We start from the raw sequence: 922,746 nt of genomic DNA on the forward strand, positions 1-922,746 counted from the left end.
AAGGCACGATCGAGGCGGGCGCGGGCCTGCAGGTAGCGGGCTTCTTCAGCCACGCGCAAGGGCACACGTCCGCTTTTCAGGCGATCGCGTTCGGCGCTGTCGGCATGCGCGACGAGCTCTTCCAGGGCATTGTCGGGCAAACCGGGGAACTGGCGGCCCAAGGTCTTCGCTTCGTCGCCAAGCGGTACCCGATGGCTTTTCAACATGCTCGCGAAGACTTCGCGACGGCGTGCTGACAGGCGGTTGGCCAACAGCTCGTCAAGGGCGCTCGGACGCTGCTCTGCTGGCGTATCGGGTAGTAACTGCTCTATGACATCTTCATCCATCCCCGCCAGGACAACCTTGCTCAGTTCGCCATTGTCAAGCTCTTCGCGGCCGATCTCTATCTGCAACGTGTCGGCTTTTGGCTCCGCTCCGAAGTAGACCGCCTCTCCCCATTTTTCGGCACCGGTGAAGACCTTCAGCCTGTAATGCGCAGGCCAACCAGGCATCTGTACCAGTTCGGGCAGCGCGAAGTTCATATGCGCAGCCAACGGCAGCCCGTGACGTACTCGGGTGATGATGGTCTGCACGTCGTTGGTCAGTCGCAGGCGCAGCAAGGCATCGGCCAACAGAGCCGGGGGCCGCGAGCCGTTGACCTGGCTGTGACGCAAGGTGTCTGCATCGACCTCGGTTATACGCAAGGCGGCAAGTTGCTCCGATGCATCCAGCCCCTGGCTGAATTGGCCCAGTCCTTCGAGCAACTGCGCATCGTCCCATTCGAGCGGGTTGTCATGCGCCAATTGCCAACGCTGGTCGCCGAGGTAGCGCAAGGCCGGTGCGTAGGCATCGGGGGCGTTCGGGTGACGCACATGCCACTGCCCGCCGGTTTCGAACACCTCATACAGTTTGCCTTGCAGCCAGACGTGGCTTTTGCCATCGAAGAGGTAGAGCCCTTCGGAATTTGTCGGCACTCCGACTGGCAAGGAGTCCGAGGTGCTGTAAGGGCCCATGTCTGGGTGCCAAAGCCGTTCGCGGCCACCTTTCAATACACTTTCCAGCGCATCGACGAACCCCGATGCCTTGAGCGCGCTGCTGCCGGCGGCGAAGCCGGCAACAACGGCGGCATTGATGGCCAGCGACTCGAGTTGTTGCAGCGCTTCCTGGGTATCGCCTTCTTCCCAGGCTTCGAACCCGGTGAACACCGAATCCATGAGGTCGTAGGCGAATACTCCAAGCATCGCGGCATCCAGCCCAGGCACGAAGAAGGCGGCCACGTTCAGAACGTTCATGCCTGCGTCCAGCCAGTGTTGCAGCCGTTCCTTGCGTGCCTTGGCATCGGCATCGGCGGTTGGTACCGCGATCGTTCTGGCAGTTGCCATGAGGCGACGCTTGTGGTCTTTGTAAAGCACCTGCCAGATGGGAAGCGCCAGGCGGGTTCGCTTGAAGTGCAGTTCAGGCTTGTCCTTGGGTCTGCGCGTGGAGGTACCCTGCTCGAACAGGGCATGTTCGAGCTTGCGGCTGAACTCGACCTGGTGGTCCTTGTCAGCGAAGCTGATCAAGTGCTGTCGAAACGTGGTTTGCAGCAGGCGTTGACGTATGTGAGCACCGGCCTTTTGCAAAGAAGCGAACTCCCTCAGCGGGTGTTGTGCATCCTGGGGAATGTAGAGCATGCAGGGGTTGGTCTGGTCGGCTTCATCAGGGCCCAGCAGCAGTACGCCATGAATCGGGATGCCGAGCAGGCTGAAGCGCCAGCAGCGAAGCCTGTGTTCGCCATAGCGAGGCGTGCTTTCGTTGTCGCATAGCTGTACAAGGGCATCGCGACCTTTGAGCGTCAGCAGGCTCTTGAGGTAAGCGATCATCGCCTCGGTTTTCAGTGCCTGCTGGCTTGCATCGATCCACTGCTGCTCGATTGCGGCTTTTCTGGGGCCTTCATAGATACTCTGCAGGTGGTCTTGATACTGCCGGCCCAGGTCCAGGCTTCGGCAAAGGTTCACGAACGCTTCGGGCTCCAGCCCAGGAAGTGAGGCGTCGTCGTCCGGGCCAAGGGTCAGGGTGTCGAACGGGCCCACTTCGTCGGTGCCTTCGAAATTGTGCAGGGCGGCCTCCAGCAGCGTGCGCTTCTGTGGTGGCCCTTCGGGGCGATTGATGTACGTATCGTCACCGCCGAGTGAGAAATCGAGGCCGGGGACATTCACCAGCGTGGTGTACACCTTGAACGGCTGGTGCAGGTACTGGGCCTTGTCCGCTTTGACATCCGGGCCCAACCGGCTCTCGAGCAAAGGGTTGCAGAATTCGCTGATCTGCCTGAAGTCCTCGAGCAAGGCCCGCAGAGCTTTGAACTCGGCATCGCGGGCGCTGATCAGCTGCCGTAAACGCGCCTGGTCTTCATCGCTGGCTGCGGCGTACCAGGCGTAAGGCGAACCGTTTTCGTCGAGGTAGTCCTTGCGGATGCTCTGAACGACGCGGCGGGTATGGTCAGGGTACATCGTTCGGCACCAGTCAGGCAGGTTACGGACAATCTGGGCCTGATGGAAAGGCATGGGTGTGCTGGACATGCTGAAGTCTCCGTTGTCGATGGAGGGGCCAGTCGACAGGTTTCGCCTCGGCATGCGGTGGTATTTAGTTGAATGCACAGGTCGGTCCTGTGCACGAGAGCGTCGGTAGGGGAGCAGCGCGGGCAGGGTTGTTGGGAGATGGTGGGGCAAGGCATGGGGTAGGCATGTCGTGTGGATGACGCCGGCACGTGGGGTATGGGCCGGCGTCATGTGATGCCTGGCCATAGGCCGGCGTTCTATCAGGGAGAACTACGATGCATTCGCTGTGCAGTCCCAAGGATCACCTGCTGGACCTCGACGGTATTGAAATAGCGGTACGCACCTGGGGGGCGGAGGACGGCATCCCGGTGCTGGCTCTGCACGGGTGGCTGGACAACGCCGCCTCGTTCGAACGCCTGGCACCGATGCTCGACGGCTGCTTCGTGGTCGCCCCCGACCTGGTTGGCCATGGCCGCTCGGACCATCGCCGCCACGACAGTGGTTACTACCTGTGGGAACATGCCGAGGACATGCTGGCAGTGACCGACAGCCTGGGCCTGTCGCAATTCCATGTGCTGGCCCATGGCATGGGTACCGGGGTGGCATCGCTGCTGGCGGCCATGACCAGCGGTATTGCCAGCATGACCTTCCTCGACGGCATGGGCGCACCGTTCACGGTGGCCGAGGACGACCGCGTGCAGCACCTGGCCCGGGCCTACCGGCTCAAGCGCATGGTGCAGCGCAGCCAGTTGCAGGGTTTTGCCGAGCCGGACGTCGGCCGTTTCGAGGACCTGGACACGGCCCTGGAACAACGCCGCGAGCGCCTGGACACCGGGCTGTCGGAAGAGGCGGCACGGCTGCTGGCGCTGCGCGACCTGCTGCAGCTGGGCGAGGGCTATTGCTGGCGCCACGACCCACGCCTGGTGCTGCCCGAACCCATGCCGCTGACCGAGCGCGAAGCCTGCGACCTGCTCAGCCAGATCCGTTGCCCGTTGTACCTGCTGTTCGGCCGCCAGGGGGCATTCACCGGTGAGGCCTTTACCAGGCGCCAGGCGGCCTTGCCCAGCCAGGCGAAAATCTCCTGGCATCCGGGCGGGCACCACTTCCACCTGGATGCGCCGGACCGGGCGCTGGTCGATCAACTGCTGCGCATCCTCGCCCGCCATGAAGGGGGCGTGCTGCAACGGTTGGTAAACGAGTAACTGGATATGGTCATGCCATGCGCACGTGGGCTATGGTGGTGAATCTCATCGGGCTTGCGTGATCCCTTGTGGGAGCGGGCGAAGCCCGTGCCATTCACCGCAACGCCTGATTCGCGGGCACGCCCGCTCCCACAGGAATCCAGCGGCCACAAGGAGCCTTGGCATGCGACCATTCGTCATCAAGCACATCGACCACCTCGTCCTGCGGGTCAGCGACCTGGAGCGCAGCGTCGCTTTCTACACCCAACTGCTCGGCTGCACGGTCAGCCGCGTGCGCGAAGACCTGGGAATGGTCCACCTGGCCACAGGCACGGCGATGATCGACCTGGTGACCCTGGACGGTCCCTTGGGCCAGCCTGGTGGGGCGGCGCCGGGTGCCGAGGGGCGCAACCTGCACCATTTCTGCCTGCGCATCGAGCCGTTCGACGAGGCTGCACTTACGGCCTACCTGCAAGCTGCGGGGGTTGAAGTCGAACCTGCGGAAAAACGCTATGGCGCCGAAGGCGAGGGGCTGTCGCTGTACTGTTACGACCCCGATGGCAACCAGGTCGAGCTGAAAGGGCCGGTACCGGCAACGGAGGCTCCATGAGCAACCTGCATACCCGCGAACACTGGATCGACACCGCACAAGGCAAGCTGTTCGCCCAGGAGTGGGCGCCGCTGCAGGCGCAGGGTGCGCCGATCGTCCTGCTGCACGATTCACTGGGTTGCGTTGCCTTGTGGCGCGAGTTCCCGGCGCAGCTTGCGCAAACCACCGGGCACCGGGTAATCGCCTACGATCGCCTGGGCTTTGGCCGCTCCGACGCCCACCCCGGCAGCTTGCGCCTGGGCTTTGTCGAGGACGAGGCGCAGCAGGGGTTCACGGCGCTGCGAGAGCATTTTGGCATTGGCGATTTCATTGTCTTCGGCCACAGCGTTGGCGGCGGCATGGCCGTGGCCTGTGCGGCGGCCTTCGCCAGCCAGTGTGTGGGGCTGATTACCGAGTCGGCGCAGGCGTTTGTCGAGGCCCGTACCCTTGAGGGCATTCGCGTGGCCGACCAGCAGTTTGCCGAACCTGGGCAGTTGCAACGGCTGGAGCGCTACCACGGCGGCAAGGCCGAGTGGGTATTGCGTGCCTGGGTGGACAACTGGTTGTCCGAGCACTTTGCCGATTGGAGCCTGGATGCGCTGCTGCCGCAGGTACGCTGCCCGCTGTTGAGCCTGCATGGCGACAACGATGAGTTCGGCTCGCCGGCGCACCCCGAGCGGTTGGTGGAACTGGCTGGCGGCCCGGGGTTGATGCGCCTGCTGCAAGGTTGTGGCCATGTGCCGCATCGGGAGCAGGCCGAGCGAGTACTGGCGGAAGTCCTGCAGTTCTTGCGCTGACCTTCCCCAGGCTGACGCGGTCCCTGTAGGAGCGGCCTTGTGTCGCGAAAGGGCTGCAAAGCAGTCCCGACAATCTGTGCAGGTACGCTGAAATCCTGGGGCTGCTTCGCACCCCATTCGCGACACAAGGCCGCTCCTACACGGATCGCGCAAGGCTCAAGTGGATATCCCGGCAAAGCCTATTATGCTTCAGTTACCTTGCTGCGATCCGAGGCGGCCTGCCTCGTCGTGCTTCGCATATCCAAAGCAAGCCCCCCAGGGCCTGGGTGCGATGGTGAAAAAGATTTGAGGTGCTCCCGGCCTGCATGACGACAAGACGGAGGCACCCCATGGCGGTTCTCGACAGCACATCCACGGGCAGCGCGCCCCAACGCGGTATCACCCGGGAGGAGCGCAAGGTCATCTTCGCCTCATCCCTGGGCACGGTATTCGAATGGTACGACTTCTACCTGTACGGCTCCCTGGCGGCGATCATCGCCAAGCACTTCTTTGCCGGGGTCAATGAAACCACCTCGTTCATCTTCGCCTTGCTGGCCTTTGCCGCCGGCTTTGCCGTGCGGCCATTCGGCGCCATCGTGTTCGGTCGCCTGGGCGACATGATCGGGCGCAAGTACACCTTCCTCATCACCATCGTCATCATGGGCCTGTCCACCGCTGTGGTGGGCCTGCTACCCAGCTATGCCACGATCGGCGTGGCCGCGCCGATCATCCTCATCAGCCTGCGCCTGCTGCAGGGCCTGGCATTGGGTGGCGAGTACGGCGGCGCGGCCACCTATGTGGCCGAGCATGCACCCAAGGGCCGGCGCGGCTTCTTCACTGCCTGGATCCAGACCACGGCCACCCTGGGGCTGTTCCTCTCGCTGCTGGTGATCATGGCCTGCCGCACGGCCATGGGTAACGAGGTGTTCGAGGCCTGGGGGTGGCGGGTGCCGTTCCTGCTGTCGATATTGCTGCTGGCGATTTCGGTGTACATCCGCATGCAGCTCAACGAGTCGCCGGTGTTCATGAAGATGAAGGCCGAGGGCAAGGCGTCCAAGGCGCCACTGACCGAATCGTTCGCCCGCTGGGACAACCTCAAGGTGGTGATCATGTCGCTGCTCGGCGGCACCGCCGGCCAGGCCGTGGTGTGGTACACCGGGCAGTTCTATGCGCTGTTCTTCCTGTTGCAGATGCTCAAGATCGAGCCGCAGACCGCCAACTTGCTGATTGCCGGTTCGCTGCTGATCGGCACACCGTTCTTCATCTTCTTCGGCAGCCTGTCCGACCGCATCGGCCGCAAGAAAATCATCATGGCCGGTTGCATCATCGCCGCGCTGACCTACTTCCCGATCTTCAAGGCACTGACCCAGTACGGCAACCCGGATGTGTTCGTCGCCCAGGAGCAGAACCCGGTGGTGGTGATGGCAGACCCTGCCCAGTGCGCGTTCCAGTTCGACCCGGTGGGCAAGGCCAAATTCACCAGCTCGTGCGATATCGCCAAGAGCCTGCTGGCCAAGCGGGCCATCCCCTATACCAACGAAGCGGCCGAGCCTGGCAAAAAGGCGCAGATCCGCATTGGTGAACGGGTGCTGCCAAGCTTTGATGGCAGTGGCCTGGCGGCAGCGGACTTCAAGGCACAGAGCGACGCCTTTACCGCGACCTTGACCGGAGCGTTGAAGGAAGCCGGCTACCCGGAAAAGGCCGACCCGGCGAAGATCCACTACCCGATGGTGCTGTTGCTGCTGACCATTCTGGTGATCTACGTGACCATGGTCTACGGGCCGATCGCGGCCTGGCTGGTGGAGCTGTTCCCGGCGCGTATCCGCTACACCTCGATGTCGCTGCCTTACCACATCGGCAACGGCTGGTTCGGCGGCTTCCTGCCGACCGTGGCGTTTGCCATGGTGGCGGCGACCGGGGATATCTATTACGGCTTGTGGTACCCCATCGTGATTGCGGTGATGACGGCGGTGCTGGGGATCTTCTTCCTGCCGGAGACCAAGGACCGCGATATCAACCACACTTGAAGGTTGAGGCTGCCTGTACCGGCCTCTTCGCGGGCTTGCCCGCTCCCACAGGGATACCACTGTGCCCTGTGGGAGCGGGCAAGCCCGCGAAGGGGCCGGCACAGTCAACCCATCAGTCGAAATAGCCCCGCAAGCCAAAGGCATACCCGGTATCCACGGCAGCCTCGCCCCGGCTCCAGCGTTTCTTCAACACGAACTCGAACGCCGGCTCGTACAGCCCGTCCCGCACCAGCGCACCCGCCAGCACCTCCACGTCATACCAGCCATTGTCCAGCTCGATGATCGGCCGCCCCGGCACCTGGTAGCGCGCCATCAGGTCACCCAGTGTCTTGGGCGTGAAGTGCTGCAGGATGCGCCAGGTGTACAGCATCAGCGCACCGTGCTCGACCTGCAGCACATAGCCATTGCGGCGGTGCTTGAGGCGGCTGCCGGGTTCGCGCAGAGCCGGGGTGCGGTTGTCCAGGGTGAACAGGATGCGGTAGGGCAGGTTATCGACCCCGGCCAGTGGCAGCACAATCCCTTCGCGCACGGCCTGGTCGCCGCTGTCGCCGTGGGTGAACGCATGGGCCAGGTCGTCGGGCAATTCATGTTGTTGCTTGAAGCGCTCGAGCAGCTGGATATCGCCGAGCAGAAAGTAGTCGACCAGGTCGTTGAGCACTTCGCTGAATTCGTGGCGCATCTGTTTTCCTTGTTGGTGCGCATGGGGGCAATGGCAAATGTAGCACTTCAGATTGGCTTCAGATTGCCCCCTGATACTGCCCCCGAGACCTGACTTGAAAGGGGGACAGCCATGACCCAGGCAGACAGCGCCAGCCTGTTTCCACTGGCTATCGGCAACCACGGCGATCGCCTTGCCCACATGACACTGAAACACCCGGGGGAGCCGGGGCGCGACGAGCTGGAACAGTTCATCCACGCCCGCTTTGCCTGCGCGCACCACGCCGACGTGCAGCACTACCTGCCCGAACTGCTCGGCCTGCATGACAGCCACGGGCGCCTGATGGCCGCCGCCGGCATACGCCTGGCCAGCAGTGGCCCGACCTTCATCGAGCGTTACCTGGATGAACCGCTGGAAGTGGCCGTGACCCGGCTGTCGGCCAGCCCGGTCAGCCGTACGCAGTTGGTCGAAGTGGGCAACCTGGCCGCGCTCAGCGCCGGCAGCGCGCGGATCATGATCATTGCCGTGACCTGGTTGCTGGCCGCCCGCGGCTTGCAGTGGGTGGCCTTCACCGGTGCCACGACCCTGGTCAACAGCTTTCATCGCCTGGGCCTGGTGCCCACGGCGCTGGCCGTGGCCGACCCTGGCCGGCTGAACGGCGATGCCGACAGTTGGGGCAGTTACTACGCACAGCACCCGCAAGTGTTCGTCGGCAACATCGACTACGGCCATGCAGCCCTGGCCCGCGGCGGCGTGTTCGAGCGGCTGGGCTTGCCCGCGAGCGTGCAGGAGGCCGGCCATGCCGCGTGAATGCCAGCTGTTCAGGGAAGTGTTGCAACTGCACGCCCGTCACCGAGGGGCGCAACCGGCGTTGCTGGGCCTTGGCGGGCCATTTACCTATCAACAGTTGCTGGACGAGGTCGAGCAACGCCAGGCCTGGTTGAGCGCGCAGCCATCGGGCACCTTCGCCCTGGCCCTGGAAAACGGCCCCGAGGCGCTGTTCTGGGACCTGGCAGCACTGTTCGCGGCGCGCCCCATCGTCATCCTGCCGGCGTTCTTCAGCAGCGCCCAACGCCGCCACTGCCTGGCACAGAGCGGGGCGGTGCTGGCGCTGGCCGACGAGGCCTTCGCTGACGACCTGCACGCCAGCGGCTTCATTGCCGGTGAGCGCTTCTGGAGCCGGCAGCCGCCAGCGGCCGTACCCTTGCCACCGGGTACCGCGAAGATTACCTACACCTCCGGTAGCACCGGTGCACCCAAGGGCGTATGCCTGAGCGCCGATGCCATGCTGCGGGTAGCGCGTGAACTGGAGGCCGCCAGCCGGCCCACGGCGCCAGGCAAGTACCTGGCGGTATTGCCCCTGGCGGTGCTGCTGGAGAACCTGGGCCTGTACGCGGCCCTGCTGGCCGGGGCGAGCATTGCCCTGTACCCGCAGGCGCAACTGGGCTTTCGCGGTGCCAGCCAGGTCGACTTCAAGCAATTGCTGGGCACCATCTCCTTGAGTGGGGCCGAAAGCCTGATCCTGGTGCCGCAACTGCTGCTCGGGCTGGTCACTGCCATCGAGCGCGGCCTGATGCGGGTCGGCCCGTTGCGCTTCGTGGCGGTGGGCGGCGCGCGGGTGGCGCCGAGCCTGCTGGCCCGGGCCGAGGGCGTCGGGCTGCCGGTGTTCGAGGGCTATGGCTTGTCCGAATGCGCCTCGGTGGTATGCCTCAATCGCCCCGGGGCGCACCGCCCGGGCAGTGTCGGGCGGCCGCTGCCGCATGTGCAGGTGCGCATTGCCGAAGACGGCGAAGTGCAGGTGGCCGGTTCGGCGTTGCTCGGCTACCTGGGCGAGCCACCGTTCAGCGAGCCGTGGTTGCCGACCGGTGACCTGGGCCACTTCGACAGCGACGGCTTCCTGTACCTGGCCGGGCGCAAGAAGCACCAGTACAGCACCAGCTTCGGGCGCAACGTCAACCCCGAGTGGGTCGAGGCCGAACTGACCCAGGGCGGGGTGATCGCCCAGGCATTCGTCCACGGCGAAGGCCTGGCACACAACTTGGCGCTGATCTGGCCGCTGGACCCGCAGGCTGACGACCACACCCTCGAACAGGCCATTCGTCAGGCCAATGCCGGCCTGCCGGACTATGCCCGGGTGCATGCCTGGCGGCGCCTGCCCGAACCCTTGAGTGCCGCCGGGCAAACCCTTACCGCCAACGGCCGGCCACGCCGCGAACAGATCCTGCGGTGTTACCAGTCCCTGTTATCCGACCTTCAATGACCCACGAGGTTTGCCATGCTTTTCTTCGATACGCTGCAGCAGGAAACCGCCGACGAGCGTACGGCATTGTTCAGCGTCCCGGTCATCCGCGACGCGCTGGCCGGCAAGGCCAGCCTCGAGGCCTATGTGGCCTTTCTGACCCAGGCTTACCACCACGTGCGGCACACCGTACCCTTGATGATGGCCTGCGGGGCCCGTTTGCCCGCGCGGCTGGAGTGGCTGCGCGGCGCAGTGTGCGAGTACATCGAGGAGGAGTACGGCCATGAGCGCTGGATTCTCGATGACATCGCCGCCTGCGGTGGTGACCCCCACCAGGTGGCGGGCGGCCGCCCGGCATTGCCTGTCGAGCTGATGGTGGCCTTTCTCTACGACCAGATTGCCCGTGGCAACCCGGTCGGGCTGTTCGGCATGGTCAACGTGCTCGAAGGCACCAGCATTGCCCTGGCCACCCAGGCTGCCGGTACCCTGCAGGGCAGCCTCGGCCTGCCGGACCAGGCGTTCAGCTACCTGAGTTCCCATGGCGCCCTGGACCAGGACCACATGGCCACCTACCGTGGCCTGATGAACCGCCTGGACCAGCCCGAGGACCAGCAGGCGGTAATCCACGCTGCCAAAGTGGTGTACCGCCTGTACACCGCCATGTTCGAAGGGCTGCCGCGTAACGCGCAGCAGGAGGTACAGCATGCGCTTGCCTGATTGCGTGGCAGTGCTCACCGGCGCCAGCGGTGGCATCGGCCTGGAGCTGGCGGACCAGCTTTGCAGCGCCGGGGCCCGCGTACTGGCGGTCAGCCGGCAGCAGGGCAAGCTGGCCGAACTGATGGCGCGCTACCCCGGCCAACTGCGTTGGCAGCAGGCCGACCTGCGCTGCGCCGAAGGCCGCCGTGACGTGCTGGAGGCGGCGCGGGCGATGGGCAGTTGCAACCTGTTGATCAACGCCGCCGGGGTCAACCGCTTCGCCTTGCTCGAACAGATGGACGAGGCCGCCCTGGACGAGTTGTTCGACCTCAACATCAAGGCCGCCGTGCAGCTCACCCGCCTGTGCCTGCCGTTGCTGCGCGCGCAGCCCAGTGCGCTGGTGGTGAACGTGGGGTCGATCTACGGCTCGATCGGCTACCCCGGCTATGCCACCTACTGCGCCAGCAAGTTTGCCTTGCGCGGGTTCTCCGAGGCATTGCGCCGCGAGCTTGCCGACACCTCGGTGAACGTGCTGTATGCCGCACCGCGCACCACCCGCACGACTATGAACAGCAGCGCCGCGCAGGCCCTGAACCAGGCGTTGAAGGTGGGCGTCGATGACCCGCAGGATGTCGCCCGGGCAGTGCTCGACGCGGTGCAGGCCGAGCGCAGCGAACTGTACCTGGGCTGGCCGGAAAAACTCTTCGTGCGCCTTAACGGCATGCTGCCGGGCGTGGTCGACCGCGCCCTGCGCAAGCAACTGCCGCTGATCCGCCGCTACAGCACCTGGCACAGCAAGGAGTCGAGCAAATGAAACGTCTGATACTGGCCGGCCTGCTGGCCATCGCCCCGTTCACCTGGGCCCTCGACCAGAACGGTACCCAGCAACTCAATGCCATCCAGCAGCGCTGGGCGGTGATTCGCTACAACCTGCCCGAAGCCCAGCGTGCCGGGGCGTTCGAGGCCCTGGCGGTACAGTCGGCGGCGTTGGTGCGCCAGCACCCGGGCTCGGCCGAGCCGCTGATCTGGGACGGCATCGTCAACAGCAGCTGGGCCGGTGCCACCGGCGGGTTGGGCGCGCTGGGCAAGGTCAAGGCCGCCCGCGCCAGCCTGGAAAAGGCCCTGGCCATGGACCCCAAGGCCCTGCAGGGCTCGGCCTACACCAGCCTGGGCGCGCTGTACGACCAGGTGCCCGGCTGGCCGCTGAGCTTCGGCGACCAAGCCAAGGCCGAGGCCATGCTGCGCCAGGCGCTGGCGATCAACCCCGACGGTATCGACAGCAACTACTTCTGGGCTGACCACCTGTACCGGCAAAACCGTTACGACGAAGCCCGCGCCGCCCTGCAAAAGGCGTTGCAGGCACCGCCCCGGCCCGGGCGGGAGCTGGCCGACCAGGGCCGGCGCGGTGAAATCGATGCTTTACTCAAAGCGATCAAGGACAAACAGGATTAAGCATGCGCCTGCTGCTGGTAGAAGACGACGCCGCGTTGGGGGAGGGGATCTGTGACGGCCTGCGCCGCGAGGGCTACACCCTCGACTGGTTGCAGGATGGCACCAGCGCCTTGCATGCCCTGTGCCACGAGGAGTTCGACCTGGCCATTCTCGACCTGGGCTTGCCGCGCCTGGATGGCATCGAGTTGTTGCGGCGCCTGCGTGCGGCCGGGAAGAGCCTGCCGGTGCTGGTGCTGACCGCCCGCGACGCCACCGAGGACCGCATCGCCGGGCTGGACGCCGGCGCCGACGACTACCTGGTCAAACCCTTCGACCTCAACGAACTCAAGGCCCGCTTGCGGGCCTTGCTGCGGCGCAGCAGTGGCCGCGCCCGGGTGCTGATAGAGCATGCCGGTGTGTGCCTGGACCCGGTCAGCCAACAGGTGCACTACCTGGGCCAGCCGGTGGTGCTCACGCCCAAGGAATACCTGCTGTTGCACGAATTGCTGGCCCAGCCGGGCAAGGTGTTCACCCGCGAACGCTTGACCCAGTTGCTGTATGGCTGGGATGAAGAGCCGGAGAGCAATACCCTGGAAGTGAACATCTACCACCTGCGCAAGAAGCTGTTCAACGGCCTGATCCGCACCGTGCGCGGGATTGGCTACCTGGTGGAACGCAAGACATGAGCTCGCTGCGCCAACGCACCTTGTGGCGGGTGATGCTGCTGTTGCTGGTCGGCAGCGGGTTGCTGGCGCTGTACAACTACCACGACAGCCGCCACGAAATTAACGAGGTGTACGACGCCCACCTGGCGCAGAACGCCCGGCTGCTGCAGGGCATCATGAGCCTGCCGGTGCAGGAGCAGAGCCGTGACGAGTTGTACCGTGCCTTCGACGAGGCCTTGAGCAAGGCCGGGCACCACAAGGTGGGGCACCGCTACGAGAGCAAGCTGGCCTTCCAGGTGTGGGCCGACGACAACGGGCTGCTGGTGCACACGCCCAGCGCCCCGCAGCTGGGGCAGGCGCCGCGGGTGCCAGGGTTTGCCGACGTGGTGGTGGACGGGCGCCGTTGGCGCAGTTTCGTCTTGCCGGTGCCGGAAAAACACTGGGTGATCTGGGTGGGCGAGCGCAACGACGTGCGTGACGACCTGATCGAACGCATCGTGCGGCACACGCTGTTGCCATTCCTGTTCGGCAGCCTGGCCCTGGCCTTGCTGGTGTGGGCGGCCATTGGCTGGGGGCTGCGGCCGCTGCAGAACATGGCCAGGGTGATCCGCGCCCGCCACGCCGAGTCGCTCGAGCCGTTGCAGCTGGTGCCGTTGCCGAAGGAGCTGGAACCGATGCAGGCGGCGATCAACCGCCTGCTCGGGCAGATCGATGACCTGCTGCGCCGCGAGCACCGTTTCATTGCCGACGCTGCCCACGAGATGCGCACGCCCTTGGCCATCCTGCGCCTGCATGCGCAGAACGCCCTCAATGCAGACAGCGCTGCCGAGCGGGACAAGGCCCTGCAGTTCCTGATGGGCGGTGTCGACCGCCTTGCCCGGGTGGTCAACCAGCTGTTGACCCTGGCCCGCCTGGAGCCGCGGCCAGGCCGGCGTGACTGGCCGCGGGTGGACCTGGAGGGCGTGGTGGCCGAGACCCTGGCCGAGCTGACCCCATGGATTCTGGAGCGCGGGCTGGAGCCTTCGCTGGACATCGCCGCCGGCGACTACCACTTGCACACCGACGCTGGCGCGTTGGGTATCGCCTTGCAGAACCTGGTGGCCAATGCCGTGGACCATTCGCCGGCAGGCGGTCGGGTCACCGTGACACTGCAGCGCGAAGGCCAGGCCTTGCTGGTCAGTGTCGACGACGAAGGGCCGGGCATCGCCGAAGTCGACCAGCAGCGGGTGTTCGAGCGCTTCTACAGCAAGGGCTCGACCAATGGCGCCGGGCTGGGGTTGTCGATTGTCAGCACCATCATGACCCGCCTGGGTGGCAGCGTGCAGTTGCGCAACCAGGCGCCACACGGGTTGCGCGCGACTTTGCGCCTGCCCGTGGGGCCCTGAACATCGCTAGTGTTTCTGGGCGATCTGGATCAGGTTGCCGCAAGTGTCATCGAACACCGCTACGGTGACCGGCCCCATGGCAGTGGGCGGTTGGGTGAACTGCACGCCTGCCGCGCACAGCCGGGTGTATTCGGCCTGGATGTCCCGCACGCCGAACGAGGTGGCGGGGATACGGTCCTGCTTGAGCGCGGCCTTGTAGACCTTGGCGGCCGGGTGCGCGTCGGGCTCGAGCAGCAGCTCGACGCCGTTGGGGTCGTTGGGGGAGGTGAGCGTCAGCCAGCGGTGTCGGCCCATGGGGATGTCGTGCTTGGGCTCGAAACCGAGTACGTAGTGGTAGAAAGCCAGGGCTTTGGCCTGGTCGTCGACGAGGATGCTGGTGACCACGATCTTCATGAACGCACGCCCTATGCCTGGAACCGTTGAGTATCAGTAAAGACAATCAGGGGCATTTGGCCAAGGCTCCGGGTTCACCCGCGAACAACGCAACGCGATCCGACAGCATTTCTCTTCACGGTCAAGGTTCCAGATGGGTTGGTGGCAATGGGGGTTGTAGCGTTGATCGGGCAATACCACCCAAACCAAGGAGTGAACCCCATGCAAGAAGAACCCATGAACGAGCCAGACGACACTCTCGACCACGAACAGCTGGAAAATGCAGAACCGCAGGTATTGTCCCGGCGCAAGCGCGGTATAGGGCCAGTAGTCGGCATGCCCTGCAGGCCAGGGTACAAACTGATTGGTGATGACTGTGTAATCGCCAATATCGATTTCGAGTGAAGCAAAGGGGGGCGCCCCGCGCCCCTCGTAAAAACCTGCTCAAGCCATAGGTAAATCCTTCATCACCCGGCCCCCACCCAGCCGCTGCCAGGGGTAAAGTGACAGGCATGATCCCAGCGCGCCCAGACCGGCGTCAGAGAGGTGCCCGTGGCGGCCTACACATTGCGACAACTCAAGTACTTCGTCACCACCGTCGAGGCCGGCAGCGTGGCCGAGGCTTCACGCCAGCTGTACATTGCCCAGCCGTCCATCTCCACGGCCATCAAGAGCCTGGAGGAAAGCTTCGGCGTGCAGCTGTTCATCCGTCACCACGCCCAGGGCGTGTCACTGACGCCCAGCGGCAAGCGCTTCTATGCCAAGACCAAGTCGCTGCTGCAGATGGCCCACGAATTCGAGCAGAACGCCCTGGCCGACAACGACACCGTGGCCGGGCAAATCGACATCGGCTGCTTCGAGACCGTGGCACCGCTGTACCTGCCGCGGCTGATCGCCGGCTTTCGCCAGCGTTACCCGGGGGTGGATATCCGCCTGCGCGACGGCGAGCAGCAGGACCTGATCCAGGGCCTGACCGCGGGTACCTTCGACCTGGCGTTCCTCTACGACCATGATCTGGACGGCACCATCGAGGCCGAGCCGCTGATGCCGCCGCAGAAACCCTATGTGCTGCTGCCCGAAAACCACCGCTTCGCCGGCCAGGCCCAGGTGTCGCTGCGTGACCTGTGCCCGGAGCCGATGATCCTGCTGGACGTGGCCCCCAGCCGTACCTACTTCGTCAGCCTGTTCAACGAAATGGGCCTCACGCCCAACATCGTCTTCAGCTCGCCGTCGATCGAGATGGTGCGCGGCATGGTCGGGCAGGGCTTCGGTTTTTCGCTGCTGGTGACGCGGCCGCACTCGGAGTACACCTACGACGGGCAACGTCTGGCCATGCTGGATATCGCCGAGCCAGTGGCGCTGTCAGGGCTGGCGGCGGCCTGGTTGAAGCGGGTGCAGCTGACCAAGCCGGCGCAGTTGTTCGTGGAGTTCTGCCGGGAGCAGTTGGCGAAGTTCTGAAACGGGCACGCCTTGCAGGAGCATGGCGTGCCCGTTGGTCAGGGGTTGACCTGATAGCCGCGCCCTTGCAGGCACCCGGCATAAGCACTGGCATGAGCCTGGGCTTTCGCTTCGTCCTGGCCGCGCCGGTCCTGACGGCGGTCCTGACGCTGGCGCATGCCACCGACCGCAGCACCGGCGGCGGCCACTTCGCCGGCGCGGTTCTGCCGGTATTGCTCCTTGGCATCGTCACCGACCCGGTCATACAGCTCGTCGTGCTGGTTGCCGCGCACCTGCGCGCCTGCCGCACCGGCAACCGCGCCGGCAGCGGCACCGCGTACCCGGCCACCGACATGGGGGTCGCTGGAGGTCGCGGCACTGTTCGCGGCATTGGTCGCGACGGTATTGCAATCATTGATATCCAGTTGCATCTGCTGGCTGCTCTGGCCCTTGAGCGGCACCACCGACTGCGCCTGGGTTGCCGATGCCGCGCACAGCAGCACCAGTAGGCAACTCCACGTCATCGTACGCATGGCAAACCTCCAGCGGGTGGGGATCCCGTTTCACAGAATAGTTCGCCTTTGCTGCCGATGATGGCAGTTTTGCCGGGATGGTCTAAACCGGATATCAAACGTGGTTCGCCTGCGTATCACGGCGTGAATCCGGGCTACCTGTGGAAACCCCATGAGCCAGACCCAGCACCTGATCATCTGTGAGTACTGTGACACGGTGTACCACCGTGCGCCGCTGCTCAAGCACCAGCGCGCCGTTTGCCAGCGCTGTGGCGGCGTGCTGTACCGGCACACCTCGCTGACCGTACAGCAGCGGCTTGCCCTGAGCGTGACGGGTGGCATCCTGCTGGTGTTCGCCAATTTCTACCCGGTGATGACCATCGGCATGCAGGGGCTCACCCATTCCGCGACATTATGGGACTCGGTGCAGATACTCAGCCACGGCAGTATCACCTTCATCGCCCTGGTCATGGCCTTGTCGATCATCTTTGCGCCGGTGCTGCAGATTACCCTGTTGTGCTGGCTACTGAGTTTCGCCCTGGCCGGCCAGCGCGCCCCCGGCTTTGCCCTGTGCATGCGCAGCCTGGAGAGCCTGCGGCCGTGGAGCATGCTGGAGGTGTGCCTGCTGGGGGCGATGGTGGCGGTGATCAAGCTGGCGGGGTTGCTCGATGTGATACCCGGCATCGGCCTGCTGGCCCTGGCCGCCCTGAGCATGCTGATCATCCATATCGCCGGCAAGGACATCCGCGACCTTTGGGAGCAGGTATGAATAGCCCGGCCAACGCCGACGACCTGGGCCTGTGCCTGTGCCATGGCTGCGGCCAGGCCTGCGAACTGGGCAGCGGCAAGCACACCTGCGAGCGCTGTGGTGCCGCCATCCACCGGCGCAAGGCCAATGCCATCAGCCGCGGCTGGGCGTTTCTGCTGGCGGCGCTGGTTTTCTACATCCCCGCCAACCTGCTGCCGGTGATGCACACCGAAATGCTCGGCAGTGGCAGCGCAAGCACCATTGGCGGTGGTGTGCTGGAGTTCTGGGAGGCAGGGGCCTGGGACATCGCACTGATCATCTTCATTGCCAGCGTGGGCGTGCCGGCGATCAAGTTCTTTTCGCTCGGCCTGTTGCTGTTCACCGCCCAGCGCGGCTCTACCTGGGCCTGCCGACAGCGCTCGCAGCTGTACCGTTTCGTCGAGCTGATCGGCTACTGGTCGATGCTCGATGTGATGGTGGTGGCGCTGGTGGCGGCGCTGGTGCAACTGCGCGGGCTGGGCACCATCGAGCCGCGGGTGGGCATCCTGTTTTTCGGCATGGTGGTGGTACTGACCATGTTTTCTGCGATGAGCTTCGATCCACGCCTGATCTGGGATAGCCGTGCCAACGAGGGAGGCCGCATTGATGGTGCAACAGACTGACAAGCGCGAGGGCGCGGGGCAGGTTGAAGTGCACACCCGGCGCTGGAGTGTGTCGCTGGTATGGATCGTGCCGATACTGGCGATCCTGATCGGCGCTTCGCTGGTGGTGCGCAACTGGATGCAGCAGGGCCCGGTCATCGCCATTTCCTTCCACACCGGGGAAGGGCTGGTGGCGCACAAGACCCAGGTCAAGTACCGCAGCGTGGTGATCGGCGAAGTCACCACGGTGGACCTGGCCGACGACAAGAAGAGCGTGGTTGCCAAGGTCCAGCTATCCAACGACGCCCGCGCGTTCGCCACCCAGGGGGCGCGCTTCTGGGTGGTGCGGCCACGCATTGGCGTGGGCGGCGTGTCCGGTGTGGACACGCTGCTGTCGGGCAGTTTCATCGGGGCGGATGCCGGCGCATCGAAAGTGCCGGAGAAGTCCTTTGTCGGCCTGGAGCTGCCACCGCCGATCACCTACGACGAAAAGGGCAAGCGCTTTGTCCTGACCGCCAGCGACCTGGGGTCGCTGGATATTGGCTCGTCGATCTACTACCGCAAGATCCCGGTGGGCGAGGTGGTGTCCTTTGCCCTGCAGGGCGATGGCAAGGGCGTGGAGATCGGCGTGTTCGTGCAGGCCCCCTACGACAGCTTCGTCACCGCCGATACCCGCTTCTGGAACGCCAGTGGCGTGGACATGCAGATCGGTGCCAACGGCCTGAAGATCGATACCGAATCACTGTCGTCGATTCTGGTGGGCGGGCTGGCCTTTGGCTCGCCCGACTTCGCCCCGCAAGCCGAGCCCGCTGCCGACCAGGCGCGCTTCCAGCTGTTTGCCGACCGCGACACCGCCCTGGCACCGCCCAGTGGCCAGGCGCAGTACCTGCAATTGCGCTTCGACCAGGCCATGCGCGGCCTGTCGGTGGGAGCGCCGGTGGAGTTCAAGGGGGTGGAGTTTGGCCGGGTCACTTCGGTCAAGCTCGACTACGATGCCACCCGGCAGACCTTCCCGGTGGTGGTCGATGCGGTGATCTACCCGCAGCGGCTGGGGCCGGTGCACCGCAAGATGCTGTCCGTGTTCAAGCATGCCGAAGGCGACATGGACGGCGCGCGCCGGCTGATCGGCACCTTCGTCGAGCACGGGCTGCGGGCCCAGGCGCGCAGCGGCAACCTGATCACCGGGCAGATGTTCATTTCCCTGGACTTCTACCCCGATGCCCCCAAGGTGGCCTTCGACAAGACCGCAGACCCTATCACCATCCCCACCTTGCCCGGCAGCCTGGAGCAGTTGCAGGAACAGCTGCAGCGGGTGGTGGAGCGCATCAGCAAACTGCCGCTGGAGAGCATCGCCAACAACCTGGACGGCAGCCTGCGAGAGTTGCGCGCCAGCCTCAAGCAGTTCAATGGCCAAACGCTACCGGACGTGAAGGTGGCGCTGGACGAAGTGCACAAGACCCTGCGCACCGCCAATTCGGCCATTTCCGAAGACTCGCCGCAGCGCGAGCGGATGGGCGAAACCCTGGACGAACTGGAGCGCATGTCGCGTTCGCTGCGTGACCTTGCCGATTACCTGGGCCGGCACCCCGAGTCGCTGATACGCGGCCGGCCGAAAGCGGCCGCTGCCGCCGATCTTGAACCCTGAGGAGACAGCCGATGCATCGACTGCGCAATGTGTGTGGCGCCGGCCTGCTGGCCGTGCTGTGGGGCTGCAGCAGTACCCCGAACAACTATCACACGCTGGTACCGAGCGAACCGGTGCGCGACGGTGGCCAGCGCATCCAGGTGGCGAGGGTGGCCGTGCCGCCGCAGGTGGACCGCCCGCAGTTGGTGGTGCGGCAAGGGCAGAGCGGCCTGGCCATCCTCGAGACGGAGTGGTGGGGGGCCAACCTGGTGGATGAGTTCCGCAGCGCCTTGCAGGACCAGTTGGGCGGGCCGGTGGGTGGCGGCAAGGCGTTGCTGCGGGTGGACGTGCAGCGCTTCGATAGCGTGCCGGGGCGCTATGCTTCGCTGGAGGCGGTATGGCGCCTGACGCGCTCGGGTGAGGCCGAACTGACCTGCCGTACCTCGCTGCAGACGCCCGCGGACAACAGCATCGCCAGCCTGGTCAATGCCCACCAGGCCAACCTGCGCAAACTGGCCGAGGCGGTGCGGGGGAGTGCCCGGCAGGGCAGCTGTTCTGCATCTGCCTGAGCATCTCGCCGACCGTTGTAGGAGCGGCCTTGTGTCGCGATAGGGCCGCAAAGCGGCCCCAGCAATTGTTGCTGTAACGCTGAAAGCCGGGGGCCGCTTCGCGGCCCTATCGCGACACAAGGCCGCTCCTACACAGAGCGCGCTTCTGCGAATTTCCCGAATTTCCTTCATACATTTGTACAGGCCAGCGCCTGCGCACCTGTTTTTTTGCGATAGGCCACGCTCTGGCCCCTGCATACCCTTGCGAAGCGGCAATGTTGATTACTAATAATAAAAGGAGACAACCAATGCCGATTCAGTCGGAGCATGACCCGCGTCTCAAGCGTGCCCTCAAGACCCGGCACATCAGCATGCTGGCCCTGGGCGGTGTGATCGGGGCCGGTCTGTTCGTAGGGTCCAGCGCGGTTATCGCATCAACCGGCCCGGGTGCCTTCATCACCTATGCCATCACCGGCCTGATCGTCGCGCTGGTGATGCGCATGCTCGGCGAAATGGCCGCCGCGCACCCGGCCAAAGGTTCGTTCGTCGACTACGCCCGGTTGGCCTTCGGGCGCCCGGCCGGGTACATGACCGGTTGGCTGTACTGGTACTTCTGGGTGATCGTGGTCGGCTTCGAGGCCGTGGTCGGCGGGCAGATCATCAATGCCTGGCTGCCCGATATCCCGGTGTGGGCCATTGCCCTTGGCCTGATGGTCGGCATGACCTTGCTCAACCTGATGTCGGTGCACTCGTTTGGCGAGGCCGAATACTGGTTCGCCGGCATCAAGGTCGCGGCCATCGTGGTGTTTCTGGTCGTGGCCGGGTTGTACGTGTTCAACCTGTGGCCTGGCTCCAGCGCCAGTTTTGCCAACCTCACCCAGCATGGCGGCTTCCTGCCCCGTGGGGTAGGCGCGTTGTTCACCGGGGTGGTGGTGGTGATTTTCTCCATGACCGGTGTGGAAGTCGCCACCCTCGCGGCGGCCGAATCGGAAGACCCGTCGCGCAACATCCGCAAGGCAGTGAACACGGTGATGCTGCGCATCCTGGTGTTCTTCGTGCTGGCGACGTTCTTCATCGTGGTGGCACAGCCATGGACCTCAATCACCCCCGGCAAGTCGCCGTTCGTGACCACCCTGGAGCATATCGGCATTCCCGGCGCAGGCGACATGCTCACCGTGGTCATCCTGGTGGCGGTGCTGTCGGTACTCAATGCCGGGCTGTATACCTCGTCGCGGTTGCTCTATGTGCTGGCCTCCAACGGTGAGGCGCCACGCTGGGTGGCCAAGGTCAGCGGCAATGGCGTACCCGTACGCGGGGTGATTGCCTCGACCCTGGTGGGTTATGGCTGCGTGGTGATTGCGGCGCTGTGGCCGGATACCGTGTTCCAGTTCCTGATCAACTCGTCCGGCACGGTGTTCCTGTTCGTCTACCTGGTGATCTGCCTGTCGCAGATCAGGCTGCGGCGCAAATGGGTTGCGGAAGGTACGCTGAAGTTCGCCATGTGGGGGCATCCGTGGTTGCCGTTGCTGGTGACCGGGTCGATCGTGGCAGTGCTGGTGAGCATGGCCTTCGACCCGAGCATGCGGGTGAGCCTGGGGCAATGCGTGGTTGCGATTGTGGTGATTGCGGTTTCGTATGTGATGGTGCGGGGGCCGCGGGGGCAGCAGCCTGGTGCAGAGGTTGGGTTGAACTAAGGTGTATTTGGGGCCGCTTTGCGGCCCTATTGCGACACAAGGCCGCTCCTACAAGGGATCGCACCAGGTCGGACCTGTATGCGATCTCCTTATAGGAGCGGCCTTGTGTCGCGACAGGGGCGCAAAGCGCCCCCAAGGGCCTAGACCAGATGCTAGAACAGGTCGGTATTCTTCCCCGCCTGAATCGCAATCCAGAACCGCGCAATCCCGCCGGTAGTGGTCGGCTTGATCCCGGTAAGCTGCTCCACCAGCTTCAGCCGGTACACCAGCGTCTGCCGGTGAATCCCCAAATCATACGCCGTGGCCTTCCAGTTGCCGTCGTTGTGCAGGAAGGTGACCAACGTCTGCAGCAGCGCCGCACCCTGGGTGCGGTCATGCTCGATCAGCGGCCCCAGGTAACGCCCCACCAGCGCCCGCGCCTCGGCCAGCGACTTGGGCGCCATGATCAGGCCGGTTTCCGCCTCGCCATAGCGCAGTTGCTGCGCGCCACTTTCCTCGGCCTGGGTCAGCGCCAGGCGGGCTTGGCGCACGCTCTCGCGAAAGCCGGTGGCCGCCGCGATCGGCCCGCTGATACCAATTACCGTACCCTCGCCGAGGTTGTGGCACAGCGCCATCAGGCTTGGCGCGTCGTCACGGCTGATCGCCAGCAGCAGGCCTTTGTCGTCGAGCAGTAGCGGCGTGGAGTGATGCAGGGCAGGGGCCTGGTGGATGTCGGCGCTGCTCCATGGGCCGTGGCTACCCGGCCTGATCGCCAGGCTCACCAGGGTGCCGACCAGGCCACGACGCTCCAGCATCGGCCGCGCCAGGCTGAACTCCGTCTCGCTATCGAGCAGGCTGCGCAACAGCGCTGCGCCTTCTTCGCGCTGCTGGTCGCGGTGGATCATCAGGCGTTCCAGTTCCACCCCCAGCAAGCCGACCAGCGAGCGCACCAGGATGGCGTCATCCTGCGTGCGGGTGCCTTTGCGCGCCATCAGCAGGTTGGCGCGGGCGCGGCCGCCGATCGGGATGCGTTCCACCCGCTCGGCAGCCTGCGCGGCCCGGCGGGTTTCGACCACGGTGGTGCCGCTGGGGGCATCTTCGATGGCCAGGTCGAGGCCGAGGGTGTCGGCCAGGATCGCCAGGCGCCCAGCCATGTCGGGGGCTTTGCGCAAGGCGTCGGCGTAGGTCTGGAACAGCCGCTCGCTGGCGTTGAAACGCTCGCGCTGGGCCTGCAGCACGCTCTCGATCACGTAGTGCGACAGCTTGACGAACTCCAGTTCGAAGCTGCCATGCAGCACCGGGAACAACAGGCGGTCGGCGGCGGCCAGCAGTTCGCCGGACAGCGCTGGCGCATCGGCCCGCGGCGCCACCACCAGGGCACTGGGGTTGCTCTGCACCAGTTGCTCCAGCCAGCTCACCTGGTCTGCCGGAGCGCTGGGCAGGCCGACGCCGGTGGTCATCACCAGGTCGCCTGGCGATACCCAGCGCCAGGGGTCTGGCAAGTCGACGGTGTGGGCCCAGGTGATCAGCCTGCCGGTGCCGGCCGCGCCAGCCACGGCCTGCAACTTGAGCAGTTCGATATCGATCAGGTCCTGCACCGTGAGCATGGGCATCACTCATTCCAAAGATGCGCCAAGCATGGCGTTTTACGCTGGGGCGGTAAACCTTTGTTCGCGGTGCAGGGCCAGTGGGGCTGCTTTGCAGCCCATCGCGACACAAGGCCGCTCCTACAAGGCAATCAGTTCAGGCGTCCAGCGTTCTGTGTCTTGCCACTACTGACCGTCTCCTGCCCCCGCTCGGCCTTGTCCTGCGGCAGGTGGTCGAACTCGCGCAGGCCATCCTTGCGGTACGGGTCGCCGATCCAGCGTGGTGCCACCACGAACTGCGGGCTCACCAGGCTCTTGGCCGGTTCGTAACGGTCATAGCTCAGCCCGGCCAGGTCGGACAGGGTATGGATCAGGTGCGAGCTGCTGTAGGGGCGGTCGGCCATCGCCTGCAAGTCGCGCGGGTGCTCGGCCTGCCAGCTGGGCGAAGTCCACAGCAAGAACGGGATGGTGTACATCGGCCGGGTCGGCGCGCCTTCGTTGCGCCCCAGGCGGTCGTGGTTGCCAGAGCTGTACACATCTTCGCCATGGTCGGACAGGTACAGCAGGAAGCCATTGGAGGTACTGGCCGAGTAACGCTTGATCAGGCTCGACACCACGTAGTCGTTGTAGCGCACCGCGTTGTCGTAGAAGTTGTAGGTTTCCACCTGGTCATCGGTCAGCTTGCCGGGCACCCCCTGGCGGTCGTTGAAGTGCGCGTAGTCGTTCGGGTAGCGGTAGCGATAGTCCATGTGCGTACCCAGCAGGTGCACGATGATGAACTTGTTCGGCGCCGGGTCCTGCAGGGCCTTCTCGAACGGCGTCAGCACCACGTCGTCGTACTGGCTGGCATTCTGGTTGCGCTGGTTGTTCAGGTACACCGGCGCGTCCGTCTGCTGCGAGAAGGTGGTCAGCATGGTGTTGCGCTTGGTCATGGTCTGCTGGTTGGTGATCCAGAAGGTCTTGTAGCCGGCCTGTTTCATCAGGTTGATCAGCGACGGGTCGGTGAGGAAGCGGTCCGGGTTCTGCTCGTCGCCGAAGGTGAGGATCTGCTGCATCACTTCGATGGTGTACGGGCGTGGCGACACCACGTTGCGGAACACCGTCAGGCTCTTGTCGCTGGCGGCCAGCGCATCGAGGTTGGGCGTGGTGTCACGGTTGTAGCCGTACAGGTGCATGTGCTCGCGGGTGGTGGATTCGCCCAGCACCAGCACCAGCGTGCGTGGCGCTGCACCGCTGCTGTCACGCAGGTTTTGCAGGGGCGGCAGCGCGGCGTTCTTGGCCAGCAGCTCCTGCATGTTGTCCAGCTGCTGGCGGTACTGGCGGTAGCCGACCAGCAGTTGCCAGGGCACGGCGGGTTCCATGCGCTGCTGCACCTTTTCCGCCGCGTCGGCGAAGCTGCGTTCCTGGGTGACCATCTGCTTGTAGAACGGGTACACCAGGTTGGCCAGCAGCAACAGGGCGACCACCGGCAGGCGGCTGCGCAGCGGCAGGCTGACCGGGCGTACGCGCTTCCACAGCAGCACCGCCACCAGCGTGTACAGCAGCAGTGCCAGGCCCAGCCAGGCGCTGAAGTACTGGCTGAAGTACTCACCGGCCTCGGCGGTGTTGGACTCGAACATCACGAAGATGACGCTTTGCGAGAACTCCTGGCGATAGATGCCGAAGTAGCTCAGGCCCACCAGCGAAGCAGCCCACAACACCAGGCCGATGACCGCTGCCGTGGCGCGAGTGAAGCGCGGCAGCAGCAGTACCGGGGCCAGCCACAGGCTGCTGAGGAAGAATGCATCGCGAAAACCGGCGAACCCGGTGGTACCACTGAACAGCAGCAACGCCTGGGTCACGCCCGAGAAGTACCAGAAGAACAGCAAAAGCCAGCCCAGGCCGGCCCAGTCCACGCGCTTGGGCGAGGAGGGGGATGGAGTGTGTGACACGTATGCCTCGTCGTACTTGGCGGCCAGCGGATGTGCCCGTGGCCGGAAAGGGCGTGACGCTAATCTGCCGAGCGTGAAAATAACGTCAACGAGACGTTGGCCCAGGCAAGGTATGATGTGTTCAGCCAAACCAGACTGACAGGTCGAGTGAGAATGAACCGTCGCAAGAAGATCAAGCAGCTACTGCAGGCGCATGCCAAGAAGGCCAGCGCCAAGCTGGCGCCGCGCAAGCCCAAGTACATTTGCAAGGCCGACCGTTTGAAGATGGAGGCCGAGGCGGCGGGGGATACCCCCACCTGACTGACTGGCGCGGACCTTGTAGGAGCGGCCTTGTGTCGCGATCGGGCCGCAGAGCGGCCCCACGATTTCAGCATTGAAGCAGATATTGCCGGGGCCGCTTTGCGGCCCGATCGCGGCACAAGGCCGCTCCTACAGGGGCGCGTTGGCTGCTTGCGATCAACGGCGATAGTAGCGGTGGTCATCATTGTAGCGGTGGTGCATGGCCCGCTCATGGCGGTGCTCCCAGTCGCGGCGCCGTTCCCAGTCGCGTCGGCGTTCCCAGTCTCGCCGGCGCTCCCAATCACGGCGGGCCTGCTCGCGGCGCCATTGTTCGCGGCGCCAGTCGCTGCGGTGGTCATGCCAGCGGTCGTCATCGTGGGCCAGCAGCGTGGCTGGCTGTTCATCGGCCACACTGGCCACCCTGGACCAGGGGTTGCCGGCAGGCTGCAACGGTGATTGAACCGCCGGGGCTGCCACTACGGGCGCCTTCATTTGTGTTGCCGATGCCGTGCCCATCGCCGCGAACGAGAACAGGCCGAGCAGCATCAACCTTGCGACATGTATTTTCATGAGCGAAGCCAACCTCTGATAACAATTGAGCCATCTGGCCAGCAGGTGGTCGGGGAAGCTCGTCTCGCGTTCCGCTACCTTTCTGTGCCTCCCACATAGACCGGTAAACGGGAAAAAGTTCGCAGCGGCAACAACTTGTACAACTTGTGGCCCCCCAACCCTGTGACCGTTTGCCGAGGGACGCTCACTTGGCGCGTGCTTTCTGCAGCATTTCCTCAAGCAAGGCAATCAGCGCGTCCGGGTCCATCTCGGTAAAGGTTTCATGGGAGGTCTCAATGATCATCCGGGCGAAGGCGGGGCTGTACTCGAGCGCTTCCTCCTGACCTGCCGCCGGGGTTGTCGGCTTGTCGTCGCCTGCCTGTTCCTGGTCGTCCATGTCACGCCCCAAGGTCGTAGCCGATCATGAACAGGCTGGCTTCCAGTGCACGCAGAGGTGCGTGGTCGCCCGTTCGATGATTGAAAGGGCTGGTAGCCGCCTGTGGATGGGCCAGTACTGCGCTCAGCAGCCAGCTGGCCTGGAGGTTCCACTTCAAATGGTGGCTACCCGGGCGCAGGCGCTTGAACTTGAGCTCAGCGGCGCCAGGGTCGCGGCGCTTCGGGGCGTTGGCATTCTCACCCTCTTTTGCTGCAGCCCACGGAAAGCAAAGGGCATCGGGCACCTTTGCAATGCCGTGAGCCTCGCAATACTTGACCACCAGCCAGCCGAGAGCGGCAGCGACGCGCGAGTCGTAGATCAGGAAGTCTTCACAGATCAGTGCATATACCTTGGTCATGCCGGCATTGAACCGCAGGTGTTTCGAGCGCAACACAGGATGCCCCAGGTCACCGGTGTCGATCGCCAACCGCACGGTCTGGATCAGTTTGCTCAAGCCAGAACGATTGGTGTCGAGCCATTTGCCGTTGCCAGCAGTGACGCCGCCCCATGCCATCACATCGCGGGCAGCCTGCAGCATCAACGTATCGTTGCCAGCTGCAGCGAACAGGTCTTTGCGCAGCGCCGAAAGTGCAAGGCCGTTGCTGGTCGAGCAGTCTCCCGCGACGAAGCCCAGGCGGTCATTGCCAGGATGGTTCCACTTGTAGGCTTGAAAGGCGTTGTACAACGACTGGCACTGCCATTTCTTACCCGAGCGACGCTCGACATACTGGTGGCGGAACAGCACTTGCGAATCGAGTTCGCTGGCCAGCCAATTGATGAAGGCAGCAACTTGGGGACGATTGAGGTAGTCTTGGCGCTTCATGTAATGCTCCTGTGAATTGGCTTTTTCGCATGTTTGCCCTGCCAACCAGGAGATCATCCCAGCCGATAGACCCATTTCTTGTCCTCATCTCATCCATGACCCATTTTTTTTATCGCCGTGATTATCTGCGGCAGATTCTCATGCAGGCGAACGCCACCCTGTCTACTGCAAAACTGCACAAGGCACTTCTGTCATGGCTCGAGAAGAGCAGTGATGAAACCCAGCATCACCTGAAGGTTACGCGGCGTGATCTACAGGCGCTTGAACAGACAGGGTACGTGGTCTCCGAAGAGGACCCAGACGACAAACGGGGCCTGGTTTGGCGTGCAGTAGGGCGGAGCCACGCAATGACACTGCCGCCAGCGGATGCGATGACTCTGACTGCCATTTTTCAGCACGCCGAGCGATTCGGCCTGCAGTCGGGGACGGAAGCGCTCGTGAACTTGCGCAATTATGCCGAGCAGGTGATGCAGGACCGTGCCCGATGCAACATCGATTTTGCCAAGCGAATTACCACGGGCACGCGGTTTACCGTTTTGCTGCCGGGCAAGGTCGACGAGAATCATCTTGAAAAGCTCCAACTCGCAATCCTCGACAACACGCCAATGGAGGTCGGCTACCTGCCGCGTGATGCTGGAGGGGTCGAGTGTATCTACCAGCTCAAACCCTTGGCTCTTTCGCATCAAGACTCGAACATCTATCTCTCGGCATATGTCCTCGAAGAAGCGTGGCCGCCGGGCACTGAGCCCATGCCAGGCAGCAAGCGTGGGAAGTACAGCAGTAACGGCCCCGGTACGATGTGCGCGCTCATGCTGCATCGGGTGACCCGCGTTGAGCCCGGCAAGCGGGTTATCGACGGGCCGGACGATTACGATGTCCACTCGTATGCGGCGCAAAAGGATCTGATGACCATTCATACCGCGCAGCCAGAGACCATCAGGCTGCGCCTGAGCCCCAACCTCCACAACAGGCTCAGCGAAAACCCGCTTGCTCATGATCAGCAGATGGTCGCTGACGGTGAGGGCTGGCTGTTGACCTGCAGGCTTCATGATACGCAAGGGCTTCGGCTGTTTCTGATGGCCAATGCGGCGGATATCGAGGTGCTTGAGCCTTCGGCACTGAGAACGCACATTTGCCAGACACTGCGTGCGGCAGTCGGGTTGTATGCATGAAACGAGGGGGCAAGAACCGCAGGTTGTTTCTTCATCGTGACCTGTATCTCGTCTGCCCCCCCTTCTGCATGCCAAAAGCCCGCCCTCCACGCCGGTGGTCTTCCTTCGAACACCGGCGAAGCCGGTGCCATGTACCGTTAGCCCAGGGCGGCCGCCTGCTGCAGGTTCAGCGAACGGGTTTCCGGGGCCAGGGCCCAGGACAGCAGCAGCCCGAAGAACGTGATGGCAGCGGCCACGTACATGGTTTGCGCAATACCCAGCACGTCTAACGAAACCGGCACCAGGTAGGTACCCACTGCCGCGCCGATGCGCGAGACGGAGGTGCCCATGCCGACCGCGAAGGCGCGGATCTCCGTGGGGAAGATTTCGTTCGGGTAGACCAGCGTCAGCACCTGCGCACCACCAATGAACAACGCATACAGGGCGAAGAACACCAGGATCCAGATACCCGCGCTGCTGTGGAACGCGCCCAGGCACAGCAAGGCCAGGCCCGACACCAGGAAGCTGTAGAGCAACAGGTTGCGGCGGCCGATGACGTTGATCAGGCGGGTGGCGACCATGCAGCCGACCACGAAGAACAGCGTGATCAGTACCGAACCGATCGAGGCGCTGTCACCTTTCACATTCAGCGCCGCCAGCACCTTGGGCGCAAACGCATAGACCGAGAACAGCGGGATGATGCAGCAGGTCCAGAACACGATGACGAACAGCATGCGCTTGCCGTAACCGGCATACAGCAGGCTCCAGATGTTCACTTTGTGCGCGGTGCCCTGCTCGGGCAGGTTGCGCAGGGAAAAGTCATTGCCATATACCGCCTTGATCACCTGTTCTGCCTCGGCGCTGCGGCCTTTGCTCAGCAGCCAGCGCGGTGATTCGGGGGTGCCGATACGGACCATGAAAAGGGCCAGGCCAATGGTCGCGGAGCTGGCCAGTACCAGGCGCCAGGCATCCTCGGCACCGGTGCGCAGCAGCAGTTCGCCGACGATGTAGGCAGCCGCCGCACCGGCAAACCAGAGGATGGTGAGCATGGCCAGGCGTGGGCCGCGGTACTTGCGGGGCATGAACTCGACCAGCAGCGAGGTGGCAACCGGGTATTCGATGCCGACCGCAATGCCGATGACCAGCCGCAGCAGGAAGATGGTCAAGGCCGAGTCGGCCCAGAACTGCCCGAGCGAGGCGACGATGAACAAGGTTGGCCCGACGAAGAACAGGCGCTTGCGGCCAAGGCGATCGGTCAGCCAGCCGCCGAGGAAGCCGCCAAAGAAAATGCCGATCAGCGCCGAGGCGGCGATCAGGCCTTCCCAGAAGCTGTTCAATGACAACGCAGTGCTGATGTGCGCCAGGGCGACGCCGATAATGCTCAAGACATAGCCATCGACGAACGAGCCACCGCCAGAGCGCAGCGTGAGAAGTTTGTGGAACCTGTTCAGCGGTACATCTTCGACTGAGATATTTGGACTTGTCATTCTTGTCTCCCGATATGGTTTTTCGAGTAAAAGGGCAGCGCGGCCTCCAAAGCGGGGCCGTGAAGCCATCTCGAAAATTCAGTGATCGATGGCTATACGATTGTTTTTATTGTCAGTGCCGGGGACGGCCTGTTCAGAAACCTTCCTTGCGCGCTCCTTGTATTTCAAATTTCATAGCGCACTTCTTTTGAAGGTGGGTGGCCGAAGAACGCACTGTAGGACCTGCTGAAGTGGGTGCACGACACAAAGCCGCAGGCGATGGACACATCGAAGATCGATGCATTGGAGTTCTGGATCAGGCGCCGCGCTTCGGTAATGCGCAACTGGAAGTAGTATTTCTGCGGGGTGGTATCGAGCTGGTCCTTGAACAGGCGCTGCACCTGGCGTACGGACAAACCGATAGCCTGGGACAACTGGCCGGGTGACAGCGGCTCCTCGAGGTTGGCCTCCATCAGCTTGATGATTTCGCGCAGGGGTCGGCTGACCTTGGGCTGCAGGGGCTTTTGCACGCTGCGGAACTTGCTTTGGTCGTGGTCCAGCGTGTCGAGCACCGCATCGGCGAGCGCGTGGCTGCAGCCAATGTTCAGCCACTGCAGCATCATTTCGAAGGCGCCCGCCGGCGAGGCGGCGGTCAGCCGGTCGCGGTCGAGCACCAGGGCATCGTGGGTGACCAATGCGTGCGGCACCCGCTCGGCCAGGGCAATGCGCTGCTCGGGGTGGATGGCGCAGCGGTAGCCGTCGAGCAGGCCGGCGCTGCCCAGGTACCAGGCGCCGTTCCACAAGCCGCCCAGCACCACCGGGAACCTGGCCAGCCGCTTCAGCAGGGCGGTCAGCCAGCCGGGTACCGTGCGCGCGGCCCGCAAGCCACCGCAGACCACCATGATGTCCAGGTCGCACAGGCGCACATCGGTCAGCGGCGTGTCTGGGCGAATGGGGATGGCCAGGTCGCTCATCACTTCGTTGTGGTTGTGGCTGAAGGTATGCACCCTGATCGAGCCAGGGGCGATCAGGTTGGCGGTGACCAGCACATCCAGCGCCTGGGTGAAACTGGGCAGGGAAAAGTTCTCCAGCAGCAGAAAACCGACCCGCGACGGCTTGGGGCGCGTGATGGGTTGTGCCATGAACCCCAGGTTGCGCTCTTTGAAGGTGTGGCTGAATGTTCTTGTAGTTATTGTCATGTGTCACCCAGATGCCGAGGCCCGAGGTTCGGCTGACTAATAGAGTGAAAGCCATTCCAGGCGGGTGGATCTGGCATACAGGTCGGCGAATAATGTATGGGTGCAGCAAGGATGAAGTCCAACGACATTTTGTGCGGTTTCTTTGATAACCCAGTGTTATTGGTGAGTTCGGCGATTCTTCGCATAACCCAAGGTTATGCGTAAAGTAATTTAAGTGCCGATGTGTTTTTTTACCTGCTGTGTACGATTCAAGTGTCCTGTACGCGGAATGAGGAGAACACACCAGGATGTCACAGCGGCAAGTTGATCCCGATACCCTGTTACTTCGCATGCCTTCGTTACGTGCTGTCAAAGCGTTTGTCGCGGCAGCCAAGTACCAGAGTTTCACCCGGGCCGCAGAGGCGCTGTGTGTGTCGCAGGCGGCGATCAGCCGGCAGATTCGTGAATTGGAAACTTACCTGAGCGCGCAGTTGTTCGAGCGTGTGGGCCGTGCGGTTGAGCTTACCCCGGCAGGTTCGGTGTTTTTCGAGGCGTCGCAGTTGTCGTTCGTCAATATTGCCCAGGCGGCGGAGCGGATACGCCATACACCGCTGGAAAAGCACGTGCTGACGATTTGTTGCTCCCCGGCGTTTTCCGCGTTCTGGTTGTCGCATCACATCAACGAGTTTCGCGCAAACAACCCGGATATCGAGCTCAACCTGATCACCACGCAAAACTTTCTGACGCGGGAGCCCGGTGTGGAGCCGGATGTGATCATCTCCAAGTTTGCCAATGTGGGTGATGCCTACACCATCTACCCGCTGTGCCATGACGTGATTTACCCGGTGTGCACGCCGCAGTACCTCGCGCGTCACCCCGAGATCGGCACGCTGCAAGGCCTGTGCAACAGCGCGCTGCTGGACTTGAGCCCGTACGGCCGGGCTGGTGTGGCCGAGCATGTGGACTGGAGTGTGTGGCTGGCATTCCACAACGTGGACATCGATGAGCGTGGCGCCGACAGCCCGCCACTGTTCCACGCCAATGACTACAGCCTGATCATCAACATGGTGCTGGCCCACCAAGGGGTTGCCCTGGGCTGGAACCAGCTGGTGGCCAGCCTGGTCGAGCAGGGCCGGTTGACCAGGCCGGTGCGTGAACAAGTCACGTTGCGCAACAGCCTGCATTACCTGGCCTGCAAGGAAAATACCGATTACGACGCCTGCGGGCGGGTACGCGACTGGGTATTGTCAAAGTTTACCTGGTGGAAAGTCTGAAACCGTCAATACATAACAACGCATCATGAATTGTGCTTTGAAAATGTCGTTTGAAGCGGGCGGGGCTGAAGTTTAACTTGCGAGAAAGTTTCAGTTGGCTGGTTACAAGAAAAATGGTTCGGTAATTGTCAGCGGTTGTCGTGAACACCGTGTGGCTGGAGGATAATAATGAATAGCAATGAATCCGTCATTGGCCTGATCAAACAGCGCAAACCGCGGCATGTATTGCCCCGGGAACTGTATCTGGACCCGGAAGTGTATCGTCAGGACCTTGAGCAAATCTGGCACAAGGACTGGGTCTTCGCCGGCCATACATTCGAGATTCCCAAGGCCGGCCAGTATTTCACCCTGCAGATCGGCGACTACCCGGTGGCTGTCGTGCGTGGCAAGGACGGCGAAGTGCGCGCGTTCCACAATGCCTGCCGCCACCGCGGTGCCAAGGTGTGCGAACACGCTGCGGGTAAAGTCGCCAAGCTGGTGTGCCCTTACCACAAGTGGACATTCGAGCTGGATGGCAACCTGATCTATGCCGGCAACATGGGCGCGGATTTCGACAAGTCGCAATACAACCTCAAGCCGGTGCATGTGGAGGTCGTCCACACCTACATCTACGTGTGCGTGGCGCAACAGGCGCCGGACTTCAGCAGCTTCCGCGCGGCGGTCAGCCCCTTCATCGCCCCGCACGGCCTGGAAAACTGCAAGGTCGCCTTCGAGTCCAACCTAATCGAGAAGGGCAACTGGAAGCTGGTGTTCGAAAACAACCGCGAGTGCTACCACTGCGACGGCACCCACCCCGAGTTGCTCAACTCGTTCGTCGAGAACCTGTCGGTGGCCGGTGTGGGCGGTGACGACGACCCGGAACTGGTGGCCCACTGGACCCGCTGCGAAACGGCGGGCATGCCCAGCCGCCTGGTCATGGACCCACTGGGGCGCTTCCGCATGACCCGCATCCCGCTCTCGGCCGGCGCCGTCAGCTACACCATGGACGGCAAGCCCGCCGTCAACGGGCGGTTGGACAGCAGTGGCGAGGCGGATATCGGTGCTTTGCTGTACTTCAACTATCCCTCTACCTGGAACCATTTCCTTGGCGACCACGCGCTGAGTTTCCGCGTGCTGCCGATTGGCCCGGGGGAAACCTTGGTGACCACCAAGTGGCTGGTGCCGGAGTCGGCGGTGGAAGGGGTCGACTATGACCTCGACCGGTTGACCAAGGTATGGCTGGCGACCAACGACCAGGACCGCCGCTTGGTGGAAGGGACCCATGCGGGCGTTTCTTCGCCCAGCTATGAACCCGGACCGTTCTCGGAGAATGCCGAGAACGGGGTGTGCCAGTTCGATGACTGGTACTGCGCGACCATGCTCGAGCGGCTGAGTGGGCGTGTGCCGTTGAAATCGGTGGGCTGAACATCCGGGCATGCTCGCGAAGCAGGTGTTGTGATGGATGGCACCGGCTTCGCCGGTGTTCGCGGCTAAAGCCGCTCCTACAGGTACGGCGTGAGCCCGAAGCCTGCGGAGTACCTGTGGGAGCGGGCATGCCCGCGAAGCAGGCGACGCGGTGGATGGCACCGGCTACGCCGGTGTTCGCGGCCACGGCCGCTCCCACAGGTACAGCGCGAGCCCGAAGCCTGCGCCGTACCTGTGGGAGCGGGCATGCCCGCGAAGCAGGCGGCGCGGTGGATGGCACCGGCTGCGCCGGTGTTCGCGGCCACGGCCGCTCCCACAGGTACAGCGTGAGCCCGAAGCCTGCGCCGTACCTGTGGGAGCGGGCATGCCCGCGAAGCAGGCGACGCGGTGGATGGCACCGGCTGCGCCGGTGTTCGCGGCCACGGCCGCTCCCACAGGTACAGTGTGATCCCGAAGCCTGCGCCGTACCTGTGGGAGCGGGCATGCCCGCGAAGCAGGCGGCGCGGTGGATGTGTTCGGTTACTGCGCAGGTTTCGGGTACAAGCTGTACCTGTGGCAGCGGCGCTCATTTACCATGGCGGCTGTTTTTAGCCATTACCAAGGAATCCCTCCATGAGCGCCCCTCAGTTCCGCACCCCCACAGCCGCCGACGCCGAACGCTGCTACGCCATCGAAATCGGTGCCTATGAAGGCGATGAGGCGGCCACGCTGGAGAAGATCCGCACTCGCATCGCGCAGTATCCGCAGGGCTTCCTGGTGCTGGAAAACGCGGGCGAGATCGTTGGTTTCATCAACAGCGGCTGTGCCCACGAAGTGGTGATGTCCGACGAGGCATTCAAGGAGCTGGTCGGGCATGACCCGGCGGCGCCAAACGTGGTGATCATGTCGGTGGTGGTGGACCCGGCGCACCAGGGCAAAGGCTACGCCAAGCAGTTGATGGTTGAATTCATCGCACGCATGAAAGCGGCGGGCAAGCTGACCATTCACCTGATGTGCAAGGAACAGCATGTGGCGTTGTACCAGAAGCTGGGGTATCAGTACGTGAAACCGTCGCCGTCGGACCACGGCGGCATGGCCTGGCATGAGATGCTCATGGTCCTCTGATTTCGCAAGACACGGCAGCGTTGCCGGCGATGGGCCGCCAAGGCGGCCCCGAATGGCTGCTTATTCGCCGCTGACCAGCTGGCGTGCCAACTGGTTGTGGCGCTCCAGCACCCGTGGCAGGTCGACCGTGGCCAGCTGGCCATCCTTCACCACCACACGGCCATTGATGACACTGGTGTGCACCTGGGTCGGGGTGCAGAACACCAGCGCCGCCAACGGGTCGTGATGGCCACCGGCATAGGCCACGTGGCCGAGGTCGAAGGCGACGAAGTCGGCCACCATGCCTGGGGCCAGGGCGCCGATGTCGTTGCGGTTGAGCACCTTGGCACCGCCGAGCGTTGCAATTTCCAGCGCCTCGCGTGCAGTCATCGCGTCGGGGCCGAAGCCCACCCGTTGCAGCAGCAAGGCCTGGCGCACTTCACCGATCATGCTGGCGCCGTCGTTGGATGCCGAACCGTCGACCCCCAGGCCCACCGGCACCCCGTGGTCGCGCATCTTGCGCACCGGGGCGATGCCCGAGGCCAGGCGCATGTTCGAGCATGGGCAGTGGGCGACACCCGTGCCGGTGCGGGCGAACAGCTCGATGCCATGCTGGTCGAGTTGCACGCAATGGGCGTGCCACACGTCGTGGCCGACCCAGCCGAGGTCCTCGGCATATTCGGCGGGGGTCATGCCGAACTTCTCGCGGCTGTAGGCGATGTCGTTGACGTTCTCGGCCAGGTGGGTGTGCAACGACACCCCGTACTGGCGCGCCAGCACGGCTGCTTCGCGCATCAGGTCGCGGCTGACCGAGAACGGCGAGCAGGGCGCCACTACGATGCGGCGCATCGAGCCGTGGCTGGCGTCGTGATAATCCTCGATCAGGCGCTGGGATTCCTTGAGGATGTCGGCTTCCTTCTCCACCACCGAATCAGGCGGCAGGCCGCCCTGGCTACGGCCCACGCTCATGCTGCCGCGCGCGGCGTGGAAGCGCATGCCGATCTCGTCGGCGGCATGGATGCTGTCGTCGAGCTTGCAGCCGTTGGGGTAGATGTACAGGTGGTCGCTGGAGGTGGTGCAGCCGGACAGGATCAGTTCGGCCATGGCGGTCTGGGTCGACACCGCGATCATCTCGGGGGTCAGGCGTGCCCAGATCGGGTAGAGGTTGGTCAACCAGTTGAACAGCTCGCCGTCCTGGGCTGCCGGCACCACGCGGGTGAGGCTCTGGTACATGTGGTGGTGGGTGTTGACTAGGCCAGGGATGACCACCTTGCCGGCCATGTCCAGCACCACATCGGCGTGCTGTGGCAGGGTATCGCTGGGGCCGACCTGGCGGATCAGGTTGCCTTCGATGAACATTCCGCCGTTCCTGATTTCGCGGCGTTCGCCGTCCATGGTGACCAGAAGTTCGGCATTTTTGACCAGTAGCGTTCTTGGAGCATTTGTAGATGACATGGCTTAAGCCTGTCGCAATACGCATCGGCGATTACCGATGTCATAGGCGCATGGCATTGTAAGCAAGGTTTTTGCGGATTGTATACAGGGCTGATAGTCCTGTGCCGGCCTCTTCGCGGGTAAACCCGCTCCCACATCTATGGTCCTCCCAGTTTCTGCAATACTGAATCTGGATGCGTAGTTGGCTTGCCGCAATCTATTCGGCGTCGAAGGGTTAAGGTTCGCGCCTTGATGAAAGTCGCGCCTGACGATCCTGATTAGGTAAATCGGCTTTAGAGCCGCGTGGGAGCCCAGGTTTTTCGTCAGGTCGGTTGGCCGTTTACGTCATCTGTTATCCAGCATCGCAAAAACCGTTGGGTGGTGCTTGGTAGCGCAGGGTCAAGCGTTCTGTGCGCTTGGCCCTGCTTCATAAATGCCATGGCTGTGTGCGATTGCCCAAGCTATCCGTGCTAGCCGGTTCGCCAAGGCGCACACAACCACATTCGGGTGATGGCGAGTCAGCAACACTCTCACCCAATCAGCCAATCGCCCAGATTGCTTATCCAGGTGGTTGATGAAGGTATGGCTGCACTGCACCAGTAGCCGTCGCTGATTGCGATCACCGCGTTTGCTGATACCCAGCAAGCGCGGTTTCCCGCCGGTGGTCAGCTGCTTGGGCACCAGGCCTATCGAGGCCGAATAGTCACGTCCTCGTTTGAACTGCTTACCGTCACCTAATTCTGCAGCCAGGGCGCTGGAGGTGATCGGTCCAATACACGGTATGGTCATCAAACGGGTTGCCAGATCATCTCCAGCGACCTGGCTCTCCAGCTCTTTGGTGAGTACCTTGACCTGTTCGTCAAGGTAGTTGAAGTGCGCATGAAACTGTTGGAAAAGGCGAATTACCGAGCCAGGAGCATGAAGTTTTTCCAACGTTTCCGGTAACTCTCTGACCGACTTGAAGGTTGGCGCCAGGCTAACGCCCCACTCAAGCAGGAAAGCATGGATTCGATTGACCGTCGCTGTGCGGTCCCGAATGAAAGCTTCACGGGTCATGTTGAGCATGCTCAGCGCTTGCTGGGCTTCGCTTTTGATTGCAACAAATCGCATTGCCGAACGACTGGCTGCTTCACCAATGGCCTCGGCGTCGGTGTAGTCGTTTTTGTTACTTTTGACATAAGGTCGTACATGCTGCGCGGCAATCAATTTGGGTTGATGACCACAGCTGGCTGCGAATCGAGCCATGAAATGAGCGCCTCCACAGGCCTCCATGGCCAAGGTGCAGGGTGGTAGTTGAGCGATGTAGGAAAAAACCTTGCTGCGAGAAATTTTGCTACGGAACAGGTACTGGCCACGGCTATCCTGGCCGTGGAAATGGAAACAATTTTTGCCTAGATCCAAGCTGGTAAGAGCAAGATTCTGAGTATTCATAACGGCGATCTCCAGTTAGATCCCCCAGTGAAAGCTTAGGCTTTCACTGGGGAGTCCTGGGAGGACCATTTCATTAGGTACTGCACAGAATTCATGAGCTGTGTAGTACCTGTGGGAGCGGGTTTACCCGCGAAGAGGCCGGCACAGGCTACCTCAATGTCAGATCAAACCGCGCCACGGCTGGCGACCCCATCCACCAACCGCGCAATCCCCAGCGGGTTGGCACTTTTCAGCGCATCCGGCAGCAGCGCATCCGGGTAGTTCTGGAAGCACACCGGGCGCAGAAAGCGGTCGATGGCCAAGGTACCGACCGAAGTGCCACGGGCATCGGAGGTGGCCGGGTATGGCCCGCCATGCACCATCGCGTCCGATACCTCTACGCCGGTCGGGTAGCCGTTCAGCAGCAGGCGCCCGGCCTTGCGCTCCAGCAGCGGCACCAGCGCAGCAAAGGCACGCAGGTCGTCCGGTTCGGCAATCAGGGTGGCCGTCAGCTGGCCTTGCAGGTGGCGCAGTGCTTCGGCCAGTTGCTGGGCATCGGCCACTTCCACCACCACGGTGGTCGGGCCGAACACTTCTTCCTGCAGCAGAGGGTCGCTGTCCAGCAGCAGGCTCACGTCCGCCTTGAACAGCTGCGGCTGGGCCTGCGTGCCGGCTTGTGGCTGCCCGGCCAGGTGCTGGATGCCAGGGTGCGCCAGCAGGTGCTGCACACCGTTCTGATAGCTGCGCAGGGTGCCAGCGTTGAGCATGGTCTGCGGCGCCTGGTCGGCCATGCTCGCCACCAGCGTGTGCACGAAGCGTTCGAACTGCGGCGACTTGATGCCCACCACCAGGCCCGGGTTGGTGCAGAACTGCCCGCAACCCAGCACTACCGAGGCGGCCAGTTCGCCGGCTACCTGCTCGCCACGGGCCTGCAGGGCCTGGGGCAGGACAATTACCGGGTTGATGCTGCTCATTTCGGCGAACACCGGGATCGGCTGCGGGCGCGCAGCCGCCATGTCGCACAGGGCGCGGCCGCCACGCAGCGAACCGGTGAAGCCGACCGCCTGGATGGCCGGGTGCTTGACCAGCGCTTCACCCACGCCGGCGCCATAGATCATGTTGAACACGCCTGCAGGCATGCCGCTACCGGCCACCGCGCGGTCAATGGCCGCGGCCACGTGGGCAGCGGTCAGCATGTGCCCGCTGTGGGCCTTGAACACCACCGGGCAGCCGGCCGCCAGCGCCGAGGCGGTATCACCGCCGGCGGTGGAGAAGGCCAGCGGGAAGTTGCTGGCACCGAATACAGCCACCGGGCCGACGCCGATGCGGTACTGGCGCAGGTCCGGGCGTGGCAGTGGGGTGCGCTCGGGCAGCGCACGGTCGATGCGCGCACCGAGGAAGTCGCCACGGCGCACCACATCGGCAAACAGGCGCAGCTGGTTGCTGGTGCGGGCGCGCTCACCGCGGATGCGTGCCTCGGGCAGCGCGGTTTCGCGCATCACATGCTGGACGAAGTCATCGCCCAGTGCGTCCAGTTCGTTGGCGATGGCGTCGAGGAAGGCGGCGCGCTGTGCCGGGCTGGTGCTGCGGTAGGCCGGGTAGGCAGCCTCGGCGGCCAGCACGGCGGCTTCGACTTCGTCGCCGGTCGCCTGGTGGAAGGCGTATGGCAGTGGCTCGCCGGAGTGGGCGTCGACGCTGTTCAGCAGCACGTCACCGTTGCCGCTGAGCTGGCCGGCGATGTGGTTCAGGCGATGTTCGATGGACATTTCGTTTCCCGTTGGCAATGACAGTCGTTGGGCTGGGACTGTAGGGGGCGAAATGCGTGCTGAATAATGATTAATGCGGATCAGGTGATAACAGATTGTTATCACAACGGCCTTCTCCAAAAGTTTCGATCGTATGCACGGCCCCCCTGTGGGAGCGGGTTCACCCGCGAACACCGGCGAAGCCGGTGCCATCCACCGAGTCGCCTGCTTCGCGGGTAAACCCGCTCCCACAGGGACCGCGCAAATGCTTGAAAGCGCGTGGGTCACTCGGCCATCTGCAACTCCGGCAGCTTCACCCGGAACGCCCGGGTAAGCCCCAGCAGCACCACCAGGCCCATGCCCATCCAGCATAAACCGATGGTGAACGACAGGCTGGTCAGGCTACTCCACAGCCACAGCGTGCTGAGGAAGCCCAGGCCGGGAATGGCGCCATACAGCAGGTAGTTGCGGCCACCACGCAGCTTGTGGTCGATCAGGTAGTGCTTGACCACGGCCAGGTTCACCGCCGAGAAGGCGAACAGCGCGCCAAAGCTGATCATGTTGGCCACCGTGTCGAGGCTGATCACCAAGGCAATCAGCGACAGCAGGCTGACTAGCAGGATGGCCGTGGCCGGTACGCGCTTTTTCGTCACCAGCTGGCCGAACGCACGCGGCAACGCACCGTCGCGGCCCATGGCGAACAGCACCCGCGACACGCTGGCCTGGGACACCATGGCCGAGGCGAAGCAGCCGGCCACGTAAGTGGCGGTGAAGGCGGTCACCAGCAGTTCGCCGCCGACCCGGCGCATCACGTCCACCGACGCCGAGTCCGGGTCGGCGAAGCTGCCCCAGTCAGGGAACACCATCTGTGCGCAGTACGACACCACCAGGAACAACATGCCGCCGATCAGCGACACGGCGAGGATCGCCACGGGAATGCGGTAGGTGGGGTTGCTGGTTTCCTCGGCCATGGTCGAGACCGCATCGAAGCCCAGGAACGATAGGCACAGCACGGCGGCGCCGGTCATGATCAACGGCACGCTGAAGCCTTCGTGGTGGAACGGCGCCAGCAGCGACACCGGCTGCGCCTGCCCGCTGAGGTTGTGGATGGACAGGGCGACGAACACGACGATGAACACCAGTTGCACCACCACCAGGATCCAGTTCACCCGGGTGATCGACTCGATGCCGATCAGGTTGAGGAAGGTGACCAGGGCAATGGAGCCCGCCACCCACACCCAGGCGTGGATGGCCGGGAAGTACTCCGACATGTAGATGCCGATCAGCAGGTAGCTGAGCAGCGGCAGGAAGATGTAGTCGAGCAGCAGGGTCCAGCCGGCGATGAAGCCGATGTGGCTGCCGAAGGCCTTGCGGGTGTAGGTGTAGACCGAGCCGGAGTAGGGGTGGGCCTGGACCATGCGGCCGTAGCTGTAGGCGGTCAGCAGCATGGCGGCGAGGGTCAGCAGGTAGGCGGTGGGCAGGTGCCCCTTGGTCATCTGGGTGACCAGCCCGTAGGTGGTGAACACTGCCAGGGGGACCATATAGGCCAGGCCGAACAGCACCAGGGCGGGCAGCCCCATGGACTTGCGGAAACGGCCGTTGCTGGCGGTGGGTTGCGACGGGCTATGTGCAGGGCTATGGGCTGTACTTGTTGTTGTATGCATTGCTAACTCCTGGAAAGGGATGCAGGACGCCGCGGTATGCGAGCGGGCTCGATACCGGTGGGTGTTGTGCAAGGAGGTCGAGCGGCTGGCTCGCAGCGCTGGGGCGGGTTGATGCTCCCACACCCCGCTGGTACCCGGAATCACCCTTTGGGGTGAGCCAGCAGGGGGCTTTGCCTGCTCACCCCAAAGGGTGATTTCGGTGTTTGCAGTGCCATGGGAGTATCTGGCCAACGACGCACCGCACTGGCGGCGGTGCCTTTACTTGAGACGGCAGGCCCAAAGTGACTGATCAATTGCTTTCGCAACAGTGGTTCGAGCACCTGGCCAAGGTCACCGAGGCGATCGGCCGACCGGGCTTTGCCGCCACCCTGTTTGCTGCGCTTGGCGTGATTCGGCCGATCCAGGCGACCACGGTGTACCTGTACCCGCACGACGGCATGCCCTGCGCGCTGTTCGAGCAGGACGACAAGGCGCCCTGGCAGCCCGAGGGCAATGTCAGCCGCTACCTGTCCGGCTTCTATCTGCTCGACCCGTTCTACGGGGCCTGTGTGGAGCAGGTCGAGTCCGGTTGCTACGGCCTGTTCGAAGTGGCGCCCGACCACTTCGAGGTCAGCGAGTACTACCAGTCGTTCTACCGGCACTCGCACCTGGAGGATGAGCTCAACTACATCCTGCAGGTCGCGCCCGGGCAGAGCCTGGCGGTATCGCTGGCGTTCACCGACAAGCTCGATGGGCAAACCCGTGCGCTGTTCGGGCGTATCACGCCCTGGGTACTGGCGGTGCTCGGCAAGCACTTCGCCGGGCTGGACAGCCGCACCGGGCGCTTCGAGAACATCCTCGAGCAGCGCATCCACGTGGCGTTGAACAACTTCGGCAGCTCGCTGCTGACCGAGCGTGAGTGCCGTATCGCCCAGCTGATCCTGCGAGGCCACTCGACCAAGTCGCTGGCCGAGCGCCTGGGGGTGTCGGAGGACACCATCAAGTCACACCGCAAGAACGTCTACGCCAAGCTCGACATCGGTACCCAGTCCGAGCTGTTCTCCCTGTTCATCGACGCGCTGGCCAATGCCCAGGGCGTGCTGGGCAAGGACCCGCTGGAAAGCTACATGGGCAAGCTGCGCTGAGCGCAAGCCACCCTGCAACCCCACCGCAAAGGAAAACCAACAATGAATGCGCCTTTCGCCCCGCAACGCCAGACCCGTGACTACCAGGCAGCCGATGCCGCGCACCACATCCATGCCTTCCTCGACCAGAAGGCGCTGAACGCCGAAGGGCCGCGAGTGATCGTCGGTGGCGAACGCCTGCACCTGTGGGACAGCGAGGGCAAGCGCTACCTGGACGGCATGTCCGGCCTGTGGTGCACCCAGCTCGGCTACGGCCGCCGCGACCTGACCGCCGCCGCAGCCACGCAGATGGACCAGCTGGCCTACTACAACATGTTCTTCCACACCACCCACCCGGCGGTGATCGAACTGTCCGAGCTGCTGTTCAGCCTGTTGCCGGGGCACTACAGCCACGCGATCTACACCAACTCCGGCTCCGAGGCCAACGAGGTGCTGATCCGTACCGTGCGCCGCTACTGGCAGGTGGTCGGCCAGCCGAACAAGAAGATCATGATCGGCCGCTGGAACGGTTACCACGGCTCCACCCTGGCCGCCACGGCGCTGGGTGGCATGAAGTTCATGCACGAAATGGGCGGGTTGATCCCGGATGTGGCGCACATCGATGAACCGTACTGGTACGCCGAGGGCGGCGAGCTGACCCCGGCCGAGTTCGGCCGCCGCTGCGCCCTGCAGCTGGAGGAGAAAATCCTCGAACTGGGTGCCGAGAACGTCGCCGGCTTTATCGCCGAGCCGTTCCAGGGCGCGGGCGGCATGATCTTCCCGCCGGAAAGCTACTGGCCCGAGATCCAGCGCATCTGCCGCCAGTACGACGTGCTGCTGTGCGCCGATGAAGTGATCGGCGGCTTTGGCCGCACTGGCGAATGGTTCGCCCACGAGTACTTCGGCTTCGAGCCCGACACCCTGTCGATCGCCAAGGGCCTGACCAGCGGCTATGTGCCCATGGGCGGCCTGGTGCTGAGCAAGCGCATTGCCGAGGCGCTGGTGGAGCGGGGCGGGGTGTTCGCCCACGGCCTGACCTATTCCGGCCACCCGGTGGCGGCGGCGGTGGCCATCGCCAACCTGAAGGCGCTGCGTGACGAAGGCATCGTGCGCCAGGTGAAGGACGACACCGGGCCGTACCTGCAGCGCATCCTGCGCGAGGTGTTTGCCGACCACCCGTTGATCGGCCAGGTGCAGGGCGCCGGGTTGGTGGCGGCGCTGCAGTTCGCCGAGCACAAGCCGACGCGCAAGCGCTTCGCCAACGAGAATGACCTGGCCTGGCAGTGCCGCACCTTCGGTTTCGAGGAAGGGGTGATCATTCGCTCCACCCTGGGCCGGATGATCATGGCGCCGGCGCTGATCGCCAACCACAGCGAGCTGGATGAGCTGGTGGAGAAGACCCGCATCGCCGTGGACCGCACGGCGCGCCTGGTCGGCAAGCTCTAAAAACCTGCGAGCGCTCCGCAGCCCCTGTGGGAGCGGGTTCACCCGCGAAGAATGCGACGCGGTGCATGGCACCGGCTTCGCCGGTGTTCGCGGCGGTTCGACGCCTCTATGAACCCGCTCCCCCGGTGCTGTATCGACACTGCACCTTACGAGCAACAGAGACCGCCACGACGGTCGCCTGGAGTACAAATGTACACCCTCCAATTCTGGCAACAACGTGCCTCGGACCTCTACCTCCCGGCCAATGCACTGATCGACGGCAAGCCCGTCAACGCACAGGACGGCGCCACCTTCGCCGCCATCAACCCCGCTACCAACAAGGTGCTGGCCCAGGTCACCGCCTGCGGCCAGGCCGAGGTCGACCTGGCCGTCGCCAGCGCCCGCAGGGCTTTCGAACAAGGCCCATGGCCGCGCATGGCCCCGGGCGAGCGCAAGAAAGTGCTGCTGCGCCTGGCCGAGCTGATCATGGCCCATCGCGAAGAACTGGCCCTGCTCGACTCGCTGAACATGGGCAAGCCGGTCATGGACGCCTACAACATCGATGTGCCGGGCTCGGCGCAGGTGTTCGCCTGGTACGGCGAGGCGCTGGACAAGCTGTACGACCAGGTGGCACCCACCGCGCCCAACGCGCTGGCCACCATCACCCGCGAAGCCCTCGGCGTGGTCGCCGCCGTGGTGCCGTGGAACTTCCCGCTCGACATGGCCGCCTGGAAGCTCGCCCCGGCGCTGGCTGCCGGCAACAGCGTGGTGCTCAAGCCCGCCGAGCAATCACCGTTCTCGGCCTTGCGTCTGGCCCAGTTGGCGCTGCAGGCCGGTGTGCCGGAAGGCGTGCTGAACGTGGTGCCGGGCCTGGGCGAGCAGGCCGGGCAGGCGCTGGGCCTGCACCCGGACGTGGATTGCCTGGTGTTTACCGGCTCCACCCAGGTGGGCAAGTACTTCATGCAGTACTCGGCACAGTCCAACCTCAAGCAGGTATGGCTGGAGTGCGGCGGCAAGAGCCCCAACCTGGTGTTCGAAAACTGCCAGGACCTGGACCTGGCTGCGGAAAAGGCGGCATTCGGTATCTTCTTCAACCAGGGTGAGGTGTGCTCGGCCAACTCGCGGCTGTACGTGCAGCGCTCCATCCATGACGAGTTCATCGAGCGCCTGCAGGCCAAGGCCCGCCAGTGGCTGCCAGGCAACCCGCTGGACCCGGCGAGCCGTGCCGGTGCCATTGTGGATGCCGGGCAGACCGGCCGGATCGAAGCCGCCATCGCCCGTGCCGGGCAGGACGGGGCGCGGTTGGTGTGTGGTGGCCGGCGCCTGACCATCGACGGCTCGGACAATTACATCGAGCCGACCATTTTTGCCGGTGTCGATGGTCGTATGAGCCTGGCGCGGGAAGAGGTATTCGGGCCGGTGCTGGCGGTCAGTGCCTTCGACAGTGAAGAGCAGGCCGTGCGCCTGGCCAACGACAGCATCTATGGGCTGGCGGCGTCGGTGTGGAGCGATGACTTCAACCAGGTGCACCGCGTGGCGCGGGCGTTGAAGGCCGGCACCGTGTCGGTGAACACGGTCGATGCGCTGGACGTGACGGTGCCGTTCGGCGGCGGCAAGCAGTCCGGGTTTGGCCGCGACCTGTCGCTGCACTCGTTCGACAAGTATTCGCAGCTCAAGACCACCTGGTACCAGTTGCGCGCCTGATACCCTGAAGGCATACCCAGGACCTGTAGGAGCGGCCTTGTGTCGCGATAGGGCTGCAAAGCAGCCCCAGGGTTTCAGCACAGATGCACAAATTGCCGGGGCTGCTTTGCAGCCCTGTCGCGACACAAGGCCGCTCCTACAAGGGCCAGTGCTGGCTAGAGGAGCCATGCAAGACTAAATTTCTTCTCTAGCCCGGCAAAAAGCCCGTCCGCCCTCTACACTGCTGCGGGTATCAGCCAAGGCAATGTGCCATACATGGAGTACCTGAGATGGGCTGCGTGTCGAATGGTCGTGCTGCTGGCAACGCCGGACGTGGCATTTCACTGCAGTGGCTGGTGGCACTCGCCATCGTGCTGGGCATGTTGCTGCTCGGCGCCGCCCTGGCCTGGCAGGGCTATCACGGCATTCGCCAGACCTTGGTGGCCGCAGCGGGTGATTCTGCCCAGCAAATTGGCAAGACCATCGACGAGCGCGCCCGGCGCCTGATCGACCCGGTGCACAGCAGTATCCGCCTGCTCGCCCACAACCCGGCCGCGCAAACCCCGGCGCAGCGCCTGGAACGCTTGCCGCAACTGGTCGAGACGCTGGACGCCAACCGCATGCTCAGTGCTGCCTACATGGGTTACCCCAGTGGTGAGTTCCTGCTGGTGCGCCGCTTGCGCGACCCGCAGTTGTTGCAGCGTTTCGCCGCGCCGCCGGGCACCGTGTTCCTGGTGCAGAGCGTCAGCCGTGAGGGTGGGGCGGTGCAGGGTGAATGGCGCTTCTACGACCACGCGCTGAACCTGCTGCAGGCCCAGGCCAAGCCCGAATACCGCTACGACCCGCGCACGCGCCCGTGGTTTGTCGAAGCCAGCGCCCAACCCACCACGGTGCTGACCCACCCCTATGTGTTCTTCACCACCCGCGAGATCGGCCTGACCATGGCCCAGCGCAGCGTCGACGGCGGGGCGGTGATCGGCATGGACGTTTCGGTCGACGACCTGGCCAGCGAGACCCAGGGCCTGCGCATGACCCCCGGCACCGAGATCGTCGTGGTCGACGACCAGGGCAGCGTGGTGGCCTACCCGGACCTGCAGCGGGTAATCGTGCACGAAGGGCAGGCCGTGCGCTTGTCGCGCATCGGCGAACTGGGCATCCCCAGCCTGGAGCACCTTTACGCCGACCTGCCGCAAGGCACCCGCCCGCAGCCTTATCAGGTGGACGGCCAGACCTGGTATGGCATGCGCGTGCAACTGACCAACCTGGCCGGGCAGGACCTGCAGGTGCTGATTGCCGTGCCAGGCCATGAGTTGCTGGCCGGTGCGCGCAAGGTACTGCTCGAACAGTTACTCTGGACCGCCGCCCTGATAACCGTGCTGCTGGTGCTTGGTGGTGTGCTCGGCCGGCGCATCGGCCGCCCGTTGCGGCTGCTGACTGAACAGCTGCAAGGCGTGGCGGGTTTTGATTTCAGCCGCGAAGTCGGGGTGCGCTCGCGGGTGTCCGAGGTGCGTGAACTGAGCCGCGTGCTCAGCCGCATGTCCGGCACCATCCGCAGCTTCCAGGCGATTACCCTCACGCTCAGCCGCGAGCGCGACCTGGAGCGCATGCTCGACGGTGTGTTGACCCATCTGGTGGAAGCCGCCGGGGTCAATGCCGGCGTGGTGTACCTGTTCGATGCCGAACATGCCTTGCTGCGCCTGGCCGCCGCCTGCCGTGGCGAGCAGTACCCTGGCGAGCTGGCCGTGGATGAGGCTGCCCAGCAGCACCTGGCCACGGCGGTGACCCAGGCCCTCGGCCTGCATGAGGGCAGCATGGCCTTGGTGTTGAATGACCGTAGCCAGGCGTTGCTGGGCATTCTGGTCCTGCAACTGGGCGATGGGCCTGTACACGAGCAGACAGGCCAGCCGTTCCGCAGCTTTGTTGCCGAACTGTCCGGGGTGGTGGCGGTGGCCATCGAGACACGCCAGCTGGTCGAAGCCCAGCAACGCCTGCTGGATGCCATGATCAAGCTGCTGGCCGATGCCATCGATGCCAAGAGCCCCTATACCGGCGGCCACTGCGAACGGGTGCCACAACTGGCGCAGATGCTGCTGGACCAGGCGGTGGCGGCCGAAACCGGCCCGTACGCCAGCTTCAGCATGACCGCGGCTGAACGCTACGAATTCCACGTGGCGGCCTGGCTGCACGACTGCGGCAAGGTCACCAGCCCCGAGTATGTGGTGGACAAGGCGACCAAGCTGGAAACCTTGTACAACCGTATCCACGAGGTACGCATGCGTTTCGAGGTGCTCTGGCGGGATGCCGATCTGGCCTATTGGCAAGGCCTGGCCAGCGGTGGCGACCAGCAGGCGCTGCAAGCCACCCTGGCGCGCAGCCAGGCCCAGCTGCAGGACGACTTCGCCTTCGTCGCCCAGGCCAACATCGGCGGCGAGTTCATGCAGGACGCCGACATCGAGCGCCTGCAGCAGATTGGCCAGCGCCGCTGGCAGCGCCATTTCGACAACCGCCTGGGCATCTCCCGTGATGAGGTGGAGCGCTTTGCCGACGTGCCTGCGCCTGCGCTACCGGTTGACGAACCACTGCTGGCCGACCGCCCTGAGCATTGCGTGCCTTGGGGCCCCCGCAAGCCCCCGGTGGCCAAGGGCGACCCGCGCAACCGCTGGGGCTTCGACATGCGCTTGCCGGCCTACGCCAGCAATCATGGCGAGTTGTACAACCTGGCGATCCGCCGCGGCACGCTGAATGATGAGGAACGCTTCAAGATCAACGAACACATCGTGCAGACCATCATCATGCTCAGTTCCTTGCCGTTCCCCCGCCAGCTCAAGCGGGTGCCGGACATCGCCGGCAACCACCACGAGAAAATGGACGGCAGCGGCTACCCGCGCCGGCTGGGCGAGCAGGACCTGGGCATTGCCGAGCGGGTGATGGCGATTGCCGACATCTTCGAGGCGCTGACCGCGGCCGACCGGCCCTACAAGGCGCCGAAGACCCTGTCCGAGTCGGTGAAGATCCTGGTGGGCATGGCCCGTGGCGGGCACATCGACGGCCAGTTGCTGGAGCTGTTCCTCAGCAGCGGGGTGTACCGCCAGTATGCCGAGCGGTTCCTGCGTGCCGAGCAGATCGATGAGGTGGATGTGGCGTACTGGTTGGGGCAGATGCGTTGCCCGGCTTGAACGAAAAATCAGATTTAGCCCCTTCCTTGTAGGCCATTTCCCAAAGATACTCACGCCGCCTGTTTCCCGTTGCGGCCGCTTTGGCAGCGCTCTAGTCTCGGCGGGTCGCTGCACATCAGCGATCGGCTTTGACAGGCCGCTTCGGGTTGATCGCATGGCTGAGGTTTCAATGGCAGCTGTGCGTAGGGCACGTTCGCGTGCGCCGGTAACTGATCAACTCCGCCGGTCTGTCAACCTACGTACAGTTGCCGCCCTCCCGTTTGACAGCAGGTGTGTGGTAGCTCCATCAAGGAGTTGATTCATGCTGAAAGTTGTCCCCGATCCACCCCACACCCCCCCATTCCTTCGAAGACAGCAGATGCCCGATGGGCGCAGCACTTCGCATTAAGGCTTTATTGATGTGTCGCCAGGGCTGGCCTCTTCGCGGGTGAACCCGCTCCCACAGGATCACCACAGACTTCAAGACTTGCACAGTACCTGTGGGAGCGGGTTTACCCGCGATAGGGCCGGCTCAGGCAGTCGAGATATTTCAGGGGGATTCACCAATGACCACAGAAGACACCCAATTCACCGTCGGCAAGACCACCTTCTACCAAGGCGAAAACGGCACCCATCCACTGTTCCGCATCGAGCCCGGCATCCCCTGCCGCGATGCCCGCGAGCAGTCCTCGGAATTGATGGGCTATGTCCGCGAACTGACAATCACCGGCCTGATGGATGAGAAACCGATGATGATCTGGGCCGCCCATTACCTGAGCGCAATGGCCAAGGCGCTGATGGATGATGCCGAGCTGGGCATGAAGCACTGAGGTATCGCAGATCTGCGTGATTACTTTGTAGGAGCGGCCTTGTGTCGCGAAAGGGGTGCGAAGCGCCCCCAACGATCTGTGCACCACCGCAAAAACGCCGGGGCCGCTTTGCGGCCCTTTCGCGACACAAGGCCGCTCCTACAGGAATCGCGCCGTTCATGAGGAACAGGGCAGGCCGGCGCAGGTCAATGCATCAGCTCATCCACCCCGACCCACCCACCATCGAACTCATCCATGGCATCCAGCACCGCTTCACGGAAATACGCCAGCGACGCCCGATCAAACAGCAACTGCAACGCCGGCCTCTCATCGCTCCCCACATTCAGCACGATCACGTTGCCGCGCCGCCGAGGTCTCCCACAGGATCACCACAGACTTCAAGACTTGCACAGTACCTGTGGGAGCGGGTTTACCCGCGAAAGGGCCGGCTCAGGCAGTCGAGATATTTCAGTGGGATTCACCAATGACCACAGAAGACACCCAATTCACCGTCGGCAAGACCACCTTCTACCAAGGCGAAAACGGCACCCATCCACTGTTCCGCATCGAGCCCGGCATCCCCTGTCGCGATGCCCGCGAGCAGTCCTCGGAATTGATGGGCTATGTCCGCGAACTGACCATCACCGGCCTGATGGATGAGAAACCGATGATGATCTGGGCCGCCCATTACCTGAGCGCAATGGCCAAGGCGCTGATGGATGATGCCGAGCTGGGCATGAAGCACTGAGGTATCGCAGGGCTGCGAGATTACTTTGCAGGAGCGGCCTTGTGTCGCGAAAGGGGGGCGAAGCGCCCCCAACGATCTGTGCATCACCGCAAAAACGCCGGGGCCGCTTTGCGGCCCTTTCGCGACACAAGGCCGCTCCTACAGGAATCGCGCCGTTAATGAGGAACAGGGCAGGCCGGCGCAGGTCAATGCATCAGCTCATCCACCCCGACCCACCCACCATCGAACTCATCCATGGCATCCAGTACCGCTTCACGGAAATACGCCAGCGACGCCCGATCAAACAGCAACTGCAACGCCGGCCTCTCATCGCTCCCCACATTCAGCACGATCACGTTGATCCGCGCCGCCGAGGTCTGCGCCACCGCCCCAACGGGAAACGCCTGGGCGCGCAAGTCCACCCCGCACAACTTGGCCATCACCGCGCTGCAATACTCCCCCGACAGCTGCAGCCAGGCATGGCTATCCTGGCGCGGCAGCAGGTAGTTGCGCCGGGCATCCTGCAACCACCCGGCCTCTTCGGCAGCCACCCGTGCACCGCCGTCCGCCAGGCTGCCCAACAGCAGGTACTCGGTCTGCGACAAGCGCGCTACCCAGCCACCGTCTTGCTGGCGCACGGCCTGGTTGGGTAGCGACGGCAAGCGGTAGCCACGCGCCTGCAGGCAAGCGGCACTGTCGCCCCCTCGAAACCCGACCCGTGCCAGATCGGTCAGGTCAGTCAACGCGCAGTTGTGCAACAGCTCGGCCCGCGGGCTGCGTGGAATAAAAGCTTCGGCTTGCAAACTGGTCATGGCTCAGAGCTCCTGGCGCAGGTTGTCGGGATCGTGGAACGGCAGGGGCACCACCTTGGCATTGACCATCACGCCGCCCTCCACGCGGATCGGGATGTGCATGCCAGGCGTGGCCTGATGGGCACCGGCGTAAGCCAGGCCGATGATCTGCCCCAGGGTTTGCGAGTATTCGCAGGATGTGACGTTGCCGCTGATATCCGCCCCATCCAGCACCAGATGCCCCTCCAGCGGCTGTGGGCTGCCCTTGGGCAGGGTGAAGCCGACCAGTTTGCGCTTGAGCGGCTGCGCTTCGAGGATCTCGATCGAGCGCTTGCCGACGAAGAATGGCTTCTTGCGGCCGATCGCCCACTGCATGTCGATCTCCGCCGGGTGGGTCATGCCGTCGGTGTCCTGGCTGATGATCACGTGGCCTTTTTCCAGGCGCAGCAGGCGCTGGGTCTCGACGCCGAACGGGCGAATGCCCAACCCCGCGCCGGCCTGCATCAAGGCATCCCACAGGCGCTCGGCGTGGCGCGCCGGCACGTGCACTTCGTAGCCCAGTTCACCCACAAAGCCCACCCGCAGGATGCGCGCGGCAATACCGGCCACGGTGCCCTGGCGTACGCCGAGGTAAGGGAAGGCCTCGGCCGACAGGTCCACATCGTCACATACCTTGGCCAGCACCTGGCGTGACAGCGGCCCGGCCAGGTTGACCGCGGCCAGGGCGGCGGTGACGTTGGTGACGTCCACATCCAGGCGCCATTGCGCGTTCCACTTCAGCATCTGCTGGTAGATGCGGTCGACGCCGCTGGTGGTGGCGGTGACGTAGAAGTGCTGCTCGCCCAGCCGGGCGCACACGCCATCATCGATCACCACGCCGTGCTCGTTGGTCATCAGCGCGTAGCGGGTGCGGCCGATGGCCAGCTTGGCGAAGCCGAAGGTGTAGAGGCGCTCCAGCAGTTCGGCGGCGTCGGGGCCGCGCACATCCAGGCCACCGAGGGTGGAAACGTCGATCAGGCCGACCTTCTCGCGCACATGGCGGGCTTCCTCCTGCATGCAGCGTTCGCGTTCCTCAGGCTTGCCATAATAGGCCGGGCGCTGCCAGATACCGGCCGGCATCATCTTCGCCCCGGCTTCCAGATGGCGGCGATGCATTGGTGTTTGCCGGTACGGGTCGAAGGCGCGGCCGGCGACGTGGGCCAGTTTTTCCGCCTGGAACGGTGGCCGGGCGGTGGTCACCCCGGTTTCGCTGATGCTGCGCCCGGTGGCGTGGGCCACCAGGCGGGCGGTCGGCAGCGCCGAGTGGCGGCCCTGGGACGGGCCCATGCCGACCGTGGAGAAACGCTTGACCAGCTGCACGTCGCGGTAGCCGCTGCGGGTGGCGTTGACGATGTCGCGCACTTGCAGGTCTTCGTCGAAGTCGACGAAATCCTTGCCCTTGGGGTGGGGGAAGATTGGCCAGGGGAAGTTGACCTTGGCTTCGGCACTGAACACTGGCTGCACCGGCGCTTCCAGGCCCAGCGCTGCCAGCGCATCGGCAGCCCCGCGAGTGGCGTCGGCCAGCACATTGCCCAGTGCGTGACGGCCGTTCACCGAGCCGGCGATATCCAGCCCGGCCGGCAGGTTGGTGATGGCGAATTCGTCGCGGTTCACATCGTAGGACAGCTTGCCGCCAGCCTGGCACAGCAACTGGTACACCGGCATGTAGCCTGCCGACATGCACAGCAGGTCGCAGGCCAGGCGCAGGCCGTGCGGGCCGACCTTGCCCTGGCCGGTGATCGGGCGAATATCCACGCCACTCACGTGGCGCATGCCCGCTTCGTGCAGGGCTTCGTACACGGTGCTGCCCAGGTGCACGGGTATATCGCGGCGCTTCAGTTCGGCGGCCAATGCGGCATCGGCTGGCGCGGCGCGCATGTCGACCACCGCGGCCACCGCCACGCCTTGCTCCTGCAGGTCGAGGGCGGCGAGGTAGCCGTCATCGTGGCCGGTGAGGATTACCGCGCGCTGGCCCGGCTTGACCGCGTACAGCTTCATCAGCCGCTGCGCGGCGCTGGTCAGCATGACCCCCGGCAGGTCGTTGTTGCGGAACACCACCGGCTGGTCGAACGCACCGGCTGCCACCAGGCAGCGGCTGGCGCGCACCTTGTACAGGCGTTTGTGCTGGATCACCGGCAGGTAGTTGTCGGTGAACCAGCCGTTGCAGGTGGCTTCCAGCAGTACCTGGATGTTCGGGTGGCCGTCGACGGCAGCCAGCAGTTCCTGGCGCAGGCCGGTGGCGCGGGTGCCGGCAATGTCGAAGCGGGCGTAGGTGAGCGAGCCGCCAAGCACCGGCTGTTGCTCGATCAGCAACACCTTGGCCCCGGCATTGGCCGCGTCCAGTGCCGCACGCAGGCCCGCCGGGCCAGCGCCGATGACGGCCAGATCGACGAACAGATAGGCCTTGTCGTAGTACTGCGGCTTGAATCCGAGGTCGAGCACGCCGAGGCCAGCCTTCTTGCGGATCAGCGGCTCCCACACCTTCCACATGCCCTTGGGCTTGTAGAACGAGCGGTAATAGAAACCGACTGGCATGAAGCGCGAAAACTTGCCCAGGTAGGCATCGCGGTCGTGCGCCAGGCTACCGTTGAAGTTCTGCCCTTCGACCACCTGGCCATCGCGGGCGGCTTCCAGGTCGGCCAGCACATTGGGCTCGTCCGGCAGCTGCACCAGGGTGTTGGCATCCTGCCCGGCCATGCTCAGCGGGCCGCGCGGGCGGTGGTACTTGAACGAGCGCGACAGCAACCAGCGGCCGCTGCCGAGCAAGGCGCTGGCGATGCTGTCACCGGCAAAGCCCTGGCAGGCCTGGCCGTCGAACTGGAAGTGCAGGGGCCGCTCGCGGTCGATCAGCAGGCCCATGGGCGCGGGGAGGCGAGAGTGGCTGTTCATCCAGCAATCTCCGGGGTGGCGGCGGGGTTGAAGTCGACGCGGCGGTCGAACAGTTCTTTCGGGTCGAAGGTGCGCAGCACCTGGTCGCTCACCGTGTGGCGTTCGGCCAGGAACCAGTAGCTGGAGGCGTTGTGCAGCCACCACTCGGTCACTACCCCGGCCAGGTTGTCGCTGTTGAACACATAGTCGGCCCATTCGGCGTCGCTGCAGCTGGCCGGGTCGGGCATGTGCCTGAATTCGCCGCCGTAGGTGAACTCGCTGATATTGCGCGGGCCGTTCAAGGGGCAGGTCAGGATCTTCATCGTCGTCGCTCCTTAGTGGCTGGCCGCGGTGGCGCCCATTTCGTTGACTTGCTGGAAGCGGCTGAAGCGCTCCAGGGTAAAGGGTGCGATCAGTTCCGGTACCTTGCCGCCACTGGCGACCAGTTCGGCCATGGTCTTGCCGCAGATCGGCGTGGCCTTGAAACCCCAGGTGCCCCAGCCGGCGTCCAGGTAATAGTTGTGCACCGGCGACAGGCCCATGATCGGGCTGTAGTCCGGTGTCATGTCGGTGATCCCGGCCCATTGGCGCATCAGCTTGGCGTTGGCCATGAACGGGAACATCTCGAGGGCGTGGGCCAGCAGGCTTTCCTTGAGGTCGAGGGTGGAGCGGGTGTTGTACAGCGGGTAGGGGTCGGAGCCGCCGCCAAAGACGATCTCGCCACGGCTGGTCTGCTGCACGTAGCAGTGCAGCGCCGACGAGCTGACCAGCGGATCGAGGAACGGCTTGAACGGCTGGGTGACCATGGCCTGCAGCGGGTAGGTATGGATCGGCGCACGGATGCCGGCCTTGGCCATCAGCAGCGAACTGGCCCCGGCCACGGCCTGTACCACGCAACCGCACTGCACGGTGCCACGGTTGGTCTTCACCGCCTCGATGCGGCCATTGCGGATCAGCAGGTCCTGCACTTCGGTCAGCTGGTGGATCTCGACACCGCGCTTGGCCGCCTGCCTGGCGTAGCCCCAGGCCACTGCGTCGTGGCGCGCGGTGGCGCCGTCGATGTGCCACAGGCCAGCCAGCACCGGCAGGTGGCCCGGGTCCAGGTTCAGGCTGGGCACCAGTTCGCGGATCTGCTGGCGGTCGATCATTTCCGTGCGGCCACCGAAGTGCTTGTTGACCTCGGCGCGCTGGCGGAAGGCGCGCACGGTGGCGTCGGTGTGCGCGAGGGTGAGCTGGCCGCGCTCGGAATACATGATGTTGAAGTCGAACTCGTTCGACAGGTTCTGGAACATGCGCACCGATTCTGCGTAAAAGCGCACACCCTCACTGGTGAGGTAGTTGGAGCGGATTACCGCAGTGTTGCGCGCAGTATTGCCGCCGCCCAGGTAGGCCTTTTCCAGCACGGCGACATTGGTGATGCCGTGGTACTTGGCCAGGTAGTAGGCGATGGCCACGCCGTGGCCGCCGCCGCCGATGATCACCACGTCATAGCGTGGCTTGAGTTCGCACGGTGGTGGCAGGTCGACCTCCACCGGGTAGTCGGCGCTCAGGCCATATTTCAGCAGGGCGAAAGGCATGGGGTGCGCTCCTGGTGGGCGGCCTGTTGTTGCAGGTCGAGGGCGAGCAGGGTGTTTTTCATCAGGTAGGCGATGGTCATCGGGCCGACGCCGCCGGGCACCGGGGTGATGCCGGCCACCTGGGGCAGTGCGGCGGCGAAGTCGACATCGCCGACCAGGCGGCTGTGGCCGCCTTCGTCGATGCGGTTGATACCGACGTCGATCACCACCGCGCCAGGCTTGAGCCAGTCGGCACCGATCAGCCGTGGTTTGCCCACTGCGGCCACCAGGATGTCTGCCTGACGACACAACGCCGGCAGGTCGCGGCTGCGCGAGTGCACCACGGTCACCGTGCAGTCGGCCTGCAGCAGCAGGGCGGCCATGGGCTTGCCGACGATGTTCGAGCGGCCGACCACCACCGCATGCTTGCCGCGCAGCTCGCCACAGGCATCGCGCAGCAGGCGCATGCAGCCGCTGGGCGTGCACGGGGTGAGCACATCGCGGCCCTGGGCCAGGCCGCCGACGTTCTCGCTGTGGAAACCGTCCACATCCTTCAGTGGGCTGATCGCCTGGAGAATGCGGTGTTCGTCGATATGGGCCGGCAACGGCAGTTGCACGAGGATGCCGTTGACCTCGGGGGCGCGGTTGAGGCGCTCGATCAGGGCCAGCAGCTCGGCCTGGCTGGTGTTGGCGGGCAGGCGATGCTCCAGCGAGCGGATGCCCACCTCTTCGGCACGCAGCACCTTGTTGCGCACGTACACCTGGCTGGCAGCGTCGGCGCCCACCAGCACCACCGCCAGGCCCGGCTGCACGCCGCCCTGGCGCAGTTCCTGCACCTGCTCGCGTACCTCGGCCAGCACCCGCGCCGCGGTGGCCTTGCCGTCGATCAGCTTGATACCGGGAATGGCGTTCATTTGAAGATCACCGTGCGGTCGTGGTTCAGGAACACCCGGTGCTCCAGGTGGTATTTCACGGCGCGGGACAGGGCGATGGTCTCGGTGTCGCGGCCGATGGCCACCAGGTCATCCGGTGCGTAGGCATGGTCCACGCGCTGCACTTCCTGCTCGATGATCGGGCCTTCGTCGAGGTCGCTGGTGACGTAGTGGGCGGTGGCGCCGATCAGCTTCACCCCGCGCTGGTAGGCCTGGTGGTAGGGCTTGGCGCCTTTGAAACCGGGCAGGAACGAATGGTGGATGTTGATCGCCCGGCCCGACAGCTGGCGGCACAGGTCGTCGGAGAGGATCTGCATGTAGCGCGCCAGCACCACCAGTTCGGTGCCGGTGTCCTCGACGATGCGCAGCAGCGCGGCTTCCTGTTCGGCCTTGGTGTCCTTGCTGACCGGCAGGTAGACGAAACGGATGCCTTGGCGCTCGGCCATCGGGCGCAGGTCCAGGTGATTGGAGACCACGGCGGTGATCTGCATGTCCAGCTCGCCCTTGGCATGGCGGTACAGCAGGTCGGACAGACAGTGGTCGAATTTGCTCACCATCAGCAGCACGCGCATCGGCCGGGCACTGCTGTGCAGGCTCCACTGCATGTCGAAGCGCTGGGCGACATCGGCAAAGCCGGCTTCCAGCTGCGGTGTGTCACCCGTGACACCGGTGTTGTAGCGGAACACCGCGCGCATGAAGAAGCGCCCGTTGTCCTCGTCGTCGAACTGCGCCATCTCGCTGATGTAGCAACCGTGCTCGGCCAGGTAGGTGGTCACCGCGGCGACGATGCCGGACACGGCCGGGCAGCTGACGCGCAGGATGAAGTGATCGGGAGCGGGGTGCATGTCGGATAGGCCTCGTGATGGAGTGGGGCAGGTCGGGCACAAGGGCAAAAGAGGCTTCGCGAGAGGCGAAGTGATGTTTCTTGATAGGAATATAAATTTCCTTTTGGCGATTTATAGGCGAAGTGAGGGGTGGCGGTCTAGAGATTTGTGAAATTTTTTATCCTGACAGGAAAGTTTTTTAACGCCATCGTGGCTCCTGTGGGAGCCGGCTTGCCGGCAATAGGGCCCGCACAGGCGGCACAAAAACTGGCTATGCTTGCCCCATGACCAGTTCTCCATCCCTGCGCCAACCCTGCCCACCTGGCGCCTGCATTTGTGGCCGCGAACACCTGGCCGACCACCCGCAGACAGCCCAGCGCATCCTCCTGCTGACCCGCCAGGAAGAAAAGCGCCTGCTCGACCGCCTGGAAAACCTCAAGGACCTGGAAGACCTGCAACGCCTGCAGCAACGGATGTACGAAAACCTGGGCATCCGCGTGCACATCGCCCCTGGTTTCAACGAAGTGCGGACCATGCGTGGCATCGTCATCGAACTGGACGACCAGCCCGGGCTGTGCCGCAAGACCCGGCAGTCGATCCCGGCGGCGATCCGCCGTGGGCTGGAACGCAACCCGCAGGTTGCCTTCCGCTTGCTCGATACCCACGACCTGTTGCGGGATACCTGAAGGCCTGCCCGGCGCGGTCTTTGTAGGAGCGGCCTTGTGTCGCGATCGGGCGCGCAGCGGCCGCAAAGCCTGCAACCTCGGTCTTCCTGGCAGGTCTGGGTCGCCTGGATTACGGCCGCTGCGCGCCCGATCGCGACACAAGGCCGCTCCTACAAGGACCGCGTCAGCCCCACTAATTTTTTCGCCGCACGCTACGTCTACTTGAAAGCCCCCCTGCGCCAGGCGCGCAGCGGCATTCATCACTCAAGGAGACAGGCAATGACTTCCGTTTTCGACCGCGACGATATCCAGTTCCAGGTAGTGGTCAACCACGAAGAGCAATACTCGATCTGGCCCGACTACAAAGCCATCCCCAACGGCTGGCGTGCCGTAGGCAAGAGCGGCCTGAAGAAGGAATGCCTGGCCTATATCGATGAAGTCTGGACCGACATGCGCCCGCTGAGCTTGCGCCAGAAAATGGCCGAAGCCGCCGCCCAGTGACTGCATTGAACCTGCTGTGCCTGCCGTATTCCGGGGCCAGCGCCATGGTCTACAGCCGCTGGCGGCGCAAGCTGCCGACGTGGCTGCAGGTACGCCCGGTGGAACTGCCCGGGCGTGGTGCGCGCATGGCCGAGCCACTGCACACCGACATGCAGGCCCTGGCCCGGCAACTGGCCGCCGAACAGCGCCTGGCGGCCAGCACCCCCTACGCGCTGCTCGGCCATAGCCTGGGCGCCTTGCTGGCATTTGAACTTGCCCATGAGTTGCAAGCGCTGGGCTGCCCGGCGCCACTGGCCCTGTTTGCCTGCGGTACCGCAGCGCCGACCCGCCGAGAGGACTACGATGGCAAGAACTGGCGCGAGCCCAAGAGCGACGCCGAGTTGATCGGCGAGTTGCGCGAGCTTCAGGGCACGCCCGAGGAAGTGCTGGCCAACGCCGAGCTGATGAGCCTGACCTTGCCCACCCTGCGCGCCGACTTCCTGCTGTGTGGTACCTACGCCTACCGCCAGCGGCCGGCGTTGCAGTGCCCGCTGCACGTGTTGGGCGGCATGCAGGACCGCGCCAGTGACGAGCAGTTGCAGGCCTGGCGCAAGGAAACCCTCGGGGCGTTCTCGCTGCAGATGTTCCCAGGCGGCCACTTCTTCATCCATGAGCATGAGGACCGGGTGCTCGCTGCGCTGACCGCGTCGCTGCAACCGCTTCGGCTGTCCGCCTGATTGACGGCACCGCTTGCCTTGGGGGAGGCTAGGGCTTTTCCCAGGCAAGAGGCAGACAATGCTGATCGATCCCCACAAGGCCACGCTGCTGGTCGTCGACATCCAGGAAAAACTCATCGGCGCCATGAGCGACCCTGAAGGCACCCGCGCGCGGGCCCGCTGGTTGTTGGCGGCGACCAACGAGCTGGAACTGCCGACGGTGATTTCCGAGCAGTACCCCAAGGGCCTGGGCCATACCCTGGCCGAACTGCTGGCCGCAGCGCCGGCCGCCGAGGTGGTGGAGAAAAGCCATTTTTCCTGCGTGGCCGCCGAGTGCCTGCCAGCGAGTTTGATGGCGCGCGAGCAAGTGATTGTCTGTGGCATGGAAACCCACGTGTGTGTGCTGCAGACCGTGCTCGGCCTGCTGGCGCTGGGCAAGCAGGTGTTCGTGGTCGAGGATGCCTGTGACAGCCGTACCCCGGCGAGCAAGGCTGCAGGGCTGGCGCGCATGCGGGCTGCGGGGGCGCAGGTGGTGACCCGCGAAATGGTGTTGTTCGAGCTTATGGGCAGTGCCGGCCACCCGCTGTTCCGGCACATCAGCAAGACCTACCTGGTCGGTGAACAGCCCTGAACGGCCGGTTACTGGCTGCCGGGTTGATGGCCCTGGCGCTGCTGCAAGGCTGCGCCGGGCGCCGTGAGGAAGCACCCGAGGCGGACCCGGCCAAGGTCCGCGCCCAACTGCTGCGGCTGTTACCCGCCCAGGCCAAGGACCGCGAGGGCTGGGCCCGGGACATTCAGGTGGCGTTCGAGGCCCAGCGTATTGCCCCCAGCAAGAGCAACCTGTGCGCGGTGCTGGCGGTGACCGAACAGGAATCGACCTTCAATGCCGACCCGCAGGTGCCCAACCTGGGGCGTATCGCCCGGGAGGAAATCGACCGCCGCGCCGCGCGCCTGCATATCCCCAAGCTGCTGGTCGATGGTGCACTGAAGACGCCGTCGGGTAATGGCAAGAGCTACCAGCAACGTTTGCAGGCGGTGCGCAGCGAGAAGCAGTTGAGCGAACTGTACGACGAAGTCATCGCTCGCGTGCCGCTGGGCAAGACCTTGCTGGGCGGGCTGAACCCGGTGCATACCGGTGGGCCGATGCAGGTCAGCATCGACTTTGCCGAAAAGCATGCGCGGGATTACCCCTACAGCCACGACGGCAGCATTCGCCAGGAAGTATTCACCCGGCGCGGCGGCATGTATTTCGGTATCGCCCATTTGCTGGGCTATTCGGCCAACTACGATCGCCAGCTGTACCGCTTTGCCGATTTCAACGCGGGCTGGTACGCCAGCCGCAATGCGGCATTTCAGGCGGCACTGAGCAAGGTGACGGGGGTAACGCTGGCGCTGGATGGCGACCTGGTGGCGCCGGGCTCGATCATGCCCGGGACCACGGAAAAGGCGGCGCGCAAACTGGGAGGGAAGCTGGGCCTGCGCAACCCGCAGATCCGCAGCCAGCTGGAGGAGGGCGATAGCTTGGCCTTCGAGGACAGCAAGCTGTACAGCGGGGTGTTTGCCCTGGCGGATGCCGCGGCCGGCAAGCCGGTGCCACGGGCGGTGCTGCCGGGGATTCAGCTGAAAAGCCCGAAGATCACCCGCAAGCTGACCACGGCGTGGTTTGCCGGGCGGGTGGATGAGCGTTATCAGCGGTGCATGAAGCGTTAATGGTGGCCTGGCTGTCGAGCGCGGTCCTGTAGGAGCGGCCTTGTGTCGCGATGGGCTGCGCAGCAGCCCCAAGATTGTGCATCACCGCTGAACCCTTGGGGCTGCTGCGCAGCCCATCGCGACACAAGGCCGCTCCTACACAGGGACCGTGCAGGCCTGTGGGACTGCGAGGAGAACATCAGCTTTCGCCCAAGGCGGCAACTACCTGATCCACACTGGCCTTCAACCCGGCAAACGCATCCTCAGGGTCACTTTCCACCACCACCAGCTTCGCCCCGGACGCCTTGATCACCTCGGCCACAGCCGCCTCCGGCTGCCGATGGTCCAGCACCAGCGCCACATCCTGCGCCTTCAGGTTGTCCCCCAGCGCCTTCAGCGCAGCCGCATCCCACTCGGCTGGCAGCGGCTGCTCGACCACGTCCAGGTTCAACCCGCTGGCCAGATAACCCAGTCGCTCCGACAGGCTCACCACCGTCAGGTTGTCGACCTTGGCCAAGCGTGTCTGGCTGCTGGCCGAGAGCTCCAGCAACTGGCGTTTGAGCCCGGCCAGGTTGCCCTGGATCTTCGCCTTGTCGCCCGGCGCCAACCGCTCCAGGTCATTGGCTACCACGTCGGCCATGCGCCCGAAGTTGGTCGGGTTGAGCCAGGGGTAGGCGCCATAGGCCTCGTCGCCGCTCACCGCAATACCCGGCAGCGCGCCATCCACCGGCCGTGCGGCGTCGATCTCGACGATCCGGATATTGCTGCGCCGGGCCATCGGATACAGCGGGTCGTCACGCCAGATCGAGCGTACGCCGATCACCGCGTCGGCCTGCTGTGCGGCCTTGTGCAGGCTGGCGCCACCGCGCCCGCTGAAATAGGAAGGTTGGCGGCTGGCAGGCAAGTTGGCGGGTGCTGCACGCGTGAGCTGCACCGTGGTGCCGTCGAGCAGGGCGCTGGCCAGGCTGTGGGTGACGGGCAGGGTGGTCAGCACTTGCGTGGCGAGAGACAGCGACGGCAGGCCGGCCAGGGCCAGCGCCAGGGTCAGGCGTTTCAGGTTCATGCCGGGTTTCCTTGCAGGCGGGGGACGAGGGCGCGGGCCAGCGCCGCCAGGGCGAAGCAGATGCCGGCGACCAGGATGATCGCGGCGCCGGACGGCACCGGCAGGTCGAAAACGATCGGCAGCAGGATGCCGAGCAACGTGCTCAGCGTGGCGATCAGCACCGACAGGAAGAAAAAGCCCTTCAGCGACTGGCTGACCAGGCGTGCGGCGGCAGCGGGAATCACCAGCAGCGCCCCGACCAGGATCGCCCCGATCACCTTCACCGAGGCCACGGTGACCAGGGTCACCAGCACCACGAACAGGTAGTCCAGGGTTTTCACCGCCACCCCGCGCACGGCCGCCAGCTGTGGGTTGAAACTGGCCAGCATGATGCGGTTGTACAGCGGCACGGCCAATGCCAGCACCAGCACCGCGACGATGCCCAGCACCACCAGGTCCTGGCCGCTGACGGTCAGCACCGAGCCAAACAGCACGTTCTCGAGGATGTGCACATTGATCTTGCCCGCCAGCATCAGCAGCAGGCTGGCGCCCAGCGCCAGCGACACCGACAGGAACACGCCGATCAGCGTGTCCGGCGACAGCCCGGTGCGGTTGCGCAGGAAGTTGAGCAAGATGCCGAACAGCAGGCAGTAGCCGAACAGGCTGCCGTAGGGGCCGGTGTAGGGCTCGCCCAGCAGGATGCCGATGGCCACGCCGGTCAGCGCGGCATGGCCGACCGCCTCGGAGAAGAAGGCAAAACGCTTGACCACCACCAGGGTGCCCAGGCCGCCCAGCACCGGGCCGATCATCAAACCGGCCAGCAGAGCGTTGACCACGAAGCCGTAGGCCAGCGCCTCGGGCAGGTAGCCGGCAGTGGCCCAGTCCTGGACCGTTTGCCGAAAGATTTCAAAACTCATCAGGCAAGGCTCTCGCTACGCGGGTGAACGGAGAACAGGCCGAGCAGGCGCTCCGGGGTCAGGGCCTGGGCGGGCGGGGCGTCGAACAGTACCTGGCGGCTCAGGCCGGTAACCCGGTCGGCCAGGCGCAGCACGGCTTCCAGGTCGTGTTCGATCCACAGCACGGTGGTGCCGGCCTGGCGCCAACCCTGCAGCAGTTGTTCGAACACCTGGATACCAGCTTCATCCAGGGCCGACATCGGCTCGTCCAGCACCAGCAGTTGCGGCTCGGGAATCAGGCCCTGGGCCAGCAGCACGCGTTGGCGTTCGCCACCGGAAAGCGCGCCCATGCGCCGTTTGCGCTTGTCGAGCATGCCGACCCGCGCCAAGGCTGCGTCGATGGCCGGCTGCACACGGCGCGACAGGCCGAGGAAGGCGGGGCGGCGCTGGCACATGGCAGCCATGAAATCGTCCACGGTCATCGGCAGGCCACGGTCGAACTCCAGCGCCTGCGGCACATAGCCGATCACTTCGCGTTCGCCGGGCCAGTGCAGGGTCAGCCGGCCCTGGTGCGGCATCTGCCCGAGCAGGGTCTTGATCAGCGAACTCTTGCCGCCGCCGTTGGGGCCGACGATGGCATGCACGCTGCCGGCGGCGACGTTGAAGCTGACCTGTTCGAGGATGCGGGTGCGGCCCAGGGTCAGGTCGATGCCGGCAAACTCGATGCGCGGCCCGCAGGCTGTCACCAGGTTGGCGGCGGCGGTCATGCGCGGTTCTCCTGGATGGCGCGGACCACGGTGTCGAGGTTGCGCTTCATCTCCACTTCGTACTTGTCCTTGGTGTATTCGCCGTAGGAGATGTGCGTAAGCGGGTACAGGCGCACGCCGGATTCACGCTGGATGGTTTCGACATAGGCCGACGGGAAGTCCATTTCCGAGAAGATCACCCGCACGTCCAGCGCCTTGAGCTGGTCGATGGTCTTCTTCAGCTGGGCCGGGCTGGGTTCGATGCCATGGGCTGGCTCGACCACCGCAGTCACCTCCAGGCCGAAGTCACGTACCAGGTAGTCGTAGGCGGCATGGATGGTGGCGACCCGGAAGGTGGCGCTGGGCGCCTCGGTGACCTTGGCCAGTGCGTCGGCACGCAGCGTGCGCAGGCGCTTGGCATAGGCGCGGGCGTTTTGCGTGTACAGCTTGGCGTTGTCCGGGTCGAGCTTGCCCAGTTCGCGGGCGATGTTGTTGACCTGGGCGATGGTGGTGCTGATCGACAGGAAGGTGTGCGGGTTGACCACCTTGCCGGCGCCACGGGCGGCAATGCCGGTGGCCGCCAGCAAGGGTACGTTCTGGTTGGCCTCGATGGTGTTGATGCCGGGCTTTTCGCTGGCGGCGATCATGCGGTCGGCGAAATCGTCATGGCCAACGCCGTTGAGCACCACCACGTCCAGGGTGCCGATGCGCTTGATGTCCTCGGCCCGTGGCTCGTAGGCATGGGGGTTGAACCCCGCCGGAATCAGCGGCACCACTTCGGCCTTGTCGCCGACGATGTTGCTCACATAGCTGTAGTAGGGGTGCAGGGTAATGCCGATACGCAGGGGCTTGCCGTTATCGGCCAGGGCCTGTGCCGGCAGGGCAAGGGCCAGGAGCAGGGCGAGGGCGGAGCGGAGCATGGGGGAGTCCTTGGGTTCAGTGACGGTGTTCGCGGGTGACCCCGGCGTCGTAATGGCTGACCACCTGCTGCCAGCCGGCGGCGATCAGGGCGGCCTGGCCAAGGTCGTCAGGGGGCACGGCGGCGCTGTCGCGGCGCAGCCAGACATCGGCCTGGCCGGTGCTGTCGGCCGGCAGGATCAGCAGCAGGCTGCCGGCCACTTCCGGGGCTTGGCTGCGGCCGAGGTAGGCCCCGGTCTCCAGCCACGACCATTGGTGGCTGCCGCGGCTCTGGCTGCCGGCATCGACCACGAACGGCGGCAGGCCTTCCTCGGCCAGGGCCTGCACGCTGGGCGCGGCGGCGTTTTCTTCACGCAGCAGCTGGATTTCGTCGAAGGCCACCCGCAGGTCGGTGTACAGGCCTTGCTCGGCGGCGGTGAGGTCGCGACGGGCGTCGATCTGGTGGCTGGCGATGGCTTGCTCATCCTCGCGTTCGCCGCGCAGCAGCACCACGCAGGTGGCGAGTACCACGATCAGCAGGCTGACCAGCAGCACGTACAGGGTTTCGTGCCCGGCACCGGCCGGGCGAATCACTTGGGCGCGGCTCATGGCTGGGCGATATCGGCGTGGTCGACTTCCACCACGTGCCCGGGGCCGGCATCGAACAGCACGTAGAATTCGCCGTCCGGGCGCTTGAAGGTCAGGGTCGAATCGTCACCGAGCTTGCCGCCGACCAGCACCTGTTCGTCGTAGGCGATCACGTCCAGGGTTACCCCGGGGGCACCGCTGCCATCCGAGAAACCGCCGGTGCACTTGACCTGGCCGCCAGGCAGTTCTTCGCACTCGCACATCGGGTTGTGCGCCAGGGCCGGGCCGGCGGCCAGCACCAGCAAGGGCAGGGCGAGGGTGCGCATCAGGTGTTTCATTTATTGCCTCCTTGTTTCTCGAGCCAGGCCACGGTGGCTGGCGATGCCTTGGCCAGGGGGACCGACGCCTGGTGCATGCTGCCGTCCCAGCCTTCCAGGGTGATCCAGATCTGCGCGTCGGGCTTGGTGCGTGGCGGGATCGGCAACGAGGTGCCCATGTTGTACGGTGCACCGAAGAAAATCGTGCCGGCGGCGCGCAGGCTGCGCGGTTTGCCGATGCGCAGGTAGGCCGCCTTGACGCCGTTGACGCAGGCCTTGCACAGCGATGCATTGAAGACTTTGAAGTGGCCGGCAGGGCCGTCGGCGCGGGGGGCCTCGTCACGCATCTCGGCCAGGTCCAGGGTATAGGGGCCGACCTGGATGTCGTTGATCACATTGGCGCCGAGCCCCGCTTCGCCGCGGAACAGCTTGGCGTCGGCGAAGTACTTGGGCATGAAGCCCAGCGGGATGAGGATCAGCAGGATGTTCAGGTGAAAACGCCACTTCAGCCACAGTTGCTTCAGCGGGCTGACGGGCACGGCTTGGGCCTGGCTCATGGGCGGATCTCCGCGGTGGGTTCATGGCGCGCCATGCGCGGTGCGCGCTCGCTGCGCTTGAGGGCGGCGGCGGTGGCCTGGGCGGTGCGTTTGGTCCAGATCAGCAAGCCGCTGAACACCATCAGGGTGAGGACCAGGCCGAAGAAGAACCACACCAGCTTGATCGGCAGGCCGCCGAAATCGCCGGTGTGCAGCGGGCGCATGGACTCGGTGACGAACTCCAGGGCGGAGCGGTCGCTGACCAGGAACTGGCTGTCGACATTACGCGTGTACGGGTTTACCGAGGCGCTCTGGAACATCAGCGGGTACCAGCCTGGCCCCGCCAGGGTGATGTGGCTGTAGGCGGTGGCCGGCAGCGAGATGAAGCTGATGTCCAGCCCCGGGACCGCCAGGCCGGCGATGCGTGCCGCTTCATCCAGGTCGATGCGCGTTGCCGGGCTGCCATTCGGGGTTTGTGGCACGTCCTCACGGGCGATGACCGGCACGATGGGCCGGCTGGAAATGGTGATGTGGTTGTCGGCCAGGATCGCCTGGATCAGGAACCAGGTGCCGGTGATGGAAATGACCGCAATGAACCAGATCGACCAGACCCCGGCCAGGCGGTGCAGGTCGCCCCAGAAAATCCGCGAACCATGGCCGGTGCGCACCGGCTTGAAGAAGCCCTTCCAGAACTTCTTGTACACCACCAGGCCGGTGACCAGCGAAGCCAGCATGGGCAGGCCGAGCAGCGACACCAGGTACCAGCCCCAGCTGAAACCGCTGGTGAACGGTACCAGCCACCAGCCGTGCAGGGCGCGGGTGAAGGCTTCGAAGTTGAAGTCCGGGGTCTTGCCCTGGATGGCCCCGGTGTAGGGGTTTACATACAGCGTCGGGCTGGTGCCGTCAGGCAGGGTGACATTGGCTTTGACCGCAAAGTGCGAACCGTCGGGCTGGATCAACCGCTCCACCACCATGTCCGGCTCGGCCTTGTGCAGGGCGTCCAGTACCTGCTGGAAGCTCAGGCGTTCGGCGTCGGCGTCGGGCTTGTTGGCGCGCACGGCCGGGTCGGCCAGCCAGACGATTTCCTGGCTGACCACGGCGAGCATGCCGGTGAAGCAGACGATCAGGACAAAGAACCAGATCGGCAAGGCGAGCCAGCTGTGGACCAGGAACCACAGCCTGGATTTGGATTTTTTCGGTGATTTGGCCATCTGACGGTCTTCTGCAATGGGGAGTCGAGCGTGTGCCCAGCCAAAGAGGGGCTGTATTGATAAGGACGAATGAGAATCGAAAACCTGCCGTTTTAAATGCAAGCAAATGTTTCAGGCAGAGAAACCTGAAAGCTGGCGCGACCCTGTAGGAGCGGCCTTGTGTCGCGAAAGGGCTGCGCAGCAGCCCCAGGGTTTCAGCGCAGACGCACAAATTGCCGGGGCTGCTTTGCAGCCCTTTCGCGACACAAGGCCGCTCCTACAGGACCTGTACATGCCTTGAGGGCAGTGCTGGTGTTGCAGGGGATCAGGCGCGGGTCAGGGCCACTGCCGGTTGCGGCTTGCCGTGCAGCTGCGCCAGGTCCTGGTACAGCGCGCGGCCAATTTCCGCTGCGCGCGCCGGCAGCACCGAGAGCAAGGTGTCACTCAGGCCGTGGCTGTTTTCGCAGAAGCCCTGCAGGTACACCGAGGCCTGCAGGTCGGGGCTGGCCAGCACGCGGTAGTTGCGGTCGACGCTGAAATCTTCCAGGTACCCGGCCAGGGGCGCCAGCAGGTCACGGTGCGAGCGGCGCTCGTAGCCGGTTGCGAGTATCACCGCGTCGTAGCGGTGGGTCTGCTGCTGGCCGGTGGCGAGGTCGCGCAGGGTCAGTTCCAGGCCTTCGCGGGTGGCCACCACGGCTTCGACCTGTCGCCGGCACAGCACGTTGTGGCGGTACTGGTGGGCGACCTTCTGCCGGTAGAGGATGCCGTAGATGCGTTCGATCAGGTTGAGGTCGACCACCGAATAGTTGGTATTGTGGTATTCGCCCAGCAGCTTGCTGCGCTGGTCGGCCGGTTCGTTGTAGACCAGGTCGGTGTAGTCCGGCGAGAAGATCTCGTTGACGAACGGGCTGTCATCGGCAGGCTTGAGCGCCGAACCGCGCAGGATCATGTCAACCTTGACCGACGGGTAGCTGTCGTTGAGGTCGATGAACGCCTCGGCGGCGCTCTGGCCCGAACCGATCACGGCAATGCGCATCGGCTTGCCGGCGGTGCACGGCAGCTTGTTCAGGCTGCTCAGGTACTGGGAGTGATGGAATACCCGCGGGTCGTCCTTGAAGGCGCCGAACTTTTCCGGGATTTTCGGCGTGCCGCCGCTGCCGACCACCACCGAACGGGTGCGGCGGCTGTATTCGCGGCCTTGGGCGTCGCGCGAGACCAGGCGCAGGTGCTCGACCCGGCCCGCCTGCACGTCCGGCTCGATGCGCAGCACTTCCTCGCCATATACCGCCTGGGTGGCGAAGTGCTCGGCGGCCCAGCGCAGGTAGTCGTTGTACTCGAGGCGGCAGGGGTAGAAGGTGCCGAGGTTGATGAAGTCGGCCAGGCGCTGCTTCTGGTGCAGGTAGTTGACGAAGCTGTAGGGGCTGGTGGGGTTGCGCAGCGACACCAGGTCCTTGAGGAACGAGATCTGCAGCTCGCTCTGGGTGGCCAGGGTTTCGCCGTGCCAGCGATAGTCCTGCTGTTTGTCGATGAACAGCGCGTCGAGGGCATGGCCCTGGGACTCGGCGAGTTCTTCCAGGGCGATGGCCAGGGCCAGGTTGGAAGGGCCGAAGCCCACGCCGATCAGATCTTTGATGGTTTCCTGCTGTGAGGGCTGGCTCATGGCTGCGATTCCCTGAATGGTCGGATTTTGACGCCCGCCGGAGCTCCGGCTCCTGCGCAAGTACATGTGTTGGAACGAGCCAGCCGGGGGGGAATTTAAGCGGGCTAAAGAACTGTGAGGGGGGGCCGATAGGGGTACGACAAGGAGCCGACTTGAGGCAAGGAACCGAGATGAGCGGGATAACAGCAAGCAATTTGATGATCAACGGCGTTTCAGCCCAGACGCTGAGCGCGAACGCAACTGCCGAACGCGAGCAGGCGAAACAGGCTGGTGAGGCACTGGGGCCCTTGAGCATCAGTAGCGACAGCATGAAGGTTGGCGGGGCTGGCCAGGCGCAATCCACGGACAGTGAAGGCAGTGGGGAGTCGCAGGCCGTGTCCGAGCTGCGTCAGTTGATCAAGGATTTGCAAAAGCAGCTGGCCGAGGAGCAGAAGCAGCTTGCTGCATTGATGGACAGCAAAATGGACGAGGCTGCCAAGGCGGCTGCGGTGGGCGCCAAGCAGGCGAGCATTGCCACCATCAACGGGCAGATCATGGCGGCCACGGCGCAGTTGCTGGAGTTGTTGCAGCAAGAGGGCGGCAGCAGCGCGGGCGGGATGGTCAGCGCCACGGCCTGACAGCGGATATGGTCCCCTGTAGGAGCGGCCTTGTGTCGCGATGGGCTGCGAAGCGGCCCCGGGATGTTGGCATCAATGCACAAATCGTCGGGGCTGCGTTGCAGCCCATCGCGACACAAGGCCGCTCCTACAAGGGCCGGGTAGCATCAGGTGGCGGTCATTCGGCCGCCAGGCGCCCCTTGTTCTGCCGCTCCGCCTTGTACTGCATGGCCACCGCCGGCGCCGGCTTGGCAGCACCGGTTTCCAGCCACTGACGCATGCGGCTGGCATCGGCGAAGTGGGTGTACTTGCCAAAGGCGTCGAGGATCACCATGGCCACCGGGCGGTTGTCCATGCGGGTCAGCAGCACCAGGCAGTGCCCGGCTTCATTAGTGAAGCCGGTCTTGGTCAGCTTGATGTCCCAGTTGCTCTTGTTCACCAGGTGGTCGGTGTTGCGGAAGCCCAGGGTGTAGTTGGGCTTGCGGAAGGCCACGGTCTTCTCGCGGGTGGTCGACAGCTCGCTCAGCATCGGGTACTTGCGCGACGCCATCAGCAGCTTGGCCAGGTCACGGGCCGTGGACACGTTCTGCGTCGACAGGCCGGTCGGCTCGACGTAGCGGGTGTGCGCCATGCCCAGGCTGCGGGCCTTGGCGTTCATCGCCTTGATGAACGCCGGGTAGCCGCCGGGGTAATGGTTGGCCAGGGTGTTGGCCGCCCGGTTTTCCGATGACATCAGGGTAATCAGCAAGGTTTCGCGGCGGTCGAGCTGGCTGCCCAGCCGCACACGCGAATACACGCCTTTCATTTCCGGGTTGTTGGCAATGGTCATGGTGAGCATCTCATCCATGGGCTGCTTGGCATCCAGCACTACCATCGCCGTCATCAGTTTGGTCACCGACGCAATCGGTACCACGCGGTCGGGGTGGCTTGAATACAGCTCCTGGTTGGTGTTCAAGTCGATCAGCAGGGCGCTGCCCGAGGCGAGGTGCAGCTTGGAAGGGTCACGTTGAACCTGGGCCGGGGGTTGTGCAGCAGCGGTCGACGGAAGGGTCGCAGTACCTGTGAGCAACAGCAGCAGGCTGAGGATGGACAGGGATGTTTTCACGTTGAGGCTCACTAAAAGTTGGTATGTCGTTGGCTGTGCAAGGGTTTTCCCCCAAAAACCGCTGCATTCTGGAGTATGGCTGATTTGCTGTCGAATGCCTTATGACTAAAGGGCGCAACGTGAACGAAATTTAATCCGGTACTTGTCCTGTACCCATCATCATTCTGCCGAAGACAGCAGAACAACCTCGAAGGTCGTCCCTTCCTCTTCGGTCGACTCCACCTCAATTCTGCCACCGTGGTTCGCCACGATCTCCGATGCGATGAACAGGCCGAGGCCGAGCCCCGCTGCGGAGCCCCGCTCTCCGGATGAGTAGCTCGAGTATCGCCCTTCCGGCTTGAAGATGTAGGGCATCACCTCGGGTGGAATAGGCTCTCCGGAATTCTGGACGCTGACCCGTGGAACACCATCCACCCTGGCCACCGTGACCTTGATCGGGGCCGTCGCATCGCCATGGCGCAGGGCATTGCCTATCAGGTTGGAGAAAACCTGAGAGATGCGGTCAGGGTCGAATTGCCCGGTGATGTGCGCCTGCTCATCCAGGATGATCCGCGCGTGCGGGAACGCCGTGCGCAGTTCGTCAATGACAGCCTGGCAGATAGAGTTCAGATCCATTTTCCGCAAATCCACTGGAATGCCAGTCCCCAGGTTGCAGCGGGCCAGATCCAGCAGATCGTTGATCATGACATTTGCCCGATGTGCACTGGTACAAACCTGGGTCGCCAGTAACTTTCCCTTTTCATCCAGCCCCGTCTGCCGCTGGATCAGCCCGCCAGCCATGAGTATCGCGCCCAAGGGCGAACGCAAATCATGACCGAGCACCGCGAGCACCATTTTCCGGGTCGCCTCGACTGCCGTTCCGTAGGCCGCGATCGACTCTACGAGCGCCTGGTCAATCGCTTCATTGAACCGGATCATGTCCTGAACATGATGCGCGTCTGCGAACGATTCCTGGGTAAGCCAGAGTGACAGAACGCTTGCGCGCAATGCCCGGTATTCGGACACCATCTGATCCATCGAGAACCCAGCTATCAAGCGAGCAACCGCGTGGGTCTGCGCTGCGGTTTCGCTGGAACTACTGGGGCCTCTCCCTTGTGCTTTCTCGGACTGTTGTTGCCTGCTCTGGGGCGTTTTCATGTCTGCGGCCACGGTGCGGAGCATCTTCTCGGCATGATTGCGCAAGCCGATTGAGTCCTGCTTCGGCAGCTCTGTTTCAACCGAGCGGGCGTAATTTTCCCAAGCCTGGAGAATGGGTTCCATACTGCCATCAATGAAATCGAACAGTCTCATGGGGGCCTAACCCTGATCTGGAAAAAAGACATCCGAATAGCTTAGTTCATCTGAGAAGCAGGAAGTTTGAGCGGCAGCCATGAGCGGCCCACCTGGAGTTCAGCCAAAGGCGATCCCGATGCAACCTGCGTCGGGGGGCAGGGGCATCGGGATGTCTTGCCGGCTGCCCGGGTTCAGGCATGGATCAGCGAGAGGTCGCTGATGATGCAGATCGAGCCGTCATCGGCTGGCGTGGTATCGGTGTAGTCCACCTGGTTGTAGACCCCGCCGTGGAACTCGAATAGCTGTGTAGCCCAGGTGCTGTCGAACTGTAGATCGCCGGACGTACCGCTCACGCCATTGCACTTGGCCGTAACGTTGACCACGCCTGCTGCGGTGGCGTGGATGCTCACCTCGAACTTCGCCCCCAGCGGTACCCCCTTGAGCACCGTCGAGTTGATCGGGTCAGTCTGGTTGTAGGTCCGCCGAAAACCCAGGGTGATGTCGCCCTTTTTCCAGAACACCTTCACGGGCGGGCTGTCGTCCCCGTAGACATGCATCTGCGCGATGACCACCTTCTGCGCCCAGTTGACCTTGGTCAGCGTCATTTCCTGGCGATTCCAGTGATGTGGGGCACCGCCCAGGCTCCAGTATTCCGGCTCCGACCACTCGCAGCGGGTCCTGCGGGTGCTTTTGCTCGAAGCACCTTTGGTGGGGGCAGACAACTGGACCGAACCATCGCTGAGCACTGTCACATAGTTCGGGTAAAGGGCAATCGCTTCGCTGCCGGTGAGTTCGACCGCTACGGTGCTGATCGACGATTCGGCTACCGGAACGGCGATGGTGAGGTTGCTGATATCTACGCTCATGGGGGGAACTCCTGAATGGAAATGACGGTTGGTGCCGCAGCAGCACGGTGGGGGCTGCTGGAATGAATTTAGCCTTGCGCTAAATCATCGTCAATAGCTCATGGCTAAAATTATTTCGCCGGGCGACAAATTACCTGTTGGCGAAAATTTTCCGCAGCGGGGCTTTACGGTTGATTTGGCGGTGAGATAAGCTTTCCTTGAATACTGTACGAATATACAGCTGTCAGGATAAGAATATGTCTAAGCCCTTGAAGTCGACGCCCCATCAGCGCCAGGAAATGACCGGAATAGAGCGGCTGAGCTTGCGGGTATCAGCGATGATCAACCACCCGCTCGCGCAGACGCAGCGCTGGGTGACGGTGCATCGCCTGGATACCGACGGTGATGCCGAGTGGGAGGAGGTGATGGGCCTGCTGGCCGAGACGCCCGAGTTGGAACTGACCTTCAACGACGACGAGAGCGTGACGGTGCGCTGGGAGCGCGGCAGCGTGGAGGAGCGCGACGACTTTATCGTCGAGCAGGACAGCGAGCAGCAGGTCGAGGAGGCGGCACCTTTCTGAGCATCGGGAAAATGCCCACTTTGTAGGAGCAGCCTTGTGCTGCGAAGAGGCCGGGACAGACAACAGATCTGCATTGTCAGTACTGGCCTCTTCGCAGCACAAGGCTGCTCCTACAGTGCCCTGCTAGGTCAATGACGCTTACACAAGGTGCGCATTCCACACCAGCAGCACCCTGGCCTGGATGTAGGTCTCTTCCCGGCGAATCATGCGGTCCTTGTGCCGCGAGTTGTCGGAAATCATCTCGAAATGGTCTTCGTCGGCAATCTGCAGCCGTTTGATGTAGATGTGGTCGCCCCAGGAGAAGAAGTAGATTCCATCGCCGACGAACTCGCGAATGCTGACGTCCACGATCAGCGGGTCGCGGTGCTTGATGGTCGGTTCCATCGACTGGCCCCAGCCGGTCACCATCTTCAGGTGGTGGTGCTCGCTGAACTCTACGCCCAGCTCGCGCAGGTGGCTTGGGCTGACGCGAACATCCTTGAACATCTCGGGGTAGTCGTGGGGGATCTGCCCGCCGCCCATGGCCGCACGGACGTCGTAGTGGGCAATCCACACTTCGTCGCCCACCAGGCCTGGCCGAACAAGTTCAGCCGCCACCAGCGTCGAGTCTGCCGGCTCCTCGGCGGCGGCCAGCAGCCTTTGCCGGGTTTCTTCGGGGATGCCTCTGCCGCTTCTGGCAAGCATCTGCTTGACCAGATCGGCCGCGGAAAGCTTGCTGTCGCCAGCCTCGACCGGCGACTGCGCCTGGTCGCCCGCTGCCATCGCGTCGAACCACCCCCGCGGCAAGCCTTCGATGCCCTCGATCCTGCGGGCCACGTCATCGCCCAGGTTCTTCGCTGTCTTGTCCGAGAGGATCTGGCTCAGGTGCGCAGGCGCCATCCCCCAGCGCTCTGCGCAGGATCCCTTCCTCTGGTTGCCGATCAGCTTGACCAGGTTGTGCTTGCGAATTTCGTAGATGTCCATGGGGCGAAGCATGCCAGTGTTTAGCTTGCTGCTAAATATGCTCAAGGCTAAATTTCTCTTGTCATGATATTAGCTGTAGGCTAAATTAAATGTGCAAGCAAGGAAAGCCACCGAGAAGCTGTTCTCCAGGCTTACGACATCACCATCCGTTATGAGGTTTTCATGGACCCGACTGACCTCGGCCCAGGCACCATCACCTGGCTGGGCGGAACAGGCACCGTGTTGCTGGGTGCATTCCTCTGGCTGCGCAAGTGGCTGTCCAGGGATGCGGCTGACCGTGCCATGGACAACGCTGATATTGGCGTGGTCCGGCGCCTGAACGAGCTGCTCGATATCGAGCGTGATGCCCGAAGAGAAGCGCAGGCCAGGGCCGATCAGTTTGCAAAGGAACGCAATGAACTGGTGATCACTGTAGGGCGCCTGGAAGGCAAGATCGAAGCGCTGACCAGTCGGGGCGGCCATCCTCCCCGGCAGGTCACCGTCCAGGGCGAGGGGATCGCCCGCCTGCGCGGGAAGCGGGGTGAGTGAGGCGGCCCGCAAGACAAATTCTGTTCATGCCCATGCGTATGGGCCCTTTTCTGTATGGAGACAACATGGCTCGATTGGATTCTGCCGCTGCCGGCGGCGCGAACGTGCTCGCATTCCTGGACATGCTGGCCTGGTCCGAGGGTACCTCGACCATCGCCGCCAGTGACGATGGCTACAACGTCCTGGTCGGCGGCCAACTGTTCAATGACTACCGCGGGCACCCGAGGCAGAAGGTGTGGTTGCCCAGCTACGGCATCCACAGCTCCGCGGCAGGGCGGTACCAGATTCTGGCCGGTACTTGGGATGCCATCGTGAGCACTTATGGCTTCAATGGCCGCTTTACCCCTGAGGCCCAGGACCTGGCGGCCATCAAGTTGCTGAGCGAGTGCGGCGCACTGGCACTGATCAAGGCCGGCCGCATTGCCCAGGCGATCGCCAAGGCCGCGCCGATCTGGGCCAGCCTGCCTGGCGCGGGCTACGGTCAGCGCGAGCACCAGTTGGCCGCGTTGTTGGCAATGTTCATAGCCTGCAGCGGGGAGGTTCAGGCGTAACGCCCAGGCAAAAAAAGACCCGCCAGGTAGGCGGGCCAGAAGGGCGTAGGGAGCAACGCACAACAAATACGGGTCAGGCGACCAGGGTGCCTGGTTGCAACTGTTCGACCAGGGCCTGGGCCGAGGCGAGGGTCGGCATCGGGCCGCTTACGGCTTCGCCGTTGCGCACCAGGTACCAGCATGCCAGCAGGCCCTGCTGACGCAGCGAAGCGGGGACGGCACTGCCGACGACGGACATGATCTGGATAGTGGCCATGTGGACCTCCTGTAAAACATGGCCCTACCTTACGCAGCAGCCGGGGCGGTTTGAAATTAACTTCCTCGATAGTGGTCATTGGTTCTATCAACATTTACCACCGCGGCGGGCCGTAATACACCGGTGGCGGGCCGTAGTAGGTGCGGTAGCCCGGGGGCGGTGGTGCTGGCACGTAGTACGGCTGGTAGTACACCGGCGGTGGCGGTGGTTGCACGTACACCGGTGGCGGCCCGTAGTAGACCGGTTGGCGCTCGACGTACACGGTACGGTCACGCCCGCCATAAACCGTCGCCCCGACCACGGCGCCAACCACGGCCGCACCCAGCAGCGGGCCGGGGCCATACCAACCGCCATGGCCATGGCCGCCATGGGCGACAGCGGGCGCGCTGATGGCCAGGGCACCGACCAGCAGGGCGATTCCGGGAATGTGACGGTTCATGAAGAAACCCTCGCAAGGACACCCCAGGTGTGGGGTCCTATTACTATGACTCCACTCTTCGTCAGCTGAGCACGGGGGAACGGTAAAGGTTGTGTAAGGGACGACCAGCGGTTACCTCTGTTACGCTGAACAAACGTTTCAGTTATGACAAAGGAGCAGGTTATGTCGACAACTCCCAGCAGAGACACCGTGCTGTGCATCTCCCTGGCGGGCCGCCCCGGCACCTTCGGGGTACGGTTCCACAACCACCTGTACCAGCAGCTGGGCCTGGACTTCTACTACAAGGCCATGCGCACCGATGACCTGCCGGCGGCGGTGGCGGGCATCCGTGCTTTAGGTATCCGCGGTTGCGGGGTCTCGATGCCGTACAAGGAGGCCTGCATGGCCCTGGTCGACGAGATCGACCCATCGGCGGCGGCCATCGAGTCGGTCAATACCCTGGTCAATAGCAATGGTCACCTGAAGGCCTACAACACCGATTACCTGGCCGTGCGCCAGTTGCTGGAGCAACACCAGGTCGACCCGACCACGGCGTTTGCCCTGCGCGGCAGTGGCGGCATGGCCAAGGCGGTAGCCAGTGCCTTGCGCGATGCCGGGTTCGCCGAAGGCATCATCGTTGCGCGCAACGAGCAGGCCGGGCGGCAGCTGGCAGATGTGTGCGGTTATCGCTGGGTGGCGGAGCTGGGCGACCTGTGCCCACCCATGCTGGTGAACGTGACGCCGATCGGCATGGCGGGCGGGCCCGAGGCCGAGCAGCTGGCGTTTTCCGAGAACGCCATCGCCGCGGCGGCGCGGGTGTTCGACGTGGTGGCGATGCCGGAGAGCACACCGTTGATCCGACGGGCGCGGGCGTTGGGCAAGCCGGTGATCACCGGGCTGGAGGTGATTGCGCTGCAGGCGCTGGAGCAGTTCGTGCTTTACACCGGGGTGCGACCCACCTTGGCGCAGGTGGAGGCGGCGGTGGCGTACGCCCGGGATATCTGATTATTCCTGTGCCGGCCCTTTCGCGGGTAAACCCGCTCCCACAGGGATAGCGCACGCATGTAGCAGCTGCGCTACCCCTGTGGGAGCGGGTTTACCCGCGAAGAGGCCGGCACTGGCATCGACAAGGTCAGAACACCTTGTGCCCTTCATCCAGCTGCTGGTCGACCAGCGCCCGGCCATGGGCCAGCGACACATGCTGTGCGTTCTCGAGGTCGGAGAAGAACTTCATCGGCATCGACATGCGCCTGCTGGTGTGTCCGTCGGGGTCGGTGATCAGGCACCCGGCGGCATAGGGCAGGGGGGAATCGGGGTGGGGCATCACGCTGGCGGTGATGGTGTGCTTGCGATATTCACAGTGAAGAGATTGCATCGTCCTTACCTCGCTGTGGCATGTGAAGCAGTTACCTTCATATACCACAGCAAGGGGCCGGGAGTTCCCGGCCCGACGAGCGAGCCGCGATGAACGCTCAGCCTTTGAGTTCGGTCGGCTGGATGACTTCGACCCAGTAACCATCCGGGTCCTTGACGAAGGCCAGGTGGTTCATGCGCCCGTCCTGCAGGCGCTTCTGGAACGGTACGTCCAGTGCCTCGAAGCGTGCGCAGGCGGCGCGTACGTCCGGTACCGAGATGCAGATGTGGCCAAAGCCGCGTGGGTCGGTGTTGCCGTTGTGGTAGGCAAACTCGGCATCGTTTTCGGTGCCGTGGTTGTGGGTCAGCTCCAGCACGCCCGGGATCGACTTCATCCACTGGTGGCGTTCGCTGTCATCGGCCGGGATCTGTGCCGGGTCTACCAGGGCCAGGAAGTACAGGCTGAAGGCGGCTTCGGGGAAGTCGCGCTTGTCCACCAGGCGGAAGCCCAGCACGCGGGTGTAGAAGTCCAGGGACTTCTCGATGTCCTTGACCCGCAGCATGGTGTGGTTGAAGACGAACTGGGCGGTGGCGGCGTCCGGTTGGGCGGTGACGCCAGGCAGGGTTTGCAGATCATGCAGGCTCATGGGAACTCCTGAGACGGGGCCGGGCGCAGGGCGCCGGCAAAACAGACAGGCCGGCCATGATACGGCAGTGTGCCGATTGCGCAAATGAAAGCGCCCTGCACGAGGCAGGGCGCTGGAATTAGAGGCCCGCATGTGCGGGCGCGTGATGGGGTCGCTAGTCCTTTAGCTGTCTCGATACTGAGCCAGCCCTTGTGAAAAAAGTGTGAAGCACGTGTGGACGTTTCATCAGCGTACCCAGCTTTCTACCGTGGCGGCTCCGTATTGTTCTTTCCAGGCCTTGAGCCCACGGTGGTTGCCGCCTTTGGTCTCGATCCGCTCGCCGGTGTGCGGGTTGGTGTAAACCTTCACCACGCGCGCGCGGCGCTGTTGCTTGGGTGCTGCACTGGAAACCCGGGCCACTGCCTTCGGGTCGAGGATGGCGATGATATCGCGCAGGCTCTTGTCGTAGCTTTTCATCAGGCCGACTAGTTTCTGCTCGAATTCGATTTCGCGTTTGAGGCCGGCATCCTTTTTCAACGCTTCCAGTTGCGCCATCTGTTCCTGGAGCGCTTTTTCGGCAGCACGAAACTCTGCAAGTCTGGACACTGTAATCACTCCTGTACGTCGGTCGTGGCAGGGCGTGACGAACATTGAAGAAGAATAAAAACGCCGGCCACGCGGGTGGGTTCCGCTGTTCGCTGATATCGAGTGTAGTCATTCATGGGTACTGGGTAAACTGCAAACTTTTTGTAAGTAAGCCGGGAACTTTCCTAGTTTTGCGCGCGGTATTGTCAGGTTTTTTCGCGGTTGCCTTGCGGTGCGCTTAGACCATGGTCCAATGGCCCGTGCCAGAGCCTTCGCGCGATAATTTCAGATGATGGCCGGCTATTGTTCGGCCCCCTCGCAGTACCGTGGCCAGCACGTGCCACAGGTTGTTTACTCGCCTTGATTCTGGATGTTTTCTCCCATGTTTGCCCCTTTCCCCCTCGCCCCCGGGCGTCGTGTTGCCGGCTTGTTCCTGTTGTGTGCCGGCGTCAATGCCCAGGCCGCCGGTTTTCTTGAAGACAGCAGTGCTAAGGTCGAAGCACGCAATGTCTATTTCAACCGGGATTTCCGTGACGGCCACAGCAGTTCCAGCCAGGGTGCGTCCAAACGCGAAGAATGGGCACAAGGTTTCATCCTCAATGTGCAGTCGGGTTACACGCAGGGGCCGGTAGGTTTTGGCGTGGATGCGCTGGGCATGTTCGGCTTCAAACTTGACTCCAGCCCGGCAGACAGCAACAGCGGCCTGTTGCCGTCTTCCGGCCATGACCCACGGCACTCGGCGGACCAGTACGCGAAGATGGGCCTGGCGGCCAAGGTCAAGGTTTCCAATACCGTGCTCAAGTACGGTTCGATGATGCCGGATGTGCCGCTGCTCAAGTACAACGATGGCCGCCTGCTGCCGACCATGTTCCATGGCGCCATGCTCACCTCTGAAGAAGTGCGCGACCTGAAGTTCACCCTGGCCCGCCTGGACAAGTACACCGCACGGGATTCCACCGACCGCCAGGACATTCGCGTGCATTGCAAGAACAAGCGCTATGCCTGCGATATCGAGGCTGACCACTTTGACCTGGCCGGTGTCGATTACCGTTTCAACGAGCGCTTCAGCGCCCAGTACCAGGTGGCCAAGCTGGAGAACATCTACCGCCAGCACTTCCTCGGCCTGGTGGCCAGCCAGCCATTGGCGGTGGGCAGCCTGTCGGCAGACCTGCGCTTGATCAAGAGTGACGACATCGGCAATGCCCGCGCCGGCGAAATCGACCATCGCGCGTTCAGCGGCATGCTCGGCTACAGCCTGGGTGGCCACAAGCTCAGTGCCGGCTGGCAACGCATGTATGGCGACAGTGCCATGCCATACCTGGATGGCACCAACCCGTACCTGGTCAACTATGCCCAGGTCAACGACTTCGCCGCCGCCCAGGAACGTTCCTGGCAGGTGCGTTATGACTATGACTTCAAGGCCCTGGGCGTGCCCGGCCTGACCTTCTTCACCCGTTACATCAACGGTGACAATATCAAGGTGCCGGGCAGCACGGCCGAAGGCAAAGAGTGGGAACGCGACACCGAGTTCAAGTACCAGGTGCAAAGTGGCACGTTCAAGGATGTCAGTGTGCGCCTGCGTAATTCCACTTACCGCAGCAACTATGAAAAGTGGGCGCGTGACATGGACGAGACACGGGTCATTGTCAGCTACAACTTCTCCATCTTCTGACGGGGCGCTTTGCCAAATATCGGCAGCCACCTGACAATGGCTGCTGGTTCCCGCAAAGGGCAGGGCAATGAAAGACCTGTTGTTGATCGGCATCGGCCCGGGCGACCCGCGCCAGGTCACCTACGAGGCGGTCGATGCGCTGCGCCAGGCCAGCGTGTTCTTCGTGCTCGACAAGGGCGGCGACAAGGACGAACTGGTGCGCCTGCGCAAGGCCATCGTGCAACGCTACCGGCCCGAGGGCGGCTACCGCCTGGTGCAGGTGGCCGACCCTGCACGCGATGGCCAGGCCGATGACTACCTGGGCGCGGTGCAGGACTGGCACCGGCAGCGTGCGGCGCTGTATGCCCAACTGATCGAACAGGAGATAGGCATTGGCGAAACCGGCGCCTTTCTGCTGTGGGGCGAGCCGACGCTGTACGACAGCACCCTGCGCATCCTTGGCATGGTCCGCGAGCGTGGTGTGGCGCTGCGCCTGCAGGTCATTCCGGGCATCAGCAGCGTGCAGGCGTTGGCAGCGCGCCATCAGGTGCCGCTCAACCGCATCGGTGAGCCATTGACCGTATTGCCGGGGCGGCGCCTGGCCGGGCAGGGGCAGATCGACAATGTGCTGGTGATGCTCGACGGGCAGTGCGCGTTTGCCCGGCTCGATGACCCGGCGCTGATGATCTACTGGGGCGCGTACCTGGGGACCGCGGATGAGGTGCTGATTGCCGGGCCGTTGCAGGCGGTGAAGGCGCAGATAATGGAAGTGCGTGAGCGGGAGCGGGCGCGCAAGGGGTGGATCATGGATAGCTACCTGTTGCGCAGGGAGCTGTGAGGTGTACTGCCTGTTCCGGCCCCTTCGCGGGTGAACCCGCTCCCACAGGTACAGCGCCAGCTTGGGGGCCGCGCGTTCCCTGTGGGAGCGGGTTCACCCGCGAAGCAGGCGACACCTTGCTCACGGTGTACCCAGAATGGCCTGCACCTTCTCCCGCAACTGGTCGATGCTGAACGGCTTGCCGATGAGGTGCATGCCCTCCGGTACATCGACGCTTTCGGCATAGCCACTGGCGAACAGCACCGGCAACAGCGGGCGCAGTTCGCGCGCCTTGACCGCCAACTCTTCGCCACGCATGTCCGGCAGCCCCACATCGGTCATCATCAGCGCCAGTGCCTGATTCTGGTCCTCGAGAATGCGCAGCGCCGCGTTGGCATGCTCCGCTTCGATGACGGTGTAGCCCAACTCGTCGAGCACTTCGACCATCAGCATGCGTACGATGTCGTCGTCTTCGACTACCAGAAGGTGCATGGTTGCGATCCTGTGCAGAATGAATGTCTTTAATCTGTGCTCCGGATGGCAGCAGAAGTTCCCCGAGGATACCGGTCCGTGCAATCAGATGGAACGATTGGCGCACATCACCTTCAAATACTGGCTAAATGCCCTGCCAGACCCGCCAAAGCTGGTTAGACTCGCTTTACGGGACAGAGCAGTGGCAGACAACTACAACGATCGATTTGCCACACTTTCAATGGACTTTACTTGCTCGGGCGTTTTCACATGATTCAAGCAGCCTCGATGGACCAGCGGAGCTTCCGCAAGCTGTTGAGCCGCAACGTCGGCCTACCCCTGGGGGTTGGCCTGCTGGGGGCCGTTGCCTTCGTCGCGGTGATCAACTACCTGCTTTCGGCCTTGCAGTGGGTCGAGCACACCGACCGGGTGATCGGCAATGCCAACGAAACGGTCAAACTGTCGATCGACATGGAAACCGGCATGCGTGGCTTCCTGATCACCGGCGACGAGCGTTTCCTCGACCCCTACGAGGTGGCCAAGCCGCGCATCTTCGGTAGCCTGCAGAGCCTGCGCGGCATGGTCGAGGACAACCCGCAACAGGTCGAACGCATCGACCGGCTGATCGCCCTGCAGCAGGCGTGGAACACCTTCGGCAGCGAGATGATCAACTTGCGCCGCAGCCAGGGTGATTACCGCGCCTTGATCGGCAACGGCCGCGGCAAGCGCCTGACCGACGAGATCCGCAAGGAGTTCGACAACCTGATCGCCAGCGAACAACAGTTGCGCATGGCGCGCAACGAGCGGGTCAACAGTGTGACCGTCACGGTCATGTCGTCCTTCGTGCTGTTCATCGTCGGCCTCAGTGCCTTGCTGGCCTACCTCGGGCGGCGCGACCTATTGGCGCTGTCGGGTACCTATGACGAAAACTTCAAGGCCCAGCAGCGCGCGGCCGAGCGCCTGGAACACCAGGCCTGGCTGCGCAACGGGCAGACGCAACTGGCCGAACAGGTGCTCGGCCAGCTGACCCTGCCCATGCTCGGTGACAACATCCTGCGTTTCTTCGCCAGCTACCTGGGCAGCGTGGTCGGCGCGCTGTACGTGCGTGACGAGCATGGCCGCCTGGTGCGTGTGGCCAGCTATGGCCTGGATGCCGAGGAGCAGGCCCGCGAGCAGGTGCTAGGCGATCACGAAGGCCTGCTGGCCCAGGCCGTGCGCGAAGCGCGGCTGCTGCGCCTGGACGACTTGCCCGACGACTATTTCCACCTCAGTTCCGGCCTGGGCCGGGGCCTGCCGCGCAGTGCCATGCTGATGCCCTGCAGTGATGACGGGCAGATCAACGGTGTGCTGGAGCTGGGCTTCCTGCGGCCACTGCAGGAGCGTGACGAAGAGATGCTGCAGCGGGTCCGTGGCAACCTCGGTATCTCCATCGAAAGCGCCCGCTACCGGCAGCGCCTGCAGGAAGTGCTGGCCGAGACCCAGCAACTGAACGAAGAGCTGCAAGTGCAGCAGGAAGAGCTGAAAACCGCCAACGAAGAGCTCGAAGAGCAGTCCCGCGTGCTCAAGGAGTCCCAGGCCCACCTGGAAACCCAGCAGGCGGAACTGGAGCAGACCAACGAGCAATTGTCCGAGCGCACCGAGGCCCTGGACCGCAAGAACGACGAACTGCTCCAGGCCCAGGATGAGCTGCAGGCGCGCGCCGAGGAGCTGCAGCGTTCGAGCAAGTACAAGTCCGAGTTCCTCGCCAACATGTCCCACGAGCTGCGCACGCCGCTGAACAGTTCGCTGATCCTGGCCAAGCTGCTGGCGGAGAACGGCGAGGGCAACCTCAGCGACGAGCAGGTCAAGTTCGCCGAATCCATCTATTCGGCCGGCAACGACCTGCTCAACCTGATCAACGACATTCTCGACATCGCCAAGGTGGAAGCCGGCAAGCTCGAAGTGCGCCCCGAAAGCACCCAGGTGGAGCGCCTGGTCGAAGGCCTGCGTGGCATGTTCGAGCCGTTGGCCGGTCACAAGGGCCTGGCCTTCGAGGTTACCGCCGAGGCGCAGGTGCCGGCCACGCTGTTCACCGACCGCCAACGCCTGGAGCAGATCCTCAAGAACCTGCTGTCCAACGCCATCAAGTTCACCGAGCGCGGCCAGGTCAGCCTGAACATCGGTTACCAGCCTGGCACCGGCATCGTCTTTGCCGTGCGCGATACCGGCATCGGCATCGCCGCCGACCAGCAGCAGGCGATCTTCGGCGCCTTCCACCAGGTCGATGGCACCAGCAACCGCCGTTATGGCGGCACCGGCCTGGGCCTGTCCATTTCCCGCGACCTGGCGCACCTGCTGGGTGGGCAGATCAGTGTCGACAGCAGCCCCGGCCAGGGCAGCGTGTTCAGCCTGATCCTGCCGGAGCGCTATGAGCGCGTGGCGCAGGATATCGAGCCGCTCAGCCTGCGCCCGGCGGTCGACAGCCTGCCACCCGCGCCGCAGGCACCGGCGGTGGCGGCGCCGAAACGCCAGGCACCGGCATTCGCCGACGACCGCGAGCGCGCGCCGTTCGGCAACCGCTGCATCCTGGTGATCGAGGACGAACCGAACTTCGCCCGCATCCTCTTCGACCTGGCCCACGAGCTGGGTTACAGCTGCCTGGTGGCGCAGGGCGCCGACGAGGGCTTCGAGCTGGCCGCCCAGTACATCCCCGATGCCATCCTGCTGGACATGCGTTTGCCCGACCATTCCGGCCTGACCGTGCTGCAACGCCTGAAGGAGCAGGCGAGCACCCGGCACATTCCGGTGCATATCATTTCCGTGGAGGACCGCGTCGAGGCTGCCATGCACATGGGCGCCGTCGGCTACGCGGTCAAGCCCACCAGCCGCGAACAACTCAAGGAAGTGTTCGCCCGCTTGGAGGCCAAGCTGACCCAGAAGCTCAAGCACATCCTGCTGGTGGAAGACGACGACCTGCAGCGCGAGAGCATTGCCCGCCTGATCGGCGACGACGATGTCGAGATCACCGCCGTGGCCATGGCCCAGGATGCCCTGGCGTTGCTGCGCGAGAATATCTACGACTGCATGATCATCGACCTCAAGCTGCCGGACATGCTCGGCAACGAGTTGCTCAAGCGCATGACCGCCGAAGACATCCGTGCCTTCCCGCCGGTGATCGTGTATACCGGGCGCAACCTGACCCGCGAAGAAGAAGCCGACCTGCTCAAGTATTCGCGCTCGATCATCATCAAGGGCGCCCGCTCGCCGGAGCGCCTGCTCGACGAAGTGACGCTGTTCCTGCACAAGGTCGAGTCGCAGCTGTCCAACGAACGCCAGCGCATGCTCAAGACCGCGCGCAGCCGCGACAAGGTATTCGAAGGCCGCAAGGTGCTGCTGGTGGACGACGACGTGCGCAACATCTTCGCCCTGACCAGCGCGCTGGAACACAAGGGCGCGATCGTCGAAATCGGCCGCAACGGCCGCGAGGCCATCGAGCGCCTGGAGCAGCATGACGACATCGACCTGGTGTTGATGGATGTGATGATGCCGGAAATGGACGGCTTCGAGGCTACCCGGCTGATCCGCCAGCAACCACGCTGGCGCAAGCTGCCGATCATTGCCGTGACCGCCAAGGCGATGAAGGATGACCAGCAGCGTTGCCTGCAGGCCGGCGCCAACGATTACCTGGCCAAACCGATCGACCTGGACCGCTTGTTCTCGCTGATCCGTGTGTGGCTGCCGCAACTGGAGCGAATTTGACTAGCGAACGTAACACCGATATCGAAATCCGCTTGCTGATCGAGGCCATCTACCTCAAGTACAGCTACGATTTCCGCAACTATTCCGGCGCGTCGATCAAGCGCCGGATCCTGCATGCGCTGCGCCAGTTCGACTGCCTCACGGTGTCGGCGCTGCAGGAGCGCGTGCTGCACGACCCTGGCATGTTCATGCAGTTGCTGCAGTACCTGACGATCCCGGTCAGCGAGATGTTCCGCGACCCGGGGCACTACCTGGCGCTGCGCAACGAAGTGGTGCCGCTGCTGCGCACCTGGCCGTCGATCAAGGTGTGGATTGCCGGCTGCAGCACGGGCGAGGAGGTGTATTCGATGGCCATTCTGCTACGCGAGGAGGGCCTGCTGGAGCGCACCATCATCTACGCCACCGACATCAACCCGCATTCGCTGGACAAGGCCAAGCAGGGCATCTACTCGATGCAGAGCATGCGCGAGTACGCCGAAAACTATCGCATCGCCGGCGGCCGGCGGGACTTTGCCGAGTACTACACGGCAGCCTACGGCAACGCCATCATGGACAGCACCCTGCGTGACAACGTGACCTTCGCCGACCACAGCCTGGCCACCGACAGCGTGTTTTCCGAAACCCAGCTGGTGTCGTGCCGCAACGTGCTCATCTACTTCAACAAGGAACTGCAGGACCGCGCCCTGGGCCTGTTCCATGAGTCCTTGTGCCACCGCGGCTTCCTGGTGCTGGGCAGCAAGGAATCGGTGGATTTTTCCGCCTACAGCGAGCGCTTCGAGCCGCTGGTCAAGCCCGAACGGATCTACCGCAAGTCATGAAAGGCGTACACGCGATGGTGGTCGGCGCCTCGGCGGGCGGCGTGACGGCGCTGTTCAGCGTGCTGGGCGCGTTGCCGGCCGGCTTCGCCATCCCGGTAATTTGCGTGCTGCACCTGCCCGATGACCGCCACAGCCAGCTGGCCGAGGTGCTGCAGCGCCGCCTGCGGCGGCCAGTGTGCGAGGCCCGCGACAAGCAGCCGCTGCGCGCCGGGCAGATCTACGTGGCCGGGCCGGGTTACCACCTGTCGGTGGAGCGTGACCTGACCCTGTCGTTGAGCCAGGAGCCGCCGGTGCATTTCTCCCGGCCGGCGATCGACTACCTGTTCATGTCGGCGGCCGATGCCTATGGTGCCGGCCTGCTGGGCATGCTGCTCACCGGGGCCAATGAAGATGGCGCCGAAGGCCTGGCCTATATCAAGCACAACGGGGGCCGGACCGTGGTCCAGGACCCTTGCGACGCACAGGTGGCGCTGATGCCGGAGGCCGCACTGGCCCTGCACCAGCCCGACCATATTCTTTCTCTGAGTGGCATCGAGCGATTGCTCGCCGCCCTGGAACCCAGCGCATGCTAAGCCACACCATCGCCAAACTGCTGATCGTCGACGACCTGCCAGAAAACCTGCTGGCCCTCGACGCCCTGATCCAGGGCCAAGACCGCGAGGTGCACCAGGCCCAGTCGGCCGAAGCAGCGTTGTCGCTGTTGCTCGAGCACGAGTTCGCCCTGGCCATCCTCGACGTGCAGATGCCGGGCATGAACGGTTTCGAGCTGGCCGAGCTGATGCGCGGCACGGAAAAGACCCGCAACATCCCCATCGTGTTCGTCACTGCCGCCGGGCGCGAGATGAACTACGCGTTCAAGGGTTATGAAAGCGGCGCGGTGGACTTTCTGTACAAGCCGCTCGACACCTTGGCGGTGAAGAGCAAGGTGTCGGTCTTCGTCGACCTGTACCGCCAGCGCAAGGTGCTCGACCGCCAGTTGCAGGCCCTGGAACGCAGCCGCCAGGAGCAGGAGCTGCTGCTGGCCCAGCTGCAAACGGCGCGGGGTGAACTGGAGCATGCCGTGCGCATGCGCGATGACTTCATGTCGATCGTGTCCCACGAGGTGCGCACCCCGCTCAATGGCCTGATCCTGGAAACCCAACTGCGCAAGCTGCACCTGGCACGCGGCAACCTTGCCGCCTTCAGCGGCGACAAGCTGCAGGCCATGGTCGAGCGCGACGAGCGGCAGATCAACAGCCTGATCCGCCTGGTCGAAGACATGCTCGATGTATCGCGCATCCGCACCGGCAAACTGTCGCTGCGGCCCAAGGCGTTCGACCTGGGCCAGCTGGTGCGCGGCCTGGTGGAGAACTTTGCTGCCCAGGCCAGCGCACTGGATACCCATTTCGAGTTGCAACGCTGCGAGCCGCTGCGGGGCGAGTGGGACGAGTTTCGCATCGAGCAGGTGCTGGCCAACCTGTTGTCCAATGCCTTGCGTTATGGTGAGCGCAAACCGGTGCAGGTGCGGGTGTTCGAGCAGGACGGCCTGGCCTGCGTGCAGGTGCAGGACCATGGCATCGGCATCTGCGTGGCCAACCAGCAGCGCATCTTCCAGCAGTTCGAGCGGGTCGCCACCCAGCAGGCCAGTGGTGGGTTGGGCCTGGGGCTGTACATATCGGAGCAGATCGTCCAGGCACACGGCGGGCGCATACTGGTGGAGAGTGAAGAGGGCAAAGGCGCCACCTTTACCTTGCAGTTGCCACTGGCAACTTACGAACAACAAAACGACCAGGCACGGGCAACCTCTGCCTGAGCCTGGGGTCTGATGGCCAGCTGTAAGTATTTCAAGGCGTTGACATGAGTGAAGATGCACAAGATGTAGTACTGGTGGTCGAGGACGAACCGGCGATTCGCATGATCCTGCGTGATTACCTGGCAGGTGAGGGCTACCACGTGCTGGTGGCCGAGGATGGCGAGCAGGCGTTCGCGATCCTGGCGAGCAAGCCGCACCTCGACCTGATGGTGACGGACTTCCGCTTGCCGGGCGGGATTTCCGGGGTGGACATTGCCGAGCCGGCGGTGAAATTGCGGCCGGACCTGAAGGTGATCTTCATCAGCGGCTACCCGGCAGAGATTCTCGAATCCGGCAGCCCGATCACCCGCAAGGCACCGATCCTGGCCAAGCCGTTCGACCTGGATACCTTGCACGAACAGATTCAGTCGCTCCTGCGCTAGCCTGCACTGGCCCTTTCGCGGGTAAACCCGCTCCCACAGGAGCTGTGCAAGTCTCAAGGTTTGCACAGTTCCTGTGGGAGCGGGTTTACCCGCGAAAGGGCCGGAACAGGCTAGCGCAGTGTCCGCTCCAGCCCACCCACCAGCATGCTTTCCATCAACCCCAGCCCCTGTTCTTCGGGCAAGGCCTTCAACAACCCCGGCAACTGGTTCAGCAGCGTCGCCACCACATGCGCCGTGGCCACCAGGGCCTGCCCCTGCAACCTCGCCTGCGGTGCGATCAACCTCAGCAACCCCGCCTCATAGCGCTTGCGCAGCAAGGCCAGGCGCGCCTGTTGGTCTTCGTTCAGGCAACAGAAGTCGCGCTCTGCCAGGCGAAACTGCATGGGCCGCTCGGCATGCAGCTGCCAGTGCGCGGCAATCAGGCAGCTCAACGCCGACGCCCCGCGCGCCATGGCCCTGCGCCCCTGGTCCAGGGTTGCCTGCAACTCTTCGTACAACTCCTCGATCAGGTCGTACAACAAGTCCTGCTTGCTGGGAAAGTGGTGGTACAGCGAGCCTGCGGTAAGCCCCACATGGGCCGCCAGCTCGCGCATGCTGACCTGGCCGAAGCCCTTTTCGGCAAACAGCGCCATGGCCCGATCACGTCGCTCTTCAAAGTTGGCACAGCGCATCGCGGCATTGACCGGGGGCATGGCGTTCGCTCCTCAGTAGGTGAAGAAACCGCGGCCGCTCTTGCGCCCCAGCCAACCGGCCGCGACCATTTCCTTGAGCAACGGGGCAGGGCGGTACTTGCTGTCGTTGAAGCCTTCATGGAAGGCCTCCATGATCGCCAGCAGGGTGTCCAGGCCGATCAGGTCGGCCAGGGCCAGCGGGCCGATCGGCTGGTTGCAGCCCAGGCGCATGCCGGTGTCGATGTCCTCGGCACTGGCCAGGCCTTCCTGGCGCACGAAGATCGCTTCGTTGATCATCGGCACCAGGATGCGGTTGACCACGAAGCCCGGGCGGTTGCCGGCGGTGATCGGGGTCTTGCCGACCTTTTCGGTCACCACCAGCGCCTGGGCGTAGGTGCTGTCGCTGGTCTGCAGGCCGCGAATGATCTCGACCAGCGCCATCATCGGCACCGGGTTGAAGAAGTGCACGCCAATGAAACGCTCGGGGTGCTCGATGCTGGCCGCCAGCTGGGTGACCGACAGCGACGAGGTGTTGGTGGCGATCAGGCAGTCGGCGGCGACGTTGGCCGCCACCTGCTGCAGGATGCGCTGCTTGAGCTGCAGGTTCTCGGTGGCGGCCTCGATCACCAGCTGCGCGCCGCTCAACTGGGTGTAGTCGGTGCTGGTGCGAATGCGCGTGCGGGCGGCTGCCGCCTTGTCGGCGTCGAGGGTGCCTTTGCCGACCTGGCGCTCGAGGTTCTTGCTCAAGGTGGCCACGCCGCGCTCCAGCGCAGCGTCGGAAACATCCACCAGCAGTACCTGGTAGCCGGCCACGGCACACACCTGGGCAATGCCGTTGCCCATGGTGCCGGCGCCGATCACGGCAATCTGTTCAATGCTCATGTGTCAGGCCCCCTCAGACGCGCTCGAAGACCACGGCGATGCCTTGGCCACCGCCGATGCACATGGTGGCCAGGGCGTAGCGGCCCTGGATGCGCTGCAGCTCATGGATGGCCTTGGTGGCGATGATCGCGCCGGTGGCGCCCACCGGGTGGCCCAGGGAAATGCCCGAGCCGTTGGGGTTGACCTTTTCCGGGTCGAAGCCCAGTTCGCGAGCCACGGCGCAGGCCTGGGCGGCGAAGGCTTCGTTGGACTCGATCACATCCAGGTCCTGCACCTTCAGGCCGGTCTTTTCCAGCACCTTGCGGGTGGCCGGGATCGGGCCCAGGCCCATCAGTTCAGGCTCGACGCCAGCATGGGCGTAGCCCACCAGGCGTGCCAGCGGCTTCAGGCCCAGGCGGCGCACCGCATCACCACTGGCCAGCACCAGGCCGCCAGCGCCGTCGTTGATGCCACTGGCGTTGCCGGCGGTAACGGTGCCGTCTTTCTTGAACACGGTCTTCATCCCCGCCAGTTGCTCGGCGGTCACCTCGCCACGCACATGCTCGTCGGTGCTGAACTGCACGCTGCCCTTGCGGGTTTTCAGTTCCAGCGGGACGATCTGGCTGGCGAAGCGGCCTTCGGCAATGGCGCGGGCGGCGCGGCGCTGGCTGGTCAGGGCCAGTTCGTCCTGCATTTCGCGGGTAATGCCGTGCTTGGCCGCAACGTTCTCGGCAGTGATGCCCATATGGAAGTGTTCGAACGGGTCCTGCAGCACGCCGACGGTGTAGTCGATGCCTTGCAGGTCACCCATGCGAGCGCCCCAGCGTGCCTGCGGCAGCAGGTACGGGCCACGGCTCATGGATTCGGCACCGGCCGCCACGGCCACATCGGTGTCGCCGAGCAGCAGGCATTGGGCTGCCGAGACGATGGCCTGCAGGCCCGAGCCGCACAGGCGGTTGACGTTGAATGCCGGGGTTTCCTTGGGGATGCCGGCGTTCATTGCCGCTACGCGGGCCAGGTAGGCGTCACGCGGTTCGGTGGGGATCACCGTGCCCATCACCAGGTGGCCGACTTGCTCGGCGGCCACGCCCGAGCGCTCGATGGCGGCGCGGGTGATGGCGCTGGCCAGGTCGGCCAGCGGCAGGTCCTTGAGGGAACCGCCAAAGCCACCAATGGCTGAACGGACGGCACTGACGACGTAGATTTCTGCGCTGCTCATAGGGGCTCCGATTGCGAAGGCATGGCGGGACCGTGCCAGCCTCTGAGAGAATGGCCGGCGATCCCGGAGTGGGTCCGAGTCTAGGCAAAGGCTCTGTTGCAGCCTATGCCGGAACTGTTCAGACAACCTGGCACTTTTTGCCACTCAGCATAGACAGCGAAAACCGCCATGCGCGATAGCGATTCGGTCGCCGTGTACTTCCTCAATGCCATGCTCCACGCCCTGCGCGACTGCCCCGCCGAACGCGATGCGCAGCTGCGTGCGGTGGGCATCGACCCGCAACTGCTCGAGCAGCCCCAGGCCCGTGTACCGGCCAAGGCCTTCGCCCAGTTGTGGTTGGCGCTGATCCAGCGCCTGGACGACGAGTTCTTCCGCCTCGACAGCCATGGCATGCCTCCGGGCAGTTTCGCCCTGATCTGCCGGGGCCTGATCCTGGAGCCGAACCTGGAAAAGGCCTTGCGCCAGTGCATGGGCGGTTTTGGCCTGTTCCTGCGCGATTTGCGCGGCAGCCTGACGCTGCGTGGCGGGCGGGCGCTGATCAGCGTGCAGTCGAGCATCGCCGACCCGCTGACCCGGGTGTATGCCGAGGAAACCTACCTGGTGCTGATGATCGGCATGCTGTGCTGGCTGGCCGGGCGGCGGATCGCCATCGACCGCACCGAGTTGGCGGTATCGCGCCCGGCCCAGGAGGACGACCTGCTGTTGTGGGGGCCGGACTTGCGCCTGGGCAGCGGGCGCACCGAGGTGGAGTTCGACAGCGCCTACCTGCGCCTGCCGGTGGTGCAGGACGTGGCGGCCCTGAAAACCTTCCTGCGCAGCGCGCCGCAGGGGCTGGTGATTCGCTTTCGCAACCAGAACGGGCTGGTGGCCGAGGTGTACCGGCACCTGCGGGCGCGGCGCTATGGGCAGTGGCCGACGCTGGCGGCGCTGGCGCAGCAGCAGGGGGTCAGTGCCAGTACTTTCCGTCGGCAGCTGGAGCGGGAGGGGCGTTCGTACCAGCAGATCAAGGATGAGGTGCGCCGGGCAATGGCCTTCGAGCGGTTGCGCGAAGGGGAACTGAGCATTGCCGAGATTGCCGAGCAGACCGGGTTCCAGGAGCCCAGTGCGTTTCACCGGGCGTTCAAGAAATGGACCGGGCAGAGCCCCGGCAGCTATCGGGCGCGGTTGGCCGGGCGGTAGCGTTCACCTGCACCGGCCCTTTCGCGGGCTTGCCCGCTCCCACAGGTGCAGCACAGCTTTCAGGCCCTGTGCGATCCCTGTGGGAGAGCCCCGGGAGCTACCGGGCGCGGTTGGCCGGGCGGTAGCGTTCACCTGCACCGGCCCTTTCGCGGGCTTGCCCGCTCCCACAGGTGCAGCACAGCTTTCAGGCCCTGTGCGATCCCTGTGGGAGAGCCCCGGGAGCTACCGGGCGCGGTTGGCCGGGCGGTAGCGTTCACCTGCACCGGCCCTTTCGCGGGCCTGCCCGCTCCCACAGGTGCAGCACAGCTTTCAGGCCCTGTGCGATCCCTGTGGGAGCGGGCAAGCCCGCGAAGAGGCCGGTACAGGCTACCGATCAATGATCAGGCCGGCACCATGGCAAACCCGACGCCGAAGCGGTTCCAGGCATTGATGGTGGCAATTGCCAGGGTCAGGTTGGCCACCTCGGCCGGCTCGAAGTGTTCCTGCAAGGCTTCATATTCGCCCTGCGGCGCGCCGTGTTCGGGCAGCCGGGTCAGGCTCTCCACCCAGGCCAGCGCAGCACGCTCGCGCGGGGTGAAGTAGGCGGTTTCCTGCCAGACGCACAAGGTCTGCAGGCGTGCCTCGGTCTCACCGGCCTTGCGCGCATCGTTGGCGTGCAGGTTGACGCAGTAGGCGCAGCCGTTGATCTGCGAGGCCCGCAGGCGCACCAGTTCCAGCAGGGAATTCTCCAGGCCGCTCTTGGCCAGGGCCTGCTCCAGGCCGACCATGGCTTTGTAGGCCTCGGGGGCGTGCTTGGCCCATTCGATACGGTTGTGCATGGTTGTCTCCAAAGGGTGTGGGGTGGGGATGGCGCTACTGTAGCGCCGCACGTTGGCCTCCCCGATAGCCAATCGCGCGCATCAGCGGGAGGCCAATCGGCCATTCGGGAGGCCACTGACAGGCATCCAATCTCTTCATTTCTGCCAGGCCGCCCGAGCCCGGATAATGACCAGGTCTTGCAACAGGAGAACCGATTCATGTCCGAAGAACGCTACATGCGCGAAGCGCTCGACCTGGCCCGCGCCAACATCAAGGCCGGTGGCCGGCCCTTCGGCGCCGTGCTGGTGTACCAGGGGCAGGTGCTGGCACGTGCGGTCAACGAGATCCACAGCACCCAGGACCCGACCGCCCACGCCGAGATGCAGGCCATCCGCAAGGCCAGCCACGCCCTGGGCCAGGCGCGCCTGGATGGCGCCGAAATCTACGCCAGCGGCCACCCGTGCCCGATGTGCCTGGCGGCCATGCACCTGTGCGGCATCGAGCGGGCCTGGTTTGCCTACGACAACGCCGAGGGCGAACCCTATGGCTTGTCCACCGCGGCGGTGTACGCGCAGATGGCTCGCCCGCCCCAGCAGCAGAGCCTGCCGCTGCGCGCACTGAAGCCCAGCGGCGAAGCCGGTCTGTACCTTGAATGGAAACAGGCCAACGCACAATGAGAGCGGCATTGAACCTGTTGCTGGTCATGCTGCTGGCACTGAACCTGCGGCCGATCCTGACCAGTATCGGCCCGTTGCTCGAACCCATGCGCGCCAGTACCGGCCTGGGTTACCAGCAGGCGGCCTTGCTGACGGCGTTGCCGGTGCTGTGCATGGGCCTGGTGCCCCTGCTGCAGCCCTGGTTGCGGCGCTGGATCAGCGAACATGGCGGCATGCTCGCTGGCCTGTCTGCCATCGCCCTGGCCTGCCTGTGGCGCCTGCAACTGGACAGTGCCTGGGCGCTGATTGCCAGTGCGGTGGTCGCCGGCCTGGGGGTGGCGGTAGTGCAGGGCATGATGCCGGGGCTGGTCAACCGCTGGTTCCCCGGCCGCCTGGCGGGGGCGATGGGCCTGTATTCGGCAGCGCTGATGAGCGGCGGCGGCCTGGCTGCCGTGCTCGGGCCGCACATCAGTGGCTACTTCGGCCACTGGCAGGTGGGCTTGGGCGTGTGGGCGATCCCGGCTGTGCTGGCGGTGCTGGCCTGGGCCGTGCTGCGGCCACGCCAGCAGGCGCCGAAGCTGGCCGGTGCCACCGGCGGCCACTGGTTCGGCACGCGCCGGGCCTGGTTGCTGGCGCTGTACTTCGGCTTGATCAACGGCGGCTACACCAGCATGGTGGCCTGGTTGCCGGCCTATCACATCGAGCATGGCGGCAGCGCTCAAGGCGGTGCCGACCTGGTGGGCCTGATGACCATCTTCCAGGTGGCCGGCGCACTGGGCCTGCCGCTGTTGCTGCGGCGCTGGGCAGACCGGCGCCCGGGCCTGTGGCTGGCCTTGGCGATCCAGCTGGTGGGTTTCCTCGGCCTGCTGCTGGCACCCACGCTGGCCTCGGGGCTGTGGGTGGCGATGATCGGTTTCGGCCTGGGCGCCTGCTTCAGCCAGAGCCTGACGCTGACCCTGGAGCACCTGAAGACGCCTGCCGAGGCTGGCAGCCTGGCGGCGTTCGTGCAGGGCATCGGCTTCATCATCACTGGCATCGTGCCGTACGTCACCGGCTGGTTGCGGGACATGAGCGGTGACTTCCAGGCCTCGTGGACGCTGCTGACCGTGACCGTGGTGGCAATGCTGCTGGTTACCGCCTGCTTCAACCCACGCGGTTATGCCGCGGCCATTGCCCGCCCGGTAGTGGCGGGCAAGGCCGCACCGGTCAACTGAGGCGCTGCAGGGTGTCGCGCACCCGGTCCAGCGCCGGGTCGATGTCCAGCAGCTCGATGGCGCCGAAGCCCAGCAACAGCCCCGGGCGCACTGGCGCTTCGCTGAAGAACGGCGCCAGCGAGTACAGGCCGACTTCCACCTTGCGTGCGAGGTTGGCCAGCAGCTCGACATCGACCCCAGGTTTGGCCAGGGCGCTGAGGTGGAACCCGGCGCTGGCGGGGATGGCGCTGAACCACGGTGACAGGTCGCCGCCCAGCCGTGCGAGGATGCGTTCGCGACGGGCGCTGTAGACCTCGTGGCAACGGCGGATGTGCTTGTTCAGGTGGCCTTCGCCGAGAAACCGCGCCAGTGCCCACTGCAACAGGGTCGGGCTGTGCCAGTCGCTGAGGTGCTTGGCCACGCAGGCGGCCTTCAACACGGCGGGCGGCAGTACGGCGTAGCCCAGGCGCAACTCGGGCAGCAAGGTTTTGGAAAAGGTCCCCACATAGGCCACCAGGCCATGGCGGTCGAGGCGCTGCAACGCCTCCGCGGCTGGGCCGTGGTAGCGGAACTCGCAGTCGTAGTCGTCTTCGATGATCAACGCACCCAGCTCGGCGGCCCGTGCCAGCAGGGCGTGCCGGCGTGCCTCGCTCATCGGCATGCCCAGCGGGAACTGGTGCGAGGGCGTCACATAGATCAGCCGAGTGCCGTCGGCGATCTGTTCCACGCACAGCCCTTCATCGTCCACCGGTACCGATTGCAGGCGCGCGCCCAGGGCCAGGAACAGTTGCCGCGCTGGCGGGTAGCCCGGGTCTTCCATGGCCACCTGGCAACCCGGCTCCACCAATACCCGGGCGATCAGGTCCAGTGCCTGCTGGGCGCCGTTGCACACCAGCAGGTCGGCGGCGCTGCAGTGCACGCCGCGGGCGTAGGCGACGTGATGGGCAATGGCCTCGCGCAGCTCTGGCAGGCCCTGGGCCGGGAACTGTCGCTCGGGGTGGCGCTGGCTGCGGCGCAGGGCATAGTTCAGGCAACTGCGCCACTGGTCGAACGGGAACTGCGCCTTGCTCGAGGCCCCGCCGATGAAGTCGTAACGCGAGGGAGCGTCCAGCTGACGTTGGCTCAGCACGGTGGCGCGCTGCTGCCAGCGTTCGAGGGACGCGGCAGCGGCCAGGGGAATGGCGTTCGATTCGCTGCTGCGCAGCGGCTGGCGCGGGGTGATGAAGGTGCCCCGGCCGACCACGCCGCTCAGCAGGTTGTCGTAGGTCAGCCGGGAATAGGCCTCGGCCACGGTCTTGCGCGACACGCCTAGTTGCTCTGCCAGCAGGCGGCTTGGCGGTAGTTGGGTGCCGGCGGCCAGGTGGCCGCTATCGATGCCGGCGCGCAGTTGCTGATAAAGCTGGTCGGCCAGGCCTTTGCGGCCTTCCAGGCGAATGTGCAGTTCCATGGAGCGGTCCGGAGCGGAGAAGTGCTCAGGATAGCGGATTGGCTGTGTAGGAGCGGCCTTGTGTCGCGAAAGGGCTGCGCAGCAGCCCCGGCGATATCTGCGTTGAGGCTGAATTCCCGGGGCTGCTGCGCAGCCCTTTCGCGACACAAGGCCGCTCCTACAAGAGCTAGACCGCTAGCTGATGCTCAGATCCGGGCAGTACTCACCGTGATGTAGCCCTTGTCCGCCAGCGCGATACGTATCACCGTCTCGTCCGCCGGCGCCTTGCGGTTGCGCTTGATGCGCACGCCTTCCACCGCCGCCGCTTTCATATGCTCGGTAATGGCCCGCCCGTTCTGGTCGAAGAACAACTCGCTGGCCAGCAACTCGATACGTTCGATCAGTTGGCGGGAGCGTTCATCGGTGGCGCAGAAGAACATCACCCCCGACAGGTGGGGGTCTTCGTCCGGGTTGTTCATGTCATGGGCCAGCAGTTCGCGCAGGGTGCTGCGCAATTCGGCAGTGGGGCGGGCGTACAGGTGCATGCGGAACCTCCTCTGGGTCGCGACCTTGCGTCATCCAGTGCCGATCATGTTTTCAGTGAGCAGGGGGCAACAAGTAGGACGCATCCGAGCAATGCGTAGGAGTTTTCTGAAGATGCAGAAGTGACACCCCAAGCTGGCGGGAGGACGGCGCCTGCGGCACAATTTGCCGCCCGCTACCCGCCTTGCCGAGGATTGCCATGAACAGCCATTTCCAAGCCGTCGACCTGAAAAAGGCCTATCGCCTGCTGAACCACGGCCCGACGGTGCTGGTGTCGGCCAGCCACGAAGGGGTGGACAATGTGATGGCGGCCGCCTGGGCCTGTGCGCTGGATTTCGACCCACCCAAGGTGACCGTGGTACTCGACAAGACCGCCCGCACCCGGCAGTTGGTGGAGGGCAGTGGCTGGTTCGTGATCCAGGTGCCAACCGCGGCGCAGGCGCAGCTGACCCACCAGGTGGGTACCCGCAGCCTGTTCGACCAGCCCGACAAGCTCGCCAGCATTGGTGTGCAGCTGGCGCGGGTCGAGGGGCATGCGGCGCCGTTGGTGGAGGGCTGTTCGGCCTGGTTGATGTGCCGGGTGATCGACGAGCCGCACAACCAGAACACTTACGACCTGTTCATTGGCGAGGTGGTGGCGGCCTGGGCCGATGACCGGGTGTTCCGCGCTGGCCACTGGGCCTACGAAAATGCCGACCCGCAGTGGCGCAGTTTGCACTACGTGGCGGGTGGGCATTTTTATGCGATAGGCGAGCCGGTGGTGGTCGATTCGCAAAGTTGATTACACCTGTCCCGGCCTCATCGCCGGCAAGCCAGCTCCCACAGGTATCACACCAGGCCTGAAGCCTGTGCAGTACCTGTGGGAGCTGGCTTGCCGGCGATAGGGCCGCATGGCGGCCCTGTCAGCATCAGCGCCCGACCTCCTGCTTGAAGCGCAAGCGCCAGCCATGCAGCAACGGTTCGGTATAGCCACTGGGCTGCTGCCGGCCCTTGAACACCAGCTCCCGTGCAGCGCGGAAGGCATGCGATGCCTCGAAACCGGCGGCCATCGGCCGGTACGCCGGGTCCCCGGCATTCTGCTGGTCGACCACGCCGGCCATACGTTGCAAAGTCGCTTCGACCTGCTCGGCATCGACCACCCCGTGGTGCAGCCAGTTGGCAATGTGCTGCGCCGAAATCCGCAGGGTCGCGCGGTCTTCCATCAGGCCCACATCATGGATATCCGGCACCTTGGAACAGCCGACCCCTTGCTCGACCCAGCGCACCACGTAACCGAGGATACCCTGGCAGTTGTTGTCCAGTTCGGCCTGGATGTCAGCTGCGCTCCAGGGCCGCTCGGGGCTGACCGGAACACTGAGCAGGTCATGCAGCAACTCGGCGCGCTGGGCATTCAGGTCAACCTGTTCCAGCGTTTGCTGCACGGCCGCCACATCCACCTGGTGGTAGTGCAGCGCATGCAGCGTCGCGGCTGTGGGCGAGGGCACCCAGGCGGTGTTGGCGCCGGCCCTGGGCTGGGCGACTTTCTGTTCGAGCATGGCCGCCATCAGGTCGGGCATGGCCCACATGCCCTTGCCGATCTGCGCCTTGCCGCGCAGGCCACAGGCCAGCCCCACCAGTACGTTGCTGCGCTCGTAGGCCTGGATCCAGGCACTGCCTTTCATGTCACCCTTGCGCAGCATGGCGCCGGCTTCCATGGCCGTGTGCATCTCGTCACCGGTGCGGTCGAGGAAGCCGGTGTTGATGAACACCACCCGTGACGCGGCGCTGGCGATGCAGGCCTTGAGGTTGACGCTGGTACGCCGCTCCTCGTCCATGATGCCCATCTTCAGCGTATGTGCGGGCAGGCCCAACAGGGCTTCGACGCGGCCGAACAGCTGGTTGGCAAAGGCCACCTCGGCCGGCCCGTGCATCTTCGGCTTGACGATGTACAGGCTGCCCTCGCGGGAATTGCCGCGGCGCTTGAGGTCATGCAGGCCGATCAGGCTGGTGACCACGGCATCGAGGATGCCTTCCGGGATTTCCCGGCCATCACGGTCGTGGATGGCCGGGTTGGTCATCAGGTGGCCGACGTTGCGGATGAACAGCAGCGAGCGGCCCGGCAGGGTCAGTGGCTGGCCGTCTGCGCCGTGGTAGTGGCGGTCTTCGGCCAGGGTGCGTGCGAAGGTTTTGCCGCCCTTGCTGACCTGTTCGCTGAGGTCGCCCTTCATCAGGCCCAGCCAGTTGCGGTAGACGTTGACCTTGTCGTCGGCATCCACGGCGGCTACCGAGTCTTCGCAGTCGATGATGGTGGTGAGCGCGGCCTCCAGCAGGATGTCCTTGACCCCGGCCGGGTCCTGCTGGCCGATGGCGTTGGCCGGGTCGACCTGGATTTCGAAATGCAGCTGGTGATGCTGCAACAGGATCGCTGTTGGCGTGTTCGGCTCACCTTGGTAGCCACGCAGTTGCGCGGGGTGCATGAGGCCCACCTGGCGGCCATCGGCCAGGGTTGCCTGCAGCATGCCCTGGCTGATCGCGTAGGCCTTGGCGTCGTTGTGCGACGCATCGTCGAGCGGGGCAGCGGTGTCGAGGAACTGCCGGCCATAGGCGATCACCTTGGCGCCGCGTCGCGGGTTGTAGCCTTGGCCACGTTCGGCGCCATCGGTTTCGGCGATGGCATCGGTGCCGTACAGGGCATCGTACAGCGAGCCCCAGCGGGCGTTGGCGGCGTTGAGGGCGTAGCGGGCGTTGCTCAGTGGCACCACCAGTTGCGGGCCGGCCTGCACGGCGATCTCGCGGTCGACGTTGCGGGTACTGACCTGCACGCTTGCCGGGGGCTCCACAAGGTAGCCGATGCCTTGCAGGAAGTGCTGGTAGGCGGCCATGTCACGGATCGGGCCGGGGTGCTCGCGGTGCCAGTTGTCCAGTTCTGCTTGCAGGCGCTCGCGTTCGGCGAGCAGGGCGCGGTTTTGCGGTGCGAGGTCGTGGACCAGGGTGCTGAAGCCTTGCCAGAAGGTGCGGGCTTCGATGCCGGTGCCGGGGAGGGCTTCGTCTTCGATGAAGCGCTGCAGGGTGGGGGCGATCTGGAGTGGATGGTTTGGCATTGTCTGTTCGCTCGATGTTCAGGCTTCTGGAAAGTTTTTGCTTGTGCCGGCCTCTTCGCGGGCTTGCCCGCTCCCACAGGTACTGCACAGGTCTCAGGTCTTGTGAAGGCCCTGTGGGAGCGGGCAAGCCCGCGAAGAGGCCGGCACAGGATTCAGAGGGCAGCCGCCCCGGCCTTGGCCACTTGGGCATCCTGCTCGGCCTTGACCCCGGACACGCCGATCGCCCCCACCACCTGCCCATCCACCCGCAGCGGCACGCCACCTTCCAGGCTGGTCAGCAGCGGCGCGGTAACGAAAGCGGTACGGCCACCATTGACCATCTCCTCGTAATCCCGCGTCTCCTTGCGCCCCAGCGCGGCAGTGCGGGCCTTTTCCATCGCGATGTAGGCGCTGGCCGGCGCGCAGCCGTCCAGGCGCTCCAGGGCCAGCGGGTGGCCACCGTCGTCGACCACGGCGATGGTCACGTTCCATTGTTGCGCCTGGGCTTGCTGGCGGGCGGCGGTCAGCACGAGGGCGACTTCGGCCTGGCCGATCACGGACTTGCTATGCATGGTGGTTCTCCGGGTTCAAGGCTGCTTCGACGATTTCGATCCAGTGCCGCACCGGTGTGCGCCCAGCCCCGTCGAGGTGGGCCTGGCAGCCGATGTTGGCGGTGGCGATGACTTGCGGTTTGCCGCTTTCCAGGGCGTTGAGGCGGTTGTCGCGCAGTTGTAGCGACAGCTCTGGCTGGGTCAGCGAATAGGTGCCGGCCGAGCCGCAGCACAGGTGGCCGTCAGGTACCGGGGTCAAGGTAAAGCCCAGGCGTGTCAGCAACGCCTCCACCGCCCCCCCCAGCTTCAGCGCGTGCTGCAGGGTGCATGGGCAATGGAAGGCCAGGCGCTGTTCGGCGCACAGGCCCAGTTGCTCGACCGGCTCGTCGCGCAGCACCTCCACCAGGTCGCGGGACAAGGCGCTGACCCGTGCGGCCTTGGCGGCGTAGCGCGGGTCCTTTTCCAGCAGGTGGCCGTAGTCACGCACGAACGCGCCGCAGCCGCTGGCGGTTTGCACGATGGCCTCGGCGCCGGCTTCGATGGCTGGCCACCAGGCATCGATATTGCGCCGCGCCCGTTGCAGGCCTTGTTCCTGGGCATTGAGGTGATAGTCCACCGCGCCACAGCAGCCGGCCTGCCGGATCGGCACCACGCTGATGCCCAGGCGGTCCAGCAGGCGTGCGGCGGCGGCATTGGTGTTGGGCGACAGGGCCGGTTGCACGCAGCCTTCCAGCATCAGCACCCGCCGCGCATGGCGCGGTGCGGGGCGTTGGCCGGGGGCGGTGACCCGCGCCGGCAGCTTGCGCTTGAGCGTGGCCGGCAACAGTGGGCGCAGGGCCTGGCCACTGCGGGTCAGGGCCTTGAACAGCGCCGGGCGTGGCACCACTGCGCGCAGGCCCTGGCGCAGCAGGCGCTGGCCGAGCGGGCGTGGCACCTGCTGTTCGACCACGGCGCGGCCGATGTCCAGCAGGTCGTGGTACTTCACCCCGGAAGGGCAGGTGGTTTCACAGTTGCGGCAGGTCAGGCAGCGATCCAGGTGCAACTGGGTGCTAGCGGTGATCGGCGCGCCTTCGAGCATCTGCTTGATCAGGTAGATGCGCCCGCGTGGGCCGTCCAGTTCATCGCCCAGCAGCTGGTAGGTGGGGCACGTGGCGGTGCAGAAACCACAGTGCACGCAGGAGCGCAGGATGCTTTCGGCTTCGTCGGCGCGGGCCAGTTGCCGGGCGGTTTCGCTCAGGTTGGTTTGCATGGTCTGGCCTCACAGGTCCGGGTACAGGCGGCCAGGGTTGAACACCCCCTGGGGGTCGAGTTGCTGCTTGAGCACACGGTGGTAGCGCATCAGCGCGGCGGGCAGCGGTGGGCTGCTGGCAGCGCCAGGGGCATGGCAGGTGGCGTGGCCGCCGACCTTGGCGACCTGCTCGCGGATCTCTTGCGCCGGTGCCGTGGACTTGAGCCAGCGCTGCGCGCCACCCCAGTCGATCAGCTGCTGCCCGGGCAGCTCCAGCTCGCCGGTGGCGTTGGGCACGGACAGGCGCCACAGCGGCGCAGGGCCGGCGAAGAACGCCAGGCGCTGCTCGCGCAGGTCGCTCCAGAAGCTGCTGTCCAGTGCCTCGCCGCCCAGGCGCTGGCGTGCCGACTGCACCGAGCCTTCGCCGCCTTCCAGGCGCAGGTACAGCGCGTCGCCGTCATGGCAGGCCGCGCTGATCGGCAGCGGCTGCTGGCCCCATTCAGCCAGCTCCGCCAGCGCCTGGTGGCGGCCCATCGGCAGGCGCAGGCTGAGGCACTGGCGCGGGCGTGGCAGCACTTTCAGCGACACCTCGGTCAGCAGCCCGAGGCAGCCGAAGCTGCCCGCCATCAGCCGCGACACGTCGTAGCCGGCAACGTTTTTCATCACTTCGCCACCAAAGCGCAACAGCTTGCCGTGGCCGGTGATCACCCGCGTGCCCAGCACATAGTCACGCACCGACCCGGCCCACGGCCGCCTTGGGCCTGACAGCCCGGCCGCGACCATGCCACCCAGGGTGGCGTCGGGGCCCAGGTGCGGTGGTTCGCAGGGCAGCATCTGGCCAGCTTCGTGCAATGCCGCCTCGATCTCGCGCAGCGGCGTGCCGGCGCGGGCAGTCAGCACCAGTTCGGTCGGGTCGTAGCTGACGATGCCGCGGTGGCTGCGGGTGTCCAGCACATCGCCGGTCACCGGGCAGCCGAGCATGGCCTTGCTGTTGCTGCCCTGGATACGCAGCGGCGTGGCCTGGTTCAGCGCCTGGTTGACCTGCTCCAGCAGGGCCTGGCTGATGTCGCGGTCCATGCTCATCAGAAACGCTCCAGTTCGGGGAAGGGCAATTGCCCATGGTGCACATGCATGGCGCCGAATTCGGCGCAGCGGTGCAGGGTGGGGATGTTCTTGCCGGGGTTGAGCAGGCCCTGTGGGTCGAAAGCGGCCTTGACCGCATGGAACAGGGTGATTTCGTCGCTGTTGAACTGTGCGCACATCTGGTTGATCTTCTCGCGCCCCACACCGTGCTCGCCGGTGATGCTGCCGCCCACGGCCACGCACAGTTCGAGGATCTTGCCGCCGATGGCTTCGGCACGTTCCAGCTCGCCTGGCAGGTTGGCATCGAACAGGATCAGCGGGTGCATGTTGCCGTCGCCGGCGTGGAACACGTTGGCCACGCGCAGGCCGTATTCGTCGGACAGTTCGCTGATGCCCTTGAGCACCCGTGGCAGTTCGCGGCGCGGGATGGTGCCGTCCATGCAGTAGTAGTCCGGGGAGATGCGCCCCACCGCCGGGAAGGCGTTCTTGCGCCCGGCCCAGAAGCGCACGCGCTCGGCCTCGTCGCAGGCCAGCCGCACTTCACGCGCGCCGGCCTGGGCCAGCACGGCGGCGACCCGTTCGCAGTCGTCATGCACATCGGCTTCGACGCCATCCAGCTCGCACAGCAGGATGGCCGCCGCGTCCACCGGGTAGCCGGCGTGGATGAAGTCTTCGGCGGCGCGGATCGCCAGGTTGTCCATCATCTCCAGGCCGCCGGGGATGATCCCGGCAGCGATGATCTCGGCCACTGCCCGGCCGGCGTCCTCGACGCTGTCGAAGCTGGCCAGCAGCACTCGCGCCACCTGTGGCTTGGGCAGCAGCTTGACGGTAACTTCGGTGACGATGCCGAGCATGCCTTCAGAGCCGGTGAACAGTGCCAGCAGGTCGAAACCGGGGCTGTCCAGGGCATCGCTGCCGAGGGTCAGGCGTTCGCCCTCGACCGTGAGGATTTCCACCTTGAGCAGGTTGTGCACGGTCAGGCCGTACTTCAGGCAGTGCACGCCACCGGCGTTCTCCGCGACATTGCCGCCGATGGAGCAGGCTATCTGCGAGGATGGGTCCGGCGCGTAGTACAGGCCGTGGGGCGCGGCAGCCTGGGAGATGGCCAGGTTGCGCACGCCGGGCTGCACACGGGCGAAGCGGCCTTGCGGGTTGACCTCGAGAATGCGGTTGAAACGCGCCATCACCAGCAGGATGCCTTTTGCCAGCGGCAGGGCGCCACCCGACAGGCCGGTACCGGCGCCGCGTGCCACCACCGGCACACCACGCTGGTGGCAGAGCCTGAGCAGGGCCTGCACCTGCTCCAGGCGCTCGGGCAGCACCACGAGCAGCGGCACCGTGCGATAGGCCGAGAGGCCGTCGCATTCATAGGGCTTGAGGTCTTCCTCGCGGTGCAGGATTTCGAGGTCCGGCAGGGCAGCGCGCAGCGCCTGCAGCAGCGCCGCCCGGTCCACGTCAGGCAGCGCGCCATCGACGCGTTCGTCGTACAGGATATTCATCGGCTCACTCGGCAACGGTTTTTGTTGTTGTTGGCAAAGCGCTCACCCTTGCAGCCTGCGCGTGGCCGCCGCCCGGGTCGAGCACGGGGTGAACTGGTCCTACCAGTTTTTGCGACGGGTACTGGTTATTGACGGCTTTGCCTGGCTAGATTGAGGCAGGTGGTCGAAGTGGTCCTACCAGCAGGAGGGTACGCAGTGGGTACTGAAGTCAAGGCCAAGGTCGCCGACCAGGTGGCCGAACGGGTCGAGCGGCTGATCGTCGAAGGCGTGCTCAAGGTGGGCCAGGCCCTGCCGTCGGAGCGGCGCCTGGTGGACAAGCTGGGCTGCTCGCGCTCGGCGCTGCGTGAAGGCCTGCGCATCCTGCGCGGGCGCGGCATCATCGACACCGAGCAGGGGCGGGGCTCGTTCGTTGCCGACCTGACCGGCCATGCGGGCGCCACGCCGTTGATGCACCTGTTCGGCTCGCAGCCGCGTACGCTGTTCGACCTGCTGGAAGTGCGGGCGTTGCTGGAAGCCGAATCGGCGCGCCTGGCGGCACTGCGCGCCACCGAGGTCGACCGTTTGCTGATCCGCCGGCGCTATGAAGAGATGCTGGCTGCGCACGAAGCCCCCGAAGCGATCGATGCCCGTGAACATGCCCGCCGCGACCATGCCTTTCACCGGGCGATCAGCGAGGCGTCGCACAACCCGGTGCTGGTGCATACCTTGCAATCGCTCAGTGACCTGACCTTGAGCACGGTGTTCGCCTCGGTCAACAACCTGTATTGCCGACCGGCGCAGAAGCGCCAGATCGATCGCCAGCATGCGCGGTTGTATCACGCGGTGATGGAGCAGCTGCCCGAGCAGGCGCAGCGCGCGGCGCGCGAACATATCAACGGGATCCGCGACAGTTTGCGGGAGATCGAGCAGGAGGAGCAGCGGCTGGTAAGGGCTACCATGCGCATGGATGGCTGGGGGTGAATGTATGCCTGTGCCGGCCCTTTCGCGGGCTTGCCCGCTCCCACAGGGGCTGCACCGGGTCTGATGCCTGTGCAGTACTTGTGGGAGCGGGCAAGCCCGCGAAGAGGCCGATGCAGGATTACCTCAATCAATGATCGGCTATGCGGTCATCCTGCGAGAGGAGGGCCCGGGCCAGCTCTTCATCATTGGCCTGCAAGCCAGGGTTGTCCTTGCGGGCTTGTTCCAGCGCCGACTCCACATAGGCGCCACGGATTGCACCACCGCTGGCGACGTAGGCCGAAAGCTCGTCACGCGCCGGGATGATCCGTTTGTCGTCCTTGAAGGTCGAGTAAAGCGAGGCGGAAACACCGGCCGAGGTTGCGACGTCGCCTGCGTCGACGTCAGCCAGGGCAGCACCGGCAGGCAGCAGGAGCAGCAGCGCAGGGGCGAGGAGTAGGTGGCGCATGGTGTGATCTCCAGTAGCATGAAGCCCAAGTAATTGAACCACTCAGTGTTTAAGAAAGCGCAGGTGGGGTGGTAGTTCCCTTGTTCGTTCTGGAGATCGCGGTCCCTTGTAGGAGCGGCCTTGTGTCGCGATGGGCCGCAAAGCGGCCCCCAGGGCCCGCTCAGGCCAACTGGTAAGTAGTCTTCACCCGGGTAAAGAACTGCCGCGCATGCGTGCCTTGCTCCCGCGAGCCCAGGCTCGATGCCCCATTCCCACCAAACGGCACGTGGTAATCCACCCCGGCCGTAGGCAGGTTGACCATCACCATCCCCGCCGAACTGTGGCGCTTGAAATGCTCGGCATGGCGCAGCGAGGTGGTGACGATCCCGGCAGACAGGCCAAAGGCGGTGTCCTCGGCGGCGGTGAAGGCTTCCTCGTAATCACGCACCTTGAGCACGCTCAGCACCGGCCCGAAAATCTCCTCGCGGTAGATGCGCATGCCCGCGGTCACTTCGGTGAACAGCGCCGGGGTGAAGAAATACGCCCCCGCCGGGCTGTCGATGCGTTCGCCACCGCACTCCAGCTTCGCGCCCTGTTCAAGGCCGGCGGCCACGTACGACAGGTTCTGCTCCAGTTGCCGGCTGTCGACCACCGGGCCGATGTCGGTGCCGGCTTGCAGCGCATCGCCCACCTGCAGCGCGCGGGTACGCTCGGCCAGGCGCGCGACGAAGGCGTCATGAATGCCGGCGGTCACGATTACCCGCGAGCTGGCCGTGCAGCGCTGGCCGGTACTGTAGAACGAGCCGTTCAGCGCCACCTCCACCGCCTGCTCCAGGTCGGCGTCATCCAGCACGATCAGCGGGTTCTTGCCGCCCATCTCCAGTTGCACCTTCTTCATGCCTTCGGCCGCCAGCCGGGCGATCTGCCGGCCGGTGTGCTCGGAGCCGGTGAAGCTGATGCCATCGACCAGTGGCGAGCGGATGATCGTGTCGCCCACGCTGCGCCCCGGGCCGATCAGCATGTTGAACACGCCCGCCGGCAACCCGGCGCGGGAAATGATTTCGGCCAGGGCCCAGGCCGAGGACGGCACCAGTTCGGCCGGCTTGAACACCACGCAGTTGCCAAAGCACAGCGCCGGGGCGATCTTCCACGCCGGGATGGCGATGGGGAAGTTCCACGGCGCGATGATGCCGACCACGCCCAGCGGTTGGCTGAACACATCGATGGCCACGTCCTGGCGCACCGACTGGTACTTCTCGCCTTCGGCGCGTAGGGCTTCCTGGGCGTAGAACTTGAACGAGCGCCCGGCCCGGTCCACTTCGCCCAGGGCTTCGCGCACCACCTTGCCTTCTTCGCGGGCCAGCAGCGTGGCCAGCTCCTCGCGGCGGGCGAGGATTTCCGTGCCGATGAAGTCCAGCGCGTCAGCGCGCTGCTGCGGGTTGCTGCGCGCCCAGGCTGGCTGCGCCCGGCGGGCAGCGGCGATGGCCTGTTCGGTCAGCACCTGGCCGGCGCGTTCGAAGCGTTCGACCACTTCACCCGGGTGGGACGGGTTGCGGTTCTCCAGGATGTCGGCGCTGCTGCCCAGGGGGATGAAGGCGCCATCGACGTAGCTACTCTTGGTCACGAGGGTCATGCGGTGCGAATCCTTTTTTCAGAAACCTGGCGGGCAACAAAGTCGCTGATGTTGTCCACGGCGCTGTCCATCAACTGTTGCATGGCGTCTTCGCTGCTCCAGGCGATGTGCGGGTTGAGCAGGAAGTCATCGCGGTCGATCAGCTGGAACAACGGGTTGCTCGGGTGCAGCGGCTCTACCTCGACCACATCCAGTGCCACGCCGCCCAGGCGACCTTGCTGCAGTGCCTGGATCAGCGCCGCTTCGTTGACCACACCACCACGGCCAGTGTTGATCACCAAGGCATCGGGCTTCATCAACGCCAGTTGCCCGGCGTCGATCAGGTTGTAGGTTTCGGGCGTGAGCGGGCAGTTGATCGACAGCACATCGCAGCTTTTCAGCAGTTCGGCCAGCGGCCGGCAGTCGGGGCCCTTGCGCTTGCCGCCACGGTCCTCGAACAGCACCTGCATGCCGAACGCCCGCGCCAGGTGCGCCAGGCGCAGGGCGATCGGGCCGCTGCCGATGATCGCCAGCTGCTTGTCGCGCACATCGCGGATGCGGTGGTTGAAGTAGATGTTCTGGTGCGGCTTGTCGCCGGCATGCACCTGGCGCATCAGGCGGGTGAACGCGGCCGGGCGGCGGAACAGTTCGAGGATCATCGCCAGGCTGTGTTCGGCCACCGTGTTGGCGGCATAGCCCGGCACGCTCGACACCTCGATGCCGTGGGCCTCGCAGTAGGCGACATCGACGATGTCGCGGCCGGTGAGGGCCAGCGAGATCATCTTCAGCCTGGGCAGCTGGCGCAGGTGCTCTTCACGCAGCGGCACGCTGCAGGTCAGCGCCACGGTGGCGTCCTGCAGGTGCTCCAGCACCTGGTCGGGGTGGGTGTAGGCAAACTGCTGCCAGCTGTGCTCGCAGTCAGGGCGCTTGAGGCGGGTGGAAGGCGCCAGGCCTTCGTCGTCGAGGAAGACGATATGTTCGCTCACGGTATTGTCCTTATTTTTTCTGCGCGGGCACGTAGCCGGCGGGCGCCATGCCGACCAGCTGGCGGGTGATGAAGCCGGCGTCCTGGTCGTGGTCTTCCAGCGACTCCTTGCGCACCAGCGCATCGCGCACCAGGTGTGCGCCAAAGAAGCGGAACGGCTCTGGCGGCAGCAGTTTCATCTTCTGGTTGACCAGGCCACAGTTGGCCCATTCGTCGTTGGCATGGGTGGCCAGCGACTTGATGATGCGGCTGGCGAACACCGTGGTGGCCACACCGTTGCCGGAAAAACCGATGCCGTAGCTGACAGTCTGGTGATGGTCGAGGTAGCCGAAGTTCGGCAAGCCTTTCATGGCCCGGTCGATCGGCCCGGTCCAGCTGCTGACCACTGGCACGTCCTGCAGTTGCGGGTACAGGCGGCGCAGTTCGGCGGCAACCTTGTCGGCGGCCGGCGACGGCTTTTCATACAGGTTGCCGATGCGCCCGGCATAGGCGAACTGGCCCAGCGGTTTGCCGAACACCACGCGCCCGTCCGGGGTGTTGCGCCAGTAGTTGAGCACGGTGCGCGAGTCGGTCATGCATTCGCCGCCGCTGAAGCCGATGGCGTCGAGCTTGGCCTTGACCGGCGCGGTGGCGACCATGTCGCTGGACATGATCGCAATCATCCGGCGCAGCTCGGGGAACTGCGCGCCCCAGGCGTTGAGTGCCAGTACCACGTGGTTGGCCTTCACATGGCCTTTGGCGGTGTGTACCACCGGGCTCTTGCCGCGTTCCAGGTGGGTGAACGGCGACTTCTCGAAAATCTGCACGCCCAGCTTCAGCGCCACGCGGCGCAGGCCGCGGGCCAGCATGGCCGGCTGCACGGTGGCGGCGTTGGGGTCGTAGATGCCACCCAGCACCAGCGGCGAGCCGACCCGGCCACGGATGGTCTGGCGGTCCAGCTCCTGGAACGGGTTGACGTCGAGCTTCTGCAGGCCGTCGGTGAGCACGCGCCAGGAGTTCATCTGCCGCTGGTTGGTCGCGGTCCACAGCCAGCCGTCCTTGCGGTACTGGGCGTCGATACCGTGTTCCTGGCAGAAGCTGCCGATCTCGTCGATGGCCGACTCGGCGGCCTGGCAGATGCGCCGTGCCTCGACGTCGCCGCAGATGGTGCGCACCGACAGGTACTTGCCCCACCAGTTGGTCGCCACGCCCCCGTTGCGCCCGCTGGCACCGGAGCCGCAGCGGTCGCGCTCGACGATGACGATGGTTTTTTCCGGGTGGGCCGTTTTCAGGCGGATGGCCGACCACAGGCCAAGGAAGCCACCGCCGACGATGCACACGTCGGCTTGAATCGAGTCCTGCAGGGCAGGGGCGAGGTCGCTGTCCAGGTCAAGCGCCTGGGCATACCAGAATCCACGGTACATGAGGGGTGCCTCTGAGCATGTTTGTCTTGTGGGCACATGATGCTCAGCCGGGCCGGCGGGCCGATATTACAGTCATGACAATTGATAGAACGGTGCCGCCTTTTGTCACGGATTTCCTATTTGTGGGGATGCATATGATATGACGGACGCAGGGCGCACTTTAGAATGGCGCTATTGCGAATGTCATGAGGCTTGCGTCCATGGTTGCTCAACAACAAATAGAACAACGGGAAGAACCGGCGCATGCCCCTGTCATCGCTGCGCAGGTAAAGCCGGAACTGCGGGTGGGTTTCGTGCTGATGAACCACTTCACCCTGGTGCCGGTGGCCGGGCTGGTGGACTCGCTGCGCTTTGCCGCCGACAAGTCGTTCCGCAGCCAGCAGGTGTTTTGCCAGTGGGACTGGATGACCCTCGACGACCAGCCGATCACCGCCAGCTGCGGCATGCCCATTTCGCCGACCAAGCCGCTGAACCTGTTCGCCCAGTACGACTACATCGTGCTGGCCGGCGGCCTGCTGGACGAAACCCGCAACCCGCCGGCCTGGTTGCTGGATGCGCTGCGCGAGGTGCATGCCGCGAATATCCCGATCATCGCCCTGTGTTCGGGCTCGTTCGTGCTGGGCAAGGCCGGGCTGCTGGATGGCCGGCGCTGCGCCCTGCATTTCACCTTGCGCGATGAGTTCAGGGAGCGCTTCCCGCTGTCCACGGCGGTGATCGACAAGAGCTATGTGGACGACCGCGGCATCATCACCTGCCCGGGTGGCACCGCCATCGACCTGGCAGCCAACCTGATCCGCCGGCATTGCGGCGCGGTACGGGCGCAGAAGGGGCTGGAATACCTGCTGGTGGACGAGCGTGCCGACGAGCAGGAGGGCAAGGCGGCCAGCGAATGCGTGTACCAGAACGACAGGGTGCAGCGGGCGATCAGCTTCATGCGGGCCAACCTGGATGCCTCGATGACGCTAAAGGCCGTGGCCGAAGCGGTGGGCACCCACCCCCGGCAGTTGCACCGCGAGTTCGTTGCCAATACCCAGGAACCGCCGGCCAACTACTGGCGCAAGCTGCGCCTGGACCATGCCCGGCGGTTGCTGGTGAATACCAGCCAGAACATCACCACCATTGCCTTGGCGTGCGGGTTTTCCGATGCGTCGCACTTCATCCTGTGGTTCCGCAAGCAGTATGGCGAGACGCCGTACAGCTTCCGCAAGCGGCGGCATGAGGTGGAGCGGTTTGACTGGCACGGTGACAAGGTGGGGCTGGACCCGGAGTTGTGAGCGGTTGGCGCTCTTCCTGCTGTGGATCGCTGTAGGAGCGGCCTTGTGTCGCGAAAGGGCTGCGCAGCAGCCCCGGCAATTTATGCATTTGCGCTGAAACCCTGGGGCTGCTGCGCAGCCCTTTCGCGACACAAGGCCGCTCCTACAACGGACCGCGTTAACCAGTCAGGTAGCACAAGGCAGTTGTTTCCCCAAAAGGTCGCGCAGGATCAGAGCTGGCCGAAGGCCTGGATCTCGATGCGGTAATCCGCTGTCGCCAGGGCCGCGCCTACACAAGCCCGCACTGGCGGCTGATCGCCAACCCAGGCGTCATACACCTCGTTCATCGCCGCAAACTCGCCCATGTCGGCCAGCCAGATCTGCACGCGGGTCAGGTTGCCCTTGCCTGCGCCGACCTGCGCCAGCCACTGCTCCAGTTGCGCCAGTACGCAGCGGGTCTGCGCGGCGATGTCGCCCGGTTGCAGGGCGACGATGCCCGAGGTTTCGATGCGGCCATCCACCAGCACCATCTGGCTGGCCCGTGGGCCGGGGTTGATACGTTCGATCATCGACAGTTTCCTTAGAACAGCACGTAGGTCTTGCGCAGGGTTTCGCGAATGTCCCACACACCCTCGCAGTTTTCCGGGAACAGCACCGCGTCGCCCGCGCGCAGCTCCACCGGCTCGCCACCGTCGGGGGTGAAGGTGCACCAGCCGCTGACGATGTGGCTGAATTCACGGTTTTTCAGGTGACGGCGGAACACCCCCGGGCTGCTTTCCCATACACCGATGCTGGCGCCGACGGCCTGGTCGGTCTGGTCCTGGGCGGTGGCAGCCTGGGCGATGGGTTCGCCGATCGGCAGGCGGGCAGGGGCCGGGGTGCCCAGGGGGGAGGCGGGGGCGTTGCGGACTACGGTCAGGACTTGGCTCACGTATGGGTTCCTTTGGTTCATGCAGGGACTGCGCAGCACTATCGCACTGGCCTGATGGCGGGCCATATAACGGCTGGGACGGGTCGTGGGATGCTGCTGTCGGGCGGGTAGAACACTTCCGTTTCTTTACTGGGGCTGCTGGCCCTTTCGCGGGTAAACCCGCTCCCACAGGTAATTGCATTATCTTCAGCAGCACTGATCAACCTGTGGGAGCGGGTTTACCCGCGAAGAGGCCGGTGCAGGAAAACCTATCGGTCAGCCAACCGCGACCGGGTCAACAACCCATCCAGCACCACCTCGCACGCCGCGCCCCAGGTGGCACTCACCGGCTGATGCATCAGCACCTCCAGCCCATCGGCGGTAAAGGTCCCGGGGGTGGCAATGGCCTGCCCCAGTGCCTTGAGCGTGTATCCTGGCTGCTGCCCGGCACTGGCCACGCAGTCCTGCAGGTTGCCCAGCACCAGCGCGCGTGCCTCGGCCGCCGGCAGGCCTTTGTCCATCAGCCACTGTTGCAGGTCGTGCAGCAGGAAGTAGAACCAGCCATTCATGCAGGCTGCCACCGTGGCCAGTTCGAACTCGGGCTCACCCCGCAGGACTACCAGCTTGCCCAGTGGCCCGAGGTATTGCGTGGTCAGCGCATCCGGCGGGCAGACCACCACCGTGGACTGGTTGTACTGCGCGGCATACGACAACATCGCACGCACACAGAGGGCGCCGGGGAAGGCGCTTGCCAGTTGCCCAAGGCTCACCCCGGCAGCCAGTGACACCAGGCGCTGGCCGGGGCGCAGGCGTACTTCGCCTGCCAGTTCGCCCAGCGAATGCGGGCGCACGCCAAGGATCACCAGCTCGGCCTGGTCGACCACCGCCTGGTTGCTCGCCAGTACTTCGCAAGCGTGCTCCCGGGCCAGCAGGGCGGCCCGTTGCGCATTGCGCGGTGACAGCAGGATGGGCCCGTCGAAGCCACTGCGGCGCAGGCCGATGACCACTTTTTCGGTCAGCTCGCCGACCCCGAGAATGCCCAGGCTATGCATAGTGCCTCCTTGTCAGCTTTCCAGGCCGGCGCGGCGCTGGCCCCAGTGCAGGTTGAGGTTGACGCCCACGCTCAGTAGCGGCTCCGGCGGGTTGCGGTTGGGGCCTGCCGAGCCGAGCAGAAAGTCGATCAGTTCGTCGCGCTCGCCGCTCAGCCAGTCGGCCAGCAGGGTGCCGGTGGCGGTGCCACGGGTAATACCCAGGCCGTTGCAGCACAGCGCCGCATGCACGTTGGGGGCAAGGGTGCCGAAGTGCGACAGGTGGTTGCGCGACAGGCACATCGAGCCGCCCCAGGTGTATTCGAATGGCATGCCCGACAACATCGGGAAGCGCCGTTCGAACGACTCGCGATGCTGGCGCCCGGCGCGGGCAATGTGGCGCGGGTTGGCACGGCCGTCGGCGTTGAAGCTGAAGCTGTTGCGTACCAGCAGGCGCTGGTCCGGGGTACGTCGCAGGGTGCTGCCGAACGGGTCGGCGGGGATGATGCCCCAGCTGGCCTTGCCGCCCAGGCGCGCCTGTTCTTCCTCGGTCAGCGGGCGGGTCATGCTGGCGTAGGTGAAGATCGGCAGCAGGCGGCCGGGCAGGAAGCCGAAGTGCGAGGCGAAGGCGTTGTTGGTCAGCAGCAGCTGGTCGGCGACGATCTCGCCGTTGGCATGCTTGAGGGTGATGCGCCGGCCCTGCTCGATGTGGGTGATGGTGGTGCGCTCGTGCAGGGTCACGTTACCCGGCAGGCTGTCGGCCAGGCCTTTGGCCAGGGCGGCCGGTTGCAGCAGCTGGGTGCCCGGGGTGTACAGCGCCTTGCGGTAGAACGCGGTGCCGAAGTGCTCGGGCAGGTCGCGGGCGTCGATCATCTGGTAGGGCTGGCCGAGTTTTTCCAGGCCGCTGCGGTAGGCCTCGAGCACGGCCAGGCCTTTGTCTTCGACCGCCGCCTGGTACTTGCCGTCCGGGCGGATCTGGCAGTCGATGCCGTGCTGGTTGATCAGCCCGCGCAGGATCGCCTGCGCGCGCAGGTTGAGCTTGAGGTTCATCCGCGCGGTGGGCAGGTCGCCGATGTAGTCGGCGGCACCGATGTCGTGGGGCAGGTCGATGGCAAAGCCGGAGTTGCGCCCCGAGGCGCCGAAGCCAACCTCCTGGGCTTCGACCAGGACCACCTCATCGTCAGGGTGATGCAGCGCCAGTTGCCGCGCGGCGGCAAGGCCGGTGAAGCCTGCCCCGAGCACCACCCAGCGCGCCTCGCTCCGCCCCCGGTGCGCGGCGCGAGGCTGGCGCCCGGGGCTGAGGTGGAACCAGCCGCAACCGTTGTCGTCCGCGGGGGTAGAGGTGTTTCTGTACATGGGATTTTATCCGTGTTGTTTTCTCCACTATGGCATTGGCGTCCGGGTGGGGACTATGACGGGAGGGACGGGGAATAAGATGTTCTGGCTGCCGGCATTGACCCTGTCGGGCCAGGCGTGATCTGCTCGGCCCGATGGCCCAATCATTCAATGGATACTGAAGGTTCTCACCCATGCCCGACTACAAGCTGCATTGTTTCGCCGAATCCGGTAACGCCTACAAGGCCGCCTTGATGCTTGAACTCACAGGCCAGGACTGGCAGCCGGTGTTCGTCGATTTCTTCAATGGCCAGACTCGTGAACAAGCCTGGCGCGACGAAGTGAACGAGCAGGGCGAGGTGCCGGTGCTGGAGCACGCCGGCAAATCCTTCACCCAGTCTGCGCTGATCCTTGACTACCTTGCGGAGAAAACCGGGCAGTTCGGCCCCCGCGACGAAGACGAAAAGCGCGAGATCTGGCGCTGGATGCTGTTCGACAACCACAAGTTCACCAGTTACTACGCGGCGCTGCGCTTTCTTTTCTGCCTGAAGAAAACCGGCGAAACGGACGTGACCCGGTTCCTGCGTGAACGTGCCGTGGCAGCCTACCGTATTGTCGACGCGCACTTGGCGAAGACGCCATTCATGGTCGGTGGCCGGCTGACGATCGCTGACCTGTCGTTGGCCGGGTATGTGTTCATGCCGGAGGACACTGGCATTGCGTTGGCACAGTTCACCCACATCGAGGCATGGAAGGCGCGAATTCAGGCGTTGCCAGGGTGGAAGCACCCGTATGATCTGATGCCCCGCGCGGCCTCCTGAGCAACCCGGCTCGCCAGGCCATGGTGCAGCGGCCTTTGGCGAGCCAGCCATTCTGATGACCGGTCGGTGACAAGCGCAGCGGCGTGGCTACGCTCAAAAATCAAGAAACATCCTGAAATATTTGGCCGGCAGGCCCTGAAGGATCTCGTTCAACCGCTGCAGATGGAAGGCCGCGCTGGTTTGCAGGTTGCCCCAAGGGGGGCCGGAAATCACAGGGTGCGTCGTGCAACCCGGTGCTACTCCAAGCGGAGGCTCATCATGCTCAGGAAATGCTTGTTGGCTTTGGCTATCGGTGCAGTGTTGTCGGCTTCGGCCATGTTGGTGCCTGACACCATTGGCGGTACCTCCAGCGCGTATGCGAAGGATGGTGGCGGTGGCGGTCACGGTGGTGGTGGCGGAGGCAGCGGCGGCGGTGGTGGCCATGGCGGCGGAGGTGGTGGTAGTGGCGGCGGCGGTGGTCATGGCGGTGGAGGTGGTGGTAGCGGCGGCGGTGGCTCGGGTGGTGGCCACGGCGGCAGTGGCAGCGGACACAGTGGCGATAGTGGTGGGCATGGCGGCCCAGGGCATGATGGTCGCGGGCGCAATGGTGCTGATGATGGCGCCGACCACGAGGCCAACCACGAAGCAAATCATGAAGCCAATCACGAAGCCAACCATGAGGCGAATCACGAAGCGAATCACGACGTGGGCGAGCCCCACGGTGTAGGGCATGGCGCTGATGATGGGGCTGACCATGATGTTGGGGATGATCGCGGAGGCGACCGGAACTAGCAATTTGGGTGTCTGTGCCGGCCCTTTCGCGGGTAAACCCGCTCCCACAGGTACTGTGCCGATCTCAAGCTTGGCGCGGCCCCTGTGGGAGCGGGTTTACCCGCGAAGGGGCCGGCACAGGTTTACAAGCATTCAGATCGACAACCGCACCACCCGGTTATCCAGCACCTGCTGCTCCTGCCCCCGCCGTTTGTTCACCACCAACTCGCCGATCGCAATCAGCCGGGTGCGGGTGATGTTGCGCGACAACCCCAGCAACTGCGCGGTATGCACCTGGTTGTAATGGCAGAACCGATACGCCGACCGCAGCAGGGCATTTTCCACCTTCTCGTACAGGTCACCCGACTGCTCTTCGAACAAGCGGCTGAACGCGCGCTGCAGCAGATCCTCAACACCATTGCCCGCAGGCTCTTCCTCCTGCCGTTCGATACGCAGGTTGGACAAGCGCAGGTCCTGCGCCTGCACCGTACCGTCGCCACAGGTCAGCAAGCTGTGGTGAATCACGTTCTCCAGCTCGCGGATGTTGCCCGGCCAACTGTATTCCACCAGCTTGGCCTGGGCCTTGGCGCTCAGCTCCACCGGCCCGTAGCCCAGCCGGTCGCTGTAGCTGCGGATGAAGTGCCGGGCCAGCGGCAGGATGTCACCCGGGCGGTCGCGCAACGGGTGCAACTGCAAGGTCACCACGTTCAGCCGGTAGTACAGGTCTTCGCGAAAATGCCCGGCGTTGATGGCCTTCTCCAGCTGCACGTTGGTCGCCGCCAGTACCCGCACATTGATCGGGATGCTCTTGCGCGACCCCAGCCGCACCACTTCGCGCTCCTGCAGCACGCGCAGCAGCTTGACCTGGATCGGCAACGGCAGGTCGCCGATTTCGTCGAGGAACAGCGTGCCGCCGTTGGCCTCCTCGAACCAGCCGGCCTTGGCCGCCAGGGCACCGGTGAAGGCGCCTTTTTCATGGCCGAACAGCTCCGCCTCGACCAGCGATTCGGAAAAGGCACCGCAGTTGACCGCGACGAACGGGCCGTTGCGCCGGCCGCTGAGGTTGTGGATGTGGCGTGCGACCAGCTCCTTGCCCGTGCCGGTTTCGCCGATGATCAGCACGCTGGCCTCGCTGGGGGCGACCTGTTGCAGGTGGGCGAGCAGCGCCTGCGACCTGGGGTCTTCGAAAACCTGTGCGGTGGCCCGGATCGAGGTGGCCAGTGTCGGGGACGGGGGGAGGGTCAGCAGTTGCATGGGCAATCCTCAGGAATAGAAGGATGGGGCAGGGCGCTTGTCGTTGAGGGCCCACTCGCCGAGTTCGTGGATGCGGTAGTCCACCGGGTCGTGCAGGGTTTGCGTGCGCAGGTTGCGCCAGTGTCGGTCGAAGCGTAGCGAAGCATGGGTGGCGCGGGCGCCGGTGACCTCGAACAGGCGGTTGCAGATGTCCAGGCCATGGCGGCTGGCGGCAACCTTGGCGGTGCCGATGGCCAGGGCCAGGTCGCCGCGCTCTTGCGCCGTGAGGGCGTGCTCCCTGGCCCAGGCGGCATCGAGCTGGCGTGCGGCCCGTTCGATCAGCAGGCGCACGCTCTCCAGGCCGACCCAGAACTCACCGTAATGGCGCAGCACGTAAGGGTCTTCGGCGCTGCTGGCGGCGCTGGAGCGGAACCACGGCCGGCTTTCCTTGAGCGTGTACTGGCGGGCCTCCTCGAACGCCCCCTCGGCGATGCCGAGGAACAGGTTGGCGAAGTGCAACTGGGCAATCAGCGGGCGCAGGGCGGCGAACGGCGTGCTCAGGGGGCCTGGGTCGAGCAGCAGTTCGTTGTGCTCCACCCGTACCCGCTCGAAGGTGGCGCTGCCGCTGTCGGTCTGGCGCTGGCCGATGTTGTTCCAGTCACTGTGCAGGCTGATGCCGGTACGGCCACTGGGGATGGCAGCGATCAGCAGCTTGCCGCCGGCACGTTCGTCCACCGCCGAGGCGATGAGCATTTCCGAATCGCTGGCGCCGGAGCAGAAGCTTTTCTTGCCGGAAAACTCGCACCAGCCATCGAAGTGCTTGACCACGGTGCGGGTGTCCAGCGGGTTCAGGGCATTGCCCCAGAACCACTGCTTGCGGGCGGTCTGCTCGAACCACGGTTGCCATTGGTCCGGGCGCGAGAACAAGCGCACGGTGGCCAGCATCAGGTGATGGAAGCCGAACACGTGGGCGATGGAGCTGTCGACCCGGGCGAACTCGCGCACCACCGCGAAGGTGTCGTGCCAGTTGGCGCCCTGGCCGCCGAAGGCCTGCGGGATCACCAGCGACAGCAGGCCGCTGTCACGCAGGGCGTCGCGCTCGGCTTTTGGCGTGCCGCCGCGTTCATCGCGCTCGACGGCGGTCTGGGCAAACTGCCCGGCCAGTTCGCGGGCGATGGCCAGGGCAGGGTGCCGGGGGGTATTCACAGGTGCATTCATGGCCGCTCCTCAGGCGCTCTTGCGCAGCGCATGATGGGCGCCGAACAGCGGCACGGCGCGCTCGGCGGCCAGGCGGATACGGGCGGCAAGGGCTGCGCTGGACACCCGGTAGTCGGCCATTTCCGCCTGGCTGGCGAACACGCCGATGGGCAGGGTCAGGGCTTGCAGGAAGCTGAACAGTGGGCGCAGCTGGTGGTCGAGCACCAGCGCGTGGCGCTCGCTGCCGCCGGTGGCGGCGAGCAGCACCGGGGTGTCGACCAGGGCGTCCTGACCGATCAGGTCGAACAGGTGCTTGAAGTGGCCGGTGAAGCTGCCGCGGTACACCGGCGTGGTTACCACCAGCAGGTCGGCTTTTTCCACCAGGCGCAGTTGCTGTTCGACGGCCTCGGGCAGTTCGCTGCGCCACAGGGCGCTGCCCAGCGGGCGGGCGATCTCGCCCAGTTCGATCAGGTGCGGCTTGATGTGCAGGTGCTGGGCCAGTTCGGCGAGGATCGCCTCGGTCAGTGCCAGGGTGCGCGAAGGGCGGGCAGTGCCGCCGGACAGGGCTACGACGTTCAGTGGGGTGCTCATGGGCAGGTCTCCGGTTCTGGTTGAGCGGGGGACTTTGCTTGAGCAATCGTCGTGCCGAGTTTGAATGTGCTTTTATTTCAACTGGTTAGCGCTTTTCTGATGGATGCGGCGCTGTTGCCGTGCGGGCGTTGCCTGTTGATCGTGTGTTGCGCTGCAGACAGTTGGCCAAGTGTTGGCGGCTGTGCAGTTGGGGGATTTATAGAGGATTACGGAATGATGAAAAAGGAATAAGATTTTATATTCTTATTCCTTTATGTTTTTTATGTGCTGGGGCCGCTTCGCAGCCCATCGCGACACAAGGCCGCTCCTACAGGCGGACGCGGTCTCTTGTAGGAGCGGCCTTGTGTCGCGATGGGGCGCGAAGCGGCCCCAAAGACCCTAAGTGTGCGGCACGCTGCGAGGCACTACCCCACCCGCATACTCCGGCTTCAGATGCCCCTGCTCATCCAGCAGATAGGCATCCATCACCTCCCGCACCACCGGCCCTGCCACCCGGCCACCGGCTTCACCGTTCTCGATCATCACCGCCACCACCACACTCGGGTGATCAGCCGGGGCAAAGCCGACGAACAGGGCATTGTCGCGGTGCCGCTCCAGGGTCTTGTCGCGGTTGTAGCGTTCGCCCTGCTTGATCGCCACCACCTGCGCGGTGCCGCTCTTGCCGGCAATCCGGTATTGCGCACCGGCCGCGGCAGCGCGGGCGATGCCGCGCGGGTCGTGCATGACCATCTGCATGCCCTGGCTGACCTGGTCCCAGGCGTGCCTGTCGTGCAGCACGATATTGGGCATCGGGTTGGGGTCTACCGGCGCATCGCCGCCCACGGTCATGGCCAGGTGCGGGCGGTGCCACACGCCCTTGCTCGCCAGCAGGCTGGTGGCCTGGGCCAGCTGCAGCGGGGTGACCTGCATGTAGCCCTGGCCGATGCCAAGGATCAGCGTCTCGCCCGGGAACCAGGCCTGGCGCCGGGTGGCGCGCTTCCACTCGGCCGACGGCATCAGCCCGGACGCTTCCTCGAACATGTCCAGCGACACCTTCTGGCCCAGGCCGAACTCGGCCATGTAGTCGTGCAGGCGGTCGATGCCCAGCTTGTGCGCCAGGTCATAGAAGTAAGTGTCGTTGGAACGCATGATGGCGGTGTACATATCCACCCAGCCATCGCCGCTGCGGTTCCAGTTGCGGTACTTGTGGTCGTAGTTGGGCAGCTCGTAGTAGCCCGGGTCGAACACCCGGCTGCCCGGGGTGATCACGCCACTGTCGAGGCCGGCGATGGCCACCTCCGGCTTTACCGTCGAACCGGGGGCATACAGGCCGCGCAGCACGCGGTTGAACAGCGGGCGGTCGATGGAGTCGCGCAGGGCGGCGTACTGTTTGAAGCTGATGCCTTTGACGAACAGGTTGGGGTCGAAGCTGGGGTTGCTGACCATCGCCAGCACGTCGCCATTGGCCGGGTCGAGCACCACCACCGAGCCGCGGCGGTCACCCAGGGCCTTTTCCGCGGCCAGTTGCAGGTGGGCGTCCAGGGTCAGGACGATGTCCTGGCCCGGGGTCGGGGCCTTGTGGTTGAGCACACGCATCACCCGGCCCTGGGCGTTGGTCTCGACCTCCTCGTAGCCCACATGACCGTGCAGCTGGCTTTCGTAGAAGTGCTCGATGCCGGTCTTGCCGATCGACTGGGTGCCCCGGTATTCGGTGCTGTCGAGGGTCTTGGCCTCTTTCTCGTTGATGCGCCCCACATAGCCCACCGAGTGGGCGAAATGCTCGGCCAGCGGGTACTCGCGGATGAACTGTGGTTCCACCTCCAGGCCTGGCAGGCGGAACTGGTTCACCGCCACCAGGGCGATCTGCTCTTCGCTCAGGCCGACCATCAGGGTCACCGGTTCGAACGGCTTGCGGCCACGGCGCAGGTCCTTGTCGAACTGCTTGCGGTCGTCGTCGGTCAGGCTCAGCACCTGGGCCAGGGTATCGAGCACCTTGGCCGTGTCGCCGCCGGCCCGCTCGCGGGTCATGGTCAGGTCGAAGCTGGGCTTGTTGTCGGCCAGCACCACGCCGTTGCGGTCGTAGATCAGCCCGCGCTCGGGGGCGATGGGCAGCACGTGCACGCGGTTGTTTTCCGATACGGCGGTCTGCTGGTCGTGCTGCAGCACCTGCAGCACATAGAGCCGGCCCACCAGGACGGCGACCAGGCTGAAGACCAGGGCGGCGCAGGCCAGAAGCCGGCGGTTGACCAGGTGCTTTTCCTTTTCGTGGTCCTTGAGGGGTATGGGTTGCGGCATCGGTGTTCTGTCTGCTGATGGTGTGGCTGGGTGAGGTGTGAGCGCTGTGGGCACGCGCCTGTGGGAGCGGGCGTGCCCGCGAATGGGCCGCGCAGCGGCCCCGGGGGGCGGTGATGCTACGCAAGGTAGTGAGCCCCCTCAAGGTGAAGGCCTGCGGCTGCAGAAGCGAAGAGGGCTGCCACGCCCGCAATCAGGGCGCTCGCCAGCAAAATGAAGATTTGTTCATGGCGGCAGTGCGTTGGTGGGGGAGGGCTGAAAGCCAGGCGTGATTGAACGGAGGTATTGGTCAAGCGCTAGAAAGCTTGTGCGTGCCTCTGCGGGAGAAACTGTCGGGCGCAATGTGGGAGATTGTCCAGCCCTTTTGGGCTGCGCTGTCGCGCAGAGAACAAATATCGCTCTTTGTAGGAGCAGCCTTGTGCTGCGAAGAGGCCGGTACTGACAAAGCCTGTCTATTGTCTGTACCGGCCTCTTCGCAGCACAAGGCTGCTCCTACAGAACCTCACTAAACCGACGAGTCATGTGTTGTTCTACGAGAGCGGGCGATCCCGCGAACACGGACACAGCCCGTGCCATCTACCGCGATGTGGTTTCATGAGGCCGACTCCTTTAACCTTGCGCCCTGTGCTTGGATACGTTCTCTGTTTTTGCTAACCCGAATGGCTCTAGCCACAGTATGGGCTGTAAACGTTGGTAGATAAGCTTTGAACGTCCGCGTATCCAACCGGATCCCTCCTGATAAACCAACCTACCAGCGGATCATAGTGCCGATTTCGGGCGTAATTCAGCTCGTCTAATCACTCTTTGTTTCAGGTGCGCTGCAGAAGATCAGATCACCATGATCGTTTTCAGCTATCATCCAGCTTAATTGCTTATCAACTATGTAGTATTCGAAGTGTCTACAATCATCAAGTATTGAAATTATATTTTTAAATGGCAGGCTAAAGAGGAGCTTTTCTTCGTTGTCTTCGTCCGCTATCAGCCATACATCTTCCAGTGGTTTTGGGGCTAACTCGCATAAGTGAAGATATCCGGTGTTGTCATCGAAATTTTGTATATTGGGCTTTGGTCGCAATGATGTCCACCAAGCGCGTGGGTTGCCTTTTATAAAGGTGGATTGAATCTTTGATAAGATTTCTTTTTTATGCGTGGGCTCTACGCGTGAAAGCTGTTGCTTGTCGAGCGCTTGAGAAATTTCTTCAGCGAATGTTAAAAAATTCAAGTGCATTGTAACCTCACTTTTCATCGGGGCGATTCAGACGCTGCAGATCTGAGTAGATGGGAGACAAAGGTCCCGGACTCGAAAAATAGTGGGTGGCGTGGCTTTGCCTTCCAGTTTCCGCACTCGTCGTAGTGTTATATGTCCCATGCCGGGCCGTCTTGCCGGGTGAGTCAGTTCTCGAATAATTTACGTTAGAATAGACTGGGTGTTTAATCCGGGGATTACTATCTCGACTAGGTTTGTAGTCGAGGCTTCATGGCGCAAAAAACTATCGGACAAGCTTGCTATTATTTGAGTTGCTTCATCTCTGCTGCATAGCCTCGCAACCAAGCAGAAAAATGGGAAGGCTGTATAGCCTTCTAATACTTCATGTGAGAACTCTTGGATTGCGTCTTCTACTCCATCGAATAGTCTCGGATCCTGCAATTTTGTAAGCCAGCCGCTTGTGTTATTGCTAAATGAGTCCTCTATCAGCGAGCCAATGTTCTGATGGGAGGAAAATATGTTTTCGGAATGAAGTTTTTGTACGGCATCGCAAAGAGTTATGCTGGGTTGTAGGACGTCAAGTGCGAGTAATCGATCAATGTGACTGCCCAAGGTTAAGCTAATTATTTTCCGCTCTGCTGTATCGTGGTCAAATAAGCTCCAAAGATATGAAATGTAGTCTATTCCCGGATTTGGCAAACCCTGGTTCCTAAGCGAAGTAAGTAAGCTGGATTTGGAGTTGGCTATTCTGGCCATGCTCATATCCCTCTCATAATAGCCGGCTTTGCTTCTGAGTATCTTGGATGCCTCATTCTGTGCGCATTTGCAAATTATGTGTAAGGCTGATTGGTTGCCTAAAGGGAAAAAACAGGTCGCAAAGCAATCTAGACTTAAGAACAACAAAAATTTATCGATCATCTTGTTATCGTCCATCTGGCTTTTGGGGAATTGGTGCGGACGAAACCTGCAGAACAGTTATTTCGGCGCAACCCTTGCCGGGAATCACACCTCTTTTTTTATTATTGCTGGAAATAGTTTGGCTTGCTTTAGTCTGTGCACTTCTTCTCTGTCTCCATAATTGCGGGCGAAAAGTATCATGGATTCTAATGCGGTGAAGATTATTTTCTCTGTTGCTATAGCATCGTAATTAGATGCAGCTGCATCAATTTCAGCTTGCGTAATGGGGCTGTTGGGAACGTTTTCTGCTCTAAAGTCTACATGGGTTGGGAATTGAGTGGGTTGGTTGTTGTAGGCTGAAACTGGAGAGTGCTCTAGATCACTACTTGAAAGCAGATCTGTGTAGCTTATCCCGCCATTGATGTAAAAACTGCGGTTGCCGGAAGCTTTTTGGAAATTAACTATTAAGTAAGCATTGCCATGTTTCATGAAAAAGGTTGTATCTCTCCCGCAAAGGCCTAGTTTGGAGGCTACTCGCTGAAAGATTTTTTTTGTAAATTCTTTCCTCATAACTTATTTATGACCTTTCGGATGGTTCGCACGACGGTTAGCGCCATTTAATTAAGTACTCATAGTAGGTAGGGTAGTGGTTGTGAATGTAATCTATTGATGCAAATGTAGAGAGGTCTGCAGAAATAAATCTAATTTCATCGCTTTCGTTTTCGTCGAAATTGAATTTTTATTTAATTCGCAGTTATCCTTTGCAAGTATTGCTCCGCAATATCTCCAATCATCATCAATTAGTATGTGGTATTCCTGTTGTTTTAATTTGTTTTCGATATAATTAAAGAAATCTGCGATGGATGGAAAGGCTACACTGGTGAACGAAGACCAGTGTATTGCCCCGACTGTTTGGATTAGTTTATCGGTTTCTTGTAGATTAAGTTGCGTGGCGCAATTTTTTGCGTTTGAAATCAAGTTCTCTTTTTTTGACTCAAATTTGTTCAGGCGCTTATTCCCCTGTGTTTTTCGGTAAAGTAATTCCTTTTTATAATGGTTGGCTTTCATTGGCAGCGCTCTTTTTCATAAAATGTTTTGCCTTTTCCAGATGGCGTACTCGTCATAGCGGCAATACGTGCTGCAGCTAATTTAAAATCGCATAAACTCTGACAATGTCCTCATTGCAGGTCGGGTCAAGAAAGCGGCTTTCATAAAATGTGAATAACGGGCTAAGTCCACACGACTCGAACTGCTCTCGAACCAATTTTGTTTCCAATGATGCGTCTGATTTCTGCTTTGACTTCAATTTGTTTGAAAAGTCATCCATTGTGGAGTTTGAGTTTACAAAAAAATTAGGTATTGGAGGTTCGGTTTTGCTTGAAAAATTAAAATTCGTGTAGGAAATTGCCAGAAAACGCCCCTTGAGGTCGTGACCTTTGCTCTGCATGTGTAGTAATGCAGAGTTGAGTACAAAAAACGCAGTACTCAGAAGGATGTTTGAGATTTCGACTTCTTTTAAGTTGGGCGCTAGCTTTGCTAGTTTTCTGTATCTTGAGATCAAGGGGAACTCTTCGAATGTTTCGTATGTGTCCAGAAATACATCGAGATCAATGTAGGGCTCATTCTTTACTAGGGTGTCAAATGTTTTTCGTATGTTCATTTTTTAATGCTCCATCCGTGATCGTTCAACCAGTCTATGGTCTTTTTTGAAAAAGTTACACTGCCTTTGCCTTTGTCGTGAATGGAACCGTCCAAGTTGTATCCTGAGCCGCATGGACAGTGTGCATGCCATTGGCTCTTAGGTACATCCTCTTCCGGTGCGTCAATTCTGGTTATTTCTTTTGGAGCTTGTCCACGCTCTACTTTTCTCTGCGCCTGTTTAGGTACTCCGGTCGGCTTATTTTTAGCGAGTCCTAGTGGGTCGATCCATTGCGTTGGATTTTGAACATAGAGGTAGACGTTCAATCCACCATCAAATCCTATAGGGTCTTCCGCGATAAACCGCCCGATATGCGGGTCATAGTACCGGTAACGGTTATAATGCAGCTCCGTCTCAACATCCCAATACTGCCCCTGAAAGCGTAGCGGATTACGAATCTCCGCCCACTTCGCCCCGTCACTCCGCTGCTCCTCCGCCAAACCCCAGGCCTTGTACCTCCCGCTCCAGGCAATCTCCCCATCTTCACCGGTCAACTCCATCGGCGTCCCCAGCTGATCGCACTGGTACCACGCCATCGCATCAAACGCTTTCGGTATCGGCTTATGCAGCCACACCGGATCCTTGTCGATGTCATACGGGAACACATACACCGGCTGGCGCAACAACTCGACAACTTGGTTGGACACCGCCTGCGCCACCGGCACAAAGGTCCCGGGCTCGAACACATAGTGAGTGGTGTGGCCTTTGCCTTCCCGGTCCCGGCACTCGAATGCAAGCGTGTCGCCTTCCCACACATACCAGGTGTACCCACAACCCAACTCTTCATCCCGCTGCCGTCGGGCATTCTGGTTCCACACCGGGCCGGCCTGCGGTCGGTCGCGGTACTTGGCGCGTGAGTGCTTGTACAACCGCCGCCCGAGCGCGTCGTAGGCAAAGGTGACAATCAGTCGGTCATCCTCGTACCGCCGCAGGCGGTTGTAGAGGTCCCAGTCAAAGTGGCCTTTCTTGCTGCCCGTGGTGCGCTCCGCCAGGTTGCCGCGTTCGTCATAGCGGTACTGCGTGCCGCAGTAGCTGCGCAGTACGTTGTCGTTGATCCGGCGGGGTGAGTGTGGGTTGGGGCCGGGCGGGGCTTGTGGGTCGAGCAGGTTGCTCGCAGGGTCAAAGGCGAAGAGCTCTTTCTTGTAGAAGTCGCCCGCTTCCAGCAGGCGGCCGACCGGGTCGTAGCGGTAGTAGGTGTCACCACGGGTCAGGTCATCGACGCGGGTTAGCTGGCCGCTGAGGTCGTACTCGTAGTCGCGCACCGCGATGCGCCGGGTGGCGCCGCGTCGGGCCAGGGTCTGCTGCTGCAACTGGCCATTCGGGGTCCAGGTCTGGCGCTGAACCAGGCCGTTGCCTTGCTCGCGGCCAATTTCCCGATGCAGGTCGTCGCGCTGGTAGCTGAGCAGTTCGTGCTCGTCGAGCTTGAGGCTGAGCAGGTGGCCGCTGCCATAGGTGAGCCAGCTGACCCGGTGGCCATCAGGGCGGGTGGTCGCGATACGCAGGTTGAGGGCGTCGTACTCATGCTTGAAGACAGCGACCTTCGCTTCCTTCATGTACTTGAAGTGCTGGTGCTCGCGGGTGTTGTTGCCCGCCAGGTCGTAGAACCACTGCAGCTTGCAGGCCTTGTTCTCGGCGAGTAGCAGGTTGCCGTTGCCGTCGTAGGCGAAGGTTTCGCTTTCCCACTCCTTGCCACCGCGCTGGCCGGCATGGCTTTTCACCAGGCGGCCCATGGCGTCGTATTCGAAGCGGGTGATGCGGTCGCCATCGATGCGGCGGGTGGGCTGGTTGCTGCTTTGATCGTAGAGGTAAGCGGTGACCTGCTTGTCGAAGCCGGTCTCCATGATCAATCGCCCGGCCGGGTCGTACTTGAAGCTGGCCTCGCTGTTGTTCTCGTTGCGCAACCGCAGCAACTGGCCGAGCTTGTTCCAGTGGTAGGTGAGGGTGCTGTCGTCGGGGTTGTGGCGTTGGTGAATCAGGCCGGCCTCGTTGTAGGCCCAGGCGGTACGACGGTTCAACGCGTCGGTATAGCTGAGCAGGCGGCCTTCGGCATCGTGTTCGAAGCGGTCCTGGGTCTTGTCGGGGTATACCAGGCGGGTCAGTTGACCGGCCTGGTAGTGATACTCGGTGGTTTCCCCCGCTGCGTTGATCGCTTTGCTCAGTTGCCCGAGCCCGTCGTACTTCCACAGCGTGGTCTTGCCGGAGCAATCGGTGTAGCTGGCCAGCTGGCCGTCGCGGGTGTAGCCGAGCTTCTTCTCGCCACCGTTGGCGTCGATGATGGCGATGGGCAGGTTATCGCTGTTGTAGGTGTACTGGGTCTTGTTCTCCAGCGGGTCGAGCGTTTCGATGATGTTGCCGCGCTGGTCGTAGTCGTACTTCCACAGGCCGCCCTCGGCGTCGCGGGTCTTGAAGCGCTGGTCGAGGTCGTCGTAGGCGTGGTGCACCGCGGAGCCATCGGGGCGGGTGTGCTGCAGCAAGTTGCTGCGCTCGTCGTAGACATAGCGGTCGATACTGCCGTCGGTATGCACATGCTGGATGACGTTCTTGCCATCGTCGCGGAACAGCCACTCTTCGTTGCCGTCCGGGTAGATGATGCGGTAGGTGTAGCCGAGGTAGTCGTAGTAGTGGCGGGTTTCCTGGCCAAGCGCATCTGTGACGGTGGTCAGGCGGATATGCTTGTTCCATTTCAGGCGCGTATCGAAGCTGCCGTCATCGGCCCATTCGCGCACGGCTTTCGCGTCCGGGCCTTCGCCCTGCCATTCAAGGCTGGTGCCCCGCCCGGTGCGGTCGGTGTAGCGCGTGACCAGGTGGTGCTGGTACTGGTAGGTCCACTGCGCCCCATGTTCATCGCGTGCCGCGCGAAGGTCGCCCTGGTCGTCGTGGTCGTAGCTGGCCAGCTGTCGCGTTTGCCGGCCGTCCTGCATCAGCCAGAGTGCCTTGATGCGCCCATGCTCATCGAGCTGGGTATGCACATGCTGGTGCTGGTCTTCATCCTGGTAGGTGACCAGGTCGGAGAGCACTGCCTTGCCGGCGTGCTGGTGCTCGTAATGCAACGCGATGCGGGCGCCGCCGCGCTGGATGATGCCGACCAGGCGGAAGTGATCGCCGACGCGCTGGTAGTGTTCCTGGCGCTGGTGGCCGTGGGCCAGGCTCAGGTGGTTGTCGTCGACCCGGATGAGTACCGTCTTCTCTACCGGGTCGTAATGGGGCTTGCCAACCTTGGGCAGGGCGTAGCTGTGGGTGCGGCCATCGTCGGCGTGGTACAGCACACCCTCGTCAACCACATCGAAGCGCATCGAGAATGGCGTGATCCAGCGGGCACCGAACTCGCTGTCATCGTAGGCGTCCAGGCTGGAACGGTAGGTGCGTGCCCAGGCGACAGGAAACACGCCTGGCAGGTGGAAGTCGACATGCACCAGGGTTTCGGTACCGCGTGCATAGCTGATGCTCTTGCTGGTGCCGGGGCAGGTGCCGTTCAGGTCGCAGCGTGGGTCGTTTTTAGGTCGGGCCTCGTTGCGGGTGGCTTCCACGCGGCTTTCGGTGCCCTTGTCCTTTGCCACACCCGAGCCGTGCGCCGGGGTATTGGCCGACACCCGGCGCGCGGGTTTGCGCTTGCGCAGGCCTGCGTTGAGCTGGGCGAGGAGCCAGGCAATGCTGTTTTGCGTGGCGGGGTCGGCCAGGGCGGTCAGCATCTGGCGGATCAGCTGGGCCAGGCCCCTGAGCACATTGGTGTGTGGCTGGACGAGCTTCAGGACCCAGCCAGTGTTGCTCGCTGCAGCTTTGTACCCCTCGGTCGCGCCGTACTGGACCGCACCAGCGGTGGTGCTGATGACCGCTTCGGCCCGTGTCAGCAGGTCCCAGAGGGACGGCTCTTCGATGGGGGCGTAGATTGCCTGGGCGCTGTTGATGATCGCCTTGCGCTGCTGGGTGGTGTCGATCTCGCCCTTGGCGATGCGCTCGATGGCATCCGCCAGGCTGTTGAGTGTCTGGAAGCCGGTGTTGGCGGCATTGTTCAAGATGCCAGGCAGTTCGGTTTCGGCCCGCTCGACGAAGGTTTCGATTTCGCCCATCAGCGTGGCACTGAGGTGGCCGACCATGATGTTCATGACGGCTTGGGCGAAGTCACCTTTGTTTTTCTTCAGTTGCTGTCGGGCCAGGAACAGCACCGGGCGCAACGTCATCCGTGCGGCGGCCATGGTCGGCGGGACGGGTACTACACCGATCAGGTTGATGCCCAGGCTGACCCAGTCCAGCGGGTCATTCGAGCCGGTCTTGGCCAGATGGATGATGTCGCCCAAGGCGTCGAACAAGGCGACGATGTTGCCCACCACCGGCACTGCACCGGCCCAGGCCTTGACGGTGGCCAGGTCGATGGTGTTGCCGCTGAGTTCCAGCAGCCAGGCGTTTACCGTGGCTTCACCCTGGCCGATATCCTGGGCGACCAGGTTGTTCAACGGGACCAGTGCGATTTCGCGTTCTTCGATTTCTTTCTTTTCTTGTGGGGTCATCGTTTCAATTCCCTTCCCGGATGAGTGAGGTAGCCAAGGCACTGGCAGTGCCGAGCCGGGAAGGGGGAGGTGCCGAGGGGGCGATGGCGTCGAGCGGGGCCTTGAACGCTTGTGCCGCATGCTTCGCGAGGTTTTCGGTGCCCTGCAGGGCGGAAGGTAGCGTCAGCGCTGCAGCCGGGCCTGAAAAGTCCTTTCTCAGGTTGCCGAAGTAGCTGCCGGCTACCCATGGGTCGGCTGGGTCTTTCTCGAAATCAACGGCTGTGGGGCCCGGGCTTACAGCTGCTACCGCCGCAAACCCTTGTTCGTCCAGCGTGCCTTTGAGCATCTGGCCCAGCGCGTCCTCTACCTGGTACCCGGAGCCTTTCAAGGGGCGGTTGTTGGCGTAGTTGCGGAATAGGTCGAGGTTGCCTTTGTCCGTTTTGGGCGCGTCCGGGAACGTGGCCGTCTGGCTTTGTGCACCTTTGTAGATGAAGTCAGTCGCGTGCGCGGTGTACTGGCCAGCGGTGGCATGCAGGATTCCCCCTGCGGTGTAGGTGGTACTGCTGCCGCCCCCCTGGATGACCAGTTCTTCCTTGGCGCTGAGGGTGATGCGTTCGGCGGTGACGCTGACCTTGAGCTTGGCCAGCAGGTTGATGTTGTCCTTGAGCGCCTTCAGGTCGATGTCGCCGGTGGCCGCGACCAGTCGCCAGCCCATGCTCTGGACGAACTGGCGTACCCCTCGGCTGGCACTGATCAGCAGGCGCTTGCCGATGGCCAGGCTGGTGTGGCCACCCGTGCTCAGGCCCAGATGTTCGCCGCTGGCGATGTGGGTGGATTCCGGGGTGGTGGTCGCAATGCCGGTCGGGCTGGCGAGCACCAGCTGCGGGTCGGCCAGTTCCGGAAACCGGTTGGCTTCAGGGTTGCCGCCGTAGCCGCAGATGGCATCGTGCTGTGCCTTGAGCGCTTCACCGACCTCATCCTGATCGCCACCTTCCTGGGCCAGGTGGTCGCGGGCGACCCTGGCGAAAGTGGTGTGGTACTGCTGTGCGGTCTGCAGGCGTTCGGCGGTTTCGGCCAGGTCGGTGTGGTGCTGGACGGCGCGGGCGCGCAGCTCGGTGGTCAGCAGCAGGCCGCCGCCTGCGCGGATCACCCCGTGGGTATCGGTGCGCAGCTCGAAACCTTGCCCACGGGGCTGGCCACCGAAGTGACGCGGATGGGTCAGGTAACCCAGGTGCAGCGCGGTGTGGTCGTGGTCACTCATCAGCGCCGCGCTGATCTGCCCGGTGGTGTCGTCCAGGCGTAGTTCGTTGTGCCGCTTGCCGTGGTGCTCCTTGCTGCGGATCGGGCTCAACGCCTTGAACTCGGGCAGGCGATACGGCGGGCGGTTGACGATGTGGTAGCTACGCCCGGTGATCATCGGTTGGTCAGGGTCGCCGTCGAGGAAACTGACCACCACTTCCTGGCCAATGCGGGGTATGGCCATATGGCCCCAGGTGGCACCGGCCCAGGCCTGGGTCACCCGCACCCAGCACGAGCTCTTGTCGTCGTCCTGGCCCAGGCGGTCCCAGGGGAACTGCACGCGCACGCGGCCGTGCTCGTCGCAGTAGATTTCCTCGCCGGGCGGGCCGACCACCTTGGCCATCTGCGGGCCGTCGATCACGGGCTTGGGGCAAGCAGGTGCATGCCATTCGACCCGGGCTGGAATCAAGGTGGCGGTGAGGGTGTAGGACGTGCCGACTTCGGCTTCGGCAGCATCCTCTTCCAGCGCTGTGAACTGCTGCCCCTTGTGCGTGATCTGCATCGGCCGCCAGAGGATGTTCAGGTCCTCGCGGGCATGGCCGGCCAGCTGGAAGGCAATACCCGGCTGCAGGCGCGCATCGTCGCCTTTGACCTGGGCCACCCGGGCATCGCCGAACAAGGCGTTGATACGGGTCTGGGTAAACGGCTTGCCGGCGTTGTCGTGCTTGTAGCGGCCGGGGTAGTCGTAGCGCTCGTACTCGTTGCCCTGGTTGCCCATGTCCCTGGGGTACAGGGTGTGTTCCAGGTTGTAGCGCGGGTGGGTGAAGGTGTAGTCGCGCTGGACCTGGATACTGGTGCGTACCTGCTCGCGATAGCGGAAGTCATGCAGGCAGGGCTGGCGCGCCGTGCCACCCCGGTTGGCCACGTACAACACCGGGTCGCCTTCCAGGCTGCCGAACTGGCTGATCTGGTCCGCCTGGACCACGCCATGGCTGCCTTGGCTGTGCTCGAAGATCGAGATCAGGCCTTCTTCTGCCGATAGCCGCCAGAAGAACTCCAGGTCCAGATCACCGGCCTGTACGCAGAACTCACGCGTCTGGTGCGGGTTGACCAGGTACTGGGTCAGCGCTCCCCACCGGCGCTCGCGGAACAGCTCCTCGAGCAACTGCGGCACGGGGCGGTGCTGGAAGATGCGCCAGTCCGACTGCAGGCCGGCGCGGGCCAGCTGCGGTTCGACAATGGCGCGGTAGCGGGTGCGGCGGTGGCCGGTCTTGCCCTGTTCGAAGCTGCTGATCAGGCCATGCACGTGACGCACCGGTTGCTCCTGCTGCCAGATGGTCAGCAGCGCGGGGTGGTCGAGCAGAGTGGCGAAGTCGGCATCGTCGGCGAAACTCACCAGTTCGACTTCCAGGCGATACAACTGGCTGACGCCTTCGGTCAGCTCGAATGACACGACATCAAACTGAATGGCTTCGTCGGCTGGGGTACTGAAGGTAAAGCGCACATCATTCAGGTTGCTCATGCGTACTCCTGCGGTTCGTCCCATCGGGCAGGTTCATGAAACCGGACGCGTCATAGGACGCCAGGCATTAGTTGTGCTCACGACCGTAATGAGGAATCCGTTCCTGGTCGTGAAAGTTGCTTCCTAAAAATTTGTAGGAAGTTTCGCTAAATGCAGGATCTATCTTGTTTCGGGCAAAGTTTTACTTGTTGCGCCCATCGGCACAGTGACTGTTGCGTCATGTCAGTTCTATGTTGTCGAATTCATGGCTGCAGCATCGCCTGCAGTGATGCCAGTACTTGCTGGGTAATGCCGTCAAGTTTGGTGGCGAAGTAGAAATACAGGCCTGTGCAGAACACGCCCATCACGGCCCAGGGCGTCCACCAGGGCAGCTGGCGGTTCATGCGGTAATGCCGGGGCGCGACATTGGCCAGCGGGTCGGTCAGGGGTTGCGATTCGGCTTCGGGGCCATGCAGTTCAACGATCCGGTCATGGACCCGCTTGAGCCAGGCGGCCAGTTGCTCATCGCCATTGGTCTGGTTGGCGTACTTGCCGCGGTAGCCCAGTGCCAGGCACCAGAACAGGAACACAAACAGGTCGTAGCGCTGTTCGGGGGCGTCCAGCAAGCGTTCGAGCACGCTGAAGAATTTCTCGCCGCCCCAGGTTTCCTGATGGATGGCGCTGAGCAAGGACTGGGCTTTCCAGGACGAGTCGCGCCCCCAGGAGGTGGTCATGACGGCTTCATCGACCACGCAACACAAGCAGTAGGAAAACACCACGCGGTCGCCTTCGTCACAGTGTTCAAGCTGGCGTACCTGCTCGACCATGCCGTGGATCATGTTCTTGACGTGGGCATGCAACTGCTCGACGTGGTCATAGTGTTCGGTGCCTTCCAGGCGGATGACCAGGCCGAACAGGGGAGAGGCGATGTCGAAGAGGGGGAATGTGGTGTTCGAGCGGGTGTCGAACCCCAGCGCGTCGACATGAGGGAACAGTTCGCTGAGTGGGGGAGCGGCGCGGGCGTCTACCCGGGTGTTCTCGAAGTCTTTCTCGGGCGCGTTGTTCATGAGCGGACCTCCTGGTCACATCACCGGCTGCCGCCCGGTCCGGGCGGGCCATAGCTGGCGGGTTGCGTTGGCGGTGTTGATGATCTGCAGTTGATGGAATGAGTTGCTGTTGGCGTACAACGTCATGAAGTGGGAAAGCACGTTGCCAAACAGCTGCACCTCACCCTCGCATTCGAAGCCGGCAGGGTCGATGTGCAGGGTGGTGCGCATGCCCCGAACCGGCACGCCCTTGACCAGCCAATCGCAGGGCTCGTTGTCCACCTGTCTGATGGCGTCGAGGCGCTGGGTGGTATTGCGCTCCTGCTGCAGGTCATGGGCGGCGACAAAGTCGTAAACCCGCAGTACCGCGGCAAGGGTTGCAGGAGAAGACAGCGACAGGTTGTTCAGCGCAAGGTTGGAGACCAGCGCCCAGTGGCGCTCACCTTGGCCACCGCTCTGCAGCATCGGCGGGTAGCTGCGGGTGGGGCGGGTGAGGTTGCGATAGGTGACGAACGAGGGGGTGTCCTGGGTGGTCACATCGACTTCGCCAACCCTGAGCTGCTGCGCAAGGGGCCCGTTGCTGCAGGTAAGGTCGATGTTCAGTTCTTCGTGCAGGCCAAGGTAGGGCGCAAGGTTGTGATGCACCAGGCTAATTCTGTGTTGCACCTTGTCATTGACGGGTTCCTGCTCGATGTCCAGCTTGTAGTAGCGGGCGGGCGTCGGCTCGGCCAACGGGAAGTCGCGGTCCAGGGCCTCGAAGGGTTTGAAATCCTGTACATGATCGCTGGATTTCTGGCGTTGGCTGCTGACCCGATCAATGCTGAAAATTTCACCTTTCTTGCCGCCCTGGCGCCCCATTCGCACGCTTTCACACAGTGCCTGCCCATTCAACGGGATGGGCTCTGCCGTACAACTGAACAGGTTGATGGCAGGGATGCAGTTGAGCAGGATCGTTGTCTGGTCGATCTGTATGTCGGGCGGGAGGGGCGCACTGAAACCGAACTCCAGCTGGATATGAACGGCGGCCTCGTCAGGCCAGTAGCTGCCTAGCCCGTCGATGCGAAACCCATGAAAGCGCTCCGGGAAGCAGAAGAATTCGTGCAGGATGCGGTAGCCATCCATCTGCTCGCCGGGGCTGGGCAGCAGCGCTTCATTTGCCTCGAAACCGACGAAGGCCACTGAGGGGGGGAGCGCAAAGCGGTGCTGGCCGATATGCAGATCAAGCTTGTTCAGGTGCTGCGCCAGCCACTGGTAGAGGGTGAGTGCATTGCGTTTACTGCCAGCCAGATGAAACCGCAGCTGGTCGCACTTCATCTGCCGCAGCGGCTGCTCGGACAAGGCGCCCAGGTCGATGCGCACTACCGGTGCTTCGGCACTGGGTTGCGTGGTGATGCTGCGAATTTCCAGCGGCGCGATAGCCAGGTCCGCGCAGGTGCGGAACTCGCAGCTCACGCCGTCAACGGCTCGGGAGAACACAGGGGTGCCCTTGGGCAGCACCTGGGTCTCGCTCAGCGCGTGGTCGACAGGCTGGAACTGCATCAGTGTCATGCTCGGCAGCGGGCGCAGAAAATTGGGGTAGAGCAGCTGCAGCAACGGGTGGGTCAGCTCGGGCAGATGGTCTTCGATCTTCATGACCAGGCGAGCGGTCAGGAAGGCGAAGTGTTCCATCAGGTACTCGCTGGCCGGGTCCGAGGCGGTGCGACCAAGGACAGGCGCCAGACGCGGGTCGTCCTCGACAAAGTCGTCACCCAATTCCCTTAGGGTCTGCTGCTCCTGCATGAACCAGTCTTTGAACTTCATGTTTATCGCGTTGGACGCTCTATCTGGTGGCATGTGCCAGGGTTGATGAAAAGTGCGCATGGCTTATTTGTAGGAAAGTTCCCACAAGTTGCTGGGTTGTTAACTTTCCTGAAGCAAGTGCTTTTTATTTCATAATTCAGGAAAGTCACCGGCGTCTGCAAGAAAAGTGTTAGCTGGTATTTCTTGCTTGATATCATTGAATAGTGTTTTTCAATGCTGCTACTGTTTTTGCCAGTGTGCACTGTGAGGTGCCTTAAATCATTCGGAAATGCAGTCGGTAAGGTTTGCCGCTATGAAAGTGAACAAGGACAGTCTGCTGCGCGGTGTATTGCTGGTGCAGCGTCAGGCAATGCCGGTAGTTGTTGGTGTGGTACTGCTCGGCGTTGCTGCCGCAGTGGTCTGGCTATGGTGGTTGGGGCCTGAATGGCGGTGGCGTGAGCAGCAACCGTTGGTTGACCTGCCGGTGCGGATTGCGGCAACCGTGCTGCTGGTGATGCTGCCATTGCTGGCATGGAGCGCGTGGGTGCATCGGCGCAACCGCTCGATCGTACGCGAACAGCAACGGCAGCGGCGCGAGGTGGAAGACCCGTGCCTGGTGTATCTGCAGGCCCAGCAGCGCTCCCTCGACAGCAGCCTGGCCCGCTTGCGCGACAGCCAAGGTGGCCGCGGGCACCGTTACGATGTGCCGTGGTACCTCATCCTTGGCGAACAGAATGCGGGCAAGTCGAGCTTCGTCAGCCGTTCGGATCAGCGTTTTGCACTCGCCCGCACCGATGGCGCCACCCAGCGGGCCAGGACGGATCCGGACCTGGCTTTTGGCATCGACTGGTGGGTAGGTGACGACGCGGTGCTGATCGATCCGCCGGGCGAGTTCATCAGCCAGCCTGAGCGCCCGGCGCGTGTGGTCAAGCCCATCAATGAGGAGGGGGGCGATAACAACACGCTGCCAGCAGTGCAGGAGGCTGCACTGACGGCGAGAGCACCGGCCGAGCCCACAGGCCTGCCGGCGGGCGTCGAGCGACGCCTGTGGCGGCACATGATTGGCTGGCTTGCCCAGAACCGCAGCCGACGGCCACTCAATGGCGTGGTCTTGCTGGTGGATATGGTCAACCTGTTCGGGCGATCGGCGAAGGCGCGACGTGACCTGGCCTTGATGCTGCGCGCGCGCCTGACGGAGCTGGGCGGTGAGTTAGGTACGCGCTTGCCGCTGTACGTGGTGATGAGCAAGTTCGACTTGCTGGACGGTTTCGAGGAACTGTTCGCCGCGCTCCCGGCCCGTGAGCGGGAAGAGGTGCAGGGCTTTACCTTCACGTTGGGTTCGGTAAAGGACTTCGATGCCTGGCTGCAGGAGCTGGAGGGAGCCTATCAGGGCTTCCTGGGGCGCCTCGGCAGGCAACTGATGAGCGCTACCGTGGGCGCACCTGGCACCACGGGCAAGAGCGCCTGCTCGCTGCTTCGGGAACTGAGCGGGGCGCAGGAGATGTTGCTGAATTTCCTCGCTGATGTACTGGTCAGTGACCGCTACAGCACCCCACCCCTGGTGCGTGGCCTGTACTTTTCCTCGGTCTACCAGCGAGGCGAAGTGCGCAACCTGCTCGCGGATGCTTCTGCCCGCGCCTTTGCCTTCGCTACCCCGGCGTTGTCGACCAAGCCGCAAGGCACCTCCGTGGTGTATTTCGCGCAGCGGCTGTTGCAACGCGTGGTCTACCCCGAGGCCGGCCTGGCGGGCGACAACCGCAAGGTCGCCCGGCGCAAGGGCCGCCTGTTGAAGGGCGGCGCCGTGGCGGCGAGTGTGTGCGGGTTGGCCATGGCCGGTGGTTGGGCGTACTTCTACAGCGTCAACCGTGACAAGGCGGAGCAGGTGCTGGAGAAAAGCCTTGCGTTCAGCAACACCAGCACGGACGCCAAGGATGATTTGACCGGGCGCAGCCTGCTGCTGCCGTTGAATGAGATCCGTGATGCCGTGAGCCTGTACGGCGATTATCGCTCTGGTTGGAGCGTGTTCACGGATATGGGGCTGTACCAGGGCAAAGCCATTGGCCCGCAAGTGGACCAAGCGTACCTGAATGCCCTGGCTCAGCGTTTTCTACCGGTGATTGCGGGCGGCGTGGCAGCGTCTGTAAAGCAAGCTGCCCCCGGTAGCGACGCGCAGTTGGCGGCATTGCGCGTGTATCGCATGATCGAGGATCGCGGTAATCGTCGGGCAGAGATGGTCGAGCAATGGATGGCTCGCGAGTGGCAAAGGGCGTATCCGGGCCAGGGCCAGCTGCAGGCCGCGCTGATGCGCCACCTCAGGTACGCTTTGGCCTACGCAGATGTCGAGCTGCCGGAGTATCGGAAAGTCGTTGCCCAAGCGCAGCAGCAGTTGCGCAAGCTGCCGCTGGCCGAGCGTGTCTACATCGGCTTGAGGCAGCAGGCTCGGGAGCAATTGCACGGTGAGCTGGATTTGCGCAACGAGATCGGCCCCGCGTTCGATATCGTCTACAGGCCACTGGCCGCACGCGATCACCAAGCGGCCGTCGACGCCAATTTGTCCCTGCCACCTTTACTGACGGCGACGGGCTTTCGCGACTATTTCGACCAGCATAGCCAGAACGCGGCCGACCTCGCCCTGGTCGACCAGTGGGTGCTAGGGGAGCGGCGTAGCCTCGACTACTCCGACATGGACCGCCAGGCCCTGGCGGAGCGCCTGCGAGCCCTGTACAGCGCCGACTACATCGACAGTTGGCGGCGTGTGCTGAACCAGTTTTCGGTTGCCGAATTCAGCGATCTTGCGCATGCCTTGGGTGTTCTGGAACAAGTCAGCGGCCCGGCAGCGCCGATACGCCGGCTGCTGGAAACCGTGCGCAGCAATACGCTGATCTATCCGCAGGCCGCGGACAGCGAGAAGGAACCGAAAGCCGATCCGCAGGTTCGCATGCAGGCCATGGGCATCTATCGGTCTTTCGCGGGGCTTTCGGGGATGCTCGACGTGCGTGGTGACAAACCGTCCTACCATGACGAAACACTCCAGGCGATCAGCGCTGTACACGACTACCTGAAGGCGGTGCAGGACAGCCCTGACCGGGGCAAGGCCGCCCTGGCGCTAGTGTTGAGCCGTTTTTCGGAAACGGCGCCCGACCCCATTCGCAACCTTCAGCGCATTGCCACGGGCCTGCCGGAACCCCTCAATCGGCATGTTCGCCAGCTGGCGGAGCAGACTTCGCAGGTGCTGATGGTCATGGCGTTACGGGAGCTGGAGCAGCGTTGGGATGCCGAGGTTTACAGCGTCTACCAGGAGCGACTGGCCTCACGCTATCCCATCGACCCGGCCGGGCCGGATGTGTCGCTCAAGGATTTTGAAGCCTTCTTTGGCCCGCAAGGCCAGCTCAAGCGCTTCCAGGACCAGTACCTTGCGGTGTTTCTCGAAGACAACCTCGATGCGCTGTACTCCCGTGCGGATGAAGGTTACCTGGTCCGCCCCGAAGTCATGGTGCAGCTCAAGCAGGCTGAAGCCATACGCAACGCGTTTTTCGACAATCGCGGGGAGCTGAGCGTGAGCTTTGGCCTGGAGCCTCTGGCGATCAGCGGTGGCTTGCGTGGCAGCGTCTTCGACCTGGATGGGCAGCTGCATGCGTTTGCGGACCGGGGCAAGGAGCCGATCGGCATGACCTGGCCGGGCCCTGCCGGGGAGAGTGGGCATAGCCGTGTCACCCTCGTGCAGGTTGCGGGTACCACTGTCAGCCTGGGCTATCACGGCCCCTGGTCGCTCTACCGCCTGCTCAGCCGCGGTGGGCTGAATGCCCGTACATCCACCAGTATCGATCTCGGTTTCATGATTGCCGGCGATACGGCGCGCTACAAGGTTCACACCACGGGCGCAAACAACCCCTTCACCCGCCAGCTCTTTGCAGGGTTCGCCCTGCCGCAGCGGTTGTTGCGTGACGGCACGGCCAGCGAAGTGGCCGGGCGATAGGGCACGGCGCAGGCCACCCAAGCATCCCGATACCAGTGGCCTGGGTCGGGATTCGTTGTCTGTTTGTTCCGGTGCCTGGTCCGGCCTTCACAGGATGCTCATTTTTTTATTGGACGGATCATTTGTCACGGCGGTATTCACTGTCTTGCCTGAGTTCAACGGCGTTGTTCTCGAAGTGAACGTGTACGGTATGGTTGTAACCGCGTGCCTGGATGCGTACTGCATCTTTCCAGCGGCCCTCGGGGTTATCGCCCAGGCGAGCAACGACGGCGATGTAGCGGGTGCGCTCGTTGATTTCTTCGTGTTCGATGAACTTGAACTGGCCAGGGGTCAGACGGTAGTCATCGACGCTGATCAGCGTGGTGCCCAGCGCTTTATCCAGGTCTTCTTCGACTTGCTCATAAGTGGCATCCAGCAACAACGAATCGTCCCGGAGCTGAAGTACCTTGAAAACGATGGATGACGGGGCCTGGTGTTGTGGTTGCAGGTCGAGTTCCTCAGGCAAAGCAGTTTGGGGCGTTGCGTAACTGGCCAATGGCGCAGGCGCCTTCGGCCCGACGATGGCTTGCTCGCCCTCGACAGAAGCGGGGTAGTTGCGGTGCAGCTGCTCTGCCAGTGAGCTCAGCTTGTCAGTCAGCTCGACAGGACTTGTGGCGCTGAGGTTAGCCGCCAGCTGTTCCGGGTGGCCATGCAGCGGTATTTGTTCGCCTGAATCTGTCGGTTCGAGGCTGACAGGCGCAGGCGGGTCTGCGGCGTAGAGGCTCAGCGCCAGGTGGCTGATGTCATTGTTGGGGCCACCGACAGGCAGAGCCGGATCCATCGCCACCTGGTAGATCTTGCTGATCGAAGTACAGCCACTGATCGCCAGGCAGGCCAGTAGCAAACCTACAGGCTTGTTCATTGCACCTCCTTGCCGAAGATTTCGACTATGGCCGGGTCAACCCGGGCTTGCGCGGCCCTGTCCAGATAGGCCAACGGATCAAGCTCATCCACAGGCCCAGGCATTGAGGCCTGGAAAAATCCGGCGATATCCGTAATCGGTACGCCAAGTACCTGCAGCGGGCACATCAGCTGATCAACCCCCAGCTCTGAGAGTGGGTCCCTGCGGGTATGCGGCTGCGGCTCTTCCTCGTCCTCGCCCAGGTGTATGGCAATCTGATAGTCACCCATCTGCAGTCTGTCGTTGTGCCTGAGGCGGACAGGCGTACCCGAAAGCAACTGGGTGTCACTGCCATTCATGAAACTCTTGCCGCTGTGGTCAATGATGCAGAAATGGCCTTCATGCCAGCCGATTTCGCAGTGCACCGGCAGGATGCGAACGCCCCGATCATGCAGGCGCCAAGCACCTTGACTGCCGATGGAGCCGCCAGCCCGATCGAAGCGATGCCGCGGTTCGCTGCCGTGCAAGAGTTTTTCCGGATTGAGGACGGTGAGCGTGACGCTGGGGGAGAGAACATTTGTACTCATGTGCGTACCGTGATGCGAACAGGGGGAGGTGTGGGGTCATTGCGGTTGGCGATGAAGCTTGTCCAACCGAGGTGGGTGCCTTGCTCGGCCCGTAGGCTGAAGGGTGGGGCTTGCTCGGCGCACATGCGTAACTCCAGGTCATAGGCCCCGACATCACGGAGCAGAAAATCCACCAGCCGCGCCAGCCTCTGGTAGTTGTCACCGCTGGGCAGGAATTCGCGGAACTGCTGCTGATTCAGGCCTGCGATCACAATGGTGAACTTGCTGCTGCGTGACTCGATGCTGTCGCCAACCAGGAAGTTGTTGCCGAGTTGGTAGTTTCTGGCCCCCAGGCAGTTGCGTTGGGAAGTGGGAATCGACACGGTGCGCTTTTCGAATTCGCGGATGGCAACCTGCTGGAGGTCGAAGCAATGCGCGATCATGCCGGCTACCATGCCGGGGGAGCGGCTGCGGCTGGCGATCATTCCCACGAAACTGAGCAAGCGGCTCCAGGGTAGCGGCGTAGCGCCGCGTAGTGCTGAGTCGTCCAGGCCGATCAGGGCGAAGACATAGCGGGAGAAACCGTCCTTCGCGCCCGGTTGAAAGCGCACGTAGTAGCGGTACTTGCGCCACGCTTGATGGAGCAGGGTATGAAGGCGATGGTTGAAGAAATTGAGGAAAGCCGGGCGTAAACCGATGCCGTGTGCGTTTTCGTAGGCGATTTCGTCAAGGTAGTAAGTGGGCAGTGGCGAGTCTGTGCCATGCAGGCCCAGAAAACTTGCCTGGATGCGGTAGCGGTCGTCCTTCAAGCGATCGGCGCGCAACACGTCGGCAACAGGGAAAGACAGGCTGGGCGACACTTCCAGCCGTAATCGGCGTCTCGTCTCTCGAGCAAGTGGGCGTTGTTCCAGATCGTCGTCGTGTAGGTGATACAGCAATTCCAGTAGCTGGAAATAGGCGTACTGGTGGGCGCTTTCCAAAGCGATATCGACCTGGCCAGCGGCGTGCAGAACTACTGGTTTTTCCATGGTTGAGTCTCTTGCCGTAACTAACGGATGCGAAGTGAATGCTGATCGTAGTCGATGGTTTCTGATTCAGGTCATTGTTTTCTCGTCTGAAAGTGGATATCGACCAATAAAAAGAAATTTCTGTAGGAAGTGTCTTTTTTTATTGGTGCGGGGCTGTTTATGTTGACTTTTTGGTAAGGCTTTCAGGGGCGTGGAATTAATAAGTTCATCGAGGGTTGAAGTTGGAAGCCGCTTTTCGAATAGAGCCGGAAATTGCTTTATCGAGGAAAACGACGAGTGTTCGTTCACGCCGCGATGAACCTGCTATTCCTAAAAAGACCCCTGAACCCACCAAGGCCCGTCGATGCTGGTCATCGAGCAACTGCACAAATCATTCCCCACCCCCCAGGGCCCGCTCCCCGTGCTGCAGGGCGTCGACCTACGCCTGGCGCGCGGCAGCAGCCTGGCGCTGATGGGCGAGTCGGGCAGCGGCAAGAGTACCTTGCTGCACCTGGTGGCCGGCCTGGACCGTGCCGACAGTGGCCGTATCCTGATCGACGACATCCCGCTCGACAGCCGTTCCGAGGCGTCGCTGGCGTTGTGGCGGCGGGAAGGCATCGGCCTGGTGTTCCAGCAGTACAACCTGATCAGCAGCCTGGACGTGGGGGCCAATCTTGCGTTCCAGGCCCGGCTGGCCGGTCGGCATGATCCCGATTGGCTGACCTACCTGGCGCAGCGCCTGGGTTTGGCGGATTTGCTGGCGCGTTACCCGGAGCAATTGTCTGGCGGCCAGCAACAGCGGGTTGCCATCGGCCGCGCCCTGGCCGGGCGCCCGGCCTGGTTGCTGGCCGACGAACCCACCGGCAGCCTCGATGAAACCAGCAGCGATGAGGTGTTGAGCCTGCTGTTGCAACTGGTCGCCGAGGCTGGCAGTGGGGTGCTGATGGTGACCCACAGCCCGCGGCTGGCGGCGCGCTTGCAGCAGCGTTGTTACCTGCAGGCCGGCCGCGTGCGGCCCGAGCAGGGCGGATGAGGCTTCTATCGCTGGCCCTGCTGGCGCTGCTCAGCCACTGGCGGCGCCATCGCGTGCAGTTTTTCAGCATCTTCACCGGCCTGTGGCTGGCCACGGCGCTGTGGACCGGCGTGCAGGCGCTGAACAGCCAGGCACGCAGCGACTATGCCCGGGCCAGCGCGGTGCTGGCCGGGCCGTTGCAGGCGCAACTGGTGCCGCGCCGTGGCGAGCGCTTCGACCAGGCACTGTACGTGCAGTTGCGCAGGCTGGGCTGGGCGGTGACGCCGGTACTGGAAGGGCGCTTGCGCTTTGCGGGTGAGCCGGCGCGCAGCGTGCGATTGATCGGCATCGAGCCGTTGAGCCTGCCGCCGGCCAGCAGCATCGCCGGTGTGCAGCCCGGGGCGTTCGATCTGCAGGCCTTTGTCGGCATGCCCGGGCAAGCCTGGGTCGGGCCGGACACCTTGCGCCAGCTGCATGCCGGCCCCGGGGCCTCAGCACGCGACAGCGAAGGGCAGCTGCTGCCGCCGTTGGTTCTACAGCCAGCGCTGGCCCCAGGGGTGATCGTGGTCGATATCGGCCACGCCCAGGCGTTGCTGCATGCACCCGGGCAGTTGTCGCGCTTGCTGGTGGCTGCCACGCCGGGGCCGTTGCCGGCGGATATCGCGCCTTACCTTGAGCTGCAACCCCGGCAGGACGATGGCGGCTTGCAGCGGCTGACCGACAGCTTCCACCTCAACCTGACCGCCCTTGGCCTGCTGGCGTTCGTCGTCGGCCTGTTCATTGCCCATGCCGCAATCGGTTTGGCACTGGAACAGCGGCGCGGCCTGATTCGCAACCTGCGCGCCTGTGGCATCAGCCTGCAAACCTTGCTGTGCGCCTTGGTGCTGGAGCTGGGGCTGTTCGCGGTGCTGGGCGGCCTGGCCGGCGTGGCCAGTGGTTACGGGCTGGCCGCGTGGTTGCTGCCCGATGTGGCCGCCAGCTTGCGCGGCCTGTATGGCGCCCAGGTCGCCGGGGCGCTGAGCCTGCCCGCCGGGTGGTGGCTGATGGGCGTGCTGGTGAGCGTGCTGGGGGCGCTGCTGGCGGGTTTGGGCAGTGTACTGCATGCGGCGCGCTTGCCGTTGCTGGCGCTGGCGCAACCTCAGGCTTGGCGGTTGGCCCAGGGGCCTTGGTTGCGGCGCCAGGCCATGGTGGCCGGCCTGTTGCTTTTGCTGGCCCTGGGCTGTGGCGTGCTGGGCGACAGCCTGCCCAGCGCGTTCGGCCTGCTGGCAGGCTTGCTGCTGGCGGCGGCGCTGCTGCTGCCGGCCTTGCTCGACCGGGTGCTGGCCTGGCTGGCGCGCCATTGTCGACGGCCCTTGTCGCAATGGTTCGTCGCCGACAGCCGCCAGCAATTGCCGGCCCTGAGCCTGGCGTTGATGGCACTGTTGCTGGCGCTGGCGGCCAGTGTCGGGGTGGGCAGCATGACCGAGGGCTTTCGCAAGACCTTTGTCGGCTGGCTTGACCTGCGCCTGTCCGCCGACCTGTATGTCACCCCGAGGGACACCGCCCAGGGCTTGCAGATAGCCGAGTGGCTCGGGCAGCAACCTTCGGTGGAGGTGGTATTGCCCGGCTGGCGTGTGGAAACACAGCTGCAGGGCTGGCCGGTGCAGGTCCAGGGCATCGTCGATCATCCTGTCTATCGCACACGCTGGCCATTGCTGGCGCAGCAAAAGCAGGCCTGGCAACAACTGGCCGCCGGGCAGGCCGTGATGCTCAGTGAACAGCTGGCCAGGCGACTGAAGCTGCAGCTGGGTGATCGCCTGAGGCTGCCCGCAGACACTTCGCCAGCCCTGAGCGTTGTGGGCATCTATGCCGATTACGGCAACCCCAAAGGACATATGCTGGTCAATGCCGGCTGGCTGCGCGGGCACTGGCCACAGGCAACCCTGACCGGGTTGAGTGTCGATCTGGTGGGCGATCAGGTGTCGGCACTCGAGGCCGAACTGCAACAGCGCTTCGCCCTGGACGACAGCCGCGTGGTCGAGCAGACGCGGCTCAAACGTTGGTCGACCGACGTGTTCAACCGCACCTTCGCCGCCACCGCCGCGCTCAACAGCCTCACCCTTGGCGTGGCAGGCGTGGCGCTGTTCATCAACCTGCTGACCCTGGGCCAGACCCGCCTGGGCCAGTTGGCGCCGCTGTGGGCACTGGGTGTGCGGCGCACGCACCTGGTGTGGCTGAGCCTTGGGCAGACACTGTTGCTGAGCAGCCTTACCGTGCTGCTGGCGATTCCGCTGGGCATCCTGCTGGCCTGGTGCCTGGTCGCGGTGGTGAACGTGCAGGCATTCGGCTGGCGTTTGCCGCTCTACGTGTTCCCTGCGCAACTGCTGCACCTGGCCGTGCTGGGCATGCTTACCAGCCTGTTGGCCAGTGCCTGGCCACTGTGGCAGCTGGCGCGTCGCCAGCCGCGTGAACTGTTGAGGCCGTTTGCCGATGAAACGTAGCGCCTGGCTGTTGCTGTGTGGGTTGCTGGGCGGCTGTGATCAGCCGGCCGAGCAAAGCTATGCCGGGCTCGGGCAGCAGGCGGGCGAGTTCAGCCAGGTAAGCCGCGGCCATCGCCTGGAATTTCCGCGTGACCACGGGGCACATGATGGCTTCCGCATCGAATGGTGGTATGTCACCGCCAACCTTCAGGACCTCCAGGGGCGGGACTGGGGCGCGCAGTGGACGCTGTTTCGCTCGGCCCTGCGCCCAGGCCCCGAGACTGCCGGCTGGAACAGCCCGAACCTGTGGATGGGGCACGCGGCGTTGACCGGTCCCGGTGGTCATCAGTCTGGCGAAACCTTGGCGCGCGGGGGTATCGGCCAGGCTGGCGTGCAAGCCCAGCCGTTCCGGGCGTGGATCAATGACTGGTCGTTGCAGGGCAGCAGTGGCATCGAGCATCTGCAAATGGTCGCCGGTGGTGACGGCTTTCGCTATGACCTGCAACTGCACAGCGATCGGCCCTTGGTGCTGCACGGGGACCAGGGCTACAGCGAGAAGTCCGGCAAGGGGCAGGCTTCGTACTATTACAGTCAGCCGTTCTATCGAGTGAGTGGGGAAGTGCAGCGTGACGGCCAGTGCATTGCAGTCACCGGCCAGGCCTGGCTGGACCGGGAATGGAGCAGCCAGCCGCTGGCTGCCGGGCAGACGGGGTGGGACTGGTTTTCCCTGCACTTGGATAGTGGCGCCAGGCTGATGCTGTTCCAGGTGCGCGAGGTGCAGGGGGAGGCGTATCGCGCCGGGACCTGGGTCGGCCCGCAGGGTGAGGTAGTGGCACTGCAGGGTGCGCAGATCCAGCTGCAGGCGCTGGCCTGGGCCCGGCAGAAGAACGGCAAGCAGGTGCCGACGCGATGGCGGGTGCAGGTGCCGGGGCATGGCGTGGATGTGCAGGTCGAGGCTGTGGAGTCGCAGGCCTGGATGGAGACGCGGTTCCCGTATTGGGAGGGGCCAGTGCGCTTGACCGGGAGTGCGGGTGGGCGAGGGTATCTGGAGATGACCGGCTATTAGCACCTCATATCCCGGCCATGAGCCCAGCCCTTTGGGCTGCGCTGTTGCACAGGGAGCTATGTTCGAGAGCGTGTCATATTACCTGTGGGAGCGGGCGTGCCCGCGAAGAGCCCAGCACGGTGCATGGCACTGTCTGCTGGCCGGCTTGTTCATATATCGGGCATGACGCGGTCCCGTGTAGGAGCGGCCTCGTGTCGCGAAAGGGCGGCAAAGCGGCCCCGGCAATGTTGTGGTGATGCGAAGATCCTGGGGGCGCTTCGCACCCCTTTCGCGACACAAGGCCGCTCCTACAAGGGACCGTGTCAGCCTGTTCAATTCTTGATTAGCCCCGCAACATTGCCTGCTGGCCGACATTTAGCATTTGCTTGCTCATATCTCGTGTAGGAGCGGCCTTGTGTCGCGAAAGGGGCGCAAAGCGGCCCCGGCAATGTTGTGGTGATGCGAAGATCCTGGGGGCGCTTCGCACCCCTTTCGCGACACAAGGCCGCTCCTACAAGGAATCGCGCCAACTTTTGGAATTTGAACAAGACAGTTGCTCCCACAGGTACTGCACAAGGCTTGAGGCCGATGCAGTCGAGGTGGGGTGGGCTTGCCGGCGATGGGCCGCAACGCGGCCCCAGGTTTTCAATCTTTGATCAACCCTCGCAACACCGCTCGTGCTTCTTCAGTGCGCAAGCACTCAATGAACAACCGGCTTTCCCGCATTACTGTCACCTCAAGCTCGGCCCGTTGGCCGTCCTTGAGCAGCCGCTTGCTGATGCGCAGCGCCGCCTGCGGGTAGCCTTGCAACTGCCGCGCCAGGCGCCGGGCAGCTGCAAGGCACTGCTCACCGTCTTCATGCAGTTCATTGGCCAGCCCCCAGGCCACCATCCGTTCGCCATCAAGCAACTCGTTTGCCAGCAGCAGGCGAGCCGCCCGGGCATGGCCAAGCAAGCGCGGCAGCAGCAGGCTGGAACCAAACTCCGGGCACACGCCCAACGGCGCGAAAGGGATGCGCAGCTTGGTCGTACGGCTGACCAGCACCTGGTCGCAATGCAACAGCAAGGTGGCACCAATACCGATCGCCGCACCACTGACCGCGGCAATCAGCGGTTTGTCCAGGCCCATCACCACCCGCATCAGGCGGAACACCGGGCTGTCCAGGTCGGCGGGCGGGTTGTCGAGGAAGTCGCGCAAGTCATTGCCGGCGCTGAAGCAGAGCGGCCCACCGGTGATGATGATGGCTTCGACATCAGGGTCTTCACCTGCCGCCAGCAGCAGGTCGCCCAGCTGTTGGTACATGGCGGTGTTCAAGGCGTTGAGCTTGTCGGGGCGGTTGAAGGCCAGGGTCAGCAGGCCCTGGTCCAGGTCACGTGTGATCAGGTCGTTCATGGCAGCCGCTTTTGTTGTTGTGGGCATGGGTGCCAAGGGTTTATCACGCAGTCCGGCTTGTTGTACAGTCGTTCAGTCCAGCCCCTAGCCCGAGAGCCGCCGATGAACCAGGAAGCCCGCTACCATCGCATGCTGCCGGAATTGCGCAAAGCCAACCTGGTCGAGGCGACCCTGGTATGCCTCAAGCGCCATGGCTTCCAGGGCGCGTCGATCCGCAAGATTTCGGCCGAGGCCGGGGTCTCGGTCGGGTTGATCAGCCATCACTACGCCGGCAAGGATGAGCTGGTGGCCGAAGCCTACATGGCGGTCACCGGCCGGGTGATGGGCCTGCTGCGCGAGGCCATGGCCCAGGCCGCGCCCAATGCCCGCGAGCGGTTGTCGGCGTTCTTCCGCGCCTCGTTCTGCGCCGAGCTGCTCGACCCGCAATTGCTCGACGCCTGGCTGGCGTTCTGGGGCGCGGTGAAGACCGCCGATGCGATCAACCAGGTGCATGACCATTCCTATGGCGAATACCGCAATGAACTGAGCGGGCTGCTGGCCACGCTGGCCGGGGAGGAGGGCTGGCAGGGCTTCGATGCCGACCTCGCGGCCATCAGCCTGAGCGCCTTGCTCGATGGCCTGTGGCTGGAGTCGGGGCTCAACCCCGGTACCTTCACCCCCGAGCAGGGCGTGCTGATCTGCGAGGCCTGGGTCGATGGCCTGCAGGCCGGTGGCCGGCGTCGCTTCAGCCTGCCGGAGGGCTGTTGATCGCCTGTTCAGTAACGAGTAGGCTGCTGTCGCGAGTGTGTAGAACAAACCAATAAAAAAAAGAGACGACACGCAATGACGCCTCGGGTATTGATCGTCGATGACGATCCGCTTATTCGTGACTTGCTGCAGGCCTATCTGTCCCAGGAAGGCTATGACGTGCACTGCGCCGACACCGCGGAAAAGGCCGAAGCCCTGCTCGGCAGCCAGGATGTCGACCTGGTGCTGCTGGACATCCGGCTGCCCGGCAAGGACGGCCTCACCCTGACCCGCGAGCTGCGGGTACGCTCGGAGGTCGGCATCATCCTCATCACCGGCCGCAACGACGACATCGACCGTATCGTCGGCCTGGAATGCGGCGCCGACGACTACGTGATCAAGCCGCTCAACCCCCGCGAACTGGTATCCCGCGCCAAGAACCTGATCCGCCGCGTGCGCCATGCCCGCGAGGTGCACCCGGCGCCGGCCTGCGCGCAATCGCTGAAGCAGTTCGCCGACTGGGCACTGGACACCGACCGCCGGCGCCTGATCGACGCCCGTGGCGGGCAAACCCTGCTGACCCATGGCGAGTTCCAGTTGCTCAGCGTGTTCCTGCGCAACAGCGGCCACACCCTCAGCCGCGACCAGTTGATGGACCAGATCCGCAACCGCGAGTGGGTGCCCAACGACCGCTCCATCGACGTGCTGGTCGGCCGCCTGCGGCGCAAGCTGCACGACGACCCGGCCGAGCCCCAGCTGATCATCACCATTCACGGCACCGGCTACCTGTTCACCGCCAGCGTGGCGGCATGACCCGCAGCGCCTGGGTGCTGGCCTTGGCATTGTTCGCCGTGCAAGCCAGTGCAAAGCAGCCGGTGCGCTATTGCGACTACCCGGTGTACCCGCCGATTTCCTGGAGTGACGGCCACCAGGTGCGTGGCCTGGCCCCCACCGTGGTGCGAGAGCTGTTCGCGCGCATGGGCTACGAAGTGCAGACCGTGGTGCTGGGCAACTGGAAGCGCTGCCTGATGGACGCCGCCGCCGGGCGGGTGGACGTGGTGCTGGCCTACAACAGCGACCAGCGTGACCAACGCATGCGCTTTTCCACGGTGCCGGTAGTGCGTGAGGAAGTGGCGGTGTTCTACAACCGCCTGCGGCCAGTGCAGTTCCAGCGCCTGGAGGACCTGGCCAGCTACCGCGGCGGCCTGCTGTACGGCGAAAGCTACGGCGCCGATTTCGACCGCTTTGTCGCCCGCCACCAGAACATCGAACGGGTGTCGTCCAGCCAGCAGAACTTCGGAAAGCTGATCCGTGGGCGCATCGACTACGTGATCCAGGAGCGGCGCACCGGCCAGCTGTTCATCGAAAACCTGCCCGGGGCGCAGGACATCCGCGTATTGCCCACGGCCCTGAGCGTGGACTACCTGCGCGTTGCGATATCACGGCAATCGCCCTTGAGCCAGCATATGGACGAAATCGACGCGCAGTTGCTGCGCATGAACCAGGCCGGCGAGATCGAGCGCTGGCTGGAGCAAAGCGAAGTGACCTACCGCGACATGGTCAACCTGCCGGCGGACTCCCGATGATCCGCCTGCGCACCGATGGCTTGCTGCGCCGCCTGCTGCTGTTCATCCTGCTGTTCAGCCTGTGCTTCACCGTGCTGGCCAGCTCGGTGCAGCTGTATTTCGAGTACCGCCGCGAGATGCGCGATATCGAGGCGCGCATGGCGTTGATCCGCGCCGGTTACCTGGCCAGCCTGGAGCGCAGCCTGTGGGACCTGGACGAGGCACAGCTGGACACACAACTGCGCGGCCTGGTGGATTTTTCCGATGTCGCCCGGGTGCGCCTGGTCAGCGACGATTTCCAGCTGCTGCGCGGCGCCGCCGAGCCCAAGGGGCCGCTGCGCATCGAACGCTTCCCCCTCGATTACCAGCCGCCCTCGGGGCCGGCCAGGCACCTGGGCGAGCTGGAAGTGAGCATCGACCTGGGCGCGGTGCACAGGCGGCTGTATGCCACTGGCCTTGCCAGCCTGCTGTGGATGGGCGTGTTCCTGTGTGGCCTGGCGGTGGCGCTGTCGGGGCTGTTCTACCGCCTGGTCACCCGCCACCTGCAAGTGATGGCCGAGTTCGCCCGGCGTATTGGCGCCGGCCAGTGGCAGGAACCGTTGCGCCTGGGGCGCCGCACCTCGACGCGCCCGGACGAGATCGACACTGTGGCCAATGCCCTGGATGACATGCGCCGCGCCATCCTCAGTGACATCGAGCGCCGCGAGCGTGACCGCCTGGCGCTGCAGGACAAGCGCGACGAACTGCAGGCCATGGTCGAGCGGCGCACCGCCAGCCTGGCCCGGGCCAAGGACGAGGCCGAAGCCGCCAACCTGGCCAAGTCACGCTTCCTGGCGACCATGAGTCATGAGCTGCGCACACCGCTCAACGGCATTCTCGGCATGGCCGAGCTGCTGCGCGGAAGCCGGCTGGAGGCGGCCGACCGCCAGCGCGTCGAGGCCTTGTACAAGGCCGGCGAGGGGCTGCTGGCGATTCTCAACGAGGTGCTGTATTTTGCCCGCCTCGAGGAGGGCGAGAGCCGCGCCGAGCTGGTCGGTTTTTCGCTACGCCAGTTGTGCCAGGAAGTGCTGGCGCTGCTCGAACCCATGGCCCGGGACAATGGCGACGCCCTGCAGCTGGACATCGACGAGCAATTGGCCGAGTGCCAGCACGGTGCCGAACAGTACCTGCGCCAGGTGCTCAGCAACCTGCTGGCCAACGCCATCAAGTTCACCGAACACGGCCAGGTGCAGCTTGCGGTGCAGGTACTGGCCAGTGACCAGGGATCGCAGCGCGTGCGGGTGTCGGTCAGCGACAATGGCATCGGCATCGAGCCGGCTGTGCAGGCCAGGGTCTTCGACCGCTTCGTCCAGGCCAGCGAGGCGGTGGCCCGGCGCTACGGCGGCACCGGCCTGGGCCTGGCGATCTGCAAGCACCTGGTGGAAAAGCTGGGGGGCTGCATTGGCCTGGACAGCGTGCAGGGGCAGGGCAGTCGCTTCTGGTTCGAACTCGACATGGCCCGCGGGCAGCCAGTGCAGGCCAGTTCACCAGCCCCTTCGCCCCTGGCCAGCCTGGATATCCTGGTAGTCGAGGATGTGGCATTGAACCGCGAGGTGGCCGGTGGGTTGCTGCTGCGCGATGGCCACCGGGTGAGCTTTGCCGAGGACGCCGGGCAAGCCCTGCAGGCCTGCGCACAGCGGCGCTTCGACCTGATCCTGCTCGACGTGCACCTGCCCGGCATGAGCGGGGTGGAACTGTGCCGGCAACTGCGTGCCACCCCCGGGCCGAACCGCCACAGCCGGATCCTGGCACTGACGGCTGGCGTGCAACCGGGGCAAGTGCCAGGGTACCTGGATGCCGGCATGCAGGGAGTGCTGGCCAAGCCCCTGCGGCTGGACAACCTGCGCCAGGCGCTGGCCGAAGCGGCGCCCGCTGAAGTGGTGGGCGTCGACGCGAGAATGGACTGGTCATTGCTGGACACCCACCGCTCGCTGCTGGGTGAACAGAAGCTGCAAGGCCTGTTGAAGGTGCTGCGCCAGTCGCTGGAGCAGCACGCCACCGCATTGGCCGAGGCGCTGCCGGCCCAGGACTTTACCGAAGTGCTGCACCTGGCCCACCGCCTGGCCGGCAGTTGCGACTCCCTGGGTTTTTCTGGCCTGGCCGCGCTGTTGCGACGCCTTGAGGACGCTGCCCGGCAGCATGACGAACAGGCGTTGAAAGCGCTCGGTGCGCCGCTGGCCACCGAGCTTGCCCAGGCCCGCGCCACCCTGGAACAGCTGATCCAGAGCTGACGTACAAAAAACTTACGACTTTTTACATCTTCGATCCGTTCGTACAACGGCACCTTACATCCGTTTCCAATAATCCATGGCAACCGTGTTGCACGCGGTCCATGAGGCTTATTGGAGACAAGAATAATGACATGCCGTAGCGCTCAGCCCCTCCTTCCTACCACACCGCGCGGCACCCCCGCGCGGCCTGGCACCAGCCGCAAAGGCGAGGTGCGCCATGACTGACAACCGCGAAAAGATCCAGCTCACCCGCGCGCTGAAAAGCCGGCACATCTTCATGCTGTCGCTGGGCGGGGTGATCGGCACCGGGCTGTTCATGGGCTCGGGCGTGACCATCAACCAGGGCGGCCCGGTCGGTGCGATCCTGGCCTACCTGGTCGCGGGTTTGCTGATGTACCTGGTGATGGTCTGCCTGGGCGAGCTGTCGGTGCAGATGCCGGTGTCCGGTTCGTTCCAAGCCCACGCCACCAAGTTCATCGGCCCGGCCACCGGCTTCATGATCGGCTGGGTGTACTGGATGAGCTGGGCCACCACTGTGGGCCTGGAGTTCACCGCCGCCGGCATGCTGATGACCCGCTGGTTCCCGGAGGTGCCGATCTGGTATTGGTCGGCGCTGTTCGTGGTCGTGCTGTTCGGCCTCAACGCCCTGGCCACCCGTGCCTTCGGCGAGGCGGAGTACTGGTTCTCGGGGATCAAGGTGGCGACCATCCTCGGCTTCATCATCATCGGTTTGCTGGTGATCTTCGGCGCCATCCCGCTGAGCAGCGGGGCGCCGGCACCGATGCTGGACAACCTGATGGGCGAGTCGCTGTTCCCCCATGGCCTGTCGGCGGTGTTCGCGGTGATGATGACCGTGGTCTATGCCTTCCAGGGCTGTGAAATCATGGGGGTGGCGGCCGGCGAGACCGAGCACCCGGAAAAGAGCATCCCACGGGCCGTGCGCAACGTGGTGTTCCGCGTGCTGATCTTCTACGTGCTGGCGATTGCCGTGCTCTCGGCCATCGTGCCGTTCGAGCAGGCCGGGCTGATGGAAAGCCCGTTCGTGCAGGTGTTCGACATGGTCGGCATTCCCTTTGCCGCCGACCTGATGAACTTCGTCATCCTCACCGCCATCCTCTCGGTGGGCAACTCCGGGCTGTATGCCTCCACGCGCATCCTCTGGGCCATGTCGAAGAGCGGCATGGCGCCGAAAAGCCTGTCGCCGCTGAGCAAGCGTGGCGTGCCGTTGCGGGCGCTGAGCATCACCCTGTGCTTTGCGCTGATCTCGCTGATGACCAGTTTCATTGCCGCCGACACCCTGTTCATGGTGTTGATGGCGGTGAGTGGCATGTCCGGCACCGTGACCTGGATCGTCATCGCCCTGGCGCAGTACCGCTTCCGCAAGGTCTACCTGCGTGACGGTGGGCAGCTGCAGGACCTGAAGTACAAGGCGCCGCTGTACCCGCTGGTGCCGCTGCTGTGCATCACCCTGTGCAGCTCGCTGTTCGTGTTCCTGGCGCTGGATGAAACCCAGCGGCCGTCGTTGTACTGGGGCTTTGGCTTCATTGCCCTGTGCTACGCGGCGTACTTCTTCGTCAACCGCCGCCGGCAGGGGGCCTTCGAGCCGAGCGTGCCAGGGGTTTGATTCGGGTGTTGGGCTGAAGATTGCCGGGGCCGCTTTGCGGCCCATCGCGACACAAGGCCGCTCCTACAGGGGAATCGCGCTCAGGCCCGGCCTGGCGCGATCTCTTGTAGGAGCGGCCTTGTGTCGCGAAAGGGGCGCAAAGCGCCCCCAGCAATCCGTCAGTTGTACAAAGTTGTAACAACCACCTCCTATCTCAACCTTGAGACAACAAATAAAACTAATAAAAACAACGACATATATCGTTTCCAAGTGTTGTTACAGCCCAATCCCCGCCCAATTGCCGCCTTGTTGAACACTCGTTTAGTATCTCCCTCATCAAGCCCTCTCAAACCATCACAACAACACCGAGGCCCCCCATGACCACCCCGTCGTCGTCACTGTTGAGCAAGGTCGAAGCCGGCGTTGCCTGGATCACCCTCAACCGCCCCGAGCAGCGCAACGCGCTGGACATCCCCACCCTCAAGCAACTGCACGCCCTGCTGGAAACCTGCAACAGCGACCCGGCCGTGCGCGTGGTGGTGCTGACCGGCAGCGGGCGCAGCTTCTGCGCCGGAGCCGACCTGGCCGAATGGGCCGCGGCCGAGGCCCAGGGCACCCTGGAAAGCTACGGCTGGACCGAAACCGCCCACGCCCTGATGTTGCGCCTGCACAGCCTCGACAAGCCCACCATCGCTGCCATCAACGGCACTGCCGTGGGCGGTGGCATGGACCTCAGCCTGTGCTGCGACCTGCGCATCGCCGCGGCCTCGGCGCGCTTCAAGGCCGGCTACACCAGCATGGGCTACAGCCCCGATGCTGGTGCCAGCTGGCACCTGCCACGGCTGATCGGCAGCGAGCAGGCCAAGCGCCTGTTGTTCCTCGATGAGCTGTGGGGTGCCGAACGTGCCCTGGTGGCCGGGCTGGTCAGCGAAGTCTGTGCCGACGAGCAACTGCCCGCCGTGGCCGCCGAGCTGGCCGGGCGCCTGGCCAACGGCCCTACCTTCGCCTACGCGCAGACCAAGCGGCTGATCCGCGATGGCGCCCGGCGCACCTTGGCCGAGCAGCTGGAAGCCGAGCGCCAGGCCGGCCTGCTGTGCGGCCGCAGCCAGGACGGTGCCGAGGCGCTGCAAGCCTCGGTGGAGCGCCGCGCCCCCCGTTTCACCGGCCAGTAACCCGATAACCGACCCTCACCAGGACCTTCGCAGATGAATTTCCAACTGACCCAAGAACAAGAAATGTTGGTGGAAGCGGTACGCAGCTTTGTTGCCAAGGAGCTGCTGCCCCATGAGGAGGCGGTGGACCGCGCCGATGCCGTGTCGCCCGAGCTGGCTGCGCAGATCCGCGGCAAGGCCATCGCCGCCGGGTTCTATGCCTTCAACATGCCCGAGGAGGTCGGCGGCGGTGGCCTGGACTATCTGTCCCAGGCGCTGATCGAGCGCGAACTGTCCAAGGTGTCCTGGGCCCTGCACGTGTTCGTCGCGCGGCCATCGAAAATCCTCATGGCCTGCAAGGACGAGCAGATCAACGACTACCTGTTGCCCTGCGTGCAGGGCGAGAAGATCGACTGCTTCGCTCTCACCGAGCCGGGCGCCGGCTCCGATGCCAACGCCATCAAGACCCGTGCCGTGCGCCAGGGTGACGACTTCGTCATCAACGGCAGCAAGCACTTCATCAGCCATGCCGGCCACGCCGATTTCGCCATCGTCTTCGCCGTCACCGACACCTACGAGCACAACGGGCGCAAGCGCAACGCGGTAACGGCCTTCCTGGTCGACCGGGGCACGCCGGGCATGACCATCCGCCGTGGCCCCAAGTGCGTGAGCAACCGTGGCTACCACACCTACGAGCTGTTCTTCGACGACTGCCGGGTGCCGGCCAGCAAGGTGCTGGGCGAGGTCGGCAAGGGCTGGGAGGTGGCCAACGCCTGGCTCACCGCCGGCCGGGTGATGGTCGCCGCCAACTGCGTGGGCCAGGCCCAGCGTGCCCTCGACCTGTCGCTGCAATGGGCCGCCGACCGCAAGCAGTTCGGCCAGGCCATCGGCAGCTACCAGGGGGTTTCGTTCAAGCTGGCCGACATGGCCACGCAGATTCGCGCTGCGGAAATGCTCACCCTGCACACCGCCTGGAAGATGGACCAGGGCAGCATGACCGACGGCGAGGCCGGCATGGCCAAGCTGTTCGCCAGCGAGGTGCTGGGCAAGGTTGCCGACGAAGCCGTGCAGATCTTCGGTGGCATGGGCCTGATGGATGAAGGGCCGGTCGAGCGCATCTGGCGCAACGCACGCATCGAGCGCATCTGGGAAGGCACCTCGGAAATCCAGCGGCACATCATCGCCCGCGAACTGCTGCGCCCGCTGCTGCGCTAAACGCCAGGAGAACACTCATGTCGCATTCGATTCGTGACAACCTCAAGCGCCTGCTGGCCCCCCGGCACCTGGCCTTCGTCGGCGGGCGCAGCATGGCGCGGGCGCTCAAGCGCTGCGCCGAAGGTGGCTTTGGCGGCGAGCTGTGGCTGGTCAACCCGCAGCATGACAGCCTCGAAGGTATCCCCTGTGTGGCACGGGTGGCCGACTTGCCCCATGCCCCGGACGCGGTGTTCATCGCCACCAACCGCGAACTGACCCTGCAGTGCGTTGCCGAGCTGGCCGCACGCGGCGCCGGTGGCGCCATCTGCTATGCCTCGGGCTTTGCCGAAAGCGGTGAAGAGGGCCGCCAGCTGCAGCAGCGCTTGCTCGCCGCCGCCGGCAACATGGCCTTGCTCGGCCCCAACTGCTACGGCCTGCTCGACTACCTGCACGGCGCTGCGTTGTGGCCGGTGGCCCATGGTGGCCAGCAGGTGGAGAAGGGCGTGGCGATCCTCACCCAGAGCGGCAACTTCGCCTACAACCTGTCGATGAGCGACCGCTCGCTGCCGGTGGCCTACATGGCCTCGGTCGGCAACCAGGCGCAACTGGGCGTGGCCGAGCTGATGGACGTGCTGCTCGACGACCCACGGGTAACCGCCATCGGCCTGCACCTGGAAGGCCTGAAGAACGTGCCGGGCTTCGCCCGTGCTGCCTGCAAGGCATTGCAGCAGGGCACGCCGATCATTGCGTTGAAGACCGGCGTGTCGCAGATCGGCGCCGAACTGGCGCTCAGCCACACCAGCTCGCTGTCCGGCTCCGATGCCTTGTACGACAGCCTGTTCCAGCGCCTGGGTGTGATCCGCGTCAGTGGCCCGGTGAGCTTCGTTGAAACGCTCAAGGCCGCCGCCTGTGGCCGCCTGCCGGTGAATGGCGAGCTGATCGCCCTGGCTTGTTCCGGTGGCGATGCCGGCTTGATCGCCGACTATGCCGAGCGCAACCAGCTGGTCCTGCCGAAGCTTGCACAAGGGCAGGTGGCGCAGTTGGCCGAGGTGCTGCCGGCCTATGCCAACCTGGTCAACCCGCTGGATTTCACCACTGCCATCTGGGGTGATGCAGCGGCCCTGCAACGCATGCTCGACAGCACCCTGAGCGGCGCAGCCGACGCGGCCATGCTGGTGCTGGACTACCCGGCGGCGTTCACCGGCGAACGCAAGGAATGCGACCTGCTGCTGGCGCTGTACTGCGATGCACTGGAGCGCCACGGCAAGATCGGCTTCGTCACCTCGGCATTCCCGGAGCTGTTGCCCGCCTGCGCGCGCGAGCGTTTGCACGCGCGTGGCATCGCCGCCCTGCAGGGCGTGGAGGATGGCCTGGCAGCCTGGGGGCGCATCGTCGCCTACCAGCGCAACCGCCAGCGGCTGCTGGAACAGGGTGAGGCCGCCCGGGTGCCGCTGTGCCCGCAGGCCCTTGGGGGCGAGAGCCACCTGCTGGACGAATGGCAATCCAAACAAGCCCTGCGTGCCTTCGGCCTGCCGGTACCGGCAGGGGTGCTGAGCACACCCGAGCGCGCTGTGGCAGATGCTGCCCGCGTCGGCTACCCGTTGGTATTGAAGGCGGTCAGCGCGCAACTGCCGCACAAGACCGAAGCCGGTGCGGTGGCGCTGAACCTGCGCGATGCCGCCGCCCTCGAGGTTGCGCTGGTGCAGATGCGCCAGCGCATCGCCGCCTACGCCCCGCAGGTAGCGTTCGACCAGGTGCTGCTCGAACCGATGGCCGAGCCGCCGCTGGCCGAACTGATCGTCGGCATCAAGCGCGAGCACGACTTCGCCCTGGCCCTGGTGATCGGTGCCGGTGGCGTGCTGGTCGAGCTGCTCAAGGACAGCGTCAGCCTGTTGCTGCCGACCACCGACGATGCCATCCGCAGCGCGCTGCTCGGCCTGCGCAGCGCCAGCCTGCTGCAAGGCTTCCGTGGCCGCCCGGCCGCCGACCTCGACGCACTGGTTGCGGCTATCCGCGCGGTGGCCGACTACGCCTGCGAAAACGCCGGGCAACTGCTGGAGCTGGATGTGAACCCATTGATGGTCGGTGCCCACGGCACCACCGCGGTCGACGCGCTGATCCGTCTCGGCCAGGCGCAAGGAGAACGACATGAATAAGCACACCCCGACCGCCGGCCAGGCGTTGGTGCGCCTGCTGGCCAACTACGGCGTGGAGACGGTATTCGGCATCCCCGGCGTGCACACCCTGGAGCTGTACCGCGGCCTGCCGGGCAGCGGCATCCGCCATGTGCTGACCCGCCACGAGCAGGGCGCCGGCTTCATGGCCGACGGCTATGCACGGGTAAGCGGCAAACCGGGGGTGTGCTTCGTCATCACCGGCCCGGGCGTGACCAATGCCGCCACCGCCATCGGCCAGGCCTATGCCGACTCCATCCCGATGCTGGTGATTTCCAGCGTCAACCACACTGCCAGCCTGGGCAAGGGCTGGGGCTGCCTGCACGAAACCCAGGACCAGCGCGCCATGACCGCGCCGATTACCGCGTTCTCTGCCGTGGCCCTGCGCGGCGACGACCTGCCCGAGCTGATCGCTCGTGCCTGGGCCGTGTTCGACAGCGAACGGCCGCGCCCGGTGCACATCTCGGTGCCGCTGGACGTACTGGCCGCGCCGGTCAGCCGTGACTGGAGCGCTGAGGTGGTGCGCCGCCCCGGGCGTGGCCAGCCGTGCCGCGACATCCTCGACCAGGCAGCCGTGAAGCTGGCCGCCGCCAAGCGGCCGATGATCATTGCCGGTGGTGGGGCATTGCACGCGGCCGAGCAGCTGCAGCAGCTGAGCACGCGGCTGGCAGCGCCATTGTTCACCAGCGTGGCCGGCAAGGGCCTGCTGCCAGCGGACGCGCCACTGAATGCCGGCGCCAGCCTGTGCGTCGAGCCCGGCTGGCAGCTGATCAGCCAGGCCGACGTGGTGCTGGCAGTGGGTACCGAAATGGCCGACACCGACTTCTGGCGCGAGCGCCTGCCGATCAGCGGCGAGCTGCTGCGCGTGGACATCGACCCGCGCAAGTTCAACGACTTCTACCCCTGTGCCATAGCCCTGCACGGTGATGCCCGGCAAACCCTGGTCGGCCTGCTCGAGCACCTGCCAGCGCTGGACCGTGACCCGGCCCAGGCCAGCGAAGCGGTGGCCAACCTGCGCCAGGCCATTCGCAGCGGGCATGCGCCGCTGCAGGCCGTGCACCAGGCAATCCTCGACCGCATTGCCGCCGTGCTGCCCGACGATGCCTTCATCAGCAGCGACATGACCCAGCTGGCCTACACCGGCAACTACGCCTTCGCCAGCCGGGCGCCGCGCAGCTGGCTGCACCCCACCGGCTACGGCACCCTCGGCTACGGCCTGCCGGCCGGCATCGGCGGCATGTTCGCCAGCGACCACCGCCCCGGCCTGGTGCTGGTGGGCGACGGCGGCTTCCTCTACACCGCCCAGGAACTGGCCACGGCAGTCGAGGAACTGGACCGGCCGCTGGTCGTGCTGTTGTGGAACAATGACGCCCTCGGCCAGATCCGCGACGACATGCTCGGCCTGGACATCGAGCCGGTCGGCGTACTGCCGCGCAACCCGGACTTCATCGGCCTGGCCCGCGCCTTCGGTTGCGCGGTGCGCCAGCCGCGTGACCTGGACGCGCTGCAGGCCGATCTGGCCAGCGGTTTCGCCACCCCCGGCGTCACCTTTATCGAACTCAAACACACCTGCGTCTGCTAAGCGGCAGACACCACGAACAACAAGAGAAACCACCATGCCATTTCGCCGTACCCTCCTGGCTGCATCCCTCGCTCTGCTGATCACCGGCCAGGCCCCGCTGTACGCCGCACCACCCCTGTCGATGGACAACGGCACCACGGCCCTGACCGTGCAGAACAGCAACGCCTGGGTCGAAATCAGTGCCGGCGCGCTGCAACACAACATCCGTACCTTGCAGGCCGAGCTGGGCGGCAAGTCCAAGCTGTGCGCCGTGCTCAAGGCCGACGCCTATGGCCACGGTATCGGCCTGGTGATGCCGTCGATCATCGCCCAGGGCGTGCCTTGCGTGGCGGTGGCCAGCAACGAGGAGGCCCGCGTGGTTCGCGCCAGCGGCTTCACCGGGCAACTGGTGCGGGTACGCCTGGCCAGCCTCAGCGAAGTGGAAGATGCCTTGCAGTACGACATGGAAGAACTGGTCGGCAGCGCCGAGTTCGCCCGCCAGCTCGATGCCATCGCCGAACGCCACGGCAAGACCCTGCGCATTCACATGGCGCTCAATTCCAGTGGCATGAGCCGCAACGGCGTGGAAATGACCACCTGGTCCGGCCGGGGTGAAGCGCTGCAGATCACCGACCAGAAGCACCTCGAGCTGGTCGCGCTGATGACCCACTTCGCCGTGGAAGACAAGGACGATGTGCGCAAAGGCCTGGCAGCGTTCAACGAGCAGACCGACTGGCTGATCAAGCACGCGAAACTTGATCGCAGCAAGCTCACCCTGCACGCCGCCAACTCCTTCGCTACGCTGGAAGTGCCGGAAGCGCGCCTGGACATGGTGCGCACCGGCGGCGCGCTGTTCGGCGACACCGTGCCGACGCACACCGAATACCAACGTGCCATGCAGTTCAAGTCGCACGTGGCAGCGGTGCACAGCTACCCGGCAGGCAACACCGTCGGCTATGACCGCACCTTCACCCTGGCGCGTGATTCGCGCCTGGCGAACATCACCGTCGGCTACTCCGATGGCTACCGCCGGGTGTTCACCAACAAGGGCCATGTGCTGATCAACGGCCACCGTGTGCCGGTGGTGGGCAAGGTGTCGATGAACACGTTGATGGTCGATGTCACCGACTTCCCCGATGTGAAGGGTGGCAACGAAGTGGTGCTGTTCGGCAAACAGGCCGGGGGTGAAATCACCCAGGCCGAAATGGAAGAAATCAACGGCGCGCTGCTCGCCGACCTGTACACCGTATGGGGCAGTTCCAACCCGAAGATTCTCGTCGACTGAAACCGCCAATGAAGGGAGATTGCCATGCGCTACGCCAAGCTCACTCAACGCATCGCCGGCGACGGGGCTGCGGCCTGGGACATCCACTACCGCGCCCTGGCGCTGCAGGCCGAGGGCAAGGATATCCTGCTGCTGTCGGTGGGGGACCCGGACTTCGACACCCCCGCGCCGATCGTCGAGGCGGCCATCGACAGCCTGCGGGCGGGTCACACCCATTACGCCGATGTGCGCGGCAAGCTGGCGCTGCGCCAGGCCATCGCCAACCGCCACCGCCAGCGCAGCGGCCAGGCCGTCGATGCTGACCAGGTGACGGTGCTGGCGGGTGCCCAGTGCGCGCTGTACTGCGTGGCCCAGTGCGTGCTCGACCCGGGTGACGAGGTGATTGTCGCCGAGCCCATGTACGTGACCTACGAGGCGGTGTTCGGGGCCTGTGGCGCCAAGGTGGTGCCGGTGCCGGTCAAGCCGGAGAACGGCTTTCGCGTGTGCCCGCGTGACGTGGCCGCGCGCATCACCCCGCGCACCCGCGCCCTGGCCCTGAACAGCCCGCACAACCCCTCGGGGGCGAGCCTGCCGCGCGCCACCTGGGAAGCGCTGGCCGAGCTGTGCATCGCCCACGATCTGTGGCTGATTTCCGATGAGGTGTACAGCGAGCTGTTGTACGACGGCGAGCATGTCAGCCCTGGCAGCCTGCCGGGCATGGCCGAGCGCACCGCCACCCTCAACAGCCTGTCGAAGTCGCATGCCATGACCGGTTGGCGGATGGGCTGGGTGGTCGGTTCGACCGAGCTTGCCACCCACCTGGAAAACCTCGCCCTGTGCATGCTGTACGGCTCGCCGGACTTCATCCAGGACGCCGCCGTGGTGGCGCTGGAGCAACAACTCCCGGAACTGGATGTCATGCGCGAAGCCTATCGCCAGCGTCGCGACCTGGTGTGCGAGCAGTTGGCCGACTGCCCGGGCATCAAGGTGCTCAAGCCCGATGGCGGTATGTTCGTGATGGTCGACATCCGTGAGACCGGCCTCAGCGCCCAGGCCTTCGCCGATCGCCTGCTCGACAGCCAGGGCGTGTCGGTGCTCGCTGGCGAAGCCTTCGGCCCCAGCGCTGCCGGGCATATCCGCCTGGGCCTGGTATTGGGTGACGAGGCCTTGGCCGACGCTTGCCGGCGCATCGCCCGCTGCGCCGCCGCACTGATGCAGGGGCAGGCCCATGCGTGAGTATGCGCGGCTTTACATCGACGGCGCCTGGCAGGTACCGAGCGGGCAGGGCATGGCCGAGGTGATCGACCCGGCCACCGAACAGGCCATCGGCCGCGTGCCGCTGGGCGCCGAGGCCGATGTCGAACGGGCAGTGATGGCTGCGCGGCGGGCCTTCGATGGCTGGTCGCGCACGCCGTCCAGCGTACGTGCCGGGTTCATAACGGCGCTGGCCGCACAGCTGAAAAGCCGTGCGGCGGAAATGGCCTCGCTCATCACCGATGAGCTGGGCATGCCGGTGCAGTGGTGCCAGGCGGTACAGGTCGAGGGCCCGATTGCCGGGCTGGAGCAGTACGCCGAACTGGCCGGGCTGATGGATGAAGTGCGCGAAGTCGGCAACTCGCTGGTGTACCGCGAGGCCGTTGGCGTGTGCGCGTTCATCAACCCGTGGAACTACCCGCTGCACCAGATGATCGGCAAGCTGGCGCCGGCCCTGGCTGCCGGCTGCACGGTGGTGGTCAAGCCCAGCCAGGAAACACCGCTGCATGCGTTCCTGCTGGCCGAGATGATCGAGGCCATCGGCCTGCCGGCCGGGGTATTCAACCTGGTCAGCGGGCCGGGGGCCAAGGTCGGCGAGGCCCTGGCCCGGCACCCGCAGGTGGACATGGTGTCGTTCACCGGCTCCACCGGCGCCGGGGTGCGCGTGGCCCAGGCGGCCGCGCCGACGGTGAAGCGGGTGTGCCTTGAGCTGGGCGGCAAGTCGCCGCTGCTGATCACCGCCGACACCGACTTACACGCGGCGGTGCGCCATGGCGTGCAGGATGTGATGATCAACTCGGGGCAGACCTGCACGGCCTTGACCCGCATGCTGCTGCCGGCCAGCCGCTACGCCGAGGCGCTGGAGATTGCCGAGGCCGAGACCCGTGCGCTGGTCATGGGCGACCCGCGTGACCCTGCCAGCTTCCTCGGGCCGATGTGTTCGGCAGGCCAGCGGCGCACCGTGCTCGACTACATTCGCCTGGGGCAGGAAGAGGGCGCGCGCCTGCTGTGCGGCGGTGATACGCCGGCCGGCTTCGAGCGCGGCTTCTACGTGGCGCCGACGTTGTTCGCCGATGTCGACAACCGCATGCGCATCGCCCAGGAGGAAATCTTCGGCCCGGTGCTGTGCCTGATCCCCTATGCCGACGAGGCCCAGGCGCTGGCCCTGGCCAACGATTCGCCGTTCGGCCTGTCCAGCGCGGTGTGGGCCGGTAGCCGCGAGCACGGCCTGGCCCTTGCGCGGCAGATACGCGCCGGGCAGTGCTTCATCAACGGTGGCGGGTTCAACTACCAGGCACCGTTTGGTGGCTACAAGCAGTCGGGCAACGGGCGCGAGTGGGGCGAGGAGGGCCTGGCCGAGTTTGTCGAGGTGAAAGCGGTGCAGTGCTGAGCCACAGCTGGAAGACAACCTGTTTTGTGTGAGGAGAATGTTTGTGAATGTACTGATCGTCCACGCTCACCCCGAGCCGCAATCGTTCACGGCTGCCCTGCGTGACCAGGCCGTGGAAACCTTCCGCGCCCAGGGCCACCAGGTGCAGGTCAGCGACCTGTACGCCATGGGCTGGAACCCGGTGGCCAGTGCCGATGACTTCAGCCAGCGCGAGAACCCCGAGTACCTGGTGTATGCCCTGGAGCAGCGCCAGGGGGTGAAGCGTGGTGCCATTGCCGCGGATATCCAGCAGGAGCTGGACAAGCTGCTGTGGGCCGACTTGCTGGTGCTGAACTTCCCGATCTTCTGGTTCTCGGCGCCGGCCATGCTCAAGGGCTGGATCGACCGGGTGCTGGTGTCGGGGGTGTGCTATGGCGGCAAGCGCTTCTACGACCAGGGCGGGTTGGCGGGCAAGAAAGCGCTGGTGACCGTGACCCTGGGCGGGCGCGAGCACATGTTTGGCGACGGGGCGATTCATGGGCCGCTGGAAGACATGCTGCGGCCGATCTTGCGCGGCACGCTGGCCTACGTGGGGTTCGAGGTGCTGCCGCCGTTCGTGGCCTGGCATGTGCCGTACATCAGTGACGAGGCGCGGCAGGCGTTTTTGCAGCAGTACCGGCAGCGCCTGGAGCAGCTCTCGGACGACCAGCCACTGGTTTTCCCGCGTCTTGAGCAGTTTGATGAGGCGTTGTATCCGCTGGCGTGACCTTTTGCTCGAACCACTGGGGCCGCGTTGCGGCCCATCGCGACACAAGGCCGCTCCTACAGGATCCGCGTACCCTGTAGGAGCGGCCTTGTGTCGCGAAAGGGCTGCAAAGCAGCCCCAGAATTCTGTCGGCATACGACATTCTGCCAAAAAACGACCACCCACACATTCGGGGTATGTCCCCCTTCGGCAAATCCCTCGATAGTGCCCCCATCGGCTCGATCCCGAGCACTCACACGATGGAGTTGCCATGCGCAAGGTACTGAAGGTGATTGGCGGTCTGCTGCTGGCGTCTGGCGCCAGCCTGGCCCAGGCGGCAGAGGTGGACAGCGGTAACACGTTGCGGTTGTACAACTGGACCGACTATATCGGCGAAACCACCCTGGCCGACTTCGAGAAGGCCACCGGCATCAAGGTCATCTACGACACCTTCGACGGCTACGAAACGGTACAGACCAAACTGCTCACCGGCCGCTCCGGCTACGACCTGGTCATGCTCAACGCTTCCCTGGTTCCCCCGCTGATCAGCGCCGGGGTATTCCAGGCGCTGGACAAGCAGCAACTGCCCAGCTGGCACAACCTCGACCAGCAGGTGGTGAACAACCTGCAAGGCTACGACCCCGGCCTGAAATACTCGGCGCCCTACACCTGGGGCAGCTCGGGGGTAACCTACAACGTCGACAAGATCACCGCGCGCATGCCCGATGCCCCCATCGGCTCGCTGGCCATGCTGTTCGACCCCAGTATCGTCTCGCGCTTCGCCGACTGTGGCGTCACCCTGATGGACGCGCCGACCGAAGTCATCCCGCTGGCCCTGCAGTACCTGGGCAAGGACCCACGCAGCGCATCGCCGGCCGACCTCAAGGCGGCCGAACAACTGCTGCTGGGCATTCGCCCGTACATTCGCAAGTTCGACTCGGTCAATTACCTCACCAGCCTGCCCAACGGCGATGTCTGCCTGGCCCTGACCTGGTCCGGCGACTACGCCACCGCCCAGGCCCGCGCGGTGGAAGCGAAGAAGGACATCAAGCTGTCGTTCTTCATCCCCCAGGAAGGCTCGCTGATCTGGTTCGACAACCTGTACATCCCCAAGGATGCGCCGCACGCGGCCAATGCCCACCGCTTCATCGAGTTCCTGCTGCAGCCGCAGACCATGGCCAAGGTCACCGACTACATCCACTACGCCAACAGCAACGCCGCCGCCACCGCGCTGGTGCGCGACGAGATCCGCCAGGACCCGGCCATCTACCCCGACGCGCAAACCCGCGAGCGCCTGTTCGCGCAGAAAACCCAGAGCCCGAAGGACATGCGCGCCATCACCCGGGTCTGGAGCACGGTCAAGACCGGTTTCTGAACACTGCCCAACGATCACTGCCAAGGAGATGCCCATGGCCACCCCAAGCAAAGCATTCGCCATTGCCCACGACCCGCTGGTGGAAGCCGACAAGGCCCACTACATGCACGGCTACCACGTGTTCGACGAGCACCGCGAGCAAGGCGCGCTGAACATCGTTGCCGGCGAGGGCGCCTACATCCGCGATACCCACGGCAACCGCTTCCTCGATGCCGTCGGCGGCATGTGGTGCACCAACATTGGCCTGGGGCGCGAGGAAATGGCCCTGGCCATCGCTGACCAGGTACGCCAGCTGGCCTATTCCAACCCGTTCTCCGACATGGCCAACGATGTGGCCATCGAGCTGTGCCAGAAACTTGCGCAGCTGGCGCCGGGTGACCTGAACCGCGTGTTCCTCACCACCGGCGGCTCGACCGCGGTCGACACTGCCTACCGGCTGATCCAGTACTACCAGAACTGCCGTGGCAAGCCGCACAAGAAGCACATCATCGCCCGCTACAACGCCTACCACGGCTCCACCACGCTGACCATGTCGATCGGCAACAAGGCCGCTGACCGGGTGGCGGAGTTCGATTATCACCACGACCTGATCCACCACGTGTCCAGCCCCAACCCGTACCGCGCCCCGCACGACATGGACGAGGCCGAGTTCCTCGACTTCCTGGTGGCCGAGTTCGAGGACAAGATCCTCTCGCTGGGGGCCGATAACGTGGCGGCGTTCTTCGCCGAGCCGATCATGGGCTCGGGCGGGGTGATCATTCCGCCCAAGGGCTACTTCCAGCGCATGTGGCAGCTGTGCCAGACCTACGACATCCTGTTCGTCGCCGACGAAGTGGTGACCTCGTTCGGGCGCCTGGGCACCTTCTTCGCCAGCGAGGAACTGTTCGGCGTAACCCCCGACATCATCACTACCGCCAAGGGCCTGACCTCGGCCTACCTGCCGCTGGGGGCGTGCATCTTCTCCGAGCGCATCTGGCAGGTGATCGCCGAGCCGGGCAAGGGCCGCTGCTTCACCCACGGCTTCACCTACAGCGGCCACCCGGTGTGCTGCACCGCGGCGCTGAAGAACATCGAGATCATCGAGCGCGAGCATTTGCTGGCGCACGTCAAGGACGTTGGCGGCTACCTGGAGCAGCGCCTGCAAAGCCTGCGCGAGCTGCCGCTGGTGGGGGATGTACGCTGCATGAAGCTGATGGCCTGTGTCGAGTTCGTTGCCGACAAGGCCAGCAAGGCGCTGTTCGCCGACGAGGTGAACATCGGCGAACGCATCCATAGCAAGGCCCAGGCCAAAGGGCTGCTGGTGCGGCCGATCATGCACCTGAACGTGATGTCGCCGCCGTTGATCGTCACCCATGCGCAGGTGGACGAGATCGTCGAAACCCTGCGCCAGTGCATCATCGAAACCGCGCGCGAACTCACGGCGCTTGGCCTGTACCAGGGCCGATGAACCTGGCGCAAAGGGCTGTGCGCGGGCGTGCCTGGCAGGCTAGACTGCCGGGCATGACCCAGGCCTCTCCCGACACCCCGCTTACCCTTTCACTGGGCGCGCTGCAGCAATGGCATGCGGCGCTGCAGCGCGCACTGGCCCACAGCGAAACGCCCGAGGCGCTGGCGCATGTGGCGGCCGCCATCGGCCAGCTGGTGCAGGTGGAATCGATGATGATCAGCCTCGAGTGCCAGGGGCGGGCACCGCAACTGCTGTACCAGCAAGGCATCCCCGACCTGCACCGCGCTGCCGTGCTGGAGCGCTACTTCACTGCCGGCTACCTGCTCGATCCGTTCTGCCTGGCCGTGCAGAGCGGCCTGGCCGAGGGCTTCTACCACCTGCAGGAAATCGCCCCGGACAATTTCTTCGACAGCGACTACTACAAGGCCTATTACCTGGGTACCGGCTGCAGTGAAGACAGCTACTACATCGTCGACCTCAGCGCTGGCCGCAAGTTGTCGCTGAGCCTGTTCCAGGGCTGCAGCGGCACGCGCCTGAGTACAGGGCAGATCGACCTGCTGCGTGCGCTGGAGCCGATGGTACGCGAGCTGCTGGGGCGCTACGCCCGGCACCATCTGGAGCCCGGCCCCGCATCGGTGGAGCGTGGCAGCCTGCAGGCGGCGTTCGACAGTTTCGGCTGCCAGGTGCTGACCGACCGTGAACGGGAGGTGGCGCACATGATTCTGCGTGGGCATTCGGTGAAGTCCACCGCGCTGGAGCTGGGCATCTCGCCGGAAACCGTGCGCATGCACCGCAAGAATCTGTACCTGAAGCTGGAGATCAATTCGCAGTCGGAGTTGTTTGCGCGGTTTATCGACTGGCTGCGCGGCGATCGCCTGCCGGCCTGGCAGCAAAGGAGCAACTGCCTTACTCAAATCTGAAAGCTGGCGCGGTCCCTGTGGGAGCGGGTTCACCCGCGAAGCAGGCACCGCGGTGGATGGCACGGGCTTCGCCCGTGTTCGCGGGTGAACCCGCTCCCACACGGATCGCGACAGACTTGGGTTTTCGGGTAAGCCTTGTCACGAAGCAGCCAGGCGGGCCTCCAGCGCGGCAATATGCGCCTGCAGCCGTTCATGTTCCTGGCGCTCGGCGCTGATGTCTTCGAACACGCTGATCAGGTGCTCCGGCTCGCCGTTGTCGCGACGTTGCAGCGAGGTGCGGGCGCGTACCCAGATGTACTCGCCGTTCTTGTGGCGTACGCGTTTTTCCACTTCGTAACGCTCGGTTTCGCCGGCCAGCATGCGCTGCAGCAATTGCAGGTTCTGCGCCAGGTCATCGGCGTGGGTGATCTGCTGGAAGGTCATGCCGTACAGCTCCTCGGCACGGTAGCCCAGCAGCTCGCACAGGCTGTTGTTGACCCGTTGCCAGGTGCCGTCGGGGTCGATGTAGGCGAGGGCCCCCCAGGCCAGCTCGAAGATCGTGCGAAAGCGTTCCTCGCTTTGGCTCAAGGCCTGCTGGGCCATCTGGCGCTCGGTGTTGTCCATGCTGATGCCGACCATCTTCACCGATCGCCCGGCGCTGTCGCGTACCACCGTGGCGCGGGAGGAGATCCAGCGTACTTCACCGTCGGGGCGGGTGATGCGGAAGTCGCACTCGCAGCCGCTGCCCTTGGCCACTGCCTCGGCATACATCGCCTGCATGCGCTGCACGTCTTCGCCCGGCAGGTGTTTCCAGAAGTCTTCGTTGTGGTGCACCGGCCAGCCATACACCTGTTCGACATTGGGCGAGTAGGTGACTTCGTCGCTGATCAGGTTCCATTCCCAGGTGACGATGCGTGCGCCTTCCTGGGCCAGCTTCATGCGCGTTTCGCTTTCCATGATCTCGGCAGTCAGGCGCCGGCGCAGGTCGGTCATCGGCAGCTCGACCACCTGTGGTTGCTGGATGTTCTGCAGCGCCTCGTCGCCATAGCGCAGCCAGATCCAGTTGACCTTGAGAAAGTCGGCCAGCTTGCGCAGGTTGTCGTAGTCGATCTCGCCGCCACGGGTCCACTTGTGCACCGCGGTGCGCGAAATGCCCAAGGCCGTGCCCACGGCTTGCAGGGTCAGCTTGTGATGCTCGAGCAGTTCCTTGAGGCGGAAGGCGAAGCTGTTTTCCAACATCGGCAGGGTGTCCTGATCTGGGCCAAGAGCCTGCCAGTATACCCAAGCTGTCAACTTTTGGTTGACGGTACTGAGAGAGTTGCGAATCCCTGTAGGAGCGGCCTTGTGTCGCGATGGGGCGCGCAGCGGCCCCGGCGATCTGTGCCATGGCAGAGATCCTGGGGCCGCTGCGCGCCCCATCGCGACACAAGGCCGCTCCTACAGAGGGCGCGTCAACTGCGGGTAATTACAAGTCGAGTACCAAGCGGGCAGTACGAGCACGCGAGACGCACAGCATGATGCTCTGCTGGGCAGCCTTTTCTTCGTCGCTCAGGTACTGGTCGTAATGCTCGGCTTCACCCTCGAGGATGGCCGTCTCGCAGGTGCCGCACACGCCTTCGCGGCACAGGCACTCGACCTTGGCGGCTTTGGACTTCTCGATGGCCTGCAGGATGGTCATGCCTTCTTCCACCTGCAGCTCCACACCCGACTGCGCCAGCACCACGGTAAAGGCACTGCCGGTGACCGGAGTGGCGGCAAACTGTTCCCAATGCACGCGGTGCTCGGCAATGCCGGCCTGGGCGGCGCAGGCGATGACCGCGTCGATCAGTGGTTTGGGGCCGCACACGTACAGGTGCGCCTGCTCGTCCAGCCCCGCGCACAGGGCGGCCAGGTCGAGCTTGCGGTCGAGGCTGTCGATGTAGAAACGGGTGTTGGCGGCGTGCGGGCCGTTGGCCAGCTGGTCCTGGAACGCCCCGTGCTCCGGCGCGCGGAAGGCATAGTGCAGTTCGTAGTCGGCACTGGCGCCTTCCAGTTCATGCAGTTGCGCCAGGAACGGGGTAATGCCGATGCCGCCGGCAATCAGCACATGGCGGCCGGCGGTCGGGTCCAGCGCGAACAGGTTGTTGGGCGAGGAAATGGTCAGGCGGGTGCCCACTTCCACCTGCTGGTGCATGAACGCCGAGCCGCCCTTGGACTGCTCCTCCAGGCGCACGCCAATCTGGTAGCTGCGGGTGTCGCGCGGGTCGCTCATCAACGAGTAGGCGTTGCTGAACTGGCTGCCGTCGGTGCCGTGCATCTGCACGATGACGTGGCTGCCACCGGTGAAGGCGGGCATCGCCATGCCGTCTTCGCGGGCCAGGGTAAAGCGCTTGATCAGCGGCGTGGCTTGTTCCACTGCAGTAACGTGCACGCTGAACATTTCATATGTGTTGGCCATGGTTCACCTCGACTGCCTGGGTGCGCGGCAGGCCCTGCCGCGCACCTTTACGTGCAAAAAACGTGGAGCGGTTGCCATCAATCGTCGAGGTGGGCCACGGCGATCAGGTTGTGGAAGTGGGCAATGCCGTGTTCGCTCATGCCGCTGCGCTCGCGGTCGGCCATGATCCGGCCCTGGCCACGGTAGCCACGGGACTTCAGGCCCTTCTGCACGCTTTCGACCAGGCGCAGGTCTTCCGGGCGGAACACTTCGCGGTACCAGTCGATCAGCTTCTGCTGCTCCTCGCTGATGTCCTTGTTGAGGAAGTAGATGTCGTAGTGCTGCAGGGTGGTTTCGGCATCGACCGGGAACTCGTAGATCACGGTCATGAAGTTGGCTCCTGGCGGCACGTTGAACATGGTGCAAGGCCAGGCCCAGAAACCGGCGAACGATGGGTCTTTCACATTCTCGTCGAACTTGAACGACTGCTCCGAAGGCTTGGCCAGGCCGTATTGCAGGGTCCAGTTGCCGTGCAGGCTGTGGCTGTACTGGCCAACGTCCACCGAGTCGGAGAAGCCCGGGTGGGCAGGGGCGCAGTGGTAGCACTCCAGGTAGTTGTCGACGATCGACTTCCAGTTGGCCGGGGTGTCGCTGACGAAGCGCGCGGCCAGGTGCAGGTCGTCGATCACCGCGCAGGCTTCACGCATGCGTGCCTGCATGCCTGGCAACTGGTCTTCTACCGAGCCTGCGTCCATGTCCATGTTGATGAAGATGAAACCGGCGTATTCCTCTACGCGCAGCTGCACCAGGGTGGAGTTTTCCTTGTCGAAGTTGACCACGTTGTCGCAGTTGCGGGCGTGGGCGAGTTCGCCGTCGAGCTTGAAGGTCCAGGCGTGGTACGGGCAGGTGATGACGTTCTTGGCCTTGCCGCTGCCGCTGAGCAGCTGGTGGCCGCGGTGCGGGCAGACGTTGTAGAACGCGCGCAGCACGCTGTCACGGCCACGTACGACGATGATGCTTTCGCCAATCACTTCGCGGGTGATGTAAGCGTTGTTCTCTTCCACTTCACTACGGTGGCCCACGCAGATCCAGCTGCGAGCGAAGATCGCTTCCTTCTCGTGCTCGAACACCGCGGCCTGGGTGTAGAAATTGGCGGGGATGGTGAAGGCCTCGTCGGCGTTCGCGCAGAAATCGGCGGGCAGGCGTTTGAAGTCGTTCATGACAGGTTTCTCACAAGCTCGGTTTGTATTTATTGGTTAACGCGTATCTGTTGGTTAACAGATCAGGCAAAAAAATTTGCAGCTATCCTGGGGCTGCCTGGCAGCCCCATCGCGAGCAAGCTCGCTTCTACAGCATCGGTCAGTGCACCGCAGCGGCGCTGCGCGGGGCCTGCTCGGTTGGCTCTTCGCCAGCCATGCGGGCCGCTTCTTCGTCGATCAGGTGGGCCGATACCTGGCCGTAGTCGGCGATCATCCACTTGAAGAAGCCGTAGATCTTCACCAGCAGGATCACCATGAACGGGATGGCGGTCAGCACCACGGCGGTCTTCATGGTCGACAGCGAGGCCTTGGCGAACAGCATGGCCAGTGGCACCAGGGTCAGTACCACGCACCAGAACAGGCGGTGGGTCGGTGTCGGGTCGTCGCCTTCACGCAGGTTGCGGGTGCTGGTGGCGGCTACCGCATAGGCTGCGGCATCCATGTGCGAGGCACAGAAGATGGCCATGATGAACAGGTACACACCGAGGAACACCTGGCCCCATGGCAACGCCAGCAGCAGGTGGGTCACGGCCGATTCGCCGCCTTGTTCGGCGAGCATCTTCGGTACATCCACCGCACCGGTGATGAACTGGTGCATGCTGTAGCTTTCCAGTGCGCCGAAGAAGAACCAGCAACCGAAGCTGCCACCCAGCAGCAGGGCCAGCACCACTTCCTTGATCTGCCGGCCGCGCGAAACGCGGGTCACGAACATGGCCACGCCTGGTGCGTACGACACCCACCACAGCCAGTAGAACACCGTCCAGTTGCGGGTGAAGGCACCGTCGCCGGCCGGGTCGGTGAACAGGCTCATGTGCACGTAGTTCTGGATCATCAGGCCAATCGAGTTGGCGGTGTTGTTGATGGTGAACTGGGTCGGGCCGACCAGCAGGATCACCGCGGCGAACACCAGCGCGCCGATGCACACCATCTTGCTCAGGCGCTGCAGGCCGCCATCGATGCCGATGTAGGAACTGAGCGAGAACATCACTGCCACGCCACCGATCACCAGCAACTGCACGGTGAAGGTGTCCGGGGTGCCGGCCAGGTCGTGCAGGCCGCGGGTGAGGGTGGAGGCGGTGAGGGCCAGCGACACGGTCAGCGCGCCCATCATGGTCAGCAGGAAGATCAGGTCGACGCTACGGCCTACCGGCCCGGTAGCCTTGAAGCCGGTCACCGCTTCGACGATCGAGGCCAGGTTCAGGCCGCTCTTCTTGCGCACATGGAAGTGGTAGGCCATGGCCAGCGAGGCCAGGGCATAGATCGACCAGGCGCTGATGCCCCAGTGGAAGAACGAGTAGCCAACGCTGTACTCGAGCGCCTTGGGGCTGGCCGCGGCGATGTTCAGGCCTGGGGTCTGGTAGTAGTAGGCCCATTCCATCACGCCCCAGTACAGGGTCGACGAGCCCATGCCGGCGCAGATGAACATGAACACCCAGGTAGCGGTGGCGTATTCGGGCTTGCCGCTGCCCAGGCGGATGTTGCCGTACTTGCTGAAGGCCAGGTACAGCACGGCCAGGGTACTGCCGAACACCAGCACCTGCACGCTGGTACCGAAGGTGCGGGTGGACAGTTCGAACAACTGGTTGGCGGCGCTTTCCGCCTGGGCGGGGAAGGCTGCAAGGCCGATCACGGTGAGCAGCACGGCAATCAGGCTCACGGTAATCAGGAACACATCAATCTTTTTATTCTTGTGCGACATCATCGTCTCCTGGGACGTTGGCGTACTTGTTTTACCCGGCAGGCATCCGGGGTGTTGCAGTACCACTCCTTCCTTGGTCGTTAACCTATGGTTTACGAATATCTAATGGTTAACAGATTTTGCATACAATCCACGCCGCTCGCAAGAGCCAAAGGGCCGATTGTCAGACACTTCTGACAATCGGCCCTGGTGGATCAGGCCTCGACCAGCGCGGTAATTGCCTGGCCCACTTGCTGGGTGGATTGCTGCCCGCCCATGTCGCGGGTCACGTCACCGGCGGCGATGACCTGCTCGATGGCCTTGAGGATGTCGTCGTGGGCGGCGCGATAGCGCGGGTCGGCGCCGTCGTTGCCGAGGAAGTCGAGCATCAGCGCACCGGACCAGATCATCGCGATCGGGTTGGCGATGTTCTTGCCGTAGATGTCCGGCGCCGAACCGTGCACCGGTTCGAACAGCGACGGGAACTTGCGCTCGGGGTTGAGGTTGGCCGATGGCGCGATGCCGATGGTGCCGGCGCAGGCTGGGCCGAGGTCGGAGAGGATGTCGCCGAACAGGTTCGAGGCCACCACCACGTCGAAACGGTCCGGTTGCAGCACGAAGCGCGCGCAGAGGATATCGATGTGCTGCTTGTCCCAGCTGATTTCCGGATAATTGGCAGCCATCGCCGCCGTGCGCTCGTCCCAGTACGGCATGCTCACGGCCATGCCGTTGGACTTGGTGGCCGAGGTGACATGCTTGCGCTGGCGGGTCTGGGCCACATCGAAGGCGTACTTGAGGATGCGGTCGACGCCGCGGCGGGTGAACACCGACTCCTGCAGCACGAACTCGTTCTCGGTGCCTTCGAACATGCGCCCGCCCAGCGACGAGTACTCGCCCTCGGTGTTCTCGCGAATGACCACGAAGTCGATGTCACCTGGCTCACGGCCAGCCAGTGGGCAAGGTACGCCGGGGAACAGGCGCACCGGGCGGATGTTCACGTACTGGTCGAAGTCGCGGCGGAACTTGAGCAGTGAACCCCACAGGGAGATGTGGTCCGGTACCTTGTCAGGCCAGCCCACTGCGCCGAAGTACAGGGCGTCGAAACCTTTGAGCTGTTCGAACCAGTCGTCCGGCATCATCTTGCCGTGGGCCAGGTAGTAATCGCAGCTGGCCCACTCGAAGAACTCGAAGCTGATGTCCAGGCCGTGCTTGCGCGCAGCGGCCTCGACCACGCGAATGCCTTCAGGCAGTACTTCGTTGCCGATGCCATCGCCGGGGATTGCCGCAATTCTGAAAGTCTTGCTCATGGGGTGCACTCGTTGTCTAGGGAACAGGTGCTGGCCATGCTATAAGGGCTTGATCCGGAGATAATCTAGCCATTCATGGATTCTTGGAACACGCTACGTGAATAATCTGCCTAACCTCGACGACCTCAACATCTTCCTGCAAGTGGCCAGGCGCGCCAGCTTCGCGGCCGTGGCCGATGAGCTGGGCATGTCGGCGGCGTACATCAGCAAGCGCATTCGCATGCTCGAGCAAACCCTGGAAGTACGCCTGTTGCACCGCACCACCCGGCGGGTGACGGTGAGCGAGGAGGGCGAGCGGGTGTACCAGTGGGCGTTGCAGATTTTCGATGCGGTGCAGCGCATGGGTGATGACATCAGCGCCCAGCACCGCGAGCCGGCCGGGCAACTGCGCATCGCCAGCAGCCTGGGCCTGGGCCGGCGCTTCGTGGCGCCAGCCTTGTCGGAGCTGGCCGAGCGCTACCCGCGGCTGGACATTCGCCTGGACGTGCATGACCGCCTGGTGGACCTGATCGCCGAAGGCGTCGACCTGGATATCCGCGTGGGCAACGCCATCGCCCCCAACCTGATTGCCAAGCCGCTGGCGCGCAACCGCCGGGTGCTGTGCGCCGCGCCGGCGTACCTGGCCCGGCGCGGCACGCCCAAGGTGCTGGGCGACCTGGCCAGTCATGACTGCCTGGTGATCAAGGAGCGCGACCACCCGTTTGGCGTGTGGCAGCTGATGGGCCCGGAGGGTGAGGAGGGGGTGCGGGTGACCGGCGGTTTGTCAAGCAACCATGGCGAAGTGGCGCACCAGTGGTGCCTGGACGGGCGCGGGATATTGCTGCGGTCCTGGTGGGATGTGCACGACAGCCTGCAGGACGGGCGCCTGGTGCAGGTGCTGGAGGACTATCACCAGCCGGCGGATATCTGGGCGGTGTACACCACGCCGCTGGCCAGCTCGGCCAAGGTGCGGGTGGCGGTGGACTTTTTCCGGCAGTACTTTGCCGAGCGTTATAGCCTGCCGGGGTAGAGCCTACCTGCAACACCCGCTTTGTGTAGGAGCGGCCTTGTGTCGCGAAAGGGCTGCAAAGCAGCCCTGGCGAAATTAGCGGCGAAGCTGAAAATGTGGGGCTGCTGCGCGCCCCATCGCGACACAAGGCCGCTCCTACAGACATCAAAAGCAGAGACGATTCCTCAGCCCCTTCCTTTGGCCAGATAGGCCGCGAACTCTGCCTCCGGCACCATGCTGCCACCGGTCCCCCACACCAGGTGCGTGGCCCGCTCCATGCGCCCAGCCGACAGGCCCATGCGCGTCAGGTACTCAGGCGCTTCAAGCACCTTGACCATGCCCGGCATCCCCGCCAGCGCCGAAGGCTCCAGCCGCGCGTTCTCCTGGTCATGGGCCAGCACCAACAGCCGGTACAGCGCCTCGTCGCTGACCGTGTAATAACCATCGAGCAAACGCTGCATCGACTTGCCGACAAAGCCGGAAGGGCGGCCCACCGCCAGGCCGTCGGCGGCGGTCAGGTTGTCGATGCCGAAATCCTGCACGCTGGTGGCGTCATGCAAACCGCTATACACCCCCAGGAACATGCAGGGCGAGTGGGTGGGCTCGGCGAAGATGCAGTGCACATGGTCGCCCCAGATCAGCTTCAGGCCGAACGCCACGCCACCCGGGCCGCCGCCGACCCCGCAGGGCAGGTAGACGAACAGCGGGTGCTCGGCATCCACCTTGATGCCCGCGGCCTCGAACTGGACGGCCAGCCGCTCGGCCGCCACGGCATAGCCGAGGAACAGGTGTGGCGAGTTCTCGTCGTCGACGAAGTAGCAGCTCGGGTCCGCCGCCGCCTGCTGGCGCCCTTGCTCCACTGCCACGCTGTAGTCGCTTTCGTACTCGACCACCTTCACGCCATGGGCGCGCAGTTTGTCCTTCTTCCACTGGCGGGCATCGGCCGACATGTGCACGGTGGCCTGAAAGCCCAGCCTGGCGCTCATGATGCCGATCGACAGCCCGAGGTTGCCGGTCGAGCCGACCGCAACCTTGTACTGGCTGAAGAATTGCCGGGCCTGGTCGCTGGCCAGTTCCCGGTAATCGCTGTCGAGGCTGATCAGGCCGGCTGCCAGGGCAAGGTCTTCGGCATGCTTGAGCACTTCATGAATGCCACCGCGGGCCTTGATCGAACCGGAGATCGGCAGCTCGCTGTCGGCCTTGAGCCAGAGTGAGCCGCTGGCTGGCAGGCCCGCTGCCTGCAGCAAGGTGGCGTGCAGGGTGGGCAGCGGGCGCAGTGGCGACTCGATGATGCCGCCGGTGGCAGCGGTATCCGGGAACACGCTGGCCAGGTAGGGGGCAAAGCGTGCCAGGCGGGCACTGGCGGCACTGACATCGGCGGCGCTGAGGCCGACATCGGCCAGGGCCTGGGCGGCAGGAGCGATGTGCGGGTTGAACCAACGGGTTTCGCGCAGGGCCACCAGGTCTTCGATCAGGGGGTGGGAGCTGCACCATGCTTGCAGTGTCTTGCCGTGAATCATGCTGGTTTTCCTGTTGGTTGATGATGACCCGGGGGGCGCATTCTTCTGGCCTGCGCAGGCCCTTGTAGGAGCGGCCTTGTGTCGCGAAAGGGCTGCAAAGCAGCCCCGGCAATTTGTGCATCTGCGCTGAAACCCTGGGGCTGCTTTGCAGCCCTTTCGCGACACAAGGCCGCTCCTACAACCGACCGCGTGAGGTCAGGGAGCGCCCTCATTCGGCCTGTTGTGCAATCAATGCCAGGCAGCGCTGTACGATCGGGCTCACATCGCCCTTGCGCCGGCTGAGGATGATCGGGCTGACGGCGCCGCTGTCGAGCAGGCTTACATATTCGATATCGGTGCGGTGCTGCTGCTGCACCGACGCCGGCACCAGGGTGACGCCTACGCCGACGGCCACCAGGCCGATGGCGGTCTGCAGTTCGTTGGCCCACTGGCTGACGCGGATGCTCATGCCGTGGTGGGCGAACAGTGCCAGCACATGGTCGGCATAGCTGGGCCGCGGGTTGGCCGGGTAGAGGATGAACGCCTCGTCAGCCAGCTGGGCAAGGGTAAGCGGGCTGCTCGCCAGCGGGTGGCCCTTGGGCAATACAGCCACCAGCGGGTCCTCGCACAGTACTTGCTGGTGAATGGCCGGGTCATCGATGCGAATGCGCCCGAAGGCGATGTCGATGCGCCCGCTTTTCAGCGCCTCCACCTGCTGCAGCGTGGTCATCTCGTTCAGGCCCAGCTCCAGCTCGCTGTCCTGGCGCAGCTCGCGGATCAGCTCCGGCAGCACCTTGTACAGGGTCGAGGGGGCAAAGCCGATCCCCAGCCACTGGCGCTGGCCCTGGCCGATGCGGCGGGTGTTGTCGCTGATGTTCTCCAACTGCTGCAGCACGGTGCAGCTCTGCTCGTAGAAGAAGCGGCCCGCCTCGGTCAGCCGCAGCGGGCGCTCGCGCACCACCAGCAAGGTACCGAGCTGGTCCTCGAGTTGGCTGATCTGCCGGCTCAGCGGTGGCTGGGCAATGTGCAGCAGCTCGGCGGCGCGAGTGAAGTTCAGGGTTTCGGCCAGGACCTTGAAGTAACGCAGGTGGCGCAGCTCCATCAGACCTCCAGGGTATGGTGGGAGATTCATTCGATATTGGACGGCTATCAGGGTCTCGCGCAATCCTTGAACAAGCAAGTAAATGCACCACTCGGGCCTGCGGCTGGCAGCCCGAAACAACGGGACCTGGCAACAATGACAAGCGCGCTGATTGAACGTATAGAGGCAATTATCGTCGACCTGCCGACCATTCGCCCGCACAAGCTGGCGATGCACACCATGCAGCAGCAGACCCTGGTGGTATTGCGTGTTCGCTGCAGTGATGGCGTGGAAGGCATCGGCGAGGCCACCACCATCGGCGGCCTGGCCTATGGCTACGAAAGCCCCGAGGGCATCAAGGCCAACATCGATGCGCACCTGGCGCCGGCGCTGATCGGCCTGCCGGCAGACAACATCAACGCCGCCATGCTCAAGCTGGACAAGCTGGCCAAGGGCAACACCTTTGCCAAGTCGGGTATCGAGAGCGCCTTGCTCGATGCCCAGGGCAAGCGCCTGGGCCTGCCGGTCAGCGAACTGCTGGGTGGCCGCGTGCGCGACAGCCTGGAAGTGGCCTGGACCCTGGCCAGCGGCGACACCGCCCGCGACATCGCCGAAGCCCTGCACATGCTGGAGATTCGCCGGCATCGGGTGTTCAAGCTGAAGATCGGCGCCAACCCGTTGGCCCAGGACCTCAAGCACGTGGTGGCGATCAAGCGCGAGCTGGGCGACAGTGCCAGCGTGCGGGTCGACGTCAACCAGTACTGGGACGAATCCCAGGCCATCCGTGCCTGCCAGGTGCTTGGCGACAACGGCATCGACCTGATCGAGCAACCGATTTCGCGCATCAACCGCAGCGGCCAGGTGCGCCTGAACCAGCGCAGCCCGGCGCCGATCATGGCCGACGAGTCGATCGAAAGCGTCGAGGACGCCTTCAGCCTGGCCGCCGACGGCGCGGCCAGCATCTACGCCTTGAAAATAGCCAAGAACGGTGGCCCGCGCGCCGTGCTGCGCACCGCGCAAATCGCCGAGGCTGCCGGCATCGCCCTGTATGGCGGGACCATGCTCGAAGGCTCGATCGGCACCCTGGCTTCGGCTCACGCCTTCCTGACCCTGCGCCAGCTCACCTGGGGCACCGAGCTGTTCGGGCCGCTGCTGCTGACCGAAGAAATCGTCAACGAGCCGCCGCAGTACCGCGACTTCCAGCTGCACATTCCAAGTACCCCGGGCCTGGGCCTGACCCTGGACGAACAGCGCCTGGCGCGCTTCGCCCGCCGCTGAGTCACGCTGGCTGAAAGAACACACAACCCCTGTGGGAGCGGCTTTAGCCGCGAAGCAGGCGACGCGGTGGATGGCACGGGCTCGCCCGCTCCCACAGTGTTCGCGCCAAATCAGAGAAAGGAGATACCAGCATGCTGTTCCACGTGAAGATGACCGTGAAACTGCCGGTCGACATGGACCCGACCAAGGCCGCCCGGCTCAAGGCCGACGAAAAGGAACTGGCCCAGCGCCTGCAGCGCGAGGGCACCTGGCGCCACTTGTGGCGCATTGCCGGGCACTACGCCAACTACAGCGTGTTCGACGTGCCCAGTGTCGAGGCGCTGCACGACACCCTGATGCAGCTGCCGCTGTTCCCGTACATGGACATCGAGGTCGACGGCCTGTGCCGGCACCCCTCGTCGATTCACAGCGACGACCGCTGAGTCGCACCTGTCTACCTGACAAGAACAAGATGAGGCAAGCACGATGACCGTGAAAATCTCCCACACTGCCGATGTTCAGGCGTTCTTCAAGGAAGTGGCCGGCCTGGGCCATGCCGAAGGCAACCCACGCTTCAAGCAGATCATCCTGCGTGTGCTGCAGGACACTGCACGCCTGGTCGAAGACCTGGAAATCACCGAAGACGAGTTCTGGCATGCCGTCGACTACCTCAACCGCCTGGGTGGCCGTAACGAAGCCGGCCTGCTGGCGGCGGGGCTGGGCATCGAACATTTCCTCGACCTGCTGCAGGATGCCAAGGACGCCGAGGCCGGCCTGACTGGCGGCACCCCGCGCACCATCGAAGGCCCGCTGTATGTGGCGGGGGCGCCGTTGGCGCAGGGCGAAGCGCGCATGGACGACGGCAGCGACCCGGGCGTGGTGATGTTCCTCCAGGGCCAGGTGTTCGATACTGAAGGCAAGCCGTTGGCCGGCGCCACCGTTGACCTGTGGCACGCCAACACCCAGGGCACCTATTCGTACTTCGACTCGACCCAGTCCGAGTACAACCTGCGCCGGCGCATCATCACCGATGCCGAAGGGCGCTACCGTGCGCGCTCCATCGTGCCGTCGGGGTACGGCTGCGACCCGCAGGGGCCAACCCAGGAATGCCTGGACCTGCTTGGTCGTCACGGCCAGCGCCCGGCGCACGTGCACTTCTTCATCTCGGCGCCGGGGCACCGCCATCTGACCACGCAGATAAACCTGGCCGGGGACAAGTACCTGTGGGATGACTTTGCCTATGCCACCCGTGACGGGCTGGTCGGCGAGCTGCGCTTTGTCGAGGATGCTGCGGCGGCGCGTGATCGCGGCGTAGAGGGCGAACGCTTTGCCGAGCTGGCGTTCGACTTCCACCTGCAGGCGGCCAAGGCGCCGGACGCCGAGGCGCGCAGCCACCGCCCGCGTGCGTTGCAGGGAGCCTGAGTGGTGTTATCGCTCCGGTTGTAGAGGGTCGTTGTGGGAGCGGGTTTACCCGCGAAGAATGCAACACGGTGTATGGCACCGGCTGTGCCGGTGTTCGCGGGTGAACCCGCTCCCACAGGGGCCTGCTAAATCAATGAGTGATGTGCTTGTGATGGTTTTGGCCTGGGCCTTTCCGTGCGGGGAGGGCCTGGGCTTTTTGCTGCCAGGGGCTGTTGATCTAGAATCCGCCTTTTTACCCGAGCCCTCGCACCATGCTGCCCATCGAACTGCTGGCAACCACTGCCGACCAGGCCCCGCTGATTCGCAACCTCTACCAGTTCTACGCCTACGAGTCCTCGGACTGGGAGCAGGAAGACGTCGAAGTGGACGGCCGCTTCTATATCCATGACGAGCACCTGCAACGTTACTGGCAGGCCGATGGCTGGGGCGCGTACCTGGTGCTGGCAGATGGTTTCATCGCCGGTTTCGTGCTGGTCGAACGCAGCGAGCTGCCGGGCATCGACGCGTTCGAACTGGCCGACCTGTTCATCCTGAAAAAGTACCGCCGACAGGGCATCGGCCGGGCGGTGGCATTGCAACTGCTGGGCGGCGAGGGCGACTGGCTGATGCGCTGTTACGCACAGGACATGCCTGCCGTGGCCTTCTGCAATGCCGTGCTGGCCGAGCTGTCGCGCCCGGCGCAGCCCATAGCCCTGGATGACGAACCGGGCTTGCTCAATTTCCTGGTGACGGGCGCCCGCCATTGAGGGGTTGCCAGCCTTCGTTCGCAAATTGAAGGGATCGTGGCTTTTTGTGAGCTACTTCACAAAATCGTCATCGGAGGCATAATGCCACCAACCTTTTCACGCCTTTCGAAGGCCCAGGTAAAGTTCATGTCGCTAGTCGCAAGCCCCGACATCATGTACCGGCTGTTGATCCAGAGTGTGGTGGACTATGCCTTCTACCTGCTCACCCCCGAAGGAATCGTCGCCAACTGGAACCCCGGCGCCCAGCGCGCCAAGGGCTACCTGGCCGAGGAAATCGTCGGCCAGCACTACTCGTTGTTCTACACCGATGCCGAGCGCGCCGCCGGGCTGCCCGCGCTCAACCTTGAGCAGGCGCGCAGCACCGGGCGCTTCGAAGAGACCGGTTCGCGCCTGCGCAAGGACGGCACGACCTTCCATGCCCATGTGGTGATCGACGCGGTGTACGACGATGCCGGGCAACTGGTGGGCTTCGCCAAGGTCACCCGCGACATTTCCGAGCACCACCGGCAAGAGCTGGAACTGCTGCAGGCCAAGGAACTGGCCGAGCAGTACAGCCAGGAAATGACCAAGCTGTCGCAGTTCCTTGATTCGGTGATTGCCAACATCCCCGCCAGCGTCATTGTCCAGGACCTGGAAAGCCAGCGCATCCTGCTGGCCAACCAGCAGGCCGAGCGCCTGTTCGGCGGGCCGCAGCGCAGCATGACCGGGCAGTTGCCCGGCGAATGCCTGGCACCGGGTGCTGCCGGTTACCTGGAACAGCAACTGGCCCGTGGCGCCCGCAGCACCAAGGGCCATGCCGCCGAAACCCGGGTCGACACGGCCTGCGGCCCACGCACCCTGCGCAGCCGCACCTTGCTCAGCCAGAACCGTGAAGGCCAGGCCGACTACGTGCTGTTCGTTGCCGAAGACGCCACCGAAGAGCTGGCCGCCCACGCGCAGATCCACCACATGGCGCACCACGATGCGCTGACCGGGCTGCCCAACCGCACCCTGTTCAACGAACGCCTGCGCCAGGCGCTGGTGCGTGACAGCGAGCACGCCAAGCTGACCGCCGCCCTGTGCCTGGACCTGGACAACTTCAAGAACATCAACGATTCGCTGGGCCACGCCTTTGGCGACAAGCTGCTGCGCGCGCTGGGCAAGCGCCTGCGCCGCGAGCTGCGCGAACACGACACCCTGGCCCGCCTGGGCGGCGACGAGTTTGCTGTGGTGCTGACCGGCCTGGAGGGCCGGGAGGCCGCATGCAACACGGCGCAGCGCCTGATCAACGCGATCTGCCCGCCGTTCCAGATCGAGGGGCACCAGTTCACGGTGGGGGTGAGCATCGGTATTGCCATTGCGCCTGATGACAGCGACCAGGCCGAGCAACTGCTGGGCTACGCCGACATGGCGCTGTACGAGGCCAAGCGCAATGGCCGCAACCGCTACGAGTGCTTCAACGTCGAACTGGACGTCGCCGCGCGCCAGCGCCGCCTGGTGGAAACCGACCTGCGCACCGCGCTGCACCTGGGCCAGTTGCAGCTGCACTACCAGCCGGTGGTCGACCAGCAGACCAGCAGCGTTACCGGCTATGAGGCGTTGTTGCGCTGGGAGCACCCGACCCGCGGCATGGTCATGCCCATGGACTTCATCCCCATCGCCGAGGAAACCGGGCTGATCCACGAACTGGGCAACCGGGCGCTGAACCTGGCCTGCCAGGAGGCGGCCAGCTGGGACAGCGAGCAGACGGTGTCGGTCAACCTGTCGGCGGTGCAGTTCAAGAATGCCAACCTGGTGCACACCGTGGCCCTGGCGCTGGCCGACTCAGGCCTGCCGCCGCAGCGGCTGGAGCTGGAGGTCACCGAGTCGGTGCTGTTGGGCAACAGCGAGGAGAACGTGCGCACCCTGCGTGCACTGAAGGACCTGGGCGTGTCCATTTCGCTGGACGATTTCGGCACCGGGTATTCCTCGCTGGGCTACCTGCGTTCGTTCCCGTTCGACCGGATCAAGATCGACAAGTCGTTCGTACATGACATGTGCGACAGCCGCGAGGCGATGTCGATCATCCGCGCCATTACCGACCTGTCCAACAGCCTGATGATCAAGACCACGGCCGAGGGGGTTGAGTCGGAGGAGCAGATGCGCCGGTTGGCGGCGGAGGGTTGCTCGCACTTCCAGGGTTACCTGTACGGGCGACCGGCACCGGCGAACGAGCGGTTGAAGCAGGTGATGACGCCGGCGTAGTGCCCATTGGCCTGCCTCGCCCCATGTAGGAGCGGCCTTGTGTCGCGAAAGGGCCGCAAAGCGGCCCCGGCGAGATCTGCGGCGAAGCTGAAAAATTTGGGGCCGCTGCGCGCCCCTTCGCGACACAAGGCCGCTCCTACAGGTTCCAGTCCGGCGCAAACGCCGGGCTCACCACTCGCTGGTCCTTCGGCAACCCGGCAATCGCCGCGCGGTCCTCGTCATCCAGTTGCACGTTCGACGCCGCCAGGTTGGCCAGCTGGTTCTCGCGGCTGCCGGCCTTGGGGATCACCGCCACGCCGTCCTGGTCCAGCAACCACTTCAGCGCCACCTGGCTGGGCAGTACGCCATGCTTGCGGGCGATCGCCTGGATCACCGGCTGCGCCGCCGCCTGTCCACGGGCCAGCGGGGTGTAGGCGGTGAGCAGCAGGTCGTGGCGGCGGGCGTAGTCCAGCAGCGGTTGCTGGCCGAGCAGCACGTGGTATTCCACCTGGATCGCCGACAATGGCGCGCCCAGGGTTTCCACCACCTGGCGCAGCAGCCCCAGCGGGAAGTTGGCCACGCCGATGCTGCGCGCCTTGCCCTCGTCACGCAGGGCCACCAGGGTTTCGATGCTGCGGGCCAGGTCCCAGTCCTGGCCGGGCCAGTGGATGTGGAACAGGTCGACCTGCTCGGTACCCAGCGCGCGCAGGCTGTCCTCCAGCGACTGGCGCATGGCCTTGGGCGCCAGGCGATCCCACCATACCTTGGTGGTCAGGTGAATCTGCTCGCGCGGTACATCGCTGTCGCGCAGGGCCTGGCCGACGGCGGCTTCGTTGTCATAGGCAGTGGCGGTGTCGATGTGCCGGTAACCCACTTCAAGCGCCTGGCGCACGGCCTGGGTGCACTCGCTTCCGGTCATTGGCCAGGTGCCCAGGCCGATCGCGGGCAGGTCCAGGCCGTTTCGGGTGGTGAGCCTTTGCATGTAAATTCCTTGTAGGGTGGGCAGGGTTCGCATTCGATGGTCGGCGATCAGCACGGCACGGGCCATGCGCACGGGGCGGAAAGTGGTCGATCAGCGAACAGAAATTGCAGTCGGCCTTGGCTGGCGGCAATTGAACTTCCTTATTCTTTGGCATCTCTTCTAGAATCCGAGCTGTTGCATCCGCCAGGCAACGCCTGCGCGGCCTTCCCTGGGCGCCGCATCCAGCCGCGCCGTCATCGAGAGTGCCATGAGTTCCAGCACACCGCTGTCCGGAGTCAACCAACCCCTGCGCGGCATCGCCCTGGTGGTGGTGGCGACGTTCCTGTTCGCCAGTCACGATGCCCTGTCCAAGTTCCTCGGCGGCCTGTACCCGATCATCATGGTGGTGTGGGCGCGGTATGTGGTGCACACGCTGCTGATGGCCGGCATCTTCCTGCCCAAGGCCGGCCTCAACGTGCTGCGCACCCGCCGCCCGCTGTTGCAGACGTTACGTGCCCTGAGCCTGTTGAGCACCAGCCTGCTGTTCACCACCGGCCTGCAGTACCTGCCGCTGGCCGAGGCCACGGCGGTCAACTTCCTGGCCCCGGTGCTGGTCACCGCGCTGTCGGCGCCGTTGCTTAAGGAGCGGGTGACGGTGGGGCAGTGGGTGGCGGTGGTGATGGGTTTCATCGGTGTGCTGGTGGTGGTGCACCCGGGCGGGGCGATGTTCACCCCGGCCATCCTGTATCCTTTCGGTTCGGCGCTGGGCTTCTGCTTCTATCAGTTGCTGACGCGCATCCTGGCCGCGCATGACAGCCCGACCACCAGCAACTTCTATGCGGGGTTGTGCAACACCCTGGCGATGAGTGCGCTGGTGCCGTTCTTCTGGGAGATGCCGCGTTGGGACCATGCGCTGCTGATGCTGGCGCTGGGTGGCTTTGGCATGACTGCGCACCTGCTGCTGACCCAGGCCTTCCGCCATGCGGCACCGGCCTTGCTGGCGCCGTTCAGTTATTGCCAGATCGTGTTTGCCGGGTTGCTTGGGTTGGTTGTCTATAGCCAGGTGCCGGATACCCTGAGCCTGGTGGGCATCTCGGTGATTTGCCTCAGTGGGCTGGGGGCGGCGTGGATGCAGCGGGGTAAGTAGCAGCCTGTACCGGTCCTGTGCCCACCTGATCGATGAACGCTGGGCCTTGTAGGAGCGGCCTTGTGTCGCGAAAGGGCTGCGAAGCAGCCCCAGGGTTTCAGCGCAAATGCATATATTGCCGGGGCTGCTTCGCAGCCCTTTCGCGACACAAGGCCGCTCCTACAAGGGGCCCAGGTTTTCGTGGCCCTCAAACGCGCCCCTTCAACAACGCCTGCAACGAATCGTCAAAGTCGCGCAAGGCATCCGCCTGCACCGCCCGCTCATCCTCGGCCACCCGCGCCACATCGCCCAGGCGCTTGCTGGCCCGCCCTTCAGCACGGCCGATATAGGTCAGCTGGTCATCGAAAAAGCGCGCTACTACCCGGCTTTCGATATCCGCGCTGGCCAAACGGCTTTCGGTGTCCAGCAGCACGATCACATCCGGGTGGTCGCCCAGCAGCGTGTCCAGGTCGTCATAGAAGGTCACTTCGGCAAACTGCTGCGCCAGTGACCGCGCCAGCCAGTCATACGCCTGGCTCTCGCCGCCCAGGGTCGCAACAGGAGCACGCTGGCCCTGGGCCGGCTCGGCTGCCTGGGTGCGATGGCTGCCGAGGTATTCGAGGGTTGCTTCGGCGTCTCGCCCCAGCAGCACCGCCACCCGTTGGCCGGGGGCCAGGGCGACACTGGAAATGGCTGTGGCCGAATAGAAGTGCCCGTAGGGCTGCGCGTCGGTAGCGGCAGGGCTGGCACAACCGCCAAGGGCGGCCAGCAAGGCGAGCAGGGCAGCGATCATGCCGGTTTTCATGGGAGGCCTCATCAATCAGTGAATGCCGCCATCTTCCGCCCGGGCTGGCCGCAGCGGAACTTGATGGCATTCATGGTGGCTATCGATGAGGTCGATGCATCACTGCGTGGCCATGAACTGCAGGATGCGCTCGCGCAGCCAGCGCTCGGCCGGGTCATTGTCCTGGGCGCCGCTCCAGACCATCGACAGTTCGGCCTCGGTGATGTCGAACGGCGCCGGGTCGGCGCGCAGGCTGCCGTCGTCGGCCAGGGCGCAGGCGGCATAGTCCGGCACCGTGGCGATCAGCTCGGTGTTGCGCAGCAGGGCGCGCAGGCTGCCGAACTGCGGCACCGCCAGCACCACCTTGCGGCAGCGGCCGATGCGCGCCAGGTCGAGGTCGATATTGCCGCTCATGTCGCCGGAGAACGACACCATCACATGCGGGCGGGCGCAGTATTCGTCGAGGGTCAGCGGGCCCGGGCGGTCATCGGCGCGCAGCACTCGCACGCCGATGTTGCGCAGCTTGCGGCGCTTGGCGGTGGCCGGCAGGTCCGTGGTGTAACTTACGCCCACCGAGATCTCGCCGCTGGCCAGCAGCCCTGGCATCAGCAGGAAGTTGGCCCGGCGCACCACCACGCTGATGTTCGGGGCCTCTTCGCGCAGGGCCTGCAGCAGGGCCGGGAACAGGCCGAACTCGGCATCGTCCGACAGGCCCAGGCGGAACACGTTGCAGCTGTTGACCGGGTCGAACTCGCGGGCGCGGCTGATGGCGGCGGAAATCACATCCATGGCCGGCCCCAGCTCGGCGAAGATCTGCATGGCCCGTGGCGTGGGCTCCATGGCCCGGCCGTTGCGGATCAGCAGCGGGTCGTCGAACAGCTCGCGCAGGCGGGCGAGGGCGGCGCTGACGGTGGGCTGGGTGATGAACAGCTTTTCGCCGACCCGGGTCAGGTTGCGTTCGATCATCAGGGCTTCGAACAGTACCAGCAGGTTCATGTCGACGCGGCGCAGGTCGTTGCGGTTCATGAGGGGGCGGGTTCCGGAGTAGAAGGGGTGGCGGTGTATTGAAGCATGTGGCCAGCCTGATTGCCTTGTATGGATGTGCCGGCCTCTTCGCGGGCATGCCCGCTCCCACAGGTATTGCACAGTTCTCGAGACCTGCGCAGGTCCTGTGGGAGCGGGCGCGCCCGCGAAGAGGCCAGTACAGGCATGACCCTGACAGAGCCAACCTATCACCCCTCAATAGCCACTCTATTAGAACTCTGTCCAAGCTCGGCTAGTCTTTCCCCTGGCCCCGCGAATTCCGCGAGCGGGCGGTGTGTCAGCACTTGCGTGCAAGACCGCACCAACCCCGTCGTGACAGCTTCGCAAGCCCCGTGTAGACCTGACGAGGGGTAGCACGAGCCCACGCGCTCGGCTGAAAGAACACCTGGCAAAGACCGGAAATCTGGATAACCGACCCAAAGGTACCCGCAGATGTCGAACGAATCGAAATGCCCGTTCCATCAAACCGCAGGTGGCGGCACCACCAACCGTGACTGGTGGCCTGACCAGCTCAACCTGAGAATTCTTCACCAACATTCCTCCAAGTCCGACCCGATGGACCCGGGTTTCGACTATGCCAAGGCGTTCAAGAGCCTCGACTTCCAGGCCCTGAAGAAAGACCTGACCGCCTTGATGACCGACTCCCAGGACTGGTGGCCCGCCGACTTCGGCCACTACGGCCCGCTGTTCATCCGCATGGCCTGGCACAGCGCCGGTACCTACCGCATCGGCGATGGCCGGGGTGGTGCAGGCTCTGGCCAGCAGCGCTTCGCCCCGCTCAACAGTTGGCCGGACAACGTCAGCCTGGACAAGGCCCGGCGCCTGCTGTGGCCGATCAAGCAGAAGTACGGCAACAAGATTTCCTGGGCCGACCTGATCGTGCTCACCGGCAACGTCGCCCTCGAATCCATGGGCTTCAAGACCTTCGGCTTCTCCGGCGGGCGTGCCGACGTGTGGGAGCCGGACGAAGATGTGTACTGGGGTTCGGAAAAGGTCTGGCTGGGCGGAGACATTCGTTATGGCAATGAGCAGGTCAAGGCCCAGCCGCCAGGCCAGGGTGACCTGGTAGCAGAGCCAGCCAAGCACCCAGAGGAGCAAAGCCGGGACCTGTCCGGCGAGCGTAACCTGGAAAACCCCCTGGCTGCTGTGCAGATGGGCCTGATCTACGTGAACCCGGAAGGCCCGGACGGCAACCCCGACCCGGTAGCCTCGGGCAAGGACATCCGTGACACCTTCGGCCGCATGGCCATGAACGATGAAGAAACCGTGGCGCTGATCGCCGGTGGCCACGCCTTCGGCAAGACCCACGGTGCCGGCCCTGCCGACAACGTTGGCCCGGAGCCGGAAGCTGCAGCCCTGGAGCTGCAGGGGTTGGGTTGGGCCAACAAGTTCGGCAGCGGCAAGGGTGGCGATACCATCACCAGCGGCCTGGAAGTGACCTGGACTTCGACCCCCACCCGATGGAGCAACGAATACCTCAACAACCTGTTCAACTTCGACTGGGAACTGACCAAGAGCCCGGCCGGTGCCCACCAGTGGCGGCCGAAGGAGGGCAAGGGGGCAGGCACCGTGCCGGATGCCCATGACCCGGCCAAGCGCCACGCGCCTTCCATGCTCACCTCCGACCTGGCGCTGCGCTTCGACCCGATCTACGAGCCGATCGCCCGCCGCTTCAAGGACAACCCTGAGCAGCTGGCAGACGCCTTCGCCCGTGCCTGGTACAAGCTGATTCACCGCGACATGGGCCCATTGGCGCGCTATCTGGGCCCGGAAATGCCCAACGAAGAGCTGCTGTGGCAGGACCCGCTGCCAAAAGTCGACCACCCGCTGGTGGGTGAGCAGAACATTGCCGCGCTCAAGGCCAAGGTGCTGGCGGCGGGCCTGAGCGTTGGCGAGCTGGTGGCCACAGCCTGGGCGGCGGCGTCGACCTTCCGCGGTTCGGACAAGCGTGGCGGGGCCAATGGTGGCCGCCTGCGCCTGGCGCCGCAGAAGGACTGGCCGGCGAACCAGGGCACAGGCAAGGTGCTGGCGGCGCTGGAGAAGATCCAGGCCGAGTTCAATGCCGGTGGCAAGAAAATCTCCCTGGCCGACCTGATCGTTCTGGCTGGCGCCGCCGCAGTGGAAAAGGCTGCCAAGGACGCCGGGCACAACGTCAGCGTGGCGTTCCGCCCGGGGCGTACCGATGCCTCCCAGGCGCAGACCGACGTCGAGTCGTTCGCCGTGCTGGAGCCGCTGGCCGATGGTTTCCGCAACTTCACCAAGGCCCGCTACAGCGTCAAGGCCGAGAAGCTGCTGCTGGACAAGGCCCAGTTGTTGACCCTGACCGCGCCGGAAATGACCGTGCTGATCGGCGGCCTGCGCGTGCTCGGCGCCAACCATGGCGGCAGCCAGCAGGGCGTGTTCACCGACAAGGTCGGTACCCTGAGCAACGACTTCTTCCGCAACCTGCTGGACATGGGCGTTGAGTGGAAGCCGACCTCGGCGGATAACGAAACCTTCGAAGGGCGCGACCGCAAGACCGGGCAGGTGAAGTGGACCGGTAGCCGGGTTGACCTGGTGTTCGGTTCCCATGCCCAGTTGCGGGCGTTGAGCGAGGTGTATGGCAGCAGTGATGGCCGGGACAAGTTCGTGCGGGACTTTGTGGCGGCCTGGGAGAAAGTGATGGAGCTGGATCGCTTTGACCTGAAATAGCTGCGTCGGAAATGGGGGCGCTTTGCGCCCCTATCGCGACACAAGGCCGCTCCTACAAGCCACCGCCGAATGCGGCGCCGAACCTGTAGGAGCGGCCTTGTGTCGCGACAGGGCTGCAAAGCAGCCCCATGCTCTCCGGGGGCTGGACCATTTCAATCTTCCTGTGCAAGCTGATGCACGACAGTGATTGCACACAGAAGGTGATCGTTCGTGAACCCCGAAACCATGCTGGCGGCATTGCCAGGCTACGCCATGTCGGCCGAGTCGATACAGGTGCTGCCCGATGCCAAGGCCTACCGCGCCTGCCTGCTCGAGCGCATCCGCGCCGCAACCCGGCGTATCGTCATCGTTGCGCTGTATCTGCAGGAAGACGAGGCCGGCCAGGAAGTGCTGGATGCCTTGTACCAGGCCAAGGCCGCGCGGCCGGGGCTGGAAATCACCATCGTGGTCGACTGGTTCCGTGCCCGCCGCGGCCTGCTGGGCGCCGGGCGCCAGCCGGGTAACGCCGCCTGGTACCAGGCCCAGCGCCAGCACCATGGGCTGGACATCGTCATCCATGGCGTACCGGTGCAGACCCGCGAGCTGTTTGGCGTGTTGCACCTGAAGGGCAGCATCATCGACGACTGCGTGATCTACACCGGCGCCAGCCTTAACAACGTGTACCTGCACCGTTTCGACCGTTACCGCCTGGACCGCTACCACCTGTTCCAATCACCAGAGCTGGCCGACGCGATGGTCGGGCTGGTGCGGCGCCTGCTGCACCACACCGCCACGCCGCGCCTCGACCTGCCAGAGCCACCCTCCACCCGCAGCCTGCGCGGCGACATCCGGCGCTTGCGCGCGCGGCTGCGGCGCATGGCCTATGAGGCACCGGCCAGCGCAGCGGGGCAGGGCCTGCGGGTTATTCCGCTGTTGGGTGTGGGCCGTGGCAACCCGCTGAACCGGGCACTGTGCGCCTTGCTGGCGGCGGCGCGCACACAGGTCATCATCAGCACGCCGTATTTCAACCCGCCCCGGGTGCTGATGCGCGAGCTCGACCATGCCCTGGCGCGTGGCGTGCGGGTGGAGCTGATCGTTGGTGACCGCACGGCCAACGACTTCTATATCGCCCCCGGCGAGCCGTTCAGTGCCAGCGGCGCGTTGCCCTACCTGTACGAAGACAACCTGCGCGCCTTCACCCGACGTCGCCACGCTGCGATTGCCAGCGGCCAGCTGCAGGTGCGGATCTGGAATGACCCCGGGCATACCTTTCATGCCAAGGGCGTGTGGGTAGACCAGCGCTATTCGTTGCTGACCGGTAACAACCTGAACCCGCGCGGCTTCAACCTGGACCTGGAGAACGGCCTGCTGATCGATGACCCGCAAGGGCAATGGCTGGGGCCACGGGAGGCAGAGTTGACCGAGTTGCGCCGGCATGCGCCGAAGATCGGCTCGGCAGAGGAGTTGGGGGTCAAGGCCGAGCACCCCAAGGAAGTGCGCAAGTTCCTGCGGCGGCTGCGCTATAGCCGGCTGGAGCCGCTGATCAAGCGGGTGCTCTGAGGGAATTCAAGCGTTTTTGTGGGAGCGGCCTGGTGTCGCGAAAGGGCCGCAAAGCGGCCCCTCGATTTCAGCGTCACCGCTGCTATTGCTGGGGCTGCTTTGCAGCCCTTTCGCGACACAAGGCCGCTCCTACAGAGTCCGCGCCAGGCTGTGCCACCTTTGTTTCCTGTTTGCCCCGCGGCTTGAGCCGCGACACCGCAAACAGCACCACCGCCAACCCGACGACCTGATACAGCGAAATCTCTTCGCTCAGGATCGCCCACGATGCCAGCACCGTCAGCACCGGCCCCAGGTTGCCCACCGCGGCAGTATGGGTCGGCCCCAGGCGCTGTATCGCCAGCGCCACCCAGTAGATCGGCAACACCGTGGAAAACACCGCCATCAACCCGGCATTGGCCCACACTGCGCCTGGCAACTCCCACAACTGCCCGACCGGTGCCACCACCAGGTAATGCGCCAGCACCATCAGCGAGGACGCAGTACCGCACAACCCGGCCAGGCGCATCGAGCCCATGCGCTTGAGCATCATTCCGGTGCCGGAGTAATACAGCGCGTAGGTCACCGCACTGGCGAACACCCACAGCGAGCCCAGCACTACCTGCTGGCCAGTCCCGGCCACACTGACATCGTGGACAAAGGCAATGCCCAGCCCCAGGTAGCACAGGCCCATGGCGGACAAGGTGCGCAGGCTTGGCCGCTCACGCAGGGCGATGGCCTGGAACACCAGCACCAGGGTCGGGTAGGTGAACAGGATCAGCCGCTCCAGCCCGGCGCTGATGTACTGCAGGCCATAGAAGTCGAACAGGCTGGCCAGGTAGTAGCCCAGCAGCCCGAGCAACGCGACACGCAGCCCATCGCCCAGGTTGAGCGGTGCGCTGCCCTGACCACGGCTGGCCCATACCAGCCAGGCGAACATCGGCAGCGACAGCCCCATGCGCAATGCCAGCAGGCTGATGGCGTCCACCGGCCCTGCGGCATAGGCGAGCTTGACGAAGATGGCCTTGAAGCTGAAACCCAGGGCCGCCAGCACGGCGTACAGGGCGCCGCTTTGCAGTTGGCGCTGGATCAGGCTGCGTAATGCGTTCATGGGGTACCCGCGGCAGAAGAAAGACAGGGTTATTCTGAACAGAAGGCAGCCTTACTAGCAGCGCTTTATCGAGGAATTGGCGATGAACCTGGCCATGCTGCCCGCACAGCCGCCGTGCGCGCCGAGCAGGAGCTGCCGGTGCGTCGGGTGGCCCTGGCGGAAAGCTGGGCCACCCTGGAGCTACGTTTGTGTTTCCGCGACTGGGAGCGCCTGAGCTCACATGGGCGGCAACTGGTGAGCTTTTTGTCCGGGCAATGGCTTACTGCGCCGGGGCCAGGCGAATACCACTCACCTGCACCTGATCACCGGGCTTGAAGCGGGCATTGGGCGAGCGATAACGCTGGGTACTGCCGTCGTCATGGCGTACCACGTAGGCCGCGTCGCTGTGCCCGCTGCCTTGTTGCACGGCGGCGCCGCCAAATGCACCCAGGGCTGCACCGGCGATGGCGCCGAACGGGCCACCGAGCGCGGCGCCGACCATCAGGCCGCTGACGCCGCCGGCGCCATAGCCCACCGTGTTGTCGGGGCTTTCCGAGAGTACCTCGTCGGCGCAGGCGGGCAGGGCGATGGACAGGGACATCACCAGAGGGAGGAGGATATTTTTCATGATGGTTATTTCCGCAAGGCAGGTAGTGGCGAAAGAGAATGGTTCAGCTTTCGTGCCAGCTGGGCAGCCCTTGCAGATGGGCGTGTTGCGCTGGTGTGTTGTCATAACGACAGCGGTTTTTGTGGTGCAAATGACAGGCTGATGTCAATATGACATTCACTCGCACGGGTATTGGCCAGGGCTGGGCTATCATTTGCAGGCTGGTGGTGTAAGGCTCCTCTGAAAAGTCATCACGAGCGCATACAATCGGGCCTTTTCCTCGTCAACCAGATAGGCCAAACCGTTCATGGCGCTTGATCCACCCACGATGCTCACTATCTCGATCGCTCTGGCTGCCGCGGCTGCGTTGTACCTGGCGATCGAGTGGCGCAGCGTACGCGAGCCGTCGCTGCTGTTCTGGAGCGCAGGCTTTGCCACCATCACGATTGGTTCCACCCTGGCCTTGCTGCGTGGCATCGGTTTGTTGCTGATCGGTATCTGGTTCGCCAACGGCTTGCTGGTGGTGGCGCACTGGTTCTTCCTGGTGGGGGTGTTGCGCTTCACCCAGGTGCGGCTGTCGCGTATCTGGTTATCGGTCGTGCTGGTGTGGTTTGCCTTGCTGCTGTTGCCTGTTGGGCCGCAGTGGTCGAAGGTGATGCTGATGGTCAACTCGTTGCTGGTGGCGCTGTTGACGCTCAAGGCCAGCTGGCTGTTGCGGCCGCATGGCAAGTCGCTGAGTGTTGGCGCGGTGCAGTTGCGCTATGTGTTGCTGGTTCATGGGTTGTTCTATGTGGCCAAGGCGATCATTGCGATCACACCGGGTACGCTGATTGACCTGGCCACCTTCGGCGGGCTGATCATTCAGGTTTCGTTGGTCGAAGGTGCGATGGCGATCATGCTGATTGCCTTGTCGATGACCGGCACCGTGCGCTACCGGCGCGAGGAGCGGATTGCCCGCCTGGCAGCCCGTGATCCGTTGACGGCGCTGTACAACCGACGCGCACTGGAGGTGCGGGCGGGGCCTTTTTTCAAGGCAGTGGACTCGGCGCAGCCCGGGGCCTTGCTACTGATCGACATCGACAACTTCAAGCTGGTCAACGACCTGCACGGGCATGTTGCAGGGGACCGCTTGCTGATTGCCCTGAGCGAGATGATTCGCACGGTGTTGCCCGAGCGTTCGCTGGCGGCGCGGCTGGGCGGTGATGAGTTCGTCATTCTGCTGTGTGGTGCGAGCAGCGAGCGGGTCATGGAGCTGGGTGGACTGCTGCGCGAGCAGTTCCAGCAGTATGCCAGCAAGACGGTACCTACGCCGCAGCCGGTCACCTTGAGCATCGGCGCCAACCTGTTCGACCAACCGCCGACGAGCCTGGCAGCCTTGATCGAGCAGGGAGATGTCGCCTTGTACCAGTCCAAGCGCGGTGGGCGCGACAGCATCCGCTTCGTCGAACGACCGATGGCCGACCTCAGTCAGTAGCAGTTTTGCCTTTGCGTCTGCCTTTGCCTTTGCCTTTGCCTTTGCTTCTAAGCGCGCGATAGTTCAGGCGCCGCCGATTGCGACTTCAGGAGGCCGAGCGAAGGGACTGCGGAGGGAGGTGACGGGCATGGATGCCCGTCAAGCGCTGAGGCCCCATGGATGGGGCCTGCAGCGCGTACTCCCGGGAGCAGGCCGTAGCGAGGGAACCCCGGAGCGCAGCGGAGGGGCCGGATGATGGGAGCCGACGGTTTTTGGTTCCTTTTTGCCACGACAAAAAGGGACCCGCCGTAAGGGCGGAAAGGTGACTTGGCGCCACCATCGCGAATGAATGTCTACTCGATGCAAATGCCCACATCCAAAAAGCCAAATAGCTGCAGGCCCCATCCATGGGGCCTCAGCAAGTCAGCAAGAATGGCGAATCAGGTCACCACCTGGTAGCACGGTACATACGCCGCGCCGCCAGGCAACTTCATCCGATGCTGGTCGACGAACGCCTGCAACAACCGGCCCAGTGGGTCAAGCACGGCGCTGTCGCCACGGATCTGATACGGCCCGTGTTCCTCGATCAGGCGGATGCCCTTGTCCTTCACGTTGCCGGCGACGATACCGGAAAACGCCCGGCGCAAGTTGGCAGCCAGTTCGTGGGCCGGCAGCTCGCGCCGCAGGTCGAGGTCGGCCATGGCCTGGTGAGTCGGGTCGAACGGCCGCTGGAAGCTCTCCTCGATCTTCAGCAGCCAGTTGAAGTGGAAGGCATCGTTGCGCTCGCGGCGGAACTGCTTGACCGCCTTGAGCCCTTCGACCATGTGTCGGGCAACTTCCGCCGGGTCATCAATGATGATCTCGTACAAGCGATGTGCCGCCTCACCCAGGGTAGCGCCGACGAACGCGTGCAACTGTTGCAGGTACGGCTCGGCACTGCGCGGGCCGGTGAGTACCACCGGGAACGGCAGGTTCTGGTTGTCCGGGTGCATGAGGATGCCCAGCAGGTAGAGGAACTCCTCGGCCGTGCCGGCACCGCCCGGGAAGATGATGATGCCGTGGCCGACACGGACGAAGGCTTCCAGGCGCTTCTCGATGTCCGGCAGGATCACCAGTTCGTTGACGATCGGGTTGGGCGCTTCGGCGGCGATGATGCCCGGCTCGGTCAGGCCCAGGTAGCGGCTGCCGTGCATGCGTTGCTTGGCGTGGGCAATGGTGGCGCCCTTCATCGGGCCCTTCATCACGCCCGGGCCGCAGCCGGTGCACACGTCCAGCTTGCGCAGGCCCAGCTCGTGGCCGACCTTCTTGGTGTACTGGTATTCCTCGCTGCTGATCGAATGGCCACCCCAGCACACCACCATCTTCGGCTCCACGCCCGGGCGCAGGGTGCGGGCGTTGCGCAGCAGGTGGAAGACATAGTCGGTGATGCCCTGGGAGCTTTCCAGGTCGATGCGCTGGCTGGCCAGCTCGCTTTCGGTATAGACGATGTCGCGCAGGGCGCTGAACAGCATTTCACGGGTACTGGCGATCATTTCGCCATCGACGAAGGCGTCGGCCGGGGCATTCAGCAGCTCCAGGCGCACACCGCGGTCCTGTTGATGAATACGCACCTCGAAGTCCTGATAGGCCTCGAGGATGGTCTTGGCATTGTCGACATGGGCGCCGGTGTTGAGGATAGCCAGGGCGCACTGGCGGAACAGGGTGTAAAGGCTACCGGTACCGACTTCACTCAGTTGCTGCACTTCACGTTGTGACAGCGTCTCCAGGCTGCCTTTGGGGCTGACGGATGCATTGATGACATTGCGTTGAGGCATCTAAGTCTTTCCTGTGCGGGTAAAACATCCTTCTTTGACAACACCATACCGAGAAATGTGGACGGCAACGAGGGGGGAGTGGAAAAAGCTTGAGACCAGGCTGGCTTCTTCGCGGGCTTGCCCGCTCCCACAGGGGCCGCGCTGCTTTCAGGCTTGCGCTGGACCTGTGGGAGCGGGCAAGCCCGCGAAGCAGGCGACTCGGTCTCAAGTCAGCTCAACAGCTTCTGCACGCCAAGGGTAATCGCCACGCCACCAAACACCAGCCAGAGGTTGAGAATCGCCCCGGTGGCCAGCGCCCGCGGCCCGGCCTGGCGAATCTGGCTGAGGCGCGTCTCCATCCCCAGCGCGGTCATGGCCATGGTCAGGGCGAAGGTATCCAGGCTGTTAACCGCTTGCGTCACGCTGCCCGGCAACACCTGCAGCGAATTCACCAGCACCAGCGCGAGGAAGCCGAAGGCGAACCAGGGCATGGCGATGCGCCCGTTGCCCTGTGCCTGGCCCGGCTGGCGCGCGCGGCTGATCCAAAGGCCCACCACCAGCAGTACCGGTACCAGCAGCATCACCCGGGTCATCTTGACGATGGTGGCGATATGCGTGGCCTCGGGGCTGACGTTGCTGGCCGCACCGACCACCTGGGCCACTTCGTGAATGGTGCCGCCCAGGAACAGCCCGGCGCCCATGGCGTCCAGGTGCAGCCAGCCGGCATTGATCGCCAATGGGTAGAGGAACATCGACAGGGTGCCGAACAGCACCACGCTACCAACCGCCATGGCGCTTTTGTGCGGTGCACTGCGCAGCGCCGACTCGAAGGCCAGAACCGCGGCGGCGCCGCAGATGGCGCTGCCGGCCGCGGTCAGCAAGGCGGTATCGCGGTCCAGCTTGAACAGCTTCATGCCGCACCACAGGCCGATCAGCAGGGTGCTGGACACCACCAGCAACGACACGATGAGCCCGGACCAGCCGACTTCGGCAATTTCCTGCAGGCTTACCCGCAGGCCGAAGAAGGCCACGGCAATGCGCAGCAGGCCGCGGGCGGAAAAGTTGATACCCGCCGCCCAGCTTGCCGGTACACCGTCACGCAGTGCATTGCCGTAAAGCGCACCGGCGACGATACCGACGATCAGTGGGCTGATACCCAGGTTGGCGATGGCGGGCAGGGCGGCCAACTGGGTGACCGCAAGTGCGAACAGCGCGACGAACAGGATGCCATTGAGCCGCCCTCGGGTAGAGAGGGTAGGTGCAAAGGCGGGGTTGGACGGAGCCGTGGCCATGTGAGTCCTCCGGAAAGGTGTTTCGACATGGCTTACGTTAATCTGGTTATAAGCTTATAAAAAATCGTAATTTAGGATGGCAAATATCCGTTTAACTGATATTTTTCATTCATGACCCCAGAACAACTGATAACGTTCGCCACCGTCGCCGAGCACGGCAACATCAGCCATGCGGCCCAGGCCCTGCACTTGTCGCAGCCGGCGGTGTCTGGCCAGCTCAAGCTGCTGCAGGAGGCCTTTGGCGAGCCGCTGTATCAGCGCGCCGGCCGTGGTGTGCGGCTGACAGCAGCCGGCGAGCAATTGCTGGCCCATGCCGAGCGCCTGCGCGAAACCTTCCGTCAGGCCCAGGCATTGCGCGAGGCCATGCGCGGGCTGGAGCGAGGTACCTTGCGCATCGGCGCCAGTACCACGCCGGCCAGCTACCTGCTGCCTTACCTGATTGCCGATTTCCATGCCCGCTACCCGGAGGTGCTGGTGAGCACTTCCAACGGCAATACGGCAGAAATCGTCGCTGCGCTGGACAGCGTCGATATCGCCCTGATCGAAGGGCCGCCTGGGCAGGAACTGCCATTGGGCACGGCGGTGACGGCGTGGCGGGAAGACGAGATCGTGGCCATCGTGCCACGTGGTCATCCGCTGGCTGGCAGTGACCGACAGACGCTGGCGTCGCTGGGGGCTTACCCGTTGGTGCTGCGCGAGAGCGGCTCGGGTGTGCGACAGATCGTCGAGCGGGCATTTGCCCGCAGTGGCGTGGCGATGCGCGTGGCGCTGGAGATTGCCGGGGTGGAAGGGGTGAAGGAGGCAGTGCGGGCCGGGATGGGTATTGGTTTTGTGTCGGCGATGTCGATCCGGCATGAGGATGGGGCGTTGCAGCGGTTGCAGGTTGTGCCGCAGGCGTTGGTGCGGCGGTTTTCCATTCTGGTGCCGCATGCAGCCACCCCGTCGCGGGCTGCGGCGCGGTTCCTGGAGTTGTGTGTTGGCCTGCAAGAGGTGGGGTGACTGTGCTGGCCTCTTCGCGGGCTTGCCCGCTCCCTCAGGTTTCTCACGGTTCTTGAATGCGGTGCGGTACCCCGCCGTTCGGCTCTCAAAGCGTGTTTATCCGTAACGGGAATCCGTACGATTCGAAAAGATCCCATACGTCCTCGCGATCGAAGAGCCGCCACCCCAGTGCCGTGAACCGCGTCAGGTCATCCTCGCTGGGAAAGGAGTAGTAGGCCCCGGCAGATGGATCTTGAGACGTTCCCGTCATAGGCTCATCGCGCTCCAAGCGCCTGATTGCGTTCATGATGAGACGCGCGCCTGGTTGATAAAGTGAAAGGATGTGCCACAGCAAGGAGCGCTCCTTTTCGACTGCCACCCTGGCAGTCTCAATGATGCGACCAACATCAATGCCGGGACTGTCGATCCAATGGAGAGTACAGCCGATCTCCGGGTCCCCGTTCAGCAGCGCCCGGAAGGTCGCCAGAACACCTCGATACTGAGGCAAGAGGCCAGAGTGAAGATTGAGGACGCCGCGTGACGGAATTGCCAGCGCTTCATTCTTCAGGATTTGACCAAAGCGGATTGAGATGAACAGATCCGCCCCCGCGTCCTGCAGCATTTGCAGGCCCGCAGGATCACTCAAGTTGGGCAATACCCGTACAGGAACCCCAAAGCGTTGCTGCAGTTCTGCAAAACCGAATCGATGCCCGCTGCTGACCTGGTCGCTCGATCCGATTAATCCAGGGGCCAAGGCATTGAAGAAGTCCTGCTCGATCAATGCCAGTTGCCCGAGCATGCGTGGAACCTTCCTGCCCGATCCCACTCTTTCCGAGAGGAATATTCCCACTGTGCTCTCGTGAATCTCGGGCAACAGGAAATTGAGAGTGAGGTTGCTCTCAACGTCCCGGTTCACCAGAAAAGCGATTCGCAACTTTAGACCTCCGGCAGACCTGCCTTTCAATCAGTTCCGGTAATCAGACCTAGCATAGTTGCATTTTCGTCATTCAAGTTGACTCTGCCGTTTGCTCCCGGGCCTCACGCCCGGGAGCGGCTATCAGGCGTCTGCTCAGTGGTGAGCGGCCAGCGCTTCCAATTCACGGATGACATCCCAAGGTTTGAGCACCAGCACATCACTTTCCATGGCATCCAGTACTAATTCGGCGGTGTTACCTAGCAGTACGCCACTCAGGCCTCTGCGCGCCACGCTGCCGAGTACGGTGAGGGCGGCGCCTAGCTGATGGGCGACATGCGGAATCAGCTGGTCGGCAGGGCCTTCCGCAAGGTGCAGGTGTTCGTCGTCGATATCGAACTCGTCCTGATAGCCCTGGCACTGCTCATGGTAGAAGGTCACGATGCTTTCCTTGAGCTGGAATATGGGGTCGGCTGCCGACAGCATCGGGTAAGGGTAGGCGCTCATCATGTGCAGGCTGGCATGACTGAGGTGGGCGAGGTCGTGGCCGTGGCTGAGGATGCCAACCTGCAGCACACGATGCTTGAGGTCGTCGCTGCCAGCGTCAATGGCCGTAAGGATGGGGCGCTCTGTCCAAGGATTGGCATGCTTGACCATCAGCACCGGGCTCGGGCACTGGCGCAGCAAGTGCCAGTCTTCAGGAGTGAGTAGGGCCTTTTTTAGTGCGCTGTCCGCTCGGTGCTGCTTGATCACCAGGTCGCAACCTTCAGCCTGCTGTACGGCGAACACCGTCTTGCAGGGGTTGTCGTGCCAAGCCTGCTGAGCACTGACATCGTATCCCTCCTGGGCCAGTTGCTCCTGCATCAGCTTCAGATACATCGAATGCCCATTTGGTTTGGCACAGAGCAGTAGATGCAAGTGGGCGTGGGTAAGGTCGGCAATCTGCTTGGCCTTGGTCAGGGCCAGGTCATCGTGCTGGTGTTGGGCCAACACCACCAGGGCGTTACGGGTGGTATGCATGGCGCCTCCCTGTACATTGAGTACGTTTTGGGGATGGCGCGGACGCTTCTCTAGTTGTCCCTGCGATAGGCATACGCGTCGATTATCGCGACTACATTCGGTCCACCGGATGCGGGAGCCGAATCTGCCTCTGCCAAGCATTGTCTCGCGTCGTGGTTGGGCATAACGCTAGTGCGCTGAACACGCCACGACTGGCAAGGTCATGAATGGACGGTATGTCCGGTAGTAGCGCCCGGTACTTTGGGGCCGCCACTTGCTCGGCCCGCCAATGGGGGGATCGCTGACCGGCCATATGACCAGTGAGTTTGACGCGTACAGAACGATTGGGCAATGCAATCCGTCGCCCGTGTTATTCCAAATGGAAGTAGTACCATATGCGGTAGATATCGAGGCAAGTACAGCAAGCCTTGAGCTTTTGTGATGTGCAACCAGCTCTGATTTATCGCAGTACAAAGAGCGAGGAATGGACAACAGGCCAACGCCTGCTCGGCCAATACTGGTTTAAGTTCTATGGCCAGGCCACACCCTGTAAATGTTATTAGCGCTACTTTGGGCACGGGCTGAGGGTGCGACCCTTCAGCAGTTGAAAACATGTTTGAGGTACGCCACGAAATTTTCATCCCGGCACTGTGTCTTGCCCGGGCTGTCGGAAATCTTGGCCACTGGAGCCCCATTGCACGCCGTCATCTTGATCACGATGTTCATCGGCTCCACCCCCGGGACATCGCAGGTCAGCCTGGTACCAATGCCAAAGCTCACATTGATCCGCTCGTGCAACGCCCGGTACAGCCCCAGCGCCTTGGCAAGGTCCAGCCCGTCGGAAAAGATCAGGGTCTTGCTCTTCGGGTCGATCCCCAGCCGCTCATAGTGGGCAATGGCCTTTTCCGCCCAGGCCAGCGGATCGCCCGAATCGTGCCGCAGGCCATCGAACAGCTTGGCGAAGTACAGGTCGAAATCGCCGAGGAACGCGTCCATGGTGATGCAGTCGGTCAGGGCGATGCCCAGCAGCCCCCGGTATTCCCGCACCCAGCATTCCAGCGCGGCAGCCTGGCTGTCGACCAGGCGCGGGCCGAGTTGCTGGTGGGCCATGAACCACTCGTGGGCCATGGTGCCGATCGGCTTGAGCTGGTATTCGCGGGCCAGGTGCACGTTGCTGGTACCGACAAAGCGGCCCGGGAAGTCACGCTTCAGAATGTGCACCACCTCTTCCTGCACCCGGTAGGAGAAGCGCCGCCGGGTGCCGAAGTCGGCCAGTTGGAAACCGGCCAGTTCTTCGGCGCTGGCCTCGGCCTTCAGCCAGTCGAGGTTCTGATACAGGCGCTCGCGGACCTGCTCGATCACCACCTCGCGATAGCGGTAGCGGTTGCGCACCTCGCTGATGATCGCCAGCAGCGGGATCTCGTAGAGAATCACGTGCAACCACGGCCCGCGCACGCGAATCGCCAGTTGCCCGGCATCATCCAGGCCTACCTGTACATAGCGCAGGTTGAAGCGGAACAGGCTGAGAAAGCGGATGAAGTCCGGTTTGATGAACGGGATCTTCTCCAGGTAGGCGAGCTGGTCATGCGTGATGCTGACATCGGCCAGTTGTTCGACCTGGTAACGGATTTCCGCCAGGTAAGGTGCGAGGTTCTCGCCGTTACGGCAGCGGAACTCCCATTCCACCTCGGCGTTGGGGTAGTTGTGCAGCACCGCCTGCATCATGGTGATCTTGTAGAAGTCGGTGTCCAGCAGGTTCTGGATGATGCGTGGGCCGAAAACGCTGTCGCTCATGGGCGGTCTTCCTTGATCAGAGAGAGCTGGTGGTCGAGCGCGGCTTCGTCGCCGCAGAGGATCACGCCGTCGGCGGCCAGGGCGCCACACGCCTCGATGGCGCCTGCCTGGGTGAGGGCGCGGCAAGCCGGCAGGTACAACAGCACCTGGAAGCCGGCCTGGCGCAATTGGCGGGCGGTGGTCCTGACGCAATAGTCCAGGGCCAGGCCACCGACGATCACCGCGCCCACCTGCTGCACCTTGAGGTACTCGATCACCCCGGTGGAGCGGCGTTCGGCCAGGTCGTGGTAGCAGGCGCCGTAGGGGTGCAGGTCGGGCTCGACGCCTTTCCACACGAAATAGTCGTAGTCGATGGGGGCCGGCAGGCCGGGCAGCAACTCGAAGCCGGGTGTGCCGGGGACGCAGTGGCTGACCCAGGTCAGGTCGGCGTTGGCCAGCTGCAGGGGCTGCAGCATGTGCGCGGGGTCGGCGACCACCCAGGCGGCGTTGGCCGGGTGGGCGTCCTTGCTGCCCAGGCGCAGGTCGGCGCGCAAGGCCATGGTATTAAGATCTACCGCGATTTCATCGCCTTCGGGAACCGGCAGCTCTTGCGGCACGTTGCTGGTGAAGCCGTTCTGGGCGTCGACATCGAAACTGGCGATCTTCATGGCGGTTCTCCTCGCTGGAATGGATACATAATTCACTTGGTGTATTAAGTGTGTCAAGCAACTTTTGAAACGGGCTTTCTGCTTGCCTTACTTAGATGCTCTGGTGGATTATGGTGAGCTTGAACAAGGAGTCGCCCGGTGAATGCAGTCGAAGTCCTGGCCAGCGTCGATATCGTCGCCCTGCGCATGGCCCCCGAAGCTCAGCATCTGCAGGTGCTGTTGCACCGTCGTGAGCGTGAACCGCATGCCGGCCAGTGGGCCTTGCCCGGGGTGATCGTCAATGGCCGCACCCCCGACACCAGCCTGGAAGCTGCTGCCGAACGCGCGCTGCGCGAGAAAACCCAGGTCGTACCGTGCTACATGGAACAGGTGGGCACCGAGGGCAATGCTTTCCGCGACCCGCGTGGATGGTCACTCAGCACCTATTACCTGGCATTGCTCGAACCCGGGCAGGTCGTCGAGGGCGAGCAACTGGCGTTTTTCGACTTGGACAGCGTATTGGCGCGCAAGGTGCTGTTGCCCTTTGATCACAACCTGTTGGTGGAGCGCGCCCGTGAGCGGCTGGCGGCGAAGACGGTGTACAGCAGCCTGCCGCTTTACCTGCTGGCGGAGAAGTTCACTGTGCTGGATGCGCTAGGTGCGGTGCAGGCGTGCCTGGGGCAGGCGGTGAACAACACCTCGCTGCGCAAACGCCTGGAGCGCTTGCGCGAGCTGGGGTGGGTGAGGGACACCGGGGAGAAGAACCAGCCCAGGCTGGGCCGGCCGCAGCAGTTGTATCAGTACACACCACAGGGGGAGCGGGCGTTCATGTTTGACCGCAGTCTGCTGCCTGAGGGCGCTTAGTCGCCTGTACCGACCTCATCGCCGGCAAGCCAGCTCCCACAGGTAAAGCATCAGGCTAGAGCCCTGTGATTACCCTGTGGGAGTAACTGTCTTGTGCTGCCTGTTCTGGCCTCATCGCCGGCAAGCCAGCTCCCACAGGTACTGCACAATGCTTGAGGCCTAAGCGGTCGGGTGGGAGCCGGCTTGCCGGCGATGAGGGCCGTTCAGGCAAGCTCATACATCAATGCGCGCAGCGGCTGGTATCGCCTTGTTCCGCTGGTGCCTTGCGCGCCGCCGCCAGGATGGTCGCCAGCACGATCAGCGCAGCGCCAGCGGCCATGCGCAGGCTTGGCTGCTCACCGAACAGCCACCAAGCGCCGATGATCGCGTACACCGGCTCCAGCGCGATGATCATGCCGGCCGTGCGCGCTTCCAGGCCTTCCAGGCTCTTGACGAACAGGAACTGCGACAGCCCGGTGCAGAACACGCCCAACAGCGCCAGGTTGACCCAGTCACTGCCAGCCAGGCTGGTGTTGCCCAGGTGAGTGAAGGCAAACGGCGCCACCAGCGCAGCCACCACCACGTTCTGCCAGAACGCCACCTGCATCGCGTTCATGCTCGAGCCGTTGCGGCGGTTGGCCACGGTCAGCAGGGCGAACGCCAGGCCCGAGCCCAGGCCCCAGAGCAGGCCGACGGTGCCTTTGTCGAGCAGGTCGAAGGTCGGTACCACCAACACCAGACCGGCCGTGACCATCAGCAGCAGCAAACCTTGCACGGCACCGATACGCTGGCCGAACACGCCGCGCTCGATCATGGCGATGAACGCCGGGAAGCTGGCGAAGCCCAGGGTGGCCACGGCCACGCCGCCAACCTTCACGGCGATGAAGAAGGTTACCCAGTGGGCAGCCAGCAGGGCGCCGGTCAGGCCCAGCACCGGCAGGTTGCGCAGGGTGAGGGCGTCGAGCAGGCGCGTGCCCTTGAGCCCGGCGACGAAGCCCAGGGCGATGAAGGCGAAGGTGGCGCGGCCGAAGGTGATGATGCTGGCGTCGGCCTCGATCAGGTGACCGAGGATGCCGGTCAGGCCGAACAGCACAGCGGCGATATGGGCAACGCACAGGGCGTTACGGTGGCCGGTGGCAGCACCGGCTACGGGGATTGAAGTCGCGATCATGGCAGTCAAGTCTTCACAATGTGGCGCGCGCAAACACTCCCGGCTGGCGCGGCGCGGGTCTCTAATACTGGGAGTTTTATCGTTATGAGCCCGGACGAACTGCCCGGTGCAAAAAGGCGCCACAGCGTTGGAATTGTGAAGCGAGGCTGTTTTACTCGCGAATACCGCACCGATCAGCCCACGGCGCGGGGCTGGTCGATGTGTGTATTATTTTTGTAGACACAGTTCTGAAGCCGATCGCGGGCGACGTGTGCTTGTCTGATCGCGACATCGGTTGTTGCCTTGCTGCGCCGCGTCACTCGTCGCCGTAGTTCATGATCGACAACAGGCGGATGGGTACCTGCACCAGCTGCTCGGGGCCGTGCGGGGTCTCGCCGTCGAAGGTCAGGCTGTCGCCGGCCTGCATGTGATAGAGCTGGTTGCCGTGGCGGTACACCAGTTCACCCTCCAGCAAGTGGAGAAACTCGGTGCCGGGGTGGGCGAAGGTCGGGAACTCTTCGCTGGCGTCGTCCATGGTCACCATGTACGCCTCGAAGTTCTTCTTCGGCCCCCTGGCGTGATTGAGCAAATGGTAGGTGTGGCCTTTCTCGGTACCGCGGCGCACCACCTCCAGCCCTTCACCGGCTTTCACCAACAAGGCATTGCCGTCGGGCTGGTCATATTGGCTGAACAGCTTGGCCATCGGCATGCCCAGCACATCGCACAGGCGGCTGAGGGTGTCGAGGCTGGTGGACACCTGGGCGTTCTCGATCTTGCTCAGCATGCCTTGGCTGATGCCGGCGATGCGCGCCACGTCGGCGAGCTTGAGGGACTGGGCCTGGCGCTGGCGCTTGATCTGCAGGCCCAGGTACTGCTCCAGGCGAAGGCGCGGTTCGGTTTCGGTTGGCATCGAATGTCCTGCACGGTTTCAGTTCAAGAATAAAGTTTTCGCACTGGGAAAGTGCGAAATGCAGCTGCGGTGGCTGCATCTTTCCTCGGGTGAAAACAAGTTTCCCATAAATGGAGCGTGGAAATCTGCTTGGGTTTTGGGTTGCCCGTACCGGCCTCTTCGCGGGCACGCCCGCTCCCACAGGCCCGCGAAGAGGCCCGAACAGGCAACAAAAGGTTGCACCCTGAACAAAGTTGGCAAGCACATTGCATTCCTGAGAGGAAAGTAAGTTTCCCATGCGGAATCATTGCCCCTTACCCAGGAGTGTTCAACCCATGTTGCCAGCAGAAACCCAGCGCACCCTCGATCAGCACGGCATCAAGTACGTGCTGGCGCAGTTCGTCGATATCCATGGCTCGGCGAAGACCAAATCGGTGCCGGTCTCGGGCCTGAAGATGGTGGCCGAGGAGGGCGCCGGCTTTGCCGGGTTCGCCATCTGCGGCATGGGCATGGAACCGCACGGCCCCGACTTCATGGCCCGCGGCGACCTTTCCACCTTGATCCCGGTACCGTGGCAGCCGGGTTACGGCCGGGTGGTGTGTGTAGGCCACGTAAACGGCCAACCCTGGCCCTACGACAGCCGCTACGTGTTGCAGCAGCAGGTGCAGCGCCTGGCCGACAAAGGCTGGACCCTGAACACCGGCCTTGAGCCCGAGTTCAGCCTGTTCCGCCGCGACGAGGATGGCAAGCTGCAACTGGTGGACGCTTCCGACAACCTCGACAAGCCGTGCTACGACTACAAGGGCCTGTCGCGCTCGCGGCTGTTCCTCGAGCGCCTGACCGAGGCGTTGCAGCCGGTGGGTTTCGACATCTACCAGATCGACCACGAGGACGCCAACGGCCAGTTCGAGATCAACTACACCTACAGCGACGCCATGGAGTCGGCCGACCGCTTCACCTTCTTCCGCATGGCCGCCGGCGAGATCGCCAACGACCTGGGCATGATCTGCTCGTTCATGCCCAAGCCCGACCCCAAGCGCGCCGGCAATGGCATGCACTTCCACCTGTCGCTGGCCAGCAGCACCAACAAGAACCTGTTCCATGACCCGTCCGACAGCAGCGGCATGGGCCTGTCGAAGCTGGCCTACCACTTTGCCGCAGGCCTGTTGGCCCATGGCCCGGCGCTGTGCGCCTTCGCCGCGCCCACGGTCAACTCGTACAAGCGCCTGGTGGTCGGCCGCTCGCTATCCGGCGCCACCTGGGCCCCGGCGTTTGTCGCCTACGGCGCCAACAACCGCTCGGCGATGGTGCGCATCCCCTATGGCCGCCTGGAGTTCCGCCTGCCGGACGCTGGCTGCAACCCATACCTGGTCACCGCCGCGATCATCGCTGCCGGCCTCGATGGCATCGACCGTCAGCTGGAGCCGGGCGAGATGTGCAACGAGAACCTCTACAACCTGAGCCTGGAAGAGATTGCCGCACGCGGCATCAAGACCTTGCCGCAGTCGTTGAAGGAAGCCGCCGACGCCCTGGAGGCCGACCCGCTGTTCCGCGAAGTGCTGGGCGCCGAGATCGTCGACGAGTTCATCAAGCTCAAGCGCATGGAGTGGGTGGAGTACTGCCGCCACGTCTCCGACTGGGAAATCCAGCGTTACACCGAATTCTTCTGACCGCCCCCAATCCCTTGGGCGGCCAGCACGAACGCGGTCGCCCACTGCCTAGTAAGGAGCATCACCATGTGTGGAATCGTAGGTCTGTACCTGAAAAAACCCGAGCTGGAAGCCCAGCTCGGCAAGCTCTTCGAACCCATGCTCGAAGCCATGACCGACCGTGGCCCGGACAGCGCCGGCTTTGCCATCTACGGCGACGAAGTGGCCGATGGCTGGGTCAAGCTGACCCTGCAGGCCACTGACATCAACTACCCCTGGGCGGCGCTGATGGGCCAGCTGGAAGGGCGCCTGGGCTGCTCGCTGGACTGGTTCCAGAACGCCAGCGCCGCCGTGCTCAAGGTGCACACCAACGAGGCATCGGCCCGCCAGGCTTTGAGCGAACTGGCCCCTGACGTGCGCATCATGAGCGCCGGGCAGAGCATCGAGATCCTCAAGGGCATGGGCCTGCCGGCGGAAATCTCCAGCCGCTTCGGCCTGGCCGGCATGAAAGGCAGCCACATCATCGGCCATACCCGCATGGCCACCGAAAGCGCCGTGACCATGGAAGGCAGCCACCCGTTCTCCACCGGCGCCGACCTGTGCCTGGTGCACAACGGCTCGCTGTCTAACCACTTCCGCCTGCGCCAGGAGCTCAAGCGCGAAGGCATCAGTTTCGAGACTGACAACGACACCGAAGTGGCCGCCGGCTACCTGACCTGGCGCCTGCAGCAGGGCGACAGCCTGGCCCAGGCCCTGGATGGCGCCCTGGAAGACCTGGACGGCTTCTTCACCTTCGCCATCGGCACCCGCAACGGCTTTGCCGTGATCCGCGACCCGATCGCCTGCAAGCCCGCCGTGCTGGCCGAGACCGACGACTACGTGGCCATGGCCTCGGAGTACCAGGCGCTGGCCAGCCTGCCGGGCATCGAGAACGCCAAGGTCTGGGAACCGGCCCCGGCCACCCTGTACGTCTGGGAACGCGAAAGCGCCTGACCTGCCACCGAACCTCTGGAGAACCACATGAAGACGATCGACCTTTCCAGCACCTCGGTGCGTGTCCTCAACCAGTCCTTGCACGGTGAGGTGCAGGACCACGAATGGCGGGTGACCCACCCCGACGGCAAGCACAACCTGGCCGTGGGCATCAACGCCGCCGTGGCCGTGGATATCGAAGGCCACGCCGGCTACTACTGCGCCGGCATGAACCAGCAGGCCAGCGTCACCGTGCATGGCAACGTCGGTGTCGGCGTGGCCGAGAACATGATGTCCGGCTCGGTGCGGGTCAAGGGCAGCGCCTCCCAGGCCGCCGGCGCCACCGCCCATGGCGGGCTGCTGGTGATCGAGGGCGACGCCGGCGCGCGTTGCGGTATTTCCATGAAGGGCGTGGATATCGTCGTCGGCGGCAGCATCGGCCACATGAGCTGCTTCATGGGCCAGGCCGGGCGTTTGGTGGTGTGTGGCGATGCCGGCGATGCGCTGGGCGATTCGCTGTACGAGGTGCGCATCTACGTCAAGGGTGCGGTGCAGTCGCTGGGCTCGGACTGCATCGAGAAAGAGATGCGCGCCGAGCACCTGCAAGAGCTGCAGGAACTGCTGAACAAGGCCGGCCTGGACCACAAGGCTGCCGATTTCAAACGCTACGGCTCGGCTCGCCAGCTGTACAACTTCAAAGTCGACAACGCCAGCGCGTACTGATCCAGGAGCATTCCCATGAGCGAGCAATTCCCACCAGTACTGCGTGAGTCGGCCACCTTCGACCGCCTGACCATCCAGGAAATCCAGCGTGCCGCCGAAACCGGCATCTACGACATCCGCGGCGGCGGCACCAAGCGCCGCGTGCCGCACTTCGACGACCTGCTGCTGCTGGGTGCCAGCGTGTCGCGCTACCCGCTGGAAGGCTACCGCGAAAAATGCGGCACCGATGTGCTGCTGGGCACCCGCTTCGCCAAGAAGCCGATCCACCTGAAAATTCCGGTAACCATCGCCGGCATGAGTTTCGGCGCGCTGTCGGCCAACGCCAAAGAGGCGCTTGGCCGTGGTGCGACCATCGCCGGCACCAGCACCACCACAGGCGACGGCGGCATGACCCCGGAAGAACGCGGCCAGTCGCAGCACCTGGTGTACCAGTACCTGCCGTCGCGCTACGGCATGAACCCCGACGACCTGCGCAAGGCCGATGCCATCGAGATCGTCCTCGGCCAGGGTGCCAAGCCGGGCGGTGGCGGCATGCTGCTGGGCATGAAGGTGACCGAGCGCGTGGCCGGCATGCGCACCTTGCCGATCGGCGTCGACCAGCGCAGCGCCTGCCGCCACCCGGACTGGACCGGCCCGGATGACCTGGCGATCAAGATTGCCGAGATCCGCGAGATCACCGACTGGGAAAAACCCATCTACGTGAAGATCGGCGCCAGCCGCCCGTACTACGACGTAAAGCTGGCGGTGAAGGCCGGTGCCGATGTGATCGTGCTCGACGGCATGCAGGGCGGTACCGCCGCGACTCAGGAAGTGTTCATCGAGCACGTCGGCATCCCGATCCTGCCGGCCATTCCGCAGGCAGTGCAGGCGCTGCAGGAAATGGGCATGCACCGCAAGGTGCAGCTGATCGTCTCCGGTGGTATTCGCAACGGTGCCGACGTGGCCAAGGCCATGGCCCTCGGGGCTGATGCGGTGGCCATTGGCACTGCGGCGTTGATCGCGCTGGGTGACAACCACCCGCGGCTGGATGCCGAACTGAAGAAGATCGGCTCGGCGGCCGGTTTCTATGACGACTGGCAGAACGGCCGCGACCCGGCCGGCATTACCACCCAGGACCCGGAACTGGCCAGGCGCCTGAACCCGGAGGAGGCCGGGCGCCGCCTGGCCAACTACCTGCGGGTGCTGGTGCTGGAGGCGCAGACCATGGCGCGGGCGTGTGGCAAGTCGCACTTGCACAACCTCGACCCGGAGGACCTGGTGGCGTTGACCGTGGAGGCTGCGGCGATGGCGCGGGTTCCGTTGGCGGGGACCGCCTGGGTGCCGGGGCAGGCGCAGTACTGAGTTATTGGTAATTGGGGCCGCTTTGCGGCCCATTCGCGGCACAAGGCCGCTCCTACAGGGGACCGCGTCTCTGAGCCTGCGCGGCCCCCTGTAGGAGCGGCCTTGTGTCGCGATGGGCTGCAAGGCAGCCCCAGGGCACCCCCACCATTCACACAGGAGTGACTCCATGAAGCACCTCACCCTCGCTGTAATGTTGTTAGCCCTGACCACCCGGGCCCACGCCGCCGACCCCACCCTGGACACCGGCAACACCGCCTGGATGATCTGCGCCGCGATGTTCGTGCTGATGATGTGCATCCCGGGCCTGGCACTGTTCTACGGTGGCATGGTGCGGGCCAAGAACTTCCTCTCGGTATTCACCCAGCTGTTCGCCGTTGCCGGGGTGATCGGCATTCTCTGGGTGCTGTTCGGCTACAGCCTGGTGGTAGACACCACCGGCATGGTCGAGGGGCAGTTGACCGTCAACAGCTTCATCGGCGGGCTGGACAAGGCGCTGATGCTGGACATCGGCCATGACAGCCTGGTCGGTAGCATCCCCGAAGGCGTGTTCGCGGTGTTCCAGCTGACCTTCGCCATCATCACCCCGGCGCTGATTGCCGGTGGTTTTGCCGAGCGCATGAAGTTCAGTGCTTCGTTGCTGTTCATGGCCGCCTGGTTCGTGCTGGTGTACGCGCCGATCGCGCATATGGTCTGGGGCGGGCCGGGGGCGTTGATGGTCAACTGGGGCGTGCTGGACTTTGCCGGTGGTACCGCCGTGCATATCAACTCCGGTGTGGCAGCGCTGGCTGCGGCGTTGATGCTGGGCAAGCGCAAGGGCTACCCGCAGGTGGCCATGCCGCCGCACAACCTCGGTTTCACCCTGGTGGGCGCCGGGTTGCTTTGGGTGGGCTGGTTCGGCTTCAACGTCGGCTCGGGGCTGGCGGCCAACCAGGCGGCGGGGGTGGTGATGCTGGCGACCATGGTGGCGGCCTGTGCGGGGATTGTCGGCTGGTTGCTGACCGAGAAGGTGGCGCATGGTCGGCCGACGGCCTTGGGTGCGGCTTCAGGGGCTTTGGCAGGGTTGGTCGGGATTACCCCGGCCTGTGCATTTGTCGGGCCGCTGGGCGCGCTGGTGATCGGGCTGTTGACCGGGGCGATCTGTTTCTTTGCCGTGACCCGGTTGAAGCAGGCGCTGGGCTACGACGACAGCCTGGATGTGTTCGGCCTGCATGGCGTGGGCGGAATGGTCGGCGCGATCCTTACCGGGGTCTTTGCCGCGCCTGCGTTGGGCGGTTATGTGGAGGGTGCGTCACCGGTCGGGCAGGCATTGGTGCAGTTGAAGGGGGTGGCGTTCACCTTCGTGTATTGCTTTGTGGTGAGTTGGGCGATTCTGGGGGCGATCAAGCTGACCATCGGGCTGCGGGCCAGCCGGGAAGAGGAAGAACAGGGGCTGGACCTGGCTGAGCACAATGAGCGGGCCTACAACCTCTGATTGATGTGTTGCCTGTACCGGCCTCTTCGCGGGCTTGCCCGCTCCCACCGGGACACCACAGCCTTCGAGGCCGGTGACATCCTGTGGGAGCGGGCAAGCCCGCGAAGAGGCCGGCACTGGTTGAATCAGTGCCCCATGGCCACCTTGGCACTCATCTGCCGGCGACGGTAGGCGCTGTCACGGCTGGCCAGCCACCAGTACAGCGGCGAAGTAACTGCCAGCCCCACCAGCCACGACAGGTCCGCTCCGTTGATATGCTCGGAAATCGGCCCGACATACAGTGGCGTGTTCATGAACGGGATCTGCACCACGATGCCCACGGCATAGGCAATCAGCGCCTGCGGGTTGTAGCGCCCGTAGATGCCGCCATCGACCTGGAAGATCGACTGGATATCGTAGTCACCCTTGTGGATGGCATAGAAGTCGATCAGGTTGATCGCTGTCCACGGCACCAGCACCACCAGCAGCACCAGCACCATGTCGACGAAGTGGCCGATGAAGTCCGCCGAGGCGAACACTGCCACCACGCAGCAGGCCGTCAGCACTACCAGCGACAGCACGGCGCGGCTCTTGGCGGTGGGGATCCAGCGGTGGGCGAAGGTTTGCACCAGGGTGATGATCGACAGCACTGCGCCATACAGGTTGAGGGCGTTGTGGCTGATCACGCTGAGCAGGAACAGCACCAGCATGATCGGGCCGAGGGTACCGGTGGCCAGCTTGACCGCGTCCATGGTGTCCATGCCGGCCGGGATCGCCAGCACTGCCACGGCGCCGAAGATGAACGACAGGCTCGAACCCAGGGCCGAGCCCAGGTAGGTAGTCCAGAACGTCGAGCTGACCTTCACGTCCGCCGGCAGGTAGCGCGAGTAGTCCGACACGTAGGGTGCAAAGGCGATCTGCCACAGTGCCGCCAGCGACACGGTGGCCAGCCAGCCGGCCAGGTTGAAGCCGCCGCGGGTGAGGAAGTCGTCGCTCTGCACGTGGCTGAAGATGTAGCCGAAGCCGACCACGATGCCGATACCCAGCACCCAGGTGCCGATGCGGTTGAGCACGTGGATGAAGCGGTAGCCGATGATGCCGATGATGCCTGAGCCCAGCGCACCGATGACGATGCCCACCGGTACCGGCACGGCATCGACCACGCCGTGCAGCGACTTGCCGGCGAGAACGATGTTGGAGGCGAAGAAGCCGATGTACATGACCCCGGCGATCACCACCACCAGCAGCGCGCCGAGCGAGCCGAACTGGGCGCGGCTCTGGATCATCTGCGGGATGCCCATCTGCGGGCCCTGGGCCGAGTGCAGCGCCATCAGTACGCCACCGACCAGGTGGCCGACCAGGATGGCGACGATGCCCCAGACCAGGTTCAGGTGGAACAATTGCACGCCCAGGGCGCCGGTGACGATGGGCAGCGGCGCGATGTTGCCGCCGAACCACAGTGTGAACAGATCCCTTACCTTTCCATGGCGGTCTTGCGGGGGCACGTAGCCGATCGTGTGTTTTTCTATGAGGGGTGCCGAATTGGCTGCACTGGTCATGACTGACTCCAAGGCAAGGTAGGGCATCGGGAGCTGCCCGGGGGCGTGCCGGCGAAGGGCGACGCGTTCTTGTTGGAGCGATGATGCGGGGCGCGGGGATAACGAGAAATTAGTAAATATGTGCCCATAAACCTTAAAAAACCTAAGGCTGACAAAAGGTTAAGCGGGGGACGGTAGCAAGGAGGGTGCCAGGGGGCGGGAGGGCTTGGGCTAGAGGGGCTGGCGGGGTGGCAGGTAGTTTGTGGTGGGCGGTGGTGGTGCGGTGTGCGCATTTTCAGGGCAGCTGAATGGTTGCCTGTGCTGGCCCTTTCGCGGGCTTGCCCGCTCCCACAGGTACGGCGCAGCTTTCAGATTCTGTGGTGCACCTGTGGGAGCGGGCGTGCCCGCGAAAGGGCCGGTACAGGCAACAACGCTACATGGGCAACAACCGATCCTGTATCACCTCTTTCATCACCAGGGTCGAACTCAACCGCTTCACATTGGGAATGCTGGTCAGCTGCTCGTCATACAGCTTCTGGAACGCCGGCAAATCCTTGGCCACCACATGCAGCAGGTAATCCGGGTCGCCAAACAGCCGCTGCGCCTCGACGATCTGCGGGATTTCGGCCAGCGCCGCTTCAAAGTCCGCTACCGGCTGGCGAGTGACTTCGCGCAGGGTCACGAACACCAGCGCGGCAAAGTTCAGCCCCAGGGCGCTCGGCGCCAAGCGGGCGTGATAGCCAAGAATCGCCCCTGATTCCTCCAGCGCCTTCAAGCGCCGATGGCAGGGCGACAGGCTGAGCCCCACACGGTCTGCCAACTCGGTCACCGATAGCCGACCGTCTTTTTGCAGTTCGGCAAGGATTTTTCGATCAGTCCTGTCCATCGAGAAGGATCTTCCAGTAATTGAGGGCTGTTGGGGAATATACGAAAGAAAATCCCTCGGCGGAATCCGTAATCTTTCGTCATCCCAAAGCAGTGGAAAAAGGAAGATTCAAGTGGCTCTCAGTGTTCTGACGGCGTTCTGGGCCGTGTCGATGCTGTTCGTGATTACCCCGGGCGCGGACTGGGCCTACGCCATTTCGGCCGGCATGCGCGGGCGCTGGGTGATGCCCGCGGTGGCGGGGATGTTGTCGGGGCATTTCCTTGCGACCCTGGTGGTGGCGGCCGGGGTCGGCAGCCTGCTGGCCGGCCACCCGCTGGCGCTGACCTTGCTGACCCTGGCGGGGTGCAGCTACCTGCTGTGGCTGGGTGGCAACCTGCTGCTGAGCCCGGCATTGCCGGCGGCCGGGCAGGATGGTGCGGGGGAGTCGGGGTCCCGCTGGGCATTGAAAGGTTTTTGCGTCAGTGGCCTGAACCCGAAAGTGTTTTTGCTGTTCCTGGCGTTGTTGCCGCAGTTCACCGACCCGCAGTCGAGCTGGCCGGTGCCGTTGCAGATCTTGCTGCTGGGCCTGGTGCACCTGTGCAGCTCGCTGGTGATCTACTCGCTGGTCGGTTATGGCGCCAAAGCCGTGCTGAGCACCCGGCCGGGGGCGGCGAAGCTGGTTGGCCGGGTGTCGGGGGTGGCGATGATCACGGTGGCCCTGGGCTTGATAGCCGGCCAGATCAGCTGACTCACTGGCCTGCGCTGGCCCTTGTAGGAGCGGCCTTGTGTCGCGATAGGGCTGCAAAGCAGCCCCAGGATTTCAGCGCAGGTGCACAAATCGCCGGGGCTGCTTTGCAGCCCATCGCGACACAAGGCCGCTCCTATGTATGGACTCGCCCACACTGTCTAGCTGCTTTTGAAATAGGAACCCGGTTGCATCTATGTATCAGGCCAGTTCGAGGAAGCTTTTTGCTTCTGGCCAACATCGTGGTGAGCTCGCAGCGTGCCGTTTACATTGAGGCCACTGCATCGGGCCTGTAGGAGCGGAGGCATCAGTCTGCGACGGTCTTACCAGGGGTCAATGTTCACTAGCAGGGGTTGGAGCGCTTAGCGCCCCGGTGGCATTACTCGGTTGGTCAGAGGCTCATGGCAGCCTCCGGGTTGCTGTTCGGTTTGTGTTGATAGACCTGGTCGTTCTGTAACAGGGCCCAGATAATGCGCAGATTTCGATTAGCCAGTCTGATCGCCGCTTCCTTGCGCCCAAGGCGGGATAGCCAGCGCAAGAGGCGGCGATCGTCTGGCTGATCGGAATCAGGCCTTAGCTGACTCAAGACAGCATGTGCGCCCTGGATCATCAGGCTACGTATGTAGCCGTCACCTCGCTTGCTCATCCTGCCCAATCTGACTTTGTTTCCACTGCTGTGCTGATCGGGCACGATACCGAAGAAGGCGGAATACATTCGGCCACTGGCGAAGCGGCTGGGCTCGGTCTGTTTCGCCACGATCGCCGTGGCGATGATAGGGCCTACGCCACGAATGGTGATCAGTCGCTGTGCGACTTTATCCTCCCGGGCTGTCGCTTCGAGCCGTCTACTGAGCCCCGCAATGCGCTCACCCAGAGACAGCCAGTCCGTCAACAGCCCATCGAGCAACTCACGCAACAGGTCGGGCAAAGGTAAAGAGGCATCCTCAAGAGACCGCGGCACATGCTTACTAATCGCAGCGTCGCCCTGAGGCATGGATACGCCATGCTCAAGCAGCAAACCACGCATCTGGTTACCCAGCGCGGTATGCCGCTTGATGTTGCCGCGGCGGATACGGTGCAGTGCTTGAATAGCCAGTGCTGTAGTGCTCTTGATCGGTATCGAGGCAATACTGGTATCGCGACCGGCGCGCAAAATGGCATGGGTGTCGTTACGGTCATTCTTCGCGCCGCTGCGGTGTTCGGCGACTCGTTGCGCAGGCAGGATGCGAACTGCATTACCTTTGGCCTGCAGCAGCCTTGCCCAGGCTTGTGCCCCTGGACCGCACTCCATCAAGACGGTCACTGTCGCTGGCAACCTGAGCAGGAAATCATGAAAGGCCTGACGGGATTTGATGCGATCTTCGTAGATCACCCGACCGGTAGCATCCTCGCCTGCTAACTGAAAGACCTGCTTGGCCAGGTCTACACAGATGGTTGTGCAAAGCTCCACATCAGTGGAAGACAGGGAACCTTGCTTGGAACTATGCTTTTTCATGGTCTCGCCCTCGCTGCCGTTGGCTTCTTAGAACGCCACCGTGGCACTGTGATGCCTCGGCGGGGGCGAGTCCATCGATTACAGGTTGCCGCGTTAACCTGGCTGGCGAGAGCCAAGGGTAAAGACGACATGCATGGCCTCGGATAAACTCGCAGCACTTCAACGCACAACCAGGAAGTGCCCCATGCCCGAAACCACGCAACTGCTCACCTTCGCCCTGATCTGCCTCGGCATGGTCCTGACCCCAGGGCCGAACATGATCTACCTGATCTCCCGCTCGATCTGCCAGGGCCGCAAGGCCGGGCTGATTTCGTTGGGTGGTGTGGCCCTGGGCTTCGTCATCTACATGTTCTGCGCCGCGCTGGGCATCACCGCCCTGGTGATGGCCGTGCCTTTTGCCTACGACGCGCTGCGCATCGGTGGCGCGCTGTACCTGTTGTACCTGGCCTGGCAGGCGCTGCGCCCTGGTGGCCGTTCGCCGTTCCAGGTTCGTGACCTGCCTGCCGACAGCCCGCGGCGGCTGTTCACCATGGGCTTTGCCACCAGCCTGCTAAACCCCAAGATCGCCGTCATGTACCTGTCGTTGATGCCGCAGTTCATCGAGCCGGGGCATGGCAGCGTGCTGCTGCAGTCGCTGGTGCTGGGGTCGACGCAGATCGCCATCAGCGTTTCGGTCAATGCACTGATCGCGATCATGGCCGGGTCGATCGCCGTATTCCTCGCCGGTCGCCCGCTGTGGCAGCAGGTTCAGCGCTGGCTGATGGGTACGGTGCTGGCGGGCCTGGCCGTGCGCATGCTGGCCGAAGGGCGGCGTTGACCGCTAGGCCTCAGGCGGTGGCTCCTGGGGCAGGTACAAGGTAAAGGTGGTGCCCTGGCCCAGGACACTGTTCACCTGCACATCGCCCCCGGACTGCTTGGCAAAACCGAACACCTGCGACAGCCCGAGCCCGGTGCCTTCACCCGGTGCCTTGGTGGTGAAGAACGGGTCGAAGATGCGCTCCAGCAGTTCGGCGGCAATGCCGACACCGCTGTCGCTCACCGAAATCGCCGCGAACTGGCCCGGTTGTGGCGCCTGGCCGCGCAGGGCGGGCAGGCGCTGGTCGGCCTGCAGGCGCAGCTGCAAGGTGCCTTCGCCGGCCATGGCATCGCGGCCGTTGAGCATCAGGTTGATTACCGCGGTTTCCAGCTGGTTGAGGTCGGCGCGGATATGACAAGGCGCCTGCGGCAACTGCAGCTCGACCTGGATCCGCGCACCGGTGGCCGTGTCGAGCATGTCGGCCATGGCTTCCAGCCGTGGCCCGGCCTCGAACACTTGCGGGCTCAGGGCCTGGCGGCGGGCGAAGGCCAGCAACTGGCCGGTCAGCCTGGTACCGCGGTCGACAGTGTCGGACATGGTCTTGAGGTAGCGCTCGCGGCGCTGTGCATCGAGGTTGGGGCGCTGCAGAAAATGCAGCGACGTGCGAATGATGGTCAGCAGGTTGTTGAAGTCATGGGCCACGCCGCCGGTCAGTTGGCCGATGGCTTCGAGCTTCTGGGTCTGGCGCAGCACGGCTTCGGTATGCAGCAGCTGGCTGGTGCGTTCGTCGACGCGCTGTTCGAGGGTAGCATTCAGAGCCTCCAGTGCCGCCATGGCTTCGCGTACTTCGGCGTGGGCCTGTACCCGCTGGACATGCGCCCAGGAGCGCTCGGTGACTTCGCTGATCAGCGCCTGTTCATAGTGGGTCCATTCCCGTGGCGCCTTGTCGTGGATGGCCATCAGCGCGGTCAGCCGGCCGCCTTTGATCAGGGGCATGCAAATGGTCGCGGTAATGCCGATGGCCTGGAAGGTGGCAGCTTCCTCCGGGGACAGCTCGCTCAGGTTGTCCTGGATGACCAACGGCAGGCCACTGCGCAGGCGGCCGAGCGCCAGCTTGCCGAAATCGTGCAACTGGTAGCGGCCCAAGAGATGCGGCGAGCCGGGCGCCACGGCGTCACCGCAGATGGTGAAACCGTCTTCGTCGGGCTCCATCACCGCATAGGCGCAACTCGACAGTTGCAGGTGCTCGACCAGCATGCGCGTGGTAGTAGCAAGGATCTGGTCCGGGTCGGTGGCGTCGGCCACGGCACGGCCCAGGTCGTCGAGGAATTTCAGGCGCTGGTTGGCGAGCACGCTGGCGGTGGTTTCGGTGACTGTATCGAGCATGCCCAGCACCTTGCCGTCGTGGTCGCGGATGGGGCTGTAGCAGAAGGTGAAATAGGCCCGTTCGGGGCCGCCGTTGCGGTCGATGACGAGCGGGAAGTCTTCGATGTACACCGCCTCGCCGGCCAGGGCGCGGTTGGCCATGTGGCCGATGTCGGCCCAGGCTTCCTGCCACACGGCGCGGAAGGGGATGCCCAATGCCGAGGGCTTTTGCCCGAGAATCTGCGAGAAAGCGTCGTTGTGCAGGGTGAGCAGGTCAGGGCCCCAGAGCACGGCTTGCGGGAAGCGCGAGGCCAGGCACAGGGCCAGGCTGGTTTTCAGCGAGTCGGGCCAGTGCTGCAGCGGGCCCAGTGTGGTGGCGGCCCAATCGTGGTTGCGGATGCGCTCGGCCATCAGCCCGCCGCCGTCTAGCCATTTTGCCATGTGCTCTGCTGGTCCTTTTGCGTAAGGCCTTTAGGGTGCACCGAGAATAGACGCTTGGCGAGGGATTTGTGTTACGTGTACCGGCCTCTTCGCGGGCTTGCCCGCTCCCACAGGGATAGCACATTGCTCAAGCTTTGCGCCGTACAGGTGGGAGCGGGCAGGCCCGCGAAGAGGCCGGTACAGGCTAGCGAATGAAGTGCACCTTGCCAGTGTCGTCATTGCCCATGTAGATGCCATAAACCCCGGCCTGCCGCTCGAGGATATAGCGCTCGAGAATCTGCCGGATTGCCGGGTAGTAGATTTCGTCCCACGGGATCTCGTCCGGCTCGAAGAACCTGTACGCCAGCGTTTCCGCCCCGTACTGCCCGGTTTCCTCGGTGGCGATGGCGCGGAAGATGATGTAGACCTCGCTGATCTTCGGGACGCTGAAGATCGAGTACGGCGAGACGATTTCGGCGCGTACGCCGCTTTCTTCCCAGACCTCGCGCAGGGCTGCCTGCTCGGTGGTTTCGCCGGCCTCCATGAACCCGGCCGGCAAGGTCCAGGTGCCGGGGCGCGGCGGGATGGCGCGCTGGCACAGCAGGTACCTGCCATCACGCTCGATGATGCAGCCGGCGATGATCTTCGGGTTGATGTAGTGGATGTAGCCGCAGCCGGTGCAGTGCAGGCGTTCGTGGGTGTCGCCTGTGGGAACGCCCCGGGCCAGTTCCGTGGTGCAGTGCGGGCAGTAGCGCGGGGCGTTGGGCATGATCGGTGGCCTGTGGGTGGCTTATATGCGTGGGTCCTTCAAGGCCAGGGGCTCGACCATCTCGCGCACCTTGACGTTGTCATCCTGCTTCTGGCGCAGGTAGTCCAGGGCCACCTTGGCGGCGGCGCGGACGTGGTCGACCGAGGCCTGGTGGGCAACCAGCGGGTCGCCGCTCTTGATCGCCTCGACGATCTTTTCCATTTCGCGGTTGCTGGCACCGCGGCGGTTCTCCTGCGACACCGAGGTGGCGCGCAGGTAGCTGATGCGCGCCTGCAACTGGCGCAGCTGCTGGGCCGCCACCTGGTTGCCGGAGCCTTCCAGCAGCACATCGTAGAAACCTTGTACCGAATCCAGCACCTGTTGCAGTTCGCCTTCCTCGAGGGCTTCGCGGTTGACCTCCAGCGCGCGTTCCAGGGCGCGGATGTCCTTGGCCTTGGCGTTGAGGGTGAACAGCTGCACGATCAGGCCTTCGAGCACGCAGCGCAGCTCGTAGATGTCGCGGGCGTCTTCCAGGGTGATGATGGCCACGCGCGGGCCCTTGGCGTCGGCGAATTCCACCAGGCCTTCGGACTCCAGGTGGCGCAGGGCTTCACGCACCGAGGTGCGGCTGACGCCGAGGCGGTCGCAGAGGTCGCGCTCGACCAGGCGGTCGCCTGGCAGCAGGTGGAAGTTCATGATCGCGGCGCGCAGCTTGTCGAGCACGATTTCGCGCAGGGTAACGGGGTTGCGGTTGACCTTGAAGCTGTCGTCGAGTGGCTGGCGTTTCATCAAGTGCGCTCTTAAAGAGGCTGCCCGGCCGCAACCGCAACAGCACCACGAACCTTGGGTGCTCCTTGCGTGGGTTCGAACAGCCCGGTGTTAACGGGTTGACTCCGCATCGGCTTCAGCGAACGCTTCGCGGGCCAGGCGGAAACTGTCCACCGCCGCGGGCACGCCGCAATAAATGCCGACCTGGAGCAGGATCTCGCGAATCTGTTCACGGCTCAGGCCATTACGCAAGGCGCCGCGAATGTGCAGCTTGAGCTCGTGGGGCCGGTTGAGCGCGGAAATCATGGCCAAGTTTATCATGCTGCGCTCTTTGAGCGACAAGCCTTCGCGGCCCCAGACGTGGCCCCAGCAGTATTCGGTGACCAGCTCCTGCAACGGCTTGGTGAAGTCGTCGGCGTTCTGGATCGAGCGGTTGACGTAGTCCTCGCCCAGCACCTGGGTGCGGATCTGCAGGCCTTTTTCGTACTTTTCATTGCTCATGTGCAGTACTCCGGAATAAAACAGGGGACGCAACCGAGGGTGAGACGATAACGCGGCCCCTAAAAACAGGGTCATCGGTGTTGGCTTCTTCGCGGGCTTGCCCGCTCCCACAGGGATTGCACAGGTGCTGAAACCTGCGCACTACCTGTGGGAGCGGGCAAGCCCGCGAAGAAGCCAACGCGGTCTATCAACCCAAGGGGGGCAGGGCGCCCAGCTTGCCCTTGTGGTAGACCATCGGGGTCACCGGCTCGGCCGGCAGCACCAGGTTCTTCACCGCGCCGACGATGATCGCGTGGTCACCGCCGTCGTACTCGCGCCACAGTTCGCACTCGATGATCGCCGTGGCCTTGGCCAGCAGCGGGTTGCCCAGCTCGCTCAGGTGCCAGTCGATGCCTTTGGCCTTGTCCTTGCCCTTGCCGGCAAAGGCATAGGCCTCGGCGGTCTGGTCGGCGGACAGCATGTGAATCGCGAACTGCTTGCTGTCACGCAGGATGGGGTAGGTGTCGGAGGCGTAGTTGGGGCAGAACAGCACCAGCGCCGGGTCGATCGACAGCGCGCTGAACGCGCTGGCGGTGATGCCGACGATGCCACCGTCGGCGTCGAGGGTGGTGACCACCGTGACGCCGGACGGGAAGGAGCCCATCACGTCTTTGTAGATGCCTGGTTCGATCATCTTGTGCTACCTCTTAGCGCATCACAAACGGGTCGGGCATCGGCGCGGTGGACAGGTTGATCCACACCGTCTTCAGCTCGGTATAGGCCAGCACCGAATCGATGCCGCTCTCACGGCCGTAGCCGCTGTTCTTGAACCCGCCGATCGGCGCCATGGCCGACACGGCACGGTAGGTGTTGACCCAGATGATCCCCGAACGCACGTCGCGGGCCAGGCGGTGGGCACGGCCCAGGTCGCGGGTCCAGATGCCGGCGGCCAGGCCGAACTGCGAGTCGTTGGCGATGGCCAGGGCCTCTTCCTCGGTCTTGAAGCGGATTACCGCGGCAACCGGGCCGAACACCTCTTCCTGCATGATGGTCATCGAGTTGCTGTCGCACTCGAACAGGGTCGGCTCGTAGAACCAGCCGTCACCCTCGACTTCGGCGCGCTTGCCGCCCATGTGCAGCTTGGCGCCTTCGGCCTTGGCAGCGGCCACCAGGCCTTCGACCACGGCCAGCTGTTGCGCGGTGGCCATGGGGCCCATTTCGCTGGCATCGTCCTGCGGGTTGCCGATGCGGATGCGCTTGGCGCGAGCGATCAGGCGTTCGACGAACTCGTCGAAGATCTCGTCCTGCACCAGCAGGCGTGAGCCGGCCACGCAGCTTTGCCCGGAGGCGGCATAGATGCCGGCCACGGCGCCGTTGATCGCGCTGTCCAGGTCGGCGTCGGCGAAGATGATGTTCGGCGACTTGCCGCCCAGCTCCAGCGACAGCTTGGCGAAGTTCTCGGCGCTGCTGCGCACCACGTGGCGGGCGGTGGCGGCGCCGCCGGTGAAGGCGATCTTGCGCACCAGCGGGTGGCGGGTCAGCGCCGCGCCGGTGCTGGGGCCGTAGCCGGTGACCACGTTGACCACACCGGCCGGGAAGCCGGCCTCGAGGGCCAGGCGGGCCAGCTCGAGGATGGTCGCCGAGGCGTGCTCGGACGGCTTGAGCACGATGGTGTTGCCGGCGGCCAGGGCCGGGGCCAGCTTGATTGCGGTGAGGTACAGCGGGCTGTTCCACGGGATGATCCCGGCCACCACGCCGATCGGCTCGTGCACGGTGTAGGCGAACAGGTCGGGCTTGTCCAGCGGCAGGGTGCCGCCTTCAAGTTTGTCGGCAAGGCCTGCGGTGTAGTGGAAGAACTCTGGCAGGTAGCCGACCTGGCCGCGGGTTTCGCGGATCAGCTTGCCGTTGTCACGGCTTTCCAGCTGGGCCAGGTGTTCCTTGTTTTCGGCAATCAGGTCACCCAGGCGACGCAGCAGCTTGCCGCGCGCGGTGGCGGTGATGCTGCGCCACTCCTTGCTGTCGAAGGCACGCTGGGCGGCCTGCACGGCCAGCTCCACATCGGCCTCGTCGGCGTCGGGCAGTTGCGCCCAGGCCTGGGCGGTGGCCGGGTTGAGGCTGTCGAAGGTCTTGCCGCTCTGGGCATCGCGCCATTGGCCGTCGATGCACATCTGGAAACGAACGAGGGTCATGCAACAATCCCCTTGGCGGATTCGGTGAGGGTGCGGGCCTGCGCGAGGAAGTCCAGCAGCATCTTGTTGACTTCACGCGGTGCTTCCACCGGCATCATATGCCGTTGCTCGGCGAGGACCACGCTGTGCGCGCCAGGAATGCTGGCGGCAAGCTGGCGGGTCATGGCCGGGGTGGAGCCCGAGTCGAGTTCGCCGGTGGCGATCAGCGTCGGCACCTGGATGCTGGCCAGGTCGGCGGCGCGGTACATGTCCTGGGTGGCGAACAGCGAGTAAGTGGTGTGGTAGCCCTGCGGGTCGTTGCTCGCCAGCACCTGGCGAATGGCGGCGACCTGCGCCGGGTTGGCAGCCTTGTATTCACGGCTGAACCAGCGGTCGAGCGCGGCGTCGACGTTGGCGTCGGGGCCCAGCTGCGCAGCCTGGGCGGCGCGGGCGATAACGCCGGCACTCTGCTCGGGGGTGCGGTTGAACACGCTGTTGAGCACTACCAGTGCGGCCAGGCGCTGCGGGTAGCCGAGGGCGAACGCCCGGGCGACCAGGCCGCCCATGGAGAAGCCGATCACGGTGGCTTGCGCGATCTGCAGGTGGTCGAGCAGTTCGGCGAGCTGGGCGGCATAGCCTTCCAGGCCGATGTCCGCGGCCGGCAGTGCGCTCTGGCCGTGGCCGAGCATGTCGTAGGCGATGACGCGGTAGTCGTTGGCCAGGCCAACGAACTGACCGCCCCACATTTCCTTGTTCAGGCCCACGCCGTGGATCAGTACCACGGGTTGGCCCTGGCCGACGGACAGGTAGCTGGTGCCGGCGGGTGTGCGTTCAGCGACAGGCTGAATCATGGAGGGCGCTCCTTGAAGGTCGGGCGCGGCGGGTAAGCACGCCACGCCCCGGCCCGTCTTGGTTGTTGTTATTGAGCGTTGGCTTTTTCGGCAGCCAGTTCTTCCAGGTCGATGTAGCGGTTGCCGATGCGCGGGTGCAGGCGGCCGCCGTCGGAGGCGCCCAGGACCACGACGATTTCATCGGCGCGCGGGGCATCTTCGATCTGCATTTCCAGGGTGATGTAGTGCGAGCGCAGGCCTTCGTCGTCCTTCTGCATCATCGGGATCTGGATCGAGGTGCCCGGGCCGCCGCGCTTGTTAGTGAAGCTCAGGTAGCTCTTGGCCTGTACCGCTTCGCGGTAGTGGTTGCCGAAGCGCAGGGTGTGGATCACCGCCGAGGCGTGTTCGATTTCGCCGTCGGCGCCGACGACTGCGGCCTTGCCGTAGGCTTCGATCTTGTCGGCGCCGCCGATGGCTGCAGTCAGGCGCTCGACCATCAGGGCACCCAGGTCCGAGCAGTTGGCACGGATTTCCGGCTTCAGATCTTCAACGAAACCGCGACCGGCCCATGGGTTCTTGATCACGACGGCCAGGCCGACCATGGTCACCGGCTTGTCGGTGGCCTTGCCGCCTTCGATGCGGGTCTCTTCGGAGTAGGTGACGATCTTGCGGATTTCGAAACTCATGGGTGGCTCCTGGTGAGGGTTATCAGCTCTTGTTGTCTGATGGTATACCATAATATTTGTTGTGCAAGAGGTGGCTGGAAATTTCTCTTGCGAGGGGACGAAAGGTGGCCTGATGCCTTGATTCCTGTGGTTTCTGTGCTGGCCTTTTCGCGGGCTCGCCCGCTCCCACAGGGATCGCACGGCATTCATGGCCTGTGCTGTCCCTGTGGGAGCGGGCAAGCCCGCGAAAAGGCCGGTGCAGGCTTCAAAAAAAAGCCCGCTCACGCGGGCCACAGGGCCCACGGGAGCGGGCGCGTCCCGCAATGTTTCAGGTAATGGGAAATCAGGCGAACGCCGGCACCACTTCCTTGATGAACAGCTCCAGCGATTTCTTCTTCTCGGCATGGGGCAGGCTGTTGTCGCACCAGAAGCTGAACTCGTCGACGCCGAGTTCCTGGTAGTACTTGATACGCGCGATGATCTCTTCCGGCGTGCCGATCATGGTGTTCTTGCGGATGTTTTCCAGCTCGAACGCCGGCACTTCGGCGAACTTCGATTCCGGGCTCGGCTCAAGGAAACCGTTGACCGGGGTGGTCTTGTTGCCGAACCAGGCATCGAAGGTGCGGTAGAAGCGCGAGATGGCCTGGGCGCCGACTTTCCAGCCTTCCGGCTCGGCCGGGCTGTGCACGTGGGTGTGGCGCAGCACCATCAGTTGCGGGCGCGGCACGCCCGGGTTGTTGTCCAGGGCAGCCTGGAACTTGTTCTTCAGGTCCAGCACTTCCTCGTCACCCTTCATCAGCGGGGTGACCATGACGTTGCAGCCATTGGCCACGGCGAAGTTGTGCGAGTCCGGGTCGCGGGCGGCGATCCACATCGGTGGGGTGGCGTTGAACGGCTTCGGCACGCTGGTGGATGTGGGGAATTTGTAGACTTCGCCGTCATGGGCGTAGTCGCCTTCCCACAGCTTGCGCACCACCGGCACCATTTCGCGCAGGGCCTTGCCGCCGTCGGTGGCCGGCATACCGCCTGCCATGCGGTCGAATTCGAACTGGTAGGCGCCACGCGCCAGGCCCACTTCCATGCGGCCATTGCTGATCACGTCGAGCAGGGCGCATTCCCCCGCCACGCGGATCGGGTTCCAGAACGGCGCGATGATGGTGCCGGCGCCCAGGCGGATCTTGTCGGTGCGCGCAGCCAGGTAGGCCAGCAGCGGCATCGGGCTTGGCGAAATGGTGTATTCCATGGCGTGGTGTTCGCCGATCCACACGGTGCTGAAACCGCCGTTCTCGGCCATCAGGGTCAGTTCGGTCAGGTCTTCGAACAGCTGGCGGTGGCTGACCTGTTCATCCCAACGTTCCATGTGCACGAACAACGAAAATTTCATGGGGCTTTCCTCAACGCTTGAAAGGGGCTGGCGCCAGGCAGGGTTGGCACCAGCGGTCTCGATTCAGAATAGGCTTCAGGCAAAGGCCGGCAGGCTGGCCATTTTGCCGCGGCAGTACACCATCGGCCGTGGCGCCTCTTCAGGGACGATCAGGTTGTGCACCTTGCCGACCATGATGGCGTGGTCGCCACCTTCGTATTCGCGCCACAGTTCGCATTCGATGACCGCGGTGGCACCGGCCAGGATCGGGTTGCCCAGTTCGCTCAGGGACCACTCGATGCCACTGGCCTTGTCCTTGCCCTTCTTGGCGAACGCATAGGCTTCGGCCTGCTGTTCACCGGACAACAGATGAATGGCGAAGCGCTTCTGCCGGATCAGCACGGGGTAGGAGTCGGAGGTGTAGTTGGGGCAGAACAGCACCAGCGGCGGGTCCATCGACAGGGAGGAGAAGGCGCTGGCGGTCAGGCCGACGACCGAGCCATCGTCGTCCAGGGTGGTGATGACGGTAACGCCGGACGGGAAGGAGCCCAGGACATGCTTGTAGACGGTTGCGTCGATCATCTGGTGTACCTCTATAGGGCTGCGGTGGTCCGCGGTTTTTATCGTTGATGTGTCTGATGGTATACCGTAATACCTATTTTGCAAGCGGAATTTTCAAGCGAGGATATTGCGCGATGAACGGCTCAAGCCCGCGTATACCGTGGCTTTGAGCGGTGAGGCGGTTTGCCGCAGGGGTTGCGCGAGCGGATCAGTGGGCGTTTTTTCCTACGGATCAGTGTTGTCAAAAGTTTGGAATACCATAATATGGTCCGCAGCTGAGAGGCCGCCTAGATGCGGTTTCCTTACAAAGATAAAAACGACCTTTCGAGCTGAATCCTATGTCCCAACCGTCGTCGCAACACCAGTTTGTCGAGAATCACACGGTCGATTACGTTCCACCTGCCGAGCGCCACGGGAAGGCGCGCGACCTGTTCACCCTCTGGTTCAGTACCAACATCGCGCCACTGCCCATCGTCACCGGCGCCATGGTGGTCCAGGTGTTCCACCTGAACCTGTTGTGGGGCCTGGTCGCCATCGTGCTGGGCCATCTGGTCGGGGGCGTGGTCATTGCCCTTGCTTCTGCGCAGGGACCGCAGCTGGGCATTCCGCAAATGGTGCAGAGCCGTGGCCAGTTCGGCCGCTACGGCGCCTTGCTGATCGTGTTCTTCACCGCGCTGATCTATGTCGGTTTCTTCATTTCCAACATCGTCCTGGCGGGCAAGACCATCCACGGCATCACCCCGAGCGTGCCGATGCCGGGCGCGATCGTGATCGGGGCGCTGAGTGCCACCGCCATTGGCGTGATTGGTTACCGCTTCATCCACATCCTCAACCGCATCGGTACCTGGGTGATGGGTTCGGCGTTGCTGGCCGGTTTCATCATGATGTTCGCCCAGGAACTGCCGGCCGACTTCTTCAGCCGTGGCGCTTTCAACCTGTCGGGCTTCATCGCCACCGTGTCGCTGGGCACCATCTGGCAGATCAGCTTCTCGCCGTATACCTCCGACTACTCGCGCTACCTGCCGCGTGAAGTGGGCATTGCCAAGCCGTTCTGGGCCACCTACTTCGGCGCTACCCTGGGCACCATCCTGTGCTTCAGCTTTGGTGCGGTGGCGGTGCTGTGCGTGCCGGAAGGTACCGATGCGATGGACGCGGTCAAGCAGGCCACCGGCTGGCTGGGCCCGATCCTGATGGTGCTGTTCCTGCTCAACATCATCAGCCACAACGCCCTCAACCTGTATGGCGCGGTGCTGTCGATCGTGACCGCGATCCAGACCTTCATCGCCGAGTGGACGCCGAGCATCAAGGTGCGGGTGGTGCTGGCTGCGGTGATTCTGGTGGGCTGCGGCATGGTCGCGCTGAATGCCTCGGCGGACTTCATCGGCCAGTTCATCGGCCTGATCCTGGCACTGCTGCTGGTACTGGTGCCGTGGGCGTCGATCAACCTGATCGACTTCTACCTGATCAAGAAGGGCCAGTACGACATCGCCTCGATCTTCAGTGCCGACGGCGGCATCTATGGCCGCTTCAACCACCACGCGATCATTGCCTATGCCTGCGGCATCCTGGTGCAGCTGCCGTTTGCCAATACGTCGCTGTATGTGGGGCCGTATTCCAATATCGTCGAAGGGGCTGACCTGTCGTGGCTGTTTGGCCTGCTGGTGACGGTGCCGCTGTATTACTGCCTGGCGACCCGGGGCAAGGCTGCCGAGAAGGCGGGGCGTGTTGTGAGTGTCAATGACTGATAGAGCGTTGTTGCTGTAACAGGGGCTGCTTTGCAGCCCATTCGCAGCGCAAGGCTGCTCCTACAAAGGAATCGCGTTGCATGTAGGAGCAGCCTTGTGCTGCGAATGGGCCGCAACGCGGCCCCGGCTATTTCGGCTCAAACCTTGAACTGCGCCACCAGGCCATTCAGGTCCACCGCCAACCGCGACAGATCCTGCGCCGCCGCACTGGTCTGGTTGGCCCCCGCCGATGTCTGCATCGCCAGGTCGCGAATGTTCACCAGGTTGCGGTCCACCTCCCGCGCCACCTGCGCCTGTTCCTCCGAGGCGCTGGCAATGACCAAGTTGCGCTGGTTGATCGAGGCAATCGCCTCGGCAATCACCTCCAGCGCCTGACCGGCGCCTTGCGCCACCTCCAGCGTGCCGCTGGCGCGGCCCTGGCTGCTGTGCATCGCCGTCACCGCCCGCTCGGTACCATTCTGGATCCCGGCAATCATCTGCTCGATCTCGGCGGTCGACTGCTGGGTACGGTGGGCGAGGGCGCGCACCTCATCGGCCACCACGGCAAAGCCACGGCCCGCCTCGCCGGCGCGGGCCGCTTCGATGGCGGCATTCAGCGCCAGCAGGTTGGTCTGCCCGGCAATCGCGCCAATCACGTCCAACACGCGGCTGATCTCGTTGGCATTGTTGGCCAGCTGTTCGATCTCGGTCGAGGTGCCGGTCACATCAGCCACCAGATGCTGGATGGAAGCCAGCGCCTGGTTGACCCGGTCGCGGCCATCCCGGGTGGTCTGGTCGGCGCCCTTCGAGGCGTCGGCGGTGCTGACGGCATTGTTCGCCACTTCCTCGACCGCCGCAGTCATCTGGTTGACGGCGGTGGCCGCCTGGTCGATCTCCGCGCTTTGCTGGTGCAGGCCGCGGCTGGTGTCTTCGGTGACGGTGTGCAGTTCTTCCGAAGCCGAGGCCAACTGGTCGGACGAGGCGGCGATCTTGCGGATGGTGTCGCGCAGGCTGCCCTGCATGCGGCCCAGGGCGCGCAGCAGCAAGGCTGGCTCGTCGCGGCCGATTACACGGATGTCCTGGGTCAGGTCGCCGGTCGCCACGCGCTCGGCCACGCTCACCGCATCGGCCAGCGGCACGACGATACTGCGAGTGAGCACGGTGGCAATGGCGACCAGGGCCAGCATGATCACCAGCAGCGAGACAATGATCGCGGTGAACGCTTCGTCAGCCACGTCGCTGCTGCGCTGCGAGGCCTGTTCGGCACCTTTGCCGTTGTAGGCAATCAGCGCCGCCATGGCCTGCATCATGCTGTCGGCGCGCTGGGTCAGGGGACCGTTGATCTGCTGCCTGGCGTCTTCCATGCGGCCAGCAACTATGTCCTGCAGTACGCGTGCTTGCAGCTCGAGATATTGCTGGTGCGCGCTATTGAAGGAGTCGAACAGGGCGCGGTCATCGGCGGCGGTGATGGTACCTTCGTATGCCTTCAGGCCATCCTTCATCTTGGCATTGGTGTCGTCGAGCAACTGCAGGTTGCGGCTGCGTTCGCTGGGGTTGTCGTCCAGTGCGGTACGCAGGGTGAGGGCGCGGGCGCGGCCAAGGTTGCTGCTGATTTCGCTCAGGGCCACCACGGCGGGCATCCAGTTGACCCGGATTTCGTCCGTGGCCTTGTCCATCTGCCGGGTTTCATAAAGTGCGGTAAGGCCCATGAACAGGACCAGGATACCCAACAGGGCGAACACGCAGGCAGCGCGAATGCCGATCTTCAAATTCCTTAATTGCATGACATGCTCCTTGACGGTGGCGTGCAGGCCCTCAGGAGCTTGGGCGGATGGCCGGGTCACCGGGTGTGGCGCCAGGCTCTGGAAGCGCTGCGGATTCAGTTGTGTGCCTCACCCTCTTGAATTCTTTTTGATTTGAATGATGCCATATGGCCATCATTTTCGAACAGTCATTTCATGTCATGACATCAAATGACAAAACCGCCAGCAGGCGGCGGTTTTGTCGGATTGCTGCGGTCAGACGATCGCGATCAGCGGGTCGGCAGCGGCCAGCGCCAGGGCGCGATCAGCCGCTGGCGGGTAGATCCACACCGAGTTGATCTGGCGCTTGAGGTCTTTGCCTTCCTGGCCGTGCAGCTTCAGTTCGCGCTCCCAACCCTCGCTGAACGTCGCGCCCCATTCGCCCAGGTCCAGGCAGGTGACGTACTTGGGCTGGCGGTACACCACCGGCTGCAGGCCGAGCAGGTCGGCCGCGGCGTTGTTGCCGGAGTGGCGGCCCATGGGGATGGCGTGCTGGCAGGTCATCAGGGCGTGGTTGCCCAGCTCGTCCACAGCGGCCCAAGCGGTGTCGCCCGTGGCGTACACATGGTCCTGGCCCAGCACCTTCAGGTGGCCGTCCACTTTCAGCCGGCCGAAGTTGTCGCGCTCGCCGGCAACCTGTGCGGTCAACGGGCTGGCCTTCACGCCAACGGTCCAGATCACGGTGTTGCTGGCGATATGCTCGCCATTGTCCAGGGTAACGCCACCGGCATCGACAGCCACCACCGAAGCCCCGGCCTTCCACTCGACCCCGGCCTGTTCGCAGGCGGCGATGATCGACGGCGTGATACCGGCGCCCAGCGCCGCACCAACTTGCGCACCGCGGTCGACCACCACCACCCGCACCGCTGCACTGGCGCCGAGGATGGCACGCAGGCGGGCAGGCATTTCCGTGGCGGTTTCAATACCTGTGAAGCCACCACCGCAGACCACCACGGTGTTGCGTGCAGGCGAAGCGGGCAGGGCGGCCAGGCCGACCAGGTGCTGCTCCAGGCGCATGGCCGACTCCATCTGGTCGACATCGAATGCATGTTCGGCCAGGCCAGGCACTGCCGGGCGTGCGACCTGGCTGCCGGCGGCGAGGATCAGGCGGTCGTAGGCGATCTGTTGCCGGTGCCCCTGGGCGTCGGTGTAGCTGACGCTGCGCCCTTCGGTATCGATGCTGTCGGCGTTGCCCGGAATGAAGTGAATGCCCACGGCTTCGAACAGCTCGCCCAGCGGGGCCTTCATGCCGTGCACGTCGGCCTCGTAGAAGCGCGGGCGGATGCGCAGTTCAGGCTGCGGAGCGAGGACGCTGATGTTGATGTCGGCACGCTGGGCCTGATCGAGCAGGCGCGCAGCGCTCAGGGCGCTCCATACTCCGGCAAAGCCGGCACCGATGATGAGGATGTTCGATTTCATGAAGGTGCTCCGCAAGGTTCGAAAGGGGCTTCGAGGGCGGGTTGTGTGCCTCTCGAATAACTACGACTGTATTGATCGTAGTTTGTGGGCGCAAGTCTTTTTTCCAGCAGGCCGACACCCTGCAGCACCATTTCGTGGCTCGAATAGCTGTATTTACTGGGCTTAAGGGGAAAACAAGGCCGACAGACGGCAGCTTTGCGCTTTGCGGTGCGGATGCTATCGGCGTATTATTTGCGACAAGATTGGTCGGAGATAGATATGTCGCTCTACAGTGCTGGCGTCGAATACGGTATCCATTGCCTGCTGTTCCTGGTGGACGAGCGGGGCGACTCGCGCGAGTCCAGCGTGCGCGACCTGGCGGAGTTGCAGGGTGTACCCCAGGAGTACCTGGCCAAGGTCTTTACCAAGCTGGCCCGTGCCGGTCTGGTGGCCGCCACCGAGGGCGTGCGTGGCGGCTTCCGGCTGGCGCGGCCGTCGGATGAAATCACCGTGCTGGATATCGTCAATGCCATCGACGGGCCAAAGAAGATCTTCGACTGCCGCGAAGTTCGCGAGCGTTGCAGCCTGTTCGAGGGTTCGCCGCCGGGTTGGGCGACCGAGGGCACCTGCGCGATCCATGCGGTGATGCTGGGTGCGCAGAAGCGCATGGAAGAGGCCCTGGCGCAGCAGACCATCCTAGATCTGGCGCGGCGGTTCGGGCGCAAGGCGCCGGCCGAGTTCGGGCAGAAGGTCAATACCTGGATGGGTGAGCGGCGGGAGGGCAAAGGGGCAGGGGATATTCCGGTCAGTCAGGTCTGAATCTGCTGCCTGCACTCTTCGCGGGCTTGCCCGCTCCCACAGGAATCGCACAATTGCTGAAATCTGTGGGGTACCTGTGGGAGCGGGCGAGCCCGCGAAGAGGCCGGCACAGAAATAACCCGCTCAGCGCCCCTCATGCTGCCGCCGATACGCCCCCGGCTGCACCCCCACCGCCTTGGCAAACGCCCGGGTAAACGCCGCCACCGACTGATATCCCACCTGTGCCCCTACCTGCTCCACGGTATGCCCTGCCCGCAGCAACTGGCTGGCATGGCGCATGCGCAACGCCAGCAGTACTTGCCCCGGCGACTGTCCCGCCAGTTCATTGAAACGCTTGAAAAACGCCGACCGCGACAACCCGGTGCAGGCGGCCATGCTTTCCAGCGTCCACGCTTGCCCCGGTTGCTCGATCAGCTGCTCCAGCAACCCGGCAAACGCCGGTTGCCGGGCGAGGGCGACCAGCCCGCCCAGCGATTGCCCGGCATGCACCTGCTGGCGCAGCACATACAGGAACAACAAGTGCGTCAGCCGCTCCAGCAACGCCTGTGACGGCCCGGCGGCGCGCCGGCATTCCTCCAGGATCAGCTCGAACAACGCCCGCGCCGCATGCCCGGCCGGTTCATCGGCGCGCAGCAATATCCAGTCGGCCAGGCCGTCGACGATCAGCGCCGACAAGCCCGGCTTGAAGTGGAAGAAACCACATACCAGCCCCACGCCATCGACCGCATCGGCGTCCATGGGCTGCATGTGTTGGCGTGGCTGGGCGCAGGCACTGGCCGGGTCCTGGTCGCTGGCCAGGCGATAGCCGAGGTCGCGTAGCAGGAACACCGCATCGCCAGCCTCCAGGCGCAGTGCCTCGGGCTGGCCGTCGATGTGCAGCCAGCAATGCCCTTGCACCACCAGGTGGAAGCTGGCCCGGCCCATGCCTTGGGTGCTGGCGTGCCAGCCGCCGCAGTAGCGGCCCACATGGAACAGGCTGGCATCGAGCTCCAGGCCTTCTAATAACCAATCGACAAGGTGGCTGGACGAAATCATCTAATGCAAAGACTCAAGAGCAAGGAAAGGCGACTGATGAATATGGAGGGTAGTTCTTATAACCAACAGACTGTAGTGACACCCATCAAAGGAGACCACTCCATGTCCTCGCGCATTACTTTACACACGCTGCAGAGTGCCCCGGAAGCGGCCCGTCCGTTCCTCGAGAACGCCCAGAAGAATTCCGGCTTCATCCCCAACCTGCTGGGCGTGCTGGCCAATGCCCCGGCGGCGCTGGAAACCTACGTGACCGTTTCGGCACTCAACGGCAAAGCCGAACTGAGCCTGGCCGAGCGTGAAGTGGTGCAGCTGATTGCCGCCACCCAGCATGGCTGTGACTTCTGCGTGGCCGGCCACACGGCCGTGGCCCTGAACAAGGCCAAGCTGCCGCAGGAGGTGGTCGATGCCCTGCGTGCCCGTGGCGAGCTGCCCGATGCCCGGTATGAAACCCTGGCCGCGTTCGCCCGCGAAGTCATCGCCACCCGTGGCAATGTCAGCGAGGCCACTTACCAGGCCTTCCGCGCAGCCGGTTTCAGCGAAGGCAACGCCCTGGAGGTGATTCTGGGCGTGAGCCTCGCAACCCTGTGCAACTTTGCTAATGTGTTCGCCCAGACGCCGCTCAATGACGAGCTCGGCAAGTACCGCTGGCAGCCTTCTGCATGATCCGCGCGTGACACCGGTCGTACCGCGATCGTTGTAGGAGCGGCCTTGTGCCGCGAATGGGCCGCCAAGCGGCCCCGGCGTTTTCAAAGGAGCAAGACCATGCAAGATTGTGCATTTCGACACTGGCTGGATGCCAATGCCGAGGCCATTGACCGGGGCCAGTGCGAGCCGCAGCTGGTGCTGGCGCAAATCGCCGAATCGCAGCTGCTGCGGGTCGGTGTCGACCCGGCCCTGGGCGGCACGGGCGGGCAGGTGACCGACGCGGTCGAGGCCATCGCCGCGATCGCCAGCCGCTCGCTGGCAGCGGCGTTCGTCTGCTGGGGCCAGCGCGCCTTCATCGAATACCTGTTGCACAGCCCCAACCAGCCCCTGCGCGAGCACCTGTTGCCGCGCCTGCTGACTGGCGAACTGGCCGGTGCCACCGGGCTGTCCAATGCCATGAAGTTCCTGTCCGGCATCGAAGCGCTGCAGGTGCGCGGGTGCCCGCAAGCCGATGGCTGGCAGCTGGAAGGTCGCCTGCACTGGGTGACCAACCTGCGCAAAAGCGGCTTCGTGGTGGCTGCGGCTATCGAAGACGAAGCCGGTGGCGCACCGTTCGTGCTGGCCATTCCGTCCGACGCGCAGGGCCTGGAGCGCTCCGACGACCTGCAACTGATGGGCCTGCAGTCGAGCAACACCGCGGCACTGGCCTTCCACCAGGTGCAATTGCAGCGTGGCTGGTTGCTGCACGAAAATGCCCGTGAGTTCCTGCCCCGGGTACGCCCGGCGTTCCTGGCGCTGCAGTGCGGCATGGCCATTGGCCTGGCGCGGCGGGCGCTGGCGGAAGTGCAGGCACACCTGCATGGCCGTGCCTCGTTCCTCGACGAAGCACGCCAGGTGCTCGGCGAGCGCCTGGAAAACACCGTGAGCGAGCTCAAGCAGGGCCTGCTCGATGGGCGCTTCCAGCAGCAGCCGGCAGCCTTGTTCAAGCTGCGCATCACCCTGGCCGAAAGCGCTGCCGACGCCGTGCAACTGGAGTTGCAGGCCAGTGGTGGCAAGGCCTACCTCAGCGAGTATGGCGAAGGCTTTGCCCGCCGCTGGCGCGAGTCGGCCTTCGTGCCGATCGTCACGCCCAGCCTGGTGCAACTGCGCGCCGAACTGCAACGCCAGGCGGGCGCGGCATGAGCCAAGTGTTGCTCGAAGCCCGCGACATCAGCCTGGGCTACCCGCGCGAGGGTGGCTGGCAGGCGGTGCTGGCGCAGTTCGACCTGCAGCTGGCCCCTGGCGAAGTGGTGACCATCCTCGGCCCCAGCGGGGTCGGCAAGTCCAGCCTGCTGCGGGTACTGGCCGGCCTGCAGCAGCCCCGCGGTGGCAGCGTGACCCTGCACGGCCAGCCGCTGCAGGGCCCGCACCCACGCCTGGCGGTGGCCTTCCAGGACCCGAGCCTGTTGCCCTGGTTGAGCCTGGAGAAGAACGTTGCCTTCGGCCTGGACTTCGCCCGCCAGCCAAAACTTGCCGCCGCCGAACGCCGCGCACGCATCGACCATGCGATTGCCGCGGTGGGCCTGGCCCATGCTCGCGGCCAGTACCCGGCGCAGTTGTCCGGCGGCATGGCCCAGCGCACCGCGCTGGCCCGCTGCCTGGCTCGCCAGCCCGAAGTGCTGTTGCTCGACGAGCCGTTCGGCGCGTTGGATGAAGTGACCCGGGCCGACATGCAGCAACTGCTGCTGCAACTGATCGCGACCCACAACACGGCGGCGGTGCTGATCACCCACGATATCGACGAAGCCCTGCTGCTGTCCGACCGGGTCCTGCTACTGGGCAACCACCCAGCGCATACCCTCGGCCAGTGGCGCATCGACCTGCCGCAACCACGGACGCAGCGGGTCGAGGAACTGGGCGCCTTGCGCATCGAAATTCTCAAAACCCTTCGGCGGGCAAGCCGCACAGTCGAACCTACCCCAACCCCGTTGCCCTCGGAGGCTGTCCATGTGCATGGATGACTGCTGTTCCTCTTCTTCGCGTCGCGATTTCCTCAAGCTCGGCGCCATGCTCACGGCCGCCGGAGCACTGCCGTTGCTGTCGAGCCTGCAGGCCCGTGCCGCCGCCGAGCCGGACGCGCCAGTGCGTATCGGCTACCTGCCGATCACTGACGCCACGCCGCTGCTGGTGGCGCACAACAACGGCCTGTTCGAGGCCGAAGGCATCAAGGCCGAGCGCCCGGTACTGCTGCGCAGCTGGGCGCAGGTGATCGAGGCGTTCATCTCCGGCCAGGTCAACGTCATCCACCTGCTGTCGCCGATGACCGTATGGGCCCGCTACGGCAGCAAGGTGCCGGCCAAGGTGGTGGCCTGGAACCACGTGGGCGGTTCAGGCCTGACCGTGGCCCCGGACATCAGCGACATGAAACAGCTGGGCGGCAAGACCGTGGCCATCCCGTTCTGGTACTCGATCCACAACGTGGTGCTGCAACAGATGCTCAACGACAACGGCCTGACCCCGGTGTCGAAGCCGGCCAATGCGCCACTGGCCGGCAACGAAGTCAACCTGCTGGTATTGCCGCCGTCCGACATGCCGCCGGCGCTGGCCAGCAAACGCATCGCTGGCTATATCGTCGCCGAGCCATTCAACGCCCTGGCCGAGAACCTCAAGGTTGGCCGCGTGCAGCGCTTTACCGGCGATGTGTGGCGCAATCACGCCTGCTGCGTGGTGTTCATGCACGAGCACGACCTGAACAACCGCCCGGAGTGGTCGCAGAAGGTGGTCAACGCCATCGTCAAGGCCCAGCACTGGACCCGTGACCACCGCGCCGAGGCCGCCGCATTGTTGTCCAAGGCCGGCCCCAACAGGTACACCCCGCATGAACCAGCGGTGCTCGGCAAAGTGCTGGCCCCGGCCGCCGAGGACCGTGCCGGTTACATTGCCAGTGGCGCCATTCGCCACCAGCAGTGGGACGAAAAGCGCATCGATTTCCAGCCTTACCCGTTCCCCAGCTACACCGAAGAGCTGGTCAAGCGCCTGAAAACCACCCTGATCGAGGGCGACAGCGCGTTCCTGGCCGGCCTGGACCCGGCACAGACCGCCCGCGACCTGGTCGACGACCGCTTCGTGCGCAACGCCATCGCCAGCGTTGGCGGGCCGTCGGTGTTCGGCATTGCCGATAACTTCGAGCGTAGCGAGGAGTTCGCGGTCTGATGCGCACGCATGTCGTTCATGCCGGCCTGGGGCTGGCCGGGTTGCTGGGATTGTTGCTGTTGTGGTGGGCCGGTGTCGCGCTGTTCGGCCAGGCCGATGGCCTGTCGGCGCGCTTTTCGCCGGCAGCGACCCTGGCCAGCCTGATCGAGTTGCTGGGGCAGGGCGAGGTGTACGGGCATATCTGGGTCAGCCTCAAACGTATCCTGGTCGGGCTGCTGCTGGCGTTGCTGATCGGCGTGCCGCTGGGCTTGCTGGTGGGCAGCTACCGGCACCTGGAGGCTGCGACCACACCGGCGTTCCAGTTCCTGCGCATGATCTCGCCGCTGTCGTGGATGCCGGTGGTGGTGATGCTGATGGGCGTGGGGGACCAGCCTATCTACTTCCTGCTGGCGTTTGCCGCGTTGTGGCCGATCTTGCTGAACACGGCGGCCGGGGTAAGGCAGCTGGACCCACGCTGGTTGCAGTTGAGCCGCAGTTTGAGTGCCACGCGCCGGGAGACCTTGTGCAAGGTGATCGTGCCCGGGGTGATCGGCCATGTGCTGACCGGCGTGCGACTGGCCATCGGCATCCTGTGGATCGTTCTGGTGCCGTGCGAAATGCTTGGGGTGAGTGCGGGGCTGGGGTACTTCATTCTCGATACCCGTGACCGGCTGGCGTATTCCGAGCTGATGGCGATGGTGCTGCTGATCGGGGTGCTGGGGTTTGTGCTGGATGCCCTGGCGCGTGGGCTGCATCGGCGTTGGGTGCATGGCTGAGGGGCCAGTGGGGCTTCTTCGCGGGCTTGCCCGCTCCCACAGTTTGGCCTTGTGAAATCCCTGTGGGAGCGGGCGAGCCCGCGAACAGGCCCTTGGGTCAATGCACGGTCTTGCGCTGCCGTACACACTCCTGGGCCTGAGCGGTCAGTTCGTCCAGCCGCTCATCCCGCATCTGTTCCGCTTCGATCATCGCATCCTCACCCTGCTGGTTGAGCAGGTAGGTATGGATCTGCATCACTTCCGCCGTCTGGTAGATCGGCGCAATATCCAGTCGCCCGATCAGCGCGCCGCTAGCCCGCCCGGTACTGCTCATCAGTACCTGGGGCCCATTGGCGGCCACCACCTGCATGCCCATCGCCTCGAACCACGGCACCTGGCTGGCAAAGGCATTCAGCTCGACGCAGGCGTGGCGTGCCTGCAGGTCGCCCAGCAGGGCGCGGGCGATGCCCTGGCGACGATGGCTGGCGCGCACGGCGAGGAATGCCAGGGCGCAGGCCTGTTCATCGTCCTCGGCCGGCAGCGACAGGGCAAACCCCAGCAATTGGTCCGGTGCCTCGGCATCCAGCGCCAGGGTCAGCGTCACGGCCAGGCCGCGGGTGCCGTCCAGTGCTTGCAGGTACTGGTGCACCTCCATGCCGACGCCGTACTGGTAAAGCGGGTACAGCGGGTTGTCGGCACTGATGGCGACACTGCTCAGTTCGCCGACGTGGTGGATCACCAGTTCGCGGATCTGGTTCTGGAAAGATTCAGGCGGCACGCTGTCGAGGCGGCTCAGGATGAACATCGGGGGGCGGGCTCCGGCGGGTAGATGGGCGGCCCGCGCCATGCGGGCGCGGGCTGTACAGTCTAACCGGTTTTGCCGATCAGCCTTGTACCTGCAATGCACCGAGCATCAGGTCGAGGTTTTGCACCGCCGCACCGGAGGCACCTTTGCCGAGGTTGTCGAACACTGCGGTCAGCAGCACCTGGCCATGCTCAGGGTTGGCGTAAAGCGCCAGGCGCAGGTCGTTGCTGTCGTTCAACGCCTCGGGGTCGAGGTTCGGCGCTGCGCCGTGCTGGTGCAGGGGCATCAGCTGGACGTGACGGGCACCCTGGTAGTGCTGCTGCAGGCAGGCCTGCAGCTGTTCGGCACTGACCTGGCCGGGCAGCAGGCGCAACTGCAGCGGGATGCTCAGCACGATGCCTTGGCGATAGGCACCGTAGCCGGGCATGAACATCGGCCGCGCCGACAGCCCGGCGTGCTGCTGGATTTCCGGCACGTGCTTGTGCGCCAGTTCCAGGCCGTACAGTTGCAGGGCTGGGGTTTTGCCGGCGGCGGGCTGTTCATGCCGTTCGACTGCGGCGCGGCCACCACCGGAATAGCCGGAGATGGCGTGGATGTTCAGCGGGTAATCCGCTGGCAGCAGGCCGGCCTTGACCAGTGGGCGCAGCAGGGCGATGGCGCCGGTGGGGTAGCAGCCGGGGTTGCTGACGCGCTTGCTGTGCGCGATGCGCTCGGCTTGCTGCTCGTCGAGCTCCGGCAGGCCATAGACCCAGCCTGGGCTGGTGCGGTGCGCGGAGCTTGCGTCGATCACCCGCACCTGCGGGTTGTGGATCGCCGCCACGGCCTCGCGGGCGGCATCGTCGGGCAGGCACAGCAGGGCGATGTCGGCGCTGTTGATTGCCTCGCGGCGCCGTTGCGGGTCTTTGCGCTCGGCTTCGGGCAGGGTCAGCAGGCGCAGATCGCTGCGGCCTTGCAGGCGGGCATGGATCTGCAGGCCGGTGGTGCCTTGGTCACCGTCGATGAAGACAACAGGGGTGTGCATGGTCGAAGTCCGGTCGGGGAGGGATGGCCTATGCTCGCTTGTGGCTCTGGTAAAGAAAATTTGAATATGATGATCGATATGTTCATCTTTTCTGAATGAGTATGGCCCATGCGCGAAATCAGCCTCGATCGCCTCCGCACCCTGGTGGTCATCTCCGACCTGGGCTCCTTTGCCGAAGCCGCCCGCCAGCTCAACCTGGCACCGCCCACCATCAGCCTGCACGTGGCCGAGCTGGAGGCGCGCATCGGCGCCCCGTTGCTTACCCGCACCCGTGGCCAGGTGCGGCCCACGGTCATCGGCGAAACCCTGCTGGCCCGTGCCCGCCGCCTGCTGGCCGACGCCGACCTGGCGCTGGATGAAGTGCGCCGACAGGTAGAGGGCCTGACCGGCCGGGTGCGCCTGGGCGCTTCCACCGGTGCCATCGCCCACCTGCTGCCGCAGGCGCTGGAGCACTTGCGTACGGTGCACCCGGGGATCGATGTGCAGGTACAGGTGCTGACCTCCCAGGCCTCGTTGGCGCGCTTGCGCGAGGGCACGCTGGATATCGGCCTGGTGGCCTTGCCACAGGTGGCCGGCAAAGGGCTTGCGGTTACGCCCTGGCGGCGCGACCCGATCCTGGCCTACGTGCCGGCCGACTGGCAACCACCGGCCAAGGTCACGCCGGCCTGGCTGGCGCAGCGGGCGTTGATCCTCAACGACAGCAGCACCCAGCTTTCGCGGGTGACCGGCGAGTGGTTCGCGGCAGCGGGGTTGTATCCCGAGCCGCGAATCGAGCTGAACTACAACGATGCGATCAAGAGCCTGGTCGGGGCCGGGTATGGGGCGACGCTGCTGCCGCAGGAGGGGGAGTCGGCCGAGCTGGACCGGCGCATCGCCCGCCGGCCGCTGCGGCCGGGGTTGTGGCGTCAACTGGGCATTGCCTGCCGGGAAGGGCAGGTGGAGCGGGCCACGGGGTATGTGTTGCAGGCGTTGGAGCGGTTGCGCCAGTGAGGGCCCTGGGGCTGCTTTGCAGCCCTTTCGCGACACAAGGCCGCTCCTACAAGGGAACGCGACCTCTTGTAGGAGCGGCCTTGTGTCGCGAAAGGGCCGCACAGCGGCCCCAGGCTTCAACCCCGCTCTCGGGCCCGCAGCGCGGTCACTGTCTCCCCGCCAACCCCCCAGTTATCGGTCGGCACCTCCTCGATCACCACAAAGGTACTGGCCGGCGGCTTGCCCAGCACCTGCTGCAGCATGCGGGTCGTCTGTTCGATCAGCTGGCGCTTGTGCTCAGCGCTCACGCCTTCATCGGTTACGCGAATATGGACATAGGGCATGGTTCTCGCTCCTCTGTCAGTGCCAGGTGCCAGCGGTGCTACCGCCATCCACCGGTAGGATCACGCCGCTGACGAAGCGTGAGTCGGCCAGGTACAACACTGCATCCACGACATCCTGTGGCAAGCCGGTGCGGCCACTGGGTGACAGCGCGCCCATGCCTTGTGTGTTGCCGCCATGCAGCGGTGTTTCGATGATCCCCGGCGCCACCGCGTTCACCTGCACGCCGCTGGCTGCCAGTTCCAGCGCCAGGCCTTTCACCGCCTGGTTCAGGCCACCCTTGACCAGTACCGGCAGCAGGGCTGGCACGCGGGTGTCCGGTTGCAAGGCGATGGAGGCGGTGATGGCGATGATCTGCCCATGCCCTTGCCTGGTCATGATCCGCGCCGCTTCCTGGGCCGGGTAGAAGAACCCCTTGAGGTTGGTGCCGACCAGGGCGTCGACATCCGCTTCGCTGTACTCGGCAAATGGCTTGGCAATGAAGATGCCGGCGTTGTTGATCAGCAGGTCGACCCCGCCAAAGGCTTGCTCGGCGCTGGCGAACAGGCGCTGCGCCGTGCCCGGCTCGGCGATGTCGCCAGCCACGCCGATGAAGCGCGATGGGTTGCCGAGGCGGGCGGCGGCTTGCTCAAGGCGGGCTTGGCTGCGGGCGTTGCCGACCACGTTGTCGCCGCGTTCGAGGAAGGCCTCGGCCAGGGCGAAACCCAGGCCGCTCGAGGCCCCGGTAATGATGACGGTGCGTGGCGTGTTCATGTGCATGATCTCCAGTGAAGTGAGCCATGGGCTCGGTGTGAAGCCACTGTAGGTTGCAATCAGCACTTGAAAAATGAGGCGCGGGGCATTTCAATCGATACATCATGTAATCAATCGAGCCGTCATGACCCGCCATTTCGACGATCTGCAACTGGGCAGCCTGGAGCTGTTCTGCCTGGCCGCCGACAGCGGCAGCTTCACTGCCGCGGCCACGGAGGCCGGCGTTACACCGGCGGCGGTCAGCCGCAGCGTGGCGCGCCTGGAAGAGCGCCTGGGTGTGCGCCTGTTCGTCCGCACCACCCGGCAGATGCGCCTGTCCGCAGCCGGCCAGGCCTATTACCAGCAATGTCGGCAGGCACTGGGGCAGCTGGTCGAGGCCGAGCGCCAGGTCACGGGCGGGCAGGTCGAGCCGAGCGGTCGCCTGCGTATCAGTGCCCCCACGCCCTATGCTCATCACCGGCTGTTGCCGCTGCTGCCGCGGTTTCGCCAGCGTTACCCAAAGGTGCAGGTGGATGTGCATGTCAGCAACCGCAACGTCGACTTTGCCGAGGAACCGTTCGACCTGGCCATTCGTGGTCGCGAGCCGGCCGATTCGCGGCTGGTGGCGCGTCGCCTGGAAGATGCCGAACTGGTGGTGGTGGCCACGCCGGGCTACCTGGCCCGTGCCGGCACGCCACGAACACCGCACGACTTGCTGCAACATGAGTGCATCCAGTTCGAACTGCCCAGCAGTGGCCGCCGCCCGCCGTGGAGCTTCCTTCAGGATGGCCAGCAGGTGGAGATCGAAACCCAGGGTGGGTTCACCTGCTTGGGCGACTTCCTCGCCACCGCCACGCTGGTGCGCCATGGCGGTGGGCTGATGCAGGCTTACCGCTTTACCGTGCAGGACGCACTGGCCAGTGGCGAACTGGTGGAAGTGCTCGCCGAGTTTGGCGGCACCTCGCGGCCGTTCATGCTGATCTACCCCCAGGCCCGGCACATGCCGCTGCGGGTGCGGGTGTTCATCGATTTCCTGTTTGCCGAGGGGGCATAGCCCCCGGGCTGAGCCGAGGCGCCGGGGCGTATGGCCGACTATGCTGTTTGCTGCGTCGAGCCAATGTCATCTCGACGACCCTTCAGGTTTTCCAGGAGAACGCTCCATGAAATCCACGAAATGCATACCTTTGCTGGTGATTGCCTCGGTCCTCAGTTTTGCCGCACACGCAGACCCGGCGAGCAACTGTGCGGCCAAGATCAAGGAGCTTGAGGATTTCGACAAGGCCAGTGGCCAGGCAATGCATGGCGGCATGGCCCATGACTTCAAAGTCCACCTGCAAAATGCCAAGGATGCTCAGAGCAAGGGTGATATGAAGCAGTGTCAGGCCTCGGCCGACCAGGCCAAGACTATCTACAACAAGGCACGTAGCAGATAAGCGCTTCCTGGCCCTTTCGCGGGTAAACCCGCTCCCACAGCATCTCCAACAGGCTCAAGGCCAGCGCGGTACCTGTGGGAGCGGGTTTACCCGCGAAGAGGCCAGTGCAGGAAAGCCCAGTCAGAACCAGCGATCGTTCTTCCTGCGCCCACGGGTCAGCGCCGGCAGGATCAGCCCCGCCAGCAAGCCCGCGCCGGCAATGCTGCCGCCATACACCATGTAGCGCATCATCACCTGCTTGTTCTCGTCCCCCAGGCGGGCCTGGGTATCGCGCAGCTGCGACTGGCTCTGGTCGAGCTGTTCATTCAGCGCCTTGTTGCGCGCCTCCAGTTCGTCGATCAGCTTCTTGCGTGAATCCAGGGTTTCCTGCATGCCCTGCACGCGGCTCTTCCAGCTGTCGTCGATGTTCTTCAACTGCCCGGTCAGGTCCGCGACCTGGGCATCGAGCTGCGGCAGGCGCTCGCTCTGGCCTGGCACCGACTGCAGGTCGTTGCTGAGGATCCACACCAGATCGCCGTTCTGCCCGCGCACCTGGCTGTAGTTGCCCTGGCTGCCGATCAGGGTCAGCTTCTGCCCGGACTTGAGCGTACCGACAATGCGGTGGCCATCGGTGGGGCCGCTGCGCACGTAGGTGCTCAGGCTGTCGCTGACCCAGCGTGCGTCGCTGGCAGGCTCTTCGGCGTGCACCGGTGCGGCAAGGGCCACCAGGGTGGCGATCAGGCCGCCGCGCAGGGCAGTGAGGGCGGAAGCAGTTGGGCGGGAATCGGGCATGTTGGGTCTTCGCTGAAACAGGACAAAAGTAGGCCCGGTGACTGGGCCGATGAACCGGTCGGTGAGTTGACCGTCAGCGAAAGACCGTTTTTTTGTAGGCGGGTTCACTACCTGACGTCGGAAATGTCTGCAGGATGTTGCAGGACCCGGCTTGGCTTTGCTGCATTGCCAATGAGGCGAATGTCGTGGAGTACCCCTTGTCGATCCTGTGAGTTCACCCTGCTTGCCGGGGCTAGACTCAGGGGCTCACATTCGCTCATGGAGCAAGGCCATGACTGCCAGGAACACCATCTGCCTCTGGTACGACAATGATGCCGAGGAGGCAGCAAACTTCTACGCCAGCGTCTTCCCCGACAGCAAGGTAATCGCGCTGCACAAGGCACCGAGTGATTACCCGTCGGGCAAGGAGGGCGACGTGATCACGGTCGAATTCACCGTCATGGGCATTCCCTGCGTGGGGCTCAATGGAGGCAAGGCCTTCACGCACTGCGAGGCTTTTTCATTTCAGGTCAGCACCGAGGACCAGGCCGAGACCGACCGCTTGTGGGATGCCATTGTCAACAATGGCGGCCAGGCCAGCCTCTGCGGCTGGTGCAAGGACAAATGGGGGATTTCGTGGCAGATCACCCCGCGCATCCTCATCGAAGCCATCGGGCACCCCGACCGGGCGGCGGCCAAGCGGGCGTTCGAGGCCATGATGCAGATGGGCAAGATCGATGTGGCCAGGATAGAGGCGGCGTTGAAGGGCTGATTACGGCAGTGAGGGCATCTTGATCGGGGGCAGATCGGGGTGGGCGTGATTGTCCATGAGTTTTTGTAATCAATAAGCCCTAGAAAATGTCGATGTATCGGCTCGCAGCCCCGCCCTAGACTCGGGTAGCAATTGGGGGCTCCGCTGTTCATTCAAAGGGACTGATCGAACGAGCAGGCGCATCAACGCACGATGAAGCGTACGCCAACCCCGATGCATCGCTGTTTTCCAGACAACAAGAACCAGGAAATCCGCACGCCATGATGACATCGCCGTTCTCGATCCCCGCCAATGCCCGCCGTATCGACCCGTCGCGCCAGCGCGCCGCTGCGTTCAAGGCCGACGGTTCGGTCGACGACAACGACCGCACCGAAATCGGCCCTACGCCGCTGGCCTTTGCCGAGTGGGCTGCCCTCGGCCTGCAGGCGCCGCACCTGCCAACCATGCGCGAGTACCGCCTGCAGCGTATCCGCGAGCAGCTGGTGGCCCGCGACCTCGGTGGCATCCTGCTGTTCGACCCACTGAACATCCGCTATGCCACCGACACCACCAACATGCAGCTGTGGACCACCCACAATCCCGCGCGAGCCTGTTTCGTCGCCGCCAGCGGCCATGTGGTGCTGTGGGACTTCCATGGCTGCGATCACCTGTCTGCGCATTTGCCGCTGGTCAGCGAACTGCGCAGTGGCGCTTCGTTCTTTTATTTCGAAACCGGTGACCGCACCGAGGAACATGCCCGGCGCTTCTGCGCCCAGGTCGACGAACTGCTGCGCACCCATGCCGGCAACAATCGCCGCCTGGCCGTGGACCGCATCGAAGTCGCCGGCTTGCGCGCCCTCGATGCGCTCGGCGTGCAGGTGCACAATGGCCAGGAAGTGACCGAATTCGCCCGGCTGATCAAAGGCCCCGACGAAATCCTCGCCATGCGCTGCGCCGTGGCTTCCTGCGAAGCCTCGGTGGCCGAAATGCGCCAGGCCATGCGTGCCGGGGCCACCGAGAACGATGTGTGGGCGGCGCTGCACAGCGGCAATATCCGCCGCGGCGGCGAATGGATCGAAACCCGCATCCTCAGCTCTGGCCCGCGTACCAACCCCTGGTTCCAGGAGTCCGGCCCGCGGGTGCTCGGTGACGGTGACCTGTTGTCGTTCGACACCGACCTGATTGGTGTATATGGCTTCTGCGTGGACATGTCGCGCAGCTGGATCTGCGGTGGCCTGGAGCCCACGGCAGAGCAGAAGCGCCTGTACCGCATTGCCCATGAGCACATCCACGTCAACGCCGAAATGGTCAAGCCTGGCGTGCGCTTCACCGAACTCACCCGCAACGGCCACCGCTTGCCCGAGAGCTGCCGCGCGCAGCGTTACGGCGTGATGTTCCATGGGGTGGGGCTATGCGATGAGTACCCGAGCATTCGTTACCCGGAAGACCTCGAGTCCTATGGCTACGAAGGCGAACTGCAGCCGGGCATGGCCTTGTGCGTGGAGGCCTATGTGGGCGAAGTGGGTGGGCATGACGGGATCAAGCTGGAAAACCAGTTGCTGGTGACCGAGGACGGGTATGAGCTGTTGACCCATTACCCGTTCGAGGAAAGCTTCCTGCGTGATTGATTGGGCACCTGAAACCTGCGCCGTACCAGTGTAGGAGCGGCTTTAGCCGCGAACACCGGCAAAGCCGGTGCCATCCACCGCGCCGCCTGCTTCGCGGGTAAACCCGCTCCCACAAGGTACGGCGCAGGCTCCGGCTCACGCGGTCCCTGTGGGAGATTGCCCAGCCCTTTTGGGCTGCGCTGTCGCGCAGAGAACAAATATCGCTCGTTTGAAGCGTCCTTTGTAGGAGCAGCCTTGTGCTGCGAAGAGGCCGGTTCAAGCAACAGACAGGCTTTGTCAGTACCGGCCTCTTCGCAGCACAAGGCTGCTCCTACAGAACCTCGCCGAACCAATGAGTCATGTGTTGTTCTATGAGAGCGGGCTTGCCCGATCAGTTGCCGGTCACCTCGGCCTCTGCCGACGCCGGCTTGGCCGAAGTCTTCTTCTCCTGCACCACGATGTAGAACTCTTCGCCATGCTTCACCGCGCCATACAGCACCGCCTTTTCGATCAGTTCGTTGCCGCGCAGGTGGCGCAGCATCATCGGGTCCTTGCGCAGGTCGCGGTACAGCGCCAGGCACAGCAGCACCATCACCACCACGAACGGCAGGGCCACGACGATGGTCAGGTTCTGCAGGCCGGTCAGCGCCTCGCCGGGGTCGCTCGGGTCACCGATTGCCAGCATGATCGCCGCCACCGTACCGGTCAGCGCACCCCAGAAAATCACCGTACGTCGCGATGGCGTGGTGGTGCCGTGTTCCGACAGCGTGCCCATCACCAGCGAGGCCGCATCGGCACCGGAGACGAAGAAGATACCCACCAGAACCATCACCAGCACCGATGTCGCCGAGGCCAGCGGGTAGCTGTCCAGCAACTGGTACAGCGCGTGGTTGCTGTTGACCGCACCATTGGCCAGCTGGAAGGCGCCCTCGCGCAGGGCGTCGATACTCGCGCCGCCAAAGATGGTGAACCACACCAGGCTGACCAGGCTCGGTACCAGCAGCACCCCGGTAACGAACTGGCGGATGGTGCGGCCGCGGCTGATGCGGGCGATGAACATGCCCACGAACGGCGTCCAGGAAATCCACCAGGCCCAGTAGAACACGGTCCAGCCGGCCAGCCAGCTGTTCATCTGCTCACCGCCGCTGGCGTTGGTGCGGGCCATCATTTCCGGCAGCATCTTGACGTAGATGCCGATCGAGGTTGGCAGCAGGTTGAGCATCAGCAGGGTCGGGCCGACCATGAACACGAACAGCGCCAGCACCAGCGCCAGCACCATGTTGGTGTTGGACAGCCACTGGATGCCCTTGCCGATGCCCGACACCGCCGAGGTGACGAAGGCGATGGTCAGCAGGGTGATGATCGAAATGTAGAACAGCTTGCCGGGGCTTTCGATCCAGCCGTTGTACTCCAGGCCACCGGCGATTTGCAGCGCGCCCAGGCCCAGCGAGGCTGCCGAGCCGAACAGCGTGGCGAAGATCGCCATCATGTCGATCAGGCGGCCGAGCGGGCCGTTGGCATGCTTGCCGATCAACGGCCGGAAGGCGGCGGAAATCAGCTGCGAGCGGCCGCGACGGAAGGTGCCATAGGCAATCACCAGGCCGACGATGGCGTACATGGCCCAGGGGTGCAGCGTCCAGTGGAACAGCGTGGTGGCCATGGCCACCTGCATCGCTTCGCTGGACTGCCCGCTGGCCGTCCCTGGCGGTGGCGACACATAGTGCGACAGCGGTTCGGCAACGCCGAAGAACATCAGGCCGATGCCCATGCCGGCGCTGAACATCATCGCCACCCACGACACCGTACGGAATTCTGGCTGTTCGCCATCACGGCCCAGCGGGACCCGGCCGTAACGGCTGGCCGCCAGCCACAGCACGAACACCACGAACAGCGTGGAGGTGAGCACGAAGAACCAGCCGAAGTTGAGAATGACCCAGGATTGCGCGCTGGAGGCGCTGCTGGCGAGGCTGGCCTGGTTGAGGAAGCCCCAGAGGACGAAAGCGATTGCCAGGAGGCTGGTGAAACCAAAGACGATCCAGTCGAGCTTGCCCTCGAAACGCCGGTCCTGGCGCGCTTCCGCGGTTTTCGAGGGGTCCGTCACGCCAAGGTCGAGCGTTTCGGTGATGTGTTCCTTTGCCATGAATGATGAGGCCCCTTTCTGGCTTACCTGCAGGTGCAGGCTTGTTGTTGTGTGGGCTACCGAGTTCGATGACTGCCTCGGCGGGGAGATTGCTGGCGGGATTATCCTGCGCACGAAACGGCGGCTCCTGTCCCGATAACGCCCCGGGGCGTCCATTACGCGACCTGCCAAATACTTTTAGTTCTGGGGGCGATGGCCCTTTCTGCTTCGCGTTCTGGTACCCTGATGGGCATTCCCCGGGCCTGCACATCCGAGCACCGTAGACGCGCTGCTGCTTGTGGGTCTGGCCGTACCAGGAAACGGAGATTCGTCCAAATGGCCACTGACCGTGTGAGCCTGATTCATTTCGATAAATTGAGCATGAGCCCTGCCGCTGCCGATCGGTTCCAGAAAGCCCTCGACGCGCTGGAAGCGCTCAAGCTGCAGGACCGTTACGTGTATCTCATCGCTCCTTATCTGGGTGATATCGCTGACGCCTCCGACCCCGAGCAACTGGCCACCGCCCTGGAACAGGGCTTGCGCGTGGTCGACGAGCTGCTGGCCGCCAGGTCGGTCAGCAAGGTCAAGGCCGAGGAAGTGCGCCAGGTGTTCCACGGCGCCGCCGAGCGTGCGCGGGCAGAAATGCCCGGCTGAGTGGCGGCATGGCCAAAGACATCGACAACCCTTGCGTCTCGCTGTGCCAGCTCAATAGCGAGCTGTGCGTGAGCTGCGGCCGCACCCGTGACGAAATCCGCAAATGGCGGGGCATGAAACGCCCCGAGAAGATGGCCACCGTGCAGCGGGCGGCAACGCGGATGAAGGCTATCGCCAAGAAGGCGGCCAAGCGGCAGAATGCCGACTGAACCTGCGCACCCTGTGCGCGGCCTTTCCTGATTGTCTGACGAGCCTGAAAATGGATTCTCACTCGCTGTTTGCCTTTACCCTGGTCGCTGCCATCGCGATCGCCAGCCCCGGCCCTGCCACCCTGATGGCCATCAACAACAGCCTGGCCCATGGCCAGCGCAGCGCGATCTGGTCGTCGCTGGGCAATGGTTCGGGCCTGTTCTGCCTTTCTGCTGCAGCCATGCTGGGCTTGGGCGCGCTGCTGGCCAGTTCCGAAATGCTGTTCAACGCCGTGAAGATCCTGGGGGCGGGCTACCTGTTCTACCTGGGGGCGCGGCAACTGCTGAAAAAGAGCCCGATGCTGGCGCAGGGCGCCGCAGAGGGTGTGGCCAAGGTCCGGCCCACGCCGCTGAAACTCTACAAGTCGGCCTTCCTCACGGCAGTGACCAACCCCAAGGCGACCATGTTCTTCACCGCACTGTTCCCGCAGTTCATCGACCAGGGGGCAGCGCTGCTGCCGCAGTTCCTGATCCTGACCGGGATATTCGTGGCGTTGTCGCTGGTTTCGCTGAGCCTGTATGCCGCCCTGGCGGCGCGGGCCAAGGGCGTGCTGACCCGGCCGTCGCTGTCGCGCTGGGTCAGCCGGGTGGTGGGCACCACCTTCATAGGTTTTGGCGCAGCGATCCTGGCGATGCGCCGGCAGGGGGCCTGAAGTACGAGGGCCGCTCCTTCTGGCCGATAAAAGGCCAACCTGATGGCCATACATGGTCCAGACTGTCTACAGCACGCACAGATGGGTGCTGCAGTCGACCACAGGATGTGGCAGCCTTTGGCCACCGCTCCGGGTCTGCGGATGTCACATGTGCCGAGGGTTGTCGATGATCGAGCGCTGCTTTCGCCACGCCTTGTTGCTGCTGCCGTGCCTGCTGCTGCCGCTGGCGGCGGTAGCGCATGAGGAATGCCGGCGGCTGACTGCGACCGGCAACCCGGAATACCCCCCCTACCTGTGGCGCGACCCGCAGAACCCCGAGCAACTGATCGGTGCCAATGCCGACCTGCTCAAGTACCTGGGCAAGCAGCTGGGGCTGGAAATCGAGGTGGTCTACGGCGGGCCGTGGTCGCGCGCCCAGGAAGAAGTGCGCACGGGCCGGATCGACCTGATGGCTGGGTATTTCCAGACCGAGGCCCGCCGGAAAGAGATGGACTTCATTGCCCCGGCATTCCTGCATACCCCAAGTGTTGTCTGGGTGCGCCAGGACAATACCTTTGCCTACCGGCAATGGGCCGACCTGAAGGGGCGCAAAGGCGGCATGCTGGTCAACAACAGCCACGGCCAGCAGTTCGACGACTACGCCAGGACCAACCTCACCCTCGAAGCGGTACCCGGTGCCAAGCAGGCATTCGAGAAGTTGATGCACAAACGCAGCGATTACGTGGTGTACGAGCAGTATCCCGGCTTGGCGCTGGCGCGCACATTGGGGATTGCCGACACTTTGCAGGTGCTGGAGCCACCGATATCCAGCGAAGGGCTGTACCTGGCGCTGTCGCATGACTCGCCCTGCAACCAGCCGAAGCTGCGTGAGGCGCTGGCGAGGGAGATGGAAAAGATCGTTGCCGGAGCGTTGCCGGAGCAACTGCTGCAGCAAAACCTGGAGCGATGGCAATAAATTGCAGCCTGGTATGCGGTCCTTGTAGGAGCGGCCTTGTGTCGCGATGGGGCGCGCAGCGGCCCCTGTTTTCAGCTTCGCCGCAGATATCGCCGGGGCCGCTTCGCGCCCCATCGCGACACAAGGCCGCTCCTACAGGGGCCGGGCCAGTTGCTCGGCTTCCTTGGCCCGGGTCACGCTGACTGCGCCGGGCAGGGTGACATCGTTCTTCGCCGCTAGGATCTCGGCCATGACGCTGACGGCAATCTCGGCCGGGGTCTTGCTACCAATATAAATGCCGATAGGGCCGTGCAGGCGCTGCAACGACGCTTCGCTTTCGCCAAAGTGTTCGATCAGCCGCTCGCGGCGCAGCTGGCTGTTGCGCCGTGAGCCGATGGCACCGATATAGAACGCCGGGCTGTGCAGGGCTTCGAGCAGGGCCAGGTCGTCCAGCTTGGGGTCGTGGCTGACGGCGACGATGGCGCTGCGCAGGTCTGGGGCGAAGGCGCGGACCACATCGTCCGGCATGCCGGCCAGGTGGTTGACGCCGGCAACGTTCCAGCCGGCCGTGTACTCGGGGCGCGGGTCGCACAGTGACACGCTGAAGCCATTGAACAGGGCCATGGTCGCCAGGTATTCGGCCAGCGCGCCGGCACCGATCAGCAGCAGGCGGTAGCCGGGGCCGAGGGTGCTGAGCATGTGCTGGCCATCGAAGCTGAACAGTTCGGGCGTGGTGGTGGCGGTGAGGCTGGCTTCACCGCTGCGCAGGTCGAGCCCACGACGTACCAGGCTGCCGCCGTCGAGGCCGGCGAGCAGTTGTTCGAGGTGTTGCAACGAAGGGGCGAATTCCAGCACCAGTTCGAGGGTGCCGCCACAGGGCAGGCCGAAGCGGTGGGCCTCGTCGGCGCTGACGCCGTAGCGCACCATCTGGGGCAGGCCGCCAGGCATGCCTGGGCCGCCGTAGGCGCTGGTGTAGCGGTGAATGAGGTCGTCCTCGATGCAGCCGCCAGAGACACTGCCGACCACACGGCCGTCACTGCGCAGGGCCATCATCGAGCCCACTGGGCGGGGGGAGGAGCCCCAGGTGCGGGCGACCGTGGCGAGCAGGGTGCGGTGGCCGGCGGCGAGCCAGTCTCGGGTGGTGCGCAGGACCAGCAGGTCGATGCTTTCCATGGGTACTCCATTAAACCTGATGTTGGCTGTGCCGGCCTCTTCGCGGGCAAGCCCGCGAAGAGGCCGGTACAGGCACTACCCATTTCAGCGCATATGCAAAATGATCGGGCTACTGCTGGCCGGGTCGGTATGCCCACGCAACTTGCCCACCGCCTGCGCATTCACCGCGCCACCATTGTTCCCCCAGGCACTGCGCACGAAACCCAGCACATCAGCAATTTCCTGGTCACTCAATTGCTCACGGAAGGCCGGCATGCGATAGGCATCGGGCAACCCGGCCGTCACCACCCGCTGCGAACCATTGAGGGTGATATTGATCGCCGAGGCGTCTTCCTTGGCCAGTGCCGAAGTAGCGCCGGCCAAAGGCGGCATCCATTCGGCCTGGCCCTTGCCGTCCAGGCCGTGGCACGACGCACAGCGGGTTACATAGGTATGCGCCCCAGGGCTGTCGAGCCGCGCCGCCGTCGTTTCGGCCTGGTACTGCCACGGCTCACCGTCGCGTTGCGGGTCGCCGGGCAGCGACTTCAGGTAGCGGGCGATGGCGGCCAGGTCGTCGTCACTCATGAACTGCGTGGAGTTGTTGAATGCCTCGGTCATCGAGCCGAATACCACCGCGTGCCGGTTGCGTCCGGTCTTGAGGAACTGCGCGATCTCGGCCTCGCTCCAGCGCCCCAACCCGGTGTTGGGGTCGGCCCGCAGGCTCGGTGCATACCAGCCATCGAGCAGGGCACCAGCGAGGAACGGCTTGCCGCTGTCATCCAGGGCCTTTTCGTTGAAGGCCAGGCCGCGCGGCGTATGGCAGCTGCCACAGTGGCCAGGGCCCTGGACGATGTAGGCGCCGCGGTTCCACTGGGCATCCTGCCCGGCCTGGTCGGCGTATGGCGCGGTGGCGGCGAACAGGCCGTTCCACATGGCAATGGGCCAGCGCCAGTTCAGCGGCCAGGGAATGTCGCTGGCAAGGTTCGCTTGCTGCACGGGTTGCACGCCGTGCATGAAGAAGGCGTACAGCGCCTTTACATCGTCATCGCTGAGCTTGGCGTAGGACGGGTAGGGCATGGCCGGGTACAGCCGCCGGCCACCGGGTGCGACGCCCAGGCGCACGGCACGGTCGAAGTCGGCCAGGCTGTAGCCACCGATGCCGGTGTCGCGGTCGGGGGTGATGTTGGTGGCGTGGATCGCCCCCAGCGGGGTGGCCATTTCCAGCCCGCCGGCGAACGGTTTGCCGTCCGGCAGGCTGTGGCAGGCCACGCAGTCGCTGAGGCGGGCCACGTACTCGCCACGGCTGACCAAAGCCGGGTCGGCAGTGGTGGCCTGCGCATCGGCAAATGGCGAGGCGGGCTCGCGGGTGACGTACCAGGCCAGCAGGCCTGCCGCGACCAGGCACGGCAGCGCCAGCCAGCCAGCGGTTCTTGCGAAACGGTGGGTCATGGGGCGTCCTTGTGTGCTCAGCTGAAGGTATGGCGGCTCAATGGCAGGCTGCGCACGCGCTGGCCGGTCAACTGTGCGACTGCGTTGGCCACCGCCGGTGCCACTGCGGGCAACGGTGGCTCGCCGATGCCGCCCATCTTCGCCCCGCTTTCGACAATGCGCACATGCACCCTGGCCATGCGCGACGGCGGCAGGATCGGGTACAGGTCGTAGTTGCGCGCGCGCGGCTTGCCATCCACGTACACCGCTTCTTCCAGCAGCGTCTGCGACAGGCCCAGGGCGACGGCGCCGTTGACCTGGTGCTCGATGATCGCCGGGTTGACGATGCTGCCCGGGTCGATGGCCTGCCAGATGTCGTGCACCTTGACCTGACCGTTCTCGATCGACACCTCGGCAATGACCGCTGCCTCCGAGCCGAACGGCGAGGCCATGGCCACGCCACGCGCTCGCTTGCTGCCATCCTCGGCGGTGAACGGCCCACGCTTCCAGCCGCCGGACAGTTCGGCGACGGCCTGCAACAGGTTGGTCAGGCGCTGGTTGTCGCGCAGCAGGTGCAGGCGCAGTTCGAATGGGTCCTTGCCGCCTTTGTCGGCCAGTTCGTCGAGGAACGATTCATAGAAGAAGTCGTTCAGCGAGTTGCCCACCGAGCGCCAGTAGCCGAGCATGGCCGGGCCTTTCACGTAGATTTGCGCGATGCGCTTGTTGGCGATGGCGTAGGACTTGCCCGACAGCCCTTCGAGCGCGGTCGGGTCGAGCTTTTCGCCTTGCTTGCCAGCAATGGCTTCGGTCGGACCTTCGGTGGCGCTCACGGCTTCGAGGGCCACCGGCAGGCCGTCGGCATCCAGCCCGGCGCGGAACTTCACCACGGCGACCGGGCGCAGCACATCGCGGAGGAATTCCTCTTCGCGGCTCCAGATGAGTTTCACCGGCCGGCCGACCGCCTTGGCCAAGGCAATGGCCTGTGGGTAGGGGTTGGCCGAGTCGTACAGGAAGTGGCGGCCAAAGAAACCGCCCAGCAACGGTGAATGCAGGGTGATCTGCGCCGGGGCCAGGCCGGTGCGCTTGGCAATGTCGTCACGGAACATGTCCGGTGCCTGGTTGGGCAGCCACACCTCAAGGGTGCCGTCCGGGTTGAAGCGCGCCAGTGCCGACGGCGGTTCCAGCTGGGCGTGGTTGAGGTACTGGTTGTGGTAGGTTGCTTCGACCCGGGTCTTGGCACTGGCCAGCATGCCGGCCACATCGCCCTGGTTTTCGTCGTCGCGCGCCGGGCCCGTGACCGTGGCCAGGTGCTCGCGCCAGCCATCGCTGGAGAAGTCGGCCGGCATTGGCCGTACCGGGCTGTCGGCCGCAGGCTCCTTCCAGTCCACCTGGATGGCTTCGACCGCGCGCTTGGCGTGCCACCAGCGTTCGGCAACCACGGCCACGGCACCCGGCAGCTGATGCACCGAATGCACGCCCTTCATGGCCTTGACCTGGTCTTCGTTGCGCAGGCTGCCGACGGTCATGCCCAGGCGTGGCGCGTGCTGCACGGCAGCGTGGAGCATGCCGTCGACCTTGATATCGATGCTGTACACAGCCTTGCCGGTGGACTTGTCGTAGGCATCCAGGCGACGTACCGGCTTGCCGATCCAGCGAAACTGGCTGGGGTCGCGCAGCTTGACGCTGGCCGGGTCCGGCACCGGCAGGTCCATGGCCCGCCCGGCCAGCTCACCGTAGGGGATGGAGCGGCCAGTCGTGGTATGTACCACGTTACCCGGCGTGGTGGAGAGTTCTTCGACCGGCACGCCCAGCTGCTCGGCGCCCGCCTGCAGCAGCATGGCCCGGGCGAGGGCGCCCAGGCGGCGCATGGTCGGGTAGCTCATGCGCACCGACATGCTGCCGCCAGTGATGCGCATGCCATTTTCCATCACTACATAGGCTTCGCCGGGCGGCGCGCTGTCGACCACGAAATTGGCCGGGTCGACGTCCAGCTCTTCACCAACGATCTGCGCCATGGCGGTGAAGGGGCCTTGGCCACCTTCCATGAACGGGCTGAGCAGGCGTACTTTGCCGTCCGGGCGGATCTCCAGAAACGCCGGCACCTGGGTACCGCGCTCCGGGGTTGCTGCGGCGGCTGCCTGTACGCGGGCCGACCCCATGGGCAGGCCGAAGCCCAGCACCAGGGCACCGACAGCCGTGCCGGCAAGAAAGCGCCGACGCGACAGGTTGACCGTTTCGCCCAGTTGCAGCTTGAGCAGTTCGGCGGGGGTATCGACAGGTGTGTTCATCAGGCCTTCTCCCCTTGGGCCAGCTCATGCACGGCGGCATGGATGGCGTTGTAGGTGCCGCAGCGGCACAGGTTGACCATGGCAGCCTCGATCTGCGCGTCACTGGGCTTGGGCGTGTGCTTGAGCAGCGCCGTGGCCGCCATTACCTGGCCGGACTGGCAGTAGCCGCACTGGGCCACCTGGTGCTCGACCCAGGCCGCGACCACCCGTTTGCCCACGGCATCGGCCTCGATCGCCTCGATGGTGGTCACCTCGCGCCCGACCACGCCGGCCACCGGGGTGACGCAGGCGCGCACCACATTGCCGTCCACCAGCACCGAACAGGCGCCGCACTGGGCCAGGCCGCAGCCATACTTTGTGCCGGTCAGCCCCAGGTCATCGCGGATCACCCACAGCAGGGGCGTGTCGGCGTCTGCCTCGACCTGGTAGGTCTTCTGGTTGATGCGTAGTTCCATGGTTCACCTGCCCGTCAACGGTTGCTGTCGCTTGGTTTCTTCTGATCGGGGAATACGGTGCTCCCCAGTGCAGAAACGCTAGCACAGCGGGGTGACCGCTGGTCTGCTGGCGGGGGCAGGTTCAGAGGATCAGGCAAGCAATTCGGTGAAATGCGCAAGCGGCGATGTGCGCTATCGCCTGTAGGAGCGGCCTTGTGTCGCGATGGGGCGCGCAGCGGCCCCGGGATCTTGGCAGCATGCAGTATTGTAAGGGGCCGCTTTGCGGCCCATCGCGACACAAGGCCGCTCCTACAGGAAAGCGCATTTGGAGGTGAGGGGGACTTCCGCAGCGAAAACCCGGATAATGCCGGCCAATTTCGTTTTGCACGCTTAAATCACGGTAATCCCGCATGGAAATCAAGGTCAATTTTCTCGACAATCTCCGTCTCGAAGCCAAGTTCGACGACTTCACGGTGATCGCCGACCAACCGATCCGCTACAAGGGTGATGGCTCGGCCCCGGGGCCGTTCGACTATTTCCTGGCGTCTTCGGCCTTGTGCGCGGCTTACTTCGTCAAGCTGTACTGCCAGACCCGCGACATCCCCACCGAAAACATTCGCCTGTCGCAGAACAACATCGTCGACCCGGAAAACCGCTACAACCAGGTCTTCAAGATCCAGGTCGAACTGCCCGAGGACATTTCCGAGAAGGACCGCCAGGGCATCCTGCGCTCCATCGACCGCTGCACCGTGAAGAAGGTGGTGCAGACCGGCCCCGAGTTCGTGATCGAAGTGGTCGACAACCTCGATGCCGATGCCCAGGGCCTGCTGATGCCGGTGGCGGACACCAGCACCTACATCCCCGGCAAGGACCTGCCGCTGGAGCAGACCATCGCCAACATGTCGGGCATCCTCGCCGGGCTGGGGATGAAGATCGAGATCGCCTCGTGGCGCAACATCGTGCCCAACGTGTGGTCGCTGCATGTGCGCGACGCCCAGTCGCCGATGTGCTTCACCAACGGCAAGGGCGCGACCAAGGAGGCCGCACTGGCCTCGGCGCTGGGCGAGTTCATCGAGCGGCTGAACTGCAACTTCTTCTACAACGACCAGTTCTGGGGCGAGGACCTGGCCAACGCGTCGTTCGTGCACTACCCGAACGAGCAGTGGTTCAAACCCGGCCCGCGCGATGCGCTGCCGGCCGAGATCCTCGATGAGCACTGCCTGGCAATCTACAACCCGGACGGCGAGTTGCGTGGCTCGCACCTGTACGACACCAACTCGGGCAACACCGCGCGCGGCATCTGTTCGTTGCCGTTCGTGCGTCAGTCCGACCAGCAGGTGGTGTACTTCCCGTCCAACCTGATCGAGAACCTGTTCCTCAGCAACGGCATGAGCGCCGGCAACACCCTCGCCGAGGCGCAGGTGCAGTGCCTGTCGGAAATCTTCGAGCGTGCCGTGAAGCGTGAAATCCTCGAAGGCGAACTGTGCCTGCCGGATGTGCCGCAGGAGGTGCTGGCCAAGTACCCGGCCATCGTCGCCGGCATCCAGGGCCTGGAAGAGCAGGGCTTCCCGGTGCTGGTCAAGGATGCGTCGCTGGGTGGCGAGTTCCCGGTGATGTGCGTGACCTTGATGAACCCGCGCACCGGCGGCGTGTTCGCTTCGTTCGGCGCCCACCCGAGCCTGGAAGTGGCGCTGGAGCGCAGCCTCACCGAACTGCTGCAGGGCCGCAGCTTCGAAGGCTTGAACGACCTGCCGCAACCGACCTTCGAAAGCCACGCGCTGACCGAGCCGAACAACTTCGTCGAGCACTTCATCGACTCCAGTGGCGTGGTGTCGTGGCGGTTCTTCAGTGCCAAGGCCGACTTCGAGTTCGTCGAGTGGGACTTCTCCGGCCACGGCGAGGACTCCAACGTGCAGGAAGCCGCGACCCTGTTCGGCATCCTCGAGGACCTGGGCAAGGAAGTGTACATGGCGGTGTACGACAACCTTGGCGCCACCGCCTGCCGCATCCTGGTGCCGGGTTACTCGGAGATCTACCCGGTCGAGGACCTGATCTGGGACAACACCAACCGCGCCTTGTCGTTCCGCGCCGACATCCTCAACCTGCACAGCCTGGACAACCGTTCCCTCAAGCTGCTGCTCAAGCGCCTGGACAACTGCGATGTGGATGACTACACCACCATCACCACGCTGATCGGCGTGGAGTTCGACGAGAACACGGTGTGGGGCCAGCTGACGATTCTCGAGTTGAAGCTGCTGATCTGCCTGGCGGTACAGCGCTTCGAGGACGCCAAGGAACTGGTCGAGGCGTTCCTGCAGTTCAACGACAACACCGTCGAGCGCGGCCTGTTCTACCAGGCGCTGAACGTGGTGCTGGAAGTGCTGCTGGACGACGAACTGGAAATGGACGACTACGAAGCCAACTTCCGCCGCATGTTCGGTAACCCGCGCATGGACGCGGTGCTGGGTTCGGTGGACGGCAGCGTGCGTTTCCATGGCCTGACCCCGACCAGCATGAAGCTCGAAGGCCTCGATCGCCACCTGCGCCTGATCGAAAGCTACAAGAAGCTGCACGCGGCCCGGGCCAAACTGGCCTGACCACGCGTTACTCCTGTAGGAGCGGCCTTGTGTCGCGATGGGCCGCAAAGCGGCCCCGTTTTGGCATTGAAGCTGATATTGCCGGGCCGCTTTGCGGCCCATTGCGACACAAGGCCGCTCCTACAACGACGTCGATCGCCTTCATATATCGGTTTCAAATAACCGCTATCCCCAATCTGTCTTGCCGCTTCGCCTGCCAGGCGCGTAGCGTTTTGCTCCCATCCCCTCGATCCATGGCGCGTTGACCGCCAGAAGGACCTCGGCCGCGCACAACAAGAAGGCGCAGACCATGAGCACCCCTTTGGATACCAATGCCCTCAAAGCCCGCCAGCAAGCCGCGTGGGCCAGTGGCGACTACGCGGTAATCGGCACCACCCTGCAACTGGTTGGCGAGCGCCTGGCCGAAGCCTGTGACCTGCGCTGGGACGAGCAGGTGCTGGATGTCGCCGCCGGCAACGGCAATGCCACCCTGGCTGCTGCCCGGCGCGGCTGCCGTGTCACCTCCACCGACTATGTGCCCGAGCTGCTCAAGCGCGGTGAAGAACGTGCGCGGGCCGAGCACCTCAATGTGGTGTTCCAGACCGCCGATGCCGAAGCGCTGCCGTTTGCCGATGGAACATTCGATGCGGTGCTGTCCACCTTCGGCGTGATGTTCGCGCCCGACCAGGCCCAGGCCGCGCGTGAGCTGGGCCGGGTGTGCCGGCCCGGTGGCCGGATCGGCCTGGCCAACTGGACCCCGCAAGGGTTCGTCGGGCAGATGTTCAAGACCCTCGGGCGGCATGTACCGCCACCAGCCGGGGCTCTGCCGCCTTCACGCTGGGGTGATGAAGAACAGTTGCGCGTGATGTTCGAGGGGGCGCTGGGCGAATTGAAGGTCAGCCGCCAGCACTTCAACTTCCGCTATCGCTCGGCGGCGCATTTCATCGAGGTGTTCCGCACCTGGTACGGGCCGGTGCACAAGGCGTTTGCCTCGCTGGAGCCGGAGACGGCCGGGGCGCTGGAGCGGGATCTGACCCAATTGCTGAATGAAAGCAATGTGGGCGGCGCGTCGTCGTTGGTGGTGCCGAGTGAGTACCTTGAAGTGGTGATCATTCGAGGTTGAGCCCACGGGCCAAGCGCTCAGTTCTTGCACTTGGCCATCACCACCTGGCAAGTCTTCGGTGTGCCCCCTGACCGGCTTGCATAACGCACGCAGTTGTTCAGCGATTTCTGCCGGGCAATGCTCAGCGTATTGCCCCACGCGAGGCCGCCTTCGCCGGTGGTGGGCACGGCTTTGGCGAAGCAGTTGGAGCCCGTTGCGGGCGTCGCGTACCTGGCTTTGCTGGCTTTGCTGGAGCAGCCGGCGGTGAGTGCCAGGCTGAAGGCAAGCAGGGTGGTCAGCGCCCAGGACGTGTAGGGGCGAATCGGTTTACTGCTCATATGCTCTCCTTACCGAGGCGCAGGACTCCCCGCCGCGAACACCGGCAAGACCGCTGCCATACTCTGCACAGGATATTGCATTCAAGCGAAGCGGTGAACGCTTGCGTTGCCCCAGGCGCAAGGCCTTGCACCATGGCAAGGCCTTGCGCCTGGGGCAACGATCAGAAGCGGTAGTTGAAGCTGGCTTCCAGCGTACGCGGTGCACCCGGGGTGATCAGGTCCACCGAACCGTGCGCGGAGGCATAGTAGTCGCGGTCGAACACGTTCTTCAGGCGCAGTGCGGCGTCCCACTGCGGCACGCTGTACAGCAGCGCGGCGTCAAAGGTGGTGTAGCCCGGCATCACCACCACGTTGTCGAGTGCGGTGTAGCGCTCGTCGACGTAGTTGGCGCCGGCGGCCACGCGCCATTCCGGGGTCAGGGTACGCACCAGCCAGACGTTGGCGCTGTTACGCGGCGTCAGGGTAGGGGTCTGGCCTTCGTTGGCAACGCCGTTGGTCTTGCTGTTGGACTTGGTGATCTCGGCATCCAGGTAGGCGTAGCCGGCGTAGATCTGCCACTTGTCCGTGAGCTGCCCGCTGACGGTGGCTTCGAAGCCGTCGGTGCGCTGCTCGCCGGCCAGCACGGTCAGGTTGGGGTTGGCCGGGTCGGCGGTCTTCATGTTGGTGCGCTCGAGGCGGAATACCGCTGCGGTCAGCGACAGGCGGCTGTCGAGCAGGTCCCATTTGGCACCGATTTCGTAGTTGGTGGTTTCTTCCGGCTCGAGGTGCTGGTTGGTCGGGCTGACCGCGAACACTTCGCCCGAAGGCTGGTAGCTGCGGCTGACCGACACATAGTAGGACTGGATGTTATCCGGCTGGTAGACCAGGCCGGCACGTGGGCTCCAGGTCTTGTCGGTACGGTCGAGGTCTACGTTCTGCGCGCGGTCGTCGTCGTACTCCTGGCCAAAGATGTCATAACGCACGCCGACCAGGGCCTTCCAGTGCTCGTTCAACTCGATCATGTCCTGCACATACAGGCCGGTGGTCTGCTGGAAGTTGGTGCCCTTGGACGACAGGTTGGCGGCGTGCTCTGGCACCGGCACCAGGGCGTCGCGATACACCGGCACCTGGGCCACGTTGTTCTGGCTCAGCACCCGCTGGTGCTTGTCCTGGAAGCCCACCTCCACGCCATACAGCAGGTTGTGCTGCATGCCGGCAAGCTGCGCCTGTTGCTTGAGTTCGGTCTGGTTGAACATGCCGTACTCGTCGCGGGCGACGTTGCCACGGTTGAGCTTGACCAGCAGTTCGCCGTCAGGCGCGGTGACGAAGCGCGTCGGGCTGCTGTCGGCCAAGGTGTTGTTGCGGTCCAGGTCGTAGCGGTAGTACCGGCTGGTGTTGGTCAGGGTGAAGTCGTCGTTGATGCGGTAGTCCAGGCTGGCAGTCAGTGAGAACACTTCGCTGCGGGCGTAGTCCTGGTCGGCATCGCCGGAGCCGAAGCGCTTGTCGCGGTCCACATCTACCGGGCGGTTGCCCAGCGCCGGGATGCCGAAGTCGATCAGGCGCTTGTCGTACAGATAGGTGGCGCCCAGGTTCAGTTCCAGGTCGTCGGAGAGGCGGAAGTAGGCCGACGGCGCGATAGCCTTGCGGTCGATGTAGCCATCGTCGCGGAAGGTGTCGCTGTCTTCGAAGGCGCCGGTCACGCGGTAGGCCTGGTTGCTTTGCGGGTCGGCCCAGCCGGTGTCGAACTGGGTGCGGCGCTTGCCTTCGCTGTCGAAGCTCATGCCGACTTCGCGCTTGGGCGTGAAGCTCGGCTTCTTGCTGATGCTGTTGATCAGGCCGCCCGAAGAGCCACGACCATACAGCACGGCGGCAGGGCCCTTGATCACCTCGACCCGCTCGATGTTGGACAGGTCACGGAAGTACAGGGCGTCGTCGCGCACGCCGTCGATGTACATGTCGCCAATGGCGCTGAAGCCGCGAATGGTCACCTGGTCACGCTGGCCGTCGCCGTTGGACAGGCCGACGCCGGGCACGTTCTTCAGCACGTCTTCCATGGACTGCGCACCCTGGTCCTTGATCACGCTTTCGGGCACGACGTTGACGGTTTGCGGGATGTCGCGCAGCGGGGCGTCGATCTTCATGGCGCTGCGGCTTTCGCTGGCCTTGTAGCTTTGCTGCTCGTAGGCGCTGGTGACGGCAGTGGCGGGCAAGGCGAGGGAACCCTGCGATTCAGATTGGACAGCCGCGTGAACAGCAGGCACAACCAGCAGGCCCAGCATGGAAATGGATGCTGGTGCAACAGACTTTTTTGCCATTACAGGTGACTCTTTGTTGTATTTGAAGGTCACGAATAGTAATGATTTGTAAATGTAAAGCAAGTGTAAAGAGTTCGCATTTGCTGTTGCAAGGGTGCTCGTGGCAAAAAAACGACAAAACACGTCGCAAGGGGGAGGGCCGGCAATGTGCCAGGCAAGGGCTATGCTTGTTGGCGCGTGAACATTTCACGCCCCATTCGGTCTTGATCACATGGAAGCAGGCCTATGAATCCGATTCGCTCTCTCGCTCGTGCTGTTGCCCTTGCCACCCTGGCGTCCGCCGCCAGCTTCACGGTGCAGGCTGCCGGTATTCCTATTGGTAGCGAGGCGCTGGAAAGCCACGTCACCACGCAGGTCACGGCCATCGACCTGGCCAGCCGCCAGGTCACGGTAAAAGGCCCTGACGCCAAGAAGGATGTGACCTTCCAGCTCACGGAAAAGGCCAAGGCGCTGCCCAACCTCAAGGTGGGTGACCAGGTCGACATCTACGTGACCCGTGCTGTGGCCTATGTGCTGAATCCCGAGGTGGGCGGTGCACCGAAGGCGACTGAGGAGTCCGGTACCATTCGCGCCACGGCAGACAACCCCAACCCGGGCGGCGAGGCGTTCCGCCAGGTCAAGGTGACCTCGCAGATCAAGAAGATCGACCTCGAGACGCATGAGGTGAGCCTGTTGCCGCCGGAGGGCAAGCTGCAGGTGGTCAAGGTCGAGAACCCTGACCTGCAGGCACGCATGAAGAACCTCAAGGTCGGCCAGACGGTCGACGCGATCTACACCGAAGTGCTGCGCGTCGAAACCTCGCGCTGACCCTTCATTGGGGCAGGCTACGGGTTGCCCGCGCATGGATCCGCCGTGATGCCTTGCATGACGGCGGATGTCGTTCGAACAGCTGCATCACCCAATCGGGCCGAGTCTTGCTGGCATCGTTGAGCCAATTGGCAACCGAGTCCTGGGCATACTTGTCTGCTTCGGCCAGGCGCGGCACCAACAGTGGGTCGGCCACTTCGGGCGCTTGCTTGAGTGCGGCGATGTGCTCGCACCAGACGCCACGTGGGCGCAGCACCTCGATACAGAAGCGTCGTACCAGTGGGTTGCTGTCGCCGGCATGTCGGGCAAGCAGGGCCAGGGCATCATCCAGCGCTTGGGCCAGGCGCGGGCGCAGGGCTATCCAGGCCCATTCGCGCACACCAAAATGTTCATCGCGAGCAAAACGCAGCTGGGCCAGCAATGCGGCTTCGAGATCGAGCGTGCGCGACAGGTGCGCCTGGGCGAAGGCCGCCCAGCTGCGCACCGTATCGGAGCTGTGTGCGCTGCACTGCTCCAACACCTGCTGGCGCTGGGGCGCAGGTACGGGTTCCAGCCACTGCCCAAGGGCAAGGCCGATTCCCGTGATTTTTTTTGACAGGCCCTGCGAGCATGTTTCTTCGGCGCAGGTAGCCAGCTGTTCGATCAGCTTGTCGGGCAACTGGCCCGCCAGTGCACGGACCAGGGTCCTTTGATCCACTGCCAGGCATTCGGCCAGGTTGCGGGTGGGCAACTGCCCATGGTCGATCAGGGTTGTACGTTCATCTGTCATCGAATGTGCTCCATCACATACGGTTTGGTCTGGCCTCAGCCGTGAACTCGCCGGCTCAGGCCGCGGGCGCCGAGGCTGCGCAGCATCCTAGCCCAATTGGCTGGTATCCATGTGGCGAATAGCATGCGTGCACACTTTCGATTTCCATGGATAAAGGGAATTTTCCGATCATCGCCTGAACATCTGTCACGAATGAGGACTGCCATGTTCAGCAAGACCTTGTGCCTTCTGGTGCTTCCCTTTGCCCTGGCGTTGCTTGCCGGTGCCGTGCTGCCGTTCCAGGCTGCGGGTAATGCCGCCGTCGGCCGGGCGCTGGGGCACTGGTTGTGGGGTGCGTTCACGTCATTGACGGTAAGTTCGCTGGTAGTGATCGCCGCGCTGCTGATCCTCAGGGTGCCGGCGCCAGACATGGGCAAGGCCTTGCAGGGGCCCTGGTGGCTGTGGGTTGGCGGTGTGCTCGGGGCGTTGTACGTGGCCGGTGCCGCGGCGCTCACCCCCAGGCTGGGCGCAGCGGGTTTCCTGGTGCTGGTGGTGGCGGGGCAGATCATCACGGCGGTGGTCGCAGACCACTTCGGGGTGATGGGGTTGGGGGGCAAGCCGCTCAACCTGGCCAGGTTGGCGGGTGTGGTGCTGATCCTCTGCGGCGTGCTGCTGGTGCAGGGCACCTGGGCAGCAGGCACGCCGGCCAGTGCCACTGCCGTGGTGAAACAGCCGGAAGGCTGATCAGCGCCCCGGCTGGCTGCACGCCCACACGGTTTCCCGCAGCCAGCGATGCCCGGGGTCGTCGTCCTTGCGGCTGTGCCAGGCTTGCTGGTAATCGAACGAAGGAATCGCCAGTGGCGGCTCGAACTGGCGCAAGGTCCTGTGCTGGTGCAGCGAGCCCACCGCGCGGCTGGCCACGGTCAGGATCAGGTCGGTGCCGGCCAGCACCTCGACCGCCGCACTCCAGTGCGGCAAGGCCAGGGCAATCCGCCGACGCAGGCCTTGCGCGGCCAGGGCGCGTTCGATTTCATCGAAGGCATCCGGGTGCATGGCCATCAGCACATGCGGGCGGGCCAGCCAGTCGGCCAGGGTCAGGCCGCCGTTGGCCGGCAGCACCTGGCGGTCGGCAACGCTGATGAAGCTGTCGGTGAACAGCGGCTGCGCAGTGATGGCCTGGGGCAGGTCCGGGAAGATGCCCAGGGCCAGGTCCAGTTCACCATCGAGCAACTGGGCCAGCATGGTTTCGCGGCTGGCCTGGCTGATGGCCAGGTCCACCCCGGGCGCGACCTGGCGCAAGTGGCGCAGCAGGGGTGGCAGGATGATCCGCGAGGAATAGTCGGACAGCGAGAGCCTGAAGCGACGCTGGGCCTTGGCCGGTTCGAACTGTGGGGCGGCCAGCAGGCCGTTGAGGTTGCCCAGGGCGTCGTGCAGCGGTTTGGCCAGCGATTGGGCGCGGGCGGTCAAGGCCATGCGGCCGTTCTGGCGCACCAGCAAGGGGTCGTCGAAGTGCTTGCGCAACTGCGCCAGGGCGTGGCTTACCGCCGGTTGGCTGCGGTGCAGGCGCAGGGCGGCGCGGGTCACGTGCTTTTCGCTCAGCAGGGCGTGCAGGGCGAGCAGCAGGTTGAGGTCGATCTTGCGTAGTTCATCCATGGTGCGAATGGTCTTGGTTGTGTCTGGCAGTTTTCATTAGCTTAACAAATGCCCAAGACCGCTTTTATAGAACGACACATGACGTATTGGTTTAGTGAGGTTCTGTAGGAGCAGCCTTGTGCTGCGAAGAGGCCGGTACAGGCCATAGACAGGCGGAGTCAGTACCGGCCTCTTCGCAGCACAAGGCTGCTCCTACAAGGAACGCGCCAGTCGTTGGGGTTATATTCCCCACCCGTTTCACTGTTATCCGAGTATTCCGATGGGTCTTTCCGCAACCGCAACACCCGAGCCGCGTAGCCTGGGCGCCCCCATGCCGGCAACCTGATCGGCGTGCGCCTGCGTCCGCTGTTCTTTGCCGGCGAGCGTCGGCCTGTAGCGCTGACCGGGTGCTGAGGCACTGAGCGAATTGCTGCAAGGGGTGCAGAAATCATCTGCATCCCGCCTGATTGTTCAACTTTCCCCGCCTGATTAGCCTGACTCGAACACCCATCCAACAGGATTCGATCATGGCTACCCGCATCGTTCTCAACAGCACCGGCACCGCCGATGTCATGCAGCTTGAACACTTGCAAGCACAAGCCCCAGGGCCCGGCCAGGTCTGGCTGGAACAGACGGCCATGGGTGTCAACCCGCTCGACCTGTTGCAGCGCAAGGGCGGTGCCCCACTGGACTTGCCTTCCGGGCTGGGGCTGGAAGGGGCTGGGCGGGTCGCCGCCGTCGGCGAAGGGGTACATGACGTGCAGGTGGGCGACCGGGTCGCCTATGCCATGGGCCCGGTTGGCGGTTACGCCAGCGGCCGCCTGTACCCGGCCGAGCGCCTGATCAAGCTGCCGCCGCAGCTGGATGACCAGGCCGCTGCCGCCGTGCTGTTCAAGGGCATCACGGCGCAGTACTTGCTGAAGACCACTTATGCCGTGGGCCCGGGTAGCCAAGTGTTGTTGTACGGTGCCGCCGGTGCCTTGGGCCAGCTGATGGCGCCTTGGGCGCGGCACCTTGGGGCGACGGTGATCGGCGTGGTATCACGCCCGCAGAGTGTGGCAAGGGCGCAGGCAGCGGGTTGCCACCATGTGCTGGTGTTCGACGCGGCAACCTTGGCCGGCCAGGTCCGTGAGCTGACCCAGGGCCAGGGCGTGGACGTGGCCTATGACTGTGTCGGCAAGGTGTCGCTGCAAGCCTCGCTGGACAGCCTGCGGGTGCGTGGCTTGCTGGTGTCGTTCGGCGGCACCTCCGGCGCGCCGGCGGCCATCGAGGTTGCCACGCTCAACGCCAAGGGCTCGCTGTACCTGACCCGGCCCTCGCTGGCGGCACACACCCGCACGGTCGAAGAGTATCAGCAGCGCGCCGCCGATGTGCTGGCGGCGGTCGCCGAGGGTATCATCCAGCCTCGGGTCTGGCGTGCCTACCCGCTGGCCGACGCGGCCAGGGCCCACGGGGACCTGGAGCAAGGGCAGTCGGAGGGCGCGCTGGTCCTTACTGCCTGATACCCGACTTTCACCCTTACTGCCTTGTGCCGAGCCTTGCCATGGATGCCTTCGACAGCCGCCGCGCCGATGAACTTGCCACCTTGCTGGCGCTGCACGAGCAGGGCTCGTTTGCCGCTGCCGGGCGGCAGCTGGAGCGCCACCCCACGGTGCTGTCGAAGCGTCTGAGTGCACTGGAGGTGCGCCTGGGCATTCGCCTGGTGGAGCGCAGCACGCGGCAACTGCGCTTTACCGATGAAGGCGAGCGGCTGGTGGCCAAGGTGCGCGAGGCCAACCGGCTGATCGCCGAGGCCGAACAGGAAGCGGCCGAAGGGGCAGCTACGGTACGTGGGCGCCTGCGCCTGGCATTGCCGGCAGCCATGGGCCGGCGCTGGTTGAGCGGGATGCTGGCCGATTTCGTGCTGGCCTACCCGCAGGTGATGGTGGAGGCCGAGTATGCCGATCGTTTCGTCGACCTGATCGGCGAGGGTTTCGACGCCGCCATCCGCATTGGCGAGCTGGCTGACAACCGCCTGGTGGCCAGGAAGCTGTGCGATCACCTGCGCATCCTGTGTGCGTCGCCCGAGTACCTGGCCCGGCATGGCGCACTTGGGCAACCGGAGGATCTTGCTGGGCACAATTGCTTGAGTTTCAGTGGCTTGCGAAGCTTTCCTGAATGGCGACTGATGAGTGGTGGGCGACAGGTGAGTGTCAAGGTTGCCGGCAGCCTGCGCAGCAATGACAACGAAGCCCTGCTGGAGGCGGCGCGGCGTGGCGTTGGCATCTTGGCGGGAGGGGACTGGCTGATGGGCGAGGACCTTGCCGCCGGGCGCTTGGTGCGGGTGCTGCCGCAATGGCAGCTGGATGTGGCGGCAGGCATTTACCTGGTACGGCCGACCGCGCGCCTCAACACTGCCGCCCTGGTGGCTTTCAAGGCGTGGCTGGAAGCACGCTTCGAGGCCGGCGCACCGTGGCGGCTATAGAGTTGCACATAACCAATTGAATTAGCAGGGCACCTGTGGGAGCGGGCATGTCGAGGCGTCGAACCGCCGCGAACACCGGCGGAGCCGGTGCCATACACCGCGTTGTGGCATTCGCGGGCACGCCCGCTCCCACAGCGTACCCCAAAGGGCTGGGCAATCTCCTGCAGAGCTTTATCGCCTTGCTACAGCATGCTGCACGCACTGCTCGTAATAGGTCTGCTTGATCGCTGCAGGCTTGAGCCGCGAGCGGCTGTTGTAGGTTTGTTCGGTAATGCCGAAGGCGGTCATGCGCATCCACGGTTTGGGGAATTTGCGCGCCTGCAGCTTCTTGCGCGTGGCATACAGAGTTACCCCGGAAAGCTTGGCCTGCTGCGCCTCGGCGGCTATCTGCGCGCCCCAGCCGCAAGTGTGGCGATCGTTCTGGCTCAGCGCCCGTGCCTGGGCGCCGAAAGCGAGCGTGGCCAGCAGGCAGCCGGCCATCGTTGCTAGAAGTACTCGCATGTTGCTGTCCTAAGCATCTGAAGGAAAACGAAGTTTGCCTTCACAAGCAGGCACTGGGGGCCAGCAATTTGCCGTCAGACCATGGTCGCTCGCAATCGACTGGTGGCGTGCAACCCAGCGAATAAATACCGCACTGCGTGTATGTGATCGTACAACTGCTTGCGCTATGATGAGCGCTGTCTTTCAAGGTGAAATACAGGGCAATGACAGAGCAGCAGGTACAGGCAAAGACCCGGCGCAAGCCGCGCAGTCTGGCCCAGGAACTGGTCACGGTGCTGACCGAGCGCATTCGCAGCGGCCAGCTCAAGCGCGGCGACAAGCTGCCGACCGAATCGCAGATCATGGCCGAAGAGGGTGTCAGCCGCACGGTGGTGCGTGAAGCGATCTCGCGGCTGCAGGCCGCCGGGCAGGTCGAGACCCGCCACGGCATTGGCACCTTCGTGCTGGACGCGCCAGCCACGGGTGGTTTCCGTATCGACCCGGCGACCGTGGTCACCCTGCGCGAAGTATTGGCGGTGCTGGAGTTGCGCATTGCCCTGGAGATCGAATCGGCGGGCCTGGCGGCGCAGCGGCGCAGCGATGAAGAGCTGACCGGCATGCGCGCGGCGCTGGACGAACTCAACGAAGGGGCTGCCCACGCCACGGATGCGGTGTCGGCGGATTTCCAGTTCCACCTGCGCATTGCCCAGGCCAGCGGCAACCACTACTTCGCCGACATCATCAACCACCTGGGCACCAGTATCATCCCGCGTACCCGGTTGAACTCGGCGCGCCTGGCCCATGATGACCAGGCGCACTACATGAGCCGGCTGATGCACGAGCACGAGGCGATCTACGAAGCCATCGCCCGGCGTGATAGCGAAGGGGCGAAGATGGCCATGCGCATGCACCTGAGCAACAGCCGCGAGCGCTTGCGCCAGGCGCATGCAGAGGCCGAGGCGCAGGGGGTCTGAGGCTTCTCTGTTGCCTGACCTGGCCTCTTCGCGGGTAAACCCGCTCCCACAAGGTTATCCATTACCTGTAGGTACGGCGCGGTTCCTGTAGGAGCGGGTTTACCCGCGAAGAGGCCGGTACAGCCAAAAGAAAAGCCCCGCCATGCGCGGGGCTTTCTGGTTTCAAGGGGCGATCAGATCGCGCCCTCACTCCACTGGCCATTCACCAACCGGCGCAGCCCAAGCGGGTTGCCGTCGCGCAGTGCCTCAGGCAACAGCGCCTGCGGGTAGTTCTGGTAGCACACCGGGCGCAGGAAGCGGTCGATGGCCAGGGTGCCGACCGACGTGCCGCGCGCATCCGACGTGGCCGGATAGGGCCCGCCGTGCACCATCGCATCACACACCTCGACACCGGTCGGGTAGCCGTTGACCAGGATCCGCCCGACTTTCTCCTCCAGCAGCGGCACCAGCCAGGCGAAGGCCTGCAGGTCTTCCGGTTCGCCGATCAGGGTCGCGGTCAGTTGGCCGCGCAGGCCGAGCAGGGCGGCGCGCAATTGGTCGTTGTCCTGCACTTCCACGGCAACGGTGGTCGGGCCGAACACTTCTTCCTGCAGCAGCGGGTCAGATTCCACCAGCAGGCGGGCATCGGCCTTGAACAGTTGGGCGCGCGCCTGGCTGCCTGCCTGCGCCTGGCCGGCCAGGTGCTCGATACCGGCATGGGCTTGCAGGTGCTCCAGGCCACCGACGTAGCTGCGCAGGCCACCGGCGTTGAGCATGGTCTGGCCGGCCTGCTGGTCCAGGTACTGGCCAAGCTCTGCCAGCAGTTGGCTGTACTGCGGCGACTGCAGGCCGATCACCAGGCCCGGGTTGGTGCAGAACTGGCCTGCGCCCAGGCACACCGAACCGGCCAGCTCTCGGGCGATGGCTTCGCCACGCTTGGCCAGGGCGCCCGGCAGGATGATGACCGGGTTGATGCTGGACATCTCGGCGAACACCGGGATCGGCTGCGGGCGCTCGGCGGCCATGCGGCACAGGGCGTCACCGCCTTTCAGCGAGCCGGTGAAGCCGACCGCCTGGATGGCCGGGTGCTTGACCAGCCACTCGCCGACACCGCCACCGAACACCATGTTGAACACGCCCTTGGGCATGCCGGTGCGCTCGGCGGCGCGCTGGATGGCGCAGCCGACCAGGTCGGCGGTGGCCATGTGGCCGCTGTGCGCCTTGAACACCACTGGGCAACCGGCGGCCAGGGCCGCGGCGGTATCGCCACCGGCGGTGGAGAAGGCCAGCGGGAAGTTGCTGGCGCCGAACACGGCGACCGGGCCGACGCCGATGCGCATCTGGCGCAGGTCCACGCGTGGCAGGGGCTGGCGCTCGGGCAGGGCCAGGTCGATGCGCGCACCGAGGAAGTCACCACGGCGCAGCACCTGGGCGAACAGGCGCATCTGGCCGCTGGTGCGGCTGCGCTCGCCCTGGATACGGGCGGGGGGCAGGGCGGTTTCACGGCAGACGATGGCGACGAAGGCGTCGTCCAGTTCGTCCAGTTCGGCGGCGATGGCGTCGAGGAATTCGGCGCGCCGCGCCGGGGCCAGCTGGCGGAATTCGGCGAAGGCGGCGGCCGCGGCCTTGGCGGCCTGGTCCACTTCGCTTTCGGTGGCCTGGGCGAAGCTGTAGGGCAGGGCCTCGCCGGTGCTGGCGTCCAGGCTCTGCAGGCGCTGCGGGCCAGCGGCGCTGCGCTGGCCGGCGATGAAGTTGTGGCCGAGGATTTCAGGCATGGGGTGCTCCTGTAGGTTGAGAGAAAATCTGGCAGGTTGTCGCATGACCTGTGGGAGCGGGCGAGCCCGCGAACACCGGCGCAGCCGGTGCCATACACCGGGTTGCCTGCTTCGCGGGCTCGCCCGCTCCCACAGGGATCGCGACACTGTCGAGAAGCCGGGTCATCAGGTAATCGGTGCCGGGTTGAACAGGGTGATGTCGTTGTGCAGGCGATGCTGTTCGGCCCAGGTCTGCTTGCGGCCGCTGGCCACGTCCAGGTAGTAGTGGAACAGCTCCCAGCCCAGCTCCTCGATGGTCGAGCGGCCGCTGGCGATGCGCCCGGCGTCGATGTCGATCAGGTCGGGCCAGCGCTGGGCCAGCTCGCTGCGGGTGCAGACCTTGACCACTGGCGCCATGGCCAGGCCGTACGGGGTGCCGCGGCCGGTGGTGAACACATGCAGGTTCATGCCGGCAGCCAGTTGCAGGGTGCCGCAGACAAAGTCGCTGGCCGGGGTGGCGCAGAAGATCAGGCCTTTGCGATTGACCCGCTCGCCCGGCCCGAGCACGCCCTGGATGGCGCCGCTACCGGACTTGACGATCGACCCCAGGGACTTCTCGACGATATTCGACAAGCCGCCTTTCTTGTTGCCCGGCGTGGTGTTGGCGCTGCGGTCGGCGGCGCCTTGCTGCAGGTAGCGGTCGTACCAGTCCATTTCGCGCACCAGGGCGTCTGCGACCTCCTGGTTTTCCGCCCGCGAGGTGAGCATGTAGATGGCGTCGCGCACTTCGGTCACTTCCGAGAACAGCACGGTGGCGCCAGCGCGTACCAGCAGGTCGGCGGCGTAGCCCAGCGCCGGGTTGGCGGTGATGCCCGAGAAGGCATCGCTGCCCCCGCACTGCATACCCAGGATCAGTTCGCTGGCCGGCACGCTTTCGCGGCGGCGCTGGTCGAGTTTCTTCAGGCGGGTCTCGGCCAGTTCCATGATCTGCTCGATCATTTCCACAAAGCCCAGGCTGGCGTCCTGCAGGCGGTACAGCCACGGGTCGCTGAGGTCCACCGACGGGTCGTTGTCGTGCATCACCTGGCCGGCCTGCAGCTTTTCGCAGCCTAGGCTGATGACCAGGGCCTCGCCGCCCAGGTTGGGGTTGCGCGCCAGGTTGCGCACCGTGCGGATCGGGATGTAGGCATCGCGCGCGTTGATCGCCACACCGCAACCATAGCTGTGGGTGATGGCCACCACGTCATCGACATTGGGGTACTTGGGCAGCAACTCGCTGCGAATGCGCTTTACCGCATGCTCCAGCACGCCGGCCACGCACTGCACGGTGGTGGTGATGCCGAGGATGTTGCGGGTGCCGACGGTGCCGTCGGCGTTGCGGTAGCCTTCGAAGGTGAAGCCTTCGAGCGGCGGCAGCGGCTGCGGGACGGCGTCGCAGCGTGGCAGGCTGTCCAGCTCCGGCGCGGCCGGCATGGCCAGCTGGCTCTCCTGCACCCAGCTGCCCTGGCGCAGGTCTTCCAGCGCGTAGCCGATGATCTGCCCGTAGCGGCGCACCGGCTCGCCCTTGGCGATGGCCACGGTGGCTACCTTGTGGCTCTGTGGCACGCCCTCGACCAGGGTCAGGCCGTCGGCGAAGCGGGCGCCTTCGCCCAGGCCGCCATCGTTGACCACCACCACGACATTGTCGTCGTCGTGCAGGCGGACGTAGCGTGGCGAGTCGGAATGTTCGATCAACTGCATGTTCGGGCCCTACTTGTCAGGTTCTCAGGCTTTTGTACATCCGCCCGCGGCGGGGTGGTCGACGCGGGCGTGTTCACTCAGTGGCGCGAGCCGGCCAGTTCGCTGGCGGTCGCTGGCTCGGCGTCAGGCTTTGGGCTTTCACGCAGCTCGATGCGCTTGATCGGGCCGACGATCACCAGGTAGCTGAACACCGCCACCAGGGCGTTGGCGCCGACATACACCAGGGCCCACTTGAACGAGCCAGTGGCGCTGATGATGTAGCCGATCACGATTGGCGTGGTGATCGAGGCGATGTTGCCGAAGGTGTTGAACAGCCCGCCCGACAGCCCGGCGATCTGTTTCGGCGAGGTGTCGGCGACTACCGCCCAGCCCAGTGCGCCGATGCCTTTGCCGAAGAACGCCAGGGTCATGAAACCGACCACCATCCACTCGGCGTCGACGTAGTTGCAGAACACCATGGTGGTCGACAGCAGCAGGCCGCAGACGATCGGCAGCTTGCGCGAGAAGGTCAGCGAGTTGCCGCGGCGCAGCAGCCAGTCGGAGATCACCCCGCCCAGCACACCACCGATGAAGCCGCAGACCGCCGGCAGCGAGGCGATGAACCCGGCCTTGAGGATGGTCATGCCGCGCTCCTGCACCAGGTACACCGGGAACCAGGTGAGGAAGAAGTAGGTGATGGCATTGATGCAGTACTGGCCCAGATACACGCCCAGCAGCATGCGGCTGGTCAGCAGTTGCTTGATGTAGCCCCATTTCGGGCCGTCGTTGCCGCGCTTCTGGTCCATGTCCACCAGGCCGCCGTTCTGCTCGATGTGCTCGAGTTCACCCGGGCTGATGCGTGGGTGTTGGCGCGGGTTGTAGATGGTCTTCAGCCACACCATGGAGAACACGATGCCCAGTGCGCCCATGACCACGAACACGTGCTCCCAGCCGAAGCTGAACACGATCCAGCCCATGATCGGTGCGAACAGTGCGGTGGCGAAGTACTGCGCCGAGTTGAAGATGGCCGAGGCGGTGCCGCGTTCCTGGGTCGGGAACCAGGCCGCGACGATGCGCGCATTGCCCGGGAACGACGGGGCTTCGGCAAAACCGACCAAAAAGCGCAGGGTGAACAGCGTCACCACCGCCCAGGCCACCGGCAGGCCACCGACAAAGCCCTGCAGCAGGGTGAACAGCGACCAGGTGAAGATGCTGAAGGCGTAGACGTTCTTGGAACCGAAGCGGTCGAGCAGCCAGCCACCAGGAATCTGGCCAGCCACGTATGCCCATCCGAAGGCGGAGAAGATGTAGCCGAGGGTCACGGCATCGATGCCGAGGTCTTTCTGCAGGCTGGAGCCCGCGATTGCAATGGTGGCGCGGTCAGCGTAGTTGATCGTGGTCACCAGGAACAGCATGAACAGGATCAGGTAGCGCACATGCGTCTTCTTCGTCGCTTGCATGCTGGTAGTACTCCCACTAGTTATTTTTGTGCGGGCTCACGAATTGTAACCGGAGTGGGGCTGGCCCACTCCGGGCGCGGCATCTGGCAGGCCGCGGGCGGCGCTTATTGCGGGCCCATCTTGTCCATCAGCGCGGCGAGTTTTTCGTACTCGTCGGCGGTGAGGTCGGTAAGCGGAGTACGCACCGGGCCAGCGTCGTAACCGGCGATCCTGGCGCCGGCCTTGACGATGCTCACGGCGTAGCCGGCCTTGCGGTTGCGGATGTCCAGGTACGGCAGGAAGAAGTCGTCGATCAGCTTGGCCACGGTGGCGTGGTCGTCACGGGCGATGGCGTTGTAGAAGTCCATGGCGGTCTTCGGCACGAAGTTGAACACGGCGGAGGAGTACACCGGCACGCCCAGGGCCTTGTAGGCAGCAGCATACACCTCGGCGGTCGGCAGGCCACCCAGGTAGCTGAAGCGGTCGCCCAGGCGGCGACGGATCGACACCATCAACTCGATGTCACCCAGGCCGTCCTTGTAGCCGATCAGGTTCGGGCAACGCTCGGCCAGTTTTTCCAGCAGGTCGGCGTTCAGGCGGCAGACGTTGCGGTTGTAGACGACTACGCCGATGTTTACCGATTTGCACACTGCTTCGACGTGGGCGGCGACACCTTCCTGGCTGGCTTCGGTCAGGTAGTGCGGCAGCAGCAGCAGGCCCTTGGCACCCAGGCGCTCGGCTTCTTGCGCGTATTCGATGGCCTGGCGGGTGGAGCCACCGACGCCGGCGAGGATAGGTACCGACTTGGCGCAGGTGTCGACGGCGGTCTTGATTACCTGGCTGTATTCGCTGGCAGCCAGGGAGAAGAACTCACCGGTGCCGCCGGCGGCGAACAGGGCGCTGGCGCCGTACGGGGCCAGCCATTCCAGGCGCTTGACGTAGCCAGCCGGGTTGAAGTCGCCCTGGGCGTTGAAGTCGGTGACCGGGAAAGACAGCAGGCCGTGGGAGAGGATGGATTTGAGTTCTTGTGGAGTCATTGTTGTTGGCATCCTGTGGCGCTTGGGTGAAGGGTGTTGTTTTGCGTTGGAGGTAAGTTATCGTACAACTTGTACTATGACTAGTCCCTTTGGGAGATTTTTTTGTGGAGGGGCGGAAGGAGTGTTATTGCCTGGCCCGGCCTCTTCGCGGGCATGCCCGCTCCCACAGGGACCGTAGTGCGCTTGAAGGTAGCGGAGATTCCCTGTGGGAGCGGGCGTGCCCGCGAAGAGGCCGGCACAGGCGACAACAAGAGATGTATAAGACACAGATGGCAGACTAGCTGCGATCAGTCATCGTATCTCTTGGTGAGGTAGGAAAAAACGATCGCGGAGACAGGCACAAGCCCGCCGCCCGTTTCCACGGGAAGTGTTCTGGGACCAGCAGAGGGTGACCGGGGAAAACGGGGGCGGCCTTGCGCCGCCCCGCGATCAAAGCAGAGGAAACTGGGGTCAGGCAGCGTGCTGGCGCTTGATCTGCGCCTTGCGTACCTGGGCCCGGCAAGCGTCGCCGAAAGCCTGGAAGATCTTGATCGAATCCGGGTTCTTCGCCGCTTGCCACTCCGGGTGCCACTGCACGGCGAACAGGAACGGCGAGATGCTCGGGGCATGGATCGCCTCGACCAGGCCGTCTTCGGCGTGGGCGATGGCCTCGATGCCGGCGCCGAGCTTGTGCAGGCCTTGGCCATGCAGCGAGTTGACGCGAATCTCGTCGGTACCCAGGGTGTCACGCAGCCAGCTGTCCGGCTTGATCTTCACGCCGTGCACCTGGGCGTATTGCACCTCGACCGGGTCTTCCGGGTTTTCCCGGTGGTCGTTGAAGCCAGGCTCGGCGTACACCTTCTGGTAGATGTCGCCACCCAGGGCCACGTTGATTTCCTGCATGCCACGGCAGATGCCGAAGATCGGCAGGCCACGCTTGATCGCGGCCTTGACCAGCGGGATGTCGAACAGGTCGCGGTTCTGGTCCTGGCCTTTGCCGGGGGTCTCGTTCTCCTGGCCGTACAGGGCCGGGTCGATGTTGCTGCCGGCGCCGGTCAGGTACACGCCGTCGGCCATGTCCAGATAGGTCTCGAGGTCTTCGATGCCGCAGCAGGTGGGCACCAGCACCGGGACGCAATCGGAAAACTCGACCAGCGGGGTGATGTATTTGTGGGTCATGACCTGGTAGTCATGGCCTTTGCGCTCTTGGCTGCCCATGGTCATCAGGACGACGGGTTTGCGCAGGGAGGGTTGCTTGTTGCCAATGTTGCTGTTGGACATATGTCACCTTGGGACAGGTTCGGCCTGTCGTTGTTGTGCAGGTGCACGGCGCGGGGCCATGGGTGCAACCTGTAGCCCCGAGCACTGCCGGCTCGTCGGAGGCGACGATTCCGGTCGGGGCTTGTAGATAGCTTGCCAGAGCCGTTCGATATGTCAAACGACGGAGCAGGGCTTGATGGCAGGGAATGCGCCGGTTTTTGGGGGCTGAAACCGATGCGGGCCTGTGGTGGCGTGGGTTTGACGGGGGTTAAGGTCAATAATATTTAACGATGCAGTTGGGTCTTTGCAGCGGTGCAATGAAGGGCCGGCAGAGTCGCTCACTCCTTCGGCTCACGCGGAACCTGTAGGAGCGGCCTTGTGTCGCGAAAGGGCTGCAAAGCAGCCCCGGCAATTTGTGCACCTGCGCTGAAACCCTGGGGCTGCTGCGCAGCCCTTTCGCGACACAAGGCCGCTCCTACACAGATATCGCGCCAGCTTTCATCATTTTCAATCAGTGCAGTATCTGCGCCAGGAACCCCTTGGCCCGCTCGGTACGCGGCTGGTTGAAGAACACCTGCGGTGGGCTGTCTTCGATGATCTGCCCGCCCTCGAGGAACAGCACCCGCTCGGCAACCTGGCGGGCAAAGCCCATTTCATGGGTGACGCAAAGCATGGTCATGCCAGTGCCAGCCAGCTGCACCAGCACATCCAGCACCTCGGCGACCATCTCCGGGTCCAGCGCCGAGGTGGGCTCGTCGAACAGCATGATCCGCGGCTTCATGCACAGCGCCCGGGCAATCGCCACGCGCTGCTGCTGGCCGCCGGACAGCTGGCTGGGGTACTTGTGCGCCTGGCTTTCGATGCCGACCTTGCTCAGGTACATGCGCGCCCGCTCCTCGGCGTCCTTGCGCGACAACCCGCGCACGCTGGTGGGGGCCAGCAGGCAGTTGTCCAGCACGCTCATGTGCGGGAACAGGTTGAAGTGCTGGAACACCATGCCGATGTCGCTGCGCACCTGCGCCGCTTCGCGGGTGGTGGATGCCAGGTCGATGCCATCCACCTTGATGCTGCCCTGCTGGGCCACTTCCAGGCGGTTGATGCAGCGGATCAGGGTCGACTTGCCCGAGCCGGACGGCCCGCACAGCACGATGCGTTCGCCTTCGCGCACCTGCAGGTCGATGTCGCGCAGCACGTGGAACGCGCCGTAGTGCTTGTTCAGGCCTTCGATGCGGATCAGCACCGGGCGTGGGTCGGGTTCGGGGGCAAGGGTGGCAAGGCTCAGTGGTGCGGTCATCTTGTTGTTCTCCCGCAGGGGTTCAGTCGAAACGAGTCGCGCTGTAGGGCGCGGGGTCGGTGAAGGGGCGTTCGCCGGTGACCAGTTCGGCCACCAGCCGGCCGCTGACCGGGCCCAGGGTGAGGCCGTGGTGGGCGTGGCCGAAGTTGAACCACAGTCCCGGGTGGCGCGGTGCCGGGCCGATCACCGGGCGCATGTCGGGCAGGCACGGGCGGCGGCCCAGCCAGGGGGTGTCGTCCAGGCGCTCGCCCAGGGCCGGGAACAGCTTGCGCGCCAGGGCCTCGCAGCGGCCCAGCTGGATCTGGTTGCCCGGCGCGCTGCTGGCGTCGAACTCGATGCCGGTGGTCAGGCGCACGCCGCGGGCCATTGGCGCCAGCACGTAGCCGCCCTGGGTGTCGCAGATGGAATGCTCCAGTTGCGCGCCGTCACGGGTGCTGTAGTGCATGTGGTAGCCACGCTTGATCGCCAGCGGGATCTGGTAGCCCAGGCCGCTGAACAGGTCGGCCGACTGCGGGCCGAGGCAGGCCACCACCTCGTTGGCGGTGATCGGGCCGCGGCGGCTGTCGACCCGCCATTGGCCGTCGACCTGGCGCAGGCTGCGCGCATCGCCATGCAGGAACTGCCCGCCGCGCTGCGTGAACAGGGTGGCGTAGCCGCGGGTGAGGGCGCCGGGGTTGTTCACGGTCTTGGGGTCGAGCCAGTGAATGCCGCCGACCACGCTGGCGTCCAGCTGGTGCTCGCGGGCCTGCAACTGCCCGCATTCGAGGATTTCGAACTGCAGGCCATAACGGCTCAGGCCCTTGGCGTCGGCCTTGGCCTGCTCGAACAGCGCCGGGTCACGGAACACTTCGATCCAGCCTTTGGCCTGCACCAGCCCTTCCAGGCCGGCGGCAGCGATCAGTGCGTCGTGCTCTTCGACGCAGCGCTGCACCAGCGGCAGCATGTCGGCGGCGGCCCCGGCCAGTCGCCCGGGGGCCGACTGGCGCCAGTAGCGCCACAGCCAGGGTGCGGCCTTGGGCAGGTGCAGCAGGCTGTAGCGCACATCGGGCTGGCGGTTCAGGCCGTAGCGCAGCAGCGCGCCCAGTTGCCGGGGAAAAGCATAGGGGATCACGCTGGAGCGCTCGATCAGCCCGGCGTTGCCGTGGCTGGTGCCGCTGCCCGGTTCGTCGCGGTCGATCAGGATCACCTGGCGCCCGCGGGCCTGCAGGTGCAGCGCGGTGCTGACGCCGACGATGCCGGCGCCGAGGACAAGGGTCTGGCAATGCATGGAACGTATCCTTCGGTCAGTTCAGGTGGCGGCCCAGGCGGGCTTCCAGGTGTTTCAGCAGGCGCCGCACCAGTTCGACGATCAGCAGGTAGAGCACAGCGGCCCACAGGTAGATCTGGAAGTCGAAACTGCGCGAGAAGGCCAGTTTGGTCACGCCCATCAGGTCGTAGATGGTCACCAGCGAGGCGATCGCGCTGGCCTTGATCATCAGGATCAGTTCGTTGCCCAGCGGGCCGATGGCCACCAGCAGCGACTGCGGCAGGATCACCTTGAAGAAGGTGGTCGAGCGCTTCAGGTTCAGCGCCCGCGCCGCTTCATGCTGGCCGGGGGCGACGGCCATCAGGCTGCCGCGGAAGATTTCGGCCTGGTAGGCGGCAGTATTCAGGGTGAACGCCAGCAGGGTGCAGAACCACGCCTCGCGGAAGAACCACCACAGGCCGACGTCCTGCCAGAAGCCCTTGAGCGAACCCAGGCCGTAATACAGCAGGAACAGCTGGGCCAGCAGCGGCGAGCCGCGGAAGAAGTACACGTAGCCGGCGGCCATGCGCTGCAGCAGCAGGCTGCGCGACATGCGCGCCAGGGCCAGCAACAGGCCGAGCACGGCACCCAGGCTGAAGGAAATCGCCACCAGCTTGGCGGTTACCAGCAGGCCATCGAGGAAGCGCGGGCCGTAGCGGTCCAGCAGGTCGGGGTCGAGGACCAGCGCCAGCAGTTGTTCGAAGCTCATGCGCGTGCTCCTTGCAGGTGGCGGTTGCTGCGCCGTTCGATGAAGGCGAACACACGCCCGGAAATGGCGGCGAAGAGCAGGTAGCCCAGGCAGGCCACGCCATAGAAGAACATCGGCTCCTTGGTCACGCTGACGGCCAGGTTGGTCTGGCGCATCAGGTCGACCAGCGAGATGGTGGAGACCAGCGAGGTGTCCTTGAGCAGCGACAGCCAGTTGTTGGACAGGCCGGGCAGGGCGATGCGGGTCAATTGCGGCAGCAGCACCTTGAAGAAGCCGGTGCGCTTGCTCAGGCCCAGCGCCGAGCAGGCTTCCAGCTGGCCCTTGGGTAGGGTCTTGAAGGCTGCCAGCCAGATCTCGCTGGAGAACGCGGCGAACACCAGGCTGAAGGCGATCATTGCGGCGAGGAAGGTATTGATCAGGAACTCACCCTGGTAGCCCATGGCTGCGAGGATCTTCTGTGCGGCGATCTGGCAGCCGTAATAGATGATCAGCAGCGTCAGCAGTTCGGGCAGGCCACGGAACACGGTGGAGAAGGTGGTGGCCCAGGCTCGCGGCAAGCGCTTGCGCGAGCGTGCTGCAAGGGCGACCACCAGGCCCAGCGGCAGGCCGATGGGCAGGCAGGCCAGGGCCAGGGAAACGGTGACCAGCGCGCCGGCCAGCAGCGCCTGGCCCCAGCCTCCACTGGCGAAGGACAGCAAGGACAATTGATCGAGCATGACAAACCCCTAGGATGGGCAACGCGGACTTTTTGTAGGAGCGGCCTTGTGTCGCGAAAGGGCTGCGGAGCAGCCCCAGGATCTATGCCGCAGCAGGGATTGCCGGGGCCGCCTTGCGGCCCTGTCGCGACACAAGGCCGCTCCTACAGAAATTGCGCAGTTTCCTGAAGATCAGTTGTAGATATCGAAAGCGAAGTACTTGCTGGCGATCTTCTGGTAGGTGCCGTTGGCGACGATCTGCTGCAGCGCGGTGTTCAGGCGCTGGCGCAGGGCTTCGTCGTCCTTGCGCACGGCAATGGCGGCATCGGCCTTGGTGTTGGCCACGTCGCCGAGGATCTTGCAGCAGTCCCCGCCGTTCTTGGTCATCCACTCGTTCAGTGGGAATTTGTCGGCAATCACCCCGTCCAGGCGGCCCGCGGCCAGGTCGGCGTTGGCTTCGTCCATGGTCGGGTACAGTTTCACGTCAGCACCGGCCTTGGCGTAGACGTCTTCGGCGTAGATGGCTTGGGTAGATGATGACTGGGCGCCAACGGTGTAGCCGTCGAAGTTGGTCTGGGCGTCGCTGATCTTGCTGTCCTTGGCCACGGCGACGGTCAGCGGGGTGCGGTAGTAGTGGTCGGTGAAGGCGATCTTCTTGCGCCGTTCTTCGGTGTTGATCATCGAAGCGACCACCGCGTCGTACTTGCGTGCCATCAGCGCCGGAATGATGCCTTCCCAGTCCTGGGCCACCAGCGTGCACTCGACTTTCATCTGCTCGCACAGGGCATGGGTGATGTCGACGTCGAAGCCGTGCAACTGGTTATTGGCGTCGACATAGTTGAAGGGCGGGTAGGCGCCCTCGGTGGCGAAGCGCAGGGTTTCGGCACTGGCGGCACCCGACAGCAGCAGGGCGCACGCACCCACCAAGGCCATGGTCTTGTTCATCTCGCACCTCATTGCACTCTTGCTATTGTTGTTTTCCCGTCGACCACGAGGTGTAGCCGACGAATTCGTTATGTAGAGCGGCAGTTGCTTCCAAGCGTTTTTCAACATCCGGCCCGAGCTTCTTGCAGACCTCGTTGACCATCAGGTGCACCCACGACAGCATGGTCGAGGTGGACTCCCAGAACAGGTTGAACTCGGTGGGGATGCGGAACACCTCGTCGGCGTTGGCATCAGCCCAGTCACAGAAGGGGTCGGTCACCAGGGTGACCGCAATGCCAGCCTCGCGTGCCTTCTGGCACAACAGCAGGGCATGGCGGGAATAACGGCGGGCTTCGAACACCACCAGGGCGCTGTCTTCGGCGCGGCCCAGCAATACTTCGCCAAAGTGCCCGGCACTCATATCCACCAGCTGCACGCCATCGCGCAGGTACTGCAGCAGGTGGCTCATGCACATGGCGATGCCGCGCTCGGTCTGGAAGCCGGCAATGAACACCCGCTGCTTGCTCGCCAGGCGCTGGGCGACGCTGTGCCAGGCGCTGCTCTGGCGATACTCGTGCACGCGCACCAGGGCGGCGATTTCCAGCTCCAGGCTGCCGGCGTTGTCGCTGGCGTCCTGGTTCTGGCGGTAATCTTGCAGGCGGTCGCCCACCAGCCACGGGCCATCGCCCAGGTCGTTCTGCAGGTCTTGCTTCAACGCCTTGAGATGGGCATAACCCAATGAGCGGCAGAAACGGCCAACGCTGGATTCGCTGACGCCCAGCTTGACGGCAATGCTGGCCGAGGTCTGGAACGGCAGTTCATGCAGGTTGGCGAGCATGTAGCTGGCGATCTTGCGGCCCGAAGCAGCGGCCCCTTCGAGGCTGTTTTCCAGGCGTTGCTTGATCGGTTGGCTCATGCTGCGGCTCCAGGGGTAAGGCTTGCGAAAGAAAATGGCTGTTTTCTGTCATCAAGTCAACATTTGACAGATAGCTGTCACATGCAGGAAAGTTTTTGTCGTTGCAACGCTGTAGCCATTCCAATTCCAACAAGGAGCTTCAGATGTCCGCACCTTCCACCAGCACCGTCGTGCGTGTGCCTTTTACCGAGCTGCAGGGCCTGTTGCAGAGCATCTTCCAGCGCCATGGCTGCAGCGAAAGCGTGGCCCGGGTGCTGGCCTACAACTGCGCCAGCGCCCAGCGCGATGGCGCCCATAGCCATGGGGTGTTCCGCATACCTGGCTATGTTTCGACATTGGCCAGCGGCTGGGTCGATGGCCAGGCCACGCCGAAGGTCAGCGACGTGGCGCCCGGTTATGTTCGCGTCGATGCCGCAGGCGGTTTTGCCCAGCCGGCGCTGGCGGCGGCCCGTGAACTTCTGGTGGCGAAGGCGCGCAACGCTGGTATCGCCGTGCTGGCGATCCACAACTCGCACCACTTCGCCGCGCTGTGGCCGGATGTGGAGCCATTCGCCGACGAAGGCCTGGTAGCCCTGAGCGTGGTCAACAGCATGACTTGCGTGGTGCCGCACGGCGCCCGCAAGCCGCTGTTCGGCACCAACCCCATCGCCTTTGCCGCACCTTGCGCCGAACATGACCCGATCGTCTTCGACATGGCCACCAGCGCCATGGCCCATGGCGACGTGCAGATTGCCGCGCGCGCTGGCCAGCAATTGCCGGAGGGCATGGGGGTGGATGCCAATGGTGAGCCGACCACCGACCCCAAGGCGATTCTGGAAGGCGGCGCCTTGCTGCCATTTGGCGGGCACAAGGGCTCGGCCTTGTCGATGATGGTCGAGTTGCTGGCGGCGGCGCTGACCGGCGGGCATTTCTCCTGGGAGTTCGACTGGTCGGGGCACCCGGGTGCGAAGACGCCGTGGACCGGGCAGCTGATCATCGTCATCGACCCGAGCAAGGCCGAGGGCGAGCGGTTTGCCCAGCGCAGCCGCGAACTGGTCGAGCAGATGCAGGCGGTAGGGCTGACGCGCATGCCGGGCGAGCGGCGTTACCGCGAGCGCGAGGTGGCCGAGGAGGAGGGGGTGGCGGTGACCGAGCAGGAGTTGCAAGGCCTGAAAGAGCTGCTTGGCTGACCCGGCCTCTTCGCGGGCGCGCCCGCTCCCACAGTGGTATCACCGCCCTCGAGACCTGTGCAGTACCTGTGGGAGCGGGCATGCCCGCGAAGAATCCAGCGCCAATCCTCAGCCATGCAATGTTGCATAGACAACCTTGCACAATAGTTGATGTTCCTGAGCCCGCACTCCGGGTATGCTCAGGGCTGCCTTTTCGAACTGTCCTGATCCAAGGAGCTGCACGCTGTGTTCAAACATGTCGATGCCTATGCCGGCGACCCGATCCTCTCGTTGATGGAAACCTTCAAGGCCGACCCGCGCGCCGACAAGGTCAACCTGAGTATCGGCCTGTACTACGATGAGGCCGGCGTGGTGCCGCAACTGGCGGCTGTGGATGCGGTGGAAAAACGCATCGCCGGCCAGGACCACGAAGCCTCGCTGTACCTGCCGATGGAAGGCCTGGCCAGCTACCGCCAGGCGATCCAGGCACTGCTGTTCGGTGCCGATCACCCAGCCGTGACCGGCGGGCGCGTGGCCACCGTGCAGACCGTGGGTGGCTCCGGCGCCCTCAAGGTCGGCGCCGACTTCCTCAAGCGCTACTTCCCGCAGTCCGAAGTCTGGGTCAGCAACCCGACCTGGGACAACCACCGCGCCATCTTCGAAGGCGCCGGTTTCAAGGTGCACACCTACCCGTACTTCGACCAGGCCACCCGTGGCGTGGACTTCGATGGCATGCTGGCCACCCTGCAGACCCTGCCGGCCAACAGCGTGGTGCTGCTGCACCCGTGCTGCCACAACCCCACCGGCGCCGACCTGGAACAGCACCAGTGGCAGCAGGTGGTTGAAGTGGTCAAGGCACGCCAGCTGATCCCGTTCCTCGACATCGCCTACCAGGGCTTCGCCGAAGGCCTGGTGGAAGACGCCTACGCCATCCGTGAAATGGCCCGCGCCGGCGTGCCGTGCCTGGTCAGCAACTCGTTCTCGAAGATCTTCTCGCTGTACGGCGAGCGTGTCGGCGGCCTGTCGGTGGTCTGCGACGATGACGCCACTGCCCAGAGCGTGCTCGGCCAGCTCAAGGCTACCGTGCGCCGCAACTACTCCAGCCCGCCCAACTTCGGCGCCCAGCTGGTTGCTGGCGTGCTCGGCGATGCCGCCCTCAATGCCCAGTGGGCCGAGGAAGTCGAAGTGATGCGCAAACGTATCCTCGACATGCGCCAGGCGCTGGTCGATGCCCTGGCAGTGCTGCTGCCAGGCCAGGACTTCCAGTTCTTCCTGCGCCAGCGCGGCATGTTCAGCTACACCGGCTTCAGCGTCGAGCAGGTGCGTCGCCTGCGTGACGACTTCGGCGTGTACCTGATCGACAGCGGCCGCGTATGCATGTCCGGCCTGCGCCCGGCCAACCTGCAACGGGTTGCCGAAGCCTTCGCCGCCGTCCAGAAGTAACACCGCACGGGGCCGCTTCTGTGGGGTGCGGCCTTTGTAGGAGCGGCCTTGTGTCGCGAAAGGGGTGCGCAGCGCCCCCAACGTTTGCAGCTTCGCCGCGAATATTGCCGGGGCCGCTTTGCGGCCCTTTCGCGACACAAGGCCGCTCCTACACCTGTCAAATCCCTCCTGCAGTCCACCGGCACAACCCGCTTGTAAAGACAAGTGCAACCGCTCCTCGGAAAAGGGCTTCGCAAGTGCAACCTTTCCGTGCACAATCGCGCTCCCTTTTTCGGTTGAGTTGGGCGAAACGTCTATTTCGCCATTCTCAGCCTGTTGCAGTCTTGCGAGTGGAGCTTCACCCGGAATGAATGAGCAGGCCCCAAGCGTTGAACAACGCTTTGCAGAATCGACCCCCGCCACCCTCGGCAGCTGGTCGCGTCACGACACCACCTGGATGCTGGGCCTGTTCGGCACAGCGATCGGCGCCGGAACCCTGTTCCTGCCGATCAACGCCGGCCTTGGCGGCTTCTGGCCGTTGCTGATCCTGGCCATACTGGCCTTCCCGATGACCTATTTCGCTCACCGCGGGCTGACCCGTTTCGTCCTTTCCGGGCGCAATGACGGCGATATCACCGAAGTGGTCAAGGAACACTTCGGCATTACCGCCGGCGCCTCGATCACCGTGCTGTACTTCTTCGCGATCTTCCCGATCCTGCTTATCTATAGCGTGGCGCTGACCAACACCGTGTCCAGCTTCATGGAGCACCAGCTGCACATGCAGCCGCCGCCACGGGCCATCCTGTCGTTCGTGCTGATCCTCGGCCTGCTGGCCATCGTGCGCTGCGGGGAGCAGGCCACGGTCAAGGTCATGAGCCTGCTGGTCTACCCGTTCATCGTCGCCCTGGCATTGCTGGGCCTGTACCTGGTGCCGCACTGGACCGGTGGCATTCTCGACAGCGCCACCCAGGTGCCACCGGCCTCGGCCTTCCTGCACACCCTGTGGCTGGCGATTCCGGTGATGGTGTTCTCGTTCAACCACTCGCCGATCATCTCCGCCTTTGCCGTCGACCAGAAGCGCCGCTACGGCGAGCATGCCGATGAGCGTAGCGGCCAGATCCTGCGCCGTGCCCACCTGCTGATGGTGGTGATGGTGCTGTTCTTCGTGTTCAGCTGCGTGCTCACCCTGAGCAGCGCCCAGCTGGCCGAGGCCAAGGCGCAGAACCTGTCGATCCTGTCGTACCTGGCCAACCACTTCAGCAACCCGACCATCGCGTTCGCTGCACCGCTGATCGCCTTCGTGGCCATCGCCAAGTCGTTCCTCGGCCACTACATCGGCGCCAGCGAAGGCCTGAAGGGCATCATCACCAAGGCCGGTGCTCGCCCGAGCGCCAAGGCCCTGGACCGCGTGGTCGCCGCGCTGATGCTGGTGGTGTGCTGGATCGTCGCCACCCTCAACCCAAGCATCCTCGGCATGATCGAGTCGCTCGGTGGCCCGATCCTCGCGGTGCTGCTGTTCCTGATGCCGATGTACGCCATTCGCCGCGTGCCATCCATGCGCAAGTACAGCGGTGCTGCCTCCAACGTGTTCGTGGTGGTAGTCGGCCTGGTTGCGCTGACCTCGGTGGTATACGGCCTGCTGGGCTGATACGCCATCTGCAACAGTAATGCCCGGGTCGCTTGTTGCCACCCGGGCATTTTTTTGTCCACAAGAATTGTCCGGCAACAGAACAATTTCACCTGCCCCCATAGGCACCCGGCCGCCTTCATGCTTAACTCAGTGTCCTTTTCAAACCCCGCATAAGGATTTCGTCATGGCTCAAGTGACTCTCAAAGGCAACCCGGTTCAGGTCAACGGCGAACTGCCGAAAACCGGCGCCCAGGCTCCGGCTTTCTCCCTGGTAGGTGAAGGCCTGGCTGACAAGTCGCTGAAAGACTACGCCGGCAAGCGCAAGGTGCTGAACATCTTCCCGAGCGTCGACACCCCGACCTGCGCTACCTCCGTGCGCAAGTTCAACGCCCAGGCCAACGATGTGGCCAACACCGTGGTGCTGTGCATCTCCGCTGACCTGCCGTTCGCCCAGGCACGCTTCTGCGGCGCCGAAGGCCTGGACAACGTGAAGAACCTGTCGACCCTGCGTGGCCGCGAGTTCCTCGAAAACTACGGTGTGGCCATCGCCGATGGCCCGCTGGCCGGCCTGGCTGCCCGTGCCGTGGTGGTGCTGGACGAAAACGACAAGGTGCTGCACAGCGAGCTGGTTGGCGAAATTGCTGATGAGCCGAACTACGATGCAGCGCTGGCTGTGCTGAAGTAAGGTTGTGGGGTAGGTCGGCTGAGTCCTGTACCGGCCTCTTCGCGGGTAAACCCGCTCCCACCGGTACTGCACAATGCTTCAAGACTGCGCGGTACCTATGTAGGAGCAGCCTTGTGCTGCGAAGAGGCCATTACTGCCACAGAGTCTCTTTTGCCGTGCCGGCCCCTTCGCAGCACAAGGCTGCTCCTACAGGTAGTGCACTGCACCTGTGGGAGCGGGTTTACCCGCGAAGGGGCCGGCACAGGCAACCGAAACCTTTCAGCCCGCCACTGCTCCACGCAACACCCTGTAAACGGCCCGGAACGCGTTCCGGGCCGTTTTCATTTAAAGTTCAACCCCTTGGCAACGTCAGGCAAAGGTAAACCTCTGGTAAAGGCGCTTTGCTAAAACGATGCCAGTGCTTATCGTTCATCCTCCCCAAGTCGTCATTCCGAACAAGGTTCGTTCAACCCATGCAAGCGTCCAATTCCCGTTCCCCTCGTCGCTGGCTCGTAGGCCTGCTGATCCTGCTGCTGGTGGCTGCACTGGCCTGGTGGCTGTGGCCCGCAGCAGCGCCTGCGCCTAAAGAAGCCGGTGGCGGGCGCGGTGGCAAGGGCATGGGCATGATGGGCGGTCGCCCGGGCTTCGGCGGCTCCAGCGACCCGGTGCCGGTGCGCGTCGAGCCGGTGCGGGTGGGCGACTTCCCGCTGTACTACAAGGCCCTGGGCACCGTCACCGCGACCAACACCGTCAACGTGCGCAGCCGCGTGGCTGGCGAGCTGGTCAAGATCCACTTCAAGGAAGGTCAGCAGGTCAAGGTCGGCGACCTGCTCGCCGAGATCGACCCGCGCTCGTACCGCATCGCCCTGCAACAGGCCGAAGGCACCCTGGCGCAGAACCAGGCGCAGCTGAAGAACGCCCAGGTCGACCTGGCCCGCTATAAAGGCCTGTACGCCGAAGACAGCATCGCCAAGCAAACCCTCGACACCGCCGAAGCGCAGGTGGCGCAGTTCCAGGGGCTGGTGAAGACCAACCAGGCGCAGGTCAACGACGCCCGCCTGAACCTCGATTTCACCCAGATACGCGCGCCGATCAATGGCCGCGTGGGCCTGCGCCAGCTCGACCTGGGCAACCTGGTGGCGGCCAACGACACCACCGCGCTGGTGGTGATCACCCAGACCGAGCCGATCAGCGTTGCCTTCACCCTGCCGGAAACCGAGTTGAGCACCGTGCTGGAACGCTACCGCAGCGGCGCCAGCCTGCCGGTCGAAGCCTGGGACCGCAGTGACAGCAAGCTGCAGTCCACCGGCGTGCTGGGCAGCATCGACAACCAGATCGACACCACCACCGGCACCCTCAAGTTCAAGGGCCGCTTCGAGAACAAGGACCTGGCCCTGTTCCCCAACCAGTTCGTCAACGTGCGCCTGCTGGCCGACACCCTCAAGCAGGTGACCATGGCCCCGGCGGCGGCCATCCAGTTCGGCAACGACGGCACCTTTGCCTATGTGGTCAACGCCGAGAGCAAGGTGAATGTGCGCAAGCTCAAGGTGGGCGCCAGCGACGGCGAGAACAGCGTCATCCTCGAAGGCCTGAAGGCCGGCGACCGCCTGGTGCTGGAAGGCACCGACCGCCTGCGCGAAGGCACCAAGGTGGAAGTGGTCGAAGACAGCTCGCAAGTGCCGACCACCCCGGGCCAGCACCTGCAAGGCCAGGAAGCCAAGGGTTCGGCAAGCGCTGGTGATGTGCAGCCCGGTAAAGCACAGCCTGGTAGCGCAGCAGGCAAGGCGGGCGCATGAACCTCTCGCGTCTGTTCATCCTGCGGCCGGTTGCCACCACGCTGAGCATGCTGGCCATCGTCCTGGCCGGCCTGATCGCCTACAAGTTGCTGCCGGTTTCCGCCTTGCCGCAGGTGGATTACCCGACCATCCGGGTCATGACCCTGTACCCCGGTGCCAGCCCGCAGGTCATGACCAGCGCCGTTACTGCACCGCTGGAACGCCAGTTCGGCCAGATGCCGGGCCTGGAGCAGATGGCGTCGACCAGCTCCGGCGGCGCCTCGGTGCTGACCCTGCGCTTCAACCTCGACATGAACATGGACGTTGCCGAGCAACAGGTGCAGGCCGCGATCAACGCCGCCAGCAACCTGCTGCCCAGCGACCTGCCGGCGCCGCCGGTGTACAACAAGGTCAACCCGGCCGACACCCCGGTGCTGACCCTGGCCATCTCCAGCAAGACCATGCCGCTGCCCAAGCTCAACGACCTGGTCGATACCCGCGTGGCCCAGAAGCTCGCGCAGATCAGCGGTGTGGGCATGGTCAGCATCGCCGGTGGCCAGCGCCAGGCGGTGCGGATCAAGGTCAACGTCGATGCCCTGGCCGCCAACGGCCTGAACCTGGAGGACGTACGCACCCTGATCGGAGCCTCCAACGTCAACCAGCCCAAGGGCAACTTCGACGGCCCGACCCGGGTGTCGATGCTCGATGCCAACGACCAGCTGCGCTCCCCTGAGGAGTACGCCAACCTGATCCTGGCCTACAACAACGGTGCACCATTGCGTCTCAAGGACGTGGCCGAAATCGTCGACGGCGCGGAGAACGAACGCCTGGCTGCCTGGGCCAATGAAAACCACGCAGTGCTGCTGAACATCCAGCGCCAGCCGGGCGCCAACGTCATCGAAGTGGTCGACCGCATCAAGGCCCTGCTGCCGTCGATCACCGACAACCTGCCGGCCGGCCTCGATGTTTCGGTGCTCACCGACCGCACCCAGACCATCCGCGCCGCGGTCAAGGACGTGCAGCACGAACTGCTGATCGCCATCGCCCTGGTGGTAATGGTCACGTTCGTGTTCCTGCGCCGTTTCAGTGCCACCCTCATTCCGTCGATCGCCGTGCCGTTGTCGCTGATCGGCACCTTCGGCGTGATGTACCTGGCCGGCTTCTCGGTCAACAACCTGACGCTGATGGCCCTGACCATCGCCACCGGTTTCGTGGTCGACGACGCCATCGTCATGCTGGAGAACATCTCCCGGCACATCGAGGAGGGCGAGACGCCCATGCAGGCTGCGCTCAAGGGCGCCCGGCAAATCGGCTTCACCCTGATCTCGCTGACCTTCTCGCTGATTGCGGTACTGATCCCGCTGCTGTTCATGGCCGATGTGGTCGGCCGCCTGTTCCGCGAGTTCGCCATTACCCTGGCGGTGGCCATCCTGATTTCCCTGGTGGTGTCGCTGACCCTCACGCCGATGATGTGCGCGCGCCTGCTCAAGCGCGAACCCAAGGAAGAGGAACAGGGCCGGTTCTACCGCGCCAGTGGCGCCTGGATCGACTGGCTGATCAGGCACTACGGCAGCGCCCTGCAGTGGGTACTCAAGCGCCAGCCGCTGACGCTGCTGGTGGCCGTGGCCAGCCTGGCGCTCACCGTATTCCTGTACATGGTGGTGCCCAAGGGCTTCTTCCCGGTGCAGGACACCGGGGTGATCCAGGGCATTTCCGAAGCGCCGCAGTCCACCTCGTTCGCCGCCATGAGCGAACGCCAGCAAGCCCTGAGCAAGGTGATCCTGCAGGACCCGGCGGTGCAGAGCCTGTCGTCCTACATCGGTGTCGATGGCGACAACGCCACGCTCAACAGCGGCCGCCTGCTGATCAACCTCAAGCCCCATGGCGAGCGTGATGTCACTGCCAGCGAGGTGATCAACCGCCTGCAGCCGCAAGTCGACCGGCTGGTGGGTATCCGCCTGTTCATGCAGCCGGTGCAGGACCTGAGCATCGAAGACCGGGTCAGCCGTACCCAGTACCAGTTCAGCCTGTCGTCGCCGGACGCCGACCTGCTGGCGCAGTGGAGCGGCAAGCTGGTGCAGGCGCTGCAGCAGCGCCCGGAACTGGCCGACGTGGCCAGCGACCTGCAGGACAAGGGCCTGCAGGTGTACCTGGTGATCGACCGCGACATGGCCAGCCGCCTGGGTATCAGCGTGTCGCAGATCACCAACGCCCTGTACGACGCCTTCGGCCAGCGCCAGATCTCGACCATCTACACCCAGGCCAGCCAGTACCGCGTGGTGCTGCAGTCGCAGGATGCGGCGGTGATCGGCCCGCAGGCGCTGGAGTCGATCCACGTCAAGGCCACCGATGGCGGCCAGGTGCGCCTGTCGGCGTTGGCGCGCATCGAGCAGCGCCAGGCCCAGCTGGCCATTTCCCACATCGGCCAGTTCCCGGCGGTGACCCTGTCGTTCAACCTGGCCCACGGCGCTTCGCTGGGCGAGGCGGTGCAGGTGATCGAGCAGGTGCAAAAGGACATCGGCATGCCGCTGGGCGTGCAAACCCGCTTCCAGGGCGCGGCGGAGGCCTTCCAGGCATCGCTGTCGAGCACCTTGCTGTTGATCCTGGCGGCGGTGGTGACCATGTACATCGTGCTGGGCGTGCTGTACGAGAGCTACATCCACCCGGTGACCATTCTTTCGACCCTGCCGTCGGCAGCGGTCGGCGCCTTGCTGGCCTTGCTCATCAGCGGCAACGACCTGGGCATGATCGCCATCATCGGCATCATCCTGCTGATCGGCATCGTCAAGAAGAACGCGATCATGATGATCGACTTCGCCCTCGAGGCCGAGCGCCAGCAGGGCATGAGCCCGCGCGATGCCATCTACCAGGCGGCGCTGCTGCGCTTCCGGCCGATCCTGATGACCACCCTGGCCGCGCTGTTCGGCGCCGTGCCGCTGATGCTCGCCACCGGTTCCGGCGCCGAGCTGCGCCAGCCGCTGGGCCTGGTGATGGTCGGCGGGTTGCTGGTCAGCCAGGTGCTGACGTTGTTCACCACCCCGGTCATCTACCTGTACTTCGACCGCCTGGCCCGCCGCTGGCGCCCGGCCACTGACGTGAAGCAGGCCGAGGCATGAACCTGTCCGGTCCTTTCATCCGTCGCCCGGTGGCGACCATGCTGTTGAGCCTGGCGATCATGCTGCTGGGCGGGGTCAGCTTCGGCCTGCTGCCGGTGGCGCCCCTGCCACAGATGGACTTCCCGGTGATCGTGGTGTCGGCCAACCTGTCCGGCGCCAGCCCGGAAGTGATGGCCTCCACCGTGGCCACGCCGCTGGAGCGCAAGCTGGGCAGCATTGCCGGCGTGACCACCCTGACCAGCAGCTCCAACCAAGGCTCCACACGGGTGATCATCGGCTTCGAGATGGGCCGCGACATCGACGGTGCGGCGCGCGAGGTGCAGGCGGCGATCAACGCCACCCGCAACCTGCTGCCCAGCGGTATGCGCAGCATGCCCACCTACAAGAAGATCAACCCGTCGCAGGCACCGATCATGGTGCTGTCGCTGACCTCGGACGTGCTGCAGAAGGGCCAGCTGTACGACCTGGCCGACACCATCCTGTCGCAGAGCCTGGCCCAGGTGCCTGGGGTAGGGGAGGTGCAGATCGGCGGCAGTTCGCTGCCGGCGGTGCGCATTGCCGTGGAGCCGCAATTGCTCAACCAGTACGGCCTGTCGCTGGATGAAGTGCGCACTGCGGTGTCCAACGCCAACCAGCGCCGGCCGATGGGCTTTGTCGAGGACGCCGAGCGCAACTGGCAGGTGCGCGCCAATGACCAGCTGGAAAGCGCCAAGGACTACGAGCCCGTGGTGATCCGCCAGCAGAACGGCACCATCCTGCGCCTGTCCGACGTGGCGACCATCACCGACGGGGTCGAGAACCGCTACAACAGCGGCTTCTTCAATGACCAGAGCGCGGTGCTGCTGGTGGTCAACCGCCAGACCGGCGCCAACATCATCGAAACGGTCGACCAGATCAAGGCGCAGCTGCCGGCCCTGCAGTCGCTGCTGCCGGCCAGCGTGCAACTGAACGTGGCCATGGACCGCTCGCCAGTGATCAAGGCAACCCTCAAGGAAGCCGAGCACACCCTGCTGATCGCCGTGGTGCTGGTGATCCTGGTGGTCTACCTGTTCCTCGGCAGCCTGCGGGCCTCGCTGATCCCCAGCCTGGCGGTGCCGGTGTCGCTGGTGGGCACCTTCGCGGTCATGTACCTGTGCGGGTTCTCGCTCAACAACCTGTCGCTGATGGCGCTTATTCTTGCCACCGGCCTGGTGGTGGACGACGCCATCGTGGTGCTGGAGAACATCTCCCGGCACATCGAGGACGGCCAGCCGCCGATGAAGGCGGCCTTCCTGGGTGCCAAGGAAGTGGGTTTCACCTTGCTGTCGATGAACGTGTCGCTGGTGGCGGTGTTCGTCTCCATCCTGTTCATGGGCGGCATCGTGCGCAACCTGTTCCAGGAGTTCTCCATCACCCTGGCGGCGGCGATCATCGTGTCGCTGGTGGTGTCGCTGACTCTCACGCCGATGCTGTGCGCCCGTTGGCTCAAGCCGCACCAGGCCGAGCAGAACCGCCTGCAGCGCTGGAGCGACCAGCTGCACCAGCGCATGGTCGATGCCTATGACCGCAGCCTGGGCTGGGCCTTGCGCCACAAGCGCCTGACGCTGATCAGCCTGCTGGCCACCATCGGCATCAACATCGCCCTGTACGTGGTGGTGCCCAAGACGCTGATGCCACAGCAGGATACCGGCCAGCTGATGGGCTTCATCCGTGGCGACGACGGCCTGTCGTTCAGCGTGATGCAACCGAAAATGGAGATCTATCGCCGCGCATTGCTGGCCGACCCGGCAGTGCAGAGCGTTGCCGGCTTCATCGGGGGCAACAGCGGGACCAACAATGCCTTTGTGCTGGTGCGCCTGAAACCGATCAGCGAGCGCAAGCTCGACGCCCAGAAGGTGATCGAACGCCTGCGCAAGGAAATGCCCAAGGTACCCGGCGGGCGCCTGTTCCTGATGGCCGACCAGGACCTGCAACTGGGCGGCGGGGGCCGCGACCAGACCTCCTCGCAGTACCTGTACTCCCTGCAGAGCGGTGACCTGACGGCCCTGCGCGAATGGTTCCCGAAGGTGGTGGCGGCGCTGCGTGCACTGCCGCAGCTGACTGCCATCGACGCCCGCGACGGTGCCGGCACCCAGCAGGTGACCCTGGTGGTCGACCGCGACCAGGCCAAGCGCCTGGGCATCGACATGGACATGGTCACCACGGTGCTGAACAACGCCTACAGCCAGCGGCAGATCTCCACCATCTACGACAGCCTCAACCAGTACCAGGTAGTGCTGGAGATCAACCCGAAGTACGCCTGGGACCCGAGCACCCTCGAGCAGGTACAGGTGATTACCGCCGACGGTGCCCGCGTACCGCTGTCGACCATTGCCCACTACGAGAACAGCCTGGCCAACGACCGGGTCAGCCACGAAGGCCAGTTCGCCGCCGAAAGCATCGCCTTCGACGTCGCCGAAGGCTACAGCCCCGACCAGGCCATGGCGGCGCTGGAGCGTGCGGTGGCCAAGCTGGGCTTGCCCGAGGAAGTGATCGCCAAGCTTGGTGGTACCGCCGATGCCTTCGCCAAGACCCAGGAAGGCCAGCCGCTGATGATCCTTGGCGCGCTGGTGCTGGTCTACCTGGTGCTGGGCATCCTCTACGAAAGCTACATTCACCCGCTGACCATCCTCTCGACACTGCCCTCGGCCGGCGTCGGTGCCTTGCTGGCGCTGTACGTCACCGGCGGCGAGTTCAGCCTGATCTCGCTGCTGGGGCTGTTCCTGCTGATCGGCGTGGTGAAGAAGAACGCCATCCTGATGATCGACCTGGCCTTGCAGCTGGAGCGCCACCAGGGCCTGACACCGGAAGAGTCGATCCGCCGGGCCTGCCTGCTGCGCCTGCGGCCGATCCTGATGACTACCCTGGCGGCCATCCTCGGTGCCTTGCCGCTGCTGCTGAGCCGCGCCGAAGGTGCGGAAATGCGCCAGCCACTGGGCCTGACCATCATTGGCGGCCTGGTGTTCAGCCAGATCCTCACCCTTTACACGACACCGGTGGTCTACCTGTACCTGGACCGCCTGCGTCACCGATTCAACCGTTGGCGTGGCGTGCGCACCGACGCCGCCCTGGAAACCCCGCTATGACTTTTGCCCAGACCCCACTTCACCGCGCCCTGCAGACGCTGACCCGTGGGCGTGGCTCGCGCCTGCTCGGCGCCGGGTTGTGCGTCGCCTTGCTCAGCGCCTGCACCCTGAGCCCGGACTACCACCGCCCGGAGCTGAGCAGCACGGCGCAGTTCAAGCATGCCGAAGGCTGGACCCAGGCCACGCCGTCCGATGCCATCGCCCGCGGCGCCTGGTGGGAAATCTACGGCGATGCCGGGCTCAATGCGCTGGTCGAAGAGCTTAACCGCAGCAACCAGACCGTGGCGCAATCGGAAGCCCAGTACCGCCAGGCCCAGGCGCTGGTGCGCAGCAGCCGGGCGGCACTGTTCCCCAGCCTGGACCTGAGCGTCAGCAAGAACCGCTCGGCCCAGGGCACCGGCAGCTCCAGCTCGAGCCTGTCCAACAACAGCAGCGGTATTCGCAACACCTACAACGCCCAGCTTGGCGTCAGCTGGGAAATCGACCTGTGGGGCAAGCTGCGCGAAACCCTCAATGCCAACGAAGCCAGTGCCGAAGCCAGCCTGGCCGACCTGGCCTCGATCCGCCTCAGCCAGCAGTCGGAACTGGTGCAGAACTACCTGCAGCTGCGGGTGATCGACGAGCAGAAGCGTCTGCTGGAAGCCACCGTGGCAGCTTATGAACGTTCCCTGCGGATGAACGAAAACCAGTACCGCGCCGGCGTCGCCGGCCCGGATGCGGTGGCCCAGGCGCGTACCCAGCTCAAGAGCACCCAGGCCGACCTGATCGACCTGATCTGGCAGCGCGCGCAGTTCGAGAACGCCATTGCCGTGTTGCTGGGCAAGGCCCCGGCGGACTTCGCCCTGGCCGACAGCAAGGCCATTCCGGCGCTGCCGCAAATTCCGGTGGCCTTGCCTTCGCAGTTGCTGGAGCGACGCCCGGACATCGCTGCGGCCGAGCGCAACGTGATGGCTGCCAACGCCAACATCGGCGTGTCGCGGGCGGCGTATTTCCCGGACCTGAGCCTGAGCATGAGTGGCGGTTACTCCAGCAGCAGCTTCAGCAACTGGATCGAACTGCCCAACCGCTACTGGTCCGTAGGCCCGCAGCTGGCAATGACCTTGTTCGACGCTGGCAAGCGCAGTGCCGAGGTGGACCGCACGGTGGCGGTGTATGACCAGACCGTGGCGCAGTACCGCCAGACCGTGCTCGACGGCTTCAAGGAAGTGGAAAACCTGCTGGTGCAGTTGAAGGTGTATGGCGATGAGGCGGTGGTGCGCCAGGAGGCACTGGATGCCGCGCGCGAGTCGCTGCGCCTGACCGAGAACCAGTACCGCGCCGGGCTGATCGGCTACCTGGATGTGGTCAACGTGCAGACCACGGCGCTGAGCAACGAGCGCAGTGTGTTGAACCTGCTGCAGGGGCGCCTGGTGGCAAGCGTGCAGCTGGTTGCCGCGCTGGGTGGTGGTTGGGATGCCGGGCAAGCCTTCGCCGAGCAGGATTGAAGCGACCCGCAGACGCGTCCCCCTGTAGGAGCGGCCTTGTGTCGCGATTGGGCCGCAGAGCGGCCCCAGAACTCTGTGTACAAGCACAGATCGCTGGGGCCGCTTCGCAGCCCGATCGCGACACAAGGCCGCTCCTACAGCTACCGCGCATCCTTCAGGCCCTCGCAGTCTTTGGATCCATTCCCATTCGCAAAAACCCCGTGCGTTTCGCCTAAGCTTGAGTACAATCGTCAGCTTTTTCCGGGCCTCCCGTCCCGTCGCTGGAACTCCCAATGCTGACCGGTAGCTACTCCTCTTCGCTGGTGTTGATTTCGCTGTGCGTGGCGATCCTGGCGTCCTATACCGCCCTCGACCTGACCGGCCGCATCGCCACGGCCAAAGGCCGGGCTGCCTGCCTGTGGATGGGGGGTGGCGCGCTGGCCATGGGCATCGGCGTGTGGTCGATGCACTTCATCGGCATGCTCGCCTTCAGCCTGCCCATCGACCTGGGCTACGACCTTGCCCTGACCGCGTTCTCGCTGTTGATTGCCGTGTTGTCCTCGGGCTTTGCCTTGTGGCTGGTCAGCCAGCCGAGCCTGCCGTGGCAGCAGCTGGCGTTTGGCGCGCTGATCATGGGCGCCGGCATCGCCTGCATGCACTACACCGGCATGGCCGCGCTGCGCATGCTGCCGGGCATCGACTATGACCCGACGCTGTTCGGGGCCTCGCTGCTGATTGCCGTGGGCGCCTCGGCAGCGGCGTTGTGGATCGCCTTCCGTCTGCGCGCGCACACTCCTTATGTGCGGCAGATTCGCGGCCTGGCGGCGGTGGTGATGGGCTTTGCCATCGTCGGCATGCACTACACCGGCATGGCCGCGGCGAATTTCCCCGAAGGCAGCTTTTGCGGTGCGCTGGCCGGGGGAGGCCTGCAAGGCGATGGCCTGGTGTACCTGGTGCTGATCACCACCCTGGCGGTACTGGCGGTGGCCTTGCTCACCTCGGTGCTGGACGCCCGCCTGGAGGCACGCACCGCCGAGCTGGCCCGTTCGCTGACCCTGGCCAACCAGGAACTGACCCAACTGGCCCTGCACGACACCCTCACCGACCTGCCCAACCGAACTTTGCTGGCCGACCGCATCGAGCAGGCCATCGCCAAGGTCGCGGAGCAGGGCGGCTGCTTTGCCCTGATGTTCATCGACCTGGACGGCTTCAAGCCCGTCAACGATGCCTTCGGCCACCACGTCGGCGACTTGCTGCTCAAGGCGGTGGCGACACGCCTGCGTGGACACTTGCACAGCCAGGACACGCTGGCGCGCATCGGCGGCGACGAATTCGTGCTGCTGGTGCAGCTGCGCGAGCCGAACGATGCCATGGATGTGGCGGTCAAGCAGGTCAACCTGGTATCTCGGCCGTTCCGCGTGGCCGAGCATGACCTGCAGCTGACGGCGAGCCTGGGCATCGTCCTGTACCCGGGCAATGGCCAGGACCAGCACGAGCTGCTGCGCAATGCCGACGCCGCCATGTACCACGCCAAGAGCGCCGGCAAGAATGGCTACAGCTTCTTCGACGTGTCGATGAACAGCAACGCCCGCCAGCAATTGCAGCTACTGCAGGACCTGCGCCAGGCCCTGGAGCAGCGTCAGTTCCGCCTGCACTACCAGCCCAAGTTCGACGCTCAGAATTGCCAGCCGATCGGTGCCGAGGCCTTGCTGCGCTGGGAGCACCCGCAGCAGGGCCTGTTGCTGCCCGACCGTTTCATCGGCCTGGCGGAAAAGACCGGCCTGATCATTCCCATTGGCGAATGGGTGCTCATCGAGGCCTGCCGGCAGATGCGCCAGTGGCTGGACCAGGGGCACCACGGCTGGCGCATGGCGGTGAACCTGTCGGCCATCCAGTTCTGCCATGCCGGGCTGGTCGAGAGCGTGGCCCGGGCCCTGCAGCAGAACAGCCTGCCGGCCAACTGCCTGACCCTGGAAATTACCGAAACCACCGCCATGCACGACGCCGATGCCAGCCTGACGGTGCTGCAGCGGCTGTCCGACATGGGCGTGGACCTGTCCATCGATGACTTTGGCACCGGCTACTCCAGCCTGATGTACCTCAAGCGCCTGCCGGCCAACGAGCTGAAGATCGACCGCGGTTTCGTGCGCGACCTGGAGCACGACAGCGACGATGCGGCGATCGTTTCGGCAATTGTGGCGCTGGGCCAGGCGCTGGGCCTGCGCATCGTCGCTGAAGGGGTGGAGACTGACAGGCAGCAGGACTTCCTGACCCGCCTGGGCTGCGATTCGCTGCAAGGCTACCTGCTGGGCCAGCCGGTGCCGGCCGAGCAGTTCATGGGCAAGTTGCAGGCCATGCGCCAGGAAAGTACCGCAGCGGGCTAGACCGCGTCGCGCAAGGTGAAGGCGGGCATGAAGGTATCCATCTCCGCCTCGACGGCCTCGATGATGCGCTCTACATCCGCGGCGGCCATGATCGCCGAGCAGGGGATGCCGGCAATCGCCAGCAGGGTTTCGCCGGTGGCGCGGTCGAACAGCCGCGCGACCATGCTGCGCGGCGCATCCATGCTGGCTTCGAAGCCCAGCGGGTGGAAATGCCAGCGCATCACCTGGCAGGCGTTGGGGAACGTCATCTTGTTCATGCCAGCCTCCTTGTCCGTACCTGGACGTGGTGAGCGGGTGGCCACATCGATGCGGCCGCCGGGAAAGTAACCATAGCACCTGCCACGGAGTATTCTCGGCTGCAAATACGACAAATGTGCTAATGCATGACAGCGGTCACATCCTTGTGAGGGACGGCAGCTTGGAGACCGCCGCTCTGGCAAACGTTTTCCGTGCACGATAGCGATGGATAACCCGTTGCGTCCTGGTCATTTCATGGATGTTGCGCAATCAGTGTTTTCGGACGAGCGGTTTCGGCTTTCGGCTTTCGGCCTCAAGGGCGAGATGAATACCCGGGGTAGTAGCTCGCGAATGTGCTGGCGTGATTCATGGGATCTCTGATGGTACGTTGCATGACTATCGGCGCGAGTGACTCACTGATTACCGATATTACCGCGGAAAGCGCGATGAACCCGAGGAGTACCCTGCCATTGTTGATTTGCTCAGTGGGTCCACCTAGCGGGGCGATATCCATGGCGGCCCGATTCATTACTTGTTCAAGTTGTACAACATTCATTTCCGGGGGGTGTGGCGGTCTTCGAGCCTGGTGGCCTCTTTGCTGCCCGCCGCGCGGGCGTTGTTGTGCTTGTTGTTGCCGTTGCTGCGCTCGTTGTTCAACCCTGCGAGGGCGTTCAGTATTGAAACCCTGCGATGCACGGAAACTGTTTTGCGCGATGCCATTTGTTCGAGCTTGTGGCATTAGTCGACGCGGCATTTTGAAACGGCCCGTTGGGTCAGTGAAATTTATCGGGTCATCCTGGCAGTAGGCGTAACAGTTCAGGCCACCGTCATTGAAGGGCGAAAAGCTGTCTGGTTGGTAAAAGGACATTAGCAAAGGGCTATAGACTCTATGGCCATTTCCAAGCGAATAGGTTTTGCAAGCAGCGTCATAGAGAACTCCAGCAAAACCTAACAAGCTTTCAACGGAACTCGGCTTACTAACCCCATAAGGTGAATACACCTGTTGCGATAGCGTAGCAGCCGTGCCCATGATCGTACTTGCGGTGTCGGCTTGAATCAGCAAACTTTTCGAACTAGTCGTTTTCATGGCTTAACCCATTTACACTTCGGCCATCAAGCGTCTCCTGGTGGGCCGAACGGTTGCAACTAGCAGAATTGATGGCAGGCTCAGCCCAGCAGGCCAGCAGCGATATTGATGGTGAATCCCAAAATCGCCGTATTGAACACGAACCCCACCAGCGAATGCGCCAGCACTACTCGCCGCAGCCCCCGCCCGGCGACGCCCACGTCGGAGGTTTGTACCGCCACGCTGATGGTGAACGAGAAGTAGTGGAAGTCCCAGTAATCGGGGTTACGTTCGCCATCGGTGAAGCGCAGCGGCGGTTCGTGATTTTGTCCGGTATAGAACAGCCGCGCGTAGTGCAGGCTGAAAATGCAGCCGATCAGCAGCCAGGAGCCAGTCACGGTCAGGCCGGTATAGAGGTAGTGCAGGGCCAGCGCCGTGCCTTGCAGGCCACGGCTGGACACCAGTTGCAAGGTGACGGCGGCGAGGCTGGCGATGGCGGCGATGCACACGGTAAGCAGGACCAGGCCGGCGTTTTCGTCTTCGACGCGGGCGATCTTGCGCACCTTTTCCGCATTGGCGCTCAAGCTCAGGTAGAGCACCAGCAGCAGGTAAAGCCACACGCCAAGGTTCCAGCCGGCGAGGATGTGCTGAACGCTGTCGCCGGCAGGGATCAGCCAGGCGCCGAGCAGGCCGACCACGGTGGCGATGCTCAGGCGCGGGTGGGTGTGGGTCAGGCGGTGGAAAGCCATGGGGCCTCTTTTGCAGGGTGCATGGCTTCTACTCTAGACCGTCATGAGGCAGATGAGCGGCATGCGCTGGCCCATGTAGGAGCGGCCTTGTGTCGCGAAAGGGCCGCAAAGCGGCCCCGACAATTCCTGGAGGTGCGAAGATCCTGGGGGCGCTTCGCACCCCTATCGCGACACAAGGCCGCTCCTACAAAAAGCGGGCTGCGTGGCCTGATGTTTCTTTGCTGCCGCCCATCGCGCGGCAAAGCAACTCTCAGTAAACTGCACGCTCCAACACCAACATCCGTTGAACTCGAGGTTTCTGCATGACGCTCAGTCCTTTGGCAGGCAAGCCGGCTCCGGCCAGCGTGCTGGTCGATATTCCCCGGCTGCTCACCGCCTACTACACCGGCCGCCCCGACGCTGCCGTGGCGGCCCAGCGGGTGGCCTTCGGCACCTCGGGGCACCGTGGCACTTCGCTTGAATTGAGTTTCAACGAGTACCACGTCCTGGCCATTACCCAGGCCATCTGCCTGTATCGCCAGGAGAAGGGCATCGATGGCCCACTGTTCATCGGCGCCGACACCCACGCACTGTCGGCACCGGCTACTGCCAGCGCCCTGGAAGTGCTGGCGGCCAATGGCGTGCAGGTAATGCTGTCCAAGGACGACGAATACACGCCGACGCCGGCTGTTTCCCATGCCATTCTCTGCTATAACCGTGGCCGCGAGCAGGGCCTGGCCGACGGCATCGTCATCACCCCGTCGCACAACCCGCCGCAGAGTGGTGGCTTCAAGTACAACCCGCCCAATGGCGGCCCGGCCGACAGCGACGTGACCAAGTGGATCGAGGCCAAGGCCAACGAACTGCTGGCCGCTGACCTGGCGGGCGTCAAGCGCATGGACCACGCCCAGGCGCTGCAGGCATCCACCACCCAGCGCCACGACTACGTGAGCAACTACGTGGCCGACCTGGAAAACGTCATCGACTTCGACGTCATCCGCGGCGCCAAGCTGCGCCTGGGCGTCGACCCGTTGGGCGGGGCAGGGGTGCGCTACTGGTCGGCGATTGCCGAGCATTACCAGCTGGACCTGGAAGTGGTGAACACCGAGGTCGACCCGACCTTCCGCTTCATGACCGTCGACTGGGACGGCCAGATCCGCATGGACCCGTCCTCGCCCTATGCCATGCAGGGCCTGATCGGCCTGCGCGAACGCTTCGACGTGGCCTTCGCCTGCGACCCGGACCACGACCGCCATGGCATCGTCACCCCCGATGGCCTGCTGCAGCCGAACAACTACCTGGCCGTGGCCATCGACTACCTGTACCGCCACCGCCCGCAATGGCGCAGCGATGCCGCCGTCGGCAAGACCGTGGTCTCCAGCGGCCTGATCGACCGCGTCACCCAGCGCCTGGGCCGCGAGCTGTACGAAGTGCCGGTGGGCTTCAAGTTCTTCGCCCAGGGCCTGTTCGACGGCACGTTGGGCTTTGGTGGCGAGGAAAGCGCGGGGGCTTCGTTCCTGCGCCGCGATGGCTCGGTCTGGGCCACCGACAAGGACGGGCTGATCCCGGCCTTGCTGGCTGCCGAGATGACTGCCCGCACCGGGCGCAACCCGAGCCAGGCCTACGCCGACCTGACCGAGGCGCTGGGCAAGCCGTTCGCCACCCGTGTCGAAGCCAAGGCCGATGCCCGGCAAAAGGCTTTGCTGAGCAAGCTGGCGCCGGAGCAGGTGAAGTCGACCGAGCTGGCGGGTGAGCCGATCGTGCAGATCCTCAGCCATGCACCGGGCAACGGCCAGGCGATTGGCGGGCTGAAGGTGATGACCGCCAATGGCTGGTTCGCCGCACGCCCTTCGGGCACCGAGGATATCTACAAGATTTACGCCGAAAGCTTCATCGACGAGGCGCACCTGCAGCGCCTGGTGCAGGAAGCGCAGGTGCTGGTGGATGCGGCGATTGCCTGACAGGTAACAAACCGCTTGGTTCTGCGGTATGGTGTAAATTAGAATTAATCTTATTTACGCCACCGCAGGGCCTTCCCCATGATCGACGCCGCGCCGCCACCGGAGCATAGCCTGCCTGCCCTGTACCGGGAACATCGTGGCTGGCTGGAAACCTGGCTGCGGCGGCGCATGGGCAATGCCTGGGATGCTGCCGACCTCAGCCAGGATACCTTCCTGCGTATCCTAACCAGCGCCCAGCCGCTGGCAGACATTCGCGAACCGCGTGCCTACCTGCTGACCGTGGGCAAGCGCCTGCTGAGCAACTTCCACCAACGGCGCAGCCTGGAACAAGCCTACCTCGATGCACTGGCGCAGTTGCCCGAGCAGCATGTGCCCTCGCCAGAGCAGCGTTGGCTGCTGCTGGAAACCCTGCAAGCCCTCGACGAGTTGCTCGACGGCCTCAAGGCGCCGGTACGCAAGGCCTTTCTCTGGAGCCAGCTGGAGGGCCTGGGCTATGCCGAGATCGGCAAGCGCCTGGGCGTTTGCGAGCGCTCGGTCAAACGCTACATGGCGCAGGCCTACGAGCATTGCCTGCTGGCCGAACTGCAATGACCAGCCATTCCCCCGAAACCCGCGAGGCACTGCAGGCCGCCGCGCGCTGGCTGGCGCTGGTGGACTCTGGCGCTGCCAGCGAGGGTGACCTGCAGCGCCTGGAACAATGGCGCACCAGCAGCACCTTGCACGAACACTCCTGGCAAAAGGCACTGCTGTTGCGCCAGCGCTTTTCCGCGCTACCCGGCGCATTGGCCATGGCCACCCTGGACCGCCCGGATAGCGGCCGCCGGGCGCTGCTCAAGCAGGCCCTGGGCGTGGCGGCATTGTTGCCGGCGGCCTGGCTGGCAAGCCGCGAACTGCCGCTGGAGGCCTGGACCGCCGACATGCACACCGCGGTCGGGGAGCGCCGGCAGGTGCTGCTGAGCGATGGCACATTCGTGCAGTTGAACACCGACAGTGCGGTGGATATCGACCTGGGCGCGCGTCGCCTGACATTGCTGCGTGGCGAAGTGGCAGTCAGGTTGCCCGGCAACCTGAGCCTGACGTTGCAGGTGCCCTATGGCCAGGTCGCGCTGGATGCCGGCGAGGTGTGCCTGCGCCTGGTCGATCAGGCTTGCCGGGTATCGGTGCTCAAGGGCACGGCCAACCTGCAGCCGAGGCAAGGCCCGGCACTGCTGCTGCAGGCCGGGCAGCAAGCCAGCCTGCAAGTGGCCGGAGTTGGCCCTGTCACCGGCCTGGACGCCTGGCCGCTGGGCTGGCGCGAAGGCGTGCTGCGCCTGGAGGACCGCCCCTTGGGCGAGCTGCTGCACGAGCTGCGCAGGTACCGCCCCGGCGTGCTGCGCTGGGCGCCCGAACTGGAGGCCCTGCGCGTGACCGGTACCTTCCGCCTCGACGACACCGACCGGGTGCTGGCCTTGCTCGCCGCCAGCCTGCCGTTGCAGGTGCACACGCGCACGCGTTACTGGGTGAGCCTGGCCGCGCAAGAAAATCGCGCATGAGGCTGTCCCCTTTTTTTCACTCACCGGTCATTACCGGTAGGAGCAAATAAAGGGGAGCCTTGTTCAATGCCTGTTGTCATGTCCTGCCGCCTGCGCCCACTGGCGCGTGCGGCACATCCGTTGTTCGCCATGAGCCTGTTGTTGTGTGCACCGGCCTGGGCCGATGAACCTGCCCGGCGCAGCTATCAGGTGCCGGCCGCAAGCCTGGGTGCGGCACTTACCCAGTTTGCCGACCAGGCCGGGGTCAGCCTGTCGCTGGACCCGGCGCTGGTCAACGGCCGGCAGAGCAATGGCTTGTCCGGCAGCTTCAGTGTCGACGAAGGCTTCACCCAGCTGCTGCGCGGCAGTGGCCTGCAGTTGCTGCCGGTGGGCGAGGGTGCTTTCACGTTGATGCCGGCCCCCCAGGCGGGTGGTGCCCTGGAAATCGCCCCGACCAGCATCGTCGGCGGCCTGGCCGCAGGCAACGAAACGCAACCCTACGCCGGTGGCCAGGTGGCCCGTCAGGGATCACAGGGCCTGCTGGGTACGCGCGACTTCATGGAAACCCCGTTCAGCATCACCAGCTACACCAGCGAACTGGTGAAGAACCAGCAGGCGCGAACCTTGGGCGAACTGATCGCCAGCGACCCATCTGTGCGCGCCACCAACCCGGCGGGTGGGCGCTTCGAGCAGTTCACCATTCGCGGCTTCAGCCTGTTCAACAGCGATGTGGCCTACAACGGCCTGTACGGCATCCTGCCGACCTACTCGATCGACATGGAGATGGCCGACCGGGTCGACATCATCAAAGGCCCCAGCCAGCTGATCAACGGCATTTCACCGCGGGGCAGTGTCGGCGGCGGCATCAATGTGCAGCCCAAACGGGCCGGCGACCAGCCACTCACCGAGTTTACCGGCAGCTACGCCTCGGCAGGCCAGGCAGGCGGTGCGGTGGACGTTGGCCGGCGCTTTGGCGAAGGCCAGCAGTTCGGCGTGCGTTTCAATGGCGTGAAACAGGCGGGCGACACCGAATGGGACCACCAGCGTGTCGAGCGCGAAATGGCGGTGCTGGGCCTGGACTTTCGTGGCGAGCGCCTGCGGCTTTCGGCAGACCTCGGCCATACCGAGCGCGACACCGATGCACCGCAGGAGCGGGTGCTGGTTGGTGCCAACGCCAAGGTGCCGGATGCCAACGACGTACGCCACAACTACGCCCAGGCCTGGAGCAAGGCGCGCACCAACGACACCTTCGGTGCGCTGCATGCCGAGTACGATATCAGCGAGTCGCTGCTGGCCTATGGCGCGGTCGGCGCGCGCAAGAGCAACCATGACTTCCTGCGCCACAACGTGTCCATCAGCAACGATGCCGGCGACTTCACCGTGCAGCCGCGCGACTTCACCCGGGATGAAAGTGTGCGTACCGCCATGGCCGGCGTGCGCAACTGGTTCCATACCGGGCCGGTCAGCCACGAGCTGAACCTGGCCGCCACCTACTTTTACATGGACTTCACCAACGGCGGCGCCCGCTATGCCTCGGCGCCCAGCAACCTCTACCACCCGGTGGCCACGCCGACACCGGGGACGCCAACCCGCATCGATCCCGAGGTGTACACGGAAAACCGCTTTTCCGGCGTGGCCCTGGCCGACACCCTGGGCTTCTTCGATGACCGCCTGCTGCTGACCCTTGGGGCGCGCTGGCAGCGGGTGCAGGTGGATGACTGGAGCGACGGTATCAAGGGGGATACCGCCTACGATGAAGAGAAGGTATCGCCCTCGGGCGGTGTGCTGCTCAAGGTTACCGACCAGCTGTCGTTGTATGCCAACTACATGGAGGGCCTGAGCCAAGGCAAGATTGCGCCGTCGACATCGGTCAACGAGGACCAGATCTTCCCGCCGTTCACCAGTCGCCAGGTCGAGGTGGGGGCCAAGTACGACCTGGGCCAGGTCGCCTTTACCGCCAGTGCCTTCCGCATCCGCCAGCCCGCCTACGAAACCAACCCCACGTCGCGGGTGTTCGGCCCCAATGGCAAGCGCGACAACCGCGGTATCGAACTGAGCGTGTTCGGCGAGCCCGTGCAAGGCGTGCGCGTGCTGGGCGGGGTGATGTACATCGACAGCGAACTGACCGACACCATCGGTGGCGCCTACGATGGCAACCGCGCGCCGGCCACGCCCGAGTACAACGTCAACCTCGGCGCCGAATGGGACGTGCCTGGGGTGAACGGCCTGACCCTGACGGCGCGGGGCATCCACTCGAGCTCGCAGTACCTGGACCAGAACAACAGCAAGCAGATCGAGGGGTGGGAGCGTTACGACCTGGGGGCGCGTTATGCGTTCAAGGTGGATGCCACCCAGGTTACCCTGCGCGCCAGTGTCGAGAACGTGCTGGACGACCGCTACTGGAGTTCGGCCGGGGCTTCGGATGACAGCGAGCCGGGGCTGACGCTGTCCACGCCGCGTACCTACCTGCTGTCGGCGACAGTGGGTTTCTAGCCCATTTCAAAAACTGGCGCGCTCCCTGTAGGAGCGGCCTTGTGTCGCGAAAGGGCTGCAAAGCAGCCCCGGCAATTTCAGCTGTTGCGCATCAATCCTGGGGCCGCGTTGCGGCCCTTTCGCGACACCAGGCCGCTCCTACAGGTTGAACCGATCGGTCAGACCGAATCAGGCACCACGGCGATCACATCAATCTCCATCAGCCACTCGGCCTGGGCCAACCCGGCCACCACCAGCCCGGTGGAAATCGGGAACACGCCCTTGAGCCACTTGCCTACCTCCTTGTACACCGGCTCGCGGAAGCGCGGGTCGGTGATGTAGGTGGTGGTCTTGACGATGTGCGACAGGTCCGAGCCGGCTTCTTCGAGCAGTTGCTTGACGTTCTTCATCGCCTGCTCGGCCTGCGCCCGTGGGTCACCCAGGCCCACCAGGTTGCCTTCGAAATCGGTGCCGACCTGGCCGCGCACGTAGATGGTGTTGCCGGCGCGTACCGCCTGGCACAGGTCGTTGTCCAGGGTCTGGTTGGGGTAGGTGACCTTGGTGTTGAACATGCGGATGCGGGTATGGGTAGGCATCAGTGGGCTCCGAGGGTGCTGACGTTGCTGATCTTGGGTTGTTGCTGCTCATCCGCTGCGCGTTGTTCGCGGTCGCGGTAGGCGGTATAGGTGCGTTGCGTGGCGATGTGGCCGGCGACGTGCTTGGCGTCGTGCCACACGCCCCAGATGAACGACGAGCCACGACGCGACAGCCACGGCAGGCCAAGGAAGTACACACCCGGCTCGCGGGCCACGCCGCGTTGGTGCTGGGGCTTGCCGTTGGCGTCGAAGGTGTCTACCTGCAGCCAGCTGAAGTCGACACCGTAACCGGTGGCCCAGATGATGCTGGTGACGCCGGCCTTGGCCAGGTCCAGCTGCTGCAGCGGGTTGCGCATGCACTCAGGGTCGGCCAGGCGTTTGCGGGCTTCGGGCTCTTCCGGCAGGTCCAGGCCGTTGCGTTCGATGTAGGCATCGGCGGCATCCAGCAGGGCCAGGTAGTTTTCGTCGCCGCGGTTGATGTTCTCGACCAGGTTGTCCTGGAAGCGCGCCACGCCGTTCTCGAACGACTGGGTCAGGCCGACCAGGGTCATGCCCTGGTGGGCGAGGGCGCGGAAGTCCACGGTGTGGCCGCCACGGGCGCCACTGACGGCAATGGTCACGTGCTCGCGGCCAGGCTTGGCGATTTCCGCATCCCACTCACCCAGCACGCCCAGCCACCAGCAGAAGTCGCGGTTGCGGTAAGCGCGTGGCGGGCGATCGTGGGCGCCGACCGAGAGGTACACCTGGCGCCCGGCACGCATCAGTTCTTCGGCGATCTGCACGCCGGAAGAGCCGGCGCCGACCACCAGCACAGCGCCTTCTGGCAACTGCTCGGGGTTGTAGTAGGCAGCGGAGTGGATCTGGTGCAGGTTGCTGTCTTTCGGCGCGATGGCCGGGATCACCGGCTTCTGGAACGGGCCGGTGGCGGCGACCACGCGGTTGGCGCGAATCACGCCTTCATTGGTTTCGATGGTAAAACCGGGGCGGTCGCTGTTGCGCAGCACTTTCTTCACTTCAATGCCGGTGCGTACGGGCAGGTTGTACTTGCGTACGTACTGCTCGAAGTAGTCGGCCACCTGGTCCTTGCCGGCGAAGGCGTCGGCGTCGAGGTTGAATTCCAGCCCCGGGAAGCGGTCGTGCCAGACCGGGCCGTTGGCCACCAGCGAGTCCCAGCGGCCGGTGCGCCAGGCCTCGGCGATACGCTTGCGCTCCAGCACCAGGTGCGGCACGCCAAGCTTGCTCAGGTGTTCGCTCATGGCCACGCCGGCCTGGCCGGCGCCGACGACGAGGGTGTCGATTTCGAGGTTGTTCAGTGTCATGTCCGAGCCCTTGTTCAGGCGGTTTTTGTCAGGTCGGTTTGGAGGACCGCCGTTGCCTGGGGCCAGACTAGGGATGCCGTTGAAATGGCGAAAATAGTATTTAGCTGGGGCTTGCCGATAAAACGGCGAAGGCCCTGGATTCTGTGGCTTGCGAGTTGGACGCCAAGGGACCGCGCGCTGTGTCGACAGGAATAATTGGCCCGAAACAGATGTAGGAGCAGCCTTGTGCTGCGAAGCGCCGCGCGGGCGGCGCTCGATCTCAGCCAGAGCAAAGTTTTTTCCTGCCTAACCCCTCGGAAAAAGGTCGTTTCGCCGGCCGAAAGGTTCAACCCAGAATGCTGTGTATCGCACAGCACAACAGGAACCATGACATGACTTTTTCCATCATCGGTCGTTGCCAGGAAACCGGCCAGGTCGGTATCGCCATCAGCTCTTCGAGCATCGCCGTGGGCGCCCGCTGCCCGTGGGTGCGTGCCGGTGTGGGTGCGGTCGCCACCCAGAACATCACCTTGCCGGCGCTGGGCCCGCAGATTCTCGATGCCCTGGAACAGGGCCAGTTGCCGCCTGCCGCTGCGCTGGACCGGGTGCTGAGCGCCAATGGCTGGAGCGAGTACCGCCAGCTCACGGTGATCGACAGCCATGGCCAGGTGGCGCTGTTCACTGGCAAGGAAGCCTTGGGCACGCACTACGCCCTCGCCGGTGAGCAATGTGCGGCGGCAGGCAACCTGTTGGCCTCGACCCAGGTGATCGAGGCGATGGTGCAGGCCTTTGAACAAGCCGGCGGGCATCTGGCCGACCGCCTGCTGGCGGCCATGCACGCGGCGATGGCCGCAGGCGGCGAGGCGGGGCCTGTGCACTCGGCGGCGTTGAAGATTGCCGGCGAGCTGACCTGGCCGCTGGTGGACCTGCGCGTGGACTGGGCCGAGGCCGACCCGATCGGCGTGCTCGATGGCCTGTGGCAGGCGTATCGGCCGCAGATGCAGGACTACGTCACCCGCGCCCTCAACCCGACTGCCGCGCCAAGCTACGGGGTGCCGGGCGATGAGTGAATTTGCCAGTCGCGCGCTGCTGGCCAGGCTGATCGGCTTTGCCACGGTCAGCCGGGATTCCAACCTTGAACTGATCAGCTTCATCCGCGACTACCTGGCCGAACTGGGGGTGGAAAGCGAACTGTTCCATAACCCGGAAGGCACCAAGGCCAACCTGTTCGCCACCATCGGCCCCCGGGACGTTGGCGGCGTGGTGCTGTCCGGGCATACCGATGTGGTGCCGGTGGACGGCCAGGCCTGGGCAGTCGAGCCGTTTGCCCTGAGTGAGCGCGACGGGCGCCTGTATGGCCGCGGCACGGCCGACATGAAGGGTTTCATCGCTTCGGTGCTGGCGGCTGTACCGGCGTTTCTCGCCCAGCCGTTGCGCATGCCGGTGCACCTGGCGTTCTCCTACGACGAGGAAGTCGGCTGCCTGGGGGTGCGCTCGATGCTGGCCGCGCTGGAACAGCGCCCGCACAAGCCACGGCTGTGCCTGATTGGCGAACCCACCGAACTCAAGCCGGTGCTGGGGCACAAGGGCAAGCTGGCGATGCGTTGCCAGGTGCATGGCGCGGCCTGCCACTCGGCGTACGCACCGTATGGGGTGAATGCAATCGAGTATGCGGCGAAGCTGATCGGCAAGCTGGGTGATATCGGTGATGCCCTGGCGTTGCCGGAGTATCACGACGAGCGCTTCGACCCACCGTTCTCCACTGTGCAGACTGGTGTGATCAAAGGGGGCAGAGCGCTGAACATCGTGCCGGCGGAATGCGAATTCGATTTCGAAGTGCGGGCCTTGCCGGGGTTCGAGGCGCAGACAGTGGCCGACCAGTTGCAAACCTATGCCGAGGCCGAATTGCTGCCGCGCATGCGCAAGGTCAATGCCGCCAGCGCCATTCGCCTGCAGCCGTTGAGTGCATATCCGGGGCTGGCCACGCCAGCGGATAGCGAGGCGGCTGGCCTGGTGGCGTTGCTCAGTGGTTCGGATGAGTTCGGTACGGTGGCGTTTGGTACCGAAGGAGGGCTGTTCGACCAGGCGGGCATCCCGACTGTGGTGTGTGGGCCTGGGAGCATGGACCAGGGGCACAAGCCGGATGAGTTCGTCAGTGTCGAGCAGTTGCGGGGGTGTGATGCCATGTTGCTGAGGCTGGTGGATTACCTCAGGCAGGGTTGATTGCGCTGGCTTCTTCGCGGGCACGCCCGCTCCCACAGATACAGCACCGCCAGGACAGCCGGCGATATACCTGTGGGAGCGGGCGTGCCCGCGAAGGGCTGCAAAGCAGCCCCAATCAAGGTTTCAGAAGGTAGCCTTGACCTGCAGGCAGCACCGCCAGGAAAGCCGGTGATAACCCTGTGGGAGCGGGCGTGCCCGCGAAGGGCTGCAGAGCAGCCCCAATCAAGGTTTCAGAAGGTAGCCTTGACCTGCAGGCCAACCACCAGCGCGTTGTCGATGTCCTTCCCGGAGAACGCGCCCGGCTCGATGATGTACTGCACATCCGGGCGCAGGTTCAGCCACGGCGTGGCCTGGTAGCCATAGCTCAGCTCGATCAACTGCTCGGCGCTGTCGATATCGGGGAACTGCTGCCCGGCATCGAACGCGGCATCTTCCAGCACGTCGCGGCTACGCGGGTTGGGCACGGCACGGCCATAGCCCAGCGCCACGGTATCCTTCGGGCGGCCTGCGAACGGCTTGTACAGCACCACGCCGGCGCCATACCACTTGGTGAACGGCGAGGCGGCCTTGCTCGACGCCGAGTACTGGCCGAAGGCATGCAGGCTACGGCCCGGCAAGCCCTGGTCGTTCCACACGGCCTGGTCGACCAGCAGATAGTGGCCGCCGCGGCCGGACACTTCCTCGTCGCTGCCGATGCGCTTCACATCGGAGCTGTCGTAGTAGTAGCCCAGTTTGTACTCGCCAGGCAGCTCGCCCTGCAGCTTGTACACCAGCTCTACCGGTACCACGGTGCCGGTGGTGTGCTTGGGGCCCAGGTGCCAGGCGCGGCTGGAGTTGCCGTTGCTTTCCGGGTCGACGTTGAACGCCGCCACACGCAGTTGCCAGGACGGCGACAGGTCGTACTTCACCCGCACACCCAGGTGGGCATTGGGGTAATTGGTCCAGCCACTGCCGCCAGACATGTTAAGCGGGTGGCCGCAGAAGCCGGCGTTCATGAAGTTGCACAGGATGCCACTGTCCAGGCCGCCGAGGTCGTTGCCCATGGCCATGTAGCCGAGCTTGACGTTGAGTGCCGGGGTGAACAGGGTGCGCTCGTAGCTCAGTTCGGTCAGGCGGGTGTACAGGCCGCCGAAGTTTTCCTGGATCGGCAGGCGGTTGCCCACTAGGTCTTCCGAGGCGCTGTTGCCGCGGCGGTCGTTGATGGTCAGCTGGACCTTGCCGCCGTTGTCCAGGCCATACAGTTTCGACAGGTCGAACTGCACGCCCAGTTTCAGGTTTTGCGAGTAGCGCGCCGAGCGGTGCAGGCCACCGTGGGCGTTGTAGGCGGTTTCGCCGCTGTAGTCGCCGGTGAACTTGACGCCGTCTTCTTCCAGCTGGTGACGCAGGCCGCCCCAGTCACCGGTCAGGGTGCTGCGGGTCATCAGGTCGCCGTCGGCCAGGGCGGTGCTGCTGGCCAGGGCCAGCAGCAGGGTGGGGGTGATGCGAATTGCGGATGGCATTGCTGAATCTCGGGTTGTCTTCTAAGGCCTCTTCGCGGGTGAACCCGCTCCCACAGGATTTTCACTGCCCTTGCAAACTGTGCAGTTCCTGTGGGAGCGGGTTTACCCGCGAAGGGGGCGACGCGGTGTTACGGCAAGGCGTAAGAAATCACGTAGTCGCCACGGTCAGTCGACTGGCGCGCGCCGCCAGCCGTGATCACCACGTACTGCTTGCCGGTCTTCGGCGAGACGTAGGTCATCGGGCCGCCCTGGCTGCCCACTGGCAGGCGAGCCTTCCAGATTTCGCTGCCGTTGCTGCTGTCGTAGGCGCGCAGGTAGAAGTCCTGGGTGCCGGCGATGAACACCAGGCCACCCTGGGTCGACAGGGTGCCGCCCAGGGTCGGCAGGCCGATCTTGATCGGCAGGTGCATGCGGATGCCCAGCGGGCCGGTGTCCTCGACGGTACCCACCGGTACCTGCCACGCCACCTGGCGGGTCTTCATGTCGATGGCGGTCAGGGTGCCGAATGGCGGCGCCTGGCACGGGATGCCGGCCACCGACAGGAAGCGGTTCTTGTTCACCGCATACGGGGTGCCCTTGAGCGGTACTGCGCCCATGCCGGTGTTCAGCGCTTCGCCACCGGAAGCGGCGCCGCCCTTGTTCTGCGACGGGATCATCTGGATCCACAGGCCCAGGCGCATGTCGTTGACGAAGATGAAACCATGTACCGGGTCGGTGGAAATGCTGCCCCAGTTCATGCCACCCAGCGAACCCGGGAAGCTCAGCGACAGGTCGGTGCCCGGCGCGGTGTACAGGCCGTCGTAGCGCATTTTCTTGAAGTCGATGCGGCACAGCAGCTGGTCGTACGGGGTTGCGCCCCACATGTCCGATTCGGTCAGGGTCTGCGCGCCGATCTGCGGCATGCCCACCGACTTCGGCTGGGTTGGCGAGTACGGCTCGTTGGGGATGTTGCTTGGCTTGACCGGTACTTCGTCGACCTGGGTCAGCGGCTTGCCGGTGGCGCGGTCGAGCACGTAGATCTGCCCGGCCTTGGTGCCGATTACCACTGCAGGCACCGACTGGCCGTCGTCTTTGGTGAAATCGATCAGGCTCGGCTGCATCGGCAGGTCGAAGTCCCACAGGTCGTTGTGCACGGTCTGGAACACCCACTTCTGGTTGCCGGTGGTGGCGTCCAGGGCCAGTACCGAAGCGCCATAGGTGTGGTCCAGCTTGCTGCGTTCGACACCGTAGATGTCGGTGGACGACGAGCCCATCGGCAGGAACACGGTATTCATCGCCGGGTCGTAGGACATCGGGGCCCAGCTGTTGGGGGTGCTGCGCACATAGGTGCTGTCGCCCTGCGGCGCCTGGCGATCTTCCGGGTTGCCGGGGTCGAAGGCCCAGCGCATTTCACCCGTGATCACGTCGAAACCACGGATCACGCCGCCTGGCATGTCGGTCTGGACGTTGTCGGCGACGCGGCCGCCGACCACCACGGTGGTACCGGCCATCAGTGGGGCCGAGGACAGCTGGTAGTAGGAGTCCGGCACATCGCCCAGACCGGCCTTGAGGTCGACCTGGCCGTTGTTGCCGAAGCCCTGGCAGAACTCGCCGGTGTCGGCGTCGACGGCAATCAGGCGGCCATCGATGGTGTTGGTCAGCAGGCGACGCTGGCAGTTGGCACCGGCCGGTACGCTGGCCGCGGTGATTGGCGAGCTGTTCGGCTGGGTCGGCTGGGCGATGGCGGCAGTGGCGTCGAAGTAGGCCATGCCACGGCAACGCTGCCAGACCTTGGACTGGGCGTTGATCGCGTTCTTCCACAGCTCCTTGCCGGTGTCGGCATCGAGGGCGATCAGGTTGTTGTGCGGGGTGCAGATGAACACCTTGTTGCCGACCTGCAGCGGGGTCAGCTGGTCTTCGGCACCGTTGCCGTCGCTGAGCGCCACGTCACCGGTGTGGTAGGTCCAGGCTACCTTCAGCTTGTTGACGTTGTCGCGGTTGATCTGGTCCAGCGCGGCGAAGCGGCTGCCACCTTCGGTGTTGCCGTAGTGGGCCCAGTCCTTCTGCGCCTTGTCGGCTTCGACCGGGGTCATGCCCGGGCCTTTGCCGGTGGGGGCGACGCTTGGGTGGGCGACGAACATGTTGCCGGCGGCGATCACCAGCAGCACGGCCATCACCCCGGCAACGCCATAGGCACCGCGGCCGGCGCTGGTGCCATTGGCACGGGCCAGCAGCGGGTAGACCAGCGCCACCACCATGCCGATTGCGCCGAACATGAACAGGCGCGAGAACAGCGGCCAGAACACCAGGCCAGCGTCGATCAGCGCCCAGATGGCAGTGCCGACCAGGAACGCCGCGTACAGCCAGGCGCCAGCCGGTTTGCGGCGAGCGATGAGGACGCCGGCGATGGCCATGGCCAGGCCGCCGACCAGGAAGTACCAGGAACCGCCCAGGCCGGCCAGCTTGACGCCGCCCGCAGCCAGGAGGAGGCCGAGCAGGGCGATGATCACGCCCAGGCCGACCAGGATGATGTTTGTGGCGCCAGAGGCGCGCGGTGTTTCTTTCATGCCAGGGATCTCAGCAGGTGGAATGCGCGCAGTGTAATCTCTTAGCTTGCTAATTAACAAGTTGGTACATAATTTTGTGGGGCGGATTGTCGCAGGGCTGAACTCTGCAAGGTGTGGCTAAAAGTCTAGATCATGCGTTTAAAATTGCAGTAAACAGGGTGTTCATGTCGGCTGGGTAACCCCGTTCGATTTTCGATTACCGGATTCACGCCGGCCAAGGAGTGCCGCTGCTGTAAAACACCGCGAGCCAGATGGTGGCGGTGCCGGGGGCGGTCCATTCCACGCGGTGGCGGCAATGCGGCGGGATGTCCAGGCAATCGCCCGGCGCCAGCAGGCGGGTGTGGCTCTCGTGCTCGAAGCGCAGGCCGGCGGCGCCACTGAGCAGCACGATCCATTCGCCTTCGGCCTGGTCGTACCAGAAACCGGGCGGGCTGGCCTGGCCGCTGGAGACGATACGTTCCACGCGCACGCCCGGGCGGCTGAGCAGTTGGTCGACCCATTCGGCGCTGGTGGGGTCGCAAGGGGGCAGGGCAGTCAGCAGGTTGGTCGGGATCATGGAAAACCTCGTTTGGAAGGGGGTGGTTCCACTATGGACGCAATTGCCGTACGCCGCGCTTCTTGACCGGCCCGGCTGTTTGTAAGAACTTTCCGGGATTTGGAAGACGGGCAACAAATGGACAAACTCCTGGCGATGAAGATGTTCGTGGCCACCGTCGATGCCCAGGGCTTTTCTGCCGCCGCACGCCGGCTCGGGCTGGCGACATCGTCGGTGACGCGCCTGGTCGATGCCCTGGAAGCAGCGTTGGGCACTACCTTGCTCAACCGCTCCACCCGCCAGGTCAGCCTGACCGAGGCCGGCGCCCGTTATTACGAGCGCGCGCGGGGTATTTTCGAGGCCCTGGACGAGGCCGATGCCAGTGTCGCCGATCGGGGCGAGGAGCCTGTCGGTGTGCTGCGCCTGTGCTTGCCGGTGGAGTTCGGCAGGCGGGTCATCGCCCCGCACCTGGGGCCGTTTTTGGCGCAACATCCAGCTCTGGAGCTGGACATCGACCTCAGCGACCGCCTGGATGACCTGCTTGACGGGCGCTATGACCTGTCGATCCGCCTGGGCGACCCGTCGCCCAATGACGAGCTGGTATGCCGCCAGCTGGGTCGCTTTCAGCGTTGGCTGGTGGCCAGCCCGGGCTACTTGGCCGGGCATGACGCGCTGGAGCATCCGCGGCAGCTGCTCGAGCACGCCTGCCTGCGCTTTCGCTACGGGCAGAAAGGGCGCCCCTGGCGCCTGGCCCGTGGGCAGGACAGTCTGGAACTGGATGTGAGCGGGCCGTTGCGCAGTGCCAATGCCGACATGTTGCGCGAAACCGCACTGGCGGGCAGCGGTATCGCATTGTTGGCCGACTGGCTGGTACGTGAGGATGTGGCGGCCGGGCGCCTGCAACGCCTGTTCCCCGATTGGCAGGCCAGCCCCGGCGCGGCCAATGACAGCATCAACGCCCTGTACCTGCCCAACCATCGTGGTTCGCGGCGGGTGAATGCCTTTATCGACTTTTGCGAAAATTTGCTGCAGCGCAGCACCTAGTGTTGCGCAGTGCGCAAAGCCCTGTTGCGCCAGCGCTGGATTCTCGCCAGGAGTGCGTCTGGGTAAGGTGGCCGGCATATTCCAGCCATTGTCGAGGACACTCGCATGAATCCCTCCCTTGCCGCCGCGCAGCCTGCAGTAACCGGCCTCAGCCGGGCCCTGGTCGCCCTGCTGGCGTTCTGCTGCGGCGCGATCGTCGCCAATATCTACTATGCCCAACCCATCGTCGGCCTGATCGCCCCGGACCTGGGGCTGTCCACCGAGCATGCCAGCCTGATCGTTTCGCTCACGCAGCTGGGCTATGCGTTGGGCCTGCTGTTGCTGGTACCGCTGGCCGACCTGTTGGAAAACCGCCGCTTGATGGTGGCTACCGCCGTGCTGGCCTGCGTCAGCCTGCTGCTGGCGGGCACCAGCAGCAGCGGCCAGGGCCAGCTGTTCCTCGGCTATGCACTGCTGATCGGTTTCAGTTCCGTGGCGGTGCAGATGCTCATCCCGCTGGCGGCGCACCTGGCGCCGGAGCAGCAGCGTGGGCGGGTGGTCGGCAACATCATGGGTGGCCTGCTGCTGGGTATCCTGCTGGCGCGGCCGTTGTCCAGCCTGGTGGCCGACTACCTCGGCTGGCGTGCGGTGTTCATTGGCGCTGCCGGGGTGATGCTGGCGATCATCCTGCTGTTGGCTCTGACCTTGCCGCGGCGGGTGCCCGAGCACAAGGCCAGCTATGCCGGGCTGATGCTGTCGCTGCTCACGCTGCTGCGCCGTTATCCCTTGCTGCGCCAGCGCTCGCTGTACCAGGCGTTGATGTTCGCGGCGTTCAGCCTTTACTGGACGGCGGTGCCGATGGCCCTGGCAACCGAGCATGGCCTGTCGCAGAGCCAGATCGCGGTATTCGCCCTGGTGGGCGCGGTGGGCGCCGTTGCCGCACCCATGGCCGGCCGCCTGGCCGATGCCGGGCATGCCCGGGCCGGTTCGCTGTTGGCGTTGTTGCTGGCACCGGCGGCACTGTTGCTGGGGCTGACCGTGCCGGGCTACAGCGTGATCGGCCTGGGCCTGACCGGCGTGCTGCTGGATTTTGCGGTGCAGATGAACATGGTCATCGGCCAGCGTGAAGTGTACGCCCTGGACCCGGCCAGCCGCGGGCGGCTGAACGCGGTGTACATGACCAGCATCTTCCTCGGTGGGGCGCTGGGTTCGGCGGTGGCCAGTGCGGTGTTCAGCCAGTTTGGCTGGCAGGGTGTGGCGCTGGTGGGGGCGGGGTTGCCGGGTGTGGCCTTGCTCATCTTCCTGGCCAAAGCGCGCCGCGGTTGAATGCGAGCCCACAGGTTGTCGCGATCCCTGTAGGAGCGGCCTTGTGTCGCGATGGGGCGCGCAGCGGCCCCGGGATATCGGCTTCGCTGCTGATATTGCCGGGGCTGCTTTGCAGCCCTTTCGCGACACAAGGCCGCTCCTACAGGGATCGCGACAGCCTTTGTGTAGTGCTACCGCCCAAGCGGCAACGCCACACCAATCAAGGCAAACAGGCTGCCGCAGCAGCGATTGAAGCCTTTACCGCCCTTGGCCAGCCATGGCCGGATGCGAAACGCCAGGCGTGCCAGCAGGTATTCGACCAGGAACTCGACGCTGGCAAAGGTTGCCGCCATCACCACGAACTGCAGCAGCAACCCACGCTGCGGGTTGATGAACTGCGGCAGGAAAGCGCCGTAGAACAGCAGCACCTTGGGGTTGGCCATGGCCGACAGCAGGCCCTGGCGGAACAGGCCGGCATTGCCCAGCCGCGCGCTTTGCGCGGTCAGTTCCAGGTGCAGGCCCGGGCTGCGCCACAGCTGGATACCCAGCCAGATCAGATAGGCGCCACCCACCCACTTGAGCACGCTCAGCACCGAGGCCGAGGCCTGCAGCAATGCGCTGAGGCCAAACATGGCCAGGGCGATCAGGGCGCTGAAGCCAAACACCCCGCCGACGATGGTGAACAACGTCCGGCGTGCGCCATACAGGGCGCCGTGGGTCAGGGCCAGCAGGCTGTTGGGGCCCGGGGTCAGCGACAGGCCGATGCTGGCCAGCAGGTAGATGAGCCAGGTGTCGAGTGCCATGGTGGGGAATGCCTTGTTGATGGGGAGGGCGTCAGTCTATGGCGCCGACCTTGGCCGCCAAGGGTATGATCCGGACATTGAATGGTCGTTTCTGGACGCGATGCCAATGCTGCCCGATATCCGCTTGCTGATCTTGCCATTACCGGAGTTTGCCCTGCTGCCGTTCGGCGCCTTTCTCGACAAGTTGCGGTTCAGCGCCGACGACGAGGACTACAGCCAGCAGCGCTACTGCAGCTGGACCGTGGCAGGGCTGACCCTCGACCCGGTGCCGTCGAGCAGCGGCGCGGTGGTGCAGGTCGAGGCCGTCGCTGGCCAGCTCGAGCTGGCCAGTTTCGACTACCTGGTGGTGTTCGGCGGTCGCAATGCCATGGCCACTGCCGCGCTGGCGCCTCGCTACCGGGCCTTGCTCAGGCAGGCCGGCAAGGCTGGCGTCAAGCTGGTGGGGGTCGACAACGGTGCTTTCCTGTTGGCCGCCTGCGGGTTGCTGCAGGGGCACAAGGTAGTGGTGCATTGGCGCCACGAAGCCGAATTTCGTGCGGCCTTCCCGCATTTGCAGGTGCTGAGTGAGCAGCTGTATTGCATCGACGGTAGCCGCATCACCTGCGCTGGCGGCACCGCGGCCATCGACCTGGCCGTCGCCCTGTTGTCACGCGCCTGCGGGCGGGCCCGGGCGCTCAAGGGCCTGGCCGACATGCTGGTGGATGAAACCCGCGATAGCCGCCATGCCTTGCGTTCCCTGGAGCTGGGGACGGGGCAGGGTCGGCAGGTGCAGCGCGCGCAGGCGTTGATGCGTCATCACCTGGGAACGCCGTTGGCGGTGGAGCAGTTGGCGGCGGAGTTGGGCATCAGCCGGCGCCAGCTGGACCGGCAGTTTCACGCCAGCCACGGCATGAGCGCCAAGGCCTGGTGGCTGGAGATGCGCCTGCAACAGGCGCGCTGGCGCTTGCTCAATTCCAGCCACAGCCTGGCGCAGATTGCCGATGAAGTGGGCCTGGGCGATGCCAGTTACCTGGGCAAGTGCGTGCGGCGACGGTTTGGTTGCACGGCCCAAGCGTTGCGTGACGGCAGTATCTCGCCCTGAAGCCCGGCGCGCACTCTGTAGGAGCGGCCTTGTGTCGCGAAAGGGGTGCGAAGCGCCCCCGGTATCTTGGCATCAATGCAAAACTGCCGGGGCCGCTTTGCGGCCCTTTCGCGACACAAGGCCGCTCCTACATAAAGCGCGTCAGCCGGGTCTACTGCGGCGTCCCGAACAACCCTGTCCAGTAAATCCCCGCATCACTCTTCGGGTCCACTGCATAAGCTGCGCCCAGCTCGCGGAAGTCCGGGTTCATCAGCGTCGCGCAATGCCCCGGGCTATCCAGCCAGCCATCGACCACCTTGCGCGCGGTATCCCGCCCGGCGGCGATGTTTTCGCCGATCTGCTGGTACAGGTAGCCGGCCAGCTCTGCCCGGTCACCGGGGGTGCGGCCATCCTTGTCGATGTGGTCGAAGAAGTTCTGGTTGGCCATGGCCCGGGTGTGGTTGGCGGCAACCCCGGCCAGCACCGTGCTCCAGCTCAGCGCGGGGGCGGCGGCGAAGGGCTGGCCACCGCATTGGCGCGGCACCTTGCGCGCGGCGTTGATCTCCTGCAGCACCTTCTGTCCCTCGGCCTGCCAGTCGCCCAGGCGGCCACTGAGCAATGGCCGGGCCAGCACGATGCGCCAGTCGCGGCCTTCCTGGCTGACGCCGATATCGACGAACTGCGGGTCGAGCACCACCTGGCAGAAGCTCTCTTCGATGGCATGCATGGCAGCGCGCGCATCACGCGGCCCCGACAGGCTGATGGCCTGCACGTTGACCATCGGGTAGGCGGCGCGGGTCATGGCCTGCTGCAGGTCGCGTGTGCCCTCTGGCGACAGTGCCAGGCGGGTATCGCTGTTGAGCGGTGGCAGCTCCAACGACGCTTCGCCACCGCAGGGCTGGGCCTTGCTGCGGTAGACATTGATCGAATCGATCAGTTGCGCCTCTTCGCCGGTGGCAGCCAGTGCCCCGGCCGAAACGACCAGGCCCAGCGACAAGGCGGCAACGGATGACAGGACGCGCATGTGGATCTCCCTATGACTGGCAGCGTCGTGGTTTGCGCTGCTCATCCTACACAAGCCCGGGGCTTTTGGCCCGGGATCGTGCAAAGCAATGAAAACGCCGGCATTCGTTGCTGGCGGCAAAAGAGGGAGTAGACCACTGATCATCGGAAAAGTGCGAACAGTTGGTAATCATTCTTATCGAAGCACAGCGGTCAGCCCGTTTGCCGGCGCCCCGGCGGGTATCAGCGCGCCACCGCCTGGTTCGGTTTGTAGAACAGAAAATGCCTGGTCTGCGCCGTCCGGCGGTAGGCTTTGGCCCAGTCCGGGCGCACATTGCGGTCATGGAAGTACAAGGCACCCCCGGTGCGGTCTTTCAACTGCTGGTTGAGCGCCTTGCGCGCAATCTCCTTGGCAATGCCGTAGCGTTGCGCTTCTTCGACCTGGTCCGGGCGCCCGTCGCACCACCAGGAGAACTGGCAGGCCTTGCTTTCCACACCCTGCTTGACCACGCCGCAGATGGTATCCGGGAAGCCATCGTGGCCCAGGCGGTTGAGCACCACGTTAGCCACGGCGGCCATGTCTTCGGCGTCCGCACCCTTGGCCTCCCAGTAGATGGTGCGGGCCAGGCAGGTGATGCTGTCATCCAGCGGCGCCTGGCCAGCCGGGTCCACTGCCTGCGCTTCGCCCGGTGTGAGGGTCTCGGCCTTTTTCGGGGGTGGTGTGTCATTCACGACTTTTTCCTCGAGCACCTCGGCCTTGTCCTCGGCGACGGCAGCCTTGGCCGGGTCGGCCGCGTGCAAGTGGCCTGCGAGCAGGGCCGAAACCAGGCCGATCACCATCCACGAAAGGCGCATGATGCAAGCTCCCGAACTGTGGGCTGGTTCACAGTCTAGCCAAGCGCGAGCATCAGCACCAAAGGCAGGGTGGCGGCGGCCATCATGGTCTGCAGGGCGATGATGGTGGCCATCAGCGGTGCGTTACCGCCCATTTGCCGGGCCATCACATAGGAAGATGACGCGGTCGGCAGTGCCTGGAACAGCACCGCCACCACCGCTGCCTGGCCACCCAGGCCAAGCAGGCGGCACAAGCCCCAGGTGGTCAGCGGCATGACCAGGAACTTGAATGCCGACGCCGCCATCAGCGGGCGCACCTGCTGGCCCAGGCGGGCACCACCCAGGGCTGCGCCGACGCACAGCAGGCCCAGCGGCAGGGCGGCCTGGCCCAGGGCCTTGACCGTGGGTTCGATACCCGCTGGCAGGCCCAGCCCGCTGGCGCGCAGCAGCAACCCGCCGGCGCAACCGACGATCAAGGGGTTGGCGAAGATGGCCCGCAGCACCGTGGCCGGTGAGCTATGGCGGGCGCTGAAGCGGGCGAACACCAGCACGCAAAGCAGGTTGACCAGTGGCACGATGGCGGCGTTGGCCACCGCCGCCAGGGCGATGCCGGCGCTGCCGTAGATACCCGCTGCAAGGGTGGCGCCGATGTAGTTGTTGAAGCGGATGCCGCCCTGGAACACCGAGGTGAAGTCGGCACCGTCGTGGTTGATTGCGCCCTGGTACAGCACCAGCAGCACGGCCCCGGCCAGGGTCGAGAGCATCAGCACGCCGACCATGCCCAGCACCGGCACGCCATCGAGGTTGGCGGTGGCCAGGCCATGGAGGAACAGTGACGGCAGCAGTACGTAATAGCTCAGGCGCTCGGCGCCGGGCCAGAAGGTATCGGCGAGGAAGCCGCGCAGGCGCAGGAAAGTGCCCAGGGCAATCAGCAGGATGATCGGCAGCAGGGTAGTCAGCAGCAGGTGGAGCATGATCGACGTTCCGTGGTCGGGTACGGGGCACAGACTACTGGTGCGGATCGATCTGTAAAAACGTTGTTTTCTGCACTGACCATTGAGAAAAAATGCATGGTTGAAGTCGACACTGGCTCTTGTAGGAGCGGCCTTGTGTCGCGAAAGGGGTGCGAAGCGCCTCCAGGATATCGGCATCGCCACAAAATTGCCGGGGCCGCTTTGCGGCCCTTTCGCGACACAAGGCCGCTCCTACAAGGCCCTGCGAACCTTCACGCCTCCAGCGCAGTCTTCAGCACCGCACTCAAATGCCGCCGCTGGCTCTTCTCATGCTCCAGCAACACCACCCGCCGGGTCAGCTGGGGGTCGCCAAACGGCAGGCAGGTGGCCGGTGGCAAGCGTTGCAGGTCGTCATCGGCCATGGGGATGATTGCCACGCCCAGGCCCATCACCGCCATGCGCGCCAGTGCTTCCTGGCTGTCCAGCTCCATCTGCTCGCTCACCTGCAGATGCTGGCGGCGCAGCTCCTGCTCGATCTGCCGCCCGGCCCAGGCACGCTTGTCGAAGCGCAGGAACGGCTGGCTGGCCAGCAACTGCGGCACGCTTAACCCGGCCAGGTCGGGGCTGGCGATGGCCCAGAAGCGGTCTTCGAACAACGGCGTGAAGTCCAGGTTTTGCGGGTAGGGGCTGACCGGCTCGGTGGTGATCGCCGCATCGAGTTCGCCGTCTTCCACCCGCCGTGCCAGTTCGGCCGACATGCCGGAGGCCACGCTGACATGCAACTGCGGATGGTGCGCCTTGATCCACACCAGCGCCTTGGGCAGGCGCCGCGCCAGCACCGTGTGGATCGCCCCCAGGCGCAGGCGGCCGCGCAGGCTCGGGCCGCTGGCCAGGGCGTCGGCCAGTTCGTCATAGCTAGCCAGGATGGTCTCGGCGCGGGCCACCGCCAGCTGGCCGGCTTCGGTCAGCGACACCTGCCTGCGGCTGCGGTCGAACAAGGTCACCTGCAGTTCGTCTTCGAGGGTCTTGATGTGCAGGCTCACCGCCGAAGGGGTGAGGCTGAGCAGGTCGGCGGCACGGGCGAAGGTGCCGTGGCGGGCGATGGTCACCAGGGTGCGCAAGGCTTTGAGGGACATGCGGGTGAGGTCCGGTTTCAAGCTGACAGAGCTGCATTGTCAGGCCCGGCCCTATCGCCGGCAAGCCAGCTCCCACAGGTTTGGCGCGAGGCTCAGAAAATGCGCGGTTCCTGTGGGAGCGGGCAAGCCCGCGAACACCGGCGTAGCCGGTGCCATACACCGCGTTGGGCCATTCGCGGGCACGCCCGCTCCCACAGGGAATCGCCTTGTGCTGCGAAAGGCTGGTAGCGGCAATACTCCTCAGCGCCCACCACGCCCATAAGCCTGGCTGATCCGGTCGATTACCATGGCCAGGGCGACGATCGCCAGCCCGGCCTCGACGCCTTGGCCGACATTCAGGGTCTGGATCCCCGACAGCACGTCCTCGCCCAGCCCGCGGGCGCCAATCATCGAAGCCACCACCACCATCGACAGGGCCATCATCACCGACTGGTTGAGCCCGGCCATGATGCTCGGCAGCGCCAGCGGCAGGGCGATGCGCCGCAACCGCTGCCAGCGGCTGGCCCCCAGGCCATGGGCGGCTTGCAGCAGCGAAGGGTCGATCTGGCTCAGGCCCAGTTCGGTCAGCCGCACCAGCGGTGGCAGGGCATAGATCAGCGTGGCGAACACAGCGGGCACCTTGCCCAGGCCGAACAGCATCAGCACCGGGATCAGGTAAACGAAGGCCGGCAAGGTCTGCATCACATCCAGTACCGGCAACAGCAACCGCTTCGCCAGCGGCCGGGCAGCCAGCAGGATGCCCAGCGGCACGCCCACCAGCACGCAGAGGCCGGTACTGACCAGCACCAACGCCATGGTCTGCAGCAGTTTGTCCCACAACCCGAGCATGCCGATCAGGGCCAGCAGCGCCACCAGTACCGCGCTGCGCAGTACGCTGCGGCTGGCATGCCAGGCGAGCAGGCCGATCAGCAACAGCAGCAGCCACCACGGCAGCAGGCGCAGCAGGGTTTCCAGGCCGACCAGCAGTTGCAGCAACTGGTCCGAGACGCTGCGCAGGTGATCGCCGTAATGCAGCACCAGCCAGTCGACCAGCCGGTTGACGCTGTCGGCAAAGGAGAATTGCAGGGCTTCGGGGAAGCCGCCGCTCACAGGCTGCCCTCGACCTTGCTGGCAATGTCCGCAGGCAACCAGGCTTTCCACACCTCGCGGTTATCGCGCAGGAAGGTGAGGGCAGCGTCGCGGGGCGGCGTGCGCTTTTCGCTCATGTCGGCCAGTGCGTTGTTCAGTCGGTCGATGGGCAGGTCGACCCGCTCGAACACGCTCACCAGCTCCGGGTAGCCCTCGCGAAAGGCCTTGGATACGCCAATCGACAACTTGGCCGGCAGCGAGCTGCTGCCCTTGGGCTCGGGGTTGCCGGCATCGGTGAGGGTGGCCCAGGCCTGGGCATCGAACGGCGGTTCTTGCAGGCGTATGAGTTTGTAACGCCCCATCAAAGGGGTCGGGTTCCAGTAGTAGAACAGCACCGGCTGGCCACGGCGGATGGCTGAGCCGATTTCGGCATCCATTGCAGCCCCGGAGCCACTGCGGAAGTTGGTATAGAGATCATTCAGCCCGTAGGCCTTGAGTTTCTGGCTGTTGACGGTTTCGGATGTCCAGCCGCTGGGGCTATTCAGAAAACGCCCTTTGCCGGGTGACTCGGGGTCGCGGAACACCTGCGGGTAACGCTTGAGGTCCTCGACGCTGCGCAATTGCGGCGCCACGGGTTTCAGCTTGCGTGCCGCATCGCCTTCGATCACGTAGGCCGGCACCCACCAGCCTTCTTCGGCGTTCTTGACCGTGTCGCCCAAGGCGAACACCTGGCCGGCCTGTTCTGCCTTGACCCAGGCCGGACTGCGCCCGGCCCATTCCTCGGCGATTACCTGCAGGTCGTTGCGCGCCAGGGCCACTTCCATGCTGACGGTGCTGCCGGGCAGGGTGTCGGTGGTGTAGCCGTAGCCACGCTCCACGATCAGCCGCAGGATCTCGGTGGTGAGGGCACCGCTTTCCCAGCCGATGGCACCAAAGCGGATGGGCGTGGTGCGTTCTGCCGAGGCGGCGCTGTCGGTGCTGGCCAGGCCGACGGCGAGCAGCAGGCCGGCCAGCAACGTTGGAATTCTCTTCATCAGGGCCCTCGTCGGTTGCCGTGGGGTAGCTGCGGGCAAGTGTAGACGACCCCTCCCGCTCGGTGCCGACGGCGGCAGGGAACGGGCTCCTGATGCCAGCGGGGGCGGCGGTTTGCAAAGGTGCCCAGCGCCGTTTGGCAAGCACATTTTGCGAGGTGTTCCTGATGACGCTGGACTTGAATTTCGTCTATTACCGCAACTTCCGTTTTGATGGAAAGCTGCACGTTCGTTGCAGTGGCGCAGACCTGCACAAGGTCAGCCGCATTCGCTACGAACTGGAACGGGCTGGCCCCGATGGCCCGGTGTCGTTCAGAGGGATTTCGGCCTATTCCCGGGCCCACACCGGCAAACTGAGTGACCACGGTTGCCCAGCCACACTGCTCGCCGAGGAGGAAGCAGGGGTCTATACCATCCGACCAAGGGTGGTACTGCAGGACGAGCATGCGCGGGCGATGAACCTGCCTGTCGGAGGGGCCGGTGTCATCGACATGCCGCCGCTGGTACTCGACATCAAGGCCGAGGAGATCAACCGCAGCGTCCTCGACAAGGTCCCGTTGCCTTCTGCTGGCGGGCGTCGCAAGCGGGCGCTGGCGGGCGCGGAGGTGGCCGAACACGCGCTGCCAGGACACGCGCTGCCCCTATTGGCACCAGGCACTTCGTACCCGACCCTGGTCATCGAGTTCAGTGCCGGGGGTTACGAGCACTTCCTTCGAGACCTGGAGCCTGCTTCCGGCTCTGCCCTGTCGCGTTACTGGCCGAACCTGAAGTCGGTGATCACGCCCAGGCCGGTCCTGGATAAACATGATCTGGACGATAACCGGCTTCATGCGTTACGCCAGTACTACTACCTCGACCAGCCTGCCAGCATGCTCAATGACACCTATCTGGCATTGCTCAAGTCGATGGCCGCGCTGGATTACGTAATATCCATGCAGATGGCGCCTGCCCCTTCGGAACCACACCCCGCCGCATTCGTGCTGGCGGGGCTGTTGGCAACCTTGCTGACAGGTACTGCAGTGGTGGCAGGCAACAGGGCTTATGAAAATGCCCAACCCACGCCCGACTTCGAGCCACGCCAGAACTACCTCGACGAACCCGGCCCCCGCTGGAAGGGCCTGAATGTGCGCGAGGTCTGGGCCAACAAGGTGACGGGCAAGGGCGCGCGGATTCACTTCAGCGACGGTGGTTTGCATGTTGGACATGAAGACTTGCGTGGCAACACGGCCTTGAGCGTCGTGTCGCTCGAGCCAAACCATGATCCGCGTCATGGCACTGCTTCAGTGGGTATCATTCTGGCAAGGCGCAACGGGGTCGGCGCTACAGGGATCAGCCATGACAGCGAGCTGTACCTGTACAACAACCGCGCGACAGACGCCCAGGGCGGTTTCCAGGCGCTCACGGAGTTGCTGCGTAATGTAGAACCCGGGGACATCGTCGGCATCAATCGCCAAACTGCAAATATCGAGGTGTTGAGCACGATGCTGCCGTCCTTGCACGACAAGGTCTGGTGGACCGTCATGCAGCAGTTGAGCCAGCGTGGTGCAGTGGTGGTCAATGCCGCGGCCAATGGCAGCAGCAAGACCCTTGCAGAACGAGGAACCCGCGCAGGGCAGGGCGTAGACCTGACCAATTGGCGCTACTTCAATGACCATGGCGATTCAGGTGCCATCCTGGTGGGCGCCAGTCACTCGTATGACGGCAAGCCCCACGCCTACTCCAACCACCATTACCGTTACCGCATGCTCAATGCCTGGGGCGACAGCGTCGTCACGCTTTCCTATGGGTATTTGCAGGACCTGTCTGGTAAGGACAGGGACTACACAGACCGCTACGCTGGCACCTCCAGCGCTACGCCGATGGTGTGCGGCACACTGAGCCTGATCCAGTCCTACGCAATGGAGCAGCACCACGTCTATCTCAATGGCAATCAGCTGCATCAGCTAGTCATGGCGTCCGGGTATCACGACGCCACATTACCCGGTACCGATGTGCTGCCGATGGGCGCCAGGCCCAATGTGCATGGCGCGCTGGTGCTGCTGGACCGCATCCTCGGCGGTGGCAGGTTCGCGGCCTGAGCCTGGGCCGGCAGCTGCCGGCCCTGATCCATTCACACGCGGAACTGGTCCATCAGCGCCTGTTGCTGGTTGGCCAGGCTGTTCAGCGACTGGCTTACGCGCGCCGACTCGTTGGCCTGCCCCGACAGCGATTCGGTGACATCACGGATGGTTGCCACGTTGCTGTTGATTTCCTCGGCCACTGCGCTCTGCTCCTCGGCGGCCGAGGCGATCTGCAGGTTCATGTCGGTGATCACCGTCACTGCCTGGCCGATGCGCTGCAGCGCGGTGACGGCCTGGCCAACCTGCTGCACGCCGCCCTGGGCCTGGCGGTGGCTGTTGTCCATGGCCCCGACCACTTCGCGGGTGCCGTTCTGCAAAGCCTCGATCACCTGGCGGGTTTCCTCCACCGATTCCTGGGTACGCTGGGCCAGGTTGCGCACCTCGTCCGCGACCACGGCAAAGCCACGGCCGGCTTCACCGGCACGGGCCGCCTCGATGGCGGCATTGAGCGCCAGCAGGTTGGTCTGCTCGGCGATCGAGCGGATCACTTCCAGCACCGAACCGATCTTCTCGCTGTTCTGCGCCAGGCCCTCCACCTCGGCCATGGCGTTGCTCATGTCGGCGGCCAGGGCATCGATGCTGTGGGTGGTGCGGTCGATCACCGCCAGGCCTTCGCGGGTGGCCTGGTCGGCATCGCGGGCGGCCTGCGCGGCCTGGGCGGCGCTGCGGGCGACGTCCTGGGCGGTGGCACTCATCTCGTGCGAGGCAGTGGCCACCTGGTCGACCTGGCGGTACTGCTGCTCCATGCCGGCGCTGGTCTGGGTGGCAATTGCCGAAGACTGGTCGGCGGTGCCACGGGCAGCCTGCACCGAGCGTTTGACCTCGGCGATGGTCGGCTGCAGCTTGTCGAGGAAGCGGTTGAACCAGCCGGCCAGTTCGCCCAGTTCGTCCTGCTTCTGGTAGGTCAGGCGGCGGGTCAGGTCACCTTCGCCGCTGGCGATGTCCTTGAGCATGCTTGCCACGCCGAGGATCGGCCGGGTAACGCCGCGGGCCATCAGCCACACCATCAGCAGGCCGGCAATCGCCGCCGCCAGGCCCAGGCCAAGTTCCAGCAGGGTGCCGCTGGTGTTCAGCGCGTCCAGTTCCTGTTTCAGCGCTTCGGCCGGCCCGGTCAGGGCGTTTTCCGGCACATCCAGCAGCACGCCCCAGGGCTGGGCATCCGGAATCGGCCGGAACGCGGCCAGCACTTTCAGGCGCTGCTGGTCGTGCACGATGGTCATCTTGCCGTCGGCCAGCTTGCGCACCAGTTCGGCACCCTTGGCGGTGTCGACCTGGTCGAAGCGCTGGGCCAGCTTGCTGGCGTCGGCGCTGTAGCCGGCCAGCAGGCCGACCGGGCTGAGGATGCCGACCGTGGTGCGGCCTTCGTACAGGCTGCGGCTGGCCTCCTGGCTCAGGGCCTGCAGGCTGTTGAGGTTGATGTCGATGGACAGGGTGGCGATCACCTTGCCGTCGACTGCCAGCGGGAAGACGATGCTGGTCATCAGTACCTGCTGGCCATCGATGTCGTAGAAGTAGGGCTCCACCACGCACACCTTGCCGGATGTGCGCGGGCACACCCACCAGGTATTGGCTGGCTGGCCGCTGGGGCCGATCTCGGTGTTGGCCATGTCATGCTCGGGCAGGGCCATGGCCGTCAGCTGGCCGACACGCGGCTGCGACCAGTACAGGGCGAAGCGCCCGGTTTCGTTGCTGCCCAGTTCCGCCTTGCCGGCGAACAGGCTGTCCTTGTTGTCCAGGGCGTTGGGCTCGAACACCAGCGACAGGCCGAGCAGCTCAGGGTTGGCCTGCAGGGCGGCGCGCACCTGGCGGGTCATGTCCTCGCGCAGGTCGAAGGCATCGAGAAAGCGCTTTTCCGCCTGCTCGCGCAGGAACAGCACCTGGCGGGCGAAACCGGCGCCGTACTGGTAGGCGTCCATGAACTGGCGGCGGATGTTCAGCGCCTGCACCTCGCCCTGCGACTCGATGCGCGACTGCGCCGACTCGGTCAGCATCTGCATGCTGCTGGCCTTGACCAGGTCCGAGCTGTGGTCCATGCGGTACAGCGACAGGCCGACGAGCAGGGTGACGATGCCGGCCAGGCAGAGACCGGCGAGCAGGGTGATCTTCCACTGGATGGAAAGTTGTCGCAAAGGCATGGGGGTGGGTCCCTTGTAATAAGAGTGTGGCTGACGAATGTGTCGGCTGGCGCGGGCTTTTCTTTATTCAAACGTTCAATTTAATCCGCAGGTCGCGCGAGGCGTTGGTAATCCGCCGCAACATGGCGCTTTTGACATCTGCTGCCCACTGCTTCAGAGTGCGCGCTTTTTTTCTGTCGCAATGAGGTAAGCCAACCATGAATGCAGTGATCGCCGCGGTCGGCATCATGCTGATACTCAGCCTGTCCCGCGTGCACGTGGTCATCGCCCTGATCATCGGGGCCCTGGCCGGTGGGCTGGTGGGCGGCCTGGGTATCGAGGGTACGCTCAAGGCCTTCAACGGCGGCCTCGGCGGCGGGGCCACGGTGGCCCTGTCCTATGCACTGCTGGGCGCCTTTGCCGTGGCCATCGCCAAGTCCGGCCTGGCCCATGCCCTGGCCGACCGCGCCCTGGCCATGATCGACCGCCAGGGCCATGCCAATGGCGGCAAGGTCAAATGGTTGCTGGTCGGCCTGATGCTGGTGGTGGCGGTGTCGTCGCAGAACATCCTGCCTATCCACATCGCCTTCATCCCCTTGCTGGTGCCGCCGCTGCTTTACGTGCTGACCCGCCTGCGCATCGACCGCCGGCTGATCGCCTGCGTGATCACCTTCGGCCTGATCACCCCGTACATGTTCCTGCCGGTGGGCTTTGGCAACATCTTCCTCAACGAAATCCTGCTGGCCAACGTTGCCCGCGCGGGTGTCGACGTGAGTGGCGTGAATGTCACCCACGCCATGGCCATTCCGGCAGCCGGCATGCTGGCTGGCCTGTTGCTGGCGGTATTCATCAGTTACCGCAAGAAGCGTGACTACGACCTGGCGCGCATCGAGCAGGTGGAGCAGGTGAGCGTGCAGTACAACCCGCTGACCCTGCTGGTGGCCGGGCTGGCGATTGCCTCGGCGTTCATCGTCCAGTTGTGGCTGGACTCGATGATCATCGGCGCCATGGTCGGCTTCCTGATCTTCTCGCTGTCGGGCATCGTGCGCTGGAAGGACACTGACGACCTGTTCACCGAAGGCATGAAGATGATGGCCATGATCGGCTTCATCATGATTGCCGCCTCGGGCTTTGCCGACGTGATGAAGGCCACCGGTGAGGTGAAGAGCCTGGTGGAAACCTCGGCGCAGTGGATCGACCACAGCAAGGGCGTCGGTGCCTTGCTGATGCTGCTGGTGGGCCTGCTGGTGACCATGGGCATCGGCTCGTCGTTTTCCACCGTGCCGATCCTGGCCGCGATCTTCGTGCCGCTGTGCGTGCAGCTGGGCTTCGACCCGCTGGCCACCGTGTGCATCGTTGGTACCGCTGGTGCGCTGGGCGACGCCGGCTCGCCTGCCTCGGACTCGACCCTGGGCCCGACCTCGGGGTTGAACGTGGATGGCCAGCACCACCATATCTGGGACACCGTGGTGCCCACCTTCATCCACTACAACCTGCCACTGCTGGCGTTCGGCTGGTTGGCGGCGATGACGCTGTAGGGGGAGGGCGTCAGCCCTTGTCGGGCGGCGGCGAGATGCGGTTGAGCACGGTGCTGCCGTCCTTGCTGCGGGTCAGGTAGACCGGCAGCACCTTGGGCAGGTTGTTGACCAGGCGCCCCACCTCACGGGTGTTGTAGATGCCGCTGATGCGGATGCGGCCGGTGCTGGCGTCGGCCAGCAACAGCGGTGCGTCGAGGTAGCGGTTGATAATCGGCAGGGCCTGTTCCAGGCTCAGGTTGTCGAGCACCAGCTTGCCGTCGCGCCAGGCCAGGCTGTTGCCGTAGTCGTCGCTCTGCTCCAGTTGCGGCTCGAAGTCGCCCTTGTGATAGCTGGCCTGCATCCCCGGGCCCAGGCGGTAGCCACCGGCGCTGCCGTCGCTGGATACCAGTACCGAACCCTCCACCAGGGTGACCTTGACCTGGTCCTGGTACTTCCACACGTTGAACTGGGTGCCGGTGACGCGGGTCTGGCCGCGACCGGCATGCACGATGAACGGGTGGCTGCTGTCGTGCTGCACCTTGAAGAACGCCTCGCCACGCTTGAGCGTGACCTGGCGCTGGTCCTTGTAGTTGAGGTAGGTGAGCTCGGTGTTGAGGTTGAGCTGCACCGTGCTGCCGTCGCTCAGCTGCACGTTCTGCATGTGCGCGCCGGCTTCGAAGTGCTGGTAGTGGTTGGGCAGCCAGCCTTGTTCCCAGCCCACCCAGCCGGCCAGCGGCAGCACCGCCAGGGCGATCGCGGCAGCGGATGCCAGCGGCCGCCAGTTGCGCGGGCGCGCGGCCTGTTGCACGGGCGGGTTGAAGTCGATGACGGTGGCATTGCGCGGCAGCAGGTCGGCGGTTTGCCAGATTTCCAGCATCGCCTGGTATTCCTCGGCATGCCGCGGGTCGGCCGCCAGCCAGCGGGCGAACGCCTCGCGCTCGCCCACCGTGCAATCTTCGGCGTGCAGGCGCATGCACCAGTGCGCGGCGGCGTCGGTGATGGCATCGTCTGGGCTGGGATTGAGGCGGTCGTGGTTCATTGCGGCTCCGGGTTTTGCGCATTCTACCCTTGCTGGAGGGCTCCCGAGAACCGAGGTAATGGCGAATGACTATCAGTTGTGCCGGTTTTCGTCGGATTGGTGATGGTTTTCCAGCGTTTGAGAACCCTTCGCGCAGGTAAAACAATGGCTGAAATCGTTGGGGCTGCCTTGCAGCCCATCGCGACACAAGGCCGCTCCTACATGGAATCGCGTTCCCCTGTAGGATCGGCCTTGTGTCGCGATGGGGCGCAAAGCGCCCCCATGGCCTCTCAGAACTGCGCCGCCTCCAAACCAAAAAGGCTGCCACTACCCGCCCGGATACTGGCCTCCAGCCCCAACCCCCGCGGCAAGACCCGCTGGAAGAAGAACTCCGCACACGCAAGCTTGGCCCCATGAAACGCGGCATCCTCGTCACGCCTGGCCAACGCCACCGCCGCCATCCGCGCCCACATGTAGGCATACGCAGTCAGCCCGAACAGCTGCAAATATTCCACCGCCACCGCGCTGACCAGGTTGGCATCCTCGCCGGCCCGCGCCCGCAGCCAGGCGCTGGTGGCCTCCAGCCGCGCCAGGCTCGCTTGCAGGGCTTCACGGTGCAGCGGCGCATCCACGCTGAAGGCCCGCACCTCGGCGGCAAAGCTGGCCAGCGCCTGGCCACCGTCGGCCAGCACCTTGCGCCCGAGCAGGTCGAGGGCCTGGATGCCGTTGGTGCCTTCGTAGATCTGCGCAATGCGCACGTCGCGCACCCGCTGCTCCTGGCCCCATTCGCGGATATAGCCATGGCCGCCATACACCTGCTGGCCGAGCACGCAGCTTTCCAGGCCGTTGTCGGTGAAGAACGCCTTGGCCACCGGCGTCAGCAGCGCCACCAGGCGCTGCGCATGCTCGCGCTCGCCGGCGTCTTCGGCGTAGCGCGCCAGGTCCAGCTGCTGGCCGACGTAGGCGGCAAACGCCCGCCCACCTTCGGTGAGGGTGCGCATGGTCAGCAGCATGCGCCGCACATCGCCGTGGTGGATGATCGGGTCGGCAGCCTTGTCTTGTGCCTGCGGGCCGCTGGCGGCGCGGCTTTGCAGGCGTTCGTTGGCGTAGCGGGCGGCGCTCTGGTAGGACGCCTCGGCACAACCGATGCCCTGGATGCCGATGGACAGGCGCTCGTAGTTCATCATGGTAAACATCGCCGCCAGGCCCTTGTTCGGTTCGCCCACCAGGTAGCCGACGGCACCATCGAAGTTCATCACGCAGGTGGCCGAGGCCTTGATGCCCATCTTGTGTTCGATCGAGCCGCAATGGGCGGCGTTGCGCGCACCCAGGCGGCCATTGGCCTCGACCAGGTACTTGGGCACCAGGAACAGCGAGATGCCCTTGGCGCCGGTGGGCGCATCCGGCAGCTTGGCCAGCACCAGGTGGACGATGTTCTCGGTCAGGTCCTGTTCGCCGCCGGTGATGAAAATCTTGCTGCCGCTGATGCGATAGCTGCCATCGGCCTGGGGTTCGGCGCGGCTGCGGATCAGCCCAAGGTCGGTGCCGGCGTGGGGCTCGGTGAGGCACATGGTGCCGGCCCAGCGGCCTTCGTACAGGGGCGGCAGGTAGGTGGCCTTGAGCGTTTCGCTGGCGTGGGCATCGATCGCCAGGCAGCTGCCGGCGCTCAACGCCGAATACAGGCTGAAGCTGCAATCGGCGGCGTAGAGCATTTCTTCGAACAGCACGCCGAGCATTTTCGGCATGCCCATGCCGCCATGTTCGGGGTTGCCGCCCAGGCCGACCCAACCGCCTTCGCGGTAGGTGTGCCAGGCCTCGCGGAAGCCGTCAGGGGTAGTGACTTCGCCTGCGGCAAAGCGCACGCCTTGCTCGTCACCGTTGCGGCTGAGCGGGGCAATCAGCTGGCCGGTGACCTTGGCTGCTTCCTCGAGGATGGCATCGGCGGTATCGGCGTCGATGCGCTCGGCCAGGGCAGGCAGGCGGGCCCACAGGGCCGGGGCGTTGAACACATCATGCAAGACGAAGCGCATGTCGCGCAGGGGGGCTGTGTAGGTGGTCATCGGTAGCTCTTGAAAAGTGGGAAATCTGGGCTGGCCTCTTCGCGGGTAAACCCGCTCCCACAGGGATCGCGCCAAACCTGAGCACATTGCTGTACCTGTGGGAGCGGGTTTACCCGCGAAGAGGCCACCACTGGATCAGAGGGCTTTGGCCCGGTCGCGCAGCACGTACTTCTGGATCTTGCCGGTGGAGGTCTTGGGCAGTTCGCCGAACACCACGGTCTTCGGCACCTTGAACCCGGCCAGGTGCTCGCGGCACCAGCTGGTGATGTCGGCTTCGCGGGTGTCTTCGCGGCCCGGCTTGAGGGCAACGAAGGCGCACGGGGTTTCCCCCCATTTTTCATCCGGGCGCGCTACCACCGCGGCCTCCAGCACCGCCGGATGCTTGTACAGGGCGTCCTCGACCTCGATGGTGGAGATGTTCTCGCCACCGGAAATGATGATGTCCTTGAGCCGGTCCTTGATCTCGACATAGCCGTCGGCGTGCCACACGGCCAGGTCACCGGTGTGGAACCAGCCGCCACGGAAGGCTTCGACGGTGGCCTCGGGGTTCTTCAGGTAGCCCTTCATCACCGTGTTGCCACGCATGAAGATCTCGCCCAGGGTGTCGCCGTCGCGCGGCACCGGCTCGAGGGTTTGTGGGTCGGCGACCATCAGGCCGTCGAGGGTCGGGTAGCGCACGCCCTGGCGGGACTTGATCCGTGCGCGCTCTTCCAGCGACAGTTCATCCCATTCGTCATGCCAGGCACACACGGTCACCGGGCCGTAGACTTCGGTCAGGCCGTAGGTGTGGGTGACCTGGATGCCCATCTCTTCCACGGCGCCGATGACCTTGGCAGGTGGCGCGGCGCCGGCGACCATGGCCTGCACCGGGTGCTCAATGGCCGCCTTGGCCGCCTCGGGCATGTTGACCAGGGCGTTGAGCACGATTGGCGCGCCGCACAGGTGGCTGACCCGGTGCTCGCGGATCAGGGTCAGGATCTTCTGCGGGTCGACCCGGCGCAGGAACACATGGGTGCCGGCCAGCGCGGTGATGGTCCATGGGTAGCACCAGCCGTTGCAGTGGAACATCGGCAGGGTCCACAGGTACACCGGGCGATGGCCCATGCCCCAGACCATCTGGTTGCCCAGGGCGTTCAGGTAAGCGCCACGGTGGTGGTAGACCACGCCCTTGGGGTTGCCGGTGGTGCCGGAGGTGTAGTTGAGCGAGATCGCCTGCCACTCGTCATCGGGCCATTCCCAGGCAAAGTCCGGGTCGCCTTCGGCCAGGAACGCCTCATAATCCAGTTCGCTGACCGCACGGCCTTCGCCGTACTCCGGGTCATCCACATCCACCACCAATGGCGGGTGCTCGAGCAAGGCCAGGGCCGCCTCGATGACGGTGTGGAACTCGCGGTCGGTAATCAGCACCTTGGCTTCGCCATGCTGCAGCATGAAGGCGATGGCCTCGGCGTCCAGGCGTACGTTCAGGGTGTTGAGCACGGCGCCGGTCATGGGCACGCCAAAGTGGGCTTCGAGCATGGCCGGAATGTTGGGTAGCATCACCGCCACGGTGTCACCACGGCCGATACCCCGGCCCACCAGGGCGCTGGCCAGGCGCCGGCAGCGTTGGTAGGTTTGCTGCCAGTTGCGGCGGATGGCACCGTGGATCACCGCCGGGTAGTGACCGTACACGGCAGCGGTGCGTTCGATGAAACTCAGCGGGGTGAGGGCGACATGGTTGACGGCAGCGGGCATCAGGCCCTGGGCATAGATCGACATGCGGTAATCCTGTAAGGGAGGCAGGCACAACCTGTGCGCTTGACCCCCGGTGGCTGATTGTTAGCTCTGTTCAGGGTGCAGGGAGGCGGACGGTGGGCCGCTCCCCCTTGTCGCAGTTTTACGCGAGTCGCTATGGTATTAGGAATATCGACTATAGCAATATAGTAAAACTACTATAAAAGAGCCGCCTGCCGTGGAAAACACTGCCTATCCCTTACTCGCCAAGGACCCGCAACCCAGCCTGATGCTGGCCGGCGATGCCAGGCCGCTGGCACTCAACCCGGCGCTGCAGGCCTGGGTCGATGAAGGCCCGGCACTGGCCAGCTGGCTGCCGGGCAACTGCGCCGCCCTGGTGCGCGCCTGCCTGCGCCAGCGCCGGGCGATCGCCGATGTCGAGGTGCAGGTCGGCGAACGCATCGTGCTGTGGAGCTTCATCCCTGACGACCAGGGCCAGCAGGTGCTGGCGCGTTGCCGCGACGCCAGCGACGAGCGCCATGGCGCACGCGAGGCCAGCCGCGCCCGGCGCCTGTACCGGCTGATCATCGAGAACACCACCGACCTGATCTCCCGGCACAGCCCCGACGGCCGCTTCCTCGATGCCTCGCCGGCGGCATTCCGCCTGCTTGGCCTGTGGCCCGAGCAGCTGCGCGGCATGGCCGTGCATACCTTGCTGCACCCGCGCGAGCGCCGCCAGGTGCTGCGCCAGGCCGCCGCCGCGCTGGACCAGGACGGCTACCACACCATGACCTGCCGGGTGCGCCAGGCCGCAGGCGGCTACCGCTGGTTCGAGATCGCCAGCCGAGCCATCCGCGAAACCTACACCGGCGCGGTGGTAGAGGTGGTCAGCGTGTCCCGCGACATCACCCTGCGCATCGAAGCCCAGGAAAGCCTGGCGCACAGCGCCCGCTTGGCCACCTTGGGCGAGCTGGCTTCGGGCATTGCCCACGAGATCAACCAGCCGTTGGCCGCAGTGGTCAACTATGCCAATGCCAGCCAGCGCTACTTGCAGGGCCTGGAGCGCGACCCGCAGGCCCGCGAGCGGGTGGGGCAGGGCCTGCAACGCATCAGCGAACAGGCCACCCATGCCGCTGAAGTGATCCGCCGCCTGCGCGCCTTCCTGCGCAAAGGGCCGCGCCGCCTGCAGGCGCTGGACGTGGCCGAGGTGGCCGGCGAAGCCATGCGCCTGTGCGCCTGGGAGGCCGCGCGTGACCAGGTGGTGGTCGAGTTGCGCATGAGCGCGCAGCTGCCCTTGGTGTATGCCGACCGGGTACTGCTGGAGCAGGTGCTGTTGAACCTGCTGCGCAACGCCATCGATGCCAACCGCGAGCAGCATGGCGAGCGGCCGTCACGTATCCTGCTGGGCGCCGCGCGCGATGGCGATGGCGTGCTGGTCGAGGTGGCCGACCAGGGCCCGGGTGTGGCGCCCGAGCGCCTGGATGAAATCTTCACGCCGTTCACCACCAGCAAGGCCGATGGCCTGGGCCTTGGCCTGAGCATGAGCCGCAGCCTGATCGAAGGCTTTGGCGGCAGCCTGTGGGCGCGAGCCGGTGACAATGGCGGTCTGGTACTGTGCTGCCGCCTGGCGGTCAGCAGGGGATAAGGGGAGATGGCGGTGCAAGCGAAAGTGTATGTGGTCGATGATGACCAGGGTATGCGCGACTCGACGGTGTGGCTGCTGCAGTCGGTGGGCTTGCAGGCCTTGCCGTTCGCCGGCGGGCAGGCGTTTCTCGACGCCTGCGTCGACGATGGGCCGGCCTGTGTGCTGCTGGATGTGCGCATGCCTGGGCTGGGCGGGCTGGCGGTGCAGCAGGCGATGCGCGAGCGTGGCCTGGGGTTGCCGGTGATCTTCGTCAGCGGCCATGCCGATGTGCCGATCGTGGTGCGGGCATTCAAGGCCGGCGCCTGCGACTTCATCGAAAAGCCCTACAACGACCAGTTGCTGCTCGACAGCGTACAGGCGGCGCTGGAGAACGCCGGGCGGGCACGCCAGGACGACCAGGCGCTGGCCCGCGTGCAGGCGCGCATCGACGGCCTGACCCCGCGCGAGCGCGACGTGTTCGTGCCGTTGGCCCAAGGGTTGAGCAACCGCGAGATTGCCGAGCGGCTGGGCGTCAGCGTGAAGACGGTGGACCTGTATCGGGGGCGGGTGATGAAGCGGTTGCAGGCCGATAGCCTGGCGGAGTTGGTGGGCATGGCCATTGCCTGCGGAGCGGTGGAGGCATTGGGCCTGCGAACACCGTAGCAGGCCTTGACGCATGGCCCTGTAGGAGCGGCCTTGTGTCGCGATGGGGCGCGAAGCGGCCCAGGTTTTGTGCCCCAGCAGAAATTGCCGGGGCCGCTTTGCGGCCCATCGCGACACAAGGCCGCTCCTACAGGGGCAGCGCAAGGGGCAGAAATCATGAAATTTTCCATAGCAACCTAATCAAAGCTTTGACATTCACTGCCTAGGCAGTAATATTTTTACACAATTGCCCGAGCAGCCTCCGATGGCCCATTTCTCCCCCGAAAACTTCCAGACCTGCGCCATCGGCATGCTGCTTGGCCGCGCGGCGATCCTCAAGGACCGCATTCTCGACTGGCACCTCGAATCCGAAGGCGTCACCGCCGCGCAGTTCAAGGTGCTGATCATCGTCACCCAGTACCAGGTGGACACCCCGGCCGAGCTGTGCCGCTACCTGGGCCTGGACAGCGGGTCGATGACCCGCATGCTCGACCGCCTCGAGCAGAAGGAGCTGATCGTGCGCAACCGCTGCGCCGACGACCGTCGCCAGGTGCGCCTGGCCCTTACCGCCGATGGCCAGCGCCTGGCTGACCGCCTGCCGGAAATCGGCGCGGCGGCCATGAACGAGTTGTGCGGCGCGCTGGCAGCCGAAGAGCTCGAGACCCTGGAAGGCCTGCTGGCCAAGGTCCTGCTCGCTGCCGGCGACCCGTTGACGATCCGCCGCTTCGGCGATCGTTGAACCCTGTCACGAATTTTCCAAGGTATTGTCATGGCCACTCCCGCAGACACCCCGACTCCCTCCGCCGCGCCCGAACCGTCGCGCAAGCGCAAGGCCTGGCTGCTTGGCCTGGTGTTGCTGCTGATCCTTGCCGGCGTCGGTGCCTGGGCCTGGTACAGCCTGGTCGGGCGCTGGCACGAAAGCACCGACGATGCCTACGTCAACGGCAACGTGGTAGAGATCACCCCGCTGGTCACCGGCACTGTCACCAGCATCGGTGCCGATGACGGCGACCTGGTCCACGCCGGCCAGGTATTGCTGCAATTCGACCCGGCCGACAGCCAGGTGGCCTTGCAGTCCGCCGAAGCCAAACTGGCGCGCAGCGTGCGCCAGGTGCGCGGGTTGTACAGCAACGTCGACGCGCTCAAGGCCCAGCTGGAAACCCGCCAGGCCGAGCTGCGCAAGGCCCGGCAGGACTTCAACCGGCGCAAGGTGCTGGCCGACAGCGGTGCGATTGCCGCGGAAGAATTGTCCCATGCCCGCGATGACCTGAGCGTGGCCGAGGCCGCCGTCAACAGTGCGCGCCAGCAGCTCAGCACCAGCAGCGCGCTGGTCGACGACACCGTGGTGTCCTCGCATCCCGAGGTGATGGCCGCCGCCGCCGACCTGCGCCAGGCCTACCTCGACCATGCCCGCACCACCCTGGTGGCACCGGTCACCGGCTACGTCGCCAAGCGTACCGTGCAGTTGGGCCAGCGCCTGCAACCGGGCACTGCCACCATGGCGGTGATCCCGCTGGACCAGGTGTGGATCGACGCCAACTTCAAGGAAACCCAGCTGCGCGACATGCGTATCGGCCAGCCGGTGCAGATCAGCGCCGATCTGTACGGCAGCGAGGTCAGGTACAGCGGCACGGTCGACAGCCTTGGCGCCGGCACCGGCAGCGCCTTCGCCCTGTTGCCGGCGCAGAATGCCACCGGTAACTGGATCAAGATCGTCCAGCGCGTGCCGGTACGCATCCACCTCAGCCCCGACCAGCTCAAGGACCACCCGCTGCGCATCGGCCTGTCCACCGTGGTCGAGGTCGACCTGCACGACCAGAGCGGCCCGGCCTTGGCCCAGCAGCCACCGCAGCAGGCCAGCTACACCACCCAGGTGTATGACCGCCAGCTGGTCGAAGCCGACAACCTGATCGCCCGGCTGATCCACGAAAACAGCGCAACCGGCAAGACGGCCCAGCGATGAGCAACAACGCTGCTGCCCAGTTCACGCCACCGAGCCTGCTGCTGACCACCATCGGCCTGTCGCTGGCGACGTTCATGCAGGTGCTCGACACCACCATCGCCAACGTGGCCTTGCCGACCATTTCCGGCAACCTGGGGGTGAGCTACGAGCAGGGCACCTGGGTCATCACTTCGTTCGCGGTGAGCAACGCCATCGCCTTGCCGCTGACCGGCTGGCTCAGCCGGCGGTTTGGCGAGGTGAAGCTGTTCATCTGGGCCACGCTGCTGTTCGTGCTGGCCTCGTTCCTGTGCGGTATCGCCCAGTCGATGCCGGAACTGGTCGGTTTTCGCGTGTTGCAGGGCGTGGTGGCCGGGCCGTTGTACCCGATGACCCAGACCTTGCTGATCGCCGTCTACCCGCCGGCCAAGCGCGGCATGGCCCTGGCGCTGCTGGCGATGGTCACGGTGGTGGCGCCGATTGCCGGGCCGATTCTCGGGGGCTGGATCACCGACAGCTACAGCTGGCCGTGGATCTTCTTCATCAACGTGCCCATCGGCCTGTTCGCCGCCGCCGTGGTGCGCCAGCAGATGCGCACCCGGCCGGTGGTCACCAGCCGCCAGCCGATGGACTACATCGGCCTGCTGACGCTGGTCATCGGCGTTGGCGCCTTGCAGGTGGTGCTGGATAAAGGCAATGACCTGGACTGGTTCGAGTCGTCGTTCATCATTGTCGGCAGCCTGATCTCGCTGGTGTTCCTGGCGGTGTTCGTGATCTGGGAACTGACCGACCGTCACCCGGTGGTCAACCTGCGCCTGTTCGCGCACCGCAACTTCCGCGTCGGCACCATCGTGTTGGTGGGGGGCTATGCCGGGTTCTTCGGCATCAACCTGATCCTGCCGCAGTGGCTGCAGACGCAGATGGGCTATACCGCTACCTGGGCCGGCCTGGCGGTGGCGCCGATCGGCCTGTTGCCGGTGCTCATGTCGCCGTTCGTGGGCAAGTACGCGCACCGCTTCGACCTGCGGGTGCTGGCCGGGCTGGCGTTCCTGGCGATCGGTAGCAGCTGCTACATGCGTGCCGGGTTCACCAGCGAGGTGGACTTCCAGCATGTGGCGCTGGTGCAGCTGTTCATGGGCATTGGCGTGGCGCTGTTCTTCATGCCGACCTTGAGCATCCTGCTGTCCGACCTGCCACCGCAGCAGATTGCCGATGGCTCGGGCCTGGCGACCTTCCTGCGTACCTTGGGCGGCAGTTTCGCGGCGTCGCTGACCACCTGGATCTGGATTCGCCGGGCGGACCAGCACCATGCCTACCTGAGCGAGCACATCAGCCAGTTCGACCCGGCCACGCGGCATACCCTGGAGCAGCTGGGCGGGGCCAGCCCGCAGAGCTATGCGCAGCTGGAGCAGATACTCAACGGGCAGGCGTACATGATGTCGACGGTGGACTACTTCACCCTGATGACCTGGGTGTTTGCCGGGTTGATCCTGCTGGTGTGGTTCGCCAAACCGCCCTTTACCGCCAAGGCGGGGCCGGCGTCGGCAGGGCATTGAGCCGGGCCAGAACAGGGCCCAGGCTCTTGCCCTTGCCAAATGCCATGTCAGGCACTCGCTGCTGCGTACCAGGGCCGCTGCATGCGCAGCACCAACCGGTCGATTTGCGGCACCAGCAGGTTGCCGGCCAGCACGGCGAAGCAGAGGCCATCGGCATACAGCCCGAATTCGCGAATCAGTTCGGTCAACGTGCCGACGGTCACGCCGAAGAGGATGCGACCGGCGCGGGTATTGGGGCTGGTGACCGGATCGGTGGCGATGAAGAAGGCGGTGAAGAGGTAGCCGCCGAGGCTGAGGTTGTACACGGCTTCCTGCAGGCTGTGGCCGGCGGCCATGCACAGCAATACCGTGCTCGTGAGCATCGCCAGCGGAATCTCGATGCGGATCACCCGCAGCGAAGCCAGCAACAAACCGCCGGCAATGTAGCCGAACCCCGACAGATTGTGGGTGACATGGGTGAACTCGTTCTGCGCCAGTTGCGTGGCGCCGGCGAACGCATCGAGATCCAGGCGTGGCGCCAACTGTAGCTGTTGCAGCAGAACCGCTTTGGCGTCCAGGGCTGCTGTCCAGGGGGCATGGTTCGATGGCGCGGGGTACAACTGCTGGTAGAAGCAGATGGCAACCACCCCCAGGCCTACCATGGCAGGGTTGAGGCGGTTGCGGCCAAGGCCTCCACTGGCGTGCTTGCACAGTGCCAGAGCGGCAAAGCTGGCCAGGGCGATCATCCACAACGGCACCATCAGCGGCAATGCCCGAGCCAGTATCAGGCCCAGCACCAGCCAGCTGAGGTCGCTCAAACCCTTGCGTACTTCATGCCCGCGCAGGCGCAGCAGGGCGGCTTCGAAGCCCAGGGCGAACAGCACGCACCAGAAGGCCTGCAACCAGACCACGACACCGAATTGCCAGGCATACAGGACGGTGCCCGGCAGCAGGCACAGGACGACCAGCAGCATCACCGTGCGCAGCCGTTGCGGGATGGGGTGGCGTATCAGGCTCATGCGCGGACCTCCGTCTTGCTCTGGCGGAAGCGTTCGCGCAGCGGGATATTGCTCGGGCAGATGCTGCTGCAGCTGCCGCATTCGATGCAGGCGTCCAGGCGCAGCTCTTGCAGGCTGGCCTTGTCCAGGCGTTCGGCGGCAGCGTAGAGGTCCAGCGGCCGCAGCGACATCGGGCAGACATCCACGCAGCGCGTGCAGCGAATGCAACTGCTGGCGGGGCGAGCAGCCGGCAGGTAGCGCTCGGCGCCGAATATCAGGCAACTGCTGGTCTTGCTGACGAAGGCGTTGGCGTCCGGTAGCGGCTGCCCCATCATCGGGCCGCCGACCTGGGTCAGCTGCCCAGTGGAGGACGCGCCAGCAATCGCGCGCAGTTCGCTGACCGGGTAACCCACCGGCACCCGCACATTGCCCGGGCGCGCGCAGTCACCGGTCAGTGTCAGCACGCGGCTGGTCAGTGGTTCGCCCTGGAAGACGGCCCGGCCCAGTGCGTAGAGGGTTGCGACATTCAGCGCCAGCACGCCGATATCGGCGGGGCGGCTCCCCGGGGCCAGGTTGCGGCCACTGAGGCTCTTGATCATCAACGGCTGCCCACCTGCCGGGTAACGCTCCGGAAGTGGGCAAATCTCGACCCGGGTGTGCGCCTGGCGAGCGGCGGCACGTAACGTGGCCATCGCCTCCGGCTTGTTGGTTTCGATGCCGAAACGGGTGGTCGTTATTCCCAGCAGCGCGGCGACATAGTCGGCGGCCTCGATCAACGCTTCGGCATTCTCACGCATGAGGCGGTCATCGCAGGTGAGGAAGGGCTCGCATTCGGCACCGTTGATCAGCAGCAGATCGGGCTGCTGTGCGCCGGCCAGCTTGAGGGCAGTCGGGAAACCCGCACCACCAAGGCCGACTATGCCCATCTGCAATGCGCGCTCGACCAGCGCCTCTGGCGTTTGCGGCAGGCCCGGCGCCGGGCGTTCGAGCCACTCATCCAGGCCATCTGCGTTCAGGATGACGGCCATGACAGGCTCGGCCGAGTCGGCCGCGAAGACGTGATCGATCCGTTCCACGATGCCGGAAGTACTGGCATGCACCCAGGCGGTGGTGTTGTCGCCAATACCGATCACTTCGCCCTTGCGCACATGCTGCCCCGGCTGCACGCAAGGCTGGACAAACCGCCGACCCCGCCCGAGGGGGATCGCCAGCTGGATTTTTCCGATTGCGATCGGGGCAACCGGCGTGGCGTTGGACAGTTCCTTGTATCCCCTGAGCTCGATCCCTCCATGCCAACTACGCTGAGAAGATGAGGCGATGGCCAGCAGACGGCGCCAGAAAGTTTTCTGTTGCGGCTGACGCTGGGCGCGGATGCGGCTCTGCAGGCGTTCGACGCTCTGCAACGAATGGCTAGACATTTACTGTCCTCCAATTTTTGGGCAAAGAACGCCCCTATGCGCTTATGCACATGATGGTTTTGTAACTTCCGGGACGTTAAGCGGAAAGGGAGGGGGGATGATTGATCACCCGCGCAGATCAGAGTGCTCAATGAGAATTTTGTTCGGTTTTTGACCAGGTTTGCTGATGAACGGTAGGCCAATTGCCATCTCGCAATTCTGGTGAAATAGCCTGCGCCGCTAACGGGCGGCCAGAGTCGGCGAGGTGTCGAATGAAGCGCGCAGGCCTGCTGGTGATGCTGGTGACATTGCTGTATGGCTGCGGCGAAAGGATCGAACGCTTTGGCGGGCCGACCATGGGCAGCACGTATTCGATCCAGTACGTACCCACCGAGCAGGCGCCCGGCGCGCAGCAGGTAAAGGCCGAAGTCGAGGTGATTCTCGAGGCGCTCGACAAGCAGTTTTCCAACTGGCGCGGCGATTCCGTGGTTGCCCGCTTCAACGCTCTGCCGGCCGGCGCCTGTCAGGCGGTGCCGGAAGAGATGCAGCACTTGCTGGTGTACGGTGTGTCTCTGTTCCGCGAGAGTGGCGGGGCTTTCGACCTGACGGTCTTGCCATTGATGAACCTCTGGGGCTTCGGCCCGCAGTCACGAGGCAGGCAGGTGCCGGACGCCAGCACGCTGGCGCGAGAACAGGCACGGGTAGGCCTGCAGCATTTGCACCTGGATGGAGAAAAGCTGTGCAAGGATGTGGCGGCGCAGCTGGATTTCGACAGCATGCTCGCCGGTTATGCAGTGGATCGGGTGGGTGACCGGCTTGCGGCCCTGGGTATCCAGGCCTATCTGGTCGAGATCACCGGCGAACTCAAGGGTGTCGGCCGCAAGCCGGATGGCTCGCCCTGGCGCATCGCCCTCGAGGTACCGAGTGGCGGGGGCGAGCAGCAAGTGGAGCGCGCCATCGCCCTGGATGGCTACGGCGTTGCCACTGCCGGCGATTACCGCAACTATTTCGAGGAAGGTGGCCAGCGCTATTCGCACACCTTCGACCCCCGTGTCGGCAGGCCGGTCAAGCACGCGCTGGCGGCAGTGTCGGTGGTCGACCCTTCGGTGCTGCGTGCCGATGCCTTGGATACATTGTTGATGGTGCTCGGCCCGGAGGAAGGCTATGCCTTCGCCGAGCGGCATGAAATAGCTGCCTACTTCATCATGCACCAGGGGCTGGGTTTCGTTGCGCGGGCGACGCCGCGATTCGAGACGTTGTTTCCCCAACAGGGCACGCCCAGGCAGTAGCAGAAGGAAAGGTCATTCCCACGCGCAGCCTTTTCCCCTATTGTCGATGCTCCCTTTCCAAACGATTGGCAGACCCATGGAGAAAGTCATCGTCATCACCGGTGCCAGCCGCGGTATCGGCGCCGCCACGGCGCTGCTGGCCGCCCGCGCGGGCTACCGCATCTGCATCAACTACCACGCCGACGACCAGGCCGCCGAGCACATCCTCGGCCAGGTCCGCGCCCTGGGCGCCAAGGCCATCACCGTGCGCGCCGACGCCAGTGTCGAGGATGAAGTCATCCAGCTGTTCCAGCGCGTGGACGAAGAACTCGGTCCGGTCACCGCGCTGGTCAACAACGCAGGCACCATCGGCCAGCAAAGCCGGGTCGAGGACATGTCCGAATTCCGCCTGCTCAAGGTCATGAAGACCAACGTCGTCGGCCCCATGCTCTGCGCCAAGCACGCACTGAAGCGCATGGCACGCCGGTACGGCGGGCAGGGTGGGGCCATCGTCAACGTGTCGTCGGTGGCCGCACGCCTGGGCTCGCCCAACGAATACGTGGACTATGCCGCTTCCAAGGGCGCCCTCGACACCTTCACCATTGGCCTGGCAAAGGAAGTGGCAGGCGAGGGCGTGCGGGTCAATGGCGTGCGGCCAGGCTACATCCATACCGGGTTCCACGCGCTGTCGGGCGACCCCGACCGGGTCAGCAAGCTCGAGCCCGGCTTGCCCATGGGCCGCGGCGGGCGCCCCGAGGAAGTGGCCGAGGCCATCCTCTGGCTGCTCTCGGACAAAGCCTCGTACTCCACCGGCAGCTTCATCGACCTGGGCGGCGGGCGCTGAGCGCACCGGTCAATCCTCCAGCAGCGTGCGTACCCGTTCGGCCAGCACTTCCAGCTCGAACGGCTTGGTCAGCACCTGAGTGCCTTGCAGCAACTGGCCGTCACTGAGCGCCGCGCTTTCGTCGTAGCCGGTGATGAACAGCACCTTGAGGTCGGGGTGGCGCTCGCGGCAACGCTCAGCCAACTGGCGGCCATTCAGGCCGCCGGGCAGGCCGATATCGCTCAACAGCAGGTCTGGCCGCTCGCCAGCTTGCAGGTGGGCGAGGGCGGCCGGGCCGTTCTCGAATGCATCGACCCGATAACCCAGTTCTTCCAGCACCTCGCAGACGACCACGCGCAAGGCGGCCTGGTCTTCGACCAGCAGGATACGCTGCGTGGCGCTGCTGCTTTTTTCCAGCAGTGTGCGCGGTGGCCTGGGTGCCGGGGCTTCGGGGTGCTGGTGGTGGCGGGGAAGCAGCAGCTCGATGCGGGTGCCTTCGCCAAGTGTCGACAACACCCGTAGCTGCCCGCCCGACTGGCGCACGAAACCATAGGTCATCGACAAGCCCAGCCCAGTGCCCTGGCCCATCGGCTTGGTGGTGAAGAACGGGTCGACGGCGCGCTCGGCCACCTCCGCCGACATGCCATTGCCGTTGTCGCTGATGCTCAGCCGTACGTATTCGCCAGCTGGCAGTTCCAGTGCACGGGCTTGCTGGTCGTCGAGCTGCAGGTTGTCACCGAGGATATCGATCACGCCGCCGGCGGGCATGGCATCGCGGGCATTGATGCACACGTTGAGCAGGGCGCTTTCCAGTTGCGGCGGGTCGATGAAGGTCGGCCACAGCTGGCAGGGGAATTGGCTGGTCAGGGTGATGGAGGGGCCGATGGTGCGGCGCAGCAGCTCTTCCATGCCGCCCACCAGCGTGGCCACCTGCGTGGAGCAGGGCTGCAGGGTCTGCTGACGGGAGAATGCCAGCAGCCGGTGTACCAGCGAAGAGGCCCGCTGCGCCGAGCCGCTGGACAGCTTCAGCAACGGCTCCAGTGCGTCGAAACGGGATTGTTCCAGGCGTTGGCGCATCAGCTCCTGGGCACTGAGGATGCCGCCCAGCAGGTTGTTGAAGTCGTGGGCGATGCCGCCACTGAGCTGGCCGACCGCTTCCATCTTCTGTGCCTGGCGCAGGGCTTCCTCGGCCTTGGCCTGTTCTGCCAGTGCCGCATTCACCCGTTGTTCCAGTTCCTCGTTCAGGCGCTGCAGGGCCTGCTCTGCCCGTCGGCGTGCGGTGACGTCCTTGAACAGTACCGCCACCTGGCGCTTTTCGGCCGGCTCTACGCGGAAGGTGGTCACCGACAACACATGGCCGGTGGCGACCAGTTCCTGCTCGAAATGCAGCGGCTCGCCCGTGCGCAGCACCGCGCCATAACGAGCGACCCAATCGTCGGCCTCATCGGGCACCATCTCGCGCAGTTTCTGCCCGACCACGTTGGGGATGCCGGCGTGCTTGGCATAGGCCGCGTTGGCCAGCACATGCACATAGTCGCTCAGCGGGCCGTGCGGGCCGTCGAAGAACTCGATGATGCAGAAGCCTTCGTCCATGGTGTCGAACAGCGAGCGGTAGAAGTCCTGGTCGTGTTGCTGATGGCTTGCCAGGCGGGCTTCCAGCAGCGCGTTCTGTTGCTGCAGGGCTTCGACTTGTTGGCGCAGTGAAAGCAGGTCGCGGGAGGGCATGCCGACGTCCGACAGTGGATGAAGCCCAGACTTTAGCGTGTTCGGCAACAGGCGAATAGCCAGTCAACGCGGGTGTGGCGCAATGCCCAGCAGCCGCTCGATCCGTTCGCCGAGGGTGCTCAGGTCGAAGGGTTTGTGCAGCAGTTCGGTGCGCCTGTCGGGCCGGGCAACGTGCACCGTATCGGCAGCGTCGTAGCCGGTAATCAGCAATACCGGGGCATGCTCCACAAGGTTTTGGTAGGCCTCCGCAAGCTGGTAACCGTCAACCCGCCCAGGCAGGCCGACATCGGTGATCAGCAAGTCCGGTGGCGGCCCTTCCTTCAACGATTCAAGCGCCGGGTGGCCGCCCTCGAAAGCCTGCACCTGGTGGCCAAGCTCCGTCAGCACTTCGACCAGCACCAGGCGCAAGGCCGGTTGGTCCTCCACCAGCATGATCCGGCAGCCGTGCGGCTGCCCGGGCGCGGCGGTGGATAGGGCTGGCTCGTCGTGGCAGGTTGCCGGAGCGCTATCGTCCCGAGGCAGGTACAGGTGAACGCAAGTGCCTTGCCCGGTGACGCTGTCGATCAGCAACTGCCCCCCGGACTGGCGAACAAAGCCATAAACCATGGACAACCCCAGGCCGGTGCCCTGGCCCAGTGGCTTGGTGGTGAAGAAGGGTTCGAGGGCGCGTTGCAGCACTTCACTGGGCATGCCCATGCCGGTGTCCTCGACACTAATGTGCAGATACTGGCCCGTCGGCAGGTCCAGGCGCTTGGCCTCGGCCGCTGCGAGATCGGCGTTTTCGCAGCCGATGCGCAGGGTGCCGCCCAGCGGCATGGCGTCACGGGCGTTGATGCACAGGTTGAGCAGGGCGTTCTCCAGCTGTTGCGGGTCGATGCGGATCGACCATTGGGCAGCCAGTGTGCGGTCCTGGAAGTCAATGTGCCGGCCGGTCGAACTGCGGATCAGGTCATGCATGTCGGCGACCAGGCGCTGCACATCCACCGCTTGTGGCATCAGCGTCTGCTGGCGCGAAAAGGCCAGCAACCGCTGCACCAGGGCTGTGGCGCGCAGTGCGTTGCTGCGGCCGAGCTCGAGCATGCGGGCGGTGTCGGCAAAGCGTTGCTGGGCCAGGCGTTGCTCTGCCAGTTCCAGTGCGCCAAGCAGGCTGCCCAGCAAGTTGTTGAAGTCGTGGGCGATGCCACCGGTCAACTGGCCGACCGCCTCCATTTTCTGCGACTGGCGCAGGGCTTCTTCGGCCTGGCGCAGGCGCTCCTGCTCGGCCACGCGCTCGGTGATGTCATAGGCGAACAGGTACCCGCCCTGGACTTGCTGTTGCGCATCGTGCAACGGGTGGTAGCGAATCTCGTAATGGCGCGGGGCGTCAGGTGGGCCGAGGGTGATGGTGTCGATGAAGGCTTCGCCGGCCAGCACGCGTGGCCACACCGGTGCCAGGCGGCCCATGATGTCAGGCTGGTTGAGCAGGAACTGCGGCACGTAATCGCCGATCTGCGGCACGAAACCACGGTAATGCTCGAAGGTTTCCCGGGCCATGCGGTTGATCGCTATCAGGCGCATGCTGCGGTCGGCAGCAAACACGTTGGCCAGGCTGTTGTCGAGCAATTCGCCCAGTAGCCGGTTGTGGGCCTGTGCTGTGTCGTCGCGCTCGGCCAGGCGAGCTTCCAGTTCTGCGACACGCGCTTGCAGCTGTGCCAATGACGGGAGCGAATCTGCTTGCATGGCGAGGGCCCGGTGAGCGGATCGGGCAACTATAGTCGCCCACCGGGGCAGCAGCCATCAGAACGAGCGGATGATCCGCCCCAGGGTTTCCATGGCCCGTTCGGCATCCTCGTGCCAGGGGCTGCCGTAGTTCAGGCGGATGCAGTTGCCGAAGCGCCGGGTGGGCGAGAAGATCGGCCCGGGGGCGATGCTGATGCCTTGGGCCAGGGCCATGTGGAACAGCTTGAGGGCGTCCATCTGTTCGGGCAGCTCCAGCCACAGGAAGTAGCCGCCGGACGGTTGGCTGACCCGCGTCTGCGCCGGGAAATGCCGGGCAATGGCCGCCAGCATGTTGGCCTGCTGGCCTTCCAGGGCATAGCGCAGTTTGCGCAGGTGGCGGTCGTAGCCACCGTGCTGCAGGTAGTCGGCGATGGCCGCCTGGGCCGGCATCGAGGCACACAGCGAGGTCATCAGCTTGAGCCGTTCGATCTTCTGCGCAAAGCGCCCGGCTGCCACCCAGCCGATGCGGTAGCCGGGTGCCAGGCTCTTGGCGAACGAGCCGCAGTGCATCACCAGGCCCTGGGTGTCGAAGGCCTTGGCCGGTTTGGGTGCCTGTTGCGAGTAGTACAGTTCGGCGTACACGTCGTCTTCGATCAATGGCACCTGATGACGCGCCAGCAGCTCTACCAGTGCCTGCTTTTTCGCTTCCGGCATGCTGGCGCCCACCGGGTTCTGGAAGTTGGTCATGCACCACACGGCCTTGACCGGGTGCTTTTCCAGCGTTTGCGCCAGCACACCCAGGTCCATGCCTTCGCGCGGGTGCACAGGAATTTCCACGGCCTTGAGCTTGAGCCGCTCCAGTACCTGCAGGCAGGCATAGAAGGCGGGGGCTTCGATGGCCACCAGGTCACCGGGCTGGGTGACGGCCTGCAGGCACAGGTTCAGGGCTTCCAGCGCGCCGTTGGTGATCAGCAGCTCCTCCATCGGCAGCATCAGCCCGCCAACCATGTAGCGCAGGGCAATCTGCCGGCGCAGCTGCGGGTTGCCGGGTGACAGGTCGGTCACCACCATGCGCGGGTCCATGCTGCGGCTGGCGCTGGCCAGCGAGCGCGACAGGCGTTGCAGCGGAAACAGCTCGGGGCTGGGGAAGGCCGAGCCGAACGGCACGGTGTTGGGGTCCTTGATCGAGTCGAGGATCGAGAACACCAGCGCGCTGACGTCGACATCGGTGGACTCGCTGACTGGTTGCAATGCCTGCGGTTCGCTGAACTGGCGCGGGGCGTGGGCGTTGACGAAATAGCCCGAGCGCGGCCGGGCGCGGATCAGCCCGCGCCGCTCCAGCAGGTAGTAGGCCTGGAACACGGTGGACGGGCTGACCCCGTGGGTCTGGCTGGCATAGCGCACCGAGGGCACGCGCTGGCCGGGGCCCAGCACCCCGGAGCGGATCAGTTCGGCGATGTCGTCGGCAAAGCGTTCGTAGCGTTTCATTCTGGCCTTCTGTCGAAGCCTGGCAGGCAAGGTGGAGTCAGTGTAAGGGATCAACGGTTCAGCGGTGCGACGAAGCGGCTGTGGGCCACGCTGCGGATGGCGGGGTCGTCGCGCTCGCTGATCTCGAAGCTCAGCGTCTGCGAGCTGCTGGCCGGCCGCTCGGCGAGCATCGCCACCGACACCGGCAGTTCACTCATTTCACCGGCCGGGATCATGAATGAGGTCTTGCCCTGCAGGCTGAAGCCGTCGGCGTCCAGCAGGCGCAGCTGGTAGTGCCGGGTGCTTTCGGTCTTGTTGATGACCTTGAGCAGGTAGATGTTCTCGATCTGGCCCTGGGCATTCTCGCGGAACAGGCCGCGGTCCTTGATCACATCCAGCGACACCATCGGGCGCAGCTGCAAGGCCACCACCAGCGCCGCGATCATCACCCCCAGCGCGACGGCGTAGCCCAGCAGGCGCGGGCGCAGCCAATGGGTGGTGCCACCTTGCAGGCTGCGTTCGGACTTGTAGCCGATCAGGCCACGGGCGTAGCCCATCTTGTCCATTACCCCGTCACAGGCATCGATGCACGCCGCACAACCGATGCACGCCATTTGCAGGCCATCGCGGATATCGATGCCGGTAGGGCACACCTGCACGCACAAGGTGCAGTCGATGCAGTCGCCCAGGCCCTGGGCGCGGAGGTCACTGCCCTTCTTGCGCGGGCCACGGGCCTCGCCGCGACGCGGGTCATAGGCGACCGCCAGGGTGTCCTTGTCGAACATCACGCTCTGGAAGCGTGCATAGGGGCACATGTGCAGGCACACCGCTTCGCGCAGCAGGCCGGCATTGATGTAGGTGGCGGCGGTGAAGAACAGCACCCAGAACAGCGCCACGCCGCCCAGTTGCAAGGTGAACAGCTCCGCGGCCAGTGGGCGGACCGGGGTGAAGTAGCCGACGAAGGTCAGCCCGGTGAGCACGCCAATGGCCAGCCACAGGCTGTGCTTCAGCGTGCGCCGGGCCAGTTTGTTCAAGCTCCAGGGCGCGGCGGCCAGCTTGATGCGCTGGTTGCGGTCGCCCTCGGTGGCCTTTTCGCACCACATGAACAGCCAGGTCCAGGTGCTTTGCGGGCAGCTGTAGCCGCACCACACGCGGCCGGCATACACGGTGATGGCGAACAGGCCGAAGGCGCAGATGATCAGCAGCGCCGACAGCAGGATGAAGTCCTGCGGCCAGAAGGTGGCGCCGAAGATGTGGAATTTGCTGTTGCCCAGGTCCCACAGCACTGCCTGGCGGCCATTCCAGTTCAGCCAGGCGGTGCCGAAGAACAGCACGAACAGGGCGCCGGCGAAGCCGATGCGCAGGTTGCGGTACAGCCCGGTGAAGCTGCGGGTATGGATGCCATTGTCGGCGCGGCGCGGCTGGGGGCTGGCTGGGGCGGTGGCGATCTCTGTGAAAGGGATTCTATCGTTCATGGCTCGGTGCTCATCAGGCCTCGATCAGGCATGAGCACTATGGCCCTGAGGCTGTTATCAGCACAGGCTCAGATTTTGCGATAAAAACCGTATCAGATTTCCGGGCAGGCCCCGCCAGGCCTCAGATTACCGAGCCTGGCGTGCTGGCCTTCAGATGCCTGCGGCTATCCACCGCACCCGCCACGGTCAGTGCATCGGCCTCGGCTTCGGTGATGGGCACACGCTGGCCGGCGAGCAGGGCCACGGACATGCGCAGCTGTTCGTCGGTGACGATTTCGATGGACGGGCCATCACCCTCGAGGCGCAGGTCTTCGGCGATCAGGGTGCAGCGGCGGGTGGTTTCGTCGATTTCAATGGGCATGGGGTGGTCCTCCTGGGGGTTACAGGGGTGGACCACAGGGCAGGGCGGGTTGCTGCATCCGGAAGCTGAGCGGCACTTTGTCATTTGCCCGGAGGTCAACCCTTGCAGATGGCAGGCCCGGCCTCTTCGCGGGTAAACCCGCTCCCACAGGGTTTGCACAGGTTTCAATGCAATGCAGTACCTGTGGGAGCGGGTTTACCCGCGAAGAGGCCGGGCCTGACAACACAATGCTCAGCATGGGAAAAAAGCAATGGACCTCATCTGGCAAGCAATCCAGGCCGAATTCGCCGATATCACCGACGAGCGCGAGGTCACGCAAATCCTCGTACGCCTGCTGATGGCAGCCCTGCTCGGCGCCGTGCTGGGCTTCGAGCGCGAGCACAAGGGCAAGGCCGCCGGGGTGCGCACGCATATGCTGGTTTCGCTGGGCGCCGCGCTGTTCGTGCTGGCACCGAGCATGGCCGGGGCCGATGAGCAGGCGCTGAGCCGGGTGATCCAGGGCATTGTCGCCGGTATCGGTTTTCTGGGTGCGGGCACCATTCTCAAGGGTAACGGCCAGGACGCCAGCCATGTGAAGGGCCTGACCACTGCCGCCGGGTTGTGGATGACCGCCGCCATCGGTACGGCAGCCGGCATGGGCCGCGAAGCCACGGCGTTGATCAGCACGATACTGGCCCTGCTGGTGCTGGGCACGATGCCGTTGTTGGTGGACAAGCTCGAAGGGCAGGATGAGGGAAAGCAGGAGGAGGAAGAGGGCAGGAAGCACTGAGGGGAGCCGAAGCTCCCCTCAAAGCGTTGTTGCCTGCTCTTTTTTTATTATTGGGACCGGCCTGTTGTTGTTTTTGTCAGCCTGTCCTGGTGTTGCGGGCGACCCCCATGCGGGGTCAAGAGCAAACGTATTTTTTTGAGCGCTGACCTGCCTTCATCATTGCTGATCCGAACCTGGCTGCCGCTACCTGGAGGTAGTTTTATTGTTCTGTGCCAGACCGCGGGGCGTACCCCTGAAAAGCGTGTCGACTCCAAAAAAATCTGCTTGCTACGCCTCTGCCGTGTTGTTCTTGTTATGTCAGAGCCGTTACCTGTTGTTTTTATTGGGTGTCACATTCTTTTTGTTGTTGTGCCAGAGATATAGCAGGGTGCGTGCCAACTTTTGCAAACCCTTTAAAATCAAGCGCTTGGCGATTTTGGTCGAAATCGACCGGCCTGAAATTCTGCCGATTTGTTTCCCTGTTACCCGATTTTTTGCTGCAAAACGTGGGGACGGTAACACTTCACCCACACCAATGTGACACCCGTATGACTTATTGCGCGCTGCGCGCCCGCGCTACCCGCGACCCGTTGTCGCGGCCCAGCACACTGCTGATGCGGCGGCCGGCGGCGATCAGCAGGTCCAGGTCGATGCCGGTTTCAATGCCCAGCCCCTGCAGCAGGTACACCAAGTCTTCACTGGCGATATTGCCGGTAGCGCCTTTGGCATAGGGGCAGCCGCCCAGCCCGGCCACCGAGCTGTCGAACACGCTGATGCCTTCGAGCAGGCTGGCATACACGTTGGCCAGGGCCTGGCCATAGGTATCGTGGAAGTGCCCGGCCAGTTGCTCGCGCGGTACCTGTGCCGCGACCACCTCGAACAGGCGCCGGGTTTCGCCGGCGGTGCCGGTGCCGATGGTGTCGCCCAGCGATACCTCGTAGCAGCCCATGTCGTGCAGGGCACGGGCCACCGGGGCGACCTGCTCGGCGCTGACCTTGCCTTCATAGGGGCAGCCGAGCACGCACGACACATAGCCGCGCACGCGCACACCGTGGTTGCGCGCGGCTTCCATGATCGGCTCGAAGCGCTTGAGGCTTTCGCTGATCGAGCAGTTGATGTTGCGTTGCGAGAAGGCTTCGGAGGCGGCCGCGAACACCGCCACTTCCTTCACACCGGCGGCCAGGGCGTCCTCGAAACCGCGCAGGTTGGGGGCCAGCGCCGCATAGGTGACACCCGGGCGCTGCTGGATGCCGGCGAACACTTCGGCGGAGCCGGCCATCTGCGGCACCCACTTGGGCGAGACGAAACTGCCCACTTCGATATAGGCCAGGCCCGCCTCGGTGAGGTCGTCCACCAGGCGCACCTTGTCGGCGACGCTGATGGGCTGGGCTTCGTTCTGCAGGCCGTCGCGGGGGCCTACTTCGACCAGGCGGACGTGTTTGGGCAAGGACATGGCGGGTTTCCTGTGGCGTTCAGCGGTTGTCTTTGTTGTTCAGGGTGGCGGCCAGGGCTTGTTCGCAGCGCTCCTGGGCGGTGTCCAGCTCCAGCTGCATCTGGTGGATGTCGAGCATCTGCTGTTCCAGCTGGGCGCGGCGCTCGGCGATTTTCGCCAGCATGCTGTTGAGCTGCTTGAGGTTGCCGCTGGAGGGGTCGTACAGCTCGATCAGCTCGCGGCATTCGGCCAGCGAAAAGCCGATGCGCTTGCCGCGCAGGATGAGCTTCAGGCTGACCTTGTCACGCGCCGAATAGATACGCTCCAGGCCACGGCGCTCGGGGCTCAGCAGGCCCTGTTCCTCATAGAAGCGGATGGCGCGGGTAGTGATGTCCAGCTCGCGGGACAGGTCGGAGATGCTGTAGGTCTGGGTGCTCATGCTGGGGCTCGGCGTGGGGTATGCGGGTATCCTGAGGGCAGGTTGACGTATACGTCAAGCAGGGGGCGCGGGATGTGTGTTGCCTGTGCCGGCCTCTTCGCGGGTAAACCCGCTCCCACAGGAAGTGGACAGGCCTTGAGGGCACCGCCGTCCCTGTGGGAGCGGGTTCACCCGCGAAGAAGCCAGCACAGGCGAAAAAATTACTCAGACAACCCCAACCTGCGATACCCATTCGGTGTCTGCCCACTCAACCGCTTGAACCACCGGGCAAAATAGGTGGGGTCGGTAAAGCCCAGGCTATCCGACAACTGCCCAATGCTCATCCGCGTATAGATCAGGTTGCGCCGCGCCTCCAGCAGCAACCGCTGGTGCACCACCTGCAGCGCGGTCTGCCCACTCAGCGCCCGGCACAGCTGGTTCAGCTGCAAACTCGGAATATTCAGCCGCGCGGCAAAGTCCTCCACCGACAGGTGCTCACGGTAATGCGCCTCGACCAGGCGCAGGTACTGCCCCAGCAACTGGCGGTCGCGTTCATCGCGGTTGCGCGGCGCCTGCCCCAGCTGTTGGCGGCGGCTGATCCACACCATCAGCGCCGTCACCAGCGCCTCGAGCAGTGCCGCCCGCGCCGGGGCGTTGCCCTGGTACTCCTGCTGCAGGGTCTCGATCAGGCTGCGCAGGTGCACCCGGTCCCGGCCCAGCGGGTAACACGCCGCCTTCGCCAGCACCGCCAGCGGCGCGCCCAGGCGCTGCTCCAGGTTGGCCACCAGTGCCGTGCCGAAGGTCAGCACATGCCCCTGGATATCGGCGCTGAAGCGAAAGCCGTGCACGGTCATCGGCGGCACCACCTGGATCGCCGCTTCGCTGATGGCGCTGCGCACCCCCTCGACCTCCACCTCGGCCCGGCCGCGTTGCACATACAGCAACTGGAACAGCTCGGCATGCTGGTGCGGCTTGATTTCCCAGTGGTGCAAACGGCTACGCGCCGGGATCGACTCGCAGTGCAGCAGGTCGGTGCCGGGCCAGGCCTGGTTTTCGCCATACAGCTTGAACAAGGGGACGCCGGGGAGGGTGGATTTCATGCGTGCAGGCCTGTCCGTTAATCGAACGTTTTTTGTAAAAGTGCAGGTTATGCATGGAATAGCACACTTCAATGGCTGTTTTTGCCAGTAAAAATGCACGGGCAAACCCTAACAGCAGATGCCGCCCCACTGCCAGTCCAGGGCCGGCATCGTCCGCACAGAGACAACAACAATGAAAACTCAGGTAGCAATTATTGGTGCAGGTCCGTCTGGCCTGCTGCTGGGTCAACTGCTGTACAAGGCCGGTATCGATACGGTCATCGTCGAACGCCAGACGCCCGAATACGTGCTTGGCCGCATCCGTGCCGGGGTGCTGGAGCAAGGCACGGTCGACCTGCTGCGTGAAGCCGGTGTGGCCGAGCGCATGGACCGTGAAGGCCTGGTACACGAGGGTGTCGAACTGCTGGTCGGCGGGCGCCGCCAACGCCTGGACCTCAAGGCCCTGACCGGTGGCAAGACGGTGATGGTATACGGCCAGACCGAAGTCACCCGTGACCTGATGCAGGCACGTGAAGCCAGCGGCGCGCCGATCATCTATTCGGCAAGCAATGTCCAGCCGCACGAACTCAAGGGCGAACGGCCCTACCTGACCTATGAAAAAGACGGCCAGGTGCACCGGGTGGACTGCGACTACATTGCCGGTTGTGACGGCTTCCACGGTGTCTCGCGGCAGAGCATCCCCGAAGGCATCCTCAAGCAGTACGAGCGGGTCTACCCGTTTGGCTGGCTGGGCATGCTGTCAGACACGCCACCGGTCAACCACGAACTGATCTACGCCCACCACGAACGCGGTTTCGTGCTGTGCAGCCAGCGTTCGCACACCCGTAGCCGCTACTACCTGCAGGTCCCGCTGGAAGAGCAGGTGGAGGCGTGGTCCGACGAGCGCTTCTGGGGGGAACTGAAGGCACGCTTGCCCGAAGACGTGGCTGCGCGCCTGGTCACCGGCCCGGCGCTGGAGAAGAGCATCGCGCCGCTGCGCAGCCTGGTGGTCGAGCCGATGCAGTATGGCCAGCTGTTCCTTGTCGGGGATGCTGCGCATATCGTCCCGCCGACCGGCGCCAAGGGCCTGAACCTGGCGGCATCGGACGTCAACTACCTGTACCGCATACTGGTCAAGGTGTACCGCGAAGGGCGCACCGACCTGCTGCAGCAGTATTCGCCGCTGGCCCTGCGCCGGGTGTGGAAAGGCGAGCGTTTCAGCTGGTTCATGACCCAGCTGCTGCATGACTTCGGCAGCCACAAGGACGCCTGGGACCAGAAGATGCAGGAGGCCGACCGCGAGTACTTCCTGACCTCGCCGGCGGGGTTGGTGAACATTGCCGAGAACTATGTAGGGCTGCCGTTCGAAGAAGTCGCCTGACCTGTAGGAGCGGCCTTGTGTCGCGAAAGGGGTGCGAAGCGCCCCCAGGGTCTTCGCATTCCTGCAAAATTGCTGGGGCCGCTTTGCGGCCCAATCGCGACACAAGGCCGCTCCCACAGGTACAGCAGCGCCTGTGACGCAAACGATTACATGTGGGAGCGGCCTTGCGTCGCGATTGGGCTGCAAAGCAGCCCCGGCATTCGAAAGCCAGCATTGCCTAGCGGGCCAGTAACGCCTCCATCTCCCGATACCCCCGCTGCCGCGCATGCTCCAGCGCGGTCACCCCATCCTTGTCGGCAATCTGCCGATCCGCCCCGGCCGCCAGTAGCCGGCGCACGATCTCAACATGCCGCGGCCCGCCGTCACCGAGGATCACCGCCTCCAGCAGCGCAGTCCAGTGCAGGCGGTTGAGATGGTTCACGTCCACCCCGGCATCGATCAGCAGCTGCACGGTCTCGACATGCCCGCGTTCGGCGGCGGGTATCAGCGCAGTGCCTCCATACCGGTTGGTGCTCTTGAGGTCGGCACCGTGGCTCAAGGTCAGCCGCAGGATGTCGTTCAGGCCACGCGCCCCGGCATACAGGTACGGGCTGTCGTCGATGTTGTCCTTGGCATTCACATCGGCACCGGCCTCGATCAGCGCTTTCGCGGCCGCAACCTGGTTGCCATGGGTAGCCACCAGCAGGGCAGTGCGCCCTTGCTCGTCACGGCTCTCCAGCTGCGCACCTTGTGCCAGCAGTTGTTGCAGGGTGCGCACATCATCGTGACGGGCAGCGTCGTGCAGGCGGTTGTCCATGGCAGTGCTCTCGGCGTGGGCGGCAAGGCTGGTGCACAGGGCGAACAGCATCGCAGCAAGTAGTGAACGCATGGGGCAGGCTCCTCGATGACCTGCCCGCATCCTAGAAAAAACACGCCAGGGCTTGAAGTTAAGTTTGCGCATGACAGACAGTGCCTTGCTGAATAGGTAATGGCAGGAAGCACAACGATGACATTCTCCACCCCCCTGATGGGCGCCTTGTGCCTGGTAGCTGCCAGTGGCTGGGCCTGTGCCGACCAGGTGCTGCCCGCACCACCGGAACTGGCCTCCGGCTACCGTACTGGCCTGCAGCCGGTGCATGCCAGCCGGCACATGGCCGCCGCCGCCAACCCGCTGGCCAGCGAAGCGGGGCGGGCGATGCTGCGTGCCGGTGGCAGCGCCATCGACGCGGCCATCGCCATGCAGATGGTGCTGACCCTGGTCGAACCGCAATCCAGCGGCATTGGCGGCGGGGCGTTCATCCTCTACTGGGATGGGCAGCGCGTACAGGCGTTCGATGGCCGCGAGGCAGCCCCGGCGGCGGTGACGGAAAACCTGTTCCTGCAAGCCGATGGTTCACCGATGCCATTCAGGGCGGCGCAGATCGGCGGGCGTTCGGTGGGCGTACCGGGAGTTCTGCGTGCCCTGAAGCTGGCCCATGAGCAGCACGGCAAGCTGCCCTGGCGCGACCTGTTCGCCCCGGCCATTGCGCTGGCACGTAACGGTTTCGCGGTTTCCGAACGCCTTCACACGCTGGTGGCGGGCGACCCGTTCATTGCCCGTTCACCGGCCATGGCCCGTTACTTCCTGGATGAGCAGGGCAAGCCGCTGGCGGTGGGGGCTACCTTGCGCAACCCCGAGCTTGCGCAAACCTTCGAGCAGATTGCTGCGCACGGCCCTGAAGTGTTCTACAGCGGCGAGATCGCCGAAGCCATCGTCGCCAAGGTGCGCAGCCATGCCAATGCCGGCTACCTGTCGTTGCAGGATATGCAGCAATACCGGGCCAAGATGCGCGAGCCGCTGTGCGGCCCCTACAAGGCCTGGCGCATTTGTGGCATGCCGCCGCCGTCGTCGGGCGGGGTGACGGTGCTGCAGACCCTGGGCATCCTGGAGGCACTGCAACGGGCTTCGCCACAGCGCGACCTTGCCGCCATGCGGCCGCTGCGTACTTCGTCGGTTGCCGGGCTGGAAGCCCCGCCGCTGGCTGTGCACCTGGTTGCCGAGGCCGAGCGCCTGGCCTATGCCGACCGCGCCCAGTACCTGGCCGACAGCGATTACGTGCCGGTGCCGCTCAAGGCCCTGACCGACTCCGCATACCTGGCCAGCCGCGCTGCGCAGGTCGGCGAGTACAGCATGAAACGCGCCCGCCCGGGCCAGCCGCAGGGGGCCGATCTGGCCCTGGCGCCTGACCGGTCGCCGCTGCGCATATCCACCTCGCACCTCAGCGCGGTGGACGACCGCGGCCAGGCCCTGGCCATGACCACTTCGGTGGAAGCGGCGTTCGGCTCGCACCTGATGGTCAAGGGCTTTTTGCTCAACAACCACCTGACCGACTTCTCGTTCATCCCCCGGGAACAAGGCAAGCCCGTGGCCAACCGGGTGCAACCGGGCAAGCGGCCTCTGTCGGCCATGGCGCCGACCCTGGTGTTCTCGCAAGCTTCCGGCGAGCTGGTGGCCAGCCTGGGCTCGCCCGGTGGCTCGCAGATCATCGGCTACGTGAACAAGGCGCTGATTGGCCTGCTGGATTGGCAGCTCGACCCGCAGCAGGCCGCCGGCCTGCCCAACTTCGGCAGCCGCAATGCCGGCACCGAAGTAGAGGGGGGGTTGGCCAGCCCGGCACTGATCCGCCAGTTGGCAGCCTGGGGGCATGAGGTGACGCCGATGATCATGACCAGTGGCATGCAGATCATCCAGCGCAGTGGCGAGGGTTGGTCGGGTGGTGCCGACCCGCGGCGCGAAGGCGTGGCAGTCGGCGACTAGCGGTGCGCGTTGCGGTGCAGCAGTTGGCGTGGTAGAAGTCAGTCTTGCCATTCAGAAGTTGAATATCAAGATGTCAATCAGCGTGAAATCGAATAGGGCCCTGTTCGACCTCGACCTGTTGCGTGCCATTGTCGTGGTGGCCGATTGCGGCAGCTTCACCACGGCTGCTGCCCGCCTGCACTCCACCCAATCGACCATCAGCCAGAAGGTGCGCCGCCTGGAGGATATGGTTGGCCACCGCCTGCTGGTGCGTGGCAATCGCGACGTGCTGCCGACCGACGCCGGGCAGACCCTGCTCGGCTATGCCCGGCACATGCTGGCCCTCAACGACCAGATGCTCGAAGCCTTGGCCGGGGCGATGGTTGGCATGACCGTGCGCCTTGGCGTGCCCGAGGACTTCGTGGGCGGGCGTACTACCAATGCATTGTCGGCGTTCAGCCGGCTGCACCCGCAGGTGAAGCTGGAAGTGACCAGCGGCCTGTGCCGCGACCTCAGCCAGGCCTACGACAACGGTGAGCTCGACCTGGTGTTGCTCAAGCAGCGGCGCAACAGCCGCGAAGGCGTGGCCTGCTGGCCCGAACGCCTGCAGTGGATCGACAGCGCGCGCACGCCCGCCTTCGAACTGGACCCGGTCCCGCTGGTGACCTTCCCGCCCCGCGGCCTGTACCGCGACGACATGATCACCGCCATCGAAGGCATGGGCCGGCGTTGGCGCATCAGCTTCACCAGCTCCAGCCTCAGCGGCATCCAGGCAGCGGTCGCTGATGGCATGGGTATCAGCCTGCTGCCGCCACGGGCGGCCACTGGCGAGCACCGGGTGCTGGGGGCAGGGCAAGGGTTGCCGGAAGTCGACAGCTACGAAATCGTCATCGTCCACCGGCCGACGGCGGATGTGATGGTCAAGGCGTTGGCCGAGGTGATGACGCAATTGCTGGCAGGTGGCGGGATCTGACGATCTGTGCGGCGATGCAGGATTTTACAATCTCACGCGATCCCTTGTAGGAGCGGCCTGGTGTCGCGAAAGGGCTGCGCAGCAGCCCCAGGTTTCAGCGTCGCTGCAGAGATTGCCGGGGCCGCTGTGCGGCCCTTTCGCGACACAAGGCCGCTCCTACAAGGGCCGCGTCAGCCAGTAAGGTCGTGGGTCAGGCGCAGGCAGCTGTCATTCTTGGCGAAAGGTGTATCCCGGCAATCATGCAGCGCACCGAGCCCCCTGCCATCTCGATGGTCGGCACATCGAGTGGCACCAGCCGCGCCGAGCGTTCGATGCGCTGGCGCTGTTCGCCGGTCAGGCTGTCGAAGGCCTTGCGTGACAGCGCCAGGATGCGCCCGTCACGCCCGGACAGTTCGATGGCATTGCCGGCGAACTGGCTGATCTGCCGGTTGCTCAGGTCGATCACATCGCGGCCCGACTCAAGCAGGCGCATGCGCACTTCCTCGGCCCGCGCCTTGTTGGTGAAGGTGCCAAAGCCCACCAGCGCAAACTCCGTCGCCACGCACATCAGCACATTGGTGTGGTAGATCGGCGTGCCTTGTTCATCGGCGGTGTCGAACACCATCGGCTCGAAGTTGAAGTGCGTACTGAAACGCTCCAGGGCAATCGGGTCGGCGCGGTTGGAGCGCGCGGTATAGGCCACCCGCGACAGGTGGTCGAAGACCATGGCGCCGGTCCCTTCAAGGAACAGTTCGTCCTGCTCCAGCCCCGAATAGTCGATCACATCCTGCACCCGGTACTCATGCTTGAGCATCTCGATCACATCGGCGCGCCGTTCGCGGCGGCGGTTGCGCGAGTACATCGAGTAGATCGCGATGTGCCCCCCGGGGTGGGTGGAGAACCAGTTGTTGGGGAATACCGAGTCGGGGGTGTTGTGCTCACCGAAGTCGTCGAACAGATGCACCCGCACGCCCTCGGCTTCGAGCCGGCCGGCGGCCTGGGTGACTTCATCGCGTGCCACCTCGGCCAGGGCCTGGGCGGCGATGTCTGGGTTGCTGCGCTGGAACGAGTTGTCGGCTGCGGTTTCCGGGTTGGGGGTGAAGGCATGCGGCCTGACCATGACCACTGCTGCAGGTGCCTGAATGGAACGCGTTGGAAATGCCATGTGAAATACCAGGTTGGGAGCAGGGTTAGGCAACGCGTCGGATGCGGCTTTTGGCAGCGCGACCGCGGGTATGGCTGAACAGGTCCTTTGGGTCGTCCTCCACCCAAGGCACCAGGTCGATCTTGCTGCCCATGCCGCGTTTTTCGGCCTGCTGTAGTACGTACCGTAGTACGGTGTAGTCTTCCAGGGCGAAGCCCACCGAGTCGAACACGGTGACCTGGGCGTCACTCTGGCGGCCCTCGGTCTCACCGCGCAGCACGCGCCACAGGTCGACCACCGGGAAGTCCGCCGGCAACTGCTGGATATCACCTTCGATGCGGGTTTGCGGCTCGTACTCGACGAACACCCGAGCGCTACGCAGCACATCGGCATGCAGCTCGGTCTTGCCCGGGCAGTCGCCACCCACGGCATTCAGGTGCATGCCGGGTTCGAGCATGTCGGGGGTGATGATGGTGGCGTAGGCCTTGTCGGCGGTCACCGTGGTGATGATGTCCACGCCTTTCACCGCTTCTGCCACCGAACCGGCACGGCGGATGGTCAGGCCGCTGTATTCCTTGAGGTTGGCGATCAGCTTGGCGGTGGCCAGCGGGTCGGTGTCGTAGGCGACGATTTCTTCGATGCCCAGGTGCTTGTGGAAGGCCAGTGCCTGGAATTCGCTTTGCGCACCGTTGCCGATCAGCGCCATCTTGCGCGAGCTCGGCCGGGCCAGCGCCTGCGCTGCCATCAGCGAGGTGGCCGCAGTGCGCAGGGCGGTGGCGATGGTCAGTTCGGACAGCAGCACCGGGTAGCCGGTGTCGACATCGGCCAGCACGCCGAAGGCCATCACCGTATGCAGGTCGCGGGCGGTGTTGGCCGGGTGGCCATTGACGTATTTGAAGGCATAACGGCTGTTGTCGGCGACCGGCATCAGTTCGATCACGCCGACTTCCGAATGGCTGGCAACACGCGCGGATTTATCAAACTCCTGCCAGCGCTTGTAATCTTCGCGAATGGCTGCGGCCAGTTCGCCGATGAACGGCGCTACGCCAATGTCATGTACCAAGTCCGACATGGTTGGAACATCAATGAAATACGTCATGCTCTTGCACCTTATTATTGCGCTCTCACCCCAGTGGCCTGCGGGATGAACGCTTGAGATTGTTGAAGTGGCATGAACATTTTGATGAAAGGTTGCGTCAAGATGAAGAGAGCAGGTTGCCAGTTTCATCAACTTTCTAGACAATCTGCCACCCCAAAATAGCAATCTGATTATTTGGCAGGCATCTATGGATACTATCGATCGGGAACTGATTGCGCTGTTGCGGGACAACGCGCGCACCCCCGTGCTGACCCTGGCGAAGAAGCTCAAGGTGGCCAGGGCAACCGTGCAAAACCGCATCACCCGGCTCGAAGAGCAGGGCGTGATCATCGGCTACACGGTACGCCTGCGCTCCGATGCGCTGGAGCAGGGTGTGCGGGCCATCACCAGCATCGGCATCAGCGGCCACCACGCCGCAGAGGTCAAGCACGCGCTGCGTGGGCATCCCAACGTGGTGGCCATTCATACCACCAATGGCCGCTGGGACCTGATGGCAGAGCTGCGTGCCGACACCCTCGAGGCCTTCGACCGGGCGTTGAACACCATCCGCTCGATACCGCACATCGAAAACACCGAGACCAGCATCCTGCTCTCTACCTACAAGATGTGACCGCTGGGTCAGGCCTTGTGGCAGGTGCATTGTGCAAACTGTCACCCAGGCTTTTCACACTGCACAAAATCCGTTTGGCTGTGTGCATTCTGTAGCGTTCCGCTTGACCCGGGCCGCTGGCAGAATGAAACGGCTTTCGCGGGACTGTATCGGGCGCGCCACTCTGGTGCGTTTCAATAGAATAAGTAAGCCCGCTGCGAAGTTGCATCGGGAACTGTTCTTCATCTGTGTCAATACCCACGCTTCGACAGTCTTGAATGACTAAAAGCCTGCACTTGAGTACCAACTAACTGGTGCGGTGCGGGGCGCTGAGGTTTTACAAAAAAAGAATAAGAGGTCAACTATGCAGCAAACGTGCAACGCGCAAAGCGCAGTTCCGGAAGATGGCCGCGTGCTCAAACGCCGGCTGGAAAACCGGCATATCCAGCTTATTTCGATCAGTGGCGCCATTGGCACCGGCCTGTTCATGGGCTCGGGCAAGATCATTGCGCTGTCCGGCACATCGATCATCCTGGTGTACGCCATCATCGGCTTTTTCGTGTTCTGCGTCATGCGGGCCATGGGCGAGATGCTGCTGGCCAACCTGCAGATGGAATCGTTCGCCGACCTGGTGCACAACTATCTGGGGCCAAGGGCCGGTTACATCCTCAGCTGGTCGTACTGGCTGAGTTGGGTGGTCGCGGCGGTGGGCGATGTGGTGGTCGTGGCGGGGTTCGTGCAGTACTGGTACCCGGATGTGCCCACCTGGCTACCGGCATTCGCCACCATGTTCCTGCTGCTGGGGCTGAACATGCTGGCGGTGAAAGCGTTCGGCGAGGTGGAGTTCTGGTTCGGCCTGATCAAGATCGTGGCCATCGTGCTGCTGGTGGTAACCGGCCTGGTGATGGTCGCCACGTCCTACACCTCGCCGGCCGGGGTGACCGCCTCGTTCAGCCACCTGGTGGCCCCGGGCGTGGTCATGCCGCATGGCATCCTCGGCTTTCTCGCCGGGTTTCAGATCGCCATATTTTCCTTTGTCGGTACCGAGCTGATCGGTACTGCAGCCGCGGAGGCCAAGGACCCGGAGCGGACCTTGCCCAAGGCCATCAACACCATCCCGGTGCGTATCCTGCTGTTCTACATCTGCTCGCTGGTATGCATCATCAGTGTCATCTCCTGGGCCAATGTGCCGGCCAATCGCAGCCCGTTCGTCGAACTGTTCCTGCTGGGTGGGTTGCCCGCTGCCGCTGGCATCATCAACTTCGTGGTGCTGACCTCTGCGGCCTCGTCGGCCAACAGTGGCGTGTACTCCGGCTCGCGGATGCTCTACGGCCTGTCGCACCAGCAGCAGGCGCCGCTGGCGTTCGGGCGGTTGTCGGGCTCGGGTACGCCGGTACGCGCGCTGGTGTTCTCGGGGGTTTGCATGGCGATCGCACTGACGCTGCTGTTCGTGATCCCCGAGGTGATGACCGTGTTCACCCTGGTGTCGACTATTTCCGCGGTGATGATCATCGTTACCTGGTCGCTGATCCTGCTGTCCTACTTCGCCTATCGCCGGCAGGATCCGCAGGCGCATGAGCAGTCGACGTTCAAGCTGCCTGGTGGCAAGGTCACCGCTGCGCTGTCGCAGCTGTTCCTGATCTTCGTGCTGTGCCTGCTGGCGCTGGAGCCGGACACCCGCACCGCGCTGTACGTGATGCCGCTGTGGTACGCAGGCCTGTTGCTGGCCTATCGGCGCAGAGCCAGGGCTTGCTCCCGGCCGCAGACAGCCACGGCGGCCTGACGCCTCGGCTTGCACCGGCCCTTGTAGGAGCGGTCTTGTGTCGCGACAGGGCTGCAAAGCAGCCCCAGAAATTTGTGCATCTGCGCTGAGCCTTGGGGCTGCCTTGCAGCCCTGTCGCGACACAAGGCCGCTCCTACAGCGTGAACCGATCATGCGGTGGGCAAATTGTCGCGCAGCCAGTCCACCAGCCGCAGAATGGTCGGGGTGGTGGTGCGCCCGTGAGGCACTACCAGGTAATAGGCCTCACGCGGCCGCACCACCAGGTCGGTCAGGCGCACCAGCTCGCCGGACGCCAACAGGTGGTCGAGCATGCGCCCCCAGCCCAGTGCCACGCCATGCCCATGCAGTGCGCCCTGGATGGTGTCGGTATACAGCTGGCAGCGCAGGTTGTAGTGCAGCTTCGGCGGGTTGCCGCCCAGTGCCCGGAACCAGGTGGGCCAGGTCATCCAGCCTTCGGTGGTGGCATCGGCGTCCAGCAGGTCGGCCCGGTACAGCGCCTCCAGCGAGTCCGGCAGCGGGTTGTGCGCCAGCCAGGCCGGCGAGCACACCGGGAAGATCTCTTCATCGAACAGGTGCAGGGCAATGCCGTCTTCCCAGCGGCCATTGCCATAGCGCACCAGCAGGTCGACATCGTGGTTGCGCAGGTCGCCGGTGAACATCTGCGTGGCCAGGCGCAGACGCACCTGGGGCAGGGCGCTGCGCAGGCTGCCCAGGCGCGGCATCACCCGCAACTGGGAGAAGGTGGCGGTGGAGCTGAGCACCAGTTCCTGTTCGCTGTCGCCTTCGCTGAGGCGGTCGAAGACCGAGGCGATCTTCTGCATGGAATCGGAAACCACCGCGTACAGCGCCTGGCCCTCGCTGGTCAGGCGGATGCCGCGGTGCAGGCGCTGGAACAGTTGGCGGCCGAGGTTTTCTTCAAGCTGCCTGACCTGCTTGCTGACCGCGGCCTGGGTGACGCCCAGCTCCTGGGCGGCCAGGGTGAAACTGGTGTGGCGGGCTACCGCTTCGAATTCGAGCAGCGCGGTCATCGACGGGATGATGCGCCGGTAGCCTTTGTGCGTGTTGCCATTTTCTTGTGTTTTCATGTGACGTCCTGGCCAGGCGCGGCGCGCTGGTCCGCGCCGCGCGGGCACAGTGGCAGAAAAAGCGCGATGGCGGTAGCCCGGAAGGGCCGTGATGCTGCCGGTGGAAACTGTCTTGCGCAAATCTGAAGGCTTGTGCAAATCCCTGTGGGAGCGGGTTTACCCGCGAACACCGGCGCAGCCGGTGCCATCCACCGCGTTGGATTCTTCGCGGCTGAAGCCGCTCCCACAGGGTGCGAGGACCGCTTGCGAATCAGTTCTCTGCCCTTGAGAGCGGCGCGATCGGAGTGGGGGCGTGGCTTGTCGGCGATAGGGCCGTGCAGGCATTTCAAGGCTGGCGCTCGGCCACCGCCCGCAAGGTCCGCAATGTCACCACGGGTGCATCCACCACAAACCGGTTGGCCAGCCACCCCGGCACATCCCCCGCAGGGTCGGCCTGCAGTTGGTAGGTCACTTCGGTCCTGCGCTCACCCAGCGGTTTCATCCGCCACTCGCCGTTGAGCTGCTGCACACGGATCAGCCCATCTACCTTGGGGATCCTGTCTGGCTCGGCGCTCAGGTGGCGCAACAGCGTGCCGTCGTCCAGGCGTTCGGTGGTGACCTTCAGCACGATGTCCCGCGGCATTGTCGGCCACGGCAGGTTGGTGGTCAGGTACACCCAGGTGTTTTCGCCCTGCACATCCAGCAAGCGCATCTCGGCGCAGGCGTACAGCCACTTGCAGGCCACCCGCAGGTTCTCCTGCAGGTCGGTGAGCGTGCGAACGCTGGCTTTCATGGTGCTGACACCACGGAATTGCTGGTAGGGCGAGTCGGGGGCGGCGCTCAGGTAAACGCGGATGCCTTCGCGGTCGTAGGCCAGGTTCCAGTCATCGGCGGCCGGGGCGGGGGTGCAGAGCAGCAGGGCGGCGAGCAGCAGGCAGCGGTTCATGGCTGGTACCGCGCGGGGGGTGGGTGTTTCAGTATGCGCGGCAAACAGAAAGCCCGCCAGGTTGGCGGGCTTGCGGGCATCAGCCTGGGCTTAACGCTTAGGGTTGAGCGTCAGGTGCACGTGACGGTTCACGTCCTTGTACAGCAGGTAGCTGAACTTGCCTGGGCCGCCGGCGTAGCAGGCTTGCGGGCAGAAGGCGCGCAGCCACATGAAGTCGCCGGCTTCCACTTCGACCCAGTCCTGGTTCAGGCGGTACACCGCCTTGCCTTCCAGCACGTACAGGCCGTGTTCCATCACGTGGGTCTCGGCGAACGGGATCACACCGCCCGGCTGGAAGGTGACGATGTTCACGTGCATGTCGTGGCGCATGTCGGCCATGTCGACGAAGCGGGTGGTGACCCAGCGGCCTTCGGTGCCCGGCATCTCGATGACGGTGGCGTTGTCACGGTGGGTGACGAACGACTCGGGAACGTCCAGGCCTTCGACCTTCTGGTAGTGCTTGCGCAGCCAGTGGAAGGTGACGTTGGACTTGCTGTTGTTACGCAGGCTCCACTCGGCGCCCGGGGCCAGGAAGGCGTAGCCGCCCGGAACCAGGGTGTGGTGCTTGCCTTCGACGGTGATGTCCAGTTCGCCTTCGACGATGAACACCACGGCTTCGGCGTTCGGGTCCAGCTCAGGGCGCTCGCTGCCGCCTTCCGGGGCCACTTCGACGATGTACTGGGAGAAGGTTTCGGCAAAACCGGTCAGCGGGCGGGCAATGACCCACATGCGCATCTTGTCCCAGAACGGCAGGTGGCTGGTGACGATGTCACGCATCACGCCCTTGGGGATGACGGCATAGGCTTCGGTGAACATGGCACGGTCAGTCAGCAGCTCGGTCTGAGCCGGGTGCCCACCGTGGGGGGCGAAGTACGAATGGTTCGACATGGACGATCTCGACTTGTTGTTCTCTCCCCATGCCGTGAACCGCACCGGCCGGTGCGGCGCAGGGGATGTGGCGACAGAATAGGGTCGAGTGTGTGCCATCCACAAATTAAATGTTGGAATACCCAGTATTTGCCGGCTGAATGCGAACCTGCCGGCCAGCGTGCCCTTCCGGCAAGCGGTCGCCCTGGCCGAACAGCTTGTGGCGCAAGGTGCCTTCGGCATGACTCAGCGGGTAGCGGCCACGGCGTTGCAGCTCCGGCACCAGCAGCTCGACCACATTTGCCAGGTCGTCCGGTTGCACTGCGTAGGTCAGGTTGAAGCCATCGATGCCGGTCTGGTCCTGCCAGCTTTCCAGCTGGTCGGCCACCTCGCTGGCAGTACCCACCAGCACCGGGCCACGGCCGCCCAGGCCAACGAACTCGGCAGCCTCGCGCACGGTCCAGCGGCGGTTCGGGTCGGCGGCGGTGAAGGCGGCCAGGGCCGCGCGACCGGCATCGTTCTCGACGTATTCGATGGGCGCATCGGGGTCGAGGCCGGCAAAGTCGATGCCGGTCCAGCCCGACAGCAGCGCCAGGGCGGCGTCCAGGTCGACATAACGGCGGTATTCGGCGAAGCGCGCCTCGGCCTCCTCTCGGGTAGGGGCGACGATCAACAGCGCCTGGGCGTAGATCAGCACCTCGTCCCGGCCACCTCGCTGGCCTGGCGGATGCCGTCGGCGTAGCGGCGCAGTACCGTGGGCGTCGGCCCGCTGATGAACACGCATTCGGCGTGCCGCGCCGCGAACTGCTGGCCGCGTGCCGAAGCACCGGCCTGGAACAGCACCGGCGTACGTTGCGGCGAAGGTTGGCACAGGTGCATGCCCGGCACCTGGAAGTGCTCGCCCACATGGTTGATGGGGTGTACCCGGGCGGGTTCGATATAGCGCCCGCTGTCACGCTCCAGCAGCACCGCATCGTCGTCCCAGCTTTTCTCCCAGAGCTTGTAAAGCACCTGCAGGTATTCCTCGGCCAGGTCATAGCGCTGGTCGTGGCCCAGCTGGCGTTCCAGGCCCAGGTTGCGCGCGGCACTGTCGAGGTAGCCGGTGACGATGTTCCAGCCGACCCGGCCATTGCTCAGGTGGTCGAGCGTCGACATGCGCCGGGCGAACGGGTAGGGGTGTTCGTAGGTGAGCGAGAAGGTGACGCCGAAGCCCAGGTGCTCGGTAACCCCGGCCATGGCCGGCACCAGCAGCAGCGGGTCGTTGACCGGCACCTGCACGCCACCGCGCAGGGCGGCTTCGGGGCCGCCCTGGTAGACGTCGTAGATGCCCAGCACATCGGCGATGAACAGGGCATCGAACAGGCCGCGTTCGAGCAGGCGGGCCAGGTCGGTCCAGTAGCCCAGGCGGTTGAAGGCCACGCTGGTGTTGCGCGGGTGGCGCCACAGGCCGGGGGACTGGTGGCTGGCGGCATTCATGCTGAAGGCGTTGAAGCGAATCGGGCGGGGCATGGTGGGCGCGCTCCGCTCAAGGCAATACGGAAGCCGGGTAGACCGCGTCGGCCACCTGCAGCTTGCGTGGAATCAGGCCCAGGCCCTGGAAGGTATCGGCCAGCTTCTGTTGCTCGGCAACGATCTGCGGGGTAATGGCCACGGCGTTGTAGTTGCGCCGCTCGCTGGCCACTTGCAGCACATTGGCGTTGATCCCCAGTTGCGGGGCCAGCAGCGCGGCAACTTCCGCAGGCTTGGCATTGGCCCACTGGCTGACCTTGCCCAGTTCGGCGAAGAAAGTCTTCAGCAAGGCGCGATGCTGGTCGGCGAAGCTGGCGGTGGACAGGTAGAAGGTGCGGTTGTTGGACAGGCCGCTGCCGTCGCGCAGGTTCTTCAGGCCCGGCTGGCTTTCTGCTGCGGCGAGGAACGGGTCCCACAGGGTCACAGCCTGGACGCTGCCCGATTGCAGGGCAGCGACGGCATCGGCGGCGTTGTTGACGTAGGCCGGGGTGATGTCCTGGTAGCTGAGGCCGGCCTGTTCCAGGGCAACGGCCAGCAGGTATTGGGCGTTCCAGCCGCGGCCGGTGGCCACGCGCTTGCCCTTGAGGTCTTGCACGCTGGCCAGGTGGTCCTGCTCGCGCACCACCAGGCCGATGCCGCGTGGGTAGGGTTGCTCGGCGGCCAGGTACACCACCGGCTTGCCTGCAGCCTGGGCGAACACCGAGGGTGCGTCGGCGGCATGGCCGAGGTCGATGGCGCCGGTGCTCAAGGCTTCGAGCAACTGCGGGCCGGCGGCGAACTCGTGCCAGCTGACTTTCACGCCTTGCGGTGCCAGGGCCTTCTCCAGGGCGCCGCTGCCCTTGAGGATGTTGATGCTGTTGAACTTCTGGTAGCCGATGCGCAGGGTTCTGGCCTCGTCGGCCAGGGCTTGGGACCAAGGCAACAGGGTACTGGCGACACTGGCCAGCAAGCCGCCGATCAACAGGCGGCGCAAGGGGGAGAAGGCACGGGCGGGCATTGGCATTGCTCCTTGAGTTGGAGGGGAAACGATGTGCCCAGACTAAGGAGGTGGCGTTTGGCTTTCAATTTTTATATTCCTGTTTGTTAGATTGTTTAGTTATTTTTATATCCTTTTGTTTTGTAATGGTTGGTCCATTTCGACATTTTTTTCACATTCGCTTGCTAGGCTCCCCGGCATTCCCGAGGAGCCCTACATGTCGCACATCCTGCGCAAGCGCAGCACCCGCATCGCCTTGGCCGCCACCGCCGGCCTGCTCACGGCCACCCTGGGCTTCTTTGCCTGGCAGAGTTTCTACCCGGTCCAGGCCGCCTCCGGCTGGGGCGTCGAGGTGCTGCACCGCGACGTGACCAAGGCCGCGTCGCTGTTACCGCAAGCCGATGGCAGCCTGCTGGTCAGCCGCGAACTGGACGATGGCCGTGGCAGCATCCTCAGGATCACCGCCCAGGGTAATCGGGTGGTGGTCATCGACAACCTGTCCAAACCCGACGGCATGGTGGCGGCGCAGGGAGGCTGGGTGTTCAGCCAGGAAGGCGGGTTTGCCCCGGTGAGCCTGGCCCGCGATGGCCAGGTCACGCGGCTGTTCGACGGCGAGAGCGTGCAGGGCCTGTGGAACGACGGCGAGCACCTGTACGCCATCGAGGACCGCAAGGGCAATGGCCGTTTGATGCGCTATGACTGGCGCAGCGGCCAGCTCGATGTGCTGCGCTCCGGCCTGACCGAAACCGAAGGCCTGACCCGCTGCAGCGACGGGCGTTTGCTGTATACCGAAAAGGCCAACGGCAAGGTCCGCGCCCTGTCCGACGATGGCCGGGACCCGGTGGTGGTCGATGGCCTGCGCAACCCGACGTTCCTGTTCTGCGACCAGCGCGGCCTGTGGATCAGCGAAGACAACACCCACCGGGCCCGGCTGCTGCGCATCGGCGCCGACGGCACGCGGCAGACCGTGCTGTCGTTCCTCAAGGCGCCGCAGTCGATCGTTGCCGATGGCAAGGGCGGCTACCTGCTGGCCGAAGGCGGGCGCAACCGTGTGCTGCACCTGACCCCGCCGCTGGAGCGCAATACCGCCCAGCGCGACTGACCCTGCGCCTGGCTGGGCAGCAGCCGTGGATGATGGCTACCCGACCAACAGCGCGCTTCCCTGCATGGCCGCGCTCGCGGATAATCCCTCCATTCCAATAAACAGCCTGTGAGTGGGTATGAGTGATTCCGTAGTCAGCCTCGGCCAGCCTGAAACCGAAGGGGGGCGCAAGACGCGCAAGAACAACCCCGAGAAAACGCGCGAGGACATCCTCCAGGCCGCCATCAACGAGTTCGTCCAGCAAGGGCTGGCCGGTGCCCGCGTCGACGCCATCGCCGAGCGCACCGCCACCTCCAAGCGCATGATCTACTACTACTTCGGCAGCAAGGAGCAGTTGTACTGCGAGTGCCTGATCAAGCTGTACGGCGACATCCGCAAGACCGAGCAAAGCCTGGACCTGGAGTCGCTGCCGGCCGAGCAGGCGATTCGCCGGCTGGTGGAGTTCACCTTCGATCACCACGACCGCAACGTCGATTTCGTGCGGATCATCTGCACCGAAAACATCCATTACGGCGAGTACGTCAAGCAGTCGCCGGCGATTCGCGAAATGAGCAGCCTGGTGCTCGAGGCCCTGGGCAGTACCTTGCGCCGTGGGGTGCAGGAAGGTGTGTTCCGCGCCGGCATCGAGGTCATCGACCTGCACATGCTGATGAGCTCGTTCTGCTTCTACCGGGTGTCGAACCGCCACACCTTTGGCGAGATCTTCCAGATCGACCTGTCCGATGAGCAGGTCAAGCTGCGTCACAAGGCCATGATCTGTGATGCGGTGTTGCGGTATATCCAGATCGAGCGCCGCCCCTGAAGGTTTTCCAGTGCCTGGGCTGGCCCCTTCGCGGGCATGCCCGCTCCCACAGGTACTGCATCTGCCTTGAATGTTGTGGTGATCCTGTGGGAGCGGGCGCGCCCGCGAAAGGGACGGCCCAGGCGACACATGAATGACGCCTTGATGCTCACTCGCCCAACCGCTGCTCACGCGACGGCGGGTAGCCAAAGTAAGCCGCATAGCATTTGCTGAAGTGCGACACCGAAACAAACCCGCAAGCCACTGCCACTTCCATCACCGACAGGTCGGAATACTGCAACAGGCGGCGGCTCTTGGTGATGCGCAGCTCCATGTAGTAACGCCGCGGCGAAGTGCCCAGCTGGGCCTGGAACAGGCGGTCGATCTGCCGGCGCGAGCGCCCGCTGTAGGCGGCCAGCTGGTCGAGGCTGAGGGTTTCCTCGAGGTTGTTCTCCATCAGTTCGACGATGGTGCGCAGGTGCAGGCTCATGGACTTCTTCGCGCCTGGGCCGACCTGGCGGTAGCGGGCACCGGAGAACGACAGGATTTCCTCGACGCCTTCGGCCAGGCCGTCGCCATACAGCCGGCGCACCAGGCCGAGCATCAGCTCCATGGCGCCATTGGGGCTGGCAGCGCTGAGGCGGTCGCGGTCGAGGGTGAAGCTGGCCGGGGTGATTCGCGTCTGCGGGCTGCGCTCGGACAGGCTGGCGCGCTGTTCGGGGTGGATACTGCAGCCATAGTCATCCAGCACCCCGGCGCGGCCGAGGAACCATGCGCCGTTCCACAGCCCGCCCAGGGCCATGCCGTGGGCCGCGCAATCGCCCAGCAGGCGGTCGAGTTCGGGGTACTTCAATGGCGTGCGCAGGCCGCCGCAGATCACCAGCAGGTCCAGCTCCTTCAGCGCCTCGGCGGACAACTCGGTGGCCACCAGCTCCAGCCCCAGGTCGCTGAGCACGCGGTCGCCTTCCAGCGACAGCGGGGTGAACTGGAAGCTGTCGGCGCGCAGCAGGTTGGCCGTGACCAGCACGTCCATGGCCACGGTGAAGCTGGCCATCGAGAAGTGTTCGAGCAATACGAAATCGACCCGATAGGGGGCCTGGGCATTGGCGCTGGTGGACTTCAGCCGCAGCATGTTGCTGGTACTGGTCTTCTTGCTGAACTGGCGTGGCGTGGGCACTCTGGACTCCGCTTCCTGGCTGGCCTTGAGAGTGTGGCGGGTGGCCGGGGGAAAGACAATCTCCCGGGTGGCCGTGTCGTGTTCCAGGTCGTGTTCAGGCAACCTGCCTGGCTTGGCCCGTTGCCGCTATGCTGATGCTCCCGTGACTGAGGATACCCTTGATGAAGTACGCCGCTGCCTTGTTGCTTTGCCTGATGCCCTTGCTGGCCAATGCCCTGGAACCGGGCGACAAGCTTGCGCCGTGGACGCTGCTCGACCAGCACGACCAGGCTTACAGCCTCGGCGCCGGTACGCACATCCTGCTGGTGGCGCGCGACATGGACGGTGCCAAGCTGGTGAAGGCGGCGCTGGCCGAACAGCCCAAGGGTTACCTGGAAGCGCGCGATGCGGTGTTCGTCGCCGATATCCAGCGCATGCCGGCGCTGATCAGCAAGCTGTTCGCCATCCCCGCCATGCGCGATTACAACTACCGGGTGCTGCTGGACCGTGACGGGCGGGTGGCCAGCCGTTATCCCGGGCAGGATGGCCAGGTGCAGTGGTTGCAACTGGAGCAAGGTACGCTGGTGAGCCAGCGTGCATTTGCCGATGCGCCGGCGTTGAAGGCGGCGCTGGAGACTGCACCACGGCATTGAGAGCTGTCACTGCTCCCTGTAGGAGCGGCCTTGTGTCGCGATGGGCTGCAAAGCAGCCCCCTGCGGTATTTCGTAGGGCAAAGATCCTGGGGCTGCTGCGCAGCCCATCGCGACACAAGGCCGCTCCTACAAAGGGCCGCGGTGCCATGCCGCCAGCCAAATCAATCTGAACCCTCGGCAGCCTCTGCAACCCAACCCATTACATGCCAAATGGGAGAGCGCTCATGGAAATCGGAACGATCTGGATCATCGTCGCGGCCTTTGTGATCCTGCTGGAAATCTGGGCCATCTGGCACATCATCGGCAGTGACCGGCGCGCCGAGCGCAAGATGCTGTGGATCGTGTTCGTGGTCTACGCGCCATTCCCCGGTTTGCTGTTCTGGGCCTGGCGCGGGCCTCGGGCGGTGAAGGGCAGGGCGGTACTGCAGGAAAAATGACGGTGCGCGGCATCAGGCGCGGGGGCGCCTGATGCCGTCGCTGTTCATTTGGGCAGGATGTCGAAGCGAATGGCTGCGCCCAGTCCGTCCACCATCAAGCAACCGTAGAACTTCACGGTCGACAGCACACGCAGTTGCTTGAGCGCTTCATGGATGTAGTCGTGAAGCAGCTTTTCGGCTTCGCGCTTGCGCTCTGCAAGTGTGGCGCCTTTGAGTGTGACCATCCCGAGCAGGGTGGTCTCAATGTGCTCGACGGTGTCCAGGCCAATTTTCTCGCGCAGGTGCAGACGGGCCTGCGCCGCATCGGTTTCATCTCGGGCAGGGTTGTTTGGCTTGATGGTGTAGGCCAGTTGAAAATTGTATTTGCTCATCGCTTTATCCTTGTTACGTACAGGCCTCCATGCCGGGCCTCGCAATCTAGCGCCTGACGGCCACTTCGCATATGAACGCGTGGTTCACGGAAGCTCGTGCGCTGTGCGAAACGTCCTACACTCGGCGCCTGTTTCGCGAACAAGCCCGCCCCTGAAAACCGCGCTTGACCTCGAGTTAACTCAAGGTTCGATACTCCGCGCCTCTTCCAACTGATCGAGGGTTTACCGTGAGCCATTCAACCGCGTTTCAGCTGAGCAATCCCGAAGGCCTGTACGACCCCAGCGGCAACGCCTATTCCCATGTCGCCGAGGTGCATGCCGACAGCCGCCTGCTGTTCATCGCCGGCCAGGGCGGGGAGGGCCGCAACGGGCAACTGTCGCCGCTGTTCGCCGAGCAGGCGCGCCAGGCACTGGCCAACCTGGAGGTTGCCCTGGCGTCGAAAGGCGCCAGCCTGGCCCAGGTGTTCAAGCTGACCCTGCTGATCGTCGAGCATTCCGAAACGCGCCTGCGTGAGTGGGTAGCCGAGGCTGACAGGGCCTGGGGCCCTTGCATGAAGCCGACCTGCACGCTGATACCGGTACCCCGGCTGGCGCTGGACGGCATGCTGGTGGAAATCGAGGCGGTGGCAGCGGTATAGGTCCGGGCGATTCGGTGGTGGCGGCGGATAAACACTATGTTGTATATCGGTGCTGGCCCTACCAGCATGGCCGCCATGACAACAATCGATCTCAGAGGTGACCACACCATGAGCACCAGCACCACCACGCTCACCGACCGCAAGGCCCGGGCCTGGCTCTGGCCTGCACTTTTCAGCCTGGTGGCCTTCGCTGCCAACTCGGTGTTCTGCCGGCTGGCGCTGAAGGACGGGGCCATCGACCCGGCATCCTTCACCGTGGTGCGCCTGGCCAGTGGTGCACTGTTCCTGCTGCTGTTGCTCCGCCTGCGCAAACCCGCGCTTGCCATGGGGGGCAGCTGGCGCGGCGGCCTGGCACTGTTCCTGTACGCGTTCCTGTTTTCTGCGGCGTACCTGCAGCTGGGCGCAGGCGCGGGTGCGTTGCTGCTGTTCGGCGCGGTGCAGATCACCATGTTCGGCTTTGCCTGGTACAAAGGCGAACCTATCACCGCGCGGATGCTGCTGGGCATGCTGATCGCCTTCGCCGGCCTGCTGGTGCTGCTGTTGCCCGGTACCGCGGCGCCACCCTTTGCCAGTGCCTTGCTGATGGCCCTGTCCGGCGTGGCCTGGGGCGTGTACACGCTGCTGGGCAAAGGCTCACCCAGGCCGCTGGCCGACACTGCCGGCAATTTCGCCCGGAGCCTGCCGTGTCTGGTGCTGCTGGCGCCGATGCTGTTGCTGGGCGCCGGCTTGCACCTGAGCCCGCTCGGCTTGCTGTATGCGCTGGGCTCCGGTGTGCTGGCCTCGGGTGCGGGCTATGCCGTGTGGTACGGCGTGGTCAGGCAAGTCAGCGCGCAGCAGGCGGCGACCATGCAACTCAGCGTCCCGGTGATTGCGGCGTTGGGCGGGGTTGGCCTGATCGGCGAGCCATTGTCGTTGCGCTTGCTGGTGGCGTGCGTGGTGGTGCTGGGCGGTATCGCCCTGGCGCTGGCGCCACGGCGTTAAAAGAAACTGCGTTGCGCCTTGAGCGTGACCATGCTGTTGCAATAGGTGTTGATGCCCGAGTACGCATCACACCCGCCTCCACTGAGGTTGGAGTTGCTGTAGATCAGGTTCAGGTCGATGCCGAGCCAGGGCCGGGACAGCTCCAGCGACCAATCGGAAAAGGCATTCACTTGGCTGCCATCACCAATGGTGAATGGCGTACCCAGACGGTGATGGGCGAGCTTGACGCTCAGGTCGACGTCAAACAGTGGCAATTGGCCGAAGTCTGCGAATAGCGTGCCGGTGCGGTTGTCGGGGTTGTTGCGCAGCGCTCCACCGAAACGGCTGCCCAGCACCGAAACGCCGCCGTACAGGGCATAGCTGTCGGGGCCTGAGATGTTTGGCTGACTATAATGGATCAACCCCACCTCGTAACCCAGGCTACTGTCGAACTGGTGCTTGTAGCCCAGGTAACTGTCCAGCCGCAGGGTGGAGTCGGGCGTAACGCCCATGCTTGGGGCGTACTGGCCAAGGTACCACCCGCTGGGGTGGCTGAAGTCGAGGCCGCCGTGGAATGCACCGATGGCGCTGGGCGATATCAGACCCTGGGCCATGCTGCGTGAGGGGGTGGTGCCGAGCGTGAAGTCGAAGCCGCCCAGTTCGCGTTTGATCTGTTGGGCCAGCAGCATGGGGCTGAACAGCAGTGCAGCACTCAGCAACAGAAGGGGCCTGGTCATGGTCTCCGTCCTGGAAGGCTTGCGGTTGAGCGGTAGAGCATACCTGTGCAGGTAACGGGAGGGAACCGCTGACTAGCCCACTCAGCCTTTGGTCGAACGGTCGGCGTCGGCAGCTTCGGTCACCACGGGCAGGTTGCCGGCACGCTGGATTACCCGCCGTTGCTGCTCGTAGTCGTCCAGCGACAGGCCACGGCGTTGCAAGGCTTCCAGTTGCAGTTGACGGGTTTCCTCGGCGGTGTAGGGGCGCAGTTCGGGGTGGCTGGCACAGCCGCTGATGATGGCGATGGCAATAACGGCAAGGGTGGCGGACAGCAGGCGGGCCAAGGTGTTCATCAGGTAGCTCCAGGGGCCGGGGTGGTGGGCGGCGAGTCGATGGAGCTAGGTTATTCGGCCATGTCGTTCGGCAGAAATTGCCATTCTCGATAGTGACTATCGATGGTTCCTGGGAGGGTGCGATGGGGCAAGACGAGCAACCGCGTAAATGGGGCGTGCTGGAGCCGATCGACCGGATCACCGAAGTCATCTTCGGCCTGTTGATGGCGATGACCTTCATCGGCTCGCTGAGCGTGGCCACCGCAGGGCGTGAAGACGCGCGGCTGATGCTGATTGCCGCGCTCGGCTGCAACCTGGCCTGGGGCCTGGCTGATGCCGTCATCTACCTGCTGCGTACCTGGACCGAACGCACCCGCAGCCGGACCTTGCTGGCCCGCCTGCAAGCCGGTGATATCAATCAGGGGCGCAGGCTGATTGCCGATACGCTGCCAGAGCGCATCGGCCTGGCAATGGATGAAGACGGGCTGGAGATGCTGCGCGGGCGCATGTTGCGTGATGCTGGCCGCCCGCTGCCGGCACGCCTGGGGCTGGATGATTTGAAGGCGGCCCTGGCCACTTTCCTGCTGGTGGTACTGGCAACTTTCCCGATGGTCATTCCGTTCCTGCTGATCGAGACCACCGGTACGGCCATTCGCGTATCGAACCTGGTCGCCCTGGCCATGCTCTTCCTTGCGGGCTGGCTGCTGGCACGCTATTCCGGTGGCCGCACCCTGTTGACCGGCGTGGTCCTGGCGGTAGTCGGGGCGTCACTGATCCTGGCGATCATCGCCCTGGGCGGCTGAGCACCGCCCGCTCAGTATTTTATGTCGCGGGCGCGCTCACGGCCTTGCTGCTTGGTGTGGCGTTTGTCCTGTCGGCAGCCGGCGTTGCTTTGCTGGTCGGCGTGGCGGCAATCCTGTTTGGTCTGCCGCGCGTCCTGGCGGGTTTCCTGCCGCACATCGCGGGCCTCGCGGCGCCGTTCGGCACGGTCGGTGGCCGCCCAGGCCGAGGTGCAGAGCACGGCCAGCATGATCACGGCGATGAGGCGGGGCGTGTTCATCAGGGTGGGCTCCTTTTTGGGATACGGTCTTGTGCATGCGCCGGCCTCTTCGCGGGCACGCCCGCTCCCACAGGTACTCCACAATGTTCGAACCTGTGGTGACCCTGTGGGAGCGGGCGTGCCCGCGAAAGGGCCGGTACAGTCAATTACAGATCTCAGCCCAGCCCTGATATAGATTCAAAAGCAGCAACCACCCTCACCTTTAGAGCGCGAAAAGTTTGCGCCCGCACATCTGGCCAAAAGCATCGCCATTGCTACCCTTAATCCACGCGGTCTGATCTCATGGAGAGAAGCGATGCGCATCCCACTGTCAGCGGTCCTGTCGGTAATCCTGTATCTGAGCGCCACGCCCGGCCTGGTGCTGGCAGAAGACGTACCTGCCCCCGACCCGGCACCACAAGCCGACACGGTCGTGGCCAAGGACCCGGTGTTCACCCAGGAGCAACTGGACCAGATGCTCGCGCCCATCGCGCTGTACCCCGATGCGCTGCTGGCCCAGGTATTGATGGCTTCCACTTATCCGGGGCAGGTGAGCGAAGCGGTGACCTGGTCCAAGGCCAACCCCAAGGCCACCGGCGACGATGCCGTCAAGAAGGTGGCGAACCAGCCCTGGGACCCAAGCGTACAAGCGCTTGTGGCCTTCCCACAGGTGCTGGCAACCCTGGGGCAGGACCCGGTCTGGGTGCAGCGGCTGGGCGATGCCTTCCTCGCGCAGCCCGACGATGTCATGGGCGGCGTGCAGCGCCTGCGTCACCAGGCCCAGGCCGCCGGCAACCTACAGAGCAACCAGTACCAGAACGTGACCGTGCAGACCGCCCCGGCACCAGCACCGGCCTCCAGCGGTAGCAGCACCCAGGTGGTTACGGCCAGCAGCCCGCCCACCACCATCATCATCGAGCCGTCCGACCCGCAAGTGGTGTATGTGCCCACTTACAACCCGACCACCACCTACGGCACCTGGGCCTACCCGGCTTCGCCGCCGGCGTACTACCCGCCACCGCCCATGTACTACCCCGGTTCCGCGCTGGTGGCGGGCCTGGCCTTCGGTACCGGCGTGGCGATCGTTGCCTCGCTGTGGGGTGACTGCGACTGGGGCAACAACGACATCGACATCGACGTCAACCGCTACAACAACATCAACGCCAACAACCGCATCACCAACAACCAGAACAAATGGCAGCACAACGCCGCCAACCGCGACGGCGTGCCGTACCGCGACTCCCGCAGCCGCCAGCAGTACGGTCGCCAGCTGGACGGTGCCACCCAGCGTACTGCCTTCCGCGGCGATGACGCCCAGCGCGCCCAGGCGCGGGACAAGGCCAGGGCGTCGATGGACCGGGCCGGCATCGAACGGCCGGCCACCAGCAACCGCCAGGCACGCCAGCAGATGCGCGAGGCGCAGGCGGGCAATTCGGTCGGCAACCGCATGCAGCCTCGTAGCGACAACCCGCGGGCAACCGACCGCCGACAGGAAACCCGCAACACCCAGGCTCGGCAGCAGAACAACCAGGTGAACCAGCGCAGGCAGGGTGAAGGCCAGGGGCGGCAGCTGGCGCAAAACCGGTCTTCCAATACCGCCGGCCGGGCGCGTAACAATGCCTTCGACGGCGTGCGTTCACCCTCGCGCACCAGCGCGCAGGCCAGCCGTGGCCGCACCAGCCAGTCGTTCGCCCAGCGCCCGAGCGCATCGCGTGCCGCCGGGCACCAGATTTCCCGGCCCAGTGCGCCCGCACGCCGCGGGGGAGGTGGCCGTCGATGAACCGTCAATCGATAGCGGCACTGGTAATCGCAGCCGGTATGGCCTGGTCAACCCTGGCCGCTGCGCAGGAAGTCTTCCCGACACCGGAGAAGGCCGTGGAATCCTTTGTTGCCGCGCTGGGCGAGGAGAAACCTGATGAAGCCCGCCTGGCCCAGTTGCTGGGCGATGACTGGCGTACCTACATACCGCGCGGCGGTGTGCAACGCAGTGACGTGGACACGTTCCTGGCGCAGTATCGCGTGCAGCACAGCATCGACATGTCGGGGGCAAACAAGGCCATCCTCGCGGTGGGCAGTGATCACTGGACGTTGCCCATACCGTTGACCAAAGGCGGCGAGGGTTGGCGTTTCGACCTCAAGGCCGGCAGCTCTGAAATCCGCGCCCGGCGTATTGGCCGCAACGAGCTGGGCGCCATGCAGTCGATGCTGGCCTACCACGATGCGCAGATGGACTATGCCAGCCAGGACCACAACGGCAACGGTGCGCTGGAGTACGCGCAGAAGATATTCAGCGAGCCCGGCAAGCATGACGGGCTGTACTGGGACGACGACGGCGATGGCCAGGTCAGCCCGCTGGGCCCGCTGTTCGGCCAGGACATGGTCGGCGACGCCTGGTATGGCTACCACTTCCGCATCCTCGATGCACAGGGCCCATCTGCCCCCGGCGGTGCCTACAGCTACCTGATCGGCAACCAGATGAGCCGTGGCTTCGCCATGGTTGCCTGGCCGGCCAGGTACGATGACACCGGGGTGATGAGCTTCATGATCAGCCATGACGGCGAGGTGTTCGAGAAAGACCTCGGGCCGCACGGCGACAAGCTGGCCAAGGAGATGAAACGCTTCGACCCGGATGACAGCTGGAAGGTGGTGGATGTGCCGGCGGGAGATTGAGTGGGGCGCACCCGCCGTGGCCGGTTCAAGGTGCGGTTCGCGATTCAAGGTCCATATCAGCTGGCCAGCTCACTTTGGGTGCCAGGCGCAGGGCGAACTCACACCAGAGCACATCGTTGTGATCCTTGGGGGGGGCCGGGTGGTGGCAGGGCTGAGTGGCCTTCCTGCATGTAGGTGCAGATGTAGGCCCAGGCATGCTGGTCGGCACCCATCGTACTCAGGTGAAAACGGTCGATGACGTTGTTCGTGCCCGGCGCGACGATGGACAGCATGACACCCCATTTGAAAATGACCCCACCGTTTGGCAGGGCGCCGGTTTGTGACCAGCGCTCGGCGCGGACTTGGGACCATTCGTAACTGACCGGCACGACCTTGCCTTTGTCGAAGGGGTTCCACCATTGGCGTTTGAAGTTGTAGGCGTAGATTTTCTGGCGCGCACGGTTGAACCTGATGGGTAGGTCGCGAGGGGGGGATATATCAACTTGGTATCCAAAAAACGTACACCAGACGCCAAGGAGCAGTACAAGAATTCCAATGATGACTAGCTCTATGCTGCCAATACTCCAGCCTTTGAAGATCATGTGAGGAACCTGCAGCGTAAATATGGCCGCAGGTACGGAGAGTGCCGAGAGGATACCTCTAGGTGAAATAGGGGACCGAGGCACTTCAAGGTAAATCGTATCTTGATGGTTTGGTATCTGCCTGCCCAAATTCCTATCAACGGCTGGAGGAGTGGCTGGGCCAGGCAGATCCTCCTTCCAGCCAGCGCAAGGAGGGACTAGTAATGGGGAGGCCAATTGAGGTGCTCCAAAGAACTGATGTTGTTCTCTTTCATTGTTATCTGTGCTCGAGCTGAGTTGTAATCAGGACCAGGCCAATAAACAAGGCAAGTCCAGCTTCCATTGATAAGCGTTCAGTACAAAGCCTACGGCCACCGTACTGCTATCACTGATGACTGTTTCACTTTCCTTCTGTTCCAATCTCAGGGGGCGGTTCTCGACTCCAGATCCATTTCCGTTGGCCACGCTACTCGGGGGGCCAAGCGCAGGGCGAACTCACACCAGAGAATATCGTCATGGTCTTTAGGTGTGCCGGGCGGGGGTAGTGCCGAGGGGCCTTCTTGCATGTAGGTGCAGATATAGGCCCACGTAAGCTCATCGGTACCCATCATACTCAGGTGGAAACGATCGATAACATTGTTCGTGCCCGGTGCGACGATTGAAAGCATGACGCCCCATCTGACAATGAGCCCACTTCTGGTTTGTGCCCACAATTCAGCTCGGACTTGCGACCAGTCGTAACTCACGGCTGCGATTTTGCCCATGTCGAAAGGATTCCACCACTGGCGCATAAAGTTGTAGGCGTAGATTTTTTGGCGGAGGCGGTTGAATCTGATAGGTTCGTCGAGTGGTGGCGTAGTATCAATAAGAATTCCTGTGGCAACTCCCCAGGTTATCAGCATGAGCTCAAGGGTCGAATATATTATGGATTCTGGATTTTTGATGTCGAGTGAGGAGAGCATTAAATAAATATTGAGCGTGAGTGGAATGCATAGTATCACGGTAAGTATTGAGCTTGCACATCGCGGTGTAGTGCTTTGTCGGGCGATCTCTAAGTAGATTGCACACTGATGATTCGGTGCTTGTTTTTTCATGAGGGGTTCTACAGTAGGCGACTCACAAGGTGTGGGTAGGTCCTTTATCCAGCGTGGGCTAGGTGGGTTTAATAGTGGGCGATTCATATTGTCAGAGGTCCTTGATTTTTATTTTATTTTCTTTGATCTCCAGGCGTGCATTACCTGTATCGTCATTTTTATTCGGGCGATAATCTAAGATGAATTTGATGTCGCGAATGTGGTGGTTGTCATGCAGCGGTAAGGAATATTGGGTGGTAAATACTCCTCGTTCGCTGTCGAATTTGCTCAGGTGTCGTTTGTCATTGTCAAGTGGAAAAATATTTACATTGCTGGGTTGTGTGATCGTTAGTGCGGAGTTTGGTGCGCTCTCGCCTGAGAGGATTATTGTGTTTTCGTGTAACCCGGATTGATAAAGATGTAATTCCCAGCGGTAGTAAGATTGGTTGGTTTGATAGTTTGGTAAGGTAAAGTGGAAGTCGAGCATGAAAACTGCAGGTACCGCGTGACCATCGCTAATGATCGTTCCTTCCGGAGCGGCAGTATCAAGATGAACATTCGATGCCAAGCTAAGGTTGACTCTAGCATCTGCCTGGACACCAAGAGTTGCTGCATTGAGAGCTCCAATCGCAGCGTCAAGATGCTCGGCTTCGGACCACGCACGTTGCGCTGTTGGAATGCCCCATCTACAGCGCCTTGACCATAGCTCCGTAGGCGTTGACTCTTTCCGTTTTGCTATTGTGGCTAATGTGTATGTGGCCAGTACTAGCACTATCGTAATGCCAAGGGGGCCGAGCAGAGCGGCTTTTCCGAATGCCACAGCTACTCCAGAAAGTGTCGATAGAAACGCTGTTGCGCTGGCAATACGGTATTTTGATGAGGCCGTATTGTCGCCATTTTCAATTGTGCGGAAAGTTGCAAAGGCATACTGGGCTCCATCCATGAGGCCTGCCATAGCTGTGATAGCACCACCATACCTGGCTAATTTGCTTGCCAACGATGAATTGGTGATTGTTCCAGGCCATTCTGGATTGGGACGTACCAGCGCTATGGTGAAACCTGCTGTTTCAACACTTGCCCCAAGTACCCCAAGCGATGATGACCAGATTGTTGCGAGCACCTCCGGGTTGTTTGTATTTGTTTCATGCAGCGCTCGATAGTTCTTGCCCAGGCTGTCCTGCTGAAACCATATACTGCCCAAGGTAAGGAGCAGGCCTACACTTCCGGTACTAGTCGCCGCATCCCGCATGCTGCGCATAGCATCACTCGCCATGTTTTGTGCGGCTATCGAGCTGATTTTCAAACCATCGGAAACCTGCGCACGCAGCGTACCCGCACCAATCGCAACATTGCGTACCAGCGCCCCGACGCCACCGGCTGCACCTTCGCGCAACTGCACCAGCCGCGCCTGTAAACTTTCAGCACTTTCCAACGTCCAGAGCATCACCTCGATCATCTGGCTACGGTTACCCGCTGCCGCAATATTGATCGCGCCACTCAGCACCATGGCCCGCACCTTGCGGCCCAGTGGGTCACGGAACTGCTTGTCTACCTGCTGCAGAAACGCATCGGTTCGCGCCTCCAGGGCTTCATTGAGCAGGCTCATGTATTCGCCCACTGTCAGCGACACCCGCAGCGGCGTTACCTGCTGCCCCGCAAACAGGGCAAACGCCGAGCGATGCACATGGCCGATCAGGGTCTTGGTCCGTTCACTCAGGTGCTGGCTGAGCGCATTCCCGGCGCTGTTGGTCGCGGCCAGCAACTGGCCAACGGCATCCTGTATCGGCTTGATCATCAACAGCTGGCCGTCGGCGGTACCGGCGATGCCCTTGATGATGTCGTACACCTTGCCGAAGTCGTCCCCGGACAGCGCGTTGGCCACCTGCTGCATCAGCTTCTGGTTCTTGGCCAGCAGTGCCTGGTAAAGCAGGCTGCGGTCGTCTTCCAGCAGCTGCTGCCAGATATGCTGGGTGATCCCGAGTGGCTGACCCTCCTGCGGCAGGGTTTCGGTAGGCCCGCCGGCCAGGCAGGCGGCCATCATCTGGATGAAGTACTCCACCGAAACGGGGGAGGTCGCGTCATAGTCGTAGTAGCCGATCTGCTGAAACGCCCGCTTGGCATAGTGCCGCGCATACAGATCGCCAACCTGGTCGATCATCGACTGCCAGTTTTTCAGTTCGCGGTCGTAATCGGCCTGGAACGCGGCGCGGGCGCTTTCGTCGTAACGCTCTTCCAGCCGCTCGCGGGCGTCCTGCTGTTTGCGCGCGATGTTGCGTTCGGTCTGCGCGTCGATGTCCACCGGCGGCAGATACGCCTTGGCCGCGATCGGGCTGTCGTTCCATTGCTCGACCTGCCGGGCTTCCCGCTGCGCGTCCTCGGCACCCTGCGCGGCCGCCATGGCAGCGTGCAATTCGCGGATGCCCAGTAGTGCTTGGGAGGTGAAGTACTCGAAGTGCCGCTGCGGCTGCGCCCGCCATTCCTGCAGGGCTTGCACCCAGCCAGTGCGTTGCGCGTTGAGCTCCATGACCATGCCGACCGGGTCGGGCAGCGTCAGCGCCAGCAGGCCATTGGGCAGTTGTTCCTGCTGGATGACATTGCGCACATGCGTGCGGGTTTCATGCCAGCGGCCCAGGCGGCTGTAAAAGCCATGAGCGCTGGTAAATCTGGCAGAGGAAAAGGTCGAGAACTCCAGCACCTGTTCCAGGCCGAAGCGGAAGCTGTCGGTCATGGCGATGCCGAGGCTGGCAGGGTCGTTGCGTGCGGTGTTCAGGTCCACTTCGACGAAGCGGGCGAGGGTATCCGGGTCACTGTCGGCGATGCCTTGCCGATAGCGGTCGAGTACCGCACGAGGCCAGGGGTCGTTGGCGAAGGCGATCCAGGCCTTGCGGTAGAGCAGGGTATCGATGTTGATGAACGAGGCAATCACATCGTGGCCTTCGGTGGCGCATACCTTGGGTAACGACCTGGGTGGCCCGAAGGGCATCTGCGATACCGGAAAGCGCTGCAAGGTACCTTCCGCCGCTACCTCGTAGGCCTGCCAGATTTCCTGGTCGAGCAGTACGTAGACATAACCCTGGCGCAGGAGGCGCAACTGGTCGGTGTGCATTGGGTGGAAGATGATTTCGCTATCGTCTGCCAGGCGATAGGGGCGCCCTGTATCCGGGCGCGGGGCGTAGGCCTCGCGCAGCAACAGAATCGGCAGGCCGGAGCGTTCGCAGGCATTACAGGTACCGTAGGTGTTGGGGATCTCTTCCTGCATGGCGATGTGGATGGCTTTGCTGATGCTCATCAGGAGTTCCTTTTCCAGTGATTTGACGCAACGGCCAAAACACTAGCGAGGAACGCCTTCGCGGGGGAGCAATGGGCTTCCTAAAACGTTGTAGGATTTTTCGCTTTAGTGCCCTGTAGGAGCGGCCTCGCGTCGCGACGGGCTGCGCAGCAGCCCCAGGGTCTTGCAGGCGATAAAGGCCTATTGCCCCAACATCTGCCGCACCAGCCACTGCCCCGCCGGCCCGAGCGCGCGCCGGCTCGACCAGGCCACGTCCATGTCAACCCGTCGCGGGTACCCGGCCACCTGCAGCTCCACCAGCCCATTGCCAAACCGTGCCACCAGAGCCCTGGGCAGTTCGGCCCAGCCGAACCCGCGTACGGCGAACTCCAGCAGGGTGAGGTAGTCCGGTGCCGACCAGGCTTGGCCACGACCGTGGTGCAAGCTGGGGGCATAGGTCTTGATATACAGCTGCCGGACGTTCTCCAGGTGCTGCGTCTGCACCTGTGGCAAAGCCGCCAACGGATGCCCGCTGGCCACGTACACGCCAAACTCGGCCTGCTCGGGCAAGCGTGCCACGGCAACGTCAGCGGGGTAGCTGGGCTGGGTGGCAAGAATGCCGACGTGTGCCAGGCCCTGCTGGATCAGCTCGATCACATCGGCATCTTCCGAGGGGCCGCAGCGCAGCTCGGTATGCGGGTAGTGCTGGGCGAAGCGGGCCATCACCGCGCCCTGGAAGGTCACGCTGTAGCTGTCCGACATCACCACCGAGACCAGTGCCTCGACGTTTTCCGCCAGGCGCACCGCCAGGGCATCGAGCTGGGCGCTGGCATCGAGAATCGCCTCGACATGGCTCAGCACCTGCCGCCCAGCCTCGTTCAGCGTGGGGTGACGACCGCCACGCTCGAACAGCGGGCAACCTACATCGGCCTCGAAATTGGCGATGGCGATGCTGATGGTGGACTGGCTTTTGCGCAACTTGCGCGCCGCAGCGGAAAACGAACCCAGCGATGCAGCTTCGACAAAGGCGACCAGAGCTTCGGGTGAGTAGCGCATGGTATTGATAAAACCGATGGTAGCTATGTCGAGAGTATCAGTTCTATCAAAGAAAATAGGAAGCACGACTCACGCAATGGATGGAATTTGCAATGAAAAACGTCTCTTTCACCGAACGCCTGGTTCACGCCGTCGGTTATGAAGTGTTCGCCGTGCTGCTGTGTGCGCCGCTGTTGTCCTGGATCATGGGCAAGTCGCTGGCGACGGCGGGGGCGCTGGCGGTGACCCTGTCGGTGATCGCCATGCTGTGGAACATGGTCTACAACGCGCTGGTCGATCGCTACGTGCGGGTCGAGCGCATCCACTGGAAGGCCGGCGCACGCTTTGTGCACGGCCTGGGCTTCGAAGCCGGGCTGGTGGTGTGGTGCCTGCCGGTGGCGGCGTGGATGCTGGAGATTTCGTTGCTGCAGGCGTTCATGGTGGAGTTGGGCTTCTTCGTGATCATCCTGCCCTATACCGTGCTGTACAACTGGGCCTTCGACAAAGCCCGGCACCTGCTGATGCAGCGTCGCCTTGCGTGAAAACTACCAGCCTGCGCTGCCCCTCGATTTGTGCATTGTGCGGATATCCTGGGGCCGCTTCGCAGCCCTTTCGCGACACAAGGCCGCTCCTACAGGGACGGTGCAGGTTTCAGGAGCGGCTTTCGCCGCGAACACCGGCGCAGCCGGTGCCATCAGCCAATAAAAAACGGGGCATGCCATCGCTGGCCTGCCCCGTTTTTCAAACCGTTAAAGCGCCTCAGGCAACCTTGACGATCCAGCCAGCTGGTGCTTCCACGTCACCGCTCTGGATACCGGTCAGCTCGTTGTAGAGCTTCTGGGTAACCGGGCCGACCTTTTCCAGGTCGTGGAACACGTGCAGCTTGCCGTTGTACTCGATGCCGCCGATCGGGGTGATCACCGCAGCGGTACCGCAGGCGCCGGCTTCGATGAAGCGGTCCAGCTTGTTGATTTCCACATCGCCTTCGATCACGGTCAGGCCCAGGCGCGATTGCGCCAGTTCCATCAGCGACAGGCGGGTGATGCCTGGCAGCACCGAAGCCGATTTCGGGGTGACGAACTCGTTGTTGGCGGTGATGCCGAAGAAGTTGGCCGAACCGACTTCCTCGATCTTGGTGTGGGTCAGCGGGTCGAGGTAGATGGCGTCGGCGAAGTTGGCTTTCTTCGCTTCTGCACCCGGCTGCAGGCTGGCGGCGTAGTTGCCACCGACCTTGGCCGCGCCAGTGCCTTGTGGGGCTGCGCGGTCGAAGCTGGAGATCTGGAAGTTGTGCGGCTTCATGCCGCCCTTGAAGTACGAGCCAACCGGGATGGCGAAGATCGAGAAGATGAACTCGGGGGCGGTGCGCACGCCAATGTTGTCACCGGTGCCGATCACGAACGGACGCAGGTAGAGGGCGCCTTTACCATGCGGTGGCACGAACTTCTCGTTGGCCTTGACCACTTGCTTGCACGCCTCGATGAACACATCGGTCGGCACCTGCGGCATCAGCAGGCGGGCGCAGCTGCGCTGCATGCGGGCGGCGTTCTGGTCCGGGCGGAACAGGTTGATCGAACCGTCCTTGCAACGGTAGGCCTTGAGGCCTTCGAAGCACTGCTGGCCGTAGTGCAGGGCCGTGGAGCCTTCACTGATGTGCAGTACGTTGTCTTCGGTCAGGGTGCCTTTGTCCCACTCGCCATTGCGCCATACGGACAGGTAGCGTTTGTCGGTCTTGATGTAGTCGAAACCCAGCTTGTCCCAATTAATGCTTTCGTTGCTCATGACACCCTCATTGTCTTGCAAGTGCCCGATTGCTCGGGCTGCTGTTATATGCGCACCACGCCACCATAATACATCCGTGGCAGATCGGGAACGGCCAGTCACGAATTGATAGCCTGCAATGCATTCATTGCGGCTTCTACAGGTGCAGGTACTCGTCCAGCGCCAGCTGGTCGAGCAGTACCTGGTCGTGGGACGCCACCACCAGCGCCCCGCGAAACTGCCCGAGCATGTGTTCCAGTGCGGCCAGAGACGGCAGGTCCAGGTGGTTGCCCGGTTCGTCCAGCAGCAACAGGTCGAGCGGCCGTTCGCGGTACAGCACGGCGGCCAGTGCCGCCTTCATCCGCTCACCGCCGCTGAGCAGGCCGCTGGGCAGTTCGATGCGGGCCGCATCCAGGCCCAGTTGCGCCAGGCGGCTGCGCAAGTCGCCCTGGGCCAGGGTCGGGTTTGCCTGGCGCAGGTGGTCGAGCACGCTGGTGTGGCCTGGTAGTGCGCTGCAGTGCTGGTCGAGCAGGGCGGTTTCACCCCTGAGGCGCAGGCGCTCGGGCGGTGCTGGCAACTCACCGTTCATCAGCCTGAGCAGGGTGGATTTGCCACTGCCATTGGCGCCGACCAGGCCCAGCCGCTGGCCCAGGCACAAGCGCAGGTTCAGTGGTTTGCGCGTGCCGCGGGGCAGGTGCAGCGCCTGCAAGGCCAGCACTTCGCGGCCCGGATGACGCTGCGGCGTGGGTGCATGCAGGGTAATGGCGCTGTCCTGCTCGACTTCGCGAGCGGCGTCACGCACTTTGCCCTGCAGCGCCTGCCGGGCGTCGCGATGGTCGCGGCGCTGTTTGCCCGCAGTGGCCTGGCTGCGTTCCTGCTGGCGATCGACCAGGATCTTGGCCTGGTTGGCGTGCCTGGCGTTGCGCCCGGCGCGGGCTTGATGACGTTCCAGGTCTTCGCGCTGGCGCTGCAGTTCGCGCGCCTGGCGTTGCTGCTCCTGTTTCAGCCGGGCTAGTTGCTGTTGGGCCAGCGCCGTCTGGCTGGCTTTCTGGGCCGAATAGAAGCTGTAGTTGCCGCCATAGGCCTGCAAGCCCAGGCTGGACAATTCGACGATGCGCGTCATGTGCGCGAGCAGGCTGCGATCATGGCTGATCACCAGCAAGCCCCGGTCCCAGGCTTCGATCATGCTCAGCAGTTGGGCGCGGGCGTTGCTGTCCAGGTGATTGCTCGGTTCGTCGAGGATCAGGTAGTCCGCTTCGCTGAGCCAGGCGCCGACCAGCGCCACGCGCATGGCCTGGCCACCGCTCAGGCTGTGGGCGGGCTGGTGCCAGTCGAGCTGGCCCAGGCCGTGGCGTTGCAGGTGCCCCTGCAATTGCTCGCGGATATCCCAGCGTTCGCCGACAGTGTCGAAGTCACTGGGTGCGACGCTGCCTTGCTCGATGCGCTCCAGCGCAGCGAGCACCGCGCCCACCTGGGCCAGGTCGGCGACCGTGGCGCTGCGCTCGATCACCTGCTGGTCCAGAAGATGGATGCGCCCAAGGCGCCGACACTGGCCGCTGCTTGGTTCGCGCTGCCCGGCAAGTACTTGCCCGAGCAGGCTCTTGCCCACACCGTTGCGCCCGACCAGGCCGGTGCGGCGTTGGTCGAAGGTTTCGCTGAGGTCGGTAAATAACAGCCTGCCGTCAGGCAAGGCCAAGGAGACGCTGTCCAGCGTCAGGATCGACGTGTTCGTCATGCACAACTCCACAAATGCCGCGACATCTCCGGAGCGAACCGGAGGCTGAAGACTGGCCGTCGAAGGGACGGCGGCATCAATGGCGCATTGGACGAACACCTCGTGAAAGGGGAATGCGTAGCCTAACGGATAGAGGCATCGTTGTCGCGGGAAAACAGATTCCGCGAATGCGCCGCGGCCCCTGTAGGAGCGGCCTTGTGTCGCGATAGGGCTGCGAAGCAGCCCCAGCAATTTGTGCGTCTTTGCTGAAACCCTGGGGCTGCTTCGCAGCCCTATCGCGACACAAGGCCGCTCCTACAAGAGCCAGGACTGCGCATGCCCCTGGTTCAGCGCCCCATCAAGCGCTTGCTCCAGTCGCCCCCGTGGCTCTGCTGGCAGGCCTCTTCACTGTCAAACCGCACATGCCAGGCCGGATGGTCCAGCTGAATGCCGGCCTGTTCCAAAGCCAGGCCGGTCAGCGCCAGCATGCGTACCTTCGCGTCGCCCGCCACGGCGGCGGCCTTGTCGGCCTCTCGTTCGAACACCCAGGTAATACGCAGGCTGGCCGGAAAATCCTCGGGAGCCAGACGATGGGTAAGCCAGCTGAAACCGACGATCTCCGCCTTGGCGGTTTCGCAGGCTTCGGTCAGGCAAACCACCAGTTCACGCTCCAGGCGTGCCAAATCGCGCTTGTTCAGGGGTTTCACCGGTGGGCCTCGCTGCTCAAAGCCACCACTGTAACGCAGTTGCGCCACTTGTTGTCGGCCAGCCCGACAGCAATGGTTGACCACCCGCCAGCCACTGCGTAGCCTTGCCACTTCGAGGTTCTTCGGCCAGGCCGAAGCTAAGACGGGAACGCGGTACAAGCCGCGGCTGCCCCCGCAACTGTAAGCACCGACAACGGATCGACACAGCCACTGCGCCCGCGCGCGGGAAGGCGTCATCCCGCCAGCCCGCTGCACCAGCGGGCACATGGAACGGTGCGAGCCAGGAGACCTGCCTCGTCACGTTTTCGACTTTCAACCGGGCGGGGTGATCCGGTGGCGAACAAGCCCGGCCGGCCTGGCCCGTGGCTGTCGTCCTGCATGCCCGCGCCAATCTGCCAAGGGCAATGCGACATGAAAACACTGGCCAAGCTCCCCGTCACCATCGTCACCGGCTTCCTCGGCTCGGGCAAGACTACCTTGCTGCGCCACATGCTCGACAACGCCCAGGGCCGCCGCATTGCGGTGATCGTCAACGAGTTCGGCGAACTGGGCATCGACGGCGAAATCCTCAAGCAGTGCAGCATCGGTTGCACCGAAGAAGAAGCCACCGGTCGCGTCTACGAGCTGGCCAACGGCTGCCTGTGCTGCACCGTGCAGGAAGAGTTCTTCCCGGTGATGCGCGAGCTGGTGGCACGCCGTGGCGACCTGGACCATATCCTCATCGAAACCAGCGGCCTGGCCCTGCCCAAACCGCTGGTACAAGCCTTCCAGTGGCCGGAAATCCGCAATGCCTGCACCGTCGACGCGGTGATCACGGTGGTCGACAGCCCGGCCGTGGCCGCCGGCACCTTCGCCGCCTACCCGGACCAGGTCGATGCCCAGCGCAAGCTCGACCCCAACCTGGACCACGAGTCGCCGCTGCACGAACTGTTCGCCGACCAGCTGGCCAGCGCCGACCTGGTGGTGCTGAACAAGGCCGACCTGATCGACGCCGAAGGCCTGGCCAAGGTCCGCGCCGAGGTGGCCGAAGAACTGCCGCCGGCGGTCAAGGTGATCGAGGCCAGCAGCGGCAAGCTGCCGCTGGAGGTACTGCTGGGCGTGGGCGCCGAGTCCGAGGCGCACATCAATGGCCGCCGTACCCACCACGATTCGCATCATGACGGCGATGACCATGACGATCATGACCACGACGCCTTCGACTCCATCTCCATCGACCTGCCCGAAGCCGACGAAAGCCTGCTGCTCGACGCCCTGACCCAGTTGGTGGTGGAATTCGGCATCCTGCGCGCCAAAGGCTTCGCTGCCATCCCGGGCAAGCCGATGCGCCTGCTGGTACAAGGCGTGGGCACCCGTTTCGACAAGCACTTCGACCGCGCCTGGCGCGCCGACGAGCCGCGCATCACCCGCCTGGTGCTGATCGGCCAGGACCTCGACGCCGCCCAGCTGGAAGCGCGCCTGCGCCAGGCACTGGGCGCCTGACCCATGCACCTGCTGCGGACCCAGCCCGGCGGCTTCGTGCCGGATGACAGCATTGCCGACCTCGGCCAGACGCCCGCCGAGCTGGTGATTCTCTGCAGCGGCGATTCGCACCTGGCATTGCTCGCCGATACCGCCGAGCAATTGCCCGAGGATTACCCCAGCCTGCGCCTGGCCAACCCGATGCAGGTACAGAACCATGCCTCGGTCGACCTGTATGTCGACCAGGTGCTGCGCCATGCCAAGGTCATCCTGGTGTCGCTGCACGGCGGCGTCGGTTACTGGCGCTATGGCGTCGAGCAACTGGTCGAACTGGCCGGCCGTGGCGTGCAACTGATCCTGGTGCCGGGCGACGACCGCCCGGACCCGGAGCTGACCAGCCTGGGCAGTGTCAGCGGCGAGCAGGCCGAACGCCTCTGGCACTACTTGCGCCAGGGCGGCAAGGCCAACGCCATCAACCTGTTCAACTGCCTGGCCAGCCAGTGGCTGGGCCGCGACTATGCCTGGGACGAGCCGCAGCCGTTACCGCGCACCGCCGTGTATCACCCGGCCAAGGGCAGCGCCACGCTGGAGGACTGGTACCCGCAGTGGCATTCCGAACAGCCGGTGGCGCCACTGCTGTTCTACCGCTCGCACCTGCAGGCGGCCAACACCGCGTTCATCGATGTGTTCTGCCAGCGCCTGCAGGCCGCCGGGCTCAACCCGTTGCCGATCGCCGTGGCCAGCCTCAAGGAAAGCGCCTGCCTGGAGCAGGTCGAAGCCTGGCTGGACGAGGTGGGTGCCGAAGTGCTGGTCAACACCACCGGCTTTGCCCTGTCCAGCCCCGAACGGCCCAACCTGCGCCCGTTCCGTCGCGACATCCCGGTGCTGCAGGCCATCTGCGCGCAAGACAACCAGCCCGGCTGGGAAGCCAGCGAGCAGGGCCTGGGGGCGCGTGACCTGGCCATGCACATTGCCCTGCCCGAACTGGACGGGCGCATCATCACCCGCCCGGTCAGTTTCAAGGACATGGCCTGGCGCAGCGAGCGCAGCCAGTCCGACGTGGTCTGCTACCGCGCCCACCCCGAGCGCATGGACTTTGTCGCCGAACTGGCCCGCCGCTGGGTCGAACTGGCGCGCCTGCCGAATGCGCAAAAGCGCGTGGCCCTGGTGCTGGCCAACTACCCGACCCGGGATGGCCGCATTGGCAACGGCGTTGGCCTGGACACGCCAGGGGCGGCGCTGAACATCCTCAAGGCCCTGCAGGCCGAAGGCTATCCGCTGGCCGACTTGCCGGGCAGTGGCACGCAACTGATCCACCAGTTGCTCGGGGGCGTGACCAACGACCTCGACCATCTGGACCTGCGCCCCTGCGCGCAGAGCCTCAGCCTGGCCGACTACCAGGCCGCCTTCGAGCGCCTGCCCGAGGCCAACCGCCAGGCCGTGCTGGAACGCTGGGGGCCACCGCAGCAGGACCCGATGTACCGCAGTGGCCGGCTGATGGTGGCCGGCCTGCGCTTCGGCTTGACCTTCGTCGGCATCCAGCCGGCGCGGGGCTACCAGGTGGACCCCAGCGCGGTGTACCACGACCCGGACCTGGTGCCGCCGCACGGCTACCTGGCGTTTCACTTCTGGCTGCGCCATGCCTTTGCCGCCGACGCGGTGATCCACGTCGGCAAGCATGGCAACCTCGAATGGCTGCCCGGCAAGGGCGTCGGGTTGTCGGCGCAGTGCTGGCCGGACGCCTTGCTCGGCCCGCTGCCGAACATCTACCCGTTCATCGTCAACGACCCGGGCGAGGGTGCCCAGGCCAAGCGCCGCACCCAGGCGGTGATCATCGACCACCTGATGCCGCCGCTGACCCGTGCCGAAACCTATGGCCCGTTGCGCCACCTGGAGCAATTGGCCGACGAGTTCTACGAAGCGCAGCTGCTCGACCCGCGGCGGGCCCGCGAGTTGCAACGCGACATTCTCGAACTGGTCAAGGCCAACCACATCGACCGCGAACTGCAGCTGGAAGGCCAACTGGACGATGCTGCCGTGTGGCTGCCGCGCCTGGACACCTACCTGTGCGACCTGAAGGAATCGCAGATTCGCGATGGCCTGCATGTGTTCGGCCAGTCCCCGGAAGGCCGGCTGCGCCTGGATACCTTGCTGGCGCTGTTGCGGGTCGAGCGTGGCGACGGTCGCGGCGGCAATGCCAGCCTGCTGCGGGCTTTGGCCAAGGCGCTGGTGCCGGGTTTCGACCCGCTCGATTGCGAGCTCGGGCAGCCGTGGCAGGGCGCACGCCCCGAGCAGTTGCAGGCCATGAGCAGCGAACCCTGGCGCACCTGTGGCGATACCCGCGAACGCCTCGAACTGTTGGCGCTGCAGGTAATCGACCAGGCGCTGGGCGGCACCGCACAGTTACCAGCCCATAGCGAATGGCAGCCGGTGCACGATGTGGTGCAGGCGCTGCGCGAAGCGGTGGCACCCAGCCTGGACGCCTGCGGCAGCGCCGAAATGAATGGCCTGCTGGCGGCGCTGGCCGGGCGTTTCGTGCCCGCCGGTCCCAGTGGTGCGCCCAGCCGTGGGCGCCTGGACGTGCTGCCCACCGGCCGCAACTTCTATACCGTGGACGTGCGCAACCTGCCCACCACCACCGCCTGGCGCCTGGGCTTCGCCTCGGCCAACCTGATCCTCGAGCGCCACCTGCAGGACCACGGCGATCACCTGCGCCAACTCGGCCTTTCGGTGTGGGGCACGGCAACCATGCGTACCGGCGGCGACGACATCGCCCAGGCCATGGCGCTGATGGGCGTGCGACCGGTGTGGGCCACGGGCAGCCAGCGGGTCGACGATTTCGAGATCCTGCCGCTCAGCCTGCTCGACCGCCCGCGGGTGGACGTGACCTTGCGCGTCTCCGGCTTTTTCCGTGATGCCTTCGGCAACCTCATCCGCCTGTTCGATGCCGCAGTGCAGGCGGTGGCCGCGCTGGACGAACCCGACGATCTCAACCCCCTGGCCGCCCGCGTGCGTAGCGAGCGCGCCGCGCTGCAGACGCAGGGCGTGGACGCCGAGCAGGCCGCGCGCCAGGCTGGCTGGCGGGTGTTCGGTGCCAAGCCCGGGGCCTACGGCGCCGGGGTGCAGAACGCCATCGACGGGCGCCTGTGGCACAGCCGCGACGACCTGGCCGAGGTCTACCTCAACCACGGCGGCTATGCCTACGGCGCCAGCGACGACGGTGCCCCGGCCCGGGCCCAGTTCGCCCAGCGCCTGGCCAAGGTGCAGGCGGTGCTGCAGAACCAGGACAACCACGAACACGACCTGCTCGATTCCAACGACTACTACCAGTTCCAGGGTGGCATGCTGGCGGCGTCGGAAACCTTGTCTGGTGCGGCAGTGGCCAGTTACCACGGCGACCACAGCCAGGCCGACCGGCCGCGCATCCGTACCCTCAAGGAAGAGCTGAACCGGGTCATCCGCGCCCGGGCGCTGAACCCGAAGTGGATCGACGGGGTCAAGCGCCATGGCTACAAAGGCGCCTTCGAGATGGCGGCGACGGTCGACAACCTGTTCGCCTTCGACGCCACCACGCAGCTGATCGACGACCATCATTACCAGGCGCTGGCCGATGCCTACGTGCTCGACCCGGCGACCCGCGACTTCATGCGCGAGCACAACCCCGAGGCCCTGCGCGACCTTACCGAGCGTTTGCTGGAGGCCCAGCAGCGCGGCCTGTGGCAGGCGCCTGGCGACTACCGCGAAGCCCTCGAGGAACAACTGCTCGACGGCGAGGAACAGGCTTGAAATGAGTGAACCCGTGCAATTTCCACTGGCAGCCGTGGTCGGTGCCGACGACCTGAAACTGGCGCTGTGCCTGACCGCCATCGACCCGAAGATCGGCGGCGTGCTGATCGAGGGGCCGCGTGGCATGGCCAAGAGCACCCTGGCCCGTGGCCTGGCCGACCTGCTCGGCGAGGGCCCGTTCGTCACCCTGCCACTGGGCGCCAGCGAAGAACGGTTGGTCGGCACCCTCGACCTGGATGCCGCGCTGGGGCAGGGCAAGGCGCAGTTTTCCCCGGGGGTGCTGGCCCAGGCCGATGGCGGTGTGCTGTATGTCGATGAGGTCAACCTGCTGCCCGATACCCTGGTCGACCTGCTGCTCGACGTGGCGGCCAGTGGCACCAACCGCATCGAGCGCGACGGCATCTCGCACCGGCACAGTGCCCGCTTCGTACTGATCGGCACCATGAACCCGGAGGAGGGCGAACTGCGCCCGCAGTTGCTCGACCGCTTTGGCCTCAACGTGGCCCTGGAAGGCTTGCCCGAGCCTGAAGCGCGCCAGCAGATCATTCGCCGCCGTCTGGCCTTCGACAGCGACCCGCAAGCGTTCTGCGCGCAATGGGCCGAGGCCCAGGCGCAATTGCGCGAGCGCTGCCAGGCGGCGCGCCAGGCCCTGGCCGGCATTGCCCTGGACGACCAGGCGTTGGCCTGGATCACCGAACGCTGCTACGCCGCCGGGGTCGACGGCCTGCGCGCCGATCTGGTCTGGCTGCGCGCCGCGCGCGCCCACTGTGCCTGGCGCGGCGGCGAGGCCATCGAAGAGGGCGATGTCGATGCAGTGGCCGAGTTCGCCTTGCGCCATCGCCGCCGCGTTGCGCCCCAGGCCAACCTCCCTGCGGCACCGCAGCAGCCTGAGCAACAACCCGATCGGCAAGGCGCAGGCAACCCTGGCGAACAGGGCGGGCAGGGCGACTGGGGTGCGATGGCGGCGCAGCCCGTGGCCAGCGGCGCCCGCCGCGAGGTGCCGAACTGGGCAAAAAAGCCCTGAGCATCCCCCAGCCACCAGCCAAAGGGGCGGATGCCAAAGCAGGCGCAGGCAAGCAGTACGGTGCCAGCCGAGGCCGGTCGCGTAGTGCCGCGGCCGGTCGGGTGGCCTGGCTGCCGACCCTGCTCAAGGGCCGGCCACGCCAGCGCCAGGACCTGTGCTGGCAGCAACGCCAGGCCAGGCCCGCAGAACTGTGGCTGGTAATCGTCGATGCGTCAGCCTCGACCCGCCGCCACCAGGCGCTGGCACAAACCAAAGGGCTGCTGGCGGCGCTGTTCGACCAGGCCTACCGCCAGCGTGCCCGGCTGGCCCTGCTTACCGCCAGCGGGCGCGCACCGCAGTGGCAGCGCCACGGCCTGAAGGCCTCGGCCGCTTTGCAACCCTGGCTGCAAGCCTTGGGTGCCGGTGGCGGCACGCCGTTGATCGCAGCACTGGAACAGGCTCGGCACTGGTTGCAGGCGCGGCAACGGGCCCACCCTGAAGAAGCATTGCGCTGCCTGGTGTTTACCGACGGTCGCCTGCAGCACTGGAATGCCGTGCAGCCGATGCCGTGCGCCACTTTGCTGGTGGATATGGAACTGGCGCCGGTGCGCCTGGGCCGTGCGCAGCGTCTGGCACAACAACTTCAGGCTGATTACCAGCACCTGCAACAGTTCAGGTTGGTGGATTGAAAAAGTATCGATGCGACACTATGTCGCAATAAGAAAAGTTGCCAGAACAGCAACCCGGAAGTTGTACAAGTGCGTGACGGTGCACGCACTTGGTTTGCCGGCCGATATTATTTGGGCATTGACCACGGTTGCAGGTCGTAACCTTTTTCGCACAGTTCGGCGCGCACTTCCTCGATCAGGCTGGCCCACTGGGCCGGGTCGGAGTAGATACGCGAGGACACTTGCTTGCTGCCGATGCGGGTGCTGGTCCGGTCGATCACTGCCAGGCTCAGTTCACCAGTACCGTTGGGTGCATCCCAGGCTACGCACTGGAAAGGTTCGAAGGCGTGGTCGGCAATCAGCAGTGCTTCGTTGACACGGAGCGGGGCATTCATGGTTCGGTCTCTCTATGGTCCCAAACATCCAGGTAAGTCCGCGTTGCTTCAAAGTCGCCTCGGTTATCGCGAAGTGCAGCGCGGGGTTATGTGTACTGATGCTCGTTGTCCGGTGGCGAGTCACACATTGGTTGTAAAAAAATTTGCCAGGTTCGAATCCGTTCTTGCCCATGCCGCCATGTGATGTCGATAAAGTGCGAAAATTCCCGTCACTGATTGTAAAAAAATGATTCGGCAGACAGACGGTACTGGGAACCGTCAACTTCGTTGCTACTGTTAATCGGGCGCCACAACTTACTGTTTTATTTCAAAAAACCGAAAACTGGCGCCAAGGATCGGTCATGCAGCAGCCTGCCGCTCTACGCCGTTTGCTCATCGTCGACCCCTGCGATGACTGCCACCGTTTGTTGCCTGGATTGCGCAGCGCAGGCTGGGATGTGGACAGCTGCATGCTCGGTGCCGCGCTGGATCATCCTTGCGATGTGGGCCTGTTGCGCTTGCAGGCGTCGCACCTCAGGCGCCCGGACGGGGTCAAGGACTTGATCAAGCGCAGCAACACCGAATGGATTGCCGTGCTCAGCGCCGAACAGTTGCGCATGCCGGCCGTCGGCGATTTCGTTTGTGAATGGTTCTTCGACTTCCACACCTTGCCGTTCGACGTTTCCCGCGTGCAGGTCACCCTGGGCCGGGCCTTCGGCATGGCGCGCCTGCGTGGCAAAGGGCTGGCGAGGGTGGATGAAACCAGCCACGAGCTGCTCGGTGACAGCCGCCCGATCCGCGAGTTGCGCAAGCTGCTGGGCAAGCTGGCGCCTACTGAATCGCCGGTGCTGATCCGCGGTGAAAGCGGCACCGGCAAGGAACTGGTGGCCCGCACCCTGCACCGTCAGTCGCAACGCAGCGAACAGCCGTTCATTGCCATCAACTGCGGGGCGATCCCCGAGCACCTGATCCAGTCGGAACTGTTCGGCCATGAGAAGGGCGCCTTCACCGGTGCTCATCAGCGCAAGGCCGGGCGCATCGAAGCGGCTCATGGTGGCACGTTGTTCCTCGACGAAATTGGCGACCTGCCGCTGGAGTTGCAGGCCAACTTGCTGCGTTTTCTGCAGGAAAAGCACATCGAGCGCGTGGGGGGCAGCCAGCCGATTCCGGTGGATGTGCGGGTGCTGGCGGCAACCCACGTGGACCTGGAAAGGGCCATCGAGCAAGGGCGTTTTCGCGAAGACCTGTATTACCGCCTTAACGTGTTGCAGGTTGTGACCGCGCCTTTGCGCGACCGTCATGGCGACTTGTCGATGCTGGCCAGCCATTTTGCCCATTTCTACAGTCTGGAAACCGGGCGTCGACCGCGTTCGTTCAGCGACCATGCCCTGGCGGCCATGGGCCGGCATGACTGGCCGGGCAATGTCCGCGAGTTGGCCAACCGGGTGCGGCGCGGGCTGGTGCTGGCCGAAGGCCGGCAAATCGAGGCGCAGGACCTGGGATTGCAGACCCTCGACCAGATGCAGCAACCGCTGGGTACGCTGGAGGAGTACAAGCACCGGGCCGAGCGCCAGGCGCTGTGCGATGTACTCAGCCGGCACAGTGACAACCTGAGCGTGGCGGCCAAGGTGCTAGGTATATCGCGGCCGACTTTCTATCGGTTGCTGCACAAGCATCAGATTCGCTGAGCAGCAGCGCAAAGGTCATGTACTGATGCGATCCCTGTGGGAGCGGGTTCACCCGCGAAGCAGACGCCGCGGTGGATGGCACCGGCTACGCCGGTGTTCGCGGGTAAACCCGCTCCCACACTGACCGTGCAGGCTTCAAGGTCTTTGATTCAGGCCATTGCCTCTACAGGCATGGCGTCAGCCCCGGGGCCTTGCGCGATCCCTGTGGGAGCGGGTTCACCCGCGAAGCAGGCGCCGCGGTGGATGGCACCGGCTACGCCGGTGTTCGCGGGTAAACCCGCTCCCACACTGACCGTGCAGGCTTCAAGGTCCTCTACAGGCATGGCGCCAAGCCTGGGCCCTGCGCGATCCCTGTAGGAGCGGCCTTGTGTCGCGATCGGGCGCGAAGCGGCCGCCAAACCTGCATCCCGTATCTCCAGTACACACGGCAGCGCCTGAATTGCGGCCGATGCGCGGCCGATCGCGACACAAGGCCGCTCCTACACCGGACAGGCTTCACAATTGTTAACAAAGTATCAAATGAGACAAAATTGACTCATTTTGACTTCGCCAATATCATTCGGGCCGTTTTTCCATCTAAAGCTCGGGTGAATCATGAGCAACTTGCGTGCAATAGGAATGGCCAGCTGCCTGGCGGCAGCAGTCGCGCTGGCCGGCTGCGGCGAAGCGGAAGCGCCGCCGTCTGCGGCCCAAAGCGCCTTTCCGGTGCAGACCGTGACGGTCGCCAGCGAACCACTGACCCTGGCGGCAACCCTGCCGGGCCGGGTCGAGCCCATGCGTGTCGCCGAGGTGCGCGCACGGGTGGCCGGCATCGTCCTGCACAAGCGTTTTGAAGAGGGCGCCGACGTCAAGGCCGGCGATGTGCTGTTCCAGATCGACCCTGCGCCATTCAAGGCCGCGCTGGCACGCGCCGAAGCCGACCTGGCCAAAGCCCGGTCGGTAATGCTCGAAGCCCAGGCGCGGGTGCGCCGCTACGAACCATTGGTGAAAATCGAGGCGGTCAGCCAGCAGGATTTCGACACCGCCAGCGCCGAGCTGCGCAGCGGCCAGGCCGCGGTGCGTTCGGCCCAGGCCGATGTCGAGACCGCGCGCCTGAACCTGGGCTATGCAACGGTCAAGGCGCCGATCTCTGGCCGCATCGGCCGCGCACTGGTCACCGAAGGTGCACTGGTAGGGCAGGGTGACGCCACGCTGATGGCGCGTATCCAGCAGCTCGACCCGATCTACGTCGATTTCACCCAGTCCGCCGCCGATGCCTTGCGCCTGCGCCAGGCACTGAAGGACGGCGCGCTGGCGGCCGGTGACCAGCAGGCCCTGACCGCCCGGGTGGAAGGCACCGACTATGAGCGCCCGGGCGCGCTGATGTTCACCGACGTCGCGGTCGACCGCGGTACCGGCCAGGTCACCCTGCGTGGCCGCTTCGACAACGCCGACGGCATCCTGCTGCCGGGCATGTACGTGCGCGTGCGCACCCCGCAAGGCACCGACAACCAAGCCATCCTCGTCCCGCAGCGCGCCATCCAGCGCGGCAGCGACGGTGAAGCGCGGGTGATGCTGGTGGGCATTGGCGGGGTTGCCGAGGCGCGCAGCGTGCGCACCGGTGCCATGCACGGTGCCCGCTGGCAGGTGACCGAGGGCCTGCGCCCAGGTGACCAGGTGATCGTTGGCAGCCCTGCCGGCCTGGCCCCGGGCATGCCGGTGGCACCGGCCCCGGCGCAACAAGCCGCGGCGCGTTGAGGCGAGGGTTACGAGATGTCCAAGTTCTTCATCAAGCGGCCGAACTTCGCCTGGGTCGTGGCGTTGTTCATTTCCCTGGCCGGGCTGCTGGTAATTCCCACGCTGCCGGTGGCCCAGTACCCCAACGTGGCTCCGCCACAGATCACCATCACCGCTACCTACCCGGGCGCTTCGGCCAAGGTGCTGGTGGAATCGGTGACCAGCATCATCGAAGAGTCGCTCAACGGCGCCAAGAACCTGCTGTACTTCGAGTCCACCAACAACTCCAACGGCATGGCCGAGGTGGTGGTCACCTTCGAACCGGGCACTGACCCGGAGCTGGCCCAGGTCGATGTGCAGAACCGCCTGAAGAAGGCCGAGGCGCGCATGCCGCAGGCGGTGATTACCCAAGGTATCCAGGTCGAGCAGACCAGTGCCGGCTTCCTGCTGATCTACGCCCTCAGCTACAAGGACGGCGCCGGCCAGGCCGATACCACGGCGCTGGGCGACTATGCCGCACGCAATATCAACAACGAGCTGCGCCGGGTACCGGGCGTGGGCAAGTTGCAGTTCTTCTCGTCGGAAGCTGCCATGCGTGTGTGGGTAGACCCACAGAAGCTGGTCGGCTACGGGCTGTCCATCGATGAGGTGAGCAACGCCATCCGTGGCCAGAACGTGCAGGTGCCGGCTGGCAGCTTCGGCAGTGCGCCTGGCAGCAGCCAGCAAGAGCTGACCGCTACCCTGGCGGTGCAAGGCACCTTGGACGACCCACAGGCGTTCGGCCGCGTGGTGCTGCGCGCCAACCCGGACGGTTCGCTGGTGCGCCTGGCCGATGTCGCACGCCTGGAAGTGGGCATGGAAAGCTACAACTTCTCCTCGCGCCTGGACGGCAAGCCTGCGGTGGCCGGTGCGGTGCAGCTGGCGCCGGGCGCCAATGCGCTGAAAACCGCCGAGCTGGTCAAGCAGCGCCTGGCCGAGCTGAGCGAGTTCTTCCCCGAAGGCGTCGAGTACTCGGTGCCGTACGACACCTCGCGCTTCGTCGACGTGGCCATCGAAAAGGTCATCCACACCCTGCTCGAAGCCATGGTGCTGGTGTTCCTGGTGATGTTCCTGTTCCTGCAGAACATCCGCTACACGCTGATTCCGTCGATCGTGGTGCCGGTGTGCCTGCTGGGCACGCTGATGGTGATGAAGCTGATGGGCTTCTCGGTGAACATGATGACCATGTTCGGCATGGTGCTGGCCATCGGCATCCTGGTCGACGACGCCATCGTGGTGGTGGAGAACGTCGAGCGGATCATGGCCGAGGAGGGCCTGTCGCCGGCCGATGCCACGGTCAAGGCCATGGGCCAGGTGTCTGGCGCGATCATCGGCATCACCCTGGTGCTGTCGGCGGTGTTCATGCCACTGGCGTTCATGTCGGGTTCGGTGGGGGTGATCTACCAGCAGTTTTCCCTGTCGCTGGCGGTGTCGATCCTGTTCTCGGGCTTCCTCGCGCTTACCTTCACCCCGGCCCTGTGCGCCACGCTGCTCAAGCCGGTGGCCCCTGGGCACCATGAAAAGCGCGGCTTCTTCGGCGCCTTCAACCGCGGCTTTGCGCGGCTGACCGAGCGCTATTCGGTAATGAACAATGCCCTGGTGCGCCGTGCCGGCCGCTACATGCTGGTGTATGCCGGCATCCTGGCGATGCTGGGCTACTTCTACCTGCGTTTGCCGGAATCATTCGTGCCGGTGGAAGACCAGGGCTATGCCATTGTCGACGTGCAGCTGCCGCCGGGCGCCAGCCGTGTGCGTACCGATGGTACCGGGCAGGCCCTGGAGCAGTTCCTGATGTCGCGTGAAGCCCTGGCCTCCGCGTTCATGGTCAGTGGCTTCAGCTTCTCCGGCATGGGCGAGAACGCCGCGCTGGCGTTCCCTACCTACAAGGACTGGTCGGTGCGCGGTGCCGAGCAATCGGTGGATGCCGAAACCCAGGCGATCAACGCGCAGTTCGCCGACTACGGCGATGGCGCGATCATGGCGGTAAACCCGCCACCGATCGATGGCCTGGGCAACGCCGGTGGTTTCGCCCTGCGCCTGCTCGACCGTGGCGGCCTGGGCCGTAAGGCCTTGCTGACAGCGCGCGACCAGATCCTGGGCCAGGCCAACGGCAACCCGATCATCCTCTACGCGATGATGGAAGGGCTGGCCGAGGCGCCGCAGCTGCGGGTCGACATCGACCGGGAAAAGGCCCGCGCCCTGGGCGTGACCTTCGAGACCATCAACAACACCCTGGCCACCGCCTTTGGTTCGGCGGTGATCAACGACTTCACCAACGCCGGCCGGCAACAGCGGGTGGTGGTGCAGGCCGAGCAGGGCGAGCGCATGACCCCGGAAAGCGTGCTGCGCCTGTACGCGCCGAATGCCGATGGCCAGCAGGTGCCGTTCAGTGCCTTCGTCACCACCCGCTGGGAGGAAGGGCCGGTACAGATCGTGCGCTACAACGGCTACCCGTCGATCCGTATTTCCGGTGATGCCGCGCCTGGCTACAGTACTGGCCAGGCGATGGCCGAGATGGAGCGCCTGGTCAGCGAGCTGCCGCCGGGGATCGGCTACGCCTGGACCGGCCTGTCGTACCAGGAAAAGGTCTCCAGCGGCCAGGCCGGCAGCCTGTTCGCCCTGGCCATCCTGGTGGTGTTCCTGCTGCTGGTGGCGTTGTACGAAAGCTGGGCGATCCCGCTGACGGTGATGCTCATCGTGCCGATCGGCGCGCTGGGTGCGGTGCTGGCGGTGATGCTCACCGGCATGCCCAACGACGTGTACTTCAAGGTTGGCCTGATCACCATCATCGGCCTGGCGGCGAAGAACGCCATTCTGATCGTCGAGTTCGCCAAGGAACTGTGGGAGAAGGGTTACAGCCTGCGTGACGCCGCCATCGAGGCCGCACGCCTGCGCTTCCGGCCGATCGTGATGACCTCGATGGCGTTCATCCTCGGCGTGGTGCCCCTGGCCATCGCCAGCGGTGCCGGTGCGGCCAGCCAGCGGGCGATCGGCACCGGGGTGATCGGCGGCATGCTCAGCGCCACCTTGCTGGGTGTGGTGTTCGTACCGATCTGTTTTGTCTGGGTGCTGTCGCTGCTCAAGCGCAAGCCAGCGCCACAAGCCCAAGCCGTCGAGGTGCTGGAGTGATGGCCATGCGTAATCTGTTTGTGCCCTTCGCCCTGGCGTTGCTGGCCAGCGGCTGCTCTTTGGCACCGACCTACCAGCGCCCCGAGGCGCCAGTCGCCAGCCAGTGGAACGATGCCGCCAGCCACGGGCAACAGGTGGACCAGCTGGGCTGGCAGGCGTTCATCGTCGACCCGGTGTTGCGCCAGCTGGTGAGCACGGCGCTGGATAACAACCGCTCGCTGCGCCAGACCCTGCTGGACATCGACCAGGCGCGTGCGCAGTACCGCATCCAGCGTGCCGACCGTGTGCCGGGGCTGAACGCCGCGGCTTCCGCCAACCGCCAGCACCAGCCCGCCGGGCTGTCTGGCGATGGCCGTGAAGGCGTTGCCAGCAGCTACCAGGTCGGCCTGTCGTTGCCTGAGTACGAGGTGGACCTGTTCGGCCGGGTGAAGAGCCTGAGCGATGCGGCCCTGGAGCAGTACCTGGCCACCGAAGAGGCTGGCCGCGCCGCGCGCATTGCCCTGATCGCCGAAGTGAGCCAGGCCTACCTGAGCCTGGACGGCAGCGAGCGGCGCCTGGCCCTGACCCGGCAGACCCTGGCCAGCCGCGAGGACTCGCTGGCCCTGATCGGCCAGCGTCGCGCCGCCGGTACGGCCACGGCGCTGGACCATCAGGAGGCGCTCGGCCTGGTCGAGCAGTCCCGTGCCGAGCTGGAGAGCAATCTGCGCCAACAGCGCCAGGCCTACAACGCGCTGGTGCTGCTGGTGGGCAACAGCGAGGCGACCAACGCCCTGCCGGCCGAACGCCAGGCGGCGCCCGGCGTGCTGCAGGACATTGCCCCTGGCGCGCCGTCGGCGCTGCTGGAACGGCGCCCGGACATCCTCGCCGCCGAGCACCGCTTGCGGGCGCGCAATGCCGATATTGGCGCGGCGCGGGCGGCATTCTTCCCGCGCATCAGCCTGACCGGCAGTTTTGGCACGTCGAGTACCCAGGTATCGGGCCTGTTCGATGGCGGTTCGCGCAGCTGGAGCTTCATGCCGCAGTTGTCATTGCCAATCTTCGATGCCGGGCGCAACCGGGCCGGGCTGAGCCTGGCCGAGGCGCGCAAGGACTCGGCGGTGGCGGCTTATGAAGGGACGGTCCAGCAGGCGTTTCGTGAGGTGGCCGATGCCCTGGCGGCTACCGATACCTTGCGGCGTGAGGAAATCGCCCGTCGGGCCCTGGCCGATACCAGCCGCGCAACGGTGGCCCTGGCCAAGGCGCGTTATGAAGGCGGGATAGACAGCCACCTGCGCTACCTGGATGCGCAGCGTAGCGATTTTGTGAACGAAGCGGCGTACATCGAGGCAAGTACGCAGCGGCAGCTGGCGCTGGTGGACCTGTTCCGCGCCCTGGGCGGCGGATGGCCGGCGCGCGGCTGAGAAAGGCTCCTTTGGTTGGGTGATCCAACCGCTTTGGCCCCTGGGACTTGTGCCCAGGGGCCTTTTTTACAAGTGATCACAAGGGGGACGCCGTCGATGTAGGAGCGGCCTTGTGTCGCGAAAGGGCCGCAAAGCGGCCCCGGCAATATCTGCGGCGAAGCTGAAAACCTGGGGGTGCTTCGCACCCCGTCGCGACACAAGGCCGCTCCTACAGGGACCGCTTTCAGGGCCTGGCCAGTGCCCCCTGCAGGAACAGTTGCTCCAGCGCCTGCGCCGAATTGGCACTGGCCGCACGCCCACGCCGCTCGGCATCGGCCATGCCGTAGATCTGGGTGATGAACATCTCGGTGAACACCGCCGCGCTGATGTCGATGCGCAACACGCCCATCTGCTGCGCACGCAGGAAAAACGCATCCATCGCCTGGGTGTAGGCCAGCCAGCGGCGGTCTTCGTTGTCGTGCAGCAGGGTGTCGGGACGGTACTGGAACATCAGGAACACCAGCATCTCGCGGTGCTTGAGGTGTTCGGAAATCAGGTGGCGCACGGCGGCCAGGGGTTCGGCCGTGTGCAAGGCAGCATTGTCGATCACCTGGTTGAGCACCTGTTCACCATGGTTCTCGAGCATCGCCACCAGGTTGTCGCGGGTGCCGCAGAAGCGGTGCAGGGTGGCTTTGCTGACGCCAGCGGTTTCGGCCAGCTCCTTGAGGGTGGCGCGGGGGTGGACCACGATGGCGTGGGCCAGGGCCTTGAGCAGGCGTTCATCGTGCGGGGTGGGTTGCATCGGCATGCCTCGCGTGGGTCGCATGCCAATCATTGTGCAGGAAATGGGAGGGGGATCAAGCGGGATGGTCTCATTTGAGACTTTTTTGTGTCTTTGCTGGCCTCTTCGCGGCTAAAGCCGCTCCTACAGGTACTGCACCGGCCGTGAGGGGGGCGCAGCACCTGTGGGAGCGGCTTTAGCCGCGAAAGGGCCCTAGCAGGCTACCGATCAATGCGGCCCGCGCGGAATGGTCTTCAGCAGGTCTTCCGGGCTGATATGCCCAACCACTTGGGCCACCGCGCTGCCCGGGGTCGGCAGGTCGATGATGTGGCTTTTCATCTTGCCGATCACGTGCATTTCGCACGGCTTGCAGTCGAACTTCAGGGTCAGCACTTCATCACCCTGGATCAGCTGCATCGGCGCCACCTTGGTGCGCACGCCGGTCACGCCCTTGGCCTGCTTGGGGCACAGGTTGAAGGAGAAGCGCAGGCAGTGCTTGGTGATCATCACCGGCACTTCGCCGTGCTCTTCATGGGCCTCGTAGGCCGCGTCGATCAGTTGCACGCCGTGGCGGTGGTAGAAGTCGCGGGCCTTCTGGTTGTACACGTTGGCCAGGAATGACAGGTGCGACTCGGGGTAAACCGGCGGTGGCGTGGTCTCGGCCTTGCGCCCGCCACGCGGGTGCGCCTGCACCCGTGCTGCAGTCAGCGCCTCGATGGCTTCGCGGCGCAGGGCCTTGAGCTGCGAGTTGGGGACGAAGTACGCCTGCGGGGCGTCCAGCTCGATGCTGTCGGCGTGGTACATGGTGGTACCCAGCTGGCCGAGCAGGTCGTGCAGCTGGTCCAGCGCCTGCTGCGGCTTGTTGGCCGGGCCGAACGGGCCGTCCAGTGCCACTTGCGCGCTCACGCCTTCCTCGCTGGTGACGGTCAACGCCAGGCGTTGTTCGCGCAGTACCGCGTGCCATTGCACGCCGACGCGGCGCTCGGCCGAGGTGCGTTGCAGGGCTTGCTGCCAGTTGTGGTCGAGGTTGCGCGACAGCGGGTGGTTGGGCCGCAGCTTGTGCAGGCCTTCGGGCATTTCGTTGGGCTCGACGCGGTAGCGGTAGCGCTTCTCGCCGTCTTCCTCGAACTCGCCACGCGGTTCGGCGATGTTGGCGCGGAAACCCACCACTTCGCGCTTGACCAGCACATTGAGGCCGTCGCCGTTGGTCAGCGGCACCTCGGTAACCACTTGCATGTCACGCTTGCCGACCTTTTCCACCACACCCACCGGCAGGCCGGTGAAGGTTGGCGAGTCGAAGGCGCCGATGTCGACCTTGCGGTCGGTGACGAAGTAGTCGGTGCTGCCGCGATGGAAGGTCTTGTCCGGGTCGGGCACGAAGAAGTGCTCGGTGCGGCCGCTGGAGGCGCGGGCCAGCTCCGGGCGGCCTTCGAGGATGGCGTCGAGCTCCTTGCGGTAGTGGGCGGTGATGTTCTTCACATAGGCCACGTCCTTGTAGCGGCCTTCGATCTTGAACGAGCGCACACCAGCATCGACCAGGTCGGCCAGGTTGGCGGTCTGGTTGTTGTCCTTCATCGACAGCAAGTGCTTCTCGAACGCAACCACGCGGCCCTGGTCATCCTTCAGGGTGTAGGGCAGGCGGCAGGCTTGCGAGCAGTCGCCGCGGTTGGCGCTGCGGCCGGTCTGCGCATGGGAGATGTTGCACTGGCCGGAGAAGGCCACGCACAGCGCACCGTGGATGAAGAACTCGATGGCGGCGTCGGTTTCGGCGGCGATGGCGCGGATCTGCTGCAGGTTCAGCTCACGCGCCAGCACCAGCTGGGAGAAGCCGGCCTGGTCGAGGAACCTGGCCCGTTCCAGGGTGCGGATGTCGGTCTGGGTGCTGGCGTGCAGCTCGATCGGCGGGATGTCCAGCTCCATCACCCCCAGGTCCTGCACGATCAGCGCGTCGACACCGGCGTCGTACAGCTGGTGGATCAGCTTGCGCGCGGGCTCCAGCTCGTTGTCGTGGAGGATGGTGTTGATGGTGGTGAACACGCGTGCATGGTAGCGATGGGCGAACTCGACCAGTTCGGCGATATCGCTGACTTCGTTGCAGGCGTTATGGCGCGCGCCGAAGCTCGGGCCACCGATGTAGATGGCGTCGGCGCCGTGCAGGATCGCTTCGCGAGCGATGGCCACGTCACGGGCAGGGCTGAGCAGTTCCAGGTGATTCTTTGGAAGGGACATGTCGTTATAGGTTCGGGCTGTCACGGTTTAGGCGGGCATTGTAGCGGCGAAACGGGCTGGCGGCATCATCGGGGTGCTTGTAGGAGCGGCCTTGTGTCGCGAAGGGCCGCAACGCGGCCCCGGCAATATCTGCTGCGCAGCTGAGAACCTGGGGGCGCTGCGCACCCCAATCGCGACACAAGGCCGCTCCTACAAGGATCGTGCCTCAGGCAAAAGTCAGCGCTTGGCGGCCATTGCGGTCACTTCCACGCGCATGCCTTCGAATGCCAGTGCAGCCACGCCCACGGCGGCGCGTACCGGCCAGGGCTTGCTGAAGAAGCGCTGGTACACCTCGTTGAATGCCGCGCGGTCGGCCATGTCGGTGAGGTAGATGGTCAGGTGAAGCACGCGGTCCATGCCGCTGCCGGCCTTCTCCAGCGCCACTTTCAGCGCCTGCAGGGTGCACTCGCTCTGCTCGACGATGCCGCCCAGTTCCAGGCTGCCATCGGCGTGGGTCGGGATCTGCGTGGTGACCAGCACGCCGTTGTATTCGGCAACGTCGGAGGAAATCGACTCGGCGTCCGGGTCCGGGGTGTAGATGATGTCTGCTTGTGCCATGGGGTGTCTTGCCTTGCTACGGAAGGAAAGCGGCAAGCCTACGCGAGCGCGCCGGCATGGTCGAGGGCACCCCGGTGTTTGAAATGCGCGGCGTTCGCCGTCAGAATCGCGGCCGATTGCAAAGCAGGGGTTTACGTTGAACGAACAGACATTGTCCAGGCGCCTGGAGCGCGTGGCTGCACAAGTACCGCAAGGCGCGCGCCTGGCCGACATCGGCTCGGACCATGGCTACCTGCCGGTGGCCTTGATGCTGCGCGGCGTGCTGGACGCGGCGGTAGCGGGCGAGGTGGCGCAGACGCCGTTCGCCTCGGCCCAGCGCAACGTGCGCAGGAACGGCCTGGAAGGGCGGGTCAGCGTGCGCCTGGCCAATGGCCTGGCAGCGGTCGAGGCGGAAGACCGCATCTCGGTGATCAGTATCTGCGGCATGGGTGGCGACACCATGTGCGAAATCCTCGAGGCCGGCAAACAGCGCTTGGCTGGCGTCACCCGCCTGGTGCTGCAGCCCAATGGCGCCGAGCGCGAACTGCGCCAGTGGCTGGTGGGCAATGGTTACCGGATCGTCAGCGAAGAGCTGCTGCGGGAAAACCGCTTCGACTACGAGATCATCGTCGCCGAGCCGGGCGGGGCGGCGTACACCGCTGAACAGCTGTACTTCGGCCCGGTGCTGGTGCAGGAGAAAAGCGAAGCGTTCCTGGTCAAGTGGCGGCGCATGCTGCGGCAGAAGCAGCAGACCCTGGCCAACTTCGAGCGGGCCCGCGGTGCGGTGTCTCAGGCGAAAATCGACGACTTCAGGCAACAGGTCAGCTGGATCACCGAGGTGCTGGCCTGACTCACTGCTGCGAGCAGTTGCCCATTTCCCGGTAGTCGATTTCGCGCTTCTGGCCCTGGTGGTCGACATACACCATGTGCGCGGTGCCAACCTGGCAGTCGGCAGCGTTGCTGGCCGGGGTGATGGAGATGACCTTGGCCACATCCAGCGGCATGCCGTATTCGTAGTTGCTGCTGCTGACCGGCTGGTTGCTGCCGGTGTCGGCAAAGGCACCGAACGAGGCGAAAGTAGCGGCAACGGCAAGGACAGCGATCGAACGTTTCATGGCAGGCTCCTTTTTTCAATGTATGGCTAATGATCCATTCATTGGTCATCCACAATAAATGGGCTAACCCGTGATAGATTCCTGCCTGTAACGCAAGAATAAGACCGAACAAGGAGCACACCTTCATGGACATGCTGCATGCCATGCGTACCTTCGCCCGTGTGGTGGAATGTGGCAGCTTCGCTGCGGCCGCCAATGCCCTGGACATTTCTGCGGCGCAGGTTTCGCGCATCGTTGCCGAGCTGGAAAACCAGCTGCAGACCCGCCTTCTGCACCGCACCACGCGGCGTTTGCGCATGAGCGAGGCGGGCGAGCGGTTTCTCGAGCGCTCGCGGCAGATCATGTTGCTGACCGAAGAGGCGGTGGGCGAAGCCCGTGGTGCGCACCTCACGCCCCGCGGCCGCCTGCGTTTGCATTGCCCGCACGGCCTGGGCCTGTTGCTGATGCCGCTGGTGGCCGGCTACAACGCATTGTGCCCGGAGGTGGTGATCGAGCTGACCCTGTCCCAGCGCAACCCCGACCCGCTGGCCGAAGGGCATGATGTGGTGATTACCGTGGACGGGGCGCTGCCGGATTCGCAGTTGATCGCCGTGCCGTTGGGCAACATTTTCAGCATCCCCTGCGCAGCGCCGAGCTACCTGGTGGCCCATGGCGTGCCAGAGCGCCCGGAAGACCTGCACCAGCACCGTTGCCTGCGCATGGCTTATCCGATGTACGAAGGTGACTGGGTGTTCCCGCAAGGGGTGGACCAGTGCGTGATCGCACCGAACGACAGTTTTTCCACCAACGTCGCCGACGCCATGCTGGTGGCCAGCGAGCTGGGCATGGGCATTGGCCTGCTGCCGTTCTACACGGCCAGCCAGGCGATCGAGCAGGGGCGGTTGTGCCGGTTGCTGGCGCCGTATCGCCTGCGCGAGAGCGCGCTGTATGCGATCTACCCGTCACGGCATTATCTGGATGCCAAGGTGCGCACCTGGATCGACTACCTCAAGGAGCAGTTGCCAGCGCTGTTCGAGGGGCATGCGAGGGTGGTGGATGATTCGCGCTATTGGCGATAGCCGAGTGCGGGGCGGTTAACGCTGGCCCTTGTAGGAGCGGCCTTGTGTCGCGAAAGGGCCGCAACGCGGCCCCAGCAATTTGTGCATCGACGCTGACATCCTGGGGCCGCGTTGCGGCCCTATCGCGACACAAGGCCGCTCCTACAGGTGCTGTGCGTTCAACTGGCGATCAGCTCAATTCCAGCCAGATCGGCGCATGGTCCGACGGCTTTTCCATCCCGCGCAGTTCATAGTCCACACCCGCTGCCTTGATCCGCGGCACCAGGTGCTGCGAGGCCATGATCAGGTCGATGCGCAGGCCGCGCTTGGGTTCGTCCTCGAAGCCACGGCTGCGGTAGTCGAACCAGCTGAAGCGGTCGGAAACTTCCGGGTACAGGTGGCGGAAACTGTCCACCAGGCCCCAGCCTTTCAAACGTTCCATCCACTCGCGCTCTTCCGGCAGGAAGCTGCACTTGCCGGTCTTGAGCCAGCGCTTGGCGTTGTCCGGGCCAATGCCGATGTCGCAGTCCTGCGGCGAGATATTCATGTCGCCCATCACCAGCAGTGGCTGGTCGTTGCGGAACTGGCCTTCCAGCAGCGCCTGCAGGTCGCTGTAGAAGCGCTGCTTGGCCGGGAACTTGGTGGGGTGGTCGCGGCTTTCACCCTGGGGGAAGTAGCCGTTCATGATGGTGATCGGGTTGCCATCGGCATCGGCGAAGGTGCCCCAGATGAAGCGGCGCTGGGCGTCTTCTTCATCGCTGGCAAAGCCCTTGTGCAGGCTCAGCGGTGCCTGGCGCGACAGCAGGGCCACGCCATAGTGGCCTTTCTGGCCGTGGTAATGCACGTGGTAGCCCAGCGCCTGCACGTCGGCCAGCGGGAACTGATCGTCGCTGACCTTGGTTTCCTGCAGGCCGATCACGTCCGGCTGGTGCTTTTCGATCAGCGCCGCCAGCTGGTGCGGGCGGGCCCGCAGGCCGTTGATGTTGAAACAGACGATCTTCATGGAAAGATAATCCCGGTAAAAGGCGGGATGCTAGCCGACATCGCTTGCCATCACCAGCATGGCGGCTTCGGGAGCCTGCTGCTAACGTCCTTCCCAGGGCACTGTAAGCCCATTCCAGGAGGACTGCCCGCAATGCCCGAAACCACTGCCGCTCCGGCCCGTGTCTGCCTGCTCGATGACGGTTACAGCCGCGAGGCGCGTTCGTTGCTGTACAACGCCTACCGTCACGAACCTACCTTCGCCTATATCTTCGAGGCCCAGCGCCCAGGCTATGAGCGGCGCCTGCGGGTGATGGTGCGCGAGTGGGTACGCCAGCACTTCTACTTGCAACTGCCCGCCATCGGCCTGCTGGTGGAGGACCGCCTGATCGCACTCGCCCTGATCGTGCCGCCGCTGCGCCGGTTGGGCGTGGCCGACAGCTGGGCCTGGCGCCTGCGCATGATGATGGGCACCGGCCTGCGCTGTACGCGCCGTTACATGGACTACCAGGCCGCCCTAGCCACCTGCCTGCCCACCGACGAGGTGCATGTGCTGCCGCTGTTGGGCGTGCACCCGCAATTTCAGGGCAAGCACTACGGCGAGCAATTGTTACAAGCTGTGCATGACTGGTGCGCAGACGACCCTGGTACCCAGGGTGTGGTGCTGGACACCGGCAACGAGCACTACCTGGCCTTTTACCAGCGCCAGGGTTATGAGGAAATTGGCGAGGTGGCTGTAGGACCAATCCGTGAGAGGGTGTTCTTCCATCCCAATCCGGTCTCTTCCAATTCTGCTTTTGCCTGAGCAGACCGCGCGGCGGCTCCCTTGAGCGCCCGGCTCTGGTAGCATGCGCCGCATGACGTATTCAGGAAGATTGACCTGGGGCCTGGTTATCTGGGTCGCCAGTTTCGCAGCATGGGGCCAGAGCGAGTTGCTGGTGAAGGTCAAACCGGCCAACAAGGCGCTCAAGGCCAATGTCGAAGGCTATATCGGTTCCCTTGGTGACCGCGATGAAGAAGCGCTGCTGCGCTTCAGTCGCGGCGCCCAGGAGCAGGCGCGCAAAGCCGCGCAGGCACTTGGCTACTACCAGGCGCAGATCGACACAGAGGTCAAGCCCGCCAGCGAGGCTGACCGTTCCCCGCAACTGATCATCACCATCGACCCCGGCGAGCCGATTCGCCTGCGCAACGTGACCGTACGCATCGAAGGCCCCGCCAGCGAGATGAAGGCCTTTCGCGTGCCCGACAGCAAGGCCCTGCGCGCGGGCGAACAACTCAACCATGGCCATTACGAAGATGCCAAGCGGCTGATTCAGAACCAGGCGTCGCGCTATGGCTTCTTCAGTGGGCGCTTCAGCCGCCAGCGCCTGGCGGTCGACCCTCAGGCGGGCGTGGCCGATATCGAACTGGTCTACCAGAGCGGCCCGCGCTATCACCTGGGCGCCGTCACCTTTGGTGGCGACACACCGCTGGACGACGACCTGCTGCAGCGCATGGTCTCGTTCAAGCCGGGTACACCTTACGACTCGGAACTGATCGCCGAGCTGAACAACGACCTGCAATCGAGCGGCTACTTCGAAGGCGTGCGCGTGGATGCGGCGCCCACCGCCGCCGTGGGCGAAGAAATCCCCGTGGATGTCCGCCTGGAAACCCGCAAGCCCCGCACCATGGGACTGGGCCTGGGCTTCTCGACCGACGTCGGGCCGCGCGGCAAGGCCAACTGGACCCGTCACTGGGTCAACCCGCAGGGCCATAGCTACGGTTGGGAAACCGAACTGTCGGCGCCCCGGCAGAACGTCGGCCTTTGGTACGACATCCCCCTCGACCCGCCGCTGACCGACAAGTTGCGCTTTGCCGGCGGCTACCAGAACGAAGAAATTGCCGGCACCGACACCCTCAGCAAACTGCTGACGGTGGGCCCCGAGTGGCACAGCAAACTGCCAAGCGGCTGGCAGCGGGTGATTTCCCTCAAGTACCAGCGCGAGGAGTACCGCCTGGGTGATGACTCCGGGCTGAGCAACCTGCTGATGCCGGGGGTGAGCTACTCCTTCCTGCGCAGTGACAACCGCATCGACCCGCATAACGGCTACCGCCTGCAGTTCGATGTACAGGTGGCCAAGGAAGGGCTGGTCTCGGACACCAACCTGCTGCATGGCAACGTGCTGCTCAAGGGCCTGACCACGCTTGGCCATGACCACCGCTTGCTCGGCCGGGTGCAGTTCGGTGGCAGCGCGACCAATGGCTTCAAGAACAACATTCCGCCGTCGCTGCGCTTCTTCGCCGGTGGCGACCAGAGCGTGCGTGGCTATGACTACCAGACCCTGTCACCGAAGAACAGCGACGGCGACCGCATTGGCGGGCGCTACCTGGTCGCCGGCAGTGTCGAGTACCAATATTCGCTGACCGAAAAGTGGCGGCTGGCAACCTTCGTCGACCAGGGCAACTCGTTCAACGACCTGGAGCTGCCAAGCCTCAAGACCGGTGTAGGTTTTGGCGTGCGCTGGGTGTCGCCGGTCGGGCCGCTGCGCCTGGACCTGGCCAAGGCGCTGGATGATGAAGGGGGAATTCGCCTGCACTTTTCCATGGGGCCTGAGCTGTGAAACGCGTGATCAAGTACATTTTGGCAGGCCTGCTCGGGGTAGCCGCAAGCCTGGGCCTGGCACTCGGCCTGCTGCTGGGGACCGAGGCCGGCAGCCGCTGGGTGCTGGGCAAGGTGCCCGGGCTTGAGGTGGCTGACTTCCAGGGCCGCCTGGCCGGTAGCTGGCAAGCCAGCCGGCTGAGCTGGGCCGATGCCGGCAGCACGGTAGAGGTGCAGGCACCGCTGCTGGCCTGGTCGCCGGTATGCCTGCTGCGCTCTACCTTGTGCATTGACCAGTTGCAGGCACAGCGCATCGACATGGCCTTTGCGCCCAGCGCCGAATCGGCCGACAGTGGCCCGCTGCAGTTGCCAGCCCTGCGCTTGCCACTGGCCATCGAACTGGGTGAGGTCAAGGTTGGCCAGTTGCGCCTGGATGGCAGCGACCTGCTTGGCGACTTGCAACTGGCGGCGCACTGGACTAATACCGGGCTGCGCATCGACAGCCTGCACCTGCAGCGCGATGACCTGCAATTGAACCTGCAGGGCGACCTGCAGCCCGAAGCTGACTGGCCGGTGCAACTCCAGGCGCAGCTGCAATTGCCAGCGGTGGACGGCAAACCGTGGCAGCTGGCGCTGACCGCCACCGGCGAGCTGCAGAAAACCCTCAAACTCACCGGCACCAGCAGTGGTTACCTTGACGCCACGCTGAACGGGCAATTGCAGGCGTTGGCCGAGCACCTGCCGGCGACCTTGCAGATCCGCTCCGAGGCATTCAAACCGGCCGCCTCGTTGCCCGACACCGTGCAGTTCAACCAGCTCAAGCTCGACGCCCGGGGCGACCTGCTCAAGGGCTATCAACTGTCGGGGTCGGCCAGCCTGCCGGCCGAGCAGTCGCCGATCGCCTTGCTGTTGTCCGGGCTGGTCGACAGCAAAGGCGCCAGGCTCGATGCCCTGGACCTGAACGCCAGCGATACCCAGCGGGTCAAGTTGCAAGCCACGGCTGACTGGCAGCATGGCCTGGTCGCCGACGCCCAATTGGACTGGCAGGACTTCCCGTGGCTGCGCCTGTATCCACTGGAGACGCCGCCCGAGGTCACCCTCAAGCGGTTCATGGCCCAGGTGCATTATCGCGATGGCAATTACCAGGGCACCTTCAATGGCGACCTGGATGGCCCGGCCGGCGCGTTCAGCCTGGCCAGCCCGTTCGAAGGTGACCTGAGCCAGGTGAAGCTGCCGAAGTTGGCGCTGAGCGCCGGGCAAGGCAAGGCTGCCGGCAGTGTCGCCGTGCGCTTTGCCGACACCCTGGCATGGGATGTCGACCTGCAGTTGTCGGCGCTCGACCCAGCCTATTGGCTGGCCGAGCTGCCGGGTACCCTGGCGGGGCCGCTGCGCAGCAAAGGCGAGATGAAAGGCGACGCCCTGAGCCTCGATGCCCAGCTAGATCTGAAAGGCCGTTTGCGCGGCCAGCCGGCAATGCTCAAGGTCGAGGCCCAGGGGGCAGGGCAGAGCTGGACCTTGGGCGCCCTGGCAGTCCAGTTGGGGGATAACCGCATCAATGGCAGTGGCAGCCTGCAGCAGCGCCTGGCCGGGCGGGTCGACCTCGACCTGCCGCGCCTGGGCCAGTTATGGCCAAGGTTGCAGGGCCAGGTCAAGGGCCGGCTGGACGTCGCCGGCACCTTGCAGGCCCCGCAAGGTACGCTGACCCTGCAAGGCCAGCGCCTGGCCCAGGCGGAAAACCGCTTGCAGCAGCTGGACCTGGATGCCCGCCTGGATAACGCCCAGCGCGGCGTGATCGAGCTCAAGGCCAGCGGCATTCACCTGGGTGACACGGCATTGGGCACCTTGCAGGCCCACGGCAAAGGCGACATTCGCCAGCAAGCGTTGACCCTGGCGTTGGACGGCCCGCAGCTCAAGCTCGACCTCGGCCTGGATGGCCAGTTGAACAAGGGTGACTGGCGTGGGCGCCTGGCCAGTGGGCGGATCCAGGCCGGCGGCCAGGACTGGCAGTTGCAGGCACCGGCGCGCCTGCAGCGGCTGGCCAGCGGCCAGCTGGATTTTGCTGCGCACTGCTGGCGTTCCGGCCAGGCCAGCTTGTGTGGTGACGACCAGCGCCTGGCCCCCGAGCCACGCTTGCGCTACCACCTCAAGCAGTTCCCGCTGGACAGCCTGGCCCAGTGGCTGCCGAAGGACTTCGCCTGGCAGGGCCTGCTCAATGCCGACATCAATCTGGACATCCCGGCCAGCGGCCCCAAGGGCAACATCGTCGTCGACGCCAGTGGCGGTACCCTGCGCGTGCGCGACAAGGACCGCTGGGTCGACTTCCCGTACCAGGCCCTGCGCCTGGACAGCACGCTGGCGCCAAGGCGCATCGATACCCGCCTGGCGTTCCGCGGCCAGCGCCTGGGCGAGCTGAACGTCAACACTCGCCTCGATCCACTGGGCAAGAACAAACCGCTATCGGGTGATTTTCGCCTGGCCGGTCTCGACCTGTCGGTGGCGCGCCCGTTCGTGCCGATGGTCGAGCGCCTGGCCGGGCAGCTCAATGGCAGTGGCCGGCTGTCGGGCACCTTGCTGGCGCCGCAGGTCAACGGCAACCTGATGCTCAGCGGCGGCGAAGTCAGTGGCGCCGAACTGCCGGTCAGCCTCGAGGACCTGTCATTGCAGGCATTGATTGCCGGCGAGCAGGTACAGCTCAATGGCGGCTGGCGCAGCGGCGAGGCGGGGCGGGGCCAGTTGAATGGCAACCTCACCTGGGGCCAGGCCCTGGGCATGGACCTGCGTCTGCAGGGCCAGCAACTGCCCGTTACGGTCGAGCCCTATGCGACGCTGGAGGTTGCCCCGGACCTGACCTTGCGCCTGATCGACGACAAGCTGGCGGTGACCGGCAAGGTACAGGTGCCCAAGGGCACGATCACTGTACGCGAGCTGCCACCGTCCACCGTCAAGGTCTCGGATGACACGGTGATCGTCGGTCACCAGACCGAAGAGGGCAAGCCACCCATGGCGATGGCGATGGACATTGATGTCGAAGTGGGCCGTGACAAGCTTTCGTTCAGTGGCTTTGGTCTCAAGGCCAACCTGCTCGGCCATGTGCACATTGGCGACAACCTCGATACCCGTGGCGAGCTGAGCCTGTCCGACGGCCGCTACCGTGCCTACGGCCAGCGCCTGACCATCCGCCGTGCGCGGCTGCTGTTCGCGGGCCCAATCGACCAGCCGTATCTGGACATTGAAGCGATCCGCAAGGTCGACGATGTGATTGCCGGTATCCGCCTGAGCGGCAGTGCCGAGCAGCCCACAAGCAAAGTGTTCTCGGAACCGGCCATGAGCCAGGAGCAGGCGCTGTCGTACCTGGTACTGGGGCGGCCTCTGGGCGCGTCCGGCGAAGACAACAACATGCTCGCCGAAGCGGCCTTGGGCCTGGGCCTGGCGGGTAGCGCCGGCATCACCGGCAGCCTGGCCTCGAGCCTGGGTATCGACGACTTCCAGCTGGACACCGAAGGTTCGGGCAATACCACCAGCGTGGTCGCCAGCGGCAACCTCACCGAGAAACTGAGCCTGCGCTATGGGGTGGGGGTGTTCGAGCCTGCGAACACCATTGCATTGCGCTACAAGCTGAGCAAGAAGGTGTACCTCGAGGCTGCCAGCGGGCTGGCCAGCTCACTGGACATCTTCTACAAGCGCGACTTCTGAGCCGACGCGGGGGCGGCCGTCAACGGACGATGGCCGCCTCGATGAACTCATTAGTGTCGGGCGAGGGCGGCGGGCTGGGGGCCCGTACCGGGATGATCAGGCTGGTGTACTCCTCGATCAGCCGGTTGAGGGCTTCTGGTGGTTCGCTGGCCTGGAACTGCATGCGGATCTGCACTTCATCGGGGTCACGGTTGTCGCCCTGACGGCTCTGGCCGCCGATGGTGACCTTGAAGCTGGCCGCCTTGTTCTCGCCTGCGGTCAGCAGTGCCTGCTGTGCTTCGGTGCCTTTGACCCTTACCGAAAGGTCGACCTGCATGCGCTCCAGGGCCAGGCCCTTTGGCGACACCAGCGCGAACAGCGGTACGCGCATGATGTGCTGGCCGTCCATGGCCACTTCGACCATCTTGGCTTTCATGGGCGCGCCCAACGCTTCGGTGTCGCATTCGAAAAACTGGTCGAACAGGTTGATGTACTGCTGCGCGATCAGGCTGTTGGTAGCACTGGCGGCTTCCTGCAGGCCACGGGTGATTTCGCGCAGGTCGATGGAAGTCATGGGGGCGGGGGATTTATCCAATGGTTCGACTCCTCAGGCCAGGTGGGGCCCCCCTTGTTGCCGGTCAGGGGGGCTGTTCGGGGCAGGGAGGTGCGTCTCAAGGCATACCGGCGCCAGGGGCCGGCGTGCCGTCAGCTGCGGGGCTCTTCAAGGTGTCTGCCTGGGAAATTTCGTCCTGGCTGTCCAATGTGGCGGTTTTGACGACGGTTGGCTTTGTCGCGGCGTCGGTCAGGAATTCGATCACCCGCATCATTGCTTCAGGCGGCTCCTGGCGCTTCAAGGTCGTGTTGAAAGCGTAGCGCGCGCGAGTGTCTGTCTTGCGAGTTTGCGTGGACTTGTGGCTGACGCTGCCTTTCACGTTCAGCCTGAACGGCCCCCAGCCCAGCGAGCCGGTCGCTTCGGCGTTCATGTCCTTGCTGGAAACGTCTTCCGACATCTGGTTGATGACCAGCTCGAACTCGACATTACCTTCTTCGATGGAAATGTTCGGGTGGGTGATGGCTGCCACCAGCGGCACTTTCATGGTCTTGCTGACCACGCCCTTGTACTCGCCTTGTTCGTCGACGATGGTTTCGTCGTAGTCGAACTGGATGGCCACGGCCTTGCCGTCCTGGACGCACACCTGCATCAGGAAGTCGGCGTAGGATTTGCTGGCGGTGACCTGGGCCTGGACCATGGCCTGCAGGGGGCCTGCGATCATGCGGTCCATCGGCAGGGCATTGATTACGGAGCCGATGAGGCTGTTATCTATCGACATGGCGGGGGTCTCTTTCTGGTTGGGTTAAAACGTGGCTATCAATCGTGGTCACGATGCCTGGGCTTCAGCGCGTGCAATGTTCCTGGCGGCGGATGTTGCCGATCTGGCGCAGGCTCAGGCCGTACTTGTCAGCGAGCAGGCTGCGGGACAAGCCGCTGGCGCTTTCCTTCTGGATCTGCAGGTTGCGCAACTGGCGCAGGAAGTGGTCCGCCTTGGGGATTTCCAAGGCGACACCGGCAAAGCGCTTGATCAGCGCGTCGAGCGCTTCGGCCGGCAGCACGTCGGCAAGCTTGGTGCGCTCGCGGTGCTTGGGGATGTACTTGGGCCTGCCGCCGTAGGCGCAGGTCAGCTGGTAGGCGTTTTCGATGCCGATGCAGTCGATCAGGGCCTGCAGCGAGTGGGGCAGTTGGCTGATATCGATTTGGCTCAAGTCTGGTAATTGCATATGGCGCTCCTTCGGGGCGGATGGGCTGTGCTACCCGATCACCAGCGGCGTTATGTCGAAGGTGTGACCGGATTTTCTGTGACAGCCGAGGCGCGTCGCTAGGCGGCATATGGGTTGGGGCTTGTAGCTTCCGCGAACAGGTTTTGCAGGCAGCGATATCCGGCGCTGTAGGACATGGCTTCAACATTTGGCTGTGGCGGGTGATTTCCCATCACGTCACTCCCTGTGCAGCGCGTTGGGTGTGGTAACCCTCAATCGCACGGATAGCTGTTCAGCAGGCTGGCGCTGCGCAGGTAGGCCTGGGGGAAGTCGCGCATGCCTTGTGGCAGCGTGCGCCAATCAACCAGCAGGCACAGCGCATGCAGCGGCTGCCCGTCACGGTGGCCGATGACCTGGTCGGCAAAGCTGCGGCGGTACAGTGCCTGGGTCTGCTGCTGCGCTTGTACCTGGTCGGCCTGGGCCAGGGTTTGCCGGGCCAGCTCGGGCAGTTGCGCCAGGGGGACACTGAAATGCACCGACGCACCGTTTGCCTGCAGGTAACCGGCCTGGCGCACGCGCTGCCACAGTTGTTGCCATTGGCTGGCGCCAGCTTGGGCAGCCAGTTCGCGGCCCAGTTCGAGCAGTTGCTCGGCCGAGGTCTGGCGGGTGTCCAGCGCATGAAGGGAAAGGGGTGTCAGCAATAGCGACGCGAACAGAAGGGGTTTGTACATGGTACCTCCGGCATGGGTGCTTGGGAGCCCAATGCTTTCAGGCAGGCGCCGGCCCACCCAGCAGGAAATGCAGCGCCGGGGCCGGTGGCCGTTGTATCATTGCCGCGGCTCGTTGCGAGCCATTTGCCCCTGATGTTGCAAGGAACCTTCGATGACACACGTGCAGCGCCTCAAATATTCCCTTCTGATCATCCTGGTGGTACTGGGCCTGATGCTGGGCCTGTCCCACCTGCAGAAGCAGGGCACGATCAGTGAGCAGACCTTCCAGATGCTGGCCATTGCCATCGCCGTGGTGGTCGTGGTGATCAACGGCATCCTGCGGCGCAAGGTCAAGCCCTGATACTGGCGGGCCGGCCAGTCATGGCCGGCCATGCGCTCAGCGTACAGGCGTTCGCTCCAGCACGGCGCGCGCCTGCGGGTCGAGGCTGTAGCATTTGTCGCTGCCCAGCTGGATGACGCCCTCGCTGCACAGTCGCTTGAGCACTTCGCGCACGCTGAGGAACGACAGCGGGATATCCAGCTGTTCCAGTTGCGCGTGCACGCCGCGCACGCCAATGCTGCGGCCATTGCGGTCGGCGGCGTGCAAGGCATCGATGACCTTGAGGCGGATCAGGCTGGTACGCAGGCCGAAACTGCGCAACAGCTCGCGGATCTGTTCGTTGCCGATGCGTTCGTCAGCAAAAACGTCCTGTTCCCTGGGCGCTTTGCCTGGGACGCGCCCAGCCTGGATCGAGGGTTGCGGGTTGTACATGTGAATGCTCCTTTTCGTGGACGAACCCGAAATTTGGGTGCCTCACTTACTAGGACGAATGAGAACGGAAAAACTGCAGCCCACGCGCAAAAAAAGCCTGGTTCTGTTCAAGACGTTCCATTGCCTGGTAATACGTAAAATTTTCATCTGGCCATTCGTCTGATCGGGATGACCCCCGAACCCGAGGAGTGCCCGTGTTTCCACTTTCCCGTCCCATGACTTGCGCTGGCCTGGCCGCCGCCCTGGTAGCCTTCAGCGTCGGCGCAGCGCCGGTGCAGTCCGCCGCAGCCGATGCCAGTGCGCAGATTCGCCGAACCAGTTACGGGGTGCCGCACATTGTGGCCAAGGACGAGCGCGGCCTGGGCTATGGCATCGGCTACGCCTACGCCCAGGACAACCTGTGCCTGCTGGCCAATGAAGTGCTGACCGTCAGTGGCGAGCGCTCACGCTACTTCGGTGCCAAGGGCAAGACCCTGGAGCAGCGTGACAACCTGGCCAGCGATGTGTTCTTCGCCTGGCTCAACACGCCGGCGGCAGTCGAGGCGTTCTTGCAGGCGCAGCCCGCGCCGGTACAGGCGCTGCTGGCAGGTTATGCCAGCGGCTACAACCGGGCGCTGGCCGAGCGCCGCAGCCAGGGGTTGCCTGCCGAATGTGGCAACGGCGAGTGGCTGCGGCCGATCAGCAGCGAGGACCTGGTCAAGCTGACCCGTCGACTGCTCGCCGAAGGCGGTGTCGGGCAGTTCGTCGAAGCGCTGGCGGGGGCGCAACCACCAATGCTGGCCAGCCAGCAGGCGCCGACAGGGTTTGCCGAGGCGCTGGCCAGGCAGCAGCGTTTTGCCACGGAGCGCGGTAGCAATGCAGTGGCCGTCGGAGCTCAACGTTCGGCCAATGGCCGCGGCCTGTTGCTGGCCAACCCGCACTTCCCGTGGATGGGTGGCATGCGCTTCTACCAGATGCAACTGACCATTCCCGGCCAGCTCGATGTGATGGGGGCGGCATTGCCGGGCCTGCCGGTCGTCAACATCGGTTTCAACCAGCATCTAGCCTGGACGCACACCGTCGACACATCGAAGCACTTCACCCTGTACCGCCTGCAACTCGACCCCAAGGACCCGACCCGCTACCTGCTCGATGGCAAGTCCCTACCGCTGGCCCGGCAAACCGTCAGCGTTGCGGTCAAGGCCGAGGATGGCAGCCTGAGCCAGGTACAGCGCCAGGTCTACAGCTCGCAGTTCGGCCCGGTGGTGCAGTGGCCGGGTCGCCTGGACTGGGATGCGCATGCCGCCTACAGCCTGCGCGACGCCAACCTCGAGAACACTCGGGTGTTGCAGCAGTGGTACCAGATCAACCATGCCGACAGCCTGGCTACGTTGAAAGGCTCGATCGAACAGCTGCAGGGTATTCCCTGGGTCAACACGCTGGCGGTGGACCCGGCAGGCAAGGCCTTGTACCTGAACCAGTCAGTGGTGCCATATGTGGATCAGCAACTGCTGAGTGCGTGCAGCAACCCGCAGGCACAAGGGCGCCTGGTGGTACTGGATGGCTCACGCAGCGCGTGCCAGTGGAAGGTCGATGCGCAGGCCGCGCAGCCGGGGATCTTCCCTGCGCGGCTGCTGCCGAGCCTGGAGCGCGAGGATTTCGTGCAGAACTCCAACGACCCGGCCTGGATGGCCAACCCGGCGCAGCCGCTGACCGGTTATTCGCCGCTGGTCAGCCGCAGTGACCAGCCGCTGGGCATGCGTGGCCGCTTTGCCCTGCAACGCCTGCAGGGTACGGCCCGCCTGGGCGTTGACGACCTGCAGCGCATGGTGACCGATGACGAGGTGTACCTGGCCAGCCTGCTACTGCCTGACCTGCTGCAGTGGTGCAAGGGCGCCGATGCGGATGTGCGGGCGGTATGCAGCAGCCTGGCGGCCTGGAATGGCAAGGCTGACCTGGACAGCGGCATTGGCCTGGTGCATTTCCAGAACCTGTTCGATGCCCTGGCCGAGCACCCGGAAAGCTGGCGGGTGGCCTTCGACCCGGCCGACCCGCAGCACACCCCCCGCGGGCTGGCGGTAGAGCAGGCGGCCGTGCGCAAGCTGCTGCACCAGGCCGCGCTGGCGTCGCTCAAGCGGGTGCGTGACAGCGGCATGGCAGGGGACGCGCGCTGGGGGCAGGTGCAACAGGCGAGCGATGGCACGCCGGTGCCGGGTGGCCCGCAGGCGTTGGGCGTGTACAACGCTATCTACAGCGTGCCGCACGGGCAGGGTAAGCGGCTGGTGGTCAGTGGTACCAGCTACCTGCAACTGGTCAGCTTTACCGACAAGGGGCCGCAGGCCCGTGGGCTGTTGGCGTTTTCCCAGTCGAGTGAAGCGGCTTCGATGCATGCCGGTGACCAGACCAAGGCGTTTGCGGCCGGGCAACTGGCGGTGATTCCGTTTACCGAGACGCAGATCAAGGCTGACCCGGAGTACCGGGAAGTGGTGATCAGTGAGCGGGACAAGGGGGCGGTGGTCAGCCGGCCTTGAGGTATAAGCCTGTGCCTGCCTCTTCGCGGGTAAACCCGCTCCCACAGGTACTGCACCAGGGCTGCAAGCGGCACGATACCTGTGGGAGCAAGTTTACCCGCGAAGAAGGCGACTCGGTCGGTCAGGAAAACTCGAACGGCGCCAGCTGAAACCCTTGCTCGTCAACCTGCAAGGCCCAACCGCGGCGGTCCCAGTCGCCCAGCACGATACGCCGTGCCGGTTGCCCGTCGACCACCAGCTTGTGTATCGCCGGCCGATGGGTATGCCCATGCACCAAGGTACGTACACCGTGCGCCGCCATCACCTTCGGCACTTCCTCCGGCGTGACATCGACGATCTCGGTAGACTTCATCCGCGTCTGCGTGCGGCTTTCGCTGCGTAGCTTGCGTGCCAGCTTGTAGCGGGCCGACAGCGGCAGGTGCCGCAACACCCACAGGCTCAGCGGGTTGCGCAGCAAGCGGCGCATTTTCATGTAGGCCAGGTCGCGGGTGCACAGGGTATCGCCATGCATCAGCAGCACCTGCTCACCACCCAGCTCGATCACGCTAGGGTCGTGCAGCAACGTGCAGCCCGCAGCGTCGCAGAAGGCCTGGCCAATCAGGAAATCACGGTTGCCATGCATCAGGTAGATGGCCGTGCCGCTGTCGCTCAGCCGCCGCATGGCCTGGCAGACCGACTGCTGGAAGGGCGTCATGGCGTCGTCGCCGATCCAGGCTTCGAAGAAGTCGCCAAGGATGTACAACGCCTTGGCGTGGCGGGCACGGCCATCGAGCAGATCAAGAAACGCCCGGGTAATGTCCGGGCGTTCTTCTTGCAGGTGCAGATCGGAGATCAGCAGGATCACTCAACGATCTCGGCTTTCTCGATGACCACGTCGTCCTTCGGCACGTCCTGGTGGCCAGCCTTGGAACCGGTGGCGACCTTTTCGATGGCGTCGACGATTTCACGGCCTTCGATCACTTCGCCGAATACCGCGTAGCCCCAGCCCTGCACGTTCTTGCCGCTGTGGTTGAGGAAGTCGTTGTCGGACGAGTTGATGAAGAACTGCGCCGAGGCGGAGTGCGGCTCCATGGTACGGGCCATGGCGATGCTGTACTTCTTGTTTTTCAGGCCGTTGTCGGCTTCGTTCTGGATGCTGGCGCGGGTCTTCTTCTGGCTCATGCCAGGCTCGAAGCCGCCGCCCTGGATCATGAAGCCCTTGATCACACGGTGGAACACGGTGCCATTGTAGTGGCCGTCCTTGACGTACTGAACGAAGTTTTCGGTAGTCAGCGGCGCTTTCTCGGCGTCCAGTTGCAGGACGATGTCGCCGTGGTTGGTGCTCAGTTTGACTTTGGACATGCTGAAACTCGCTCTTTCAAGGCAATCGGAATTAGGGTGCGCAGGGCGCGGGTTATCACCTGACGCAGGATCAGGCGATCGCGACACATGGCGCGCACTGGCCATTTTGCCAGGCTGCGGCAAAAAGCCGTGATAAATCACGCCAGTTTGTCCGGGCCCGACTGTCAGCAGCTTGACTGCTTCGGCTATGATAGGCCCTTTGATTCAATCGGCCTACCCAGGCCGGACACGTGCATTCAAGGATCCTATGAGCAAGCCCACTGCCGACAACGCGCCCAACGCCGCTGCCAAAGGCGCCCCCGCTGTCCCTGCGAACTTCCTGCGGCCGATCATCCAGGCCGACCTGGACTCGGGCAAGCACAGCAGCATCGTCACCCGTTTCCCGCCGGAGCCCAATGGCTACCTGCACATCGGTCACGCCAAGTCGATCTGCGTCAACTTCGGCCTGGCCAAGGAATTCGGGGGCGTCTGCCACCTGCGTTTCGACGATACCAACCCGGCCAAGGAAGACCAGGAGTACATCGACGCCATCCAGAGCGATGTCAAGTGGCTGGGCTTCGACTGGGCCGGCGACGTGCGCTACGCCTCCGACTACTTCGACCAGTTGCACGACTGGGCGGTCGAGCTGATCAAGCGTGGCAAGGCCTACGTCTGCGACCTTACCCCCGAGCAGGCCAAGGAATACCGTGGCAACCTCAAGGAGCCGGGCAAGAACAGCCCGTTCCGCGAGCGCAGCGTTGACGAGAACCTCGACCTGTTCGCCCGCATGAAGGCCGGCGAGTTCAAGGATGGCGAGCGCGTGCTGCGGGCCAAGATCGACATGGCCTCGCCGAACATGAACCTGCGCGACCCGATCTTGTACCGTATCCGCCATGCCCACCACCACCAGACCGGTGACAAGTGGTGCATCTACCCGAACTACGACTTCACCCACGGCCAGTCGGACGCCATCGAGGGCATCACCCACTCGATCTGCACCCTGGAGTTCGAAGGGCATCGTCCGCTGTACGACTGGTTCCTCGACAACCTGCCGGTGCCGGCACACCCGCGCCAGTACGAGTTCAGCCGCCTGAACCTGAACTACACCATCACTTCCAAGCGCAAGCTCAAGCAGCTGGTGGACGAAAAGCACGTCGAAGCCTGGGACGACCCACGCATGTCGACGCTGTCCGGCTTCCGTCGCCGTGGCTACACCCCGGCCTCGATCCGCAACTTCTGCGAAATGATCGGCACCAACCGTTCCGACGGCGTGGTCGACATGTCGATGCTCGAGTTCAGCATCCGTGACGACCTGGACCGCACCGCACCGCGCGCCATGTGCGTGCTGCGCCCGCTGAAGGTGGTCATCACCAACTACCCGGAAGGCCAGGTCGAGCAGCTCGAACTGCCGCGCCACCCGAAGGAAGACATGGGCGTGCGCGTGCTGCCGTTCTCCCGTGAACTGTACATCGACCGCGACGACTTCATGGAAGAGCCGCCGAAGGGCTACAAGCGCCTGGAACCGGCCGGTGAAGTGCGCCTGCGCGGCAGCTACGTGATCCGCGCCGACGAGGCGGTCAAGGATGCCGACGGCAACATCGTCGAGCTGCGCTGCTCGTACGACCCGGACACCCTGGGCAAGAACCCGGAAGGCCGCAAGGTCAAGGGCGTGATCCACTGGGTGCCGGCCGAGGGCAGCGTCGAGTGCGAAGTGCGCCTGTACGACCGCCTGTTCCGCTCGCCGAACCCGGAAAAGACCGAGGAGGGCGGCAGCTTCCTGGACAACATCAACCCAGGCTCGCTGCAAGTGCTCAGCGGCTGCCGTGCCGAGCCGTCGCTGGCCCAGGCGCAGCCCGAGGACCGCTTCCAGTTCGAACGCGAAGGCTACTTCTGCGCCGACCTGAAAGACAGCCAGCCGGGCCGCCCGGTGTTCAACCGCACTGTCACCCTGCGTGACTCCTGGGGCAGCTGAGGAACCGCCGTGCTTACCATCTACAACACGCTGAGCAAAGCGAAGGAAACCTTCAAGCCGCTGGATGGCAACAAGGTGCGCATGTACGTGTGCGGCATGACCGTATACGACTACTGCCACCTGGGCCATGGCCGCAGCATGGTGGCCTTCGACCTGGTCACCCGCTGGCTGCGCAAGAGCGGCTACGAGCTGACCTATGTACGCAACATCACCGACATCGATGACAAGATCATCAACCGGGCCAACGAGAACGGCGAAAGCTTCGACGCCCTGACCGCCCGCATGATCGACGCGATGCACGAAGACGAGCGCCGCCTGAACATCCTGCCGCCGGACCAGGAGCCGCGTGCCACCGACCATATCGCCGGCATGCACGCGATGATCCAGACCCTGATCGACAAGGGTTATGCCTACGCACCGGGCAATGGCGACGTGTACTACCGCGTCGGCAAGTTCGTCGGTTACGGCAAGCTGTCGCGCAAGAAGATCGAAGACCTGCGCATCGGTGCCCGTATCGAGGTTGACGAAGCCAAGCAGGACCCGCTGGACTTCGTGCTGTGGAAGGGCGTCAAGCCGGGCGAGCCGAGCTGGGAATCGCCATGGGGCCCAGGGCGTCCGGGCTGGCACATCGAGTGCTCGGTGATGTCCACCTGCTGCCTGGGTGAAAGCTTCGACATCCACGGTGGCGGCAGCGACCTGGAGTTCCCGCACCACGAGAACGAGATTGCCCAGAGCGAGGCGGCCACCGGCAAGCAGTACGCCAACGCCTGGATGCACTGCGGCATGATCCGGATCAATGGCGAGAAGATGTCCAAGTCGTTGAACAACTTCTTCACCATCCGCGACGTGCTCGAGAAGTACCACCCTGAAGTGGTGCGCTACCTGCTGGTGGCCAGCCACTACCGCAGCGCGATCAACTACTCGGAAGACAGCCTGCGCGATGCCAAGGGCGCACTGGAGCGCTTCTACCACGCCTTGCGCGGCTTGCCACGGGTGGCGGCCAAGGGTGGCGAAGAGTTTGTCGAGCGCTTCAGCGTGGCCATGAACGACGACTTCGGCACCCCCGAAGCCTGCGCCGTGCTGTTCGACCTGGTGCGCGAGATCAACCGCCTGCGCGACAGCGACCTGGAGGCCGCTGCCGGCCTGGCCGGTCGCCTGCGCGAGCTGGGTGATGTGCTGGGTGTGCTGCAGCTGGAGGCCGATGACTTCCTGCGTGCCGGTGCCGAAGGCAAGGTGGATGCCGCTGAGGTCGAGGGCTTGATCCAGGCGCGCCTGCAGGCGCGTGCGGACAAGAACTGGGCCGAGTCCGACCGCATTCGCGACCAGTTGACCGCCATGGGTGTGGTGCTGGAAGACAGCAAGGGTGGGACTACCTGGCGTCTGGCCGACTGATCGGTTTCAAGGGGGCTGCTCTGCAGCCCATCGCGACACAAGGCCGCTCCTACAGGAATAGCGTTGCATTCAATGCTTGCGTAATCCCTGTAGGAGCGGCCTTGTGTCGCGATGGGCCGCAAAGCGGCCCCGTTTCTATTTGGCCAGCCCCGCAAGCGGGCAGTGCAACACCAACCTGGCCCCACCCAGCTCGCTTTCCCCCACCTCCAGCCCGAACCCATGCAGGTCGACGATCGCCGCAACGATCGACAACCCCAGCCCGAACCCCGCATGGCGGTGGCCTTCATCGCTACGGTAGAAGCGCTTCAGCACTGCCGCCCGTTCCTCTTCCGGAATACCCGGCCCGCTGTCCTCGATGGCCAGGCGCAGGCCCTTGTCGTCCTGCGTCGCAGTAATCCGCACCAGCCCACCCTCGGGCGTGAATTTGATGCCGTTGCCCACCAGATTGGCCAGTGCCTCGAACAGCAGTTCGCGGTCACCGTGCAACGCCGGCAGTTCGGCTGGCTGCTGCAGTTCCAGGCGGATGCCGCCATCTTCGGCCAGCGGCAGGTAGAAGTCGTGCAACTCCACCAGCAGTTCGTGCGGGTCAAGCTGGACGAAACCGGCCCGCCGCTGGCGGTCTTCCAGTTCGCTGATACGCAACAAACCGCGAAAACGCGCCATCAGGGTATCGGTTTCGCCGATGGCCTGGTCCAGTGCCTCGGCCTGGGTGGAGTCGACGTCACTTTGCTGGCGAATGCGGTACAGCTGGGCGCGCAGGCGCGTGAGCGGGGTGCGCAGGTCGTGGGCGATGTTGTCGCACACGCCCTTGACCTCGTGCATCAGCCGCTCGATGCGGTCGAGCATGGCATTGACGATGGCCGCCAGCATGTCCAGCTCGTCACGCCGGGCCGACAGCGGCAGGCGGTGGGTAAGGTCACCGGCGACGATCAGTTCGGCCTGGGCCTGGATCGCGCGAATGCGCTTGAGCGGGCGGCGCCTTAGCAGGTACCAGCCGGCAAAGCCCGGGATCAGGGTCAGCGAGATCCCCCAGAGCAGGGCATGCAGGATGATCCGGGTGACCACGAACAGCGAGCCGTTGTCGCGCACCAGCACCAGCCAGCGGCCATCCTGCACCTTGATCGCCACCGCGTCGCAGCTGTCACGCGGCATGTGTGGGTCGTCGGCGTCCAGGCAGCGCTTGAGTTCGTGAACCTTGCCGTCCAGCCCCAGCTCTGGCGGGATGGCGCGAATGCGCCCGCCGATCGGGTTGAGCTGGTTGTCGAACAGGCCGTAGGCGTCGAAGCTGCGCTCTTCGAAGGCCTGGCTGGCGACCAGGGCGTCGTCCAGCTGTTTGCCGCTCATGTGCGCGAACAGGTGCTGGCGCTGCAGCATCGAATGGCGGGTGAGTTTGTTCAGGTAGCTGGACACCTCGAAGTACAGCACCCCCATGAGGATGCTGCTCCAGGCCACGAACAGAAAGCTGTACAGCGCCAGCAGGCGGCTGGTCGAGGAGCTCCAGCCCTTAGACGGGTTCAGCAATGGCATAGCCGGAGCCCCGTACCGTACGGATCAGCGGCGACTGGCCGGGCGAGTCGATTTTCTTGCGCAGGCGACCGATGTGTACGTCGATCAGGTTGGTGCCCGGGTCGAAGTGGTAGCCCCAGACTTCCTCGAAAATCATCATCCGCGTGATCACCTGGCCGCTATGGCGCATCAGGTACTCCAGCAGCTTGTACTCGGTGGGCAGCAGGTTGAGGGTCTGTTCGCCACGGCGGGCTTCGTGGCTGATCAGGTCCAGTTGCAGGTCGGCGACCTGCAGACGGGTCTGGGTCATGGGCACGCTGTTGCGGCGCAGCAGCACTTCTACCCGCGCGGCCATCTCGTCGGAGGCGAACGGTTTGGTCAGGTAGTCGTCACCCCCGGCACGCAGGCCGCGCACCCGCTCGTCGACGTCGGAGAGGGCGCTGATCATCAGGATCGGCGTGGCAATCTTGAGGCTGCGCAGCGTGGTGACGATGGTCAGGCCATCGACCTCGGGCAGCATGCGGTCCAGGGTGATCAGGTCGTAGCCGCCGGCAATGGCCTTGGCCAGGCCTTCACGGCCATTGTCGGCCCAATCCACCTCAAGGCCGTGGCTGGTAAGTTCGGCGACGATTTCCTGGCCGGTGACGGCGTCGTCTTCGATGGTCAGTACGCGAGGCATGCTGGTTCCCGGACATCTAATGGAGACTTGATTGTGCCAAAGAATAGCCAAACGGCGATTTAAGAAAAATTCATCTGGCCACCTGACCGGCTGACCGCCCCCTTGTAGGAGCGGCCTTGTGTCGCGAAAGGGCTGCGCAGCAGCCCCGGGATTTCAGCACAAATGCACAAATTGCCGGGGCTGCTTCGCAGCCCTTTCGCGACACAAGGCCGCTCCTACAAAGGACCGCGCAGGCCAGGGCAAAGCGCTCAGCGTGCGCCGATACCCTCGGCATGCATGATCTGCGCAATGATCGGCACCGGAGTCATCAGGTGCGAACGCATCATGGCGCTGGCGCGCTTGGCGTCCCGGGCCAGAATCACCTCGACCAACGCCGCATGCTCCTGGCGCTTGAGCTCCAGGGCCTGTTCGGAAAACACCGTCTGGGTCAGCCACAGGTGCCGGTAGCGCTCGGCCTGATCGAACAGGTAGGTGCGCGCCTGCAGCAGGTGCTTGGAGCCGCAGCCTGAGGCAATGGCCGTGTGGAACGCCTTGTGCCGTTCGTCCCATACATCCAGGCGTTGCTCGCGGGTCTTCACTTCAACCACCTTGGCCAAAGTATGCGAGTGGGCCAGTACCGACGCCTCCCAGGCGTCGTCGCCACGTTCGATGGCCAGGGTGATGATCATCGCCTCCAGGTTGGCGCGGGCATCGTAGATGTCGTTCATCTCGTCCAGCGACATGGGCGCCACACGGTAGCCCTTCTGGCTGATCGCGTTGACCAGATGCTCGGCCACCAGCTGCGACAGTGCTTCGCGCAGCGGGCCCACGCCCAGGTCGTAGCGTTCCTTCAGGGTGCTCATCAGCAGCTTTTCTCCGGGCTTGAACACGCCGCGGATGATGTCCTTCTTGAGCCTCTCATACCCGCTGAATGCTGAGTTTTGTCGGGGGGCGAGCGCTTCCAAGGTCCTGTTCCTCAAACGGTTTTGTCGATCATACCGAAAGCGTTCGCCGGCGAAAAACAATGGACAAACATACGTTTTGTCGTTGAAAAATAAAAATGTAGACATTTTGCGTTTATGGCGATAATTTTAGCTCGCCCGCACTGATCCAGGTCATGACCGGACGGCGCCACTCACTTTCTCTGCCAGGACACTGCCATGAACGCTTTTACGCAGATCGACGAACTTGTGATGCCACTGCCGCTCGAACCGCGTGGTTTCACCATCGCCCCCTCGAAACAGTCGCCGCGCCTGCTTGAGCTCACCTTTGCCCGCGAAACGGTCGAAGCGTTCGTCCAGGCTGTTGCCCAGTGGCCGGTGCAGGCGCTGGAGTACAAGTCGTTCCTGCGCTTCCGGGTTGGCGAGATCCTCGACGAACTGTGCCAGGGCACCCTGCGGCCGGTGCTGCTCAATACCATCCTCAACCGCGCCAGCGGCGGCATGCTGATCACCCCGGTCGGCCTGGATGACGTGAGCCAGGCCGAGGACATGGTCACGTTCACCACCGCCTGCGCACACCTGATCGGCCGCTCCAACTACGACGCCATGAGTGGCCAGTTCTATGCCCGCTTCGTGGTGGTCAACACCGACAACTCCGACAGCTACCTGCGCCAGCCGCACCGGGTCATGGAGCTGCACAACGACGGCACCTTCGTCAACCAGATCACCGACTACGTGCTGATGCTGAAGATCGACGAAAAGAACATGGAAGGCGGCAACTCGCTGCTGCTGCACCTGGACGACTGGGAGCAGTGCGACGAATTCTTCCGCCACCCGCTGGCCCGTCGCGAGATGCGCTGGACCGCACCGCCGAGCAAGAAGGTGTCCGAGGATGTGTTCCACTCGGTATTCGACACCGATGCCGAAGGCCGCCCGACCATGCGCTACATCGACCAGTTCGTGCAGCCGGAAAACTACGAGGAGGGCATCTGGCTGAACGCCTTGTCCGAATCGCTGGAAGGCAGCGAGAAGAAGCTTTCGGTACCGGTTGGCGTGGGTAGTTTCCTGTTGATCAACAACCTGTTCTGGCTGCATGGCCGCGACCGCTTCACGCCGCACGAAGGCCTGCGCCGCGAACTGATGCGCCAGCGCGGCTACGTGGCCTTCCCCAAACCGCTGTACCAGCGCGGGCAATAATGACAGGGCGCGGGGCGGGCGCCCGCCCACGCGTCTTTGCACAAAACGATGCCACCAGGGCCCGCGCGGGCCTTGGTGAGCCAGTCAGGCAATGCCTGCGTGTGAGGTAAGGCTGTGTACGATTTCATCATCATTGGCGGTGGCATTGTGGGCATGTCCACGGCCATGCACCTGATCAAGGTCTACCCGGATGCGAAGATTCTCCTGCTGGAGAAAGAGTCCGGCCCGGCCCGCCACCAGACCGGCCACAACAGCGGCGTGATCCACGCCGGCGTGTATTACACCCCCGGCAGCCTCAAGGCGCGCTTCTGCCTGGAAGGCAACAAGGCCACCAAGGCTTTCTGCACCCAGCACGGTATCCGCTTCGATGAGTGCGGCAAGCTGCTGGTGGCCACCAACGACCTGGAAATGCAGCGCATGAAGGCGCTGTGGGAGCGCACCGCGGCCAATGGCCTGGAGCGCTACTGGCTGTCGGCGGCCGAGCTGCGCGAGCGCGAGCCCAATATCGTTGGCATGGGCGGCATCTTCGTGCCCTCCAGTGGCATCGTCAATTACGCCGAAGTGACTGCGGCCATGGGCGCCGAGTTCCAGCGCGCCGGCGGTGAAATCCGCTATGGCGCCGAGGTGGTCGGCCTGCAGGAGCTGGCCAGCGAAGTGGTCGTGCGCACGCAGGGTGACGAATTGCGCAGCCGTTTCCTGGTGACCTGCTCGGGCCTGATGGCCGACCGCGTGGTGAGCATGCTGGGCCTGCGTACCGAATTCGTCATTTGCCCGTTCCGTGGCGAGTACTACCTGCTGCCCAAGCAGCACAACCAGATCGTCAACCACCTGATCTACCCGATTCCCGACCCGTCCATGCCGTTCCTGGGCGTGCACCTGACACGCATGATCGACGGCACCGTCACCGTTGGCCCCAACGCCGTGCTGGCGATGAAGCGCGAGGGCTACCGCAAGCGCGATGTCAGCCCCGGCGACCTGTTCCAGACCTTGACCACTCCCGGCATCCTCAAGGTGCTGGCGAAGAACTTCCGCCCTGGCCTGATCGAGATGAAGAACTCGCTGTTCAAGGGTGGCTACCTCAAGCAGGTCCAGAAGTACTGCCCGAGCATCACCAAGGCCGACCTCACGCCTTACCCGGCCGGCGTGCGTGCCCAGGCCGTGTCGCGTGACGGCAAGCTGATCGACGACTTCCTGTTCGTCAACACCGCTCGCAGCGTCAACGTGTGCAATGCACCGTCGCCGGCCGCCACCTCCGCCATCCCGATCGGCGCCTACATCGTCGACAAGGTATGCGAGCAGGTCGGCCGTCAGGGCGGCAGTTTCCCCAAGGCCGACCTGGCGCCTCGTCAGCGGGCTGCCGGCTGACCTACCCGTAATACGTTCTGCGGTTTCGTTTTACTCAACCCGTACTGCCCTACTCACCACCTGGGGCAGGGCGGGCTTTTTCGCGCCTGCGTCGGTGACGTGCAAGCCGGCGGCCCCTGCGTGGGCATGACAAAAACAACAAGGTAGCGCCATGCAAACCCACAAGAACAATTTGAGTCATGGATTGAAATCCCGGCATGTCACCATGCTGTCCATTGCCGGCGTGATCGGTGCCGGCCTGTTCGTCGGCTCCGGCCGTGCGATTGCCGAAGCAGGGCCCGCCACTATCCTGGCCTATATCCTGGCCGGCGCGCTGGTGGTGCTGGTGATGCGCATGCTGGCCGAAATGGCCGTTGCCTCGCCGGACACCGGTTCGTTCTCTACCTATGCCGACCTCGCCATCGGCAAGTGGGCCGGCTACACCATCGGCTGGTTGTACTGGTGGTTCTGGGTACTGATCATCCCCATCGAGGCCAATATCGCCGCCACCATCATCAATTCCTGGGTTCCGCAGCTGGAAATCTGGGTCTTGTCGTTGGTGATTACCCTGTTGCTGACCGCCACCAACCTGTTCAGCGTGAAGAACTACGGTGAGTTCGAGTTCTGGCTGGCGTTGGTGAAGGTGGTGGCCATCGTCAGTTTCATCGCGCTGGGGGTGTGCGCCATCTTCGGCCTGCTGCCAGGCTCTGGTGTCAGCGGCGTGTCGCGCCTGTGGGATAGCGGCGGCTTCATGCCCAACGGTTTTGGTGCGGTGCTCAGCGCCATGCTGATTACCATGTTCTCGTTCCTCGGTGCCGAGGTGGTGACCATCGCCGCGGCCGAATCCGACGAAGCGGGCAAGCATATTTCCAAGGCCACCAACTCGGTGATCTGGCGAATCACCCTGTTCTATATCCTGTCGATCTTCATCGTCATCGCGCTGGTGCCGTGGACCGACCCGCGCCTGGCCACCGAAGGTTCCTATGTCACGGTGCTGGACACCCTGGGCGTGCCGAATGCCAAGGCCATCATCGACTTCGTGGTGCTGACGTCGGTGACCAGCTGCCTCAACTCGTCGCTGTATACCGCGTCGCGCATGGTCTACTCGCTGAGCCGCCGCGGTGATGCTCCGGCCTGTGCCCAGGTGACCAGCCGCAGCGGCACCCCCGTGGTAGCTGTGCTGCTGTCCACTGGCGCAGCTTTCCTGGCAGTGATCGCCAACTACCTGGTACCGGCCAAGGTGTTCGGCTTCCTCATGGCAAGCTCCGGCGCCATTGCCTTGCTGGTGTACCTGGTGATCGCCGTTTCCCAGCTGCGCCTGCGCCAGCGCCTGACCGCACAGGGCAAGACACTGGGCTACCGCATGTGGCTGTTCCCGTGGCTGACGTGGGGCGTGATCCTGTTCATCAGTGGCGTGCTGGTGCTGATGCTGTTCCGCCCGGACCACCGCCTGGAAGTGGTATCGACCATGGTGCTGGCGGTGCTGGTGGTGTGTTCGGGCCTTCTGGTCACGCGGCGTCGGGCGCGCGAGGTGGTGGTTGGCCGCGTAGGGCAGGGCGCCTGAGCCTTTCGGCCTGAAGACAGACGAGCAAGTCGCATCAGGCTGTGAGAGGATGTCCGCCATCACAGCCAGGACCCCGAACGCAGCCTGATGAAGACACCCAAAAGAATCGAACCCCTGATCGAAGACGGCCTGGTCGACGAAGTACTGCGGCCGTTGATGAGTGGCAAGGAAGCCGCCGTGTATGTGGTGCGCTGTGGCAGCCAGGTGCGCTGCGCCAAGGTTTATAAAGAAGCCAACAAGCGCAGTTTCCGCCAGGCTGCCGAGTACCAGGAGGGCCGCAAGGTTCGCAACAGCCGTCAGGCCCGGGCAATGGCCAAGGGCAGCAAGTACGGCCGCAAGGAAGCCGAAGACGCCTGGCAGAACGCCGAAGTGGCGGCGCTGTTCCGCCTGGCCGGCGCTGGCGTGAGGGTTCCCAAGCCTTACGATTTCCAGGACGGCGTGCTGTTGATGGAGCTGGTGACCGATGCCGACGGTGACGCGGCGCCACGCCTGAACGACGTGCACCTCGAGGCCGAGGATGCCCGGGCGTTCCATGCCTTCGTCATTCGCCAGATCGTGCTGATGCTGTGTGCCGGGCTGGTGCATGGCGACCTGTCGGAGTTCAACGTGCTGCTTGGCCCGGACGGGCCGGTGATCATCGACCTGCCGCAGGCGGTGGATGCAGCGGCCAACAACCATGCCTTCAGCATGCTGCAGCGCGATGTGGCCAACATGGCCCATTATTTCGGGCGCTTTGCGCCGGAGCTGAAAAGCACCCGGTATGCGCAGGAAATGTGGGCCTTGTACGAGGCGGGCGAACTGCGCCCGGACAGCCCGCTGACGGGCCTGTTCGAGGATGACGAGCATGCGGCTGACGTGGCCGGGGTGATGCGCGAGATCGATGCGGCCCGGCTGGATGATGCGCGCCGGCGCGCCGCGCGGGCCGAGGCTGAGCATGGGGCGGCCAGGGCAGAGGAGCCGGCGCCGCCCTGGCTGCAGTAATGTGTTGCCTGTGCCGGCCTCTTCGCGGGCACGCCCGCTCCCACAGGAATCGCGCAGTACTTGTGGGAGCGAGTTTACCCGCGAAGAGGCCGGCACAGGAAAAATGCAGCCATTGCCTTTGACGCAAGACAATATCTCGTCATCTGGCCTTTTCACTGGCGCGCGACAGGCATAAGGTATACGCCGTTCAAATTCCCTGGAGCTGTCATGTCCAACCAATTCCCGTCCGTTCGTCCACGCCGCCTGCGCCAGAACGAGTCCCTGCGCACGATCTTCCAGGAAACCGAGTTCCGCCTTGAAGACCTGATCCTGCCGATCTTCGTCGAAGAGGGCATCGATGACTTCGTGCCGATCACCAGCATGCCGGGCGTCAACCGCATCCCCGAGAAGCTGCTGGCCCAGGAAATCGAGCGCTATGCCCGCGCCGGTATCAAGTCGGTGATGACCTTTGGCGTTTCGCACAACCTGGACGCCGTCGGCAGCGACACCTGGAACGAAAACGGCCTGGTCGCGCGCATGTCGCGCATCTGCAAGGACACCGTGCCGGAAATGGTGGTGATGTCCGACACCTGCTTCTGCGAATACACCAGCCACGGCCACTGCGGCGTGCTGCACGACCACGGCGTGGACAACGACGCCACCCTGGCCAACCTGGGCAAGCAGGCTGTCATCGCCGCTGCTGCCGGTGCCGACTTCATTGCCCCGTCGGCGGCGATGGACGGCCAGGTCCAGGCCATCCGCAGCGCGCTGGATGGTGCCGGCTTCCACGACACCGCGATCATGGCCTATTCCACCAAGTTCGCCTCGTCGCTGTATGGCCCGTTCCGTGAAGCCGGTGGTACCGCGCTGAAGGGCGACCGCAAGAGCTACCAGATGAACCCGATGAACCGCCGCGAAGCCGTGCGTGAGTCGCTGCTCGACGAGCAGGAAGGGGCCGATGTGCTGATGGTCAAGCCGGCCGGTGCCTACCTCGACGTGATCGCCGATATCCGCGCAGCATCGCGCCTGCCGCTGGCGGCCTACCAGGTGAGCGGCGAGTACGCGATGATCAAGTTCGGCGGCCTGGCTGGCGCCATCGATGAAGGCCGTGTGGTGCGTGAAAGCATTGGCGCGATCAAGCGTGCCGGTGCCGACCTGATCCTCACCTACTTCGCCATGGACCTGGCCCGCGAAGGCATCTGACCGCGAGCCGTTGCCCATGCAAGCCGCTGCCATCGCAGCGGCTTTTCTTTGCCTGCGCCGCAACCGGTGAGGAAAAGCACAAAAAAACCGTAAGCGCTGAATTATTTAGTGTCCCGTTGTATCTCATCCCTTAGAGCATTCATCGACAGGGATACGGACATGAAACCTCGCAAGAAAAGCCTCCAGCCAATCGGCCTGAAGGACATCACCATTGTCGACGACGCCAAGATGCGCAAGGCAATCACCGCGGCAGCCCTGGGCAATGCCATGGAGTGGTTCGACTTCGGCGTCTACGGCTTCGTCGCCTACGCCCTGGGCAAGGTTTTCTTCCCCAATGCCGACCCGAGCGTGCAGATGATCGCGGCGTTGGCCACGTTCTCGGTGCCGTTTCTGATCAGGCCTCTGGGCGGGCTGTTCTTCGGTGCATTGGGTGACCGCTTCGGGCGGCAGAAAATCCTCGCTGCGACCATCGTGATCATGTCGCTCAGCACCTTCGCCATCGGCCTGATACCGTCCTATGCCAGCATCGGTATCTGGGCGCCGATCCTGCTGCTGCTGGCCAAGATGGCCCAGGGCTTCTCGGTGGGGGGCGAGTATACCGGCGCGTCGATCTTCGTCGCCGAATATGCCCCTGATCGAAAACGGGGGTTTCTTGGTAGTTGGCTGGACTTCGGCTCGATTGCCGGGTTCGTGTTGGGTGCCGGTGTGGTGGTGTTGATCTCTACGGTGCTGGGTGAGGACAAGTTCCTCGAATGGGGTTGGCGCCTGCCGTTCTTCCTCGCCTTGCCGCTGGGCATCATCGGCCTGTACCTGCGCCATGCGCTGGAGGAGACGCCAGCCTTCCAGCAGCACGTCGACAAGCTGGAGAAAGGCGACCGCGAAGGCCTGGCGACCGGGCCCAAGGTGTCGTTCAGGGAAGTGGCCACCCAACACTGGCGCAGCCTGGTGACCTGCATTGGCGTGGTGATCGCGACCAACGTCACCTACTACATGCTGCTCACGTACATGCCCAGCTACCTGTCGCACAACCTGCACTACAGCGAAGACCATGGCGTGCTGATCATCATCGCGATCATGGTCGGCATGCTGTTCGTGCAGCCGATGATCGGGCTGCTCAGCGACAAGTTCGGCCGTCGACCGTTCATCATCGTCGGCAGTATCGGCCTGTTGGTGCTGGCCATCCCGGCATTCATGCTGATCAACAGCGGCGTGCTGGGGGTGATTTTTGCCGGGCTGCTGATCATTGCCGTGCTGCTGAACTTCTTCATCGGTGTGATGGCCTCGACGCTACCGGCAATGTTCCCCACGCACATCCGCTACAGCGCCCTCGCCAGCGCCTTCAATATCTCGGTGCTGATCGCCGGCCTCACCCCGACCATCGCCGCCTGGCTGGTGGAAAGTACTGGCAACCTGTACATGCCGGCCTATTACCTGATGGTGATCGCCGCGGTGGGGCTGGTCACCGGCCTGACCATGAAGGAAACCGCCAACAAACCGCTGCGCGGCGCTGCACCGGCAGCATCGGATATCGAGGAAGCGCGTGAGCTGCTGCAGGAACACCACGACAACATCGAGCAAAGGATCGAGGACATCGATGCGCAGATTGCCGAACTGAAGGCCAAGCGCAAGTTGCTGGTGCAGCAGCACCCGCGCATCGAGTGATCAGTGTGGCATGTAGCCACGCTGCCAAGTCCGTGGAATGAACCGCGACACAAGGGCCAGCACGCAGGCCAGCGCACAGCTGCCGGTCAGTGCCTGCAGGCCCAGGTGGTGCTCCAGCCAGGCACCCAGCGCGGCGCCCAGCAGCATGCCGGCCCAAGGCACCAGTTGCACCCGCCAGCCATTGCGCCGCTCGCCCAGCAGCCAGCGCCCCAGCCCACGACCGAAGCGTGACAGGGCGCCGGTGACGTAGGTCAGGCCGATGGGCAGGCCGTTCACCTGTTCGACCACGGCATTGATCATGCCCATGGCCAGTGTGGCAGCGAGCAGCGCTGGAAAGGTGGCTGCCAAGGGCCATGCGGCTGCAAAGCCCAGCAGGGCGGCGACTACCAGCAGCACCGGCCACGCCCGACGGCGGAAAGCGCGCGCCAGCAGCACGCCCAGGGCGTTGCCGACGACGAAGCCCAGCACTGCAGCACTCAGGCGCAGCACCAGGGCCAGGTCCGCATCGCTGATGGCGACGGCCAGGCGCGTGGTGTTGCCACTCATGAACGACACGAAGTCGCCCAGCGCCAGCAGGCCGATGGCATCGGTCATGCCGGCCAGTACGGACAGGCCGGCGACCAGGCCGAGGCCCACGCGACCACGCAGCATCTGCAGGCGCAGCCGCTTGGCTGTGCGCGCGGGGAGGGTGTTGGGCAGCATCCTCGGGAACTCAGCGAGGCATTTCGCGGGCCAGGGTGCTCTTGATGGTGCGCTCCACTACATCGACCAGCACCATTGTCTGGTGGTCCACTTCGATGTTGAGCAGCTCGCCGGCCTTGTAGCTGGGGAAGGTGGTCTGGCGCAGGGTTTCCGGGATCAGGTTGATGGTGATCACATTGTCCTCGACATCGGCTACGGTCAGGCTGCAGCCGTTGACCCCGATGAAGCCGCGCGGGAACACGTACTTGCCCCATTCCGGTGGCATGCGGAACCTGATGAAGGCGCCGGTTTCCTTGATCGACAGCTCGACGATTTCGGCGGTGGTGGCGATGTGGCCGGCCATCAGGTGGCCGCCGACTTCGGCGTTCATCTTCGCCGAGCGTTCGATGTTGACGCCCTGGCCGGCCTTGAAGTTGCGCAGGTTGGTGCGATCGAGGGTGGCGGTCATGGCGTCGAACCTGACCTGGGTGCCGTGTATTTCGGTGACCGACAGGCAGGTGCCTTCGACACTGACGCTGGCGCCGATCTTCAGCTCGTCGAGCAGCTCGGGGGTGAGGTCGATGGTGAACTGGTTGTGGCCCGGGTAGGTGGTCACATCAAGCAGAGGGCGGACGGCCTGGACGATGCCGGTGTACATGGAGTTGCTCCTGGGCACGGAAAAGAAAACTTCCGAACGCTATGCCCGTGGAGCGGTAAAAGCAAGCCGGCCATTTGTCTGGACACTTGAAACCCACAGGTATCGCGTGGCTGCCGTTCAGAGCTTCACCGGCGAAGGCAATGGAGGCGAAGGCGGCACAGACCAGCGCTTCTGGGATATCACCGCCTGTAGGAGCGGCCTTGTGTCGCGATGGAGTGCGAAGCGCTCCCAGGGTTTTTAGCCGAGCATAGATCGCCGGGGCTGCTACGCAGCCCATCGCGACACAAGGCCGCTCCTACAAGGATCTGTGCAGGGCAATTACAATTCAGACATGGCCGCTGCTGTTGACGATCCGCAGGCACAGCGCCTCATACGGGTCCAGGTTCACCATCAGGCGCCCATCCTCGGTCAAATCCCCTTCGACCGTTTCATTGATCATGTCCACCACCGGCCCCGGCGTGAACCCGGTCAGTTGCAGCTCCTCGGCAATCACTTCCTGGCCAAAATTCAGCGCAGTGATCTGGATGCCACGCCCGGCCGGCAGTTCATGCACCATTACCAGCAAGCCGGGGCTGCTGACTTCAGGTACCAGCACCTGGCGGCTGGTGGCGATGCCATAGGCCTGGCGCACCGCCAGCAGCTTCTTCACCTTGCAGGCAAACGAATCGCCATTTTCCAGCTGGCTGTCCAGGCTGCCATACAGCGCCCGGGCACGGGGCATGCCACGCACCGACGTCTGGGCCTGCGGCTCCAGCCCGGCCAGGTCGTAGCCGCCGCGATGAATCCAGCGGGTATCGCCATCCAGCATCCGCTGCGCGACCGCTTCGGCGGGCAAGGGCAGGGCGCCCACCAGGTCCCAGCCGGACAGCGCCACCACTCCCGGCTGCATGGCGTTGTACATGACCAGCAGCAGGTGCACCTTCTGGATCAGCTCGATTTCTGCAACCCCGATCTGCCCGAGGTCGCGGATGCCCAGTGCAGCGGCGATCAGGCTGGCCGTGGTACAGGCTATGCCATTGGTGACGAAGCGCAGGTTGTACGGCGCATGCTCGCCCGACAGCCGTTCGTAGATCTCTTCGCGGATGTGCTCGCGCAGGATGCCGCCGGGCAAGGTCTGGCCTTTGTACAGGTACATGTCGTGGGCATGCAGGGTCCAGAAATGCACCAGCTCCACGGTCAGCTCGTCATGGTTCTGCAGGGCATGGATCAGCGACGCCGGGTCGATGCCGAAAGCATGCATCTCCTTGAGCATCAGGCGCAGGAACTCGGTGTCGCCGGTCAGCAGCGCATGCTGGTAGGCCGGCCGGGTAATGAAATCGTAGGACAGGTCGGCACCGCCCCTGGACATCTGCGCGATGTCGTCGAGAGTCAGGTTCAGTTCCTGGAAGCTGAAACCGCCGGCCTTGCGGATCATGCCGCCGATCAGCTGGTTGCCGACGATCGACAGTGGGTGGCTTTCCGACCAGGCAGTGCCGCTGGCGCGGGTCTCCACGCCGAGAAAGCCGTTGGCATCCAGGCGCAGGCCGCGTGCACCCAGGCAGTCCAGGGCGTGCAGGGCATCGCCAATGATCATCTGCTGGGCGGCGAAGGTCGGGTCCAGCCAGTTGAGCGACGGCTGGCCTTCCTTGAAGTAGTGCAGGTACACCCAGCGCCGGGTCTTGCCATCCACACCGGTCACCGGCGGCGTGGCGCTCCAGTCGGTTTCCTTCACACCTGGTTCGAAGAAGATCACCCGTTGCAGCTGGCCGACGATGTAGTGGCGGGCCTTTAGCTCGTCGCACTGGGCCGGCAGCAGGTTGACCGCGTCGCGCCCGGCAGGCACTTCGGGCAGCAGCGGCCAGTCTTCCTCGCGGATTTCGACCATGTGGTACAGCCCCGGATAGGGGCCGTGGGCCAGCTCGGCCAGGCGAAAGTCGGCACCCTTGCCCGTGTGCGAGGGGATCAGGTCGTCGATGGTCACGGCGTTGTGCGCGGCGGCCATGCGGCTCATCTGGATCAGCTCCTGCTCGCTGCCGTACAGCGGGTCGATGTCGAAACTGATGCGGTCGAAGTTGCCGTCCACGCTGGGGGTGAGTTCACGGCCACGAATGCCGCCGGACAACTTGATCGGGCCGGTGTGCAGGCCCTGGATGCCGATCTCCGACAGGCGCTTCCACAGCGCTTCGTGGGCCAGGGCAGCGAGCACCGAACAGCCTTCGGGGGCGATGATGGCGTCGGGGTAGACGGTCAGCCAGACCGAAGCGATTTCAGTGGCGCGGCGGGGCTGGGCTTCGGCGTAGGGCTGTTGCCACAGGCGCGACTGGCCCGAGTACAGGTGGGTGCGTTGCTGGGAGGCCCTGAGCATGGCGCGGTCTTCGAGCCATTTGACGTATGACGGGTCGGGTTGGGTCATTTCGCGTCCTCTTTGCGTGTCGGCAGCGGCTCAGGTTATGACGGCTGTGGCGGCTGATCGTTCGGCTTGAGTATGGTTTGGCTGCTTCGCGGGCGCGCCCGCTTCCACAGAGGTCTCCACACACGTTGAGAACAGTGCAATACCTGTGGGAGCGGGCATGCCCGCGAAGAAATCCCCACTGATCAAGGTTTGCGAATACGCAACTACCGTGTGGGCTTGCTGATCTGTTTGCCAGCCTGGGAGGCGACTTCCAGGGCTTGGCCATCCCGTTGCTTGCCTTGCCGAGCCAGGCCTTCGAGCTGCGGAATCAGCATGCCCTCCGGCAAATGACGCCAGAACCGCCCGGGCATGTGCAGGCGCAAGGCGTCGGGGTTGAGGCGGGCAGGGTTGAAGGTATGGCGATAGTAGGTGCGCCACAATTCGGCGCCAGGGTCTTCGGCGTTGCGGGCCCACTGGCGCCAGGGCTCGGGGCACTGGCGCTGGTAGTCGAATGCCTGGCCATCGAAGCGTATGCCGTCGTGCGCCGTGGCAATCATCCAGCGCAAACGCCCCAGGCGGTCGGCGAAATGCGCACTGGCGCTTTCCAGAATGTCATGCGCCGGCTCGTGATAGGCCACCAGGTCGAGTTGCAGCTGTTCAGCCAATACTTCGGGTAGTGGCACGAAGCGTACAAACGCATGCAGATGGTGCGCTTCGCGATTGACCTGCTTGATCCGTCGTTGCAGCTCGCTGCCCAGTCGGTCACCCGCCAGCATTGCAGTGCGGTCGCCATGGGCCACCCGCCAAAGTACCTCGTAAAGCAGGTTCCAGCGGTGCTCGCCACGGTAGCGGGCGGCCTGTTCCAGCTGGCTCAGCAGCGCCGCTGGCACCTTGGCGCGAAAAGGACCGGAGCCTTCCGGCAGCGCTGTCGGTACGGCCAGCAAATCAGCCACCGGCCCTTGCGCCCAGGTCACCTCCGACGGGTCGATGCCATGCCCCAACAACACCCGGGCCTGGTCACGCCAGGTGGCGAACAGGCCGTCGCAGTCGAGCGCGATCATCCCCACAAGCCCATCTGCACCGGCGCCTGCGGCTCACGCAAGCGCTCCCTCAGCAGGCCGCTGCGCAGCTCGGCCTGGGCCGGGCGGTAGTCGCTGGTGACAATGAACGGCCGCGCCTTGTCCAGCACGCAGCGCAGCTGGATCAGGTCATCGTAGCGAATGCGCCGTTCGCGTCGCAGGGCTACCAGGCGCTGCACGCTGCGCAGGCCGATGCCGGGGATGCGCGCCAGTAGCGCCGGCTCGGCACGGTTCACGTCCAGCGGGAACACTTCGCGGTTGGCCAGCGCCCAGGCCAGCTTGGGGTCGATGTCCAGTGCCAGGTTGCCGCTCTGGCCCAGCAGCTCGCCGGCCTTGTAGCCATAGCCACGTAGCAGGAAGTCAGCCTGGTACAGGCGGTGCTCGCGCAGCAGCGGTGGTGCGGCCAGGGGGACGCTGCCGGGGCTGTCAGGGATGGGGCTGAAGGCGGAGTAATACACGCGCTTGAGGCCATAGCCTTGGTACAGCGATTCGGCATTGCGCAGCAATGTGCTGTCGTCGGTGCTGTCGGCCCCGACGATCACCTGGGTGCTTTGCCCGGCCGGGGTAAAGCGCGGCGCCTTGGGTTCGTGGGCCACGGCTTGCTGGCCCTGGTGGATCACGCCCATGGCCTGGCGAATGGTGTGCGCCTGTTTCTCCGGTGCCAGGCGTTTCAGGCTGGCGTCGGTCGGCAGCTCGATGTTGACGCTGAGCCGGTCTGCCAGGCGCCCGGCCTCTTCGATCAGCAACGGGTCGGCATCGGGGATGGTCTTGAGGTGGATATAGCCACGGAAGTCGTGCTCTTCGCGCAACAGCTTCGCCACGCGGATCAACTGCTCCATGGTGTAGTCAGCAGACCGGATGATGCCGGAGCTGAGGAACAGGCCGCTGATGCAGTTGCGCCGGTAGAAGTCCAGGGTCAGCCGGACCACTTCCTCGGGGCTGAAGCGCGCGCGTGGCACGTTGCTTGAGCGGCGGTTGACGCAGTACTGGCAGTCGTAGAGGCAAAAGTTGGTCAGTAGCACCTTGAGCAGCGAGACGCAGCGCCCGTCGGGCGTGTAGCTGTGGCAGATGCCCATGCCATTGGTAGCACCCAGGCCATCAGCCCCGCGCGAGTTGCGCTTGGGCGCGCCGCTGCTGGCGCAGGATGCGTCGTACTTGGCAGCATCGGCAAGGATGCCGAGTTTGGCGATGAGTTGCATGGGGCTGACCTGTGATACTGAATATTCATACAGTATTTTGAGATGTGACGGATTGCAAGCGATTGTGCGCCGGCCATGCCCGACTACCTTGGCGGGCAGGAACCTGGACTGCCCCCGAAAAAGTGGCGCGATCCCCTGTCGGAGCGGCCTTGTGTCGCGAAAGGGCCGCAACGCGGCGCCAGAATTGATGCGCAATAGTTGAAATTGCTGGGGCTGCTTTGCAGCCCTTTCGCGACACAAGGCCGCTCCCACAGGGATAGCGCGTAGCTTGAGCTCGGCGCCAAACCTTTGGGAGCAATCGTGCCCGCGAAGTCCTGCAGAAACGTTGGCAGGCACTAAGGCGAGCCCGCCCAGGCGAAGTGATACACGTGGCTGGGGGCCGTGGCCTGGCACTGGCCGTTATCGGCATCGGCACCAACCACATACCATTCTGCGCGCGACGTCTCGCCCAGCCTGCGTGCCTTGTCGGCACTGAAGCAGCGGCCCAGCTCCGAAGCCGGTACCAGGGCGAAGGCCGTGGGGTTGTGACGCAGCCAGTAAGCGGCCGTGTCCGCCCTGGACTGGCCGGTGAAACCGAAGTGCACGATCGGTTGCCGGGCAAACAGCCAATGCCCCTCGCGCCAGTTGACCAGCACCAACTCGGCGCCGCCGGTGGCCCGTGCGGCTTCACTCATCAATGTTTCATGCGGGTTGCGGCCTTCCTTCAGCGGCTCGACGAAGCCGCGTGCGAACCACAGCGCGAACCATGCCAGGGCCACGGCAGTGAACGCCTTGCGCCAGGCCGGCCGGCGCTGCAGCCAGCGCTTGAGCAGCCACGGCAGCAGTGGCGCGATGCCCAGCACCAGGCCCGGCAGCGCCGGGAAGATATACAGCTTGCGCTTGCCGCTGCTGAGGCTGAAAAACAACAGCACGAGCACCACCCAGCCGAGCAGCAGCAGAAAGCGCGCGTCGCGTTTTTGCAGCTGCCGGCGCCAGGCCGGTACCAGCCAGGGCAGGGCCAGCACCAGTGGCAGCCAGTATTTGGGGATGACCTTGACGAAGAAGTACCAGAACGGTTCGCGATGGTCCCAGGCATTGGCATAGCGGCTGGCGGTCTGGCGCAGGAGTATTTCCTTCAGGTAGGCCAGCTCCGCCGCGCCACCACCATGGGCGATCGAAACCAGCAATGGCAGCAGCCACACCGCGCAACCGGCCAGCAGCCACGCCAGCCCCAGGCTCCAGCGCCAACCCTGGCCGGGCATGGCCACCACCCCGTGCCAGCGGTGGCGCACCGCCCAGGCATAGGGCAGCAGTAGCAGCGCCGGGACAAAGCCCACGCCCTTGCTGATGATGCCCAGGCCCATGGCCGCGCAGGCCAGGTAGAACCAGCCCCAGGCCGGCCCGAGCAGCAAGTGGCGCAGCATGCCGTAGAAACCCAGTGCCACCCACAGGCACAGGAAGCTGTCGATCTGCCCGGTGCGCAGGATGCTGTAGCTCTGGTAGGTGGCCAGGAACAGCAAGGCGGCGATCACGCCGATGCGCCGGTTCCACAGGCGCCGCCCCAGGTCATGCAGCACCCAGGTAATGGTCGCCGCCGACAGCAACCCTGGCAGATACAGGGCAACCTTGGGCGAGCCGGTGAGGTGGCTGAACAGGGCCACGGTCCACATGAACAGCGGCGGCTTGTCGCCGTAGATTTCCGCCGCCCGGTGGGGGATGAACCAGTTGCCGCTCTGCAGCATTTCCAGGGCGACGCCGAGAAAGCGTTCTTCATCCACGTTCATCGGCTGGCGCCAGCCGATACCCGCGCCCACCAGCAACACCGCGAGGGCAATCAGGGCCAGGCGTTCGGCCCCGAGCGTGTTGAACCTAGGCAAGGGCTATTCCTTCTGTTCCTGGTGGCGGGCGATCAGCTGCAGGTTGCGCAGGTAGACCAGGAAGCCGAAGCTCTGGCCGATGATGAACACCGGGTCCTGGCGATAGATGGCGTAGGTCAGCAGCAGCGCGCTGCCGAGCATGCTCAGGTACCAGAAGCCCACCGGGATCACGCTGCGGCGCTTGAACTCGCTGTACAGCCACTGCAACACGAAGCGCCCGGTAAATACGGCCTGGCCGGCGAAACCGATGACCAGCCACAGGGTTTCGCGGGTCATCCTTCGAACTCCTGGGGGCGCGTGTCCAGGCGGGTGCGACGGATCAGCCACCAGACCCCGAACAGGTCGAGGATGCCGACCAGGGCGCGGTCCAGGTTGCCGTACTTGGACACCCCGGCCTGACGTGGCCGGTGGTTGACCGGGTGCACCAGCATGCGGCCGTTGTGGCGAAGGATCAGCGCCGGGATGAAGCGGTGCATGTGGTCGAAGTAGGGCAGGCGCAGGAAGGCCGCACGTTCGATCAGCTTCAGCCCGCAGCCGGTGTCTGGCGTGGCGTCCTTGAGCAAGCGGCTGCGCAGGCCGTTGGCAAGCCGCGACGCCCAGCGTTTGCTGGCGCTGTCGCGGCGGTTGACCCGGTGCCCGGCCACCAGCTTGACGCCGCCAGCCAGGTCCTGGTTGGCGCGCACCAGGGCCAGCATGCCGGGGATGTCCGCCGGGTCGTTCTGGCCGTCACCGTCCAGGGTCGCCAGCCAGCGCCCGCGCGCCGCCTGGGCGGCATGCCACAGCGAGGTGCTCTGGCCCAGCGAGCGCTCGTGACGGAGGATGCGCAGTTGCGGGTAGCCCTGGCTTTTCAGTTGCAGCAGAACGCTCAGGGTGCGGTCGCTGCTGCCGTCATCGACCACCAGTACTTCATGGTCTTCGGCCGCCAGTGCGGTGCGTATTTCCATCAAGAGTGACGGCAGGTTGTCGACCTCGTTCCTGGCGGGAATGAGCACCGAGAGGTCAAGTGGATCTGTCATGAGGCTACCTGTGATCTTGTTGTGATTGCGCGGCTCAGACCCGGTAGAAATCCCGGTACCAGCCAACGAAGGCGTTGACGCCGTGTTCCAGCGATGTGCCGGGGGTGTAGTCGATCCAGCGTGCCAGCGAGCCGACGTCGGCCCAGGTTTCCAGCACATCACCTGCTTGCAGCGGCAGGTAGTCGCGTCGGGCCTTGATGCCCAACGCACGCTCCAGGCATTCGACGAAGTGCAGCAGCCGTACCGGCTGACCTCGGCCGATGTTGAACAGCTGGCAGGGCGGTTGCCCCTCGGCCGACAGTGGCGGCTTCAGGCGCAGGCGCACAATGCTCTCGACGATGTCGTCGATGTAGGTGAAGTCGCGCCCCATCAGGCCGTTGTTGTAGACCTCGATCGGCCGGCCCTCGAGCATGGCGCGGGTGAACTTGAACGGCGCCATGTCGGGGCGGCCCCAGGGGCCGTATACGGTAAAGAAGCGCAGGCCGGTGGTCGGCAGCTGGTACAGGTGTGCGTAGCTGTGCGCCATCAGTTCATTGGCGCGCTTGCTGGCGGCATACAGCGACAACGGTTGCTCGACCGGGTCGTCGACGCTGAACGGCAGCTTGGCGTTGGCGCCGTATACCGAACTGCTGGAGGCGTAGATCAGGTGGCGGGGTGGCTGCTGGCGGCAGGCCTCGAGGATGTTGAGAAAGCCGACCAGGTTGGCCTGGCCATAGGCGCCGGGGTTGTCCAGCGAATAGCGCACCCCGGCCTGGGCCGCCAGGTGGATCACCTCACTGAACGCCTGGCCGGCGAACAGCTGTTGCAGTTCGCTCGGGTGGGCGATGTCGAGGGTGTGGAAGCGGAAATTGGCAAAGCCGAACAGCTGCTGCAGGCGCGCCAGCTTCAGCTGGACGCTGTAGTAGGCATTGAGGTTGTCGATGCCGACCACCTCGATGCCTGCCTCGCACAGGCGCCGCGCAACGTGGTAGCCGATGAAGCCGGCCACGCCGGTAATCAGTACGAGCATGCTGGCTGCACCTGGCCACGGCCGATGCCGTAGTAAGTCAGGCCGGCGGCGGCCATGTGTTCGGGTTCGAACAGGTTGCGCCCGTCGAACACCACCCGGTCGGCCAGCTGTTGCGGCACCTTGTCCAGGTTGAGCACGCGGTAATCCTGCCATTCGGTGACGATCACCAGGGCATCGGCGCCGTGCAGTGCATCGTCCTTGCATGGCACCAGTTGCAGGTCGGCGCGCGGGCCATAGTGCCGCTGGATTTCTTCCATGGCCTGCGGGTCATGGGCCTGCACCCGCGCGCCGGCGGCCCACAGCGCTTCCAGCAGGACCCGGCTGGAGGCCTCGCGGATATCATTGGTATTGGGCTTGAACGACAGCCCCCACAAGGCGAAGACCTTGCCCCGCAGACCGCGTGGGTAGTGGCGCTGGATCTTGCTGAACAGCCGGCCCTTTTGCTGCTCGTTGACCGATTCCACCGCACGCAGCAGTTGCGGCTCGAAGCCTTCGGCCTCGGCGCTGCGGCGCAGGGCTTGCAGGTCCTTGGGGAAGCACGAGCCGCCAAAACCGCAGCCGGCATAGATGAAGTCGTAGCCGATGCGCGGGTCCGAACCGATGCCACGGCGCACCATTTCGATGTCGGCGCCCAGATGCTCGGCCAGGTTGGCGATTTCGTTGATGAACGAGATCTTGGTCGCCAGCATGCAGTTGGCCGCGTACTTGGTCAGCTCGGCGCTGCGCGCATCCATGACCATGAGCTTTTCGCGGTTGCGGCTGAACGGCAGGTACAGCTCGCGCAGCAACTCCACCTCGGCAGGTTCCGCGCCACCGATGATGATGCGCTCCGGGCGCATGCAGTCATCGACTGCCGAGCCTTCCTTGAGGAACTCGGGGTTGCTGACGACGTGGAAGCGGCTGGTATCGGCCACGGCCTGGGCGATGCGCGCCTTGATGCGGTGCACCGTGCCGACCGGCGCGGTGGATTTGTTGACGATCAGCTTGGGGCCGTCGGCATGTTCGAGGATGCTGTCGACTACGGCGAACACGTGCTTCAGGTCGGCGCTGCCATCGGCCTGTGGCGGGGTGCCGACGGCAATGAACTGCAACCTGGCGTAGTTGGCCGCTTCGCTGGCGTCGGTGGTGAAACGCAGGCGACCGCAGGCCAGGTTCTTCTCCAGCATCGGCGCAAGGCCGGGCTCGAAGATCGGGCAATGCCCTGCATTGAGGCTGGCGACCCGCTCGGCGTCGACATCCATGCACAACACCGAGTGCCCCACCTGGGCCAGGCACACTGCCTGGGTGAGGCCGACATAGCCGGTACCGAAAACCGTGACCTTCATTTGACAGCTCCTTGGCGAGAAAGCTGAAAAAAAATGTCACAACGTTGTTTAGATATTGTTACTTGCGCAGGCCGCTGCTACCTGGGCGACGTTCCACAGCTGCTGGCGGAACCAGCGCCGCAACGGGTCGGCATGGGTGCGTTCATGCCATATCTGCATCACCTCGATTGCGGGCAATGGCAGCGGCAGCGGGTACATGCGCAGGTCGTCATCACGCTCGGTGGCTTCGATGGCCAGCGAGCTCAGGCAGGTGAGCAGCAGGTCGGTGCCGCGCAGCAGGCGCGTGGGGGCCACGAAGCTCGACAGGCCAGCCACGACCCGTCGTTGCATGCCCTGGCTGCGCAAGGCGCGGTCGACCAGCCCATCGAGGTCGCCGGTGAGGGTGGTGAGCAGGTGGTCGCTGGCGAGGAAGGTATCCAGGCCCAGGCCTTGGTCCGCGGCTGGATGACTGCGCGAGGCCAGCACAACGAAGTGTTCGGTGAGCAGGCGCTGTTGGTGGAAGGTTTCCGGGAGGTCGGTATAGAACCCGGCAACGGCCAGGTCACAGGTGCCTTTCTCCAGCTCTTCGCGAGGGAGCTGGCCACGGGTGTTGTGGGTGACCAGCGTCAGGTTCGGTGCCTGGCTGCGCAGGATCGGCAGCAGCCTGGGCAACAGCGTCTGTTCTACATAGTCGGTGCTGTACAGGTGCAGGCGGGCAGGGCGGGCGAGGAAGTCCTGCCCTTCGCAGCGTTCATAGAAACCTTCCAGGCCCACTACCAGGCGTTCTACCTCGGGCGCCAGTTCGTGGGCGCGCGGCGTCGGGGTCAGGCCCCTGGGCGCGCGGACGAACAGCGGGTCGCCAAACTGATGGCGCAGCTTGTTGAGCTTGTGGCTGAGCGCGGGCTGGCTCAGCGCCATGCGCTGGGCGGCGAGGGTGGCGTTGCGTTCCTGATACAGCACATGGAACAGGTACAGCAGGTTGAGGTCCTTGCTGGAGATATTCATTTTCTGGATCGCAGACATGAGAACTTTCGAATTATCGAATCATAGCCTTGCCATTAGCATGAACGCATCCCGCCGACATGAGCGGACCGCTCTTTTTGCCTGATCAGGAGATTGTTGCATGATCAAGATGTCCCGGCTTGCCCTGGCTGTTGCCAGCACCCTGCTTGCCGCCGGCGCCCACGCTGCGCCCAAGGGAGAGGCGCTGGTGCTGTTGTCCAGCGAGCACCAGCTGCCCCTGCAGGACGGCAAGCGCTACGCCACTGGCTACTACCTCAACGAGTTCGGCGTGCCTGCCGACCAATTGCTCAAGGCTGGCTACAAGCTGGTGCTGGTAACCCCCAAAGGTAATGCCCCTAGCGTCGACCAGCGTTCGATCGACCCGCGCTACTTTGCCGGTGATGCGGTGGAGATGCGCCGGATCGAGAAAGTCGTGCAAGGCCTGCCGGGCATTGACGATACCCTGTCGGTGAAAGAGGTCCTGGCAGGTGACCTGGGCCGCTATGCCGGGCTGTTCATCCCCGGCGGCCATGCGCCGTTGATCGACCTGGCCAACAACCCGGACGTGGGCGCCTTGCTGCGGCATTTCCATCAGGCCGGCAAGCCTACAGCCGCCATCTGCCACGGCCCCATCGCCTTGCTCTCGGCCCAGCAGGACCCGGCGAGCTACCAGTCGGCGCTGGCGCGTGGTGAAAAGCCGGCAGCCAATGACTGGCTGTACAAGGGTTACAAGATGACCATTTTCTCCGACCCGGAGGAGCAGGTGTTCGAAGCTTCGCTCAAGGACCAGCGGCTGTTGTTCTACCCGGCCACCGCCATGGCAATGGCAGGGGGCGACATGGGCTACGCCAAGGCCTGGCAACCGAATGTGGTGGTGGACCGCGAACTGATCACCGGGCAGAACCCGTTCTCGGACAAGGCGCTGGCCAAGGTACTGCTGGAAAAGTTGGCCGGGCAGGCAAAGCCCTCTGATCGAGGCATCTAGACTTACAAGTGGCCTGCATCGGGCAACGCTCGACAGGCCCATACCATTCAACCGACCACCGCCTCCCCGGAGCGGATGTCCCTCGCTGGCGATGGCCTTCTTTGCAGAGGAGGGCAGGTCATGGACGAGGCAAGGCTTCACGACTTCATGGGCAAGCTGGTGGGCGACATGGGCGCGGCGGCGACCTTGGCCAACGTGATTCTCGGTGACGAGCTGGGGTTGTACCGGGCCATGGCCGACAGCCAGCCGACCACCCCAGAGGCGCTGGCGGAAAAGACCGGCTGCCACCCGCGGCTGGTGCGCGAATGGCTCAACGCCCAGGCCGCCTCGGGTTACATGGTGCATGACAAGGGCCGTTTCGTGTTGCCCGAAGAGCAGGCCATGGCCCTGGCGCTGGAGGATTCCCCGGCCTACATGGCCGGTGGTGCGGCGGTGGTGGCCGCGCTGTTCCACGACAAGGACAAGCTGGTCGCGGCCATGCGCGGCGATGGCGGGCTGGCCTGGGGCGACCATCACCCCTGCATGTTCAGCGGCACCGAACGGTTCTTCCGGCCGGGTTACCGCACCTTCCTGGTAGCCGAATGGCTGCCGGCGCTGGAGGGCGTGGTGGCCAAGCTGCAGGCGGGCGCCAAGGTGGCGGATGTGGGCTGTGGGCATGGCGCTTCCACGCTGGTCATGGCCCAGGCGTTCCCGGCATCCACCTTCGTCGGCTACGACTACCACGGGCCTTCCATCGCTACCGCCAACGAGCGTGCGCGCGAGGCGGGGTTGGCGGGGAGGGTGAGCTTCCAGCAGGCCAGCGCCAAGGACTACCCGGGGCATGACCATGACCTGGTGTGCTTCTTCGATTGCCTGCACGACATGGGCGACCCGGTGGGGGCTGCGAAGCATGCCTACCGTGCGTTGAAGGCCGACGGCACGGTGATGCTGGTGGAGCCTTATGCCGAGGATTCGCTGGAGGGCAACCTGACACCGGTCGGGCGCTTGTTCTATGCGGCGTCGACGTTTATCTGCACGCCGAACTCGTTGTCGCAGGAGGTGGGGTTGGGGCTGGGTGCGCAGGCGGGGGAAGCGCGGTTGCGGGCGGTGTTCGAGGAGGCGGGGTTCGGCCGGTTCCGGCGGGCGACGCAGACGCCGTTCAACCTGATTCTGGAGGCTCGGAAGTAGAGGTCAGCCTGTGCCGGCCCTTTCGCGGGCACGCCCGCTCCCACAGGGCCCCACCTGAGGCCGGCGAAAACCCTGTGGGAGCGGGCGTGCCCGCGAAGAGGCCGGGCCTGCAAAAACAGAAGGGGCGCCTTGATGGCGCCCCCTCTGTCTTGCTGCTTAGGCTTCAGCGTCCCAGGGACGATCGCCTTTTTCATCCTTGACGCGGGTCGGCAGGCCCATCACGTCCAGCGCCTTGAGGAACGGCTCGGCTGGCAGCTCCTCGACGTTGACCATGCGCTTGGCATCCCACTCGCCACGGGCGACCAGCAGGGCGGCAGCCACTGGCGGTACACCGGCGGTGTAGGAAATGCCCTGGCTGTCGGTCTCGGCGTAGGCTTCTTCGTGGTCGGCCACGTTGTAGATGAACACTTCGCGCGGCTGGCCATCCTTGGTGCCCTTGACCAGGTCACCGATGCAGGTCTTGCCGGTGTAGCCCGGGGCCAGCGAGGCTGGGTCCGGCAGCACGGCCTTGACCACTTTCAGTGGTACCACTTCCAGGCCTTCGGCGGTTTTCACCGGTTGCTCGGAGAGCAGGCCCAGGTTTTTCAGCACGGTGAACACGTTGATGTAGTGCTCGCCGAAGCTCATCCAGAAACGCACGTTCGGCACGTTGAGGTTCTTCGAAATCGAGTGAACTTCATCGTGGCCGGTCAGGTACAGGTTCTGCGAACCTACCACCGGCAGGTCGTCGGTACGCTTGACCTCGAACATGGTGTTGCTGGTCCACTGGCTGTTCTGCCAGCTCCACACTTGCCCGGTGAATTCACGGAAGTTGATTTCCGGGTCGAAGTTGGTGGCGAAGTACTTGCCATGCGAACCGGCATTGACGTCGAGGATGTCGATCGAGTCAATGCTGTCGAAATACTGTTGCTGCGCCAGCTTGGCGTAGCTGTTCACCACACCCGGGTCGAAACCGACGCCGAGAATGGCGGTAATGTTCTTTGCCTGGCACTCTTCGAGGTGTTTCCACTCGTAGTTGCCGTACCACGGCGGGGTCTCGCAGATCTTGCCCGGCTCTTCGTGGATGGCGGTGTCCAGATAGGCGACACCGGTATCGATGCAGGCACGCAGCACCGACATGTTGAGGAAGGCGGAACCAACGTTGATCACGATCTGCGATTCGGTCTCGCGGATCAGCGCCTTGGTTGCCTCGACATCGAGGGCATTGAGCGAGAAGGCCTGGATGTCGGCGGGTACCTTGAGGCTACCCTTGGCCTTGACGCTGTCGATGATGGCCTGGCATTTGGAGATGTTCCGTGACGCGATGGCGATACGACCCAGTTCGTCGTTATGCTGCGCGCACTTGTGGGCCACCACCTTGGCGACACCTCCTGCACCAATGATAAGAACGTTCTTCTTCAATTTATCCCTTGCTCCTTACTGAAAGCCGGTCTTACGACAGGCTGGAAACGTAGTCTTCGAAACCGAACTCGCGCACCACTTCGACGCTGCCGTCGAGTTGCTTGACCACGATGGATGGCATTTTCAGACCGTTGAACCAGTTTTTCTTGACCATGGTGTAACCCGCCGCGTCGACGAACGACAGGCGATCACCGATGGCCAGCGGACGATCGAATTGGTATTCGCCGAAGATGTCACCGGCCAGGCACGACTTGCCGCAGACCATGTAGGTGTGCGCGCCGTCGTTGGGGGCCATCTTGGCGTTGAGGCGGTAGATCAGCAGGTCGAGCATGTGCGCTTCGATCGAGCTGTCGACCACGGCCAGGTGCTTGCCGTTGTACAGGGTGTCGAGCACGGTCACTTCCAGCGAGGCGCTGTTGGTGATGGCCGCTTCGCCCGGCTCCAGGTACACCTGCACGCCGTATTTTTCCGAGAAGGCTTTCAGGCGCGCGCAGAAGGCGTCCAGCGCGTAGTCTTCACCGGTGAAGTGGATGCCGCCACCGAGGCTGACCCACTCGACCTTGTGCAGCAGGTGACCGAAGCGCTCTTCGATGTGCGTGAGCATCTTGTCGAACAGGCCGAAGTCACCGTTCTCGCAGTTGTTGTGGAACATGAAGCCGGAGATCTGCTCGATCACCTGTTCGACCTTGGCCGGGTCCCATTCGCCCAGGCGGCTGAACGGGCGGGCAGGGTCTGCCAGCAGGTAGTCGGAGCTGCTGACCTGCGGGTTGACGCGCAGGCCACGGACCTTGCCTTCGGACTGTTCGGCGAAGCGCTGCAGCTGGCCGATCGAGTTGAAGATGATCTTGTCGCAGTTATCGAGCATTTCCTCGACCTCGTCGTCGGCCCAGGCCACGCTGTAGGCGTGGGTTTCGCCGGCGAACTTCTGGCGGCCGAGCTTGAGCTCGTACAGCGACGAAGAGGTGGTGCCGTCCATGTACTGTTGCATCAGGTCGAAGACCGACCAGGTGGCAAAGCACTTGAGGGCGAGCAGCGCCTTGGCACCGGAGTGTTCGCGCACGTAGGCGATCTTCTCCATGTTGCCCAGCAGCTTGGTTTTATCGATGAGGTAGTACGGCGTCTTGATCATTTAAAGGCCCCCGGCCAGGCCGGCCAAAAAAAGGACACGCATTGTGCCTTCACTTGCCGCAGACCGAAAGGGTGGGTTACGCATTTCGTCGTGGTTGACGCTGTTGCGAGAGGATTTTTCCGGTTGCGGCGGGCTCAGTAGAACAGCGGCATGTGACTATCGTAATCAGCAACCGGGTGCCGCAAGGAGAATCCGATGAGCAACGTTCTGTGCTGGATGGCACGGGCTACGCCCGTGTTCGCGGGTGAACCCGCTCCCACAGGGACTGCGCTTGCTTCAGACCTTGCACAGTCCTGTTGCTACTTCAATCCTGTGCAGTCCAATCTGTGGGAGCGGGTTTACCCGCGAAGAGGCCGGTACAGGCAACCTCAATCAACCTGCTGCAACCACGCCTGGATCTGCTCCAGCGTGGCGGTAGCCCCGCCACAAACCACCACCAGCACATTCTGGTACTGCGCCAGGGCGCCCGGTGCATAGGCCAACGCCAAAGCCGCCCCACATGCAGGCTCCACCAGCACGCGATGGTCCAGCAGGAACCGCTCGCACGCCTCCAGCGCAGCGCGGTCAGTGACCAGATGGCTGTGCACCGGATGCTCCTTCACGCACACCAGCGCCTGGTCAGCCACACGCTTGGCCCCCAGCGAGGTCGCCACCGAGGCAATCCGTTCCAGCTCCACCGAATGCCCCGCCTGCATGGCCGCATGCAGCGATGCCGCGCCCTCGGTTTCAACCGCCAGCACCGGCACATCGCCCCAGCCGTTGCGCTGTAGCCCCTCGACCACACCACTGAGCAAACCACCGCCGCCTACCGACAACACCACGGCATCCGGTTTCACGCCGGCCTCGGCGACTTCATCCACCAGGCTGGCATGCCCGGTCCACAGCAGCGGGTCGTCGAATGGGTGGATGAAGGCGTCATCCGGGCCGACCAAGGTCTGCGCCAGGGCGTTGGCCTCCTGCCAGGAGCTGCCATGCACCACCACCTTGGCGTCCTCCAGGCGCAGCAGGTCCTTGGCCCGCTCGGTGGTGGTCTCGGGCACTACCACGGTCACCGGCACGCCCAGCTTGCGCCCGGCATAGGCCACTGCCAGGCCGGCGTTGCCGCCCGAGGAGGACACGAAATGCCGCGCGCCACGGGCATGGTGCACCTCACAGGCGTGGCCCACGCCGCGCAGCTTGAACGAGCCGCAGGGCTGCAGGGCATCGAGCTTGAGCCAGACGTTGCTGCCCGCGGCCAATGACAGCGGGCGGGATTCGATCAGGGGGGTATGGATATGCAAGGTCATTGGCTGGCTCCGCGCAGTTGCTCGAGGTAGTTGTAAACGGTGTAGCGGGTCACACCCAGGGCGCTGGCGGCCTTTTCCACGCCGCCCTTGACGATGAACAGGCCACGCTCCTGCATCACGCGCACGGCCTCGACCTTGGCCTGCTTGTTCATCCGCCCCTGGCCGCTGCGCTGCAGGGATGCCTGGATTATCTCGCTCATCAGCAGTTCCATGTCGGCGGGCTCACTGACGGCAGGTGTGGCCCCCAGCGGCTGGAACTGCTGGAGAAAGTTCATGGCGGCATCCAGGCCGGTGACGTCGGTGTTGACGCAAAGGCTGGCGAAGGGGTGGCCGCTGCTGTCTCGGAAGATGGCCGTGGCGCTGCGCAGCGTGCGGCCCTTCAGCGTGGTGGGGTAATCGGGCAGCACCACCGGCTCACAGCCGTGCTGATCGGCCGAGGTCTGCATCAGTGCCTTGAAACCCAGGTCCTGTTCAGGGGCGGCGAGGATCGGGCTACCGACGCTGCGGCCGGAAAGATGGCCGTTGACGATCGCCACCACGGAGTGTTCCGGGTGGTCGAGGTCGTGCAGGAGGATTTCCATGTTGCGCGCGGCAACGCTGCCCAGGGCCTGGATGGCGGCCTTGAGGACGGTGAGGGTGAGCTGGCGTTCTTCGCTTGGGGTGATAGGCATGGCAGATCGTAAAATCAACGTTTTGTGTATTTTTACACATAAAGTTGAATTTTACGATCTATTGTGGACTGCACAGCCCTGTAGGAGCGGCCTTGTGTCGCGATAGGGCTGCGAAGCAGCCCCAGGATTTCAGCGTACAAGCTCAGATTGTTGGGGCTGCTTCGCAGCCCTATCGCGACACAAGGCCGCTCCTACAGGAATTGCGCATGGATCGAGGTAGATAGGCGGCGATGCAGCCCCAGTACTCAGCCCAGGGCCGGGGTACGCGGTGGGATCATCCGACGCGACCCGGTCGCCTCGAAGGCCGCACCAAAGCTCAGCAGCGCATTGTCGCTGTAAGCCCGGCCAGCAAAGGTCAGCCCCACCGGCATGCCGATATCGGCCATCACGCCCATCGGCACGGTCACGGTCGGCACGCCCAGGTGACGGATCGCCAGGTTGCCGTTGGCCACCCAGATACCGTTGCTCCAGGCGATGTCCGCCGATGCCGGGTTGACGTCGGCATCGGCCGGGCCCACATCGGCCACGGTGGGGAACAGCACCGCGTCCAGGCCCAGGTTGTCCATCCAGTCTTCCAGGTCGATCTTGCGGGTCTGCTCCAGGCCGCGCAGGCCGTCGGGCAGGGTCTCGATCTGGTCCCAGGTCTTCAGGCCACGCTTGGCCATGTTGACGTACTCGTCCATGCCGGCGGCCAGGTCGTCCTCACGGTTGGGCAGGGTGCCCGGGTCGTGGGGGAAGATCTGCGGCCCGTCGACATCGGCCAGACGGTTGAGCCTGGGGTCATCGTTGGCGCGCAGGAAGTCATCGAAGGCCCAGCCCGACAGCTCCCACAGCTCGTCATGCAGGAACTCCTTGCTGACGATGCCGCGGTTGTACACGGTCGGTGCGCCCGGGCGGTCGCCCTCGCAGTTGGACACCAGCGGGAAGTCCACTTCCAGCACTTCGGCACCAGCCGCCTCCAGTGCCTGGCGGGCCTGCTGCCACAGGTCGATCACCGTGGCGCGGGTGTTGATGCGCTGGCCAGTCGGGCCGCCGATGCCAGGCTTCTCGGAAGTACCGGCCTCGGCATCGGCATTGATGTACATGCGTGGCACGCCAAAGCGCTTGCCTTTGAGCGCGCTGGCATCCACGGCCAGGTCCAGGTACGAAGCCGGGCGCACCGTCGAAGCCGCCGGGATTGGCACCCAAGGTTGCAGGCGCCACAGGTCGCCGCGCTTGTCAGCGTCGTCGGCTACGACCACGTCGAGGATTTCCAGCAGGTCGGCCATGGTGCGGGCATACGGCACCACCACGTCCATGGTCGGTGTCAGCGGCCAGTTGCCACGCACCGAAATCACCCCGCGCGACGGGGTATAGGCGCACAGGCCGTTGTTGGACGCCGGGCCACGGCCGCTGGACCAGGTTTCTTCGGCCAGGCCGAAGGCACTGAAGCTGGCAGCGGTGGCGGTGCCGGCACCGTTGGACGAGCCTGAGGCGAACGGTGCGGTCAGGTAGTTGGCGTTGTACGGGCTTTCGGCGCGGCCATACACGCCGCGTTGCATGCCACCGTTGGCCATGGGCGGCATGTTGGTCTTGCCCAGGCATACGGCGCCGGCGGCGCGCAGGCGTTCGATGGTGAAGGCGTCGCGCTGGGCCACCAGGTCCTTGAAGGCCGGGCTGCCGGAGGCAGCGGTCAGGCCTTTGACCAGGTAGCTGTCCTTGGCGGTGTAAGGGATGCCGTCCAACGGGCTCAGGACCTGGCCTTTGGCACGACGGGCGTCGGAGGCTTCGGCCTCTTTCAGCGCCTCGGGGTTGCGCACCACCACGGCGTTCAGGGCAGTGGCGGTGTCGGCGCCATCGTAGGCATCGATGCGCGCCAGGTAGGCCTGGACCAGCTCGACCGCCGTCGTGCGGCCCGACTCGAGCGCGTCGCGCAGCTCGGCAATGGAAACCTCGGTTACCTCGATCATGCGTTCACCAAAAAAATGTGCAGGTGGGGGCTAATGCGAGGAGTGTACAAGAAGGGCTTGGCGGGCGCAGGTTTGCGCGGGGGCAAATGGTTTTTTGCAGGCGGGCATTGTCGAGCCTCTTAAGCCCGGCGCGAACCCTTGTAGGAGCGGCCTTGTGTCGCGATAGGGCCGCAAAGCGGCCCCAATTATTTCACTGTCATACGAAGACCCTGGGGGCGCTTCGCACCCCTTTCGCGACGCAAGGCCGCTCCCACAAGGGTGCCGCGTCAACCGTCCAGGTCTGCCGCTGCATGCCGCTCCGGCACCTGGCTGGCCTCATCCCCCCAGGTCCGGTTCACCCGTGTGCCACGCTGCACCGCCGGGCGCAAGGCTATCTCCTCGGCCCAGCGCTGCACATGTGGGTACTCGTCCACCGCCAGGAACTCCGCCGCGCCATACAGGTTGCCGCGCACCAGCTGGCCATACCACGGCCACACGGCGATGTCGGCGATGCTGTATTCCTCGCCGCCCAGGTAGCGGCTTTCGGCCAGGCGCCGGTCGAGCACATCCAGCTGGCGCTTGGCCTCCATGGTGAAGCGGTTGATGGCGTACTCGAACTTTTCCGGCGCATACACATAGAAGTGGCCAAAGCCACCGCCCAGGTAGGGCGCCGCCCCCATCTGCCAGAACAGCCAGTTCAGGCTCTCGGTGCGTGCAGCTGGCGCTTTCGGCAGCAAGGCACCGAATTTTTCTGCCAGGTACAGCAGGATCGAACCCGACTCGAACACCCGCACCGGCGGTTCGACGCTGCGGTCGAGCAGGGCGGGGATCTTCGAGTTGGGGTTGACCTGGACAAAACCGCTGGAGAACTGCTCACCCTCGCCAATGCGGATCAACCAGGCATCATATTCGGCGCCCGGGTGGCCCAGCGCGAGCAGCTCTTCGAGGGCGATGGTGACCTTGACGCCATTGGGCGTGGCCAGGGAGTACAGCTGCAGCGGGTGCTTGCCCAGCGGCAGGTCCTTGTCGTGAGTCGGGCCGGCAACCGGGCGGTTGATGCTGGCGAACTGGCCGCCGGACGCTGCGTCGTTGCGCCAGACCTTGGGTGGCACGTAAGCGGGCTTGCTCATGCATGAATCTCCTTCATTGGCGCGAAACAGTCACGTAGAGACGTGGACCTGCATCTATGCCACGGGTTCGACGAAAAGCGCAAATGCATAGGGCGCGGGCGTGAAGTGCATGACTTCGGTTTCATCCAGGTTTCATCCGGTGCAGCCCAGGGCGGTTCTATGCTGGGCTATCTCTTCGCCCTGCAAGGAACCGCCGGCCGATGACTCTCCCACGCTGCGTGTTGGCGCTGGCCCTGTTCGGCAGCCTGCTGGCCCAAGCCGAGGCCGCGCCCTGGGTTGCCGGCCTGCACCACATGACCCTGGCCGACCCGGTCGACGCCCGGCCCATGCAGGCGCTGGCGTTCTACCCGGCCATCGGCAATACCCGCAGCAGCCGGATAGACGGCTACCCGATCGACGTGAATGAGGAGGCGCCGGTAGCGTTGGGCCAGTTCCCGTTGCTGGTGCTGTCCCACGGCAATACCGGCAGCCCGCTGGCCTTGCACTACCTGGCGACGTCGCTGGCGCGCCAGGGCTTCATCGTGGTGGCGGTGGTGCACCCCGGCGACAACGCCCGCGACCACAGCCGCCTGGGCACCCTGAGCAACCTGTATGGCCGACCGCTGCAAGTGAGTGCCGCGATTACGGCCGCCCGCAATGATGCCTTGCTGGGGCCCTACCTGAACGGTGGCAAGGTTGGGGTGATCGGCTACTCGGCCGGTGGTGAAACCGCCTTGATCCTCTCGGGCGCGCGCCCCGATCTGGACCGCCTGCGCAAGTACTGCCTGGAGCGCCCTAACGACGCCGACGCCTGCAGGACACACGGTGTGCTGATTGCCGACCGCAGCGAGCTGGTGCCAGAGGCCGACCAGCGGGTGGGGGCGGTGATGCTGATGGCACCGCTTAGCCTGCTGTTCGGGCGCCATGCCTTGGCCGGGGTGCAGGTGCCGGCGCTGATCTACAGTGGCGACAGCGACCAGCTGGTGGCGGTGGACCGCAACGCCGAAGCCCTGGCCCGCAAGTTGCCGGTCACACCGGACTATCGCCTGCTGGCCGGCGCCGGCCACTTCGTGTTCATGGCCCATTGTGATGCCGAGCAGTCCGTGCGGATGCCGGCGCTGTGCAAGGATGCCGCAGGCGTGGACCGTCGGCACATCCACCATTCCCTGCAACGTGAAGCCGCGGTGTTCTTCAGCCAGGCGTTGGGCGCGCCGCAGCCGGCCGAGCGTTCAGCCGCGAGCGGCGCGCCGCGCCAGCAACAGCGTTAGGCCGACACCCGCCAGGGCGAGCAGGGCGGCCACGCAGAAGATCGAGGCATAACCCAGGTGAGCGGCCACCGCGCCCATCACAGGCCCGGCGATGGCCAGGGCCATGTCGAAGAACACCGCGTAGGCACCCAGCCCTGCGCCGCGGCTGCTGCTGGGCACCTGCTTGATCGCTTCCACCCCCAGCGCCGGGTACACCAGCGACAGCCCGAAACCGGTAAGCCCGGCACCGATCAGCGCCCACGGCGGCGACGGTGCCAGCCACAGCAGGCTCAGGCCGAGCACTTCGGTGGCCATGCACGCGACCGCCACGTTGTAGCCACCAAAACGGTTGACCGCGTTGACGAACAGCAGCCGGGAAATGATGAAGCACACGCCAAAGGCACTCAGGCACCATGCCGCGCCCGCCCAGCCGCGCTCCAGGTAATACAGGGTGACGAAGGTGGTCAGCGTGCCGTAGCCGATAGAGGCCAGGGTCAGGCCCAGGCCACAGGGTGCGACCCGGCCGAAGGCCGACCAGAAGGGCAGGCGCTCGCCACGCACCACCACCACGTCCGGCCGCTTGCGCAGTACCAGCAGGGCCGATACCGCCAGCACCAGCAATGCCGGCCCCAGCACGCTGAAGTCCAGCCCGTCCACGGCCAGTACACCCAAGGGGGCACCAATGGCGATGGCGCCATAGGAGGCGATACCGTTCCAGGAAATCACCCTGGCGGTGTGCTCGGGCCCGACCTGGCTGATGCCCCAGCTCAGCGTGGCCACGCCGATCAGCCCTTGGGCGAGGCCCAGCAGCAGGCGCCCGCCGAGCAACAGCGCCAGGCTCAGCAGCGGTAGCGTCAGGGTCCAGGCAGAAAACAGGGTCAATACCCCGCAGCCGGCAATCCCCAGCAAGCCGAAGCGAATGGCCTGCTTGCCCCCCAGGGTATCGGCGACGCGCCCGGCAAACGGGCGGCTGAGTAGCGTGGCCAGGTATTGCAGGCCAATGGTCAGCCCGGCGACCACCGCGCCAAACCCCAGCTGGTCGTGCACATAGCTAGGCAGCACGGCGATCGGCAGGCCGATGCAGAGGAAGGCAATGAAGGTGTAGAAAACGATCGACAGGATCTGCAGGGTGATGTGCAGCGTGTTGCTGGCGGGGGCGGGTTGTTGCGCGGTCATGGGCACGTTCGCGGGCGGGCGGTTGGGCGTGGCCCCATCATGGCCGTTGCGCGAAGGAAATGAAAGCAGGCTAACGAATTATTCGTCGGGCAGTGCCAGCCTGTGGGATCGGCGGTGGATTCTTCGCGGGTGAACCCGCTCCCACAGGATTTGCATAGGCCTCAAGTGCTACGCAGTCCCTGTGGGAGCGGGCATGCCCGCGAAGAGGCCGGCCCAGCCATACAAGATGGCCAGGCAACTCCATCAATCAGACCAGCACACCCTGGCTACGCAGGTAATCGTCATTCGCGGGCTCGCCCGCTCCCACAGGATTTGCATAGGCCTCAAGTGCTACGCAGTCCCTGTGGGAGCGGGTTTACCCGCGAAGAGGCCGGCCCAGCCATACAAGATGGCCAGGCCGCCGCATCAATCAGACCACTACACCCTGGCTACGCAGGTAATCGTCATAGGTACCGCTGAAGTCCACCACGCCATCAGCCGACAGCTCGATGATGCGCGTGGCCAGCGACGACACGAACTCACGGTCGTGGCTGACGAACAGCAGGGTGCCCGGGTAGTTTTCCAGCGCCAGGTTCAGCGCCTCGATCGATTCCATGTCCAGGTGGTTGGTCGGCTCGTCCATCACCAGCACGTTCGGCTTCTGCAGGATCAGCTTGCCGAACAGCATGCGGCCTTGCTCACCACCGGAAATCACCTTCACCGACTTGAGAATCTCGTCGTTGGAGAACAGCATGCGCCCGAGGGTGCCGCGGATCACCTGCTCGCCGGAGGTCCACTGGCCCATCCAGTCGAACAGGGTCATGTCGTCTTCGAAGTCGTGGGCGTGGTCCTGGGCGTAGTAGCCCACTTCGGCGCTGTCGGTCCACTTCACTTCACCCTTGTCCGGGGTCATTTCACCGACCAGGGTGCGCAGCAGGGTGGTCTTGCCGATACCGTTGGGGCCGATGATCGCCACGCGCTCGCCAGCCTCGATGGTGAAGCCCAGGTCCTTGAACAGCACCTTGTCGTCGAAGGCCTTGGCCATTTTCTCGACGGTGACGGCCTGGCGGTGCAGCTTCTTGGTCTGTTCGAAGCGGATGAACGGGCTCACCCGGCTCGACGGCTTGACCTCGGCCAGCTGGATCTTGTCGATCTGCTTGGCCCGCGAGGTGGCCTGCTTGGCCTTGGAGGCGTTGGCCGAGAAGCGGCTGACGAAGGTCTGCAGTTCGGCGATCTGGGCTTTCTTCTTGGCGTTGTCCGACAGCAGCTGCTCGCGGGCCTGGGTGGCAGCGGTCATGTACTCGTCGTAGTTGCCCGGGAATACGCGCAGCTCGCCGTAGTCCAGGTCGGCCATGTGGGTGCAGACACTGTTGAGGAAGTGCCGGTCGTGGGAAATGATCACCATGGTGCTGTTACGCGCGGTGAGGATGGTTTCCAGCCAGCGGATGGTGTTGATGTCCAGGTGGTTGGTCGGCTCGTCGAGCAGCAGCACGTCCGGGTCCGAGAACAGCGCCTGGGCCAGCAGGACGCGCAGCTTCCAGCCCGGTGCCACTTCGCTCATCGGGCCGAAGTGCTGTTCCAGCGGAATACCCAGGCCCAGCAGCAGTTCACCGGCACGGGATTCGGCGGTGTAGCCGTCCATTTCGGCAAATTCGGTTTCCAGCTCGGCGACGGCCATGCCGTCTTCCTCGGTCATTTCCGGCAGCGAGTAGATACGATCGCGTTCGGCCTTGACCTTCCACAGTTGGCCGTGGCCCATGATCACCGTGTCGATCACGGTGAATTCCTCGTAGGCGAACTGGTCCTGGCGCAGCTTGCCCAGGCGGGTGTTCGGCTCGAGCATGACCTGGCCGCCGGACGGCTCCAGGTCACCGCCGAGGATCTTCATGAAGGTCGACTTGCCGCAACCGTTGGCGCCGATCAGGCCGTAGCGGTTGCCGTTGTTGAATTTGACGGAAACGTTTTCGAACAGCGGCTTGGAGCCGAACTGCATGGTGATGTTGGCGGTAGAAATCAAGTGCTTGTCCTGCGGGGGTTCCAGAGGTGTATTTAGGCCATCTCGTCAGTCTTGGGCCAATTTTGGGCCAATTCGACTCGGGGCGGCAGCTTCTCCAGCTCCCTCCAGTCCGAGGAGGAGCTGATCCATTTCGCGTAGGTAGAAAGCAACATCTCGACGCTGTGACCAAGCTGGTTCGCGATGAACGTGGGTTCATCCCAGACATCAGGCATAGGGTGGCGTAGGTGTGGCGGGTGTCGTACTGACGGCGTTCACGGATGTTCAGCGCCTTGGGCGCCGATTTGAAGTGGCGGATTGTAACACTTGGTTCGTTGATCCACAGCCCACCTTTGCTCGGCTGGAACAGAAATGGGCGGATCGGGTGCGCTGGCTTGGGGTGCCATGCGCCGGAGAGTTGCCATCCTCTGGGCATGCTGGATGGCATTCAGCGCGCGCTCGTTGAGCAGCACTGATCTGCAAATACTTCTAAGCGTCGCATAGAGGCGCGAGATATCATCGTCAGCGCTTTACTCAGGGATGATCACTAGCTGAAGGGATTGCTTACATGGAAAGAAGCTATTTCGTAACGATGCTTGCACTGATTCTTCATCAAATAGATGCCGCGTATTGGCAGGAATGGGAGATGTTTTTCCTACCGGGTGGGGTACAGGGCTTCCTCCTGTTCAATATCTTGGCAATACCCGTGTTGCTGGTTGGTTATCGAAGCGTGTTGCTGGGTACGGTTAACGCGGTGTTCTTCGCCAAAGTTTGTGCCGGCCTAGGCCTGATCACGTTCCTTATCCATGCCGGCTTCGGATTGGCTGGATATCACCAGTTTCACCTGCCTGCTTCGATCTCCATCCTCATTCTGTGCTTGGCCAGCTCTGTATGGCTGATGGCAGGGATACGATCCTCATCGCAATGATCGCAGGCGCCGCGCTTACGATCCTGCATCGCTGCGCATTCAGATCATACGCTGAAGCGGGTTCATCAGCTCGGCACCTTGGTTACGCACATTCCCCACGGCGATACCCACCCGGTACCACTCGAAGGCTTCAGCCGGCTCACCCAGGTTGAGCACTAGTTGTTCTGCGCGTTCGTTCGGCATTTCTGCCGCGATCCACTCGTACGCCAGTTCTGGCGACAACACGACAGGCCGGCGGTCGTGAACGTCGACCATTCCGCCCTGAGCGTCGGCGGTAATGATGACGAACCCGTCGTGCTCGGTGCCGGTGAACTGGCCGATCGAGGCGCAAAGGGCAGGGCGCCCATCCTGGCGGCGGATGTAGTACGGCTGCTTCTTCGGCCCACCTTCATCAACCCATTCGTACCAGCCGTCGACAGGGGTGATGGCCCGGTGCGGCCAGATCGCCCGGAAGAATGGGCCATGCGCCACCCTCTCGACCCGCGCGTTGATCGGCGCAGCGCGATCGTTCGCCCAGTGCGGTCGCCATCCCCACCTCACCAGGTCCGCCCGTGGGCCTGCGTCATCCATCCGCAGTACTGCCACCGGCGTGGTCGGCGCGATGTTGTAGCGGCCAAGCGGCTGGTCGCCGACGTTGTTCCGCCAGGCCTCTGGCAGGCTCAGGGTCTCAACGAAGTCATGTATGCCACGGTACTGGCTGAGCCTTCCGCACATATTCGCTTCCTCCGAAACCATGAGCATAGGCCAGGGCATGGTTCCTCAGGCACATGGCAGCAGGGGGCCGGGCATGGACGGAACGACCCTGATCGGATGTGACACGGTTTTGGAACAGCAATTGCTTTGACCCTGAGGCATTGATCATTCGGGGAACGCAAAAATGACTCAGGATGACCGCTATTACATGGCCTTCGTGGTGGTTGCCGTACTGCTCCTGGATCTGGTGGCGACACTGGTGTTCCTGAAGGCCATCGCCTGACCCCCGATTGTGGGTTCAGCCCCCCGGAATCGGGGCACCAGCAGGAAGACAATCCGGTCTGGGTCGGGTTTTGCTCGCGCTCTGGCGGGTTCATGGCCATACGGTACCGGAATGTCCTGCGCATGAAATCTCGCCGGCAAGAAGACCAACGGCCGGCCCCTGCCTGAACATCCCTCCTTTGTGCGGTCCAACGTAAGCAAGGCCTGGTTTCACCTGGCCGGAGGTACGCACATGAAACGCAAGACTGCATGGGTCGTAGTGTTGTCAGGGTTGCTGCTGCTCGGTGGTTGCTGGCCATATTGGCACCACGGTGGGCATCACGGCGGCGGCCATCACCGGCATTTCAACGACGGTTACCATGGTGGCCAGGACTACCGCCGCTATTGATGCAGGCAGCATCCCTTCCGCTTGCGGCCAGGCCGCTGCGAATACACAGCAAGACAACTCAAACTCGCCCAGGCTGGCCTGTCTGGAACTTGCCCGCTGATCCATGAACGAAGGTTATCTTCCCGGGCAAAGCCCGTCCTGAAACCGATATAGCAAACAAGCATATTGCCCGGCTGACGTTGAGCAGTAACATGGGCAAACAAAAACCAAAAAAGGTATGCGGCTTGGCAACACTTTCCCAAGTTACTCGATGGGGCGGCAGGAGCGTGTCGCGTGAAGAGCTCAAGATCGGTAGCAGGTGCAATACTGATGTCCACTTTCGCCACACTGTTCATGGCAGGCTGCGCACATGACCCCGATGTGCGTGAGGGCCATGGGTATGCGGCCGGGGCCACGGAAAGAAGTACACCGGCGTACCTGGGATGCGTCAAAAGCGAACTTCAAGGGAATGTGAAAACCTACCAGGTCGATGGCGATAACTCGGTCAGACTTTTCGTCGATAGTACCGACCCCGACAAGGCGGGTGGCCTGGTCGAGGTGCGGGGCACGGGTAACCAGCGCCAGTTCGCGGCCTATCAACGCGATGCCTGGTACGACCATGGCAGGCTGCTGGACGCCGCGCTGATGTGTTCTAAAGCATGATCAACTGACCCTCGCGAACAAAAAGCCCGCCCTCGAGAGCGGGCTTTTTGCATTTGCCGACCCCAGCGGCAATAATCCGCTCATTTGAAAGGAGAGCACCAGGTTGGAAGCAAGAAGCGTTGTCGCTGAAATGTTCATTGGAATGCCGACGCATTTCTGGGTGTTGCCGGTTGCCGGCCTGGTCGCCTGGTTCGGCCTGAAATGGGCCGAGCAATCCGATAACCGCGCCACCATGCTGCGGACCGTGACCTACCTGCTGCTCATCGCGGTGGCGGTGTTGCCCAACGGCTTTTATGCGCTGTTTCCCCCGACGCCCGACATGCCCGAGCTGTTGTTGAATCGTGAACCGCTACCCAACTACGAAGGCCGCTTCTATCTGGATGCGTTCTACGTGTTCAGTGGGTGGGCACTGAGCAAAGTGGCAAAGCTCAAGTTCAACTAAGGAAACGCTGGACGAGCCGCTCGAAGGCCAGCACCGAGCGGCCTACTGTCTCATGTTGCTCGATAATCTGCCTTGCTGTCGAGCTGACCCAGGCTCAAGTTGGAAGGTTCGTCAAGGTCTTGAAGCAAACACGATTTGTTTGCATTTATCAAGGTGTGGGGCGGCTACTTTTCAACTAATACCTTCCTGTTAATACCAACTTTCAGTTACGCCATCCTGCAGTGAGGAAAGGGCTAACTCAAAAGTAATAGATCAAGTAGATTTTTGCGAGCCTTGATGATGATCCTCGCCGCAAGAGACCTTCCTTAAATATTTTAAAGCCCGTCTGGCGTTTTATGGGGGGCGTGCTATTTCTGGATATACGCGTGCGATCGCTCGGTCGTGCTGTTGACAAAAGGACTGTCACGTATGTCGATTCAGGCCAAGGTATCTCCCCTCGCTCAAAGTGTTACTTCTGCTGCCCCCATCGCAATCCCCGATAACGGAATCCTGACGCTTACCCAGAGCAGTAACATTGTTCTGGATATTGCTCCCGAAAGTGTGACGAGCTACACAAAAAGCGGGGCGGACCTGATCGTACAACTGAAGTCTGGCGAGAGCCTGCGCATTGCCAACTTCTATGTCGAAGGGCAGCCGGTAAGCCAGTTGTACCTGGTAGACCGGGACAAGCTGCTGGCCGTCGACCTGCCCCCGGTCGCTGCCGATGGGCCGCTGTTGGCAGGTTATGTGCCCCAGGAAACTGCGGCCGGGTTCGAGTCGCTCACTGGCGCCGACGGCACCATTGCCGGGCTCAGCCCCGGCGCTGCATTGCTGGCTGGGGCTGCGATCATTGGCGGCGGCGTCGCGATCGCCAACAGCAACGATGGCGGCGGCGGTGGTGGTGGCGGCGGTGACGGCAGTGTGCCGCCTGACACCACGGCACCGGCGCCTGCCAGCGGACTGCAGATTGCCCCAGATGGCAGCAGCATCAGCGGCACGGCCGAGCCGGGCGCCACCGTGGGCATCGACAGCAACGGCGACGGGCAAACCGACGTCAGCGTGGTGGTCGGCTCTGACGGCAAATTCCAGATTCCACTGAATCCGCCACTGACCAACGGTGAAACGGTTACCGTGGTGGTGACCGATCCGGCCGGCAATAGCAGCCCGCCCGCGACCGTGCAGGCCCCTGACTTCCCCGATGCGCCGCAAATCAACCCGAGCAACGGCTCCAGCCTCAGCGGTACCGCCGAGCCGGGCAGCACCGTGGTGCTCACCGACGGCAACGGCAACCCCATCGGCCAGACTACTGCCGACGGCAACGGCAACTGGTCGTACACACCCGATAGCCCACTGCCCGATGGCACGGTGGTCAAAGCAGTGGTAGTGGATGCCGCCGGTAACAGCGGCCCGCCCGCCAGTATCATCATCGATGGCGTGGCGCCAGCGGCACCCGTGATCAACCCGAGCAATGGTACCGAGCTCAGTGGTACCGCCGAGCCGAACAGCACCGTGACCCTCACCGATGGCAGCGGTAACCCGATCGGCCAGGTGACGGCCGATGGCAACGGCAACTGGAGCTACACCCCCGCGACACCGCTGCCCGATGGTACCGTGGTCAACGCGGTGGCCCAGGACGCGGCTGGCAATACCAGCGGGCAGGGCAGCACCACCGTGGATAGCGTGGCGCCGGGCGCTCCCACCATCAACCTGAGCGACGGCAGCAGCCTCAGCGGTACCGCCGAGCCGAACAGCACCGTGACCCTCACCGATGGTAGCGGTAATCCGATCGGCCAGGTGACGGCCGATGGCAGTGGCAACTGGAGCTACACCCCCGCGACACCGCTGCCCGACGGTACCGTGATCAACGTGGTGGCCCAGGATGCAGCTGGCAACACCAGCGCTCCGACGAGCACGACAGTGGATGCGCAGGCCCCGGCTGCACCAGTGGTCAACCCCAGCAATGGCACCACGATCAGTGGCACCGCTGAACCGGGCAGCACAGTTACCCTGACAGATGCCGGCGGCAACCCGATCGGCCAAGTCACCGCCGACGGCAGTGGCAACTGGAGTTTCACACCGGGCAGCCCGTTACCCAACGGCACCGTGGTGAACGCCACCGCGACCGACCCGACCGGCAACACCAGCGCTCCATCAAGCACCACAGTGGACTCGGTGGCCCCGGCCGCGCCGGTGGTCCAGCCGAGCAACGGCAGCGAAATCAGCGGCACCGCCGAGCCGGGTAGCACCATCACCCTGACCGACGGCAGCGGCAACCCGATCGGCCAGACCACCGCCGACGGCAGCGGCAACTGGTCGTTCGCCCCAGGCACACCGTTGCCGGATGGCTCCGTGGTCAATGCCACGGCGACCGACCCGGCCGGCAATACCAGCGGGCAGGGCAGCACCACCGTGGATGGCGTGGCCCCGGGCGTGCCCACCATCGACCTCAGCAACGGCAGCAGCCTCAGCGGCACCGCCGAGCCGAACAGCACCGTGACCCTCACCGACGGCAGTGGTAATCCGATTGGCGAAGTCACAGCTGACGGCAGCGGTAACTGGACGTTCACCCCAGCCACGCCGTTGCCCGATGGCACGGTGGTCAGTGCCACGGCGAGCGACCCGGCCGGCAACACCAGCCCGGCAGCGACGGTCACCGTCGACTCCAGCGCGCCGGCTGCACCGGTGATCAATCCCACCAACGGCGCGACCATCGGCGGTACCGCTGAAGCGGGTGCCACCGTCACCCTGACCGATGGCAGCGGCAACCCGATCGGCCAAGTCACCGCCGACGGCAGTGGCAACTGGAGTTTCACACCGGGCAGCCCGTTACCCAACGGCACCGTGGTGAACGCCACTGCGACCGACCCGACCGGCAACACCAGCGCTCCAACGAGCACCACAGTGGACTCGGTGGCCCCGGCCGCGCCGGTGGTCCAGCCGAGCAACGGCAGCGAAATCAGCGGTACCGCCGAGCCGGGTAGCACCATCACCCTGACCGACGGCAGCGGCAACCCGATCGGCCAGACCACTGCCGACGGCAGCGGCAACTGGTCGTTCACCCCAGGCACACCGTTGCCGGATGGCTCCGTGGTCAATGCCACGGCGACCGACCCGGCCGGCAATACCAGCGGGCAGGGCAGCACCACCGTGGATGGCGTGGCCCCGGGCGTGCCCACCATCGACCTCAGCAACGGCAGCAGCCTCAGCGGCACCGCCGAGCCGAACAGCACCGTGACCCTCACCGACGGCAGTGGTAATCCGATTGGCGAAGTCACAGCTGACGGCAGCGGTAACTGGACGTTCACCCCAGCCACGCCGTTGCCCGATGGCACCGTGGTCAATGCCACGGCGAGCGACCCGGCCGGCAACACCAGCCCGGCAGCGACGGTCACCGTCGACTCCAGCGCGCCGGCTGCACCGGTAATCAATCCGAGTAACGGCGCGACCATCGGCGGTACCGCTGAAGCGGGTGCCACCGTCACCCTGACCGATGGCAGCGGCAACCCGATCGGCCAGGTCACCGCCGACGGCAGTGGCAACTGGAGTTTCACACCGGGCAGCCCGTTACCCAACGGCACCGTGGTGAACGCCACTGCGACCGACCCGACCGGCAACACCAGCGCTCCAACGAGCACCACAGTGGACTCGGTGGCCCCGGCCGCGCCGGTGGTCCAGCCGAGCAACGGCAGCGAAATCAGCGGTACCGCCGAGCCGGGCAGCACCATCACCCTGACCGACGGCAGCGGCAACCCGATCGGCCAGACCACCGCCGACGGCAGCGGCAACTGGTCGTACACCCCAGGCACACCGTTGCCGGATGGCTCCGTGGTCAATGCCACGGCGACCGACCCGGCCGGCAATACCAGCGGGCAGGGCAGCACCACGGTGGACGGTGTGGCCCCGGGTGTGCCCACCATCGACCTCAGCAACGGCAGCAGCCTCAGCGGCACCGCCGAGCCGAACAGCACCGTGACCCTCACCGACGGCAGTGGTAATCCGATTGGCGAAGTCACAGCTGACGGCAGCGGCAACTGGACGTTCACCCCAGCGACGCCGCTGCCCAATGGCACCGTGGTCAATGTCACGGCGAGCGACCCGGCGGGCAACACCAGCCCGGCAGCGACGGTCACCGTCGATTCCAGCGCGCCGGCTGCACCGGTAATCAATCCCACCAACGGCACGACCATCGGCGGTGCCGCTGAAGCGGGTGCCACCGTCACCCTGACCGACCTCGGCGGCAACCCGATCGGCCAGGTCACCGCCGACGGCAGCGGCAACTGGAGCTTTACCCCCGGCACACCGCTGGCCAACGGTACCGTAATCATCGCCACGGCAACCGACCCGACCGGCAACACCGGTCCGCAGGCAGCCACCACGGTGGATTCGGTAGCCCCGGCCGCGCCCGTGGTCGAGCCGAGCAACGGCAGCGAAATCAGCGGCACCGCCGAGCCGGGCAGCACCGTCATCCTGACCGATGGCAGCGGCAACCCCATCGGCCAAACCACCGCCGACGGCAGCGGCGACTGGAGCTTCACCCCAACCACACCGCTGCCCAACGGCACGGTGGTCAACGCCGTCGCCCAGGACCCAGCCGGCAACACTGGCCCGCAGGGCAGCACCACGGTGGATTCGATCGCACCCGCCGCGCCAGTGGTCAATCCGAGCAACGGCGCCGTGATCAACGGTACTGCCGAGCCGAATAGCACCGTGACCCTCACCGATGGCAATGGTAATCCGATTGGCGAAGTCACTGCCGACGGCAGCGGCAACTGGACGTTCACCCCGGGCACGCAACTGCCCAATGGTACCGTGGTCAACGCCACGGCGACCGATGCTGCCGGCAATACGGGTGCTCCAGGTAGCACCACCGTGGACTCGTCGCTGCCGTCGATTCCGCAGGTCGACCCGAGTAACGGCTCGGTGATCAGCGGTACTGCCGATGCCGGTAACACCATTACCCTCACCGATGGCAACGGCAACCCGATCGGCCAGGTCACCGCCGACGGCACCGGTAACTGGTCGTTCACCCCCGGCATACCGTTGCCGGATGGCACCGTGGTCAACGCGGTGGCGCGCAACCCCGGTGGGACCGATAGTGCGCCGGCGGTCATTACCGTGGACGGCGTGGCGCCGGCCGCGCCAGTGGTCGAGCCAAGCAATGGCACGGAAATCAGTGGTACCGCCGAAGCCGGCGCAACTGTCATCCTCACCGATGGCGGCGGCAACCCGATCGGCCAGACCACCGCCGATGGCAGTGGCAACTGGTCGTTCACGCCCGGTACACCGCTGGCCAACGGCACGGTCATCAACGCCGTGGCCCAGGACCCGGCCGGCAACACCAGCGGGCCGGCCAGCGTCACCGTTGACGCCATCGCCCCGGCCGCACCGATCATCAACCCGAGCAACGGGGTGGTGATCAGTGGTACCGCCGAAGCCGGGACCAAGGTGATCCTCACCGACGGCAGCGGCAACCCGATCGGCCAGACGACCGCCGATGGCAGTGGCAACTGGGCCTTCACGCCTTCGTCTGCGCTGGGCAACGGCACGGTGATCAACGCCGTGGCTCAGGACCCGTCCGGCAACACCAGCGGGCCGACCAGCGCCACCGTTGACGCCGTCGCGCCGGCCGCACCGGTCATCAACCCGAGCAACGGGGTGGTGATCAGTGGTACCGCTGAGGCCGGGGCCAAGGTGATCCTTACCGACGGCAGCGGCAACCCGATCGGCCAGACCACTGCCGACGGCAGCGGCAACTGGTCGTTCACGCCCGGTACGCCGCTGGTCAACGGCACGGTCATCAATGCCGTGGCCCAGGACGCCGCTGGCAACACCAGCACCCCACAAGTCAGCACCACGGTGGATGCGGTAGCCCCTGGCCAGCCGACGATCGAGCCGAGCAACGGTACCGAGATCAGTGGTACCGCCGAAGCCGGCGCCAGGGTGATCCTCACCGACGGCAGCGGCAACCCGATCGGCCAGACCACCGCCGATGGCAGTGGCAACTGGTCGTTCACGCCCGTTACACCGCTTGCCAACGGCACAGTCATCAATGCCGTCGCCCAAGACCCGGCCGGTAATACCAGCGGGCCGGCCAGCGTCACCGTTGACGCCATCGCCCCGGCCGCACCGATCGTCAACCCGAGCAACGGGGTGGTGATCAGTGGTACCGCCGAAGCCGGGACCAAGGTGATCCTCACCGACGGCAGCGGCAACCCGATCGGCCAGACGACCGCCGATGGCAGTGGCAACTGGGCCTTCACGCCTTCGCCTGCGCTGGGCAACGGCACGGTGATCAACGCCGTGGCTCAGGACCCGTCCGGCAACACCAGCCTGCCGGGCAGCACCACGGTGGATTCAGTCGCACCTGGCCAGCCGACGATCGACCCGAGCAACGGGACCGTGATCACGGGTAGCGCTGAAGCCGGGGCCAAGGTGATTCTCACCGACGGCAGCGGCAACCCGATCGGCCAGACCACTGCCGACGGCAGCGGCAACTGGTCGTTCACGCCCGGTACGCCGCTGGTCAACGGCACGGTCATCAATGCCGTGGCCCAGGACGCCGCTGGCAACACCAGCACCCCACAAGTCAGCACCACGGTGGATGCGGTAGCCCCCGGCCAGCCGACGATCGAGCCGAGCAACGGCACCGAGATCAGTGGTACCGCCGAAGCCGGGGCCAAGGTGATCCTCACCGACGGCAGCGGCAACCCGATCGGCCAGACCACCGCCGATGGCAGTGGCAACTGGTCGTTCACGCCCGGTACACCGCTGGCCAACGGCACGGTCATCAACGCCGTGGCCCAGGACCCGGCCGGCAACACCAGCGGGCCGGCCAGCGTCACCGTTGACGCCATCGCGCCGGCCGCACCGATAATCAACCCGAGCAACGGGGTGGTGATCAGTGGTACCGCCGAAGCCGGAGCCGAGGTGATCCTCACCGACGGCAGCGGCAACCCGATCGGCCAGACCACCGCCGATGGCAGTGGCAACTGGGCCTTCACGCCTTCGCCTGCGCTGGGCAACGGCACGGTGATCAACGCCGTGGCTCAGGACCCGTCCGGCAACACCAGCCTGCCGGGCAGCACCACGGTGGATTCAGTCGCACCTGGCCAGCCGACGATCGACCCGAGCAACGGGACCGTGATCACGGGTAGCGCTGAAGCCGGGGCCAAGGTGATTCTCACCGACGGCAACGGCAACCCGATAGGTGAGACGACCGCTGACGGCAGTGGCAACTGGGCCTTCACGCCTGGTGCGCCGCTGGCCAACGGCACGGTGATCAACGCCGTGGCCCAGGACGCCGCTGGCAACACCAGCACCCCACAGGTCAGCACCACGGTGGATGCGATAGCCCCTGGCCAGCCGACGATCGAGCCGAGCAACGGTACCGAGATCAGTGGTACCGCTGAAGCCGGTGCCAGGGTGATCCTCACCGACGGCAGCGGCAACCCGATCGGCCAGACCGTCGCCGACGGCAGCGGCAACTGGTCGTTCACGCCCGGCACGCCGCTGGCCAACGGCACGGTGATCAACGCCGTGGCCCAGGACCCGGCCGGCAATACCAGCGGGCCGGCCAGCGTCACCGTTGACGCCATCGCCCCGGCCGCACCGATTATCAGCCCGAGCAACGGGGTGGTGATCAGTGGTACCGCCGAAGCCGGGACCAAGGTGATCCTCACCGACGGCAGCGGCAACCCGATCGGCGAGACGACCGCCGACGGCAGTGGCAACTGGACATTCACGCCTGCGCCTGCGCTGGCCAACGGCACGGTGATCAACGCCGTGTCCCAGGACCCGGCCGGCAATACCAGCCTGCCGGGCAGCACCACGGTGGATTCAGTCGCACCTGGCCAGCCGACGATCGACCCGAGCAACGGGACCGTGATCACGGGTAGCGCTGAAGCCGGGGCGAAGGTGATCCTCACCGACGGCAACGGCAACCCGATCGGCGAGACGACCGCTGACGGCACTGGCAACTGGGCCTTCACGCCTGGTGCGCCGCTGGCCAACGGCACGGTGATCAACGCCGTGGCCCAGGACGCCGCTGGCAACACCAGCACCCCACAAGTCAGCACCACGGTGGATGCGGTAGCCCCTGGCCAGCCGACGATCGAGCCGAGCAACGGTACCGAGATCAGTGGTACCGCCGAAGCCGGCGCCAGGGTGATCCTCACCGACGGCAGCGGCAACCCGATCGGCCAGACCACCGCCGATGGCAGTGGTAACTGGTCGTTCACGCCCGGTACACCGCTGGCCAACGGCACGGTGATCAACGCCGTGGCCCAGGACCCGGCCGGCAATACCAGCGGGCCGGCCAGCGTCACCGTTGACGCCATCGCCCCGGCCGCGCCGACTATCGAACCGAGCAATGGTGTGGTCCTCACAGGTACCGCTGAGCCCGGCGCCACCGTCATCCTCACCGATGGTGGCGGCAACCCGATCGGCGAGACGACCGCCGACGGCAGTGGCGACTGGAGCTTCACCCCAACCACGCCGCTGGCCAATGGCACGGTGGTCAACGCGGTGGCCGAGGACGCCGCCGGCAACAGCAGTGGCCCGGCCAGTACCACGGTCGACTCGGTGGCGCCGTCGGCACCGCTGTTGAGCATCAGTGCCGACGGTGCGCTGCTGACCGGTACCGCCGAGCCGAACAGCCAGGTACGCCTCGTGATCGACGGCGATACCGCCAACCCGATCACGGTGAATGTCGACGGCGCCGGTAACTTCAGCCTGCCGTTGGCGCCACCGCTGATCACCGGCGAGCTGATCAGCGGGGTTACCGCCGACGCTGCCGGCAACCTTAGCGGCCCGGCGACGATCAACGCGCCGGACCTGGCGCCGCCGACCATCAGTGTGCCGGAAGCCGCCGACACCTGGATCAACGCTGCCGAGATCAGCGACGGCATCCAGGTCGACGTGACGATCCGCCCGACCATGCAGGTCGGCCAGGTGATCACCGTCGCCTTCGCCGGGCAGAACGGCTACGAGACGCAGGCAACTCACACCATCACCGCCGGCGATATCCTGGCCGGCAGCGTCACCGTGACCATTCCCCCTGGTAGTGGCATGGGGCCGTTCCCGGAGGGCGCCTCTACCGTCACTGCAGACATCAATGGCGGCACTGCTTCGACCTCGGTGCCGTTCACCGTCGACACCATCCCGCCAGCGACCCCGGTGCTGTCGCTGGTGGGCAGCATCCTGACCATCTCCACCGATCCGGGAACCGAACTTACGGTCGAAGTGGACATCGGCGGCGTCACCGCCACCGCCACGGTGACAGCCGACAACAGCGGGCTGGCTTCGCTGAACCTGCTCACCGACCTGGACATCGACCTTACCCTGGACCAGTTGCTCAACGCCCAGGTCTCGGTCACCGGCGAGGATCCGGCCGGCAACACGAGCAATGTGGCAACCATCGGCGTTGGCGGCAGCATCGAGCAGCCAGTGACCATCGGCAACTTCGGCGTCGATGTCAGCCTCAACCCGCTGAACCCGCGGTTCGGTTTCAGCGGCACCACCGAGCCGGACTCCAGCGTGGTGATCCGTGTCATCACCCCGGCGCTGAACGTCGAGCTGCTGCCGATCCAGGCGGACAGCTCCGGCAACTTCTCGCTGAACCTGCTGAGCCCGACCGTCCTTACCCAGTTGGGGCTGAACATCACCGATATCCTCAACCTCGGTTCGCAGATCTCGTTCAATATCGTCGCCACCGACACCAATGGCAACGACAGCTCGGCCTACGGCATCACCCTGGCCCCCAACGGGCTGTCGCTGAACATCGGCCAGATCGACGTCAACGGCACCTCGGGGGACGACGTCATGTCCGGGGCGAGCGGCAGTTCGGAGCACATCAATGGAGGTGATGGCAACGACCTGATCTTCAACGTGGGGACCGGCGATCACGTGGTGGCCGGCAACGGCAACGATGCCATCCAGATCACCGCGACCGACTTCGTCAGCATCGACGGCGGCGCCGGCTTCGACACGTTGGTCCTGGCTGACGGCATCGACCTCGACTACAACGCCGTCGGCGTCGGCACGCTCTCCAACATCGAGCGCATCGACCTCGGCAAGGGCGACTCTGGGAGCGTGCTGACCCTGACCGCGGCGGAGGTCGACGCCATCACCGATGCCAACAACGTGCTGCAGATTACCGGCGAGAGCAACGACACCCTCAACGTGGTGGGTGCCGTGAACACCGGGACCACCCAGCAGCTCAACGGCATTACCTACGATGTCTACAACTTTGGCAGCAGTACCCTGCTGATCGAGGACAACACGGTACAGGTCGTGGTCTGATGCGCGGCCTGTCCGTGCTCAAGGGACGGCGCCGTGGCGCGGGAGCCCTCTGGCTCCTGTGCCTGGGGCTGCCGCTGTCCGCCCCGGCCATCCCGCTCGACCAAGCGGTGCGGGCGGGGTTGGCGATCCATCCGCAGGTGCGTTCGGCGATGGCCGAAGCGGACCGTGCGGGCACCGAGGTGGAGATCGCCAAGGGTGGCTATTACCCCTCTGTCACCATGTCCGGAGGGCCGCAGGAGTTCGACGTTGGCGAGGTCGTCTACGACGTCACCGTCTCGCAGATGCTGTATGACTGGGGAAGGGTGACGAGCAAGGTCGACAGCGCCAGCGCCACCCGGCGCAAGCTGTCCGAGGCGGTGCTGGTGGCGCGCGACGATGCGGCGCTGGATATCGTCGAGACCTATCTCGATGTGCTTGCCTCGGAGCGCCGGGTGGAGACGGTGCGCCAGCACATCCAGCGCCTCGACGGCATCCGCGAGATGACCCAGGCGCGCGGCAGCGACGGTTACGCCGACCGCAGCGAACTGGACCGCGCCAACCTCGAACTGGCGCGTGCCCAGGAACAGCTGTCTCTGGAGAAGGGCAACCTGCAGGACGCGCGCAACCAGTACGCGATCCTGGTTGGCCAGGACCCCTCCGAGCTGGTGGAGCCTGAGCCGATGTCGCTGCAGCGCTACCTGGCTGCCAGCGACATGACGCGGGTGATCCGCGAGTCGCCGTTGCAGCGCAAGGCGTTGGAGGACGCCAATGTCGCCGAGGCGCAAGTCCGCGAGGCCAAGGCTTCGTTGCTGCCGCAGTTGAACCTGGAGGCCTCCGCATTGCGCCGGGAGATCGGCGGGCGCCCGGAAAGCGACTCGGTGATGTCGCTGCGCTTTCGCATGGATACCTTCCAGGGGCTTTCCAACTTCCGCCGGCCGACCGCTGCGCAACAGCGTCTGGAGTCGGCGCAATGGACGGCCGATGCGATGCAACGTGACATCCGCCGGCAGTTGCAGACGCTGTTCGACAACGGTGACACGCTGCGCTGGCGGGAGCAGTCGCTGAGCCAGCAGGTGACGGAGTCGGAGCAGGTGGGCGAGCTGTACCGCGAGCAGTTCGAGGTCGGCCGGCGCGACGTGATCGACTTGCTCAATGTGCAGCGCGAACGCTTCGAGGCCGAGCGGCAATTGATCAATCTGCACATCGAGCGCAAGCGCATCGAGTACCGGGCGGCCGCGCAGGTCGGGCTGTTGGGGGCATTACTGGAGAATCGGTTGAATCATGGAAGTTGAACAATCCCCGGACAATGTCGTGACCCTGAACCACGACGACCCGCTGCGCCAGGGCCTGCTGCTGCTGTGCCGGCAACTGGGCCGGCCGCTGGGCGACGCCGAGCTGGTCGACGGCCTGGCACTGGAGCACGGACGCCTGCCGCTGCGCCTGGTCGCCCGCGCCCTGCGCCGCGCCGACATCACTGCCAGGGTCGCGGAGCTGCCGTTGCGACAGATGGACGCCTACCTGCTGCCGGCCCTGCTGTTGCTCGATGATGGCCGCAGCCTGCTGCTGGTTGGCATCGAGGGTGAGCAGTACGAGGTGCTGGTGCCGCAGAGCGACGGCGGCCGTGAGTGCATGGCGCTGCCCGTTCTGGAGGCGCTTTACAGCGGCACGGCGGTGTTCGCCAAGTGCCGTTACCACCCCGACGGGCGGGTGGGCGACTACGCCAGCGGCCTGCCGGAGCACTGGTTCTTCGGGCCGCTCAAGCGGCTCTGGCGCTCTTATGCGGAAGTCACGGCGGCGGCCCTGGTGGCCAACGTCCTGGCCGTCGCCTCGGCGCTGTTCGCCATGCAGGTGTACGACCGCGTGGTACCCAACGCGGCCTTCGATACCCTCTGGATACTCGCCAGCGGCGTGGCCCTGGCGATCATCGTCGACGGGGTACTGCGGATCCTTCGCGGGCACCTGCTGAACGTTCTCGGCAAGCGCCTGGACCTGCAGTTGTCGAGCCTGCTGTTCGCGCGTGTGCTGAGCACCCGGATCGCCGCCAAACCGGCGTCGATGGGCGCGTTCAGCACCCAGGTGCGTGAGTTCGAGTCGGTCCGCGAATTCTTCACTTCGTCCAGCGCCGCACTGATCAGCGACCTGCCGTTCGTGGTGATCTTCCTGTTGATCATTGCCGTGATCGGTGGCCATGTGGTCTGGGTGCCGCTGGTGGCCTGCGTGTTGATGCTGCTGCCGGGGCTGCTGACCCAGCGCCTGCTGGGGCACCTGTCGCGGCAGAACCTGCGCGAGGGGGCGATGAAGAACAGCGTGCTGCTGGAAGCCTTCGAACACCTGGAGACGGTCAAGGCCGCGCGTGCCGAAGGCCGCTGCCGCCAGCAGTGGGAGACGCTCACCGGGGAACTGGCCGGTACCGCAATGAAGACCCACGCCCTGGCCTCGACCCTCAGCTATTCGGCGAGCATCGTCCAGCAGCTGTGCTATGTAGGGGTGGTGGTGTTCGGCGTGTACCGGATAAGCGACGGCGCGATGACCGTCGGCGCCCTGGTGGCCTGTTCGATCCTGGCCTCGCGGGCCATCGCACCGCTGTCCCAGGCTGCCGCGATTCTTGGCCGCTGGCAGCACACCAAGGTGGCGCTGGAGGGCCTCGACCAGCTGATGTCCGCCGAGCAGGAGCGGCCCGCCGGCAAGCGCTTCGTGCACCGCGACCGGCTCCACGGGCATTACCGCCTGGAGGCGCTGCGCCTGGCCCACGGCGATAGCCCACCGGTGGTCGACGTACAGGCGCTGAGCATCCAGGTCGGCGAGCGGGTGGCGCTGCTCGGCGGCAACGGCGCCGGCAAGTCGACCTTGCTGCGGCTGCTCAGTGGCCTGCTCGACGCGCAATCCGGCCGGTTGTTGCTGGACGACATCGCCCTGAGCCAGCTCGACCCGGCCGACCGCCAGCGCGGCATCGGCTACTTGCCGCAGGATGTGGCGCTGTTCCACGGCAGCCTGCGCGAAAACCTCAACCTGGCCAACGCCGCGCTGGGCGACGAGGAATTGCTGGAAGCCCTCGATGGCGTGGGGCTGGGCACTTTCGTGCGCGCCCACCCGTTGGGGCTGGACATGCCGATCCAGGGCAACGCCAGCCTCTCCGGTGGCCAGCGTCAGGCGGTGGGGTTGGCCCGCGTACTGTTGCAGGACCCGCCGATCCTGCTGCTCGACGAGCCGACCGCGGCCTTCGACCAGAACAGCGAGAAGCAGGTCATCGACTACCTGCAGAAATGGCTGGGCCGCCGTACCCTGATCATCACCACCCATAAGAAAAGCGTCTTGGCGCTGGTGGACCGTGCGGTGGTGCTGCGCAACGGCCAGGTGATCATGGACGGCCCGCTGAATCAGGTGGTGCTGGGCAACCAGGTGCAGGCGCCACAGGTCGCCGAAGGAGCCGGCCATGGCAGCTGAAAAAAGTTCTGTAGTGCTGCGCCGGCAACTGGCCGACCCCTTGCTGGCGACCACTCACCCGGTCTATCGCCCGCTGCTCTGGACCCTGCTCGGCAGCGTCTTGCTGTTCGTCGCCTGGGCCGCCTGGGCAGAACTCGATGAGGTGACGCGCGGCGATGGGCGGGTGGTGCCGTTCAGCCGTATCCAGAAGATCCAGAGCCTGGAAGGGGGCATTCTCGACCGTCTGCTGGTGCAGGAGGGCGACCTGGTGGAGGTCGGCCAGCCGCTGCTGCGCCTGGACGAGACGCGCTTTCTCACCAATTTCCAGGAGTCGGCCAACCAGGCCGGCGTGCTGCGCGCGGCCATCGCCCGGCTGGACGCCGAAGTGCTGGGCAAGGCGGCCATCGAGTTTCCATCGGACATCGACCCGCAAGGGCCGCTGGCGCGTTCCGAGCGCGAGCTGTTCAAGTCGCGGCGGGACAAGCTGCTCGAAGGCAGCCAGGCGATCCAGAGGCAGATCAGCCTGGCCCAGAGCCAGCTCGACCTGGTTCGCCCGCTGGTGGCCAAGCGTGCGGTGAGCCAGATGGAGGCGCTGCGCCTGAGCCAGGACATCGCTACCCTCAACGGCAAGCTGACCGAGCTGAAGAGCAGCTACTTCCAGGATGCCTATACCGAACGCTCACAGCGCAAGGCCGACCTCAGTGCCCTGGAGCCGATTGTCCAGCAGCGCCAGGACCAGCTGCGCCGCACCGGGATCGTTTCGCCGGTGCGTGGGCGGGTCAACACCGTGCTGATCAACACCCGTGGCGGGGTGATCCAGCCCGGCGAGGCGATCATGGAAGTGATCCCGGTGGAGGACCGCCTGCTCGTCGAGGCCAGGATCAAGCCGCGCGACGTGGCCTTCCTGGTGCCGGGCATGCCGGCCAAGGTGAAGATCACCGCCTACGACTTCAGCATCTATGGCGACCTCAAGGGCACCCTGGAGCAGATCAGCGCCGACACCATCGAGGAGGACACGCCCCATGGCAAGGAGTCGTACTACCAGGTGCTGATCCGCACTGACGGCAGCCAGCTCAAGCGCGGCGAGGAGGTGCTGCCGATCATCCCCGGCATGGTCGCCGAGGTGGATATTCTCAGCGGCAAGCGCAGCGTGCTCAATTACTTGCTGCGCCCGCTGATCAAGGCCCGTCTGTACTGAACTGGGGTGTCAGGCCATCAGTACGGATGCCAGCAGCTTGATTGCCGACGTGCGGTGATGGCCGGCACTGTAGGCCAGCACTATGTCGCGGCAGTACCTTGGGTCATCGGTCAGGATGAGGGCGTTTGGCGATTGCTCCAGCAATGACGACCATTGCGGTACCAAGGAAACGCCTTGCCCCAGCGACACCAACAGGCTGATGGCCTCGAGCGCATCCAGGTCGCAAGCGACGTTGGGCGCGAGACCCAGATCGTCCAGATAGCGCTGGGTTATCAGGCCGCCCCAGGAATCGACGGCATATCGGATATAGGGCCCGGTGGCCAGCATTGCCTGCGCTTCAGCCCGGGAGGCCGCGGCAGGTGCCAACAAGCACAGCGGTTCGCTGCGCAACGTGAGCGTTCTCAACGATTTTGCTGTCTTGAAGGGTGGCGCCACCAGAATTGCCGCATCCAGTTCCTGATTGATCAGCTTGTCATGAAGCAGTTTCGAGTCACCGGGCGTGATGGTGAGTTTGAGGTCCGGCGCGGAGGATGACAAATGCTCCAGTGCTGCCGGTACAAGGCCGGTGAGGGCGGTTGATATGGCGCCAATGCGCAGTTCCCCGGTCAGCGTGTCGGCGTTCAGGTCGTTCCTGAGCTGATTGGCATGCTCGACGATGCAGCGTATCCGTGGAATCAATGCCAGCAGCTTTTCTGTCGGCCTTATCGCGTGTGCCTCTCTATTGAAGAGAGTGCAGCCCAAGTGTTTCTCCAGGTTTCGAATGCGCAAACTTATTGCAGCGGCTGAAACATTTGCCTTCTTTGCCGCACCCGCAATGGAGCCGCATTCAACAACAGATATGAGGCTTTCCAGATTTTGAATGTCCATAAGTAATGCTTGTGCTCAGACCAAGTGTCAGTTGGTGTACATGAATGCCGGGCGGTGTGAGGATAGTGGCTCCGTTCGAGGAGTACCATCATGTTGACACCCTTTCATGTTGCTTATCATGTCAAAGATCTGGATGAAGCAAGAAAATTCTATAAAGAGGTTCTTGGCTGTGTCGAGGGGCGTAGCACTGATACGTGGGTAGACTTCGAGTTCTTTGGTCACCAGATATCTCTGCATGTGGGCAAGCCCTTTGAAACCAGCCGCACTGGCAAGGTCGGCCCGCACCTTGTACTGATGCCTCATATCGGGGTGATATTGCCTCTGGATCGCTGGCAAGCCTTGGCTGAACGCCTTGAAGTTCTGGGCGTGCAGTTCGAAATTCCACCGGTTGTACGTTTCGAGGGTGAGCCTGGCGAGCAGAGGACAATGTTTTTCCTGGACCCAAGTGGTAATCCGATCGAGATCAAGGGGTTCAAGAATTTGAATGCAGTCTTTGCTTCCTAGTGCTTTATAAAAACAGAGATCAGTCCGGTGAGAATAAAAATAAATTTGATCACGCAAATTGCAATTGGTCTGGCTGTCGGTATATGCGTTGGCGTGTTGTTGAATCATTTTCCCGATTACAAGGGGTGGTGGATCGAGCAAGTGCTACAGCCGGCGGGCGACGCGTTTATAAAACTGATGAAAATGATCATCGTGCCGCTGGTGTTTTCCTGTATGGTGGTAGGCATAGCCGGCTCTGGCAAACGCGCCCTGGGGCGGGTGGGAACAAAAAGCCTTGTCTATTTCTTTGTTGTGACCGGGGTCGCAATCATTTTCGGCTTGTTGGTCGGTAACGTGCTCCAGCCAGGCGCCGGTGCGGGCTTCGCCGTTTCATCGGCGAGTGAAGCAGTGCCACCGGTGCAAAATGGTTCGGCAGGGCTCGGCAAGGTATTGTTGGGCATCATTCCTGACAATGTAGTGGCCGCAATGGCAGAGGCGAAGCTGTTGTCGGTACTGTTCTTCGCCATCTTGTTCGGGGTGGCACTGTCTACGCTGGATGAACCCAGGAGGCAGCCTTTGGTTGCCGTGCTGCAGACGGTAGTGGATACCATGTTCAAGATCACTCATATGGTCATGGCCTACTCACCGATCGGCATCTTTGCCCTGATAGCTGTCACCGTGTCGACCTTCGGGATTGATTCACTGATGCCGCTGGCAAAGCTGATAGCCATTACTTATGTGGCGGTACTATTCTTCGCGATTGCCGTGCTGGGCCTTGTTGCCAGGGCTGTTGGCGAGAATATCTTCGAGATCATCAAGGCCTTCAAGGATGAACTGATACTGGCCTTCAGCAGCGCGAGTTCTGCCACCGTCATGCCACAATTGATGGCCAAGACCGAAGCACGGGGTGTGCCGCGAGCGATCACGTCGCTGGTGATCCCGTTGGGTTATTCATTCAATCTGGATGGCGCGTCGCTGTTTGCGGGCCTGGGTACGCTGTTTATCGCGCAGGCCTACAATATTGAACTGGCCCTGGCCGACCAGGTCATGCTGGTATTCATCATGGTATTGACGTCCAAAGGCGCTGCCGGAGTGCCCGGGTTCATGTTTGTGATTCTGACTGCAACCCTGACAGCGGCAGGTTTGCCATTGGAAGGCGTGGCCCTGATTGCAGGGGTATATCGATTGATGGACATGCCCGTTACGGCACTGAACGTGCTCGGCAATGCGCTGGCGCCGATCGTGGTCGCAAAATGGGAAAGCCGCGCTGGAACATTGCCGGCTGATGTCGTGGTTACGGAGCAATCATCTCGATAGCAGAGGGGAGGCTCGTTCAGCCAGGCGTTTGGAACGGGAATTGCTGCATCCCTGAAAACCTGCCCATTTGGGGATACGGCCATGTTTCCAGAAGATCTGTACTTCATGTTTCTCTTCGCCGTTGCCGTGTTGGCACTCGATGTGGCAGCCATCATGCTCTATCGGAGTGCCAAGCCCTGACCCGGGTTTGGGGACTTTCACCCTGAACCGGGTTTTGGTCTACAGTGCTGGGACGTCTCTGGTGTAAGGAAACAGCTATGGCAAAGCGTCGATGGGCAGTTATCGCTACCTCGATCGCGCTGGCAGTGGGGCCGGCGCTTACTTATGCCGACCCGGGTAATGGTAAAGGGCAGGGCCACGGCAAGGACAAGGGCCAGCATGGTCAAGGTCACGGGGGCTCTTATGGCGGGCCCTCGATAAACCGTGGCGATGTGCTTGGCATTCTTGACGGGCACCGTGGCTACTGGAGCGCAGGGCCGGCGCTGCCCCCCGGCATTCAGAAGAACCTGGCCCGTGGCAAACCGCTGCCGCCGGGTATCGCCAAGAAGCTCGATGGCAGGCTGCTGGGGCAACTGCCTCATTACGATGGCTATGAATGGATGCAGGCGGGTGCGGACCTGATCCTGGTGGCAGTTGCTACGGGTATTATCTACGAGGTGTTGAACGGCGCGCTGGATTGACGTCAGGCGCAGGTGTCAGCGAGCGCCCCCGCAGGCGACGCGGTGGTTGGCACCGGCTACGCCGGTGTTCGCGGGCACGCCCGCTCCCACAGGGACAGCGCATTCCTTCGGCAGGTGGGGGCCTTGTGGGAGCGGGCATACCCGCGAAGCAGGCGACGCGGTGGCTGGCACCGGCTGCGCCGGTGTTCTCGGGCACGCCCGCTCCCACAGGGACAGCGCATTCCTTCGGCAGGTGGGGTCCTTGTGGGAGCGGGCATGCCCGCGAAGCAGGCGACGCGGTGGCTGGCACCGGCTGCGCCGGTGTTCGCGGGCACGCCCGCTCCCACAGGAACGGTGCGTTCTTTCGGCTGATGGGGTCCCTGTGGGAGCGGGTTCACCCGCGAAGCAGGCTACGCGGTGGCTGATACCGGCTACGCAGGTGTTCTCGTTAGCGCCTGTTCCTCCAGAATCAGGTGTTTTCCTGCACGTTCAGTACTGAACCCTTATCGTCCGTGGCCAGCAAGCCGCTGGAGTGCGTGCCTTCCGTTTGCAGTTCGGCGAGTGGCACATCTGTAGTACGGAAAATGCTGCGACCTTGTTCACCAACCCTCAGGGTGATCAGTTTTCCATTCTGATAGAAGAATTGCGTTCTGTTGGTGTTCCTTTGCATGGTATGTGCTCCGAAGGCTATTGGCAGATACACTTTCCCAGCCTTTACTCACCCAGACCACTGGCAGAAATATCAGTTGCGGCCCGTGCAGCGAGACTTTGGTTGATTGGTAAGCCAATACAACCCACCGTTAAAATGCCGCGTATCCTTGATGGCCAATTGCAAATGTCTACGTTTCGTATCTTTCTCGCCACTGTGCTGGTCACCGGCCTTGCCGGCTGCGCAACCCCTGGCAAACCCACTGCCAGCAAACTGACCCACAAATCGCCCCAGCAGTACGCCGCCTGCGTACTGCCCAAGTGGCAAGCGCTGGCGCCACAGGCCACGCAGAAATCGATCGCCCACGGCTACCGGTTGACGGCTCCCAGCGCCGTGGCATCCGATGATGTATTGGACGTAGTCGATTCCCGCGAGGGCAGCCGCGCGACCTTCTACAAGGGCAGCTTCCTGTCTGGCGACAAATTGCGCCAGGCTGCCAGGGAATGCCTGGACTGACTCAGTAACCCGATCCGCTAGAGCCGCCCATGCTGGGGAGGCGGGCCCTGCGCTGAGCATTGCTCCACTCGGCGCAGGTCATGAAAGCGGTATTGTCCACTTTGCCGGTGCCGTCGAAACTCACGCTGTAGGGTTGCCGGTTATCGGCCTTGGTCAGCATGTAGTCGAAGCAGGTACCGGGCACCACGGTGCGTTCGGTCTCGGCATCGGGCTTGCCGCCGACCTGCATGACCTGGTCTCTGCTCATGCCGTTGGCGACTTTCGCCACCAGCGGCTGGTCGTGGTACAGCGCGGAGTTGGACGAGCAGGCAGAAAGCGCTGCCAGTGCAAGGATCAGCGCGTGAAAGGGTTTGTTCATGGCAGTGCTCCGGTAGAGGACGCCGATGAAGGCAGGTGCACCCCGCGCGAATGTGCGACCCCTGGCTCTGCGATCACACCATCAATCCGCTCGGCTTTTCATCATACGCCTGTACTGCCGCACCCGCAGTAACGTGCAGCCTTGCTCCAGCAACAAGGCGCGCAAGGGCGACGCATGCGCCTTGGGCCGGCTGCCGGCCGCCAGGCGGCGCATCTGCAATTTCACCAGGGCCATGTAGGCCAGCGCGGCAAAGGCCTTGCGCTTCCAGCGAATGGGCTGCAGTTCGGCGGTTGCCGTCGGCTCGCCGTGCTGCCAGCGCCGGGGCAGGGCAGGCTCGACTGCCAACGCCGTGGCAATCCCCGCCATGGCCACACCGCTGGCCAGCACCTGCTCGACTACCGGCAACCGCCGGATACCGCCGGTGACCATCACCGGCATCTTCGCGATGGCGGCGATTTCCCGGGCAAACTCCAGGAAATAGGCCTCGCGAGCCAGGGTGCGCCCATCGCGGGCATCACCCTGCATCGCCGGTGCCTCATAGCTGCCGCCCGACAGCTCCACCAGGTCCACCGGCAATTCATTCAGCCACAGCACTACCTGGCGCGCATCCGCCGGTTCGAAACCGCCGCGCTGGAAATCCGCCGAATTCAGTTTCACTGCCACGGCGAAACCGGGCGAAACCACTTCGCGCACGGCCTTGACCACCTCCAGCAGCAACCGCGCGCGATTTTCCAGGCTGCCACCCCAGCGATCCTGGCGCTGGTTGCTCAGTGGCGAAAGAAACTGGCTCAGCAGGTAACCGTGGGCAGCGTGGATCTGTACGCCACTGAAACCAGCTTCTTCAGCCAGCGCCGCAGTGCGGGCGAAGCGCTGGATCAACGCGCCGATCTCGGCTTCGTCCAGTGCCTTGGGCAAGGGGAACAGCTTGGACAAACCGCCCATGTTCAGGGCAATGGCCGAAGGCGCCACGGTGGGCTGGCCGAGGTTGGCCTGCATCTGCCGGCCCGGGTGGTTGATCTGCATCCAGAACTGCGCGCCGTGGGCGCGGCCGATGCGCGCCCAGTCGCGAAAACGTTGCAGTGGCTGGCTGGCATCGAGCATCACGCCACCCGGGCCGGTCATGGCGCCAGGGTCGACCATCACGTTACCGGTCAGCAACAGCCCGGCACCGCCCTCGGCCCAAGCCTGGTAAAGGCGCAGCAGCTGGTCGGAAGGGGTCTGGTCCGGGTTGGCCAGGTTTTCCTCCATCGCCGCCTTGGCGATGCGGTTGGGGATGACACTGCCATTGGGCAGGTGCAGGGGCTGGAACGGCGTCATGGCGATCTCCGCAAAGGGTTGCCACGCATCGGTTTTTGCGCGCGTGGGCTAGGTTCGGGAGAAGGCTAAGGTTAAAGTCAGCTTTAAGGTCAAGAGGGGAATGCTGCCGCAATGAAAATTGGTGAACTGGCGCGACGCACGGGGCTTAGTGCATCGCGTATCCGCTTTTACGAAGCCAGCGGACTGATTACTGCGCGGCGCCTGGGCAATGGTTACCGGGATTACCCGGAGCAGGTGGTGCGGGCGCTGGAGGTCATCACCTGCGGCCAGCAGGCCGGGTTCAGCCTGGAAGAAATGCGCAAACTCACCGACGCCTCCGGGGCTGCGGCGGGTGGGCATGATTTATTGCTGCGCAGCCTCAAGCGCAAGGTGGCGGAGATCGAAGCGATGCAGCAGCGGCTGGCGCACAACCGCGCGCAGTTGCTGGCGGTTATTGCGGGCATGGAAGACAAGCCGCAGGGGATGGATTGCGAGGAGAATGCCCAGCGCCTGATTGCCGGTTGGCAGCAGGGCGAGGCCACGAACACGTAACCCCCTGTAGGAGCGGCCTTGTGTCGCGATGGGCTGCGTAGCAGCCCCCGGATCTTGCGTCGATGCACAGATTGCCGGGGCCGCTACGCAGCCCATCGCGACACAAGGCCGCTCCTACAGGGATCGCACAGCCGTCTGGATTCTGGGTATCAGCCTGCATCACCGCGTTTGTTCATCTGCTCGCACTGCATCAGTGCATCCGTCCTGCTTGGATAACTGGGCTTGAGCCGCTCCTTCGCTTGGTTATCGTAAATGTCGAAACCCCCACAAACGGTAGCGGCGTAATAGCGGCTACCCACGCGGAACGACTCCTTTTCGATCGGCACAGCGGGAACGATAACGAATCTTGGTTGCATTTTTCGTGCCTCCCCAGGCAGAGACTTAAGTATTAGTCTGGCCATGGATAACCATCAAGGAGACTCATGAATAAAACCCGGTTTTCGTGATCGACAGGTCGACGCCCGTCCTGTCATCAAATGAAAACCCGCTGTCGTCCGATGCGAAGCACCCCGCACACCAAGGGCATACAGTCCAATCACCCAGAACTGACGCCATGCGTCCAGATCGATGATTGGAGAGACAAGCATGTCCAAAGTCGTACGTTTCCATCAGACCGGTGGCCCCGAGGTGCTGCGCTACGAGGACGCCGAGGTCGGCGAGCCCGGCCCGGGGCAGGTGCGCTTGCGCCAGGTGGCGGTGGGCCTGAACTACGCCGATACCTATTTCCGCAACGGCACCTACCCGATCCCGCTGCCCAATGGCATCGGCGTGGAAGCGGCCGGCGTGGTCGAGGCGTTGGGCGAGGGCGTGACCCAGGTGGCGGTGGGTGACCGGGTCACCTACACCGGCTTCCTCAACACCCTGGGCGCTTATTGCACCGAGCGCCTGATCCCTGCCACCGCGCTGATCAAGCTGCCGGATACCATCGCCTTCGAAACCGCCGCCGCCATGACCATGCGCGGCCTGACCTCCGCCTACCTGCTGCGTCGGCTGCATGACTTCAAACCCGGCGACAGCGTGCTGCTGCATGCCGCTGCTGGCGGGGTCGGCCTGATCGTCGCGCAGTGGGCGCAGCTGCTGGGGCTGAACGTGATCGGCACGGTGTCCACCGAGGCCAAGGCCGAAGTGGCTCGCGCCCATGGCTGCAACCACGTCATCAACTACAGCGTCGAGGACGTTGCCACGCGCGTGCGTGAGCTGACCGACGGGGTAGGGGTGAACGTGGTGTTCGACAGCGTTGGCAAGAACACCTTCATGGGTTCGCTCGATTCGCTCAAGCGCCGCGGCCTGATGGTTTGCGTCGGCACGGCGTCAGGCACCATCCCGCCGTTCGACCCTCAGTTGCTGGCGATCAAGGGCTCGCTGCAGCTCACCCGCCCGGCACTGGCCGACTTCATCGCCGACCCGGCGGAAAAGGCCGACCTGGCCGGCGAGCTGTTCGATCACGTCGGCAGCGGGCGCATCCGTATCGAGATCAACCAGCACTACGCACTGCAGGATGCCGTCCAGGCCCACCGTGACCTGGAAGCGCGCAAGACCACCGGCTCGTCGATCTTCGTCATCTGAAGAGGGCAACAGCATGCACATCGAACAACTGACCTGCGCGATCGGTGCCGAGGTAAGTGGGGTCAACCTGGCCGACGCGATCCACGACGACGACCTGTTCGCCCAGCTTCGCGCGCAGTTGCTCCGGCACCGTGTGCTGTTCCTGCGCGACCAGCACTTCAGCCGCGCCGAACATGTGGCGTTCGCCCGCCGCTTCGGCGACCTGGAGGACCACCCGGTGGCCGGCAGCGACCCGGAGCATCCGGGCCTGGTACAGATCTACAAGCGCCCGGACCAGCCCAACGACCGCTATGAAAATGCCTGGCACACCGACGCCACCTGGCGCGAGGCCCCGCCGATGGGCTGTGTGCTGCGCTGCATCGAATGCCCGCCCGTGGGCGGCGACACGATGTGGGCGAACATGGTGCTGGCCTATGAAAACCTGCCAGGCGATGTGAAGGCCAAGATCGAAGGCCTGCGCGCCCGTCACAGCATCGAGGCCAGCTTTGGCGCCGCCATGCCGCTGGAAAAGCGCCTGGCGCTGAAGGCGCAGTTCCCCGATGCCGAGCACCCGGTGGTGCGCACCCACCCGGAAACCGGCGAGCAGGTGCTGTTCGTCAACGCCTTCACCACCCATTTCAGCAACTACCACACCCCGCAGCGGGTGCGCTTCGGGCAGGACGCCAACCCCGGTGCCAGCGACCTGCTGCGCTACCTGATCAGCCAGGCCTACCTGCCGGAGTACCAGGTGCGCTGGCGCTGGAAGCCCAACAGCGTGGCGATCTGGGACAACCGCAGCACCCAGCACTACGCCGTCATGGACTACCCGCCGTGCCACCGCAAGATGGAGCGCGCCGGGATCAAGGGCAGCCCCACGTTCTGAGTTCGTCGCCGTCGCTGGCGGCAACCGCACAATAACAATAGCGAGGACTACAGCATGCAATTCTTCGACGATTCGTTGCACCCGGAAAACATGGAAAAGGTGGTGATCACCGTGGCCCCCTATGGCCCGGAGTGGATGCCTGAAGACTTCCCTGAAGACATTCCCCTGACCATGGACGAGCAGGTGCAGAAGGCTGTCGACTGCTTTGATGCAGGTGCCACCGTACTGCACCTGCACGTGCGCGAACTGGACGGCAAGGGCTCCAAGCGCCTGTCCAAGTTCAACGAGCTGATCGCCGGGGTGCGTGAAGCGGTGCCGGACATGATCATCCAGGTTGGCGGGTCGATTTCCTTTGCCCCGGAAGGCGAAGGCGAGGCGGCCAAGTGGCTGTCGGATGACACCCGGCACATGCTCGCCGAGCTGACGCCGCGCCCCGACCAAGTGACCGTGGCCATCAACACCACGCAGATGAACATCATGGAGTTGCTGTACCCCGAGTACCTGGAAGGCACCTCGCTGGCCAGCCCGGCGATTCATGCCGCCTATAGCGAGATGACCGTGCCGGCCGGCCCGGCCTGGGTCCGCGAGCACCTGCGCCGCCTGCAGGCCAGCAACATCCAGCCGCATTTTCAGCTGACCGGCATGCATGCCCTGGAGACGCTCGAGCGCATCGTCCGCCGTGGTGACTACATGGGTCCGCTGAACCTGACCTGGATCGGCATTGGCGGCGGTTTCGACGGCCCCAACCCGTTCAACTTCTTCAACTTCATCCACCGCGCGCCGGACGGTTGCACCCTGACCGCCGAATCGTTGCTCAAGAACGTGCTGCCGTTCAACACCATGGCCCTGGCCATGGGCCTGCACCCACGCTGCGGCAACGAAGACACCATCATCGACCAGCATGGCAAGCGCTTTACCTCGGTGCATCAGATCCAGCAGACCGTGCGTGTGGCCCATGAGCTGGGCCGCGAGATTGCCAGCGGCAAGGAAGCACGCGCCATTTACCGCATCGGGCAGCAGTACGACAGCATCGAGCAGACCCTCGAGGCCAACGGCATGGCGCCGAATCGCCAGCCGGGTGTGAAGGGCGTGCCGCAGCGCTGACTTCACTGGCCTGCGCTGGCCTTTGTAGGAGCGGCCTTGTGTCGCGACAGGGCTGCACAGCAGCCCCGGCAATAGTTGAGTTGACGCTTCACTCGGGGGCCGCTTTGCGGCCCATCGCGACACAAGGCCGCTCCTACAGGGGGCGTGCCAATGCATAAGAACAAGAAAAACCCACATCACCCCAAGGAGGCAACATGGCCACCTATCTCGCCAGTGCCGAAGATTCCGGCACCGACACCGCCTACAGCGTCCCCCGGCGCTATGCCTGGGTGGTCTTCGCCCTGACCTTTGGCCTGTTGATCTCCGACTACATGTCGCGCCAGGTGCTCAATGCGGTGTTCCCGCTGCTCAAGGGCGAATGGGCGTTGAGCGACAGCCAGCTCGGCCTGCTCAGCGGTATCGTCGCGCTGATGGTCGGCCTGCTGACCTTCCCGCTGTCGCTGCTGGCCGACCGCTTCGGCCGGGTGCGCAGCCTGGTGCTGATGGCGGTACTGTGGAGCCTGGCCACCCTCGGCTGCGCCCTGGCGGAAAACTACCCGCAAATGTTCGTCGCGCGGTTTCTGGTCGGGGTAGGCGAGGCGGCCTACGGCAGTGTCGGCATCGCCGTGGTGGTCGCCGTGTTCCCCCGCGACATGCGCTCGACCCTGGCCGGCGCGTTCATGGCCGGTGGCATGTTCGGCTCGGTGCTGGGCATGGCCCTGGGTGGTGTACTGGCCCAGCACCTGGGCTGGCGCTGGGCATTCGCCGGCATGGCGCTGTTCGGCCTGGTGCTGGCGATGCTGTACCCGCTGATCGTCAAGGAGGCGCGTATTGCGCCTCGGTGCGCGCAGCAGTCGCAAGGCAAGGCCGGCCGCCCGCTGCGCACCCTGTACAGCAGCCGTTCGGTCATCGCGGCCTACGTCGGCAGCGGGCTGCAGCTGTTCGTCGGCGGCACCGTGATCGTCTGGATGCCCAGCTACCTGAACCGCTATTACGCCATGGGCACCGACCGCGCCGGGGCTATTGCGGCAGTCATCGTGCTGTGCAGCGGCATCGGCATGATCCTCTGCGCCATGCTCTGCGACCGCCTCGGGCGGCAGCGCCCGGACCGCAAGATCAGCCTGGCCATCGCCTACTGCCTGGGCAGCTGCGCGCTGTTGTCCCTCGCTTTCGCGCTGCCAGCCGGCACTGCCCAACTGGTGCTGATCTGCCTGGGCATGATGATCGCCGCCGGCACCAACGGCCCATCCAGTGCCATGGTCGCCAACCTCACCCACGCCTCGGTGCACGGCACCGCGTTTGCCACCCTGACCCTGGCCAACAACCTGTTGGGCCTGGCCACCGGGCCGCTGATCACCGGGCGCGTTTCCGACCTGATCGGCCTGCATGCCGCCTTCCAGCTGGTGCCGCTGATGAGCATCGGCGCGGCGGCGGTGTTTTTCCTCGCCAAACGTCATTACCACCGCGACATGGACCGTCTGCACGCACCGGCACACGACGCTGCCGACGCACCCCGGGAGTTGAAACCGTGAAACAGCTGTTGTCCGTCGAAGTGTTCTTCGATTTCGTCTGCCCGTGGTGCCTGATTGGCCAGCGGCACCTGCAGGCCGCCCTGTTGCTGTTGCAGCGCGAACAGCCGCAAGTGCAGGTACAACTGCAATGGCGAGGTGTGCAGTTGTTGCCTGGCTTGCCCGCCGGTGGCGTGCCGTTCCATGCCTTCTATCTGCAACGCCTGGGCAGCGAGGAGGCGGTACGCGAGCGCCAGGCCCAGGTGCGCGCCGCTGCCCGTGTGGTAGGCGAGGACATCGACTTCTCGCGTATTCGCCGCATGCCCAACACCGGCAATGCCCATCGGCTGCTGCAACGTGCTGCTCAGTTGCTCCAAGCAGGGCAACTGGAAGCCTTGCTGGCACAGCTGTTAATCGCCTATTTCCACCAGGGCCGCGACTTGGGGGATAGCCGCACCTTGCTCGACATCGCACAGTGTTGCGGGCTGGATGCCGCGCAGGTGGTCGACTGCCTGCGTGACGACGGCAGCCCGTTCCTCGATGGGGCAGGGCGCGCTGGCAGTGCCGTGCCGCGCTTCCGTTTCAATCAGGGGCCGCTCGTTGCGGGTGCACAGCCTGCCGAGGTGCTGTATGCGGCCATGACCGAAGCGCTGCAAGAGGTTGAGAGGGCATGACCCGGCGCATTGCATTGGCCCCCCATCAGGTGCCGGAACGTGACGGCCGTGTACTGTTGGCCTGCGAAGGGCGCAGCGTGGCGCTGTTCAACGTCGCCGACTCGCTCTATGCCATCGAAGACAGCTGCCCGCACCAGGGCGCGTCGTTGTGCGGCGGGCGGCTGGAAGGCCGTGTCATCCAGTGCTGCGCGCATGGCCTGCGTTTTGACCTGGCCAGCGGCTACCTGGTCAATTCCAGGGCCTTGAAAGTTGCCAGCTACCCGGTCGAGCAGCAGGGCGGGCAGGTCTACATCGTGTTTGACAGTGAGGAGGCGGGGCAATGAATACACTGGCACTTGGCGCTACCCATCAGCGTATCCGCACCCTTGCCCCAGGGGTGGTGGTCAGCCTTGTGGTCGGTGCGGCCGCCAGTTTCCTCGGTGAGCATTACGCGGCCCCGGTCATGCTGTTTGCCTTGCTATTGGGGATGGCGCTGAACTTTCTCGCGGTCGACGGCCCCTGCAAGGCCGGTATCGAGTTCACCGCCCGCACGGTACTGCGCCTGGGCGTGGCGCTGCTTGGCATGCGCATCACCCTGGACCAGATTGCCAGCCTGGGCTGGAAGCCCGTGGCCCTGGTCGTGACCCTGGTGGTGGTGACCATCCTGGTCTCGGTGGTGGTGGCCAAGGTGCTGGGGTTTTCACGGCTGTTCGGCATGCTTACCGGCGGTGCCACGGCCATTTGCGGTGCCTCGGCTGCGCTGGCGCTGGCAGCTGCCTTGCCACAGCACCCGCGCAAGGAGCATGCAACGCTGTTCACCGTGATCGGCGTGTCGGCGCTGTCGACCCTGGCGATGATCCTCTACCCGATGATTGCCCAGTGGCTGCACCTGTCCCCAGCGCAGGCCGGGGTCTTCCTCGGTGCGACTATCCACGACGTGGCGCAGGTGGTGGGGGCGGGTTACAGCATGTCTACCGAGACCGGCGACATCGCCACGGTGGTCAAGCTGATGCGGGTGGCCATGCTGTTGCCGGTCATTGTCTGCGCGGCCATGATCACCCGGCGCCAGGGCCTCGAGGCCGGTGGCCAGCGGCCGCCCTTGCTGCCATGGTTCGCGGTCGGTTTCCTGCTGCTGGCGTGCGTCAACAGCACAGGCTGGGTACCCACCGCGGTGCAAGGCGGTATCAACGACCTGTCGCGTGGCTGCCTGGTGGTGGCGATCAGTGCCCTGGGCATGAAAACCCAACTCAAGTCGCTGGCTTCGGTCGGGTTGAAACCCATTGCGCTGATGGTGGGGGAGAGCGTGTTTCTTGTGCTTTTGGTGCTGGCGTTGATGCACTGGGGCCTTGCCTGACTGCTTGACGCGGTCGATTGTAGGAGCGGCCTTGTGTCGCGAAAGGGCTGCGCAGCAGCCCCGGCAATATGGGCGTTTGCACTGAACCTCCGGGGCTGCTGCGCAGCCCTATCGCGACACAAGGCCGCTCCTACACGGGCCGATCATCCCGCTGTGCCCGCCAACTGGCCGGCGGCATGCCGAACTGAGCGATGAACCAGCGGGTGAACGAGCTGGGCATCGAATAACCCAGCATGTCGGCGATACGCCCCAGCGAATAGCCGGGGTTTTCCAGGTAGCGCATCACCAGGTCACGGCGCACGCTGTTGATCAGGTCCTTGAAGGTCAACCCGCTTTCTTCCAGGCGCCGCTGCAGGGTGCGCACGTTCATGCCCTGGGTTTGTGCTACCTGCTCGATGGTGGCGCGGCCCATGGGCAGCAGCAGGTAGATGGTCTTGCGCAACTCCAGCTCCAGGGACGGCGTGCCGCCCGCCGGCAGGCTGTCCAGATAGCGCTGTGCCAGGCGCGCCATGGCCTCGTTGGCCTGCGGGCTGGCGCTGTCGAGGTCGGCGGCCGGGCAGACGATACCGTTGAACTCGCTGCCGAACACCAGCGTGCAGCCGAAAATGCGCCGGTGGGTGGCCAGGTCGGCGGGAGGCGCGTGGGTGAAGTTGGCGCTGATCGGGTGCCAATGCGCACCTAGCAGCGCCGCGCACAGGCGCATCATCACGCCGATCGCCAGCTCGGTGGCCTGGCGGCTGCAGGGCGCGCGTTCGTTGATCACCTCCTCACGGATGACCACGGTCTTGCCGGCTTCCTCGATATGAATGGCCAGGGCGTCATTGAGCAGGTGACGGTACTGCACGATCACCTGCAGCGCATCACGCAGGGTGCGTTGGTGGCTGAGCAGCAGGCTGATTTCGCCGAAGTCCGACAATTGCCGCAACTCGGCCATGCGCAGGCCGAAGCTTTCGCAACGGGTGGCGCTGGCGGAGGCCTCCAGCAAGGTGATGACGCTGGCAACCGGGATACGCCGGTTGGGGTCATCGAGCAACGCGGCGCTGAGGCCAACCTGTGCCAACAGTGCATGGGGATTGAGGCCCAGGTGGCGGGACACCTCAAGGTAATTGGTCAAGCTGGCGGCACGGACTAGGGCAGGCATCTTTTGTTGTTTTCCATGCGGTTTCTTGTTGTTGGGTATGCCGACATGCGTTTTGTGTTTTATAGCCTGCGTGTCATGAATTGAAAAGCAAAGCCCTGTCTTGGCCATTGTCATCAAATGAAAAGCCCCTGACGCCCAATGTGAAGCACCCGGTGGGTGGGCTGTTTACTGTGAACCTCAAGAGCTACACCGCACACGAGGTTCACCGTGGAAAAACTGCAAACCACTGCCACCGTGCTGATCGTCCCCGGCCTGCGCGACCATGTCGCCGAACACTGGCAGACCCTGCTCGCAGGCCGCCTGGCCAAGGTGCGCAGCGTACCGCCGCTGCAGGTCGACGGCCTGAGCTGCACAGCCCGGGTCGAAGCGATCCAGCGCGAACTGGACCAGATCGATGGTGAAGTGATCCTGGTGGCGCACAGCGCTGGCGTGCTGATGGTCGCCCACTGGGCGGCGCGCTACCGGCGGCCGATCAAGGGTGCATTGCTGGCGGCGCCGCCCGACCTGAACGCGCAATGGCCGGTCCACTACCCAAGCCCGGCCAGCCTGGCTGAGCACGGCTGGTCGCCATTGCCCCAGGCGCCGCTGCCGTTCCCCAGCATTGTCGCGGCCAGCAGCAACGACCACCTGGCCAGCTTTGCCGCGGCCAGCGCCCTGGCCCAAGGCTGGGGTAGCGAACTGGTCGCACTGGGGGCCGTCGGCCACCTCAACCCGGCCTCCGGCTTCGGCCCCTGGCCGCAGGCCGAGGCCTTCATCCAGCGACTGGACCAGCCCAACCTGCAATAGCGCATGGACGCCCCAGCCACGCTCGCAAAAGACGGGCGGCGAAAAAAACAATAACAATACGTGGAGCCATCGTAATGCCAGAACACCGCATTTACCGTGCTGTGAAACCACAGCGCTGCCTGCTCGCCTGCGCCATCGGCCTGCTCACGCTGCCCGCCGCCCAGGCGTTCGAAGTCGATACCGGTAATGAAAACTGGGCCGTGCGCTTCGACAACACCGTCAAGTACAACTATGGCGTGCGCACCGAAAGCGCCGACAAGCGCATGCTGGGCACGCCCAACAGCAACGACGGTGACTACAACTTCCGCAAGGCCGGCACCAACATCACCAACCGGGTCGACCTGCTGACCGAACTGGATGTGGTCTACCAGGGCAACACCGGGTTCCGCGTCAGCACCGCCAGCTGGTACGACAAGGCCTATGACAACACCGGCTCCAATAGCAACCCGTTCGTCAACGGCAACGGTGACCAGTCCGGCATCAACCCCAGCCTCAATGGCCTGCCTGGCACCGGTGTGCCGCTGGGCAGCCCGCACCTGAGCAACTACGCCCAGCGTTACTACAGCGGCCCGTCCGGTGAAGTGCTGGATGCCTTCGTGTTCTTCAGCCGTGAAGTCGGTGAGGCTTCGCAGGTCAGCGCCAAGCTGGGCCAGCACAACCTGTTCTGGGGTGAAACCCTGCTCAACCCGGTGCACTCGCTGAGCTACGGCCAGTCGGGCCTCGACCTGGCCAAGCTGGCCGCTTCGCCGGGCACCGAGGCCAAGGAGCTGTTCGTGCCGCGCAACCAGCTGTCGACCTCGTTCCTGGTCAATTCCGAACTGACCCTGGGTGCCCAGTACTTCTTCGACTGGGACGCCGCCCGCCTGCCCGAAGCCGGTACCTACTATGGCGGCTCGGATGTGGTAGGCGAGGGCGCCCAAAGCTTCCTGCTCGGCCACACCGGTACCCCGGGGCTGATCCCGGTGCGCGGTGCGCTGACCACCATCCGCCGTGGCCATGACCTGAACCCGGGCAAGAGCGGCGACTGGGGCATCATGGCCAAGTGGTCGCCCGAGTGGCTGGGCGGCACCCTCGGCTTCTACTACCGCAAGACCTCCGAGATCCTCCCGCAGGCCTGGCTCGACGCGCGCGGCATGACCGTCGCCAACGGCCCGTTCGGCAACCCGCCGGGCAGCCGCCAAGGCGCAGTCGGCAACCTGTACAACTCGCTGCAAAGCACTACTTACCAGTTCGCCTACTCCGACGACATCGACATCTATGGCCTGAGCCTGTCCAAGGATGTGGGTGGCATCAGTGTCGGCAGCGACCTGAACATCCGCCACAACATGCCGCTGGCGAGCATCCCGGCAATCGTCAGCGCCCCCGGCCAGGGTGGCCTGGGCGGCGGCTTCGGCCTGCTGCCGGCACGCCTGCCCAGCAGCGGGGTGATCTACGACGTGCCCAAGGATGGCGACGGCCTGAGCGCCACCGGCGACACCCTGCACTGGACCTTGAACGGCCTGATGACCATTGGCGACACGCCGCTGTTCGATTCGGCAACCCTGCTTGGCGAGCTGTTCTACAGCAACCTGCTCAAGCTCGATAGCCACAACGAGGCCTTGTACAAGGGCAAGAGCAGCTACCGCGGCATCGACAAGGCCACCCGCGACAACTGGGGCATCGCCGTCAACTTCACCCCTACCTGGTACCAGGTGCTGCCGGGCATGGACCTGAGCATGCCGCTGTCGGTCAACGTCGGCCTCGACGGCGTGTCGCCGGTGCAGGGCGGTGGCGCCGAGAACACCGGCAACTATGCGGTGGGCGTGAGCGCCGCGATCTACAACCAGTACTTCGTCGACCTCAAGTACGTCGACAGTTTCGGTGAGACCAAGGCCTGCAAGGACGGCCAGACCGACGGCAGCACCCCCAACGCCCTGGACGGCGAACAGGATTACACCTGCTACGGCGGCGGCTACGCCTCCTTCTCCGGCGGTGGTGCCACCACCGAGGACCGTGGCGCCCTGTACCTGACCGTCAAGACGACCTTCTGAGTCATGTTTCCTACAGCCTACACAGGAAGACAACCATCATGAATTTCGTACGTACCCTGCTGGCCTCGTGCCTGTCACTGGCCGCCCTGAACGCTGCCCAGGCCGCCGTTTCCACTGACCAGGCCGCGCGCCTGGGCACCAGCCTGACCGTCATCGGCGCGGAAAAGGCCGGCAACGCCGATGGCTCGATCCCGGCCTACCAGGGCGGCCTGCTGACGCCACCAGCCAGCTACCAGAGCGGCGCCAGCATGCGCCCCGACCCGTTCGCCAGCGACAAGCCGCTGCTGGTCATCGATGGCAAGAACGCCGAGCAGTACAAGGGCCAACTGACCGCCACCACCCTGGAACTGCTCAAGCGCTACCCCAGCTACCGCGTCGATGTGTACCCGACCCACCGTAGCGTGGCGCTGCCGCAAGCGGTACTCGACAACACCCGCAAGAACGCCACTGCCGCCAACAGCAAGGAGGGCGGCACTGCGGTAGACAACGTGCTGCCGGGCATCCCGTTCCCCATTCCGCAGAACGGCGCCGAGGCCATGTGGAACTTCCTGCTGCGCTATCAGGGCGTGAGCATGACTGCCAAGTACGACTCGTGGAACGTCGACGCTGCTGGCAAGCCATCGCTGTCGACCACCGGCCAGGCCAATATCAGCTACCCGATCTACGAAGACATGACCAAGCCGATCGGTGCCAAGGACACCTACTACCAGATGAAACTGGTGTACACCGGGCCCGCACGCCGTGCCGGCGAAGCGATGATGCTGCGCGATGCCGCCAACCCGCTGGTGCAGCCACGCAGTGCCTGGCAATACCTGCCGGGCCAGCGCCGGGTCAAGCTGGCGCCGAACCTGGCCTACGACACGCCCAACCCGGGCACCTCCGGTTCGGGTACCTACGATGACGTGTTCGTCTTCAACGGTGCGCTGGACCGCTACGACTGGACCTTGGTCGGCAAGCAGGAAATGTACGTGCCGTACAACACCTACCAGCTGACCTACAACACCGACGTCAAGCAGGTGATCACCCCCAACCACCTGGCGCCGCAGTTCGTGCGTTGGGAGAAGCACCGGGTGTGGGTTGTGGAAGGCAAGCTCAAGGACGGTGCGCGCCATATCTACCACAAGCGCCGCTTCTACCTCGACGAAGACAGCTGGATTGCCCTGGCCTCGGACCAGTATGACGCCCGTGGCCAGCTGTACCGCGGCTCGTTCGCCTTCCTCACCCAGAGCTATGACAAGCAGACCCCGGACGCCACGCCGTTCATGATCTACGACCTGATCGGCGGCACCTACAACCTCAATGGCGTGGTCGGTGCCTACGGCGGCATCCGCTACATCGACCCGCTGTCGAAAACCCAGTGGTCGCCTGAGTCGCTGGCCGGCAACGGCATTCGCTGAACGCACGGAGCAGAGGTGGCAATGTCTGTCTTCAAACGATGCAGCGTGGTGGTTCTGGCTTTGGCCGCGCTGCAGGGCGCGGCCCAGGCTGCGCCCTTCACCGATGTGCTGGACCTGCCCGCCATGCCCAGCGCCCTGGTCGCCAACAGCGCCTTGCGCGATGTAACCCTGGCCGGCCAGCGCCTGGTCGCGGTGGGCCCGCGCGGGCACATCCTGTACTCCGACGACCATGGCGCGCACTGGCAGCAGGCTCAGGTGCCGGTCAGCGCCGACCTTAATGCCGTGAGCTTCGCCACGCCCGAGCTGGGCTGGGCTGTTGGCCACGATGGCGTGGTGCTGCACAGCCGTGATGGCGGCGTGCACTGGCAGAAGCAGCTGGATGGCCGGGCGCTGGCCGAACAACTGCCGGGCACGGGTAGCGACAATGCCTTGCTCGACGTGTGGTTCGGCGATGCGCGCAATGGCTATGCGGTCGGCGTGTTCAACCTGCTGTTGCGCACCGTTGACGGCGGCGAGCACTGGCAGCCCTGGCTCGACCACAGCGATAACCCGCAAGGCCTGCACCTGACCAGCCTGGCCGCGGTGGGTGACGAGCTGTACATCACCGGCGAGCAAGGCCTGTTGCTGAAGCAGGACGGTGAGCGCTTCAGCCGTGTCGAGACACCCTACGCCGGCACACTGTTCGGTGCTGTCGGCAAGCCTGGCGTACTGCTGGTCTACGGCCTGCGTGGGCATGCCTACCGCAGCACCGATGGCGGCCGGCAATGGCAACCGGTCAGCACGGGTGTGAACACCAGCCTCACCGCCGCCGGTGTCGACCGTGACGGCCAGCTATGGCTGGCCAGCCAGGCTGGCGACCTACTGCTTAGCCGGGATGATGGCGCCAGCTTCAGCCCGGTGCCGCAAAGCGCCCGTGGCCCGGTGACCGCGCTCGCCACCGATACCGGCAACGGCCTGGTACTGGTGGGCGAGCGGGGCGTGCGCAACCAGGCCGGTAACCCCACGCTGCACCCATAACAAGAGAAGACCCTGATGGCCGCTACCCGCCAAGACATCCTGCCGGTAATCCGCAACCTCGACGATTTCGACCCACGCTCGGGCAATTGCCTGGAGCGCCTGGTGTTCAACCATCGCCTGCCGTTCCTGCTGTGCATGCTGCTGGCGACCCTGGTGCTGGGCTACATGGCGCTGACCCGCCTGGAGCTGCGCCCCAGTTTCGACAAGATGCTGCCGCAGAGCCACCCCTACATCCAGAACTACCTGGAAAACCGCCCATCACTGCGTGGCCTGGGCAACGCGGTGCGGGTGGTGGTGGAGAACACCCAGGGCGACATCTTCGACCCGGGCTACCTGCAGACCCTGCGCCACATCAACGACGAGCTGTTCCTCAGCCAGGGCGTGGACCGGGCCTGGGTGAAGTCGCTGTGGAGCCCGGCGGTGCGCTGGACCGAGGTGACCGAGGAGGGCTTCCAGGGCGGCCCGGTGATGCCCGATGGCTACCAGGGCGCTGCGGGTGACATCGAGCAGCTGCGGCAGAACATCGAGCGCGCCAACATCGTCGGCAGCCTGGTGGCGCGCGACTTCAAGTCGAGCATGCTGGTCGTGCCGCTGCTCGACCAGGATTCGGCCACCGGCAAGGGCCTCGACTACCACGCCTTTTCGCAGAAGCTCGAACAACTGCGCAGCCAGTATCAGGCCAGCGGCCAGTACCGCATCCATGTGATCGGCTTCGCCAAGCTGATGGGCGACCTGATCGACGGGCTGATCCAGGTGATGGCGTTCTTCGCCCTGGCGGTGCTGACCAGCCTGCTGATCATCTACTGCTACACCCGTTGCGTGCGCAGCACCCTGCTGGTGGTGCTGTGTTCGCTGACCGCGGTGGTGTGGCAGCTGGGCATCGTCGCCTGGCTGGGCTACGCCATCGACCCGTATTCGATCCTGGTGCCATTCCTGATCTTTGCCATCGGCGTGTCCCACGCGGCGCAGAAAATGAATGGCATCCTCCAGGACATCGGCCGTGGCACGCACCGCCAGGTGGCAGCGCGCTATACCTTCCGCCGCCTGTTCGTGGCCGGGGTGACTGCGTTGCTGGCCGATGCGGTGGGCTTTGCCGTGCTGATGCTGATCGACATCCCGGTGATCCAGGACTTGGCCATCACCGCCAGCATCGGCGTGGCGGTGCTGATCTTCACCTCGCTGCTGCTGATGCCGGTGGCGCTGTCTTATGTTGGCGTGGGCCGCAGGGCCGCTGAACGAGCCCTGGCTATCGATGCGCGCTGGGGCCTTCGCGGGCACGCCCGCTCCCACAGGGACGGCGCGATACCTGTGGGAGCGGGCATGCCCGCGAAGGGCTGCAACGCAGCCCCAATCAACCCATGGAGCCTGCTCGACCGCTTCACCGAACGCAAATGGGCCAGCGCCGCACTGCTGGTGGCCCTGGCCCTGGGCGTCCTCGGCATCTGGGGCAGCCTGCAACTGAAAATCGGCGACCTCGACAGCGGTGCCCCCGAGCTGCGCGCCGACTCCCGCTACAACCTCGACAACGCCTACATCACCCAGCACTACGCGCTGTCCAGCGATACCTTCGCGGTCATGGTCAAGACCGCTCCGGAAGGCTGCCTGCAATACCAGACACTGGTCCTTGCCGACCGCCTGGCCTGGGAGCTGCAGCAATTGCCGGGTGTGCAGACCACCGTGTCGCTGGCCAACGCAGTGCGCCAGATCACCGCCGGCACCTACGAAGGCAACCCGCGCCTGAACAGCCTGCAGCGCAACCAGGACGTGCTCAACTACGCTGCCCAGCAGGCTTCGGTCAACGCCCCAGAGTTGTTCAACAACGACTGCTCGCTGATGCCGGTAATCGCCTACCTCAAGGACCATCGCGCCGACACCCTGGCCCAGGTGGCCGCCGTGGCCGAGCGTTTTGCCCAGGCCAACAGCAGCGCCGAACAGCAGTTCCTGCTGGCCGCCGGCAGCGCCGGTATCGAGGCTGCCACCAACGTGGTGGTCCGCGAGGCCAACCACCGCATGCTGTTGCTGGTGTACCTGGCGGTCACGCTGTTCTGCCTGTTCACCTTCCGTAGCTGGCGCGCCACGCTGGTGGCGATCCTGCCGCTGATGCTCACCTCGGTGCTGTGCGAGGCGCTGATGGTAGCCATGGGCATTGGCGTCAAGGTCGCCACCTTGCCGGTGATCGCCCTGGGCGTAGGCATCGGCGTGGACTACGCGCTGTACCTGCTCAGCGTGCAACTGCACTACCAGCGCGCCGGGTTGAGCCTGGCCCAGGCCTACCAGAAAGCCGTGGCCTTCACCGGCCGGGTGGTCGGGCTGGTCGGCATCACCCTGGCCGCCGGCGTGGTCGGCTGGGCCTGGTCGCCGATCAAGTTCCAGGCCGACATGGGCCTGCTGCTGACCTTCATGTTCCTGTGGAACATGCTCGGCGCGTTGGTGTTGATCCCTGCGTTGTCGCATTTCCTCCTGCGTGGCCAGGCCGCCCCGGCGCCTGCCGAGGCCCAGGCCACGTCGCTTCCGCAAACCCAAGAAACCGAGTGTTCGCCTCATGTCTGATTACCTTCCGCCACTGCGCGACATGGATTTTCTGTTCAACGAAGTGTTCGACATCCCGGCCTGGTGGGCGCAAACGCCCGCGCTGGCCGAGCAGGTCGATGGCGATACTGCCCGGGCCGTGCTCGAACAGGCCGGCCGGCTGATTGCCGAGGTGGTGGCGCCGCTCAACCGCAGTGGCGACGAGCAGGGCTGCCGCTGGGAGGCCGGCCAGGTATACACCCCCGATGGCTTCGCCGATGCCTACCGGGCATTTGCCGCAGATGGCTGGGTGGGTGTGGCTGGTGCCCCGGAATATGGGGGCATGGGCATGCCGAAAGTGATCGGCGCCCAGCTCGAAGAAATGCTCAATGCCGCCAACCTGTCGTTCGGCCTGTACCCGATGCTCACGGCCGGAGCCTGCCTGGCGCTGCTCAACCATGCCAGCGAGCCGTTGAAGGCGCTGTACCTGCCGCCCATGTACCAAGGGCGCTGGACCGGTTCGATGTGCCTGACCGAGCCACACGCTGGCACCGACCTGGGCCTGATTCGCACCCGCGCCGTGCCGGTTGCCGATGGCCGTTATCGCATCAGCGGGACCAAGATCTTCATCACTGGCGGTGAGCAGGACCTGACCGAGAACATCATCCACCTGGTGCTGGCGCGGCTGCCGGATGCGCCAGCCGGGCCCAAGGGCATCTCGCTGTTCCTGGTGCCCAAGGTGCTGGTTGACGCCGACGGCGTGCTGGGCGAGGCCAATGCGGTGAGTTGCGGGTCGATCGAGCACAAGATGGGCATCAAGGCCTCGGCCACCTGTGTGATGAACTTCGACGGTGCAATCGGCTACCTGGTCGGCGAGCCGAACAAGGGCCTCAACGCGATGTTCACCATGATGAACTACGAGCGCCTTGGCGTAGGTATCCAAGGCCTGGCCCTGGGCGAACGCTCCTACCAGGGCGCCATCGCCTACGCCCGTGATCGCCAGCAGGGCCGTGCGCCGACCGGCGCCGAAGCGCCGGGGCAAGGTGCTGACCCGATCATCGTCCACCCGGATGTGCGGCGCATGCTGCTGACCATGAAAGCGCTGAACGAAGGCGGGCGGGCCTTCTCCACCTATGTGGCACTGCAGCTGGACCTGGCCAAATACAGCGAGGCCCCGGTCGCACGCGCCCAGGCCGAGGCCAAGGTGGCGTTGCTCACACCGGTGGCCAAGGCCTTCCTCACCGACATGGGGCTGGAAACCACCGTGCACGGCCAGCAGGTGCTGGGCGGCCATGGCTATATCCGCGAGTGGGGCCAGGAGCAGTTGATCCGCGACTGCCGCATCACCCAGATCTACGAAGGCACCAACGGCATCCAGGCCCTCGACCTGGTGGGGCGCAAACTGTTTGCCGATGGCGGCCAGGCCTATCGCAGCGTGTCCGACGAAATTACCACCTTTGCCGAGACGCTTCCCGCGGCGTGCGCCGAGTTCGGCGCGCCGCTGCTGGCTGCCGTGCGCAACCTCGACGAGCTGACCGCCTGGGTGCTCGACCGCGCCCAGGGCAACCCGCGCGAGCTTGGCGCGGCGGCGGTGGAGTACCTGCAGGTATTTGGCTACACCTTCTACGCCTACCTGTGGGCACGCATGGCCGTGGTATGCCAGTGCCATGCGGCCCCCGAGCCGTTCCACCTGAGCAAGCTGGGCACCGCGCGGTTCTACTTTGCCCGCCTGCTGCCACGCATTCATTCGCTAAGCGCCAGCGTCAGGGCCGGTAGCGACAGCCTGTACCTGCTCGAGGCCGGGCAACTGTGAAGGCCGCCGACATGATCACCACTCGCATCATGCCCGCGGCCGAGCAGGCCTACGCCTATCCGCTGCTGATCAAGCGCCTGTTGCTGTCTGGCGTGCGTTACCAGCCCAACCAGGAAATCGTCTACGCCGACAAGCTGCGCTACACCTACACCACGCTGCTCGAACGCATTCAGCGGCTGGCCAATGTGCTGACCGCCGCCGGGGTCAAGCCTGGCGACACCGTGGCCTTGCTCGACTGGGACAGCCACCGGGCGCTGGAGTGCTTCTTTGCCGTGCCGATGCTGGGTGCGGTGCTGCACACGGTGAACGTACGGCTGTCCACCGAGCAGGTGCGCTACACCATGAACCATGCCGAGGACTGCCTGGTCCTGGTACATGACGATTTCCTGCCGTTGATGGCGCAATTGCGCGATGACTTGCCGACGGTGGAGGGTTTCATTCGCCTCGGCGAAGGCGACCCCGCAACGCAAGATGTGCCGCTGCTGGGTGAGTACGAACAACTGCTGGCGGCTGCCGAGCCGCAATTCGACTTCGCCGATTTCGACGAGCACTCACTGGCCACGCTGTTCTACACCAGCGGTACCACCGGCAACCCCAAGGGCGTGTACTTCAGCCACCGGCAACTGGTGCTGCATACCCTGGTCGAGCAGGGCACCCTGGCTGCCTGCGGCGAGGTGCCGCTGCTGCGTAGCGGCGACGTGTACATGCCCATCACGCCGATGTTCCACGTGCATGCCTGGGGCGTGCCCTATGTGGCCACGGCGCTGGGTATCAAGCAGGTCTACCCCGGGCGCTACGAGCCCAACCGCCTCGTGCGCCTTTACCGTGACGAGGGCGTGACGTTCTCCCATTGCGTGCCCACGGTGCTGCAGATGATGCTCGACAGCGAAGAAGGGCGCCGCGCCGACCTGACCGGTTGGAAGATGCTGCTGGGCGGCAGCGCCCTGACCTTGGGCCTGGCGCAGCGTGCCAGCGAGCGCGGCATCAGCGTGCATTGTGGCTACGGCATGTCGGAAAGCTGCCCACTGCTCAGCATCACCCACCTGAGCGCCGAGCTGCTGGCACTGCCCATGGCGCAACAGCTGCCGCTGCGAATCGATGCCGGCGTGCCGATTGCCCTGGTGGACCTGCGCATTGTCGACGTTGCAGGCATTGATGTGCCCCGTGACGGCGAAAGCCTGGGTGAAATCGTGGTGCGTGCACCGTGGCTGACCCAGGGCTACCTGCATGAGCCGGAGCAGGGTGCCGCGTTGTGGCTGGGGGGCTGGATGCATACCGGCGACCTGGCCTGCATCGATCCTGCGGGTGTAGTGCGTATTCGTGACCGGATCAAGGATGTGATCAAGACCGGAGGCGAGTGGGTCAGCTCGGTGGCGCTGGAAAACCTGATCAGTCAGCATCCGGCTGTTGCATCGGTGGCGGTGATCGGCATCCCGGACCCGCAGTGGGGTGAGCAACCGTTGGCCTTGGTAGTCTGTTGTGACGGCATGCAGTTCGACCAGGCGGGATTGGCCGGGCATCTGCAGCCGTATGTCGACAGCGGGCACCTGAACAAATGGGCGATACCACGGCAGTTGCGTTGCGTGGACGAGATCCCCAAGACCAGCGTTGGCAAGATCGACAAGAAGCGGATCCGGCAGGCATTTCCCTGAATGCTGGCAGCACCGGCTGATGGGCACCTGTGGGCGCCGGCACTGCGGGGGATGGCACCGGCTGCGCCGGTGTTCGCGGGTAAACCCGCGAAGCAGGCGACGCGGTGGGTGGCACCGGCTACGCCGGTGTTCGCGGGTAAACCCGCTCCCACAGGTGCGGCACATTCCTTCAGCTGGTGAGGTCCCTGTGGGAGCGGGCATGCCCGCGAAGCAGACGACGCGGTGGATGGCACCGGCTACGCCGGTGTTCGCGGGCTCGCCCGCTCCCACAGGTACAGCACATTCCTTCAGCTGATGAGGTCCCTGTGGGAGCGGGTTTACCCGCGAAGCAGGCGACGCGGTGGGTGGCACCGGCTACGCCGATGTTCGCGGGCGCCCGCTCCCACAGGTATGGCGCATTCCTTAAGCTGGCGGGGTCCCTGTGGGAGCGGGCACGCCCGCGAAGCAGACGACGCGGTGGATGGCACCGGCTACGCCGGTGTTCGCGGGCGCGCCCGCTCCTACAGGTACAGCGCATTCCTTCAGCTGGGTAGCGAGCCCCACAATCTCAGCTTTGGCGCTGAGCCCAGGGGTACTGCAACTCCCACTGCCACGCATGCCGCACAATCGATTCCAGCGTGGCAAACTCCGGCCGCCAGCCCAGCATGCGCATGGCCTTGCCGGCATCCGCCACCAACCGGGGCGGGTCGCCGGGGCGGCGGGGGGCATCAAGGGTGCGGATCTGTCGACCGGTCACCGCCCGGGCCGTATCGATCACCTGCTGCACCGAAAAGCCCAGCCCATTGCCCAAGTTGAACGCGGTTCGCTCGCCACCCGCCAGCAGGTAATCCACCGCCAGCGCATGGGCCGCCGCCAGGTCGGCCACATGTACATAGTCGCGTATGCAGGTACCATCCGGCGTGTCGTAGTCGCGGCCAAATACCGTTACCGCATCACGCCGGCCCGAAGCGGCCTGCAGGATCAACGGGATCAGGTGGGTTTCCGGGTCATGGCGCTCTCCCAGTTGGCCTTGCGGGTCTGCGCCGGCTGCGTTGAAGTAACGCAGGCATACCGACTTCAAGCCGTAGGCCCGGTCGAAGTCCTCGAGAATCTGCTCGACCATCCATTTGCTCAACCCGTACGGGTTGATCGGCCCCTTGGCATGCGTTTCGTCGATCGGCACGTACTGCGGGTTGCCGTAAACGGCTGCGCTGGAAGAAAACACCAGGTGCCTGATACCGGCATTCACCATGGCCTGCAGGAGGGAAAGGGTGGCCGCGACATTGTTTTGGTAGTACTTGCCGGGCACGCTGACCGACTCGCCCACCTGGATGAACGAGGCAAAGTGGAACACGGCGTCGAAACGGCAAACCCCGAACAGCACATCCAGCGCGGGTTCGTCGGCGATGTCCAGTTTCACCCACTGGACGCCGGGGCCGGGCGAGACCAGGTCCGCCACCACCACCTCATGGCCCGCAACGAGCAAGTGCTTGACCATGTGCGAGCCAATGTAGCCTGCGCCACCGACAACCAGAAACTTCATCCATGCCTCCTGGACTCTGCTGTTGTACAGCCGCGCTTTTCAGCTACAGGTCTGTGGTGAGGGTAGATGGCCATATACCCTATTTCAAGAACAGCCAGTTGGACATGTACTTGCCGTCGAACGTGATGCTGTAGTGCCCATCCTGGTAAGCCATCGGCAACGGTTTCAACTGTGCCTGCGCGTCCCGGGCAAAAAGTTTCAGGCCAACAGGCGCCTTGATGCTCAAGGTGCCGGCAAGCGGCTCGACGTTGAACGGCGTCTTGTAATCGGCCTTGGGCACGGCACGGGTACCCAGCGACAGCAGCAGTTCGCGTGACTGGCCCAGGGGCTTGCCGTCCAGGCTTTGCACCACGACGCTGGCGTACGGCGTTCGTGCTTGCACCTGGATGGCGCCCAGGCTGATCGAACGACCGCCCAGCCAGCCGGTGGCGGCCTGGGTCAGGGGTGTGTCGATGGTATAGATGCCCTGTTGCCAGTTGCGCTTGAGCTCGCCCGTGTCGCTGAGCGCTTGCGTGGCGTCGGCTGGCAGCAAGGATTGCCCCGGGTCTTGCAGTACCTGCGCACCGGCAGGGATGGCGGCGGGCTTCAGCCAGGGCAACTCCGGCGTCTGTGGCAGGGCGATCTGCAGTTGGCCTTTTTCCATGGCCGTGCGCAGCAGCGCTGAAGTGCGCGGGGTGATCTCCTGGTTGTACAGGGTGGCGGGTGTCGGCGCGAACACATAGCGGGTCGTGGCCGGTTTCACGTCCGCGCGGCGATAGAGCAGGGCGGCAGCGGGCAGGGTGGCGATCATCGCCGGGTCGTTGTACGCGTGCCAGTTGTCCGCCGTGCGCCAGCCTGGGTTGAAGGCCTGCTGGCTGTAGGCGTACTGCAGCATGGCGTCCCAGCCCTGGTGGGCGGCGGTGCCGGCCACGTACAGCGGCAGCGAGTGGCGGTCGGGCAGCGGGAAGGGTTCGGCGTTCCACTCGGAGACGGTCAGCGGCTTGCCGACTACCTGGGCGGCGGCGAGCCAGTCGATCATGCCGTCGCTGGTCAACGGGTTCTTCTCCAGTTGCCCATTGGCACCGTAGGCATGGGCATCGATGACATCGCCTGCGGTCAGTGCCGGCAGCGCGCTCAGGCCATTGCCGCCCCAGGTACTGGTGGTGGCAATCGGTACTTTCACGCCGAGGCCGCGCAGGTGGGCGATCATGTCGGCGTTGAAGCGCTGTTCCAGGTCGTTGAGAAACAGCTTCGAAGGGCCATGCTCCCAGGCGCGCCAGGTGAGGTCGGTGGGCAGGTCGTATTGTTTGGCGAAGGCTTTGGCAGCTTTCATGTAGCGCTCGCTGTGGTGCGGCACATCCTTGTTCGGCATCAGGGCGTTGCCATAATGCTGGGTGAGGTCGTTCTCATTGGTGAGCAATACGGCAGCGATGGCCGGGTCGTCCTTGTAGGCCAGGCCGGTGTATTCGTTCACATGGGTCAGGTACTGCTCGGCAAAGCGCTTCATCGCCTGTTGGATGCTTTGGTTCATATAGGCGTAACCCTTCAGGTCGACGTGGTTCTCGCCCTTGGCCAGTTCCTTGAAGTCATCGATGTTGTCATTGGCGGTAAGCGCCCGCTGCACGTGCAGGTCCAGCCAGATATAGATGCCCTCGTCCTTGAGCGCATTGATCCACAGGTCGAGCTTGCGCAGCGATTCGGCACTGAGCTGCTGGGTATCGCGCACCAGGGTGCCGTCGCCAAACACGTTCGGGCTGACCCAGGGCGAATCGTGATGGTGCAGACGCACCAGGTTGAAACCCAGTGCCGACAGGCGCTTGGCCTGTTGGCGGATTTCTTCGTCGGGGCTCTTGAACAGCGAATAGGCGGACAGGTTGGTGCCCCAGAAGCGCACCGGGGTGTTGTTTTCGAACATCAATTGCTCGCCAACAGCCTTGACGAAGCCGTGCTTGCCGGCAGGCTTTTCCGCAGCGTTGAGGAATGAAAGGTCCACTGGCGAGGTGCGCCAGTCCAGTTGGTCGTCGGGCCAACCGGCGGGGTCGGCCAGGCCGAAGCGTTCGCTGGGGGTGGGTCCCAGGTCGATGTCGCCGGTGATGTTCAGCACTGCCTTGATCTGCTGCCGACCGGCGTTGATCGGGTCGCTGTAGATGAACGCACGCAGTTCGGACGGGTTGCCGCGCTCGAAATACACCTTGGCCAGCGGTGGGTCGAAGCGCATTTCGATGCGCCGGCCCTGGTCAGCCTTGCCCCATGACCAGCCACGGTTGCCGGGCAGCAACTGCGGTGCGCCCATGTCCCCGGCAATTTGCGCAGGGTCGAACTCGAACACCATGCCGCCGCCCATCACCCCGGCCTGGCGGCTGTGGGCGTCGAGGTCGAAGGCCCAGCTCAGGGTTTGCGCCTGCTCCTTGCGGATATCCGCCGTGAGGTCGAAGTCCAGCTCCTTGTTCTTGCCCTGCAGCGTGTAGTGGTAGGGGCCATTGACCTTGAACGTGGTGGAGAAACCGGTCCAGCTCCAGTTGGCCGCCCAGAAGTCGAACTTGGCTTTCATCACCGGCCCACCGCCGCGGGTCACCATGGGCAGCCCGTTCTGTTCATCGACACTGACTTGCCACGCTGATGCCCAGCTGGTGAGCGGCAGCAAAGCCAGGCCGGCAATGGCCGAAACACGCAGCAGGGTTTGAAAACCCCGGCTGCGCAGGGGGAACAGACTCATAAGTGTCACCTTGGTTGAAGGCCGGGGTCGGCCAGCGCGATGGCCTGGCTGTTGTGCAGCCTGCGGACCATCTGGATGTAGGCCACGCCCAGCCCGGCGACAGTCCAGTACACCACCGGGATGAAGGTGATGCTGCTGACGGTGAAGATGATCACCAGGATGCCGATCAGTGTCGCCAGCAATGCCCGGCCGAGCTGGCGTTGTTCGTCGTCCTTGTCGGGGAAACTGCGCATGGCCTTGCGGATGCCGTGCAGTACGGTGGCGAAGAACGCCACGAACAGGCCAAGCCCGACCAGCCCTACCCGCAGCGCAAGGTTGATGTAGGTGTTGACGATGTCGATGATGCCTTCACCCTGGATCATCGATTGCATTTCCGGGGTGTTGCGGAAGTCGAACGAGCCGAACAGCGGGTTGCGCTGGATGACGATCCACGAGTTGTCCATCAGCCTTGCGCGGTAGGTGATGTTCTCTTTCTCGAGGTTGCCAATGAACGGCAGCATGTCCAGTACCTTGTCGCCACCGGGCACGATGGTCAGCAAGGGCAGGGCCAGCACGCCGGCCGCGGCGAGCAGCGCCAGGCGCCTGACCGCACCTTTGCCCAGGGCGATGAACACCACCACGATGACCACGGCGCCGATCCACGGGCCACGGGACAGTGGAGCGAACAGCCCGGCGGCCAGCAGCAGGGCGCCCAGCGCCCGCTGCAGGGGGCGGCGCACGTAACCCTGGACGAACAGGAACAGGCCGATGGCCACGCTCATCACATAGCCCAGGGCAATCGCCTGCCCGGTGGTGACGCTGGCGCGCAGCGAACCGCCACGGCTCAGGTAGCCGGACATGCTCCACGGCACGCCCATGGCGTCGACCAGGGCGCTGTACAGCAGCCAGTGGCGCACGTACTCGGCCACGCCGATCAGGGCCAGGACGAAGGAGGCAAGCACGAAGGCCAGCAGGGTGTCCTTGAAGTCGCTGATCTGGCGCAGGCCACGGCTGGCCACGTAATACGGCAGTAGCACGTCGACATACAGGTACAGCGTCTGGCGCAGGGTGTCGGTCAGGGTGGTTTCGCGCAGGTACAGCACGCTCATCAGCAGCAGGCCGGCCGCCAACAGCCTGTCGGGCCAGGTGCGGCCGAAGCGCAGGGTGTCGCCTTGCCGGCGCAGGGCCAGTGCCGCCGGCAGCAGCACGCACAGGGTCAGCAGGCGGATATGGTTGAGGTCGACCAGGTAATTGACCACGCCAAACCCGGGCACCTGCACCGAAGCCGGCGGGACCAGGAACAGCAGCATGTAGAACAGCGCCATGGGGTTGTGTTCGTGGCGCCCGGCGATGTACAGGATGACGGCGCCAGCACCCAGGTACAGCCAGAAGCTGTGCGAGAAGAACGCCAGCAGGGTAAGCAGGAACCACAGGTTGCGCCGGCGCTTGAAGTCGCTCAGCGGGACCAGGTCGGTGGCAGGCCGCCGCGCCAGCAGGAAGACCACGCTCGCCAGAAACAGGATGACGATCAACGCACGAAAATGTTCAGGCATTGGCTATGTGCACCTATGCGTCGGTGGGCAACGGCTAGCATCGTGGCTGATTGAAACTATAGTGACCTTTTAGCCAATCGGTCAGAGATCGACGTCATGCCGTCGATTGTGACGCTGGCCCTGGGGACTGGCGGTAATGCGGCTTGTCGGGTAAATCTTTCAAAGGTGCAGGTCACTGTGTCATGGGGAAGCTTACTTTTTGCACTGCGCAAACGGGTCGTAGAGGATTTCTCCAGAGTTGCGTGTTGCTGGGGGTTGGTGGTTTGGTGTTCGCTGCTACGCCCGCCGCCGCCAGCCAACCTGCCGGCAGGCCCGGGTTCGTGGTGATCAACGGCTGGGTATTGCCGTCTCGCTACTTCCGGGACGAACACCCATGATCAAGGATTATCAGCAGCAGAAGGCCCTGCGCGACAGTTACGATGTCTGCATCATCGGTGCCGGCCCCGCGGGCATTACCCTGGGCCTGCGCCTGGCCGCCGCCGGCTGGAGCGTACTGCTTGCCGAAGGTGGCGGGCGTGAATATTCGGCGAACTCGCAAGCCTTGTACGCCTGTGCATCCACTGGCCTGGAGCTGTACGCCGGGGAAGCCCGCCTGCGTTATCTGGGCGGCACCTCCAACCATTGGGCCGGCCGTTGCCGGCCGTTCAGCCCCTCGGACTTCGCCGTTCCCCCTATTGGCGACCTGCCTGGCTGGCCCATTCCCTATTCGGAGATAGCAGGCTACCTGCCTGCTGCCATGGATATCGTCGACCTGCCGCGCGGGTCGGATTTTCACGCGTTGAATGCTGGCCTCGACGGCGGAGAATTCGAGCCAGACCGCTTTCTGCTCAGTCCACCCACGCGTTTTGCGCAAAAGTACGCCACGGCCCTGGAGCAGACCCAAGGCCTGGACGTGTTCATCAACTGCAATTGCGTGAACCTGGAGTTCGACCAGGCCTCCGGCCACCTGGCCGCAGTCGTACTGTCCGATTATGCGTGCAATCGCCAGCGCCTGGTTGCGAGAAACTTCGTGCTGGCCACCGGTGCCATCGAGAATGCCCGGCAACTGCTCAACAGCGAGTCGTTGCTGGCGGCGGGTGTCGTGAGCAAGGACGGGCTGGTCGGCCGGTGTTTCATGGAGCATCTGAACATTGACCTTGGCTCCTTCATCCTCAAGTCGGGGCTGCCCCCCGAGCCGCGCGAGTACTACACCACCGACGCCTTCGTTGATGAATACAAGGCAGGTAAAGGCAATGTCAGGGCCGCCTTGCTGGCCGATGTACAAACCTATGGTCGTACTGCCGAGGTGAAGCATTTTCTGGAGAACCTGGCCTGCGACATGGGGGTAGCCAGCAAGATCGCCTTCGTGACCAAGTTCAGTTGCCCCGGTGACGGTGTCATCAGCACCATGATCGAGCAGTTCCCCAACCTGCGCAGCCGCATTTCGCTGCTGGACGAGAAGGACGCACTGGGCGTGGCCAAGGTCAATGTCAACTGGGCCCTGAGCGCTGATGACCGGCACACCATCAAGTGCATTGGCAGCGAACTGGCCAAGCAGTGGGCGGACATGAACCTGGGCTTCATCAAGCTCAATGACTTCGTTTATGACACCTCGATACCGCTGAAGCTGTCGCCACATGCCCACCACATGGGTACCACGCGCATGGCGTCGTCGGCGCAGTTCGGTGTTGTCGATACCAACTGCAAGGTGTTCGGTACCGAAAACCTTTACATCGCCGGCAGCAGCATCTTTGCCACGGGCGGGGCCTCCAACCCGACCATGCCGCTGCTGCAGTTTGCGCTACGCCTGGCCGACCACCTCGATGCCAGGATGAGCGCGGCCAGGGAAGCCGCGGTGTGACGAATGTTGTGCTGATGCTGCAAAGGCGCGGGGACTTCTTCGAGGGATGGCAACAATGGCTAGCAAACCTGTGGACGTCATGGTGGTCAACTTCAACACGGCCAGGCTGCTGCAGCCGATGTTCGATGCGCTGCGCCGCGCCGACAGCGAACGGCTGGCCAGCTACCTGGTGGTGGACAATGCCTCGGTCGATGACTCGCTGCAGCGCATGGCCGAGGTGTGCCCGCAGGCGCTGCTGCTGAGCAACAGGCAGAACGTGGGGTTTGGCCGGGCCAACAACCAGCTGCTGGCGCACCTGAAGGGCAAGTACGCCTTGCTGCTGAACACCGATGCTTTCGTCGCCGCCGATTCCTTGCAGAAAACCCTCGACTACATGGAAGCCCACCCGGAGTGCGGGGTGCTGGGGGTGCGCCTGGAGGGCCGCGACGGCGACCTGCAGCCCAGTTGCCGCTACTTCCCCACACCGCTCAACGTGTTCGTCGGGCGTACCGGGCTGGGGCGCTTGTTCCCGGGACTGAAGATGGTCGACGAAATGAACTGGGACCACGCTTCGGTCCGCGAGTGCGACTGGCTGCCTGGCTGCTTCTACCTGGTGCGCCGCGAAGTGCTCGACCAGGTGGGCCTGTTCGACCCGCGCTACTTTCTTTATTACGAAGAGGTCGACCACTGCAAGCGGGTGAAGGCGGCCGGCTGGAAGGTGGTGTTCTACCCGCATACCACGGTGGTGCACATCGGTGGGGAAAGCTCCAGATCGGTGGCCGAACTTGAGGCGGCCAGCCGGCAGATCTCGTCATACCAGATCGAAAGCGAGCTGCTGTACTTTCGCAAGCATCACGGGCTGGTGGGTCTGGCCCTGCACATGCTGCTGGTCACCTTGGGCGACCTGGTGCTGGCACTAAAGGCGCTGTTGAAACGACGCGGCCGGGGCGCGATACAGGCCTGCTGGCGTCACTGCCGGGCGACCTGGTCTTTGTTGTTCAAGACCCGGTACGCCAGCCAACCGACAAGGTAGGTGGAGCCATGTTCGAGAATATACGTGCCGACCTGCGTGCCCATGGTGGCGACTGGGGCGCCCAGGGCTTCTGGGTACTGCTGGTGTACCGCTTCGGCCGCTGGCGCTATGGGGTGCGCCCGGCACTGCTGCGCAAGCTGTTTTCGCTCATCTACAAGGTCCTGTTCAAGTTCGTGCAGATCATCACGGGTGTGGAGCTGCCGTGCGAGGTGGTGATCGGCCGCAACTTCGTCATCGACCATTTTGGCGGCATCGTCATCAGCGGCTATGCCCGCTTTGGCGATGACTGCCGCATCCGCAATGGGGTGGTGGTGGGCCTGAAGAACGTCAACGAGCCGATTGCACCGGTGTTCGGCAACAACGTCGATATCGGCACCGGGGCCAAGGTGCTGGGTAGCATCCGTATCGGCAACGATGTGATCATCGGTGCCAATGCCGTTGTGCTGGTGGATGTGCCGGACAATTCGCTGGCGGTGGGGGTGCCGGCCATCATCAAGGCCAGGCAACCGGCCGCCACGGCGCCCGTCGAGTGAAACCCATGGCGAGCGGGATCGGTGTGGTGGTGATTGGCCGCAACGAAGGCCAGCGCCTGGAGCGTTGCCTGCGTTCGCTGCTGAAGGGGACGGACAAGGTCATGTACGTCGATTCGGGCTCCACCGATGGTTCACTGCACTTGGCCCGCAGCCTGGGGGTAGAGGTACTGGCGCTGGACCTGGGCACCCCGTTTACTGCCGCACGCGCCCGTAACGAAGGCTTTTTCGCCTTGCAGCGGCGGCTGCCGTCGATGCAACTGGTGCAGTTCGTCGATGGCGATTGCGAGGTGGATCGCGGCTGGCTGCCCGCGGCGCAGGCGTTTCTCGACGACCATCCCGGCGTGGCAGTGGTGTGTGGCCGCCGACGCGAGCGCTTCCCGCAGCGGTCGGTGTACAACCTGTTGTGCGACCTGGAGTGGGACACCCCCATCGGCGAGGCCAAGGCCTGCGGTGGCGATGCCCTGATGCGGGTAGATGCGTTCGCCGCGGTCGGCGGCTTTCGCCCCGAGCTGATCGCCGGAGAAGAACCCGAACTGTGCGTGCGCCTGCGGGCAAAGGGCTGGAAAGTCTGGCGCCTGGACGCCGAGATGACCCTGCACGACGCCGCCATGACCCGTTTTAGCCAATGGTGGCGGCGTAGCCTGCGCGCTGGCCACGCCTATGCCGAAGGGGCCTACCTGCATGGTCAGCCGCCCGAGCGGCACTGGCTGCGCGAATCGCGCCGGGCCTGGCTGTGGGGCCTGGGCATCCCCGTGGTGACCGTGCTGGCCTGCCTGCTGCTTGGCGGCTGGAGCCTGCTGTTACTGCTGGTCTACCCGCTGCAGGCCGTACGCCTGGCCCGGCGTGGTGGCAAGTCGGTGCGGGAGAACTGGCTACAGGCGGTGTTTCTGGTATTGGGCAAGTTCCCGGAAATGCTCGGGCAACTGAAGTTCTTGCGCCACCGCATCGCGGCCGGCAAATCGACGTTGATCGAGTACAAGTGACGAGGAGTCCGCTCCCACAGGGCCCCTGCTAATTCAATGAGTTATGTGCAGTTCTATGAGAAAGAGGCCCATGATGCTCGGCATGATCGTGAAAAGCGTGTTTACCTTGCAACCGGGCTACTCGTTGCGGGCGCTGAACAACAAGCGCAAGTTGACGCTGCAGATTGCCAGGCAATGGCCTGAGCTGAATGCGTTCCTGCAGCGCATGACGGCAACGCTGGGCCCGCAAGGTTTGCAGCGGCTGGGGGTGGATTGCATCGGTGTCGTGCAGTGGCCTTACCTCAGCAAATGCTGGGAAGCCCCGCAGCGCCTGGAGGTGCTGGCTTCGCACTTCGAAGTGCTGGCCGGGCAGTTTCCGGCGCTGTTGCTGCTGGGGCGGGACGAAAGCCTGACGCTGTGCGAGCTGTCCAGCCATTCACCGGGCTGCCGCCTGGTGCTGGACCGGCCGATCTGGTTCAAGCGCGAAGGCGAGTTGGTATTGAACCTGTTCCAGGGCGACCTGCGCGTGGCATCCCTGGCGTTCAGCCTGTGCCGCAGCCAGGGCGAGCTTTGCCTGTTCATCGGTGCCGTGCAGGGCATCCACAAGGGTGTCGACAGCGAAACCTCATTGGCCATCTACCGCGACCTGACCAAGGACTTCGAAGGGTTGCGCCCACGCAGCCTGCTGCTCGAGGCATTGAAGTGCCTGGCCAGGACCCTGGGCGTGGCCCACCTGTATGCCGTCAGTGACGCCTGCCGCCACCATCGGCACGCGTATTTTGGCAACGACAAAGGCCAGGACCTGGCGGCCAATTATGACGTGATCTGGCTGGAGCACGGCGCTACTGCGTCGAACCATGCGGATTTCTTCGCCCTCCCGCTGGCCGCGGTACAGCGGGCGGAACAGGACATTCCGGCGAAGAAACGGGCGATGTACCGCCGCCGCCAGGCGTTGCTCGACGATGTTTTCACCCGCTTGCAGGCCACGTTGCCAGGCAGCGGTCACAACCTTGGACTACAAGGGAAACAGGAGGATGCACCTGACGAGGTGGCATCGGCGGGGCGCCGGCCGCCGGTAATCGACAGCCTGAAGTAACGGCCGGCCCTGCTACGGCAGGCCTGAAGGTTCATTACGCGGGTCTTGATCTGGATTCCTATGCGCATTGCTTATTTCATAAACCAGTACCCGAAGGTCAGCCACAGTTTCATCCGCCGCGAGATCCTGGCGCTGGAGCGCCAGGGGGTAGAGGTGCAGCGTATTGCCCTGCGCGGGTGGGACGCCGAGTTGCAGGATGCCGAGGACTCGAGCGAACAGGCCAGGACCCGCTATGTGCTGCAACGTGGCATCAAGGGCTTGCTGGCACCGGCCTGGCAAGTGCTGCGCGCACAGCCGCGCCGGTTCTTCCAGGCGCTTTGGCTGGCCATGCGCCTTGGCCTGCGGGCCGACCGCGCCTGGCCCTACCACCTGGTCTACCTGGCCGAGGCCTGCCAGGTACTGCAGTGGTTGCAGGCTGGCGAGGCAAAACATGTGCATGCGCATTTCGGCACCAATTCCACCGAGGTGGTGATGCTGGCCAACGTGCTGGGCGGGCCAGCCTACAGCTTTACCGTGCACGGGCCGGAAGAGTTCGACAAACCGCAGTTCCTGCACATGGGCGAGAAGGTGCGGCGTGCCGCATTTGTCGCGGCGGTCAGCTCGTACGGGCGCAGCCAGTTGTTTCGCTGGGTGGCACACGACCACTGGGCCAAGGTGAAGGTGGTGCATTGCGGCCTCGAGCGCAGCTTCCATGAGGTGGCGCCGGTCGGCGTGCCCACGGCGCCACGCCTGGTGTGCGTCGGCCGCCTGTGCGAACAGAAAGGCCAGTTGCTGTTGATCGAGGCCGCGCGGGTACTGGCCGCCCGGTCGATCGCCTTCGAGCTGGTGCTGGCCGGCGACGGTGAAATGCGTGGGCAGATCGAGGCGTTGATTGCCCGGCACGGCTTGAAGCAGCAGGTGCGCATCACCGGCTGGCTCAGCAGCGCACAGGTGCGCGAGGAAATCCTTGCGGCGCGTGCGCTGGTGCTGCCCAGCTTTGCCGAGGGGTTGCCGGTGGTGATCATGGAAGCCATGGCCTTGCGCCGGCCAGTGCTGACCACCTATGTGGCAGGCATTCCCGAGCTGGTGCGGCCGGGCGAGAACGGCTGGTTGTTCCCTGCTGGCGCCGTGGACGAGCTGGCGGCGGCCATGGCCGACTGCCTGGCGCAACCTGCCGAAGCGCTGCAGCGCATGGGCGAGGCAGCCCGCCAGCGTGTGCTGCAACGGCATGACATCGATACCGAGGCGGCCAGGCTGGCCAGCTATTTCAAGGCATCCGCATGATGAGTGTATTGGCTTGGTCATTGGGCACGCTGGCGGCCATCGCCCTGTTGCCGGTGCTGCTGCTGTTGGTGCAGGTGCTGATGGCTTGCCTGCCAGCGCGCGCGCAGCCGTTGGGCAACAACGCTCGTCCGCAGGTGGCCGTGCTGGTGCCAGCCCATAACGAGGCTTCGTTGATCGGCGCCACGCTGGCGAGCATTGCCCCGCAGTTGCGGCCTGGCGACCGCTTGCTGGTGGTGGCGGACAACTGCACTGACGACACCGCGCAACTGGCGCGCGAGGCCGGTGCCGAAGTGGTTGAGCGCCGCGATGCGCGGTTGCGCGGCAAGGGCTATGCCCTGGACTTTGGCGTGCGCCACCTGGCCAGCCAGCCGCCCGAGGTGGTGATCGTGGTGGATGCCGACTGCCAAGTGGGCGAGGGGGCGATCGAGCACCTGGCGCGGCGCTACCGTGAGGTCGCTCGCCCGGTGCAGGCGCTGTACCTGATGCACGCACCGGCAGGGGCCGGGCTGGCAGTGCAGGTTGCCGAGTTCGCCTGGCGGGTCAAGAACCTGGTGCGCCCGCGTGGTTGGGCACGGTTGGGCCTGCCTTGCCAGTTGATGGGCGCTGGCATGGCGTTCGGCTGGCGTGACCTGGCCTTGATCGACCTGGCCAACGGGCATCTGGTGGAGGATGTGAAACTGGGTCTGGACCTGTGCCAACAGGGCAAGCCGCCAGTGTTCTGCCCCGAGGCCGTGATCAGCAGCCGGTTCCCTGCCAGCCAGCAAGGCCTGGGTAGCCAGCGCACCCGCTGGGAGCATGGGCACCTGAGCCTGATGCTGGCCGATGCGCCCAGGCGTGCGCTGGCCGCAGTCACCCAGCGTAACGGCAGCTTGCTGGCCATGACCCTGGACCTGCTGGTGCCGCCCCTGGCGTTGCTGGTGCTGAGCCTGCTCGGGCTCAACCTGGTGGCCTGGCTGGCATACCTGCTGTTCGGCCTGGCGGCGCCTGCCTGGATCGCCCTTTGCGCGCTGGCATTGCTCTGCCTTGCCGTCGCACTGGCCTGGGCGCGCTTCTGTCGCGAACTGATCCCGTTTTCCGTGCTGCTGTATGCCCCGTTTTACGCCGCAAGGAAGGTCCCCTTGTATCTGGGGTTCCTGATCAAGCGCCAGGTTGAATGGGTACGTTCAAAAAGGGATGAAGGCTGATGGCTGAGTGGCAGAAACGCTGGAGCACCCTCGTCGGCAAGCTCGAAGTGGTGGCGGATGCCACTGCCGCGCAGCGCCTGCTGGACAGGCTGAGCGCCCCGGAAGCTGCGACCGTGCTGGGCTTCGTCAATGCCCATGCAATGAACCTGGTGGTTCGCGATGGCGCCTGCCACCAGGCATTGTCGGCGGCCGACGTGTTGCTGCGCGACGGTTCCGGCATGGCGATCCTGTATCGCCGGCTGGGGCTTGAACCGGGGCTCAACATGAATGGCACCGACCTCATTCCTCGGCTCCTGGCTGCCTACCGTGGGCGGCGGGTCGCGTTCTGGGGCACCCGGCAACCTTACCTGGACCAGGCCGTGCAGCGCAGCGCAGCGATGTTCGGGGTGGTGCCGGTGTCGGTCCACGATGGCTTTGCCAGCGTCGATGCCTACCTGCAACTGGCCAGGGAGCAACAACCGGAGCTGATCGTGCTGGGCATGGGCATGCCCAGGCAGGAGGTTGTGGCGGCAAGGCTGGCAGCAACTGGCGGGCCGTGCCTGATCGTGTGCGGCGGCGCGATCCTGGATTTTCTCGGCGGCAAGGTCAGCCGGGCGCCCGAGTGGTTGCGGCAGTTGGGCGGGGAGTGGCTGTACCGGCTGTTGCGCGAGCCGAAGCGTTTGTTCATGCGTTATGTGGTGGGCAACCCGTTGTTCTTGCTGCGTACCTTGCTGTACCGCCGCGACGGAGGGGCGGCCAGACACCCCGTATGAGCGGCACAATCCGCGCACACTGATGGCGGCTGGCTGCTACAGTGAGATCAATGGGTTGGGGCTGCAGGATTTCGCTTCACGGGCTTTGCATGAGCCGTTGTCAAGTCTTGCTGGTTTGTGGAATGCACTTGCTGCACGCAAATTGATGAGGTCTGAAATGGTTCTAGAGCCCAGAAGCAGTCGGTCCTTATTGCAGAGAAGAAGCAGCGTAAGTAACGCCATTCAGGCCGGCCTAGATGGGATTGCAGTCACCGGTATCGCCTGGTACCTGATCTACGACAAGTTTGGCTACATCACCTCCGATTACGTGATCATGCTGCTGTTGCTGGTGGGGGCCCTGGCAGTCATCTACGATCACTATGCGATATACCGTACCAACGTCGGCCTTTCCATCAAGGCTTTCCGGCTGTTCAAGGCTTGGTCGGTAACCTTTTGCTTCCTGGTAGTCATGGCTTTCCTGGCCAAACAGAGCGAAACCTATTCGCGGCTGCTGGTCGTGCAGTTGTTCATCATTGGCTACATCGCCCAGTTGTTCCTGCACTTTGCCGTGCGCGAATTGCAAAAGCGCTTCACCGCCCATGCCCGCCTGGACAACGCCCTGATCATTGGCGCCGGTGACCTGGCCAACTTCCTGTACCAGAAAATCAGCAACAACCCCTGGTTCGGTGAGCGTGTGCTGGGTTGCGTGCTGATCGACAGCGCCGATGAGCCGGGGCGCGAAAGCGCCGACGGCAAGCAGCGCATGCCGGTACTCGGGCATGTTGCCGAGCTTGACGATATCGTGGCTCGCCACGGCATCCGCACGGTGTACCTGGTGACCCCACTGGGCGGTTCCGAGGTCATCAATGATGTGTATTTCAAGTTGCTCGACAAGTGCATTGCGGTGAACTGGGTGCCGGATATCTTCTCGTTGCGCCTGATCAACCACAGCGTGCGGGAAATTGCCGGCATTCCCGTGCTGACCTTGTCGGAAACACCGCTGACGGGCATGAGCCTGTTCCTGAAGAACCTCGAGGACAGGGTGTTGGCGGCGCTGATCCTGCTGCTGGCATCGCCGGTGTTGCTGGCCGTTGCGCTGGCCATCAAGCTCGATAGCCGCGGCCCGGTGTTCTTCCGCCAGGAACGCACCGGCTGGACCGGGGAAGCGTTCCGCATCTGGAAGTTCAGGAGCATGCATGTCCATCAGCCGGAAGAGGGCGTGGTCAGGCAGGCGCAGAGGAATGACCCGCGGCTGACCCGGGTCGGCGCCTTTATCCGCCGCACCAGCCTGGATGAACTGCCGCAGTTGTTCAATGTGCTGACCGGGGAGATGTCGCTGGTCGGGCCACGGCCGCATGCCTTGCAGCATGACACGTTGTATTCGCAGGACATCGTCGACTACTTTGCCCGCCACAATATCAAGCCTGGCATGACCGGCCTGGCGCAGGTGCGTGGGTTCAGGGGCGAGACCAGGGATATCGAGCAGATGATCCAGCGGGTGGACTCGGACATCGAGTACATCAACAACTGGTCGCTGTGGCTGGATTTCGTGATTCTGGTGCGCACGTTGAATGCGTTTACCGGCAAGCAGGCTTATTGAGTCGAGTGCTGCGAGGCGCTTGCCGTGACAATTGCATTGCCTATGCGATTGAGCGCCGCCCGCGCGGCGCTTCGCGGGGCAAGCCCGCTCCCACATTTGTTGCAACGTGCCGAACCTGTCAGACCATGGTCGCCAGCCTTGTTGTCTTGACGCGGTTTCCGGGCTGGCGCTACCGCCGCCTCGCCAGGCTCAAACATTTCACCAAGGCGGGCAACGCGTCTCCCACAGGCATGGCCACGTTGCAACAAATGTGGGAGCGGGCTTGCCCCGCGAAGCGCCGCGCGGGCGGCGCTCGATCTCCGCCCCCCACAAGGCTCAAGGCATTCACCAATCTACACCTTCGTGAGTGGGTGCAACTCCCTGAACCCCCGCGCTTCCTCCACCAGCCAGTCATGCACCGCCCGCGCACCCGGCTGGTTCAGCCCGCCCGGCGGGTAATGCACCACATAGCGCTTGTGGTTGGCGATCGGCACCCCGAACGGCACGATCAGCGCCCCGCGCTCCAGTTCGTCGTTGAGCAGCGTGCGCCGGGCAATCGCCACGCCAATGCCGGCAATCGCCGCCTCGATGGTCAGGTGGTTGCGGTTGAAGGTGTGTCCGCGCCGCACATCCAGGCCGGCGGCGCCTATGCCCTCCAGGTAGAACTCCCATTCGGCATATTCCGAACTGCCGCGCCAGGCCGTGATGTCGTGCAGCAGCGGGTAGTGCGCAAGGTCTGCCGGCCCGTGCAGCGGCGGGCGCCCGCGCAGCAAGGTGGGGGAGCACACGGGAAAGATCTGCTCGTCCAGCAGCGGCGTCGAGAGCATGCCGGGGTAGCTGCCATCGTTCAGGTCGATGGCCAGGTCGAAATCGCCCGGGGTCAACGCCTGGGCACTGTCTTCGGCCACCAGGCGCAGTTCGATGTCCGGGTAGCGTTGTTGAAAGCGCGGCAGGCGCGGCGTGAGCCATTTGGCCAGGAACGACGGGATCGAGCGCAGGCGCAAGGTGCCGCGGATTTCCCCTGCGTCCAGGCGCAGCAGTTCGGCTTCGATGCTGCCATAGGCTTCGGTCACCGTCTGCGCCAGGCGTTGCCCTTCGGCGCTCAGTTCCACACCGCGCGCCCGGCGCAGGAACAGCCGATAGCCCAGGCGTTCCTCCAGCTGGCGCATCTGTTGGCTGACGGCGCCCGGGGTGATGTGCAGCTCTTCGGCACAGCGGGTGAAGGACAAGTGCCGGGCCGCACAGGCGAACACGTGTAGCCAGACGAACGTCTGGCCGTTGAGTTGTCGTCGCATCGTTTAGTACCACTAAAGCCTTGCTTAGGAAGTTTCGTTGGTCATCCATGAGCCAGCGCGGCAGTATCGCGCAAAATCGCAATACCGCTCAATTTCTCCAGATAACCGTGCTGCGGCTTCATACCCGGGTACGGTCAGGCATTAGCATGGCTATCAGTGTTTTCGACCTTTTCAAAATCGGCATCGGGCCGTCCAGTTCCCACACCGTCGGCCCGATGCGGGCGGCGGCTACCTTTGCCCAGGCCCTGCGCGAACAGGAGCTGCTGGCCCAGGTAACCCGTGTCGAGGTGCGGCTGTACGGGTCGCTGTCGGCCACCGGGGTTGGTCACGCCACCGATCGCGCCTGCCTGCTCGGCCTGATGGGGCAATGGCCGGACCGTATCGACCCGGCCACCATCGAGTCGCGCATCGGCCAGGTGATGCAGGAGCACTGCCTGATGCTCGATGGCAGCCACCCGCTGGCGTTCGAGTACAGCCGCGACATGCTGCTGCTCGACGAGAACCTGCCGTACCACCCCAATGCCATGAGCCTGGAAGCCATGGACGGGCAGGGCAGCCTGTTGCGCCAGACCTACTATTCAGTGGGCGGTGGCTTTATCGTCGAGCAAGCCGAGATCGATGCGCCAGCAGGCGAGGCGAGCGCGGTGGTGCTGCCGTACGAGTTCGACAGTGCCGCGCAGTTGCTGGCCTTGTGCAAGGCCCATGGCTTGAGCGTGGCGCAGCTGATGATGGCCAACGAATGTGCCTGGCGCCCGGAGGCCGAGGTACGCGAGGGCCTGCTGCGGATCTGGGGCGCCATGCGTGAATGCGTCGACAACGGCTTGCGCAACGAAGGCATCCTGCCGGGCGGGTTGCACGTCAAGCGCCGTGCGGCGCGGCTGCATCGCAGCCTGCAGGAACTGGGCAAGCCCAACGTGATCGGGTCCACCCTCAGCGCCATGGAATGGGTCAACCTGTTCGCCCTGGCGGTGAATGAAGAGAACGCCGCCGGCGGGCGCATGGTCACGGCGCCTACCAATGGTGCGGCGGGCATCATCCCGGCGGTGCTGCACTACTACATGAAGTTCAACCCGGGCGCGTGCGACGCGGACGTGGTGGACTTCCTGCTGGCGGCAGCGGCGGTCGGCATCCTGTGCAAGAAGAACGCTTCGATTTCCGGAGCCGAGGTTGGTTGCCAGGGCGAGGTGGGCTCGGCCTGTTCGATGGCCGCTGCCGGCCTGGCCCAGGTGCTGGGCGCTACGCCGCCGCAATTGGAAAATGCCGCCGAGATTGCCCTGGAGCATAACCTTGGGCTGACCTGCGACCCGGTGGGTGGCTTGGTGCAGGTGCCGTGCATCGAGCGCAATGCGATTGCAGCAGTGAAGGCGATCAACGCCGTGCAAATGGCGTTGCGGGGGGACGGCGAGCACTTCATCTCGCTCGACCGGGTGATCCGCACCATGCGTGATACCGGGGCGGACATGCACGCCAACTACAAGGAGACTTCGCGCGGCGGCCTGGCCGTTGCCTTCGTCGAATGCTGACGCGGTCAACTGTAGGAGCGGCCTTGTGTCGCGAAAGGGCTGCGAAGCAGCCCCAGCGATTTCAGCTTGAATACGTGGATCTGGGGCCGCTCCGCGCCCCATCGCGACACAAGGCCGCTCCTACATGGACCAGTGAGGCTTTAGCGGGCTTTCTGCTTCGCTTCCAGGAAGCTCGCGCGCATGTCCTTGGCCCAGCCATCCAGCACCGGCTTGACGTCATTCAGGGTCAGCTGCGTGGTCTTGTTCTCCAGATCCTGCCCCGTGCCCTTGCGCACGACCTGGGCCAGCACTTTCTGGCTGGCACCATCGAGGAACGCAGCTTCCACGCCGACATCCACCTCCTGGTCACGGCCGCCCATGGCGGTGTTCACACCGGCTGAAATCAGTGCGATAGGGATGACCTCATAGGGCTTGAGGCCCTCGTTGCTGGTGGACACCGCAGTAATGGCCGGGCGCACTACGATCACGCCCGGGCCGGGGCCCTTGGCCAGCGGTACCACGCTGCCCATTTCACGGCGCAGCGCTTCGTTGAAGTAGCGGGTGATTTCCTGCAGCGTCTGCGCCGAGATGACCGCCGTCGGTTGCGGCCTGGGGTAGAACTGGCTGGGCTCGATGAACACCTGGCTGTACTGGTTGACGTTGACCTTGGGGTCGATCCAGCGCATCACCGGGTCGCCCGACGGGCTCTTGGTTTCCTGCAGCCGGCTGTAATCCTTGAGGAAGCCGGAGTAGTCCTTTGGGTCCACGCGATTGCTGGAGCAGGCGGCCATGGTAAGCAGTGCGGCGCACAACAGGGTGATGCGGGGCAATGATTTCATGATGAAGATGCATCCATGATAGGTCGGCCAGAACAACGCTAGCAGGTGCGAGGCAGTTGGCCAGTGGGTAGGTTCAATCGATTGTGAAATGGTAGAAAGTTGGAGGGGGTGGGAAGGGCTTGTCTTGAGTTTTTCTGCGCCTGTGAGACCGAGCGCCGCCCGCGCGGCGCTTCGCAGCACAAGGCTGCTCCTACATCTGTTTCGGGCCAGTTATTCCTGGTGCGAATTCGCGCGCCCCCTTGGCGTCCACCTCGATATCGTGTCGGCCAAACAAGGCGGTCGTGTGCAATGGTACAGGCGTAATTGGCCTGAAACAGATGTAGGAGCAGCCTTGTGCTGCGAAGCGCCGCGCGGGCGGCGCTCGGTCTCCCAGGCGCCGCAAAGCTCGTGGCGAACTCAACCCAACACCTCCCGCAATCGATACCACAACATCCCCAGCGCCAGCAGCGGCGAGCGCAGTGCCTTGCCGCCGGGGAAGGTCAGGTGTGGCACGGCGCTGAACACGTCCAGCCCCTGGCTGTGGCCGAGGGCGATGCTTTCGGCCAGCAGTTTTGCCGTCCAATGCGTCACGTTCAGCCCGTGCCCGGAATAGCCCTGGGCGTAGTAAACGTTGGGGTGCTGGCTGAGGCGCCCGACCTGGGGGAAGCGGTTGGCGGTGATGCCGATCATGCCGCCCCACTGGTAGTCGATACGCACGTTGGCCAGCTGCGGGAACACCTTCAGCACCTTGGGTCGCATGTAGGCGGCGATGTCCTTGGGGTCGCGGCCGGAATAGTGGCAGGCGCCGCCGAACAGCAGGCGCCGGTCTGCCGTCAGGCGGTAGTAATCCAGGCCGACTTTCTGGTCGCACAGCGCCATGTTCTGCGGGATCAGGCTGCTGGCCAGTGACTCGGGCAATGGCTCGGTAGCCACCACGTAGCTGCCGGCCGGCAGCACCTTGCCGCTCAGGCGTGGTTCCAGTTCATCTAGGTGGGCGTTGCAGCCCAGCACCAGGCTGCTTGCCCGCACCTTGCCACGGGCCGTGTGCAGGGTCACGCGGGGGCCGTGCTCGATGCGCAGCACCGGGCTCTGCTCGAAGATGCGTACGCCCAGGCCGTGGGCGGCGCGGGCTTCGCCCTGGACCAGGTCAAGCGGGTGCAGGTGGCCCGAGCCCATGTCCACCAGGCCGCCGGCGTACTGCTTGCTGGCGACGATTTCATGCAGCTGGTCGGCACTGACCAGGCGGGTTTCAGGGCGATAACCGAGTGCGGCCAGGTCGTCCTGTTCGTCCTTGAATGCGGCGAACTGCGCTGGGGTGTTGGCCAGTTCGCAGAAGCCCCAGCGCAGGTCGCAGGCAATGCCGTACCGGGCGATGCGGCTGGCCACCAGCGCTACCGAATCGATGCCGGCCTGTTTCAGGTAGTGCACGCCGTCCTGGCCGACATGCCGGGCAAAGCCGTTGACGTCATGGCCGATGCCGCGAATCAGCTGGCCGCCGTTGCGGCCGCTGGCGCCCCAGCCGATGCGCCGGCCTTCAAGCAGCACCACCGAGAGCCCGCGTTCGGCCAGTTCCAGGGCGGTATTGACCCCGGTCAGCCCGCCGCCGACCACGCACACATCGGCGCTCAGTTCGCCGTCCAGGTTGGGATAGGGCGCTGCATCGCGTGCCGTGGCGGCATAGTACGAAGCGGTGTGTTGGGTAGTGAAAGACATGGGCGTTCTCGACTCAGCGGTTGGACTTGATCTTGCTCCAGGAACGGGTCATGACGCGCATGATCTTCGGGCTCGGCGTGCTGGAGATGTACAGCTTGTCCAGCACGTCCTGGGGTGGGTAGATCTCGGGGTTTTTCACCAGCGACGCGTCCATGTAGGCCTGGGCATCGGGGTTGGCGTTGGCATATCCGACCGTGGCGCTGACCTTGGCGATCACCTTGGGATCGAGCAGGTAGTTGATGAACGCCAGGGCCTGTTCGGGGTTGTTGGCGTCCTTGGGGATGGCCAGCAGGTCGAACCACAGGTTGCTGCCTTCCTTGGGAATGCTGTAGGCGACTTTCACGCCGTTTTTCGCCTCCACGGCGCGGTTGGCGGCCTGGAACACGTCGCCGGAATAGCCGAAGGCCACGCAGACATCGCCATTGGCCAGGTCGGAAACGTACTTGGAGGAGTGGAAGTAGGTGATATAGGGGCGCAGTTCGAGCAGGCGGGCTTCCGCCTTGGCGTAGTCGGCCGGTTTTTCGCTGCGCGGGTCCATGCCCAGGTAGTTGAGCACGGCCGGGAACAGTTCGTCGGGCGAGTCCATGAACGCCACGCCACACTGCTTGAGCTTTTTCAGGTTCTCGGGCTCGAACAGCACCGCCCATGAATCGATATGGTCGACGCCCAAGGCCGCCTTGACCTTGTCGATGTTGTAGCCGATGCCGTTGGTACCCCACAGATAGGGTACGGCGTACTGGTTGCCAGGGTCGTTCTGCTCAAGCTGCTTGAGCAGCTTGGGGTCCAGGTGCTGCCAGTTGGGCAGCTTGCTGCGGTCCAGCGGCAGGAAGGCACCGGCCTGGGCCTGGCGTGCGAGAAAGTGGTTGGATGGCACCACCACGTCATAGCCGGTGCGCCCGGCCAGCAGCTTGCCTTCCAGGGTTTCGTTGGAGTCGAACACGTCATAGACCACCTTGATCCCGCTGCTGGCCTGGAAGTCGGCTACGGTGGTGTCGCCGATGTAGTCGGTCCAGTTGTACACGCTGACCGAGGGGGTGGCCTGGGTGGTGGTGGCGAACAGCAGGGCGAATGCGGCGGGAATCAGGGCTTGCAGATGACGCATGGGGACACCTCGTTGGTCTTGTTCTTGGAGTTCGGTGCAGGGGCTCGTGCCCTGTGGGAGCGGGTTTACCCGCGAATACGTCGTTGAATGCACCACAGCATTCGCGGGTAAACCCGCTCCCACAGGTACCGCGAAAATGTCAGACGCTCAGCATCAGGAATTCACGCTCCCACGAGCTGATCACGCGCTTGTAGTTCTCATGTTCGGCACGCTTGACCGCCACGTAACCCTGGACGAACTGCTTGCCCAGGTACTGCTGCACGGTCTCGCAGTCTTCCATGTGCTGCAGGGCGTCCTCGATGGTGATCGGCAGGCGCAGGTTGCGCCGCTCGTAGGCACGGCCCTGCACCGGGGCGCTGGGCTCGATGCGCTCGACCATGCCCAGGTAGCCGCACAGCAGGCTGGCGGCGATGGCCAGGTACGGGTTGGCATCGGCGCCCGGCAGGCGGTTTTCCACGCGCATCGCCTCGGGGCTGGAGGTGGGCACGCGCAGGCCGGCGGTGCGGTTTTCTTCACCCCACTCGACGTTCACCGGTGCCGAGGTGTCCGGCAGGAAGCGGCGGAACGAGTTGACGTTGGGCGCGAACATCGGCAGCAGCTTGGGGATGTACTTCTGCAAACCGCCGATGTGGTACAGGAACAGCTGGCTCATGCTGCCGTCTTCATTGGCGAAGATCGGCTTGCCGGTGGCGATGTCGACCACGCTCTGGTGCAGGTGCATGGCACTGCCGGGCTCGTCGGTGATCGGCTTGGCCATGAAGGTGGCGGCCACATTGTGCTTGAGCGCGGCTTCACGCATGGTGCGCTTGAACACGGTGATCTGGTCGGCCAGGTCCAGGGCGTCGCCATGGCGGAAGTTGATCTCCATCTGCGCCGGGCCGTCTTCATGGATCAGCGTGTCCAGGTCCAGGCCCTGGATCTCGCACCAGTCGTAGACGTCTTCGAACAGCGGGTCGAATTCGTTGGCGGCATCGATCGAGAATGACTGGCGGCCGCTTTCGGCACGGCCGGAACGCCCCAGCGGCACTTGCAGTGGCAGGTCCGGGTCTTCGCAGCGCTGGGTCAGGTAGAACTCCATCTCCGGTGCCACGATCGGCTGCCAGCCTTTGTCGGCATACAGCTTGAGCACTTTCTTCAGCACGTTGCGCGGCGACAGCTCGATGGGGTTGCCTTGCTTGTCGAAGGTGTCGTGGATCACGATCGCGGTCGGCTCGATCGCCCACGGGATCTGGTACACGGCGCTCGGGTCTGGGCGGCAGACCATGTCGATGTCAGCGGCATCGAGCAGGTTGTAGTAGATGTCATCGTCAACGTAGTCGCCGGTGACCGTCTGCAGCAGCACGCTCTCGGGCAGGCGCATGCCACGCTCATGGAGAAACTTGGCGGTGGGCGCGATCTTGCCGCGGGCGATGCCGGTCAGGTCGCTGATCACGCATTCGACTTCGGTGATCCGGTGTTCTTTCAGCCAGGTGGACAGCTGATCGAAGGGGGCGTTCATACAGACCTCTTGGTTGGGTTTTAGTGTGGGAGCAAGCGTGCCAGCGTAAACCGTTCTACGGTTTCGAAGGCGTCCCGCTTCCCAGGTGACGCGCTGGAGACTATCTTGGTCGCAGCCCGCATGGCTGATCTATCCACTTTCTCCGGCAATGAATGCACCAAAAGAGTGCAACTAGGACCGAGCGTGACAACCGCCAATGCCCTGCAAGTCCAGGCTTTCCACACCACCGACGTGACCGAACAAGTACGTGCCACCCCTGGCTGGCAGCAGCAGTACCGGCAGATGTCGCCCGGGCATTTCAGCGGAGAGCTGCGTTGCCTGGGGCTGGACGGGGTGGAGGTATACGAGGAGCGGCTGAACACCAGGGTGGAGCAGTTTTTCCGCGCACCCAGCGGTTCGCTGGCGTTCTGCTTCGACTGCAGCGAGAACAGCCTGTACCTGCTGAACGAACAGAGCCGCAACATCTGGATCACCCCGGAGAACTACCAGGAAGTGGCGGTCGTGTTCGACCAGGCCTTCCTGGCCCGCCATGGGCTGGACCCGCAGCGCCTGGAAGGGTTGTTCATGGTGCCGCTGGGCAGCGGCCAGAACGCGCTGTTCGGCAGCTGGCTGAGCGCGACGCTGACCCGTCTGGGCCAGGCGGATTGCCCGCTGCAGGGGCAGGCCCTGGCGGAGCAGCTGCTGGAGGACTGCCTGTTCATCCTCGACAACGCCTGCCAGCGCCTGCAGGGCGTGGCGTTGGGCCGGCGTGACGAGGAACGGGCGATCATGCGCCGGGTGAGCGAGTGGGCGGCCGATTGCCCGGAGGAGACGCTTAACCTGGTGGAGCTGGCGGATGTTGCCGGGGTTTCCTTGCGTCAGTTGCAGCAAGCCTTCAAGGCGTATACCGGGATGCCGCCGGCGCACTGGTTGCGCCTGCGCCGGCTGAACGGTGCGCGGCGCGATCTGCTGCACGGCGGTGAAGTGACCGTGGCCGAGGTGGCAATGCGTTGGTCGTTCTGGCATTTGGGAAGGTTTTCAGAGAGTTACCGGCAGTTATTCAAGGAGTTTCCCAGCGAGACCTTGAAGCGGGGCAGGGGCTGATTCTGGTGGTGTAGCTGCTGGCCTCTTCGCGGGCTCGCCCGCTCCCACAGGGACCTCACAATCCTGGCCCTGAGGTGATCCTGTGGGAGCGGGCAAGCCCGCGAAGAGGCCGGCCCAGGCAATACACAACCCAGCATTCCACAGCGAAAATTGCTATCGTGCCGCCCTGATTCCACCCGAGGTGCCGATGTTCTACCTGCCTTTGCCCAGCGACCAGGCCGACCGCCTCGCCAGCGAGCCCACCACCGACTTCTTCACCACCGCCAGCGTCCTCGACGCCGCCGCAGTGCTGTTCGTGCAGAACCTGCCGCGCCAGCCCGCCACCGCCTCGGCGGATGCGCAGGAGCGCCGCTTTGCCGAAATAGTGCGCATTGCCAACGAGGTCGAAAGCGCCGCGCCGGGGCGCTTCCAGGGCCAGGTAGCGCAGCACTTCGATCGCGAAGCCTTCGCCATGGGCCTGGGCATGCTGGGCGAAAACGGTATCGCACTGCTGTCGACCGAGGTGGAGTACCAGGCCGACGAGTTGCTGGACGCCGAGGGCCAGTGGAACTTCCAGTTCGCCGACAGCTACCGCCAGCGGGCAACCCCGCTGCACCCGGTGTACCTGCCGTCACTGGCCAACGACCTGATGCTCAGCGACCAACAGAACCGCCTGCTGCGCGAATTCCTCAGTGGTATCGATGAGTCGGTGGCGGTACAGGGCTTTGCCGGCACCGGCAAGACCTTCCTGATTCACCAGTTCGCCCGCCTGCTCGAGCCGCAGCGCACGCTGTTGCTGGCCTTGACCGAAGGCCAGTTGCGCGCGCTGCAGGCGCGGGTCAAGGATGCCGCCGCCTACACCGCACTGACCTTCGGCCAGCTGGCCGACGAGCTGCTCAACCGCGACCTCACCAGCAATGGCTGGCGCCTGCGCGACCCGTATCGCACCAAGCTTTCGTGGCGCCCGCAGGATGCGCAGGTGGTACGTTGGCTGGCCATTCCCGACATCGGCCCGCTCGCCGCGCGCGATGTGGTTGCCTTGTGCATCCGCGCGGTACGCACGTTCTGCCACAGCGCCGACACCCAGCTGCAGTTGCACCACCTGCCCTGGGCCGGGCCGGGGACCACGCCACTGGACCAGGAAGTGTTGCTGGAAAAGGCACGGCTGTACTGGCAGGAGCTGATTCGCCCGTCGGCACGGGAAATCCAGTTGCCGGTGCGCGACTACCACCGGGTCAAACTGCTGTCGCTGACTGGTCATGTGATCGACAGCCGCTACACCCATGTCATCGTCGACGAGGCCCACGAGCTGTCGGCACCGATGCTTGCCGTGCTCGACCGCAGCCCGCAGTCGATCATTGCCCTGGGTGACGAACTGCAGAACCTCAACGGCCTCAGCGCGCACCATGGCGGCTTTATCCGCCAGCGTTACATCGACCACTCGCTGCGGGCCGGGCCGGCGATGGACAACGTGCTCAACCCGCTGATCCAGGCCCACCCAGCGGCGATCCAGGCAGCCTTCAGCGGCAGCGCCGAGCATTACACCCGGGTCAGCTTCTTCGATGCGGTTACGGTGCCGGAACAGCCCACGGCGTTGATCGTCGACGATGAATGGGGCCTGTTTGGCTGGTTCCAGCGCCTGACCCACCGGGGCGTGCCGTTCGTGCTGCTGAAAAGCGCGCGCAAGGACTTCGAGCTGTTCGTCGAAGACTGTATCGAGCTGTACCGCCATGGCACCCGGCCGCGTCACCCGATGCTGTTCCGCTATGCCAGCTGGCAGGCGCTGGAGCAGGACAAGGGTGATGACAAGGCGTTCGTCGCCGTGGCCAACATGCTGCGCAAGGGCTACACGCCAGAGCACTTTGCCAGGGCCAAGAGCCGTTACCGTTGGGACAAGGCGCCCAAGCTGTTCCTGGGGCGGGTGCGGGATGTGAAGAACATGGAGTTCGCCCGGGTGATGGTGTCGCCGGAGCTGATGGTAGCGCCGCAGGTGGCGGGGAACCGCAATGAGCGGGCGCGGATGCTGGCGGGGTTGTATACCGCCTGTTCGCGGGCGCGGCATGAACTGATCGTGCCGGGGGGGATGCTGGACTGGGTCAAGGACCAGGTTCGGGATTGATATTGTTGGGGCTGCTTTGCAGCCCATCGCGACACAAGGCCGCTCCTACAGGGGACCGCGATACAGGCCGGCCCCACAGGATCGCGCCGTGATCGCCTGTAGGAGCGGCCTTGTGTCGCGATGGGCCGCAAAGCGGCCCCAGTTACGCTGAATCAGTTACGGTCCAGCCACACCGTCTGGGCATTGGTGAACTCACGCACACCAAAGTGCGACAGCTCACGCCCGAAGCCGCTCTTCTTCACCCCGCCAAACGCCACGCGGGGGTCGGAAGCGCAATAGCCGTTGATGAACACGCCGCCGGTATCCAGCGCCGCGGTCATGCGCTCGGCCAGCGCGTAGTCGGCGGTGTAGATGGTCGAGGCCAGGCCGAACTCGCTGTCGTTGGCCAGCTCCACCGCATGCTCCGCATCACGTGCGCTGATGATCGCCGCCACCGGCCCGAACAGCTCCTGCTTGAACGCAGTCATCTGCGGGGTGACGTTGGCGAACACGGTCGGCGCGTAGAAGTTGGCAACGCCATCGACCTTGTGGCCGCCCAGCAGCAGGGTGGCGCCTTCGGCGATGGTCGCCTGGACCTGGCCATCCAGCTCGTCGCGCAGGTCGTAACGGGCCATCGGGCCGATGTAGGTACCTTCTTCCAGCGGGTTGCCGACCTTCAGCTCGCGAGTGGCCTCGACGAACTTGCGGGTGAATTCGTCAACGATGCTTTCCTCGACGATCAGGCGCTTGGCCGCAGCGCAGACCTGGCCGGTGTTCTGGTAACGGCCGATCACGGCTGCTTTCACGGCGGCATCCAGGTCGGCGTCGGCCAGCACGATGAACGGGTCGGAACCGCCCAGCTCCAGCACGCACTTCTTCAGCGCAGCGCCGGCTTGTGCACCAATCGCCATGCCGGCACGCACGCTGCCGGTCAGGGTCACGGCGGCGATGCGCGGGTCGTTGATGGCGCGGGTGACGCCGTCCGGGGTCACGTTCAGCACTTCGAACACGCCTTCCGGCAGGCCGGCATCCTTGAACAGCTCGCCCAGCAGGTAGGCGCTGCCCATCACGTTCGGCGCGTGCTTGAGTACGTAGGTGTTGCCGGCCAGGATCGCCGGCACGGCGCCGCGCAGTACCTGCCAGACCGGGAAGTTCCATGGCATCACGGCCAGGATCGGGCCCAGCGGGCGGTATTCGATGCGGGCTTTCTCGACCTGGGTCGGCTCGGCTGCGAGCATGGCCGGGCCATGTTCGGCGTACCAGCGGCACAGGCCGACGCACTTGCTGACTTCACCACGGGCCTGGACGACAGGCTTGCCGATTTCGCGGCTGATCATTTGCGCGAAGGCTTCGGCCTTGGTTTCGAGGGTGCTGGCCAGGGCAAGCAGGTACTCGCTGCGCTGACCCAGCGACACCTGGCGCCACTGGCGGTAGCCAACCTTGGCGCGTTGCAGCGCCGCTTCCAGTGCGGCGTCGGTGTCGAACGGGTAGGCGCCGATCTGCTCGCCGCTGTACGGGTCGAGGGAGATGGCGTGGGTCAGGCTGCTGATCGCGCTCATGGCGGGACACTCTCGTTGTTGTTGAACCGTGACGCCAGACTAGTGGGCTATGGCTTTAATGAAAACTGAATAATAATGAGCGAAACATTCACGTTTGGAGAAAGGCTGTGGACCTGGTGCAACTGGAGATCTTCAAGGCCGTGGCAGAGCAGGGCAGCATCAGTGCCGCCGCGCAGCATATCCATCGGGTGCCGTCGAACCTGACCACGCGTATCAAGCAACTGGAGGAGGACCTGGGCGTGGAGCTGTTCATCCGCGAGAAGAGCCGCCTGCGCCTGTCCCCCGCAGGCTGGAACTTCCTCGAGTACACCCGGCGCATCCTCGATCTGGTGCACGAGGCGCGGCTGACCGTGGCCGGTGAAGACCCGCAAGGCACCTTCGCCCTGGGGTCGCTGGAAAGCACGGCCGCGGTGCGCATCCCGGCCTTGCTGGCGGCCTACAACCAGCGCTACCCCAAGGTCGACCTGGACCTGTCCACCGGGCCGTCCGGGACCATGCTCGAAGGCGTGCTGTCCGGGCGCCTGGTGGCGGCGTTCGTCGACGGGCCGGTGCTGCACCCGACGCTGGAAGGCATGCCGGTGTTCGAGGAAGAAATGATGGTCATCGCGCCGCTCAACCACGCCCCGGTAACCCGCGCCCAGGACGTCAACGGCGAAAGCATCTACGCCTTCCGCGCCAACTGTTCGTACCGCCACCACTTCGAGAACTGGTTCGTGCAGGACCAGGCGGTGCCGGGCAAGATCCACGAAATGGAGTCGTACCACGGCATGTTGGCCTGCGTCAGCGCCGGCGCCGGCCTGGCGATGATGCCGCGCAGCATGCTCGACAACATGCCCGGTTGCAGCACCGTCAGTGCCTGGCCGATGTCGGAGGATTTCCGTTACCTGAAAACCTGGCTGGTGTGGCGCCGGGGCACGGTATCGCGCAGTTTGAGCATGTTCGTGAAACTGCTTGAGGAAGGGCGCGCAACCTGATGTTCCAGCGGGATATTCACACCATCGATGCGAATTTCATCAAGACGACCATGCATCAGCACGAACGCCGTTACGCCCGAAGGATCAGATAATAGGTAAGCCATCCTCGAAAGGAGGGTCGTACCATGCGTAACCATCACTATGCCCTCGGCGCGGCGCTGCTGATCACCCTGGCGCTGCCATGGACCCTGGCGGCCGCCGCCGACCTCAATGCCCCCATCGACATGCAGGCCGTGCAACTGCAACAGCAGGAGCAGAACGGCGTCCGCTATCTGCAAGGCGGCATCGGCCAGGATGAAGCCAACGCCCTGCGCAAGACCCCGGGCTATGACCTGCACGTGGAACTCTCCACCGGCCCGGAAGGCAAGTTCCAGAGCGGTGCCACCGTCGACATCCAGAATGCACAGGGCCAGCCCGTGCTCAGCCTTACGGATGCCGGGCCGCTGCTGTATGTGCAGTTGCCTCCCGGCAAATACAAAGTGACTGGCAACGCCCAGGGTGAGACGGTGCAGCAATTGGTGACCGTGAATGGCAAGACCCCCGCGACCGTGAACCTGAACTGGCGTTGATGGAAAAACGGGCAGGAGTACGGATGTGCTCCTGCCTGAAAGGAGCGCACCGCCATGAGCCTGGACCTTCAGCTGGAGATGTTGGACGAGCGGGGCTATGTGTTGCTCCCCGGTGTGCTCGAACCCTTGCGTATCGCCTTGTTGCGCTGCGCTATCGATGACCTGCAGCCCATCCACTGGGATTACCAGGGGCTGCTGGAACACTACAAGTGCGTGTTCAACCGCAACCCGTTGTGGTTGCCCTTTCTCGACCTGCCGCCGCTGATTGCCCTGGCCGAAGCGGCACTGGGCGCCGACTGCCATGTGATCGGCCAGACCGCCTGGCGCAGCCACCCGGGCTACCCCGGCGTGGCCCTGCACCTGGACCATCTGCCCATGCAGTTGCCCGACTGGCTCAGCGAGCGCGGCGACTTCACCCAGCCCCCGCAGATCCTGACTGCGCAGCTGTACCTCAGCGATATCGACCATCACATCGGGCCGACCTGGATTGTGCCCGGCAGCCACCGCGCGGCGCGGCCACCACAGGCTGGCGAGCAACACTGGCAGGGCCGTGAGGCCCAGCCGGTGCTGTGCAAGGCAGGGGACGCGCTGGTGTTTCGCAGCGATGTCTGGCACAGCGGCGGGGCCAACTGCACCCAGTCACGCGAGCGCGACATGCTGCAAGTGCACTATGGCCGGCGCATGGTCGCGCAGAAGTTTTCGCCGTACCTGAACTGGCGTTTCAACCCGCAGGTGCTGGAGGAGGCCACCCCCAGGCAAAGGCGCCTGCTGGGCGAACACGAAGAGGCGGAATACGACTGACCGCAGCTGTTCGGCATGGCAGATGCTGGCGCAGGGTATTAGCCAATGGTGGCAATTCACTTTCAACTTTGTGTTTATCTGGTCGATAATCAGAAAAGTATTACTTCGTGTGACCGGTCTGGATGCATCCGGTCGCCAGATAAGATCGAGGGGCCCAAGCCCCCGCTTGCCGTATAGACCATCAGGAGAAGTCATTGATGAAAACCCGTCTAGCAGCTTCGCTGGCTGCTGCAGTGCTGGCCTTTGCCGGGGCGAATCTGGCCCAGGCAGCGCAGGTGAGCGGTGCCGTTGGCGCCACTGGCCAAGGTGACATGACCTACCGTATCGGCCTGTCGTTCGACTGGGACAAGAAATGGCTGGAAAGCAGCACCGGTCATCTGACCGGGTACTGGGATGCGGCCTACACCTATTGGGAAGGCGGTGAGGCCAGTGGCGCGCACTCGCTTTCGTTCAGCCCGGTGTTCACCTACGAGTTCAGCGGTTTCACCTATACCCCGTACATTGAGGCCGGCATTGGCCTGGCGGCGTTTTCCAAGACCGACGTGGGCGACCAGCGTCTGGGCTCGTCGGTCAACTTCGAAGACCGCATCGGCTTCGGCCTGAAACTGCCGGGGGAGCAGAAGGTGGGGATCCGCGCGATGCATTACTCCAACGCGGGGCTCAAGCAGCCTAACGACGGCATCGAGTCGTACTCGCTGTTCTACAGCAAAGGGTTCTGAGGCCGGGGGGCCGCTTTGCGGCCCATCGCGACACAAGGCCGCTCCTACAGGAGATCGCGGTTTCCTTGTAGGAGCGGCCTTGTGTCGCGATGGGCTGCAAAGCAGCCCCAGGAACGGTCAGAAGGTATACGAAACCCCAGCCTGCACCGTCCGCGGCGCACCCGGGTAGACGTAGTTGTTGAACGCGCCTTCGTCATAGCCCTTGTTGAAAACGTTCTTCACGTCCAGGTTCAACCGCACGTGTTCGTTGACCTTGTAGAAGCTCAGCAGGTCGACCACGCTGTAGCGCTCCATGGTGTAGGTCGTGGCTGCCGTCTGGCCGGCGCGATCATCCACGTACTTCACCCCAACCCCCAACCCCAGCCCCTTGGCCAGGCCATCCTGGAACTCGTAGGTGTTCAGCAGGCTGAAGCTGTTGCGCGGAATGTTGGCCAGGCGCGTGCCCTTGGGCAGGGTCGTATCCTGGGTCACTTCGGCGTCCACGTAGGCATAACCACCGATCACGCGCCACTCCGGCGTCAGGTTGCCGGCGATGTTGATGTCCAGGCCACGGCTGCGCACTTCGCCGGCCGCAATACTGTAGGTACCGGTTGGGTCGTTCGGGTCGCGCGCCAGGACGTTCTCCTTGACGATGTGATAGATCGCCGCGTCGATGCTCAGCTGGCGGTCGAGTGCCTCCCATTTCACACCCAGTTCGTAGGACTTGCCTTTTTCCGGGTCGAAACCTCCGCCCCCGCTTGGCGTGCCCGTGTTGGGCTTGAACGAGCGCGCGGTGTTGGCATAGACCGCCACCGTATCGGTCAGGTCGTAGATCAGGCCGAAGCGTGGGGTGACGCCATTTTCGCCTTTGCTGAAGTCGCGGTTGGTCGGCAGCTTGTCGTCGTAATCGTGCTCGAAGCGCTCGAAGCGCACGCCCGCCAGCGCCTTCAGTCGCTCGGTCAGGGCCACCTGGTCCTGGATGAATGCCGCCCAGGTCTTCAGGTTTTCCTTGTCATGGGTGGTGGTGCGGGTCAGGGCAGGGCGTGGCTGGCCCAGTACCGGGTCGAAGATGTCAATCGGGTACTTATCGGCACCGCTGGCCGAGCGCTGGATGATCGAGTTGTAGTCGTAGTCTTCGTACTCGATGCCCGTCAGCAGTGTATGAGCGTAGCCGCCGGTGTCGAAGTGGCCGGTGAGGTTGAGCTGGTAGTCGCGGTCGGTCCACTCCAGTTTGCGGTAGTTGAAGTTGCGCCCCAGCGTGCGGCCGTCAGCCTGCAATGCGTTGGCCTCCACGGCGTTGCCCTTGAGTGAGCCGTCGAGCCACTGCATGCCACCGCCCAGCGTCCAGTTGTCGTTGAGCAGGTGCTCGAAACGCAACTGGGCCATGTTGTTGTCGTTGTGCAGCAGGTTGTCGCTGCCTTTTTCCCAGATGTTGGTGTCTCGCGAAGCTGTGCCGAGCTGGCCGGGCAGGCGGGTCAGGCCACGGTCCAGCGGGTGGTTATTGCGCATGAAATCGCCCTCGAAGACGATCTTCGTGCTGTCGTTGACCTGCCAGCTGAGCACCGGCGCCACGTCATAGCGCTCGCTTTCCACGTCGTCACGGAAGCTTTCGCCGCCTTCGCCCAGCAGGTTCAGGCGGTAGGCCAGCGAGCCGTCCTGGTTCAGCGGCCCGGTGGCGTCCAGGGTCGCGCGGTGCATGCCCTGGTCATCGAACTGGCTGCCCAGGGTAACTTTCGACTCTGGCAGCGGCTGCTTGCTGACCACGTTGAAGGTGCCACCGGGGTCGCCACGGCCGTACAGGCTGCTGGCCGGGCCGCGGATCACTTCCAGGCGCTCGACGGTGTTGGCGTCGGGGGCGTTGGGGTAGCCGCGGTTGATCGGGAAACCGTTGCGGTAGAACTCCCCGGTGGTGAAGCCACGCACGGTGAAGGTGGTCAGGCCCTGGCCGCCGAAGTTGTTGGCGCGGCCGACACCGCCGGCGTAGTCCAGGCCATCCTGCAGGCGCGTGGCGCCGGTATCTTCCAGTACATCCTTGGGCACCACGCTGACCGATTGCGGGGTTTCGTGCAGGGCGGTGTCGGTGCGGGTGGCGCTGGCCGAGCGGGTAGCCTTGTAGCCCTCGACCGGGCCATCGGCACGTTCGCTGTCGGCGCTGCTGGTGATGTTCAGGGCCTGGAGTTCGATCTGGGCGGGTTCGCCGAGCGGTTCAGGCTCGGCAAAGGCCAGCGGGGAGACAGCATGAAGCACACAAAGCGAAACGAACGTGCGACGCATCGACGGTACGATCCTGGAGTAGGGCGCTGAGGGTAGGTTGGGCAAGCGCCGAGAAACTACTACGAATCATTATCAAATGCATTCTTTTTGTGTGGCACTGGTGTACCAGATACCAAGTGGAATTTGTGCTGGATTCTTCGCGGGCACGCCCGCTCCCACAGGTTCGTCACAGGCTCAGGCTTTGTGCATGACCTGTGGGAGCGGGCGTGCCCGCGAAGGGGCCAGTTCAGGCGCAGCAGCTCTCAGCGAACCGCCTTGATCGCCAGCACATTGCACAGCGGATGCTCCAGCACATGCGCCGTGGTCCCGCCCAGGAACGTCTGCATGGCGTCATGCCGGTGGCTGCCCATCACGATCACATCCGCCCGGCTATGCCCGACGAACTGGGCAATCACCTTGATCGCGGCCCCTTCCAGGAAGTGCCTGCGCTCCAGCGGGATCTGGTGGTGGTCGCCCAGCCGGTTGAACGCCGCCCGCTGCGCGGTGCGCACGCTGACATCGAAGCCGGGCATGGTCACCGTGCCGGCGCCGAAGTCGGCAATGTGGGTCTTGGCCGCGTCGCACACATGCAGCAGGTGCAGTTCGGCATTGCACTGCAGGGCCAGGGCATGGGCGCAATGGATCACCTGCTCATCCAGGTGCTCGCCGGCGCCATGGCTGTTCAGGTCCACCGCGGCGGCAATCTGCCGGGGCAGGGGCAGGCGGATATCGCTGACCAGGTGCACGGCGACCGGGCTGTCCTTCAGCAACTGCCAGTCCAGTGGCGTTACCAGCAGGCGCTTGAGCACCGGTTCGTGCTGCACATCCTTGATCAGCAGGTCGCAACCCAGCCGTTCCACCCGCTCCAGCACGCTGCCCAGCGGATCGCGGGTCAGCAGCAGTTCGGTAGACACATCCAGGCCGGCGTTGGCCAGTTGTTCGGCTTCGTCCGCCAGCCATTGGCGGTTGTCGCTGAGCAGCCGCTCACGCTCGCGGCTATCGCTCATCAAACCGAAGGTGTCGACATCGTCGACGAACACGTTGATATCCAGCAAGGCCCCGCTGGATTCCGCCAACGCCGCAGCACGTTGCAGCGCCGGCGTGTGGCGCATCTGCGGGCCGAGCATGACGAACAGACGCTTGAACTGGCTCATCTCACACCTCCACGTGTGGCAGCCCCCCGGTGATCTGGTCTTGTTCAGTCTAGACCGCGCAGGGCCGCATGAGCGGCCGACGGAGGCTGGCGCGGCACGGTGTGTCGGGTATGATGCGGACCCCATCATTTTCACGAGGCCCGCCCCATGTCCCTGAGTGCTGAACAGATCGGTGAATTCCGCGCCTTCGCCGAGCAGCTGGCCGATGCTGCTGCCGTGGCGATCAAGCCATACTTTCGCGCCAGCCTGGACGTCGAGGACAAGGGTGGGCGCCTGTACGACCCGGTGACCGTGGCCGACAAGGCAGCCGAGGACGCCATGCGCGAGCTGATCCAGGCCCGCTATCCCGACCACGGCATTCTCGGTGAAGAAGCCGGCGTGGCAGTCGGCAGCAGCCCGCTGACCTGGGTGCTCGACCCGATCGACGGCACCCGTGCCTTCATCACCGGCCTGCCGCTGTGGGGCACGCTGATTGCCCTGAACGACGGCACGCGCCCGGTGGTAGGGGTGATGAACCAGCCGTTCACCGGCGAACGCTTTGTCGGCACACCGGAAGGCGCCTGGCGCAGCGGTACGCCGTTGCAGACCCGCGCCTGTGCCGACCTGGCCTCGGCCACGCTGATGTGCACCACGCCGGACATGTTCGATACCGCCGCGCGCAAGGCTGCGTTCGAGGCCGTTGCCGGCAAGGCGCGCCTGATGCGCTACGGTGGCGATTGCTATGCCTACTGCATGCTGGCTTGCGGGTTTGTCGACGTGATCGTCGAGGCGAGCCTGCAGCCGTATGACGTGCAGGCGCTGATGCCGATCATTGAAGGGGCGGGCGGGGTGATCACGGCGTGGGATGGCAGCAGCGCGCAGAATGGCGGGTGCGTGGTGGCCTGTGGTGACCCGGCGCTGCATGCGCAGGTGGTGGAGATGTTGCGTCACGCCATGTGATCCATGTGTTGCCTGCGCCGGCCCCTTCGCGGGCTTGCCCGCTCCCACAGGTTCATCACAGGTGCTGCGGGCTGTGCGGTCCCTGTGGGAGCGGGCAAGCCCGCGAAGAGGCCGGCAAAGGTATCCCCCCCCGATCACCGCACTTTTTCCAATTTCCGGGCTCTATGCTTGGCCAGGCCACACTGATCCCCGGTGCGGCCGCCGAATATCGACCCGGTGCCGATGGTTGCAAGCAAGCCAAAATTCTTCCTCCGCCTGCTATTGGCAGGCACCCTCACGTGCCTGTGCGCCTGCACCCAGCAGCAGGGTCGCGACATGGTCAACCAGCTCGGCAACGGCAAGCCCAGCGAACTGTTCCAGACCAGCGTCGACCGCCTGGCCACGCTGTCCATGCGCGACAACCTGCAGAGCTTGTACCTGCTGATGAACAAGCTTTACCTGCGCAACCCCAACCAGTGGAAGCTGTCCGGCTACGTGGACGCGGCCACTGCCGAGCGGCAGATCCGTATCGCCATCGAACAACGCCAGCCCTTGCCGCAATTGGGCAACCGTCGCGACCTGGCAGCCTTGAGCTATGCCCTGAGCCCCGAGTTTCGCGGTGACCGGGTGGGCGCCTTCATCTACGCCATCGGCAGCATGCTGATCACCGCGCACGGCGGGCGTACCGAGTTCTACATGACCGATACCATCGACCCGCTGTTCGTCAACAACGCGGCACGCAATATCGAGAAGGCCACCTGGATGTTGAGCCAGCGGCAGGATGCCAATGGCGTGCTGCTGTTGTTCTCCAACGAAATCTCGGAAGAGGGCAGCAACCTGAGTTTTGCCGTGGAGTTCGGCAAGATCGTGGCACGGCTGGATTTGCTGGCGGAGTTGCTGGATGAGCGGTACAGGCGGATTGGCTTGAATTATGCGCAAAGCCTGCTGTTGATGAACTTCCTGCCGGTGCAGTGAAATGGGTGGTTCCGGGTTGCCTGTACCGGCCTCTTCGCGGGCATGCCCGCTCCCACAGGTACTTCATCGCCCTTCAGGCTGGTGATATCCCTGTGGGAGCGGGCGTGCCCGCGAAGGGGCCAGCACAGGCAACCGACATTCAGCGGGTACGCAACGACTCCAGCAACGGCTGAAACTCCGCCAGCAACCAGTCCCGCAAGCGGCAGCAACTGGAGTCATGGTCCTTGTCTTCGTTGAACGCCAGGAAGTGGAAGGTATCCTTGAGCACCAGTTCCTCTTCCACCGGCCTTGCCAGCAGCCCTTGGGCCACCAGCGGCTCTACCAGGTGGTGCCAGCCCAGCGCCACGCCCTGGCCACCCAGGGCCAGCTGCACCAGCAGGTTGTAATCGTTGGCATTGAAGAAGTGCGGGCCGGTGTTGGCGCGGCTTTTCAGGTCGATGTCATGGAACGCCAGCCAGACGTTCCAGTCCACGTGCTCGGCCACCTGCGAGCGGCCATAAGGGCTGAGGTTCAACAACGTGCCATCTCGCAGCCCCTGCAGGGTACGCACTTCTGGGTGCTGCGCCAGGTACAGCGGCGTGCACACCGGGTAGATCACGTCGTGGTTGAGCTGGTGCGAGCTGTAGCCCGCCTGCACCTTGCCCAGTTTGGTGATGTAGATGTCCGGGCGCACCCCGGGCTCCATGGCCAGGAAGTTCTGCGTGGTCACCAGGTTGATGTCGATGTCCGGGTTCTCATCGAAGAACCTCGGCATCCGCGGCCCCATCCACAAGGCGGCGAAGGCCGGCGAACAGCACAGGGTGACCACCTGCTTGCTGTTGGTGTTGCTGCGAATGCGCTCGGCAGCCTGGGAAATGTTGACGAACGACAACTGCACCGCATCGAAGAAGATCGAACCGGCCACCGTCAGCTCCACCGCACGGCCCACGCGGGTGAACAACTCGGCGCCCAGGTAGGTTTCCAGTTCGCGGATTTGCCGGCTGACCGCTGCCTGGGTCACGCACAGCGCCTCGGCGGCGCGGGTGAAGTTCTGGTACTTGGCGGCGGCGACGAAGACTTTGACCGCACGCAGCGAGGGCATCTTGATCAGCGTCTGATCGGGTTCGGAGTGTCTGACCATGTCGGTGGGGTGCAGTCCTTTGTAGGAGCAGCCTTGTGCTGCGAAAGGGCCCCTACAGGCACCCAAGGCTCAAGTGTATGAGCCGGTCTCTTCGCAGCACAAGGCTGCGCCTGCATTCAAGCGTACTGCGCCAGGCTCTGGCTCGGGGCTCAGGCCCTGATTGATAACTTCAGGTAATGGTTTGCGTGAAACAAATGTCGTTGGACCCGCTCTGGATCAAGGCCTAACGTTAAACCCACGGCGCGACATTCGAGACATCGATAGTCGGACAATTTTGAAGCAGGACATTCTGCGTGCCGGTTTTGACTCACGTTCGAATTTGAACGGACTGCCAAGCGTACTCGCACTGATCTCTACCCGCCTTATTGAAAGTGCGATGTTGAAAGATTGGTTAATAAGCATAATAAAGAGGGTCGTATGAGCCATGCCGATGAGATTCTTTCGGTAAAAAACATCTTCAAAGTGTTCGGTCCCAACCCGAACATGGCCATGGAGATGCTCCGCAAGGGGGCCGACAAGAATGAAATCTTCAGCAAGACCGGCCACGTCGTCGGCGTGTTCGATGCAAGCTTTTCCGTCAAGCGTGGCGAAATCTTCGTCATCATGGGCCTGTCCGGTTCGGGCAAGTCGACCATGGTGCGGCTGTTCAACCGCCTGATCGAGCCCACCTCCGGCAGCATTCACCTCAACGGCAAGGAAATCACCGGGCTCTCCGACAAAGCCCTGCTGGATGTGCGCCGCAAGGAAATGGGCATGGTGTTCCAGTCCTTTGCGCTGATGCCGCACATGAGCGTGCTGGAAAACACCGCGTTCGGCCTGGAGATTGCCGGCGTAGCGGAGGCCGAACGCCACAGCCGCGCCCGTGAAGCATTGAGCCAGGTTGGCCTGGCCGGCCATGAAAACAGCTACCCGCACCAGTTGTCTGGCGGTATGCAGCAGCGTGTAGGCCTGGCCCGGGCCCTGGCCAACGACCCGGCGATCCTGCTGATGGACGAGGCGTTCTCCGCGCTCGACCCGCTGATCCGCAGCGAAATGCAGGGCGAGCTGATCCGCCTGCAGGCCGAGCAGCAGCGCACCATCATCTTCATTTCCCACGACATCGAGGAAGCCATCCGCATCGGCCACCGCATCGCGATCATGGAAGGTGGCCGCGTGGTGCAGATCGGCACCCCGCAGGAGCTGATCAACCAGCCGGCCAACGACTACGTGCGCACCTTCTTCAAGAGCTTCGACAGCTCGCGGGTGCTCAAGGCCGGTGATGTGGCCAAGTTCGACCCGGCGGTGGTGTGCAAGGTCAACGGCAAGGCCCCGAGCTTCCAGGCCGGCGTGCCGTTCGGCTACCTGGTCGACGACCGAGGGCAGTTGCTGGGCGTGGTCGACACCGACGCCAACGGCGCTACCGCCAGTGAGCGTTACAGCCTGCACGAGCAGTGCCCGGTGTACACCGATACGCCACTGCACGAAGTGCTCGGGGTGGCGGCCGACCTGCCGTACCCGGTACCGGTGCTCGACCGCCAGGGCGCCTTCAAGGGCACGCTGTCGAAGAACGAGCTGTTGCAGACCCTGAGCCGCCACTAATACCCAGAGGTACACCCTCATGTCCGAATTCAGCATTCTCGACCCGTTCCAGGCGGCCACCATCCCCTTGGGCGACTGGGTCACCGCCACCCTGAACTTCCTGGTGCACAACTTCCGCGAGGTGTTCCGCGCCATCCGCTGGCCGATCGACCAAGTGCTCAATGGCATCGAGTTCACCCTGCAGAGCATCCCACCCACCATCGGCATCATCCTCTCCTCGCTGCTGGGCTGGCAGCTGGCCGGCAAGCGCATGGCCGTGCTGTGCTTCGTCACCCTGACCTTGCTAGGGCTGATCGGCGTATGGGCCGAATCCATGACCACCCTGGCGCTGGTGCTGACCTCGGTGTTCTTCTGCGCGGTCATCGGCATACCGCTAGGCATCCTGTGTGCCCGCAGCGATCGCCTGGAGCGCATCATCCGCCCGCTGCTCGACGCCATGCAGACCCTGCCGGCCTTCGTCTACCTGGTACCGGTGGTGATGCTGTTCGGCATCGGCAACGTGCCCGGCGTGCTGGTGACCATCGTGTTCGCCTTGCCGCCACTGGTGCGCCTGACCAACCTGGGCATTCGCCAGGTGCCGGAAGACAAGATCGAGGCCGCCCGTGCCTTCGGCTGCACCCCACGGCAGATGCTGACCCGCGTGCAACTGCCGTTGGCCACCTCGACCATCATGGCCGGCCTCAACCAGACCCTGATGCTGTCGCTGTCGATGGTGGTGATCGCCTCGATGATTTCCGTCGGCGGCCTGGGCCAGATGGTCCTGCGCGGTATCGGCCGCCTCGACATGGGCTTGGCCACGGTCGGTGGCGTAGGGCTGGTGCTGCTGGCGATCTTCCTTGACCGCCTGACCCAGGCCATGGGCGCCCGCACCAGCGCCGACCCGAGCCTGCGCTGGTACCACACCGGCCCGGTAGGCGTGGTCATGCGCCTGTGTGGCGTGGCGCAACCGCAAGGGCGGCGCAAGACCGCCTGAGCACTGCAAGGCTTTTGAGACGTTCGATCTGCCGCACTTGAAGATAAAAATCAGAAGAAGGTAAGCGACGATGCACGAATCCAAGTTCTCCCGCAGCATCCTCAAATGCGCCACTGCGCTGACCCTGGTGGCAGCCGCGCTGGGCGCGCACGCCTCGGCCGAAAAACCGGGGGAGGGCGTGAAGGTTACGCCGATCTTCCCCTCCATCGCCGAAGAGCGCTTCCGTGGCGAAGTGGCCATGGAAGGCCTGCGCGAGCTGGGCTACAAGGTCCAGGAGCCTAAGGAGACCGAGTACGGCGTGATGATGGTGGCCCTGGCCAACGGCGATGCCGACTTCACCGTGCACCTGTGGGACAAACTGCACAACCAGTTTTACCAGCAGGCCGGTGGTGACGATGTGATGGTCAAGACCGGCGACATTCTGCCGGGCGTGGCCCAAGGCTACCTGATCGACAAGAAAACCGCTGACCAGTACAACATCAAGTACATCACCGACCTCAAAAAGCCAGAGATCGCCAAGCTGTTCGACACCGACGGTGACGGCAAGGCCGACATGACCGGTTGCAACCCGGGCTGGGGTTGCGAGCTGGTGATTGCCCACCACATGAAAGCCTACGACCTGGACAAGAGCATCACCGTCAACCAGGGCTCGTACTTCGCGCTGATGGCCGACACCATCACCCGTTACAAGGAAGGCAAGCCGATCTTCTACTTCACCTGGGTGCCACAGTGGATCGCCAGCGTGCTGGTCGAGGGCAGGGACGTGGTCTGGCTGGAAGTGCCGAAGACCGACCTGCCGGATGGCAAGAATGATGTCGACACGATGTACCACGGCAAAAACCTCGGCTTTGCCATCGACAAGGTGGTGGCCGTGCTGAACAAGGACTTTGCCGAAGAGAACCCGGCAGCGCTGAAGTTCCTGTCGCTGGTGCAGATCAGCACCGACGACGAGAGCAACCAGAACCTGAAGATGCAGCAGGGCGAGAAGAAGCCTGCCGACATCACCCGCCATGCCAAGGAATGGGTAGCGGCGCACCGCCAGCAGTTCGACCAGTGGCTGCAGGCATCGCGTGACGCGGCTGCACAGGCCAGCAAGTAACCTGTTCCATCAGTGCTGGCTTCTTCGCGGGCTTGCCCGCTCCCACAGGATCACCACAGGCTTGAGTACTGTGGTTTCCCTGTGGGAGCGGGCAAGCCCGCGAAGAGGCCACCGCGATTTCCGCAGTAGAGTTAAAGCCATGAGCCACTTCGAAAGCATCCTCAAGAACACCAACCTGGCCCACCTGGACCCGGCCATCCGCACTTCGCTGTCGATGCCATGCCAGCGTGTCGCCTTCGTCCTGCGTGAGCACTTCTCGATGATGGCCTTCACCGCCGCCATGGACAGCCTGGTCACCGCCAACCTGATGAGTGCCACGCCGTTGTTCCAGGTCCAGGTGGTGGGTGAGGGTACCCAGGTGATGAGTGACCTTGGCATCGCCCTGCCGGTCAACACCCAGCTGGCCGACCTGGAGGTGCAAGGCCTGGACTGCCTGCTGGTGTGCGGCGGCTTCCGAGTGCGCCTGGAAACCGCACCGCTGCTGCGCGCCAGGCTGCGTCAGGCCGACCAGCACGGCTGCCAGCTGGGCGGTTTGTGGAACGGTGCCTACTTCCTGGCCGAAGCCGGTTTGCTCAACGACCATGATTGCGCCTTCCACCCCGATGGCCGGGCGATGATGAGCGAGCTGTTCCCCAAGGTGCGCATCAGCCGCCAGGCCCATGTGCTGGACCGCCGGCGCATGAGCTGCGCGGGCGCCAGTAGCGCGCTGGACATGATGCTGGCGCTGCTTGAACAGTGCGGTGGCGTAGCGTTGCGCCGCGCCGTGGAGCAGATGCTGGCGTGCGACCGGGCGCGGGTACTGAGTGATGCACCTGCCAGCTCGCCGGAAATCGACCCCAGCCTGCCCAACGGCGTGCGCCTGGCCCTGGAGCTGATGCACGCCAATATCGAAGACCCGATCGGCATCGACGAGATCGCCGAGCATGCCGGCTTGTCCAGGCGGCATCTGGAGCGCCTGTTCCGCCGGCATGTACAGGCCACGCCGCCGCGTTACTATCTGGAGCTGCGGTTGACCCATGCACGACAGTTGCTGCAGCACACCAGCAAGTCATTGACCGAAGTGGCGGTGGCCAGCGGGTTTGTCAGCTTCCCGCATTTCTACCGGCGCTTCCGTGAGCTGTTCGCCATTGCCCCGCGGCAGTACCGGGCAAGGAGCCAAGGGTGGGCAGGGCGGCAGGATGTGGCTGTGCACTGAGTTATCTACTGTTTGTGCCGGCCTCTTCGCGGGCTTGCCCGCTCCCACAGAGCCTTGCACAGGCCCAGAGGGCTGCGGCGATCCTGTGGGAGCGGGCAAGCCCGCGAAGAGGCCAGCACAGGAAAACACCGTTCGATAAACGAACACTGACCCTGTCCTGCCTGTCCGCTATCCGCCCATCCATTCCCAAGGTTGCATTGCCCAACCCCCGCCTTTTTGCTTAAGTGTGCCCATCCACCGGTTGTCGCCTGCCCCCGCGACCCGCAGCCGGCTCGATAGAATGACCGTGACGACCGCAACCACAGCCCACCGGGCCGTAGGAAGCGGCGACCAGAACAATAACGATCCGAGTGCCTTGCCTATGGAAAGCCGCCTGCTGAGCGAGCGCAGTAGCGTGTTTCATCACGCCGACCCTTATGCTGTGTCCGATTATGTGAACCAGCACGTAGGCCAGCATTGCATCGGTCTGTCCCGCACCACTCATCCGCAAGCCAGCCTCAGCCACCGCAAGTTCGCCGAACTCGACCTGTGCCGCATCAGCTACGGCGGCAGCGTGCGCGTTACCTCGCCGGCACTGGAAACCATCTATCACCTGCAGGTGCTGCTCAATGGCAACTGCCTGTGGCGCGGGCACAAGCGCGAGCAGCACCTGGTGCCGGGCGAGCTGTTGCTGATCAACCCCGACGACCCGGTTGACCTGACCTACTCGGAAGACTGCGAAAAATTCATCCTCAAGGTGCCGACCCGGCTACTGGACTCGATCTGCGACGAACAGCGCTGGCACCGCCCGGATGGCGGGGTGCGGTTCTTGCGCAACCATTACCGGCTGGACGAGCTGGACGGGTTCGTCAACCTGCTGGCCATGGTCTGCCAGGAGGCAGAGGTGAGCGATTCGCTGCCCAGGGTGCAGGGCCACTACAGCCAGATCGTCGCCAGCAAGCTGCTGACCCTGATGAGTACCAATATCCGCCGCGAAAGCCTGAGCGCGCCGCAAGCGGGCCTGGAGCGCATACTCGACTACATCGAACGCAACCTGAAGCTGGAGTTGTCGGCTGAGGTGTTGGCAGAGCAGGCTTGCATGAGCTTGCGCTCGTTGTATGCGTTGTTTGACCAACATCTGGGCACCACACCCAAACATTACGTGCGTCAGCGCAAACTGGAGCGGGTGCATGCATGCCTGAACGACCCGACCTGCGGCGTGCGCAGCGTGACAGAACTTGCTCTGGACTATGGCTTCCTGCATTTGGGCCGGTTCTCCGAGGTGTACCGGCAACAGTTTGGTGAGCTGCCTTCGCAGACGTTCAAACGGCGGGGGTAAGGCTTTCAGCTTGCCCACCTAATATTTCTACCAGTTGATTGGGTCTCGTGCCTTTTCCACTATTTGCCTAATCTCGGGTGAACGGTGGAAATCATGTCGACCTCACAGAAAAAACTCTATTTTTACTCCTCCGAAGGTCTCGCGCTGGTCAAGCCTACCGCAGCAGGGGCTACGACTTTGCTGCGGGCCGCAGGCCGCACGCTCGCACAGCGCGATGATGGGCAGGCAGCTTTCTACGCCGTGGACGTTCAGGGGTCTGTCCTCGTTTTTTCCTCTTGTTCGCTGTATTACACCGTTTATGGGCATGATGGAGAAGTCCAGTGCGCATCGGTGCTGCACTACAGCGGACAACGAAAAGAGTCTGCCACGGGGCACTATCTGTTGGGCGACGGGTACCGTGCATTCAGCCCGGTTTTGATGCGATTCAATGCACCCGACAGTATGAGCCCTTTTGGTAATGGAGGTCTAAATGTCTACTGCTACTGCAATGGCGATCCTGTGAACAAAGTCGATCCAAGTGGTCATGTCGGAGATAGCTTTGTTAGCGGCGGCCTATTCACCAGACGGTGGGGGCTTCGCTCGGTTGCATCCTATGCACTTGGTAAAAATGCACCAGCCTTAAAACCCCTGAAAGTGAAAAAGGCGTTATCTGAATTTGACCCTCACCTCCGAGCTAGGGTGAGCGACGCAAGAAGGCATCAATCTTGGCAGCCAAAGGATGTCAAACGACTTGAGAATTCAAACGGTTTCCTTCAAGGCAGGGCTAATCGTTTTGAGTTGGCAGAAGAGTATTTTAACGCTCGCAATTACGTTGTAGAGGCAGAAGCAGCAGCTGAGACGAGGAAAGAAATTGTGCGAGTCCAGCAATGGGTTACTCAAACTATCAAAATGGCAAATAAAGAAATGAAGCGCACTCTCTTCGAAGAGTTGCCGTTTTCCCTTGCAGGCGAGATGACAAACAAGCGCAATGGTGGATAACACTCTGCACAATCCGGATAGTCCCCCGCCAGCGGTCTCCCTAACCTGACCAGGTCTAAACAATAACAAGGGAGACCCTGGCCATGTCCCTGGGATTCGACTACCTCAATGCCTTGCTCGAGGACGACCGTGACAAGGGCATCTACCGCTGCAAGCGCGAGATGTTCACCGACCCACGCCTGTTCGACCTGGAGATGAAACACATCTTCGAGGGCAACTGGATCTACCTGGCCCACGAAAGCCAGATCCCCGAGAAAAACGACTTCCTCACCCTGACCATGGGGCGCCAGCCGATTTTCATCGCGCGCAACAAGGACGGTGAGCTCAATGCCTTCCTCAACGCCTGCAGCCACCGCGGCGCCATGCTGTGCCGGCACAAGCGTGGCAACCGCTCCAGCTACACCTGCCCGTTCCACGGTTGGACCTTCAACAACAGCGGCAAGCTGCTCAAGGTCAAAGACCCGAGCAACGCCGGCTACCCCGACAGCTTCAACTGCGACGGCTCCCACGACCTGACCAAGGTGGCGCGCTTCGAGTCGTACCGTGGCTTCCTGTTCGGCAGCCTGAATGCCGACGTCAAGCCACTGGTCGAGCACCTGGGCGAGTCGGCCAAGATCATCGACATGATCGTCGACCAGTCGCCGGAAGGCCTGGAAGTGCTGCGCGGTGCCAGCTCGTACATCTACGAAGGCAACTGGAAGCTCACTGCCGAGAACGGCGCCGACGGCTACCACGTCAGTTCCGTGCACTGGAACTACGCCGCCACCCAGAACCAGCGCAAGCAGCGCGAGGCGGGTGAAGAGATCAAGACCATGAGTGCCGGCGCCTGGGCCAAGCAGGGCGGTGGCTTCTATTCCTTCGACCACGGCCACCTGCTGCTGTGGACCCGCTGGGCCAACCCCGAGGACCGCCCGGCCTACGAGCGCCGTGAGCAGCTGGCCGCCGACTTCGGCCAGGCCCGTGCCGACTGGATGATCGAGAACTCGCGCAACCTGTGCCTGTACCCGAACGTGTACCTGATGGACCAGTTCAGCTCGCAGATCCGCATCGCCCGGCCGATTTCGGTGAACAAGACCGAAATCACCATCTACTGCATCGCACCGAAAGGCGAGAGCGCCGATGCCCGCGCCAAGCGCATTCGCCAGTACGAAGACTTCTTCAACGTCAGCGGCATGGCCACCCCGGATGACCTGGAGGAGTTCCGCTCGTGCCAGACCGGCTACGGCGGCGGCACCGGCTGGAACGACATGTCCCGCGGCGCGGCGCACTGGGTGGAAGGCGCCGACGAGGCGGCCAGGGAGATCGAACTCAAGCCGTTGCTGTCCGGTGTCCGCACCGAGGACGAAGGCCTGTTCGTGCTACAGCACAAGTACTGGCAGGACACCATGATCCAGGCCCTGAAGGACGAACAGCAACTGATCCCCGTGGAGGCCGTGCAATGAGCCTGTATGAAACCGTGCGCGACTTCCTCTACCGCGAAGCGCGCTACCTGGATGACGCCCAGTGGGACCAGTGGCTGGAACTGTACGCCAGCGACGCCAGCTTCTGGATGCCGAGCTGGGACGATGACGACACCCTTACCGAAGACCCACAAAGCGAAATCTCGCTGATCTGGTACGGCAACCGTGGCGGCCTGGAAGACCGGGTGTTCCGCATCAAGACCGAGCGCTCCAGTGCGACCGTGCCCGACACCCGTACCTCGCACAACATCAGCAACATCGAGATCGTCGAGCAGGGCGAAGGTGAGTGCCAGGTGCGCTTCAACTGGCACACCCTGAGCTTCCGCTACAAGACCACCGACAGTTACTTCGGCACCAGCTTCTACACCCTCGACCTGCGCGGCGAGCAGCCGCTGATCAAGGCCAAGAAAGTGGTGCTGAAGAACGACTACGTGCGCCAGGTCATCGACATCTACCACATCTGATCCAGGGTTTTGCGAGCGCTGCCCGGTGCGTCCTGCGACGCGCCGTGGCCCGGCTCGCCCGCGAGGTGCAACATGAGCTACCAGATCGCACTGAATTTCGAAGACGGGGTGACCCGCTTCATCGAGGCCACCGGCCATGAAACCGTGGCCGATGCCGCCTACCGCCAGGGCATCAACATCCCGCTGGACTGCCGCGACGGCGCCTGCGGTACCTGCAAGTGCAAGGCCGAGTCCGGGCGCTACGACCTGGGCGACAACTTCATCGAAGACGCCCTGAGCGAAGACGAAGTCGCCGAAGGCTACGTACTGACCTGCCAGATGCGCGCCGAAAGCGACTGCGTCATCCGCATCCCGGCCTCGTCGCAGCTGTGCAAGACCGAGCAGGCCAGCTTCGAGGCCGCCATCAGCGATGTCCGCCAGCTGTCGGCCAGCACCATCGCCCTGTCGATCAAGGGCGAGGCCCTCAGCCGCCTGGCTTTCCTGCCGGGGCAGTATGTCAACCTCAAGGTGCCGGGCAGCGAGCAGAGCCGCGCCTATTCGTTCAGCTCGCTGCAGAAGGACGGCGAGGTCAGCTTCCTGATCCGCAACGTGCCGGGTGGGCTGATGAGCAGCTTCCTGACCAACCTGGCCAAGGCCGGCGACAGCATGACCCTGGCCGGGCCGCTGGGCAGCTTCTACCTGCGGCCGATCCAGCGCCCGCTGTTGCTGCTGGCCGGTGGTACCGGCCTGGCGCCGTTCACGGCGATGCTGGAGAAGATCGCCGAGCAGGGCAGCGAGCACCCACTGCACCTGATCTACGGCGTGACCAACGACTTCGACCTGGTCGAACTCGACCGCCTGCAGGCGCTGGCGGCGCGCATCCCCAACTTCACCTTCAGTGCCTGCGTGGCCAACCCCGACAGCCAGTACCCGCAGAAGGGCTACGTGACCCAGCACATCGAACCGCGCCATCTCAACGATGGCGATGTGGATGTGTACCTGTGCGGCCCGCCACCGATGGTCGAGGCGGTGAGCCAGTACGTGCGCGAGCAGGGCATTACACCGGCGAACTTCTACTACGAGAAGTTCGCGGCGGCGGCCTGAGGTTTTGCCAGGGCCGCCTGCCTCGTGCCGATGAGGGCGGCCTCCATTCAATTGACTGTCAGATTGCTGGGGCCGCGGTGCGGCCCTTTCGCGACACAAGGCCGCTCCTACAGGGGACCGCGGTGCTTGTAGGAGCGGCCTTGCGTCGCGATGGAGGGCGCAGCCCTCCCGGCAATGCTGGACTGAGTAGGAGATCGAGATGAACAACCGATTCCAAGGCAAGGTCGCCCTGGTCACCGGTGCCGCCCAGGGCATCGGCCGTGGCGTGTGCTGGCGGCTCAAGGCCGAAGGCGCGCAAGTGGTCGCGGTAGACCGCTCCGAACTGGTTCACGAACTGGCCGGCGAGGGCATGCTCACCCTCACCGCCGACCTGGAACAACACGCCGACTGCGCCCGGGTCATGGCCAGCGCGGTTGAAGCATTCGGCCGCCTCGACATCCTGGTCAACAACGTCGGCGGCACCATCTGGGCCAAGCCCTTCGAACACTACGAAGTGGACCAGATCGAAGCCGAAGTACGCCGTTCGTTGTTCCCTACCCTGTGGTGCTGCCATGCCGCACTGCCGTACATGTTCGAACGCGGCAGCGGCGCCATCGTCAACGTCTCGTCCATCGCCACCCGTGGCGTCAACCGCGTGCCCTATGGCGCGGCCAAGGGCGGCGTCAACGCGCTGACTGCGTGCCTGGCCTTCGAAACCGCCGGCCGGGGCATCCGGGTCAACGCCACCGCTCCCGGCGGCACCGAGGCGCCACCCCGGCGCGTGCCGCGCAACAGTGCCGAGCAGACCGAACAGGAAAGGCACTGGTACCAGCAGATCGTCGACCAGACCCTCGACAGCAGCCTGATGCACCGCTACGGCAGCATCGACGAGCAGGTCGGCGCGATCCTGTTCCTCGCTTCCGACGAAGCCTCGTACATCACCGGCGTGACCTTGCCGGTAGGGGGCGGCGACCTCGGCTGAGCGGCACCCACAAGGCAAAGAGCTTTCTTTCACAACAAAAACAAGAGCGACAGATGCCATGCGAACCCTTGACGTACACCCGATCATCGATAACGCGCGCTTTACCCCGTTCCACTGGATGGTCATGGCCTGGTGCGGCCTGCTGCTGATCTTCGACGGCTATGACCTGTTCATCTACGGCGTGGTACTGCCGGTCATCATGAAAGAGTGGGGCCTGACCCCGTTGCAGGCCGGTGCACTGGGCAGCTATGCGCTGTTCGGCATGATGTTCGGCGCCCTGGCGTTCGGCAGCCTGGCCGACCGCATCGGGCGCAAGAAGGGCATCGCCATCTGTTTCGCCTTGTTTTCCGGGGCGACCATCCTCAACGGGTTTGCCAGCAGCCCGAGCGAGTTCGGCATCTACCGCTTCATTGCCGGCCTGGGCTGTGGCGGCCTGATGCCCAACGCCGTGGCACTGATGAACGAGTACGCGCCCAAGCGCCTGCGCAGCACGCTGGTGGCGATCATGTTCAGTGGCTACTCGCTGGGCGGCATGCTCTCGGCGGGTGTCGGCATCTTCATGCTGCCGCGTTTCGGCTGGGAATCGATGTTCTTCGCCGCAGCGGTGCCACTGCTGCTGTTGCCGGTGATCCTCTACCACCTCCCGGAATCGATCGGTTTCCTGGTGCGCCAGGGCCGTACCGACGAGGCCCGCAAGCTGCTCAAGCGGCTGGACCCGGTTTGCGACCTGCAACCTGACGATGTACTGGTCGCCCCTGTGGGAGCGGGCTTGTCCCGCGAAAGGGCCGGCAAGTTCACCGCTGTAGTCGAACTGTTCCGCAACGGCCTGGCCATTCGCACCCTGGCGCTGTGGCTGGCGTTTTTCTGCTGCCTGCTGATGGTCTACGCGCTCAGTTCCTGGCTGCCGAAGCTGATGGCCAACGCCGGCTACAGCCTGGGCTCGAGCCTGTCATTCCTGCTGGCGCTGAACTTCGGCGGCATGGCCGGGGCGATCCTCGGCGGCTGGCTGGGCGACCGCTACAACCTGGTCAAGGTCAAGGTGGCGTTCTTCATTGCCGCCGCGCTGTCGATCAGCCTGCTGGGCGTCAACAGCCCGATGCCGGTGCTGTACCTGCTGATCTTCATTGCCGGCGCCACCACCATCGGCACGCAGATCCTGCTGTATGCCGGCGCCGCCCAGCTGTACGGGTTATCGGTGCGTTCCACCGGGCTGGGCTGGGCCTCGGGCATCGGCCGCAACGGCGCCATCGTCGGCCCGCTGCTGGGTGGTGCGCTGATGGGCATCAACCTGCCCCTGCAACTCAATTTCATCGCCTTCGCCATCCCCGGCGCAATTGCCGCGCTGGCCATGGCCGTGCACCTGGCCAGCGGCCGTCGGCATGCCCGGGCCATTGCGGCGCAGGCGTAACTCCAGAACAACAACATGAGGTATCCCACCATGACCGTGAAAATTTCCCACACTGCCGAGGTACAGCAGTTCTTCGAAGAGGCCGCAGGCTTTGGCAACGATGCCGGCAGCCCGCGCCTGAAGCGCATCGTGCAGCGCCTGCTGCAAGACACCGCGCGGCTGATCGAAGACCTGGAAATCAGCGAGGACGAGTTCTGGCATGCCGTCGACTACCTCAACCGCCTGGGCGGTCGCGGCGAGGCGGGGCTGCTGGTGGCGGGGTTGGGCCTCGAGCACTTCCTCGACCTGCTGCAGGATGCCAAGGACCAGCAGGCAGGCCTGGTCGGCGGCACCCCACGCACCATCGAAGGCCCGCTGTACGTGGCCGGTGCGCCCATCGCCGAAGGTGAAGTGCGCATGGATGACGGCAGCGAGGAGGGCGTTGCCACGCTGATGTACCTGGAGGGCCAGGTGCTCGACCCGCAAGGCCGGCCGCTGCCGGGAGCCACGGTTGACCTGTGGCATGCCAATACCCGTGGCACTTATTCGTTCTTCGACCAGAGCCAGTCCGAGTACAACCTGCGCCGGCGCATCATCACCGATGCCCAAGGGCGCTACCGCGCGCGCTCCATCGTGCCGTCCGGGTATGGCTGCGATCCACAGGGGCCGACCCAGGAGTGCCTGGACCTGCTCGGCCGTCACGGCCAGCGTCCGGCGCATGTGCACTTCTTCATCTCGGCACCGGGGTACCGACACCTGACCACGCAGATCAACCTGGCCGGAGACAAGTACCTGTGGGATGACTTTGCCTATGCCACGCGCGATGGGCTGGTGGGCGAGGTGGTGTTCGTCGAGGGCGAGGCGGGGCGGCATGCCGAGCTGAAGTTCGACTTCCAGTTGCAGCGGGCCCAGGGCGGTGCCGATGAGCAGCGCAGTGGGCGGCCGCGGGCTTTGCAAGAGGCCTGATCCACCCAGTTGGCTTCTTCGCGGGTGAACCCGCTCCCACAGGTACGGCGCAAATGCTGGAACCTGTGTAGTCCCTGTGGGAGCGGGTTTACCCGCGAAGAAGGCAACACAAGAACAAGAGCCGGTCACCTAGCCCGGCCAGATGCCTTGCTAGAGGTGCCATGAAAACCCTGATCAAGGACAGTTCACTGTCCGCCATCGTCGCCGGCTGCATCGCCACGATGATCTCCTACGCAGGCCCCTTGGTGATCATCTTCCACGCCGCAGAAGCCGCCGGCCTGTCCCATCGGCAACTGTCCTCCTGGGTCTGGGCAGTGTCCATGGGCAGCGCCGTGATTGGCGCGCTGCTCAGCCTGCGCTACCGGGTGCCGGTGGTGATCGCCTGGTCGATCCCCGGCTCGGCGCTGCTGGTCACCGCCTTGCCGCAACTGGGCCTGGAACAGGCCGTGGGCGCCTACCTGGTGGCCAACCTGGTTTTGCTGCTGATCGGCATCAGCGGGGCCTTCGACCGCATCATCGCGCGCCTGCCGGGCTCCATCGCCGCCGGCATGCAGGCCGGCATCCTGTTCAGCTTCGGCATCGAGGTGTTCCGCGCCTTGCCGGTGCAACCGCTGCTGGTACTGGCAATGTTCGTCACCTACGTGCTGATGCGCCGGCTGCAGCCGCGCTACGCCGTGGCGGCGGTGCTGTGCGTGGGCACGGTGGTGACCGTGGCCAGCGGGGCGTTTCGCAGCGAGGCGCTGGTGCTGGAGCTGGCGTCGCCGCAGTGGGTCACCCCGCAGTTCAGCCTGGCAGCGGTATTCAGCCTGGCACTGCCGCTGGTGCTGGTGGCCCTTACCGGGCAGTTCATGCCGGGCATGGCGGTGCTGCGCAACGCCGGCTACCCCACGCCGGCCAGCCCGATCATCAGTGCCAGCGCCCTGGCCGGTGCCGCGCTGGCGCCGTTCGGTTGCCACGGGCTGAACCTGGCGGCGGTCACCGCCAGCCTGTGCACTGGCCATGAAGCCCATGAAAACCCACGGCGACGCTATGTCGCGGCGGTGGCTGGCAGTGCGCTGTACCTGCTGCTGGGGATCGCCGGGGCCACGCTGATGTCGCTGTTCGCAGCATTCCCCGCCGCCCTGATCGCCGCCCTGGCCGGGCTGGCCCTGTATGGCGCCATCAGCGAAGCCCTGGCCCGCAGCCTGGCGGAACCAACAGAACGCGATGCCGGGCTGTTCACTTTTCTGGTCACCGCTTCGGGGGTGGCCTTCCTGGGCCTGTCGGCAGCGTTCTGGGGCCTGCTGTTCGGCCTGCTGAGCCATGGTTTGCTCAGGCTGCGCCAGCCACGCGCCAGGGAGGTGCTGCGCCGTACCCCATGAACCGCCGTGCTTCCAACGCTTTACCCATAAAAACAAGATCAAGAGAGCTTCGGAATGAACCACACCCCTTGCGTCGCCCTGGGCCTGACTTTGCTCAGCCAACCGTTGCTGGCCGCCGAAGGCGGCTTCTTCGAAGATTCGAAGGCCACCCTGAGTGCCCGTAACTACTACTTCAGCCGCGACTTCTCCGACATCGTCGGGGCCAACCGGCAATCCAAGGCCGAGGAGTGGGCCCAGGGCTTCATCCTCGACTTCAAGTCGGGCTACACACCGGGCACGGTCGGCTTTGGCATTGATGCCCTGGGCCTGCTGGGCATCAAGCTCGACAGCAGCCCCGACCGCACCAACACCGGCTTGCTGCCGGTGCACGGCGATGGCCGCGCCGCCGACGAATACAGCCGCCTGGCGCCCACCTTCAAGGCCCGGTTGTCCAGGACCGAATTGCGCGTCGGCGAACTGCAACCCAACCTGCCGGTGCTGACCTTCAGCGACATCCGCCTGTTGCCTCCCACCTACCAGGGCGCAAGCCTGAGTTCGGCGGAAATCGACGGCCTGACCGTGCAGGCCGGGCACCTGAAAAGCACCCACCTGCGCAACGAAGGCGGCGACGGCAAGATGAACGCCATGCTCGGCCATGTGCCGATGCGCCAGGCAGAAAGCGATGCCTTCAACTACCTGGGCGGGGACTATGCGTTCAATGCCAACCAGAGCAGCGTCAGCCTGTGGTACGGGCAGCTGGAGGACATCTATGAACAGGGCTTTGTCGGCCTCAAGCACAGCAAGCCCGTAGGCAACTGGGTGCTCAGCGCCAACCTGGGGTATTTCACTGCACGCGAGGATGGCGATGCGTTGCTCGGCAACATCGACAACCAGGCGTTTTTCTCGATGTTCACGGCCCGGCATGGCGGGCACAGCTTCCATGCCGGCTACCAGGGCATCTATGGCGACAGCCCGTTCCCACGGGTATTCGCCAACATCTCGCCGCTGGGTAACGAAGTGCCGACCTATGAGTTCGCCTACACCGACGAACGCTCGTACCAGGTGCGCTACGACTACAACTTCGCGGCCATGGGCGTGCCGGGGTTGACCGCGACCGTGCGCTACATCACCGGTAACAATGTCGACACTGGGCTGGGTTATGAAGGGCGCGACCGCGAGCGCGACCTGGACATCGGTTACGCCGTGCAGGGCGGGGTGCTGAAGGGGCTGGGGATCCGGGTGCGCAATGCCATGGCCCGGTCCAACTACCGCAGCGACATCGACGAGAACCGCTTGACGCTGGTGTACACCTGGCAGTTGTTCTGACGCATCCACAGGATGCCTGCGGGACCTTTGTAGGAGCGGCCTTGTGTCGCGAAAGGGCTGCGCAGCAGCCCCCGACGATCTTCAGGGAAATCGAGATAGCCGGGGCCGCTGTGCGGCCCGTTCGCGACACAAGGCCGCTCTCATAGAACAACACATAACTCATTGATTTAGCCAGGCTCTGTGGGAGCGGGCGCGCCCGCGAACACCGGCGGAGCCGGTGCCAGGCACCGCGTTGGATTCTTCGCGGGCACGCCCGCTCCCACACGGTACGCGGACCGCTTGCGCACTGGGTTCTCTGCGCGACAGCGCAGCCCAAAGGGCTGGGCCATCTCCCACAATGAAAGCCCATAACCAAGGGAATTGCGCATCAGGGCAGGATGAAGGTAGCTTCTGGAAACCACCTTTTCAGGAATGCCACCCTTGGACTCCATCACCCAGGCCGTACTCGGCGCGGCCCTGCAGGGTACCGTACTCGGCCGCATCCAGGGCCGCCGCTCACTGCTGTATGGCGCGGCGCTGGGCACGCTTCCCGACCTGGACGTGATCATCCGCTACGCCGACCCGGTGTCGCAGATGACCTACCACCGCGGCTTTTCTCATTCCCTGTTCGTGCTCACCGGGCTGGCCTTGCTGCTGGCCTGGCTGGTCAACAAGTGCTGGCCAGGCAAAGGCTATACCTTGCCCAGGCTGTTCCTGGCGTTCTGGCTGGTGCTGGTCACCCACCCGTTGCTCGACGCCTTCACGGTCTACGGCACGCAGTTGTTCTGGCCTTTGCAGGCCACCCCGGAAAGCTGGGCAGCGGTGTTCATCATTGACCCGGTCTACACCGTGCCGCTGCTGGCCGCGGTGATCTACGCAATCATCAAAGGGCTGACGCGCAAGGCTACGCAGTTACTCACCTTGGCCCTGGTATTCAGCGCAGCCTACCTGGGTTTCGGCCTGGCCGGACGCATGGCGGCCGAGCAGCGTTTCCAGGCTGCCCTCGATCGCCAGGGTATCGCCGTCAGCCAGGTACGTGCCGTGCCGATAGCCTTCAACAGCCTGGTCTGGCGGGTGCTGGCCAAGACCCCGGATGGTGATTACTACGAAGGCATCAGCAGCGGGTTCGACCAGCAAGCGCCAGAAATGCAGCGTTTGCCGCGTAATCTGCAACTGGCGCAAGCGCTGGCCGGGCATCCGCTGCACCAGCGTTTGCGCTGGTTCACCGATGACTGGCTGCGCTACGACCAGGTCGGCGATGCGCTGGTGGTCAGCGACCTGCGCATGGGCATCCCGGGGAACTACACGTTCCGCTTCAACATGGCCCACCGAGACAGCCAGGGGCACTGGATTGCCGATGTGCCGTCGATGTGGAAGGGCGCTGGACCAGGGGCGGCGTTCAATGGCGACGACCTGGTGCTGATCTGGCGACGGATCGTCGAACAGCAGCCACCCTTGCCGCTGGCTGCCTGGACCGACCGTTACCTGGGCCCTGGCGCAGTCGAGCCCGGGCGCTGAGGCATGCGATCAGCCGGGCTGGACCTGGTCAAGTGGACGGCGATGCTGACCATGGTCGCCGACCACCTGCGTTTCCTGTGGCCTGCTGCCGATGGCCTGTTCATATTGGGGCGGTTAGCGTTTCCGCTGTTCTGCCTGGCGATTGCAGTGAATGTGGGGCGCGCCAGGGGCGGGGCGCTGTATACCCGCGGCAACCTGCGTTATCTGGGGTTGATGCTGGTGTTCGCGGTGCTGTCGGAGCCTGTATACCGTTGGCTGGACAGTGGTTCGCCAACGTTCAGCGTGATGCCGACCTTGGTGTTGGGGTTGCTGGTTGCCTGGGGCGTGCATCATCCGTCGAGGTCGGCGCGCGTGCTTGGCGTTGCCGGTCTGCTTGCAGGGTGGTTGTTCAGCGAACAGCTGATGTACGGGCTGCCGGGGATGATGCTGCCGGGCGCCTGGTTGATGGCCCGCCGCAAGGGAGGGGCGGCCTGGGTGTTGCCTTGCCTGTTGGCCATGGGTGGGAACCTGACCAACAGTTGGTTGCGGGAACATCTGTTGGCACCCATCACCGTGCTGACGCTGATTGCTGCAGCCTTGGCGATTCCGGTCGGGTTGCTGTTGCTGCGTCATGATGATTGGCGGGTGCCAGCAGTGGGACGTTGGGGCTACCTGTTCTATCCGGTGCATTTATTGGTGATCAAGGTCCTCGCTTGATCGCTCTTGCGGCCACACCTGCCGTTTTGGCATGCGAAGATCATTGTAGGAGCGGCCTTGTGTCGCGAAAGGGCTGCGCAGCAGCCCCGGCAATCTTCCTGGCGATTGAAATTGCCGGGGCCGCTGCGCGACCCTTTCGCGACACAAGGCCGCTCCTACAAATGCTGTGCAGCCTCGATAGTCCTGCTTGCATTTCACAGATTCATACCCATCTAAACCGGCCGCACCAGACTCAGGAACTCCCATGGAACCCAACCGCTTCGGCGACATCGCCGCCTTCGTCAGCGCCGCGAAGGCCGGCAGTTTTACCGCCGCCGCCGCCACCTTGGGCCTGACGCGCTCGGCGGTGGGCAAGAGCATCGCTCGCCTGGAGGCGCGCATGGCCGTGCGCCTGCTCAACCGCACCACGCGCAAGCTGAGCCTGACCGACGAGGGCCTGGTGGCCTACGAGCGCTGGCGGCAGATTCTGGATGACCTGGACGAGGTGGAAAGCACCATGGCCCAGCGCCGTGGCAAGCCCACCGGCACCCTGCGCCTGACAGCACCCCTGTCGTTCGGCCAGCGCCATGTGCTGCCGATTCTCGACCGCTACCTGAAGCAGTGGCCCGAGCTGCGCGCGGATATCCGCTTCACCGACCGTTTCGTCGACCTGGTCGAGGAGGGTATCGACGTTGCGGTGCGTATCGGCGCACCGAAGGAAGACTCGCAACTGTTGACGCGCACGGTGGCCTGGCAGCAGTTCGTCACCTGCGCCTCGCCCGCATACCTGGATGCACGCGGCGTACCGCAGGTGCCCAGCGACCTCTACGGCCACGACAAGATCGCCTTCCTGGCTGGTGAAAAGGCCATGCCGTGGCGCTTCCATACCGAAGCGGGGCTGCACCTGTGCGAAGACCCCGGGCGGCTGAACATCGACAGCTCCGAGGCGATGCTCGACGGCGCGCGGGCGGGTTTCGGGCTGATTCACCTGCCCACCTACATTACCGGCGACGACCTGCGCGCCGGCACCCTGGTGGAGGTGCTGCAAGCCTATCGGCCGCCAGCGGACCCGATTCGCATCGTCTACCCAAGCAAGCGCCACCTGTCGCCACGGGTACGCGGCTTCATTGATCTGCTGGTGGCCAGCTGGGAACCGGGCGTGCCCTGGGAATACTGATTGGGGAATGGCAGGCCCCTATGCCGGGCCTGAAGCCGGGTTTATCACTGGCTGCGCAGCAGGGAAACTGGCAGTCACTGATAATCCCTGTGGAGACCCCATGACTGCACTGTCCGTACTGGACCTGGTCATGATCGGCGAAGGCAAGACCTTCGCCGACGCGATCGAAGAGTCCCGCCAACTGGCGCGCCATGTCGAGCAACAGCACTACAGCCGCTACTGGATCGCCGAACACCACGACATGCCGGGCATCGGCTCGGCCGCCACGTCACTGGTCATCAACGAAATCGCCAACGCCACCCGGCATATCCGCGTCGGCGCCGGTGGCATCATGCTGCCCAACCACGCGCCGCTGGTGGTGGCCGAGCAGTTCGGCACGCTCGACACCCTGCACCCTGGCCGCATCGACCTGGGCCTCGGCCGTGCGCCGGGCAGCTCCGGGCCGACCGTGCGCGCCTTGCGTGGTGCTGCGCCAGAGCGCGACTTCAGCCAGGACATCGCCGAGCTGCGTGACTACCTGGCCGACAACGGCCAGCGCCGCGTGCGCGGCGTGCCGGGCAAGCATGACATCCCGGTGTGGATCCTCGGCTCCAGCCTGTTCGGCGCCGACCTGGCAGCGAAACTGGGCCTGCCCTATGCCTTCGCCTCGCACTTTGCCCCGCGCTACCTGCTGCAGGCCATTGCCCATTACCGGGCCAACTTCCAGCCTTCGGCACAACTGGCCAAGCCGTATGTGATGGTGGGCATGAACCTGTTCGCCGCCGATAGCGACACCGAGGCGGATTACCTGGCCAGCTCCCATCGCAAATGGATGCTGGACTTGCATGTCGGGCGCTTCGGCCTGTTGCCCAAGCCGCAGGAGGGGTATGTCGAAAGCCTGCCGGACCATGAGCGCGCGGTACTCGAGCAGGTGATGGCCTGCACCGTGGCCGGCGGGCCGGAGCGGGTAAGGGAAGGGTTGCGCACGCTGATCGAGCAGACCGGGGCGGATGAACTGATGATCGACTGCCGCATCCACGACCCGCAGGCGCGGCAGCGTTCGCATGCCTATGCCGCGCAGGCCCTGGCTGAACTGAGGTCTTGAAAGTTGTGGGGGGCCGTGTAGGAGCGGCCTTGTGTCGCGAAAGGGCCGCAAAGCGGCCCCGGTTTTGTTGCCAATGTGCGGATCACTGGGGCTGCTTCGCAGCCCGTTCGCGACACAAGGCCGCTCCTACAGGTACCGAGCCAGTCGTGAATCAGGCTTCAGCATCAAGCCTGCTTGAGGAACGGATAATCCGTATACCCCTCAGCCCCATTGGCATAGTCGAACTGCGCCCGGTGCGCATTCAACGGCGCCTGCACCCGCAGCCGCTCTACCAGGTCCGGGTTGGCAATGAAGCTGCGCCCGAACGCTACGGCATCGATCAAGCCACGCCCGATCAGGTCTTCGCCTTTCTCGGCGGTGTAGGCACCGGCAGCAATGATCACCCCCGGGTAGGCTGCACGAATCGCCTGGCGGAATTCGTCACGCAGCGGCTTGCCGCCAGCCCAGTCCGGTTCGGACAGGTGCAGATAGGCAAGGTTGCGCTTGGCCAGTTCGCGTATCAGGTACAGGCCTGCGGCTTCCTGGTCCTCGCCATTGTCCACGCCATTGAAACCACCCAGCGGGAACACACGGATGCCGACGCGCTCGGCGCTCCAGCTGGCAATCGCCGCGTCCACTGCTTCAAGCACGATACGTGCACGGTTCTCGACGCTGCCGCCGTAGCGGTCTTCGCGGTGGTTGGCGCTAGGGGTGAGGAACTGGTGCAGCAGGTAGCCGTGGGCGGCGTGCAGCTCGATGAAGTCGAACCCGGCTTCACGGGCATTGGCCGCCGCCTGGCCGAAGTCGGCAACGATGCCGGCGATTTCCGCCTCGCTCAGCGCCCGCGGCGCAGAGGTTTCCACACGCATCAGGTTGCCGTGCTCGTCACGCAGGGTGGTGCGGGCAGCGGCCGGCAGCGCCGAAGGTGCCACCGGAGCTTCGCCACCGGGTTGCAAGGAAGTGTGCGATACCCGCCCGGTGTGCCACACCTGCACGGCGCTATGGCCGCCATCGGCGTGGATGCCTTCGTTGACACGCTTCCAGGCGGCGATCTGCTCGGCGCTGTGGATGCCCGGCGAGCCGGAATAGCCTTTGGCCTGGAAGGAAATCTGCGTGGCTTCGGTGATGATCAGCCCGGCGCTGGCGCGTTGGCGGTAGTACTCGGCCATCAGCGAGGTAGGTACGTCACCCGGCTCGAGGCTGCGCAGGCGGGTGAGGGGGGCCATGAACACCCGGTTGGGCAGGGTGAGCGGGCCGACTTTCAGGGGTTGCAAGAGTTTCATTGCTGCTCCAGAGGTGGAAAACCAATGGTGCGCACGATACCGAGGTGATTGGGGAAAGGGGGGACCGGGAGCCCGGCATTGGGCTCCCCAATGGCTGTTCCTGATGCTTCTGTACCGCCTGTTCTGGCCTCTTCGCGGGCACGCCCGCTCCCACAGGGACCCCACAATTCCCCAGGCTGTGGTGATCCTGTGGGAGCGGGCGTGCCCGCGAAGAGGCCAGAACAGGAGAACGATCAGCTACGGGCCAACCGCCCACTCACATAATGCGCCACATCATTGAACCCCGGCGTCGACGCATGCCCCGGCGTGACCAGCGAATCAATGAACGCCTCATCCTCCGCCGTAATCTTCACCGCCAGCGCGCCGCCATAGGTATCCCACTGTTCTTCCGTACGCGGCCCGACAATCGCCGAACTGACCAGCCGGTTGTTCAGCACCCAGGCAATCGCGAACTCGACGATACCCACGCCCTTGGCCTCCACATAGGCCTGGATCTGCCGGGCAATGGCCAGCGACTCCTGGCGCCATTCCACCTCCATGATGCGCTTGTCCTGGCGCCCGGCACGGCTACCGGCATCCGGCACCGCCCCCGGCGCATACTTGCCGCTTAGCACGCCCCGCGCGAGCGGGCTGAACGGCACCACGCCCAGGCCATGGGCGCCGGCTGCGGTGAGTTGCTCCGGCTCGGCCTGGCGATTGACGATGTTGTACAGCGGCTGGCTCACCACTGGCCTGGGCACGCCCAGTCGCTCGGCAATGTGGCAGGCCTCGGCGATGCGCCAGCCGCGGAAGTTGGACACGCCCCAGTAGCGGATCTTGCCTTGGCGCAGCAGGTCGCCGATGGCCTGCACGGTTTCTTCCAGCGGCACCTTGTGGTCTTCGCGGTGCAGGTAGTAGATGTCCAGGTAGTCCATGTCCATGCGCGTCAGTGTGGCCTCCAGGGCATTGAAGATGTGCTTGCGCGACAGCCCGCTGCGGTTGGGCAGGCCATCGGCCGGGCCAAAGCCGACCTTGCTGGCCACGATCCAGTCCTGGCGATGGCGGGCCACCGCTTCGCCGACGATTTCCTCCGCGCGCCCGGCGTTGTACACGTCTGCGGTGTCGATGAAGTTGATGCCCTGGTCCCAGGCCTTGTCGATGATGCGCAGGGCGTCCTCGGTGCTGGTCTGCTCGCCGAACATCATGCTGCCCAGGGTAAGGGCGGAAACCTGCAGGCCACTGTGGCCGAGGGGGCGGTAGATCATGCGCTTGGGTCCTTGTGCAGTCGGCTGATCTACCCGTTTTACACACAACCGGGGCGCAATGAAAGGCAGCCTCAACCGATCAGCGCCAAGGCCTCCTGCAAGGTCAACGGGCGCTTCAGGCGTTGCGATAGCGTCGCCATGGCATCGGAATAGCCCTTGGCGATGACCGCCTCGACCCGTTCATCCACGCATTGCAAGGCGATGAAGTCGCCTTTTTCCGGCTCGCCGACGAACTCGATGCGGTTCCAGTCCCGCGCGTGGCCCAGTACTTCGTAGGTGCGGCCGTGCTGGTAGGTCCAGAAGAACGGTACGTCGGCGTAGCGGCGCTGCTCGCCGAGCATGTTGGCGGCGGCGATCACCCCATGTTGCTGGGCCAGGCGCCAGTGTTCGATACGCACCGGGCGCCCGCTGAGCGGGAAGGTGGCGATATCCCCTGCGGCCCACAGGCCATCTGCAGCGCGCATTTCAGCGTCGACTTGCACCGACTTGTCCTCGGTCAGCAGCACCCCCTGGATGAAAGCGGTCGCCGGTCTGACCCCGGTGCCCAGCAGCACCAATGGCGTCTGTAGCCGTTCACCGTTGGCCAGCAGCACGGCCTCGACCTTGCCCTGGCCCTCGATCCGCTCGACCTCGGTGGGGCCGTGGAAGGTGACCCCCTTGCGCTCGTGCGACTCGCGGATGCTACGGCCGATACGCTCGCCCAGGTGCCGGGCCAGGGGGACCTCATGGCGGGTGACCAGGTGCACCTGCACACCGTACTTGCGCAAGGCCGAGGCGGCCTCAAGGCCGATGAAACCGTCGCCGACGATCACTGCCGGCTGGCCGGGCTCGGCAGCGTCCAGCAGGTGCGCGGCATCCTCCCGTGAGCGCAGGGTAAATACCCCGGGCAGGTCGACACCCGGGATATCGGGCCGCAGCGCCTTGCCGCCGGTGGCCAGCAGGCAGGCGTCATAGTCGATCTGCTGGCCGTCGGCCAGGGTGATCTGGCGTTTCTGGGTGTTCAGGGTGCGCACCTTGCCATGCTTGCGCTCCAGCTGGCCCTTGCGCAGGGCGTCGGCGTCGAGCAGGGCCGGCACCTCATCGGGCGGCATCTGCCCGGCGATCACGAATTTGCTCAGGGAAGTACGATCGTAGGCTGGCTGGCGCTCCTGATCGACCCAGACCAGGCGGCCGGCAAAGCCATGGGCCAGCAGGGTGGCGACTGCGGCGCTGCCCGCGGCACCGGCGCCGACCACCACGAAACAGCGGGCGTCGCTGTGGCGGGGCGGCTCGGTTCTGGGCAGGGGTTGGTCATCGACCCAGACCTCGTCGCCCTTGACCCAGGTTTTGTAACGTCGCAGGTCGGCCAGGGCCGGCGGCTCGCAGACCGCGCCCTCGTCCACGGCGAACGCGGCCTTGTGCCAGGGGCACACCAGCAGCCCGCCGCACACCACGCCTTCATTGAGTGGCGCGCCTTCGTGGGGGCAGTTGCCCTGGTAGGCGTGCACCTGGTCGCCCTGGCGGATGAGGATGATCTCCTCGCTGCCGGCCTGGACGCGCAGGGGGCGGTGTTCGTCGAGTTGGGCCAGGCGGGCCACGGCGTGCTGGGTCATGGGGGTTCTCCAAAGGGACCTTTGGAACCATTTGACGCCTGGGTCGGGGAGGGGATGCGTTGAGCTGACGATCGGTGGAGGGTGGGGATTTTATGTGGCCTGGGCTGGCCTCTTCGCGGGCTTGCCCGCTCCCACAGGGATACCACGGTGTTCGAGCTTGTGGTGATCCTGTGGGAGCGGGCGAGCCCGCGAACGGGTTCAACTGGCCCTTGCAGTACTCAGCGCACCAGCCCGGGTAACCCGCAAGGCCACCAGGCTACCCAGCACGATCAACGCCGCCAGCGAATACAGCGCGGCATCGGTCGAGCCGGTCTGGTCCTTGATGAAACCGACCAGGTAAGGGCTGAGGAAACCGGCCATCTGGCCCACCGAGTTGATGATCGCAAGGCCCGCGACAGCCGCGCCGGCGCTGAGCAGCGCGGTGGGCATCGGCCAGAACATCGGCAGGCCGGTGAGCGCGCCCATGGTGGCGATCGACAGGCCGAGGATGGCAATGGTCGGGTTGCCGGCGAAGTTCACCGCGATCAGCAGGCCGATGGCGCCCATCAGCATCGGCACCACAAGATGCCAGCGGCGCTCGTTGCGCAGGTCGGCCGAACGCCCGCAGAGGATCATGAACACGCCGGCCAGCAGGTACGGGATGGCGCTGAGCCAGCCGATCAGCAGCGGGTTGTCGAAGCCCATGTTCTTGATGATCGACGGCAGCCAGAAGTTGATCGCGTACACACCGCTCTGGATGCAGAAGTAGACAAAGCCGAAGGTCCAGATCAGCGGGTTGGTCAGCACGGCGAGCACGCCGTCGCCGGTGGTGCTCGGCTTGCTGGCGGCATCGGCGTCCAGGTCGGTGGCGATCAGCTGACGTTCGGCCGGGCTCAGCCAGGCGGCTTTCTGGTAGCCGTCACTGAGCAGGAACACCGCCAGTACACCCAGGGCAACGGTCGGCAGGCCCTGGATCAGGAACATCCATTGCCAGCCGGCCAGGCCGTGCTGGCCGGCGGCGAAGTGTTGGAGGATCCAGCCGGAGAACGGCCCGCCGAGCAGGCCCGAAACCGGGATCGCCGACATGAACAGGGCCATGATGCGACCGCGGCGGGCCGCCGGGAACCAGCGCGAAAGGTACAGCACCACGCCCGGGAAGAAGCCGGCTTCGGCGGCGCCGGTCAGCAGGCGCAAGGCGTAGAACTCGGTGGGCGTGGTGACGAACAGCAGGCAGGTGGAGAGGCTGCCCCAGGCGATCATCATCAGCGCGATCCAGCGCCGCGGGCCGAAGCGGTTGAGTGCCAGGTTGCTCGGCAGGCCGCAGAGCACATAGCCGATGAAGAAGATGCCGGCGCCAAGGCCGTACACCGTTTCGCTGAACTTCAGGGCGTCGAGCATCTGCAGCTTGGCAAAGCCGACGTTGACGCGGTCCAGGTAGTTGAACAGGTAGCAGATGAAAATGAACGGAATCAGCCGCAGGGTGATGCGCCGGTACAGCGCGTTGCGGTTGGTGTCCGTGCCTTGGTCAGGGGCGGGGCTGTATGCCATGATCGGGTTCTCTGTTGTTATGGTTGTCGCCGCGTCGCCTGTTCCGGCGCTCGCCCTGACGAGTCTCGGGGACTGCGGCGTGCCTGTCTTTGTGCTTTTGCACAGCACTTGCACCGGGCTGCTGTGCCCGAGCCCAAAACCCTGACACCCAAAGGACCGTTCAATGTTCGAACTCGACCATGACCTGGCGCAGGATATCGTTGACCGCGCGATGGCCATTCTGCCATGCAACGTCAATGTCATGGACAGCCAGGGGTTGATCCTTGGCAGTGGCGAACCGGAGCGTATCAACACCCGCCACGAGGGCGCGCAACTGGTGCTGGCCAACGGCCGCATCGTCGAGCTGGATACCGACGCGGCCAAATGCCTGAAGGGCGTGCAGCCCGGGGTGAACCTGCCGCTGATGCTGGATGGCCGATTGATGGGCGTACTCGGCCTGACCGGTGACCCGCAGCAAGTGCGTACCTATGGTGAACTGGTTCGCATGACCGCCGAAATGCTGCTGGCCCAGCGCCATTTGCAGGCCGACCAGCAATGGCGTCGGCAGCGCTGTGACGATTTGCTGGCCCTGCTGCTGGGCGGCAGCGGCGATTCTCCGCGGTTGCTCGACGAAGCTCGGCAACTGGGCCTGAAACCCCAGTTGCCACGGGTACCGTGCCTGTTCGAACTGGCCTCGGGGCCAGCCGCCGAAACCCTGGCGGCATGGTTGATGAGCCGCTACCCGGACAGTTGGTGCGTAAGCCCGGCCCGCCAGTCGTTGTTGTGGTGTCGCCCGGCAGGCGTGGTGCTGGACGAACCTCGCCTGCTGGAACGCCTGCAGCGCCATGGCTGGGAAGTGGAGCGGCTGGCCCTGGGCAGTGCCGCGCAAAGCCTGGAGCAACTGCGCCGGGGTTATCGCCGGGTGCGCGACCTGCTGGCCTATGGGCGCGAGGTACTGCCCGGCGAGCGCCTGCTCAGCCTGCAACGCTACCGGTTACCGGCATTGCTGTGGCGGCATCGCAACGATGATGCGCTGGATGAATTGCTGGAGCCGTTGCAGCGTATTCGCAGCAAGGACAGCAGTGGGCAGTTGCTCACCACCCTGCGCGCCTGGTGTGCCCATGACGGCCAGAGCCAGGCCTGTGCCGATGCCCTGGGCATCCACCGCAACAGCCTGCGCTACCGCCTGGAGCGGATTGCCGAGCTGGGCGAGGTCGACCCGCTGCGCATGGAAGGGATGCTTAGCCTCTACCTGGGGTTGCAGCTGCTGCCTGCCGATTGACATGAGACATGTAGGAGCAGCCTTGTGCTGCGAAGAGGCCCGTACTGACAATGCACATCTGTTGCCTGTACCGGCCTCTTCGCAGCACAAGGCTGCTCCTACAAAGGTGGAGGCAGCCGCGAAGGCATCTGCCCAAACAACCCGCCCGGCGTTTTGTGCATTTGACCGAGGCCTCCTTGGCAGCCACCTGTCAGCATGCCGCTCATCAGGACAGGAGAAAACCCATGAAGATCGTCATTGCCCCCGACTCGTTCAAGGACAGCCTCGACGCTGCCGGTGTCGCCCGCGCCATTGCGGCGGGCCTGGGCGAGGCCTGGCCGGAGGCCGAGCTGGTCGAGTGCCCGATGGCCGACGGTGGCGAAGGCACCATGGATGCGATTCTCGCCGCCAGCCACGGCGAACTGCGTCGTCAGACCGTGCGCGGGCCCTTGGGGCAAAGCGTGGAGGCGGGCTGGGGCTGGCTGCCGCAAAGCCGCACGGCGATCATCGAAATGGCCCAGGCCAGCGGCCTGCAGCTGGTGCCGCCAGGCCAGCGCGATGCCTGCCGCAGCAGCACCTGGGGCACCGGCGAGCTGATTGCCGCCGCCCTGGCCGCCGGCGCGCAACGGGTAGTGCTGGCCATCGGCGGCAGTGCCACCAACGACGCGGGCAGCGGCATGTTGCGGGCGCTGGGCCTGCGCCTGCTGGACGCCGATGGGCAAGCGCTGGAAGAAGGCGGCCTGGCCTTGGCCAAGCTGGCCCGCATCGATGCCAGCGACCTCGACCCGCGCCTGGCCGAGGTGCAGTTCGAAGTCGCCGCAGACGTCGACAACCCGCTGTGTGGCGCCAATGGCGCCTCGGCGATCTTCGGCCCGCAGAAGGGCGCCAACCCACAGCAGGTGCAGGCGCTGGACCATGCCCTGGGGCATTTTGCCGACCATTGTGCGCAGCTGCTGGGTGAGGATGTGCGGGACTACCCTGGCTGTGGCGCTGCCGGCGGCATGGGGTTCGCCGCGCGTGCTTTCATGGGCGCGCAGTTCCGCCCCGGGGTGGAAGTGGTGGCCGAACTGGCCGGCCTGGATGCTTTGGTGCAGGGCGCAGCCCTGGTGGTGACCGGCGAAGGTCGCTTCGACGCCCAGACCTTGCGTGGCAAGACACCGATGGGCGTGGCCCGGGTTGCCAAACGCCACGGGGTGCCGGTGGTGGTGTTGGCCGGGACCTTGGGTGAAGGCTACCAGCAGCTGTATGCCCATGGTGTCGATGCTGCCTTTGCCCTGGCCAGCGGGCCCATGAGCCTGGAGCAGGCATGTGCCAATGCGGCTGGGCTGCTGCGGGCGCGGGCTTGTGATATCGGGCGGCTGTGGCGCTGCGCAACGCAGAGTCCCTTGGGCTGTGCTGTCGCGTAGAGAACTGTATTCGCAAGCGGTCCGCGTACCCTGTGGGAGCGGCTTTAGCCGCGAAGAATTCAACGCGGTACATGGCACCGGCTGCGCCGGTGTTCGCGGCTAAAGCCGCTCCCACAGGGACTGCACGGATTCAGCCTTTGCGGTGATCCTGTGGGAGCGGGTTTACCCGCGAAGAGGCCAGTACAGGCGACACAAGAAGGACAGGTATGAACGCGATCGTATCCATACCAAAGACAGTGACCAGCAGCTCCCACAGGGCCCCTGCTAATTCAATGAGTCATGTGCCGTTCTATGAGAGGGGGTTATGTGGTGCTGTTCCTGGACAGTGCCCCCCGATGACCAGCGACGCCCAGGTTCTCGAACATGGCAATGAAGTTGGCCAGCGCCGGTGAAGCATTCCGCGCGTTCCATTTCATGTACAAGCCCAGGCCCGGGGTGGGCTGGTCGTCGATTGGCAGGATTGCTCGGAACTGCACGCGCTCGCGCGGTATGGAGCCGATGAACGAGGCCGGCACCAGGGCCACGCCAAAACCACAGGCCACCAGGCCGAGCAGGGTGTGGACCTGTGCCGCTTCCTGCACCACCCTGGGGTAGAAACCCGCCGCCTCGCACAGCGCCGTCAACTGCGCGTGGTAGCCGCTGCCCAGGGCTTGCGGGGTGAAGACGAAATCCTCATCAGCGAAATCGCGCAGGTCTACCGCCCCTTCCTGTGCTTTGGCGTGGCGGGCGGGCAGGGCCATGACGATTTGCTCGTCGAGCAGCAACCGTGACTCTAGGGTGCCAGCCGGCAACGGCAACCTGCGCATGAAGCCGATATCCGCCTCACCGGCCAGCAGGGCCTTGGCCTGCGAGGCCGATGGCATCTCGCGGATGGTCAGCTGCACGCTCGGGTACGCCTCGCGAAAGCGGCGCAAGGTCGTGAGCAGCGACTCGTAATAAGCGATGGAAATGGCTGTGATGTCCAGCTTGCCGCAGATGCCGGCGGACACATCGCGCGCATACTCGATGCCCTGTTCCAGCTCGGCCAGCGTGCGGTAGGCGGTGTCGAGGAAGGCCGTGCCCGCTGCAGTCAGCCGCACCCCGCGCTTGTTGCGCAGGAACAGGCTGAAACCGAGCTTGTCCTCGAGGCGACCAATCGCCTGGCTCAGCGGTGGTTGCGCCATGTGCAGGCGAGCGGCGGCCTTGTGGAAGTGCAGCTCTTCGGCCACGGCGACGAACTGCCGAAGCAAACGTGTTTCGATCATCCTGCGGTCCTTCGGGCCCGGTGAACCGGCGGTGATATCCATGAGATATCAAAGTTACATGCTTTTAATATTAAGTCATTGATTTTTTTGTTGTTATCGTAGAAAGGAGAATCGAAGGTAGCCAGCAAATGCCCGTCACAGAGCCTTTCCACGACAACGTTGCGGTATTCACCGATGCCGCACAGGGCCTGGGACTGGCCTGTTCCATGACGCTGGCGGAGGTGGACGAACTGCGTAACCGCCTCAAGGCATGCAGCCATGTGCCAGTCAACGTCGCCAACACCCGCGCCGACCTGGGCGAAAGCCTGGTCTGGGATGAATGCAGCGGCGCGTTGTACTTCGTCGATATCTCTGGCGGGCGGATCAACCGCCTGACAACCGATGGCGAAGCCGAATGCCTGTACGAATCTGCGGCACGCATCGGCGCGTTGGCGTTGACCGACCAGGGCAACCTGATTTTCACCGAGGATGCCAGCGTGGCCATCTTCGACGTGCCGCTGCGCAAGGTACGCCGGCATTCGGTGTCGGTTCACCCGCGGTCGACCTACCGTTTCAACGACGGCGCCTGCGACCCGCAGGGCCGCTTCGTAACCGGGCTGATGGACGATGCCCTGAGTGGCAACACCGGGGCGCTGTTCCGCTTTGACGGGCAGTTGAGCGACCAGGTGATCCACGACGACATGGCGTTGCCCACCGGCCTGGCCTGGTCGCAGGATGGCCACACGGTGTACTTCGTAGATTCGGCGGCGCGCTCGATCTACCGCGCCAGGTACCTGGCCGAAGGTCGGCTTGGTGCAGTCACCCTGTTTGCCGAAACCCCTGCCGAACTGGGGCGCCCGGACGGCCTTGCGCTGGACCGCGAAGGCGGCCTGTGGGTATGCCAGTACCATGGCAGTTGCCTGCTGCGCTATGACCGCCATGGCCACCTGACCGACCAGGTGCTGATGCCAGTGCCGTGCCCCACCAGTTGCTGCTTTGGCGGGGCGGGGATGAACACCTTGTTCATCAGTACCGCGCGCTTCGGCATGAGTGCCGAAGACCTGCACCATTACCCCGACGCTGGCGACCTGTATGCCATCAGTCCGGAAATCGGCGGCATCGCCCGGCACACCTTCAAGGAATGAGCTTTTGCGCCTGGCTGGCCGGTAGCACGGCCAGTTCGCCAAAGCGCTGTGCCGCGTCGATGTAGCGCAACGCCGACTTGGCGTCTTTCCAGCCCACATAGCTCATCAGCGCCTTCAACTCCCAACCGTTGGCCGTGGCCCAGGTGGCGAAGCCACGGCGCAGCGAGTGGCCGGTATACAGCGCCGCCGGTACCCCGGCGCGTTCCAGCATGCGCCGCAGCAGGCCGACCAGGCTGTTGCTGTTGAGCGCGGTGTCGCCGAGGTTGCCCCAGCGGTCGAGCTTGCGGAACACTGGCCCATGGGCGATGCCGGCGACTTCCAGCCATTGCAGGTAGGCCGTGACCGGGCACAAGGCCTTGAGGGCCGGGGTGCGGTGTTGTACGCCCAGGGCCTCGCGGTCGCCCTTGCTGCGCGGCAGGAACAGGGTGATGCCGACACCGGCCTCGGCCTGGATGTGCTCCACGCGCAGGCGTGCCAGTTCATCACCCCGAAAACCGCGCCAGAAGCCCAGCAACAGCAGCGCAGCATCGCGACGCGCCCGGCGCAGGGTGGCCAGGTCATGTTGTTCCCGGGCCAGGCGGGCTTCTTCTTCGAAACATTCCACTGCGCTTTGCAGGTGCTGCAGCAACAGCGGCGCGGCCTGCCTGGGCGGCGTCGGGTGCAAGGTGCGGATGCCGCGTAGCACCTGGCGCACCAGCGGCGCCTTGGTCGGGTCGGGAAAACCTTGGGCGACGTGCCATTGGCTGAGCGCCGCCAGGCGCTGGCGCAGGGTGCTGACGGCATGCTGGTCGGCGTGGTCGGCCAGGTAGCGGGCGATGCTCTCGGCCGTGGCCGGCAGAAAACCGCCCCAGTGGGTTTCGAAATGCTCGATGGCGGCTTGGTAGCTGCGCCGGGTGTTGTCACGGGTGGCGGCGCGGAGGTAGCGCTCGATGTCGGTCATGGTGCGGGTGCGAGTAGATGATGGGCACACGATAAACCGAAATGGGTTGGTAATACATGCCCGGCCCCTGTAGGAGCGGCCTTGTGTCGCGATCGGGCCGCGAAGCGGCCCCAGCAGTATTCGCGTAAACGCTGAAATCAGAGGGGCCGCTTTGCGGCCCGATCGCGACACAAGGCCGCTCCTACAGGCGTGGCGCGTCAGGCATGATCGGTTCATTCCGGCGGATTCGCCAGGGCTTGCGTTACACGCAGGCCTTGTCCTCGACACCGTTGAAGAGCGGGTAGTCACGCAACTGCGCCGGTGACAGCGGCCGGCTGAAGTGGTAGCCCTGGGCGATATCGCAGCCGGCAAGCTTCAGGCACACCACTTGTTCGCGGGTTTCCACGCCTTCGGCCACCACTTCCAGGCCCAGGCGTTTGGCAAGGATGATGGTGGACGACACGATCGGGCTGTCGTCGTGGCTGTTGGACAGCGGCGCAATCAGCGAGCGGTCGATCTTCAGTTTGCTCAGCGGCAGCGAGTGCAGGTGGGCGAAGCCGGCGTAGCCGCGACCGAAATCGTCCAGGCTGATGCCCAGGCCAGCGTCGCGCAGGGTGTGCAGGTGCGCCACCGCCGTGCCTTCGGGGTCGAGGATGGTGGTTTCGGTGATTTCCAGCTCCAGCCGCTGCGGGGCGATGGCGTACTGCTGCAGTTTGCTCAATAGCCGTGCAGCGAAGTCCGCCTGGCGTAGCTGCAGGGCGGATACATTGACCGCCAGCCGCGTCTCCCGGCCCTGGGCGTGCCAACCCGACAAGGCCTCGCAGGCCAGGCGCAGCACTTCCCAGCCCAGTTCGACAATGAAGCCGCTGCGCTCGGCAAGGTCAATGAACCGGTCCGGATACAGCAGGCCGAACTCGGGGTGGTCCCAGCGCACCAGCGCTTCGTAGCCCAGCACCTGCTGGGTGTCGAGGCGGATCTGTGGCTGGTAGTGCAGCACGAACTGGCGCTCGGCCAGGGCACTGCCGAAGGCCTGTTCGAGGGTGAAGGCGTGGATGTCGGCCAGGTTCAGCGACGGGTCGAAGAAACGGTACTGGGCTCGCCCGGCCTGCTTGGCCGAATACATCGCGGCATCAGCACTGCGGATCAGGCTGTCGATGTCCTGGCCATCGCGCGGGCAGATGCTCACGCCCACGCTGGGGCTGGTGTTGACCTCCTGGCCGTCCAGCGCGTAGGTGGCCGACAGCTTCTGCACCAGTACGCGGACCCAGGCATTGATCTGTTCCTCGCTGCGCTCGCCGGCCAGCAGCACCACGAACTCGTCGCCACCAAAGCGCGAAGCCTCGTCGCCTGGCTCCAGCAGACGCTGGATACGCCCGGCCACGGCCTGCAGCAGCAGGTCGCCGATCTTGTGCCCGAGCGAGTCGTTGATCGACTTGAAACGGTCCATGTCGATGAACAGGATCGCCATCAGCCGGCGCTTGCCGCGTTGCCGGGTCAGCGCCTGGCTGGCCACCTCGACGAACTGGCGCCGGTTGTGCAGGCCGCTGAGGTGGTCGGTGGCCGCGGCGTGGCTGCTGCGCCGGTGTTCGTCCTCAAGGCGGCCGATCAACTGCTGGTTGACCTGCTGGGCCTGTTCCAGCGCGCTGAAGGCCTCCTGGCGCTTGCGCAACAGGCGCAAGGTCCACAGCAGGCTGGCGAGGATCATCAGGGTCATGCTCAGGTTCAGCCAGAACTGCCGGGAATAGGCCAGCGTCGAAGGCGCGAGGATTTCGTCCTGGCGCTGGCTGACCACCACGCTGAAACCCCGCTCGGGCACGCGCCGGTACAGGCTCTGGTACGGGTCGCCGGCCGCGTACTGGGTCAGCATGCCTGCTTCACTGCCGCTGTCCGGCAGCCCGGGCAGCAGGGCGTCGCCGGCCACCACCACGCCGCTGCTATCGATGCGCAACCGCTCCAGGCCATCATCCTGCAGCAGGCGCACCAGCCCGCTGCTGCCCAGGTCGATGTGCTGTAGCAGCACCGCCAGGTAGCCGATGTCCAGCTGCACCACCAGGATATTGTCGATTTCGCGGCCGGGCAGGTTGGTCAGAGGCAGCAGGAACGGCAGCCGCCAGTTGGGCAGGGTGGCCGGTTGGCCGGGGGGCTGCACGCTGGGCAGGAACGGTTTGAAACCGTAGCGGGCAACGTGCCGTTGCAGCTGGCGCAGCCAGTCTTCGGGCAGTTCGGCGGCTTCGTCGGCATGGCTGGCCGACAACAGCCGGCCTTGCCGGTCGTACAGGCTCATGCGCTTGAAGACCGGGTCTTCGGCAAGCATTCGCGCCAGGCTGGCGCTGCCCTGGCGCAGCACCTTCATGTCGTCCTGGGTGACCCGGCCCACGGCCTGGGCACGATCCACCAGCTGGCGCAGGCTTTCGCCGACGATACTGGCCAGGTTCAGGTGCTCGGCGGCCTTGGCCGACAGCGCGTCCTGGCGGGCGGCGGCCTTCTGCGAAACGTGCAGCCCCCAGAGAAAGGCCAGGGTGGCTGCACAGAGCATCAGGATCAGCAGCCGCAGAAGGCTGGCGGATGAAAGCGAACGGCGAATCACTGCTGATAGTTCCCGACCCTGGGTGATGGTCGAAAAATACGACAGTAAGATGACAGCCTAATGACTGATGGCTAATTGCCTTTAAGGATTTCCCTTATCGGCCAGCGGCGTCTGCAGGCGCGCGGTTTCTTCCTCCATGTAGCTCATCAGCGCGCTGACTTCGACATCGCCCAGGCGCATGTTGGGCATGGCCACGCGGTTGTACTGTTCGTACAGCAGCATGGCCAAGGGGTCTTTCTGGGCCAGCATCTGGTCGGGCTCTTTCAGCCAGCGGGTCAGCCAGTTGGCATCACGCTGGCGGGTCACGCCCAGCAGGTCGGGGCCGATGCCGGGCTGCCCTGGTTCGGCGTTGCCCAGGGTGTGGCAGGACGAGCAACGGGTACGGAACAGCTGCTCGCCACTGCTGGGGGCGCGCACCTCGGGAGCCTGCGCGTAGTCGTTGGCCATGGCGCTGGCCTGTTTCCAGTTGTGCAGGCTGTTGCCCAGGCGGTCGGCGAGGATGTACGGGCTTTCGAAGGGCGAGGCTTTCATCCAGCGGCCGGTGGCCTGGTTGCCGATGATCAGGCTGAGGTTGTGGTCTTTGGAGCGGCCGTTTTCCAGGCCATCGATGTACAGGCCCAGGCTGCGGCGCAATTGTTCGATATCGGCTGGCTCGCCGGTGAGCAGCGTCCAGCCGGGGCCGATACCGAACTTTTCGGCGTAGCGCTTTAGGGTGGCGGGGGTGTCGTTGTAGGGGTCGATGCTGATGGAGTAGAGGAAGATGTCCTTGCCGACCCGGTCACCGAGGATTTTCTGTACCTGGCGCAGGCGGGCGGTTTCTACCGGGCAGGAATCGGAACAGCCGGTGAAGATGAAGTTGATGGCGACCACCTTGTCCTTGATCAGGTCGTCGAAGAAATGCACCTTTTCACCGTCCTGGGTGAGCAGCGGGATGTTGGGGAAGTAGTCGGCACCCCAGGGCGTTGCAGCTTCCTCGGCCACGGGTTGCTGTGGTTGCAACGGCCAGAACGGGATGCTGGCGGCGAACAGCGAGAGCACCAGCAGGAAACGCCATGAGCCGGACATGATGCGGTCCTCGTCGATAACGGGATCGGGGCTGCCATGCAGCCCATCGCCGGCAAGCCAGCTCCCACAGGGACTGCACATGGCTTGCCGGCGATGGGCCGCATGGCGGCCCCCGCTTTACCCTCACTTGTATCTGACTGGCGCGGTCACGCTCTGCCCCAGCGCCGACTTCACGGTCACAGTCGCCGGCGTGGCCGGGCCGTAGCCGGAGGTGGTTGCCACCAACCGCCAGCTGGCACCGCTGCCCGTGGCGGTCATCGTGGCGGTGCCCAGGTTCACCGGGCCGCCGGTAGTGGCCGCGGTCACCGTGATGCTGTTGCCCGTGGCCACCGTGGTAGTGCCAGCAATTTCCCAGGTGAAACGGTTGCTGCTGAGCACCTGTACCGTGGCACTGGTGACCTGGATCTGGTCGACCACCGCTGCCGAGCCTACCGCGATGCTGACCGTGGCCGGTGCTACCGATTCGGCGCCCTTGGCGTCACGCGCCGAGTAGTTGAAGCTGGCGGTGAACGGCGTGGTGACAGTGGCCGGCGGGGTGTAGGTCACCTTGGTGCCATCGGTGCTGGTATTGCCTTGGCCGGAGTCCGGCTGGCTGAGGCCGACGACGGTCAGCGGCAGGTTGCCTTCCGGGTCGGTATCGTTGGCCAGCACGTTCAGGGTGATCGGCTTGCCGGCCGTGGTAGCCGCGCTGTCGTTGGCCGCGACTGGCGGTTTGTTGGCCGCGTCGTCGTCGTCATGGTCTTTGGTGCGGAAGGTCGGCAGGCCAACCGAAGCGACGTACTCCACGCCATCCCAGCCTGGCAGCGGGGTCGGCATCACCTGGAACTGGCCTGGGTGCTCCAGGTCCCAGCGCAGCAGCATCGACGAGTCTTCATGCTGGGTGTTGTGGCAGTGTTCCATGTAGGTACCGGCAAACTCGCGGAAGCGGATCGCCACTTCCACTTCTTCCGAAGAATCGATGTCCGGCCCGATGCGATACACGTCCTTGCGCGCCCATTTTTCCCATTCTGGGGGTGCCTTGCCGTCGCGGCTGAGCACCACACCTTCCTCGAAGTGCACATGCACCGGGTGGCTCCAGCCATTGCCGCCGTTGATGATCTTCCACACTTCCAGGGTGCCGTCGCCGCTGAAGCCGGCATCGGTGGACTGCTGGGCCAGCTGTGGCGCCGCGCTGATGCGCCGTGGGTCCATGCTGTAGCCAAAGCCGCCATCGGTCTTGATGGTCCAGGGCTGGGTGTCGGTGCCGTCGGAACGACCGAAGATGAACTCGCGGTGGCGGGCAGCCTGGAGTTTGGCCTGGTCGGTGGCAGAGTTGCGGTCGATCGGCAGCGGCAGCATCTTCATGCCTGCGGCCTTGCCCGGTTTGGCCGGTTCATAGGCTGCCGGGTTCATGCTCAGGTCCTGGCCGCTGTAGGGCTGTACCACAAGCTGCAGGAACTTGCCGATCCCCGGGTCGCCGTTTTCCCAGCGTGGGCCTTTGCTGGTCTGCTTGATCACTGGCTTGTACTTTTCCGACAACACATCGCCCAGCGCGATGGCGCCTTCCGGGCCCTTGCCGCTCTGGTGCTCCTCGAGGTTGACGAAGTACAGCTTGTCGCCGACCTTGATGCCGTTCTTGGCGAAGTTGATGATGATGTCGTAGCGCTCGGCGATGCCCTGCAGCGGCAGAACGCCGTTGTTGTCCTGCAGGTTGCCGTCACCATTGAGGTCCATGGTGCCGTCGAACGGCACGGTGTGTTCCATGATGTTGCCGTCGTTGGCGATCATGTGGAACGGCACTCGCGCATACGACAGGTTGGAGCCGGTGGGGCCTTTGAATTCGCCACTGGTACCGGCAATTTCGCGCACCACGGCGAACTTGAAGTAGCGCGACACCGAGCCGTTGAGGATACGGAAGCGGTAGTTGCGCGCGCGTACCTTGAGCGTGGGCCGGTACTGCCAGTTGACCAGGATCTGGTCGCCGAGGAAGCCGTCGGTGTTGAACGGGTTGAACCACAGCTGGCCGTTGGCATCCCAGGCCTTGTCGGCGATCACCAGGTTTACGTCGTAGTCGCGGTTGCCCCACGGCATGCCCGAACCGCTGGGGAAGCGCAGGTTGACGCCATCCTGCAGCGCCTCATTGCCGCGGTCCAGGGCGCTGTAGTAGTTCATCATCACGGCATTGCCTTTGTAGACGTTCTGCGCCGTGAAATCCAGCATGTGGTCGTGGAACCAGTGGGTGCTCATGGTTTCGCGCCAGTCACCACGGATCTTGATGCTGCCGTTCTGGCAGGTTTTCAGGCCTGGCGAGGCGTCATTGACGAACAGGGTTTCACCCGGTGAGCAGGGGAACGCCGCACGCGGGTCCTGGGCGCGGGTGTTGATGGTGTCGTAGCCGGCCAGCTGCAACGGCCAACGGTAGTCGTAATACTGGCCGGGGAAGAAGTAGGCATTGGCATAGCCGTCGCTCTCGGCCGGCGAATGGCCGTTGTGCTCGTGGGTGGAGAGGGTGTGCAGACCAAAGCCGTTGTTGGCTGCAGGGTCGATCGGCAGGGCGTTGTAATGGCGCATCAGGATCGGCTGGCCATAGCGCACCATCAGCAGCTTGGGCGGGAAGGTGCCGTCGAAGGTCCACAGTGACTTGTGGTTCTGCAGCGGCATTTTTGGGTGGAAGCGGGTGTCGATGCCCTTGGTGGTGCCCAGCGTGTTGGGGATGTCGGAGGTCTGGTAGTACAGGCCACCCGGGGCGAACTCGCCGACCGCATAGTTGTGCAGTTGCTTGCGGTCACGCAGGCCGAGGTTGATGCGCGCACCGGCCTGGGCGGTCTTGAACCCCGCCTGCGGGTAGAACTCGTTCCAGCGCTGGTGCGACCAGCCTTTTCCTGGTGGCCGGCCTTCCGCCGGCGAACCGACCGGTTGGCGGTTGAGGAACATCTCGATCTGCGCCTTCCACGGGTTGCGGTCCAGCACGTTGGAATACTGGGTCGGGAACGGGTACAGGCCCGGCTGTTTGAGGAAGGCTTCCAGGGCCGTGCCGCTAGGGCCGCTGCGGGCCACCACATTAGGGTCCTGCGCCGGTGCTGCGCCCAAGGTGGGCACCGGGAAGGTCAGGGGCGGCGGCGGCAACGTGGGGTCGAGTTTTTCCGTGCCGAATTCCTCGAACAGCAGTAACTGCTGGGTAAACGGCAGCGCCCCGAACAAAGGGCTGGGCTTGCCGTTGGTGGGGTATTTTTCTCCGGTTTGCAGGGCCGGCGGCAGCACGTTGTTGGCGCGTACTGTGTCGCGGTCACCGTACACGCCATCGGTCAACTCGAGTGCGCCTCGATTGGCCTCTGGCATGCTGTAAAGGTCCAGCAAGGCCTGGGTTGGATCTTCCGGCTGGTCGGTATAGGCCGAAGGGTCGGTCGGCGGTGGCATGCTGTTGTCGTCGAGGGGAGCGGCGATAGCCGTGACCAGCCCGAGGCCGAGCATCAGCGTGGTGAGGGTGGACAGCTGGAATGCATGCCTGGCAGGGTGGATCACGGCAGGTGTTTTCATTGCCTTGTGCCTCGCTCTCGACATAATGGCCTGCGGCCATCAATGGCTTTTTGCCCGTTTCTGGGGCTAGAGCAACGGGTGTGCCAACCAAATACGAGGAATGTGTTTCTAAACAAATCCTTGTGGCGCCTGATGTGCGCTAAATGCCATTGCGTCAAAAATGGGTGAGGGGCCCCACTAGTGGGTCACCCATTGCCCACAGATTGGGTGGTGACAGCAGCAGCGCCCTGGGGTATACCTGAGCGCCACCAAGGGGGGGCCCGGCATCGGGCTGAGAAACCGCTGGATGCTGCAGCGCGGTGACCCTTCGAACCTGATCCGGATCATGCCGGCGAAGGGATGGGACTTGAAACCTGCCTTTTTGCCGGCCTCACTGCGAGGCCCGTCCATGCCAACCATCGCGGTCTCGCTGTCACCCCCCATCAAGGACAGCAACATGACCGAACGCTTCAGCCAGTCCCTGCGCCGCCGCAGCGAGCCGACCTGGTCGGCGGCCGTTGGCCACCGCTTCGTCACCCAATTGTGCGATGGCAGCCTGCCGGACCCGATCATGGTCGACTACCTGGTGCAGGACCACCGCTTCCTCGACAGCTTCCTGACCCTGCTGGGCGCGGCCATCGCCACCGCCGACACCTTCGAGGCGCGCCTGCGCTTCGGCCGCTTTGCCGGGATGATCTCCAGTGACGAGAACACCTACTTCCTGCGCGCCTTCGAGGCCCTGAGGGTAAGCCCCGCGCAACGCAGCGAACCGGCCGACACCGTGCCAACCGCAGGCTTCAAGGCGATCATGCGCGAAGCGGCGGCCACCCGGTCCTATGTGGCCGCGCTGGCGGTGCTCAACGTCGCCGAAGGCCTGTACCTGGACTGGGCGCTGAAGGCGCCAAAGCCGATGCCGGACAACTTCGTCCACGCCGAATGGATCACCCTGCACGACAACCCGGCATTCCAGGACTTCGTTGCCTTCCTGCAAGCCGAACTCGACCGCGTCGGCCCGCAGGAAGCCGCGCTGGCGGCTGACTTCTACCAGCGCACCGTGGCGCTGGAGCTGGCCTTCTTCGATGCCGTCTACCCGGAGGACAAATGAGCATGGATATCTTCGACCGCCTCAAGGCTGCTGCCACGCCGCAATGGAACAGCTACGTCGACCACGAGTTCGTGCGCCAGATGGGCGAGGGTACGCTGAGCGAAGCCGCCTTCCGCACCTATCTGGTACAGGATTACCTGTTCCTCATCCAGTTCGCCCGCGCCTGGGCGCTGGCCGCCTACAAGAGCCGACGCCCGGCCGACATCCGCGCCGCGCAGGCCGGGTTGGCGGCGATTCTGGATGAAACCGAGTTGCACTTGCGCCTGTGCGCACGCTGGGGCCTGACCCAGGCGGATATCGAAGCCGCGCCAGAACACCAGGCCACGGTTGCCTATACCCGCTATGTGCTGGACTGCGGTGCCGCGGGTGACCTGCTGGAGTTGCATGTGGCCTTGGCGCCTTGCGTGATCGGCTACGCCGAGATTGGCCGGGCGCTGTCCGAGCGCATTGGCGATCTGAGCAATCACCCGTACCGCGAGTGGATCGCCGAGTATGCCGGTGAAGGCTACCAGGGTGTCGCCACCGCGGCGCGCAAGCATCTGGACGAGCTGGCAGCGCGGAGCATGACCGAGCAACGGTTTGCCGAGCTGGTGGGGATTTTCGGCCAGGCGTCCAGCCTGGAGGCGGACTTCTGGCAGATGGGCTTGGCTAGCCAATAGCGCACTGCATGACCCTGCGCGGACTCTTGTAGGAGCGGCCTTGTGTCGCGAAAGGGCTGCGAAGCAGCCCCAGGATTTCAGCGCAGATGCACAAATTGCTGGGGCTGCTTCGCAGCCCTTTCGCGACACAAGGCCGCTCCTACAAAGGTCCGCGCTAACCGGGCAGATGAGATTTCGGCCACTATGCTGGTAGGGCCACCCGCAAAGCCCAGGGAGAAGCATCATGAACATCATCAACGCACGCCTGCGCGGCAAGCCCGGCCTGTTCCGCATCGAGCTCAGCGGCGAACGCATCGCCGCCATCGTGCCCCAGGCCGAAGGGGTGGCGACGCGCGCTGCCGATGACCTGGATGCCGGGCAGAACCTGGTGGTGGCGCCCTTCATCGAACCGCACATCCACCTGGACGCCACGCTCACAGCCGGCGAGCCGCGCTGGAACATGAGCGGCACCCTGTTCGAAGGCATCGAGCGCTGGGCCGAGCGCAAGGCGATCACCACCCACGACGACATCAAGAACCGCGCGAAAAAGACCATCGGCATGCTGGTGGACCATGGCATCCAGCATGTACGTACCCATGTCGATGTCACCGACCCCACTCTGACCGCGCTGAAGGCCATGGTCGAAGTGCGTGACGAAGTGCGCCACCTGCTCGACCTGCAGATCGTCGCCTTCCCCCAGGAGGGTATCGAGTCTTATGCCAATGGCCGGGCGCTGATGGCCGAAGCGGTGGCCATCGGTGCCGACGTGGTTGGCGGCATCCCGCATTTCGAGAACACCCGCGACCAGGGCGTATCGTCGGTCAAGTTCCTGATGGACCTGGCCGAGCGTACCGGCTGCCTGGTGGATGTGCATTGCGACGAGACCGACGACCCGCAGTCGCGCTTTCTCGAAGTACTGGCCGAAGAGGCGCGGGTGCGCGGCATGGGCGCCCGGGTGACAGCCAGCCATACCGTGGCCATGGGCTCGTACGACAATGCCTACTGCTACAAGCTGTTCCGCCTGCTAAAGCAGTCGGGTATCAATTTCGTGTCCTGCCCGACCGAGAGCATTCACCTGCAAGGGCGTTTCGACAACTACCCCAAACGCCGCGGCGTCACCCGCGTGGCCGAGCTCGACCGGGCCGGGATGAACGTGTGCTTTGGCCAGGATTCCATCGTCGACCCTTGGTACCCGCTGGGCAATGGCAACATCCTGCGTATTCTCGAGGCCGGCCTGCACATCTGCCACATGCTTGGCTACGAAGACCTGCAGCGCTGCCTGGACCTGATCACCGACAACAGCGCCCGCACCCTGAACCTGGGCGAGCGCTACGGCATCGAAGTGGGGCGGCCGGCGAACCTGTTGCTGCTGTCGGCGCCGGACGATTACGAAATGGTGCGCAGCCAGGGGCATGCGCTGGTGTCGGTACGCTACGGCAAGGTGCTGATGCGTAGAACGCCTGCCAGGGTTGAACACTACACCTGACGCTCCCTGCGTCAGCTTTTGCAGCGCCCCGCCGGCTTGAAGCCGAGCGGGGCGTTTTGCTGTCTGGCGTACTGTTTTATTCCCTTGCACGGCCCTCATGAACCACTCACATGCGATAAGCCGTGATTATTCCACCATAGGAAATGTTTGCATGGGCAATGGCATGTCTCCATAATTGGTACGTAATTACATGGTACATAACACGTTACAAAATCGTAGGAGCAAGCATGGCCCGGGGCGGTATCAACAAGGTTGTAGTGCAGCAGGCGCGTCAGGCGCTGATTGCCCGGGGCGAGAACCCCAGCATCGATGCCATACGTATCGAACTGGGCAACACCGGCTCCAAGACCACGATTCACCGCTACCTGAAAGAGTTGAATGGCCAGCAGCCTGTGGCCTCCGAGGGCGGCATTGCGCTGAGCGACGTGCTGAGCCGAATGGTCGGGCAGCTGGCAACCCAGTTGCAGGACGAGGCCGACCTGAAGATCGAGCAGGCCGAAAGCGCCTTCACTCGACAGCGCGAACAACTGGAGGCGCAGCTGGCGATTGCCCAGCAGGCACTGGCTGCGGCGCATCAGCAGCATCAGATTGACGCGGCCGCGCTGGCGGCCGAATCGGAGAAACTGCTCTCCACCCAAAGCACCCTGCAGGCCGAACAGCTGCGCAGTGCCAGCCTCAACCAATCGCTGGGCGAGCTGCAGGTGCGCCTGGCCGACAAGGACGAGCAGGTCAAATCACTGGAAGACAAGCACCGTCATGCCCGCGATGCGCTGGAACACTACCGCAACGCCAGCCGCGAACAGCGTGAACAGGAACAGCGCCGCCACGAAGCGCAACTGCAACAGTTGCAGGTGGAAGTACGCCAACTGCAGCAGGGCATGATCGTCAAGCAGGACGAGCTGACCCGCCTGCACCGCGACAACGAGCGCTTGCTGGGTGAGCATCGCCAGGCTGCCAGCGCCTGCAGGGCGCAGGATGAATTACTGGAACAGCGTGATGCGCAGATCCAGGGCTTGCGCACGATCCTGGCCCAGGCGCAGGGTGCCAGCGAGGAAATGCGTCGGCAGCTGGATGTGCAGGCCCAGAATCTGGAGGCCAGGCGCGACTTGTGCACGGTACAGGCTCGCCAGCTGCAGCAGCTCGAGGAGCAGCTGAAGCAACGTGATGAAGCGTTGGTTCAATGCCGTGCCCAACTAGCTGTGGATACAGATTAATCAAACTTTTCCTGGCCGGTGGTTTCTTCCCTAGACACTCACCGGAGAAAGCCTCATGCCTGAACCACAACAGCCAGAAAAACATCCCCAAGGGCCCCATTCGTCCGAGCAGGCGAACAAACGCCAGGACTTGGGTTTCGACCCCGATTCGCCAGATGTGGAGGATCCGCAAGTCGACCCTCAAGGGCCTGCCAAGCCACCGCGGGACGTCGAAAAATCACCGTGAAGGTAGCATTTGTCGCAAAGGGCCGCTAAGCGGCCCCCGCGATCAACACGGCACTGCTTGGGGCAGGCTGTCTCAGGCAAGCTACGCTCGCTTGACTCAGGACTCTGCCCGCCTGGCTGCCTCCACGCCCGCAGCCGAGAGTTTGATGGGGTAGTTCACGCTGATCTGATGGTCGCTGCTCACCGCCACGCTGCCATCCTGAATCAAACCGGCCTCCTGCAGCGTCTTGAGCATACCGGCCACGGCCTTCTCGCCCCGGTAGTTGTCCAGCACTTCCTTGCCGAGACCCTGGGGGTGAGCATGCAGCAGGCGAGTCAGCACTTCGGCTTTCAATGCATCGTTACTCATGGCGGGCCTCACTTGGCGTGTTTGGCCTGAAGCGCCTTGGCATGCTCCAGATGCTGTTCTAGCTTGGGCAGGGTTTCGCTGGCAAAGGCCTTCAATTCAGCCTTGTCGGACGATGCCGCTTCCTTCTTGAACAGCTCCACCGCATTTTCGTGAGCTTCGACCTGGTTGTTGACGTAGGACTTGTCGAACGACTCTTCCCGCCATTCCAGGATCATTTTCTTGACCTTGTCGGTTATTGCCGCCTCATCGGGTACGGATATATCGAGCTTGCGAGCGATGTCGCCGAGTTTCTGATTGGCCTGGGTGTGGTCGGTGACCATCTGCTGGGCGAAGGTCTTGATTTCGGCATTCTGAGTTTTTTCCAGAGCCAGCTTGCCGGTGACCACTTCGGCAATACCGGCCTCGGTGGCCGCTTCGACGAAGTCATCGGAACTCGCTGCCATCGCGTGTACCGATGCCAGGCCCAACACCATGGAAAAACCGACGCGCTTGATGAAGAGACTGCTCATGCTTCACTCCTTAAACCGTGGCGCGACCTCAGTGTCGCGTACGGTTGAGGGTGAATGGGCGGCAAAGGTTTAATCTTTTTCCTGGCCGGCTGCGCCCAGGTGGTGCTGAACTATAGTGAAAGGCGGCGAACGCGGTATGGCTAGGGATTTCAATGTGTGCAGCCAGGAAACAGGATGAAGACGGGTTCTTCGCGATAACAGGCGAGGGCCGCGCCGTGGCGCTGTTCCGCCTGGTACTGGCGTTCATGCTGGTGGTGATGCTGACCTTCGTCGTGGTGGAAGGCTGGCGTATCTGGCGCGACTACCGGCACGCCTTCACCAACGCCGAAAACATGGTCACCAACCTGGCCCGGGCCACGGCGCAGCATGCCGAAGACGCCATCCGCCAGGTCGACGCAATTACCGCGGCGCTGGCCGAGCGCCTGGAAGGCGACGGCTTCGAGCACATCGACCGGCCGCGTCTGCATACCTTGCTGGTGCAGCAGAAAAGCATCATGCCGCAGTTGCACGGGTTGTTCGTGTATGGCCCGGATGGCAGCTGGATCGTGACCGACCAGGCGGTGGTCCCGCCCAATGCCAACAATGCCGACCGCGACTACTTCATCTACCACCGCGACCATACCGACCGTGGGGTACACATCGGTTCGGTGGTGCGCAGCCGTTCCACTGGCGACCTGATCATCCCCATTTCACGGCGCCTGCAATATGCCGATGGCAGCTTCGCCGGGGTGTTGCTGGGCACCATCAAGGTGGAGTGGTTCGTGCGCTACTACGGCGACTTCAAGATCGATGAACGTGGCGCGCTGGTGCTGGCCAAGCGCGACGGCACCATCCTGGTACGGCGGCCGTTCGTCGAGCAGGTGGTGGGCCGCAGCCTGAGCAGCAGCGAGATCTTCCGCAAGCACCTGCCGTATGCAAGCGAAGGGGTGGCCGAGGCGGTCGCCGTGGTGGACGGCACGCCACGGCTGTATGGCTTTCGCGCGCTGGGCAGCTACCCGTTGGTAGTGGAGGCGGGCTTGTCGCGGGAGTCGATCGTTGCGCCCTGGCGACACGATGCGATCAAGTCGGTGGCGGTCTTGCTGCTGTTGCTGGTGGGGCTGGCGGCCTTTGGTGGCGTGGTGTTGCGCCAGTTGCGCGAGCGTATCGTCATCGAGCGGGCGCTGCACCAGGCACACCAGACCCTGAAGGCCCTGGCACTGACCGACAGCCTGACCGGCCTGGGTAACCGCCGGCGGCTGGATGCAGTGTTCGAGCCGGAGCTGCGCCGGGCGCGACGCCAGGGCTATCCGCTGGCGCTGGTGATGCTCGACCTGGATTACTTCAAGGCCTACAACGACCGATACGGGCATCCCGCGGGCGACCAGTGTCTGCGGCGCTTTGCCGAGGTGCTGCAGCAGGCACTGAAGCGGCCGGCCGACCTGGCTGTACGCTATGGCGGCGAGGAGTTCACATTGCTGCTGCCTGATACCGATGTTCGCGGGGCGGAACTGCTGATGCAGGAAGTGCAACAGCTGTTGCGTCGGCAGCCGCTGGAGCATGCGGGCAGCCCACTGGGGCGGGTGTCGTTCAGTGCGGGGATTGCCGTGGGTGACCTGGCGCGGGAGGGAGTGACGGCCGAGCGCCTGATGGCGGCAGCGGATGCGGCGCTGTACCAAGCCAAGCGCCAGGGGCGGGATGGGTATTGTGTGGCAGAAAGTTCGGTGGTGAGTGTAGAGGAATGAAGGCTTTGGGTTGCCTGTACCGGCCCCATCGCCGGCAAGCCAGCTCCCACAGGTAATGTGCATCTCTTTGGCAATGCGCGGTCCCTGTGGGAGCTGGCTTGCCGGCGATGGGCTGCAAAGCAGCCCCGGGGGTCTAGTTATCTACGCCAAGGCGCATCGCACAACGGCCCTCAAGCCCATGAGCACGCTCCTCGGCCAGAATCTGCTGCAAGCGTGCATCCAGCAGCCCCTCATCAATCACCTCGAACCCCAACCGCGCATAGAACGGCGCATTCCACGGCACATCGGCAAAGGTGGTCAAGGTCAGCTCCCGCACCCCCGCCTGGCGCGCCGCATCGGCCACCTGCTGCAGCAGCTTGCGCCCGACGCCTTGCCCCTGGGCCTCCCGACGCACCGAAACTTCATGAAGATGCAGCGCCTGATCCTCGAACCGGGCACAGGCAAACCCCAGAATGCGCCCATCCGGCCCCTCGGCCACCCAGCTCCCGCCAGCTTCGACAAATGCCTGATGGGTGCCGCAGTCCATCACATCTCCTTGCGCCAGCCATGCCAGCGCCGGCCGGGCGGCAAAGGCCTGGGCAGCCGAGCGTTCGACGCCCGGCAGCCATTGAATGTCTTGCTCGAGGGTAGGGCGAATGCGCATGAAGAAGTCCTTTCGTTCTAGTCTGCCGCCAGCACCTGCGGCTGCAATTGCCAGCGCACCGAGCTTACACCTTTCTCCAGGCTGACCCGGCTGACCAACCGCTCCAGTTGTGCTGGTGCCTGCGCGGTGCCGAGCAGTTCGGCGCGTACTTCCAGGCGTGCGGGGTTCGCCAGGTCTTCGCTGTGCAGTGACTGCAGGCGCAGCTGCGGGTCGCCCAGGCTATGCAACATCAGGCTGCGGACCTGGATCTCGTCCTCGGCGCGGCAGACGATGCGCACCTCGAAGTGCTGTTCCACCTCGCTCGCCGGCACCACTCCCTGGCGGTCCAGGCGCTGGGCAATGTCACGCAACAGGATATTGGCACACAGCACCACCAGGCTACCCAGCGTCGCTTCCAGCAGCAGCCCGAGGCTGCACAGCACGCCGACCGCGGCCGTGCACCACAGCGTGGCGGCGGTGTTCAGGCCACGTACGTTGAACCCGTCGCGCATGATCACGCCGCCACCAAGAAAACCGATGCCCGATACCACGTACGCGGCGATACGCGACGCATCGGTGGGCGCCATGCCCGGCACCGCCTGGGTCATCAGCACGAACAGGCAGGCACCGGTGCTGACCAGTGCATTGGTGCGCAGCCCGGTCAGGCGCTGGCGCAGTTGACGTTCGGCGCCGATCAGCGCCCCCAGCAGCAGGGCGATGCTGACACGCAGCAGAAATACTTTCCAATCCATAGCAAACCTCTTCCACGGGCACACGCCCGCAAGAACGCCATCAGCTGGCGCGGTTGAAAAACCAGAAAATGCGCAGGACCACGAAGGGGGAGGAAGAAGAGGGGGATTACAAGAAACCACCGTCTTGCCAGGCCGGCCAGACAGTGCAGAGACACTGCCGGACTAGCGCGCCACGTGGGCCTGTCGCATGCGACTGGGGCTACTGTCCAATGCAGATCTCCTGTTCAGGGATGCAAAATTGCGCCGCGGACCTTACGCCCCGTGGCAGGCCAGGTCAAGGGCAAAAACATGACAATGGCTTCATCCGCAATGGGCCTGCTACCGGTCACGCCTGCATGGAAAAAAATGCGGGCAATCGGTACCCTTGCGCCTTCCCTTGCCATCCCCCGGACCGTTCCATGCTGTTCAATCTCGCCGTGCTGTTCGGCACCCTGGTGGCCATGGAGGGCGTTGGCACGCTGGCTCACAAGTACATCATGCATGGCTGGGGCTGGTGGCTGCACCGCTCGCACCATGAGCCGCAACTGGGCATGCTCGAAACCAATGACCTGTACCTGGTGGCCCTGGGGCTGATTGCCACGCTGCTGGTGGCCTTGGGCAAGGGTGGCCTTGCGCCCTTGCAGTGGGTGGGTGGCGGGGTGGCGGGGTACGGCGTGCTGTATGTCGTGGCCCACGACGGTTTCTTTCACCGGCACTGGCCACACAAGCCACGGCCGGTCAACCGCTACCTCAAGCGTTTGCACCGCGCGCACCGGTTACACCATGCGGTGAAGGGGCGGACGGGGAGTGTGTCGTTCGGGTTTTTCTATGCACCGCCGTTGAAGGTGCTGAAACAGCAGTTGCGGCGTAAGCGCAGCCAGTTGTGACAGGGACTGGCAGAGCAGCCCACGATGATGCAACTGCAAATGACTCATTGAGTCAGCAGGGACCCTGTGGGAGCGGCTTCAGCCGCGAACACCGGCGCAGCCGGTGCCATGCACCGAGTTGGATTCTTCGCGGGTAAACCCGCTCCCACAGGGTACGTGGAAAGGCCCTCAGTTCACTGTTTCACCCTTGGGCTGCGCCGCCACATGCCCGCGGCTCACCCACCAGCCAAACGCCGCCGCGGTGAAGAACATGATCAGGCTGTACAGCGCCGCCGGCACCGCCATGGTGGCGTTGTTCAGCAGCGAAGGGCTCAATGCCAGGGCAATCGCCAAGGTGCCGTTGTGGATGCCGATCTCCATGCCGATGGCAATCGCCTGGCGCTTGGGAATGTTCAACAGGCGCGGCACCCAGTAGCCCACGCTCAGGCTCAGCAGGTTGAACAGCAGCGCGGCCAGGCCCACCACCGGCGCGTACGCAACCACGGTCTGCCAGTCCTTGGCCAGCGCCAGGACGATGGTGAACGCCAGGAACAACGCGGCCACCAGCTTCATCGGCTTCTCCATACGCGCGGCAAAAGCGGGTGCGAAGCGGCGAACCAGCATGCCCAGCGCCACCGGTAGCAGGACGATGGCGAACACCTGCATCACCTTGGCAAATTGCAGCGGTATGGCCTGGTCCGATGCCATGAACCAGCTCAGCGACAGGTTCACCAGCAGTGGCATGGTCAGGATCGCGATCAGCGAGTTGACCGCCGTCAGGGTGATATTCAACGCCACATCGCCATGGGCCAGGTGGCTGAACAGGTTCGCCGTGGTGCCGCCAGGCGAGGCGGCCAGCAACATCAACCCCACCGCCAGGGCCGACTCCAGGCCAAAGCCGTTGGCAATCAGGAAGCACACCAGCGGCAGCAGCAGGATCTGGCAAACCAGGCCTACCACCACCGGCTTGGGGTATTTCACCACGCGGGCGAAGTCGGCCAGGGTCAGCGATAACCCGAGGCCGAGCATGATGATGCCCAGGGCCAGCGGCAGAAAGGCGGTGAGCAAAGGTGAGGCAGTCATGGGCGGTCTCTCGGGCGAAGGATCCCGAGCAGTGTAGGTCGGCCCTGATTGATAGCTAATTGCAAAGCGCCAGCCCTTGGTAACCGTTTGTTACCAAGCGCAGCGGCCAGCGAGGCTGTATGCCGCGTTGCAGTAGGCCTGCAGGCGCAGTAGCATTCCCGTTTTTACCGAGGATTAGCCTGTCATGCCGTTCCAGCAAGGTCTGCTTGCCACCCCGGTGCCGGCCCACGCCCGTCACCTGTTCTTCACCCTGCAGTCGCCCGAGGCCCTGCCTGCCGCGCTGGATGCCTTGCTGCCGCAGGTCGATGGCGAACAGCTGATCCTGGGTGTCGGCGCCCCGCTGGCCAAGGCCCTGGGCCGTGAAGTACCTGGCTTGCGCGCCTTCCCGCAGCTGGATGCTGCAGTGGAGAACCCCAGCACCCAACACGCCCTGTGGCTGTGGCTGCGCGGCAACGAGCGCGGCGACTTGCTGCTGCGGGCCCAGGCCCTGGAGCTGGCATTGGCACCGGCCCTGCGCCTGGCCGACAGCGTCGACGGCTTCCTGCACCGTGGCGGCCATGACCTGACCGGCTATGAGGACGGCACCGAAAACCCGGTGGACGAAGAGGCCGTGCAAGCGGCCATTGGCGCCGATGGCTCCAGCTTTGCCGCGTTCCAGTTGTGGAAGCACGACCTGGAGTACTTCAAGTCGCTGCCCCAGGCCGACCAGGACAACATCATCGGCCGTCGCCTCAGCGACAACGAAGAGCTCGAGGACGCCCCCGAGTCCGCCCACGTCAAGCGCACGGCCCAGGAAAGCTTCGAACCAGAAGCGTTCATCGTCCGTCGTTCGGTGGCTTGGGCAGACCAACGTGGCGCTGGCCTGGCGTTCGTGGCCCTGGGCCACAGCTTCGATGCGTTCGAGGTGCAGCTGCGGCGCATGAGCGGCCTGGAGGACGGCATCATCGACGGCCTGTACCGCTTCAGCCGGCCACTGACCGGTGGTTACTACTGGTGCCCGCCCATGAGCGAGACGGGTGTCGACCTGAGCCTGCTGCTGCAAGCCTGATCGCTAAACATCCAGATACAGAAACACCGGACGCAGCGGGGTACAGCGGCTAGCCTTGAAAGTTTCCGCTTCGTGACGGGAGCTTTTCCATGTACGCACGTCGTGATGTCCTACGTGCGGGTGCTACCTTGGGCTTGCTGGCCGCCAGCCCCTGGTTGCACGCCGCTGCCCCGGCGGGCTTGCTGACCCGCAACGTGCCGAGCACCGGTGAAGCGCTGCCGGTGATCGGTGCCGGTACCTCCGGCAGTTTCGAAGTGCAAGCCGGTTCGGCCCAGTACCAGCAGCTGAAAGTTGTACTGAAGGCGTTCTTCGAAGGCGGTGGCCGGGTCATCGACACCTCGCCCAACTACGGCGGCGCCGACAGCATTCTCGGCCAGCTCCTGGAAGAGGGCGGCTGGCACCGGCAGTGCTTCATCGCCACCAAGATCGCCGCCGACAGCCGGGCAGACGCCGAAGCGCAATGGGCCGGCAGCCTCGAGAGCCTGCGCACCGACAAGGTCGACTTGCTGCAGATCCACAACCTGCGCGACTGGCAGGCCCAGCTGCCCTATGCCCGCGAGTTGAAGCAGCAGGGCAAGACCCGCTATGTCGGCATCACCCATTACCTGAACAGTGGCCAGGACGAGGTCGCCCGCATCGTGCGCAGCGAACCTCTGGACTTCATCCAGATCAACTACTCGGTCAATGCCCCCGACGCCGCCCGCGAACTGCTGCCGCTGTGCCAGGACAAGGGCGTCGCCGTGCTGATCAACCGGGCATTCGACGATGGCCGCCTGTTCGCCCGGGTGAAGGACCAGGCCTTGCCCGGCTGGGCCGCAGAGGCGGGTATCGGCAGCTGGGCGCAGCTGTTTCTGAAGTTCGCCATCAGTCACCCGGCGGTGACCACGGTCATCCCCGCAACCAGCCGGCCCGAGCGCCAACTTGACCAGTTCAAGGCCGGGCACGGGTCGTTGCTGACCCAGGCGCAGCAACAGGCGCTGATCAAGCAGTTTGCCTGACACCATGGCAGCCTGGCGGCGGCGCCTGGACCAGGGGCTGAACATCCAGCCCGGCGAAGGGCCGGCGGTGATCGCCGGTTTGCTGCTGTTCTACCTGTTGTTCACTGGCTATTTCATGCTGCGCCCGGTGCGCGAAACCATGGGCGTTGCCGGTGGCGTGGACAACCTGCAATGGCTGTTCACCGGCACCTTCATCGCCACCGTGGCGTGCCTGCCGTTGTTTGGCTGGCTGGCCTCCAAGGTGCAGCGCCGGTACATCCTGCCCTGGACCTACGGCTTCTTCGCCAGCAACCTGCTGCTGTTCGCCGTGCTGTTTGCCAGCAATCCGGAAGCTTCGTGGACGGCTCGGGCCTTCTACATCTGGTTGTCGGTGTTCAACCTGCTAAGCATCTCGCTGGCCTGGAGCGTGCTCGCCGACCTGTTTTCCACCGCGCAAGGCAAGCGCCTGTTCGGCCTGCTGGCGGCCGGGGCCAGCCTGGGTGGGCTCAGTGGCCCCATCCTGGGCACGCTGCTGGTGGCGCCGCTGGGCCATGCCGGGTTGCTGGTGTTGGCCGCAGCGTTGCTGCTGGGCAGCATCGGCGCCACGTTGTACCTGCAACGCTGGCGAACGCGGCATCCACTGCCGGCGCAAGCCGAGCGGGCAGGTTCCCGGCCACTGGGCGGCAACCCGTTTGCCGGTGCCACTGCCGTACTGCGCTCGCCCTACCTGCTGGGCATTGCCCTGTTCGTGGTGTTGCTCGCCAGTGTCAGCACCTTCCTGTATTTCGAACAGGCACGCATCGTCAGTGAAACCTTCACCGACCGTACCCGGCAAACCCAGGTGTTCGGCCTGATCGACACCGTGGTACAGGCCTTGGCCATCCTCACCCAGGTGTTCCTCACCGGGCGCCTGGCCCGCCGCCTGGGGGTGGGCGTGCTGCTGGTGGCGGTGCCGCTGGTGATGGCTGCGGGCTTCCTGTGGCTGGCACTGGCCCCGGTGTTCGCCGTGTTCGTGGTGGTGATGGTGGTGCGCCGGGCCGGTGAGTACGCTCTGGTGCGGCCGGGGCGGGAGATGCTGTTCACAGTGCTGCCCGCCGAGGACAAGTACAAGGCCAAGAACTTCATCGACACCGTGGTCTACCGCGGCGGCGACGCGCTCAGCGGCTGGGTCAAGCGGGGGCTGGATGTGATGGGCGAGTACCCGCAACTGGCGATGTTGATCGGTACGCTGATTGCCCTGGGCTGGGCGATGACCGGAGGTTTGCTGGGAAGGCGACAGGCACGCCTGGACACCACATCGCGCGACTGACAGGCGCGCCAAATATGCTGATGCCGCTTATTTAATGCCGTTGGTCCGAACGCTTCGCATTAAACCGAATCCGCCGAAATGACCGAACTCCCAACTGGTGTACGGCAGGTAATGCCGTGCATTCCGAAGTCATACGAGGTTTAAGACCATGGCCAACAAAGAGAACAGCCGCACCGGCAACCAGCAAGGCAGCCAGGGTGGCAACAAGAACCCGGGCAACTTTGCCAATGACCGCGAAAAAGCCTCCGAAGCTGGGCGCAAGGGCGGCCAGCAATCCGGTGGTGGCCGTACCAGCGAATCGGGCCGCAAGGGCGGCCGTTCGTAAGTGAGGCTACGCAGTGCCCGGGCGATCGGGCACTGCGATTCTGCACATGAGGAGAACCCCATGCGATTGATCCCTCTGATAGCGCTGGTGGGCACGCTTGGCTTGCTGGGTGGCTGTTTCGACCGGGACAACGACCACCCGGCAAAGGATGCCGACCAGAGCAAACCTTCGCTGCAGATGCAGCAACCCGGCGACAAACCTGCTTCCCAACCTGCGCCGGACCCTGAGCCGATGCGTGGCCAGAAACCCAGCCAATAAAACGCGGACAAGGACTACGGCATGACGGTAATGACCCGCAAGACCGCCGCGGTGATACCAGCTTCGGCAAATGGGCCAAGCCTGAAGGAGCGTTACAACAAGTTGCTCGTGGCCCACGACACCACGAGCGCGGCGTGGCTGAGCGAACAATTGGTACGCGCGCAGCATTTGCCGGATGACTTGCCTGCCGATCCTGCTCAGCTGGAAGCCTGGAGCGCTAGCCATGCAAACCAGGTGGCCGAGGCCTATGCCAGTTACCTCGAGCAACGCGGCCAAGGCGCGCCGCGGCGCTATTTTGCCAACCGCGCCCAGGCGCTGTGGTTCCTGCAACAAGTGGCGCCCACCAAGGCAGTGGACGGGGCATGGCTGCACAGTACCTTGCGACAGTGGGGCGATCCGCGCTATCACGGCCTGATTCGCACCTACCTGGAAGAACTGGGCGGCGGTGATCCGCGCTACAACCATGTGCTGATCTACCAACGGCTGTTGAGCCGGCTGGGTTGCCTGGGTATGCCTGAACTGGACGACCAGCGTTACCTGCAGGGCGCCTTGCAGTTGGCATTGGGGCGCCACGGCGATGATTTCCTTCCCGAGCTGATCGGCTACAACCTGGGCTATGAACAACCACCGTTGCATCTGCTGATCACCACCTACGAACTGGCGGAATTGGGCATAGATGGCCATTATTTCCAGCTTCACGTGACCATCGATAACGCGGCCAGCGGGCATGCGCATTTGTCCATCCAGGCGCTACGCCAACTCTGCCCGGTCGACGACGCTGGCCAATTCTACCAGCGGGTACGCAGTGGCTACCGCTTGAACGACCTGGGGCTTGATACACCCAGCCTGATCAGCAGCTTCGATCTTGAGTCCGAATTGCTGTCGGCACTGGAGCACAAGCGCAATTTTGGCCAGTTCATGCATTCCGACCATTGCCGCCTGCAAAAGCGTACCGTCAACCAATGGCTGGCCGAACCCGGCGCCATGCCCGCGTTTCTGCAGGCCTTGCAGGCGCAGGGCTGGATCCGCCGTGGTGAAGCACCCGCCAACAGCCGCTGGTGGGGGCTCATCGACGGCCCCTCGGCACCGATGTATGGCGTGTTCACAGCGTATGAAAAACAACTATGGCACGACTGGATCGCGGCAGGTTGGCAAGCCCGGGGGCGCCGCGTGCTGCCTGGCAGCTGGGAGGTGCAAGTGCAATCGGATGATGCGCTTTCGACTCCTGCCGCGGACGCCGATATCGAGACGTTGATCGACACGATGTCCGGTAACCGCCATGCAACACCGGAAGGCTTGCTGGCCACTCGGCGCTATATGCGTGCTACCGGCCTTGTTCAGGAGATGACCCGCTGATGCTGCTCGATCCGCAACAGACCCAGGCTGACCAGGCAATGCTGCAACTGGGCAGGCGCCTGCGCGCCGACGGCTACCGCTTCACCTGCGTCACCCCGGCAACCCATGCTCGCGTGAATGCGCGCCCGGAAGCCGGGCAGGCCAGGACAGTGCGCGATGTGTTCGGCTGGAACCGTCCGTTCCGATCGTCACTGGTTTCTGCCGATGAGCTGGACCAGATGCGGCAGGCCCAGGTACTCGAGGAGCACGGTGATTTGCTGATCAGCCGCGTGCGCTGGTCCACGCTCGACGACCTGCTGCTGGTGCACTCTGCGTACCCCACCCAACAATCCGACGCGGTGTTTTTCGGCCCCGACAGTTACCGTTTCGCCCAAGTCATTCATGATCACCTGCAACGCACGCCGAAGCGTGTCGAGCATGCCGTGGATATCGGTTGCGGCACGGGTGTCGGCGCCTTGCTGATTGCCCGGGCGGCTCCCCATGCCCAGGTCAGCGCCGTGGATATCAACCCGCTCGCGCTGCGTTACACCGCGATCAACGCGGCATTGGCGGGCCTGAGCAATGTGTCCGTGGAGCCAAGTGACCTGCTCGGCGGCATTACCGGGCTGTTCGACCTTATCGTTGCCAACCCGCCGTACATGCTCGATGCCAGCGAACGTACCTATCGGCATGGCGGCGGTTCGCTCGGCGCGCAGCTTTCGCTGCGGATCGTCGAACAAGCCTGCGAGCGGCTCGGCTCGGGGGGCTCGCTACTGTTGTATACCGGCGTGGCGATCGTCGAGGGCCGGGACGCCTTGCTCGAAGCCATTCGCCTGCGCCTGGCGGGCCCGGCATGGTCCTGGGTGTATCGGGAAATCGACCCGGACGTGTTCGGCGAGCAACTGAACGAACCCGGTTACGAGCAGGTCGAGCGCATCGCCGCGGTGGTGCTCACAGTTACCCGCAACAGCTGAGGCAGCATGGCCCGACCCTGCACGTTCGGCATCGAGGAAGAATACCTGCTGGTGAACCTGGACACAGGACAGGTGCCAGCTACACCTTCGCCGGCCGTGCTGGAGCGTTGCAAGGAGACCTTGGGCCAGCATTTTGCCCAGGAAATGTTCCGCAGCCAGATCGAGGTGGCCTCGCCGGTGTTCGCCAACCTGTTCGAGGCACGCGAGTTCTTCCAGCACAGCCGCCAGCAGCTGAACACAGCGCTGGCCGAAGAGGGCATGGGCCTGTACGGTGCGGCGAGCCACCCCAATGCAGCCTGGCTGCGGCAGAAACCTGCTACCCCGGCGCACTACCAGCAACTGTTCGCTGACTACCGGCATGTGGCGCGGCGCAGCCTGCTCAACGGCCTGCATGTACACGTGGGCGTACCGCCAGGTTGCGACCGCATGCAATTGATCAACCGCGTACTGGGCTGGTTGCCCCTGTTGCTGGTGCTGAGTGCGTCATCCCCGCTGTGGGCAGGCCAGTGCACCGGCTACATGAGCTATCGGCGGGTGATTTGCGGGGAGTGGCCGCACATGGGCTTGCCCGAGCCTTTGCCGGATTGGGCCGCCTACGAGCGCTACCGTGCATTGCTGCAACGCACAGGGTCGCTGGCCGCGGATGGCGACTTCTGGTGGGCGATCCGGCCTTCGCGGCGTTTCCCGACGGTCGAGCTGCGCATCTGCGATGGCTGCCCGCGGCTGGAGGACGCGCTGTGCATCGCTGCGCTGTTTCGTCACCTGGTGGAGCACAGCATCGTGTACCGGCATGACCCGGCGGCCTGCAACCGCGAACAGCGCTGGATCACGCAGGAAAACTACTGGCGCGCCATGCGTCATGGGCGCCAGGGCGAGTTCATTGGCCTGCATGAGCAACAGCCGGTCACGGCCGAAGGTTGGTTGGCCCAGTTGCAGGAGCAGTTGCCGATCGACACCGCAGACGCCGAGCGCGCCTTCCACCATGCACAACGCCTGCTGCGTGACGGCACCCATGCCGATCAGCAACTGCAATGCCTGGCTCAGGCCAGCGCTGCCGGCCTGGGCAGGGCGCAGGCGTTACGGGCCGTGGTGGCCGCCGGGGCTTGCAATTAGTCGGGGTTTGCCGAAAATGGCCGCGCCTTTCGCAGCCACTCGGAACCACCTGCGCCATGATGCTGATCAAGCAATTCCCCGACATTTCCCTGGACGACACGTTGTTTGTCTTCGCCCTCGAAGCCGAGGCCGGCGATGTATTCGCTGACGTCAACACCGTGTTCACCGGCATCGGCAAGGTCAATGCCGCCATCGCCCTGACCAAGGCCATTGCCGCGCGCCGGCCCAGGCTGATCGTCAACCTCGGCTCGGCCGGCAGCCAGCGCCATGGCAAGGGCGAGGTTGTGTGCTGTACCCGCTTCGTGCAGCGCGACATGGATGTGACCCCGCTTGGCTTCGCCCGCTACCAGACGCCTCTGTCGGATATCCCGGTGGTGCTGGAGCATGGGTCGCAGATCCCCGGCCTGGCCCTGGAGACTTGCGGCAGTGGTGACAGCTTCGAGATCAACCATGGCGATGCACCTTATGACGTGGTCGACATGGAAGCCTACGTGCTGGCGCTGATCGCACGCGGCGAAGGCATCCCGTTCGTGTGCCTGAAATACATTTCCGATGATGCTGGCAGTGACGCGGCGCAGGACTGGGCGGTGCAGGTGCACCTGGCGGCTGAGGCTTTCAGGCAGGTGCTGTTCAGCCAGGCGTGACTGCTGACAGGCGCCGACACGTGCCTTGGCCTGATATTCGGTGTTTGGAACTCAGGCAAACCGGACTAGTCTTAATATGTGGGAATATTTCCCACGCAAAGATGCTGACTGGCTCTGAAGGATCGTGCGAAACCGAAGCTGCTCGCTGACGCTGCAGATTTATGGCCGCGCCGGTTGGCTGTCCGCTCCATGGGCGGTTGCGAACACATTGGTCATTGCGTTCGATACGGAGATGAGGACGCAACTCCAAGCGGAGGTGCATCATGTTGCTCAAGAAATGTTTGTTGGCATTGGCAATAGGTGGCGTCCTGTCGGCCTCGACCGTCCTGGTGCCCGACTATATCGGTAGTTTCTCCAGTGTGTATGCCAAAGACGGTGGCAGCGGCGGCGGTGGTGGTGGCCACGGCGGCAGCGGCGGTGGCGGTGGCTCTGGAGGTGGCGGCGGTCACGGTGGTGGCAGCGGTGGTTCTGGAGGTGGCGGTGGTCACGGTAGTGGCGGCGGTGGCTCTGGAGGCGGCGGTGGTCACGGTGGTGGCAGCGGTGGCTCTGGAGGCGGTGGCGGTCACGGTGGTGGCAGCGGTGGCGGAGGCAGTGGTCACGGCGGTGACGGCGGTGGCGGTCATGGCGGCCATGGTGGCCCGGGGGCCGGCGATGGTGACCATGGTGGCATGGCCGGCAGAGGCCCAGGCGATGCGCATGACAACGACAACGACAACGACAACGACAACGATGCGGCAGATGCCGCCAGGGACGCAGCCCGAGACGATGCTGATGCAGCCAGAGACGCTGCAAGGGCTGAAGCAGATGCCGCCCGGGATGCGGCAAAAGCTACTGCAGATGCCGCCAGAGACGCTGCCAGAGCCGAGGCGGATGCAGCCCGTGACGCCGCAAAAGCTGCTGGCCTAGCCGGCGCAGATGAAGCCAGAGACGCTGCCAGGGCCGCGGCAGATGCTGCCCGCGACGCAGCCAGAGACGAAGCTGATGCCGCCAGAGATGCTGCCAGGGCTACGGCAGATGCCGCCAGGGACGAAGCCAAAGTCGCTGCCAATGCAGCCAGAGACGCTGCAAGGGCGGATGTGGACGACGCGCCAGATGCTCCAGACGCGCCAGATGCACCGGATGTCGACGCAGCTGAGGTACGGAACTAGCCACTTTGAGTGACGTATCGACCGCTGGTCAGTGTTTGGGCCAGTCGGAAAAAACCATCGATGGCGGTTTACCTCGAAATCGGTAGAACGGCCTTCGCGGGCTTGCCGCTCCCACAGGACTGCCACCAGTTTCAATACCTGTGGGAGCGGGCAAGCCCGCGAATGGGCCAACACCGGTTTCACAAGAGGAGTGGCCCCCATGCCCAGCAAACCGCACGACCAGTTCAGCATGCAGAACCCGCTGACCCAGTACCCGCACCCTCCGTTCCCGGCCCAAGGCCAGCCAGCACCGGGGCTGGACGCCAACATGCAGCCCGAACCAGACCACGGCGAAACCACCTACAAGGGCTTTGGCCGCCTGGCGGGGCGCAAGGCGCTGATCACCGGCGCGGACTCGGGCATCGGCAGGGCCGTGGCCATTGCCTTCGCCCGCGAAGGTGCCGACATTGCCCTCAATTACCTGCCCATCGAACAACCCGATGCCCGCGAAGTCATCAAGCTGATCGAAGCCGAAGGCCGCAAGGTGGTGGCCATTGCCGGTGACCTGAAGGACGAGCAGTTCTGCAAGGAACTGGTCGACCAGGCCCACGAACAGCTCGGTGGCCTGGACATCCTGGTCAACGTCGCCGGCAAGCAGGAGGCGCGCAAGGACATCAGCCAGGTCAGCCACGAGCAGTTCGACCACACCCTGAAAACCAACGTCTACGCGCTGTTCTGGCTGTGCCAGGCGGCCGTGCCGCTGATGCCGGCGGGGGCGACCATCATCAACACCGCCTCGATCCAGTCCTACCAGCCTTCGGCCACCTTGCTCGACTATGCCACCACCAAGGCCGCGATCGTTGCCTTCACCAAGGCCTTGGCCAAGCAGGTGATCGAGCGCGGTATCCGGGTCAATGCCGTTGCCCCTGGCCCCATCTGGACCGTACTGCAGCCCAGCGGCGGCCAGCCACCGGAGAAAATCCCCGACTTCGGCGCGCATACACCGATGAAGCGACCGGGGCAGCCCGCCGAATGTGCGCCGGTGTATGTGTTGCTGGCCAGCCAGGAGTCCAGCTACATCACCGGCGAGGTGTTCGGCGTGACCGGCGGCAACCCGCTGCCGTAGGGCGGGGCGGCTAAACCTTCGCCGCCCGTTGCAGTCGATTCAGGTATTGGCAGGCAACCTGGGAGCACCTCCATGGCTAGGGCAATCTGGAAAGGCGCCATCAGTTTCGGCCTCGTGCACATCCCCGTGGCCCTCAACACCGCGGTGCGCACCGAGCGGGTCGATTTCGACTGGCTCGACAAGCGCAGCATGGAACCGGTCGGCTACAAGCGGGTGAACAAGGTCACCGGCAAGGAAATCGACAAGGACAACATCGTCAAGGGCGTCGAGTTCGAAAAGGGCCGCTACGTGGTGATCAGCGAGGAGGAAATCCGCAAGGCCCGGCCCGAGGCGACCCAGACGATCGATATCTTTTCCTTCGTGGAGGCTGGCGAGATCCCGCTGCAGCACTTCGACACGCCGTACTACCTTACCCCCGACCGCCGTGGCGGCAAGGTGTACGCCTTGCTGCGCGAAACCCTGGCAAAAACCGGCAAGGTGGCGCTGGCCACGGTGGTGCTGCACACCCGCCAGCACCTGGCGCTGTTGCGGCCGCTGGATGATGCGCTGGTGATGATCACCCTGCGCTGGCCCGAAGAAGTGCGCGGGCTGGAAACGCTGGAACTGGACAGCAGCGTCACCGAGGCCAAGGTGGACAAGCGCGAACTGGACATGGCCAAGCGGTTGGTCGAAGACATGAGCGGGCAGTGGAAGCCTGCGGATTACCACGATGCCTTCCGCCAGACCATCATGGACCTGGTGGAAGAAAAGGCCAGCAAGGGCAAGATCGAGACCGTGGAGAAGGGCGAGGCGACGGAAGCGGGGAAAAGCGCCGACATCCTCGACCTCACCGAACTGCTCAAGCGCAGCCTCGGTGGCAAGAAGCCGGCGAAGAAGACACGCAAGGCGTCGTGAAAGGAATCGTCACCGCAAGCCAGCTCGCATGGAGCTGTACATAACGCGGCCCCCTGTGGGAGCGGCTTTAGCCGCGAACACCGGCGCAGCCGGTGCCATGCACCGCGTTGAATTCTTCGCGGCTAAAGCCGCTCCCACAGGGATCGCGCCAACTTTTCGAATTTGAGCAAGACAGTTGCTCCCACAGGGTACGCGCCGCTTGCGAACCAGGATCAGACCTGCATCTGCAACCCCGCCAGATAATCACCAAACCCTTCGCGAGCGCGGCCGTCGCGCCGGCTGCTGGTGGCCACGCTGTGCCTGGCGGTCCATACGATCTGCGCACCACTGGCCTGCAGGTCGCTGACCAGTTGCACATCCTCATGCGCCGCCAGGGGCTGGAAGCCGCCCACTCGATCATAGGCGTCGGCACACACCCCCAGATTGGCCCCATGCACATGCTGATGCCCCTCACGTGCCTGGTAACGGCTGTGGTACAGCTTGCGCAAGGCTGCTGTCTGCCAGGGTTGCCAGTACTCGACGTGAACCGTGCCGCACACCACCTCGGCCCTGCAGGCCAGTTGCGACAGCAGCCAGTGCGCTGGCACCCGGCTGTCGGCATCGGTGCACGCCAGCCACTGCGCGCCGCGCTCGAGCATGTATGCCGCGCCCACCCGGCGGGCCATACCGACGTTGCCGGCATCCACCGTCAGCACCTGTACACCGAAACGCCTTGCCACGGCGGCGCTGCCATCGCTGCAGCGGTCCAGCACCACCAGCACCTCCACCTGGTGCCCCGCCTGCTGCGCCTGCAGGGCGGCAGCCAGTACTGCCCGCAGGCAGCGCCCAAGGCGCCGGGCCTCGTTGTGGGCCGGGATCACCACGGCAATCATGGGCAGGTCTCGTCGAGGTCGACCACGCTGGGCTGAGAGGCCCAGTACTCCAGCACGAAGTCCGCCTCGTCATGCTGAAACTGCAGATACAGCGGCAGGTGCCGGGCCAGCATGCGGTGCACTTCACGCCCGTCCTGTGGGCAACCGGCGATGGGATGCTTCCAGTGGCAGGCCAGCAAACCGCCGTCGTAGGTCAGGCTGGCCACCGACTGTTCGATCACCTGCAACCAGTCGGTCGGGTCGAGGTAGTAACCCACCTCGCTCAGCACGATCAGGTCGAAATGCCCATGCGGCCAGTCCGAGGGCAGCCGCGCCAGTTCCACCGAGACATTGCTCAGTCCAGCCAAGCGTTCACCGGCCAGCGCTACCGCAGTAGGGTCCAGGTCCTGGCACAACAGGTTGGCACAACGCTCGGCCAGCAACGCGCTCAGCTCGCCATTGGCGCAAGCCGGCTCGAACACGCGCTGGTAGCACTGGCGCGGCAGGCTGGCCATGACCAGCTCGCGCTTGCGCTTTTCGTACCAGCGGGTGCGAAAGGCCCAAGGGTCTTCACTGGTGGCGTACAGGTCGGCGAAATACTGTGGGTCGAGGCTCATGACAACTCCATTTACAGGAACACCAGTTCGAAAGGTTGCAGCAGACAATCCAGCAAGTTCGGCGGCAGTACGGGCGGGCGCTGGCCATCCGGCTCCAGCTGGCTGACATGGGCGGCCAGGGCCTTGCGCTTGCGGGCCAGGCTGGCCTCGTCCAGCTGGATGCGGTGGGCCCGCGGCCAAGGCAGGCGTGGGTCGTCCGGTTGCGCCCAGTGCCAGGCCCACACGGGTACCTCCAGGCATTGCACCTTGCGCATCCGCGCCGCCTGCGCCGCAGCCCGGCCCACTGCCTCGTGGTCACAGTGACCATCGCCGCTCCAGGTGGCCATCAGCAGGTCGTCAGGCCTGAGCAACTGGCTCAGGTGGTTGAGCAGAAACGCCTCGTCACGTGGCAACGCGCCGTCCTTGAGGTGGAGCCGCCGCCAGTCCAGGCGGCCGAGGTCGAGGTCAAGCTGTTGCAGCGCATGGCGGCTTTCCAGCGGCCTTTGCCGGCGCAGGCGGTGTTCGCTCCAGTGGGTAGAGCCGGGGTGGCTGGCTTCACCATCGGTGGCGGAGATCAGCACCAGGTCGTCTTCCCGGCCATGAAAGCCCGCCAGCAGCCCGCCGGCCATGAGAATTTCATCATCGGGGTGCGGAGCCAGCAGCACCAGGCGGCGGCCTGGCGGGCACAGCTGCTGCGGGGTGATCCAGGTGGCCCTGGCCAGGTGCGCGGCCTGCTGCCAGGCCGCCCACGGCGTACCGCTGTTCGCCTGGATCAGGTTCTGCCTCATAGCTGCCAGACTCCCGCCGGCCGTTGCGCCAACTGCTCGCCGAGCGCCGCCAGGTCGCGCTCGGCATGGCTCTGGCGCAGAAACACCGGTAAGTCGGCGCTCAGCCGGGCAAAGTGGTTGTCGCGGCAGAAAGGCGTGGCGCCCAGCGCCCGGCCAACGTGGTGGATCACCTGCTCCACGGCCTGTTCCACCTGGGCGCGGGTGCGGCGCACTTCGAAGCTGGCGTCTGCGCCTGGCTGGCGGTCGATCCACGCCGCGCATTCGCGCAGTGCCGCCCTGGCGCCGTACAAGGCTGCATCGACCGCGCCCAGGTGAGCATCGGCATGTGGGTCGGGGCGGGGGTTGCGGCAGTGTTCGCGCAGGTAGTCTGCCAGGGCTTCGGCGGCGCCGTACCAGCAGGCCGCAATGCCAGCGCCGCCATGCCAGAACCCGGGGCGTGACAGGTATTGCCCGGGGCGGCCGATGGCGATGCCAGGGGTGTGGTTGAATTCGACTTCGACACTGGCGGTGGTGGCCATGCCGATGGCCTGCCAACGGTCTATGGCAAGGCCCTGGCTGGGATGGGACAGTTCGATGGCCACCAGCTGGGGCTGGTCGTGCTGGTCCCAGGCCGTGATCAGCGCCCGGTCGATCTGCAGTGCGCCTGAACACCAGGCCTTGCGACCCTCCAGGCGGACCTGGTCGCCATCACGGGCGACGATGCAGGCGCGGGCATCCGGCGGTTCGGCGGCCCACACGCCCCATATACCCTCGGCAGCGTGGTGTGCCGCAGCGCATTCGGCAAGGATCGCCAACGCGTCGGTGTGGCCCTCGTACAGCTTGGCCAAGGCCAGGTCGCAGCCTGCCACCCGGGCCAGGGTTTGCCAGCGCCGTAGCGTATTGCCCTGGCCGGGCAGGGGCAGCAGGTCGAGGTGGTCGGCTTGCAGTGCCTGAATCAGCTGCGGTAACTGGGTATCCAGGTTGAGCGGTTGCTGCCGCTCGCTGAAAGCTCGCAGCAGGCGATCGAGGTTGGTCAGGTCAAAATCCTGGACGATGCTCATGGGCTCGGCTCCTTGGTGAGGCACTGCGGGCGTAGCGCTGGAGGCAAGCCGTCATCAGGCCAGCCCCAGCTGCTTGCGCATGCCCACGGTGATCGATTGCCTTGTCTTGCCATACTCCGCCCAGGGGTCGTCCACCTCGCCCAGGCGTTCAAGCACGTTGCCGATGTTCCACTGGTTGGCGCCCTTGAGTTGCGGCAGTTCCTCGCGCCAGATTGGCACGGATACCGGCAGGCCTTCGCGGGCGCGCAGGGTATAGGCGCAGGCGGTGGTCGCGCCCTTGCCGTTGCGCAGGTAGTCGATGAAGATGCGCCCGATGCGATTCTTGGGCCCGGACACGGCACTGAGCCTGTCGGGGAACAGCCTGGCCAGGTAATCGACGATGCCGTGGCTGAACGCCTTGACTTCATCCCAGCTGGCCCGCCGGGTCAGGGGCACGACCAGGTGCATGCCTTTGCCGCCACTGGTCTTTAGAAACACCTTCAAGCCCAGTTCATCCAGCAGCGTCAGGGCCAGTTGGGTGGCTTCGAGCATGGCCTTCCACGGCAGTGCCGGGTCCGGGTCGAGGTCGAGGACGAAGCGGTCGGGCTTGTCGAAGTCCTTGTCGGTGGCGTTCCAGGTGTGCAGCTCGATCATGTTCATCTGCACGGCACCCAGCAAGGTGTCGGCGCGGTTGACGACCATTGCCGCCTGGCCGGCCTCGGCCTTGTCGTAGCTGAGCACGTTGGGCAGATGCAGTTGGCCGGCGTTCTTCTGGAAGAACAGCTCCCCGGCCAGGCCATCTGGCGCGCGCACCAGCGCCACCGGGCGGTGCTCGAGCTGGGGCAGTATCCACTGGCTGACGGCGGCGTAGTACTCGGCGACCTCGCGCTTGGTAACGCCGCTGGTGGCGTCTACCACCCGCTCGGGGTGGGTCAGGCGCAGCTCGCCCAAGGCCTCGGGGGCCTTGGCCTGCTTGCGCTTGGGCAGGGTCTTGGCGGGCATGCTGCGCTCCAGGTCGATGGCGGTAGCCGGTTTGTCATCACGCAGGCCGTGAAACACCGAGTGGCGCACGATGCCGTCACGGGTCATCTGGGCGTAGGCGACTTCGGCCAGCAGTTGCGGTTTCAGCCAGTGCACGCCCCGCGCTTCGGCCCCGGTGGGCGGGTTGGGCAGGGCCGGCCTGGCGATTTCCAACGGTTTCAGCCGGGCATGGATGCTGGCCAGTGTGGTGGCACTGAAGCCGGTGCCGACCTTGCCGGCATAGCGCAACTCGCCGCTGTCGTTGTCGTGCAAGGCCAGCAGCAGGGCGCCGAAACCGCTGCGGCTGCCTTTGGGGTCGGTGTAGCCAGCGATCACGAACTCTTGGCGCTGCTTGCACTTGAGCTTGATCCAGTCGGGGCTGCGGCGGCCGCTGTAGGGGCTGTCGACGCGCTTGCCGATCAGGCCTTCGAGTTGCAGCCGGCAGGCGCTGTCGAGCAGGGATTCGACGGGCTGGTCAAAGTCGGCGGAGTACTTGAGCACGTCCGATTCGTTGTGTTCCAGCAACTGCTGCAAGGTGTTGCGCCGGTCCTGCAGCGGTAAGTGACGCAGGTCCTGGCCACCCAGGAAGGGCAAATCGAACAGGTAATAGGTGATGTGCTCGTCATGCTCGGTGTCGAAAGCGTTCTGCAGCGCCTGGAAGTCCGCCGCGCCGTCTTCGCCGGCCACCACCACCTCGCCATCGAGCCAGGCCGAATCGAGGCCCAGCGCACGCAAGGCGGCAACCTGCCTGGGCATCTTGCCGCTCCAGTCATGGCCATTGCGGGTGAACAGGCGCACGTCATCACCGTCGATGCGGGCAAGGATGCGGTAACCGTCGAACTTGACCTCGTAGCGCCAGTCGCCACTGGGCGGGGAGTCGACCAAGGTCGCCAGTTGTGGTTGCAGCTGTGCCGGCAACGGCACCTTCCGGCCTTTGCTGGCGGTTTTGCGACGTGGCGCGGCTGCCTTTTTTGCTGCCGGCTTGCGCGGTACCAGCGTGCGGTCGCTGAGCACGCTGTCGGGCTGAGCGTCGACGATGCTGTAGTCGGCTTCGCTGCGCGCCTGGCTGTCGTGCGACTTTACCAGCATCCACTGCTCCTTCTTGCCGGCCAGGTGGGTGCGGAACAGGTTCCATACACCGGTGAGCTTTTCGCCTTGCAGGCGGAAACGCAGTTTGCCCTTGGCATAGGCCTCACGCGCATCGCCTTCGGGCTCCCAGATGCCCCGGTCCCAGACGATCACATCGCCCGCGCCGTAATGGCCTTCGGGGATATGGCCTTCGAAGTCGGCGTAGTCCAGCGGGTGGTCCTCCACGTGCACGGCCAGGCGGCGCACCTTGGGGTCCAGCGACGGCCCTTTGGGGATGGCCCAGCTTTTCAGCGTGCCATCGAGCTCCAGGCGGAAGTCGTAGTGCAGGTGGCTGGCATCGTGCTTCTGGATGCAGAACTGCAGCGCGTGGGCCCGCTTGCCACGGCTGCGCTTGCCGCTGGGCTCGGGCGTGGCATTGAAGTCGCGCTTGCGCGCATATTCCTGCAGGGGCTTGGCCATGGCGGGCTCCGGGCGGTTCGCAGTCTCTAATCTGGGAGGCAGCGGCCCGGGCGGTAGTTCAAAAAAACTCTGAATCTTCCAGCAGCTCGTGCAGTCGACCGAATGAAGCCACCTGACGGAGAACGCACATGGCCCGAGCAGATGAACCGAAGCCGTATACCCCCACTGAAATCGACGACACCGAAGACCGCATGGGCAGCGTGCATGAACTGGACTTCGACGAGCGCCTGGATGAACGCGAGGGGCGTGTGGGTGACGAGCGACCGGCCGCGGACGTGGCCCGCGAGTTCCCGCCGCGGCGCGTGGCCGAAAGCGGCATGACCGGCGGCGAGGCGTTGAGCGACAGCCTGCACGAGGACAACGTCACTTACGACGACCTGAGCCCGGACACCTTGCTGGATGAAACCGGCGCCCGTGACCCGCACGAACCCGGTCGCAGCGGCGGCCCGGCAGACAAGACCCTGAGGCGGGTAGAGGCCAACGAGATTGGCGGCGGCATAGGCCTGGACGAAGCCGAACTGGCCCGCTCCGCGCCGCTGGATGGAGAGCCTTGGGCCGATGATGTGATCGATGACGAGGAGAGCAAGCCATGAACGAGGTACGTTGTGCCTGTGCGCATTGTTCCTGCACCGTGGATGCCAATGCCTTGCAGCTCGAAGGCAAGGTGTATTGCTGCGAGGCCTGTGCCAGCGGGCATCGCAATGGCGAGCCGTGCCGGATGCCTGATTGCCACTGTGGTGAAAAGACCGGGGAAAGCGCGGTGGACAATGCGCTGGACGAGACCTTCCCGGCGAGTGACCCGATTTCGCCCTGAACATCGCCGTCTCATAGGTTCTGCATAGGTCTATGGGGCTGTGATGATCCTGTAGGAGCGGCCTTGCGTCGCGAAAGGGCCGCAAAGCGGCCCCGGCAATTTTCCGTGCGAAGCTGAAATCCTGGGGCCGCGCTGCGGCCCTTTCGCGACACAAGGCCGCTCCTACACAAAGCAGCGCGCGAGCCTGCAGAATCAGTGAGTCTGCCAAGTGCCGTTGGTCCGCTGGCAATCGTGCCTCCCATAGCTTCCGCATAGTTTTATGGGGCGGTGATGATCCTGTAGGAGCGGCCTTGCGTCGCGAAAGGGCCGCAAAGCGGCCCCGGCAATTCTCCGTGCGAAGCTGAAATCCTGGGGCCGCGCTGCAGCCCTTTCGCGACACAAGGCCGCTCCCACAAAAAGCGGCGCGCGAGCATGCAGAATCAGTGAGTCTGCCAGATGCCGTTGCTACGCTCGCAATCGGTGCGGGCCTGGCCCAGGCTGGGGGTGTCGTAGTAGTAGGTGATCACCCGTGCATCCTTGGGCAACGCCGGCTTGTCACCGCCAGCTGCCTTGGGGTTGGCCAATGCCTCCTGGGTCAACGGCGCGATGCAACTGCCGACGCTGCCGTCCGCACAACGCGCGACCTTGTGCTTTTCGCTGTTGAGCATGTCCTTGCTCTCGTTGCTGCATGACCAGTTGATCGCTTCGGCGGGCAGGTTGCTGTAGCTGTAGCAGCTGTGCCGCTCCACCGGCGTTACCGCCTCGCTGGAGGAGCGGGTAAGCACATTGCAGGCTTCGGCCAGGGCCTGGCCGCTGACCAGGCTCGCCACCATCAGTATCAACATCGGCTTCAAGACAGCGCCACGCATTTGCCACCTCCCGGGCCAGTGGCCCTCGATAGGTCTAGGCAGGCTTGTCGCGCCGGCGCATGGCCTTGGCGCGTTTCTCCAGGATCAGGTAGGTCAGCACCGCCAGCAACAGCGGCACCAGGTAGTACAGCGTGCGGTAACCCAGCAGGGCCGCCACCAGTGTGCCTTGGGCAAGCTGCCCATGCAGCAGGGCCAGGAACACCGTTTCCAGCACACCCAGCCCGGCCGGGATATGCGCGACCACACCAGCCACGCAACTGATCAGCAGGATGCCTAGTATCGACGGGTAGAAGGCTTCGCCAGGCAGCAACCAGAAGATCAGCAGTGCCATCAGCGCCCAGTTGCTGGCACCCAGTACCACCTGGCACAGCGCCAGGCGCAGCGACGGCAGCGTTACCTCATGGTCACGCCAGCGCCAGGTGCGCTTTTTGGCGAAACCACAGGCCAGCAGGTAGCCTGCGGCAATCGCCAGCAATACCACGCCGATCAGTTGCAGACCGCTGGCGCCGACCGCCCAGTTGGCGGGCAGCTCGACCAGGCGCAAGGCGAACACTGTGCCAGCCAGCAGCATGTAGCCCATCCAGTTGGTCAGCAGGCCCAGGGTGAGGATGCGCGTGATGGTCGCCGTGTCCAGGCCCAGGCGGCTGTAGAGCCGGTAGCGCAAGGCAACGCCACCCACCCAGGTGGTGAAATTGAGGTTGAAGGCATAGCACACGAAGGCAACCGGCAACACTTGGCGGGCCGGCAGGTGGTGGCCGGTGTAGGCCCGGGCCAGCAGGTCGTAGCTGGCGAACGTCAGGTAGCTGCACCCGGCCAGCACCAGGCCGATGGCCAGGGTGCCAGGCTTGTAGGCCAGCAACGACTGGCGCACTTCGTTCCAGTCCAGGTTGCGCGCCAGCAGGTACAACAGCGCAGGGATCAGGATCAGGAATGCCAGGGTGAACAGCCGCTTGCCCCAGATTTGCCAGTGTTTTCGCGCCATCAGGTCTTGCCCTCGTGATAGTCAACCTGTGCCTCGGCCTCCGGCTGCACCGAGCGCAGGTGCTGACGGTGCGCCGGGAACCAACCGGCAATCCGCGGGAAATGGCGGATCACGTGGAAACACACGAAAATCAGCGGTGCCCGCCACCAGTAGCCGCGAACCATGCGTTCCAGGGTGACCGGCTTGCATTGTTCGCGGGCCAGCGCCTGCAGGTGCTGGTTGAGCTGCTGGTTGAAGGCGCGGTCACGGATGAACAGGTTGGCTTCAAGGTTGAACGACAGGCTGAGCGGGTCCAGGTTGCTGGAGCCGACCGTGGCCCACTCATCATCCACCAGCGCCACCTTGCCGTGCAGCGGCCGTTGGCAATACTCGTGAATGGCCACACCGTCGCGCAGCAGGTAGTTGTACAGCAGTCGCGACAGCGCCCGTACCCAGCGCATGTCTGGCTGGCCCTGCAGGATCAGCCGGACCTCCACGCCGCGCCGGGACGCATTGCGCAATTCACGCATCAGCCGGTAGCCCGGGAAGAAATACGCATTGGCCACCACGATGCGCTGCCGGGCACTGCGAAACGCCTGCAGGTAGTGGGCTTCGATATCGGTGCTGCGCACCTTGTTGTCGCGCTCGACCAGCACGGCGGTGCAGGTACCGGCAGGCTCGGTCAATGGCCTTACCGCGCTGGGCGGCTGCAGCACCGGTGACATCAGGCGCTTGCTGGCGGCATGAACCTGTGCCACCACCGGGCCGACGACCTCCACGGCATAGTCCTGCTTGGCCATGGGACCAAAGTCGCCCAAATGGTCGGCGCTGTAGTTAATGCCGCCAATGAAGGCCCGCTCGCCATCGACCACCACGATCTTGCGGTGCAGGCGCCGGAACAGGTTGGTGCGCATGCCCACCAGCCGCGGCTGCGGGTCGAAGGCGTGGAAACTGACTCCGGCATCGGTCATGGCCGCAATGAAAGAGTCGGGCAGGTCGGCCGTGCCGTACCCATCCACGGCCACTTCGACACGCACGCCGCGGCGGGCGGCATCGATCAGCACCTGCTGCAATTGCTGGCCAACCTTGTCATCGAAGATGATGAAGGTCTCCAGCAGGATTTCCTCCCGTGCCTGGCTCATGGCCTCGAACACGCGGGGGTAGTATTGCTCGCCATTGATCAGCAACTGCACGCTGTTGCCGTCTACCCAGGGTCGGTTCACAGTTTGATCTCCGAAGCCAGAGGGGCGTGGTCGGAAAGGTGCGACCACGGGTACTTGGACAGCACCTGGGCCGTGCCGGGCATGGCGTTGCGCAGGTAGATGCGGTCCAGGCGCAACAACGGCAGGCGCGCCGGGAAACTGCGTGCAGGGGTGCCGAAATGCTCGCCGAACGCTTCCACCAGGTGTTCGCACAGCACCGCGTCGGCCTTCAGCCGCCAATCGTTGAAATCGCCGGCAACGATCACCGGGGCCTTGGGCGGCAGGCTGTTTAGCAGGTCCAGCAGCAGCTTCACCTGGCGTTGCCGGTGGGCCTCGCGCAAGCCCAGGTGCACGCACACCGCATGCACCTGGTCATGGCCAGGCACTTCCAGCTGGCAATGCAACAGGCCGCGCTGCTCGTTGCCCTGCACCGAGACGTCCAGGTTGTCGAAGCGGCTGATGGGGAATTTCGACAGCAGCGCGTTGCCGTGGTCGCCATGGGGGTATACGGCATTGCGGCCGTAGGCGAACTGCGGCCACATGCTGTCGGCCAGGAACTCGTACTGTGGCGTATCCGGCCAGGCCGGGTGGCGCAGGGCATGCTGCTGGTGGCTGCCGTGCACTTCCTGCAGGAACACCAGGTCGGCGCCGGTGGCGCGCACGGCTTCGCGCAACTCGGGCAGGATGAAGCGCCGGTTGAAGAAGGTGAAGCCCTTGTGCACGTTCAACGTCAGTACATTCAGCCGACGCACGGCGGTGATCTTGTCGATGATGCAGTGCGGGGCAGGCAGGGTCCTGTTCACAGGGTCACCTCCGGCACCACGCCAGGCTCGGTCATCAGCTCATGGTCCAGCGACAGCTTCTGCAACAGGCGCCGGGCGTCATAAGGCGCATGGACTTTCTGGTCGTTGTCGAAATAGCAGTAGACGTCACGGGTGGCGCGCCGCGGTGGCGGCCCTGGCACCACCAGCTGGGCATCGTCGGCCTGGCGGCCCTGGCTCCAGTGCTGGATGCGCTGCTTCCAGCGCCGCAGCGCCTGGGCGGTGTAACCACTGCTGTACAGTTCGACATCGCCATGCAGGCGCATGTACACGAAGTCGGCGGTAAGGTCCTCGACATAGGGCCATTTTCCGGCACTGTCGGCCACTACCAGCGCAACACGGTGCTTGCGCAGCAGCTTGATGAAGGCTTCGCACAAAAAGCTTTCGTTGCGGATTTCCACCGCGTGGCGCAGCCGTGCGTTGCCCTTGATATCGGTGCTGCCGTTGTCCTTCAGGCGCGGTGCACACCCCTGTGCGCATTCGCGGGCATCCTTGCGGCTGTGCGGCAGCAGTTCGAGAAAACGGGCGAAGCGGGCCTCGTCGAACTTCATGTTCGGCGGAAACTGCCACAGGAACGGGCCCAGCTTCTTGCCGAGCAGCAGCGGCCCGGAGGCGAAGAAATTGGCCACGGCCTCTTCGATGTCCTTGAGCCGCCGTACATGGGTGATGTAACGCGGGGCTTTTACCGCGAACACGAACCCAGGCGGCGTTTCGTCATGCCAGCCCTGGTAGCGTTCGGGTGTTTGCAGGCTGTAGAACGAGCCGTTGATTTCAATGCTGTTGACCGCTCGCGAAGCGAACGCCAGTTCGTTGTCCTGGGGCAGGCCCTTCGGGTAGAAATCCTTGCGCCACGGGCCGTAGCGCCAGCCGGAGATGCCGATGCGGATATCGCTCACGCTGCCTTCCTCATTGCCGGGTCCTTGTTCGGTCACTCTGAAAGTGCGACCGGTCAACAGCGGCCAGGGTTCAGCACGGTTGACCAACGGAAAAGGCTGATGCCGCGTGGAACTTTGCGGCCCGCGACGTTTCCACCGCATACCTGCTACGAGGAAGGGCGCCAGGATGAAATTCGACCGTTTCGCCCAATGGCTGGCCAATTGGGCCGGCCGCCCGCTGACTTTTGGCATCGCCTGCCTGCTGATCCTGATCTGGGCAGTGACCGGGCCGTTGTTCGGCTTCAACGACACCTGGCAACTGGTGATCAACACCTCGACCACCATCATCACCTTCCTCATGGTGTTCCTGATCCAGAACACCCAGAACCGCGACAACGACGAACTGCACATCAAGATCGATGAGCTGTTGCGCACCACCCAACAGGCGCACAAGGCGCTGCTGGACCTTGAAGACATGGACCCGGCCGAGCTGCATGCCCTGCGCAAGCAGTACCGGCAGATGGCCGGGCAGGGTGATGATGCGCAGAAACCCAAGGAATGACCTGCCAACCCTGGAGGCAAGCATGGCCAGACATATCGTCCACTTCACCGGGCCTATCAATTCATCCACCTGCGGCAACCTGATCAACACCTGTTCGCGGGCGTTGCAGCAGGGGGCCGAAGTCCTGCAACTGAACATCGCCACCATGGGCGGCGAGTGCAGCTACGGGTTTACCTTGTACAACTTCCTGCGGGCGTTACCGGTCGAGGTGCATACCCACAACCTCGGCACGGTGGAATCCATGGGCAACATCCTGTTTCTGGCCGGGGATCGGCGCACTGCATGCAGTTACAGCAAGTTCCTGTTCCATCCGTTCCACTGGACCTTGCATGGCTCGGTCGACCACTCCCGCATGGCCGAATATGCGATGAGCCTGGACTATGACCTGCGGCTGTATGCACAGATCGTCGCCGAGCGGACTGAAGGGGCGGACGAGGTGCTGGATGTGCCGCGGTATCTGATGGCCTACCCGCGGATACTCGGGCCACGGGAGGCATTGGCGAACGGGATGATCCATGCCATTGACGAAATGCCGATCGAGGCAGAGGCGTGTCAGTGGAGCGTGCATGCCTAGCGGATTCCTGTGCCGGCCTCTTCGCGGGCTTGCCCGCTCCCACAGGTTCAGCACATGCTTCAGAAGCGGTGGAGCACCTGTGGGGGCTTGCCCGCTCCCACAGGCATTCCACCGAACCTGTGGGAGCGGGCAAGCCCGCGAAAGGGCCGGCACAGGTGTAGAAGGTCTACCTCACTGACGCCGCCGTAGCCCGGTCACAGGCCAGCAAAGAGCGGATCAGCAGCTTGATCTCGTCCTTGAGCATGGGCACCTGGTCCGGGTGAGCGAACCGGCAATCGACAATTTCATGCTGCGCCTTGGGATGCGGGGCGTCGGCGAACTCCGCCTCGAACACATAATGCATGCGCTCTGCCGTTTCATGACGCATCAAGAGGGTCAGCGATTCTGCCTGCAACCCGGTTTCCTCAAGCAATTCACGCTCCGCTGCCTGCACCGGCGTCTCGCCGGGCTCTATCTTGCCGCCGGGCAGGGTCCAGGCGGCGTTGGGCTTTCTCACCCACAACCATTTATGGGTTTGTTTGCCATGCCGGCAGATGATGGTGGCGCGATGCTTGACTGGCTTCATTCAGGCTCCTGGGCGAATCCCTCATTCCATGTAGATTCGGCCCCCGGCAGCAATGAACGTTGCGTTTAAAGCGACCAACGGTCAGTAAGGCACCGAGCCGCTCAGCGCCTCGATGGCCTCCACCAGCTCGTCATAGCCCACCGGCTTGCTCAGGTGCCGGTCGAAGCCCGACTGGCGCGACTTGTACTGGTCGGCGCTGGCGCCATAACCGGTCAGGGCGATGGCCGGGGTATGGCGCAGGTGCACGTAGCCACGCAGGGCCTTGATCAACGCATGGCCGTCCATCACCGGCATGCCGATATCGGACAGGATGATGTCGTATTCCTCACCCGCAGCGGCGTCCAGGGCCTCACGCGGCTTGCTGAAGGCATTGACAGTGGCGCTCTCCATTTCCAGCAGCTCCTGCATTACCGCCAGCACCTCTACGGAGTCATCCACCAGCAATACGCGAATTCCGTTCAGACGGCCCTCGCTCGGCGGCTCCGAGCCCTGCGTACGCTGCTGGGGCTGCGTTTCGCAAAGGGGCAGGGTGACCGTGAAGGTGCAGCCCAGGCCAAGCCCCGCTGATGTGGCGCGGACGGTACCGCCATGTGCCTCGACCAGTTGCCTTACCAGCGACAGGCCGATGCCCAGGCCTTCGCGGCTGTGGCTGGCCTGTTGCGACGTAGCCTGGCTGAACAGGTCGAAGATATGCTCGAGGCTGTCGTGGCTCAGGCCCACTCCATGGTCGATCACCTGCAGGCGGGCGTGGTCCTCGTCGTGGCTCAGCACCAGGCGTATCTCATTGCCCGCCGGGCTGAACTTCAGCGCGTTGTTGAGCAGGTTCCAGATGATCTGCTCCAGGCGGGTTACGTCACCTTCGATCATCACCGGCAGAGTGTCGGCGGGCAGCTCCAGGCGAACCGGGCAGGGGTGTTGCTCGCTCACCACCACATCGTGGATGCCCTGCAGGAGGGCGAGCAGATCCACAGGTTCGGTCTTGAGCTTAAGCTTGCCGGTGCGAATGCGCGCCACATCCAGCAGGTCGTCGATGATCCGCGCCTGGCTGGTTACCGCATCGCAGATGGTACCGACGGCCTTGCTCGCTGCAATGATGTTCCGTAGCGATGGCAGGCGGCGCAGGATTTCGGCATTGAGCTGTATCAGGTTGAGCGGGTGCTTGAGTTCATGGGACATGACGGCGAAGAACTCGTCCTTCATGTGGCTGGTGCTTTGCGACTCGGCCAGTTGCTTGCTCAGGCGCTCTTCGCCCAGGCGCACGCGCTCTTCGGCGGCATGGCTGCTGCTGATGTCGATGAAGGTCAGCACCGTGCCGTCGATTTTCTGCTCGCTGGAGCGGTAGGGCAGCAGGCGCGCCAGGTACCAGTGATCGCCCTGGCCGCCGATTTCACGCTCGATGATGGCCTCGCCCTGAGCCACGGCGCGGGCATCGTCGGCCAGCGCCGGGTAATCCAGGCGGTGGGTGATGTCGAGCAGGGAACGGCCGGTATCGACCGGCAACATGTTGAACAGGTCGGTGGCGCGCGGCGTGAACCAGCGGATATGCAGGTTGCGGTCGACGAACACCGTGGCGATCTCGGTGCAGGCGATCAGGTTGCTGAGGTAGTCGTTGACCTTGTCGGTTTCCTCGACCTTGTTCTTCAGCTCGTAGTTGACCGTGAGCAGTTCCTCGTTGATCGACTGCAGCTCTTCCTTGCTGGTTTCCAGTTCTTCGCTGGCCGAACGCAACTCCTCGTTGATGGCCTGCATCTCTTCGTTGGAGGCCGTCAGCTCCTCGCTGGAGACCTCTGACTGCTCGATGGTTTCCTGCAGTTGCAGGCGAGTGCGCTGCAGTTCGCGTTCGAGGTTGTGCAGCACCATGCTGTCGGTCTGGCGGATGACGCCGGGTAACGGCAGGGAAGGGTCGGGCGCGCGTTCCTCGAATACCACCAGCAGGCAATCGCTGGCGCTGAGGTCGTCCTTGTACGGCTGCACGGTGATCTCCACCTGCAGTTTGCCCATGGTTTCCGCCAGGTCGACAGGGCGCGAGGTCACCGCCTCGGTCCCCTGACGCGCCTGGAACAAGGTGCTGCGCAGGGCCAGGCGCAGGGGCGGCAGCACCAGGTTGAGCAGGCTGCGGCTCGGTTCGCCACCGGCCACTTGCAGGAAACGCCCCACGCCTTCGCTCATGTGCAGGATATTGCCGTCGAGATCGACGATCAGGCTGGGCGGCATGCGGCGCGCCAGGGCGCGGTAGTGCAGGTCGGCGAACGATGGCTTGCGCCCCGGCTTGGCCTTGGCCAGTGCGCCCTGGGGCAGGCTGGCGGCCGAAGTGCCGGGCAGTTGACGGCCGGAACGGCGGCCGGTATTGCTGGCATCGAGCGCGCGGAAAATGCGATTGCGCTTGTCCACCGGGGTGAACAGTTCACTGGCCACGTCGGCCGACTCGGACGAACCGAGGAACAGGTAGCCACCCGGGCGCAGGGCGAAGTGGAACATCTGCAGGATGTCACGCTGCACCTCGCGGTCCAGGTAGATCAGCAGGTTGCGGCAGACAATCAGGTCGATCTGCGAGAACGGTGGGTCCGACAGCAGGTTATGCCGGGCGAACAGCACCTTCTCGCGAACTTCTTTGCGCACCCGGTAATGCTGGTCTTCCTTGAGGAAGAACTGGCGCAGCCGGCTGGGCGGCACGTCGGTGACGATCGCTTCGGGGTAGGAGCCACTGCGGGCGATGCCGATGGCGCGTTCGTCCAGGTCGGTGGCGAACACCTGTACCTTGTGCGAGCGCTGCTCCAGTGCCAGCTGCTCGCAAACCAGCATGGCCAGGCTGTACGCCTCTTCGCCGGTGGAGCAGCCGGCCGACCACACGCGTATCTCGTCGGCGCCCTCGGCCGGGTCGCGTTCGCAGACCAGCTGTGGCAACACATGGCGCTCCAGGGCTTCGAACGCTTCGCGGTCGCGGAAGAAATTGGTCACGCCAATCAGCATGTCGGCCAGCAACGCCCGGGATTCCGCGGGGTGCTGCTCCAGGTAATGCAGGTAGGCCGCCAGGTCTGCCTGGCCGGTCACATGCAGGCGGCGCTCGATGCGCCGCAGCACCGTGGCGCGCTTGTAGTGCTGGAAGTCGTGGCCGGTATTGCTGCGCAATTGCAGCAGGATCTCCTCGAGCATCGGCTCGCTGGCCTGGGCATCGCCGGCACGGGTGCCCAAGGCCGGTGGCAGGGTGTCGTCCTCGATTTCCGGGAGCCGGACCTGGCGCGCATTGCGCCAAAGCTCCAGCAGCTTCTGCGGCATTTCTGCCGCCGGCAGCACCAGGTCGACCATGCCGGTCTCGATGGCGGCGCGGGGCATGCTGTCGTACTGGGCGTCGTCCGGGTTTTGCGCCAAGGTCACGCCGCCTTGCTCCTTGATCCGCGAAAGGCCCACGGCGCCGTCGGCACCGGTACCGGACAACACCACGCAGAAGGCGTGGTCCTTGTGCACGTCAGCCAGGTCACGGAAGAACAGGTCGATGGCCACGTGGTCGCCACGGCGCCGGTTGGCCGGGGTCACGCGCAGGTAGCCATCGTTGGTGGACAGGCGATTGGCCGGTGAAATCACGTAGATGTGGTTGCGCTCGATGGGCACCGGCTCGGTCACCTGGCGCACCGGCATTTGCGTGGTCTCCTGGATGATGCGGTCGGCGACGCTCTGGTGGTCGGGGGACAGGTGCAGGACCACGACGAAGGCCATGCCGCAGTCGCTGGGCATTTGCCGGAACAGCGTACAGATCGCTTCCAGGCCGCCTGCCGATGCACCGATGCCCACCACCGGGAAATCCAGGTGGCTGGGGCTGAGCGCCGGGTTCTGGGGCGAGGCAGGTTGCTTGGGGGACGACTTCATGGACGGAGCCTTGTGCAGACCGGAACGTTCCGCCCGTAGCAGCATCATCGGGCGTGTGTGTGGCGGGATTATAGGCCGTCGCCATGTTGTTGGGACCTCCGCAGGCACAGGAAAGTGCGACCCGCCTGCTTCCGTCACGCCAACCTTTTGCCGACCCATGTTTGGTGCCACTGGTCAGTTGCCGGCAAAACCATTGAGCAGACTGTGTGATCGGCGGCTCGGAACCAAGGCATGGCAAACATCCATGCGACCCATCCATCGCAAGGAGAAACCACATGGCGCAGGATCAAGAGCGAACCAGCCAGCGCGGCGGCACCAAGGAAACCAACCCAGGCAATTTCGCCAACGACCGGGAACGGGCCTCCCGTGCGGGGCACAAAGGCGGGCAGGCTTCTGGCGGCAACTTCGCCAACGACCGCCAACGGGCATCGGAGGCCGGTCGCAAGGGCGGCCAGAACAGCCACGGCGGGGGCCGCCAGCAGTAAGTTGAAGGGTTGCTGGACACCCGGTATCCGCAGGTACCGGGTGCCGGCCAAGCCCTGCGTAACGAGGCTGCAATAGCCTCTGGTACCTGTTGTTCGACAATTTTTTGAATCTTCTGGCCGTGCCCCGATCAATCAGGGTGTCATCCATGGAGAAGAGGAGGCCCCTGCGATGCCTAGCCCACAGCTGTACATCATCGATTACCAACTGCATGGCCAGCCGCGCAGTTTCATCATCCGTCTGGAGACGCTGGACAATGCCGAAGCCTGGCATTGGGCGAGTTGCGATGCGGGCATCGGCATCATTCCCAAGTTCGGCCGGGAGAAGATCAGGAAGGTCAGCAGGCCGATGGCCGAGCGCTACGGGATTACCGCGGTGAGCTGGCGGGTATCCGGCGGCAAGCCGAACCAGTCTGCGGCGACAATGTGATTCCCGATTGCAAGACCTTGCGCAATCCTTGTATGAACAACTGTCTTGCTCAAAGCACCGCGTCGCCTGCTTCGCGGGCATGCCCGCTCCCACAGGGACACCACCAGCTCAAGGAGTGCGCCATACCTGTGGGAGCGGGCGCGCCCGCGAACACCGGCGCAGCCGGTGCCATGCACCGCGTTGGATTCTTCGCGGCTAAAGCCGCTCCTACAGGTACGCGCAGGCCGTCTAGGCACCGGACTCGGGGTCGCTGGCCGGCACGCCGGGGCGGTTTTCTTCGTCATCTGTCACATTGGGGTCGGCATCCGGGTCATCTGCCCGGTCATTGCGCCGGTCCGGCTCGAGCTCTGGCCAGTCATCCTGTGCGCTGCCGCCACCCATGCCAAGCATGTCTTTCATCTCGCAACCCTCGCTCTCGATGAAAAAAAGGCCCGCGATCAGGCGGGCCCAATACAGGAGTGAGAGGCGAAGCCATTGACCACCCCTCATTGAATGAGAGCGGCAACAGCCAGGGGAGGTCGGTTGGATATCCACCGCCCCTGACCAACGGCACTGTCAGGGCTGTTTCAGCACCAGGGTGAGAATGTCGTAGCTGGCGACCAGCTCGCCCAGCTGGTTAGTCACCTCCACATCCCACGCCACCACGCCCTGGGGCTGGCCCAGCGGGCTGGTCTTGCCCTGGTCGATCTTGCGCTTGCAGGTCAGGCGCGCCTGGATGGTGTCGCCGATGCCCACCGGGTTGATGAAGCGCAGGGTATCCAGGCCGTAGTTGGCCAGTACCGGGCCTGCACCCGGGGAGACGAACAGCCCGGCCGCTGCCGACAACACGAAATAGCCGTGGGCGATGCGCTTGCCGAACTGCGATTGCTTGGCGGCGATCTCGTCGAAGTGCATGTAGAAATGGTCACCCGACAGGCAGCCGAAGTTGACCAGGTCGGCTTCGGTCACGGTGCGCCGGTGGGTGAGCAGCGACTCGCCGATGCGCAACTGCTCGAAATAGCGGCGGAACGGGTGCACTTCGGTTTCGATCACTTCGCCACCGCGCACGTATTCGCCGGTTACCGCCGTGAGCATGCTCGGCGAACCCTGTACAGCGGCACGTTGCAGGTAGTGCTTGACGGCACGCAGGCCACCCAGTTCTTCACCACCACCAGCGCGGCCCGGGCCGCCATGCTTGAGCTGCGGCAATGGCGAACCATGGCCCGTGGATTCCTTGGCCGCCTCGCTGTCGAGTACCAGCAGGCGGCCATGCCAGGCGGCAGCCACCGGGATGGCCTTGGCTGCCACGCTGCGGTCGGCCGTGACCAGGGTCGCCACCAGGCTGCCTTTGCCCCGCGCGGCCAGCGCCAGGGCTTCATCGAGGTCGTCATAGGCCATCAGCGTGCTGACCGGGCCGAACGCTTCGATATCGTGGGCACCGCCTTCGGCATGCGGGTCACGGGCCTGAAGCAAGGTAGGGGCAAAGAACGCGCCCTCGGCCACACCCTCGCCACGCGGCGCAAAGCCATCGCTGGCGCCGAACAGCTGGTCGCAGCTCTGCAGCAGGCTGCGCACCCGCTCGGCCACATCGTGCTGCTGGTCGTGGGAGGCCAGGGCGCCCATGCGCACACCCTCCAGCGACGGGTCACCGACCACCACCTTGGCCAGCCGCTCACGCAGGCGCGTGGCAACGGCGTCGATGTGCCTGGCCGGTACGATGGCGCGGCGGATGGCGGTGCATTTCTGCCCGGCCTTGGTGGTCATTTCGCGGACCACCTCCTTGATGTACAGGTCGAACTCTTCGCTGTCCGGGGTCACGTCCGGGCCGAGGATGGCGCAGTTGAGCGAATCGGCTTCGGCGGTGAACGGCACCGAGTTGCGTACCAGGTTCGGCGTGACGCGCAATTTGGCGGCGGTGTCGGCGGAACCGGTGAAGGTCACCACGTCCTGGCCTTGCAGGCGGTCGAGCAGGTCGCCGGTGCTGCCTATCACCAGTTGCAGGCTGCCTTCGGGCAACAGGCCGGATGCATTCATCAGGCGCACCACGGCCTCGGTCAGGTAGCTGGTCGAGGTCGCCGGCTTGACGATGCATGGCATGCCGGCCAGGAAGGTCGGGGCGAACTTCTCCAGCATGCCCCAGATGGGGAAGTTGAAGGCGTTGATGTGCACCGCCACGCCGGCGCGCGGCACCAGGATGTGGCTGCCGGCGAAATGGCCTTGCTTGCCCAGCGGGATGGCCGGGCCTTCGTGCACCAGGTTGCCCGACGGCAGTTCACGGCTGCCGATGCCCGCATAGGAGAACAGCGTGGCGTTGCCGCCTTCGATGTCGATCCAGCTGTCGGCACGGGTGGCGCCGCTATGGTGGGACAGGGCATAGAGCTGCTCCTTGCGCTCGGCCAGGTACAAGGCCAGCGCCTTCAGGCGGGCAGCGCGTTGCTGGAAGTCCATGGCCATCAGCGCGGCCAGGCCACGGGCGCGGGCAAAGTCCACGGCCTCGGCGAAGTCCGGGCGCTCTTCGTGGCTGTAGGCCAAGACGTGGCCGTCCAGGGCGCTACGCAGGGCCTGGGCGCCGTGCTGGCCAAGCCAGCGGCCGGCGATGAAGCTTTGCAAGGTAGGGGCGGCAGACATGCTGTTCTCCAATGTAGAGGGGGGCGCTGTTACCACAGCGCCACGGTGTAGCCGATGATCAGGCGGTTTTCGTCGACGGCGTTGGTCAGGCCATTGCCGGAACGGAAGGTGACGTTGCGCCAGCGCAGGCTGACGTCCTTGAACGGGCCGCTCTGGATGACATAGGTGATGTCGGTGTCGCGCTCACGCTCACGGCCATTGCTGACAGTGGCGGTTTCGGCGTGGCGGCCATCGGTGTAGCGGGTCATGAAGCTCAGGCCGGGGATACCCATGGCGACGAAGTCGTAGTCGTAGCGCACCTGCCACGAGTCCAGCCCGGCGCGGGTGAAGGTGTTGTAGGTGACCAGGTTGACGGTGAACGGGTCGCCGCCGTTCACGAACGGGAAGGCACTGTCGCCGGACATCTGCTGCCAGGCGGCGGTGAACTTGTGGGCCCGTACGCCGAGGGTGACCATGGCGTTGAAGTTGCGGTTGTCGATGTTGCCGGCACGCTCGGCGCCGTCGTTGCGGCTGTCGAAGTAGCGCAGGTCGGTGCGCAGGCTCAGGCCTTCGCCCAGCGGGCGGGTATCGATCAGGCCGACGAACTGCTGGCGGTAGATGTCCTCGAGCTTGGCGTAGTAGTAGCTGACGCTGGTTTGCGGGGTGATGGCGTAGCTGCCGCCGCCGAAGTCCAGGTGGTCGCTGCTGGCGGCGCCGTAGCCGATGTCGTCGCGGCCCGAGGAATCACGCAAGTTGGCCTTGGTCAGGCGGCCGGCGTTGAAGGTCAGGCCGGGCAGGTCCTGGCTGGTGAGCAGGCCACCCTGGAAGGTGGAGGCCAGCAGGCGGGTGTCGTTGTACACCACCACCGGCAGGATCGGTTGCAAGGTCCCCAGGCGCAGGGTGCTCTTGGCCATCCGCACCTTGCCGGTCAGGCCCAGTTCGCTGTAGTCATCGACCGGTTCATGGCTGTTCGGGCCGAAAGGCAGCAGGCCGGTATTGCGGCGGTCGCGGCTGGAGTCGAGCTTGATGCCCAGTTGGCCCATGGCGTCGACACCAAAGCCGACCGGGCCTTCGGTGAAGCCCGACTCAAGCTTGGCGGTAAAGCCCTGGCCCCATTCCTCGGCCTTGGCCTGCGGTGCGTTGCTCTGGCGGAAATCGCGGTTCAGGTAGTGGTTGCGCAGCTCCAGCCGGGCGTGGCTGTCGCCGATGAAGTCTGCCATCGCCGGCATCGGCAGGGCGAGGGTCGCCAGCCAGGCGGCCGAGATGAAGTGCGTGCGGTTCATTGTTGTTGTTTTACCCGACATGGTTGTTCTTCCCTGAGAGTCAATGCTTGCTGGCGCCGGCAGCGCCGATTCCGGTCATGGAACGGATGAACTGGGCCAGGTAGCGGCCACGTTCCTGGCTGGCGCGTTCGGAACTGTCAGTGACCGAGAACACCCAGGCGCCGAGGAAGGCCAGGCTCATGGAGAACAGCGCCGGGTTGCTGTAGGGGAACAGCGCCATTTCGTGATGCAGCACGTTGACCCACACCGCCGGGCCCAGCACCACCAGCAGCACCGCCGAAACCAGGCCGGCCATGCTGCCGCACACCGCGCCGCGGGTGGTCAGGCCTTTCCAGAACATCGAAAGCAGCAGCACCGGGAAGTTGACCGAGGCGGCCACCGCCAGCACCAGGCCGGAGAGGAAGGCGATGTTCTGCGATTCGAACATCAGGCCGAGGATGACCGCCAGCAGGCCGATCAGCAGGGTGGCGATACGCGACACGCGCATTTCCTCCTGCTCGCTGGCCTTGCCCTGGCGCACCACGCAGGCATACAGGTCGTGGGAAACGGCCGATGCACCGGACAGCGCCAGGCCGGCGACCACCGCCAGGATGGTGGCGAAGGCCACGGCGGAGATGAAACCGAGGAACAGATTGCCACCCACGGCCTGGGCCAGGTGCACGGCGACCATGTTGCCGCCGCCGATGATCGCGCCGGTGGCGTCACGGTAGGATGGCTCGGTGCCGACCATGACGATGGCACCAAAGCCGATGACGATCAGCAGCAGGTAGAAGTAGCCGATGAACCCGGTGGCATAGAACACGCTCTTGCGCGCTTCCTTGGCATCGCTGACGGTGAAGAAGCGCATCAGGATATGCGGCAGGCCGGCGGTACCGAACATCATGCCCAGGCCCAGGGAAATGGCGTCCACCGGGTTGGACAGCAAGCCGCCCGGGGCCATGATCGCCTGGCCCTTGGCATGCACGGCCACGGCGCTGGCAAACATCGCCTCGGTGCTGAAGCCGAAATGCTTGAGCACCATGAAGGCCATGAAGCTGGTGCCCGACAGCAGCATCACCGCCTTGATGATCTGTACCCAGGTGGTGGCGAGCATGCCGCCGAAGGTGACGTAGGCGACCATCAGCACGCCGACCAGCATCACCGCGTACAGGTAGCTGATGCCGAACAGCAGTTCGATCAGCTTGCCGGCACCGACCATCTGCGCCACCAGGTACATCAGCGCCACCACCAGGGTGCCGAAGGCCGAGGTCAGGCGCACCGGGGTTTGCGCCAGGCGGTAGCTGACCACGTCGGCGAAGGTGTACTTGCCCAGGTTGCGCAGGCGTTCGGCGATCAGGAACAGGATGATCGGCCAGCCGGCCAGTACGCCCAGGGCATACAGCAGGCCGTCGTAGCCGTTCATGAACATCATTGCCGAAATGCCCAGGAACGACGCGGCGCTGATCATGTCGCCGGCGATCGCCAGGCCGTTCTGCATGCCGGTCAGGCCCCCGCCGGCGGTGTAGAAGTCGCTGGCCGAGCGGGTGCGCATGGCAGCCCAGCGGGTGACCAGCAGGGTAAAGCAGACGAACACCATGAACATCGAGATGGCGGTCCAGTTCATTGTGCGTACTCCTGCTTGACCTTGTCGTTGAGCGGGTCGAGCACGTTGTTGGCGCGGTGCACGTAGATGCCGGTCAAGGCGAAGGACAGCAGCACCATCAGCACGCCCACCAGCATGCCGACGGTGGTGACGCCACCACTGAGGGACTGGCCGAGGGTGCTGGGGGAGAACGCCACCAGCAGGACGAAGCCGTAGTAGATCACCAGCATGGCCAGGGTCAGGCTGCCGTTGAGGCGGCGTTTGCGCTGCACCAGGTGCTGGAAGTCGGGGTGGTTGGCGATGCTTTCGATGCGTTCGGGTGTCATGGGTTGCGATCTCTGGGTGTTGTAATTGTTTTGTTGAGGTCACGCGGGTGTTGCATTGCAATGCTGTTGGTGCGGCCTTTGTAGGAGCGGCCTTGTGTCGCGAAAGGGCTGCGCAGCAGCCCCGGCAATCCATGATCAGGGCCAGGATCCTGGGGCCGCGTTGCGGCCCTTTCGCGACACAAGGCCGCTCCTACAGAGACCGCGTCAGTCCGATAGGGGCTTGGGCCTACAGCTGGTCGAAATCGAGCACTACCTTGTCGCTCACCGGGTAGGTCTGGCACGACAGCACGTACCCGGCCGCCACTTCGTAGTCCTCCAGGGCATGGTTGCTGTCCATCTCCACTTCGCCCTCGATTACCCGGCACTTGCAGGTCGAGCACACGCCGGCCTTGCACGAGTACGGCAGCTCGGCGCCGATGGCATTGCCGGCGTCCAGTACGTTCTGGGTGTTGCGTGGCAGGTCGAAGGTGAGGGCGCGGCCGTCGCTGATCACGGTGATGTGGCTGAGCGCCGAGTCCACCTGGCGCGCCGCCTCGCGGGCTTCACGACGGGCTTCGCTGCCGGCTGCGGCGAACAGCTCGAAATGGATGCGTTCCTTGGCCAGGCCATTGGCCCGCAGGCTGTCGCGCACCGTCTCGGTCATCGCCTGCGGGCCGCAGATGAATGCGGCATCCAGGTTGGCAACGTCCATCCAGCGCGAGAACAGCTGGCCGCACTTGTCGGCATCGATGCGGCCGTTGTACAGGTCGACATCCTGCTGCTCGCGGCTGAACACGAAAATCAGGTTCAGGCGGTCGAGGTAACGGTTCTTCAGGTCTTCCAGCTTGTCGCGGAACAGCGCGCCAGAGCTGGAGCGGTTGCCGTACAGCAGGGTGAAGCGGCTGTGTGGCTCGCTGGCCAGGGTAGTGGCGATGATCGACAGGATCGGGGTGATGCCGCTGCCGGCAGCCACGCCCAGGTAGTTGCCCTGGCGGGCCGGCTCCAGTGGCACGAAGAAGCTGCCCGATGGTGGCATCACTTCCAGTTGCTGGCCGGCCTTGAGCACGTCATTGGCAAATGCCGAGAAGCGCCCGCCAGGCACGCGCTTTACCGCCACACGCAGTTCGCCGTCCTGCACGGCACTGCAGATGGAGTAGGAACGGCGGACTTCTTCGTTGTCCAGCTGGGTACGCATGACCAGGTACTGGCCCTGGGTGAAACGGAACTGCGCCTGCAGGTGCTCGGGCACGTCGAAGGCAATCGACACCGCGTCGCGGGTCTCGTTGCGCACTTGCTTGATGGTCAGGCTGTGAAACTGGCTCATGGCGTTCTCCGCGGCTCAAATGCATTTGAAATAGTCGAACGGCTCCAGGCACTCGCGGCAGCGGTAAAGCGCCTTGCAAGCCGTGGAACCGAACTGGCTGAGCAATTCGGTATGGGCGCTGCCGCACTGCGGGCAGCACACCTGCGGTGCCTCGCCGAGCAGGCTGCGTTTGCTGGCGCTGCCCTGTGGCGGGGCGATGCCGTAGGCGCGCAGGCGCTCGCGGCCCAGTTCGCTGATCCAGTCGGTGCTCCAGGCCGGGGTCAGCCGGCGCTCCAGAGCCGGGGCGGGGAAACCGGCCTGTTCCAGCGCCTGGCGGATATCCCCTTCGATCACCTCGGTGGCCGGGCAGCCGGAGTAGGTCGGCGTGACGACCAGGTGCAGGTGCCCGGCGCGCCAGTCGAGGTCGCGCACGATCCCCAGGTCGACCACGCTGACTACCGGCACTTCCGGGTCCATGACCTGGGCCAGTACCGCCCAGGCCCGGGCCAGGTCGTCGCCGCGTGGCGCGCGGGCGCCACGGTCGCCGGCAATCAGCTCACCAGGTTGCATCGGGGTACGCCCTTGGCAGGAACTGCATCTCGGCCAGCAGCAGGCCCAGGTGCTCGGTGTGCAGGCCTTTGCGGCCGTCCAGGTAGAAGTGGCTGGCGGCCTTGGGCAACGGCAGTTCGACCGAAGCGAAGGTCTCGCCAACCTGCTTGAGCCAGGCCTCGCCGACGGCAGCGGGGTCGGCGGCGATACCCGCTTGCGCCAGGTGCCCTTCGTTGTCGCTACCGGCAGCCAGTTCGACGGTGAAGCGCCACAGTGCCGGGATGGCCGCGAGCATGCGTTGGCGGCTTTCTTCGGTGCCACCGCCCAAGCGTTGCACCCACTCGCTGGAGCGGCGCAGGTGGTAGGTGACTTCCTTCAGGGCCTTGGCGGCGATGCCGGCGATACGCTCGTCGTTCGAGCCGACCAGGCCCTGAAGCACGGCGAAATGCCAGGCGTCATAGAAGAACTGTTTGGTCATGGTCACGGCGAAATCGCCGTTGGGCTGCTCGACCAGCAACAGGTTGCGATAGGCACGCTCGTCACGGCGGAAGGCCAGGGCGTCGGCGTCACGGCCATCATCGAGCAGCTCGGCGGCGTACTCCAGCCAGTTGCGCGCCTGGCCTACCAGGTCGAGGCCGACGTTCATCAGGGCCAGTTCTTCTTCAATGGCCGGGGCGCGGCCACACCATTCGCAGAGGCGCTGACCCTGCACCAGGGCACTGTCGCCGAGCAGCAGCAGGTAGGGGACAAGGGTTTCGTTGTGCATGGCCAACCTCACATGTGTCCGACTTCGTCGGGCAGTTCGTAGAAGCTGGCATGGCGGTAGACCTTGTCGTCCGCCGGGGCGAACAGCGGGTCTTTCTCGTCCGGGGAAGAGGCGGTGATCAGTGCCGAGGGCACCACCCACAGGCTCACGCCTTCGCTGCGGCGGGTGTACAGCTCGCGGGCGTTTTCGATGGCCATGGCGGCATCGGCGGCGTGCACGCTGCCGACATGCTTGTGGTTAAGGCCGTGCTTGCTGCGCACGAACACTTCGTAGAGGGTCCAGACAGACATTTTCGATCTCCGCATCAATCGCCGCTCAGGCGGCGTTCTTGTTCTGTTGCTTGCGCGCGTAGGCCACGGCGGCCTCGCGTACCCAGGCGCCGTCCTCGATGGCCTTGCGCCGGGTGGCGACGCGTTCCTGGTTGCATGGGCCATTGCCCTTGATCACTTCGTAGAACTCGTCCCACTGGATTTCGCCGAAGTCGTAGTGGCCGCGCTCGGCGTTCCACTTCAGCTCGGGGTCGGGGGCGGTGCAGCCGAGCAGTTCGAGCTGCGGCACGGTCTGGTCGATGAAGCGCTGGCGCAGTTCATCGTTGGTCTGGCGCTTGATCTTCCAGGCCATGGACTGGGCGCTGTTGGGGGAATGCTCGTCGCTGGGGCCGAACATCATCAGTGCCGGCCACCACAGGCGGTCGATCGCGTCCTGGACCATGTCCCGTTGGGCCTGGGTGCCGTGGCGCATCATGGTCAGGAGGATTTCGTAGCCCTGGCGCTGGTGGAAGCTCTCTTCCTTGCAGATACGGATCATCGCGCGCGAATACGGGCCGTAAGAGGTGCGCTGCAGCACCACCTGGTTGACGATGGCGGCGCCATCGACCAGCCAGCCCACTGCGCCCATGTCGGCCCAGCTGAGGGTGGGGTAGTTGAAGATGCTCGAGTACTTGGCCTTGCCACTGTGCAGCTTGGCGATTTCTTCGTCACGGTCGGCGCCCAGGGTTTCCATGGCGCTGTACAGGTACAGGCCGTGGCCGGCTTCGTCCTGGATCTTGGCCATCAGCTGCAGCTTGCGCTTGAGGCTGGGGGCACGGGTGACCCAGTTGCCTTCCGGCAGCATGCCGACGATTTCCGAGTGGGCGTGCTGGGAGATCTGCCGGATCAGGGTCTGGCGATAGGCCTCGGGCATCCAGTTCTTGGCTTCGATCTTGATTTCGGCGTCGATCTTTTCCTGGAAGTTGCGCTCCTCGGGCGACATCTCTTCCAGCGACTTGACGCGCTTGACTCCGGTTTCCACTAGCTGTGCGTACATGTGTTCCGACTCCTGCTAAGGCATGAGTCATTTGTAAGCGATACAAAACATAACGTCAAACAGTTTTATGTGTATCGAATGAGATTTGTGTATCGCTTTGCTAGCCAAGGGGGCTGCTGTGCAGCCCTTTCGCGACACAAGGCCGCTCCTACAGAAGATTGCGTTCCCCTGTAGGGGCGGCCTTGCGTCGCGAAAGGGGCGCAAAGCGCCCCCAGCAATCTCCCAGGCAAAAAAAAGCCCCGGACGATGCCGGGGCCGAAAAGGCAGCCGAATGAATCAGCTGGCCAACCGTTTGTCGAACACGTGGCAGGCCTTGCCCTCGGAACGCTTGAGCGTGCCGCAGGGCTGCAGGCGCACCTGGGTGCTGATGCCGATGTAGGTCTTGATCTGCCTGGTCAGCTCCCCGGTCAACAGCTTGCGCTGGCCTTCATCGAGGTGCTGGCACTCCGCACGCAGTTCCACATGCACCTCGACACTGTCCAGGTTGCCATTGCGATACAGATGAATCTCATAAAGCTCGGAAAGCTGTTTTATTTTTAGCACCTGCTCCTCGATCTGGGTCGGGAACACGTTGACCCCGCGAATGATCAGCATGTCATCGCTGCGGCCGGTGATCTTGCCGATCCGCCGCATCGGCCTGGCGGTACCGGGCAGCAGGCGAGTGAGGTCGCGGGTGCGGTAGCGCACCATGGGTAACGCTTCCTTGCTCAGCGAGGTGAACACCAGTTCGCCCAGCTGGCCGTCCGGTAGCACCGCACCGGTGATCGGGTCGATGATCTCGGGGTAGAAATGGTCCTCCCAAATGGTCGGGCCATCCTTGGTTTCGATGCACTCCATCGCCACCCCAGGCCCCATGATTTCCGACAGGCCATAAATGTCCAGGGCATCAATGGCCAGCCGTTGCTCGATAGAGCGGCGCAGCTCGTCGGTCCACGGTTCGGCGCCGAATATGCCCAGGCGCAGCTTGAGATCTTGCGGGTCGATGCCCTGGCGCTCGATCTCGTCGGCCAGGTTGAGCATGTAGGAGGGGGTGACCATGATGATGTCGGGCTGGAAGTCGCGAATCAGCTGCACCTGCTTCTCGGTCTGGCCACCGGACATGGGGATCACCGTGCAGCCCAGGCGCTCGGCACCGTAATGCGCGCCAAGCCCGCCGGTGAACAGGCCGTAGCCGTAGGAGACATGCACCTTGTCCCCCTTGCGCCCACCCGCGGCACGGATCGAGCGGGCGACCACATTGGCCCAGGTGTCGATGTCGTTCTGGGTGTAGCCCACCACCGTCGGCTTGCCGGTGGTGCCACTGGAGGCGTGCAGGCGCACCACCTCTTGCTGGGGCACGGCGAACATGCCGTAGGGGTAGTTGTCGCGCAGGTCGTTCTTGCCGGTGAAGGGGAACTTCGCCAGGTCTTCCAGGCACTTGAGGTCGTCGGGGTGGGCGCCGCACTCGGCAAAGCGCTGGCGGTACAGCGGCACGTTGTCGTAGGCGTGCTTCAGGCTCCAGCGCAGGCGCTCCAGCTGGTGCTGGCGCAGGGCGTCGACACTGGCGGTTTCCATCGGGTCCAGCAGGGCACGATCGGCATCATGGTACATGTTCATGGCTTCACTCGAATTGTTCTTGTACGCCGCGCGGTACCGGTTGCAGGCCGCGCGGTGAGTGTCATGGAAGCAGCATATACGGCTGCGTTCGGTTCGGTAACAAGCCGATGGTCTGAGCCGCTCAGAGGCGTTCGATGACCATCGCGATGCCTTGGCCAACGCCGATGCACATGGTGCACAGGGCGTAGCGTCCGGCGGTTTCTTCCAGCTCGTGCAACGCGGTGGTGACCAGGCGTGCACCGCTCATGCCCAATGGGTGGCCAAGGGCGATGGCACCGCCGTTGCGGTTGACCCGCTCGTCGTCGTCGGCCAGGCCGAGCTCGCGCAGCACCGCAAGGCCCTGGGCGGCAAAGGCCTCGTTGAGCTCGATGACGTCCATGTCGGCCAGCGACAATCCGGTAAGCTCCAGCACTTTGCGGGTAGCCGGCACCGGGCCGATGCCCATCAGCCGTGGTTCGACCCCGGCCACCGCCATGCCGACGATTCGGCCGCGAGCCTTCAGGCCATGACGGCGGGCGGCGGTGCTGCTGGCGAGCAGCAGGGCGCAGGCACCATCGTTGACCCCGGAAGCATTGCCAGCGGTGACGCTACCGCCCTCACGGAACGGGGTACCCAGCCTGGCCAGTTGCTCCAGGGTGGTGTCGCCGCGGGGATGTTCGTCGTGCTCGACCACTTTGGCCGGGCCTTTGCGCTGCGGGATCTCGACCGGCACGATTTCCCGTGCCAGGCGCCCGCGTGCCTGGGCGGCGGCGGCCTTGTGCTGGCTGCGCAGGGCAAAGGCGTCCTGGTCGGCGCGGGAAATAGCAAATTGCTGCGCAACGTTCTCGGCCGTTTCCGGCATCGAATCGGTGCCGAAGGCTGCCTTCATCAGCGGGTTGACGAAACGCCAGCCGATGGTGGTGTCGAACAGTTCGGCCGCGCGGCCGAACGCCTGCTCCGACTTGCCCATGACGAACGGCGCGCGTGACATCGACTCCACGCCGCCGGCCAGCATCAGCCCGGCTTCGCCGCAGCGCAGGGCGCGGGCTGCATTGCCGATGGCATCCAGGCCGGAGCCACACAGGCGGTTGATGGTGGTGCCCGGCACTTCGATCGGCAGCCCGGCCAGCAAGCTGGCCATGTGCGCGACGTTGCGGTTGTCCTCGCCAGCCTGGTTGGCACAGCCGAGGATGACGTCGTCGATGGCTTTCCAGTCCAGTTCGGGGTGGCGCTGGATCAGGGCCTTGAGCGGGATGGCGGCCAGGTCATCGGCGCGCACGCCGCTCAAGGCGCCGGCATAACGGCCGATGGGGGTGCGCACGGCGTCGATGATCAAGGCATCGGCCAAGGTGTGTTCAGTCATCTTGCGTCTCCTGCGCCAGCACGGTGCCGCGCACTTTGTAGGATTTGCCATGGAACATCGCCACCAGCTCACCGCGCTGGTTCTCGATGCGGACGTGGTACAGGCCGGTGCGGCCCTTGCGGCTGACCTCGCTGGCGCGAGCGGTGAGCACGTCATCGCGCAGCGCCGGGGCCAGGTAGTCGATGCTGCAGCCCAGGGCGACGGTGGCCTGGTCGTGACTGTTGCAGGCGAAGGCAAACGCCGAGTCGGCCAGGGCGAACAGGAAGCCGCCATGGCAGGTGCCATGCCCCTGGATCATGTCGGCGCGTACCGGCATGCACAGGCATGCCTGGCCCGGGCCGGCCTCCAGCAGGCGGATGCCCAGGCCCTGGGTGGCCTGGTCGCGGGCGTACATGGCCTCGGCACAGGCTTGTGCCAGTTCGACTTCAGTCATGCAGGGTGCCTCCTTTGGCTTCGCAGCGGCGTAACAGCAGGGAAGGGCGGTAGCGGCTCTCGCCGTAGCTGCGCTGCAGGTTGTCGAGCACGCGCAGGGTGTGGGCGATGCCGATGTTCGCGGCCCAGGCCAGCGGGCCGCAGGGGTAGTTGACGCCGGCACGCATGGCCAGGTCGATGTCGGCGGCGCTGCCGACGCCTTGCAACACGGCATCGGCGGCCTCGTTGGCGAGCATCGCCACGGTGCGCAGCACCACCAGGCCGGGCAGGTCGGCGACCGCCGTTACCTTCAGGCCGGCACGCCGCAGCAAGGCCACCGCCTGGTCACGAGCGTTGTCGCTGGTGTCGGCCGACCAGCTGATGGCGAGGCGGGTGGCGGTGGTGTAGTCCAGGGCCAGGTCGAGCAGCACCAGGTTGCGCAGGCCGTCTTCCCGGGCGCGCTGGCTGGCCAGGCGGCCATCGGACAGCGCCAGGGTGGCATCGCCCACCTGGATCAGGCCGCTGCCGGCGCGCTGGGTCACGGCGACGCCGCTTTGGCGCAGGCGTTCGATTAGCGGCTGCATCACCCCCAGGTCGCCTTCGACGACGCAGGCATCGACGATGGCAGGGCTGTGCAGTTCGGCTGGCTGCGGGCGTTCGGCGCCTTCGGCATAGCTATAGAAGCCTTGGCCGGTCTTGCGCCCGAGGCGGCCTGCGTCCACCAGTTCTTTTTGCACCAGCGAAGGCTGGAAGCGGAAGTCGCCGTAGAACGCATCGAAGACCGAACAGGTAACGGCGTAATTGACATCGTGGCCGATCAGGTCGGTGAGTTCGAACGCGCCCATGCGGAAACCGCCGGCATCACGCAGCAGCGCATCGAGGCTGGCGCAATCGGCTGCGCCTTCCTGCAGCAGGCGCAGGCTTTCGGCGTAGAACGGCCGCGCCACACGGTTGACGATGAAGCCCGGTGTGGAGCGCGTGTGCACCGGCTGCTTGCCCCAGGCCTGGGCGGTGGCATGGATGCACGCGGCAACGGCCGGGGCGGTGGCCAGGCCCGAGACCACTTCGACCAGGGCCATCAGCGGCGCCGGGTTGAAGAAGTGCATGCCAACCACCTGGTGCGGGCGTTGCAGCCCGGCGGCGAGGCTGGTGATGGACAGCGACGAAGTGTTGCTGGCGAGGATGCAGTCGGTGGCGCACAAGGCTTCCAGCTGGCTGAACAGCGCCTGCTTGACCTGCAGGTTCTCGACGATGGCCTCGATCACCAGGCGGGCGTCGGTCAGGGCTTCAAGGGCGTCTACCGGGCACAGCCGGGCGCTGATGGCTTCCCGCTCGGCAGCCTGCAACTTGCCTTTTTCCACCAGGCGGGCAAGTTGCCGGTCTATGCCGGCCACCGCCTGGGCTGCAGCGCCCGGGCGGTTGTCGTAGAGCTTTACCGGGTGGCCGGCCTGGGCCGCAACCTGGGCAATGCCTGCGCCCATGGCGCCCGCACCGATCACCGCCACCTGGGCATTGCTTGCGAGTGCGCTCATGATCAACGCCCCTTGAATGCCGGCGTGCGCTTGTTCATGAAGGCACTCACGCCTTCGCGATAGTCCTCGCTGCGCCCGGCCAGGCGCTGCAGGTCGCGCTCCAGCTCCAGCTGTTCATCGAAACCGTTGTCGAAACTGGCGTTCAGGCTGCGCTTGATCAGGGCCAGGCCGTAAGTGGGCTGGGTGGCGAGCTGGCGGGCGAGGGTGAGGGCTTCGTCGCGCAGCGCGGCATCGTCCACCACGCGGTGGATCAGCCCCCATTGCTGGGCCTGTTCGGCGCCCAGGCGCTCGCCCAGCATGGCCAGGGCCTTGGCCCGCGCCATGCCGACCAGGCGCGGCAGCAGCCAGGTGCCGCCGGAGTCGGGTACCAGGCCGATCTTGCAGAAGGCCTGGATGAAGCTGGCCGAGCGGGCCGCCAGCACCAGGTCGCAGGCCAGCGGGATGTTGGCACCGGCGCCGGCAGCCACGCCGTTCACCGCGCAGATCACCGGCAGCGGCAGGTCGCGCAGGGTGCGCACCAGCGGGTTGTAGAACTTGTCGATCGATTCGCCCAGGTCCGGCATCTCGGCGCCCGGGGCGACGTTGCGATCGGACAGGTCCTGGCCGGCGCAGAAACCACGGCCTTCGGCAGTCAACAACAACACCCGTGCTTCGCTGCTCTGGCGTACTTGCTTGAGTGCCTCGCGCACTTCCAGGTGCATGGCGGTATTGAAGCTGTTCAGCTGCTCGGGGCGATTCAACGAGAGGAGGGCGACGCCGTCCTCGATGGAAAACAGGATGTGCTGGAAAGTCATGACAGACTCGCTCCGTCAGTCGAGGGAAAGATGATCAGCGGCCCTGGAAGCGGGCCTGGCGTTTTTCCTGGAAGGCACGGATGCCTTCGTCGCGGTCGGCGGTGCCGGCCAGCAAGGTGAAGGCATGGCGTTCGAAGCGCAGGCCGCTGGCCAGGTCGGTATCGCCGGCCTTGAGCAGCGCTTCCTTGGCCAGGCGCACCGCCAGTGGGGCCTTGGCGGCGATGCTGCGGGCGATGTGCAGGGCGCGTTCTACGGTGAGTTCCGGCTGGGCGATTTCGCTGACCAGCCCAACCTGCAAGGCATGACGGGCGGTAATGGCTTCGCCGGTCAGCACCATTTGCATGGCCAGCGGCTTGCCTACTGCCCGCAGCAGGCGCTGGGTGCCACCGGCGCCGGGGATGATGCCGAGGTTGATTTCCGGCTGGCCGAAACGGGCGTCGCTGCCGGCGATGACGATGTCGGCACACATCACCAGTTCGCAGCCGCCACCCAGGGCGTAGCCGTTGACGGCGGCGATCAGTGGCTTGGCGAAGGCGGCGATGCTTTGCCAGTGGGCCACCCGCGGGTCGTTGAGGATGCCGACCAGGTCGCGCTCGGCCATCTCGCGGATATCGGCGCCTGCGGCGAATGCCTTGCGGCTGCCGGTGAGCACCACCGCGCGGATCTGTTCGTTTTGCCCGGCCGCTTCCAGCGCAGCGGCCAGCTCTGCCAGTAGCTCGGTGCACAGGGCGTTGAGCGCCTCGGGCCGTTGCAGGGTAATGAGCTGGACGCCCTGTTCGGGCGCCTGCACATCGAGATATCGCGGCATGTCGGGTTCCTCTGGCTGCACGCACGGCACATCGTGGGGCCGGCATTTCTTGGAATTGTTTGCAGGGGCGTGATGCGGGGATCACGTCCAGGTGGAACCAGTATATGCATTACGCGATACAACTATGCAACATTCAAAATTGTTTCATGTATCTCTTTTTGCGTGAGTGACAACTGCCTCAGCAAAGGGTTTCATGATGGTGAATCGCTTCATCACCTTGTATTCAACGCACAATGCTGAATTTATGGGAACGCGATGACTCCAGCAAAAGCGATACACGACCATGCTGATTGACGCACCACAAGATTGTGATACAAGATCATGGCGCATTTGAAATCATTTCAGGAGCTTTGCCATGCCTTGCTATCGACTGGACGGCCTGACGCCCGTGGTTCATCCGACAGCCTACGTGCACCCCAGCGCCGTGCTGATTGGTGATGTCATCGTCGGCCCTCGTTGCTACGTCGGCCCGCTGGCATCACTAAGGGGGGATTTCGGCCGAATCGTGCTGGAGGAGGGTGCCAACCTGCAGGACACCTGCGTGATGCATGGTTTCCCGGGGGGCGATACGGTGGTCGAACGCAACGGGCATGTTGGGCATGGCGCCGTGCTGCACGGCTGTCGCGTGGGCGAAGACGCCTTGATCGGCATGAACGCGGTGGTGATGGATGGTGCCCATGTGGCACCGCGCTGTATCGTCGCGGCCACGGCATTCGTCAAGGCGGGCTTCGAATGTGCGGCACAAAGCCTGGTGATGGGCTCGCCAGCCCAGGTCAAGCGCCCACTGACCGAACAGGAACTGGCCTGGAAGCAACGCGGCACGGCGGAGTACCAGCACCTGGCGCAACGCTGCATGAACAGCATGGTCGAATGCCCACCACTGACCGAGATCGAGCCCGAGCGCCCACGCATGGAAGACACTGGCGTCAGGCCCAAAGGCCAGGCATCGGCATGAGCCTGGCAGCGTCACGCAATGGTCAGGCGGCCCGCCGCGCAGGTATAGTCGGTGCTTTAACCGCGCACAGTTCGCCCATGAGCAATCTCGCCCCACTGAACAACCTGATCACCCGCTTCCAGGAACAGACGCCGATCCGCGCCAGTTCCCTGATCATCACTTTGTACGGCGACGCCATCGAGCCCCACGGCGGAACCGTCTGGCTGGGTAGCCTGATCAACCTGCTGGAGCCGATCGGCATCAACGAGCGCCTGATCCGCACATCGATCTTCCGCCTTACCAAGGAAGGCTGGCTCACCGCCGAAAAGGTTGGCCGCCGCAGTTACTACAGCCTGACAGGGACTGGCCGCCGGCGGTTCGAGAAAGCCTTCAAACGGGTCTACAGCCCCAGCCAACCAGCCTGGGACGGCGCCTGGACGCTGGTGTTGCTCTCGCAACTGGAGGCCGGCAAGCGCAAGGCTTTGCGTGAAGAGTTGGAATGGCAGGGCTTCGGGGCCATGGCGCCGAACCTGCTGGGCTGCCCACGGGCAGACCGCGCCGACCTGGCCGCAACCTTGCGTGACCTGGAGGCGAGCGACGACAGCATCGTCTTCGAAACCCACACCCAGGAAGTGCTGGCATCCAAGGCCATGCGTGCTCAGGTGCGGGAAAGCTGGCGCATCGACGAACTGGGGCAGCAGTACAGCGAGTTCATCCAGCTGTTCAGGCCGCTATGGCAAGGTTTGAAAGAGCAGCAACAGCTTGATGCGCAGGATTGTTTCCTGGCACGTACGCTGCTGATTCACGAATACCGCCGGCTGCTGCTGCGCGACCCGCAATTGCCGGACGAGCTGCTGCCTGGGGATTGGGAGGGAAGGGCCGCGCGACAGTTGTGCCGTAACCTCTATCGGCTGGTGTTTGCCAAGGCGGAAGAATGGCTGAATGCAGCGCTGGAGACGGCTGATGGGCCGTTGCCGGATGTGAATGAAGGCTTTTACAGGCGTTTTGGCGGGCTTGTTTGAGGATTGGGTGCAGAGGCGGGTTCTATATAACTACGCTAAATGATTATTTAGTGTAGTTATACCTTATTTACATATACAGCATGGCAAATGGGGGGGGTATGCCTGGCCCTCAGGTATCGCGCGGTCCTCATGAATCTTTTGTCGCTTGTACTGATCACATCGCTTGCAGGCCAGCACCCACGGGGATGGTTCGTGGTTTGAGGTCTGCGCGAGATGTAAACAACTGTCCTCTCAATCCTGCGGGCCCTTGTAGGAGCGGCCTTGCGTCGCGATGGGCTGCGCAGCAGCCCCCAAGGTTTCAAAGCAGACGCATGAATTGTTGGGGCTGCCTTGCAGCCCATCGCGACACAAGGCCGCTCCTACAATTGACCGCGTTAACCGATCGACCGGGAGTTGGGTTGCCGGTGATGGGAAGCGTGACAACCTCAATGGCGCTGGCTGACAGGCGCTAGTCTTCAGTGTGGTCATGCATGCGCTGGATTTGTCCTGATAAACAAAGTCGAGGGTGACCGTACCAGGTTTCTTTCAAGCACTCAGGGTAGCCAACAGTCCAAAAGGCAAGGCTAACGCATCTGGCACCAGGTCGGCGCTTGTGATGGTAAGCGAGCGATGGATCAGGACAGATTATCTAGACCAGGGAGCTTTCCCTGGTCCCAAAGTGCCTCACTCGTGGTCCGGTGACCAAATATAGACTAGCGCATAATGAGTATTATGTTAAATGACGTATTTGGAAGTGCCCGTCCGTATTCTGTCCCCATTCAAGCGCTCAGAACTAAACCTGCGAAATGCAAAAAACTAAAGATTCAAAACCGGACTCCCTGCATGTTTTGAAATTTTTAGTACTCGCCCGCGAGCTGTGTAGATTTTCGGGTGTGCGTTCGCTGGTCAAAGTCACCCTGACCTCGTAACGACATCGTGCTGAAAACTGTGTATTCTGAACTTGCTTGCTCCGAGACTTGTTGGCGATGAGCCTCCCCTTGGAGACGTTCGATAGCCCGCCTACCAAGGCGGGCTTTGTTTTTGAATCGCTGTTCAAGCCTAGGGTTTGGAGCTCAGACGGTAGGATTTCGATGGTTCAATGCATCAGGCCGCTTGAGACGTACGACGACTGATTATGGCCTTTGACTCGCTCGCCCCAAAAGCATTTCGGCACTCCTCGGGACCCTTCTGACCGGTCAGCGTCTGCCTCCATTTGATCAAGGGCTACGCATCATCCCGACTATGGACGCGGGAATGGCACACTTGCGAATGCTGAAATTCGGCACTTTCCATATGGGACTCGTACGGCCAGCCGCAAAATTCGTCAAAAAGCGCAGATATCAGGCCCAGCGCCGAGCATGCCCAACGCCACTTCAAGCTGATGATACGCTGGCGGCCGAAAGCTCAAAGCCAGCTGGAAATGGCGTTTTCGCACGGTGGCGAGCAAAGGAAAGGGATACTGATCAGTAAAGCGTTGGGCCTAGTTGTGGCGCCACACTTGGGAGGCCTGTCCAGCGAAGCTATGTTCGCCCAGCTCGACTTATTTTACCGAGAAGTCCAAGCACCCGGAGCATTGGTCGCGTACATCTATTTCGCCGACACCGATCCTGTTGCCTCCCTTGTCGAGAAGACTTTGCGACATGCGCTACAGCACCAAGATGCCAAGTTCGTAAGCTATGCCGCTTATGCGATCCGCGTATGGCGCACGCGAGTCGACAGCCCCATCACCCACCGGCTAGTGAGCTTGCTTGTCATGCTTTTTGGCCCGCAGCGCCTGAGCGCACTGCCGGAGATCATCGAGTCATTGCGTACATTGCTTGAGCGCGGTCGGCTCTCGGCAGAGGAAGCCGGGTCATTGATCGACACACTGCCGGTGGTGTTTGATTGCACCCGCTATGACGCGACCGGCGACCTTGGGCATGAGGCAGCTACTATTTCGATTGTCAGGACCAAGTGTGTGCAACTGGCCCGCAGCCTCAGCGTAAACCGTGCCGAACCTTGCGGGGAGCTCGCTCGCGTCATGGCCGAAGCCAAGGGGATCCGTTGCCTGAAGTCCGGTTCGCCTAGGCAAGAGCGCACACCTAATAGTCTGGGCGATGCTGCCGACAGCGCAGTACGCTCTTGATCCGTTAGGCGGACTTGGTCTTGTGTTTGCGCAGCGCTCGCGCTTCGCTCGGTGCCTTTCTGATTTCGGCCAGCTGTTGGGCCAGCGCGTCTGCGCGGTGACCTTCTAAACCTCATTCGAAACATCATTCAGGACCGCGAACGCTCACCGCTGCGCACCCCATCATGATCAGCGAAAATGCCAGTACCATCGGAGCAATACCGAAGGTATGAACAAGTGCTCCCAGTGCCAGCGGAAAAACGGTCTGCAGACAGTTATTAACGGTCATGGACAATCCCACCGATTCATTGACCCGCTCTGCCGGCGCTGCGTCATAAATCATTGCCAAGGAAACAGGCACGCCCACACCCAGTGGCATCCCTAGGAGTAGGCTCAGAACGCTCAGGGTAACGACTTGATGGGCGAACGGTATCACGGCATAAATGACAGCACCGATGATCATTGCCACCACCAGCGTCGGTCGTGGCCTGGCATACCGCGTCAAGACGGGTGTGAAAAACCGGGAGATGAATGCCCCGCCGGCAAAAGCGCCGAGCAACCAACCCGCCTCGATGGGCGAGATGCCATTGGCAACGGCATGCAGTGATATCACGAACGGGAAAATGGTCTGCGCAGCGAAGAAGAGGCTGCTCACCAGTATCCAGACCATCAATCCAGGCACACGTAACAGCGGATAGATGCCCTGGCGGGCCAACCTCGCCAAAGGCCCACGACGCTCGTGCCGGAAATGATGCAGACGAAGACCGATCGCGAGAATGGACAGTACGGAGAACCCTCCCAGCAACGTGATTGCAGCGTTTGAACCATGATGCTGGTACATCGCCCCCGCCAACACTGGAGCCACCAGTTGGAATAGCGAATAACTAAGGATCAGGTACCCCAGATAGCGAGGGCGTTGTGCTTCTGTCGCGATTGAGCCGACAGCACGAGTGGCGGCCATATGGGTAAATACTGCACCCGCCCCCACGAGACCTGCGACGATCACGAGCGCGTACCGACTCGGAAATACCCAGAACGTCGTCGTTGCGCCAACGATGAGCAGCGCGGCGCTCATGATCGGCATCAAGGTCCCCGCGCGGTCCAGCCAGCGCCCGAATGACACGCTGAACACCATGGGGGCAGCGGTGAACGCTGCGGCAATGACGCCCACGAGCGTAGCGCTTGCCCCCAGCGAGAGCGCGATCAAGGGTACTACCAGGCGCGCCGAGCCCAGGGCAGAAATATTCAGCCCCGCGATCGCCAAGGTACCCATGAAATTTACCCTGTCACGGATGCTCATCCGGTCTGGTCGATACTGCTGGATCTGCCCCATAAGACCTTGCTCCACTCCAATCCCGTCGAACCAGGCAGCAACACACGCGCTGGTACGGGGGTGGCATCTCGCCTCACCCCAACCCCGTCAGGTATGACCAAACATCATGTGATGCGTGGTTATTGTTGTTGGATGGTTAGCGATTGCAGCGAGCGATCCAATTGGCAATGTATGAAGTGTCGCTTCTCGAGCAATGAACCGACCTTTACTCCTCGCAATACCGCGCCCTTCCCCGAGGAGCGTGCGGCATAGGAAGTAAGAAGCCGTTCATTTCGAAACGAGAGGTTTGAAGAGGTACCCGCCCTCTTCAGTTGAGCAAACCTGACCGAACGAAGGTGTGCTGAAATGGATCCCCGCAAGCAATGTCTGCGTATCAGCGCAAGCCGAGAGCAGCGCCTCTCTTGTCATCGTGGACTGACGCTGGTCATGATCACTCACGGTTGCCCAATGCGGCCTTGCGACTTGGCACGGGTGGTGAAACGCATCGCCCGCAATGATGATGTCACCACAGCCGCTATCGATCATGACGGCGATATGCGAGTGGGTATGTCCAGGGGTCGCCAAGATGGAGATGCCGTCACCAAGCTCACACGGTGCCTCGATGAGATTCACCAGCCCAGCCTCGACCACCGGGTGGATGGACTCGCCAAACGAGACAGAATGCATGTCTTGCGGGCTCCGCTGAGCAGCCTCTAGCCAATACTCATATTCACCGCGGGCAAAATGGTACTTGGCATTGGGGAAGGTAGGCAGCCACCGGCCCTCGTGTAGATAGGTGTTCCAACCTACATGGTCGATATGCAGATGGGTACACAGGACATCGGTCACTTGGCCACGATCGATACCGGCGCGCTCCAGCGCTTCGAGAAAACCGGTCTCCATATGCTCCCACTCAGCGACCTCAGTAACGGTCTTGTCATTGCCGATGCAAGTGTCCACGACTAGCGTGCGCCCATTCAACCTGACGATGAAACATTGAGATAGTGCATTCAATGAAAAGTCAGCATTACGGTAGGGAGGCTTCAACCATTCGATTGCACGAATATTGTCAGGCGTCGTATCAGGCAGGAGCCAAGCCAGTTGCGGGCCTATTTCCAACTCGATGACCTGGAAGATTTCAGCGGCACCTATCTGCGTACGTACTACCTCTAATGCCATGACACATCCCCTTAAATGGGCCATTTCCAATGTTCAATGTTAGCCCCATGCAATGGCACTTCACGCGCACGCCTGACGCTCGAACGCCAGGCGTGCGGCGATCAGGGGGTCATGCCAATACGATGGTTTTCGACTCCATGAAGGCCAACAAGCCCTCTACCCCGCCCTCACGACCAATCCCAGACTGCTTGAAGCCGCCAAAGCCGATCGAAAAATCAGTGCGTGGCCCATTGTGCCCCACAGTACCGGAGCGAAGCTGCCGTGCCACTTGCAACGCCTTTTCACGTTCGTTGGTAAAGACTGCGGCATTAAGTCCGAACGGCGTGTCGTTCGCCATGCGAATGGCATCCGCCTCACTGTCGGCGGGAATGACACAAAGCACCGGCCCGAAAATCTCTTCCTGGGCGATGGCGGAGCGATTGTCGACGTTGGCAAAGACCGTGGGCTCGTAGAAAAACCCTTTTTTCAGGCTTTCAGGACGCTTCCCTCCCGTCACCAGCGTAGCCCCTTCAGCAATACCTTTTGCTACATAACGCTCCACGGTTTCCCGCTGACGCGCGCTGGCGAGCGGGCCGGAGGTCGTATCATCGGCAAACGGGTCGCCGACGACGATCTTGCGCGCGATGTTCGCCAGCGCGTCGACCATCTGGTCGTGCTTCGCCCGTGGTACGATCACCCTGGTCAGACTATGGCAGATCTGGCCGGTGTTATAACCAAAATAGGAGTTGCCCAAGGTGGCGGCGGCCGTTTCGATGTCATAGTCGTCAAGCACCACGGCCGGCGACTTGCCTCCCAGCTCAAGCGTTACGCGGGCGACACGATCCCCAGCGATGGAAGCGATCCTGCGGCCTGCTCCGGTCGACCCGGTGAAGGTAATCTTGTCCACGCCCGGATGGCGAACCAACTCCTCGGACACATCCCTGTCCGCCGTCACGACGTTGATGACGCCTGGAGGCAGCCCGATCTCCTCACAGATCTGCGCGAGCAGGTACGCCGAACATGGCGCTTCCGGCGGTGATTTGATGACCATCGTGCACCCGGCCAGCAGCGCCGGCGCGGTCTTGTAGGCCATCAGCCCCGCCGGGCCATTCCAAGGAATGATCTGCCCCACTACACCGACCGGTTCATAAACGCGATAGGCCGGATTTCCGGTCACCGATTGATGTGCCTCGCTGAAGGCAAAGCTCGAGGCCATCGCCGCGTATTGCCGAAACGCGCCACTGATGAACAGGCCGATACGCGGTTGAGCGACCTTGTAGACAATGCCTGTTTCGATAGACCAGATGCGCGCGAACTCATCATTCAGCGCCTCGAGGCGCTCGGCAATTTTCTCCAGGTAGACGGCACGCTCCTCTGGGCTCAAGCGCGGCCAGGGCCCGTCGTCAAAGGCCTCACGCGCCGCGTTGATCGCCCGCTGCATATCCTCGGAAGAGGCTTTCGCCACAGTGGCGACGACCTCTTCGGTCGAGCAGTCGAGTACATCGAAGGTTTCAGAGGTGGCGGGCACCACCCACTGCCCACCGATGAATAGCCGATCGGGGTGTTTCAGGGAAATGGTTCTTTCGGTCATGATGATCTCCATTGGGCACCACTGCGCCACTGAACGGGTTGGCCAGAACATCGGGCGGTCAGAAAACGATCACGCCCTTGCCGCCTGTCTGCTGGTTGAAATCGGCATAGGCCTCACCGGCCTGCTCAAGGGACCACTCGCTGGAAAACAGCTTGTCCACCTCGACACCATGGGCCGCGATGAAGCGCGCACAGTCGCTCATGCCGACCTCCGAAACCGTGAATGAGCCCACCAGGGTTCGCTGCTTGCCGATCAGGTCCTTCATGACATCAAGGCTCAGGTTACCGCCCACCGACACCAGGGCAATCCGCCCCCAGATACTGGTGCTGCGCACGGCCTGGCTACGGGGTATCTCACCACCGGCACACTCCATGGCGCAGGAGGCGCCTTTGCCGGCCGTGAGCCTGTGAATCTGCTCGACCGGGTCAACTCGGCTGGCATCGATGGCATGCGCTACACCAAACGCCTTCGCGTTCTGCACGCGTTCGGCGTTGATATCGACGCCGATCACCTCCACGCCCATGGCCGCCGCCAACTGCGCGGCGGAAAGCCCGACGGGCCCCAGGCCATAGATCGCCAGCGTGTCGCGGGCGGTGACGCCAAGGCGAAGCAAAGCGCCATAGGCCGTACCCGTGCCACAAGCAATGGCGGCACCGCCCTTGAACGAAATGTCTTGAGGTAGATGGATCAGCGAAGACACCGGGACCTTCATGTAGGTGGCATGCCCGCCGTGGTTGAGTACGCCATAGATGTCGGCGCCGTGATCGCACAGCTGGGTCCAGCCGCTGCGGCAATGCTCGCAGTGGCTGCACCCCTTGTAATGAAAGACGATGACCCGATCGCCGGGCTTGAATGCCCGCGCATCGACACCGGCTCCCACCGCGGCGATTACCCCACAGGGTTCATGCCCACCGATGATGTCGTCGCCGCGCATGCGCTCCTTCAGGCCGAGCATACCAAGTGCCTCGTGCATGCCGTGCCGGTAGTAATGCAGGTCGGTACCGCACATGCCGGAGGCCTTCATCTCGATGATGGCCTCGCCCGGTCCTGGGGTGGGGTCCGGGAAGTCCTTGACCTGGACTTCGCACTGCCCCTTGAAAATCATGCCTCGCATTCAACGCCCTCAGCATCTGCTTGATTGTTGTTGGTGGTCAGGTGCTGTCGTTGCGCTCGAATATCCCTGTGCAGTTGCCAGGGAACGAAACACGCCGCGCATATGGCCAGCACCGGGACAGGCAATATCCCTCTGGCTTGAGGCTAAGAGCATCTCGGGCGTGGGGCAAACGCGATAAATCGAAGCGTCAATTCGTTCTGGGCGAAGCAGTTTCAGGGTTCGCCAGGAGCGAATCGGGGCTTGCGAATTCTTCAGCCGAAACAGCAGGCGCAATTGGCTGCTCTGCTTCATCGTTATCCCGCTATCGCACCCGCGCACAACCACTGCCCCGGGACGTTGCGTACACGGTGATTCAACGCAGAGGAGTGAACCAGTGACCTGACAGGCCCGATCAACTCGACGACACCCAAACAGGAATAGAAACAACAACAAGATCATTCCAGTTTCAGAGGTACAGCCATGTTGTTCCGTTCGAAGACACAGTCAAAAACCCGTGCGCCTGCACGGCCACCCGCCATTCAGCCGCGCCCCGCGCTCCAGCGCGCTTCAGTACTTCAGTGCGCGACGGTACTGACCCTTGCCGGTTTGTGCAGTGCGTTCCCCGCCGTGGCAGAAGACCAGATCAACCTGAAGTTCACTCACCGCTTCTCATCGAAACACTATGCCTGGACCCATGGCGGTGGCGTATTCACCCAGGCGGTGGAGAAGGCCTCAAACGGCAGGGTGACGTTTGAAACCTACCCCGCCGCGCAATTGGGAAAAGACTATTTCAGCCTGCTCCGCTCGGGGTTGGCCGATATAGCTGTTTTCATTCCTGCGTATGAGTCGGACAAACTTCCGATGTCCACGGTCGCTGAACTGCCGAACATGTACAGCAATATATGCCAGGGCACCCGCACGCTGGCGACCATGGTCAGTGACACAGGCACCATCGGCAAATCCGAGTACAGCCGCCACGGGCTTCACGTGCTGTTCGTGACCCTGATGCCGCCCTATACCTTCATGACCTCGAAGCAACCGACCGCCAGCCTGGAGGCGATGGAGGGGCTGAAGATCCGCGGCGCCGGGGCGGCCATGACCAAGACGGTACAGGCCCTGGATGCGGTGCCCGTGCAGATCTCCGCATCAGAGGTCTACGAGGCGCTGTCGCGCGGCACCATCGACGGCGCCGTCTACCCCTACAACGCGCTGACGCCCTACGCCCTCGAAGACCAGCTCAAGTACTCCGTCGCCGGTGTAAGCCTGGGTGGAACGGCCGTGGTGTATGCGATCAGCAGCAAAAGGTGGAATGCGCTGCCCGCGGAAGTGAAAACCATCATGAACCAAGCGGCGCAGGCCACCCAGGCCTCGATGTGCCAATGGCTGGACGAGGAAAACGTCAGGATCAAGAACCAGATCGTCAGGGACAACGGCCACATCGTGACGCAGTTGCCCGCCGAGGATCTGGCCAAGCTGACGCTTGCCATGCAGCAGGTCAAGAAAAGCTGGGCGCAGGTCATGGATGAGGCCCATCACGACGGCAGTGCACTGCTTGAGGAGTACCACCAGCTGTTCGTGGCTTCAGAACGATAACCTGCCGCTTACCTGAGAGCCTTTCCATGAAATCGATAATTCAAGTACTCGAGAAGTCCAGCACGCTGCTCGCGGGTATCTGCCTGCTAATCACCATGTTGCTCATTAGCGCAGACGCAGTTGCCCGCTACCTGTTCCATTCGCCCATTCCCTGGACGATGGACGTCATCAGCTATTACCTCATGGTGGTTATTTCCTACCTGGCGATCTCCGATACATTCCGGCATGGCGACCATATCCAACTGGACCTGTTCCTTAACCGCATGAGTCCGCGCACCAAGCTGATTTCAGATACCGCGTGCTCGCTCTTGGCGGCCTGCGTGTTCCTGGTTATCGCCATTGGCAGCACCCTCAGCATGATCGAGTCGTTTCAGGCAGACGAGTTTCTCACCGGGTATGTCAACTGGCCGGTCTGGCTGAGCTTCTTGCCCATCAGTGCAGGCAGCGCCCTGCTGTCTTTGCGCCTGATCCATCACTGCTCGCTGCTATTGAGCAGTGGCCAGGATGCGTCTCTCGAACAACCCGAGGAAGCCTGAGATGATTGCCGCTGCTTTTTTCATTGCCCTGTTGCTGCTGATCTCCCTGGGTTCCCCCATCGGCTTTGCCATGGCGATCGTGGGTGGCCTTGGGCTTCTGTGGGCCGGGGGTACGGATGCGTTGGTCATCATGCTCGGCTCGATGCCACGCGAATCGGCAGTAGTCTACGAGTTCGTGACCATACCCATGTTCCTGCTGATGGCTGAGTTCGTGCTCCGCTCCGGCGTGACCGACGACCTGTTCAAGGTCGGCGCAGCCTGGTTCGGTCGCATTCCCGGTGGGCTCGGTATTGCAACGGCCTTTTCCGGGGCAGGTTTCGGAGCGATCTGCGGCTCTTCTTCCGCGGCTGCGGCGACCCTGTCGGCCACGTCCCTGCCAGCAATGCTCAAGCACGGCTATGAGCCGCGCCTGGCTGGTGGCTGCGTGGCGATTTCCGGGACCCTGGCGATGCTGATCCCTCCCAGCATCGCGATGGTGGTCTATGGCCTGATTGCCGACGTGAACATCGGTAGGCTGCTGATGGCAGGGGTAGTGCCCGGCATCCTGGTGACCCTGACGATCGTCATCACGGTCTATAGCCTGGTCAAGCTCGACCCCTCGCGCGCACCGTTGTCGGAACCGGTCGCCCTGACCGAGAAACTGCGCCTGCTCAAGAGCGTCCTGCCAGTGTTGCTTCTGTTCGCCGCGATCACTGGGGTCATCTACACCGGCATCGCAACACCCACCGAAGCCTCCGCGCTTGGCGCATTGCTCGCTGGCGTGCTGTATGTCGCCCGTGGTCGCGCGTCCCTGCCCGATCTGCAAGGGCTGGTCGGACGGGCGGCGCGAACGTCCTGCATGTTCGCCATCATCATCCTGGGCGCGAAGCTGTTCGCCATGGTGTTCGCACTAACCCACGTCACCCAGGACCTGATTGCCTGGGTGGGCGCACTGGACGTGTCCCCCTGGACCATCATGCTCGGGCTGGTGCTCCTGTACCTGGTGCTGGGCTTTTTCATGGACCAGATGGCCATCCTGGTGCTCACCGTGCCCATCGTCGCGCCGTTGGTGTCCTCGCTAGGCTTCGACCTGGTCTGGTTCGGCATCATCATGATCGTCGTCGCCGAAATCGGCATGGTCACCCCGCCGGTGGGCCTGAACTGCTTCATCGTGTCCAAGTACTCGAAGACACCGGTATCGCAGATATTCAGAGGGTCGTTCCCTTATGTGATCACCCAATTGGTCGCCATCGCGATTCTCCTGGCCTTCCCTCAGCTGACGCTCTGGCTACCGCAAAACATGTAAGCGCACAGGTGCGGCGAAAGGCTTTCGCCGCACCGGTTTCACCCAAGGCGCAACTTCAATACGACCGAATCAGGGCTTCGTAAAGCACAAGTTGGATCGGGCCGTGTCGGCGCCTACCCTTGGGTTTGATATTCACCAAACCTGCGTGGTGCGTGGCACCGCCAGTTTCGACCATGCAGTCAGGAGCTCTGCAGCAATGAACAATCTCGAAGGTAAAGTCGCCATCGTTACCGGTGGCACGGGTGGTATCGGCAAGGGTGTGGCGTTGCAACTCGCCGCCCGTGGTGCCCGAGTGGTTATCAATGGCCGGGACGAAAAGAAGGCCCAGGCCGTGCTCGAGCAAATCCGCGCCCTGGGCGGCGAAGGCTGCTTCGTTGCAGGCGACGTGCGCTCGAAAAGCGACATGCAGGCCGTGGCTGCTGAGGCGGCGCGCCGCTTCGGGGGAATAGACATCGTGGTGCCTAACGCCGGGGGCAACGACGATGAGGCCCGGCAACCACAAGTACGTGGCCCCTTTGCCGACATCGACCTCGAACGGGTGACCCAGTTCGTGGCACAAGCCGTGGCGGCGAAGCTGCTCGTGGTGCAGGCCGCGGTGCCTTACCTGCGCCAGCGCGGCGGCGGCAGCATTGTATTCGTCACCTCCGAAGGCGGCAGGTCGCCTACCCCTGGGCAGACCGCCATCTCCACGTTCTCCGGCGGCCTGATCATGGCCAGCAAAGTGCTGTCCAAAGAGCTTGCCCGTGACAAGATCCGGGTCAACTGCGTGTGCGTTACCGTGGTGCGTGACACCCCGTCGTGGGACGCCGCCTGGGGACAGGAAGGCGGTGTTTCCGAACACCACCGCAAGCAGTACGAAAAGATCGTGGCCAGCAGCCCATTCGGCGTCGCGGCACCTGGTGACATCGGGGGCGTCGTGGCCTTCCTGGCCTCCGACGATGCCGCCTACCTCACAGGTGCCACGGTCAGCCCCACCGGAGGCCTGACCATTCATTGAGCCGCCTGGCTCACCCGGCAGCGGACTGACGCAATTACAAGAACAGGAGCAATGCGGTATGTCGAATCAATGTGCCACTGATCACCCCCTGACCGATCACACCAAGCTGGTCGGCCCTTTGAGCGGTTTACGGGTACTGGACCTCACCTCGAACTTCATGGGGCCGTATGCATCCCTGCTACTGGGGGATATGGGCGCGGATATCTGCAAGATCGAGGCGCCTGAAGGCGATACCACGCGCAACGTCGGCCCCAGTCGCAACAAGGGCATGGCGGCGATCTTCCTGCACCTGAACCGCAACAAGCGCAGCCTGGTGCTGAACCTCAAGAGACCCAGCGGCCTCGCAGCGCTCAAGCGCATGATCGCCACGGCGGATGTCCTGCTCTTCAGCCTGCGCCCCAATGCGATGGCACGGCTCGGGCTCTCCTACGAGCAAGTCCAGGCCATCAACCCGCGGATCATCTACTGCGGTGCCTTCGGTTTTGGACAGCGCGGCCCCTATGCCGAGCGTCCGGCCTATGACAACCTGATCCAGGCCGCCGTTGGCGTGCCGATGGTACAAAGCCGCAAGACCGATGGCCCACCCAGTTATGTGGGTACGGCAATCGCGGATCGCATCGTTGGCATGGCCACCAGCAATGCCATCCTGGCGGCCCTGCACCACCGAGGGCAAACGGGCCAGGGCCAGTCGGTGTCGGTACCCATGTTCGAAACCTTCGCCCACTTCGTGATGGGCGACCACATGTATGGCCATACTTTCGTGCCTGCGCTGGGCGACTGGGGCTATGCACGCATGACCAGCCCCGAGCGGCGCCCCTTCCCCACCTTGGATGGCTACCTGAGTGTGGAGATCTATACTGATCGCCACTGGCAACGGCTGTTCGAAGCCGTGGGCCGCCCGGAAATGGCCCAGGATGCGCGTTATCGTGACGTCCACAGCCGGGCGCTGCACATGAGTGAACTGTACGAGTTCCTTTCGCACACCTTCGAGACCCGAACTAGTGCCGAGTGGGTAAAACTGCTGATCGAAGCGGATATCTGTGTGATGCAGATGAACACGCCTGAATCGCTGCTCGACGATGAGCACATGAAGGCCGTGAACTTCTTCGAAGAGCAGGACCATCCAAGCGAAGGACGCATTCGCACCATTGGCCTGGCTCACGAATGGAGTGCCACTCCCGGAGCGCTGCGTTTTCCCGCACCGCGCCTGGGCGAACACACCACCGAACTGCTGCACGAATATGGCTTCGCCCAGGAGGAAGTGGCAGCCGTATTGGAATCAGGCGGGGCGCTGGCAGCTGCCAACTGAAGGCTCATGCCGTATTCACTGATCACACGCTACGAGGTGAATCACCATGGAAACTGTGCAAATCCCCAACCTGTACTGGAACATCGCCGCCGACCTCCACTTTCCGCCTGGCTTCGATGCCCAGAAAAAGTACCCCGCAATTATCAGTGCCCACCCCATTGGCAGTTGCAAGGAACAGACGTCCGGCAACGTCTATGGCACGGCGCTCGCCAAGGAAGGGTTCGTGGTCATCGCCTTCGACGCCAGCTTCCAGGGCGCCAGCGGCGGTGAGCCGCGCTTCATCGAAGACCCAAGCCACCGTGTCGAGGATTTCCGGGTGGTAGCCGACTATCTGACAACCCTGCCCTATGTGGACGAGCAACGCATTGGCGTACTCGGCCTGTGTGGCGGAGGCGGCTATTCGATCAATGCTGCGATGACCGAACGGCGCATCAAGGCCGTGGCCACTGTCACCGGTGTGAACTATGGCCGTCTGATGCGTGAAGGATTCAGTGGCTTCAGCCCCATCGCCCTGCTCGAATCCATCGCCCAGCAGCGCACTGCAGAAGCCCGTGGCGCCGAACGCCGGGTGGATGACCTGCTGCCGCCTTCTCCAGAAGAAGCCAAACGCGTGGGCGCGACTGAAATCGACGTATACGAAGCCACCGAGTACTACCGCACCCCACGCGGGCAGAAGCCCAATGGTTTGAACCGTTCACTGCTCTCGCATCAGGGCAATGCAGTGGGCTGGGATGCTTTCCACCTTGCCGAAGTGTTGCTGACCCAGCCGCTGATGGTGGTGGTGGGTGACAAGGTCGGTGCATTCGGTGCCTACCGCGACGGCTGCGAGATCATCGGTCGTGCGGCTTCGAAGACCAAGGAACTGGTGGTGGTCGCAGGCTGGTCGCACTACGATCTCTATGACAAGCCCGAGCCTGTGCGCCAAGCCTTGGCCAAGCTGGTGCCTTTCTTTAAAGAGCACTTGTCCTGAGGCGATCGGCAAGGCACGTGCCGGACTCAGCAAGCCCGCGGCAGCCAGATCAGCGTAAAGAGAGACGGCACCACAGAGTGCCGTCTCTCTTTACGCTCACAAATGCCTGTCAAAATCAGGGTGTTGTTGAATTTTTTCGTAGAGAAGCGCGAGCGGCTGTCGGCGAAGACGCAGTAACGGACGAGGGATAAGCCGACACTGCAGCGCGCCATCCACCACCCAGGGCTCGGAACAAATCCACTTGATCAAGCGCCACCTGTGCATCGGATGCCGCCAGTTCTGCCTCGGCTGTCGCCAGCGTGCGATTGGCATCGAGACTGGACAGGTACGGCGACTGCCCCGCCCGGTACAGACGGTCTTCGTCCACGGCCGCGCCTTTGGCATGGTCGCGCGCATCCTGCAGGTCAGCGTTGCGAACCAGCGCCCTCGAGTAATTGGTCAACGCTGTTTCGGTTTCACGCAATGCACCCAGCACCACACCGTCAAAATTCGCCAGCGCCGCTTCGCTGTCAGCTTCAGCGGCCTTGACGCGGGCACGAGCGCCACTGTCGGGTATCGTCCAGCTCAGCAGCGGGCCGAAAGCGAAATGCGATGCCGACTGTTCGGCAAGGTCGCCGAATCGCCCGGCCAGCCCCGCCGATGCTCCAAGTCGGATGTTCGGATACAAATCTGCCATGGCCACGCCGATACGCGCGGTAGCGGCAGCCAGCTGGCGCTCGGCCTGGCGAACATCCGGGCGCCGGCGAAGCAGCGCCGCACCATCCCCCGCGGGAATAGGCTGGGCCAGACGTGGCTCTCGCGAGCAGGTTGGCCGCTGATTGGAGAATTGTGCTGAGGTCTTGCCCTGCAGCGCAGCAAGGCGGTACGCGGCCCCATCACGGGCTGCCTCGAACGGCGGCAGGTTTGCGCGCAGGCTGGCCAGCTGGGTACGCGCCCGGTCGACATCGCTCTTGCTACCACTGCCCACCGCCGCCAAGCGTTCAACCACATCCACGCTACGCGCCTGCAGCGCCAACTGCTGCCGTGCCACGGCCAGCTGATGCGTCGCCGAGCAGCCCTGAACATAGGCACTCAGGGTCTGCGCCACAACTGCAGTGCGCGCCAGCTCCAGCGCCGCCAAGGCACTGTCGCTGTCGGCGCGGGCCGCCTGCTCGGCACGCGCCAGCTTGCCAAACAGGTCCAGGTCGTAACTGATCGTCAAACCCACACCCGCGTCGTTCACCACACCTGGGCGCACGCCAAGCGGTGAGGATTCGAGTGCATCCTGGTGACGACGTGCATCGGCTTCGACGCTGGCGCGTGGATGGCTGTCAGCGGCCACCGAGGCTTCCACCGCCAGGGCTCTGCGCAAATGGGCAGTGGCGACCCGAAGGTCGGTATTGGCTGCCAATACCTCGCGCACCAGCTGTTCGACTTCGGGATCATCGTAAAGCCGCCAATGCTCCGGCACCGCTTGATCCCGCGCCCCTGGCGCCTGGAATGGCCCATTGGCTGCCTCTGTGCGTACCAAAGCAGTATCGGGCACCCTGTAATCTGGCCCTACAAGACTACAACCGCCCAGAGCCACAGCGACGACAATGGCAAGAATCTCAGGTTTCATCGGGCCAGCTCCTGTCGCACAGACACGGTAGCGGTGCGCCCGGCCACCATGCGCAGATCGCCAGGTACGTCATCCAGCGCTACCCGCACCGGCACACGCTGGGCCAAACGCACCCAGTTGAAAGCCGGGTTCACATTAGGCAAGAGCGCCTCGCCCGAACTACGGTCACGGTCATCGATACCAGCAGCCACGCTCTGTACGTGGCCGTGCAGCAAACCATTGCTGCCCATCAGGCGTATTTCCACTGGCTGGCCGATATGTAAACGCTCCAGCTTGGTTTCTTCGAAGTAGCCAACCACATGCAGCGAGTGTTCATCGACAATCGAAAGCACCGGGCGCCCGGTGGTGATGTAGTCACCGCTACGCGGAACTTGATCATTGACATAACCATCCACCGGGCTACGCACTTCGGTGCGGACCAGGTCCACCTGTGCCAGGGTCAATACCGCTTCGGCTGCGGCCAACGCGGCCTGGGCCCGCTCGACCCGGGTATCGCCCTCTTCCAGTTGCTGACGCGCCACCAAGTCGGACACCACATGGTTGCGTCGCGCCTGCCGTTGCGCCTGGCCCAAGTTCGCTCGTGCCTGCATCAGGTTTGCCTGCGCCTGTTTCACCAAGGCCTCGTAACGGCTGCGATCGATCGTAAACAGCAACTGTCCGCGCTTGACCAATTGGTTGTCTTCGACCGCCACCTGGGTGATCAGACCGGCAACGTCCGGCGCCACCTGAACGACCTCGGCTCGCACGCGACCGTCGCGTGTCCAGGGTGAGTTGCTGTAGTAGTCCCATAAATGGACCGCCACCGGGATGGAGATGGCCGCCAGCAGCAACGACGGGATGAAGGGAAGCAGTTTACGCAGCTTGCGGGTCATACGGGCCAATCCGATACCAGGAAAGTGGCAAAGCCAAGAACGATCACGTACAAGGCCAGGTTGAAGAGAAAGGGATGCCACAGTCGTCGATAAAGCCCCAACCGGGCCAAGGCCACTCGCAACAAGGTACTCACGACATAGGCAATCGCCAGCATTGGCAACAGGCTGGGCAGATAGACACCGTACAGATCGACCTCACCTAACATGGACAAGCGCTCCTGAGAAATCCGGCGCGGGTGCATCGGGATAGCAGATGAGGCGCAGTTCCACCAGTGCGCTGCTGGCGTCTTGAGTCGCAATGGCGGTGCCCGCCAGCACGTGGCCCAAGGCCCGATCGATGAGCATCAGCAGGCGACTGTCGAAGGGGCTCAGCCCCCCATTCTCGGCGCAGATCAGGAAAAATCGTCCAAGTCCGTCCAGCAGTTCCTCGACGACCCTGCGAGCAGTGACGTCAATCGAGGGCAGTTGGCTGCGCAGGTGCAACAAGGCCAACCCCAGGCGCACTTCGGCAATGCCATCGATGCCCGGTTGACGGGGCCAGGTCAGTTCCTGGCGGTCATGCAGGCGCGCGGTGAGGCGCGGGTAGTCGTCGCCACCACGCAGTGCCAGTTGGGCCAGCGCCCTGAAGGTGGACTGGCGCAGCCGTGCCAAGGTTATTTCACGACCGAAAGGCCGAATCAGCATCGTCCACAACAAGGCCACCAGGGCACCCCCGATACTGGCCAGGCACCCCTCCAGGAACCCAGCGAAATCAGCCTGATATGCGCCGTGCAGCCCGAGCGTGCTGCCAGTAAAGACAATCATCAGCATCGCTTCGGTGCTGAACTGCGGACGCAGGATCAGTACCCCGAATGCCAGGCACGGCAGCAGGAAACACGCCACCAGTGCCTCGAACGTCTCCACCTGAGGCAACACCACGAACAACAGCAGACCACCCAGCACACTGCTGGCCAAGTTCACGGCGAGAAAACGCAACATTCTCGGGGCAGGTTCGTCCAGTGCGCAGAACAGTGCACAAGCCACGATACCCAGCACCATAGCATTGGCCCCTGCCGTCCAGCCAGAGATCAGCCAGAGCAGGCCACAGAGGACAATGCCCAGGGCGACCGAACTGGCATAGAACAGCACCAGGCCATGGTCCAGGTGATGAGCGCTCCCAGCCAAGCGGTCATGGGGATACAGCAAGGGTCTGCCTTCCAGGCTCACATCGGCCAGGCGGTCACGCAACTGCTGACAGTCATCGTTGAGTGCATGGAGATGGGCCAAGCGTCGGCGCGTTACCCATGCCAGGATCCCAGGCCAGCTCTGCCCTGGAGGGTCACCGGAAAGCTCAACGACTGCCTCTGAGGTTGTGGCGCCAGTCAATTGCGCAGCCACTTGGTTGAACTGCACCTGCAATAGCGGATCGAGGCCGCCCTCTCGCTGCAGTGCCTGGCGCATCGCCGCCAGCGATGACAGCAGTGGCAGTAGGCGACGCATCCGTGCGCGCAGCTGCAACATCAGCGGTACAGCGTGCCGGTGAGGGGTATCGAAAGCCAGATGGGTAGTCAATTGCTCCAGCGTCGACAGCTCCACTACCAACTGATGTCGGCTGCCCGAGCCCACCTGCCCTGTCATCAGTTCTTGTGCCCACATGGCCACGTGGTCGAACCACTGCGCAAGACGCTTGCGGATCACCGGACTGGCTCGCTGCACCAGGGCAACGCCAGCAACCAGGTTGGCGCAAAAGATACCGACCAGGATTTCCTCGGTTCTGGCCAGCGCGATGTCGAACACCAACTGGGGGGCATGCACGGAGGGAAAGACGATCAGCGGCAAGGTATAGGCCGGTAGGCGAAACAGGTACGTGCGAGGGCTGCGATCGAGCATCGAAAAGAACAGGAACATCCCCGACCATAGCGCTACAGCGAGGATCAAAAACACCGGTTGGGCGCTCAGCGGCGGAACCAGCAGCAGGGCTCCGGCCGCCCCGGTCAAGGTCCCGCCGATACGATAGAGCGTCTTCGAGCGCATCGCGCCGAGCAGCGGTTGTGAGACGATGTAGACCGTGCCCATGGCCCAGATCGGATTGGCCAATGAGAGGTCAAGCGCAATGTACAAAGCCAGCATCGAGGCAATGAACGTACGCAGGGAAAACCACAGATCCTCTCGGCTCGGCAAGCGAAGCATCATGATTCGCCATCCCTGATGGAGCCGACCATGATCCAAACAGCACTCGCCATGATGATCAAGGCCCATACCCACACCATGGAAGCCACGCCAAGGCCAGTTGCCGCCACACCGATGATCATGGGGAAAACGGTCTGCAGGAGGTTGTTGACGGACATCGAGATCCCAAGCGCTTCGTTCACCCTACTCGCCGGCGCCACGTCGTAGATCAGAGCCAGTGACACAGGTGCGCCAACGCCCAAGGGTAACCCCAAGACTCCACTTAGCGTGATCAGGGAAGTCGTGTGATGCGCTAACGGTATGACGGCATAGACCCCTGCTGCTGCGATCAACGCCAGGATCAATATCATATTTGGGCTGACGCGTTTGATCAGCAGCGGTGTGAAGAACCTCGAAGTCAAGGTGCCAAAGGCAAATGCGCCCAGCATCCAGCCAGCCTGCGAAGCGGGGAGACCGATTTGCGCGGCATGCATAGAAAGGATGAAGGGAAACAGCGTCTGGTTCGCGGTGAAGACACTGCTGATGACGATCCACAGGCGCAGGTCACCGATCCCCAGCAGGTCGTAGGATTTGCGAGGGGCGCTGGCATTGGCGGCACCTTGCCTTTCGCGCGTGTAGAAATGAGGCAGCTTACGGATACCAACGATCGAAAGGACCGCAAACAGCCCTAGCACGCCAATGGCCAGGGTAGCGTCGTAATGCTCAAAGGCGTGCGTCGTGAGCACGGGGCCGAAGAAATTGAACAGCGAATAGCTGAGTACCAGATAACCCAGAGACTTCGCACGCTCGGCATGTTCGACCCCAAGCCCGACTGCGCGTGTCGCAGCCATGTGCGTGAATACACCGGCAGTCCCGATCAACCCGGCAACGGCCAACAAGCTGTATTGGCTTGGCATGACGCCATACAGCAAGGCGGCCAGGACAATCATCGTGGCCGAAAGCATGACAGCCGGCAGGGTTCCAGTACGATCCATCCACCGCCCGAACGGCACACTCAGCAACATCGGCGACGCGGTGAACAGTGCTGCAGCCACTCCGATCAAGAGGCTACTGGCCCCCAATGATAAGGCGATCAGCGGAATGAGCAGGCGGGACGACCCCAACGCCGCCATGATGAAACCAGAAACCAGGAACGTCCCTGCAAGCCTGGACGACTTGGCCTGTTCAAACAGAGGTGACTGCTCGTTGTCTATCGTGCGCATCAACACCCCCCTCCCGCGTGGTCATGCAAAGATCTGCGCACTGCTGCATTAATAGGGGGGTTGGGGAACTGCATGGGCATACCGTTGAACATCGATGTGAAAACCACCTTGGTCTGGAAAGCCCAGTGCGCAAGGCAATTTATGGAGAGGGAGGCGAGCTCGATGCTGGAGGTAGCCATCACTTTATTCAATACGTGAATTTCAAAGCGCCAGTTCGATAAGATCGAACTACTGCCAAGGCCATCCTTCTTGCGCCGATACGATGTTCAATTCGGCGGCGGTGAAGCTGCGCTTGCGAAATATTCATTTGTTCCACGCCCCAGCAAGACCAAACATCAGGCTGACGACAGGTCCAGACATTCCGACGCCCCTATGAATACACCACACCTTGCACCGCTCGACGCCCAGGCACCCGACCTGACTTCATTGATCCGGTCCGGCGATACCATCATGTGGGGACAAGCCAACGCGGAGCCCCTGACCTTGATCCAGGCGTTGGTGAATCAGCGCCACGCGATAGGCCGCGTACGCGTATTCCTCGGTATCGGGCAGAACAGCCTGCTCGAACCTGGGCATGCCGACGCCATCGACTTTCTGGCCTACTGCGCTTCAGGCTCCAACCGCAAGCTGGCCCAAGCGGGTCTGTTGGATATTCTCCCCGCCCACTATTCTCAATTCCCACGCCTGATCGAACAGAAGGCACTGCGCATCGATGTCCTGATGCTTCAGGTACCGCCCCCCGATGCGCTGGGCCGTTACAGCCTGGGCATGGCACGGGAGTATCTGGTTCCGGCACTCAAATCGGCGCGAGTGGTTCTGGCAGAGGTCAACCCGTCCATCCCCTGGACATATGGCGGTCCCTACCTGCAGGAAGACGACTTCGACTTGTTGGTCCCCTGCGCAGTCCAGTCACTCACCCCCTCCGCCTCCTCCCCTGGCCCCATCGAGGTCGCGATCGGTCGCCACGTCGCGAGCTTCGTCGAAGACGGTGCGACCTTGCAGACCGGTATAGGCAATATTCCCGATGCTGTGCTGGCGCAATTGCACGACCGGCGAGAGCTTGGCGTGCATTCCGGCGCGATTGGCGACGGCATCGCTGAGTTGGCGATGGCGGGCATTATCACCAATGGTTGCAAGAGCATCGATGTCGATGTGTCCATTGGTGGTGTACTGATCGGCGGCGAGTTGGTGCGCCGCTACGCCCATTTGAACCGTGCGTTGGAGCTGCGCGGCACGGACTACACGCACAACCCACAGGTGCTGGGGAAGATCGACCGGTTTGTGGCGATCAATTCGGCCATCGAGGTCGACCTCAGCGGCCAGGTGAACTCGGAAGTGGCTGGAGGTCGGTACCTGGGCGGGGTTGGCGGCATCGTCGATTTTATTCGCGCAGCCCAGTCAAGCCGCGGCGGCGTGCCGATCATCGCCCTACCCTCCACGGCAGGTGGTCAGAGCCGAATCGTCACTGCGCTGTCGGGACCTGCCACGGTGCCTCGTAGCGATGGCTGCGTCATCATCACCGAGCATGGCGTCGCCGACCTGCGTGGACTCTCACTCGCCCAGCGGGCAGCCAGGCTCATCGCAGTGGCGGCGCCGGAACACCGCGAAGCACTCGAACGCCAAGTACATGCTGGAAATCTACAAAGCTAGCAATCACGAGGACTGGCCGTGGACAGCAGTGTCCACGGCCAGACAGGTCAACCTTCTACAGCCCCTGAAGTACCTGCCAGGTACTCCAACAGCGTACGAGCGGCTGGGCTCGGCAAGCGCCCGTGAGGCGTCGCAATCGAGATGATGCGCTTGGCCCAGGGCTCAGCGAGGTCGAGCACCGCGATGGTGTCGAGCATGTCTCGGCTGACATGACACTCTGGCTGTACCGTCACGCCGAACCCCGCCTGTACCAGGCTGATCGCAACCCCGGTGCTGCGCACATTGAAACGGGGCTGGAACTCCTGGCCCAACCGTTTTGCCGCTACCCGGAAGGCCGGCATCATGGCTTTCACCGCAACGATGTTTTCCGGCGCCAGGTCTTCGAAGGTCACACTCTGCCGGCCCGCGAGCGGGTGCTCCCGAGGCACGATGGCTACCATCCGGTCCTTGCGATAAGGGGTGACGTCGACACCACTCAGGTCGATTTCGTGGGCCATTGCAAAGACGCCCACATCAGCCTCACCGTGCGCCACCGTACGCACGATCTCCGCATTTTCCACCTCACTCAGCTGCAGCTCGATCAGGGGATAGTCGTGGGCATAGTTGCCTAGCTCACGCGCTAGGAATGGCGCAATGATCGAACGAGCCGAAGCGACATGGACCTCGCCACGAACCCCTTCGGTGAAGGAGGAAATCTCCGCTCGCATGTCGTCCAACTGGCCGAAGATCGAGCGCAGGTAACGCACCAGCACCGCCCCGGCCGGGCTTGGCTGCACGCCCTTGGGGTTGCGCTCCAGAAGCTTTACGCCAGCGATCTCCTCAAGGTCTTGGATGCGTTTGGTCGCGGTCGAGGCCGCGATGTTCTCGCGAATCGCCGCAAGCCCGATCTGCTGCTCTTCGACAGCAGACAGGAACAGCTTCAAGGTAAACAGATCTACCTGGCGGATGAGGTGCATCTTGTTGAAAGTCATAGGCGCTCTGAAGGTGTCTGTGTCGTCTTGTCTTTATTGATCGGCGACAGCTGGAACCTGTCGTCCAGCCGTCCTCCTGCACTGCTTCACGCTACGACTGACTATACCCCTTCGCTCGTTATATCGCTTGCCTATTACTGCTCCATGCAAACCCGCCCCTTCCTTCGCCAAGCCTCTGACCACGCGGCTTTTAGACCGCTTCAGCCACGCTGAATCAGCGCTTCAGGAATGGTCACTTGAGCGACCATCCCAGCCCTTCAATAGTTACTCCACGGACCGGCCCCGGGGTGCATGCGCCTGGCCAAGAGCGCTATGTCCGTTATTCGAGAAGCCCGCTGATCGTCGTCGGCAAAGTCATTGCCGACGCGGGTACGCGTTCACCTAAAAAAATAAGAAGAGGGTTGTAGTGTGGCCGAATCAAAGTTGTATCCGCTCGTCCTGATCATGGCGTTGAGCCCAATCGTCCCGATGACCGCCCATGCCGACTTCGTGGCTGACAGCAGGCTGAACCTGGGCTTTCGAACACTCTATTACAATAATGATTTTCGCGATAACACCAGTGGCCCATCCAAGACCGCTGAATTGGCACAAGGCTTCAAGCTCGACTACCAGTCCGGCTATACGGATGGCCCGATTGGTGTGGGCGTCAATGCCCTCGGTCTGCTGGGTGTGACGCTCGACAGCGGTAGAGGGCGCCACCAGGGCAGTTCCATGATTCCTTCGGACGGCGATCACCCGGCGGACGAATGGAGCAGGCTTGGCCTGACCTTCAAGGCCAAGGCATCCAAGACGGAGTTGCTGGCCGGTTCGCTGTACCCCAAGCTGCCCATCCTGGTCGCCAACGACGGTCGCTTGCTGCAACAGCTCTTTCAGGGCGCGATGGTCACCTCGAACGAATTCGATGGGCTAACCCTGGTCGCTGGCAAGTTGAACAAGGTAACGGGGCGCGGCTCGAGCGATCGTACCGGGCTGGCCGTTGGCGGCGGACGTGAGCAGAGCGACAGTTTCACTTTCGCGGGGGCCGACTACACGCTGGGGAGCAACCTTCTGCTGCAGTATTACCATGCCTCGCTGAAGGACTATTACCGCCAGGATTTCCTGGGGGCGGTGCATACGCTACCCATTGGCGAAACGCAGAAGCTCAAGACCGATCTCCGGTATTTCCGCAGTCGGGCGCAAGGAGCTAACGCCTCTGGTGATGCGGGCTATCAGGTGGCGGGCTTCACCCAAGGCGGCGATGGCGAAATCGACAACGATACCTGGAGCGCCACCTTCACCTATACCGTCAACGGGCACAGCTTGCTGGCCGGCTACCAGAAGGTCTCAGACAACAGTGCCTTCGTCCAACCGAACCAGGCCAGCTTGAGCGATGGCGTCGAGGCAGCTGGCTCCAGCACCTACCTCTACACCGACCGGCTCGCCTCCAACTTCACCCGCGCAGGTCAGGCCACACGATACGTGCAGTACGCCTATGATTTTGCCGCTGCCGGTGTGCCTGGCCTGAACGCGTCGATCATGTACCTGGATTCCGACTCCATCAAGACGGCCAGCGGCAGTAACCAGCGGGAGTGGGAACGTGACTTGTCACTGGGCTACATCATCCAGAGCGGCCCGCTCAAAGGCCTGGGATTCGTCTGGCTCAATGCTCTGCTGCACAGCGAGGCGGTGCCGAACCAGGACCAGAATCGATTGCTGGTAACCTACACCTTGTCGTTGTTCTAAATCCCCCCGGGCAGCGGCCTTATAGCGCGGAAGGGCTGCACAGCGGCCCTCAGGTCTTGAAGTCGGCATAACCACTACCAGGGCTGCTGCGCAGCCCTTTCGCGACAAAAGCCGTTACAGCGAGGGCGTCAAGCCAATCAGCTCAGCGCTCGATCTGGCGGATGAAATCGATCGATACTTGGCCAAAGGCATCGTTGTCGTCACCCGTCAGCATATGCCCCGCGCCAGCCACTTCGATATTCCGGGCTTGAGGGCACAGCGCCAGAAATTCGCTGACCGCCTCACGCGTCAGCACATCGGAATGCTCGCCACGCACCACCAGCGTCGGCACATCGAGGCGACGCGCGCATTGGCCAAGCCGTGCAGCCCGCTCGGCCAAGTCGCCCCGGGCATCGAGAAAACGCGGATCCCAGTGCCAATAGAGGCGGCCATCGGCGGCGCGGCGCAAGTTCTTGCCCAGCCCGGCTGTGCTGCCCTGACGCCGCACGTCCCCCCGGTATTGCGCGATAGCGTCGGCTGCCTCCTCGAGCGAGACGAAACCCTCGGCATGGCGCGTCATGAAATCACGCACCCGCCCAACACCACCTCCGGACGAAAGATGCGCGACATCGGCCAATATCAATGCTGCCGCATCCACCACACCACCGCCTACAGCCTGCAGGCTGGTCATGCCGCCCATCGAGGCGCCGATCAACACGGGACGCCCGGCAAGAGTGCGGATCACGCAGGCAAGATCCTGAGCCATGGCCACCTCGCCATAATCACCATCTGCCACCCAACTCGAGTCGCCATGGCCGCGAGCGTCGTAGGCCACCGCATGAAAACCCGCTCGTGCCAAGCTGCGGGCAGTGTGCCGCCACGAATGCCTGGTCTGCCCGCCCCCGTGCAATAGCACCACAGGCCGTGCCAAAGGGTCGCCCCAGCTATCGCCGCACAGACGATTGCCATGAGCGCCGGTCCAGGTGTGCATTGGGAGGGGCGTACCGGGAAGCGAGGTTCGTGGATTCATGTAGGAAGTACCAAGACAAGGCGCCAGGTGGACGGTACTGCCGACAACAAGCGACCTTGCGCGGCGCCCACGCCCGTCGCGGTCTTCAGTATCGCGATGAACGTCATCTTCAGGACTCCACCAGGCACCTCCAAGTCATGATTTTCGAAGCGCCACTTCAGGATTCGTCAAGCCCAGCCGCTTACGACGCCTGAACCAGGTTTGATAGGGTGCAGATTCAATAAGCACAACAAAAACCACGGAGGGGACATGATTCCGTTCGCGAAATTGCATGTCCATCTGACCGCCCCGCAGACAGAGGCGTGCGATGGAAAACTATGACTATATCGTCGTCGGTGCCGGCTCCTCGGGTTGCGTGGTGGCGAGCCGTCTCAGCGAGGACCCGCACGCCCGCGTTCTATTGATAGAAGCGGGTGGCAGCATGGACGACTTCTGGGTCAATACACCTGCGGGCATGGCCAAGCTCTTTGGCAGCGAGCGTTTCAACTGGCGCTTCAAGACCGCACCCGTGCCCACCCTCGACGGGCGCCAGGTGCAATGGGATCGGGGCAAAGGCCTAGGTGGCAGCAGCGCCATCAACGGCATGATCTACATGCGCGGCCAGCCCGAGGACTACGATCATTGGGCGCAACTGGGCAATCAGGGCTGGGGCTGGGACGATGTGCTGCCCTACTTCAAGCGCTCGGAAAACAACGTACGCGGCGCCAACGCCTTTCATGGCGACCAAGGCCCATTGTGCGTGACAGACCCGGTCGAGATTCACCCAGCGGCGCACGACTTCATCACCGCCTGCGTCAATAGCGGCATCGAACGCTCCAACGACCTGAACGCCCCGCCATACCCTGCCGTCGGGGTTCGCCAGTACACGATCAGAAAAGGTCAACGCCACTCGGCATATAAAGCTTTTCTCGAACCCGTGCTCCATCGCCCCAACCTCGAAACCCTGACCAACGCGCAGGTCACCCAGGTGCTGTTCGACGGCGACGAGGCCTCGGGTGTTGAAGTCGTGCTTAACACTCAACGTCGCGCCATCGGGGCTACGCGCGAGGTGATCCTGTGCGCCGGCGCCCTCGCCTCCCCCCAATTGCTCATGCTCTCGGGGATCGGTGACGCGGCGCAGTTACAGCACCACGGCATCGCTGTGCGACGGCACCTGCCGGGAGTGGGGCGTAATCTCCAGGACCACTGGTATGCCTCGCTTGCCTGGCGCTGCACGCCTGGCAGTTCGGTCAATCACCGTCTGAGCGGCCTGCGCAAGTACCTGGAGGGCGCGCGCTACGTGCTCACACACAGTGGCTACCTTGCCCTGGGCGCCGCCCCCGTGACGGCGTACGCCAGAAGCGAACCGGGCGAACGGGTCGACCTGCAGCTTTCCCTAAACCCTATGAGTTTTTCGGCCACCGCATCGGGCGAGGTCGCCGCCGACAGCTATCCAGGCCTGTCCGCCTCGGTGCTGCTGCTATCGCCTCGCTCGCGCGGCTATCTGGAGCTGGCGAGCGCCGACCCGCTGGACGCTCCCCTCCTTCACCCCAACTACTTCAGCGATGAAAGCGACATACGTCGGCACATCGCCGGGCTGCGCCAGCTGCGCCAGATCCTGCAGACGCCGCCGCTTGCACAACGGGTTGTCGAGGAAATCAAGCCCGGCCCGCAGTGTACGAGCGACGATGAATTGTTCGACTACCTCAAGCGCTTCGGCGGCACAGGCTGGCACCCGGTAGGCACCTGCAAGATGGGCAACGACAGCGATGCCGTGGTCGACGCCCAGCTACGGGTGCACGGCCTTCGTCGGCTACGGGTTATCGATGCCTCGATCATGCCGGTCATTCCCACGGGAAACACCAATGCCCCCTGCATCATGATCGGCGAAAAGGGTGCGGACATGATCCGCGCCGACGCGCTCACCGCCCGTACTTTGGCAGCCTGACACTTCAAGGACCCCTCGTCATGACTAACCCAGGTCAGACCCTTAACATCCCCCATGCCGATTGCCTGTTCATCGGAGGGCAATGGGTCAAACCCGCCACAGTGGACACCTTCGCTGTGCTCAACTGCGCCACCGAAGAAACCGTCGCCCATGTGGCCAAGGCCCAGGAGGCCGACGTAGCCGCCGCCGTGCAGGCTGCCCGCCAGGCATTCGACCACGGCCCCTGGCCGCGCATGAGCCCCGCCGAACGTGCCGGCTACCTGGAAAAGATCGCCCAGCGCCTGGAGACACTCAATGACGAGTTCGCCCGTATTTGGACGGTCGAGTCCGGTATCCTCTACCGCATCGCCCAACCTCGCGTAGGCCAATACCTCAGTGGTGCTTTCCGTCAGTATGCGGCAATGGCCGACACCTACCCGTTCATCAAGCCAATCACCTCCACCAGCGGTCACCGGGGTTATGCCGTGCAGGAGCCCGTGGGGGTGGCGCTGGCCATCGTGCCGTGGAACGGCCCGGCGGGGCTGATCGCCTACAAGGTTGCGCCCGCGTTGCTGGCCGGTTGCACGGTCATCATCAAGAATTCCCCTGAGGCCCCCTGCTCCGGCTACTTGTTCGCGCAGGTTTGTCAGGAAGTCGGCCTGCCACCTGGAGTGGTAAATATGGTGACGGCCGACCGCGACGTGTCGGAGACACTGGTCAGCAATCCCGGCGTGGACAAGATCACCTTCACAGGCTCCACCGCTGCTGGCCGGCGCATCGGCACGGTAGCATCCGAGCGCGTGGCGCGGGTCACCCTGGAACTGGGCGGTAAATCGCCCGCCGTGGTGCTTGACGACTACGACATCGAGACCGCCGCCAAGGCACTGGGTACGCCGTATTTCAGCTACCTGACAGGGCAGGTGTGCGCGAGCCTGACGCGGATCATCGTGCCACGCAGCAAGCACGACGCGATGGTCGAGGCGCTCGTGAGCGCCGCGCGCGAAGCCGTGCCAGGCGATCCGTTCGACGCTGGTACCACCATGGGGCCCTTGGCCTCTTCGCGCCAGCGCAACAGCGTGGAGCGCATGGTGGCCCAGAGCATTGCCGACGGTGCCAAACTGGCGACCGGCGGCATCAGACCGAAGCATCTGCGACGTGGATTTTTTTTCGAGCCCACAGTGTTCGCTCATGTCGATAATCGCTCCTTCGCGGCCCGACATGAATTCTTCGGGCCGGTTCTGTCGGTCATTGCAGCCGACAACGAGCAGCACGCAATCGACATGGCCAACGACACCATCTTCGGCCTAAATGCCACGGTGTTCACTCAAGATTCTGAGCGGGCCATGCGCGTGGCACGGCAGCTGCGCGCGGGTACGGTCGGCCACAATGCATCACGTTATGACTTCGCGATCGGTTTCGGCGGTTTCAAGCAGTCAGGCATTGGCCGTGAGGGCGGCGAAGGTGGGCTCGAAGCCTTCCTGGAATCCAAGGCCGTGGTGCTCGATCTACCTGCGTCTTGACTCCCTCCGTACAAGCTCTGTCGCCCCGCCCAAGGGGCGACAGGCCGCTCTTCGCTTTACATGGCGAGCGCCACTTCAATCTTCTCGAAATCCGACTTCAAAATTCGCAACTTGGTTTGCCAGGCCCTGCGGCCTAGCTTACGGGGTGTCTACTCAACAACATAAAAGGACCCCGGCCATGGCCAACTTCCTCGACCAATCGCAACAGATGTGGCTCGACAGCGTGAACCGTTTCATGGACAACGAAATCACCGTCGAATACATCCGCAAATGCGACCAGAACCGCGACTACCCTTATGAGGCCTACGAGAAGATTGCCCAGCAGGGCTGGCTGGGTCTGCTGTTCTCCGAAGAGGAAGGCGGCGCTGGCGGCAGCATCTTCGACTACGTGCTGATGTCCGAAGGTCTGGGTAAATACGGCTTCGACTTCGCCGCCGCCATCCTGGTACCGACTTTCACCGCGATGAACATCGCCAAATATGGCACCCAGGCGCAGCGAGACAAATACATCCAGCCCTTCATCGAAGGCAAGATCCGCTTCTCGGTGTCGATGACCGAGCCCGACGCAGGTTCGGACGTGTTTGCCACCAAGACCCACGCGCGCCGTAACGACAACGGCGACTGGGTCATCAACGGAGCGAAGATGTTCTGCTCCGGTGCACAGGCCGACAACACCGTCATCGCAATGCTCGTGCGCACTGACATGAAGGACAAGCACGGCGGCCTGACCATGCTGCTTATCCCGAACGACACCCCAGGCATGGTCATCAACAAGCTGCCTACCCTGTCTCGCCATGCGACCGGCACTACCGAGATCTTCCTCGATGACGTCATCGTCCCCGGGGATGCGATTCTGGGTGTCGAAGGCCAGGGTCACGAGATCATTCTCAATCACCTGGAGCTTGAGCGGTGTGCCGTTGCCGGCGCCTACACCGGCAACGCGCAGGAAGCGGTGAACAACGCCAACCGCTATGCACACCAGCGCACCCAGTTCGGCCAGCCGATATTCAACTTCCAGGTGCTCAAGCACATGCTGGCCGAGAACCAGACCCGCGTCGATGCGGCCCGCCTGCTGGTCTACCGCGCTGCTGCACTCAAGTCCGAGGGCCTGCCCGCGCCGAAAGAGACCTCCATGGCCAAGCTGTACGCCTCCGAAACCCTCAAGCAGTGCGCACTCGACGGCATGCAGATTCTCGGCGGCTTCGCCAACCTGCCCGAGGCCGACATGGAGCGCTACCTGCGCGAAAGCGTGCAATGCACCATCGGTGGCGGCACCTCGCAGATCCAGCGAACCATCATCGCCAAGTCCATGCGCCTGAATTAACGCCGTAGTCAGTCACCAACCAAGGAAACAGCCATGAGTCTGATCAACAACCAGATCAACCAGACCTTCGACGAACTGGAAGAAGGCCAGGTGTTCGCCTCCGGTGGCCGCACCATCACCGAAACCGATGTGGTGAACTACTGTGCACTTACCGGCAACTGGATCGCGATCCATTCCAACACCGTCTATTCGTCCAAGACCCGTTTCGGCAAGCGCCTGGTGCAAGGTGCCCTCACCTATTCCATCGCCACGGGCCTGGTGCAGTTCGGCCTGGGCTTCCAGGCCAACTACGGCATCGACAACATGCGCTTCCTCAAGCCAGTGCTGATCGACGACACCGTCTACGCTCGCGCCACTGTGATCGGCAAGAAGGTCAAGGATGACAAGTACGGTGTGATCAAATTCCTGATGCAGGTGCTGAACCAGGACGGCGATGTCGTCCAACAGGGCGAATGGAGCCTGCTGATGTTGCGCAAACGCGAAGACCTCGACGCATTGGTCGCCTCCACTCTGCCAGCACCGAAGGGCTGATTGCCATGAAGACCATTCGTATCGGCTCCGGAAGCGGGTTCTGGGGTGACAACCTCGACCCCGCGATCGAGATCGCCAAGCACGGTAACGTGCAGTATCTGGCCTACGACTTCCTCGGCGAGCCGACCATTCCGCTGCTGCAGAAAATGCGCCAGAAGAACCCGGAACACGGCTTCGTGCCGGCCATCCGCGCCGTGGTGCGCGGTGTGCTGCCGATCTGCCTGGACAAAGGCATCAAGATCCTCACCAATGCTGGCGCAGCCAATCCCCAGGCCTGCGCCGACACCATCCTGGCCGCAGCCAGAGAGGTGGGCATCACCCGACTCAAAGTGGGTATCGTTACCACCAACGACATCCAGCACAAGGTTGAGGAACTGCTCGACAAGGGCGTGCGCTTCACCAACCTGGATACGGGTGACAATGACTTGGGCCAGGTTCGCGAGCGCATCGTCGGCTCGTACGTGTACTCCGGAGCCTATGGCTACGTGGAAGCGCTGCAAGCAGGTTGCGACATCATCATTTCCGACCGTGCGACGGACGATGCCGCCATCCTGGCGCCGTTGGTCCACGAGTTCGGCTGGAAATGGGACGACTGGGACAGGCTGGCCATCGGCATCACCGCCGGCCACCTGATCGAGTGCGGCGCAGCCTGCTCCGGTGGTATCACCAGCCTCTGGAAAGAAGTGCCCGAGCCTTGGAACATCGGCTACCCCATCGCCGAGGTCAACGAAGAAGGCGAGTTGTTCATCACCAAGGTGGACGGTACCGGCGGCCTGGTCAACAAGGTCACGCTCACCGAGCACCTGCTCTACGAAGTGCACGACCCAGGCAACTACCTGATGCCCGAAGTCGTCACCGACTTCACCAACGTGCAGATGGAAGAAGTCGCCAAGGACCGCGTGCAGGTCTGGGGCGCCCGGGGCAAGCCTGCGCCGGCCACGCTCAAGGCGGGTATTGCCTACACCGACGGCTACATCGGCGAGGTGGAGTCTTCCGTGACCTGGCCCGACGCCGTGGCCAAGGCACGGCGCTCGTTCGAGATCATCAAGAAGCGCTTCGAGATGGTCGACCTCAAGGCCGAGGAAGTGCGCTTCGACATGATCGGCGTCGACTCCTGCCACTGGTCGGCCTCTCCTGAGCCTGATGAGGACATCAACGAAGTGCGCATCCGCGTGGCCGCCAAGTGCGCCAACCGCGCCGAAGCCAGCAAAGTCGCCCGTGAGTGCGTGATGCTGATGGGCACTGGCCCTATCGGTTCCACCGGCCAGCTGAACACGCCCGCCCCGCGCGAGGTGTTCGCCCTTTGGCCCACGCTGATCGCACGCGAACAAGTCGTGCAGAACGTCGAGATTCGGGAGCTTTGACATGGCCAAGTTGCAACTGAAAGATCTGGTATATGCCCGCTCCGGCGACAAGGGCGACATCAGCAACATCGCCGTCATCGCCAAGGAGCCGCGCTTCTACCCCTTGCTGCAAAAGCACCTCACTGCAGAACGGGTCAAGGCCTTCTTCGGTGAAATGTCCAAGGGCCCCGTGGAGCGCTATGAAGTGCGCACCCTGCACGCGATGAACTTCGTGCTGCGCAATTCGCTCGGCGGCGGCGCCACGCGCAGTCTGCGCATCGACTTCACCGGCAAGACCATGTGCCAGGCTATCCTGCGCATCGTCCTGGATGTCGATGAAAGCGACCTGCACCTGATGCACTGAAGGAGAACCGACATGGGCAATAAAGCCAGAATCATTGGCGTGAACATGGTCAAGTTCGCCAAGCCTGGGGCGCATGAGCCCTACGAGATCATGGGCGCCAAGGCCATTCAGGGCGCACTGGAAGACGCCGGCATCCGCTACGATCAGGTGCAGCAGGCCTTCGCCGGCTACGTCTATGGCGACAGCACCTGCGGCCAGCGTGTGGCCTACGGCGTGGGCATGACCGGCATCCCAGTGTTCAACCTGAACAACTACTGCGCCTCGGGTTCCTCGGCGCTGTTCCTGGCGCGACAAGCGGTTGAGGCCGGCATTGTCGAGTGCGCGCTGGCTTTCGGTTTCGAAGAGATGAAGCCCGGTGCGCTGGGCAGTGCCTTCAGCGATCGCACATCCCCCGTAGGCTGGATCCATGAGCGCCGGGAACAGTTGGCGCCGCAACTGCCAGAAGAGCCACCTCGCGCCATCAAGGCCTTCGGCGCGGCCGGGTGGGAATACATCAATCGATTTGGAGCCAATCCGGACATCTTTGCCAAGGTGGCCGTGAAATCGCGTAACCATGCGATCAACAACCCCTACTCGCTGTTCAACAAGCCGTTGACCGTCGAGGAGGTGATGGAAGCGACACCGATGTATCCTTATCTGACCCGCCTGATGGCCTGCCCACCGACCTGTGGTGCCGCGGCAGCCATCGTATGCAGCGAAGCGTTCGCGGCCAGGCATGGCATAACCAACGCTGTCGAGATCGTGGCGCAATCGATGACCACCGATACCGAGGCCACCAAACTTGACCTGCTGAACCTGGTGGGGGCTGACATGACCCGCCGAGCTGCCCAACAAGTTTACGAGTCAGCCGGTATCGGGCCAGAGGACGTCAACGTCGTGGAGTTGCACGATTGCTTTACGCCCAATGAGGTCATCAGCTACGAAGGGCTGGGCTTGTGCCCGGAGGGCGGCGCTGAGCGGTTCATCGTCAATGGCGACAACACCTATGGCGGCAAGTACGTCATTAACCCGTCCGGTGGCTTGATGTCCAAGGGCCACCCACTCGGCGCGACGGGCTTGGCCCAATGCACCGAACTGGTCTGGCACCTGCGTGGCCAGGCAGGTAAACGCCAAGTGGAGAACGCTCGCATCGCCCTGCAGCACAACATCGGTCTGGGTGGCGCCTGCGTAGTGACGATGTACCGGCGTACCTGACGGAGCCCGACCGGGCCCGGCCATCGGGCCGCGCCCGGTCTCACGGCTACGGCTGACGCTTTGATATCCAATAACAACAATCGGAGTAAGCGACATGGCAGGACCACTTGCCGGGGTACGGGTACTTGACCTGACCTCGAACTTCATGGGCCCCTATGCCTCGCTGCTGATGGCAGACATGGGCGCGGATATCTGCAAGATCGAGGCGCCCGGTGGCGACCCCACGCGAGGCGTCGGGCCCTGCCGCAACCCAGGCATGAGCGCGATCTTCCTGCACCTGAACCGCAACAAACGCAGTGCAGCGCTGGATCTCAAGCACCCAGAAGCGGCACAAGCCCTCCAGCACATGCTGGCCTCGGCCGACGTAGTGCTGCACAGCCTGCGCCCAAAGGCCATGGCCAAGCTCGGGCTGACCTATGACGATGTCAGGAAAGTCAACCCACGCATTATCTACTGCGGCGCATTCGGCTTCGGGCAGAATGGCCCTTATGCCGACCGCCCCGCCTACGACGACCTGATCCAGGCTGCAGTGGGCATGCCGGTGCTTCAAGCGCGCAAAGTTGGCCCACCCTCCTATGTCGCCACCGCCATCGCTGACCGAATCGTCGGCATGGCAACTTGCAATGCGGTGGCGATGGCGCTCTATTACCGCGAAAAGACTGGACACGGACAATCGGTGGAAGTGCCCATGTTCGAAACCTTCGCCCATTTCGTGCTGGGCGATCACCTCTACGGCCATACCTTCGAACCACCCATCGGCGACTGGGGTTACGCCCGCATGATGAGCGCCGAACGTCGCCCCTATCAGACGCAGGATGGCTACCTGGGCGTGAATATCTACACCGACCGCCACTGGCAGCGCTTCTTCCTCGCCGTCGGCCGCCCCGACATGGCCGACGACCCGCGTTACGGCACGATCTTCGGCCGCACGGAAAACATCGGCTACCTCTACAAGTTCCTGGCCGACACCTTCGAGACCAAGACGACGGCACAATGGCTGAGCATCCTTACCGAAGCCGACATTCCCGTCATCGAGATGAACACCCCCGAAACATTGCTGCATGACCCGCACATGGAAGCTGTCAACTTCTTCCAGGTTCAACAACATCCGAGCGAAGGCATGTTGCGTATGCTGGGTATCCCGCAACAGTGGAGCGAGAGCCAACCCGAGCAACGCTACCCCGCTCCGCGCCTGGGTGAGCACACGGTGCAATTGCTGACCGAATATGGCCTGACGGCTGAACAGGCCCAACAGGTGGTGCTGTCCGGTGGTGCCATGCAAGCCTCCATCGATACGGCCAGCGCGTGAGCAAGGAGCGCCCAATGCAAAATGATCCCCGAGCTGACCTGCCCCTGGCTGGCATTACCGTGGTCGAACTGGGTGATAGCGCTTCTGCTCCATTCGCCGGCCACATCCTCGCTGGTTTGGGTGCGCAGGTCTGGAAGGTGGAGCGCCCGGCCGGCGACTCTTCCCGCGGTTGGGGCCCCAGTCAATGGAAAGGCAGCGGCGCCGCGTTTCACGCCATCAACCGCGGCAAGCGCTCCATCTGCCTGGACATCAAGGATCCGGTGCAACTGGCCACGCTGCATGATCTCATCGAGGGCCATGCCGATGTCTTCCTGCATAACCTGCGCCCAGGCAGCGCCGAGCAGTACCACCTAGACTCCGAGAACCTGCGCCAGCGCAAGCCTGAACTGGTGGTGTGCGAAGTCGGTGCCTATGGGCATCTGGGCCCCTTGAGCAAACTGCCCGGGTACGACCCGTTGATGCAAGCGTTTTCCGGCATCATGACGCTCACCGGCGAGGACGGCCAGGCGCCTGTGCGCGCCGGTGTCTCCATCTGCGATTTCGGCACCGGCATGTGGGCCGTGATCGGTATCGCCGCAGCCCTTGTGCGTCGTGAGCGCAAGCAGATCGGCGCGACCGTCAACAGTTCGCTGCTGGAAACCGCGATCGCCTGGATGTCCATTGGCATCGCCAACTACGCTGCAGATGGCAACCCCGGTGGCCGACATGGTTCGGGCGTGGCCTTCATCGTGCCGCACCGTGCCTACGAGGCGGCAGACGGCCACGCCATCATCAGTGCGGCCAATGACACGCTGTTTGCCCGCCTCTGCGATGCCCTGGGTCATCCCGAATGGGCCACCGACCCCAGGTTCGCCACCAATGCTGGGCGCATCGCCAACCGCAACGCGATCGACGGGCTGATCGGCGAGCGCATGAAACAGCACACTCGCGATCACTGGCAGAAACACTTCGATGCCCTCGGTCTGCCCTGCGCGTCGGTGCAAACCACCGAAGAACTCTACGCTCATGAGCAAACCCGTGCCTTGGGTATCCTGGGCAGAACGAGCGAGGACGAGATCGAGTTGGTGGGCGTGCCCCTTTCGTTCGACCGTCAGCGTCCACCCGCCCTGGCCTCGGCCCCCGAAATCGGCCAGGACAACGCACGCCTCCACCAGTTGCTGCAAGATGCCTGATCAACGCGGGCACCCGTGCACCTTCATTCCTCATTGGATAGATTCATGAACAAGCAAGCTCAAGGCCCGTTGAAGGGTGTCAAGATCGTCGAAGTAGGTGGCATCGGCCCGGCCCCGTTCTGCTGCATGCTGCTGGCCGACCTGGGCGCGGAGGTAGTGCGCATCGACCGGCCTGCGGGCCATGATGGCGGCGCCCCTATCGATGCACGTTTCGACCTGCTCAATCGTAGCCGGCGCAGCGTGCAGATGAACCTCAAGCAGCCCGAGGCAGTGGCCGCGGTGCTGCGCATGGTGGAACAGGCCGACATGCTAGTCGAAGGCTTTCGCCCGGGTGTGATGGAGCGCCTGGGGCTGGGCCCCGAGGTCTGCCTGATTGCCAACCCCCGCCTGGTCTACGGCCGCATGACCGGCTGGGGCCAGGACGGCCCGCTGGCCCAGGCGCCGGGGCATGACGTCAACTACATCTCGCTGACCGGTGCCCTGCACGCCATGGGTCGCGCTGGCGAGGCGCCGGCGATTCCGCTGAACCTGGTGGGCGACTTCGGCGGTGGCTCGCTCTACCTTGCATTGGGTATCCTCAGTGCCCTGCTCGAAGCGCGCACCTCGGGCCAGGGCCAGGTGGTGGATGCGGCCATGGTTGATGGCGCCGCTTCGTTGATGACGTTGGTCTATGGCTTCCATGCCGCGGGGTACTGGAAGGATGAGCGCGGCACCAACCGGCTCGACTCCGGCGCCCCCTGGTACAACGTCTATGAAACACAAGACGGCAAGCACGTCAGCATCGCCGCCAACGAAGGGCGCTTCTACCGCGAAGCCCTGGGCGTGCTGGGCCTGAAGGAACAGGATCTGCCAGCGCAGCACGACCAGGCCGGCTGGCCGCTGATGAAGCAGCGCTTCGCCGAGGTATTCAAGACCCGTGCGCGTGATGAATGGACGGCGCTGGCCGCGGGTACCCAGGCCTGCATCGTGCCGGTCCTGTCACTGGCCGAAGCCCCGCAGCACACCCACGTACAGCAACGCGGCAGCTTCGTGGAAGTTGATGGTGTGCTCCAGCCGGCACCGGCACCACGCTTTAGCCGCACCCCCGGCGCTATCCAGAATCCACCACCACACCCCGGCCAGGATGCAGACGCAGTGCTGGCCGACTGGGGCTTCTCGGCGCAGGAGCAACAGTCCCTGCGCACGGCAGGCGCCGTGCTCTAGTCAAACCTACCTGGGCCGCCGTGCGGCCCTTCGCGGGTAAACCCGCTCCTGCAGGCCTGGTGTTACCCACGACATACGCCGCCACTGCAGGAGCGGGTTTAGCCGCGAGGGGCTGCAAACTCAACTGATTCGAGAACGTAACGCCATCGTTCCTGCTTCAGAGGTATGACGCCATACGCCTATCTGCATGGCGAAGGCGCGAACGACAACGCCGATCAAGCAACAGTCTCAGCCTTCTTACGCACTGGAATCCACCCTGGCGCCGCCTCCACAGCTCGCAACAGACCAGCGGGAATAGACAACACCGCGCGCTTTTCCAGATCCAGTTCCTGGCGAATTTGCGCACCGCAGCCCGACTGTGCCAATCCCACCCAGTCAGCGTTCATTACCAGCCCCTTGCCTACACCTGCAAGCGACAGCCCCAGATCAAGCGCGGCCTGGGCCTGCTTGGGTGTGCGCAGCATGCCTGCCGCAAGTATCGGCACGCGCTTGTCGACGTGAGCGATGACCTGCTCCACGGTGAGGCGGGAGTCCGCGCCGAGTGGGCGCGCGCCCAGAACGTCATTGAGCGAGACATGCAAATAGTCGATGCCTTCGGCAATCAGCCCATCCACCAGCGCGCAGATGTCCGGCACTCGATAGCCACCATCCTCGCGTTCCTCGGGTGAGATGCGGTAGCCCAATACAAACGGCCCCTTGGCGTGCGCGGCAATCACCCGCTTCGCCTCTCGCACCACAGCCAGCGCGAAGCGCATGCGATTTTCCGGTGAGCCACCCCATTCGTCATCGCGCAGGTTATACCGTGGCGAGAAGAAGTTCTGCAGCAAGAAACCATGCGCACCATGCAGCTCTATCCCATCGAACCCGGCTTCGATGGCCCGGCGGGTAGCTTCGCCGAAGGCATGCACCATCTCAAAAATCTCGTCACGTGATAAAGCTCGAGGGGTTACATCTCCCCGGTTGAAGGGACCAGCCAGTGCATTGACGGCGCTGGCACTCACCAGCTCACCTCCGGGTACCGCCTCCACCACCGCCTTGTTGCCCGCATGGAAGATTTGCAGGACCGCCGCAGCGCCGCCACTCTTGGCGGCCTCAGCCAGCCGTTGCAAGCTGGGAATAAAGCGGTCGTCGTAAGCGGCGAATTCGTCGGTGAAACCGATGCCGTTCTCCGTCACATGTGTGCACCCCGTGATGACCATGCCCACGCCCTGGGCGCGACGGCGGTAATAGTCCAGCTCCGCATCCGAGAGGGTGCCATCAGAGTTGGCAGACCAAGTGGTCATAGGCGCCATCACTACACGGTTGCGCAGCGTCAAGCCGCTATGGAAGGCGAAAGGTTGGAACAGGGTAGTGTGTTCAGAAGTCATTTAGAAACCTTGGCGCAACGCAGGCGCCTCAAAAGAAAGTCACAAGACCCAATTTGAAGCCAAAGCGACCGCATGCCAAGATTTCCAATCTACACAACAGTATTCAGTCTAGATTGACAATGAGGCGCAAGAACGCCGCTCAGCGCACCCGTTTCTTATTGGAAAGCGGCTGTCGCAGGGCTGCCATGCCCTCGCGCTTCTCGACCAGAAAGTCAATCAAGGCACGCACCTTGGCGGGCATTTGCGCGCGGGTCGGCGCATAGATGTAGAAACCCGCGAAGGGCTTGCACCATGGCTGCAGCACACGAACCAGTGCGCCCGATTCCAAATGTCGCTGCACGGCAATGTCGATGTGCTGGATAAGGCCCACGTTCTGCAATGCGGCTCGGATCATACCGTCATCGTCGTTCGTGATGACACTGCCCTGCGGCTCTACTGTGAAGGCGTGCCCGTCTTCTCCCGGCGCAGTGAACTCCCATGGCAGGATCGCCCCACCCGGGGTCCGAAACCGCAGGCAGTTGTGCTGCGCCAGATCGGCGGGGGTGGACGGATGCCCATGGCGCATGAAATAGGCGGGCGTGCCCACCACCGCCATCTCCAGCGCCGGCGTGATCGGCACGGCCACCATGTGCTCGGCCAGGCTCTCGCCCACGCGGATGCCCGCATCGCAGCCGTCGGCCACGATGTTGGCTAGCGCATCGTCGGCAACCAGCTCCAGTTGGAGTTTGGGGTAGCGGGAGCAGAATTCCTCCAGATGCGGCTCCAGCAGGGTTTTGGCCGCCACGCGGGAGGTATTCACCCGCACCAGGCCCGAAGGCTCATCACGTGCGTCATGCATGGTGCGCACTGTGCGCTCCACCGCAATCAGCGCCGGATACCACACGTCATAGAGCCGTTGGCCTTCCTCGGTCAGCGACATGTCCCGCGTCGTGCGGTACAGCAGCTTGACGTTCAGGCGCCGTTCCAGCGCCTTCACGTTCTGCGACAGATTGGCCCGCGAGACGCCCATTTCCGCCGCGGCCTTGGTGAAGCTACGGTGGTGGGCGACGTGCGCGAACCAGGCCAGGGAAGGAAGTAATGACGGATCCATGCGGCACTCATTGTAAATTTGAAAATACAACTGTAGTACAGATTGATGGCTATGACGAATCAATCATCCAGCCTAAAGTGGCTCCATCGCTGCTTGGCCGCACGCCATTTTGAAGAACGCGACCCGGCAATTTCCACTCAACGGCCTATCAACGGCTACAAGGAGTCCATCATGCAAAGCGTCAAGATCAAGACCACCTACTGGGACATCGCAGCAGACCTGCATTTTCCGCCTAACTTCGACGAGAAGAAGAAACACCCAGCGATCATCAGCGCCCACCCCATCGGCAGTTGCAAGGAGCAGACCGCTGGAAACGTTTATGGCAAGGCACTGGCAGAAGCCGGGTTTGTCGTCATCGCCTTCGACCGCAGCACGCAAGGCCAGAGCGGCGGCGAGCCCCGCTACACTGAAGACCCGGCCATGGCCGTGGAAGACTTCAGCCGGGTCATGGACTACCTGGTCACCTTGCCGTACGTGAATGCCGACCGCATTGGCGTGCTGGGCATCTGTGGCGGCGGTGGCTATGCCATCAATGCAACCATGATCGAGCGGCGCATCAAGGCCCTGGTCAGCATCACCGGTGTCAACTACGGCCGCCTGTGCCGCGAAGGCTTCAGCGGCTTCGACCCGATTGGCCAGATGGAAGCGGTGGCCCAGCAACGCACCGCCGAAGCCCGGGGCGAGGCGCTCAAGGTTGACCTGTTCGTTCCGCCCTCCATGGATGCGGTCGCCCAGGCGGGTATCACGGACATCGATGTTCTCGGTGCCACGGACTACTACCGCAACCGCTGCGTCAACGACAACGCCGGCACGCGCGGGCTGTTCTCGCGCCGCGCTGCCTCCGCCGGCTGGGATGCCTTCCATCTGGCCGAGACGCTGCTGACGACACCGATGATGGTGGTGGTCGGCGACAAGCCGGGCGGTTTCGGCGCCTATCGCGACGGGCTGGAGATTTACGCGCGCGCTGCGTCGAAGGTCAAGGAACTGGTCGTCGTCGAGGATACTTCGCACTACGACTTGTATGATCAGCCGGCCCCTGTCGGCCAAGCACTGGCCAAGCTGATCCCGTTCTATCAGCAAAACCTCTAAGCGAGAGCAGCAGGATGAAAACCATCTTTATCACCGGCGCCTCCACCGGCTTGGGCAAGGCCACCGCCCTTTTATTTCAACGCCGAGGCTGGAGAGTCATCGCCACGATGCGCGATGTCGAAAAAGGCGCCGATCTGGCAAAACTGGACAACGTATCCGTACTGCCACTGGATGTCACCGATCCGGCACAGATCGAAAAAGCCGTTGCCAGTGCGTTGGAGATCGGCCCGGTAGATGTCGTGTTCAACAATGCCGGCTATGGCCTGGGCGGTCCGCTGGAAAATCTGACGGACGCGCAAATCGTGCGCCTGTTCGATACGAACATGATGGGGACGATTCGGGTCACCAAGGCATTCATCCCTCATTTCAAGCAGCGCGGGCAAGGGCTATTCATCTCCACCACCTCGATGGCGGGATTGATGGCGGTTCCCTTCAACACGATCTACAACGCTTCAAAGTTCGCCATTGAGGGTTGGACGGAAGGCATGGTGCAGGAACTTGGGCTGTTTGGCATCGGGATCAAAACCGTTGCGCCCGGCATCATCCAATCGCAGTTTGGAGAGAACGCGATTTGGTCTGTCGCGGATGAGTACAAGCAAGCCTTTGAACGATCAATGGCGCATTTTGATTTCCAGAGTTACTTCTCCACTCCGGAAATGATTGCCGATGTCGTGTATGAGGCAGCCACGGATGGGAAAAATCAACTCCGATACATCGCCGGTGAAGATGTGAACCGGCATTTTGCCGAATATCAGAAGCTGGGCAGGCAGGTTTATGTCGATCAACTGGCAAGGACAATCGACAAGTGAACGACACGCCCATGAATGAAGGAGTGACTGAAATGACCAAAGTATTGATCCTGGGCGCCAGCGGCCAGATTGCCCGCCATGCCGTGCAGATGCTGGGCGAGCACCAGAATGTCAAGCAGACGCTGCTCGTGCGCGATCCCAAGAAGCTGACTAGTACCGAACCCGCAAATGCCACGATCGCGATCGGCGATGTGATGGACAACAAGCTGCTGCCCCAGCTCATGGAGGGGCAGGACGTGGTTTATGCCAACCTGGCGGGCGATGTGGACCAGCAGACCGCGCACATCCTGGCGGTGATGAAGGCCAAGGGCGTCAACCGTTTAATCTTCGTTAACTCGCTGGGCATCTACGACGAAGTGCCTGGCAAGTTTGGCGAATGGAACCGCAATGAGATTGGACAGTACCTGCCGCCGTACCGTGCATCCGCGGATCTGATCGAGGCCTCGGACACTGACTACACCATCCTGCGCGCCGCCTGGCTGCAGGACGAGGACGAAGTGAACTACGAGATCACCAGCCGCGATGAACCCTTCAAGGGCACCGAAGTATCGCGCAAGAGCGTGGCCGCACTGGTAACCAAGTTGGTGATGAACCCTGGCCTATTGGTGCGTGCCAACGTGGGCGTGAACAAGCCCAACACAGACGGCGACAAGCCCGCCTTCGTGTAAGCGAGCCGTTCTTCTCGACGCGATCGACCACTCGACTGCTTCGGCTCGGGCATTAGCTCGAGCCAGCAAATCGGGCCATCGGTGGATCTATTCATCAATGATCACTGCATGAGAAAGCCCATGTCCGTACTGCACTGGATTCTTAGCGCGCTGGCGCTCGCGCTGCTGTCGATGTTCGCCTACCTCTATGCTGTGACCTGGATCGAAAGCCGCCAGGCTCGGCAATTGGAAAGCAAGCACTCCAACGCATCGGTCACCGCGGACATCGCGCCCACCTCACGAACGGCGGTGGTGAATTTCTCGCGCTCGGGGAACACTGCATTGGTCGCGCGCCATGTAACCCAACGACTCAATGCGACACTGTTTCCTCTGGATGCGCCCGACTACCGGTTAGGTATGGGTGGCTTGGCGCATGCCGTCATGGACGCGAACACACGCAGATCGAAGCCCGAGGTACTGCCGGACATCACCCCGCGCACCATCGACCTGAAACCGTTCGATACGGTCTGGCTTGGCTCGCCCGTTTGGCTCTATAGCCCCGCACCGCCGATCTGGGCGTTTGTCGAGCACAACCGCTTCGACGGCCAACGCGTGGTGCTTTTCAACACCTTCAACAGCCACATCGGTGATGACTACATCGTCAAGCTTAAGGCAAAGGTGATGGAGCGTGGTGCCCGGTCTTTCGAGCATAAGCGTGTGCTGCGCGGGCGCATGACGCAGCAACTCACGCCCGAGCAGATGCTGCAGGCCATTGATGAGCAATGGTTTGGCCCGCAAGCCGGGTCTTGAGTGCACTCACTACAACCTTGTCCAGGACGAGCGGGGTTCGGCCAATGCACTGGCAATCGGGCGCCGCTCGTGCGGCGCTCGATTGCAATCCCCGGTTCCGCGAAGAACTGTAAATCTTCGGGACAACGATTTGGGCGTTGCAGGAAGCGGTCAGGCTTCCTGGCAGTTCTTGCCCGCTGCGTCTGCCGTTTCAAACCTGGAAACCGGGTTAGGAATACAGGACACGACTACCGCCGCAATCACTGCTGGCAACGCGAAGGCATAGAAATTCCATTGATGGTCAAGGTTGGCGCCCACGATCCAGCCACCGATCATCGGTCCCAGGATCGCCCCCGCTCGCCCGATGCCCAATACGGCCCCCACCGCCGCACCGCGACATGAGGTCGGGAAATAGGCCCCGAGGAACCCATACAGCAAGGTGGTCGAGCCGATGGTGCCAAGGCCTGCGCCAAACACCGCGCACATCAGCCAGAACGCATCGAGCTTCTGGCTCAACGCCAATAGCGATAGCGCGCCAATCAGGTAGTACGGCACCACGACTTTCTTCGAGCCGACGCGGTCGGCGAACATGGCGCCAGCCAGGTTGCCGACGACCGCACCCAGTTGCAGCACCAGCAGAAACTGCAACGACGACCCAAGTGCATAGCCCGCAGCACGCATCAGGTGCGGCAACCAGGTATTGAGCCCGTAAATGATCAGTTGGGTGCAGAACATCCCGCAGATGAACAGCACGGCAACACCACGAAAGCCGCTGGAAAATAGCAACCTGTAGCCAATTTTTCCCTCAGAGGCGGGTTGTACCTTGCGCTGGAAAGCCTGCTCCTGCAGCACCTGGTCGAAATCCATCCCGTAACGGTGTGCCAGCTCTTTCGCCTCATCGAGACGACCTCGGCCAACCAGGAAGTTCACCGACTCAGGCAGCAAGAAGTACATCACCGGCAGAATCACGATGTACAAACCACCCAAGGCATACAACGTGCGCCAACTGTGCTCCGGTAACAGGGCGAGTGCGGCCAGCGCCGAAACGATGCCGCCCACCGCGTAACCGCTCAGCATGATGCCGTTGTACAACTGGCGCCTTTGCCGTGGGGCGTATTCGATCGTCAAGGCCACCGCGCACGGCACCACACCGCCAAGGCCAATGCCACACAAAAAACGGAAGACGCCCAGCATCTGCGGCGACTGCGCGGTAGCGCACAAGGCCGAGCCCACCGAGAACCAGAGCACACCAATCATGAGCAGGTTGCGACGGCCGAGCCGGTCGGTCAGCCACCCCGTCAAGAGAAAGCCCATCATCAGACCGGCCAGCGTCCAGCCTCCGATCATCCCTGCTACCGCCGGTGTCATGTTCCAGCCGGGTTCTTCCATCAGGCTAGGGACAGTCGCCCCGTAAATGATCAGGTCGTAGCCGTCCGCCACGATCGTCAGAAAACACAAGATGACCACGAACAGCCCACTACGGGGTGAAGCCTTTTCTTGCCTCATTGCGCTTGCCTCCGGCCAGGCACGGCCGACCTTGACCGCACAGGACAAGGAGGACCGGGCCCGACATTTCAGGTAATTGTTTTTGTTGTTCGATGGGTATCGACCAGAGGATCGGCCCATCCACGTGGCAAACCGTTCTTCGTGAATCGCGACAGGTGCTCGGCCTATCGCTCCACGCGCTCGAAGATAGCGGCCAAGCCCTGGCCACCGCCGATACACATGGTCTCCAGGGCATAACGCCCCTGGCGACGCTGCAACTCATGCAACACCGAGGTCATGATGCGCATGCCCGTGGCGCCCACCGGATGGCCCAGGGAGATGCCCGAACCGTTTACGTTAAGTCGGTCTGGGTCGTTCCAGCCCCAGCCCTTGAGCACCGCCAGTACCTGGCAGGCAAAGGCCTCGTTGACCTCCACCAAGTCCATCTGCTCGAAGCCAAGGCCGGTGCGGGCGAACAGCTTGTTCACCGCCGGCACCGGGCCGATGCCCATGGTCGCCGGCTCGCAGCCGGCCGCCGCCCAGCTGTGCAGGTAGCCGATCGGCTCCAGGCCCAGCTCGTCCAGCTTATCCTCGGCCACCACCAGGCAGGCTGCCGCGGCATCGTTCTGCTGTGAGGCGTTGCCGGCGGTGACCGTGCCGCCCTTGCTCAGGGTGCGCAGGCCGGCCAGTTTTTCCAGCGTGGTGTCGCCACGGACACCTTCATCTCGGGTCACCAAAAGCGGCTCGCCACGCTTCTGCGGCACACTGATCGGTACGATCTCGTCATCGAAGCGCCCGGCCTCCCAGGCTGCAGCGGCGCGCTGTTGGCTGCGCGCGGCAAAGGCATCAGAGGCTTCACGGCCGATACCGTATTCGCGGGCCAGGTTCTCGGCGGTCTCGATCATCCCCGAGATACGGCCGAAGCGGTGCTCCGGCTGCGAGCGCTCACGGCCCCGGTCCAGGCGGTCGTGCAGAGTCACGGACCCGGCCTTGGAGCCCCAGCGCATGTCGGTGCTGTAGTACTCGATGTTGCTCATGCTCTCCACGCCACCGGCCAGCACCACGTCGGCAGCGCCGGTCTGCACCATCATCGCCGCACTGACCAGAGCCTGCAGGCCGCCGCCGCAACGGCGGTCCAGTTGCATGCCCGGCACGCTCACCGGCAGCCCCGCCTCCAGGGCGATCCAGCGGCCCACGCAGGGGGTTTCGGAGTTGGCATAGGACTGGGCGAACACCACATCATCGATACGCTCAGGGTCCAGTTTGGTTTGCGCCAGGATGGCCCTGACCACCTCGGCACCCAGGCGCTCCACCGGTATGCCGCGCAGGCTGCCGCCGAATGCCCCTACCGGGGTTCGGCGCGGTGCCACGATCGCTGCTCTTCTCATCGTCGTCTCTCCTCAGAGCGCGTCTTGCAATTGCGGGACCAACTCGAACAGGTCGCCCACCAAGCCATAGTCGGCCACCTGGAAGATCGGTGCTTCTTCGTCCTTGTTGATCGCCACGATCACCTTGGAATCTTTCATGCCCGCCAGGTGCTGGATGGCGCCGGAGATACCGACCGCTATGTACAACTGCGGGGCGACGATCTTGCCGGTCTGACCGACCTGCATGTCGTTAGGGGCATAACCGGCATCGACCGCGGCGCGCGAGGCGCCCACTGCTGCCCCTAGTTTGTCCGCCAGGTTGTACAGCAGACTGAAGTTGTCGCCGCTTTGCATGCCGCGGCCACCGGACACCACGATCTTGGCGCCTGTCAACTCTGGGCGATCCGACTTGGCCAGTTGCTCGCCCACGAATCGGGACCGGCCTTGCTGGAATGTGGCGTCAATCACTTCGATGATTGCGTTGCCGCCTTCGGCTGACACTGGGTCGAAGCCGGTGGCGCGTACGCTGATCACCTTGACTGCAGCAGAGGACTGCACGGTGGCGATGGCGTTGCCAGCATAAATTGGCCGCTTGAAAGTATCCGGACTGACCACCTCGATGATCTCGGAGATCTGGTCCACATCGAGCAAGGCAGCAACCCGTGGCAGGTAGTTCTTGCCATTGGTGGTGGCCGGCGCCAGCACATGGCTGAAGCCTTTACCCAGCGACGCCACCAACGGCGCCACATTCTCTGCCAGCAGATTTGCATAGGCCGTGTTATCGGCGACCAACACTTTGGTGACCCCATCGATGCGCGCCGCCGTCTGAGCGACTTGGTCGACCTGTTGACCCGCCACCAGAACGGCAATGCTGTCGTCGATTTTCCGGGCTGCGGCCACGGTGTTCAATGTAGCGGCGCCCAGGACGCCATTGCTGTGTTCAGCGATTACCAGGACAGCCATCAGATCACCTTCGCTTCGTTCTTCAGTTTTTCGATCAATTCGGCCACGGTTTTCACCTTGATACCGGCGCTGCGCACTGCGGGGGCCTCGACTTTCAGAGTTTTGATCGTCGAAGTCGTAGCGACGCCGAGTGCCGATGGAGTCAGCGTCTCGAGGGGTTTCTTCTTGGCTTTCATGATGTTCGGCAGCGATGCATAACGCGGCTCGTTAAGGCGCAGGTCGGTGGTGACGATCGCTGGCAGGCTGAGCTCAAGGGATTGCAAACCGCCGTCGATTTCACGCGTGACATTCAGCTTGTCACCCACCACTTCGACCTTGGAGGCGAAGGTGCCTTGGGCATAACCGCTCAGCGCGGCCAGCATCTGGCCAGTCTGGTTGTTGTCGCTATCGATGGCCTGCTTGCCAAGAATCACCAACCGCGGCTGTTCCTTGTCGACCACAGCCTTGAGGGCCTTGGCGATCGTCAGCGAGCTCAAATCATCAGTCGCCTCGACCAGAATGGCGCGATCGGCTCCAAGAGCCAGGGCGGTGCGCAGTTGTTCCTGCGCCGCGTTCGACCCTACTGTCACCACCACCACTTCTGTTGCGATGCCCTGTTCCTTCAGCCTTACCGCCTCTTCCACAGCAATTTCGCAGAAGGGGTTCAGGGCCATTTTCACGCTGGTCAGTTCAACGCCAGACTGGTCTGCCTTGACGCGGACCTTGACGTTGAAATCGACCACGCGCTTGACTGCAACGAGGACTTTCATGCTTGGGATTCTCCAACAGGGCTGGAACGGGAAAGGATTCGACGGGCGCGTTCGAGCAGAGGGCGATCAACCATCGCACCGTCGACTTGAACGGCGCCGCCATTTTCGGCGGCCTCAAGCACTCGACATGCCCAGTTGATTGCCTGGGCATTCGGTAGAAAGGCTTCCAGAATCGGTGCTACTTGCCGGGGGTGGATTGCCAACTTGCCGCCAAAACCCAAGTCGGCAGCGATCTGAGCTTCCTGGTGGACCAACGCAGGATCGTCAAAACCAGGAGTGACTCCATCAATCGGCGAAGGCAAACCAGCAAGGCAAGATTTCAGCAGCAATGCACCACGGAAATACGCCAATGCTTCACGGCTTGGCTGGCAACCCAGATCGAGGGCCAGGTCTAGTGAACCGAAGGCCGCTTGCACAACGCCAGGCTCAAGCATCAGCCAAGTCAGGTGTTCATAGGCTGCGGCAGTTTCTACAAGCGCAATTACCGGCACCTGACGACCAAACAACGCATGCACCAGACGGATATCTGCTGGGGTTTCAGCCTTGGCCAACATCAGTGCATCGAAATGTGTGTCGCGAAGCGCGGCCACGTCGGCCTTAAAATGTGCGCTGGCTGTTGCGTTGATCCGGATGATGACCGGTACATTGTCAATGCCATGGTTGGCTACAGCCTCTCGAGCCTGTTCTCGGGACTGTGGCGCGACGGCATCTTCCAGGTCCAGGATCACTGCATCAGCGCCGCTGTTAGCCGCCTTTGCAAAACGTTCAGGACGGTCGCCCGGGACGAACAATGGGGCTATCGGGGCTCTGTATTCACTCAACATGATGCGCTTGCCTCCATATTCAGGTTGCCATCAGCATCTTGGGTCCAGGCCTGCAGGCTATCGCCCTGCTCTTTCCAGGACACCGCCGCGCGGAATACCTTCCCGGCGATCAGCGGTACCTGCCCGCGATAGGCAAAGCGGGCAGGCACTCGGCCTGCGTGCCGGGCTGCCAGGTTGAACAACAGGCTGGCCTGCAATGGCCCGTGCACCACCAAGCCCTGATAGCCCTCCACGTCGGTGGCGTAGGGCAAGTCGTAATGGATGCGGTGGGCATTGAAAGTCAGTGCCGAGTAGCGCATCAGCAAAGTTGGCGGGGTCTCGACCCAGTGCTCCAGTTCGCCCACGCGCTCTGGTCCGCCCGCAGGCGTGGCGCCCGGCTCGGCCGGCGCACGGTAGACGATGTCCTGCCGCTCGCGGATGGCCAGCACGCCTTCGCAGGACAATTCATGCTCGACGGTGACGAAGCACAGTTTGCCGCTGCGGCCCTCCTTGAAACGGATGTCGCGAATGGTCGACAGCCGCTGGATCGGCTTGCCGATTGGCAATGGCGCCAAGGTTTCCACCTCGCCACCGGCCCACATACGCCGTGGCAGCAATACAGGGGGCAGGAAGCCACCACGGCGTGGATGACCATCTTCACCCAGCTCCGCCATGCTCGCTGTTGCCGGGCTCGGCGCCAGGCACCAGTGCAAGCCTGGCGGTGCAGCGCCCTCTGACTCCCACAAGTGCGGTGCCAACGTGGCCTGATAGGCGTCGAACATCTGCGGCGTGATGATCGCCTCGCAGCGCTCCTGACGCCCCAGCCAGTCCTGGAGTTGGCCCAGATCGTTATCGCTCATGATCATGGCCTCAATAGGAACGCGGCATGCCCAGCAAGTGCTCGGCGACGTAGCTGAGAATAAGGTTGGTAGAGATCGGCGCCACCTGATAGAGGCGGGTTTCGCGGAACTTGCGCTCCACGTCGTATTCGTTGGCGAAACCAAAACCACCATGGGTTTGCAGGCAGGCGTTGGCGGCTTCCCAGCTGGCCTTGGCCGCCAGGTACTTGGCCATGTTGGCGGCGGCGCCGGCATTGCGGCCGCTGTCATACTCTTCGCAGGCACGCCAACGCATCAGGTCGGCCGCCTCGATTTCGATATGGGCCTCCGCAATCGGGAACTGCACGCCCTGGTTTTGCCCGATAGGGCGACCGAACACCACACGGTCGCGAGCATACTGGCTGGCCTTCTCGACGAACCAGCGACCGTCACCGATGCATTCGGCGGCGATCAACGTGCGCTCGGCATTCAAGCCGTCGAGGATGTAGCGGAAGCCCTTGCCCTCTTCGCCAATCAGGCTGCTGGCAGGTATCTCCAGGTTGTCGAAGAACAGCTCGTTGGTTTCATGATTGACCAGGTTGGCAATGGGCTGCACGGTCAAGCCATTGCCAATGGCCTCACGCAGGTCGACCAAGAAGATCGACATGCCATCGACCTTCTTCTTGACCTCCGCCAATGGCGTGGTGCGGGCCAGCAAGATCATCAGGTCCGAATGCTGCACCCGGGAGATCCACACCTTCTGCCCATTGATGACGTACTTGTCGCCCTGCCGCACGGCGGTGGTCTTGATCTTGGTGGTGTCGGTACCAGTGGTTGGCTCGGTCACGCCCATCGATTGCAAACGCAGTTCGCCGCTGGCCAGCTTGGGCAGGTAATAGCGCTTCTGCTCCTCGCTGCCGTTACGCAGCAGGGTGAACATGTTGTACATCTGGCCATGGATGGTGCCGGAGTTGCCACCGCAGTGGTTGACCTCCTCCAGAATCACCGACGCTTCGGCCAAGCCCAAGCCCGAGCCGCCGTATTCCTCCGGGATCATCGCGGACAACCAGCCCGCCTCGGTCATGGCCTTGACGAACGCCTCCGGGAAACCTTTTTCCTCGTCGATCTTGCGCCAGTACTCGGTTGGGTATTCCGCGCACAGGGCACGAACACCCTCTCGAATGTCCTGGTAGCGCTCTTGGGCGTGTGTGGCATTCATAAAACTCGACCTCATGAAATTCGTTAGACCGGATCCCAGCAGAACACGTCAGCGCTGACCTGCAGCGGTGTGAAAGCGCCTGACAATGCCGGCATGCCATGCTCGGCGATGGCCTGGGCGGTCCAGCCCTCGCCTTGCTGCACCGACCGCACCGGGCGGTTCTGGCTCATCAGGAAGATTTCGTTGCGGCGCACGGTGAACACCTGGCCGTTCACATCCTTGGCCTGGTCCGACAGCAGATACACCGCCAGCGGCGCGTTCTTTTCCGGGGTCATCTGTTTCAGGCGTTCAACGCGGGCCTTCTCTTCCGGGGTACTGTCCGGGATCGCGCTGGTCATGCGGCTCCAGGCGAACGGCGCCAGGCAGTTGGAGCGCACGTTGAAGCGCTGCATGTCCAGGGCGATGGACTTGCTCAGTGCCACCATGCCCAGCTTGGCCGCCGAGTAGTTGGCCTGGCCGACGTTGCCGATCAGCGCCGAGGTGCTGACCATGTGCACGAAGGCGCCGCTGTTCTGTGCACGGAAGCGTTCGGCGGCAGCACGGCTGACGTAGAAGCTGCCGTTCAGGTGCACGTTGATCACCGACTGCCAGTCCTCCACGCTCATCTTGTGGAAGATCACGTCACGAATGATCCCGGCGTTGTTCACCACGCCATCGATGCGGCCGAAGCTGTCCATGGCGCAGGTGATGATGTTCTGCGCGCCGCTCCAGTCGGCGACGCTGTCGGTGTTGATCACTGCGCGGCCACCGAAGCCTTCGATAAGTTTCAGCGTCTCCTGGGCCGGGGTGGACGAGCCGCCCTCGCCGCCCAGCGACACGCCCACGTCATTGATCACCACCGAGGCGCCGGCACGTGCCATCTCCACGGCGATGGCCCGGCCGATGCCGCCACCGGCACCAGTGACTACCACTACTTTGTTGTCGAGCATGTCGTTCTCTCCGTCGTTCGGTTACAGGCCGAGCATCGCCTTGGCCAGGATGTTGCGCTGGATCTCCGAGCTGCCGCCGTAGATGGTCGCGGGACGCGCCTGAAGGAACAGGCCGGTAGGATTGAGGTTGCCGTTGCCTTCGATTGGCTCCAGGTACGCCGCGTACTCGCCGCTGATCTCCAGCATGTAGTCGGTGATGCGCTGGAACAGTTCGGTCTGGTGCACCTTGAGCAACGACACGTCGGCACCCAGGTTCTCGCCACGGCGCAGGCGCTCGGCGAAGGTCTCGAACAGCAGCTTGTGGTCGTCCAGGTCCAGGCGCAGGCGAGTCAGGCGGTCGCGGAAACCCGGCTCGTCGTGAAGGCCCAGGTGCTCACCGAGGACTTCCAGGCGGGTCAGGGCATTGGCCGACTGCTTGGGCGAGCCGAGGAAGATCCGCTCGAAGCCCAGCAGAGCCTTGGCCATGGTCCAGCCGGCGTTCATTTCGCCGACCAGGTTGGCCTTGGGCACGCGCACGTCGTCGAAGAACACCTCGCACAACTCGTCGTGCAGGTCGAGGTTGAGAATGGGCCGTACGGTCACACCGGGGCTGTCCATCGGAACCAGCACGAAACTGATGCCTTCTTGTTTCTTGGCCGCTTTGTCGGTGCGTACCAACATAAAGATCCAGTCGGCGTCGGTGGCCAGCGTGGTCCAGATCTTCTGGCCGTTGATCACCCACTCGTCACCGTCCAGGACTGCCTCGGTGCGCAGGCTGGCCAGGTCGGAGCCGGCGTTCGGCTCGCTGTAGCCCTGGCACCAGATGTGCTCGCCGCTGAGGATGCGCGGCAGGAAATACTGCTGCTGCTCGGGCGAGCCGTAGCGGATCAGCAGCGGGCCGAGCAGCATGATGCCGTGGTCCGGGGTACGGGCCACGCCGTGGTTCTCGAACTCCTCGGTGTAGATCAGTTGCTTGGCCGCCGACAGGCCCATGCCGCCGAACTCGCGAGGCCAGCCCGGGCACAGCCAGCCATGTGTGGAGAGAGTCATGTACCAGTCCTTGACCTCCTCCCAGTGCAAGCGCTTGGGCAGGTCGCGCAGTTCTTCCGGGAAATGCGCGTGCAAGAACTCGCGGACCGTCTGGCGAAATGCGTCGTCGCTCAGGGCGTTGAAATCGGGCAGTTGTGGTTGTTCATTCATGGTCGTGTCCTCAAGCGCTGGCCAGGCGTGGCATGCAGGCGTCGTAACGGCGACGGTGCTGGTCGGATGAGCCATACAGGTTGGCCAGGGTCATGGCCTTGCGCAGGTACAGGCCGACGTCGCACTCGTCGGTGTAACCAATGGCGCCATGCAACTGCACCGCCTGGCGGGTGACCAGCAAGGCGGCGTCGGCGGCACGGGCCTTGGCTCGGGAAACGGCCGCACGACGTTGGGTGGCGGGCGCGCCGGCATCGCACGTCGCTGCCGCCGCTTCCAGGCTGGCGCGCCACAAAGCCAGTTGCAGCTTGAGGTCCACGGCGCGGTGCTGCAGGGCCTGGAAGTTGCCGATGGTCTGGCCGAACTGCTTGCGGGTGCGCAGGTAGTCCAAGGTCAGAGTGAACGCCTGTTCGGCAGCGCCCAGCAGGTAGGCGGCAGTGCCCAGGGCGGCTTCGTCCAGGGCGTCGGACAAGGCCTGGGCCTGCAGGGGCAGGGTTTCAGCGGGGGCGTTGTTCAGGTGCAGGTGGCCGAAATGGCCACCGTCCTGGGTGGTGATGATCTCCAGCTCCACACCGGGCGCCTTGGCGTCCACCAGGGCCAGGCCATCGGGGGTGCTGACCAAAAAGCCGTCGGCACCAGCGGCCATGGGGATGCACAGTTTGCGCCCCCGGACCTTGCCGTTGTGCAGGCGCGTGCCGCCTTCGGTGGCCTCCAGGTTGTCGACCTGCTCTTGCAAGGCCGGCAGCAGCAGGCGCTCGCCGCTCAGCTGCGCAGCCCGTTGCTCGCCATCGAGCAGGCGCGCCGCCAGCACCGCCGGCACGAAGGGCTCGGGTAGCAAGGCGGCGCCGAACACTTCCAGCAAGGCGCAGTACTCGGCCATGCCCAGGCCAATACCGCCCTGGGCCTCGGGTAACGACAGGCCCAGCCAGCCGTTATCGGCCATCTCGCGCCATACCGCACCGTCGAACCCCGGCACCTGGTAGCGCAGGCCGCGCACCCGAGCCAGCTCACTGGCCGGGGCGAACGCCACTGCGCTGTCGCGGATCATGCGGATGTTTTCCAAACGTTCTTCAGACGAATGCATCTCGGTCTCCTGATAGCCTGGTAATGAATTCAGTTCTGGGTGGAGGTCGGGTCAAATGTCGCCAGGCCGTTGCTCACCACCAGGGCGTCACGTTCCAGGACACGCGCACGGAAGGAGCCGTCGCGCCAGATCTCGCTGCGAATGGTTTCCCCCGGCAGCACCGGTGCGGAAAAACGCAGCGCCATGCTGCGCAGGGCGCCGGCGTCATAGTCGCCAAGGGTCTTGAGTAGGGCGTGGCAGACCACGCCAAAGGTGCACAGACCGTGTAGGATCGGCCGGCTGAAGCCCGCCGCACGGGCCACGGCCGGGTCTGCGTGCAACGGGTTGTCGTCACCATTGATTCGGTAGTAAAGGGCCTGCTCCGGGCGGGTGGGCAGGTCCACGCAGAAGTCGGGCTCGGTGTCCGGCACCTGGTGGCTGCCACGCAGTGGCGTGCTGTCACCACCAAAGCCTCCGCCACCACGCAGAAAGGTCGTGCTCAACGTGCTCGCCAGCAACTGCCCACTCTGCGCGTTACGCACTTCTTTTTGCGTGTAGAGCAAGGCTCCCTGTCCCGCCCCCTTATCAGCCACGCCAAGGATCCTGGTCGCGCCGATCACTTCCCCTTCCACAGGAAGCGGGGCATGCAGGGTAATTTCCTGCTCGCCATGCACCACACACTTGGGGTCCACCCCCGAGCGCGGGTCGCCCAGCCAGAAGCCAGGGTGCCCGAGTACCAGTGCCATCGAAGGCATGGCGTGCAGGTCGCGACGGAAGTCGACATAGCCCAACTGCCGCTCGTCCAACGGGTCGCAACCCATCCCGACAGACAGTGCATAGAACGCCGTCTGTTGTCGGGTCAGGGTTTGGCGGACCACAGGGATCGGATAATCAAGCAGCTTTTCAATCTCGATGGGCATGGTGCCATCCCCTTGTTCTTGTCGCTGTTCATGACTTGAGGGGATGTTTCAGCAAGCGAACTTCCAATTCAATTTACGAATTCGAAAGTGCCTCCTCGGTGAAACCGCATTGCAATTCATCGATCGTCAGGGCCACGCATAGCCCGCTGTTGACCTGGCATCGGCATTGATTCTGTTCAACGAATCGGAAGTGCCACTTGGCGTTTCATAAATTGAATTCCCGGATTGCCTGCCGAATCATTCAACTCAATAAGCCGTGCCTGGGCATGCCTGGGTGGATATCGAATCGCTACATCGCTACAGAGAGGTCGAGCAGTGGAACGGGAATCAATGGAGTTCGATGTCGTCATCGTCGGAGCCGGCCCATCGGGCCTGGCCGCGGCTTGCCGACTGAAGCAGAAGGCGTTGGAAACGGGCCAGCAGATCAGTGTCTGCGTGGTCGAGAAAGGCTCGGAAGTCGGCGCCCATATCCTTTCCGGTGCCATCTTCGAGCCCCGTGCATTGAACGAGCTTTTCCCGGATTGGCAAGCACTCGGCGCACCCTTAATCACATCGGTGAAACGCGACGATATCTACTTTCTTCGGGACGCGGAACGGGCCAGCAAAGTCCCTGGTTTCTTCGTTCCTCGTACCATGCACAACGAAGGCAACTTCATCATTTCGCTGGGTAACCTGTGCCGCTGGCTGGCACAACAGGCTGAAGCCTTGGGTGTGGAAATCTACCCTGGGTTCTCCGCTCAAGAAGCGCTGCTCGATGAAGATGGCCGGGTTTGCGGCATCGTCACAGGCGATCTGGGCGTGGACCGTGAAGGCCAACCCAAGGCCGGCTATTACACACCTGGCATGGAACTGCGCGGCAAATACACGCTGTTCGCGGAGGGTTGCCGTGGGCATATCGGCAAGCAACTGATCAGCCGCTTCGACCTCGACAGTGAGGCCGATGCGCAGCACTACGGCCTTGGCATCAAGGAAATCTGGGACATCGACCCGGCGCGACACGAGCCTGGCCTGGTGGTGCACACCGCAGGCTGGCCGCTGAATGACGAGAACCCCGGCGGCTCGTTTCTCTACCACCTGGAAAACAACCAGGTGGTGGTCGGACTGATCGTCGACTTGTCCTACAGCAACCCGCACCTGTCACCGTTTGACGAGTTCCAGCGCTACAAGCACCACCCGGTGATCAGCCAGTACCTGGAAGGCGGCAAGCGGGTCAGTTATGGAGCCCGGGCAATCTGCAAGGGCGGTCTGAACGCATTGCCCAAGATGGTGTTCCCCGGCGGCGCGCTGATCGGCTGTGACTTGGGTACCTTGAACTTCGCCAAGATCAAGGGCAGCCATACCGCGATGAAGTCGGGCATGCTTGCGGCAGAGGCCGTCGTGCAAGCACTACAGGCAGGACGTAGCGGAGACGAACTATTCGAGTATGTCGAAGGGTTCAAGGCCAGTTGGCTGCATGACGAATTACTGCGCAGTCGTAACTTCGGCGCCGCCCTTCACAAGTTTGGGGCGATCGCAGGCGGCGCTTTCAATTTCATCGACCAGAATCTGTTCGGCGGCAAACTCCCGTTCACCCTTCGCGACACCCGCCCTGACCACAGCTGCCTCAAGCCGGCCAGCGAGGCACCACGGATCGAGTATCCAAAACCGGATGGCAAGCTGAGTTTCGACAAGCTCTCCTCGGTGTTTCTTTCCAGCACCAACCACGAGGAAGACCAGCCGGTTCACCTCAGGCTTGCCGACCCGAACCTGCCTATCAGCAACAACCTGCCCCTTTTCGATGAGCCTGCCCAACGCTATTGCCCTGCGGGCGTCTATGAAATAGTCGCGGCCGAAGGTGGCGACAAGCGCCTGCAGATCAATGCGCAGAACTGCCTGCACTGCAAGACCTGCGATATCAAGGACCCCGCCCAGAACATCACCTGGGTTGCCCCAGAAGGCACCGGCGGCCCCAACTATCCCAACATGTAATCTTTTCCCGACAGGACGCACACCATGAAAACACTCACAGCCCTCCTCGCAGCCCTGGCACTGTCAGGTTGCTCAAGGGGATTTTTGGAGTCCCACTCCACAGGTTTCACTGGCGAAAGTGAAAAGACCGCGCAGGCGTACGTGCAGTGCCTGGAGCCCAAGTGGCAAGCGCCGGCCACCTCGCTTTCGAAAACCAAGACGCCTACCGGCTACACACTGGAAGTGTCCGCTTTGCATATCGGCCCCATTGCATTGGCCGTGATCCATGAACAGACACCGGGGATCCGCGTCGAAGTCTTCTTGCCGACGGCGCAGGGCCGGGCAGAACGGTGGGAAGAAGCTGCGAGGGCGTGTTTGTAGGCGAGACAGGAGCAGGTCTGGACGAATGCTTTCAGTCACTCGTACCTTCGTTTCTGCGACCACAATGTCAGCCCAGCAGAGATCGCTTCTCTAATAGAAAGTCGATCAGCGCCCGCACCTTGGCCGGCATTTGCGCACGTGTAGGGGCGTAGAGATAGAAGCCGGGGAAAGACGGGCACCAAGGCTGTAGCACCCGGACCAGCTCACCCGACGCTAGTTGCTCGCGCACACAGATATCCAGGTACTTGACCAGGCCAACGCCCTGGATGGCCGCCTTGAGCATGCTCTCATCATCGTTGAACACCACGCTGCCCCGAGGCTCGAACACCTGGGTATGGCCATCCCCGTCCGGTGCCGTGAACGACCAGCGGTCCAGGGTGCCGCTGCTGGTGAAGCGATACGCCAGGCAGTCGTGCTGGTTCAGCTCGGCCGGGCTCTGCGGAATGCCGTGGCGCGTGAAATAGTCTGGTGAACCGACTATCGCCATCTCGATGGGCGGCGTGATCGGCACCGCCACCATATGCTCGTCCAGACTCTCACCCAGGCGAATCCCCACATCGGCACCGTCGGCGATGATGTTGGCAAAGCCGTCGTTGAGCACCATCTCCAGGCGCAACCCCGGAAAGCGGGCGAGAAACTCGCCCAGGTGCGGTTCCAGCAAGGTTCGCGCAGCAATGCGCGAGGCATTCACCCGGATCAGCCCGGTCGGCGAGGACTGCGCCTCACCCAGTTCAGTGACCGCCAGGTCGATCATCTTCAGCGCCGGGGCCACGGCGTCATAGAGGCGCTGGCCTTCCTCGGTCAGCGACATGTCACGGGTGGTGCGATGCAGCAGGCGTACGTTGAGCTGTTGCTCCAAGCCCTTGAGGTGCTGCGACAGCGCTGCCCGGGACATCTCCATCTCGATCGCAGCCTTGGTAAAGCTACGGTGGCGAGCGATGTGGACGAACCAGGCCAGGGCCGGAAGCAGTGACGGATTGATCGACATATTGTTCAGTATTCCTGACGACTGATGTCGAGTATTGCATATTTTTCCATGACAAACCTTGGCCTACCATGAATCCATCGAGCAACAAACAGACGCTCAACACCGGAGCCAGAACCATGCATAACGTCACCATCCCCACCCTCAACGGCCACGGCATCACGCTCGCCGCCGTCATTCATCAACCGGCTGGCTTTGATGCCGGCAAACAGTACCCGGCCATCGTCGTCGCCCATCCGGGCGGTGGTGTGAAGGAGCAGGCTGCTGGCCTCTATGCGCAGAAGCTGGCTGAACAGGGGCTGCTGGCCATCGCTTTCGATGCCTCCTACCAAGGCGAGAGTACCGGCCTGCCGCGCCAGCTGGAAAACCCCCATGTGCGTACCGAAGACATCAGCGCAGTGGTCGACTACCTGACCACGCTTCCCTACGTCAACCCGGCCCGTATCGGTGCGATGGGCATCTGCGCCGGTGCGGGCTACACCGCCAATGCCGCAATCAACGACCGGCGCATCAAGGCCGTTGGCACGGTGAGCGCCGTCAACATCGGCCAGATGTTCCGCAATGGCTGGGAGAATACCGTCAAGGATGCTGATGCCCTGCCGTATATCGAGCATGGCTCACAGGCCCGTAGCAGCGACGCCAAGGGCGCTGGACTGGCAACCCTGCCTCTGGCGCCGATGCGCGAAGAAGATGCACCGAATGAAGAACTGCGCGAGGCCTGGGAGTATTACCACACCCCTCGCGCCCAGCACCCCAATGCACCAGGTTTCATGACCGCGCGCAGCCTGTCGCAGATCATCACCTACGACGCCTACCACAAAGCCGAGGCCTTCCTGACTCAGCCCTTGCAGATCGTGGCGGGCACGCAGGCGGGTAGTAAATGGATGAGTGATGATCTATTGGCCCGAGCTGCCAGCAGCGACAAACACATGCACCTCATCGAGGGGGCGAACCACATGTCGCTTTACGACAAGCAGCCCTACGTAAATGAAGCCGCCTCTGTGCTGGCTGAATTCTTTCAGAGCCGCCTGTAACCCTTCCATTGCCAAAACGCCCGGCGCCCCCAAGCCGGGTTCAGGCGTACGACACACCCTTCGGCACGTCACCTACCGCAACCTGGGCTGTGACAGCGCAGCCGACCTGTACCTGCCACCGGACTTTGACCAGGGCAAAATCTACCCGGCCATCGTCAGCACCCACCCGATTAACAGCTGCAACGAGCAGACCTCGGGGAGTGTCTGTGGTCGTCAGCTTGCGCAGGCAGGCTTTGTCGTATTGGCCTTCGACGCCAGTTTCCAAGCTGCAAGTTGCGGTGCGCCACGCTTTGTGGAAGACCCGGCCATTCGCGTATACCGTCAGCACTGCCATCACCGACCACCGGATCAAGGCGCTCACGTCGATCACGGGTATTAATTTTGGGCGCTTAATGCGAAATACGACGTGCCGTTGCTTGCTTCCTATACGGAAGGTACGGGAGATGCCTCTAAAATTCGTGGTAAAGCATCGATTCAGGGCACGATTGCCGTGATTCGTGGGCGCGGAGAAATTGCGGCGGATGTTGAACACTCCAGCAAGCTTGAGCTCAAGTACGACCGTATCGAATACAACCTTGACCTACCAGATGATGTTGCTAGCCTGATAAGGGAGCACGGGACGGCCAAGCCAATCATCTTAGAGAACTTCCACTACCTTTCAGAGGAAGTCCAGAGAGAGTTCGCATTTGATTTGCGGAGCTTTCACGACCTCAAAATAAAATTCATCATTTTGGGTGTCTGGAAAGAGGCCAACAGACTCAACCAGTTCAATGGCGAACTGCAGGATCGCCTGGCCGAGGTGCCGGTTGAACCATGGAGCGATGAGGACTTCCGTCGAATCGTCAAGAAAGGCGAGGATCTGCTCAACGTGAAGATGGCGACTGCGCTGGTGGAAGAGTGTATTGACAGTGCGTTCAGCAGTGTCGGGGTTTTCCAGGAACTCATCAAGTACACATGTTTGGAGCACGGTGTCAAAGGTTATCAGGTCGCCAGCAAGTTCATGGATGATCCGAAGGCCCTGGCCAGAGCAATCGACAAAAAAACGAGCGACTATTCTGGTCGACATCTCAAAAATCTAGAAGCTATCGCCTGCGGTAATGCAGCGACGGTAGATAAATCGAAGCCTATCCCCTACTTCCTAAGCTACTACGTCATCATGCACATCCTTGAGGTTGGCTTTGACGGGTTTAACGGCGGACTCAGCGCCGATGCGATGCTGCCAGCGATCAAGCGAGTTCACCACCGTGCTGAGAATCTCAAGATAGCGCATCTCACGAATGCGCTTACCGGTCTCACCGGAATGCAGTCCGGCAAGGGTATCAATCCACCAGTGCTCGCGTACGATTCAAACTCTCGTCAGTTGAAGGTCGTTGATTCCACGTTCTATTTCTTCCTGAAGAACGCGAATCTTGGGCTGATCAAGGAGGATATTTTATCTCCGCTGGATGCGCTCGAAGAGTGCTAACAGCTGGGCTGCCCGCACTAACCATCAGTGCGGTCTATACCCGAGGGCTTTCCGCCACAGTAGCTGATCGTTCACGTAGCAATGTCGCCGAAGTTTAGTACAGGAGCATCTCCGAATAGCCGCTGGCCGATACCTTCAAGCAACGACACATCAGCCGTATTGGGTACTCGTTGCGGCAGCGCTGGATCACCGTGTACCGCTCGATCACTCCCTGGCAAAGTACGCTGCCGCGTTTGGAGGTGAGCATTTGGTCGAACCAACCCAATCGCGATTGGCGCACCCACGCTTCCACAAGCTCGCCAAACCACGCCGCCATGGACTCTCTGGCTTGAGACATCTTTTTTCGTACTGAGCCTAGAACTCCACCTTGCCCCGACCCGCCTTGACAGTGCTGCGCCTGGCTTTTCCTTCGAGGCGACGGGTCTTCGAGCCAAGGGTCGGCTTGGTGGGACGGCGTTTCTTCTCAGTCTTGCCGGCATTGATGATCAACTCGGCAAGACGCGCCAGTGCGTCAGCACGGTTCTGCTCCTGTGTGCGGTATTGTTGTGCCTTGATGATCAACACGCCGTCGCCGGTAATGCGACTGTCACGCAGCGCCAACAGCCGCTCCTTGTAATACTCGGGCAGCGACGAGGCGGGAATGTCGAAGCGCAGGTGCACGGCGCTGGACACCTTGTTGACATTCTGCCCACCTGCGCCTTGCGCGCGGATGTATGTCAGTTCGATGTCGGCATCTGGCAGATGCAGATTATTGGAGATGGTCAGCATGGCATGGCCCTTGTAATTCCCCTCCATTATCACAGCCTTCGCCGCTCACCCACAGAACAAAATACGGTTGACCTCAACCACACTGATCGAGGCACCCCACTCCGCCATTGTGAATGGCGGCCGCGTTTCGCGGACCGCCACGGGTGGAGTGAACTCAGCGCATCATACCCAACTCGGCATCGTCCATCAGCGCCTTGGCCAATGCGCTCAGGTAATGCGCAGCCCAGATCATCATCGGCTTTTCATCCATCAACCCGACAATCGTCAGTTCCCGCACGTACCCCATCAATTCCGAAGACTGCTCCCGAGCGCTCTTGCAAGGAATGCCGGCTTCGATGCGAAACAACGGATGGGTCTGGTTTTCACCTTGGTAGAACGTGGTCTTGCCTACGGTGGTTTTCTCGTTCGATTCGTCAGTAGTCATGGATCCATCTCCCTGATCGTCTAGCGCCTGGGCGGACAGCTTCGCGGGTGATCAGCCCAGCCCAGGCAATACCTGGTTTAGGCTCAGTGCAGCGTTCGCGGTTCGTTCGGCAACTGTATCTGGACGTAGTACGTGGCCTGGATGAGGGTGTCTTCGAGGGAGTGGAGGCTTTGGGGTGGATCGGGGACCATCTTCAACATTCCTATATCTCCAAATGGGCTGCACCGATCCCGCTGTCAAACAGGTTGGGTGGCAGCTGTGTGTGGGTTGACAGACCGGCGGACATAGGAAGTTCCGGCGCACGCAAGCGTGCCCCACACGCAGCCGCCATTAACAGCGCTGCAGAACCTACATACCGTTACGGCCTGTCAAAGCCGTGTCACTGATGAGCAGCGACAGGCCCAGACTAGAGCCCTGCCAGGGCACCCGCAACGGAAAATAGGCGGCAACAGTATCTTTGGGAAATGCCCTACAAGAAAGCGAAAAAATCTGATTTTTCGAGGCTAGTTGTAATCAATGAACAACGAACGATTCATCATCACATCAGGCAATAGAATTCCCTAACCTCTGCCACAATCTCTCCCTTCGCATCATAAAGCCTCGCCTCTGGCGTCATGGCCATGGAGCGGGCCTCGAGCACGTAGCGCTGCCCAGCCTTGAAATGCTCGTAGTCGAGGGTCAGGTAACATTGCCTTACCGTGGTACCTCCCATCAGGCTGATGCCACCGCCCCCATTTACTTCGTAGTCGAACCTGACGACCAATTCATGGCTGCCGGGGCTGACCTCAAAGAAGCGCCCGTCGCGCAGGCGTTGTTTATCCAGGCGTTCGGCCAACAGCACACGGTCATTCGGGAATGGCGTCGAGAGATCGACCCAAGCCATCTGAGGGTTGGCAGTGGGCATCGGCGCCTGGCAACCCGCAAATGCAGCGATCGCGAACAACAGTGTCAACTTGCGCATGGGTAGTTCCCCAAAGGCTCCTGGGCTCACTATTCAGGATAACGCCGACAAGTGTCGATGTGCGCATGAAGGGACGACCGAAGCCCCCTCCTTCGCTTTCATGCTGATACTTGGTTCACGCAGCCCCTTCTCGTATGATCGTCGCAATCTGATCTGGAACGGATTTCGTGAAGTCGTTACCTGGAAATGTCCCAATTGCCCCGGTTGCCCCCAAGGACGTGAAATGGAACGTGGGCGAGGCTGCCAACCAGCTCTCATGGGACGACCTGCGGATCATCAAAACGCTCAGTGAGTGTGGCAATCGCGCTGCCACAGCCAAGAAGCTCGGCATCAACGTGTCCACCGTCTCGCGCAGGGTCTCCCAGGTTGAAAAAACACTTGGCGTAGCCTTGTTCGATCACCGCAAATCAGGCTATCTGCTCACCATCGAGGGCGCGGAATTGCGTGCCCTCGCCGAGCGCGTGGAGCTGGACATTGTCAGCGTGACCCGGCGTGTCTCACGTGCCGGCCAGGGGCCACTCGGAAAGCTTCGTATCACCACCAGCGACTCACTGCTGCTTTACTTCCTCACCCCCATCATCGCGGACTTCAAGGCCCTCAATGAAGGCATCACGATCGAGGTGCTGGTGGGCAACGAATCACTGAGCCTTGCGCGAGACGAATCGGATATTGCGGTTCGGGCGACCAGGAAACCCGCCGAAAGCCTGGTGGGCCGCAAACTGGCCACAATCGCCTGGGCTCCCTACGGCAGCAGCAGCCACATATCGCCTACTCCTCTGTTCACTGAGGGCCAGGCATGGGTTTCCTATTCCGCGGCGCTACGCGGGCTCAAGGCAACGAGCTATGTCGAAAACAGGGTCGCCGCCGAGTGCATCTCGTACCGCACCGATTCGGTTGCGGCGGCAAGTGCTGCAATCGCGGCGGGCTTGGGGGTGGGTTTCTTGCCCTGCATGCTGGGTGATATCACGCCTGGGCTTGAACGCGTCGGCCCTGTGGTGCCGGAGCTGCAGGATGAGCTGTGGCTGCTGACGCACCAGGACATCCGCAAATCGTGGCGGGTCAAAGCATTCATGACGTTCTGTGCAGCTGCCGTTGCCAACCAGAAGCCGTTGATCGAGGGCCAACTGGTACTCCCGGTCACGTAGAGCGAAACCGGGAGTGCGGGTCACTCAGCGCGTGAGCCAAGTACCGCTTTGCAGGCGATTTCGATCAGCTGTGGGCGCTGGGCAAGCCTCGAGACGCCGATGATGTTGCTGGCGCATTGAGGCCGTTCCGTGCCGTAGGCGGCCTTGCGCACCTTGCCGACCACGGCAAAGGCCGCGTCCATGTCCAGTACGTAGAGCGTCTCTTCCACGACATCTTCAAGCGTCGCGCCATACAGCGCGAGCAGCTTGGCGATATTGTCGTAGGCGGCGCGCATCTGATCCCCCATCGAAGAGAAATCACAGGGCCTGCCGTCACGATCCAGGGGTGCCGGCGCGACCAGGTTGCCTTCTTCGTCATGATTGAACTGGCCCGATACGTAGATCTCGTTCCCTACCCGCCGTGCCTGCGGATACCCGTAAGAATTCTCCCACGGAACGCCCCAATAGGCGGTTTGTTTGTTGAGTGGTTGTGAAGCTGCCATCGCTTTCTCCTGGCGTAAACCGGATCAGGTAGATCCGCGTTTGCGTGCGAATCCTAGCAGCAGGATGAGCAAGCGAATGGCGCATTGATGCGCTCCTGAGAGCGCAAAAGTGCGCCACCGCTTCGCTCTGCGATTCGCTATCTTGTGCTCGGACTCAAGCAACGGGCATCACTGAGGACGTCATCCAGTGCCTCAGCACAGTCTGCACAAAGCAGGCGCCGTGACTTGTGCGATGACCATCATCCAGCTGACAGGGAACAAGAATGAACAATCCAAAAACTGAAGTACTGACCCCATTCAACAGCCAACTGATCTTCATCGATCAGCAGCCACAGATGGCCTTCGGCGTTCAGAGCATCGACCGCCAGACCCTGAAAAACAACACCGTAGGCCTGGCCAAGGCAGCCAGGATCTTCAATGTGCCCACTACCATCACGACGGTCGAGACTGAAAGCTTCTCTGGGCACACCTACCCCGAGCTGCTCGCCGTCTTCCCCGACGCTCCGCTGCTGGAGCGAACCTCCATGAACTCCTGGGATGACCAGAAGGTGCGTGACGCGCTCAAGAAAAACGGGCGCAACAAGATCATCGTTTCCGGCCTGTGGACGGAGGTGTGCAACACCACCTTCGCGCTGTCGGCGATGAACGATGCCGGCTATGAAATCTACATGGTTGCCGATGCCTCCGGTGGCACCACCAAGGAAGCCCACGACTACGCCATGCAGCGCATGATTCAGGCAGGCGTGATTCCGGTGACCTGGCAACAAGTGCTGCTGGAGTGGCAGCGCGACTGGAAAAACCGCGACACCTACGATGCCGTCATGGAACTGGTGAAAGAACACTCCGGCGCCTACGGCATGGGTGTCGACTATGCCTACACCATGGTGCACAAAGCACCAGAGCGCGTTCAGCACGGCCCAACCCTGGCCCCGGTTGCTGCCGCTGTCTGACCATTGCCAGCCCCTGCATCCAGGGGCTGTTCATTGACCCGCTGATGGGTACGCCGGCTGGCTGAGCCAGGCCATCGAATCGAGCGTTATCGTCTGTAGCCCGCCCGAGGCTGCAGTGGCCTGCTCTGCCCACTCGAAACGTGCGTGCCCACTTCATTGATTAATGGATTTGTATGAACAGCGATCACTGCACTGTGCTGGCGACTGTCGCGCTGAAAACGACCGGGCTGCTCAAGCCCTGGCAGGTCACGACTGCCAAGAGGTTGATGCTGGAGAACCTGGACACCGGCATAACTGTTACGGAACTCGCCCAAGCCTGCTCGCTGTCGCGTAGCCATTTCACACGAATGTTCAGGGATACCCTGCATGTGCCCCCGCAGCAGTGGATGCGTGAACAACGGTTGCGCAAAAGCAAGGAACTACTGGGGGGCTCGGGAATGATGCTCGCTGAGATCGCACTGGAGTGCGGTTTCTGCGATCAGTCCCACTTCTGTCGCACATTTGTCAAGGCCGAGGGGATGTCGCCGCAGGCCTGGCAGCGACAGGCGTCTATTCAAACTGGGCCTTTGCTCAATTAGGGAGCACATTTGTACTCTATCGATGCCGCCCTAACCTCATGGTCAAGGCAGTCGCTACCAAGAGCATCATCCCACTGGCGATGAAGGTCGCCTGGTACCCAACGCCGTCATAAAGCACCCCACCTAAGGTCGCACCTACGGTGATCGCCAGTTGTATCACCGCGACCATCAGGCCTCCCCCGGCCTCGGCGTCCTCGGGCAGCATCCTGGCCAGCCAGGTGAACCAGCCCACTGGCGCACAAGTGGCAATCAAGCCCCAGCCACCAAGCAGCACCGCCGTCGGGACGACCCAGGAACCTGTCGAAATCACAGCGAATGCGATGACGGCCATGAGCAGTGGAATACCGGGCAGCACTCTGAACAGATGGCGGCCTACGAGCGAACCTACCATCATCGTTCCCACCAGCCCCGCGACGCCGATGATCAGCAGAAGCAGCGACAACGTGGGCACGTCCACCTGTGTCACGGTTTCCAGGAACGGGCGAAGGTAGGTGAACAGCGTGAACTGCCCCATGAAGAGGAATGCAACTGCAGCCATGCCAAGCGCAACCTTGCTGTCTAGCAGCAAACGCAGGGATGCGGTCGCCGAAGCCGTACCGCGCTCGCCAGGCATCGCCGGCAGCGTGAAGGCCTGCCAGATCAACGCAATTGCGGCCAAAGGTACGACGCAGAAGAAGGCCCCTCTCCAGCCGATCAGGCCGCCCAGGTAACTGCCGACCGGGGCCGCGATCACCGTGGCCAGCGCAGTACCGCCCTGCATCACGGCAATGGCCTTGGGAACGAGGGCTTCAGGTGCGATACGCACCATCACTGCGGTGGACATCGACCAATATCCACCAATGGCGATCCCAAGCACGGCCCGCCCCAACATCAAGGTCGGGTAGTTCGGGGCAAACGCCACCAATGCACCGGAAACCAGCATTAGCGCCGTGGTGGCCAACAGGACAGGTTTTCGATCAATACCCTGCGTCAGGGTGGACAGCAACAAACTGGTGACTACGGCGAAGAAACCCGAGATCGAAATGGCTTGGCCGGCCTGTCCTTCGGTAAGCGACAAATCAGTGGCAAGTGGTGTAAGCAGGCTCACCGGCAGAAATTCGGACGCTACCAGGGCAAAGGCGCAGAGTGACATTGCCAACACGGCGCCCCAGACCTGTCTGCTGGAATGTTGAAGGGGGATCGCTGAGCTGGTCATGGTGGTTCTCGTGCAGCAGGTTATGAAAAGCGGGTGCCCTCGCGTTACTCGAGCACTTTGGCAACATTGCCTGCCGCCCATCTTCCTTGCGAAAAACGGCGTATCAGTAGATCAAACGACCAGTTTTCTTGCCTGATTCTCCAGACCCTGTCGACGGGGCATGGACAGCGGAAGTGACGCGCGAGTAGTGTCTTTCCAAGAGATGACCTGAGGCTTCCTATGTCCGCCACCACACAACCGACCTCACACGCGCACCCGATGGCCACGCTGTGCAAGGTCATCGGCGCCCACGCGCCAACGGCTGGCGATTTCGCGACACGCATCGCGGACCTCAGCGTCTACCGACGCAACGTACCGGCCCCACCGGTCACCTGTATCGTCGAGCCAAGCATCGTGCTGGTCGTGCAGGGCGCCAAGGAAATGGTCATCGGCGGCGACGTGTTCCCTTATGACTCGACCCGGTTCCTGGTCACCTCGCTGAACATCCCTGCCCATTCGGCGGTGACGATGGCCAGCGAAGGCGCACCTTGCCTGGGCCTGGTGTTCAAGCTCGACCTGCGCACACTGGCAGAGTTGATCGCGCAAGACGGCCGCCTGCCGGCGGGCAGCCAGTCTGTTCACACAAGCGCCGGCGTGGGTTGGCTAAGCCCGAAGCTGCTGGAGAGCTTCAGCCGACTGATCGGGCTTTTGGAAGAGCCTGATGCGATACCCGTGCTCTGGCCGCTGATTCAGCGAGAAATCCACTATCGGTTGCTACAGAGCGACCAGGCCCCCCTGCTCCGCTACATCGCCTCGGTCGGCAGCAAGGGGCATCGAATCGCCAAGGCCATCGACTGGCTGAAACTGAACTACGCCGCGCCGTTGCGGGTAGATGAGTTGGCCTCTCGGGTGCAGATGGGGCTGTCAACCTTCCATCAGCACTTCCGCCAGCTCACCGCGATGAGCCCGCTGCAGTATCAGAAATGGTTGAGGTTGAACGAGGCAAAACGGCTGATGCTCAATGAACACCTGGATGCTGCCACGGCAGCCTTCAAGGTCGGCTATGAAAGCCCTTCGCAGTTCAGTCGCGAATATGGGCGGCAATTCGGTACGCCGCCGAAACGCGATATTTCGGAATTGCGCCTGGGTGCAGAAAGAATGGAACAGGGCGACTGCCTTCCTTGGCCTTTGACTACGAAATAGCTTCACTTGCGGGCATGCGTGCCTTGCAACAATCTTCTGGCCTGCGCGGGTCCTTGTAGGAGCGGCCTTGTGTCGCGAAAGGGCTGCGAAGCAGCCCCGGCAATTGGTGCATCTGCGCTGAAACCCTGGGGCTGCTTTGCAGCCCTTTCGCGACACAAGGCCGCTCCTACAACAGCTGACCGCGTTGCGCTGCCATGGCTTTCTGTCAGGCATCGACAGCCTGCTGCAGCCCTCCTCCCAGCGGCAATTCATACGATTTCTTCACCGTACGCACCACCAACGTCGAGGAATAAGTGCGAATCGGAATATCCCGGTAAGTGTCGAGAAACCGGTAGATATAGTCGGTGTACTCGGTGGCGTCGCGAAACTTGGCAACCATCACGAAGTCGAACTCGCCCGTCATCAGGTAGCAGTCCTGAATCTCCGGGTGGCTGGCCAGGATGTGCTGCATCTTGCGGTCAATGTCGTTGCTGTCGCGGTCCAGCTTCACCAGAAAGAAGGCCGTCACCTGAATGCCAAGCTTGCGCTCGTCCAGTATCGCGACCTTGGCCTTGATGATGCCTGCGCTCTCCAGGCGCCTGATACGCCGGTAGCAACTGGTGGAAGACAGCCCGACGCTGTCGCTCAGCAACTCCAGATTCTGGCTGCAATCCTTTTGCAGCTTTCCCAGAATTTTCAGATCCATGGCGTCTGTCATTTTTCACGTGTCTTCCTTGAAAAACTGCAATGAATCCGCCGCAAGGACGCGCCAATTTGCACGATTCCCTGCGTGCCAGCTCTTTACCATCAACTGAGCTTAGCAGCCCGCCTGCGGGGCGCATGAGAGGGACCTTATGATCATCGCGAAACCCACATGGACCGCGGACATCCACGGCCTTTTTACCGCTCCCTACTGGATCCCCGCTGCGCAGCGCGCGGCCGTGGCAGCCTCCTGGACCGGGTGCATGAACGCCTATTTCGTCTATCTGGACGACCCGGAGTCGGTCAAAACCTGGTCAGAAACCATCTACCAGCACCTGGCCTCGCGCAACATGCCGCTGACCCTCGACCAGCAACAGTTCTGGCCGATCGATGCCCTGGAAACCTTCAGGTTGTGGGTCAACCAGGGCTGGCGCCTGGACGCCGATTCTCCCTTCGATCTGGCCGAACGCATCCCGCCACCAGACCTGCCCCAATCGGTCAGGCGGGTGAGAAAGGACATCCGCGCCCTGAGCCTTGAGGAGCTGAACCTGTACCGCGCCCGCCTGGACGACGTGATGCAGGTGGGCGACCCCGACAGTGGCTCGCCCTGGCAACGTTACGCCTACATCCACACCAACTGGTGCCTGCATTACCAGGAGGCGTTTGCCCTCTGGCACCGGGCCTACCTGTTGTACCTGGAACAACTGATCGACTGCGCCATTCCCTACTGGGACTGGATGGCCGAAGATGCCAGCGTCGACGGCAGCCCGCAGGCCGGCCTGCCCCAGGCGTTTCTCGATGAAACCTATGTGCACCCGCACACCGGCGAAACCCGGCCCAATCCCCTGCGCTACGCGGCCGCCAAGGACGGTTGTTCCAAGGTGTGCGCCAGCGGCGCGGCCAAGGGGGTGGACTGCCGCTATGTGCAACGCGACCGGTTGTTCTACACCCACGGTGACGACTCGCGTTCGGATCGCGCCCGTTTGTACGGCATGAGCCGTATTTTCCAGCAACAGGTGGTGGATGCCCTGAAGTTCACCACGTTCAGCCAACCACAGGGTGTGCCCGGTTATCCGTGGGCCAACATCCCGGTGTTCGACCCGCCCCAGAAGGACAGCCTGTACCCCAATCGCGCCCTCAACTTCGACGGCCTGTACGAGCAACCCCACGACAACTATCACGGCTGGATCGGCGGCGACATGGCCGACAACGCCTACACCGCCTTCGACCCGGTGTTCTGCTCCTACCACGCCAATATCGACCGCATGCTCGAGGTCTGGATCAGGGCCAACCCCGGGGCGCAATACACCACGCAGTGCCTGCTCCAGCCGTTCTCCGGCCACGACGCCACGCAGCTCACCTTCACCAGCGCCGACGCCTGGCGCTACACCACCATCGGCGACATGGCCCAGGACAGCCGGCACATCGGCTACGACTACGGCGTGCCGGTGGCCCCACAGTTCGGCGCGCCCAAGGCGGCCACCGGCGCCTGCTGCAAGCACAGCGCAAAAGCCGGGCCTGCCGCGGACAACACCGCAGGGCCCGGGCCGTGGGTGGTGTTCGATCATGTGCGCTGCACCCATGACACCTATCTGATCGATGTCTTTCTCGACCAGCCCGACGCTGCCACGCAGCACGTCAGCGCCGACAACCCCCATTACGTGGGGCGTTTCAGCCGAATCGGCATGGGGCTGGTGGACGACAAGGGCCGATGCATCACCCACGGCGTGTCCCGCGCACTGAATGCGGCCCGCAACGCCGCTGCGCTGGGCCTTGGCCGCGGCGATGCGGTGCAGTTGTCGCTGGTGGTGACTCACCTCGACAGCGGCCGCGTGCTGACGCCTGACGAATACATGACCTTGCCCGGTTTCATCGCCCAACTGGTGTGGGACGACCCGCGCCAGACCCTCGCCGGCCCGCCCCCGGTCGCCGGCTGCTGCTCTGCTTCCACCTCACGCACATCAGGAGAACCGACATGAGCACGCCCTTCAAGCAGTTCACCTCTCCCGCCGGCCAAGCCCCCAAGGACTACAACAAGCTGGGCCTGGAAGATCAGTTGCCGCAGTTTGAAACCGACTGGAACAACAACCTCACCGGCTGGACCGAATCGTCCATCATCGGCAACCCCTGGTCGGGCCTGAACGACGCCCCCCGCTCGGGTTACTACAACCCGCTGGTGGAAGGTTTCGGCGACGTGACCGCCCCGGCGATCACCTGGGCGCCCTTCCCCAACCGGCTCTGGACGTTCTTCTACAACAACGGTGCGGCGGTCATTCCCCAGTTGGGTGGCAAGGCCATGACCCTGGACCAGGTGATGGAGTTGACCGACCACGGCCAGATCACCCTCGACAACACCCTCTACATTCTCTACGACCCCAACAAACAAGGTACCGTGCTGCAACTGCCGGCCAAGCGCTGCCCGAGCATCGACTGGAACGGCAAGTACACGGCGTTCTCGCCTTCCGGCCCACGGGGCTGGCTCGACGAGTACTGCGAGTGGTCGATCGTGCGCGATGCCAACGGCAACATGCGCAAGATCACCTTCACCTGCGAAAACCCCGCGTACTTCCTGACCATGTGGCGTATCGACCCGAACGCAGTACTGGGCCTGTACCGCGACTACATCGACCCGAACGTGCAACTCGAAGACCTGTACCTGCGCTACACCGCCGACGGCCCGACCGGCAAGGCCGGCGACCCGGTCATCGACTCCACCACCGGCAAGCCGGCCTATGACACCGTCAACAAATGGAACGCCGGAACGGCCTGTGTGCCCGGCCAGTTCGGCGGTGCGATGCACCTGACCTCCGGCCCCAATACCCTCAGCGCCGAGGTGTACCTGGCCGCCGCCGCCACCATCCTGCGCCCGGTGAGCAGCAGCCAGAACGCCCAGTCGTTGATCTGCTGCGCGCAGTACGGGCAGAACTATCGCAACTCTGATCCGCACATCGGTTTCATGGCCAATACCACGGCGGTGAACAACCGACTGTCGCTGACCAACCCCATTGGCCTGTACTTGCAACAGCCCACCGACTTCAGCGCCTGGAAGGGCCCGCAAGGCCAGGACGTGAGCCAGTACTGGCGCATCACGCGTGGTACGGCCAAGTCGGCTGCCAACGGTTCCGACCAGATCCTGCAGGCGGTGTTCGAGGTGCCGGAAAGCGCCGGCTTCTCGATCAATGACATCACCATCAACAACCAGAAGGTCAACTATGTGTGGGTCATCGCCCAACAACTGCTGGTCGGCCTGAGCGTCACCGTCAAGCCGCTCAGCACCACGCCTCAAGCGTTCCCATGCGTGCAGGACCGGGTGGCCGGCCTGCAACCCTGGCCAGTGCAGCTGCTGCCGCTGGACCTGTTCTACGGGCAATCCCCAACCGACCTGCCCGCCTGGCTTGCACCGGGTAGCAGCAACCAGTTCGTGCTGGTGGTGCAAGGCGCCGACCCGACTACCACGGCGCAGAATGCCAGGGTGCAATTCTCCAACCCTGGGGTGACGGCGCAGGTCACCCAGTACCTGCCCGACGCGTCGGCCATTCCCGGCCAGACCAACTCGGGCGGCACCCAGGCCTACATTCTGACCATCACGGTCAGCCCCTCCGCAGCACCCGGCCTGGTGACAGTGCGTGTCCTCAACCCGAGTGAGGATGTGAACGTGAGCGCGACAGACCACCCTTGGGAATCTGGCCTGGCGCTGGTGCCGGGGGCCTGAGTCACGCCAGTCACCCCACTTACGCCCCTCTACCGCCGCACCTTCGGGTGCGGCTTCACAGCTTGCAAGGAGCGCAATGATGTCCAGGTCACGCTTGAGTCTTCTGTCGCTGCTGTGCGGCATTCTGCTGTGCCTGTCGACCCTGCAACCCGCCACGGCGGCCACGCTGTCGGACGCCGATACCTGTGTGCAGCAGCAATTGGTGTTCAACCCGGCCAGCGGGGGATTCCTGCCGGTCAACAACTTCAATGCCACCAGCCAGGCGTTCATGAACTGCTTTGGCTGGCAGCTGTTCATTGCCTTGAACTGGCCGGTGAACCCCGGTTGGCCGGCCACCGCCAGCCTGGCGGGCGAACCCGACATGCAAAGCACGCTGGCGCAGTTCGGGGTCCCCTCCGCACCGGGTCAACCCATGAGCGTGGCCCCGGTATGGGCCAGCTACAAGGACGCCAACGACATCTTCCTGCCCGGCGCACCCACGCCCACCGGCTGGGGCGTGCAAACCCTGGTGCCATCCGGCTGCAGCACCCAGGGTAGCCTCAAGGCACTCAAGGTCGGCGCACGCAAGTTCATGAACGCCACCTCCGAAGGCGCGATCAATGCCTTGCACGGTTTCCACCTGTCGACCGGGACACTTGCGTCCATTCCCGACCCGGTCATGGAGGCGTCCGGCGGCTGGCTGACGGACCAGGCGGGCAAACTGGTATTTTTTGAGCGCAAGGTGGGCAAGGCCGAGTTCGACTACATCGTCGAAAAGGGGCTCTACGACGCCGCCAACCAGTTGAAGGTCGCGCAAAACCTCGACGGCCAGACACCGGAGGGCCTGTCGCTGCCCATCGGCGAACCGATGCGCTCACTGCCGACCTCCCCAGTGCCACAGGAGCAACTGGGCGCGATCGAGCTCAAGGCCGCATGGCGGGTGCTGACCGGCAAACCCGAGCTGTTCGGGCGCTACCTGACTACCGTCGCCTGGCTCAAACGCCCCGACACGCTGGAGTGTACCCAGGAGGTGGTGGGGCTGGTGGGCCTGCATATCATCAACAAGACCCAGGCTTCGCCCAACTTCATCTGGACCACCTTCGAGCAGGTGGACAACGTGCCCGAACCGGCCCAGGTCCCGCCGCAACAAACCCCGCCGAACGGGTTTGCCTTCAACAACCCTGACTGTGGCAACGGCCCCGAGTGCACACCAAACCAAGCCCGTATCCAGTGCAAGCAAACGCATCCCGACAAGGACTGCACCGATCTCTTCCCACGCGACCAGCCGGTACAGACCACCCGCGAACACCCCGTGCCCGGCGACCTGCAAGCCCTGAACAGTGCGGTACAAGCCAACTTCGCGCAGCACAGCCAAGGCAAGTCGGTGTTCCAGTACTACAAGCTGATCAACGTACTCTGGACCCTCGCCCCCAATCCGCCCAGCCCGGAACCGGGCGCCAACGCGCAGGTGCCGTTGTCGTACGGGCCGTTCATCAGCCAGGGCAATGTGCCGGTGGCCAACACCACCATGGAGACCTACGTGCAGGGTGACGACTGCAACCAGTGCCATCAGTACGCGACGACTGCCGGCAGCCCTTCGTTGGCCTCGGACTTCTCCTTCCTGTTCAACAGTGCCGGTTCCGCCAGCAACAAAAGCCTGATCAAAAGCGTCAAGGCTTTCGAAACCCTCAAGGACCGCCCCTGAACCGCAAAAGGGGCGATCACCGATCGCCCCGAACAGGGGTTCGCCTATCGCGCTTTGCCCTTCAAGTAGGTGCCTGGCCTCACACCAACATTTCGCACCCTTGAAATTAATGCGTTTAGTCAGCTTGCCAAATATTGCTTGCACACCGCGGGAACGGGCTTCGGTCATAACAGTACACACAGACCTTCCTGTGTCTGACCTGAGGTAAGCGATCATGGCAAACAATCAAGACAAGGGTGGCAACCAAGGCAATGCTGACACCGGCATGGGTAACAACACTGCCGGCACCGGCCAGCAAGGCGGCCAGGGTTCGGGCGGCCGGATGCCCGGCCAACAGCAGCAAGGTGGCAGCCAGTCCGGCCAGAAATCTGAGGACAAGATGAACAAGGACTGGGAACGTTCCCGTGACACAGGGAGCCAAGGCGGCCAACGTACGACCGACAAGCAGAACCAGAACCTGACAGACAAGGACCGCATGGGCGGCCAGCAAAACCAGGCAGATGATCAGCAGTGGGATAAAGATCGCTGATCATCCGCAGCCGGCATCAGGGTGAGTTTGCCCTGATGCCACCTCCAACGTACGGCAGGTTCCTGATGAACAACTCCAGAGAACGGCATTCGACGGTCATTTGCCTGCAAGCAGGACGCATCCTTTTCGTGCGCAAGCAAAGCGCTGAATGGTCGTTGCCAGGCGGGAAAATAGATCCAGGCGAGCATCATCTGGACGCTGCGCAGCGCGAGCAGATGGAGGAGACTTGCCTACCCTTCAATGGTGCTCGATTCCTCAACCACTACGTGCTCGCAGGCGAGGAACATTACCTTTATCAGCTGCCTGTCGAACCTGGCGCAAAACCTACCGCAAATCACGAGATCGTGGAGTGCCGCTGGTTTACAGCGCCTGAACTTCACGAAGTGCAGGTCAAGCCGTCCAACATCCAGCTGCTTGAACGAGAGCACCTGCTCCCTGTGTAGGGGTACCCGATTATCAGCGAAACGCGGAAAGTGTTCCGGCAACAACCTGGTTTTTCAGGGGGCTCGACGCGATTAACCTGCCACCACTGCTCACCTGAAAGGTCACATCCCAATGAAAGCAATCGTCTATGACACCCCCGGCCTCCCGATCCAGGATTCCCGATCGTTGTACGAGCACGAACTGCCCAAGCCCACACCCGGTGCCAGGGACCTGTTGGTGGAAATCAAAGCCATCGCGGTAAACCCTGTCGACACCAAGGTCAGAGCCAGCCGCAGCGGTGACCACCCTCAAGTGTTGGGATGGGATGCCGTGGGGATCGTTCGCGAAGTCGGCGCCGAGGTGTCGTTGTTCCAGCCTGGCGACGAAGTGTTCTACGCCGGTGCAATCGACCGCCCGGGCAGTTACAGCGAATATCACCTGGTCGACGAGCGAATCGTCGGGCACAAGCCTCGTAGCCTGGACAATGCCAGCGCGGCAGCCTTGCCGCTCACATCCATCACCGCCTGGGAATTGCTGTTCGACCGCCTGGGTGTGGAGGAAAATGGCGGCGCTGGCAAGAGCCTGCTGATCATCGGTGCCGGCGGCGGTGTTGGTTCGATCCTGGTACAGCTTGCACGCAAGCTTACCCAGCTCAAGGTGATCGGTACCGCGTCACGCCCTGAAACCCAGGCCTGGGTCAGCGAACTCGGGGCACATCATGTCATCGACCATTCGGCATCCTTTGCCCTGCAACTGGAACAACTTCAGTTCAACTCGGTGGATTACGTCATCAGCCTGACCCACACCGATGCGTACCTCGCGCAGATCGTCGAAGTGCTGTGCCCACAGGGCAAGCTCGCGCTGATCGATGACCCTCAGCATCTCGATATCGTGCCGTTCAAGCGCAAATCGCTGTCGGTGCACTGGGAGCTCATGTTCACACGCTCGCTGTACCAGACCGAGGACATGATCAAGCAGCACCACCTGCTGGAAAAGGTATCGGCGCTGGTCGACGAGGGGGTCATCAAGACCACCGTTGGCGAGCACTTCGGCAGCATCAGTGCCAGCAACCTCAAACGCGCCCATGCCCTGATCGAAAGCGGCAAGGCAAAAGGCAAGATCGTTCTGGAAGGCTTCTGATCACTCGCCCGGTCAACGCAACGAAGGCGGGGCCATGAGCCCCGTCACCTTATCCATCAGCAGCGATGAGCTGCTCGAAACGCTCCGCCAGAAACGCTCTGAGCACCTGCACAGCAGGTGTGAGCGATGTTCGATGAGCGCACACCAGCTGCAACGGCGCAGGTTGACCGTAATCCCCGGGAAACAACTCGATCAGCCGCCCGGCACGTATGTCCGCCAGCACATCCAGCCTGGATTTGTAAACGACCCCCAATCCGTCAACACCCCAACGCCGAACGATATCGGCGTCATCGCTCACGCGGTCGCCTGTGACTTGCACGGTCTTGACGCCATCGGGCAAATGGAAACTCCATCGCTCGTAGGTTTGCTCGCCCATCACATAACGCAGGCAATTATGCCTGCCCAGATCTTCCAAGGCCCCTGGTGCCCCATGTCGTGCCAGGTAATGTGGCGAGGCGCAGACCGTTCTGCGATTTCCAGGGGCAAGCATCAGTGAAACAAGGCTGGAATCTGCCAGCTGCCCATATCGGATACTCGCATCCAGTTGCTGGCCGACAAGGTCGGCCACCTGATCGCTGATCCGCAGTTGCAGCATCACCTTGGGGTGCAATCGCTGGAAATCGTCCAACCAGGGCAGCAGCAGATTCCTGCCAATATCCGAGGGCATGGACAGGCGAAGTGTACCCGCGATCTCATCTCGCCCCTCGGTCAGCGCCACCTCACCGTTGTCCAGTGCCTCCAAGGCCTGACGGGCATGAGGCAGATATCGCTCGCCATCATCCGAAAGCCGCAAACGCCTCGTGGAACGCACGAACAACCTGGCACCCAGGCAGCTTTCCAGGCGCTGGACTGCGCCGCTGGCCAAGGCCGGTGAAATATCCAACAACCTGGCCGCTGCCGAGAAGCTGCCGGCAGAGGCTGTTGTGACGAAGACCTGAAGATCATCAACCCGAACTGTTTTTTTCACTGTGGAAAATTCTTGACCTGGCGCGAGGATCAAAGCGTAGCGGCAATGCTGATACCTGCCCAGCGTTGGCTTGCAGGAATTGCAGCGCGCCAGGTGTATCCCGTCATCCAGGCGAAAAAGCAAAAAAGATTTCAGCGCACCGCTGCGGTCAGAATCGTAGATAGCAGTGGAGATAACACCATGAAATTCGCGCTGTTCTGCCAATGGCTCGCCAAGCACGCTGGTAAACCCGGTACCTTCCTCATCGCCGTGGTGCTCATCACCCTGTGGGCTGCGTCCGGGCCCTGGTTTCACTACAACGACACCTGGCAACTGATCGTCAACACATCGACGACCATCATCACTTTCCTGATGGTCTTTCTGATTCAGAACACCCAGAACCGTGACAACGACATCATCCACGTGAAGCTCGACGAACTGATCCGCGCTACAAAGTCCGCAGAGCAATCGGTACTAGGTCTCGAATCTCTCGACAACCGAGAGATCCATCAACTTCGCAAGGAGTATCAGGCGATGGGCCGAAACTGCGAAACGGCCCCACAGTCGCCTCACGAACAGCAGGCAGACGATGCCGCTCGGGACAACCTGCAGCGCTAGAGGGCCACGGGCATTGAGGAGTTCGGTCAACAACGCGTCGATCTTCAAAGCAGAGCCTCCCTGATTCAAGCTGCAAGCGATTGTCCTGCACACAGATAGCCGCCGGCCCTCTGCCGGGGCAGTTGGGCCGACGACGAAGATGCCGCAGGATCAGGAATTGAAGCCCAACCCCGAGGAAAGGTCGGCGTCTCCAGGCCTGCGCTCTGCCTGTGTCGACGCTTTACCACCCGCCTGATCGAGCGACTCTTCGACCGACGCCTTCACCTCGCGACCCTTGGCCTTGAGTGTGTCGGTCAAGCGATCGCTGCTGGCGCCCATCAGCTGGTCTTCCTTGCGGGTACTGGGTAGCGCCGCCCCCAATGCCGCACCCAGTGCTATCCCCAAAGCGGCCAATACCAGCGGTTGCTCCTGAAGCAGATGATCGAACTGGCCTTTCAGAGCCGTGGCCTGGTCTGCGGCCTTGTGTGCCGAATGGCGCAGGGTATCCGCAGAAGCGCCCACGGAGTCGCGGGCGCCGCTGCCAAGTTCGCTGGCCCGATCGCGCATGTCATGGGCTTTCATGCGCACCTTCTGGCTGGCGTCGTGCACTGCCTCCCCCGCCTGCGCGAAAGCGCCCTTCACCGTGTCCACCGCGTCGCCGAGCTTTTCGCCCAACCCCGGGCCCTGGTGTGCAGGCCCGGGGTTGAAGGGGCGGTTCTGGTTCAGGCCCAGCCAGGCCAGGCCCAGTACCGTCAGGGTAGCGGGTACGGGGTTGTTCTTGAGGGTGGTGCCCAGGTTCTGGAAGAACTCGCCGCCATTGCCTTTGGCATAGGCCAGGACTCGGTCGACCATCTGGCCCGGGCTCAGGCGCTGTTCGAGGGCGTCCACCAGATCGCTGATGTGCTCGCGCTTGGCGTTGATTTCCTGCTCGAGCAAGTCAGGGTCTTTGTGCGCTTCATGTTCGAAGGAAGTGGTCATGGCAGTTTCCTCTTCAGCGTGTCCTTGTCCTGCTGCATGGCATGCAAGGTGCGGTCAGGGGCCAGGTGCGTGGGTTCGAACCGTTTCTTGCCCGACTGCAACATGATGAACCCGATCACCAAGGTGACCGCGCCCACGATCAAGGCTGCCAGCCAAGGCTCGACCACCATCGCCAGGGCGTAGACTGCCGCCAGCAACAGGATGACGAAGCCCGCCAGCATCACGATCGCGCCCGCCGCCACCGCAGCCGTGCCGGCCTTGAGTGCGGCGAGGTTCTGCTGCAGCTCTGCCTTGGCCAGCGCCAGCTCTTTGGTGAACAGGTCCGGTACTTCCCGCATCAGCTGGCGCAACAAACCGCCAACACCGACGGCGTCGTCTTCCACCGTGTGCAGGCCTGGGGTGGTATGCAAGGGGTCTTTGTTCATCATTCACCTCCTTTGAGTGGATCGCGCTCGAACGGGCTGCCACTGACCGGCGTGCCTGCACCATGGCCGACTGGGTCGACGGGGGTGAAAGGTTCACGGTTGGATACGTCGCTACCACGATCAGGCACGGGCTGCGCGGGGCGGGACTGGCGCCAATCAGCGGACGACGCAGGGGTGGTGGACTCATGGCTGGTGCTGGCTCGCATGAAACGCGACACGGCAAACCCGATGGCGACGCTACCGGCCAGGAACAGCGCCGGGTTGCTCCTGGCCAACTGAGCACCACGCTGCAGCAGGCTTTCGGCACTTTCGTGGCGTACCTGTTCGGCAAACTCACCCACGCACTCTGCTGCCTGGTTCAGGTACTGCGACAGCCCGAGACTGTCGTTGCCTTGCAGCGCAGCAGCCGCCGAACGCGCTCCCTCCTCGAGCGAATCAAGCTGATCGGCTGCGTTATCGCGGTAGTGTTCGAACTGCTCGCTGCCTTTGTGCCTGGCCTCGCCAAGCAGCGCACCGGCGTCATCGATCAAGGCATGTTCCTGGGTGCTACCGGGTGGAGACGTCGAACTTTGATTGGTCTTGTCCATCGTTTCGCCCTCGAAGCTGATTGTTGGGTGAGTGCCGCCTTTATTGGGGCATTCATTCGAGGGACGCAGGTGAGGCGGCAGGAGTTCAGCGTTTGTGATCTATGACATTTGCTTGGAGGCCCAGAGAAAATGGCGCAATCAAACCTGGTTATTGGTACCGGAGCAAAGGCTTTGAAGGTAGCGGTAATCAGAGTCGACAACGATTGGAGCACCGCGTTGTCTCGGGGGGCAGCCGCCCTGCTCACGCCAGCTGGATGAAGACCGCGTAAATACCGAGAATCATCCAGAAGACCAGAAATATCCAAGGTGTACGCAGCGAAAACAACAACGACTTGCGGTGCCCGGCCAGGGAGGTTTCCGCCTCGCTGAACAGTGGCGATTCGTCATATGCCAGCCCCATCAGTGGCTCGCTGCGCAGAAGGTGGCTCTGTTTCAATTGCCAGTGCTCGATGATCTTGTAGGCCGCGCGAATGCCCGGCCAGGCATTGAGTGAACTCAACACCCCCAGCAATGCGAGAAACGGCGGAACCACCAGCGTGAACATCTCGCCCCAGCTCTGGTTGAGGTTACCCATCGACGATACGAAGGCGATCACCAGAAACGACTGCGCGGCAAGATAGGCGTCAGTGCGGTTGGCGAGGATGCTGGTCTCGTACTGGATTTCACGGCGGTAGAAATCAAGGCGCTCTTTTGGCGAACCGAACATGCGGGCGTTCCGCTCGCTGATCTCGTGTTCAGGGGTGCCTGGAGTGATGATTCGCGGCACGTACTGGCTCCTGAAAGTGAGAATGATGGTGCCTCGAAACTTGAGAAGCGAACCCATGAGTGAAGGCCTGCCTGAAGATTTCAGGCAGGTCCTGGTCACAACAAGCTTCAGGTACCGCCGGTACCGCTATTGGAGAATTTCTTTACATCAATGGTCGGTGCGACGAACTCCGGCCCGTCGCCCGATACCCGCCAGCGCACATTGTTGATGCCGTAGCGCTCAGCCATCGGCCGGCTGACCTTCTTGATCTTGTGCTGGCCGAACCGTGGAATGATACCCACGCCGGCATCGCAACTTGCCCAGTGCCAGGCTTCGGCGTTGTCCATACGCTCGAGCCGGATGATGAAGGTGCGAAATTCCCCATGAAGCTCGTACTCGATCACATACAACTGCTGTCCAGCCATTGCACTCTCCTTCACCAATTCAGACTAATGGAGCGAGCAACGTGTAAAAAGATTCATTAATTTTGACTGGTTGGTCATCGGTCTTTTCCATCGCCATGTTTCCATCACGTACTCAGCGCAAATGCCGCTCCAGAGCCAGTGCATCGGCTATCGCAGCACCGGAGGCGGTGTTGTCGAAAATGCACCAGGTGGGCACTCCAGCGGCAAGGCTGTGCTGCAAGCGTTCAGCCAGACGCTGCAGATATTCGTTGGGATACTCGCTGTGGTAGATCCTCGGTTCGCCATGCAGGCGCCAATAGACCAGCCCTGGCCAACCACCCGGTTGCGCATCGGTAACGAAACGCGACGGGCTCGCGGCAACCTGGGCGATGCGCAAATCGACCAGCATCGGCTGCGCCGATTGCCAGCTGGCGTGCCTGGGCTCCAGCGCTACCGGCCCGTCATACCGTTGCCGCAGGCTTTCGAAGAAACGTCGCGCATGCTCGGGGTCATGGCCAAGCGATGGCGGCAGTTGTACCAGCAGGCAACCCAGGCGGTCGCCCAACTGCCCGCATTGAGCAAGAAACCTGTCCAGCGCGTCCTCGCACCCGCAGAGCCGCTGCTCATGGCTGATGGCCTTGGGCACCTTCACCGCAAAGCGGAAATGCTCAGGTACGGACGCAGCCCAACGGGCGTAGGTTTCGGGGCGATGGGGTCGGTAGAAGGAACTGTTGATTTCCACCGCATTGAAGCGGCTGGCGTAGCGTTGCAGGTGGCTGCCGGGCTGCGCAAATGCCTCGGCGTAACGGCTCGACAGGCTCCAGCCAGCGCAACCCAGATGAATCATTCAACGACCTGCCGGTTCGCCACGCAACGCCTCGCCCTCACCCGCGACGCGCCGGGCATACCCAACACCCCACAGCAGCGCCCGCCTCATGGTTTCCCCTGCGCGCTGGTCGTAGATCCGTTCGTATAGCACCGAACCGTCGGTGCGATAGACCCCGATGAACAACTGCGTGGCGCCTGTGCGTGACAAGCGTGTCTGCACTTCCAGGCAGGTGCCGGTGCCGAGCGTTTCCTCATGGGTTTGATGGTGCAGGATCGGGTCGCACCACCGTCTGTAGGTTTCACCTCTTCGTTTCATCTGCCAGCCCTCACCTTTTCATGGCTGCTGATAATGCCCCGGCGATGTGCCTGGCTCATGGTCGTGCTCCAGACGCTGCACCTGCACGTCAGTGAAAGACGACGCTTCGTTGCGGTGCATGCCTTGCAGGTAATCGCGCGCCGCTTCGCGGCTCAGGTCCTCCTGGTCGCTGCGCAACTCGCAGGTGCCGGGTTGGTTGTCGAGGATGTAGCTGATCAGGTACAGGTACTTGGCCATCGCTGTAACTCCTGCTGGCTGAATGAAATCGGGCGACTCAGCTCGATTGATCCTGGCTTGAGTGCAGCCGTTCAGCAGCGACGACGACCGGCTCAGGAACTCAGCGCCAGGCCGTCATCAGGGCGCCACGCGTGCCGTTGACCGGGTCTTGTGCGGGGTCGGGCACGGAAGCGATTCGCGCCAGCGCCTGCTGGTGCGCTGCGCTTTCTGGGCGCTGGATATCGTAGTTTTCCTGCCCCTTGGGATAGGCGCCGACCACCAGAAAATCATCGCTGCTCTCGACGCAGCGATGGCCAGTTCCTGCCGGCAGTACCAGTACGTCGCCGCACTTCACGCTTATTGTCTGCCCCGCTTCGCCGCCCAGCGTCACCCGCGCCCGGCCGCATGCGACGCCCAGAACCTCATGAGCATTGGGGTGGAAGTGATGGAAATCGAAGATCCCGCCGCGCCACAGCGGCACCCACTGGTGTGCGGTGAACAGCGCCTCGAAGGCATTGGCGCAGTCTTGCGACGGATTGAGTTGCAAACGGTACAGCAATACCGGGAAACGGCTGTTCGGCGTTGCACCGTCGTCCTTGAAATGCAAGGTCTGCACGGTGGCACCCGCAGTGTCTGTCGCATTCATGTCGAGCATCCTGATCCTGTTGTCCGTTCACTTGCGAACCCGATGGCTCATGCAAGGTTCCAGTCGGTAGACCAGTGCGCACACACTTGAAACTTTCCCGATCCGAGCCAAGTCCAGACCCCTATCGGTCACAGGACGGGAGAAGGCAATGACCAGCACGGTAGGCGACTTTCTGGTGGAGCGCTTGTATCAATGGGGGGTGCGGCGCATCTTCGGCTACCCCGGCGACGGCATCAACGGGGTATTCGGGGCGTTGAGCCGGGCCGAGGGCAAGATCCAGTTCATCCAGGCACGCCACGAGGAAATGGCGGCCTTCATGGCCAGCGCCCATGCCAAGTTCACCGGCGAATTGGGCGTGTGCATCGCCACCTCCGGCCCCGGCGCTTCACATCTGCTCACCGGCCTGTATGACGCGCGCATGGATCACCAGCCGGTGCTGGCCATCGTCGGTCAGCAGGCGCGAGCAGCACTTGGCGGGCATTACCAGCAGGAGCTGGACCTGCTGTCGATGTTCAAGGACGTCGCAGGTGCCTTCGTCCAGCAGGCTTCGACCCCGGAACAGGTGCGCCACTTGCTCGATCGCGCCGTACGTACCGCCGTCGGCGAACGCCGGGTCACCGCCATCATCCTGCCCAACGACCTGCAGGACCTGCCCTACCACGAACCACCGAAAGCCCATGGCACGGTGCATTCCGGCATCGGCTACAGCAGGCCCAAGGTGGTGCCTTTCGAGCAGGACCTGCAACGTGCCGCCGAGGTACTCAACGCCGGACGAAAAGTGGCGATCCTGGTCGGTGCCGGTGCACTGCAAGCCACCGAGCAGGTGATCGCGGTAGCTGAAACGCTTGGTGCAGGCGTGGCCAAGGCGCTGCTGGGCAAGGCCGTAGTGCCAGACGACCTGCCATGGGTCACCGGCGCCATCGGGCTGCTAGGTACCGAACCGAGTTATCGGTTGATGAACGAATGCGACACCTTGCTGATGATCGGCTCTGGTTTCCCCTACGCCGAATTCCTGCCTGAGGAAGGCCAGGCCCGTGGCGTGCAGATCGATTTGCAGCCAGACATGCTCAGCCTGCGCTACCCCATGGAGGTCAACCTGGTCGGCGACGCCAGCGAAACGCTGCGGGCACTGCTGCCATTGCTCGAACACAAGACCGAGCGCCGTTGGCGCGACAAGGTCGAAGGCTGGCGCGCAGACTGGGACAAGACCCTGCAGAAACGCGCCTTGCTCAAGGCTGACCCGATCAACCCCCAGCGCGTGGTGCACGAACTCTCCCCTCGCCTGCCCGACCACGCCATCGTCACCAGCGACTCCGGGTCCTGCGCCAACTGGTTTGCCCGCGACCTGCAGATACGCCAGGGCATGCAGTGCTCGTTGTCCGGAGGCCTGGCCAGCATGGGCGCGGCGGTACCCTATGCCATCGCCGCCAAGTTCGCCCATCCGCAGCGCAGCGTGGTGGCATTGGTGGGTGACGGGGCGATGCAGATGAACAATCTGGCCGAGCTGATCACCGTCGCCAAGTACTGGCGCCTGTGGGAAAACCCACAGTGGATCTGCGCGGTGTTCAACAACGAAGACCTCAACCAGGTGACCTGGGAACAACGGGTAATGGAGGGCGACCCCAAGTTCGAGGCCTCACAGGCGATTCCTGATGTGCCCTACCATCTGTTCGCCATCTCCATCGGTTTGCAAGGCATCTATGTGGAACGCGAAGAAGACATTGCCGGCGCCTGGGAGCGAGCCCTGGCGGCTGACCGGCCGGTGTTGATCGAGTTCAAGACCGATCCGGACGTACCTCCCTTGCCGCCGCACATCAAGCTTGAACAGGCGAAGAAGTTCGCCAGCAGCCTGCTCAAGGGCGACCCGGACCAGGCTGGGGTCATCGTACAGACGGCCAGGCAAGTTCTCGGTTCGGTATTGCCGGGCAAGAAATGAGACGTGCGCAGCAGCCGCAGCAACCAGCCCCGCCGGCACCCGGCCAACTACACTCAGTCGACACACGTCTGCGCAGAGACAGTAATCATGCCTACGCAAACCGCAATCGTGTTCGCTGGCGGCGGCAGTCTGGGTGCGGTCCAGGTGGGGATGCTGCGGGCCCTGGTCGAAGCCGAAGTCCAGTTCGACATGGTGATTGGCGCCTCGGTAGGCGCCATCAACGGTGCCTACTTTGCAGCAAGGCCCAACGCTCAGGGCGTCGAGACACTCGCCGAATTCTGGCGAGGCCTGAGCAGAACCGACATCTTCCCCTTGTCCTGGCTCGATACCTGCCGGGGCCTGCTCAAACGGCGTGGTTTCCTGCTGCAGCCAGCGGCCTTGCACCGATTGCTTGGCAAGGCGCTGCCGATCCATCGCATCGAGGATGCGAAACTGCCCCTGCATATCGTCACCACCGACCTGCTCAGTGGTGCCGAGACAGTGCTGTCCAATGGCGAACTCGAGCAGGCGCTACTGGCCAGCGCCGCGATCCCGCTGGTGTTCCCTTGCGTGCAGATCGGCGGCCAGTTCCTGGTGGATGGCGGTGTGGCAAGCAACACGCCTATTTCGACAGCCGTAGCGCTGGGCGCCAGCAATGTCGTGGTAATCCCCACCGGGCTCAGCTGCGCCTTGACTCAACCGCCCCGCGGCCTCGTCGCCTTGGCCCTGCACACTGTCAACCTGATGAGCATGCGCCAGCTTGTGAGTGACATCGAACACTTCCGCACGCTCACCAGCCTGCATATCGTCCCGCCCTTGTGCCCGGTCGATGTCTCGGTATTCAACTTCGACCAGACCGAGTCATTGCTGGAGCGGGCCTATGAGCAGACGCTTCGGTGGCTGGACCACGGCGGGCTCGAACGGACCAAGGTGCCGGGTGCCCTGACCGTTCACTCGCATGCCCATGAGCATTGATTGATGTGGACGGTTCGGGGCCTTACACATCTGCCCGGCGAAACACCAATACCCTTGAAACAGTGGTTTGGCATACGGCATCGTCCTGATTGAGCGTGATGCTTTCAAGGACAGCGAAGCCCCGGTCAGGCTTAGACTTCGACGCGGCAAGCTCCCTTATGGTTGTGGTCACTCGCAGCAGGTCACCTGGTCGCACGGCCCTTGGCCAGGTGATTTCGCTGCCGGCCCCGATGAGCCCGCCGGCCACAGGAACACTCTCTACCAATAACCGCATCGTGACTGCGGATGTATGCCAGCCGCTAGCAGCCAGCCCAGCAAAGAAGGTTTTTTGGGCAGCATCGGGGTCCGTATGGAATGGCTGGGGGTCGAACTCCGAGGCGAAGCTCAGGATGCGTTCCTGGGTCATTTCATACGAGCCGCTCATGAAGGACTCACCTACTTGCAAGTCCTCGAAAAAGAGCCTTTCAGGTGCAGAAGCCATGAGTTACCTCCGGGGTATGCAGGCAGCGACGGCAAAGCGAAACGCGCTGGAACTGGCGCCAGTTTAGCCCTTCCCTACCTGCCTCCAGAAGCCACGCTCACGCTAGCGCTGCTCCCGTACGAACTCGATGAAGGCCCGCAACGCCGCAGGCACCTGGCGGCGGCTCGGGTAGTACAGATACAGCCCCGGGTAGTAGTGACACCAGTCCCCCAGCACCTGCTGCAGATGGCCACGCTCCAGGTGCTCCTTGGCCATGTCTTCGAACACATAGGCCAGGCCGAGCCCTTGCAAGGCAGGCGCCAGCATCAGGCTGACGTCACCCAATACCAAGGGCCCCTGGACATCGACCTCCAGTTGCACGCCCCCGCGCTCGAATTCCCATCGATAAAGTGCGCCACCAGGGAAGCGGTGCCCGATGCAAGGTAGTTGCTTCAAGTCCTGCGGGTGCTGTGGAACAGGATATCGATCGAAGAACGCGGGCGCCGCTACCACCACCGAACGAAGGTAAGGGCCGATGGGCAGCGAAACCATGTCCGCCTGGAGTCGCTCCCCCAGGCGCACGCCGGCGTCAAAGCCGGTGCCCACCATGTCCACCAGCGCATCGTCACTGACGATTTCCAGGCGTACATCCGGATACGCCTGCAGAAAGCGATTGGCCAGTGGCAGTAGTGCGAGCTCTACTGCGGCGCGCCCGGCGGTGATGCGCAGGTTGCCTGACGGTTTGTCGCGGAAGTTGTTGAGGTCCTCCAGCGCGTCGGCGATGTCCCGAAAGGCCGGTTGCAGCCTCTGGTAAAGACGCTCCCCGGCCTCGGTAAGCGCCACACTGCGCGTGGTGCGGTTGAACAGGCGAACATCAAGACGGGTTTCCAGGGCCCGCAGCGCATGGCTCAGGGCCGAGGGCGTAAGGCCCAGCTCGACTGCCGCGCGGCTGAAGTTCAGGTGGCGGGCAATGCACAGGAACAGGGACAGGTCGGCGGTGCTGGTTGGCTTCATTGCTGAAAGCTACTCAAAGGCCTATGTAATATTCATGGGATTATCACATCAATCCGCAGATTTTAAAGTTCGCTCAACTCATCGAGAAGGCCCGCATGGTGCAGGGTCGGATACAGGAGGAGTTGACATGCGTACCTGGCTCATTACTGGCGCTTCCCGCGGTTTCGGCACCCTGATCGCCCAACAGGCCCTGGCAGCGGGTGACGCCGTCATCGCAACGGCGCGTAACCCGGAAGACATCGAGGCTCGCCTTGGCCGGCACCCGAACCTGTTGGCCGTGCGCCTGGATGTGACCCGCGAAGAGGACGCCCATGCGGCGGTCGCTGCTGGCATCAAGCATTTCGGGCAAATCGACGTGCTGGTCAACAACGCCGGTTTTGGCGTGCTCGGCGCGGTAGAAGAAACCAGCGCCAGCGAAACCGAACGGCTGTTCGCCACCAACGTTTTCGGGCTGCTCAACGTAACCCGCGCCGTACTGCCCCACATGCGTCGCCAACGCAGCGGCCACGTGATCAACATCTCGTCGCTCGGCGGCTACCAGGCCTACATGGGCTGGGGGGTGTACGGTTCGACCAAGTTCGCGGTCGAAGGCATCAGCGAAGCGATGCACCAGGAACTGGCCCCCTTGAGGATCAAGGTGACGGTGGTCGAGCCGGGCTTCTTCCGTACCGACTTCCTGGATGACCAATCGCTGGTGAAGACGGCCCTGGAGCTGCCTGACTACGCAGCCACCGTCGGCGTCATGCGCCACTACGCCGAGGCGGCCAACCATGCCCAGCCCGGCAACCCGGCGAAGCTGGCCGAAGCCCTGCTGGCCCTGGCCAATGCAGCGAACCCGCCACTGCGCCTGGCGCTGGGCAGCGACGCCGTCGCGCGCATCGAGGCCAAGAACAGCGCGGTCGAGCAAGAACTGGCCCAGTGGCGGGACCTGTCGCTCTCTACCGACTTTGCCGCGTAGCCGTCGCTGGCCTGCCAAACCTGAACCGGGTGCGCCGGTTCAGGTTGTCAGTGGCATTGAACAGCCGCCTCGACAATCAGCTGGACCAAGAGCGTAACCTGCACGCTCAAGGCAACGTTTGCAGGGTGAACCAGGCCAATGTCGCGATGAAACGTGTGGCCGCCAAGATCATAGGCGCGCACGGAGGCAGGCCAGGCGTCTCGGCTGACTGTTTGTGGCACCAACGCTACCCCCACACCCTTCCCGACCAGTTCGGTGATGGCATCCAGTTCGTCCAGTTCGCACACGTCTCTGGTATTGAAATGAAATTGTCGAAGGAAGCGGTCGACCTGGCGCCCACCAAATGACGAGCGATCGTAGCGAATGAAGGGTTGGGTCGAAAGCATTTCGCTCCACTCGGCATCCGCGAGCCCGGCTGGAACTATCAGCCTGTAAGGCTCGCTTGCCAACGTTGTCCAGTGAAGATCGCTTTGCAATTCGAACGGCGGCCTGATGATCACGGCGATGTCGATTTCCCGGGCATCTACCGCACTCAGCAGCTCCAGCGACAGGCCAGGGATGATCCGCGTGCGACATTCAGGCCGGGCGCCATGAAACTGCGCCAGTGCTTGTGGCAGCAGTGACCTCTGTACCGACGCGATAGCGCCGACCTCTACCTGCACGGTAGGCGCCACACCCTGAGCACTGGAACCCAGGCTGTTGTAGAGCCTGACGAGCTCCTGGGCCTGCTCCAGAATCTGCTGCCCGCGCCTGTTCAGCTGGGCGTTGCGGCCTTTGCGTTCAAAGATTTCATACCCCAGTTCGGCCTCCAGCCTCTGCATCTGCGCGCTTACGGCCGCCTGGGTCAGGTTCACCTTGAGCCCGGCTGCAGCGAACGTGCCCTCCCGGGCCACGGCAATCAGGGTCTTGAGCTCGCGGATCATTCACAATTTTCCTTTGTGTTTTTAAGAAAAATATATTGATTTTTTTATTATTTAGCCACTCCTAGAATCGGCAAAAACGAGAAACAAGCCACCCACCCCAATGACGACCTGTTGCTTCACAGGTCGTTACCCATAGCCCTCAAGGAGTTTCTGATGAGCCTGTCCCCCTTCCATCTCGCCATTCCGGTTTACGATATTCCCGCGGCTCGCAAGTTCTACGGCGAGGTGTTCAACCTTGAAGAAGGACGTTCCGCAGCCCAATGGGTCGACTTCAACTTCTATGGCCATCAACTGGTCATCCACGAACATCCCAAGATGCCCTACCAGGAACATGCGCTGAGCAACCCGGTAGACGGCCACAATGTGCCAGCCCCTCACTTTGGCGTGATTTTGCAGTGGGACGAGTGGGAAGCGCTTGCCAAGCGCCTGACCGACCTGGGTACCGAATTCGTCATCGAGCCCTACGTCCGCTTCAAAGGCCAGGTGGGCGAGCAAGCCACCATGTTCCTCTTCGACCCGTGTGGTAACGCGCTGGAGTTCAAAGCCTTCAAGGACATGGGGCAGATCTTCGCCAAATAGCGTTGTTTGCCCGCGTGCCCCCGGGCGTGAGCCCTTCGCTCACGCCTTCAATTACTGCCAACAGCGCAGCACACCTTAAATCAATAAAAATAGGCTGGCGTCATGAAAAAAGTCCCACTGGTCTGGCAGATCGTTATCGGCTTGTTGCTCGGCATCGGCGTTGGCTGGTTCTTGAATACACACCCGGAACATCAACAATGGGTCAGCAGTGAAGTGCTCAAACCCCTGGGTGACATCTTCATCAAGATGATGAAGATGATTGTCGTGCCCATCGTCTTCTGCTGCATGGTGCTCGGCATTGCAGGGGGTGGCGACAACAAGTCGTTTGGCCGTATGGGGGTCAAGTCCCTCGGCTACTTTTTCGCAATCACCACCTTGGCCATCATTGTCGGGCTCGTGCTGGCCAATCTTCTGGAGCCTGGTTCAGGTACGGTGATCGCCGGCATGGCGGGAGGCGATGCGAGCATTAAATCGGAACCTGCCAAAGGCGCTTTGATGATCCTGCAGAACATTGTGCCGGACAACCTCTTCCAGTCGCTGTCCGAAGGCAAGCTGCTTTCCATCCTGTTCTTCGCGGTACTGTTCGGCATGGCCCTGAACGCCTTGCCGCGCGAAAAGAGTGCGCCAGTCGTGGCAACACTGCAGGGCACCGCCGACGCAATGTTCAAGCTGGTGAACTATGTCATGGCATACGCGCCCATTGGGGTGTTCGGCATGATCGGTTCCACCGTGGCAACCTTCGGCTTCGCCTCCCTGCTGCCATTGATGAAGTTGATCGGGGTCGTTTACCTGGCACTGATCCTCTTCGCACTGATCGTACTTGGCGGCATCTGCCTGTTGATCGGCGAGAACCTGTCGAAGCTTGTCCGCTATTTCAAGGATGAGCTGATCCTGGCGTGCTCGAGTGCGGCATCCGCGGCGGTAATGCCACAGCTGATGGAGAAGCTTGAACACTATGGTGTTCCCAGGCGTATCGTCAGCTTCGTAGTACCGGTCGGGTATGCGTTCAACCTGGATGGGGCGTCGATTTTCCTGGGAGTCGCGACGATCTTCATCGCCCAGCTTTACGGTATAGACCTCACACTGTCCCAGCAAATACTGCTGGTCGTGACCATGGTGCTCACCTCCAAGGGCGCAGCCGGTGTTCCAGGCTTCGCAATCATCATCCTCTCGGCCACGCTGGCATCTGCCGGGCTTCCCCTCGATGCTGTGGCGCTGGTGGCAGGCATCTTCCGAGTGATCGAAAGCGGGACTACCACGCTGAACGTGCTCGGCAATGCAATAGCGCCACTGGTGATTGCCCGCTGGGAGGGGGTTCAGTTGAAACCATCCCGGCGTGAGGCGGCGAGTAAAGGTTGACGGGCCAATTGCCCAGCCCTTCGAGCTGCGCTGTCGCGCAGGGAACAATATTCGAGAGCGGGTCACATCCCCTGTGGGAGCGGGCGTGCCCGCGAACACCGGCGCAGCCGGTGCCATGCACCGCGTTGGCCGTTTCGCGGGCTCGCCCGCTCCCACAGTAAAGGTGTATGCCTTCAGAGCTTACAAACAGCCAACATGCTCGCAGCGTCGCTGCACTCGAACTTGCCGGGTGCTTCGACCGCGATGTGCCTGACCACCAGGTCGTCGACCAACATGGCATAGCGTTGCGAACGCCGGCCCATGCCGCGTGCCGAGAGGTCCTGGATCAGGCCCAGCGCCTCGCTGAATTCACCGTTGCCATCGCCAATCATCCTGACCGCCTCGCCCACCTGCAGGCTCGCGCCCCAGGCATTCATGACGAATGCATCATTGACCGAAACACAGAGAATTTCGGCAACCCCAGCGGCGAACAGGTCCTGGGCCGCAGCCACGTAGCCCGGGACATGCCGCTCCGAACAGGTTGGCGTGAAGGCACCAGGCAAGCCGAAGATCACCACTTTTTTCTGCTTGCAGCGCTCGTGCAGGGAAAACGCGTTCGGGCCGATCGCACAGCCGCCCTCGCCGTTGCTGTACTGGTAAAGCGTTACGTCGGGCAGTGTATCGCCGGTCTTGATCATCGCTGTCTCCCTGGGGCGGTAAATGGGCAGGCATGATGCAGCAATCCACCAGGGTTCGTACATGGTGCACCGCTTTGACAATGATCAAAGCAACAGATCCAGTTGCTCGAGGCACCGCCGCTCATCAATTGCGGTAACGCCCTTCAATGTACTCGCGTCCAGTAGCGGTGTATTGAACAGAGCCAGCCGAATCACCCCGTTGCGATCCAGAAACGTCTGTGCCAGGCACTGGCAGACCGGTTTTGCCACCTGTGCGACGATAGGCGCGTTTTGCGGTACAGCGGCCTGAGCCTGGAAATTGGCCTCGCACGCATTGACGATGTTCTCCACGGTACGCCCGGCCAGCCATAGCGTGCCTGCGCCAAACCCTGCCATCAACGCCAACATGGCCAACAGAATGTTCGACTCCCTGGCCACCGCCCGGATGCGCTTGAGCCTTGCCTGCCAGCCGATGGCGCCACCGGTGAAAATGGTATTGCCGACCATGCGCTTGACGCTGCGCTGCACGGCCCATCCGACTGCTGCGCTCAATGCAAACAAAGCCAGCAGCACTGCCGGGGTACGCATTGGCAGCCGCCATACCGGGCTGAGCGCCTGGTAAACAGAGGCCGCCAGCACCAACGTGGCGATCGCTGCGATCCAACCAAAACTGCCCCGGGGGCGTTTTAACCAGGCCCTGAGCTTTGCCCTTGCTTGTGTATCCATGACACCTCCCGCATCGCCGTCAATGCACGGGGGCTGGCGCTACGGCTCCCACGTATCGATTACATGGGGATGAACCGCCAGCACACTGCATGGCGGCTTGCTGACGATACGTTCGGTGGTATCGCCCAGCAGCTTGTCCAGCCCCTTGGGCTGAACGACGCCCATCACCACGGCATCGATATCCAAGGCAAGCACTTGCTCGCGAATCACCTGCACCGGCGGCCCCTCCTTGAAGTGCCGGCGCTCCAGAGGAACGCCTTGGCTATCTGCCAGCGTGTCGAAGCTCGCCTGCAAGGCATCGCGCATTTCATCGATCCACGTCTGGGTGAGGCGGTGTGCCGAACACGCGCGCCAGTACCGGTGTGGCCTCGCTGTCCTTGATGACCATATCGGGCTGGAGCTCGGTGATGTAGTCGATGGCCTCGCTACGCAGGTCGTCGGCGTACACACTGTCGTGCGTCAGCGGGACACCGCCGGACCGGTGCCGCTCGATCAGCCCCGCAAGCCGCTCCCGAAATTGCTCGTACTGGCGCTGTTCATCGGCCTCATTCAAGCGCTCTTCGCGCAGCAGATGTTCCTCGACGGGCTCGAACAACCCGAGCACATGCACGGCGGCGCCGCTTGCATGCGCCAGGGCCAGGGCCCTGCGCAAAGCGGCCGAATGCGGGTCAACGTCGGTGAGCAGCACCAGCAGTTGTCGATAATGGCCCATGGGAAACCTCCGGCCGGATGTGGCGATGATCAATAGCCTCTGGCTACGGATAGCCAAGGCCCCTGCCGTTCAACGCTCGGGCGAAACAATCAGCACACTGTTGCCCAACCGGTGCAGTACCCGCTCGGTGGTGCTGCCAATGAACCAGCCGACGCCATGGTGATGATGGCTTCCCATCACAACCACATCGATGGCGTTGGCTTCCATGAACAGTGCCAGGACCTTGGCCGGGTCCCCTACCCGCATGTGACGTTGTTCGGCGGCGATCCCGTTGCGCTCCGCCAATGCCTGGAAAGCGTCGCTCTGGGCCTCGTGCAGGGTCTGGGCCAGGTTTGAACCGAACAGGAACGAATGTTCCCGACTGCCGCCAGCATCCAGGTACATGGAGCCCAGATCGTAGGCATACAGCACGTCCAGGCTTGCGTTGCATTGCAGCGCAAGTTTCAGCGCTTCGCTGATGATCCGGTCGTTGAACCCCGCATACTGATCGTCCGGCCGGGACAGGTCCACGGCTGCGAGAATCCTGCGCGGCAGGGCGTGCTCGGCCTTGTGCACCAGGTGCAGTGGAACATGTGCTTCGCGCAACAACTGGATATCGAGCGAGGTGAACATCGCGCGCATCCACCATGGTTCGTGCTCGGACGCCTTGACCAGCATGGCGAACGGCTGCTCGCGCAGATGCACCAGGATTTCATCCAGCGGATGCTGGGCCCATACCACCTCGGTGGTCACTGTCACGCCGTTGCGCCGCATCGACAGCGCCTGGGATTCCAGCCATTGGCGGTGCTGTTGCACATACCCGTCGCGCATGGTGGCCAGTGCCTGGTCATTGACCAGGCCCGCCGTGGCCAGCCCTTCCAGGTAATCGAATGCCACGATGTGCAGTGCCATTCCCTTGGCCTTGGCCAGCGCTGCGGCACGGTCATAGACCGGGGTGCGACGCATCAATGGTGACGCGATGAGCAGTAGTCTTTGCGGGTTGGGCATGGCACACCTCTGCGGTCTGGATGTGTCACTCGATCATGTGCCAGCGGCGCCCTGCCATATTGATGTCTATCAATAGTCCAGCCGGTTTTCTCAGGCAGCCCGACCATCAGCTAGCACGGCGAACCTGAAGCCACTGGAACAACCCCATGCCACCCAGCATTGCAGCGACGAACAGCCAGGCCTGCCAGTACCCTGCAGGCAGCAGCACCAAGGCCGGCCCCGGGCAGATGCCCGCAAGCCCCCAGCCAATGCCGAATACCAGGCTGCCACCGATAAGACGTCGGTCCACATCACGTCGGCCGGGCAATTGCATCGCCCCACCCAGCAGTGCCGTTGAATGACCGCGCGCCCAGCGCATCGGCAACCATGCCGCAGCAATCGCGCCGATCATCACCAGCGCCAGCGAAGGGTCCCATAGCCCGGCAATGTCGAGGAAACCGAGCACCTTGGCAGGGTCGGCCATGCCTGCAAGCAACAACCCCACGCCGAACAGCAGCCCAGCGATAAAACCACTGAACACTGGCATGTCAGGCCCCTTGTACGAGATGGCGGACCACATACACCGTGGCAAAACCGGTGGCCATGAAGCACAGCGTTGCCACCGCCGAACGGGGTGACAGGCGCGACAGGCCACAGACGCCGTGGCCGCTGGTGCAACCGCTGCCGTAGCGGGTGCCGAGCCCTACCAGCAGGCCCGCTGCGATGAGCGTCCACGATGCCGTGGTGAAACGGGCTGACGGCAGCGTGGCAAATATCCCCCAAAGCAACGGGGCTGCCAGCAGCCCCAAAAGAAAGGCAAGCTTTTCTCTGCGCCCTTCCCCGCCTCGCTGCAGCATCGAACCAAGCAAACCGCTTATTCCCGCAATACGGCCGTTCACCACAGCGAACAGGCCAGCCCCCAGCCCGATCAACACACCACCGGCCAGCGCGGACCATGGCGTAAAGGCCAGCAAATCGATTGTCATCGTATTTCTCCCCATAACAGGAACAAGACTGGATTAAAGTTTCAGAGATCGCAGCACAAGCGATGACGTGGTCGAAGCACGCCATCGATCTCGGCCACTACCTGCCTTGTTGCATCCTCGATGGCCCCTTCATTACGGCACAGTACCCAGCCGTGTTCCACAACCGCACGTTCGAACGCCTCGGTACAGGCAACCTGCTCGTCCAGGCTATGGATCACCGTACTACCCAACCCGCGCGTTCGTGCCGCGGCCCTTGCCCATGAAGTATCAGGGGCCGTGACAACGCCGACATGCAAATCGGGCACTTGCACATTTCGCTCGAGGTTCAGACGCAGGATCTCGTCGAACGCCACGCTGCGGCGAAATGCGGCATCGGACGGGTACCAGCGATCGATCAGGATGATGCTGTCTACTGGCTGCCTCGGCAGCACATGCCGGGAAATCCAGGCACGGCTTTCGGCGAAGCGCTCGCAAACCCTCAATTCCAGGTCCCGGGAGGGGTTTCTGACCAGTTGATTGACGAGGGCCATGGTTTTCCCCCGGTAGGGGTCGCTTTTTTTCTCGCAAAGCCGGATCACTTTCTTGTTGTCAGCCCTCAGGGCCTTGGTAACCGCCTCCAGAAGCGTGGTCTTGCCGGTGCCCTTGGGCCCATCGATGGAAACAAACAGCGGGCGGGTCATTTTTAATTACCAGTCGAATCTGAAGATGCAGCGCAGGCCTGGGTGCCAGCGCGGTCTTTGTGGGAGCGGGCATGCCCGCGAAGCAGGCGACGCGGTGGATGGCACCGGCTAAGCCGGTGTTCGCGGGTAAACCCGCTCCCACAGGGTCCCTGCTAAAGCAACAAGTCATGTGCAGCCCCATGAGAGGGGGCATGCAGTTGGCCGGAATCAACCCAGCTGGGCCTGAAGAAACAGCGAAAACAGCTCCGACTGCGATTTGATACCCAGCTTGCTGTACATATGCTTGCGGTGCACTTTCACTGTCTCCACGGAGATTTCAAGCTTGCGCGCGATCTCTTTGCTGGAACACCCGCTGAGCATCAGCCGGCCCACCTCCAGCTCACGCCCGGTCAGCGGCGACTCCATCTGCTCGACCCTGTCCTCCATGCGGCTTTGCCAGTGCGGCGCGGGCTTGGTGGCCTCTTCCAGCAACTCCCGCTCGAACGTCATCCGCTGGCGCATCAGCGCAGTGACCCACGGCCGCAACAGTTCCAGCAGGGTGACCTGTTCGATGCTGAACCGGCGCTTGCTACCCAGCGACAGGCACAGCGTGCGCTGCGCATCCAGCTGCACGTTGTACTGAATTTCATCGGCAACCACGTTAAGCCGGAAATAGCGCTGGTAGTAGTCCGTCTGCTCGAAACACTCAGGGGCCACGTCCGCCAGGCGCACCAGGCCGGACGCCGCAGCCTCTCGGCTGGCCACGTAGAACGGGTCCAGCAGGTACAGGCCGTTCAGGTAGTCCTGGAACAGCGGGTCAGGGTTGCCGTCTGCACTGGGGCATTCGGCGAACACCTGCGGGCGCCCTGCGGAAAACAGCAGCGCAACCCAGCTGTCGCAGGCAACGTACTCGTTCAGCAACCGCACCAGGGCTGTCCAGAAGTGGTCCTTGTCGAGGGTTTCAATCAACTGGCCTACCGATCGGTGCCAGGCAATGTCGTGCAGCGTAAAATTCATCCTCTACCCCTGTTGGGTTACCACGTGGGCGTAATACCCCCCGCCATGATGACCACCCCATAATCCGGGCTAGCTTACGCTGAGCGAACCTGTACCGGGATCGTTTTTTACACCCCATGCCGCCAGGGCATGGCGGTCGAAGCCGTTAGTCGAGGATTGGAAATGAAGGTAGAGCTTGTCCAACTGGCCGGTCGCGATGGCGATACCGCGTACAACCTGCAGCGCACCATCGAGGCGATCGGCAACTGCGGCGCCGATACCGATCTGCTGGTCTTTCCGGAAACCCAGTTGATGGGCTTCCCAACCGAAGAAAACATCGGCCGCATCGCCGAGCCACTGGATGGCCCGAGCATCACGGCAGTCCAACAGGCCGCACAAGCGCAAAATGTTGCCGTGGTCGTCGGGATGGCCGAAGCCGCAGACGACGGCCGTTTCTACAACACCACCGTGCTGGTCACGCCTGAAGGCGTAGCGCTCACCTACCGCAAGACCCACCTTTGGGCATCGGACTGCGGGGTTTTCACCCCAGGCGACCGTTTTGCGACAGCCCTGTTCAAAGGCATCCGTGTCGGCCTGCTGATCTGCTTTGACATCGAGTTCCCTGAAACCGCCCGTGCCTTGGGGCAGCTGGGCGCAGAACTGATCATTGTCACCAACGGCAACATGGACCCGTACGGGCCTACCCACAGAACCGCCATCACCGCACGCGCCATGGAAAACCAGGCCTTCGCGGTCATGGTCAACCGCGTGGGCGACGGTGATGGCGGCCTGGTCTTCGCCGGCGGCAGTGCCGTCGTCGACCCGTACGGCCAGTTGCTGTGCGAAGCCGGCCGTGGCGAGTGCCGCATGACCGTCGAGCTGACCATGGAGCAACTGCAGCAGTCACGGCGCGACTACACCTACATCGCCCAGCGCCGCATCCAGCTGCCGGGTGAACAGGTCGAGCACGCCAACGGCCTTCGCGAACTGATCATCCCCTCCTGAATATTCCACCCTTCCAGGCTCTCTTACTGGAATGCAAGGCCGCCAGGGACGGCAGCGTGTTCGACTCTGAATAACAATCACAAGCTGGAGCAAGCAGTAATGGCCACACTCAAGCGAACGCTTTCGCTGGGCTCGGTGGTGCTTTTCGGCATCGCCTACATGACCCCCATCATCGTCCTGGGCACATTCGGTATCCTGGCCGAGACCACGGGAGGGAGGGTACCCGCAGCCTACCTCGCTGCCGCCATCGCCATGCTCTTTACCGCCTTGAGCTACGGCCACATGGCGCGCGCCTTTCCGGTCGCCGGGTCCGCCTATACCTACGTGCGCAAATCGATCAGCCCACAGCTGGGCTTCATCACCGGGTGGGCGGTGTTGCTCGACTACCTGTTCCTGCCCATGGCGATCTGGCTCATTGGCGCGGCCTATCTGCACTCGGCGTTCCCGGGCGTGCCGCAAGCCATTTGGGTGCTGGCATTCATCGGCATCACCACAACGATCAATGTGATCGGCCTGCGGCTGGCCAAGACCGTCAATGGCCTGTTGATGTTCATCCAGCTGCTGGTGCTGGCCGCGTTCGTTGCACTCGCGGTGCATTATGTCTCGGGCGACCCCACGGTGCCGCTGTGGACACTCGAGCCGTTCTACAAGGAAGGCACCCAGTTGCCGCTGATCATGAGCGGTGCGGCGATTGCCTGCTATTCATTCCTGGGCTTCGACGCGGTCAGCACCCTGACCGAAGAAACCAGGGAACCACGCAAGAACATCCCGAAAGCCATCCTGCTGATCACCCTGATCGGCGGTGGGCTGTTCATCGCCTGCAGCTACTTCGTTCAGCTCGCTCACCCGTCCACCGACTTTGCCAACGCCGACGCGGCGGCTTATGAAATTGCCCAGAACATCGGTGGCGACATCTTCGTCAGCATCTTCCTGCTGGGGCTGATCGTCGGCCAGTTCACTTCGGGCCTGTCGGCGCAAGCCAGCGCCTCCCGCCTGCTGTATGCGATGGGGCGCGACGGTGTGCTGCCCAGATCATTCTTCGGCAAGCTGAGCGAACGCTTCAGCACGCCGGTGCCCAGCATCATCCTGTGCGGGGTGGTCGCCCTGCTCGCCTTGCGCATGGATGTGACGACCTCCACCTCGTTCATCAACTTCGGTGCCTTTCTCGCCTTCAGCCTGGTCAACCTGGCGGTGATCTTCCACTACTGGGTTGCCATGCAGCAGCGTGGTGCCAACGCGCTGCTGATGTACCTCGCATTCCCCCTGGTGGGCTTTGCCTCCACCTTGTGGCTGATGGCGAGTCTGGATCACCTGGCGATCTACCTGGGGGCAGGCTGGCTCTGCCTCGGCGTGCTCTACCTGACCGTGATTACCCGTGGTTTCAAGCGCAAGCCACCGGAGATGCATTTCGAGGAAGCCTGAACGACCCTCTAGACCACTCGCCTGGCATCCCTGCGCACCGCCTGCGGCGGCACCCCAAACCCGCGGATGAACACCTCGCGCAGGTGCCGGCGGTCTCTGAAGCCGGTCTCCCTGGCCACCACATCCAGGCTGTGCCGGCTTTGCTCGATCATCAGGCGGGCAGCCTCCAGGCGCAGGTTCTCCACGGCCTTGGCCGGGGACTGCCCGGTTTCGGCAGTGAACACCCGGGTGAACTGCCTGGGGCTCAGGTGCACCACACCGGCCAGCTCTTCGACACTCAGCGGGCGGTTCAGGTGCTGGCGGGCGTATTCCAGGGCGCTCTGGATGCGGTCCGACTTCGGCGCCAGAGCGAGCAGTTCGGAATGTTGCGACTGCCCGCCCGAGCGCCGCTGATGCATCACCAACTTGTGCGCCACCGACCTGGCCAGCTCGGCCCCCAGATCCTTCTCCACCATGGCCAGCGCCATGTCCAGCGCTGCGGTCATTCCCGCCGATGTCCAGACGGGCCCATCGATGATGAAGATCCGGTCATCGTCGACCTCGACCTTGGGGTGCAGGGTGCGCAGTGCCTTGGCATAGGCCCAGTGGGTGGTGGCCCGGCGATTGTCCAGCACACCGGCCTGCGCCAGCACGAAGGTGCCGGTACACAGCCCGGCGGTCCTGCGCGCACTGGCAACAAAGCCTTGCACACACGCCAGCACCTCATCGGCTGGGGGCGTCTCGGGGGTCAGGGTACCGCTGACCATCCAGGTGTCAGCCAGGCCTGGTGCAGCCAACGGCAGGGTTTCGATGGGCATGCCCAGCGATGAGCGGACCATGCCGCCATCTACCGAGAAGTTCTGCACCCGGTAAAACGCCTCCCCGGCGACGAGGTTGGCGACCTCGAACACCGTCTGCGTGGCCAGGCCCATGATTTGAAAACCTTCGGTGATCAGATAGCCGATGCGATGCATGACCGGGCTCCGTCTGGTAGTGTCCTGAAACACTACCATATACGTCATTTGAGCCAGTGAAAATCTACCGCATCATGGCCCCAGTCCCTAACCACTGGAGCTTGAATCATGACTCACTCGCACAAAGGCACCGCCCTCATTACCGGCGCTTCCTCGGGTATCGGCGCGGTATACGCCGAGCGCCTGGCCCGCCTCGGCTATGACCTCGTGCTGGTCGCACGCAACCGTGACCGCCTCAATGCACTGGCCAGCCGCATCAGCCAGGAAACCCGGCAAAGTGTCGAAGTCTTCCCGGCAGACCTGGCAAGCCCCGATGAACTCGCCCGGGTCGAGCGCAAGTTGCGTGAAGACGCGAGCATCACCCTGCTGGTGAACAATGCCGGTATTGGCACCCATACTCCCCTGCTGGAAAGCGATGTCGAACGCATGGCCGAGATGATCAGCCTCAACGTCACCGCCCTCACCCGCCTTACCTATGCCGTGACGCCAGGCTTCGTTGCCCGCCAGCAAGGTGCAGTGATCAATATCTCGTCGGTCGTCAGCCTGGTCCCGGAGCTGCTAAATGGCGTTTATGGCGCCAGCAAGGCGTACGTCACCGCCTTCACCCAGTCGCTGTACAAGGAACTTTCGCCACACGGCATCCAGGTCCAGGCCGTGCTGCCTGGCGCCACGGCCACCGACTTCTGGGCGATTGGCGGCTTGCCGGTGGAGAACCTCGACCCAGGTATCGTGATGTCGGTTGACGACCTGGTCGAAGGCGCCCTGCAGGACTTCGAAAACAAGGTACTGATCTCCATCCCTGCCCTGCATGACCTGCAGCGCTACACAACCTACGAGAGCAACCGTCAGGCCCTGTTCGGTGAGCTTTCCAGCAACCGGCTGGCACCTCGCTACAGCGCCAGCTGAAACTGATTGCCTGGTCGAAGGCCCGCGCGGGGGTTACCGAGCACGGCGCTCCAGTCGCTGTCCCTGTAGGAGCGGCCTTGTGTCGCGATGGGCTGCATGGCAGCCCCGGCGATTGTTGCGTTGACGCTGAAATCCGGGGGCCGCTTTGCGGCCCATCGCGACACAAGGCCGCTCCTACACAGGATCGGCGCCAGCTTTGGGTGGTGCCGATCCTGTCAGGCCTTACACCGCCAAGGACACCGAACTCGCCCGTTGAGCGATGCTGTGGATGGATTCTGAGGCAGGTCGCTGTCCCTGTAGGAGCGGCCTTGTGTCGCGATGGGCTGCATGGCAGCCCCGGCGATTGTTGCGTTGACGCTGAAATCCGGGGGCCGCTTTGCGGCCCATCGCGACACAAGGCCGCTCCTACACAGGATCGGCGCCAGCCTTGAGGTGGCGCCGTACCTGTCAGGCCTTACACCGCCAGCGCGCGCTCACGCAGCTCGCTGTTGAGGATGCGGTCGTTCTCGCTGTAATCGACCGGGCAGTCGATCACGTGCACGCCCGGGGTCTTGATGCAGTGCTCGAGCAGCGGCAGCAGGCCTTCGGCGCTTTCCACGCGGTGGCCGTTGGCACCGTAGGCTTCGGCGTACTTGACGAAGTCCGGGTTGCCATAGTCCAGGCCGAAATCGGTGAAGCCCATGTTGGCCTGCTTCCAGCGAATCATGCCGTAGCCGTCGTCACGCAGGATTACCACGGTGATGTGCATGCCCAGGCGTACCGCAGTTTCCAGCTCCTGGCTGTTCATCATGAAGCCGCCGTCGCCGCAAACCGAAATCACCGGGCGGTCCGGGTGCACCAGGTGCGCGGCCATGGCCGATGGCAGGCCCGCGCCCATGGTCGCCAGGGCGTTGTCCAGCAGTACGGTGTTCGGCTTGTGCGCCTTGTAGTTGCGGGCGAACCAGATCTTGTAGATGCCGTTGTCCAGGGCAACGATGCCTTCGGACGGCAGCACGCGACGGATGTCGGCGACCATGCGCTGCGGGTAGACCGGGAAACGGTTGTCGTCGGCACCTTCGGCGATCTGTGCTTCGTTGGCTTCACGGATGGCCATCAGGCGGGTGAAGTCCCAGTGCGAAGTGTCGTTCAGCGCTTCGCTGATCTGCCACACGGCGTTGGCGATGTCGCCAATCACTTCCACCTGCGGGAAGTACACGGCATCGACTTCGGCGGAGCGGAAGTTGATGTGGATGACCTCGGTGCCGCCACGGACCATGAAGAACGGTGGCTTCTCGATCACGTCGTGGCCGATGTTGACGATCAGGTCGGCAGCTTCGACGGCGCGGTGCACGAAGTCACCCGACGACAGCGCGGCGTTGCCCAGGAAGCGCGGGTGACGCTCGTCGACCACACCTTTGCCCATCTGGGTGGTGATGAACGGGATGCCGGTCTTGTCGATCAGCTGCTTGAGGACCTTGGCGGTCATCTTGCGGTTGGCACCGGCGCCGATCACCAGGATCGGGTTGCGGGCGTTCAGCAGCTTTTGCACGGCAGCGTCGATCGCCACGTGCTCGGCCAGCGGACGGCGGTGCAGGCTTGGCGGAATCGGCAGTGCATCGGTCTGCTCGGCGGCGATGTCTTCCGGCAGCTCCAGGTGCACGGCACCCGGCTTCTCTTCTTCGGCCAGGCGGAAGGCTTCGCGCATACGGGCCGGGATGTTGTCGGCGGAGGCGAACTGGTGGGTGTACTTGGTGATGGGGTCCATCATGCCGCACACGTCGATGATCTGGAAGCGGCCCTGCTTGGACTTCTTGATCGGCTTCTGGCCGGTGATCATCATCATCGGCATGCCGCCCAGGTAGGCATAGGCGCTGGCGGTGACCAGGTTGGTGGCGCCAGGGCCGAGGGTCGACAGGCTGACGCCGGTCTTGCCGGTCAGGCGACCATAGGTGGCAGCCATGAAACCTGCGGACTGCTCGTGACGGGTAAGTACCAGCTTGATCTTCGACTTGCGCAGGGATTCGAGCAGGTCGAGGTTTTCCTCACCAGGAATGCCGAATACATACTCGACACCTTCGTTTTCCAGGCATTGCACAACGACATCGGCGGCCTTGGCCATTTGGGGTACTACCTCAAAATCTTTGTGGGATTGCAGATTTATTAAGCTGCGTGACTGAGATGTTGCAGGATGTCTCAGTGGCGCGCATCGTAGGCCCTCTGGTTAATAATAATAAATATATTGTTATGATGCTTGGCATCACAGTTTGTTATGAACGGTAACCCCCCTCAATGAACCTCAAGGCATTGCGCTGCTGCGTCGAGATCGTGCGCCAAGGCAGCTTCACCAAAGCCGCGCAGCACCTGCATATTGCCCAGCCGGCACTGAGCATGGCTGTTACCCGCCTGGAAGAAGAACTGGGCGTCACCCTGTTCAACCGCACCACGCGCAAAGTCATCCTCACAGCCGAGGGCGAACGCTTCCTGCCACGTATCGAATCGGCCCTGCGCGAAATGGATGTGGCCCGGCAAGAACTGCGCGACATGGCCGACCTGAAGCGCGGCGAAGTGCGCCTGGGTATCCCGCCGATGTTCGGCCTGCATTATGTGCCCGGCTTGATGAACGCCTTCCGCCAGCTGTACCCGGGCATTGCCATGACCGTGTTCGAAGGCAGTGCCGAGGACATTGGCCATCGCCTGGAACAACGGGAAATCGACCTGGCGCTGCTGGAGTCCAGGCGCGTGCCGCCCGACAAGGAATCGATCCTGCTGGGCAGCGACGAGATGCTGGCGTGCATGCACCCTGACCATCCCTATGCCGGCAAGGCCTTCCTCACGGCCGAGGACCTGCGCAATACCGACATGGTGGTATTCGACCGCACCTTCGTGCAGCGCCACCTGCTGGATGCGTTCTTCGCCGAACATGGCATCACTTACCAGGTAGCGCTGCAGAGCAACTTCGTATCGCTGGTGGTACAGGCCGCGCTGGACAACATGGGCGTGGCGACCCTGCTGCGCTCGGTGCAACAACGCACGCCGGGCATTGTCGGCGTACCGTTCCAGCCAGCGCAGCAGATGAGCTTCCGCTTGTGCTGGCGCTCGGGGGAATACCTGTCGCTGGCCAGCAAGCGCTTCATCGATTTTGCCGCGCAGACCCATTACCTGGAGCGTTGATTCCACCCTGCTCCGGCCCTTTCGCGGCTAAAGCCGCTGCCACAGTCATCACGCAGATCTGCTGTGGGAGCGGGCGTGCCCGCGAACACCGGCACAGCCGGTGCCATCCACCGCGCTGGATTCTTCGCGGGCATGCCCGCTCCCACAGGTGCTGCTCATGCCGCAGGTCCAGGAAGCTGGCCAGCTTCCTCGACGTCACCAGCACGGATTGACTATGATCCCGCCTTGAACGTTTCAGCATGTTTCAACAAGGATCCAGATGTCAGTTCAGGAATTACCCCCTCTCCCTAGCAAAACTACCGTCGCGAAGATGGAAGCCGCCATGGCGCTGGGCAGCTTTGCCATTGGCACCGGCGAGTTCGCCATCATGGGCCTGATGCCCGATATCGCCAGCAACCTGCAATTGAGCGAGCCCCAGGTGGGCCATGCCATCAGCGCCTATGCACTGGGGGTGATGGTCGGCGCCCCGACACTGGCGATCATCGGTGCCCGGCTTTTGCGCAAGCACATGCTGCTGTTGCTGATGGCGCTGTATGCCCTTGGCAACCTGGCTACCGCCTTCGCCCCCTCGTTCGGTGGCCTTGTCGCCTTCCGCTTCATCAGCGGCCTGCCCCATGGCGCCTACTTCGGCATCGCAGCGGTGGTGGCGTCGAGCATGGTGGCCAAGGACCAGCGGGCGGGGGCCGTGGCCCGGGTGATGATGGGCCTGACCCTGGCCATGTTGCTCGGCAACCCGGTTGCCACCTTGCTGGGCCAGTACTTCGGCTGGCGCTCGGCGTTCGTGCTGGTCGGCGCGATCGCCCTGTGCACCATCGCCCTGGTCTGGCGCTTCGTGCCCCAGCGCCACGATGAAGTGCGCAGCGACCCGCGCAAGGAACTGCAAGCCTTCACCCTGCCGCAAGTGTGGATGGCGCTGGGCATCGCCTCGATCGGCTTTGCCGGCATGTTCTGTGTGTTCAGCTACCTGGCGCCAACCATGTTGCAGGTGACCCAGGTGTCGCCGCAGTGGATTCCGTTCGGCCTGGCGGCGTTCGGCGTCGGTGGGATCGTCGGCAACATCGCCGGTGGCAAGCTGTTCGACCGCCTGCAGTTCCGCGCCGTCGGGCTGGTGCTGGTGTGGTCGATTGCCGTGCTGCTGTTCTTCAGCTTTGCCGCCCAGGCGCTGTGGAGCCTGCTGCTGGGCATTGGCCTGGTCGGCACCATGATTGCCCTGGCGGCACCGTTGCAAATCCGCCTGATGGACATTGCCCATGAAGCGCCAAGCCTGGCGGCGGCGTCCAACCATGCGGCGTTCAACCTGGCCAACGCGCTGGGGCCGTGGCTGGGCGGCATGGCGATTACCGCAGGCATGGGCTGGACCAGCACCGGGTACATCGGCGCGGCTACGGCGCTGGTCGGGCTGGGGATCTACCTGGTGGCACGGCGGATGAAAGGCGGGCACTAAGGCCCGGCTTTTCGCTTGATACTGGCGCCTAACGTTGGTTTGGCACGATCCCTTGTAGGAGCGGCCTTGTGTCGCGAAAGGGCTGCAAAGCAGCCCCGGCAATCCATGCGGTGACGCTGAAACCCTGGGGCTGCTTTGCAGCCCTTTCGCGACACAAGGCCGCTCCTACAGAAGAACGCGTCAATCCTGGGGATCGCACCGCATCGCAGCAGGCATCAACGCGGCAGGCTGACCCTGACCACCTCGGCAAAATAACGGGCCCCGGTTGCCAGGATCGCATCGTTGAAATCATACGAAGCGTTGTGCAACGGCGTAGCCCCCGCCTCGCCCTCGGCACCATTGCCGATGAACACGAAGTTGCCCGGCACCTGCTGCAGGAACGCACCGAAGTCCTCGGAAATCATCATCGGCATCACTTCGCCATTCACCGCCTGCGCCCCCACCACATTGCGCGCCGCCGCCACGGCAATTTCCGTGTTCGCCGCCCAGTTCACCGTCGGCGCAAACTCGTGGCTGTACTCGAACCGGCAGGTTGCACCGTGCAGGTGGCAGATACCCTCGCTGATCTCGCGCATGCGCTTTTCCAGCAGGCGTTGCACCTCAGGGCTGTAGCTGCGGGTGTCACCCTTGATCGTGACATGGGTCGGTATCGCATTGCGGATGCCATCAGTGATGAACTCGGTGCAGGAAACCACTGCCGACAGGCTCGGGTCGACATTGCGCGCGACAATGGTCTGCAAGGCCAGCACGATCTCGGCACCGATCACCATCGGGTCGATACCCATGTGCGGCCGGGCGGCATGGGTGCCCTTGCCCTGGATGTGAATGACGAAGTTGTCCTCGCTGGCCATGATCCCACCGGCCCGCGTGGCGATATGGCCAGCCGGCATGCCCGGCATATTGTGCGCGCCATACAGGGCATCGACCGGGAAGCGCTCGAACAACCCATCGGCCATCATCGCCTTGGCCCCCCGCCCATGCTCCTCGGCCGGCTGGAAAACGAAGCGCACGGTACCGTTGAAGTTACGCTCGCGGCACAGCAGGTCTGCGGCACCCAGCACCATCGCCATGTGCCCGTCGTGACCACAGGCGTGCATCTTGCCGTGGTTGCAGGACGCATGCGGCCGTTGATGCGCCTGTTCGGTGATGTTCAGGGCATCCATGTCGGCACGCAGGCCGATCACGCCCGGGCCGTCACCGACAGTGAGGCTGGCAACCAGGCCGGTGCCACCGATGCCACGGTGCACTTCCAGGCCAAGGCTGGCGAGGATGCTGGCGACCTGTTCGGCGGTGTCGAACTCTTCAAAGCCGGTTTCCGGGTGCCGGTGAAACGCGTGCCGCCAGTGCTTGAGGCGCACTTCGAATGCTGGGTCGTTGTTCATGTTTGAAGCTCCTGTTACTGAGCCAACGTCGGGCGTTGACCGGAAGGCTGGGGTTCATCCGCAGGCGCTTGGCCGTGCCAGATGACGCTTTCGCTCAGGTATGGCGTGCGGTAGCCGCTGCCCACACCCAGGCGGTAGAACGCGAAGGCAACTGCGCTCACCACGACCATGTCCAGGCCCTCTGGCAGCAGGCCGATACCGCCGAACGCTTCGCTGCCCAGCCACGACACCAGGGCAATCGCCGGGAGATAGCCGATCAGCCAGGCAGCGGCGCGCAGCTCGCGAGCGAACCCCGCCCAGCCGGCTTTGGCCTGGTAGTAGAAATAGATAGGCAAGGCGCCGATCACCAGGAGGATCACCTGTCCGGTCAGCGGCCAACGGGCCCAGTACAGCACCAGTGAGGCACAGATGAAGGCGAATGGCGCAATGATGCCCATGCCCTTCAGGCGCAGCGGGCGTTGGATATCCGGAGCGGTAGCGCGCAGCGACATCAGGCTGATCGGCCCGGTCAGGAACGAAATCACCACGGCCACCGAGATCACCGCCGCCAGTACGCCCCAGCCACGGAAGAAGAACAGGAAGATGAAACTCACCGCCAGGTTCAGCCACATTGCCTGGCGCGGCACGCCATACAGCGGGTGCAGGTTGCCGAAGATTTTCGGCAGGGTGTTGTTCTTCTCCATCGCATAGATCATGCGCGCAGTGGTGGCGGTATAGATGGAGCCGGTACCCGAAGGGCTGACGAACGCATCCAGGTACAGCAGCATGGCCAGCCAGTTCAGGTTCAGCGCCAGTGCCAGTTGCGCCAGGGGCGAATCGAAGTTCAGGTTGTGCCAGCCTGCAGCGATGCTCGCCGGGCTCAAGGCCCCGATGAAGGCCACCTGCAACATCACGTAGACCACCAGCGCAATCAGCACCGAGCCGACCAGGGCGAACGGGATGCTGCGCCCGGGGTTGCGCGCCTCGCCGGCCAGGCTGACCGGGCTCTGGAAGCCGTTGTAGCTGAACACGATGCCACTGGCGGCCACTGCCGTGAACACTGCAGACCAGCCATACGGCGCAAAGCTGGCAACCGAGCCGTCGCCGAAGTTCTGTGTATTGAACTGGGTCGAGATCAGCGCGACGGCGGTCAGCGCAGGCACCACCAGCTTGAACACGGTGATTGCGGTGTTGGTCTTGACGAACAGCTTCACGCCCCAGTAGTTCAGGCCGAAGTAGACCAGCACCAGGCCCGCACTGGCCAGCAGCCCGCCATGGGTCAACTCGCCGTGGTGCACCAGCGCCTGGGCCCACGGGAATGGCCAGGAGGCCATGTACTGGATCGAGGCGATCGCTTCGATGGGGATCACCGACACGATGGAGATCCAGTTGGCCCAGGCCGCCAGGAAGCCCACCAGCGAGCCGTGGGAATAGCGCGCATAACGCACCATGCCGCCGGACTCAGGAAACATCGCGCCCATTTCCGCATAGGTCAGGGCAATCGCCAGCACCACCACCGCACCGATGACCCAGGCCAGGATCGCCGCCGGCCCGGCGATGGCCGATGCATGCCAGGCGCCGAACAGCCAGCCTGAACCGATGATGGAGCCAAGGCCGGTCAGCATCAGCGACCAGGGGCTGATGTCACGTTTGAGTTTGTTCATGGAATCTCCGCTTGTTTTTCTTGTGTGGAGCTGACGGAGGGCCGGTAATACCCGGCCCTCAGGGGTGGATCAGGTACGTACCCAGGCTTGCTGGCGGGCCAGTACCGAGCTGGCCGACTCGCCCAGCAGATCGGCATATACGCCGGGGGCGGTGGCGCCTTCGGTACTGATGAAGAGGATGCGGGCGTTGCCGTCGATACCCAGGTCGGCAGCTGCGCCAGCATCCGTTACCAGGCGGACAAGCCCGGCCAGGCCGGCGACGCCGGACTCACCGGCCACCAGTGGAATGTCGCGAGCGCTACCAGCCGCCAGGCGACGCATGGCGGCGACAGCTTGGTCATCGCTGATGGTCATGAAGTAATCGACGCTCGGCTCCAGGAAGCGCCAGGCCAGCGGCGATGTCTCGCCGCACGCCAGGCCTGCCATTACCGAGTCCACCGCGCCGGTCGCCCTGGCCGGCTTGCCGAGCAAGGCGCTCTGGTACAGGCAGTCCGCCTGCTCCGGTTCGACCATGACCAACAGCGGGCGCTGTGCGCCGTAGTGCTCCCACAGGTAGCTGACGATGCCGGCCGCCAGGCCGCCCACCCCGCCCTGCAGGAACACGTGGGTGAACGGCGGTTGCCCGGCAGTGGCTTCGATGATTTCCGCAGCGATGGTGCCGTAGCCCTGCATCACGTCACGCGGGATCACTTCGTAGCCTTCATAGGAGGTATCGGAAACCACGGTCCAGCCATTGCTGGTCGCCAGCTCCGCAGCATGCTCGACCGACGCGTCGTAATTGCCGGCAATGCGCACGATCTGCGCACCATAGGCCGCAATCGCCTGTTCGCGCTCGATGCTGACGTTGGCATGCAGCACGATCACGCAGCGGCAGCCGATGCTTTGCGCGGCGGCCGCCAGGCCCTTGCCATGGTTGCCATCGGTGGCGCTGGCCACGGTGAACTGCGCCAGCAGGTCGGCGTACTGGCCTTCCAGCAAGCCACGCGGGTCGAACTGCTGCGCGGGGAAGGTACGCCGGATCAGCCGGACCAGGGCAATCGGCGCGCCCAGGGCCTTGAAACTGCCCAGTTCCGAGCGCACCGATTCGTCCTTCACCGACACCTGGGCAACACCCAGCTCGGCAGCCAGGTCAGGCAGGGTGTACAGCGGCGTAGCGCCAGCGTTCAAGCGCGCCCAGCCGGCCAGCCACTGGCGGCTTTCTTCAGCCCTGGCAATGCTCATCACCTCTTGCAACGCTTGCGGGTAAGGCCGGCGGCCAGCCTTGGGGTTGGAAACAAACATGCGGTACTCCTTTCTGCAGGCAACAGGAAGCCCTTGCCGCTGAAACCAGGCTTCAGCGGGCGGGGCATTACAGTGGGGATCAGGGGTGGGTCAGGCGACGGCTGACCACATCCAGCAGCACCTGGGCGCCCTGGATCAGTTGTGCGTCGTCGGTATGCTCGCGCGGGTTGTGGCTGATGCCACCCTGGCTGGGCACGAAGATCATCGCGGCGGGGGCGATGCGGGCGATCATTTGCGCGTCGTGGCCAGCACCGGAGGTCATGCGCCGGTGGCTGAAGCCGAAACGCTGCGCCGAGGCTTCTATGGCATCGGCCAGGCCTGCGTCGAAGATCACCGGTTCGAAACGCACCAGCCGCTCGGTGGTGATGGTGACCCCTTCGCGCTCGGCAAGCGCCTCCAGGTATTGGCTCAGGCGGTTTTCGGCGTAGGCCAGGCAGGTTTCGTCGGGGTCGCGCAGGTCGACGGTGAAGGTGGCCTTGCGCGGGATGACGTTGATCACGTTCGGCTCGAACTGCATGCAGCCCACCGTGGCCAGGGTTGTGCCGGAATCCACGGCCATGGCGCGCAACTCGGCAACGATGGCACTGGCGACGAAGCCTGCGTCATGACGCAGGTGGGTCGGCGTGGTGCCGGCATGGTTGGCGTGCCCTTTCACCTCTACTTGCTGCCAGGAAATGCCCTGCAGGTTCTCGACCACGCCAATCAGGGTGTTCTCGGCTTCGAGGATCGGCCCCTGCTCGATATGCAGTTCGAGGTATTCATGCGGCACGATGGCGCCAGGCTCCAGCGTGCCGGCATAGCCGATGCGCGCCAGTTCATCGCCAAGCCGCGTACCGTCGGTGCCAAGGGTGTCCAGCGCCTGTTGCAAGGGCAGGCCGCCGGCATATACCAGTGAGCCCATCATGTCGGGCTGGTAGCGCACACCCTCTTCATTGGTGAATGCGCCGACGGTGATCGAACGCTCAGGCAAGCGCCCGGCATCACGGTAGGCCCGAATCACCGCCAACCCGGCCAGCACGCCATAGCAGCCATCCAGGGCTCCGGCGTTGGTGACAGTATCGATGTGCGAACCCATCATCAGTGGGCGTTGCTCACCGCTGTCGGCGGCAGCGCGCAAAGTACCGAAAATGTTGCCGATGCGGTCGACCTGCACGTCGAGGTCAAGTTCGCGCATCCAGCCGACCAGCAGATCGCGCCCGGCCTTTTCGGCATCGCTCAGGGCGATCCGGGTGCGCCCGCCGTGAGTGGCGTCAGCGCCTACCTGGCCGAGTGCACGGATCTGCTGCAGCAGCAAAGCGCCGTTCAGTTGCAGTGGGGTACTCGCATTCATCAACCGTTTCTCCCTGGGTGCAAAGCCTTGGCTCTACACCGCCGTTTTTGTTCATGGGAGAATTCTATTCGCTCGCCATGTACGAAAAGCTTGATTTTTGGCCTTCGCACGCACTTTTATTACGCGTTCCCGGCGTTTACCGCTGTTTACCTACAGAGGCCCCTTCATGCCCCTCGATCACTTCGACCTGGCCCTGCTCGATGCCGTGCAGCGCGACGCTGGTACTTCACAGCTGGACCTCGGTGCGCAGGTCAACCTGTCCTCGGCAGCGGTCAATCGGCGGTTGAAGAAGCTGGCGGCCGACGGCGTGATCCGTGGCACGGTGGCACAGGTGAACCCGGAGCAGCTTGGGTACACGCTGACGGTGATCACCGAGGTTGAAGTGGAGAACGAGCGGCTGGACCTGCTGGACGAGATGAAACGCACCTTCCTCGCCTGCCCGCAGGTGCAGCAGTGCTACTACGTGGCCGGGGAATGCGATTTCGTGCTGATCATGCTGGTGCGGCACATGGAGCAGTACACCCAGCTGACGCGCGAACTGTTCTTCGAGAACAACAACGTCAAGCGCTTCAAGACGCTGGTGTCGATGAGCAATGTGAAGACGGGCATGTTCGTGCCGACCCTCACGCCTTGAAGCCTTGTTGCGGTCCCCTGTAGGAGCGGCCTTGTGTCGCGAAAGGGCTGCGTAGCAGCCCCAGCTATTGTTGCGCTGAAGCCGAGATCGCCGGGGCCGCTTTGCGGCCCTTTCGCGACACACGGCCGCTCCTACAGGGGATCGCGCACTCTTCAAGTCTTACTATTAATTGTCATGTTTGTAATATCACAGCAATCGGCAACTGTGCATCATGAAACAAGTTGCCAAGATGCGTGCCAGTGCATTTATCAAAATAACAATTACCAGGCGGGTCGACTTGTTCTTCCTGCCCCACAACCGTGTCTAAATAAAATGACAACTCAAACAGGCGCCTTCCAACAAAAAGGTTATCGAAGAATCATTCCGTCGATGACCGCCTTGCTGCAATTCGAAGCCGTGGCCCGGCTCAACAGTTTTACCCAGGCAGCCATTGAGCTGGGCGTGACCCAGGCGGCAGTCAGCAAGCAGATCAAGGCCCTCGAGGAAAACCTCGGGGCGCTGCTGTTCCATCGCTCGCACCGCAGCATTCACCTGACCGAAGGCGGCGAGATCCTCTTTGCCAGCATCTCCGAATCACTGCAGCGGGTGGCCAGCGCGTTCGACCAGATCACCCACATCAGCCACCATCAGGAAATCGTGCTGGGCTCCACCGCACCCTTCTCGCAACTGCGCATCATGCCCCGTCTGAACGCCCTGGCCGACGCCCTGCCGCAGGTGCAGCTGCGCCTGGCCACGCAGATGTTCACCGGCGATCTGCGCAAGCGCGACTACGACCTGGACGTACGCTACGGCAACGGCCAGTGGGACGACGGCGAAGCCATCCTGTTGTTCGAGGAAGAAATTTTCCCGGTCTGCGCCCCTGCCTGGCTGGCCCGCAACAACCTGCCCGTCACCTTGGAGGAACTGGCCGGGGCCGGGCTGCTGGATGCCGACTCCACCTCCGAGGGTTGGGTCGACTGGCCTGGCTGGTTCCGCGAACTGGGCCTGGCCCCGGCAGCGCCCCGCTACAACCTGCGCTGCAGCCTGTACACCGATGCCATCAACGCGGCATTGGCCGGCTACGGCATTGCCCTGGGCTGGGGGCGGCTGGTGGAGCACCTGGTGAGTACCGGGGCCCTGGTGCGGTTGGAGCCTTTCACCGTACGCACCCGCGAATCCTATTACATCGTCGTGCCGCACGGTCGGCCGGCATCGGTGTACACCCGTGCGATTGCCCATTGGCTGCAAAGCCCGGCGCCTACGCACGACAACCCGTTCCTGCATAACCTCAGGTAATGGGAAATGGAAAATTAAGCGCATTGACGCTATTCGAGGGCACTTCAATAATTCGCCGCACATGGCTTTATCAATTAAAAATAAAAGTGCCTGAGGACAACAATGAGCAGCCCAATCAATAAAACCCATCGCGAACTTGTCGATGCGCGCCAACCGGGCTTCGGCATGCCTGGCGAGTTATACAGCCGCCAGGATATCTTCGACACCGATATGGATATCTTCTTCCACAAACACTGGATACAAGTAGCCGTTACTGCCGATGTCGATGAGCCCGGCGATGTGTTTACCGTGGATATCGGCAAGGCTTCGGTGCTGATCCTGCGCGACGATGACGAACAGATCCGCGCCTACCGCAATGTCTGCCGCCACCGTGGCGCACGCCTGAAAGAGCCTGGCAAGTCCACCGTCGGCATGCTGGTGTGCCCCTACCACCAGTGGACCTACGACCTCGACGGCAGCCTCAGGCACGCCAGCCACATGGGCAAGGCATTCGACCCCAAGTGCCGCAGCCTGATCCCGGTGCACTGCAAGGTCATCGGCAGCCATGTGCTGGTGTGCCTGAGCGACACCCCACCGGACGACATCAGCGACCTCGAAGAAGTCATGGGGCCACGCTTCGCCCCCTTCGACCTGACCAACACCCGCATCGCCTACGAACTCGACTACATCGAGAACGGCAACTGGAAGCTGGTGATGGAAAACAACCGCGAGTGCTACCACTGCGCTGGCACCCACCCGGAACTGATCGTCTCGTACCAGTCCGAGGACCTCGGCGTCAGCCTGGAGGAAATGAGCGACGAAGCGCGTGCCTCCTATGATGCCTACCAGGTGCGCAAGGCCGGCATCGAAGCCGACTGGGCCAGCGCCGGCCTGCTGTACGAGACCGTCGAACACCTGCAGGACAGCTCGCCCACCCAGTTCCGCACCCAGCGCATGATCATCGCCGGCAGCGGCGAGTCGCAAACCCTCGACACCAAGGTGGCCTGCAGCAAGCTGCTGGGCAACCTCACCCGCCGCGACCTCGGCGACACCCACCTGTGGGGCAACAACGCCTGGGCTCACGTGATGAGTGATCATGCCATGATCAGCTGGATCATCCCGCTGTCGCCGGAGCGCACCCTGGTGCGCACCAAATGGCTGGTGCACCGCGACGCTATCGAAGGTGTCGATTACGACCTGCAACGCCTGACCGAAGTGTGGGTAGCCACCACCCAGCAGGATGCCGCGCTGGTTGCCATCACCCACAGCGGTACTCAGGACCCCGCCTTCGAGCCGGGCCCCTACTCCACCTTCACCGAGCCGTACGTCGACCAGTTCGCCCGCTGGTACGCCTCGCGTCTCGCCGCACACGGGGTTTGAAGGCCATGACCGCACTGCACAGCATCGCCGGCCTGCGCGCCGACCAGCGTTTTACCGACAGCGACCACTGGGCCGCCCACGGGGCGCAATGGGCCAGTGGCGAAAGCCGGCGCATCGAATGCCTCAGCGTGGTGGACGAAACCCACGACGTGAAGACCTTCACCTTCCACAGCCCGGATTACCATGCCCTGGCCTACGAACCCGGGCAGTTCCTGACCGTGTCGCCGGTGATCGGCGGGGCCAGCGTGTCGCGCTGCTATACCCTGTCTTCCACGCCAACCCGGCCGTTCACCTTTGCCATCACGGTCAAGCGGGTGCCGGGCGGCACGGTGTCCAACTGGCTGCACGACAACCTGCGCCCGGGCCAGGCCCTGGCTGCCTCGGGCCCGGCCGGGGTGTTCACCCCGGTGGCCGGCCCGGCGCGCAAGTTGCTGTACCTGTCGGCCGGCTCCGGGGTCACCCCGCTCATGGCCATGACCCGCGCTGCCGCCGACCTGCACGCCGAGCTGGACATCGTCTTCGTGCACAGCGCCCGCACGCCGAAGGACATCATCTTCCGTGAGGAACTGGCGCAGCTGGAGCGTCGCATGCCACAGCTGCGCACCCTGTTCTTCTGCGAAAACCAGGGTGACGAGGCCGACTGGAACGGCCCGCTCGGGCGCCTGTCGCTGGAAGCGCTGCAACGCGAAATCCCTGATTTCAAGGACCGCGCCGTGTTCACCTGCGGGCCCAAGGGTTACATGGATGCCACCAAGGCGCTGCTGGCCGGTGCCGGTTTCGACCTGGCCCGCTACCACCAGGAAAGCTTCGACATCAACGCCGAAGCCGAACCTGAACCCGCTCCGGTTGCCCCGGGCCAGGCCCTGGATACCTTCACGGTGCACCTGGCCCGCTCGGGCAAGACCTTCACCATGCGCGCCGACCAGACCGTGCTGGCGGCTGCCAAGCTGGCAGGCGCCGTGGTGCCTTCGTCCTGCAGCCAAGGGGTTTGTGGTACCTGCAAGACGGCGCTGCTGGAAGGCAGCGTCGACATGAAGCACAACGGCGGCATCCGCCAGCGCGAAATCGACAAGGGCCTGCGGCTGCTGTGCTGCAGCCGCCCCACCTCGGACCTGGTGGTCGACCTCTGACCGACACCCAGGGCGCTTGAGCTTCAGGCGCCCGTTTTTCATCTGCAGTCCCTTCAACCCGCAACGCCGCCAGGCGGGTGCGTTCGCACCTGCCTGCCAGAATAAAAAGGATATAGCCGATGCGTGCAAAAGAAGGCCTGTTCAAGGGCCTGAATCCTGTTGTGACCGTTGGGTCGCTTTCCATTGTCGTGGCCTTCGTGGTGCTCTGCGCCTCCTATGGCGACCAGGCCGCCGGGGTATTCAAGGCCGCCTCCGACGCCATCCTCGATCATCTGAAATGGTTTTACCTGGCGCTGGTCAGCGGCATTCTCGGGGTGCTGGTGTTCATCGCCTTCAGCCGCTTTGGCACCTTGAAGCTCGGGCGTGCCGACGAGAAACCGGAATTCAGCTTCGCCGCCTGGATCGCCATGCTGTTCAGCGCCGGCATGGGCGTGGGGCTGATCTTCTGGTCGGTGGCCGAGCCGGTGCTGCACTATGCCAGCAACCCGTTCACCCCGGGGCTCACCGACCAGGCCGCATCCATGGCCATGCGCATCACCCTGCTGCACTGGGGCCTGCACCCGTGGGCAATCTTCACCGTGATCGGCCTGGGCCTGGCCTACTTCGCCTACCGTGAGGGGCTGCCGCTGGCGTTGCGCTCGATCCTCTACCCGCTGATCGGCAACCGCATCTACGGGCCGATCGGGCATGCCGTGGACATCATCGGCGGCGCGGTCACCGCCTTTGGCGTCTCGCAGTCGCTGGGGCTGGGCGTGGAGCAGATCAACATGGGCATGCACCAGGTGTTGGGCACCCCGGTCACCCTGTCGTTCAAGCTGAGCATCATCGCCATCGTCACCGTGATTGCCTCGATCTCGCTGGTGGCCGGCGTGTCGCGCGGCATGAAGCGCCTTTCGACGCTGAACATGTGGATTTCCCTGGGGCTGATGCTGGTGGTGCTGGCACTGGGCCCGACCAACTACCTGATGAACCTGCTGTTCGAATCGGCTGGTGACTACGCGCAGAACATCATCGGCATGAGCTTCTGGACCGACGCTCAGGCCGACAGCGCCTGGCAAAAGAGTTGGACTGCCTTCTACTGGCCGTGGTGGATGACCTGGGGCCCGTTCGTGGGGCTGTTCATTGCACGCATCTCCCGTGGCCGCACCATCCGCGAACTGGTGTTCGGCGCCCTGCTGGTCCCGACGCTGGTGACGATCCTGTGGATGGCGGTGTTTGGCGGTACAGCACTGAAGGATGAGCAGCAGGCGCGCCAGGCCTACCAGCAGTTGCCGGTCGCCGAGCAGGCAGCCGCCGGCCCGTTCCAGGGTGGCCCGATACTGGAGGCCACGCGCAAGGAGACCACCACAGCCATGTTCACCCTGCTCGACCGCCTTGACGGGCCGACCTTGGGTGCGGTGCTGAGCGTGATCATCTGCCTGTTGCTCGCCGTGCATTTTGTTACGGCCGCCGATGCGGGAACGCAGGTGCTGTGCATGCTCAACTCGCTGGGCAGCATCAACCCGCCGCACTGGATACGGGTGCTGTGGTGCGTGCTGGAGGGGGCGATCGCCGCCAGCCTGGTGATTGCCGGCGGGTTGCTGGCGATCCAGATGGCCAGCATCGTGGTCGGGTTGCCGATTGCGTTCTACATGTTGCTGACCGGGTATAGCCTGATGCGCAGCCTGTTTGCCAGCGAGCAGGTCATTGCCCGCGAAGTGCCGGCGAATCTGGCGGCGGAGCCAGCCCGCACCACCGGTGAAGTGGCGTAGATAGCCGGGGCCGCCTTGCGGCCCTTTCGCGACACAAGGCCGCTCCTACAGGCCATGTACAATCCCGAGCCTGCGCTGTACCTGTAGGAGCGGCCTTGCGTCGCGAAAGGGCTGCAACGCAGCCCCAAGGGCTCAGCCAGGGTTTGCCTGCGGCAGCTCGATGCGCACCCGCAACCCGCCACTCGCGGCGGCCAATGCAGTGATGCTGCCGCCATGCAACGCAACGGCCCGCTGGGCAATCGCCAGGCCCAGGCCAAATCCATCACCGTTACTGTCGGTACCGCGGTCGAATGGCTCGAAGATGCGCTGCAGGCGCGCCGGCTCGACGCCCGGGCCATGGTCGCTGACGCTGACCTGCAACCATTGCCCGCCTGGCGCCAGCGCGGCCTCGACCAACACCTCGGTACCTGCTGCGGTGTAGCGCACGGCATTACGGATGATGTTCTCGAACGCCCGGTACAGCAGTTCTTCATGCCCATGAGTGATAAACGTGCCCTGGGCCTGCAAGCAAACCTGGCACTGCTTCATGCCGGCCTCGAAGCGGGCGTCTTCGACGATCTGCGCCAGCAGTTCGACCACATCGAGGGTGGCGAAGTCGTCGCTCTGCCGGGACTGGGCGCGAGCAAGGGTCAGCAGTTGCTCGATCAGGTCGTCCATGCGCCGCGACTCGCGCTCCACCCGTTCAAGCATGTCGAGCCGGTCCGGTTGCTGGCGCATCAGGCCGATGGCGGCATGCATGCGGGTCAGAGGCGAGCGCAGTTCGTGGGAAATATCGTGCAGCAGGTTCTGCTGCGCCTGCACCAACGCCTTGAGCTGACCGGCCATGCGGTCGCAGTCTTCGGCCAGTTCGACGATTTCGTCACGGCGTTTGCCCAGCCTGGGTTTGACCCGCACCTCGAAACGCCCCTGGGCGACCTGGCCCATGGCTTCGCGCAGCCAGGCCAGCGGGCGGGTCAGGTACAGGCTGCACAGGAAGGCGAACAGCGCGCTCATCAGCGTGCCGGTAAACAGCGGGCCCATGCTGCGCGGGCGTGGTGGCTCGCCAATGGTCGTGGCCACCGAAGCGCGCAGCAACAGCGGGCGGCCGTCGCGGTCGCTCAGCGCCTGCTCGAACCGGGCTACTGGCACCGCCCTGCCGGCCAGCAACCGGCCCTGGCTATCGTAAAGGCCCACCTGCACATCCGGCGGCTGCGGCGAGACCTCGAGCAACTGTCGGCCAGCCTGCTCGCCGTAACGTTGCAACAGCTGCAGTTCGGTGGCCAGCAGCGAGCGCAGCGCCGGGGTATCACCACGCAGGTCATTGAGCATGAAGGCGCCCGCGCCCACCAGGAAGGTCAGGGTGTTGGCCAGCCAGAAGGCCAGGAACAGCTTCCAGAACAGGCGCCGGCGCATCATTCGACGATCAGCATGTAGCCCATGCCGCGCACGCTCTGGATCCAGCTGCTGCCATCGGCGCGCGGCCCGAGCTTTTGCCGGATGCTGCTGATGTGCACGTCGATGCGCCGGTCGTAACGGGTCAGCGGCCGGCCCAGGGCATTGAGCGACAGGTCCTGCTTGCTGACCAGCTGGCCGGCCTGGCGGACCAACGCTTCGAGCAGGCTGAACTCGGAGCCGGTCAGCTCGAGGATGGCAGCGCCCCAATGCGCCTCGCGGAGACCGGGCCACATCTTCAGGGCACCGCTGCGGACCTGTTCGGGCACCATGCCTTCGCCCATCAGTTGCGGCTGAACACGGCGCAGGATCGCCCGCAGGCGCGCCACCAGTTCGCCGGGGGAGCTGGGCTTGGGCACATAGTCATCGGCACCCAGCTCCAGGCCGGCGATGCGGTCGATGTTGTCGCCACGGGCAGTCAGCAACAGCACCGGTACCTGGCTGCGCGCGCGCACACGCCGCAGCACTTCGATGCCCGAAATGCCCGGCAGCATCACGTCCAGCACCACCACCTGATAGTTGCCGGTCAATGCCTGGGCTTCGCCCTCCTCGCCAGTGCCGACGGCGGTGGCCTGGAACCCTTCGCGGGCCAGGTACAAGGAGAGCATTTCGGTGAGTTCGCGGTCATCGTCGACCAGCAGCACAGGGATCATCAGGGCCAGGAATCGTGATTGCAGGGGTTGCAATGATCGCCCCGGCGGATGGCACTGTCACCGCCGGCCGGTCGGACTTTACACATCTTTACCCTCGGCTAACCGCGCCGAACACAGCCCGCCCGTATCCTCATCGCCCGCTGCATGCGGGCTGCCCGCGCTTGCTCCCTCCGAATCCGCTTGTCTGGAACCCTCGATGAACTACCCGCGCCTGTTGCTCTCCGTCCTGCTGCTGAACGCCACGCTGGCCCAGGCCTCCCCCTTCAGGATCGCCGACATCCGCGTCAACGGCCTGCAGCGGGTTTCCGCCGGCAGTGTCTTCGGTGCCTTGCCGCTGAACGTCGGCGACCAGGCCGATGACCGCCGACTGGTGGAGTCGACCCGTTCCCTGTTCAAGACCGGCTTCTTCCAGGACATCCAGCTGAACCGCGATGGCAATGTCCTGATCATCAACGTGGTCGAGCGCCCGTCGGTGTCGAGCATCGAGATCGAAGGCAACAAGGCCATCAGCACCGAAGACCTGATGAAGGGCCTGAAGCAATCCGGCCTGGCCGAAGGCGAGATCTTCCAGCGTGCCACCCTCGAAGGTGTGCGTAACGAACTGCAGCGCCAGTACGTGGCCCAGGGCCGCTACTCGGCCGAGGTCGACGCCGAGGTGGTGCCGCAGCCGCGCAACCGCGTGGCGCTGAAGATCAAGATCAACGAAGGCACCGTCGCCGCCATCCAGCACATCAACATCGTTGGCAACAACGTGTTCGACGACGAGACCCTGGCGCAGCTGTTCGAGCTGAAGACCACCAACTGGCTGTCGTTCTTCAAGAACGACGACAAGTACGCCCGCGAAAAGCTCTCCGGTGACCTGGAGCGCCTGCGTTCCTACTACCTGGACCGCGGCTACATCAACATGGACATCGCCTCCACCCAGGTGTCCATCACGCCGGACAAGAAACACGTCTACATCACCGTCAACATCAACGAAGGCGAGAAGTACACCGTCCGCGACGTGAAGCTGTCCGGTGACCTGAAAGTGCCGGAAGACCAGGTCAAGTCGCTGCTGCTGGTGCAGCCTGGCCAGGTGTTCTCGCGCAAGGTGATGACCAGCACTTCCGAGCTGATCACCCGCCGCCTGGGTAACGAAGGCTACACCTTCGCCAACGTCAACGGCGTGCCGCAGCCGAACGATGAAGACCACACCGTCGACATCATGTTCGTGGTCGACCCGGGCAAGCGTGCCTACGTCAACCGCATCAACTACCGCGGCAACACCAAGACCGAAGACGAAGTGCTGCGTCGCGAAATGCGCCAGATGGAAGGCGGCTGGGCCTCGACCTACCTGATCGACCAGTCCAAGACCCGCCTGGAACGCCTGGGCTTCTTCAAGGAAGTGAACGTCGAGACCCCGCCGGTGCCGGGCACCGACGACCAGGTCGACGTCAACTACAGCGTCGAGGAGCAGGCCTCCGGCTCGATCACCGCCAGCGTCGGTTTCGCCCAGAGCGCCGGCCTGATCCTCGGTGGCTCGATCAGCCAGAGCAACTTCCTCGGTACCGGTAACAAGGTGTCCATCGGCTTGACCCGCAGCGAGTACCAGACCAAGTACAACTTCGGCTTCACCGACCCCTACTTCACCGCCGATGGCGTCAGCCTGGGCTACAACCTGTTCTACAACAGCACCGACTACAGCGATTACTACGACGACGGCGTTTCCTATTACGCGATCGACAGCTACGGTGCCGGGGTCAGCTTTGGCTACCCGATCAACGAAACCTCGCGCCTGACCTATGGCCTGACCCTGCAGCACGACAATATCTCGCCCGGCACCTACAGCGCCGACGAGATCTACGACTTCATCGCCCGCGAAGGCAAGAGTTTCAACAACCTCAAGGCCTCGATCGGCTGGTCGGAATCGACCTTGAACAAAGGCGTGCTGGCTACCCGCGGCCACTCGCAGAGCCTGACGCTGATGGCCACCACCCCTGGCAGCGACCTGTCGTTCTACAAGCTGGACTACAGCGGCCAGACCTACCTGCCGCTAACCAGCAACACCTCGCTGCGCCTGCATACCAGCCTGGGCTACGGCAACGGCTACGGCTCCACCGACGGGCTGCCGTTCTATGAAAGCTACACCGCAGGTGGGCTGGGTTCGGTGCGCGGGTTCAAGGACGGCAGCCTCGGCCCGCGCAATACCCCGGCCACCGGCACCTACGCCAGCGCCGGACAGGCCTATTACTCCGACCGTGACACCGACGTGCTGGGCGGCAACATCCTGATTGCCGGCGGCGCCGAATACATCTTCCCGTTGCCGTTCGTGAAGGACCAGAGCCAGCTGCGCAGCTCGGTGTTCGTCGATGCCGGCAACGTGTACGCCGACACCTGCTACCTGTCGACCACCCAGGGCTGCGGCAGCGTGGACCTGGCACAGATGGCCGTGTCGCTGGGGGTTGGCGTGACCTGGTACAGCCCGATGGGGCCGTTGAGTTTCAGCCTGGCGGCACCGCTAAAGAAGCCGGATGGGGCAGAAACCCAGATCTTCCAGTTCTCGCTGGGGCAGACCTTCTGATGCCTGATGCCGTAACGGCCTGGTGTTGAGCATTACCCGCTTTTACCCCTGCTTAACCCAAGTTGACAGTGACCTTGCTTAAGCTGGCCAGGACTCGTACCCCGCCCAGCAGGACATGCCCATGCCACCCTTCACACCATGCTTCCCCACTTCACTGCGCCCCGACGAAGTCCCGGTCGCGCTACTCGACCTGGTCCAGCAGCGCCTGGCCGGGCTGCTCGGCCCGCGCTTCACCGTGGTGCTGGGCGGTAGTGGCAACGGTGCCGGGGTCAGCCACTACCACCTGGCAATCCAGCACAACCAGAGCGGTGTTTCCCTGGAGGACACCGGCGCCGTCGGCACCGGTTTCATCGAGCGCCTGCTGCGCATGGCCACCCAACTCAAGGCCATGCTCGACTCGGCCACGTTCAGCAGCATGGGCAGCGACGACCCGCGCCGCCCACTGGTGTGGATCAGCGAGCTGGCCAGCCCCAAGGAAATGATTACAATGCATGCCCCAACCTGAAATATGTTTTTCCCATGAAATCACTGCTTTACGCCGTATCCTTACTGTTTTCCTTCACCCTCCCTGCCCTGGCCAGCCCACCGGCGACCTTCACCGAGGCCAAGGTGGTGGCCAAGCAGAAGGTGTACATGGACCAGGCCAGCAGTGCCATGGGCGACCTGTACTGCGGTTGCAAATGGGCCTGGGTGGGCAAGTCTGGCGGGCGTATCGATGCCGCCTCGTGCGGCTATCAGACCCGCAAGCAGCAGAACCGCGCCGAACGCACCGAATGGGAGCACATCGTGCCGGCCTACACCTTCGGCAACCAGCGCCAGTGCTGGAAGAACGGTGGCCGCGAGCATTGCGTGGATGACGACCCGGTGTTCCGCGCCATGGAGGCCGACCTGTTCAACCTGTATCCGGCAGTGGGCGAGGTCAACGGCGACCGCAGCAATTTCAACTACGGCATGGTTGCTGGCAATGCAGGGCAATACGGGCAGTGCTCCACCAAGGTCGACTTCGTGCAGCGTGCTGCCGAACCGCGTGACGAAGTGAAAGGCCTGGTCGCCCGCACCACCTTCTACATGTACGACCGTTACAAGCTGAGCATGTCGCGCCAACAGCAGCAGTTGCTGATGGCCTGGGACAAACAGCACCCGGTGTCGGCCTGGGAGAAAGAGCGTGACCGGCGCATTGCCGCGATCATGGGTCATGCCAACCCCTTCGTGACCGGGGAACGCAAATGGACCGCCAACTACAAGCCGGTCGGCAGTGGCGTGGTGCAAGCGGTGCCGGCGAAGGCTGCCAAGCCAGAGGCCAAGCCGAGCCTGGCCAGTGCCGAATCGGTGGGGGCGGTGCTTGGCAACCGCAACAGCCACGTCTATCACCTTTCCGTCGGCTGCCCGGGCTATACCCAGGTCACCGCGAAGAACCAGGTCACCTTCGCCACAGAGGGTGAGGCGCAGGCAGCGGGTTATCGCAAGGCGGGCAACTGCCGCTGATCACCTTCCTCGGGGCCTGCGCGGCCCCCTTGCAATCGAGCGGGCTGCACGGCAGCCCGCAACAATGACCATCCGTCGCCCAGACGGCACCCCACTCCCCGCCCCCAGCCCAACGAATGACAGATCATCCGCAAAGGAGACGTTCCATGATCCGCATTCGCCCACTCTCACTGTGCCTTGCCCTTGCCCTTGCCAGCGTCACTGGCACCAGCTTCGCCGCCACCGACACAGACACCGACAGCCGCCCGCAAACCGACCAGCACGGTGGCAAGACCGCCGGTGAAGACAGCAGCGTCAACAGCCCAGGCAGCAGCAAAGCCAACGACAGCAGCGACACCGGCAGCAACAGCGATGCCGCCGACGGCGCCGCTGGTGGCTCCAACAGCACCGGCGAAGCCACCGGCTCCGGCGCCGGGCACTCGGGTGGCACCGCCGAGGACCAGGACAGCCATTGAGGCCGGCCTGGGCTACACTGCGCCGGAACGCCCTGCCAAGGATTCACCATGAACCTCAAACCCTGGCTGCTCGCCGCCCTGCTGCCTTGCAGCGCCCTGGCCGTCGCTGGTGGCCAGGGCGCGCTGTCGATCAGTTCATCGTCTTTCACCGATGGCGGCGTGATCGCCTTGCAACAGGTTGGCCCGGACCCGGCCTGCGGTGCCGGCGAAGAGCGCACCCCGCAACTGAGCTGGGACAACCTTCCCGCAGGCACCCAGTCGCTGGCCCTGATCATGTTCGACCCGGACGGCGGCAAGGGCATTGGCGTGGTCCACTGGATCGCCTACAACATCGACCCGGCCCAGGATGGGCTGAAGGAAGGCGTCGCCGGGCTGACCGGGCAAGGCGTGACCGTGGGGCGCAACTCGCGGGGCACGCTCAGCTACCGCGGCCCCTGCCCACCCGCCGGCGACAACCCGCACCACTACGCGCTGACGCTGATCGCCACCGACCTGCCATTGGGCACCCTGCCCGAAGGCCTGGACCGCAGCGGCCTACTGCAACTGCTGCAAGGCCACGCGCTAGGGGCGCAGAGCCTGGTCGGGCGCTATGGCCATTGAACCGTGCGGTACAAAAACAATTGATCACCCCCATAGCATTTATCCATTGAATGGCCCGGCCGAACTGAAGTAAGCTCGGGCTCATTCACTGGAGAGCAACATGCCGAAACACACCCGCAACCACGCCAACCACACCGGTCGCAGCCTGCGCCCTGTGCTGGCCGTTGCCGGCTGCGTGGCACCTGCCAGCTATTACTTTGGGTATTGGTTTAGCCACTAGGCGCCGATACCCACACGGCGCCCACCTTCGAGGGGCCGCCGAACATGAGAATACTCAAACCCCCGGTCGGCTCCCCGACCGGGGGTTTTGCTTTTCAGGCCTTTGAACAACACCGATTCACATTGAGGACAGATTCATGAACTACGCCACTTATTACTACGCAAACACCTACGCCTGGCGATTTAGCCAATCCCGTTCGGGCCAGCCTGCCGCCTCCGTTCGGTCTTCCACAGGTGGCAATGCAGCAGCCAATACGAATTCAACGATCTGTCGAACACCTCGATAGGGCCGACCACGCGGGCCAGAACCCGCCGTCCGCCCAGGGAAAAAACGCCATGCAAGCTTCCAGCCTCGCCCTGACCCAGCCGCAAGCGGCCAACACCACCGTCAGCCAGCGCCTGCCCAGCCCGCACCTGCTCAAACAGCAAATGCCGCTGTCCAGCGAACTTACCCAGCAAGTCCATGCCCACCGCCAGGCCATCCGCGACATCCTCGAAGGCCGCGACCAGCGCCTGCTGGTGATCGTTGGCCCGTGCTCGATCCACGACCCTCGCTCGGCCCTGGAATACGCCGACCGCCTGGCCGCCCTCAGCCGCGAAGTCGACGACAAGCTGCTTTTGGTGATGCGCGCCTACGTCGAAAAACCCCGCACCACGGTCGGCTGGAAAGGCCTGGCCTACGACCCGCACCTCGATGGCAGCGACGACATGCACGCCGGCATCGCCCTGTCCCGCGGGCTGATGCTGAACATGATCGAACGCGGCCTGCCGGTTGCCACCGAACTGCTGCAGCCAATGGCCGCCGGCTACTTCGATGACCTTCTGGCCTGGGCCGCGATTGGCGCGCGCACCACCGAGTCGCAGATCCACCGCGAAATGGTCAGTGGCCTGGAGCTGCCGGTCGGCTTCAAGAACGGCACCGACGGCGGCATCGCCATCGCCAGCGACGCCATGCGCAGCGCCGCCCACCCGCACCGCCACTTCGGCATGGATGCGCAGGGCTACCCGGCCATCATCGAGACCTTGGGCAACGCGGACACCCACCTGGTGCTGCGCGGCGGCCACAAAGGCCCGAACTTTGACGCCAACAGCATCGCCATGGCCCGCCAGGCGCTGGCCAAGGCCGGGCTGCAGGCGCGGATCATGGTCGATTGCAGCCATGCCAACAGCGGCAAGGACCCGGCGCGCCAGCCGGCGGTTTTCAACGATGTGCTGGAGCAGCGCCTGGCCGGCGACCGTTCGATCGTCGGCGTGATGATCGAGGGGCACCTGTTCGACGGCTGCCAGGCGCTGGGCAAGGGCGCGCTGAAATACGGCGTGTCGATCACCGACGGTTGCCTGGGCTGGGCCTCGACCGAAACCCTGTTGCGCGAGGCGGCACAAAAACTCTAGGTAGCGAGACGCAAGCCTGGCGAGACATACCCCGGACAAGTGCGCTAGGCTTGCCTTTTTTACCCCAAGGAGCAGTACCCATGGCCCGTGCAACCGCCCGCCACATCCTGGTCAGCAGCATCGATAAATGCAACGAACTGAAAGCCCAGATCGAAGCAGGCGCCGACTTCGCTGAAATCGCCAAAGCCAACTCCACCTGCCCGTCCAGCCGCCAGGGCGGTGACCTGGGCTCGTTCGGCCCGGGCCAGATGGTCAAGGAGTTCGACACCGTGGTGTTCAGCGCCCCGATCAATACCGTGCAAGGCCCGGTGAAGACCCAGTTCGGCTACCACCTGCTGGAAGTGACCAGCCGCCAGGACTAAGTCCTCGCAGCCGATGAAATCCCCTGTGGGAGCGGGCATGCCCGCGAATAGGCCAGACCAGGCAATCTCATTGTCTGATCTGACGCATTCGCGGGCACGCCCGCTCCCACAAGTACTTTGGGGGCTTGTGTTTGCGTGCATGAGCTTGATGGCCCACGCCGCCTCCACCCACGCCCTCACCGTCTACGGCGAAGCCCCCCGCTACAACGCCAGCTTCCAGCATTTCGACTACGTCAACCCCGACGCCCCCAAAGGCGGCATCCTGCGCCGCTCGGCCATCGAGATTGGCCAGTTCGACCATATCCTGCCGTACATCGACAAAGGCATCGGTGTCAGCGAGGTCGATGGCCTGCTGTACGCGCCATTGGCCGTGCGCTCGTTCGATGAACCCTACACCGTCTACGGTCTGATCGCCCGGCGCATGGAGCGCGGCCCGGAGGATGCCTGGCTGCGGTTCGAAATCGACCCGCGCGCCACCTTCGCCGATGGCAAGCCGGTGCGCGCCGAGGACGTACGCTTTACCTTCGAGCTGCTGATGAGCAAGGGCAGCCTCAAGTACCGCACCCAGTTCGCCGATGTTGCCGCCGTCATCGTGGAAAGCCCGCACAGCGTGCGCTTCGACTTCAAGCCCGACCACGGCCGCACCCTGCCGCTGGACCTCGCCAGCCTGCCGGTACTGCCCGAACACGACTGGCAGCAGCGCGATTTTGCCAACGGCGCCGGCTTCGACAAGCCGGTCGGCAGCGGGCCGTACCGTATCGGGCGCATCGACAACGGCCGCAGCATCACCTTCGAGCGCGACGCCAACTGGTGGGCGCGCGATCTGCCGGTCAGCCGTGGCCGCTACAATTTCGCCAAGCTGCGCATCGAGTACTTCGGTGATACCGAAGTGGCGCGGCAGGTGCTCAAAGGCGGCGGCTACGACTACAACCGCGAATTCTCCGCCACCGCCTATACCCTGGGCTACAACGGCGCGCAACTGGACGACGGCCGCCTGCAGCGCGCCCACCTGGGCCCGGCCAAACCGCAGGTTGCCCAAGGCTTCGTGTTCAACCTCGACCGGCCGCAGTTCAAGGACCGTCGCGTGCGCCAGGCGCTGGGCATGCTGTGGGACTACGAGTGGAGCAACCGGCAGATGATGCGCAACATGTACATCCGCCAGCAGAGCGTGTTCTCCAATACCCCGTTGGCCGCCCGCCAACTACCGGATGCCGGCGAGTTGAAACTGCTCGAACCGTTGCGCGGCAAGGTGCCGGACGAAGTCTTCAGCACCGTGTTCACCGCCCCGGTCACCGATGGTTCGGGGATTATTCGCAAGCAGCAGCTGCAGGCACTGGCGCTGCTCGAACAAGCCGGCTGGCGCCCCGAAGGCGACCGCCTGGTGAACAGCCAGGGCACGCCGCTGGCGTTCACCTTCCTCAACGGCCAGGCAGGCATGGAGCGCCTGCTGCTGCCGTGGAAGCGCAACCTGGCACAGATTGGCGTGACCCTGGACATCCGCAACGTCGATTCGGCCCAGTACGTCAACCGCCTGATGGCACGTGACTACGACATGATCGTCACCGGCTACCCGGTCACCCTGTCGCCCGGCGCCGAGCTGTACAACTATTTTGGCTCGGCAGCGGCCCACGACCCTGGGTCGAGCAACCTGATGGTGCTGCAGGACCCTGCCGTGGACCGCCTGATCGACGGCCTGGTGCGCGCCGACACCCAGGCCGACATGCTGCACCACGCCCATGCCCTGGACCGGGTGCTGCAATGGAACTACTACTGGATCCCCAACTACTACCCACCGGGCAGTTCCACTGCCTGGTGGAACCGCTTCGGCCTGCCCAAGGTCCAGGCTGCCTATGACGAAGGCCTGGACACCTGGTGGGAAGTCAGCCCCACCGCGCTGACCAACGCGCAAATGGCCGAACGCCGGAAATCCTCGCCATGACCACCTACATCCTGCGCCGCCTGTTGCTGATCATCCCGACCCTGCTGGCGATCCTGCTGGTCAACTTTGCCATTGTCCAGGCCGCGCCGGGTGGCCCGGTGGAGCAGGCGGTGGCACGCCTGCAGGGCATCGGCGGCGGCGCTCCCGGTGCCCGGGCCGAGGTGGTGCACGGCGAGTCACGGGCCACCCGTGGCCTGGACCCGAAACTGATCGAGGAGATCAAGCGCCAGTACGGCTTCGACAAGTCCGCCCCCGAGCGCCTGTGGTTGATGCTGGGCCAATACGCCCGGCTGGACTTCGGCAACAGCTTCTTCCGCGGCGCCAAGGTCACCGACCTGATCCTCGACAAGTTGCCGGTCACCCTGTCGCTGGGCTTCTGGGCCACGCTGATCACCTACCTGGTGTCGATCCCGCTGGGCATCCGCAAGGCAGTGCGCCACGGCAGCCGCTTCGATGCCTGGAGCAGTGCACTGATCGTGGTCGGCTATGCCCTGCCCTCGTTCCTGTTCGCCCTGTTGCTGATCGTGCTGTTCGCCGGCGGCACCTCGCTCAGCTGGTTCCCGGTGCGCGGCCTGGTCTCGGACAACTTCGATGAGCTCAGCCTGCTGGGCAAGGTCGCCGACTACTTCTGGCACCTGGTGCTGCCGGTCGGCGCCCTGGTGATCGGCGGCTTCGCCACCCTGACGCTGCTGACCAAAAACGCCTTCCTCGACGAGATTTCCCGGCAATACGTGGTTACTGCCCGCGCCAAGGGCCTGAGCGAACGCCGGGTGCTGTATGGCCACGTGCTGCGCAATGCCATGCTGCTGGTGGTGGCCGGGTTGCCGCAGGCGTTGATCACGGTGTTCTTCGCCGGCTCGTTGCTGATCGAGGTGATCTTCTCGCTCGATGGCCTGGGCCGCATGAGTTACGAAGCGGCCGTGTCGCGGGATTACCCGGTGGTGTTCGGCACGCTGTTCATCTTCACCCTGGCGGGCCTGCTGATCCGCTTGATCGGTGACCTGTCGTACACGCTGCTCGACCCGCGTATCGACTTCGACACGAGGGCGCGCTGATGCTTTCACCGATCTCGCGTCGTCGCCTGCAACGCTTTCGCCGCAACCGCCTCGGCTGGGTTTCGTTGTGGCTGTTCGCCGCCCTTCTGCTGCTGAGCCTGTGTGCCGAGCTGGTGGCCAACGACAAACCGCTGCTGCTGGGCTACAAGGGCGACCTGTACGTGCCGGCGCTAAAGCGCTACACCGAGCAGCAGTTCGGCGGCCAGCTGCCGTTCCAGCCAGACTACCGCAGCGCCTATGTACGCCAGCTGATCGAGCAGCAAGGTGGCTGGATGCTGTTCGCCCCCATCCCGTTCAGCGCCGATACCCCCAACTACGACCTGCAGGTACCCACCCCCAGCCCGCCGAGCGCGAGCAACTGGCTGGGTACCGACGACCAGGGCCGCGACGTGCTGGCCCGGGTGCTGTATGGCACCCGGGTATCCTTGCTGTTCGCCTTCGCCCTGACCGTGGTCAGCGTGCTGATCGGGGTGGCGGCCGGTGCCCTGCAGGGCTACCACGGCGGCTGGGTCGACCTGGTCGGCCAGCGCCTGCTGGAGGTGTGGTCGGGGTTGCCGGTGCTGTACCTGCTGATCATCCTCAGCGGGTTCGTCGAGCCGGACTTCTGGTGGCTGCTGGGGATCATGGCGCTGTTCTCCTGGCTGACCCTGGTCGATGTGGTGCGCGCCGAGTTCCTGCGCGGTCGCAACCTGGAGTACGTGAAGGCCGCAAGGGCGCTGGGGTTGCCAGACAGCCAGGTGATGCTGCGGCACATCCTGCCCAATGCCATGAACGCAACGCTGACCTATGTGCCGTTCATGCTGACCGGGGCGATCACCACCCTGACTGCGCTGGATTTTCTTGGTTTCGGCATGCCGGCCGGGAGTGCTTCGCTGGGAGAGCTGGTAACCCAGGGCAAACAGCACCTGGAGGCGCCGTGGCTGGGCTTTACCGCGTTCTTTGCGCTGGCGGTGATCCTGTCGCTGCTGGTGTTTATCGGGGATGCCTTGCGCGAGGCGTTCGACCCCAGGGGATAGGTTTTCAGGTCTGGCCTCTTCGCGGGCTTGCCCGCTCCCACAGGTACCCCGCAGTCCTCAGGATTTGTGGTGACCCTGTGGGAGCGGGCAAGCCCGCGAAGAGGCCGGCCCTGCTTACACAGATTTCAGGATTTCTACCCATGCACGACAGCGACAGCCTCAAGGACTACCCCCAGGTACGGCAACTGGCGATCCGCTCGTTGTTCGAGATCATCGAGCAGTCCAGCGAGGGCACGGTAATCGTCGATCGCCAGGCGCGCATCGTCTGGATGAACGAGCGCTACGCCCGGCGCTTTGGCCTGGCCGACGCCGCCAGTGCCATCGGCCAGCCATGCGAGGCGGTGATCCCGGGCAGCCTGATGCGCGAGGTGGTGAGCAATGGCCGGCCAATCCTGCTGGACATGCTCGACACCCCGAACGAGCCGCTGGTGGTAATGCGCCTGCCCATCCACGACGACCAGGGCGCGCTGATCGGCGCCATCGGCTTTGCCCTGTTCGATGAGTTGCGCAGCCTGTCGCCGCTGCTCAAACGCTACTCCAGCATGCAGCAGGAACTGGCCTCGACCCGCTCGCAATTGCGCGCCCGCCAGGCCAAGTACAGCTTCGCCCAGTTCGTCGGCAGCAGCGCCGCCAGCCTGGAGGCCAAGCGCCGCGCCCGGCGTGGCGCAAGCAGTGATTCGCCGGTGCTGCTGCTGGGCGAAACCGGCACCGGCAAGGAACTGCTGGCCCATGCCATCCATGCGGCGTCGGCGCGGGCGCACAAGGCGTTTGTCAGCATCAACAGTGCGGCGATCCCCGAAACACTGCTGGAAGCCGAATTCTTCGGCACCGCCCCCGGCGCCTTTACCGGCGCCGATCGCAAGGGCCGCAGCGGCAAGCTGCAACTGGCCGAAGGCGGCACGCTGTTCCTCGACGAGATCGGCGACATGCCGCTAGCCCTGCAGAGCAAGCTGCTGCGGGTGTTGCAGGAGAAGGAGTACGAGCCGGTAGGCTCGAACCAGATGCTGCGCAGTGATGTGCGCATCATTGCCGCCACCTCCATCGACCTGCAGGCCGCCATCGCCCGCGGGGCATTCCGCGCCGACCTGTATTACCGACTGAATGTGCTGCCGATCGAGGTGCCGCCACTGCGGCAACGGCTGGAGGACCTGCCGGCGCTGTGCGAGGCCATCCTGGGGGAACTGGGCAGCCAGTATGAGCTCGAGGCCGAAGCGCAGCAGCTATTGGCGCGGCATGCATGGCCGGGGAACATTCGCGAGCTGCGCAATGTGCTGGAGCGGGCCACGCTGCTGGCGGATCAGCCGCGGTTGGGGGTGGCGGATCTACGGGCGGCATTGGGGCCGTTGAGCTCAGTGGCGAAACCCGGGCGTCAGACTTACCGAGAAGCGTGCGAGCAGTTTGAACGCAGCCTGATTGCCGAAGCGTTGGCTGAGCATGAGGGAAATGTGCCAGAGACTGCGGCAGCGTTAGGGTTGGGGCGATCGACCTTGTACAAGAAGATGGTAGCGCTTGGTCTCTGATTGGAGACTTATGTTTCCATTTTGAGACTGCCGCGAGGGTTTTGCCCTCGATCGCGACACAAGGCCGCTCCTACAGGAGATCGCGCTGCACTTGTAGGAGCGGCCTTGTGTCGCGATGGGCCGCAAAGCGGCCCCAAAATCTCAAGACAGAGACAAAAATTCAGTAGAAAACAAAATACCCATATAAATCAATGAGTTAAAAACTGGCACGATTCCCGCTTTCTCCTGCTCACCGATAAAAACAAGACTCACCCAGGAGACCCACCCCGATGACCGTGCTCATCGCCCTTGCCGCTCTGGCCCTGCTGATGCTGGCTGCCTACCGCGGTTACAGCGTAATCCTCTTCGCCCCCATCGCCGCCCTCGGTGCGGTACTGCTCACCGACCCGTCTGCCGTGGCCCCCGCATTCACCGGGGTGTTCATGGAGAAAATGGTCGGCTTCATCAAGCTCTACTTCCCGGTGTTCCTGCTGGGGGCCGTGTTCGGCAAGCTGATCGAGCTGTCCGGCTTCTCGCGCTCGATCGTAGCCGCCGCCATCCGCGTGCTCGGCACCCGCCAGGCGATGCTGGTGATCGTGCTGGTCTGCGCCCTGCTCACCTACGGCGGCGTGTCGCTGTTCGTGGTGGTGTTCGCGGTGTACCCGTTCGCCGCCGAGATGTTCCGCCAGAGCAATATCCCCAAGCGCCTGATCCCGGCAACCATCGCCCTGGGCGCGTTCTCGTTCACCATGGATGCCCTGCCCGGCACCCCGCAGATCCAGAACATCATCCCCAGCACCTTCTTCAACACCACCGCCTGGGCCGCGCCCTGGCTGGGCCTGATCGGCACACTGTTCGTGTTCTGCACCGGCATGGCCTACCTGCAGCGCCAGCGCAACAAGGCCCAGCGCGCCGGTGAAGGCTATGGCAGCGACTTGCGCAACGAACCGGAAACCGCTGCCGACCTGGCGCTGCCCAACCCCTGGCTGGCCCTGTCGCCACTGCTGCTGGTGGGGGTGATGAACCTGCTGTTCACCCACTGGATCCCGCAGTGGTACGGCCCCAGCCACAGCCTGCAACTGCCCGGCATGAGCGCGCCGGTGCAAAGCGATGTGGCCAAGCTCACGGCCATCTGGGCGGTGCAGGCGGCGTTGCTGGTGGGCATCCTGATGGTGCTTGTGTGTGCCATCGGCGCCATCCGCACCCGCCTGGCCGAAGGCACCAAAAGCGCCGTGGGCGGCGCCTTGCTGGCGGCCATGAACACCGCCTCGGAATACGGCTTTGGCGCGGTGATCGCCTCGCTGCCGGGCTTCCTGGTATTGGCCGATGCCCTGCGCGGCATCCCCAACCCACTGGTCAACGAAGCCATCACCGTGACCTTGCTGGCCGGCATCACCGGCTCTGCCTCGGGCGGCATGAGCATCGCCCTGGCGGCCATGGGCGACAGCTTCATCGCCGCCGCCAATGTCGCCAACATCCCGCTCGAAGTGCTGCACCGGGTGGCCGCCATGGCCAGCGGGGGCATGGACACCCTGCCGCACAACGGTGCGGTCATCACCCTGCTGGCCGTGACCGGGCTGACCCACCGCGAGGCCTACAAGGACATTTTCGGTATTACTCTGATCAAGACCCTGGCGGTGTTCGTGGTCATCGCCACGTTCTACGCCACCGGCATCGTCTAAGGAGCTTTGCATGACCCTCAAAGGCAAGACCGCACTCGTCACCGGTTCCACCAGCGGCATCGGCCTGGGCATTGCCCAGGTGCTGGCCCGCGCAGGCGCCAACATCGTGCTCAACGGCTTCGGCGACCCTGCCCCGGCGCTGGCCGAGATCACCCGGCACGGGGTAAAGGCAGTCCATCACCCGGCCGACCTGTCGGACGTGGCCCAGATCGAAGCGCTGTTCGCCCTGGCCGCGCGCGAGTTCGGCGGTGTCGACATCCTGGTCAACAACGCCGGTATCCAGCACGTGGCGCCGGTGGAGCAGTTCCCGCTGGAAAGCTGGGACAAGATCATCGCCCTCAACCTGTCGGCCGTGTTCCATGGTACGCGCCTGGCCCTGCCCGGCATGCGAGCGCGCAACTGGGGGCGCATCATCAACATCGCCTCGGTGCACGGCCTGGTCGGCTCCACCGGCAAGGCAGCCTATGTGGCGGCCAAGCACGGCGTGGTCGGCCTGACCAAGGTGGTGGGCCTGGAAACCGCCACCAGCAACGTCACCTGCAATGCCATCTGCCCCGGCTGGGTGTTGACCCCGCTGGTGCAGAAGCAGATCGACGATCGTGCTGCCAACGGTGGCGATCCGCTGCAAGCGCAGCACGATCTGCTGGCAGAAAAACAGCCATCGTTGGCCTTCGTCACCCCCGAACACCTGGGTGAGCTGGTACTATTCCTGTGCAGCGAGGCCGGTAGCCAGGTTCGCGGTGCCGCCTGGAACGTCGATGGTGGCTGGTTGGCCCAGTGACGGGCGGCCTGGGCCTGGCGACGGTCTTGCATTCGTTTATCTGCAAGGAGGCCCTATGCGCCCAACCCCGATGACCGCGATCCTGGCCCTGACCCTGGCTGCCGCCGCACCCGCGATGGCAGCCAGCCTGAAGGACGTCGCGCCCTACCCCGAGGCGGAAAAAGGCTTCACCCGGCAGGTCATCCACCTGCCGGCCCAGGCTGATGAGTCGGCCTATCAACTGGAAATCCTCGCTGGCAAGACCCTGAAGGTGGACTGCAATCGCCAGCGCCTGGGCGGCAGCCTGGAGGAACGTACCCTGGAAGGCTGGGGCTACAGCTACTACCGCCTGGACAAGGTCAGCGGCCCGGCCAGCACGCTGATGGCCTGCCCCGATGGCAAGAAGACCGAGGCCTTCGTGCCAGTGGTCGGTGAAGGCTTCATGCTGCGCTACAACAGCAAGCTGCCGGTGGTGGTGTATGTGCCCAAGGACGTCGAAGTGCGCTACCGCGTCTGGACCGCGTCGCAGGACGTGCAAAAGGCTAAAGTAGAGTAACGCGCAAGCCCCTGCTGTCAGGGGGCTTCTTCGCGGGCACGCCCGCTCCCACAGGCTATCACCAGGCTGGACATCTACGCTGTACCTGTGGGAGCGGGCGAGCCCGCGAAGGCGCCCTCGAATCCAAATGATCATCTGGAGGTTCGGCATGAACGATGTGCTCTGGCGCCCCTCCACGGCGCAGATCGAGGCCAGCCGGATGGATGCCTTCCGCCGCCGGGTCAACCTGCGCTACAACCTGCAACTCGACGACTACCAGGCGCTGCACCGCTGGAGCATTGAGCAGCGCCCTGCCTTCTGGCAAACCCTTGCCGACTATTTCCACGTTCACTGGCATACCCCGCCGAGCCAGGTGCTCAGCGAAGGGCCGCAGATGCCCGATGCCCAGTGGTTCAGCAACGCCACCCTCAACTTCGCCGAACACCTGCTGCGCCGCCGCGACGACCGCCCGGCCCTGGTCGCCGTGCGCGAAGACGGCCAACGCCAGCTGTTCACCCATGCCCAGCTGGCGGCCCAGGTGGCCGGCCTGCAAACAGCCTTCAAGGCCGCCGGCATCGGCCCCGGCGACCGGGTAGCCGCGCTCATGCCCAATACCTGGCAGACACTGGTCGCCATGCTTGCCTGCACCAGCCTCGGTGCGGTGTGGTCCAGCTCCTCGCCCGAGTTTGGCGTACACGGCATCATCGACCGCTTCGGCCAGATCGAGCCCAAGCTGCTGATCGCCTGCGCCGGGTACCAGTACGCCGGCAAGGCCATCGACCAGGTGGACAAGGTCAATCAGGTGTGCGCGCAGCTGCCCGGGCTGCAACGGCTGATCGTGGTGCCCCATACCCGCAGCGGGACGCGCGCCGACGAATTCCAGGCCGCCAACGTCAGCCTGTGGGACGAGTTCTTTCAGCCCGGCGGCGAGCCCCGCTTCACCCCGCTGCCCTTCGACCACCCGCTGTACATCCTGTATTCCAGCGGCACCACCGGTGTGCCCAAGTGCATCGTCCACCGCGCTGGCGGCGTGTTGTTGCAGCACCTGAAGGAACATGGCCTGCACAACGATCTGAAGGCCGATGACGTACTGTTCTACTACACCACCTGCGGCTGGATGATGTGGAACTGGCTGGCCAGCGGCCTGGCGGTGGGCGCCACGCTGGTGCTGTACGACGGCTCGCCGTTCCATCCCGGCCCCGAGCGCCTGCTGGACCTGATCGACGCCGAGGGCATCCAGGCCTTCGGTACCAGCGCCAAGTACTTGGCGGCGTTGGAGCAGGCGGGCCTCGAACCTGCGGCAAGCCACCGCCTGGAACGCTTGCGCCTGCTGCTGTCCACCGGCTCGCCGCTGTCGCCACACAGCTACGACTACGTGTACCGCAAGATCAAGGCCGACCTGTGCCTGGCGTCGATGTCCGGCGGCACCGATATCGTCTCCTGCTTCGTGCTGGGCAACCCGACCCTGCCAGTGCGCCGTGGCGAGATCCAGTGCAAGGGCCTGGGCATGGCGGTGGAAGTGTGGAACGAACATGGCCAGCCGGTGCAGGGCGATAAAGGCGAGCTGGTGTGCACGCGCAACTTCCCGTCGATGCCGCTGGGGTTCTGGAAGGATACGGACGGCAGCCGCTATCGCGATGCCTACTTCAGCCAGTTCCCGGGGGTGTGGGCCCAGGGCGATTATGCCGAACAGCGTGCTGATGGCGGGCTGGTGATTCATGGCCGCTCCGATGCTGTGCTCAACCCCGGTGGGGTGCGCATTGGCACGGCGGAGATCTACCGGCAGGTGGAAAAGGTCGAGCAGGTGCTGGAAAGCGTGGCCATCGGCCAGGACTGGCAAGGCGACGTGCGGGTGGTGCTGTTCGTTCGCCTGCGTGACGGCCTGCAGCTGGATGAGGCCCTGCGCCAGCACATTCGCCAGGTGATCCGCCAATACACCACGCCCCGCCATGTACCGGCGGTGATCGCCCAGGTCGATGACATCCCGCGTACCATCAGCGGCAAGCTGGTGGAGTTGGCGATTCGCAATGTGGTGCATGGCTTGCCGGTGAAAAACACCGACGCCCTGGCCAACCCCGAGGCGCTGGAACAGTTCCGGGATCGGGAGGAGTTGCAAACCTGACCCTTGTCACCGTCCCTGTAGGAGCGGCCTTGTGTCGCGATGGGGCGCGAAGCGGCCCCAGGTTTTCAGCTTCGCAGCACGAGTTGCCGGGGCCGCTTCGCGCCCCATCGCGACACAAGGCCGCTCCTACAAGGACGCGTAATCGCCTCAGCACAAAACTATGAGGCATAATGCCCACCTTTTTCGCCCCCGAAGCACAGGTACCCCATGAAAGCCCAAGCCCGCCACATCCTGGTCAAGACCGCTGACGAAGCCGAAAAGCTCAAGCAGCGCATCGCCAATGGCGAGGCTTTCGACGTGCTCGCAAAAAAGTTCTCCACCTGCCCTTCGGGAAAGCGTGGCGGCGACCTGGGTGAGGTCCGCCCCGGGCAGATGGTCGGCGCCATCGACCAGGTGATCTTCAAGAAGCCCCTGCGCGTGGTGCACGGGCCGATCAAGAGCAAGTTCGGTTATCACCTGGTGCAGACGTTCTACCGCGACTGATAGCCCCGGGCCACCTGACACTTTTGCCAGTTGTCCCCTTACCGTACAAAACATACAACTCAGGCAGTGGCCCTTCTAATGGACTTGGAGACTTGTCTATGCGCTGCCCTCGCCTGCTTTTGCCTGCTGCACTCCCTTTGCTCACTTTGCCTTTGCTGTCTCATGCCCAATCCCTGACCGTTGCAGCAGGCGACGACCTGGGCGCCATCGTTCAGACGTCAGCTGCAGATCATTTCACCATCACCGGCGGCAAGGTCACGTCGTTGCAACAAGGCGAGGGGCAAGACACGTTCAACATGTCTGGTGGTACGCTAGGGTCACTCAATCAAGGCGGAGCCATGGACGAGTTTGTCATGACCGGTGGCACCATCACCGGTGCCTTCGAAGATGGTGACACGGCGCGGTTCAAGGGTGGCACTATTGGCCGCATAAACCTCAAAATGGCAGACAACTTCCTTGAGATGTCCGAAAACCTTGGTGTGAAAACCATCGTTGTCGGCAACGTGGTCAGCGGCCTTGGCAAAGACACGTACAAGCTGACTGGCGGCATCATCGGTGGCGATCTCAGTAGCAGTAGCGGCGACGACGAGATCAATATCGAAGGCGTCGATCTGAAAGGCGAGATACGTGCCGGCCAGGGCAACGATGAATTCAAGTGGGCGAAGGGCGGGATCGGCAAGAAAGTCGACATGGGCGCCGACAATGACACGGCCACTGTCAGCACACTCGACTTGAGCAGTTCAACAGTGCTGTTGGACGGCGGTACGGGCAGGGATACCCTGACGTTCCAGCAAGCCAAGGTCAGTCAGGGTGCCTTGTATGTCAACTGGGAGTCCATCAACCTGAACCAGGGCAGCCAGTTGACCCTGAACGACAGCTTGGTCCTAGGTGACCTGGGCTCCGATCAGCCACCGATAGCCGCAGCCACGGGCACCGGTACCCTGCAAATCGACGCGACCAGCACACTGACAAGTCGCCACGGCAGCATCGTCAGTATCCAGAATGGCAGCAAGGCATCCGTGATAAACACCGGCACCATAGACCTGAGCAGTGGCAACGACGCTCAGGGTCGCCTGACCATCCAGGGCAACTACACCGGCAACAACGGCACCCTGCGCCTGAACAGCGTGCTGGCCGGCGACGGCGCTGCCTCCGATCGCCTGGTGGTCAGCCGTGGTGCGATTGGCGGCTCTACCCAGTTGCTCATCAACAACCTCGATGGCGCCGGTGCAATAACTGCGCAGAACGGCATTCAAGTCGTTGAAGCGCGTGACGGCGCGGTCAGCACGGCCACCGCATTTGTCCAGACCCAGACCCTTTCAGCCGGCGCCTACGACTACCGGTTGTTCAAAGGCGGCGTGACTGCAGGCAGTGAAAACAGCTGGTACCTGCGCTCCACCCTGGTTGCACCACCCGCTCCGGCCCCTGCGCCGGAACCGGGCGAGCCGACACAGCCAACGCAACCGGGCGAGCCTGTGGTGATCGCACCCGCCGCTACCCCGCCTGTCGCGGCCCCGGCGCCCGGCCAGGTCGACCTGCCAGCACCGGTGCAAGGCGAAAGCCTGCCGCTGTATCGCCCGGAAGTTGCGGTGTATGCCGCAGCGCCACGGGGCGCCGCGATCATCGCCCGCCAGGCACTGGGCACTTTCCACCAGCGTCAGGGCGACCAGCAGCTGCTGCAGGGTGACGGCGTCCTGCCCGCCAGTTGGGGCCAGGCCTATGGCGGTGCGCTACGTCAGCAATGGAGCGGCACGGTCAGCCCTAGCCTGGATGGCGACCTGTACGGTTTCAAGGTGGGCCAGGACCTGTATGCCAAGGTTGGCGACAGCGGATACCGCCAGCATGTCGGTATCTATGTCAGCCATAGCCGCCTGGACGCCGACGTCAAAGGCTTCGCCCTCGCCGTGGAAAACCGCAGCGTCGGTGACCTGGAGCTTGATGGCGACAGCGTCGGCGCCTACTGGACGCTGGTCGGACCGCAAGGCGGCTACCTCGACGCCGTGCTGCAGTACACCCACCTGGATGGCCGGGCGCGTTCGGACCGGGGTGACAAGTTGAACATCGACGGCCACGCCTGGACCGCTTCACTGGAGTCCGGCTATCCCATCGCCCTGTCCGACCGCTGGGTACTGGAGCCGCAGGCTCAGTTGATCGCGCAAAAAGTCTCGCTCGACAGCGCCAGCGATAGCGTCTCGCACATCAACCACGACGCCCAGGTCGAACTGACCGGCCGACTGGGGGTTCGGCTCGAGGGGGCCTTCAAAGGCAGCACCGACCGCCTGTTGCAACCCTATGCGCAAGTCAACCTGTGGCACGGCGACGGTGGCCGCGATACCTTGACCTTCGATGGCGTCGACAAGATCAAGACCGATTACCGCTATACCTCGGTGCAACTTGAAAGCGGCGTGGTAGCGCAGGTCAACGAAGCGCTGAGCCTGCATGGCGGCTTGCAGTACACCGCCAACCTGGACAGCCGCCAGCAGGAAGCCAGCGGCGTGAACCTGGGCGTGCGCTGGCAGTTCTAGCGCCGCGCAGCCAGCAGCCCGAGGCCGGCGCAGCCCAGCAACGAGGCGCTGACCCGGTTGAACAGCCGGCGTGGGCCGGGCTGGCTGAACCAGCGCTGCAGGTACGCCCCCAGGCCGGCGTAGATGGCGATGGCGGCCCATTCCAGCAAAAGGAACAACACACCCAGCCAGAGGAACTGCTCGCTCACCGGGGTGGCGCTGCCGACCGAGACGAACTGCGGCAGGAAGGCGGTGAAGATCAGGATTGCCTTCGGGTTACCAGCGGCCACCCAGAACTCCTGACGTGCCAGGCGCCAGGTGCCGCGTGGGTGATCGCTTGCCAGCACCGCATCGCCCACCGGTGCCCGCCACAGTTGCCAGGCGATATAGAACAGGTACGCCGCCCCCACCACCTTGATGGCCAGGAACAGGTATTCGCTGGTGTGCAGCACCACTGCCAGGCCCATGGCCGCCAGGGCGATCATGCCGCTGAAGGCGACGATACGCCCGCCGCCGGCCACGCAGGCCGTGCGCAGGCCGTAACGGCTGGCATTGTGCAGCGACAGCAGGTTGTTCGGCCCCGGCGCCATGTTCAGGGCGAAGCAGGCGGGGATGAAAAGCAGCAGGCTTGAGAGGTCCATTATTGTTTTCCTTTGGCAACAGGTGTCTATTTCGGCGGGTAGCGGGCCTTGCGGTCAAGTTACAGCCAGCGGAAAAAACTGTATGGGTGCGCGGCGCCTGATAAGCTGCCGCGCATACCGAGGACCCTGTGATGCCCCGTTCCCATGCCGCGTTGTGGCGCGACCCGGCCCTGCCGCATGTCGAAAGCCGCCGCGCCTGCCATAGCCGCGCCTGCTACAAACCCCACAGCCACCCGACGTTTTCCATCGGTGTGGTGGACACCGGCTACAGTCATTTCACCGGTGCCGGCAACGGCCAGCAACGCCTGACGCCTGGCACTCTGGTGCTGGTCCCGGCCCGCCGGGTACATGCCTGCAACCCCGAGCCCGGGCAGGCGTGGAGCTACCAGATGCTGCATGTGGATGCCGACTGGCTGGCACAGCTGCACCTGGAGTCAGGGCTGGAGGGTGCCGGGCCCGGCGAGCCGGCACGTATCTGCCAGGTGCCGGAGGTGTATCGGCAGTTCTGCGAAATGAACAGTCTGCTGTTCTCCAACGCCAGCAGTGGTGAGAAGGATGCGGCGCTGATTGCCTTTCTGGGTGACCTGGACTTTGCCAGGCACGCGCCGCTGGCACCGGCACCGGCCCTGGGGGCGACCGCGTTGAGTGGGCTGATCGCCCACATCGAAGGCCAGGACCCGGCGCAGTTGAGCCTGGCGGTACTGGCCCGGCAGGCCGGGCTTGGGCGCTACCAGTTGATTCGCGCATTTCGCGCGGCCACCGGGTTTACGCCGCATGCCTACCTGCTCAATGCCCGGGTCAACCGTGGGCGGCAATTGTTGGGTGAAGGGCAGGCCCTGGCGGAGGTGGCCTATCGGCTCGGATTTGCCGACCAAAGCCATTTCCAGCGGGTGTTCAAGGCCCATGTGGGGGTGACACCGGGGCAGTATCGGGGAGACTGAAGGCCTGCGCGGTCTGTGTAGGAGCGGCCTTGTGTCGCGAAAGGGCTGCGCAGCAGCCCCGGCAATCTGTGCTGCGGAGCTGAAAACCTGGGGCCGCTTCGCACCCAACGCGACACAAGGCCGCTCCTACAGGGACCGCGCCTGCTGGTCAGGCCTGCAATATTGTTCAATACGGCATGAGCGCCGAGGGGCAGAGTCAGGTTTTCCTCCAGAGCAGCCTCACCCCAATGCAACAGTTCCTGATCATCGCCCTCGCCCACTTCCTCGCCCTGCTCTCTCCCGGCCCGGACTTCTTCCTGGTCGCACGCACCTCGGTCAGCGCCGGCTGGCGCGTCGCGAGCGGCGCCTGCCTGGGTATCGCCCTGGCCAATGGCGTGTTCATCATCATGGCTTTCACCGGCCTGTCGGTACTGCAGGAAGGCAGCCTGCTGTTCACCGCCCTGCAACTGGCCGGCGCCGGCTACCTGCTGTACATCGGCACCCTGTTCCTGCGCCATGCCGGGCAAACCAGCCTGGGCGCAGTCGCTGGCAAGCAGACCGCCCAAGGGTGGTGGCGGGGATTGGGCATGGGATTCCTGTCCGGCATCCTCAACCCCAAGAATGCGCTGTTCTATGCCAGCCTGGTCAGCATGGTCGCCAGCGCCAGCTTTGCCTGGAAAGCAACCTGTGCCCTGTGGATGTTCAGCATCGTGCTGCTGTGGGACCTGCTGGTTGCCGTGGCCATCGGCAACCCGCTGGTGCTGCGGCGCTTTGCCCGCTGCCTGCCTTGGCTGGAGCGGGCCTCCGGGGTCATGCTGGTGCTATTGGCTGCGGCACTGTTGTTTCACCTGGCCTGGGGCTGACCAGTTGCAGGGTCCGCATGTCCATCAAGGTGAAATGGCCACTGGCCCAACCCCCGGTATCCAAGTGCCAGACATTGCCCAGCAGCTTGGCCTCCAGTACCGGCGTGTGGCCCACCAACAAGGCACGCAGGCCCTGCACGGGCTCGGTATCACCTACCTTCAACCGCCGCCGCGACCATTGGCACACTTCCCGTACTTGCGGGTCGTCCTCCAGTTCCAGCCAGGTCCTCAATACTGCCCAATCGGCATACGGACTGTCGGCATGCAGCAGGCCTACCAGGCCCGCCGCACTTTCAACCTCTATCGCAATCGGCAACTGCTCGAAGCGCTCCACGAAACGCAACTGCTCGCCCCGCGGCAGGTCAAGAAACCAGCCACCCCCGGCGGCGCGATACATGTCCAGATCAAGCGGCCCGCCGCGTACGCGGGTGATTGCCAGGGCCTCATGATTACCTTGCACGGCATGGAACCAGGGCTGCGCCAGCCATTCCAGCGCCGCCTCGCTGTCCGGGCCACGGTCGACCAGGTCACCCACGCTGAACAGGCGGTCCACGGCCGGATCGAACCCCACCCCATCCAGGCATTGTTGCAGGCGCTGGAAGTGACCATGGATATCGCCCACCGCCAGGTCACGCCCCCGCAGGTTGGCAATCAGACGCCGAAACCGTGCCATTACAATCTTCCTCTGCTGGTAGCGCCATGCCAGGGGTAAAATGGAGGCACACGCAATCTGCCCCGGAGGTGCATCATGCGTACCGCCCTCGTGTGTGCCGTGCTCATGGCGCTGTCATTGGACAGCATGGCACAAGGTGCCCCGGCCGCGCAGGTCGAGGTACGTTTCGACCATCCGGAAAAATTCCGCGATGCCAGCCTCGACAGCCACGGGTACGAGCGTGGCGCCGACGCCTATGTGATGAAAACCTTGACCCAGTACCTGCAGAAGCTTGGCCAACGCTACCTGCAACCTGGCCAGCAACTGGTCATCGACATTCGCGACATCGACCTGGCCGGGCGTTTCGAGCCCTGGCACAGCCAGACCTACGATGTACGTTTCATGCGCGAAATCACCTGGCCGACCATCGACCTCAGCTACACCCTCAGCCAACCGGGCAAACCCGACCAGCAGGCGCAGGAACGGGTCAGCGACAAGATGTACCTCAGCCGCCCGGGCCGGGTCACGAGCAGCAGCGACCGCCTGTATGCCGAAAAGGCCATGCTCAACGACTGGTTCCGCCAACGCTTCGCCGTCCACCCGGCATCCTGAAAATCCCTTCACTGGTACAGGCGTTGGTGCCGGTAGTATGCTCGGCCCTTCAACCTGTACCAGGGAAGGGTTTTTCATGAAGTTGTGCGCCGTGCAACTGGCGTCGCTCAAGGGCGATGTGCAAGCCAACCTCGAACGCCACCTGGCCTGCATCGAACAGGCCGCGGCCCTTGGCGCCGAACTGGTGGTATTTCCCGAACTGTCGCTGACCGGCTATGAGCCAACCCTCGCGCGCCAGACCGCCCTGCCCGTCAGTTCGACGCGGCTGGACCCGCTGCAGGCAGCCTGCGACCGGCTTGGTATCACCGTCGCCGCAGGCCTGCCACTGCCGACCCCTGATGGCATTCGTATCGGCATGCCAATCCTCAGCCGCGGTGCACCGCGCCAGGCCTATGCCAAGCGGCGCCTGCATGATGATGAACTGCCCTGGTTCACCCCAGGCGATCAAGCCTTGCTGCTGCAGGTAGGCGCGCACCGGGTAGCGCCTGCGATCTGCTACGAATCGATGTTCATGGCGCATGCGGCAGCCGCACGGGAACACGGCGCCGACCTGTACCTGGTCAGCGTGGCGAAAACCGCCAAGGGCATCCGCGAGGGTTACCAGCACTACCCCGAGGTGGCGCGTGAGCTGGGCATGACGGTGTTGCTGGCCAACTGCGTGGGGCCGGCCGATACCTTCATTGGTGCCGGCGGCTCGGCGGCCTGGGACAGCCAGGGGCGCTTGCTGGCCAGACTGGACGACCACAGCGAAGGGCTGATCGTGCTGGACACCGCCAACGCCAGTGCCATGGCCGTGCCCCTGGCCCCGTACCCGGTATGATCTATCTGTTCCTGGCGTTGCTGAGCTATGCCTGTACCTACTACCTGACGGGTCTGCTCATCCAGGGGCAACTGGCCGATGTGGCCGAGGGTTTGCGCCACCGGCCCGACGCGCCGACACCTGGCGAGTACCTGCGCGCAGTCAAGCCCCATGCGCGCCGGGCCCATCGGCAGTACACCCTGATGGCCGGCACGGCGTTGGCCGTGCTGGTCTGCCTGGCCGCCAGCTGGTTCTGCTGACGCCTTACAGGTCCAGTGCCAGGCTTTGCCGGCCCTCCAGCGCCAGCAGGTACTGCTTGGCCGCCAGGCCACCGGCAAAGCCGGTGAGGCTGCCCGAAGCACCGATCACCCGATGGCACGGGGCGATGATCGAGATCGGGTTGCGGCCATTGGCGGCGCCTACCGCGCGCACCGCGCTGGGGTTGCCGATCTGCCGGGCGATGTCGCTGTAGCTGCGGGTTTCACCGAACGGTATCGCCAACAGCGCGGCCCATACCTGACGCTGGAATTCGGTGCCGGCAAAATCCAGCGCCAGTTCGAAGCGCTGACGTTTGCCGGCAAAGTACTCGCCGAGTTGACGGGCGGTTTCCAGCAGTACCGGGCACTGGTCATCGCGGTGCAGGGCGCCAAGGCGCACGCGGTTTTCCCGCTCCTCCTCCCAGAGTACGGCTGCCAGGCACTCGCCACGGGCTACCAGGGTCAAGGTGCCGACGGGCGACTGCATGAAGGTGAATGCGCTGGACATAAGCAGGCTCCTGCCAGGTTGCGATCAACCTACTGTACGCATCCACAGCCCTGCCTGCATCCGCTTTCTTGCTCAGGCAATCACGCAACCGGAACATCGGCGTCGGCATATTGCCCGGACCAGAGTGCCATCCACCGCGTCGTCTGCTTCGCGGGTGAACCCGCTCCCACAGGGCCCCCATCAGCTGAAGGAGTGCGCCATACCTGTGGGAGCGCGCCCGCGAACACCGGCGTAGCCGGTGCCATCCACCGCGTCGCCTGCTTCGCGGGCATGCCCGCTCCCACAGGGACCTCACCAGCTGAAGGAATGTGCTGTACCTGTGGGAGCGGGCGCGCCCGCGAACACCGGCGCAGCCGGTGCCATCCACCGCGTCGCCTGCTTCGCGGGCATGCCCGCTCCCACAGGGACCTCACCAGCTGAAGGAATGTGCTGTACCTGTAGGAGCGGCCTTGTGTCGCGATGGGCTGCGAAGCAGCCCCGGAATCCTGTGCCTCAATAATAGGTCCGAGGCTGCTCGTCAGCCTTGTTCAATACCGTCCCCACCAGGTTCACCCTGGCCAGGTGATGCAGGCAATCTTCGATTTCCTTCCTGTTGTTCATACCGTTGGCCACCACCAGCAGCACACAGTCGAACTTGGGTATCACGGTGATCGCATCGTCAGAGCTGAGCAACGGCGGCAAATCGAAAATGCAGATGCGCGACTCGTAGCGGTTGCGCAGTTCGCTGATCAGGTTGTTCACTTTGGGCGACGACAGCATTTCGGTAGACAACGGCACCGGTACCCGCGTGGGCAGTACCACGAACCGAGGCAAGGTCGGGTTGACCAGGCAGTCCTGCAGCTCGGCCTTGTCCGTCAGAAACTCGTTCAACGCCTGGTCCATGGGCAGGCCCAGGCTGCTGCCGACCTTGGGCCGACGCAGGTCGAAGTCCACCAGCAACGCAGTCTTGGTGGTGTGGTGGGCGATGCTCATGGCCAGGTTGATCGACAGCACCGTCTTGCCCGCTTCAGGGGTTGGCGAGGTGATGGCCAAGGTTCGCCAGCCATTCTCGTCCATGGTCCTGAGCACTTGCGTGCGCAGCAGGTCGATCGGCCCGTTCATGTTGGAGTTCTTGTTGTAGGCGACGATACGGTGACGCTCCAGGTGCTCCGCGCGCAGCGGCACCACCTTGGTGTTCACGTAATCGAACTGGCCAGGCACTTCCGCCAGCGCCGTACCTGGGGCGGGTGACAAGACCTGCGGGGTACCCGGGGTAACCTGGTGAAGATTATTGCCAACAGCCGACTTGGTCCTGTCCATCACTGCTTTCCTATGCAAACCGAGACATGACTTTGAACAACAGCACATCCAGTGGCATGTAGAACACGTGCACCAGCACCACCATGATAGCCGCCAGCACCAGTGCAGCCAGGATCAGCCAGTTGCGCCAACGCTTGCGCCTGGCCACATCGGCCTTGGTATCGATGTATGGCAGCGCCACCAGCACCCGCCTGCCCAGCAGGTTTTCCAAGGCACCGACGCCGCGAATGCGCTGGTTGAGCATTTCCAGCAGCATCACCAGCGCACCGCCACCTGCCGGTGCCAGCACCAGGCCCAGCGCAGCGATTTTCTTGCGGTTGGGTTTGATCGGTTTCTCGGGCATCAGCGGTGGCTCCAGCAGCACAAAGCGCTCGGCCTTGTTCTCCTGCTCCAGGCTTTCGGTAATCTTCGCGCCCATTTCCTTGGCGCGGATTTCCTCGTACTTCTTGCGCGCGTTGTCGTGGTCACGCATCAAGGTCACCAGGCCACGCTCGACCTGCGGCGCCTCGAGGATCTCGGCCTCGTAGCCTTCCATCTTGCGGGTCAGCTCGCGCTTCTGCTCGGCCAGCGAAGCAATGCGCACCTGTGCCGCGCTCATCTTGGCGCGCACGCGGGCGACATCGAGGCCGACCGTGGAGGCCGCCGCCGTGCGATTGCCACTGGCTTCGAGCGCCTGGATCCTGCGCTTGACCGCCACCACATCGGGGTGGGCTTCCTTGTAGCGGCTCAGCAGCCGGGCATACTCGGCCTTCAGGCTGGGCAGGTCCTGGGGCTGCTCGGCACTGGCCACCCGGGGGCCTTCGCCGACCTTGGTAGCCAGCCCGGCACTGGCCGCGGACAGTTCCAGCTCAAGGTAACGCAGCTCTTCCTGGGCGGCCTTGTAATCACGGTCGACCTCGCGGAACTCCAGCTCCGAGCGTGACAGCATGTTCATGCGCAGGGTCTGGTGCTCGGGCAAGGCATTGGCGTGGGCCTGCTTGAAATCCGCCAGCTGGTTTTCCAGGCTGGCCAGCTCGGCACCCAGCTTGTTCGCCTCCTGGGTGAGGAACTCGGTGGTTTCGTTGGCCCGCTCGGTACGCTGCTTGAGGTTCTCGTTGAGGAACAGCGTGACCAACTCGTCGGCAACTTCCTTGGCCACCTCCGGCTGCTTGTGCTCGAAGGACACATTGAACGCCACGGTCGCTTCGCCACGCCCGCGTACATAGGTGGTGAGGGTTTCGACCACGATGGCACTGCGCATGTGGTCGATCTTGTCGCTATCGCTGAAGCGCTTGTCGGGGAACAGGTTGTACTTGTCGATGATGCGCAGCAGGTTCTCGCGGGTCATCACCCGCTGGCGAATCACTTCGATGCGTTCATCGGCGAAACTGGTGTTGTTGGTCGATACCAGCTCGGGTGAAATCTGCTGCGACTCCACCAGGATGGTGCCGGTCGACTGGTAGATCGGCGGCACCATCACTGCGACAGCGACGGTCGCGGCCAGGATGACTACGATGCTCCCCCCCAACAACAGGGCCCGGTCCTTGATTATGGCGATGTAATCTCTGAGGGAGAGCTCGTAGTCGGACTTCATGGGGCCACCTGCCTGAAGTTCAGATGTCGGGGTACCTGTACGTCAACGTCAAACCCACGATCGTAGCGTTCGCATCAGCTTCGTGATCCTGCTGCCGATCCTTGTACATCAGCGACAGGCGCAGGTCCCAGTACGGCGAAAACTCGCGGCTGGCCCACACGCTGTAGGTCTGCAGGGTGTTGGGGGTCTGCCCTTTGCTGTCTTGCCAGGCAGCGTCCGCGCCCACCCGGGTCAATTCGCTGACGGCGTAACTCCACACACCGCGCACCTGGTCCAGCTCGGCGAAGCCGCCTTCGGCGCTGGCCACCGTGCTGCGTTCGGCGGTAAAGCTGGCGACGGCGCGCGCACCGGTATACAGCAGCGCTACCCCACCCTCCCCGCGTCGGCCACCTTCGTCACCGGAAACCTCGGTGACACCCACATGCGCATCGGCGCTGAGGCGTTCGGAGAACTGGTACTTGACCCCGACCGCCGGGCTGTAGCTGTTGGACGCCGTCGCCGTCTGGTCCTGCTCGGGCTCATAGCGCCGGGCGCCAAAGCGGCTGTACAGATCAGCCCGCTCGCTCCAGGCGTAGGTCCAGGTGAACACGTTGCCCAGTTCTTCGTAACCCGTCAGCGTACTGATGTCATAACGGGCACGGTTGTACGTGGTTTCGTTGCTCAAGGTGCTGCGTTCGGTAACCGCCTGGCTCCAGTTGCCGGCCAGCGTATACAGCTTTTGCGTGCCATCGGTGGTGACCACGCCGGTATCCAGCACCGTTCCCGACAGCGTCGAACTTTCGTTGTAACGCGCCAGCAGGCCAAACCGCCCGCGCTCGGTCTGGCGCTGCCAGCCCAGGCTCACGTCGGGGTCCTCACGGTTGTCGACCACCGCCGTGTCGGACGAGCGCAATACATGCACGCCCAGCCCCAACCTCAGTTCGTCACGGTCGAAGGTACCGATCAGGGTGTAATCCGGCGCGATGATCGTGCGCGTTATGCCCTTTTCACCCGACGACAGCAGCAAGGGGTTGCTGTCATGTTCGACGGATGTCGGTACCACCACCGTAGACTGCCAATTTGCTGCCAGGACTGTGTCCGTAAACGGCAACACCAAGATTGCCGTTGCAATGCTAGTTGTTCTGAGAAGAGGCATTAAGTGTTCTTATTAAAGGCAAGATCAAGGAACGACCAGCGTATCGCCAGCCTGCAGTTGGATGTTGGTGGACATATCCCGGCCAGACACCAGGTCTCTATATCGCACGGGCAGAATTTTTTGGGAAGCGCCGGTGCCACGCACCACTTTGATTTCGCTTTCATCTGCAAACTTGTCCAGGCCGCCCGACATGCTCAAAGCCTGCAGCACTGCGGTAGGGCCTGCCATTTGTACCGGCCCGGGCTTGATCACTTTGCCTTGTACATAGACCAGGTTGCCGGCGATGCTCTTGACGACAACGCTGACATTCGGGTCGGGGAGAAACTTCTCGAGTTTGGCAGCCACTTGTTTTTCAACGGTCGTCACATCCAGCCCGGCAACATCGATGCGCCCGGCCAAGGGGAACGTGATACTGCCATCGGGAAGTACGGTGGCTTCCTGGCGCAGGCTGTCTTCCTGCCATACCGAAACCATCACTACATCGCCGGGGCTGAGCAGGTAGGTAGCACTGTGCGGGTCGGCCTTACCGGCACCAGACCACACCATCAGCATGCAGAACGCGGCAAACATTGAACGCACCATGAGGGTCCCTCCGGCCGAAAAGGCCCGACAAAGAGCACTGAATGAGAACAACACACCAACTCTCGCTCCGCTTCGCGGCATACACCAACCGCGATGGCCTCGATCTTCCAGAGGCCTTGCCTTGACGCTGTGTGCCTGCAACCGTGGACCTGCACGGGCTACTGGCAATATAGCAACGGCTGGGGAATTGACAAGCCAGGCCCCGGGCCGCTGGTGTCAAGGGTTAAACCCAGGCTGGCGGACTCAGATCTGTTTCCTGTTGGCGACTGCCACAAAGCCAACGATAGCAAATGCAAAGAACCACCCTGCGGTTGAAACAGGGATGATACTGTTCTGATTGATATACATATCCGCCGCACGCGCCGCGCCACTCATCAGTGCCAGCAAAGACATCGATTTGATAATCAGAGCCGTGCGCATACGCCCCTCCTGTAAAGAGGAAAATCAACTATTTGTTGGCGTGGTGTTCGGAAGTTGTTTCACTGTTGAATTGAGCTTATGAACACAATGACATTGCGTCAACGATTCGACACTATAATAAAATTCAATGGACGCCGGACAACACAGTCAAAATATCGACGCGCAATTTGAGCACAGGGCACTGCATTGGTGGCGCCAACGTTTCATCGCTGAGAAAGGCAAGGCCGTGGGGCACTTTGGCGCCCCAGCGTGTTACTCGTCTGCGTGATGTACCACGACCAGCAACTGCGCCGGCAGCGGCCCCACCGACCTTAGCCGGTGGGGTGTCTGGGCATTGAAATGCAGGGCATCGCCTTGCTCCAGCATTACGCGCTCGCTCATGAAGTCCACTTCCACCTGGCCGGCGTGGACGAACAGAAATTCTTCGCCCAGGTGTTCCTTGAACGTGGGATCGCTGAACTCGGTCGGCGGCTGGATCAGGAACGGCAGCAGGCTGCGCTGCCCGACCTGGCTGGTGAGGGCCGCGTACCCCGGCCCTGCCCCGTCACCCACCAGGGCCTGGCGCTCGCCATGGCGCACCAGGCTGTAGCGGCTCTGGCCGGCCTGCTCTTCGGCGAACAGTTCTTCGACATTGACATTCAGTGCCCGCGCCAGCTTCAGCGCGGCGGCGATCGAGGGGGTGTTCAGGCCACGTTCGACCTTGGACAGGTAGCTCTTGGTCATGCCGGTCTTGTCGGCCAGCAGCTCCAGGGTCATCCCCAGTTTCTTTCGCAGCAGTTTCAATCGGATAGACATGTGACGCGGGTTTCCCAGGCGAAGGCAGCCTGGCCATCATACGTGGACTGCTCAGGAAATGCTGGGGCTGCTGCGCTGAGTCTTGTAGGAGCGGCCTTGTGTCGCGATAGGGCTGCAGAGCAGCCCCGGCAATTTGTGCACTATTGCTGAAATCCTGGGGCCGCTTTGCGGCCCTATCGCGACACAAGGCCGCTCCTACAAAAAGCCAGCGCAGGCCCAGGGTTACGGCATCACCGGCGGCAGGTACTGCAACGTCGTACCCAATGCCCACAGCAACACCAGCACCAGCGGCACGTGCACCAGCAACTGCACGAACGAGAAGCCGATCAGGTCGCGTGCCTTGAGCCCCAGTACCCCCAGCAGCGGCAGCATGTAGAACGGGTTGATCAGGTTCGGCAAGGCTTCGGCGGCGTTGTAGATCTGCACTGCCCAGCCCAGGTGGTACTGCAGGTCATTGGCCACCAGCATCACGTAAGGTGCCTCGATGATCCACTTGCCACCACCTGATGGGATGAAAAAGCCCAGCACCGCCGAATACACGCCCATCAGCACGGCATAGGTGTCATGCGTGGCGATCTGGGTGAAAAACAGCGAAATGTGGTGTGCCAAAGTCTGCTCGTCGAGGCCCTTCACCTGGGTGAGGATGGCCGCGATCGAGCCATACAGCGGGAACTGGATCAGCACCCCGGTGGTGGTCGGCACCGCGCGCGCCACCGCATCGAGGAAGCTGCGCGGGCGCCAGTGCAGCAAGGCACCAAGCATGATGAACAACAGGTTGTAAGTGTTCAGCCCGGAAATGGCGGTAATCGCCGGCTTGGTGGCGAACTCCTGGTACAGCCAGCCGGCAGCCAGGGCCACCAGCAACAGGATCAGGATGGGGCTGTGCTCAAGCCATTCGCCCGGGCGGGTGCGCTGGGGTGCCGGTGGCGCGGTGAAGGTGGGGTCGACCCCACAGTCCTGGGCGCTGCGCGCACTGTTCGGGCCCGGGGCCGTGGCGTAGGCGATCACCAGCGAGACCACCACCAACGCCGCCAGCATCACGCCGGACTGCCAGAGGAAGATGGTTTCGGTGAACGGGATTACCCCGGTAATCGACAGGATCGACGGTGGCAGGCTGGCCGGGTTGGCCTGCAGTTGCGCCGCCGACGAAGACAGGCCCAGCGCCCACACGGCACCCAGGCCCAGGTAGGCGGCTGCACCGGCGGCGCGGTAGTCCATCTTCAGTTCGGTGCGCCGGGCCAGGGCGCGCACCAGCAGGCCGCCGAACACCAGCGACAGGCCCCAGTTGAGCAGCGATGCCAGCATCGAGATCAGCGCCACCCAGCACACTGCCGAACGGCCATTGCCGGGGATGCGCGCCAGGCGGTCGATCAGCCGCGCCGCGGGCGGCGAACTGGCCACCACATAGCCGCCGATGACCACGAAGGCCATCTGCATGGTGAACGGGATCAGGCTCCAGAAGCCATCGCCAAAGGCCTTGGCGGTGTCGGTCGGCTTGGCGCCCATGGCCAGGGCGCCGATGCACACCAGCAGCACCGCCAGGGCGGCAAACACCCAGGAATCGGGGAACCAGCGTTCGGCCCAGTTGGAGCAGCGCAAGGCAAAGCGCGCGGAACGGCTGTCTTGGATTTCAGCGGCCACAGTTCAATTCCTTTTATTGGTTTTATCGGATACATCAGCAAATGCAAAACCCCTGTAGGAGCGGCCTTGTGTCGCGAAAGGGCCGCAACGCGGCCCCTCGATCTCGGCATCGATGCCAAAATCGCGGGGCTGCGTTGCAGCCCTTTCGCGACACAAGGCCGCTCCTACAGGGGCGGTGCGCGGCGATAGGTTAGAAGGTCATTTCCTTCACATCATCCGGCACGATCAGCTTGCCGGCGGTTTTCTCGATGATTTCCTCAACGCTCACCCCGGGCGCGGTCTCGCGCAGGATGAAGGCGCCGTCTTCGATTTCCAGGTAGGCCAGGTCGGTCAGCACCTTGCGGATGCAGCCAGCACCGGTCAACGGCAGGCTGCACTGCGGCAGCAGCTTGGACTCGCCGTCCTTGGAAGCGTGGGTCATGGTGACGATGATGTTCTCGGCACCGGCCACCAGGTCCATGGCGCCGCCCATGCCCTTCACCAGCTTGCCCGGGATCATCCACGAGGCGATGTTGCCTTGCACATCCACTTCGAAAGCGCCGAGCACGGTCAGGTCGACATGGCCGCCACGGATCATGGCGAACGACTGCGCCGAATCGAAGATCGAGGCACCGCGGCGGGCGGTGACGGTCTGCTTGCCGGCGTTGATCATGTCGGCATCGATGGTGCCTTCGGTGGGGAATTCGCCCATGCCGAGCAGGCCGTTTTCCGATTGCAGCATCACATCCATGTCGGCGGGTACGTAGTTGGCCACCAGGGTCGGAATGCCGATGCCCAGGTTTACGTAGTAGCCGTCCTTCAGTTCACGGGCGACGCGTTGCGCCATCTGTTCGCGGGTCAGTGCCATGGTCAGGATCTCTTTGTTGTTCTGGTGGATGGCGCTCAGGCCTTGACGGTGCGCTTTTCGATACGCTTTTCGAAGGTGCCGACGATGACGCGGTCCACGTAGATGCCCGGGGTGTGGATCTCGCTGGGCAGCAGCACGCCAGGTTCGACGATCTCTTCCACTTCGACCACGGTGATCTTGCCGGCGGTGGCGGCCAGCGGGTTGAAGTTTTGCGCGGTGTTGCGGTACACCACGTTGCCGTAGTGGTCGGCCTTCCAGCCCTTGACGATGGCGAAGTCGCCGGTGATGGATTCTTCGAGGATGTACTTGCGGCCGTTGAACTCGCGCACTTCCTTGCCATCGGCAACCGGGGTGCCGTAGCCGGTGGCCGTGTAGAAGGCCGGGATGCCGGCGCCACCGGCGCGCATTTTCTCGGCGAGGGTGCCTTGCGGGGTCAGTTCCACTTCCAGCTCGCCGCTCAGCAGCTGGCGTTCGAACTCGGCGTTCTCGCCCACGTAGGAAGCGACCATCTTGCGGATCTGACGGTCTTCCAGCAGCACGCCCAGGCCAAAGCCATCGACACCGCAGTTGTTGGAGACCACGGTCAGGCCCTTGACGCCACGGCGCTTGATTTCGCTGATAAGGTTTTCCGGGATGCCGCACAGGCCGAAACCACCAGCCAGTACCGTCATGTTGTCGGTCAGGCCTTCGAGGGCCTGTTCATAGGTTGCAACGCGCTTGTCCAGTCCGGCCATGCTGATCCGCCTTTTGTAGTTGTTGAACCGACGAGGCTGTCGGTGAGCGTGTGGGGACATCTTCACCGCAAGCGACTGATTTGTTAATTTTGTTTTCATCATCGATTGATAACTTTTGCAAAACAACCAAAAGGCCTGTCATGAACGTCAAGCAACTGCGCGCCTTTGTCGCTGTGGCCAAGTACCAGAGCTTCGCCCAGGCCGGTGAACACCTGCATGTCTCGCAACCGGCCCTGAGCCTGACCATCAAGGCCCTGGAAGAAAACCTTGGTGGCGCCCTGCTGAGCCGCACAACACGCAGCGTCAGCCTGACTGCCGAGGGCGAGGTACTGCTGCCACTGGCGCGGCGCCTGCTGGCCGACTGGGACGACACCGAAGAAATGCTGCGCCAGCGTTTCACCCTGCAACTGGGCCGGGTTTCGGTGGCGGCCATGCCGGCCTTTGCCGGCAATCTGCTGCCCTACTCGCTGAAGGTATTTCGCCAGCGTTACCCGAAGGTCAACGTCACGGTGCACGATGTGATCAACGAACAGGTGCAGGAACTGGTGCGCCATCGCCGCGTCGAACTGGGCATCGGCTTCGAACCGGACAACATCGATGGCCTGGATTTCCACCCGTTGTACATGGACCGCTTCGTCGCCGTGGTGCCCGCCGATTCGCCCTTGGCGCAGCTGCCCCAGGTCAGCTGGGCACAGTTGCTGGCCGAAGACTTCGTGGCCCTGCAACGCCCTTCGGCGGTGCGCCTGCTGATGGAACAGAACGTGGCCGCCCAGCACGGCAAACTGGCGGTGGCTTTCGAGAGCCACCAGCTGTCGACCATCGGCCGCATGGTTGCCAGTGGCCTGGGGGTCAGTGCCGTGCCGGCACTGTGCATCAACCAGATGCAGGAGCTTGGCGCCCGCTGCGTCACCCTGGTCGAGCCCACGGTCGAGCGCCGCATCGGCGTTATTGCCCTCAGCGAACACAAGCTTTCCACGGCCGCGCAAGCGCTGCTTGAGGTACTGCTTTCCAATACCCGCATCCCGGAGGTGACATGCGTTACGTGAAACTGGCAGGTTCGAGCGTTCCGGCCATTGGCCAGGGCACCTGGTACATGGGTGAAAATCCGGCCCGCAAGGCGGCCGAGGTGGCGGCCCTGCAACAGGGTATCGAACTTGGCCTGAGCTTGATCGATACCGCCGAGATGTATGCCGAAGGTGGCGCGGAAAACGTGGTTGGCCAGACCATTGCCGGGCGCCGCGACCAGGTGTTCCTGGTCAGCAAGGTGTACCCGCACAATGCCAGCCGGCGCGGTATGGCGGCGGCCTGCGAACGCAGCCTCACGCGCCTGGGCACCGACTGCATCGACCTGTACCTGCTGCACTGGCGTGGCCAGCACCCACTGGAGGAAACCGTCGAGGCCTTCGAGCGCTTGCGCGAGCAAGGCAAGATCAAGCGCTGGGGTGTTTCCAATTTCGACGTCGACGACCTGCGCGAACTGCACAACCCCGATTGCGCCACCAACCAGGTACTGTACAACCCGGCCCAGCGTGGCATCGAGTTCGACCTGTTGCCGTGGTGCGAAAAGCGCGCGCTACCGACCATGGCCTACTGCCCGCTGGCCCAGGCCGGGCGCCTGCTGCAGCACCCGGTGCTGGCGGAAATCGCCGAGCGCCATGGTGCCACGGCGGCCCAGGTAAGCCTGGCCTGGGTGACCCGTGATGACGGGGTGATCGCCATTCCCAAGGCCGTGACGCCCGAGCATGTGCGGTTGAATGCGGCTGCGGGTATGCTGACCTTGACCAGCGAAGACCTGCGGGCGATCGACCGGGCGTTCCCGGCACCGACGCGCAAGCAGCGGTTGGCGATGGTGTAGCGACTGGCACGGAATCGTTTTTTGTAGGAGCGGCCTTGCGTCGCGAAAGGGCCGCAAAGCGGCCCCAGCATTATCTGCAGTGACGCCGAAATCCTGGGGCTGCTACGCAGCCCTTTCGCGACGCAAGGCCGCTCCTACAGGTCAGCGCAATCCGGACTATGGCGAGACTCCTGTGGGAGCGGGCAAGGGTCGGGATTCGTGCAAGGCCATTTAACAGCCGGCTCACTTCCATCAACGCGTTCCCGGCACCGACGCGCAAGTAGCGGTTGGCGATGGTGTAGCGACTGGCACGAAATAGCTTTTTTGTAGGAGCGGCCTTGCGTCGCGAAAGGGCCGCAAAGCGGCCCCAGCATTATCTGCAGTGACGCCGAAATCCTGGGGCTGCTACGCAGCCCTTTCGCGACGCAAGGCCGCTCCTACAGGTCAGCGCAATCCGGACTATGGCGAGACTCCTGTGGGAGCGGGCGCGCCCACAAGGGCCCGCGCAAAGATGGGATTCAGTGAAAGTCCCGGCTGCGTACGTCCAGCCCTTGCAACAGCGGGCTCACATCCTCCAGTCGCCGTGCTATCAGGTGGCGCACGCCATTCTCCTGCTCCAGCCGCCCACTGACCTTGAGCAACTGCGACCCCACCAGCGCCCGCCGCTGCCGTTCGGCAAGCGCCCGCCACACCACCACATTGACCATGCCGTGCTCGTCCTCCAGGGTGACGAAGGTCACGCCACTGGCGGTCTGGGGCCGCTGGCGGCCCACCACCAACCCGGCCACGGCAATGTTGTCACCATGCCCGACATCTTGCAGCTCGCGCGAACTGCGACAGCCCAGCGCCCGCAGGCGTGAGCGCAACAAGGTCAGGGGATGCGGCCCAAGCGTGGTACCCAGGGCCTGGTAATCGGCCATCAGGTCCTCTGCCACACTGGGGACGGGCAGTTCGACGGTGCTTTCCGGCAAGGCTTCGATATCGGCGAACAAAGGCAACTGCGGCTGCACCGCCGCCACCTGCCAGCGCGCCTGGTGCCGGTCGCTGGCCAAGGCGCGCAGCGCGCCGGCATCGGCCAGGTGAGCGCGGGCGCGCGAATCGAGCCCGGCACGCAGGCACAGGTCTTGGACATCGCGCCATGGCCGCTGCGCCCTCGCCTGCTCCAGGCGCCTGGCATCGGCCTCGGCAAGGCCGCGCACCAGGCGCAAGCCCATGCGAATGGCCAGCACCTCTCCAGGCTCAGGCTCGAGCGTGCAGTCCCAGTCACTGTGGCACACATCCACCGGCCTCACCTCGATACCCTGGCGCCGGGCCTCTTGCAGCAACTGGTCGGGGCTGTAGAAGCCCATGGGCCAGCTGTTGACCAGCGCGCAGGTGAAAATCGCCGGTTCATGGCACTTGAGCCAGCTGCTGGCATAGCACAACAAGGCAAAGCTGGCCGCGTGCGACTCCGGAAAGCCATAGCTGCCAAAGCCCTTGATCTGCTCGAAGATGCGCTCGGCAAACGCCAAGTCATAACCATTGCGCAACATGCCCTGCACCAGCCGCTCGCGGTGCGGCTCCAGGCCGCCGTGGCGCTTCCAGGCGGCCATGCTGCGGCGCAACTGGTCGGCCTCGCCCGGGGTGTAGTCGGCCGCGACCATCGCCAGTTCCATCACCTGCTCCTGGAACAGCGGCACGCCCAGGGTGCGCTCGAACACTGCCTTCAGTTGCGGCGAGGGGTACGTCACCGGCTCCTGCTTCAGCCGCCGGCGCAGGTAAGGGTGGACCATGTCGCCCTGGATCGGCCCGGGGCGGACGATGGCCACCTCGATGACCAGGTCGTAGAACTTTGCGGGCCGCAGCCGCGGCAACATGGCCATTTGCGCGCGCGACTCGATCTGGAACACGCCCATGGTCTCGGCACGGCTGATCATCGCGTAGGTGGCCGGGTCTTCGGCGGGGATGGTCGCCAGGGTCAGGTGCCGGCCACGGTGGCGTTGCAGCAGGTCGAAGCAACGGCGCAAGGCGCTGAGCATACCCAGCGCCAGCACGTCGACCTTGAGCAGGCCGACCATGTCCAGGTCGTCCTTGTCCCACTGGATCACCGTGCGCTCCGGCATCGCGGCATTCTCCACCGGCACCAGCTCGTCCAGGGGTTGCTGCGAGATAACGAAGCCGCCCGGGTGCTGTGACAGGTGCCGAGGGAAGCCGATCAGTTCGCCGGCCAGCACCAGCACCCGGCGCAGCGAAGGGCTGCCCGCCTCGAAACCGGCCTCGGCCAGGCGCTGGTCATCGGGTATGCGATCGCTCCAGCGGCCGCAGCATTTGGCCAGGGCGTCCACCTGGTCGGCCGGCAGCCCCAGCACCCGCGCCACATCCCGCACCGCACCGGCAGCATGGTAGGTGTTGACCACCGCAGTGAGCGCCGCCCGGTGCCGGCCATAGCGACGAAATACATACTGGATCACCTCCTCGCGCCGGTCGTGCTCGAAGTCCACGTCGATGTCCGGCGGCTCGTTGCGCTCGCGCGACAGGAAGCGCTCGAACAACAGGTGGTGTTGCATGGGGTCGAGCTCGGTGATGCCCAGCACGAAGCACACCACCGAGTTGGCAGCCGAGCCCCGCCCCTGGCACAGAATGCGCTGGCTGCGGGCGAAGGCGACGATGTCGTGCACAGTCAGGAAGTAGCTTTCGTAGCCCAGCTCCTCGATCAGCGCCAGCTCCTTGGCCAGCACATCCCGCACCTTGATGCTCGGCCCGTTTGGCCAGCGCGACGGCAAACCCTGCTGGCACAATTCGCGCAACCAGCTCGCCGGGCTATGCCCCTGGGGCACCAGTTCGCGTGGGTACTGGTATTTCAATTCGCTCAGTTCGAACTGGCAGCGCGCTGCGATGGCCAAGGTCTCGGCCAGCAAGTCGGCGGGATAGAGTTCGCCCAGTTGCGCCTGGCTGCGCAGGTGCCGCTCGCCATTGGCAAACAGGAAGCGCCCGGCCTCGGCCACCATGCAATGCTGACGAATGGCGGTCATGCAATCTTGCAGGGCGCGACGACCGCGCACGTGCATGTGCACGTCGCCACAGGCCACGGCGCGGATGCCGACCCTGGCCGCCAGGCTACGCAAGCGTTCAAGGCGCAAGGTATCGTCACTGCCGCGGTGCAGGTGCACGGCCAGCCACAGGCGCTCGCCGAACACGCCGTGCAGCCACTGCCCGGGGGTGGCATCGCCGCTGTCATCGGCTACCCACAATGCCAGCAGGCCCTGATGGTGCTGCTGCAGGTCATCGCGAAACAGTTGGTACTCGCCCTTCTGCGCCCGCCGCCGGGCCCGGGTGATCAGCGCGCACAGGTTCTGGTAGCCGACCAGGTCCTGCACCAGCAGCACCAGCCTGGGGCCGTCCTGCAACTGCACTTCACTGCCCACGATCAGCCGCAGCTGGTGTTCCTTGGCCGCCTGCCAGGCACGGACGATACCGGCCAGGGTACATTCGTCGGTGATCGCCAGCGCCTGGTAGCCCTGTTCACGCGCGCGCCGGAACAGCTCGTCGGCGCTCGACGCGCCGCGCTGGAAGCTGAAGTTGGACAGGCAGTGCAGCTCGGCATAACCCGGGGTGTTCATGCGAACCAGCCCTGCAGCCACAACGGGCCGGCCTTGCCCAGGTCGCGATAGGCCCAGCCGCGCAGGCCGTCGCGGGTTTCGATGCGGTAATAGTCGCGGCGCACATCGCCGCCATCCCACCAGCCCGACTCGATGCGCTCGGCATGGCCTTGCAGGCGATAGCCGCCTTCGTCCAGCGCCATGGGGGCCGACAGCAGCCAGCCAGGGCGGCTGCCAGGAACGACCGGCATGTTGCCCTGGGCACCCTGCTCTACCGCTTGCCAGGCACACTCGGGGCGATGATCGGCTGCCGCGCTCAGGCCCTTGACCGCCTCATCCCCCAAGCGGGCGCGCAGCCGTTCGCGCAATTGTTCCCAAGGTTGCGCCTGTTGCGCACGCGGGTCGAACAATGCCTGGTGTTGCGGCACAAAGGGTGGCAGGTCCTCGGCAACCAGCCGCAGGTTGCGCACCGGTGCAGGAATGCGTAGCGGTTCCAGGCGCCCGCGCGCCAGTTCGAACAACATTGCCGCATCGCGTTCGGCGGCCAGCAGGCCTACCTGCAGCAAGGTATCCGGCCCTTCGGCGTGCTCCAGGTGCAGGCAGAAACGCTGCACGCCACAGTCACGCCCGGCGAGGAACGCGGCAAGGTCGTTGAGCATGCGCCGCAGCGGGAACAGCAGGGCCTGGTGCGATTCGACGTCGAAGTTCAGCTCCAGCCGGGCTTCGAAACGGTCCGGCGGCTGGTAGAAGCCCAGCCCCAGGTTGCGCAGGCCGAGCAACTGGTCAAGGTGCAGCTGCACCTGGGCCGGAAAGCGCCTGGCCAGGCTGTCGCGGGGCAAGGCCAGCACCTGGCTCAACTGGCGCAGGCCCATGCGGGCAAAGGCCTCGGCAGCCTGCGCAGGCAGGCCGATACGCTCGATGGGCATGCCCAGCAGCGCCGCACGGGTGGCATCGGCGTCACTCACGGCCAGGCCATCGTGAGCGTTGGCGAGCATGCGCGCCGCCACCGGGTTGCTGGCCAGGACGATGCGTTGGCGCAAGCCCAGTTCCGCCAGTTCCTGGCGCAGGCGTGCCTCGAACAGCGGCCAGGGGCCGAACAGTTGCAGGCTGGAGCCCACCTCCAGCAACAGCGCCCGTGGGTAGTGCAGGCTGACCTGGGCACTGAAGCGGTAGGCCCAGGCTGCCAGCAACTGCTGCACCTGGTCGATGCGCCTGGGGTCGGCTTCGACGCAGCTGAAGCCATCGGCCAGCGCACGCGCCGCCGTCAGGGTTTGCCCGGCCCGCAGGCCGAGCGCGGCCGCCGCCGGGTTGACCGCCTGCAGCACGCGTCGCTGGGTCGGCCCGCCAAGCAGCACCAGGGGGGTATCAGGGTCGTCACGCTCACGCAGGACCGTGTCCAGCGCCAGCTGCGGAAGCAGGATGCAGGCCCAGAGCATGTTGCATCAGCCCCGCCCCGGGCAGGCGATGGGCAGCGCCGGGGGCATGCCGCCACGGCTTTTCAGCACGCGCCATTGTGCCGGGCGGGTGTCGACGGCAATGCGCAGTGCTGCGGGTGAAGGATTGTGCGCCGCCTGTTGCGGCCGGCAGGCGAAGGCCAGCGCCTGCCCGGTTTCGGCAGCCACCTGCAAGCGCCGCAGGGCGCGGTCATCGGCACGTTCCGGCCAGCACAGCACCGCCGCGCAACTGCCGGAGCGCAGGCACTGCTCGGCGGCCCACAGGGCATCGGCAGGTGCGGCGTCCACCTGTACCAGCCAGCGCAGGTCCACCCCCGCGGCCTGCCAGGCCGGGGCGTAAGGAATGAATGGCGGAGCCACCAGCACGATTCGGCTGGCTTCAGCGCTCAAGCGGGCCAGGGTTGGCCACAGCAGCTGCAATTCGCCACAGCCGGGGCTGGCCAGCAACAGTTCGCTGAGCGCAGCCGCCGGCCAGCCACCTTCCGGCAGGCATTGGTCAAGGGCGGCATGGCCCGTGGGCTGCAGGCCGAGCGGCCGCGCCTGGGCCTGCCGACCGCGCCATACCCGGCGCTGATCGAGCAACCTGTCGAGGTCGACCACCGCGCCCATCAGTCACGCCTCAGCAAGCCGCAGAACACGCCTTCGATGAAGAACTCCTGTTCAGGCCGCACATCGATAGGTGCATAGGCCGGATTGCGTGGCAACAGCCGGTAATTGCCACCCTGGCGCTGCAGGCGCTTGATGGTCACCTCGCCGTCCAGGCGGGCGACCACGATCTGGCCATCGCGGGCATCGGCCTGCTGGAGGATGCCGACCAGGTCGCCGTCGAAAATGCCGTCGTCGATCATCGAGTCGCCACGCACCTTCAGCAGGTAGTCGGGGGTACGGCGGAACAGGCTGGGGTCGAGCAGCAACTGCTCGTGAATGTCGAGGTCCGGGCCGATGGGGGCGCCTGCCGCCACCTGGCCCAGCACCGGCACTTCGAGGATTTCCGGGCGGCGCAGCCGTTCGGCCAGGCGTATGCCCCGCGCCTGGTTCGGCGTGACGTCGATGTAGCCGGCCTGGCACAGGGCGGTGATGTGCTTGCGCGCGACACTGCGCGAGGCAAAACCGAAGCGCGTGGCGATATCGGCCAGGCTCGGCGGCTGGCCGTGGTCGGCGATGCGCTCACGGATGAACTCGAAGATGGCGCGGCGTTTTGGGGTAAGATTGTCCATGGAGCACATTTGTACTCTTTTCCGAGCACGCTGAACAGCCCCCTTCGTCGACGGCTTGGCGGCTGCGATCAATTGCGACCGCGAAACTACCGCAATGATGCTGAAGGCTATATGGCTGGTCCGGCAAACCTGACTGCACATGGCGAATTGAATCAGCAGGGACACTGTGGGAGCCGCGCTTGCCGGCGATGGGGCGCGAAGCGGCCCCGGTTACAGATGCCCGCTGTGGGTCGGTAACAGCCAGTCGGAGCAGACCGTTCCCGCCCCATCGCTGCGTCGTTACATAGACCAACGACCAAAATGCTGCTCCAGGAACTCAGTCACCAGCGAGGCGATCTGCAACTGGATCGCCCCCCGCGACCGGGCGTTATCGCCGTCCCGGCAAATGACACCATCCCCTGGAGCATCGTCTTCGAGCAACGCCATCGCGCCTGGTTTGCACGTCGACAAGAAGCTGAAATGGCTGGCGTCCTCGATCTCGACATAACGACTCGTCGCCGAGGGCAGACGCTTGGCAAGGTCAGCAGATTCCAGCTGCGCGGGAAGGTCTTCAGAAGGCGCGCCGGCCGCAATCACCAACGTCGGCACTGGCAAAGCCGCAAGGCTTTCATCGGTCAGGCCACGTGACAGGCCAAGATCCAGGGTAACGATGGCGGTGACACGACTGTCGCGCAAATCGCCACCCAGTCGAGCTTTCGATGCCGGGGCGCTGTCGGCATTGATCTGCTTGTAGACGCTGCAACTCGACAGCTGCGGATGGATGGAACAGTCCTGGGCAAAACGCTTGGGATCAAAGCGGGCGCCGGCAATTTCCAGCGCGGTCCAGCCGCCCAGTGAGTGGCCGACCACTGCAACTTGGCCCTTCGCCACCCGCCCGAACTGATCCGCCTGGGCCATGACCGCATCGATGGCCCGCTGCAAGTCAATGGGACGCCGCCACAACTGTGCCGCGGCTTCAGGGTTGCGATCGCGGGTAGTAGTGCCGGGGTGGTTGACCGCCGCCACGATGTAGCCTTGGTGAGCCAGTGCACTGGCCAGCCACGACTGGTTTCCCCAATTGCCGCGAAAGCCGTGGGAAAGCACCACCAATGGATACGTGCCTGCAGTTGGAGGTGCATCGCGCACAGCGAGGTCACCGCTGAAAACCGGAGTATCAGCGATCAACTGTGGTGGCGCAGTGGTCGTACTCGGGTACCAGACGACCAGCTCCAGCGGACGGTCAGTTTGCCTGTCCGGTAATGTCGAGGTCTTGAAGCCAATGGTCTTGTAGCCAGCGAATGCAGGTATGTCCAGACAGATAAAAAGCAACAAGCCGAGCACTGTTTTCATTGTTTTTCTTCCTTGATAGGTCAGCGTCGATCAGATGCAAACCGGTACGCGGGAAACATATCAGCCCTCGCCGCGACCCACACAATCTTTCCGGCGATGCAGCGCTCCAATAGACCAGATAGTGGAAATATATTTTGCGCGCTAAATATTATCGCGCAATATTCAACCCAGGCAGCAAGCAGTCGCTGATCCCACTACCCAAGCTAACGGAGCATGATCATGACCTTCATCAAAGCAATCGCCATCACCACCCTGACCTTCGGCAGCAGCGTCGGCGCCTTCGCCCAGACCGCCTCCCCGTACCAGTACGGCATGAACCTGGACATCGCCCAAGTGATCGCGGTGGAGGCCTCGGGCCACGCCACCGACCACGCCGACACCGCCACCCTCACCTACCGTGACAGCGACGGCAAGGTGCAGAAGATCAGCTACCTGCGCCCAGCCACCTCCGCCAACCAGAACTGATGACCAAACTTCGAAAGCCGGAGCGTGCCAACGGCCGGTTACTCGGTTGGCTTTCCAGCTTTGGCAGTTGCTGACTCGATGCGCAGGCGCCAACCTCGCGTTCGAGCACAGCTCTGCCAAGGCTGCCGTACTCCAGTACACTCAGGAAGTCGCGAAGTTCACGTGACTCCAAAGGCAAAGAATCTCCCTTCTGGCCCGCCCATGATTTTGGACCTGGATACCCAATGCTGACTGCCCTGCTGTTCGACCTCGACGGAACCCTCACCGACACTGACACCTTGCACTTGCAGGCCTTTCGCCAACTGCTGCGCGAGCATGACGGCCGCGAGCTGAGCCAGGCGCAGTTCGATGCCCAGGTCAGCGGCCGCGCCAACGGCGAGCTGTTCGCCGAGCTGTTTGCCGGTGCCAGTGCCGAGCAGTGCCAGGAGCTGGCCGACCGCAAGGAGGCGCTGTTCCGCGACATGTCGCCGGCTCTCGAGCCGATGCCGGGCCTTGTGCGCCTGCTGGAACATGCCCGGGCTCGTGACATCGGCATGTGCGTGGTGACCAACGCACCGCGGCTGAACGCCGAACACATGTTGAACGCCATGGGCCTGGGCCAGCGCTTCGAGCATGTGCTGGTGGCCGAGGAACTGGCACGGCCCAAGCCGGACCCGCTGCCCTACCTGACCGGGTTGCAGCGGCTGGGTGCCGAGGCCGGGCAGGCACTGGCCTTCGAGGATTCGCTGCCGGGGGTGGCGGCAGCGAGTGGCGCGGGGATCTTTACCGTGGGTGTGGCCACTACCCAGACGCCGGAGCGGTTGCTGGCGGCGGGGGCCGGGTTGGTGATCGATGATTTCAACGACCCGGCGTTGTGGGCGTTGATCGAGCGTCGGGCTTGAGGTATGTGGTGGGTTTGAGATCGAGCGCCGCCCGCGCGGCGCTTCGCAGCACAAGGCTGCTCCTACATTTGTTTCGGGCCAGTTATTCCTGAGGCGAAAGCGCGCGGCCCCTTGGCGTCCACCTCGATATCGTGCCGGGCAAACAAGGCGGTCGCGTGCATTGGCACAGGCGATACTGGCCCGAAACAGATGTAGGAGCAGCCTTGTGCTGCGAAGCGCCGCGCGGGCGGCGCTCGATCTCAACTCCACCATAACCCCCAAGCCGTAAACCCTAGGCCCCCATGCTGATCGACGAAGAACTGACCCTCAAGAAGCTGGAAACCTTCCTCGCCTTCATGCGCACCGGCAACCTCGGCCGCGCCGCCGCCGAGCTGGCCACCAGCGCCGTCAGCGTGCACCGTGCCATCCACTCGCTGGAAAGCGCACTGCGCTGCCCGCTGTTCAAGCACGAAGGCCGCCAGCTGATCCCGCTGGAAAGCGCCTACGTGCTGGAAAAGAAAGCCCGCCAGCTGATCCAGGATGCCGAGCAGATGGTCCGCCAGACCCGCGAGGCCGCCGGTTTCTATGCCGAACGCTTCCGCCTGGGCGCGCTCTACTCGCTGACGGTGAAAACCGTGCCCAAGCTGGTCATGGGCCTCAAGCTGCGCCGTAGCGAACTCAATATCGACCTGACCCTGGGCTCCAACGTCGACCTGCTGCAGCGCCTGAAGAACCACGAGCTGGAGGCCATCCTCGTGTCGCTCGACGAAAGCGTCAGCGACCCGGCCTGCGAGCAGCTGCCGCTGTTTTCCGACGATATCTTCCTTGCGGTGCCCATCGATTCACCCTTCGCCGAACAGGCCGAGGTGGACCTGGCCGACCTGGCCGACTCCACCTTCATCACCCTGACCCAGGGCTTTGCTACCCACCGCGATGGCGCCCGGGTGTTCCAGCAGGCCGGCTTCGAACCCAAGGTGGCCATGCAGGTGAACGATATCTTCACCCTGCTGAGCATGGTCAGCTCGGGCGTGGGCTTTGCCCTGCTGCCCGGGCGTATCGCGGCGGTGTACGAAAACCGGGTCAGGTTGATTGCACTGAAGCCGCAATATCGTTTGCAGCAGCATATCGGCGTGGTGTTCTTGAAGGCGCGGGAGCGGGAGCCGAACCTGCTGGCGTTGCTGGCAGAGTGCCGGATGTACAGCCTGGAGCGCTGAGGGGCCTCGGACACAGCTTCTTTTTTGTTGTTTGCTGCATTGGCCTTCGCGGGCTTGCCCGCTCCCACAGGTACCGAGCAGGTCTCAGGCAATGCACCATCCCTGTGGGAGCGGGCGAGCCCGCGAAGAGGCCAGTACAAGTCCCCGCTAAACCACCAAGGCCCGCTGCACCTCGCCCACCGTTGTAGCCAGGCTGTTCAGGTGCAGGTTCAACACCCGCTCCACCGGCGCCTGGTCCAGCGGCCAGTGCAAGGCAATGCTCCCGGCCAGGCGCCCTTCGGCATGCACCGGCAGGGCTATCGCGCGGATCAGGAACGGCAAGCGCACCGGGTACTCCCAGTGCCCTTCGGTGCGCTGGCCGAACCCCTTGTTCGCTTCCTCCTCGATGTCGCGCAGCACCGTCTCGTCGCCCACCCGCGCATGGGCCGCCAGGCGCTGCACTTCGTCGACCGCCAACTCACCCAGGCACGCCCGCCCCATCGCCGAGTGGAACAGGCTGGCATGATGGCCGACGATCTGGCAGGTGTGCGGGTAGCGTTTGCGCAATACCTGGGGGATGGCGCTTTCCATCACCTCCAGCCGCTCGCCGTCGAAACACGACAGGTCAACCACTAACCCGGTGCGCTCGCTCAACTCCAGCAACATGGGGGCTGCGTGTTCCACCAGGCGCCGCTTGAAACGCAGCTGGCGGTCACCGAACAGGCGCCGCGCGCACAGCCGGTAACGCCGGTCGCTGAGGCCGCGGTAGACCCAGCCTTGCTCCTGCAAGGTGGCAAGCATGCGCGACACCGTGGCCTTGGGCAGCGCCGTCAGGTAATGCAGTTCTTCCAGGCCCAGCGCCTGGTGTTCGCCCAGCAGGTCGACGATGGCCAGGGCCCGCTCCACCGAACGCACGCCGCCACTGTCTGCCGTGATGCCCATGAGTGTGACCTCCCTGTAGCTGGATGGTCAGGATAGCCAGCAAGATCCGCGCCTGCCCAGCGGTTTCATGGCGCTTGCAGGGTCCGGGGTGGGCGCCGCGCTACCCAACGGGTGAGCTGTTCATGGGCATGGGCCAGCTGCAACACAGCATGGTCGGCCTGGGCCGGGCCGATGATCTGCAGGCCCATGGGCAACCCGGCAGCGTTGAAACCGACCGGTACGCTGATGCTCGGCAAGCCGGCCAGGGTCGGCCCTATCACCACTTCCATCCAGCGGTGATAGGTGTCCATCGCCCGCCCTCCGACCACCGTTGGCCAAGGTTGCCGTGCATCGAATGGGAACACCTGGGCCGATGGCAACAGCAGGTAATCGTAACGCTCGAACAGCTGGCCCAGCGTGCGGTACCAGTCGCTGCGGGCCACCGAAGCCTGGTACACCGCCGCCGCGCTCAGGTGCAGGCCACCCTCCACCTCCCACTGCGCCTCGGGCTTGAGCAGCGCGCGCTTGCCCGGGTCGGCATAGGCCGCAGCGAGGTTGCCGTGCACCAGGAAGTGGCGATGGGTCAGCCAGCATTGCCACAAACGCGCCAGGTCGAACGCCGGTTGGCAGGCTTCGACCCGGCAGCCCAGTTCGGCGAAGTCTGCCAGGGCCGCTTCGCACAGGCTCAGCACCCCGTCATCCATCGCCAGGTAGCCGTCGTAGTCGCCTAGCCAGCCAACCCGCACGCCGCGGAAATCGCGCTGCAACCCGGCGGCAAAATCGCGCCGGCCCTCGCCCAGCGACAACGGCGCCCGCGCATCGAAGCCCGCCTGGGTCGACAACAGCCGCGCCACATCCACCACGCTGCGGCCCATCGGCCCCTCGGTGGCCAGCTGCTGCACGAACAGTTCCGGCGCCGGCCCGTGGGGTACGCGGCCCTGCGACGGGCGCAGGCCATACACGTTGTTGAACGCCGCCGGGTTGCGCAGCGAGCCCATCATGTCGCTGCCGTCGGCGACCGGCAGCAGGCGCATGGCCAGCGCCGCCGCCGCCCCGCCGCTGCTGCCCCCGGCCACCTTGCCCGGGTCGTAGGCGTTGGTGGTGGTGCCGAACAGGGGGTTGTAGGTCTGCGAACCAAGGCCGAATTCCGGCACATTGCTCTTGCCCACGATCAGCGCACCACTGGCCCGCACCCGCGCCACACTGATCGCGTCCTGCTCGGGCACCTGCTCGGCGAACAGCGGCGAGCCCAGGGTGGTGCGCAGCCCGGCAGTGGCGGCCAAGTCCTTGATCGCCTGGGGCATGCCATGCATCCAGCCGCGCGAATAGCCACGGCCCAGCTCGCGGTCACGCTCATCGGCCTCGGCCAGCAGCGCCTCTGCCGGGCGCAGCGACACCAGCGCATTGACCTGCGGGTTGAAGCGTTCGATATGCGCCAGATAAGCCTGCATCACCTCCCGGCACGACATCTGGCGGGCATGGATGGCCCGGGACAATGCCTCGGCATCGAGGGCAACGATGGGGTCGATGGCTAGCGGCATCACGGTTTCACTCCAAGGTTGAAAGCGGCAGGCTTGCCTGCGCGTGGGGCTTCTTTCAGGCAATAGGTGCCCAGCAGTGTCAGCAGGCAGGCGAACAGCACATAGAACGATGGCGCCACCGGGGTACCGAGCACCTTGCTCAGCCAGGTGACGATCAACGGGGCGAAGCCGCCGAACACCATCACCGCCACGTTATAGGCCACCGATACACCGGTAGAACGCACCTCGACCGGGAACTGCTCGGCCAGGGCCGTGGGCGCCGGCCCGAAGAAGCCACCGATGGCGGTGCACAACAGCAGTTGCATCACCAGCAGGCGCTCCAGCGACGGCGCGGCAGCCACCCACACATACAACGGATAGACCATGACGAAGAACGCCAGGGTGAAGGCCATCAGCACCGGGCGCCGCCCCAGCCGGTCAGACAACGCCCCGGACAGCGGGATCACCACGGTCATCAGCCCAACCGCAAGCATCTGCACCAGCAGCACCTGGTCCAGCGGCAGCCCTAGGTTCTTGTGGGCGAAGGTCGGCATGTTCACCAGCACCACGTAGAACGACACCGTCGCGCCACAGGCCAGGCCCATCGATACCAACAGGCTGCGCCGATGCTCACGCAGCACCTGCCACAGGCTGGGCGACTGGCCCTTGGCCTGGCGGCGCGCCTCGATGAACTCCTCGGGCTCTTCCATGTGCTTGCGAATCCACAGCCCCACCGGGCCGATCAGCAGGCCGAGCACGAACGGGATACGCCAGCCCCAGCTGTCCAGCGCCGCAGGCGTGCACAAGTGGGTGACCAGGGCCACCATCGCCGCCCCGGAGAACACCGCCAGGCACTGCCCCACCAGCTGCCACGAGCCATACAGGCCCTTGCGGTGGGCCGGCGCGCTCTCCACCAGAAAGGCCGTGGCGCTGGCGTACTCGCCGCCGGTGGCAAAACCCTGCAGCATGCGCGCCACCACGATCAGCATCGGCGCGGCCATGCCGATGGCCAGGTAGTCGGGGGCAAAGGCGATCATGGCAATGGACACGGTCATCAGCCGGATGATCATCTGCATCGCCGCCTTGCGGCCCTTGCGGTCGGAATACATGCCCAGCAGCACGCCGCCCACCGGGCGCATGAAAAAGCCGACGCCGAAGGTGGCCAGGGCCATCAGCAGCGAGGCGTATTCGTCGTCGGAGGGGAAGAACTGGCGGGCGATGATGCTGGCCAGAAAGCCGTACACGATAAAGTCATACCACTCCAAGGCGTTGCCGATGACGGCGGCGACCACTTGCCGGGTACGCGACACGCCGGTGCTCGAAGTCTGCATAGGAAACACTCCACACAATGATTGGGTGATCGCCCAGGCGCGGTCGCGCCCGGGTTCCAGCGGCAGTCGTCAAAAGGAAAGGTCAGGCGGGCGCGAGCCAGCGCTCTGCCAGCGCGCCCCAGTAGGCGGCGCCGGTCAGCAGGATGTCGTCGTTGAAGTCGTAGGCCGGGTTGTGCACCATCGGCCGCGATACGCCATTGCCGATGAACAGGTAGGCGCCGGGGCAGCGTTGCAGCATCCAGGCGAAGTCCTCGCTGCCCATCAACTTGCGGGTGTTGCCATCCACTGCCTCGGCACCGAGCAATTCCACCCCCACCTGCCGGGCGAAGGCGTTTTCCGCGGCATGGTTGACCAACACCGGGTAGGCCGGGCGGTGTTCGAGGGTGGCGCGGCAGCCAAAGCTCTCGGCCTGGCTGACGATAATGGCCCGCACCCGCTCCAGGGTCTGCGCCCGCACCTCGGCGTTCAGCGCGCGCAGGCTCAGGCGCAGCAGCGCCTGCTGCGGGATCACGTTGGCCGCTTCGCCGGCCTGCAAGGCGCCGACGGTAACCACGGCCGCCTCCTGCGCATCGATATTGCGCGCCACCACGGTTTGCAGGGCCATCACCACACTGGCCGCTGCCACCAGCGGGTCGACGGTCAGGTGCGGCATCGAGCCATGGCCGCCAACCCCGTCGAGGGTCACCGTGAGCAGGTCTTGCGAGGCCATCATCGGCCCTTCGCGGAAGCCCAGGTGCCCCGCCGGCAGCCCGGGCATGTTGTGCATGCCGAACAGTGCATCGCAAGGGAAGCGCTCCAGCAAACCATCGGCCAGCATCGCCTCGGCACCACCCTGGCCCTCTTCGGCCGGCTGGAAGATCAGTGTCAGTGTCCCGTCGAACTGCCGGGTCGCCGCCAGGTAGCGCGCGGCGCCGAGCAGCATGGTGGTATGCCCGTCATGGCCGCAGGCGTGCATGCAGCCCTGGTGCTGGCTGCTGTACGCGGCGCCGGTGGCCTCGTGGATGGGCAGCGCGTCCATGTCGGCGCGCAGGCCCAGGCGGCGTGGGCTGCTGCCATTGCGCAGTACGCCGACCACGCCGGTCTTGCCGATACCGGTGTGCACCTCGTAGCCCCATTCTTCGAGCAGGCGGGCGACCAGTGCCGAAGTGCGGCTTTCTTCGAAACCCAGTTCCGGGTGAGCGTGGATATCGTGACGGATTGCGTGCAGGTCGCTGGCCACATCGTTCAGCCAGGCCAGGATGTGCTGATGTCGGGACATGTAGAGTCTCCTCGCGCGGGTGGTTTCCCGTTCTTGTTGTTCGCCTTGAGGTCACGACGGGTAAGGCAGGTCGTGCTTGGCTGACAGATAAGCGCGAGGAGCGATGAAGCACAATCGAATCTGGTTTCATGCTGTGGAACATAAAAGCAGGGCCTGGGCTAATGCCTGTCAGTCAAGCAGTTTGGGGCCGCTTTGCGGCCCATCGCAGGCAAGCCAGCTCCCACAGGGATCGCACAATTTCTGGGTTTTACGCGGCCCCTGTGGGAGCTGGCTTGCCTGCGATGGGCTGCGTAGCAGCCCCGTTAACGCTATCTGACAGGCATTGGAGCCTGGGCTTACCTGGCTTCCTGCTTCGGATCACACAGAGGTTTCTCTGAACTTCGCGCGCCCCTGCACGACCCGGTCCCTGGATGCGATCAGCGGCGACTCTTTGCCTCTGAGCAGATACCACCCACTGGCCTCCATTACCGACGCTCTCAACAGCGTACCCAGCGGTAACCTCAGTTCCCTGGCGGTTTTAATGGTTCTGGTACTGTCAAAGATCAACTGATCGAACTTGGCCGCGCCACCGACACCCGCAGTTACAATACCAGCGGAGGTCAACACCTCAGCGCCCCGGGATGCAGCGGGAAAGCCAAATGCCGCTGCAATACCAGGTACCTTCAATGCTGTGCTCACCAAGCCAGTATTGAAGACGATTGCGTTATTTCTGCGGCTGCGCGAATCGAACTCCTCAGGCACTGGCTGATTGTTGATGTTTGCCTTTGACCGGCGAACAATGTTTTTAGCAGCCTTGACCAAGGATGAAAACATTCCCACAGTACCGGTCATGCTCCCGAGAAACTGGCCGATCACACGTGTTATCGAATGGCCATCGCGATCTACATTATTGACAGGGTCTCCTTGGCAATAAGCATAGGAATTAAGCCCTCCCCGACCAAACGGGCTGAATATGTCCGGGCGTTGGAAACGCATCAACACGGTGTCATACGCTCGCTTGCCATTGCCCAGCAGGTAACAGCGCGGCAATGATGCTCTTGGTTCTCCGGTAAAGGCCAATAAAGGGCCGGCCTGGGCTATCCGATAGCCATAGGGTGTATATAGATGGACTGGGAAGTTATTACCCGCCTGGATTGATGATTGCTGATCAATTGCCAGTAATATTGAAGTTTGCATGATTGCAAGTTCCTGTTTTTCGTGCCTTCCAAACCACACTAACTGCAAGCATCGGTCTCAATAACTCCCAGATTTGCTGAGTGGAAACATTGCCACGCACGAGCGCTGCAATTGCTGTTACCTTGGGCGCACTGTTCAGCTACAGCCAAGGACTGCCTCATGCCCCCACGCCCAACCACCCCAAGCGGCTTCGTTCGTGTACGGGGTGCCCGCGAGCACAACCTAAAGAACATCGACGTCGATATACCCCGTGACGCCCTGGTGGTGTTCACTGGCGTGTCCGGCTCGGGCAAGTCCTCGCTGGCCTTCTCGACGCTGTATGCCGAAGCCCAGCGCCGCTATTTCGAGTCGGTGGCGCCCTATGCCCGGCGCCTGATCGACCAGGTCGGCGTGCCGGACGTCGACGCCATCGAAGGCCTGCCCCCGGCCGTGGCCCTGCAGCAGCAACGCGGCACGCCGAGTGCACGTTCCTCGGTGGGCAGCGTGACCACCCTGTCCAGTTCGATCCGCATGCTCTACTCCCGCGCGGGCCACTACCCGGCCGGCCAGGCGATGCTGTATGCCGAGGATTTCTCGCCCAACACGCCGCAGGGCGCCTGTCCGGAATGCCATGGCATGGGCCGGGTCTACGAAGTGAACGAAGCGACCATGGTCCCCGACCCGTCGCTGACCATCCGCGAACGCGCCGTGGCGGCGTGGCCGATGGCCTGGCAGGGGCAGAACCTGCGCGACATCCTGGTGACGCTGGGCTACGACGTCGATACCCCCTGGCGCGACCTGCCACAGGCGCAGCGCGACTGGATCCTGTTCACCGAAGAAACGCCCACCGCGCCGGTATATGCCGGGCTGACCCCGGCGCAGACCCGCGCCGCCCTCAAGCGCAAGCTAGAGCCCAGCTACCAGGGCACGTTCATGGGTGCCCGGCGTTACGTGCTGCACACCTTCATGCACTCGCAAAGCGCGCAGATGCGCAAGCGCGTTGCCCAGTTCATGCGCCCCAGCCCGTGCCCGCTGTGCCAGGGCAAGCGCCTGAAGCGCGAGGCCCTGGGGGTGACCTTCGCCGGCCTGGATATCGCCGAGCTGTCGCACCTGTCGCTGCAGGCGCTGGCCGAGGTATTGCGCAAGGTGGCGGCAGCAGATTACCTGGCACAACAGCAGGACGACCTGACCCTGGAAAAGCGCCTGGCGGCCCAACGCATCGCCAACGAGCTGCTCGAACGCATCGACACCCTGCTCGACCTGGGCCTGGGCTACCTGGCCCTGGAGCGCAGCACTCCGACCCTGTCCTCTGGCGAGCTGCAACGCCTGCGCCTGGCCACCCAGCTGAACTCGCAGTTGTTTGGCGTGATCTACGTGCTCGACGAGCCTTCGGCCGGCTTGCACCCGGCCGACAGCGAAGCCCTGTTCGAGGCGCTGCAGCGCCTTAAGCACGCGGGCAACTCGGTCTATGTGGTGGAACACGACCTGGACACCATGCGCCGCGCCGACTGGCTGGTGGATGTAGGGCCTGCCGCTGGCGAGCATGGCGGTACCATCCTCTACAGCGGGCCGCCCACGGGCCTGGCCCAGGTCGAGCAGTCGAGCACCCGGGCCTACCTGTTCAGTGCACCGGCCCAGACCACGCGCGCACCACGCCAGGCCCACGACTGGCTGAAGCTCGAAGGCATCAGCCGCAACAACCTGAACAACATCAGTGCCGAATTCCCGCTGGGCTGCTTTACCGCCGTCACCGGTATTTCCGGTTCGGGCAAGTCGAGCCTGGTCAGCCAGGCGCTGCTGGAGCTGGTGGGTGCGCACCTGGGTCATGCCGCCCAACGCAACGAGCCCGAAGAGCAGAGCCTGGAAGATGAACCTGAACAGGCCAGCGGCGGGCATGTGAGCGCGGGCCTTGGCAGCATCAGGCGCCTGGTGCAGGTCGACCAGAAACCGATCGGCCGTACGCCCCGCTCCAACCTGGCCACCTACACCGGCCTGTTCGACCATGTGCGCAAGCTGTTCGCCGCCACCGAACAGGCCAAGGCAAAAGGCTTCGATGCCGGGCGTTTCTCCTTCAACGTTGCCAAGGGGCGCTGCGAGAACTGCGAGGGCGAAGGCTTCGTCAGCGTCGAGTTGCTGTTCATGCCCAGCGTCTATGCGCCCTGCCCGACCTGCCATGGCGCCCGCTACAACCCGGAAACCCTGGCGGTGAGCTGGCAGGGCATGAACATTGCGCAGGTGCTGCAGCTGACGGTCGACCAGGCCCTGCTGGTGTTCGCCGAACAGCCAGCGGCGCGGCGCTGCCTGCAGGTGCTGCAGGACATCGGCCTGGGCTATCTGCGCCTGGGCCAGCCGGCCACCGAACTGTCCGGCGGCGAGGCGCAGCGCATCAAGCTGGCCACCGAGCTGCAACGCACGGCCCGCGGGGCGACGCTGTATGTACTGGACGAACCCACCAACGGCTTGCACCCGCAGGACATCGACCGGCTGCTGGTGCAGCTCAACCGCCTGGTCGATGGTGGGCACAGCGTGGTGGTGGTCGAGCACGACATGCGAGTGGTGGCGCAGAGCGACTGGGTGATCGACATCGGGCCTGGGGCCGGGGATGCCGGGGGCCAGGTGGTGGTCAGCGGCACGCCACAGGTGGTGGCCGGGTGTGCTGAAAGCCGCACGGCGGAGTTTCTGGCCAAGGCCTTGTAGCGCCTGCACCGGCCTCTTCGCGGGCTTGCCCGCTCCCACAGGTTCACCACAGTCGTGCAAGCTGTGCAGTACCTGTGGGAGCGGGCAAGCCCGCGAAGAGGCCGGCACAGGAGATAGACTGTTTTCATCCCCCGGCACCCTCAAGTACAGTCTGCCCCATGGACAAATACGCCCCCCGCCAGTGGCTCCCCCACGAAAAACCCAGCCTGCCGGGCTCCCCCTCCACGCCCCTGCACACGCCCGCCAAACGGCTGGCCTACGGCGTGGTCGGGCTGCTGGTGGCGATCACCGGTGGCCTGGGCAACGCGCTGGTCACCGCCAACCTTGTGTTCCTGCAAGGAGCGCTGGGTGCAACCACGGCGGAAATGGCCTGGCTGCCGGCCGCCTATGTAATGACCAACGTGTCCATCAACCTGCTGCTGGTGAAGTTCCGCCAGCAATTCGGCCTGCGCGCGTTCACCGAGGTGTTCCTGGTGCTCTATGCCCTGGTCACCTTCGCCCACCTGCTGGTAAACGACCTCAACTCGGCCATCGCCGTGCGGGCAGCGCATGGCATGGTCGGTGCCGCGCTCAGCTCGCTGGGGCTGTACTACATGATCCAGGCGTTCCCGGCGCAATGGCGGCTGAAGGCGATGGTGCTTGGCCTGGGCGCCTCGCAGCTGGCGTTGCCGCTGGCGCGGATCTTCTCCGAAGACCTGCTGCAGATCGCCGAATGGCGCGGCCTGTACCTGTTCGAACTGGGCCTGGCGCTGGCCGCGCTGGGCTGCGTGCTGATGCTCAAGCTGCCCCCCGGTGACCGCTTCAAGACCTTCGAGCCGCTGGACTTTCTCACCTTCTCGCTGATGGCCAGCGGTACCGCGCTGCTGTGCGCCGTGCTGTCACTCGGGCGTATCGACTGGTGGCTGGAGGCGCCCTGGATCGGCATGGCCCTGGCGGCCTCGATCGCGCTGATCTTCAGCGGCCTGGCCATCGAGCACAACCGCCAGAACCCGCTGCTGATGACCCGCTGGCTGGGCAGCGGCGCGATCATTCGCCTGGCCCTGTGCGTGGTGCTGATCCGCATGGTCACCTCGGAGCAGTCCACCGGGGCAGTCGGCTTCCTGCAGGCGCTGAACCTGGGCAGCGAGCAGATGCGCACGTTGTACGCGGTCATGCTGCTGGGCGCGGTGGCCGGCCTGGCCAGCAGTGCACTCACCATCAACCCCAACCACCTGGTGATCCCGCTGTTCATCTCGCTGCTGGCAATGGCCACCGGCGCCTTCATGGACAGCAGTTCGAGCAACCTCACTCGCCCGGCACAGATGTACCTCAGCCAGTTCCTGCTAGCGTTCGGCAGCACCTTCTTCCTCGGCCCGTCCATGGCCCTTGGCATCAGCCATGTGCGCGCCAACCCGCGCAACCTGGTGAGTTTCTCGGTGCTATTCGGCATCTGCAACAACCTCGGCGGCCTGATTGGCGCGGCGCTGCTGGGCACCTTCCAGACCTGGCGGGAAAAATTCCACTCCAGCCACCTGATGGACCGCCTCAGCTACCTGGAACCCTTGGTCACGGCTCGCGTGCAAAGTGGCGGTGCCGGCTACGGCGGCATCATCGCCGACCCGGCCCTGCGCAGCGAAGCCGGCATGCGCCTGCTGGCCAGTGCCGCCACCCGCGAGGCGAATATCATGGCTTACAACGATGTGTTCGTGCTGATCGGCAGCATCGCTATCCTGACCATGATCTGGATCTGTATCCGTAGCACCTGGCTCTGGCACACCAAACGCCGGGCCATTTCCCCTGACTCCACTCCCGGCGCGCCCACCCGATGACCGACGACACCCGCACCACGACCACCACTGCCATCGCCGAAACCCCGGAAGGCGCCACGCCGCCCAGCGAGCCGACCAGCCCGGTGCGTTCGCGGCGGGTGCGGATCCTGTCGTCGATCAGCTTCGCCTGCGTGGCCCTGGCCGGCATCCTGCTGGTGCTGTATGCCTGGCGCCTGCCGCCATTCAGCAGCGCCATCGAAAGCACCGAGAACGCCCTGGTGCGCGGCCAGGTGACCATCATCGGGCCGCAGCTGAGCGGCTATATCGTCGATGTGCCGGTGCATGACTTCCAGTTCGTCAAGGCCGGCGACCTGCTGGTGCAACTGGACGACCGCATCTACAAGCAACGCCTGGCCCAGGCCATCGCCCAGCTGCAGCAGCAACAGGCGGCCCTGGCCAACAACCTGCAGCAGCGCAACAGTGCCGAAGCCACCATTGCCCAGCGCCAGGCGGCCATCGGCGATGCCGCCGCCCAGGCAACCAAGGCCAGGGCCGACCTCGGCCGCAACCAGGCGCTGGTCAGCGATGGCTCGGTGTCGCGGCGCGATCTGGACCTGGCCCGGGCCAGCGAAGCCGCTGCGGTCGCCAGCCTGGCCCAGGCCAAGGCGGCACTGGAAATCGCCCGCCAGGACCGCGAAACCGTGGTGGTCAACCGGGCCGCGCTGGAGGCCTCGGTGGAAAACGCCAAGGCCGCCGTGGAGCTGGCCCGCATCGACCTAGACAACACCCGCGTCACCGCCCCGCGCGACGGCCAGCTGGGGCAGATCGGCACGCGCCTGGGGGCCTATGTCAATTCCGGTGCGCAGTTGATGGCGCTGGTGCCCGACACCCTGTGGGTGATCGCCAACATGAAGGAAACCCAGATGGCCGATGTGCGCATCGGCCAGCCGGTGAGTTTTACCGTGGATGCGCTGAACCACCTGAAGCTGCATGGGCACGTGCAGCAGATCTCACCGGCCACCGGCTCGGAGTTCGCCTTGCTGCAGGCGGACAATGCCACCGGCAACTTCGTCAAGATTGCCCAGCGCATACCGGTGCGGATCACCGTGGATGACAACCAGCCTGAGGCTCGGCGCCTGCGGCCGGGGATGTCGGTGGTGGTCAGTATCGATACTCGCAGCCAGGATTGATGTTGTTGCCACTGGCCTCTTCGCGGGTAAACCCGCTCCCACAGGTTCACCACAGGTCTTGAAAACTGTGCAATACCTGTGGGAGCGGGTTTACCCGCGAAGAGGCCAGCGAAGATCATGCAGAGATGCCGTCTTGCCATGATTGCGCCGCTCTAGCCCGTAGGTTCTAATCGCGCACGACCCGTTTGCCTTTGTCACTCAAGGAAGTGTCACCATGTACAGGAAGATCGTGCCGCTGGCGCTGTTGGCAACCCTGGCCGGTTGCTCGAACAGCGAGGACACCAGCGAGGCCAGTTTCCAGAAGGCCGCCCAGGCCTACCTCGATACCCAGTACCCGCACTGCTTCGTCATCAGTTCATTCCCGACCAAGACCCAGGACTTCGACCTCCATGGCACCAACAAGGCGTTGCATGCCTTGGCCCAGGTAGGTGTGGTCAGCGAAAAGGAGATCTCGCGCACCGAGGTGCCCGCCCGCCTGTGGCAAGCGGCACGCACGGACATCTACTACGCCTATGACCTCACCGACGAAGGCCGCAAGTATTACAAGGCAGATAACGGGCTGTGCTTCGGCAAGGCGCAGGTCACTGCCATCGAGCAGTTCAGTGAGCCGAGCGAGGCGACCGGGCAGAAGATGTCGAATGTGACCTATGCCTACAAGATTACCGGGTTACCGGCGTGGGCCGGGGACGACGGGGTCAAGGCCAGCATTGCCGAACTGGGCAAGGCGGTCGCCAGCAATGACACGCCGCTCAAGGAAACCCGGGCGATGGTGCTGACCAGCCAGGGGTGGCGGTTGCAGGAGAAATAGCCGTTTGCCGTGCCGGCCTCCCGCCGGGTTGGTTGATGCTGGACCTTGTAGGAGCGGCCTTGTGTCGCGAAAGGGCTGCAAGGCAGCCCCAGCAATTTGTGCATCTGTGCTGATGCCTTGGGGCTGCTTTGCAGCCCTTTCGCGACACAAGGCCGCTCCTACACTAGTCCGCGCAGGTTAGAAGTTGATGCAAGGAGGCTGGCAATGGCTTACATCCACCAGGCCAGCACCACCGGCAACCAGGCAAACGACAGCACCGTAGAGCACATCACCAGGTTCGCCACCTGCTCCGGTTCGCGGTTGGCGCGCACCGCCATCAGGTAGTTGAACACCGCCACCGGCATCGCCGACTGCACCACCAGCACCGCACGCTCCAGGCTGCCCATGCCCAGCGCCGCACCTACCGCCCAGCCCACGGCAGCGCCCAGGCCAATGCGCAAACCGCCCAGCAGCATGCCGCTGCCCACATGGCGCAGGCGAATGCTGGCCAGCGACACGCCCAGTGTGAGCAACATCAGCGGGATGGTCATGCCGCCCAGCAGGTCTGCGGTATTGGCCAGCCAGCGCGGCAACTCGAAATCGAGAAAGATGATCGGCATGGCGCCGGCCAGGCTGATCACGATGGGGTTGCGCAGCAGTGCCTTGAGCGAAGCCGCAGTACCGGAAATGGCCATGCCGAGGGTGAACTGCACGATCGAAAGGGTCAGGAAGAACGCCACGGCCAGGGCCAGGCCGTGTTCGCCAAAGGCGTACAGGCTGATCGGCAGGCCCATGTTGCCGGTGTTGGGGAACATGAACGCCGGCAACAGCACACGCCAGTGCATGCCCGAAGCGCGGCACACCAGCAAGCCGGCCAGGGCCATGCCCAGGGTGCACAGCAGGCAGGCCATGGCCATGCTGGTGAAGGCGGTCGGGTCCAGTTCGGTGCGGCTGAGCGTGGACAGCACCAGCGACGGGGTGCCGACGGTCATCACCACCCGGGCGATGAATTCGGTGGGATAGTCCAGGCCCTTGCGGGCCCAGGCATAGCCGATGCCGGCGACGATGAAAACCGGGGCCAGGACTGCGAACAGCGAAGCGAACATGGGGGCCTTCCTTGGGGGTGGGCCCCGCATTATGCCGCAGTCTGCGGGATTGCCGGGGCTGCTTTGCAGCCCAATCGCCGGCAAGCCGGCCCCCATAGGTACTGCACAATGCTTGAGGTCGATGCAGTCGAGGTGGGAGCTGGCTTGCCGGCGATTGGGCCGCAAAGCGGCCCCGGGATGTCCGCCCAAGACGCATTCGTGTCGCCCACAGACTGCGGCGTCTCGTCGCACACCCAAGCCCCTTGGGCAAAACCGCGCAAGCCCGTAGAATCGCGCTTCCTTTTCGCCCGTCGCCTTGAACGGTGGCAACCGGCAGCGTCGCATCCAGCCCAGGCACATCCGTGCAGCCCCTCGGCCCCGTTCGGGTCGAGCCGGTGTGCGCGTCCGAAAAGGCGCTCATTCCGCTCATCCAACTAGAGGTACCTATGTCTCCGCGTTTGCTGGCCATGGCGCTGGCGCCCCTGCTCGGGCTGTTCATCATTGCCCTGGGCAACGGCTTCATGTCTTCCCTTACCACCCTGCGCCTGGGCGCTGCCGGCGAATCAGCCACCACCATCGGTGTGGTCTCCTCGACCTACTTCATCGGCCTGACCCTGGGTGCCATCTTCAACGACCGGCTGATCCTGCGCATCGGCCATATCCGCGCCTACACCAGCTTCGCCTCGCTGATCGCCGTGACCATCCTGCTGCAAGGCCTGTTCTACGACGTCACCTGGTGGTCGGTGCTGCGCCTGATCAACGGCTGGGCGGCGGTGGGCGTGTTCCTGGTGATCGAAAGCTGGCTGCTGCTGGCCGGTGACGCCAAGATCCGCGGCCGCCTGCTGGCGCTGTACATGATCGCCTTCTACGGCGCCGGGGTCATCGCCCAGGCCGGCCTTGGCGAAATCACCCACATGGGTGACACCGCACCGTTCATGCTGGCCGGCGTGCTCGCCGCCCTGTCGGTACTGCCCATCGTGATCCTGCCGCGGGTGTCGCCGCTGCTGGACCAGGTCGAACCGCTCAAGCCGCGCCAGTTGCTGGGCGTTGCGCCGTCGGGCCTGGTCGGCTGCTTCGGTTCGGGTGTGGCCATTGCCGGCATCTATGCCTTGCTGCCGCTGTACCTACAGCGCATCGGTCTGGATGTGGGCGAAGTCGGCAACATGATGGCCTGGGTGATTCTTGGTGCCATGCTGCTGCAATACCCGGTCGGACGCTGGTCCGACCGCAAGGACCGCCAGGATGTGCTGATCGCCCTGGCCGCGCTGTGCGTGCTGCTGTCGCTGGTCACGGTATTCCTGCCTTCGGACTCGATCCTGCTGCCGGCGATGCTGTTCCTGCTGGGTGGTGGCGTGTTCACCCTGTACCCGGTGGCGGTCAGCCATGCGGCCGACCGGGCACCATCGGATGCACTGGTGCCCATGATCCAGGGCCTGCTGCTGATCAACTCGCTGGGTTCGGCCATGGCGCCGGTGGCGATTTCGCCGATGATGACCGAGTTTGGCGAGGCCGGGTTGTTCTGGGCCTTTGCCGTAGTTAACCTGGCCATGGTGTGCTTCTTCATGTGGCGCCGTGGCAAGCGCCCGGCGGCAGAGCACCCGGCCCCGTTCACCGCTTCGACCACCTTCTCGCCGACCGGTGCCGAGCTGCGGGTGACCGAAGACCTGATGCATGCAGCACAGGAGCACCCGCCGCTGGAGCCGGTGGAGAGTGCTGTGCCAGCGCAGGCGCAGCGTTCAGAATCGCATTGACTCCGGGGCTGCCCTGCAGCCCTTTCGCGACACAAGGCCGCTCCCACAGGGACCCCACCAGCCGAAGGAATGCGCCGTACCTGTGGGAGCGGGCGCGCCCGCGAACACCGGCGCAGCCGGTGCCATCCACCGCGTCGCCTGCTTCGCGGGTAAACCCGCTCCCACAGGGACTACACCAGCCGAAGGAATGTGCCGTACCTGTGGGAGCGGGCGCGCCCGCGAATATCGGCCTAGCCGGTGCCATCCACCGCGTCGCCTGCTTCGCGGGTAAACCCGCTCCCACAGGGACTACACCAGCCGAAGGAATGTGCCGTACCTGTGGGAGCGGGCGCGCCCGCGAATATCGGCCTAGCCGGTGCCATCCACCGCGTCGCCTGCTTCGCGGGTAAACCCGCTCCCACAGGGACTACACCAGCCGAAGGAATGTGCCGTACCTGTGGGAGCGGGCGCGCCCGCGAATATCGGCCTAGCCGGTGCCATCCACCGCGTCGCCTGCTTCGCGGGCATGCCCGCTCCCAGGATACCCACCAGCTGAAGGAGTGCGCCGTACCTGTGGGAGCGGGTTTACCCGCGAACACCGGCGCAGCCGGTGCCATCCACCGCATTGCCTGCTTCGCGGGTGAACCTGCTTCCACAGGGGCCGCGCAGGTTTGTGAATCTGGCTTTAGCCATTCACCAGGTTGGCAGGGCGCTCCCCAGCCAGGGCACTGAGCAGGTTGTCCACTGCACAGCGCGCCATGGCCTGGCGGGTTTCCTCGGTCGCCGAGCCGATATGCGGGGTCGCCACCACGTTGTCCAGCTGCAACAACGGCGACTGCGCCGGCAACGGCTCCTGCACGAACACATCCAGGCCGGCGCCGCGGATGCGCCGGGCACGCAACGCTTCGATCAGCGCCGGTTCATCCACCACGCGCCCGCGGGAAATGTTCACCAGGATTGCCTGCGGCTTCATCAGCGCCAGCTCACGCGCGCCGATCAGGCCTTCGGTACTGGCACTCAGCGGCACGGTCAGGCAAACGAAATCCGCCTGCTGCAACAGCTCGTCCAGGCTGCATTGGCGCGCCGCATGGCGCGCCTCCACCTCAGGCTTGGAACGCTGACTGTGATACAGCACACGCATGCCGAAGCCGGCCGCGGCACGCCGGGCCAGGGCCTCGCCGATGCGGCCCATGCCGACGATGCCCAGCGTCTTGCCGTGCACATCGCTGCCGAAATGCGCCGGGCCGAGGTTGGCCTGCCAGTTCCCGTCTCGCACCCAGTTCGCCAGCTCCACCACCCGCCTGGCGGTGGCCAGGATCAAGGCAAAGCCCGTGTCGGCGGTGGTTTCGGTCAGCACGTCGGGGGTGTTGGTCAACATCACGCCACGCCGGCTGAGCTCGGCGATGTCGTAGTTGTCCACGCCGACCGAAACGCTGGACACCACTTCAAGCTGTGGCGCCAGGTCGAGCAGGCTGGCGTCCAGGCGCAGGCTGGCCCCCAGCAGCCCGTGCGCCCCCGGCAAGGCATCGCGCAGGCGCGCCAGGCCATCGGGCCCGGAGGTGTCCACCCAGGTCACCTCGACGCGCTCTTGCAGGCGTGCCATCAAGTCGTCGGACAGGCGTTTGTACAGGACGATTCGCTTCTTCATTGCACAGGTTCCTAATGGTTCATGGCCAGGCGCGAGTTGCCGCGCTTGGCCCGGCCGGATGTCTGGGAAGTATTGAGTGCGGCGGTAAGCGCCACTGCGGCCAGCAGCGCACCGCACATGAACAGGTAGGAGGCACCGGGCCCGCCCGTGACGCCATTGAGGTAACCCACCAGCCACGAGCCACCGAACGAGCCCAGCGCGCCCATGCTGTTGATCAGCGCCATGGCACCGCCCGCGACGTTGGCCGGCAGGATCTCGGGCACGATCGCGAAGAACGGGCCATAGGGTGCGTACATGCAGGCGCCGGCGACCACCAGCAACGCGTACGACAGCCAGAAGTGCTCGCTGCCCAGGGCGTACGAGCCATAGAACGCAACGGCGGCGATCAGCAGTGGTGGCCAGACGAAGCGCTTGCGCTTCTGCAGGCGGTCGGACGCCCACGACACACCGACCATGCCCAGCACCGCCGCCAGGTAAGGTACCGACGACAGCCAGCCGGCCTGCACGATGTCGAGGTTGGCCGCCTGCTTGAGGATCGACGGCAACCACAGCACGAAGCCATACACACCGATGCTCCAGCAGAAGTACTGCAGCGAAAGGATGATCACCTGCGGCGAGCGGAACGCCTCGCGGTAGTTCTTCACCGGCTTGATACCTTGCTGCTCGGCAGCCAGCGCCTGCTCCAGGGCGGCCTTTTCCTGCTCGCTCAGCCAGTTCACCTGGGCCGGGCGGTCATCCACCAGGCGCCACCAGAAGAACGCCCAGATGACCGCGGGCAGGCCTTCGATGATGAACATCCAGCGCCAGTCGTAATGCTTGACCAGGTAGCCCGACACCACCGACATCCACAGGATGGTCACCGGGTTGCCGAGGATCAGGAAGGTATTGGCGCGCGAACGCTCGGCGCGGGTGAACCAGTGGCACAGGTACACCAGCATGGCCGGCATCACCGCCGCCTCCACCACCCCGAGCAGGAAGCGGATGGCGATCAGCATGTAGACGTTACTGACCACGCCGGTGAGCGTGGCAAGGCCACCCCAAAGGATCAGGCAGACAAAGATCAGCTTCTTCACACTGCGCTTTTCGGCGTAGATGGCGCCAGGCACCTGGAAGAAGAAGTAACCAAGGAAGAACAGTGCCCCCAGCAGCGAAGACAGTGCGGGGGTGATGTGCAGGTCTTCAGCCATGCCGGAAGCGGCGGCGAACCCGTAGTTGGCGCGGTCCAGGTACGCAAGGCTATAGGTGAAGAACACGATCGGGATGATGTACCACCAGCGGCGAGGTGCCAGGCTTTGGCTTTGCATGGTTCGTTTCTCCTGAGCTTGTTGTTTTTGTTGCAACAGGTGTTTCGGGGTCAAGTGTTCACGCGCTTCTGCGCAGGTCGTGGGCTTGCAGCTCATGGCGCAGCGGCAGCCCTTCCATGTCGCCACGCGACTGCACGGCGCGGCTGCCGCACCAGTTGCCACGCGCCACTGCCTCGGCTACCGGGTGGCCCTCCAGCAGCGCACTGAGCACGCCGACGGCAAAGGCATCGCCGGCGCCAACGGTGTCCACCACATGGCTGACCGGCACCGGCGCCACCTGGCCTTCGCCCTTGGCGCTGCGGAAGTAGGCACCGGCATCGCCCAGCTTGATCACCACCAGTTCCACCCCTTGGTCGAGGTAGAACGCGGCGATGTCTGCCGGGGTGTGCTGGCCGGTCAGCAGGCGGCCCTCTTCCAGGCCTGGCAGAACCCAGTCGGCCTTGGCCGACAAGGCATTGACTTCGCGCACCATGCTGCTTTGGTCAGGCCACAGCGAGGGGCGCAGGTTGGGGTCGAACGAGATACTGCGCCCGGCGGCACGCATGGCGTCCATCAACGCATGCGACAGCGCCCGGCAGCCCTCCGACAGCGCCGGCGGGATGCCGGTGGCGTGCAGGTGGCGGGCCTGCAAAGAGCCCGGGCGCAGCAACGCCGGCGACAGCCGGCTGGCCGCCGAGCCACGGCGGAAGTACTCCACCGCCGGGTCGCTGCCGTCATCGCAGCGGGCCTTGAGCTGGAAGCCGGTGGGGTAGCTGGCATCCACCTCGACGCCGGAGCAGTCCAGGCCTTCGCGGCGCAAGCTGTCGAGCACGAAGCGGCCCAGCGAATCGTCGCCCACCCGGCTCAGCCAGCGGACCTTGAAGCCCAGCCGCGCCAGGCCGATGGCCACGTTGCTGTCGGCGCCGGCGATGCGCTTGCCGAACTGGCCGACACTGGCCAGGTCGCCGGCCTGCTCGGCGACGAACATGGCCATGGTCTCGCCGAAACACAGCACGTCATGCTCATGCATGGCTCAGCTCCTCACTCGATACGCCCTGCCCCAGCGCCGCCAGGTCGCGCACCTGGGCACGGGTCAGCGCCAGCAGATCGTCGCTCACCAACGGGTACTCGACAGCACGCACCACGCCGGGGGTGAACTCGGCCATCAGCTCGGCCCACTCCTGCAGGTCCGCAATCTCTGGCGGGACGGCTACCAGGCGGCCATCGGCCCGGCGCTGCACGGCCTTGCAGTGCACATAGCGCACCCAGCGGCCAAGCTGGCGTGCGGCGTGCCGGGCAGGCTCGCCCTGCCACTGCCAGTTACCGATATCGAAGGTCATGCCAAGGGTCAGCCCGAGCTCGTCGGCACGCTGGAAAAACTGCTGCAGGGGTTCGATTCGTCCACCTTGCGCGGTCTGGTCGTTCTCCACCAGCAGCAACGGCCCGTGCGCCGGCAACAGCGTCGCCAAGGCCGCGACGTCACAGCCCGCATGGTAGTGGCCCAGGGAAACCTTGAGCGCTACCGCGCCAAGGGCTCGGGCGGTTTCCAGCTTTTGCGCCAATTGCGGGTCAAGCTCGCCTTGTGCGGTCCATAGCTCCAGGGGTGTGGAATACAGGCACTCCAGGCGCAGCGCGGAAATGGCTGCAGCCAGCGCTGCAGTGTCCGGCGCACGAGTGAACAGTTCTTCGCGCAGTTCCACGCGGGTAACGCCAGCGGCAGCCAGCAGGTCAAGGAACTGCTCCTGGCCACGTTGCCGGACAAAGTCGGCACCGTAGCTGGAGAGGCTGATGGAAACGGGGCTCGAGTGCATTGTTGTTGTCCTTATGAAACCGGTTTCATTTTTTGTGACAGCAGGCACGCAGGTGCCTGCCTGTGATTACTGTGGCTGGGTTGAACCTCGGATGATCAGCTCGGCCTTGAAGTCGATGCGCCGGGCTGCCCCGCTGTCGCCGCGCAGGCGGCCAAGCAGGCTCTCGAATGCTGCCACGCCGATACGCTCGGTGGGCTGGGCCAGTGCAGTGATGCCACTGCCGACCAAGGGGTACCAGTCGAGGTCGTCGAGGGCGATCAGCCCGACGTCCGCGAACAGATTGCGCCCTGCTTCGTGCAGGGCACGGGTCACGGCCAGGGTGGCGACACCGTTGAAGGTGAAGATGGCCTGCGGGCCATGGCCGCTGCCGGCGAGGAACGAAGCCAGCTGGTCATCCAGCCCGGCGCCGATTTCCAGCACCTGCTGGCGCATGCCGGGGCGCCGGCTGATCGATGTGCCGAACGCTTGCACCCGCTCCAGGCGCGAGCTGGTGCCATCGAGGCGTTCGGTTACCGCCAGGATGTCGCGGTAGCCTTGGGCCTGCAGGTGGTCCAGGGCCTGCTCGACCGCGTCGGCATTGTCCAGGCCGACCAGGTCGACATTCAGTTCGGGCAACTGGCGGTCGACCAGCACCATGGGGATGTCGCGCTGCAGGTTGAGCAATTCGCCGGGGTGATGGCCAAGCGTGTTCACTATCAGCCCTTCGACGTTGTAGGACTGCAGGGCCACCAGGTGGTGACGCTCCTGCTCGTCGTCGCGGTTGGTGTTGCACACCACCAGGCTGTAGCCGTGCTGGCGGCAGGCAGTTTCCACGCCATGCATCACGGCCACTGAATAGGGGTTGAGGATATCGGCCACCAGCATGCCGATCAGGCGCGTCTGGCCGCGCTTCAGACCACGGGCCATCTGGTTGGGGCGGTAACCGAGGCGCTCGATGACCTCTTCCAGGCGCTTGGCGGTGGCTTCGGCGAGCAACTGCCGGTCACCGCCGATGTAACGGGAGACGGTGGCCTTGGAAACGCCAGCGACACGCGCTACTTCGCTGATGGTGACCCGTTCGCGGGCATGGGCAGGCGCGTCGGTCATGGGCTGTCCTTATGATTGTTGTGATAGCGATGAAACCGGTTTCAATACAGCAAAATCGCACGCGTTCGTCAACATGCCGTTGGTCGGCAGTGCGATACATATACGTAGTAAATACAATAAAAATGCGTTTTAACAAATTGAAATATATAGGAAAGTAACCCCCAATCCCTGTGGGAGCGGGTTCACCCGCGAATGCGATGTTGAAAGTGCCGACGCATTCGCGGGTAAACCCGCTCCCACAGTGGATTGGGGGTGCAGACAGAGGGATGCAGTTAACGGAGGGCTTTCACTTCACTGGCGGTGACGGCATCCCCTTGGTTACCCCAACTGGTGCGAATGAAGTTCACCACCTCGGCAACCTCCTGGTCACTCAGGCGCCAGCCGAACGCCGGCATGGTGAAGTTCGACGGTGCCGCGTGCGTCGCCGGCACTGTGCCCCCCGCCAAGACCACGTGGATCAGCGATGTGGCATCTGCCGTCTGCACCACCGGGTTGCCGGCCAGGGCCGGGAACACGCGGGTATAGCCCTGACCATCGGTACGGTGGCAGGCCGCGCAGTTGTCGATGTACACCGCCGCCCCGGGCTTGCTGTCGTCGCCCTTCCACAGCGCATCCGCCACCTGTTTGTCGTACACGTGCGGCTGGTCGTCAGGGTTGCTCGGCGGCAACGTCTTCAGGTAGCGGGCGATAGCGGTCAGGTCGGCGTCGCTCATGTGTTGCATGCTGTGCTCGACCACGTCGCTCATGCCACCGAACACGGCGCTGCGGTCGCTACGGCCAGTCTTGAGAAACTGCACCAACTGCTCTTCGCTCCAGCTACCCAGGCCGTCCTTGTGGTCGCCACGCAGGTTCTTGGCAATCCAGCCTTCCAGCGGTGCACTGCCAGCCAGGAACTGCTCGCCATCCTGTGGGCTCAGTGCCTTTTCCTGCATGGTCAGCGCCCGCGGCGTATGGCACGCGCCACAGTGCCCCAGGCCCTCGACCAGGTAGGCACCGCGGTTGACCACCGGGTCGGCAGCCGCCGACGCCTGCCAGGGCTTGGCCTCTGGCGCGAACAACCCGCGCCAGACCGCCAGTGGCCAGCGCATGCTCAGCGGCCAGGGGATGTCGGTGGCCTTGTTCGGCTGCTCGACCGGCTCCACGCCTTTCATGAAGTAGGCATACAGCGCCTGCATGTCCTGCTCGCTGACGCGCGCATAGGACGGGTATGGCATGGCCGGATACAGGGTGCTGCCGTCCTTGCCGACGCCCTTGCGCACCGCCTGGTCGAAGTCTTCGAAGCTGTACTGGCCGATACCACTGGCCGCCGGGGTGATGTTGGTGGAGTACACCGTGCCGATCGGTGTCTCCATCGGCAGCCCACCGGCGAACGGCTTGCCGCCCTTGGCGGTATGGCAGGCGACGCAGTCGCCGGCACGGGCCAGGTACTCGCCCTGGCGCACCTGCGCATCGTCATTCGGCGCAGCCTGTGCAGCCACGCTGGCACCCAGCAGGATTGCGATCAACATTGTCTTCATGCGCATCGCTCCTCAAGCCTGGACCAGCGGGCCAGGGTTTTTCAGGTACTGCTCGCGGATGGCGCGGGCCGACCAGTAGGTAAGCGCAGCCACCAGCCCGGTCGGGTTGTAGCCCAGCCCCTGGGGGAACGCCGAAGCCCCCGGAACGAACACGTTGTGCACGTCCCAGCTTTGCAGGTAGCGGTTCAACGCACTGGTTTTCGGGTCGGTGCCCATGATCGCGCCGCCGTTCAGGTGGGTGGTCTGGTAGCTGGCGGTGTTGAAGTGGTCCTTGACCTTCTTGCCCAGCACGGCAATGGTCTTGGGGTTCATCGCCTGGGCGATCTTGCTCAGCTTGTCGACCATGAACTGGTTCATCCTGATGTCGTTTTCCTGCCAGTCGAAGGTCATGCGCAGCAGCGGCTGGCCGTAGGCGTCGCGGTAGGTCGGGTCGAGGTCCAGGTAATTGCCACGGTAGGACTGGTGGGCGCCGTGGGCGTCCATCGACACCTGGTGGGTGTAGTAATCGGCGGTGGCCTTCTTCCAGGCGCTGCCCCAGGCCGGTGTGCCAGGCGGGGTGGCGCCGCCGGCAATCGGCCGTGTGCCGGCCTGGTTCACCCACATCGGCGAGCCACCGACGAAGCCGTGCGGGCCATGGTCGAAGTTGTCGGCGTTGAAGTCATCGATGGCAATGCCGTTGCCACCGGCACCGATGAAGTTGTTGGTGTAGGTGTCCTTGTCGAAGAACGCCTTGACCGTGCCCATGTTCTGGTAGGCGAAGTTACGCCCGACCACGCCTTCGTTCTTGATGGGGTCGTACGGTTTGCCGATGCCGGACAGCAGCATCAGGCGCACGTTGTTGAACTGGAACGCCGCCAGGATCACCAGGTCCGCCGGCTGCTCCACTTCCCGCCCCTGGGCGTCGATGTAGGTCACCCCGGTGGCCTTGCGCTTGCTGTCGTCCAGGTTCACCCGCAGCACATGGGCGTTGGGCCGCAGTTCGAAGTTCGGCACCTGGCGCAGCGCCGGCAGGATGTTCACGTTGGGCGAGGCCTTGGAGTACATGTAGCACACGTAGCCGCTGCAGAAACCGCAGAAGTTGCACGGCCCCATCTGCGCCCCGTACGGGTTGGTGTACGAGCCGGAGGTGTTGGCCGAGGGCAGGTTGTAGGGCTTGTAGCCCAGGCTAGCCGCCGCCTTTTCGAACAGCCTGGCCGACACCACGTTTTTCTGCGAAGGCAGCGGGAACGGGCTGGAACGGTCCGGCGCATAGGGGTTGCCGCCCTTCCCTTCGCCAACGACCTGGCCGTTGACGGTCCAGGCCTGGCCAGAGGTACCGAATACCTTTTCGGCAAAGTCGAAGTGCGGTTCCAGTTCTTCGTAGCTGACCCCGAAGTCCTGGATCGTCATGTCTTCGGGGATGAACTTGCGCCCGTAGCGTTCTTCGTAGTGGCTGCGCATGCGCAGCTCCATCGGGTCTACCCGGAAGTGCACGCCAGACCAGTGCAGGCCTGCGCCACCTACACCTTTGCCCGGCAGGAAGGCACCGAGCTGGCGATTGGGCAGTGCCACGTCGTTCATGCCGTGGCGGATGGTGACGGTTTCTTTCGACACATCGACGAACAGCTTCTTGCGCACGCTGTAGGTCAGCTCGTCGATCACCTGCGGGTAGCTGCCTTCCGGGTAGGTGTCCTGCATCGGCCCCCGCTCCAGGGCCACCACCTGCAGCCCGGCCTCGGTCAGTTCCTTGGCCATGATCGCGCCGGCCCAGCCGAAGCCCACGATTACCGCGTCCACTTTCTTCATTACGGTCGCCATGCCTCAGGCCCTCTCGCCACGGATCGAAACAGCCGGGAACGGGTAAGGCTCGTTGCGCTCGACCCAATCCATGAAATCGGCGCGGGCGCCGGGGAAGCCGATCTGGGTCCAGCCGACCATGCCTTTGTTGCCGCCATGGATCGGGTCGCAGAAGAACCCTTCACGGGTGTTCTGCACCAGCAAGCTGAAGAACACCTTGGCCGGCACGGTATCGAAAACCAGTTCTCCAGCCTCGACCTTGCTGAGAACGTGGTCTCGGGTAGCGCTATCTTGCGCAGCAAAAACTTGCCCGGAATTGGCCTTGCACCAGGCGTCCACGGCGGCGATGCCCAGGCGGTAGATCTGTTGCGGGCTGAGTTGCAGCTGGTAACCCAGTTCGGGCGCGGCGTCGGCCTTGAACGGGCCCTGCATGTACCACTGCGCGCCGGTTGCATAGGGGGTGTTCATCTGCCGGTCGATGAATTCGGCAGCGCCTGCTTCAAGTGCACCGGGGCCAAGCTCGTCGGCCGGGATGATGCGCGAGACGGCCGCCTGCACGAAGGCCCACTCCTCGGCAGTGAAGAACGTCGGCTGGTAGTTGCCCGCTGGCGGCGTGGCCGGCACTTTGGGCTCGTGTTGCGGGGCCGCAAGCAGCTGACTGGCACCCATGCCAAGCCCCGTGCTGGCCACGGTGACCACAGGGATCAAGGTCAAGGTCTTGCGCAGAAAGTCCCTGCGCGGGTTGTCTGGGGCATGGTCAGGCATTGCGAATCCTCATCGGCTGTGTGCGGCCTTGAAAAGCGCCATCTGATTTTCAATAGGGAGGGTGGTCTTGATAGGCCATCAAGAAAACAGCCGAATAATTTAGCGTGTTCAGAAATGTTTTGAAACCGGTTTCATGCTTGACGGCTCTACCGTAAGCCAGACCGAACCACTGCGGTAAATCGCATCCGGCCAAGGCAATTTTCACATCCAGGTCACTCTGCGCTGACATCCCGCTCCCTAAAGTGCCGACGCTCGCGAATGGAACGAGCTGACTGGAGTGGCAACATGCTGCAAGGCACCATCGACAAAACCCCGGCCCTGAGGCTGTACCAAACCTTTCGCCTGCCTTCGCGCGGCGTCCTGATCGCAGCACTGTGCATGCTGTTGGCAGTGACCGTGACGGCGGCCTGGGCCCATGCCCGCTTTGCCACCCCCAATCTTGGCAACACACACCATCCGCAACACAGCGAACTCCAGGCCAACTGGTCGAAAGGTTCGGTGATTGTCGTGCTTCGCCATGCCGAGCGCTGTGACCGCTCCCGCGGAGCCTGTCTGGGTGACCCAACCGGTATAACGGTCGCGGGCAGCCGGGTGGCCGCCGATGTAGGTCGCGGCCTGCAACGCCTTGGCCTGGGCAAAGCCGATGTATGGGCCAGCCCCGAGGTGCGTACCCAGCAAACCGCACATGCCATGTTCGGCAAAACCATCACCACGCAGGGCTGGCTCAAGCAGTGTGATGGCCAGTTTGCCGAGACCGCCTTTGCCCACAAGCGAAACGGCCACAACCTGGTGCTGGTCAGCCATAGTGGGTGCATGGAACAGCTGGAGCGCACGCTTGATGTGCCTGGTAGCGCGCGCTCGAACGGCTATGCCAGCGCCCTGTTCATCACTCAGGGCAGCGATGGCAAAGAGAAGCTGCTAGGCCAGATGGCTGCCAGTGAATGGAGCAAACTCGTCGACGCCATGGAACTCTGAACATGCCGCCCCGTACCGCCTACTACCGCAACAACCTGCTGCTGCCTCTGTTGCTGGCCGCTATCGTGTTCATGGCTTTCGACCTCACAGAGCTCGATCGCTGGATCAGCAACCTGCTACTGGACCCGGCCACCGGCCAGTTCCCGCTGTTGCACAACCAGTGGTTCGAGAAAGTCACCCACAAGTGGCCACGGATACTGCCGGATTGGACCGGTGAACTGGCGGTCATCGGCAGCTTGCTGTCGTTCATCTGGCCTCGCTTGGCCAACCGTCCGCAACCGGGCCTGACACGGTTTCTGGAAAATGCCCGAATCGCACCGGCCCTACGCTTTACCACCAACCACCGCCGCGACCTGCTGTTCGTGGTGGTGGCGTTCGCCCTGAGCACCACGGTGATTCACTACCTTAAAAGCCATACCAGTGTGTATTGCCCGGTGGAAACCACGCTGTATGGCGGTACGCAGGCCCAGGTCGAATGGTTCGAAAACTTCTCCTGGTGGGGCAAGGCCGGTGATGGCCGCTGCTGGCCGGGTGGTCATGCTTCCAGCGGGTTTACCTTGTTGGCGCTGTATTTCGTGGCATTGCGTTATCGCTGGGCACATGCCCGCAAGCTACTGGTGGCGATTCTGCTGATCGGGTTCGTATACGGCACTACCCGGGTGTTGCAGGGCTGGCACTACATGTCCCATACGTTCTGGGCCGGTATTTTTGTCTGGTTTACCACCTGGATAACAGCATTATTCTTCTATGGGCGCATCGCTTTGCAAGCGCCTGTGGGAGCGGGCATGCCCGCGAAGAATCCAGCGCGGTGTATGGCACCGGCTTCGCCGGTGCTCGCGAGCATGCCCGCTTGTGCAAAACCTCAGAATTCGAACGTGTAACCCACGATCACCCGGTTTTCATCCGCCGCATCGGCAAAGTTCGAACGCATGCTCGCGTTGCGCCAGCGCAGCGACACATTCCTCAATGGGCCCGACTGCACCACGTAGGCGATATCCGTGGTCCGCTCCCATTCCTGCCCTTCCCCACCTTGGGCTGCCAGCGCCCTGCCCTTGGCGCTGGCGATGCGCTGCGGATCTACCTGGTCGCCCTTCACATATCGCACGTTGAAGGTAAGCCCGGGGATGCCCAAAGCGGCGAAGTTGTAGTCATAGCGCAGCATCCAGGCCCGTTCCTTGGCCAGGGCGAAGGTGCTGACCTGCTGCTCGCTGAACAGGTAGGTATCGGTGCCACCCACGTAGGCATACGCCGTATCGCCGCGGCCCTTCTGATAACCACCACTGAACGTGTGGCCCTGAACGGTATAACCGAAGTTGGTGCTGAGCGTCTGGTTGTCGACCTCGCCAAGCAATGCACGTCCCTGCTCGCGTGCATTGAACCATCGCCACTCGCTGAATACTTCCCCAAGCCCCAGGGCGGCCTTGAACTTGAACCCTGCAAAGTCGCGGTGGAACAGGTCCTCGAGTTCACTGGCGTGCAAGCTCAGCGTCAGGTTGGCCAACAGCTGATAATCGACCCCGGCGTAGTACAACCGGTCACTGGTGACCGTTGCCGAATAGGCCCCCTGTTGCGCCATGGCGGTCAGGTCCTCATAGTCGGTGGAATCGCGCAGCTTGGTGGCATCCACCTGCATCAGGGTGAACGTAAACCGGTCCAGATCCTTGCTGGCCAGGTGCGCGCCGTTGAACCACTGGGGAAACAGGCGGCTGTTGTTGGACGCCAGCAACGGCAACTGCGGGCTCAGGCTACCCACTTTCAACTCGGTCTGCGCCAGCCTGGCCTTGAAGGTGGCCACGGCCTTGGCGTAGGCATCCGCAGCACGTTTGTCGCTGCCGCGCGGCAACAGGCCGGTGCCGCTACGGTCCGGCGAAGAATCGAGCTTGAGCCCCAGCATGCCGGCCGCATCCAGGCCGAGCCCGATCACCCCCTCGGTATAACCGGACTGTACGCGCAGCATGAAGCCCTGGGCCCATTCGCCACGCCGGGATTGCGTGGCGCTGGCGCCGTGAAAGTCGCGGTCGAAATAGAAATTGCGCAGTTCCAGGCTGCCGCTGCCGTCATCGATAAAGGCAGCCTGAGCGGATTGCCAGGCGCAGCAAAGCGCCGCGAGCATCAGCGATGCTCGCCGGGAGAGAATTATCATGGGTGTGCCTTGTTCTTTTTGTTGTTCGAAGACTCAGCGCCAATCAGCTTCTGGGGTTGCGCACGTAGCGCATCACCACCAGGCAGGCGATCAGGATCAGCGGTGCGATGGACAGCATGCCCATGTAGGTGCTGCCGGTGACATCGTTGATCTTGCCCACCATCACCGGTGCGACGATGCCGCTCAGTTGCCCGACCGAGTTGATTGCCGCAGTACCGGTGGCTATCGCAAGGCCCGAGAAGGTCGACTGCGGGATGGTCCAGAAGATCGGGATGGCAATGAAGGTGCCAGCGGTCGCCAGCACCAGCGCAGCCATCATTGCCAGGGACGAATCGGAATACAGGCACGCCAGCAGATAGCCAACGGCAGCGGCGAACAGGCAGTACACCAGGTAGCGCTTGCGTTCGCCGGTGCGGTCGGAGCGACGCGTCAGCAACACCATGCCGATGCAGGCCACCGCGTAGGGCAATGCCGACAGCACGCCGACCCAGAGCATGTCCTGCACCCCCGAGGACTTGATCAGGTGCGGCATCCAGAAGTTCAGGCCATAGGACGCGGTTTTGACCACGTAGTAGATGAACGCCATGATCGCCACTTCACGGGTCAGCAGCACCCGCCAGATCGAGCCGAGCACAGGCTTTTCGGTACGTTTGTCCTGGGCGAGGTTTTCCGCCAGCAAGTCCTTCTCGTCGCGGCTCAGCCATTTCGCGGTTTCAATGTCGCGGTCCAGCTTCCACAGCACCAGCAGGCCCAGCACCACGCACGGCAGGCCGGACATCAGGAACAACCAGTGCCAGCCGGCCAGGCCCAGCACGCCGTCCATCGTCCCCAGCAGGAAACCCGCCGCCGGGCCACCCACCGCGCCAGCCAACGGTACGGCCAGGAACCACAGGCCATTCATCTTCGCCAGGTGCTTGCGGGGAAACCAGCAGGCCAGGTAGAACAGGATCGCCGGCCCGAAGCCGGCCTCCATCACGCCGATCAGAAAGCGCAGGAAGTAGAGGGTGTACTGGGTATAGGCAAATACCAGCGCAGCCGTCGCCAGGCCCCAGGACACCATGATCCGGCAGATCCATGCCGGAGCTCCATAGCGTTTCAGCCCCAGGCTGCTGGGCACTTCGAAGAGTACGTAACCAACGAAGAACATGCTCGCGGCCAGGCCATAGGCGGCATCGCCAAGGCCTAGTTCCTGCTGCATCTGGGCCTTGGCGAAACTGATGTTGATGCGGTCGAAATAAGAGAACAGGAAGCAGATGATGGCCAGCGGCATGATGCGCCAGGCCACGCGACGGTACAGCAGCAGTTCATTGATGTGGCTGTCGTTGCGCTCACGCGCCAGTTGGCCGGTCATGGCAACCATGGTGGATCTCCATTCTTGTAATTATTGGAGAGCAGCGACGCCTCTGCCGGCGCCGCTTGCAGGTTTTTCAGCTGATGCGGACCAGTTTTTCCTTGAAGGCCTGGCCTTTGCCGACGTACTCGGCGGCGTTGCGCTGCATGCCGGCGATGGCCTCAGGGCTCAGTTCACGCACCACCTTGGCAGGGGCTCCCAGAATCAGCGAGTTGTCGGGGAATACCTTGCCCTCGGTGACGATGGCGCCGGCCCCGACCAGGCAATTCTTGCCGATGACCGCGCCATTGAGCACCACCGCCTGGATACCGATCAGCGCCCCATCGCCAATGCTGCAGCCATGCAGCATCGCCTGGTGGCCGATGGTCACACCCTGCCCCACGGTCAGCGCAAAGCCCGGGTCGGCATGCAGCACCGCGCCTTCCTGCACGTTGCTGTGCTGGCCGATGCGGATCGGTTCGTTATCCCCACGCAGCACCGCCTGCGGCCATACACTGACGCCCTGCTCGAGGGTAACGTCGCCAATCACGCTGGCATCTTCGGCGACGAAGGTGTCCGGGTGCAGGTTGGGCGTGAGCCTGTCGTATTGGTAGATCGCCATTTCAACCCCGCCTCAGGCCGCGTCGTCGGTTTTCAGCACACCGGCTGCGCACAGCTCGGCAATGTGCGCATCGCTGTAGCCCAGGTCGCGCATCACCTGACGGGTGTGCTCGCCAATGCGAGCGATCGCCCGGCGTGGCTGCAGGCGCTGGCCGTCCAGTGACAGCGGCAGCAAGGGCATCGGCGTGTGGCTGCCGTCTTCCAGTTGCAAGTCGGCCATTCCGCCGCTCTGCTGCAGGTGCAGATCGTCGAACAGTTCTTCCGGGCGGCGGATCGGTGCAAAAGGAATGCCGTTGGCTTCCAGTTGCAGCGCCAGTTGCCCCGCGTCCAATGGCGCGAACACCTCGGCCAGGTGCGCCAGCAGCCGTGGCCGTTGCAACACGCGGTCGTTGTTGCTGGCCAGCGTCGGGTCATCGAGCAGGGCCATCTGCCCCAGCACCTGGCACAAGGCATGCCACTGCCCTTCTCCGGTGGCAGCGACGAACATCTGCTCGCCGCCAGCAAAGGTGAACACGTCATAGATGGCCCAGGCGCTGATGCGATTGGGCATCGGCGCTGCAGCCTCGCCGGTGACGACGTACTGCTGCATGTGCTGGGCCGCGAGCAGGACGCAGTTCTCGTACAGGGCGCTTTGCACCTCGCGGCCGGTGCCAGTGGTGTGGCGCTCGTTGAGTGCAGCCAGCACGCCAATGGCACCGAACATGCCACCCATGATGTCGTTCACCGAGCTGCCCGCGCGCAGCGGGCGGCCCACTGGCCCGGTCATGTACGCCAGGCCGGCCATCATCTGCACTACCTCGTCCAACGCCAGGCGGTTGTCGTAGGGGCCGCTGAGGAAGCCCTTGTGCGATGCATAGATCAGCCGCGGGTTGCGCTGGCGCAGCGTTGCGTAGTCCAGGCCCAGCTTGTGCATACGCCCAGGCTTGAAGTTCTCGATGAACACGTCGGCGGTGTCGACCAGTTGCAGCACGGCGTCGCGGCCTTCCGCCGTTTCGACATCGACGGCGATGCATTGCTTGTTGCGGTTGAAGGTGCGAAAGAAGCCCGCCCCCGCGCCCAGCAAGCGGCGCGTGCCGTCACCGCGCACGGGTTCGATCTTGATCACTTCGGCGCCAAGGTCACCGAGGATCATGCCGCAGGTAGGCCCCATGACCATGTGCGAAATCTCGACGACACGGATGCCGTCCAAGGGAAGTCTGGACATCGTGCTACTCCTCGTTCGAGCAGGTCAGGCGTGGCGGGCAGCGCCAGGGAAGTTCAGCGGCAATCCGGCGCGGGCGATGCAGCCGTACAGGGACTCGCCCGGCAGCGCTTCGCTCAGCAGCCGGCGTGATTCGATCAGTGCAGGCAGGTCGATATCGGTGTCGTAGCCCATACTCTGCAGCATGAACACCAGGTCTTCGGTGACCGTGTTGCCGGATGCGCCCGGGGCGAACGGGCAACCACCCAGGCCGGCCAGCGAGGCGTCGAGCTCGCGAATGCCCTGCTGCACGGCAACCAGGCTGTTGGCCAGGGCCAGGCCGCGGGTATCGTGAAAGTGCGCGGCCTTCAGCCGCTCACCGGCAATTGCCCGCACGGCCTGGATCACCGTCGCCACCTGGCCCGGGTTGGCGTAGCCGGTGGTGTCGCCCAGCGAGACCAGGTCGCAGTCCGCTTCGATCACCTGGTGAGTGAGCGCACAGAGGTCGGCCAGAGGCACCTCCCCCTGGCGCGTGCAGCCGAAGGCGACCGACATGCCGGCCATGACCTGCACGTCGTGCAGGCCCATCTCGGTCCGCAATTGGCACATACGCCCCAGCTCCTCGACCATTTCCATGGGCGTGCGGCGTACATTGGCCATGCTGTGCGCCATGCTGACGGAGACGGGGGCAACGATGCGATGAGCGCCGGACTCGAGCGCGTCCCTGGCCCCACGCAGGTTCGGCGCCAATGCGGTGACTTGCAGGCCCGGGTATGTGAGGGCGTGAGCCACTACTTCGCGGGCATCGGCCATTTGTGGCAGCAAGCGCGCCGGCACGAACGAAGCAACTTCCATGTGGCGCACGCCAGCGGCGTAGGCGGCATCGATCCAGCGGCACTTGGCGGCTGTCGGCATGATCGCCTGCAGACTCTGCAGACCATCGCGCATGCCGACTTCGTTGATTGTTATTGTTGTCATCACGGTCTCTCTTTCTCAAGCGTTGCGCCAGACTAAGAGCTGGACGGCGAGCAGAAAAGACGTGTTTCACGGCCTGATCCATCGTCAGCCACGATGGATCAGACCGCCGCCTGCCAAGCCGGTGCGCGCAGCAGCAGGTGGTCCAGCAGGCGCCGCGCCGAAAGCGACAGCGTGTGCCGGTCGCGCATGCAGATGACGAACTCGCCCAGTGCCCAGTCGTCGGTCAGCGGTATAACCCGCAGGTCGAACAGCGCCGCATAGCGGGCCACGGCTTCCTGAGGGAACACTGCCAGGCCCAGGCCGAACTGCACCAGGCGGTACGCCGCGTCGAACGACGACACGTAACAGCGAAAGCGCAGCTCATGGCCCGACTGTCCGGCGCTTTTACGCATGAAGGTGTTAAGGGTGGCGAATGCCGACAGGCCCAGGTGGTCGTAGCCCAGGGTTTCCTCAAAGGCAATCTGGCTGCGCCCTGCCAAGGGATGGTCAGCGGCGACGACCACGGCCAGGTGGTCTTGGCGGTACGGCACGAACTCCAGGTCGCCCACCGCCATGGATTTGCGGCAGATGCCCAGGTCTGCGCTGCCCTCAGCCACACCGCGTACCACGTCGGGGCTGAAGCGCTCTTCGATATCGGCCTGGATGAGCGGGTGTTCCAGCATGAACGCCGACAGTTCCTCAGGCAGGAACTCCATGATCGACGAGACATTGGCCAGCACCCGCACATGGCCGCGCGCGCCTTCGGCGTACTCGCTCAGCTCGCTGTCCAGGCGTTCCATGGCCCGGACCATTTCCCGGGCATGGCGCAGCAGAGCCAGCCCTGCCGGGGTCGGCTCCACACCGCGTTTGCTGCGTTTGAGCAAGGCAGTGCCAAAGCGTGCTTCGATGTCGGAAATACGTTTGCTGACCGCAGACGGCGCCATGAACGCGCGCTCGCCGGCGCGGGCGATGGTGCCTTCCTCACAGACGACGATGAACAGGTTCAGGGACAAGTGGTCGAGGGGCTGCATTGCTGGGCTTGCCTGAGAGGATGGAAAGGCCGGTGCAATGTAGCATGGGCGCGCAGGCTTGACTCGCAGACACCGGCGAAGCCGCACAGGAATTCCGTTCACACAGATGTCACGAATGGGTCGGTACCACCTGCCCCACTCCCCAACCTTGGGGGCACGGCGCCCAACGTCAAACGCCTCCCAATACCCTTGCAGGAGAATTGGATCCCTTGCCCTGCAAGGGCTACAGCGCATTTTTTCCGGTTTGGCACGCCTATTGCCGATCTCCTGCCAGACGCCCCAAGTCCATGGGCCCGTTTGCAGGAGGAAATGACTCATGCACCGACCGATACCCCACCCGCTGGCAGTGGCGATTTTCGCCGGCATGCTCCAGCTCCCGGCGCAGGCTGCCTTGAACGCTGTCGATCCAGGCGCCTATGTGCCCGCCAACGGCGGCTTCCCCGCCTGGTACCAGGACAGCCACGGTCGTACCCTCGACCTGTGCCTGACCAAGGCAGTCAGCTCGCGGGTGCCTGGCGCGCCCGGCGCACCGTCGTACATGTGCACGCTGCTGCCTACCCCCGGCGTGTTCGACGATACCCAACCCATCGTCTTCCCCACCAACTTCCCTGACGAGGCGTTCTGGTTCACCGCCGACGCCGCCATCGTCGACGCCACTCGCGGCATCGATCTCAGCTACGGCACCGCGATCGAAGCGGCATTTGCCGCCGAAGAACCGGTCGACGGCGACCAGGTCAGCTTCGCCCGGGTGCGTATCCGGGTCGACGTGCCAACCGCCGGCACCTACGTGGTCACTCACCCCTACGGCGTTGAAGTGTTCGACGTACCTGCGGCCGGGCGCCGGGCGATCAACATGACCCGCGACATCGGCATTGCCGGCGCAGGTGATTTCACCGGTGCCCTGAAAGGCGATGTCGGGCCGTTCCTGCGCAGTGTCAACGGCCCCTACACCGAAGGCAGCGAGCGTTTCATCGGCGACCCGAACCTGGAAGAACGGGTGACCGGCAGCCCGTTCAACACCAACTACGTGCGCATCGAAGGCCCTGGCGGCATCGACCTGCGCACCGAGCTGTTCGCGGTTTCGGGCAAGCTTTCCGCAGTGGCCCTGCCAACCCCGCTGATGCCGCAACGCACTACCTACTCGCGGCATACCGAGAACGGCGACCTGCGCGCCCAGCAGGACATCTTCGTGATGGCTCCGCCGCCACCGGCCAGCGTCACCCTGACCAGCCAGACACCCAACCTGAACCTCACCGAGGCCAACGGTACCGGCGCCTGGTACGCCCAGTCGGTGCTCGACCCGGCCGCCGGGACGGTCCTGACGCTGACCGCCGACAACAGCGTGGCGATCCCCACCAGCAGCCTGACCACCGCCAACGTGCCGCTGACCGACCTGGTCACCATCACCCAGGCCCAGTACCGCCTGTCCACCGGCGAGCTGACCCTGGTGGCCAGCACCAGCGACGAAACCACGCCGCCAGTGCTCACCGCACATACCGGCAACGGCGCGCTGATCGGCAACCTGAGCGGAACTGGCGCCGTGAAGACGCTGAGCACCAGCCTGTCGCCGATTCCGCCGGCCAAGGTGCAGGTCACCAGTGCCAATGGCGGTAGCGACACCGAAGACGTGGTGCTGGTGCCATGAACAGACAAAGGCTCAGCCTTCAAGGAGGCAGCATGAACACTTGGTCGCGCCGTGCGCTGTTGGCCGCCGGTTTCTCCCTTACCGTTACCAGCGCCGCGTTTGCCGCGCTGTCCGATGTCGACCCGGGGCCCTACACCTTCGCCACCGGTGGCTATCCGATGTGGTACAAGGACAGCCTCGACCAGTCCCTGGAGCTGTGCCAGTCCCGTGCCACCAGTACGCGAGCACCCGGCGCGCCAGGGGCACCCGCCTACATGTGTACCTTGTTGCCCGAGCCCGGCATCTATGACGATGCCCTGCCGTTGGTGTTCCCGGACAACTGGCCGCCAGAGATGTTCTGGTTCCTGGCTGAAACCGCCATTCCGCAGGTCGGCAACAGCGGCTACGAGCTGGAGGTCTATGTAGCCGGGGTGGAGGCAGCCTTCGCCGCCGAAAACCCGGTCGATGGTGACCAGCAGAGCTTCGCCCGCATCCGTATCCGTGCTTCGGTCCCAAGTACCGGTACCTACACCATCACCCACCCTTACGGGGTGGAGACGGTCAACGTCACCACGGCTGGGCGCCGGGCGATCAACATCACCCGGGACATAGGCATTGGTGCTCCTGGCAACTTCCGGGGAGCGCTGGCGGGGGCGATCGGCCCTTGGCTGAAGGGTGTTGGCGGGCCTTACACCGCGGTCAACCCCGATACCGGCGCCATCGAAACCTACATCGGCGACCCCAATATCACCGAAGCGGTGACCGGCAGCCCCTTCAATACCAACTTCGTGCGCATTCAAGGCCCCGCTGGCACCATCCAGACCAACACCTTCACTGTTTCAGGCAAGGTACTGGACCAGCGTGCCCAGACCCCGGTCAGCCTGGAACGCGCCACCTACTCGCGCAATGCCACCGGCACCCGCACGGAAGTGTTCGCCAAGGCGCCCAGCGCAGCCAGCCTGTGCATGCGCAATGGCATCGCCCTGGTCGGCACCCCGCCTTCGCCGTGCCAGTACACCCTCACCGCCGACAACAACGGGCTGTTCTTCCACCAGCAGTTCGGCCAGGAAGCACCGCCTGCAGTGGTGGTGGTCACCGCCAGCAACAGCGCCGGCGGTACCCAGCCGACCGCGCTGTCGAGCAAGCTCACCGACGTGGTCAAGGTCAGCACCGCACGCTACGACTGGGCCAACAAGCGCCTGCTGATCGAGGCCAGTTCCAGTGATGAGGTGGCGATCCCCGACCTGCTCGCCCAGGGCTACGGTCGCCTGTCCAAGGCAGGCACGCTGCAGAGCCTGACTGTCAACGACGTACCGCAGCCACCGGCCACCATCACGGTCAAGTCGGCACGTGGCGGCAGCGATGTCGAACCGGTGGTCGTGGTCGGCAACGCACCGGTCGAGGCGGCCAACCAGCCACCGCTGGCCCAGGCCGATATCGGCAGCACCAGCGTCGGCATCCCGATCACCCTCAACCTGCTGCAGAACGACAGCGACCCGGACGGCAACGTACCGCTGACCATCAGCGACCTGACCCAGCCCGGTACCGGCCTTGGCGGCGTGGTGATGAACGGCACCACCTCGGTCACCTACACCCCGCCAGCCGGGGCCACGCAACCCGTGGTGGCCACCTTCAGCTACCGGGCGGTGGACGCCAAGGGCCTGAAGTCGGAACCGGCTACTGTCACCATCAACGTAGCGCCCAACCGGGCACCAACCGCCAACCCGGAAACCGTCGCCACCTTGGGCGTGCCATTGACCATCAACGTGCTGGCCAACGACACCGATCCGGAAGGCAACGTGCCGCTGACTGTCCCTGCTACCTCCCTCACCCAGCCGGCTACCGGTCGGGGCACAGTCAGCACCGACGGCACCACGGTGACCTACACCCCACCGGCCACGGTGACCACCGCCTTCACCACCACCTTCACCTACCAGGCGCGTGACTCGCTGGGGGCGCTGTCCAACCCCAGCACCGTCACCGTCAACGTGTCGCCACGGCCCGCCGCCGAAACCTTCGCGGTCACGGCAGCCACGGTCACGGCACGCTCCAACAACCGTTACAACTGGGACCTCAGCGGTACCTCGTCGGTCACCACCGGCAACACCGTCACCGTGCGGGTTACCACCACTACCGGCGTGCAGACCCTTGGTACCGCCACGGTAGCGCTGACCGGCCGCTGGCGCCTGGCGGTGAGCAATAGCACCACGATCATCCCGACTGCGGCACCGACGGCGACGATCACCACCAGCCAGGGCACCACACGCACCGTCAACGTAACCGTGCAGTAAAGGCCGGAGGTTGCAATGAAACGCCTGTACCCCCTGCTGCTCGGCCTGGCCCTGGTGGGCCAGGCCTGCTGGGCCGACGACCTGCTGGACAATGCCGACCTCGCGCCCGGCAACGACCTCGGCGACCCGGTGATCATCCGCCTGCTGCCGGCCGGCGCCGGCCAGGCTGCAGTGATCGAGCAGCAAGGCGCGGGCAACCGCGCCGCCCTCGACCAGAACGGCCAGGCCCTGCTGGGCCGCATCGTCCAGGCCGGAGGCGCGCAGGAAGCGTACATCTTGCAGGAAGGTAGTGACCTGATGGCCATCATCAGCCAACAGGGAAATGGCAACAGCGCGTCGATCCGCCAGAGCGGCAGCAGCAACAGCGCGGCCATCGAGCAGATCGGCAACGACAACAGCGCCAGCATCGTGCAGTCCGGCACTGGCCTCAACAGCTCCGTGACTCAGGCCGGCAATGGCCAGCACGTTCAGATCACCCAATACCGATAGACCTGGAGGCACCCCCATGTACAAGCTCGCTCCGTTAAGTGCCGCTATCGTCCTGGCCCTTGCAGGTCAGGCCATGGCTGCTGACAGCACCTCGTCCCAGACCCAGGACGGCAAGGAAAACATCGCCGAAGTCAGCCAGTCCCTGGCGCCATACGCCTCGGCCACCCAGACCCAGACCGGCAAGGGCAACAACCACCTGGCGGTGCAATCCGAGAGCACCAGCGATATCCAGCAGAGCGCCAACGGCCAGTACAACGCCGGCTACGCCGACCAACTGTTCGAGAACGGCAGCCAGGTCACCCAGCACGCCAGCGGCAGCTACAACGATGCCTTCGTCAGCCAGTCGCTGGGCCTGGGCAACCAATCGCTGCAAACCCAGCAAGGCGCCGAAAACAGTTCGACCGTGTGGCAGGACAGCCAGGAAGGCAGCAAGGCCACCACCTGGCAATCCGGCCAGCGCAACGAGGCCTTCATCGAGCAGACCTTTGGTGGCAGCAACAACAGCAGCATCATCAACCAGACCGGCCAGGACAACTACGCCGCCGCCGAGCACCTGAGCTACGTCGATGGCGATATCCAGGTCTACCAGGATGGCAAGGGCAACTGGGCGTATGGCGACCAGCGCGACGGCACCGGCGGCACCATCGGCATTGGCCAGTACGGTGGCGGCAACTCGGTGGAAGTGTGGCAGGACAACCAGACCGCCAGCCAGGCATCGGTAACCCAGTCCGGCCAGATGAACGAAGGCTATATCGACCAGAGCTTCGGCATGAACAACAAGGTCAGCCTGTCGCAACAGGGCACGGCCAACGCCAGCTGGTCGGACCAGTTCGAGACCAACAACTCGACCACCACCATCACCCAGACCGGTAGCAACAACGTGCATTTCACCTACCAGAACGGTGAAAACCTCAACCTGACCATCAACACCAAGGGCAATGGCAACAGCGTCACTGCCAGCAACTGGAAAGGCGCCAAGATGGGCGGCCAGTTCGGTACCAACCAGAACGCCACCATCAACCAGAACGGCAATGGCAACGGCGCCAACCTGACCCAGAACGGTGACAACCAGCTGGCCACGCTGACCCAGAAAGGCACCGGCAACCAGATGGAGACCAAGCAGGCCGACATGAACAACGAGCTGTACTTCGAACAGAACGGCACTGACAACATCCTGATCGCCGACCAGCGTGGCACCGAAAACTATGCCTACGGCAACAGCCAGGGCACCGGCAACGTCATCAACCTGGACCAGTCCGGCTACAGCAACCAGAGCTACACCAACCAGCTGTACGGTGGCGGCAACGAAGCCACCATCAAGCAGGTTGACAGTTACAACGTCGCCTACGTGACCCAGGGAGGCCAGGGCAACAAGGCGTACGTCGACCAGAGCGGTGTTACCCAGACCGCGACCATCAGCCAGCTGGGCAGCGCGAACGTGGCCACCGTGACCCAGCAGTAGATCGCTCCCCCCTTGAACCGCGGTGCTCCTCTCCCTGGTGCCGCGGTTCCTTTTTATTCCTGTCAGAACTTCTTTTTTTGCCAACTAGTTCGCGGGCCCGCTCCCACAGGTACTCAACCGCCGTCAAAGCCTGCGCCAACCCTGTGGGAGCGGGCATGCCCGCGAATAGGCCAAGCCTGCCAAGCGCATTACAATGGTCCACACCCCAACCGATGCCTGCCCCATGATCCAGTCCGACCTCGACCTGTTCGGCCCCCAGCCGCAACGCCTGGCCAGCCACACCGTGCTGCTGCCCGGCTTCGCCCTGGCCGAGATCGAGCCTCTGCTCGATGCCCTGCGCCCGGTGCTGCGTGCCGCGCCGTTCCGGCACATGCACACCCCGGGCGGCCTGCGCATGGCGGTAGGGTTGACCAACTGCGGCACGCTGGGTTGGGTCAGTGACGAACACGGCTACCGCTACAGCCCCTGCGACCCGCTCAGCGGCAAACCCTGGCCCGCCCTGCCCCCCCTGTTGCTCGAACTGGCCACCCGCGCCGCGGCCATGGCCGGGTTCGACGGCTTCGTGCCGGATGCCTGCCTGGTCAACCATTACCTGCCGGGCACCCGCCTGAGCCTGCACCAGGACCGCGACGAGCAGGACTTCGGCCAACCGATCGTGTCGGTGTCGCTGGGTTTGCCGGCGGTGTTCCTGTTCGGTGGCCTGCAGCGCGCCGACAAGACCCAGCGCATCCCACTGAGCCATGGCGATGTGCTGGTCTGGGGTGGCGAGGACCGCTTGCGCTTTCACGGCGTGCTCCCGATCAAGCCCGGCGTGCATCCGCGCCTGGGTGAACGGCGGATCAACCTGACCTTGCGCAAGGCCGGTGGCTGAATCGGACCAACGGCCCGCCACCCGGCGCAAACAGGATGAACGCGCATGAAACACGTTGAACATCTTGGCCAGGCAAGCTTCAAACGATATGCCATGCCCTCTTCAGCCTGGAGCCCGCCATGCCCTGCCAGCCCTGTTCCCCAACCCCTCACAGCGGAGCCGCGCGCCCATGAAAATGCCCTGCCGCGCGCCCAACGCCTCACTGCAACTCGATTACGTACGCGACACCCTGTTCGGCCCGGTGGCACAAAGCGTGGAATGCCAGTGCCAACTCGCCGCCCTCAACCTGCAAGGCCGCCCGGGCCTGCGCCTGCACATCTGCCCGCCGCTGCCCGACAAGGTCGACCGCGCTCACAGCGTGGCCTTCGTCTGGGACGGGCGCAGCTACCACGGTGTGGTCCGCGACCAGGGCAAGTGCGGTGATGGCGGCCTGAACCTGCTGCTGGAACTGCTGTAAGACGATCAACGGCGATCAACCCGGCTGAACCCACGGGGCGCGTCACATCTCCATAGCAAAAGGGCCCACGCCCGCCGGAGAACGCGGAGAACGCCAATGAACAGTCCGTTGCTCAAGCTCTTCACTCGCCCCGCCGACGCCTGGCTGGATATTCGCCGGGCCGAGGAAGACCACCCGCAGCAATATCTGCCGCGCCTGCTGGCCCTGGCATTGATCCCCGCGGTGTGCCTGTTCGTCGGCACCACCACCTTCGGCTGGAGCCTGGCGGCCGAGGAGCGGGTGCGCCTGAGCATGGCCAGCGCCGCGCAACTGGCGGGCCTGCTCTATGCCACCACAGTCGTCGGAGTGATGTTGATGGGCACGATGATCCGCTGGATGTCGCGCGGTTTCGATACGCAGCCCAGCCTCAACCAGTGCATCGGCTTTGCCGCCTACTGCGCCACGCCATGGTTCTTTGCCGGGGTGGTCGGCCTGCTGCCGATCCGCTGGCTGGCGCTGGCGGCGCTGCTGGCCGCCTCGGCCTATGCCAGTGTGTTGCTGTATGGCGGGTTGCAGACCTTCCTGCGCCTGAAGAAGGAACAGGCCATGCTGTTCGCGACCTGCGTGTGGGGGGTGGGGTTGTTGCTGCTGGTGACCATCCTGGTGGCGATGATCCTGTTCTGGTTCAACGGCCTGATGCCGGAATATGTGCGCCCGGCCAGCCTGGGCTGACCGGGGCGCGGCAGGCGCCTCAGGCGATCGCCTTGAGTGGCGCCGGGTGGCTGTCACGCAGCGCGTGCAGCTGCCCCACCAGGTTGACCAGGTCGCGGCAACTGTTGAGGCTATGCAGGGGGACCCCGCTCAGGGTCACGCCCTCGTCGAGACTCTGGCCCTGACCCAGGCGGATGGTCAGGTTGGCGCCGTCCGTGCAGCTGACTTCGCAACGGTCGGGCAGGCAGGCCTGCTCGATCATCTGCCGCATTTCTAGCATCGAAACTCCTATCAACGACATGGTACGACCCTCTCTTTGGGATGGCCTGTTGTGTGAGTACGCCTTTGTCGGGCGAGGCGCCAATTGATATTGCGCATGCCGGGGCAGGCGTCCATGCGCCTGGGCAATGATCATGCGGGGAATCCTCTAGCACCTTAGTGGAAGATTGCCTGTGCAGGCCGAGTGTTCGAACGCAATGGCAGACTTAGCGACGAGCGGTGCCGGCAGGCCCCAGCGATGCCCACAGATGCTGCGCCGCATAGGCTCGCCACGGTCGCCAGGCCAGGGCTCGTTGCGCCAGTTGGGCGTCGTCGCCTTCGAGCAGGCGCAACGCCTTGATCAGTGCCACATCGCCCAGCGGCAAGGCATCGGGCGCCCCGGCCTGGCGCAACGCCAGGTAGTGCGCGCTCCAGGGGCCGATCCCCTTGAGTTGGCACAGGTTGCGCAGCAGTTGATCCAGCACTTGCCCGCGGCGTAGCAGCCCGGGTTCGGCCAGCAAGGCACTGGCCAGCGTGCCCAGGGTGGCGGCGCGCGCCCGCGGCATGCCCATATCCTCGAACTGCGCAGCCGCCAATACCGGCAGCGCCGGAAACACGTGGCTCAGGCCCGGTGCGGGCCAGCGCAAGGGCACGCCGTGGCGTTGCACCAGGCGGCCGGCCAGGGTCATGGCACCGGCCACACTGACCTGCTGGCCCAGCACAGTGCGCATGGCCTGCTCGCAGGCGTCCCAGCCTTGTGGCACGCGCAGGCCCGGGCGCTCCTGTAGCAGGCGGGCCATCAGCGGATCGCGGGACAGTTCGGCATTGATGCGCGCGGGGTCGGCATCGAGGTCGAAGACCCGCCTCAGCCTGGCAGTCAGGCCGGGTAGCGCGTGGGCCGGGACGCCCTCAAGCCGGACCCGCAGGTACTGGCTGCCCGAAGGTGTGGCGTGCAAGACGGCGTGGCGGCCGGCAATTACCAGGGTACGGCGGTAGGTGCCGTCGAGGCAGGTCTCGATGCCGGGGATGCAGCGGGCAGCGAGGAAGGCCAGGGTCGAGGGCCAGTGGTAAGGGGCGCGGTAGCGCAGCCACAGGGTGTGGTGGCCGGGGGTGGGCAAGGATCGGCGTACGGCGTGCAGGGGGGTGAGCTTGGGCATGGGGTGATCATGCCAGTAATGCCAATGGTTTCAATCCGGACGTGGCTTTTGAGTGCTGGGGGCGCTCTGCGCCCCTATCGCGACACAAGGCCGCTCCTACAGGGGGTCGTGCTTCCCTGTAGGAGCGGCCTTGTGTCGCGATAGGGCTGCAAACGCAGCCCCAGCTTTTTCAGGCAAGGATCAATGCGCCGCACCGTCCCGTGCATCCTGCATCTGCCCGAACCGCCCGGCATGGAAGTCGTCGAACGACTCGGCAATTTCTGCCTGGCTGTTCATCACGAACGGGCCATAGCCCACGATCGGCTCGTCGATCGGTTCACCGCTGAGCAGCAGCAGGCTGGCACCTTCCAGCGCTTCGACGGCAACATCCTCACCACCGCGGTCAAGCAGCACCAGGCTGGATGGGCCGGCTTCGCGCTCGCCGTTGATCCGCACATTGCCGCGCAACACCACCAGCGCCGCATTGCGCCCGGCAGCAACCGGCAGCTGCAAGGTTGCACCGGCATTCAGGCGCATGTCCCAGACATCCATGGCGGTAAAGGTTCGCGCCGGCCCCGAATGCCCACGATATTCACCTGCAATCACCCGCAGGCTGCCGCCCTCGCCGTCCAGCGCCACCACCGGGATGTCCTCGGCCAGCAGCGTCTGGTAGCCAGCCGCTGCGCGCTTGTCCCGTGCCGGCAGGTTGACCCACAGCTGTACCATCTCCAGCGTACCGCCAGTACGGGCGAAGCCTGGGGAGTGGAACTCTTCATGGATGATGCCGTTGGCAGCAGTCATCCACTGCACGTCACCGGGGCCGATCAAGCCGCCAGCGCCGGTAGAGTCGCGGTGCTCCAGTTCGCCCTGGTAAACGATGGTCACGGTCTCGAAGCCGCGGTGCGGGTGCTGGCCAACGCCGCGCCGCGCACTGGTCGGGGTGAAGTCATGAGGGCCGGCATAGTCCAGCAGCAGGAACGGGCTGATCTTGCTGGCCAGGTTGTCGTAGGTGAACAGGCTGCGCACCGGGAAACCATCACCTACCCAGTGGGCGTGGGGGCTGCGGTGAATACCCAGAATCGTTTTCATGAGAAGGCTCCTCTCTTGGTTGAGATAACCTTACCAGTGATACCAATCAGGCAATAGCTGGCTAAAATGGCATGCATCGTCTCATTTAAAGGACAATCAGAAAAACACGGCGTGAAGTATCGGATGCCTCGTGTACTGCGACCTCAACCAATGCTCCAGCTTCAACGAAAAGGCTTGCCCCCGCACCCTGAGTTCCCGATAGACCGGATCCGCCATTGCCTGGCCCGGGGTCAGTCTGTCCAGATGGCGGCGATTTTCCACCGAGGATATCAACTCGAGAAAGACTGCGTAGTCTTCGAACAGTGCCACGCTATAGGGGTTGGAATGACCGAGCATTGCCAGGCGTTGCAAAGGGGTGAGGGCCAGCAATTGTTGAAGGCGCAAGACCTTCGACGGCGCAGGGAGGCCGTGGGCCTCGGCAATCGCCACGATGCCGCCTGCAAAAAGCAGTTTTCGCGAAAATTGCAGTTTGATGTTGCGTACCCCCCACGCCTTGCCTTCGGCCCTCTTTTCCTCGAAGTTCGCCATGAGGGTGCGGTAGTAGCGGATCAGGTCGTTAAGCAGGAACCTGGCAAGCCCGCTTCCATGATCATCAGGTACATAACGGCACAGCAGGTCATTCTGCCACCAGGCAAAGGCCTCATGCCCGAAGAGGGGCCGGCCTTCGAGCAACATCAGCATTCGCCTGGTCAGCGCAGTATTGTCTTCGCACTTCCAGCCTATGTGTTCGCTCAAGTCCGAGTACAGCGCCAACGCCCCACGGCCGAATTTAGCCTCGTCGCTTTCTCCCGGATGGCTGATGGGCCGGACAAGGTCGCTGACCTGGCGCAATATGTCGTCCAGACGACCCGCCGGCAAACTGCTGTCATGCACGATGAAAAAGTCGATGTCCGAAACAGGGGAAACCTCGCATCGACCATAGGAGCCCACGCTGACCACAGCCAGTGGTGACCGCCCCGCAAGTGGTGCAAGCGTGCTGTACATGGCTTGCCTGAGTGACTCGATTGTCTTGCAGGAGTAGTCGTAGCGTTCTTGCAGATACGATGGCTGTAGCAAGGTCTTGCTGGTCATGTCGTACGCTCGGGCAAAGCCCAAGGTTACTCACGCCTTCGCACCCGGTGCTGTCTGGAAAAACTATCCCGCCGGCCCCTGCAGCAGGAACGCCTGCACTTCTTCGGCACACGCCTCAGGATGTTCCTGCATGAAGCAGTGCCCACCTGCAACCTGCCTGGCGGTCACCTGAGGGTTGAGCGCCGCCAGGCGGCTAACCGAATGGGGCACGAAGGGGTAGGTGTGCTCGCCGTACAGCACCCGCGTGGGCGTGCGGATCGCCGTCAGGCTTGCCCACATGCGCTTGGGGAAGGAACTGAAGATTTCCACTTCGCGGCTGGGCCGGCACTTGAGCACCACCGTTTCGCCACAGTCGCCGATGGCATGCTCGACGTAGGCCCGCAGCGCCGCATCGGTCCACCCCTTAAAGATACCCCGCCCATGCAGCGACGCCAGGGCTGCCTCGCGGTCGGGCCAGTGGCTGCGACGGCTGGCGGCCTTGCGCGCCAGGGCGTGACGCTGGTGCAAGCCGACCAGGGCTGCCACCCCCATCACACCCAGCATGCGCCGGCTGAACAGTACCGGGTCAAGCAGCACGGCACGGGTGAACAGCTGCGGTTCACTGGCCAGGATCAGGCCGGTGAGCACGCCACCGAAGCTGTGCCCGACGGCAAAGCGCGGTACGTCGCCATACTCGCCCCGCCCGGCTGCGAAAGCCTCCACCGCCAGCGCAGCGGTGCGGTTCCAGCCACGAAAAACCCCGCCATGGTCACTGTCACCATGGCCCTGGACATCGCTGAGCCACAGGTCGAAATGTTCGCCCAGGCGCATCAGCAATGGCTGGTAGGCAAGGCAGCAGAAGCCGTTGCCGTGCAGAAAATGCAGCAGCGGCTTGCCACTGGCCGGGGTTCGCCAGCCACGCAGGGTGAAGCCTTCGGCGCATTCGTGGGACCAGGGGATCAACTGCATCGGCTTGCTGTACTCGCGGGGTCAGGAAAACGCCGATTCTACAAACAGCAGCGGGTACAGTGAAATCACCAGCAACAAGGCCATCAGGACATTGAACAGCATCAGCCAGCGCGGGTTCTGCAACAGGTTGCGCAGGGCGCTGCCGAACATCACCCACACCCCCACGCTGGGCAGGTTGACCAGGGCAAACAAGGCGGCGATGACAATGACGTTGGTCACATAGCCTTGCGCCGGCGTGTAGGTGGTGATTGCACCGACTGCCATCACCCAGGCCTTGGGGTTGACCCACTGGAACGCCGCCGCTCCCCAGAAGCCCAGCGGTTTGCGGGCACTGGACGAGGCTGTGCCGACCGGCCCGGAGGTGGCGATCTTCCATGCGAGATAAAGCAGGTAGGCGGCGCCGGTGTAGCGAAGTACCGTGTACAGCGGCGGCCAGGCCTTGAACACCTCGCCCAGGCCCAGGCCAACGGCCAGCACCATTACCATGAAACCGACGCTGATCCCCATGGCGTGGGGGATGGAGCGGCGCACACCGAAGTTGACGCCCGAGGCCAGCAGCATGGTGTTGTTGGGGCCAGGAGTGATGGAGGACACGAAGGCAAACAGCACGAAGGCGGTGAGCAGGTCGGCAGAGGCAAGCATGGCAGGCATTCCACATTCTTTATGGGTGCTGTCACACTAACGGAGTCGCCCTCCTCTGCGACCGATACAGTTTCACTAAATTGTGTAGATACACATCGCTGTACTGCTACCACCAGACCAAGGAAGCCGTCACCATGAGCCTTACCATTCGCCCTGCCGTTCGCGCCGATGCCGAGCAGATCCTGGCCTTCATCACCGAACTGGCCGAGTACGAACGCGCTCGCCACGAGGTGATTGCGAGCGTTGCCGATATCGAGCGCAGCCTTTTTGGCGAGGGCAGCACCGTGCACAGCCTGATTTGTGAGCGCGATGGCCGGGCAATCGGCTTTGCCGTGTATTTCTACAGCTACTCGACCTGGCTCGGGCGCAACGGCATCTACCTGGAAGACCTGTACATAACGCCCGAGCAGCGCGGCGACGGTGCCGGGCGGCAATTGCTGCGGCATATTGCCCGCGAAGCGGTGGCGAATGATTGCGGGCGGCTGGAATGGAGCGTGCTGGACTGGAACGAGCCCGCGATCGGCTTCTATCAGAAGCTGGGGGCCGAAGCGCAGGATGAGTGGGTGCGCTACCGGCTGGATGGGGAGAAACTGGCGGCGTTTGCCCGGGGCTGAGTGGGTGGATGCTCACGGCATAGACCACTACAGGCCGAACCGGCTTACATGAGGGCTTGAGTGCGCATGCCTTGAGCTTTTCAGCGCCTGTGAGATCGAGCGCCGCCCGCGCGGCGCTTCGCGGCACAAGGCCGCTCCTACATCTGTTTCCGGCCAATTACTCCTGTGCCAGGTGGGTTGCAGCCTTGGTGCTTGGCTGAAGATTGATGAGGAGCAGTCGTGCGCCCCTCGATATCGAATGGAACAAACAAGACGGACAGAGGTGAACTCACAGGAGTAACTGGCCGGAAACAGATGTAGGAGCGGCCTTGTGCCGCGAAGCGCCGCGCGGGCGGCGCTCGATCTCCCAGGCACTGCAAAACCAAATCCCTACCATCAGGGCAATTGACGGCAGCCCCGCCCCATGGTCTCCTTATGCCTCGCGTTCAGGTGCCCCCGATGGGGGTGAAACGGGAAACCGGTGCGTCACAGGCCCTCCAGCAGGGCCGGACAAGGCCGGTGCTGCCCCCGCAACGGTAAGCGAGCGAAGCGTCTGTACCACTGTGCCCGATCACCCGGCATGGGAAGGTGACGCCTTCCAGGAGCCTGGCTCCTCCTCGCAAGCCCGGAGACCGGCCTGGCGTTCATGAACACCCCGCGGTGGGCGGGCGCTGTTGCATTCCCCTGGGCTGCCACGCTCGGGGCTGCCGCGCTTGCCCGTTGCCCACAAAAAGCAGAGGAACGCGTCATGCCCGTCACCAGCGCCAAGCAACACAGCATCACCACCCCCGTCACCCTCAGCCAGCGTGTCGTCATCGCCGTCGGCGCCAGCCTGCTGGGCCTGTGCCTGGTGTATTTCGCCGGCTTCTCGCACATCGAAGCCGTGCACAACGCCGCCCACGACACCCGCCACAGCGCCGCCTTCCCCTGCCACTGAGTACGCCCGATGATCACACGCATTGCCCGTACCGCGGGCTTCAGCGGGTTGCTGGCGGCCTTGCTGCTGACCTTGCTGCAAAGCTTCTGGGTCGCCCCGCTGATTCTCGAGGCAGAAACCTACGAATCTTCAGCTCCGGTCGCCCAGCACGAGCATGCTGGCGAAGTGGCCGCCCATGAACACAGTGCCGAAGCCTGGTCGCCGGAAGACGGCTGGCAGCGGGTGCTGTCCACCACCGGCGGCAACCTGGTGGTCGCAGTCGGCTTCGCCCTGATCCTCACCGCCCTGTACAGCCTGCGCGAACCCAAGCGTGCCGGCACCGGCGCACTGTGGGGCCTGGCCGGCTTCGCCGTGTTCTGCCTGGCCCCGACCCTGGGCCTGCCGCCGGAACTGCCAGGTACTGCAGCCGCCGACCTGGGACAACGCCAGGCCTGGTGGATCGGCACCGCCAGCGCCACCGCGCAGGGCCTTGCCCTGCTGGTGTTCGCCCGCCACTGGTTGCTGAAGGCGCTGGGCGCCGTGCTGCTGGTCATTCCCCACGTGATCGGTGCGCCGCAACCCGAGGTGCACGAGAGCCTGGCCCCCGCCGCACTGGAAACCCAGTTCAAAGTGGCCTCCTGGCTGACCAACGCCGCCTTCTGGCTGGCCCTGGGCCTGCTCAGCGCCTGGCTGTTCCGGCGCTCCAGCCAAGCCTGATGCCTGCCTTTTACGCCGGCTTCGGCTGCCGCCGGGGTTGCCCGGCGGATACGCTGGAAACCTTGCTACGCCAGGCCCTGGCCAACCAGGGCCTGGCGTTGGCCGACCTGCACGGTATCGCCAGCATCAGCCTGAAGGCCGACGAACATGGCTTGCAGCAACTGGCCGAACGCCTCGGCGTGCCCTTGGTGTTGTACGATACCGCGCAGTTGCAACCCTACGAACTCCAGCTCAGCCACCGCTCCGCTGCTGCCCATGCCCACTGCGGCTGCTGGGGCGTGGCGGAGAGTGCGGCACTGGCCCTGGCCAGCCAGCGGCTCGGCACGGCCAGGTTGCTGCTGACGCGCCAGGTACTGGGCCCGGCTACCCTCGCCCTGGCCTGTTGAACGTTTCCCCTCTTTCCTGCAAGGACTTTCCATGACGGTCTACTTCATCGGCGCCGGCCCCGGCGACCCGGAACTGATCACAATCAAGGGCCAACGGCTGATCCGCCAGTGCCCGGTGATCATCTATGCCGGCTCGCTGGTACCGGCCGCCGTGCTCGAGGGCCACCAGGCCGAGACCGTGATCAACAGCGCCGAACTGCACCTGGAACAGATCATTGCCGCCATGCGCAGTGCGCATGAGCAAGGCCTGGATGTGGCCCGGGTACACAGTGGCGATCCCAGCTTGTACGGCGCCATCGGCGAGCAGATCCGCCATCTGCAGGCGCTGGGCATCGATTACCAGATCATCCCCGGGGTCACCGCCACGGCGGCCAGCGCCGCCCTGCTCGGCTGCGAACTGACCCTGCCCCAGGTAGCACAGACCGTTATCCTTACCCGTTATGGCGACAGTTCGCCGATGCCGCCCGGCGAGCAACTTGGCGACCTGGCGCGCCATGGCAGCACCCTGGCGATCCACCTGGGGGTCAAGCACCTGTCGCGTATCGTCGAAGAACTGCTGCCGCACTACGGCACGCACTGCCCGGTGGCGGTGGTGCATCGCGCCACCTGGCCGGACCAGGACTGGGTGCGCGGCACCCTCGGCGATATCGTCGAACGCGTCGCGGCCAAGGGCTTCCGGCGCACGGCGCTGATCCTGGTGGGCCATGTGCTGGGCGACACACCGTTTGCCGAATCGGCCTTGTACCGCGCCGGGCATGCCCACCTGTATCGTCCTGGCGACTGAGCATTGCCAGGTTCGCCACGGGCGTAGCAGACTCCGGTTTCCCGCCTGCAAACAGGAGTCATGCCCATGCTGGACCTACGCCCAAACTGCGAGTGCTGCGATACCGACCTGCCCGGTGACAGCCCCGATGCGCTGATCTGCTCCTTCGAATGCACCTTCTGCCGCACCTGCGCCGAAACCCGTTTCCAGGGCCGCTGCCCGAACTGCACCGGCCAGTTGGTGGCACGCCCGACACGCGTCAGCCAGGCGCTGGCCAACAACCCTGCCTCGACCCAGCGCGTGAGCAAAGTACACTCCGCCTGCGCGTGATCTACTTCAAAACATTCAAAAAAACAGACATCGCCGCTTTGTCAGGGTAATGTCTTTCCCACGTTTTGTAGGACTTTTCAACAGCTAGCCCGGGGACTTTCAACACTTCTATACTCGGCATTACCAAATTTCGGGAATGGTCGTATCGTGCAGCGCTTCCGATAACCCCACTTGCAGACGTATTCCTGAGTGATCCAGGAAGCGGACCACATCCTGACAGGAGTTTTCTTCATGACTACCGTGCTGATCGTCGACGACCACCCCATCGTGCGACTGTCCTTGCGAATGCTGCTCGAACGCGAGCGCTTCCATGTTGTCGGCGAAGTCGGCGATGGCAGTGAAGTCACGCAGGAGGTCCGCAGACTGCGCCCGAACGTGGTCATCCTCGACATCGGCCTTCCGGGCCTGGACGGCATGGAAGTCATCAAGCGCCTCCAATGCCTGGAACCGGCCCCCAAGATCATGGTGCTGACCGGCCAGGCCACCGACCTGTATGTGCGGCGCTGCCTGGATGCCGGCATCGGCGCCTTCGTCACCAAGGATGAAGACCACGAGGCCTTGCTGTTCGCCCTGAAGGCCCTGGTCAAGGGCTACTCGACCTTCCCGCAGATGTCGGTCAACAGCAACTCGCTGGAAAGCGAGCCCATGCGCCTGGCGAGCCTGTCCAACCGGGAAATGGAAGTGCTCAGGCGCCTGTCACGCGGCGAGAACAACAAGAATATCGGCACCTGCATGAACCTCAGTGCCAAGACCATCAGCACCTACCGGGGCCGCATCATGGAAAAGCTCAAGACCGAATCGCTGGTTGAGATGGTCGACCTGGCCAAGCGCAACAGCGTCTATTGAGCGCTCGGTGGCAATGAAGCGCCTGCTGGCAAGCGCCCTTCTGGTCATCGGCCTGGCCAATTCCGGCGCGCTGCTTGCCAACAGCGAACCCCGCCAGTTGCTGGCGCGCTCGGTCAGCGCCGCCGCCCCGCTCGCGCTGTCCAGCGAAGAGCGGCAATGGCTCCAGCAACGCCAGCACCTGGTTCTTGGCAGCTCGCGGCCCGACTACCCACCGCTGGAAATCAATGTCAGCCAGCGCGACTATGAAGGCCTCAGCGCCGATTACGCTGGCATCATCGCTGAACAGCTGGGCACCACCATCGAAGTACGACGCTACGACAGCCGCCACGAAGCCATCGCTGCGCTACGCGACGGCCGTATCGACCTGCTGGGCAGCTCCAACGCCTTCGAGGCAGCGGATGCCCAGCTCAGCCTCAGTGCGAGCTACGCCGACGACCTGCCGGTCATCGTCACCCGCGAGGGGCACAGCTTGAAGAACACCCCCGATCTCGCCGGCCTGCGCCTGGCCATGGTCGATCATTACCTGCCGGCCAGCAGCGTCCGTAGCCTGTACCCCAAGGCGCAACTGAGCCTGTATCGCTCGACGCTGGCCGGGCTGGCCGCCGTCGAACTGGGCGAGGCCGACGCCTACCTGGGCGATGCCATCAGTACCGACTTTGCGATTGGCAAGAGTTACCAGGGCACACTCAAGATCGACCACTTCTGCCAGGTTGCCCCCGGGGCGTTTGCCTTTGCCCTGGCCAGTGACAACCCGCGCCTGCGCCAGCTGGTCGACAAGGCGCTGGCGCGCATCAGCGAAAGCGAACGCCTGAACATCCTGCGCCGCTGGAGCAGTGGCAACACCAGCCTGCTGCTGCAACGCCACCTCACCGCCCTGACCGCCGAAGAAGACGCCTGGATCGCCGCCAACCCCAGCATCAGCGTGCTGGTCAACACATCGCTGGCGCCGCTGACCTTCAACGACGCCCAGCACCGCCCCAGCGGCATTACCCTCGACCTGCTCAAGCAGATCTCGCTGCGCACGGGGCTGAATTTCAAGCCGGTCGAAAGCCCGTCGGCGCAGGCAATGGTCGAGCGCCTGGCGCGCGGCGATGCGCAGATGATCGGCGCATTGGGCTATAGCGCGGACCGTTCGAAACAACTGCGCTATACCCGCCCCTACCTGGTCAGCCCGCGGGTGCTGGTTACCCGTGGCGACAATGCATTACCGGCGCAGGCCATGGCGCTGGATGGCCTGCGCATCGCCCTGGTGCGCGGCTCGCCGCAACGGGCCGTGCTGCAACAACGCTACCCGCAGGCCAGGATGGTCGAAGTGGACAACCCGCTCGGCCTGATGGAAGCCGTGGCCAACGGTGCCGCCGACGTCGCCTTGAGCAGCCATATCAATGCCGCCTACTACATCAGCCATGTGTTCAAGGACCGCCTGCGCATTGCCAGCGTGCTCGACGATGACCCGGCCATCGCCGCCTTCGCCGTGGCCGCCGACCAGCCGCAGTTGCAGGCAATCCTCGACAAGGCGCTGCTGAGCATTCCACCCGAAGAGCTGGACCAGTTGATCAACCGCTGGCGCACCAACACCCTGGTCAGTGACAGCCCTTGGCGCGACTACCGCACCCTGGCCTTGCAGGTGCTGGTACTGTCGGCCTTGCTGCTGGCCGGGGTGGTGTTCTGGAACAGCTACCTGCGCAAGCTGATCAACCAGCGCACCGAGGCCCAGCATGCCCTGCAAGCGCAATTGGCGCTCAGCCGCGGCCTGCTCGAGCAGCTGCGCCAGGCCAAGGACGACGCCGAACAGGCCAGCCAGACCAAAAGCACCTTCCTGGCCACCATGAGCCATGAAATCCGTACCCCGATGAATGCCGTGATCGGCCTGCTGGAGCTGGCCCTGGAAGACAGCCGCGGCGGCCGTTGCGACACCCAGACCTTGCAGACCGCCTACGATTCGGCCATCGGCCTGCTTGAGCTGATTGGCGATATTCTCGACATTTCCCGCATCGAATCCGGGCACATCACCCTGCAGCCGGTGCCCACCAACCTGGTCGAACTGGTACGCGCCACCGTGCGGGTGTTCGAAGGCAATGCACGGGCCAAAGGCCTGCACTTGCACAGCGAGCTGCCCGCTGCGCCGGTCTGGGTACTGGCTGATCCGCTGCGCCTCAAGCAGGTCTTGTCCAACCTGATCAGCAACGCCATCAAGTTCACCGACCGCGGCGAAGTCCAGGCCAGCCTGCTGCTGCACTCGCCCAGCGACGCTGACATCTTGGCAGTGGAACTGAATGTGCGAGACACCGGCATCGGCATCAGCCCTGCCGACCAGGCCCGGCTGTTCAACGCCTTCGTCCAGGCCGACGGCCCACGGGCACGCCAGGGCGCCGGCCTGGGACTGGTCATCAGCCGCACCCTGGCCGAGTTGATGGGCGGCACCTTAAGCCTGCAGAGCGTCGAAGGCGTGGGCACCAAGGTGCAGGTCTGCGTGCGGCTGCCCGCCTGCGCAGCACCGGTACAGGCCGAACAGCAGGACCCGGTGGTTGAAAACAGCAGCCCGCTGAACATATTGGTAGTCGACGACTACCCCGCCAACCTGCTGCTGCTGGAGCGGCAACTGCATACCCTGGGGCATCGGGTGACGCTGGCGGAGAACGGGGAAATCGCGCTGGCACGCTGGCAGGCAGCGCGCTTCGACCTGGTGATCACCGACTGCAGCATGCCGGTCATGGACGGCCACGAACTGACCCGCCGCATCCGCAGCCTCGAGGGCGAACGCGGCCTGGCGGCATGCCACATTCTCGGCGTCACCGCCAACGCCCAGGCCGAGGAGCGTGCCCGCTGCCTGGCCAGCGGCATGGACGAATGCCTGTTCAAACCCATTGGCCTGCGTACGCTCAAGGCCCACCTGCCCCACGCTCACCCCCGGCAACAGCCGCCAGCGCGGCGCGCCAGCGGGTTCAACCTTGGCGAACTGCGGCACCTGACCCAGGATGACGAACAACTGACGCGGAATCTGCTGGAACAGCTGGCACAAAGCGTCAGCGAAGACCTGGCCACCTTGCGCGCACTGGCAGCAGATGCCCCCGGCGAGGCTGTGCGCGCCCTGGCTCACCGGATCAAGGGCGGGGCGAAGATGCTCAAGGTACGCACGCTGGTCCACGATTGCGAAGCCATCGAACAGGCCCAAGGCCAAGGCCTGCCGACGACTGACCTGCGCCTGCAATTGCAGGCCAGCCTGGAGACCCTGCTGGACGAGTTGGGCGATGCGCTCAATGCAATTGCAGCGTCGAACTGATCTGGCTGATGGCGTTTACCACGTGCCGTGAACCCTGCTGGATTTCCATGATCACCGTGCCGGCCTCGTTGGCCAGCGCCACGCCATGATCGGTGCGTTTCAGGCTCGACTGCATGCTGGCCACGGCCAACAGCGACAGGTCGTGGTTCTGCCGCACCACGTCGACAATTTCCAGGGTGGCCTTGCTGGTTCGCGCCGCCAGGTTGCGCACCTCGTCGGCCACCACGGCAAAACCGCGCCCGTGCTCGCCGGCGCGGGCCGCCTCGATGGCCGCGTTCAAAGCCAGCAGGTTGGTCTGGTCGGCAATGCCACGGATGGTCAGCACGATCTGCCCGATCACATCCGACTGTTTGCTTACCGCATCGATGCTGCGGGCCGCGTCGTTGAGTTCATGGGAAATCTGCTCGATCACCTGTACCGCCTGCTGTACCACCTCGGTGCCCTTGCGCGCGCAGGCATCGGTCTGCACCGAACTGGCATGGGCAGCATCGGCGGCGCTTTGCTGGGTGCTTATCTGGCGGGTGATGTCGCTGGCGAACTTCACCACCTTGTACAAGCGGCCCTTGCTGTCGAAGATCGGGTTGTAGGACGCCTCCAGGTAGACCGTCCGGCCATGTTTGTCGACGCGCTCGAAACGGTGCGAATGGTATTCGCCGCGGTTGAGCGAAGCCCAGAACTCGCGGTACTCGGCCGATTCGCGCTCATGCGCCAGGCAGAACAGCCCGTGATGGCGGCCGACCACCTCGTCCAGGCGATAGCCCATGGTGTCGAGGAAGTTCTGGTTGGCCTTGATCACCCGGCCTTGCGGGGTGAATTCGATCACCGCCATGGAGCGGCCGATGGCCTTGAGCAGGCTTTCGCTCTCGTGCTCCTCCATCACCCGCTGGCTGATGTCGGATGCCACCTTGATCACGCTGGTGACCTGGCGCTGCTCGTCCAGTACCGGCATGTAGCTGGCTTCCAGCCAGACTTCGCGGCCGGCCTTGTCGATGCGCTCGAAGGTACCGCTGATGGCCTTGCCCTGCCCCAGTTCACGCCACAGTTGCTGGTATTCGGCGCTTTTCGCGTAGCCAGGGTCGCAGAACAGCCGGTGATGCTTGCCGCGCAACTCCTCGGCGCTGTAGCCCATGGCCTGGCTGAAGCGCTCATTGGCATCGAGGATCGTGCCGTCGGGGGTGAACTCGATCATTGCCATGGAGCGGCTGATCGCCGCCAGCTTGGCCTGCAAGCTGGCCAAGGCCTCATGACTGCGCTGGATCTCGACCAGATCGGACTTGCGGTGGAAATCGAACATGACGCCGGGCTCCTGTATGCGCGGTGTCCTGAGCATAGATCGCCTGGCGTGAGTCGTGGTTTTTGTGGCGCCTGTGAGATCGAGCGCCGCCCGCGCGGCGCTTCGCAGCACAAGGCTGCTCCTACATCTGTTTCGGGCCAATTATTTCTGTGAGGTTTGTGCGCGAACGCTCTGGCGCATGGCTCGATATCGCGTTGTACGAACAAGGCGGTCGCGTGCACTGGTAAAGGCGTTACTGGCCTGAAACAGATGTAGGAGCAGCCTTGTGCTGCGAAGCGCCGCGCGGGCGGCGCTCGGTCTCGAAACCACCACCCCCATCAGGACAAACTCAGGAACTCTCCCGCACCATCAACTCGAAGCCCAGGTCCTGCTGCGCATTCGGCACCCGCTTGCCATCGAGCAACGCCAGCAGCGCCTGCGCAGCACCGCGCCCCACGGCGGCCCGAGGCGTGCGAATCGAGGTCAGCCGCGGCACCATGTGCGCCGAAGCCGGCAGGTCGTTGAAACCGACCATCGCCACCTGCCGCGGCACCTCCACCCCTTGGCGCAATGCCTGCAGCACCGCGCCCTGGGCCAGGTCGTCGTTGCAGAAGAAGATACCGTCGACATCCGGCGCCTGCTGCAGCAACTGGCTGAACAACGCGCTGCCCAGGGCAATGGAAGAAGGCTCCGGCGCCAGCACTTCCAGCTCGGCCGCCTGCAAGCCGGCCTCGGCCAATGCCTGGCGGAACCCTTCGGCACGCTGCATCACCCGCGGGTCGAGCTGCGCGGCAATGAACGCCAGGCGCTTGCGCCCGCGCTCGATCAGGTGGCGGGCCGCGGCGCGCCCGGCCTGCTGCTGCGAGAAGCCGACCGACAACGCCCCGGCCTCGCCATTCAGTTCCATCATGTGCACACAGGGCACGCCACTGGCCGCCAGCATCTGCCGCGATGCCTCGCTGCGCTCGAAACCGGTCAGCAGCATGCCGCAGGGCTGGTAGGCCAGGTAATTGCGGATCAGGTTCTCTTCTTCGGCAAGATCGTAGTGATAGTTGCCGATCAGCACCTCGAGCCCGCGCGGGCGCATGACCTCATGAATGGCTTCCAGCGTATCGATGAACAGCTGGTTGGACAGCGACGGGATCAACACCACCACCGACTGGCTGCGCGCCGACGCCAGGGCACGGGCCGCCGGGTTGGCCACGTAGCCAAGGCTCGCTGCGGCAGCAACGACCTTTTCCACCAGCTCCGGCGCAACCGTGCTGACCCCACGCAGGGCGCGGGAGGCGGTAATCGGGGAAACCCCGGAAAGCCTGGCAACTTCTGCCAGGGTGGGACGACCTGTGGTGCGGGAGCCGGTGCGGGACATGGATGTTGTAATTTTACTACTTGCAAGGAAAGGGAACGGCCACTAAGGTAGCGCTGTCTCAGGACGCAGGCAATGTAATCTTTGCAGCAGCCACCGCGCGCTCGCCGCCAAGCGTCCATACTGCGTAAGGACAAGATCAATAACACCGGGGAGGTGGCTGTTCGTCGACGACGAGACAGCGCTATCTCACCCGCAGGAGGTACTGATGAATTCTCCCCTGTCCGCCATCGTGGTGATGGGCGTGGCCGGTTGCGGCAAAAGCTGCATCGGCGCTGCCATCGCCGCCCGAAGCGGCGGCCGCCTGATCGAAGGCGACGCTTTCCACCCTGCCGAAAACATCCGCAAGATGAGCGCTGGCATCCCCCTGGACGACAGCGACCGTGCCGGCTGGCTGGTGCGTCTTGGTCAGGAGCTGCAAGCCACGACCCAGGCCGGGGAACGTCCGATCCTGACCTGTTCGGCCCTCAAGCGCCGCTATCGCGACTCCCTGCGCGATGCCATGCCCGGGCTGGTGTTCGTGTTCCTCGAGCTGTCACCCGCCGAGGCGGAAAAACGCGTGCTGGCCCGCCCAGGGCATTTCATGCCGGCGAGCCTCATCGACAGCCAGTTCGCTGCCCTCGAGGCGCCACACGGCGAACCCCTGACCCTGGCACTTGACGCCACCCAGCCCATCGAAGCGCTTGCCGAAGCGGTGGACAGCTGGCTAAAGGGCCGCGGTGAGCCGGGCCTGGCACAAACCGCCTGAACGTGGCGGCTTTCCCGGCCTACCCAAGACAGCGCTACCCTGCCCCATAAGCGCAAGCAAAGTTACAAAAAAAGCTACGCCAAAACAACGATAAGACCGAGGCCTTCAAACCATGTTCGGACTGGCTACTGATACCTTCCTGCTGCTCGACGCGCTGGTTACCATCGTCGGGCTGATCCTGCTGATCACCCACTTCAAAGTCCACCCCTTCGTCGCCCTGACCATCGCGGCCGGCTTCCTAGGCCTGACCTCCGGCATGCCGGTGGCCAAGGTCATGAAATCGTTCCAGGACGGTTTTGGCGGCGTGCTGGGCTTCGTCGGCATCGTGCTTGCCCTGGGCACCATGCTTGGCAAGCTGATGGCCGACTCCGGGGGGGCCGACCAGATCGCGCAAACCCTCATCCGTGCCTTCGGCAAGAAGAACGTGCACTGGGCGATGATGTTCGCCGCCTTCCTGGTGGGCATCCCGCTGTTCTTCGAAATCGGCTTCGTGCTGCTGATTCCGCTGGTGTTCATCGTCGCCCGGCGTTCCGGCGTGTCGCTGATCAAGATCGGCATTCCACTGCTGGCCGGCCTGTCGGTGGTGCACGGCCTGGTGCCCCCGCACCCGGGCCCGCTGCTGGCGATCGGCATCTTCCATGCCGACATCGGCAAGACCATCTTCTATGGCCTGATCGTGGCGCTGCCTACCGCCATCATCGCCGGCCCGCTGTTCGGTAACTTTATTTCCCGCTACATCCCGGGCACCCCGTCCCAGGAGCTGATGGACCAGATCGCCAAGGAGTCCGACCAGGGCAACCTGCCAAGCTTCACCATCACCCTGGTCACCGTGCTGCTGCCGGTGGTGCTGATGCTGCTGAAGACCTTCGCCGACGTGGTGCTGCCAGCCGAGCACATCGTGCGCCAGTGGATGGACCTGATCGGCCACCCCATCACCGCCCTGCTCGCTGCCCTGCTGCTGGCCTTCTACACCTTCGGCTCGGCCCGTGGCTTCAACCGCCAGCAGATCATGAAGATGCTCGACCAGAGCCTGGCACCGACCGCGGCGATCGTGCTGATCGTGGGTGCCGGCGGCGGCTTCAAGCAGATGCTGGTAGACACCGGCGTGGGCAACGTGATCGGGCAGATGGCCGTGCAGGCGGAGATTTCGCCGATCATGCTGGCCTGGCTGGTAGCGGCGGTAATCCGCATCGCCACCGGTTCCGCGACGGTCGCCACCATCACCGGTGCGGGCATCGTCGCACCGGTGATCGACCTGGTGCCTGGGGTCAACCGTGAGCTGCTGGTGCTGGCCACCGGCGCCGGCTCGTTGATCCTGTCCCATGTCAACGACGCCGGTTTCTGGCTGGTGAAGCAGTACTTCAACATGACCGTGGCGGAAACCTTCAAGACCTGGAGCATGATGGAGACCATCCTGTCGATCGTCGGCATCATCTTCATCATGTTGCTGTCGCTGGTGGTGTAACCGTTGATCGGGGTAATGGCACCTTGAAGCTTCGGGTAGGGCCGAACGGAAGTATCAGCCCTACCCGAAGCAAAGGAGCCTGCCATGCCCCGCTCAAGCATCCTGCTGATTGCCCTGCTCGCCGCGCCATTGGCCATCGCTGCCGGCACCGGCCCCACCTACCCCGACGACCCGCACAACCCGGCGCCCAAGCCGGGCGCGGACAGCACCCTCAACCCGATCGAAAAGCCCATGCCGCGGGACACCGACCCACGCATAAAAGGCAACGACCCGGACAGCCCGCCCGCTGAACAGAATGACAACCGGGATTTGCCGGGTATGGATGGCAGTGGCTCGGAAGGTACCGGGCGGCAGGGAGCAGCCGATAATCAGCGTTGATCAATGCGCTCAAATTCTAAAAGTTGCCGCAATCCCTGTAGGAGCGGCCTTGTGTCGCGAAAGGGCTGCAAAGCAGCCCCAGCAATTTCGACTGTTGCGCATCAATCCCGGGGCCGCGTTGTGGCCCTTTCGCGACACAAGGCCGCTCCCACAGGGGGGCCTCACCACTGGCGCTTGTCCGGCCTGGTCAGCCCCAGTTTCTCGATCCGGTAACGCAGCATGTCCCGCGACAGCCCGAGCATGCGCGCCGACTTGGTCACGTTCCAGTCCGTGCGGTCCAGGGTCTTGCACACCAGGTCGCGCTCCATGTCCGGCAGGCTGGTGCCGGGCTCGGGTTCGTGCCGGGGCATTTCGAACACCGCAGGCGCCGCCTGTTGCACCAGCGGCTCGTCGATCAGGGTCATGCACAGGTTGAGCTGATGCGCCTGCACCACCTCGTTCGGTGCAAGCAGCACGGTCTGCTCCAGCATGTTGCGCAATTCGCGCACATTGCCTGGCCAGCTGTAACCGAGCATCAGGTTTTCCGCCTCGGCGGAAAAGCGCAGGTTCGGCTTGCCATAACGCCGGCCATGATGGGCCAGGAAATGCCGCGCCAGCAGCAACACGTCCTGCCCGCGGGCATACAGGCGCGGTACCTTCAGGGCGATGATGCGCAGGCGGAAGAACAGGTCGCGGCGGAACTTGCCCTGCTGCACCATCTGCTCCAGGTTGCAGTTGGTAGCGCTGATCACCCGCAGGTCGACCTTGCGCTCCTTTACCGCGCCGATGCGGCGGATACTGCGGTCTTCCAGCAACTTGAGCAGCTTGGCCTGCAGCACCAGGTCCATCTCGCCAATCTCGTCGAGGAACAAGGTGCCGCCATCGGCAGCCTCCACCAGGCCCACCCGGCGCTCCTTGGCATCGGTAAAGGCGCCCTTCTCGTGGCCGAACAGCTCGGCCTCCAGCAGGTTGGCCGGGATCGAGGCACAGTTGAATTCGATGAACGGCCCCTTGCTGCGCGAACCATCGAAATGCAGGGCGCGGGCCACCAGCTCCTTGCCGGTACCGGTCTCGCCTTCGATCAGCACCGGTGGCAAGTCGTCGCTGGCCATGCGCCGCTCGGCATCCAGCACCTGGCGCAGGGTGTGCTTGAGGGTGAGCATCGTCGGTGATTCGCCGATCAACGCCTGCAACCCGGACTTCTGCGCCTCGCGCTCCTGGTAGAACGACAACGTGCGCTCCATGCGTTCGGCAGCCAGCGCCTTGTCCAGGGTCAGCTTGAGCTCGGCCAGCACCACCGGCTTGGTCAGGTAATGGAAGGCGCCCTCCTTCATTGCCTGCACGGCATCTTCGACATTGCCGTAGCCGGTCATCATGATCACTTTCAGGTCCGGCACCTGCGCCACCAAGGTACGCAGCAGGTCGTGCCCGCTCATGCCCGGCAGCGAGTTGTCGGTCAGCACCGCATCGGGCTGGCCCCGCTTGATCTGCTCCAGCGCCAGTTCCGCGCTGTGGCACACGGTGACCTCGAAGCCCTTGAGGCTGAGGTAGGTGCGAATGTTGTCGGCGAGAATTTCATCATCCTCGACTACCAGGATGCTGTGCTCCATGGTCCCCTCCCGCTGCGATATTGAATGTGAGGCTGACGCGGGTTCCTTCCTCTTCGCGGCTGCTCAAGCTGACCGAGCCGCCAAAACGTTCCATGATGCGTTTGACCAAGGCCAGGCCTACGCCGAGGCCGCCCTGCTTGGTGGTGTAGAACGGCTTGAACACCATCCGTTCCTGCTGTTGGCTCATGCCCTTGCCGGTATCGCTGAGGACGAACTCGGCACGCTGCCCATCCTGCACATTGACCTGGGCACGCAGCATGCCGCCTTCGGGCATGGCTTCCAGGGCATTGGAGAACAGGGTGTTGAGAATTTGCGTGAGCTGTAGCGGCTGGCTGGCCACCCATTGTGCCCCGGGGCCTTCGTAGCAGAAGCGCACGCCGTTGCGTTCGATCTGCTGGGCGAAGGCCAGGTAGGTGTCCTCGATGGCCGTGACCAGGTCCACGGCCTCGGCGTCGTCACTGGTCGGGCGCAGCGACACCAGCAGGTCGCGCACCCAGCGCGACATGCGGTCGACCTGGCTGATGATGTCGGTGATGTTCTTCTGCGCTGCGGGGTTGGCGATTTCCTGGGCCAGTTCGGCGCTGGAGCGAATGTTCGCCAGCGGGTTGCGCAAGCTATGCGCCACCGCCGAGGACATCTCGCCCAGGGCCACATAGGTTTCACTGGCCACCAGCCGGTCCTGCTGCAAATGCAATAGCTGCGCCGCGCGGCGCACGATCCAGAACAGGCCGAAGTAGACCAGCGCTCCGCCCACCAGGGTCGAGGCCCAGATCAGCACATAGCCGCGCTGGATGCGCCGGACCAGGTCTTGCGGCTCCTTGTAGATCTCCACCATCGCCAGCACCTGCTCGCCCTGGCTGTCGAACAGCGGGATGTAGTTCTCGATGAACAGGTAACGCGGCTCACGCTGGAACTTCTGCTCTTCGCGGTCATCGTCGGCCTGGTGGTAGCTGGCCGACACCGCCTTGCGCGAGCGGAAGGCGCGGTCGAGGTCGCCATCGGCCTCGATGCGCTTGCCGATCAGCTCCCGGTTGGTCGACCAGACGATGGTACGGTCGCGGGCATAGACGTTGGCCAGCAAGGTGTCCGGCAGGTGCTCGACATGGTCGAGGAACTCGACCCGGGTAGATTCAGCCAGGTCCGGGGTGAACTGCAGGTGCTGCTGGTCCAGGCGCGGGTCAAGCAACTCGCCCATGGTGGTGCCCGGCGGCAACTGCGAATGGCGCACTTCGGCCTGGGCCATGGCCTGGATGAACTGGGCGGTGAGCATGGCATCGCGCTCGACGCTGTCGCGCACCACGAAACGCGTCGACACATAACCCAGCCCGCCTGCCACCGAGGCGATGATCAGCAGGCTGATGACCGAGAACCAGCGCAGCAGGTTGAATTCGCGCAATGGCACGGCCACACCGCTGGCGGTAGTACTGGCCTTGTCTGGCACTTCATTATCCAGCATCTGCATCGCGTGCTTCCCGCGCAGGGCGTCCGTTCAGAAATGCATCAAGGCGACGAACAGTAGCCAATTGATAGCACTCCACCCGTGCAGCCGCAGCTGCCATTTGTCGTGTTGCACTCCGCCTGTCACGTTGCAAGAACCCAGCCAGCCACCTCATTGATTTGATAAGTTCTTTACAATCAATAGGTTAATGAATTTTCCTAGATTCGTATGGAGGATGATCCCCCACATTTGGGGATTTTCACCCCAAAAACATAAATCCTTTATAAACAACAACATACAAATATTTATCAATGTAAATTATGAGGACTTGATCAGCCGGAAACTCAACGAAACCCGGGTGCCATGGCCTTCACTGCTGCTGAGCCGGACGCTGCCACCGAAGCGTTCCATGATGCGTTTCACCAACACCAGACCCACGCCCAACCCACCCTGCTTGGTGGTGAAGAAAGGCCGGAAGGCCATGCGCTGCTGCTCTTCGTTCATGCCTTTGCCGTTGTCGGACAGGCGCAGGGTCAGGTTACGCCGGTCATGGCGCACCACCTCGACACGCAACCGTCCACCCTGCTCCATCGACTCCAGGGCGTTGGCGATCAGGCTGCTGAAAATCTGCCGCAGTAACACCGGGTGCCCCAGCACCTGCACCGCCGGTAACGGTTGCAGGTCCAGGCTCACGCCGCCACGCGCCAGCAGCACCGCGTAGGTCTGCAGGCTTTCCTGCAATGCCAGCGGCAAATCCACCGCCACTGCCTCATCGTTGAGCGGGCGCAATGACTGCAACATCTGGCGGATCCACTGCGACATGCGGTCGACCTGGCTGATGATGTCGTTGACATTGCGCTGCGCCGGGCCGTCGTCGAACGCCTGGGCCAGCTCGGCACTGGAACGGATGCTGGCCAGCGGGTTGCGCAGGCTGTGGGCGACCGCCGAGGACACCTCGCCCAGTGCCACGTAGGTTTCGTTGCTGATCAGCCGCTTCTGCTGCACCGACAGCAGGCGCGCGGCGCGGTGCATGATGCCGTACAGGCCGACGTAGACCAGCCCGGCACCAACGGTGATCGCCAGCCAGATCAGGATCAGGCCATGCTCGATGCGCACGATCAGGTCATGGGGCTCCTTGTAGATCTCGACCATCGCCGTGACCTGCTCGCCATCGGCATCGAACAGCGGAATGTAGTTCTCGATGAACAACTGCTCGGGTGGGATGACGAACTTCTGCTCGGCGCGGGCCTGTTCGAAGTTGTGGTAGCTGGCCGAGACTCGCATCTTGTACTCGAAGGCCTGTTCCAGGTCCTGGTCGCCTTCGATCAGCTTGCCGACCAGCGCCGGGTTGCTGGACCAGACCACCGTACGGTCCGGGGCATAGATGTTGGCCAGCAGCATGTCGGGCAGGTGGGCGATGTGGTCGAGGAACTCGCCACGCGCCCTGCGCCGGGCGTCCGGGTCGACATCGAGCAGGTTGGCGCGGTCGATGCGCGGGTCGAGCAGCTCACCCATGGTGCGCACATTGGGGATCGACACATGGCGCACTTCGGCATCGGCGATGGAGGTAATGAATTGCGCGGTGAGCAAGGCATCGCGCTCGATGCTCTCGTCTATGATGAAACGGCTGGAAATCAACCCCAGCCCGACCGCTACCGAGAGGATGATGGCCAGGCTGACCCAGGCGTACCAGCGCAGCAGGTTGAACGGCTTGCGTGGGGTGGCCAGTTCGTTACCGGCGGGTACTTCAATAGCGTCGGAACGAGGGGCGATGTCCATGGCGGACTCCACAACTGGGCACCTTCAGAAGGTTATAGCCCAGAGTTGGGGAAACCATCGGGTCAGCTTGGTGGCATCCGCCGAAGGGTATTGTTTTGTTTCCCGTACTGAACGCACCTGCCTTGCAAAAATCCAGATGCTCACACGGTCCCTGTGGGAGCGGCTTTAGCCGCGAACACCGGCGCAGCCGGTGCCATGCACCGCGTTGGATTCTTCGCGGCTAAAGCCGCTCCCACAGGGGTCGCGCCAGCTTTGAAAGGGGCTACAGAGGCTAATCACCCGTCAACCCCTGCAACCGGCGGTACTCCCGCAGCACATTCGGTACATAGCGCCGGGTCTCGGCAAACGGCGGTACCGCACCACGGCGCAGCACAGCTTCGGGGCCGGCGTTGTAGGCCGCCACGGCCAGAGTGATGTCATTGTCGAACAAGTTGAGCATGCGCTTGAGGTAGCGGGCCCCGCCCTGCACGTTGTCTTCCGGGTCCAGGCGGTTTTCCACGCCCATCTCGCGGGCGGTATCCGGCATCAGTTGCATCAGCCCCACGGCGCCCGCCGGTGAACGGGCCTTGGGGTTGTAGCCGGACTCGGCCTTGATCACCGCATGCAGCAACGCCGGGGGAACGTCGTGGGTACGCGCCGCGGCGGCGACCAGCTTGGCGTAGGGGCGGCCGGTGATGAGCTGCGCGTTGGCCGGGCCGGCCTGGGCCTTCGGCTCGCTGATCACCGTTTCATAGAGGCGCCCGGGTCGATGGACGTTGGTCAGTATGTAGCTGCCTTTGGCGTCGATGGAAATGTACACATCGGCCTGGGCAGCACCTGCCACCAGCCAGATCAAACCGAGAATGAGTCCACGCATGTCGGTCGCCTCTTCGTGGTACCCCCAAATTTGGGGGATATACCCCGGAAAACCCGAGGTCGATGACCACGACGCAAGCACTGTGCCGCTTTGCATACCGCATGGTGCAAGGCGCCAGCGCAGGCGTGCACGGCTGTTGCATGGAGCCTGCAAAAGCTTGTCCCCACGCAGCGGAGGGCTTCACCATGCAGCGCAGAACCAACCCTCAACGTGGCTTCACCCTGCTTGAACTCCTGGTGGTGCTGGTGGTGCTCGGCCTGTTGGCCGGTATCGTCGCGCCCAAGTACTTCAGCCAGCTAGGCCGCTCCGAGGCCAAGGTGGCGCGGGCGCAGATCGAGGGGCTGAGCAAGGCCCTGGACCTGTACCGCCTCGAAGTCGGCCACTACCCCAGCAGTGAGCAAGGCCTGCAGGCCCTGGTGATCGCCCCCAGTGGCGAAGCGCGCTGGACCGGCCCGTACCTGCAGAAGGCCGTGCCGCAAGACCCGTGGGGCCGCGCGTACATCTACCGGCAACCCGGCGAGAACGGCGGCGAGTACGACCTGCTGTCGATGGGCAAGGACGGCCAGCCCGGTGGCGACGGGGAAAACGCCGAAATCACCAGTTGGCAGTAGGGAGAACGACCATGCGCTACAGCCTCAAGGCCCTGGGCAGGCAGGGTGTGGTGCAGTTGCAGATCGACGCCGAGGACGCCGACCAGGCCCGCCGCCAGGCCGAGGACCAGGGCCTGCGCGTGCTCAGCTTGCGCGGCCACGGCAGCGCCTGGCGCGGCATGGCCTGGCGCCGCGAAGCAAGCTTTGACCTGGTGCTGTTCAGCCAGGAACTTTCAACCCTGCTCAACGCCGGCCTGCCGCTGATCGACGCGCTGGAGAGCCTGGCGGAAAAGGCCCCCGCCGCGGCAACGCGCAAAGTGCTCGCCGAACTGGTCCGCCAACTGTACGAAGGCCGCTCGCTGTCCCAGGCCCTGGGCCAGCAGCCACGGGTATTCCCGCCGCTGTACGTGGCGCTGGTGCAATCCAGCGAGCGTACCGGCGCGCTGGGCGACGCCCTCGCCCGCTACATCAGCTACCGCCAGCGCCTGGACCTGGTACGGCAGAAGCTGGTGGGCGCCTCGGTGTACCCGTTGCTGCTATTGCTGGTGGGCGGTGGCGTGGTGCTGTTCCTGCTTGGCTACGTGGTGCCGCGTTTCAGCCAGGTATTCGAGGGCATGGGCACCGAGTTGCCCTGGCTGTCTCGGCTGCTGATGCAGATCGGCCTGTTCCTGCATGCCCAGCAACTGCCACTGGCGTTGGGCACCCTCGGCGTGGTCATGGCGCTGTGGCTGCTGCGCCGCCAGCCACGGGTGCGGCGCTGGGCAGCCTGCCAGCTGCGGCGCCTGCCGGCACTGCACCAACGCCTGATGATGTACGAACTGGCGCGCTTCTACCGCTCGTTGGGCATCCTGCTGCAAGGCGGTATCCCCATCCTCACCGCCATGGGCATGGCCCGCGGCCTGCTCGGCAGCGCGGCGGCCCAAGGCCTGGAGCACGCCAGCCAGCGGGTCGGCGAAGGGCTGCCGTTGTCCGACGCGCTGGAGGCCGGGCAACTGGTCACGCCGGTATCGCTGCGCCTGCTACGGGCCGGCGAGCAGTCCGGCAACCTGGGCGAGATGCTGGAGCGCTGCGCCGACTTCCATGACCAGGAAATCGGCCGCTGGGTGGAATGGTTCGTCAAGCTGTTCGAACCACTGCTGATGACCTTCATCGGCCTGCTGATCGGCCTGATCGTGATCCTGATGTACATGCCGATCTTCGAACTGGCCTCAAGCATTCACTGAATGGCCAGGCCCAGGCTTTCACGCAGGGTGGTGCCCTCGTAGGCGGTGCGGTATACCCCGCGTTCCTGCAGCAGCGGCACCACTTGCTCGGTAAAGCGGCGGAACTGCCCGGGGTGGCCGATATAGATGTTGAAACCATCCAGGGCCCGCGCCTCGAACCACTCGGCCATTCTGGCTGCTACCGTTGCCGGCGAACCGACGAAGGCCCCCGGTCGCAACTGGCGGCCGAACTCCACCGCCTGGCGCAAGCTCAAGCCCTGCTCCCGTGCCTGGTCGGCAATGCGCCTGGCGTTGGTGAAGAAGCTGCTGCGCGCGTGCTCCAGGCTTTCTTGCGGGAATGGCGCATCGAGGTCGTACTGGCTGAAGTCGTGCCAGCCGAAGTTGCGCCCGAACTCCTTGAGCGCCAGCTCGAAGCTGTGGTCCTGCTGGTGGTAATGGCGCTCGATCTCGCGGGCGTGTTCGTCGGTGTCGCCTACATAGATCTCGGCCCCGGGCAATACCAGCAACTGCTCGGGGTCGCGCCCCAGCCGCGCGGCGCGGCCCTTCACATCACGGTAGAACGCCTGGCCCTGCTCGATGCTGGCGGCGTGGGTGAAGATCACATCCGCGGTGGCAGCTCCAAGGTCACGCCCCTGCTGCGAATCGCCGGCCTGGAAGATGACCGGCTGGCCCTGTGGCGAGCGCTGGATGTTCAACGGCCCCACCACCGAGAAGTGCTCGCCCTTGTGGTTCAGGGCATGCATCCGGCTGGGGTCGAGGAACTGCCCGGTGGCCCGGTTGCGCGGGAAGGCGCCGTCTTCATAGGAGCGCCACAGGCCCTGCACCACCGCGACGTGCTCCTGGGCGCGGGCATAGCGGGTGTCGTAGTCGTAGTGCTCGTCACGGCCATAGTTGCCGGCGGTGCCGGCGTCGCCACTGGTGACCACGTTCCAGCCGGCGCGGCCCTTGCTGATCAGGTCCAGCGAGGCGAGGCGGCGGGCGACGTTGAAGGGTTCGTTGTAGGAAGTGGTCAGGGTGCCGACCAGGCCGATGTGGCGTGTGCTTACCGCCAGCGCCGAAAGCAGGGTCAGCGGCTCCAGACGGTTGAGGTAATGGGACGGCGAGCCGGGGGTGATGTACTGGCTGTCGACGATGAACATCAGGTCGAACAACGCCGCCTCGGCCTGGCGGGCGATGTCGATGTACCAGTCGATATTGACGCTGGCGTCGGCAGGCAGCTCCGGGTCGAGCCACAGGTTGTGCCGGCCAGGGCCGCCGCAGCCCATGGTCAGGGCACCGAGCTTGATCTTGCGGGTGGTCATGGGTATTCCTCGGAAATGGTGGTGGCTGGTCCGGCCTCTTCGCGGGTAAACCCGCTCCCACAGGAATTGCGCAGTATTCGAGTGCTGCACTGCCCCCTGTGGGAGCGGGTTTACCCGCGAAAGGGCCGGTACAGGAGTAATCAGTGCTCGAACGCCGCCGCGAACGAGGTATCGAACAGGCTGGCCGCCGGGTAGGCCTTGATCAGCCCCAGCCCGGCAAAGAAGTCCACGGTCTTCTGCGCCTCCACGATCACCTGCGGGTTCAGCGCCGCCACATCGGTACGCGCCCGGGCAAACCAGGCCCGGGCGATGTCACGGTCGGCACGGGTGCGCCTGGCCCAGGCATCGGCATACGCCTCGGTGTGGGCGGGGTCGCTCAGGGTCCAGTCACGGGCCTTCTTCAGGCGCTGGAGAAAATCACTGATCTGCGCCCGCTTGGCCTCCACCGCCTTGGCATTGGCCACCACGAAACTCTGCGCCGGGATCAGCCCTTCGGCCGTGGCCAGCACCCGCGCGCCTTGGCGCTCCTGCTGGGTGACATAGGGTTCCCACGTGGCGATCACGTCCACCGAACCACCATCCAGAGCATGCGACGCATCCAGGGCGCTGAGGTAGCGCAGCTCCAGGGCGTCACGCGGCACCGCAGCCTTGTCCAGCGCGCTGAACAACAGCTGCTGGCTCCAGGAACCCTTCCAGATCGCCGCGCGCTTGCCACGCAGGTCTTCGAGGCGGTGAATGTTCGAGTCCTTGCGTGCCAGGATGGCCACGCCCTCCAGGTTCTGCCGGCTGACCGCAATCACCTTGATCGGCGCACCCAGCGCACCGAGGAACAACGGCGGCGCATCGCCCAGCAGGCCGATGTCCAGGCTGCCCACGTTCAGCGCCTCGGCCACCGGCGAGCCGGCGGTGAACTGCTTCCATTCCAGGGTATAGGGCAGGTCGTCGAGCACGCCGGCCGCTTCCATCACGGCGCGGGCATTGAAGCTCTGGTCGCCAACCACCAGGGTTTGCGCGGCGGCCGCCAGGCTGAGGGAGCTGGCCAGCACACCGGCGGCCAATTGCTTGAGGTATCGCACGTTCGTCTCCAGGTACCGTCGAGGTACATAAGGCCGATCCGCGCGTGCGGTCTCGTGGGGTAATCGCGGGGCTTGCTGTTCGTTGCGCCCATTTCAAAACAGATCAGCCAAGCTGTAAATGCATTTTTTGCATATTAGCTTATGAATATTTTTACTTTTAAGAATACTCACCGCATTTGCTAGGGTTTAACCAAACCGTCAGCCGAGCCTGAACCATGAGCCAACCCCTGCGCCTCGAGCGCCTGCGCCACTTCATCGACGCACTTTCGCAACTGCTGGACCGGGAAACCGACGAAGCCACCCTCCTCGACCAGGGCCAGGGCCTGCTGCGCAGCCTGGTCGCCCATGACGACTGGCTGCCCGAGGCGCTGGCGCAGCCGGACCCGGCCCGTTACCAGCAATACCTGCTGCATTGCGATTCGCGCCAGCGCTTTTCCATCGTCAGTTTCGTCTGGGGGCCAGGCCAGCAGACGCCGATCCACGACCACCGGGTGTGGGGCCTGATTGGCATGTTGCGTGGCGCCGAATACTCGCAAGGCTTTGTCCGTAGCGAGCACGGTACGTTGCTGCCGGCAGGCGAGCCGGTGCGCATCGACCCCGGCCACGTAGAGGCCGTATCGCCGCGCATGGGTGATATCCACCAGGTCAGCAATGCCTTCGCCGACCAGGTGTCGATCAGCATTCACGTGTATGGCGCCAATATCGGCGCCGTCAGCCGTGCCGTGTACCTGCCCGACGGCAGCGAGAAACCGTTCATTTCCGGCTATTCCAACACCCTTCTGCCCAATATCTGGGACCTGTCCAAAGAGAACCCTGCCCCATGAGTACCGTAGCCACCCGCGCCTTCCACGACATTCGTCGGGCATTGCTGGCCCATGAAGAACTGGCGCTGATCGATGTACGCGAGGAAGACCCGTTCGCCCAGGCACACCCGTTGTTCGCCGCCAACATTCCATTGTCGAAACTGGAGCTGGAGGTGTTTGCCCGGGTCCCTCGGCGCGACACCGCCATCACCCTGTATGACGACGGCGAAGGCCTGGCGGCCCAGGCCGGCCAGCGTCTGACGGCACTGGGCTACAGCGATGTGGCACTGCTCGAAGGTGGCCTGGCCGGCTGGCGCGCAGCAGGCGGCGAACTGTTCCGCGACGTCAACGTGCCAAGCAAGGCCTTTGGCGAACTGGTGGAAAGCGTGCGCCACACCCCATCGCTGGCGGCCGAACAGGTGCAAGCGCTGCTGGATGCCAAGGCCGATGTGGTGGTGCTCGACGCCCGCCGCTTCGACGAATACCAGACCATGAGCATCCCGGGTGGCATCAGCGTCCCGGGTGCCGAACTGGTGCTGCGGGTGGCCGAGCTGGCGCCCGACCCTGCCACCCAGGTGATCGTCAATTGCGCCGGGCGCACCCGCAGCATCATCGGCACCCAGTCGCTGGTCAACGCCGGCATCCCCAACCCGGTGGCGGCCCTGCGCAACGGCACCATTGGCTGGACCCTGGCCGGGCAAACCCTGGCCCACGGCCAGCAACGGCGTTTCGCCGAGGTTACCGACAGCGCCCGTGCCGATGCCGCCCAGCGCGCGCGCAGCGTGGCCGACCGCGCCGGCGTGGCCCGCCTGGAGCCCGAAGGCCTGGCCGCCTGGCAGGCTGATACCAGCCGCACCACCTACCTGTTCGACGTGCGCACGCCCGAGGAATACGCCCAGGGCCACCTGCCGGCCAGCCGCAGCGTGCCGGGCGGGCAGCTGGTGCAGGAAACCGACCATGTCGCCAGCGTACGCGGGGCGCGCATCGTGCTGGTGGACGATGACGGCGTGCGGGCCAATATGAGCGCTTCGTGGCTGGCGCAGATGGGCTGGCAGGTGGCAGTGCTGGACGGTTTGTCAGCGGCAGACTTCAGTGCAGCCGGCGAGTGGCAGCCGCCGCAGCCGGCGTTGCCGGCGGTGACCGAAATCGGTGTCGAGCAACTGGATGACTGGCTGCAAGCGCCAGGCACCGTGCTGCTGGACTTCACCAGCAGTGCCAACTATGTGAAACGGCACATTCCAGGCGCTTACTGGGCGATCCGCGCGCAGTTGCCACAGGTGCTGGAGCGCTTGCCGGTAGCCGAGCGCTATGTGCTGACCTGCGGCAGCAGCCTGCTGGCGCGCTTTGCGGCGCTGGACTTGCAGGCACTGACGCAAACCCCGGTGTACGTGCTGGACGGTGGCACCGCGCGCTGGATTGCGGCGGGCAAGGCGCTGGAGAGCGGCGAAACGCGCTTGGCCGTGGCGCGTACCGACCGTTATCGCCGGCCTTATGAAGGGACGGACAACCCGCACGAGGCGATGCAGGGGTATCTCGACTGGGAGTTCGGCTTGATTGCCCAGCTGGAGCGCGATGGCACCCATGGGTTCCGCGTATCGAGCTGACATTGCCGGGGGCGCGTTGCGCCCCTTTCGCGACACAAGGCCGCTCCTACAGGGGAACGCGTATGCTGTAGGAGCGGCCTTGTGTCGCGATGGGCTGCAACGCAGCCCCAGAAATCCCAACCATGCCGCAAATCGATGAACGACCCACACATATCATTCATCGTGATAATAACCTTCGCCCCGTTCGATTCGTGCATCACGCGCAAGACACTCACACTCCGCCCACTACTAATACATTGGCGGAGTTCTCCATGGAACAATCACTCAAACCCTTGCGCTTCCCCCTCGCTGCCCTGGCAGTGGTGGTGATCAGCGCTTGCGGTCGAACCCCCGACGCCGTGCAGGCTCCCGCCGCGCCGAAGGTCAGTGTGGCCAAGGTGATCGAGCAACCGATCAACGAATGGGACGAGTTCACCGGCCGCCTCGAAGCCCCGGAAACCGTCGAGGTTCGCCCGCGGGTTTCCGGCCAGATCGACCTGGTGGCCTTCACTGAAGGCGCCCAGGTCAAGAAAGGCGACCTGCTGTTCCAGATCGACCCACGCCCGTTCCAGGCAGACGTCCGCCGCCTCGAAGCCCAGCTACAGCAGGCCAAGGCCACCGCCATCCGCAGCGCCAACGAAGCCCGCCGTGGCGAACGCCTGCGTGACAGCAACGCCATTTCCGCAGAACTGGCCGAATCGCGTAGCAGCGCCGCCGCCGAAGCCCGCGCTGGGGTTGACGCGATCCAGGCCCAGCTCGACCTGGCACGCCTGAACCTCAGCTTCACCCGTGTCACCGCGCCCATCAGCGGCCGCGTCAGCCGCGCCCAGTTCACCGCCGGCAACATCGTTACCGCCGATGTCACCCCACTGACCAGCGTGGTCTCCACCGATAAGGTCTATGCCTACTTCGACGCCGACGAGCGCGTGTACCTCAAGTACACCCAGCTGGCCCGCGAAGGCCAGCGCGGCCAGAGCACCCCGGTGTACCTGGGCCTGACCAACGAAACCGGCAACCCGCACCTGGGCCAGATGAACTTCGTCGACAACCAGGTCAACCCGCGCACCGGCACCATCCGTGGCCGTGCGGTGTTCGACAACAGCGACGGCCAGTTCACCCCAGGCCTGTATGCACGCCTGAAGCTGGTGGGCAGCGCCCAGTACCAGGCCGTGCTGATCAACGACGAAGCCGTGGGCACCGACCTTGGCAAGAAGTTCGTGCTGGTCATGGACAAGGACAACAAGGCCGCCTACCGCGCCGTGGAGCTGGGGCCGAAGCTGGAAGGCCTGCGCATCGTGCGCAGCGGCCTGGGCAAGGACGACCGCATCGTGGTCAAGGGGCTGCAGCGCGTACGCCCTGGCTCACCGGTCACCCCGGAAGAGACACCGATGGCCAGCGAACAGACCCTCGCCGCCCTCGCCCAGCAGCGCCAGGCCCTGGAGGCCAGCAACCCGGCGCCGAAGGTGGCGGGCAACAACGTGAAAGTCGCCAGCGCCCAGGCGCCACGCGGTTAAGGGACCACACCGATGAACTTCTCGAAATTCTTCATTACCCGGCCAATCTTCGCCGCGGTGCTGTCGCTGGTGCTGCTGATCGCGGGTTCGATCTCGCTGTTCCAGCTGCCGATCAGCGAATACCCCGAAGTGGTGCCGCCCACCGTGGTGGTGCGCGCCAACTTCCCCGGCGCCAACCCCAAGGTCATCGGCGAAACCGTCGCCGCGCCACTGGAGCAGGCGATTACCGGCGTGGAGAACATGCTGTACATGTCCTCCCAGTCCACCGCTGACGGCAAGCTGACGCTGACCATCACCTTCGCCCTGGGCACCGACCTGGACAACGCCCAGGTGCAGGTGCAGAACCGCGTCACCCGTACCCAGCCCAAGCTGCCAGAGGAAGTGACCCGCATCGGTATCACCGTCGACAAGGCCTCGCCCGACCTGACCATGGTCGTGCACCTGACCTCGCCGGACAACCGCTACGACATGCTCTACCTGTCCAACTACGCCATCCTCAACATCAAGGACGAGCTGGCGCGCCTGGGCGGCGTCGGCGATGTGCAGCTGTTCGGCATGGGCGACTACTCGCTGCGCGTGTGGCTGGACCCGAACAAGACCGCTTCGCGCAACCTCACCGCCAGTGATGTGGTGGCTGCGATCCGCGAACAGAACCGCCAGGTGGCCGCCGGCCAGCTGGGCGCCCCACCCGCCCCGGGTTCGACCAGCTTCCAGCTGTCGATCAACACCCAGGGTCGTCTGGTCAATGAGGAAGAGTTCGAGAACATCATCATCCGCGCCGGTGCCGATGGCGAGATCACCCGCCTGAAGGACATCGCCCGGGTCGAACTCGGTTCCAGCCAGTACGCCCTGCGTTCGCTGCTGAACAACCAGCCGGCAGTGGCCATCCCGATCTTCCAGCGCCCGGGCTCCAACGCCATCGAGATCTCCGACGAAGTGCGGGCGAAGATGGCCGAGCTGAAGAAGGACTTCCCCGAGGGCATGGACTACAGCATCGTCTATGACCCGACCGTGTTCGTCCGTGGTTCCATCGAAGCCGTGGTACACACCCTGTTCGAAGCGCTGGTGCTGGTGGTGCTGGTCGTCATCCTGTTCCTGCAGACCTGGCGTGCCTCGATCATCCCGCTGATGGCCGTGCCGGTATCGCTGATCGGTACCTTTGCCGTGATGCACCTGTTCGGCTTCTCGCTCAACGCGCTGTCATTGTTCGGCCTGGTCCTGGCCATCGGTATCGTGGTGGACGACGCCATCGTCGTGGTGGAGAACGTCGAGCGCAACATCGGCCTGGGCCTGAAACCGCTGGAGGCCACGCAAAAGGCCATGGGCGAAGTGACCGGGCCGATCATCGCCACCGCCCTGGTGCTGTGCGCCGTGTTCGTGCCTGCCGCGTTCATTTCCGGCCTGACCGGGCAGTTCTACAAGCAGTTCGCCCTGACCATCGCCATTTCCACGGTGATCTCGGCATTCAACTCGCTTACCCTGTCGCCGGCCCTGGCTGCCGTGCTGCTGAAGGACCACCATGCGCCCAAGGACCGGTTCTCGCGGTTCCTGGAAAAACTGCTGGGCAGCTGGCTGTTCGCCCCGTTCAACCGCTTCTTCGACCGCGCTTCCAACCGCTACGTCGGCGGCGTGCGTCGGGTCATCCGCTCCAGCGGCATCGCCCTGTTCGTGTATGCCGGCCTGATGGGCCTGACCTACCTGGGCTTCTCGTCCACCCCGACCGGTTTCGTGCCGGCCCAGGACAAGCAGTACCTGGTGGCGTTCGCCCAGCTGCCTGACGCGGCCAGCCTCGACCGCACCGAAGCGGTGATCAAGCGCATGAGCGAAATCGCCCTGAAGCAGCCTGGCGTGGCCGACTCGGTAGCCTTCCCAGGCCTGTCGATCAACGGTTTCACCAACAGCCCGAACAGCGGCATCGTGTTCACCCCGCTCAAGCCGTTCGACGAGCGCAAGGACCCGAGCCAGTCGGCGGCGGCCATCGCTGCTGCACTGAATGCCCAGTTCGCCGACATCCAGGACGCCTACATCGCGATCTTCCCGCCACCGCCGGTACAAGGCCTGGGCACCATCGGCGGCTTCCGCCTGCAGATCGAAGACCGTGGCAACCTGGGCTACGAGGCGCTGTACAAGGAAACCCAGAACATCATCGCCAAGAGCCACAACGTGCCGGAACTGGCGGGCCTGTTCACCAGCTACCAGGTCAACGTGCCGCAGGTCGATGCCGCCATCGACCGGGAAAAGGCCAAGACCCACGGCGTGGCGATCACCGACATCTTCGACACCCTGCAGGTCTACCTGGGCTCGCTGTACACCAACGACTTCAATCGCTTTGGCCGTACCTACCAGGTCAACGTCCAGGCCGAGCAGCAGTTCCGCCTCGATGCCGAGCAGATCGGCCAGCTGAAGGTGCGCAACAACCTCGGCGAGATGATCCCGCTGGCGACCTTCCTCAAGGTCAGCGACACCTCCGGGCCTGACCGGGTGATGCACTACAACGGTTTCATCACCGCCGAGATCAACGGCGCAGCGGCACCGGGCTACAGCTCCGGCCAGGCCGAAGCTGCAATCGAGAAGCTGCTGAAAGAGGAACTGCCCAACGGCATGACCTTCGAGTGGACCGACCTGACCTACCAGCAGATCCTCTCGGGCAACACTGCGCTGTTCGTGTTCCCGCTGTGCGTACTGCTGGCCTTCCTGGTGCTTGCCGCCCAGTACGAAAGCTGGAGCCTGCCGCTGGCGGTGATCCTGATCGTGCCGATGACCCTGCTGTCGGCCATCACCGGGGTGATCGTGTCGGGTGGTGACAACAACATCTTCACCCAGATCGGCCTGATCGTACTGGTGGGCCTGGCGTGCAAGAACGCGATCCTGATCGTCGAGTTCGCCAAGGACGAACAGGCCAAGGGGCTCGACCCGCTGGCAGCGGTACTGGAAGCCTGCCGCCTGCGCCTGCGGCCGATCCTGATGACCTCGATCGCCTTCATCATGGGTGTGGTTCCACTGGTGTTCAGCTCCGGTGCAGGTTCTGAAATGCGCCATGCCATGGGTGTGGCGGTGTTCTCGGGGATGATCGGCGTGACCGTGTTCGGCTTGTTCCTGACCCCGGTGTTCTTCTTCCTGATTCGCCGTTTCGTCGAACGTCGCCAGGCCCGCAAGGCCGAACGCGCCCACTCGCTGGAGAGCCATGCATGAACCTGCTCAAACCCTTGACCCCGAGCCTGCTGGCGCTGGCCCTGGCGGCCTGCGCGGTAGGCCCGGACTACCAGGCGCCGGCCACCGAGCCTGCGCAGCTGGCCAGCGATGTACAGGCCAAGGCCTACGACCGTAGCCGTTTCGAAAGCCTGTGGTGGAAGCAGTTCGACGACCCGGTGCTGAACCAGCTGGTGCAGGCTTCGCTGGACGGCAACCGTGACCTGCGCGTGGCCTTTGCCCGCCTGAAGTCGGCCCGTTCGATCCGTGAAGACGCCGAGAACGATCAGTTCCCGGTGGTCACCAGCCGCGCCAGCAGCGACCTCGGCAAGGGCCAGATCCCCGGCCAGACCACGCAACGGGTGAACAGCGAGCGCTACGACCTGGGCCTGGACATGGCCTGGGAGCTTGACCTGTTCGGCCGCATCCAGCGCCAGATCGAAGCCAGCGAAGCCCAGGAAGCGGTAGCCGCGGCCGACCTGCAGCAGCTGCAGGTCAGCCTGATCGCCGAGCTGGTCGATGCCTACGGCCAGCTGCGCGGCGCGCAGTTGCGCGAGAAGATCGCCCTGGCCAACCTCAAGACCCAGCAGGAATCGCGGGCCATCACCGAAACCCTGCGCGATGCCGGCGTGGGCAACGACCTTGACGTGGTACGGGCCGACGCGCGCCTGGCCGGGGTCGAAGCCACCGTGCCGCAACTGCAGGCTGAACAGGCGCGGGCCCGGCATCGCATCGCCACCCTGCTCGGCCAGCGCCCCGAGGCGCTCAGCGTCGACCTGTCGCCCAAGGCCCTGCCGGCCATCGCCAAGGCGCTACCGGTGGGTGACCCGGGTGAACTGCTGCGCCGCCGCCCGGACATCCGCAGCGCCGAACGCCAGCTGGCGGCTGCCACCGCCAACGTTGGCGTGGCCACGGCCGACTTGTTCCCCCGCGTCAGCCTCAGCGGCTTCCTCGGCTTTACTGCTGCCCGTGGCTCGCAGATCGGCTCCTCGGCAGCCAATGCCTGGGCGCTGGGCCCTAGCATCACCTGGGCCGCCTTCGACCTGGGCAGCGTGCGCGCCCGCCTGCGCGGTGCCAAGGCCGATGCCGAAGGGGCACTGGCCAACTATGAACAGCAGGTGTTGCTGGCCCTGGAAGAATCGGCCAACGCCTTCAGCGACTACGACAAGACCCAGCAGCGGCTGCTGTCGCTGATGCGCCAGAGCGATGCCAGCCGCAAGGCGGCGGAACTGGCCTCGATTCGTTATCGCGAGGGTACGGTGGACTACCTGGTGCTGCTCGATGCCGAGCGTGAGCGGCTGAGCGCTGAAGATGCGCAGGCCCAGGGCGAGGTCGAGCTGTACCGCGGCATCGTCTCCATCTACAAGGCCCTGGGCGGCGGCTGGCAACCGGAGACTGTAGCCAGCGCGCGCTGATACACCCGTTTCAACGACTCCTTTGGTTGGCTCCTCCCCCAACCGTTTGCCCTGCAGGCCTTGGTCTGCGGGGCTTTTTTATGTTTTGGGAAGTGTGTTTCGGGGTGGGTGTTCGCCACAGCATTTTCATTGCCTGTGAGACCGAGCGCCGCCCACGCGGCGCTTCGCGGGACAAGCCCGCTCCCACATTTGTTTCGGGCCAGTCATTCCTGTGAGGTCACCTCTGTCCGCCTTGTTTGTTCCATTCGATATCAAAAATTGCTCTGCTGCTTTTCATTCATCTGCAGTCATGCACCAAGGCTGCAACCCACCTGGCACAGGAATAATTGGCCCGAAACAAATGTGGGAGCGGGCTTGTCCCGCGAAGCGCCGCGCGGGCGGCGCTCGATCTGTGCCCCACCTCAAAACCCGAGCCAGACACCTGGCACCCCTCACTCGGTTGCAATTACCCCCCGGCTAGCCCAAGCTCTGCCCTTCCCGCCGCCACGGATCGTCCGATGCCCAGACGCCACCGCTACCTGATCGCCCTGCTGCTGTTGATCCTGGTATCGGCCCTGTTCGGCTACCTGTGGCGCGACGCCCCACCAGCCCCGCCAACCCTGCCCGCGCACAGCTACGCCAAGGCCCTGCGCCAGGCTCATGAGGGCCAACCCGGCGCTGCACGGGTGCTGTACCAACAATTGCAGCGCACCGACCTGCCACCCATCCGCCGAGCGGCCTTGTATGCCGAACTGCCCAACTACCCTTCGCCCCAGGCATTGAAACTCGCCCGCCAGGACCTGGAACATGCCGACCCGCTGGTGCGCCGTGCAGCCATTGCCGGCATCCGCCGCCTGCTGCCGGCGGCGCAGCGCAGCCTGGTACTCGGCCCGCTGCTGGATGACGACGAGCAAAGCGTACGCTTTGCCGCGGTAGATGCCCTGCTCGGCCTTGCCCCGGATGACATCGGCCTGTATTTCGGCCCGCTGCAGGTCGCCCTGGAGCAATACCAGCAGGCTCTGGAGCAACAACCCGAAGACGCCGACGCCCAGGTCCACCTGGCGCGCCTGTACCTGCACGAAAACGACTACACCCTGGCCGCCACAGCCCTGCAGCGGGCCCTGACGGTAGCGCCAGGCAACCTCGACGCACTGGCGACCCAGGTACGCCTGCTGGAACGCCAGGGCCATCACGACGCCTCGCGTCAGGTACTGGGCAAAGCCCTGGCGCTGAGCCCCGACTCAGCCTTTCTGCAGTACGAACTGGGGCTCTGGCTGAACCGTCACGAGCAGCGCGAATACGCCTTGCTGGCCTTGTCCCGCGCGGTCGAGCTGGACCCGGACAACGCCGACTACCGCTACACACTGGCGGTCACCCTGCATGAACTGGAACAACTCGACGCCGCGCAAAAGCAACTGGAAACCGTGCTCAGCCGCCAGCCGGCCAATCGCCGGGCACGGGTGTTGCTGATCCAGTACTGGAAGGAAACCGGCCAGTTGCAGAACGTGCAGGTACTGTTGGCCGAACTGGAGCGGCAGAACCCGGACGACCCCGTGCTGCAACAGGGCCTGTAGGCAACGTCCGAAAATTTGTTGAACCCTGGGGCTGTGCCCAAGGTCCAGTGGATATCAGACCACCCTGCAGGAGAGTCGTTTTGGCCAGTTCGTTGGCGCTGGACGAACGTGCATTGATCCTGGCGCCCCCGCCAATAGCCGCGGATACTGCTCGCCTGCTCGCTTCTGCGGGCATCGACAGCCTGTGCGCGGTCGACCTGGCCAACCTGCAAGCCTGCCTGGCCGAAGGCGCGGGCCTGGCGATCATTGCCGAGCAAGTGTTCAAACAGGGCCCAAGCGCGTTGCTGCAGGCATTCATCGACCAGCAACCGTGCTGGTCGGACCTGCCCATCGTGCTGCTCGGTCAAGGGAGCCAAGCGGCCAAGGGCTCGACCAACTACCCAGTGGGCAACCTTGTCCTGCTGGCCACACCGTTCGAAAACGCCCAGCTGCTGCACACGACCCAGTCCGCCCTGCGCAACCGGCGCCGGCAGTACCTGGCGCGCGACCAGCTGCAGGACCTGCAGCAACGCCTTGACGCCCAGGCCGCGCCTCCCGGCGAAGACCAGCAGCGCAGCGAGTTCGCCCGCCACCAGACGCGCAAGATGGAGGCCATCGGCCAACTGGCCGGGGGGGTCGCCCATGACTTCAACAACCTGCTCACCAGCATCGGCGGCAGCTTCGAGCTGATCGACCGGCGCTTGCGCCAGGGCCGCAGCGATGGCCTGGACAACGTGCTGCGCATGGGCCGCGAGGCAGTGTCACGCGCCGCCCGCCTGACCCACCGCCTGCTGGCTTTCTCTTCCCGGCAATCGCTGCACAGCCAGCAGGTCGACCTGCACGACCTGCTCCAGGCCAAGCGTTTGAAGGCTTGCCTGAGCCCGGCCGTGAACCTGCACGTGCAAATCGCCAAGGACCTGTGGTCGGTCGAAGTCGATGACCAGCAGTTGCAGGAAGCCCTCGACAACGTGCTGCTCAATGCCTGCGAAGCCATGCCCAGTGGCGGCCAGTTGCGCATCGAGGCAAGTAACCAGCACATCGGCGCCGGGCAATTCCCCGGCGGTGCCCTGTGCGCCGGCGACTATGTACGCCTGCGAATTGTCGATGACGGCCAGGGCATGGCGCAAAGCACGCTGGAGCATGCCTTCGAGCCGTTCTTCAGCACCAAGGCGATCGGCCAGGGCATCGGCCTGGGCCTGTCGATGGTGTACGGCTTCAGCAAGCAATCCCACGGCCATGTCACCCTGCACAGCCAGATCGGCCAAGGCACCCGGGTGGACCTGTACCTGCCGCGCCATGTCGACCAGGACCAGGCACCGGTCAACCCCGTGCAGCCCGTGCGAGGCTACCAGGGCCATCACGTGCTGGTGGTCGAGGACGACCCGCATGTACGCCAATTGCTATGCCAGGCCCTGCGCGAGGATGGCTTCGCCTGCCACAGTGCCGCCGACGCCAACGAGGGCCTGAAGGTTCTGCGTTCGACTCAACCGGTGGATCTGCTGGTCAGCGATGTCGGCTTGCCCGGCATGAATGGCCGCCAGTTGGCAGAGATTGCACGCAACCTGCGGCCACGCTTGCCAGTGCTGTTCATCACCGGCTATGCGGAAACGGCCATGGCCCGCGAGGGTTTCCTGGAGGCGGGGATGCACCTGATCTGCAAGCCCTTCGAGCTGAAGCAGCTGCAGGCCCAGGTGACCCAGATACTGGGCAAGCCCTGAACTGCTTCACTCCTCCAGCATGCGTAGCGCCTCATCCACCAGGTCCGCCAGCGCGAACGGCTTGTTCATCAATGCCGTGCCCGGCTGCTCGAGCAACTGCGCTTCGATCGGCTGACCCGCATAGCCGGTGATGAACAGGATCTTCTGCAACGGCAGCTGCATGCGCATGGCCTTGGCCACCTGGCGGCCACTGAAACCACCTGGCAAGCCGATGTCGGTGATTACCAGGTCGAACGGGCCGTCATGGCGGAAGCGCTCCAGCGCACTATTGGCGTCGCCCACATCAATGACCTCGAAACCACGCTCGGTCAGGTACTCGCGCATTACCGCACGCAAACCGAGCTCGTCATCGACCAGCAACAGGCGCTGCCCCCCGGCCATGCGTTGCGAGCGCTGCACCAGCGCGGGCGCCTCGGGTACCGGGTCATGGCTCCTTGGGAAAAGCATGCAGACCTTGGTGCCCTGGTTCGGCTCCGACTCGATCCAGGCGTAGCCCCCCGACTGGCCGACAAACCCATACACCATCGACAAGCCAAGCCCTGAACCACGCCCGACCGGCTTGGTGGTGAAGAACGGTTCAAAGGCCCGGGCAATGTCCACCGCCGGCATGCCGCGGCCATCATCCTCCACATGCAAGGCAACGTAGTCGCCTGGCGGCAGGCCGCCCTCATCCGGGAAACACGCCGTCAGCCGCTGGTTGACACTGCGCAGCGTGACATTGCCGCGATCCAGGCACGCTTCGCGAGCGTTGGTGCAAAGATTGATCAAGGCATTTTCAAGCTGGGAAACATCAAGGTTCACCGCCCACGGCGTGACATCCAGCTGCCAGTGCAAACGCATCTCGGCGCCCAGCGTGCTGCGCAGCAGTGGTTCGCTCAAGCGCAATTGCCGGTTGAAATCCAGCGGCCTGGGCGCCAAAGGTTGATGACGGGAAAACGCCAGCAAGCGATGGGTCAGCTCCATGGCACGCTGCACCGAATCACGCGCCACCTCGACATAGGTCTCCACGCGCTCCAGCCGTCCTTCCTGCAGGCGCCGTTGCAGCAACTCCAGGCTGCCGCCGATGCCGGACAGCAAGTTGTTCAGTTCATGGCCCATGCCCCCGGCCAACTGGCCAACCACTTCCAGGCGTTCGTTGTTGCGCATCAGGGCTTCGGATTGACGCGCGGCCTCTTCATGCTCCTCGGTGATGTCCCGGCCAACGGCAGTCAGCAGGCTGCCATCGAACCGCGCGCTCCAGCGAAAACAGTGGTAATGGCCATCGCAGTGACGCAGGCGCGTCTCTATCTGCTCGGCATTGCGGTATTGCAGGCACCCGGAAACCGCCACCTCAACCTCGGCGCGATCGGCCGGATGTACCAGGTCCAATACCGGAACACCCTGTACCTGCTCCTCGGCCCAGCCCAGAATGCGGTACCAGGCGGGGTTGGCGGCATGCACCTTCAGCTCGGGTGTAACCGTCATCATCGCATCACGCGACAACTGCCAGAACTGCTCACGCTCCACCAGGTGTCGCTCGACCTGCTGCTCGAAGCCTTGCGCCTGCTCCCGCCAGTGGCGGTGCGCCTCAACGCTGGCCGTGGTCTCGATCACCGCGTGCAGAAAACCTGCCACGTTGCCCAGTTCATCGCGCAACGGTGTGTAGCCGAACGCATACCACAACGGCTCCCCGCCTTCGCCGCAGGCAATACGCAGTGGTGGGTCCTCGACAAAACTCGAGTGCCCCTCGAGCGCCTTGAATACCCACGGCCCCATCGCCGGCCATACATCGCTCCAAAGCGCATCGAAGGCCATGCCCAATGCATCCGGGGCAACCGGCCGCAACGCCCGGTAGCCAGCATTGTGGACAACGTTGAGGTCTGGCCCCCAGACCACGGCACACGGGAACGGTGACAAGTGCATCATGTCGACGGCAATGCGCAACGAGGCCGGCCAGCGCGGCAGCGGCCCGAGCGATGTGCGCCCCCAGTCGAACTGTACAATCCGTTCGCCCATGGGGTCGATCGGTGCCAGCACAGGCGCCTGCAGAATGACCGGCGACGCAGGCTCGCGCGGCGTACCGTTTTCGACCACTATCGTGACTCCAGCATGGTTCAGGAAAAGTACGGGCGCCCCGTGAATGTGGTTCACGGTAGCACAACACACGCCGCGCAATATGGCGTACTTGCACCTGGGAGCTATGCTCATTAGGTTTTCCCTCGGGCCAGGGAGCAACGGCCCATTCAGGTTGCCGACGGGAGCGTGGTCATGAGCAAGAAAATGCTGGTGGTGCTGACCAATACAGCCAAGTACCCGACCCTCAAGCGGGCGACCGGATTGTGGCTGGGGGAAGCCGTGCACTTTGTCGAAAAAGTCGAGAAGGCCGGTTATACGGTCGATTATGTCAGCCCGCTGGGCGGCTACGTACCCGTCGACCCGCATAGCCTGCAAATGGCCCCCGAGCTGGACTGGCAGTGGTATGACGACAAGCGCTTCATGGCCCGCCTGGGCAACACTTTGAGCCCTGGCCAGGTGAAGGCCGATGAGTACCGCGTCATCTATTACACCGGCGGGCACGGGGTGATGTATGACTTTCCCGACAACCAGCCGCTGCAAGACCTGGCACGCCGGGTCTACGAGAACGAGGGCATAGTCGCAGCGGTCTGCCATGGTGTTGTCGGGCTGCTGAACATCAAGCTCAGCGACAACAGCCTGTTGCTCAAGGACCGTCAGATAACCGGCTTCTCCAATACCGAGGAGAAACTGGTCGAACTGGACAAGGTGGTCCCCTTCCTGACGGAAAACGAGCTGGGCGCGCGCGGCGGTATCTACAGCAAGCATGATGACCCGTGGCAGCCGTATGTGGTTGCCGATCGTCGGCTGATCACCGGGCAGAACCCTGCCTCCACAGAATTGCTGGCCGAGAAAGTGCTCGCGAAACTCAAGGGCCATTAGCGGCCTACGCCGGGCTTCCGGATTTCCCATAACGCGCACTGCACCCGGCCTACAGCCGGCCGGTCATTGAATACATAGGCTCAGGGTTCAACTGTTCACCACGAACAGTTTCGGACCGGAGAGCAATTGGCCTATGTCGAAAATCATGCACGCCGGGCGCAGCTTGCTGGAACTGCTGCTGCTCATCGCCTTGGGCCTGGTGCCCGTGGTTTCAGGGTTGCTGGTAATGGTATTCCAGCTGGAAACGAAACTCGCGGAAAACGCGAACATCTCGGTCCAGGAGGCAGTTTTCAGTGTTGATCAGGCGCTGGACCGCATGCACGAGACCGCTCTTCAGGCCCTGCCCTTTGCGGGCAAACCGTGCAACGACGTCATCGGCAAATTGCAGGACCAGGTGGCCGGCCGCTCCATGGTGCGTTCGCTGTCCCTGATCAAGGGCAACCAGGCCTACTGCAGCACCACTTCGGATTCACTGGCTGACTTGTCGGCCCTTGCCCTGTCCGGCCGCCAGGTCGAACTGGCTTACGGCTCAGGGGCAGCGACCAACAAACTGCTGGTCAACTTTTACCTGGGTGGCAACGACAACGGTGTCATAGTGACCGCCTATGAGATGCAACTGCGCAACGAACTGGACGGTTTCCAGGACGGCTTGACGCTGCTGCTGGAGTTTGGCGACCGGTACATCTGGAGCCACGGAGACAGCCGCGACAGGCAACGTCCCTCTCAGTCCGAGTTCACTGCAAACGCGCACTCGGTCAAATATGGATATCAGGTCAAGGGTGGCTACGCCCAAGGCTATACCGCCCGGGAAGCCCGCCAGTCGATGCTGCAAATCCTGCCTTCGCTGATGCTGGTGGGGATCGTGACAGGCTCGATTGTCTATCTGGCCCTGTTCAGGGCGCGGGTCGGCCGGCGTGGTACCGCCGCCAACCATGCATGACGGCGGCGGTACTCCAAAGGGGATCAGTCGGTGCTCAGCACACCACGGCGCACCTGGTCGCGCTCGATGGATTCGAACAGGGCCTTGAAGTTGCCCTCGCCAAAGCCGTCGTCACCCTTGCGCTGGATGAACTCGAAGAACACCGGGCCGAGCAAGGTCTCGGAGAAGATCTGCAGCAGCAGGCGCTTGTCATCAGGCTGGGAGGCGCCATCGAGGAGAATGCCGCGCGCTTTCAGCTGGTCTACCGGCTCGCCGTGACCTGGCAGGCGCTCTTCGAGCATCTCGTAGTAGGTTTGCGGCGGTGCCGTCATGAAGCGCATGCCGAAGCCCTTGAGTGCGTCCCAGGTCTTGAGCAGGTCATCGGTCAGGAAGGCGACGTGCTGGATGCCTTCGCCATTGAACTGCATCAGGAACTCTTCGATCTGCCCGGAGCCCTTGGACGATTCTTCGTTCAGCGGGATGCGGATCATGCCATCCGGTGCGGTCATGGCACGCGAAGTCAGGCCGGTGTACTCACCCTTGATGTCGAAATAGCGGATTTCGCGGAAGTTGAACAGCTTCTCGTAGAAGCCGGCCCAGTACGACATGCGCCCGCGATAAACGTTGTGGGTGAGGTGGTCGATGATCTTCAGGCCGGCACCCACCGGGTTGCGGTCCACGCCCTCGATGAACTTGAAGTCGATATCGTAGATCGAGCTGCCTTCCTCGAAACGGTCGATCAGGTACAGCGGCGCACCACCGATGCCCTTGATCGCCGGCAGGCGCAGCTCCATCGGCCCGGTTTCGATTTCCACCGGCTGGGCGCCCAGTTCCAGGGCGCGGGCATAGGCCTCGTGGGCGTTGCGCACGCGGAACGCCATGCCGCATACCGACGGGCCATGTTCGGCGGCGAAGTACGAGGCGATGCTCTTGGGTTCGTTGTTCAGGATCAGGTTGATGTCACCCTGGCGATACAGGTGCACATCCTTGGAACGGTGGGTAGCGACCTTGGTGAAGCCCAGCATCTGGAATACCGGCTCGAGTACGCCAGGGGTCGGCGAAGCCAGTTCGATGAATTCAAAGCCCATCAGGCCCATCGGATTGTCGAAGATATCAGCCATGTTCGTGTCCTCATCTGCAGCGAAAAATTATTGATTGCGTGGGATGTGGCACGGAAACGGCGGTGAGCACGGGATACCCCGCACGCTGCGGGCGAGGAAGTCACCTATTATCAGCTTGAACCCATGGTATGTCATATGGACCCATTCTCGGCGGGCTTGATCCTTCGGTATCGAAGGAGCTTATTGTTGTATTCGTAAATCGATTCTACATTGCGTAAAATGGTTTGTCGCGCTTTAGTTGCTCACGGGTTCCGACAAGCGGCTATCCTCTCGTAATCCTTCCTACAGATCAGGTCAGCATGCCCCTTACCGTCAAACGCCGCGCCGGCTTCGGCTGGCGCACCCTGTTGCCCTGGGTCGTCGGCGTGCTGCCGGTGGCGTGCGGCCTGGCCGTGATGAACTGGCAGATCGAGCGCGAAATGCAGGCCAGCAGCCAGGCCACCGCCCGCCAGGTGGTGGAACACGTCGAGCGCATTCTCGACAACCTGTCCAGCGCTGCCAATGCCCTGCTGCCACTTGTCGACAGCCCGTGCGACGAGGCCCAGCTCATGCTGCGCGCCCAGGTCACGCGCAAAGCCTTCGTGCGCTCGACCAACCTGTTCCGGCACAACGCCCTTTATTGCACCTCGCTGTTCGGCGCATTCGACGAGCCGGTCAACCCCGGCGACTACATCGACGGCAAGCTGTGGCTAATGGACGGCAACTCAGTCACACCGGGCCACCCGCTGCTGGTGTATCGGGCCAGCGACGGCGACCGCGGCGCGATCAGTACGGTGGATGGCGAACACCTGCTGACGGCGCTGCGCCTGATCGGCCCCGATGAAGACCTGCAGATCCGCGTGGGCGATGCCTGGCTGGGCAAGGATGGCATCGTGCACAAAGGCGTGCCCCCTGCCGCGGCCAGCGCGAATGTGCAGCTGGGCTCGACCCGTTACCCGTTCAGCGTGCATGGCGGCTACGGCGCCGACAAGCAGGGCCAGCTGTGGCGCAGCCACTACCCCGCCCTGTTCGGCTTGCTGCTGGTACTGGGCGCGGTGGCCGCCCTGGTGTGCCGCTGGCAGGTTCGCCGCGCCACCTCGCCTCGTGCCGAACTGCGTCGGGCCCTGGAGGCCGACGAGTTCCTGCCGTACTTCCAGCCGGTGGTGCGCAAGGGCGACTACCGCTGGGCCGGCGCCGAAGTGCTGATGCGCTGGAACCACCCGCGCGAAGGCCTGGTACGCCCCGACCTGTTCATCCCCTACGCCGAACACAGCGGGCAGATCGTCGCCATGACCCGTGCGCTGATGATGCACACCGCGCAGAACCTAGCACCCTATGCCGGGCTGCTGGAGGACGGTTTCCATATCGGCATCAACATCACTGCAGACCACTGCCGCGACTTCAGCCTGCTGGACGACTGCCGCACCTTCCTCCAGCACTTCCCGCCAGGCCGGGTGGTGCTGACCCTGGAGCTGACCGAGCGCAAGCTGATCGAGGCCACGCCGGTGGCTCTGGAACTGTTCGAAAAGCTCGACGCCATGGGTGTGAAGATTGCCCTGGACGACTTCGGCACCGGCCAGTCAAGCCTCAACTACCTGCGCCAGTTCAAGGTCGACTACCTGAAGATCGACCAGAGCTTCGTCGCCATGATCGGTGCCGACGCGCTGTCGGTGCACATCCTCGAGACCATCATCGAGCTGTCGGCCAAGCTGGGCCTGGGCATCGTTGCCGAGGGCGTGGAAACCGAAGCCCAGCGCGACTACCTGGCCCGTCACGAGGTGGACTTCCAGCAGGGCTACCTGTTCGCCAGACCCATGCCGGCTGCCCAATTCCTCGAGGCGCTGGCGGCACGCCCGGCTGCGTCGCGGTTGCCGCAAGCCGCGCCCCCTGAGATCATGCGCGGCTGATCCACCCGCTCAATTCCCTATTCGAGGCATTCGTGTCAAAAGGCATTCTTTCGTCGGTCATGGCGTCCTGTCTGTTCGCCGTGATGTACTTCTATACCTCTCTGCTCACGCCGCTTGATGGCGAAGAGATCTTTGGCTGGCGCACCCTGTTGACGCTGCCCTGCCTGACCCTGTTCATGCTTGTCTCGAAAGACTGGAAACGGGTGGGTGAACTACTTGCCCGGGTAAAACGCACGCCGCTGCTGTTGCTGGGCATGGTCGCCACATCGTGGCTGATGGGCGTGCAGCTGTGGCTGTTCCTCTGGGCACCCCTGCACGGGCGCAGCCTGGAAGTGTCGATGGGCTACTTCCTGCTGCCGCTGGCCATGGTCCTGACCGGGCGGCTGGTGTATGGCGAGCGCCTGTCACGCCTGCAGAAGGTGGCCGTGGCCTGCGCCGCGCTGGGCGTGGGCCACGAGCTGTACCAGCATGGCAGTTTCGCCTGGGAAACCCTGGTGGTGACGATCGGCTACCCGATCTACTTCGTGTTGCGCAAGCGCTGCCGCACCGAACACCTGGGCGGCCTGTGGTGCGACATGTGCCTGCTGTTGCCCTGGGCGTTGTACTTCGTGATCCAGGGCCCGCTTTCCCCTGCCGATCTGCAGGCACACCCCGGGCTGTATGCGTTGATCCCGATCCTCGGGGCGATCAGCGCCTCGGCCCTGATCGCCTACGTGCTGGCCAGCCGCCTGCTGCCTTTCAGCCTGTTCGGCCTGCTCAGCTACGTCGAACCGGTGCTGCTGGTGGGCGTGGCGCTGCTGCTGGGCGAAACCATCGGCCCGGATCAGTGGCTGACCTACCTGCCGATCTGGGCCGCGGTGCTGGTGCTGGTGATCGAGGGCTTCAAGCACCTGCTGCGTCAACGTCGCCGCTCGGTGTAAGCCGAACCTGGCGCACCCGCCGCTCCTCGACCGCCTCCACGGTCAGCGTCCAGCCATTCCAGGCCAGGCGGTCGCCAACCATGGGCAGGCGGTCGAGCAGGCTCATCACCAGGCCCGCGAGGGTCTGGTAGTCCTCGGTGGCGCGGGCGCTGAAGCCGGTACGCGCCTGCACCTGGCTCAGGTTCAACGCACCGCTGACCACAAAGCCTTCACCTTCCTGGACGATGCCCGGGCCTTCGACCTCGCTGGCATCCGGCAGCTCGCCGGCAATCGACTCGAGGATATCGGTCATGGTCAGCAGGCCGGTGAAGTCACCGAACTCGTTGACGACGAAGGCAATGTGCGTCGACTGGCCTCGCATCTGCTCCAGGGCGTTGAGGATGCTGAAGCTTTCCAGCAGGTTCAGCGGTACCCGGGCCATGCCTTCCAGATCGGGCTGGCTGCCCGACAGCAGCTCCTTGAGCAGCTCCTTCTTGTGCACGAAGCCCAGTGGCTCGTCCACGCGGCCATCGCGGATCAGCGGCAGGCGCGAGTACGGCGAATTGGCCAGGGCCTGGGCAATGGCGCCGGCCGGCTGCGCCAGGTCGATCACATCGACCTCGGCGCGGGCGGTCATTACCGTGCGGATCGGCCGCTCGGCCAGGTTCAGCACGCCACTGATCATCACTCGTTCACGGCGGTCGAACAGCACCTGCTCCTCACCACCTTCGACCAGGTCGGCGATTTCCTCGCCCACCTCGTCAGCCTCGACCCGGCGGCCACCCAGCAGGCGCAGCACGGCCTGCGCGGTGCGCTCACGCAGCGGCCGGTGCTGCTGCAGGCTGCGCTTGCGGCGGGCACGGGCCAGCTGGTTGAACAGCTCGATCAGGATCGAGAAGCCGATGGCGGCGTACAAGTAGCCTTTCGGGATATGGAAGCCCAGGCCTTCGGCGGTAAGGCTGAAGCCGATCATCATCAGGAAGCCCAGGCACAGCATGATCACCGTAGGGTGGGCGTTGACGAAGCGGGTCAGCGGCTTGCTGGCAACGATCATGATGCCGATCGAGAAGATCACCGCGATCATCATCACCGACAAATGCTCGACCATGCCCACCGCGGTAATCACCGCGTCCAGCGAGAACACCGCATCGAGCACCACGATCTGCGCAACGATCGGCCAGAACGCAGCATGGCGCACCGCGCCACTGGCCTGGGTCACATGGCCTTCCAGGCGCTCGTGCAGCTCCATGGTGGCCTTGAACAGCAGGAACACGCCACCGAACAGCATGATCAGGTCACGGCCGGAGAAGCTCTTGTCGAACACCTCGAACAACGGCGCGGTCAGGGTGACCATCCACGAGATACTGGCCAACAGGCCCAGACGCATGATCAGCGCCAGGCTCAGGCCAATGACCCGCGCGCGGTCGCGCTGATGCGGCGGCAGCTTGTCGGCGAGGATGGCGATGAACACCAGGTTGTCGATACCCAGCACCAGCTCGAGGACGATAAGCGTCAGCAGGCCCAGCCAGGCCGTGGGGTCGGCTAGCCATTCCATTAGCGGGTACTCACGAGGGCAGCGTCACGAGGACGGGAGAAGGAAGGCCTTGAAGGCCGGGGACTGGGGGGCTCCGCGAAGGTGCTCATATGGACCTTGATAGCAAATTGGGAAAACGATCCTACTAGCACAGCAGCTTTCCGGAATAGCGCAAAACTATTTCAAAACCTGTAACAACCTTGTAGGAGCGGCCTTGTGTCGCGATCGGGCCGCACAGCGGCCCCAGCTAATGATGCAGCGCTGCTGAAACCCGGGGGCCGCTGTGCGGCCCGATCGCGACACAAGGCCGCTCCTACGCAAAAATGCGCTGGCCGGGCGTGAGGTACTTTTCTTCAATACCGCAGGCTGTCGATGCCCGAGCATGGAGGCCACCCTCAACCAAACGGATCCCCTTCATGAGCCTGTCCCTGTCCATGGCCGCTTTCGCACTGGCGGCCTCGATCTCCCCCGGCCCGGTCAACATCGTTGCGCTGGGCAGCGGTGCCCGCCATGGCCTGCGTGCCAGTCTGGCGCATGTGGCTGGCGCCACGCTGGGCTTCTGCCTGTTGCTGGTGCTGGTCGGCCTGGGCCTGCATCAGTTGTTGCTGCGCTGGCCTTTGCTGGGCCTGCTGTTGCACTGGGGCGGCGTGGCGTTCCTGCTGTACATGGCATGGAAGCTGGCCAGCGACGATGGGCAGCTGGGCAGCGCCCATCCCGCCCAGGCCCCCTCGGCCTGGCACGGCGCGGCAATGCAATGGCTCAACCCCAAGGCATGGCTGGCAGCGGTGGCCGGGGTTGGCGCCTACACCGGCGGCGAGCAGCAGTTGCTGTGGCTGTTTGCCTGGATCTACGGGCCAATCTGTTTCATTTCGGTGGCCAGCTGGGCGTGGGCCGGGAGCGTGGTTCGCCAGTACCTGGGCAACCCACGGCACATGCGCCTGCTGAATCGGGGCTTGGCGGTGCTGCTAGTGGGCAGCGCGGTTTATCTGGTCATTCAAGGCTAGCTGCACCAGCCCTGTCGCTGCCCTCAAGACCTGAGCTGTACCTGTAGGAGCTGGCTTGCCGGCGATAGGGCCATCACAGTCAAAATGGCAATTCAGCCGAATGCATTGCGGTAATGCCCCGGCGTCGCCGCCAGGTGCTGCTTGAAGGCCCGCTGCAGGTGCGCCTGGTCGGCAAACCCGGCCTCCTGCGCAACTTCGGCGATTGCCCGGCCCTGGCGCAGTTGCGCCCTGGCCAGCTGCACGCGCTGGTCGATCAGGTAGCCATGCGGCGTCAGGCCGAAGCGTTGGCGGAACGCGCGAATCAGGTAGGAACGCGACAGGCCGCAGGCCGCGCAGATGTCGTCCAGGCTCAGCGGGTCGCCACGATGGGCGCGTATGAACGCTGCCGCCGCGTCCAGTCGCGGGTTGCCCTCGTCGTTCACACTGGCATTACCGCCAAGCATGCCCGGCAGTGCGCCAAACAGTGCCGCCAGGCGGCCTTCGCGGTCCGGCACGCTGGCGTCGAACAGGTCGGCAAAGGCCTGCAACAGGCACCGGTACAATACCGGCGAGCTACTCCAGGCCTGGGCCGGCAAGGCAAACCCCAGCGCCTGCAACCAGGGCATGTCGACGAACAACATCAGGTAGGACCATGGCTCCCCGGCGATGGGGTTGCAGGCGTGCACCACGCCTGGGTTCATCAATACCGTGGCACCAGCCGCCACCTCGATGCACTGGTCACCGTACAGGTAGGTGCTGCGCCCACCCGTGATCACCCCGATGGAAAAGCTCTCGTGGGAATGCGCGGCGTAGCACACCTGGCGCCCGTCCCCTACCCGCCGGGCTTCGACGAAGGGCAACGCCGGGTCGCGCCAGAACCGTGATACTTCGATCATCCCTCACCCCGCTCGCCGCTGCCATGAGCCCGAATACTACACGCTTGTCACGGAATCAGCTGGCAACCGCAGGCCATATATCCAGCCCGCGTTATCCCATTACCACTTGGCCATCGATAAATACCGTTTGATGCCCCCTCTTTGCATGAAAGGAGCATCGACATGCCAGCCATCAACCCTCATCAACCCTTGCTCGAGGCGCAGCTGCCGCACTGGGCACGCCAGGTAACGCCCAATCAATGGGCCGCGTTGAAGCGAACCCAGATCGCCCCGTGGAAGGCGCAGGACTGGTTCGCCAATGCTGCCCCCGACCTGCGTGAAACAGTGCATGCCAGCCAGGCGCGCCTGATGCAGGCGCAAGCAGCCTTGGCCGGCTCGCTCAAAGGCCTGAAACAGATCACTGAATTCGCCGAGCCATTGCTGCAACGGCGTCTTGCCGAACAAGGCTTTCACGCGCCGCTGCGCAATAGCCAACTGCTGCGGGTCGAGCGCAGCTGGCACTGGGCAGCCCTGCGCTATCTTTACCGCCATCGCCGCGACAACCTGCTACAGGCCGCCCTGCAGAACTTCGCCAGCGACGAAGTGTTCACCGCTGAAAGTGCCATTGCCCTGGGCGATAACATTCAGGTGACGCCGATTCTGGTACAAGGCTCCGCCCCCTTCGGCATGCAATCACCCGTCGCGCACTTTCCATTGCAGTCGGAGCACTATCAGGTGGAACGGCTGCCACTTGAGCCGGCCGCTTTCGCCACACAGTGCCGTGACCTGGACCTGGGTGAGGCTTACCAGGCCCACCTGGAACAGCACCTTGCCCAGCCCGCCACCCGGGCCTTGGCCATCCAGGTTGAGAAAGACCGCCTGCGCCTGGCGGCCGACCTTGCCTTTCTGCGGCACCTGCTTGACGGCAGCACGCGCGATCAGGTCGAACAGCTTTTGCAGGGTGGTGCCGTGAGGTGCTGGCAACTGGCGCTGTTCGGCACGCCCCTGCACGAGGTCATGCTGATCGATGCCGGCAGTGCGGGGCTGGCGCTGTACCTGCCCGGCCATGACCCGGCCCTGCGTCAATGCAGCAACCTGGAAGCGGTACACGACACGCTGGCGACCTTGCTGCTGGAGCCCGATGCCCGCCAGGCCTTCACTGCGTACATCAGGCAGGACCAACGCACGCACTTTCTCGACCTGTTGCAGCAGAACCTCGACGCCACAGGCAACACGGCCTTTGACCGCCCTTGGCAGCGCGCAGTGCAAGCGGACCTGCGCCCCACACGCGTGGCCATCACGGCCGAGCCTTTCGGCCACTACCAGGACCTGCACCTGGCCCGCCTCAAGCACGAAGCCAGCCTGCTGGCGGTTCCGACAGCCATGGCCGATGCCAACGCGCGAACCAGGCGCCTGGAGGAATGGGAAAGCCTTGGCCTGGATGCACTCGGTATTGCCGCGTTCTTCGTTCCGGGTGCAGGCACCCTGATGCTGGCCGTCACTGCCTGCCAACTGCTCGGCGAGGCCTTCGAGGGCTACCAGTCCTGGCATGAAGGCGACCGTCACCTGGCACTGCGCCACCTGGAGGCGGTCGGCCTGAACCTGGCCCTGATCGGAGGGTTCGTGGCAGCGGGCAAGGTCGTGCCCAAGCTGTTCAACAGCCCGTTGATGGAAAGCCTGCAGCAAGTACGCGGCAACGACGGGCGCTACCGGCTCTGGAATGAAGACCTCACCCCCTACCGCAGTGCCGTGACACTGCCCGAAACCCTGCAGCCCAATGCACTTGGCCAGTACCTGTATCAGGGCCGGTATTTCATCCGCATGGACGGCCAGCTCTTCGAACAACGCTTCGATCACGACCTGCAGCAATGGCAGGTCATTCACCCCGACACGCCCGACGCCTGGCAGCCACCGCTGACGCACAATGCCCTAGGTGCCTGGCGCGGCCAGCATGAACAGCCCGGCCAGTGGCCATTCGCGAAGCTGGCGCGCCGCCTCGGCCCTGCATATGCCGCTTTCACGCCAGAACAGTTGACGCAAGCCGGCCGCCTCTGCGGCATCGACGCCGCGCAGTTGCGCCGGGTGCACCTGGAAGGCCGAGCAACGCCCCCGCTGTTGCTAGATGCCCTGCAACGCATGGCGGCACAGGCCGGGGTAGAGGCGTTGGCCGACAAGGCCCCGCCGGGCCTGTTCGAGCGCCTCTACAACGGCAGCGCGCCCACCACCCCGTCAACGCAGAAGCTGCTCGCTGCCTATCCGCGGCTTTCCCCTGCCCTGGCCACGCGTGTGCTGACACCGCTGGGCGAGGCTGAATCGCTCGCCTGGCAACAGCAGGGTCAGCTACCCATTCAGGTTCGCCAGGCACTGGAACAGGTGCACAGCGAGCTGCCCCTGGTACGCGCCCTGGAGGGCGTGCTTCAGCCAGCCCGGGCCAGCAGCGACAGCGAACGCCTGCTGTTCAGCGCCCTGGATGCCATGCCCGACTGGCCTGCGGACCTGCGCCTGGAGCTGCATGGCGCAAGCCCCCAAGGCCCTTTGCTGGAGCATGTCGGCAGCGACCAGGCCAGCACCCTGCGCCGTGTGATCAAAACGACCGAAGGCTATGAGGTCGACCGGGGCGAGCGTCCTGCACCTGGACCGCGTGATCCGGACCTCTGCCATGCCATAGAGCAGGCACTGCCACGCTCGCATCGCGATACGCTGGGTTTCCCGACGGCCGATGGCAGCTCGCTACGCCAGCGCGTACTGGGTTGGGTCGACCTGCACAGACAGACACTTGCCCAACGCCTCTGGGGTCATCGCGCGCTGCTGCGCAAGCCCATGGGCAGCTTGCGCGGCGGTCGGCCGCTTGCCCCCGAACCGCCTCAGCCGCGCCTGGCAGGCTCGCTGGCCGGGGCCTATCGGCGCTTGTTCCCCGACGCCACCGACTGGGAATTCGAAAACTGGCTCGGCAACGACGAGGACAACCCGTACGTCGATGACATTCGCTCACCCACACAGCGGCTGCACGACCTGCAGCAGCGGCTGGATACTTTGCGCCGCGACCTGCATGAATGGGCCCGGCCCGATCCGCAGCGCCCGCACCAGCGGCACCTGGCCATCCGCCCCATCCTCAACGCCTGGCGGCGGCTGTCGACTGTAGCGCTTGAAGGGGGTGGCAGCCTGCACAGCCTGGACCTGTCCGGCCTGGAGCTGGACAACCAGGACTTGGCCAGCCTGGCCTTGCCAGACGACTTCACCCATGTGCAGCACCTGTCACTCAGCTACAACCGTTCGCTCAGCCAGTTGCCGGCCGAGTTCCATGAACGCTTCCCCAACCTCAAGCGCCTGCTGCTGAGCGACTGCCGGTTCGACACCGTGCCCCACCTGAGCAGCCCTGAACAGCTCGCCTGGCTGGACCTGGAAGGCAACCGCATTACCTGGAGTACCCAGGCCCAGCAGGCACTGAACCGCTGCACCGGGCTCAACGTGCTGGACCTTTCGGGCAACCCGCTGCTGGAAGCCCCGGACCTGCGCGGCCTGGCCTTTTTGAGGACGCTGTTCCTGAACGACTGTGCGCTCAGCGAACTGCCGCAAGGCCTGGACCAGATGATCGAGCCCATCATCCTGGACATTGGCGACAACCAGCTGGTGCGGCTGCCAGAGGGTTTCAACCTGCCACGGCCAGTCGCAAACGCCCTGCGCCTGGAAAGCGAATGGCTGGGCGCACCTGTGCTCGCGCAGATCGAGTCCTACAACACCGTGCATCAGGTGGACCTGCTGGTGTGCGAAGGCGACTACCTGGAATTCTTCGAACAGACCGGCCCGGCAGAACTGGCCCTGTGGCAGCGTTTGCCGCTGCAGTATCGGCGCGACCTCAGGCCCTTGCTTGAACTTGAACCGTTCCTGTCCCACCCAAGGCAAGCCCGTGCAGAGTTCTGGCGGCGCCTGGCCCTGATCGAGGCAGACCCCGCCCTGCGTCAGCAATGGTTGACGCACCCACCGTACGACCTGTTCAACCTCCCGCTTTGACCGCCCCCGGGTGCCTGCCTGCACAACAGGCAGGCATTTGCCGCCATGTTAAGCCAGACTGGTGTTTTTCCGGCGGCCGGTGCATGCTCCTAGCTGAAGCGATTCACCCCGGCTTGAAACCCGCCCAGCAATGTGAGGTGCAGTACCCATGGACCGTCTGCTCGATTCACTCTTCCCCAGCGCCGAGAACATCCCGGAAACCTGGCGCCTGGAAGCCCCCCTGGAACAACGCGACTATCTGGTGAACGGCGAGCTCAGGCGCTGGGACGGCCCCCTGGCCACGGTGCGCAGCCCGGTCTGGCTCAAGGAAGGCAACGATGAGCATCAGGTGGTGTTGGGCAGCGCCCCGCTGCTCGATGCCGACACCGCGCTCACCGCCCTCGATGCTGCCGTGCAGGCCTACGACAAAGGCCGTGGCGCCTGGCCGAACATGCGCGTGGCCGAGCGCATCCAGCATGTCGAGACCTTCCTGGCGCGCATGCGTGAACAGCGCCAGGCCGTGGTCAAGCTGCTGATGTGGGAGATCGGCAAGAACCTCAAGGATTCGGAAAAGGAATTCGACCGCACCTGCGACTACATCGTCGACACCATCAACGCCCTCAAGGACCTCGACCGCCGTTCCAGCCGCTTCGAGCTGGAACAGGGCACGCTGGGCCAGATCCGCCGTGCACCACTGGGCGTGGCCCTGTGCATGGGGCCATACAACTACCCGCTGAACGAAACCTTCACCACGCTGATCCCGGCGCTGATCATGGGCAACACCGTGGTGTTCAAGCCGGCCAAGTTCGGCGTGCTGCTGATTCGGCCGTTGCTAGAAGCCTTCCGTGACAGCTTCCCGCCAGGGGTGATCAACGTCATCTACGGCCGTGGCCGGGAAACGGTCAGCGCGCTGATGGCCAGCGGCAAGGTCGATGTGTTCGCCTTCATCGGCACGCACAAGGCCGCCAGCGACCTGAAGAAGCTGCACCCGCGCCCACACCGGCTGCGCGCCGCGCTGGGGCTGGATGCCAAGAACCCGGGCATCGTGCTGCCCCAGGTGGACCTCGACAACGCCGTCGAAGAGGCAGTCACCGGTGCGCTGTCGTTCAATGGCCAACGCTGCACGGCGCTGAAGATCCTGTTCGTCCACGAGGACGTGGTCGATGCCTTCCTCGACAAGTTCCAGCGCAAGCTGGCCGCGCTCAAGCCCGGCATGCCTTGGGAGCCGGGCGTGGCGCTGACGCCGCTGCCCGAGCCCGGCAAGGTCGACTACCTCGACGGCCTGGTCGCCGATGCCACCGCCAAGGGCGCACGCGTGCTCAACGAAGGCGGTGGGCACAGCCGTGGCTCGTTCTTCTACCCGGCCGTGCTGTACCCGGTGAAGAGCGACATGCGCGTGTACCACGAGGAGCAGTTCGGCCCGCTGGTGCCGGTAGTGCCCTACCGCGACCTGCAGACGGTGATCGACTATGTACTGGACTCCGACTACGGCCAGCAACTGAGCCTGTTCGGCAATGACCCGGCGACCATCGGCAGCCTGGTCGACATCTTCGCCAACCAGGTCGGGCGCATCAACATCAACGCGCAATGCCAGCGCGGCCCCGACACCTACCCGTTCAACGGCCGCAAGAACAGCGCCGAAGGCACCCTGTCGGTACATGACGCCCTGCGTGTGTTCTCGATCCGCACCTTGGTCGCAACGCGCTTCCAGGAGGCCAACAAGGAACTGATCAGCGAGATCATTCGCAACCGGCAGTCGAGTTTCCTGACCACCGACTACATCTTCTGACCGCCGCGCTTATAGAGAATCGGTCTATCACCCCTGTCGATTTTCCATCCGCGCAAACGACTCTAAGCAACAGGGGCGCCAACCGGCGCCCACTTCCAAGGAGAGTCGAACATGGCAGCCAAACCCATTCCCGAAGGCCAGCACAGCATCACGCCCTACCTGGCCATCAATGACGCCGCCAAGGCCATCGAGTTCTACAAGAAGGCCTTTGGCGCAGTGGAAATGTTTCGCCTCGATGCCCCTGGCGGCCGCGTTGGCCATGCCGAGCTGAAAATCGGTGATTCGTCGCTGATGCTGGGCGACCCCTGCGACATGGAAGGCGGCCTCACCGCCAGCCAGAAGCTCAGCGGCACAGGCGTGGGCCTGCACCTGTATGTCGAAGACTGCGACAAGGTCTACGCCCAGGCCCTGGCCGCCGGCGGCACCCAGTTGCATCCCTTGACCGACCAGTTCTACGGTGACCGCAGCGGCACCCTGAAAGACCCGTTCGGCAACATCTGGTTCGTTTCCACCCACAAGGAGGACCTGACCCCCGACGAAATTCGCGCCCGCGCGGCGAAGATGTTCGGTGGCAACTGAGTGGTAAGTTGAAAGCGGCGCGACTTTGCTTGAAGCTTGGGGCTCGTAGCTGGGAGCTGCTTCATGCGAATCATCGACAAAACCGCCGCACAGGTCCGTAGCCTGACCCCTGCAGAAGAGGAGCTGCTGGTCGGCTTTGCCACCGGCAGCCTCGCCGGCCCGCGCCTGCTGCAGGCCAACCAGTTGCTGATGAAGGTGCGCAACGCTAACCAGTGGCTGGCCTGCGACTGCCGCAACGATGCCTTGCCGGTACTCAATGTCACCCTCAACGGCAGCACCGGTACGCTGTTTCTCAAGAACAACCCGGGTACCACCGAACACGCGCCCGGCTGCCCGTTCACCAAGGACGAGCGGGAGGCGGCCGAGCGCGAGAACGACCCCGCGCCACCCGCTGCCTGGCTGCCGCCTGACACACCGTTGCGCCTGATCGGCGACTTCCGCAGCGGCGCCGCCGGTGTCGGCGGCGATGGCAGCGAGCGGCGCGACCAACAGCGCCTGCTGTCACTGCTGCTGACCTGGATCGAGACCAGCGGCCTGAACCTGTATGCCACGCACCTGAAAAAGGACCTGACCGGGCAGTTTGCCGAGTTGCGCAGCGTTGCCAGCCGCTATCCGCTGCTGGAACGGGTGCCCGCCAGCAACTACCTGGAAACCCGCCTGGACATGAAGCACATGATGATGCTCAAGTCCCGCCTGCGCGAAGCCACGGTGTTCGGCAACCACCGCCGCCACGGCCTGCTGCTGGACTGCGTGGGCCAGATCAAGGGGCGCAAGCTGTTCAGCAACCGCAGTGAAGACGGCTTCGACTTCCAGGGCCACCACCTGTACTGGGGCGGCAACCGCACCAACGGGCCATTGCTGGCGCTGATGCTCTATTCACCGACCAGTGCCGGCAGCCATTACTACGAGCTGATCCATGTCGCCAGCGTACCGGTACTGTCCCGCGCCCACCTGTTCCCGGTGTATCGCGACGAAGAACGCGAGCCGCTCAAGGCCCTGGTATCGCTGGTCGACTGGATGGCCGGCAAAGGTGTGAAAGTACAGATGCGCCGCCCGGTGATCGGCGGCCAGGTGATGGATGAACTGGTAATGACCTCGGACCAGGACCGAGTGTTGTCGGTATCGTTGCTGGAGCAGCCAATCGGCCCCGAACCGGATACCGAAAACTTCAAGCGTTACGCCGACTTCAAGAGCCTGGAAACCTTCCGCAAATTCGTTGCCGGCTTCTTCATGCGTGAGCGCTGAGCCCATCTCCCGGCACACACAAAACCTTGTAGGAGCGGCCTTGTGTCGCGATGGGCTGCAAAGCAGCCCCGGCAATTCATGCACTAGTGCTGAAACCCAGGGGCCGCTTCGCGGCCCTATCGCGACACAAGGCCGCTCCTACAGGTCCAGGGCATGCCTTGAGGGCGATGCTGGCCATGTGGAAGCAACTGTGTTGCTCAAATTCTAAAAGTTGGCGCGATCCCCTGTGGGAGCGGCCTTGTGTCGCGAAAGGGCTGCAAAGCAGCCCCAGCAATTTCAACTATCGCGCATCAATCCTGGGGCCGCGTTGCGGCCCTTTCGCGACACAAGGCCGCTCCCACAGGTACAGCGACAACCTCGAGATCAACGCTGCACCCGTGGGAGCTGGCTTGCCGGCGATGAGGCCCGTACAGGCTGCATGAGGTTTGTGTATCAACCCAGGAACAGCTTGTACGCCGGGTTGTCGGTCTCATCCCAGTACCGGTACCCCATCTCATCCAGCGCCAATGGCAACCCCGCCAACTCATCCCCCGGTACTTCCAGCGCCGCAAATACCCGTGCCTCCGCCGCACCATGGTTGCGGTAATGGAACAGGCTGATGTTCCAGCGCTTGCCAAGCCGCTCCAGAAAGCCCAGCAAGGCCCCCGGGCGCTCGGGGAATTCGAAGCGCAGCACCCGCTCGTCAGCGCCGGGCGCGGCATGGCCGCCAACGGTATGGCGCACATGCAGCTTGGCCAGTTCGTTGTCGGTCAGGTCCAGTACGCTGTAGCCCTGCTCGCGCAGGCTGGCCAGCAACTGGTCGCGCGGGTCGTGCAGCGGGTGTGTCTGCACACCCACGAACAGCCGCGCCTCCTTGCCGGGGTAATAGCGGTAGTTGAACTCAGTGATCTGCCGCTTGCCCAGTGCCTGGCAGAAGGCGCGGAAGCTGCCCGGCTGTTCCGGAATGGTGACAGCGATGATCGCCTCGCGCTGCTCGCCCAGTTCGGCACGCTCGGCCACATGGCGCAGGCGGTCGAAATTGACGTTGGCCCCGGAATCGATCGCCACCAGGGTCTGCCCCTGCACGCCCTCGCGCGCCACGTACTTCTTGATCCCGGCCACGGCCAGGGCCCCGGACGGTTCGGTGATCGAGCGGGTATCGTCATAGATGTCCTTGATCGCCGCGCACAGCTCGTCGCTGCTCACCGTCACCACTTCGTCAACGAAGTGCCGGCACAGCTCGAAGCAATGGGCGCCGATCTGTGCCACCGCCACACCATCGGCGAAGGTGCCGACCTGCGGCAGGATCACCCGCTCACCAGCGGCCATGGCAGCCTGCAGGCAGTTGGAGTCCTCCGGCTCGACGCCGATCACCTTCACCTCAGGGCGCAGGTATTTCACATAGGCGGCGATGCCAGCGATCAGCCCACCGCCACCCACCGGCACGAAGATGGCGTCCAGCGCCCCAGGGCGCTGGCGCAGGATTTCCATGGCCACGGTGCCCTGCCCGGCGATCACATCCGGGTCGTCGAACGGTGGCACGAAGGTGGCACCTTCGCTGTCGGCCAGTTTCAGCGCGTGGGCCAAGGCATGGGGGAAGCTCTCGCCGTGCAGCACTACATGGCCACCGCGCGAACGTACCCCTTCCACCTTCAGCGACGGCGTGGTGGTAGGCATGACGATGGTGGCCTTCATGCCCAGGTGCGATGCCGCCAGGGCCACACCTTGGGCATGGTTGCCCGCGGAGGCGGTGATCACGCCGCGCTCGCGCTGCACGATACTCAGGCGTGACAGGCGGGTGTACGCACCGCGGATCTTGAACGAGAAAGTAGGCTGCAGGTCTTCCCGCTTGAGCAACACCTGGTTGCCCAGGCTGGCAGACAACGCAGGCGCAGCTTGCAAGGGCGTTTCGATGGCCAGGTCGTACACCGGGGCGGCAAGAATGCGCCGCACCTGCTCCGACAGCAGTTGCTGGGGGGTGACGGTAGAACGAGGGCTGACGAAGCTGGTCATCGATGACTCCTTGGCTGTGTTCACGTTGCCCAGGAGTCAGAGAGAGAAACCCGCCTCCAGGGCGGGTTCGGTGCACGTACGCGCTAGCCCGCCAAACTGATAATGGCGGTAATAATAATGGCGTTGACGTGCTGGAAAGTTTTCATGGGGTAGGAACTTAGCCGGTAGCGCAGCACAAAGTCAACACTTGGCCTGCTGCGCCGAAAGCGGCACATCGAATACCTTGTCGAAGCCCCACTGGAAGACGAACGCGTAAGCGAAGAAGAACACGAACAACGCCAGGTTGGTCAGCAACGCCGCCCACAGGCTGACATCCAGCCAGTACGCCACCAGCGGCAGCAGGATCAGCACCAGCCCGCCCTCGAAGCCCAGCGCATGCAGCAGGCGCCGCAGGAAAGTGCGCTCACGCCGGTGCTGGCGCGCTTCCCAGCGTTCGAACACCCAGTTGTAGGCCATGTTCCAGCTCATCGCGATGCCCGACATCAGCACCGACAGCACGGTCGACTGCGCCATGCCGGCACCGAACGCCAGCTCCAGCGCGGGCGCCACGCAAGCGACGGCGATGGCTTCGTAAAGAATGGCCTGGACGATCTTGCGTGCCTTGCCTTGCATGTTCAGCTCCCTGGGCAAACGACCTGTAAAACTACAAGAAGTGGCCCACAAGAAAAAGCCTGAAATTTGGACAACCCCGCGTTCGGCTGCTTGTATCTATCCAGTACAAACGGCGACAAGTCGTACAACTTCGTCCAGGGAATCGAACGAGGATATAGACGATGGCCCACCCCTTCCTGCCGGTGACCGGCACATGAGCCTGGCATTCATCGATTTTCTCACCTATGTGCTGTTCGGCCTGAAGATACTCGCGATCGTCCTGGCCACGCTGATGTTCCTGCTGGGCCTCGATGACCTGTTCATCGACCTTTGCTACTGGGGCCGCAAGCTGATCCGGCGGTTTCGCATCTACGACAAGTACGAAAAAGCCGACGAAAAACGCCTGTTCGAGGTACCAGAAAAGCCCCTGGCCATCATGGTCCCGGCCTGGAACGAAGTGGGCGTGGTCGGTGAGATGGCGCGCCTGGCAGCCTCGACCATCGACTACGAGAACTACCAGATCTTCGTCGGCACCTACCCCAACGACCCGCAAACCCAGGCCGACGTCGACGCGGTGTGCCTGCACTACCCCAACGTGCACAAGGTGGTCTGCGCTCGCCCCGGCCCCACCAGCAAGGCCGACTGCCTGAACAACATCATCGACGCGCTGCTGCGCTTCCAGCAGGACGCCGGCATCCAGTTCGCCGGCTTCATCCTGCACGACGCCGAAGACGTGATCTCGCCCATGGAGCTGCGCCTGTTCAACTACCTGCTGCCGAACAAGGACATGATCCAGATCCCGGTGTACCCCTACGCACCGGAATGGAAAGGCTTCACCGCCGGCCACTATGTCGACGAGTTCGCCGAAAACCACGGCAAGGATGTGATCGTGCGCGAGGCCCTGACCGGCCAGGTGCCCAGCGCCGGGGTCGGCACCTGCTTCAGCCGCCGCGCCATCAGTGCGCTGCTCGAGGACGGCGACGGCATCGCCTTCGACGTACAGAGCCTCACCGAAGACTACGACATCGGCTTCCGCCTGAAGCAGAAGGGCATGAAGTGCATTTTCGCCCGCTACTCCATCACCGACCCGGCGCTGACCCTGAAGCAGGAATGGCGCCCGGGCATGAGCCGCGAATTCTCCCAGGTGATCTGCGTGCGCGAGCACTTCCCGCGCGACTGGCAGCATGCCATCCGGCAGAAGTCGCGGTGGATCGTCGGCATCGTGTTCCAGGGCACCAGCAACCTCGGCTGGAGCCGCAAGGGCGCGCTCAACTACTTCCTCTGGCGTGACCGCCGCGGCTTGTTCGCCTACCTGCTGAGTTTCCTGGTCAACCTGTTGCTGCTGGTGTTGCTGGCCATGTGGCTGGTCACGGTGATTGCGCCGGAGTCGTGGCGCTTCATGTCGATCCTCAGCGACAGCTGGCTGCTGACCACCTTGCTGTGGCTGAACGGGCTGATGCTGTTCAACCGCCTGTTCCAGCGCGCCTGGTTCGTCACCCGCTTCTACGGCATCGGCGAAGGGCTGCTGTCGGCACCGCGGATGATGTGGAGCAACTTCGTCAACTTTTTCGCCAACCTGCGCGCCCTGCGCCAGGTGATGGAAATGGGTGACTCGCGGCGCGTGGCCTGGGACAAGACCACTCACGAATTCCCCGCCATCGCCGCCCCCGCCCGCACGCCGCTGGGCCAACGCCTGGTGGCCAAGGGCCTGATCAGCGACGAACAGCTGCAACAGGCGATCACCAGCCCGGTACGCCGGCGCCTGGGCCGCGAGCTGCTGCTGCGCGGCTGGCTGAACAGCGAACAGCTGGTCGCCACCCTGGCCGAGCAGATGGACCTGCCCTGGGCGCCGCTGAACCCGTTCAAGCTCGACCCGCAGCTGATCGCCAAACTGCCGCGCAAGCTGGCGACGCACTATGGCGTGCTGCCGGTGGCCGAAGACGGCGACACGCTGGTGCTGGCCAGCGAAAGCCCGGTCAGCCAGGTATCGCTGGGGGTAATCAGTCGCCACCTGAAGCGCCCGGTCAGCGCCCGCCTGGCGCCCCAGGGCCGGGTGACCCTGGGCCTGCGCTACCACTACCCAAGCCCCTGGCAGAAGCCGGAAACCCGCGACATGCTGGCCATCCTCGAGCGCCACCAGGACGACGAAGTGCTGCTGGAACAGGTCAGCCACCACCAGGTGATGCTCGGCGCCCTGCTGCAGGTGCGCGGCATGGTCCCGGTCACTTTGTTCAACCAGGCGCTGATCGACTTCGACCCGGAACACCAGAGCCTCGGCGAGCACCTGATTGCCCGTGGCATCATCACCGAGCAGGTGCTGCAGCAGGCCCTGATCGAACAGGCCAGCGAACAGCAGGCCGCCTTTGACCTGACCCGGGAGGTGGCATGAAGCCGCGCTTTTCCCTCACCTTCACTGGTTTGTTGCTGTGCTCCGCCGCCCTGCCCTGCGCTGCTTCGGCGCCGATGACCGACTTTCAGCGGTTTACCAGCTACCCGTTCATGGAGCGCAGCTACCGCGAAGCGAAGAAGGACAACTGGCCCGAGGTCGAACGCCTGACCCGCCACGTGCTGGGCCGGGTGCCGAACAACGACGAAGCCCGCGCGCTGCTGGTGGAGGCCTTGGCTCACCAGCGCCGCTACAAGGAGGCCGAAGCCCTCGCCGAACAGTTGGGCGACAGCCCTGAGTACGCCAACGCCCTGCTTGAACTGCGCCTGACCTGGATCGAACAAGACCCGCCGCCGGCCAGCCAGGTGGAACAATGGCTGGCCAGCAGCGACGGTGCTCAACGGGTGCGCCTGTGGCAGGCCTATAGCCTGAGCCTGGCCAAATTTGGTGGTGCCGCCAAGGCGCTGGACTGGCTCAACCATCTGCCGCCTCAGGGGGACGGCCAAGTGCTGCGCCTGGCCCGGGCCAACTTCGCCGAGCAACTGCGCAACTGGAAGGAAACCATCGAACAGCTGCAGCCGCTGGCCGACCAAGGCCAGTTGCCTGCGCAAGACTGGCAGCGCCTGGCCAATGCCTATATCCAGCAGGTGGATGAAAAAGGGCTGAACGCCCTGCTGCCCAGCGCCCCTTCCCCCGCAGCAGCCAACCAGGCCCGCCTGGCCATGGCCAACCGCGCCATCGCCGTCGGCCAGAACCAGCAGGCCCAGCATTGGCTGCAGGCACTGCCCGCCGCGCAGCTGAACCAGCCCGAGCAGCGCCAGCAACTGTGGGAGCTGGCCCGCGAAGGCGATGACGCGCCGCTGGTACAGCGCCTGAGCAACGAACTGCAACGCCCCTGCCTGGAAACCGTCGACTGGCTGTCGCGCCGCGACCCGGAGCTGGCGCGCGAGCAGTTCAAGGGCTGCACCGCCAGCACCGACCCCAGGGCCTACGCCGTGCTCAAGCAACGCCTGTACGGCGACCCGCCCCAGCCCCCGCAACCACGCACCGCCGCCGAATGGGAGCAACGCTATCGGCAGAGCGGCGATATGGCCGCACTGGAGCAAGCCACCTTCCTGCTGATGCAACAGGGCCATGGCGAACACGCCCGGCAACTGCTGGAGCAGGCCTACGACCGCCACCAGGGCCGCCTTGCACCCTCGCTGCTGCAGCGCCTGGGCAACCTGTATGCGCGCAACGACGGGCCGCTGGACAGCCGCCGCATGCTCGGCCTGATCCCTCGGGTCGACGCCAGTACCCGGGCCCAGCTGCTCGGCCGCCTGGCCGAGGCTGGCCAGTGCGATGCCGTGCGCCAGGCCGTACCGGCCACCCCGAGCGAGCCCGGCCAGTACCGCGCCCTGGGCCGCTGCGCCATGCCCGACCAGCCCGGCGAAGCGGTTGTCTACTACCAGGCCGCCGAGCGCCTGGGCGACAGCGGGAGCCGCTTGCCCCTGGCCTATGCCCTGGAAGCCGCTGGCGACTCCGAAGCGGCCCTGCCCATCTGGCGCACCCAGCCGGACAGCGCCTGGACCGACAACGCCCGCCTCACCGCCGCCCGTGGCGCGCTGAACGCCGGCGACGCACAAGCGGCCCGGCGCTATTGGGACGCCGCCGCGCACGATAGCGCCGACGACTGGGCCCTGGGTGCCGCCATCGCCCAGCGCCAAGGCGATTACCAGGCCGCGCTGGGCTTCCAGCGCCAGGCCCTGGCACACAACCCGCGGGCCGACCACTACTACGCTGCCTCCAGCACCGCGCAACTGGCTGGCGACAGTGCCCAGAGCAGCGCCTGGCTGGCCGAAGCCGTGCGCCTGGCCCCCGACCAGCCACGCTACCGCGCCGACTACGGCATGCGCCTGGCCAGCTCGACGGACAAGGCCCAGCGCCGCCAGTCGATCCCCTACCTGGAGCGCGCCACCCACGACTTCCCCGAGGACTACCGCCTTGGCGAGACGCTGGCCTTGCGCTACGACGAAGCCGAAGACAGCGCTTCGGCGCGCCGCGAACTGCGCCGCATCCTCGATGTGGAGCAGGACCTGGTCGACGGCGACGACGAATACGGCAGCCTGGAAGCCCGCAAGTACCGCCAGCGCCGCGCCCACGAAAGCCTGTCGCGGCGCGACACCATCACCCTGGCCAGCACCTGGTCGCCGGCCGGCACCTCGACCAACGACAAGTTCCTCGACAATGGCCAGCGCAGCGGCGCTTCGCGCCGCGCGCAATCGCAGAACGTGCAACTGGCCATGTGGGACCACGCCCTGGGCGAAGAGCCCAGCCGCAACGGCAGCACTCTGTCGTTGTATGGCCGCGTGCTGTTCGGTGGGCAAAGCCGCACCGACTACGCGCAAAGCATGGGCACCGGTGTCGGCCTGCGCTACAAGCCATTCGGCCAGGCCAACCTCAACCTGTATGCCGAGCTGTACCACCAGCGTCAGATCGACGAAGAGCACTACCGCGGGCTGAGCCTGGGCCAATTGCTGAGCCCGGCCAAGGTCGGCGGCAACTGGGGCGACCTGCGCCACCACGCCGAATCGAGCAACGACCTGCTGTTGCGTGCCACCGCCTCGTTCCTCGACCAGGGCGACTGGCGCAACGACTGGCGGGTCGATGAAGACGACTGGAACGAGCGCTTCCTCTACCTCGACGCCGCCTGGTGGACCCGTGCCGGCGACCACGCCTGGCTGTCGCGCTACCAGCAGGGCCACGCCTGGAAGCTGCCGGGCAGCTCGCCGCAAACCATCATGCCCTATGGCTTTGTCGAGTTTTCCAGCCAGGACCCGAGCAACGAC

At 64.0% G+C, this 922,746-nt stretch carries 800 protein-coding genes, 9 pseudogenes and 3 riboswitches (2 of these 812 cut by a window edge); of the genes and pseudogenes, 403 read left to right on the forward strand and 406 right to left on the reverse strand.

What is annotated here, in order from left to right:
• Positions 1-2,537, reverse strand: partial view of an NEL-type E3 ubiquitin ligase domain-containing protein gene (locus C163_RS09950; RefSeq protein ID WP_371257957.1) — the 5' portion only. It extends 2,323 nt beyond the left edge of the window; the window shows 2,537 of its 4,860 coding nt (coding positions 1-2,537); its start codon is at positions 2,535-2,537; its stop codon lies beyond the left edge, outside the window.
• A gap of 254 nt (positions 2,538-2,791) precedes the next feature.
• Here C163_RS09950 and C163_RS09955 point away from each other — a divergent pair, with 254 nt between their 5' ends.
• The 4 genes from C163_RS09955 to C163_RS09970 all read left to right on the forward strand — a co-directional run bounded on the left by C163_RS09955 (position 2,792) and on the right by C163_RS09970 (position 7,089).
• Positions 2,792-3,718 carry an alpha/beta fold hydrolase gene (locus C163_RS09955; protein ID WP_025338623.1) on the forward strand — a complete coding sequence of 309 codons (927 nt, stop codon included), beginning with the start codon at positions 2,792-2,794 and terminating at the stop codon, positions 3,716-3,718.
• A gap of 163 nt (positions 3,719-3,881) precedes the next feature.
• Entirely contained in the window at positions 3,882-4,307 is a 426-nt protein-coding gene (locus C163_RS09960; protein ID WP_025338624.1) for a VOC family protein, read from the forward strand.
• On the forward strand, positions 4,304-5,083 hold the full coding sequence (locus C163_RS09965) for an alpha/beta fold hydrolase (RefSeq protein WP_025338625.1): 780 nt from the start codon (positions 4,304-4,306) through the stop codon (positions 5,081-5,083). Before C163_RS09960 ends, C163_RS09965 begins: the two co-directional genes overlap by 4 nt.
• Positions 5,084-5,412: 329 nt before the next feature.
• On the forward strand, positions 5,413-7,089 hold the full coding sequence (locus tag C163_RS09970; RefSeq protein WP_025338626.1) for an MFS transporter: 1,677 nt from the start codon (positions 5,413-5,415) through the stop codon (positions 7,087-7,089).
• 112 nt (positions 7,090-7,201) lie between these two features.
• On the opposite strand, the gene C163_RS09975 is transcribed toward C163_RS09970, so the two are convergent.
• Positions 7,202-7,768, reverse strand: coding sequence for a hypothetical protein (locus tag C163_RS09975; RefSeq protein WP_025338627.1), 567 nt, complete (start codon positions 7,766-7,768; stop codon positions 7,202-7,204).
• 111 nt (positions 7,769-7,879) lie between these two features.
• Between C163_RS09975 and C163_RS09980 the strand changes: the two genes are divergently transcribed.
• Genes C163_RS09980 through C163_RS10010 form a run of 7 tightly spaced genes read left to right on the forward strand, consistent with a single transcriptional unit; the run spans position 7,880 to position 14,163 of the window.
• The gene (locus C163_RS09980; RefSeq protein WP_025338628.1) at positions 7,880-8,557 is read left to right on the forward strand and encodes a thermostable hemolysin; all 678 of its coding nucleotides are present in this window, start codon (positions 7,880-7,882) and stop codon (positions 8,555-8,557) included.
• A complete protein-coding gene (locus tag C163_RS09985) occupies positions 8,547-10,007 on the forward strand; it encodes an AMP-binding protein (RefSeq protein WP_025338629.1) in 1,461 nt (486 codons plus the stop codon). Before C163_RS09980 ends, C163_RS09985 begins: the two co-directional genes overlap by 11 nt.
• Positions 10,008-10,022: 15 nt before the next feature.
• A complete protein-coding gene (locus C163_RS09990) occupies positions 10,023-10,703 on the forward strand; it encodes a TenA family transcriptional regulator (RefSeq protein WP_025338630.1) in 681 nt (226 codons plus the stop codon).
• Positions 10,690-11,496, forward strand: a complete 807-nt coding sequence (locus C163_RS09995) for an SDR family oxidoreductase (protein ID WP_025338631.1) — start codon at positions 10,690-10,692, stop codon at positions 11,494-11,496. The genes C163_RS09990 and C163_RS09995 overlap by 14 nt, the downstream gene beginning before the upstream one ends.
• Entirely contained in the window at positions 11,493-12,134 is a 642-nt protein-coding gene (locus C163_RS10000) for a tetratricopeptide repeat protein (RefSeq protein WP_025338632.1), read from the forward strand. Before C163_RS09995 ends, C163_RS10000 begins: the two co-directional genes overlap by 4 nt.
• 2 nt (positions 12,135-12,136) lie before the next feature.
• On the forward strand, positions 12,137-12,799 hold the full coding sequence (locus tag C163_RS10005; RefSeq protein ID WP_025338633.1) for a response regulator: 663 nt from the start codon (positions 12,137-12,139) through the stop codon (positions 12,797-12,799).
• Complete coding sequence (locus tag C163_RS10010) at positions 12,796-14,163, forward strand: sensor histidine kinase (RefSeq protein ID WP_025338634.1); 1,368 nt, start codon at positions 12,796-12,798, stop codon at positions 14,161-14,163. The genes C163_RS10005 and C163_RS10010 overlap by 4 nt, the downstream gene beginning before the upstream one ends.
• A gap of 6 nt (positions 14,164-14,169) precedes the next feature.
• Here C163_RS10010 and C163_RS10015 read toward each other — a convergent pair whose 3' ends face one another.
• On the reverse strand, positions 14,170-14,556 hold the full coding sequence (locus C163_RS10015; protein WP_025338635.1) for a VOC family protein: 387 nt from the start codon (positions 14,554-14,556) through the stop codon (positions 14,170-14,172).
• 201 nt (positions 14,557-14,757) lie between these two features.
• Here C163_RS10015 and C163_RS10020 point away from each other — a divergent pair, with 201 nt between their 5' ends.
• Together C163_RS10020 and C163_RS10025 are read left to right on the forward strand one after the other, a co-directional pair.
• Positions 14,758-14,940: a hypothetical protein gene (locus C163_RS10020; protein WP_025338636.1), complete on the forward strand. Its 183-nt coding sequence runs from the start codon at positions 14,758-14,760 to the stop codon at positions 14,938-14,940.
• Between the two features lie 147 nt (positions 14,941-15,087).
• On the forward strand, positions 15,088-15,993 hold the full coding sequence (locus tag C163_RS10025; RefSeq protein ID WP_025338637.1) for a LysR family transcriptional regulator: 906 nt from the start codon (positions 15,088-15,090) through the stop codon (positions 15,991-15,993).
• Between the two features lie 38 nt (positions 15,994-16,031).
• On the opposite strand, the gene C163_RS10030 is transcribed toward C163_RS10025, so the two are convergent.
• Positions 16,032-16,505: a YMGG-like glycine zipper-containing protein gene (locus C163_RS10030; RefSeq protein ID WP_025338638.1), complete on the reverse strand. Its 474-nt coding sequence runs from the start codon at positions 16,503-16,505 to the stop codon at positions 16,032-16,034.
• A gap of 151 nt (positions 16,506-16,656) precedes the next feature.
• Between C163_RS10030 and C163_RS10035 the strand changes: the two genes are divergently transcribed.
• From C163_RS10035 to C163_RS10055, 5 genes are all read left to right on the forward strand, one after another.
• Positions 16,657-17,253 carry a paraquat-inducible protein A gene (locus tag C163_RS10035; RefSeq protein WP_025338639.1) on the forward strand — a complete coding sequence of 199 codons (597 nt, stop codon included), beginning with the start codon at positions 16,657-16,659 and terminating at the stop codon, positions 17,251-17,253.
• The gene (locus C163_RS10040; RefSeq protein ID WP_025338640.1) at positions 17,250-17,894 is read left to right on the forward strand and encodes a paraquat-inducible protein A; all 645 of its coding nucleotides are present in this window, start codon (positions 17,250-17,252) and stop codon (positions 17,892-17,894) included. Before C163_RS10035 ends, C163_RS10040 begins: the two co-directional genes overlap by 4 nt.
• A complete protein-coding gene (locus C163_RS10045; protein ID WP_025338641.1) occupies positions 17,878-19,518 on the forward strand; it encodes an intermembrane transport protein PqiB in 1,641 nt (546 codons plus the stop codon). Before C163_RS10040 ends, C163_RS10045 begins: the two co-directional genes overlap by 17 nt.
• A gap of 11 nt (positions 19,519-19,529) precedes the next feature.
• Positions 19,530-20,066: a membrane integrity-associated transporter subunit PqiC gene (locus tag C163_RS10050; RefSeq protein WP_025338642.1), complete on the forward strand. Its 537-nt coding sequence runs from the start codon at positions 19,530-19,532 to the stop codon at positions 20,064-20,066.
• Positions 20,067-20,353: 287 nt separating this feature from the next.
• Entirely contained in the window at positions 20,354-21,739 is a 1,386-nt protein-coding gene (locus C163_RS10055; protein ID WP_025338643.1) for an amino acid permease, read from the forward strand.
• Positions 21,740-21,891: 152 nt separating this feature from the next.
• Here C163_RS10055 and C163_RS10060 read toward each other — a convergent pair whose 3' ends face one another.
• Positions 21,892-23,331, reverse strand: a complete 1,440-nt coding sequence (locus tag C163_RS10060; protein WP_256220397.1) for a PucR family transcriptional regulator — start codon at positions 23,329-23,331, stop codon at positions 21,892-21,894.
• A 125-nt stretch (positions 23,332-23,456) separates the two neighbouring features.
• Entirely contained in the window at positions 23,457-25,235 is a 1,779-nt protein-coding gene (locus C163_RS10065) for a phosphoethanolamine transferase CptA (protein WP_081742254.1), read from the reverse strand.
• Between the two features lie 153 nt (positions 25,236-25,388).
• On the opposite strand from C163_RS10065, the gene C163_RS26375 reads away from it, so the two are divergent.
• Entirely contained in the window at positions 25,389-25,535 is a 147-nt protein-coding gene (locus tag C163_RS26375) for a DUF2986 domain-containing protein (protein ID WP_023662626.1), read from the forward strand.
• Positions 25,536-25,691: 156 nt separating this feature from the next.
• Here the strand turns inward: C163_RS26375 and C163_RS10070 are convergent, their stop codons facing one another.
• From C163_RS10070 to C163_RS10080, 3 genes are all read right to left on the reverse strand, one after another.
• Positions 25,692-26,060: a hypothetical protein gene (locus tag C163_RS10070; RefSeq protein ID WP_025338646.1), complete on the reverse strand. Its 369-nt coding sequence runs from the start codon at positions 26,058-26,060 to the stop codon at positions 25,692-25,694.
• Positions 26,061-26,268: 208 nt separating this feature from the next.
• On the reverse strand, positions 26,269-26,460 hold the full coding sequence (locus tag C163_RS10075) for a hypothetical protein (RefSeq protein ID WP_025338647.1): 192 nt from the start codon (positions 26,458-26,460) through the stop codon (positions 26,269-26,271).
• A gap of 1 nt (position 26,461) precedes the next feature.
• Positions 26,462-27,379 (reverse strand): hypothetical protein, encoded by a 918-nt coding sequence (locus tag C163_RS10080; protein WP_256220398.1) that lies wholly within the window; start codon positions 27,377-27,379, stop codon positions 26,462-26,464.
• 38 nt (positions 27,380-27,417) lie between these two features.
• Here C163_RS10080 and C163_RS10085 point away from each other — a divergent pair, with 38 nt between their 5' ends.
• The gene (locus C163_RS10085; protein ID WP_025338649.1) at positions 27,418-28,494 is read left to right on the forward strand and encodes a YafY family protein; all 1,077 of its coding nucleotides are present in this window, start codon (positions 27,418-27,420) and stop codon (positions 28,492-28,494) included.
• Positions 28,495-28,631: 137 nt separating this feature from the next.
• Here the strand turns inward: C163_RS10085 and C163_RS10090 are convergent, their stop codons facing one another.
• Positions 28,632-29,960: an MFS transporter gene (locus C163_RS10090; RefSeq protein ID WP_025338650.1), complete on the reverse strand. Its 1,329-nt coding sequence runs from the start codon at positions 29,958-29,960 to the stop codon at positions 28,632-28,634.
• Positions 29,961-30,124: 164 nt separating this feature from the next.
• Positions 30,125-31,138 (reverse strand): GlxA family transcriptional regulator, encoded by a 1,014-nt coding sequence (locus C163_RS10095; protein ID WP_038408075.1) that lies wholly within the window; start codon positions 31,136-31,138, stop codon positions 30,125-30,127.
• A gap of 329 nt (positions 31,139-31,467) precedes the next feature.
• Here C163_RS10095 and C163_RS10100 point away from each other — a divergent pair, with 329 nt between their 5' ends.
• The 3 genes from C163_RS10100 to C163_RS10110 all read left to right on the forward strand — a co-directional run bounded on the left by C163_RS10100 (position 31,468) and on the right by C163_RS10110 (position 34,899).
• On the forward strand, positions 31,468-32,391 hold the full coding sequence (locus tag C163_RS10100; protein WP_249352826.1) for a LysR family transcriptional regulator: 924 nt from the start codon (positions 31,468-31,470) through the stop codon (positions 32,389-32,391).
• 168 nt (positions 32,392-32,559) lie between these two features.
• Complete coding sequence (locus tag C163_RS10105; protein WP_025338653.1) at positions 32,560-33,795, forward strand: SRPBCC family protein; 1,236 nt, start codon at positions 32,560-32,562, stop codon at positions 33,793-33,795.
• A 612-nt stretch (positions 33,796-34,407) separates the two neighbouring features.
• Positions 34,408-34,899, forward strand: coding sequence for a GNAT family N-acetyltransferase (locus C163_RS10110; RefSeq protein ID WP_025338654.1), 492 nt, complete (start codon positions 34,408-34,410; stop codon positions 34,897-34,899).
• 60 nt (positions 34,900-34,959) lie between these two features.
• Here the strand turns inward: C163_RS10110 and C163_RS10115 are convergent, their stop codons facing one another.
• The 4 genes from C163_RS10115 to C163_RS10130 all read right to left on the reverse strand — a co-directional run bounded on the left by C163_RS10115 (position 34,960) and on the right by C163_RS10130 (position 41,131).
• Positions 34,960-36,333 carry an 8-oxoguanine deaminase gene (locus C163_RS10115; protein ID WP_025338655.1) on the reverse strand — a complete coding sequence of 458 codons (1,374 nt, stop codon included), beginning with the start codon at positions 36,331-36,333 and terminating at the stop codon, positions 34,960-34,962.
• Between the two features lie 378 nt (positions 36,334-36,711).
• On the reverse strand, positions 36,712-37,743 hold the full coding sequence (locus C163_RS10120; RefSeq protein ID WP_025337750.1) for an IS110 family transposase: 1,032 nt from the start codon (positions 37,741-37,743) through the stop codon (positions 36,712-36,714).
• 164 nt (positions 37,744-37,907) lie between these two features.
• Positions 37,908-39,488 carry an aldehyde dehydrogenase (NADP(+)) gene (locus C163_RS10125; protein ID WP_025338656.1) on the reverse strand — a complete coding sequence of 527 codons (1,581 nt, stop codon included), beginning with the start codon at positions 39,486-39,488 and terminating at the stop codon, positions 37,908-37,910.
• 263 nt (positions 39,489-39,751) lie between these two features.
• Positions 39,752-41,131: an APC family permease gene (locus C163_RS10130; RefSeq protein WP_025338657.1), complete on the reverse strand. Its 1,380-nt coding sequence runs from the start codon at positions 41,129-41,131 to the stop codon at positions 39,752-39,754.
• A gap of 281 nt (positions 41,132-41,412) precedes the next feature.
• On the opposite strand from C163_RS10130, the gene C163_RS10135 reads away from it, so the two are divergent.
• The 5 genes from C163_RS10135 to C163_RS10155 all read left to right on the forward strand — a co-directional run bounded on the left by C163_RS10135 (position 41,413) and on the right by C163_RS10155 (position 49,327).
• Positions 41,413-42,255 (forward strand): helix-turn-helix transcriptional regulator, encoded by an 843-nt coding sequence (locus C163_RS10135; RefSeq protein WP_025338658.1) that lies wholly within the window; start codon positions 41,413-41,415, stop codon positions 42,253-42,255.
• Between the two features lie 42 nt (positions 42,256-42,297).
• Positions 42,298-43,680, forward strand: a complete 1,383-nt coding sequence (locus C163_RS10140) for an aspartate aminotransferase family protein (RefSeq protein ID WP_025338659.1) — start codon at positions 42,298-42,300, stop codon at positions 43,678-43,680.
• Positions 43,681-43,869: 189 nt separating this feature from the next.
• Positions 43,870-45,363, forward strand: a complete 1,494-nt coding sequence (locus C163_RS10145; protein ID WP_025338660.1) for an aldehyde dehydrogenase — start codon at positions 43,870-43,872, stop codon at positions 45,361-45,363.
• Positions 45,364-45,632: 269 nt separating this feature from the next.
• A complete protein-coding gene (locus C163_RS10150) occupies positions 45,633-48,518 on the forward strand; it encodes an HD domain-containing phosphohydrolase (protein WP_025338661.1) in 2,886 nt (961 codons plus the stop codon).
• Positions 48,519-49,063: 545 nt separating this feature from the next.
• On the forward strand, positions 49,064-49,327 hold the full coding sequence (locus C163_RS10155; protein ID WP_023660664.1) for a DUF3077 domain-containing protein: 264 nt from the start codon (positions 49,064-49,066) through the stop codon (positions 49,325-49,327).
• A gap of 185 nt (positions 49,328-49,512) precedes the next feature.
• On the opposite strand, the pseudogene C163_RS26390 reads toward C163_RS10155, so the two are convergent.
• Positions 49,513-49,671 (reverse strand): annotated as a pseudogene (locus C163_RS26390) (sarcosine oxidase); the annotation flags it as partial.
• A gap of 119 nt (positions 49,672-49,790) precedes the next feature.
• Between C163_RS26390 and C163_RS10160 the strand changes: the two are divergent.
• Complete coding sequence (locus C163_RS10160; protein WP_023660664.1) at positions 49,791-50,054, forward strand: DUF3077 domain-containing protein; 264 nt, start codon at positions 49,791-49,793, stop codon at positions 50,052-50,054.
• 185 nt (positions 50,055-50,239) lie between these two features.
• Here the strand turns inward: C163_RS10160 and C163_RS10165 are convergent, their stop codons facing one another.
• The 6 genes from C163_RS10165 to purU are packed head-to-tail and all read right to left on the reverse strand — an operon-like array spanning position 50,240 to position 57,064.
• Entirely contained in the window at positions 50,240-50,845 is a 606-nt protein-coding gene (locus tag C163_RS10165; RefSeq protein ID WP_025338662.1) for a sarcosine oxidase, read from the reverse strand.
• A 3-nt stretch (positions 50,846-50,848) separates the two neighbouring features.
• Complete coding sequence (locus C163_RS10170; RefSeq protein WP_025338663.1) at positions 50,849-53,752, reverse strand: 2Fe-2S iron-sulfur cluster-binding protein; 2,904 nt, start codon at positions 53,750-53,752, stop codon at positions 50,849-50,851.
• On the reverse strand, positions 53,749-54,054 hold the full coding sequence (locus tag C163_RS10175; RefSeq protein WP_025338664.1) for a sarcosine oxidase subunit delta: 306 nt from the start codon (positions 54,052-54,054) through the stop codon (positions 53,749-53,751). The genes C163_RS10170 and C163_RS10175 overlap by 4 nt, the downstream gene beginning before the upstream one ends.
• 12 nt (positions 54,055-54,066) lie before the next feature.
• Positions 54,067-55,308 (reverse strand): FAD-dependent oxidoreductase, encoded by a 1,242-nt coding sequence (locus C163_RS10180; RefSeq protein ID WP_025338665.1) that lies wholly within the window; start codon positions 55,306-55,308, stop codon positions 54,067-54,069.
• A complete protein-coding gene (folD, locus tag C163_RS10185) occupies positions 55,290-56,201 on the reverse strand; it encodes a bifunctional methylenetetrahydrofolate dehydrogenase/methenyltetrahydrofolate cyclohydrolase FolD (protein ID WP_025338666.1) in 912 nt (303 codons plus the stop codon). The genes C163_RS10180 and folD overlap by 19 nt, the downstream gene beginning before the upstream one ends.
• Entirely contained in the window at positions 56,198-57,064 is an 867-nt protein-coding gene (gene purU, locus C163_RS10190; protein ID WP_013973142.1) for a formyltetrahydrofolate deformylase, read from the reverse strand. The genes folD and purU overlap by 4 nt, the downstream gene beginning before the upstream one ends.
• Before the next feature lie 263 nt (positions 57,065-57,327).
• On the opposite strand from purU, the gene C163_RS10195 reads away from it, so the two are divergent.
• From C163_RS10195 to C163_RS10215, 5 genes are all read left to right on the forward strand, one after another.
• Complete coding sequence (locus tag C163_RS10195) at positions 57,328-57,729, forward strand: hypothetical protein (RefSeq protein WP_025338667.1); 402 nt, start codon at positions 57,328-57,330, stop codon at positions 57,727-57,729.
• Positions 57,730-57,987: 258 nt separating this feature from the next.
• Positions 57,988-58,209 carry an MbtH family protein gene (locus C163_RS10200; protein WP_016711157.1) on the forward strand — a complete coding sequence of 74 codons (222 nt, stop codon included), beginning with the start codon at positions 57,988-57,990 and terminating at the stop codon, positions 58,207-58,209.
• Positions 58,206-58,925, forward strand: coding sequence for a thioesterase II family protein (locus C163_RS10205; protein ID WP_025338668.1), 720 nt, complete (start codon positions 58,206-58,208; stop codon positions 58,923-58,925). The genes C163_RS10200 and C163_RS10205 overlap by 4 nt, the downstream gene beginning before the upstream one ends.
• A gap of 58 nt (positions 58,926-58,983) precedes the next feature.
• Complete coding sequence (locus C163_RS10210) at positions 58,984-59,535, forward strand: hydrolase (protein ID WP_025338669.1); 552 nt, start codon at positions 58,984-58,986, stop codon at positions 59,533-59,535.
• Between the two features lie 26 nt (positions 59,536-59,561).
• Complete coding sequence (locus tag C163_RS10215) at positions 59,562-60,614, forward strand: DUF1615 domain-containing protein (RefSeq protein WP_025338670.1); 1,053 nt, start codon at positions 59,562-59,564, stop codon at positions 60,612-60,614.
• A gap of 178 nt (positions 60,615-60,792) precedes the next feature.
• Here C163_RS10215 and C163_RS10220 read toward each other — a convergent pair whose 3' ends face one another.
• The 9 genes from C163_RS10220 to C163_RS10260 form a co-directional block, all read right to left on the reverse strand.
• Positions 60,793-61,656, reverse strand: coding sequence for a metal ABC transporter solute-binding protein, Zn/Mn family (locus tag C163_RS10220; protein ID WP_025338671.1), 864 nt, complete (start codon positions 61,654-61,656; stop codon positions 60,793-60,795).
• Entirely contained in the window at positions 61,653-62,552 is a 900-nt protein-coding gene (locus tag C163_RS10225) for a metal ABC transporter permease (RefSeq protein ID WP_013973136.1), read from the reverse strand. Before C163_RS10225 ends, C163_RS10220 begins: the two co-directional genes overlap by 4 nt.
• Positions 62,552-63,298, reverse strand: a complete 747-nt coding sequence (locus C163_RS10230) for a metal ABC transporter ATP-binding protein (protein WP_025338672.1) — start codon at positions 63,296-63,298, stop codon at positions 62,552-62,554. The genes C163_RS10225 and C163_RS10230 overlap by 1 nt, the downstream gene beginning before the upstream one ends.
• A complete protein-coding gene (locus C163_RS10235; protein WP_025338673.1) occupies positions 63,295-64,197 on the reverse strand; it encodes a metal ABC transporter substrate-binding protein in 903 nt (300 codons plus the stop codon). The genes C163_RS10230 and C163_RS10235 overlap by 4 nt, the downstream gene beginning before the upstream one ends.
• A 16-nt stretch (positions 64,198-64,213) precedes the next feature.
• Positions 64,214-64,783 (reverse strand): DUF6162 family protein, encoded by a 570-nt coding sequence (locus C163_RS10240; protein WP_025338674.1) that lies wholly within the window; start codon positions 64,781-64,783, stop codon positions 64,214-64,216.
• Positions 64,780-65,100 carry a hypothetical protein gene (locus C163_RS10245; RefSeq protein ID WP_025338675.1) on the reverse strand — a complete coding sequence of 107 codons (321 nt, stop codon included), beginning with the start codon at positions 65,098-65,100 and terminating at the stop codon, positions 64,780-64,782. The genes C163_RS10240 and C163_RS10245 overlap by 4 nt, the downstream gene beginning before the upstream one ends.
• Entirely contained in the window at positions 65,097-65,636 is a 540-nt protein-coding gene (locus tag C163_RS10250) for a hypothetical protein (RefSeq protein WP_025338676.1), read from the reverse strand. The genes C163_RS10245 and C163_RS10250 overlap by 4 nt, the downstream gene beginning before the upstream one ends.
• Positions 65,633-66,826: a PepSY domain-containing protein gene (locus C163_RS10255; RefSeq protein WP_025338677.1), complete on the reverse strand. Its 1,194-nt coding sequence runs from the start codon at positions 66,824-66,826 to the stop codon at positions 65,633-65,635. Before C163_RS10255 ends, C163_RS10250 begins: the two co-directional genes overlap by 4 nt.
• A 304-nt stretch (positions 66,827-67,130) precedes the next feature.
• Positions 67,131-68,465: a lysine N(6)-hydroxylase/L-ornithine N(5)-oxygenase family protein gene (locus tag C163_RS10260; RefSeq protein ID WP_013973130.1), complete on the reverse strand. Its 1,335-nt coding sequence runs from the start codon at positions 68,463-68,465 to the stop codon at positions 67,131-67,133.
• Positions 68,466-68,635: 170 nt separating this feature from the next.
• Here C163_RS10260 and C163_RS10265 point away from each other — a divergent pair, with 170 nt between their 5' ends.
• On the forward strand, positions 68,636-69,082 hold the full coding sequence (locus tag C163_RS10265; RefSeq protein WP_025338678.1) for a hypothetical protein: 447 nt from the start codon (positions 68,636-68,638) through the stop codon (positions 69,080-69,082).
• A 157-nt stretch (positions 69,083-69,239) separates the two neighbouring features.
• On the opposite strand, the gene pbpG is transcribed toward C163_RS10265, so the two are convergent.
• The 3 genes from pbpG to C163_RS10280 form a co-directional block, all read right to left on the reverse strand.
• A complete protein-coding gene (gene pbpG / locus C163_RS10270; protein ID WP_025338679.1) occupies positions 69,240-70,166 on the reverse strand; it encodes a D-alanyl-D-alanine endopeptidase in 927 nt (308 codons plus the stop codon).
• 159 nt (positions 70,167-70,325) lie between these two features.
• Positions 70,326-71,456 (reverse strand): sensor histidine kinase KdpD, encoded by a 1,131-nt coding sequence (locus tag C163_RS10275; RefSeq protein ID WP_025338680.1) that lies wholly within the window; start codon positions 71,454-71,456, stop codon positions 70,326-70,328.
• Between the two features lie 173 nt (positions 71,457-71,629).
• The gene (locus C163_RS10280) at positions 71,630-72,304 is read right to left on the reverse strand and encodes a polysaccharide lyase family 7 protein (protein ID WP_025338681.1); all 675 of its coding nucleotides are present in this window, start codon (positions 72,302-72,304) and stop codon (positions 71,630-71,632) included.
• A gap of 236 nt (positions 72,305-72,540) precedes the next feature.
• Here C163_RS10280 and C163_RS10285 point away from each other — a divergent pair, with 236 nt between their 5' ends.
• Complete coding sequence (locus C163_RS10285; protein WP_025338682.1) at positions 72,541-72,864, forward strand: DUF1654 domain-containing protein; 324 nt, start codon at positions 72,541-72,543, stop codon at positions 72,862-72,864.
• Between the two features lie 138 nt (positions 72,865-73,002).
• On the opposite strand, the gene C163_RS10290 is transcribed toward C163_RS10285, so the two are convergent.
• Positions 73,003-73,827: a S24 family peptidase gene (locus C163_RS10290; RefSeq protein ID WP_025338683.1), complete on the reverse strand. Its 825-nt coding sequence runs from the start codon at positions 73,825-73,827 to the stop codon at positions 73,003-73,005.
• Positions 73,828-73,989: 162 nt separating this feature from the next.
• On the opposite strand from C163_RS10290, the gene C163_RS10295 reads away from it, so the two are divergent.
• Positions 73,990-74,355, forward strand: a complete 366-nt coding sequence (locus C163_RS10295; RefSeq protein WP_025338684.1) for a hypothetical protein — start codon at positions 73,990-73,992, stop codon at positions 74,353-74,355.
• Positions 74,356-74,420: 65 nt separating this feature from the next.
• Positions 74,421-74,906, forward strand: a complete 486-nt coding sequence (locus C163_RS10300; RefSeq protein ID WP_025338685.1) for a glycoside hydrolase family protein — start codon at positions 74,421-74,423, stop codon at positions 74,904-74,906.
• Between the two features lie 73 nt (positions 74,907-74,979).
• Here C163_RS10300 and C163_RS10305 read toward each other — a convergent pair whose 3' ends face one another.
• Together C163_RS10305 and C163_RS10310 are read right to left on the reverse strand one after the other, a co-directional pair.
• The gene (locus tag C163_RS10305; protein ID WP_025338686.1) at positions 74,980-75,162 is read right to left on the reverse strand and encodes a hypothetical protein; all 183 of its coding nucleotides are present in this window, start codon (positions 75,160-75,162) and stop codon (positions 74,980-74,982) included.
• Positions 75,163-75,256: 94 nt separating this feature from the next.
• Positions 75,257-75,601 carry a hypothetical protein gene (locus C163_RS10310; RefSeq protein WP_025338687.1) on the reverse strand — a complete coding sequence of 115 codons (345 nt, stop codon included), beginning with the start codon at positions 75,599-75,601 and terminating at the stop codon, positions 75,257-75,259.
• 162 nt (positions 75,602-75,763) lie between these two features.
• Here C163_RS10310 and C163_RS10315 point away from each other — a divergent pair, with 162 nt between their 5' ends.
• Positions 75,764-76,585 (forward strand): shikimate 5-dehydrogenase, encoded by an 822-nt coding sequence (locus C163_RS10315; RefSeq protein WP_025338688.1) that lies wholly within the window; start codon positions 75,764-75,766, stop codon positions 76,583-76,585.
• Positions 76,586-76,712: 127 nt separating this feature from the next.
• Here C163_RS10315 and C163_RS10320 read toward each other — a convergent pair whose 3' ends face one another.
• The 3 genes from C163_RS10320 to C163_RS10330 form a co-directional block, all read right to left on the reverse strand.
• Complete coding sequence (locus C163_RS10320) at positions 76,713-76,955, reverse strand: hypothetical protein (protein ID WP_013973119.1); 243 nt, start codon at positions 76,953-76,955, stop codon at positions 76,713-76,715.
• Positions 76,956-77,052: 97 nt separating this feature from the next.
• Entirely contained in the window at positions 77,053-77,580 is a 528-nt protein-coding gene (gloA, locus tag C163_RS10325) for a lactoylglutathione lyase (RefSeq protein WP_025338689.1), read from the reverse strand.
• Between the two features lie 225 nt (positions 77,581-77,805).
• Positions 77,806-78,165: a histone-like nucleoid-structuring protein, MvaT/MvaU family gene (locus C163_RS10330; protein ID WP_015270810.1), complete on the reverse strand. Its 360-nt coding sequence runs from the start codon at positions 78,163-78,165 to the stop codon at positions 77,806-77,808.
• A gap of 361 nt (positions 78,166-78,526) precedes the next feature.
• Here C163_RS10330 and C163_RS10335 point away from each other — a divergent pair, with 361 nt between their 5' ends.
• Both C163_RS10335 and cobF read left to right on the forward strand, forming a co-directional pair.
• A complete protein-coding gene (locus C163_RS10335; protein ID WP_025338690.1) occupies positions 78,527-79,816 on the forward strand; it encodes an OprD family porin in 1,290 nt (429 codons plus the stop codon).
• 67 nt (positions 79,817-79,883) lie between these two features.
• On the forward strand, positions 79,884-80,633 hold the full coding sequence (gene cobF, locus C163_RS10340) for a precorrin-6A synthase (deacetylating) (RefSeq protein ID WP_025338691.1): 750 nt from the start codon (positions 79,884-79,886) through the stop codon (positions 80,631-80,633).
• Between the two features lie 120 nt (positions 80,634-80,753).
• On the opposite strand, the gene C163_RS10345 is transcribed toward cobF, so the two are convergent.
• A complete protein-coding gene (locus C163_RS10345; protein ID WP_025338692.1) occupies positions 80,754-81,104 on the reverse strand; it encodes a response regulator in 351 nt (116 codons plus the stop codon).
• Between the two features lie 249 nt (positions 81,105-81,353).
• Between C163_RS10345 and C163_RS10350 the strand changes: the two genes are divergently transcribed.
• Genes C163_RS10350 through C163_RS10370 form a run of 5 tightly spaced genes read left to right on the forward strand, consistent with a single transcriptional unit; the run spans position 81,354 to position 87,853 of the window.
• Positions 81,354-84,821 (forward strand): response regulator, encoded by a 3,468-nt coding sequence (locus tag C163_RS10350; protein WP_025338693.1) that lies wholly within the window; start codon positions 81,354-81,356, stop codon positions 84,819-84,821.
• A complete protein-coding gene (locus C163_RS10355) occupies positions 84,818-85,639 on the forward strand; it encodes a protein-glutamate O-methyltransferase CheR (RefSeq protein WP_003259474.1) in 822 nt (273 codons plus the stop codon). Before C163_RS10350 ends, C163_RS10355 begins: the two co-directional genes overlap by 4 nt.
• Complete coding sequence (locus C163_RS10360) at positions 85,636-86,211, forward strand: chemotaxis protein CheB (RefSeq protein WP_025338694.1); 576 nt, start codon at positions 85,636-85,638, stop codon at positions 86,209-86,211. Before C163_RS10355 ends, C163_RS10360 begins: the two co-directional genes overlap by 4 nt.
• Positions 86,205-87,431: a hybrid sensor histidine kinase/response regulator gene (locus C163_RS10365; protein WP_025338695.1), complete on the forward strand. Its 1,227-nt coding sequence runs from the start codon at positions 86,205-86,207 to the stop codon at positions 87,429-87,431. Before C163_RS10360 ends, C163_RS10365 begins: the two co-directional genes overlap by 7 nt.
• 44 nt (positions 87,432-87,475) lie before the next feature.
• The gene (locus C163_RS10370; protein ID WP_003256176.1) at positions 87,476-87,853 is read left to right on the forward strand and encodes a response regulator; all 378 of its coding nucleotides are present in this window, start codon (positions 87,476-87,478) and stop codon (positions 87,851-87,853) included.
• Positions 87,854-87,963: 110 nt separating this feature from the next.
• Here the strand turns inward: C163_RS10370 and C163_RS10375 are convergent, their stop codons facing one another.
• Genes C163_RS10375 through C163_RS10385 form a run of 3 tightly spaced genes read right to left on the reverse strand, consistent with a single transcriptional unit; the run spans position 87,964 to position 90,604 of the window.
• Positions 87,964-88,545, reverse strand: coding sequence for a TetR/AcrR family transcriptional regulator (locus tag C163_RS10375; RefSeq protein ID WP_025338696.1), 582 nt, complete (start codon positions 88,543-88,545; stop codon positions 87,964-87,966).
• Between the two features lie 12 nt (positions 88,546-88,557).
• Entirely contained in the window at positions 88,558-89,406 is an 849-nt protein-coding gene (locus tag C163_RS10380) for a 3-hydroxybutyryl-CoA dehydrogenase (RefSeq protein ID WP_025338697.1), read from the reverse strand.
• Positions 89,407-89,419: 13 nt separating this feature from the next.
• Positions 89,420-90,604 carry an acetyl-CoA C-acyltransferase family protein gene (locus C163_RS10385; RefSeq protein WP_025338698.1) on the reverse strand — a complete coding sequence of 395 codons (1,185 nt, stop codon included), beginning with the start codon at positions 90,602-90,604 and terminating at the stop codon, positions 89,420-89,422.
• A gap of 168 nt (positions 90,605-90,772) precedes the next feature.
• Between C163_RS10385 and C163_RS10390 the strand changes: the two genes are divergently transcribed.
• Positions 90,773-91,783, forward strand: coding sequence for an AraC family transcriptional regulator (locus tag C163_RS10390; RefSeq protein WP_025338699.1), 1,011 nt, complete (start codon positions 90,773-90,775; stop codon positions 91,781-91,783).
• A 380-nt stretch (positions 91,784-92,163) separates the two neighbouring features.
• Here the strand turns inward: C163_RS10390 and C163_RS10395 are convergent, their stop codons facing one another.
• Positions 92,164-92,601 carry a carboxymuconolactone decarboxylase family protein gene (locus C163_RS10395; RefSeq protein WP_025338700.1) on the reverse strand — a complete coding sequence of 146 codons (438 nt, stop codon included), beginning with the start codon at positions 92,599-92,601 and terminating at the stop codon, positions 92,164-92,166.
• A 198-nt stretch (positions 92,602-92,799) separates the two neighbouring features.
• On the opposite strand from C163_RS10395, the gene C163_RS10400 reads away from it, so the two are divergent.
• Both C163_RS10400 and C163_RS10405 read left to right on the forward strand, forming a co-directional pair.
• Positions 92,800-93,258, forward strand: coding sequence for a nucleoside deaminase (locus C163_RS10400; RefSeq protein ID WP_025338701.1), 459 nt, complete (start codon positions 92,800-92,802; stop codon positions 93,256-93,258).
• Entirely contained in the window at positions 93,255-94,451 is a 1,197-nt protein-coding gene (locus C163_RS10405) for a CynX/NimT family MFS transporter (RefSeq protein ID WP_025338702.1), read from the forward strand. The genes C163_RS10400 and C163_RS10405 overlap by 4 nt, the downstream gene beginning before the upstream one ends.
• On the opposite strand, the gene C163_RS10410 is transcribed toward C163_RS10405, so the two are convergent.
• Both C163_RS10410 and C163_RS10415 read right to left on the reverse strand, forming a co-directional pair.
• Positions 94,444-95,877 carry a PLP-dependent aminotransferase family protein gene (locus C163_RS10410; protein ID WP_025338703.1) on the reverse strand — a complete coding sequence of 478 codons (1,434 nt, stop codon included), beginning with the start codon at positions 95,875-95,877 and terminating at the stop codon, positions 94,444-94,446. The two genes, C163_RS10405 and C163_RS10410, sit on opposite strands and share 8 nt — an antisense overlap.
• 185 nt (positions 95,878-96,062) lie before the next feature.
• Positions 96,063-96,401 (reverse strand): hypothetical protein, encoded by a 339-nt coding sequence (locus C163_RS10415; protein WP_025338704.1) that lies wholly within the window; start codon positions 96,399-96,401, stop codon positions 96,063-96,065.
• A gap of 197 nt (positions 96,402-96,598) precedes the next feature.
• Here C163_RS10415 and C163_RS10420 point away from each other — a divergent pair, with 197 nt between their 5' ends.
• On the forward strand, positions 96,599-97,180 hold the full coding sequence (locus tag C163_RS10420; RefSeq protein WP_025338705.1) for a flavin reductase family protein: 582 nt from the start codon (positions 96,599-96,601) through the stop codon (positions 97,178-97,180).
• Between the two features lie 127 nt (positions 97,181-97,307).
• Here the strand turns inward: C163_RS10420 and C163_RS10425 are convergent, their stop codons facing one another.
• The 5 genes from C163_RS10425 to glcD form a co-directional block, all read right to left on the reverse strand.
• Complete coding sequence (locus C163_RS10425) at positions 97,308-99,479, reverse strand: malate synthase G (RefSeq protein ID WP_025338706.1); 2,172 nt, start codon at positions 99,477-99,479, stop codon at positions 97,308-97,310.
• Positions 99,480-99,631: 152 nt separating this feature from the next.
• The gene (locus C163_RS10430; protein ID WP_025338707.1) at positions 99,632-100,030 is read right to left on the reverse strand and encodes a heme-binding protein; all 399 of its coding nucleotides are present in this window, start codon (positions 100,028-100,030) and stop codon (positions 99,632-99,634) included.
• Complete coding sequence (gene glcF / locus C163_RS10435; protein WP_025338708.1) at positions 100,023-101,258, reverse strand: glycolate oxidase subunit GlcF; 1,236 nt, start codon at positions 101,256-101,258, stop codon at positions 100,023-100,025. Before glcF ends, C163_RS10430 begins: the two co-directional genes overlap by 8 nt.
• A gap of 9 nt (positions 101,259-101,267) precedes the next feature.
• A complete protein-coding gene (gene glcE, locus C163_RS10440; protein WP_025338709.1) occupies positions 101,268-102,320 on the reverse strand; it encodes a glycolate oxidase subunit GlcE in 1,053 nt (350 codons plus the stop codon).
• Positions 102,320-103,819 (reverse strand): glycolate oxidase subunit GlcD, encoded by a 1,500-nt coding sequence (gene glcD, locus C163_RS10445; RefSeq protein WP_025338710.1) that lies wholly within the window; start codon positions 103,817-103,819, stop codon positions 102,320-102,322. Before glcD ends, glcE begins: the two co-directional genes overlap by 1 nt.
• A gap of 195 nt (positions 103,820-104,014) precedes the next feature.
• Between glcD and glcC the strand changes: the two genes are divergently transcribed.
• Positions 104,015-104,779 carry a transcriptional regulator GlcC gene (gene glcC, locus C163_RS10450; RefSeq protein WP_025338711.1) on the forward strand — a complete coding sequence of 255 codons (765 nt, stop codon included), beginning with the start codon at positions 104,015-104,017 and terminating at the stop codon, positions 104,777-104,779.
• Positions 104,780-104,906: 127 nt separating this feature from the next.
• Here the strand turns inward: glcC and C163_RS10455 are convergent, their stop codons facing one another.
• The 4 genes from C163_RS10455 to C163_RS10470 all read right to left on the reverse strand — a co-directional run bounded on the left by C163_RS10455 (position 104,907) and on the right by C163_RS10470 (position 109,203).
• Entirely contained in the window at positions 104,907-105,224 is a 318-nt protein-coding gene (locus C163_RS10455; RefSeq protein WP_003260922.1) for a DUF2388 domain-containing protein, read from the reverse strand.
• Positions 105,225-105,384: 160 nt separating this feature from the next.
• On the reverse strand, positions 105,385-106,836 hold the full coding sequence (locus C163_RS10460; protein WP_025338712.1) for an aldehyde dehydrogenase family protein: 1,452 nt from the start codon (positions 106,834-106,836) through the stop codon (positions 105,385-105,387).
• Complete coding sequence (locus C163_RS10465; RefSeq protein WP_025338713.1) at positions 106,833-107,801, reverse strand: NAD(P)-dependent oxidoreductase; 969 nt, start codon at positions 107,799-107,801, stop codon at positions 106,833-106,835. Before C163_RS10465 ends, C163_RS10460 begins: the two co-directional genes overlap by 4 nt.
• A gap of 10 nt (positions 107,802-107,811) precedes the next feature.
• The gene (locus C163_RS10470; protein ID WP_025338714.1) at positions 107,812-109,203 is read right to left on the reverse strand and encodes an FAD-binding oxidoreductase; all 1,392 of its coding nucleotides are present in this window, start codon (positions 109,201-109,203) and stop codon (positions 107,812-107,814) included.
• Positions 109,204-109,403: 200 nt separating this feature from the next.
• Between C163_RS10470 and C163_RS10475 the strand changes: the two genes are divergently transcribed.
• Positions 109,404-110,477 carry a GlxA family transcriptional regulator gene (locus tag C163_RS10475; RefSeq protein ID WP_025338715.1) on the forward strand — a complete coding sequence of 358 codons (1,074 nt, stop codon included), beginning with the start codon at positions 109,404-109,406 and terminating at the stop codon, positions 110,475-110,477.
• A gap of 209 nt (positions 110,478-110,686) precedes the next feature.
• Here C163_RS10475 and C163_RS10480 read toward each other — a convergent pair whose 3' ends face one another.
• The 4 genes from C163_RS10480 to C163_RS10495 all read right to left on the reverse strand — a co-directional run bounded on the left by C163_RS10480 (position 110,687) and on the right by C163_RS10495 (position 113,750).
• The gene (locus tag C163_RS10480) at positions 110,687-111,025 is read right to left on the reverse strand and encodes a RidA family protein (protein ID WP_025338716.1); all 339 of its coding nucleotides are present in this window, start codon (positions 111,023-111,025) and stop codon (positions 110,687-110,689) included.
• 11 nt (positions 111,026-111,036) lie between these two features.
• Entirely contained in the window at positions 111,037-111,387 is a 351-nt protein-coding gene (locus C163_RS10485) for a cupin domain-containing protein (protein WP_025338717.1), read from the reverse strand.
• Between the two features lie 248 nt (positions 111,388-111,635).
• Entirely contained in the window at positions 111,636-112,418 is a 783-nt protein-coding gene (locus tag C163_RS10490) for an NAD(P)-binding domain-containing protein (RefSeq protein ID WP_025338718.1), read from the reverse strand.
• A 12-nt stretch (positions 112,419-112,430) separates the two neighbouring features.
• Complete coding sequence (locus C163_RS10495) at positions 112,431-113,750, reverse strand: FAD-binding oxidoreductase (protein WP_025338719.1); 1,320 nt, start codon at positions 113,748-113,750, stop codon at positions 112,431-112,433.
• A 173-nt stretch (positions 113,751-113,923) separates the two neighbouring features.
• Between C163_RS10495 and C163_RS10500 the strand changes: the two genes are divergently transcribed.
• Positions 113,924-114,550 (forward strand): glutathione S-transferase family protein, encoded by a 627-nt coding sequence (locus C163_RS10500; RefSeq protein ID WP_025338720.1) that lies wholly within the window; start codon positions 113,924-113,926, stop codon positions 114,548-114,550.
• Between the two features lie 93 nt (positions 114,551-114,643).
• Here the strand turns inward: C163_RS10500 and C163_RS27705 are convergent, their stop codons facing one another.
• The 13 genes from C163_RS27705 to tssF form a co-directional block, all read right to left on the reverse strand.
• On the reverse strand, positions 114,644-115,324 hold the full coding sequence (locus tag C163_RS27705; protein ID WP_371257958.1) for a hypothetical protein: 681 nt from the start codon (positions 115,322-115,324) through the stop codon (positions 114,644-114,646).
• Positions 115,325-115,453: 129 nt separating this feature from the next.
• Positions 115,454-116,554 carry a sigma54-dependent transcriptional activator SfnR gene (gene sfnR, locus C163_RS10510; RefSeq protein WP_025338722.1) on the reverse strand — a complete coding sequence of 367 codons (1,101 nt, stop codon included), beginning with the start codon at positions 116,552-116,554 and terminating at the stop codon, positions 115,454-115,456.
• Positions 116,555-116,563: 9 nt separating this feature from the next.
• Positions 116,564-117,751, reverse strand: coding sequence for an acyl-CoA dehydrogenase family protein (locus tag C163_RS10515; RefSeq protein WP_025338723.1), 1,188 nt, complete (start codon positions 117,749-117,751; stop codon positions 116,564-116,566).
• 9 nt (positions 117,752-117,760) lie between these two features.
• Positions 117,761-118,321 carry an FMN reductase gene (msuE, locus tag C163_RS10520; protein WP_025338724.1) on the reverse strand — a complete coding sequence of 187 codons (561 nt, stop codon included), beginning with the start codon at positions 118,319-118,321 and terminating at the stop codon, positions 117,761-117,763.
• A gap of 378 nt (positions 118,322-118,699) precedes the next feature.
• Entirely contained in the window at positions 118,700-120,595 is a 1,896-nt protein-coding gene (mrdA, locus tag C163_RS10525; protein ID WP_025338725.1) for a penicillin-binding protein 2, read from the reverse strand.
• Between the two features lie 790 nt (positions 120,596-121,385).
• Positions 121,386-121,838: a DUF6756 family protein gene (locus C163_RS27110; RefSeq protein WP_155951616.1), complete on the reverse strand. Its 453-nt coding sequence runs from the start codon at positions 121,836-121,838 to the stop codon at positions 121,386-121,388.
• A 963-nt stretch (positions 121,839-122,801) separates the two neighbouring features.
• Positions 122,802-123,266: a DUF4304 domain-containing protein gene (locus C163_RS26395; protein ID WP_081742257.1), complete on the reverse strand. Its 465-nt coding sequence runs from the start codon at positions 123,264-123,266 to the stop codon at positions 122,802-122,804.
• A gap of 93 nt (positions 123,267-123,359) precedes the next feature.
• Positions 123,360-123,764 carry a hypothetical protein gene (locus C163_RS27115; protein ID WP_155951617.1) on the reverse strand — a complete coding sequence of 135 codons (405 nt, stop codon included), beginning with the start codon at positions 123,762-123,764 and terminating at the stop codon, positions 123,360-123,362.
• Positions 123,765-123,840: 76 nt separating this feature from the next.
• Positions 123,841-124,356 (reverse strand): Imm15 family immunity protein, encoded by a 516-nt coding sequence (locus tag C163_RS10530; RefSeq protein ID WP_025338726.1) that lies wholly within the window; start codon positions 124,354-124,356, stop codon positions 123,841-123,843.
• A complete protein-coding gene (locus tag C163_RS10535; RefSeq protein WP_025338727.1) occupies positions 124,353-128,900 on the reverse strand; it encodes an RHS repeat-associated core domain-containing protein in 4,548 nt (1,515 codons plus the stop codon). The genes C163_RS10530 and C163_RS10535 overlap by 4 nt, the downstream gene beginning before the upstream one ends.
• 4 nt (positions 128,901-128,904) lie before the next feature.
• A complete protein-coding gene (locus tag C163_RS10540; protein WP_025338728.1) occupies positions 128,905-131,640 on the reverse strand; it encodes a type VI secretion system Vgr family protein in 2,736 nt (911 codons plus the stop codon).
• Between the two features lie 242 nt (positions 131,641-131,882).
• On the reverse strand, positions 131,883-132,686 hold the full coding sequence (gene icmH, locus C163_RS10545) for a type IVB secretion system protein IcmH/DotU (RefSeq protein WP_025338729.1): 804 nt from the start codon (positions 132,684-132,686) through the stop codon (positions 131,883-131,885).
• A 15-nt stretch (positions 132,687-132,701) separates the two neighbouring features.
• Positions 132,702-134,465, reverse strand: coding sequence for a type VI secretion system baseplate subunit TssF (gene tssF, locus C163_RS10550; RefSeq protein WP_025338730.1), 1,764 nt, complete (start codon positions 134,463-134,465; stop codon positions 132,702-132,704).
• A 292-nt stretch (positions 134,466-134,757) separates the two neighbouring features.
• Here tssF and tssM point away from each other — a divergent pair, with 292 nt between their 5' ends.
• A complete protein-coding gene (tssM, locus tag C163_RS10555) occupies positions 134,758-138,420 on the forward strand; it encodes a type VI secretion system membrane subunit TssM (RefSeq protein WP_025338731.1) in 3,663 nt (1,220 codons plus the stop codon).
• 118 nt (positions 138,421-138,538) lie between these two features.
• On the opposite strand, the gene tssJ is transcribed toward tssM, so the two are convergent.
• The 3 genes from tssJ to tssG are packed head-to-tail and all read right to left on the reverse strand — an operon-like array spanning position 138,539 to position 140,894.
• Positions 138,539-139,321, reverse strand: a complete 783-nt coding sequence (gene tssJ, locus C163_RS10560) for a type VI secretion system lipoprotein TssJ (RefSeq protein WP_025338732.1) — start codon at positions 139,319-139,321, stop codon at positions 138,539-138,541.
• The gene (locus C163_RS10565; RefSeq protein ID WP_025338733.1) at positions 139,318-139,887 is read right to left on the reverse strand and encodes an FHA domain-containing protein; all 570 of its coding nucleotides are present in this window, start codon (positions 139,885-139,887) and stop codon (positions 139,318-139,320) included. Before C163_RS10565 ends, tssJ begins: the two co-directional genes overlap by 4 nt.
• A complete protein-coding gene (tssG, locus tag C163_RS10570; RefSeq protein ID WP_025338734.1) occupies positions 139,884-140,894 on the reverse strand; it encodes a type VI secretion system baseplate subunit TssG in 1,011 nt (336 codons plus the stop codon). Before tssG ends, C163_RS10565 begins: the two co-directional genes overlap by 4 nt.
• A gap of 343 nt (positions 140,895-141,237) precedes the next feature.
• Between tssG and C163_RS10575 the strand changes: the two genes are divergently transcribed.
• From C163_RS10575 to C163_RS10585, 3 genes are read left to right on the forward strand one after another with little or no spacing between them, the layout of a single operon-like run.
• Positions 141,238-141,906 carry an ABC transporter ATP-binding protein gene (locus C163_RS10575; RefSeq protein ID WP_025338735.1) on the forward strand — a complete coding sequence of 223 codons (669 nt, stop codon included), beginning with the start codon at positions 141,238-141,240 and terminating at the stop codon, positions 141,904-141,906.
• Complete coding sequence (locus C163_RS10580; protein WP_025338736.1) at positions 141,903-144,365, forward strand: ABC transporter permease; 2,463 nt, start codon at positions 141,903-141,905, stop codon at positions 144,363-144,365. The genes C163_RS10575 and C163_RS10580 overlap by 4 nt, the downstream gene beginning before the upstream one ends.
• On the forward strand, positions 144,355-145,410 hold the full coding sequence (locus tag C163_RS10585; protein ID WP_025338737.1) for a lipocalin-like domain-containing protein: 1,056 nt from the start codon (positions 144,355-144,357) through the stop codon (positions 145,408-145,410). Before C163_RS10580 ends, C163_RS10585 begins: the two co-directional genes overlap by 11 nt.
• Positions 145,411-146,034: 624 nt before the next feature.
• On the opposite strand, the gene C163_RS10590 is transcribed toward C163_RS10585, so the two are convergent.
• Complete coding sequence (locus C163_RS10590) at positions 146,035-146,781, reverse strand: enoyl-CoA hydratase (RefSeq protein ID WP_025338738.1); 747 nt, start codon at positions 146,779-146,781, stop codon at positions 146,035-146,037.
• A 102-nt stretch (positions 146,782-146,883) separates the two neighbouring features.
• On the opposite strand from C163_RS10590, the gene C163_RS10595 reads away from it, so the two are divergent.
• The 16 genes from C163_RS10595 to C163_RS10670 all read left to right on the forward strand — a co-directional run bounded on the left by C163_RS10595 (position 146,884) and on the right by C163_RS10670 (position 167,399).
• Entirely contained in the window at positions 146,884-147,528 is a 645-nt protein-coding gene (locus C163_RS10595) for a TetR family transcriptional regulator C-terminal domain-containing protein (protein WP_015270774.1), read from the forward strand.
• A gap of 75 nt (positions 147,529-147,603) precedes the next feature.
• A complete protein-coding gene (locus C163_RS10600) occupies positions 147,604-148,320 on the forward strand; it encodes a response regulator (RefSeq protein WP_012271826.1) in 717 nt (238 codons plus the stop codon).
• The gene (locus C163_RS10605) at positions 148,317-149,093 is read left to right on the forward strand and encodes an ABC transporter substrate-binding protein (RefSeq protein WP_025338739.1); all 777 of its coding nucleotides are present in this window, start codon (positions 148,317-148,319) and stop codon (positions 149,091-149,093) included. The genes C163_RS10600 and C163_RS10605 overlap by 4 nt, the downstream gene beginning before the upstream one ends.
• Positions 149,090-151,342, forward strand: coding sequence for a hybrid sensor histidine kinase/response regulator (locus C163_RS10610; RefSeq protein WP_025338740.1), 2,253 nt, complete (start codon positions 149,090-149,092; stop codon positions 151,340-151,342). The genes C163_RS10605 and C163_RS10610 overlap by 4 nt, the downstream gene beginning before the upstream one ends.
• A gap of 217 nt (positions 151,343-151,559) precedes the next feature.
• On the forward strand, positions 151,560-152,966 hold the full coding sequence (locus tag C163_RS10615; RefSeq protein ID WP_025338741.1) for an amino acid permease: 1,407 nt from the start codon (positions 151,560-151,562) through the stop codon (positions 152,964-152,966).
• A gap of 356 nt (positions 152,967-153,322) precedes the next feature.
• On the forward strand, positions 153,323-154,117 hold the full coding sequence (locus tag C163_RS10620) for an enoyl-CoA hydratase/isomerase family protein (RefSeq protein ID WP_025338742.1): 795 nt from the start codon (positions 153,323-153,325) through the stop codon (positions 154,115-154,117).
• A gap of 33 nt (positions 154,118-154,150) precedes the next feature.
• Positions 154,151-155,311 (forward strand): acyl-CoA dehydrogenase family protein, encoded by a 1,161-nt coding sequence (locus C163_RS10625; RefSeq protein ID WP_015270769.1) that lies wholly within the window; start codon positions 154,151-154,153, stop codon positions 155,309-155,311.
• Between the two features lie 17 nt (positions 155,312-155,328).
• Entirely contained in the window at positions 155,329-157,446 is a 2,118-nt protein-coding gene (locus tag C163_RS10630; protein WP_025338743.1) for an acetate--CoA ligase family protein, read from the forward strand.
• Positions 157,439-159,046 carry a 5-guanidino-2-oxopentanoate decarboxylase gene (locus C163_RS10635; protein ID WP_025338744.1) on the forward strand — a complete coding sequence of 536 codons (1,608 nt, stop codon included), beginning with the start codon at positions 157,439-157,441 and terminating at the stop codon, positions 159,044-159,046. Before C163_RS10630 ends, C163_RS10635 begins: the two co-directional genes overlap by 8 nt.
• A gap of 34 nt (positions 159,047-159,080) precedes the next feature.
• A complete protein-coding gene (alr, locus tag C163_RS10640; RefSeq protein ID WP_025338745.1) occupies positions 159,081-160,310 on the forward strand; it encodes an alanine racemase in 1,230 nt (409 codons plus the stop codon).
• A gap of 24 nt (positions 160,311-160,334) precedes the next feature.
• Positions 160,335-161,525 carry a pyridoxal phosphate-dependent aminotransferase gene (locus C163_RS10645; RefSeq protein ID WP_025338746.1) on the forward strand — a complete coding sequence of 397 codons (1,191 nt, stop codon included), beginning with the start codon at positions 160,335-160,337 and terminating at the stop codon, positions 161,523-161,525.
• Complete coding sequence (locus C163_RS10650; RefSeq protein ID WP_025338747.1) at positions 161,518-162,933, forward strand: aldehyde dehydrogenase family protein; 1,416 nt, start codon at positions 161,518-161,520, stop codon at positions 162,931-162,933. Before C163_RS10645 ends, C163_RS10650 begins: the two co-directional genes overlap by 8 nt.
• A gap of 43 nt (positions 162,934-162,976) precedes the next feature.
• Positions 162,977-163,678, forward strand: coding sequence for an NAD(P)H-dependent oxidoreductase (locus C163_RS10655; protein WP_025338748.1), 702 nt, complete (start codon positions 162,977-162,979; stop codon positions 163,676-163,678).
• 250 nt (positions 163,679-163,928) lie between these two features.
• A complete protein-coding gene (locus tag C163_RS10660) occupies positions 163,929-165,032 on the forward strand; it encodes a polyamine ABC transporter substrate-binding protein (protein ID WP_025338749.1) in 1,104 nt (367 codons plus the stop codon).
• 34 nt (positions 165,033-165,066) lie between these two features.
• Positions 165,067-166,479 (forward strand): aminotransferase, encoded by a 1,413-nt coding sequence (locus C163_RS10665; RefSeq protein WP_025338750.1) that lies wholly within the window; start codon positions 165,067-165,069, stop codon positions 166,477-166,479.
• A gap of 53 nt (positions 166,480-166,532) precedes the next feature.
• Positions 166,533-167,399, forward strand: a complete 867-nt coding sequence (locus tag C163_RS10670; RefSeq protein ID WP_025338751.1) for a LuxR C-terminal-related transcriptional regulator — start codon at positions 166,533-166,535, stop codon at positions 167,397-167,399.
• A gap of 138 nt (positions 167,400-167,537) precedes the next feature.
• Here C163_RS10670 and C163_RS10675 read toward each other — a convergent pair whose 3' ends face one another.
• The 5 genes from C163_RS10675 to C163_RS10695 form a co-directional block, all read right to left on the reverse strand.
• Positions 167,538-168,617 carry a helix-turn-helix transcriptional regulator gene (locus C163_RS10675; protein ID WP_025338752.1) on the reverse strand — a complete coding sequence of 360 codons (1,080 nt, stop codon included), beginning with the start codon at positions 168,615-168,617 and terminating at the stop codon, positions 167,538-167,540.
• 226 nt (positions 168,618-168,843) lie between these two features.
• Positions 168,844-169,815, reverse strand: coding sequence for a PDR/VanB family oxidoreductase (locus tag C163_RS10680; RefSeq protein WP_025338753.1), 972 nt, complete (start codon positions 169,813-169,815; stop codon positions 168,844-168,846).
• A 77-nt stretch (positions 169,816-169,892) separates the two neighbouring features.
• Entirely contained in the window at positions 169,893-171,014 is a 1,122-nt protein-coding gene (locus C163_RS10685) for an aromatic ring-hydroxylating dioxygenase subunit alpha (protein WP_025338754.1), read from the reverse strand.
• Between the two features lie 139 nt (positions 171,015-171,153).
• Positions 171,154-172,752 (reverse strand): BCCT family transporter, encoded by a 1,599-nt coding sequence (locus C163_RS10690; RefSeq protein ID WP_025338755.1) that lies wholly within the window; start codon positions 172,750-172,752, stop codon positions 171,154-171,156.
• A 194-nt stretch (positions 172,753-172,946) separates the two neighbouring features.
• Entirely contained in the window at positions 172,947-174,038 is a 1,092-nt protein-coding gene (locus tag C163_RS10695; RefSeq protein WP_025338756.1) for a tartrate dehydrogenase, read from the reverse strand.
• Between the two features lie 97 nt (positions 174,039-174,135).
• On the opposite strand from C163_RS10695, the gene C163_RS10700 reads away from it, so the two are divergent.
• The gene (locus tag C163_RS10700; RefSeq protein WP_025338757.1) at positions 174,136-175,047 is read left to right on the forward strand and encodes a LysR substrate-binding domain-containing protein; all 912 of its coding nucleotides are present in this window, start codon (positions 174,136-174,138) and stop codon (positions 175,045-175,047) included.
• A gap of 164 nt (positions 175,048-175,211) precedes the next feature.
• On the opposite strand, the gene C163_RS10705 is transcribed toward C163_RS10700, so the two are convergent.
• Together C163_RS10705 and catR are read right to left on the reverse strand one after the other, a co-directional pair.
• Positions 175,212-176,546: a D-serine ammonia-lyase gene (locus C163_RS10705; protein WP_025338758.1), complete on the reverse strand. Its 1,335-nt coding sequence runs from the start codon at positions 176,544-176,546 to the stop codon at positions 175,212-175,214.
• Positions 176,547-176,754: 208 nt separating this feature from the next.
• Positions 176,755-177,627 carry an HTH-type transcriptional regulator CatR gene (gene catR / locus C163_RS10710; protein WP_025338759.1) on the reverse strand — a complete coding sequence of 291 codons (873 nt, stop codon included), beginning with the start codon at positions 177,625-177,627 and terminating at the stop codon, positions 176,755-176,757.
• 135 nt (positions 177,628-177,762) lie between these two features.
• Here catR and C163_RS10715 point away from each other — a divergent pair, with 135 nt between their 5' ends.
• From C163_RS10715 to C163_RS10735, 5 genes are all read left to right on the forward strand, one after another.
• Complete coding sequence (locus C163_RS10715; RefSeq protein WP_025338760.1) at positions 177,763-178,884, forward strand: muconate cycloisomerase family protein; 1,122 nt, start codon at positions 177,763-177,765, stop codon at positions 178,882-178,884.
• A gap of 131 nt (positions 178,885-179,015) precedes the next feature.
• On the forward strand, positions 179,016-179,306 hold the full coding sequence (gene catC / locus C163_RS10720; RefSeq protein WP_025338761.1) for a muconolactone Delta-isomerase: 291 nt from the start codon (positions 179,016-179,018) through the stop codon (positions 179,304-179,306).
• A 43-nt stretch (positions 179,307-179,349) separates the two neighbouring features.
• The gene (catA, locus tag C163_RS10725; protein ID WP_025338762.1) at positions 179,350-180,285 is read left to right on the forward strand and encodes a catechol 1,2-dioxygenase; all 936 of its coding nucleotides are present in this window, start codon (positions 179,350-179,352) and stop codon (positions 180,283-180,285) included.
• A 251-nt stretch (positions 180,286-180,536) separates the two neighbouring features.
• Positions 180,537-181,031, forward strand: coding sequence for a GNAT family N-acetyltransferase (locus C163_RS10730; RefSeq protein ID WP_025338763.1), 495 nt, complete (start codon positions 180,537-180,539; stop codon positions 181,029-181,031).
• 126 nt (positions 181,032-181,157) lie between these two features.
• The gene (locus C163_RS10735) at positions 181,158-183,254 is read left to right on the forward strand and encodes a bifunctional diguanylate cyclase/phosphodiesterase (protein ID WP_025338764.1); all 2,097 of its coding nucleotides are present in this window, start codon (positions 181,158-181,160) and stop codon (positions 183,252-183,254) included.
• Between the two features lie 136 nt (positions 183,255-183,390).
• Here C163_RS10735 and C163_RS10740 read toward each other — a convergent pair whose 3' ends face one another.
• Entirely contained in the window at positions 183,391-184,215 is an 825-nt protein-coding gene (locus tag C163_RS10740; RefSeq protein ID WP_025338765.1) for an aldo/keto reductase, read from the reverse strand.
• A 247-nt stretch (positions 184,216-184,462) separates the two neighbouring features.
• Between C163_RS10740 and C163_RS10745 the strand changes: the two genes are divergently transcribed.
• Complete coding sequence (locus C163_RS10745; protein WP_015270753.1) at positions 184,463-185,341, forward strand: DMT family transporter; 879 nt, start codon at positions 184,463-184,465, stop codon at positions 185,339-185,341.
• A gap of 187 nt (positions 185,342-185,528) precedes the next feature.
• Here C163_RS10745 and C163_RS10750 read toward each other — a convergent pair whose 3' ends face one another.
• Together C163_RS10750 and C163_RS10755 are read right to left on the reverse strand one after the other, a co-directional pair.
• Positions 185,529-186,125 (reverse strand): hypothetical protein, encoded by a 597-nt coding sequence (locus tag C163_RS10750; RefSeq protein WP_025338766.1) that lies wholly within the window; start codon positions 186,123-186,125, stop codon positions 185,529-185,531.
• A 99-nt stretch (positions 186,126-186,224) separates the two neighbouring features.
• Entirely contained in the window at positions 186,225-187,130 is a 906-nt protein-coding gene (locus tag C163_RS10755; protein ID WP_025338767.1) for a LysR family transcriptional regulator, read from the reverse strand.
• 450 nt (positions 187,131-187,580) lie between these two features.
• Between C163_RS10755 and katG the strand changes: the two genes are divergently transcribed.
• Positions 187,581-189,839 carry a catalase/peroxidase HPI gene (katG, locus tag C163_RS10760; protein WP_025338768.1) on the forward strand — a complete coding sequence of 753 codons (2,259 nt, stop codon included), beginning with the start codon at positions 187,581-187,583 and terminating at the stop codon, positions 189,837-189,839.
• 210 nt (positions 189,840-190,049) lie between these two features.
• Complete coding sequence (gene pssA / locus C163_RS10765) at positions 190,050-191,378, forward strand: CDP-diacylglycerol--serine O-phosphatidyltransferase (RefSeq protein ID WP_025338769.1); 1,329 nt, start codon at positions 190,050-190,052, stop codon at positions 191,376-191,378.
• 82 nt (positions 191,379-191,460) lie between these two features.
• On the opposite strand, the gene C163_RS10770 is transcribed toward pssA, so the two are convergent.
• On the reverse strand, positions 191,461-192,465 hold the full coding sequence (locus tag C163_RS10770) for a DMT family transporter (protein WP_025338770.1): 1,005 nt from the start codon (positions 192,463-192,465) through the stop codon (positions 191,461-191,463).
• 259 nt (positions 192,466-192,724) lie between these two features.
• Entirely contained in the window at positions 192,725-193,072 is a 348-nt protein-coding gene (locus C163_RS10775) for a hypothetical protein (protein WP_025338771.1), read from the reverse strand.
• On the opposite strand from C163_RS10775, the gene C163_RS26410 reads away from it, so the two are divergent.
• Positions 193,071-193,214: a hypothetical protein gene (locus C163_RS26410; protein WP_155951618.1), complete on the forward strand. Its 144-nt coding sequence runs from the start codon at positions 193,071-193,073 to the stop codon at positions 193,212-193,214. The two genes, C163_RS10775 and C163_RS26410, sit on opposite strands and share 2 nt — an antisense overlap.
• Positions 193,215-193,379: 165 nt before the next feature.
• Positions 193,380-194,525, forward strand: a complete 1,146-nt coding sequence (locus tag C163_RS10780) for a GGDEF domain-containing protein (RefSeq protein WP_025338772.1) — start codon at positions 193,380-193,382, stop codon at positions 194,523-194,525.
• Positions 194,526-194,944: 419 nt separating this feature from the next.
• Here the strand turns inward: C163_RS10780 and ppnN are convergent, their stop codons facing one another.
• Positions 194,945-196,318 (reverse strand): nucleotide 5'-monophosphate nucleosidase PpnN, encoded by a 1,374-nt coding sequence (ppnN, locus tag C163_RS10785; protein ID WP_025338773.1) that lies wholly within the window; start codon positions 196,316-196,318, stop codon positions 194,945-194,947.
• A gap of 209 nt (positions 196,319-196,527) precedes the next feature.
• Positions 196,528-197,589: a YeiH family protein gene (locus C163_RS10790; RefSeq protein WP_025338774.1), complete on the reverse strand. Its 1,062-nt coding sequence runs from the start codon at positions 197,587-197,589 to the stop codon at positions 196,528-196,530.
• A 111-nt stretch (positions 197,590-197,700) separates the two neighbouring features.
• Here C163_RS10790 and C163_RS10795 point away from each other — a divergent pair, with 111 nt between their 5' ends.
• The gene (locus C163_RS10795) at positions 197,701-198,588 is read left to right on the forward strand and encodes a LysR family transcriptional regulator (RefSeq protein ID WP_015270743.1); all 888 of its coding nucleotides are present in this window, start codon (positions 197,701-197,703) and stop codon (positions 198,586-198,588) included.
• An 85-nt stretch (positions 198,589-198,673) separates the two neighbouring features.
• Here C163_RS10795 and C163_RS10800 read toward each other — a convergent pair whose 3' ends face one another.
• From C163_RS10800 to C163_RS10815, 4 genes are all read right to left on the reverse strand, one after another.
• On the reverse strand, positions 198,674-199,366 hold the full coding sequence (locus C163_RS10800; protein WP_256220400.1) for a formyl transferase: 693 nt from the start codon (positions 199,364-199,366) through the stop codon (positions 198,674-198,676).
• Positions 199,367-199,636: 270 nt separating this feature from the next.
• Entirely contained in the window at positions 199,637-200,500 is an 864-nt protein-coding gene (locus tag C163_RS10805) for a universal stress protein (protein ID WP_025338776.1), read from the reverse strand.
• Positions 200,501-201,076: 576 nt separating this feature from the next.
• The gene (pncB, locus tag C163_RS10810) at positions 201,077-202,273 is read right to left on the reverse strand and encodes a nicotinate phosphoribosyltransferase (RefSeq protein ID WP_025338777.1); all 1,197 of its coding nucleotides are present in this window, start codon (positions 202,271-202,273) and stop codon (positions 201,077-201,079) included.
• The gene (locus tag C163_RS10815) at positions 202,270-202,920 is read right to left on the reverse strand and encodes an isochorismatase family protein (RefSeq protein ID WP_025338778.1); all 651 of its coding nucleotides are present in this window, start codon (positions 202,918-202,920) and stop codon (positions 202,270-202,272) included. Before C163_RS10815 ends, pncB begins: the two co-directional genes overlap by 4 nt.
• A gap of 138 nt (positions 202,921-203,058) precedes the next feature.
• Here C163_RS10815 and C163_RS10820 point away from each other — a divergent pair, with 138 nt between their 5' ends.
• Positions 203,059-203,763, forward strand: a complete 705-nt coding sequence (locus C163_RS10820; RefSeq protein WP_025338779.1) for an NUDIX domain-containing protein — start codon at positions 203,059-203,061, stop codon at positions 203,761-203,763.
• A 220-nt stretch (positions 203,764-203,983) separates the two neighbouring features.
• Here C163_RS10820 and C163_RS10825 read toward each other — a convergent pair whose 3' ends face one another.
• Together C163_RS10825 and C163_RS10830 are read right to left on the reverse strand one after the other, a co-directional pair.
• Complete coding sequence (locus C163_RS10825; RefSeq protein ID WP_025338780.1) at positions 203,984-204,913, reverse strand: DMT family transporter; 930 nt, start codon at positions 204,911-204,913, stop codon at positions 203,984-203,986.
• Between the two features lie 295 nt (positions 204,914-205,208).
• On the reverse strand, positions 205,209-205,802 hold the full coding sequence (locus C163_RS10830) for a cupin domain-containing protein (RefSeq protein ID WP_025338781.1): 594 nt from the start codon (positions 205,800-205,802) through the stop codon (positions 205,209-205,211).
• Positions 205,803-206,116: 314 nt separating this feature from the next.
• Between C163_RS10830 and glnT the strand changes: the two genes are divergently transcribed.
• The 5 genes from glnT to C163_RS10855 all read left to right on the forward strand — a co-directional run bounded on the left by glnT (position 206,117) and on the right by C163_RS10855 (position 211,937).
• Positions 206,117-207,451 (forward strand): type III glutamate--ammonia ligase, encoded by a 1,335-nt coding sequence (glnT, locus tag C163_RS10835; RefSeq protein WP_015270738.1) that lies wholly within the window; start codon positions 206,117-206,119, stop codon positions 207,449-207,451.
• Between the two features lie 66 nt (positions 207,452-207,517).
• Positions 207,518-208,423: a glutamine amidotransferase family protein gene (locus tag C163_RS10840; RefSeq protein ID WP_025338782.1), complete on the forward strand. Its 906-nt coding sequence runs from the start codon at positions 207,518-207,520 to the stop codon at positions 208,421-208,423.
• Between the two features lie 27 nt (positions 208,424-208,450).
• Positions 208,451-209,125, forward strand: a complete 675-nt coding sequence (locus C163_RS10845) for a protein glxC (protein WP_025338783.1) — start codon at positions 208,451-208,453, stop codon at positions 209,123-209,125.
• A gap of 15 nt (positions 209,126-209,140) precedes the next feature.
• Positions 209,141-210,466, forward strand: a complete 1,326-nt coding sequence (locus tag C163_RS10850) for an FMN-binding glutamate synthase family protein (protein WP_013973039.1) — start codon at positions 209,141-209,143, stop codon at positions 210,464-210,466.
• 166 nt (positions 210,467-210,632) lie between these two features.
• Positions 210,633-211,937, forward strand: a complete 1,305-nt coding sequence (locus C163_RS10855) for an ammonium transporter (RefSeq protein WP_025338784.1) — start codon at positions 210,633-210,635, stop codon at positions 211,935-211,937.
• 125 nt (positions 211,938-212,062) lie between these two features.
• On the opposite strand, the gene C163_RS10860 is transcribed toward C163_RS10855, so the two are convergent.
• On the reverse strand, positions 212,063-213,475 hold the full coding sequence (locus C163_RS10860) for a cytosine permease (protein WP_025338785.1): 1,413 nt from the start codon (positions 213,473-213,475) through the stop codon (positions 212,063-212,065).
• Between the two features lie 412 nt (positions 213,476-213,887).
• Positions 213,888-214,340 (reverse strand): Lrp/AsnC family transcriptional regulator, encoded by a 453-nt coding sequence (locus C163_RS10865; RefSeq protein WP_015270735.1) that lies wholly within the window; start codon positions 214,338-214,340, stop codon positions 213,888-213,890.
• A gap of 112 nt (positions 214,341-214,452) precedes the next feature.
• Between C163_RS10865 and C163_RS10870 the strand changes: the two genes are divergently transcribed.
• Entirely contained in the window at positions 214,453-215,067 is a 615-nt protein-coding gene (locus C163_RS10870; protein WP_015270734.1) for a LysE family translocator, read from the forward strand.
• Between the two features lie 388 nt (positions 215,068-215,455).
• Here the strand turns inward: C163_RS10870 and C163_RS10875 are convergent, their stop codons facing one another.
• Entirely contained in the window at positions 215,456-216,514 is a 1,059-nt protein-coding gene (locus C163_RS10875; RefSeq protein ID WP_081742343.1) for an IS110 family transposase, read from the reverse strand.
• Positions 216,515-216,743: 229 nt separating this feature from the next.
• On the opposite strand from C163_RS10875, the gene C163_RS10880 reads away from it, so the two are divergent.
• Positions 216,744-217,376, forward strand: a complete 633-nt coding sequence (locus C163_RS10880; RefSeq protein WP_023660833.1) for a LysE family translocator — start codon at positions 216,744-216,746, stop codon at positions 217,374-217,376.
• 3 nt (positions 217,377-217,379) lie between these two features.
• Here C163_RS10880 and C163_RS10885 read toward each other — a convergent pair whose 3' ends face one another.
• The 10 genes from C163_RS10885 to C163_RS10930 all read right to left on the reverse strand — a co-directional run bounded on the left by C163_RS10885 (position 217,380) and on the right by C163_RS10930 (position 226,744).
• On the reverse strand, positions 217,380-219,161 hold the full coding sequence (locus C163_RS10885) for an ATP-binding protein (protein WP_025338787.1): 1,782 nt from the start codon (positions 219,159-219,161) through the stop codon (positions 217,380-217,382).
• Positions 219,162-219,345: 184 nt separating this feature from the next.
• Positions 219,346-219,909, reverse strand: coding sequence for an NUDIX hydrolase (locus C163_RS10890; protein ID WP_025338788.1), 564 nt, complete (start codon positions 219,907-219,909; stop codon positions 219,346-219,348).
• A 21-nt stretch (positions 219,910-219,930) separates the two neighbouring features.
• On the reverse strand, positions 219,931-220,677 hold the full coding sequence (locus tag C163_RS10895; protein ID WP_013973031.1) for a GntR family transcriptional regulator: 747 nt from the start codon (positions 220,675-220,677) through the stop codon (positions 219,931-219,933).
• Between the two features lie 90 nt (positions 220,678-220,767).
• Entirely contained in the window at positions 220,768-221,157 is a 390-nt protein-coding gene (locus tag C163_RS10900) for a carboxymuconolactone decarboxylase family protein (protein ID WP_008100863.1), read from the reverse strand.
• 187 nt (positions 221,158-221,344) lie between these two features.
• Positions 221,345-221,830 (reverse strand): flavin reductase family protein, encoded by a 486-nt coding sequence (locus C163_RS10905; protein WP_025338789.1) that lies wholly within the window; start codon positions 221,828-221,830, stop codon positions 221,345-221,347.
• Positions 221,831-221,843: 13 nt separating this feature from the next.
• Positions 221,844-223,325 (reverse strand): aldehyde dehydrogenase, encoded by a 1,482-nt coding sequence (locus C163_RS10910; protein WP_015270730.1) that lies wholly within the window; start codon positions 223,323-223,325, stop codon positions 221,844-221,846.
• Positions 223,322-224,155, reverse strand: a complete 834-nt coding sequence (locus C163_RS10915) for an alpha/beta fold hydrolase (RefSeq protein WP_025338790.1) — start codon at positions 224,153-224,155, stop codon at positions 223,322-223,324. Before C163_RS10915 ends, C163_RS10910 begins: the two co-directional genes overlap by 4 nt.
• Before the next feature lie 68 nt (positions 224,156-224,223).
• The gene (locus C163_RS10920; protein ID WP_003258678.1) at positions 224,224-224,820 is read right to left on the reverse strand and encodes an amino acid synthesis family protein; all 597 of its coding nucleotides are present in this window, start codon (positions 224,818-224,820) and stop codon (positions 224,224-224,226) included.
• Positions 224,821-225,142: 322 nt separating this feature from the next.
• Positions 225,143-226,183 (reverse strand): LLM class flavin-dependent oxidoreductase, encoded by a 1,041-nt coding sequence (locus C163_RS10925; RefSeq protein ID WP_025338791.1) that lies wholly within the window; start codon positions 226,181-226,183, stop codon positions 225,143-225,145.
• Between the two features lie 75 nt (positions 226,184-226,258).
• Positions 226,259-226,744: a flavin reductase family protein gene (locus C163_RS10930; RefSeq protein ID WP_003259250.1), complete on the reverse strand. Its 486-nt coding sequence runs from the start codon at positions 226,742-226,744 to the stop codon at positions 226,259-226,261.
• A gap of 317 nt (positions 226,745-227,061) precedes the next feature.
• On the opposite strand from C163_RS10930, the gene C163_RS10935 reads away from it, so the two are divergent.
• Positions 227,062-228,468, forward strand: a complete 1,407-nt coding sequence (locus tag C163_RS10935) for a cytosine permease (RefSeq protein WP_025338792.1) — start codon at positions 227,062-227,064, stop codon at positions 228,466-228,468.
• A 137-nt stretch (positions 228,469-228,605) separates the two neighbouring features.
• On the opposite strand, the gene C163_RS10940 is transcribed toward C163_RS10935, so the two are convergent.
• Together C163_RS10940 and C163_RS10945 are read right to left on the reverse strand one after the other, a co-directional pair.
• The gene (locus C163_RS10940) at positions 228,606-230,231 is read right to left on the reverse strand and encodes a methyl-accepting chemotaxis protein (RefSeq protein WP_025338793.1); all 1,626 of its coding nucleotides are present in this window, start codon (positions 230,229-230,231) and stop codon (positions 228,606-228,608) included.
• A gap of 234 nt (positions 230,232-230,465) precedes the next feature.
• Entirely contained in the window at positions 230,466-231,668 is a 1,203-nt protein-coding gene (locus C163_RS10945) for an NAD(P)/FAD-dependent oxidoreductase (protein ID WP_025338794.1), read from the reverse strand.
• A 258-nt stretch (positions 231,669-231,926) separates the two neighbouring features.
• Between C163_RS10945 and C163_RS10950 the strand changes: the two genes are divergently transcribed.
• Positions 231,927-232,466, forward strand: coding sequence for an Rrf2 family transcriptional regulator (locus C163_RS10950; RefSeq protein WP_025338795.1), 540 nt, complete (start codon positions 231,927-231,929; stop codon positions 232,464-232,466).
• 123 nt (positions 232,467-232,589) lie between these two features.
• Here the strand turns inward: C163_RS10950 and C163_RS10955 are convergent, their stop codons facing one another.
• A complete protein-coding gene (locus tag C163_RS10955) occupies positions 232,590-233,501 on the reverse strand; it encodes an AraC family transcriptional regulator (protein ID WP_025338796.1) in 912 nt (303 codons plus the stop codon).
• 102 nt (positions 233,502-233,603) lie between these two features.
• On the opposite strand from C163_RS10955, the gene C163_RS10960 reads away from it, so the two are divergent.
• From C163_RS10960 to C163_RS10980, 5 genes are all read left to right on the forward strand, one after another.
• Complete coding sequence (locus tag C163_RS10960; protein ID WP_003259243.1) at positions 233,604-234,164, forward strand: carboxymuconolactone decarboxylase family protein; 561 nt, start codon at positions 233,604-233,606, stop codon at positions 234,162-234,164.
• Between the two features lie 99 nt (positions 234,165-234,263).
• Complete coding sequence (locus tag C163_RS10965) at positions 234,264-235,328, forward strand: acyl-CoA dehydrogenase family protein (RefSeq protein ID WP_025338797.1); 1,065 nt, start codon at positions 234,264-234,266, stop codon at positions 235,326-235,328.
• Positions 235,325-236,146, forward strand: a complete 822-nt coding sequence (locus C163_RS10970; protein ID WP_025338798.1) for an ABC transporter ATP-binding protein — start codon at positions 235,325-235,327, stop codon at positions 236,144-236,146. The genes C163_RS10965 and C163_RS10970 overlap by 4 nt, the downstream gene beginning before the upstream one ends.
• Positions 236,133-237,338, forward strand: coding sequence for an ABC transporter substrate-binding protein (locus C163_RS10975; RefSeq protein ID WP_025338799.1), 1,206 nt, complete (start codon positions 236,133-236,135; stop codon positions 237,336-237,338). The genes C163_RS10970 and C163_RS10975 overlap by 14 nt, the downstream gene beginning before the upstream one ends.
• Positions 237,338-238,093 carry an ABC transporter permease gene (locus C163_RS10980; RefSeq protein WP_025338800.1) on the forward strand — a complete coding sequence of 252 codons (756 nt, stop codon included), beginning with the start codon at positions 237,338-237,340 and terminating at the stop codon, positions 238,091-238,093. The genes C163_RS10975 and C163_RS10980 overlap by 1 nt, the downstream gene beginning before the upstream one ends.
• A gap of 97 nt (positions 238,094-238,190) precedes the next feature.
• On the opposite strand, the gene C163_RS10985 is transcribed toward C163_RS10980, so the two are convergent.
• The gene (locus C163_RS10985; protein WP_025338801.1) at positions 238,191-238,877 is read right to left on the reverse strand and encodes a GNAT family N-acetyltransferase; all 687 of its coding nucleotides are present in this window, start codon (positions 238,875-238,877) and stop codon (positions 238,191-238,193) included.
• A gap of 79 nt (positions 238,878-238,956) precedes the next feature.
• Complete coding sequence (gene argC / locus C163_RS10990; RefSeq protein WP_013973018.1) at positions 238,957-239,898, reverse strand: N-acetyl-gamma-glutamyl-phosphate reductase; 942 nt, start codon at positions 239,896-239,898, stop codon at positions 238,957-238,959.
• A gap of 108 nt (positions 239,899-240,006) precedes the next feature.
• Between argC and C163_RS10995 the strand changes: the two genes are divergently transcribed.
• A complete protein-coding gene (locus C163_RS10995) occupies positions 240,007-240,888 on the forward strand; it encodes a LysR family transcriptional regulator (protein ID WP_025338802.1) in 882 nt (293 codons plus the stop codon).
• A 116-nt stretch (positions 240,889-241,004) separates the two neighbouring features.
• Here the strand turns inward: C163_RS10995 and C163_RS11000 are convergent, their stop codons facing one another.
• Complete coding sequence (locus tag C163_RS11000) at positions 241,005-241,211, reverse strand: 4-oxalocrotonate tautomerase family protein (protein ID WP_025338803.1); 207 nt, start codon at positions 241,209-241,211, stop codon at positions 241,005-241,007.
• A gap of 16 nt (positions 241,212-241,227) precedes the next feature.
• Positions 241,228-241,962, reverse strand: coding sequence for an SDR family NAD(P)-dependent oxidoreductase (locus C163_RS11005; protein ID WP_025338804.1), 735 nt, complete (start codon positions 241,960-241,962; stop codon positions 241,228-241,230).
• Between the two features lie 124 nt (positions 241,963-242,086).
• Between C163_RS11005 and C163_RS11010 the strand changes: the two genes are divergently transcribed.
• Together C163_RS11010 and C163_RS11015 are read left to right on the forward strand one after the other, a co-directional pair.
• Complete coding sequence (locus tag C163_RS11010) at positions 242,087-242,995, forward strand: LysR family transcriptional regulator (RefSeq protein WP_003259239.1); 909 nt, start codon at positions 242,087-242,089, stop codon at positions 242,993-242,995.
• A gap of 106 nt (positions 242,996-243,101) precedes the next feature.
• Positions 243,102-243,374, forward strand: a complete 273-nt coding sequence (locus C163_RS11015) for a hypothetical protein (RefSeq protein ID WP_025338805.1) — start codon at positions 243,102-243,104, stop codon at positions 243,372-243,374.
• 120 nt (positions 243,375-243,494) lie between these two features.
• Here the strand turns inward: C163_RS11015 and C163_RS11020 are convergent, their stop codons facing one another.
• Positions 243,495-244,145, reverse strand: a complete 651-nt coding sequence (locus tag C163_RS11020) for a TIGR04211 family SH3 domain-containing protein (RefSeq protein ID WP_025338806.1) — start codon at positions 244,143-244,145, stop codon at positions 243,495-243,497.
• 271 nt (positions 244,146-244,416) lie between these two features.
• On the opposite strand from C163_RS11020, the gene C163_RS11025 reads away from it, so the two are divergent.
• Both C163_RS11025 and dddP read left to right on the forward strand, forming a co-directional pair.
• A complete protein-coding gene (locus tag C163_RS11025; RefSeq protein ID WP_025338807.1) occupies positions 244,417-244,896 on the forward strand; it encodes a VOC family protein in 480 nt (159 codons plus the stop codon).
• Between the two features lie 260 nt (positions 244,897-245,156).
• The gene (gene dddP / locus C163_RS11030) at positions 245,157-246,503 is read left to right on the forward strand and encodes a dimethylsulfonioproprionate lyase DddP (RefSeq protein ID WP_081742262.1); all 1,347 of its coding nucleotides are present in this window, start codon (positions 245,157-245,159) and stop codon (positions 246,501-246,503) included.
• 370 nt (positions 246,504-246,873) lie between these two features.
• Here dddP and C163_RS11035 read toward each other — a convergent pair whose 3' ends face one another.
• A complete protein-coding gene (locus C163_RS11035; RefSeq protein ID WP_025338809.1) occupies positions 246,874-248,622 on the reverse strand; it encodes a BCCT family transporter in 1,749 nt (582 codons plus the stop codon).
• A gap of 315 nt (positions 248,623-248,937) precedes the next feature.
• On the opposite strand from C163_RS11035, the gene C163_RS11040 reads away from it, so the two are divergent.
• The 4 genes from C163_RS11040 (at position 248,938) to C163_RS11055 (ending at position 251,111) form a co-directional block, all read left to right on the forward strand.
• Positions 248,938-249,255, forward strand: coding sequence for a hypothetical protein (locus tag C163_RS11040; protein ID WP_025338810.1), 318 nt, complete (start codon positions 248,938-248,940; stop codon positions 249,253-249,255).
• Positions 249,256-249,263: 8 nt separating this feature from the next.
• Positions 249,264-249,464 carry a DUF1289 domain-containing protein gene (locus tag C163_RS11045; RefSeq protein WP_012271937.1) on the forward strand — a complete coding sequence of 67 codons (201 nt, stop codon included), beginning with the start codon at positions 249,264-249,266 and terminating at the stop codon, positions 249,462-249,464.
• Between the two features lie 50 nt (positions 249,465-249,514).
• Positions 249,515-250,156 (forward strand): LysE family translocator, encoded by a 642-nt coding sequence (locus C163_RS11050; RefSeq protein WP_025338811.1) that lies wholly within the window; start codon positions 249,515-249,517, stop codon positions 250,154-250,156.
• Between the two features lie 166 nt (positions 250,157-250,322).
• Positions 250,323-251,111, forward strand: a complete 789-nt coding sequence (locus tag C163_RS11055; protein WP_025338812.1) for an ABC transporter substrate-binding protein — start codon at positions 250,323-250,325, stop codon at positions 251,109-251,111.
• Between the two features lie 132 nt (positions 251,112-251,243).
• Here the strand turns inward: C163_RS11055 and C163_RS11060 are convergent, their stop codons facing one another.
• From C163_RS11060 to C163_RS11075, 4 genes are all read right to left on the reverse strand, one after another.
• The gene (locus tag C163_RS11060; protein WP_025338813.1) at positions 251,244-252,263 is read right to left on the reverse strand and encodes an XdhC family protein; all 1,020 of its coding nucleotides are present in this window, start codon (positions 252,261-252,263) and stop codon (positions 251,244-251,246) included.
• 84 nt (positions 252,264-252,347) lie between these two features.
• Complete coding sequence (locus C163_RS11065) at positions 252,348-253,691, reverse strand: cytochrome c (RefSeq protein WP_025338814.1); 1,344 nt, start codon at positions 253,689-253,691, stop codon at positions 252,348-252,350.
• A 17-nt stretch (positions 253,692-253,708) separates the two neighbouring features.
• Positions 253,709-255,958: a molybdopterin cofactor-binding domain-containing protein gene (locus C163_RS11070; protein ID WP_025338815.1), complete on the reverse strand. Its 2,250-nt coding sequence runs from the start codon at positions 255,956-255,958 to the stop codon at positions 253,709-253,711.
• Positions 255,958-256,413 carry a (2Fe-2S)-binding protein gene (locus C163_RS11075; protein WP_003259224.1) on the reverse strand — a complete coding sequence of 152 codons (456 nt, stop codon included), beginning with the start codon at positions 256,411-256,413 and terminating at the stop codon, positions 255,958-255,960. Before C163_RS11075 ends, C163_RS11070 begins: the two co-directional genes overlap by 1 nt.
• Before the next feature lie 389 nt (positions 256,414-256,802).
• Here C163_RS11075 and C163_RS11080 point away from each other — a divergent pair, with 389 nt between their 5' ends.
• Together C163_RS11080 and C163_RS11085 are read left to right on the forward strand one after the other, a co-directional pair.
• Positions 256,803-258,989 carry an OsmC domain/YcaO domain-containing protein gene (locus tag C163_RS11080; protein WP_025338816.1) on the forward strand — a complete coding sequence of 729 codons (2,187 nt, stop codon included), beginning with the start codon at positions 256,803-256,805 and terminating at the stop codon, positions 258,987-258,989.
• Positions 258,990-259,278: 289 nt separating this feature from the next.
• Complete coding sequence (locus C163_RS11085; protein ID WP_025338817.1) at positions 259,279-260,091, forward strand: class I SAM-dependent methyltransferase; 813 nt, start codon at positions 259,279-259,281, stop codon at positions 260,089-260,091.
• 17 nt (positions 260,092-260,108) lie between these two features.
• On the opposite strand, the gene C163_RS11090 is transcribed toward C163_RS11085, so the two are convergent.
• On the reverse strand, positions 260,109-260,408 hold the full coding sequence (locus C163_RS11090) for a hypothetical protein (RefSeq protein ID WP_025338818.1): 300 nt from the start codon (positions 260,406-260,408) through the stop codon (positions 260,109-260,111).
• Between the two features lie 161 nt (positions 260,409-260,569).
• Entirely contained in the window at positions 260,570-262,702 is a 2,133-nt protein-coding gene (locus tag C163_RS11095; RefSeq protein WP_025338819.1) for a TonB-dependent siderophore receptor, read from the reverse strand.
• 225 nt (positions 262,703-262,927) lie between these two features.
• Between C163_RS11095 and C163_RS11100 the strand changes: the two genes are divergently transcribed.
• Positions 262,928-263,509, forward strand: coding sequence for a hypothetical protein (locus C163_RS11100; protein ID WP_025338820.1), 582 nt, complete (start codon positions 262,928-262,930; stop codon positions 263,507-263,509).
• Positions 263,510-263,513: 4 nt separating this feature from the next.
• On the opposite strand, the gene C163_RS11105 is transcribed toward C163_RS11100, so the two are convergent.
• On the reverse strand, positions 263,514-264,278 hold the full coding sequence (locus C163_RS11105) for a hypothetical protein (protein WP_025338821.1): 765 nt from the start codon (positions 264,276-264,278) through the stop codon (positions 263,514-263,516).
• Between the two features lie 204 nt (positions 264,279-264,482).
• On the opposite strand from C163_RS11105, the gene C163_RS11110 reads away from it, so the two are divergent.
• Positions 264,483-265,001 (forward strand): DMT family transporter, encoded by a 519-nt coding sequence (locus C163_RS11110; RefSeq protein WP_025338822.1) that lies wholly within the window; start codon positions 264,483-264,485, stop codon positions 264,999-265,001.
• Here C163_RS11110 and C163_RS11115 read toward each other — a convergent pair whose 3' ends face one another.
• A complete protein-coding gene (locus C163_RS11115) occupies positions 265,002-265,910 on the reverse strand; it encodes a LysR family transcriptional regulator (protein ID WP_025338823.1) in 909 nt (302 codons plus the stop codon).
• Between the two features lie 506 nt (positions 265,911-266,416).
• Here C163_RS11115 and C163_RS11120 point away from each other — a divergent pair.
• Positions 266,417-267,391 (forward strand): quinone oxidoreductase, encoded by a 975-nt coding sequence (locus C163_RS11120; protein ID WP_025338824.1) that lies wholly within the window; start codon positions 266,417-266,419, stop codon positions 267,389-267,391.
• Between the two features lie 41 nt (positions 267,392-267,432).
• Positions 267,433-268,353 carry a LysR family transcriptional regulator gene (locus tag C163_RS11125; RefSeq protein ID WP_025338825.1) on the forward strand — a complete coding sequence of 307 codons (921 nt, stop codon included), beginning with the start codon at positions 267,433-267,435 and terminating at the stop codon, positions 268,351-268,353.
• Between the two features lie 171 nt (positions 268,354-268,524).
• On the opposite strand, the gene C163_RS11130 is transcribed toward C163_RS11125, so the two are convergent.
• Entirely contained in the window at positions 268,525-268,854 is a 330-nt protein-coding gene (locus C163_RS11130) for a hypothetical protein (protein WP_023660807.1), read from the reverse strand.
• Between the two features lie 203 nt (positions 268,855-269,057).
• On the opposite strand from C163_RS11130, the gene C163_RS11135 reads away from it, so the two are divergent.
• Entirely contained in the window at positions 269,058-269,807 is a 750-nt protein-coding gene (locus C163_RS11135; RefSeq protein WP_025338826.1) for a FadR/GntR family transcriptional regulator, read from the forward strand.
• Between the two features lie 173 nt (positions 269,808-269,980).
• Here C163_RS11135 and C163_RS11140 read toward each other — a convergent pair whose 3' ends face one another.
• The 11 genes from C163_RS11140 to C163_RS11190 all read right to left on the reverse strand — a co-directional run bounded on the left by C163_RS11140 (position 269,981) and on the right by C163_RS11190 (position 282,797).
• Positions 269,981-271,561 carry an aldehyde dehydrogenase (NADP(+)) gene (locus C163_RS11140; protein ID WP_025338827.1) on the reverse strand — a complete coding sequence of 527 codons (1,581 nt, stop codon included), beginning with the start codon at positions 271,559-271,561 and terminating at the stop codon, positions 269,981-269,983.
• A 165-nt stretch (positions 271,562-271,726) separates the two neighbouring features.
• Positions 271,727-273,280 carry a galactarate dehydratase gene (gene garD, locus C163_RS11145; RefSeq protein ID WP_025338828.1) on the reverse strand — a complete coding sequence of 518 codons (1,554 nt, stop codon included), beginning with the start codon at positions 273,278-273,280 and terminating at the stop codon, positions 271,727-271,729.
• Between the two features lie 77 nt (positions 273,281-273,357).
• Complete coding sequence (locus tag C163_RS11150) at positions 273,358-274,719, reverse strand: MFS transporter (protein WP_025338829.1); 1,362 nt, start codon at positions 274,717-274,719, stop codon at positions 273,358-273,360.
• A gap of 104 nt (positions 274,720-274,823) precedes the next feature.
• Positions 274,824-275,735, reverse strand: coding sequence for a 5-dehydro-4-deoxyglucarate dehydratase (gene kdgD, locus C163_RS11155; RefSeq protein ID WP_025338830.1), 912 nt, complete (start codon positions 275,733-275,735; stop codon positions 274,824-274,826).
• A 450-nt stretch (positions 275,736-276,185) separates the two neighbouring features.
• Entirely contained in the window at positions 276,186-276,995 is an 810-nt protein-coding gene (locus tag C163_RS11160) for a gamma-glutamyl-gamma-aminobutyrate hydrolase family protein (RefSeq protein WP_015270696.1), read from the reverse strand.
• Positions 276,996-277,485: 490 nt separating this feature from the next.
• Positions 277,486-278,268 (reverse strand): amino acid ABC transporter ATP-binding protein, encoded by a 783-nt coding sequence (locus tag C163_RS11165; protein WP_025338831.1) that lies wholly within the window; start codon positions 278,266-278,268, stop codon positions 277,486-277,488.
• A 22-nt stretch (positions 278,269-278,290) separates the two neighbouring features.
• Positions 278,291-279,535 (reverse strand): FAD-binding oxidoreductase, encoded by a 1,245-nt coding sequence (locus C163_RS11170; RefSeq protein ID WP_025338832.1) that lies wholly within the window; start codon positions 279,533-279,535, stop codon positions 278,291-278,293.
• Positions 279,536-279,551: 16 nt separating this feature from the next.
• Positions 279,552-280,262, reverse strand: a complete 711-nt coding sequence (locus C163_RS11175; protein ID WP_025338833.1) for an ABC transporter permease — start codon at positions 280,260-280,262, stop codon at positions 279,552-279,554.
• Positions 280,259-280,978 (reverse strand): ABC transporter permease, encoded by a 720-nt coding sequence (locus tag C163_RS11180; RefSeq protein WP_004376260.1) that lies wholly within the window; start codon positions 280,976-280,978, stop codon positions 280,259-280,261. Before C163_RS11180 ends, C163_RS11175 begins: the two co-directional genes overlap by 4 nt.
• 171 nt (positions 280,979-281,149) lie before the next feature.
• Positions 281,150-281,902 (reverse strand): transporter substrate-binding domain-containing protein, encoded by a 753-nt coding sequence (locus C163_RS11185; protein ID WP_025338834.1) that lies wholly within the window; start codon positions 281,900-281,902, stop codon positions 281,150-281,152.
• A 22-nt stretch (positions 281,903-281,924) separates the two neighbouring features.
• Positions 281,925-282,797, reverse strand: a complete 873-nt coding sequence (locus C163_RS11190; protein WP_025338835.1) for a MurR/RpiR family transcriptional regulator — start codon at positions 282,795-282,797, stop codon at positions 281,925-281,927.
• A gap of 143 nt (positions 282,798-282,940) precedes the next feature.
• On the opposite strand from C163_RS11190, the gene C163_RS11195 reads away from it, so the two are divergent.
• The 9 genes from C163_RS11195 to C163_RS11235 all read left to right on the forward strand — a co-directional run bounded on the left by C163_RS11195 (position 282,941) and on the right by C163_RS11235 (position 299,503).
• Positions 282,941-283,966, forward strand: a complete 1,026-nt coding sequence (locus C163_RS11195; protein ID WP_025338836.1) for an Ldh family oxidoreductase — start codon at positions 282,941-282,943, stop codon at positions 283,964-283,966.
• A 225-nt stretch (positions 283,967-284,191) separates the two neighbouring features.
• Positions 284,192-285,388, forward strand: a complete 1,197-nt coding sequence (locus C163_RS11200) for an amino acid aminotransferase (protein WP_025338837.1) — start codon at positions 284,192-284,194, stop codon at positions 285,386-285,388.
• Positions 285,389-285,734: 346 nt separating this feature from the next.
• Entirely contained in the window at positions 285,735-287,015 is a 1,281-nt protein-coding gene (locus C163_RS11205) for a serine/threonine transporter (protein WP_025338838.1), read from the forward strand.
• A gap of 166 nt (positions 287,016-287,181) precedes the next feature.
• Positions 287,182-287,682: a thiol peroxidase gene (gene tpx, locus C163_RS11210; protein ID WP_025338839.1), complete on the forward strand. Its 501-nt coding sequence runs from the start codon at positions 287,182-287,184 to the stop codon at positions 287,680-287,682.
• Between the two features lie 452 nt (positions 287,683-288,134).
• On the forward strand, positions 288,135-289,457 hold the full coding sequence (locus C163_RS11215; RefSeq protein ID WP_025338840.1) for an MdtA/MuxA family multidrug efflux RND transporter periplasmic adaptor subunit: 1,323 nt from the start codon (positions 288,135-288,137) through the stop codon (positions 289,455-289,457).
• Complete coding sequence (locus C163_RS11220; RefSeq protein ID WP_025338841.1) at positions 289,454-292,552, forward strand: MdtB/MuxB family multidrug efflux RND transporter permease subunit; 3,099 nt, start codon at positions 289,454-289,456, stop codon at positions 292,550-292,552. Before C163_RS11215 ends, C163_RS11220 begins: the two co-directional genes overlap by 4 nt.
• Positions 292,549-295,656 carry an efflux RND transporter permease subunit gene (locus C163_RS11225; protein WP_025338842.1) on the forward strand — a complete coding sequence of 1,036 codons (3,108 nt, stop codon included), beginning with the start codon at positions 292,549-292,551 and terminating at the stop codon, positions 295,654-295,656. Before C163_RS11220 ends, C163_RS11225 begins: the two co-directional genes overlap by 4 nt.
• Complete coding sequence (locus tag C163_RS11230; RefSeq protein ID WP_025338843.1) at positions 295,653-297,140, forward strand: efflux transporter outer membrane subunit; 1,488 nt, start codon at positions 295,653-295,655, stop codon at positions 297,138-297,140. Before C163_RS11225 ends, C163_RS11230 begins: the two co-directional genes overlap by 4 nt.
• A 272-nt stretch (positions 297,141-297,412) precedes the next feature.
• Entirely contained in the window at positions 297,413-299,503 is a 2,091-nt protein-coding gene (locus tag C163_RS11235) for a bifunctional diguanylate cyclase/phosphodiesterase (protein WP_025338844.1), read from the forward strand.
• Here C163_RS11235 and C163_RS11240 read toward each other — a convergent pair.
• The 3 genes from C163_RS11240 to C163_RS11250 form a co-directional block, all read right to left on the reverse strand.
• Entirely contained in the window at positions 299,500-299,760 is a 261-nt protein-coding gene (locus tag C163_RS11240) for a DUF1652 domain-containing protein (protein WP_013972974.1), read from the reverse strand. The genes C163_RS11235 and C163_RS11240 overlap by 4 nt on opposite strands.
• A gap of 293 nt (positions 299,761-300,053) precedes the next feature.
• On the reverse strand, positions 300,054-300,827 hold the full coding sequence (locus C163_RS26425) for an RHS repeat-associated core domain-containing protein (protein WP_081742263.1): 774 nt from the start codon (positions 300,825-300,827) through the stop codon (positions 300,054-300,056).
• 80 nt (positions 300,828-300,907) lie between these two features.
• On the reverse strand, positions 300,908-301,555 hold the full coding sequence (locus tag C163_RS11250) for a DUF1345 domain-containing protein (protein ID WP_025338846.1): 648 nt from the start codon (positions 301,553-301,555) through the stop codon (positions 300,908-300,910).
• A gap of 302 nt (positions 301,556-301,857) precedes the next feature.
• On the opposite strand from C163_RS11250, the gene pgm reads away from it, so the two are divergent.
• The 4 genes from pgm to C163_RS11270 all read left to right on the forward strand — a co-directional run bounded on the left by pgm (position 301,858) and on the right by C163_RS11270 (position 307,499).
• Positions 301,858-303,495 carry a phosphoglucomutase (alpha-D-glucose-1,6-bisphosphate-dependent) gene (gene pgm, locus C163_RS11255; RefSeq protein ID WP_025338847.1) on the forward strand — a complete coding sequence of 546 codons (1,638 nt, stop codon included), beginning with the start codon at positions 301,858-301,860 and terminating at the stop codon, positions 303,493-303,495.
• A 78-nt stretch (positions 303,496-303,573) separates the two neighbouring features.
• A complete protein-coding gene (locus C163_RS11260) occupies positions 303,574-304,086 on the forward strand; it encodes a sigma-70 family RNA polymerase sigma factor (RefSeq protein WP_025338848.1) in 513 nt (170 codons plus the stop codon).
• On the forward strand, positions 304,083-305,027 hold the full coding sequence (locus tag C163_RS11265) for a FecR domain-containing protein (RefSeq protein ID WP_025338849.1): 945 nt from the start codon (positions 304,083-304,085) through the stop codon (positions 305,025-305,027). Before C163_RS11260 ends, C163_RS11265 begins: the two co-directional genes overlap by 4 nt.
• Positions 305,028-305,093: 66 nt before the next feature.
• Positions 305,094-307,499 (forward strand): TonB-dependent receptor, encoded by a 2,406-nt coding sequence (locus C163_RS11270; protein WP_025338850.1) that lies wholly within the window; start codon positions 305,094-305,096, stop codon positions 307,497-307,499.
• Positions 307,500-307,657: 158 nt separating this feature from the next.
• Here the strand turns inward: C163_RS11270 and C163_RS11275 are convergent, their stop codons facing one another.
• Both C163_RS11275 and C163_RS11280 read right to left on the reverse strand, forming a co-directional pair.
• Entirely contained in the window at positions 307,658-308,074 is a 417-nt protein-coding gene (locus C163_RS11275; protein WP_025338851.1) for a RidA family protein, read from the reverse strand.
• The gene (locus C163_RS11280; RefSeq protein WP_025338852.1) at positions 308,074-309,393 is read right to left on the reverse strand and encodes an NAD(P)/FAD-dependent oxidoreductase; all 1,320 of its coding nucleotides are present in this window, start codon (positions 309,391-309,393) and stop codon (positions 308,074-308,076) included. The genes C163_RS11275 and C163_RS11280 overlap by 1 nt, the downstream gene beginning before the upstream one ends.
• A 371-nt stretch (positions 309,394-309,764) precedes the next feature.
• Here C163_RS11280 and C163_RS11285 point away from each other — a divergent pair, with 371 nt between their 5' ends.
• Together C163_RS11285 and argE are read left to right on the forward strand one after the other, a co-directional pair.
• Complete coding sequence (locus C163_RS11285; RefSeq protein ID WP_025338853.1) at positions 309,765-310,442, forward strand: DUF1028 domain-containing protein; 678 nt, start codon at positions 309,765-309,767, stop codon at positions 310,440-310,442.
• Positions 310,435-311,595, forward strand: coding sequence for an acetylornithine deacetylase (argE, locus tag C163_RS11290; protein WP_025338854.1), 1,161 nt, complete (start codon positions 310,435-310,437; stop codon positions 311,593-311,595). Before C163_RS11285 ends, argE begins: the two co-directional genes overlap by 8 nt.
• A gap of 230 nt (positions 311,596-311,825) precedes the next feature.
• Here argE and C163_RS11295 read toward each other — a convergent pair whose 3' ends face one another.
• From C163_RS11295 to C163_RS11305, 3 genes are all read right to left on the reverse strand, one after another.
• The gene (locus tag C163_RS11295) at positions 311,826-313,094 is read right to left on the reverse strand and encodes a carbohydrate porin (protein ID WP_025338855.1); all 1,269 of its coding nucleotides are present in this window, start codon (positions 313,092-313,094) and stop codon (positions 311,826-311,828) included.
• 128 nt (positions 313,095-313,222) lie between these two features.
• A complete protein-coding gene (locus tag C163_RS11300; RefSeq protein WP_025338856.1) occupies positions 313,223-315,640 on the reverse strand; it encodes a glucose/quinate/shikimate family membrane-bound PQQ-dependent dehydrogenase in 2,418 nt (805 codons plus the stop codon).
• A gap of 205 nt (positions 315,641-315,845) precedes the next feature.
• Positions 315,846-316,196 (reverse strand): cupin, encoded by a 351-nt coding sequence (locus C163_RS11305; protein ID WP_025338857.1) that lies wholly within the window; start codon positions 316,194-316,196, stop codon positions 315,846-315,848.
• A gap of 117 nt (positions 316,197-316,313) precedes the next feature.
• Here C163_RS11305 and C163_RS11310 point away from each other — a divergent pair, with 117 nt between their 5' ends.
• Together C163_RS11310 and C163_RS11315 are read left to right on the forward strand one after the other, a co-directional pair.
• Complete coding sequence (locus C163_RS11310) at positions 316,314-317,219, forward strand: LysR family transcriptional regulator (protein WP_025338858.1); 906 nt, start codon at positions 316,314-316,316, stop codon at positions 317,217-317,219.
• A 105-nt stretch (positions 317,220-317,324) separates the two neighbouring features.
• A complete protein-coding gene (locus C163_RS11315; protein WP_025338859.1) occupies positions 317,325-318,524 on the forward strand; it encodes an MFS transporter in 1,200 nt (399 codons plus the stop codon).
• Positions 318,525-318,694: 170 nt separating this feature from the next.
• On the opposite strand, the gene C163_RS11320 is transcribed toward C163_RS11315, so the two are convergent.
• On the reverse strand, positions 318,695-319,306 hold the full coding sequence (locus tag C163_RS11320) for a LysE family translocator (protein WP_025338860.1): 612 nt from the start codon (positions 319,304-319,306) through the stop codon (positions 318,695-318,697).
• A gap of 106 nt (positions 319,307-319,412) precedes the next feature.
• Between C163_RS11320 and C163_RS11325 the strand changes: the two genes are divergently transcribed.
• On the forward strand, positions 319,413-320,387 hold the full coding sequence (locus C163_RS11325; protein WP_025338861.1) for a GlxA family transcriptional regulator: 975 nt from the start codon (positions 319,413-319,415) through the stop codon (positions 320,385-320,387).
• Between the two features lie 151 nt (positions 320,388-320,538).
• On the opposite strand, the gene C163_RS11330 is transcribed toward C163_RS11325, so the two are convergent.
• The 6 genes from C163_RS11330 to C163_RS11355 form a co-directional block, all read right to left on the reverse strand.
• Positions 320,539-321,390 carry a CAP domain-containing protein gene (locus C163_RS11330; RefSeq protein WP_025338862.1) on the reverse strand — a complete coding sequence of 284 codons (852 nt, stop codon included), beginning with the start codon at positions 321,388-321,390 and terminating at the stop codon, positions 320,539-320,541.
• 221 nt (positions 321,391-321,611) lie between these two features.
• Positions 321,612-322,223 carry a cell wall hydrolase gene (locus tag C163_RS11335; RefSeq protein WP_025338863.1) on the reverse strand — a complete coding sequence of 204 codons (612 nt, stop codon included), beginning with the start codon at positions 322,221-322,223 and terminating at the stop codon, positions 321,612-321,614.
• A gap of 35 nt (positions 322,224-322,258) precedes the next feature.
• Positions 322,259-323,176, reverse strand: a complete 918-nt coding sequence (locus C163_RS11340; protein WP_025338864.1) for an AEC family transporter — start codon at positions 323,174-323,176, stop codon at positions 322,259-322,261.
• 251 nt (positions 323,177-323,427) lie between these two features.
• Positions 323,428-324,291 carry a LysR family transcriptional regulator gene (locus C163_RS11345; protein WP_025338865.1) on the reverse strand — a complete coding sequence of 288 codons (864 nt, stop codon included), beginning with the start codon at positions 324,289-324,291 and terminating at the stop codon, positions 323,428-323,430.
• 240 nt (positions 324,292-324,531) lie between these two features.
• A complete protein-coding gene (locus tag C163_RS11350) occupies positions 324,532-325,380 on the reverse strand; it encodes a proline/glycine betaine ABC transporter permease (protein ID WP_013972953.1) in 849 nt (282 codons plus the stop codon).
• Positions 325,377-326,393: an ABC transporter substrate-binding protein gene (locus C163_RS11355; protein WP_025338866.1), complete on the reverse strand. Its 1,017-nt coding sequence runs from the start codon at positions 326,391-326,393 to the stop codon at positions 325,377-325,379. Before C163_RS11355 ends, C163_RS11350 begins: the two co-directional genes overlap by 4 nt.
• A 164-nt stretch (positions 326,394-326,557) precedes the next feature.
• Here C163_RS11355 and C163_RS11360 point away from each other — a divergent pair, with 164 nt between their 5' ends.
• Complete coding sequence (locus C163_RS11360; protein WP_025338867.1) at positions 326,558-328,468, forward strand: S8 family serine peptidase; 1,911 nt, start codon at positions 326,558-326,560, stop codon at positions 328,466-328,468.
• A gap of 32 nt (positions 328,469-328,500) precedes the next feature.
• On the opposite strand, the gene C163_RS27710 is transcribed toward C163_RS11360, so the two are convergent.
• Together C163_RS27710 and C163_RS27715 are read right to left on the reverse strand one after the other, a co-directional pair.
• Positions 328,501-329,256 carry a methyl-accepting chemotaxis protein gene (locus C163_RS27710; protein ID WP_370290277.1) on the reverse strand — a complete coding sequence of 252 codons (756 nt, stop codon included), beginning with the start codon at positions 329,254-329,256 and terminating at the stop codon, positions 328,501-328,503.
• 102 nt (positions 329,257-329,358) lie between these two features.
• Positions 329,359-330,645 (reverse strand): annotated as a pseudogene (locus C163_RS27715) (HAMP domain-containing protein); the annotation flags it as partial.
• Positions 330,646-330,842: 197 nt separating this feature from the next.
• On the opposite strand from C163_RS27715, the gene C163_RS11370 reads away from it, so the two are divergent.
• Positions 330,843-332,162, forward strand: a complete 1,320-nt coding sequence (locus C163_RS11370) for a Na+/H+ antiporter family protein (RefSeq protein WP_025338869.1) — start codon at positions 330,843-330,845, stop codon at positions 332,160-332,162.
• A gap of 10 nt (positions 332,163-332,172) precedes the next feature.
• Here the strand turns inward: C163_RS11370 and C163_RS11375 are convergent, their stop codons facing one another.
• From C163_RS11375 to C163_RS11385, 3 genes are all read right to left on the reverse strand, one after another.
• On the reverse strand, positions 332,173-333,180 hold the full coding sequence (locus C163_RS11375; protein WP_025338870.1) for a FecR family protein: 1,008 nt from the start codon (positions 333,178-333,180) through the stop codon (positions 332,173-332,175).
• Between the two features lie 269 nt (positions 333,181-333,449).
• Entirely contained in the window at positions 333,450-335,219 is a 1,770-nt protein-coding gene (locus tag C163_RS11380; RefSeq protein ID WP_025338871.1) for an acyl-CoA dehydrogenase C-terminal domain-containing protein, read from the reverse strand.
• Between the two features lie 135 nt (positions 335,220-335,354).
• The gene (locus tag C163_RS11385) at positions 335,355-336,977 is read right to left on the reverse strand and encodes an acyl-CoA synthetase (RefSeq protein WP_025338872.1); all 1,623 of its coding nucleotides are present in this window, start codon (positions 336,975-336,977) and stop codon (positions 335,355-335,357) included.
• A 193-nt stretch (positions 336,978-337,170) separates the two neighbouring features.
• Here C163_RS11385 and C163_RS11390 point away from each other — a divergent pair, with 193 nt between their 5' ends.
• The 5 genes from C163_RS11390 (at position 337,171) to C163_RS11410 (ending at position 342,693) form a co-directional block, all read left to right on the forward strand.
• A complete protein-coding gene (locus C163_RS11390; protein WP_025338873.1) occupies positions 337,171-338,577 on the forward strand; it encodes a sensor histidine kinase in 1,407 nt (468 codons plus the stop codon).
• 6 nt (positions 338,578-338,583) lie between these two features.
• Positions 338,584-339,219 carry a response regulator transcription factor gene (locus C163_RS11395; protein ID WP_038408108.1) on the forward strand — a complete coding sequence of 212 codons (636 nt, stop codon included), beginning with the start codon at positions 338,584-338,586 and terminating at the stop codon, positions 339,217-339,219.
• A gap of 244 nt (positions 339,220-339,463) precedes the next feature.
• A complete protein-coding gene (locus tag C163_RS11400; protein WP_025338875.1) occupies positions 339,464-339,937 on the forward strand; it encodes a MarR family winged helix-turn-helix transcriptional regulator in 474 nt (157 codons plus the stop codon).
• A gap of 30 nt (positions 339,938-339,967) precedes the next feature.
• Entirely contained in the window at positions 339,968-341,161 is a 1,194-nt protein-coding gene (locus C163_RS11405) for an HlyD family efflux transporter periplasmic adaptor subunit (protein ID WP_025338876.1), read from the forward strand.
• A complete protein-coding gene (locus C163_RS11410; protein WP_025338877.1) occupies positions 341,158-342,693 on the forward strand; it encodes a DHA2 family efflux MFS transporter permease subunit in 1,536 nt (511 codons plus the stop codon). The genes C163_RS11405 and C163_RS11410 overlap by 4 nt, the downstream gene beginning before the upstream one ends.
• 47 nt (positions 342,694-342,740) lie before the next feature.
• Here C163_RS11410 and C163_RS11415 read toward each other — a convergent pair whose 3' ends face one another.
• Entirely contained in the window at positions 342,741-343,691 is a 951-nt protein-coding gene (locus C163_RS11415) for an RnfABCDGE type electron transport complex subunit D (protein WP_025338878.1), read from the reverse strand.
• Positions 343,688-345,088, reverse strand: coding sequence for an electron transport complex subunit RsxC (gene rsxC / locus C163_RS11420; RefSeq protein ID WP_025338879.1), 1,401 nt, complete (start codon positions 345,086-345,088; stop codon positions 343,688-343,690). The genes C163_RS11415 and rsxC overlap by 4 nt, the downstream gene beginning before the upstream one ends.
• Before the next feature lie 251 nt (positions 345,089-345,339).
• Here rsxC and C163_RS11425 point away from each other — a divergent pair, with 251 nt between their 5' ends.
• Complete coding sequence (locus C163_RS11425; protein WP_025338880.1) at positions 345,340-346,356, forward strand: FAD:protein FMN transferase; 1,017 nt, start codon at positions 345,340-345,342, stop codon at positions 346,354-346,356.
• Between the two features lie 76 nt (positions 346,357-346,432).
• Entirely contained in the window at positions 346,433-347,179 is a 747-nt protein-coding gene (locus tag C163_RS11430) for an SDR family oxidoreductase (protein WP_025338881.1), read from the forward strand.
• A 9-nt stretch (positions 347,180-347,188) separates the two neighbouring features.
• On the opposite strand, the gene C163_RS11435 is transcribed toward C163_RS11430, so the two are convergent.
• The 5 genes from C163_RS11435 to C163_RS11455 all read right to left on the reverse strand — a co-directional run bounded on the left by C163_RS11435 (position 347,189) and on the right by C163_RS11455 (position 353,884).
• Positions 347,189-348,883: a response regulator gene (locus C163_RS11435; RefSeq protein ID WP_025338882.1), complete on the reverse strand. Its 1,695-nt coding sequence runs from the start codon at positions 348,881-348,883 to the stop codon at positions 347,189-347,191.
• Positions 348,884-348,946: 63 nt separating this feature from the next.
• Complete coding sequence (locus tag C163_RS11440; RefSeq protein WP_025338883.1) at positions 348,947-350,602, reverse strand: PAS domain-containing sensor histidine kinase; 1,656 nt, start codon at positions 350,600-350,602, stop codon at positions 348,947-348,949.
• A 57-nt stretch (positions 350,603-350,659) separates the two neighbouring features.
• The gene (mapR, locus tag C163_RS11445; RefSeq protein WP_025338884.1) at positions 350,660-352,069 is read right to left on the reverse strand and encodes a GntR family transcriptional regulator MpaR; all 1,410 of its coding nucleotides are present in this window, start codon (positions 352,067-352,069) and stop codon (positions 350,660-350,662) included.
• 50 nt (positions 352,070-352,119) lie between these two features.
• Positions 352,120-353,523, reverse strand: coding sequence for a cytochrome c oxidase accessory protein CcoG (ccoG, locus tag C163_RS11450; RefSeq protein ID WP_025338885.1), 1,404 nt, complete (start codon positions 353,521-353,523; stop codon positions 352,120-352,122).
• Positions 353,524-353,644: 121 nt separating this feature from the next.
• Positions 353,645-353,884, reverse strand: coding sequence for a DUF3203 family protein (locus tag C163_RS11455; RefSeq protein ID WP_025338886.1), 240 nt, complete (start codon positions 353,882-353,884; stop codon positions 353,645-353,647).
• A 250-nt stretch (positions 353,885-354,134) separates the two neighbouring features.
• On the opposite strand from C163_RS11455, the gene C163_RS11460 reads away from it, so the two are divergent.
• Positions 354,135-354,653 (forward strand): MgtC/SapB family protein, encoded by a 519-nt coding sequence (locus tag C163_RS11460; RefSeq protein ID WP_013972932.1) that lies wholly within the window; start codon positions 354,135-354,137, stop codon positions 354,651-354,653.
• Positions 354,654-355,185: 532 nt separating this feature from the next.
• Here the strand turns inward: C163_RS11460 and C163_RS11465 are convergent.
• From C163_RS11465 to C163_RS11475, 3 genes are all read right to left on the reverse strand, one after another.
• Positions 355,186-356,085 (reverse strand): hydroxymethylglutaryl-CoA lyase, encoded by a 900-nt coding sequence (locus tag C163_RS11465; protein WP_025338887.1) that lies wholly within the window; start codon positions 356,083-356,085, stop codon positions 355,186-355,188.
• A 19-nt stretch (positions 356,086-356,104) separates the two neighbouring features.
• Complete coding sequence (locus C163_RS11470) at positions 356,105-356,503, reverse strand: MerR family DNA-binding transcriptional regulator (protein WP_013972930.1); 399 nt, start codon at positions 356,501-356,503, stop codon at positions 356,105-356,107.
• 200 nt (positions 356,504-356,703) lie between these two features.
• Complete coding sequence (locus tag C163_RS11475) at positions 356,704-357,582, reverse strand: helix-turn-helix domain-containing protein (RefSeq protein WP_025338888.1); 879 nt, start codon at positions 357,580-357,582, stop codon at positions 356,704-356,706.
• Between the two features lie 172 nt (positions 357,583-357,754).
• Between C163_RS11475 and pobA the strand changes: the two genes are divergently transcribed.
• Positions 357,755-358,942 (forward strand): 4-hydroxybenzoate 3-monooxygenase, encoded by a 1,188-nt coding sequence (gene pobA / locus C163_RS11480; RefSeq protein WP_025338889.1) that lies wholly within the window; start codon positions 357,755-357,757, stop codon positions 358,940-358,942.
• A 217-nt stretch (positions 358,943-359,159) separates the two neighbouring features.
• On the opposite strand, the gene C163_RS11485 is transcribed toward pobA, so the two are convergent.
• Positions 359,160-359,810, reverse strand: a complete 651-nt coding sequence (locus C163_RS11485; protein WP_025338890.1) for an ankyrin repeat domain-containing protein — start codon at positions 359,808-359,810, stop codon at positions 359,160-359,162.
• Between the two features lie 117 nt (positions 359,811-359,927).
• Between C163_RS11485 and ggt the strand changes: the two genes are divergently transcribed.
• Together ggt and C163_RS11495 are read left to right on the forward strand one after the other, a co-directional pair.
• On the forward strand, positions 359,928-361,718 hold the full coding sequence (gene ggt, locus C163_RS11490; protein ID WP_025338891.1) for a gamma-glutamyltransferase: 1,791 nt from the start codon (positions 359,928-359,930) through the stop codon (positions 361,716-361,718).
• A 70-nt stretch (positions 361,719-361,788) separates the two neighbouring features.
• On the forward strand, positions 361,789-362,670 hold the full coding sequence (locus C163_RS11495) for a LysR substrate-binding domain-containing protein (RefSeq protein ID WP_025338892.1): 882 nt from the start codon (positions 361,789-361,791) through the stop codon (positions 362,668-362,670).
• Positions 362,671-362,860: 190 nt separating this feature from the next.
• Here the strand turns inward: C163_RS11495 and ctlX are convergent, their stop codons facing one another.
• Positions 362,861-363,814 carry a citrulline utilization hydrolase CtlX gene (gene ctlX, locus C163_RS11500; protein WP_049866761.1) on the reverse strand — a complete coding sequence of 318 codons (954 nt, stop codon included), beginning with the start codon at positions 363,812-363,814 and terminating at the stop codon, positions 362,861-362,863.
• A 25-nt stretch (positions 363,815-363,839) separates the two neighbouring features.
• On the reverse strand, positions 363,840-364,892 hold the full coding sequence (locus tag C163_RS11505) for an ornithine cyclodeaminase (protein ID WP_025338894.1): 1,053 nt from the start codon (positions 364,890-364,892) through the stop codon (positions 363,840-363,842).
• Positions 364,893-365,079: 187 nt separating this feature from the next.
• On the opposite strand from C163_RS11505, the gene C163_RS11510 reads away from it, so the two are divergent.
• Complete coding sequence (locus C163_RS11510; RefSeq protein ID WP_012272037.1) at positions 365,080-365,502, forward strand: Lrp/AsnC family transcriptional regulator; 423 nt, start codon at positions 365,080-365,082, stop codon at positions 365,500-365,502.
• Positions 365,503-365,845: 343 nt separating this feature from the next.
• Entirely contained in the window at positions 365,846-367,264 is a 1,419-nt protein-coding gene (locus tag C163_RS11515; RefSeq protein ID WP_025338895.1) for an amino acid permease, read from the forward strand.
• A 149-nt stretch (positions 367,265-367,413) separates the two neighbouring features.
• Here the strand turns inward: C163_RS11515 and C163_RS11520 are convergent, their stop codons facing one another.
• From C163_RS11520 to C163_RS11540, 5 genes and pseudogenes are all read right to left on the reverse strand, one after another.
• Complete coding sequence (locus C163_RS11520) at positions 367,414-368,349, reverse strand: LysR substrate-binding domain-containing protein (protein WP_025338896.1); 936 nt, start codon at positions 368,347-368,349, stop codon at positions 367,414-367,416.
• 325 nt (positions 368,350-368,674) lie between these two features.
• The gene (locus tag C163_RS11525; RefSeq protein ID WP_025338897.1) at positions 368,675-369,274 is read right to left on the reverse strand and encodes an START domain-containing protein; all 600 of its coding nucleotides are present in this window, start codon (positions 369,272-369,274) and stop codon (positions 368,675-368,677) included.
• Positions 369,275-369,364: 90 nt separating this feature from the next.
• Entirely contained in the window at positions 369,365-370,201 is an 837-nt protein-coding gene (locus C163_RS11530; protein WP_013972924.1) for a bifunctional allantoicase/(S)-ureidoglycine aminohydrolase, read from the reverse strand.
• 106 nt (positions 370,202-370,307) lie between these two features.
• Positions 370,308-371,689 (reverse strand): annotated as a pseudogene (locus C163_RS11535) (LLM class flavin-dependent oxidoreductase).
• A 16-nt stretch (positions 371,690-371,705) separates the two neighbouring features.
• Positions 371,706-372,686: an aliphatic sulfonate ABC transporter substrate-binding protein gene (locus C163_RS11540; RefSeq protein WP_025338898.1), complete on the reverse strand. Its 981-nt coding sequence runs from the start codon at positions 372,684-372,686 to the stop codon at positions 371,706-371,708.
• Between the two features lie 196 nt (positions 372,687-372,882).
• Here C163_RS11540 and C163_RS11545 point away from each other — a divergent pair, with 196 nt between their 5' ends.
• Positions 372,883-373,767 carry a hypothetical protein gene (locus C163_RS11545; protein WP_025338899.1) on the forward strand — a complete coding sequence of 295 codons (885 nt, stop codon included), beginning with the start codon at positions 372,883-372,885 and terminating at the stop codon, positions 373,765-373,767.
• 118 nt (positions 373,768-373,885) lie between these two features.
• The gene (locus C163_RS11550; RefSeq protein ID WP_025338900.1) at positions 373,886-374,569 is read left to right on the forward strand and encodes a TetR/AcrR family transcriptional regulator; all 684 of its coding nucleotides are present in this window, start codon (positions 373,886-373,888) and stop codon (positions 374,567-374,569) included.
• 148 nt (positions 374,570-374,717) lie between these two features.
• Here C163_RS11550 and C163_RS11555 read toward each other — a convergent pair whose 3' ends face one another.
• Positions 374,718-375,725: a GlxA family transcriptional regulator gene (locus C163_RS11555; RefSeq protein ID WP_025338901.1), complete on the reverse strand. Its 1,008-nt coding sequence runs from the start codon at positions 375,723-375,725 to the stop codon at positions 374,718-374,720.
• Positions 375,726-375,886: 161 nt separating this feature from the next.
• Here C163_RS11555 and C163_RS11560 point away from each other — a divergent pair, with 161 nt between their 5' ends.
• Together C163_RS11560 and C163_RS11565 are read left to right on the forward strand one after the other, a co-directional pair.
• Entirely contained in the window at positions 375,887-376,357 is a 471-nt protein-coding gene (locus tag C163_RS11560) for a hypothetical protein (RefSeq protein WP_025338902.1), read from the forward strand.
• A gap of 224 nt (positions 376,358-376,581) precedes the next feature.
• Entirely contained in the window at positions 376,582-376,794 is a 213-nt protein-coding gene (locus C163_RS11565; protein ID WP_013972488.1) for a PLDc N-terminal domain-containing protein, read from the forward strand.
• Positions 376,795-376,838: 44 nt separating this feature from the next.
• On the opposite strand, the gene C163_RS11570 is transcribed toward C163_RS11565, so the two are convergent.
• Positions 376,839-377,165 carry a hypothetical protein gene (locus C163_RS11570; protein WP_025338903.1) on the reverse strand — a complete coding sequence of 109 codons (327 nt, stop codon included), beginning with the start codon at positions 377,163-377,165 and terminating at the stop codon, positions 376,839-376,841.
• A gap of 227 nt (positions 377,166-377,392) precedes the next feature.
• Between C163_RS11570 and C163_RS11575 the strand changes: the two genes are divergently transcribed.
• On the forward strand, positions 377,393-377,803 hold the full coding sequence (locus C163_RS11575) for a RidA family protein (RefSeq protein ID WP_025338904.1): 411 nt from the start codon (positions 377,393-377,395) through the stop codon (positions 377,801-377,803).
• A 108-nt stretch (positions 377,804-377,911) separates the two neighbouring features.
• Positions 377,912-378,784: a DMT family transporter gene (locus C163_RS11580; RefSeq protein WP_025338905.1), complete on the forward strand. Its 873-nt coding sequence runs from the start codon at positions 377,912-377,914 to the stop codon at positions 378,782-378,784.
• On the opposite strand, the gene C163_RS11585 is transcribed toward C163_RS11580, so the two are convergent.
• Positions 378,781-379,500, reverse strand: coding sequence for a TorF family putative porin (locus tag C163_RS11585; protein ID WP_025338906.1), 720 nt, complete (start codon positions 379,498-379,500; stop codon positions 378,781-378,783). The two genes, C163_RS11580 and C163_RS11585, sit on opposite strands and share 4 nt — an antisense overlap.
• An 81-nt stretch (positions 379,501-379,581) precedes the next feature.
• Positions 379,582-379,833 carry a hypothetical protein gene (locus tag C163_RS11590; RefSeq protein ID WP_025338907.1) on the reverse strand — a complete coding sequence of 84 codons (252 nt, stop codon included), beginning with the start codon at positions 379,831-379,833 and terminating at the stop codon, positions 379,582-379,584.
• Positions 379,834-379,955: 122 nt separating this feature from the next.
• Here C163_RS11590 and C163_RS11595 point away from each other — a divergent pair, with 122 nt between their 5' ends.
• Entirely contained in the window at positions 379,956-380,615 is a 660-nt protein-coding gene (locus C163_RS11595; RefSeq protein ID WP_025338908.1) for a VIT1/CCC1 transporter family protein, read from the forward strand.
• Positions 380,616-380,626: 11 nt separating this feature from the next.
• Here C163_RS11595 and C163_RS11600 read toward each other — a convergent pair whose 3' ends face one another.
• Positions 380,627-380,872 (reverse strand): hypothetical protein, encoded by a 246-nt coding sequence (locus tag C163_RS11600; RefSeq protein ID WP_025338909.1) that lies wholly within the window; start codon positions 380,870-380,872, stop codon positions 380,627-380,629.
• Between the two features lie 295 nt (positions 380,873-381,167).
• On the opposite strand from C163_RS11600, the gene C163_RS11605 reads away from it, so the two are divergent.
• Together C163_RS11605 and C163_RS11610 are read left to right on the forward strand one after the other, a co-directional pair.
• Complete coding sequence (locus C163_RS11605) at positions 381,168-382,631, forward strand: DUF3300 domain-containing protein (protein WP_025338910.1); 1,464 nt, start codon at positions 381,168-381,170, stop codon at positions 382,629-382,631.
• Positions 382,628-383,521, forward strand: coding sequence for a DUF2950 domain-containing protein (locus tag C163_RS11610; protein WP_025338911.1), 894 nt, complete (start codon positions 382,628-382,630; stop codon positions 383,519-383,521). The genes C163_RS11605 and C163_RS11610 overlap by 4 nt, the downstream gene beginning before the upstream one ends.
• A 98-nt stretch (positions 383,522-383,619) precedes the next feature.
• On the opposite strand, the gene C163_RS11615 is transcribed toward C163_RS11610, so the two are convergent.
• The 4 genes from C163_RS11615 to C163_RS11630 all read right to left on the reverse strand — a co-directional run bounded on the left by C163_RS11615 (position 383,620) and on the right by C163_RS11630 (position 389,478).
• Positions 383,620-384,102, reverse strand: coding sequence for a DUF6708 domain-containing protein (locus C163_RS11615; RefSeq protein ID WP_256220401.1), 483 nt, complete (start codon positions 384,100-384,102; stop codon positions 383,620-383,622).
• A 401-nt stretch (positions 384,103-384,503) separates the two neighbouring features.
• Positions 384,504-385,175, reverse strand: coding sequence for a DUF6708 domain-containing protein (locus C163_RS11620; RefSeq protein ID WP_256220402.1), 672 nt, complete (start codon positions 385,173-385,175; stop codon positions 384,504-384,506).
• A gap of 91 nt (positions 385,176-385,266) precedes the next feature.
• A complete protein-coding gene (locus tag C163_RS11625; RefSeq protein ID WP_025338913.1) occupies positions 385,267-388,443 on the reverse strand; it encodes a T6SS effector BTH_I2691 family protein in 3,177 nt (1,058 codons plus the stop codon).
• A gap of 180 nt (positions 388,444-388,623) precedes the next feature.
• Positions 388,624-389,478 carry a LysR family transcriptional regulator gene (locus C163_RS11630; RefSeq protein WP_025338914.1) on the reverse strand — a complete coding sequence of 285 codons (855 nt, stop codon included), beginning with the start codon at positions 389,476-389,478 and terminating at the stop codon, positions 388,624-388,626.
• A 92-nt stretch (positions 389,479-389,570) separates the two neighbouring features.
• Between C163_RS11630 and C163_RS11635 the strand changes: the two genes are divergently transcribed.
• Positions 389,571-389,999: a multidrug/biocide efflux PACE transporter gene (locus C163_RS11635; protein ID WP_025338915.1), complete on the forward strand. Its 429-nt coding sequence runs from the start codon at positions 389,571-389,573 to the stop codon at positions 389,997-389,999.
• Positions 390,000-390,216: 217 nt separating this feature from the next.
• On the opposite strand, the gene C163_RS11640 is transcribed toward C163_RS11635, so the two are convergent.
• The 3 genes from C163_RS11640 to C163_RS11650 all read right to left on the reverse strand — a co-directional run bounded on the left by C163_RS11640 (position 390,217) and on the right by C163_RS11650 (position 393,636).
• Positions 390,217-391,236 carry a branched-chain amino acid aminotransferase gene (locus C163_RS11640; protein WP_013972500.1) on the reverse strand — a complete coding sequence of 340 codons (1,020 nt, stop codon included), beginning with the start codon at positions 391,234-391,236 and terminating at the stop codon, positions 390,217-390,219.
• 136 nt (positions 391,237-391,372) lie between these two features.
• Entirely contained in the window at positions 391,373-392,950 is a 1,578-nt protein-coding gene (locus tag C163_RS11645) for an ATP-binding cassette domain-containing protein (RefSeq protein ID WP_025338916.1), read from the reverse strand.
• A 326-nt stretch (positions 392,951-393,276) separates the two neighbouring features.
• Positions 393,277-393,636 (reverse strand): hypothetical protein, encoded by a 360-nt coding sequence (locus C163_RS11650; protein ID WP_025338917.1) that lies wholly within the window; start codon positions 393,634-393,636, stop codon positions 393,277-393,279.
• A 98-nt stretch (positions 393,637-393,734) separates the two neighbouring features.
• A riboswitch (cobalamin riboswitch) is annotated at positions 393,735-393,948 on the forward strand.
• 99 nt (positions 393,949-394,047) lie between these two features.
• On the opposite strand from C163_RS11650, the gene cobW reads away from it, so the two are divergent.
• The 4 genes from cobW to C163_RS11670 all read left to right on the forward strand — a co-directional run bounded on the left by cobW (position 394,048) and on the right by C163_RS11670 (position 400,572).
• The gene (cobW, locus tag C163_RS11655; RefSeq protein WP_025338918.1) at positions 394,048-395,115 is read left to right on the forward strand and encodes a cobalamin biosynthesis protein CobW; all 1,068 of its coding nucleotides are present in this window, start codon (positions 394,048-394,050) and stop codon (positions 395,113-395,115) included.
• Positions 395,116-395,118: 3 nt separating this feature from the next.
• Positions 395,119-398,880: a cobaltochelatase subunit CobN gene (cobN, locus tag C163_RS11660; protein ID WP_025338919.1), complete on the forward strand. Its 3,762-nt coding sequence runs from the start codon at positions 395,119-395,121 to the stop codon at positions 398,878-398,880.
• Between the two features lies 1 nt (position 398,881).
• A complete protein-coding gene (locus tag C163_RS11665; RefSeq protein ID WP_025338920.1) occupies positions 398,882-399,904 on the forward strand; it encodes an ATP-binding protein in 1,023 nt (340 codons plus the stop codon).
• A gap of 101 nt (positions 399,905-400,005) precedes the next feature.
• Complete coding sequence (locus C163_RS11670; RefSeq protein ID WP_025338921.1) at positions 400,006-400,572, forward strand: VWA domain-containing protein; 567 nt, start codon at positions 400,006-400,008, stop codon at positions 400,570-400,572.
• A 107-nt stretch (positions 400,573-400,679) separates the two neighbouring features.
• On the opposite strand, the gene C163_RS11675 is transcribed toward C163_RS11670, so the two are convergent.
• The gene (locus C163_RS11675; RefSeq protein ID WP_013972506.1) at positions 400,680-400,946 is read right to left on the reverse strand and encodes a hypothetical protein; all 267 of its coding nucleotides are present in this window, start codon (positions 400,944-400,946) and stop codon (positions 400,680-400,682) included.
• A 341-nt stretch (positions 400,947-401,287) separates the two neighbouring features.
• On the opposite strand from C163_RS11675, the gene C163_RS11680 reads away from it, so the two are divergent.
• The 4 genes from C163_RS11680 to C163_RS11695 all read left to right on the forward strand — a co-directional run bounded on the left by C163_RS11680 (position 401,288) and on the right by C163_RS11695 (position 408,897).
• Positions 401,288-402,613 carry a sigma-54 dependent transcriptional regulator gene (locus C163_RS11680; protein ID WP_025338922.1) on the forward strand — a complete coding sequence of 442 codons (1,326 nt, stop codon included), beginning with the start codon at positions 401,288-401,290 and terminating at the stop codon, positions 402,611-402,613.
• A 594-nt stretch (positions 402,614-403,207) separates the two neighbouring features.
• Positions 403,208-404,350: a MexC family multidrug efflux RND transporter periplasmic adaptor subunit gene (locus C163_RS11685; RefSeq protein WP_025338923.1), complete on the forward strand. Its 1,143-nt coding sequence runs from the start codon at positions 403,208-403,210 to the stop codon at positions 404,348-404,350.
• Positions 404,351-404,365: 15 nt separating this feature from the next.
• Positions 404,366-407,497: an efflux RND transporter permease subunit gene (locus C163_RS11690; RefSeq protein WP_025338924.1), complete on the forward strand. Its 3,132-nt coding sequence runs from the start codon at positions 404,366-404,368 to the stop codon at positions 407,495-407,497.
• Entirely contained in the window at positions 407,497-408,897 is a 1,401-nt protein-coding gene (locus tag C163_RS11695; protein ID WP_177325758.1) for an efflux transporter outer membrane subunit, read from the forward strand. The genes C163_RS11690 and C163_RS11695 overlap by 1 nt, the downstream gene beginning before the upstream one ends.
• Positions 408,898-409,120: 223 nt before the next feature.
• Here C163_RS11695 and C163_RS11700 read toward each other — a convergent pair whose 3' ends face one another.
• The 3 genes from C163_RS11700 to C163_RS11710 form a co-directional block, all read right to left on the reverse strand.
• Positions 409,121-409,678, reverse strand: a complete 558-nt coding sequence (locus C163_RS11700) for a TetR/AcrR family transcriptional regulator (protein WP_025338926.1) — start codon at positions 409,676-409,678, stop codon at positions 409,121-409,123.
• Between the two features lie 207 nt (positions 409,679-409,885).
• Positions 409,886-411,886 (reverse strand): U32 family peptidase, encoded by a 2,001-nt coding sequence (locus C163_RS11705; protein WP_025338927.1) that lies wholly within the window; start codon positions 411,884-411,886, stop codon positions 409,886-409,888.
• Between the two features lie 216 nt (positions 411,887-412,102).
• On the reverse strand, positions 412,103-412,483 hold the full coding sequence (locus C163_RS11710) for a RidA family protein (protein WP_015270613.1): 381 nt from the start codon (positions 412,481-412,483) through the stop codon (positions 412,103-412,105).
• Positions 412,484-412,619: 136 nt separating this feature from the next.
• Between C163_RS11710 and C163_RS11715 the strand changes: the two genes are divergently transcribed.
• Positions 412,620-413,312 (forward strand): tRNA (adenine(22)-N(1))-methyltransferase TrmK, encoded by a 693-nt coding sequence (locus tag C163_RS11715; protein ID WP_025338928.1) that lies wholly within the window; start codon positions 412,620-412,622, stop codon positions 413,310-413,312.
• 1 nt (position 413,313) lies between these two features.
• Here C163_RS11715 and C163_RS11720 read toward each other — a convergent pair whose 3' ends face one another.
• Positions 413,314-413,577 carry a DUF2790 domain-containing protein gene (locus tag C163_RS11720; RefSeq protein WP_025338929.1) on the reverse strand — a complete coding sequence of 88 codons (264 nt, stop codon included), beginning with the start codon at positions 413,575-413,577 and terminating at the stop codon, positions 413,314-413,316.
• A gap of 125 nt (positions 413,578-413,702) precedes the next feature.
• Here C163_RS11720 and C163_RS11725 point away from each other — a divergent pair, with 125 nt between their 5' ends.
• Positions 413,703-414,635 (forward strand): LysR family transcriptional regulator, encoded by a 933-nt coding sequence (locus C163_RS11725; protein ID WP_025338930.1) that lies wholly within the window; start codon positions 413,703-413,705, stop codon positions 414,633-414,635.
• A gap of 169 nt (positions 414,636-414,804) precedes the next feature.
• Here C163_RS11725 and xthA read toward each other — a convergent pair whose 3' ends face one another.
• The gene (xthA, locus tag C163_RS11730) at positions 414,805-415,617 is read right to left on the reverse strand and encodes an exodeoxyribonuclease III (RefSeq protein ID WP_025338931.1); all 813 of its coding nucleotides are present in this window, start codon (positions 415,615-415,617) and stop codon (positions 414,805-414,807) included.
• Positions 415,618-415,749: 132 nt separating this feature from the next.
• On the opposite strand from xthA, the gene C163_RS11735 reads away from it, so the two are divergent.
• From C163_RS11735 to C163_RS11745, 3 genes are read left to right on the forward strand one after another with little or no spacing between them, the layout of a single operon-like run.
• Positions 415,750-416,400, forward strand: coding sequence for an N-acetyltransferase (locus tag C163_RS11735; protein ID WP_025338932.1), 651 nt, complete (start codon positions 415,750-415,752; stop codon positions 416,398-416,400).
• Positions 416,401-416,452: 52 nt separating this feature from the next.
• Complete coding sequence (locus C163_RS11740) at positions 416,453-418,195, forward strand: autotransporter assembly complex family protein (RefSeq protein WP_025338933.1); 1,743 nt, start codon at positions 416,453-416,455, stop codon at positions 418,193-418,195.
• Positions 418,192-421,866, forward strand: a complete 3,675-nt coding sequence (locus C163_RS11745) for a translocation/assembly module TamB domain-containing protein (protein ID WP_025338934.1) — start codon at positions 418,192-418,194, stop codon at positions 421,864-421,866. The genes C163_RS11740 and C163_RS11745 overlap by 4 nt, the downstream gene beginning before the upstream one ends.
• Positions 421,867-421,885: 19 nt before the next feature.
• Here the strand turns inward: C163_RS11745 and C163_RS11750 are convergent, their stop codons facing one another.
• From C163_RS11750 to C163_RS11765, 4 genes are all read right to left on the reverse strand, one after another.
• Positions 421,886-422,440, reverse strand: a complete 555-nt coding sequence (locus tag C163_RS11750) for a DUF2589 domain-containing protein (protein ID WP_025338935.1) — start codon at positions 422,438-422,440, stop codon at positions 421,886-421,888.
• Positions 422,441-422,516: 76 nt separating this feature from the next.
• A complete protein-coding gene (locus tag C163_RS11755) occupies positions 422,517-423,176 on the reverse strand; it encodes a DUF2589 domain-containing protein (RefSeq protein WP_025338936.1) in 660 nt (219 codons plus the stop codon).
• Between the two features lie 64 nt (positions 423,177-423,240).
• Entirely contained in the window at positions 423,241-423,621 is a 381-nt protein-coding gene (locus C163_RS11760; RefSeq protein WP_025338937.1) for a Mor transcription activator family protein, read from the reverse strand.
• Between the two features lie 251 nt (positions 423,622-423,872).
• Positions 423,873-424,331, reverse strand: coding sequence for a hypothetical protein (locus C163_RS11765; protein ID WP_025338938.1), 459 nt, complete (start codon positions 424,329-424,331; stop codon positions 423,873-423,875).
• 151 nt (positions 424,332-424,482) lie between these two features.
• Here C163_RS11765 and C163_RS11770 point away from each other — a divergent pair, with 151 nt between their 5' ends.
• Positions 424,483-424,671: a hypothetical protein gene (locus tag C163_RS11770; protein ID WP_003248064.1), complete on the forward strand. Its 189-nt coding sequence runs from the start codon at positions 424,483-424,485 to the stop codon at positions 424,669-424,671.
• Positions 424,672-424,707: 36 nt separating this feature from the next.
• Here the strand turns inward: C163_RS11770 and C163_RS11775 are convergent, their stop codons facing one another.
• On the reverse strand, positions 424,708-425,082 hold the full coding sequence (locus tag C163_RS11775) for a fe2+ zn2+ uptake regulation protein (protein WP_025338939.1): 375 nt from the start codon (positions 425,080-425,082) through the stop codon (positions 424,708-424,710).
• A gap of 194 nt (positions 425,083-425,276) precedes the next feature.
• Between C163_RS11775 and C163_RS11780 the strand changes: the two genes are divergently transcribed.
• Positions 425,277-427,592 (forward strand): acylase, encoded by a 2,316-nt coding sequence (locus C163_RS11780; RefSeq protein WP_025338940.1) that lies wholly within the window; start codon positions 425,277-425,279, stop codon positions 427,590-427,592.
• Between the two features lie 121 nt (positions 427,593-427,713).
• On the opposite strand, the gene C163_RS11785 is transcribed toward C163_RS11780, so the two are convergent.
• Together C163_RS11785 and C163_RS11790 are read right to left on the reverse strand one after the other, a co-directional pair.
• On the reverse strand, positions 427,714-428,436 hold the full coding sequence (locus C163_RS11785) for a UDP-2,3-diacylglucosamine diphosphatase (RefSeq protein WP_025338941.1): 723 nt from the start codon (positions 428,434-428,436) through the stop codon (positions 427,714-427,716).
• Positions 428,433-428,933 (reverse strand): peptidylprolyl isomerase, encoded by a 501-nt coding sequence (locus C163_RS11790; protein ID WP_025338942.1) that lies wholly within the window; start codon positions 428,931-428,933, stop codon positions 428,433-428,435. Before C163_RS11790 ends, C163_RS11785 begins: the two co-directional genes overlap by 4 nt.
• 247 nt (positions 428,934-429,180) lie before the next feature.
• On the opposite strand from C163_RS11790, the gene C163_RS11795 reads away from it, so the two are divergent.
• Together C163_RS11795 and cysS are read left to right on the forward strand one after the other, a co-directional pair.
• Positions 429,181-430,884, forward strand: a complete 1,704-nt coding sequence (locus C163_RS11795; RefSeq protein ID WP_025338943.1) for a glutamine--tRNA ligase/YqeY domain fusion protein — start codon at positions 429,181-429,183, stop codon at positions 430,882-430,884.
• Between the two features lie 9 nt (positions 430,885-430,893).
• Entirely contained in the window at positions 430,894-432,276 is a 1,383-nt protein-coding gene (cysS, locus tag C163_RS11800) for a cysteine--tRNA ligase (RefSeq protein WP_025338944.1), read from the forward strand.
• A 135-nt stretch (positions 432,277-432,411) separates the two neighbouring features.
• Here cysS and C163_RS11805 read toward each other — a convergent pair whose 3' ends face one another.
• The 3 genes from C163_RS11805 to csiR form a co-directional block, all read right to left on the reverse strand.
• Complete coding sequence (locus C163_RS11805) at positions 432,412-433,803, reverse strand: HAMP domain-containing sensor histidine kinase (protein ID WP_025338945.1); 1,392 nt, start codon at positions 433,801-433,803, stop codon at positions 432,412-432,414.
• Entirely contained in the window at positions 433,781-434,461 is a 681-nt protein-coding gene (locus tag C163_RS11810; protein ID WP_025338946.1) for a response regulator transcription factor, read from the reverse strand. The genes C163_RS11805 and C163_RS11810 overlap by 23 nt, the downstream gene beginning before the upstream one ends.
• 248 nt (positions 434,462-434,709) lie before the next feature.
• On the reverse strand, positions 434,710-435,405 hold the full coding sequence (csiR, locus tag C163_RS11815; RefSeq protein WP_015270630.1) for a DNA-binding transcriptional regulator CsiR: 696 nt from the start codon (positions 435,403-435,405) through the stop codon (positions 434,710-434,712).
• A 195-nt stretch (positions 435,406-435,600) separates the two neighbouring features.
• Between csiR and glaH the strand changes: the two genes are divergently transcribed.
• The 6 genes from glaH (at position 435,601) to proP (ending at position 443,311) form a co-directional block, all read left to right on the forward strand.
• On the forward strand, positions 435,601-436,578 hold the full coding sequence (gene glaH / locus C163_RS11820; protein ID WP_025338947.1) for a glutarate dioxygenase GlaH: 978 nt from the start codon (positions 435,601-435,603) through the stop codon (positions 436,576-436,578).
• A gap of 114 nt (positions 436,579-436,692) precedes the next feature.
• A complete protein-coding gene (lhgO, locus tag C163_RS11825; protein WP_025338948.1) occupies positions 436,693-437,943 on the forward strand; it encodes an L-2-hydroxyglutarate oxidase in 1,251 nt (416 codons plus the stop codon).
• Between the two features lie 151 nt (positions 437,944-438,094).
• Positions 438,095-439,486, forward strand: a complete 1,392-nt coding sequence (gabP, locus tag C163_RS11830; RefSeq protein WP_025338949.1) for a GABA permease — start codon at positions 438,095-438,097, stop codon at positions 439,484-439,486.
• A gap of 87 nt (positions 439,487-439,573) precedes the next feature.
• Positions 439,574-440,467 carry a PA4780 family RIO1-like protein kinase gene (locus C163_RS11835; RefSeq protein WP_025338950.1) on the forward strand — a complete coding sequence of 298 codons (894 nt, stop codon included), beginning with the start codon at positions 439,574-439,576 and terminating at the stop codon, positions 440,465-440,467.
• Between the two features lie 207 nt (positions 440,468-440,674).
• Complete coding sequence (hemB, locus tag C163_RS11840; RefSeq protein ID WP_013972900.1) at positions 440,675-441,649, forward strand: porphobilinogen synthase; 975 nt, start codon at positions 440,675-440,677, stop codon at positions 441,647-441,649.
• A 159-nt stretch (positions 441,650-441,808) separates the two neighbouring features.
• A complete protein-coding gene (gene proP, locus C163_RS11845; RefSeq protein ID WP_025338951.1) occupies positions 441,809-443,311 on the forward strand; it encodes a glycine betaine/L-proline transporter ProP in 1,503 nt (500 codons plus the stop codon).
• Here the strand turns inward: proP and C163_RS11850 are convergent, their stop codons facing one another.
• The 11 genes from C163_RS11850 to C163_RS11900 form a co-directional block, all read right to left on the reverse strand.
• Positions 443,312-444,013 carry a YoaK family protein gene (locus C163_RS11850; protein WP_025338952.1) on the reverse strand — a complete coding sequence of 234 codons (702 nt, stop codon included), beginning with the start codon at positions 444,011-444,013 and terminating at the stop codon, positions 443,312-443,314. It abuts the gene before it with no gap.
• A gap of 10 nt (positions 444,014-444,023) precedes the next feature.
• Positions 444,024-444,650, reverse strand: coding sequence for a riboflavin synthase (locus C163_RS11855; RefSeq protein ID WP_025338953.1), 627 nt, complete (start codon positions 444,648-444,650; stop codon positions 444,024-444,026).
• 325 nt (positions 444,651-444,975) lie between these two features.
• The gene (gene treS, locus C163_RS11860; protein ID WP_025338954.1) at positions 444,976-447,042 is read right to left on the reverse strand and encodes a maltose alpha-D-glucosyltransferase; all 2,067 of its coding nucleotides are present in this window, start codon (positions 447,040-447,042) and stop codon (positions 444,976-444,978) included.
• Positions 447,043-447,245: 203 nt separating this feature from the next.
• A complete protein-coding gene (locus C163_RS11865) occupies positions 447,246-448,088 on the reverse strand; it encodes a TIGR03915 family putative DNA repair protein (RefSeq protein ID WP_025338955.1) in 843 nt (280 codons plus the stop codon).
• Positions 448,079-449,299, reverse strand: a complete 1,221-nt coding sequence (locus tag C163_RS11870; RefSeq protein WP_025338956.1) for a putative DNA modification/repair radical SAM protein — start codon at positions 449,297-449,299, stop codon at positions 448,079-448,081. The genes C163_RS11865 and C163_RS11870 overlap by 10 nt, the downstream gene beginning before the upstream one ends.
• 335 nt (positions 449,300-449,634) lie before the next feature.
• Positions 449,635-451,155 (reverse strand): glycosyltransferase family 39 protein, encoded by a 1,521-nt coding sequence (locus C163_RS11875; protein WP_025338957.1) that lies wholly within the window; start codon positions 451,153-451,155, stop codon positions 449,635-449,637.
• 3 nt (positions 451,156-451,158) lie between these two features.
• The gene (locus C163_RS11880) at positions 451,159-451,431 is read right to left on the reverse strand and encodes a lipid-A-disaccharide synthase N-terminal domain-containing protein (RefSeq protein ID WP_025338958.1); all 273 of its coding nucleotides are present in this window, start codon (positions 451,429-451,431) and stop codon (positions 451,159-451,161) included.
• Positions 451,428-452,171, reverse strand: a complete 744-nt coding sequence (locus tag C163_RS11885; protein WP_025338959.1) for a glycosyltransferase family 2 protein — start codon at positions 452,169-452,171, stop codon at positions 451,428-451,430. Before C163_RS11885 ends, C163_RS11880 begins: the two co-directional genes overlap by 4 nt.
• Before the next feature lie 34 nt (positions 452,172-452,205).
• Positions 452,206-453,180 (reverse strand): NAD-dependent epimerase/dehydratase family protein, encoded by a 975-nt coding sequence (locus tag C163_RS11890; RefSeq protein WP_025338960.1) that lies wholly within the window; start codon positions 453,178-453,180, stop codon positions 452,206-452,208.
• On the reverse strand, positions 453,168-454,505 hold the full coding sequence (locus C163_RS11895) for a UDP-glucose/GDP-mannose dehydrogenase family protein (protein WP_025338961.1): 1,338 nt from the start codon (positions 454,503-454,505) through the stop codon (positions 453,168-453,170). The genes C163_RS11890 and C163_RS11895 overlap by 13 nt, the downstream gene beginning before the upstream one ends.
• Positions 454,506-454,553: 48 nt before the next feature.
• Positions 454,554-455,489, reverse strand: a complete 936-nt coding sequence (locus C163_RS11900) for a LysR family transcriptional regulator (protein WP_025338962.1) — start codon at positions 455,487-455,489, stop codon at positions 454,554-454,556.
• A gap of 118 nt (positions 455,490-455,607) precedes the next feature.
• Here C163_RS11900 and C163_RS11905 point away from each other — a divergent pair, with 118 nt between their 5' ends.
• Positions 455,608-456,471 carry a type 1 glutamine amidotransferase domain-containing protein gene (locus C163_RS11905; protein WP_025338963.1) on the forward strand — a complete coding sequence of 288 codons (864 nt, stop codon included), beginning with the start codon at positions 455,608-455,610 and terminating at the stop codon, positions 456,469-456,471.
• A 120-nt stretch (positions 456,472-456,591) separates the two neighbouring features.
• Entirely contained in the window at positions 456,592-457,638 is a 1,047-nt protein-coding gene (locus C163_RS11910) for a class I SAM-dependent methyltransferase (RefSeq protein ID WP_025338964.1), read from the forward strand.
• 156 nt (positions 457,639-457,794) lie between these two features.
• On the opposite strand, the gene C163_RS11915 is transcribed toward C163_RS11910, so the two are convergent.
• The 6 genes from C163_RS11915 to yghU form a co-directional block, all read right to left on the reverse strand.
• On the reverse strand, positions 457,795-459,039 hold the full coding sequence (locus C163_RS11915; RefSeq protein WP_003248123.1) for a saccharopine dehydrogenase family protein: 1,245 nt from the start codon (positions 459,037-459,039) through the stop codon (positions 457,795-457,797).
• A 31-nt stretch (positions 459,040-459,070) separates the two neighbouring features.
• Complete coding sequence (gene nspC / locus C163_RS11920; RefSeq protein WP_025338965.1) at positions 459,071-460,168, reverse strand: carboxynorspermidine decarboxylase; 1,098 nt, start codon at positions 460,166-460,168, stop codon at positions 459,071-459,073.
• Between the two features lie 368 nt (positions 460,169-460,536).
• Positions 460,537-461,454, reverse strand: a complete 918-nt coding sequence (locus C163_RS11925) for a pyridoxal-phosphate dependent enzyme (RefSeq protein WP_025338966.1) — start codon at positions 461,452-461,454, stop codon at positions 460,537-460,539.
• Positions 461,451-462,125: a transcriptional regulator gene (locus tag C163_RS11930; RefSeq protein ID WP_025338967.1), complete on the reverse strand. Its 675-nt coding sequence runs from the start codon at positions 462,123-462,125 to the stop codon at positions 461,451-461,453. Before C163_RS11930 ends, C163_RS11925 begins: the two co-directional genes overlap by 4 nt.
• Positions 462,126-462,370: 245 nt before the next feature.
• A complete protein-coding gene (locus C163_RS11935; protein ID WP_025338968.1) occupies positions 462,371-464,074 on the reverse strand; it encodes an amidase in 1,704 nt (567 codons plus the stop codon).
• Between the two features lie 266 nt (positions 464,075-464,340).
• The gene (gene yghU, locus C163_RS11940; protein WP_025338969.1) at positions 464,341-465,183 is read right to left on the reverse strand and encodes a glutathione-dependent disulfide-bond oxidoreductase; all 843 of its coding nucleotides are present in this window, start codon (positions 465,181-465,183) and stop codon (positions 464,341-464,343) included.
• 200 nt (positions 465,184-465,383) lie between these two features.
• Between yghU and C163_RS11945 the strand changes: the two genes are divergently transcribed.
• Positions 465,384-466,430, forward strand: coding sequence for a dienelactone hydrolase (locus C163_RS11945; RefSeq protein ID WP_025338970.1), 1,047 nt, complete (start codon positions 465,384-465,386; stop codon positions 466,428-466,430).
• Here C163_RS11945 and C163_RS11950 read toward each other — a convergent pair.
• The 3 genes and pseudogenes from C163_RS11950 to C163_RS27720 all read right to left on the reverse strand — a co-directional run bounded on the left by C163_RS11950 (position 466,392) and on the right by C163_RS27720 (position 469,982).
• Positions 466,392-467,585 carry an MFS transporter gene (locus C163_RS11950; RefSeq protein ID WP_025338971.1) on the reverse strand — a complete coding sequence of 398 codons (1,194 nt, stop codon included), beginning with the start codon at positions 467,583-467,585 and terminating at the stop codon, positions 466,392-466,394. The two genes, C163_RS11945 and C163_RS11950, sit on opposite strands and share 39 nt — an antisense overlap.
• 409 nt (positions 467,586-467,994) lie before the next feature.
• Positions 467,995-469,581, reverse strand: coding sequence for an ABC-F family ATPase (locus C163_RS11955; RefSeq protein ID WP_025338972.1), 1,587 nt, complete (start codon positions 469,579-469,581; stop codon positions 467,995-467,997).
• Between the two features lie 32 nt (positions 469,582-469,613).
• Positions 469,614-469,982: pseudogene (locus tag C163_RS27720) on the reverse strand (integrase).
• Positions 469,983-470,125: 143 nt separating this feature from the next.
• On the opposite strand from C163_RS27720, the gene C163_RS11965 reads away from it, so the two are divergent.
• Positions 470,126-470,485 carry a DUF6713 family protein gene (locus C163_RS11965; RefSeq protein ID WP_025338973.1) on the forward strand — a complete coding sequence of 120 codons (360 nt, stop codon included), beginning with the start codon at positions 470,126-470,128 and terminating at the stop codon, positions 470,483-470,485.
• A 39-nt stretch (positions 470,486-470,524) separates the two neighbouring features.
• On the opposite strand, the gene C163_RS11970 is transcribed toward C163_RS11965, so the two are convergent.
• Positions 470,525-471,199, reverse strand: coding sequence for an SOS response-associated peptidase (locus C163_RS11970; RefSeq protein ID WP_025338974.1), 675 nt, complete (start codon positions 471,197-471,199; stop codon positions 470,525-470,527).
• Between the two features lie 493 nt (positions 471,200-471,692).
• Between C163_RS11970 and C163_RS27120 the strand changes: the two genes are divergently transcribed.
• The 7 genes from C163_RS27120 (at position 471,693) to C163_RS12005 (ending at position 487,810) form a co-directional block, all read left to right on the forward strand.
• Entirely contained in the window at positions 471,693-471,848 is a 156-nt protein-coding gene (locus C163_RS27120; RefSeq protein WP_155951619.1) for a hypothetical protein, read from the forward strand.
• Between the two features lie 309 nt (positions 471,849-472,157).
• The gene (locus C163_RS11980; RefSeq protein ID WP_049866762.1) at positions 472,158-472,490 is read left to right on the forward strand and encodes a hypothetical protein; all 333 of its coding nucleotides are present in this window, start codon (positions 472,158-472,160) and stop codon (positions 472,488-472,490) included.
• Between the two features lie 130 nt (positions 472,491-472,620).
• Positions 472,621-472,932, forward strand: coding sequence for a hypothetical protein (locus C163_RS11985; protein WP_025338977.1), 312 nt, complete (start codon positions 472,621-472,623; stop codon positions 472,930-472,932).
• Positions 472,933-473,340: 408 nt separating this feature from the next.
• The gene (locus C163_RS11990) at positions 473,341-483,210 is read left to right on the forward strand and encodes an Ig-like domain-containing protein (protein ID WP_038408116.1); all 9,870 of its coding nucleotides are present in this window, start codon (positions 473,341-473,343) and stop codon (positions 483,208-483,210) included.
• Positions 483,210-484,481 (forward strand): TolC family protein, encoded by a 1,272-nt coding sequence (locus tag C163_RS11995; RefSeq protein WP_025338979.1) that lies wholly within the window; start codon positions 483,210-483,212, stop codon positions 484,479-484,481. Before C163_RS11990 ends, C163_RS11995 begins: the two co-directional genes overlap by 1 nt.
• Complete coding sequence (locus tag C163_RS12000; protein WP_025338980.1) at positions 484,471-486,633, forward strand: type I secretion system permease/ATPase; 2,163 nt, start codon at positions 484,471-484,473, stop codon at positions 486,631-486,633. Before C163_RS11995 ends, C163_RS12000 begins: the two co-directional genes overlap by 11 nt.
• Positions 486,623-487,810, forward strand: coding sequence for an HlyD family efflux transporter periplasmic adaptor subunit (locus C163_RS12005; protein WP_025338981.1), 1,188 nt, complete (start codon positions 486,623-486,625; stop codon positions 487,808-487,810). Before C163_RS12000 ends, C163_RS12005 begins: the two co-directional genes overlap by 11 nt.
• Positions 487,811-487,819: 9 nt before the next feature.
• On the opposite strand, the gene C163_RS12010 is transcribed toward C163_RS12005, so the two are convergent.
• Positions 487,820-488,677 carry a LysR family transcriptional regulator gene (locus C163_RS12010; protein WP_025338982.1) on the reverse strand — a complete coding sequence of 286 codons (858 nt, stop codon included), beginning with the start codon at positions 488,675-488,677 and terminating at the stop codon, positions 487,820-487,822.
• A gap of 90 nt (positions 488,678-488,767) precedes the next feature.
• Here C163_RS12010 and C163_RS12015 point away from each other — a divergent pair, with 90 nt between their 5' ends.
• From C163_RS12015 to C163_RS12025, 3 genes are all read left to right on the forward strand, one after another.
• Entirely contained in the window at positions 488,768-489,181 is a 414-nt protein-coding gene (locus tag C163_RS12015) for a VOC family protein (protein WP_025338983.1), read from the forward strand.
• 45 nt (positions 489,182-489,226) lie between these two features.
• Complete coding sequence (locus tag C163_RS12020) at positions 489,227-490,477, forward strand: cation:dicarboxylate symporter family transporter (protein WP_256220403.1); 1,251 nt, start codon at positions 489,227-489,229, stop codon at positions 490,475-490,477.
• A 257-nt stretch (positions 490,478-490,734) separates the two neighbouring features.
• Positions 490,735-491,157: an anti-virulence regulator CigR family protein gene (locus tag C163_RS12025; RefSeq protein ID WP_015270222.1), complete on the forward strand. Its 423-nt coding sequence runs from the start codon at positions 490,735-490,737 to the stop codon at positions 491,155-491,157.
• Positions 491,158-491,605: 448 nt separating this feature from the next.
• On the opposite strand, the gene C163_RS12030 is transcribed toward C163_RS12025, so the two are convergent.
• Complete coding sequence (locus C163_RS12030) at positions 491,606-491,806, reverse strand: hypothetical protein (protein ID WP_025338985.1); 201 nt, start codon at positions 491,804-491,806, stop codon at positions 491,606-491,608.
• A gap of 135 nt (positions 491,807-491,941) precedes the next feature.
• On the opposite strand from C163_RS12030, the gene C163_RS12035 reads away from it, so the two are divergent.
• The gene (locus C163_RS12035) at positions 491,942-492,301 is read left to right on the forward strand and encodes a hypothetical protein (protein ID WP_025338986.1); all 360 of its coding nucleotides are present in this window, start codon (positions 491,942-491,944) and stop codon (positions 492,299-492,301) included.
• A 1-nt stretch (position 492,302) separates the two neighbouring features.
• Here the strand turns inward: C163_RS12035 and osmE are convergent, their stop codons facing one another.
• On the reverse strand, positions 492,303-492,659 hold the full coding sequence (osmE, locus tag C163_RS12040; RefSeq protein WP_025338987.1) for an osmotically-inducible lipoprotein OsmE: 357 nt from the start codon (positions 492,657-492,659) through the stop codon (positions 492,303-492,305).
• 81 nt (positions 492,660-492,740) lie between these two features.
• Positions 492,741-493,976 (reverse strand): NADH:flavin oxidoreductase/NADH oxidase family protein, encoded by a 1,236-nt coding sequence (locus C163_RS12045; RefSeq protein ID WP_025338988.1) that lies wholly within the window; start codon positions 493,974-493,976, stop codon positions 492,741-492,743.
• A gap of 111 nt (positions 493,977-494,087) precedes the next feature.
• Here C163_RS12045 and C163_RS12050 point away from each other — a divergent pair, with 111 nt between their 5' ends.
• The gene (locus C163_RS12050; protein ID WP_025338989.1) at positions 494,088-494,507 is read left to right on the forward strand and encodes a MerR family transcriptional regulator; all 420 of its coding nucleotides are present in this window, start codon (positions 494,088-494,090) and stop codon (positions 494,505-494,507) included.
• Positions 494,508-494,656: 149 nt separating this feature from the next.
• Here the strand turns inward: C163_RS12050 and C163_RS27480 are convergent, their stop codons facing one another.
• The gene (locus tag C163_RS27480; protein ID WP_025338990.1) at positions 494,657-494,863 is read right to left on the reverse strand and encodes a hypothetical protein; all 207 of its coding nucleotides are present in this window, start codon (positions 494,861-494,863) and stop codon (positions 494,657-494,659) included.
• A gap of 229 nt (positions 494,864-495,092) precedes the next feature.
• On the opposite strand from C163_RS27480, the gene C163_RS12060 reads away from it, so the two are divergent.
• The 7 genes from C163_RS12060 (at position 495,093) to C163_RS12090 (ending at position 501,533) form a co-directional block, all read left to right on the forward strand.
• On the forward strand, positions 495,093-496,073 hold the full coding sequence (locus C163_RS12060; RefSeq protein ID WP_025338991.1) for a quinone oxidoreductase: 981 nt from the start codon (positions 495,093-495,095) through the stop codon (positions 496,071-496,073).
• A gap of 13 nt (positions 496,074-496,086) precedes the next feature.
• Positions 496,087-496,935, forward strand: a complete 849-nt coding sequence (locus C163_RS12065; RefSeq protein WP_013972530.1) for a TauD/TfdA family dioxygenase — start codon at positions 496,087-496,089, stop codon at positions 496,933-496,935.
• A gap of 54 nt (positions 496,936-496,989) precedes the next feature.
• Complete coding sequence (locus C163_RS12070) at positions 496,990-498,039, forward strand: 3-keto-5-aminohexanoate cleavage protein (protein WP_025338992.1); 1,050 nt, start codon at positions 496,990-496,992, stop codon at positions 498,037-498,039.
• Positions 498,040-498,233: 194 nt separating this feature from the next.
• Positions 498,234-499,550, forward strand: coding sequence for an MFS transporter (locus tag C163_RS12075; protein WP_025338993.1), 1,317 nt, complete (start codon positions 498,234-498,236; stop codon positions 499,548-499,550).
• A complete protein-coding gene (locus tag C163_RS12080; protein WP_025338994.1) occupies positions 499,547-500,200 on the forward strand; it encodes a DsbA family protein in 654 nt (217 codons plus the stop codon). Before C163_RS12075 ends, C163_RS12080 begins: the two co-directional genes overlap by 4 nt.
• Positions 500,197-500,523: a Rieske 2Fe-2S domain-containing protein gene (locus C163_RS12085; RefSeq protein ID WP_025338995.1), complete on the forward strand. Its 327-nt coding sequence runs from the start codon at positions 500,197-500,199 to the stop codon at positions 500,521-500,523. Before C163_RS12080 ends, C163_RS12085 begins: the two co-directional genes overlap by 4 nt.
• Entirely contained in the window at positions 500,520-501,533 is a 1,014-nt protein-coding gene (locus C163_RS12090) for a YeiH family protein (RefSeq protein ID WP_025338996.1), read from the forward strand. Before C163_RS12085 ends, C163_RS12090 begins: the two co-directional genes overlap by 4 nt.
• A gap of 130 nt (positions 501,534-501,663) precedes the next feature.
• Here the strand turns inward: C163_RS12090 and C163_RS12095 are convergent, their stop codons facing one another.
• Positions 501,664-502,674, reverse strand: coding sequence for an AraC family transcriptional regulator (locus C163_RS12095; RefSeq protein ID WP_025338997.1), 1,011 nt, complete (start codon positions 502,672-502,674; stop codon positions 501,664-501,666).
• A gap of 207 nt (positions 502,675-502,881) precedes the next feature.
• Between C163_RS12095 and C163_RS12100 the strand changes: the two genes are divergently transcribed.
• The 7 genes from C163_RS12100 to C163_RS12130 all read left to right on the forward strand — a co-directional run bounded on the left by C163_RS12100 (position 502,882) and on the right by C163_RS12130 (position 513,877).
• Entirely contained in the window at positions 502,882-503,460 is a 579-nt protein-coding gene (locus C163_RS12100) for an alpha/beta hydrolase (RefSeq protein ID WP_025338998.1), read from the forward strand.
• Positions 503,461-503,534: 74 nt separating this feature from the next.
• Positions 503,535-505,490, forward strand: coding sequence for a DUF1302 domain-containing protein (locus C163_RS12105; protein ID WP_025338999.1), 1,956 nt, complete (start codon positions 503,535-503,537; stop codon positions 505,488-505,490).
• Positions 505,491-505,528: 38 nt separating this feature from the next.
• Positions 505,529-506,887, forward strand: a complete 1,359-nt coding sequence (locus tag C163_RS12110) for a DUF1329 domain-containing protein (protein ID WP_025339000.1) — start codon at positions 505,529-505,531, stop codon at positions 506,885-506,887.
• A 21-nt stretch (positions 506,888-506,908) separates the two neighbouring features.
• The gene (locus tag C163_RS12115) at positions 506,909-507,904 is read left to right on the forward strand and encodes a YCF48-related protein (RefSeq protein ID WP_025339001.1); all 996 of its coding nucleotides are present in this window, start codon (positions 506,909-506,911) and stop codon (positions 507,902-507,904) included.
• A 15-nt stretch (positions 507,905-507,919) separates the two neighbouring features.
• Positions 507,920-510,454: an RND family transporter gene (locus tag C163_RS12120; RefSeq protein WP_025339002.1), complete on the forward strand. Its 2,535-nt coding sequence runs from the start codon at positions 507,920-507,922 to the stop codon at positions 510,452-510,454.
• A complete protein-coding gene (locus tag C163_RS12125; RefSeq protein WP_025339003.1) occupies positions 510,447-512,225 on the forward strand; it encodes an acyl-CoA dehydrogenase C-terminal domain-containing protein in 1,779 nt (592 codons plus the stop codon). The genes C163_RS12120 and C163_RS12125 overlap by 8 nt, the downstream gene beginning before the upstream one ends.
• 11 nt (positions 512,226-512,236) lie before the next feature.
• Positions 512,237-513,877 (forward strand): fatty acid--CoA ligase, encoded by a 1,641-nt coding sequence (locus tag C163_RS12130; protein WP_025339004.1) that lies wholly within the window; start codon positions 512,237-512,239, stop codon positions 513,875-513,877.
• A gap of 547 nt (positions 513,878-514,424) precedes the next feature.
• Here the strand turns inward: C163_RS12130 and galE are convergent.
• The 3 genes from galE to C163_RS12145 form a co-directional block, all read right to left on the reverse strand.
• Positions 514,425-515,399 carry a UDP-glucose 4-epimerase GalE gene (galE, locus tag C163_RS12135; RefSeq protein WP_025339005.1) on the reverse strand — a complete coding sequence of 325 codons (975 nt, stop codon included), beginning with the start codon at positions 515,397-515,399 and terminating at the stop codon, positions 514,425-514,427.
• A 79-nt stretch (positions 515,400-515,478) separates the two neighbouring features.
• Entirely contained in the window at positions 515,479-518,094 is a 2,616-nt protein-coding gene (locus C163_RS12140) for a cellulase family glycosylhydrolase (protein WP_025339006.1), read from the reverse strand.
• A 5-nt stretch (positions 518,095-518,099) separates the two neighbouring features.
• Complete coding sequence (locus C163_RS12145) at positions 518,100-519,626, reverse strand: O-antigen ligase family protein (RefSeq protein ID WP_025339007.1); 1,527 nt, start codon at positions 519,624-519,626, stop codon at positions 518,100-518,102.
• A 373-nt stretch (positions 519,627-519,999) separates the two neighbouring features.
• Here C163_RS12145 and C163_RS12150 point away from each other — a divergent pair, with 373 nt between their 5' ends.
• From C163_RS12150 to C163_RS12190, 9 genes are all read left to right on the forward strand, one after another.
• Entirely contained in the window at positions 520,000-521,466 is a 1,467-nt protein-coding gene (locus C163_RS12150) for an FAD-dependent oxidoreductase (protein ID WP_025339008.1), read from the forward strand.
• Positions 521,467-521,521: 55 nt separating this feature from the next.
• Positions 521,522-522,478: a glycosyltransferase family 2 protein gene (locus tag C163_RS12155; protein ID WP_025339009.1), complete on the forward strand. Its 957-nt coding sequence runs from the start codon at positions 521,522-521,524 to the stop codon at positions 522,476-522,478.
• A gap of 8 nt (positions 522,479-522,486) precedes the next feature.
• Entirely contained in the window at positions 522,487-523,011 is a 525-nt protein-coding gene (locus tag C163_RS12160) for a serine O-acetyltransferase (RefSeq protein ID WP_025339010.1), read from the forward strand.
• Positions 523,012-523,016: 5 nt separating this feature from the next.
• A complete protein-coding gene (locus C163_RS12165; protein ID WP_025339011.1) occupies positions 523,017-523,994 on the forward strand; it encodes a glycosyltransferase family 2 protein in 978 nt (325 codons plus the stop codon).
• Positions 523,995-524,064: 70 nt separating this feature from the next.
• Positions 524,065-525,069: a VirK/YbjX family protein gene (locus C163_RS12170; RefSeq protein WP_025339012.1), complete on the forward strand. Its 1,005-nt coding sequence runs from the start codon at positions 524,065-524,067 to the stop codon at positions 525,067-525,069.
• Positions 525,070-525,129: 60 nt separating this feature from the next.
• Positions 525,130-526,332 carry a glycosyltransferase gene (locus C163_RS12175; protein WP_025339013.1) on the forward strand — a complete coding sequence of 401 codons (1,203 nt, stop codon included), beginning with the start codon at positions 525,130-525,132 and terminating at the stop codon, positions 526,330-526,332.
• Positions 526,329-527,516, forward strand: coding sequence for a glycosyltransferase family 2 protein (locus C163_RS12180; RefSeq protein WP_025339014.1), 1,188 nt, complete (start codon positions 526,329-526,331; stop codon positions 527,514-527,516). Before C163_RS12175 ends, C163_RS12180 begins: the two co-directional genes overlap by 4 nt.
• Positions 527,516-528,268: a WecB/TagA/CpsF family glycosyltransferase gene (locus C163_RS12185; protein ID WP_025339015.1), complete on the forward strand. Its 753-nt coding sequence runs from the start codon at positions 527,516-527,518 to the stop codon at positions 528,266-528,268. Before C163_RS12180 ends, C163_RS12185 begins: the two co-directional genes overlap by 1 nt.
• Before the next feature lie 157 nt (positions 528,269-528,425).
• On the forward strand, positions 528,426-529,847 hold the full coding sequence (locus tag C163_RS12190; protein ID WP_025339016.1) for an undecaprenyl-phosphate glucose phosphotransferase: 1,422 nt from the start codon (positions 528,426-528,428) through the stop codon (positions 529,845-529,847).
• Between the two features lie 332 nt (positions 529,848-530,179).
• Here C163_RS12190 and C163_RS12195 read toward each other — a convergent pair whose 3' ends face one another.
• Positions 530,180-531,121, reverse strand: a complete 942-nt coding sequence (locus C163_RS12195) for a LysR substrate-binding domain-containing protein (RefSeq protein ID WP_025339017.1) — start codon at positions 531,119-531,121, stop codon at positions 530,180-530,182.
• A 146-nt stretch (positions 531,122-531,267) separates the two neighbouring features.
• Between C163_RS12195 and C163_RS12200 the strand changes: the two genes are divergently transcribed.
• Complete coding sequence (locus C163_RS12200; RefSeq protein WP_025339018.1) at positions 531,268-532,644, forward strand: L-serine ammonia-lyase; 1,377 nt, start codon at positions 531,268-531,270, stop codon at positions 532,642-532,644.
• Between the two features lie 140 nt (positions 532,645-532,784).
• Here the strand turns inward: C163_RS12200 and C163_RS12205 are convergent, their stop codons facing one another.
• The 4 genes from C163_RS12205 to C163_RS12220 form a co-directional block, all read right to left on the reverse strand.
• Positions 532,785-533,462 carry a DUF3313 domain-containing protein gene (locus tag C163_RS12205; RefSeq protein ID WP_025339019.1) on the reverse strand — a complete coding sequence of 226 codons (678 nt, stop codon included), beginning with the start codon at positions 533,460-533,462 and terminating at the stop codon, positions 532,785-532,787.
• 396 nt (positions 533,463-533,858) lie between these two features.
• The gene (locus C163_RS12210) at positions 533,859-535,154 is read right to left on the reverse strand and encodes an FAD-binding oxidoreductase (protein ID WP_025339020.1); all 1,296 of its coding nucleotides are present in this window, start codon (positions 535,152-535,154) and stop codon (positions 533,859-533,861) included.
• 13 nt (positions 535,155-535,167) lie between these two features.
• The gene (locus C163_RS12215; protein ID WP_025339021.1) at positions 535,168-536,256 is read right to left on the reverse strand and encodes a polyamine ABC transporter substrate-binding protein; all 1,089 of its coding nucleotides are present in this window, start codon (positions 536,254-536,256) and stop codon (positions 535,168-535,170) included.
• Between the two features lie 139 nt (positions 536,257-536,395).
• Entirely contained in the window at positions 536,396-537,754 is a 1,359-nt protein-coding gene (locus C163_RS12220; protein ID WP_025339022.1) for a glutamine synthetase family protein, read from the reverse strand.
• A gap of 183 nt (positions 537,755-537,937) precedes the next feature.
• On the opposite strand from C163_RS12220, the gene C163_RS12225 reads away from it, so the two are divergent.
• Both C163_RS12225 and C163_RS12230 read left to right on the forward strand, forming a co-directional pair.
• On the forward strand, positions 537,938-538,837 hold the full coding sequence (locus C163_RS12225) for a helix-turn-helix domain-containing protein (protein ID WP_025339023.1): 900 nt from the start codon (positions 537,938-537,940) through the stop codon (positions 538,835-538,837).
• 187 nt (positions 538,838-539,024) lie between these two features.
• Complete coding sequence (locus C163_RS12230; RefSeq protein WP_025339024.1) at positions 539,025-540,935, forward strand: AAA family ATPase; 1,911 nt, start codon at positions 539,025-539,027, stop codon at positions 540,933-540,935.
• A 152-nt stretch (positions 540,936-541,087) separates the two neighbouring features.
• On the opposite strand, the gene C163_RS12235 is transcribed toward C163_RS12230, so the two are convergent.
• The gene (locus C163_RS12235; protein ID WP_025339025.1) at positions 541,088-542,473 is read right to left on the reverse strand and encodes an aldehyde dehydrogenase family protein; all 1,386 of its coding nucleotides are present in this window, start codon (positions 542,471-542,473) and stop codon (positions 541,088-541,090) included.
• 107 nt (positions 542,474-542,580) lie between these two features.
• Here C163_RS12235 and C163_RS12240 point away from each other — a divergent pair, with 107 nt between their 5' ends.
• From C163_RS12240 to C163_RS12255, 4 genes are all read left to right on the forward strand, one after another.
• A complete protein-coding gene (locus C163_RS12240) occupies positions 542,581-543,447 on the forward strand; it encodes a LysR substrate-binding domain-containing protein (protein ID WP_013972688.1) in 867 nt (288 codons plus the stop codon).
• Positions 543,448-543,572: 125 nt separating this feature from the next.
• Positions 543,573-544,016 carry a hypothetical protein gene (locus C163_RS12245; protein ID WP_025339026.1) on the forward strand — a complete coding sequence of 148 codons (444 nt, stop codon included), beginning with the start codon at positions 543,573-543,575 and terminating at the stop codon, positions 544,014-544,016.
• 54 nt (positions 544,017-544,070) lie between these two features.
• The gene (locus tag C163_RS12250; protein ID WP_025339027.1) at positions 544,071-544,817 is read left to right on the forward strand and encodes a phytanoyl-CoA dioxygenase family protein; all 747 of its coding nucleotides are present in this window, start codon (positions 544,071-544,073) and stop codon (positions 544,815-544,817) included.
• A 197-nt stretch (positions 544,818-545,014) separates the two neighbouring features.
• On the forward strand, positions 545,015-545,536 hold the full coding sequence (locus C163_RS12255) for an acyloxyacyl hydrolase (RefSeq protein WP_015270391.1): 522 nt from the start codon (positions 545,015-545,017) through the stop codon (positions 545,534-545,536).
• Positions 545,537-545,653: 117 nt separating this feature from the next.
• On the opposite strand, the gene C163_RS12260 is transcribed toward C163_RS12255, so the two are convergent.
• Positions 545,654-547,789, reverse strand: a complete 2,136-nt coding sequence (locus C163_RS12260) for a TonB-dependent siderophore receptor (protein ID WP_025339028.1) — start codon at positions 547,787-547,789, stop codon at positions 545,654-545,656.
• A 242-nt stretch (positions 547,790-548,031) separates the two neighbouring features.
• A complete protein-coding gene (locus C163_RS12265) occupies positions 548,032-548,922 on the reverse strand; it encodes a universal stress protein (RefSeq protein ID WP_025339029.1) in 891 nt (296 codons plus the stop codon).
• 147 nt (positions 548,923-549,069) lie between these two features.
• Here C163_RS12265 and hisN point away from each other — a divergent pair, with 147 nt between their 5' ends.
• Together hisN and C163_RS12275 are read left to right on the forward strand one after the other, a co-directional pair.
• Complete coding sequence (gene hisN, locus C163_RS12270; RefSeq protein ID WP_025339030.1) at positions 549,070-549,861, forward strand: histidinol-phosphatase; 792 nt, start codon at positions 549,070-549,072, stop codon at positions 549,859-549,861.
• A 222-nt stretch (positions 549,862-550,083) separates the two neighbouring features.
• The gene (locus tag C163_RS12275) at positions 550,084-550,815 is read left to right on the forward strand and encodes a hypothetical protein (RefSeq protein ID WP_025339031.1); all 732 of its coding nucleotides are present in this window, start codon (positions 550,084-550,086) and stop codon (positions 550,813-550,815) included.
• A gap of 139 nt (positions 550,816-550,954) precedes the next feature.
• Here C163_RS12275 and C163_RS12280 read toward each other — a convergent pair whose 3' ends face one another.
• A complete protein-coding gene (locus tag C163_RS12280) occupies positions 550,955-551,935 on the reverse strand; it encodes a LysR family transcriptional regulator (RefSeq protein ID WP_025339032.1) in 981 nt (326 codons plus the stop codon).
• Between the two features lie 417 nt (positions 551,936-552,352).
• On the opposite strand from C163_RS12280, the gene C163_RS12285 reads away from it, so the two are divergent.
• From C163_RS12285 to C163_RS12365, 18 genes are all read left to right on the forward strand, one after another.
• A complete protein-coding gene (locus tag C163_RS12285; protein ID WP_025339033.1) occupies positions 552,353-553,513 on the forward strand; it encodes a glycine betaine/L-proline ABC transporter ATP-binding protein in 1,161 nt (386 codons plus the stop codon).
• Between the two features lie 19 nt (positions 553,514-553,532).
• Positions 553,533-554,486 (forward strand): glycine betaine/L-proline ABC transporter permease ProW, encoded by a 954-nt coding sequence (gene proW, locus C163_RS12290; RefSeq protein WP_025339034.1) that lies wholly within the window; start codon positions 553,533-553,535, stop codon positions 554,484-554,486.
• Positions 554,487-554,556: 70 nt separating this feature from the next.
• Positions 554,557-555,585: a glycine betaine/L-proline ABC transporter substrate-binding protein ProX gene (gene proX, locus C163_RS12295; RefSeq protein WP_025339035.1), complete on the forward strand. Its 1,029-nt coding sequence runs from the start codon at positions 554,557-554,559 to the stop codon at positions 555,583-555,585.
• Between the two features lie 139 nt (positions 555,586-555,724).
• Complete coding sequence (locus tag C163_RS12300) at positions 555,725-556,780, forward strand: GlxA family transcriptional regulator (RefSeq protein WP_025339036.1); 1,056 nt, start codon at positions 555,725-555,727, stop codon at positions 556,778-556,780.
• A 361-nt stretch (positions 556,781-557,141) separates the two neighbouring features.
• Positions 557,142-558,098, forward strand: a complete 957-nt coding sequence (gene benR / locus C163_RS12305) for a benABC operon transcriptional activator BenR (protein ID WP_025339037.1) — start codon at positions 557,142-557,144, stop codon at positions 558,096-558,098.
• 93 nt (positions 558,099-558,191) lie between these two features.
• Entirely contained in the window at positions 558,192-559,076 is an 885-nt protein-coding gene (locus C163_RS26460; RefSeq protein ID WP_081742267.1) for an RHS repeat-associated core domain-containing protein, read from the forward strand.
• 83 nt (positions 559,077-559,159) lie between these two features.
• Positions 559,160-560,518, forward strand: a complete 1,359-nt coding sequence (benA, locus tag C163_RS12310) for a benzoate 1,2-dioxygenase large subunit (protein ID WP_025339038.1) — start codon at positions 559,160-559,162, stop codon at positions 560,516-560,518.
• Positions 560,515-561,000 (forward strand): benzoate 1,2-dioxygenase small subunit, encoded by a 486-nt coding sequence (gene benB, locus C163_RS12315; protein WP_025339039.1) that lies wholly within the window; start codon positions 560,515-560,517, stop codon positions 560,998-561,000. The genes benA and benB overlap by 4 nt, the downstream gene beginning before the upstream one ends.
• Before the next feature lie 72 nt (positions 561,001-561,072).
• Positions 561,073-562,083, forward strand: a complete 1,011-nt coding sequence (gene benC / locus C163_RS12320; RefSeq protein ID WP_025339040.1) for a benzoate 1,2-dioxygenase electron transfer component BenC — start codon at positions 561,073-561,075, stop codon at positions 562,081-562,083.
• A gap of 199 nt (positions 562,084-562,282) precedes the next feature.
• Complete coding sequence (locus C163_RS12325; protein ID WP_025339041.1) at positions 562,283-563,044, forward strand: 1,6-dihydroxycyclohexa-2,4-diene-1-carboxylate dehydrogenase; 762 nt, start codon at positions 562,283-562,285, stop codon at positions 563,042-563,044.
• Between the two features lie 58 nt (positions 563,045-563,102).
• Positions 563,103-564,452 (forward strand): aromatic acid/H+ symport family MFS transporter, encoded by a 1,350-nt coding sequence (locus C163_RS12330; RefSeq protein WP_025339042.1) that lies wholly within the window; start codon positions 563,103-563,105, stop codon positions 564,450-564,452.
• Between the two features lie 30 nt (positions 564,453-564,482).
• A complete protein-coding gene (gene catA, locus C163_RS12335; RefSeq protein WP_025339043.1) occupies positions 564,483-565,397 on the forward strand; it encodes a catechol 1,2-dioxygenase in 915 nt (304 codons plus the stop codon).
• 161 nt (positions 565,398-565,558) lie between these two features.
• Positions 565,559-566,758, forward strand: a complete 1,200-nt coding sequence (locus C163_RS12340) for a benzoate/H(+) symporter BenE family transporter (RefSeq protein ID WP_025339044.1) — start codon at positions 565,559-565,561, stop codon at positions 566,756-566,758.
• 54 nt (positions 566,759-566,812) lie between these two features.
• Positions 566,813-568,063 carry an OprD family porin gene (locus C163_RS12345; RefSeq protein ID WP_025339045.1) on the forward strand — a complete coding sequence of 417 codons (1,251 nt, stop codon included), beginning with the start codon at positions 566,813-566,815 and terminating at the stop codon, positions 568,061-568,063.
• Positions 568,064-568,483: 420 nt separating this feature from the next.
• Positions 568,484-569,560, forward strand: a complete 1,077-nt coding sequence (locus C163_RS12350) for a metal-dependent hydrolase (protein WP_025339046.1) — start codon at positions 568,484-568,486, stop codon at positions 569,558-569,560.
• Between the two features lie 3 nt (positions 569,561-569,563).
• The gene (locus C163_RS12355; protein WP_025339047.1) at positions 569,564-570,256 is read left to right on the forward strand and encodes a TraX family protein; all 693 of its coding nucleotides are present in this window, start codon (positions 569,564-569,566) and stop codon (positions 570,254-570,256) included.
• Positions 570,257-570,500: 244 nt separating this feature from the next.
• Positions 570,501-571,412, forward strand: a complete 912-nt coding sequence (locus C163_RS12360) for a LysR family transcriptional regulator (RefSeq protein ID WP_025339048.1) — start codon at positions 570,501-570,503, stop codon at positions 571,410-571,412.
• 100 nt (positions 571,413-571,512) lie between these two features.
• Positions 571,513-572,496, forward strand: coding sequence for an LLM class flavin-dependent oxidoreductase (locus C163_RS12365; RefSeq protein ID WP_025339049.1), 984 nt, complete (start codon positions 571,513-571,515; stop codon positions 572,494-572,496).
• A 164-nt stretch (positions 572,497-572,660) separates the two neighbouring features.
• Here the strand turns inward: C163_RS12365 and C163_RS12370 are convergent, their stop codons facing one another.
• From C163_RS12370 to C163_RS12385, 4 genes are all read right to left on the reverse strand, one after another.
• The gene (locus C163_RS12370; protein WP_025339050.1) at positions 572,661-573,758 is read right to left on the reverse strand and encodes an alkene reductase; all 1,098 of its coding nucleotides are present in this window, start codon (positions 573,756-573,758) and stop codon (positions 572,661-572,663) included.
• A 233-nt stretch (positions 573,759-573,991) separates the two neighbouring features.
• Positions 573,992-575,002, reverse strand: a complete 1,011-nt coding sequence (locus C163_RS12375; protein WP_025339051.1) for an aldo/keto reductase — start codon at positions 575,000-575,002, stop codon at positions 573,992-573,994.
• 71 nt (positions 575,003-575,073) lie between these two features.
• Positions 575,074-576,594 (reverse strand): FAD-dependent oxidoreductase, encoded by a 1,521-nt coding sequence (locus C163_RS12380; protein WP_025339052.1) that lies wholly within the window; start codon positions 576,592-576,594, stop codon positions 575,074-575,076.
• A 198-nt stretch (positions 576,595-576,792) separates the two neighbouring features.
• Positions 576,793-578,121 carry an MFS transporter gene (locus C163_RS12385; RefSeq protein ID WP_025339053.1) on the reverse strand — a complete coding sequence of 443 codons (1,329 nt, stop codon included), beginning with the start codon at positions 578,119-578,121 and terminating at the stop codon, positions 576,793-576,795.
• Between the two features lie 163 nt (positions 578,122-578,284).
• Between C163_RS12385 and C163_RS12390 the strand changes: the two genes are divergently transcribed.
• Positions 578,285-579,382, forward strand: a complete 1,098-nt coding sequence (locus tag C163_RS12390) for a sugar diacid recognition domain-containing protein (RefSeq protein WP_025339054.1) — start codon at positions 578,285-578,287, stop codon at positions 579,380-579,382.
• Positions 579,383-579,606: 224 nt separating this feature from the next.
• Positions 579,607-580,767, forward strand: coding sequence for a glycerate kinase (locus tag C163_RS12395; protein WP_025339055.1), 1,161 nt, complete (start codon positions 579,607-579,609; stop codon positions 580,765-580,767).
• 302 nt (positions 580,768-581,069) lie between these two features.
• Here C163_RS12395 and C163_RS12400 read toward each other — a convergent pair whose 3' ends face one another.
• Complete coding sequence (locus tag C163_RS12400; RefSeq protein ID WP_025339056.1) at positions 581,070-582,011, reverse strand: LysR substrate-binding domain-containing protein; 942 nt, start codon at positions 582,009-582,011, stop codon at positions 581,070-581,072.
• 206 nt (positions 582,012-582,217) lie between these two features.
• On the opposite strand from C163_RS12400, the gene C163_RS12405 reads away from it, so the two are divergent.
• Positions 582,218-583,135: an SMP-30/gluconolactonase/LRE family protein gene (locus tag C163_RS12405; protein WP_256220409.1), complete on the forward strand. Its 918-nt coding sequence runs from the start codon at positions 582,218-582,220 to the stop codon at positions 583,133-583,135.
• Here the strand turns inward: C163_RS12405 and C163_RS12410 are convergent.
• From C163_RS12410 to C163_RS12425, 4 genes are all read right to left on the reverse strand, one after another.
• Positions 583,125-584,075: a site-specific integrase gene (locus tag C163_RS12410; protein WP_025339058.1), complete on the reverse strand. Its 951-nt coding sequence runs from the start codon at positions 584,073-584,075 to the stop codon at positions 583,125-583,127. The two genes, C163_RS12405 and C163_RS12410, sit on opposite strands and share 11 nt — an antisense overlap.
• Positions 584,076-584,316: 241 nt before the next feature.
• Positions 584,317-586,641, reverse strand: a complete 2,325-nt coding sequence (locus tag C163_RS12415) for a bifunctional diguanylate cyclase/phosphodiesterase (protein WP_025339059.1) — start codon at positions 586,639-586,641, stop codon at positions 584,317-584,319.
• A gap of 81 nt (positions 586,642-586,722) precedes the next feature.
• Positions 586,723-587,706, reverse strand: coding sequence for an SCO family protein (locus tag C163_RS12420; RefSeq protein ID WP_025339060.1), 984 nt, complete (start codon positions 587,704-587,706; stop codon positions 586,723-586,725).
• A gap of 123 nt (positions 587,707-587,829) precedes the next feature.
• Positions 587,830-591,222, reverse strand: coding sequence for an Ig-like domain-containing protein (locus C163_RS12425; protein ID WP_025339061.1), 3,393 nt, complete (start codon positions 591,220-591,222; stop codon positions 587,830-587,832).
• Between the two features lie 242 nt (positions 591,223-591,464).
• Positions 591,465-591,579, forward strand: a riboswitch (TPP riboswitch).
• A gap of 79 nt (positions 591,580-591,658) precedes the next feature.
• On the opposite strand from C163_RS12425, the gene C163_RS12430 reads away from it, so the two are divergent.
• From C163_RS12430 to C163_RS27485, 5 genes are all read left to right on the forward strand, one after another.
• Positions 591,659-592,306, forward strand: coding sequence for a TenA family protein (locus tag C163_RS12430; RefSeq protein ID WP_025339062.1), 648 nt, complete (start codon positions 591,659-591,661; stop codon positions 592,304-592,306).
• The gene (tenA, locus tag C163_RS12435) at positions 592,303-592,965 is read left to right on the forward strand and encodes a thiaminase II (RefSeq protein WP_025339063.1); all 663 of its coding nucleotides are present in this window, start codon (positions 592,303-592,305) and stop codon (positions 592,963-592,965) included. The genes C163_RS12430 and tenA overlap by 4 nt, the downstream gene beginning before the upstream one ends.
• A gap of 223 nt (positions 592,966-593,188) precedes the next feature.
• A complete protein-coding gene (gene codA / locus C163_RS12440) occupies positions 593,189-594,430 on the forward strand; it encodes a cytosine deaminase (protein ID WP_025339064.1) in 1,242 nt (413 codons plus the stop codon).
• Positions 594,431-594,657: 227 nt separating this feature from the next.
• Positions 594,658-595,644, forward strand: coding sequence for a DNA-binding protein (locus C163_RS12445; protein WP_025339065.1), 987 nt, complete (start codon positions 594,658-594,660; stop codon positions 595,642-595,644).
• Positions 595,645-595,699: 55 nt separating this feature from the next.
• Complete coding sequence (locus C163_RS27485; protein WP_238066344.1) at positions 595,700-595,870, forward strand: DUF6021 family protein; 171 nt, start codon at positions 595,700-595,702, stop codon at positions 595,868-595,870.
• A gap of 96 nt (positions 595,871-595,966) precedes the next feature.
• Here C163_RS27485 and C163_RS12450 read toward each other — a convergent pair whose 3' ends face one another.
• Positions 595,967-596,218, reverse strand: coding sequence for a hypothetical protein (locus C163_RS12450; RefSeq protein ID WP_025339066.1), 252 nt, complete (start codon positions 596,216-596,218; stop codon positions 595,967-595,969).
• 8 nt (positions 596,219-596,226) lie between these two features.
• Complete coding sequence (locus C163_RS12455; RefSeq protein ID WP_025339067.1) at positions 596,227-596,727, reverse strand: DUF4142 domain-containing protein; 501 nt, start codon at positions 596,725-596,727, stop codon at positions 596,227-596,229.
• Positions 596,728-596,879: 152 nt separating this feature from the next.
• Here C163_RS12455 and C163_RS12460 point away from each other — a divergent pair, with 152 nt between their 5' ends.
• On the forward strand, positions 596,880-598,448 hold the full coding sequence (locus tag C163_RS12460) for a sensor domain-containing diguanylate cyclase (RefSeq protein WP_025339068.1): 1,569 nt from the start codon (positions 596,880-596,882) through the stop codon (positions 598,446-598,448).
• A gap of 133 nt (positions 598,449-598,581) precedes the next feature.
• On the opposite strand, the gene C163_RS12465 is transcribed toward C163_RS12460, so the two are convergent.
• Both C163_RS12465 and C163_RS12470 read right to left on the reverse strand, forming a co-directional pair.
• On the reverse strand, positions 598,582-599,091 hold the full coding sequence (locus tag C163_RS12465) for a GNAT family N-acetyltransferase (protein ID WP_025339069.1): 510 nt from the start codon (positions 599,089-599,091) through the stop codon (positions 598,582-598,584).
• Positions 599,092-599,108: 17 nt separating this feature from the next.
• On the reverse strand, positions 599,109-599,822 hold the full coding sequence (locus C163_RS12470; RefSeq protein ID WP_025339070.1) for an MgtC/SapB family protein: 714 nt from the start codon (positions 599,820-599,822) through the stop codon (positions 599,109-599,111).
• Between the two features lie 398 nt (positions 599,823-600,220).
• Here C163_RS12470 and C163_RS12475 point away from each other — a divergent pair, with 398 nt between their 5' ends.
• Entirely contained in the window at positions 600,221-600,688 is a 468-nt protein-coding gene (locus C163_RS12475) for a sterol desaturase family protein (protein WP_025339071.1), read from the forward strand.
• A 168-nt stretch (positions 600,689-600,856) separates the two neighbouring features.
• Here C163_RS12475 and C163_RS12480 read toward each other — a convergent pair whose 3' ends face one another.
• The gene (locus C163_RS12480) at positions 600,857-601,750 is read right to left on the reverse strand and encodes a bile acid:sodium symporter family protein (RefSeq protein ID WP_025339072.1); all 894 of its coding nucleotides are present in this window, start codon (positions 601,748-601,750) and stop codon (positions 600,857-600,859) included.
• 184 nt (positions 601,751-601,934) lie between these two features.
• Between C163_RS12480 and C163_RS12485 the strand changes: the two genes are divergently transcribed.
• From C163_RS12485 to C163_RS12550, 12 genes and pseudogenes are all read left to right on the forward strand, one after another.
• Positions 601,935-602,798, forward strand: coding sequence for a Dyp-type peroxidase (locus C163_RS12485; RefSeq protein ID WP_025339073.1), 864 nt, complete (start codon positions 601,935-601,937; stop codon positions 602,796-602,798).
• Positions 602,799-602,887: 89 nt separating this feature from the next.
• Complete coding sequence (locus tag C163_RS12490) at positions 602,888-603,796, forward strand: aldo/keto reductase (protein WP_025339074.1); 909 nt, start codon at positions 602,888-602,890, stop codon at positions 603,794-603,796.
• A gap of 4 nt (positions 603,797-603,800) precedes the next feature.
• Positions 603,801-605,084 carry an NTP/NDP exchange transporter gene (locus C163_RS12495; protein ID WP_025339075.1) on the forward strand — a complete coding sequence of 428 codons (1,284 nt, stop codon included), beginning with the start codon at positions 603,801-603,803 and terminating at the stop codon, positions 605,082-605,084.
• Between the two features lie 205 nt (positions 605,085-605,289).
• A pseudogene (locus C163_RS12500) lies at positions 605,290-605,409 on the forward strand (general stress protein); the annotation flags it as partial.
• A gap of 60 nt (positions 605,410-605,469) precedes the next feature.
• Positions 605,470-605,667, forward strand: coding sequence for a hypothetical protein (locus C163_RS12505; RefSeq protein ID WP_025339076.1), 198 nt, complete (start codon positions 605,470-605,472; stop codon positions 605,665-605,667).
• Positions 605,668-605,688: 21 nt separating this feature from the next.
• Positions 605,689-607,023, forward strand: coding sequence for an iron-containing redox enzyme family protein (locus C163_RS12510; protein WP_025339077.1), 1,335 nt, complete (start codon positions 605,689-605,691; stop codon positions 607,021-607,023).
• On the forward strand, positions 607,023-607,976 hold the full coding sequence (locus C163_RS12515; protein ID WP_025339078.1) for a class I SAM-dependent methyltransferase: 954 nt from the start codon (positions 607,023-607,025) through the stop codon (positions 607,974-607,976). The genes C163_RS12510 and C163_RS12515 overlap by 1 nt, the downstream gene beginning before the upstream one ends.
• 6 nt (positions 607,977-607,982) lie before the next feature.
• Positions 607,983-609,089 (forward strand): carboxylate-amine ligase, encoded by a 1,107-nt coding sequence (locus C163_RS12520; protein ID WP_025339079.1) that lies wholly within the window; start codon positions 607,983-607,985, stop codon positions 609,087-609,089.
• Between the two features lie 56 nt (positions 609,090-609,145).
• Positions 609,146-609,733, forward strand: coding sequence for a nucleosidase (locus C163_RS12525; protein WP_025339080.1), 588 nt, complete (start codon positions 609,146-609,148; stop codon positions 609,731-609,733).
• A gap of 363 nt (positions 609,734-610,096) precedes the next feature.
• Entirely contained in the window at positions 610,097-610,639 is a 543-nt protein-coding gene (locus C163_RS27310; protein ID WP_025339081.1) for a hypothetical protein, read from the forward strand.
• 441 nt (positions 610,640-611,080) lie between these two features.
• Complete coding sequence (locus C163_RS12545) at positions 611,081-611,986, forward strand: SDR family oxidoreductase (RefSeq protein WP_025339083.1); 906 nt, start codon at positions 611,081-611,083, stop codon at positions 611,984-611,986.
• A gap of 72 nt (positions 611,987-612,058) precedes the next feature.
• Positions 612,059-612,880, forward strand: a complete 822-nt coding sequence (locus tag C163_RS12550) for a Ku protein (protein ID WP_025339084.1) — start codon at positions 612,059-612,061, stop codon at positions 612,878-612,880.
• A 212-nt stretch (positions 612,881-613,092) separates the two neighbouring features.
• Here C163_RS12550 and C163_RS12555 read toward each other — a convergent pair whose 3' ends face one another.
• The 5 genes from C163_RS12555 to ligD are packed head-to-tail and all read right to left on the reverse strand — an operon-like array spanning position 613,093 to position 618,702.
• Positions 613,093-613,752 carry a glycosyltransferase family 2 protein gene (locus tag C163_RS12555; protein ID WP_025339085.1) on the reverse strand — a complete coding sequence of 220 codons (660 nt, stop codon included), beginning with the start codon at positions 613,750-613,752 and terminating at the stop codon, positions 613,093-613,095.
• Positions 613,749-614,348, reverse strand: a complete 600-nt coding sequence (locus C163_RS12560; RefSeq protein WP_025339086.1) for a bifunctional 2-polyprenyl-6-hydroxyphenol methylase/3-demethylubiquinol 3-O-methyltransferase UbiG — start codon at positions 614,346-614,348, stop codon at positions 613,749-613,751. The genes C163_RS12555 and C163_RS12560 overlap by 4 nt, the downstream gene beginning before the upstream one ends.
• Before the next feature lie 11 nt (positions 614,349-614,359).
• Positions 614,360-615,115 carry a PIG-L deacetylase family protein gene (locus tag C163_RS12565; protein WP_025339087.1) on the reverse strand — a complete coding sequence of 252 codons (756 nt, stop codon included), beginning with the start codon at positions 615,113-615,115 and terminating at the stop codon, positions 614,360-614,362.
• On the reverse strand, positions 615,112-616,155 hold the full coding sequence (locus tag C163_RS12570) for an acyl-CoA dehydrogenase family protein (protein WP_025339088.1): 1,044 nt from the start codon (positions 616,153-616,155) through the stop codon (positions 615,112-615,114). Before C163_RS12570 ends, C163_RS12565 begins: the two co-directional genes overlap by 4 nt.
• A gap of 54 nt (positions 616,156-616,209) precedes the next feature.
• Positions 616,210-618,702 (reverse strand): DNA ligase D, encoded by a 2,493-nt coding sequence (gene ligD / locus C163_RS12575; RefSeq protein WP_025339089.1) that lies wholly within the window; start codon positions 618,700-618,702, stop codon positions 616,210-616,212.
• A 128-nt stretch (positions 618,703-618,830) separates the two neighbouring features.
• Here ligD and C163_RS12580 point away from each other — a divergent pair, with 128 nt between their 5' ends.
• Both C163_RS12580 and C163_RS12585 read left to right on the forward strand, forming a co-directional pair.
• Positions 618,831-619,295 carry a hypothetical protein gene (locus tag C163_RS12580; protein ID WP_025339090.1) on the forward strand — a complete coding sequence of 155 codons (465 nt, stop codon included), beginning with the start codon at positions 618,831-618,833 and terminating at the stop codon, positions 619,293-619,295.
• Positions 619,292-619,516 (forward strand): metallothionein, encoded by a 225-nt coding sequence (locus C163_RS12585; RefSeq protein ID WP_025339091.1) that lies wholly within the window; start codon positions 619,292-619,294, stop codon positions 619,514-619,516. The genes C163_RS12580 and C163_RS12585 overlap by 4 nt, the downstream gene beginning before the upstream one ends.
• A 419-nt stretch (positions 619,517-619,935) precedes the next feature.
• On the opposite strand, the gene C163_RS12590 is transcribed toward C163_RS12585, so the two are convergent.
• Genes C163_RS12590 through C163_RS12610 form a run of 5 tightly spaced genes read right to left on the reverse strand, consistent with a single transcriptional unit; the run spans position 619,936 to position 624,244 of the window.
• Positions 619,936-620,364 (reverse strand): hypothetical protein, encoded by a 429-nt coding sequence (locus C163_RS12590; RefSeq protein ID WP_025339092.1) that lies wholly within the window; start codon positions 620,362-620,364, stop codon positions 619,936-619,938.
• 34 nt (positions 620,365-620,398) lie between these two features.
• Positions 620,399-621,346 carry a lysylphosphatidylglycerol synthase domain-containing protein gene (locus C163_RS12595; protein WP_025339093.1) on the reverse strand — a complete coding sequence of 316 codons (948 nt, stop codon included), beginning with the start codon at positions 621,344-621,346 and terminating at the stop codon, positions 620,399-620,401.
• On the reverse strand, positions 621,346-622,548 hold the full coding sequence (gene clsB / locus C163_RS12600; RefSeq protein ID WP_025339094.1) for a cardiolipin synthase ClsB: 1,203 nt from the start codon (positions 622,546-622,548) through the stop codon (positions 621,346-621,348). Before clsB ends, C163_RS12595 begins: the two co-directional genes overlap by 1 nt.
• Positions 622,545-623,330, reverse strand: coding sequence for an endonuclease/exonuclease/phosphatase family protein (locus tag C163_RS12605; RefSeq protein WP_025339095.1), 786 nt, complete (start codon positions 623,328-623,330; stop codon positions 622,545-622,547). Before C163_RS12605 ends, clsB begins: the two co-directional genes overlap by 4 nt.
• Positions 623,327-624,244 carry a DUF72 domain-containing protein gene (locus tag C163_RS12610; protein WP_025339096.1) on the reverse strand — a complete coding sequence of 306 codons (918 nt, stop codon included), beginning with the start codon at positions 624,242-624,244 and terminating at the stop codon, positions 623,327-623,329. The genes C163_RS12605 and C163_RS12610 overlap by 4 nt, the downstream gene beginning before the upstream one ends.
• Before the next feature lie 166 nt (positions 624,245-624,410).
• Here C163_RS12610 and C163_RS12615 point away from each other — a divergent pair, with 166 nt between their 5' ends.
• Together C163_RS12615 and C163_RS12620 are read left to right on the forward strand one after the other, a co-directional pair.
• Positions 624,411-624,785 (forward strand): low affinity iron permease family protein, encoded by a 375-nt coding sequence (locus C163_RS12615; protein ID WP_025339097.1) that lies wholly within the window; start codon positions 624,411-624,413, stop codon positions 624,783-624,785.
• 22 nt (positions 624,786-624,807) lie between these two features.
• Positions 624,808-625,359 (forward strand): ATP-dependent Clp protease proteolytic subunit, encoded by a 552-nt coding sequence (locus tag C163_RS12620; RefSeq protein ID WP_025339098.1) that lies wholly within the window; start codon positions 624,808-624,810, stop codon positions 625,357-625,359.
• Between the two features lie 166 nt (positions 625,360-625,525).
• Here C163_RS12620 and C163_RS12625 read toward each other — a convergent pair whose 3' ends face one another.
• Both C163_RS12625 and C163_RS12630 read right to left on the reverse strand, forming a co-directional pair.
• Positions 625,526-625,924: an NUDIX hydrolase gene (locus C163_RS12625; RefSeq protein WP_025339099.1), complete on the reverse strand. Its 399-nt coding sequence runs from the start codon at positions 625,922-625,924 to the stop codon at positions 625,526-625,528.
• 81 nt (positions 625,925-626,005) lie between these two features.
• The gene (locus tag C163_RS12630; protein WP_025339100.1) at positions 626,006-629,788 is read right to left on the reverse strand and encodes a CheR family methyltransferase; all 3,783 of its coding nucleotides are present in this window, start codon (positions 629,786-629,788) and stop codon (positions 626,006-626,008) included.
• A 275-nt stretch (positions 629,789-630,063) separates the two neighbouring features.
• On the opposite strand from C163_RS12630, the gene C163_RS12635 reads away from it, so the two are divergent.
• A complete protein-coding gene (locus C163_RS12635; protein WP_003259459.1) occupies positions 630,064-630,273 on the forward strand; it encodes a general stress protein in 210 nt (69 codons plus the stop codon).
• Between the two features lie 169 nt (positions 630,274-630,442).
• Positions 630,443-630,700 (forward strand): DUF6555 family protein, encoded by a 258-nt coding sequence (locus C163_RS12640; protein ID WP_025339101.1) that lies wholly within the window; start codon positions 630,443-630,445, stop codon positions 630,698-630,700.
• A gap of 228 nt (positions 630,701-630,928) precedes the next feature.
• Here the strand turns inward: C163_RS12640 and C163_RS27130 are convergent, their stop codons facing one another.
• The 16 genes and pseudogenes from C163_RS27130 to paaF all read right to left on the reverse strand — a co-directional run bounded on the left by C163_RS27130 (position 630,929) and on the right by paaF (position 646,862).
• Positions 630,929-631,099 (reverse strand): hypothetical protein, encoded by a 171-nt coding sequence (locus C163_RS27130; RefSeq protein ID WP_155951620.1) that lies wholly within the window; start codon positions 631,097-631,099, stop codon positions 630,929-630,931.
• A 156-nt stretch (positions 631,100-631,255) separates the two neighbouring features.
• Complete coding sequence (gene paaZ / locus C163_RS12645; RefSeq protein ID WP_025339102.1) at positions 631,256-633,307, reverse strand: phenylacetic acid degradation bifunctional protein PaaZ; 2,052 nt, start codon at positions 633,305-633,307, stop codon at positions 631,256-631,258.
• 29 nt (positions 633,308-633,336) lie between these two features.
• Positions 633,337-634,569 (reverse strand): OprD family porin, encoded by a 1,233-nt coding sequence (locus C163_RS12650; protein ID WP_025339103.1) that lies wholly within the window; start codon positions 634,567-634,569, stop codon positions 633,337-633,339.
• A 40-nt stretch (positions 634,570-634,609) separates the two neighbouring features.
• Positions 634,610-636,178 (reverse strand): annotated as a pseudogene (locus C163_RS12655) (cation acetate symporter); the annotation flags it as partial.
• Positions 636,169-636,477, reverse strand: coding sequence for a DUF485 domain-containing protein (locus C163_RS12660; protein WP_025339105.1), 309 nt, complete (start codon positions 636,475-636,477; stop codon positions 636,169-636,171). The gene C163_RS12660 and the pseudogene C163_RS12655, both read right to left, overlap by 10 nt.
• Positions 636,478-636,703: 226 nt before the next feature.
• Positions 636,704-637,780, reverse strand: coding sequence for a 1,2-phenylacetyl-CoA epoxidase subunit PaaE (gene paaE, locus C163_RS12665; RefSeq protein WP_025339106.1), 1,077 nt, complete (start codon positions 637,778-637,780; stop codon positions 636,704-636,706).
• Positions 637,781-637,795: 15 nt separating this feature from the next.
• On the reverse strand, positions 637,796-638,329 hold the full coding sequence (paaD, locus tag C163_RS12670) for a 1,2-phenylacetyl-CoA epoxidase subunit PaaD (RefSeq protein WP_025339107.1): 534 nt from the start codon (positions 638,327-638,329) through the stop codon (positions 637,796-637,798).
• Entirely contained in the window at positions 638,316-639,074 is a 759-nt protein-coding gene (gene paaC / locus C163_RS12675) for a 1,2-phenylacetyl-CoA epoxidase subunit PaaC (RefSeq protein ID WP_025339108.1), read from the reverse strand. Before paaC ends, paaD begins: the two co-directional genes overlap by 14 nt.
• Before the next feature lie 8 nt (positions 639,075-639,082).
• Positions 639,083-639,364, reverse strand: a complete 282-nt coding sequence (paaB, locus tag C163_RS12680) for a 1,2-phenylacetyl-CoA epoxidase subunit PaaB (RefSeq protein ID WP_013972614.1) — start codon at positions 639,362-639,364, stop codon at positions 639,083-639,085.
• 25 nt (positions 639,365-639,389) lie between these two features.
• On the reverse strand, positions 639,390-640,379 hold the full coding sequence (gene paaA / locus C163_RS12685; protein ID WP_025339109.1) for a 1,2-phenylacetyl-CoA epoxidase subunit PaaA: 990 nt from the start codon (positions 640,377-640,379) through the stop codon (positions 639,390-639,392).
• A 276-nt stretch (positions 640,380-640,655) separates the two neighbouring features.
• On the reverse strand, positions 640,656-641,975 hold the full coding sequence (gene paaK, locus C163_RS12690; protein ID WP_025339110.1) for a phenylacetate--CoA ligase PaaK: 1,320 nt from the start codon (positions 641,973-641,975) through the stop codon (positions 640,656-640,658).
• 121 nt (positions 641,976-642,096) lie between these two features.
• Positions 642,097-643,317 (reverse strand): 3-oxoadipyl-CoA thiolase, encoded by a 1,221-nt coding sequence (pcaF, locus tag C163_RS12695; protein WP_025339111.1) that lies wholly within the window; start codon positions 643,315-643,317, stop codon positions 642,097-642,099.
• Positions 643,310-643,750 carry a hydroxyphenylacetyl-CoA thioesterase PaaI gene (gene paaI / locus C163_RS12700; protein ID WP_003260247.1) on the reverse strand — a complete coding sequence of 147 codons (441 nt, stop codon included), beginning with the start codon at positions 643,748-643,750 and terminating at the stop codon, positions 643,310-643,312. Before paaI ends, pcaF begins: the two co-directional genes overlap by 8 nt.
• Positions 643,743-645,260, reverse strand: a complete 1,518-nt coding sequence (paaH, locus tag C163_RS12705) for a 3-hydroxyacyl-CoA dehydrogenase PaaH (RefSeq protein ID WP_025339112.1) — start codon at positions 645,258-645,260, stop codon at positions 643,743-643,745. Before paaH ends, paaI begins: the two co-directional genes overlap by 8 nt.
• A gap of 2 nt (positions 645,261-645,262) precedes the next feature.
• Positions 645,263-646,054 carry a 2-(1,2-epoxy-1,2-dihydrophenyl)acetyl-CoA isomerase PaaG gene (gene paaG, locus C163_RS12710; RefSeq protein WP_015270321.1) on the reverse strand — a complete coding sequence of 264 codons (792 nt, stop codon included), beginning with the start codon at positions 646,052-646,054 and terminating at the stop codon, positions 645,263-645,265.
• Positions 646,055-646,088: 34 nt separating this feature from the next.
• Entirely contained in the window at positions 646,089-646,862 is a 774-nt protein-coding gene (gene paaF / locus C163_RS12715) for a 2,3-dehydroadipyl-CoA hydratase PaaF (RefSeq protein ID WP_025339113.1), read from the reverse strand.
• A gap of 355 nt (positions 646,863-647,217) precedes the next feature.
• On the opposite strand from paaF, the gene paaY reads away from it, so the two are divergent.
• The 3 genes from paaY to C163_RS12730 all read left to right on the forward strand — a co-directional run bounded on the left by paaY (position 647,218) and on the right by C163_RS12730 (position 650,922).
• Complete coding sequence (gene paaY / locus C163_RS12720) at positions 647,218-647,817, forward strand: phenylacetic acid degradation protein PaaY (protein ID WP_025339114.1); 600 nt, start codon at positions 647,218-647,220, stop codon at positions 647,815-647,817.
• A 77-nt stretch (positions 647,818-647,894) separates the two neighbouring features.
• Entirely contained in the window at positions 647,895-648,818 is a 924-nt protein-coding gene (gene paaX / locus C163_RS12725; RefSeq protein WP_075045237.1) for a phenylacetic acid degradation operon negative regulatory protein PaaX, read from the forward strand.
• 1,399 nt (positions 648,819-650,217) lie between these two features.
• Positions 650,218-650,922, forward strand: coding sequence for a hypothetical protein (locus C163_RS12730; protein WP_025339116.1), 705 nt, complete (start codon positions 650,218-650,220; stop codon positions 650,920-650,922).
• 124 nt (positions 650,923-651,046) lie between these two features.
• Here the strand turns inward: C163_RS12730 and C163_RS12735 are convergent, their stop codons facing one another.
• From C163_RS12735 to C163_RS12750, 4 genes are all read right to left on the reverse strand, one after another.
• Positions 651,047-652,234 carry an MFS transporter gene (locus tag C163_RS12735; RefSeq protein ID WP_025339117.1) on the reverse strand — a complete coding sequence of 396 codons (1,188 nt, stop codon included), beginning with the start codon at positions 652,232-652,234 and terminating at the stop codon, positions 651,047-651,049.
• Positions 652,235-652,501: 267 nt separating this feature from the next.
• Complete coding sequence (locus tag C163_RS12740; RefSeq protein ID WP_025339118.1) at positions 652,502-653,392, reverse strand: MBL fold metallo-hydrolase; 891 nt, start codon at positions 653,390-653,392, stop codon at positions 652,502-652,504.
• Between the two features lie 109 nt (positions 653,393-653,501).
• Positions 653,502-654,962 carry an aldehyde dehydrogenase gene (locus C163_RS12745; RefSeq protein ID WP_025339119.1) on the reverse strand — a complete coding sequence of 487 codons (1,461 nt, stop codon included), beginning with the start codon at positions 654,960-654,962 and terminating at the stop codon, positions 653,502-653,504.
• A gap of 58 nt (positions 654,963-655,020) precedes the next feature.
• Positions 655,021-656,076 carry a zinc-binding dehydrogenase gene (locus tag C163_RS12750; RefSeq protein WP_025339120.1) on the reverse strand — a complete coding sequence of 352 codons (1,056 nt, stop codon included), beginning with the start codon at positions 656,074-656,076 and terminating at the stop codon, positions 655,021-655,023.
• A gap of 459 nt (positions 656,077-656,535) precedes the next feature.
• Here C163_RS12750 and dctP point away from each other — a divergent pair, with 459 nt between their 5' ends.
• The 6 genes from dctP (at position 656,536) to C163_RS12780 (ending at position 662,745) form a co-directional block, all read left to right on the forward strand.
• Complete coding sequence (dctP, locus tag C163_RS25995) at positions 656,536-657,648, forward strand: TRAP transporter substrate-binding protein DctP (protein ID WP_081742270.1); 1,113 nt, start codon at positions 656,536-656,538, stop codon at positions 657,646-657,648.
• Between the two features lie 26 nt (positions 657,649-657,674).
• Positions 657,675-658,184 (forward strand): TRAP transporter small permease, encoded by a 510-nt coding sequence (locus C163_RS12760; RefSeq protein WP_025339122.1) that lies wholly within the window; start codon positions 657,675-657,677, stop codon positions 658,182-658,184.
• 1 nt (position 658,185) lies between these two features.
• Positions 658,186-659,469 carry a TRAP transporter large permease gene (locus C163_RS12765; protein WP_025339123.1) on the forward strand — a complete coding sequence of 428 codons (1,284 nt, stop codon included), beginning with the start codon at positions 658,186-658,188 and terminating at the stop codon, positions 659,467-659,469.
• A 196-nt stretch (positions 659,470-659,665) separates the two neighbouring features.
• The gene (locus C163_RS12770) at positions 659,666-660,466 is read left to right on the forward strand and encodes an SDR family NAD(P)-dependent oxidoreductase (protein ID WP_025339124.1); all 801 of its coding nucleotides are present in this window, start codon (positions 659,666-659,668) and stop codon (positions 660,464-660,466) included.
• 58 nt (positions 660,467-660,524) lie between these two features.
• Positions 660,525-661,775 (forward strand): CaiB/BaiF CoA-transferase family protein, encoded by a 1,251-nt coding sequence (locus tag C163_RS12775; RefSeq protein ID WP_218187091.1) that lies wholly within the window; start codon positions 660,525-660,527, stop codon positions 661,773-661,775.
• Positions 661,776-661,821: 46 nt separating this feature from the next.
• Positions 661,822-662,745 carry an alpha/beta hydrolase gene (locus tag C163_RS12780; protein ID WP_025339126.1) on the forward strand — a complete coding sequence of 308 codons (924 nt, stop codon included), beginning with the start codon at positions 661,822-661,824 and terminating at the stop codon, positions 662,743-662,745.
• 115 nt (positions 662,746-662,860) lie between these two features.
• Here the strand turns inward: C163_RS12780 and C163_RS12785 are convergent, their stop codons facing one another.
• The 5 genes from C163_RS12785 to C163_RS12805 are packed head-to-tail and all read right to left on the reverse strand — an operon-like array spanning position 662,861 to position 668,588.
• Positions 662,861-664,345: an efflux transporter outer membrane subunit gene (locus tag C163_RS12785; RefSeq protein WP_025339127.1), complete on the reverse strand. Its 1,485-nt coding sequence runs from the start codon at positions 664,343-664,345 to the stop codon at positions 662,861-662,863.
• Positions 664,342-665,217, reverse strand: a complete 876-nt coding sequence (locus tag C163_RS12790) for an HlyD family secretion protein (RefSeq protein WP_025339128.1) — start codon at positions 665,215-665,217, stop codon at positions 664,342-664,344. Before C163_RS12790 ends, C163_RS12785 begins: the two co-directional genes overlap by 4 nt.
• On the reverse strand, positions 665,214-665,423 hold the full coding sequence (locus C163_RS12795; RefSeq protein WP_025339129.1) for a DUF1656 domain-containing protein: 210 nt from the start codon (positions 665,421-665,423) through the stop codon (positions 665,214-665,216). Before C163_RS12795 ends, C163_RS12790 begins: the two co-directional genes overlap by 4 nt.
• Positions 665,413-667,389, reverse strand: a complete 1,977-nt coding sequence (locus tag C163_RS12800) for an FUSC family protein (protein ID WP_177325759.1) — start codon at positions 667,387-667,389, stop codon at positions 665,413-665,415. Before C163_RS12800 ends, C163_RS12795 begins: the two co-directional genes overlap by 11 nt.
• Positions 667,386-668,588, reverse strand: a complete 1,203-nt coding sequence (locus C163_RS12805) for an MFS transporter (RefSeq protein ID WP_025339131.1) — start codon at positions 668,586-668,588, stop codon at positions 667,386-667,388. The genes C163_RS12800 and C163_RS12805 overlap by 4 nt, the downstream gene beginning before the upstream one ends.
• Positions 668,589-668,960: 372 nt before the next feature.
• On the opposite strand from C163_RS12805, the gene C163_RS12810 reads away from it, so the two are divergent.
• On the forward strand, positions 668,961-670,238 hold the full coding sequence (locus tag C163_RS12810; RefSeq protein ID WP_025339133.1) for an acetyl-CoA hydrolase/transferase family protein: 1,278 nt from the start codon (positions 668,961-668,963) through the stop codon (positions 670,236-670,238).
• A gap of 47 nt (positions 670,239-670,285) precedes the next feature.
• Here the strand turns inward: C163_RS12810 and C163_RS12815 are convergent, their stop codons facing one another.
• The gene (locus C163_RS12815) at positions 670,286-671,209 is read right to left on the reverse strand and encodes a LysR family transcriptional regulator (RefSeq protein WP_025339134.1); all 924 of its coding nucleotides are present in this window, start codon (positions 671,207-671,209) and stop codon (positions 670,286-670,288) included.
• 444 nt (positions 671,210-671,653) lie between these two features.
• Between C163_RS12815 and C163_RS12820 the strand changes: the two genes are divergently transcribed.
• A complete protein-coding gene (locus C163_RS12820) occupies positions 671,654-672,931 on the forward strand; it encodes an OprD family outer membrane porin (protein ID WP_038408329.1) in 1,278 nt (425 codons plus the stop codon).
• A 142-nt stretch (positions 672,932-673,073) separates the two neighbouring features.
• Here C163_RS12820 and C163_RS12825 read toward each other — a convergent pair whose 3' ends face one another.
• Positions 673,074-673,940, reverse strand: a complete 867-nt coding sequence (locus C163_RS12825; RefSeq protein WP_025339136.1) for an alpha/beta fold hydrolase — start codon at positions 673,938-673,940, stop codon at positions 673,074-673,076.
• A 307-nt stretch (positions 673,941-674,247) separates the two neighbouring features.
• Here C163_RS12825 and C163_RS12830 point away from each other — a divergent pair, with 307 nt between their 5' ends.
• From C163_RS12830 to C163_RS12875, 10 genes are all read left to right on the forward strand, one after another.
• Positions 674,248-675,867, forward strand: a complete 1,620-nt coding sequence (locus tag C163_RS12830) for a GMC family oxidoreductase (protein ID WP_025339137.1) — start codon at positions 674,248-674,250, stop codon at positions 675,865-675,867.
• A gap of 20 nt (positions 675,868-675,887) precedes the next feature.
• Complete coding sequence (locus tag C163_RS12835; RefSeq protein ID WP_025339138.1) at positions 675,888-677,366, forward strand: aldehyde dehydrogenase; 1,479 nt, start codon at positions 675,888-675,890, stop codon at positions 677,364-677,366.
• A gap of 178 nt (positions 677,367-677,544) precedes the next feature.
• Complete coding sequence (locus C163_RS12840) at positions 677,545-678,690, forward strand: acyl-CoA dehydrogenase family protein (RefSeq protein WP_025339139.1); 1,146 nt, start codon at positions 677,545-677,547, stop codon at positions 678,688-678,690.
• 33 nt (positions 678,691-678,723) lie between these two features.
• On the forward strand, positions 678,724-679,221 hold the full coding sequence (locus tag C163_RS12845) for a MaoC/PaaZ C-terminal domain-containing protein (RefSeq protein WP_025339140.1): 498 nt from the start codon (positions 678,724-678,726) through the stop codon (positions 679,219-679,221).
• A 5-nt stretch (positions 679,222-679,226) separates the two neighbouring features.
• Entirely contained in the window at positions 679,227-680,585 is a 1,359-nt protein-coding gene (locus C163_RS12850) for an acyclic terpene utilization AtuA family protein (RefSeq protein WP_025339141.1), read from the forward strand.
• A gap of 1 nt (position 680,586) precedes the next feature.
• Positions 680,587-680,928: a hypothetical protein gene (locus tag C163_RS12855; protein WP_025339142.1), complete on the forward strand. Its 342-nt coding sequence runs from the start codon at positions 680,587-680,589 to the stop codon at positions 680,926-680,928.
• A 12-nt stretch (positions 680,929-680,940) separates the two neighbouring features.
• Complete coding sequence (locus tag C163_RS12860) at positions 680,941-682,122, forward strand: lipid-transfer protein (RefSeq protein ID WP_025339143.1); 1,182 nt, start codon at positions 680,941-680,943, stop codon at positions 682,120-682,122.
• Between the two features lie 94 nt (positions 682,123-682,216).
• Entirely contained in the window at positions 682,217-683,431 is a 1,215-nt protein-coding gene (locus tag C163_RS12865) for a CaiB/BaiF CoA-transferase family protein (RefSeq protein WP_025339144.1), read from the forward strand.
• 14 nt (positions 683,432-683,445) lie between these two features.
• Entirely contained in the window at positions 683,446-684,603 is a 1,158-nt protein-coding gene (locus tag C163_RS12870) for a CaiB/BaiF CoA-transferase family protein (protein ID WP_025339145.1), read from the forward strand.
• Positions 684,604-684,648: 45 nt separating this feature from the next.
• Positions 684,649-685,806, forward strand: a complete 1,158-nt coding sequence (locus C163_RS12875; protein ID WP_025339146.1) for a CaiB/BaiF CoA-transferase family protein — start codon at positions 684,649-684,651, stop codon at positions 685,804-685,806.
• Between the two features lie 215 nt (positions 685,807-686,021).
• Here the strand turns inward: C163_RS12875 and C163_RS12880 are convergent, their stop codons facing one another.
• Both C163_RS12880 and C163_RS12885 read right to left on the reverse strand, forming a co-directional pair.
• Positions 686,022-687,173, reverse strand: a complete 1,152-nt coding sequence (locus tag C163_RS12880; RefSeq protein WP_025339147.1) for an NADH-dependent flavin oxidoreductase — start codon at positions 687,171-687,173, stop codon at positions 686,022-686,024.
• A 139-nt stretch (positions 687,174-687,312) separates the two neighbouring features.
• On the reverse strand, positions 687,313-688,263 hold the full coding sequence (locus C163_RS12885) for a LysR family transcriptional regulator (RefSeq protein WP_025339148.1): 951 nt from the start codon (positions 688,261-688,263) through the stop codon (positions 687,313-687,315).
• Positions 688,264-688,434: 171 nt separating this feature from the next.
• On the opposite strand from C163_RS12885, the gene C163_RS12890 reads away from it, so the two are divergent.
• From C163_RS12890 to C163_RS12905, 4 genes are all read left to right on the forward strand, one after another.
• Entirely contained in the window at positions 688,435-689,352 is a 918-nt protein-coding gene (locus tag C163_RS12890; protein ID WP_025339149.1) for an alpha/beta hydrolase, read from the forward strand.
• A 14-nt stretch (positions 689,353-689,366) separates the two neighbouring features.
• The gene (locus C163_RS12895) at positions 689,367-690,161 is read left to right on the forward strand and encodes an SDR family oxidoreductase (protein WP_025339150.1); all 795 of its coding nucleotides are present in this window, start codon (positions 689,367-689,369) and stop codon (positions 690,159-690,161) included.
• 32 nt (positions 690,162-690,193) lie between these two features.
• Entirely contained in the window at positions 690,194-690,829 is a 636-nt protein-coding gene (locus C163_RS12900) for an SDR family oxidoreductase (RefSeq protein ID WP_025339151.1), read from the forward strand.
• A gap of 120 nt (positions 690,830-690,949) precedes the next feature.
• Positions 690,950-691,618, forward strand: coding sequence for a flavodoxin (locus C163_RS12905; protein WP_155951621.1), 669 nt, complete (start codon positions 690,950-690,952; stop codon positions 691,616-691,618).
• Positions 691,619-691,768: 150 nt separating this feature from the next.
• Here C163_RS12905 and C163_RS12910 read toward each other — a convergent pair whose 3' ends face one another.
• From C163_RS12910 to C163_RS12960, 11 genes are all read right to left on the reverse strand, one after another.
• Positions 691,769-693,103 carry an aromatic acid/H+ symport family MFS transporter gene (locus C163_RS12910; RefSeq protein WP_025339153.1) on the reverse strand — a complete coding sequence of 445 codons (1,335 nt, stop codon included), beginning with the start codon at positions 693,101-693,103 and terminating at the stop codon, positions 691,769-691,771.
• 164 nt (positions 693,104-693,267) lie between these two features.
• Positions 693,268-694,470 (reverse strand): acetyl-CoA C-acetyltransferase, encoded by a 1,203-nt coding sequence (locus C163_RS12915; RefSeq protein WP_025339154.1) that lies wholly within the window; start codon positions 694,468-694,470, stop codon positions 693,268-693,270.
• Positions 694,471-694,482: 12 nt separating this feature from the next.
• Complete coding sequence (locus C163_RS12920; RefSeq protein ID WP_025339155.1) at positions 694,483-695,412, reverse strand: electron transfer flavoprotein subunit alpha/FixB family protein; 930 nt, start codon at positions 695,410-695,412, stop codon at positions 694,483-694,485.
• Entirely contained in the window at positions 695,412-696,161 is a 750-nt protein-coding gene (locus C163_RS12925; RefSeq protein WP_025339156.1) for an electron transfer flavoprotein subunit beta/FixA family protein, read from the reverse strand. The genes C163_RS12920 and C163_RS12925 overlap by 1 nt, the downstream gene beginning before the upstream one ends.
• Entirely contained in the window at positions 696,158-696,985 is an 828-nt protein-coding gene (locus C163_RS12930; protein ID WP_038408129.1) for a CoA ester lyase, read from the reverse strand. Before C163_RS12930 ends, C163_RS12925 begins: the two co-directional genes overlap by 4 nt.
• On the reverse strand, positions 696,979-697,824 hold the full coding sequence (locus tag C163_RS12935; RefSeq protein WP_025339158.1) for a MaoC family dehydratase N-terminal domain-containing protein: 846 nt from the start codon (positions 697,822-697,824) through the stop codon (positions 696,979-696,981). The genes C163_RS12930 and C163_RS12935 overlap by 7 nt, the downstream gene beginning before the upstream one ends.
• Positions 697,825-697,834: 10 nt before the next feature.
• Positions 697,835-699,001 (reverse strand): acyl-CoA dehydrogenase family protein, encoded by a 1,167-nt coding sequence (locus C163_RS12940; protein WP_025339159.1) that lies wholly within the window; start codon positions 698,999-699,001, stop codon positions 697,835-697,837.
• Between the two features lie 23 nt (positions 699,002-699,024).
• A complete protein-coding gene (locus tag C163_RS12945; protein ID WP_025339160.1) occupies positions 699,025-699,930 on the reverse strand; it encodes an SDR family oxidoreductase in 906 nt (301 codons plus the stop codon).
• Positions 699,931-699,951: 21 nt separating this feature from the next.
• The gene (locus C163_RS12950; protein ID WP_025339161.1) at positions 699,952-701,091 is read right to left on the reverse strand and encodes an acyl-CoA dehydrogenase family protein; all 1,140 of its coding nucleotides are present in this window, start codon (positions 701,089-701,091) and stop codon (positions 699,952-699,954) included.
• A gap of 28 nt (positions 701,092-701,119) precedes the next feature.
• Positions 701,120-702,190 carry an acyl-CoA dehydrogenase family protein gene (locus tag C163_RS12955; RefSeq protein ID WP_025339162.1) on the reverse strand — a complete coding sequence of 357 codons (1,071 nt, stop codon included), beginning with the start codon at positions 702,188-702,190 and terminating at the stop codon, positions 701,120-701,122.
• Between the two features lie 29 nt (positions 702,191-702,219).
• Positions 702,220-703,089, reverse strand: coding sequence for a MaoC family dehydratase (locus C163_RS12960; RefSeq protein WP_025339163.1), 870 nt, complete (start codon positions 703,087-703,089; stop codon positions 702,220-702,222).
• 315 nt (positions 703,090-703,404) lie between these two features.
• Here C163_RS12960 and C163_RS12965 point away from each other — a divergent pair, with 315 nt between their 5' ends.
• Together C163_RS12965 and C163_RS12970 are read left to right on the forward strand one after the other, a co-directional pair.
• The gene (locus C163_RS12965) at positions 703,405-705,057 is read left to right on the forward strand and encodes an electron transfer flavoprotein-ubiquinone oxidoreductase (protein WP_025339164.1); all 1,653 of its coding nucleotides are present in this window, start codon (positions 703,405-703,407) and stop codon (positions 705,055-705,057) included.
• 24 nt (positions 705,058-705,081) lie between these two features.
• Complete coding sequence (locus C163_RS12970; protein ID WP_025339165.1) at positions 705,082-705,417, forward strand: hypothetical protein; 336 nt, start codon at positions 705,082-705,084, stop codon at positions 705,415-705,417.
• Positions 705,418-705,484: 67 nt separating this feature from the next.
• Here C163_RS12970 and C163_RS12975 read toward each other — a convergent pair whose 3' ends face one another.
• Entirely contained in the window at positions 705,485-706,405 is a 921-nt protein-coding gene (locus C163_RS12975; RefSeq protein WP_025339166.1) for a LysR family transcriptional regulator, read from the reverse strand.
• A 116-nt stretch (positions 706,406-706,521) separates the two neighbouring features.
• On the opposite strand from C163_RS12975, the gene C163_RS12980 reads away from it, so the two are divergent.
• On the forward strand, positions 706,522-707,436 hold the full coding sequence (locus tag C163_RS12980) for an alpha/beta hydrolase (RefSeq protein WP_025339167.1): 915 nt from the start codon (positions 706,522-706,524) through the stop codon (positions 707,434-707,436).
• A 40-nt stretch (positions 707,437-707,476) separates the two neighbouring features.
• Here C163_RS12980 and C163_RS27135 read toward each other — a convergent pair whose 3' ends face one another.
• On the reverse strand, positions 707,477-707,806 hold the full coding sequence (locus C163_RS27135; RefSeq protein WP_025339168.1) for a hypothetical protein: 330 nt from the start codon (positions 707,804-707,806) through the stop codon (positions 707,477-707,479).
• A 36-nt stretch (positions 707,807-707,842) separates the two neighbouring features.
• On the opposite strand from C163_RS27135, the gene C163_RS12990 reads away from it, so the two are divergent.
• Positions 707,843-708,901 (forward strand): hypothetical protein, encoded by a 1,059-nt coding sequence (locus C163_RS12990; RefSeq protein WP_025339169.1) that lies wholly within the window; start codon positions 707,843-707,845, stop codon positions 708,899-708,901.
• 115 nt (positions 708,902-709,016) lie between these two features.
• Here C163_RS12990 and C163_RS27490 read toward each other — a convergent pair.
• The 4 genes and pseudogenes from C163_RS27490 to C163_RS13010 all read right to left on the reverse strand — a co-directional run.
• Positions 709,017-709,139: pseudogene (locus C163_RS27490) on the reverse strand (IS3 family transposase); the annotation flags it as partial.
• Between the two features lie 116 nt (positions 709,140-709,255).
• Positions 709,256-709,669 (reverse strand): alternative ribosome rescue aminoacyl-tRNA hydrolase ArfB, encoded by a 414-nt coding sequence (gene arfB / locus C163_RS13000; RefSeq protein WP_025339171.1) that lies wholly within the window; start codon positions 709,667-709,669, stop codon positions 709,256-709,258.
• 154 nt (positions 709,670-709,823) lie between these two features.
• Complete coding sequence (locus C163_RS13005) at positions 709,824-710,093, reverse strand: DUF3077 domain-containing protein (RefSeq protein WP_025339172.1); 270 nt, start codon at positions 710,091-710,093, stop codon at positions 709,824-709,826.
• A gap of 538 nt (positions 710,094-710,631) precedes the next feature.
• Positions 710,632-711,054 (reverse strand): hypothetical protein, encoded by a 423-nt coding sequence (locus tag C163_RS13010; RefSeq protein ID WP_025339173.1) that lies wholly within the window; start codon positions 711,052-711,054, stop codon positions 710,632-710,634.
• Positions 711,055-711,272: 218 nt separating this feature from the next.
• Between C163_RS13010 and C163_RS13015 the strand changes: the two genes are divergently transcribed.
• Positions 711,273-712,199 carry a LysR family transcriptional regulator gene (locus C163_RS13015; RefSeq protein WP_049866793.1) on the forward strand — a complete coding sequence of 309 codons (927 nt, stop codon included), beginning with the start codon at positions 711,273-711,275 and terminating at the stop codon, positions 712,197-712,199.
• Between the two features lie 20 nt (positions 712,200-712,219).
• Here the strand turns inward: C163_RS13015 and C163_RS13020 are convergent, their stop codons facing one another.
• Positions 712,220-712,681 carry a Rid family hydrolase gene (locus C163_RS13020; protein ID WP_025339175.1) on the reverse strand — a complete coding sequence of 154 codons (462 nt, stop codon included), beginning with the start codon at positions 712,679-712,681 and terminating at the stop codon, positions 712,220-712,222.
• Between the two features lie 263 nt (positions 712,682-712,944).
• On the opposite strand from C163_RS13020, the gene C163_RS13025 reads away from it, so the two are divergent.
• Both C163_RS13025 and C163_RS13030 read left to right on the forward strand, forming a co-directional pair.
• Positions 712,945-713,631: a hydrolase gene (locus C163_RS13025; protein WP_003258732.1), complete on the forward strand. Its 687-nt coding sequence runs from the start codon at positions 712,945-712,947 to the stop codon at positions 713,629-713,631.
• A gap of 173 nt (positions 713,632-713,804) precedes the next feature.
• Positions 713,805-714,209, forward strand: coding sequence for a helix-turn-helix domain-containing protein (locus C163_RS13030; protein WP_025339176.1), 405 nt, complete (start codon positions 713,805-713,807; stop codon positions 714,207-714,209).
• 16 nt (positions 714,210-714,225) lie between these two features.
• Here the strand turns inward: C163_RS13030 and C163_RS13035 are convergent, their stop codons facing one another.
• The gene (locus tag C163_RS13035) at positions 714,226-715,404 is read right to left on the reverse strand and encodes an MFS transporter (RefSeq protein ID WP_025339177.1); all 1,179 of its coding nucleotides are present in this window, start codon (positions 715,402-715,404) and stop codon (positions 714,226-714,228) included.
• 219 nt (positions 715,405-715,623) lie between these two features.
• Between C163_RS13035 and C163_RS13040 the strand changes: the two genes are divergently transcribed.
• On the forward strand, positions 715,624-716,586 hold the full coding sequence (locus tag C163_RS13040; RefSeq protein ID WP_025339178.1) for an AraC family transcriptional regulator: 963 nt from the start codon (positions 715,624-715,626) through the stop codon (positions 716,584-716,586).
• A 205-nt stretch (positions 716,587-716,791) separates the two neighbouring features.
• Here the strand turns inward: C163_RS13040 and C163_RS13045 are convergent, their stop codons facing one another.
• Positions 716,792-717,271: an Lrp/AsnC family transcriptional regulator gene (locus tag C163_RS13045; RefSeq protein ID WP_003258733.1), complete on the reverse strand. Its 480-nt coding sequence runs from the start codon at positions 717,269-717,271 to the stop codon at positions 716,792-716,794.
• A gap of 148 nt (positions 717,272-717,419) precedes the next feature.
• On the opposite strand from C163_RS13045, the gene C163_RS13050 reads away from it, so the two are divergent.
• The 6 genes from C163_RS13050 (at position 717,420) to C163_RS13075 (ending at position 724,755) form a co-directional block, all read left to right on the forward strand.
• Positions 717,420-719,246, forward strand: a complete 1,827-nt coding sequence (locus C163_RS13050) for a tyrosinase family protein (protein WP_025339179.1) — start codon at positions 717,420-717,422, stop codon at positions 719,244-719,246.
• On the forward strand, positions 719,243-720,979 hold the full coding sequence (locus tag C163_RS13055) for a hypothetical protein (RefSeq protein WP_025339180.1): 1,737 nt from the start codon (positions 719,243-719,245) through the stop codon (positions 720,977-720,979). Before C163_RS13050 ends, C163_RS13055 begins: the two co-directional genes overlap by 4 nt.
• A 79-nt stretch (positions 720,980-721,058) precedes the next feature.
• Complete coding sequence (locus C163_RS13060) at positions 721,059-722,663, forward strand: hypothetical protein (RefSeq protein WP_025339181.1); 1,605 nt, start codon at positions 721,059-721,061, stop codon at positions 722,661-722,663.
• 214 nt (positions 722,664-722,877) lie between these two features.
• On the forward strand, positions 722,878-723,192 hold the full coding sequence (locus tag C163_RS13065) for a hypothetical protein (protein ID WP_025339182.1): 315 nt from the start codon (positions 722,878-722,880) through the stop codon (positions 723,190-723,192).
• Between the two features lie 65 nt (positions 723,193-723,257).
• Positions 723,258-723,635: an NUDIX domain-containing protein gene (locus C163_RS13070; protein WP_025339183.1), complete on the forward strand. Its 378-nt coding sequence runs from the start codon at positions 723,258-723,260 to the stop codon at positions 723,633-723,635.
• Positions 723,636-723,747: 112 nt separating this feature from the next.
• On the forward strand, positions 723,748-724,755 hold the full coding sequence (locus tag C163_RS13075; RefSeq protein ID WP_025339184.1) for a zinc-binding alcohol dehydrogenase family protein: 1,008 nt from the start codon (positions 723,748-723,750) through the stop codon (positions 724,753-724,755).
• Positions 724,756-724,804: 49 nt separating this feature from the next.
• Here C163_RS13075 and C163_RS13080 read toward each other — a convergent pair whose 3' ends face one another.
• Entirely contained in the window at positions 724,805-725,722 is a 918-nt protein-coding gene (locus C163_RS13080) for a LysR family transcriptional regulator (protein ID WP_038408135.1), read from the reverse strand.
• Between the two features lie 180 nt (positions 725,723-725,902).
• Here C163_RS13080 and C163_RS13085 point away from each other — a divergent pair, with 180 nt between their 5' ends.
• Positions 725,903-726,319, forward strand: a complete 417-nt coding sequence (locus C163_RS13085) for a low affinity iron permease family protein (protein ID WP_025339185.1) — start codon at positions 725,903-725,905, stop codon at positions 726,317-726,319.
• A gap of 150 nt (positions 726,320-726,469) precedes the next feature.
• Here the strand turns inward: C163_RS13085 and C163_RS13090 are convergent, their stop codons facing one another.
• From C163_RS13090 to C163_RS13130, 9 genes are all read right to left on the reverse strand, one after another.
• Positions 726,470-727,276 carry a DUF3618 domain-containing protein gene (locus tag C163_RS13090; protein ID WP_025339186.1) on the reverse strand — a complete coding sequence of 269 codons (807 nt, stop codon included), beginning with the start codon at positions 727,274-727,276 and terminating at the stop codon, positions 726,470-726,472.
• A complete protein-coding gene (locus tag C163_RS13095; protein ID WP_025339187.1) occupies positions 727,273-727,701 on the reverse strand; it encodes a phage holin family protein in 429 nt (142 codons plus the stop codon). Before C163_RS13095 ends, C163_RS13090 begins: the two co-directional genes overlap by 4 nt.
• Positions 727,701-728,288 (reverse strand): hypothetical protein, encoded by a 588-nt coding sequence (locus C163_RS13100; protein ID WP_025339188.1) that lies wholly within the window; start codon positions 728,286-728,288, stop codon positions 727,701-727,703. Before C163_RS13100 ends, C163_RS13095 begins: the two co-directional genes overlap by 1 nt.
• 241 nt (positions 728,289-728,529) lie before the next feature.
• Positions 728,530-729,054: a hypothetical protein gene (locus C163_RS13105; protein ID WP_025339189.1), complete on the reverse strand. Its 525-nt coding sequence runs from the start codon at positions 729,052-729,054 to the stop codon at positions 728,530-728,532.
• Positions 729,055-729,161: 107 nt separating this feature from the next.
• The gene (locus C163_RS13110) at positions 729,162-729,458 is read right to left on the reverse strand and encodes a DUF6555 family protein (RefSeq protein ID WP_025339190.1); all 297 of its coding nucleotides are present in this window, start codon (positions 729,456-729,458) and stop codon (positions 729,162-729,164) included.
• Between the two features lie 112 nt (positions 729,459-729,570).
• Positions 729,571-730,284, reverse strand: coding sequence for a DUF72 domain-containing protein (locus C163_RS13115; protein WP_025339191.1), 714 nt, complete (start codon positions 730,282-730,284; stop codon positions 729,571-729,573).
• Entirely contained in the window at positions 730,285-730,581 is a 297-nt protein-coding gene (locus C163_RS13120; RefSeq protein ID WP_025339192.1) for a hypothetical protein, read from the reverse strand.
• Between the two features lie 18 nt (positions 730,582-730,599).
• Positions 730,600-730,818 carry a hypothetical protein gene (locus C163_RS13125; protein WP_003258752.1) on the reverse strand — a complete coding sequence of 73 codons (219 nt, stop codon included), beginning with the start codon at positions 730,816-730,818 and terminating at the stop codon, positions 730,600-730,602.
• A gap of 100 nt (positions 730,819-730,918) precedes the next feature.
• Entirely contained in the window at positions 730,919-731,452 is a 534-nt protein-coding gene (locus C163_RS13130) for a cupin domain-containing protein (RefSeq protein ID WP_038408139.1), read from the reverse strand.
• 139 nt (positions 731,453-731,591) lie between these two features.
• Between C163_RS13130 and C163_RS13135 the strand changes: the two genes are divergently transcribed.
• Together C163_RS13135 and C163_RS13140 are read left to right on the forward strand one after the other, a co-directional pair.
• Positions 731,592-733,379, forward strand: a complete 1,788-nt coding sequence (locus C163_RS13135; RefSeq protein ID WP_025339194.1) for a thiamine pyrophosphate-requiring protein — start codon at positions 731,592-731,594, stop codon at positions 733,377-733,379.
• An 87-nt stretch (positions 733,380-733,466) separates the two neighbouring features.
• Positions 733,467-734,333 (forward strand): patatin-like phospholipase family protein, encoded by an 867-nt coding sequence (locus C163_RS13140; RefSeq protein ID WP_025339195.1) that lies wholly within the window; start codon positions 733,467-733,469, stop codon positions 734,331-734,333.
• 22 nt (positions 734,334-734,355) lie between these two features.
• Here the strand turns inward: C163_RS13140 and C163_RS13145 are convergent, their stop codons facing one another.
• Together C163_RS13145 and C163_RS13150 are read right to left on the reverse strand one after the other, a co-directional pair.
• Positions 734,356-734,814, reverse strand: coding sequence for a MaoC family dehydratase (locus C163_RS13145; RefSeq protein ID WP_025339196.1), 459 nt, complete (start codon positions 734,812-734,814; stop codon positions 734,356-734,358).
• A 102-nt stretch (positions 734,815-734,916) separates the two neighbouring features.
• Positions 734,917-735,807 carry a LysR family transcriptional regulator gene (locus C163_RS13150; protein WP_025339197.1) on the reverse strand — a complete coding sequence of 297 codons (891 nt, stop codon included), beginning with the start codon at positions 735,805-735,807 and terminating at the stop codon, positions 734,917-734,919.
• Between the two features lie 127 nt (positions 735,808-735,934).
• On the opposite strand from C163_RS13150, the gene C163_RS13155 reads away from it, so the two are divergent.
• Entirely contained in the window at positions 735,935-736,765 is an 831-nt protein-coding gene (locus tag C163_RS13155) for an oxidoreductase (protein WP_025339198.1), read from the forward strand.
• A 47-nt stretch (positions 736,766-736,812) separates the two neighbouring features.
• Here C163_RS13155 and C163_RS13160 read toward each other — a convergent pair whose 3' ends face one another.
• Complete coding sequence (locus C163_RS13160) at positions 736,813-737,688, reverse strand: LysR substrate-binding domain-containing protein (RefSeq protein WP_025339199.1); 876 nt, start codon at positions 737,686-737,688, stop codon at positions 736,813-736,815.
• A 153-nt stretch (positions 737,689-737,841) separates the two neighbouring features.
• Between C163_RS13160 and C163_RS13165 the strand changes: the two genes are divergently transcribed.
• Complete coding sequence (locus C163_RS13165) at positions 737,842-738,267, forward strand: VOC family protein (RefSeq protein WP_025339200.1); 426 nt, start codon at positions 737,842-737,844, stop codon at positions 738,265-738,267.
• Between the two features lie 102 nt (positions 738,268-738,369).
• Positions 738,370-739,626, forward strand: a complete 1,257-nt coding sequence (locus C163_RS13170; protein WP_025339201.1) for a cation:dicarboxylate symporter family transporter — start codon at positions 738,370-738,372, stop codon at positions 739,624-739,626.
• Positions 739,627-739,799: 173 nt separating this feature from the next.
• Here C163_RS13170 and C163_RS13175 read toward each other — a convergent pair whose 3' ends face one another.
• The 8 genes and pseudogenes from C163_RS13175 to C163_RS13210 all read right to left on the reverse strand — a co-directional run bounded on the left by C163_RS13175 (position 739,800) and on the right by C163_RS13210 (position 745,348).
• Positions 739,800-740,303 (reverse strand): peroxiredoxin, encoded by a 504-nt coding sequence (locus tag C163_RS13175; RefSeq protein ID WP_025339202.1) that lies wholly within the window; start codon positions 740,301-740,303, stop codon positions 739,800-739,802.
• 84 nt (positions 740,304-740,387) lie between these two features.
• On the reverse strand, positions 740,388-741,008 hold the full coding sequence (locus tag C163_RS13180; protein WP_081742274.1) for a hypothetical protein: 621 nt from the start codon (positions 741,006-741,008) through the stop codon (positions 740,388-740,390).
• Positions 741,009-741,047: 39 nt separating this feature from the next.
• Positions 741,048-741,720 (reverse strand): annotated as a pseudogene (locus C163_RS27725) (universal stress protein).
• 69 nt (positions 741,721-741,789) lie between these two features.
• Complete coding sequence (locus tag C163_RS13190; protein WP_038408141.1) at positions 741,790-742,707, reverse strand: universal stress protein; 918 nt, start codon at positions 742,705-742,707, stop codon at positions 741,790-741,792.
• A gap of 106 nt (positions 742,708-742,813) precedes the next feature.
• The gene (locus C163_RS13195) at positions 742,814-743,233 is read right to left on the reverse strand and encodes a DUF6691 family protein (protein WP_025339204.1); all 420 of its coding nucleotides are present in this window, start codon (positions 743,231-743,233) and stop codon (positions 742,814-742,816) included.
• Position 743,234: 1 nt separating this feature from the next.
• Positions 743,235-743,672, reverse strand: a complete 438-nt coding sequence (locus C163_RS13200) for a YeeE/YedE family protein (RefSeq protein WP_025339205.1) — start codon at positions 743,670-743,672, stop codon at positions 743,235-743,237.
• A 41-nt stretch (positions 743,673-743,713) separates the two neighbouring features.
• Positions 743,714-744,352 carry a dTMP kinase gene (locus tag C163_RS13205; protein ID WP_025339206.1) on the reverse strand — a complete coding sequence of 213 codons (639 nt, stop codon included), beginning with the start codon at positions 744,350-744,352 and terminating at the stop codon, positions 743,714-743,716.
• Between the two features lie 207 nt (positions 744,353-744,559).
• Positions 744,560-745,348 (reverse strand): LuxR C-terminal-related transcriptional regulator, encoded by a 789-nt coding sequence (locus C163_RS13210; protein WP_025339207.1) that lies wholly within the window; start codon positions 745,346-745,348, stop codon positions 744,560-744,562.
• Between the two features lie 162 nt (positions 745,349-745,510).
• Here C163_RS13210 and C163_RS13215 point away from each other — a divergent pair, with 162 nt between their 5' ends.
• Together C163_RS13215 and C163_RS13220 are read left to right on the forward strand one after the other, a co-directional pair.
• The gene (locus C163_RS13215; RefSeq protein ID WP_025339208.1) at positions 745,511-746,332 is read left to right on the forward strand and encodes a carbon-nitrogen hydrolase family protein; all 822 of its coding nucleotides are present in this window, start codon (positions 745,511-745,513) and stop codon (positions 746,330-746,332) included.
• A gap of 99 nt (positions 746,333-746,431) precedes the next feature.
• On the forward strand, positions 746,432-747,754 hold the full coding sequence (locus C163_RS13220) for an APC family permease (protein WP_025339209.1): 1,323 nt from the start codon (positions 746,432-746,434) through the stop codon (positions 747,752-747,754).
• An 8-nt stretch (positions 747,755-747,762) separates the two neighbouring features.
• Here C163_RS13220 and C163_RS13225 read toward each other — a convergent pair whose 3' ends face one another.
• Positions 747,763-748,707, reverse strand: coding sequence for a GlxA family transcriptional regulator (locus C163_RS13225; RefSeq protein WP_025339210.1), 945 nt, complete (start codon positions 748,705-748,707; stop codon positions 747,763-747,765).
• A gap of 108 nt (positions 748,708-748,815) precedes the next feature.
• Here C163_RS13225 and C163_RS13230 point away from each other — a divergent pair, with 108 nt between their 5' ends.
• Positions 748,816-749,613, forward strand: coding sequence for an SDR family oxidoreductase (locus tag C163_RS13230; protein ID WP_025339211.1), 798 nt, complete (start codon positions 748,816-748,818; stop codon positions 749,611-749,613).
• Positions 749,614-750,067: 454 nt separating this feature from the next.
• Here C163_RS13230 and C163_RS13235 read toward each other — a convergent pair whose 3' ends face one another.
• Complete coding sequence (locus tag C163_RS13235) at positions 750,068-751,711, reverse strand: acetolactate synthase large subunit (protein WP_025339212.1); 1,644 nt, start codon at positions 751,709-751,711, stop codon at positions 750,068-750,070.
• Positions 751,712-751,881: 170 nt separating this feature from the next.
• Here C163_RS13235 and C163_RS13240 point away from each other — a divergent pair, with 170 nt between their 5' ends.
• The gene (locus C163_RS13240) at positions 751,882-752,763 is read left to right on the forward strand and encodes a LysR family transcriptional regulator (protein ID WP_025339213.1); all 882 of its coding nucleotides are present in this window, start codon (positions 751,882-751,884) and stop codon (positions 752,761-752,763) included.
• 259 nt (positions 752,764-753,022) lie between these two features.
• Entirely contained in the window at positions 753,023-754,207 is a 1,185-nt protein-coding gene (locus C163_RS13245; protein ID WP_025339214.1) for an MFS transporter, read from the forward strand.
• A gap of 215 nt (positions 754,208-754,422) precedes the next feature.
• On the opposite strand, the gene C163_RS13250 is transcribed toward C163_RS13245, so the two are convergent.
• From C163_RS13250 to C163_RS13265, 4 genes are all read right to left on the reverse strand, one after another.
• Positions 754,423-755,589 (reverse strand): M20 aminoacylase family protein, encoded by a 1,167-nt coding sequence (locus tag C163_RS13250; protein ID WP_025339215.1) that lies wholly within the window; start codon positions 755,587-755,589, stop codon positions 754,423-754,425.
• Between the two features lie 14 nt (positions 755,590-755,603).
• Positions 755,604-757,232, reverse strand: a complete 1,629-nt coding sequence (locus C163_RS13255; RefSeq protein WP_025339216.1) for an APC family permease — start codon at positions 757,230-757,232, stop codon at positions 755,604-755,606.
• 69 nt (positions 757,233-757,301) lie between these two features.
• On the reverse strand, positions 757,302-758,513 hold the full coding sequence (locus C163_RS13260; protein WP_025339217.1) for a diaminopropionate ammonia-lyase: 1,212 nt from the start codon (positions 758,511-758,513) through the stop codon (positions 757,302-757,304).
• Between the two features lie 79 nt (positions 758,514-758,592).
• Positions 758,593-759,843, reverse strand: coding sequence for a Zn-dependent hydrolase (locus C163_RS13265; RefSeq protein WP_025339218.1), 1,251 nt, complete (start codon positions 759,841-759,843; stop codon positions 758,593-758,595).
• Positions 759,844-760,009: 166 nt separating this feature from the next.
• Here C163_RS13265 and C163_RS13270 point away from each other — a divergent pair, with 166 nt between their 5' ends.
• The 5 genes from C163_RS13270 (at position 760,010) to C163_RS13290 (ending at position 765,992) form a co-directional block, all read left to right on the forward strand.
• Positions 760,010-760,477, forward strand: a complete 468-nt coding sequence (locus C163_RS13270; RefSeq protein ID WP_025339219.1) for an Lrp/AsnC family transcriptional regulator — start codon at positions 760,010-760,012, stop codon at positions 760,475-760,477.
• A gap of 369 nt (positions 760,478-760,846) precedes the next feature.
• Positions 760,847-761,752: a LysR substrate-binding domain-containing protein gene (locus C163_RS13275; RefSeq protein WP_249352838.1), complete on the forward strand. Its 906-nt coding sequence runs from the start codon at positions 760,847-760,849 to the stop codon at positions 761,750-761,752.
• A gap of 102 nt (positions 761,753-761,854) precedes the next feature.
• Positions 761,855-763,111 (forward strand): SRPBCC family protein, encoded by a 1,257-nt coding sequence (locus tag C163_RS13280; protein WP_025339221.1) that lies wholly within the window; start codon positions 761,855-761,857, stop codon positions 763,109-763,111.
• 5 nt (positions 763,112-763,116) lie between these two features.
• Complete coding sequence (locus C163_RS13285; protein WP_025339222.1) at positions 763,117-764,241, forward strand: hybrid-cluster NAD(P)-dependent oxidoreductase; 1,125 nt, start codon at positions 763,117-763,119, stop codon at positions 764,239-764,241.
• A 119-nt stretch (positions 764,242-764,360) separates the two neighbouring features.
• A complete protein-coding gene (locus tag C163_RS13290) occupies positions 764,361-765,992 on the forward strand; it encodes a BCCT family transporter (RefSeq protein ID WP_025339223.1) in 1,632 nt (543 codons plus the stop codon).
• 132 nt (positions 765,993-766,124) lie between these two features.
• Here C163_RS13290 and C163_RS13295 read toward each other — a convergent pair whose 3' ends face one another.
• Both C163_RS13295 and C163_RS13300 read right to left on the reverse strand, forming a co-directional pair.
• Positions 766,125-767,387 carry an ATP-binding protein gene (locus C163_RS13295; protein WP_025339224.1) on the reverse strand — a complete coding sequence of 421 codons (1,263 nt, stop codon included), beginning with the start codon at positions 767,385-767,387 and terminating at the stop codon, positions 766,125-766,127.
• Positions 767,384-768,076, reverse strand: a complete 693-nt coding sequence (locus tag C163_RS13300) for a response regulator transcription factor (protein ID WP_025339225.1) — start codon at positions 768,074-768,076, stop codon at positions 767,384-767,386. The genes C163_RS13295 and C163_RS13300 overlap by 4 nt, the downstream gene beginning before the upstream one ends.
• Positions 768,077-768,272: 196 nt before the next feature.
• Here C163_RS13300 and bamA point away from each other — a divergent pair, with 196 nt between their 5' ends.
• The 17 genes from bamA (at position 768,273) to C163_RS13385 (ending at position 788,765) form a co-directional block, all read left to right on the forward strand.
• Complete coding sequence (bamA, locus tag C163_RS13305) at positions 768,273-770,636, forward strand: outer membrane protein assembly factor BamA (RefSeq protein WP_025339226.1); 2,364 nt, start codon at positions 768,273-768,275, stop codon at positions 770,634-770,636.
• Positions 770,637-770,757: 121 nt separating this feature from the next.
• Positions 770,758-771,141: a hypothetical protein gene (locus C163_RS13310; protein WP_025339227.1), complete on the forward strand. Its 384-nt coding sequence runs from the start codon at positions 770,758-770,760 to the stop codon at positions 771,139-771,141.
• 14 nt (positions 771,142-771,155) lie between these two features.
• Complete coding sequence (locus C163_RS13315; RefSeq protein ID WP_025339228.1) at positions 771,156-772,121, forward strand: endonuclease; 966 nt, start codon at positions 771,156-771,158, stop codon at positions 772,119-772,121.
• 146 nt (positions 772,122-772,267) lie between these two features.
• Positions 772,268-772,576: a hypothetical protein gene (locus C163_RS13320; protein WP_025339229.1), complete on the forward strand. Its 309-nt coding sequence runs from the start codon at positions 772,268-772,270 to the stop codon at positions 772,574-772,576.
• A gap of 48 nt (positions 772,577-772,624) precedes the next feature.
• Positions 772,625-773,176 carry a YbhB/YbcL family Raf kinase inhibitor-like protein gene (locus tag C163_RS13325; RefSeq protein WP_025339230.1) on the forward strand — a complete coding sequence of 184 codons (552 nt, stop codon included), beginning with the start codon at positions 772,625-772,627 and terminating at the stop codon, positions 773,174-773,176.
• 555 nt (positions 773,177-773,731) lie between these two features.
• On the forward strand, positions 773,732-774,787 hold the full coding sequence (locus C163_RS13330; RefSeq protein WP_025339231.1) for a 3-deoxy-7-phosphoheptulonate synthase: 1,056 nt from the start codon (positions 773,732-773,734) through the stop codon (positions 774,785-774,787).
• An 80-nt stretch (positions 774,788-774,867) separates the two neighbouring features.
• Entirely contained in the window at positions 774,868-775,149 is a 282-nt protein-coding gene (locus tag C163_RS13335) for a peptidylprolyl isomerase (protein WP_015270259.1), read from the forward strand.
• Positions 775,150-775,162: 13 nt separating this feature from the next.
• Positions 775,163-777,088 carry an extracellular solute-binding protein gene (locus tag C163_RS13340; protein ID WP_025339232.1) on the forward strand — a complete coding sequence of 642 codons (1,926 nt, stop codon included), beginning with the start codon at positions 775,163-775,165 and terminating at the stop codon, positions 777,086-777,088.
• The gene (locus tag C163_RS13345) at positions 777,085-778,143 is read left to right on the forward strand and encodes a microcin C ABC transporter permease YejB (protein ID WP_025339233.1); all 1,059 of its coding nucleotides are present in this window, start codon (positions 777,085-777,087) and stop codon (positions 778,141-778,143) included. The genes C163_RS13340 and C163_RS13345 overlap by 4 nt, the downstream gene beginning before the upstream one ends.
• Positions 778,143-779,159, forward strand: coding sequence for an ABC transporter permease (locus tag C163_RS13350; RefSeq protein ID WP_025339234.1), 1,017 nt, complete (start codon positions 778,143-778,145; stop codon positions 779,157-779,159). The genes C163_RS13345 and C163_RS13350 overlap by 1 nt, the downstream gene beginning before the upstream one ends.
• A 140-nt stretch (positions 779,160-779,299) precedes the next feature.
• A complete protein-coding gene (locus C163_RS13355) occupies positions 779,300-780,679 on the forward strand; it encodes a sigma-54-dependent Fis family transcriptional regulator (protein WP_025339235.1) in 1,380 nt (459 codons plus the stop codon).
• Between the two features lie 269 nt (positions 780,680-780,948).
• Positions 780,949-782,340, forward strand: a complete 1,392-nt coding sequence (locus C163_RS13360) for a GntP family permease (protein ID WP_025339236.1) — start codon at positions 780,949-780,951, stop codon at positions 782,338-782,340.
• Positions 782,341-782,350: 10 nt separating this feature from the next.
• A complete protein-coding gene (hbdH, locus tag C163_RS13365) occupies positions 782,351-783,121 on the forward strand; it encodes a 3-hydroxybutyrate dehydrogenase (protein ID WP_025339237.1) in 771 nt (256 codons plus the stop codon).
• Positions 783,122-783,176: 55 nt separating this feature from the next.
• Positions 783,177-783,656 (forward strand): serine protease inhibitor ecotin, encoded by a 480-nt coding sequence (gene eco, locus C163_RS13370; protein ID WP_015270251.1) that lies wholly within the window; start codon positions 783,177-783,179, stop codon positions 783,654-783,656.
• A 148-nt stretch (positions 783,657-783,804) separates the two neighbouring features.
• Positions 783,805-785,757, forward strand: a complete 1,953-nt coding sequence (locus C163_RS13375; protein WP_025339238.1) for an acetoacetate--CoA ligase — start codon at positions 783,805-783,807, stop codon at positions 785,755-785,757.
• A gap of 207 nt (positions 785,758-785,964) precedes the next feature.
• The gene (locus C163_RS13380; protein ID WP_009686637.1) at positions 785,965-786,240 is read left to right on the forward strand and encodes a peptidylprolyl isomerase; all 276 of its coding nucleotides are present in this window, start codon (positions 785,965-785,967) and stop codon (positions 786,238-786,240) included.
• Between the two features lie 98 nt (positions 786,241-786,338).
• Positions 786,339-788,765, forward strand: a complete 2,427-nt coding sequence (locus C163_RS13385) for an autotransporter outer membrane beta-barrel domain-containing protein (protein WP_025339239.1) — start codon at positions 786,339-786,341, stop codon at positions 788,763-788,765.
• Here C163_RS13385 and C163_RS13390 read toward each other — a convergent pair.
• The gene (locus tag C163_RS13390) at positions 788,762-789,385 is read right to left on the reverse strand and encodes a LysE family translocator (RefSeq protein WP_025339240.1); all 624 of its coding nucleotides are present in this window, start codon (positions 789,383-789,385) and stop codon (positions 788,762-788,764) included. The genes C163_RS13385 and C163_RS13390 overlap by 4 nt on opposite strands.
• Before the next feature lie 131 nt (positions 789,386-789,516).
• On the opposite strand from C163_RS13390, the gene C163_RS13395 reads away from it, so the two are divergent.
• Together C163_RS13395 and C163_RS13400 are read left to right on the forward strand one after the other, a co-directional pair.
• Positions 789,517-790,326 carry an AraC family transcriptional regulator gene (locus tag C163_RS13395; RefSeq protein ID WP_025339241.1) on the forward strand — a complete coding sequence of 270 codons (810 nt, stop codon included), beginning with the start codon at positions 789,517-789,519 and terminating at the stop codon, positions 790,324-790,326.
• Between the two features lie 227 nt (positions 790,327-790,553).
• Positions 790,554-791,168 carry a LysE family translocator gene (locus tag C163_RS13400; protein ID WP_025339242.1) on the forward strand — a complete coding sequence of 205 codons (615 nt, stop codon included), beginning with the start codon at positions 790,554-790,556 and terminating at the stop codon, positions 791,166-791,168.
• Here C163_RS13400 and C163_RS13405 read toward each other — a convergent pair.
• Positions 791,116-791,841, reverse strand: coding sequence for a metallophosphoesterase (locus C163_RS13405; protein ID WP_025339243.1), 726 nt, complete (start codon positions 791,839-791,841; stop codon positions 791,116-791,118). The genes C163_RS13400 and C163_RS13405 overlap by 53 nt on opposite strands.
• 75 nt (positions 791,842-791,916) lie before the next feature.
• On the opposite strand from C163_RS13405, the gene C163_RS13410 reads away from it, so the two are divergent.
• The 3 genes from C163_RS13410 to C163_RS13420 all read left to right on the forward strand — a co-directional run bounded on the left by C163_RS13410 (position 791,917) and on the right by C163_RS13420 (position 793,491).
• Positions 791,917-792,432, forward strand: a complete 516-nt coding sequence (locus C163_RS13410) for a DUF3016 domain-containing protein (RefSeq protein WP_025339244.1) — start codon at positions 791,917-791,919, stop codon at positions 792,430-792,432.
• Between the two features lie 76 nt (positions 792,433-792,508).
• On the forward strand, positions 792,509-793,252 hold the full coding sequence (locus tag C163_RS13415) for a carbon-nitrogen hydrolase family protein (protein WP_025339245.1): 744 nt from the start codon (positions 792,509-792,511) through the stop codon (positions 793,250-793,252).
• Positions 793,249-793,491 carry a hypothetical protein gene (locus C163_RS13420; RefSeq protein WP_025339246.1) on the forward strand — a complete coding sequence of 81 codons (243 nt, stop codon included), beginning with the start codon at positions 793,249-793,251 and terminating at the stop codon, positions 793,489-793,491. The genes C163_RS13415 and C163_RS13420 overlap by 4 nt, the downstream gene beginning before the upstream one ends.
• Positions 793,492-793,495: 4 nt before the next feature.
• On the opposite strand, the gene C163_RS13425 is transcribed toward C163_RS13420, so the two are convergent.
• The 10 genes from C163_RS13425 to C163_RS13465 form a co-directional block, all read right to left on the reverse strand.
• Complete coding sequence (locus tag C163_RS13425) at positions 793,496-793,996, reverse strand: methylated-DNA--[protein]-cysteine S-methyltransferase (protein ID WP_025339247.1); 501 nt, start codon at positions 793,994-793,996, stop codon at positions 793,496-793,498.
• A 492-nt stretch (positions 793,997-794,488) separates the two neighbouring features.
• A complete protein-coding gene (locus C163_RS13430) occupies positions 794,489-795,295 on the reverse strand; it encodes a CpsD/CapB family tyrosine-protein kinase (protein ID WP_025339248.1) in 807 nt (268 codons plus the stop codon).
• Positions 795,296-795,305: 10 nt separating this feature from the next.
• Positions 795,306-796,868 (reverse strand): Wzz/FepE/Etk N-terminal domain-containing protein, encoded by a 1,563-nt coding sequence (locus tag C163_RS13435; protein WP_025339249.1) that lies wholly within the window; start codon positions 796,866-796,868, stop codon positions 795,306-795,308.
• 19 nt (positions 796,869-796,887) lie between these two features.
• The gene (locus C163_RS13440; RefSeq protein ID WP_025339250.1) at positions 796,888-798,003 is read right to left on the reverse strand and encodes a hypothetical protein; all 1,116 of its coding nucleotides are present in this window, start codon (positions 798,001-798,003) and stop codon (positions 796,888-796,890) included.
• A gap of 24 nt (positions 798,004-798,027) precedes the next feature.
• Entirely contained in the window at positions 798,028-798,585 is a 558-nt protein-coding gene (locus C163_RS13445; protein WP_025339251.1) for a polysaccharide biosynthesis/export family protein, read from the reverse strand.
• A 243-nt stretch (positions 798,586-798,828) separates the two neighbouring features.
• Positions 798,829-799,005, reverse strand: a complete 177-nt coding sequence (gene eppA, locus C163_RS27315; RefSeq protein ID WP_177325760.1) for an EPS-associated small membrane protein EppA — start codon at positions 799,003-799,005, stop codon at positions 798,829-798,831.
• A 252-nt stretch (positions 799,006-799,257) separates the two neighbouring features.
• Positions 799,258-799,800, reverse strand: a complete 543-nt coding sequence (locus tag C163_RS13450) for a helix-turn-helix domain-containing protein (RefSeq protein WP_025339252.1) — start codon at positions 799,798-799,800, stop codon at positions 799,258-799,260.
• A 222-nt stretch (positions 799,801-800,022) separates the two neighbouring features.
• The gene (locus C163_RS13455) at positions 800,023-801,441 is read right to left on the reverse strand and encodes a short-chain fatty acid transporter (RefSeq protein WP_025339253.1); all 1,419 of its coding nucleotides are present in this window, start codon (positions 801,439-801,441) and stop codon (positions 800,023-800,025) included.
• A gap of 190 nt (positions 801,442-801,631) precedes the next feature.
• The gene (locus C163_RS13460; RefSeq protein ID WP_025339254.1) at positions 801,632-802,288 is read right to left on the reverse strand and encodes a CoA transferase subunit B; all 657 of its coding nucleotides are present in this window, start codon (positions 802,286-802,288) and stop codon (positions 801,632-801,634) included.
• A 35-nt stretch (positions 802,289-802,323) separates the two neighbouring features.
• Positions 802,324-803,022, reverse strand: a complete 699-nt coding sequence (locus C163_RS13465; RefSeq protein ID WP_015270421.1) for a CoA transferase subunit A — start codon at positions 803,020-803,022, stop codon at positions 802,324-802,326.
• Between the two features lie 140 nt (positions 803,023-803,162).
• Here C163_RS13465 and C163_RS13470 point away from each other — a divergent pair, with 140 nt between their 5' ends.
• Positions 803,163-804,068, forward strand: a complete 906-nt coding sequence (locus C163_RS13470) for a LysR family transcriptional regulator (RefSeq protein ID WP_025339255.1) — start codon at positions 803,163-803,165, stop codon at positions 804,066-804,068.
• Entirely contained in the window at positions 804,056-804,877 is an 822-nt protein-coding gene (locus C163_RS13475) for an aldo/keto reductase (RefSeq protein ID WP_025339256.1), read from the forward strand. The genes C163_RS13470 and C163_RS13475 overlap by 13 nt, the downstream gene beginning before the upstream one ends.
• A 497-nt stretch (positions 804,878-805,374) precedes the next feature.
• Here C163_RS13475 and C163_RS13480 read toward each other — a convergent pair whose 3' ends face one another.
• From C163_RS13480 to C163_RS13500, 5 genes are all read right to left on the reverse strand, one after another.
• Positions 805,375-808,455 carry an error-prone DNA polymerase gene (locus tag C163_RS13480; RefSeq protein ID WP_025339257.1) on the reverse strand — a complete coding sequence of 1,027 codons (3,081 nt, stop codon included), beginning with the start codon at positions 808,453-808,455 and terminating at the stop codon, positions 805,375-805,377.
• A complete protein-coding gene (locus tag C163_RS13485; protein ID WP_025339258.1) occupies positions 808,452-809,870 on the reverse strand; it encodes a DNA polymerase Y family protein in 1,419 nt (472 codons plus the stop codon). The genes C163_RS13480 and C163_RS13485 overlap by 4 nt, the downstream gene beginning before the upstream one ends.
• Positions 809,871-809,876: 6 nt before the next feature.
• Entirely contained in the window at positions 809,877-810,497 is a 621-nt protein-coding gene (imuA, locus tag C163_RS13490) for a translesion DNA synthesis-associated protein ImuA (RefSeq protein WP_025339259.1), read from the reverse strand.
• The gene (lexA, locus tag C163_RS13495) at positions 810,497-811,114 is read right to left on the reverse strand and encodes a transcriptional repressor LexA (protein WP_025339260.1); all 618 of its coding nucleotides are present in this window, start codon (positions 811,112-811,114) and stop codon (positions 810,497-810,499) included. The genes imuA and lexA overlap by 1 nt, the downstream gene beginning before the upstream one ends.
• Before the next feature lie 270 nt (positions 811,115-811,384).
• The gene (locus C163_RS13500) at positions 811,385-812,434 is read right to left on the reverse strand and encodes an alpha/beta fold hydrolase (protein WP_025339261.1); all 1,050 of its coding nucleotides are present in this window, start codon (positions 812,432-812,434) and stop codon (positions 811,385-811,387) included.
• A 219-nt stretch (positions 812,435-812,653) separates the two neighbouring features.
• On the opposite strand from C163_RS13500, the gene C163_RS13505 reads away from it, so the two are divergent.
• From C163_RS13505 to C163_RS13515, 3 genes are all read left to right on the forward strand, one after another.
• Complete coding sequence (locus tag C163_RS13505; RefSeq protein WP_015270475.1) at positions 812,654-812,899, forward strand: DUF2790 domain-containing protein; 246 nt, start codon at positions 812,654-812,656, stop codon at positions 812,897-812,899.
• A 224-nt stretch (positions 812,900-813,123) separates the two neighbouring features.
• Positions 813,124-813,780, forward strand: coding sequence for an HAD family phosphatase (locus tag C163_RS13510; RefSeq protein WP_025339262.1), 657 nt, complete (start codon positions 813,124-813,126; stop codon positions 813,778-813,780).
• Positions 813,781-814,061: 281 nt separating this feature from the next.
• Positions 814,062-814,973 carry a LysR substrate-binding domain-containing protein gene (locus C163_RS13515; protein ID WP_025339263.1) on the forward strand — a complete coding sequence of 304 codons (912 nt, stop codon included), beginning with the start codon at positions 814,062-814,064 and terminating at the stop codon, positions 814,971-814,973.
• Between the two features lie 147 nt (positions 814,974-815,120).
• Here C163_RS13515 and C163_RS13520 read toward each other — a convergent pair whose 3' ends face one another.
• From C163_RS13520 to C163_RS13540, 5 genes are all read right to left on the reverse strand, one after another.
• On the reverse strand, positions 815,121-815,894 hold the full coding sequence (locus C163_RS13520) for an IclR family transcriptional regulator (protein ID WP_025339264.1): 774 nt from the start codon (positions 815,892-815,894) through the stop codon (positions 815,121-815,123).
• A 65-nt stretch (positions 815,895-815,959) separates the two neighbouring features.
• Positions 815,960-817,414, reverse strand: a complete 1,455-nt coding sequence (locus tag C163_RS13525) for an amidase (protein ID WP_177325780.1) — start codon at positions 817,412-817,414, stop codon at positions 815,960-815,962.
• Positions 817,414-818,724, reverse strand: coding sequence for a citrate-proton symporter (locus C163_RS13530; RefSeq protein WP_015270478.1), 1,311 nt, complete (start codon positions 818,722-818,724; stop codon positions 817,414-817,416). Before C163_RS13530 ends, C163_RS13525 begins: the two co-directional genes overlap by 1 nt.
• Before the next feature lie 82 nt (positions 818,725-818,806).
• On the reverse strand, positions 818,807-819,982 hold the full coding sequence (locus tag C163_RS13535; protein WP_025339266.1) for a M20 aminoacylase family protein: 1,176 nt from the start codon (positions 819,980-819,982) through the stop codon (positions 818,807-818,809).
• A 357-nt stretch (positions 819,983-820,339) separates the two neighbouring features.
• Positions 820,340-821,158 carry an RHS repeat-associated core domain-containing protein gene (locus C163_RS13540; RefSeq protein WP_049866763.1) on the reverse strand — a complete coding sequence of 273 codons (819 nt, stop codon included), beginning with the start codon at positions 821,156-821,158 and terminating at the stop codon, positions 820,340-820,342.
• 159 nt (positions 821,159-821,317) lie between these two features.
• On the opposite strand from C163_RS13540, the gene C163_RS13545 reads away from it, so the two are divergent.
• From C163_RS13545 to C163_RS13560, 4 genes are all read left to right on the forward strand, one after another.
• Positions 821,318-823,834: an excinuclease ABC subunit UvrA gene (locus tag C163_RS13545; RefSeq protein WP_025339268.1), complete on the forward strand. Its 2,517-nt coding sequence runs from the start codon at positions 821,318-821,320 to the stop codon at positions 823,832-823,834.
• A gap of 158 nt (positions 823,835-823,992) precedes the next feature.
• A complete protein-coding gene (locus tag C163_RS13550) occupies positions 823,993-825,642 on the forward strand; it encodes an MFS transporter (protein WP_025339269.1) in 1,650 nt (549 codons plus the stop codon).
• Positions 825,639-826,772: an HlyD family secretion protein gene (locus C163_RS13555; RefSeq protein WP_025339270.1), complete on the forward strand. Its 1,134-nt coding sequence runs from the start codon at positions 825,639-825,641 to the stop codon at positions 826,770-826,772. The genes C163_RS13550 and C163_RS13555 overlap by 4 nt, the downstream gene beginning before the upstream one ends.
• Positions 826,773-826,986: 214 nt before the next feature.
• Positions 826,987-827,580, forward strand: coding sequence for a hypothetical protein (locus tag C163_RS13560; RefSeq protein ID WP_025339271.1), 594 nt, complete (start codon positions 826,987-826,989; stop codon positions 827,578-827,580).
• Positions 827,581-827,789: 209 nt separating this feature from the next.
• Here the strand turns inward: C163_RS13560 and C163_RS13565 are convergent, their stop codons facing one another.
• Positions 827,790-828,665: an AEC family transporter gene (locus C163_RS13565; protein ID WP_025339272.1), complete on the reverse strand. Its 876-nt coding sequence runs from the start codon at positions 828,663-828,665 to the stop codon at positions 827,790-827,792.
• A 425-nt stretch (positions 828,666-829,090) separates the two neighbouring features.
• On the opposite strand from C163_RS13565, the gene C163_RS13570 reads away from it, so the two are divergent.
• Positions 829,091-830,395, forward strand: a complete 1,305-nt coding sequence (locus C163_RS13570) for an MFS transporter (protein ID WP_025339273.1) — start codon at positions 829,091-829,093, stop codon at positions 830,393-830,395.
• A 664-nt stretch (positions 830,396-831,059) separates the two neighbouring features.
• On the opposite strand, the gene C163_RS13575 is transcribed toward C163_RS13570, so the two are convergent.
• From C163_RS13575 to C163_RS13610, 8 genes are all read right to left on the reverse strand, one after another.
• Positions 831,060-832,022: a D-glycerate dehydrogenase gene (locus C163_RS13575; RefSeq protein WP_025339274.1), complete on the reverse strand. Its 963-nt coding sequence runs from the start codon at positions 832,020-832,022 to the stop codon at positions 831,060-831,062.
• A gap of 11 nt (positions 832,023-832,033) precedes the next feature.
• The gene (locus tag C163_RS13580) at positions 832,034-833,326 is read right to left on the reverse strand and encodes an MFS transporter (RefSeq protein ID WP_025339275.1); all 1,293 of its coding nucleotides are present in this window, start codon (positions 833,324-833,326) and stop codon (positions 832,034-832,036) included.
• 58 nt (positions 833,327-833,384) lie between these two features.
• Entirely contained in the window at positions 833,385-834,335 is a 951-nt protein-coding gene (locus C163_RS13585) for a sugar kinase (RefSeq protein WP_025339276.1), read from the reverse strand.
• On the reverse strand, positions 834,328-835,116 hold the full coding sequence (locus C163_RS13590; RefSeq protein WP_025339277.1) for a TIM barrel protein: 789 nt from the start codon (positions 835,114-835,116) through the stop codon (positions 834,328-834,330). Before C163_RS13590 ends, C163_RS13585 begins: the two co-directional genes overlap by 8 nt.
• A gap of 66 nt (positions 835,117-835,182) precedes the next feature.
• Positions 835,183-836,202, reverse strand: coding sequence for a transcriptional regulator PtxS (gene ptxS, locus C163_RS13595; protein WP_025339278.1), 1,020 nt, complete (start codon positions 836,200-836,202; stop codon positions 835,183-835,185).
• Positions 836,203-836,474: 272 nt separating this feature from the next.
• Positions 836,475-837,719, reverse strand: coding sequence for a cytochrome c (locus C163_RS13600; RefSeq protein ID WP_025339279.1), 1,245 nt, complete (start codon positions 837,717-837,719; stop codon positions 836,475-836,477).
• 12 nt (positions 837,720-837,731) lie between these two features.
• Positions 837,732-839,516: a GMC family oxidoreductase gene (locus tag C163_RS13605; RefSeq protein ID WP_025339280.1), complete on the reverse strand. Its 1,785-nt coding sequence runs from the start codon at positions 839,514-839,516 to the stop codon at positions 837,732-837,734.
• 3 nt (positions 839,517-839,519) lie between these two features.
• On the reverse strand, positions 839,520-840,260 hold the full coding sequence (locus tag C163_RS13610) for a gluconate 2-dehydrogenase subunit 3 family protein (RefSeq protein ID WP_025339281.1): 741 nt from the start codon (positions 840,258-840,260) through the stop codon (positions 839,520-839,522).
• A 285-nt stretch (positions 840,261-840,545) separates the two neighbouring features.
• Between C163_RS13610 and C163_RS13615 the strand changes: the two genes are divergently transcribed.
• Both C163_RS13615 and C163_RS13620 read left to right on the forward strand, forming a co-directional pair.
• A complete protein-coding gene (locus tag C163_RS13615; RefSeq protein ID WP_025339282.1) occupies positions 840,546-841,235 on the forward strand; it encodes a histidine phosphatase family protein in 690 nt (229 codons plus the stop codon).
• A 2-nt stretch (positions 841,236-841,237) separates the two neighbouring features.
• A complete protein-coding gene (locus tag C163_RS13620) occupies positions 841,238-842,116 on the forward strand; it encodes a phosphatase PAP2 family protein (RefSeq protein WP_025339283.1) in 879 nt (292 codons plus the stop codon).
• On the opposite strand, the gene C163_RS13625 is transcribed toward C163_RS13620, so the two are convergent.
• From C163_RS13625 to C163_RS13650, 6 genes are all read right to left on the reverse strand, one after another.
• Positions 842,098-843,378 carry an OprD family porin gene (locus tag C163_RS13625; RefSeq protein WP_025339284.1) on the reverse strand — a complete coding sequence of 427 codons (1,281 nt, stop codon included), beginning with the start codon at positions 843,376-843,378 and terminating at the stop codon, positions 842,098-842,100. The two genes, C163_RS13620 and C163_RS13625, sit on opposite strands and share 19 nt — an antisense overlap.
• A 43-nt stretch (positions 843,379-843,421) precedes the next feature.
• On the reverse strand, positions 843,422-844,738 hold the full coding sequence (locus C163_RS13630; RefSeq protein WP_025339285.1) for an MFS transporter: 1,317 nt from the start codon (positions 844,736-844,738) through the stop codon (positions 843,422-843,424).
• A gap of 67 nt (positions 844,739-844,805) precedes the next feature.
• Positions 844,806-845,330, reverse strand: coding sequence for a gamma carbonic anhydrase family protein (locus tag C163_RS13635; protein WP_025339286.1), 525 nt, complete (start codon positions 845,328-845,330; stop codon positions 844,806-844,808).
• A 12-nt stretch (positions 845,331-845,342) separates the two neighbouring features.
• Positions 845,343-846,533 (reverse strand): CaiB/BaiF CoA-transferase family protein, encoded by a 1,191-nt coding sequence (locus C163_RS13640; RefSeq protein WP_025339287.1) that lies wholly within the window; start codon positions 846,531-846,533, stop codon positions 845,343-845,345.
• Between the two features lie 24 nt (positions 846,534-846,557).
• Entirely contained in the window at positions 846,558-847,487 is a 930-nt protein-coding gene (locus C163_RS13645) for a hydroxymethylglutaryl-CoA lyase (RefSeq protein WP_025339288.1), read from the reverse strand.
• Between the two features lie 98 nt (positions 847,488-847,585).
• The gene (locus C163_RS13650; RefSeq protein WP_025339289.1) at positions 847,586-848,497 is read right to left on the reverse strand and encodes a LysR family transcriptional regulator; all 912 of its coding nucleotides are present in this window, start codon (positions 848,495-848,497) and stop codon (positions 847,586-847,588) included.
• Between the two features lie 316 nt (positions 848,498-848,813).
• Between C163_RS13650 and C163_RS13655 the strand changes: the two genes are divergently transcribed.
• From C163_RS13655 to C163_RS13685, 7 genes are all read left to right on the forward strand, one after another.
• The gene (locus C163_RS13655) at positions 848,814-850,142 is read left to right on the forward strand and encodes a hypothetical protein (RefSeq protein ID WP_025339290.1); all 1,329 of its coding nucleotides are present in this window, start codon (positions 848,814-848,816) and stop codon (positions 850,140-850,142) included.
• Positions 850,143-850,174: 32 nt separating this feature from the next.
• The gene (locus tag C163_RS13660; RefSeq protein WP_025339291.1) at positions 850,175-852,412 is read left to right on the forward strand and encodes an Ig-like domain-containing protein; all 2,238 of its coding nucleotides are present in this window, start codon (positions 850,175-850,177) and stop codon (positions 852,410-852,412) included.
• Between the two features lie 15 nt (positions 852,413-852,427).
• Entirely contained in the window at positions 852,428-852,901 is a 474-nt protein-coding gene (locus C163_RS13665; RefSeq protein WP_025339292.1) for a curlin, read from the forward strand.
• A 16-nt stretch (positions 852,902-852,917) separates the two neighbouring features.
• Positions 852,918-854,363 carry a curlin gene (locus C163_RS13670; RefSeq protein ID WP_025339293.1) on the forward strand — a complete coding sequence of 482 codons (1,446 nt, stop codon included), beginning with the start codon at positions 852,918-852,920 and terminating at the stop codon, positions 854,361-854,363.
• Positions 854,364-854,586: 223 nt separating this feature from the next.
• A complete protein-coding gene (alkB, locus tag C163_RS13675; RefSeq protein WP_025339294.1) occupies positions 854,587-855,234 on the forward strand; it encodes a DNA oxidative demethylase AlkB in 648 nt (215 codons plus the stop codon).
• Positions 855,235-855,403: 169 nt separating this feature from the next.
• Positions 855,404-855,691 (forward strand): hypothetical protein, encoded by a 288-nt coding sequence (locus C163_RS13680; protein ID WP_025339295.1) that lies wholly within the window; start codon positions 855,404-855,406, stop codon positions 855,689-855,691.
• A gap of 96 nt (positions 855,692-855,787) precedes the next feature.
• Entirely contained in the window at positions 855,788-856,402 is a 615-nt protein-coding gene (locus tag C163_RS13685; RefSeq protein WP_025339296.1) for a Yip1 family protein, read from the forward strand.
• Positions 856,403-856,421: 19 nt separating this feature from the next.
• On the opposite strand, the gene C163_RS13690 is transcribed toward C163_RS13685, so the two are convergent.
• The 6 genes from C163_RS13690 to C163_RS13715 form a co-directional block, all read right to left on the reverse strand.
• A complete protein-coding gene (locus C163_RS13690) occupies positions 856,422-856,682 on the reverse strand; it encodes a DUF1652 domain-containing protein (RefSeq protein WP_025339297.1) in 261 nt (86 codons plus the stop codon).
• A 184-nt stretch (positions 856,683-856,866) separates the two neighbouring features.
• The gene (locus C163_RS13695) at positions 856,867-857,796 is read right to left on the reverse strand and encodes a DNA-3-methyladenine glycosylase (RefSeq protein ID WP_025339298.1); all 930 of its coding nucleotides are present in this window, start codon (positions 857,794-857,796) and stop codon (positions 856,867-856,869) included.
• A 180-nt stretch (positions 857,797-857,976) separates the two neighbouring features.
• Complete coding sequence (locus C163_RS13700) at positions 857,977-858,864, reverse strand: pirin family protein (RefSeq protein ID WP_025339299.1); 888 nt, start codon at positions 858,862-858,864, stop codon at positions 857,977-857,979.
• A gap of 96 nt (positions 858,865-858,960) precedes the next feature.
• Positions 858,961-859,935 carry a hypothetical protein gene (locus C163_RS13705; RefSeq protein WP_025339300.1) on the reverse strand — a complete coding sequence of 325 codons (975 nt, stop codon included), beginning with the start codon at positions 859,933-859,935 and terminating at the stop codon, positions 858,961-858,963.
• Between the two features lie 63 nt (positions 859,936-859,998).
• Positions 859,999-860,883, reverse strand: coding sequence for an alpha/beta fold hydrolase (locus C163_RS13710; RefSeq protein ID WP_025339301.1), 885 nt, complete (start codon positions 860,881-860,883; stop codon positions 859,999-860,001).
• Between the two features lie 21 nt (positions 860,884-860,904).
• Positions 860,905-861,534 carry a LysE family translocator gene (locus C163_RS13715; protein WP_025339302.1) on the reverse strand — a complete coding sequence of 210 codons (630 nt, stop codon included), beginning with the start codon at positions 861,532-861,534 and terminating at the stop codon, positions 860,905-860,907.
• Between the two features lie 125 nt (positions 861,535-861,659).
• Here C163_RS13715 and C163_RS13720 point away from each other — a divergent pair, with 125 nt between their 5' ends.
• The 8 genes from C163_RS13720 to C163_RS13755 all read left to right on the forward strand — a co-directional run bounded on the left by C163_RS13720 (position 861,660) and on the right by C163_RS13755 (position 869,359).
• A complete protein-coding gene (locus tag C163_RS13720; protein ID WP_025339303.1) occupies positions 861,660-862,139 on the forward strand; it encodes a GNAT family N-acetyltransferase in 480 nt (159 codons plus the stop codon).
• Positions 862,140-862,549: 410 nt separating this feature from the next.
• A riboswitch (cobalamin riboswitch) is annotated at positions 862,550-862,774 on the forward strand.
• A 92-nt stretch (positions 862,775-862,866) separates the two neighbouring features.
• A complete protein-coding gene (locus tag C163_RS13725) occupies positions 862,867-863,055 on the forward strand; it encodes a CbtB domain-containing protein (RefSeq protein WP_025339304.1) in 189 nt (62 codons plus the stop codon).
• A 9-nt stretch (positions 863,056-863,064) separates the two neighbouring features.
• On the forward strand, positions 863,065-863,751 hold the full coding sequence (locus C163_RS13730; RefSeq protein ID WP_025339305.1) for a CbtA family protein: 687 nt from the start codon (positions 863,065-863,067) through the stop codon (positions 863,749-863,751).
• Positions 863,751-864,137: a cobalamin biosynthesis protein gene (locus tag C163_RS13735; RefSeq protein WP_025339306.1), complete on the forward strand. Its 387-nt coding sequence runs from the start codon at positions 863,751-863,753 to the stop codon at positions 864,135-864,137. Before C163_RS13730 ends, C163_RS13735 begins: the two co-directional genes overlap by 1 nt.
• A 31-nt stretch (positions 864,138-864,168) precedes the next feature.
• Entirely contained in the window at positions 864,169-864,921 is a 753-nt protein-coding gene (gene cobM, locus C163_RS13740; protein ID WP_025339307.1) for a precorrin-4 C(11)-methyltransferase, read from the forward strand.
• Between the two features lie 66 nt (positions 864,922-864,987).
• A complete protein-coding gene (locus C163_RS13745; protein ID WP_025339308.1) occupies positions 864,988-865,230 on the forward strand; it encodes a DUF1272 domain-containing protein in 243 nt (80 codons plus the stop codon).
• A 231-nt stretch (positions 865,231-865,461) separates the two neighbouring features.
• The gene (locus C163_RS13750) at positions 865,462-866,076 is read left to right on the forward strand and encodes a response regulator transcription factor (RefSeq protein ID WP_025339309.1); all 615 of its coding nucleotides are present in this window, start codon (positions 865,462-865,464) and stop codon (positions 866,074-866,076) included.
• A gap of 13 nt (positions 866,077-866,089) precedes the next feature.
• Positions 866,090-869,359 carry a transporter substrate-binding domain-containing protein gene (locus tag C163_RS13755; protein ID WP_025339310.1) on the forward strand — a complete coding sequence of 1,090 codons (3,270 nt, stop codon included), beginning with the start codon at positions 866,090-866,092 and terminating at the stop codon, positions 869,357-869,359.
• Here the strand turns inward: C163_RS13755 and C163_RS27730 are convergent.
• The 3 genes and pseudogenes from C163_RS27730 to C163_RS13765 all read right to left on the reverse strand — a co-directional run bounded on the left by C163_RS27730 (position 869,334) and on the right by C163_RS13765 (position 872,001).
• Positions 869,334-869,828, reverse strand: a complete 495-nt coding sequence (locus C163_RS27730) for a methyl-accepting chemotaxis protein (RefSeq protein ID WP_256220410.1) — start codon at positions 869,826-869,828, stop codon at positions 869,334-869,336. The two genes, C163_RS13755 and C163_RS27730, sit on opposite strands and share 26 nt — an antisense overlap.
• Positions 869,829-869,870: 42 nt before the next feature.
• Positions 869,871-870,689: pseudogene (locus C163_RS27735) on the reverse strand (PAS domain-containing protein); the annotation flags it as partial.
• A gap of 292 nt (positions 870,690-870,981) precedes the next feature.
• Positions 870,982-872,001: a LacI family DNA-binding transcriptional regulator gene (locus C163_RS13765; RefSeq protein WP_025339312.1), complete on the reverse strand. Its 1,020-nt coding sequence runs from the start codon at positions 871,999-872,001 to the stop codon at positions 870,982-870,984.
• A gap of 205 nt (positions 872,002-872,206) precedes the next feature.
• Between C163_RS13765 and C163_RS13770 the strand changes: the two genes are divergently transcribed.
• The 3 genes from C163_RS13770 to C163_RS13780 all read left to right on the forward strand — a co-directional run bounded on the left by C163_RS13770 (position 872,207) and on the right by C163_RS13780 (position 874,589).
• Positions 872,207-872,746 carry a gluconokinase gene (locus C163_RS13770; protein ID WP_025339313.1) on the forward strand — a complete coding sequence of 180 codons (540 nt, stop codon included), beginning with the start codon at positions 872,207-872,209 and terminating at the stop codon, positions 872,744-872,746.
• A gap of 112 nt (positions 872,747-872,858) precedes the next feature.
• Positions 872,859-874,211 (forward strand): GntP family permease, encoded by a 1,353-nt coding sequence (locus C163_RS13775; protein ID WP_015270532.1) that lies wholly within the window; start codon positions 872,859-872,861, stop codon positions 874,209-874,211.
• Between the two features lie 84 nt (positions 874,212-874,295).
• Positions 874,296-874,589, forward strand: a complete 294-nt coding sequence (locus C163_RS13780; protein WP_013972806.1) for a hypothetical protein — start codon at positions 874,296-874,298, stop codon at positions 874,587-874,589.
• A 161-nt stretch (positions 874,590-874,750) separates the two neighbouring features.
• Here C163_RS13780 and C163_RS13785 read toward each other — a convergent pair whose 3' ends face one another.
• From C163_RS13785 to C163_RS13800, 4 genes are all read right to left on the reverse strand, one after another.
• Positions 874,751-876,178: a sigma-54 dependent transcriptional regulator gene (locus C163_RS13785; protein WP_025339314.1), complete on the reverse strand. Its 1,428-nt coding sequence runs from the start codon at positions 876,176-876,178 to the stop codon at positions 874,751-874,753.
• Positions 876,147-877,640 (reverse strand): HAMP domain-containing sensor histidine kinase, encoded by a 1,494-nt coding sequence (locus C163_RS13790; protein ID WP_025339315.1) that lies wholly within the window; start codon positions 877,638-877,640, stop codon positions 876,147-876,149. The genes C163_RS13785 and C163_RS13790 overlap by 32 nt, the downstream gene beginning before the upstream one ends.
• A 294-nt stretch (positions 877,641-877,934) precedes the next feature.
• Complete coding sequence (locus C163_RS13795; protein ID WP_025339316.1) at positions 877,935-879,395, reverse strand: HAMP domain-containing sensor histidine kinase; 1,461 nt, start codon at positions 879,393-879,395, stop codon at positions 877,935-877,937.
• A 271-nt stretch (positions 879,396-879,666) separates the two neighbouring features.
• Positions 879,667-880,251, reverse strand: a complete 585-nt coding sequence (locus C163_RS13800) for a lytic transglycosylase domain-containing protein (RefSeq protein ID WP_023662492.1) — start codon at positions 880,249-880,251, stop codon at positions 879,667-879,669.
• 185 nt (positions 880,252-880,436) lie between these two features.
• Here C163_RS13800 and gspG point away from each other — a divergent pair, with 185 nt between their 5' ends.
• Positions 880,437-880,862, forward strand: coding sequence for a type II secretion system major pseudopilin GspG (gene gspG / locus C163_RS13805; RefSeq protein ID WP_025339317.1), 426 nt, complete (start codon positions 880,437-880,439; stop codon positions 880,860-880,862).
• Between the two features lie 11 nt (positions 880,863-880,873).
• Positions 880,874-882,064 carry a type II secretion system F family protein gene (locus C163_RS13810; protein WP_025339318.1) on the forward strand — a complete coding sequence of 397 codons (1,191 nt, stop codon included), beginning with the start codon at positions 880,874-880,876 and terminating at the stop codon, positions 882,062-882,064.
• On the opposite strand, the gene C163_RS13815 is transcribed toward C163_RS13810, so the two are convergent.
• Both C163_RS13815 and C163_RS13820 read right to left on the reverse strand, forming a co-directional pair.
• Entirely contained in the window at positions 882,058-883,365 is a 1,308-nt protein-coding gene (locus C163_RS13815; RefSeq protein WP_025339319.1) for an LLM class flavin-dependent oxidoreductase, read from the reverse strand. The two genes, C163_RS13810 and C163_RS13815, sit on opposite strands and share 7 nt — an antisense overlap.
• Positions 883,366-883,505: 140 nt before the next feature.
• Positions 883,506-884,441 (reverse strand): ABC transporter substrate-binding protein, encoded by a 936-nt coding sequence (locus C163_RS13820; protein WP_025339320.1) that lies wholly within the window; start codon positions 884,439-884,441, stop codon positions 883,506-883,508.
• A gap of 215 nt (positions 884,442-884,656) precedes the next feature.
• Between C163_RS13820 and C163_RS13825 the strand changes: the two genes are divergently transcribed.
• The 7 genes from C163_RS13825 to C163_RS13855 all read left to right on the forward strand — a co-directional run bounded on the left by C163_RS13825 (position 884,657) and on the right by C163_RS13855 (position 896,195).
• The gene (locus C163_RS13825) at positions 884,657-885,265 is read left to right on the forward strand and encodes a cysteine dioxygenase (RefSeq protein ID WP_025339321.1); all 609 of its coding nucleotides are present in this window, start codon (positions 884,657-884,659) and stop codon (positions 885,263-885,265) included.
• Positions 885,262-886,848 (forward strand): rhodanese-related sulfurtransferase, encoded by a 1,587-nt coding sequence (locus tag C163_RS13830; RefSeq protein WP_025339322.1) that lies wholly within the window; start codon positions 885,262-885,264, stop codon positions 886,846-886,848. The genes C163_RS13825 and C163_RS13830 overlap by 4 nt, the downstream gene beginning before the upstream one ends.
• Before the next feature lie 251 nt (positions 886,849-887,099).
• Positions 887,100-888,341, forward strand: a complete 1,242-nt coding sequence (mexE, locus tag C163_RS13835) for a multidrug efflux RND transporter periplasmic adaptor subunit MexE (RefSeq protein ID WP_025339323.1) — start codon at positions 887,100-887,102, stop codon at positions 888,339-888,341.
• 12 nt (positions 888,342-888,353) lie between these two features.
• Entirely contained in the window at positions 888,354-891,533 is a 3,180-nt protein-coding gene (locus tag C163_RS13840) for an efflux RND transporter permease subunit (protein ID WP_025339324.1), read from the forward strand.
• Positions 891,530-892,945, forward strand: a complete 1,416-nt coding sequence (locus C163_RS13845) for an efflux transporter outer membrane subunit (RefSeq protein WP_025339325.1) — start codon at positions 891,530-891,532, stop codon at positions 892,943-892,945. The genes C163_RS13840 and C163_RS13845 overlap by 4 nt, the downstream gene beginning before the upstream one ends.
• A 497-nt stretch (positions 892,946-893,442) precedes the next feature.
• On the forward strand, positions 893,443-894,498 hold the full coding sequence (locus C163_RS13850) for a tetratricopeptide repeat protein (protein ID WP_025339326.1): 1,056 nt from the start codon (positions 893,443-893,445) through the stop codon (positions 894,496-894,498).
• An 80-nt stretch (positions 894,499-894,578) separates the two neighbouring features.
• Positions 894,579-896,195, forward strand: coding sequence for a response regulator (locus C163_RS13855; protein ID WP_025339327.1), 1,617 nt, complete (start codon positions 894,579-894,581; stop codon positions 896,193-896,195).
• Positions 896,196-896,201: 6 nt separating this feature from the next.
• Here the strand turns inward: C163_RS13855 and C163_RS13860 are convergent, their stop codons facing one another.
• A complete protein-coding gene (locus C163_RS13860; RefSeq protein ID WP_025339328.1) occupies positions 896,202-898,268 on the reverse strand; it encodes an ATP-binding protein in 2,067 nt (688 codons plus the stop codon).
• Between the two features lie 174 nt (positions 898,269-898,442).
• Here C163_RS13860 and C163_RS13865 point away from each other — a divergent pair, with 174 nt between their 5' ends.
• The gene (locus tag C163_RS13865) at positions 898,443-899,129 is read left to right on the forward strand and encodes a type 1 glutamine amidotransferase domain-containing protein (protein ID WP_025339329.1); all 687 of its coding nucleotides are present in this window, start codon (positions 898,443-898,445) and stop codon (positions 899,127-899,129) included.
• Between the two features lie 133 nt (positions 899,130-899,262).
• Entirely contained in the window at positions 899,263-900,069 is an 807-nt protein-coding gene (locus tag C163_RS13870) for a CSS-motif domain-containing protein (RefSeq protein WP_025339330.1), read from the forward strand.
• 23 nt (positions 900,070-900,092) lie between these two features.
• On the opposite strand, the gene hppD is transcribed toward C163_RS13870, so the two are convergent.
• The gene (gene hppD, locus C163_RS13875) at positions 900,093-901,169 is read right to left on the reverse strand and encodes a 4-hydroxyphenylpyruvate dioxygenase (protein ID WP_025339331.1); all 1,077 of its coding nucleotides are present in this window, start codon (positions 901,167-901,169) and stop codon (positions 900,093-900,095) included.
• A gap of 299 nt (positions 901,170-901,468) precedes the next feature.
• Here hppD and C163_RS13880 point away from each other — a divergent pair, with 299 nt between their 5' ends.
• Positions 901,469-903,055, forward strand: coding sequence for an EAL domain-containing protein (locus C163_RS13880; protein ID WP_025339332.1), 1,587 nt, complete (start codon positions 901,469-901,471; stop codon positions 903,053-903,055).
• A 32-nt stretch (positions 903,056-903,087) separates the two neighbouring features.
• A complete protein-coding gene (gene rarD / locus C163_RS13885; protein ID WP_025339333.1) occupies positions 903,088-903,975 on the forward strand; it encodes an EamA family transporter RarD in 888 nt (295 codons plus the stop codon).
• On the opposite strand, the gene C163_RS13890 is transcribed toward rarD, so the two are convergent.
• Positions 903,938-905,509, reverse strand: a complete 1,572-nt coding sequence (locus tag C163_RS13890; protein ID WP_025339334.1) for a TerC family protein — start codon at positions 905,507-905,509, stop codon at positions 903,938-903,940. The two genes, rarD and C163_RS13890, sit on opposite strands and share 38 nt — an antisense overlap.
• Before the next feature lie 395 nt (positions 905,510-905,904).
• Here C163_RS13890 and C163_RS13895 point away from each other — a divergent pair, with 395 nt between their 5' ends.
• Entirely contained in the window at positions 905,905-906,492 is a 588-nt protein-coding gene (locus tag C163_RS13895) for a LysE family translocator (RefSeq protein WP_025339335.1), read from the forward strand.
• A 92-nt stretch (positions 906,493-906,584) separates the two neighbouring features.
• On the opposite strand, the gene C163_RS13900 is transcribed toward C163_RS13895, so the two are convergent.
• The gene (locus C163_RS13900; RefSeq protein WP_025339336.1) at positions 906,585-907,367 is read right to left on the reverse strand and encodes an AraC family transcriptional regulator; all 783 of its coding nucleotides are present in this window, start codon (positions 907,365-907,367) and stop codon (positions 906,585-906,587) included.
• A 162-nt stretch (positions 907,368-907,529) separates the two neighbouring features.
• Here C163_RS13900 and C163_RS13905 point away from each other — a divergent pair, with 162 nt between their 5' ends.
• From C163_RS13905 to C163_RS13920, 4 genes are all read left to right on the forward strand, one after another.
• A complete protein-coding gene (locus tag C163_RS13905; RefSeq protein WP_025339337.1) occupies positions 907,530-911,357 on the forward strand; it encodes a leucine-rich repeat domain-containing protein in 3,828 nt (1,275 codons plus the stop codon).
• Between the two features lie 148 nt (positions 911,358-911,505).
• Positions 911,506-913,125 carry an NADP-dependent glyceraldehyde-3-phosphate dehydrogenase gene (locus tag C163_RS13910; protein ID WP_025339338.1) on the forward strand — a complete coding sequence of 540 codons (1,620 nt, stop codon included), beginning with the start codon at positions 911,506-911,508 and terminating at the stop codon, positions 913,123-913,125.
• A gap of 111 nt (positions 913,126-913,236) precedes the next feature.
• Positions 913,237-913,704: a VOC family protein gene (locus tag C163_RS13915; RefSeq protein WP_025339339.1), complete on the forward strand. Its 468-nt coding sequence runs from the start codon at positions 913,237-913,239 to the stop codon at positions 913,702-913,704.
• Positions 913,705-913,767: 63 nt separating this feature from the next.
• Complete coding sequence (locus tag C163_RS13920) at positions 913,768-914,949, forward strand: hypothetical protein (RefSeq protein ID WP_025339340.1); 1,182 nt, start codon at positions 913,768-913,770, stop codon at positions 914,947-914,949.
• Between the two features lie 432 nt (positions 914,950-915,381).
• Here C163_RS13920 and ilvA read toward each other — a convergent pair whose 3' ends face one another.
• A complete protein-coding gene (ilvA, locus tag C163_RS13925; RefSeq protein ID WP_025339341.1) occupies positions 915,382-916,941 on the reverse strand; it encodes a threonine ammonia-lyase, biosynthetic in 1,560 nt (519 codons plus the stop codon).
• A gap of 180 nt (positions 916,942-917,121) precedes the next feature.
• Positions 917,122-917,553, reverse strand: coding sequence for a PACE efflux transporter (locus C163_RS13930; protein ID WP_025339342.1), 432 nt, complete (start codon positions 917,551-917,553; stop codon positions 917,122-917,124).
• Positions 917,554-917,746: 193 nt separating this feature from the next.
• Between C163_RS13930 and nrfB the strand changes: the two genes are divergently transcribed.
• Together nrfB and C163_RS13940 are read left to right on the forward strand one after the other, a co-directional pair.
• The gene (gene nrfB, locus C163_RS13935) at positions 917,747-919,921 is read left to right on the forward strand and encodes a cyclic di-3',5'-guanylate-activated glycosyltransferase NrfB (protein WP_025339343.1); all 2,175 of its coding nucleotides are present in this window, start codon (positions 917,747-917,749) and stop codon (positions 919,919-919,921) included.
• Positions 919,918-922,746 carry the 5' portion of a phage receptor gene (locus C163_RS13940; protein WP_025339344.1) on the forward strand. 177 nt of this gene lie beyond the right edge of the window, so only the first 2,829 of its 3,006 coding nucleotides appear in the window; its start codon is at positions 919,918-919,920; the stop codon falls past the right edge of the window. Before nrfB ends, C163_RS13940 begins: the two co-directional genes overlap by 4 nt.

This window comes from Pseudomonas sp. FGI182 (genome assembly GCF_000511325.1).
GTDB lineage: Bacteria > Pseudomonadota > Gammaproteobacteria > Pseudomonadales > Pseudomonadaceae > Aquipseudomonas > Aquipseudomonas putida_Z.

Bases quoted from the DNA above. Each gene is read 5' to 3' on its own strand.
- C163_RS10830 (WP_025338781.1), bottom strand. From the start codon at position 205,802: ATGCCAACCGAAACCGAACCGCGCCTTCGCCTGGAGCAGTACCTGGGC.
- C163_RS13270 (WP_025339219.1), top strand. From the start codon at position 760,010: ATGCCCCTCGATCACTTCGACCTGGCCCTGCTCGATGCCGTGCAGCGC.
- tssF (WP_025338730.1), bottom strand. From the start codon at position 134,465: ATGAAGTTCAAAGACTGGTTCATGCAGGAGCAGCAGACCCTAAGGGAA.
- eco (WP_015270251.1), top strand. From the start codon at position 783,177: ATGCGCCCAACCCCGATGACCGCGATCCTGGCCCTGACCCTGGCTGCC.
- C163_RS13630 (WP_025339285.1), bottom strand. From the start codon at position 844,738: ATGGTTGCCATGACCGGCCAACTGGCGCGTGAGCGCAACGACAGCCAC.
- rsxC (WP_025338879.1), bottom strand. From the start codon at position 345,088: ATGTCTAGCCATTCGTTGCAGAGCGTCGAACGCCTGCAGAGCCGCATC.
- C163_RS13285 (WP_025339222.1), top strand. From the start codon at position 763,117: ATGACCGCACTGCACAGCATCGCCGGCCTGCGCGCCGACCAGCGTTTT.
- C163_RS13865 (WP_025339329.1), top strand. From the start codon at position 898,443: ATGAGCAAGAAAATGCTGGTGGTGCTGACCAATACAGCCAAGTACCCG.
- C163_RS12505 (WP_025339076.1), top strand. From the start codon at position 605,470: ATGCGATTGATCCCTCTGATAGCGCTGGTGGGCACGCTTGGCTTGCTG.
- catC (WP_025338761.1), top strand. From the start codon at position 179,016: ATGCTGTTCCACGTGAAGATGACCGTGAAACTGCCGGTCGACATGGAC.
- C163_RS10290 (WP_025338683.1), bottom strand. From the start codon at position 73,827: ATGGACATCTACGAAATTCGCAAGCACAACCTGGTCAAGCTGATCGGC.
- C163_RS11230 (WP_025338843.1), top strand. From the start codon at position 295,653: ATGACTTTTGCCCAGACCCCACTTCACCGCGCCCTGCAGACGCTGACC.
- paaZ (WP_025339102.1), bottom strand. From the start codon at position 633,307: ATGTCTGCCGCCCCTACCTTGCAAAGCTTCATCGCCGGCCGCTGGCTT.
- C163_RS12385 (WP_025339053.1), bottom strand. From the start codon at position 578,121: ATGGCATACAGCCCCGCCCCTGACCAAGGCACGGACACCAACCGCAAC.
- C163_RS13635 (WP_025339286.1), bottom strand. From the start codon at position 845,330: ATGGCGATCTACCAATACGACAGGCTCACGCCCAACCTGCACCCGGAC.
- C163_RS10675 (WP_025338752.1), bottom strand. From the start codon at position 168,617: ATGTTGGAAAACAGCTTCGCCTTCCGCCTCAAGGAACTGCTCGAGCAT.
- C163_RS11285 (WP_025338853.1), top strand. From the start codon at position 309,765: ATGACTTTTTCCATCATCGGTCGTTGCCAGGAAACCGGCCAGGTCGGT.
- C163_RS13060 (WP_025339181.1), top strand. From the start codon at position 721,059: ATGTCCAGGTCACGCTTGAGTCTTCTGTCGCTGCTGTGCGGCATTCTG.
- C163_RS12330 (WP_025339042.1), top strand. From the start codon at position 563,103: ATGCGAACCCTTGACGTACACCCGATCATCGATAACGCGCGCTTTACC.
- C163_RS10145 (WP_025338660.1), top strand. From the start codon at position 43,870: ATGTACACCCTCCAATTCTGGCAACAACGTGCCTCGGACCTCTACCTC.
- C163_RS10540 (WP_025338728.1), bottom strand. From the start codon at position 131,640: ATGAGCAACCTGAATGATGTGCGCTTTACCTTCAGTACCCCAGCCGAC.
- C163_RS12590 (WP_025339092.1), bottom strand. From the start codon at position 620,364: ATGCGTGGCGCTGTCTTGAAGCCGATGTTGATACTGATGGTGGCGAGC.
- C163_RS12630 (WP_025339100.1), bottom strand. From the start codon at position 629,788: ATGAAGTCGTCCCCCAAGCAACCTGCCTCGCCCCAGAACCCGGCGCTC.
- C163_RS11925 (WP_025338966.1), bottom strand. From the start codon at position 461,454: ATGACCTTGCATATCCATACCCCCCTGATCGAATCCCGCCCGCTGTCA.
- C163_RS10460 (WP_025338712.1), bottom strand. From the start codon at position 106,836: ATGACCCTCGTGACCAAGAGTAGCTACGTCGATGGCGCCTTCATCCCC.
- tpx (WP_025338839.1), top strand. From the start codon at position 287,182: ATGGCTCAAGTGACTCTCAAAGGCAACCCGGTTCAGGTCAACGGCGAA.
- C163_RS12355 (WP_025339047.1), top strand. From the start codon at position 569,564: ATGCGATCAGCCGGGCTGGACCTGGTCAAGTGGACGGCGATGCTGACC.
- icmH (WP_025338729.1), bottom strand. From the start codon at position 132,686: ATGAACAACGCGCCCGAGAAAGACTTCGAGAACACCCGGGTAGACGCC.
- catR (WP_025338759.1), bottom strand. From the start codon at position 177,627: ATGGAGCTGCGCCACCTGCGTTACTTCAAGGTCCTGGCCGAAACCCTG.
- C163_RS12480 (WP_025339072.1), bottom strand. From the start codon at position 601,750: ATGACTGCCTCACCTTTGCTCACCGCCTTTCTGCCGCTGGCCCTGGGC.
- C163_RS13220 (WP_025339209.1), top strand. From the start codon at position 746,432: ATGGCCACACTCAAGCGAACGCTTTCGCTGGGCTCGGTGGTGCTTTTC.
- C163_RS12510 (WP_025339077.1), top strand. From the start codon at position 605,689: ATGACGGTAATGACCCGCAAGACCGCCGCGGTGATACCAGCTTCGGCA.
- C163_RS12185 (WP_025339015.1), top strand. From the start codon at position 527,516: ATGGCTGAGTGGCAGAAACGCTGGAGCACCCTCGTCGGCAAGCTCGAA.
- C163_RS10320 (WP_013973119.1), bottom strand. From the start codon at position 76,955: ATGCAATCTCTTCACTGTGAATATCGCAAGCACACCATCACCGCCAGC.
- C163_RS11585 (WP_025338906.1), bottom strand. From the start codon at position 379,500: ATGACCAGGCCCCTTCTGTTGCTGAGTGCTGCACTGCTGTTCAGCCCC.
- C163_RS11905 (WP_025338963.1), top strand. From the start codon at position 455,608: ATGATCAAGATGTCCCGGCTTGCCCTGGCTGTTGCCAGCACCCTGCTT.
- C163_RS11625 (WP_025338913.1), bottom strand. From the start codon at position 388,443: ATGAGCATCAGCAAAGCCATCCACATCGCCATGCAGGAAGAGATCCCC.
- C163_RS13005 (WP_025339172.1), bottom strand. From the start codon at position 710,093: ATGACTACTGACGAATCGAACGAGAAAACCACCGTAGGCAAGACCACG.
- C163_RS13670 (WP_025339293.1), top strand. From the start codon at position 852,918: ATGTACAAGCTCGCTCCGTTAAGTGCCGCTATCGTCCTGGCCCTTGCA.
- C163_RS12565 (WP_025339087.1), bottom strand. From the start codon at position 615,115: ATGAGGCAGAACCTGATCCAGGCGAACAGCGGTACGCCGTGGGCGGCC.
- C163_RS12930 (WP_038408129.1), bottom strand. From the start codon at position 696,985: ATGTTGAGTGAATACAGAGCCCCGATAGCCCCATTGTTCGTCCCGGGC.
- C163_RS10735 (WP_025338764.1), top strand. From the start codon at position 181,158: ATGTCGCTAGTCGCAAGCCCCGACATCATGTACCGGCTGTTGATCCAG.
- C163_RS10940 (WP_025338793.1), bottom strand. From the start codon at position 230,231: ATGCAATTAAGGAATTTGAAGATCGGCATTCGCGCTGCCTGCGTGTTC.
- C163_RS11510 (WP_012272037.1), top strand. From the start codon at position 365,080: ATGGATACTATCGATCGGGAACTGATTGCGCTGTTGCGGGACAACGCG.
- C163_RS10345 (WP_025338692.1), bottom strand. From the start codon at position 81,104: ATGCACCTTCTGGTAGTCGAAGACGACGACATCGTACGCATGCTGATG.
- C163_RS13110 (WP_025339190.1), bottom strand. From the start codon at position 729,458: ATGGCTGGACAGCAGTTGTATGTGATCGAGTACGAGCTTCATGGGGAA.
- C163_RS12085 (WP_025338995.1), top strand. From the start codon at position 500,197: ATGACCCGGCGCATTGCATTGGCCCCCCATCAGGTGCCGGAACGTGAC.
- C163_RS13125 (WP_003258752.1), bottom strand. From the start codon at position 730,818: ATGGCCAAGTACCTGTACCTGATCAGCTACATCCTCGACAACCAACCC.
- C163_RS13375 (WP_025339238.1), top strand. From the start codon at position 783,805: ATGAACGATGTGCTCTGGCGCCCCTCCACGGCGCAGATCGAGGCCAGC.
- C163_RS11525 (WP_025338897.1), bottom strand. From the start codon at position 369,274: ATGAACCGCTGCCTGCTGCTCGCCGCCCTGCTGCTCTGCACCCCCGCC.
- C163_RS13020 (WP_025339175.1), bottom strand. From the start codon at position 712,681: ATGGCAGCTTCACAACCACTCAACAAACAAACCGCCTATTGGGGCGTT.
- C163_RS11275 (WP_025338851.1), bottom strand. From the start codon at position 308,074: ATGCCTACCCATACCCGCATCCGCATGTTCAACACCAAGGTCACCTAC.
- C163_RS11930 (WP_025338967.1), bottom strand. From the start codon at position 462,125: ATGCCTATCACCCCAAGCGAAGAACGCCAGCTCACCCTCACCGTCCTC.
- C163_RS11520 (WP_025338896.1), bottom strand. From the start codon at position 368,349: ATGAAAACACAAGAAAATGGCAACACGCACAAAGGCTACCGGCGCATC.
- hbdH (WP_025339237.1), top strand. From the start codon at position 782,351: ATGACCCTCAAAGGCAAGACCGCACTCGTCACCGGTTCCACCAGCGGC.
- C163_RS13895 (WP_025339335.1), top strand. From the start codon at position 905,905: ATGAGCCTGTCCCTGTCCATGGCCGCTTTCGCACTGGCGGCCTCGATC.
- C163_RS12780 (WP_025339126.1), top strand. From the start codon at position 661,822: ATGGAAACTGTGCAAATCCCCAACCTGTACTGGAACATCGCCGCCGAC.
- C163_RS13915 (WP_025339339.1), top strand. From the start codon at position 913,237: ATGGCAGCCAAACCCATTCCCGAAGGCCAGCACAGCATCACGCCCTAC.
- C163_RS10380 (WP_025338697.1), bottom strand. From the start codon at position 89,406: ATGAGCATTGAACAGATTGCCGTGATCGGCGCCGGCACCATGGGCAAC.
- C163_RS10860 (WP_025338785.1), bottom strand. From the start codon at position 213,475: ATGACCAGTGCAGCCAATTCGGCACCCCTCATAGAAAAACACACGATC.
- C163_RS10925 (WP_025338791.1), bottom strand. From the start codon at position 226,183: ATGAAATTTTCGTTGTTCGTGCACATGGAACGTTGGGATGAACAGGTC.
- C163_RS11755 (WP_025338936.1), bottom strand. From the start codon at position 423,176: ATGTCGATAGATAACAGCCTCATCGGCTCCGTAATCAATGCCCTGCCG.
- C163_RS10295 (WP_025338684.1), top strand. From the start codon at position 73,990: ATGGACCCGACTGACCTCGGCCCAGGCACCATCACCTGGCTGGGCGGA.
- C163_RS13645 (WP_025339288.1), bottom strand. From the start codon at position 847,487: ATGACAACAATAACAATCAACGAAGTCGGCATGCGCGATGGTCTGCAG.
- C163_RS13280 (WP_025339221.1), top strand. From the start codon at position 761,855: ATGAGCAGCCCAATCAATAAAACCCATCGCGAACTTGTCGATGCGCGC.
- C163_RS26395 (WP_081742257.1), bottom strand. From the start codon at position 123,266: ATGAGGAAAGAATTTACAAAAAAAATCTTTCAGCGAGTAGCCTCCAAA.
- C163_RS12745 (WP_025339119.1), bottom strand. From the start codon at position 654,962: ATGACCGAAAGAACCATTTCCCTGAAACACCCCGATCGGCTATTCATC.
- C163_RS10150 (WP_025338661.1), top strand. From the start codon at position 45,633: ATGGGCTGCGTGTCGAATGGTCGTGCTGCTGGCAACGCCGGACGTGGC.
- C163_RS12555 (WP_025339085.1), bottom strand. From the start codon at position 613,752: ATGATTGCCGTGGTGATCCCGGCCCACAACGAGGCCCGGCGCCTTGGG.
- C163_RS11880 (WP_025338958.1), bottom strand. From the start codon at position 451,431: ATGACCCGCGAAACCCTGTGGCTGGTCATCGGTTTCGCCGGCCAGGCC.
- C163_RS10600 (WP_012271826.1), top strand. From the start codon at position 147,604: ATGACGCCTCGGGTATTGATCGTCGATGACGATCCGCTTATTCGTGAC.
- C163_RS13580 (WP_025339275.1), bottom strand. From the start codon at position 833,326: ATGCAAAGCCAAAGCCTGGCACCTCGCCGCTGGTGGTACATCATCCCG.
- C163_RS11315 (WP_025338859.1), top strand. From the start codon at position 317,325: ATGAATCCCTCCCTTGCCGCCGCGCAGCCTGCAGTAACCGGCCTCAGC.
- C163_RS12425 (WP_025339061.1), bottom strand. From the start codon at position 591,222: ATGAAAACACCTGCCGTGATCCACCCTGCCAGGCATGCATTCCAGCTG.
- C163_RS13735 (WP_025339306.1), top strand. From the start codon at position 863,751: ATGCCTGCCTTTTACGCCGGCTTCGGCTGCCGCCGGGGTTGCCCGGCG.
- C163_RS27115 (WP_155951617.1), bottom strand. From the start codon at position 123,764: ATGAAAGCCAACCATTATAAAAAGGAATTACTTTACCGAAAAACACAG.
- C163_RS12800 (WP_177325759.1), bottom strand. From the start codon at position 667,389: ATGATGCTTCGCTTGCCGAGCCGAGAGGATCTGTGGTTTTCCCTGCGT.
- C163_RS12250 (WP_025339027.1), top strand. From the start codon at position 544,071: ATGAGCCTGGACCTTCAGCTGGAGATGTTGGACGAGCGGGGCTATGTG.
- purU (WP_013973142.1), bottom strand. From the start codon at position 57,064: ATGCACCCCGCTCCCGATCACTTCATCCTGCGCGTCAGCTGCCCGGCC.
- C163_RS12030 (WP_025338985.1), bottom strand. From the start codon at position 491,806: ATGCAAAGGAACACCAACAGAACGCAATTCTTCTATCAGAATGGAAAA.
- C163_RS13215 (WP_025339208.1), top strand. From the start codon at position 745,511: ATGAAGGTAGAGCTTGTCCAACTGGCCGGTCGCGATGGCGATACCGCG.
- C163_RS10950 (WP_025338795.1), top strand. From the start codon at position 231,927: ATGTCGCTCTACAGTGCTGGCGTCGAATACGGTATCCATTGCCTGCTG.
- C163_RS13785 (WP_025339314.1), bottom strand. From the start codon at position 876,178: ATGGAGCACAGCATCCTGGTAGTCGAGGATGATGAAATTCTCGCCGAC.
- C163_RS13325 (WP_025339230.1), top strand. From the start codon at position 772,625: ATGAACCTCAAACCCTGGCTGCTCGCCGCCCTGCTGCCTTGCAGCGCC.
- C163_RS12260 (WP_025339028.1), bottom strand. From the start codon at position 547,789: ATGCGTCGCACGTTCGTTTCGCTTTGTGTGCTTCATGCTGTCTCCCCG.
- C163_RS10635 (WP_025338744.1), top strand. From the start codon at position 157,439: ATGAATAAGCACACCCCGACCGCCGGCCAGGCGTTGGTGCGCCTGCTG.
- C163_RS11095 (WP_025338819.1), bottom strand. From the start codon at position 262,702: ATGGCAAAAAAGTCTGTTGCACCAGCATCCATTTCCATGCTGGGCCTG.
- C163_RS12000 (WP_025338980.1), top strand. From the start codon at position 484,471: ATGGAAGTTGAACAATCCCCGGACAATGTCGTGACCCTGAACCACGAC.
- C163_RS11130 (WP_023660807.1), bottom strand. From the start codon at position 268,854: ATGCGAGTACTTCTAGCAACGATGGCCGGCTGCCTGCTGGCCACGCTC.
- C163_RS12775 (WP_218187091.1), top strand. From the start codon at position 660,525: ATGTCGAATCAATGTGCCACTGATCACCCCCTGACCGATCACACCAAG.
- proW (WP_025339034.1), top strand. From the start codon at position 553,533: ATGTCCGAATTCAGCATTCTCGACCCGTTCCAGGCGGCCACCATCCCC.
- C163_RS10965 (WP_025338797.1), top strand. From the start codon at position 234,264: ATGCAAGATTGTGCATTTCGACACTGGCTGGATGCCAATGCCGAGGCC.
- C163_RS13085 (WP_025339185.1), top strand. From the start codon at position 725,903: ATGAAATTCGCGCTGTTCTGCCAATGGCTCGCCAAGCACGCTGGTAAA.
- C163_RS11635 (WP_025338915.1), top strand. From the start codon at position 389,571: ATGAAAAACGTCTCTTTCACCGAACGCCTGGTTCACGCCGTCGGTTAT.
- C163_RS13390 (WP_025339240.1), bottom strand. From the start codon at position 789,385: ATGGACCTCTCAAGCCTGCTGCTTTTCATCCCCGCCTGCTTCGCCCTG.
- C163_RS13590 (WP_025339277.1), bottom strand. From the start codon at position 835,116: ATGCACTCGAGCCCCGTTTCCATCAGCCTCTCCAGCTACGGTGCCGAC.
- C163_RS10080 (WP_256220398.1), bottom strand. From the start codon at position 27,379: ATGATCTCCTGGTTGGCAGGGCAAACATGCGAAAAAGCCAATTCACAG.
- C163_RS10275 (WP_025338680.1), bottom strand. From the start codon at position 71,456: ATGAGACTGTTCGATTTCATTGATGGCAGTATGGAACCCATTCTCCAG.
- C163_RS13420 (WP_025339246.1), top strand. From the start codon at position 793,249: ATGATCTATCTGTTCCTGGCGTTGCTGAGCTATGCCTGTACCTACTAC.
- C163_RS13525 (WP_177325780.1), bottom strand. From the start codon at position 817,414: ATGCCGCTAGCCATCGACCCCATCGTTGCCCTCGATGCCGAGGCATTG.
- C163_RS10730 (WP_025338763.1), top strand. From the start codon at position 180,537: ATGCTGCCCATCGAACTGCTGGCAACCACTGCCGACCAGGCCCCGCTG.
- C163_RS13090 (WP_025339186.1), bottom strand. From the start codon at position 727,276: ATGACCACTTCCTTCGAACATGAAGCGCACAAAGACCCTGACTTGCTC.
- C163_RS10920 (WP_003258678.1), bottom strand. From the start codon at position 224,820: ATGAGTTTCGAAATCCGCAAGATCGTCACCTACTCCGAAGAGACCCGC.
- C163_RS10405 (WP_025338702.1), top strand. From the start codon at position 93,255: ATGAGAGCGGCATTGAACCTGTTGCTGGTCATGCTGCTGGCACTGAAC.
- C163_RS13470 (WP_025339255.1), top strand. From the start codon at position 803,163: ATGAACGTCAAGCAACTGCGCGCCTTTGTCGCTGTGGCCAAGTACCAG.
- C163_RS11560 (WP_025338902.1), top strand. From the start codon at position 375,887: ATGAAGTACGCCGCTGCCTTGTTGCTTTGCCTGATGCCCTTGCTGGCC.
- C163_RS11595 (WP_025338908.1), top strand. From the start codon at position 379,956: ATGGGGCAAGACGAGCAACCGCGTAAATGGGGCGTGCTGGAGCCGATC.
- C163_RS12925 (WP_025339156.1), bottom strand. From the start codon at position 696,161: ATGAAAGTCCTCGTTGCAGTCAAGCGCGTGGTCGATTTCAACGTCAAG.
- C163_RS13295 (WP_025339224.1), bottom strand. From the start codon at position 767,387: ATGATGCGCCGGCGCCTGTTCTGGAAGCTGTTCCTGGCCTTCTGGCTG.
- mexE (WP_025339323.1), top strand. From the start codon at position 887,100: ATGGAACAATCACTCAAACCCTTGCGCTTCCCCCTCGCTGCCCTGGCA.
- C163_RS12580 (WP_025339090.1), top strand. From the start codon at position 618,831: ATGGCCCGAGCAGATGAACCGAAGCCGTATACCCCCACTGAAATCGAC.
- paaC (WP_025339108.1), bottom strand. From the start codon at position 639,074: ATGCACAACGAAACCCTTGTCCCCTACCTGCTGCTGCTCGGCGACAGT.
- C163_RS12525 (WP_025339080.1), top strand. From the start codon at position 609,146: ATGATGCTGATCAAGCAATTCCCCGACATTTCCCTGGACGACACGTTG.
- C163_RS12215 (WP_025339021.1), bottom strand. From the start codon at position 536,256: ATGCGTCATCTGCAAGCCCTGATTCCCGCCGCATTCGCCCTGCTGTTC.
- C163_RS12915 (WP_025339154.1), bottom strand. From the start codon at position 694,470: ATGAGAAGAGCAGCGATCGTGGCACCGCGCCGAACCCCGGTAGGGGCA.
- bamA (WP_025339226.1), top strand. From the start codon at position 768,273: ATGAACTACCCGCGCCTGTTGCTCTCCGTCCTGCTGCTGAACGCCACG.
- C163_RS11945 (WP_025338970.1), top strand. From the start codon at position 465,384: ATGACTCTCCCACGCTGCGTGTTGGCGCTGGCCCTGTTCGGCAGCCTG.
- gabP (WP_025338949.1), top strand. From the start codon at position 438,095: ATGCAAACCCACAAGAACAATTTGAGTCATGGATTGAAATCCCGGCAT.
- C163_RS12585 (WP_025339091.1), top strand. From the start codon at position 619,292: ATGAACGAGGTACGTTGTGCCTGTGCGCATTGTTCCTGCACCGTGGAT.
- C163_RS12865 (WP_025339144.1), top strand. From the start codon at position 682,217: ATGGCAGGACCACTTGCCGGGGTACGGGTACTTGACCTGACCTCGAAC.
- C163_RS12445 (WP_025339065.1), top strand. From the start codon at position 594,658: ATGGCCCGGGGCGGTATCAACAAGGTTGTAGTGCAGCAGGCGCGTCAG.
- C163_RS10210 (WP_025338669.1), top strand. From the start codon at position 58,984: ATGCTGATCGATCCCCACAAGGCCACGCTGCTGGTCGTCGACATCCAG.
- C163_RS10795 (WP_015270743.1), top strand. From the start codon at position 197,701: ATGACCCCAGAACAACTGATAACGTTCGCCACCGTCGCCGAGCACGGC.
- C163_RS13845 (WP_025339325.1), top strand. From the start codon at position 891,530: ATGAACCTGCTCAAACCCTTGACCCCGAGCCTGCTGGCGCTGGCCCTG.
- C163_RS12595 (WP_025339093.1), bottom strand. From the start codon at position 621,346: ATGGCGCGAAAACACTGGCAAATCTGGGGCAAGCGGCTGTTCACCCTG.
- C163_RS12200 (WP_025339018.1), top strand. From the start codon at position 531,268: ATGGCTATCAGTGTTTTCGACCTTTTCAAAATCGGCATCGGGCCGTCC.
- C163_RS12255 (WP_015270391.1), top strand. From the start codon at position 545,015: ATGAAAACCCGTCTAGCAGCTTCGCTGGCTGCTGCAGTGCTGGCCTTT.
- C163_RS10880 (WP_023660833.1), top strand. From the start codon at position 216,744: ATGCCCGAAACCACGCAACTGCTCACCTTCGCCCTGATCTGCCTCGGC.
- paaA (WP_025339109.1), bottom strand. From the start codon at position 640,379: ATGTACGCACAGCTAGTGGAAACCGGAGTCAAGCGCGTCAAGTCGCTG.
- C163_RS11265 (WP_025338849.1), top strand. From the start codon at position 304,083: ATGACCAGCCATTCCCCCGAAACCCGCGAGGCACTGCAGGCCGCCGCG.
- C163_RS10885 (WP_025338787.1), bottom strand. From the start codon at position 219,161: ATGGCAAAATGGCTAGACGGCGGCGGGCTGATGGCCGAGCGCATCCGC.
- C163_RS10645 (WP_025338746.1), top strand. From the start codon at position 160,335: ATGCGCTACGCCAAGCTCACTCAACGCATCGCCGGCGACGGGGCTGCG.
- C163_RS11740 (WP_025338933.1), top strand. From the start codon at position 416,453: ATGACGTATTCAGGAAGATTGACCTGGGGCCTGGTTATCTGGGTCGCC.
- C163_RS13240 (WP_025339213.1), top strand. From the start codon at position 751,882: ATGAACCTCAAGGCATTGCGCTGCTGCGTCGAGATCGTGCGCCAAGGC.
- C163_RS11045 (WP_012271937.1), top strand. From the start codon at position 249,264: ATGGCCAAAGACATCGACAACCCTTGCGTCTCGCTGTGCCAGCTCAAT.
- C163_RS11665 (WP_025338920.1), top strand. From the start codon at position 398,882: ATGAGTGAACCCGTGCAATTTCCACTGGCAGCCGTGGTCGGTGCCGAC.
- C163_RS13175 (WP_025339202.1), bottom strand. From the start codon at position 740,303: ATGATCAAGACCGGCGATACACTGCCCGACGTAACGCTTTACCAGTAC.
- glnT (WP_015270738.1), top strand. From the start codon at position 206,117: ATGTTGCCAGCAGAAACCCAGCGCACCCTCGATCAGCACGGCATCAAG.
- C163_RS12970 (WP_025339165.1), top strand. From the start codon at position 705,082: ATGAAAACACTCACAGCCCTCCTCGCAGCCCTGGCACTGTCAGGTTGC.
- C163_RS10650 (WP_025338747.1), top strand. From the start codon at position 161,518: ATGCGTGAGTATGCGCGGCTTTACATCGACGGCGCCTGGCAGGTACCG.
- C163_RS11700 (WP_025338926.1), bottom strand. From the start codon at position 409,678: ATGCAACCCACCCCGCACGATGAACGCCTGCTCAAGGCCCTGGCCCAC.
- C163_RS11690 (WP_025338924.1), top strand. From the start codon at position 404,366: ATGTCCAAGTTCTTCATCAAGCGGCCGAACTTCGCCTGGGTCGTGGCG.
- C163_RS12325 (WP_025339041.1), top strand. From the start codon at position 562,283: ATGAACAACCGATTCCAAGGCAAGGTCGCCCTGGTCACCGGTGCCGCC.
- C163_RS27310 (WP_025339081.1), top strand. From the start codon at position 610,097: ATGCCAAAGACGGTGGCAGCGGCGGCGGTGGTGGTGGCCACGGCGGCA.
- C163_RS13600 (WP_025339279.1), bottom strand. From the start codon at position 837,719: ATGAAGACAATGTTGATCGCAATCCTGCTGGGTGCCAGCGTGGCTGCA.
- C163_RS11325 (WP_025338861.1), top strand. From the start codon at position 319,413: ATGCTGCCCGATATCCGCTTGCTGATCTTGCCATTACCGGAGTTTGCC.
- C163_RS13320 (WP_025339229.1), top strand. From the start codon at position 772,268: ATGATCCGCATTCGCCCACTCTCACTGTGCCTTGCCCTTGCCCTTGCC.
- C163_RS10030 (WP_025338638.1), bottom strand. From the start codon at position 16,505: ATGCGTACGATGACGTGGAGTTGCCTACTGGTGCTGCTGTGCGCGGCA.
- C163_RS12520 (WP_025339079.1), top strand. From the start codon at position 607,983: ATGGCCCGACCCTGCACGTTCGGCATCGAGGAAGAATACCTGCTGGTG.
- eppA (WP_177325760.1), bottom strand. From the start codon at position 799,005: ATGCGCACGGCTCTGATTATCAAATCGATGTCTTTGCTGGCACTGATG.
- C163_RS12935 (WP_025339158.1), bottom strand. From the start codon at position 697,824: ATGAGCGATAACGATCTGGGCCAACTCCAGGACTGGCTGGGGCGTCAG.
- C163_RS12635 (WP_003259459.1), top strand. From the start codon at position 630,064: ATGGCGCAGGATCAAGAGCGAACCAGCCAGCGCGGCGGCACCAAGGAA.
- C163_RS12890 (WP_025339149.1), top strand. From the start codon at position 688,435: ATGCAAAGCGTCAAGATCAAGACCACCTACTGGGACATCGCAGCAGAC.
- C163_RS12740 (WP_025339118.1), bottom strand. From the start codon at position 653,392: ATGGCATTAGAGGTAGTACGTACGCAGATAGGTGCCGCTGAAATCTTC.
- C163_RS10400 (WP_025338701.1), top strand. From the start codon at position 92,800: ATGTCCGAAGAACGCTACATGCGCGAAGCGCTCGACCTGGCCCGCGCC.
- C163_RS13340 (WP_025339232.1), top strand. From the start codon at position 775,163: ATGAAATCCCCTGTGGGAGCGGGCATGCCCGCGAATAGGCCAGACCAG.
- C163_RS10375 (WP_025338696.1), bottom strand. From the start codon at position 88,545: ATGCCCCCGGTCAATGCCGCGATGCGCTGTGCCAACTTTGAAGAGCGA.
- C163_RS13920 (WP_025339340.1), top strand. From the start codon at position 913,768: ATGCGAATCATCGACAAAACCGCCGCACAGGTCCGTAGCCTGACCCCT.
- C163_RS12885 (WP_025339148.1), bottom strand. From the start codon at position 688,263: ATGGATCCGTCATTACTTCCTTCCCTGGCCTGGTTCGCGCACGTCGCC.
- C163_RS10585 (WP_025338737.1), top strand. From the start codon at position 144,355: ATGAAACGTAGCGCCTGGCTGTTGCTGTGTGGGTTGCTGGGCGGCTGT.
- C163_RS11355 (WP_025338866.1), bottom strand. From the start codon at position 326,393: ATGAAGAGAATTCCAACGTTGCTGGCCGGCCTGCTGCTCGCCGTCGGC.
- C163_RS13625 (WP_025339284.1), bottom strand. From the start codon at position 843,378: ATGATAATTCTCTCCCGGCGAGCATCGCTGATGCTCGCGGCGCTTTGC.
- C163_RS13355 (WP_025339235.1), top strand. From the start codon at position 779,300: ATGCACGACAGCGACAGCCTCAAGGACTACCCCCAGGTACGGCAACTG.
- C163_RS12110 (WP_025339000.1), top strand. From the start codon at position 505,529: ATGAATTTCGTACGTACCCTGCTGGCCTCGTGCCTGTCACTGGCCGCC.
- C163_RS12495 (WP_025339075.1), top strand. From the start codon at position 603,801: ATGGCAGCCTGGCGGCGGCGCCTGGACCAGGGGCTGAACATCCAGCCC.
- C163_RS11105 (WP_025338821.1), bottom strand. From the start codon at position 264,278: ATGACAGATGAACGTACAACCCTGATCGACCATGGGCAGTTGCCCACC.
- C163_RS11220 (WP_025338841.1), top strand. From the start codon at position 289,454: ATGAACCTCTCGCGTCTGTTCATCCTGCGGCCGGTTGCCACCACGCTG.
- imuA (WP_025339259.1), bottom strand. From the start codon at position 810,497: ATGGGCGCGGTGGTCGACCTCGACAGGTTGCTCGATCAGCGCCGGGTA.
- C163_RS13655 (WP_025339290.1), top strand. From the start codon at position 848,814: ATGCACCGACCGATACCCCACCCGCTGGCAGTGGCGATTTTCGCCGGC.
- C163_RS12870 (WP_025339145.1), top strand. From the start codon at position 683,446: ATGCAAAATGATCCCCGAGCTGACCTGCCCCTGGCTGGCATTACCGTG.
- C163_RS11125 (WP_025338825.1), top strand. From the start codon at position 267,433: ATGGATGCCTTCGACAGCCGCCGCGCCGATGAACTTGCCACCTTGCTG.
- C163_RS10775 (WP_025338771.1), bottom strand. From the start codon at position 193,072: ATGAAAAATATCCTCCTCCCTCTGGTGATGTCCCTGTCCATCGCCCTG.
- C163_RS13705 (WP_025339300.1), bottom strand. From the start codon at position 859,935: ATGACCAGCAAGACCTTGCTACAGCCATCGTATCTGCAAGAACGCTAC.
- C163_RS12615 (WP_025339097.1), top strand. From the start codon at position 624,411: ATGAAATTCGACCGTTTCGCCCAATGGCTGGCCAATTGGGCCGGCCGC.
- arfB (WP_025339171.1), bottom strand. From the start codon at position 709,669: ATGCTGACCATCTCCAATAATCTGCATCTGCCAGATGCCGACATCGAA.
- C163_RS13530 (WP_015270478.1), bottom strand. From the start codon at position 818,724: ATGCAGACTTCGAGCACCGGCGTGTCGCGTACCCGGCAAGTGGTCGCC.
- C163_RS12880 (WP_025339147.1), bottom strand. From the start codon at position 687,173: ATGACTTCTGAACACACTACCCTGTTCCAACCTTTCGCCTTCCATAGC.
- C163_RS13560 (WP_025339271.1), top strand. From the start codon at position 826,987: ATGTACAGGAAGATCGTGCCGCTGGCGCTGTTGGCAACCCTGGCCGGT.
- C163_RS13450 (WP_025339252.1), bottom strand. From the start codon at position 799,800: ATGTCTATCCGATTGAAACTGCTGCGAAAGAAACTGGGGATGACCCTG.
- mrdA (WP_025338725.1), bottom strand. From the start codon at position 120,595: ATGCCGCAACCCATACCCCTCAAGGACCACGAAAAGGAAAAGCACCTG.
- C163_RS10280 (WP_025338681.1), bottom strand. From the start codon at position 72,304: ATGAGCGTAGATATCAGCAACCTCACCATCGCCGTTCCGGTAGCCGAA.
- C163_RS12090 (WP_025338996.1), top strand. From the start codon at position 500,520: ATGAATACACTGGCACTTGGCGCTACCCATCAGCGTATCCGCACCCTT.
- C163_RS12395 (WP_025339055.1), top strand. From the start codon at position 579,607: ATGAAGATCGTCATTGCCCCCGACTCGTTCAAGGACAGCCTCGACGCT.
- C163_RS10910 (WP_015270730.1), bottom strand. From the start codon at position 223,325: ATGACCCTCGTTCGTTTCCAGATGTGCATCGACGGCCAATGGCGCGAT.
- C163_RS13535 (WP_025339266.1), bottom strand. From the start codon at position 819,982: ATGTCCCGACATCAGCACATCCTGGCCTGGCTGAACGATGTGGCCAGC.
- C163_RS12390 (WP_025339054.1), top strand. From the start codon at position 578,285: ATGTTCGAACTCGACCATGACCTGGCGCAGGATATCGTTGACCGCGCG.
- C163_RS11005 (WP_025338804.1), bottom strand. From the start codon at position 241,962: ATGAACACGCCACGCACCGTCATCATTACCGGGGCCTCGAGCGGCCTG.
- C163_RS10370 (WP_003256176.1), top strand. From the start codon at position 87,476: ATGAGTGAAGATGCACAAGATGTAGTACTGGTGGTCGAGGACGAACCG.
- C163_RS11425 (WP_025338880.1), top strand. From the start codon at position 345,340: ATGAAGCGCGCAGGCCTGCTGGTGATGCTGGTGACATTGCTGTATGGC.
- C163_RS13275 (WP_249352838.1), top strand. From the start codon at position 760,847: ATGACCGCCTTGCTGCAATTCGAAGCCGTGGCCCGGCTCAACAGTTTT.
- C163_RS10595 (WP_015270774.1), top strand. From the start codon at position 146,884: ATGAACCAGGAAGCCCGCTACCATCGCATGCTGCCGGAATTGCGCAAA.
- paaY (WP_025339114.1), top strand. From the start codon at position 647,218: ATGCCTTGCTATCGACTGGACGGCCTGACGCCCGTGGTTCATCCGACA.
- C163_RS11115 (WP_025338823.1), bottom strand. From the start codon at position 265,910: ATGGATGAACTACGCAAGATCGACCTCAACCTGCTGCTCGCCCTGCAC.
- C163_RS13345 (WP_025339233.1), top strand. From the start codon at position 777,085: ATGACCACCTACATCCTGCGCCGCCTGTTGCTGATCATCCCGACCCTG.
- C163_RS13520 (WP_025339264.1), bottom strand. From the start codon at position 815,894: ATGGGCATCACGGCAGACAGTGGCGGCGTGCGTTCGGTGGAGCGGGCC.
- C163_RS12345 (WP_025339045.1), top strand. From the start codon at position 566,813: ATGAACCACACCCCTTGCGTCGCCCTGGGCCTGACTTTGCTCAGCCAA.
- C163_RS11215 (WP_025338840.1), top strand. From the start codon at position 288,135: ATGCAAGCGTCCAATTCCCGTTCCCCTCGTCGCTGGCTCGTAGGCCTG.
- C163_RS13800 (WP_023662492.1), bottom strand. From the start codon at position 880,251: ATGCGTGGACTCATTCTCGGTTTGATCTGGCTGGTGGCAGGTGCTGCC.
- C163_RS11340 (WP_025338864.1), bottom strand. From the start codon at position 323,176: ATGCTCCACCTGCTGCTGACTACCCTGCTGCCGATCATCCTGCTGATT.
- C163_RS11435 (WP_025338882.1), bottom strand. From the start codon at position 348,883: ATGCCCTCCCGCGACCTGCTTTCACTGCGCCAACAAGTCGAAGCCCTG.
- C163_RS13840 (WP_025339324.1), top strand. From the start codon at position 888,354: ATGAACTTCTCGAAATTCTTCATTACCCGGCCAATCTTCGCCGCGGTG.
- C163_RS11770 (WP_003248064.1), top strand. From the start codon at position 424,483: ATGACACACGTGCAGCGCCTCAAATATTCCCTTCTGATCATCCTGGTG.
- C163_RS13070 (WP_025339183.1), top strand. From the start codon at position 723,258: ATGAACAACTCCAGAGAACGGCATTCGACGGTCATTTGCCTGCAAGCA.
- C163_RS10900 (WP_008100863.1), bottom strand. From the start codon at position 221,157: ATGAGCAATGAAAAGTACGAAAAAGGCCTGCAGATCCGCACCCAGGTG.
- C163_RS13700 (WP_025339299.1), bottom strand. From the start codon at position 858,864: ATGAAAACGATTCTGGGTATTCACCGCAGCCCCCACGCCCACTGGGTA.
- C163_RS11580 (WP_025338905.1), top strand. From the start codon at position 377,912: ATGAGCACCAGCACCACCACGCTCACCGACCGCAAGGCCCGGGCCTGG.
- C163_RS10915 (WP_025338790.1), bottom strand. From the start codon at position 224,155: ATGATTCAGCCTGTCGCTGAACGCACACCCGCCGGCACCAGCTACCTG.
- C163_RS11000 (WP_025338803.1), bottom strand. From the start codon at position 241,211: ATGCCCTATGTCCATATTCGCGTAACCGATGAAGGCGTGAGCGCTGAG.
- C163_RS12035 (WP_025338986.1), top strand. From the start codon at position 491,942: ATGCCGCGTATCCTTGATGGCCAATTGCAAATGTCTACGTTTCGTATC.
- C163_RS13680 (WP_025339295.1), top strand. From the start codon at position 855,404: ATGAAAATGCCCTGCCGCGCGCCCAACGCCTCACTGCAACTCGATTAC.
- C163_RS10230 (WP_025338672.1), bottom strand. From the start codon at position 63,298: ATGACCGCCGCCGCCAACCTGGTGACAGCCTGCGGGCCGCGCATCGAG.
- C163_RS10200 (WP_016711157.1), top strand. From the start codon at position 57,988: ATGACTTCCGTTTTCGACCGCGACGATATCCAGTTCCAGGTAGTGGTC.
- C163_RS11735 (WP_025338932.1), top strand. From the start codon at position 415,750: ATGCCCGAAACCACTGCCGCTCCGGCCCGTGTCTGCCTGCTCGATGAC.
- C163_RS10590 (WP_025338738.1), bottom strand. From the start codon at position 146,781: ATGAACGACCTGATCACACGTGACCTGGACCAGGGCCTGCTGACCCTG.
- C163_RS12735 (WP_025339117.1), bottom strand. From the start codon at position 652,234: ATGGGGCAGATCCAGCAGTATCGACCAGACCGGATGAGCATCCGTGAC.
- C163_RS10565 (WP_025338733.1), bottom strand. From the start codon at position 139,887: ATGAGTACAAATGTTCTCTCCCCCAGCGTCACGCTCACCGTCCTCAAT.
- tssG (WP_025338734.1), bottom strand. From the start codon at position 140,894: ATGGAAAAACCAGTAGTTCTGCACGCCGCTGGCCAGGTCGATATCGCT.
- C163_RS10905 (WP_025338789.1), bottom strand. From the start codon at position 221,830: ATGATCGAACCAGGCATCTACAAAGACGTGATGGGCTCCTTCCCGTCC.
- C163_RS09995 (WP_025338631.1), top strand. From the start codon at position 10,690: ATGCGCTTGCCTGATTGCGTGGCAGTGCTCACCGGCGCCAGCGGTGGC.
- ctlX (WP_049866761.1), bottom strand. From the start codon at position 363,814: ATGGCATTTCCAACGCGTTCCATTCAGGCACCTGCAGCAGTGGTCATG.
- C163_RS12875 (WP_025339146.1), top strand. From the start codon at position 684,649: ATGAACAAGCAAGCTCAAGGCCCGTTGAAGGGTGTCAAGATCGTCGAA.
- C163_RS13025 (WP_003258732.1), top strand. From the start codon at position 712,945: ATGAACAATCCAAAAACTGAAGTACTGACCCCATTCAACAGCCAACTG.
- C163_RS11075 (WP_003259224.1), bottom strand. From the start codon at position 256,413: ATGGAACTACGCATCAACCAGAAGACCTACCAGGTCGAGGCAGACGCC.
- C163_RS11980 (WP_049866762.1), top strand. From the start codon at position 472,158: ATGTCCACTTTCGCCACACTGTTCATGGCAGGCTGCGCACATGACCCC.
- C163_RS11175 (WP_025338833.1), bottom strand. From the start codon at position 280,262: ATGAGCTTCGAACAACTGCTGGCGCTGGTCCTCGACCCCGACCTGCTG.
- sfnR (WP_025338722.1), bottom strand. From the start codon at position 116,554: ATGCAACTGCTGACCCTCCCCCCGTCCCCGACACTGGCCACCTCGATC.
- C163_RS13905 (WP_025339337.1), top strand. From the start codon at position 907,530: ATGCCAGCCATCAACCCTCATCAACCCTTGCTCGAGGCGCAGCTGCCG.
- C163_RS10360 (WP_025338694.1), top strand. From the start codon at position 85,636: ATGAAAGGCGTACACGCGATGGTGGTCGGCGCCTCGGCGGGCGGCGTG.
- C163_RS13245 (WP_025339214.1), top strand. From the start codon at position 753,023: ATGTCAGTTCAGGAATTACCCCCTCTCCCTAGCAAAACTACCGTCGCG.
- C163_RS11620 (WP_256220402.1), bottom strand. From the start codon at position 385,175: ATGAAAAAACAAGCACCGAATCATCAGTGTGCAATCTACTTAGAGATC.
- proX (WP_025339035.1), top strand. From the start codon at position 554,557: ATGCACGAATCCAAGTTCTCCCGCAGCATCCTCAAATGCGCCACTGCG.
- C163_RS13605 (WP_025339280.1), bottom strand. From the start codon at position 839,516: ATGGCGACCGTAATGAAGAAAGTGGACGCGGTAATCGTGGGCTTCGGC.
- C163_RS09990 (WP_025338630.1), top strand. From the start codon at position 10,023: ATGCTTTTCTTCGATACGCTGCAGCAGGAAACCGCCGACGAGCGTACG.
- C163_RS12835 (WP_025339138.1), top strand. From the start codon at position 675,888: ATGACTAACCCAGGTCAGACCCTTAACATCCCCCATGCCGATTGCCTG.
- C163_RS11120 (WP_025338824.1), top strand. From the start codon at position 266,417: ATGGCTACCCGCATCGTTCTCAACAGCACCGGCACCGCCGATGTCATG.
- C163_RS10130 (WP_025338657.1), bottom strand. From the start codon at position 41,131: ATGCATACAACAACAAGTACAGCCCATAGCCCTGCACATAGCCCGTCG.
- C163_RS11070 (WP_025338815.1), bottom strand. From the start codon at position 255,958: ATGAACACACCTGTCGATACCCCCGCCGAACTGCTCAAGCTGCAACTG.
- paaI (WP_003260247.1), bottom strand. From the start codon at position 643,750: ATGACTGAAGTCGAACTGGCACAAGCCTGTGCCGAGGCCATGTACGCC.
- C163_RS27130 (WP_155951620.1), bottom strand. From the start codon at position 631,099: ATGAAAGACATGCTTGGCATGGGTGGCGGCAGCGCACAGGATGACTGG.
- C163_RS13310 (WP_025339227.1), top strand. From the start codon at position 770,758: ATGCCACCCTTCACACCATGCTTCCCCACTTCACTGCGCCCCGACGAA.
- C163_RS12640 (WP_025339101.1), top strand. From the start codon at position 630,443: ATGCCTAGCCCACAGCTGTACATCATCGATTACCAACTGCATGGCCAG.
- C163_RS11935 (WP_025338968.1), bottom strand. From the start codon at position 464,074: ATGATCGAGGTAACCGAGGTTTCCATTGCCGAGCTGCGCGACGCGCTC.
- C163_RS13145 (WP_025339196.1), bottom strand. From the start codon at position 734,814: ATGGCTTCTGCACCTGAAAGGCTCTTTTTCGAGGACTTGCAAGTAGGT.
- C163_RS12170 (WP_025339012.1), top strand. From the start codon at position 524,065: ATGATGCTCGGCATGATCGTGAAAAGCGTGTTTACCTTGCAACCGGGC.
- C163_RS11195 (WP_025338836.1), top strand. From the start codon at position 282,941: ATGTCCGCACCTTCCACCAGCACCGTCGTGCGTGTGCCTTTTACCGAG.
- paaD (WP_025339107.1), bottom strand. From the start codon at position 638,329: ATGCAACCTGGTGAGCTGATTGCCGGCGACCGTGGCGCCCGCGCGCCA.
- C163_RS12075 (WP_025338993.1), top strand. From the start codon at position 498,234: ATGGCCACCTATCTCGCCAGTGCCGAAGATTCCGGCACCGACACCGCC.
- C163_RS13170 (WP_025339201.1), top strand. From the start codon at position 738,370: ATGAAAAAAGTCCCACTGGTCTGGCAGATCGTTATCGGCTTGTTGCTC.
- C163_RS12005 (WP_025338981.1), top strand. From the start codon at position 486,623: ATGGCAGCTGAAAAAAGTTCTGTAGTGCTGCGCCGGCAACTGGCCGAC.
- C163_RS11475 (WP_025338888.1), bottom strand. From the start codon at position 357,582: ATGAAATCCACCCTCCCCGGCGTCCCCTTGTTCAAGCTGTATGGCGAA.
- C163_RS11680 (WP_025338922.1), top strand. From the start codon at position 401,288: ATGCAGCAGCCTGCCGCTCTACGCCGTTTGCTCATCGTCGACCCCTGC.
- C163_RS12265 (WP_025339029.1), bottom strand. From the start codon at position 548,922: ATGAGCCAGTTCAAGCGTCTGTTCGTCATGCTCGGCCCGCAGATGCGC.
- C163_RS13570 (WP_025339273.1), top strand. From the start codon at position 829,091: ATGTCTCCGCGTTTGCTGGCCATGGCGCTGGCGCCCCTGCTCGGGCTG.
- benA (WP_025339038.1), top strand. From the start codon at position 559,160: ATGTCCCTGGGATTCGACTACCTCAATGCCTTGCTCGAGGACGACCGT.
- C163_RS11185 (WP_025338834.1), bottom strand. From the start codon at position 281,902: ATGAACAAGACCATGGCCTTGGTGGGTGCGTGCGCCCTGCTGCTGTCG.
- alr (WP_025338745.1), top strand. From the start codon at position 159,081: ATGCCATTTCGCCGTACCCTCCTGGCTGCATCCCTCGCTCTGCTGATC.
- C163_RS12570 (WP_025339088.1), bottom strand. From the start codon at position 616,155: ATGAGCATCGTCCAGGATTTTGACCTGACCAACCTCGATCGCCTGCTG.
- C163_RS11330 (WP_025338862.1), bottom strand. From the start codon at position 321,390: ATGCGCGTCCTGTCATCCGTTGCCGCCTTGTCGCTGGGCCTGGTCGTT.
- C163_RS11240 (WP_013972974.1), bottom strand. From the start codon at position 299,760: ATGAACAAGATGACGTTCCCCAACGCCTGCCAGGTGATGCGCTGGCAT.
- C163_RS11890 (WP_025338960.1), bottom strand. From the start codon at position 453,180: ATGCTCGTACTGATTACCGGCGTGGCCGGCTTCATCGGCTACCACGTT.
- C163_RS11300 (WP_025338856.1), bottom strand. From the start codon at position 315,640: ATGAAAGAAACACCGCGCGCCTCTGGCGCCACAAACATCATCCTGGTC.
- C163_RS12815 (WP_025339134.1), bottom strand. From the start codon at position 671,209: ATGACTTTCAACAAGATGCACCTCATCCGCCAGGTAGATCTGTTTACC.
- C163_RS12340 (WP_025339044.1), top strand. From the start codon at position 565,559: ATGAAAACCCTGATCAAGGACAGTTCACTGTCCGCCATCGTCGCCGGC.
- C163_RS10575 (WP_025338735.1), top strand. From the start codon at position 141,238: ATGCTGGTCATCGAGCAACTGCACAAATCATTCCCCACCCCCCAGGGC.
- C163_RS13205 (WP_025339206.1), bottom strand. From the start codon at position 744,352: ATGACCCGCCCGCTGTTTGTTTCCATCGATGGGCCCAAGGGCACCGGC.
- C163_RS10610 (WP_025338740.1), top strand. From the start codon at position 149,090: ATGATCCGCCTGCGCACCGATGGCTTGCTGCGCCGCCTGCTGCTGTTC.
- C163_RS10800 (WP_256220400.1), bottom strand. From the start codon at position 199,366: ATGCTCGGGCAACTGGCATTGATCGAGCAGGACTTCTTCAATGCCTTG.
- C163_RS12760 (WP_025339122.1), top strand. From the start codon at position 657,675: ATGAAATCGATAATTCAAGTACTCGAGAAGTCCAGCACGCTGCTCGCG.
- C163_RS11025 (WP_025338807.1), top strand. From the start codon at position 244,417: ATGACTGCCAGGAACACCATCTGCCTCTGGTACGACAATGATGCCGAG.
- C163_RS13815 (WP_025339319.1), bottom strand. From the start codon at position 883,365: ATGACCACCCGCAAGATCAAGCTCGGTGCCCTGACCATGGGCTGCGGC.
- C163_RS11790 (WP_025338942.1), bottom strand. From the start codon at position 428,933: ATGTCCAAAGTCAAACTGAGCACCAACCACGGCGACATCGTCCTGCAA.
- C163_RS13565 (WP_025339272.1), bottom strand. From the start codon at position 828,665: ATGTTCGCTTCGCTGTTCGCAGTCCTGGCCCCGGTTTTCATCGTCGCC.
- C163_RS13775 (WP_015270532.1), top strand. From the start codon at position 872,859: ATGTTCGGACTGGCTACTGATACCTTCCTGCTGCTCGACGCGCTGGTT.
- C163_RS12245 (WP_025339026.1), top strand. From the start codon at position 543,573: ATGCGTAACCATCACTATGCCCTCGGCGCGGCGCTGCTGATCACCCTG.
- C163_RS12820 (WP_038408329.1), top strand. From the start codon at position 671,654: ATGGCGTTGAGCCCAATCGTCCCGATGACCGCCCATGCCGACTTCGTG.
- C163_RS11540 (WP_025338898.1), bottom strand. From the start codon at position 372,686: ATGCCCGCCCGTGCCTTCTCCCCCTTGCGCCGCCTGTTGATCGGCGGC.
- C163_RS10260 (WP_013973130.1), bottom strand. From the start codon at position 68,465: ATGAGCCAGCCCTCACAGCAGGAAACCATCAAAGATCTGATCGGCGTG.
- C163_RS13685 (WP_025339296.1), top strand. From the start codon at position 855,788: ATGAACAGTCCGTTGCTCAAGCTCTTCACTCGCCCCGCCGACGCCTGG.
- C163_RS11720 (WP_025338929.1), bottom strand. From the start codon at position 413,577: ATGAAACGTTCGATCGCTGTCCTTGCCGTTGCCGCTACTTTCGCCTCG.
- nspC (WP_025338965.1), bottom strand. From the start codon at position 460,168: ATGATCAAGACGCCGTACTACCTCATCGATAAAACCAAGCTGCTGGGC.
- C163_RS13755 (WP_025339310.1), top strand. From the start codon at position 866,090: ATGAAGCGCCTGCTGGCAAGCGCCCTTCTGGTCATCGGCCTGGCCAAT.
- C163_RS11165 (WP_025338831.1), bottom strand. From the start codon at position 278,268: ATGACCGCACCACTGAGCCTTGCCACCCTTGCCCCCGAACCCGACCCA.
- C163_RS13465 (WP_015270421.1), bottom strand. From the start codon at position 803,022: ATGGCCGGACTGGACAAGCGCGTTGCAACCTATGAACAGGCCCTCGAA.
- C163_RS26425 (WP_081742263.1), bottom strand. From the start codon at position 300,827: ATGAAAACGACTAGTTCGAAAAGTTTGCTGATTCAAGCCGACACCGCA.
- C163_RS12180 (WP_025339014.1), top strand. From the start codon at position 526,329: ATGATGAGTGTATTGGCTTGGTCATTGGGCACGCTGGCGGCCATCGCC.
- C163_RS11090 (WP_025338818.1), bottom strand. From the start codon at position 260,408: ATGAGCAGTAAACCGATTCGCCCCTACACGTCCTGGGCGCTGACCACC.
- ptxS (WP_025339278.1), bottom strand. From the start codon at position 836,202: ATGACCGACGCGCCTGCCCATGCCCGCGAACGGGTCACCATCAGCGAA.
- C163_RS13790 (WP_025339315.1), bottom strand. From the start codon at position 877,640: ATGCAGATGCTGGATAATGAAGTGCCAGACAAGGCCAGTACTACCGCC.
- C163_RS12405 (WP_256220409.1), top strand. From the start codon at position 582,218: ATGACGCTGGCGGAGGTGGACGAACTGCGTAACCGCCTCAAGGCATGC.
- C163_RS12980 (WP_025339167.1), top strand. From the start codon at position 706,522: ATGCATAACGTCACCATCCCCACCCTCAACGGCCACGGCATCACGCTC.
- C163_RS10980 (WP_025338800.1), top strand. From the start codon at position 237,338: ATGCGCACGCATGTCGTTCATGCCGGCCTGGGGCTGGCCGGGTTGCTG.
- C163_RS27110 (WP_155951616.1), bottom strand. From the start codon at position 121,838: ATGAAAAGTGAGGTTACAATGCACTTGAATTTTTTAACATTCGCTGAA.
- C163_RS11885 (WP_025338959.1), bottom strand. From the start codon at position 452,171: ATGACAGATCCACTTGACCTCTCGGTGCTCATTCCCGCCAGGAACGAG.
- C163_RS11515 (WP_025338895.1), top strand. From the start codon at position 365,846: ATGCAGCAAACGTGCAACGCGCAAAGCGCAGTTCCGGAAGATGGCCGC.
- C163_RS10500 (WP_025338720.1), top strand. From the start codon at position 113,924: ATGCCCGACTACAAGCTGCATTGTTTCGCCGAATCCGGTAACGCCTAC.
- C163_RS11100 (WP_025338820.1), top strand. From the start codon at position 262,928: ATGAATCCGATTCGCTCTCTCGCTCGTGCTGTTGCCCTTGCCACCCTG.
- C163_RS13045 (WP_003258733.1), bottom strand. From the start codon at position 717,271: ATGGATCTGAAAATTCTGGGAAAGCTGCAAAAGGATTGCAGCCAGAAT.
- C163_RS11725 (WP_025338930.1), top strand. From the start codon at position 413,703: ATGGACATGCTGCATGCCATGCGTACCTTCGCCCGTGTGGTGGAATGT.
- C163_RS12410 (WP_025339058.1), bottom strand. From the start codon at position 584,075: ATGACCGACATCGAGCGCTACCTCCGCGCCGCCACCCGTGACAACACC.
- C163_RS11615 (WP_256220401.1), bottom strand. From the start codon at position 384,102: ATGATCTTCAAAGGCTGGAGTATTGGCAGCATAGAGCTAGTCATCATT.
- C163_RS13400 (WP_025339242.1), top strand. From the start codon at position 790,554: ATGCAACAGTTCCTGATCATCGCCCTCGCCCACTTCCTCGCCCTGCTC.
- C163_RS10395 (WP_025338700.1), bottom strand. From the start codon at position 92,601: ATGCACAACCGTATCGAATGGGCCAAGCACGCCCCCGAGGCCTACAAA.
- C163_RS11060 (WP_025338813.1), bottom strand. From the start codon at position 252,263: ATGGAAAGCATCGACCTGCTGGTCCTGCGCACCACCCGAGACTGGCTC.
- C163_RS10960 (WP_003259243.1), top strand. From the start codon at position 233,604: ATGTCCTCGCGCATTACTTTACACACGCTGCAGAGTGCCCCGGAAGCG.
- C163_RS11085 (WP_025338817.1), top strand. From the start codon at position 259,279: ATGAGCACCCCTTTGGATACCAATGCCCTCAAAGCCCGCCAGCAAGCC.
- C163_RS11305 (WP_025338857.1), bottom strand. From the start codon at position 316,196: ATGATCCCGACCAACCTGCTGACTGCCCTGCCCCCTTGCGACCCCACC.
- C163_RS10305 (WP_025338686.1), bottom strand. From the start codon at position 75,162: ATGGCCACTATCCAGATCATGTCCGTCGTCGGCAGTGCCGTCCCCGCT.
- C163_RS13660 (WP_025339291.1), top strand. From the start codon at position 850,175: ATGAACACTTGGTCGCGCCGTGCGCTGTTGGCCGCCGGTTTCTCCCTT.
- C163_RS12045 (WP_025338988.1), bottom strand. From the start codon at position 493,976: ATGACGCCGTTCCAGCCCCTGCACCTGCCCAATGGCAGTGTCATCCCC.
- C163_RS11160 (WP_015270696.1), bottom strand. From the start codon at position 276,995: ATGTCCAACAGCAACATTGGCAACAAGCAACCCTCCCTGCGCAAACCC.
- C163_RS12150 (WP_025339008.1), top strand. From the start codon at position 520,000: ATGATCAAGGATTATCAGCAGCAGAAGGCCCTGCGCGACAGTTACGAT.
- C163_RS10790 (WP_025338774.1), bottom strand. From the start codon at position 197,589: ATGGCCACGGCTCCGTCCAACCCCGCCTTTGCACCTACCCTCTCTACC.
- C163_RS11385 (WP_025338872.1), bottom strand. From the start codon at position 336,977: ATGTCGATCTATGCCCAGGGCCTGATGCCCGCTGCCGTCAACCATGTC.
- C163_RS26375 (WP_023662626.1), top strand. From the start codon at position 25,389: ATGAACCGTCGCAAGAAGATCAAGCAGCTACTGCAGGCGCATGCCAAG.
- C163_RS12850 (WP_025339141.1), top strand. From the start codon at position 679,227: ATGAAGACCATTCGTATCGGCTCCGGAAGCGGGTTCTGGGGTGACAAC.
- C163_RS10235 (WP_025338673.1), bottom strand. From the start codon at position 64,197: ATGCTCCGCTCCGCCCTCGCCCTGCTCCTGGCCCTTGCCCTGCCGGCA.
- C163_RS11605 (WP_025338910.1), top strand. From the start codon at position 381,168: ATGCGCATCCCACTGTCAGCGGTCCTGTCGGTAATCCTGTATCTGAGC.
- paaG (WP_015270321.1), bottom strand. From the start codon at position 646,054: ATGACTTTCCAGCACATCCTGTTTTCCATCGAGGACGGCGTCGCCCTC.
- C163_RS10845 (WP_025338783.1), top strand. From the start codon at position 208,451: ATGAAGACGATCGACCTTTCCAGCACCTCGGTGCGTGTCCTCAACCAG.
- C163_RS13690 (WP_025339297.1), bottom strand. From the start codon at position 856,682: ATGTCGTTGATAGGAGTTTCGATGCTAGAAATGCGGCAGATGATCGAG.
- C163_RS10985 (WP_025338801.1), bottom strand. From the start codon at position 238,877: ATGTTCATCCTGAGCCGCCTCGACAGCGTGCCGCCTGAATCTTTCCAG.
- C163_RS12400 (WP_025339056.1), bottom strand. From the start codon at position 582,011: ATGATCGAAACACGTTTGCTTCGGCAGTTCGTCGCCGTGGCCGAAGAG.
- C163_RS11565 (WP_013972488.1), top strand. From the start codon at position 376,582: ATGGAAATCGGAACGATCTGGATCATCGTCGCGGCCTTTGTGATCCTG.
- C163_RS10115 (WP_025338655.1), bottom strand. From the start codon at position 36,333: ATGTCATCTACAAATGCTCCAAGAACGCTACTGGTCAAAAATGCCGAA.
- C163_RS11055 (WP_025338812.1), top strand. From the start codon at position 250,323: ATGATCGAGCGCTGCTTTCGCCACGCCTTGTTGCTGCTGCCGTGCCTG.
- C163_RS11040 (WP_025338810.1), top strand. From the start codon at position 248,938: ATGGCCACTGACCGTGTGAGCCTGATTCATTTCGATAAATTGAGCATG.
- C163_RS12195 (WP_025339017.1), bottom strand. From the start codon at position 531,121: ATGCGACGACAACTCAACGGCCAGACGTTCGTCTGGCTACACGTGTTC.
- C163_RS11335 (WP_025338863.1), bottom strand. From the start codon at position 322,223: ATGCGCCTTTCGTGGATGGTGATCGGCCTGGTTTCGGCCCTGCTCGCA.
- C163_RS11795 (WP_025338943.1), top strand. From the start codon at position 429,181: ATGAGCAAGCCCACTGCCGACAACGCGCCCAACGCCGCTGCCAAAGGC.
- C163_RS27710 (WP_370290277.1), bottom strand. From the start codon at position 329,256: ATGGAGCAGCAGTACCGCCAGGTCGACCAGGTGGCCACTGCCTCGCAC.
- C163_RS11415 (WP_025338878.1), bottom strand. From the start codon at position 343,691: ATGAGCCTGATACGCCACCCCATCCCGCAACGGCTGCGCACGGTGATG.
- C163_RS10865 (WP_015270735.1), bottom strand. From the start codon at position 214,340: ATGGACAGGACTGATCGAAAAATCCTTGCCGAACTGCAAAAAGACGGT.
- catA (WP_025339043.1), top strand. From the start codon at position 564,483: ATGACCGTGAAAATTTCCCACACTGCCGAGGTACAGCAGTTCTTCGAA.
- ilvA (WP_025339341.1), bottom strand. From the start codon at position 916,941: ATGACCAGCTTCGTCAGCCCTCGTTCTACCGTCACCCCCCAGCAACTG.
- C163_RS11015 (WP_025338805.1), top strand. From the start codon at position 243,102: ATGAAATCCACGAAATGCATACCTTTGCTGGTGATTGCCTCGGTCCTC.
- C163_RS10245 (WP_025338675.1), bottom strand. From the start codon at position 65,100: ATGAAACACCTGATGCGCACCCTCGCCCTGCCCTTGCTGGTGCTGGCC.
- gloA (WP_025338689.1), bottom strand. From the start codon at position 77,580: ATGAGCCTGCATGATCTGCAAACCCTGCCTGGCGTCACCGCCCAACCG.
- C163_RS13130 (WP_038408139.1), bottom strand. From the start codon at position 731,452: ATGCTCGACATGAATGCGACAGACACTGCGGGTGCCACCGTGCAGACC.
- C163_RS12380 (WP_025339052.1), bottom strand. From the start codon at position 576,594: ATGACCCAGCACGCCGTGGCCCGCCTGGCCCAACTCGACGAACACCGC.
- C163_RS12830 (WP_025339137.1), top strand. From the start codon at position 674,248: ATGGAAAACTATGACTATATCGTCGTCGGTGCCGGCTCCTCGGGTTGC.
- C163_RS10110 (WP_025338654.1), top strand. From the start codon at position 34,408: ATGAGCGCCCCTCAGTTCCGCACCCCCACAGCCGCCGACGCCGAACGC.
- catA (WP_025338762.1), top strand. From the start codon at position 179,350: ATGACCGTGAAAATCTCCCACACTGCCGATGTTCAGGCGTTCTTCAAG.
- C163_RS10705 (WP_025338758.1), bottom strand. From the start codon at position 176,546: ATGATTCACGGCAAGACACTGCAAGCATGGTGCAGCTCCCACCCCCTG.
- C163_RS10050 (WP_025338642.1), top strand. From the start codon at position 19,530: ATGCATCGACTGCGCAATGTGTGTGGCGCCGGCCTGCTGGCCGTGCTG.
- C163_RS13360 (WP_025339236.1), top strand. From the start codon at position 780,949: ATGACCGTGCTCATCGCCCTTGCCGCTCTGGCCCTGCTGATGCTGGCT.
- C163_RS12750 (WP_025339120.1), bottom strand. From the start codon at position 656,076: ATGCGAGGCATGATTTTCAAGGGGCAGTGCGAAGTCCAGGTCAAGGAC.
- C163_RS13780 (WP_013972806.1), top strand. From the start codon at position 874,296: ATGCCCCGCTCAAGCATCCTGCTGATTGCCCTGCTCGCCGCGCCATTG.
- C163_RS13115 (WP_025339191.1), bottom strand. From the start codon at position 730,284: ATGATTCATCTGGGTTGCGCTGGCTGGAGCCTGTCGAGCCGTTACGCC.
- C163_RS10935 (WP_025338792.1), top strand. From the start codon at position 227,062: ATGTCCCAACCGTCGTCGCAACACCAGTTTGTCGAGAATCACACGGTC.
- C163_RS13485 (WP_025339258.1), bottom strand. From the start codon at position 809,870: ATGCTCTGGGCCTGCATCCTGCTTCCGCAGCTGGCGCTGGACACGGTC.
- C163_RS13150 (WP_025339197.1), bottom strand. From the start codon at position 735,807: ATGAAGCCAACCAGCACCGCCGACCTGTCCCTGTTCCTGTGCATTGCC.
- C163_RS12545 (WP_025339083.1), top strand. From the start codon at position 611,081: ATGCCCAGCAAACCGCACGACCAGTTCAGCATGCAGAACCCGCTGACC.
- C163_RS13445 (WP_025339251.1), bottom strand. From the start codon at position 798,585: ATGGTGCGTTCAATGTTTGCCGCGTTCTGCATGCTGATGGTGTGGTCT.
- C163_RS13610 (WP_025339281.1), bottom strand. From the start codon at position 840,260: ATGCCTGACCATGCCCCAGACAACCCGCGCAGGGACTTTCTGCGCAAG.
- C163_RS13825 (WP_025339321.1), top strand. From the start codon at position 884,657: ATGAGCCAACCCCTGCGCCTCGAGCGCCTGCGCCACTTCATCGACGCA.
- C163_RS13575 (WP_025339274.1), bottom strand. From the start codon at position 832,022: ATGAAGAAGCGAATCGTCCTGTACAAACGCCTGTCCGACGACTTGATG.
- C163_RS10045 (WP_025338641.1), top strand. From the start codon at position 17,878: ATGGTGCAACAGACTGACAAGCGCGAGGGCGCGGGGCAGGTTGAAGTG.
- C163_RS13290 (WP_025339223.1), top strand. From the start codon at position 764,361: ATGCGTGCAAAAGAAGGCCTGTTCAAGGGCCTGAATCCTGTTGTGACC.
- C163_RS12460 (WP_025339068.1), top strand. From the start codon at position 596,880: ATGTGTGCAGCCAGGAAACAGGATGAAGACGGGTTCTTCGCGATAACA.
- yghU (WP_025338969.1), bottom strand. From the start codon at position 465,183: ATGAGCAAGCCCGCTTACGTGCCACCCAAGGTCTGGCGCAACGACGCA.
- C163_RS09970 (WP_025338626.1), top strand. From the start codon at position 5,413: ATGGCGGTTCTCGACAGCACATCCACGGGCAGCGCGCCCCAACGCGGT.
- C163_RS10180 (WP_025338665.1), bottom strand. From the start codon at position 55,308: ATGCCTTTCGCCCTGCTGAAATATGGCCTGAGCGCCGACTACCCGGTG.
- C163_RS12960 (WP_025339163.1), bottom strand. From the start codon at position 703,089: ATGCCCATCGAGATTGAAAAGCTGCTTGATTATCCGATCCCTGTGGTC.
- C163_RS12465 (WP_025339069.1), bottom strand. From the start codon at position 599,091: ATGCGCATTCGCCCTACCCTCGAGCAAGACATTCAATGGCTGCCGGGC.
- C163_RS11150 (WP_025338829.1), bottom strand. From the start codon at position 274,719: ATGCAAGCGACGAAGAAGACGCATGTGCGCTACCTGATCCTGTTCATG.
- C163_RS12810 (WP_025339133.1), top strand. From the start codon at position 668,961: ATGAATACACCACACCTTGCACCGCTCGACGCCCAGGCACCCGACCTG.
- C163_RS10365 (WP_025338695.1), top strand. From the start codon at position 86,205: ATGCTAAGCCACACCATCGCCAAACTGCTGATCGTCGACGACCTGCCA.
- C163_RS10455 (WP_003260922.1), bottom strand. From the start codon at position 105,224: ATGCGCCACCTACTCCTCGCCCCTGCGCTGCTGCTCCTGCTGCCTGCC.
- C163_RS27485 (WP_238066344.1), top strand. From the start codon at position 595,700: ATGCCTGAACCACAACAGCCAGAAAAACATCCCCAAGGGCCCCATTCG.
- C163_RS26410 (WP_155951618.1), top strand. From the start codon at position 193,071: ATGATGGTTATTTCCGCAAGGCAGGTAGTGGCGAAAGAGAATGGTTCA.
- C163_RS10020 (WP_025338636.1), top strand. From the start codon at position 14,758: ATGCAAGAAGAACCCATGAACGAGCCAGACGACACTCTCGACCACGAA.
- benB (WP_025339039.1), top strand. From the start codon at position 560,515: ATGAGCCTGTATGAAACCGTGCGCGACTTCCTCTACCGCGAAGCGCGC.
- C163_RS11640 (WP_013972500.1), bottom strand. From the start codon at position 391,236: ATGAGCAACGAAAGCATTAATTGGGACAAGCTGGGTTTCGACTACATC.
- C163_RS10890 (WP_025338788.1), bottom strand. From the start codon at position 219,909: ATGCCCAACGCCCCGCGCTACTGCCCGCACTGCACCACGGAACTGGCC.
- C163_RS13425 (WP_025339247.1), bottom strand. From the start codon at position 793,996: ATGTCCAGCGCATTCACCTTCATGCAGTCGCCCGTCGGCACCTTGACC.
- C163_RS13120 (WP_025339192.1), bottom strand. From the start codon at position 730,581: ATGAAACGAAGAGGTGAAACCTACAGACGGTGGTGCGACCCGATCCTG.
- C163_RS10140 (WP_025338659.1), top strand. From the start codon at position 42,298: ATGAATGCGCCTTTCGCCCCGCAACGCCAGACCCGTGACTACCAGGCA.
- C163_RS11395 (WP_038408108.1), top strand. From the start codon at position 338,584: ATGGCGGTGCAAGCGAAAGTGTATGTGGTCGATGATGACCAGGGTATG.
- lexA (WP_025339260.1), bottom strand. From the start codon at position 811,114: ATGTGCTCCATGGACAATCTTACCCCAAAACGCCGCGCCATCTTCGAG.
- C163_RS10615 (WP_025338741.1), top strand. From the start codon at position 151,560: ATGACTGACAACCGCGAAAAGATCCAGCTCACCCGCGCGCTGAAAAGC.
- C163_RS13910 (WP_025339338.1), top strand. From the start codon at position 911,506: ATGGACCGTCTGCTCGATTCACTCTTCCCCAGCGCCGAGAACATCCCG.
- C163_RS10690 (WP_025338755.1), bottom strand. From the start codon at position 172,752: ATGTCGCACAAGAATAAAAAGATTGATGTGTTCCTGATTACCGTGAGC.
- C163_RS12430 (WP_025339062.1), top strand. From the start codon at position 591,659: ATGACCGAACGCTTCAGCCAGTCCCTGCGCCGCCGCAGCGAGCCGACC.
- C163_RS13135 (WP_025339194.1), top strand. From the start codon at position 731,592: ATGACCAGCACGGTAGGCGACTTTCTGGTGGAGCGCTTGTATCAATGG.
- cobM (WP_025339307.1), top strand. From the start codon at position 864,169: ATGACGGTCTACTTCATCGGCGCCGGCCCCGGCGACCCGGAACTGATC.
- C163_RS12905 (WP_155951621.1), top strand. From the start codon at position 690,950: ATGTCCGTACTGCACTGGATTCTTAGCGCGCTGGCGCTCGCGCTGCTG.
- C163_RS11485 (WP_025338890.1), bottom strand. From the start codon at position 359,810: ATGCGTTCACTACTTGCTGCGATGCTGTTCGCCCTGTGCACCAGCCTT.
- C163_RS11020 (WP_025338806.1), bottom strand. From the start codon at position 244,145: ATGCCCGATTCCCGCCCAACTGCTTCCGCCCTCACTGCCCTGCGCGGC.
- C163_RS13440 (WP_025339250.1), bottom strand. From the start codon at position 798,003: ATGCCTCTTCTCAGAACAACTAGCATTGCAACGGCAATCTTGGTGTTG.
- C163_RS13880 (WP_025339332.1), top strand. From the start codon at position 901,469: ATGCCCCTTACCGTCAAACGCCGCGCCGGCTTCGGCTGGCGCACCCTG.
- C163_RS13870 (WP_025339330.1), top strand. From the start codon at position 899,263: ATGTCGAAAATCATGCACGCCGGGCGCAGCTTGCTGGAACTGCTGCTG.
- C163_RS11990 (WP_038408116.1), top strand. From the start codon at position 473,341: ATGTCGATTCAGGCCAAGGTATCTCCCCTCGCTCAAAGTGTTACTTCT.
- C163_RS12010 (WP_025338982.1), bottom strand. From the start codon at position 488,677: ATGGACATTCAAAATCTGGAAAGCCTCATATCTGTTGTTGAATGCGGC.
- C163_RS11140 (WP_025338827.1), bottom strand. From the start codon at position 271,561: ATGCCTGAAATCCTCGGCCACAACTTCATCGCCGGCCAGCGCAGCGCC.
- C163_RS12300 (WP_025339036.1), top strand. From the start codon at position 555,725: ATGAGCCACTTCGAAAGCATCCTCAAGAACACCAACCTGGCCCACCTG.
- C163_RS13255 (WP_025339216.1), bottom strand. From the start codon at position 757,232: ATGAACAAACTCAAACGTGACATCAGCCCCTGGTCGCTGATGCTGACC.
- paaF (WP_025339113.1), bottom strand. From the start codon at position 646,862: ATGCCGCGATATCTCGATGTGCAGGCGCCCGAACAGGGCGTCCAGCTC.
- C163_RS11190 (WP_025338835.1), bottom strand. From the start codon at position 282,797: ATGAGCCAACCGATCAAGCAACGCCTGGAAAACAGCCTCGAAGGGGCC.
- C163_RS10715 (WP_025338760.1), top strand. From the start codon at position 177,763: ATGACAAGCGCGCTGATTGAACGTATAGAGGCAATTATCGTCGACCTG.
- C163_RS11760 (WP_025338937.1), bottom strand. From the start codon at position 423,621: ATGCAATTACCAGACTTGAGCCAAATCGATATCAGCCAACTGCCCCAC.
- C163_RS10035 (WP_025338639.1), top strand. From the start codon at position 16,657: ATGAGCCAGACCCAGCACCTGATCATCTGTGAGTACTGTGACACGGTG.
- C163_RS12095 (WP_025338997.1), bottom strand. From the start codon at position 502,674: ATGCCTGCCCTAGTCCGTGCCGCCAGCTTGACCAATTACCTTGAGGTG.
- C163_RS13850 (WP_025339326.1), top strand. From the start codon at position 893,443: ATGCCCAGACGCCACCGCTACCTGATCGCCCTGCTGCTGTTGATCCTG.
- C163_RS13720 (WP_025339303.1), top strand. From the start codon at position 861,660: ATGAGCCTTACCATTCGCCCTGCCGTTCGCGCCGATGCCGAGCAGATC.
- C163_RS13555 (WP_025339270.1), top strand. From the start codon at position 825,639: ATGACCGACGACACCCGCACCACGACCACCACTGCCATCGCCGAAACC.
- C163_RS10840 (WP_025338782.1), top strand. From the start codon at position 207,518: ATGTGTGGAATCGTAGGTCTGTACCTGAAAAAACCCGAGCTGGAAGCC.
- C163_RS10420 (WP_025338705.1), top strand. From the start codon at position 96,599: ATGAACAGCCATTTCCAAGCCGTCGACCTGAAAAAGGCCTATCGCCTG.
- C163_RS13315 (WP_025339228.1), top strand. From the start codon at position 771,156: ATGAAATCACTGCTTTACGCCGTATCCTTACTGTTTTCCTTCACCCTC.
- C163_RS13385 (WP_025339239.1), top strand. From the start codon at position 786,339: ATGCGCTGCCCTCGCCTGCTTTTGCCTGCTGCACTCCCTTTGCTCACT.
- C163_RS12025 (WP_015270222.1), top strand. From the start codon at position 490,735: ATGGCAAAGCGTCGATGGGCAGTTATCGCTACCTCGATCGCGCTGGCA.
- cobN (WP_025338919.1), top strand. From the start codon at position 395,119: ATGCACCTGCTGCGGACCCAGCCCGGCGGCTTCGTGCCGGATGACAGC.
- C163_RS10660 (WP_025338749.1), top strand. From the start codon at position 163,929: ATGCGCAAGGTACTGAAGGTGATTGGCGGTCTGCTGCTGGCGTCTGGC.
- C163_RS11600 (WP_025338909.1), bottom strand. From the start codon at position 380,872: ATGAACACGCCCCGCCTCATCGCCGTGATCATGCTGGCCGTGCTCTGC.
- C163_RS13410 (WP_025339244.1), top strand. From the start codon at position 791,917: ATGCGTACCGCCCTCGTGTGTGCCGTGCTCATGGCGCTGTCATTGGAC.
- C163_RS12730 (WP_025339116.1), top strand. From the start codon at position 650,218: ATGGCGTTTTCGCACGGTGGCGAGCAAAGGAAAGGGATACTGATCAGT.
- ggt (WP_025338891.1), top strand. From the start codon at position 359,928: ATGACATTCTCCACCCCCCTGATGGGCGCCTTGTGCCTGGTAGCTGCC.
- C163_RS13460 (WP_025339254.1), bottom strand. From the start codon at position 802,288: ATGGCACTGACCCGCGAACAGATGGCGCAACGCGTCGCCCGTGAACTG.
- C163_RS13540 (WP_049866763.1), bottom strand. From the start codon at position 821,158: ATGCAAACTTCAATATTACTGGCAATTGATCAGCAATCATCAATCCAG.
- C163_RS12840 (WP_025339139.1), top strand. From the start codon at position 677,545: ATGGCCAACTTCCTCGACCAATCGCAACAGATGTGGCTCGACAGCGTG.
- C163_RS10470 (WP_025338714.1), bottom strand. From the start codon at position 109,203: ATGTACCGTGGATTCTGGTATGCCCAGGCGCTTGACCTGGACAGCGAC.
- ccoG (WP_025338885.1), bottom strand. From the start codon at position 353,523: ATGAACGATAGAATCCCTTTCACAGAGATCGCCACCGCCCCAGCCAGC.
- C163_RS13500 (WP_025339261.1), bottom strand. From the start codon at position 812,434: ATGAAAACAGTGCTCGGCTTGTTGCTTTTTATCTGTCTGGACATACCT.
- C163_RS10425 (WP_025338706.1), bottom strand. From the start codon at position 99,479: ATGCCAAACCATCCACTCCAGATCGCCCCCACCCTGCAGCGCTTCATC.
- C163_RS10580 (WP_025338736.1), top strand. From the start codon at position 141,903: ATGAGGCTTCTATCGCTGGCCCTGCTGGCGCTGCTCAGCCACTGGCGG.
- C163_RS10240 (WP_025338674.1), bottom strand. From the start codon at position 64,783: ATGAGCCGCGCCCAAGTGATTCGCCCGGCCGGTGCCGGGCACGAAACC.
- C163_RS11360 (WP_025338867.1), top strand. From the start codon at position 326,558: ATGACGCTGGACTTGAATTTCGTCTATTACCGCAACTTCCGTTTTGAT.
- C163_RS10120 (WP_025337750.1), bottom strand. From the start codon at position 37,743: ATGAATACTCAGAATCTTGCTCTTACCAGCTTGGATCTAGGCAAAAAT.
- C163_RS11705 (WP_025338927.1), bottom strand. From the start codon at position 411,886: ATGTCCCTTCCAAAGAATCACCTGGAACTGCTCAGCCCTGCCCGTGAC.
- C163_RS13030 (WP_025339176.1), top strand. From the start codon at position 713,805: ATGAACAGCGATCACTGCACTGTGCTGGCGACTGTCGCGCTGAAAACG.
- C163_RS11855 (WP_025338953.1), bottom strand. From the start codon at position 444,650: ATGTACACCGGCATCGTCCAGGCCGTCCGCCCTCTGCTTGATGTGACC.
- C163_RS10740 (WP_025338765.1), bottom strand. From the start codon at position 184,215: ATGCAAAGGCTCACCACCCGAAACGGCCTGGACCTGCCCGCGATCGGC.
- C163_RS10160 (WP_023660664.1), top strand. From the start codon at position 49,791: ATGACCACAGAAGACACCCAATTCACCGTCGGCAAGACCACCTTCTAC.
- C163_RS10475 (WP_025338715.1), top strand. From the start codon at position 109,404: ATGGTTGCTCAACAACAAATAGAACAACGGGAAGAACCGGCGCATGCC.
- C163_RS10085 (WP_025338649.1), top strand. From the start codon at position 27,418: ATGACCCATTTTTTTTATCGCCGTGATTATCTGCGGCAGATTCTCATG.
- C163_RS12070 (WP_025338992.1), top strand. From the start codon at position 496,990: ATGCAATTCTTCGACGATTCGTTGCACCCGGAAAACATGGAAAAGGTG.
- C163_RS13065 (WP_025339182.1), top strand. From the start codon at position 722,878: ATGGCAAACAATCAAGACAAGGGTGGCAACCAAGGCAATGCTGACACC.
- C163_RS09980 (WP_025338628.1), top strand. From the start codon at position 7,880: ATGACCCAGGCAGACAGCGCCAGCCTGTTTCCACTGGCTATCGGCAAC.
- C163_RS13035 (WP_025339177.1), bottom strand. From the start codon at position 715,404: ATGACCAGCTCAGCGATCCCCCTTCAACATTCCAGCAGACAGGTCTGG.
- C163_RS27120 (WP_155951619.1), top strand. From the start codon at position 471,693: ATGAAACGCAAGACTGCATGGGTCGTAGTGTTGTCAGGGTTGCTGCTG.
- C163_RS13795 (WP_025339316.1), bottom strand. From the start codon at position 879,395: ATGGACATCGCCCCTCGTTCCGACGCTATTGAAGTACCCGCCGGTAAC.
- C163_RS13890 (WP_025339334.1), bottom strand. From the start codon at position 905,509: ATGGAATGGCTAGCCGACCCCACGGCCTGGCTGGGCCTGCTGACGCTT.
- C163_RS09965 (WP_025338625.1), top strand. From the start codon at position 4,304: ATGAGCAACCTGCATACCCGCGAACACTGGATCGACACCGCACAAGGC.
- C163_RS12845 (WP_025339140.1), top strand. From the start codon at position 678,724: ATGAGTCTGATCAACAACCAGATCAACCAGACCTTCGACGAACTGGAA.
- C163_RS13200 (WP_025339205.1), bottom strand. From the start codon at position 743,672: ATGACAATCGATTTGCTGGCCTTTACGCCATGGTCCGCGCTGGCCGGT.
- C163_RS11950 (WP_025338971.1), bottom strand. From the start codon at position 467,585: ATGACCGCGCAACAACCCGCCCCCGCCAGCAACACGCTGCACATCACC.
- C163_RS10430 (WP_025338707.1), bottom strand. From the start codon at position 100,030: ATGCATAGCAAGTCCGTGATCGGCCAGGCCGAAGTCGCCCTCGTGCTG.
- C163_RS12145 (WP_025339007.1), bottom strand. From the start codon at position 519,626: ATGCCTGAACATTTTCGTGCGTTGATCGTCATCCTGTTTCTGGCGAGC.
- C163_RS13180 (WP_081742274.1), bottom strand. From the start codon at position 741,008: ATGGATACACAAGCAAGGGCAAAGCTCAGGGCCTGGTTAAAACGCCCC.
- C163_RS12955 (WP_025339162.1), bottom strand. From the start codon at position 702,190: ATGCATTCGTCTGAAGAACGTTTGGAAAACATCCGCATGATCCGCGAC.
- C163_RS11170 (WP_025338832.1), bottom strand. From the start codon at position 279,535: ATGCATTGCCAGACCCTTGTCCTCGGCGCCGGCATCGTCGGCGTCAGC.
- C163_RS12190 (WP_025339016.1), top strand. From the start codon at position 528,426: ATGGTTCTAGAGCCCAGAAGCAGTCGGTCCTTATTGCAGAGAAGAAGC.
- C163_RS12765 (WP_025339123.1), top strand. From the start codon at position 658,186: ATGATTGCCGCTGCTTTTTTCATTGCCCTGTTGCTGCTGATCTCCCTG.
- C163_RS10170 (WP_025338663.1), bottom strand. From the start codon at position 53,752: ATGAACAGCCACTCTCGCCTCCCCGCGCCCATGGGCCTGCTGATCGAC.
- C163_RS10495 (WP_025338719.1), bottom strand. From the start codon at position 113,750: ATGTACAGAAACACCTCTACCCCCGCGGACGACAACGGTTGCGGCTGG.
- C163_RS11345 (WP_025338865.1), bottom strand. From the start codon at position 324,291: ATGTCCCTCAAAGCCTTGCGCACCCTGGTGACCATCGCCCGCCACGGC.
- C163_RS11530 (WP_013972924.1), bottom strand. From the start codon at position 370,201: ATGTCGAACCATTCGTACTTCGCCCCCCACGGTGGGCACCCGGCTCAG.
- C163_RS11405 (WP_025338876.1), top strand. From the start codon at position 339,968: ATGGCCACTCCCGCAGACACCCCGACTCCCTCCGCCGCGCCCGAACCG.
- C163_RS10250 (WP_025338676.1), bottom strand. From the start codon at position 65,636: ATGAGCCAGGCCCAAGCCGTGCCCGTCAGCCCGCTGAAGCAACTGTGG.
- C163_RS11430 (WP_025338881.1), top strand. From the start codon at position 346,433: ATGGAGAAAGTCATCGTCATCACCGGTGCCAGCCGCGGTATCGGCGCC.
- C163_RS12450 (WP_025339066.1), bottom strand. From the start codon at position 596,218: ATGAGTAACGATGCATTGAAAGCCGAAGTGCTGACTCGCCTGCTGCAT.
- C163_RS12470 (WP_025339070.1), bottom strand. From the start codon at position 599,822: ATGGATTGGAAAGTATTTCTGCTGCGTGTCAGCATCGCCCTGCTGCTG.
- C163_RS10090 (WP_025338650.1), bottom strand. From the start codon at position 29,960: ATGACAAGTCCAAATATCTCAGTCGAAGATGTACCGCTGAACAGGTTC.
- C163_RS10530 (WP_025338726.1), bottom strand. From the start codon at position 124,356: ATGAACATACGAAAAACATTTGACACCCTAGTAAAGAATGAGCCCTAC.
- C163_RS26460 (WP_081742267.1), top strand. From the start codon at position 558,192: ATGTCGACCTCACAGAAAAAACTCTATTTTTACTCCTCCGAAGGTCTC.
- C163_RS13055 (WP_025339180.1), top strand. From the start codon at position 719,243: ATGAGCACGCCCTTCAAGCAGTTCACCTCTCCCGCCGGCCAAGCCCCC.
- C163_RS10055 (WP_025338643.1), top strand. From the start codon at position 20,354: ATGCCGATTCAGTCGGAGCATGACCCGCGTCTCAAGCGTGCCCTCAAG.
- C163_RS12650 (WP_025339103.1), bottom strand. From the start codon at position 634,569: ATGAACCGCACGCACTTCATCTCGGCCGCCTGGCTGGCGACCCTCGCC.
- C163_RS11250 (WP_025338846.1), bottom strand. From the start codon at position 301,555: ATGGCTTTCCACCGCCTGACCCACACCCACCCGCGCCTGAGCATCGCC.
- proP (WP_025338951.1), top strand. From the start codon at position 441,809: ATGAAACCTCGCAAGAAAAGCCTCCAGCCAATCGGCCTGAAGGACATC.
- tssM (WP_025338731.1), top strand. From the start codon at position 134,758: ATGAAAGTGAACAAGGACAGTCTGCTGCGCGGTGTATTGCTGGTGCAG.
- C163_RS11295 (WP_025338855.1), bottom strand. From the start codon at position 313,094: ATGCCATCCGCAATTCGCATCACCCCCACCCTGCTGCTGGCCCTGGCC.
- C163_RS12560 (WP_025339086.1), bottom strand. From the start codon at position 614,348: ATGAGCCTCGACCCACAGTATTTCGCCGACCTGTACGCCACCAGTGAA.
- C163_RS10285 (WP_025338682.1), top strand. From the start codon at position 72,541: ATGTCTAAGCCCTTGAAGTCGACGCCCCATCAGCGCCAGGAAATGACC.
- C163_RS10070 (WP_025338646.1), bottom strand. From the start codon at position 26,060: ATGCTGCTCGGCCTGTTCTCGTTCGCGGCGATGGGCACGGCATCGGCA.
- C163_RS11205 (WP_025338838.1), top strand. From the start codon at position 285,735: ATGAATGAGCAGGCCCCAAGCGTTGAACAACGCTTTGCAGAATCGACC.
- C163_RS13725 (WP_025339304.1), top strand. From the start codon at position 862,867: ATGCCCGTCACCAGCGCCAAGCAACACAGCATCACCACCCCCGTCACC.
- C163_RS13160 (WP_025339199.1), bottom strand. From the start codon at position 737,688: ATGATCCGCGAGCTCAAGACCCTGATTGCCGTGGCCCGGGAGGGCACG.
- C163_RS10970 (WP_025338798.1), top strand. From the start codon at position 235,325: ATGAGCCAAGTGTTGCTCGAAGCCCGCGACATCAGCCTGGGCTACCCG.
- C163_RS13260 (WP_025339217.1), bottom strand. From the start codon at position 758,513: ATGTTTGTTTCCAACCCCAAGGCTGGCCGCCGGCCTTACCCGCAAGCG.
- C163_RS13695 (WP_025339298.1), bottom strand. From the start codon at position 857,796: ATGCCCAAGCTCACCCCCCTGCACGCCGTACGCCGATCCTTGCCCACC.
- C163_RS13745 (WP_025339308.1), top strand. From the start codon at position 864,988: ATGCTGGACCTACGCCCAAACTGCGAGTGCTGCGATACCGACCTGCCC.
- C163_RS10220 (WP_025338671.1), bottom strand. From the start codon at position 61,656: ATGAACCTGAAACGCCTGACCCTGGCGCTGGCCCTGGCCGGCCTGCCG.
- C163_RS12660 (WP_025339105.1), bottom strand. From the start codon at position 636,477: ATGACACCCGAACGCATCGAAAGCATCGCCAACCACCCCGACTTCCAG.
- pncB (WP_025338777.1), bottom strand. From the start codon at position 202,273: ATGAGCGACAGCGTTTTCGGCCCACGCATCATCCAGAACCTGCTGGAC.
- tssJ (WP_025338732.1), bottom strand. From the start codon at position 139,321: ATGAACAAGCCTGTAGGTTTGCTACTGGCCTGCCTGGCGATCAGTGGC.
- C163_RS10005 (WP_025338633.1), top strand. From the start codon at position 12,137: ATGCGCCTGCTGCTGGTAGAAGACGACGCCGCGTTGGGGGAGGGGATC.
- treS (WP_025338954.1), bottom strand. From the start codon at position 447,042: ATGACCCAACCCGACCCGTCATACGTCAAATGGCTCGAAGACCGCGCC.
- C163_RS12455 (WP_025339067.1), bottom strand. From the start codon at position 596,727: ATGAGCAGTCTCTTCATCAAGCGCGTCGGTTTTTCCATGGTGTTGGGC.
- C163_RS11545 (WP_025338899.1), top strand. From the start codon at position 372,883: ATGTCGCACATCCTGCGCAAGCGCAGCACCCGCATCGCCTTGGCCGCC.
- C163_RS13930 (WP_025339342.1), bottom strand. From the start codon at position 917,553: ATGCAAGGCAAGGCACGCAAGATCGTCCAGGCCATTCTTTACGAAGCC.
- glaH (WP_025338947.1), top strand. From the start codon at position 435,601: ATGAACGCTTTTACGCAGATCGACGAACTTGTGATGCCACTGCCGCTC.
- C163_RS13140 (WP_025339195.1), top strand. From the start codon at position 733,467: ATGCCTACGCAAACCGCAATCGTGTTCGCTGGCGGCGGCAGTCTGGGT.
- C163_RS10895 (WP_013973031.1), bottom strand. From the start codon at position 220,677: ATGAAACGCCAGCCACTCGACGACAGCTTCAAGGTCAACCGCAACCCC.
- C163_RS10100 (WP_249352826.1), top strand. From the start codon at position 31,468: ATGCCTTCGTTACGTGCTGTCAAAGCGTTTGTCGCGGCAGCCAAGTAC.
- C163_RS13550 (WP_025339269.1), top strand. From the start codon at position 823,993: ATGGACAAATACGCCCCCCGCCAGTGGCTCCCCCACGAAAAACCCAGC.
- C163_RS10995 (WP_025338802.1), top strand. From the start codon at position 240,007: ATGCGCGAAATCAGCCTCGATCGCCTCCGCACCCTGGTGGTCATCTCC.
- C163_RS12790 (WP_025339128.1), bottom strand. From the start codon at position 665,217: ATGACCCGCAAGCTGCGTAAACTGCTTCCCTTCATCCCGTCGTTGCTG.
- C163_RS12860 (WP_025339143.1), top strand. From the start codon at position 680,941: ATGGGCAATAAAGCCAGAATCATTGGCGTGAACATGGTCAAGTTCGCC.
- C163_RS10010 (WP_025338634.1), top strand. From the start codon at position 12,796: ATGAGCTCGCTGCGCCAACGCACCTTGTGGCGGGTGATGCTGCTGTTG.
- C163_RS10040 (WP_025338640.1), top strand. From the start codon at position 17,250: ATGAATAGCCCGGCCAACGCCGACGACCTGGGCCTGTGCCTGTGCCAT.
- C163_RS11695 (WP_177325758.1), top strand. From the start codon at position 407,497: ATGGCCATGCGTAATCTGTTTGTGCCCTTCGCCCTGGCGTTGCTGGCC.
- C163_RS13765 (WP_025339312.1), bottom strand. From the start codon at position 872,001: ATGTCCCGCACCGGCTCCCGCACCACAGGTCGTCCCACCCTGGCAGAA.
- C163_RS13335 (WP_015270259.1), top strand. From the start codon at position 774,868: ATGGCCCGTGCAACCGCCCGCCACATCCTGGTCAGCAGCATCGATAAA.
- C163_RS11455 (WP_025338886.1), bottom strand. From the start codon at position 353,884: ATGCCCATTGAAATCGACGAAACCACCCGCCGCTGCACCCTGATCGCC.
- C163_RS11805 (WP_025338945.1), bottom strand. From the start codon at position 433,803: ATGCCATTGCTGAACCCGTCTAAGGGCTGGAGCTCCTCGACCAGCCGC.
- C163_RS13165 (WP_025339200.1), top strand. From the start codon at position 737,842: ATGAGCCTGTCCCCCTTCCATCTCGCCATTCCGGTTTACGATATTCCC.
- C163_RS12050 (WP_025338989.1), top strand. From the start codon at position 494,088: ATGAAAATTGGTGAACTGGCGCGACGCACGGGGCTTAGTGCATCGCGT.
- C163_RS13665 (WP_025339292.1), top strand. From the start codon at position 852,428: ATGAAACGCCTGTACCCCCTGCTGCTCGGCCTGGCCCTGGTGGGCCAG.
- C163_RS13640 (WP_025339287.1), bottom strand. From the start codon at position 846,533: ATGTCCAGACTTCCCTTGGACGGCATCCGTGTCGTCGAGATTTCGCAC.
- C163_RS11645 (WP_025338916.1), bottom strand. From the start codon at position 392,950: ATGACGAACACGTCGATCCTGACGCTGGACAGCGTCTCCTTGGCCTTG.
- C163_RS10480 (WP_025338716.1), bottom strand. From the start codon at position 111,025: ATGATCGAACGTATCAACCCCGGCCCACGGGCCAGCCAGATGGTGCTG.
- C163_RS10855 (WP_025338784.1), top strand. From the start codon at position 210,633: ATGAAGCACCTCACCCTCGCTGTAATGTTGTTAGCCCTGACCACCCGG.
- C163_RS12485 (WP_025339073.1), top strand. From the start codon at position 601,935: ATGCCGTTCCAGCAAGGTCTGCTTGCCACCCCGGTGCCGGCCCACGCC.
- C163_RS10165 (WP_025338662.1), bottom strand. From the start codon at position 50,845: ATGACCAGTTTGCAAGCCGAAGCTTTTATTCCACGCAGCCCGCGGGCC.
- C163_RS11065 (WP_025338814.1), bottom strand. From the start codon at position 253,691: ATGACCCACCGTTTCGCAAGAACCGCTGGCTGGCTGGCGCTGCCGTGC.
- C163_RS11310 (WP_025338858.1), top strand. From the start codon at position 316,314: ATGGACAAACTCCTGGCGATGAAGATGTTCGTGGCCACCGTCGATGCC.
- xthA (WP_025338931.1), bottom strand. From the start codon at position 415,617: ATGAAGATCGTCTGTTTCAACATCAACGGCCTGCGGGCCCGCCCGCAC.
- C163_RS09975 (WP_025338627.1), bottom strand. From the start codon at position 7,768: ATGCGCCACGAATTCAGCGAAGTGCTCAACGACCTGGTCGACTACTTT.
- C163_RS12065 (WP_013972530.1), top strand. From the start codon at position 496,087: ATGCACATCGAACAACTGACCTGCGCGATCGGTGCCGAGGTAAGTGGG.
- garD (WP_025338828.1), bottom strand. From the start codon at position 273,280: ATGCAGTTGATCGAACATTCCGACTCGCCACGCTACGTCCGCCTGCAC.
- C163_RS12140 (WP_025339006.1), bottom strand. From the start codon at position 518,094: ATGAGTCTGTTCCCCCTGCGCAGCCGGGGTTTTCAAACCCTGCTGCGT.
- C163_RS12420 (WP_025339060.1), bottom strand. From the start codon at position 587,706: ATGTCCGGCTCATGGCGTTTCCTGCTGGTGCTCTCGCTGTTCGCCGCC.
- C163_RS10685 (WP_025338754.1), bottom strand. From the start codon at position 171,014: ATGAACGACTTCAAACGCCTGCCCGCCGATTTCTGCGCGAACGCCGAC.
- C163_RS09955 (WP_025338623.1), top strand. From the start codon at position 2,792: ATGCATTCGCTGTGCAGTCCCAAGGATCACCTGCTGGACCTCGACGGT.
- C163_RS12805 (WP_025339131.1), bottom strand. From the start codon at position 668,588: ATGCGCACGATAGACAACGAGCAGTCACCTCTGTTTGAACAGGCCAAG.
- C163_RS11465 (WP_025338887.1), bottom strand. From the start codon at position 356,085: ATGTCCTTGCCCAAACACGTCCGCCTGGTCGAAGTAGGCCCCCGCGAC.
- C163_RS11495 (WP_025338892.1), top strand. From the start codon at position 361,789: ATGTCAATCAGCGTGAAATCGAATAGGGCCCTGTTCGACCTCGACCTG.
- C163_RS12370 (WP_025339050.1), bottom strand. From the start codon at position 573,758: ATGAAACTCTTGCAACCCCTGAAAGTCGGCCCGCTCACCCTGCCCAAC.
- C163_RS11810 (WP_025338946.1), bottom strand. From the start codon at position 434,461: ATGCCTCGCGTACTGACCATCGAAGACGACGCCGTCACCGGCCAGGAA.
- C163_RS10310 (WP_025338687.1), bottom strand. From the start codon at position 75,601: ATGAACCGTCACATTCCCGGAATCGCCCTGCTGGTCGGTGCCCTGGCC.
- C163_RS13210 (WP_025339207.1), bottom strand. From the start codon at position 745,348: ATGAATTTTACGCTGCACGACATTGCCTGGCACCGATCGGTAGGCCAG.
- C163_RS13395 (WP_025339241.1), top strand. From the start codon at position 789,517: ATGCCCCGTTCCCATGCCGCGTTGTGGCGCGACCCGGCCCTGCCGCAT.
- C163_RS13900 (WP_025339336.1), bottom strand. From the start codon at position 907,367: ATGATCGAAGTATCACGGTTCTGGCGCGACCCGGCGTTGCCCTTCGTC.
- C163_RS10125 (WP_025338656.1), bottom strand. From the start codon at position 39,488: ATGTCCATCGAACATCGCCTGAACCACATCGCCGGCCAGCTCAGCGGC.
- C163_RS11135 (WP_025338826.1), top strand. From the start codon at position 269,058: ATGACAGAGCAGCAGGTACAGGCAAAGACCCGGCGCAAGCCGCGCAGT.
- C163_RS10975 (WP_025338799.1), top strand. From the start codon at position 236,133: ATGTGCATGGATGACTGCTGTTCCTCTTCTTCGCGTCGCGATTTCCTC.
- C163_RS13430 (WP_025339248.1), bottom strand. From the start codon at position 795,295: ATGGACAGGACCAAGTCGGCTGTTGGCAATAATCTTCACCAGGTTACC.
- C163_RS11870 (WP_025338956.1), bottom strand. From the start codon at position 449,299: ATGCAACTCATCGCCAAACTCGGCATCCTTGCCGATGCTGCCAAGTAC.
- pcaF (WP_025339111.1), bottom strand. From the start codon at position 643,317: ATGACTGAACACACCTTGGCCGATGCCTTGATCATCGACGCCGTGCGC.
- C163_RS13405 (WP_025339243.1), bottom strand. From the start codon at position 791,841: ATGGCACGGTTTCGGCGTCTGATTGCCAACCTGCGGGGGCGTGACCTG.
- C163_RS12015 (WP_025338983.1), top strand. From the start codon at position 488,768: ATGTTGACACCCTTTCATGTTGCTTATCATGTCAAAGATCTGGATGAA.
- C163_RS12360 (WP_025339048.1), top strand. From the start codon at position 570,501: ATGGAACCCAACCGCTTCGGCGACATCGCCGCCTTCGTCAGCGCCGCG.
- C163_RS11505 (WP_025338894.1), bottom strand. From the start codon at position 364,892: ATGACGTATTTCATTGATGTTCCAACCATGTCGGACTTGGTACATGAC.
- C163_RS12895 (WP_025339150.1), top strand. From the start codon at position 689,367: ATGAAAACCATCTTTATCACCGGCGCCTCCACCGGCTTGGGCAAGGCC.
- C163_RS10075 (WP_025338647.1), bottom strand. From the start codon at position 26,460: ATGGACGACCAGGAACAGGCAGGCGACGACAAGCCGACAACCCCGGCG.
- C163_RS11050 (WP_025338811.1), top strand. From the start codon at position 249,515: ATGGATTCTCACTCGCTGTTTGCCTTTACCCTGGTCGCTGCCATCGCG.
- C163_RS11375 (WP_025338870.1), bottom strand. From the start codon at position 333,180: ATGAACCACGACCGCCTCAATCCCAGCCCAGACGATGCCATCACCGAC.
- C163_RS13350 (WP_025339234.1), top strand. From the start codon at position 778,143: ATGCTTTCACCGATCTCGCGTCGTCGCCTGCAACGCTTTCGCCGCAAC.
- C163_RS11610 (WP_025338911.1), top strand. From the start codon at position 382,628: ATGAACCGTCAATCGATAGCGGCACTGGTAATCGCAGCCGGTATGGCC.
- C163_RS10300 (WP_025338685.1), top strand. From the start codon at position 74,421: ATGGCTCGATTGGATTCTGCCGCTGCCGGCGGCGCGAACGTGCTCGCA.
- glcF (WP_025338708.1), bottom strand. From the start codon at position 101,258: ATGCAAACCAACCTGAGCGAAACCGCCCGGCAACTGGCCCGCGCCGAC.
- C163_RS11765 (WP_025338938.1), bottom strand. From the start codon at position 424,331: ATGTACAAACCCCTTCTGTTCGCGTCGCTATTGCTGACACCCCTTTCC.
- C163_RS12175 (WP_025339013.1), top strand. From the start codon at position 525,130: ATGCGCATTGCTTATTTCATAAACCAGTACCCGAAGGTCAGCCACAGT.
- C163_RS13730 (WP_025339305.1), top strand. From the start codon at position 863,065: ATGATCACACGCATTGCCCGTACCGCGGGCTTCAGCGGGTTGCTGGCG.
- paaK (WP_025339110.1), bottom strand. From the start codon at position 641,975: ATGAACATGTACCATGATGCCGATCGTGCCCTGCTGGACCCGATGGAA.
- C163_RS11630 (WP_025338914.1), bottom strand. From the start codon at position 389,478: ATGCGCTACTCACCCGAAGCTCTGGTCGCCTTTGTCGAAGCTGCATCG.
- gspG (WP_025339317.1), top strand. From the start codon at position 880,437: ATGCAGCGCAGAACCAACCCTCAACGTGGCTTCACCCTGCTTGAACTC.
- C163_RS13715 (WP_025339302.1), bottom strand. From the start codon at position 861,534: ATGCCTGCCATGCTTGCCTCTGCCGACCTGCTCACCGCCTTCGTGCTG.
- C163_RS10000 (WP_025338632.1), top strand. From the start codon at position 11,493: ATGAAACGTCTGATACTGGCCGGCCTGCTGGCCATCGCCCCGTTCACC.
- C163_RS12235 (WP_025339025.1), bottom strand. From the start codon at position 542,473: ATGAGCGCGATCAGCAGCCTGACCCACGCCATCTCCCTCGACCCGTAC.
- C163_RS11850 (WP_025338952.1), bottom strand. From the start codon at position 444,013: ATGCTGCCCAACACCCTCCCCGCGCGCACAGCCAAGCGGCTGCGCCTG.
- C163_RS10825 (WP_025338780.1), bottom strand. From the start codon at position 204,913: ATGATCGCGACTTCAATCCCCGTAGCCGGTGCTGCCACCGGCCACCGT.
- C163_RS11550 (WP_025338900.1), top strand. From the start codon at position 373,886: ATGAGTGATTCCGTAGTCAGCCTCGGCCAGCCTGAAACCGAAGGGGGG.
- C163_RS12550 (WP_025339084.1), top strand. From the start codon at position 612,059: ATGGCTAGGGCAATCTGGAAAGGCGCCATCAGTTTCGGCCTCGTGCAC.
- C163_RS11985 (WP_025338977.1), top strand. From the start codon at position 472,621: ATGTTCATTGGAATGCCGACGCATTTCTGGGTGTTGCCGGTTGCCGGC.
- C163_RS12365 (WP_025339049.1), top strand. From the start codon at position 571,513: ATGACTGCACTGTCCGTACTGGACCTGGTCATGATCGGCGAAGGCAAG.
- C163_RS11895 (WP_025338961.1), bottom strand. From the start codon at position 454,505: ATGAAGGTCACGGTTTTCGGTACCGGCTATGTCGGCCTCACCCAGGCA.
- C163_RS10930 (WP_003259250.1), bottom strand. From the start codon at position 226,744: ATGATCGACGCAACCGTCTACAAGCATGTCCTGGGCTCCTTCCCGTCC.
- C163_RS10770 (WP_025338770.1), bottom strand. From the start codon at position 192,465: ATGAACGCATTACGCAGCCTGATCCAGCGCCAACTGCAAAGCGGCGCC.
- kdgD (WP_025338830.1), bottom strand. From the start codon at position 275,735: ATGACTCCACAAGAACTCAAATCCATCCTCTCCCACGGCCTGCTGTCT.
- C163_RS13265 (WP_025339218.1), bottom strand. From the start codon at position 759,843: ATGAATGCGAGTACCCCACTGCAACTGAACGGCGCTTTGCTGCTGCAG.
- C163_RS12920 (WP_025339155.1), bottom strand. From the start codon at position 695,412: ATGGCTGTCCTGGTAATCGCTGAACACAGCAATGGCGTCCTGGGCGCC.
- benR (WP_025339037.1), top strand. From the start codon at position 557,142: ATGGAAAGCCGCCTGCTGAGCGAGCGCAGTAGCGTGTTTCATCACGCC.
- C163_RS10665 (WP_025338750.1), top strand. From the start codon at position 165,067: ATGGCCACCCCAAGCAAAGCATTCGCCATTGCCCACGACCCGCTGGTG.
- C163_RS12285 (WP_025339033.1), top strand. From the start codon at position 552,353: ATGAGCCATGCCGATGAGATTCTTTCGGTAAAAAACATCTTCAAAGTG.
- C163_RS12160 (WP_025339010.1), top strand. From the start codon at position 522,487: ATGTTCGAGAATATACGTGCCGACCTGCGTGCCCATGGTGGCGACTGG.
- C163_RS11380 (WP_025338871.1), bottom strand. From the start codon at position 335,219: ATGACCACCTACACAGCCCCCCTGCGCGACATGCGCTTCGTCTTGCAT.
- C163_RS13480 (WP_025339257.1), bottom strand. From the start codon at position 808,455: ATGAACACCCCGGGTTATGCCGAGCTGCACTGCCTGTCCAACTTCAGC.
- C163_RS11280 (WP_025338852.1), bottom strand. From the start codon at position 309,393: ATGACACTGAACAACCTCGAAATCGACACCCTCGTCGTCGGCGCCGGC.
- C163_RS13810 (WP_025339318.1), top strand. From the start codon at position 880,874: ATGCGCTACAGCCTCAAGGCCCTGGGCAGGCAGGGTGTGGTGCAGTTG.
- C163_RS13750 (WP_025339309.1), top strand. From the start codon at position 865,462: ATGACTACCGTGCTGATCGTCGACGACCACCCCATCGTGCGACTGTCC.
- C163_RS12900 (WP_025339151.1), top strand. From the start codon at position 690,194: ATGACCAAAGTATTGATCCTGGGCGCCAGCGGCCAGATTGCCCGCCAT.
- C163_RS10095 (WP_038408075.1), bottom strand. From the start codon at position 31,138: ATGACAATAACTACAAGAACATTCAGCCACACCTTCAAAGAGCGCAAC.
- C163_RS13380 (WP_009686637.1), top strand. From the start codon at position 785,965: ATGAAAGCCCAAGCCCGCCACATCCTGGTCAAGACCGCTGACGAAGCC.
- C163_RS13585 (WP_025339276.1), bottom strand. From the start codon at position 834,335: ATGCATGAGCATGACGTGCTGTGTTTCGGCGAGACCATGGCCATGTTC.
- paaE (WP_025339106.1), bottom strand. From the start codon at position 637,780: ATGAGCCAGTTTCACAGCCTGACCATCAAGCAAGTGCGCAACGAGACC.
- C163_RS13710 (WP_025339301.1), bottom strand. From the start codon at position 860,883: ATGCAGTTGATCCCCTGGTCCCACGAATGCGCCGAAGGCTTCACCCTG.
- C163_RS11900 (WP_025338962.1), bottom strand. From the start codon at position 455,489: ATGAATATCTCCAGCAAGGACCTCAACCTGCTGTACCTGTTCCATGTG.
- C163_RS13075 (WP_025339184.1), top strand. From the start codon at position 723,748: ATGAAAGCAATCGTCTATGACACCCCCGGCCTCCCGATCCAGGATTCC.
- C163_RS12125 (WP_025339003.1), top strand. From the start codon at position 510,447: ATGTCTGATTACCTTCCGCCACTGCGCGACATGGATTTTCTGTTCAAC.
- C163_RS11225 (WP_025338842.1), top strand. From the start codon at position 292,549: ATGAACCTGTCCGGTCCTTTCATCCGTCGCCCGGTGGCGACCATGCTG.
- C163_RS12855 (WP_025339142.1), top strand. From the start codon at position 680,587: ATGGCCAAGTTGCAACTGAAAGATCTGGTATATGCCCGCTCCGGCGAC.
- C163_RS10350 (WP_025338693.1), top strand. From the start codon at position 81,354: ATGATTCAAGCAGCCTCGATGGACCAGCGGAGCTTCCGCAAGCTGTTG.
- C163_RS11320 (WP_025338860.1), bottom strand. From the start codon at position 319,306: ATGGCACTCGACACCTGGCTCATCTACCTGCTGGCCAGCATCGGCCTG.
- C163_RS11835 (WP_025338950.1), top strand. From the start codon at position 439,574: ATGAAGACACCCAAAAGAATCGAACCCCTGATCGAAGACGGCCTGGTC.
- C163_RS12975 (WP_025339166.1), bottom strand. From the start codon at position 706,405: ATGTCGATCAATCCGTCACTGCTTCCGGCCCTGGCCTGGTTCGTCCAC.
- C163_RS13100 (WP_025339188.1), bottom strand. From the start codon at position 728,288: ATGGACAAGACCAATCAAAGTTCGACGTCTCCACCCGGTAGCACCCAG.
- C163_RS13050 (WP_025339179.1), top strand. From the start codon at position 717,420: ATGATCATCGCGAAACCCACATGGACCGCGGACATCCACGGCCTTTTT.
- C163_RS13510 (WP_025339262.1), top strand. From the start codon at position 813,124: ATGCTGACTGCCCTGCTGTTCGACCTCGACGGAACCCTCACCGACACT.
- C163_RS13415 (WP_025339245.1), top strand. From the start codon at position 792,509: ATGAAGTTGTGCGCCGTGCAACTGGCGTCGCTCAAGGGCGATGTGCAA.
- C163_RS09960 (WP_025338624.1), top strand. From the start codon at position 3,882: ATGCGACCATTCGTCATCAAGCACATCGACCACCTCGTCCTGCGGGTC.
- C163_RS11260 (WP_025338848.1), top strand. From the start codon at position 303,574: ATGATCGACGCCGCGCCGCCACCGGAGCATAGCCTGCCTGCCCTGTAC.
- C163_RS13225 (WP_025339210.1), bottom strand. From the start codon at position 748,707: ATGCATCGCATCGGCTATCTGATCACCGAAGGTTTTCAAATCATGGGC.
- paaB (WP_013972614.1), bottom strand. From the start codon at position 639,364: ATGTCTGTCTGGACCCTCTACGAAGTGTTCGTGCGCAGCAAGCACGGC.
- C163_RS13505 (WP_015270475.1), top strand. From the start codon at position 812,654: ATGACCTTCATCAAAGCAATCGCCATCACCACCCTGACCTTCGGCAGC.
- C163_RS13235 (WP_025339212.1), bottom strand. From the start codon at position 751,711: ATGGCCAAGGCCGCCGATGTCGTTGTGCAATGCCTGGAAAACGAAGGT.
- C163_RS11110 (WP_025338822.1), top strand. From the start codon at position 264,483: ATGTTCAGCAAGACCTTGTGCCTTCTGGTGCTTCCCTTTGCCCTGGCG.
- C163_RS11460 (WP_013972932.1), top strand. From the start codon at position 354,135: ATGGACCTCATCTGGCAAGCAATCCAGGCCGAATTCGCCGATATCACC.
- C163_RS11675 (WP_013972506.1), bottom strand. From the start codon at position 400,946: ATGAATGCCCCGCTCCGTGTCAACGAAGCACTGCTGATTGCCGACCAC.
- C163_RS12155 (WP_025339009.1), top strand. From the start codon at position 521,522: ATGGCTAGCAAACCTGTGGACGTCATGGTGGTCAACTTCAACACGGCC.
- benC (WP_025339040.1), top strand. From the start codon at position 561,073: ATGAGCTACCAGATCGCACTGAATTTCGAAGACGGGGTGACCCGCTTC.
- C163_RS13195 (WP_025339204.1), bottom strand. From the start codon at position 743,233: ATGCCAGTGTTCAGTGGTTTTATCGCTGGGCTGCTGTTCGGCGTGGGG.
- msuE (WP_025338724.1), bottom strand. From the start codon at position 118,321: ATGAGCACCCCACTGAACGTCGTAGCCCTGTCCGGCGGCACTGCCCGC.
- cobW (WP_025338918.1), top strand. From the start codon at position 394,048: ATGAAAACACTGGCCAAGCTCCCCGTCACCATCGTCACCGGCTTCCTC.
- C163_RS12910 (WP_025339153.1), bottom strand. From the start codon at position 693,103: ATGAGGCAAGAAAAGGCTTCACCCCGTAGTGGGCTGTTCGTGGTCATC.
- C163_RS13620 (WP_025339283.1), top strand. From the start codon at position 841,238: ATGCCGCCCCGTACCGCCTACTACCGCAACAACCTGCTGCTGCCTCTG.
- C163_RS10780 (WP_025338772.1), top strand. From the start codon at position 193,380: ATGCTCACTATCTCGATCGCTCTGGCTGCCGCGGCTGCGTTGTACCTG.
- C163_RS12945 (WP_025339160.1), bottom strand. From the start codon at position 699,930: ATGCTCGACAACAAAGTAGTGGTAGTCACTGGTGCCGGTGGCGGCATC.
- C163_RS10535 (WP_025338727.1), bottom strand. From the start codon at position 128,900: ATGACCCCACAAGAAAAGAAAGAAATCGAAGAACGCGAAATCGCACTG.
- C163_RS11910 (WP_025338964.1), top strand. From the start codon at position 456,592: ATGGACGAGGCAAGGCTTCACGACTTCATGGGCAAGCTGGTGGGCGAC.
- C163_RS12785 (WP_025339127.1), bottom strand. From the start codon at position 664,345: ATGAAACCTGAGATTCTTGCCATTGTCGTCGCTGTGGCTCTGGGCGGT.
- C163_RS12375 (WP_025339051.1), bottom strand. From the start codon at position 575,002: ATGATCTACCGCCCCCTCGGCCACAGTGGCCTGCAGGTTTCCGCCCTT.
- C163_RS12795 (WP_025339129.1), bottom strand. From the start codon at position 665,423: ATGTTAGGTGAGGTCGATCTGTACGGTGTCTATCTGCCCAGCCTGTTG.
- C163_RS11995 (WP_025338979.1), top strand. From the start codon at position 483,210: ATGCGCGGCCTGTCCGTGCTCAAGGGACGGCGCCGTGGCGCGGGAGCC.
- ligD (WP_025339089.1), bottom strand. From the start codon at position 618,702: ATGGCCAAGCCCCTGCAGGAATATGCGCGCAAGCGCGACTTCAATGCC.
- C163_RS10315 (WP_025338688.1), top strand. From the start codon at position 75,764: ATGTCGACAACTCCCAGCAGAGACACCGTGCTGTGCATCTCCCTGGCG.
- C163_RS10105 (WP_025338653.1), top strand. From the start codon at position 32,560: ATGAATAGCAATGAATCCGTCATTGGCCTGATCAAACAGCGCAAACCG.
- C163_RS10215 (WP_025338670.1), top strand. From the start codon at position 59,562: ATGGCCCTGGCGCTGCTGCAAGGCTGCGCCGGGCGCCGTGAGGAAGCA.
- galE (WP_025339005.1), bottom strand. From the start codon at position 515,399: ATGAAGTTTCTGGTTGTCGGTGGCGCAGGCTACATTGGCTCGCACATG.
- C163_RS12940 (WP_025339159.1), bottom strand. From the start codon at position 699,001: ATGAATGCCACACACGCCCAAGAGCGCTACCAGGACATTCGAGAGGGT.
- C163_RS10755 (WP_025338767.1), bottom strand. From the start codon at position 187,130: ATGAACCGCAACGACCTGCGCCGCGTCGACATGAACCTGCTGGTACTG.
- C163_RS11570 (WP_025338903.1), bottom strand. From the start codon at position 377,165: ATGAGCAAATACAATTTTCAACTGGCCTACACCATCAAGCCAAACAAC.
- C163_RS11775 (WP_025338939.1), bottom strand. From the start codon at position 425,082: ATGTACAACCCGCAACCCTCGATCCAGGCTGGGCGCGTCCCAGGCAAA.
- C163_RS11710 (WP_015270613.1), bottom strand. From the start codon at position 412,483: ATGGCACAAGCAGACATCATCTACACCCCGGACCCGGACGCCGAGTCG.
- dddP (WP_081742262.1), top strand. From the start codon at position 245,157: ATGATGACATCGCCGTTCTCGATCCCCGCCAATGCCCGCCGTATCGAC.
- C163_RS12620 (WP_025339098.1), top strand. From the start codon at position 624,808: ATGGCCAGACATATCGTCCACTTCACCGGGCCTATCAATTCATCCACC.
- C163_RS13830 (WP_025339322.1), top strand. From the start codon at position 885,262: ATGAGTACCGTAGCCACCCGCGCCTTCCACGACATTCGTCGGGCATTG.
- C163_RS11035 (WP_025338809.1), bottom strand. From the start codon at position 248,622: ATGGCAAAGGAACACATCACCGAAACGCTCGACCTTGGCGTGACGGAC.
- C163_RS11370 (WP_025338869.1), top strand. From the start codon at position 330,843: ATGAATGCAGTGATCGCCGCGGTCGGCATCATGCTGATACTCAGCCTG.
- tenA (WP_025339063.1), top strand. From the start codon at position 592,303: ATGAGCATGGATATCTTCGACCGCCTCAAGGCTGCTGCCACGCCGCAA.
- C163_RS10155 (WP_023660664.1), top strand. From the start codon at position 49,064: ATGACCACAGAAGACACCCAATTCACCGTCGGCAAGACCACCTTCTAC.
- C163_RS10390 (WP_025338699.1), top strand. From the start codon at position 90,773: ATGCGCGATAGCGATTCGGTCGCCGTGTACTTCCTCAATGCCATGCTC.
- C163_RS12165 (WP_025339011.1), top strand. From the start codon at position 523,017: ATGGCGAGCGGGATCGGTGTGGTGGTGATTGGCCGCAACGAAGGCCAG.
- C163_RS13300 (WP_025339225.1), bottom strand. From the start codon at position 768,076: ATGATCCCTGTGCTGCTGGTCGACGATGACCGCGAACTCACCGAAATG.
- C163_RS12280 (WP_025339032.1), bottom strand. From the start codon at position 551,935: ATGGTCAGACACTCCGAACCCGATCAGACGCTGATCAAGATGCCCTCG.
- C163_RS11970 (WP_025338974.1), bottom strand. From the start codon at position 471,199: ATGTGCGGAAGGCTCAGCCAGTACCGTGGCATACATGACTTCGTTGAG.
- C163_RS10625 (WP_015270769.1), top strand. From the start codon at position 154,151: ATGAATTTCCAACTGACCCAAGAACAAGAAATGTTGGTGGAAGCGGTA.
- C163_RS13155 (WP_025339198.1), top strand. From the start codon at position 735,935: ATGCGTACCTGGCTCATTACTGGCGCTTCCCGCGGTTTCGGCACCCTG.
- C163_RS11590 (WP_025338907.1), bottom strand. From the start codon at position 379,833: ATGAACACCTTGGCCCGCCTGCTGTCCGCCACCCTTGCCGTTATTGCC.
- C163_RS11235 (WP_025338844.1), top strand. From the start codon at position 297,413: ATGCTGACCGGTAGCTACTCCTCTTCGCTGGTGTTGATTTCGCTGTGC.
- C163_RS11270 (WP_025338850.1), top strand. From the start codon at position 305,094: ATGCCTGTTGTCATGTCCTGCCGCCTGCGCCCACTGGCGCGTGCGGCA.
- C163_RS10670 (WP_025338751.1), top strand. From the start codon at position 166,533: ATGACCCAGGCCTCTCCCGACACCCCGCTTACCCTTTCACTGGGCGCG.
- C163_RS13010 (WP_025339173.1), bottom strand. From the start codon at position 711,054: ATGCGCAAGTTGACACTGTTGTTCGCGATCGCTGCATTTGCGGGTTGC.
- argE (WP_025338854.1), top strand. From the start codon at position 310,435: ATGAGTGAATTTGCCAGTCGCGCGCTGCTGGCCAGGCTGATCGGCTTT.
- nrfB (WP_025339343.1), top strand. From the start codon at position 917,747: ATGAGCCTGGCATTCATCGATTTTCTCACCTATGTGCTGTTCGGCCTG.
- C163_RS11080 (WP_025338816.1), top strand. From the start codon at position 256,803: ATGGAAATCAAGGTCAATTTTCTCGACAATCTCCGTCTCGAAGCCAAG.
- C163_RS13615 (WP_025339282.1), top strand. From the start codon at position 840,546: ATGCTGCAAGGCACCATCGACAAAACCCCGGCCCTGAGGCTGTACCAA.
- hppD (WP_025339331.1), bottom strand. From the start codon at position 901,169: ATGGCTGATATCTTCGACAATCCGATGGGCCTGATGGGCTTTGAATTC.
- paaX (WP_075045237.1), top strand. From the start codon at position 647,895: ATGAGCAATCTCGCCCCACTGAACAACCTGATCACCCGCTTCCAGGAA.
- C163_RS12625 (WP_025339099.1), bottom strand. From the start codon at position 625,924: ATGAAGCCAGTCAAGCATCGCGCCACCATCATCTGCCGGCATGGCAAA.
- C163_RS10630 (WP_025338743.1), top strand. From the start codon at position 155,329: ATGTCGCATTCGATTCGTGACAACCTCAAGCGCCTGCTGGCCCCCCGG.
- C163_RS10060 (WP_256220397.1), bottom strand. From the start codon at position 23,331: ATGCCCATGCTCACGGTGCAGGACCTGATCGATATCGAACTGCTCAAG.
- C163_RS13545 (WP_025339268.1), top strand. From the start codon at position 821,318: ATGCCCCCACGCCCAACCACCCCAAGCGGCTTCGTTCGTGTACGGGGT.
- C163_RS13190 (WP_038408141.1), bottom strand. From the start codon at position 742,707: ATGCCCAACCCGCAAAGACTACTGCTCATCGCGTCACCATTGATGCGT.
- paaH (WP_025339112.1), bottom strand. From the start codon at position 645,260: ATGAGCGCACTCGCAAGCAATGCCCAGGTGGCGGTGATCGGTGCGGGC.
- C163_RS12115 (WP_025339001.1), top strand. From the start codon at position 506,909: ATGTCTGTCTTCAAACGATGCAGCGTGGTGGTTCTGGCTTTGGCCGCG.
- codA (WP_025339064.1), top strand. From the start codon at position 593,189: ATGAACATCATCAACGCACGCCTGCGCGGCAAGCCCGGCCTGTTCCGC.
- C163_RS13475 (WP_025339256.1), top strand. From the start codon at position 804,056: ATGCGTTACGTGAAACTGGCAGGTTCGAGCGTTCCGGCCATTGGCCAG.
- C163_RS13330 (WP_025339231.1), top strand. From the start codon at position 773,732: ATGCAAGCTTCCAGCCTCGCCCTGACCCAGCCGCAAGCGGCCAACACC.
- C163_RS11440 (WP_025338883.1), bottom strand. From the start codon at position 350,602: ATGCAAGCAGATTCGCTCCCGTCATTGGCACAGCTGCAAGCGCGTGTC.
- C163_RS12105 (WP_025338999.1), top strand. From the start codon at position 503,535: ATGCCAGAACACCGCATTTACCGTGCTGTGAAACCACAGCGCTGCCTG.
- C163_RS11180 (WP_004376260.1), bottom strand. From the start codon at position 280,978: ATGCTCGATCAATTGTCCTTGCTGTCCTTCGCCAGTGGAGGCTGGGGC.
- C163_RS11400 (WP_025338875.1), top strand. From the start codon at position 339,464: ATGGCCCATTTCTCCCCCGAAAACTTCCAGACCTGCGCCATCGGCATG.
- C163_RS10490 (WP_025338718.1), bottom strand. From the start codon at position 112,418: ATGCATAGCCTGGGCATTCTCGGGGTCGGCGAGCTGACCGAAAAAGTG.
- C163_RS10225 (WP_013973136.1), bottom strand. From the start codon at position 62,552: ATGAGTTTTGAAATCTTTCGGCAAACGGTCCAGGACTGGGCCACTGCC.
- C163_RS12515 (WP_025339078.1), top strand. From the start codon at position 607,023: ATGCTGCTCGATCCGCAACAGACCCAGGCTGACCAGGCAATGCTGCAA.
- C163_RS12130 (WP_025339004.1), top strand. From the start codon at position 512,237: ATGATCACCACTCGCATCATGCCCGCGGCCGAGCAGGCCTACGCCTAT.
- pobA (WP_025338889.1), top strand. From the start codon at position 357,755: ATGAAAACTCAGGTAGCAATTATTGGTGCAGGTCCGTCTGGCCTGCTG.
- hisN (WP_025339030.1), top strand. From the start codon at position 549,070: ATGTCCCTGAGTGCTGAACAGATCGGTGAATTCCGCGCCTTCGCCGAG.
- C163_RS12210 (WP_025339020.1), bottom strand. From the start codon at position 535,154: ATGTCTTTCACTACCCAACACACCGCTTCGTACTATGCCGCCACGGCA.
- C163_RS10265 (WP_025338678.1), top strand. From the start codon at position 68,636: ATGAGCGGGATAACAGCAAGCAATTTGATGATCAACGGCGTTTCAGCC.
- C163_RS11965 (WP_025338973.1), top strand. From the start codon at position 470,126: ATGGAAAGAAGCTATTTCGTAACGATGCTTGCACTGATTCTTCATCAA.
- C163_RS13650 (WP_025339289.1), bottom strand. From the start codon at position 848,497: ATGCAGCCCCTCGACCACTTGTCCCTGAACCTGTTCATCGTCGTCTGT.
- C163_RS10620 (WP_025338742.1), top strand. From the start codon at position 153,323: ATGACCACCCCGTCGTCGTCACTGTTGAGCAAGGTCGAAGCCGGCGTT.
- C163_RS10415 (WP_025338704.1), bottom strand. From the start codon at position 96,401: ATGCACCTGTACGCCCGCCCCACTGCCGAATTGCGCAGCACCCTGCGC.
- C163_RS10515 (WP_025338723.1), bottom strand. From the start codon at position 117,751: ATGAATGCACCTGTGAATACCCCCCGGCACCCTGCCCTGGCCATCGCC.
- hemB (WP_013972900.1), top strand. From the start codon at position 440,675: ATGTCCAACCAATTCCCGTCCGTTCGTCCACGCCGCCTGCGCCAGAAC.
- C163_RS13250 (WP_025339215.1), bottom strand. From the start codon at position 755,589: ATGAACAACGACCCAGCATTCGAAGTGCGCCTCAAGCACTGGCGGCAC.
- C163_RS10750 (WP_025338766.1), bottom strand. From the start codon at position 186,125: ATGAAAACCGGCATGATCGCTGCCCTGCTCGCCTTGCTGGCCGCCCTT.
- C163_RS10945 (WP_025338794.1), bottom strand. From the start codon at position 231,668: ATGAAATCGAACATCCTCATCATCGGTGCCGGCTTTGCCGGAGTATGG.
- C163_RS10695 (WP_025338756.1), bottom strand. From the start codon at position 174,038: ATGAGCAAGACTTTCAGAATTGCGGCAATCCCCGGCGATGGCATCGGC.
- glcE (WP_025338709.1), bottom strand. From the start codon at position 102,320: ATGAGCATGGACCGCGACATCAGCCAGGCCCTGCTGGAGCAGGTCAAC.
- C163_RS12490 (WP_025339074.1), top strand. From the start codon at position 602,888: ATGTACGCACGTCGTGATGTCCTACGTGCGGGTGCTACCTTGGGCTTG.
- C163_RS10815 (WP_025338778.1), bottom strand. From the start codon at position 202,920: ATGAAGATCGCCAGTTTCGATGTCGACGCCCAGAACGGCTTCACCAGC.
- cobF (WP_025338691.1), top strand. From the start codon at position 79,884: ATGAAAGACCTGTTGTTGATCGGCATCGGCCCGGGCGACCCGCGCCAG.
- argC (WP_013973018.1), bottom strand. From the start codon at position 239,898: ATGCACACCCCTGTTGTCTTCATCGACGGTGACCAAGGCACCACCGGC.
- C163_RS10195 (WP_025338667.1), top strand. From the start codon at position 57,328: ATGACCAGTTCTCCATCCCTGCGCCAACCCTGCCCACCTGGCGCCTGC.
- C163_RS10335 (WP_025338690.1), top strand. From the start codon at position 78,527: ATGTTTGCCCCTTTCCCCCTCGCCCCCGGGCGTCGTGTTGCCGGCTTG.
- C163_RS12475 (WP_025339071.1), top strand. From the start codon at position 600,221: ATGCTGTTCAATCTCGCCGTGCTGTTCGGCACCCTGGTGGCCATGGAG.
- C163_RS13515 (WP_025339263.1), top strand. From the start codon at position 814,062: ATGCTGATCGACGAAGAACTGACCCTCAAGAAGCTGGAAACCTTCCTC.
- alkB (WP_025339294.1), top strand. From the start codon at position 854,587: ATGATCCAGTCCGACCTCGACCTGTTCGGCCCCCAGCCGCAACGCCTG.
- C163_RS27480 (WP_025338990.1), bottom strand. From the start codon at position 494,863: ATGCAACCAAGATTCGTTATCGTTCCCGCTGTGCCGATCGAAAAGGAG.
- folD (WP_025338666.1), bottom strand. From the start codon at position 56,201: ATGAACGCCATTCCCGGTATCAAGCTGATCGACGGCAAGGCCACCGCG.
- C163_RS10255 (WP_025338677.1), bottom strand. From the start codon at position 66,826: ATGGCCAAATCACCGAAAAAATCCAAATCCAGGCTGTGGTTCCTGGTC.
- C163_RS10850 (WP_013973039.1), top strand. From the start codon at position 209,141: ATGAGCGAGCAATTCCCACCAGTACTGCGTGAGTCGGCCACCTTCGAC.
- osmE (WP_025338987.1), bottom strand. From the start codon at position 492,659: ATGAACAAACCCTTTCACGCGCTGATCCTTGCACTGGCAGCGCTTTCT.
- C163_RS12275 (WP_025339031.1), top strand. From the start codon at position 550,084: ATGGTTGCAAGCAAGCCAAAATTCTTCCTCCGCCTGCTATTGGCAGGC.
- C163_RS12205 (WP_025339019.1), bottom strand. From the start codon at position 533,462: ATGAAATCATTGCCCCGCATCACCCTGTTGTGCGCCGCACTGCTTACC.
- mapR (WP_025338884.1), bottom strand. From the start codon at position 352,069: ATGAAACGCTACGAACGCTTTGCCGACGACATCGCCGAACTGATCCGC.
- C163_RS11010 (WP_003259239.1), top strand. From the start codon at position 242,087: ATGACCCGCCATTTCGACGATCTGCAACTGGGCAGCCTGGAGCTGTTC.
- C163_RS13040 (WP_025339178.1), top strand. From the start codon at position 715,624: ATGTCCGCCACCACACAACCGACCTCACACGCGCACCCGATGGCCACG.
- C163_RS11685 (WP_025338923.1), top strand. From the start codon at position 403,208: ATGAGCAACTTGCGTGCAATAGGAATGGCCAGCTGCCTGGCGGCAGCA.
- C163_RS10385 (WP_025338698.1), bottom strand. From the start codon at position 90,604: ATGAGCAGCGCAGAAATCTACGTCGTCAGTGCCGTCCGTTCAGCCATT.
- C163_RS10410 (WP_025338703.1), bottom strand. From the start codon at position 95,877: ATGGAACTGCACATTCGCCTGGAAGGCCGCAAAGGCCTGGCCGACCAG.
- katG (WP_025338768.1), top strand. From the start codon at position 187,581: ATGTCGAACGAATCGAAATGCCCGTTCCATCAAACCGCAGGTGGCGGC.
- pgm (WP_025338847.1), top strand. From the start codon at position 301,858: ATGACGCTCAGTCCTTTGGCAGGCAAGCCGGCTCCGGCCAGCGTGCTG.
- C163_RS10680 (WP_025338753.1), bottom strand. From the start codon at position 169,815: ATGGCCAACACATATGAAATGTTCAGCGTGCACGTTACTGCAGTGGAA.
- C163_RS10955 (WP_025338796.1), bottom strand. From the start codon at position 233,501: ATGATTTCGTCCAGCCACCTTGTCGATTGGTTATTAGAAGGCCTGGAG.
- C163_RS13095 (WP_025339187.1), bottom strand. From the start codon at position 727,701: ATGAACAAAGACCCCTTGCATACCACCCCAGGCCTGCACACGGTGGAA.
- C163_RS09985 (WP_025338629.1), top strand. From the start codon at position 8,547: ATGCCGCGTGAATGCCAGCTGTTCAGGGAAGTGTTGCAACTGCACGCC.
- C163_RS12770 (WP_025339124.1), top strand. From the start codon at position 659,666: ATGAACAATCTCGAAGGTAAAGTCGCCATCGTTACCGGTGGCACGGGT.
- C163_RS10015 (WP_025338635.1), bottom strand. From the start codon at position 14,556: ATGAAGATCGTGGTCACCAGCATCCTCGTCGACGACCAGGCCAAAGCC.
- C163_RS10745 (WP_015270753.1), top strand. From the start codon at position 184,463: ATGAGTTCCAGCACACCGCTGTCCGGAGTCAACCAACCCCTGCGCGGC.
- C163_RS13435 (WP_025339249.1), bottom strand. From the start codon at position 796,868: ATGAAGTCCGACTACGAGCTCTCCCTCAGAGATTACATCGCCATAATC.
- C163_RS12230 (WP_025339024.1), top strand. From the start codon at position 539,025: ATGTTCTACCTGCCTTTGCCCAGCGACCAGGCCGACCGCCTCGCCAGC.
- C163_RS12060 (WP_025338991.1), top strand. From the start codon at position 495,093: ATGTCCAAAGTCGTACGTTTCCATCAGACCGGTGGCCCCGAGGTGCTG.
- C163_RS11470 (WP_013972930.1), bottom strand. From the start codon at position 356,503: ATGAGCACCCAGACCTACAGCATCTCCGACCTGTCCCGCGAGCTGGAC.
- C163_RS10605 (WP_025338739.1), top strand. From the start codon at position 148,317: ATGACCCGCAGCGCCTGGGTGCTGGCCTTGGCATTGTTCGCCGTGCAA.
- C163_RS10805 (WP_025338776.1), bottom strand. From the start codon at position 200,500: ATGCATACCACCCGTAACGCCCTGGTGGTGTTGGCCCAACACCAGCAC.
- glcD (WP_025338710.1), bottom strand. From the start codon at position 103,819: ATGAATATCCTGTACGACGAACGCGTCGATGGCGCGCTGCCTGACGTG.
- C163_RS12220 (WP_025339022.1), bottom strand. From the start codon at position 537,754: ATGAACGCCCCCTTCGATCAGCTGTCCACCTGGCTGAAAGAACACCGG.
- dctP (WP_081742270.1), top strand. From the start codon at position 656,536: ATGTTGTTCCGTTCGAAGACACAGTCAAAAACCCGTGCGCCTGCACGG.
- C163_RS12825 (WP_025339136.1), bottom strand. From the start codon at position 673,940: ATGAATCCACGAACCTCGCTTCCCGGTACGCCCCTCCCAATGCACACC.
- C163_RS13230 (WP_025339211.1), top strand. From the start codon at position 748,816: ATGACTCACTCGCACAAAGGCACCGCCCTCATTACCGGCGCTTCCTCG.
- C163_RS13770 (WP_025339313.1), top strand. From the start codon at position 872,207: ATGAATTCTCCCCTGTCCGCCATCGTGGTGATGGGCGTGGCCGGTTGC.
- C163_RS10175 (WP_025338664.1), bottom strand. From the start codon at position 54,054: ATGAAGATCCTGACCTGCCCCTTGAACGGCCCGCGCAATATCAGCGAG.
- ppnN (WP_025338773.1), bottom strand. From the start codon at position 196,318: ATGCCTCAACGCAATGTCATCAATGCATCCGTCAGCCCCAAAGGCAGC.
- C163_RS12120 (WP_025339002.1), top strand. From the start codon at position 507,920: ATGGCCGCTACCCGCCAAGACATCCTGCCGGTAATCCGCAACCTCGAC.
- C163_RS11410 (WP_025338877.1), top strand. From the start codon at position 341,158: ATGAGCAACAACGCTGCTGCCCAGTTCACGCCACCGAGCCTGCTGCTG.